The organism is Dactylosporangium sp. NPDC051541 (assembly GCF_044454505.1).
Taxonomy (GTDB): Bacteria; Actinomycetota; Actinomycetes; order Mycobacteriales; family Micromonosporaceae; genus Dactylosporangium.
The window spans coordinates 340,225-995,197 of sequence record NZ_JBITDU010000001.1; the positions used below are offsets into that span (position 1 = coordinate 340,225).

Annotated in this window: 589 protein-coding genes, 6 tRNA genes, 7 pseudogenes and 1 riboswitch (1 of these 603 cut by a window edge); of the genes and pseudogenes, 359 read left to right on the top strand and 243 right to left on the bottom strand. The window is 71.4% G+C overall.

What is annotated here, in order from left to right:
• A protein-coding gene (locus ACIA8L_RS01545; RefSeq protein WP_395899292.1) for an alpha/beta fold hydrolase crosses the window boundary here: on the bottom strand, positions 1 to 4 show its beginning. The gene continues 842 nt to the left of window position 1, outside the view; the window shows 4 of its 846 coding nt (coding positions 1–4); its start codon is at positions 2 to 4; its stop codon lies off the left edge, out of view.
• 340 nt (positions 5 to 344) lie between these two features.
• On the opposite strand from ACIA8L_RS01545, the gene ACIA8L_RS01550 reads away from it, so the two are divergent.
• Positions 345 to 479 carry a hypothetical protein gene (locus tag ACIA8L_RS01550; RefSeq protein WP_395899294.1) on the top strand — a complete coding sequence of 45 codons (135 nt, stop codon included), beginning with the start codon at positions 345 to 347 and terminating at the stop codon, positions 477 to 479.
• Positions 480 to 730: 251 nt separating this feature from the next.
• Here the strand turns inward: ACIA8L_RS01550 and ACIA8L_RS01555 are convergent, their stop codons facing one another.
• Together ACIA8L_RS01555 and ACIA8L_RS01560 are read right to left on the bottom strand one after the other, a co-directional pair.
• Entirely contained in the window at positions 731 to 1,120 is a 390-nt protein-coding gene (locus tag ACIA8L_RS01555) for a hypothetical protein (RefSeq protein WP_395899296.1), read from the bottom strand.
• A 67-nt stretch (positions 1,121 to 1,187) separates the two neighbouring features.
• On the bottom strand, positions 1,188 to 4,352 hold the full coding sequence (locus ACIA8L_RS01560; protein ID WP_395899298.1) for a diguanylate cyclase: 3,165 nt from the start codon (positions 4,350 to 4,352) through the stop codon (positions 1,188 to 1,190).
• Between the two features lie 127 nt (positions 4,353 to 4,479).
• Between ACIA8L_RS01560 and ACIA8L_RS01565 the strand changes: the two genes are divergently transcribed.
• Positions 4,480 to 4,992 carry a SigE family RNA polymerase sigma factor gene (locus tag ACIA8L_RS01565; protein ID WP_395899300.1) on the top strand — a complete coding sequence of 171 codons (513 nt, stop codon included), beginning with the start codon at positions 4,480 to 4,482 and terminating at the stop codon, positions 4,990 to 4,992.
• Complete coding sequence (locus ACIA8L_RS01570; protein ID WP_395899302.1) at positions 4,989 to 6,089, top strand: hypothetical protein; 1,101 nt, start codon at positions 4,989 to 4,991, stop codon at positions 6,087 to 6,089. Before ACIA8L_RS01565 ends, ACIA8L_RS01570 begins: the two co-directional genes overlap by 4 nt.
• Here the strand turns inward: ACIA8L_RS01570 and ACIA8L_RS01575 are convergent.
• A complete protein-coding gene (locus ACIA8L_RS01575) occupies positions 6,064 to 6,708 on the bottom strand; it encodes a UdgX family uracil-DNA binding protein (protein WP_395899304.1) in 645 nt (214 codons plus the stop codon). The two genes, ACIA8L_RS01570 and ACIA8L_RS01575, sit on opposite strands and share 26 nt — an antisense overlap.
• 137 nt (positions 6,709 to 6,845) lie before the next feature.
• On the opposite strand from ACIA8L_RS01575, the gene ACIA8L_RS01580 reads away from it, so the two are divergent.
• Complete coding sequence (locus ACIA8L_RS01580) at positions 6,846 to 7,235, top strand: hypothetical protein (protein WP_395899296.1); 390 nt, start codon at positions 6,846 to 6,848, stop codon at positions 7,233 to 7,235.
• A 96-nt stretch (positions 7,236 to 7,331) separates the two neighbouring features.
• Entirely contained in the window at positions 7,332 to 7,943 is a 612-nt protein-coding gene (locus ACIA8L_RS01585; RefSeq protein ID WP_395899306.1) for a metal-dependent phosphohydrolase, read from the top strand.
• On the opposite strand, the gene bfr is transcribed toward ACIA8L_RS01585, so the two are convergent.
• The 3 genes from bfr to ACIA8L_RS01600 all read right to left on the bottom strand — a co-directional run bounded on the left by bfr (position 7,921) and on the right by ACIA8L_RS01600 (position 9,017).
• On the bottom strand, positions 7,921 to 8,400 hold the full coding sequence (gene bfr / locus ACIA8L_RS01590; RefSeq protein WP_395899308.1) for a bacterioferritin: 480 nt from the start codon (positions 8,398 to 8,400) through the stop codon (positions 7,921 to 7,923). The two genes, ACIA8L_RS01585 and bfr, sit on opposite strands and share 23 nt — an antisense overlap.
• A 31-nt stretch (positions 8,401 to 8,431) precedes the next feature.
• Positions 8,432 to 8,617: a bacterioferritin-associated ferredoxin gene (locus tag ACIA8L_RS01595; protein ID WP_395899310.1), complete on the bottom strand. Its 186-nt coding sequence runs from the start codon at positions 8,615 to 8,617 to the stop codon at positions 8,432 to 8,434.
• A gap of 88 nt (positions 8,618 to 8,705) precedes the next feature.
• Complete coding sequence (locus ACIA8L_RS01600; RefSeq protein WP_395899312.1) at positions 8,706 to 9,017, bottom strand: DUF4031 domain-containing protein; 312 nt, start codon at positions 9,015 to 9,017, stop codon at positions 8,706 to 8,708.
• A gap of 31 nt (positions 9,018 to 9,048) precedes the next feature.
• On the opposite strand from ACIA8L_RS01600, the gene ACIA8L_RS01605 reads away from it, so the two are divergent.
• The gene (locus ACIA8L_RS01605; protein ID WP_395901659.1) at positions 9,049 to 10,443 is read left to right on the top strand and encodes an FAD-binding oxidoreductase; all 1,395 of its coding nucleotides are present in this window, start codon (positions 9,049 to 9,051) and stop codon (positions 10,441 to 10,443) included.
• Positions 10,444 to 10,450: 7 nt separating this feature from the next.
• The gene (locus ACIA8L_RS01610; RefSeq protein WP_395899314.1) at positions 10,451 to 11,170 is read left to right on the top strand and encodes a DUF6642 family protein; all 720 of its coding nucleotides are present in this window, start codon (positions 10,451 to 10,453) and stop codon (positions 11,168 to 11,170) included.
• Here the strand turns inward: ACIA8L_RS01610 and ACIA8L_RS01615 are convergent.
• The gene (locus ACIA8L_RS01615; protein WP_395899316.1) at positions 11,091 to 12,521 is read right to left on the bottom strand and encodes a hypothetical protein; all 1,431 of its coding nucleotides are present in this window, start codon (positions 12,519 to 12,521) and stop codon (positions 11,091 to 11,093) included. The genes ACIA8L_RS01610 and ACIA8L_RS01615 overlap by 80 nt on opposite strands.
• 52 nt (positions 12,522 to 12,573) lie before the next feature.
• Between ACIA8L_RS01615 and ACIA8L_RS01620 the strand changes: the two genes are divergently transcribed.
• The gene (locus ACIA8L_RS01620; protein WP_395899318.1) at positions 12,574 to 13,050 is read left to right on the top strand and encodes a DUF1707 domain-containing protein; all 477 of its coding nucleotides are present in this window, start codon (positions 12,574 to 12,576) and stop codon (positions 13,048 to 13,050) included.
• A gap of 266 nt (positions 13,051 to 13,316) precedes the next feature.
• Positions 13,317 to 13,841: a hypothetical protein gene (locus ACIA8L_RS01625; protein WP_395899320.1), complete on the top strand. Its 525-nt coding sequence runs from the start codon at positions 13,317 to 13,319 to the stop codon at positions 13,839 to 13,841.
• Positions 13,842 to 13,935: 94 nt separating this feature from the next.
• Here ACIA8L_RS01625 and ACIA8L_RS01630 read toward each other — a convergent pair whose 3' ends face one another.
• The 6 genes and pseudogenes from ACIA8L_RS01630 to ACIA8L_RS01655 all read right to left on the bottom strand — a co-directional run bounded on the left by ACIA8L_RS01630 (position 13,936) and on the right by ACIA8L_RS01655 (position 21,001).
• Entirely contained in the window at positions 13,936 to 14,469 is a 534-nt protein-coding gene (locus ACIA8L_RS01630) for a hypothetical protein (RefSeq protein ID WP_395899322.1), read from the bottom strand.
• Positions 14,470 to 14,617: 148 nt separating this feature from the next.
• Positions 14,618 to 15,765 (bottom strand): annotated as a pseudogene (locus ACIA8L_RS01635) (serine/threonine-protein kinase); the annotation flags it as partial.
• Between the two features lie 16 nt (positions 15,766 to 15,781).
• On the bottom strand, positions 15,782 to 19,318 hold the full coding sequence (locus ACIA8L_RS01640; RefSeq protein WP_395899324.1) for an adenylate/guanylate cyclase domain-containing protein: 3,537 nt from the start codon (positions 19,316 to 19,318) through the stop codon (positions 15,782 to 15,784).
• Positions 19,315 to 20,100: an MBL fold metallo-hydrolase gene (locus ACIA8L_RS01645; protein WP_395899326.1), complete on the bottom strand. Its 786-nt coding sequence runs from the start codon at positions 20,098 to 20,100 to the stop codon at positions 19,315 to 19,317. Before ACIA8L_RS01645 ends, ACIA8L_RS01640 begins: the two co-directional genes overlap by 4 nt.
• 282 nt (positions 20,101 to 20,382) lie before the next feature.
• Positions 20,383 to 20,841, bottom strand: a complete 459-nt coding sequence (locus ACIA8L_RS01650) for a RidA family protein (RefSeq protein WP_395899328.1) — start codon at positions 20,839 to 20,841, stop codon at positions 20,383 to 20,385.
• 1 nt (position 20,842) lies between these two features.
• Complete coding sequence (locus ACIA8L_RS01655) at positions 20,843 to 21,001, bottom strand: hypothetical protein (RefSeq protein WP_190251269.1); 159 nt, start codon at positions 20,999 to 21,001, stop codon at positions 20,843 to 20,845.
• Positions 21,002 to 21,316: 315 nt separating this feature from the next.
• Here ACIA8L_RS01655 and ACIA8L_RS01660 point away from each other — a divergent pair, with 315 nt between their 5' ends.
• From ACIA8L_RS01660 to ACIA8L_RS01670, 3 genes are read left to right on the top strand one after another with little or no spacing between them, the layout of a single operon-like run.
• Entirely contained in the window at positions 21,317 to 22,069 is a 753-nt protein-coding gene (locus ACIA8L_RS01660; RefSeq protein WP_395899330.1) for a hypothetical protein, read from the top strand.
• Positions 22,070 to 22,100: 31 nt separating this feature from the next.
• Positions 22,101 to 23,078 carry an ArsA-related P-loop ATPase gene (locus tag ACIA8L_RS01665; RefSeq protein ID WP_395899332.1) on the top strand — a complete coding sequence of 326 codons (978 nt, stop codon included), beginning with the start codon at positions 22,101 to 22,103 and terminating at the stop codon, positions 23,076 to 23,078.
• Positions 23,079 to 23,106: 28 nt separating this feature from the next.
• Complete coding sequence (locus tag ACIA8L_RS01670; RefSeq protein ID WP_395899334.1) at positions 23,107 to 24,249, top strand: ArsA family ATPase; 1,143 nt, start codon at positions 23,107 to 23,109, stop codon at positions 24,247 to 24,249.
• A 48-nt stretch (positions 24,250 to 24,297) separates the two neighbouring features.
• On the opposite strand, the gene ACIA8L_RS01675 is transcribed toward ACIA8L_RS01670, so the two are convergent.
• A complete protein-coding gene (locus ACIA8L_RS01675) occupies positions 24,298 to 24,606 on the bottom strand; it encodes a WhiB family transcriptional regulator (protein WP_395899336.1) in 309 nt (102 codons plus the stop codon).
• 433 nt (positions 24,607 to 25,039) lie between these two features.
• Between ACIA8L_RS01675 and ACIA8L_RS01680 the strand changes: the two genes are divergently transcribed.
• Positions 25,040 to 27,532 (top strand): transglycosylase domain-containing protein, encoded by a 2,493-nt coding sequence (locus ACIA8L_RS01680; protein ID WP_395901661.1) that lies wholly within the window; start codon positions 25,040 to 25,042, stop codon positions 27,530 to 27,532.
• Between the two features lie 48 nt (positions 27,533 to 27,580).
• Here the strand turns inward: ACIA8L_RS01680 and ACIA8L_RS01685 are convergent, their stop codons facing one another.
• Complete coding sequence (locus tag ACIA8L_RS01685) at positions 27,581 to 28,030, bottom strand: GatB/YqeY domain-containing protein (protein WP_395899338.1); 450 nt, start codon at positions 28,028 to 28,030, stop codon at positions 27,581 to 27,583.
• 64 nt (positions 28,031 to 28,094) lie between these two features.
• On the opposite strand from ACIA8L_RS01685, the gene ACIA8L_RS01690 reads away from it, so the two are divergent.
• The 3 genes from ACIA8L_RS01690 (at position 28,095) to ACIA8L_RS01700 (ending at position 30,306) form a co-directional block, all read left to right on the top strand.
• Positions 28,095 to 28,988: a metallophosphoesterase gene (locus ACIA8L_RS01690; RefSeq protein WP_395899340.1), complete on the top strand. Its 894-nt coding sequence runs from the start codon at positions 28,095 to 28,097 to the stop codon at positions 28,986 to 28,988.
• Complete coding sequence (locus tag ACIA8L_RS01695; protein WP_395899342.1) at positions 28,985 to 30,148, top strand: alpha/beta hydrolase family protein; 1,164 nt, start codon at positions 28,985 to 28,987, stop codon at positions 30,146 to 30,148. Before ACIA8L_RS01690 ends, ACIA8L_RS01695 begins: the two co-directional genes overlap by 4 nt.
• Positions 30,149 to 30,232: 84 nt before the next feature.
• A tRNA-Pro gene (locus ACIA8L_RS01700) sits at positions 30,233 to 30,306 on the top strand.
• Positions 30,307 to 30,341: 35 nt separating this feature from the next.
• On the opposite strand, the gene ACIA8L_RS01705 is transcribed toward ACIA8L_RS01700, so the two are convergent.
• The 10 genes from ACIA8L_RS01705 to ACIA8L_RS01750 form a co-directional block, all read right to left on the bottom strand.
• Positions 30,342 to 31,877: a LacI family DNA-binding transcriptional regulator gene (locus ACIA8L_RS01705; RefSeq protein ID WP_395899344.1), complete on the bottom strand. Its 1,536-nt coding sequence runs from the start codon at positions 31,875 to 31,877 to the stop codon at positions 30,342 to 30,344.
• Between the two features lie 13 nt (positions 31,878 to 31,890).
• On the bottom strand, positions 31,891 to 32,142 hold the full coding sequence (locus ACIA8L_RS01710) for a helix-turn-helix domain-containing protein (RefSeq protein ID WP_395899346.1): 252 nt from the start codon (positions 32,140 to 32,142) through the stop codon (positions 31,891 to 31,893).
• Positions 32,132 to 33,787 (bottom strand): replication initiator, encoded by a 1,656-nt coding sequence (locus ACIA8L_RS01715; RefSeq protein WP_395899348.1) that lies wholly within the window; start codon positions 33,785 to 33,787, stop codon positions 32,132 to 32,134. The genes ACIA8L_RS01710 and ACIA8L_RS01715 overlap by 11 nt, the downstream gene beginning before the upstream one ends.
• On the bottom strand, positions 33,784 to 34,002 hold the full coding sequence (locus ACIA8L_RS01720; RefSeq protein WP_395899350.1) for a hypothetical protein: 219 nt from the start codon (positions 34,000 to 34,002) through the stop codon (positions 33,784 to 33,786). The genes ACIA8L_RS01715 and ACIA8L_RS01720 overlap by 4 nt, the downstream gene beginning before the upstream one ends.
• 143 nt (positions 34,003 to 34,145) lie before the next feature.
• Entirely contained in the window at positions 34,146 to 34,646 is a 501-nt protein-coding gene (locus tag ACIA8L_RS01725; RefSeq protein ID WP_395899352.1) for a DUF2637 domain-containing protein, read from the bottom strand.
• Positions 34,647 to 35,083: 437 nt separating this feature from the next.
• Positions 35,084 to 36,688 carry an FtsK/SpoIIIE domain-containing protein gene (locus ACIA8L_RS01730; protein ID WP_395899354.1) on the bottom strand — a complete coding sequence of 535 codons (1,605 nt, stop codon included), beginning with the start codon at positions 36,686 to 36,688 and terminating at the stop codon, positions 35,084 to 35,086.
• Between the two features lie 317 nt (positions 36,689 to 37,005).
• Positions 37,006 to 37,395 carry a transcriptional regulator gene (locus tag ACIA8L_RS01735; protein WP_395899356.1) on the bottom strand — a complete coding sequence of 130 codons (390 nt, stop codon included), beginning with the start codon at positions 37,393 to 37,395 and terminating at the stop codon, positions 37,006 to 37,008.
• A gap of 157 nt (positions 37,396 to 37,552) precedes the next feature.
• Positions 37,553 to 38,281: a GntR family transcriptional regulator gene (locus ACIA8L_RS01740; RefSeq protein WP_395899358.1), complete on the bottom strand. Its 729-nt coding sequence runs from the start codon at positions 38,279 to 38,281 to the stop codon at positions 37,553 to 37,555.
• Positions 38,282 to 38,381: 100 nt separating this feature from the next.
• Positions 38,382 to 38,765 carry a hypothetical protein gene (locus ACIA8L_RS01745; protein ID WP_395899360.1) on the bottom strand — a complete coding sequence of 128 codons (384 nt, stop codon included), beginning with the start codon at positions 38,763 to 38,765 and terminating at the stop codon, positions 38,382 to 38,384.
• A 99-nt stretch (positions 38,766 to 38,864) separates the two neighbouring features.
• Positions 38,865 to 39,206, bottom strand: coding sequence for a hypothetical protein (locus ACIA8L_RS01750; RefSeq protein WP_395899362.1), 342 nt, complete (start codon positions 39,204 to 39,206; stop codon positions 38,865 to 38,867).
• A 319-nt stretch (positions 39,207 to 39,525) separates the two neighbouring features.
• Between ACIA8L_RS01750 and ACIA8L_RS01755 the strand changes: the two genes are divergently transcribed.
• A complete protein-coding gene (locus tag ACIA8L_RS01755; protein WP_395899364.1) occupies positions 39,526 to 40,770 on the top strand; it encodes a multiprotein-bridging factor 1 family protein in 1,245 nt (414 codons plus the stop codon).
• Between the two features lie 24 nt (positions 40,771 to 40,794).
• Entirely contained in the window at positions 40,795 to 41,439 is a 645-nt protein-coding gene (locus ACIA8L_RS01760; protein WP_395899366.1) for a 2'-5' RNA ligase family protein, read from the top strand.
• Positions 41,440 to 41,578: 139 nt separating this feature from the next.
• Here ACIA8L_RS01760 and ACIA8L_RS01765 read toward each other — a convergent pair whose 3' ends face one another.
• The 3 genes from ACIA8L_RS01765 to ACIA8L_RS01775 all read right to left on the bottom strand — a co-directional run bounded on the left by ACIA8L_RS01765 (position 41,579) and on the right by ACIA8L_RS01775 (position 45,144).
• On the bottom strand, positions 41,579 to 42,988 hold the full coding sequence (locus ACIA8L_RS01765) for an ATP-dependent nuclease (RefSeq protein ID WP_395899368.1): 1,410 nt from the start codon (positions 42,986 to 42,988) through the stop codon (positions 41,579 to 41,581).
• Positions 42,989 to 43,097: 109 nt separating this feature from the next.
• Positions 43,098 to 43,622: a hypothetical protein gene (locus ACIA8L_RS01770; protein ID WP_395899370.1), complete on the bottom strand. Its 525-nt coding sequence runs from the start codon at positions 43,620 to 43,622 to the stop codon at positions 43,098 to 43,100.
• Between the two features lie 13 nt (positions 43,623 to 43,635).
• Positions 43,636 to 45,144: a reverse transcriptase domain-containing protein gene (locus ACIA8L_RS01775; RefSeq protein WP_395899372.1), complete on the bottom strand. Its 1,509-nt coding sequence runs from the start codon at positions 45,142 to 45,144 to the stop codon at positions 43,636 to 43,638.
• 652 nt (positions 45,145 to 45,796) lie between these two features.
• Between ACIA8L_RS01775 and ACIA8L_RS01780 the strand changes: the two genes are divergently transcribed.
• A complete protein-coding gene (locus ACIA8L_RS01780) occupies positions 45,797 to 46,438 on the top strand; it encodes a DUF4352 domain-containing protein (RefSeq protein ID WP_395899374.1) in 642 nt (213 codons plus the stop codon).
• Here ACIA8L_RS01780 and ACIA8L_RS01785 read toward each other — a convergent pair.
• From ACIA8L_RS01785 to ACIA8L_RS01840, 12 genes are all read right to left on the bottom strand, one after another.
• Positions 46,423 to 47,025 carry a Uma2 family endonuclease gene (locus tag ACIA8L_RS01785; protein WP_395899376.1) on the bottom strand — a complete coding sequence of 201 codons (603 nt, stop codon included), beginning with the start codon at positions 47,023 to 47,025 and terminating at the stop codon, positions 46,423 to 46,425. The two genes, ACIA8L_RS01780 and ACIA8L_RS01785, sit on opposite strands and share 16 nt — an antisense overlap.
• A gap of 683 nt (positions 47,026 to 47,708) precedes the next feature.
• Positions 47,709 to 47,927, bottom strand: coding sequence for a hypothetical protein (locus ACIA8L_RS01790; RefSeq protein WP_395899378.1), 219 nt, complete (start codon positions 47,925 to 47,927; stop codon positions 47,709 to 47,711).
• A 53-nt stretch (positions 47,928 to 47,980) separates the two neighbouring features.
• A complete protein-coding gene (locus tag ACIA8L_RS01795; RefSeq protein ID WP_395899380.1) occupies positions 47,981 to 48,517 on the bottom strand; it encodes a hypothetical protein in 537 nt (178 codons plus the stop codon).
• On the bottom strand, positions 48,514 to 49,056 hold the full coding sequence (locus tag ACIA8L_RS01800) for a hypothetical protein (protein WP_395899382.1): 543 nt from the start codon (positions 49,054 to 49,056) through the stop codon (positions 48,514 to 48,516). The genes ACIA8L_RS01795 and ACIA8L_RS01800 overlap by 4 nt, the downstream gene beginning before the upstream one ends.
• A 195-nt stretch (positions 49,057 to 49,251) precedes the next feature.
• Positions 49,252 to 50,412, bottom strand: coding sequence for an acyl-CoA dehydrogenase family protein (locus ACIA8L_RS01805; protein ID WP_395899384.1), 1,161 nt, complete (start codon positions 50,410 to 50,412; stop codon positions 49,252 to 49,254).
• Positions 50,413 to 50,432: 20 nt separating this feature from the next.
• Positions 50,433 to 52,454 (bottom strand): biotin carboxylase N-terminal domain-containing protein, encoded by a 2,022-nt coding sequence (locus tag ACIA8L_RS01810; protein WP_395899386.1) that lies wholly within the window; start codon positions 52,452 to 52,454, stop codon positions 50,433 to 50,435.
• A gap of 12 nt (positions 52,455 to 52,466) precedes the next feature.
• Positions 52,467 to 54,044 carry an acyl-CoA carboxylase subunit beta gene (locus ACIA8L_RS01815; RefSeq protein ID WP_395899388.1) on the bottom strand — a complete coding sequence of 526 codons (1,578 nt, stop codon included), beginning with the start codon at positions 54,042 to 54,044 and terminating at the stop codon, positions 52,467 to 52,469.
• Between the two features lie 4 nt (positions 54,045 to 54,048).
• A complete protein-coding gene (locus ACIA8L_RS01820) occupies positions 54,049 to 55,158 on the bottom strand; it encodes an acyl-CoA dehydrogenase family protein (RefSeq protein WP_395899390.1) in 1,110 nt (369 codons plus the stop codon).
• Entirely contained in the window at positions 55,155 to 56,837 is a 1,683-nt protein-coding gene (locus ACIA8L_RS01825; RefSeq protein WP_395899392.1) for an acyclic terpene utilization AtuA family protein, read from the bottom strand. The genes ACIA8L_RS01820 and ACIA8L_RS01825 overlap by 4 nt, the downstream gene beginning before the upstream one ends.
• Complete coding sequence (locus tag ACIA8L_RS01830; protein WP_395899394.1) at positions 56,834 to 57,634, bottom strand: TIGR03084 family metal-binding protein; 801 nt, start codon at positions 57,632 to 57,634, stop codon at positions 56,834 to 56,836. Before ACIA8L_RS01830 ends, ACIA8L_RS01825 begins: the two co-directional genes overlap by 4 nt.
• A gap of 10 nt (positions 57,635 to 57,644) precedes the next feature.
• Positions 57,645 to 58,220, bottom strand: a complete 576-nt coding sequence (locus ACIA8L_RS01835; protein WP_395899396.1) for a TetR/AcrR family transcriptional regulator — start codon at positions 58,218 to 58,220, stop codon at positions 57,645 to 57,647.
• A gap of 95 nt (positions 58,221 to 58,315) precedes the next feature.
• Positions 58,316 to 58,993, bottom strand: coding sequence for a Crp/Fnr family transcriptional regulator (locus ACIA8L_RS01840; protein ID WP_395899398.1), 678 nt, complete (start codon positions 58,991 to 58,993; stop codon positions 58,316 to 58,318).
• 615 nt (positions 58,994 to 59,608) lie between these two features.
• Here ACIA8L_RS01840 and ACIA8L_RS01845 point away from each other — a divergent pair.
• The 5 genes from ACIA8L_RS01845 to ACIA8L_RS01865 all read left to right on the top strand — a co-directional run bounded on the left by ACIA8L_RS01845 (position 59,609) and on the right by ACIA8L_RS01865 (position 64,288).
• The gene (locus ACIA8L_RS01845) at positions 59,609 to 60,766 is read left to right on the top strand and encodes a CapA family protein (RefSeq protein ID WP_395901663.1); all 1,158 of its coding nucleotides are present in this window, start codon (positions 59,609 to 59,611) and stop codon (positions 60,764 to 60,766) included.
• A 370-nt stretch (positions 60,767 to 61,136) separates the two neighbouring features.
• The gene (gene nth / locus ACIA8L_RS01850) at positions 61,137 to 61,856 is read left to right on the top strand and encodes an endonuclease III (protein ID WP_395899400.1); all 720 of its coding nucleotides are present in this window, start codon (positions 61,137 to 61,139) and stop codon (positions 61,854 to 61,856) included.
• A complete protein-coding gene (locus tag ACIA8L_RS01855; RefSeq protein WP_395899402.1) occupies positions 61,853 to 62,437 on the top strand; it encodes a TlpA family protein disulfide reductase in 585 nt (194 codons plus the stop codon). The genes nth and ACIA8L_RS01855 overlap by 4 nt, the downstream gene beginning before the upstream one ends.
• On the top strand, positions 62,434 to 63,090 hold the full coding sequence (locus ACIA8L_RS01860; protein WP_395899404.1) for an NUDIX hydrolase: 657 nt from the start codon (positions 62,434 to 62,436) through the stop codon (positions 63,088 to 63,090). The genes ACIA8L_RS01855 and ACIA8L_RS01860 overlap by 4 nt, the downstream gene beginning before the upstream one ends.
• Positions 63,091 to 63,094: 4 nt before the next feature.
• On the top strand, positions 63,095 to 64,288 hold the full coding sequence (locus ACIA8L_RS01865) for a MarP family serine protease (protein WP_395899406.1): 1,194 nt from the start codon (positions 63,095 to 63,097) through the stop codon (positions 64,286 to 64,288).
• A gap of 157 nt (positions 64,289 to 64,445) precedes the next feature.
• Here ACIA8L_RS01865 and mycP read toward each other — a convergent pair whose 3' ends face one another.
• Both mycP and eccCa (ACIA8L_RS01875) read right to left on the bottom strand, forming a co-directional pair.
• A complete protein-coding gene (gene mycP, locus ACIA8L_RS01870) occupies positions 64,446 to 65,735 on the bottom strand; it encodes a type VII secretion-associated serine protease mycosin (protein WP_395899408.1) in 1,290 nt (429 codons plus the stop codon).
• Between the two features lie 420 nt (positions 65,736 to 66,155).
• The gene (eccCa, locus tag ACIA8L_RS01875; RefSeq protein ID WP_395899410.1) at positions 66,156 to 70,499 is read right to left on the bottom strand and encodes a type VII secretion protein EccCa; all 4,344 of its coding nucleotides are present in this window, start codon (positions 70,497 to 70,499) and stop codon (positions 66,156 to 66,158) included.
• Between the two features lie 132 nt (positions 70,500 to 70,631).
• Here eccCa (ACIA8L_RS01875) and eccD (ACIA8L_RS01880) point away from each other — a divergent pair, with 132 nt between their 5' ends.
• On the top strand, positions 70,632 to 71,972 hold the full coding sequence (eccD, locus tag ACIA8L_RS01880; RefSeq protein ID WP_395899412.1) for a type VII secretion integral membrane protein EccD: 1,341 nt from the start codon (positions 70,632 to 70,634) through the stop codon (positions 71,970 to 71,972).
• Between the two features lie 334 nt (positions 71,973 to 72,306).
• Here eccD (ACIA8L_RS01880) and ACIA8L_RS01885 read toward each other — a convergent pair whose 3' ends face one another.
• A complete protein-coding gene (locus ACIA8L_RS01885; protein ID WP_395899413.1) occupies positions 72,307 to 72,846 on the bottom strand; it encodes an inorganic diphosphatase in 540 nt (179 codons plus the stop codon).
• A 93-nt stretch (positions 72,847 to 72,939) separates the two neighbouring features.
• Here ACIA8L_RS01885 and dacB point away from each other — a divergent pair, with 93 nt between their 5' ends.
• The 7 genes and pseudogenes from dacB to folE all read left to right on the top strand — a co-directional run bounded on the left by dacB (position 72,940) and on the right by folE (position 83,016).
• The gene (dacB, locus tag ACIA8L_RS01890; protein ID WP_395899415.1) at positions 72,940 to 74,331 is read left to right on the top strand and encodes a D-alanyl-D-alanine carboxypeptidase/D-alanyl-D-alanine-endopeptidase; all 1,392 of its coding nucleotides are present in this window, start codon (positions 72,940 to 72,942) and stop codon (positions 74,329 to 74,331) included.
• An 88-nt stretch (positions 74,332 to 74,419) separates the two neighbouring features.
• Positions 74,420 to 75,460, top strand: a pseudogene (locus ACIA8L_RS01895) (zinc-dependent metalloprotease); the annotation flags it as partial.
• Positions 75,461 to 76,472: 1,012 nt separating this feature from the next.
• Complete coding sequence (tilS, locus tag ACIA8L_RS01900; protein WP_395901665.1) at positions 76,473 to 77,360, top strand: tRNA lysidine(34) synthetase TilS; 888 nt, start codon at positions 76,473 to 76,475, stop codon at positions 77,358 to 77,360.
• A 287-nt stretch (positions 77,361 to 77,647) separates the two neighbouring features.
• Complete coding sequence (locus tag ACIA8L_RS01905) at positions 77,648 to 79,207, top strand: gamma-glutamyltransferase family protein (protein ID WP_395899417.1); 1,560 nt, start codon at positions 77,648 to 77,650, stop codon at positions 79,205 to 79,207.
• A gap of 82 nt (positions 79,208 to 79,289) precedes the next feature.
• Positions 79,290 to 79,865 carry a hypoxanthine phosphoribosyltransferase gene (hpt, locus tag ACIA8L_RS01910; protein ID WP_395899419.1) on the top strand — a complete coding sequence of 192 codons (576 nt, stop codon included), beginning with the start codon at positions 79,290 to 79,292 and terminating at the stop codon, positions 79,863 to 79,865.
• A 458-nt stretch (positions 79,866 to 80,323) separates the two neighbouring features.
• Positions 80,324 to 82,324 carry an ATP-dependent zinc metalloprotease FtsH gene (ftsH, locus tag ACIA8L_RS01915; RefSeq protein ID WP_395899421.1) on the top strand — a complete coding sequence of 667 codons (2,001 nt, stop codon included), beginning with the start codon at positions 80,324 to 80,326 and terminating at the stop codon, positions 82,322 to 82,324.
• A 65-nt stretch (positions 82,325 to 82,389) separates the two neighbouring features.
• On the top strand, positions 82,390 to 83,016 hold the full coding sequence (folE, locus tag ACIA8L_RS01920; protein ID WP_395901667.1) for a GTP cyclohydrolase I FolE: 627 nt from the start codon (positions 82,390 to 82,392) through the stop codon (positions 83,014 to 83,016).
• Between the two features lie 55 nt (positions 83,017 to 83,071).
• Here the strand turns inward: folE and ACIA8L_RS01925 are convergent, their stop codons facing one another.
• On the bottom strand, positions 83,072 to 85,054 hold the full coding sequence (locus ACIA8L_RS01925; RefSeq protein ID WP_395899423.1) for a hypothetical protein: 1,983 nt from the start codon (positions 85,052 to 85,054) through the stop codon (positions 83,072 to 83,074).
• A 165-nt stretch (positions 85,055 to 85,219) separates the two neighbouring features.
• On the opposite strand from ACIA8L_RS01925, the gene ACIA8L_RS01930 reads away from it, so the two are divergent.
• On the top strand, positions 85,220 to 85,858 hold the full coding sequence (locus tag ACIA8L_RS01930; protein ID WP_395899425.1) for a hypothetical protein: 639 nt from the start codon (positions 85,220 to 85,222) through the stop codon (positions 85,856 to 85,858).
• Between the two features lie 3 nt (positions 85,859 to 85,861).
• Here the strand turns inward: ACIA8L_RS01930 and ACIA8L_RS01935 are convergent, their stop codons facing one another.
• The 7 genes from ACIA8L_RS01935 to ACIA8L_RS01965 form a co-directional block, all read right to left on the bottom strand.
• Positions 85,862 to 86,476, bottom strand: coding sequence for a hypothetical protein (locus ACIA8L_RS01935; RefSeq protein WP_395899427.1), 615 nt, complete (start codon positions 86,474 to 86,476; stop codon positions 85,862 to 85,864).
• Entirely contained in the window at positions 86,473 to 87,609 is a 1,137-nt protein-coding gene (locus ACIA8L_RS01940) for a M23 family metallopeptidase (RefSeq protein WP_395899429.1), read from the bottom strand. Before ACIA8L_RS01940 ends, ACIA8L_RS01935 begins: the two co-directional genes overlap by 4 nt.
• Positions 87,606 to 88,148, bottom strand: a complete 543-nt coding sequence (locus ACIA8L_RS01945; protein ID WP_395899431.1) for a hypothetical protein — start codon at positions 88,146 to 88,148, stop codon at positions 87,606 to 87,608. The genes ACIA8L_RS01940 and ACIA8L_RS01945 overlap by 4 nt, the downstream gene beginning before the upstream one ends.
• Before the next feature lie 6 nt (positions 88,149 to 88,154).
• Positions 88,155 to 90,050: an MFS transporter gene (locus ACIA8L_RS01950; protein WP_395899433.1), complete on the bottom strand. Its 1,896-nt coding sequence runs from the start codon at positions 90,048 to 90,050 to the stop codon at positions 88,155 to 88,157.
• A gap of 65 nt (positions 90,051 to 90,115) precedes the next feature.
• The gene (locus ACIA8L_RS01955; protein ID WP_395899434.1) at positions 90,116 to 93,559 is read right to left on the bottom strand and encodes an ATP-binding protein; all 3,444 of its coding nucleotides are present in this window, start codon (positions 93,557 to 93,559) and stop codon (positions 90,116 to 90,118) included.
• On the bottom strand, positions 93,556 to 93,930 hold the full coding sequence (locus ACIA8L_RS01960) for a hypothetical protein (RefSeq protein WP_395899435.1): 375 nt from the start codon (positions 93,928 to 93,930) through the stop codon (positions 93,556 to 93,558). The genes ACIA8L_RS01955 and ACIA8L_RS01960 overlap by 4 nt, the downstream gene beginning before the upstream one ends.
• A 12-nt stretch (positions 93,931 to 93,942) precedes the next feature.
• The gene (locus ACIA8L_RS01965) at positions 93,943 to 94,263 is read right to left on the bottom strand and encodes a hypothetical protein (protein WP_395899436.1); all 321 of its coding nucleotides are present in this window, start codon (positions 94,261 to 94,263) and stop codon (positions 93,943 to 93,945) included.
• A 330-nt stretch (positions 94,264 to 94,593) separates the two neighbouring features.
• On the opposite strand from ACIA8L_RS01965, the gene folP (ACIA8L_RS01970) reads away from it, so the two are divergent.
• From folP (ACIA8L_RS01970) to ACIA8L_RS02000, 7 genes are all read left to right on the top strand, one after another.
• A complete protein-coding gene (folP, locus tag ACIA8L_RS01970) occupies positions 94,594 to 95,421 on the top strand; it encodes a dihydropteroate synthase (RefSeq protein WP_395901669.1) in 828 nt (275 codons plus the stop codon).
• Positions 95,418 to 95,789: a dihydroneopterin aldolase gene (gene folB, locus ACIA8L_RS01975; RefSeq protein ID WP_395899437.1), complete on the top strand. Its 372-nt coding sequence runs from the start codon at positions 95,418 to 95,420 to the stop codon at positions 95,787 to 95,789. The genes folP (ACIA8L_RS01970) and folB overlap by 4 nt, the downstream gene beginning before the upstream one ends.
• On the top strand, positions 95,786 to 96,307 hold the full coding sequence (gene folK, locus ACIA8L_RS01980) for a 2-amino-4-hydroxy-6-hydroxymethyldihydropteridine diphosphokinase (RefSeq protein ID WP_395899438.1): 522 nt from the start codon (positions 95,786 to 95,788) through the stop codon (positions 96,305 to 96,307). The genes folB and folK overlap by 4 nt, the downstream gene beginning before the upstream one ends.
• Positions 96,308 to 96,323: 16 nt before the next feature.
• Positions 96,324 to 96,884 (top strand): DUF3180 domain-containing protein, encoded by a 561-nt coding sequence (locus ACIA8L_RS01985; RefSeq protein ID WP_395899440.1) that lies wholly within the window; start codon positions 96,324 to 96,326, stop codon positions 96,882 to 96,884.
• A gap of 354 nt (positions 96,885 to 97,238) precedes the next feature.
• Entirely contained in the window at positions 97,239 to 98,633 is a 1,395-nt protein-coding gene (locus tag ACIA8L_RS01990) for an ABC transporter permease (RefSeq protein ID WP_395899442.1), read from the top strand.
• A gap of 10 nt (positions 98,634 to 98,643) precedes the next feature.
• Positions 98,644 to 98,931: a hypothetical protein gene (locus ACIA8L_RS01995; protein WP_395899444.1), complete on the top strand. Its 288-nt coding sequence runs from the start codon at positions 98,644 to 98,646 to the stop codon at positions 98,929 to 98,931.
• 106 nt (positions 98,932 to 99,037) lie between these two features.
• Entirely contained in the window at positions 99,038 to 99,511 is a 474-nt protein-coding gene (locus ACIA8L_RS02000; protein ID WP_395899446.1) for a hypothetical protein, read from the top strand.
• A 24-nt stretch (positions 99,512 to 99,535) separates the two neighbouring features.
• Here the strand turns inward: ACIA8L_RS02000 and ACIA8L_RS02005 are convergent, their stop codons facing one another.
• Positions 99,536 to 100,534, bottom strand: a complete 999-nt coding sequence (locus ACIA8L_RS02005; protein WP_395899448.1) for an ABC transporter ATP-binding protein — start codon at positions 100,532 to 100,534, stop codon at positions 99,536 to 99,538.
• A 2-nt stretch (positions 100,535 to 100,536) separates the two neighbouring features.
• Here ACIA8L_RS02005 and ACIA8L_RS02010 point away from each other — a divergent pair, with 2 nt between their 5' ends.
• The 4 genes from ACIA8L_RS02010 to ACIA8L_RS02025 all read left to right on the top strand — a co-directional run bounded on the left by ACIA8L_RS02010 (position 100,537) and on the right by ACIA8L_RS02025 (position 104,882).
• Positions 100,537 to 101,220 carry an ABC transporter permease gene (locus ACIA8L_RS02010; RefSeq protein ID WP_395899450.1) on the top strand — a complete coding sequence of 228 codons (684 nt, stop codon included), beginning with the start codon at positions 100,537 to 100,539 and terminating at the stop codon, positions 101,218 to 101,220.
• Positions 101,221 to 101,308: 88 nt separating this feature from the next.
• Positions 101,309 to 101,995: an ABC transporter permease gene (locus ACIA8L_RS02015; RefSeq protein WP_395899452.1), complete on the top strand. Its 687-nt coding sequence runs from the start codon at positions 101,309 to 101,311 to the stop codon at positions 101,993 to 101,995.
• 306 nt (positions 101,996 to 102,301) lie between these two features.
• Complete coding sequence (locus tag ACIA8L_RS02020) at positions 102,302 to 103,162, top strand: glycine betaine ABC transporter substrate-binding protein (RefSeq protein WP_395899454.1); 861 nt, start codon at positions 102,302 to 102,304, stop codon at positions 103,160 to 103,162.
• Positions 103,163 to 103,250: 88 nt separating this feature from the next.
• Positions 103,251 to 104,882 (top strand): hypothetical protein, encoded by a 1,632-nt coding sequence (locus ACIA8L_RS02025; RefSeq protein WP_395899456.1) that lies wholly within the window; start codon positions 103,251 to 103,253, stop codon positions 104,880 to 104,882.
• A gap of 3 nt (positions 104,883 to 104,885) precedes the next feature.
• On the opposite strand, the gene ACIA8L_RS02030 is transcribed toward ACIA8L_RS02025, so the two are convergent.
• From ACIA8L_RS02030 to ACIA8L_RS02050, 5 genes are read right to left on the bottom strand one after another with little or no spacing between them, the layout of a single operon-like run.
• On the bottom strand, positions 104,886 to 106,022 hold the full coding sequence (locus ACIA8L_RS02030) for an NADH-quinone oxidoreductase subunit D (RefSeq protein ID WP_395899458.1): 1,137 nt from the start codon (positions 106,020 to 106,022) through the stop codon (positions 104,886 to 104,888).
• Between the two features lie 23 nt (positions 106,023 to 106,045).
• Positions 106,046 to 106,345 (bottom strand): type II toxin-antitoxin system PemK/MazF family toxin, encoded by a 300-nt coding sequence (locus tag ACIA8L_RS02035; RefSeq protein WP_395899460.1) that lies wholly within the window; start codon positions 106,343 to 106,345, stop codon positions 106,046 to 106,048.
• The gene (locus tag ACIA8L_RS02040) at positions 106,323 to 106,580 is read right to left on the bottom strand and encodes a DUF6364 family protein (RefSeq protein WP_223100873.1); all 258 of its coding nucleotides are present in this window, start codon (positions 106,578 to 106,580) and stop codon (positions 106,323 to 106,325) included. Before ACIA8L_RS02040 ends, ACIA8L_RS02035 begins: the two co-directional genes overlap by 23 nt.
• Positions 106,581 to 106,612: 32 nt before the next feature.
• Positions 106,613 to 107,503, bottom strand: coding sequence for an SAM-dependent methyltransferase (locus ACIA8L_RS02045; RefSeq protein ID WP_395901671.1), 891 nt, complete (start codon positions 107,501 to 107,503; stop codon positions 106,613 to 106,615).
• Between the two features lie 17 nt (positions 107,504 to 107,520).
• Complete coding sequence (locus ACIA8L_RS02050; protein WP_395899463.1) at positions 107,521 to 108,714, bottom strand: amino acid deaminase/aldolase; 1,194 nt, start codon at positions 108,712 to 108,714, stop codon at positions 107,521 to 107,523.
• Between the two features lie 184 nt (positions 108,715 to 108,898).
• Between ACIA8L_RS02050 and tmk the strand changes: the two genes are divergently transcribed.
• From tmk to ACIA8L_RS02075, 5 genes are all read left to right on the top strand, one after another.
• On the top strand, positions 108,899 to 110,989 hold the full coding sequence (gene tmk / locus ACIA8L_RS02055) for a dTMP kinase (protein ID WP_395901673.1): 2,091 nt from the start codon (positions 108,899 to 108,901) through the stop codon (positions 110,987 to 110,989).
• On the top strand, positions 110,986 to 112,185 hold the full coding sequence (locus tag ACIA8L_RS02060) for a DNA polymerase III subunit delta' (protein ID WP_395899465.1): 1,200 nt from the start codon (positions 110,986 to 110,988) through the stop codon (positions 112,183 to 112,185). The genes tmk and ACIA8L_RS02060 overlap by 4 nt, the downstream gene beginning before the upstream one ends.
• A 192-nt stretch (positions 112,186 to 112,377) precedes the next feature.
• Positions 112,378 to 112,698 carry a YbaB/EbfC family nucleoid-associated protein gene (locus ACIA8L_RS02065; RefSeq protein WP_395899467.1) on the top strand — a complete coding sequence of 107 codons (321 nt, stop codon included), beginning with the start codon at positions 112,378 to 112,380 and terminating at the stop codon, positions 112,696 to 112,698.
• Complete coding sequence (locus tag ACIA8L_RS02070; protein ID WP_395899469.1) at positions 112,698 to 112,979, top strand: hypothetical protein; 282 nt, start codon at positions 112,698 to 112,700, stop codon at positions 112,977 to 112,979. Before ACIA8L_RS02065 ends, ACIA8L_RS02070 begins: the two co-directional genes overlap by 1 nt.
• A gap of 171 nt (positions 112,980 to 113,150) precedes the next feature.
• Complete coding sequence (locus ACIA8L_RS02075; protein WP_395899471.1) at positions 113,151 to 113,822, top strand: WXG100 family type VII secretion target; 672 nt, start codon at positions 113,151 to 113,153, stop codon at positions 113,820 to 113,822.
• Between the two features lie 305 nt (positions 113,823 to 114,127).
• On the opposite strand, the gene ACIA8L_RS02080 is transcribed toward ACIA8L_RS02075, so the two are convergent.
• A complete protein-coding gene (locus tag ACIA8L_RS02080) occupies positions 114,128 to 115,744 on the bottom strand; it encodes a metallophosphoesterase family protein (RefSeq protein ID WP_395899473.1) in 1,617 nt (538 codons plus the stop codon).
• Between the two features lie 287 nt (positions 115,745 to 116,031).
• Here ACIA8L_RS02080 and ACIA8L_RS02085 point away from each other — a divergent pair.
• From ACIA8L_RS02085 to ACIA8L_RS02130, 10 genes are all read left to right on the top strand, one after another.
• A tRNA-Thr gene (locus ACIA8L_RS02085) sits at positions 116,032 to 116,104 on the top strand.
• Positions 116,105 to 116,894: 790 nt separating this feature from the next.
• Entirely contained in the window at positions 116,895 to 118,979 is a 2,085-nt protein-coding gene (locus tag ACIA8L_RS02090) for an N-6 DNA methylase (RefSeq protein WP_395899475.1), read from the top strand.
• Positions 118,980 to 119,052: 73 nt separating this feature from the next.
• Complete coding sequence (locus ACIA8L_RS02095; protein ID WP_395899478.1) at positions 119,053 to 121,023, top strand: N-6 DNA methylase; 1,971 nt, start codon at positions 119,053 to 119,055, stop codon at positions 121,021 to 121,023.
• Positions 121,020 to 122,222 carry a hypothetical protein gene (locus ACIA8L_RS02100; RefSeq protein WP_395899480.1) on the top strand — a complete coding sequence of 401 codons (1,203 nt, stop codon included), beginning with the start codon at positions 121,020 to 121,022 and terminating at the stop codon, positions 122,220 to 122,222. The genes ACIA8L_RS02095 and ACIA8L_RS02100 overlap by 4 nt, the downstream gene beginning before the upstream one ends.
• Before the next feature lie 41 nt (positions 122,223 to 122,263).
• Positions 122,264 to 123,421, top strand: a complete 1,158-nt coding sequence (locus ACIA8L_RS02105) for an AAA family ATPase (RefSeq protein ID WP_395899482.1) — start codon at positions 122,264 to 122,266, stop codon at positions 123,419 to 123,421.
• Complete coding sequence (locus ACIA8L_RS02110) at positions 123,418 to 124,017, top strand: DUF4276 family protein (RefSeq protein ID WP_395899484.1); 600 nt, start codon at positions 123,418 to 123,420, stop codon at positions 124,015 to 124,017. Before ACIA8L_RS02105 ends, ACIA8L_RS02110 begins: the two co-directional genes overlap by 4 nt.
• A complete protein-coding gene (locus ACIA8L_RS02115) occupies positions 124,014 to 127,187 on the top strand; it encodes a type I restriction endonuclease subunit R (RefSeq protein WP_395899486.1) in 3,174 nt (1,057 codons plus the stop codon). Before ACIA8L_RS02110 ends, ACIA8L_RS02115 begins: the two co-directional genes overlap by 4 nt.
• Before the next feature lie 106 nt (positions 127,188 to 127,293).
• Complete coding sequence (locus tag ACIA8L_RS02120) at positions 127,294 to 128,895, top strand: protein kinase (RefSeq protein ID WP_395899488.1); 1,602 nt, start codon at positions 127,294 to 127,296, stop codon at positions 128,893 to 128,895.
• A gap of 352 nt (positions 128,896 to 129,247) precedes the next feature.
• A complete protein-coding gene (locus ACIA8L_RS02125) occupies positions 129,248 to 131,266 on the top strand; it encodes a hypothetical protein (protein ID WP_395899490.1) in 2,019 nt (672 codons plus the stop codon).
• A complete protein-coding gene (locus tag ACIA8L_RS02130) occupies positions 131,263 to 131,625 on the top strand; it encodes a hypothetical protein (RefSeq protein WP_395899492.1) in 363 nt (120 codons plus the stop codon). Before ACIA8L_RS02125 ends, ACIA8L_RS02130 begins: the two co-directional genes overlap by 4 nt.
• Before the next feature lie 487 nt (positions 131,626 to 132,112).
• Here the strand turns inward: ACIA8L_RS02130 and ACIA8L_RS02135 are convergent, their stop codons facing one another.
• Both ACIA8L_RS02135 and ACIA8L_RS02140 read right to left on the bottom strand, forming a co-directional pair.
• Positions 132,113 to 132,529, bottom strand: a complete 417-nt coding sequence (locus ACIA8L_RS02135; RefSeq protein ID WP_395899494.1) for a hypothetical protein — start codon at positions 132,527 to 132,529, stop codon at positions 132,113 to 132,115.
• A 27-nt stretch (positions 132,530 to 132,556) separates the two neighbouring features.
• Entirely contained in the window at positions 132,557 to 132,943 is a 387-nt protein-coding gene (locus tag ACIA8L_RS02140) for a hypothetical protein (protein ID WP_395899496.1), read from the bottom strand.
• Between the two features lie 425 nt (positions 132,944 to 133,368).
• On the opposite strand from ACIA8L_RS02140, the gene ACIA8L_RS02145 reads away from it, so the two are divergent.
• On the top strand, positions 133,369 to 133,671 hold the full coding sequence (locus ACIA8L_RS02145) for a hypothetical protein (RefSeq protein ID WP_395899498.1): 303 nt from the start codon (positions 133,369 to 133,371) through the stop codon (positions 133,669 to 133,671).
• 201 nt (positions 133,672 to 133,872) lie between these two features.
• Here the strand turns inward: ACIA8L_RS02145 and ACIA8L_RS02150 are convergent, their stop codons facing one another.
• The 4 genes from ACIA8L_RS02150 to ACIA8L_RS02165 are packed head-to-tail and all read right to left on the bottom strand — an operon-like array spanning position 133,873 to position 137,032.
• Complete coding sequence (locus ACIA8L_RS02150; protein ID WP_395899500.1) at positions 133,873 to 134,760, bottom strand: hypothetical protein; 888 nt, start codon at positions 134,758 to 134,760, stop codon at positions 133,873 to 133,875.
• Positions 134,761 to 134,786: 26 nt separating this feature from the next.
• Positions 134,787 to 135,554, bottom strand: a complete 768-nt coding sequence (locus ACIA8L_RS02155) for a hypothetical protein (RefSeq protein WP_395899501.1) — start codon at positions 135,552 to 135,554, stop codon at positions 134,787 to 134,789.
• Positions 135,548 to 135,853: a PadR family transcriptional regulator gene (locus tag ACIA8L_RS02160; RefSeq protein ID WP_395899503.1), complete on the bottom strand. Its 306-nt coding sequence runs from the start codon at positions 135,851 to 135,853 to the stop codon at positions 135,548 to 135,550. Before ACIA8L_RS02160 ends, ACIA8L_RS02155 begins: the two co-directional genes overlap by 7 nt.
• A gap of 48 nt (positions 135,854 to 135,901) precedes the next feature.
• Entirely contained in the window at positions 135,902 to 137,032 is a 1,131-nt protein-coding gene (locus tag ACIA8L_RS02165) for a S8/S53 family peptidase (protein ID WP_395899505.1), read from the bottom strand.
• A 47-nt stretch (positions 137,033 to 137,079) separates the two neighbouring features.
• Here ACIA8L_RS02165 and ACIA8L_RS02170 point away from each other — a divergent pair, with 47 nt between their 5' ends.
• Genes ACIA8L_RS02170 through ACIA8L_RS02180 form a run of 3 tightly spaced genes read left to right on the top strand, consistent with a single transcriptional unit; the run spans position 137,080 to position 142,226 of the window.
• Positions 137,080 to 139,599, top strand: coding sequence for a CHAT domain-containing protein (locus tag ACIA8L_RS02170; protein ID WP_395899506.1), 2,520 nt, complete (start codon positions 137,080 to 137,082; stop codon positions 139,597 to 139,599).
• Between the two features lie 49 nt (positions 139,600 to 139,648).
• A complete protein-coding gene (locus ACIA8L_RS02175; protein WP_395899508.1) occupies positions 139,649 to 140,833 on the top strand; it encodes a putative bifunctional diguanylate cyclase/phosphodiesterase in 1,185 nt (394 codons plus the stop codon).
• A gap of 13 nt (positions 140,834 to 140,846) precedes the next feature.
• A complete protein-coding gene (locus ACIA8L_RS02180; protein WP_395899510.1) occupies positions 140,847 to 142,226 on the top strand; it encodes a cellulose binding domain-containing protein in 1,380 nt (459 codons plus the stop codon).
• Here the strand turns inward: ACIA8L_RS02180 and ACIA8L_RS02185 are convergent.
• Entirely contained in the window at positions 142,223 to 143,059 is an 837-nt protein-coding gene (locus ACIA8L_RS02185) for a stage 0 sporulation family protein (protein WP_395901675.1), read from the bottom strand. The two genes, ACIA8L_RS02180 and ACIA8L_RS02185, sit on opposite strands and share 4 nt — an antisense overlap.
• A 331-nt stretch (positions 143,060 to 143,390) precedes the next feature.
• On the opposite strand from ACIA8L_RS02185, the gene ACIA8L_RS02190 reads away from it, so the two are divergent.
• Positions 143,391 to 144,797: a hypothetical protein gene (locus ACIA8L_RS02190; protein WP_395899512.1), complete on the top strand. Its 1,407-nt coding sequence runs from the start codon at positions 143,391 to 143,393 to the stop codon at positions 144,795 to 144,797.
• A 206-nt stretch (positions 144,798 to 145,003) separates the two neighbouring features.
• On the opposite strand, the gene ACIA8L_RS02195 is transcribed toward ACIA8L_RS02190, so the two are convergent.
• Positions 145,004 to 145,246, bottom strand: coding sequence for a hypothetical protein (locus ACIA8L_RS02195; RefSeq protein WP_395899514.1), 243 nt, complete (start codon positions 145,244 to 145,246; stop codon positions 145,004 to 145,006).
• A 195-nt stretch (positions 145,247 to 145,441) separates the two neighbouring features.
• Here ACIA8L_RS02195 and ACIA8L_RS02200 point away from each other — a divergent pair, with 195 nt between their 5' ends.
• The 8 genes from ACIA8L_RS02200 (at position 145,442) to ACIA8L_RS02235 (ending at position 152,083) form a co-directional block, all read left to right on the top strand.
• Positions 145,442 to 145,837: a winged helix-turn-helix domain-containing protein gene (locus ACIA8L_RS02200; protein ID WP_395899516.1), complete on the top strand. Its 396-nt coding sequence runs from the start codon at positions 145,442 to 145,444 to the stop codon at positions 145,835 to 145,837.
• Between the two features lie 172 nt (positions 145,838 to 146,009).
• Positions 146,010 to 146,477 carry a MarR family winged helix-turn-helix transcriptional regulator gene (locus tag ACIA8L_RS02205; RefSeq protein WP_395899518.1) on the top strand — a complete coding sequence of 156 codons (468 nt, stop codon included), beginning with the start codon at positions 146,010 to 146,012 and terminating at the stop codon, positions 146,475 to 146,477.
• Positions 146,474 to 148,003, top strand: coding sequence for an MDR family MFS transporter (locus tag ACIA8L_RS02210; RefSeq protein ID WP_395899520.1), 1,530 nt, complete (start codon positions 146,474 to 146,476; stop codon positions 148,001 to 148,003). Before ACIA8L_RS02205 ends, ACIA8L_RS02210 begins: the two co-directional genes overlap by 4 nt.
• 99 nt (positions 148,004 to 148,102) lie before the next feature.
• Complete coding sequence (locus ACIA8L_RS02215; protein WP_395899522.1) at positions 148,103 to 149,737, top strand: long-chain fatty acid--CoA ligase; 1,635 nt, start codon at positions 148,103 to 148,105, stop codon at positions 149,735 to 149,737.
• Positions 149,734 to 150,210 carry a hypothetical protein gene (locus ACIA8L_RS02220; RefSeq protein ID WP_395899524.1) on the top strand — a complete coding sequence of 159 codons (477 nt, stop codon included), beginning with the start codon at positions 149,734 to 149,736 and terminating at the stop codon, positions 150,208 to 150,210. The genes ACIA8L_RS02215 and ACIA8L_RS02220 overlap by 4 nt, the downstream gene beginning before the upstream one ends.
• A gap of 24 nt (positions 150,211 to 150,234) precedes the next feature.
• Complete coding sequence (locus ACIA8L_RS02225; protein WP_395899526.1) at positions 150,235 to 150,396, top strand: hypothetical protein; 162 nt, start codon at positions 150,235 to 150,237, stop codon at positions 150,394 to 150,396.
• 23 nt (positions 150,397 to 150,419) lie between these two features.
• A complete protein-coding gene (locus ACIA8L_RS02230; protein WP_395901677.1) occupies positions 150,420 to 151,226 on the top strand; it encodes an NACHT domain-containing protein in 807 nt (268 codons plus the stop codon).
• A gap of 503 nt (positions 151,227 to 151,729) precedes the next feature.
• Positions 151,730 to 152,083: a hypothetical protein gene (locus ACIA8L_RS02235; RefSeq protein WP_395899527.1), complete on the top strand. Its 354-nt coding sequence runs from the start codon at positions 151,730 to 151,732 to the stop codon at positions 152,081 to 152,083.
• Here ACIA8L_RS02235 and ACIA8L_RS02240 read toward each other — a convergent pair.
• Positions 152,080 to 153,018 carry a Ku protein gene (locus tag ACIA8L_RS02240; RefSeq protein ID WP_395899528.1) on the bottom strand — a complete coding sequence of 313 codons (939 nt, stop codon included), beginning with the start codon at positions 153,016 to 153,018 and terminating at the stop codon, positions 152,080 to 152,082. The genes ACIA8L_RS02235 and ACIA8L_RS02240 overlap by 4 nt on opposite strands.
• A 116-nt stretch (positions 153,019 to 153,134) precedes the next feature.
• On the opposite strand from ACIA8L_RS02240, the gene ligD (ACIA8L_RS02245) reads away from it, so the two are divergent.
• A complete protein-coding gene (ligD, locus tag ACIA8L_RS02245) occupies positions 153,135 to 154,043 on the top strand; it encodes a non-homologous end-joining DNA ligase (RefSeq protein WP_395901679.1) in 909 nt (302 codons plus the stop codon).
• Positions 154,036 to 154,923, top strand: a complete 888-nt coding sequence (ligD, locus tag ACIA8L_RS02250; protein ID WP_395899530.1) for a non-homologous end-joining DNA ligase — start codon at positions 154,036 to 154,038, stop codon at positions 154,921 to 154,923. Before ligD (ACIA8L_RS02245) ends, ligD (ACIA8L_RS02250) begins: the two co-directional genes overlap by 8 nt.
• Here ligD (ACIA8L_RS02250) and ACIA8L_RS02255 read toward each other — a convergent pair.
• Positions 154,903 to 156,099, bottom strand: coding sequence for an aminotransferase class V-fold PLP-dependent enzyme (locus tag ACIA8L_RS02255; protein ID WP_395901681.1), 1,197 nt, complete (start codon positions 156,097 to 156,099; stop codon positions 154,903 to 154,905). The two genes, ligD (ACIA8L_RS02250) and ACIA8L_RS02255, sit on opposite strands and share 21 nt — an antisense overlap.
• 40 nt (positions 156,100 to 156,139) lie before the next feature.
• Positions 156,140 to 156,255: riboswitch (SAM riboswitch) on the bottom strand.
• A gap of 262 nt (positions 156,256 to 156,517) precedes the next feature.
• Positions 156,518 to 156,703, bottom strand: a complete 186-nt coding sequence (locus ACIA8L_RS02260) for a hypothetical protein (RefSeq protein WP_395901797.1) — start codon at positions 156,701 to 156,703, stop codon at positions 156,518 to 156,520.
• Between ACIA8L_RS02260 and ACIA8L_RS02265 the strand changes: the two genes are divergently transcribed.
• Positions 156,687 to 158,093, top strand: coding sequence for a PrsW family intramembrane metalloprotease (locus ACIA8L_RS02265; protein ID WP_395901683.1), 1,407 nt, complete (start codon positions 156,687 to 156,689; stop codon positions 158,091 to 158,093). The two genes, ACIA8L_RS02260 and ACIA8L_RS02265, sit on opposite strands and share 17 nt — an antisense overlap.
• On the opposite strand, the gene ACIA8L_RS02270 is transcribed toward ACIA8L_RS02265, so the two are convergent.
• Entirely contained in the window at positions 158,084 to 158,392 is a 309-nt protein-coding gene (locus tag ACIA8L_RS02270; protein WP_395901685.1) for a GroES family chaperonin, read from the bottom strand. The two genes, ACIA8L_RS02265 and ACIA8L_RS02270, sit on opposite strands and share 10 nt — an antisense overlap.
• Positions 158,393 to 158,427: 35 nt before the next feature.
• Between ACIA8L_RS02270 and ACIA8L_RS02275 the strand changes: the two genes are divergently transcribed.
• From ACIA8L_RS02275 to ACIA8L_RS02290, 4 genes are all read left to right on the top strand, one after another.
• On the top strand, positions 158,428 to 159,816 hold the full coding sequence (locus ACIA8L_RS02275; protein WP_395899532.1) for an AI-2E family transporter: 1,389 nt from the start codon (positions 158,428 to 158,430) through the stop codon (positions 159,814 to 159,816).
• 71 nt (positions 159,817 to 159,887) lie between these two features.
• Positions 159,888 to 160,448, top strand: a complete 561-nt coding sequence (locus ACIA8L_RS02280) for an RNA polymerase sigma factor (RefSeq protein ID WP_395899534.1) — start codon at positions 159,888 to 159,890, stop codon at positions 160,446 to 160,448.
• Positions 160,445 to 160,864: a hypothetical protein gene (locus ACIA8L_RS02285; protein ID WP_395899536.1), complete on the top strand. Its 420-nt coding sequence runs from the start codon at positions 160,445 to 160,447 to the stop codon at positions 160,862 to 160,864. Before ACIA8L_RS02280 ends, ACIA8L_RS02285 begins: the two co-directional genes overlap by 4 nt.
• A 91-nt stretch (positions 160,865 to 160,955) precedes the next feature.
• Positions 160,956 to 161,693, top strand: coding sequence for an alanyl-tRNA editing protein (locus tag ACIA8L_RS02290; RefSeq protein WP_395899538.1), 738 nt, complete (start codon positions 160,956 to 160,958; stop codon positions 161,691 to 161,693).
• A 134-nt stretch (positions 161,694 to 161,827) separates the two neighbouring features.
• On the opposite strand, the gene ACIA8L_RS02295 is transcribed toward ACIA8L_RS02290, so the two are convergent.
• On the bottom strand, positions 161,828 to 162,202 hold the full coding sequence (locus ACIA8L_RS02295) for a DsrE family protein (protein WP_395899540.1): 375 nt from the start codon (positions 162,200 to 162,202) through the stop codon (positions 161,828 to 161,830).
• A 12-nt stretch (positions 162,203 to 162,214) separates the two neighbouring features.
• On the opposite strand from ACIA8L_RS02295, the gene mtfM reads away from it, so the two are divergent.
• From mtfM to ACIA8L_RS02345, 10 genes are all read left to right on the top strand, one after another.
• A complete protein-coding gene (gene mtfM / locus ACIA8L_RS02300) occupies positions 162,215 to 162,319 on the top strand; it encodes a small membrane protein MtfM (protein WP_033363477.1) in 105 nt (34 codons plus the stop codon).
• Complete coding sequence (locus tag ACIA8L_RS02305) at positions 162,316 to 162,903, top strand: FABP family protein (protein ID WP_395899543.1); 588 nt, start codon at positions 162,316 to 162,318, stop codon at positions 162,901 to 162,903. The genes mtfM and ACIA8L_RS02305 overlap by 4 nt, the downstream gene beginning before the upstream one ends.
• A 64-nt stretch (positions 162,904 to 162,967) precedes the next feature.
• Positions 162,968 to 163,411 (top strand): Fur family transcriptional regulator, encoded by a 444-nt coding sequence (locus ACIA8L_RS02310; protein ID WP_395899545.1) that lies wholly within the window; start codon positions 162,968 to 162,970, stop codon positions 163,409 to 163,411.
• Positions 163,405 to 164,481, top strand: coding sequence for a YgfZ/GcvT domain-containing protein (locus ACIA8L_RS02315; RefSeq protein ID WP_395899547.1), 1,077 nt, complete (start codon positions 163,405 to 163,407; stop codon positions 164,479 to 164,481). Before ACIA8L_RS02310 ends, ACIA8L_RS02315 begins: the two co-directional genes overlap by 7 nt.
• A gap of 16 nt (positions 164,482 to 164,497) precedes the next feature.
• Positions 164,498 to 165,331: a 3-keto-5-aminohexanoate cleavage protein gene (locus tag ACIA8L_RS02320; protein WP_395899549.1), complete on the top strand. Its 834-nt coding sequence runs from the start codon at positions 164,498 to 164,500 to the stop codon at positions 165,329 to 165,331.
• Between the two features lie 83 nt (positions 165,332 to 165,414).
• On the top strand, positions 165,415 to 166,362 hold the full coding sequence (locus ACIA8L_RS02325) for an asparaginase (protein ID WP_395899551.1): 948 nt from the start codon (positions 165,415 to 165,417) through the stop codon (positions 166,360 to 166,362).
• A gap of 571 nt (positions 166,363 to 166,933) precedes the next feature.
• On the top strand, positions 166,934 to 167,695 hold the full coding sequence (locus ACIA8L_RS02330) for a helix-turn-helix domain-containing protein (RefSeq protein ID WP_395899553.1): 762 nt from the start codon (positions 166,934 to 166,936) through the stop codon (positions 167,693 to 167,695).
• Complete coding sequence (locus tag ACIA8L_RS02335; RefSeq protein ID WP_395899555.1) at positions 167,692 to 168,171, top strand: hypothetical protein; 480 nt, start codon at positions 167,692 to 167,694, stop codon at positions 168,169 to 168,171. The genes ACIA8L_RS02330 and ACIA8L_RS02335 overlap by 4 nt, the downstream gene beginning before the upstream one ends.
• Before the next feature lie 64 nt (positions 168,172 to 168,235).
• On the top strand, positions 168,236 to 168,562 hold the full coding sequence (locus tag ACIA8L_RS02340) for a DUF2516 family protein (protein WP_223100910.1): 327 nt from the start codon (positions 168,236 to 168,238) through the stop codon (positions 168,560 to 168,562).
• A complete protein-coding gene (locus ACIA8L_RS02345) occupies positions 168,562 to 169,449 on the top strand; it encodes an alpha/beta fold hydrolase (RefSeq protein ID WP_395899558.1) in 888 nt (295 codons plus the stop codon). The genes ACIA8L_RS02340 and ACIA8L_RS02345 overlap by 1 nt, the downstream gene beginning before the upstream one ends.
• Positions 169,450 to 169,860: 411 nt before the next feature.
• Here the strand turns inward: ACIA8L_RS02345 and ACIA8L_RS02350 are convergent, their stop codons facing one another.
• The 6 genes from ACIA8L_RS02350 to ACIA8L_RS02375 form a co-directional block, all read right to left on the bottom strand.
• A complete protein-coding gene (locus ACIA8L_RS02350; RefSeq protein WP_395899560.1) occupies positions 169,861 to 170,640 on the bottom strand; it encodes a hypothetical protein in 780 nt (259 codons plus the stop codon).
• Positions 170,641 to 170,817: 177 nt separating this feature from the next.
• Positions 170,818 to 171,129, bottom strand: coding sequence for a DUF1416 domain-containing protein (locus ACIA8L_RS02355; RefSeq protein WP_395899562.1), 312 nt, complete (start codon positions 171,127 to 171,129; stop codon positions 170,818 to 170,820).
• A 17-nt stretch (positions 171,130 to 171,146) separates the two neighbouring features.
• Complete coding sequence (locus ACIA8L_RS02360; protein WP_395899564.1) at positions 171,147 to 171,998, bottom strand: sulfurtransferase; 852 nt, start codon at positions 171,996 to 171,998, stop codon at positions 171,147 to 171,149.
• Positions 171,999 to 172,164: 166 nt separating this feature from the next.
• The gene (locus tag ACIA8L_RS02365; RefSeq protein WP_390891029.1) at positions 172,165 to 172,257 is read right to left on the bottom strand and encodes an Ms5788A family Cys-rich leader peptide; all 93 of its coding nucleotides are present in this window, start codon (positions 172,255 to 172,257) and stop codon (positions 172,165 to 172,167) included.
• A 31-nt stretch (positions 172,258 to 172,288) separates the two neighbouring features.
• Positions 172,289 to 173,059: a DUF2993 domain-containing protein gene (locus tag ACIA8L_RS02370; protein WP_395899567.1), complete on the bottom strand. Its 771-nt coding sequence runs from the start codon at positions 173,057 to 173,059 to the stop codon at positions 172,289 to 172,291.
• Positions 173,060 to 173,130: 71 nt separating this feature from the next.
• The gene (locus ACIA8L_RS02375; RefSeq protein ID WP_395899569.1) at positions 173,131 to 174,096 is read right to left on the bottom strand and encodes a hypothetical protein; all 966 of its coding nucleotides are present in this window, start codon (positions 174,094 to 174,096) and stop codon (positions 173,131 to 173,133) included.
• Positions 174,097 to 174,387: 291 nt separating this feature from the next.
• On the opposite strand from ACIA8L_RS02375, the gene ACIA8L_RS02380 reads away from it, so the two are divergent.
• The 6 genes from ACIA8L_RS02380 to pstB all read left to right on the top strand — a co-directional run bounded on the left by ACIA8L_RS02380 (position 174,388) and on the right by pstB (position 180,252).
• On the top strand, positions 174,388 to 175,089 hold the full coding sequence (locus ACIA8L_RS02380) for a winged-helix domain-containing protein (RefSeq protein ID WP_395899571.1): 702 nt from the start codon (positions 174,388 to 174,390) through the stop codon (positions 175,087 to 175,089).
• Positions 175,090 to 175,117: 28 nt separating this feature from the next.
• Positions 175,118 to 175,984: a mycothiol synthase gene (mshD, locus tag ACIA8L_RS02385; RefSeq protein ID WP_395899573.1), complete on the top strand. Its 867-nt coding sequence runs from the start codon at positions 175,118 to 175,120 to the stop codon at positions 175,982 to 175,984.
• Positions 175,985 to 176,238: 254 nt separating this feature from the next.
• Positions 176,239 to 177,360, top strand: a complete 1,122-nt coding sequence (gene pstS, locus ACIA8L_RS02390; protein ID WP_395899575.1) for a phosphate ABC transporter substrate-binding protein PstS — start codon at positions 176,239 to 176,241, stop codon at positions 177,358 to 177,360.
• Between the two features lie 99 nt (positions 177,361 to 177,459).
• Positions 177,460 to 178,365, top strand: a complete 906-nt coding sequence (pstC, locus tag ACIA8L_RS02395) for a phosphate ABC transporter permease subunit PstC (protein WP_395901687.1) — start codon at positions 177,460 to 177,462, stop codon at positions 178,363 to 178,365.
• Complete coding sequence (gene pstA, locus ACIA8L_RS02400; RefSeq protein ID WP_395899577.1) at positions 178,365 to 179,459, top strand: phosphate ABC transporter permease PstA; 1,095 nt, start codon at positions 178,365 to 178,367, stop codon at positions 179,457 to 179,459. The genes pstC (ACIA8L_RS02395) and pstA (ACIA8L_RS02400) overlap by 1 nt, the downstream gene beginning before the upstream one ends.
• Positions 179,460 to 179,475: 16 nt before the next feature.
• On the top strand, positions 179,476 to 180,252 hold the full coding sequence (gene pstB, locus ACIA8L_RS02405; RefSeq protein ID WP_223100928.1) for a phosphate ABC transporter ATP-binding protein PstB: 777 nt from the start codon (positions 179,476 to 179,478) through the stop codon (positions 180,250 to 180,252).
• A 9-nt stretch (positions 180,253 to 180,261) separates the two neighbouring features.
• On the opposite strand, the gene ACIA8L_RS02410 is transcribed toward pstB, so the two are convergent.
• The gene (locus ACIA8L_RS02410; RefSeq protein ID WP_395899580.1) at positions 180,262 to 181,026 is read right to left on the bottom strand and encodes an NUDIX hydrolase; all 765 of its coding nucleotides are present in this window, start codon (positions 181,024 to 181,026) and stop codon (positions 180,262 to 180,264) included.
• A gap of 9 nt (positions 181,027 to 181,035) precedes the next feature.
• Positions 181,036 to 181,476 carry a hypothetical protein gene (locus ACIA8L_RS02415; RefSeq protein ID WP_395899582.1) on the bottom strand — a complete coding sequence of 147 codons (441 nt, stop codon included), beginning with the start codon at positions 181,474 to 181,476 and terminating at the stop codon, positions 181,036 to 181,038.
• Between the two features lie 31 nt (positions 181,477 to 181,507).
• Here ACIA8L_RS02415 and ACIA8L_RS02420 point away from each other — a divergent pair, with 31 nt between their 5' ends.
• The 3 genes from ACIA8L_RS02420 to ACIA8L_RS02430 are packed head-to-tail and all read left to right on the top strand — an operon-like array spanning position 181,508 to position 184,864.
• Positions 181,508 to 182,485 carry a Gfo/Idh/MocA family protein gene (locus ACIA8L_RS02420; protein WP_395899584.1) on the top strand — a complete coding sequence of 326 codons (978 nt, stop codon included), beginning with the start codon at positions 181,508 to 181,510 and terminating at the stop codon, positions 182,483 to 182,485.
• A 49-nt stretch (positions 182,486 to 182,534) separates the two neighbouring features.
• Complete coding sequence (locus tag ACIA8L_RS02425) at positions 182,535 to 182,861, top strand: hypothetical protein (protein WP_395899586.1); 327 nt, start codon at positions 182,535 to 182,537, stop codon at positions 182,859 to 182,861.
• On the top strand, positions 182,858 to 184,864 hold the full coding sequence (locus tag ACIA8L_RS02430; RefSeq protein ID WP_395899588.1) for a M91 family zinc metallopeptidase: 2,007 nt from the start codon (positions 182,858 to 182,860) through the stop codon (positions 184,862 to 184,864). Before ACIA8L_RS02425 ends, ACIA8L_RS02430 begins: the two co-directional genes overlap by 4 nt.
• Positions 184,865 to 184,870: 6 nt before the next feature.
• Here the strand turns inward: ACIA8L_RS02430 and ACIA8L_RS02435 are convergent, their stop codons facing one another.
• The 4 genes from ACIA8L_RS02435 to ACIA8L_RS02450 all read right to left on the bottom strand — a co-directional run bounded on the left by ACIA8L_RS02435 (position 184,871) and on the right by ACIA8L_RS02450 (position 188,133).
• Positions 184,871 to 185,878 carry an anion permease gene (locus tag ACIA8L_RS02435; protein ID WP_395901689.1) on the bottom strand — a complete coding sequence of 336 codons (1,008 nt, stop codon included), beginning with the start codon at positions 185,876 to 185,878 and terminating at the stop codon, positions 184,871 to 184,873.
• A 2-nt stretch (positions 185,879 to 185,880) separates the two neighbouring features.
• Positions 185,881 to 186,507 carry a DUF47 domain-containing protein gene (locus tag ACIA8L_RS02440; protein ID WP_395899590.1) on the bottom strand — a complete coding sequence of 209 codons (627 nt, stop codon included), beginning with the start codon at positions 186,505 to 186,507 and terminating at the stop codon, positions 185,881 to 185,883.
• A 117-nt stretch (positions 186,508 to 186,624) separates the two neighbouring features.
• Positions 186,625 to 187,593, bottom strand: coding sequence for a hypothetical protein (locus ACIA8L_RS02445; RefSeq protein ID WP_395899592.1), 969 nt, complete (start codon positions 187,591 to 187,593; stop codon positions 186,625 to 186,627).
• A 39-nt stretch (positions 187,594 to 187,632) separates the two neighbouring features.
• Positions 187,633 to 188,133: a DUF402 domain-containing protein gene (locus ACIA8L_RS02450; protein WP_395899594.1), complete on the bottom strand. Its 501-nt coding sequence runs from the start codon at positions 188,131 to 188,133 to the stop codon at positions 187,633 to 187,635.
• Here ACIA8L_RS02450 and ACIA8L_RS02455 point away from each other — a divergent pair.
• On the top strand, positions 188,132 to 190,264 hold the full coding sequence (locus ACIA8L_RS02455; RefSeq protein ID WP_395899596.1) for an ATP-dependent DNA helicase: 2,133 nt from the start codon (positions 188,132 to 188,134) through the stop codon (positions 190,262 to 190,264). The two genes, ACIA8L_RS02450 and ACIA8L_RS02455, sit on opposite strands and share 2 nt — an antisense overlap.
• A 7-nt stretch (positions 190,265 to 190,271) precedes the next feature.
• Here the strand turns inward: ACIA8L_RS02455 and ACIA8L_RS02460 are convergent, their stop codons facing one another.
• Positions 190,272 to 190,619: a hypothetical protein gene (locus ACIA8L_RS02460; protein WP_395899598.1), complete on the bottom strand. Its 348-nt coding sequence runs from the start codon at positions 190,617 to 190,619 to the stop codon at positions 190,272 to 190,274.
• A gap of 110 nt (positions 190,620 to 190,729) precedes the next feature.
• On the opposite strand from ACIA8L_RS02460, the gene ACIA8L_RS02465 reads away from it, so the two are divergent.
• Genes ACIA8L_RS02465 through ACIA8L_RS02475 form a run of 3 tightly spaced genes read left to right on the top strand, consistent with a single transcriptional unit; the run spans position 190,730 to position 193,352 of the window.
• Entirely contained in the window at positions 190,730 to 191,896 is a 1,167-nt protein-coding gene (locus ACIA8L_RS02465) for a sensor histidine kinase (RefSeq protein WP_395899600.1), read from the top strand.
• Positions 191,893 to 192,528, top strand: coding sequence for a response regulator (locus ACIA8L_RS02470; protein ID WP_395899602.1), 636 nt, complete (start codon positions 191,893 to 191,895; stop codon positions 192,526 to 192,528). The genes ACIA8L_RS02465 and ACIA8L_RS02470 overlap by 4 nt, the downstream gene beginning before the upstream one ends.
• An 11-nt stretch (positions 192,529 to 192,539) precedes the next feature.
• A complete protein-coding gene (locus tag ACIA8L_RS02475; RefSeq protein ID WP_395899604.1) occupies positions 192,540 to 193,352 on the top strand; it encodes an EI24 domain-containing protein in 813 nt (270 codons plus the stop codon).
• On the opposite strand, the gene ACIA8L_RS02480 is transcribed toward ACIA8L_RS02475, so the two are convergent.
• On the bottom strand, positions 193,312 to 194,070 hold the full coding sequence (locus ACIA8L_RS02480) for a maleylpyruvate isomerase family mycothiol-dependent enzyme (RefSeq protein WP_395899606.1): 759 nt from the start codon (positions 194,068 to 194,070) through the stop codon (positions 193,312 to 193,314). The two genes, ACIA8L_RS02475 and ACIA8L_RS02480, sit on opposite strands and share 41 nt — an antisense overlap.
• A 36-nt stretch (positions 194,071 to 194,106) precedes the next feature.
• Here ACIA8L_RS02480 and ACIA8L_RS02485 point away from each other — a divergent pair, with 36 nt between their 5' ends.
• Positions 194,107 to 195,141 (top strand): UDP-N-acetylmuramate dehydrogenase, encoded by a 1,035-nt coding sequence (locus ACIA8L_RS02485; RefSeq protein ID WP_395899608.1) that lies wholly within the window; start codon positions 194,107 to 194,109, stop codon positions 195,139 to 195,141.
• 129 nt (positions 195,142 to 195,270) lie between these two features.
• Here ACIA8L_RS02485 and ACIA8L_RS02490 read toward each other — a convergent pair whose 3' ends face one another.
• Both ACIA8L_RS02490 and ACIA8L_RS02495 read right to left on the bottom strand, forming a co-directional pair.
• Positions 195,271 to 196,017, bottom strand: a complete 747-nt coding sequence (locus tag ACIA8L_RS02490) for a class I SAM-dependent methyltransferase (protein ID WP_395899610.1) — start codon at positions 196,015 to 196,017, stop codon at positions 195,271 to 195,273.
• Complete coding sequence (locus ACIA8L_RS02495; RefSeq protein WP_395899612.1) at positions 196,014 to 196,772, bottom strand: SDR family oxidoreductase; 759 nt, start codon at positions 196,770 to 196,772, stop codon at positions 196,014 to 196,016. The genes ACIA8L_RS02490 and ACIA8L_RS02495 overlap by 4 nt, the downstream gene beginning before the upstream one ends.
• 125 nt (positions 196,773 to 196,897) lie before the next feature.
• Between ACIA8L_RS02495 and mshA the strand changes: the two genes are divergently transcribed.
• From mshA to ACIA8L_RS02510, 3 genes are all read left to right on the top strand, one after another.
• Positions 196,898 to 198,199 carry a D-inositol-3-phosphate glycosyltransferase gene (mshA, locus tag ACIA8L_RS02500; protein ID WP_395899614.1) on the top strand — a complete coding sequence of 434 codons (1,302 nt, stop codon included), beginning with the start codon at positions 196,898 to 196,900 and terminating at the stop codon, positions 198,197 to 198,199.
• The gene (locus tag ACIA8L_RS02505; RefSeq protein WP_395899616.1) at positions 198,196 to 198,693 is read left to right on the top strand and encodes a YbjN domain-containing protein; all 498 of its coding nucleotides are present in this window, start codon (positions 198,196 to 198,198) and stop codon (positions 198,691 to 198,693) included. The genes mshA and ACIA8L_RS02505 overlap by 4 nt, the downstream gene beginning before the upstream one ends.
• 359 nt (positions 198,694 to 199,052) lie before the next feature.
• Entirely contained in the window at positions 199,053 to 200,045 is a 993-nt protein-coding gene (locus ACIA8L_RS02510; protein WP_395899618.1) for an alpha/beta hydrolase family protein, read from the top strand.
• On the opposite strand, the gene ACIA8L_RS02515 is transcribed toward ACIA8L_RS02510, so the two are convergent.
• From ACIA8L_RS02515 to ACIA8L_RS02525, 3 genes are read right to left on the bottom strand one after another with little or no spacing between them, the layout of a single operon-like run.
• On the bottom strand, positions 200,042 to 200,353 hold the full coding sequence (locus ACIA8L_RS02515) for an STAS domain-containing protein (protein WP_395899620.1): 312 nt from the start codon (positions 200,351 to 200,353) through the stop codon (positions 200,042 to 200,044). The genes ACIA8L_RS02510 and ACIA8L_RS02515 overlap by 4 nt on opposite strands.
• Before the next feature lie 10 nt (positions 200,354 to 200,363).
• Positions 200,364 to 201,599, bottom strand: a complete 1,236-nt coding sequence (locus tag ACIA8L_RS02520; protein ID WP_395899622.1) for an MDR family MFS transporter — start codon at positions 201,597 to 201,599, stop codon at positions 200,364 to 200,366.
• 16 nt (positions 201,600 to 201,615) lie between these two features.
• Entirely contained in the window at positions 201,616 to 202,851 is a 1,236-nt protein-coding gene (locus ACIA8L_RS02525) for an MDR family MFS transporter (RefSeq protein WP_395899624.1), read from the bottom strand.
• Between the two features lie 66 nt (positions 202,852 to 202,917).
• On the opposite strand from ACIA8L_RS02525, the gene ACIA8L_RS02530 reads away from it, so the two are divergent.
• Positions 202,918 to 203,670, top strand: coding sequence for a phosphoglyceromutase (locus ACIA8L_RS02530; protein ID WP_395899626.1), 753 nt, complete (start codon positions 202,918 to 202,920; stop codon positions 203,668 to 203,670).
• A gap of 44 nt (positions 203,671 to 203,714) precedes the next feature.
• Here ACIA8L_RS02530 and phoU read toward each other — a convergent pair whose 3' ends face one another.
• Positions 203,715 to 204,377, bottom strand: coding sequence for a phosphate signaling complex protein PhoU (gene phoU / locus ACIA8L_RS02535; RefSeq protein WP_395899628.1), 663 nt, complete (start codon positions 204,375 to 204,377; stop codon positions 203,715 to 203,717).
• Between the two features lie 206 nt (positions 204,378 to 204,583).
• Between phoU and ACIA8L_RS02540 the strand changes: the two are divergent.
• A pseudogene (locus ACIA8L_RS02540) lies at positions 204,584 to 205,630 on the top strand (sensor histidine kinase); the annotation flags it as partial.
• A gap of 77 nt (positions 205,631 to 205,707) precedes the next feature.
• On the top strand, positions 205,708 to 206,391 hold the full coding sequence (locus ACIA8L_RS02545; protein ID WP_395899630.1) for a winged helix-turn-helix domain-containing protein: 684 nt from the start codon (positions 205,708 to 205,710) through the stop codon (positions 206,389 to 206,391).
• A 2-nt stretch (positions 206,392 to 206,393) separates the two neighbouring features.
• On the opposite strand, the gene ACIA8L_RS02550 is transcribed toward ACIA8L_RS02545, so the two are convergent.
• Entirely contained in the window at positions 206,394 to 207,026 is a 633-nt protein-coding gene (locus tag ACIA8L_RS02550; protein WP_395899632.1) for a PilZ domain-containing protein, read from the bottom strand.
• Positions 207,027 to 207,106: 80 nt separating this feature from the next.
• On the opposite strand from ACIA8L_RS02550, the gene ACIA8L_RS02555 reads away from it, so the two are divergent.
• Positions 207,107 to 207,337: a hypothetical protein gene (locus ACIA8L_RS02555; protein WP_395899634.1), complete on the top strand. Its 231-nt coding sequence runs from the start codon at positions 207,107 to 207,109 to the stop codon at positions 207,335 to 207,337.
• Here ACIA8L_RS02555 and ACIA8L_RS02560 read toward each other — a convergent pair.
• On the bottom strand, positions 207,305 to 208,147 hold the full coding sequence (locus tag ACIA8L_RS02560) for a hypothetical protein (protein ID WP_395899636.1): 843 nt from the start codon (positions 208,145 to 208,147) through the stop codon (positions 207,305 to 207,307). The two genes, ACIA8L_RS02555 and ACIA8L_RS02560, sit on opposite strands and share 33 nt — an antisense overlap.
• 61 nt (positions 208,148 to 208,208) lie before the next feature.
• Here ACIA8L_RS02560 and ACIA8L_RS02565 point away from each other — a divergent pair, with 61 nt between their 5' ends.
• Positions 208,209 to 209,138: a Ppx/GppA phosphatase family protein gene (locus ACIA8L_RS02565; RefSeq protein WP_395899638.1), complete on the top strand. Its 930-nt coding sequence runs from the start codon at positions 208,209 to 208,211 to the stop codon at positions 209,136 to 209,138.
• Positions 209,139 to 209,187: 49 nt separating this feature from the next.
• Positions 209,188 to 209,985, top strand: coding sequence for a sugar phosphate isomerase/epimerase family protein (locus ACIA8L_RS02570; protein WP_395899640.1), 798 nt, complete (start codon positions 209,188 to 209,190; stop codon positions 209,983 to 209,985).
• Positions 209,986 to 210,037: 52 nt separating this feature from the next.
• On the opposite strand, the gene ACIA8L_RS02575 is transcribed toward ACIA8L_RS02570, so the two are convergent.
• Positions 210,038 to 210,238 carry a cold-shock protein gene (locus ACIA8L_RS02575; protein WP_223100955.1) on the bottom strand — a complete coding sequence of 67 codons (201 nt, stop codon included), beginning with the start codon at positions 210,236 to 210,238 and terminating at the stop codon, positions 210,038 to 210,040.
• A 205-nt stretch (positions 210,239 to 210,443) separates the two neighbouring features.
• On the bottom strand, positions 210,444 to 211,013 hold the full coding sequence (locus ACIA8L_RS02580; RefSeq protein WP_395899643.1) for a CGNR zinc finger domain-containing protein: 570 nt from the start codon (positions 211,011 to 211,013) through the stop codon (positions 210,444 to 210,446).
• A gap of 78 nt (positions 211,014 to 211,091) precedes the next feature.
• Between ACIA8L_RS02580 and ACIA8L_RS02585 the strand changes: the two genes are divergently transcribed.
• The 9 genes and pseudogenes from ACIA8L_RS02585 to ACIA8L_RS02625 all read left to right on the top strand — a co-directional run bounded on the left by ACIA8L_RS02585 (position 211,092) and on the right by ACIA8L_RS02625 (position 219,356).
• Complete coding sequence (locus ACIA8L_RS02585; protein WP_395899644.1) at positions 211,092 to 212,012, top strand: proline dehydrogenase family protein; 921 nt, start codon at positions 211,092 to 211,094, stop codon at positions 212,010 to 212,012.
• Between the two features lie 97 nt (positions 212,013 to 212,109).
• The gene (locus tag ACIA8L_RS02590) at positions 212,110 to 213,528 is read left to right on the top strand and encodes a basic secretory protein-like protein (RefSeq protein ID WP_395901691.1); all 1,419 of its coding nucleotides are present in this window, start codon (positions 212,110 to 212,112) and stop codon (positions 213,526 to 213,528) included.
• A gap of 48 nt (positions 213,529 to 213,576) precedes the next feature.
• Positions 213,577 to 214,905 (top strand): efflux RND transporter periplasmic adaptor subunit, encoded by a 1,329-nt coding sequence (locus ACIA8L_RS02595; protein WP_395901693.1) that lies wholly within the window; start codon positions 213,577 to 213,579, stop codon positions 214,903 to 214,905.
• Positions 214,902 to 215,570, top strand: a pseudogene (locus ACIA8L_RS02600) (ABC transporter ATP-binding protein); the annotation flags it as partial. The gene ACIA8L_RS02595 and the pseudogene ACIA8L_RS02600, both read left to right, overlap by 4 nt.
• 8 nt (positions 215,571 to 215,578) lie before the next feature.
• Positions 215,579 to 216,763 (top strand): ABC transporter permease, encoded by a 1,185-nt coding sequence (locus ACIA8L_RS02605; protein ID WP_395899646.1) that lies wholly within the window; start codon positions 215,579 to 215,581, stop codon positions 216,761 to 216,763.
• 145 nt (positions 216,764 to 216,908) lie between these two features.
• Entirely contained in the window at positions 216,909 to 217,124 is a 216-nt protein-coding gene (locus ACIA8L_RS02610; protein WP_033363444.1) for a helix-turn-helix domain-containing protein, read from the top strand.
• 118 nt (positions 217,125 to 217,242) lie between these two features.
• Positions 217,243 to 217,344, top strand: coding sequence for a 30S ribosomal protein bS22 (locus tag ACIA8L_RS02615; protein WP_007465623.1), 102 nt, complete (start codon positions 217,243 to 217,245; stop codon positions 217,342 to 217,344).
• Between the two features lie 87 nt (positions 217,345 to 217,431).
• On the top strand, positions 217,432 to 218,502 hold the full coding sequence (locus ACIA8L_RS02620; protein WP_395899653.1) for an NAD-dependent epimerase/dehydratase family protein: 1,071 nt from the start codon (positions 217,432 to 217,434) through the stop codon (positions 218,500 to 218,502).
• Entirely contained in the window at positions 218,499 to 219,356 is an 858-nt protein-coding gene (locus ACIA8L_RS02625; RefSeq protein WP_395899655.1) for a lysophospholipid acyltransferase family protein, read from the top strand. The genes ACIA8L_RS02620 and ACIA8L_RS02625 overlap by 4 nt, the downstream gene beginning before the upstream one ends.
• A 236-nt stretch (positions 219,357 to 219,592) precedes the next feature.
• On the opposite strand, the gene ACIA8L_RS02630 is transcribed toward ACIA8L_RS02625, so the two are convergent.
• The 3 genes and pseudogenes from ACIA8L_RS02630 to ACIA8L_RS02640 all read right to left on the bottom strand — a co-directional run bounded on the left by ACIA8L_RS02630 (position 219,593) and on the right by ACIA8L_RS02640 (position 222,844).
• Positions 219,593 to 220,357: an HAD family hydrolase gene (locus ACIA8L_RS02630; RefSeq protein WP_395901695.1), complete on the bottom strand. Its 765-nt coding sequence runs from the start codon at positions 220,355 to 220,357 to the stop codon at positions 219,593 to 219,595.
• A gap of 524 nt (positions 220,358 to 220,881) precedes the next feature.
• Positions 220,882 to 221,748, bottom strand: a pseudogene (locus tag ACIA8L_RS02635) (DUF5667 domain-containing protein); the annotation flags it as partial.
• Positions 221,749 to 221,917: 169 nt separating this feature from the next.
• Complete coding sequence (locus tag ACIA8L_RS02640; RefSeq protein ID WP_395899657.1) at positions 221,918 to 222,844, bottom strand: sigma-70 family RNA polymerase sigma factor; 927 nt, start codon at positions 222,842 to 222,844, stop codon at positions 221,918 to 221,920.
• Between the two features lie 472 nt (positions 222,845 to 223,316).
• Here ACIA8L_RS02640 and ACIA8L_RS02645 point away from each other — a divergent pair, with 472 nt between their 5' ends.
• The 3 genes from ACIA8L_RS02645 to ACIA8L_RS02655 are packed head-to-tail and all read left to right on the top strand — an operon-like array spanning position 223,317 to position 225,720.
• Positions 223,317 to 224,828: an AMP-binding protein gene (locus ACIA8L_RS02645; protein ID WP_395899659.1), complete on the top strand. Its 1,512-nt coding sequence runs from the start codon at positions 223,317 to 223,319 to the stop codon at positions 224,826 to 224,828.
• Positions 224,825 to 225,076 carry a glutaredoxin family protein gene (locus ACIA8L_RS02650; RefSeq protein ID WP_395899661.1) on the top strand — a complete coding sequence of 84 codons (252 nt, stop codon included), beginning with the start codon at positions 224,825 to 224,827 and terminating at the stop codon, positions 225,074 to 225,076. The genes ACIA8L_RS02645 and ACIA8L_RS02650 overlap by 4 nt, the downstream gene beginning before the upstream one ends.
• Complete coding sequence (locus ACIA8L_RS02655) at positions 225,061 to 225,720, top strand: HAD family hydrolase (RefSeq protein ID WP_395901697.1); 660 nt, start codon at positions 225,061 to 225,063, stop codon at positions 225,718 to 225,720. The genes ACIA8L_RS02650 and ACIA8L_RS02655 overlap by 16 nt, the downstream gene beginning before the upstream one ends.
• Here the strand turns inward: ACIA8L_RS02655 and ACIA8L_RS02660 are convergent.
• Positions 225,691 to 226,335 (bottom strand): response regulator, encoded by a 645-nt coding sequence (locus ACIA8L_RS02660; protein ID WP_395899663.1) that lies wholly within the window; start codon positions 226,333 to 226,335, stop codon positions 225,691 to 225,693. The two genes, ACIA8L_RS02655 and ACIA8L_RS02660, sit on opposite strands and share 30 nt — an antisense overlap.
• Positions 226,336 to 226,364: 29 nt before the next feature.
• Positions 226,365 to 227,669 carry a sensor histidine kinase gene (locus tag ACIA8L_RS02665; protein WP_395899665.1) on the bottom strand — a complete coding sequence of 435 codons (1,305 nt, stop codon included), beginning with the start codon at positions 227,667 to 227,669 and terminating at the stop codon, positions 226,365 to 226,367.
• Positions 227,670 to 228,071: 402 nt separating this feature from the next.
• Here ACIA8L_RS02665 and ACIA8L_RS02670 point away from each other — a divergent pair, with 402 nt between their 5' ends.
• The 12 genes from ACIA8L_RS02670 to ACIA8L_RS02725 all read left to right on the top strand — a co-directional run bounded on the left by ACIA8L_RS02670 (position 228,072) and on the right by ACIA8L_RS02725 (position 243,083).
• Complete coding sequence (locus ACIA8L_RS02670; RefSeq protein ID WP_395899666.1) at positions 228,072 to 228,794, top strand: redox-sensing transcriptional repressor Rex; 723 nt, start codon at positions 228,072 to 228,074, stop codon at positions 228,792 to 228,794.
• Positions 228,791 to 230,077 (top strand): glutamyl-tRNA reductase, encoded by a 1,287-nt coding sequence (locus tag ACIA8L_RS02675; RefSeq protein ID WP_395899668.1) that lies wholly within the window; start codon positions 228,791 to 228,793, stop codon positions 230,075 to 230,077. The genes ACIA8L_RS02670 and ACIA8L_RS02675 overlap by 4 nt, the downstream gene beginning before the upstream one ends.
• Positions 230,074 to 231,003 (top strand): hydroxymethylbilane synthase, encoded by a 930-nt coding sequence (gene hemC, locus ACIA8L_RS02680; RefSeq protein WP_395899671.1) that lies wholly within the window; start codon positions 230,074 to 230,076, stop codon positions 231,001 to 231,003. The genes ACIA8L_RS02675 and hemC overlap by 4 nt, the downstream gene beginning before the upstream one ends.
• The gene (locus ACIA8L_RS02685) at positions 230,987 to 232,570 is read left to right on the top strand and encodes a uroporphyrinogen-III synthase (protein ID WP_395899673.1); all 1,584 of its coding nucleotides are present in this window, start codon (positions 230,987 to 230,989) and stop codon (positions 232,568 to 232,570) included. Before hemC ends, ACIA8L_RS02685 begins: the two co-directional genes overlap by 17 nt.
• 16 nt (positions 232,571 to 232,586) lie before the next feature.
• Positions 232,587 to 233,567, top strand: coding sequence for a porphobilinogen synthase (hemB, locus tag ACIA8L_RS02690; RefSeq protein WP_395899675.1), 981 nt, complete (start codon positions 232,587 to 232,589; stop codon positions 233,565 to 233,567).
• A gap of 47 nt (positions 233,568 to 233,614) precedes the next feature.
• Positions 233,615 to 235,165: a diguanylate cyclase gene (locus tag ACIA8L_RS02695; RefSeq protein ID WP_395899677.1), complete on the top strand. Its 1,551-nt coding sequence runs from the start codon at positions 233,615 to 233,617 to the stop codon at positions 235,163 to 235,165.
• A 185-nt stretch (positions 235,166 to 235,350) separates the two neighbouring features.
• Positions 235,351 to 236,313: a UDP-glucose 4-epimerase GalE gene (gene galE / locus ACIA8L_RS02700; RefSeq protein WP_395899679.1), complete on the top strand. Its 963-nt coding sequence runs from the start codon at positions 235,351 to 235,353 to the stop codon at positions 236,311 to 236,313.
• 31 nt (positions 236,314 to 236,344) lie between these two features.
• Positions 236,345 to 238,372, top strand: a complete 2,028-nt coding sequence (locus tag ACIA8L_RS02705; RefSeq protein WP_395899681.1) for a hypothetical protein — start codon at positions 236,345 to 236,347, stop codon at positions 238,370 to 238,372.
• Positions 238,373 to 238,382: 10 nt separating this feature from the next.
• Positions 238,383 to 239,813 carry a GT4 family glycosyltransferase PelF gene (pelF, locus tag ACIA8L_RS02710; RefSeq protein ID WP_395899683.1) on the top strand — a complete coding sequence of 477 codons (1,431 nt, stop codon included), beginning with the start codon at positions 238,383 to 238,385 and terminating at the stop codon, positions 239,811 to 239,813.
• Positions 239,814 to 240,076: 263 nt separating this feature from the next.
• Complete coding sequence (locus ACIA8L_RS02715) at positions 240,077 to 241,513, top strand: hypothetical protein (protein WP_395899685.1); 1,437 nt, start codon at positions 240,077 to 240,079, stop codon at positions 241,511 to 241,513.
• Positions 241,510 to 242,148 (top strand): spherulation-specific family 4 protein, encoded by a 639-nt coding sequence (locus tag ACIA8L_RS02720; RefSeq protein WP_395899687.1) that lies wholly within the window; start codon positions 241,510 to 241,512, stop codon positions 242,146 to 242,148. The genes ACIA8L_RS02715 and ACIA8L_RS02720 overlap by 4 nt, the downstream gene beginning before the upstream one ends.
• Positions 242,145 to 243,083 (top strand): endo alpha-1,4 polygalactosaminidase, encoded by a 939-nt coding sequence (locus tag ACIA8L_RS02725; RefSeq protein ID WP_395899689.1) that lies wholly within the window; start codon positions 242,145 to 242,147, stop codon positions 243,081 to 243,083. The genes ACIA8L_RS02720 and ACIA8L_RS02725 overlap by 4 nt, the downstream gene beginning before the upstream one ends.
• Positions 243,084 to 243,104: 21 nt before the next feature.
• On the opposite strand, the gene ACIA8L_RS02730 is transcribed toward ACIA8L_RS02725, so the two are convergent.
• Positions 243,105 to 243,758: a TetR/AcrR family transcriptional regulator gene (locus ACIA8L_RS02730; RefSeq protein WP_395899691.1), complete on the bottom strand. Its 654-nt coding sequence runs from the start codon at positions 243,756 to 243,758 to the stop codon at positions 243,105 to 243,107.
• Positions 243,759 to 244,057: 299 nt separating this feature from the next.
• Here ACIA8L_RS02730 and ACIA8L_RS02735 point away from each other — a divergent pair, with 299 nt between their 5' ends.
• The 3 genes from ACIA8L_RS02735 to ACIA8L_RS02745 all read left to right on the top strand — a co-directional run bounded on the left by ACIA8L_RS02735 (position 244,058) and on the right by ACIA8L_RS02745 (position 250,014).
• A complete protein-coding gene (locus ACIA8L_RS02735; protein ID WP_395899693.1) occupies positions 244,058 to 246,910 on the top strand; it encodes a PQQ-dependent sugar dehydrogenase in 2,853 nt (950 codons plus the stop codon).
• Complete coding sequence (locus ACIA8L_RS02740; protein ID WP_395899695.1) at positions 246,907 to 248,979, top strand: ThuA domain-containing protein; 2,073 nt, start codon at positions 246,907 to 246,909, stop codon at positions 248,977 to 248,979. Before ACIA8L_RS02735 ends, ACIA8L_RS02740 begins: the two co-directional genes overlap by 4 nt.
• A 171-nt stretch (positions 248,980 to 249,150) precedes the next feature.
• On the top strand, positions 249,151 to 250,014 hold the full coding sequence (locus ACIA8L_RS02745; protein WP_395899697.1) for a DUF3152 domain-containing protein: 864 nt from the start codon (positions 249,151 to 249,153) through the stop codon (positions 250,012 to 250,014).
• A 255-nt stretch (positions 250,015 to 250,269) separates the two neighbouring features.
• On the opposite strand, the gene ACIA8L_RS02750 is transcribed toward ACIA8L_RS02745, so the two are convergent.
• Both ACIA8L_RS02750 and ACIA8L_RS02755 read right to left on the bottom strand, forming a co-directional pair.
• Entirely contained in the window at positions 250,270 to 251,271 is a 1,002-nt protein-coding gene (locus tag ACIA8L_RS02750; RefSeq protein WP_395899699.1) for a GNAT family N-acetyltransferase, read from the bottom strand.
• A 285-nt stretch (positions 251,272 to 251,556) separates the two neighbouring features.
• A complete protein-coding gene (locus tag ACIA8L_RS02755; protein ID WP_395899700.1) occupies positions 251,557 to 252,810 on the bottom strand; it encodes a lytic murein transglycosylase in 1,254 nt (417 codons plus the stop codon).
• A gap of 55 nt (positions 252,811 to 252,865) precedes the next feature.
• On the opposite strand from ACIA8L_RS02755, the gene ACIA8L_RS02760 reads away from it, so the two are divergent.
• A complete protein-coding gene (locus ACIA8L_RS02760) occupies positions 252,866 to 253,087 on the top strand; it encodes a zinc ribbon domain-containing protein (RefSeq protein ID WP_395899702.1) in 222 nt (73 codons plus the stop codon).
• A gap of 260 nt (positions 253,088 to 253,347) precedes the next feature.
• The gene (locus tag ACIA8L_RS02765) at positions 253,348 to 256,071 is read left to right on the top strand and encodes an adenylate/guanylate cyclase domain-containing protein (protein ID WP_395899704.1); all 2,724 of its coding nucleotides are present in this window, start codon (positions 253,348 to 253,350) and stop codon (positions 256,069 to 256,071) included.
• Between the two features lies 1 nt (position 256,072).
• Here the strand turns inward: ACIA8L_RS02765 and ACIA8L_RS02770 are convergent, their stop codons facing one another.
• Genes ACIA8L_RS02770 through ACIA8L_RS02785 form a run of 4 tightly spaced genes read right to left on the bottom strand, consistent with a single transcriptional unit; the run spans position 256,073 to position 258,159 of the window.
• Positions 256,073 to 256,570, bottom strand: a complete 498-nt coding sequence (locus ACIA8L_RS02770) for a hypothetical protein (protein ID WP_395899706.1) — start codon at positions 256,568 to 256,570, stop codon at positions 256,073 to 256,075.
• 23 nt (positions 256,571 to 256,593) lie between these two features.
• Positions 256,594 to 257,163, bottom strand: coding sequence for a DNA-3-methyladenine glycosylase I (locus ACIA8L_RS02775; RefSeq protein ID WP_395899708.1), 570 nt, complete (start codon positions 257,161 to 257,163; stop codon positions 256,594 to 256,596).
• Between the two features lie 34 nt (positions 257,164 to 257,197).
• On the bottom strand, positions 257,198 to 257,680 hold the full coding sequence (locus ACIA8L_RS02780; protein ID WP_395899710.1) for an SRPBCC family protein: 483 nt from the start codon (positions 257,678 to 257,680) through the stop codon (positions 257,198 to 257,200).
• Entirely contained in the window at positions 257,677 to 258,159 is a 483-nt protein-coding gene (locus ACIA8L_RS02785; RefSeq protein ID WP_395899712.1) for a DivIVA domain-containing protein, read from the bottom strand. Before ACIA8L_RS02785 ends, ACIA8L_RS02780 begins: the two co-directional genes overlap by 4 nt.
• Positions 258,160 to 258,235: 76 nt before the next feature.
• Here ACIA8L_RS02785 and folP (ACIA8L_RS02790) point away from each other — a divergent pair, with 76 nt between their 5' ends.
• Positions 258,236 to 259,096, top strand: coding sequence for a dihydropteroate synthase (folP, locus tag ACIA8L_RS02790; protein ID WP_395899714.1), 861 nt, complete (start codon positions 258,236 to 258,238; stop codon positions 259,094 to 259,096).
• Positions 259,097 to 259,149: 53 nt separating this feature from the next.
• Here folP (ACIA8L_RS02790) and ndhC read toward each other — a convergent pair whose 3' ends face one another.
• Entirely contained in the window at positions 259,150 to 259,539 is a 390-nt protein-coding gene (ndhC, locus tag ACIA8L_RS02795; RefSeq protein ID WP_395899715.1) for an NADH-quinone oxidoreductase subunit A, read from the bottom strand.
• Positions 259,540 to 259,686: 147 nt separating this feature from the next.
• Between ndhC and ACIA8L_RS02800 the strand changes: the two genes are divergently transcribed.
• The 3 genes from ACIA8L_RS02800 to ACIA8L_RS02810 all read left to right on the top strand — a co-directional run bounded on the left by ACIA8L_RS02800 (position 259,687) and on the right by ACIA8L_RS02810 (position 264,143).
• Entirely contained in the window at positions 259,687 to 261,105 is a 1,419-nt protein-coding gene (locus tag ACIA8L_RS02800) for a hypothetical protein (protein WP_395899717.1), read from the top strand.
• A gap of 169 nt (positions 261,106 to 261,274) precedes the next feature.
• Positions 261,275 to 263,122, top strand: coding sequence for a 2-oxoacid:acceptor oxidoreductase subunit alpha (locus ACIA8L_RS02805; protein ID WP_395899719.1), 1,848 nt, complete (start codon positions 261,275 to 261,277; stop codon positions 263,120 to 263,122).
• Positions 263,115 to 264,143 carry a 2-oxoacid:ferredoxin oxidoreductase subunit beta gene (locus ACIA8L_RS02810; protein ID WP_395899720.1) on the top strand — a complete coding sequence of 343 codons (1,029 nt, stop codon included), beginning with the start codon at positions 263,115 to 263,117 and terminating at the stop codon, positions 264,141 to 264,143. Before ACIA8L_RS02805 ends, ACIA8L_RS02810 begins: the two co-directional genes overlap by 8 nt.
• A 41-nt stretch (positions 264,144 to 264,184) precedes the next feature.
• On the opposite strand, the gene ACIA8L_RS02815 is transcribed toward ACIA8L_RS02810, so the two are convergent.
• Positions 264,185 to 265,639 carry a leucyl aminopeptidase family protein gene (locus tag ACIA8L_RS02815; RefSeq protein ID WP_395899722.1) on the bottom strand — a complete coding sequence of 485 codons (1,455 nt, stop codon included), beginning with the start codon at positions 265,637 to 265,639 and terminating at the stop codon, positions 264,185 to 264,187.
• 103 nt (positions 265,640 to 265,742) lie between these two features.
• Entirely contained in the window at positions 265,743 to 265,910 is a 168-nt protein-coding gene (locus ACIA8L_RS02820) for a DUF3117 domain-containing protein (protein WP_081971220.1), read from the bottom strand.
• A 244-nt stretch (positions 265,911 to 266,154) separates the two neighbouring features.
• On the opposite strand from ACIA8L_RS02820, the gene ACIA8L_RS02825 reads away from it, so the two are divergent.
• The 5 genes from ACIA8L_RS02825 to ACIA8L_RS02845 all read left to right on the top strand — a co-directional run bounded on the left by ACIA8L_RS02825 (position 266,155) and on the right by ACIA8L_RS02845 (position 270,903).
• Positions 266,155 to 266,958, top strand: coding sequence for a PaaX family transcriptional regulator C-terminal domain-containing protein (locus tag ACIA8L_RS02825; RefSeq protein ID WP_395899725.1), 804 nt, complete (start codon positions 266,155 to 266,157; stop codon positions 266,956 to 266,958).
• Positions 266,959 to 266,974: 16 nt separating this feature from the next.
• Entirely contained in the window at positions 266,975 to 267,763 is a 789-nt protein-coding gene (locus ACIA8L_RS02830) for an enoyl-CoA hydratase-related protein (RefSeq protein ID WP_395899726.1), read from the top strand.
• Positions 267,764 to 268,137: 374 nt separating this feature from the next.
• Positions 268,138 to 269,394, top strand: a complete 1,257-nt coding sequence (locus ACIA8L_RS02835; RefSeq protein ID WP_395899728.1) for a DUF1800 family protein — start codon at positions 268,138 to 268,140, stop codon at positions 269,392 to 269,394.
• Between the two features lie 55 nt (positions 269,395 to 269,449).
• A complete protein-coding gene (locus tag ACIA8L_RS02840) occupies positions 269,450 to 269,689 on the top strand; it encodes a hypothetical protein (protein WP_395899730.1) in 240 nt (79 codons plus the stop codon).
• Positions 269,677 to 270,903, top strand: coding sequence for a DUF1501 domain-containing protein (locus ACIA8L_RS02845; RefSeq protein WP_395899732.1), 1,227 nt, complete (start codon positions 269,677 to 269,679; stop codon positions 270,901 to 270,903). The genes ACIA8L_RS02840 and ACIA8L_RS02845 overlap by 13 nt, the downstream gene beginning before the upstream one ends.
• A 16-nt stretch (positions 270,904 to 270,919) precedes the next feature.
• Here ACIA8L_RS02845 and ACIA8L_RS02850 read toward each other — a convergent pair whose 3' ends face one another.
• Together ACIA8L_RS02850 and ACIA8L_RS02855 are read right to left on the bottom strand one after the other, a co-directional pair.
• A complete protein-coding gene (locus tag ACIA8L_RS02850) occupies positions 270,920 to 272,395 on the bottom strand; it encodes a hypothetical protein (RefSeq protein WP_395899734.1) in 1,476 nt (491 codons plus the stop codon).
• Positions 272,396 to 272,447: 52 nt separating this feature from the next.
• On the bottom strand, positions 272,448 to 273,074 hold the full coding sequence (locus ACIA8L_RS02855; protein WP_395899736.1) for an O-methyltransferase: 627 nt from the start codon (positions 273,072 to 273,074) through the stop codon (positions 272,448 to 272,450).
• Positions 273,075 to 273,158: 84 nt separating this feature from the next.
• Here ACIA8L_RS02855 and ACIA8L_RS02860 point away from each other — a divergent pair, with 84 nt between their 5' ends.
• Both ACIA8L_RS02860 and ACIA8L_RS02865 read left to right on the top strand, forming a co-directional pair.
• Positions 273,159 to 274,517, top strand: a complete 1,359-nt coding sequence (locus ACIA8L_RS02860; RefSeq protein WP_395899737.1) for a S1C family serine protease — start codon at positions 273,159 to 273,161, stop codon at positions 274,515 to 274,517.
• A 73-nt stretch (positions 274,518 to 274,590) separates the two neighbouring features.
• Complete coding sequence (locus tag ACIA8L_RS02865) at positions 274,591 to 275,016, top strand: Sec-independent protein translocase subunit TatB (protein WP_395899739.1); 426 nt, start codon at positions 274,591 to 274,593, stop codon at positions 275,014 to 275,016.
• A gap of 499 nt (positions 275,017 to 275,515) precedes the next feature.
• Here the strand turns inward: ACIA8L_RS02865 and ACIA8L_RS02870 are convergent, their stop codons facing one another.
• The 3 genes from ACIA8L_RS02870 to ACIA8L_RS02880 all read right to left on the bottom strand — a co-directional run bounded on the left by ACIA8L_RS02870 (position 275,516) and on the right by ACIA8L_RS02880 (position 278,722).
• Positions 275,516 to 276,658, bottom strand: a complete 1,143-nt coding sequence (locus ACIA8L_RS02870; protein WP_395899741.1) for a P-loop NTPase — start codon at positions 276,656 to 276,658, stop codon at positions 275,516 to 275,518.
• Between the two features lie 188 nt (positions 276,659 to 276,846).
• A complete protein-coding gene (locus ACIA8L_RS02875) occupies positions 276,847 to 277,440 on the bottom strand; it encodes a DUF1003 domain-containing protein (protein ID WP_395899743.1) in 594 nt (197 codons plus the stop codon).
• Positions 277,433 to 278,722: a magnesium transporter MgtE N-terminal domain-containing protein gene (locus tag ACIA8L_RS02880; RefSeq protein WP_395899745.1), complete on the bottom strand. Its 1,290-nt coding sequence runs from the start codon at positions 278,720 to 278,722 to the stop codon at positions 277,433 to 277,435. The genes ACIA8L_RS02875 and ACIA8L_RS02880 overlap by 8 nt, the downstream gene beginning before the upstream one ends.
• Positions 278,723 to 278,802: 80 nt before the next feature.
• Here ACIA8L_RS02880 and ACIA8L_RS02885 point away from each other — a divergent pair, with 80 nt between their 5' ends.
• The gene (locus ACIA8L_RS02885; RefSeq protein WP_395899747.1) at positions 278,803 to 279,663 is read left to right on the top strand and encodes a PhzF family phenazine biosynthesis protein; all 861 of its coding nucleotides are present in this window, start codon (positions 278,803 to 278,805) and stop codon (positions 279,661 to 279,663) included.
• Here ACIA8L_RS02885 and ACIA8L_RS02890 read toward each other — a convergent pair.
• Entirely contained in the window at positions 279,609 to 280,532 is a 924-nt protein-coding gene (locus ACIA8L_RS02890) for a DMT family transporter (protein WP_395899749.1), read from the bottom strand. The genes ACIA8L_RS02885 and ACIA8L_RS02890 overlap by 55 nt on opposite strands.
• Positions 280,533 to 280,613: 81 nt before the next feature.
• Between ACIA8L_RS02890 and ACIA8L_RS02895 the strand changes: the two genes are divergently transcribed.
• Genes ACIA8L_RS02895 through ACIA8L_RS02905 form a run of 3 tightly spaced genes read left to right on the top strand, consistent with a single transcriptional unit; the run spans position 280,614 to position 282,456 of the window.
• Positions 280,614 to 281,306 carry an HAD family hydrolase gene (locus ACIA8L_RS02895; protein ID WP_395899751.1) on the top strand — a complete coding sequence of 231 codons (693 nt, stop codon included), beginning with the start codon at positions 280,614 to 280,616 and terminating at the stop codon, positions 281,304 to 281,306.
• Positions 281,303 to 281,935, top strand: a complete 633-nt coding sequence (gene amrA / locus ACIA8L_RS02900) for an AmmeMemoRadiSam system protein A (RefSeq protein ID WP_395899753.1) — start codon at positions 281,303 to 281,305, stop codon at positions 281,933 to 281,935. Before ACIA8L_RS02895 ends, amrA begins: the two co-directional genes overlap by 4 nt.
• 32 nt (positions 281,936 to 281,967) lie before the next feature.
• Positions 281,968 to 282,456 (top strand): hypothetical protein, encoded by a 489-nt coding sequence (locus tag ACIA8L_RS02905; RefSeq protein WP_395899755.1) that lies wholly within the window; start codon positions 281,968 to 281,970, stop codon positions 282,454 to 282,456.
• A gap of 166 nt (positions 282,457 to 282,622) precedes the next feature.
• Here the strand turns inward: ACIA8L_RS02905 and ACIA8L_RS02910 are convergent, their stop codons facing one another.
• Entirely contained in the window at positions 282,623 to 283,447 is an 825-nt protein-coding gene (locus tag ACIA8L_RS02910; protein WP_395899757.1) for an SDR family NAD(P)-dependent oxidoreductase, read from the bottom strand.
• 72 nt (positions 283,448 to 283,519) lie between these two features.
• Between ACIA8L_RS02910 and ACIA8L_RS02915 the strand changes: the two genes are divergently transcribed.
• Genes ACIA8L_RS02915 through ACIA8L_RS02935 form a run of 5 tightly spaced genes read left to right on the top strand, consistent with a single transcriptional unit; the run spans position 283,520 to position 287,360 of the window.
• Positions 283,520 to 284,461, top strand: a complete 942-nt coding sequence (locus tag ACIA8L_RS02915; protein ID WP_395899759.1) for an HpcH/HpaI aldolase/citrate lyase family protein — start codon at positions 283,520 to 283,522, stop codon at positions 284,459 to 284,461.
• A gap of 52 nt (positions 284,462 to 284,513) precedes the next feature.
• Positions 284,514 to 285,425, top strand: coding sequence for an SDR family NAD(P)-dependent oxidoreductase (locus tag ACIA8L_RS02920; protein WP_395899761.1), 912 nt, complete (start codon positions 284,514 to 284,516; stop codon positions 285,423 to 285,425).
• Positions 285,426 to 285,471: 46 nt separating this feature from the next.
• Entirely contained in the window at positions 285,472 to 286,182 is a 711-nt protein-coding gene (locus tag ACIA8L_RS02925; RefSeq protein WP_395899763.1) for a hypothetical protein, read from the top strand.
• A gap of 42 nt (positions 286,183 to 286,224) precedes the next feature.
• On the top strand, positions 286,225 to 286,914 hold the full coding sequence (locus tag ACIA8L_RS02930) for a hypothetical protein (RefSeq protein WP_395899765.1): 690 nt from the start codon (positions 286,225 to 286,227) through the stop codon (positions 286,912 to 286,914).
• Positions 286,915 to 286,943: 29 nt separating this feature from the next.
• Positions 286,944 to 287,360 (top strand): CoA-binding protein, encoded by a 417-nt coding sequence (locus ACIA8L_RS02935; RefSeq protein WP_395899767.1) that lies wholly within the window; start codon positions 286,944 to 286,946, stop codon positions 287,358 to 287,360.
• Positions 287,361 to 287,390: 30 nt separating this feature from the next.
• On the opposite strand, the gene ACIA8L_RS02940 is transcribed toward ACIA8L_RS02935, so the two are convergent.
• Entirely contained in the window at positions 287,391 to 288,596 is a 1,206-nt protein-coding gene (locus tag ACIA8L_RS02940) for an acyl-CoA dehydrogenase family protein (protein ID WP_395899768.1), read from the bottom strand.
• A 143-nt stretch (positions 288,597 to 288,739) separates the two neighbouring features.
• Here ACIA8L_RS02940 and ACIA8L_RS02945 point away from each other — a divergent pair, with 143 nt between their 5' ends.
• Entirely contained in the window at positions 288,740 to 288,940 is a 201-nt protein-coding gene (locus ACIA8L_RS02945; RefSeq protein WP_395899770.1) for a DUF4190 domain-containing protein, read from the top strand.
• 348 nt (positions 288,941 to 289,288) lie between these two features.
• Here ACIA8L_RS02945 and ACIA8L_RS02950 read toward each other — a convergent pair whose 3' ends face one another.
• From ACIA8L_RS02950 to ACIA8L_RS02960, 3 genes are all read right to left on the bottom strand, one after another.
• Positions 289,289 to 290,068 (bottom strand): LLM class flavin-dependent oxidoreductase, encoded by a 780-nt coding sequence (locus ACIA8L_RS02950; RefSeq protein ID WP_395899772.1) that lies wholly within the window; start codon positions 290,066 to 290,068, stop codon positions 289,289 to 289,291.
• Positions 290,065 to 290,910: a RecB family exonuclease gene (locus ACIA8L_RS02955; protein ID WP_395901699.1), complete on the bottom strand. Its 846-nt coding sequence runs from the start codon at positions 290,908 to 290,910 to the stop codon at positions 290,065 to 290,067. Before ACIA8L_RS02955 ends, ACIA8L_RS02950 begins: the two co-directional genes overlap by 4 nt.
• Positions 290,911 to 291,012: 102 nt before the next feature.
• Entirely contained in the window at positions 291,013 to 291,630 is a 618-nt protein-coding gene (locus tag ACIA8L_RS02960; RefSeq protein WP_395899774.1) for a MarC family protein, read from the bottom strand.
• A 118-nt stretch (positions 291,631 to 291,748) separates the two neighbouring features.
• On the opposite strand from ACIA8L_RS02960, the gene ACIA8L_RS02965 reads away from it, so the two are divergent.
• Positions 291,749 to 292,996, top strand: coding sequence for a glycoside hydrolase family 18 protein (locus ACIA8L_RS02965; protein ID WP_395899776.1), 1,248 nt, complete (start codon positions 291,749 to 291,751; stop codon positions 292,994 to 292,996).
• A gap of 138 nt (positions 292,997 to 293,134) precedes the next feature.
• On the opposite strand, the gene ACIA8L_RS02970 is transcribed toward ACIA8L_RS02965, so the two are convergent.
• The 11 genes from ACIA8L_RS02970 to ACIA8L_RS03020 form a co-directional block, all read right to left on the bottom strand.
• On the bottom strand, positions 293,135 to 293,908 hold the full coding sequence (locus ACIA8L_RS02970; protein ID WP_395899778.1) for a TetR/AcrR family transcriptional regulator: 774 nt from the start codon (positions 293,906 to 293,908) through the stop codon (positions 293,135 to 293,137).
• Entirely contained in the window at positions 293,905 to 294,753 is an 849-nt protein-coding gene (locus ACIA8L_RS02975) for a PHP domain-containing protein (protein ID WP_395899780.1), read from the bottom strand. The genes ACIA8L_RS02970 and ACIA8L_RS02975 overlap by 4 nt, the downstream gene beginning before the upstream one ends.
• Positions 294,754 to 294,773: 20 nt before the next feature.
• Entirely contained in the window at positions 294,774 to 296,021 is a 1,248-nt protein-coding gene (locus ACIA8L_RS02980; protein ID WP_395899782.1) for a hypothetical protein, read from the bottom strand.
• A 31-nt stretch (positions 296,022 to 296,052) separates the two neighbouring features.
• A complete protein-coding gene (locus tag ACIA8L_RS02985) occupies positions 296,053 to 296,763 on the bottom strand; it encodes a SigE family RNA polymerase sigma factor (protein WP_395899784.1) in 711 nt (236 codons plus the stop codon).
• A gap of 139 nt (positions 296,764 to 296,902) precedes the next feature.
• On the bottom strand, positions 296,903 to 297,892 hold the full coding sequence (locus tag ACIA8L_RS02990; RefSeq protein ID WP_395899786.1) for a PH domain-containing protein: 990 nt from the start codon (positions 297,890 to 297,892) through the stop codon (positions 296,903 to 296,905).
• A gap of 10 nt (positions 297,893 to 297,902) precedes the next feature.
• Positions 297,903 to 298,109 carry a hypothetical protein gene (locus ACIA8L_RS02995; protein WP_395901799.1) on the bottom strand — a complete coding sequence of 69 codons (207 nt, stop codon included), beginning with the start codon at positions 298,107 to 298,109 and terminating at the stop codon, positions 297,903 to 297,905.
• An 87-nt stretch (positions 298,110 to 298,196) separates the two neighbouring features.
• Complete coding sequence (locus tag ACIA8L_RS03000; RefSeq protein WP_395899788.1) at positions 298,197 to 298,877, bottom strand: DUF6758 family protein; 681 nt, start codon at positions 298,875 to 298,877, stop codon at positions 298,197 to 298,199.
• A gap of 19 nt (positions 298,878 to 298,896) precedes the next feature.
• Entirely contained in the window at positions 298,897 to 299,517 is a 621-nt protein-coding gene (locus ACIA8L_RS03005) for a TrmH family RNA methyltransferase (protein ID WP_395901701.1), read from the bottom strand.
• Between the two features lie 277 nt (positions 299,518 to 299,794).
• The gene (locus tag ACIA8L_RS03010; RefSeq protein WP_395899790.1) at positions 299,795 to 300,295 is read right to left on the bottom strand and encodes a hypothetical protein; all 501 of its coding nucleotides are present in this window, start codon (positions 300,293 to 300,295) and stop codon (positions 299,795 to 299,797) included.
• A 463-nt stretch (positions 300,296 to 300,758) separates the two neighbouring features.
• Positions 300,759 to 301,517 carry a DUF695 domain-containing protein gene (locus tag ACIA8L_RS03015; protein ID WP_395899792.1) on the bottom strand — a complete coding sequence of 253 codons (759 nt, stop codon included), beginning with the start codon at positions 301,515 to 301,517 and terminating at the stop codon, positions 300,759 to 300,761.
• Positions 301,518 to 301,620: 103 nt separating this feature from the next.
• Entirely contained in the window at positions 301,621 to 302,154 is a 534-nt protein-coding gene (locus ACIA8L_RS03020) for a MaoC family dehydratase (protein ID WP_395899794.1), read from the bottom strand.
• 288 nt (positions 302,155 to 302,442) lie between these two features.
• On the opposite strand from ACIA8L_RS03020, the gene ACIA8L_RS03025 reads away from it, so the two are divergent.
• Positions 302,443 to 302,877 (top strand): hypothetical protein, encoded by a 435-nt coding sequence (locus ACIA8L_RS03025; RefSeq protein WP_395899796.1) that lies wholly within the window; start codon positions 302,443 to 302,445, stop codon positions 302,875 to 302,877.
• Positions 302,874 to 303,752 carry an MFS transporter permease gene (locus ACIA8L_RS03030; RefSeq protein ID WP_395899798.1) on the top strand — a complete coding sequence of 293 codons (879 nt, stop codon included), beginning with the start codon at positions 302,874 to 302,876 and terminating at the stop codon, positions 303,750 to 303,752. The genes ACIA8L_RS03025 and ACIA8L_RS03030 overlap by 4 nt, the downstream gene beginning before the upstream one ends.
• A gap of 442 nt (positions 303,753 to 304,194) precedes the next feature.
• Here the strand turns inward: ACIA8L_RS03030 and ACIA8L_RS03035 are convergent, their stop codons facing one another.
• Positions 304,195 to 304,590, bottom strand: coding sequence for a thiol-disulfide oxidoreductase DCC family protein (locus ACIA8L_RS03035; protein ID WP_395899800.1), 396 nt, complete (start codon positions 304,588 to 304,590; stop codon positions 304,195 to 304,197).
• A 100-nt stretch (positions 304,591 to 304,690) separates the two neighbouring features.
• On the opposite strand from ACIA8L_RS03035, the gene trxA reads away from it, so the two are divergent.
• The 14 genes from trxA (at position 304,691) to ACIA8L_RS03105 (ending at position 325,204) form a co-directional block, all read left to right on the top strand.
• Positions 304,691 to 305,152, top strand: a complete 462-nt coding sequence (gene trxA / locus ACIA8L_RS03040) for a thioredoxin (RefSeq protein ID WP_395899802.1) — start codon at positions 304,691 to 304,693, stop codon at positions 305,150 to 305,152.
• A gap of 62 nt (positions 305,153 to 305,214) precedes the next feature.
• Positions 305,215 to 307,227: an intein-containing Rv2578c family radical SAM protein gene (locus tag ACIA8L_RS03045; protein ID WP_395899804.1), complete on the top strand. Its 2,013-nt coding sequence runs from the start codon at positions 305,215 to 305,217 to the stop codon at positions 307,225 to 307,227.
• 121 nt (positions 307,228 to 307,348) lie between these two features.
• On the top strand, positions 307,349 to 307,696 hold the full coding sequence (locus ACIA8L_RS03050; protein ID WP_395899806.1) for a hypothetical protein: 348 nt from the start codon (positions 307,349 to 307,351) through the stop codon (positions 307,694 to 307,696).
• Entirely contained in the window at positions 307,693 to 308,457 is a 765-nt protein-coding gene (locus tag ACIA8L_RS03055; RefSeq protein WP_395899808.1) for a VWA domain-containing protein, read from the top strand. The genes ACIA8L_RS03050 and ACIA8L_RS03055 overlap by 4 nt, the downstream gene beginning before the upstream one ends.
• Positions 308,454 to 309,266: a protein phosphatase 2C domain-containing protein gene (locus ACIA8L_RS03060; protein WP_395899810.1), complete on the top strand. Its 813-nt coding sequence runs from the start codon at positions 308,454 to 308,456 to the stop codon at positions 309,264 to 309,266. The genes ACIA8L_RS03055 and ACIA8L_RS03060 overlap by 4 nt, the downstream gene beginning before the upstream one ends.
• Complete coding sequence (locus ACIA8L_RS03065; protein WP_395899812.1) at positions 309,263 to 310,411, top strand: hypothetical protein; 1,149 nt, start codon at positions 309,263 to 309,265, stop codon at positions 310,409 to 310,411. The genes ACIA8L_RS03060 and ACIA8L_RS03065 overlap by 4 nt, the downstream gene beginning before the upstream one ends.
• Positions 310,412 to 310,413: 2 nt before the next feature.
• Positions 310,414 to 311,058 (top strand): 4Fe-4S single cluster domain-containing protein, encoded by a 645-nt coding sequence (locus ACIA8L_RS03070; protein WP_395901703.1) that lies wholly within the window; start codon positions 310,414 to 310,416, stop codon positions 311,056 to 311,058.
• Positions 311,059 to 311,077: 19 nt separating this feature from the next.
• Complete coding sequence (locus ACIA8L_RS03075) at positions 311,078 to 312,340, top strand: hypothetical protein (protein ID WP_395899814.1); 1,263 nt, start codon at positions 311,078 to 311,080, stop codon at positions 312,338 to 312,340.
• Entirely contained in the window at positions 312,337 to 314,355 is a 2,019-nt protein-coding gene (locus ACIA8L_RS03080; RefSeq protein WP_395899816.1) for an AAA family ATPase, read from the top strand. The genes ACIA8L_RS03075 and ACIA8L_RS03080 overlap by 4 nt, the downstream gene beginning before the upstream one ends.
• A complete protein-coding gene (locus ACIA8L_RS03085; protein ID WP_395899818.1) occupies positions 314,352 to 315,662 on the top strand; it encodes a hypothetical protein in 1,311 nt (436 codons plus the stop codon). The genes ACIA8L_RS03080 and ACIA8L_RS03085 overlap by 4 nt, the downstream gene beginning before the upstream one ends.
• 6 nt (positions 315,663 to 315,668) lie before the next feature.
• A complete protein-coding gene (locus ACIA8L_RS03090; protein ID WP_395899819.1) occupies positions 315,669 to 318,317 on the top strand; it encodes a hypothetical protein in 2,649 nt (882 codons plus the stop codon).
• Between the two features lie 51 nt (positions 318,318 to 318,368).
• The gene (locus tag ACIA8L_RS03095; protein ID WP_395899820.1) at positions 318,369 to 320,501 is read left to right on the top strand and encodes a hypothetical protein; all 2,133 of its coding nucleotides are present in this window, start codon (positions 318,369 to 318,371) and stop codon (positions 320,499 to 320,501) included.
• Positions 320,502 to 320,625: 124 nt separating this feature from the next.
• Positions 320,626 to 322,284 (top strand): VWA domain-containing protein, encoded by a 1,659-nt coding sequence (locus tag ACIA8L_RS03100; protein ID WP_395899822.1) that lies wholly within the window; start codon positions 320,626 to 320,628, stop codon positions 322,282 to 322,284.
• 118 nt (positions 322,285 to 322,402) lie between these two features.
• Positions 322,403 to 325,204, top strand: a complete 2,802-nt coding sequence (locus tag ACIA8L_RS03105) for a glycoside hydrolase family 9 protein (RefSeq protein WP_395899824.1) — start codon at positions 322,403 to 322,405, stop codon at positions 325,202 to 325,204.
• Here the strand turns inward: ACIA8L_RS03105 and ACIA8L_RS03110 are convergent.
• From ACIA8L_RS03110 to ACIA8L_RS03120, 3 genes are read right to left on the bottom strand one after another with little or no spacing between them, the layout of a single operon-like run.
• The gene (locus tag ACIA8L_RS03110; RefSeq protein ID WP_395899826.1) at positions 325,185 to 327,188 is read right to left on the bottom strand and encodes a hypothetical protein; all 2,004 of its coding nucleotides are present in this window, start codon (positions 327,186 to 327,188) and stop codon (positions 325,185 to 325,187) included. The genes ACIA8L_RS03105 and ACIA8L_RS03110 overlap by 20 nt on opposite strands.
• Positions 327,189 to 327,215: 27 nt before the next feature.
• The gene (locus ACIA8L_RS03115; RefSeq protein WP_395899828.1) at positions 327,216 to 328,034 is read right to left on the bottom strand and encodes an oxygenase MpaB family protein; all 819 of its coding nucleotides are present in this window, start codon (positions 328,032 to 328,034) and stop codon (positions 327,216 to 327,218) included.
• The gene (locus ACIA8L_RS03120) at positions 328,031 to 328,462 is read right to left on the bottom strand and encodes a Fur family transcriptional regulator (RefSeq protein WP_395899830.1); all 432 of its coding nucleotides are present in this window, start codon (positions 328,460 to 328,462) and stop codon (positions 328,031 to 328,033) included. The genes ACIA8L_RS03115 and ACIA8L_RS03120 overlap by 4 nt, the downstream gene beginning before the upstream one ends.
• Positions 328,463 to 328,578: 116 nt before the next feature.
• On the opposite strand from ACIA8L_RS03120, the gene ACIA8L_RS03125 reads away from it, so the two are divergent.
• Positions 328,579 to 329,043, top strand: a complete 465-nt coding sequence (locus ACIA8L_RS03125) for a DUF2231 domain-containing protein (protein ID WP_395899832.1) — start codon at positions 328,579 to 328,581, stop codon at positions 329,041 to 329,043.
• Here ACIA8L_RS03125 and ACIA8L_RS03130 read toward each other — a convergent pair.
• Together ACIA8L_RS03130 and ACIA8L_RS03135 are read right to left on the bottom strand one after the other, a co-directional pair.
• Complete coding sequence (locus tag ACIA8L_RS03130; RefSeq protein WP_395899834.1) at positions 329,040 to 329,342, bottom strand: translation initiation factor 2; 303 nt, start codon at positions 329,340 to 329,342, stop codon at positions 329,040 to 329,042. The two genes, ACIA8L_RS03125 and ACIA8L_RS03130, sit on opposite strands and share 4 nt — an antisense overlap.
• 51 nt (positions 329,343 to 329,393) lie before the next feature.
• Entirely contained in the window at positions 329,394 to 329,531 is a 138-nt protein-coding gene (locus ACIA8L_RS03135; protein WP_395899836.1) for a hypothetical protein, read from the bottom strand.
• 85 nt (positions 329,532 to 329,616) lie between these two features.
• On the opposite strand from ACIA8L_RS03135, the gene ACIA8L_RS03140 reads away from it, so the two are divergent.
• Positions 329,617 to 329,799: a hypothetical protein gene (locus tag ACIA8L_RS03140; RefSeq protein WP_395899838.1), complete on the top strand. Its 183-nt coding sequence runs from the start codon at positions 329,617 to 329,619 to the stop codon at positions 329,797 to 329,799.
• A 245-nt stretch (positions 329,800 to 330,044) separates the two neighbouring features.
• On the opposite strand, the gene ACIA8L_RS03145 is transcribed toward ACIA8L_RS03140, so the two are convergent.
• Positions 330,045 to 330,428 (bottom strand): FmdB family zinc ribbon protein, encoded by a 384-nt coding sequence (locus tag ACIA8L_RS03145; RefSeq protein ID WP_395899840.1) that lies wholly within the window; start codon positions 330,426 to 330,428, stop codon positions 330,045 to 330,047.
• A 3-nt stretch (positions 330,429 to 330,431) separates the two neighbouring features.
• Entirely contained in the window at positions 330,432 to 331,067 is a 636-nt protein-coding gene (locus ACIA8L_RS03150) for a 5-formyltetrahydrofolate cyclo-ligase (RefSeq protein WP_395899842.1), read from the bottom strand.
• A gap of 74 nt (positions 331,068 to 331,141) precedes the next feature.
• Here ACIA8L_RS03150 and ACIA8L_RS03155 point away from each other — a divergent pair, with 74 nt between their 5' ends.
• The 6 genes from ACIA8L_RS03155 to ACIA8L_RS03180 all read left to right on the top strand — a co-directional run bounded on the left by ACIA8L_RS03155 (position 331,142) and on the right by ACIA8L_RS03180 (position 337,343).
• On the top strand, positions 331,142 to 333,244 hold the full coding sequence (locus ACIA8L_RS03155; RefSeq protein WP_395899843.1) for a diguanylate cyclase: 2,103 nt from the start codon (positions 331,142 to 331,144) through the stop codon (positions 333,242 to 333,244).
• Positions 333,245 to 333,253: 9 nt separating this feature from the next.
• Positions 333,254 to 334,186 (top strand): UTP--glucose-1-phosphate uridylyltransferase, encoded by a 933-nt coding sequence (locus ACIA8L_RS03160; protein WP_395899845.1) that lies wholly within the window; start codon positions 333,254 to 333,256, stop codon positions 334,184 to 334,186.
• A complete protein-coding gene (gene glp / locus ACIA8L_RS03165; RefSeq protein WP_395899847.1) occupies positions 334,183 to 335,469 on the top strand; it encodes a gephyrin-like molybdotransferase Glp in 1,287 nt (428 codons plus the stop codon). The genes ACIA8L_RS03160 and glp overlap by 4 nt, the downstream gene beginning before the upstream one ends.
• 64 nt (positions 335,470 to 335,533) lie before the next feature.
• On the top strand, positions 335,534 to 336,148 hold the full coding sequence (locus ACIA8L_RS03170) for a GNAT family N-acetyltransferase (protein ID WP_395899850.1): 615 nt from the start codon (positions 335,534 to 335,536) through the stop codon (positions 336,146 to 336,148).
• A gap of 345 nt (positions 336,149 to 336,493) precedes the next feature.
• Entirely contained in the window at positions 336,494 to 337,201 is a 708-nt protein-coding gene (locus tag ACIA8L_RS03175) for a hypothetical protein (RefSeq protein ID WP_395899852.1), read from the top strand.
• 65 nt (positions 337,202 to 337,266) lie between these two features.
• A tRNA-Ala gene (locus ACIA8L_RS03180) sits at positions 337,267 to 337,343 on the top strand.
• Between the two features lie 487 nt (positions 337,344 to 337,830).
• Here the strand turns inward: ACIA8L_RS03180 and ACIA8L_RS03185 are convergent.
• Positions 337,831 to 338,316 (bottom strand): hypothetical protein, encoded by a 486-nt coding sequence (locus ACIA8L_RS03185; RefSeq protein ID WP_395899853.1) that lies wholly within the window; start codon positions 338,314 to 338,316, stop codon positions 337,831 to 337,833.
• 695 nt (positions 338,317 to 339,011) lie between these two features.
• Between ACIA8L_RS03185 and ACIA8L_RS03190 the strand changes: the two genes are divergently transcribed.
• The 12 genes from ACIA8L_RS03190 (at position 339,012) to ACIA8L_RS03245 (ending at position 348,838) form a co-directional block, all read left to right on the top strand.
• Entirely contained in the window at positions 339,012 to 339,329 is a 318-nt protein-coding gene (locus ACIA8L_RS03190) for a hypothetical protein (RefSeq protein ID WP_395899855.1), read from the top strand.
• Between the two features lie 241 nt (positions 339,330 to 339,570).
• Entirely contained in the window at positions 339,571 to 340,149 is a 579-nt protein-coding gene (locus ACIA8L_RS03195; protein WP_395899857.1) for a hypothetical protein, read from the top strand.
• Positions 340,150 to 340,369: 220 nt separating this feature from the next.
• On the top strand, positions 340,370 to 341,233 hold the full coding sequence (locus ACIA8L_RS03200) for a peptidoglycan-binding protein (RefSeq protein ID WP_395899859.1): 864 nt from the start codon (positions 340,370 to 340,372) through the stop codon (positions 341,231 to 341,233).
• A complete protein-coding gene (locus ACIA8L_RS03205) occupies positions 341,224 to 341,820 on the top strand; it encodes an ATP-binding cassette domain-containing protein (protein ID WP_395899861.1) in 597 nt (198 codons plus the stop codon). The genes ACIA8L_RS03200 and ACIA8L_RS03205 overlap by 10 nt, the downstream gene beginning before the upstream one ends.
• A 98-nt stretch (positions 341,821 to 341,918) precedes the next feature.
• Complete coding sequence (locus ACIA8L_RS03210; RefSeq protein ID WP_395899863.1) at positions 341,919 to 342,893, top strand: hypothetical protein; 975 nt, start codon at positions 341,919 to 341,921, stop codon at positions 342,891 to 342,893.
• A 629-nt stretch (positions 342,894 to 343,522) separates the two neighbouring features.
• Positions 343,523 to 344,572, top strand: a complete 1,050-nt coding sequence (locus ACIA8L_RS03215; protein ID WP_395899864.1) for an aminotransferase class I/II-fold pyridoxal phosphate-dependent enzyme — start codon at positions 343,523 to 343,525, stop codon at positions 344,570 to 344,572.
• 17 nt (positions 344,573 to 344,589) lie between these two features.
• Positions 344,590 to 345,663, top strand: coding sequence for a sensor histidine kinase (locus tag ACIA8L_RS03220; RefSeq protein WP_395901705.1), 1,074 nt, complete (start codon positions 344,590 to 344,592; stop codon positions 345,661 to 345,663).
• Complete coding sequence (locus ACIA8L_RS03225; RefSeq protein WP_395899866.1) at positions 345,660 to 346,313, top strand: response regulator; 654 nt, start codon at positions 345,660 to 345,662, stop codon at positions 346,311 to 346,313. The genes ACIA8L_RS03220 and ACIA8L_RS03225 overlap by 4 nt, the downstream gene beginning before the upstream one ends.
• A gap of 91 nt (positions 346,314 to 346,404) precedes the next feature.
• Positions 346,405 to 346,899 (top strand): DUF2269 family protein, encoded by a 495-nt coding sequence (locus ACIA8L_RS03230; RefSeq protein WP_395899868.1) that lies wholly within the window; start codon positions 346,405 to 346,407, stop codon positions 346,897 to 346,899.
• 36 nt (positions 346,900 to 346,935) lie between these two features.
• On the top strand, positions 346,936 to 347,319 hold the full coding sequence (locus tag ACIA8L_RS03235; protein WP_395899870.1) for a GntR family transcriptional regulator: 384 nt from the start codon (positions 346,936 to 346,938) through the stop codon (positions 347,317 to 347,319).
• The gene (locus tag ACIA8L_RS03240; RefSeq protein WP_395899872.1) at positions 347,316 to 348,221 is read left to right on the top strand and encodes an ABC transporter ATP-binding protein; all 906 of its coding nucleotides are present in this window, start codon (positions 347,316 to 347,318) and stop codon (positions 348,219 to 348,221) included. The genes ACIA8L_RS03235 and ACIA8L_RS03240 overlap by 4 nt, the downstream gene beginning before the upstream one ends.
• The gene (locus ACIA8L_RS03245) at positions 348,218 to 348,838 is read left to right on the top strand and encodes an ABC-2 transporter permease (RefSeq protein ID WP_395899874.1); all 621 of its coding nucleotides are present in this window, start codon (positions 348,218 to 348,220) and stop codon (positions 348,836 to 348,838) included. The genes ACIA8L_RS03240 and ACIA8L_RS03245 overlap by 4 nt, the downstream gene beginning before the upstream one ends.
• Here the strand turns inward: ACIA8L_RS03245 and ACIA8L_RS03250 are convergent.
• Positions 348,801 to 350,090, bottom strand: coding sequence for a caspase family protein (locus ACIA8L_RS03250; protein ID WP_395899875.1), 1,290 nt, complete (start codon positions 350,088 to 350,090; stop codon positions 348,801 to 348,803). The genes ACIA8L_RS03245 and ACIA8L_RS03250 overlap by 38 nt on opposite strands.
• Positions 350,091 to 350,192: 102 nt before the next feature.
• On the opposite strand from ACIA8L_RS03250, the gene ACIA8L_RS03255 reads away from it, so the two are divergent.
• The 5 genes from ACIA8L_RS03255 to ACIA8L_RS03275 all read left to right on the top strand — a co-directional run bounded on the left by ACIA8L_RS03255 (position 350,193) and on the right by ACIA8L_RS03275 (position 355,974).
• Entirely contained in the window at positions 350,193 to 351,023 is an 831-nt protein-coding gene (locus tag ACIA8L_RS03255) for a hypothetical protein (RefSeq protein ID WP_395899877.1), read from the top strand.
• Positions 351,024 to 351,132: 109 nt separating this feature from the next.
• Positions 351,133 to 351,831, top strand: coding sequence for a glycosyltransferase family 2 protein (locus ACIA8L_RS03260; RefSeq protein ID WP_395899878.1), 699 nt, complete (start codon positions 351,133 to 351,135; stop codon positions 351,829 to 351,831).
• A 37-nt stretch (positions 351,832 to 351,868) separates the two neighbouring features.
• The gene (locus ACIA8L_RS03265; protein ID WP_395899880.1) at positions 351,869 to 352,900 is read left to right on the top strand and encodes a Clp protease N-terminal domain-containing protein; all 1,032 of its coding nucleotides are present in this window, start codon (positions 351,869 to 351,871) and stop codon (positions 352,898 to 352,900) included.
• Positions 352,901 to 352,934: 34 nt separating this feature from the next.
• Complete coding sequence (locus ACIA8L_RS03270; RefSeq protein WP_395899882.1) at positions 352,935 to 353,744, top strand: metallophosphoesterase family protein; 810 nt, start codon at positions 352,935 to 352,937, stop codon at positions 353,742 to 353,744.
• Between the two features lie 82 nt (positions 353,745 to 353,826).
• On the top strand, positions 353,827 to 355,974 hold the full coding sequence (locus ACIA8L_RS03275; protein ID WP_395899884.1) for a carboxypeptidase-like regulatory domain-containing protein: 2,148 nt from the start codon (positions 353,827 to 353,829) through the stop codon (positions 355,972 to 355,974).
• Positions 355,975 to 356,022: 48 nt separating this feature from the next.
• On the opposite strand, the gene solA is transcribed toward ACIA8L_RS03275, so the two are convergent.
• Positions 356,023 to 357,138 (bottom strand): N-methyl-L-tryptophan oxidase, encoded by a 1,116-nt coding sequence (solA, locus tag ACIA8L_RS03280; RefSeq protein WP_395899886.1) that lies wholly within the window; start codon positions 357,136 to 357,138, stop codon positions 356,023 to 356,025.
• A 106-nt stretch (positions 357,139 to 357,244) separates the two neighbouring features.
• Here solA and ACIA8L_RS03285 point away from each other — a divergent pair, with 106 nt between their 5' ends.
• Complete coding sequence (locus ACIA8L_RS03285; RefSeq protein ID WP_395899888.1) at positions 357,245 to 357,676, top strand: hypothetical protein; 432 nt, start codon at positions 357,245 to 357,247, stop codon at positions 357,674 to 357,676.
• A gap of 56 nt (positions 357,677 to 357,732) precedes the next feature.
• Here the strand turns inward: ACIA8L_RS03285 and map are convergent, their stop codons facing one another.
• Positions 357,733 to 358,500: a type I methionyl aminopeptidase gene (gene map, locus ACIA8L_RS03290; protein WP_395899890.1), complete on the bottom strand. Its 768-nt coding sequence runs from the start codon at positions 358,498 to 358,500 to the stop codon at positions 357,733 to 357,735.
• A 35-nt stretch (positions 358,501 to 358,535) separates the two neighbouring features.
• On the opposite strand from map, the gene ACIA8L_RS03295 reads away from it, so the two are divergent.
• A complete protein-coding gene (locus tag ACIA8L_RS03295; protein ID WP_395899892.1) occupies positions 358,536 to 358,805 on the top strand; it encodes a helix-turn-helix domain-containing protein in 270 nt (89 codons plus the stop codon).
• A 25-nt stretch (positions 358,806 to 358,830) separates the two neighbouring features.
• Here the strand turns inward: ACIA8L_RS03295 and ACIA8L_RS03300 are convergent, their stop codons facing one another.
• Complete coding sequence (locus ACIA8L_RS03300) at positions 358,831 to 359,448, bottom strand: hypothetical protein (RefSeq protein ID WP_395899894.1); 618 nt, start codon at positions 359,446 to 359,448, stop codon at positions 358,831 to 358,833.
• A 57-nt stretch (positions 359,449 to 359,505) separates the two neighbouring features.
• Between ACIA8L_RS03300 and ACIA8L_RS03305 the strand changes: the two genes are divergently transcribed.
• The 4 genes from ACIA8L_RS03305 to ACIA8L_RS03320 all read left to right on the top strand — a co-directional run bounded on the left by ACIA8L_RS03305 (position 359,506) and on the right by ACIA8L_RS03320 (position 363,699).
• Positions 359,506 to 360,018 carry an endonuclease V gene (locus ACIA8L_RS03305; RefSeq protein WP_395899896.1) on the top strand — a complete coding sequence of 171 codons (513 nt, stop codon included), beginning with the start codon at positions 359,506 to 359,508 and terminating at the stop codon, positions 360,016 to 360,018.
• A 147-nt stretch (positions 360,019 to 360,165) separates the two neighbouring features.
• Positions 360,166 to 360,507 (top strand): YjdF family protein, encoded by a 342-nt coding sequence (locus ACIA8L_RS03310; RefSeq protein WP_395899898.1) that lies wholly within the window; start codon positions 360,166 to 360,168, stop codon positions 360,505 to 360,507.
• Positions 360,508 to 360,656: 149 nt separating this feature from the next.
• On the top strand, positions 360,657 to 362,045 hold the full coding sequence (locus tag ACIA8L_RS03315) for a chitinase (RefSeq protein WP_395899900.1): 1,389 nt from the start codon (positions 360,657 to 360,659) through the stop codon (positions 362,043 to 362,045).
• A gap of 103 nt (positions 362,046 to 362,148) precedes the next feature.
• Positions 362,149 to 363,699 (top strand): methyl-accepting chemotaxis protein, encoded by a 1,551-nt coding sequence (locus ACIA8L_RS03320; protein ID WP_395899902.1) that lies wholly within the window; start codon positions 362,149 to 362,151, stop codon positions 363,697 to 363,699.
• Positions 363,700 to 363,713: 14 nt separating this feature from the next.
• Here ACIA8L_RS03320 and ACIA8L_RS03325 read toward each other — a convergent pair whose 3' ends face one another.
• A complete protein-coding gene (locus tag ACIA8L_RS03325) occupies positions 363,714 to 364,382 on the bottom strand; it encodes a DUF2470 domain-containing protein (RefSeq protein ID WP_395899904.1) in 669 nt (222 codons plus the stop codon).
• A 43-nt stretch (positions 364,383 to 364,425) separates the two neighbouring features.
• On the opposite strand from ACIA8L_RS03325, the gene rpsD reads away from it, so the two are divergent.
• Positions 364,426 to 365,034 (top strand): 30S ribosomal protein S4, encoded by a 609-nt coding sequence (gene rpsD / locus ACIA8L_RS03330; protein WP_395899906.1) that lies wholly within the window; start codon positions 364,426 to 364,428, stop codon positions 365,032 to 365,034.
• Between the two features lie 18 nt (positions 365,035 to 365,052).
• Here rpsD and ACIA8L_RS03335 read toward each other — a convergent pair whose 3' ends face one another.
• From ACIA8L_RS03335 to ACIA8L_RS03365, 7 genes are all read right to left on the bottom strand, one after another.
• Positions 365,053 to 365,847, bottom strand: a complete 795-nt coding sequence (locus ACIA8L_RS03335) for a phosphotransferase (protein ID WP_395899908.1) — start codon at positions 365,845 to 365,847, stop codon at positions 365,053 to 365,055.
• Positions 365,848 to 365,927: 80 nt separating this feature from the next.
• Positions 365,928 to 366,359, bottom strand: a complete 432-nt coding sequence (locus tag ACIA8L_RS03340) for a hypothetical protein (protein WP_395899910.1) — start codon at positions 366,357 to 366,359, stop codon at positions 365,928 to 365,930.
• Positions 366,360 to 366,448: 89 nt separating this feature from the next.
• Positions 366,449 to 368,194: a potassium channel family protein gene (locus ACIA8L_RS03345; protein ID WP_395899911.1), complete on the bottom strand. Its 1,746-nt coding sequence runs from the start codon at positions 368,192 to 368,194 to the stop codon at positions 366,449 to 366,451.
• 24 nt (positions 368,195 to 368,218) lie between these two features.
• The gene (locus ACIA8L_RS03350; RefSeq protein ID WP_395899913.1) at positions 368,219 to 369,757 is read right to left on the bottom strand and encodes a hypothetical protein; all 1,539 of its coding nucleotides are present in this window, start codon (positions 369,755 to 369,757) and stop codon (positions 368,219 to 368,221) included.
• 17 nt (positions 369,758 to 369,774) lie between these two features.
• Positions 369,775 to 370,290, bottom strand: a complete 516-nt coding sequence (locus tag ACIA8L_RS03355; protein WP_395899915.1) for a hypothetical protein — start codon at positions 370,288 to 370,290, stop codon at positions 369,775 to 369,777.
• Positions 370,291 to 370,708: 418 nt separating this feature from the next.
• Positions 370,709 to 371,227: a hypothetical protein gene (locus ACIA8L_RS03360; RefSeq protein ID WP_395899917.1), complete on the bottom strand. Its 519-nt coding sequence runs from the start codon at positions 371,225 to 371,227 to the stop codon at positions 370,709 to 370,711.
• Positions 371,224 to 373,797: a LuxR C-terminal-related transcriptional regulator gene (locus ACIA8L_RS03365; protein ID WP_395899919.1), complete on the bottom strand. Its 2,574-nt coding sequence runs from the start codon at positions 373,795 to 373,797 to the stop codon at positions 371,224 to 371,226. The genes ACIA8L_RS03360 and ACIA8L_RS03365 overlap by 4 nt, the downstream gene beginning before the upstream one ends.
• A gap of 361 nt (positions 373,798 to 374,158) precedes the next feature.
• On the opposite strand from ACIA8L_RS03365, the gene ACIA8L_RS03370 reads away from it, so the two are divergent.
• Entirely contained in the window at positions 374,159 to 374,806 is a 648-nt protein-coding gene (locus ACIA8L_RS03370) for a DivIVA domain-containing protein (protein ID WP_395899921.1), read from the top strand.
• A gap of 547 nt (positions 374,807 to 375,353) precedes the next feature.
• On the opposite strand, the gene ACIA8L_RS03375 is transcribed toward ACIA8L_RS03370, so the two are convergent.
• Positions 375,354 to 375,974, bottom strand: a complete 621-nt coding sequence (locus ACIA8L_RS03375) for a class I SAM-dependent methyltransferase (protein WP_395899923.1) — start codon at positions 375,972 to 375,974, stop codon at positions 375,354 to 375,356.
• Between the two features lie 43 nt (positions 375,975 to 376,017).
• On the bottom strand, positions 376,018 to 376,605 hold the full coding sequence (locus tag ACIA8L_RS03380) for a hypothetical protein (RefSeq protein ID WP_395899925.1): 588 nt from the start codon (positions 376,603 to 376,605) through the stop codon (positions 376,018 to 376,020).
• A gap of 311 nt (positions 376,606 to 376,916) precedes the next feature.
• Here ACIA8L_RS03380 and ACIA8L_RS03385 point away from each other — a divergent pair, with 311 nt between their 5' ends.
• Together ACIA8L_RS03385 and ACIA8L_RS03390 are read left to right on the top strand one after the other, a co-directional pair.
• Positions 376,917 to 377,780 (top strand): formylglycine-generating enzyme family protein, encoded by an 864-nt coding sequence (locus ACIA8L_RS03385; RefSeq protein WP_395901707.1) that lies wholly within the window; start codon positions 376,917 to 376,919, stop codon positions 377,778 to 377,780.
• Positions 377,674 to 380,511, top strand: coding sequence for a LuxR C-terminal-related transcriptional regulator (locus tag ACIA8L_RS03390; protein ID WP_395899927.1), 2,838 nt, complete (start codon positions 377,674 to 377,676; stop codon positions 380,509 to 380,511). The genes ACIA8L_RS03385 and ACIA8L_RS03390 overlap by 107 nt, the downstream gene beginning before the upstream one ends.
• 347 nt (positions 380,512 to 380,858) lie before the next feature.
• Here the strand turns inward: ACIA8L_RS03390 and ACIA8L_RS03395 are convergent, their stop codons facing one another.
• The 6 genes from ACIA8L_RS03395 to ACIA8L_RS03420 form a co-directional block, all read right to left on the bottom strand.
• The gene (locus ACIA8L_RS03395) at positions 380,859 to 381,767 is read right to left on the bottom strand and encodes a hypothetical protein (RefSeq protein ID WP_395899929.1); all 909 of its coding nucleotides are present in this window, start codon (positions 381,765 to 381,767) and stop codon (positions 380,859 to 380,861) included.
• A 396-nt stretch (positions 381,768 to 382,163) separates the two neighbouring features.
• Positions 382,164 to 382,838: a PP2C family protein-serine/threonine phosphatase gene (locus ACIA8L_RS03400; protein WP_395899931.1), complete on the bottom strand. Its 675-nt coding sequence runs from the start codon at positions 382,836 to 382,838 to the stop codon at positions 382,164 to 382,166.
• Between the two features lie 57 nt (positions 382,839 to 382,895).
• A complete protein-coding gene (locus tag ACIA8L_RS03405) occupies positions 382,896 to 385,565 on the bottom strand; it encodes a LuxR C-terminal-related transcriptional regulator (RefSeq protein ID WP_395899933.1) in 2,670 nt (889 codons plus the stop codon).
• 1,288 nt (positions 385,566 to 386,853) lie between these two features.
• Positions 386,854 to 387,348: a MarR family winged helix-turn-helix transcriptional regulator gene (locus tag ACIA8L_RS03410; protein WP_395899935.1), complete on the bottom strand. Its 495-nt coding sequence runs from the start codon at positions 387,346 to 387,348 to the stop codon at positions 386,854 to 386,856.
• A 24-nt stretch (positions 387,349 to 387,372) separates the two neighbouring features.
• Positions 387,373 to 388,572, bottom strand: a complete 1,200-nt coding sequence (locus ACIA8L_RS03415; protein WP_395899937.1) for a PP2C family protein-serine/threonine phosphatase — start codon at positions 388,570 to 388,572, stop codon at positions 387,373 to 387,375.
• Positions 388,573 to 388,661: 89 nt separating this feature from the next.
• Positions 388,662 to 390,275, bottom strand: a complete 1,614-nt coding sequence (locus tag ACIA8L_RS03420; RefSeq protein WP_395899939.1) for a dolichyl-phosphate-mannose--protein mannosyltransferase — start codon at positions 390,273 to 390,275, stop codon at positions 388,662 to 388,664.
• On the opposite strand from ACIA8L_RS03420, the gene ACIA8L_RS03425 reads away from it, so the two are divergent.
• The gene (locus ACIA8L_RS03425; RefSeq protein ID WP_395899941.1) at positions 390,269 to 390,928 is read left to right on the top strand and encodes a 16S rRNA (cytidine(1402)-2'-O)-methyltransferase; all 660 of its coding nucleotides are present in this window, start codon (positions 390,269 to 390,271) and stop codon (positions 390,926 to 390,928) included. The two genes, ACIA8L_RS03420 and ACIA8L_RS03425, sit on opposite strands and share 7 nt — an antisense overlap.
• Here ACIA8L_RS03425 and ACIA8L_RS03430 read toward each other — a convergent pair.
• Positions 390,922 to 391,830, bottom strand: coding sequence for a hypothetical protein (locus ACIA8L_RS03430; RefSeq protein WP_395899943.1), 909 nt, complete (start codon positions 391,828 to 391,830; stop codon positions 390,922 to 390,924). The genes ACIA8L_RS03425 and ACIA8L_RS03430 overlap by 7 nt on opposite strands.
• Positions 391,831 to 392,026: 196 nt before the next feature.
• Here ACIA8L_RS03430 and metG point away from each other — a divergent pair, with 196 nt between their 5' ends.
• Positions 392,027 to 393,799, top strand: a complete 1,773-nt coding sequence (gene metG, locus ACIA8L_RS03435; RefSeq protein ID WP_395899945.1) for a methionine--tRNA ligase — start codon at positions 392,027 to 392,029, stop codon at positions 393,797 to 393,799.
• A gap of 100 nt (positions 393,800 to 393,899) precedes the next feature.
• Here metG and ACIA8L_RS03440 read toward each other — a convergent pair whose 3' ends face one another.
• Positions 393,900 to 395,087 carry a hypothetical protein gene (locus ACIA8L_RS03440; protein WP_395899947.1) on the bottom strand — a complete coding sequence of 396 codons (1,188 nt, stop codon included), beginning with the start codon at positions 395,085 to 395,087 and terminating at the stop codon, positions 393,900 to 393,902.
• Between the two features lie 81 nt (positions 395,088 to 395,168).
• Here ACIA8L_RS03440 and ACIA8L_RS03445 point away from each other — a divergent pair, with 81 nt between their 5' ends.
• From ACIA8L_RS03445 to ACIA8L_RS03470, 6 genes are all read left to right on the top strand, one after another.
• Complete coding sequence (locus tag ACIA8L_RS03445) at positions 395,169 to 396,026, top strand: TatD family hydrolase (RefSeq protein ID WP_395899949.1); 858 nt, start codon at positions 395,169 to 395,171, stop codon at positions 396,024 to 396,026.
• Complete coding sequence (gene rsmA / locus ACIA8L_RS03450; protein ID WP_395899951.1) at positions 396,023 to 396,871, top strand: 16S rRNA (adenine(1518)-N(6)/adenine(1519)-N(6))-dimethyltransferase RsmA; 849 nt, start codon at positions 396,023 to 396,025, stop codon at positions 396,869 to 396,871. The genes ACIA8L_RS03445 and rsmA overlap by 4 nt, the downstream gene beginning before the upstream one ends.
• 9 nt (positions 396,872 to 396,880) lie before the next feature.
• The gene (locus ACIA8L_RS03455; protein WP_395899953.1) at positions 396,881 to 397,831 is read left to right on the top strand and encodes a 4-(cytidine 5'-diphospho)-2-C-methyl-D-erythritol kinase; all 951 of its coding nucleotides are present in this window, start codon (positions 396,881 to 396,883) and stop codon (positions 397,829 to 397,831) included.
• Positions 397,831 to 399,636, top strand: coding sequence for an ABC-F family ATP-binding cassette domain-containing protein (locus tag ACIA8L_RS03460; RefSeq protein ID WP_395899955.1), 1,806 nt, complete (start codon positions 397,831 to 397,833; stop codon positions 399,634 to 399,636). Before ACIA8L_RS03455 ends, ACIA8L_RS03460 begins: the two co-directional genes overlap by 1 nt.
• A gap of 21 nt (positions 399,637 to 399,657) precedes the next feature.
• On the top strand, positions 399,658 to 400,134 hold the full coding sequence (locus ACIA8L_RS03465) for a DUF4383 domain-containing protein (RefSeq protein ID WP_395899957.1): 477 nt from the start codon (positions 399,658 to 399,660) through the stop codon (positions 400,132 to 400,134).
• Positions 400,135 to 400,614: 480 nt separating this feature from the next.
• Positions 400,615 to 401,847 (top strand): CehA/McbA family metallohydrolase, encoded by a 1,233-nt coding sequence (locus tag ACIA8L_RS03470; RefSeq protein ID WP_395899959.1) that lies wholly within the window; start codon positions 400,615 to 400,617, stop codon positions 401,845 to 401,847.
• A gap of 110 nt (positions 401,848 to 401,957) precedes the next feature.
• On the opposite strand, the gene ACIA8L_RS03475 is transcribed toward ACIA8L_RS03470, so the two are convergent.
• Both ACIA8L_RS03475 and ACIA8L_RS03480 read right to left on the bottom strand, forming a co-directional pair.
• Positions 401,958 to 402,563, bottom strand: coding sequence for a TetR family transcriptional regulator (locus tag ACIA8L_RS03475; protein ID WP_395901709.1), 606 nt, complete (start codon positions 402,561 to 402,563; stop codon positions 401,958 to 401,960).
• 77 nt (positions 402,564 to 402,640) lie between these two features.
• Positions 402,641 to 403,618 (bottom strand): acyl-CoA desaturase, encoded by a 978-nt coding sequence (locus ACIA8L_RS03480; protein WP_395899961.1) that lies wholly within the window; start codon positions 403,616 to 403,618, stop codon positions 402,641 to 402,643.
• A gap of 277 nt (positions 403,619 to 403,895) precedes the next feature.
• Between ACIA8L_RS03480 and ACIA8L_RS03485 the strand changes: the two genes are divergently transcribed.
• From ACIA8L_RS03485 to cysN, 9 genes are all read left to right on the top strand, one after another.
• A tRNA-Gln gene (locus ACIA8L_RS03485) sits at positions 403,896 to 403,970 on the top strand.
• Positions 403,971 to 403,980: 10 nt separating this feature from the next.
• A complete protein-coding gene (gene glmU, locus ACIA8L_RS03490; RefSeq protein ID WP_395899963.1) occupies positions 403,981 to 405,486 on the top strand; it encodes a bifunctional UDP-N-acetylglucosamine diphosphorylase/glucosamine-1-phosphate N-acetyltransferase GlmU in 1,506 nt (501 codons plus the stop codon).
• Positions 405,487 to 405,522: 36 nt separating this feature from the next.
• On the top strand, positions 405,523 to 406,503 hold the full coding sequence (locus ACIA8L_RS03495) for a ribose-phosphate diphosphokinase (RefSeq protein ID WP_395899965.1): 981 nt from the start codon (positions 405,523 to 405,525) through the stop codon (positions 406,501 to 406,503).
• Between the two features lie 409 nt (positions 406,504 to 406,912).
• Complete coding sequence (locus ACIA8L_RS03500; RefSeq protein ID WP_395899967.1) at positions 406,913 to 407,530, top strand: 50S ribosomal protein L25/general stress protein Ctc; 618 nt, start codon at positions 406,913 to 406,915, stop codon at positions 407,528 to 407,530.
• 105 nt (positions 407,531 to 407,635) lie between these two features.
• The gene (pth, locus tag ACIA8L_RS03505; RefSeq protein ID WP_395899969.1) at positions 407,636 to 408,223 is read left to right on the top strand and encodes an aminoacyl-tRNA hydrolase; all 588 of its coding nucleotides are present in this window, start codon (positions 407,636 to 407,638) and stop codon (positions 408,221 to 408,223) included.
• A gap of 123 nt (positions 408,224 to 408,346) precedes the next feature.
• Positions 408,347 to 410,056: a sugar transferase gene (locus tag ACIA8L_RS03510; RefSeq protein ID WP_395899971.1), complete on the top strand. Its 1,710-nt coding sequence runs from the start codon at positions 408,347 to 408,349 to the stop codon at positions 410,054 to 410,056.
• Between the two features lies 1 nt (position 410,057).
• Positions 410,058 to 410,840 carry a 3'(2'),5'-bisphosphate nucleotidase CysQ gene (locus tag ACIA8L_RS03515; RefSeq protein ID WP_395899973.1) on the top strand — a complete coding sequence of 261 codons (783 nt, stop codon included), beginning with the start codon at positions 410,058 to 410,060 and terminating at the stop codon, positions 410,838 to 410,840.
• A 16-nt stretch (positions 410,841 to 410,856) separates the two neighbouring features.
• Positions 410,857 to 411,765, top strand: coding sequence for a sulfate adenylyltransferase subunit CysD (gene cysD / locus ACIA8L_RS03520; RefSeq protein WP_395899975.1), 909 nt, complete (start codon positions 410,857 to 410,859; stop codon positions 411,763 to 411,765).
• Positions 411,765 to 413,042 carry a sulfate adenylyltransferase subunit CysN gene (cysN, locus tag ACIA8L_RS03525; protein WP_395899977.1) on the top strand — a complete coding sequence of 426 codons (1,278 nt, stop codon included), beginning with the start codon at positions 411,765 to 411,767 and terminating at the stop codon, positions 413,040 to 413,042. The genes cysD and cysN overlap by 1 nt, the downstream gene beginning before the upstream one ends.
• Here the strand turns inward: cysN and ACIA8L_RS03530 are convergent.
• Complete coding sequence (locus tag ACIA8L_RS03530) at positions 413,026 to 413,799, bottom strand: hemolysin family protein (RefSeq protein ID WP_395899979.1); 774 nt, start codon at positions 413,797 to 413,799, stop codon at positions 413,026 to 413,028. The genes cysN and ACIA8L_RS03530 overlap by 17 nt on opposite strands.
• Before the next feature lie 68 nt (positions 413,800 to 413,867).
• Here ACIA8L_RS03530 and galE (ACIA8L_RS03535) point away from each other — a divergent pair, with 68 nt between their 5' ends.
• The gene (galE, locus tag ACIA8L_RS03535) at positions 413,868 to 414,833 is read left to right on the top strand and encodes a UDP-glucose 4-epimerase GalE (RefSeq protein ID WP_395899981.1); all 966 of its coding nucleotides are present in this window, start codon (positions 413,868 to 413,870) and stop codon (positions 414,831 to 414,833) included.
• 207 nt (positions 414,834 to 415,040) lie between these two features.
• Here galE (ACIA8L_RS03535) and ACIA8L_RS03540 read toward each other — a convergent pair whose 3' ends face one another.
• The 4 genes from ACIA8L_RS03540 to ACIA8L_RS03555 are packed head-to-tail and all read right to left on the bottom strand — an operon-like array spanning position 415,041 to position 418,651.
• Positions 415,041 to 416,246, bottom strand: coding sequence for a hypothetical protein (locus ACIA8L_RS03540; protein ID WP_395899983.1), 1,206 nt, complete (start codon positions 416,244 to 416,246; stop codon positions 415,041 to 415,043).
• Entirely contained in the window at positions 416,239 to 416,727 is a 489-nt protein-coding gene (locus ACIA8L_RS03545; protein ID WP_395899985.1) for an RNA polymerase sigma factor, read from the bottom strand. The genes ACIA8L_RS03540 and ACIA8L_RS03545 overlap by 8 nt, the downstream gene beginning before the upstream one ends.
• A 57-nt stretch (positions 416,728 to 416,784) precedes the next feature.
• Positions 416,785 to 418,062 carry a hypothetical protein gene (locus tag ACIA8L_RS03550; RefSeq protein ID WP_395899987.1) on the bottom strand — a complete coding sequence of 426 codons (1,278 nt, stop codon included), beginning with the start codon at positions 418,060 to 418,062 and terminating at the stop codon, positions 416,785 to 416,787.
• Positions 418,052 to 418,651 (bottom strand): RNA polymerase sigma factor, encoded by a 600-nt coding sequence (locus ACIA8L_RS03555; RefSeq protein WP_395899989.1) that lies wholly within the window; start codon positions 418,649 to 418,651, stop codon positions 418,052 to 418,054. The genes ACIA8L_RS03550 and ACIA8L_RS03555 overlap by 11 nt, the downstream gene beginning before the upstream one ends.
• A 115-nt stretch (positions 418,652 to 418,766) precedes the next feature.
• On the opposite strand from ACIA8L_RS03555, the gene trpS reads away from it, so the two are divergent.
• From trpS to ACIA8L_RS03575, 4 genes are read left to right on the top strand one after another with little or no spacing between them, the layout of a single operon-like run.
• Positions 418,767 to 419,792 (top strand): tryptophan--tRNA ligase, encoded by a 1,026-nt coding sequence (trpS, locus tag ACIA8L_RS03560; protein ID WP_395899991.1) that lies wholly within the window; start codon positions 418,767 to 418,769, stop codon positions 419,790 to 419,792.
• The gene (locus ACIA8L_RS03565; RefSeq protein ID WP_395899993.1) at positions 419,749 to 420,321 is read left to right on the top strand and encodes a 2'-5' RNA ligase family protein; all 573 of its coding nucleotides are present in this window, start codon (positions 419,749 to 419,751) and stop codon (positions 420,319 to 420,321) included. The genes trpS and ACIA8L_RS03565 overlap by 44 nt, the downstream gene beginning before the upstream one ends.
• Before the next feature lie 34 nt (positions 420,322 to 420,355).
• On the top strand, positions 420,356 to 421,390 hold the full coding sequence (locus ACIA8L_RS03570) for a YihY/virulence factor BrkB family protein (RefSeq protein WP_395899995.1): 1,035 nt from the start codon (positions 420,356 to 420,358) through the stop codon (positions 421,388 to 421,390).
• An 8-nt stretch (positions 421,391 to 421,398) separates the two neighbouring features.
• Entirely contained in the window at positions 421,399 to 421,821 is a 423-nt protein-coding gene (locus tag ACIA8L_RS03575) for a hypothetical protein (RefSeq protein WP_395899997.1), read from the top strand.
• A 13-nt stretch (positions 421,822 to 421,834) separates the two neighbouring features.
• Here the strand turns inward: ACIA8L_RS03575 and ACIA8L_RS03580 are convergent, their stop codons facing one another.
• Complete coding sequence (locus ACIA8L_RS03580) at positions 421,835 to 423,265, bottom strand: alpha-amylase family glycosyl hydrolase (RefSeq protein WP_395899999.1); 1,431 nt, start codon at positions 423,263 to 423,265, stop codon at positions 421,835 to 421,837.
• 10 nt (positions 423,266 to 423,275) lie between these two features.
• On the bottom strand, positions 423,276 to 424,190 hold the full coding sequence (locus ACIA8L_RS03585) for a MerR family transcriptional regulator (RefSeq protein WP_395900000.1): 915 nt from the start codon (positions 424,188 to 424,190) through the stop codon (positions 423,276 to 423,278).
• Between the two features lie 58 nt (positions 424,191 to 424,248).
• Between ACIA8L_RS03585 and ACIA8L_RS03590 the strand changes: the two genes are divergently transcribed.
• The 8 genes from ACIA8L_RS03590 to ACIA8L_RS03625 all read left to right on the top strand — a co-directional run bounded on the left by ACIA8L_RS03590 (position 424,249) and on the right by ACIA8L_RS03625 (position 432,623).
• Positions 424,249 to 424,596 carry a hypothetical protein gene (locus ACIA8L_RS03590; RefSeq protein WP_395900002.1) on the top strand — a complete coding sequence of 116 codons (348 nt, stop codon included), beginning with the start codon at positions 424,249 to 424,251 and terminating at the stop codon, positions 424,594 to 424,596.
• Positions 424,597 to 424,787: 191 nt separating this feature from the next.
• Positions 424,788 to 425,849 (top strand): BMP family protein, encoded by a 1,062-nt coding sequence (locus ACIA8L_RS03595; RefSeq protein ID WP_395900004.1) that lies wholly within the window; start codon positions 424,788 to 424,790, stop codon positions 425,847 to 425,849.
• A 75-nt stretch (positions 425,850 to 425,924) separates the two neighbouring features.
• Positions 425,925 to 427,460 carry an ABC transporter ATP-binding protein gene (locus ACIA8L_RS03600; RefSeq protein ID WP_395900006.1) on the top strand — a complete coding sequence of 512 codons (1,536 nt, stop codon included), beginning with the start codon at positions 425,925 to 425,927 and terminating at the stop codon, positions 427,458 to 427,460.
• On the top strand, positions 427,457 to 428,632 hold the full coding sequence (locus ACIA8L_RS03605; protein ID WP_395900008.1) for an ABC transporter permease: 1,176 nt from the start codon (positions 427,457 to 427,459) through the stop codon (positions 428,630 to 428,632). Before ACIA8L_RS03600 ends, ACIA8L_RS03605 begins: the two co-directional genes overlap by 4 nt.
• The gene (locus ACIA8L_RS03610; protein WP_395900010.1) at positions 428,629 to 429,888 is read left to right on the top strand and encodes an ABC transporter permease; all 1,260 of its coding nucleotides are present in this window, start codon (positions 428,629 to 428,631) and stop codon (positions 429,886 to 429,888) included. The genes ACIA8L_RS03605 and ACIA8L_RS03610 overlap by 4 nt, the downstream gene beginning before the upstream one ends.
• 23 nt (positions 429,889 to 429,911) lie before the next feature.
• Complete coding sequence (locus ACIA8L_RS03615) at positions 429,912 to 430,634, top strand: cytidine deaminase (protein WP_395900012.1); 723 nt, start codon at positions 429,912 to 429,914, stop codon at positions 430,632 to 430,634.
• The gene (locus ACIA8L_RS03620) at positions 430,631 to 431,908 is read left to right on the top strand and encodes a thymidine phosphorylase (RefSeq protein ID WP_395900013.1); all 1,278 of its coding nucleotides are present in this window, start codon (positions 430,631 to 430,633) and stop codon (positions 431,906 to 431,908) included. Before ACIA8L_RS03615 ends, ACIA8L_RS03620 begins: the two co-directional genes overlap by 4 nt.
• A 37-nt stretch (positions 431,909 to 431,945) precedes the next feature.
• The gene (locus tag ACIA8L_RS03625) at positions 431,946 to 432,623 is read left to right on the top strand and encodes a DUF4272 domain-containing protein (RefSeq protein ID WP_395900014.1); all 678 of its coding nucleotides are present in this window, start codon (positions 431,946 to 431,948) and stop codon (positions 432,621 to 432,623) included.
• Between the two features lie 5 nt (positions 432,624 to 432,628).
• Here the strand turns inward: ACIA8L_RS03625 and ACIA8L_RS03630 are convergent, their stop codons facing one another.
• Positions 432,629 to 433,453 carry a putative RNA methyltransferase gene (locus tag ACIA8L_RS03630; protein WP_395900015.1) on the bottom strand — a complete coding sequence of 275 codons (825 nt, stop codon included), beginning with the start codon at positions 433,451 to 433,453 and terminating at the stop codon, positions 432,629 to 432,631.
• 17 nt (positions 433,454 to 433,470) lie between these two features.
• On the opposite strand from ACIA8L_RS03630, the gene ACIA8L_RS03635 reads away from it, so the two are divergent.
• The 5 genes from ACIA8L_RS03635 to ACIA8L_RS03655 all read left to right on the top strand — a co-directional run bounded on the left by ACIA8L_RS03635 (position 433,471) and on the right by ACIA8L_RS03655 (position 439,840).
• Positions 433,471 to 434,550: an adenosine deaminase gene (locus tag ACIA8L_RS03635; RefSeq protein ID WP_395900016.1), complete on the top strand. Its 1,080-nt coding sequence runs from the start codon at positions 433,471 to 433,473 to the stop codon at positions 434,548 to 434,550.
• A gap of 323 nt (positions 434,551 to 434,873) precedes the next feature.
• On the top strand, positions 434,874 to 438,383 hold the full coding sequence (locus ACIA8L_RS03640; RefSeq protein WP_395900018.1) for a nitrate- and nitrite sensing domain-containing protein: 3,510 nt from the start codon (positions 434,874 to 434,876) through the stop codon (positions 438,381 to 438,383).
• The gene (locus ACIA8L_RS03645; protein WP_033358336.1) at positions 438,380 to 438,784 is read left to right on the top strand and encodes a roadblock/LC7 domain-containing protein; all 405 of its coding nucleotides are present in this window, start codon (positions 438,380 to 438,382) and stop codon (positions 438,782 to 438,784) included. Before ACIA8L_RS03640 ends, ACIA8L_RS03645 begins: the two co-directional genes overlap by 4 nt.
• Before the next feature lie 95 nt (positions 438,785 to 438,879).
• Positions 438,880 to 439,257, top strand: a complete 378-nt coding sequence (locus tag ACIA8L_RS03650; protein ID WP_223101134.1) for a DUF742 domain-containing protein — start codon at positions 438,880 to 438,882, stop codon at positions 439,255 to 439,257.
• On the top strand, positions 439,238 to 439,840 hold the full coding sequence (locus ACIA8L_RS03655; protein WP_223101135.1) for an ATP/GTP-binding protein: 603 nt from the start codon (positions 439,238 to 439,240) through the stop codon (positions 439,838 to 439,840). Before ACIA8L_RS03650 ends, ACIA8L_RS03655 begins: the two co-directional genes overlap by 20 nt.
• Before the next feature lie 357 nt (positions 439,841 to 440,197).
• Here the strand turns inward: ACIA8L_RS03655 and ACIA8L_RS03660 are convergent, their stop codons facing one another.
• From ACIA8L_RS03660 to deoC, 5 genes are all read right to left on the bottom strand, one after another.
• A complete protein-coding gene (locus ACIA8L_RS03660) occupies positions 440,198 to 443,668 on the bottom strand; it encodes a hypothetical protein (RefSeq protein ID WP_395900020.1) in 3,471 nt (1,156 codons plus the stop codon).
• 234 nt (positions 443,669 to 443,902) lie between these two features.
• Positions 443,903 to 445,225, bottom strand: coding sequence for a DNA primase (locus tag ACIA8L_RS03665; RefSeq protein WP_395900022.1), 1,323 nt, complete (start codon positions 445,223 to 445,225; stop codon positions 443,903 to 443,905).
• Positions 445,226 to 445,316: 91 nt separating this feature from the next.
• The gene (locus ACIA8L_RS03670) at positions 445,317 to 446,180 is read right to left on the bottom strand and encodes an aldehyde dehydrogenase family protein (protein ID WP_395900024.1); all 864 of its coding nucleotides are present in this window, start codon (positions 446,178 to 446,180) and stop codon (positions 445,317 to 445,319) included.
• Complete coding sequence (locus ACIA8L_RS03675) at positions 446,170 to 447,600, bottom strand: aldehyde dehydrogenase family protein (RefSeq protein ID WP_395900026.1); 1,431 nt, start codon at positions 447,598 to 447,600, stop codon at positions 446,170 to 446,172. The genes ACIA8L_RS03670 and ACIA8L_RS03675 overlap by 11 nt, the downstream gene beginning before the upstream one ends.
• Positions 447,601 to 447,608: 8 nt before the next feature.
• Entirely contained in the window at positions 447,609 to 448,544 is a 936-nt protein-coding gene (deoC, locus tag ACIA8L_RS03680) for a deoxyribose-phosphate aldolase (protein WP_395900028.1), read from the bottom strand.
• 25 nt (positions 448,545 to 448,569) lie between these two features.
• On the opposite strand from deoC, the gene upp reads away from it, so the two are divergent.
• Both upp and ACIA8L_RS03690 read left to right on the top strand, forming a co-directional pair.
• Complete coding sequence (upp, locus tag ACIA8L_RS03685; protein ID WP_395900030.1) at positions 448,570 to 449,211, top strand: uracil phosphoribosyltransferase; 642 nt, start codon at positions 448,570 to 448,572, stop codon at positions 449,209 to 449,211.
• A 104-nt stretch (positions 449,212 to 449,315) separates the two neighbouring features.
• Positions 449,316 to 450,416: a glycoside hydrolase family 26 protein gene (locus ACIA8L_RS03690; protein WP_395900032.1), complete on the top strand. Its 1,101-nt coding sequence runs from the start codon at positions 449,316 to 449,318 to the stop codon at positions 450,414 to 450,416.
• Here the strand turns inward: ACIA8L_RS03690 and ACIA8L_RS03695 are convergent.
• On the bottom strand, positions 450,411 to 452,084 hold the full coding sequence (locus ACIA8L_RS03695; RefSeq protein WP_395900034.1) for a phospho-sugar mutase: 1,674 nt from the start codon (positions 452,082 to 452,084) through the stop codon (positions 450,411 to 450,413). The two genes, ACIA8L_RS03690 and ACIA8L_RS03695, sit on opposite strands and share 6 nt — an antisense overlap.
• 19 nt (positions 452,085 to 452,103) lie before the next feature.
• Positions 452,104 to 453,897, bottom strand: coding sequence for a serine/threonine-protein kinase (locus ACIA8L_RS03700; RefSeq protein WP_395900036.1), 1,794 nt, complete (start codon positions 453,895 to 453,897; stop codon positions 452,104 to 452,106).
• Positions 453,898 to 454,759: 862 nt separating this feature from the next.
• On the opposite strand from ACIA8L_RS03700, the gene ACIA8L_RS03705 reads away from it, so the two are divergent.
• On the top strand, positions 454,760 to 455,986 hold the full coding sequence (locus ACIA8L_RS03705) for an amidohydrolase (protein WP_395900038.1): 1,227 nt from the start codon (positions 454,760 to 454,762) through the stop codon (positions 455,984 to 455,986).
• Positions 455,987 to 458,196: 2,210 nt separating this feature from the next.
• Here the strand turns inward: ACIA8L_RS03705 and ACIA8L_RS03710 are convergent.
• Complete coding sequence (locus tag ACIA8L_RS03710; RefSeq protein WP_395900040.1) at positions 458,197 to 459,300, bottom strand: DUF4349 domain-containing protein; 1,104 nt, start codon at positions 459,298 to 459,300, stop codon at positions 458,197 to 458,199.
• Positions 459,301 to 459,407: 107 nt separating this feature from the next.
• On the opposite strand from ACIA8L_RS03710, the gene ACIA8L_RS03715 reads away from it, so the two are divergent.
• From ACIA8L_RS03715 to ACIA8L_RS03730, 4 genes are all read left to right on the top strand, one after another.
• Positions 459,408 to 460,040: an MBL fold metallo-hydrolase gene (locus tag ACIA8L_RS03715; RefSeq protein ID WP_395900042.1), complete on the top strand. Its 633-nt coding sequence runs from the start codon at positions 459,408 to 459,410 to the stop codon at positions 460,038 to 460,040.
• Positions 460,041 to 460,050: 10 nt separating this feature from the next.
• On the top strand, positions 460,051 to 460,890 hold the full coding sequence (locus ACIA8L_RS03720; RefSeq protein ID WP_395900044.1) for a TolC family protein: 840 nt from the start codon (positions 460,051 to 460,053) through the stop codon (positions 460,888 to 460,890).
• 106 nt (positions 460,891 to 460,996) lie between these two features.
• Positions 460,997 to 461,746, top strand: a complete 750-nt coding sequence (locus ACIA8L_RS03725; protein ID WP_395901711.1) for a hypothetical protein — start codon at positions 460,997 to 460,999, stop codon at positions 461,744 to 461,746.
• Complete coding sequence (locus ACIA8L_RS03730) at positions 461,746 to 462,657, top strand: GNAT family N-acetyltransferase (RefSeq protein WP_395900046.1); 912 nt, start codon at positions 461,746 to 461,748, stop codon at positions 462,655 to 462,657. Before ACIA8L_RS03725 ends, ACIA8L_RS03730 begins: the two co-directional genes overlap by 1 nt.
• Here ACIA8L_RS03730 and ACIA8L_RS03735 read toward each other — a convergent pair.
• The gene (locus tag ACIA8L_RS03735) at positions 462,654 to 463,109 is read right to left on the bottom strand and encodes a gamma-glutamylcyclotransferase family protein (protein WP_395900048.1); all 456 of its coding nucleotides are present in this window, start codon (positions 463,107 to 463,109) and stop codon (positions 462,654 to 462,656) included. The genes ACIA8L_RS03730 and ACIA8L_RS03735 overlap by 4 nt on opposite strands.
• A 156-nt stretch (positions 463,110 to 463,265) precedes the next feature.
• Here ACIA8L_RS03735 and ACIA8L_RS03740 point away from each other — a divergent pair, with 156 nt between their 5' ends.
• On the top strand, positions 463,266 to 464,678 hold the full coding sequence (locus ACIA8L_RS03740) for an NAD(P)H-quinone dehydrogenase (RefSeq protein WP_395900050.1): 1,413 nt from the start codon (positions 463,266 to 463,268) through the stop codon (positions 464,676 to 464,678).
• Positions 464,679 to 464,685: 7 nt separating this feature from the next.
• On the opposite strand, the gene ACIA8L_RS03745 is transcribed toward ACIA8L_RS03740, so the two are convergent.
• Together ACIA8L_RS03745 and ACIA8L_RS03750 are read right to left on the bottom strand one after the other, a co-directional pair.
• Complete coding sequence (locus ACIA8L_RS03745; protein WP_395900052.1) at positions 464,686 to 465,228, bottom strand: 2'-5' RNA ligase family protein; 543 nt, start codon at positions 465,226 to 465,228, stop codon at positions 464,686 to 464,688.
• Positions 465,201 to 466,013, bottom strand: a complete 813-nt coding sequence (locus ACIA8L_RS03750; RefSeq protein ID WP_395900053.1) for an Fpg/Nei family DNA glycosylase — start codon at positions 466,011 to 466,013, stop codon at positions 465,201 to 465,203. Before ACIA8L_RS03750 ends, ACIA8L_RS03745 begins: the two co-directional genes overlap by 28 nt.
• Positions 466,014 to 466,148: 135 nt before the next feature.
• Here ACIA8L_RS03750 and thrS point away from each other — a divergent pair, with 135 nt between their 5' ends.
• The 5 genes from thrS to ACIA8L_RS03775 all read left to right on the top strand — a co-directional run bounded on the left by thrS (position 466,149) and on the right by ACIA8L_RS03775 (position 470,208).
• On the top strand, positions 466,149 to 467,411 hold the full coding sequence (gene thrS, locus ACIA8L_RS03755) for a threonine--tRNA ligase (RefSeq protein ID WP_395900055.1): 1,263 nt from the start codon (positions 466,149 to 466,151) through the stop codon (positions 467,409 to 467,411).
• 17 nt (positions 467,412 to 467,428) lie between these two features.
• The gene (locus tag ACIA8L_RS03760; protein WP_395900057.1) at positions 467,429 to 468,190 is read left to right on the top strand and encodes a DUF3152 domain-containing protein; all 762 of its coding nucleotides are present in this window, start codon (positions 467,429 to 467,431) and stop codon (positions 468,188 to 468,190) included.
• A 31-nt stretch (positions 468,191 to 468,221) separates the two neighbouring features.
• Positions 468,222 to 468,743, top strand: a complete 522-nt coding sequence (locus ACIA8L_RS03765; protein ID WP_395900059.1) for a SigE family RNA polymerase sigma factor — start codon at positions 468,222 to 468,224, stop codon at positions 468,741 to 468,743.
• Complete coding sequence (locus tag ACIA8L_RS03770) at positions 468,740 to 469,807, top strand: hypothetical protein (protein WP_395900061.1); 1,068 nt, start codon at positions 468,740 to 468,742, stop codon at positions 469,805 to 469,807. Before ACIA8L_RS03765 ends, ACIA8L_RS03770 begins: the two co-directional genes overlap by 4 nt.
• A 62-nt stretch (positions 469,808 to 469,869) precedes the next feature.
• On the top strand, positions 469,870 to 470,208 hold the full coding sequence (locus ACIA8L_RS03775) for a YbjQ family protein (RefSeq protein WP_395900063.1): 339 nt from the start codon (positions 469,870 to 469,872) through the stop codon (positions 470,206 to 470,208).
• Positions 470,209 to 470,795: 587 nt separating this feature from the next.
• On the opposite strand, the gene ACIA8L_RS03780 is transcribed toward ACIA8L_RS03775, so the two are convergent.
• From ACIA8L_RS03780 to ACIA8L_RS03790, 3 genes are all read right to left on the bottom strand, one after another.
• Positions 470,796 to 471,551 carry an ABC transporter permease gene (locus tag ACIA8L_RS03780; protein ID WP_395900065.1) on the bottom strand — a complete coding sequence of 252 codons (756 nt, stop codon included), beginning with the start codon at positions 471,549 to 471,551 and terminating at the stop codon, positions 470,796 to 470,798.
• A 3-nt stretch (positions 471,552 to 471,554) separates the two neighbouring features.
• Positions 471,555 to 472,508: an ATP-binding cassette domain-containing protein gene (locus ACIA8L_RS03785; RefSeq protein WP_395900067.1), complete on the bottom strand. Its 954-nt coding sequence runs from the start codon at positions 472,506 to 472,508 to the stop codon at positions 471,555 to 471,557.
• An 80-nt stretch (positions 472,509 to 472,588) separates the two neighbouring features.
• On the bottom strand, positions 472,589 to 473,224 hold the full coding sequence (locus ACIA8L_RS03790) for a PadR family transcriptional regulator (protein WP_395900069.1): 636 nt from the start codon (positions 473,222 to 473,224) through the stop codon (positions 472,589 to 472,591).
• A 122-nt stretch (positions 473,225 to 473,346) separates the two neighbouring features.
• On the opposite strand from ACIA8L_RS03790, the gene ACIA8L_RS03795 reads away from it, so the two are divergent.
• A complete protein-coding gene (locus tag ACIA8L_RS03795) occupies positions 473,347 to 475,092 on the top strand; it encodes an acetyl/propionyl/methylcrotonyl-CoA carboxylase subunit alpha (RefSeq protein ID WP_395900071.1) in 1,746 nt (581 codons plus the stop codon).
• A gap of 88 nt (positions 475,093 to 475,180) precedes the next feature.
• Here the strand turns inward: ACIA8L_RS03795 and ACIA8L_RS03800 are convergent, their stop codons facing one another.
• Positions 475,181 to 475,840 (bottom strand): O-methyltransferase, encoded by a 660-nt coding sequence (locus ACIA8L_RS03800; RefSeq protein WP_395900073.1) that lies wholly within the window; start codon positions 475,838 to 475,840, stop codon positions 475,181 to 475,183.
• A complete protein-coding gene (locus ACIA8L_RS03805; RefSeq protein ID WP_395900075.1) occupies positions 475,837 to 476,436 on the bottom strand; it encodes a Maf family protein in 600 nt (199 codons plus the stop codon). Before ACIA8L_RS03805 ends, ACIA8L_RS03800 begins: the two co-directional genes overlap by 4 nt.
• Positions 476,437 to 476,464: 28 nt before the next feature.
• On the opposite strand from ACIA8L_RS03805, the pseudogene mscL reads away from it, so the two are divergent.
• Positions 476,465 to 476,752: pseudogene (mscL, locus tag ACIA8L_RS03810) on the top strand (large conductance mechanosensitive channel protein MscL); the annotation flags it as partial.
• Positions 476,753 to 476,951: 199 nt separating this feature from the next.
• On the opposite strand, the gene ACIA8L_RS03815 reads toward mscL, so the two are convergent.
• Positions 476,952 to 477,137, bottom strand: coding sequence for an acyl-CoA carboxylase subunit epsilon (locus ACIA8L_RS03815; protein WP_395900077.1), 186 nt, complete (start codon positions 477,135 to 477,137; stop codon positions 476,952 to 476,954).
• Positions 477,138 to 477,302: 165 nt separating this feature from the next.
• Between ACIA8L_RS03815 and ACIA8L_RS03820 the strand changes: the two genes are divergently transcribed.
• Both ACIA8L_RS03820 and ACIA8L_RS03825 read left to right on the top strand, forming a co-directional pair.
• Positions 477,303 to 479,426, top strand: a complete 2,124-nt coding sequence (locus ACIA8L_RS03820) for a hypothetical protein (RefSeq protein WP_395900079.1) — start codon at positions 477,303 to 477,305, stop codon at positions 479,424 to 479,426.
• Positions 479,427 to 479,488: 62 nt separating this feature from the next.
• A complete protein-coding gene (locus ACIA8L_RS03825; protein ID WP_395900081.1) occupies positions 479,489 to 481,237 on the top strand; it encodes a serine/threonine-protein kinase in 1,749 nt (582 codons plus the stop codon).
• An 85-nt stretch (positions 481,238 to 481,322) separates the two neighbouring features.
• Here the strand turns inward: ACIA8L_RS03825 and ACIA8L_RS03830 are convergent, their stop codons facing one another.
• Positions 481,323 to 482,951 (bottom strand): acyl-CoA carboxylase subunit beta, encoded by a 1,629-nt coding sequence (locus tag ACIA8L_RS03830; protein ID WP_395901713.1) that lies wholly within the window; start codon positions 482,949 to 482,951, stop codon positions 481,323 to 481,325.
• Here ACIA8L_RS03830 and ACIA8L_RS03835 point away from each other — a divergent pair.
• Positions 482,950 to 483,786: a biotin--[acetyl-CoA-carboxylase] ligase gene (locus tag ACIA8L_RS03835; RefSeq protein WP_395901714.1), complete on the top strand. Its 837-nt coding sequence runs from the start codon at positions 482,950 to 482,952 to the stop codon at positions 483,784 to 483,786. The genes ACIA8L_RS03830 and ACIA8L_RS03835 overlap by 2 nt on opposite strands.
• A gap of 70 nt (positions 483,787 to 483,856) precedes the next feature.
• Entirely contained in the window at positions 483,857 to 484,411 is a 555-nt protein-coding gene (locus ACIA8L_RS03840) for a PH domain-containing protein (RefSeq protein WP_395900083.1), read from the top strand.
• A 104-nt stretch (positions 484,412 to 484,515) separates the two neighbouring features.
• Here ACIA8L_RS03840 and ACIA8L_RS03845 read toward each other — a convergent pair whose 3' ends face one another.
• The gene (locus tag ACIA8L_RS03845; RefSeq protein WP_395900085.1) at positions 484,516 to 485,154 is read right to left on the bottom strand and encodes a GtrA family protein; all 639 of its coding nucleotides are present in this window, start codon (positions 485,152 to 485,154) and stop codon (positions 484,516 to 484,518) included.
• A gap of 61 nt (positions 485,155 to 485,215) precedes the next feature.
• On the bottom strand, positions 485,216 to 485,719 hold the full coding sequence (locus tag ACIA8L_RS03850) for a GtrA family protein (protein WP_395900087.1): 504 nt from the start codon (positions 485,717 to 485,719) through the stop codon (positions 485,216 to 485,218).
• A gap of 284 nt (positions 485,720 to 486,003) precedes the next feature.
• Between ACIA8L_RS03850 and ACIA8L_RS03855 the strand changes: the two genes are divergently transcribed.
• From ACIA8L_RS03855 to ACIA8L_RS03895, 9 genes are all read left to right on the top strand, one after another.
• Positions 486,004 to 487,836, top strand: coding sequence for a phosphoenolpyruvate carboxykinase (GTP) (locus ACIA8L_RS03855; protein WP_395900089.1), 1,833 nt, complete (start codon positions 486,004 to 486,006; stop codon positions 487,834 to 487,836).
• Positions 487,837 to 487,955: 119 nt separating this feature from the next.
• On the top strand, positions 487,956 to 488,726 hold the full coding sequence (locus ACIA8L_RS03860; RefSeq protein ID WP_395900091.1) for an isoprenyl transferase: 771 nt from the start codon (positions 487,956 to 487,958) through the stop codon (positions 488,724 to 488,726).
• Positions 488,727 to 489,341: 615 nt separating this feature from the next.
• Complete coding sequence (locus ACIA8L_RS03865) at positions 489,342 to 490,700, top strand: PhoH family protein (protein WP_395900093.1); 1,359 nt, start codon at positions 489,342 to 489,344, stop codon at positions 490,698 to 490,700.
• A 248-nt stretch (positions 490,701 to 490,948) separates the two neighbouring features.
• Positions 490,949 to 491,659 (top strand): transglycosylase SLT domain-containing protein, encoded by a 711-nt coding sequence (locus ACIA8L_RS03870; RefSeq protein ID WP_395900095.1) that lies wholly within the window; start codon positions 490,949 to 490,951, stop codon positions 491,657 to 491,659.
• A 75-nt stretch (positions 491,660 to 491,734) separates the two neighbouring features.
• A complete protein-coding gene (locus tag ACIA8L_RS03875) occupies positions 491,735 to 492,394 on the top strand; it encodes a rhomboid family intramembrane serine protease (protein WP_395900096.1) in 660 nt (219 codons plus the stop codon).
• Between the two features lie 10 nt (positions 492,395 to 492,404).
• The gene (locus ACIA8L_RS03880; RefSeq protein ID WP_395900098.1) at positions 492,405 to 493,376 is read left to right on the top strand and encodes an NAD(P)/FAD-dependent oxidoreductase; all 972 of its coding nucleotides are present in this window, start codon (positions 492,405 to 492,407) and stop codon (positions 493,374 to 493,376) included.
• A gap of 522 nt (positions 493,377 to 493,898) precedes the next feature.
• Positions 493,899 to 496,436 carry a PAS domain S-box protein gene (locus ACIA8L_RS03885; protein ID WP_395900100.1) on the top strand — a complete coding sequence of 846 codons (2,538 nt, stop codon included), beginning with the start codon at positions 493,899 to 493,901 and terminating at the stop codon, positions 496,434 to 496,436.
• On the top strand, positions 496,433 to 496,846 hold the full coding sequence (locus ACIA8L_RS03890) for a response regulator (RefSeq protein ID WP_395900102.1): 414 nt from the start codon (positions 496,433 to 496,435) through the stop codon (positions 496,844 to 496,846). Before ACIA8L_RS03885 ends, ACIA8L_RS03890 begins: the two co-directional genes overlap by 4 nt.
• A complete protein-coding gene (locus ACIA8L_RS03895) occupies positions 496,843 to 498,324 on the top strand; it encodes an ATP-binding protein (RefSeq protein ID WP_395900104.1) in 1,482 nt (493 codons plus the stop codon). Before ACIA8L_RS03890 ends, ACIA8L_RS03895 begins: the two co-directional genes overlap by 4 nt.
• Here the strand turns inward: ACIA8L_RS03895 and ACIA8L_RS03900 are convergent.
• Positions 498,314 to 498,841: a DUF4245 domain-containing protein gene (locus ACIA8L_RS03900; protein ID WP_395900106.1), complete on the bottom strand. Its 528-nt coding sequence runs from the start codon at positions 498,839 to 498,841 to the stop codon at positions 498,314 to 498,316. The two genes, ACIA8L_RS03895 and ACIA8L_RS03900, sit on opposite strands and share 11 nt — an antisense overlap.
• Before the next feature lie 143 nt (positions 498,842 to 498,984).
• On the opposite strand from ACIA8L_RS03900, the gene glpX reads away from it, so the two are divergent.
• Positions 498,985 to 499,971: a class II fructose-bisphosphatase gene (gene glpX, locus ACIA8L_RS03905; RefSeq protein ID WP_395900107.1), complete on the top strand. Its 987-nt coding sequence runs from the start codon at positions 498,985 to 498,987 to the stop codon at positions 499,969 to 499,971.
• Between the two features lie 157 nt (positions 499,972 to 500,128).
• Here glpX and ACIA8L_RS03910 read toward each other — a convergent pair whose 3' ends face one another.
• Positions 500,129 to 501,019 carry an NAD-dependent epimerase/dehydratase family protein gene (locus tag ACIA8L_RS03910; RefSeq protein WP_395900109.1) on the bottom strand — a complete coding sequence of 297 codons (891 nt, stop codon included), beginning with the start codon at positions 501,017 to 501,019 and terminating at the stop codon, positions 500,129 to 500,131.
• A gap of 125 nt (positions 501,020 to 501,144) precedes the next feature.
• Here ACIA8L_RS03910 and ACIA8L_RS03915 point away from each other — a divergent pair, with 125 nt between their 5' ends.
• Complete coding sequence (locus ACIA8L_RS03915; RefSeq protein ID WP_395900111.1) at positions 501,145 to 501,834, top strand: TetR/AcrR family transcriptional regulator; 690 nt, start codon at positions 501,145 to 501,147, stop codon at positions 501,832 to 501,834.
• Between the two features lie 90 nt (positions 501,835 to 501,924).
• On the opposite strand, the gene ACIA8L_RS03920 is transcribed toward ACIA8L_RS03915, so the two are convergent.
• The 5 genes from ACIA8L_RS03920 to ACIA8L_RS03940 all read right to left on the bottom strand — a co-directional run bounded on the left by ACIA8L_RS03920 (position 501,925) and on the right by ACIA8L_RS03940 (position 506,944).
• Positions 501,925 to 502,134 (bottom strand): exodeoxyribonuclease VII small subunit, encoded by a 210-nt coding sequence (locus ACIA8L_RS03920; protein ID WP_395900113.1) that lies wholly within the window; start codon positions 502,132 to 502,134, stop codon positions 501,925 to 501,927.
• A 431-nt stretch (positions 502,135 to 502,565) separates the two neighbouring features.
• Entirely contained in the window at positions 502,566 to 503,324 is a 759-nt protein-coding gene (locus ACIA8L_RS03925; protein WP_395900115.1) for a GNAT family N-acetyltransferase, read from the bottom strand.
• Positions 503,325 to 503,783: 459 nt separating this feature from the next.
• Complete coding sequence (xseA, locus tag ACIA8L_RS03930) at positions 503,784 to 505,010, bottom strand: exodeoxyribonuclease VII large subunit (RefSeq protein ID WP_395900117.1); 1,227 nt, start codon at positions 505,008 to 505,010, stop codon at positions 503,784 to 503,786.
• A 63-nt stretch (positions 505,011 to 505,073) separates the two neighbouring features.
• Positions 505,074 to 505,715, bottom strand: a complete 642-nt coding sequence (locus ACIA8L_RS03935) for a response regulator (protein WP_395900119.1) — start codon at positions 505,713 to 505,715, stop codon at positions 505,074 to 505,076.
• A complete protein-coding gene (locus tag ACIA8L_RS03940) occupies positions 505,706 to 506,944 on the bottom strand; it encodes a sensor histidine kinase (RefSeq protein ID WP_395900121.1) in 1,239 nt (412 codons plus the stop codon). Before ACIA8L_RS03940 ends, ACIA8L_RS03935 begins: the two co-directional genes overlap by 10 nt.
• A gap of 113 nt (positions 506,945 to 507,057) precedes the next feature.
• Here ACIA8L_RS03940 and ACIA8L_RS03945 point away from each other — a divergent pair, with 113 nt between their 5' ends.
• The 3 genes from ACIA8L_RS03945 (at position 507,058) to ACIA8L_RS03955 (ending at position 511,209) form a co-directional block, all read left to right on the top strand.
• Positions 507,058 to 507,816, top strand: coding sequence for an ABC transporter ATP-binding protein (locus ACIA8L_RS03945; protein WP_395900122.1), 759 nt, complete (start codon positions 507,058 to 507,060; stop codon positions 507,814 to 507,816).
• Between the two features lie 85 nt (positions 507,817 to 507,901).
• A complete protein-coding gene (locus ACIA8L_RS03950) occupies positions 507,902 to 510,220 on the top strand; it encodes an FtsX-like permease family protein (protein WP_395900124.1) in 2,319 nt (772 codons plus the stop codon).
• On the top strand, positions 510,217 to 511,209 hold the full coding sequence (locus tag ACIA8L_RS03955) for a 4-hydroxy-3-methylbut-2-enyl diphosphate reductase (RefSeq protein ID WP_395900126.1): 993 nt from the start codon (positions 510,217 to 510,219) through the stop codon (positions 511,207 to 511,209). The genes ACIA8L_RS03950 and ACIA8L_RS03955 overlap by 4 nt, the downstream gene beginning before the upstream one ends.
• Positions 511,210 to 511,472: 263 nt before the next feature.
• On the opposite strand, the gene ACIA8L_RS03960 is transcribed toward ACIA8L_RS03955, so the two are convergent.
• Positions 511,473 to 512,219, bottom strand: coding sequence for a hypothetical protein (locus ACIA8L_RS03960; RefSeq protein WP_395900127.1), 747 nt, complete (start codon positions 512,217 to 512,219; stop codon positions 511,473 to 511,475).
• Positions 512,220 to 512,280: 61 nt separating this feature from the next.
• On the opposite strand from ACIA8L_RS03960, the gene ACIA8L_RS03965 reads away from it, so the two are divergent.
• Positions 512,281 to 513,468 carry a DNA recombination protein RmuC gene (locus ACIA8L_RS03965; protein WP_395900129.1) on the top strand — a complete coding sequence of 396 codons (1,188 nt, stop codon included), beginning with the start codon at positions 512,281 to 512,283 and terminating at the stop codon, positions 513,466 to 513,468.
• A gap of 1,072 nt (positions 513,469 to 514,540) precedes the next feature.
• On the opposite strand, the gene ACIA8L_RS03970 is transcribed toward ACIA8L_RS03965, so the two are convergent.
• Positions 514,541 to 515,053, bottom strand: a complete 513-nt coding sequence (locus tag ACIA8L_RS03970) for a DUF402 domain-containing protein (protein WP_395900131.1) — start codon at positions 515,051 to 515,053, stop codon at positions 514,541 to 514,543.
• Positions 515,054 to 515,328: 275 nt separating this feature from the next.
• On the opposite strand from ACIA8L_RS03970, the gene ACIA8L_RS03975 reads away from it, so the two are divergent.
• The gene (locus ACIA8L_RS03975) at positions 515,329 to 515,718 is read left to right on the top strand and encodes a hypothetical protein (RefSeq protein WP_395900133.1); all 390 of its coding nucleotides are present in this window, start codon (positions 515,329 to 515,331) and stop codon (positions 515,716 to 515,718) included.
• A 109-nt stretch (positions 515,719 to 515,827) separates the two neighbouring features.
• On the opposite strand, the gene ACIA8L_RS03980 is transcribed toward ACIA8L_RS03975, so the two are convergent.
• The 6 genes from ACIA8L_RS03980 to ACIA8L_RS04005 form a co-directional block, all read right to left on the bottom strand.
• Positions 515,828 to 516,562: a maleylpyruvate isomerase family mycothiol-dependent enzyme gene (locus ACIA8L_RS03980; RefSeq protein WP_395900135.1), complete on the bottom strand. Its 735-nt coding sequence runs from the start codon at positions 516,560 to 516,562 to the stop codon at positions 515,828 to 515,830.
• 42 nt (positions 516,563 to 516,604) lie between these two features.
• Positions 516,605 to 518,458, bottom strand: coding sequence for a tetratricopeptide repeat protein (locus tag ACIA8L_RS03985; protein ID WP_395900136.1), 1,854 nt, complete (start codon positions 518,456 to 518,458; stop codon positions 516,605 to 516,607).
• A 214-nt stretch (positions 518,459 to 518,672) separates the two neighbouring features.
• Positions 518,673 to 520,457, bottom strand: coding sequence for an ABC transporter ATP-binding protein (locus ACIA8L_RS03990; protein ID WP_395900138.1), 1,785 nt, complete (start codon positions 520,455 to 520,457; stop codon positions 518,673 to 518,675).
• Entirely contained in the window at positions 520,447 to 522,204 is a 1,758-nt protein-coding gene (locus ACIA8L_RS03995; RefSeq protein ID WP_395900140.1) for an ABC transporter ATP-binding protein, read from the bottom strand. The genes ACIA8L_RS03990 and ACIA8L_RS03995 overlap by 11 nt, the downstream gene beginning before the upstream one ends.
• Before the next feature lie 43 nt (positions 522,205 to 522,247).
• Positions 522,248 to 522,736 (bottom strand): methylated-DNA--[protein]-cysteine S-methyltransferase, encoded by a 489-nt coding sequence (locus tag ACIA8L_RS04000; protein ID WP_395900142.1) that lies wholly within the window; start codon positions 522,734 to 522,736, stop codon positions 522,248 to 522,250.
• On the bottom strand, positions 522,733 to 524,136 hold the full coding sequence (locus tag ACIA8L_RS04005) for an AlkA N-terminal domain-containing protein (protein ID WP_395900144.1): 1,404 nt from the start codon (positions 524,134 to 524,136) through the stop codon (positions 522,733 to 522,735). The genes ACIA8L_RS04000 and ACIA8L_RS04005 overlap by 4 nt, the downstream gene beginning before the upstream one ends.
• 91 nt (positions 524,137 to 524,227) lie before the next feature.
• Between ACIA8L_RS04005 and ACIA8L_RS04010 the strand changes: the two genes are divergently transcribed.
• Positions 524,228 to 524,785, top strand: coding sequence for a hypothetical protein (locus ACIA8L_RS04010; protein ID WP_395900146.1), 558 nt, complete (start codon positions 524,228 to 524,230; stop codon positions 524,783 to 524,785).
• Between the two features lie 105 nt (positions 524,786 to 524,890).
• Positions 524,891 to 525,847 carry a TrmB family transcriptional regulator gene (locus ACIA8L_RS04015; protein ID WP_395900148.1) on the top strand — a complete coding sequence of 319 codons (957 nt, stop codon included), beginning with the start codon at positions 524,891 to 524,893 and terminating at the stop codon, positions 525,845 to 525,847.
• A 196-nt stretch (positions 525,848 to 526,043) separates the two neighbouring features.
• On the opposite strand, the gene ACIA8L_RS04020 is transcribed toward ACIA8L_RS04015, so the two are convergent.
• A complete protein-coding gene (locus tag ACIA8L_RS04020) occupies positions 526,044 to 526,862 on the bottom strand; it encodes an aminoglycoside N(3)-acetyltransferase (protein WP_395900150.1) in 819 nt (272 codons plus the stop codon).
• 18 nt (positions 526,863 to 526,880) lie between these two features.
• Between ACIA8L_RS04020 and ACIA8L_RS04025 the strand changes: the two genes are divergently transcribed.
• The 3 genes from ACIA8L_RS04025 to ACIA8L_RS04035 are packed head-to-tail and all read left to right on the top strand — an operon-like array spanning position 526,881 to position 529,287.
• The gene (locus tag ACIA8L_RS04025; RefSeq protein WP_395900152.1) at positions 526,881 to 527,711 is read left to right on the top strand and encodes a sugar phosphate isomerase/epimerase family protein; all 831 of its coding nucleotides are present in this window, start codon (positions 526,881 to 526,883) and stop codon (positions 527,709 to 527,711) included.
• A 27-nt stretch (positions 527,712 to 527,738) separates the two neighbouring features.
• A complete protein-coding gene (ychF, locus tag ACIA8L_RS04030; protein WP_395900154.1) occupies positions 527,739 to 528,812 on the top strand; it encodes a redox-regulated ATPase YchF in 1,074 nt (357 codons plus the stop codon).
• Positions 528,813 to 528,828: 16 nt separating this feature from the next.
• The gene (locus ACIA8L_RS04035) at positions 528,829 to 529,287 is read left to right on the top strand and encodes a phage tail protein (RefSeq protein ID WP_395900156.1); all 459 of its coding nucleotides are present in this window, start codon (positions 528,829 to 528,831) and stop codon (positions 529,285 to 529,287) included.
• Positions 529,288 to 529,300: 13 nt separating this feature from the next.
• Here the strand turns inward: ACIA8L_RS04035 and ACIA8L_RS04040 are convergent, their stop codons facing one another.
• Together ACIA8L_RS04040 and ACIA8L_RS04045 are read right to left on the bottom strand one after the other, a co-directional pair.
• Positions 529,301 to 529,873: a Uma2 family endonuclease gene (locus ACIA8L_RS04040; RefSeq protein WP_395900157.1), complete on the bottom strand. Its 573-nt coding sequence runs from the start codon at positions 529,871 to 529,873 to the stop codon at positions 529,301 to 529,303.
• Positions 529,874 to 529,893: 20 nt separating this feature from the next.
• Positions 529,894 to 530,211, bottom strand: coding sequence for a pterin dehydratase (locus tag ACIA8L_RS04045; RefSeq protein WP_395900159.1), 318 nt, complete (start codon positions 530,209 to 530,211; stop codon positions 529,894 to 529,896).
• 206 nt (positions 530,212 to 530,417) lie between these two features.
• Between ACIA8L_RS04045 and ACIA8L_RS04050 the strand changes: the two genes are divergently transcribed.
• Complete coding sequence (locus ACIA8L_RS04050; RefSeq protein ID WP_395901716.1) at positions 530,418 to 530,807, top strand: (deoxy)nucleoside triphosphate pyrophosphohydrolase; 390 nt, start codon at positions 530,418 to 530,420, stop codon at positions 530,805 to 530,807.
• A complete protein-coding gene (locus ACIA8L_RS04055; RefSeq protein ID WP_395900161.1) occupies positions 530,804 to 531,289 on the top strand; it encodes a DUF1990 family protein in 486 nt (161 codons plus the stop codon). Before ACIA8L_RS04050 ends, ACIA8L_RS04055 begins: the two co-directional genes overlap by 4 nt.
• 20 nt (positions 531,290 to 531,309) lie before the next feature.
• Here ACIA8L_RS04055 and ACIA8L_RS04060 read toward each other — a convergent pair whose 3' ends face one another.
• The 6 genes from ACIA8L_RS04060 to ACIA8L_RS04085 all read right to left on the bottom strand — a co-directional run bounded on the left by ACIA8L_RS04060 (position 531,310) and on the right by ACIA8L_RS04085 (position 538,647).
• Positions 531,310 to 532,293 carry a succinate dehydrogenase/fumarate reductase iron-sulfur subunit gene (locus tag ACIA8L_RS04060; RefSeq protein WP_395900163.1) on the bottom strand — a complete coding sequence of 328 codons (984 nt, stop codon included), beginning with the start codon at positions 532,291 to 532,293 and terminating at the stop codon, positions 531,310 to 531,312.
• The gene (locus ACIA8L_RS04065; RefSeq protein ID WP_395900165.1) at positions 532,293 to 534,158 is read right to left on the bottom strand and encodes a fumarate reductase/succinate dehydrogenase flavoprotein subunit; all 1,866 of its coding nucleotides are present in this window, start codon (positions 534,156 to 534,158) and stop codon (positions 532,293 to 532,295) included. Before ACIA8L_RS04065 ends, ACIA8L_RS04060 begins: the two co-directional genes overlap by 1 nt.
• A gap of 10 nt (positions 534,159 to 534,168) precedes the next feature.
• Positions 534,169 to 534,990 carry a hypothetical protein gene (locus ACIA8L_RS04070; RefSeq protein WP_395900167.1) on the bottom strand — a complete coding sequence of 274 codons (822 nt, stop codon included), beginning with the start codon at positions 534,988 to 534,990 and terminating at the stop codon, positions 534,169 to 534,171.
• A gap of 253 nt (positions 534,991 to 535,243) precedes the next feature.
• The gene (locus tag ACIA8L_RS04075; RefSeq protein ID WP_395900168.1) at positions 535,244 to 536,632 is read right to left on the bottom strand and encodes a TldD/PmbA family protein; all 1,389 of its coding nucleotides are present in this window, start codon (positions 536,630 to 536,632) and stop codon (positions 535,244 to 535,246) included.
• A 189-nt stretch (positions 536,633 to 536,821) separates the two neighbouring features.
• Positions 536,822 to 538,258 carry a TldD/PmbA family protein gene (locus ACIA8L_RS04080; protein ID WP_395900170.1) on the bottom strand — a complete coding sequence of 479 codons (1,437 nt, stop codon included), beginning with the start codon at positions 538,256 to 538,258 and terminating at the stop codon, positions 536,822 to 536,824.
• Positions 538,259 to 538,362: 104 nt separating this feature from the next.
• A complete protein-coding gene (locus tag ACIA8L_RS04085; RefSeq protein ID WP_395900172.1) occupies positions 538,363 to 538,647 on the bottom strand; it encodes a 4a-hydroxytetrahydrobiopterin dehydratase in 285 nt (94 codons plus the stop codon).
• Positions 538,648 to 538,793: 146 nt separating this feature from the next.
• Between ACIA8L_RS04085 and ACIA8L_RS04090 the strand changes: the two genes are divergently transcribed.
• Positions 538,794 to 539,654: a hypothetical protein gene (locus tag ACIA8L_RS04090; protein ID WP_395900174.1), complete on the top strand. Its 861-nt coding sequence runs from the start codon at positions 538,794 to 538,796 to the stop codon at positions 539,652 to 539,654.
• Positions 539,655 to 540,353: 699 nt separating this feature from the next.
• Here the strand turns inward: ACIA8L_RS04090 and ACIA8L_RS04095 are convergent.
• The gene (locus tag ACIA8L_RS04095; RefSeq protein WP_395900176.1) at positions 540,354 to 542,459 is read right to left on the bottom strand and encodes a prolyl oligopeptidase family serine peptidase; all 2,106 of its coding nucleotides are present in this window, start codon (positions 542,457 to 542,459) and stop codon (positions 540,354 to 540,356) included.
• Between the two features lie 141 nt (positions 542,460 to 542,600).
• On the opposite strand from ACIA8L_RS04095, the gene mshB reads away from it, so the two are divergent.
• The 3 genes from mshB (at position 542,601) to ACIA8L_RS04110 (ending at position 544,737) form a co-directional block, all read left to right on the top strand.
• On the top strand, positions 542,601 to 543,530 hold the full coding sequence (gene mshB / locus ACIA8L_RS04100; protein WP_395900177.1) for an N-acetyl-1-D-myo-inositol-2-amino-2-deoxy-alpha-D-glucopyranoside deacetylase: 930 nt from the start codon (positions 542,601 to 542,603) through the stop codon (positions 543,528 to 543,530).
• Positions 543,530 to 544,138, top strand: a complete 609-nt coding sequence (locus ACIA8L_RS04105) for a hypothetical protein (RefSeq protein ID WP_395900179.1) — start codon at positions 543,530 to 543,532, stop codon at positions 544,136 to 544,138. Before mshB ends, ACIA8L_RS04105 begins: the two co-directional genes overlap by 1 nt.
• Positions 544,139 to 544,272: 134 nt before the next feature.
• Complete coding sequence (locus tag ACIA8L_RS04110; protein ID WP_395900181.1) at positions 544,273 to 544,737, top strand: hypothetical protein; 465 nt, start codon at positions 544,273 to 544,275, stop codon at positions 544,735 to 544,737.
• A 121-nt stretch (positions 544,738 to 544,858) separates the two neighbouring features.
• Here the strand turns inward: ACIA8L_RS04110 and ACIA8L_RS04115 are convergent, their stop codons facing one another.
• Positions 544,859 to 545,824, bottom strand: coding sequence for a GNAT family N-acetyltransferase (locus ACIA8L_RS04115; protein WP_395900183.1), 966 nt, complete (start codon positions 545,822 to 545,824; stop codon positions 544,859 to 544,861).
• A gap of 108 nt (positions 545,825 to 545,932) precedes the next feature.
• Between ACIA8L_RS04115 and fdxA the strand changes: the two genes are divergently transcribed.
• Together fdxA and dapC are read left to right on the top strand one after the other, a co-directional pair.
• On the top strand, positions 545,933 to 546,259 hold the full coding sequence (gene fdxA / locus ACIA8L_RS04120) for a ferredoxin (RefSeq protein WP_395900185.1): 327 nt from the start codon (positions 545,933 to 545,935) through the stop codon (positions 546,257 to 546,259).
• Positions 546,256 to 547,362 (top strand): succinyldiaminopimelate transaminase, encoded by a 1,107-nt coding sequence (dapC, locus tag ACIA8L_RS04125; RefSeq protein WP_395901718.1) that lies wholly within the window; start codon positions 546,256 to 546,258, stop codon positions 547,360 to 547,362. Before fdxA ends, dapC begins: the two co-directional genes overlap by 4 nt.
• 414 nt (positions 547,363 to 547,776) lie before the next feature.
• Here dapC and dapD read toward each other — a convergent pair whose 3' ends face one another.
• Positions 547,777 to 548,631, bottom strand: coding sequence for a 2,3,4,5-tetrahydropyridine-2,6-dicarboxylate N-succinyltransferase (gene dapD, locus ACIA8L_RS04130; protein WP_395901720.1), 855 nt, complete (start codon positions 548,629 to 548,631; stop codon positions 547,777 to 547,779).
• A gap of 804 nt (positions 548,632 to 549,435) precedes the next feature.
• On the opposite strand from dapD, the gene dapE reads away from it, so the two are divergent.
• The gene (dapE, locus tag ACIA8L_RS04135) at positions 549,436 to 550,503 is read left to right on the top strand and encodes a succinyl-diaminopimelate desuccinylase (protein WP_395900187.1); all 1,068 of its coding nucleotides are present in this window, start codon (positions 549,436 to 549,438) and stop codon (positions 550,501 to 550,503) included.
• Positions 550,504 to 550,802: 299 nt separating this feature from the next.
• Here the strand turns inward: dapE and ACIA8L_RS04140 are convergent, their stop codons facing one another.
• The gene (locus ACIA8L_RS04140) at positions 550,803 to 550,940 is read right to left on the bottom strand and encodes a hypothetical protein (protein ID WP_395900189.1); all 138 of its coding nucleotides are present in this window, start codon (positions 550,938 to 550,940) and stop codon (positions 550,803 to 550,805) included.
• A 155-nt stretch (positions 550,941 to 551,095) separates the two neighbouring features.
• On the opposite strand from ACIA8L_RS04140, the gene ACIA8L_RS04145 reads away from it, so the two are divergent.
• The 10 genes and pseudogenes from ACIA8L_RS04145 to nudC all read left to right on the top strand — a co-directional run bounded on the left by ACIA8L_RS04145 (position 551,096) and on the right by nudC (position 564,875).
• Positions 551,096 to 551,872 carry a TIGR00730 family Rossman fold protein gene (locus ACIA8L_RS04145; RefSeq protein WP_395900191.1) on the top strand — a complete coding sequence of 259 codons (777 nt, stop codon included), beginning with the start codon at positions 551,096 to 551,098 and terminating at the stop codon, positions 551,870 to 551,872.
• A complete protein-coding gene (locus ACIA8L_RS04150) occupies positions 551,872 to 552,423 on the top strand; it encodes a TIGR00730 family Rossman fold protein (protein WP_395900193.1) in 552 nt (183 codons plus the stop codon). The genes ACIA8L_RS04145 and ACIA8L_RS04150 overlap by 1 nt, the downstream gene beginning before the upstream one ends.
• 13 nt (positions 552,424 to 552,436) lie before the next feature.
• Entirely contained in the window at positions 552,437 to 555,586 is a 3,150-nt protein-coding gene (locus ACIA8L_RS04155) for an ATP-dependent helicase (RefSeq protein WP_395900195.1), read from the top strand.
• Positions 555,586 to 558,807 (top strand): annotated as a pseudogene (locus ACIA8L_RS04160) (ATP-dependent helicase); the annotation flags it as partial. The gene ACIA8L_RS04155 and the pseudogene ACIA8L_RS04160, both read left to right, overlap by 1 nt.
• Before the next feature lie 87 nt (positions 558,808 to 558,894).
• Positions 558,895 to 559,056: a hypothetical protein gene (locus ACIA8L_RS04165; protein ID WP_395900197.1), complete on the top strand. Its 162-nt coding sequence runs from the start codon at positions 558,895 to 558,897 to the stop codon at positions 559,054 to 559,056.
• A 60-nt stretch (positions 559,057 to 559,116) separates the two neighbouring features.
• Entirely contained in the window at positions 559,117 to 560,100 is a 984-nt protein-coding gene (locus ACIA8L_RS04170) for a hypothetical protein (RefSeq protein ID WP_395900199.1), read from the top strand.
• Positions 560,101 to 560,166: 66 nt separating this feature from the next.
• The gene (locus ACIA8L_RS04175) at positions 560,167 to 561,336 is read left to right on the top strand and encodes a S8 family serine peptidase (protein ID WP_395900201.1); all 1,170 of its coding nucleotides are present in this window, start codon (positions 560,167 to 560,169) and stop codon (positions 561,334 to 561,336) included.
• Between the two features lie 7 nt (positions 561,337 to 561,343).
• On the top strand, positions 561,344 to 562,639 hold the full coding sequence (locus ACIA8L_RS04180; protein ID WP_395901722.1) for a M16 family metallopeptidase: 1,296 nt from the start codon (positions 561,344 to 561,346) through the stop codon (positions 562,637 to 562,639).
• Positions 562,640 to 562,641: 2 nt separating this feature from the next.
• Positions 562,642 to 563,964, top strand: coding sequence for a M16 family metallopeptidase (locus ACIA8L_RS04185; RefSeq protein ID WP_395900203.1), 1,323 nt, complete (start codon positions 562,642 to 562,644; stop codon positions 563,962 to 563,964).
• The gene (gene nudC / locus ACIA8L_RS04190) at positions 563,961 to 564,875 is read left to right on the top strand and encodes an NAD(+) diphosphatase (RefSeq protein WP_395900205.1); all 915 of its coding nucleotides are present in this window, start codon (positions 563,961 to 563,963) and stop codon (positions 564,873 to 564,875) included. The genes ACIA8L_RS04185 and nudC overlap by 4 nt, the downstream gene beginning before the upstream one ends.
• Positions 564,876 to 565,772: 897 nt before the next feature.
• Here the strand turns inward: nudC and ACIA8L_RS04195 are convergent.
• Positions 565,773 to 567,902 (bottom strand): ATP-dependent DNA helicase UvrD2, encoded by a 2,130-nt coding sequence (locus ACIA8L_RS04195; RefSeq protein WP_395900206.1) that lies wholly within the window; start codon positions 567,900 to 567,902, stop codon positions 565,773 to 565,775.
• A gap of 83 nt (positions 567,903 to 567,985) precedes the next feature.
• On the opposite strand from ACIA8L_RS04195, the gene ACIA8L_RS04200 reads away from it, so the two are divergent.
• The 4 genes from ACIA8L_RS04200 to ACIA8L_RS04215 all read left to right on the top strand — a co-directional run bounded on the left by ACIA8L_RS04200 (position 567,986) and on the right by ACIA8L_RS04215 (position 570,298).
• Positions 567,986 to 568,228, top strand: coding sequence for a mycoredoxin (locus tag ACIA8L_RS04200; protein ID WP_223105344.1), 243 nt, complete (start codon positions 567,986 to 567,988; stop codon positions 568,226 to 568,228).
• A 64-nt stretch (positions 568,229 to 568,292) separates the two neighbouring features.
• Positions 568,293 to 568,892, top strand: a complete 600-nt coding sequence (locus tag ACIA8L_RS04205) for a hypothetical protein (protein ID WP_395900209.1) — start codon at positions 568,293 to 568,295, stop codon at positions 568,890 to 568,892.
• A 433-nt stretch (positions 568,893 to 569,325) separates the two neighbouring features.
• Positions 569,326 to 569,796, top strand: a complete 471-nt coding sequence (locus ACIA8L_RS04210) for a hypothetical protein (protein ID WP_395900211.1) — start codon at positions 569,326 to 569,328, stop codon at positions 569,794 to 569,796.
• A 118-nt stretch (positions 569,797 to 569,914) separates the two neighbouring features.
• Positions 569,915 to 570,298, top strand: a complete 384-nt coding sequence (locus ACIA8L_RS04215; RefSeq protein WP_395900213.1) for a WhiB family transcriptional regulator — start codon at positions 569,915 to 569,917, stop codon at positions 570,296 to 570,298.
• 702 nt (positions 570,299 to 571,000) lie between these two features.
• On the opposite strand, the gene ACIA8L_RS04220 is transcribed toward ACIA8L_RS04215, so the two are convergent.
• The 3 genes from ACIA8L_RS04220 to ACIA8L_RS04230 form a co-directional block, all read right to left on the bottom strand.
• The gene (locus ACIA8L_RS04220; RefSeq protein WP_395900215.1) at positions 571,001 to 572,344 is read right to left on the bottom strand and encodes an ABC1 kinase family protein; all 1,344 of its coding nucleotides are present in this window, start codon (positions 572,342 to 572,344) and stop codon (positions 571,001 to 571,003) included.
• A 9-nt stretch (positions 572,345 to 572,353) separates the two neighbouring features.
• Positions 572,354 to 573,424 (bottom strand): hypothetical protein, encoded by a 1,071-nt coding sequence (locus tag ACIA8L_RS04225; RefSeq protein ID WP_395900217.1) that lies wholly within the window; start codon positions 573,422 to 573,424, stop codon positions 572,354 to 572,356.
• A 339-nt stretch (positions 573,425 to 573,763) separates the two neighbouring features.
• Positions 573,764 to 573,916, bottom strand: coding sequence for a DUF5679 domain-containing protein (locus ACIA8L_RS04230; protein WP_190251171.1), 153 nt, complete (start codon positions 573,914 to 573,916; stop codon positions 573,764 to 573,766).
• A gap of 376 nt (positions 573,917 to 574,292) precedes the next feature.
• Between ACIA8L_RS04230 and ACIA8L_RS04235 the strand changes: the two genes are divergently transcribed.
• Positions 574,293 to 574,817, top strand: coding sequence for a M48 family metallopeptidase (locus ACIA8L_RS04235; RefSeq protein WP_395900219.1), 525 nt, complete (start codon positions 574,293 to 574,295; stop codon positions 574,815 to 574,817).
• Positions 574,814 to 575,404, top strand: a complete 591-nt coding sequence (locus tag ACIA8L_RS04240) for a hypothetical protein (RefSeq protein ID WP_395900221.1) — start codon at positions 574,814 to 574,816, stop codon at positions 575,402 to 575,404. Before ACIA8L_RS04235 ends, ACIA8L_RS04240 begins: the two co-directional genes overlap by 4 nt.
• 227 nt (positions 575,405 to 575,631) lie before the next feature.
• On the opposite strand, the gene ACIA8L_RS04245 is transcribed toward ACIA8L_RS04240, so the two are convergent.
• Complete coding sequence (locus ACIA8L_RS04245) at positions 575,632 to 576,993, bottom strand: zinc-dependent metalloprotease (protein ID WP_395900222.1); 1,362 nt, start codon at positions 576,991 to 576,993, stop codon at positions 575,632 to 575,634.
• Between the two features lie 56 nt (positions 576,994 to 577,049).
• On the opposite strand from ACIA8L_RS04245, the gene ACIA8L_RS04250 reads away from it, so the two are divergent.
• The 3 genes from ACIA8L_RS04250 (at position 577,050) to ACIA8L_RS04260 (ending at position 581,339) form a co-directional block, all read left to right on the top strand.
• Positions 577,050 to 578,084, top strand: a complete 1,035-nt coding sequence (locus tag ACIA8L_RS04250) for a PDZ domain-containing protein (protein WP_395900224.1) — start codon at positions 577,050 to 577,052, stop codon at positions 578,082 to 578,084.
• 61 nt (positions 578,085 to 578,145) lie between these two features.
• A complete protein-coding gene (locus tag ACIA8L_RS04255; RefSeq protein WP_395900226.1) occupies positions 578,146 to 581,148 on the top strand; it encodes a UPF0182 family protein in 3,003 nt (1,000 codons plus the stop codon).
• Positions 581,149 to 581,265: 117 nt separating this feature from the next.
• Positions 581,266 to 581,339: transfer RNA gene (locus ACIA8L_RS04260), tRNA-Met, on the top strand.
• Positions 581,340 to 581,529: 190 nt separating this feature from the next.
• Here the strand turns inward: ACIA8L_RS04260 and ACIA8L_RS04265 are convergent.
• Complete coding sequence (locus tag ACIA8L_RS04265) at positions 581,530 to 582,249, bottom strand: PIG-L deacetylase family protein (RefSeq protein WP_395900228.1); 720 nt, start codon at positions 582,247 to 582,249, stop codon at positions 581,530 to 581,532.
• Between the two features lie 104 nt (positions 582,250 to 582,353).
• Here ACIA8L_RS04265 and queF point away from each other — a divergent pair, with 104 nt between their 5' ends.
• The 4 genes from queF to rsmI are packed head-to-tail and all read left to right on the top strand — an operon-like array spanning position 582,354 to position 586,249.
• Entirely contained in the window at positions 582,354 to 582,734 is a 381-nt protein-coding gene (queF, locus tag ACIA8L_RS04270) for a preQ(1) synthase (RefSeq protein ID WP_395900230.1), read from the top strand.
• A 2-nt stretch (positions 582,735 to 582,736) separates the two neighbouring features.
• Positions 582,737 to 583,876 carry a tRNA-guanine transglycosylase gene (locus tag ACIA8L_RS04275; protein ID WP_395900232.1) on the top strand — a complete coding sequence of 380 codons (1,140 nt, stop codon included), beginning with the start codon at positions 582,737 to 582,739 and terminating at the stop codon, positions 583,874 to 583,876.
• Positions 583,873 to 584,700 carry a hypothetical protein gene (locus ACIA8L_RS04280; RefSeq protein ID WP_395900234.1) on the top strand — a complete coding sequence of 276 codons (828 nt, stop codon included), beginning with the start codon at positions 583,873 to 583,875 and terminating at the stop codon, positions 584,698 to 584,700. Before ACIA8L_RS04275 ends, ACIA8L_RS04280 begins: the two co-directional genes overlap by 4 nt.
• On the top strand, positions 584,684 to 586,249 hold the full coding sequence (gene rsmI, locus ACIA8L_RS04285) for a 16S rRNA (cytidine(1402)-2'-O)-methyltransferase (RefSeq protein WP_395900236.1): 1,566 nt from the start codon (positions 584,684 to 584,686) through the stop codon (positions 586,247 to 586,249). The genes ACIA8L_RS04280 and rsmI overlap by 17 nt, the downstream gene beginning before the upstream one ends.
• Here the strand turns inward: rsmI and queD are convergent.
• From queD to queC, 3 genes are read right to left on the bottom strand one after another with little or no spacing between them, the layout of a single operon-like run.
• Positions 586,234 to 586,587, bottom strand: a complete 354-nt coding sequence (gene queD / locus ACIA8L_RS04290) for a 6-carboxytetrahydropterin synthase QueD (RefSeq protein WP_395900238.1) — start codon at positions 586,585 to 586,587, stop codon at positions 586,234 to 586,236. The genes rsmI and queD overlap by 16 nt on opposite strands.
• Complete coding sequence (queE, locus tag ACIA8L_RS04295) at positions 586,587 to 587,225, bottom strand: 7-carboxy-7-deazaguanine synthase (RefSeq protein WP_395900240.1); 639 nt, start codon at positions 587,223 to 587,225, stop codon at positions 586,587 to 586,589. The genes queD and queE overlap by 1 nt, the downstream gene beginning before the upstream one ends.
• A 6-nt stretch (positions 587,226 to 587,231) precedes the next feature.
• The gene (gene queC / locus ACIA8L_RS04300; RefSeq protein ID WP_395900242.1) at positions 587,232 to 587,954 is read right to left on the bottom strand and encodes a 7-cyano-7-deazaguanine synthase QueC; all 723 of its coding nucleotides are present in this window, start codon (positions 587,952 to 587,954) and stop codon (positions 587,232 to 587,234) included.
• A gap of 109 nt (positions 587,955 to 588,063) precedes the next feature.
• Here queC and ACIA8L_RS04305 point away from each other — a divergent pair.
• Positions 588,064 to 588,137 (top strand) — tRNA-Met (locus ACIA8L_RS04305).
• 343 nt (positions 588,138 to 588,480) lie between these two features.
• Here ACIA8L_RS04305 and ACIA8L_RS04310 read toward each other — a convergent pair.
• A complete protein-coding gene (locus tag ACIA8L_RS04310; protein WP_395900244.1) occupies positions 588,481 to 589,221 on the bottom strand; it encodes a polyprenol monophosphomannose synthase in 741 nt (246 codons plus the stop codon).
• 200 nt (positions 589,222 to 589,421) lie between these two features.
• Positions 589,422 to 591,965: an ABC transporter permease gene (locus tag ACIA8L_RS04315; RefSeq protein WP_395900246.1), complete on the bottom strand. Its 2,544-nt coding sequence runs from the start codon at positions 591,963 to 591,965 to the stop codon at positions 589,422 to 589,424.
• 172 nt (positions 591,966 to 592,137) lie between these two features.
• Here ACIA8L_RS04315 and ACIA8L_RS04320 point away from each other — a divergent pair, with 172 nt between their 5' ends.
• Together ACIA8L_RS04320 and ACIA8L_RS04325 are read left to right on the top strand one after the other, a co-directional pair.
• Positions 592,138 to 593,397: a sensor histidine kinase gene (locus ACIA8L_RS04320; RefSeq protein WP_395900248.1), complete on the top strand. Its 1,260-nt coding sequence runs from the start codon at positions 592,138 to 592,140 to the stop codon at positions 593,395 to 593,397.
• Positions 593,398 to 593,491: 94 nt separating this feature from the next.
• The gene (locus ACIA8L_RS04325) at positions 593,492 to 594,154 is read left to right on the top strand and encodes a response regulator (protein WP_395900250.1); all 663 of its coding nucleotides are present in this window, start codon (positions 593,492 to 593,494) and stop codon (positions 594,152 to 594,154) included.
• 49 nt (positions 594,155 to 594,203) lie between these two features.
• Here ACIA8L_RS04325 and ACIA8L_RS04330 read toward each other — a convergent pair whose 3' ends face one another.
• Complete coding sequence (locus ACIA8L_RS04330; RefSeq protein WP_395900252.1) at positions 594,204 to 595,406, bottom strand: cellulose binding domain-containing protein; 1,203 nt, start codon at positions 595,404 to 595,406, stop codon at positions 594,204 to 594,206.
• Positions 595,407 to 595,530: 124 nt separating this feature from the next.
• Here ACIA8L_RS04330 and ACIA8L_RS04335 point away from each other — a divergent pair, with 124 nt between their 5' ends.
• The 4 genes from ACIA8L_RS04335 to ACIA8L_RS04350 are packed head-to-tail and all read left to right on the top strand — an operon-like array spanning position 595,531 to position 602,815.
• The gene (locus tag ACIA8L_RS04335; RefSeq protein ID WP_395900254.1) at positions 595,531 to 596,211 is read left to right on the top strand and encodes a class I SAM-dependent methyltransferase; all 681 of its coding nucleotides are present in this window, start codon (positions 595,531 to 595,533) and stop codon (positions 596,209 to 596,211) included.
• A 34-nt stretch (positions 596,212 to 596,245) separates the two neighbouring features.
• Complete coding sequence (locus ACIA8L_RS04340; RefSeq protein ID WP_395900256.1) at positions 596,246 to 597,637, top strand: hypothetical protein; 1,392 nt, start codon at positions 596,246 to 596,248, stop codon at positions 597,635 to 597,637.
• Entirely contained in the window at positions 597,630 to 599,561 is a 1,932-nt protein-coding gene (locus ACIA8L_RS04345) for a hypothetical protein (protein WP_395900258.1), read from the top strand. The genes ACIA8L_RS04340 and ACIA8L_RS04345 overlap by 8 nt, the downstream gene beginning before the upstream one ends.
• Positions 599,558 to 602,815, top strand: a complete 3,258-nt coding sequence (locus tag ACIA8L_RS04350) for a WD40 repeat domain-containing protein (protein ID WP_395900259.1) — start codon at positions 599,558 to 599,560, stop codon at positions 602,813 to 602,815. Before ACIA8L_RS04345 ends, ACIA8L_RS04350 begins: the two co-directional genes overlap by 4 nt.
• Here ACIA8L_RS04350 and ACIA8L_RS04355 read toward each other — a convergent pair.
• Positions 602,721 to 603,956 (bottom strand): GMC oxidoreductase, encoded by a 1,236-nt coding sequence (locus tag ACIA8L_RS04355; protein ID WP_395900261.1) that lies wholly within the window; start codon positions 603,954 to 603,956, stop codon positions 602,721 to 602,723. The two genes, ACIA8L_RS04350 and ACIA8L_RS04355, sit on opposite strands and share 95 nt — an antisense overlap.
• A 282-nt stretch (positions 603,957 to 604,238) precedes the next feature.
• Between ACIA8L_RS04355 and ACIA8L_RS04360 the strand changes: the two genes are divergently transcribed.
• Genes ACIA8L_RS04360 through ACIA8L_RS04370 form a run of 3 tightly spaced genes read left to right on the top strand, consistent with a single transcriptional unit; the run spans position 604,239 to position 607,430 of the window.
• Positions 604,239 to 605,294 (top strand): Gfo/Idh/MocA family oxidoreductase, encoded by a 1,056-nt coding sequence (locus tag ACIA8L_RS04360; protein WP_395900263.1) that lies wholly within the window; start codon positions 604,239 to 604,241, stop codon positions 605,292 to 605,294.
• A 46-nt stretch (positions 605,295 to 605,340) separates the two neighbouring features.
• On the top strand, positions 605,341 to 606,264 hold the full coding sequence (gene sigJ, locus ACIA8L_RS04365) for an RNA polymerase sigma factor SigJ (protein ID WP_395900265.1): 924 nt from the start codon (positions 605,341 to 605,343) through the stop codon (positions 606,262 to 606,264).
• Positions 606,261 to 607,430, top strand: coding sequence for a phytoene desaturase family protein (locus tag ACIA8L_RS04370; protein ID WP_395900267.1), 1,170 nt, complete (start codon positions 606,261 to 606,263; stop codon positions 607,428 to 607,430). The genes sigJ and ACIA8L_RS04370 overlap by 4 nt, the downstream gene beginning before the upstream one ends.
• Here the strand turns inward: ACIA8L_RS04370 and ACIA8L_RS04375 are convergent.
• On the bottom strand, positions 607,405 to 608,535 hold the full coding sequence (locus ACIA8L_RS04375; protein WP_395900269.1) for a glycosyltransferase: 1,131 nt from the start codon (positions 608,533 to 608,535) through the stop codon (positions 607,405 to 607,407). The two genes, ACIA8L_RS04370 and ACIA8L_RS04375, sit on opposite strands and share 26 nt — an antisense overlap.
• A gap of 178 nt (positions 608,536 to 608,713) precedes the next feature.
• On the opposite strand from ACIA8L_RS04375, the gene ACIA8L_RS04380 reads away from it, so the two are divergent.
• From ACIA8L_RS04380 to ACIA8L_RS04490, 23 genes are all read left to right on the top strand, one after another.
• The gene (locus ACIA8L_RS04380) at positions 608,714 to 616,189 is read left to right on the top strand and encodes an amino acid adenylation domain-containing protein (RefSeq protein WP_395900271.1); all 7,476 of its coding nucleotides are present in this window, start codon (positions 608,714 to 608,716) and stop codon (positions 616,187 to 616,189) included.
• A complete protein-coding gene (locus tag ACIA8L_RS04385) occupies positions 616,186 to 621,399 on the top strand; it encodes an amino acid adenylation domain-containing protein (protein ID WP_395900273.1) in 5,214 nt (1,737 codons plus the stop codon). The genes ACIA8L_RS04380 and ACIA8L_RS04385 overlap by 4 nt, the downstream gene beginning before the upstream one ends.
• The gene (locus ACIA8L_RS04390; RefSeq protein WP_395900275.1) at positions 621,392 to 621,571 is read left to right on the top strand and encodes an MbtH family protein; all 180 of its coding nucleotides are present in this window, start codon (positions 621,392 to 621,394) and stop codon (positions 621,569 to 621,571) included. The genes ACIA8L_RS04385 and ACIA8L_RS04390 overlap by 8 nt, the downstream gene beginning before the upstream one ends.
• Entirely contained in the window at positions 621,568 to 621,864 is a 297-nt protein-coding gene (locus ACIA8L_RS04395; RefSeq protein WP_395900277.1) for a phosphopantetheine-binding protein, read from the top strand. Before ACIA8L_RS04390 ends, ACIA8L_RS04395 begins: the two co-directional genes overlap by 4 nt.
• Position 621,865: 1 nt before the next feature.
• Entirely contained in the window at positions 621,866 to 622,921 is a 1,056-nt protein-coding gene (locus ACIA8L_RS04400; protein WP_395900278.1) for a glycosyltransferase family 4 protein, read from the top strand.
• The gene (locus tag ACIA8L_RS04405; protein WP_395900280.1) at positions 622,918 to 623,781 is read left to right on the top strand and encodes a thiamine pyrophosphate-dependent dehydrogenase E1 component subunit alpha; all 864 of its coding nucleotides are present in this window, start codon (positions 622,918 to 622,920) and stop codon (positions 623,779 to 623,781) included. The genes ACIA8L_RS04400 and ACIA8L_RS04405 overlap by 4 nt, the downstream gene beginning before the upstream one ends.
• The gene (locus tag ACIA8L_RS04410) at positions 623,778 to 624,722 is read left to right on the top strand and encodes an alpha-ketoacid dehydrogenase subunit beta (RefSeq protein ID WP_395900282.1); all 945 of its coding nucleotides are present in this window, start codon (positions 623,778 to 623,780) and stop codon (positions 624,720 to 624,722) included. Before ACIA8L_RS04405 ends, ACIA8L_RS04410 begins: the two co-directional genes overlap by 4 nt.
• Positions 624,719 to 625,789 (top strand): 2-oxo acid dehydrogenase subunit E2, encoded by a 1,071-nt coding sequence (locus ACIA8L_RS04415; protein WP_395900284.1) that lies wholly within the window; start codon positions 624,719 to 624,721, stop codon positions 625,787 to 625,789. Before ACIA8L_RS04410 ends, ACIA8L_RS04415 begins: the two co-directional genes overlap by 4 nt.
• A 9-nt stretch (positions 625,790 to 625,798) precedes the next feature.
• Complete coding sequence (locus ACIA8L_RS04420) at positions 625,799 to 626,848, top strand: zinc-binding dehydrogenase (protein ID WP_395900286.1); 1,050 nt, start codon at positions 625,799 to 625,801, stop codon at positions 626,846 to 626,848.
• 161 nt (positions 626,849 to 627,009) lie between these two features.
• Positions 627,010 to 627,417 (top strand): hypothetical protein, encoded by a 408-nt coding sequence (locus tag ACIA8L_RS04425; RefSeq protein WP_395900288.1) that lies wholly within the window; start codon positions 627,010 to 627,012, stop codon positions 627,415 to 627,417.
• Positions 627,414 to 628,418 carry a phosphate ABC transporter permease subunit PstC gene (gene pstC, locus ACIA8L_RS04430; RefSeq protein ID WP_395900290.1) on the top strand — a complete coding sequence of 335 codons (1,005 nt, stop codon included), beginning with the start codon at positions 627,414 to 627,416 and terminating at the stop codon, positions 628,416 to 628,418. Before ACIA8L_RS04425 ends, pstC (ACIA8L_RS04430) begins: the two co-directional genes overlap by 4 nt.
• Before the next feature lie 32 nt (positions 628,419 to 628,450).
• A complete protein-coding gene (gene pstA / locus ACIA8L_RS04435) occupies positions 628,451 to 629,665 on the top strand; it encodes a phosphate ABC transporter permease PstA (RefSeq protein WP_395900291.1) in 1,215 nt (404 codons plus the stop codon).
• A 38-nt stretch (positions 629,666 to 629,703) separates the two neighbouring features.
• Positions 629,704 to 631,407 carry a phosphate ABC transporter substrate-binding protein PstS gene (locus ACIA8L_RS04440; protein ID WP_395900293.1) on the top strand — a complete coding sequence of 568 codons (1,704 nt, stop codon included), beginning with the start codon at positions 629,704 to 629,706 and terminating at the stop codon, positions 631,405 to 631,407.
• A complete protein-coding gene (locus ACIA8L_RS04445; RefSeq protein ID WP_395900295.1) occupies positions 631,404 to 634,076 on the top strand; it encodes a hypothetical protein in 2,673 nt (890 codons plus the stop codon). The genes ACIA8L_RS04440 and ACIA8L_RS04445 overlap by 4 nt, the downstream gene beginning before the upstream one ends.
• Before the next feature lie 188 nt (positions 634,077 to 634,264).
• On the top strand, positions 634,265 to 635,494 hold the full coding sequence (locus ACIA8L_RS04450) for a hypothetical protein (protein WP_395900297.1): 1,230 nt from the start codon (positions 634,265 to 634,267) through the stop codon (positions 635,492 to 635,494).
• 173 nt (positions 635,495 to 635,667) lie between these two features.
• A complete protein-coding gene (locus ACIA8L_RS04455) occupies positions 635,668 to 636,960 on the top strand; it encodes an Ig-like domain-containing protein (protein WP_395900299.1) in 1,293 nt (430 codons plus the stop codon).
• 80 nt (positions 636,961 to 637,040) lie between these two features.
• Positions 637,041 to 638,120, top strand: a complete 1,080-nt coding sequence (locus ACIA8L_RS04460) for a WxL protein peptidoglycan domain-containing protein (RefSeq protein WP_395900303.1) — start codon at positions 637,041 to 637,043, stop codon at positions 638,118 to 638,120.
• Complete coding sequence (locus tag ACIA8L_RS04465; RefSeq protein WP_395900305.1) at positions 638,117 to 639,058, top strand: sortase; 942 nt, start codon at positions 638,117 to 638,119, stop codon at positions 639,056 to 639,058. The genes ACIA8L_RS04460 and ACIA8L_RS04465 overlap by 4 nt, the downstream gene beginning before the upstream one ends.
• 99 nt (positions 639,059 to 639,157) lie before the next feature.
• Positions 639,158 to 639,931 (top strand): phosphate ABC transporter ATP-binding protein, encoded by a 774-nt coding sequence (locus tag ACIA8L_RS04470; protein WP_395901727.1) that lies wholly within the window; start codon positions 639,158 to 639,160, stop codon positions 639,929 to 639,931.
• Positions 639,931 to 640,518 carry a hypothetical protein gene (locus ACIA8L_RS04475; protein WP_395900307.1) on the top strand — a complete coding sequence of 196 codons (588 nt, stop codon included), beginning with the start codon at positions 639,931 to 639,933 and terminating at the stop codon, positions 640,516 to 640,518. The genes ACIA8L_RS04470 and ACIA8L_RS04475 overlap by 1 nt, the downstream gene beginning before the upstream one ends.
• Entirely contained in the window at positions 640,515 to 641,306 is a 792-nt protein-coding gene (locus tag ACIA8L_RS04480) for a hypothetical protein (RefSeq protein WP_395900309.1), read from the top strand. Before ACIA8L_RS04475 ends, ACIA8L_RS04480 begins: the two co-directional genes overlap by 4 nt.
• 239 nt (positions 641,307 to 641,545) lie before the next feature.
• Positions 641,546 to 642,034, top strand: coding sequence for a hypothetical protein (locus tag ACIA8L_RS04485; protein WP_395900311.1), 489 nt, complete (start codon positions 641,546 to 641,548; stop codon positions 642,032 to 642,034).
• A 221-nt stretch (positions 642,035 to 642,255) separates the two neighbouring features.
• A complete protein-coding gene (locus tag ACIA8L_RS04490; RefSeq protein ID WP_395900313.1) occupies positions 642,256 to 642,543 on the top strand; it encodes a hypothetical protein in 288 nt (95 codons plus the stop codon).
• Between the two features lie 23 nt (positions 642,544 to 642,566).
• On the opposite strand, the gene ACIA8L_RS04495 is transcribed toward ACIA8L_RS04490, so the two are convergent.
• Positions 642,567 to 642,830, bottom strand: a complete 264-nt coding sequence (locus ACIA8L_RS04495; RefSeq protein ID WP_395900314.1) for a hypothetical protein — start codon at positions 642,828 to 642,830, stop codon at positions 642,567 to 642,569.
• Positions 642,831 to 642,851: 21 nt separating this feature from the next.
• Positions 642,852 to 642,986: a hypothetical protein gene (locus tag ACIA8L_RS04500; protein WP_395900316.1), complete on the bottom strand. Its 135-nt coding sequence runs from the start codon at positions 642,984 to 642,986 to the stop codon at positions 642,852 to 642,854.
• Between the two features lie 39 nt (positions 642,987 to 643,025).
• Between ACIA8L_RS04500 and ACIA8L_RS04505 the strand changes: the two genes are divergently transcribed.
• Positions 643,026 to 643,424, top strand: a complete 399-nt coding sequence (locus tag ACIA8L_RS04505; RefSeq protein WP_395900318.1) for a hypothetical protein — start codon at positions 643,026 to 643,028, stop codon at positions 643,422 to 643,424.
• On the opposite strand, the gene ACIA8L_RS04510 is transcribed toward ACIA8L_RS04505, so the two are convergent.
• Positions 643,408 to 644,220 (bottom strand): heavy metal-binding domain-containing protein, encoded by an 813-nt coding sequence (locus ACIA8L_RS04510; protein ID WP_395900320.1) that lies wholly within the window; start codon positions 644,218 to 644,220, stop codon positions 643,408 to 643,410. The genes ACIA8L_RS04505 and ACIA8L_RS04510 overlap by 17 nt on opposite strands.
• A gap of 77 nt (positions 644,221 to 644,297) precedes the next feature.
• Here ACIA8L_RS04510 and ACIA8L_RS04515 point away from each other — a divergent pair, with 77 nt between their 5' ends.
• Positions 644,298 to 645,107, top strand: coding sequence for a TIGR02452 family protein (locus tag ACIA8L_RS04515; RefSeq protein WP_395900322.1), 810 nt, complete (start codon positions 644,298 to 644,300; stop codon positions 645,105 to 645,107).
• A 100-nt stretch (positions 645,108 to 645,207) separates the two neighbouring features.
• Here ACIA8L_RS04515 and ACIA8L_RS04520 read toward each other — a convergent pair whose 3' ends face one another.
• The 3 genes from ACIA8L_RS04520 to eccB form a co-directional block, all read right to left on the bottom strand.
• Positions 645,208 to 645,504, bottom strand: a complete 297-nt coding sequence (locus ACIA8L_RS04520; RefSeq protein WP_395900324.1) for a WXG100 family type VII secretion target — start codon at positions 645,502 to 645,504, stop codon at positions 645,208 to 645,210.
• 21 nt (positions 645,505 to 645,525) lie between these two features.
• The gene (locus tag ACIA8L_RS04525; RefSeq protein ID WP_395900326.1) at positions 645,526 to 645,867 is read right to left on the bottom strand and encodes a WXG100 family type VII secretion target; all 342 of its coding nucleotides are present in this window, start codon (positions 645,865 to 645,867) and stop codon (positions 645,526 to 645,528) included.
• 114 nt (positions 645,868 to 645,981) lie between these two features.
• Positions 645,982 to 647,388, bottom strand: a complete 1,407-nt coding sequence (gene eccB, locus ACIA8L_RS04530; protein WP_395900328.1) for a type VII secretion protein EccB — start codon at positions 647,386 to 647,388, stop codon at positions 645,982 to 645,984.
• A gap of 88 nt (positions 647,389 to 647,476) precedes the next feature.
• Here eccB and ACIA8L_RS04535 point away from each other — a divergent pair, with 88 nt between their 5' ends.
• Complete coding sequence (locus ACIA8L_RS04535; protein ID WP_395900330.1) at positions 647,477 to 648,208, top strand: SUKH-3 domain-containing protein; 732 nt, start codon at positions 647,477 to 647,479, stop codon at positions 648,206 to 648,208.
• Between the two features lie 216 nt (positions 648,209 to 648,424).
• Here ACIA8L_RS04535 and eccD (ACIA8L_RS04540) read toward each other — a convergent pair whose 3' ends face one another.
• Complete coding sequence (gene eccD, locus ACIA8L_RS04540) at positions 648,425 to 649,810, bottom strand: type VII secretion integral membrane protein EccD (protein ID WP_395900332.1); 1,386 nt, start codon at positions 649,808 to 649,810, stop codon at positions 648,425 to 648,427.
• Between the two features lie 285 nt (positions 649,811 to 650,095).
• Between eccD (ACIA8L_RS04540) and eccCa (ACIA8L_RS04545) the strand changes: the two genes are divergently transcribed.
• Positions 650,096 to 654,049 carry a type VII secretion protein EccCa gene (gene eccCa, locus ACIA8L_RS04545; RefSeq protein WP_395900334.1) on the top strand — a complete coding sequence of 1,318 codons (3,954 nt, stop codon included), beginning with the start codon at positions 650,096 to 650,098 and terminating at the stop codon, positions 654,047 to 654,049.
• A gap of 79 nt (positions 654,050 to 654,128) precedes the next feature.
• Positions 654,129 to 654,770, top strand: a complete 642-nt coding sequence (locus ACIA8L_RS04550; protein ID WP_395900336.1) for a hypothetical protein — start codon at positions 654,129 to 654,131, stop codon at positions 654,768 to 654,770.
• Positions 654,771 to 654,973 lie beyond the last annotated feature (203 nt).

Consider the following 654,973-nt stretch of genomic DNA (forward strand, 5'->3'; position numbering starts at 1 on the left):
TCATGTGGGGTGGACCTGCCCGAAAATCTCACGGATAACCCGACGCCCCACCAAGCGGACGGCTCGCCTCGCAGCCCTGGCCCAGCCAGGGGGCAGGAGCCAGCCGTTGCACATTGCCAGAGGCGCCACATTGGTATGGCCGGGCCTGATGCGCCGACACGCTCAGGATCGTCTCATTGGCCAATCCGGTATCGTCCAGTTGGCGCTATATGAAACTCACGAGGCGCCTTGAATGTGGCATTCATCCCAGCCATTCCCTGTCATTCCGACCATCATCGATACCGGCCGCAGTGGTTGCCACGTACGGTAATCAGCACAGTTCGGCTGGGGTTGGAGGTGATGAGATGGAGCCTATCGCCCGAGAGATCGGGCAGATGGTCCGGGAAGTCCTGCGTGACTGGCCACGGACCATCCGCGCGTCGATCCTGCTGACGGTTACTGCCGCCGCATGGATCTGCTACCACGTGTTCGCCAAGTAGTAGATGCTTGCATCGTAAGCGTCGACCCGCCGCCGCCCAAGCGGCAGGCCTCCTCACTCACGTGATGATCTCTGAGTGAGGAGGCCGGCCGGAGGATCGGTGTCCGCGCGGTGCAGGTGTGAGCCGATGAGCGAATTCCGAATGCCAAACCTGCCGGGCATTCGAGGGCTGGCGGAGGCTTGATATCCGATCAGGCGCTGCCCAGTTCCGCCGATGTTGCCGGTGAGCCGCGTCCGCAAAGCTGTCGGGGTTCAGTTGGCGGCGGTGAGCTCCGCGTCGGTGCCGCTGAACTCGGTGCCCGACACGAAGGCGGTGTCGAAGCGGGCCTTGAGGGCGTCCAGCTCGGAGAACTCGGCCTGGTGCGACGACTCCGACCCCTCAGCCGCGAACACGTGGTCATCCACCGAAGCGTCGTGGCTGTAGTTCGTGTAGTTGTCGGACTCATAGTGGCCCTGCGCCGGGGCGTCGTACTCGACGTGCTGCCCGGTCGAGAAGTCGGTCGACTCAGCGGCGTGGTGGTCCTGCTCGTACACACCGAACTGGTTGTTGTAGTCGGCCTCGGAGCCGGAGGCCTCGTGCAGCTGGTCCACGGCAGCGGATTCCTGGCCGGCTTCGTACTGGCCGTAGTCGACGTCGCTCATTTTATGTCTCCCCTAAAAGAACATCACTTGGTGGTGACCAGAACATTAGGGCCGCCAAGAACAACTCTTATCCCGGAAACGTGCCAGTGGCGGAGGTTGGGGTCTGGGGGATGTTTTCGACGATGTGTTCCAGGCTTACCGCTCGCCCCGCCGCGCGGTCGCGTTGGTGGTCGGTGAGTTGGGGCAGCGTCTGGGAGCGCAGCGTCTGGGTGTCGGGGGGTTCGGGTAGGCGGTGGCGGGAGCGTAGGGCGTCGGCGGCGCCGATCAGGCGGGCGGCGTGGGCCGGGTCGTCGGGCGCCAGCAGCGAGGCCACCACGTCCAGCGAGATGGCCAGGTCCAGGCGGTCGCCCACCTCGTGGCGGGTCACGAGCGCGGCGGTCAACAGGCGCAGGGCTTCGGCTCGGTCGCCCTCGGACAGCGCGGCCAAGCCCAAAGTGTGCTGGGCCATCGCCGCGCCGAAGGCGTCGCCGATCTGGCGGCTCAGGGTCAGGCTCTCGTCCAGGGCGGCCCGGGCCCCGGGGACGTCGCCGCGGCCCAGAAGGGCCTGGCCCACGCATTCGAGTGCGAGCAGGATGCCCCGGGTGTTGCCGTTGGCGCGTTCCAGGTCCAGACATTCGCGGGCGTACACCTCGGCGGCCGTGTGGTCGTTGCGGCTCAGGGCGACCTTGCTCAGATTGCCCAGGGAAGCGGCCACGCCCTGGGGTACGTCCAGTTCCCGCCACACCGCCAGGCTTTCGCCGAAGTGGGCGGTCGCGGCCGCGTGGTCGCCGCCGCCGATCGCGGCTATGCCCATGGCGTTGTGGGCGTGGCCGATCGTGGCCCGGTCGCCGGCCGCCGTTGCCCGCTCCAGGCTTTCGGCGCCCAGCCCGTAGGCGGCCTCGTGCTCGTCCTGGCCGGCGGCCAGGATCGCGGCCGCGTGCAGCAGCTTCGCCCGGGCGCCGTCGTCGGCGGCGTCCATCGACAGGACGCGGGCGAGCCAGTCGCGGCCCTCGCCGATGTGGGCGCCGTTGCGCCAGTAGCGCCACAGGCCCAGGCAGATCCTGGTCCGGGTCGGGCCGTCGCCGTGGCTGAAGGCGGCGCGGACGTTCTCGTAGTCGGTCTCGATCCTGCCGGCCCATTCGGCCTGGTCGGGGCCGGTGAGGCCGACTGCGGAGGACTCGGCAAAGGCGGCGTAGAAGTCGGCGTGGCGGTCGGCCGGGGCGGGCTCGGCGCCGAGGCGGTTGCGGGCGTACGCGCGGATCGTCGACAGCAGGTGGTAGCGCCCGGTGTCGTCGTCGCGGACCACCAGGTGCTTGTCGACCAAGGCCGACAGGCGCTTCTCGAGCAGGTCCAGGTCGCCGCCCGGTGCGGTCACCGCCAGCGCGGCCGCGCCCGTCCAGCCGCCGACGAACACCGACAGTTCGGTCATGAGGCGCTGCTCCTCGGTGTCGAGCAGCACGAAGCTCCAGTCGATGGCGCCGCGCAGGGTCTGCTGGCGGGCCGGCAGGTCGCGCGGGCCCGCGCCGCCGAGCGTGTCGAGCTCGCGGTCCAGGTGCTCGGTCAGGTGGTCGAGCAGCTCGTCCGGGGTCCAGCGGTCGATCCGGGCCGCGGCCAGCTCGATCGCGAGGGGCAGGCCGTCGAGGCGGCGGCACAGCTGGGCGACCGGGAGCGCCGTGTCGATGGTGATCTCGAAGTCGGCGTCGACCGCGCGGGCGCGCTGCTCGAACAGCGTGACGGCGGGTGAGTCGGCGAGCGTCGGGACCTGGTAGACCTGCTCGCCGTACAGGGAGAGCCGCTCCCGGCTGGTGACCAGCGCGCGGACTCCGGGCGCGGCCGCCAGCAGGTCGCTGACCAGGGCCGCGCCGTGGTCGACGACCTGTTCGAAGTTGTCCAGCACGAGCAGCTGCTCGGCCTCGGCCACCTGGTCGAGGACCGTGTCGAACAGGTGCTGGTCGGGCAGTTCGGTGACGTGCAGGGCGCGGGCCAGGGCGGCGGTGAGCAGTTCGGCGTTCGTGGTGTCGGCCAGCGGCACGAACACGGCCCCGTCGGCGAACTCGTCGGCGACGACGCCCGCCGCGGCCAGCGACAGCCGGGTCTTGCCGATGCCGCCCGGGCCGACCAGCGTCACCAGGCGGGCGTCGCGGATCAGACCGGCGATCCGGGCCGTTTCCCGGTCCCTTCCGACAAGCTTCGTCATCGGTACGGGCAGCCGCGTGCGCCGCCGCTTCGGCGCCGACGGTTTCACGCCCCAGATGCCGTCCCCGGCCGCGATCAGCTCGCCGTGGCTCCGCAGCCGCTGCAGCTCGGCCTCCGCGCGCGCGGGCAGCCCGCCGGAGCGTTCGACGAGCCGGTCCAGCAGGGCCCGGGTCGGCTCCCCGGCGAGGGCGATGCGCAGCCAGATCCGCAGCGTCGCCGGGGACCACGGGGTCAGCTCGACGACGGTTTCGGGCAGCTCGGTGCGCGCGGTCGCGTCGAAATCGGTACTGGCAAACACCAATGCGACGGCGTCGCCGAGCGCGGGGACAGGCTCGCCGACATCGGCCAGCAGGATTTTTGGCTTTGTCGAAGCTGTGCCGGTACCCCCGGAAATGGAGGTTTGAAAGCCTCTTAAATGTGCGATCTGTGCAACTTCGCGCAGGAAACGCGTGTGGCCGGCGCCTTTGGGGCCAGAAACGCGCAGCGCGCCGCGCAGGCCCGCCGACACGCGGGTCATGAACTCCTGGGTGGTGCTCAGGGCGCCGTCGCGTTCCCAGAGGCGGGACGAGCCGGCCGCCGGATCGGCCTCGATGTCGTCACCGACAGCCTGCCCGCGGCCTCGGCGTTTGGCCAGGTAGTTGCGGCGGTCGGCGGCGGCGATCAGAGTCTCGCCGTCGGTGCCGTCGGCCGGGCTGGACGCCACCCCCATGCTGATCGACAGGTGCAGCGGCGGCGTGCCCGCGAAGTCCCGGGCCCGGATCTCGTCGGTGAGCCGGATCGCCAGGCGCAGCGCCTCGTCGGGCGCGGTGTGCGGCAGCAGTAGCACGAATTCGTCGCCGCCGTAGCGGAACAGGACATCCCCGGCCCGGATCAGGCCCTGGATGCGCTCAGCGAGCTGGCGCAGCAGCATGTCGCCGCGCAGGTGCCCGAAGGCGTCGTTGACCGTTTTGAAGTGGTCGACGTCGAACAGGAGCAGGCTGGCCCCGCCGACCTCGTGCAGGGCACCGTCGAGGGCGGCGCGGGACTGCGCGCCGGTGACGGGATCCTGCTGGTTCATCGCCAGCCTGATCGGCCTTTTCGCGGCCCCGATGAGGTGTTCCCGGTTTATTGACCGGTTGGAGGACACGCCTGGTGTGACGCAGGTCACGCCCAACCATTTGCCGGCGCCGCCGCATCTGAGGACTGTGCGTGCCGACCATGAGCGGGAGTATGTGGAGTACCTCCACGCCCGTCTGCCGATTCTGCGCCGCCTGGCGTACCTGCTGGCCGGCGACTTCGACCGCGCCGACGACGTGGTCCAGACGATGGCGACCAACCTGTACGTCAAATGGCGGCAAGTGCGCGCGGCGAACAACATCGACGCGTATGTGCGCAAGATGGTCGTGCACACGTTCCTGGCCGAGCAGCGCCGCGCCTGGGCCCGGACCTGGCTCACCGACCGCCTGCCGGAGCGCCCGGCCGCCGTCCCGCCGACCGATGACACCCTGGTCCTGCGGGCCGCCCTGCGCCGGCTGCCACCGCGCCAGCAGGCCGTACTCGTCCTGCGCTTCCTGTGTGACCTGCCGGTCGACGAGACCGCCGCCGCCCTCGGCTGCGCGCCCGGCACCGTCAAGAGCCACACCGCGGACGGCCTGGCGGCGCTGCGCCGCATCCTGGGCCCGAGCGCCACTGCGAGCTTCGACGGGGGTACCCGGTGAACGACTTCCTGACCCCCCTGCGCCTCACCGAGGACCTCCCGCCATCGAAGGTCGACATCGCCCGGGCGGTGCGCGACGGCCGCCGCCGCGAACGCAACCGCATGCTCCTGGCCGCCGCGGCCTGTGTGGTCGTCGGCGCCGTGGTGATCGGCGCCACCGCGTTCGCCGCCGACCGCCGCCCCGCGCCCCCGCCCGCCGACGAGTTCGTGCTCAACGGCTGCGAGGTCCAGCGCCTGCCGACGTCCGGCACCTTCGCGGCCGCCTCGAACCAGTACCTGGCCGGCGCGCTCGACGGCACGATCCTGCTCTGGTCCAACGGCACCCTCCGGCAGATCGAGGACGCCCCCCAGCCCGACCCGACCCCGGCGGCGGTCAACGACTCCGGCGCCGTGGTCGGCAACAGCGGCGACAACGCGCCCTGGCTCATGCAGGACGGCCGGTTCACACCCCTGGCGACTCCGCCGGACACGACGCGGGTTTCGGTCGCCGCCATCAATGCCAACGGCTTCATCGTGGGTACTGCCTGGACGCCGGACTCGAAAGCCAGGATCGTCCGCTGGAACGTCGCCCACCCCGACCAGGTCGAATACGTGACGACAAGCCCGGCGGTCGCCTACGCCGCCGGCATCGGCGCCGACGGCACCATCGTCGGCCGCGGCCAGGACGCCCCGGGCGACTTCCACGCCTACGCCTGGACCGCGGACGGCACCCCGATGCCGCTGAACCGCGCCAACGGCCGGCCCGCCGGGGGCGCCTCCGCGATCGCCGGCGACTGGGCGGTCGGCTCCTACGAGGACGGCAGCACGTGGTTCGACCAGGGCGTGCGCTGGAACCTGCGCACGGGCGAGGCCGTCGACCTCGGCACGTTCGTCCCCAGCGGCGTGGACACCACGGGCCGCATGTTCGGCGTGCTGATGAACGGCGTGGACGAAACCCCGCCGGCCTGGTGGAAGAACGGAGAAGTGCTGCTGCTGCCGGTACTGTCGGCCGGCGAGTCGGCCACAGTGTCGTCGATGAGTCCGGACGGCCAGACCGCCGCGGGCTGGCTGTATCGCGCGAAGAACGACCCCGTCACCCCGGTGCGGTGGCGCTGCTGACCACCTTCAGGTCCTCGACCATCCCGGCGAACGCCGCCTCCCGGTCGTCGGCGCGCAGGACCGCCGACGGGTGAATGGTCGCCACGAGCACCCCCGCCCCAGCGAACTCCTCGGGCCGCTCGGCACAGTCCGGCCACGGCAACGCCTTCCCATGCTCGCGGGTGACCCGGAACGAGGGCCCGAGCAGCGCCTTACCGGCGGTGGCCCCGAGCACGACCACGGTCGACGGCCGCACCCGCGCGAACTCCGCCAGCAGCCACGGCCGGCAGGCCACAATCTCCGTCCGGTCCGGCGTCTGATGAATCCGCCGCTTCCCAGCCGCCGCGGGCTTGTGCTTGAAATGCTTGACGGCGTTGGTGACGTACATACCGGCCCGGTCGAGCCCGGCCGCGTCGAACGCCCGATCGAGCACTTTCCCCGCCGGCCCGACGAACGGCCGCCCTTGCCGATCCTCGACGTCACCGGGCTGCTCCCCGACCACCAGCATGCGCGCCGCCGCCACCCCCACCCCGAACACGGCCTGCGTGGTGTCCTTGTACAACTCACACCCGCGACACCCCTGCACAGCGACCCGCAACTGCTCAAGGTCCGCGTCCTCAGGAACGTGGTACTCCTCCATACCTCCCCCCGTGTCCCACCCGCACTCCGTCAAACCCGCAGGCGGTGGCACGTTTCCTGGATTCGAGTCGCTCTCGGCGGCCTTAATGTTCTGGTCACCACCAACTGAGAATTCTTATTTCGCAGGGAGATAGAACAATGAGCGACGTCGACTACGGCCAGTACGAAGCCGGCCAGGAATCCGCCGCCGTGGACCAGCTGCACGAGGCTTCCGGTTCTGAGGCCGACTACAACAACCAGTTCGGTGTGTACGAGCAGGACCACCACGCCGCTGAGTCGACCGACTTCTCCACCGGGCAGCACGTCGAGTACGACGCCCCGGCGCAGGGCCACTATGAGTCCGACAACTACACGAACTACAGCCACGACGCTTCGGTGGATGACCACGTGTTCGCGGCTGAGGGGTCGGAGTCGTCGCACCAGGCCGAGTTCTCCGAGCTGGACGCCCTCAAGGCCCGCTTCGACACCGCCTTCGTGTCGGGCACCGAGTTCAGCGGCACCGACGCGGAGCTCACCGCCGCCAACTAAACCAACAACACGACAAACTCCGCGGACGCGGCTCACCTCCTCCGAGGCGGGCCGCGTCGCTGGTTGGGTGGGGCGGGTGGCTTACGCTCGGGGGTTGTGAGCACGCTTGAGGAGTGGCAGCGGGTATTTCCTGGGGAAGAGGTTGTTGGGCTCGAGTTGCTTGGGCGGTGGAGGGAGGGGCATCGGCGGTATCACACGGTTGCGCATTTGGGGGTGATGCTGGGAGTTATCGACGAATACGTTGGGCTTGTCGATGATCCGGATGTTGTTCGGCTGGCGGCCTGGTTTCATGATGCTGTTTATGACGTGTTTGCGGGCGACAATGAGGAGCGTAGTGCGGAGTTGGCCCGGGTCCGGCTTGGTGGGCTTGGGGTTTCCGCCGAGCGGGTGAGTGAGATTGTGCGGCTGGTGTTGTTGACCGCTGGGCACCATGTTGCCGCGGGAGATATGCGCGGGGGGTTGCTCGCCGATGCGGACCTGGCCATTTTGGCGGGCTCGGCTGAGGACTATGCGCGGTACGCGCTTGCTGTGCGGGAAGAATACGCGGCGGTGCCTGATGCGGTGTTCCGCCCGGGTCGCGCGGGGGTTTTGCGGAAGTTAGCGGATCTGCCGGAGCTTTACCGGGTGGTGCCGCAACGGGCGGAGTGGACCGCCCGGGCCCGCGCGAACCTGGAGGCGGAGATCGTCACGCTTCTGGATGCTCGGTGACGTTCTGCAGGTAGAGAGCCTCGCCGAACTTCTCGATCAGGCCCAGCTGCGTCTCTAGGTAATCCACGTGGTGCTCTTCGTCGGCGAGGATTTCCTCGAAGATGTTGGCCGAGGTCACGTCGCCGATGGAGCGCATGTATTCGATGCCGCGGCGGAGGCGGTCGACGGCCTCCAGCTCGATCTGCATGTCGCACTTGAACTGCTCCGGGACCGACTCGCCGATCCGCAGGGCGAACAGCCGCTGATAGTTCGGCAGGCCCTCGAGGAACAGGATGCGATCGGTCAGCACCTCGGCGTGCTTCATCTCGTCGATCGACTCGTGCTTGGTGAACTTGGCCAGTTTCGTGTAGCCCCAGTTTTCCTGCATCTTGGCGTGCAGGAAGTACTGGTTGATCGCCGTGAGCTCGGCGGTGAGCTGCTCGTTCAGAAACTCGATGACTCGTGCGTCCCCTTGCATGCTTGGCAGGGTACGCCGATTCGTCCGTTTTCTAGGTCAAAACAGGCACTGCGTCCGAGTTTTCCGCGTCGATGAGGTCGGCGATTCGGTCCAGGCAGGTGCCGCAGCCGGTGCCGGCGCCGCATTCGTCGCCAACGGCGTCCTCGCTGCGGGCACCGGCTTGAACGACCCGCCGGATCTCGCACTCGCGCACGCGGTGGCAGATGCAGACATACACGGTGGAACTCCTGGCTTCGAGGGGGCGGAGGTGGAGCGGGTTCCCTCGGGGATAGAAGCTGTCTTAGCCTTACCTAAGCAAGGGTTACCTAATCTGCCCGCGGAAACAAGCCCTGAGCTGGCTTTTTCTTGCCCCTGGAAGCGGACAAATGCCGCGGCCGCCGCAAGCCGGCGGCAACCAGACGCTCGACGATCACCCGTGACGGCACCTCGATGGCCCCCAGCCAGACGGCGATCCGCGCGCGGTCGGCCGGCACGTCGTAGTGGTCCCGCTCGAACGCCCGCCGCGGCGCCCCGATCAGCTCGGCGAACGCGTGCAGCTCGGCCACCGACACGTCGCTGACGAGATGGGCGAAGAGCCGCCCGTGGGCCGGCCACCGGGGCGTGTCGATGTAGAGCACACGCACTAGCGTGCCAGGTATGGAACGTGACCTGGCCGGCCTCCTCGCCGAGCTGCGGGCCGCCCTGCCCCACGACGGTGGCGTGCTGACCGATCCGGACCTGCTGCGCTCATACGAGCACGACGAGGCCGACCTGGTGCCGTACGGCACCCCGGCCGTCGTCGTGCGCCCCCGCACCACCGGCCAGGTCTCCGCCGTCCTGCGCGCCGCCGGCCGCCACCGCATCCCGGTGATCCCGCAGGGCGCCCGCTCCGGCCTGGCCGGCGGGGCCAACGCCATCGACGGCGCGATCGTGCTCTCGCTCATCGCGATGAACGAGATCATCGACATCGACGCCGAGAACCGGATCGCGGTCGTGCAGCCGGGCGTCGTCAACGCGCAGCTCCGCCGGGCGGTCGCGGAAGTCGGGCTCTACTACCCGCCCGACCCCGGGTCGTGGGAGCAGTCGACGATCGGCGGGAACGTCTCCACCGACGCCGGCGGCATGTGCTGCGTCAAGTACGGGGTGACCAGCGACCACGTCCTCGGCCTGGAGGTCGTGCTGGCCAGCGGCGAGGTCCTGCACTGCGGCCGGCGCACCGCGAAAGGCGTCGCCGGCTACGACCTGACCAGCCTCTTCGTCGGCTCCGAAGGGACGCTCGGGGTCATCACCGAAGTCACCGTCCGGCTCCGTCCGGCCCCGGCGCCCGCCCTGACCCTCGTCGCCGTGTTCGACACATTCGCGGCGGCCGGAGCCGCGGTCTCGGCCATCGTCGGGTCCGGTCTGCAGCCGAGCATGCTCGAGGTCATCGACCGGGTGGCGATGGGCGCGATCGAGGCGTACCGCCCGATGGACCTCCCGACCACGGCGGCGGCGCTGCTCATCGCGTCCGTCGACTCCGGCGCCCGCGCACCCGACGACCTGGCCGCCATCGCCGCGATGTGCCGCACCGCGCAGGCCGAGGACGTGTTCGTCGCCGCCGACGAGGCCGAGGCCGACGCCCTGCTGGCCGCCCGCCGCCTGGCCCACGTGTCGCTGGAGCACCTGGCCGCGCAGCTGTATCCGCGCGGCGGCGGGATCATGGTCGACGATGTGGCGGTACCGCGGACCCGGCTCGTCGAACTCATCGAAGGGATCGAGCGGATCGCCGCCGCGCACGAGATGGTGGTGGCGACCGTCGGCCACGCCGGGGACGGCAACCTGCACCCGGTCATCGTCATCGACCGCTCCGACCCGGCGTCGATCGCGCAGGGGCAGAAGGTGTTCGACGCCATCATGGCCCTCGGGCTGTCCCTCGGCGGCACGTCCACCGGGGAGCACGGGGTCGGCCTGTTGAAGCGGGACTGGCTGGCCCGCGAGATCGGCCCGACCGGGCTGAAGGCGCACCGCTCCATCAAGGCCGCGCTGGACCCGGACAACATCCTGAATCCCGGCAAGATCTTTTGATGTGCTCGTGGACATCGCAGGGGTGCAGGGGGCGATGAGCCCCTTGCCCGGGGCGGGAGCGAAGCGGCTCCGGAATCCTCTGCGTTGTGCTCTTTTGCTTTTGGCTTTTGCTTCGGCTTTTTACGTGGATTACAGGAGAACGACTTTGGTGGCCAAGCCCGGCGGGGTGTTCTGCGTAGAAGGCAACTGGGACAATGACCTCGCCGCGCGGGGATCGGTCCTGCCGACGCTGGATCTGCTGGAGCGTCTGGGCGCCATCCGGTACATTCACCGCCGCACCGCGACACCGCAGGAGCTGCGGTATTACGTCGAAACGTGGCTGTCCCGCAAATACTCGGCGTACCACGTCGGGTTCTTCGCACTACACGGCGCGCCCACGAAGCTGCATCTTTCCGAGGCGCATACTGTCGGCCTCGCCGAATTGGGCAGCTGGATCGGTGGGCAGTGCGAAGGCAAGCGGCTCTACTTCGGCAGCTGCTCCGCGTTGCGCGCGTCCGTCACGACGCTCAACGAGTTTCTGCGCGAGACCAAGGCGGCGATGATCTGCGGATTCACCAAGGAGATCGACTGGATCGAGTCCGCCGCGCTGGAGACGGTCGTGCTCAACAGCCTGGTCAACGGGGCGCGGGTGGACAGCGTGGAGCGGCTCATGAAGACGGTTCGCTGGGCACCGCTCGCTCGGCATCTCGGGTTTCGGGTGGTGTACGCCAACGGGCGCTCGACCTGAGCGGTTCGCGGACGGGCGCGAGCCGCCCCCACACGACCATCAGGGCGGCGAACGCGACGTAGCCGAGGTACCAGGGCCAGAAGTTCTGCCCCGTGCCCGGATCGGTCTGGATCGATGGCCACCAGTTCGGCAGGTCCGGCACGCCGAGGCGGGCGCCCTGCGCGCTCAGGATCTTGTCGACGCCGTAGCCGCCGCTGGACGTGAACCGGGCCAGCAGCATGGAGTCGCCGGTCAGCGTGTACGCGAAGCCGAACGCGGCGGCCAGGGTGGCCAGGACCAGCGGCAGCCAGACGGGGCGGCGCTGCAGGGTCAGCGCCACGTAGTACGCCAGCAGCGGCACCAGCACGACGGCCAGCCGCCCCGGTGGCGTGTACCCGGCCCACCAGGTGCGGAACGTCGACACGGCGATCGTGTACGGCAGGATCGCGGCCAGCAGCACCCAGTGCCGCGACCGGCGGGCGGCCAGGAACATGCCGGGGATGGCCAGGGCGAGCAGCAGAAAATGACTGATCAGGCCGTACTGCCGGTCGAAGAGGATCCCCGCGAGCCCCCGGTACGGCGGGATCTGCAACAGCCCGTCGCCGAGCGCGGAGTTGCCGGGGGCCGGGCTCCAGGAGTGGTACTGCGTGAAGTTGAACAGCTCCAGCGCGCCCACCAGCACCACCATGGGCGCCGCGGCCGCCAGGAGGGTCTTCGACCGGCCGGCCCGTGCGATCAGCAACACCCCCAGGGGCACGGTGAGCAGCAGGAACCGCCCGTGCACCCACGGCATCCAGCCCAGCCCGGCCGACGCGAGCGCGATCTGCCACCAGGCCGGTTTCGCCTTCACCAGCACCAGCACCGCGTAGGCGGTGAACAGGGCGCCGAACGGGTCGACGAACTGCATGGAGGCGTACATGTACAGCGGCGACCCGGCGGCGAACAGCCCGGTGACGACGCCGGCGTAGAACGGGGTGATGCCGAGCTCACGCTGCAACCGGTAAATGACACCGACGGTGAGGACGCTGACGAGCACGACAACCCCGGCCGCCCCGGGCCGACCCCACAGGTTGAACGGGATCGTCCAGAGGATCGGCCCGCCGAAGTTGTGCAGCGGCACCATGATGCCCTCGGCGTTGGGGTACACGTGCGCCTCGAGGGGGTCGGCGTAGAACGCGCGCCAGTCGCCGTTGGCGTAGGCCTGGGTCAGATCGAAGGTGTGGTACTTCCCGAGGGCGACGCTCATCACGAGATAGTGGGGTTCGTCGCCGAGCGGCTCCATCCAGAACCGCATGTTCGCGGCGATCGTGTACAGCACCGCCGAAGCGGCCATCAACGACCAGACCACCACAAGGTCCGCCCCGCGCCGCACGCGACGAACCCTACATGCCGTGCGCCGTGCATGGCGCTTGTACCCTCAGCTCGTGTATCCAGCGCACTGGATCAAAGCGTCGGACGCTGACCGCGAGGCCATCGTCGCCCAGCTCGGCGAGGCGGCGGCCGAAGGGCGGCTGACGCTGGAGGAGTTCAGCGCCCGGACGCAGCAGGCGTACGCCTCGCGCACGTGGGGCGAGCTGTCGAGCCTGGTCGGCGACCTCCCCACATTGCCGAAGCCGAGTGCACCGCCGACGGTGGTGGCCCCCCAGCCGGCCGGTGGGTCGGACAGCCGGCTGCTGCCGTTGCTGGCGCTGATCCTCGGCATCGCGTCCATCCCGGCGAGCTTCTGCGTGCCTACGGGCGGTGTGGCCGGCGTGGTGGCGGTCGTGGTCGGGATCCTCGCGCTGCGCAGCGTCGGCAAGGGCGAGCCCGGACGCGGCCTGGCCGCCGTCGGCCTGATCTGCGGCCTGTCGGGCCTGGCCCTGCAGGCCGCGGTGATCGTGCTCATCACCATCATCGACTAGCGGGTAACGCACTAGGTACGGGGCGGTCCGGCTTTCTACGGCAACGGACCGCCCCGTTCCTTCCCTCGTAATCGCTTGGGGCGACAAAGGAAGGCGGGCTTCATCATGCCCAAATCCCGCTCTCCATTCCAGCCTCACCTACGCACTTGCTCCAACCAAGTGGCGCTGCTGATGCCCGTGGCGCGTGTGTCGGCGGGATGCCCGCGGCCGATTTGCCACGCTCGCGGCCGCCGCTGGAGCCCCGGGTTCCCTGGGGAAGATCGAACGTGAAGAAACTGCCTTGGTGGATGGTGATCCGGGATCCGTTGCGGGGCATCGTTCCGGCGATCCCGGTGCCCGAGGAGCCGACCTTCGAACGCCTCCAGTGCGGGCCCGGTGAAGACGCCTTCACCGACCCGGCCGCCGTGATCGACCTGCTGGCCGAGCTCGTCGCGAAGATGTGCGACCGGCAGGCGCGCTGGCGATGGATGCTCCTCACCCAAGGGGCCGGGCTCGGGTTTCTCGGGGAAGCCTCCGCGCCCGGTGCCGATTGCGCCCGCCCTAACACCTCACGGGCCCCGGCACACCTACAAAACCATGATGATCGAGCGGGGCACCCCGCCAGTGCTCATGGACGAGCAACTGGGGTCATCTGGACGGCAGCACGCGAAGCAAGGGCGGACACGAGCCCGAGATCGCCGGTGCGCATCCTCGACGAGATGCTGCCGAACGAGATCGTCTCCCAAATTTCTCCCAACGGAGATCAAGAGACGACTCAGGGCTGGTCCTCTGAGTCAGAGAACCAGCCCTGAGCTGGTGTTTCGCGGGCAGAGCAAAGGTGCCTGCATTCTCTTTACACCCGCCACCAAGGCCTTTGCGGCGGTTGCCCGGTCTGGGCGAGCGGGCTTACTTGTGCAGCGTGTCGCCGGTCAGGTTGTTGTCGCCGCGGCCGGCGAGGCAGCGGAACGTGGTCGGGCCCGAGTTCTGCTGGGCCGGGGTCGGCAGGAGGACGTCCTGGCGCCACTGTGCGGCGCCGATGTTGACCGCGACCAGCGTGCCCACGTTGCAGACCGACGTCACCGCGCGGTCCTTCTTGTCGGTGACCTTGCTGCCGGCCGGGAGGTCGCCGTAGGCGAAGACCTCCCACGTGTGGACGCCCGTGCAGTCGACGCGGGACAGTTTGGTGTCGAAGCACTCGGCGGTGTCGGCGCAGTGGGCGTTGGGGTCGGCGCCCAGGCCGCACGCGAACGTCGGCGGGGCGGCGAGAGCGGCGGCTGACGGGGTGGGCTCGGGGGTGCCGTCGCCGAAGCCGTATGCGATGGCCACCGTCACCAGCGCGGCCACCACCAGCAGGCCCGCCGAGACGCCGATCCACAACCCGCGCCGGCTGCCACCCGGAGACTTGACCCGCGCCACGAACGGATCACTGGGCGGCGCCATCGGCATACCCGCCCCGAAGTCACCAGCCGAGCCCGCCGAACCAGACAGCCCACCCGAGCCGGACAGCCCAGCAGCGCCGGCAAGCCCACCCGAACCCGAGCCAGCCGGCCCAGCCGAACCCGAAGCCGAACCCGAGAGCCCGGCCGAACCCAACCCCGACCCCGACCCCGCGCTCGACGAGCCGAACGAACCCAGCGACCCGACCGAGCCCGACGACGAGCCCGATCGGCCCTTCAGCGGGTCGGTCGGCGGCTCCTCCGGGCCGGCCTCGTGCGGCACCGTCTGCTCGGGGTCGCGCGGGAAGCCGCCGCCCAGGAACGGCGACTCCAGGATGCGGTCGGCCGGCGGTGGCGGGGTCGGCGGCGGGAGGGGCGGGGACGTGTACACCGGCTCCAGCGGCGGCGAGCCCAGCGGCGGGATGAGGGTCGGTGGGGGCGGGGACAGTTGCAGGGCGATGAGGGCGTCGCGCAGCTGCAGGGCGGTCGGGCGTTCGCCGTCGTCGTTGCTCATGCCCGCGCGCAGGATCGCCATCAGCTCGGCGGGGCAGCCGGGCAGGTCCGGGATGTGGTCGTTGAACATGTCGACCAGCGAGAGCAGGCTCGGCATCTGGTCCTCGCGCCAGCGGGGCGGGCGGCCGCGCATGAGCGCGTACAAGGTCGCGCAGAGGGCGTAGACGTCGGCGGCGGGGCCGGGGGCGGCGTGGCGGAACGTCTCCGGCGGGGCGTAGGCGGGGGTGAGGACGTCGAGGGTGATCGAGACGTCGCGCCACTCGGCCAGGATGGCCAGGCCGAAGTCGGCGAGGGCGGGCTCGCCGAAGCGGCTGAAGAGGATGTTGGCCGGTTTGACGTCGCGGTGCAGGACACCCAGGGAGTGCGCGTCGGCGAGGGCGTCGGCGATCTTGAAGCCGACCTCGCGGACCTCGGCGGCGGTCAGCGGGGCGCTGCGCATGCGCTCGGCATAGGAGCCGTCGCAGAGCTCCATGATCAGGTAGGGGTGGCCGTCGGTGGTGACGCCGGCGTCGAAGAGGTCGACGACGTGGGGGTGGCTGGACATCCGGCCGGCGGCGCGGGCCTCGCGCAGGAAGCGGCGGCGGTCGCGCTCGGTCTCCAGGGTCCGGTTCTCGACCTTCACGGCCACGTCGCGGCCGACCGACTCCTGCTGGGCCCGGTAGACGGTCGCGTAGCCGCCGCGGGCCAGCACCGAGAACCCGGTCAGGCCGGGTACCGATGGGAGCGGAGCCGATGCGGTCACGGCTAAGACGGTACGGCAGGGGTACGACACTTCACCGTCACGCATCGGCCACAGCCCATTTTCACGACTCGGCAACCACCGCGACGGAGTCGTTCGAGCACTCTCGGTTGGCGTCGAGGGCATCACGCAGTACCCCCGCCGCATAATCGCGACCGCGGACGTCCTCGCCGGGCGCTCCCTGCGCCTGCCGGGCCCAGTCCAGAGCCTCCGCGTCGCGGCCCGCGACCAGCAGCGCGGCGGCGTATGCGGCCACGGCCTGCCGGCGGGAGAAGATCACCGAGGGGCCGAGGCGCTCGGCGGCGACGCAGCCCAGCGTCTCCAGCGCCGTCGGCAGGTCGCCCTGGGCCAGCCGGGCCAGGCCGAACAGCACCCGCGGCCCGACCTTGGCCGCCTCCAGCACGTCGTGGGTCTCGACGACCTGCAGCACCGCCCGGGCGTCGGCCTCGGCCGCCACCGGGTCGCCGCGGTCCAGGCTCACGAAGCCGCGCATCGTGCGGGACATGCCCAGCAGCAGCGGGTGGCCGGTCTTCTCGCCCCACTCGGTGGCGTCGGAGAGCAGGTCGTAGGCGTGCGCGGGCTCGTTGAGCTCGCGCGCGACCACGCCCCGCACGACGAGGGCCAGGCCCCGGCCCCAGTCGTCGCCGGCCGCCGCGAACTCGCGGTAGGCCCGCCGGGCCTCGCGGTCGGCGTCGGCCAGGTCACCGCTCTCGGCGGCCGCGAACGCCTCGACCGCGCGCAGCGTGCCGACCGCCCACGCGTCGCCGACCCGCTCGCCGAACGGCAGGAACGCCTTGGCCAGCCGCCGCGCCTCGCCGAGCCGGCCCGCCAGCAGGCGCACGAACGCGGTCGTGCCGCGCAGCCAGGCCCGGCCGACGGGGTCGCCGAGCTCGGCGAAGCGGCGGGCGGCCCGGCCGAGCGCCGCGTCGGCCCCGGCGAAGTCGCCGCGGGTGGTGGTGACCCACGCGAGGTGCTGCAACGACCAGGCCTGAGCCCGCCGGTCGCCGGCCGTGACGGCGATCTGGAACGACTCGGCGAACCGCCCTCCGGCCTCGGCCAGGCGCCCTTCGAGGAAGTCGGCCATGCCGAGGCGGCGCATGGCGTCACCGCGCTCGTAGGTCAGGTGGGCCGCGGTCGCCGCCTCCAGTGCGTCGGACAGGGTGGCGTAGCTGCGCCGGTGGTCGCCCATGGCCCGGTAGGCGCGTCCGGCCACCAGCAGGGCTCCCACCTGTACCCCCGCGTCGTCTGCGGCATTTGCAGTGATCTTCTCGGCGTGGCCGAGCGCCTCCGCCGACCGTCCGAGCTGGAGCAGGGCCCGGGCGTGGACGAGCCGGTCGGCCGCGGGCAGAATCCCGCCGCCGAGCACCGCCGCCCGGTCCGCGGCCTGTGCGGCCTGTGCCGGTTCCCCGGACGCCAGCGCGGCCCGGGCGGCCCGGGCCAGGGCCTGGACCCCGAGCGGCGCGGCCGAGCGGGCCAGCGAGTCCGGCCGCAGCCCGACGACGTCGGCGAGTTTCCCGGCCCGTTCGGCGTGGTCGGCGATGAACGCGTCGGCCGAGCCGAGGGTCATGTTCAGGCCCGCGACATTGCCGGTGCCGCCGGCCGACAGGAACGAGGTCACCGCGGCCGACGCCCACCGGGACAGGGCCGCGTGGCGCTCGGCCAGGTCGGCCTTGCCGATGCCGGCGTACGCCGCCTCCCGCAGCAGCGGCGTGGCGAAGGCGAACCCGCCCCGCCCGCGGCGCAGCATCCGGCGTTGCAGCAGCTCTTCCACGGCCCGTTCGAGCTCGACCGCGGCCACGACCGCGGGCCGGGCCGGCTGGCCGGGCGGGTTGAACCGCAGCGCTTCGAGGGCCCGGGCGGGCACGGTGTCGCCGATGACGGCGGCGTCGCGCAGCACGGCCCGGGTGTCGCTGGGCAGTGCGTCGATGCGGGCCGCGAGCACGGCCGCGAGGTCGCGGGAGAGCAGCCGGCCGCCGAGCGAGCCGGGCGCGAGCCGCCAGCCGGGCGGGTCGGTGCCGGCCACGGTGGTGAGCGCGCCCCGCTCCTGCAGGAGCGTGACCAGTTCGGACAGGTAGAAGGGATTGCCCTGAGCGGTCGCGAGGAGCCGGTCCTCGTCGGCCGGCGCGAGCCGTCCACCGCCGAGATAGGCGGTGAGCAGGCGAGCGGCGTCAGCACCACGAAGCGGCGGAATTGGTACTACCTCAGCGTCCGCGATCCGCGTCAGCACCCCGGCCGATCGCACCAGCTCGGGCCGGCCGAGCAGCACGATGAGCACGGGCCCCTCGAGCCGCTCGATGGTGGCACCGAGCGCGTCGAGCGTCTCCGGGGTCGCGTCGTGCAGGTCGTCGACGATCACGACCAGCGGGGTCTCCGCGGCCAGCCCCGACAGCAGCTCGGCGACCGCCGCCGGCACGGCGTCGAGGTCCAGCTCGTCGGCCTTGCCACCGGGCGCGACCCACACGGTGTCGCCGACGGCCTCGGTGTAGCCGATCAGCGTCAGCAGCAGGTCACTGGCGAACCGCGGCGGCTCCGGCCGTCCCCGCGCGGCCCGGGCCAGTCGCTGGGCCAGCCGCCGCAGCCGCTCCTCGACCGCTTCCCGGGTCAGCACGGCGTCCGCGGGCAGCCCGATCGCGGCGCGGACGAGGTCGGCGAGGGGGGCCAGCCGCCGCCGCTCACCGAACGCGGCACAGTGCACGGACAGCACGCGGGCGCCGCCGCCGGGGGCGAAGCCGGCGCTCGGGGTGTACCCCGCACCGCCGAGATAGCCGGCCGCGAAGCGCTCGATCTCGCCGGCCAGCCGCGTCTTGCCGAGCCCGGCCTCACCGGTGAAGACCAGCACCCGCGGCTCCTGCCGGTCCGCGATCTCGGCGAGCCGCCCGGACACCCGCCCGAGCTCGGGCTCGCGCCCCACGAACGGCGCCTCGTCGCCCAGCCCGGACCGGGTGCCGGGCGCGTCGAGCAGCCCGAGCAGCTCGAAGGCGTCGACGGGCTCGCGCTTGCCCTTGAGCCGCAGTGGCCGCAGCGCCCGCCAGGAGGCCAGGAGCCGGGTGGAGCTGGAGGTGCGATCGCCCGCGTACACCGCGCCGATCGCGGCCGCGTCGGCGAGCCGGGCAGCGGTGTTGACGGTGTCGCCGATGACGGTGTACTCGATGCCGGCCTGCACCCCGGCCACGACCGGCCCGGTGTTGAGGCCGATGCGCAGCCCGAGCGGAGCCCCGCCGCCGCGCTCGTCGTCGAGGACCCGGCGCACGGCCCGCTGCATGGACAGCGCGGCCCGCACGGCCCGCTCGGCGTCGTCCTCGTGCGCGACGGGCGCGCCGAACACGGCCATGATCCCGTCGCCGGTGAGCTTGTCGACGTGCCCGCCGAACGTCTTCACCGCGCCGGCCAGGGCGGCCAGCACCCGGTCGGTGACGGCGCCGACCCGCTCCGGGTCGAGGTCCTCAGACCAGGCCGTGAAGTCGGAGAGGTCGCCGAAGAGCACGGTGACGTTGCGCCGCTCGGCCGCGGGCAGGGTGGCGGCCGCGGGCAGCGCCGAGCCACAGTGGTGGCAGAACCGCGCACCGGGAACGGCCACAGTCCCGCACACCGAACACGTCACGTTGCACTCAAACCATGGGCGGGCGGATGTGATTCCCGTCGCAGAAAATCGAGCTGCGCCCGCACACTCATCTCGGCCGCGGGCCACAGTGCCCGGTCGACGTCGGCGTAGACAACGGCCACGACGTCGGCCGCCTCGGTCGCGCCGGCCTGGACCGCGGACCGCACCTGCGCGAGCCGGGCCTCCCGATGCTGCCGGTAATACCGGGCCGCCACCCCGGTGTCGCTGAGCGAAGGCCCGTGCCCCGGCAGCGCGGGCCGCCCGTCGAACGCCGCCAGCTTGCCGAGGCTCGCGAGATAATCCCCGAGGTCCCCGTCGGGCCAGGCCACCACGGTGGTGCCGCGCCCCAGGATGGTGTCACCGGTCAGCACGATCTCTTCGCCGCGGTACCGCACGACAAAGCACACGGAGTCACTGGAGTGCCCGGGCGTCACCAGCGGCTCGACCACGACCCCGTCCGCGTCGAGGTGCTCGAGCACCGGCGGGTCGTACACCCGCGCCCCGGTCAACGCCGCCAGCCGCCGCACACCTTCGGTATGGTCGATGTGGCCGTGGGTGAGCACGATCGCGGCGACCGGCCCGTGGGCGGCGACGGCCCGCAGGTGCCCCTCGTCGAGCGGCCCCGGATCCACGACGATGCTGCCACCGTTGGGTGCGCGCAGGAGCCACGTGTTGGTGCCGTCGAGCGTCATCGGCCCGGGGTTGGGCGCGCGGACGAGCGTCACCCAGTCGGGCAACGCGGCTAGCACTTCGGCGGCGGGGGTGGTGACGTGGCTTACCACACACAGATCCTACGGCGGGGCGGTTCACCCGCCACGTCACCCGACTGGCCAGGTGGTTGGCACGAAAAGTCGGGCGCTCCGCGCAACGACTTCTCGGATTTATACCCCGACGGGCGACAAAGCTGGTCCATGCGGCGTTCAGCTCGATGGGTGACCGGGAAAATGGTGATAAGTCCGAAATATCCGAGGAGGGACGAGTCGGATATTTCGCCCGGGAGTGCGAGCCGGATCTCTCGCGACCCGGCCGACCTGCGGAAATGAGATCGGCCGGGTGCGGAAGGCTCAGGACAGCTCGAGAATCGCCTCGACCTCGACCGGCGCGTTCAACGGCAGGCCCGACACGCCGACCGCGGACCGCGCGTGCGCGCCGGCCTCCCCGAACACCTCACCGAAGAGCTCCGAGGCCCCGTTGACCACGCCCGGCTGGCCGGTGAAGCCCGGCGCCGACGCGACGAACCCGACGATCTTCACGACCCGCACGACACTGCCCAGCCCGGCCAGCGCCTCGACGGCGGCGAGCACGTTGATGGCGCAGTTCCGCGCCAGCTCTTTGGCCTGTTCAGCGGTCACGTCGGCGCCGACCAGCCCGGTGGCGGGCAGCGCGCCGTCGACCATCGGCAGCTGGCCGGAGACGTACACGTGGTTGCCCGTGCGCACCGCCGGGACGTATGCGGCCACTGGGGGTACCACCGGCGGAATGGTGATGCCGAGCTCGGCCAGCCGGGCGTAGACGTCGCCCATGTCAGCCGGCCTTGGGGCGCTTGAAGTAGGCGACCAGGTTCTCCGGGTTGGGCCCGGGGACGATCGCGACCAGCTCCCAGCCCTCTTCGCCGAAGTTGTCGAGGATCATCTTGGTGTTGTGGACCAGCAGCGGCGCGGTCAGGTACTCCCATTTCTGCATGTGGGGACAGTAACGCCGGGCCGGCGGCGTCCGACGGGCACAGGCTGGTATCAGGACCCCCCATACCTGGCGTAGTGACGCTACTGTGAGGGCCGCCGTCGTGGTTGTCGCACAAAGGTGGGAGAAATGACGCAACCGCCCTCGTACCCGGGTCAACCCGAGTATCCGGGTCAACCCGGACAACCCGGGCAGCCGGGCTGGCCGCCACCGCCGCCGGTCCAGGATCCGTTCGCGGTCCCGCCGGCGCCGCAGCCTGAGCAATACACGGTGCAGCCGCCCGTGCCGCCGGTACCGTCGCAGCCGGATCCTTATGCGGTGCCCCAGCAGCCGGACCCCTATGGCGTGCCGCCCACCTCGGCGCCGCCCACGTCCGCGCAGCCGGCCTACGGTCAGCCGGCATACGGTCAGCCGGCCTACCCGCCGCCGCCCCCGACCGGCGCGTTCGGCCAGCCCACGGGGCAGTTCCCGCCGCCCACCGGGCAGTTCCCGACCGGGCCGATGGCGGCCCCGCCCACCAGCGCGATCCCCGGGATGGCCCCGCCGATGTCCGGGCCGCCGATGTCGGGCCCGCCGTATCCGGGGGCGCCGGGCTACCCGATGTACCCGCCGGTGGCCCCGCCGAAGAAGAGCCGCGGCCTGCTCATCACCCTGATCATCGTGGGTGTGCTGGTCGTGCTCGGCGGCGGTGGCGGCGCCGCGGCCTACTTCGTGATGAAGAACAACCAGGGCACCGGGGCGCCGACGGCGGCCGACGCGGTCAACAGCTTCCTCACGGCGGTGTACAAGAACAAGAGCACCGACGAGGCGCTCAAGTACGTGTGCTCCACGTCGCGCAACAAGGAGAAGCTGACCGCCCGGATCGACGAGATCCGCAAGTATGACGCGGGCCTCACCGGCGCGACCTACACCTGGCCGGCCCCGACCGTCGAGAAGCAGGAAAGCGACGAGGCGACGCTCACGACCACGGTGAAGGTGACCACGTCCGACGAGAAGGTCGCGGAGACGAAGTACCGCTACATCACCACGCACGGCGACGGCTGGTGGGTGTGCGAGATCACTGCGGCCTGACGACGGGCCCGGACCGGGTAGCGTCGAAGGCGTGACAGCACGTGAGTCTTCGGACGGGCGGGGCGGCTACGGCTGGCCCGCCCGTCTGCATGTGGTCACCGGCAAGGGTGGCACGGGCAAGACGACCGTGGCCGCCGCGCTGGCGCTGGCCCTCGCCCGGGACGGGAAGCGGACCCTGCTGATCGAGGTCGAGGCCCGGCAGGGCATCGCGCAGCTGTTCGACCGCGATCCGCTCCCATACAAAGAGCTGCGCATCGCCACGGCCCGCGGCGGTGGCGAGATGCGCGCGCTCGCGGTCGACGTCGAAGAGGCCCTGCTGGAGTACCTCGAGATGTTCTACCGGCTCGGTGTGGCCGGCCGGGCCCTGCGCAAGGTCGGCGCGGTCGACTTCGCCACCACGGTCGCCCCGGGCCTGCGGGACGTGCTGCTCACCGGCAAGATCAAGGAGGCCGTGACCCGCACCGTCGACGGCCGCCGGGTCTACGACGCCGTCGTGCTCGACGCGCCGCCGACCGGGCGGGTCGGGCGGTTCCTCAACGTGACCGCGGAGACGGCGCGGCTGGCCAAGGTCGGGCCGATCAAGACCCAGAGCGAGGGCGTGGCGGCCATCCTCCGCTCGCCGATGACCGCCGTGCACGTGGTCACCCTGCTGGAGGAGATGCCGGTCCAGGAGACCACGGACGCGATCGACGAGCTGACCCGGCTGGGCATCCCGATCGGCACCGTGATCGTCAACGCCACCCGCCCGCCGGTGCTGGCCGGGGTCAAGCTCACCCAGGCCGACCTGCGCCGGGGTCTGGCCGCGGCCGGGCTGCCGGCCGACAAGGAGGTGCTCGGCGGCCTGGCCGGTGAGGCCCGCGCCTACCAGACGAAGGTCGCCGCGGAGTCCTCGCTGCGCACGGAGCTGCTGAGCCTCGGCCGCCGGGTCGTCGAGCTGCCGCTGGTCCCCGAAGGTGTGACGGCGGCGACCCTCGAGTCGCTCGGTGATCTGCTCCTCACGACTGCTTGAGGATGCTCCCAGCGGATACGCTCGAAGTGTGCCTGCCACTGCCGAGACGCCCGGGTCGCCGGACCTGGAGCTGGACGCGATCCTCGCCGACCGCGCGATCCGGATCGTGGTCTGCTGCGGCTCGGGTGGCGTCGGAAAGACGACAACGGCGGCGGCGCTGGCCCTGCGGGCGGCGGAAGCGCACGGCCGGCGCACGGTCGTCCTGACCATCGACCCGGCCCGCCGGCTGGCCCAGGCCCTCGGCCTCACCGAGCTGGACAACACGCCGCGGCAGGTCAAGGGCCTGCAGCCGGACTCGGCCGAGCTGCAGGCGATGATGCTGGACATGAAGCGGACCTTCGACGAGGTCGTGCTCGCGCACACCGACCCGAAGAAGGCCGAGGAGATCTTCGCCAACCCCTTCTACCAGGCCATGAGCTCGACGTTCTCGGGCACGCAGGAGTACATGGCGATGGAGAAGCTGGGCCAGCTGCGGGCCCGCGACGAGTGGGACCTGATCGTGGTCGACACTCCGCCGTCGCGCTCGGCGCTGGACTTCCTCGACGCGCCGGCCCGGCTGTCGCGGTTCCTCGACGGCCGGATGCTGCGCCTGCTGCTGGCACCGGCGCGGGCCGGCGGCCGCAGCGTGTTCAACCTGGTCTCGGCCTCGTTCGGGCTGTTCAGCCGGACCGTGACGAAGATCCTGGGCGCGCAGCTGCTGACCGACCTGTCCGGGTTCGTGGGCGCGCTCGACTCGATGTTCGGCGGCTTCCGGGAGCGGGCCGAGCAGACCTACCGCGTGCTGCAGGCCCCCGAGACGGCGTTCCTGGTCGTGGCCGCGCCCGAGCCCGACGCCGTCCGCGAGGCGGTCTACTTCGCCGGGCGGCTCGCGGCCGACCGCATGCCGCTGGCCGGCCTGGTGCTCAACCGGGTCGTGCCGGTCGCGGCGCCGAGCCTCACCGCCGACGGCGCCCGCGCGGCCGCGGAGCGCCTGGATGCGCTCGGCGGCCACCAGGCGACGACGGACGTGCTGCGCATCCACGCGGAGCTGGCCGATCAGCACGAACGGCAGGCGGCGGTCGCCGGCCGGTTTCTGAGCGCCCATCCGGGTGTGCCGGTGATTCGCATCCCCGCGCAGCCCGCCGACGTCCATGACCTCGACGGGCTGCGCGCGATTGCCGCTGCCTTCTGAGGCGGGGTCCCCCCGGACCCGCCCCATCAGGCGGTCATCCACAAACGATCAGCCGGTCGGAACCAGCTCCTTGGTAGTGTCCTTCTCGTTGCGGTCCATGGCCGCTTCGAACATCTTGCGCCAGCTGGGCACCTGCGGATGACGGCGCAGCAACGCACGGCGCTCGCGCTCGGTCATGCCGCCCCAAACCCCGAACTCGATCCGGTTGTCGAGGGCGTCCGCCAGGCACTCATACCGCACGGGGCAGCTCCGGCAGATCCGCTTCGCCACGTTCTGCTCGGCGCCCTGGACAAACAGGGCGTCGGGGTCGCCATTGCGACACGCGGCGACGCTGGGCCAGTCGACGACCATGCTCATATTTCCTCTTCCCCCCTTGGACTCCCCCCGGGTCCATCCGCCGTGCTTGCCCCGGCGAAAAGCGCCCAAACCACGTCCCCCCATGGCATTCGGGTGCAGTTCGCCGGATCGCCCGGCGCGACAGCAGGGTCCCCGGCCACGGGAACCCCGAGAGGAGCTTTCCGGAACATCATGCTCTGTAGTCGTCCAGTTACGCAACGTTGTTGCACCAGGTTAACCGGCCCTTTTGTGATCCACCAAAGGGCCGATGTGCGCGGTCCCGCGCCACTACCGGGTGCGATTTGCCCAAAATGCCGACGGCCCCCGTGCCACGTGCCGCAGAATCGGAATTGGGTCAACCTCACGCTCGGTGTCACGCGTCTAGGACAACGAGGACGCCACCATCTGGACGCGGCCTCGTGACGCCGTCCCGTAGGCTGAGGAAGTGACCTGGATGCGCAAACGCGAGCACGGCCTGCTGCCCAATGCAGCTTCATTGCTGCTTTGTGGGCTCTTGGCGGGCCTGGTTGTCGCCGCGGCCGCATTCCCGGCGGTCGCGATGTCAGGCCTGGCCGCGAAGGCCGGATCCGACACGTTCGAGAGTCTGCCGACGGACATCGACGTGCTGCCGTCGCCCCAGATCAGTTACGTCTACGCATCCGACGGCAAGACGCTGCTCGCGACGATGTACGACGAGAACCGGCACGACGTGAAGATCGACGACGTCGCCGAGGTCATGCAGCACGCGATGGTCGCGGCCGAGGACAACCGCTTCTACCAGCACCGCGGCGTCGACGTGAAGGGCGTGGCCCGCGCGTTCGTGGCCAACCAGAACGCCGGCGGGCAGACGGAGCAGGGCGCCTCGACGCTCACCATGCAATACGTGCGGCAGGCGATCGCCTACTCGGCCAAGACGCCGCAGGAGGTCGTCGACGCCACCGACAAGACGCCGACCCGCAAGCTGCGCGAGATGAAGTACGCGATCGACCTCGAGAAGAAGCTTTCCAAGAAAGAGATTCTGGAGCGGTACCTCAACATCGCGCCCTTCGGCCACGGCGCCTACGGCGTCTACGCGGCCGCGCACGTCTACTTCGACAAGGACCCGAAGGACCTCACGCTCGCCGAGTCCGCGCTGCTGGCCGGCCTGGTGAAGGCGCCCGGCACCAACGACCCGGCGACCGCGGACGGCCTGCCGCGGGCCTTGGACCGCCAGAAGTACGTGCTCAACCAGATGGTCGGCATGACCTACGCCGACCAGGCCGCGGCCGATGCCGCCGCCAAGGAGAAGCTGACCATTGTCGGCAAGCGGACTCCTGAGGGCTGCGAGTCGATCCAGCGCCCCGAGCTCGGCGCCGGCTTCTTCTGCGATTACCTGCGCCGCTGGTGGAACGATCAGAAGGTGTTCGGCGAGGACGAATACCAGCGGGCCAACCGGCTGCGGGCCGGCGGCTACACCGTCATCTCCTCGCTGGACATCCAGACGCAGACGGCCGCGTTCAAGTACGCCCAGCAGCAGCCGTTCGTCTCCAAGGACCAGCAGGTCAAGATGGGCAGCCAGAACGCGATGATGATCGCGGCGGTCCAGCCCGGCACCGGCCGCGTGACCTCGCTGGCCACCAACCGCAACTACAGCAACGATTCGACGCCCAACGGCCCCAACACCAACCCGGACAAGAAGGGCCAGAAGGGCAACTACCCGAACACGACGGTGCCGATGATCACCGGCGACAAGGACATCCCGGGCTACCAGGCCGGCTCGGCGTTCAAGATGTTCACCGCGGTCGCGGCGCTGGAGTCCGGGCTGCCGCTGGCCACGACGATCAACGTCGAGAAGCAGTTCGTCTCCGACTTCATCATCCAGCCCGGCCCGGCCGCCTGTAACGGCAACCACTACTGCCCCAAGAACTCCGGCGGCCAGACCGGGCCATACAACATGTGGACGGCCTTCGGCAGCTCCATCAACACCTTCTTCGTGCCGCTGGAGCAGCAGGTCGGCGTGGAGCACGTGGTCGACGTGGCGAAGCGGCTGGGCATCCAGTTCAACGCCCAGGGCGACGCCGACCTGGCGGCCCACCCGAAGGGCTGGGGCGCGTTCACGCTGGGCGTGTCGGCGACGACGCCGCTGCAGCTGGCCAACGCCTACGGCACCCTGGCCGCCGACGGCCTCTACTGCGAGCCGACCCCGATCCTCGAGGTCAAGGACAACAGCGGCAAGAAGGTCGAGGGCCTCGACCCGAAGTGCAAGCAGGCGGTCGACCCCGAGGTCGCCCGGGCCGCGGTCGACATGGCCCGCTGCCCGGTCGGCGACCAGTCGGCCACCGGCAAGTGCGCCGGAGCCACCGCCGGCTACTCCAAGGACTTCGTGAAGCGGCCGATCGCCGGCAAGACGGGCACCACGGACTCGGAGAAGAGCGCCACCTTCACGGTCATGACCAAGCAGCTGGCGGTGTCGAGCTTCCTGACCGACCCGGACTGGCCCGAGACCAACAAGGACATGAAGCACCCGCCGGTCAACTACGCCGGCCTGGGCACGCTCCGCGACGGCCTCAACGGCCAGCCGGTCGTGCAGTTCACGCCGCCGACGAAGGACCGGTCCCAAGGCAAGCTGGTCGACATCCCGTCGGTCAAGTGCCTCTCCGTCGACCAGGCCCGGGCCAAGGTCAAGAACGCGGGCTTCTCGGTCTCGGTCGCCCAGGCTCAGGTTGCCTCCCAGTGCCCGGCGGGCACGGTCGATCGGACCAACCCGGCCGGCTCGACGGTCAAGGGCGGCGCGGTCCAGCTGGTCGTCAGCAAGGGCCCGGGCGCGCCGGCCCCGCCGAACGTCGGCGGCAACGGCGACAACAACGGCAATGGCAACGGCAACGGCGGCCGCGGGCACAACGACGTCTTCCCCAACGGGGACGTGCCCGACGACAACGACGCCTGCCCGATCCCCTGGGTCTGCTGAGCGAGCGAAATGCGAGCGGGCGTCCTCCGATCGGAGGACGCCCGCTTTTTACGCCGTCAGCTGGGCTTTGACGATCCCGGCGACCCGGCCGCCCTCGGCCCGACCGGCGACGGCGGCCTGTGCGGCCTTCATCGCGGGGCCCATGCTGCCCGGGCCGCTGAACCCGCCCGCGGCGAGGGCCTCGCGCACGATGCCGGTGAGCTCCTCGTCGGAGAGCTGCTTGGGGAGGTATCCGGCGATGACCTCCTCCTCGGCCCGCTCCTTCGCCGCCTGCGCCTCCCGGCCCGCGCCGGCGAACGCGTCGGCGGCCTCGCGCCGCTTCTTGGCCTCCTTGGTGAGGACCGACAGGACCTCCTCGTCGGAGAGCTCACGGGCGGACTTCCCGGCGACCTCGGCGTTGCGCACCGCGGCGATCGCCATCCGCAGGGTCGACGTCACCAGCTCGTCCCGAGCTTTCATGGCGTCGTGCAGATCGGACTCCAGGCGTGCCTTCAACATGAGAAAAGTCTATCGGTCCGATCATGTGCAAATTCGGTTGTAAGGCCGCCGGTAGGCTGAACCAATGCGCTCGAAGACTGTCCTGCGACTCGCGGCCGGCACCGTCGCCGCCGGCGCCGCCACCTTTGCCTACGCCTCGCTCGTCGAGCGCAACCTGTTCACCCTGCGCCGCTTCGACGTGCCGGTCCTGGCCCCCGACGCCGAGCCGCTGCGGGTCCTGCACATCAGTGACCTGCACATGACCCCCGACCAGCACCGCAAGCAGCGCTGGGTGGCCGAGCTGGCCGGCACCGACCCGGACCTGGTCATCGTCACCGGCGACAACATGGCCCACGTCGACGCCGTCCCGGCCGTCGTCCGCGCGCTCACCCCGCTGCTGGACCGGCCCGGCGCGTTCGTCTTCGGCTCCAACGACTACCGCGGCCCCGTGCTCAAGAACCCACTGGGCTACTTCAACAAGCACAAGCCGTATGTGCAGGGCGCCGTGCTCCCGGCCGAGGAGCTGCGCGACGTGCTGGCCGGCTCCGGCTGGGCCGACCTCAACAACGCCCGCACCACCCTCAAGGCCGGCGGCCGCACCGTCGAGCTCGTCGGCGTCGACGACCCGCACGTCAACCGCGACGACTACGACGCCGTGGCCGGCCCGGCCGCGACCGACGCCGACGTCCGCATCGGCCTGACCCACTCCCCCGAGCCGCGCATCCTCGACCGGATGGCCGACGACGGCTTCGACCTGCTCCTGGCCGGGCACACCCACGGCGGCCAGGTCGCCGTCCCGTTCTACGGCGCCCTGGTCACCAACTGCGGCCTCGACCGGCGCATGGCCAAGGGCCTGCACCGGTGGCCCTACTCCGAGTCCTACCTGCACGTCTCGGCCGGCCTCGGCACGCACCCGACGGCCCCGATCCGCTTCGCCTGCCCGCCGGAGGCGACGATCCTGACCCTGATCCCGCGATGACCGCCCAGGCCCCTCCGGCCACGGTGACGCGCAAGTGGCCGAAGCGCGCCGCCTACGCGGGCCTGGCCGGAGCCGCCGGACTGGCCGTGCTGCTCCCCACGGGCACGGCCGGAGCCGGCTGGTTCCTCGCCGGTCAAGTTCTGGACGTCAAAAGCCCGCGGGTGTACCCGGTGCGCGTACGTGCCCGCGCGGGTAACCGGATCACACTGACCCGCACCCCCGACACGGCCCGTGACATCCCGCTGTCCTTCGTCTGGGCCACCGGCCATGCCCGCCTCGGAACCGTCCTCTCAGTCGACCGCGCGACGGTGACCCGCGAGGTCGCCGAGGTCACGCGCGGGGCGCTGGTGACCGGCCTCAGGGGGTACACCTCGGGATATGTCTTTGAAGGCGATCCCCGCTCGGCCCGGGGCCTGCCGTATGACGAGGTGACCGTCCCGGGCGAGCTCGGCGCACTGCCGGCCTGGCTGGTCCCGCCCGTCGAGGGCCCGGCCGACGACACCTGGATCATCGCCGTCCACGGCCGCGGCGCCCCCCGCGGCGAAGCCCTCCGCGCCCTGCCGACGCTGGCCGCGACCACCCACCGCACCCTGGTCGTGTCATACCGCAACGACGAGCACGCCCCACCGTCCCACGACCACCGCTTCCACCTCGGGCACACGGAGTGGCGCGACGTACGGTCAGCGATCGACTACGCCCGGTCCGCCGGCGCCCGCGACGTGATCCTGATGGGCTGGTCGATGGGCGGCGCCGCCATCCTCAACCTGCTGCGCGAGTGGAACCATGACGGCTTCCTGCGCGCCCTGATCCTCGACTGCCCGGTCATCGACTGGAACGCCACGCTGCGCATGAACGCCCGCCAGCTCAACGTCCCCCCGGTCTGGACGTGGACCGCCCTGAAACTCATCCAGCACCGCCTGGGCGTGACCGGCCGGGACCTGGACTACCGCCCGCTGGCCGCCAAAATCGACGTACCGACCTTGCTGTACGTCGACCACGACGACCGCACGGTAGCCCCCGCCCCAACCGTCGAATTCGCCCACGCCGCCGCCGACCACGTGACCCTGGTCGAGACCCGTGAGGCCGGTCACTGCCGTAGCTGGAACCTCGACCCGGCCGCCTACGAACACCGCTTGGCCGAGTTCCTGAAGTCGGTGTAGGCCCAGCTCAACCCCATTGCGCCCGACACGGGGGATACCGAGTTGGAGGTGGGACGGGCGTGGGCTACGATTACTCGGCACGCTCGGGGTATAGCGCAGCTTGGTAGCGCGCTTCGTTCGGGACGAAGAGGCCGTCGGTTCAAATCCGGCTACCCCGACTTCGTGAAACACCAGGCCAGGGCCGGTTTCCTCACTACGAGGAACTGGCCCTGACTCGTCTCTTGATCTCCGTTGGGAGAAATTTGGGAGACGATCTTGTCCGGAGCATCTCGTCGAGGACGCCCACCGGCGATCTCGGGCTGATCTCCGCTCTTGCTTCGACCGCCGCCACCCAGAGGTCCGTCAGGCCGTCTGTGAGCTTCCGGCGCATCTCCGGCGTGGTGTGGGAGTACCGAGCCTGCACTGAGCCGTCCAGGTGGCCCAGCTGCTCGTCCATGAGCACCGGCGGGGTGCCCAGCTCGATCATCATGGTCTTGTAGGTGTGCCGGAGCCCGTGAGGCGTCAGACCGGGCGCGATCGGCACCCAGCAGGCATCAGCCCGGCCGGCGGCGTTGCGACCCCGCACCGGAACACCTGGCCACGGCTCCCCGAGGATCGGCACCGGGCGCGGATTCCTCCCCGGGTAGCGACCCGTGGCCGCCGGCTGAAACAACCACGACGCGAAGCCGCTCCGACGCCAGTGCGCCGCCAGGTCTCCGGATGCCGCGTTCCGGACGTAGCCGAGATCGGCGATCGCCTGGACCACGGTCTCCCGGGTGGCCGCCGCCACGCTGTCCCGGTTGTTGAGCACTGCCGAGACGGTGCCGGTCGACACACCAGCCCGGCGTGCCACGTCGACCAGCTTCGGTCCGAGTTGCCGAACAGATCCGTTGGGCGGTCGATGCCCGCTGAAGACGTACGCCCGGCCGTGGCAGCCACATGTCTTCGCCGTCTGGGCGCGCAGCAGCCCGCTCAGCCAGGCCGGCACGACCACCGTCCGCCGGGAGTCGTCCTTCGGCGGGCAGTGGTGGAGCTCACCCGTGTCCAGCTCGTACAGCTGCCACTCGATCCGGATTTCCGTCGGCCGCACGTACTGCGCCTCCAAGCCCACGACCTCACCCCAGCGCGTGCCGGTGAAGCCCAGCGTGACCAGCGCCGTGAACTCGTCATCCCGTCCGGACAGCAGCGCCGCCCGCTCAGCGAGCAGCAGGACGCCGAGCACATTCGTGATCGCCTTCTCCGGCCCGCGGCTCCTGGACCGTCCGGCCCGCTTGCCCCTCCCCCGCCGTCTCGTCGCCGGATTGGCCACGATGAGACCCTCGTCGACGGCGTCCGCGAGGATCAGATGCAGCGTTGCCCGCCACGTCTTCACGCTCGCATCCGCGTAGCCGGCCATCCGCTCACTCTTGGCCCACGCGTCGACGTCAGCCGAGGTAATCGACCCAACCTCTCGGTCCTCGAAGGTCGGCAGGAGGTGCTCCTCGATGTGGCGCCGGTAGTTCTGCATCGTCGACGCGGCCAGGTCCTGCCGCTCGTACCAGGCGTTGGCCCAGTTGCCGAAACGCATCCGCACCGACGGCGCCACGGGACGCAGGCCCTTGACCTCAGCCTCGTCGGCCCCCTTCTTCGCCTCGCGCCGCGTCCGGAACTCGACCTTCGCGCCGTTCGCGTCCTGGACAGTGCCGTACTTGCCGGAGTCGAGCTTGTACCTGGCCCGCCAGTAGTCGCCTCGCTTCTCGGCGTATCCCATGTCTCATCTCCCTTCATGCCGCTCGTCTGGGCCGCCGCGCCCGCAGCGGTCCGTTGGTTGTGGGAGGTGCCGCCCGCGGCGTGGCCGGTCGCGGTTCTAGGGGCCGCACCTCGAAGAGCCGGATGATCTCGGCCAAGTGCTCATCGGTGAACCGGTAGCTCCCGCCGATCCACGCGAACGGGATGCGACGCTTGCGGGCCTGTTCCTTCACCCACCATTCGGAGCAGCCGAGAATCTTGGCGACCTCAGCCGGCTTACGCAGCACGCAGCGCGCCTCCTTCCGCTTCGTTCGTTGCGTCGAGCTGGGCCGCCCGGTCCTTGGCCGCGTTGACCGCGTTGCGCCAGTGGATGCGTTGTGCGAGCGCACGGAGGAGTCGATGCCGCAGCGGTGGAAGGTCCGGGTCGTCCGGCCGGGCAAGCTCCCAGGCCGCTGACGCCGTTGGTTCCGGCTCTGGCGCGGCTTCGACGCCGAGGAGCGCGCGGACCCAGGCTTTGGCGTCGTAGCGGTGATCGGCGAGGGTCTTTCCGGACCAGTCGCGGGAGACGAGGATGCGCCGGCCGCCGATGCCGAGCGTGGAGCGCTGGTGCACGCGGCCTTTGCAGTTGCCGGGCCGCAGCCGGGCGTGTGCGTTCTTGGGCTGGATGCCGTAGAGGAGCCAGTTCGCGCACCGGTCCGAGCACGGCGTGACCCGAAGTTCCCGCCAGAACCGCTCGAGGTGGTCCCGCTGCCGGTCGGTGGTCACGGCGTGGCAGTCGGCGGCCGATTTGGTGATGTACTTCGTGATGTAGCCGATGGCTCGCTCAGCGTTGCTGTCGTTGGCATTCACGCCTTCAGCGCGCAGCTGGGTCCCGAAGCGGATGACGTGTGCCGGCTCGTCCTCGATCGCTTCCAGCGCCTCATCCCATGTGGTGAGGGACTGGCCAGTCTCGCCGTCTCGCCAACTCTCGCCGTCCCAGGTGGGGCGGCAGGTTGGCGCGTCGACCTTCGGCCACCACACCTGGTGGTAAGTGGCTGCCGCTACTTCTTTGAGGACTGCGCGGGAGATGGTGCCGCGGATCGCGAAGTGGGCGTGCGGAGCCAGACGGCGTTGCGGCTCAACGCATCCGGCGTATTGGACGTTCCAGCCGACGCAACGACGTAGGTTCTGCCAGAACCGGTCAAGCAGTCGCGGGAAGGCGATCGCATCCCAGGCCGCCCGCCGGTAGTCGTAGGTGGCCGAGTCGACGGGTGAACCGTCCGACCGTACGGGGCCGTACGAGTCGAGCGTGACCGTGAGCCACATCGAAGGCCGGTACTGCGCACCGTCAGGGGCGGTGTATGTCCGGCCGACCGTGCGCGGGTCAACCTTCTGCCGAGGCAGCGCGGGTGCGTCCTGGCGCCGTTTGGTCGACCGTTGCCGCTTTGGCTGCGCTGGCTTGTCGTGCGCCGGGGCGACGCTGCCTCGCAGTCCTTCAACAGCGATCGCCTCCTCAACCTCGTGGATTGCTTCGTCGACCTCCGCGACCTGGTCCCACAGCGACTCGCGCACCGCCTGATCCCGACCGTGCTCCAGGTGTGCTCGGAGACTGATCAGCGCCCGCTGTCCCTCTGTGGCCGGCTCCGGTCCTGGAGCGGGTTCGTCGGTCCGGTGCCAGCCCTCGCGGATCTGGACCTTGCGCAGCCGACGAGCCCGCTCCGCGCATGGCTTGCACTTGTCGTCTCGGGTTGCACCGCACGGCACGTCGATGATCTCGGTCTTGCCGGTCTCCAGGTCCGTGCGGCGCAGGCCGATCGGTCGCAGGCACACGCCGTACTCGGCGGCCATGTCCTTGACCACGTCCGCGGCCATCGGGACGAGTCTCCGGGCCGCCCGGGAACCCGGTCGCGGCTGTTGCTCGGGTTCAAGCCCAGGCAGGGCAGTGACCGTCATCGGCGCCCCCGGCTGTGCGTTTCATCCCGAGCCGCGACAGCTCCCGCGACGATGAGGACCAGGGCGATAACCACCCAGTGCGCTACCAGCCAGGCAACGAGCAGCCACAGCATCCAGCCGACCGCGCTGACCGTGACGAGTGCGGCGACGATGACCGCGACTTGTGCGGCGCGGCGCCGGCCTTTGCGTTCCCGGGCCGGTTGGAGCAGTGTCACGTTGATGGCGTATCGGTCTCCGCCGAGTGGCTGCGGACGTCCGTAGCGGACGAGATGCCCTCGCGCGCTCGCCGATCGGAGCACGTTGGCGAGTTGGTCGGCGGGGCCGGTGAGGTAGTGGTTCACCGGTTCTAGCTCGCGCGTCACCGCACGACTCCTGACGGGATGGCACCGTTGATTGCCTTGAGCGGCAACGGTTCGGGCTCGACAACAGGTTCAGGCTCTGTTAGGGGTGCGGTCCGGCTGGGAGTGCTGGAGGCGAGCAACGCGGCGGCGGCCATGACCATGAGCCCGTCGACGGCGGCCGGGCCGAACACCGACGTAAGGTCGTCCTCTCCGTAGTGGCGGATGAGGCCGGACAGGTGCCGGTAGGACACGACCGCCGCCACAAGCGCGACGATGAGCAGTCCGCCGTATCGAGCGAGCCGCCACCACGCGCCCGTCGGCCATTGGGTCCGGATCAGGATCTCCACGGCGACGAACAGGGCGATTGGCCAGAACATCGCGGCAACGACGGCGCCGGTCTCGGGACGCCAGCCCAGCGAGGCGCCGATGGGTGGGACGTAGCAGTGGGCGACGTTCGCGGCGAGGGATGCAGTGCCGCCGAGTACGGTGCCGGCGTAGGCCCAGGTGCGTCCGGTCATCAGTTCCACCCGAATCCGTCATGGTCTTCGGTGGTGCTATTGGTGTGTCGGCGATGTGCCGTGCCGAGGATGTCGTCTTGGTCGGCGTAGAACGCGGTGCAGTAGGGGCAGGGCAGGTCAGGATTGTCGTGGTCGAAGTCGATGCAGCCAGGTCGGCGGTTGCGTCGCCGGGGGTGGCGTTGTCCCATGAGGGGCCTCCTGTGGCGATTCAGCGAGATTTGGGGGTGATAGGGACGCGGATCCAGTCGGGTGGGGTGCCAGTGGAGGCGACTGCTTCGGACAGGCAGCGCCACAGCGCCCAGGCCTCGTCCGGAGTCAGGTACATGCGCGGCGACCCGGGCCGACCGCGACGTAGAGGTCCTCGCCCTCGGTCACCCGCACCGTCACCGGCGAGGTGCCACGTACGCGGTCGGGTGCGCGGAGCCGGTAGAAGCGCCTCACGCCGCCGTCCCCCCGCCGAGCAGATCCGTCAGGCTGTCAGGCAGCAGCGGACCCGGCTGATAACGATGCGACGCAGGCTTCACCCGATGCATGGGGACCGAAGCCGGGGCCGGACGTGTTGTGGGTGTGTTCGGTGCGGCGTACTCAGCCGCCATCTCCCGGATTTCGGGGTCGGTGACGTAGGCGAACCGCACGCGGAGTGGTTCGGGCCGGTCGTCGAGGACCACGTACCCGACCCCACGCATGCTCGGGTCGGCGGAGAGTTGGTCGGCGATTGCGCCGCGGGCGCGGGAGCCGTCGCCGAGGACGAGGTCGACGTGGTTGCGTTCGTTGACCCGCAACGCGATCCGGGTCGGGAAGAAGTCCCGCAGCTCCACGACTTCCTTGCGCGGGTCCTGGGTGAAGGCCACGACGAGGAACCCGAGGCCGGCTCCTTGGGTGAGCAGCATCGCCAGCGCTGATCGAGCCCGGTTCCGCAACTCCACGTCCTGCAACAAGGCGACCAATGCGAGCAGCTCGTCGACGATCAGCACGTACAGCGGCTCGTCGACGGTCGGCGTGTGGAACCGGATGTGGCCTTGCATCCGGGACTGCCGCTCGCGCATCTTCGCGACGAGGTCTTCCAGCAGCTCGACCATCGAGGTCGGATCGGTGAACGCGTACCGGCTGAACAACTCTCGGCCCAGCGACAGCTCCACGCCACCCTTGGGGTCGATGCCCAGCAACTGCACGAGCCCGGTCCGGACATCGGCGGCGATCGCCCGGACCAGCGACCACAACACCGAGCCTTTCCCGGACCGCGTGGCACCTACGACGAGTACATGGGTGGCGAGCAGCCGCAGCGCGAATGTCCGCAGGTCTTCACCGAGCCCGAGTGGGAGCTGGTTGAGGTCCGGCTCGTCGGTGATCGGGAAGGCCGGGACGATGGGGCGTAGCGGGTCGCGGCGTGGGAATACCAGCCAGACCAACCGGGGCCGGTCCCGGAACCGCACCCGGTCTACCGCGCGCAAGAGCAGTGCCCATCGGCCGACTCTGGCGGGCGGGGTAGTGCGCCGACCGGTATAGACGCGGCACTGGCGGGCGTTGAAGGAGTGCGCCAGGTTCGCCGACGCCTGGTGGTACAGATCCGGGTTGTGGCCGCGTGGCATGCGCAGCAGCACTTCGTCGGCCGCGACCGTGCAGCGGACCCGCAGCAGCTTCGGAACCACCCGCGTGTCGTCGAACCGTTCGGCGAGCTTGCACAGCGTCATCGCTTCGCGCCAGTGCAGTTGGTAGAGGCTGATCCGTCGCCACCAGGCCAGCAGCGGCAACAGCAGCAGCCGTTCGCATGTCGGTCGCCAGCGCCACCACCACAGCCCGCCCACGCCGGCCGCGACGATGAGGACCAGGACCAGGGCAAGCCAGCCGTGGCGGTACCAGAGCCAGGCAGCACCGCCGACGAGCGTGAGCGAGCACCAGTTGCGCCGCGCGACCGGGATCAGCCGGACCAGAGCAACGGCGGCTTTCCAGGCGAGGTACGGCCCGACAACCCAGATCACCACCCACCACGGCAGTGGCACAGATAGACGTCGGAAATTGACGAGTGGAGCGTTGTTCTTCACTTTTAGACCCTCCCCAGGGAACCCGCGTTCAGGTGGCGGGCCGCGAGCGTGGCGAATCGGCCGCGGGTATCGCGGCGGAACGCAACGAAGGTGAACGGCATGCCGGTGAACCAGCGGGTGAAGCGCCCGGACGCGTCGCGCGTGACGGGCATCAGCAGTGCGACTTGGTTGGAGCAAGTGCGACGGCCGGGCTGGAATGGGGAGCGGGATTTGGGCATGATGAAGCCCGCCTTCCTTTGTCGCCCCAAGCGATTACGAGGGAAGGAACGGGGCGGTCTGTTAGCCGTAGGAAGCCGGACCGCCCCGTACCTAATGCGTTACTTGCTCGCCCGGGCCGGAGCCGAGGAGCGGAAGCCCGTCGCGCGGATCGAGTACGTCAGCCGGCCCGTCTGCCCGACGTACGGCGTGACGGTCATGCCCTCGAACTCCACCGGCGCGAACGGCGCCGACGACTCCGGCACCGGCTGCACGGGCGCCGAGATCTTCACGACCACTTCCCGGGCGCGGCCAGCCAGATCCGGGTCCATGTCCGAGACCCGCACCGACCACACCCGCTGCCCGGTCAACTTGTCCACCGCAGGTGTGCGGGTCCGGGTCGCCTCGTTGTAGTCCTGCGCCTCGACGATCGAGTCCGGCACCAGCATGCAGCCAGCTGGGAAGACGTCCTCGAACCGTACGGAAAAGCGCGTTCCGCCTTTCAGTGCCACGGTGCTTGTTCCTCTCTTCGAACTTCGGCCACTCAACCGGACGATCAGTTGACTTGTTAAGTTACGATGTAGGCGTAGCTCGGGAACCTAGCTTGTTAAGTGGATGACCTTGCTCAATCCGCTTAACGGACGAGATTGAGCAAGGTCGAAGCGACGGCTAAGTAAGCGGGAACGAGTCTTCGAACTCGTGACGCGTCGGGGGTACCGCCACATCCAGCGCGAACGCCGGCAGCCCCTCGCGGGTGAAGACGCAGAAGAGGACCGTGAGCAGCCAGTCGTTGCGCCCGATTCCCAGCAGCTGCTGCTCCTCGGGTGTGGACGGTCGCGCGGAGATCCGCTCGGTGGCATGCCCGAACTGCAGTGCCTTGCTCACCGCGAGGTGCTGGACCAAGCCGCGCGATAGAGGCTTGGAAGATCCGACGTCGGTACCGTCAGCCAAGTCCTCGGGAATGTAGGCGGTGCTGAGCTCAACGGGACCGACCCCTTCAACGCTCACCCGCCGGTAACGCACGACGACCGGGGAGCCTTCAGGCAGCCCGAGCGCCGTCGCGGCGTACGGCGGGGCCGGGGCCGTGGCGACGTGCAGGATCTCCACGTGCCCCTCGGCCTCGTCCATGAGCAGCGAGGCAGCATGCTCGGGTACCGATCGTCGCCCAACGGGCCGGGAGCGCGCGAAGCGGCCTTTGCCCTGCTGCGACTCGATCCACCCGTCCTGTCGCAGGATCTCCAGCGCCCGCACGACCACGGGCCGCGACACGTCGAACTCGGCCATGAGCGCGGTCTCGCTGGGCAGCATCACACCGGACGCGTACGTTCCGTCCGTGATCCGCTGCTGCAACGCGTTGACGATCTGCGCGTACTTGGGCGGCCTGTACTCGATCGGCATCGAGCCCACCCTCCGCGAAGCGACGACATAGCTTGTCAAGAGATTATCCGATTGAGTCGAGGCATGTCGATCCGGTCCGGGCCACTCGTTGTGGCGCTCTCTAGATGGCTTCATCACGCAGCCGGATCTCCTCGACGTGCTTTCGCCAGAGGATCTCGATCGCCGCGTCGTAGCCGTGCGTGCTCCAGTCTCCAGCGTCCGGCATGACCAGCTCGATCTCGTCGACGTAGGCCTCGACGAACTTCTTGATCGCCGTCGCGCGGTCCCACGAGTACTGCTGACGCTCCGATGGCCGCAAAGCTATCCAGCGGCGCGCGACGTCACGCACGACCGCCCGCCGATCGTCCGCGTCATCGAGTCGATTGCCCGCCTGGTGCACCAGGAGATCGCCTTTGACCGTCACGCAGCGGCCGATCATCGGCAGCAGGACGAGCGCGACCTCAAGCTGAACCTCTGCATCGACACGTTGTTCCTGTTTGGCCATACCACGCGTCCCTTCACGTACTGCTCCCGCGACCAGCCGGCGCGGAATGGGAAGATGGGGCGCGGTCCCTTGGTGCTAAGGACATCAAGGGGCCGCCCGTCAGGTATTGCTCGCGTCTTTCTCCCTGCCCGCGTCACGTGCAGCGCGCAGGAGCCCGGCGTATCCCAGCGCCGCACGACTCAGCCACTCCGCGGACTGGATCGCGAAATCCCACTGGCCATCGCCGCCGTACTCGATGACCACGGTCGACTCAAGATCCTTGAGCACCAGCACCGGATCGCCGGCCTTGTCGACCGCATCGCAGATCTGCAACGTCCCGGCGTCCAGAACAAGGGCCTCACCTTGCGGCACCAGCTGAGCGAACAGGCTACGGATCTCCTCATCAGCGATGAGGGAGCTGTCTTCGTTGACGGCCGCCGCCGCTCGGTCGTCGTCAGGCATCGTGGACTCCACTCCCTGAGCACTCCGGGCAGGTCACACGCGAGTACCTGGCGAAGGACTCGGACCAGTCGAAGGATCGCCGCCGAGTAGAGACTCGCCAGCCGCGGCCTTCACAGCCCCGGCAGTTCGTGTCGGCCGTTCCACTGTCGACGCTCGACTGCCCGTTGCTTGCCTTTGACATACGTCGAGCATGTTCGAATTCTTGGTGCGCCCTGGAGTCCTTTGAGTAGTCCCGGTGTAGTCCCTCGTGTAGTCCCGTCGGTGTAAATCGCGTGCTCGCAGCGATACATTGGTGTTGATGACCCGGGGAGGGCACTCAGTGACTGGCGCAGATTTCGGCTTGCGGCTGCGACGACTGCGAGAGCAACACGGCCTGACCCAGCAGGAGCTCGTCGATCGGCTGATCTCCCTTGCGTGGACCGAGACGCGGCAACACGTCGGCCTGGACCGCCAGATGGTGTCGAAGTGGGAGCGCGGAATCAAGATCCCCGACAAGCGCTACCGAAACCTGCTGCGCACCGCCCTCGGAATCGCCGATCACGACCTAGGCGAAGGTACCTCGGCAGGGGACTCCACAGCAGTCGAGGTGGCCGGCGACCTCTTCGAATCACCGCTCGATGTCATGAGCCGCATGCAACTCCTCACCAGCTCCAACACGAATGACGAGACAATCACGCAGTACAGCGAGGCAATCGACACAATCGTCGAACTGTATGAACACGAAGGTCCCGCCAGCCTGGCTGCCCACGTCGTCCGCCGGCGCAAGAACGTCCAGCTGCTCCTTGAGGGATCGCAGCCGCCGCACCACCGCGAGAAGCTGTACCTGGTCGCCGGCAAGCTCTCCGCGCTACTGGGCTATATGGCCGTCAACCTCGGGAAGTTCGCGACGGCCACCGCGTACAGCCGCGAGGCGTTCCAGCTCGGCGCGTTCGCCAAGTCGCCGGACCTCCAGGCATGGGCACGCGGCACCCAAAGCTTCTGCGCCTACTACGTCGGCGACTTCCGCACCGCCGCCGACCTTGCCCGCGACGGACAGCGCTATGCCAGGAACGGCCCGCAAGCCGTCCGCCTCGCCAGCAACGGCGAAGCCCGCGCCCTAGCCAAACTCGGCGACGTCCGCGGCGTCAATGACGCAGTAGAACGCGCCTACCGCATCGCCGAGCAGTACGAACCCCCGCCGGGCGTGTCCTCCTGTATCTCATTCGGCCTTTACAGCAACGCCCACACAGCATCGAACGCTGCGACCGCTTACGTCGACCTTGGCTTGCCGGCCCGAGTGCAGGAGTTCGCCGACCAGGTGATGCCGGTCTTCGAAGCCTCAGAGTCCCGGTGGAGCCAGTCGCTCCTACGACTCGACCTCGCCAAGGCCATGGTCCGCGCGGATGCACCCGAGCCCGAACGGGCCGCAAACCTGGTCATCGAAGCGCTGACCCTGTCTGCGGAGCGGCCGATCACGTCGGTTCTCACGCGAAGCCGCGAGTTCCTCGGCACCGCCTCAAGGTGGCGCGACCTCGAACCAGTCCGGAACGCCACCGAGACCCTCCGAGCCGTCGAACGACGCTAAGCCAGTGACGCGTATCGTGCCTCCATGACACCGCAGCAGGAGGACTGGGAACGCTTCTCCTCGCTGAAGCGGATGCAGAATCACTGGGACCGTCCAGACTGGACACCAGGCCGTCAGGCGTACTACTGGTACCTGACGTGGGACTCCGCGCCTTTGCGAGAGCTAGCCGACCAATGTCAACGCGCGCTTCGGTCGCCCTATCTCGATCTAGTCCCGCTCGACGCGCTACACCTAACGATGCCAAAGCTAGCGTGGGCCGACCAGATCAGCAGTGACGTCCTGGGCCAAGCAGTAGACAATGCGACCGACCTTTGTGCCGCGATCGAATCTTTCACAATAAAGGTAGGTCCGCTTGCCGGCTCAGCTGGCGCGGTGCGATTTAGCGTCGACCCGTGGCCGCCGATTCTAGAATTATCCCGCCGCCTGACCGAAGCCAACCCTCTCGGCGAGAACCATTCCTCTGCCGAGTTCCGACCACACATTGGCGTCGCATACTGCAACAGCGATATCGCCGCCCATCCGGTGATCGCCAGGGTAGAGCAACTGCGGGGCCTTCCACAGATTGAAGTTCAGGTGACAGCTGTCGAGCTAGTCCTACTCAGGCGCGAAGGTCGCTCCTACCGCTGGTCCACCTTTGCTGAAATCCAGTTGGCACGCTTCCACAATTAAGGCACTGGCTCAGAGACCACGCCCATACTCTTCACTTTGCTCTCAATGTTGCAAAGCCGTTTAATCACGCTGTCGGCGCTTTCCTGGAGCGCAGAACGAGCGCGATCAAAATCTTCGTTCAGCCAGGCGAGGACCTGATTTAGCAAGGTCTTCTTCGCAAGCCGCCGATCTTGTTCGTCTTTAATATTGAAGACCTCATCAACCCGCTCGTCAAATAGCTTTGGATAATAGCGCTCGAAAATCGGTTGGTCCCACGTCTGGAAATTCTCGGCATCCCACCCTTGAAGGAGCGACGCAAATCCTCAACCGTTTTACGTCCTACCTCGTCGCCGTCGACCAGGACCCAAGCACGCCCCCTGTACGGACCATCAAGATGTGCAAACAGCAGCATCTCCCGAAAGTCCTGCATAATAGGTGAAACTCGGCTAATACCCATTGCCGCAAGGGTTCTAAGCCGAGCCAGAGCAGGCGCAAACATGGGAATTAAAAAATCCCGGACAATCCGCTCTGCGCTCGACTCCTCAAAGATCAGCCATCCGTCACCGAGCCCGAGATCGGCTAGCTCGTATCCAAGATCTCTGAGAATGTGCATCCGCTCCTCTGTGCCGCCGACTTTGCGATATTCGGACGTCGGGGGAAGCGCTCGGTCGCTAACAGTGTGCAGCACTCTTGTGTTAGGGAGCGACCCAAGCATGGTCAACACCACGCTACTATGAGTGCTAATCACAAACTGGTTTCTGTCGCTCGACTCGCGGATCGCAGACAAGAGCACTTTGAGCGCAGCAGGGTGTAGATCATTCTCCGGTTCCTCGACGAGCACGACGTTCCCGTCCGCCACACTCAAGTTGACTAAAAGCGATAGCGTACCGGAAAGCCCCGATCCCATAGATTCCAATAATATCCGTTGGTACCGATCAATCTTTACGCCAATAAGCTGGCCATTCGCTCCGTTGATTACATCGAAATTGACGCCAAGCACGCGCCGGCTTAGATCCCGAAACTTTGCTGCTTCAGGAACATTATCACTAGCAAGTTCCATTACACGGCCGACAAGATTGTCATCGGTTGGGAGGACCGTGCGCGACGAATCCTCGCGCACTTGCGATTGATATGACCCGGGGCGCCGACCTGTAAGGACGGGAAATATCAAGCTTTGCGGCTCCTGTTGAGGAATCGCGTTGAATTCCGCCTCGCCGCCATCGACATTAACGGCTTTGATCTGCATGCTAAAGCCATCGGGAAGCATTCGCTTTGCAGTGTAGGAAAGGTGCCCTCCAATGAAACCGTCAGTTAACGTCTCACCAGTGGCTAACCTGAGATGCGAAACATCCCTCAGGCCGAGTTGCACATCGAGGTCATCTGCACCGATCCTGAAGTCGTCATTACTCAAACGACTGCCCATCTGGATTAGATAGATCGCCCGAAGTAGTGCCGACTTTCCTGAATTGTTCCGGCCCACTAACAGGGTTATTGGCCCCAGGTCTAGCTGGCCCGAATCTCGGATCGAACGATAGTTTCTTACCCTCACCCAATCAAAGATAGCGCCCACGCGGCAACACCCTTCGCGATTAGATGTCATTAAAGTACGTGCTGTAGTCAGCCGCTTCTAGCAACGCGCCACCGCGGATTGGGGGTCGCTAGCTCTGCGCCTCGTACATTTAGAACTTAATCCGCGGATATGACGCCCTCGCACAGGAATCTATGTGGAGCACGAATTCCCGAGCGACCTCGACAACTCGCGCCGAGGTGTCCGCTAGATAGTGCAGGGGGCCACCGTCTGCTTGCACGTTTAGTACGTCAGCGAGCTTCTTTTCCAGCCGAAGCATAGAAGCGATGTCATTCTTTTGGCGAGCGGTTAGCCTTCCACGGCCATGAACGATTGCATTTCTCAACTCAATGACCGCATCAAAGGCTTGCTGCGCTGACGTTCCTGATACAGCTAGGCCGAAACCACTCGAAAGCCAGCGAAGGCGATTTGGCCACGAATCATGAAACGTATCCTTGGCGCGGTCAAGCAATCCCTTGCCGAAAGAGGTACTGGCCATGTTTGAATCTTTTACAAGCACATCCAGCAGATCGTCAACATATGCTTCGGTCAGCGTGGCAACTCTGGTTACTACATGATCGACTGGTGGATTCGACGTTGAAATCTCATAGCTGATTCGCGCCAGCGATCGCAGCAACTGTTCCGAAGCGTCAGCTAGAAGCTGCGGCGGCAAAATTCGCACCCCATTCGAATGCGGCTTTGGAAAGCTTGCTTTCCTGGATTAATGCCTTTGCTAGTCCTGAAGTGGACGCCACTCCCATTCGCCCGCAGGCCGCAGCAAGAGCAGGCCGAGTTATGGAGCAAGCCTCCCGATAGAGCGCGGACAGCGCCTGCTGATCAATTCCATTCCGACCAGCCAGGTACCATGCGGCCTCTGCTCGAACAACCTCATGGCGGTCAGATAGGAGGCCACGCATCCATTTTCCAACATCCTCAGTCCAACAGGTTTCACTGCCCGATGGCTGACGACCAGCTAGATTGACTACCCATATTTTGGCCCACGGGCTCTGACGCGCCATAGCCGCGAGCCGGACGGTTGTTTCCCACGCTTCTTCGGGGTCAACAGTTTTAGCGACATATTCTACAACGTTGGGCAGATACAGCGGATAACGGAAGACCACGTCCGCTAGTAGGTCGTCCGAAAGGCGGTCGCCGGTGCTTCCTTGAAGGATGATCAGCGCGAGACTTAGAAACCGGCCAAAGTGACGGTTAGCGTCCGCTTGCTGCTCATTCCAGTCGTAAAGCATCTGCCGCATCCCGATTTGGACCAATTCCGGCCCCTCGGGCGCGATGAGCCCTGCGCCTCCGTAGCCCCACTCAACCCACTCATCGAATGCCTTACCAGTCGCCTGGCCGTTGAGATATTTTCTTAGGAAATCGGACTCTTCTATTGCACTAGCTGCCACAGTATCTGCGCGCCTGATGGTGGTCTTCTCAGTTGAAAGAATCAAACCGAGGCGCCGAGCGGCTTCGGCAGCATTTTCTATAAGTTGATTGGCTCGCGGCCAGTCCGGCGCAAGCATCTTGAAGTCATCAGCGTAGCGAGAGACTCGAGCTTCTTCTCGAAGAAGGTCGAGCTCCATCTGTTGAAGGTAGCAGTCGGCGAGGACATCGCTCGACGCCATCAACTGCGGCAGTCCGCGGTCTCTTCCATGGATCTCCCCAAGATAGTTGACTAGGTAGCCAGTCTCTTCCACACGATTTGTGCACAGGATCAACTGATCGGCGAGTTGTGAATGATCGATGTATTCGTAGCAGGACGCGATGTCGGTTTCGACGAGATATTCATCTACTTCATGCCCGTCGCCCGGCGTACCGAATCCGTTGTGCTTCGCCCAGGCATCCGAGTCTCTCGGGCTGGACGGCAGCTCATCTGACAATGAGTCCACCAGCGCCGTGTAGAGGACCCGCGACGCGGGCGACAAGACTGTTACCGGCCTCGGCCCACCGAGGCCTCTCCGTGGCAGAGTGAGGGTCTCGACGCGCGGAACATGCCCAGCGGACGCCGCAGCGACCACAGAGTCGACAAGCGCCGACTTAGCCGGCTCTAGGCAAAGATCCATTACCAGGCCAGGGAAACGATCAAGCGGAGTGCCGCAAACGACGTCTGCGGCTGCCGACAGCTTGAGATTGTCGATCACTGACTTGGAGATCTGCACTCGTCTGTTTTATCACGCCGGTCATTGCCGAATCCGCCTATATTCAATCAAGGCGCCTCCGGCGCAGTCCGCGCGTGGTCGGCCAGCTCGGCGTGCAAGCGGCGCCCGCGCTACGCGCTGGCGCCGGAAGCCCGCCGGCCGGAAGCCCACGCACAGACCGTCAACGAGAGCGCCTGATAGAAGGCTGAGCCAGCTCACGGCTGACGGGGGTCCAGCATCCTTTGACTCCGGTTCGTCGGGCGCACGGCCGCAGCTCCCGTCAGACACCGGTCGCTGCGCTCCCTGCAAGCTGATCCGCTGGTCGCGCTCTTTGCCTCCGGCGGGGCCTCCAGCCGGGGGCCTCAGGGTTCCGGTGGGCGCCCCTCCGCAGCCCCGTCGCCCAGGCAACGCCAACAGGCCGACAGCGGGGGCCGCCAAGCGTGATCGGGACCGTCGCGGTCCGTACTCACGAGGGCAGCCCCCGCCGCCGGCCTGTTCCCCGGAGGGTGGACGACGGGTATACGGAGGGGCTGGGAGATTCGCGCTGTGCATCGTCGAGCGCAGGCGTTCCTCGGTAGGCGGAGGTAGCCGGAACCACTTGGTCGAGAACTCGTAATGCGCCCCCAATGCGGTTGCCATCGCTGACAGTCGGTCGGAAACGCCCGCTGCTGCGATGACCCTGAATGACGGATTTCTGCTGGTCACCCTGGTGGACGGATGCCGACGGTGGCGAAACTGCCAAAGCCGCCCGCCGGCGGCGCCCGCTCTTTCGCCTGGAGAACCGATGCGCTTCCGTGTATTCGCCGCCGTTGCTGCCGCCCCGCTAGCCGGCCTCGTCCTCGCCTGCGGGGCCGGAACATCCGGCACGTCGACCTCGGGAGATGCCGCGCCAGCGGCGACGACGCAGGCGGTAACGACGGTCAAGGTAGGTGAGGTGCTGAACTTGACCGAGGATATGTTCGGCTCGAAGACCCGGGTCGCCATTACGTTGACCAATGTCCGGGCGGTGAAGCCGAGCAACCAATTCGACAAGCCCGATAACGGCCAGTACATCGTCGCCGACGTGGCCGTGGTCGTGAACGAGGGCAAGTTTTCCATCTCGTCGGGCTCGTTCAAGCTGGTTGCCGCCGACGGCAACGCCTACAACTCCACCTTCATGACCGGACTGAAGGATTTGAGCGGCCAGGACCTCACGCCGGGGCAGAAGACCTCCGGGTCGGTTGCCTTCGACACTGCCAAAGGCGCGGAGAAGGGCGGAAGGATCGCCTTGACGAACATGCTGGCCTCGGGCGACGCAGGCTATTGGACTTTGTAGTCCTCGCCCACTCCGGAAGCTGAGGACGAAGCGCGACGAGCGGCCAACGCATCGGTGTCGAGGCGGATCGCGAAGGGAGCGTCAGACTCCAAAGTCTCGCCAGCCCGGGCCACCGCATGCTCGACGTAGTGCTCGCCCTCCAGGCGCAGCAGCCGCAGCGTGACCGCGGCCGGGTCCTCCGGCTCGATCAGCATGTACCAGCCGATTCGATCGGCGGCATACAGCTGCATCTTCACAAGCCGGTCGGTCGCCGCGTTGCTGGGTGAAACGATCTCGCCGACCAGGGCGACATCCACCGCCTCGATCGTCGACCCGTCCTCAACATCCGACACGACGAGATCCGGGATGACGATCCGCCCGGTACGGAGGCGAACGTTGACCGCCTCCAGCACCAGCAGACCGGCATCCCCGGCGCCGGTGTCCAGGGCGTTGGCAATGCGGCGGGACAGGATCTGGTGCCGAACCCCCGGCGCCGGACTCACCAGCAGGCTCCCATCGATCAACTCGACCCGGTTCGGCGTCTCCCCAAGCGCGAAGTACTCGTCCTCGGTCCACGGCTCCGGATGTTCCAGCACGTCCACGCTCATCGGCTACTCACCCCCTAGAGACCAGCCTCCCACGGATGGGAGGCCTCGACGACAACCGGCCACCCGCTTGGGAGAAATTTGGGAGACGATCTTGCGAAAACGGCCCTTTTAGCCCGACGTTGACCGACACGCACCAACGCCGTGACCTGCGCCTTCGCAAGATCGCCCTGCCCAGGCGGGCATATCGACCTACTTCGGGACGAAGAGGCCGTCGGTTCAAATCCGGCTACCCCGACTTCGTACAGCACCAACGCAGGGCCGGTTTCCTTGTCACGAGGGACTGGCCCTGCTTCGTCTCTTGCCGGCGTTCCACGACAGCCGGTCGGCGGCCTGAGGCCATGGACCCGCCGGGGTAAGCGCGTAAGCGGCCGCGCAGTGTTCTCGCCGCGGTGGCCACCTGCCCCACACGATGCACCCGGGCGGGTCCGACTTCAGGTCGAAGGGCGGCTCACCATCTCGGCAGTGTCGATCTGCACGTCCGCATTGACTCCCTAAGACCGTGAACTCGTTCCTTAGGGCATGGAAGACTTCGTCAAGGGGCCCCGTTGGCCGCGTCCTCCAGTAGCCCGGAACGGTGAAGCATTGCTCCGCGGAACGGGACATGCATTTCCTTCCTCGGTCGACGGCTTGCTACTCGGTCAGGGTGAAGTGGTTGTCGGCGGCGGTCTGGTGGACGGTGACGTCTATCGAGCTGCCGTCCGCGAAGCGCAGCGCGAAACCGGGTCCAGGTCGCGGAAGAAGGCCAGCGTCTCGCGGGTCTCGGCAGTGTCGTTGGTCAAGGTGCCGTGGGCGTGCCAGCCCGCGTCATCGGCGGTGATGTCGACGGTCACGTCGAGGCTGGCCAGGAGCGTGACGGAGTTTGCCCACCAGTCGAGCCGGGCCCGGGATTCGAGGCGGTCCATGGCGGTCACGATGCCAGCGGCGGGCCGGGGGCCACAGCGGATTTCGGGCCGGGTCAGGCGCTCTGGCCGGCGACCGTCCAGCGGGTCTCGAACTGCATGCGTTGGCAGCGGTTGTCGGTGTCCGGGCTCAGCGTTACGGCCGAGCGGAGGGCGATTGTCACCTCCGTCAGGGGTGGGATCCGGTAGGCCGAGGGGTGGTCGTCGATGTTGAAGACCGGGTTCGGGTCCAGGGTCAGGCGGTCGGTGCAGTAGGACCTGGTCGCGCTGTCGTCCGGAGTTGTGCCGGCGGTCACCGACTTGGCCGCGGTGGTCGCCGGGGTGATGGAGGTGATGGTCATGGCTACGTGGTTCGGGTTGGCGACTCGCATCGAGATGTCGGCGCTGTGGCCGGGGAAGAGGCCGTCCTCGCTGTCGAAGGTGGAGTGGACGCTGTCCTCGCGGACGACCAGGGGTTTCAGGTCGCCGGCGCGGCCGTCGGGGACCCTCGCCTCCGTGGAGTTGAGCAGGCCGTCGAAGGCGTAGCCCGACGCGCCCATCGTGGCGGCCAGCGAGGCGGCGGTCAGGAGGGTGCGGAACTCGGCCGGGGTCATGCGGCCGGGGACTCGGTCACGGCGGGAACAGCCGGGGCCGCGGCGACCGTGGACTCCACCACCGGGGCGGCGGCGGGCGGCTCGGTCACCGGGGCCGTCGTGGGAGCGGGGGCGGCGGCCGTGGGGGCGGCGACAACCGGCGCCGCGGTCGTGGGAGCGGCGGTGGGGGCGGTCGTAGCGGCGGGCTGTTTGCCGATGCCGATGATGGTGCCGTTCTTGGCCTTGTTCGGGTTCTGGACGACCGGGACCGACACCGGGGACGGGGTGCCGGCCGAGCCGCCCGAGCCGCCGGAGGTGCCGGCGCCGCCGGACGGCGCTGACGTGGACTCCGCGGTGGTGGCGAGCGGGGAGTCCTCGATCGCGGCTACCGGGGACGGTGCAGGGGGCTGGACGAACTGGGCGGCCTGGCCCAGGACCAGCACGTCCGTGGCGGCGGTCCAGCCGGAGCGGGCGCCGGCGGGGGTGGCGGCCCAGGCCAGGGCGGCCACGGCGGCGGTCACGGCGATGACGATGTGGCGGGAGTGGTCGGTGACGCGCACGGGCTGGCCTTCCGGAGCTGCGAAGTATCGATATCCGGAAGTTTGCGCAGGTCAGGGTGTTTGCACTACCGGTTGAGCAGTTGGCCGCCGGACGTCGAGCGGTGTAACTCTCCGGTGTTTGCGCAGGTCAGGGCCGACGAAAGGGCCGACGGGAGTGACGGGTGTCGAACAAGCCGTCACTCCCGAGTGGTGTCGTCAGTACGACTTCTCCTGGCCCAGGAGGTGCTGGGAGACGAAGTTCAGGATCATCTCGCGGGAGACGGGGGCGATGCGGCCGGCCCGGACCGCGCCCAGCAGGGTGGCCACGCCGTACTCCGTGGTCATGCCGTTGCCGCCGAGCGACTGGATCGCGGTGTCGACGGCCACGGCGGCCGCCTCCGCCGCGGCGTACTTCGCCATGTTGGCGGCCACGCCGGCCTCCAGGTCGCGGCCCGCGTCGTAGAGGGCGGCCGCCTTCGCGACCATCAGGCGGGCCATTTCGACCTGGATGTAGGCGTGCGCGAGGGGGTGCGCGACGCCCTGATGGCTGCCGATCGGGCGGCCCCACACGGCGCGGGTCCTGGTGTAGGTGGAGGCGCGCTCCAGGGCGTAGCGGGCGGTGCCGCAGGCCATCGCGGCCACGGTGATGCGCTCCGGGTTCAGGCCGGAGAAGAGGGCGGGCAGGCCGGCCTCCGGGTCCTCGCCGATCAGCGCCTCAGCTGGGACGCGCACGTCATCGAGGTACAACTGGAACTGGTTCTCCGGACTGACGATCTCCATGTCGATCTTCGTCGCGGTCAGCCCGGGTGCGTTGGCCGGGACGACGAAGATGGCCGGCTTGAGCTTGCCGGTGCGCTCGTCCTCCAGGCGGGCGACGACCATGATCTTGTCGGACTCGTCGACGCCGGAGATGTACACCTTGCGGCCGGTCAGCGCGTAGCCGCCGTCGAACGGCTTGGCCACCGTCGTCAGCTTGTGGAAGTTGGAGCCGGCGTCGGGCTCGGTGATGGCGAAGCAGACCTTCAGCGTGCCGCCCGCGAACCCGGGCAGGAGGGCCTGCCGCTGCGCCGCGGTGCCGTGCTTGGCCACGATCGTGGCGGCGATGGCGGGGGAGACGACCAGGAGCAGCAGCGGTGAGCCGGCCGCGGCCAGCTCCTCGCACACGATGGCCAGCTCGGTGATGCCGCCGCCCCCGCCGTCGTACTGCTCGGGCACGCTGACGCCCAGGTAGCCGAGCTTGGCCGCCTCCTGCCAGAGCTCGTCGGAGTGCTCACCGGCCTTGGCCTTGCGCACGAAGTACTCGTGGCCGAAGCGCTTGCCGAGCTTGGCCACCGCATCCCGGAGGTCCTGCTGTTGAGGGGTGTAATCGAAATCCACGAGCGACTCCAGACGACGAACTATGAGGGGGATAGCACCGCCAGCAGTGCACCGGACTCGACCTGCGAGCCGGCCGCGACCCGCAGGTCGCTGATGACGCCGTCGGTGGGGGCGTGCACGGGGTGCTCGAGCTTCATCGCCTCCACCGTGAGCAGCAGCTCGCCGGCCGCGACCCGCTGCCCGGGGACCACCAGAACCCGGCCGACCGCTCCCGGCAGCGGTGCGACAAGCGAGCCCTCGGGCTGGTCGGCCGACGGCAGCGGGTATCGCGGCCGCTCCGTCAGCGTCACCGAGCCCTCCGGGCTGTCTACAAAGGACACACCGTCGACCTCGTGCACCGCGAACTGCAGGCGCACGCCGCCGACGTCGAGCACGACCCTGTCTCCGGTCGCGCTGAGAATCCCGGCCCGGGGGTGGTCAGGGGCGCCGGCCGGGTCGAGCGCGGCGCCGGGCAGGCCGATGTCCTCGGGGTCGATGCGGCGCACCGCCCACGCGGCCAGGTCGTTGGCGCGGTCGATGCGGTAGCCGACCTCGATGGTGCCGGTCGGGCCTTCGTAGACCACGGTCTGCAGCGCGCTCGGGACGTTGCGCCAGCCGGACGGGAGCCCCGGCAGCAGCGCCGTCTTGGCCCGGCGGGCGGCCCCGGCGAGGGCGGCCGCCAGACAGGACAGCCGCACCGCGTCCACAGAGGACAGCAGTGGTGCGAAGACCTCGGGGTGACGATCCAAAAAGCCGGTGTCGGTACCGCCGGAAAGAAACGCGGAGTGCCGGAGCACCCGCACGAGCAGGTCCCGGTTCGTGGTCACCCCGTGGATGCGGGCGCGCGCGAGGGCCCCGCCCAGCATCCGGGCCGCCTCGGCGCGGCTGGGCGCCCACGCGATCAGCTTGGCCAGCATCGGGTCGTAGTGCACGCCGATGACCGAGCCGTCCGCGACCCCGGAGTCCAGGCGCAGGCCGGGCGCGGAGAGCGGGCCGAACGCGTGCGCGGCGCCGGGGACGTCGAAGCGGTGCAGCGTGCCGGTCGAGGGCATCCAGGCGTAGGCCGGGTCCTCCGCGTAGAGCCGGACCTCGATCGCGTGCCCGCGCAGCGGCGGCGGCCCGTTGAACGGCAGCGGGCCGCCCTCGGCCACGACGAGCTGCAGGCGGACCATGTCGACGCCGATGACGCACTCGGTGACCGGGTGCTCGACCTGCAGGCGGGTGTTCATCTCCAGGAAGAAGAACTCGCCGTTGGGTGCGAGCAGGAACTCGACGGTGCCGGCGCCGACGTAGGACACCGCCCGGGCGGCCGTGATCGCGGCCTGGCAGAGCTTCTCGCGCAGCAGCGGGTCGACGGCCGGGGACGGGGTCTCCTCGACGATCTTCTGGTGCCGCCGCTGGATCGAGCACTCGCGCTCGCCGAGCGGGACCACGTTGCCGTGCGAGTCGGCCATGATCTGGACCTCGATGTGCCGGGCCCGCTCGACGTACCGCTCGCAGAACACGGTCCCGTCGCCGAACGCCGACGCCGCCTCGCGCCGGGCCGCGGCCACCGCCTCGGCCAGGGACTCGCGGTCGCGCACGATCCGCATGCCCCGGCCACCGCCGCCCGCGGACGCCTTGACCAGCACCGGGAAGACGTCGACGGCGTCGGGCTCGACCGCGGTGGGCAGCATCGGCACGCCCGCCTCGGCCAGCAGTGCCTTGGCCTCCAGCTTGGAGCCCATCATCGCGATGGCCTTCGGCGACGGGCCGACCCAGGTCAGTCCGGCGTCGATGACGGCCCGGGCGAACTCGGCGTTCTCCGACAGGAAGCCATATCCCGGGTGTACAGCATCGGCGCCGCACTTCCGCGCGGCGGCGACGAGGAGATCGCCGCGCAGGTAGGTGGCGGCCGGCGAGTTGCCCGGCAGGTGCACGGCGTAGTCGGCCTCGGCGACGTGCGGTGAGTCGGCATCGGCGTCGGAGTAGACGGCGACCGTCTCCACTCCCATCGCCCGGCAGGTGGCGAACACCCGGCGGGCGATCTCGCCGCGGTTGGCTACCAGCAGCCTTCTGATCACGTGCAGTTCCCCCTAGTGCCGGAATACGCCGAATTGGGCGTGCTCGCCGGTGCCGACCAGCGCCAGGCACATGCCCAGCACCGTCCGGGTGTCGCGTGGGTCGATCACGCCGTCGTCGTACAGCCGGCCGGAGAGGAACAGCGCCGCCGACTCCTGCTCGACCTTGTGCTCGACCATGAACCGCATGGTGCGGTCCTGCTCCTCGTCGTAGGCGTGGCCCTTGGCCTCGGCCGCCTGCCGGGCCACGATCGACAGCACCCCGGCCAGCTGCTGCGGCCCCATGACCGCGGACTTGGCGTTGGGCCAGGTGAACAGGAACCGCGGCTCGAACGCGCGGCCGCACATGCCGTAGTTGCCGGCCCCGTAGGACGCGCCGATGTTGACGGTCAGGTGCGGCACCCGCGAGTTGGCCACCGCGTTGATCATCAGCGCGCCGTGCTTGATGATGCCGCCCTGCTCGTACTCGCTGCCGACCATGTAGCCGGTGGTGTTCTGCAGGAAGATCAGCGGGGTGCCGGTCGCGTTGGCCAGCTGGATGAACTGGGCCGCCTTCTGCGCCTCGGCCGAGAACAGCACGCCGCGCACGTTGGCCAGCACGCCGACGCGGTGGCCGTGGATCGCGCCCCAGCCGGTGCACAGTGCCGGGCCGTAGGCGGGCTTGAACTCGTCGAACTCGCTGCCGTCGAGGACCCGGGCCAGGATCTCCCGCGGGTCGAACGGCACCCGCAGGTCGGCCGAGGGGATGCCGAGCAGGTCGTCGGCGTCGAACTTGGGCTCGGCCCCGTAGGTGCGGGTCACCGAGTGGCCGAAGTTGCGCACGCAGGCGCGGGCCAGGCGCAGGCCGTCGCGCTCGTCCTCGGCGATGAAGTCGGCCAGGCCGGAGCGGGTGGCGTGCATGGCGGCGCCGCCGAGCGTCTCGTCGTCGACCGTCTCACCGGTGGCCATCTTCACCAGCGGCGGTCCGGCCAGGAACACCTTGGCCCGGTCGCGCACGAAGATCGTGTAGTCGGACATGCCGGGGACGTACGCGCCGCCGGCCGTCGCGTTGCCGAACACCACCGCGACCGTCGGGATCGCGGCCGCCGACAGCCGGGTCAGGTCCCGGAACGCGGCCCCGCCGGGGATGAAGATCTCGGCCTGCTGAGGCAGGTCGGCCCCGCCCGACTCGACCAGGTTGACCAGCGGCAGCCGGTTCTCCCGGGCGATCTGCGCGGCGCGCTGGGTCTTCTTCAGCGAGAACGGGTTGACCGCGCCGCCGCGCACCGTCGGGTCGTTGGCGACGATCACGCAGGGCACGCCCTCGACGACCCCGATGCCGGCGACGACGCTCGCCCCGACCGGGTAGTCGGTGCCCCAGGCCGCGACCGGGCAGAGCTCCAGGAACGGCGAGTCGCGGTCGATCAGCAGCTCGATCCGCTCGCGCGGCAGCAGCTTGCCCCGCGCGTGGTGCCGGGCCACGTACTTGTCGCCCCCGCCGCCCCGGGCCTGCCGCAGCGCCGACTCCAGGTCGGTCAGCCGTTCCAGCATGGCCGCGCGGTTCTCGGCGTAGACGGCACCCCGCGGGTCGAGGGCACTCGTGAGTATCGGCATGGCCTCAGACCCCCAACTGCTTCGCGATGATCTCGTTCATGATCTCCGTGGTCCCGCCGCCGATGCCCATGATCCGAGCGTCGCGATAATGTCGCTCGACCTCGGCGTCGCGGACGTACCCCAGGCCGCCGTGCAGCTGCACGGCCTGGTCGACGACGTGGTCGCAGGTCGCGACCGCGGTGTTCTTCGCCATCGCCACCTCCGTAACGAGCCGCTCGCCGCTTGCGACACGGACGGCCACGTGGCGGACGTACGTCTTGGCCACCGCCACCTGCCGCGCCATCTCCGCCAGCCGGTGCCGCACCAGCTGCCGGCTGGACAGCGGCCGCCCGAACGTGTGCCGGTCGCGCACCCAGGCCAGGGTGAGGTCGAGGCAGCGCTCGGCGATGGCGTACGCCTGCACGGCCAGCGACAGCCGCTCGGTCGCGAAGTGGGCCATGAGCTCGGCGAACCCGCCCACGACGTGGCCCTTGGGCACCCGCACGTCCACGAACGCCAGCTCCGCGGTGTCCGAGCAGTGCCAGCCCATCTTGTCCAGCCTGCGGGTGACCTGGAAGCCGCCGTCGACCACGAGGAGCCGGAACCCCTCACCGGTCTGCACGGCGACGGTGGCGAAGTCGGCCCGGGCTCCGCTGGTGATGTACGTTTTGGCCCCGTTGACGATGTAGTGCTCGCCGTCGTCGACCGCCCTGGTGCGGATGCCGGCCACGTCGGACCCGCCGTCCGGCTCGGTGATGGCCAGGCAGCCGATCCGCTCGCCGGCGAGGGTCGGCCGCACGAACGCGTCGATGAGCTCGCCCCGCCCGGTGGCGGCGATGTGCGGCACCGCGATCCCGTGCGTGAACAGCGCCGCGACCAGCCCCGACGATCCACCGGCGAGGATCAGCTCCTCGGTCACCACGATCGTGTCGAGCAGATCCCCGCCGGACCCGCCGACCGCTTCCGGAAACCCGATCCCGAGCAGCCCGACGCCGGCCGCCGTCTTGTGCAGCCCGCGCGGCACCTCCCCGGCCCGCTCCCAGCCGTCGAGGTGGGGGAGCACCTCGCGGTCCACGAAGGCGCGGGTGAGCTCCCGCAGCCGGCGCCGCTCCTCGGTCACGAAGGGGTCGCTCATAGCGGCAAGTCCACGATCCGCGACCGCAGCCACTCGCCGAGCGCCTTGCCCTGCGGATCGAATCGCGTGCTGGCGGCCACCCCGTCCCCGAGGATCCCGCGCACGACGAAGTTCACCGCCCGCAGGTTTTCCAGCTCGTGACGCTCGACGGCGAGCTCGCCGGTCTCGGGCAGCAACTCCTGGAGGCGTTCTGCAGTGAGATGAACCCGAAGCCACTCGTAGTCGCGGTCGTTGCGGGCCCAGACCCCGATGTTGGCGTCCCCGCCCTTGTCGCCGGACCGGGCGCCGAACAGCTCGCCGAGTGGTGCTCGTCTGGTCGCTGGTGGTGTCGCGAAAAATCCAGACGCTTCGCGATCCGGATTTTTCGGACTTATCACCATATTGTGGGTCGCCGTCGTGGTTGGCGCGGGAATGCGTTTGCGGGTGCCGTCCGGGAGGACCGCGACCTGGTCGACGTCGCCCTGGGGGAGGTAGGCGGCGGTGAAGACGCCCAAGGGGGTGGCGTCGCCGGGCGGGGCGGTCAAGGCCAGGCCGGGGTACGAGGCGAGCGCCAGCTCCACCGCGGCCTGGGAGAACGGGCGGCCGGCCCGCTTGGCGTCGGTGTCCTTGATCGAGACCGTCAGCAGGGCACTGGCCGCCGCCTCCGTGGTCGCGTCGGGGTGGTCGGTGCGGGCCAGGGTGAACTCCAGGCCGTCGGCTCCGAGGGCATCGGTGAGCTGAGCCTGTACAAGAGCGGCTTTCTCGGGGATCTGGAGACCGCACAGGACGAACGTCATCGCGTTGCGGAAGCCGCCCAGGGTGTTGACGCCGATCTTCAGGTCCGGCGGGGGTGGGGTGCCGCGGACGCCTTCGATGCGGACCCGGTCCGGGCCGTCGGCGGTCAGGCGGATGGTCGTGAAGTCCGTGACCACGTCCGGGCCCAGGTAGGTGGGGGTGCCGATTTCGTACAGGAGCTGGGCGGTGACCGTTTCCACCGTGACGGCGCCGCCGGTGCCGGGGTGCTTCGTGATCACCGCGGAGCCGTCGCTGTGCAGCTCGGCGAGGGGGAAGCCGGGGCGGCGGGCGCTGTCGGGGAGCTCGGTGAAGAAGGCGTAGTTGCCGCCGGTGGCCTGGGTGCCGCACTCCAGGACGTGGCCGGCTGCCGTTGCGCCGGCCAGCTGGTCCAGGTCGGCGCGGGTCCAGCCGAAGTGCGCGATGCCGGGGCCTACAACCAGGGAGGCGTCGGTGACGCGGCCGGTGACGACCACGTCCGCGCCCGCCTTGAGGCACTCGGCGATGCCGAACGCGCCCAGGTACGCATTCGCGGTCAGGCCCTCGATCCGGGCGGTGACGTCGTCGCCCTCCACGTGGGCTACCGCCACGTCCAGGCCCAGCCGCTCGGCCAGGGCGCGGATCGCGGCGGCCAGGCCCGCGGGGTTGAGGCCGCCGGCGTTGGCGACCAGGCGGACGTTGCGGGACTTGGCGGTGCCGAGGACGGCTTCCAGCTGGCGCAGGAAACTCTTGGCGTAGCCGGTCGACGGGTCCTTCAACCGGTCGCGGCCCAGGATGAGCATCGTCAGCTCGGCCAGGTAGTCGCCGGTGAGCACGTCGAGGTCGCCGCCGTCGAGCATCTCCTGCCAGGCGCTCGCGCGGTCGCCGTAGAAGCCCGAGGCGTTGCCGATCCGCAGAGGCTCCGTCATCGGTTGCGGGCCGCCTTCGGCTCGCGCTTCTCGCCGGGCGGGCCGGCGAACGCCTGAGCCACGGTCAGCCACGCGTTCGCTTCGTCGCCGGAGGCCTGCAGGGCCAGGTCGGCCGGGTGGCGGCGCTGGGTGACCAGGAGGCAGAAGTCCAGGATCGGGCCGGTCACGCGGTTGCCGGCGGCTTCGGGGCCGAATGCGAGTTGTTCCCGGTCGGGCATGATCAACTCGACGCGGAAGGGTTCGGTCGGCGCCGGGCGGCCGTGGCTTTCGAAACCGTGGCCGATGGTGCGGTAGCCGATGAAAGCGACATGCCGTAAACGGGCGGTTGGCTGGGCGTACTCCCGCGACTGGTCGGGGAAGGTGTCGGCGATGTCGCGGCCGTGCGCCCAGGTCTCCATCATCCGGCCGGTGGCGCTGGAGACGGGCGACATGGCAGTACCGAACCAGGGGCGTTTTTCGTTGTTCGGCACCGCTTTGAGGGCGTCGATCAGCGCTCGGCGGCCGGCCCGCCAGCGGGGGAGCAGCTCGTCCGGCGGGGCGACACCGGCCGCCGCGGCCCGGTCGACGTAGGTCAGCGGGTCGTCCATCGACTCGGCCAGCCGCGCGTAGAAGCGGTCCGGGTCGGCGTTGGCGAGCGTGGCGACCTCGTCGGTCCAGTGCAGATGGGCGATCTGATGGGCCACGGTCCAGCCCGGCGCCAGGGTCGGGTGGCTCCACTCCTGCGGGCTCAGACCGCTGACCAGCCGGTCGAGCGCGGCCGACTCCGCTTCCAGGTCCTGCAGCACCTCGTCGAGCATTCGGACTCTCCTAGATCAGCGTTGCGAGCTGGTGCTTCCAGGCCGCCAGGAGCTGCGTGCGGCGGGCGGTGTCATCCGTGAGCAGATTGGCCACACCGAGCCCCCGCAAAAGATCGAGCGTCGCTTGTACTGCCTCGCGGACGCCCGGCCGCGACTCGTCCGCGTCCAGAACGTCGACGGTGAGCCGGTGCATCTCGCGGCCGACCCGGGCCTCCAGGGGCACGAGGGCGTCGCGCAGCTCGGCGTCGGTGCGCGCGGCCACCCAGACCTCGAGGGCGGCGACGAAGAGCGGGCCGGTGAAGGCCGCGGCGAGGAGCTCGACGACCCGGTCGAGGCGCTCCGCCCGGTCGCCGGTGAGCTCGGCGGCCTCCTTGCGGATCTCCTCCGCGCGGCGCTCGGCCAGGTGCTGGACGGCCGCGAGGACCAGGGCGGCGCGGGTCGGGTAGTGGTGCAGCTGGGCGCCGCGGGAGACGCCGGCGCGCTCGGCGATGACGGTGGTGGTGGCGCCGGACCAGCCGAACTCGTAGAGGCACTCGACGGTGGCCTCGAGGAGCCGGCGCTGGGTGACCCGGCTCCGCTCCTGCATGTGGCTCAGCATCCCGCGCCGGAAACAAACAGTCAAGCCTGATTGTTTTTCGCGCAGTGTGAAGGCCGCCGGGGTGTCGGCGGCCTCGGTGGTGCTCAGACGCGCGCGCGGCGGGCCAGGCGCTCGGGGTCCATGATGATCACGCTCTTGCCGTCCAGCCGCAGCCAGCCGCGCGAGGCGAAGTCGGCCAGGGCCTTGTTGACGGTCTCCCGGGAGGCGCCGACGAGCTGGGCCATCTCCTCCTGGGTGAGGTCGTGGTTGACCCGCAGCACGCCGCCGTCGCGGGTGCCGAAGCGGCCGGCCATCTGCAGCAGCGTCTTGGCGACGCGGCCGGGGACGTCGGTGAAGATCAGGTCGGCCAGGGAGTCGTTGGTGCGGCGCAGGCGGCGGGCCAGCACGCGCAGCAGCTGCTCGGCGATCTCCGGCCGGTTGGTCAGCCACGGCCGCAGCGCCTGCTTGCGCAGCCGGGCCAGCCGGGTGTCGAGCACCGCGGTGGCGGTCGCGGTCCGCGGTCCCGGGTCGAACAGCGACAGCTCGCCGACCATGTCACTGGGCCCCATGACGGCGATCAGGTTCTGCCGGCCGTCGGCCGCGCGGCGCCCGACCTTGATCTTGCCGGACAGCACGATGTAGAGACTGTCGCCGGGCTCGCCCTCGCTGAACACGACCTCGCCCTTGCGGACGTCGATCGTCTCCATCTCCTTGGCGAGCGATTCCGCGGCGTCGGGCTCGACCCCTTGGAAGATCCCGCTGCGCGCCAGTGTCTCGTCCATCGCGTCCACCTCTAAATTCGTCGGCCGAACGCCAGTTTATGCATACGAGGTCGTCTTCCGGACGGGGGCGGTCATCCACAATGGCGATCCCCGGTTCGCGGGGGTGCGATATCTTCGCGTCGGACATGACCCGCTCGTGCTCGCCGTGGGCGCGGAGCGTCGCCGAGTGGTGGGGTGGATCTCATGACGGTGTACGGCGCAGGCCCGTCCCGCTGGCCGGACGAGCAGCCTGAGCGGGGCCGGTCCACACCCCCTCCATCCCCATCGGAGCAACCGACCGGTCCGGCCGGAGGTTACGGGGCGCCGACGGGTCGTTTCGACGGATTTGCGGCGGGTCGTCCGCAGTCCGCGGACGCGGGTCGTCCGCAGCCCGCGGAGGAGCCCGGCTCCGGCAACATCTGGGGCGGCGAGCGCACCGGGTCCGTCTACGGTGCGCCGCCCGTGCAGCCCCTCTACGGCGGCGAGCGGGAGCCCATCCCCGGCCCGCAGCGCCCCGAGGACCTCTACGCCGCCCGCGCCTACGAGCCCGAGGAGCGGGCCGGGCGCCGCAAGCTGCCGCTGCCACCCGGCGAGCCGCCGGAGCCCCGGCGCGGTGGCGGGCGCCGCACGGCGATCATCCTGGGTGCGGTCGCGGCCGTGGTCATCGGTGCCGGCACCGCGGGCGCGGCCACCTTCCTCGGCGGCGGCGACGATAAACCGGTCTCCAACCAGGGCCAGTCGTCGCAGCAGCCCGCCGGGGCCGGCAACGGCTCGAAGTCCTCCGGCGGCGCCTCGGCCCCCGCGGGCGGCGTGCCCGGCCCGGCCGAGGGCATCACGCTGAGCGCGACCGGCGACATCGTCATGGGCATGGCCCCCAACGGCCTCCCGCCGAACGCCGGCAAGGGCTTCTTCGACCCGGTGAAGAAGTACCTCGCGGCCGACTTCCAGATGGGCAACCTCGAGCAGGTCCTCACCGACGACACCGGTGTCGGCAAGTGCTCGGCCGACAGCGCCGGCAAGACCTGCTTCGCCTTCCGCACCCCGCCCGGCTACGTGCAGAACCTCACCGACGCCGGCTTCAAGATGATGAACATGGCCAACAACCACGCCTACGACTTCGGCGAGGTCGGCTACAAGAACTCGCAGAAGGCCCTGGACGGCGCCGGCATCAAGTACACCGGCTGGCCCGGCGACATCTCCGTCGGCGAGGCCAAGGGCGTCAAGATCGCCGTGATCGGCTTCGCCTCCTACAAGTGGTCGAACCTGTGCTCCGACCTCGACGCCGCGGAGAAGATCGTCAAGGAGGCGGCCACCAAGGCCGACATGGTCGTCGTCCAGGTCCACATGGGCGCCGAAGGCTCCGACAAGACCCACGCGAAGAACGAGACCGAGATGTTCCTCGGCGAGAACCGCTGCAACCCGGTCGCCTTCAGCCACCGCGTGGTCGACGCCGGCGCCGACCTCGTCGTCGGCCACGGCCCGCACGTCATGCGCGCGATGGAGTTCTACAAGGGCCGGCTGATCGCCTACAGCCTTGGCAACTTCGCCGGCTACAAGGCCCTGTCGACGGGCGGCACGGTCGGGATCGGCGGTGTCCTGAAAGTGACACTGCTCGGCGACGGTACGTGGAAGGGCGGCACCCTGACCCCGACGGTCATGGTCTCGCCGGGCCTGCCCCAGCCCGACTCGAAGAAGCAGGCCATCCCGTTCGTGTCGAACCTGACGAAGCAGGACTTCCCGACGACAGGCGCCAAGATCGCCGAGGACGGCACGATCACCGCTCCGGCCGCCTGACCTTCTGCCGCTCCGGCCGCCTGACCTTCTGCCGCTCCGGCTGTTCTACTCCGGCTGGTCCGCGTTTCGATCCGATAAGTCGGGCGCTTCGCGCCGCGCTGCGCTCGACTTATCGGATATTTCGTATATGTCCGCTTGGTGGGGTTTCCTCGTCTCGGCGCACGTCATTGGTGCCGTCGGGCCTGGCCGGGGTGCAGGGGGCGGGAGCCCCTTGCCCGGGGCGGGAGCGAAGCGGCCTCGGAATCCCCTGCTTGGTTCTTCTGTTTCTGCTCTTCTGTTTCTGCCCTTCTGTCTTTTGCTCTTCATGCCTTTGCTCTTCTGGTTCGGGTCGTTCGATCGTGTGTCTGAGGGGGCGACGTATTGTCGGTGGGTGACTGAGACCGCGTTGGCACTGAAGCGGCGGGCGCGGCGGATCGGGCGCGCGCTGGTGAGCATTCATCCCGACGCCCACTGCGAGCTCGACTTCACCAGCCCCCTCGAGCTCGCCGTCGCCACGATCCTGTCGGCGCAGTGCACGGACGAGCGGGTCAACCAGGTGACGCCGAAGCTGTTCGCCCGCTACCCCGACGCGGCCGCCTACGCCGGCGCCGACCCGATCGAAATGCAGGAGCTCATCAAGCCGACCGGCTTCTTCCGCAACAAGACCGAGTCGCTCATCGGACTCGGGCAGGCCTTGGTCGAGCGGCACGGCGGCGAGGTGCCGGGCACCCTCAACGAGCTCGTCGCGCTGCCCGGGATCGGGCGCAAGACGGCCAACGTCGTGCTCGGCAACGCGTTCGACGTGCCCGGGATCACTGTCGACACGCACTTCCAGCGGCTGGTACACCGCTGGGAGTGGACCGCGGAGACCGACCCGGTGAAGATCGAGTTCGCCATCGCCGCGCTGTTCGCGCCGCGGGACTGGACGATGCTCTCCCACCGGATCATCTTCCACGGGCGCCGGGTCTGCCACGCGCGCAAGCCGGCCTGCGGGGCGTGCACGCTCAAGCGGGAGTGCCCCTCCTACGGGCTCGGGCCGACCGAGGTCGAGACCGCCGTCAAGCTGCTGAAAGGCCCGCGCGCGGCCGAGCTGGCGGAGCTGGTGCTGTGAGGGTCCTGCCGTTTGCGCTGGCTTTTGTACTGCTGGCCGGGTGCACCGCGGACGTGCAGCCGTCGGCGAATGAGGCCACCGCGCCGACCGGGCCGCGGTGCATCGAGAAAGCCGCTGGCTCCTCGGCGCCGGCCCCGGCTTCGGCCTCGGCTCCTGGGCTGCCGGCGATGGCGCTGCCGTGCTTCGACGGCGGGCGATACATCGACGTGGCCGACCTCGGCGGGCAGCCCACCGTCGTCAACCTGTGGGCGTCGTGGTGCGGGCCGTGCCGTCAGGAGCTGCCGGTGTTCGAGCGGTTCGCGGCGGCCGGCAAGGTGCGGGTGGTCGGCATCGCGACCAAGGACCGCCACGACCAGGCGCAGTCGGTGATCGAGGAGCTCAAGCTGACGTTTCCCATCCTGGAGGACCAGAAGCAGCAGTTCGCGATCGCCGCGGGGGCCGTGGTTTCCAAGCCGCTGGTCTCGCTGCCGGCGACGCTGTTCGTGACGCCGGGGGGCCGGATCGCCTACGCGTACCGCGGCGACCCGCTCACGGAGCCGCAGCTGCGGGAGCTGACCAAGCAGTACCTGGGTGTGTCATGAGCGCCGCACCGCCGGACTGGCTCGAACCGCTGCTCACCCGCCTGCGCTCGGCGGACGCGGCCGACTTCACGCGGCTGCCCACGCCTGACGGCGAGGGGCAGCGGCAGAGCGCGGTCCTCATCCTGTTCGGCGAGGACCCGGTGACCGGCCCCGACGTACTCATCCTGCAGCGCGCCGCCACCATGCGTAACCACGCCGGCCAGCCCGCGTTCCCGGGCGGTGCCGTCGACCCCGGCGACGCCGACACGGTCGCGTGCGCGCTGCGGGAGGCCGAGGAGGAGGTCGGCCTGGACCCGAGCACGGTCGAGGTCGTCGCGACGCTGCCGACACTGTGGATCCCGGTCAGTAACTTCCTGGTCACGCCGGTGGTCGCGTGGTGGCGGGCGCCGCACCCGGTCGGCCCGGCCGACCCCCGCGAGGTGGCCCGCGTCGAGCGCCTCCCCATCCGTGAGCTGGTCGATCCCGCGCACCGGCTGCGGCTGCGCCACCCGAGCGGGTGGATCGGCCCCGCGTTTCGGATACACGACATGTTGGTGTGGGGTTTTACCGCGGGCGTGCTGTCTACGCTGCTGGAACTCGGCGGATGGGCGGTGGAGTGGCCGACCGGCCGGGTCGAGGAACTGCCGACATCTGGTGCCGCCCCTGTACGTTGAATGCGTGTCTGGCAGCGTGATCGATATCGTCCTCCTGCTCCTCATGGTGATGTTCGCAATCAACGGATATCGCCAGGGGTTCCTTGTTGGTCTGCTGTCCTTCGTCGGCTTCTTCGGCGGCGCGCTGCTCGGCCTGCAGCTCGGCCCGCTGCTGGCCGAGAACTTCTTCGAGTCCGACCAGGCCCGCGTGATCATTTCGCTCTCGATGGTCTTCGGCCTGGCGATCGCGGGTCAGGCCCTCGCCAGCTACCTGGGCAACCGGCTGCGCAACGCGATCGTCAACCGCAACGCCCAAGCGGTGGACAACGCGGGCGGCGCGGTCGTTTCGGTTGTGGCGGTACTGCTTGTGGTGTGGCTCGTCGCGGCGCCCCTGAGCACCTCGTCGCTGCCGTGGCTGGCCCGCTCCGTCAGCAACTCGATCATCTTGAACGTCGTCGACAAGGCGATGCCGGCCCAGGCTGACGCCCTGTCCCAAGCGTTGCGTGACACTGTGGACACCCGCGGCTTCCCGGACGTGTTCGACGGCCTCTCGCCGACCCGGGTCAAGGACGTCTCGCCGCCCGACCCGAAGCTCGCCGGCTCCGAGCTCGTGAAGAACTCGAAGAAGTCGGTGGTCAAGGTCCTCGGCCAGGCCCCGAGCTGCTCGCGGCGGATCGAGGGCTCCGGCTTCGTCTACGCCCAGAACCGCGTCATGACCAACGCCCACGTCGTCGCCGGCACGAAGACGGTGAGCATCCTGGTCGACGGCTCGTCCCGGCCACTCCCGGCGACCGTCGTCGCGTATGACCCCGAGCGCGACATCGCCGTCCTGTACGTCAAGAACCTCCAGGCCCCGATCATGCCGTTCGCCAAGTCGAAGGCCGACTCCAACGCCGACGCGATCGTCCTGGGATACCCGCTCGACGGCCCCTACGACGCCCAGTCCGCCCGCATCCGCGACTACCGCAAGATCACCGGCCCGGACATCTACGAGGACGGCAAGGTCACCCGCGAGATCTACACGATCCGCGCCCTGGTCCGCTCGGGCAACTCGGGCGGCCCGCTGCTCGCCCCCAACGGTGAGGTCCTCGGCATCATCTTCGCCGCGGCCGCCGACGACCCGCAGACGGGCTTCGCGGTGACGGCGGACGAGGCCGCGGTCGTCGCCAACGCGGGCGTGCAGCACACCGATCCGACGAACACGGGGAAGTGCGCTTAGCGCGCTGTTGTCATTGCCGCTTTCCTTGGCGGTACCGATCTGCCGCTGGCCGGTCGCTTTACGGGCTGTGCTTGCGCTCGGCTGCTGATCGCTTTTGCGGTTCTCACTGCGCTTGCCGTGGCGATGCCGCTTTGCCGGTCGCTGATCGCTGATCGCTTTACAGGCTGTGCTTGCCGCGGCGGCGGTTGTGGAACAGGACCCCGACGGCGCCGGCGACGAGGATCAGCAGCATCGCGGTGAGGCCGGCGACCGCGCTGACCTGCTCGCGGCCGTCGCTGGCCAGCTGCTGCTGGAGCTCCGGCTCCGCCGACGCGCTCGGCATCGGCGCCGCGCCGCCCGGCCGCATCGGCCCGTCGACCGGGGCCGGGGCCGTCTGCACATGCTCGGCCTGGCCGATGGTCTCGGTGAGCGGGTTGTCGCTGACCTCGCCGACGTCGGTGCGCAGGGCGGCGGCCGGGTCGACCTCGCCGTAGCCGAACCGGTCGTCGCGCCCCCGGGGTCCGAGGTCCTTCGCGGTGCCGATCAGCCGGTTGATGACGTTGGCCGCGCTCATCTTCGGGAACCGGGCCCGCACCAGCGAGGCCGCCCCGGCCACCAGCGGCGCGGCGAAGCTGGTGCCTTGGACCTGCCAGTACCCGCCGCCGGGCTTGGCCCCGATGAGGTTCACCGCGGGCGCCGCGAGCACCGTCTCGGGCCCGGTCAGCGATCCCGACCACAGCGTCTCGCTGCTCTGGCTGCCGGTCCCGCGGGCGCCGGCCATCGCTCCCAGCCCGGCGACGGCGACCACGCCGGGTTCCCGGGCCGGGTACCAGACCTGATGGATCGACGTATCGGTCGCGATGTTCCCGGTGCACGCGACAACCACGACATCGTGCGCCGCCGCGTACTGCAATGCCCCCGCGATCGCCTCACTGCGCAACGCCCCGCCCAGCGAAAGATTGATCACCGACGCGTGATGGTCGACCGCCCACCGCAGCGCCTGCGCGACAACCCCGGGATCGTCGTACTTGTTCGCCTTGTCCAGCACCCGGATCGGCAGGATCTTGGCCCCCGGCGCGATCCCCTCAGCCCCGGCGTTGTCCCGGCTGCTCCCGGCGATGAGCGCCGCCACGGTGGTCCCGTGCCCGACGGGGTCGAACTGCCCTTGATTGCCCGCCCCCGGATCAACGAGATCAACCCCGGGCAGCACCTGCCCGTCGAGGTCCGGATGCGAGGCGTCGACCCCGCTGTCGATCACAGCCACGATCACGCCCCGGCCGGTGGACACCTTCCAGGCGTCCCGCGCGTCGAGGGCTCCGAGCTGCCACTGCTCGCTCCGCGCCTCATCCGCGTGCGCGCCGCCGACCCCGACCAGAACCCCACCGGAACAGCCAAGCGCCGCCGACAGTCCCAAAGCAAGGACACGGCCGGCGGCGCGGGCGACAAGTTTGAGCGCGATGGCCCCCATTCTGACCGCTAAGCCCCGCTTCTGTCAGTCAGGTGGCCACACGTCGCCGGAAGGAGTGCACCCGCGCTGCGGCTCACGCGTCGGCGCACCGGCGGCCGGGCGGCTCGCTGCGGACTGCCCCGGCCGCACGGTGTTCCAGCTTGCACGTTGTTCTGGCGCGCGCGGTGTCCGGCTCGCAGTGTTTCAGGCGTGCGCGGTTCGCCGGTCCGTGCGGCGTGTTCAAGCCCACGCGGTGTTCAAGCCCGCGCGGTTGCCGGCTGCATGGAGGCTCTAGGGCGGTCGCGGTGAGGCACAGCGGCGTGACGGGCTCGACGGCACGGCCTTGGAGGCGGGCGGACCGGGCGGTGTTCTCCGGGCGGTGTTCTCTGGGCGGTGTTCTTCGGGCGGCGTGGTTGTCGCGCCGCTGCCTTCGCCGGTTGGTCAGGAGGCGGGGTGGTTGGCGATCTGGATCAGGGTGCCGTTCTCCTTTCGCGTGACCAGGCGGGCGCGGCCCGGGGGTAGGGGGCCGAAGCGGATGGTGCCCAGGCCGAGGTTCTCCTCGCGGTCGCCGGACATGATCAGGATTGGGGAGGCGAGCTCACGCAGGCGTTGCAGGATCGGCTCGAAGAGCGCGCGGCCGGCGCCGCCGCTGTGGCGGGCGATGATCAAGTGCAGGCCTATGTCGCGGGACTGGGCCAGGTAGGGCAGCAGCGGGGTCAGGGGGTTGCCGGCGGCGGTCGGGACCAGGTCGTAGTCGTCGATCAGGACGAAGCACTGCGGGCCCGTCCACCAGCTGTGGGTGCGCAGCTGGTCCTCGGTCACGTCCGGGCCGGGCAGGCGCCGCTGCATGTAGTCCGCGACCGACCCGATCAGGTCGACGGCCTGGTCCGTGCCGGTGCCGTAGCCGATCAGATGGTCCGACCGCACCGCCCCGAGCAGGCTGCGGCGGTAGTCGATGAGCACGATCCGCGCCTCCTCGGGCGTGAACCGCGTGCTGATCGCCGTGGCCAGGCCGCGCAGCAGGGTCGACTTGCCGCACTCGGCGGTGCCGAACGCCAGCAGGTGCGGTTCGCTCGCGAAGTCGATGCGGACCGGGCCGAGGTTCGACTCGGCGATGCCGATGGGCAGGGCCAGGCGGTTGGCCGGGTCGGCGTCGTCGGCGATCGCCGTGTAGGGCAGGGCCGCCGGCAGCAACCGTACCGGGCGGGCCGGCGGGCCGGTCCAGGCCGCGGCGAGCGCTGCCACCAGGTCGGCCGGCTCGCCGCCGGTGAGCTGCGGCTGCGCCATCAGCAGGTGCAGGCCGTCCCGGGTGATGCCGCGCCCGGGCGCCTCGAGCGGGACGGCAGCGGCGGCCCTGCGGGAGCCGAGGGAGTCGCCCGGGTCGCCGAGGCGCAGCTCGATCCGGGCGCCGAGCTGGTCGCGGAGCCCGGAGCGCAGGTCCATCCAGCGGGAGGCGGAGACGGCCACATGGATGCCGTACGCCAGCCCGCGTACCGCGATGTCCGTGAGGGCCGGCTCCAGGTCTTCGTAGTCCCGGCGCACGGTCGGCCAGCCGTCGACGACCAGGAGCACGTCGCCCCAGCCATCGTCGAGGTTCTCGGCGCCACCCGACCCGTCAGCGCCGTCAGCCCTGCTCGCCTCGCTAGCCTCGATAGACGTGTTGGCCCGGTCCGCCGCATTCGCCGGGTCGGCCGCGTTGGCTGGGTCAGCCGCGTTGGTCCCGCGAGCTGCGATGGCCGCGTCGGCTCGGGTAGTCGCGTCGGCCCGGGCAGCCGCGTTGGCCCGGGCAGCCGCGTTGGCTGGGCCGGCCTGATCGGCCCCGTTGGCCACGTTGGCCACGTTGGCCTGGTCGACCGCATTGGCTAGGTCGGCCTGGTCGGCCGCGTTGGCCTGATTGGCCGCGTTGGCTGGGTCGGCCGCGGTGGTCTGGTCGGCCGGGTTCGCCGCGCGTCGGTGCCGGTAGGCCGCCATGCTGTCGATGCCGGCGGCGGCGAAGCGTTGCTCGCGGTCGGCCAGCAGTGTGGCGACCTCGCCGACCGTGCGCCGGACCGCGTCGGCGTCGAGGCGGCCCGCGACGCCGCCGACGTGGGGCAGCTCGCGCAGGGCGGCCAGCTGGCCGCCGCCGAAGTCGAGGCAGTAGACCTGGATCTCCGCCGGTGTGTGCGTGACGGCCAGGGCCGTGATCAGCGTGCGCAGGGCCACGGACTTGCCGCTGCGCGGGCCGCCGACGACGGCGACGTTCCCGTGCGCACCGTCGAGGCGCAGCCACAGGACGTCTCGGCGCTGCTGCAACGGATTGTCGATCAGCCCGACCGGCACGTGCAGCGCCCCGCGCAGCTGCCGGTCGGTGACCGTCAGGCCGCGGTCCGGGTCCGCGGCGAGGGGGCCGAGCAGGTCGCTCAGCGGGGCGGCGGCGGGAAGCGGCGGCAGCCACACCTGGTGCGCCGGCACGCCCCGGCCGGCGATCTGGTCGACGACGATGTCCAGCAGCGTGCCGCCGTCCGGCGACTCGGGCGCATCCGTCGTCGCCGGATCGCGCTGCGGTGCGGGTGACTCCGGCGCGTATTCCATGCTGTATCGCCGGACCAGCGGCCCGCTCGCGCTGCGGCCGGCCGGCACGGGGCCGCCGCTGCGGTGCCAGCGGCCGCCGACGTAGGCGCCCCGGAACCGGGTGATCGGCTCGACGCCGCTCCTGATGAGACCCTGTCCGCCCGGCTTCTTCGGCAGCTCGTACGCGTCCGCCACCCCCAGCACCGCCCGCGATTCCAGTGTCGAGAAGGTGCGCAGGGCGATGCGGTAGGACAGGTGGGTGTCCAGGCCGCGCAGCCGCCCCTCCTCCAGCCGTTGGGTGGCGAGCAGCAGATGGATGCCGAGCGAGCGGCCGACCCGCCCGATCTGCACGAACAGGTCGATGAACTCGGGCTTCGCCTCCAGCAGCTCGGTGAACTCGTCGCACACGATGAGCAGGCTCGGCAGCGGGGCCAGCGGCGCACCCCCGACGCGGGCCCGCTCGTAGTCGCGGACCGAGTCGAAGTCGCCGGCCCGGCGCAGCAGCTCCTGGCGCCGGACAAGCTCGCTGGTGATGGCGTCGGTCATGCGGTCGACCAGCAGCAGCTCCGTGCTCAGGTTGGAGATGAACGCGGCCACGTGCGGGAGGCGGTCCATCCGGGCGAAGGTCGCGCCGCCCTTGTAGTCGATGAGCACCAGGTTGAGCGTCTCCGACGAGTGCGTCGCGACGAGCCCGAGCACGATCGTGCGCAGCAGCTCCGACTTGCCGGAGCCGGTCGCGCCGATCAGCAGCCCGTGCGGGCCCATCCCGTCCTCGGCCGACTCCTTGAGGTCCAGGTCGATCGGCTGGCCCAGCGGCCCGACGCCGATCGCGATCCGCAGCCGGTCGCGGTGCGGGCGCGGCGCCCACAGCCGGGTCAGGTCCAGCGCCTCCGGATCGCCGAGCCCGAGCAGCGCCGGGAAGTCGGCACCGGACTCGCGGGCCTCAGCGCTCGGCCGGTCACCGGCGGCCGCGCCCGCCAGCCGCAGCGGGGCGAGCCGCCGCGCGACCGCCTCGGCCTCGGCCGGATCGAGGGCGTCGGCGACCCCGACCGGTGGCTGCGGATCGGCGGCGTCGCTGTCGGCCGAGATCGTGGTCAGCCGCCCGTCGGCGATGTCGAGCACGATCGCGGCCGGGTCGAGCAGGCGCGGCGGATCCCGGTCGAGCTCGATCAGCGTGACGCCTTCGATGCCCCCGTCGGTGCCCAGGTGCCCGCTGCCGGTCAGGTCGGCGCCGTCGAGCACCACCACGATGTATGGCATCGCCCCCGGGCCGTCGGGCTCGCCGTCGAACCGGCCGCGGCTGCGCACCAGGTCGTCGAGGCGCGACTCGAGCTCCTTCGCGGTCTCGCCGAACAGCCGCACCGGCCCGACCGCGTCCGTGCGGGTGGGGTGCAGGGCGTGCGGCAGCCACTTCGTCCACTCCCACCAGGCCCGCCGGTCCGGCCCGGCACAGACCGCGACCACGAGGTCCTCGGGCGCGTGGAAGACGGTCAGCTGCGCGAGTATGGCCCTGGTCAGCGCCCGCGCGGGGTCGAGCGCACCGGTCTGCTCGCGACCGGATCCGGCTCGCGAATCGCGGCGGCTGTGGACGTACACCCGGGAAAAGCTTTGCAGTGAAACGGCCACCGGGAGGCTCGGCACCACCGAATAGGCGTCCAGGAAACGGCGCAGTGCGGCCGCCGTCATCGGCTCCAGGTCCGGCAGCGGTCGGGTCGCGGGCGGCACGAGGGGCGTGGCGAGTGTCTGCGGGCCGATGGCGACCCGCACGACCGCGAAGTCGCCGTCGGCCGGTCGGCGTTCCCAGAGCCGGAAGCCGGCGGCCGAGGACCACAGCGACCGCGGGTCGGGATGCCGGTAATGCAGGCCGATGCGCTGCTTGGCGATGGTCTCGCGGACGCGGAGGCGCAGCTCGGCCAGGTGCCGCAGGTATTCGCGGCGGGCGGTGACCATCTCCGCCTTCTTCGGCGCGCCGAGGCCGCCGGAGGTGAACAGCATGCCGAGCGTGGAGAAGCCGAAGATCGCGCCGATGACATAGGAGTAGGTGCCGCCGTCGCGCCCCGCGAACAGGAAGGCCGTCGCGATGGTGCCCGTGAGCATCGGCACTACCTGGATCAGCTGCTGCCAGCGCGATGCGGGCGGCGGCGGGATCTCCGGTGGCGCGTCCACGACGAGCTCCCCGCTCGGGATCTCCGGAGCGGGGCGTCGAGGTGATCTTTTGATGACGACCGATGTCACGCCGGGGACTCTAAGTGGCGGGTACGACAAATTTCCGCCCGGTCCGGTTGATGGTGGTGGCTTCGTCACGCTGCGTCGTCATCGGGTGGTGGGGCGATACGAGGCGCCGGGAATCGTGGTACCTGTATGCCCATGTCGACGGTCGCGGCCGGGCTGGCCCGCATCACCATCAATGCGCCGAGGAGGCGCATCGATGTCGCCGTGCCCGATGCGGTACCGCTGGCGGAGCTGCTGCCGGAGCTCCTCCAGCACGCGGGCGCCGGGCTCGCCGACGACGGGGAGCGCCACGGCGGCTGGGTGCTGCGCCGGGCCGACGGCACCGCGCTCGCGCCCGCGGCCGACCTGGCCAGCCAGGAGGTGCGCGACGGCGCCGTCCTGCATCTCGTCCCGGCCCGCTCGGGCTGGCCCGAGCTGGAATACGACGACGTCGTCGAGACCATTGCCGCCGGTGCCCGCCGCCAGGGTGTCCCGTGGAGCGCGGCCGCGACGCGGGCCACGGCCGTCGGCGTCGCCGGCGCCGGACTCCTCGTGGCCCTCGTCCTGGTCGTGCGGGCCGACCTCGCCCTGGTCGCGGCCGCGGTCGCGGTCGGGCTGGTGTTGGCCGGGATCATGGCTTCCCGGGCATACGGTGACGCTCTCGTCGGTGCGGGCCTGGCCGCCTATGCCCTGCCGTTCGCGGCCGCCGGGGGCTGGCTGGGCGCGGCCGAACCCGCCACGCCGGGCGCCCGGACACTGCTCGGCGGCGTGGCCCTCGTGCTGGCCGGCATGATCGCCGCGGTCGGGATTGCGCACTTGCTGCGAATTTTCGTGGCGGGCGTGACTGTGGGTGTTCTCGGGTCGATGGCCGGCCTGCTCGCGACCGTGACCCGGCCGGCGGCCGTGGCGGCGGTGGTGCTCGCCCTGCTCGTGGCCGGTGTCGCGGGGCTGCCGTGGCTGGCCATCCGGCTCGGCCGGTTGCCGATGCCGATGGTGCCGCTGCCCGGCGACGCGTCGAGCGATCCGTCGCCCGTCGCACCGACCACCGCGGCCGAGCGGGAGTTGATCTTCGCGGCCGTGGCGCGTACCGACGAGATGCTCACCGGGATGCTGTTCGGGTTCGCGGCCGCCGGGGCCGGGGCGTCGCTGGTGCTGGCGCGGTCCGGGGACGTGTCCGGGATGGTGCTGGTCGCGGTGGCGGCGGTCGCGTCGCTGCTGCGGGCCCGCACGTTCCTGACCGTTCGGCAGCGGCTGCCGCTGATCGTGGCGGGCGCGGTTGGACTGGGCCTGCTCGCCTTGTTCGTCAAGTTCGACGGGCGGATTTTGGCGGGTTTGGTACCGCTGGCTGCGTTCGTCGTCGCCGTGGCGGGAGCGCGCGCGGCCGTGCGGCCGGTGTCGCCCTACACGGGGCGGGCGGCGGAACTGCTCGACACGTTGTGCGTGGTGTCGGTCATTCCGCTGGCGTGTGCGGTGCTGGGGCTCTACGGCATGTTCTAGGCGACGAACTCGCGCGCGTGTACGTGGCGTTTGGGCGCTTTGGAGGCCCTGCGTCTCGTGAGGTGGTGCAGACGGACCTGGAGGAACCTCGTAGCAGCTGGGGAACGCCGCCGAGAAGGAGGCCGCTGAGCGTAGGGCGTGGTGGTGCGGAGGGAGACTACGGCCCGAAGCTTCGGTGCGCTCGCCTGCGCCGGTTGCGGTTGCGGGGTGAGCCTGCTGCTTATGAGGCGGGTGGGGATTTCTGGGGTTGTGGGAGTACCCCCGGCGCAATGGCTTGTAGAAACGCGGAAGCGCCCGGTGGTCCGGTCCCGGGCGCTTGGCGTTGTGGCTGGGGTTAGTGGAGCGGGCGGGCGATCGGGGCTACGCCCGGGTCGTGGTAGGTGCCCGCTTCGATCGCCTCCGTGTAGCGGCGGCGGGACTCGACGATCTCCGCCTCGGCCTCGACCCGGCCGACCCAGGTGGCGCCCTCGACGCTCTTGCCCGGCTCCAGGTCCTTGTAGACCTCGAAGAAGTGCTGGATCTCCAGGCGGTCGAACTCGCCCAGGTGGTGGATGTCCCGCAGGTGTTCCAGGCGCGGGTCATCGGCGGGGACGCACAGTACCTTGTCGTCGCCGCCCTTTTCGTCCGTCATGCGGAACATGCCGATCGCCCGGGAGCGGATCAGGCAGCCCGGGAACGTCGGGGACTGCACGAGCACGAGGGCGTCCAGCGGGTCCTCGTCCTGGCCCAGCGTGCCCTCGATGTAGCCGTAATCCGCCGGGTACTGCGTGGAGGTGAACAGCGTCCGGTCCAGGCGGATCCGGCCCGTGGCGTGGTCAACCTCGTACTTGTTGCGCTGACCCTTGGGGATTTCGACCGTGACGTCGAAGTCCATCTGACGACTCCTCACCCTCGCACCGCTGCGCCTGCCACTAGTCTCGCGTACGGCACGGTGAGGCAACACGGGGAGGGTCACGTGGCGAGTGAAATGCCACAGCGAAGCGGGCGGGCCGGGCTGATCGCCGCCGTCATCGTAGTGGTCGTGGCGCTCGTTCTCGCCCTGGCGTCGGTGTTCGCGGGCACCGGGATCGTCGACGCGCTCGGGCTCGGGGCCGGGCAGAAGACGGCCTGGAAGAGCGGTACGCCGGAGAAGGCGCCGCCGGCCGTGCTCGCCGCCACGAACGCCGACTCGCCGCTGCCCACGCAGGCCGGGGTCACGTCGGCGCTGGGGCCGCTGCTGACCGTGCCGCAGCTCGGGCCGCACATCACCGCCTCCGTCGTGGACGTGTCGACGGGGCAGACCATCTACACCTCGGAGCCGGACGCAGCGATGACGCCCGCCTCGACCACGAAGCTGGTGACGGCGGCGGCGGCGCTGGCCGCGCGGGGGCCCGCGTATCGGATCCCGACCAAGGTCGTCGCGGGTGCGCAGGCCGGTGAAGTGGTCCTCGTGGCCGGGGGCGATCCGACGCTGGCGGTGTTCCCGACGTCCTATTACCCGGGTGCGGCCCGGATCGACGACCTCGCCAAGCAGGTGAAGGAGGCCCTCGGCGGGCAGGCGCCGACCAAGGTGATCTACGACGTGTCCGTCTACACCGGCTCCGGCACCGGGCCGGGCTGGGACCCGGACGCGATCACCGGCGGCTCGGGGGCCGTGATAACGCCGATCATGACCGAGGGTGGGCGGCAGAAACAGCAGAAATACTCGCAGCGGTACCCGAAGCCCGACCTGCAGGCGGCCCAGGCGTTCGCGGGCGCGCTCGGTGTGTCGGCGAACGCGGTCGCGGCCGGTACCGCGCCGCCGGGTGCGAAGGAGCTGGGCAAGGTCGAGTCGGCGCCGATGTCGCGGCTGGTCGAGTTCATGTTGCAGGAGAGCGACAACGTGCTCGCCGACGCCCTCGCGCGGCAGGTGGCGCTGGCCAAGAACCAGCCGGCCTCGTTCGAGGGCGCGGCCGCGGCCACGAAGAGCGTCCTGGAGGAGCTCGGCCTGCCGGTCACCGGCTTCGGGCTGGTGGATGGCAGCGGGTTCTCGCGCAGCGACAAGCTCTCGCCGGCCCTGATCACCGCCGTCCTGGCGACGGCCGCGCGGACCGACCGGGGCGACCTGCATCCGATCTTCAGCGGGCTGCCCGTCGCGGCGTACTCCGGCACGCTCACCACCCGGTTTCTCAAGGCGGACCAGGGCGGCGCGGCGGCGGGGCTGGTGCGCGCCAAGACGGGGACGCTGACCGGCGTGAACTCGCTGGCCGGGGTCGTCGTCGACGCCGACGGGCGCATGCTCGCGTTCGCGTTCATGGCCGACCAGACCACGAACGCGGACCAGGCCGTCGTTGCGCTCGACCGCGTCGCCGCAGCTCTTGCCGCCTGTGGGTGCCACTGAGCTAAGGCTCCGTCACCCTGCGTCGATCAGGGTGTACTCAGGGTTTCCACCTCCAGCGACGGTGGCCGCGCGCGGGTACCTTTGGTTCATGGCGCAGTTCGTCGATTGGGATCTGGCCGCAGCAACCGCCGCGGCGCTGGGCAAGAGCGGCCCCGCGGTGTCGTACGAGGAGGCGGCGGAAGCCGTCACGGACCTGCGTGGCCTCGCCGACGAGGCTACGGGACACGTTTCGGAGTTCACCGGCCTCAAGGCCATGATCCAGGGCCCGGAGGTCCGCGTCGTCGACCGTCGCGACTGGGCCGCCACCAACATCGCCGGGCTGCGTGAGGTCATCCAGCCGCTGGCCGAGCGGCTCGCGGGCGGCAAGCCCCCGGGTGCGATCGTCGGGGCCATCGGCTCGCGGTTCACGGGCGTGCAGGCGGGGACGGTGCTCGCCTACCTGTCGGGCAAGGTCCTCGGGCAATACGAGGTCTTCTCGGCCGACCCGGGCCAGCTCCTGCTGGTCGCGCCCAACATCGTCGAGGCCGAGCGGAAGCTGGGCGCCGACTCCCGCGACTTCCGCCTGTGGGTCTGCCTGCACGAGGTCACCCACCGCGTCCAGTTCACGGCCGTGCCGTGGATGCGGGGCTACTTCCTCGGCGAGGTCGGCGCCTTCGTCGACGCGTCGCAGCTCAACCAGGACCAGCTCGCCGAGCGGGTCCGCCGCGGCATCACCGCCATGGCCGACATCGTGCGCGACCCCGACAGCCGCGTCTCCGTGCTCGACCTGGTCCAGACGCCGGGGCAGAAGGCCGTCCTCGACCGCCTGACCGCGCTGATGACCGTCCTGGAGGGCCACGCCGAGTTCGTGATGGACGGCGTCGGCCCCGAGGTCATCCCGAGCGTCGAGGAGATCCGCGGCAAGTTCAACCGCCGCCGCGAGGCCGGCAACCCGCTCGACCGCGTGCTGCGCAAGCTCCTCGGCGTCGATGTGAAAATGCGGCAATACGCCGAGGGTCGCAAGTTCGTCCACGCCGTCGTCGAACGCGTCGGCATGCAGAGCTTCAACCGGATCTGGCAGTCACCGCTGACCATCCCGCGCCTCAACGAGCTCTCCGACCCCGACGCCTGGATCGTCCGCGTCCTCGGTGCGAGCGCCCTCGCCCGCGCGGCCACGGTGGTCCCGCCGCCGGCTCCGGCCGCCCCGCCGCACGTCTCGGAGCCGCCGGCCCCGGTCGCGACCGTGCCCGAGCCGGTGGACGAGTCGCCGGCGGAAGCGGGCGTCGCGGCGGCGACCGCGGTGGCGGGCCTGGTGGCGGAGGAGTCCACGGTTGCTGTTGCTCCCTCGTCGGTACCGCATGAGCCGGTCACTGCCGCACCGCACCCGGAGGACGACTCGGCGCCGGTCGCCGTCGTTCCCGAGCCGGTGGACGCGGCGCCGGTGGAGGCCGGCGTGGCCGAGCCGACCGAGGTGGCCGGGCTGACGGTCGAAGAGATCGCGGCCACTGAGCCGGTCGCTGCCGGTGTCGTCGACGATGAGCCGGCCGAGATCGAGCCGGGGGCCGCCGCGGTGAACGCTCCGGAGCCGATCGGGGCGTTTGAGCCCGGTGAGGCGATGGGGGTCGCTGAGCGTTCGGCGGATGCGGACACCGCTGGGGCGGCTGGGCTCATTGACGGGTCGGCTTCCGATCTGGACGGGGAGCCGGAGGCGGTCGGTGACTTTTCGCCGTCGGTGGCGGACTCCGATCTGGCGGCGGCCGCCGCGGAGACGACCGGTGCCGCCTCGCCGTCCAACCTGGATGCGGCTTCGGCTGCGGACGCGGGTGCGGCGACGGACTCGGACGATCGTCGCTCCTCCAGCAGCGCGGCCGCTGACGGCCAGGGGCCGGCTCGGCCTGTCGGGAGCGGCTGATCGCGTGGCTGCGCTGGCGCCGGCGGTGGCCGCGGTACGGAACGCGGTGCGGCGCAGCCTGAACGGCTCGTTGCGGGTGGCGGGGGACTGCGGCTCGGAGCGTGATGGTGAGTTGGCTCCGGGCTCCCGGCCGGCGGCGTCCGCGGAACTGCCGCGGGCCCCGGAGCCGGCCTCGGCGAAGGCCGGCCAGGGTGCTGCGTCGCCGGTCGGGAGTTCGGCTTCGGGGAGTGGGGTATCCGCCGGGGACACGGTGCTGGTCGCCTGCTCGGGTGGGGCGGACTCGCTCGCGCTGGCGGTGGCGGCGTTGTTCGTGGCGCGGCGGATGGGAGTTCGCTGCGGGCTGGTGACCGTGGACCACGGGCTGCAGGACGGGTCCGGGGATCGGGCGGCCGAGCTCGGGGACTGGGCGGTGGGCCAGGGGTTTGCGCCGGTGCAGGTGCGCACCGTGCGCGTCGGGGCGGCGGGAGGACCCGAGGCGGCGGCCCGGGCGGCCCGATACGCGGCGCTCGAGGCGGCGGCCGCTGAACATCGGGCCGCGATGGTGCTGCTCGGGCACACCCGGGACGATCAGGCCGAGACGGTGCTGCTGGCGCTGGCCCGCGGGTCGGGGCCGCGGGGGCTGGCCGGGATGCCGGAGCGGCGGGTGCGCAACGGGGTGGTGTTCGTCCGGCCGCTGCTCGACATCGGGCGGGCCGAGACCCGGGCCGCCTGCGCGGCCGACGGGCTGACCGTGTGGGAGGACCCGCACAACGTCGACGACTCCTACGCGCGGGCTCGGGTTCGGCCCCTCGTCGCGGCGCTCGGGCCGGGAGTGGTGGACAACCTGGCGCGTACCGCTCGGCTGGTCGCGGCCGACTCCGAATATCTGGATCGGCTGGCCGCTGACGCCCTCGACAAGGCGCTCAGCGATGGTGGCGGGCTGTCGGTGGTGGAACTGGGGCGGATGGCGGCGGCGATCCGTACACGCGTGCTGCACGCCTGGGCGCTGCGGCTCGGCGTGCCGGGGACGGATCTTGCGCTGCGGCACGTTGATGCGCTTGATGCGCTGATCGTTCGGTGGCATGGGCAGGGCGCTGTGGCCCTTCCTGGGGGGATCTCGGTGGGGCGCGCGGACGGGCGGCTGCAGGGCGGTCGCTGAAGACCGAGCCGCCCGCGACCCGCCTGACGTGGCCCGGTTGCCGTCGGTCGCCGTCGCCGCGTCGCTTGGCCTCGCCTCCGCGCCGCGCCGTGTGGGAGGCGCGTCGCGGTCGTGTGCCGGCCCCGGCTGGTTCGCGGGTTGTCAGCACGGTTCGGCCGGCCGCCGTCGTTGTCGTCAACGCGACGCCGCCGTTGGACCCGCGGGTTGTGGTGCGGGGGTGGTTCTCGTGGTCGATCGGTGGTCCACTGCCAACTGGCGGTCGGGGACTTGTGGTGGAGGGCGGGCACATGGGGTACCAAATCCGACGCTCTTCGGTCTTTGCTCCTCGCGGAGTGGTGGCGACCAGCCAGCAGCTTGCGGCCGGGGCCGGGCTGGCGATCTTGCGGCGGGGTGGGAATGCGGTGGATGCGGCCATTGCGGCGGCCGTCGCGCTCACCGTGGTGCAGCCCGGGTCGAATGACATCGGCGGGGATCTCTTCGCGCTGGTCTGGGACGGGGAGCGGCTGCATGGGCTGAACGCGTCCGGGCGGTCGCCGGGGCTGCTGCGGCGGGAGCTGGTGCTCGAGCAGGCGTCGGGAGCCATGCCCGATCGGGGGTGGCTGTCGGTCACCGTGCCGGGGGCGCCGGGTGGGTGGCGGGATCTGCATGCGCGGTTCGGGTCGCTGCCGTTCGCCGAGTTGTTCGCCGACGCGATCCTGTACGCCGAGCACGGTTACCCGGTGTCGCCGCGTACTGCCGACGCGTGGCGGGTGGCGGCCGAGCGGGTGTATCCGGGGCTCGTGGGGGCGGAGTTCGCGGAGTGGCAGCGGGTGTTCACGTTCGGTGGGCGGGCGCCGCGGGCCGGGGAGCGGTGGGCGAACCCGGAGGCGGCACGGACGTTGCGTCGCATCGCCGGTACCGAAAGTGACGACTTCTATCGCGGGGAGACGGCGGCCGCCATGGTCGCGCACGCCGAGCGGACCGGCGGGCTGCTGCGGGCTGACGACCTGGCCGGCCACGCGTCCGAGTGGGTGGAGCCGATCTCCGTGGCGTACCGGGGGCACGAGGTCTGGGAACTGCCACCCAACGGGCAGGGGATCGCGGCGCTCATCGCGCTCGGTGTGCTCGACGGCTACGAAGCGTCCTCGCTGCACGAGCAGATCGAGGCGATGAAGCTCGGGTTCGCGGACGCGCACGCGTTCGTCGCCGATCCCGACGTCGGCGGGCCGGTCCTGGAACTGCTCGAACCCGGGTACCTGCGGGGGCGGCGGGCGCTGATCGGGGAGCGGGCCGGGCAGTACGGGGCGGGGCAGCCGCAGCGGGGCGGAACCGTGTATTTGTGTACGGCCGATGCCGCGGGGCGGATGGTGAGCCTCATCCAGTCGAACTACATGGGGTTCGGGTCGTTCGTGGTGCCGCCGGGGACCGGGTTCGGGCTGCAGGACCGGGGCGCCGGGTTTGAGCTGACCGCGGGTCACCCGAACGTGGTCGGGCCGGGGAAGCGGCCGTACCACACGATCATTCCGGCTTTTCTGACCAGAGATGGCGCACCGGTCGGGCCGTTCGGGGTGATGGGCGGGCACATGCAGCCCCAGGGGCACGTCCAGGTGGTGCTTTCCACGGTGGACGCGCGGCTGGATCCGCAGGCGGCGCTGGATCGGCCGCGGTGGTACTGGGATCGGGGCTTCGAGGTGACGCTCGAGCCCGAACTGGCCGGCTCCGTCGACGAGCTGCGACGGCGCGGTCACTCGGTGTCGGTGGCGGCCTCGCCGGACGTGTTCGGAATGGGACAGGCGATCTGGCGGACTACGGACGGTTACGTGGCCGGCTCGGAACCCCGCGCGGACGGCTGCGCGGCCGGGTATTAAGCCCGGATTAAGCCGCGAGACCAGGCTCTCACCAGGGCGACCCCCCGTCGAACCGGCCTCGCCGATAGTGCAGGCTTGTCGCATGGCCGACGGCACCACCTGGCATTCGTCCGACATCGACCACGTGATCGTCAGCGAGGAGCAGATCCGCGACAAGACCGCGGAGCTCGCCAAGCAGGTTGCGGCCGACTTCGCCGACGCCGAGTCGGTGCTGCTCGTGGGCGTGCTCAAGGGCGCGGTCATGTTCATGGCGGACTTCGCGCGGGCGCTCGGGCGGGTCGGACCCCCCGTCGAGCTCGAGTTCATGGCCGTGTCGTCCTACGGGCAGGGCACGACCTCGTCCGGGGTCGTGCGGATCCTCAAGGACCTGGACCGCGACATCGCCGGGCGGCACGTGATCGTCGTCGAGGACATCGTGGACTCCGGGCTGACGCTGTCCTGGCTGCTCAAGTACCTCGAGAGCCGGTCCGCGGCCCGCGTCGACGTGGTGGCGCTGCTCCGCAAGCCCGACGCGCTGAAGGTCAACATCCCGGTGCGATATGTCGGGTTCGACATCCCCAGCGAGTTCGTGGTCGGATACGGTCTCGACTACGCCGAGCGCTACCGTGACCTGCCGTTCGTCGGGGTGCTGAAGCCTTCGGTGTACGGGCGCGGCTGAGCGGTCCCGACCCGCCATGGTGTGGGTCTGAGGCCGGGTCGCCACGGGCGCGGCTGAGCGGTGCCGGCCCGCTGTCGTGCGGGTCTGAGCCGGGTCGCCGCAGGCGCGGCTGAGCGGTGCCGGCCCGCTGTCGTGCGGGTCTGAGCCGGGTCGCCGCAGGCGCGGCTGAGCGGTGCCGGCCCGCCACCGTGCGGTTCTGAGGCCGGGTTGCCGCGGGCGCGCCGCCGCCCGGCGGTCGCTCTCAGGTGAACTTTCCTGAGAGTCTGCTGAGAGCCCTTCCTCCTCGGCCCACGCCGATCCGCGACTGTCGGTGCCACGGTGTACCGTCAAATGGTCGCAAGCGTCAACTGAGCCCATACCTTGGCGGCGCTTTCGGCACCGCACCGGAATAGTGGGTCCGGTGTGGTCGACGGCCTTACGGATGGAGGGGCCGGGCGCCGAGTGCGTCCGACGACAACATGGAACGTACCCGTTTGTTCCGCCGGCCGGTGGTCTGGATCCTTCTGGTGATCATCGGTGCCATCGTGCTCAGTTCCTTCTTCACGTCCGGCCCGAGCTACACCAAGGCGGACACGTCTCTGGTGCTCGACCAGCTTCGCAGCGGCAACGCGAGCAAGGCCGTGATCAAGGACAAGGAGCAGACGCTCAACCTCGATCTGAAGTCGAAGATCAAGGTCAAGGGCCAGGAGACCAACAAGATCCAGGGTCAGTTCTCCTCGCAGAGCGCCGACGAGCTGCAGACCGAGCTGAGCAACCTGAAGGCGCAGGAGAAGCTCGGCGACTACGACGTCAACGTCACCCAGGACAACATCTTCATCAGCCTGCTGATCAACCTGCTGCCGATCGCGGTGCTGGTGGTCCTCCTGCTGCTGTTCATGTCGCAGATGCAGGGCGGCGGCTCCCGGGTGCTCAACTTCGGCAAGTCCAAGGCGAAGCTCATCTCCAAGGACACCCCGAAGACGACGTTCGCCGACGTGGCCGGCTCGGACGAGGCCGTCGAGGAGCTGCACGAGATCAAGGACTTCCTGCAGGCCCCGGCCAAATACCAGGCGCTCGGCGCGAAGATCCCGAAGGGCGTGCTGCTCTACGGGCCGCCCGGAACCGGTAAGACGCTGCTCGCGCGGGCGGTCGCCGGCGAGGCGGGCGTGCCGTTCTACTCGATCTCCGGCTCGGACTTCGTCGAGATGTTCGTCGGTGTCGGTGCCTCCCGCGTCCGTGACCTGTTCGAGCAGGCCAAGGCCAACGCGCCGGCCATCGTGTTCGTCGACGAGATCGACGCCGTCGGCCGTCACCGCGGTGCCGGCATGGGCGGCGGCCACGACGAGCGCGAGCAGACGCTCAACCAGCTGCTCGTCGAGATGGACGGCTTCGACACCAAGGGCGGCGTGATCCTGATCGCGGCGACCAACCGGCCCGACATCCTCGACCCGGCCCTGCTGCGCCCCGGCCGCTTCGACCGGCAGATCGCCGTCGACCGGCCCGACATGGAGGGCCGCAAGGCGATCCTGCGGGTGCACGCCAAGGGCAAGCCGTTCACGCCCGACGTCGACCTCGACTCGGTCGCCCGCCGCACGCCCGGCTTCACCGGTGCCGACCTGGCCAACGTGATCAACGAGTCGGCGCTGCTGGCCGCCCGTAACGACAAGCGGGCCATCACCAACGACTACCTCGAAGAGGCCATCGACCGGGTCATCGCCGGCCCGGAGCGGCGCACCCGCGTGATGAGCGAGCACGAGAAGAAGGTCACCGCATATCACGAGGGCGGTCACGCGCTCGTCGCCTGGGCGCTGCCCCACTCAGCGCCGGTGCACAAGGTGACCATCCTGTCCCGCGGCCGCTCGCTGGGGCACACGCTGGTCCTGCCCACCGAGGACAAGTACACGCAGACCCGCTCCGAGATGATCGACACCCTGGCCTACGCGCTGGGCGGTCGGGCCGCCGAGGAGCTGGTCTTCCACGAGCCGACCACCGGTGCCGGCAACGACATCGAGAAGGCGACCGCGCTCGCCCGGTCGATGATCACGGAGTACGGCATGAGCGCCAAGCTGGGGGCCGTGAAGTACGGCACCGGCGACGGCGAGCCGTTCCTGGGCCGCACGATGGGCCACGAGCGGGACTACTCCGAGAAGGTCGCGGCCGAGATCGACGGCGAGATGCGGGGCCTGATCGAGGTCGCGCACGACGAGGCGTGGGAGATCCTGGTCGAATACCGTGACGTCCTCGACAACATCGTCGAGGAGCTCATGGAGAAGGAGACCATCACCCAGGCCGACATGACCCGCATCTGCGCCCGCGTGGTCAAGCGGGCCCCGATGGCGCCCTTCAACGGCAACGGCCGGCGCCGGCGCGCGACCGGCGAGAACGGGGCCAACGGCTCCGAGGTCGGGCAGCCGAGCGGCTTCGGTGGGGACGACCACGTCCGCATCGGCGGCGGCGATACCCCGGACGGCACACACTGAGCGAGTTCAGCGGCACCGAGCCCGACACCGATGAGAACGGTGCCGGGCTCGTTGCCGAACGGGAGCTGGACCACGTCGCGGCCCGGCTGGTCAGCGGCAAGCTCGGCGGCGTCGAGGTCGAGCGCAACGTCGACCTGAAGCGCATCGAGGCCGCGGTCCGCGAGATCCTCGTGGCGATCGGCGAGGACCCCGACCGCGACGGCCTGCGCAAGACGCCGGCCCGGGTCGCCCGCGCCTACGCCGAGCTGTTCGCCGGCCTGCGGGTCGACCCTTCCCAGGTGCTCAAGACGACCTTCGAGGCCGACCACGAGGAGCTCGTGCTCGTGCGGGACATCGAGGTGCAGTCGATGTGTGAGCACCACCTGCTGCCGTTCCACGGGGTCGCGCACATCGGCTACATCCCCGGCACCGACGGCCGCATCACCGGCCTGTCGAAGCTGGCCCGGCTGGTCGAGGTGTACGCGCGGCGCCCGCAGGTCCAGGAGCGCCTGACGTCACAGATCGCCGACCTGCTCATGAGCCAGCTGACGCCGCGCGGCGCCATCGTCGTGATCGAGTGTGAGCACATGTGCATGTCGATGCGCGGCATTCAGAAGGGCGGCTCCCGCACGATCACTTCGGCGGTGCGCGGCATCCTTCGCGACGACGCCAAGACCCGTTCCGAGGCCATGGCGTTGATCATCCATAGTTAGATTTCGCATTGGTACTCCCTGTGGCCGGTTCGGTCGCAGGGAGTTTTCTCTTTGACTACAAGAACAGGATCACGCCGCCGAACACGAGGACGGGGACCAGCGCGAGGAGGCTGATCACCATGCCCAGCGCCGGTGTGCGGGACGTCGACTTGCGGGTCATCGCGCCGATCGTGAGCCAGCCGAGGCCGAACGAGAGGGCCGGCAGTACCAAAGCGCAGGGAAGTGCCAGCAGGCCCGCTCCGGTCAGCCGTTCACTCGCGAGCAGCGCGGGAATCTGCACGATCGCGGCCAGCAACGCGAACGCGAAGTAGACGCCGGCGTTGACCCAGACCCGTCGATTGGACGCCGCCTGCCGCCCGGGCGCCGCGAGCTCCGCCTCAGAGCGCTTCAGACCGGCGGCGGACATGCGCAGGGCCGTAGCGACCCGGCCCGGTATCGACTCCGGCACGGGCATGCCGAGGGGGCTTACGACACCGGTTCCGACGATGCCGCCCGGGCCGGAGACGGGGACGCCGCTGATCGGGACCCGGGGGATCGATCCGGTGTGCTGCGTGGGCGGTGCGCTGCGCGGGGCCACGAGGGGATAGCCACCGGTCGCGGGCGCCCGCGGAGCACCGGCCACGGCGGGCGTGCCCGGCATGGCCGACGTCGGCACCCCCGACACCGGCGGCACGCTCATCGGCGGCCGCGGCGGCGCACTCACCGGGGTGGTCAGGATGCGCTGCCCCTGCGGCCAGGCCCCCGAGCCGCCCATGAGCGCGGCCGACGGCGGCGGAGGCGGGGCCATCGGGGCGCCGCGGCGCGGATCGACCGGCTGCCCGGCCCCCGTGAGCGCGGCGTGGGCGGCCTGCACCTCCGGCCACGCCGGTCGCAGCTCCAGCGGGCGCCCGCCGGCCTCCCCGGCCACCTCGGTCAGGTAGGCCTCGTGGTGGGCGAGCTTGGCCCGGATCGCGACCAGGTCCTGCTGCGCCGCCTTCAGCGCCGACTTGTGCTCGGCCACGACCGCGATCACCTCACGCCGGACGGCGTCGAGGCGCTGCCCGGCCGCCACGTACTCCAGCCAGGCCGTCCGGCTGGCCTCGCCGACCGGGGCCGGCGGCGCCGTCCAGGGCCCGCTCAGCTGGGCGCAGACGCGGCGGACGAGCTCGAGGGGCGGGTCGGGGTCTAGGTAGACGGGCGCGTTGAGCCGGCTGGGCCCGGTGCCGGTCCCGGAGAACGTGGTCCCGGGCGGATCGCCGACCCAGGCGTGCGGGTTGCGGATCGCGATCTGCGTGGCGTGCGGCAACGGCGCCTGCGTGGTCTCCTGCGTCAACGGCGGCGGCGGCCAGCCCGCCGCGATCAGGTGCAGCCGCCCGGCCGGCCCGGCGTGGGCCAGCTGGGCGATCCGGGCCAGGTCGCGCCCCTCGGTGAGCTCCGGCAACGAGGCGATGACCAGCAACAGCGTCGGCGACGGCGTCGGCCCGTCACTTCGCGCCGCCAGCCATCGCTCACCTTCGTCCAGTACCCCCCGAAGCGTTTGAATGTCTGTAGCGGGCGGCGGCATGATCGAATCGATGCCGGTAAACCATCCGAATGTCGCCCCGTCGACAACCGCATCGACCGTGCGGATGCGCACCGACCCCGGCGGCGACGACGCCAGCAGCCGCAGCACCAGGCTCCGCAGCAGCCCCGCCACCCGCGGATCCCGGGCGTCGGCGTCGATCGCGATGTGCCCGGCCCGCAGCAGCGGCACAATCACCGGAAACCTCGCGTCGTCCAACGGATGCGCCTGCCCGACCCGCACGAACGTCGGCGGCAACGGCCCCCCGAGCGGCGTGGCCGGCGCCATCGCGTCCAGCTGCGCCCCGAGCCACCCCGGCGCCAGCATCGCCGCATTGGCCCGCAGGCTCGCGGCCAGGTCATGCTGCTCGGCGTACTGCTCGGCGGGGGCGGCGTTGGGAGAGTACTTCTCGAGGATCGGCCCGGCGGCGGCGATCAGCGCAGCGGTGTGCCGATGCTGCGCAGCCGCTCGCTCGATCCGTGCCCGCAGGCGTGCCACCGTGCCCCTTCCGATCCAAGCAGATGCGGGAACGGTAACGCAGACGGCCATTCTCGTCAGCAGGCACACTGGGGCTCGCGCATCGTGCCTGCTCGCGGGGCTGCCCCCGGATCCTCCCGGCGCGGGATGGTGCCGCTCGGGCGCTCGGCCGCTAGCCTTTGGGGCGTGGACCCATCGATTCCTCACGAGCCGGGCGTGGACCAGGGGCGGTCGATACCGCGGTCACGGTCGGGCGGCGAGGGCGAGGTCCTCGAGGGCGAAATCATCGACAAGGACGCCCCGTTGGGACGCCCCCGACCGGGACCGCCTCCGCCGCCTCCTCCTGCCGCGAAGGACCCGAAACAACGCAAACGCACCCGGCGCACGGTTTTGTGGACGCTGTTGGGCATCGCAGTACTCATCTCGATCACCGGCGTGGTGTCCGGCTACGTCTACTACGACAAGGCCACAAAGCCGAACACAGATACGCCAGATGGAGCGCTTGAAGGGTTCCTTGACGCGCGTTTCAACGGAGCCCGTCCGGAACGTGTTCAGCAATTAGTCTGCAGGTCCCCGAACCTCGGCGAGTTCGATGAGCTGGTCAGCGTGTTGAATGCGAGCAAATCCCAGCCTGACGAGGCGATCGAGGCCCATGCGTCCGCGCTCGATTTCAAGTATCCGTCGGAAGACAGGGCCGAGATCGAGACCGACCTTGCCCTGACCTCTGGACCACAAAACCATGCGAACTTTGCTAAAGAACGCTGGCGTTTTGACCTGGTGCATGAGGACGGATGGCGGGTTTGTGGCGCGCACCGTCTGAACTGAAGACTATTCCGCCCAGAGCAGGTGGATAGGAACCTCTAGCGTTTTCGGGGGCTGGCCGCTCCACGCCCACCGGTACCATTCCAGCTCGCGGCAAACCCGGATGCAGATGTCGCCCTCGGCGCTGTTGTAGGCCTCGGTGACGGCGCGTAGGTCACGCTGATCGCGGCCGGTCTTGTCTTCAGGGCCGGGCACCCGGACGACCCGTAGGCCGGTGATCGCTTTGACGTCGCGGGCCGGTCGTGGCGGCCGCCCTGGCGGTGCGTCGAGCGACACGAGCGTGAGGTCCGCTGGCGCCGTGACCGTGCTTGAAACTCGTTCGACCCATACCCGCTCCAGGGGCACCAGCGGGGCGAACACCTCGGTCTGCTCGGACTCGGCGCGATACCACTCCTGCTCTGGTAACGCCGGCACGTAGGTGCGGCTGGCCTGGACGACCACGTTGTCGATGCGGATGTCGGCCCGCCAGCCCAGCCCGGGGACGCCGACGACGGCGCGGCGGCCGCGGAGGTCGCGCAATGACGAGGCGGTGACCATTTCGATGCCGGCCGGTGTTCTCGCCGAATCGCCGGCCAGCAGGTCCCAGTCGGGAAAGTCGGAGTCGCCGGGTAAGTCGGTCACGGCTTCATTCCCAGAGGTGCGCCCATGCGCTGCATGAACGGCACCGGGTCGATCGCCCCGTTGCTGCTCGGATCGCTGTTGAGATGGACCTCGAAATGCACGTGCGGGCCGGAGGAGTGGCCGGTTGTGCCGGTGAACCCGATCTCCTGCCCCGGCGCGACGTGCTGACCGACGACGACGCTGGGCTGCTTCACCATGTGGCAGTATCGCGTGAGGTACCCGTTCGCGTGCTGAATCTCCACGTACCAGCCGCAGCCGAGCACCGAGGGCGAGCCGTCGCGCCAGCAGCCCCAGTCGGTGCCGTTGGCCAGGTGGGCCTGGCAGCGCGCCTTGACCACGATGCCGGCGGCGGCGGCGCGGATCGGGGTACCGCGCTGGACGATGAGGTCGACACCCTGGTGGGTGGGGCGGTCGGCGGTGCGGAAGCCCGAGCCGACCTCGCCGCCAACCGGGGCCGTCCAGCCCGACGCCGCGATCTGCTCGCCGCTGACGCACTGGAAGTCGGGCTTGCCGGCGGCCGCCCGCGCGGCACCGCCGGTCAGTGAGTTGACGACCGTGCTCGCGAGCTGCTCGTGCTTGGCGTACGCGTCCGGGTACGCGCTGCGCTGTACCTCCTGCGCGGCCTGGGTGAGGCTCATCCGCTCCCAGCCGGAAATCGTCACCAGCTTTTCGTAGAACTTCCGCGCGGCGTACTGCGGGTCCATGATCTGCTCCGGCGTGCCCCACCCGGTACTCGGCCGCTGCTGGAACAGGCCGAGCGAGTCGTGGTCGTTGCGCTCGCCGAGATTCGGCAGGTTGTGCAGGCTGGACTCCTGCATGGCGGTGGCGACCGCGATCACCCATCCCCGTGGCGGTACCTTCAGGTCCTGCCCGACCCGCACGATAACCGCGGCGTTGCGGACCTGCTCCTCCGAGAGTTCACGGTGGCTCGGCAGGCCGGCGGCGGCATTGACGAGCTGGCCGTTGCCGCACCCGGTGTCGTAAGTCTGGGTGTTGCGCTTCGCGTCGAAGAAGAACGCCACCGCGGCGCCCGCGCAGCACACCAGTAGCAGCGCCGAGCACACCACGGCCAGCAGCGCGGGGCCGATGAACCTGCGCTTCCTCGGCTCGTCGAAATCGCCGCTGTCGCTCACGCCGTCTCCCAGTCCAGCGAGGTGACCTGCCAGCGCCCGCCCGTGACCTGCAGCCCGAGCACGATCGTCCCGCCCTCCGCTGGGATCCGGGCCACGGTCGTCGCACCGTTGGCCTGCAGCTGCGCAGGCCCGGTGATGGTCGCCGTCGGCACGTCGGCGGGATCGGTGTGGGCGAGTGATGCCATCAGGTCCGTCGAGGCGTCCGGTTTGAGCCCGGCCCGCCACTGATCCCCGGTGACCCCTGGTTTGCGCAGCCACGCGTTGGCGAACCGAGTTGCCACGGTCGCCGCGTCGGCGGCTCCCTTGCTCGGCGACGGCCCGGGCGCGACCGACTCGTCGACCCCGTCGTCCCCGAGCGAGCTGTAGGGATCAGCCGAGGTCGGCACCGGCTCCACGGTCGGCCCGACCGCGTTGCTGGCGGAATCCCCGCGCCCGTTGTCGAATACGGTCCGCCCGAGCGTGACGATCACGAGCACGACCACGATCAGAACCAACGCAATGCCGTACCGCGTCCCGAGCAACCGCAGGACCGTCCGCATCGCCGCCTACCCCGGCAGGCTCGCCGACTCGGGCCGGCGAGCGCCCCCGCGCCCGGTCGTAGACCGAGTGGACTGGTCCGAATCCGGCCGATAGATCGAGTACGACGGAGCGCCCTCGGCCGGCAGATCGGGCTCCTCCCACGTCGAATCCCGTCGCCGGGCCCGCTGCTGTCCGGCGCCGCTCTTGCTTTCGCTGGTCTCGGGCCGCTCCACCGGAACTCCGGCGCCGCTCCCGGCTGAGACGGTGTCCTCGCTGCGTACCTCGGGTCGTTGCGAAGCCTGCACGCTCCCGCCTGCGCGCTGCGGCCCCGGCTCCTTGGTTCCCCCGGCCTCGACCACTTTCAGCGCCGCAGCCGCCCGCACGTCTCGCATGAACAGCCGATGCCAGCCACCGGCAGAGGTGATCGCCCGCGTCGAGTCTTTCCCGCCGAGCTGCGTGATCCGCCGGTAGGGCCGCAGCAGGAGCCAACCGACGACGCCGGTGAGCCAGATCAGCACGACCTGCAGCCAGGGGGCTAGTGCAGCCGTCAGGATCTGGGAAACAGCGAACAGATAAACCGCTGATCCGGTCCCGAAGATAATGATATTGAAGATCGCCGCGATGACGGCGTTGCCCAGTCGCCGGAGACCGGCGTTGGCCGGTCGCAGAAGCCCAATGGTGCCGAGCATCGGCGCGGCGATGACCGCCCAACGGAAGAGCAGGAACCCAAGCAGGACCAGCACCGATGCCGTTAGGTCGAACAACGCGAAGAAAAGGGAAGAGAGAATTGCGAGGAATCCCGCACCGATGCGGTCCATACCCTTAGTACCTTGCAAGTGCTGATATGCCTCGGGGTCCTCAATCCTGATCCGCTCGGCTATCTCTTTCCAGCGGTCGCCCTTCTGCTGCATTTTCTGGGCTCGGACGCTGGATGTTTCCAGGGGTTCGCCTTGGGCCGCGTGGATTTCGTTTCTCGCGCGAGTGGCTGCCTCGGATGACCGAATTTCGTCGATTTCGGCCCATGTAAAAGACCTTGCATCATACAGCGCCGGGCCATACTTCTCGGCTGTCTCGCTGTCTGCTGACCCAAGTGTGCCGCGCAGCCAGTTCTGATAGAGCAACCCGTCGGTCACAGCGTCGCTGGCGCGTAGCGCCGGGGTTCTGTGGTCAACGCATGCGTCGGGATGTCGTTGGCATAGTGGCGAGTTGTCATTGTTTTCCTCCGCCGGAGGACCCACGGCGTCATGAATCAGCCCGAGGCTCGATGTAAGCGTTCTGTCTGCGAGGTGTGCAGACCAGCTTGGCCAAGCGGCCAAAGCGCTCATGAGGACCATGACGAAGACGGCCCAGCCCGCAGTTGTCATGGCGTTGGACATGTCGGACTGCCGCGATCTCCAAAGAAGGTAGAGGCCTACGATCGCGAGCGTTATAGCACCAAATGGTGTGAACACTCGGTCGTAAATAGCTTGAGTTGTTCGGTCGACCATTGGGTCTGCCCAGCCCCACATGTACGAGGCGTCCCAGGCGCGTTCCCGCAATGCATTCGATGCGCCAATGATCGATGTCGCCATGACAAATTCGCCGTTTGCGACGGTGTTTTCGAATTCAGCACTGGGGTTCGTCACCGTGGCTGCGCACTTGAGGTCGTATGTGTTGAAATCGTATCCAGCGAAACCATATCTTCCGTACCGGCCCATGATGCTGTCGCGCACCGTTTCGGACGGATGCTGTGCAAACCAGCCAGCCATGCCTGCGTCCGGGCTGTCAGGGATCGGCGCATCCAAGCAACTGGCCTTGCTCGCAATATCACTTTTCAGACTGGCGGCGCAGTCATCAAAGTTACCCAGTTGTTTCCACTCTTCAATGCTGCAGAGCTTGTCGCCCGGGGCGTAAGTGGCTGGGGACGCGGAGGCGGGGAGCATTGGGCCGGCGAAGAGGGTGGCCAGGGCCGTGACGAGGACCACGGCCACGTACACGGGTAGGCGTCTCACCGATCGTCCTCCGCGTCGTCGTCAGGGTGGATGTCCACGACCTCGCCGCGGACCGCCGTGCCGCTCGGTACCCCGCCCGGTGTGGTGTCCAGGTACCGCAGCAGCTCCGGCACATACGAGACGTCTACGCGTACCTTCTGCACGCGGCCGTCCACGTCGCGCATGACGAACTCGCGGAAGCCGAGGCGCGATGACGAGCTGGTGTCGACCTGGGACAGGGCGGCCAGGGTCTGCTCGTAGCCAACGTCGGTGGGGACGCGCAGCAGGCGCAGCGCCTCGGCGGCGATTTCGGTGTCTTCGGCGATGCGGCCGACGAAGACGGTCGAGACCAGGTTTTGCACGTCGAGGCCGAGGATGTCTTTCGGGTTCTGCGACGCGACCAGCGCGGCCAGGTTCCACTTTCGGGAGTCGCGGGCCAGGCGGACCAGGAAGGAGCGGCCGGAGCGCCAGCCTTCCATGAAGTGCGCCTCGTCCAGGCCGACCAGTTTGCGCTGGGACATGTCGCCGCCGTAGCAGCGGCGGACGGCCAGGCGGTGGGCGGTGTGCAGCATCGGGAGGGCCAGGGACTCCTCGGCCGACCAGTATTCGCGCTCGATTTTCAGGTCGGGCAGGCGCAGGCCGGCCATCGTGATGACGGTCAGCGCGGCGTCGGCGCCCAGCAGGCCGGCCGGTGGGGAGCCGAAGAACAGCATGGCCAGGGGCATCTCGGCGGTGTCGAGGAGGAGGTTGCCGAGCTCCAGCGCGTCGTGGTCGCCGGTGTCGCGCAGGGCCCGGATGACGTCCTCGAGGGTGGAGGACTCCTCGGCCGGGACCTGGCGGACGGCGTGGCGGAGCATCGTCGCGGTCGATGCCTCGCGGGCCACCTGGGGTGGGACCAGCATCTGGCAGATGTCCTGGACGAGCATGCGGCGCTCGGCGCGGGCGTTGGAGACGGCGATCTCGAACTCGCGGTCGCCGGAGGGGCCCGGTGCATAATGTCCGCGCTGCGGGGTAGGGATCAGCGCATAAGGCGCGAGTGTGCCCTGCTCGGAGCCGGTCAGGTTGAGGACCCGCGCATACGGTGCCAGCTCCGGCATGCGGCACAGGCGGGCCAGCGGGCCGGACGGGTCGAGCAGGGTGACCTGCACGCCGCGGCGGGCGGCCAGGTAGCCCAGGGCGCCCATCAGCGTCGACTTGCCACCGCCCGGCTCGGCGACGAAGACGGCGAGGCCGGAGCGCTCGCGGACCTCCATCGGGAAGTGCAGGTCCAGGAAGACCGGGCGGCGGGAGGTGCCGGCGGTGCGGCCGATGAGGTCGCCGCGGCGGTCGCCGACCGTCGACGCGGCCTGGGGGAGGGCCGCGGCGAAGAGCTTCACCGGCATGCGGCGCAGGTATCCGGTGTTGGCCAGGGGCTCGCCGGGGATGAACTCGCGGGCCAGCCAGTCCTGGTTCTTCGGGTGCTGCAGGGCCACGCGCATCTCGCGCGAATACATCTGCGTGATCTTGCGGGCCCGCTCCAGGCACTCCTCGCGGGTGCGGCCGCCGACGGCGATGCGGTGCCAGCCGTGCGCGCGGGACGAGTCGACGGGCAGACCGGTGCTGATCTCGTCGCCGATGGTCAGGGCGCGCTTGGCCAGGCGCTCGAGCTCCGGGGGTGCGTCCATGCCGTGCTCGCTGTAGTCGGCCTGCTGCGAGCGGATCAGGCGCAGGCGGTGCTCCAGGTTGCGGAACGAGTCGCCCGGGCCCAGGATGTCGATCCGCGACGACAGCTCCATCGGCCACGGCATGCGCTCGTGGAAGTGCAGCCAGGGCTCGTGGCGCTCGGGGATCTCGAGCGGCTCCATGCGGCCGACCGTGAGCACGGCGACGTGGCGCTCCTCGCCCGACTGGCGGTTGACGAGCTTGACCGTCGAGCCGTAGGGCGTGCGGTAGCGCTCCACCTCTTCCGTCAGCGCGAGCAGGTCGCCGCGGTCCCACGAGCCTTCGAGCGAGTTGATGTGCCCGGGCGGCGACATGCACAGCGCGACCGAGCGGTAGAGCAGCCACTCCAGCTCGAACGCGGTGACCCGGCGCCCGCGCATGCCGAAGGCGCCCAGGACCTCGTCGAACTGCTCGACGGTGCGGGCCATGCGGCGGCGCTCGGCGTCGGCCACGCCCCGCTTGAACAGCGCGCCGATGCGCTCGGCGAACGTGTCGCCGAGGGTGCGGCGGGCGAAGGCGATGCCCAGGTAGGTCTGGCCCTCGGCGTGGTTGATCTGCAGCAGGTGCTTCTGGGCGGCGACCAGGTGGTCGGTCCAGGTCGGGCCGCCGGCGCTGGGCAGCGGGTGCGGCGTGTTGCCGTCGACCACGCGGGCCCACTGGTCGGCCGGGAACGGGCGGGTCGTGCGCCGCAGGTGCAGCCGGAAGCCGGCCAGGCCCGCGTACTGCTCGGAGATCGCCGACAGCAGCGCCTCCCGCTCGGCGTCCGGACGGAACGCCCAGCGCACCTCGGGCAGCCAGTACCACGCGGTGACCGTGTTGGGCGTGAACGTCAGGTGCCCGGCGATCTCGGTGATCGCCAGGTCGATCGCGGCGCTGCGGTCCTTGTGCTTCGGCCGCGGCGTCCGGTCGAGGGGCGTCTTGCGGCCCCGCTGCGGTGGTGGCTGGACCCGCGGTGGGCGCGGTGGCTGCTGGACCGGGACACTGCGGGCCGGCGCGGCTCGTCGCGTCGGTGGCGGTGATGGCGGCGCCGTGGTGACGGCTTTGCGGGTACTCCCTGAGCCCCCACGCCCGCCCGGAGCCCACTCCGGCGGCCGCGGCGCCGCGGGCCCGCCGTAGGGACCGCGGTCGACCAGCGGCGGGTGCTCACCGGACCCGGACCCGGGCCGGCCGCGACCGGCGGGCCGGGTCGGCGTCTCGGTCCAGTTGTCATAGGCGGGCCGGTCGCTGACCGTCGGCCGCTCCCCGAGTGCGCCGGCCGCCGGTCGGTCGCTCACTGCCGGTCGGTCGGTGATCGCCGGGCGCGTGACGTGCCGCTCCCCGTTCGGGCGGGCCGGGTCGCCGGTCGGGCCGCCGCGCGGGATCGCCCGCTTCGGCGCCCGCAGGTCCTCGGGGGCCCGCGGCGCGCCGGAGGCGGGCGCGGCCGAGATCGGAATGCCGGAGACCGGCTGCACCCACTCGGCCCGGGTCGGTGTCGGCTCCAGCGCGCGCTGGCGCTCGCCGCCCGCACCGCCACCGTTGCCGCCGGGCGGCTCCTCGAACAGTCCCAGGAAGGGCGAGTCGACCGGACGGCCGTTGCCGCGCGCGGGCGCCTGGCCGTTGCCGCGGGCGGCGGCCGGGCCGGTGCCGCGGAACTGGGCGACGCGGCCGCCCTCGGCTACGGCCCGAAGTCCACCATCGTAGTCGGTCGACTGCGCAGCGTCATCATCGATGTCCGTGCGGTCCGGAGAGCCCCCGGACTGGCGGGGAGGTGGATTGGTCATACGAGATCACCAGTGAGTTCCGGGCGGATGCGCACCTTGGACCCGACCAGCCGGGCGTCGCGCTGCTCGGAGCTGGGCTCGCGAGTGTGGCGCCAGTCGGTCAGGGCGGTGCGGACCACCATGCGGGCGGGTCGATCGGGGTCGACGTAACGGAAGATCAGCGACGTCGCCACGATCGCTAGGGCGATCTCGTAGGCGGGGAAGTAGTCGACGTGCAGCGTGATCAGGTAGCGGATGAACATGAACAACGGCACCATCAGCGCAAACACCCCGTACTGCGCATACGGCAGCTGGACGGGCAGCGTGTAGCCGGGCGGGCCGAGGTAGACCAGCCGAGCCCGGTAGATGTCGTCGTCGGTGCGCAGGCGCATTGGGGCCTGTCCTTATTGACCAGGGAAGATCAGCTTGACGAGCTGCCCGCCGAAGATGAACAGCGCGCCGGCTCCGAGCACGAAGGCGATGCCGATGATCGCGATCGCGGAACTCGTGAGGACGCGGGACACCTCGCCCTTGCTGGCCCGGCCGATGAAGATCACTCCGAGCACCGCCAGGAGGATCGGAACGATCTTGGTCCCGAAGAACTCCAAGATGGCGTTGGTATTGATCGTCTCTGGTGGGGCTCCCGGTGTGGGTGCGAGGGCGATCGCATCCACGGCATGTGCGGCGGTGCCCCACATCGCCTGGCCGATCTCCATCAACATCATCAAACCTCCCGGAGGCGCGACGGGCGAGTTGCACGCCGCGGGTCAAGCGTCGCCGAAAAGACGACCCGGCGGTACAACCCCGGCTGCTGTGTCGCTCTCCAGCGGAACCTTATCCGGGCGTTTGCCCTGCTAAATGCCCATTGTCGGGTTTAACGGTCCGAATAACGTTCACTTGCAGAGAGTACGTGGCAGTCCGGTGTCCAACAAGCTGACCGGATCGGGGTCAGTGTGCACAGTGTGCCTCGTGAGACGGGTTCATCGCGCCCCCCGTAGGGTTGTCGCAGGTCGCCACCGAGCGCTCGCGGTGAGTTGAGTACCTTCATTCAAGTGATGGTCTTGCGACGTTCAACGCCCGTGGTGATGGGCGTGCTCAACGCGACCCCGGACAGCTTCTCCGACGGCGGCCGCTACGCGGACCTGGACGCCGCGGTGGTTCACGCGCGGCAGATGACGGCCGAGGGGGCCGACCTCATCGATGTGGGCGGGGAGAGCACCCGCCCCGGGGCCGAGCGGATCGATGCCGGGACCGAGGCGGCCCGCGTGCTGCCGGTCATCCGGGCGCTGCGCGCCGAGGGTGTCACCATGAGCATCGACACCACCCGGGCGGCCGTCGCCGCGGCCGCCCTGGAGGCCGGGGCCGAGCTGGTCAACGACGTCTCCGGTGGACTCGCCGACCCCGACATGGGCCGGGTGGTGGCCGAGGCCGGCTGCCCCTGGGTCCTCATGCACTGGCGCGGGCACTCCCGGCGGATGGCCGACCTCGCGGTCTACGACGACGTCGTCAAGGAGGTCGCGGCCGAGCTCCTCCAGCGCGTCGACGCCGCGGTCGCGGCCGGCGTGGCGGCCGAGCGGATCATCCTCGACCCGGGCCTTGGCTTCGCCAAGAAGCCGGAGCACACCTGGCGGCTCGCGGCCCACCTGCCCGACCTCATCGCGCTGGGCCACCCGGTGCTCGTCGGATCGAGCCGCAAGTCCCACCTGGGCCGCCTGCTCGCCGACGCCGACGGCACTCCCCGCCCGACCGAGGACCGCGAGGCCGCGACCGTAGCGACGACCGTACTCTCCGTAGCGGCCGGGGCATGGGGCGTGCGGGTCCACGACGTCCGTGGCAACGTTGACGCCATCAAGGTTTGGCTGGCGACCAAGGCGGCGCAGTGACGACAGAAGACCGAATTTCCCTGCGTGGCCTCAGGGTCAGAGGCTTCCACGGCGTGTTCGACTTCGAGCGCCGCGAGGGCCAGGACTTCGTGATCGACGCCGAGCTCGAGCTCGACCTGGGCCCGGCCGCGGCGTCCGACGAGGTCACCGACACCGTGCACTACGGCGAGCTGGCCGAGAGCCTGGCCGCCGTGGTCGCCGGCGAGCCGGTCAACCTGATCGAGACCCTGGCCCAGCGGCTGGCCGACGTCTGCCTGGCCGACCACCGGGTCCGAGCCGCCACCGTCACCGTTCACAAGCCCCAGGCCCCCATCCCGCTGCAGTTCACCGACGTCGCCGTGATCATCCGACGGGAGAAGTCGTCGTGACCACGGCGGTGCTGGCCCTCGGCAGCAATCTCGGCGACCGCGAGGCCCACCTGCGGGCGGCCGTCTCCGCGATCAAGGATCTCGTGATGGTGGTTTCCGGGGTGTACGAGACCCCGCCGTGGGGCGACCCCGACCAGCCGCACTATCTCAATGCGGTCCTGCTCGCGGTCGACCCGCAGGCCGCCGCGCCCGACTGGCTGGCGGTCGCCCACCGGCTCGAGGACGCCGCCGGGCGTGTGCGTGACCCGGCGCGCCGCTTCGGCCCGCGTACCCTGGACGTTGACGTGATTGCTGTGTGGAACGACGACGGAGCGCCGGTGACGTCCGACGACCCGGAGTTGACCTTGCCGCATCCGCGCGCCCACCTGCGGGCATTCGTGCTCCGGCCGTGGCTCGACATCCAGCCGTACGCCCAGCTGCCGACGCGTGGATGGGTCAATGACCTGATCCGCGCCGACGAGGTCGCCGGTGACCTCGCCGACCTGCGTCCACGAGTTGACGTCCACCTCGATACGTGATCTGGAGCGGAAAGCGATGGCCACGCCGCCACCCGTAGACCCCGACGCCAACGGTCCCAAGGGCCGGATGGAGCCCACCCGCCCGGCCACGCTGGTCATCGCGGCGCTGTTCACCACCGCGCTGGCCTGGATCGCGATCAGCAACTTCTGGAACAGCCTGCCCACGCTGCCCTGGCTGCCGCCGCTGACGCTGATCGGCCTGGCCATCTTCGAGGGCATCGAGGCCTACTCGACCCGCAACCGCATCCTGCGCAAGGAGGGTGCGGGCCCGCTGCAGCCGCTGGTGATCGCCCGTTACGCGGTCCTCGGCAAGGCGTCCGCCCTGGTCGCGGCGCTGTTCGGCGGCATGTACCTCGGCCTGTCGTCCTGGCTGCTCACCCAGCGCGGCGTGCTGGCCAAGGTCTCCGAGAACCTGCCCCAGGCCCTGCTCGGCGTGGCCGCCTCCATCGTGCTCATCGCGGCCGCGCTCTGGCTCGAGCGCGCCTGCCGCGTGCCTCCGAACGGCCGGGACCAGGACGTCCCTCGCCAGAAGCGGCAGGAGGGCGCCGACCGCACGTCGGACGACCAGAACGCTTGAGAGCGACGGACAACCGGCGCTCCGCCTGGTCTCGCACCGCTGGGCCGCACAGTGACGGCCGGCCGGAGCCGTGACAGTGCCGCCGCTCTCGATGGTGATCTTGGCTCTGGTCAGCTGCTCCAAGAGCGACAAGCGGCGGATTTGGTACTGCCATGAAGTACCAAATCCGCAGCTTGTGCTCGAAGAACAGCCAAGGCGGGCCACGCCGACCGGTCTTCGCGGCGACGGAAACGGGACTCGGCGGGCGAAACCCGGCCGTTCGGTGCAGGATCGTCGATAGGCAGGGTCTGTCGCTGGTCACATTCCGCGGTTATCGTGCGACGCGTACCCGTCGGTTGGCAGGAGGCGCGCGCCATGGCGTACGACGACTCGCGGTTCCGCGGTGAGCCCGGATTCCGGGAGGAGCCCGACTTCCGGTCGGGGGGCGTGCCCGAGGACGCACCGACGCTCGGCGTCTCCAACCAGTCCGTCTACACGCCCGGCAGCTTCCCTGTGTCGCCCGCCTACGGCTCGCCCGCGGCCGACAGCCTGAGCGAATCCGTCGGCCGCCGTCGAGCACCGACGCCGCAGCAGCTCGGCGACGTCTTCGACGACCCGGAGCACGGCGAGCCCGGGCGCGACCGCTTCGCCGTGCACGCGCTGTGGGAGCTGGTCCTGCTGCTGGCGGCCGGGGCGCTGCTGTACCTCCTGCGCGACGCCAGCCCCGCCGCGCTGCGCGGTGCCGAGCTGCAAGCTTTGCTCCTCACCGGCGCCCAGCTCGGCCTGGTCACGGTGGCGCTCGGCCTCTCCCTGCGGGCCGCGGCGCCGAACCTCGCCGTCGGCCCCATCGCCTTCGCCGCCGGCCTGTTCTTCGCCACCAACTCCAGCCGCGGCCTGCTCACGACCGCCCTGATCACCGGCCTGATCGCGCTCGGCGTCGGTGTCGTGATCGCGGTGGTGGTCGTCGGGTTCCACGTGCCCGGCTGGGCGACCAGCCTCGGCGTCGCGCTCGCGCTGATCGCCTGGATCGCGGCCCAGCCCGGCGCGAAGGTCGTCACCGGCGCCTACGACCCGCACGGCCACGCGGTCTGGTGGGCGGTCGGCGTGGCGGTGCTCGCGGCCGGCGGCGGTGCGCTGGGCCTGATCCGGCCGTTGCGCCGCTCGCTCGGCCGGTTCCGCCCGGTGCGCGACCCGGCCGACCGGCGCGGCGGGGGCGCGGCCACCTTCACCGGCTTCGCGATCGCCGGGTCGGCCGTGCTCGCGGCGGTCGCCGGGGTGCTCGTCGCGCTCACCGAGCGCGAGGTCACCGCGGGCAGCGCGACCAGCTCGTTCGGCGGGTTCACGGTCACCGTGCTCGCGTTGGGGGCGGCCCTCGCCGGCGGCACCTCGGCGTTCGGGCGGCGGGGCGGCGTCCTCGGCACCCTGCTCGCCGTCGTGGTCGTCACGCTGCTCTTGCAGTACACCCGGGCGGAAGGTTGGAATGTGCAGCCGATCGCCGTGGCCGCCGGCGCGATCGGCATCGGCCTGGTGGTGACCCGGCTGGTGGAGACGTTCGGGCGACCGCGGACGGCCGCGGAGATCGCCGAGGACGAGCCCTGGACCCCGCCGTCGATCACGCCGCCGCCGGCCGAGCCCGACGACAACTGGTCGCCGCCGTCGGCCCGCACCAGCAGCTGGACCCCGAGCTCCTACGACGACGGCGGCTACGACAACCCGCGCGGCTCGTCGGACCGCGGCTGGGGCGTCGAGGAGCGCTGGGGCACCAGATAGTCTGGTGACCATGGCCGAGGTCACTCTGGAACAGCTCGATGCCCTGCCCACCGAGGAGCTGCGCGACCGGGCGTTCGCCCTGGCCCGCGAAAAGCGGGACATCAAGTTCTTCTGGGACCTGTTCACGCACGTCACGCAGAGCGACAACGACACGCAGGACGGCTGGATCGGTTCGCTGGATGCGACCATCGACGACGCCGTCGCGCTCTGGCGCGAGGCCACCAGCCACGAATACGGCGAGAATGAGCCGCTGGTCAGGGCCGCTTTCATCGACTACATCATGAAAGCCGACAAATAGCGCGAATCGCTGTCGGTCCTGTCCGCATTCCCCGGAGGAGCTCCGCTCCACCCGGACTCCCTCGAAGCTCCGTTTACTTTTTGCGGCAGCGGGGCCTTATCCCCGCATGGCAATCACGCGATCCCGTTACCGCACCGCGACGAGTGCCGGTACCCTCGTCGCTTTCCTCCTTGTGCTGATCTTCGGCAGCCCCTGGTACGTCGAGTGGACCCAGCGGGCCGACCGGGGCATCTTCCTGGAGACCCTCGCCTGGCCGGCGTGGGACTTCGACAGCGACGCCGCCGTGCGCGACCTCATCGGGGCCGACCTCAAGGCGATCCTGCTGATCGTCTTCACCGCGCTGTTCATCACGCTGCTCGTCGGGGCCCAGCTGGCCTCGGCCCGCGGCACCATCTCGGCGATCTTCACCGGATGGGCCGCCTACATCTTCGCTGCCGCGCTCGCGGCCTTCCTCACGTCGTTCCTGCTCCCGAACGCGTCGTTCAGCGCCGCCACCGCGAACGCGGCCGGCGGGGCCGGCTACGGCCTCATCGTCGGCTGGATCATCGGCCTGGCGACGATGGCCGGGCGGCGACCGTAACCGCCGCCCAGCACCGCACAGCACTCAGGCGGCCGGTGTGTCCACCGCCGCTGACGCCAGGGCGACCTGGACGTCGGCGGCGGTGAGCGCGCCGATGGGCGTGTCGCCGTCGCGCACGACCACCGCGCCCCGCCCCGCGGCCAGCATCGCCCCGAACGCCTCCCGCAGCGTCGCGCCGGACGACACGACCGGCGCGCCGTCGCCCGCCTCCGCCACCGGCCGCAGCGCGTCGGCCGGGATCGGCGTCACCGAGAGCCGCATGATCCCGCGGTCCTCGCCGACGAACCGCTCCACGAACGTGTTCCCGGGCCGCGCGAGCAGCTCGGCCGGCGTGGCGTACTGCTGCAGCTGGGCGTGGTCGGAGAGCACCGCGATGCGGTCACCGAGCTTGATCGCCTCCTGCAGGTCGTGCGTGACCAGGATCGTCGTCTTGCGTACGGCCTCGCGCAGCCGCAGGAACTCGTCCTGCAGCCGGCCCCGGTTGATCGGGTCGACGGCCGAGAACGGCTCGTCCATCAGCAGCACCCGCGGGTCCGCAGCGAGGGCCCGGGCGAACCCGACCCGCTGGCGCTGACCGCCGGAAAGCTCGTGGGGGTACCGCTTCGCGTACTGCGCCGCCGGAAGCCCGACGAGCTCGAGCAGTTCGTCGGTGCGCTCGGCGGTCCGCCGTTTGTCCCAGCCGAGCATCCGCGGCACGGTGCCGACGTTCGCGCGCACCGTCTGGTGCGGGAACAGCCCCACGTTCTGGATGACGTAGCCGATGGTGCGCCGGAGCTGGGTCGGGTCGGCGGCGGTGGCGTCGGTACCGTCGATCAGGATCCGGCCGCCCGAGGGCTCGATGAGCCGGTTGACCATCCGCAGGACCGTCGACTTGCCGCAGCCGGACGGGCCGATCAGCACCGTGACCTCGCCGCTGCCGATCTCGAGGCTGAGCTCCTCGACCGCCACCGTCCCGTCCGGATACACCTTGCGCAGCCGATCGAGGGTGATCGGCGCGGCGTCGTGCTTCGCGGTAACGTCCACGCATGTCCTTCCTGGCTCGCGGTGAGGCGGGCAATCCCTGGTTCTCCTGGACGTATGTCCAGGACAACTACGACACGCTCCGGGATGCGCTCCTCGACCACGTGGTCATCACGTTGTGGTCGGTGGCGATCGCGGTGGTCATCGCGATCCCGTTGGCGGTGCTGGCCTACTGGGTACGCCCGCTCGCCACGCCGATTCTGACATCAGCGGGCGTGCTTTACACGATTCCGTCGCTGGCCCTGCTCGCCGCCCTGACCCCGTTCATGGGCACCGGGCGCTCCCCGGTCATCGTCGCGCTGACGTCGTACGCCCTCATCGTGCTCATCCGCAACGCCCTCGTCGGACTCCTCCAGGTGCCCGATGACGTGCGCGAGGCCGCGACCGCGATGGGCTACGGCAAGTTCGCCCGGCTCTGGCGGGTCGAGCTGCCCCTGGCCCTGCCCGGCATGCTCACCGGGCTGCGGCTGGCGACGGTGTCCACAGTGGCGTTGGTCACTGTCGGGGCGATCGTCGGCTCGCACGGCGGACTGGGGTCGCTGATCCTGGCCGGGTTCCGCAACAACTACTACAAGGCCGAGATCTCCACCGCCGCCATCGGCTGCGTCGCGCTCGCGCTGGTGCTCGATCTGGTACTGATCTTCGTCAGTCGCGCGCTGACGCCCTGGACCCGGAGGCGGTCGGCATGAGTGGTTCGGAGCGAAGCGACGAGGCCACGATCCAGCAACACAGGGTCAAGAGCTCGCGGCGGCGCCGGAGCGAAGCGGAGGTGACGGCGTGAGCGTGATCAACGATGCGTTGCTGTGGTTCAACGACCCGCTGAACTGGACGAACCCGGACGGGATCCTCGACCGGCTCACCGAGCACGCCGAGATCTCGGCCGGCGCGGTCGTGCTCGGCTGCCTGGTCGCCTGGCCGCTGGGCATCCTGCTCGGGCGGCGCGGGGCCGCGTCCGGCGTCATCGTGCTGCTGTCCAACCTGACCCAGGCGGTGCCGGTGGTCGCGCTGCTGACCATCCTCACCCTGACCCCCATCGGCCTCGGCAAGCCCGCCGTCATCATCGCGCTCGCGGTGTTCGCGCTCCCGGCACTGCTGGCCAACGCCTACACCGGGATGCGCCAGATCGACCCCGAGGTCCGCGACGCGGCCAAGGGCGTGGGGATGACCTCGCTGCAGCGGCTGGTCCAGATCGAACTGCCGTTGGCGGTACCTTTCCTCGCCACGGGTCTGCGCATCGCAACAACGACCGTGGTCGCCACCGCGACGCTGGCCACCGCGGTCAACGGCGGCGGCCTTGGCATGATCATCTCGGCCGGCTTCGGGCTCGGCCCCGGGCACGGCGGGCAGATCCTGGCCGGCGCTGTCCTGGTCGCCGGATTGGCCCTCATCATCGACGGTGTGATGGCGATCATTGAGCGCAAGCTCACACCAAAGGTGCTGCGCCGGGCCGCCGGCCGCGCGTGAACACGATCCGGTGACGGGTCGTTACGAAAACGTGCCTGGTTGCGGTTGCCGAATTTCCATCGCCGGAGTTGCCTATTTGGAAGCGGGCGGGCTTCCATTGCCACATATAAGCGCCGCCCGTCGGACACGCGGCCGGTCACAGTGATCGCGCCGGGACACGGAAGGCGGGCCATTTTGCGAACAGCCATACGCGCCTCGCTCGGAGTTCTCCTCGGTCTCGCCAGCATGGGCCTCGTGGCCTGCGGCGACGAGGGTTCTTCGGGCACAGAGGCGCCGGCGAGCGTCAGCGGTGCGGGTTGTGCCCCGGTGGCCGGAGACAAGCTGGTCGTCCTCAACGACGACAAGAAGCTCCAGCTGGCGGACAACGTCATTCCGGCGATCAACACCAAGATCGCCGACCCGGCCCTCATCGCGGCGCTGGACAAGGTCTCCGGTGCACTCACGCCGGAGAAGCTGATCGCGCTCAACAAAGCGGTCGACGTGGACCGCAAGACTTCGAAGGTCGCGGCGGACGAGTTCGCCAAGGCCGAGAACATCACCACCGGGCTGGAGAAGGGCAAGGGTGGCGCCGTCAAGATCGGCGCGGCCGACTTCTCCGAGAGTGCCACCCTCGGCGCGCTCTACGAGATCGCCCTCGACGCCGCGGGCTACGACGCCTCGGTGCAGACGATCGGTAAGCGCGAGGTCTACTACGGCCAGCTCACCAAGGGCGACATCCAGGTCGTCCCGGAATACGCGGCGACGCTGACCGAGTTCATCAACCAGGCCGTCAACGGCAAGGACGCGAAGACGCTCGCCACCGGCGACGTCGACGCGACCGTGACCGCGCTGAAGGACATCGGCGGCAAGCAGGGTCTGTCCTTCGGCAAGGCCTCGACCGCGACCGACGGCAACGCGTTCGCGGTGACCTCGGAGTTCGCGACGAAGAACGGGGTGAAGACGCTCAGCGACTTCGCCACCAAGTGCTCCGGCCAGGCCAGTGTCCTCGGCGGGCCGGCCGAGTGCCCGCAGCGCCCGTTCTGCCAGCCCGGCCTGCAAAACACCTACAAGATCCAGTTCGGCAAGGTCCTGAGCCTGGACGCCGGTGGCCCGCAGAGCAAGGACGCCCTCAAGAAGGGGCAGGCCTCGCTCGCGCTGGTGTTCTCGTCGGACCCGTCGCTCGGCTAGTTGTTCGTTATGTCCTCTCGTGCCGCTTCCTGGAGGCGGTGCGAGAGGACATTTCGTTTGTGGGCAAAGGCGGGTAAGTTCTCTGCTCATGCCGGCCGCTGAGACCACCGGGCCCCCCGGGGTGAAGCGGAGCACACAGCTGCTCCAACTGCTCTTCTGGGGCGGGGTCGGGCTGGCCCCGCTGGCCGCCCTGCTGTTCCTGGTGGGCAGCGGCTTCGTTCTGCAGTTCGCGGCCGTGATCGGCCTGCTCGCCGTCGTCCTGATCGGCCTGTCCCTGGCGCTGCGCCGCGAAGGGGAGACGGTCAAGGGCGAGGTCGAGGAGATGATGTACGAAGAGATCGACACGCTGCGTGAGAACGTCCGGGCCGACATCACCCACGGCGCCCGGCAGGTCCACGGCCAGCTCATGGAGCGCATCGGCACGCTCAACGAGACCGTCGACGCGCTGCGCAACCAGGTCGAGATGATGCGCGGGCAGCTCGGGCAGCTCGAGCGGGCCGCCGCGCAGCCGCCGCCACCCCCGCCGCAGCCCGCCGCCTCGGCGTCGGTGCCCCTGCAGCGATACACCGAGACCGTGCATGTCACCACGAAGACCACGGTCGTCGACCCGAACGAGTCCCGCACCGGCACCGTCTACGGCGGCGGCCCCCGCCCCGACGTCCCGCAGCAGCGGCGTCCCGACCGCTCCGAGCGCATCTCGGCCCGGCCCGAGCCCGACCAGCGCCGCCCGCACCGCGACGAGCGGCCCCGGGAGCGGGAGCGCGACTGGCGTGACGAGCCCCGGCGCGACGAGCCCCGCCGGGAGGCGCCCCGTCGGGACGAGCGGCGGGACGAGTCCCAGCGCGAGGAGTCGTGGACCGAGCAGCTGCTGCGCGAGCGGCTGGAGCGGTCCGAGAGCGCGGAGTGGCCCCAGGTTCCGTCGCCCCGCCGAGGAGACCGCGGTGAGCGTGGCGACCGCGGCGAGCGCGGGGAGACGGCCGAGCGGCGCGGTGGCCGGCGGCGCCGGCCCGACGAGGACGAAGACGGCGTGGCCGGCCTGCGCCAGACCGACCGCTGGGCCTCCGTGCACAGCGACGAGCGCGGCGGGCGCGAGCTGCGGATGGGGGAGCGGCGCTCGGCGATGCACGCCGACGAGACCGGCACCCGCCTGAGCATCGAGGACCGCTGGGCGTCGGTGCGGCAGGAGGAGTACTACTCCGGCGAGGCCCGCACCGGCGGCCACCACGCCGGCCCCGACGAGCGGCGGATGGACCGCACCGGCGAGCACCGCGGTGTCGGCCGGCGCCGGGCCGAGCCCGACGACCGCGACGACGAGCCGCAGGACGAGCGGTTCGAGGAGCGCTACTCCGCCGGCACCGAGAGCCCGCGCCGCTCCGAGGCGCGGCGGGAGCGCGAGCGCACCTGGGCCTCCGGTGAGCAGGCCCGGGTCGAGGTCGGCCGGCGCCCGGAGGCGAGCTGGTCGGAGACCAGCTACGAAGAGGCGCGGCGGGACCAGACCGGCTCGACCCGCTGGTCCGAGGTGCGCCGGCCCGATCGCGCCCTCGGCGGCCCGCAGGCGGCACTGCCCGCGTCGCCGGCCGAGCCCGCTTCCCGCTGGGCGCAGGGCGGCGACGACGACGAGTACGGCTGGAACGGCGTCCGCGACGACCGCCGCCGCGACCGCGACCGGGCGAGCCGGCCGATCGTCGACTTCGAGGGCAACGACGACCGCTGGCGCTAGTCGCTATTTGTCGATGTCGCCGACCACGAAGAACATCGAGCCCAGGATCGCGATGAGGTCGGGCACCAGCGTCCCCGGCAGCAGCGTGGAGAGGGCCTGGACGTTGGCGTAGGAGGCGGTGCGCAGCTTGAGCCGCCAGGGCGTCTTCTCGCCGCGGGACACCAGGTAGTAGCCGTTGATGCCGAGCGGGTTCTCGGTCCACGCGTAGGTGTGGCCCTCCGGCGCCTTCACCACCTTCGGCAGGCGCACGTTGACCGGCCCGCTGAGCTGGTCCACCCGGTCCAGGCACTGCTGGGCCAGGTCGAGAGACACGTACACCTGGTCCAGCAGCACCTCGAAGCGCGAGTGGCAGTCGCCGGCGGTGCGGGTCACAACGGGGACATCGAGCTCGCCGTAGGCCAGGTACGGCTCGTCCCGGCGCAGGTCCAGATCGAGCCCGGAGGCGCGGCCGACCGGCCCGGACGCGCCGAACGCGGCTGCGTCGGCGGCGGTGAGCACGCCGACGCCGACGGTGCGGGCCAGGAAGATCTCGTTGCGCCGGATCAGGTTGTCCAGGTCGGGCAGGCGCCGGCGGACCTGGTCGATCGCGGCCCGGGCCCGGGTGGTCCAGCCGGCCGGGACCTCCTCCTTGAGCCCGCCGACCCGGTTGTACATGTAGTGCATCCGGCCGCCCGAGGCCTCCTCGAGCACGGCCTGGATCGTCTCGCGCTCGCGGAACGCGTAGAAGACCGGCGTGATCGCGCCGATCTCGAGCGGGTAGGAGCCGAGGAACATCAGGTGGTTGAGCACCCGGTTGAGCTCGGCCAGGGCGGTGCGCAGCCAGACGGCCCGCTCGGGGACCTCGATGCCCATGAGCCGCTCGACGGCCAGGACCACGCCGAGCTCGTTGCAGAACGCCGAGAGCCAGTCGTGCCGGTTGGCCAGCATGATGATCTGGCGGTAGTCGCGCACCTCGAACAGCTTCTCGGCGCCGCGGTGCATGTACCCGATGATCGGCTCGGCGCTGAGCACGCGCTCGCCGTCGAGCACCAGCCGCAGGCGCAGCACGCCGTGCGTCGAGGGGTGCTGCGGGCCGATGTTGAGCACCATGTCGGCGGTGTCGAGGCCGGCACCCGTGCCGACGGTGACCTCGGACGTCATGGCATCAGCCTAGAGGTATCCGCTCAGAGGTCCTGCAGGATGCGCAGCGCTCTCGATACGTTGTGCATGGTGCTGGTGTCCGCGACCGACACGCGCTCGACGAACCACCGTTTGAGCGGCGACGAGAGCCGGTCGGGCATGACGACGAGGTCGTCGAGCTCCACCGCGAGCGGCGAGTCCCGCAGGTCCTCGGCGTCGATCACCTCCGCCACGATGACGACCGGGACGTCGGTGCTGTTGAAGACGTCAGAGCTGACAATCAGCCCGTATCGCTCACGGGCACCCTTGATGAGCCAAACTTCACCGCGACGCACGGCGTCCACGGTATAGCTCGGCGTTCACGAGCGCGATCTCCTCCTCATCGGTGAGTGCGGCCGCGTCGAGGTCGATCTTGGCGCGGCGGACCGCCTCGGCGTGGGCCGTGAAGATCTCCCGCAGGGCGCGCTCCTGGGCGGCGCGGTCGATCCAGGCGCTGAGCGAGACCCCGTCGCGCTCGGCCCAGTGGCGGGCGTCGGTGATGGTCTGGTCGGAGAAGGACAGCGTCACTTTGGTCGTCATGCCTTCGAGTGTACTGCCGGTATGACCGCCAGTCATACCCAGTGCATGACCCATTGTTGTCCGCCCAGGCCCGCCGGGTCCGTGAGCTCGGCCGCCTGCGAGGCTTGGGCCAGCGTTTTCAGGTAGCCGACCGGGTTCTCGGTGGCCATGGCCAGCGGTGGGCGGGTGCCGTCGACGCCGAGCGATCTCAGGGCCTCACGCTGGGACAACGTCTCGGAGCCGAGCGAGTCCAGGGCCACGGCCACGGTCAGATCGCGCTCGCCGTCCGGGATCGGCTCGACCTGGCGGCCGTCTTTGTAGCCGGTCAGGGTGCCGAACAGCGGGCGGTCGGCGGCGAAGTGGCCGTAGTCGACCGCCAGGGCCAGGCCGCGCTCGACGGTTGCGACAGCTCTGGCCCACGCCTCGTCGCGCGGCGAGCCGATCTCGGCCCGGGCGCCGGGTGGGGCGTCGTCCAGTGGCCACCATTGCCGCAGCCACGCGTCGTCGGCCGGGCTCAGTGGCTCGTCGCTGTCGAGATATGCAATGTCGCCTTTTTCGGACTTTTCCGCGATATCTAGCGGCACGTTGTCGAGCCACTCGGTGGCGATCAACAGGCCGACGATGCCCTCTGGTGGTGCCGAGGTCCACTCGATCGTGGCGGGAAGATCACTCGGACGGGGCGCCTTCTCGACCGCGACCGCGCGCACGCGACCGCGCACGTGGCCCGGGAGCGCGGCCAGAACGGCGGTCAGCAGCTCGCCGCGGCCGGCCCCGACGTCGACCAGATCGAGGCGGCCCGGGTGGTCCAGGGCCTCGTCGATCCGGCCCAGCAGCGTGGCGATCGCGCCGGCGAACAGCGGCGAGGCGTGCACGCTGGTCCGGAAGTGATCGCGCGGCCGCTCCCGGACGAAGAAGCCCTCAGGGCCGTAGAGGGCCGTCTCCATGACCTGCTTCCAGCGGGTCACAGGAAGGCTCGGCCCTCGCCGCGGTACGTCGGGACGGTCTCGACGATCCGGTCGCCCCGCACCAGGTGGATCTCGTTGACGCGTTCGCACAGCTCGCCGGCCTTCGAGTGGCGGAAGTACACCCGGTCGCCGGCCTTCAAGCCGCGCGTGCCCGGGCCGACCAGCGGCGTCTGCACCTCGCCGGCCCCCTCGGTGGTGATCAGCTTCAGGCCTTCCGGCAGCCACGGCAGCGGCTGGCGGGTCGGTGCCGTCTCGCCGGAGGCGATCCAGCCGCCGCCGAGCGCGGTCACGGTGGCGTCATTGGGGCGGCGCACGACGGACAGCGCGAACATCGCGGCCGGTTGCGGACGCCAGTTGCGGTACCCATCGAAAAGCCATGGTCCGAAAAGGCCGGAACCGGCGGCGACCTCGGTGACCGACGGATCAGCGGCCGTCGCGGCGACGCTGCCGGTCCCGCCGCCGTTGACGAACTCCAGGTCGGCGTGGCGGCGCACCTCGGCGACCACCGCGGAGCGGCGGGCCAGCAGCTCCGGCATCGAGCGCGCCTGGATGGCCCGGATCAGCGCGCCCCGGACCGGGCGGCCGGGCGGTGCGTCACCCAGCCCGGCGATCTGCGCCTCGTAGGACATCACGCCGACCACGCGGAACCCGGGCCGCTCGGCGATCGCGGCGGCCAGCTCGCCGGCCTGCCGCGGGCTGTGGACGGGGGAGCGGCGCACGCCGATGTGGACCTTGGACATCGGGCGCCAGGAGGCGTCGAGGTCGATGCAGACCCGCACGGTGACCTTGTCGTTGCTCGGGACGAGATCGAGCTGCTCGAGGCTGTCGACCATGATCGTGATCGTCGCGGCCAGCTTCTCGTCCGTCGCCAGGCGGTGCAGCGCCGCACGATCGGCCGTGGGGTAGGCGACCAGGATGTCGTCGGCCGTGCCCTGCTCCGCCAGCCAGACGGCCTCCGCCAGGGTGAACGCCATGATGCCGTGCCAGCCCGGCCGGGCCAGGGTGCGGTCGATCAGCGCGCGGACGCGGATTGACTTGCTCGGCACCCGCAGCGGCTTGCCGGCGGCCTTGGCGACCAGGGCGTCGCTGTTGGCGTCGAAGGCATCGAGGTCCACGATCGCGAACGGCGGATCGAGGTCGGCGGTGGCCCGGTTGTAGCGGGTCCACAAGGCGGAACGGTCGCTTGGCACGTTGGTCACGGTAACCGGCGGTCGATGAATGCGAAAGAACCTCGGGTTTTCAAACTTGTCAGAGGCGACCTGTAGCGTGAGACCGGAATATCAAGGAGGTGCCGCCATCGCCAGCAGTGATCTCTCCGGGTTCGGGGAGCTTCAGGCCGTGCTTCGCATCCGGCCCTTCCGCCGGCTGTGGGCGGTGCTCGGCCTCTCCTCCCTCGGCGACTGGCTCGGCCTCCTCGCCGCCTCCACGTTCGCCGCCGCGCAGGTCTCCGACCCGGCCGCACAGGGCGTGGCGTTCGGCTCCGTCATCGCCGTTCGCCTGCTGCCCGCGCTGATCCTCGGCCCCGTGGCCGGCGTGTTCGCCGACCGGTTCGACCGGCGGCTCACGATGGTCGTCTGCGACCTGCTGCGCTTCCTGTTCTTCGCCTCCATCCCGGCCGCCGCGCTGGTGCTCGACGACAGCGCCCTGATCATCACCTGGACCGCGATCGCGACCTTCGTGATCGAGACGGTGGCGATGATCTGGACCCCGGCGAAGGAGGCATCGGTCCCCAACCTGCTGCCCCGGGCCCGCCTGGAGACCGCCAACCAGCTCACCCTGGCCACGACCTACGGCATCACCCCGGTCGCCGCCGCGCTGGTCCTCATCGCGCTGCAGTGGCTGGTGACGGCGGTCTTCGGCGACGACGCCCCGGCCGGCGCGCAGCCGAGCAACATCGCGCTCTGGTTCAACGCGCTGACGTTCCTGGCCACCGCGGCCACCGTGTTCTTCGGCATCCGCGAGATCAGCGGCCGGCGCACCGCGGGCGTCGAGCGCAAGCCCAGCATGATCCAGGAGTTCACGCAGGGCTGGGCCTTCGTCAGCCGGACCCCGCTGGTCCGCGGCCTGGTCCTGGGCATCTTCGGCGCCTTCGCCGGCGGCGGCGTCGTGGTCGGCACGGCCAAGTTCTACGCGCAGTCCCTCGGCGCCGGCACGTCCGCGTTCGCCCTACTCTTCGCCGTGCTGTTCCTCGGGCTCGGCGCCGGCATCGCGGCCGGGCCCAAGCTCGTCGGCGCCCTGTCCCGCCGCCGCTGGTTCGGCCTGTCGATCATCCTGGCCGCCGGCTCCGTGCTCATCCTCGCCCTGGCCGGCCACCTGGCGATCGCCGTGGGCGGCGCGCTGCTGGTCGGCGTCGGCGCCGGCATGGCGTTCCTGTCCGGCACCACGCTGCTGGGCGGCGAGGTCGCCGACGACATGCGCGGCCGCGCGTTCGCCTTCGTGCAGATGGGCACCCGCGTGGTGCTCATGCTGACCATCTCGCTGTCCAGCGTCATCGTCGGCCTCGGCGGCACCCGCACGATCAACCTGGGCTTCATCGCGTTCGACGTCTCCAGCACCCGCCCCCTGCTGGCCGTCGCCGGCGTCTTCGGCGTGTTCGCCGGGGTGTTCGCCCTGCGCCAGATGGACGACAAGCCGGGCGTCCCGCTCCTGCCCGACCTGCTCGGCTCCATCCGCGGCCGCCCGCTCAGCGTCGCCGACCCCAAGTCCGCGCACGGCCTGTTCATCGTGTTCGAGGGCGGCGAGGGCGCGGGCAAGTCGACCCAGGTCAAGCGCCTCGCCGACGAGCTGCGGGCGATCGGCCGCGAGGTCGTCGTCACCCACGAGCCGGGCGCCACCCCGATCGGCCGGCGCATCCGCAGCCTGGTCCTCGATCCGCCCGGCGAGGGCGGCGACGTGGTCACGCCCAAGGCCGAGGCCCTGCTCTACGCGGCCGACCGCGCGCACCACGTCGCGTCGGTGGTCCGCCCGGCCCTGGCCCGCGGCTCGGTGGTGATCAGCGACCGCTACGTCGACTCGTCGCTGGCCTACCAGGGCGCAGGCCGCACCCTGCCCGTCGACGAGGTGTCGTGGCTGTCGAAGTGGGCGACCGGCGGCCTCAAGCCCGACCTCGTCGTGCTGCTGGACCTCGACCCGTCGGCCGGCCTGGCCCGGGCCGGGAAGCGCGGCCCGGTCGACCGGCTGGAGAGCGAGTCGCTGGCCTTCCACGAGCGGGTCCGCTACGCGTTCCTGGACCTGGCCTCGGCCGACCCGAGCCGCTACCTGGTCCTCGACGCGACCAACGAGATCGACGCGCTGGCGGAGGGCGTGCTGCAGCGGGTCCGCCACCTGATCCCGGAGGACGAGTCCTCCATCGAAACCGTCCTGCACGACGCCGCCGAGGTCGCCGCCCACCTGACCGGCGAACCCGACCCGGACGAACCGGCCTCCGACGTTCCCAACCCTTCCGATAAGGGGTCGCGGGTATGACGCCGCCGATCTTTGACGAGCTCGTCGGGCAGGCCGATGCCGTGGCGACGCTGTCGCGGGCGGTGGCGGCGGCCGGCGCGATCGTGCGGGGCGACGCGCCGGACGCGGGCGCACAGCAGGCGATGACGCATGCGTGGCTGTTCACCGGGCCGCCGGGCTCCGGGCGGTCGGTGGCGGCCCGGACGTTCGCGGCCGCGCTGCAGTGCCCCAACGGCGGGTGCGGGACGTGCCAGGCCTGCCACACGGCGCTCACCGGCACGCACGCCGACGTCCGGTTCGTGGTGCCCGAGGGCCTGTCGATCGCCGTCGGCGAGATGCGCGCCCTGGTGCTGCGGGCCGCCAGCGCCCCGACACAGGGCCGCTGGCAGGTGCTGCTCGTCGAGGACGCCGACCGCCTGACCGAGGCGGCCGGCAACGCGCTGCTGAAGGCCGTCGAGGAGCCCCCGGCCCGCACGGTGTTCCTGCTGTGCACGCCGAGCACCCACCCCGACGACATCTCCGTCACGATCCGCTCCCGCTGCCGGGTCGTCCCCCTTCGCCAGCCCCCCGCCGACGCCATCGCCGCCGTCCTGAGCCGCCGCGACGGCATCGACGCCGAGACCGCCGCCTGGGCCGCCGCCGCGGCCCAGGGCCACGTCGGCCGGGCCCGCCGCCTGGCCCGCGACCCGCAGGCCCGGACCCGGCGGGACGCCGTGCTGGCCGTCCCGCGCCGGCTGACCGGCATCGGCGCCGCCTTCGACGCCGCCAGCGCCCTGATCGAAGCGGCCGAGGCCGAGGCCGCCGCCTCCGTGGCCGAGGTCGACGCCAAGGAACGCTCCGCGCTGGAGACCGCCCTCGGCGCCGGCGGCACCGGCAAGGGCGCCGCGAGCGCCGTCCGCGGCTCCGCCGGCCAGCTCAAAGACCTGGAGCGCCGGCAGAAGTCCCGAGCCACCCGGGCCCAGCGCGACTCCCTGGACCGGGCCCTGATCGACCTGGCCGGCTTCTACCGCGACGTGATAGCCCACGCCTTCAACGCCGACGTGGCCCCCGTCCACGGCGACGTCGACGAACTGGCCACCGCCGCGGCCGAGAAGTGGACCCCGGAGAGCACCCTGCGCCGGCTGGAAGCCATCCTGGAGTGCCGCGTCGCCATCGAGGCCAACGTCAAGCCCCGCATCGCCGTGGAAGCCATGATGCTCTCCCTGTGGCGCGGCTGACCTTCTCGACGCCCGCTCCTCTCCCACCTGAACTTTTCGCGCCCTTGGTGGTGCTTTTCCGCTGGCCGGCGTTGCGTTGATCGGAATGGCGACGGTCGATGAAGTCGTCGTGTCCGGCGGAGTTATCCACAGGCGCGAGGTTGGGGTTCCGTCGGGGTGTTGTGGTGTCCTACTGTCGGCCGGGGAGGTCGGATGGGGCGCGAGATCGATGGGGACTGGATCGAGGAGGCGGTTGAGCGGTACCGCCGGATCGAGGCGCTGCAGGCTCGGTTCGACAAGGCGATCAAGACCGTCGAGGTGACTGTGCGCTCGGCTGACGGGCTCGTGGAGGTGCTGGTCACCGCCGACGGGACGATCCGCGACGTTCGCATCCACGGGACGCTGGAAAACCGGAGCAGTGAAGGGGTTGGGCGGGCCGTGCGGGAAGCGGTCACCGCGGCTGCGGAGGCTGCGGTCTGGGCTCGCAAGAAATTGCAGGCGGAAACGTTCGGCGATTATCGGACGCTCCAATGATGCGGCTCGAGGAACTCGCGCAGCGGCTCGAGGTGGCCGGGGATCAGCTGGCCCGGGCCGGCGCGACGATCAGCGTCATCGACCCCGGGGCTCGGGCGCTCGGAGCCGACTTCGACGGGGCGCTCGGGGCGGCCGGGCGGGAGCTGCATCGGGTGCTGGCCATGGCGTTGAGCGCCCGGGGGCGGGAGACCGTGGCGCACGGCGGGCGGCTGGCGGAGACCGGGCAGGCGCTGCGGCGGGCTGCGGCTTCGTATCGCGCGGTCGATGAAGAGGCCTCATGACGACGGCGAATCCGGTGCTCATCGGCGGCGTCGGGCCGGCTGCGAGAAAGGGTGGCCGGGCGGCCGTGGTGGGTGGTGGCTCTATGACGTGGCTCGTGCGGAGGGCGGTTGTGGCCGGTGGGCTCGACCGGCTGGCCGCGTCGGGTGCGGCGTCGGTGCGGTGGGTGCATCGTGACTGACGTGCTTGACCGGCTGGTCGTGCCCGGGGAAGACCTGCTGCGGCGGGTGGATCGGCTGCTCGCCGGGGGTGGGATTCCGGCTGGGAGCGAGGTCGTCGGGCTGCTGGAGCGGGTCGGAGTGCTGCCCGGCGAGGTGCTCGAATACGGGCTGCGGCTTGATGTCGGGGCTCTACGGGAAGCGGCTCGGGAGCTGGCCGAGGTCGGGGAGCGGTTCCGGGGGCTGCCGGAAAGGCTGTCGGCCGACATCGACGACAGTGGGTGGGAAGGGAGCGGGGCGGCGGCGTTTCAAGGTGTTTGGGGGGCGTTGGCCGCGCACATCGGGGACGGGGACAGTGCCGACAGCATCGTTGGGCGGATTGATGCGACCTCGGCCTACCTCGAAGCGGTCGCGGACTGGGCCGGTGGGTTTCGATACGAGCTGGCCGAGGCCATCGCTCGGGTCATCTCCTCCGCTGAGGCCGTCACCGTCGTCACGGCTGAACACGAGGGCGGTGGGGTTGAGGCGGCGGTTCGGATTGCCGAGCGGGTGTTGCGTACCGCGGCCGACGGGCTTGGCCTTGCCGATGGGTTGCAGCGGCAGTGGGAGGAGCGGCTCGGGGAGATGCAGTTCCGGCCGGCGCAGTCGCCGCCCGGGGCCGGCGGAGTGACCCGGGTCGCCCTTTGAGCATCGGCTGGCGTTGCGGCTCGAAGGCCCGATAAGGCAAGTAGGCGAGCCCGCCCGGTTTACGGCCTGGAACCGCGACTCCACCCGCACTATCGGCACGCCCAGGCCGGCCGCTGCCTTGCCCTGCACCATGCCCCGGCCGCGTACGTCGAGCCGAGACAGGAAGCCGGGCGGGCAGGGAAACCGGTCCCGCCCAGGCGCCCGCGACCGGCCGCCCGGCGGCGTGCTCTTCACGACGATCGTGAAGTCGGCGCCGGGAACGAGCATGAGCACGGCCGCGAACGCCAGGAATTACAGGTACCCATTCATCGTATTTCAATCGGATCGTCGATCAGGTGCACATCCATGGGGCAGCCCGGTTCGAACCACGGTGCGCCCGGAGCGGCCTCCGGATTGGCGTGCCAGTGGCGGCCGATGTGGCGAATGCCCAGCGGATAGATTGTCAGCGAACCGTCCGGCTTGAAATGCAGGCGCAGGAAACCCTTGTAGCCCGTGATGCCCTGACCCGCGAAGAGTTCATTGAGGTTCACGTCGAACTTGGCCGCGATGAGCAGATACAGCGCGAACAGTTCACCGGCCGCGACCGCCGACAATGGCAGGTACAGGACGATCGAGACGAGCAGCGGCAACGGCCAGGCCAGGTCCACGAACGGCAGGTTCAGCCAGGCCCACGTGCCGAGCGTCGCCAATCCCACGAACGCCACGCCGTGCAACAGGCCCAGTATCCAATGGCGGGGCCTTCGCTGACCCGCCGCTCTCGGCATCGCGAGCAGGCAGGTGCCGAGCAGATCGATGACCACCATCAGGATCGCCGGCACCGTGACCAGGCGCTGCTCCACCCCCGACACCACGCGGTCGGCGGCGTTGACGAACGCGAGCATCGTCAAGGTCTGCAACAGGCCCAGCAGGCCGAGGAACATCGGATTGCGCCACGGCAGGCGCCAGAACACCCCGAGGGCCAGACCGCGGGACTGGTTCTTCGTCGGGAAAGTGCGTTTCAGGGTGTACTGTTTTGAAGGCGACGCATTGCGGACGAGCGAACGCACCGGCGGTACCGAAATCTGATCCGGCAATTCATGCGTTGGATAGAGATATGCTCCGCCGCCACCCGAAGTGATGAGCTCACGGCCCGGCCGGGAATAGCGCGCGTAATGGTGCAGGTCACCGGAGATCAGGAGCGGGACCTGAGCGCCGGTCGGGTCGATGATGGTGCGGATGAAATAGTCGAGGCTGTCATACGCCTTGCGGTCGTCGGTCGCCTCCACCCAACTCGGCGACGGCGGGCAGATGATGACTTTGTCGCCGGGGCCGAGACGCGCCGCGACCGCGCGGAAATAGCGCAGCTGCGGATCGTCGATATACGCGCCCGCCTGCACGTCCAGGCCGAGCAGCCACCACCGGTTCGGCAGTTCGACCGCGAAGTACGACCGCGACTGCCGCGTTTTCCAACCGCCGACGGCGCCCTCGTCACCGCGGACGAACAGCCGCAGAAACGCGGTGAGCCCGTCATACCAGTCGTGGTTGCCCGGCACCGCGTAGAGCCGGGCCGGCGGGCCCTCAGCGGGGATCTCCGGCATCGCGGCGCGGAACGGACCCTTGAACCGGTCCTCGTACTGCTGCCCGCTCGCCGTCGGATAGACCTGATCGCCGCCGAGGACCAGCACCTCGCCCCGCGGCAGCGGCCGGCCGTCGACGGTCAGGCTCGGCTGCGCCAGGAGGTACGCCACCGAATAGGTGGCGTTGAAACCGTCCCCGGTGTCGGCCGCGTAGTCCACCCACAGCTCGCCGTCGTCGGGCCACTCGTCGCCGGTGACCTCGCCGGAGTAGCCGGGGCCCTCCCGCAGGATGCGCGGGGAGAGGGCGTTCTGCAGCTCCCGCTTGTCGAGGTAGGCCCCGAACAGGTCGGCCAGCAGCACCCGCACCGCCGTCCCGCTGAGCAGCACCGGGCTCAGCCACGGCACCGCCCGCCGCGGCGTGAAACCCATCTGATCCGGGTCCAGCGCGGTCGGGCGCCCGTTGAGCGGGACGGGCCGGGCTTCGTCGTCCTCCTGCGGGATCGGCAGCAGGGGCTCGCCCGGCTCCGCGGTGAGCTCCCCCGGCGCGGGCGGCATATCGTCGGGCATCACGGGCAGGACGCTACCCGGGTCGGGCAGAACGGGGAATCCCCTCGCACACACCCCCGGGGCGTGCCGTACACTTGGGAACCGTTGCCGCCTTAGCTCAGTCGGCAGAGCGATTCACTCGTAATGAATAGGTCAACGGTTCGATTCCGTTAGGCGGCTCTGGCAACCGGACGCCCCTCCACCCCAGGTGGAGGGGCATATTTCGTGATCTTCTATATTGACCGTCCGGCATTTACGATCTTGGGTTCGACCAGTTAAAGTGCATCATCAGTTGCATAACGGCACCCATCGATGTTGCGATACTGGACTGATTGCTGACTTCGCGATGGGCTCCGAGCTGTCCGAGGATCTGAGACGTCTGGGGCGAGCGCCGGCTTGGCGATGGAATGCTGGTTGGCGACCTTCGCTGGCGTGTCGAGTTGACGCCGCGCCACTGGCAGCCCGGCCAACTCGCCGTCGCCGCCCACGCCATGAGCCTCAGCTCCCGGGACAATCATGCCAGTGACAAACTCGTTCGGCGTTCGCGCTCGACAGTGCCTCGAACCCGGTACCGCTTCGACGCGGGCTCCGTGCCGCTCCTGTTGTCAACGGTTTGGGTCAGCTCAGCGGCCTCGGCGAAGCTGGATTTCCCCCTGAGCTGTTGCGCCCGGTCGCAATGATTTGCCCCGGGGGCGCGAACCAGATTGAGCATCGCGGCCGGCCCGATACCACGGAGCCTGGTCACGCCGACGCCGGTAGGGGGAGGCCCAGATCGGCTCGGGCAATTCGGTATCAGCCGGCGGCTGTGGCCGTAGCGGCGGCGTGACGCCGAGGACGACGGTGAGTTCGTCTTCGCGACCATCAACTGTGAATAGCGTTAACCAATGCTGTCGACCTAGTGTTCAAAGCTGTGTATGGTGACCCACCAAGACTTGTGAACGGAGGCAGCGCGGTGGCGGGTCGAGTAGAGGTGACCTCGGCTGACATTGCCCGGATCTCTGGAGTCAAGCCCACCGCGGTCAGCAACTGGCGGCGTCGACACAACGACTTTCCCAAGCCGGTGGCGGGCACCGACCGTAGCCCTCGATTCGATCTCGCGCAGGTAGAGTCCTGGCTAAAAAGTCAGGGCAGGAACAAGTCGATCTCGAGCAACGAGCGCCTCTGGCAGGCATTCGACTCCGTCCGCGGAGCCGTGCCACCGGAGGAAGCACTCGCCGCCGTTGGCATGATTCTGTTGCACCAGCAAAAACATGGCCGCTCCGAGCAATCCGAGCTCACCCGCCTCATGGCACAGGCTGGTCGGACGTTCGTCGATGTGGTGGGCGTGGACCTTGCTGGCCATGTACCGGAAACGGACACCGCCGGCCTCGTCACCCTGCTCGACACGGCCGTTCACGCCGTTCGCGACAGCGCCAACGACGTGAATGCTGCCTCGGAGGTCTTCGAACTGCTCTGCACCCGCTTCCTCGACACGGTCGGCCGTGCAGGCTTCACGGCCACCCCGCCCGAGCTCGCTGACCTGCTGGTGCAACTCGCTGGCGGGGCCACCGGCGCACTGCTGGACCCGACCTGCGGCAGCGGCACCATTCTGCTGGCTGCAGCTGGCCACGGCTATCGACGGGTTCTGGGCCAGGACATCAACCCCGCGATCGCCCGGATCGCGGCGTTACGCCTCGCCCTACGCGACTCGACCGCGCGCCCGGCGAGCTTCACCGTTCGCGACGCAGATTCGCTGCGCCACCCGGCGACATCCGATGACCAGATCACCGCGGTCGTCTCGACTCCCCCGTTCGCTGACCGCAACTGGGGTTATGAGGATCTCGCATACAGCCTCACCTGGGAATACGGTGTTCCCCCCAAATTGGAGCCCGAGCTGGCCTGGGTGCAGCACGCCCTGAACCGGGTCACTCCTAGTGGCGCGGTCGTCCTTCTCATGCCGCCGGGCGCGGCATCCCGCCCCTCGGGGCGCCGCATTCGCCGCGAGCTGCTCACCCGGGGTGCGCTCCGCGCGATCATCTCGCTGCCGCCCGGCCTCGCCGCGCATTACTCGCTTGCACTGCAGATCTGGGTCCTGTACCGCCCCGAGCAGGACACGACCGCAGCTCGCGTCCTGCTCGTCGACACCGACGGCGAGATTAGCGGCGGCAAGCCAGCGGCGATCTGGGCCCAGGTTCACGCCGTCGTCGTCGGAAGCTGGCAGCGATTCCGCACCGATCCGGACAACTTCGCCGAACGTCCCGGAATCGCCCGCGCGGTGCCGCTGGCGGACCTCCTCGACGAGGAAGTCGACCTCACGCCAAGACGCGCACTTCCACTGCCGCCACCGCCCGCCGTCACCGACGACGAACTGATCGCCACCCGAGATCAACTCGTCGGGCTTCTGTCCGCCCTCGGGGACACCCTGCCCGGCGCGATCCGATCACCTCAGGTGAACACGGAACCTGTACGGACGATGACCCTCAACGAACTGGCCAAGACCGGAGCGGTGTTCATCCGCAGAACACCGACCCCGAGCCCGGACAGAACAAGCGACGCACCCACAAAGGAGGGACGGATCGTCACCGGTGACGACCTTTTGGCCGGAAAACCTCCGACTAAGGTGGGTGACGTCAACGCGGACGAGGTCCGCAACCCGCCGATCCGAGCCGGCGACGTGCTGGCACCGCTCGTCGCGCGCCGCGTTACGGCCCGCGTCGCCACCGCCGAGGACGTCGGCGCCTATCCCTCTTCCACGGTGTACGTGGTGCGGACCGACCCAACAGTGCTGGACCCTTGGTATTTAGCTGGCTACCTGTCCAGCAGCGACGGGGAGAGACAGGCCGAGCGGATGGGCAGCAGCCTCGGCGGCCATCTGCGGGTCGACCTGCGTCGGGTGCGGATTCCGCTTGTACCGATCGAGACGCAACGGGCGTATGGACAACTGTTCCAGGAACTCGCGGAGTTCACCCGGCACCTGCGTGCCACCCACGACCTCGGGATGGAGTTAGCCAGCAACTCCATCGACGCCATCGCCTCGAGCCTCACCGTCGCCGGAGAGCCGCCACCCGAGCCGTAACACCTGGTAGAACGAGACGGTTCAACCCCTTGAACGCGCCGCATGCCCGCCAGACATGATCGAGAGGACACCGGTGAGCGAGACCACGCCGAAGAACCTGGCGAACCTCATCTGGAAGGTCGCGGACCTGCTGCGAGGTGACTACAAGCGCGCCGACTACGGCAAGGTCATCCTGCCCTTCACCGTTCTCCGACGCCTGGAGTGTGTGCTGGAACCGACCAGAGAAGAGGTGCGGGCGGAGCTGACCAAGTGGAAGGACCCGACCCCGTTCCTCCCCAAGGCTGCGGGGTACAGCTTCTACAACACTACCGAGCACACCCTCACCTCGATTGCCGGCGCCCCGGACGACGCCGCGAAGAACCTGATGGGCTACATCAACGGCTTCTCCGAGAACGCCCGCGAAGTGTTCGAGCGGTACAAATTCGCCGAGCAGGTCGCCACGCTCGCCGATGCAAAGCTGCTGCACCTGGTCGTCTCCCGGTTCGCGGACTTTCCGCTGTACCCGAGCAAGGTCTCCAATCACGACATGGGCTACGCCTTCGAGGAGCTGATCCGGAAGTTTGCCGAGGAGTCCAACGAGACCGCCGGTGAGCACTTCACTCCCCGCGAGGTCATCAAGCTCATGGCCGGCCTGCTCATCGCGCCGGACCTCGGAGATCTCAAGGTGTCCGGCGCGTCCCGCCGCATCTATGACCCCGCCTGTGGCACCGGCGGCATGCTCACGGCGGCCGACGAGTTCATCCTCGAGCACAACACCAAAGCCAAGGTCTACTCGTTCGGGCAAGAGCTCAACCCGGAGTCCTGGGCCATCTGTCGCTCCGACCTGATGATCAAAAATCAGGAAGTTAACAACATCAAGCTCGGTAATTCCTTCAGCGACGATCAGCTCAAACACATGAAGTTCGACTACATGCTCTCCAACCCGCCGTTCGGCGTGGAGTGGAAGAAAGTTCAGCAGGATGTCCGAGACGAGCACCTGGACCGTGGCTTCGAGGGCCGCTTCGGCGCCGGCCTGCCCCGGATCAACGACGGCTCGCTGCTCTTCCTTCAACACATGATCGACAAGATGCGGCCAGTCAGCGAGGGCGGCTGTCGTCTGGCGATCGTCTTCAACGGCTCACCGCTCTTCACCGGCGCCGCTGGGTCCGGCGAGTCGGAAATCCGCCGATGGATTTTGGAGAATGACTGGCTGGAGGCAATCGTCGCTTTGCCCGATCAGCTCTTCTACAACACCGGTATCTCCACGTACTTCTGGATCCTCACTAACCGCAAGTCTGCCGCGCACAAGGGCAAGGTCATGCTGATCGACGCCCGGGAGTCGTGGGTCAAGATGCGTAAGTCTCTCGGCGACAAGCGCAAGATGATTAGCGAATCGCAGGTCGAGGACATCATGCGGATGTACGCGGATGCGTCGACCATCGCCGCCGATCCTGCGCACCCGCTGCGTGTCAAGGTGAAGGTCTTCGACAACCGCGACTTCGGCTATCACCGCATCACCGTCGAGCGTCCACTCAAACTGCGTTTCGAGATAAATGAAGAGACCTTAACTCTGGTGAGGCACTCAAAGGTAATAGAAAACCTAGTCGGATCCGAAGCGCTGGTAAGTGCGCTGAAGCCGCTGGTCGGCTCGGTCTGGTGGACCAAGAAGGAAGCATGGGACGCCCTGCGAACGAGTATGTCTGAGGCTGGCGTGGACTGGCCTAACGGCGTGCCGTTCCAAAAGGCGCTCCGCGAGGTCATTGGCGCACGGGATCCTGAAGGCGAAGTGCAACTCGCTAAGGGGGCACCTGAGCCGGATCCGGAACTGCGCGATAGTGAGAACGTGCCGCTGGACGAGGACATCGACGCCTACGTTCGGCGCGAGATCTTGCCGCATGTCTCAGACGCCTGGGTCGACTACGACAAGACCAAGGTGGGCTACGAAATCCCGTTCACGAGACATTTTTATACATACAAGCCGCCAAGGTCATTGGTTGATATTGATGCCGAGATTAAGGCAGTAGAGGCCGAAATTCGAAGTCTCCTCAATGCGGTGATCAAATGATCGACAGGTCAACTCTGGCGCAAGGCTGGACTATTTTGCCGTTGCGAAGAGTTTTGCAAAAGCAGAAGCGCCCCATAAGCGTCTCGGATGATGTTGTCACAGCCTATCGGGACGGTGTCGTGACTCTAAGGTCGTACAGAAGGGAAGATGGATACACTTTTTCTGATCTTGAGCAGGGGTACCAAGGGGTCCGGAAAGGTGATCTTGTCTTTCATGCGCTCGATGGGTTCGCTGGAGCCGTGGGAGTGGCGGACGCTGATGGGAAGTGCAGCCCGGTCTATCATGTATGCACGCCGCTAAGAGATGGAGACACGCGTTATATAGCATATGTTTTGCGCGCTATGGGCTCATCTGGATTTTTAGCTTTACAGGCTGGTGCCGTTCGCCAACGTTCTGTCGATTTTCGGACCTGGGAAACGTTTGCGCGCCTGCCGATTTTGTTCCCTCCTTCAGGCGAGCAGAAGCGAATCTCCGATTTTTTGGATGACGAGACCGCGCGAATCGGGCTCCTTGAAGCGTCCTTGCGCAAACAGCGAGAGCTATTAATGGAACGCGAATCAGCGTCTTTGCGGTTGAGCGTGGCGGGTGCCCGATTGGACGCAGGTGGAATTGCCTCTGGCGTGCCATGGATTCCGGCAATGCATCCGCAGGCCAGAGTAGTGCGTCTGATTCGAATCTTGCAGCTACAGCGAGGTGTGGATCTGGCGGAGAGTGAGCGACAGGCGGGCGAGGTTGTAGTGGTAACGACTGCCGGAGTCGTGGGAACCCATAATGTTGCTATCGACAGCGGTCCTGGAGTTGTGGTAGGTAGGTACGGGTCTGCTGGTAGTGTTCATTGGATCCCCGGCAAATACTGGCCACACAACACAACGCTCTATGTGCGCAGTTTCAACGGTAATGATCGACGGTACTGTTACCACTTGCTTCGGTCTCTGCCGTATGAAATGGAGCAAGCGCGGTCGGCGATCCCCGGTATTAATAGGAACGACCTGCATCGGCAGCCAGCCATACTACTGCCTCTCGACATCCAAAAAATGGTCTCCGCTCGACTGGACGAGGAGCAGGTAGACTTCGATCTTTCACGTCGGCGGATACGTAGAATCGAAAAACTAATTGCGGAACGGCGACTGGCGCTGATCACGGCGGCTGTAACAGGGCAGATCGACGCAACAACCGTTCGGGGGGTGGACGTGTCGTGAAAGCGAGTCCAACCGCGCAGCCGGTGCCGTTCGTTCGGCGAATGCGCGTCAAGCACTACCGGTCGATCGTCGACTGCGACGTCATTCTCAGCCCGTTGACCGTTCTCCTAGGCTTCAACGCCTCCGGAAAGTCCAACTTCCTCGACGCCCTCCACTTCGTCGCCGACGCGTTGGAGACGTCGCCCGTTCAGGCTGCCGCCGGCCGGGGTGGCCTGGAGACGCTGCTGCACCGTTCGCCTGAGGGTGCCGCTGCCTCCTTCGAGCTCCGACTCGAGCTCAGCCTTGGACTGCCTCAGTCCGACGACGCCGTGACCGCGACCTATGGCTTCAAGATCGGTCCTGATCCGACAGGTGAGGTTCCGCTGCTGGTGCTGCGAGAGGCTGGAAGTATCAACCTGCCCAGCGGCACACTGCGACTGCCCCTGGGCGTACATGGGCGTAGCTCGCGGTTGCGACTGTCCGCATCGGCAATCGATGAGGACGCGCCGCAGGCAGTGCTGGAGTCGGCTCTCCGCGCGATGCGCTTCTATGAGCTGGACTCCACTGTGCTGCGGGAGTTGGACGAGAAGCCGCCGCCGCGCCAGCCGTCTCTCGGGCCTGCCGGTGAGTATCTCGGACGAGTCCTCGGTGAGTTGGCGAAGGATGCGCTCGGCAAGGAGCGCCTCGACGCGTACCTGTCGGCGCTCGTACCGGATGCGCTGGGCGTGGACGAGCGACGTGAGGGACGGTACTCGACCGTTCAGGCTCGGTTCCGGACCGGTGACGGCGTGGAGACGTTCCTGCGGGAGTCGCTCTCAGAAGGGACGCTGCGGGCCGCAGGCACGCTGGCCGCGCTGTCGCAGCCGGCAGTGCTCGCCGGAAGGGTGCCGCTGATCGGGGTCGAGGAGCCGGAGACCGCGCTGCACCCGGCCGGGGTCAACGCGCTGTACGAGGCGCTGGATGATGCTTCCACGCGGACGCAGGTGATCGTGACGAGTCAGAGCTCGGATCTGTTGGACAGCGAGTACACCCGGCTGGAGCACATCCGGGCGGTGGCCAATGTGGACGGTGTGACCCGGATCGGTCCGGTCGACGCCGCTGGACGGTCCATCGTGGAGAAGGGGCTGATGAGCATCAGCGAGCTGCACCGCAGCGGCCAGATGCGACCGGAGTGGGCGGATCAGGCGCCTCGGCAGCCCGGAGGTGGAGTCGGGCGATGAGCCTCGCCATGATCGCTACTGTCGTGGAGGGTCAGGGGGAGGTGGCGGCAGTGCCGGTGCTGCTGCGCCGGATGATCGCTGAGATTGCCCCTGAACTGTGGGTTGATTTGCCCCGTCCGTACCGGGTTGGCCGTGATTCGTTGATCGCCCCATATGGCCTGGAACGAACCATCGGCGCTCTTGCCGAGCAGGGTGGTCCGGGGACAGGTCTGCTAGTTCTGCTAGACGCGGACGACGCCTGTCCGGCGACGCTGGGACCGCAACTGCTGGCCCGGGTCCGCGAGACCCGACCGGACCGGCCCGGTTCGGTGGTGCTGGCTAACCGTGAGTTCGAGGCGTGGTTCCTTGCCTCCGCGCCTTCGCTGCGCGGGCATCGTGGCCTGGCCAACGATCTGACGCTGCCCGCCGACGCGGAGCGGCCGCGCGACTGCAAGGGGTGGCTCAGTGAGCGCCGGGTGGACGGGCGGCCCTACAAGCCGACCGCCGACCAGGCCGCGCTCGCGGCCCTGTTCGACATGCGGCTGGCAAGGGAGAACTCGCCGTCCTTCGACAAGCTGTGGCGGGACGTGGAACGACTGCTGAGGGAGGCGACGTGACCGTTCGAGTCAACACCGAGCAGGCGTTCGAAGAGGAGATCGTCGGCTCGTTGCTCGCCTCCGGGTGGCTGGCGGGCTACCAGCAGTCCTACGACGCGACGCTTGGCCTGGACACCGCTCACCTGTTCGCGTTCATCGGCGCCACGCAGATGGATGCTTGGGAAACCCTGATCGCGTACGCCGGAGGCGACCAGAGTGTTGCACGACAGCACTTCCTGCGGTTCCTGGCCAAGGAGTTGGACGAGCGCGGTGCGCTGGACGTGCTGCGCAACGGCGTGAAGGACCGTGGGGTGCGGATCCGGCTGGCGTACTTCCGGCCGGCGCACACGGTCGCCGAGGACGCGCTCGGCGACTACCGGCGCAACGTGCTGTCGGTGACCCGGCAGCTGCATTTCTCGAAGGCGACGCCGCAGCAGTCGGTCGACCTGGCGCTCTTCGTCAACGGGATCCCCGTCGCCACCGCCGAATTGAAGAGCTCCGCCAGCCAAAGCCCGCAGAACGTACAACACGCCAAGGACCAGTACCGCAGCGACCGCGATCCGAAGGATCCCTTCTTCGCCCAGCGCACCCTCGTGCACTTCGCCGTCGACGAGGAATTGGTGTTGCTGACCACCCGGCTGCGCGGGGACCGGACGATGTTCCTGCCGTTCAACCAGGGCACGGCCGGTCCAGGAAACTCCGGCGGCGCCGGCAACCCGCCGATGGCCGCGGACCGGCCCGCCTATCGGACCTCGTACCTGTGGGAGAAGGTGTGGCAGCCCGACGCATGGCTGGACCTGATCAAACGGTTCCTACACGTCGAGGACGCGAAGTCGGCCAAATCCAAGGGGCGGGGCAGCGCCCATCGACTCGGCGTGCACGATCGGGCACTGATTTTCCCGCGCTACCACCAGTGGCACGCGGTGCTGGAACTGACCCGGCACGCTGCCCGGTACGGCTCGGGCAACAACTATCTGATCATGCACTCCGCCGGCTCGGGGAAGTCGAATACGATCGGCTGGCTGGCGCACCGGCTGTCCACACTGCACGGTTCGGTCGAGCTCGGCATGCTCGACCCGGAGGCGGTGGCGGCTGAGCGAATCGAAGCGAACAAGCCGGTCTTCCACAAGGTGGTAGTGGTCACCGACCGGTCGGTGCTGGACAAGCAGCTCCAGGACACCATCTATCAGTTCGACCACACGCCTGGCGTGGTGGAGCGGATCACGGGTTCGGGCGGCTCGAAGTCCGCTGAGGTCGCCGCCGCCTTGGCCAACACCGCTACGAAGATCGTCATCGTGACCGTACAGACGTTCAAGTATGTGTTGGCTGGGGTCGAAGCGCTGAAAGGTAAGCGGGTCGCGGTCATCATCGACGAGGCGCACTCCGGTTACTCCAGCGACTCCGTCGGCAACGTGGGCAAGGTGGTGAGCGGGAAGGGTGCCGAGGCGCCAAATGACGACGCCGACGACCCGGTGATCGCCTCGGCCATGTCCCGCCAACAGCGCCCCAATGTGTCGTACTTCGCGTTCACCGCCACCCCGAAGCAGAAGACCCTCAACAAGTGGGGAGTGCTCGACCCGGCCACCAACGAGATGCGAGCCTTCCACATCTACTCGATGCGTCAGGCGATCGACGAGGGCTTCATCCTCGACGTGCTGCGCAACTACACCACGTACAAGACTTACTGGCGGGTGGCGAAGGAGGGCGCTGAGGAGATCGAGGTCAACCCGAGTAAGGCGGGGGCACAGCTCGCGCGATTGGTCTACCTCAACCCGGCCACCCTCGACGCGCACGCCGAGGTGATCGTCCACCACTTCCAGACCCGGGCCGCGGATCGGCTCGGCGGCCGGTCGAAGGCGATGGTGGTGACCCGGTCGCGGGAGAGCGCGGTGCGGATGTACAAGGCGCTCGTGAAGGCCGTCGACGACCTCGACTGCCAGGATTTCGGGATCCTGGTCGCGTTCTCCGGCGAGCTGGACGTCGACGGGGTCAAGGTAACCGAGGCCGGGTTGAACGGCATGTCCGAGCGGGAGATGCCCGATGCGTTCGCGTACACCCAAGCCGACGCTGCTCATTCTCGGGCGCGGACGGAGTACCGCTTCCTGGTCGTAGCCGACAAGTACCAAACCGGGTTCGATCAGCCGCTGCTCACCAGCATGTACGTGGAGAAGCCGCTGGCCGGGGTCGCCGCCGTGCAGACGCTGTCCCGACTCAACCGTACGCATCCGTTGAAGAGCCAGGACGACTTGTTTGTGCTGGACTTCGCGAACGAGGCCGACGACATCCAAGCTGCCTTCAGGCCGTACTTCGAGGAGGCGCGCGCCACACCGAGTGACCCGAACCTGCTCTACTCGGCCCAACGCGCCGTCATGGACCACCAGATCCTGCTCGAGTCCGAGTTGCGGGAGTTTGCCGAGGCATTTTTGAGGGCCCAGCCCGCGCCTGGTGCAAGCGAGGCCGGTCAGCCGCCGGCCCGCCGTTGGGATCGTCGTCACGCGGCGCTGTACCAGCTCACCGATCCGGCCCGGCAGCGCTTCGAGCGGCTCGCTGCCGAGGATGTCGAGGCCGCCGAGATGTTCCGTGCCGACCTCAATGACTTCATCCGCAAGTACGGCTTCCTTTCCCAGGTCATGCAGTTCGTCGACGAGGATTTGGAGGCGCTGTACCTGTTCGGCAAGCACCTGCTCAACCGGCTGCCTCGCCGCAAGGACCCAGCCGTGGACATCGGCGAGATCGACCTCACCCATCTACGTGTCGGTAAGACCGGCGAGCATGACATGCAGCTCACACCCGAAGGCGCGCAGCTGTTGCCCGGGTTCGACGAAAGTGGCGCCGGGGTGGCCAAGGACCCCGACAAGGCGCTGCTCTCCGATCTGATCGAGGAGTTCAACCAGCGGTACGGGCTGGGGCTGAGCGAGGCGGACCGGTTGAAGTACGAGGAGCGCATCGTCGCTGCCGCCGAGGACCCGGATTTGCAGCAGGCGGCGGTGGCCAGCCGCAATGAAGGCGATTTCGAACTGCCGTTCAACTCTCGCTTCCGCGACATCATGATCGAGCGGGCCGAGGCAGACACGAAGTTCACCGAGAAGTTTTTCTCCGATAACGAGTTCCAAGGGCGGCTGACCCGCGAGGCCAGGCGAGCCGCGTATCGAATGATCAGACGTCGGCACGGCCTGTCCGACGCTGCCTGATGCGCTTACACAGTGGTGCCCTCGGCTGGTGTGGGCCGGCCGAGGGATAGACGTAGTTGCCCGTGCGCGACAGACTGCTTACACGCGATCACTGGGGAGGAGACGCGTGTCGTCCGGGCAACCGAAGCTGATTGCCGACCGCTACGAGGTACGGCCACTCGACGGCGGCGGTATGGGCACCATCTGGCAGGGATACGACACGGTCCTCGACCGGCCGGTCGCCATTAAGCAGATCCGCAGCGAGCACCACCACTCCGCAGAGCTACGCCGGGAACTCGCCGACCGGTTCCGTCGTGAGGCCCGGGTCACCGCCAAGATCGAACATCCCGGCGTACCCACCGTCTACGACGCTGCCATCGATCGGGACACCAATGATGTCGAGCGGCTCTACCTGGTAATGCAACTCGTCCGAGGCGTCAACGTCGCTGATCTGCTCGCTGAGAACGGCCCTCTGCCCGTTGCCTGGGCAGTATCTATTGCTGCCCAGGTCTGCGCTGTCCTGTCGTACGCCCACGCGATCCCGGTCGTGCACCGGGACCTCAAGCCCAGCAACGTCATGGTCGACGGCGGCGGCAACGTCAAGGTCCTCGACTTCGGCATCGCCGCCGTCCTCGGCACCGACGTCACCCGGCTGACCGAGACGGGGCGCATGGTCGGCAGCCGCGATTACATGTCGCCCGAACAGTTCCACGGTGTCGGCGTCAGCCCGCGTAGCGACCTGTACGCCTTGGGCTGCCTGCTGCACGAGATGCTCACCGGCACGAAGGTCTTCTCCGGGGCGAGCGACCCTGCTCTGCAGCATGTTCACAACCTGCCTATTCCGCTGCGAGCGGTACGTTCCGACGTCCCTGAGCTGATCGAACGACTCGTGCTCGACCTACTACACAAGTCGCCCGAGGATCGCCCCGCCTCTGCACAGATTGTCTTTGACCGGCTGATCCCGTTCTTGCCGGTGCCGGGAGATCTGGCTGCGGCGCCGAGCGGTGCCGCCGGCGCCAATTCGCCGAGCGAGATGCCCGACCCGACTCGTCCATATCGGCACCCGCTCGCTCCCCGCCGTCCCACCACCCCTCCGTCTCCACTGCGTTTCGCAGCTCCTAAATCCGCGACTCTGCAGCTCTCGCTGTCCACCATGCTTGTCGAGGCGTTGAACGCAGCCGATCGGCAGGCCGCTGAACTGATCGACCAAGAGCGCTTCTCCCAAGCGGCGGACGTTCTCAACGACGTGTTGTCCTCCTCCGCCATCCAGCCTGTGGCCGAGCACCCCCGAGTACTCGAACTGCGCAGCACCTACTCGGTGGCGCTCTTTCTCGGCGGAGACTTCCGGCAGGCACTACCCGCGTTCGACCAGCTCGCTGCCGCCTATGCCCGGGTAGCGGGACCTCGGGATGAACGGGTGCTGGACTGCCGGAAGCAGGCAGCGTATTGCCATGCCGAACTGGGCGAGACGGAAGCGGCGCTCGCCGGATTCCAAGCCCTCCTCGATCAGGTAGGCCGCGACGGTGACGTCAGAAGCCCTGAGGCGCTGGAGCTGCGCCTCCAGATCGGAATTGTGCTGCTCGCCGCGAATCGGCTCCACGAGGCGGCACAAATCCTTCGTCCTCTCCATGAGGATCTTCTAGTCGTTGGCGGCCAGCACGATCCCCACACGCGTGAGGTCGAAGAGCTCCTCGGCCGAATTCGCTTGACTGGAGGAACGCGGCGATGAAGCGACCTACTTTCACCTGCGGGCCGTCCGCATCGGCGGAGACCTGGTAGCGTTGTGTCGCCTGCGACGCGTGGAGCAGAGCATGGTCGCTTCGGGTTCGTTCCGAGGTAGGCAACGTGGAGGCATCGCCTTCTCACGCCGCGGACCTTGCCGAGCGCTGCGCTGCCGCCGAAGACCACGTCAGGGCTTGCTCTGATCAGTTGGAGGGGATGCGCCGACGGCTTCGGTCGTCCGACCTCCCGGGCACGGAAACCACATTCGTGTGGCACTCCGGGAGCGAACGGGACGGCCGACATCTCTTGGTCGGTACGTGGCTCCTTGGTGTGCCCGAGCACGCCCAGGAGGGCAAACCTTGAGCACCATTAACGAAACGACCGCCGTTCACGACCACGTTCCACCCCGGCCGGTCAGCAAGCTCCCCGAGCTTGCCCCGATTGCTGCTCGACGCAAGGCGGCTGAGAAGCTGGTCGAGGTATTCGGGCTCGAACCAGCCGCAGCGACCAACGTCGCTGATGCGGTCGTCGACCCGGCCGAGCTTCGTCGCTCAATCGAGATTCCAACGCAGCTCGCGATCACCGGCGGAACTCTTCTTGCGGTGCGTGCCCGGGTATGGACTCGACGCACTCTCTCCGACATCCGAAACCCTCGGATCGGCGACGCCCGCCGCCACCCGATCGCCGTCGAACCCGGCACAGACGAGGAATCCCGGTTCGCGCCAGTCGGAGACCCGACCAGCGACGGCGCCACGCCGCACCTTGAGGTCGAGATCGAGTCGACCGAGCACATGACGTGGGCCTCGGCTCTCGCCGCTCGCACCGTACTCGCCACGAACGACTGGCGGTATTCGATCCGCAACCAGGGTGTCCTCACCGAGGTGTGGCTCGTCCCTACTCGCTACACCCACACTGCCGACGGAAGTCCCGAATTCTGGGCTGTCACCACTGCCGAGGGTTCCTCGCGCACCACTGCAGCGCATGACATCCTCGGCGTCGGCAACAGCGTCGAGGCCGTCGTGAAGGCCGCCTCGGACACGCTCATGCGAAGCCGGATCAAGGAGCTGAACACGGCGTTCGAGCAGGGCCCGACGGTCAAGCAGTCCGAAGCACTGCGCTGCGAGACAATGCCGGCGCTCATCCTGGTCGGCTACCAGCCCCTGCCCGGTGGCCCTGACCGGTTCTCTTCCGCAGTGAAGTCCCTCGTCGCGCTTCGCCATGTCGACGCCCCCAAAGCATGGGGGGACGGTCCCGAACTCGAGTCCCTCGCCGACGAGGCACTGATCGTCATGGAGGACCGCGGCATCCTAACCCCGCTGCGCAGGCGCTGGCTCGCCGGCGCTATCAGCCGTACCCAGGCGAAAGCGGCTCACCTGCCGACCGACCCGGCCATCCGCGCGGCGGAGATCATCGCCCTGTTCACCAATGACGAACAGGAGGTCCGCGACGCCATCCGCGACGCTGTGACCCGCCAGTCCACGCGCAAGCGCATAACCAAGAACGTCCGCGTCAACCTTGCGGTCGCGCTGATCGCACGGTCCGTCGCTGGTGAGGGCACCAACCCAGACCGAATCCGTCGCTACATGCAGCACGCCTTCGTGTCCGTTCGTGACAACCACTTCAAACCCACGCACCGAGACAACGACGCAGTCTTTGCCGACGCGCTCAACGAGTTCGACGTTGATCCGGCCGGAACTCCGGGGCCAGCTCGTCTCGAACTCGCCGCCCGAGCCGCCTACCCGCTCATCGCAACGCTTTCGTTGTGGGCCGACCGCGGCACGCAGAACAACCCGAACGTCGACGACCGGCGGCGTCCCGGCGAAGTCATCGACACCATGCTTGCCTCTCGCCATGGCATTCACCAGTTGCACCGTGCGATAGCGGACCACAGTAGCGGCCTGTCGGCGCTACGCGCTGTGACCGATGACGGCAGCATCCGGCTGACCGAGGATCGCGCCCAGGAGCAGACCCTCAACGACATTTATCTCCGGTCGACGTTTCCGAAGGCCGGATCCCCGACCCGACCCACCAACACCGACACCCCGGACGACGCACTCCACGACGCTGCCGCCGGACTCGGCGCCGCGATTCGGGGCCTTGAGAAGGCTATGGCCGACATCAGGGCGGTCAAGGCGGCTGACGGCACCGATCACGTCGAGACCGTCGGCATCGACCGTAATCACGTCCGCGAGTGGAAGACCCTTCTCGATGACGCGACCTCCGACCTGGAGTTCTGGGGCCGTATCTGGGAGCGCCGGAACCGGGGGAGCCGGACCACCGTACAGCGCGACGACTGGGACACCGAGTACCACGAAGACCCCGACCAAGCGCTCGACGCCTGGGGAGACGGAGACACCGACGATGAGGCCGGGGCGTGACCCCGGAGCGGCTCTCGTCGCTCGCCGCCTACGCCGGCGACCGGATCCATCCGTCTGGGGCATCGGGGCCATACCCGTTCGGCCTCGACGTCCCCATCCATGTCCGCAACGTGATCTATGTGGTGTGCGCCTGGTCTGGGCAGATTCTCTACGTAGGGTCTACTACAGTCGGCGTCCGCATCCGTTTCGCGCAGCACCTCGTCGATTCCCCCAAGACCCTCGACTGGGCGCCTGTCTATGCGATTCCGCTTTCGAACCGGACTTCGGTTAGGGACGTCCGCCGGATCGAGGGTCGAGTCGGGCTCGCCGCCGCACCGGAGCGAAGTAGGGCGCTGCCCCGACTCGCCAACGGCCGCTGAAGCGACAATCCGCTGGCCCGGCTACGGCTGGGCCAGCGGACTCGGCCCGCGCGGTCGCGAGTGGCGGCACTGACTCTCCGGCCGGAGTTGCCATGGTGCTACGCCGCAACGCCTGCACGGGCCAACGGACGGCGTTGAGGCGTACCTGCTCGCTGCATGAAAGGTTCGATGACGCCCGCGGCGTCCAAAACAGGGGCAAGCCAGTTGCATGATCAGTTGCAAAACCCAGAGGAACCTGGTGGCTCCTGAAGGTCACTGTCTCGCCGTCTCTGCAGGTCGCAGTGTTTCAGCGCCCGTCATGTCCCTCCAGATCCCCGCTCCAACACACCTCGTAATGTAATAGGTCAACGGTTCGATTCCGTTAGGCGGCTCTGGCAACCGGCGCCCTCCACCTCCTGGTGGAGGGCGTTTTTCGTCGGCCCACGCACCGCACTCGGCGGGGTGGACCGGGAAACGCATCGCCGCTGCGAGCGAGACGCGGACATGCTTACGCGACCATGGAGACGCCCGGATCGACGGAGTGCAGCCCGAACCGGAGCGGGCCGCGCTCGACCCGGCTGGGGCCGACGATCCGGTGCTGCTCGACATCCGCCGCCGCGGTGGGGGTGTCAGTGGACAGATCCAGGTACTGCGAATGGTGCATCGACCGCCGGTACGCCTTGAGCTCGTCGATGGCCGCCTCCCGCGCCGCGACGCGGAGCAGGCTCTGATAGAGCTCGCCCACTTCGTGCACGAGCACGGCCATGTCTTCGAACTCGTCACGGTCCCCTTGGGTCATGATCCTCGACGTCAGGTCGTGCAGCATCCGTGCGTGCCGGGTGACGTCGGTGTTGAGGTTCATGGGGCCCGACTGGGTGAGCAGTTCCAGCTGAACCTCGCTGAGGTCGAACTCCATCGCGGTCATGATCGGCTCCTCCTCCGGTCTGGTGGGTCAACGTCGGTTCGAGTGGCGGCGGATCTGGAGGAAGGCGAGGGGCACCGCCGCGACCACCACACCCGCGATCAGTGCCCGGGGCCAGTCGGGTGCGATGACAATGACGGCCGCGGTGCCGAGCACGGTGACACAGACGACGGCGAACTCGCCGGCACCGGCCGATGCTCCTGACTGATAGTGGTTGATGCGGATGGTGACGTGCCTCCAGATGGTGAGCGCAATGGAGGTGCGCACCGTCTCGCTCGCATGCTTGACGACCGCCGGGGGGCCGGGCACCTCACGGGAAAGATCGAGCTCGGGCGCTCCGGCCGACTCGTAGTGACGTGATTGCAATATGTAACTATGCTCGGATGGCTCCCCGTCCCGGCCCTCGGACTCGGTCAAGTCCAAATGCTGCTGCTCGGGCACTCGCTTTCTCCGCATGCGCTCCACCCTCGTACCCCGATGTAGTGACCGATGGATGTCACGTTAGGTGATGGGTATGAGCGTGCGCTAGACCTTCGTACAGCAAAGTTAAGCCCAGAGATGCATCAATCACGCGTATGTAAGCTGCATCCAGGACCACCAGACTTACTGCGGAATGTTTGCGGGCGAACGAGTTCGGCAAGATCCTGGCTCCTGACCTCTGGTATTGCGGCATCGTGCGTGTCATGATCCGCCGAGGCGACTGAGATGCAGCAGTTAACTGTATCCGGAGGCATACTTTGGGTATATAGTGACTGCATCGGCGGTAGCTGATCACGTTCAGTAGCAGCGGGGGGTCAACCTGCCCCGCTGCGCAGCGCGGCGCTCACCAGGAGGAGCGATTCATGAGTAGAACCAACACGCTGGCCCAGCGGTCCGCCGTCAATGACGACGTGAACACGCCGGGGTCGGGCGACCAGGTCGGTGCCGGTGGTGGCAACGGGCTCACGCGCGTCACCGTGAACCTCAACCGACAGGCCATGAAGGCGCTGGAGCAGATCAGCTCCAGCGAGCACTACAGCAAGACCGACACGATCAATCGCGCGCTGCAGATCTACGCGATCGTGCAGGAGGTCATGGACCGCAATGACGGGATGCTGCGGGTCCAGCGCGCCGACGGCTCGATCGAGCGCATCCACATCGTGTGACCGCATGCCGGTAGAAGGGAGACTCGAGGGCTGCGACCTCGAGCCTCCCTTACCCGGGGTCCAGGAGAACGCGCCGAGCATGACGCAACGTATGCACTTCATTGCTTTGAGTCAATAGATACCCGACGGTAAGTAGCTTAGTGGGTAGCCATCGTCACCTACAGCGATGCGGTGCGCCCGGCTTTTTGGGCCCGTCGCGGGCTAGAACTTCGGGATGACGGCGGCCAGGGCGCTCACCACGAACGGGCTCACGATCACCAGGCCGCTGCGTAGCTCGCCGAACGTGGTCTGGTCGATGCCCAGCAGCTTCTCCAGCTTGCCGCGCTCGTCGGCCTTGTCGACCAGGTGCTCCAGGGGCACGTCGGACAGCGGGAAGTGCCGGTCCACGAAGAGGGCGCAGCGGCGGCGCAACGTTGTCGAGGCGGGGACGTACATCACGCCGACCACGAACGACGCTACCGCGCCCGAGAACAGGACCACCGACTTCGGCAGTTCCGCGCCCCAGTCGGTGGCGGCCCCGTTGACCAGCGTCACCAGGAGTACCAGGAAGCCGAGCTGGTTCAGCAGCCGCGACACCAGTTTGCGCAGGCTCAGCAGGGTGTTGAGCTGCTGGCCGGGGGAGCCGGTCAGGGGCCGGCGGGCGACCCGGTGGACCGCGCCCAAGGTCGCCGCGGACGGGAGCGCGCCGCAGATCGCGATCGCCGACAGGGCCACGCCGCGGCTGGTCAGGCCCTGCTGGCCGAGCACGTACGGGGTGGCGGCGACCAGGCCTACGGCGACCGCGACGGACGCGAGGACCAGGTGCAGGACCTGATACAGCCGGACCCGGTGGACCGTGCCCAGGTCCCGCCACCGGGCCGCGCCGAAGCCGAACGCCTCCCCGCTCGCCGCTCCAAGGACCGCGGCGAGGACGGCGAACAGGACCCAGCGGGGCTCGTGCTGGTGGCCGGGGCTGGTCCAGGCGATGAACGTGCCGAGCACCGCGCCGCCCAGCATGGCGAGCAGGCGCAGCTCGCCGGTGATCGTCTCCTCGGCGTCGGCCAGCGCGACATCGTCCGGGGTCTGGGTCGGGGTCACGGTCGAAGCCATTGGCGCACGTTAACGTAATGGCGTTATCAGTCCATGAACCAGGCGTTGAGGTCCTGGCCGGTCGGCGAGCGCTGGGCCAGCCAGACCGCCGCGACGATCAGGGCGGCTACGACCAGCGCCGCCCGGGTGCGGCCGCGCAGGCCCCGGGCCAGGAACGCGAACACCACGGTGGCGACGGCGGCCAACGGGTAGGCGTAGTGCTGGGCGCCCGGACCGTTTGGCCAGCCGTGCGGCGCCAGGACGATCGCCGTCGCGACCCCGATCAGTCCGGCCAGCAGGACGAGCCCGCGGTGACGGGGCGCGCGGGCGCGGTGGGTGGCGCCGACCGCGATCGCCGACAAGCCGAACGTGAACACCAGGCCGATGCCGCCGCTGATCATCGCGTAGGCGCCCAGCACGAGCACCGCCTGCACGGGGATCGTCCACGGGGTTTCCAGCCGGGCGAGGCGGTCGTGGAACAGCAGGGGCACCGGCACGGCCAGCACCCACGAGAGCGCGGGCCAGGCCAGCGCGAACAGGAGCACCCGGGCCGCCGTGGTCGCCGGGCCGCGATCGGCCGCCCCGACCGCCGGAGCGGGCGAGGTCAGCCCGCGCCGGCCGGCCGCCACCCACAGGGCGGGCAGGGTCCAGGCGGCCCAGAACAGGTAGCGGCGGCGCTCGCCGGGGCCGAGGTCGGCGAGGTCGGCGGCCCACTCGTCGCGCTGGCGGCGGCGGATGCCCGGTGGGAGCAGTACCCCCAGCAGGCGCACGGCCAGGCGCGGCCGCGGGGTCACGGGCCGGGCCGCGGTCACCATGCCGGCCTCGGGTTCGCGGTGCGGCGGCGGGCCGCGGCGGCGTCGAGGGCCGTGCGGGCCGCGGTCTCGCCGGCCGCCGTCAGCCGGTAGTAGCGCCGTCGCGGCCGGCCGGCGGCATGCACGTCGACGTCCTCCTCGCGGCTGCTCAGCCAGCCCGCGGTCTCGAACGCCACCAGGATCGGGTAGATGGTGCCGGGCTCCAGGCCCGCCTCGCCGGCCAGCTCCAGTCCATAGCGCTCCTGGGCCGGATCGGCCAGCAGCGCCCGCAGCACGAGCAGGCGCGGTGTCGTCATCCGCATGCCCGTACTCTATATAGCTATGCCTAGTTCTGCATAGGGTGGACGGGTCTAGCGGGGTCGCTCGCGGACCGGGCCGTTGCCCGCTTCGACCATGGCGGCGAGGGCCTCGCGGGCCGTGACCGAGCCGGGCCGGGTCCGGGCGGCGATGGAGCCGGACGCGATCGCGGCGGCGAAGGACGTGCCGCTCCACTTCGCCTTCCCCTCGAACTTCCTGATCCTGCCGTTGACGTCCACCTTCTCCGCGCGCAGGTAGGTGGATACGACGTCGACGCCCGGCGCGGCGTAGCGCACCCACGGCAGCGCAGGGCTCCACGGCGGAGTCCCGAGGAGGTTGTCCACCGCGCCGATCGCCGCCACCGACGAGATCCCGGCCGGCCAGGTCGCCGAGCCCCGGTCGTGCCCGTCGGTCAGCGCGACGATCTCGCCGTGGTTGCCGGCCGCGGCGATGACGAGCACGTCCGGGCCGAGCCGCTCGATGGCGCGGGCGATGACCAGCGGCGGCCCGCCGGCGATGGTGAAGCAGCCGAGCGAGAGGTTGAGGATGTCGAGCCGGTGCTCCCCGGCCAGCGTCATGATCGCCTGGGCGGTGTCCCACGAGCCGGCGTGGCCGTCATGCGGGTCCAGCACCGGCTGCTCGACCACGTCGGCCTTGGGCGCGTAGGCCTCGATCAGGCCGCGGACGAACAGGGCGTGGCCGGAGCGGTACGGGACCGGATAGGTGCCGGGGTCGGCCGCGCGGGTGTCGACCAGGCCGACGCGGACCCCCTCGCCCGCCGTCGGGGTGGTCTCCACCCGCGGGAGGTCACCCGGGAACGGCCGCGGTTCGCCGCCCGCCATCGGCTTGTGACTGGCCGCCCCGACCGCGCCGATGCTCATCGGCTTGTGGCTCTCGCCGATCACCGCGTAGACGTCGCGGTTGCGGCCGATCGTCGGCGTCCAGCCGTCCCGCTCGGCGGCGCAGCGCTGCCGCAGGAGGGCCGTCAACTCGCCCACGTCCAGCGGCTGCCCGGCCGCGTCCCGCAGGTCGCGCAGGCGGGCGAGCCCGAGACGCTCGTCCCGGTCATATGCGGTAATCGAGTTGTACGTGATCTGCCATCGCTTCAACATTGCCTCGACGACATCCAGGTGCAGCAGGTCGACGACGAGCTGGTCCGAGTTTTCCGCCACGTCCAATGCCATAGCCAACAGAGTCGCAAAGGGGGCCGGTGATACAGGCGAGTTCGCCCATGGACGCCGCTACCGAGGCGCTGGCGGCCGTCGACCGCGACCCCGGCAGCGGGTTGCCGCTGGCCGAGCGGGCGGCCCGGCGGGCGGTGCGGGCCGGGGACGCGGCCGCGGCCTCGACCGCCGAGCGGGCCTGGGGTCACGCGCTGCTGCACAAGGGCAACCTCGCCGGCGCGGTCCGGCACCTCGGCCGCGCGGCCGCGTGGGGCACCCGGGCCGGCTCGCCGCAGCTGACCGCCGAGGCCCGGCACAAGCTCGCGTTCGCCGTGCTCCAACGCGGGCGGCCGCAGGCGGCGCTGCGGGAGGTCGACGCCGCCCTGCCCGATCTGGCCGGGGTGGCGGCGGCCCGGGCCCGGGCCCAGCGCGGGATCGTGCTGCACACCATGGGGCGGCTGGACGAGGCCCTCGCGGAGTACGACGTGGCCCTGCGGGTGCTGCGGCGGGCGGCGGACCGGCTCGGGGTCCAGCGGATGTTGATCAACCGCGCCCTCGTCCACGCCGACCGGCACGCGTTCGCGGCCGCCGAGCGCGACCTGGCCGAGGCCGAGCAGCTCGCCCGCGAGCTCGGCCGGCCGCTGACGATCGGGCTCATCGCCAACAACCTCGGCCTCATGGAGACGCTCCGCGGTGACGTGCCGGCCGCGCTGCGCGACCTGGACCGGGCCGAGCGGATCATCGGGGCGCACGGTGCCCAGCTCGGCACCCTGCACCAGGACCGGGCCGAGCTGCTGCTGTCGGCCGGCCTGACCGCCGAGGCGCTGGCGGCGGCCGGCCGCGCCGTCTCGACGTACCGCCGCGAACACCGCCACCTCAAGGTGCCCGAGGTGCAGCTCCTGCTGGCGCAGGCCGAGCTGCTGGCCGGGCACCCGGACGCGGCCGGGCGCCACGCGGCCGCCGCCCAGCGCGGCTTCCGGGCCCAGGACCGGCCCGCCTACGCCGAGCTGGCCCGCCTCGGCGTGCTGCGGGCCCGGCTGGCCGGCGGCGCCCGGCCCCGGGTGCCGGTCGCGGTCCTCGACGCCATGCTGGCCACGCTCACGACCGCCGGCTGGCCTGGTGCCGCCACCGACGCCGCCCTGGTCGCGGCCCGGCTGGCCACCGATGGGCGGCCCTACCTCGCGCGGGCTGCGGCGGCCGCCCGCAGCCGGGGACCGGCGCTGGTCCGGGCCCGCGGCTGGTATGCCCGGGCCCTGCAGTGCCAGGCCGCCGGCGACGGGCCCGGCACGCTTGCCGCGACCCGGGCCGGCTTGCGCATCCTCGACGAGCACGGCTGGGCCATGGGCGCCACCGACCTGCGCGTCCACGCCGCCGCCCACCGCGCCGACCTGGCCGCCCTCGGCCTCGAGGCGGCGCGCGCGACCGGGCGGCCGGACACGCTGCTGGAGTTCTCCGAGCGGGCCCGGGCCAGCCGGCTGCCGGCCACCCCGGTGCGCCCGCCCGACGATCCGGTGCTGACCGAGCTGCTGGCCCGGCTGCGCGCGGTCACCCGGGACCGCGCCGACCGGCCCGCGGCCCGGCTGCTGGCCCGCCAGGCCCGCCTCGAACGGCAGATCCGCGACCGCAGCCGCCATCTTGACGGCAACGCCGCCGGGGCCGTGGACCGGCCCGCGACCGCGCGTGCGCTCGGGGGCGCACTGGGCGCGTGGGGGCTGGTCGAGTACACCCGCGGCAATGTCATCACCGTCGTCGACGGGAAGGTCCGGGTCCGGCCCCTCGGCGACCTCGGCGACCTGGTCGACCGGGTGGTGTTCGCGGCCACCCGGCTCGGCCGGCCGGCCACCGCCGCGCTGCTGAAGGACGCGGCCGCGCGGCTCGACGCGCTGCTCCTCGGTCCGCTGTCCGAAGTGGACGGACGACCCCTGGTCCTGGTACCGACCGGTCCGTTGCACAGCCTGCCCTGGGCCCTGCTGCCGTCCTGCGCCGGCCGCCCGGTGACCGTGGCCCCGTCGGCGACGCTCTGGCTGCACGCGCACTCGCGCGCGACCGGCGGCGGCCCGGTGGTCGCGGTCGCGGGACCCCGGCTGGCCCAGGCCGCGCCGGAGGCGACCGCGGTCGCGGCAATGCACGGGGGTACCGCCCTGACCGGCGCCGCCGCAACCGTGGCGGCGACCCTCGCGGCCCTCGGCACCGCCGGGCTCGTGCACCTGGCCGCGCACGGGCGCCTGTCGGCCGAGAACCCGCTCTTCTCCGACATCGCGCTCGCCGACGGCCCGCTCATGGTGTACGACGTCGAACGGCTCCCGCGCGTGCCGCACACGCTCGTGCTGGCCGCGTGCGAGAGCGGCCGCCCGGTCGTGCGCACCGGCGACGAGCTCCTCGGCCTCGGCGTGGCGTTCCTGGCCCGCGGCGCCGCCCAGCTCATCGCCCCCGTCCTGCCGGTGCCCGACGCGAGCACCCGGCCGCTGATGCTCGCCTTCCACGCCGGGCTGGCCGCCGGCCGCGCCCCCGCCGTGGCGCTCGCCGACGCGCAGCTGCACAACCCCGAGGCCGCGAGCTTCGTCTGTATCGGCGCCGGTTTTCGTTAAGTTCGGGCGGCTTCGGCCGATCGGGGCAGGGTGGAGTCGGGACGGCCGGATGCGTGACGTAGTGGCCGCCGCGCTGAGCCGGGGCGCGGTCGAGGGCCGCAGCACCGCCGTGCTGCTCGTCGGTCTGGAGCAGGCCGGCACCGCCGGCGACTTCGGCGAGCTCATGCGCCGCAGCGTGCTGCGCGACGACCCGATCGGCCGGGTCGGCGACGAGTTCGCGGCCGTGCTCTCCGACATCCGCAGCGTCGACAACGCCGAAGCGGTCGCGCGCCGCATCGCCGTGGCCGGGCCGGCCCGGATCGGGATCGCGGTGGCCGCGCCGGGCGAGTATGAGGCCGACGACCTCCTGCACCGGGCCGCCCTCGCACTGGAGGAGGCCCGCAGCCGGACCGACGGTGCACCGTGGGCCTGCTACGAGCCCAGCATGACGGCCGGGACGCCGCTCGAGCAGGAGCTGCGGGAGGCCGTTTTCAAGAGCCAGTTGCGGCTGTTGTACCAGCCGATCGTCGCACTGCCGGATGGCGACCTCGCGGGCGTGGAAGCCCTGGTCCGCTGGGCCCACCCCGAACGGGGCACCCTGGACCCGGACGCCTTCATCCCCCTCGCCGAGCGCATCGGCGTCATCGCCGAGCTCGGCCGGTGGGTCCTGCGGGAGGCCTCGACCCAGGCCGCGCGCTGGCAGCGGCGCCTGCCGGCCCTGCAGCTCAACGTGAACGTCTCCCCGCGCCAGCTCGACGAGGACGGCTTCGCCGCGCAGGTGCTCGGCATCCTCGAGGAGACCGGCTTCTTCCCCGGCAACCTCGTGCTGGAGGTGACCGAGGGCGCGGTCATCGGCGAGCGGGCCTCGGTCGCGCAGCTCGCGGTGCTGAGCAACGCCGGGATCCGCATCGCCCTCGACGACTTCGGGACCGGGTACTCCTCGCTGCGGTACCTGGCCCGCCTGCCGGTCGATGTGCTCAAGCTCGACCGGCTCTTCGTGGCCGAGCTGGACGGTACCTCCCGGGGCGGCGCGGTCGCCCAGGCCGTGCTGCGCCTCGGGCAGATCCTGCACCTGGACACGGTGGCCGAGGGGGTCGAGAACGAGGCACAGGCCCGCGAGCTGACCATCCTCGGCTGTCACAAAGCGCAAGGTTTCCACTACGCGCATCCGCTCACCGCCACTGAGCTGCAGCGCTGGCTGCCGGCCGGGGATCTGTCGCGATACGAGGCGGAGATCTGGGGCCCGGAGGTGTGATACTGCACGGGCCATGGGTGCCCACTTACGTTTCCGCCTCGGTGTAGCGCTCCTCACGGCCGTCGTGGCCGCAGTGGTGTCGACCGCGTTGCCGACGCTTGGCTTTCTCGGGGATTTGCCGGCCGCGGTACTGCTCATCGGTGCCGCCGCGGCCGCCGGTGCGCTGCTGGGCTGGCCCGGCGCCCTGGTCGGACTGGCACTGACACCGCTCGCGGCCGACACCGCGGCCCGGGTGGCGGTCGCGCTGGCCGGAGCCCTGCCGTGGGTGGCGATGCTGGCCTGGCGGCGCTATCTGGCCTTCAGCCGGGCCCGCCGCACGGCCCGGGTCGACCTCGACGCGACGCTGGAGTTCCCGCGCGCGCCGCTGCCCATCCTGGTCACCGCGATCACGCGGGAGTGGTCGGCCCGCACCGGGATCGGCGTGATCCTGCACAGCGCCGGCCTCGACGACGACGCCGGCGAGGACCCGGCCGGCAACGAGCTCAGCTGGGTCCTGCGCGAGGCGCTGCGCAACGTCGCCGCGCACGCCCAGGCTTCGACGGTGGCGGTGACGCTCGGGCGCGACGCCGCCGGGCTGACGCTGGAGGTCCGCGACGACGGCTCCGGCTTCGCGGTGCCGTCCTCGTTCGAAGGGCAGGCCGGGCTGTCGGGCATGGCGGAACGCGCCCGCGCGGCCGGCGGAGCGCTCGAGGTCTGGTCGCGACCGGGCGGCGGCACGCGGGTCACGGTCACCGTGGCGGCCGCCGGGGCCGTGCGCATCGGCGGGCCCACGTGGCGGGTCCGGCTCGGGGCGGGTTTGGCGGCGGTGGCAGTACCACTGCTGCTTGTGTCGTTTCTGACCACGCCGGACGGGCGCAACACGCCGTTGGCGGCCGACGAGACGGGCGTGCCGTTCGATCCGAACGCCACCCGCGGGCCGGCCAGTCCCGGCCAGCCTCCGGCCACGGCCGGGCGGTCGGGCAGCCCGAACCCGTCGCGGACCCCTTCGGCCCGGCCCTCGTCGGGCCCCAGCGCCACCGCCAGCGTCCCCGCGCCGCCGCCGGCCACCGAGGGCACCGGCACCGCGCTCGCCGAGCAGCGGACCTGCCGGGTCGTCTACGTGAAGCGCAGCGAGTGGAGCCCCGGCTTCGTGGCCGACGTGACGCTGACGAACCTCGCGTCGACGGCGGTCTCGGGGTGGACGCTCCGGTTCGACTACAGCGCCGGGCAGAAGGTCACCAGCTCCTGGAACGGCGAGGTCACGCAGACCGGTACCGCGGTGAAGGTGGCGCCGCCGGGCGATCGGCCGTCACTGGCGTCGGGGGCGTCGCTGACGATCGGCGTGCAGGGCACCTGGCAGGGGTCCAACCCGAGCCCGGCCTCGTTTTCGCTGAACGGCGCGGCGTGCTCCTAGCCGTGCCGCTCCTCGTAGGCCTGGCGGGAGCCGCAGACCGAGGCGCGGCTGCAGGAGCAGCGGGAGCCGTCGGCGTCGATGCGCACGATGACCGAGTCGCGGGGGACGCTGTGGCCGACCACGCGGCCCTCGCCCTCCGGGGTGCTCACCCGCGCGCCGACCGCGGGGGCGGTGGCCTGGAACTGGGCGTACAACGGGTGCTCGTACTTCAGGCAGCACATCAGCCGCCCGCACGCGCCGGAGATGCGCAGCGGGTTGAGCGGCAGGTCCTGGTCCTTGGCCATGCGGATGGTGACCGGCTCGAAGTCGTTGAGGAACGTGGCGCAGCACAGGTCGCGCCCGCAGGAGCCGATGCCGCCCTGCACCCGGGCCGAGTCGCGGGCCGACAGCTGCCGTAGCTCCACCCGGCAGTGCAGGGTCGCGCCCAGATCCCGGACCAGGGACCGGAAATCCACCCGATGGGGTGCGGTGAAGTAGATGGTCGTCCGCGCGCCCTGCCCGCCGGTGGAGTCCAGCACGTGATCTACTGCGACCACCTTCATCGGCAGCTCGTGGTCGCGGATCAGTCGCTTGGCCGCCACCTTGGCCTCGGCCTTGCGCTTGCGCAGCAGCTCGTCCCGGCGCAGGTCCTCGTCGGCGGCCATGGCGACCAGGCGCGGAAAGCCCTCGGTCTCCTCGGTGACCCACTGGGCGGCCCACACGCACTCGGCCACCTCGGGCCCGTCGTCGGTCGGCACCAGCACCCGGTCACCGACCTGGGGCCGCAGCGCACCCGGGTCGAAGTAGAACAGCCGCCCGTAGCGATTGAAGCTCACCGCGCACAGCATGCCCATGGCGATCACAGTAACGCGGGTCACGTCGAGCGCCTACGTCCCGCGATGAGATGGCCGGTTAAGTCAGGAAAAGTCCGACTCGACACTTTTGAGCGACCCCGTACCTATACCGTCGCTTTCGTCGTTACTAGTGCGGATGAGCCCGTAAAAATGGGCGTAACTCCGGCCGGGAAGGCCTCGTTGGGCGCAGCAGTGGCACGCCCTCGCAGGTCGTGTTCCCCGCTTCTCCCCGGTCTCGGAGGACCTCATCGCCATGACAGCAGTAGCTTCCGCGCGCCCAAGTTCGGCCCGACACCTCGCCATCCTCGCCGTGGCGGGGGTGATCGGAGCAGTGAGCCCGGTCGCGTTAGCGGCACCCGCGGCCGCGGGTGCGGCGGAGAGCTCCGGCTGCCCGACCGGCTTCGGCGCGACGGCCGCCGCCAACACCCTCGCCGTCGGTGGCCTGGACCTGCGCGCCATCGGCATGAACACGCCACCGCTGCCGGAACTGCGAGCGGCCACGGCCCACTCCGGCTTCGCGGGCGGCCCGGCCCGGGCGGCGGCTGACGCGCGGTACATCCAGAGCAGTGGCGTCCTCCCCCCGGGTCTGATCGGCCCCAGCGCCTACCAGCAGGCGCCGCCCCCGCACCAGGACCCGGCCACGGTCGCCATCCCGAGCGTCAACCTGGGCGCCCTCGCCGCCGGCGCCGGCAGCCTCAAGGCCCACGCCACCTGGCAGGACGCGGCCCGGTGCACCGAGGCGGCCGGCCCGCGCGCCACCGCCGACGCCCGCCTCGGCGGACTCACGGTCCTCCCGGCCCGCGGCGGCAAGGCCCTGCTCCGCTTCGGCGCCATCTCCAGCAGCACCGCCACCGGCGTCGCCGCCGCCGACGGCAAGTCCGCGGCCAAGGCCACCGCGACCGGCGACATCGCCGACTTCGCCCTCCTCGCGGGCGGCCCGTCGGCGATCTCGGTCCGCGTCGTCAGCCCGCCGAGCCTGACCGTCGCCGCCGGGGCCAAGAAGACGGTGGAGTACAAGGCTCCGGTCGTCGAGGTCCGCATCCCGGGCCGCGATGTCCTGCGCGCCGACTCGGCCGGCTCCCACATCGACGTCGTCGTCCCCGTCGACGGCAACTCCCGCGAGTCGGCCGAGCAGCTCGCCGAGGCCGAGAACCTCCCGCTGGTCGGCGGCCTGCCCCTGCTCGACCAGCTGGGCGGCGCGACGAGTGCCCTGTCCGGCGCCCTGTCCGGCGCGACCGCGATCCCGGAGTCGCTGCTCGAGGGCCTCCTGCCGGGCCTGCCGGTCGTCGGCGGCGGCGAGTCGACGGTCCGCAACACCGAGGGCCGCGCCGCCCGCCCGGCCCGCGCCGTCATCCTGCGGGTCGAGGTCGGCTCGGTGGAGAAGCAGTCGAACGCGACGGGCATCTACGCGAAGGCGTACTCGGTGCGCGTCAAGCTGATCGTCCGCACCAAGTGGAAGACCGGCGGCTACGGCGACCAGGCCGACCAGACCACCATCCTGGACCTGGGCGTGTGCGCCCTCGAGGCCGCGGCCGCCGCTCCCGGCGCCGGCGGCTACGGCACGGGCGGCAACTCCCACGGCGGCTACGGCGGCGTGAGCGGCGACACGGGCGGCGGCGGTGGCGACACCCTGCCGGTCACGGGTTCGCGTGCGGCCATCGTCGTCGGCGCCGGCCTGCTCCTCGTGGTCGCCGGCCGCATGTTCCTCGTCCTGTCCCGCCGCCGTTCCACGAGCTGATCCACCCCCGGCCGCCGGTCATTGCGGCGGCCTCGAGAACCCCTTCGCTGCCCGTGCAGCCTCGCAACCAGAGGCTGCCCGGGCGGCGTTTTCTTTTCCGTCCCTGGCCGGTCGCCGGATCGGCCTTCGCGTACGTACCGCCCGGAAATGCAAAAAACCGCGTCTGCTGAGGCAGAGGCGGTGGCGTTGGGGTGGTGGGTGGTGCGCTAGTCGGGGGTGGCTTTGCGGCGGAGGACGGCGGCGAACTCGAGGGCGGCTGAGGCTACTCGCTGGGAGCCGGTGATCGCGTCCTGCCAGTTGCCGTTCATGCCGGACGACAGTTCGATCTGGACGTCGCCGTCGTCGATGAGCAGGACCGGGTCGCCGTCGTCTTCGGTGATTGTCGCGTTGATCGCGCGCAGGTCCAGGGAGAGGGCCGGGGTCAGTTCTTCTTCGTCGCGGTCCAGCATGCTGGTGCCTCTCTCCCGAAGTGGGGGGTGTGGCAGCCGTGCGGCTCGCAGCTAGTGGAACGGCCGCCACACCCCGGTTTCTGGGGGTGCGCGGGGTTCGGCCGCCCAGCCGGGCCCCGCGCTGAACAACATAGTAGCCGTGCGGCCCTAAGGCCACAATAGTTGTTGCCGATAGACCTTCGTATGGTCGCCAGCATGATCTCCCGGAGCTCCGGCCTGTCGTTGTATCGGCAGGTCGCGGACGCGATTCGGCAACAGATCATCAGCGGTGAGTTGCCGCCGGGGAGCCTGCTGCCCTCGGAGAAGTACCTGGCCGAGGAGCATGACGTCGGCCGCGACACCATTCGTGACGCCATGGCGCACCTGCGCAGCGAGGGACTTGTCGAGAGCAAGCGCGGATATCGCAGCCGCGTGCGCTCCCTGCAACCCCGCGAGCGTGTGTGGCTGCACCCGGGCGAGATGGTGACCGCGCGGATGCCTACGCCGACGGAGAAGAAAGAGCACAGCATGCAGGAAGGCGTGCCGGTGCTGGTCGTCGGTGACCGGGCCTACCCGGCCGACCGCTACGAGTTCGGCCCGGCCGAGCAGTAGTGAACGCGCAGCCCAGAGCTGAGCAATGCCCGAGGTAATGCTCATCACGCGTAAATAAGTTGTTCCCGGCTGCCCCGTGAACCGATGCTTGTACCAAGCAAGTATCGACCAACAAAGCGGGAGCTGCGGAGTCGTGTCCTCGGAAGACAGACAGGCGACACAAGCCTCGTCGGTGGAGACCGAGTCGGCCGGCGCCGACATCGGTAGACAGGTCGGGCGGTTCATCCGGCTGTCCGAGCGGCTCTTCGCCACGCTCAAGTGGAACGAGGCCGGCCGCGGCCTGGAGCGTCCCGCCTACGTCCTGCTGAACCGGATCGCGGTCGACGGGCCGTTCCGGCTGTCGGCCCTCGCCGCCGACGTGAGCCTCGACCTCTCGACCGTCAGCCGGCAGGTGGCCGCGCTGGAGAGTGCCGGGCTCGTCGGGCGCTTCCCGGACCCGTCCGACAAGCGGGCGAGCCTGGTCGAAGTCACGGACCTCGGGCGCGAGGTGTTCGCCGAGAACCGGGCCCGGTGGCTGGCCATCTGGGACGACCTGCTCGCGGACTGGACGCCGCAGCAGCGCGAGGAGTTCGCCGCGCTGTTCACCCGGCTCAACGCATCGATCGCGGAACGACTGCCGAAGGAAAGAGAAGCTCGATGACCACCCCCCAAGCCCGGCCCTCCCTATCGCACCGGCAGATTCTGCTGCTGATGGGCGGGCTCATGACCGGAATGCTGCTCGCCGCGCTCGACCAGACGATCGTTGGCACCGCGCTGCCGACGATCGTGGGTGACCTCGGCGGGCTCGAGCACTACTCCTGGGTCGTGACCGCATACCTGCTGGCCTCCACCGCCTCGACGCCGCTGTACGGCAAGATCAGTGACCTGTACGGCCGGCGCCCGGTGCTGCTGTTCGCCATCGCCACGTTCCTGCTGGGGTCGCTGCTGGCCGGGCTCTCGCAGAACATGACCGAGCTGATCGTGACCCGGGCGGTGCAGGGCATCGGCGCCGGTGGCCTCATGACCCTGGCGTTCACCATCGTCTCCGACGTGGTCGCACCGCGGGAGCGGGCGCGCTACCAGGGCCTGTTCGGGGCCGTGTTCGGCATCTCGTCGGTGGCGGGCCCGCTGGTGGGCGGCTACTTCGCCGAGAACGACTGGCGTTGGATCTTCTACATCAACGTACCCCTGGCAATCTTCGCGCTCTTTGTCTGTGCCCGGGTTTTGCGTCTGGTCCCGCACACCCGCCGCGACCACCGCATCGACTATCTCGGGGCCGTGCTCATGGTGGCCGGGTCGAGCTCGCTGCTGCTCGCGCTCTCGCTCGGGGGCAGCGAAGGGTACGCCTGGGACAGCGCGAAGATCATCGCTCTGCTGGCCGGATTCGCCGTCCTGGCCGTGCTGTTCGTCGTGGTTGAACACAAAGCCGCGGAGCCGATCCTGCCGATGCGGCTGTTCAAGCGGGCGACGTTCTCGCTGTCCAACACCGCGACCTTCATTCTCGGCTTCGCGATGTTCGGCTCCATCATCTACGTCCCGCTGTACCTGCAGATCGTGAAGGGCGCCACCCCGACCCGCTCGGGCCTGCTGATGCTGCCGATGATGGCGGGCGTCATCGTGACGTCGATCGTGTCCGGGCGCGTCATCGCCAAGCTCGGCCGATACAAGTGGTTCCCGGTCGCCGGTACCGTCATCATGGGCTCCGGGCTTCTGCTCTTCACCAGCCTCGAGGTCGACACGCCGCTGTGGCAGGCCTTCATCTACATGACCGTGATCGGTGTCGGTCTGGGCCTGGCGATGCAGCCGCTGATCCTGGCCGTGCAGAACTCCCTCGAACTGCGGGACATGGGCGCCGGCACCTCCGCGGCCACGTTCTTCCGCTCGCTCGGCGGCTCGGTCGGCGTCGCGGCGCTCGGCGCGGTGATGACCAACCAGCTCAGCGGGGCCGGCGGTGGCGTGTCGATCAACGCGCCGGCGCAGGTCCGGGCGCTGCCTCCGGCGCAGCTGCAGCTGGTCGAGCGCCTGTTCGTCGACGCGCTGCACCCGGTGTTCCTGTCGGCCGCGATCGTCGCGCTGGTCGGCACGCTGATCACCCTGGCGCTGCCGGACAAGTCGCTGCAGGGCGCGACGCCGGTCGAAACCACGGAGCCGGCCGCGGATATGGAAGCGAAGGTCGCAGCCTTCTAAACCCACAGAAAACGCGAAATGTCCGGACGTGGAACGCGTCCGGACATTTTGTTACTGCTGGGTTTTCAATGTGGCGCAGCACACATTACTTTTGCTGTCATGCGCTCCACGATGATGAAGACACCCCTCCTGGTCTCCCGCATTCTGCAGCACGGCAGCACCGTCCACGGCGACTCCGAGGTCGCCACCTGGACCGGCGAGGGCGCTCGCCGCACGAACTACGCCGAGGTCGGCCGGCAGGCCGCCCGCCTGGCCCACGGGCTGCGGGCGCTGGGCGTGACCGGCGACGAGCGGGTCGGCACCCTGATGTGGAACAACGCCGAGCATCTGGTCGCGTACCTGGCGGTGCCGAGCATGGGCGCCGTCCTGCACACTCTCAACCTGCGGCTCTTCCCCGAGCAGCTGATCTACATCGCCAACCACGCCGAGGACCGGGTCGTCATCGTCGACGGGACGCTGATCCCGCTGCTGGCCGGCGTCCTGACGCACCTGACCACGCTGCGGCACATCGTCGTCGTCGGCGGCGGTGACACGTCGAAGCTGGTCAAGGACGGCGTCGAGGTGCACGCCTGGGACGAGCTCCTCCACGGCAAACCGGACACCTTCGACTGGCCGGAAGTGGACGAGGACGACGCGGCGGCGTTGTGCTACACCAGCGGTACCACCGGAAACCCCAAAGGTGTCGCCTACTCCCACCGCTCCATCTACCTCCACTCGATGGAGGTGTGCATGGCGGAGTCGTTCGGCCTCGGTCCGCAGATGCGCAACCTGGTGATCGTGCCCATGTTCCACGCGATGGCCTGGGGCCTGCCCTATGCGGCGCTGATGAGCGGCGCCCAGCTCGTCATGCCCGACCGGTTCCTGCAGGCCGCGCCCCTCGCCAAGATGATCGAGGTGGAGAAGCCCTCGTTCGCCGGCGCGGTCCCGACGATCTTCACGGACCTGCTGGCCTACCTGGACGCCAACCCGACCGACGTCTCCTCGCTGCAGGAGGTCGTCATCGGCGGCTCGGCCTGCCCGCCCTCGCTGATGCACGCCTACGCGGAGCGGTACGACATCCAGGTCATCCACGCGTGGGGCATGACGGAAATGTCCCCGCTCGGCTCGATCGCCCGCGCCCCGTTCGGCGTCGAAGGCCCGGAGGCGTGGGCCTACCGCTACACGCAGGGCCGCGTCCCGGCCGGTGTCGAGGCCCGCATCGTCGGCCCGACCGGCGAGGCCATGCCCAGCGACGGCAAGGCGGTCGGCGAACTCGAGGTCCGCGGCCCCTGGATCACCGCACAGTACATCGGCGAGGACGGCCCCGACCCGGACAAGTTCGACAACGGCTGGCTGCGCACCGGCGACGTCGGCACGCTGACCCCCAACGGGTACCTCACCCTCACCGACCGCGCCAAGGACGTCATCAAGTCCGGCGGCGAGTGGATCAGCTCCGTCGACCTGGAAAACGCCCTGATGGCCCACCCCGCGGTGCTCGAGGCCTGCGTCGTCGGCGTCCCCGACGACAAGTGGGGCGAGCGCCCCCTGGCCACGGTCGTACTCAAGGAGGGCGCCGCGGCCGGCGCCGACGAACTCCGCGAGTTCCTCCTGACGAAGGTCGCCCGCTGGCAGCTCCCGGAGCGCTGGTCGTTCATCGAGTCCGTCCCGAAGACCAGCGTAGGCAAGTTCGACAAGAAGCGCGTCCGCTCCGACTATGCGGGCGGCACCCTTGAGGTGGTACAGATCAACGGGTGACGCGTCCGGTCAAAATCGCCCTGGCGATCACCGCCGCCGTCGTGCTGTGCGTGATCGCCACGTGCGGTGTGGCCCTGGCACTGCGCGACTGGGTGCCAGGCCTCGCCGGCTGCGAAGACGCCACCAGATCCCCGAAGACCGCCGTCTTTACGGAAAAAGCCAGAATCGAGCAGTTGTACCCGCAATTGCGCCCGATCCAAAGCGTCCACTGGCAGGAGCACGACGCCCGCGCCCGCTCCTGCCCCGAAATAGGCCCGATGGACTACGAGATGAACGGCTTCGCCGTCATCACCGCGTCGATCGCCACCGGCCTGGCCGCGGGCAACACCTCACCGGCCCCGGCTCCAGCTCCGGACATCCCGGCCGACCTGCGGCCATTCGCCCCGCCGTCCCCGCACTGGCAGCCCATCGGGGCCGGACTGCTGCTCGACGCGCCATCGGCGACGGTCTACTTCACCCATCTGAGCTCATAGCACCGGCCCGATACGGTGATGCTCGTGTCGGGCATTGAGGTGGCGATCGTCGGAATCGGCGGTGCGGTGGTCAAAAGCGCCGTCAAACTCTGGTTGGGCGACCGCGCCATAGCCGGCGACGCCGCCATGAGCGCCATCGACGTCCTGGCCGGCCGGACCGCGAGGACCTCTTCGCACAGGATCTGAACGCCGCCTACGTCGATCGGCACCTGCGCCACTTCAGCCCGGACATCGTGGCGCGAGCGGGCCTGTCCACGGACGGCGCGGCGCTCTACGACATGCTGCTGAGGGACTGCTGCGAGTACATCGTGCAGGTACTGCTGGCCCTCCCGGCTTTCGGTCCGACGGCGCTGGTCGAGGTCCTCCGCCGCGAAAGCGAGCGGGCGGCGACGCTGGACGAGATCCTGCGCCGCCTGCCCCAGCGCGGCCCGCACCCGGCTGAGGACTTCGAGACCGACTACCGCCGCCAGGTCGTCAACCGCCTCGACGCCATGGAACTTTTCGGCGCCGACGTCACGACGCGGCGGTACCCGCTCAGCGTTGCCTACATCAGCCTTTCGCTCGCCGCCGCCGAAACCGATCCGGACGCCGAACCGGGTCCTCCGGTCTTCATCGAGCACGCGCTCGCCACCCACCGGCGCATCTTCCTGCGCGGCGAGGCCGGCGGCGGCAAGACGACGCTGCTGCAATGGCTCGCAGTGCGCTCATCCCGGCACGATCTGGTGCCGTTCTTCACCCCGCTGCGGCGGTACGTCGACCGCGACTTGCCGGCACCCCGGCACTTCGTCGTCCACGTAGGCCGCCACATCGCCGACGAGATGCCGCCCGGCTGGGTGCACAGCCTGCTCCGGCACGGGTCCGCGGTGGTTTTGGTCGACGGTGTGGACGAACTGCCGGATAGGCAGCGTGAGGAAGCCCGCTCCTGGCTCGACGAACTGGTCTCCACCTTCCCTGATGCCCGCTACGTCATCACCTCGCGCTCCGGCGCGGCCGCCGTCGACAGCGCGAGTCGTTGACCCTGCTCGCGCTGTCATGTCTGGAGACGGCACCAGAGCTGTCGGTCGAAGTACGAGCCGCGGTGGACAACGCCATCGAGTCGATCGTTCCGCCGCCGAACATCCGCGCCGCGCAGGCTCTCGCGCTGGTCGGGCCCTGGGTGCTCGACCTGCCCGCGCGCACGCATCCGAGGGGGAGCCGGGAGGTCGCGGCGACGATTCGGGCCGCTTCCGGGATCGGCGGGGCTGAGGCCCTGGACCTGATCGCGCGGTGGGGTAATGATCACCGGCGCGGCGTAACCGACGAGGTTGTGGCTGCGCAGCCTGGATATCCGGATCTCGGACGAGCCGTCAGCCGGCGACCTGGGCAGGCTGCGATTTCTCTCCGATCATCTCCAGCGGTTGAGCCTGTCCGACCTGATGCTCGGACAGTTCAGTCAATTCCATGTGAGGCTCCCCCAGCTCCATGCCCTCGGCGTCTATCAGGCCCGAGGCCGACTGGACCCGGCAGCATCGGCCCGCTCGTGCCGAACCTGCGGTCCCTCGCGCTGGAGCACGTCACGCTGTCCGATCCGCAGGTTTTCGACCAGCTGCCCCGAAGTCTGACCGGTCTGGCGGTGCGCGGCACGAATGCTCGGGTGACCCCGGCGATCGCGGCGTTCACCGAGCTGGATTTCCTCGACCTGGCCGGCACGGCCGGGCTCGACGACGAAGCCGTGCGGGCGATCGCCGGCCTGCCGAAGATCCGCGAAGTCAACCTCTTCGAGTGCGAAGGGAGCTTCGATCCGGAACCACTGAAACCTTTCCGGATACGGAGTGGCCGTTGGCGGATGCTGCCGTACTTCGAGGAACCGATCGAGTTCGTCGAGCGGCTCTAGGCTGACTTCTTCGCGGCCGTCTTCTTCGCCGGGGCCTTCTTGGCCGCTGTCGCCTTCTTCGCGGGGGCTGCCTTCTTCGCCGCCGCCTTCTTGATCGGCGTGGGCTTCGCGTCGTCGTCGTCATCGTCGTCCGCGGACGACGATGGGATGTCCTCGCCGCGGGCGGCGCGGGCTCGTTCGACGGAGGCGCGCAGGGCGGCCATCAGGTCGACCGCGGCGGCTGGGGCCTCCTCGGCCTCCTCGGGCTGGACGACCTCGCGGCCGGCGACCTTGGCGTCGATGACCTCTTGCAGGGCCTCGCGGTAGTTGTCCGTGTAGGAGGCCGGGTCGAAGTCGGCGGCCATGGACTCGATCAGAGAGCCGGCCATGGCGAGCTCGGCCGGGCGGGCGGTGACGTCCTCGTCGAGGATGTCGAACTTCGCGGCGCGGATCTCGTCCGGCCAGAGCATCGTGTTGAGGACCAGGACGTTGTCGCGGACCCGGAGGGTGGCCAGCTGCTCGCGCTGGCGGAGGGCGACCTTGACGATCGCCACCCGTTCCACGTTCGTCAGGGCGTCGCGGAGCAGAGCGTAGGGCTTGGCCGCGGTCTGCTCCGGCTCCAGGTAGTAGGCCTTGTTGTAGAGGATCGGATCGACCTGCTCGGTCGGCACGAACTCCAGGACCTCGATCGCGCGGCTGGTGGTCAGGGGCAGCTCGGCGAAGTCGTCGTCGGTGAGGATGACCATCTCGCCGCCGCCGAGGTCGTAGCCCTTGGCGATGTCGTCGTAGGCGACCTCTTCGCCGTCGACGGAGCAGACGCGCTTGTACTTGATGCGGCCGCCGTCGTCGCGGTGCACCTGGTGGAAGCGGATGTCCTTCTCCTCGGTCGCCGAGTAGAGCCGGACGGCGATCGAGACCAAGCCGAAGGAGACCGCGCCCTTCCAGATCGCGCGCATCAGAGATCCTCTCCACAAAGAAGCCGCAGCGTATTCAGCTTCGCATCGTTTTGACCTGGGCGCGAGGAACTCGAGAGCGAACTATCGTGTTACCCGTGGTGACGCCGCCGGTACCGATGCTCGCATCACCCGGCGTGCTGCCCTCCGGAGCCGGGTGGGTATACGAGTTCAAATGGGACGGCATCCGCGCGATCGCGGTCGTCAAAGATGGTGTGACCAGGCTTTTCGCCCGCAGTGGGGCCGAGGTGACGGCCGCCTATCCGGAGCTCGCGGGCGTCGGGCAGGGGCTGGCCGACTCGGTGCTCGACGGGGAGGTCGTGGCCATGGATGAGGCCGGGCAGCCGTCGTTCCAGGTCCTCGCCGAGCGGATGCACGTGCGCGAGCCGCTCCGGGCGGCCCGGCTGGCGGCGACCGTCCCCGTCACCTACCTGGTTTTCGACGCGCTGCGGGCCGAGGGGGAGGACCTCGTCGCGCGGCCGTACCTCCGCCGCCGCGAGCGCCTGGAGCGCCTCCCGCTGGGGCCGCGCGCGATGGTGCCGCCGGCCTTCGACGACGGTCCGGCGACGGTGGCCGCGAGCGTCGAGAACAAGCTCGAGGGCGTGGTGGCGAAGCGCGCCGACTCGCTGTACCACCAAGGTGTCCGCACTTCCGACTGGATCAAGGTCAAGCTGGAGGAGAGCGCCGAGTTCGTGGTCGGCGGCTGGCGGCCGGGCAAGCGGGCGCTCGGGGCGCTGCTGGTCGGCGTGCCGGCGGCGGGCGGGCTCGCCTATCGGGGCCGGGTCGGCGGCGGCATTTCCGGGGCGGCCGAGCGTTCGCTTCTGTCGGCGCTCGAGCCATTGTCGACAAGACACAATCCATTTGGCTCATCGGTACCGCGAGAAGACGCACGAGGAGCCGTGTGGGTCACGCCGCATCTCGTGGTGGAAGTCAAATTCGGGCACCGGACCCGCGACGGCCGGCTGCGTTTCCCGCGATTCCTGCGCATTCGCCCGGACCTGACCGCGGGGGAGGTGCACGATGCCTGATCGCCTGCACGTCGAGGTGGCCGGCCGCCGCCTCGACATCTCCAATCTCGACAAGGTCCTCTATCCGCAGGCCGGTTTCACCAAGGGCGAGGTCCTCGACTATTACACGAGAATCGCGCCGACGCTGCTGCCGTACCTCCGCGACCGCCCCCTGACCCGCACCCGCTATCCGAACGGCGTCGAGGGCAACAGCTTCTTCGAGAAGAACGCGCCGGCCGCCACTCCGGACTGGGTCCGCACGGTCCGGCTCCCGGTCCCCGGCTCCTCGAAGAACCGTGAGAAAATCGACTTCATCGTGGCCGAGGAGCTCGCCACCATGGTGTGGCTGGCCAACCTGGCGGCATTGGAGCTGCACACGCCCCAGTGGCGGGTGGACGCCGAAGGCCGCGCCCTGGACCCGGACCAAATGGTGGTCGATCTGGATCCGGGCCCGCCCGCGGGTCTTCCGGAGTGCTATGCGGTGGCCCTGCTCCTGCGCGAACGCCTGGCCGCGGACGGCCTCTCCGGCTGTGCGAAAACGTCCGGGAAAAAGGGCATGCAATTGGTGGTACCGCTTCCGGGCGACGAATCCGCGGACGAGATCAGCGCCTATGCCAAAGCCATCGCCGACGAACTGGCCCGGGCCCATCCCGGGTTGATCGTTTCGAAGATGGCGAAACAGTTGCGGCCAGGCAAGGTGTTCATCGACTGGAGCCAGAACAACGCGTTCAAGACGACCGTGGCGCCGTATTCATTGCGGGCCGGCTCGGTGCCGACGGTGAGCGCGCCGCTCACCTGGGAGGAGGTCGAGGCCGGCGAGCTCACTGCCACCGACCTGACCCCGTCCGTCGTGCTGGAACGCGTCGAGACGCTGGGCGATCTATTGGAGTGCGGCGAGTAGGCGGTCGATGTGCTCGGCTGTAGTACCGATGCCGAAGCTTGCTCTGATGGCTTGTCCTGACGATAAGTCGGGCACTGCTTGGCCCGACTTATCGGACTTATCGTCATTTAGCAGGCGACGAGTCAGCGGGTGCGCACAGAACAGGCCGGTCCGGACGCCGATGCCGTGGTCGCGGCCCAGCGTCACCGCCACCTCACCCGGGTCGCGGCCGGCCACCGTGAACGACACGATGCCGACCCGCTCGGCGTCGGCCGGGAACAGGCGCAGCTCCGTGACGTGGGGGAGCGCGGCCAGGCCGGCGCGGAGCCGCTGGAGCAGGGCCTGCTCGGCGGTGGCGAGGTCGCGGTCGTGCAGGGCCCGCAGGGCGGTGGCGAGGGCGACCGCACCGAGAAGGTTCGGGGTGCCGGCCTCGTGCCGGGCCGGCCCGGTCGCCCAGCGGGTGGTGCCGTCGTCGGCGACGTGGGCGCTGGCGCCCCCACCGGCCAGGTACGGCTCGGCCGCGTCCAGCCAGTCGGCCCGGCCGGCCAGCACGCCGGCCCCGAACGGCGCGTACAGCTTGTGCCCCGAGAACGCGATGTAATCCGCCCCCAGCCCGGCCAGCCGCTTCGGCGCGTGCGGGGCCAGCTGCGCGGCGTCGACGGCGATCCGGGCGCCGAACTCGTGCGCCACCGCCGCCAGGCGCTCGATCGGCCAGACCTCGCCGGTGACGTTGCTGGCCGCGGTGACGCTGACCAGTACGTTGCCCTCGAGGCCGCGCAGAGCCGCCCGGAGAATCTCGACGGCCGCCGCGGGTGAGCGCGGGGCCTCCAGCCGGACCGGGTTGCGCCAGGGCAGCAGGTTGGCGTGGTGCTCGGTGTCGAACGTGACGACCGTGGTGCCCGCCGGGACGGCCCGGGCGAGCAGGTTGAACGCGTCAGTGGTGTTGCGGGTGAAGATCACGGTGTCGCCCGGGCCGTGGCCGAGAACGTCGGCGACGGTCTCGCGGGCCTGCTCGTACTCCCGGGTGCAGCGTTCCGACAGCGCCCCGGCACCGCGGTGGACGCTGCCGTAGAACGGCAGCAGGTCGGCCACGGCGTCCGCGACGACCCGCAGACAGGGTGCGGTGGCGGCGATGTCGAGGTTGGCGAACTCGACGGACCGGCCGTCGGTGAGCTTGACCTCGCCGGGCGTCAGAATCTGGGCAGCGTCATAGGCCGACACGGAGACACTCCTCTTGTGCTCGCGCTTGCCCGGCACACCGCGCGCCGGGCCGGGTCATCACCCGGGGCACCCCGCCGCGAACGCGAGGGTTGCCGGCCAGCAAGCCGGGGCTGTGCGCTGGCACTCATGACCTACGCCGACGGTAGCGCAGATAAAGTTGCCCCATGAGCGAACTCCCGCCGAGTGGGACGCCGTCCTCGCCTGAGCCTGCGTCCGGGCCGCCCGCCGTCCCCACGTCGGGCGCGACCCCTTGGGCCGCTCCGAGCGAGCCTCCCCCGGCTGGCCCCGGCGGGACCCCGCAACCTCCGCCGGCCTGGGGTTCGCCTCCGCCGGCGTGGGGCTCGCCGACGCCACCGCCGGCCTCCGCGCCGCCTTACCCGGCCTCCGCGCCGCCTTACCCGGCCTCCGCGCCGCCCGTGCCCGCGTCCGCGCCGCCTGGAACGCCCGCGTCCGCCCCACCCGGACCGGTCTTCGCGTCGCCGTCGGCCGGGCCGACCTCCCCGCCGCCCGGCTCCGAGTGGTCGCGGCCGGCGGCGGCCGGGCTGCCGCCGATGGGCCCGCCGATGGCCGCGGTGCCCAACGTGACCGAGGCGAGCGAGCCCAGGACCGGCCAGCAGGAGTACCCGACGGCCGCCCTCGCGCTGGCCGCCGCCCCGCCCTCGCGCCGCTCCGACCGCCGCCGGCTCCTGACGCTCATCGCTGTCATGAGCTTCATCGCGGCCTGCGGCGTGGCCGTGCTCGCGTTCCTCGGGTTCAGCGGCGGCTGGACCTCACTGATCATCGGGATGTCCTCGGCGATCATCCCGGTGCCGGTGCTGGTCTCCTGTTTCCTGTGGCTCGACCGCTACGAGCCGGAGCCCGTGAAGTACCTCGTGTTCGTCTTCGGCTGGGGCGCGTTCGTCGCGACCGGCGTCGCGCTCGCCGTCAACACCACCGGCGCCTACTTCGCCGAGAAGGCCGGCCTGTCCGACGCGATCGTCGCGGTGCTCGTGGCGCCGCTGATCGAGGAGAGCATGAAGGCGCTCGGGCCGGTCCTGCTGTTCTGGCGGCGGCCCCGGGCGTTCTCCGGCATCATCGACGGCATCGTCTACTGTGGACTGTCGGCGACCGGGTTCGCGATGGTCGAGAACATCCTGTACCTCGGCTTCAAGGGCTATGGCGAGACGGCCGACAAGTCCGGGCCGGTGACCGGGGCCGCGGCCCTCGTGGGCATCTTCATCGTGCGGATCCTGATGACCGGCTTCGCCCACCCGCTGTTCACCTCGATGACCGGCATCGGCCTCGGCGTCGCCTCCCGCTCCTCGGCCAAGGCCGTGCGCTGGCTGGCCCCCCTCGCCGGCCTGCTGGTCGCGATGATGCTGCACGGCTCCTGGAACCTGATGTCGGTGACCGCGTCCACCAGCGCCTGGGTGCTGCTGTACGGCTACTTCGCGGTGATGATGCCGATCTTCCTGTGCATGGTCGGGTTCGCGCTCTGGCTGCGCTCCAACGAGGGCAAGCTGACCGAGCGGGTCCTGGGCGAGTACTCCCGGGCCGGCTGGTTCTCCCCGCCGGAGGTCGCCGCGCTCGGCACGCTCGGCCGCCGGCTCTCGGCCCGCCGCTGGGCCAAGCGGGTGGCCGGCGACGCGGGGGCCAAGGCCATGCGGGCGTTCCAGTTCGACGCGACCCGGCTGGCGCTGCTGCGCGACGGCCTGCACCGCGGCCTGGACAAGGAGCCGAAACGCCGGATGGAGGCCCTGGCCGAGGAGCGGCAGCTGCTGACCGCCCTCGACGCATACCGCCAGGTCTTCGTCGGCCGCGACCCGCAGTCGCCGCGCGCCGTGTGGGACGGCTCGCGATACCACATCACCTTCCCGGACGGCGTCGTGCGCGTCCTCGAGGCGCCGCCGACCCCGGTCGTGCCCGTGCCGGTCCCGCTGGCCCCGCCGATTCCCCCGCCGCCGGCGTTTGCCGCGCCCTATTACAGGTAGAGCCCCGTCGAGTCGGGCTCGACCCGCCGGGCCGCGACCGCGTGCACGTCCCGCTCCCTGAGCAGCACGTAGTCGCGGCCCTGCAGCTCGACCTCGGACCGGTCCTCGGGGTCGAAGAGCACCCGGTCACCGGAGACGATCGACCGCACGTTGGGCCCGACCCCGACCGCGGTCGCCCACGACAGCCGCTTGCCGACCGACGCGGTGGCCGGGATCACGATGCCGGAGATGTGCCGGCGCTCGCCCTCGGCCCCTTCGAGCTTGACCAGCACCCGATCGTGCAGGAGCCGGATGGGCAGGCCGTCCCCGGTGGTGTTGTCCGCCGATACAGCGGATGGAACGCCGGTTGACGCCTGGTAACCAGCGGCTGGTTGTGCTGTCACGCTTGCGACGCTACCGCCTCGGTGCGTGCCAACGTCGCGCGACCCGGTCTAACGTGGGGAGTCCGGGTGAGGGTGGCGGACGTGCTGGGAGGGTGTTTGTGGGCCGGTTCGACAAGGTGCGCGCGAATCTGCGGCGCGCCTACCTCCAGCGCCTGGAGGCGGCCAAGGCCGAACGGGAGCTGGCCGCCGCCGAAGAGCCCGACCCGGCTCCGCCCGAGCCGGTGCGCAACCTGGACCACGCCACAACGACAAGCCGGGACGACGCGGAGGTACCGCACGGTCTGCGCATCGCCGCCGCGTGGTCCTGGCGGCTGCTGCTCCTGATCGGCGCGGCCGCGGTGCTGCTGTGGCTGGTCGGCCGGCTCAAGACGGTGCTCATCCCGCTCAGCATCGCGCTGCTGCTCTCGGCCCTGCTCGCGCCGGTGATGGGCTTCCTGCGCCGCCGGGTGAAGCTGCCGCCGTCGCTGGCCGCGTTCCTGGTCCTGATCATGGGCCTGGGCGCCGTGGCGGGCGTGCTGACCCTGGTCATCAGCGAGTTCGTGGCCGGCTTCCCGGCGCTGGCGGAGAAGGCGTCGGCCGGTGTCACGCAGATCCAGGAGTGGCTGACCACCGGGCCGCTGCACCTCAGTGGCCGCCAGCTCGACGCCACCTTCGACGCGGCCACGACCTGGCTCAACGACAACCGCGGCAGCCTCACCGACAGCGCCGTCAACACGGCCACCGCCACCGTCGAGTTCCTGGCCCTGATGCTGCTGATCCTGTTCGTCACCTTCTTCTTCATGCGCGACGGCAAACGGATCTGGCACTTCGTCACCGGCATCCTCCCGACACCGGCCCGCGACCCGATCCGCCGCGCCGGCGAGGCCGCCTGGCGCACGCTTGTCGCCTACGTCCGGGCCACGGTGCTGGTGGCGTTCATCGACGCCCTCGGCATCGGCCTGCTGCTGTTCTTCCTGGACGTGGACTTCTGGTTCCCGCTGGGCACACTGGTCTTCCTGGCGGCCTTCGTCCCGATCGTGGGCGCCACCGTCTCCGGTGCCGTGGCCGTCCTCGTGGCGCTGGTCGATGAAGGACCGATCACCGCGTTGGTGGTACTGATCGGCGTCATCGCGGTCCAGCAGCTGGAGGGCCACGTTCTCCAGCCGCTGATCATGGGCCGCGCCGTGTCGGTCCATCCGCTGGCCGTGATCGTCGCGATCGCCACCGGTGTGGTCCTGGCCGGCATCATCGGCGCGCTGGTGGCAGTACCCCTCGTGGCCGTCCTCAACACCGGCATCCGCCACCTGGTCCAGCACCGGGCCGAGCCGCCCCCCGACGCGGTGATCGTCTCCTCGAACTAGGTGTTGGACTTCGCGTATCAGCCCGCCAGTCGCGCGCTCCGTAGGGCGCTATGACATGCATGATGGAGGCCATGCGCGACGACCCGACGCTGGTGACGTTGGTCGACCGGGCGCGGGCCGGGGAGCAGGCCGCCTGGGATGCCCTCGTGGCCCGATACGCGCCGCTGGTCTACGGCATCTGCCGGCGATACCGGCTGCAGGACGCCGACACCGAGGACGTCGGCGCGGCCGTGTGGCTCCGGCTGGTGGAACGGCTGGCGACGATCCGCGAGCCGGCGGCCCTGCCCGGCTGGCTCGCTACCACCACGCGCAACGAGTGTCTGCGGGTGCTGCGGCTGCGGCGCCGGGACATCCCGGCCGAGCTCGTCGACGGCCCCGATGCGCACGTCGACGAGGACCGGCTGGTCGCCGAGGAGCGGGCGATCGCCCTGCGCGCCGCGTTCGAGCAGCTCAACGAGCGCTGCCGGGACCTGCTGGCGCGGCTGTTCGCGGACCCGCCGGCACCATACGCGCAGATCAGCGCCGACCTCGGCATCGCCGTCGGCGCCATCGGGCCCAACCGCCAGCGCTGCCTCGACCGCCTGCGCCGCGACCCCGCCCTCGCCCCGCTGCTCACGGAGGTGACGGGATGACCGACGACGACCGGCTGCTGACCGACCTGGGGGCCGCGGTCAAGGCGGCCGCCGCGGTGCCGGAGTCGTTCCTGGCCGCCGGGCGGGCCGCGTTCGCCTGGCGGACCGTGGACGCCGACCTGGCCACGCTGACCGAACCGGCGGGTGCGCTCATGCGTGGTGCGTCGCGGGTCTGGACGCTGAGCACCGGCGAAGTGACAATCGAGCTCGAGGCCACCGAGGACGCGCTCGTCGGGCAGGTCACACCCCCGGCGGCCGGCTCAATAGAGCTGACCGGGCGGGACGCCGGGACGGTCACGGCCCCGGTCGACGAGCTCGGCTGGTTCACGCTGCGCCCGCTCCCGACCGGCCTGTTCCGGCTGCGGTTGACGCCGTCGATCGGCTCGCCGGTAGTGACCGAATGGCTGACCCTCTGACGCGTATCAGAACCGGGCCCGACGGGTTCTGTATTGCATGACAACGTTGAGGTACTGGGCCGGGCCGACCTGCCGCATATAGTCGGCTTTCATGGGTGTCACACATCACGGCCGCACGCACCGGCTCGATCTGGCCGACCCGACACTGCGCGAGTGGACCGCCGAGGTTCTGCACGCGTCGGCGGAGGACGGCATCGTGCTGGACCGTTCGGCGTTCTACCCGGGTGGGGGCGGCCAGCCCCCGGACCACGGTGTCCTGCTCTGGCAGGGCGTCCAGACCCGCATCGCCGGCACCCGCAAGGCCGACGATCTCTACCTCCTGCCGGCGGAGGGCGACCCGTTGCCTCCGGTCGGCACGGAGGTGACGGGCGCGGTGGAGGACGATCGCCGCACCAAACTCATGCGCACGCACTCCGGCCTGCACGTGCTGTGCGGTGTGGTGTTCCGCGACTTCGGTGCCCTGGTCACCGGCGGCTCCATGGAGCCGGCCGAGGCTCGGATGGACTTCAACCTGCCGGAAGTACCCCCGGATTTCAAGGCTCGTCTGGAAGAGCTCGTCAACGCCGAGGTGGCCGCCGACCGCAAGGTGGTGACCAAGGTTTTGGGCCGCACGGAGGCGCTCGCGCTCCCCGACATCATCCGCACGCAGTCCAATTTGATCCCGGCCGACGAGCAGGAGATCCGGATCGTCGACATCATCGGCCTGGACACGCAGGCGGACGGCGGCACGCACGTGGCCTCGACCGCACAGATCGGCCGACTGACCGTGGTGAAGGTCGAGAGCAAGGGCAAGGCCAACCGCCGCGTCCGCATCCGTCTCACGGAATAAGCGGATAAAAGCCGAAAAAAGCGACAAAAGCGATAGACGAGGATTCCGAGGCCGCTTCGCTCCCGCCCCGGGCAGGGGGCGCCGCCCCCCACACCCCCCGGCACCAACGGCTCCGACCCGCACCGAAGCGAGGCTCAGTACACGAGCGCCTGCGCGCCCTCCTGCAGCGCCTCCTCGACGAACACCGCCGCCCCCGCGATCCGGATCCCCGGCAGCACGTCGTCGGGCCCGATCCCGCGCCGGGCGGCGCACTGCGTGCACAGCGTCACCGCGCCCCCGGCGATGATCGAGTCGAGCAGGTCGGGCAGCGGCGCGGCGTGCGGGAGTTCGAACGAGGCCGCGCGGCCCGGCAGGGCGAACCAGGCCGACTCGCCGGTGAGCCAGAGTGATGTGGGGACACCGCCGGCCACGGCCGTCGCGGCCACGGTGAAGGCCTGCGAGCAGCGCTCCGGGGCGTCCGATCCGGCGGTTGCCTTGATGACGAGAGAACGGGCCATGACTGGCAGCATAGGATTCCGGTGATGGTTACGGAGATCGGGTTCGTGAGCCTGCTCGTCGCCGGCATGGGTGCGCTGGCCGGCGGGCTGATCTATCTCGCGGTACGAGTATCGAGGGGGCGTTGGTGACCGACGTGCAGCCACCACCGTGGGAGGGGCTCGCCCCGGTCGGCGAATATCCGTTCGAGGAGACGCACGACCTGCGCTCCGGGCCGGACCTGCATCCGGCGCTGCTCGGGCTGCTGCCGCTGGTGGGCGTGTGGCGCGGGCGCGGGCAGGGCGACTACCCGACGATCGAGGGCTTCCACTACGGCCAGGAGGTCCGCTTCAGCCACGACGGGCGGCCGTTCCTGTTCTACGAGTCGCGCTCGTGGATCATCGACGCCGACGCCAACCCGATCCGCCCGTCGCACCGCGAGGTCGGCTGGTGGCGGCCGGTGATGGTGGACGGCAAGGCCACCGACGAGCTCGAGATCCTGACGTCCGCGCCGACCGGGATCATCGAGCTGTACTCCGGGCAGATCATCACCACCACCCAGTGGCAGATGGCCACCGACGGCATCGGCCGCACCGCGACGGCCAAGGAGGTCCGCGGCGGCCAGCGCCTCTACGGCATCGTCGACGGCGCGCTGCTCTACACGTTCGACATGGCCGCCGTCGGCCAGCCCCTGCAGGTCCACCTGTCCGCCCGCCTCGAGCGCGTCGCCGGCTGACGTCGCGGCCTGGCGTCGCGGCCTGGCGCCGCGGGATGGGTCGCGGGACGGGTCACGGGATAGATTGGGTGCTGTGGACCTCGCGGAAGTGCTCCGGTCGCGCGGGCTTCGGCTGACCGCGCCGCGGCAGCTCGTGCTCGAGGCCGTCTACCGGCTGCGCCATGCCACCCCGGACCAGATCCACGCCGAGGTGGCGGGGAAGGCCGCCGGGGTCAACATCACCACCGTGTACCGCACGCTCGAGCTCCTCGAAGAGCTGGAGCTGATCACGCACGCGCACCTGTCGCACGGCGCTCCCACCTATCACGCGGTCGACGAGCACCAGCACGCCCATCTGGTGTGCCGGGGCTGCGGCTCGGTGCGGGAGCTGCCGTCGGCGGTCCTCGACGGGCTCGCCTCCGAGCTGCGGGACAGCCGGGGCTTCCGCCTGGACATCGGGCACGTGGCGCTGTTCGGCCTCTGCGGCGACTGCGATACGAACCGAGAAGCAGGAGCCGCACCATGCTGAGTGCAGTACCCGTCGCCGCCCTCGACCCCGCCGACCCCGACGCGGGTGCCGTCGCCCACTACGGTGACCCGGCCCGCGAGCAGCGGACCCTGGACACCGCCGCGGGCCTGGTCGACCGCTCGCACACGGGCATCATCGCGATCCCGGGCGCCGACCGGCTGGGCTGGCTGCACAGCCTCACCACCCAGCACCTCACCGACCTGGCCCCGATGACCGGCTCCGAGCTGCTGGTGCTGTCACCGCACGGGCACGTCGAGCACCACGCCGTGCTCACCGACGACGGCACCACCACCTGGCTCGACACCTCGGACGCGCCGGGCCTGCTGCAGTTCCTGGAGCGGATGCGGTTCCTGATGCGGGTCGAGCCGGCCGACGTCACCGCGGACTGGGCGCTGCTGTCGATCGTGGGCCCGCAGACCGACGAGGCGCTGATCTCGCTCGGCGTCGGGCCCATGCTGCCGCCGGACCTCATGGCAGTACCGGAGGCGAAGTTCGCCAGCAGCTCCGTCCCGGCCCGCCCGACCGTGGTCTACGCGGCCGCGGCGCTGCCGCGGGGTGGCTGGGTCCGCCGCATGCCGTACGGCGCCGATCTTCTCGTCCCCCGCGCCGACGTCCCCGAGCTGATCCAGGATCTCGGCCTGCCCCTGGTGGGCATCTGGGCGTTCGAGGCCGTGCGGGTCGCCGCGCTGCGCCCGCGCGCGGGCTTCGAGACCGACCACAAGACCCTCCCGGCCGAGGTCGGCTGGACCGGCCCGGCCGTGCACCTGGAGAAGGGCTGCTACCGGGGCCAGGAGACCATCGCGCGCGTGCACCACCTGGGCCGCCCACCGCGCAAGCTGGTCCTGCTGCACCTGGACGGGATCGCCACCGACGAGCTGCCCGCGCGCCACACCCCCGTCCTGCTCGAGGGCGGCGACCGGCCCGTCGGTTTCGTCGGGACCGCCGTCCGGCACCACGAGCTCGGCATGATCGTCCTGGCTGTGGTGAAGCAGAACATCAAGCCGGATTCGGTACTGCGTGTGGGCCCCTCGACCGCAGCGGTTGACACCGAGCTGACACCTGGCACGTGAAAGACTCGTCGCCGTGATGACAACGACGTTGATCACGGTGGCCCCGACCGGCGCGGAGATCCGCAAAACGGACGCGCCGGCGCTGCCCGTGACCCTGGACGAACTGGTGACCACGGCCCGGGACTGCGAGGCGGTCGGGGCGAGCGTGATCCACGTCCACATCCGCGACGACGCCGCGGAGCCGACCCTGGACCTGGGCCGGCTCAAGGACACCGTGTCGGCCCTGCGCGCCGGGAGCGGCCTGATCGTGCAGCTCTCCACCGGCGGCGCGGTCACCGACCCCGAGGCCGACCGCCTCCGCGTGCTCGAGGCCCAGCCCGACATGGCGTCGTGCACGATGGGCACCGTCAACTTCGGCGACGACGTGTTCCTCAACCGCTGGGCGTTCATCGTCGACCTGCACACCCGCATGCAGGAGCGGGCCATCGTCCCCGAATACGAGATCTTCGACCTGGGCCAGCTCGCCACCCTCCAGCGCCTGCTCGACCAGCACGGCCTGCCCGCCGGCGGCCACGTCCACGTCGACCTGGTCATGGGCGTCCCCGGCGGCCTGCCCGGGACCGTCGCCGCCCTCGCCGCCTGCGAGACCGCGCTCAAGGACCTGCCGGAGGGCACCACGTTCTCGGCGACGGGCATCGGCCGCTCCTCCCTACCGGTGCTGCTCGCCTCCCTGGCCGCCGGCGGCCACCTACGCGTCGGCATGGAGGACACGGTGACCTACGCCAAGGGCCAGCCCGTCGAGAGCAACGCCCAGCTCGTAGCCCGCGCCAGCGGCTTCGCCCGCCTCGCCCAGCGCCCGCCGATGACTCCGGCGGACGCTCGCAAGCTGCTCGGGGTGGCTCATGTCTGATCTCTACGCCGGCGGCTTCGCCCGCCTCGCCCAGCGCCCGCCGATGACTCCGGCCGACGCTCGCAAGCTGCTCGGGGTGCCCCATGTCTGATCTCTACGCCGGCGGGGAGCTGCTCGCTGAGGTGGTGCGCAACGACGTCGTGGAGAGCCGCCACCACGGGTCGGTCGTCGTGCTCGGCCCGGACGGGGAGGTCGCGACCTGGGCCGGGGACGTGCTCGGGCCGGTGTTCCCGCGCTCGGCGGTCAAGCCGCTGCAGGCGGTCGGGATGCTGCGGGCCGGGCTCGACCTGGGCGGCGAGGATCTGGCGCTCGTCGCGGCCAGCCATCGCGGCCAGGGAGTACACCTGGCGGGGGTCAAATCGATCTTGGACCGGTCCGGCCTCACCGCGCAGGATCTGCGGTGCCCGCCGGACTACCCGCTGGCCGAGGACGCCCGCGACTCCGTGGTCCGGGCCGGGCACGGGCGGGAGCGGCTCTTCATGAACTGCTCGGGCAAGCACGCCGGGATGCTGCGGACCGCACAGCTCAACGGCTGGCCCCTCGAGACCTACCTGGAGCCGGACCATCCGCTGCAGCGCGGGCTCACCGACACGATGGCAGACCTCGCCGGCGAGCCCATCGCGGCCACCGCGGTCGACGGCTGCGGCGCGCCGACCCCGGCGTTCTCGCTGCGCGGCCTGGCCGGCTCGTTCCTGCGGCTGGTCACCGCGCCCCCTGGCACCCACGAGCGAGCGGTCGCCGACGCGATGCGCGAACACCCGCTCCTGGTCTCCGGCGAGGACCCGGTCGAGGACGACACCCGGCTCATGCGCGCAGTCCCGGGCCTGCTCCTCAAGGGCGGCGCCGAGGGAGTAGCCGCAGCCGCGCTACCCGGCGTAGGAGCAGTCGCACTCAAGATCGACGACGGCGCGATGCGGGCCCGGTTCCCGGTCCTGGCGGCGGCCTACGCGCGGCTCGGGGTGAACCTTCCGGGCCAGGTTCCGGTATTGGGCGGCGGCCGGCCGGTGGGCATGGTTCGCTCGGTCTGGTAAGGCCGACGGCGCGCGGCGTGAAGCCGGCGGCTGCGGCGCGTGCGGCGCGAAGTCGGCGGCTGCGGCGCGCGGCGGCGTGCGGCGCGCGGTGTGAAGTCGGCGGCGTGCGGGCGTGCGGGCGTGCGGTCGGCGGCGTGCGAGTGCGCGGCGGCGGCGTGCGAGTGCGCGGCGGCGGCGTGCGAGTGCGCGGCGGCGGCGTGCGGCGGCGGCGTGCGGCGGCGGCGTGCGGCGCGCGGTGTGAAAGCGTGCGGCGCGCGGTATGAAGTCGGCGGCGTGCGGCCGGCGGCGGCGGGCGTGCGGCTGCGTACGGGCGTGAGAACGGCGGCGGGCGTGCGGCGTGCGGTCGGCGGCGGGCGTACGGCTGGCGGCGGCGTGCGGCGTGCGGCGTGCGGCTGGCGGCGGGCGTCCGGCGTGCGGCTGGCGGCGGCGTGCCGCTGGCGGCGGCGTGCGGCGGCGGCCGGTGGCGGCCGGTGGCGGCGTGCGGCGGCGAGCAGGCGTGACCCGGTTCACGCTAGCCAGAGTTAGCGTTTTGCTTGCAACCAGCTAGCACTGCGCGCTACCGTCGGTAAGCGTGAACGAAGAGCCGCGCGACCTGGGTGGGTTCATCCGTGACCTGCGCCGCAACGCGCGCATCTCGCTCCGGCAGCTCGCTGAGCAGGCCGGTGTGAGCAACCCATATCTGAGTCAGATCGAGCGTGGCCTGCGCAAACCCAGTGCCGAGGTGCTGGCCCAGCTCGCGAGCGCACTGCGGGTGTCGACCCCGTTGATGTACCTGCGGGCCGGGCTGCTGGAGCGGGAGGGGCACGACGTGCTGGCCGCGATCGCCGCGGACAGTGACCTCACCACCGCCCAGAAGCAGTCGCTCACCCAGATCTACGAAACGTTCCGCCGGGAGAACGCGCGGAACTCCCCGGACCCGGCCGACGACGACCAGGTCCGCGACGGCGCACCGACCGACGCGCCCGAACCAGCGCGGGCCTCCAGCCCGCCCGAGCTCGAGCGCCCGGACACCGACCCGCAAACCGGGCGCGCGAACACCAACGCGCAGACCGAGCGCCCGGACATCAACGCGCAGACCGAGCGCGCGAACACCAACGCGCAGACCGAGCGCGCGAACACCAACGCGCAGACCGAGCGCGCGAACACCAACGCGCAGACCGAGCGCGCGGGCACCGGCATGCGCACCGGGCGCGCAGGCACTGGCGCGTCCGAGCCGGCGCGTGTGTCCAGCCCGCCCCAGACCGAGCGCGCGGACACCGACGCGCAGGGCGAGCGCCCCGGCACCGGCGCGCCCGCCACCGAGCCGACACGTTTCCAGGAGGAGTCGCCATGAGCACCGAGACCACCACGAAGAGCACCACCCGCAAGATCCCGACCCCGCTCTACGCGGCCGCCGGCGCCGGTGATCTCGCCTACGAGCAGCTGCGTAAGCTGCCGGGCCAGGTCGCCCAGCTGCGCGCCCGGGTCGAGGAGTTCCGCCCGGCCGCCGCCGACGCCAGCCTGCGCGGCGACCTCAACCGCCTCAGCAGCGCCGCCCGCCGCAACGCCGCCTCCTTCCTGGCCAACGCCCAGCAGGGCGCCCAGTTCGCCCAGGACCGGGCCCTCGCGGTCTACACCGGCCTGGTCGCCCGCGGCGAGAAGGTCGTCAGCACCGCGCGCGGCGCCGAGGCCCAGGTCGAGCTCGACCCGGCCGCCAAGGAGGTCACCGCCCTGGTCGCCACCACCGGCGAGGCCGAGCCGGACGAGGTCGGCACGCCCGCGGCCGTGAAGAAGACCGCGGCGAAGAAGGTCGCCCCGAAGAAGTCCTGATGTTTTGTGGAGCCCTCCGGCACCGTCTGACACGGGCCGGAGGGCTTCGGCATAAGCTCGTGACATGGTGAGCGCCGTCCCGATCTTCTACGCCCAGGTCGAGAACTACATCTCCATCACCGTGTGGATCTTCTGCCTGGTGCTCGGAGCCGCGGCGTTCCTGCACTGCGTGGTGCAACGCACCGACGCGTTCCCGGCGATCGGCACCATGTCCAAGTCGATCTGGCTGGCCCTGATCGGCGGCGGCGAGCTGCTCACCGCCATCTCACCCAACCTGCAGCTGGGCTACCTCGGCATCTTCTCGCTCATCGCGGCCGGGATCTTCTCGGTCTACCTGCTCGACATCCGCCCCGCGCTGCGTGACGCGGTCGACGGCCACGGCTCCTGGTAATGGACTTCCGCTGGCCGCCCCCGCCGGACGGGCGCCCGGACCGGTTCCGCCCGCCCGTGACCAGGGGACCGCAGACCGGCCGGCCGACCCTTCCGGCCCCGCCGACGGAGCTGGTCGCCACACCCCACGGCGTCGAACTGGAGCAGCTCGTCACCGGCGAGGGCGACCCGGTGACGGTCTTCGCCCACGGCCTCGGCAGCGGCATCGCCGAGACCCGCCCCCTGGGCAGCGCCGTGCGCGGCCGCAAGGTCTTCTTCCAGTTTCGCGGCCACGGCCAGTCCGCGGCCCCGGGCGGCACCTGGACCTACCTCGACCTGGCCCGCGACCTGCGCGCGATCGCCGACCTGGCCGGCGCGACCCGCGCCCTCGGCGTCAGCCTGGGCGCCGGCGCCCTGACCCGCCTGCTGGCCGACAACCCGAGCCGGTTCGAGCGCGCCGTCTTCTTCCTGCCCGCCGTCCTCGATTCGCCCCGCCCGGCCGCCGCCCGGGAGCGGCTGAACGCGCTGCTGGAGGCCATCGAGGCCGGCGACGCTGCCGCCGTGGCCGACGTGATCTCTCAGGAGATCCCGTCCCAGCTGCGCAACTCCCCGCCGGTCTGGGCGTTCCTGCGCCAGCGCCTCGACCAGCTCATGCGCGACGGCCTGGCCTCGGGCCTGACCAGCCTCCCAAACCAGTCCGCCGTCGACGACCGCACCGCCCTGTCCACCGTCACCGCCGAGTGCCTGGTCATCGGCTGCCGCGGCGACGACCTCCACCCAGCCGCCGTAGCCGAACAGCTCGCCGCCGCCCTCCCCAAGGCCGACCTGCACCTCTACGACCGCCCCGGCATCCTGTGGACCCAGCGCGCCGACCTGCGCACCAGGATCTCCGACTTCCTCAACGCCTGACGCCGACCCCGCCCCAGGCCCGCCCCGCCCGCCCGTCGCCGCGGTCGGCCGCGAGCGCTTGATACGGACCCCAGCCCACGCCGGCCTCACCTGTTGCCGCCTCTGGCCAGCCGCAAGCGTTTGGCGCGGACTCCAACTCACGCACGTCCCGCGCGTCTCGCGTCTGCGGTCGGCCGCGAGCGCTGGTCCGTAAGGCAACGAAGCGCCATAGCGCGCAGCCGGCCGTGGATGACAGCTCCTGGGCCGCCAAACCCCACGCTTCACACAATCGGCACCAAAGGCCGTTGGGCGCCTTATGGTGATAAATCCGAAAAGTCCGATCACGAAGTGTCGGACTTTTCGCGCGCCGTCCGCGCCGTCCGCGCCGTCCGCGCCGTCCGCGATGTAGGTGAGAAGACTGGGCGCGGCGGGTCAGCAGCCTGTGGTGGCCGTCGCGATGAGCTCGTTGCCGTTTTTGCGGACGGAGATCGCGGTTGTCCCGGTTCGGTAGGCGAAGACCTGGTCCGTGTCGAGGACGACCGTGGCGGCGGCGATCGTTGTGTGCAGCCGTCGGAGGTCGCCCGTCGTGTCGGCCTCCACCGTTGCCAGCGTGTGGCATGACGGGGTGGTGAGCTGGTGGGTTCGCCATTCCGAGGCCGTTGTGCCCAGCGTGGTCAGGACGGTCTGGATGGGGGATCGGTCGGGGGTGGTGGTCGTGGGCTCCGGCACCGGGGCGTTCTGGACGCGGCAGCCCGTGTCGGCCGTGAAGCGGAGTACGCCCGGGTCGGTCACGGTGCCGCGGAGCAGGACGAAGTCGCCCGCGTCGGCGTTCAGCACGTCGGTGGTGTCGCTGTGGGTGACGCTCGGCTCGTAGGAGGGCGGCAGGGCGGCCTTCACGCGGTCCAGCGTCGCGGCCTCGGTGTCCTTCCGGACGTACACGAGCAGCTCCCGGCTGAACCTGGTGCCTTCCCGGGCCGACGTCACGCGGCAGCTGACCTCGGTGCGGCGGTATCCGCCCAGTGCGGCCACGGACGTTTGCGGGTCCAGCGCCCCGTAGACGCGCGCGATGGCGGTGTCCACGGTCGGCAGGGCGTCGGCGATCGTCGTCTGGTCGCGGGTCGTGGCCGGGTCGTTGAAGTAGGACCACAGGCCCGCTCCGGCGATGACCACGATCCAGGCGACCACGCCGATGACGACCCAGTGACGCTTCACGGTCGACATCCTCGCAGCCGGAACACGAAACGCCGCCCACCGGGGGGTGAGCGGCGTTCCAAAAAAGCGTCCCGAAGCGCTCCAAGAAGCGTTCCGAGGCGTCCCCAGAACGCTCCCAGAAGCGTTCCGAAGCATCCCCGGAACGCTCCCACAAGCGGCCCGGGGAACGGACGAACGTCAGCCGACGGCGACAGCGACCTCGTTGATGCCGCGGTCCGCGGCCACCGTCGCGTCGCCGTTGCCGGCGCGGGACAGGGCGCGCAGCGTCCAGTTGCCGGGGGCGGCGAAGAAACGGAACTGGCCGGCCGGCGACGTGACGACCTCGGCCGTGAACTCGCCGGTGGAGTCGAGCAGGCGCACGTAGGCGCCGCCGACCGGGTCGGTGCCGTTGCGCACGACGCCGGTGATGACGGTTTCCTTCTCGACGTCGACGCTCGCGGGCAGGGGAGCGCTCTGGTCGGGCGCGGCGCAGCTGTCAGCAGTGCTCATGGAAGGTACAGCCCCTCTCAGGCCTGGCCGGGCTCGTCGCCCAGCGCCACCGGCACGCCGACCAGCGAGCCGTACTCGGTCCAGGATCCGTCGTAGTTGCGCACGTCGGAGTGGCCGAGGATCTCCTTGAGCACGAACCAGGTGTGCGACGAGCGCTCGCCGATGCGGCAGTAGGCGATCGTCGGCTTGCTGTTGTCGAGCCCGGCCTCGCCGTAGATCTTGGCGAGCTCGTCGTCCGACTTGAACGTGCCGTCCTCGTTGGCGGCCTTGCTCCACGGCACCGAGATGGCGGTCGGGATGTGGCCGGGGCGCTGGGCCTGCTCCTGCGGGAGGTGGGCCGGGGCCAGGAGGCGGCCGGCGAACTCGTCGGGGGAGCGGACGTCGACCAGGTTGTAGGAGCCGATCGCCTTGACGGCGTCGTCGCGGAAGGCGCGGATCGACAGGTCCTGGTCGTGTACGGCGGTGTAGGTGGTGGCGGGCCGGCTGACCTCGTCCTTGCTCAGCGGGCGGCCGTCGAGCTCCCACTTCTTGCGGCCACCGTCGAGCAGCTTGACGTCGCCGTGGCCGTAGAGCTTGAAGTACCAGTACGCGTAGGCGGCGAACCAGTTGTTGTTGCCGCCGTAGAGCACGACCTGGTCGTCGTTGCCGATGCCCTTGCTGGACAGCAGCGCCTCGAACTGCTCCTTGTTGACGAAGTCCCGGCGGACCTGGTCCTGCAGTTCGGTCTTCCAGTTGATGCGCACGGCGCCGGGGATGTGTCCGCCGTCGTAGGCGGTGGTGTCCTCGTCGACCTCGACGAAGACGACGCCGGGGGTCTCGAGGTTCTGCTCGGCCCAGTCGGCCGTGACCAGGGCGGATTCGCGACTCATGGGTGTTCTCTCTCCCAGGATTGAGATGGGCACACGGGCATGCAGCCGCGCGCCCCAGAAGGACGGGACACGGTTTCCCCGATGAGTCTTCGACAAGAGCCAGACCCACCGGTCTGGGGCGTCGCTGCCTCGAGCCGTTACGAGAGCACGCTGCAGGGCCGCACCACTAGGGGCGGCAACAGAGGCAGGTGGCCACGCGGCACAGGTCGACCGCGCGCCGCTTGGTGAGCAGCATGCTCATAGTCCGGCAGCCTAGCATCGCCGAGCGTGCCCGCCCAGGGTCCGGCGCGTCACTGCCCCGTGAGCTTGACGTCCGCCGCCGACGCCGTGACCTGCAGCCCCGTGTCGGTGGTGGTCACCGAGTTGACCACCAGGTTGTAGGGGAGGCCGGGCAGCTTGACGGTGACCTGGAGCCGGCTCTGGTACTGCTTGATCAGATTGTTGACCTGCGCCGGCAGATCGCCCTTGTCCGTGGTCACCGACTCCAGCTTGAGCCGGACCTTGCCGGTCTCGACGACCATCGCGCCCTTGGCGATCATGGTCAGCTTGAGGCCGTTGAAGGCCAGCGGCACCCGCATCTCGATCTTGTTGTCGACGACCTTGAGGTCCACGTTCGAGGGGTCCACGCCGGACGGCAGCCCGGCGACCTCCAGCAGCGGCCGGACGTTGTCCCAGCTCATCGTCGCGTTGCCGGCGACCACCCCGGCCACGACGTCGCCCTTGCCGTTCATGAGGTCCTGCGCGTCGGCCTTCACCGAGCGCGCCTCGACGGTCAGGGTGTCCAGCTTGACGTTGTTCACCTGGGGCTTGGTGAGCGAGATCGTGATCTTCTTGTATTCCCCGGCGATGACCTGCGTCAGGAACGGGAACCCGGTGATCTCCACGTCGGGCTCGCCCTCGTACTTGACGTTGTTGGCCGCCAGCTGGGTCTTCGTCTCCTGGGTGATCCGGTCGTCGGCGGCGCTCGCCGCGATCCGGTCGACCAGGAAGAACGCTCCCACCAGGATGACCGCCAGCACGACCAGCACGATGCCGATCTTGGCCCCTCGCCTCGCCGCCACCGGCACTCCCTCCAACGTGATGCCCGCTGGTTACCCAGGCGAGAGAATTTCGTACCCCGAAGGGATACCGCCTATAGAAGCAGGAGCGTGCTAGCCACGTAGGCGGCCGGAGCGGCGAACGCCATCGCGCCGATCGGACCCTGGATGTGCCGGGCCAGCCAGAGGGCCGGCTCGTCCCCGTCGATGATCCGGCTCGCCTCGGCGTAGCCGACCGACAGGTCCACCATCACCGCCACGATCGCCGTGGCCAGGCCGGCCAGGGCGCTCGGCAGCGGGCTGAGCCCGTCGAGGTAGTTGCCGATGGCGCCGGCTGCGGCCGTGCCGACCATCGTGCCCAGCACCACGCCGGCGCCGCCGCGGGGCACCTGGGGCGCGATGCGGGGCACGGCCGCGATCGAGTCGCTGAGGCGGGCGATGAGCAGGGCGATCCCGGCCGCGGCCAGGCAGGCGACGATCGCCTGGGTGCCCTTCGGGCTGCGGCCCAGCACGATGAGGCTGGCAAAGGAGACGACGCCCAGGGTCACCACGAGCGACGAGCCCAGCGACTCCGTGACCCGCTGGCGGCCGGCCGGGCGGGTGAGCTGGCCGACGACGCCGATGATGAAGCCGGCCGCGGTGACGTAGGCGAGGGGCGCCAGCGACGCCGGCCGGGTGAACACCGCGGCCACGTCGGTGCCGAGGGCCACGGCCAGACCGACCGTCCCGACGACCTTGGGGGCCGGCGGGCGGCTCGCCATCACCCAGACGGCGACGAAGAGCGCCTGGACGCCGAACATCACCACGGCGTAGGACTCGTGCCGGGTCTGTGCCCCGACGATCAGGGCGATGGCGACCAGAGCCGCGAACCCCGCCACACCGAGCGAGACGAACCGGCGGACCGGCGGCAGCAGCGGCTGCGGCGACCGGGAGCCGTCCTCACCCGATTGAGGGTCACCCACTGAGTGGTGTCCGTCACCGTCGGGGCGACGGCGGGCGGCCGGCTCGGCGGACTCGGGCCAGGTGCCGAAGTCTTCGGCGGGCGACGGGGTTGCGGGCACGCTCCGAATCGTGCCAGAGCCGGCCGGTTCCAGCCGAGTCGGCCCTGCCGGAATCGGCGGAAAAGCGGCCGCGCGCGCATACCATGTCGGCGGAACCGGTGGGGTGTGGCTCAGCCGACTGTCCCGAACTGCGATTCGACCGGTCGCAAAACGTGAATACTCCGATATTCTCATGCGGGATACACCCACAACCGCCCGTCATTGTTGCCGGGTCGACAGCGAGCCGCCGCCCTCTCCAGGGGCGCCACAGCGCCCTCACGACGAGGTGCGCCGCGGCCACGGAGGTGACTCGTGGAGATTCTGCTGCTGACCGCGGCTCCCGCGGGCCAGGTGGTCCTGCCGGGCCTCGACCTGCTGCCCCACACTGTGCGCACCGCCCCGCGCGACGTCCGCACCCTGGTGAGCGGGCCCAGCCCCGACGCCGTTGTCGTCGACGCCCGCACTGAGCTCGCCGACGCCCGCGCCACGTGCCGGATGCTGCACGCCACCGGGCTCGGCGTCCCGCTGCTCGCCGTCGTCACCGAGGCCGGCCTGGTCGCCCTGCACGCCGACTGGGGCCTCGACGACGTCATCCTGGCCACCGCCGGCCCGGCCGAGATCGAGGCCCGCCTGCGCCTGGCCGTCGGCCGGCTCAACTCCGCCGCGGCCGCGAGCGGCGGCATGATCAAGGCCGGCGAGCTGTCCATCGACCCGGACACCTACGCCGCCAAGCTCAAGGGCCGCCCGCTCGACCTCACCTACAAGGAGTTCGAGCTGCTGAAGTTCCTGGCCCAGCACCCGGGCCGGGTGTTCACCCGCGACCAGCTGCTGCGCGAGGTCTGGGGCTACGACTACTTCGGCGGCACCCGGACCGTCGACGTGCACGTGCGGCGACTGCGGGCCAAGCTCGGCTCCGAATACGAGTCGATGATCGGCACCGTGCGCCAGGTCGGCTACAAGTTCGTCGTCCCGCCGTCGCGGCCGCTGCACGACTCCGAGCCGGTCCGGGTCTGATCCGGCGCTGATCGCCTAAGTTGATCTCATGACGCTGGTGCACCGGGTCGGCCTTCTCACGCCCGAGCAGGTCGACCAGGTGCGCGCGCTCGTCCGCGCGGCCGATGACACCGACGGGACGCTGCCGCTGTCGGAGCAGGTCATGCTGCATCTGGACGCACCCGGAGTACACCTGCTGGCCGGAAATGACGGGCAGATCGTCGGCTATGCGCAGGTCGAGGACACCTCGGCGGAGTTCGTGGTGCACCCGCTGCACCGGCGGCACGGGCTCGGGCGGGCCCTGGCCACCGCGGTACTGGCCGAAAGCGCGGACCACGGCCTGTTGGTCTGGGCACACGGCGACCACCCGTCGGCGTCCGCGCTCGCCATCCGGCTGGGCTTCGACCGGGCCCGGGTGCTGCTGCAGCTGCGGCGCGCCCTGTCCGCCCCGATCGCCGATTACGAGCTTCCTCCAGGGGTACTGCTACGAGCCTTCGTCCCCGGTGAGGACGACGAGGCCTGGCTGGCCCTCAACGCGGCCGCGTTCGCCCAGCACCCCGAGCAGGGCAAGTGGACCCGCGCGGACCTGCGCCTGCGCCTCGCCGAGCCCTGGTTCGACCCGGCCGGCTTCCTGCTGGCCGAGCGGGACGGCCGGTTGGTGGGCTTCCACTGGACCAAGGTGCACGAGGGCCCCGAGCCGATCGGTGAGGTGTACGTTCTCGGTGTGGCTCCCGACGCCCACGGCGGCGGGCTCGGCCGGGCGCTGACCCTCGCCGGGCTGCACCACCTGCGCGACCGCGGACTCGACCAGGTCATGCTGTATGTGGACGAGGACAATCCCCGCGCCGTGACCCTGTACCGGAAGCTCGGCTTCGCCCACTGGACCGGTGACGTTCAGTATCGACGTGATCACTGACTACTCCCGGTGACGGTGATCACGGGGCAAAACCGGGCACCAGGCATCACCTTTGGGCAGTTCACCCAATGGTCAGCTCGCCTCCGGTCAGCCGTCATCCGCTGACAGTGACCTGTTCACTGCTCGTTCACCCTTCCCCGGAGGAGCGGTTACCTGCCGCTCTTAGCGTCCTTTCAAGTCGACGGCCTGCGTCGGCCTTCCGAAACCCTCCCCAGGCGACGGAAGTCGGTTTACCCCCCGACGAAGGGACCGCAGTGAACTTCAAGCGGCACGGCCTCATCGCCGGCTTCGCGCTCACCGCGACGCTCGCGCTCGCCGCGTGCGGCTCGGACAACAACGAACCCTCCACCTCGGCCACGAACGGTGGCGCCTCCCAGGGCGCCGGCAGCACCGTCGCGTGTGCGAGTGGCACGCTTACCTCGCAGGGCTCCAGCGCCCAGGGCAACGCCATGTCCGAGTGGGCCAAGGCCTACCAGCAGAAGTGCTCGGGCGCCCAGGTGAACTACCAGGCGACCGCCTCCGGTGCGGGCATCACGGCGTTCCAGGGCGGCACGGCGGACTTCGCCGGCTCCGACTCCTCGCTGAAGGCCGGCGACGAGCAGACCAAGGCCGCTGCCCGCTGTGGCGGCGCCCCGGCGCTCAACCTGCCGATGGTGACCGGTCCGATCGCGATCGCCTACAACCTCGACGGCGTCAAGGACCTGCAGCTCAAGCCGGACACGCTGGCCAAGATCTTCGCCGGCACGATCAAGACGTGGGACGACGCCGCGATCAAGGCCGACAACCCGAGCGCCACGCTCCCGTCGACCGCGATCCTCGCCGTGCACCGCGGTGACTCCTCCGGCACCACGGAGAACTTCACCGGTTACCTGACCTCCGTCTCGCCGAGCGTCTGGACCTTCGGCAAGGACAAGGTCTGGAAGGCCCCGGGCGGCTCCGGCGAGCAGAAGTCCGACGGTGTGGCCGGCGCGATCAAGAAGACCGCGGGCGCCATCGGCTACGTGGAGTGGTCGTTCGCCAAGACCAACACCCTCGCCACCGCCAAGGTCTACAACGGCGCCGGTGAGTACACCGCGCTGACCGGTGAGGCGGCCGGCAAGACCATCGCGGGCGCCAAGATCACCGGCACCGGCGACGACCTCGCGCTGACGATCGACTACAAGACCACCGAGGCCGGGGCCTACCCGATCGTCCTGGTGACCTACGAGATCGTCTGCAGCAAGGGCAACGCGGCCGACAAGCTCCCGCTCCTCAAGGGCTTCCTCGGCTTCACGGTCAGCTCCGACGGCCAGAAGCAGCTCGACAAGCTGGGCTACGCCCCGCTGCCCGAGACGGTTCGCGCCAAGGTCGAAGCCTCCATCAAGAACCTGGCCTGACAGGAAGTCTCGTTGAGCCAGACGACTCAGCCCGCCACCTCCGTCGGTTCGCCCGACGGGGGTGGCGGTCTTCCGCCGCGCAAGCGGTTCAGCGGAGACATGATCTTCCGCGGGACCGCCACGGCCGCAGGCTCGATGGTGCTCGTCATCATCGCCGCCATCGCCATTTTCCTCCTGGTCAAGGCGATCCCGGCCATCAACAAGGACACCGAGAACTTCCTGACCTACAAGGACTGGTTCACCGACGGTGACCAGCCGAAGTTCGGCATCGCGGCCACCGCGTTCGGCACCGTGCTGACGGCGGCGCTCGCGCTGCTGATGGCGGTTCCGGTGGCGCTCGGCATCGCGCTGTGCCTCTCGCACTACGCGCACCGGCGCGTCGCCACGACGCTGAGCTTCATCATCGACCTGCTCGCGGCGGTGCCCAGTGTCGTCTTCGGTCTCTGGGGCCGCGACTACTTCTACGAGCCCATCGCGAACTTCTCGAAGTGGCTCCACGACGTCGCCGGCTGGCTGCCGATCTTCGGCAGTGACGGCCCCTACGGCAAGTCGGTCCTGCTGGGCTCGGTCGTCCTCGCCATCATGGTGCTGCCGATCGTGACCTCCCTGTCCCGCGAGGTCTTCCTGCAGACCCCGCCGGAGAACCAGGAGGCGGCCCTCGCACTCGGCTCGACCAAGTGGGAGATGATCCGCACCGCGGTGATCCCCTACGGCCGCGCCGGCATCATCGCCTCGGTCATGCTCGGCCTCGGCCGCGCGCTGGGCGAGACGATCGCGCTGGCCCTGACCCTCGGCAGTGTCTTCGCCGTCAACTTCGACCTGCTGGGCCCCGGCGGCGTCACGATCGCCTCCAACATCGCCAGCCGGTTCGGCGAGGCCAACGAGTTCGGCCGCAGCGCGCTCATCGCGTCCGGTCTCGTGCTCTTCGCCATCACCCTCGTCGTCAACATGGCCGCCCGCGCGATCGTGTACCGGCGTCGTGAGTTCGTGGGAGGCAGCGCGTAATGGCCGTCGATACCTCCACCCCGACCCGCAGCCTGGGCGTGACCGACGCGTCCCAGCTGCGGACCAAGTCGCTGCCGAACTGGACGCCCTTGGTGGCGGCCGTCGCGGCGGTCGCGCTGTCCTACGTGCTGATCAACCTCACCGGGGCCGGCGGCTGGGTGCTCACCGGCGTCGTCGCGGCGATCCTCTTCGTGGTCCTCATGGGGGTCGCGGCGACGGTCGTCGAGGGCGGTCGCTCCGCGCGCAACCGCATGGCGACGATCCTGATCTACGCCGCCTTCCTCCTGGCCCTGCTGCCGCTGCTCTCGGTGGTGTGGACGCTGCTGGACAAGGGCACCGAGCGGCTCGACGGCAACTTCTTCAACAGCTCGATGAACAACATCGGCCCGTTCGACGCCAACGGCGGCGCCTACCACGCGATCATCGGCACGATCGAGCAGGCCGGCATCGCGACGCTCATCACGGTGCCGCTGGGCATCCTCGGCGCGATCTACATCGTGGAATACGGCCGGGGCTTCTTCGCCAACACGATCCGGTTCTTCGTCGACGTCATGACCGGTATCCCGTCGATCGTGGCGGGTCTGTTCATCCTGTCGTTCTGGGTGTTCACGATCACGCCGCTGTACAGCTCCGACGGCTTCGCCCACTACTCGGGCTTCGCCGCCGGCCTGTCGCTCAGCGTGCTCATGCTGCCGACCGTGGTCCGCTCCAGCGAGGAGATGCTCCGGCTGGTGCCGACGGCGCTGCGGGAGGGCTCCTACGCCCTCGGCGTGCCGAAGTGGAAGACGATCGTGAGCATCGTGCTGCCCACCGCCGGCCCCGGCATCGTCACCGGTGTCATGCTGGCGGTGGCCCGCGCCTGCGGTGAGACGGCACCGGTGCTGCTCGTCGCCGGTGGTGCCTCCGCGATCAACTTCAACCTGTTCGACGGCAACCAGTCGTCCCTCTCGCTGTTCGTGTATCAGCAGGCCGGTGTCGCCTCGGAGTTCTCACCGGGGCGGGCCTGGACGGCCGCGCTGACGCTGGTTGTCCTCGTCCTGGTCCTCACCGTTGCGGCGAAGCTGCTCGCCCGCCGCAACAAGCTCGCCCGATAATCACTGGAGCGCCACTATGGCAAAGCGGATCGAAGCCCACGGCGTCACCTCGTACTACGGATCGTTCAAGGCCATCGACGGCGTGTCGATGACGATCGAGCCCAAGTCGGTCACCGCCCTGATCGGGCCGTCGGGTTGCGGCAAGTCCACGTTCCTGCGGTCGATCAACCGCATGCACGAGGTGCTGCCCAACGCGCGGATCGAGGGCCAGCTCCTGATCGACGGGCAGAACATCTACGACCGGGATGTCGACGTCACGGCCGTGCGCCGGATGATCGGCATGGTCTTCCAGCGCCCCAACCCGTTCCCGACGATGTCGATCTTCGAGAACGTCGTCGCCGGCCTGCGCCTCAACGGCGTGCGGAAGAAGTCGGTGCTGGAAGAGGTCGCGGAGAAGGCGCTGCGCAGCGCCAACCTCTGGAACGAGGTCAAGGACCGGCTGGGCCGCCCCGGCGCCGGCCTGTCCGGCGGTCAGCAGCAGCGGCTGTGCATCGCCCGCACGATCGCGGTCGAGCCGCAGGTCGTGCTGATGGACGAGCCCTGCTCGGCCCTCGACCCGATCTCGACGCTCGCGATCGAGGACCTGATCACCGAACTGAAGAACCAGTTCACGATCGTCATCGTCACGCACAACATGCAGCAGGCGGCCCGCGTCTCGGACCGCACCGGCTTCTTCTCGATCGACAAGACCGGGGAGCCGGGCCGGCTCATCGAGTACGACGACACGGCGAAGATCTTCACCAACCCCTCGGTGAAGAAGACCGAGGACTACATCACGGGCCGCTTCGGTTAATCCGGCGACTCAAGCAACAGGGCGGATGGCGTCGGCCGGGTTCCGGGCCGGCGCCGCCGCCAGGGCACCGTCGATGCCGCCGGCCTCCGCGAGCTCCAGCAGGGTGTAACGGGTCGGCGGCAGCATCGTGTAGCGGCCGTCGGCCGCCTCGCCCGGTGCGGACCACACGTGGTCGTCGGCCTCGCCGCCCACGTCCCGGGTCACCTGCCCCTTGGGCAGCAGGGCGAGGAAAAAGTAGGTGTCGAAGCGCCGCGGCTCGAACTCCGGCGTGACCCACCGCGACCACGGCACCAGCAGGTCGCTGCGCAGGACGAGGCCGTTGCGCTCGAGGAACTCGGCGAAGCCCAGCTCCCGGTCGATCAGCGCCCGCCGCGCCGCCTCCCAGTCCGGGCCGCTGACGTCGCCGACGACCGTGTCCGCGTCGGCCCCGGCCAGCAGCACCCCGGACTCCTCGAACACCTCCCGCACGGCCGCGCAGACGACGGAGCGGGCCACGGGCTCGTCGAGCCGCAGCCGCGCCGCCCACTCGGCCGGGGCGGGGCCGGCCCAGCCGGGCTGGACGGTGGCGTCGCGCGGGTCGACCCCACCGCCCGGGAACGCGTACATCGACGCCGCGAACGCCATCGTCGCGACCCGGCGGATCAGATACACCTCGTACGGCTCCCGCAGGAGCACCACCGTGCTGGCCAGCCGGGCCTCCACCGGCACGCCGCCCTCGCGCTCGAAGCGCCGGGCCATCTCGGCCAGCTGTGGCGGGAGCTGAAACTCAACCATGGGGCCAACCTACGGGGTCGCCTCGTGGCCGGCGCGTCCATGGGTGCGCCGCCGCTCCTTCATCTCGGCCTCGAACAGGTGCCGGCGGCCCTGGGCCAGTTCGTCCCGGGCGTCCTTCTCGACCGCTTTGAACGTGCTGTAATACCCGTCGTCGAAGTCCTCGACGATCTGGAAGGTCCAGCGCCCGGCGATCACGTTGCGCCCGAGCACGTCGGTCGCCACCCGGTCGGCGACCTTGTCGTGCCCGGCCGCGCGCAGCAGCGAGACGGCGTCGTCGAGCATGAGGTCGGCGTGGCCGATGAGCTGGTGCAGGTCGTACAGGCGGCCCCGGGCCCGCTCGACGGTCTCCAGGGCCTCGCTGAGCTTGCCGAGCGCCTCGACCGTCTCGTCCGCGAGGCCTTCGGGGCGGGTGTGTGCGGCGTCCGGGCCGTCCATGTGCTGGTCGTTCATGACTCCCGCTATACCCACCTAAGCTACGGCCATGACTGATCGCATCCGCTGGGGCATCCTGTCGACCGGCTCCATCGCCGCCACGTTCGCCGAGGACCTGAAGCTGCTGCCGGGCGCGGAGCTCGCGGCGGTCGGGTCGCGCACCGCCGAGTCGGCCGAGCGCTTCGCCGCCGCCCACGGTGTGGCCCGGGCCCACGGCTCGTGGGCGGCGCTGGTCGAGGACCCCGACGTCGACGCGATCTACATCGCCACCCCGCACAACGCGCACTACGAGGCCTCGATGCTGGCGCTGCGGGCCGGCAAGGCGGTGCTGTGCGAGAAGCCGCTGACGCTCGCGGTGGCCGAGGCCGAGGAGATGGCGCAGACGGCTCGGTCCGGCGGGGTGTTCCTGATGGAGGCCATGTGGATGCGGTGCATCCCGGCGATCCGCAAGATGGCCGAGCTGGTGCGCGACGGCGCCATCGGTGACCCGGTCGCGGTCCACGCCGACTTCGGCATGCAGGGGCCGTTCCCGGAGGACTCACGGCTGCGGGACCGCAAGCTCGGCGGCGGGGCCCTGTACGACGTGGGGATATACCCCGTCACGTTCGCCCACCTGTTCCTGGGCGCGCCCACCTCGGTGCGGGCCTGGGCCCGGCTGAGCGCCGGGGGCGTCGACGAGAACACCGGCATGCTGTTCGGCTACGACACCGGCGCCGTCGCCGCGCTGACCTGTTCGCTGCTCGGCGACACGGCCCGCACCGGCACCGTCACCGGCACGCTGGGGCGCATCGAGGTCGAGCGGGACTTCTTCCACCCGCACGGCTTCACGCTGTGGCGCGGCGCCGAGGCCGAGGAGTTCGACCTGCCGTACGAGGGGAAGGGCTACCAGTTCGAGGCGGCCGAGGTGCACCGCTGCCTGCGTGAGGGCCGGCTCGACAGCACGATCGTGCCCATGGCGGAGACGCTCGACATCCTCCGGCTGCTGGCCGAAGTGTCCGGACTTATCGGACTTGACTATTCAAGCTGAGGGCTGAACGGGGCGGACGCGGTGTCCCGCCGTCACTACGGTGCGGCGTATGGCGCAGGAACTCCGGGCCGATCCGGACGAGTTGATCGCCCTCGCCGCGGCCGCCCTGACCGCGGCCGCCACCGTCGGGGAGCACTACCGCTCCGGTTTGCGCGAGCTGACCCTGCCCGCCGACGCGTTCGGCGACCCGGCGGGAGCGGCCGCGCTGGCCGAGCTGGCCGCGGCCGTCGGCGCGCAGGCCCAGGCGGCCGTCGCGGCCCACGTCGAGGTGCTCGAGGAGGACGCGGACGCGTTGCTGCAGACCGCGTTCGCCTACCGCGAGGCCGACCGGGCGAGCATGCAGACCGTCGGCAACGCGCGGCGGGTGGCGCTGTGACGCCGCCGCCGGCCGAGGACGCCACCATCACCGTGGACGACCGCTGGGCGCTGGCCGCGCGGCCGGAGCTGCTCGGCCGGGCCGCGGCGGGGTGGCGGGCCGTCGGTGCGGACGTGCGCGCGGGTGCCGACGCGCTCGCCGGAGCCGCGGCGCCGGTCCTCGGCGGGGACTGGGACGGTGCCGCGGCGGACGGGTTCCGGCGGCACTACCGGCAGTACGCCGACAGCCTGGTCGAGCTCGACGCCGCCACCGACGCGACGGCCCTGGCCCTCGACGGTGCGGCCGCGCTGCTGCGGCGGGCCCAGGACCAGCTCGACACCGCGTTCGCGCGGGCGGCGGCCGTACCACAGCGGCGGTTGTCCGGAACGGTCACGTTCGAACCGGCCGATGCCGCTCAGGTGGAGGCGGTGCGCACGGCGGTCGCGGAGGCGGTGGCGATCCGGGCCGACGTGGAGCAGGGGCTGGCCGAGCAGCGCGGACGGCTGAGCGCCGCACTGGATCGCTGGGGTATGCTGGCCCGCACCTGGCGGCCCGCCATCGGCCGGATGTTCCCGGCCTGGACCCCGCCGCCGGCCACCGGCGAACTCGACGCGCGACTGGTCGGCGACCTGTTCGTGGTGCAGGCCGGCGGGGGCGCGAACCGGGTCGAGATCGGGGACGGCTTCGTGGTCGTCGACGGGCAGCGGCTCACCGTCCCGGCCGGCGCGCGGCTCGTGCTGCGCACCGGCGGCGGCGACGATACCGTCCGGGCCGACGGGAGTGACGGCGTGACCGTGCTCGGCGGCGACGGCAACGACCGGCTCACCGGCGGCCGCGGCGACGACGTGCTGATCGCCGGGATGGGCGTGGACACGGTGGCCGGCGGGGCCGGTGCGGACCGGGTCAGCCTCGGCGCGATGGCGCCGGCCGCCAAGACGGTGCCGAAGGACGCGGTCGAGCGGGCCGACCTCGGCGACGGCGACGATCGGCTGTGGGGCGGCTTCGGCGCCGACGATGCCACCGGTGGCTCCGGTGCTGACTTTCTTTTCGGGGGTACTGCCGACGACCGGCTCTCCGGCGGCGACGGCGACGATGTCGTGGCGGGTGGCGGGGGAGGCGATCGCCTGGAGGGCGGGGCCGGGTTCGATCTGCTCGACGGCGGCGACGAGCGGGACTACCTCGACGGCGGCGCCGGCGACGACCGGCTCGAGGGCGGCCGCGGCGACGACACCCTGTATGGCCTCGACGGCTCCGACGTGGTGCGTGGCGGCGAGGGCGACGACTTCGCCGACGGTGGCGCCGGTGGTGACCTGGTGGCCGGGGACGGCGGCGCCGATGTGGTCTCCGGCGGGGCGGGCGATGACCTGGTGGCCGGCGGGGGCGGGGACGATGTGGAGTACAGCGGCCGCGGCCAGGACACGGTGACCGGCGGCGACGGGTCCGACACGCTCTACGGGCAGGGCGACGACGCCGTCACCGGGGTCGAGCGGCTGCGGGCGACCGCGGTCGGCGGGGACCTGACCGGGTTCATCGACGTCGGCGGCGACCCCGCGTATCAGGCGCGCGTCCGCGCCGACCTGGACCTGCTCGCGGCCTCGGCGACCGGGCGGGCGATGCTCGAGGACCTGCGGGCGTCGGGGGTGCGGCTGCACATCGTGCCGACCGCGGACGCCAACGGCTACGCGTCCTACGACGGCGGGGTGCCGACGATCCAGTACAACCCGGCGTACGACGCGCGGCCGCCGATCGTCACGCTGTTCCACGAGTTGGCGCACGTACACGACTACGAGCACGGCAGCGACAACCACGACCCGTACAACCAGTCCAGCGGGCCCGACCGCCAGTACGCGGGCGGCCCGCCGGTGCCGAACAACGAGCGGCAGGCCGTGGGGCTGGCGATCGACGACGACGGCGACCCGGGCACGCCCAACCGCATCGACCCCCGCCACCCGCTGCAGCTCACCGAGAACGGCCTGCGGGCCGAGCTGGGCCTCGCACCCCGCGAGCGGTACGGGTCGCCGTGAACGCGCTCAGAACGCGAAGTGGGCGACCAGGTAGGCCAGCATCGCGATCACGGCGGCGGCCGGGAAGGTCAGCACCCAGGCGATGAGGATGTTGCCGGCGACCTGCCAGCGCACCGCCGACAGGCGCTTGGTGGCGCCAACGCCCATGATCGCCGAGGTGATGCTGTGCGTCGTCGAGATCGGCAGGCCCAGCTGCGAGGTGGTGAACAGCACGCCGGCGGCGACCGTCTCGGCCGCGAAGCCCTGCGCCGGGTCCAGGTCGATGACCTTGCGGCCGAGGGTGCGGATGATGCGCCAGCCGCCCGAGTAGGTGCCCAGGGCCAGGACCGTCGAGCAGGCCAGGAACACCCACTCCGGGATGTCGGTCTTGCTGCTGTGGTAGCCGCCCGTGTAGAGCGCCAGCACGATGATGCCCATCGTCTTGGCCGCGTCCTGCATGCCGTGCCCGACCGCCATCGCCGCCGCCGAGACCGTCTGCGCCCGGCGGAAGCCCTGGCTGCGCGGCGGGCCGTGGCGGAACGCCCACATGATGGCGATCATGAGCAGGCCGCCCAGGACGAACCCGATGAGCGGCGAGGCGACCATCGGCACGACGACCTTCTCGAGGATGCCGGACCAGAGCACCTCGGCGTCGACGCCGAGCCACACGGCGCACAACGACGCCCCGACGAGGCCGCCGAACAGCGAGTGCGAGGACGAGGAGGGCAGGCCGAAGTACCACGTGATGAGGTTCCAGGCGATCGCCCCGAGCACCCCGGAGAACACGATGCCCAGGCCGTTCAGGCCGGTGGGCGGGTCGATGATGCCGCTGCCGACGGTCTTGGCGACGTGGCCGCCGAGGTGGGCGCCGATGAAGTTGCCGAGCGCGGCCATGGTCAGGCCCACCCGCGGGGTGAGCGCGCGGGTGGACACCGAGGTGGCGATGGCGTTGGCGGCGTCGTGGAAGCCGTTGGTGTAGTCGAAGACCAGCGCCACCGTGATGACGGCGAGGACCGCGACGAGCTGCGCGCTGATGGCTACGACTCCTTGACCACAATGGTCTCGACGGTGTTGGCCACGTGCTCGAAGGCGTCGCAGGCGGCCTCGAGCTCGTCGATGACCTCCTTCATCTTGAGCACGGTCAGCGCGTCGTACTCGCCGGAGAACAGGCGCACCAGCGCCATCCGGTAGGCGCTGTCACCGTCGTTCTCCAGGCGGTTGCACTCCACCCAGTAGGGCTCCAGGTCCTTCATGGACTTCAGCCGCGGCATGGCGTCGGCGGTCAGCCGGGACTGCTGGTCGAGCACCTTGACGATCTCGTGGATCTCGCGGGGGAGCGTCGGGAGCTTGGTGAGGCCGTAGAGGTACAGCAGGCTGCCCACCGCCTCCAGGTGGTCCATCACGTCGTCCAGGAGCGACCCGAGGCGGTAGATGTCCTCGCGGTCGAAGGGCGTGATGAAGCTGGAGTTGATCTTCTTGTAGAGCTCGTGCGTGATCGCGTCGCTGTCGTGCTCGACCTCGACCAACCGCTCGCTCACCGACTGCACGTCGGCGCCCGGGACGGCCAGCTCGGAGAGCAGGTCGGTGCCCTTGACGAGATTCTGCGCCGCGCGGCTGAAGAGCTCGTAGAACGAATCGTCACTCGGACGCAGCCTGAACCGCACAGTCGACCCCGATACCTCAACGAAGAAGCGCCGAAACACCTAAAGCGTGAATGTTAAGGCCCTCGACACTGAGACGTCGCCGTGAGATCCCTCGCACGCTGCGCGTTCATTCTACGTTTACCTTGAATTCGTTTCCGGCGTCGGCGCGTATCGGACCGATGCCGCACGGTGTTTGTAGGTCCGGGGCACGGGCCGGCGCAGGAAACGGCCGAGAGCGCCGCGATTCCGGCCGGCGATGACGTCGACCTCGGCGGCCCGCAGCTCCCGCCAGAATGCGTTGCGGACCCGGCGGGGTGTTTCGGGTACATCCGCGAAACGAACACGCCGGCCGTCGGCGTGCGCGGCCCGCACGAGGGAGCGCAGAATGTGCCGGGCCTCGGCCGGGAACTCCGGCCACTCCTCGTGGGCGTCGAATCCGAGCCGCTCCGCGAGCGGCTCGGTCACCAGCGGTGCGACGCCGACCGGCAGGCCGCCGGGCTCGAGGTCGCTGAAGCGCCCCTCCAGGAACGCGTAGCGCTCGTAGGCCCCGAGCAGGTCGGCGCGCGACCAGTGCGGGCCGGTGAGCACGACGGTGATCGCGCCGGGGATGACCCGCCCGCCGAGGAACTGGGTGAAGATCCGCGCGTGCGGCCGCAGGAGCCGGTCGAGGGTCTCGTACTCCTGCCCGGTGGCCTGGGCGATCCCGGTCTCCGGGTCCGGCTCCGGCTCGGCCCGGACCATGAGCAGGAACGGCTCGGCCCGCCGGGCGTGCACGCGCCCGAGCGGGTTGGTGGCGACCCGGGTGGCCAGGGGCGTGAGCACGGCCTGGTCGAAGGTGGGCGCGGGCTCGCCCGGCGGCATGGCGCAGGTCAGCCGCAGCGTCGGAGCGGTCGTGTCGGCGTCGACCCGCACGCCGACCTCGACCCCGGCGAAGCCCGCGCGGGCGGCCGCGGCGGCCGGGTCGACGGGGCCGTCCAGCGCGACGAAGAGCCCGTTGGCGAGGTACGGCCGGCCGCGGCGGAGCCGGGAGGCGGCGACGGCGCCGATCGCGCCGCAGGCGGCCAGTCCGGCCAGGCCGGCGGCAACGGTCGCCAGGGCATTGTCCATACCAAAATGGTACTTAATGCACAATTCGTGCGAGGCGTTTTAGCTGACGAGTCTCAGCCACTCGTGGTACGCCGACCCGAACGGCTCCACCCGCTGCTCCACCGCGCCCATCAGCCAGTCGGCGCTGGACTGGGCGGCCAGCACCACGTCGGCCGGGTAGGAGTAGCGGACCTGGTGAGCCGCGAACTCGTCCTCGTCCAGCAGCTCCACCGGGCCGTCGCGGCGGCGCCGGACGTCCAGGTCCAGGTCGATCGCGGTCACCTCGGTCGCCGACGGCCAGTGGGCGACCGTCGTGATGTCGCAGTAGATCTCGGTGCGGTGGGGTGCCGCGTTGAAGCACGCCGTCCACCACGCCTGGCGCGGGAAGAGCAGCACGTGGGGTGACTCCGGGCCACCCTTCAGGGTGGTTCCCTTGAAGACTCGCGTGCTCCGGCCGGCGCCGACCCAGATGCCGTGCTCGTCCTCGCCCAGCCGGTCGGTCTCGTAGTTCCAGTGCAGCGAGCCGTCGTACTTGCGGTAGACGACCCTGACGCGTTCCATGACGCCACGGTACCGAGAGCGGGTTCTCGGGACGGATTTGTCGTACCCGAGGAGTAGCCTCCTGCCCGTGACAGCCTCCCCCCACACTCGACGCGCTCGCCCCGAAGTGCTTGATCTGCTGGCGGCCGCCGTGGGAGCGGTGCCCGACGGCGCGGAGCGGCCCGGGCAGCAGAGCATGGCCAAGGCGATCACGGCCGCGGTGGAGCAGGAGGAGCACCTGCTCGTGCAGGCGGGCACCGGCACGGGCAAGTCGCTGGCCTATCTCGTCCCGTCGCTGCTCGTCGACGGGCCCGTCGTGATCTCCACCGCCACGCTGGCGCTGCAGTCGCAGCTCGTCGACCACGACCTCCCGCGGCTGGCCGACGCCGTCGAGCCGGTCCTGGGCAAGCGGCCGACCTTCGCCGTGCTCAAAGGCCGCCACCACTACCTGTGCCTGGCCCGGCTGGAGGGCACCTCGGCCGACGAGCCCGACGACGGCCTGTTCGACCTGGGTGAGGCGAAGCCCACGAAGTGGCTCGGCGAGGCCGGCCGGCTCGGCAAGCACGTCGAGCGGCTGCGCGAGTGGGCCCAGGAGACCGAGACCGGCGACCGCGACGAGCTCGACCCGGGCGTGGATGACTCGGCCTGGAAGCTCGTCTCCATGCCGGCCCGCGAGTGCGTCGGCGCCCAGCGGTGCCCCTACGGTGCCGAGTGCTTCGCCGAGGCCAGCCGCACCCGGGCCCGCGAGGCCGACATCGTCGTGACCAACCACAGCCTGCTCGCCGTCGACATGCTCACCGGCCGGCAGATCATCCCTCCGCACGAGCTGCTGGTCGTCGACGAGGCCCACGAGCTGGCCGACCGGGTCAGCTCCGCCTCCCAGGCCGAGCTGACCCCGGAGACCCTGGAACGGGCCGCCCGGCGGTGCCGCGCCTATGTCGACGACGACGTGGCCGACCGGCTCATGGAGGCCGGCGACCTGCTCACCGTGGCCCTGGCCGAGGTGCCGGCGGGCCGGATCGTGGGCGAGCTGCCGACGGTCCTCGCCGAGGCCCTCACCCTCCTCGACGCCGGCGGCCGCAAGGCGGTCGAGGCCATCGGCGAGGTCCGCGCCGACGACGCCGACCCGGTGCGCAAGACCCAGGCCCGCACGATCCTCGGCGACCTGGTGAAGACCGCCCAACGGATGGTGGCCAACGCCGAGCACGACGTCATCTGGATCGAGCGCGACGAGCGCGGCCGCCGCGCCGTCGTCATCGCGCCGCTCTCGGTCGCGGGGACGCTGAGCTCCCACCTGTTCAGCGACCGCACCGTCGTGGCCACGTCGGCCACCCTCGCCCTCGGCGGCCAGTTCGAGACCGTGGCCCGCTCCCTGGGCCTGCCGGTCAACGCCGACCGCCCGCCGTCCGCCCGCACCCCGGCCGAGCAGGCCCGCGAGACCGTCGTGCGGGCCGACGAGGCCCGCGACACGGCCGGCCTGGCCTGGAGCTCGCTCGACGTCGGCTCGCCGTTCGACTACGCGAAACAGGGCATCCTCTACGTCGCCGCCCACCTGCCGCGGCCCGCGTCGTCCGGGCTGACCGAGCCCGCCGCCAACGAGATGGTGGAGCTGGTGCAGGCCCTCGGCGGCCGCACCCTCGGGCTGTTCTCCTCGCGCAAGGCGGCCGAGCGGGCGGCCGAGGTCCTGCGCCTGCGCACGCCCGGCATCACCATCCTCGTCCAGGGCGAGGAGGCGCTGCCGATCCTGGTCCGCAAGTTCCGCCAGGACCGCAACAGCTGCCTGCTCGGCGTCATGTCGCTGTGGCAGGGCGTCGACGTCCCCGGCGACGCCTGCCAGCTGGTCATCATCGACCGCCTCCCGTTCCCCCGCCCCGACGAGCCCCTGTCCGCGGCCCGCTCCGACGCCGTGCAGACCGCCGGCGGCTCCGGCTTCGCCGCCGTGAGCGTCCCGATCGCCGCCGTCCGCCTGGCTCAGGGCGTCGGCCGGCTGATCCGCTCCCGCGGCGACAAGGGCGTGGTCGCGGTCCTGGACTCGCGCCTGGAGCACGCCACCAGCTACGGCCCGTTCCTGCGCAAGTCCCTCCCCCCGTTCTGGTACACCACCAAGCCCGAGGTGGTCCGCGGCGCCCTCCGCCGCCTGGCCGAGTCCTGACCCGGCGTCACCGGGCTGCGGGCTCGGTCTTGCGGGGGAGGGTCAGCACGACGCCGAGGAGGAGCAGGCCGCACAGGAACTGTTCGACGCGCATCCAGGCCGGGAACAGGCCCGGGATCGAGACGACCACCGCGATCGCCACGCACATGACGATGGCGATGACGCGCAGGCGGCGGGTGTCGCCTCGCAGCGCCAGGATGTTGCAGACGGCGGCGCTGGCCACGACGATCGTGCCGCGGACCCACACGGCGTCGGTGACCAGCGCCGGGTGGTGGCGCAGGGCGTAGGCGAACAGCAGGGCGGCCAGGCTCAGGGCCAGGTAACCGGCGGCGAACAGGCGGGGGGTTCGGGTCATGGGGTCAGCCTGGCGAACCGGGTCGCTCAACCGCATCGGCGCCGGGGTAGAGCGGCGATCTCTAACCTCGGGTGGATGCCGGGCCGGCGGTGGGCCGGTTGAATGAGGGGATGAGCTCCGAGGCGCTGGCCACCCTGGACACGGCCCGGGCCCGGCGGGCGGCGGTCGTTCGCTGGCTGCAGCCCCTGGCCCCGCTCGTCATGGCCGTCGTGGTCTGGTCGGCCTGCACGTCGCGGCCGCGGCCGGCGCTGGCCGCGGACGGGCTCCCGGTGCTGGTCGCGCTGGGGGTGTTCGTCGTAGCGGGGGTCGGGGCCGTGGTGACGACGACCGGCAATGCCAAGGCGCACCTGGCGTTCGTCGGAGTGCTGCTCGCCGCTTCGGCCGGGCTGACCTGGCTGCAGCCGGACGGGGCGGCGGTCGCCGGGATCTTCGTCGGCATCTCGTTCCTGGCGCCGCTGCTGCGCGGGCACGTGTCGATACCCATCGCGGTCGTCGCGCTGATCCTGCTCGCCGTCGCCGTGGCCTCCGCGCACAACGGGAGTTCGCTCGTCGACTCGCTGCTCGACGCGCTCATGGTCGGGGCGTTCTACGGCATGCTGGTCTTCGCGCTGCGGCTGGCCGAGGCCAACCAGGAGGCCGAACAGCTCGTCGAGGAGCTCGCGCGGGGGCGGGCGGCGCAGGCCGAGGCGGCGCGGCTCTCGGAGCGGCAGCGGCTGGCCCGGGAGATGCACGACGTGCTCGCGCACTCGCTGACCGGGCTGATGCTGCAGCTGGAAGGGGCGCGGATGCTGGCCGTGCGGACGCCCGACGACCCCCGGCTCCCGGCCGCCCTCGAACGGGCCCAGCAGCTCGGGCGGGCCGGGCTCGACGAGGCCCGGCGGGCGATCGGGCTGCTGCGCGACGACGAGCTGCCGGACCTGGCCGAGCTGACGCGGTCGTTCGCGCACGACCACGGGGTCCGGTGCGACTTCACCGTCGACGGCGACGCGCGGGAGCTGGAGTCGCCGGCCCGGATGGCGGTCTACCGGGTGGCCCAGGAGGCCCTGACCAACGCGGCCAAGCACGCCGAACCGTCGCTGGTCACCGTCCGGCTCGAGTACGAGCCGGCCAGGGTGCGGCTGACCGTCGAGGACTTCGGGGTGCGGGCGGCGGTGGTGAGCGCGGGCGCCGGCTACGGGCTCACCGGGATGCGGGAGCGGGCCGAGCTCCTGGGCGGCGTGCTGGAGACGACGCCGACGGACAAGGGGTTCCGGGTCGTGCTGGAAGTGCCGGCGTGACCATCCGGGTCCTGCTCGCCGACGACCAGCGGGTCGTGCGGGAGGGGCTGGCGCTCGTGCTCGGGCTGCTGCCGGACGTCGAGGTCGTCGGGGCGGCCGCGGACGGGGGCGAGGCGGTCGAGCTGGCGGTCCGCCTCCGGCCCGACATCGTGCTGATGGACCTGCGGATGCCGCGGGTCGACGGGGTCGAGGCGACCCGGCGCCTCAAGCAGCGGGCGCCCGAGGTCCGGGTCGTGGTGCTGACCACCTACTCCGATGACCGGTCGGTGCTGGAGGCGCTGCGGGCCGGTGCGCGGGGGTACCTCACGAAAGAGGCCGGCGGCGAGGAGATCCTGGCGGCCATGGAGCGGGTGCGGCGGGACGGGGCCGCGCTGGACCCGGCGGTGCAGCACCACGTCCTCAACGCGCTGCACGAGCCGCCGCCGCGCGACAACGACGGCCTCACCCCGCGCGAGGTCGAGGTCCTGGCGCTGATCGCCGGCGGGCTGAGCAACGGGGAGATCGCGGCCCGGCTGCACATCAGCGAGGGCACCGTGAAGAGCCACGTCAATCACCTCCTGGCCAAGATCGGTGGCCGGGACCGGGCCCAGGCTGTCGCATATGCGTACAAGAACAAGATCGTGCCGGGGTAGGCTGCCAAGCCGTGAGTCAGCTGAAGTCGACGGGTTCCGAGTTCTTCGCCGGGGTGCGGCTGCTGGGCAAGGGGTTCGCGCGCTACGGGCGCAACCCGAAGCTGCTGCTGCTCGGCGCGATCCCGGCCGCGATCAGTTTCGCCCTGTTCGCGACCGCGTGGGTCTTCCTGATCATCTACATCGACGACCTGGCGAACGCGGCGACGTGGTTCGCCGACGACTGGTCGAGCTTCTGGCGCGGGCTGATCGAGGTCGGCGCGGGGGCCGCCATCCTCATCGTCGCCGTCCTGCTCTCGGTGCTCACCTTCACCGCGCTCACGCTGCTCATCGGTGACCCGTTCTACGAGACCATTTCGGAAAAAATCGAAGACAGTCTCGGGGGTACTCCCGGTGCCGTCGATCGCCCCTGGTATCGCACGCTGTGGCCAAGCCTGGCCGACTCGCTCCGCCTGGTCGCGTTCGGCGTGGTGCTGGCGATCCCGCTGTTCCTGATGGGCTTCATCCCGGTCGTCGGGCAGACCGTCGTGCCGGTCCTCAACGCGCTCGTCGGCGGCTGGCTGATCGCGCTGGAGCTCACCGGCGTCCCGTTCACCCGGCGGGGGATGCGCCTGGCCGACCGCCGCAAGATCCTGCGGGCCAACCGGGCGCTGACGCTCGGCTTCGGCATCCCGGTCTTCCTGCTGCTGCTGATCCCGGTCGTGGCGATCATCGTCATCCCCGCGGCGGTGACCGGCGCGACGCTGCTCACCCGCCGCACGCTCGGGCTGAACATCGAGAACGGCGTCAGGCCAGCAGGCCCCGCAACAGCGTCGCATCCCCGCTGACCAGCAGCGTGTCGAACGGCACCCGGCCCCACAACGCCAGGGCCAGGTCGCTGGCGCTGCCGCTGGCCGTGGCCCGCTCGTGGTGCTCGTCCGAGTCGAGCAGCGTGTCGGTGTCGAGCAGGGCGATGCCGGCCCCGCGCAGCCGGACGTACCACACCTGATCGGTGTCGGTGGCGTGCAGCGCGATCATCCCGGCCCGGTCGGCCGGCCCGCTGCGGCGCCCGGACGGGATCCAGGTGTCGAGCACCTCGGTGACGTTGTCGCTGGCCAGCCGGGCCTCGATCGGCTCGGCGAGGCCACCGGCCATCTGCGCGTCCCAGCGGTGGATCGTCGTCTCGTGGGCCATCCGCCGGTGCCAGAACGAGGCCTTCTTCGCCTGGGGCGCGAAGTTGTAGGCCGGCAGCTCCGGGTCGACGGCGTCGAGCGTCGCCACCAGCTCGGTGAAGGCGTCGGTCCAGGCGGTCACCGCGTCGACCCCTTCGGGCAGCGGGTCGGTGGCGCGGTCCGCCGGCTTGTCGAGGACGCCGCGCGCGACGTGTCCGGTGACGAACGAGTAGACCTGGCTCACATGCCACGCGAGGTCGGCCAGGCTCCAGCCCGGACAGCTCGGCACGGGCGCGTCGAGCGGCGTGCCGTTGCTCAGCGCGGTGCGGAAGGCGTCGCCTTCGGTGCGCAGGGCGGTCAGCCAGAGGTCCTTGGTGAGCTGAGGCTTGCTCATAGCGAACTAGATTAGGGCACCGCTTACTCTGGTGCGGTGCCCGAACCCCGCACGCTCGCCGCGTTCACGACTTTGCGCCTCGGTGGCCCGGCCGGCCGCCTGATCGAGGTGACCACGGAGGAGCAGGCCCTCGAGGCCCTGCGGACCGGTGGTGATCAGCTGATCCTGGCCGGTGGGAGCAACGTCGTGGTGGCCGACGCGGGCTACCCGGGCACCGTCGTGCTGCTGCGGACCCGCGGCATCCACACGGACGTGCGCGACGGCGTGGTCAGCCTGACGGTCGCCGCCGGGCACCCGTGGGACGAGGTGGTCGCGGCGGCGGTCTCGCGGGGCTGGTCCGGTGTCGAGTCGCTGTCGGGCATCCCGGGCTCGGCCGGGGCGACGCCGATCCAGAACGTCGGCGCCTACGGCCAGGAGGTCGCCGAGACCATCAGCGAGGTGCGGGTCTTCGACCGGGACCGGGACGAGATCGTGACGCTTCCGGCGGCCGAGTGCGGTTTCGCGTACCGCACGAGCGTCTTCAAACACAACGCGCGCTTCGTGGTGCTGGCGGTGACGTTCCGGCTGCGGGTCTCGGACCGCTCGACCCCGGTCGCCTACGCCGAGCTGGCCCGGACCCTCGGCGTCGAGCCGGGCGCCACGGCCCCGCTCGAGGAGGTCCGCTCGGCGGTGCTGAAGCTGCGGGCCGGGAAAGGCATGGTCCTCGACCCGGCCGATCCGGACACGTGGTCGGTGGGCTCCTTCTTCACCAACCCGGTCGTCCCGGCGGCGGACTTCGAGCGGGTCCGCGCCCTGGCCGCCGAGTTCGGCACCCCGCCGTCGTGGCCCGCCGGCGACTCGGTGAAGCTCAGCGCGGCCTGGCTGATCGAGCGGGCCGGGTTCGCCAAGGGCCACGGCGACCTGACCCGCGGGGTGTCCCTGTCCGGCAAGCACACGTTGGCGCTGACCAACCGCGGGAGCGGTACCACCGAAGCGCTCTTGGATTTGGCTCGTGCCATCCGCACCGGGGTCGAGGGCCGCTTCGGGGTGACGCTGCACCCGGAGCCGGTGCTCGTGAACTGCGCGATTTAGGTCTGCTCACAACCGGGCTACCGGGCTGTGTGCGCAGCGCCTGGGGCGGACCGGCCTGCGGAGCGTCGCTGGACCGGCCTGGGCAAGGGATCTGGGCCCGCCGCAGCCCTGCCGCAGTTGTGAACAGGCCTAAGGCGCGACGGCCGAGTAGGGGACCGTCACCTCGCCGAGACGCCAGCGGGCGGGACGGTCGAGCACCGGCCAGCCCGCGGATCGGGCCGCCTCCACCGCCGCCCGCCAGCGTTGCCGCGGGCCGAACACCGACAGCGGGGCGCCCGCCCGCCAGCCCGCGTCGAGGTCGGCCAGGAGGGCGTGGATGCGCTCGCCGGGGACGTTGTGGTGGATGAGGGCCTTCGGCAGGCGCTCGGCCAGGGTGCCGGGCGTGTCCAGGGTGGCCAGGCGGCTGGCGAGGGTGAGCGTGCGCGGGCCGGCCGGGGCGACCAGCACCCAGGCGGCCAGCCGGCCGAGCTCGTCGCAGGTGCCCTCGACCAGCAGCGCGCCGGTCGCCGTCATCGCGCTCCACGCGGCCGGGACATCCTGCTCGCCGTACTGCCGCAGCACGTTGAACGCCCGCACCAGGGTCGGGCGCAGGCCGGCCAGCTCGAAGCCGCCCAGGCGGAAGCGCAGGCCCGCGGTCTCGTAGGGCCGGGCGGCGGCCACCCGGGCCGGGTCGATCTCCAGGCCGGCGACCGGGACGCCGAGCCGCGCGTGCAGCTCGATCGCGGTGATCGGCGAGGCGCCGTAGCCGAGGTCGACCACGAGCGGGTCCGGCGCCCGGCGGAGCACCCCGCCGAGCGTCGCGGCAATCCAGTTGTCGACCCGGCGCAGGCGGTTGGGGTTCGTCGTCCCGCGCGTGATCGACCCGACCGGCCTCACTCGAGGACTCGGTGGACCTTGTGCTGGGCGGCCTGGGCGAGGGGGCGCACGACGAGCCGGTCGATGTTGACGTGGTGCGGGCGGGTCGCGGTCCAGGCGATGCAGTCGGCGATGTCGTCGGCGACGAGGGGCTCGGCGACCCCGGCGTAGACGGCGGCGGCCTTCTGCGCGTCGCCCTCGAACCGCTTGAGCGCGAACTCGTCGGTCCTGACCATGCCGGGGTCGATCTCCACGACCCGGATCGGGCGGCCGCTGAGCTCCAGGCGCAGGGTCTCGGCGACGGCGGTCTGGGCGTGCTTGGCCGCCGTGTACCCGCCGCCGCCCTCGTAGACGACCAGCCCGGCGGTCGAGCTCAGCACCACGACCGTGGCCCGGCCGGAGCGCTCGAGCAGGGGCAGCAGGGCCTTGGTGACGCGGACGGTGCCGAGCACGTTGACGTCGAACATCCACTGCCAGTCGGACAGATCGGCGTTCTCGACCGTCTCCGCGCCGATCGCCCCGCCCGCGTTGTTGACCAGCAGCTCCACCGAACCGTCGATGTTCCCGACGAACTCCGCGAGCGCGGCAACGGACGAATCGGACGTCACGTCCCCGACGAACAACGACGCCGTCTTCAGTGCGCTGACCAGCTCGTCAAGCTTTTCTTTCCGCCGGGCGACGGCTACGACGTGGAAGCCCTCCGCGTCGAGACGACGGGCGGTGGCCGCACCGATGCCGCTGGACGCGCCGGTGACGACGGCGATACGAGTAGACATGTGGCCATCCTGCACGAAGTTGCCTGTGGCGCAGTGACCAACGCAACGGTGGGTTCATGGCCCGGTGCGAGGGAACATGGACGGTTGGGAAGATGTAACCCGTTGGCAACAGACAGGAGTACGACGTGGCGCGGGTCGATTCGCTGCACGGCCATACCCCGCAGTCCCGCCGTACCCTGCCGAGGCGGGTGGCGACGCTCTCGGTACACACCTCGCCACTGGAGCAACCGGGCACCGGCGACGCCGGCGGGATGAACGTGTACATCGTGGAAGTTGCCGAGCGGCTCGCCCGGGCCGGCGTCGAGGTGGAGATCTTCACCCGGGCCACCAACAGCGAGCTGCCGCCGACCGTCGAGATGGCCCCCGGCGTGCTCGTCCGGCACATCATCGCCGGCCCGTTCGAGGGCCTGGCCAAGGAGGACCTGCCGGCCCAGCTGTGCGCGTTCACCGGCGGCGTGCTGCGCGCCGAGGCGGCCCGGCCCTACGGCTGGTATGACCTGGTGCACTCCCACTACTGGCTGTCCGGGCAGGTCGGCTGGCTGGCCAAGGACCGCTGGGGGGTGCCGCTGGTGCACACCGCGCACACCCTGGCCAAGGTCAAGAACCAGCTGCTGGCCGACGGCGACAAGCCCGAGCCGATTGCCCGCGTCATCGGCGAGGAGCAGGTCGTGGCCGCGGCCGACGGCCTGGTCGCCAACACCCCGGCCGAGGCGGCCGACCTCATCGACCTCTACGGCGCCGACCCGCGCAAGGTGTGCGTGGTGCCGCCGGGCGTGGACCTGGACCGGTTCGTGCCCCGGCCGCACCGCAAGCTCGCCACCCGGGCCCGTTTCGGCCTGCCCGCGGACGCGCACGTGGTCGCCTTCGCCGGTCGGATCCAGCCGCTCAAGGCCCCGGACGTCCTGCTGCGCGCGGCCGCCGAGCTGCGCGCCACCGACCCGAAGCTGCTGGTCGTCATCTGCGGCGGCCCCAGCGGCTCCGGCCTGGATCGGCCAACGGCGCTCATGGAGCTCGCGGCGGATCTCGGGATCGCCGACATCGTCCGGTTCCTGCCGCCGCAGCCGCGCGACGCCCTGGCCGACCTGTTCCGGGCCGTCGACGTCGTCGCGGTGCCCAGCTTCAACGAGTCGTTCGGGCTGGTGGCGATCGAGGCGCAGGCGTGCGGTACCCCCGTCGTCGCCGCGGCCGTCGGTGGCCTGGTGACCGCGGTCCGCGACGGTGTCTCCGGAGTGCTCGTCGACACGCACAAGCCGGCCGACTGGGCGGCCGTGCTCGGGCCGCTGCTGGCCGAGCCGGCCCGGCGGGCGGCGATGTCGCTCGGCGCGGTCCGCCACGCGCGCGAGTTCTCGTGGGCGCACACGGCCAGTGGGCTGCTGGCCGCATACCGTGACGCGCTGGAGTTCCATCGGGAGGTTGTGGCCGCGTGAGTTTGACCATTGAGATTTCCGCACTGATCGAGCAGGTCGCCGCCGAGCGCGAGATCCCCTGGGAGAAGACCGGCGACAACGCGTACGTCGTGACGCTGCCCGGCACCCACAAGCAGAAGACCAACTGCAACCTGATCATCGGCGAGCACGCGCTGCGGGTCGAGGCGTTCGTCATGCGCCACCCCGACGAGAACCGGGAGGCGCTGTGGGAGTGGCTCCTGCAGCGCAACGCCCGCATGTACGGGGTCGCCTTCAGCGTCGACCAGGCCGGCGACGTCTACCTCATGGGCAAGCTGCCGCTGCACGCCATCACCGAGGCCGAGCTCGACCGGCTGCTCGGGGCCGTGCTGACCTACGCCGACGAGAGCTTCGACCCGATGCTGGAGATCGGCTTCGGCTCCGCGATCCGCCGCGAATGGGAGTGGCGGGTGAAGCGCGGCGAGCCGCTCGACAACCTCCGCGCCTTCACGGACTTCGTCAATCGACCCGCGTAGCGCGGAGCCGGCCCGGCGGGGCGCGCCGGCTCCAGCATTTTGATTGTTTTCAATTATTTCAAGCATGTGAGCGAGCCGACAGCCCATTCATCTTGGCGCAAGAAACGCGGGCCGCGTAACGTCGGTGACGGATCCGGCGATTCCTGAAGTTGGGGAGCGGCGGGGGTGTTCCGGGCCGCAAGGCCCACTCGCGGTGACATGTCCGGGCGGGGCGTGTCATCGCAAACCGGCGGCACATAGCGGGTGCAGTGGACTGGGGGTGCACGCACCCGCTGCCGCCGGTACGAGCCTGGTTTCGCGGCTCGAAACTTAAGCCCGGCGTAAAGACGCGGGCCGTGCGAAGCCCGTAACTTCCTCGCATGCCTAGGCGTCTGCTGATCGCCGCCCTTTTGCTGAGCACGCTGGCCGGCTGCGGCACTCAGGCCGCGAATGGGGCGTCCCCGGACCCGTCCCCTTCCGCATCCGGTGAAAGTTTCGCGGCGGCGGCCGAAGAGCCCGGGGCCAACGCCGGACTGGCGGCTCAGGGGACCACGCCGTCGGCCAAAGCGGCCACCACGACCGCGCCGGCCGCGAACTCCGGCAAAGCGCCCGCGCAGACCTTCGCCACCACCAGCAGCACGTTCACGTTCACCAGGGCGGGACGGACACTGCGGACCGTCGTCTGGTATCCGAAGGCCGCCGGCCGCTACCCCCTGGTGCTGTGGAGCCACGGACTGCACGGTTCGCCCGAGGGCTACGCGGGCGTCACCCAGAAGCTCGCCGCCGCCGGGTTCGTCGTCGCCGCCCCCGCCTACCCGTTCACCAACGACAAGGCGAACCCGTTCAACCAGAACGACATGGCCAATCAGCCCGCCGACGCCTCCGCCGTCATCACCGAGGTGCTCAAGCTCGACACCCAGGCCGGCTCCCCGCTCAACGGCCGCATCGACACCGCCCACGTCGGCGCCGGCGGCCACTCCGCCGGTGGGTACACCACCGCCGGGCTGCTCTCCGGCAACACCCGCGACGCCCGGCTCAAAGGCGCCGTCATCGTCGCCGGGGGCTCCATGGGCGGCAAGTTCACCGGCACCGCCACCCCGGTCCTGTTCATCCACGGCGACGCGGACGGCACCGTGCCGTACACCAGCGGCAAATCGCTCTTCGACAGCACCACCTGGCCGAAGGGCCTCCTGACGCTCGTCGGCGGTGACCACAGCGCCGGCCTGTGGAGCACCAACGCGGCCGGCACCGCCGTGAGCAAGTCGATGATCGACCTGTTCCGCTACGGCCTGTACGGCGACACCGCGGCCAAGTCCCGGCTGCGCGGCGACGGCACGGTCAGCGGCGCCGCCAAGTACGACGGCACGCTCTAGAGAAAAAGCTCGGTCAGGCCGGTGATCTCCAGCTGGGCGTAGGCGAGCGGGCGGGGGTTGCGCAGCCGCAGCGTGCACCCGGCGCCCGCGGCCAGCTTCCAGCAGCCGACCAGCGCGCCGATCCCGGCCGAGTCCAGCAGCGTCACCGCGTCCAGGTCGAGCACCAGCGCGTCCGGGCGGAACGCGGGCAGGACGGCCCGGACCGCCTCCGTCACCTGCTCCCGCGTGGCCAGGTCGAGGATGCCGGCGAGCCGGATGACGACCGTTTCCGTCGAGGCGGGCTCCAGCGTCGCCGACAAACCGTCCACGACGGCGGCCCTACCCGGCGATCGGCGTGGCAAACTCCGCGTCGGCCGCGAGCGCCGCCTGTTCGGCCGCCACCCGGCGTTCCCGGGCCGGCTGGATCAGCAGGTGGCCGGCCGCCGCGACCAGGCCGAGCGCGCCGCACACGATCCAGTGCCAGTCGCCGAGGTACTGCAGGCTGACCCCGCCGGCCGCGGGCGCGATGAAGCTCGCCGCCGGGAACGTCAGATAGAACACGCTCTGGTACCGCCCCCGCAGCGCCTCCGGGGACAGTTCGGCGATGACCGCGGCGTTCGGTGGCGCCGCGATCATCGAGCCGGCGGTCCACACGGTCGCGGCGGCGAGATACCCGGCCACGCCGTCGGCGAGGGCGACGGCGGCGAAGCCCAAACCCAGGAAGACGTTGGCGACGGCGAGGGCGGTGCCCTTGCGCCAGCGGTCGATGAGCCGCGGGATGAACAGCTGGCCGACGACGATGAGCAGGGCCGCGTACGCCACCACCGAGCCGTAGACGGACGGCCGCAGCCCGTCGCCGGTGATGGCCAGGGGCAGGATCGTCGACGTCTGCGTGCTCACCACCGCCAGCAGCAGCGACAGCCCCACGAACAGCATGTACGCCCGGTCGGTGAGGGCCGTGTGCAGGCCCTTCTTGTTCGTGAGGACCCGGGTCGCCGGTCGCGTCTCCCGGACCTTCCACAGGATGAGCAGCGCGGTGAGCAGGGTGCCGGCCGCGTCGACGGCGAACAGCAGCGTGAAGCTCACCTCGGCCAGCGCGCCGGCCAGCACCGAGGCGACCGCCATGCCCAGGTTGAACGCCCAGAACTGCAGGTTGAAGGCGCGGCTGCGGTCGTCGGCCGGGGTCACGTCGACGATGGCGGCCACGAACGCCGGGCCCGGCATGGCGTGCATCAGGCCGAGCAGGGCGGCCAGGACCGCGATCGCCGGGATGGGCCGGGCCACGATCAGCCCGCACAGCACGGCCACGGCGCCGAAGTGGGCCAGCAGCAGGGTCGGTCGGCGGCCCCAGCGGTCGGCGAAGACCCCGCCGAGCAGGACGCCCGCGATGCCGCCGATGCCGTACACACCGACGACGAGACCGGCCACCGGGAGCGCCAGGTGCCGGGCGGAGGTGAGGTACAGCGACAGGACCAGCGCGACGAAGCCGCCGACGCGGTTGATCAGCATGCCGGTCCAGAGGTACCAGTAGAGCTTCGGGAGCCCGCCGATCGTGGTGCGGTACCAAGTGCGCACGTGCTGTTGTCCCTTTTTAGTTAACCGTCCTTACAGTTGCGATCTTATCCACTTCTCGCTCCGTCAATGCGGCCACCCGCTGGTCCCGGGCCCGGGCCGCGGCGAGGCTCCAGGCGGCGGCCACCAGCCCGACGCCGAGGCAGCCGAGCCACAGCGCGGTGTTGTTGAACCGGTCCCGCACCAGGCCGCCGAGCGTGGGCGCCAGGAACGACGCGCCCTGCCAGCTCAGGCTGAAGAAGCCCTGGTAGCGGCCGCGCATCGAGACGGGGGAGAGGCCGGCCAGCAGGGCCGCGTTGGACGGCGCGTTGAGCATCTCGCCGGCGGTCCAGACGACGATCGTCCCCGCGTACAGCAGCGGCGTGTGCGCGAACGCGGTGAGCCCGAACCCGAGGCCGAGCACCACGGCCGAGACGGGCATCACATACGCCGGCCGCCGCCGGCCGAGGATCTTGGTGACGAACAGCTGCCCGGCCACGATCAGCACGCCGTTGACGGCGATCAGCAGGCCGAAGGTCTCGCTGGGCAGGCCGTCGTCGATCATGGCGAGCGGCAGCATCGACATGTGCTGGAGCATCACCAGGGCAATGAGCAGGTTGCAGGCCACGAACCCGAGGAACACCCGGTCCTTGAGCACGGTCGCCAAGCTGCCCCGATCGTGCTCCGCGTGCTCGGTGACGTCCGGTTTCGTCTCCCGGATTCGCCACAGGACCAGGAGGCCGGCGGCCGCCGTGGTGGCCGCGTCGGCCGCGAAGAGCGTGAAGTAGCCGGCCTTCGCTGCGAAGCCCGCGGCCGCGGACGACACCGCGAAGCCGAGGTTGATCGCCCAGTAGTAGGTGCCGAAGGCCCGCATCCGGTCCGCGCTCGGCACGATGTCGGCGATCATCGCCCCGAGGGCCGGGCGGGCGGCCTCCGTGACCGCGCCGAGCAGCAGGGCCGCCCCCATGATCTCGGCCGGGCCGCGGGCCAGGCCCAGCGCCAGCAGGATCGCCGCCGACGAGAACAGCGACAGCAGCGCGACCGGGCGCCGGCCCCAGCGGTCGGCGAGGTGCCCGCCGGCGGTGACGCCGATCGCGCCGCCGACGCCGTAGAGGCCGATCACCAGACCGGCCGCGCCCGCGCTGAAGCCGCGCTGGGTGGTCAGATAGATCGTCAGGAAGATGACGACGAAGCCGCCGGCCCGGTTGACCAGCGTGGCCGTCCACAGCACCCAGAACTGGCTCGGCAACCGCTGTTTCCCCGTAATGACTGGCACGGTCTCGCATCCTTACACCTGATGCCCCGTGATGTCGAAGGCATTCGGTGCGGGAGGATTGTCTTCATGAGTGAAGTCGGGACACTGGTGCTCTTGCGGCACGGTGAGAGCGAGTGGAACGCCAAGAACCTGTTCACCGGCTGGGTCGACGTGGACCTCAGCGCCCAGGGAGAGGCCGAGGCCCGGCGGGGCGGCGAGCTGATCCGTGATTCCGGTCTGCGGCCGGATGTGGTGCACACGTCAGTGCTGCGCCGTGCCATCCGCACCAGCGAGATCGCCCTGCACACGGCCGACCGGCACTGGATTCCCGTCCAGCGCTCGTGGCGGCTCAACGAGCGGCACTACGGCGCCCTGCAGGGCAAGGACAAGAAGCAGACCCTCCAGGAGTTCGGCGAGGAGCAGTTCATGCTCTGGCGCCGCTCCTACGACACGCCTCCGCCGGCCATCGCCGACGACGACGAGTGGTCGCAGGCGAGTGACGCGCGTTACGCGGCGCTGCCGCCGGAGCTGCGGCCGAAGACGGAGTGCCTGAAGGACGTCGTGGCCCGGATGCTGCCGTACTGGTACGACCAGATCGTGCCGCAGCTGCTCAACGGCAAGACGGTGCTGGTGGCGGCGCACGGCAACTCGCTGCGGGCCCTGGTGAAGCACCTCGACGGCATCTCCGACGAGGCGATCGCCAAGCTGAACATCCCGACCGGCATCCCGCTGCGTTACGACCTCGACGCGGCGCTCAAGCCGATCACGGCCGGCGGCACCTACCTGGACCCGGAGGCGGCCAAGGAGGCGGCCGCCGCGGTGGCGAACCAGGGGCGGTAAAGGTTGCTGGGGCCGGCCTTTGCGGAAAGGCCGGCCCCGTTGCTTTACTCGGCGGCCTCGCGGTTGCCCAGCGCCTCGCCCGTGACGAGGAACACGACCTGCTGGCCGGCGTTGACCGCGTGGTCGGCGTAGCGCTCGTAGAAGCGGCCGAGCAGCGCGCTGTCGACCGCGGCCTCGGTCCCCTCGGACCAGCCGTTCGCGAACATGATCGCGAACAGGCCGGTGTGCAGCTTGTCCATCGCGTCGTCGTCCCGGTCGAGCTGGCCGGCGGCGACCACGTCGAGCTTCGAGATGGCGGTCGAGATCTTGCCGGCGATCCGGTCGGCGACGGTACCCATCTGCTCGAACGTCGCGACCAGGGGCTCCGGCACGGCCCGGGCCGGGTGCCGGCGCAGGGCGGCCTTGGCCACGTGCACCGACAGGGCGCCCATCCGTTCGATGTCGGCCGCCAGGTGCAGGGCGGTCAGCAGCAGCCGCAGGTCCGACGCGACCGGCGCCTGGCGGGCGCAGAGGTCGTAGACCTTGTCCTCGACCAGCCGGTAGAGGGCCTTGACCTCGGCGTCGCGGGCGATGACCTCCTCGGCGTCCGTCTGGTCGGCGTTGAGCAGGGCGTTCGTGGCCCGGCTCATCGCCGCGCGGACGGCCTCGGACATCCAGACGAGCAGTTTATTGACCTGCAGAAGATCGGCCCGATATTCGTCGCGCATAGTGCTCCCATCGTTGTGACCCTCACCGTATGGCCAGACCCCGGGGCATCCAGTGAACAATGGCAACCACCAGGGTGAACACTGGGCCACATGAGCCCGATTCGTGCCTCGGTGCACACTGGATGCGGTAACGGGTCTCCTACCATCGAGTCGTGGATTGGAAGTTCCGGCAGCCGAGAGCCGAGGGACCGGCGATGACCGACATCCTCGACGCGCTGCAGGTCGGTGTCCTCGTCCTCGACGAGGGCGACAAGCCTGTGCTCGCCAACGCGGCCGCCCGCGAGATGGGTCTGGTCCGGCCGCGGCAGGTGGGCGGCGCGGCCCCCACCGACGAGGCGCACACGATCGTGCGCACCCTCGCCGGTCAGGTCCGCCGCACCGGCATCACCCGCGTCGTCGAGCTCGACCTGCCGCGCCTGACTCACGGTGAGCCGCTCGGGGTCAACGTCCGCGCGGTCGCGCTGGACGACGGCCGGGTCGCGATCGAGGCGGCCGACGTCACGGAGGCGCACCGGGTCGCCCGGGTGCGCCGCGACTTCGTGGCCAACGTCAGCCACGAGCTCAAGACGCCCGTGGGCGCGTTGCAGCTGCTCGCCGAGGCGCTGCTGGACGCGACCGACAAGGACCCGGCGGCCGCCATCCGGTTCGCCGAGCGGATCAAGCACGAGTCGTCGCGCCTGGGCCGGCTGGTCTCGGAGCTGCTGGAGCTGTCCCGGCTGCAGGGCGCGGAGCCGCTGCCGGAGCCGGAGCCGGTCGACGTCGACAAGATCACCGTCGAGGTGCTCGACCGGGCCAAGACCCCGGCCTCGGCGAAGGAGATCGAGCTGCGCTTCCAGGGCGTGCGCGGGCTGACCGTCTACGGCAACGAGAACCAGCTCGTCACCGCCGTGGTCAACCTGGTGGAGAACGCGATCGCCTATTCGCCGGAGCGCACGGCGGTCACCGTGACCGTCGCCGAGGACAACGGCTACGTCGAGATCGCCGTGGCCGACCAGGGCATCGGCATCGAGCCCCGGGACATCGACCGGATCTTCGAACGGTTCTACCGCGCCGATCGGGCGCGCTCCCGGGCCACCGGCGGCACCGGGCTCGGACTCGCGATCGTCAAGCACATCTCAACGAACCACGGCGGCCGGGTGACGGTGACCAGTGCCGTAGGAGTTGGCTCGACGTTCACGTTGCGGCTGCCTTCGCGTCCGACAGAGGCCGCGCTGGCGCTACCACCGTCAGTTGAGATCGGAGGGGCCCCATGATCGTTACGCAACAGCAACCTACCACCCGCGGTTCGCAGCGCAGTGCGGCTCCCCGGCAGCTACGAAAGGACAGCACGTTGGCGCGCGTACTCGTGGTCGAGGACGAAGAGTCCATCTCGGATCCCTTGTCATACATGCTCCGCCGCGAAGGCTTCGAGGTGTCGATCGCGGCGACCGGCACCGAGGCGATGACCGAGTTCGACCGCACCGGCGCGGACATCGTCCTGCTCGACCTCATGCTCCCGGAGATGTCCGGCACCGAGGTGTGCCGGCAGATGCGGCAGAAGTCCAACGTGCCGATCATCATGATCACGGCCCGGGACAGCGAGATCGACAAGGTCGTGGGCCTGGAGATCGGGGCCGACGACTACGTCACCAAGCCCTACTCGCCCCGCGAGCTGGTCGCCCGCATCCGCGCGGTGCTGCGCCGCCAGGTCGACGCCGTCGGCGAGCTGGCCCCGCCGACGCTCTCGGCCGGCCCGGTGCGCATGGACGTCGACCGGCACGTGGTGACCGTCGGCGGCGACGCCGTCCAGCTGCCGCTGAAGGAGTTCGAGCTGCTCGAGCTCCTACTGCGCAACGCCGGCCGGGTGCTCACCCGCGGCCAGCTGATCGACCGCGTCTGGGGCGCCGACTACGTCGGCGACACCAAGACCCTCGACGTGCACGTCAAGCGGCTGCGCTCGAAGATAGAGCCGGAGCCGTCGGCGCCGCGCTACATCGTCACCGTGCGCGGCCTGGGCTACAAGTTCGAGCCCTAGGCCTACCCGGCATTTGCCACCGATTCGCGGTTGCGCCTGCGCTCCTCCATCTCCCGGCGCAGGACGTAACCGCGGATCGCGCGGCCGATCAGCTCCGTCGACTCATACGTGATGATCACGTCGTAGGTGGCGTTCTCGTGATCCCGGCGGACAAACAGGACGGTCCCGCGCAGGGTGATCGTCTCGGTCTCCAGCGAGACCTTCACGTCGACCCGGTCGTCGCGCTCGAAGCGGTCCTCCGTCATCCGGCACCGCGCGCCGCCCTCGGACAGGTCGATGATCCGGCCCTGGTACGTCGTGCCCCCGTGGACCACCTCGACCCACTCGCCGCCCCCGCCGCGCACGTAGTTGCGCCGGGTCTGCAGCCGGATCGAGCCGACCGCCTCCAGTGACCAGCGGGGCGGCTGCTCCCGGCTGAGTTCCACGAGGCGCACGTCGACGGCCTGCCGCCGGTCACCGTTCACCCAGGCCAGCTCCATCGAGACGCCGACCTTGGGCAGATCGGCGGATTGGACGCCGAACGGCGCGGCCACGGTCAGGCGCTTGCCGCTCATGTCCTCGACGCGGGACTGATAGGCCTCACCGTCCATCAGCACCACGTCGACCAGAGCGTTGATCGCGGGCAGGGTCGTCACGCCGGGACCTTCGGCTCACCCGGGCGAGACTTGAGGACTACGGACGCCCGACACACCTCGCTGCCGTAGCGTTTTCCCTGGTGCGCAGCTTCAACACCGGCCCGGCCGGCATGCTCATGATGGTCGTCGGCCTGCTGCTGGCGGTCAGTTCCGCGTATACCGCCTTCACCCAGTCGCGCTGGCCGATGCTGCTGCCGAGCATCCTCATCGGCCTGTCGCTGATGGCCGTCGGCTACTCCCTCGTCGCCCGGGCCCGCCGGGCCCGGTCCCGCGCCGACTCAGACGGGCCGGATCGGGATGAGCTTCAGTGACCGGGAGCTGGACGTGGCCGGGTGCTCCGCGATCATGCCCTGCTCGGCCCGGGCCACACAGAGCTCGGCCAGCCGCGCGTAGGCGGGCTTGCCGATCAGCGCCGTCAGCTCCGGCTCGTACTCCTGGTAGAGCCGCTTGGCCCCGACGTGCGCCTCCGGCGAGGAGGTGCACCACCAGTGCAGGTCGTGGCCGCCCTCGCCCCAGCCGCGCCGGTCGAACTCGCCGAGGGTGGAGACGAGCACCTTCGTGTCGTCGGGCCGCTTGCGCCAGTCCTGGTCCCGGCGGACCGGCAGCTGCCAGCAGACGTCCGGCTTGTACTCCAGCGGATGCACCCCGTCGCGCAGCGCCTGCCCGTGCAGGGCGCAGCCGCCACCGCCGGCGAAGCCCGGATCGTTTTGGAAGACGCAGCCGCCGCCGGCCCGCGTGGCCGTGCGCAGCGCCTTGTTCTTGCCGTCGATGGTGTCGGTCTCGGTGTACCGCTTGAACCCGCGCCGGTAATGCTGCCAGTGCTCGGGGCTCAGCCGTTTCGCCGCGGCCCGCACCCGCTCCTGGTCGTCATCATCGGTGAAGAACGCGCCGTGCGAGCAGCAGCCCTCCTCGGCCCGGCCTTCGATGATCCCGTGGCAGCCGTTGCCGTATACACACGTCCAGTTGGACAGCAGCCACGTCAGGTCGGCCCGGATGAGGTGATCGGCGTCGGCCGGGTCGGTGAACTCGATCCACTCGCGCGGGAAGTCGAGGCTCACTTCGAGATCGCGCGGCTCGGGCTCTTCGAGGCCGTCGACCTCGACCGCGACGTGGATGTCCATTTGACGAAGCGTACGCCGTGCTGCGCATGCCTTCGAAACCCCACGCGGATACCGTTTGACCATGCGACTCGGCGTGCTCGACGTGGGCTCCAACACGGTGCACCTCCTGGTTGTCGACGCCCACCACGGTGCGCACCCCTGGCCGGCCTACTCCCAGAAGGCCGAGCTGCGCCTGGCCGAGCGCATCGGCAAGGACGGCGACCTCACGAAAGCCGGGGCCGACAGCCTCGTCGCGGCCGTGAAACAGGCCCGCGCCGCCGCCGCCCGGCTGGAGGCCGACGACCTGCTGGCCTTCGCCACCTCGGCGGTGCGCGACGCGAAGAACTCGGCCCGCGTCCTGCGCCGCGTCCGCGAGGAGACCGGCGTCGACCTGCAGGTGCTCTCCGGCGAGGCCGAGGCCATCATGACGTTCCTGGCCGTGCGCCGCTGGTTCGGCTGGTCGGCCGGGCGGCTGCTGGTGATGGACATCGGCGGCGGCTCGCTCGAGCTCGCGGCCGGCATCGACGAGGAGCCCGACGTGGCGTTCTCGGTGCCGCTCGGCGCGGGGCGGCTGACCCGGGAGCGGCTGCATGGCGACCCGCCCTCCGCCTCGTCCGTGGATGAGCTGTGCGAGTACGCCCAAACCGAACTGCACAAATCGGCCAAGCGCCTCCTGGAGGGCGGGTGGGACCGCCCGGTCGCGACCTCGAAGACCTTCCGCACCCTCGCCCGCCTGGCCGGGGCCGCCCCGTCCGGCGCCGGCCCGCGGGTGGTCCGCCGGCTCACCCGCACCGGCCTGCACCAGGTGCTCTCCTTCATCCGCCGGATGCCATCGGCCGCCCTGGCCGAGATCGACGGGGTCAGCCCGGGCCGCGCGCACCAGATCCTGGCCGGGGCGGTGGTGGCCGAGGTCACGATGCGGACGCTGGGCATCGACGAGGTCGAGATCTGCCCGTGGGCGCTGCGCGAAGGAGTGATTCTGCGCCGCCTGGAAGTGCTCGAGTCCGCCTGATCGAGTTGATCGACGAGAGGCGCTGGGTGATCGGGGCTAGCCTGGTTGTGTGAGTCGCCAAGTTCCGGTCCTGCTGTCCACGTCCTCGGTCTTCCCCGAGCCGACCGCGGCCGGCTTCGAGATGGCCGCCCAGCTCGGCTACGACGGCGTCGAGGTCATGGTCTGGTCCGACGCGGTCAGCCAGGACGCCGGCGCGCTGGCCGGGCTGGTCAAGCACTACGGCGTGCCGGTGCGCTCCGTGCACGCGCCCTGCCTGATGGTCACCCAGCGGGTGTGGAGCCCCGACCCGTGGGTGCGCCTGCGCATGGCCGCCGAGCTGGCCCGCACGCTCGAGGCCGACGTCGTCGTCGTGCACCCGCCGTTCGCGTGGCAGCGCGACTACGCCCGCACCTTCTCCTCCGGCCTGCTGCGACTCGGCCGGCAGTTCCCGGGCATCCGCTTCGCCGTGGAGAACATGTTCCCGCTGCGCGGCGTCGGCCGCGAGTTCGTGCCTTACGCGCCGGGCTGGGACCCGACCCTGACCGGCTTCGACGCCTACACGCTGGACCTGTCGCACTGCGCCGCGTCCCGCACCGACGCGATCGCGCTGGCCGACACCATGGCCGGCAACCTGGCCCACGTCCACCTCGGCGACGGCTCCGGCAAGGCCCGCGACGAGCACCTGGTGCCCGGCCGCGGCACGATGCCCTGCGCGCAGCTGCTGTCGTCGCTGGACGCGCGCGGCTTCACCGGCTCGGTCGCGGTCGAGGTCGGCACCCGCAAGGCCGGCAGCCGCGCCGAGCGCGAGGCCGACCTGGCCGAGTCGCTGCGGTTCGCCCGCCAGCACCTGGCCGTGCCCGTGGCATGAAAAACGGCCCTGACGTGCTGGGCAGCCGGGGCCGTTTTTGGAAACGTCAACGTCAGATCTTGCGTACGGCCTCCGCCTGGGGGCCCTTGGGACCCTGCTTGATCTCGAATTCGACGCGCTGGTTCTCGTCGAGGCTGCGATAGCCGTCCGACTCGATGGCAGAGAAGTGGACGAAGACGTCGCTTCCGCCGTCCACGCTGATGAAGCCGAAGCCTTTCTCAGCGTTGAACCACTTCACGGTTCCCTGGGCCATGGTGCTGTTTCTCCTTCGTAGGGCGTTGTGATCCGGTGATGAACCCGGTGTCGGGGGCCGATCCGTGGGAGGGATCGGCACCGCATCGCCCTACCCCGCGTGTCCCAATCGCGGACGCGCGGTAAAGCGAACCACAAGACGCAAGATATGCCGAAGAGACCAGCGCCGGGGCGTTTTCCAGGACTTATGCGGCCGTAACCGCGACTTATGCGGTCACGACCGCTCGATCGGCTTCACCCGCCAGCGGCGCGCTGGTCTCCGCGGCGCGCTTGCGGGCGCGATGGGCGGCGACGTGGGAGCGGGTCGCGCAGCGCTCCGAGCAGAACCGGCGGCAGCAGTTCGAGGACGTGTCCAGGTAGACGTTGCCGCAGCGTTCGTCGGCGCACACGCCGAAGCGGGTGCTGCCGTGCTCGCACAGCCACACCGCCAGGCCCCAGGCCGCGCCGGCCAGGAGTTCCGAGCTCACCGACGAGCCCCGGCCGGTCACATGCATGTGCCAGTCGTGGGTGTCGTGACCGGAGATGCGAGGCTGCATCGGGTATGCCTCCAGGAGCGCGTTGAGCTCCGCGACGGCCGCGACATCCCGGCCGGAGGACCCGTGCTCGAACACCTCGCGCAGCCGCTTGCGGGCACGGCGGAGTGCGACCAGATCGCGCTCCGTCGCCTCGGCGGTCTGCCAACTGTCCTCGCCGAAGAGTGCGGCGAGATCTTGCATGCTTTCGAGCGGCGCGTTGACGATGTCGACGGCGGTCCGCGCATACGCGTCGAAGTCCACCCGACCAAGGTAGTCAAGAAATGCCACAGTGGCGACCACGCGTCACCGGACATCGTGAGTTCTGTTTACGCTCGGCACATGCTCAGATCGGTCATCCTCGCCGCCGCCCGCTCCAACAGGGTCGAGCGGCTCGTTGAAACCGCCCCGGTCAGCCGCAGTATTGTGCGCCGATTTATTGCCGGGGAGCACGCGGAGGACGCGCTACAGCGCACCCGCGAGCTGGCCGCCGACGGTCTCGCCGTCACGATCGATTATCTGGGGGAGGACACCACCAATCCCCACCAGGCCGAGGCGACCCGGGACGAATACCTGAAAATCCTCGACGCGCTGCACGCCGCCGAGCTGACCCCGGCGGCCGAGGTCAGCCTCAAACTCTCCGCGCTCGGCCAGCTTTTCGACGAGAAGGTCGCCTACGAGCACGCCCGCGCGATCTGCGCCAAGGCCAGCGAGTCCGGCACCACGGTGACGCTTGACGCCGAGGACCACACGACGACGGACTCGACCCTCGAAGTGCTGGCCCGGCTGCGTGGGGAGTTCCCGACCACCGGGGCCGTCGTGCAGGCCTACCTGCGCCGCACCGAGGCCGACTGCCGGGAGCTCGCGGTCGCCGGCTCCCGGGTCCGGCTGTGCAAGGGCGCCTACAAGGAGCCCGAGTCGGTGGCCTACCAGACCCGCCTCGACGTCGACAAGTCCTACGTGCGCTGCCTCAACGTGCTGATGGCCGGTGACGGCTACCCGATGGCGGCCACCCACGACCCGCGGCTGATCGGCATCGGGGAGGACCGTGCGAAGTGGTACGAGCGCTCGCCCGACGAGTTCGAGTTCCAGATGCTCTACGGGGTGCGGCCGGAGGAGCAGCTGCGCCTCGCCCGGCTGGGCTACACCGTGCGGGTCTACCTTCCGTACGGGACGCAGTGGTACGCGTACATGATGCGCCGCCTCGCCGAGCGCCCGGCCAACGTCGCGTTCCTGGCCAGGGCCCTGCGATCGCGGGCGTGAGAACGTCCGGCCGATCGCCGGCGAAACGGGCATCTGTCACTTCTCGTCCGTATGGGTGACGCGACGGCTTGACGGGTTCACGTACGGTCCGGCGGTGATGCTTGAGGATGGAGGGCCCGGCGCGGACGTCGCCGCCCGGCCCTCGATCCCGCAGCAGCGCGGAGCGTCCCGGCACCGTTACGTTGCGCAGCCTTCGGGGGCGCGCCGGGGTACGGTGCTGCGGACCGCCCTGCTGGCCGCGCTGGCCTTCCTGCTCCTGGCCCCGGCCGGTGCGATCGCGTTCGCCGCAGTGCGATCCGAGCGGGCCACCACCACCGCCGCTCAGGGCCTGGCCGGGGCGGCCGGGCACGACACGGCCGGGCGGCCGAACGCCAAGAACGGCGGCACCCAGGCCGGCGCGCCCGACGCGACCCCGGGCGCCAAACCGACCACGCTGGACGGCCGGATCCGCCAGGCGCTGCAGGACCAGGCGGCCGCACTGCTCGCCGGCGACCAGGACGGCTTCCTGCGCCCGGTCGACCCCGGCGCGGGCGGGCTGCGCGACGACCTGACCCGCCGGTTCGGCTCGCTGCGGCAGCTGCAGATCAAGGTCTGGCAACCCACCGTCGAAGGCCGAGCCAAAGCCGATTCCGGGGGTACAGCCAGTGCGACCGTCCTGATCAAATACTGCTTCGTGGCGCCGGCGTGCGACCCCATGAGCCTGGAAGCGCCGACGAAGTGGAAGGTCGCCGGGGCGGCCGTCACGCTGCTCGAGTTCGGCACGTCGAAGGACCTGGGGCCGCGGCCGTGGGAGGTCAGCGAGCTGCGCACCGCGGTCGGGGACCGGGTGGTGATGTCGACGACCGCGAAGTACGCCAATCGCCTGCCCTCGATGCTGGCCGCGGCGGAGAAGGCGGCCACGCTCACCGACACCTTCGCGCACTGGGGGTCGCCGCCCGCGCGGTACGTCGTCTACCTGGCCGGACCCGACGAGTGGTCGTCCTGGTACGGCATCCGCCAGGAGGCCTGGGTGGCCGGCTTCGCCCTGCCGCTGACCGCGAGCGCGACGGAGATCGTGCTCAACGCCGCGCGGGTCGACACCAAGCAGACCCTCGACGTCCTGCGCCACGAGTTCACCCACGTCGTCACCCTGGCCGGGGTCGAGAAGGCCTACGACCACACGTGGTGGCTGGTCGAGGGCATCGCGGAGTACGTGCGCGTGAAGGGCAGCGGCAAGCCGTTCGACGGGCTCGGCGACGTGCGGACCTACGTGCGCAGCGGGCACTGGAAGGGCGACATCGCGCTCGACGACCCGCCCGAGGGCGCCACCACCGCCGACGTGAGCGGCCGCTACGGCGTGGCGTACCTGTCCCTGCAGCACCTCGCCGACCGCTTCGGCGAGGACCGGCTGCTCGACTTCTTCGACTACGCCGCCCGGCAGGGCCTGGCCCTGGACGACTCGGCCCGCAAGGCCTTCAGCATGAGCTGGGACGACGTCGAGTCCGATTGCGCCCGGTACGTCCGGGGTCACGTTTAGCGCAATCACGTATCTACACTTGGCGGCGTGTCTCGCGTCCCCCCGCGAATGACCGCGGCCGCTGTCCTGATCGTCGTGTCGCTCACCGGCGCCTCGTGCACCGGCACCGACTCCGGCATCGGAGTGGGCGCGGCCGGCCGGGCCGACGTCGTCGAGGTCGTCGACGCGCCCGCCACCGTCACCGCCCGCGCCGCGGCCACGCTGACCGCGGCCGCCGACGGCACGCTGATCTCGCTGAGCGTCAAGCCGGGCGACACCGTCACGGCTGGCCAGGTGCTCGCGGTCGTCGACTCGCCGTCGGCGCAGCAGCGGCTCAAGGAGGCGAGCGACGCCCTCAACGCGCTCAAGAACGCCGGCAATGGCGGCTCCAGCGTCAAGAATCTCTCGGCCCAGCAGAAGAAGACCGACGACGCCGCGGCCAAGGCGTTCGCCGACGCCCGCACCGCCGCCGCCGGCATCGCCGACGTGACCGTGCGCACGACCCTGACCACGCAGATCGACCTGGCCGAGCGCACCTACCAGGAGGCCGCCGCCTCCGCCCGGGCCGTGATCCAGAGCGTGCAGCGGGGCCTGGCCAGCATCTCGCAGGCGATGGCCGCGCTCACCCAGGCCCAGCGGGCCCAGGCCCAGTCCGCCTACGACCTCGCGCAGTCCACGGTCGACCAGCTCACCCTGCGCGCCCCGGTCGCGGGCGTCGTCCAGCTCGGCGGCACCTCGGCCGCCAGCGCGCCTTCCATCACGGATCTGATCGGCGCGGCCACCGGCGGGCAGGCCCCGGCCGCCTCGGTGCCGACCGCGGGCACCGGGTCCGGTCCGGGCGTGGACCCGGCCGTGCCGATGGGCGGCCGGGTGAGCGCCGGGACCGCCATCCTCACCGTCGTCGACGTGTCGGAGCTGGGCCTGATGGCCGAGGTCGACGAGACCGACGTGCTGCTGGTCCAGCCCGGGATCACCGCCCGCGTCGAGCTCGACGCGGCCCCGGGCGCGAGCTACGAGGCCACGGTCAGCTCGGCCGACGTGCTGCCGACGACCTCGGCCCGGGGTGGCGTGGCCTACCGCGCGCGGCTGAAGCTCAGCGCCGGGAAGTACGACGACGGCCGGGCCGCCCCGGCTCCTCGCCCCGGCATGAACGCCGTCGCCCACCTGCAGGTCCGCTCGATCCAGGACGCGGTGACGGTGCCGGCCGCGGCGGTCTTCAACGTCGGCGGCAAGGACGTCGTCTGGGTGGTCCGCGACGGCAAGGCGATGCAGCAGCCGATCAGCGTCGGCGTCGCCGGCCAGGACCGCATCCAGGTGCTCAGCGGCCTCAACGACGGCGACCAGCTGGTGGTCCGGGGCACGGACAAAGTCAAACAGGGCATGGAAATCCCGCGGTGACCGCGGCTCTCGTCGCGCAGGACGTCACCCGGGAGTACGCCCTGGACGGGGTCACCGTCCCGGCGCTCAAGGGCGTCACCTTCACCATCGACGCCGGCGACTACGTGGCGATCATCGGCCCGTCCGGCTCCGGCAAGTCGACGCTCATGCACCTGCTCGGCGGCCTCGACCGGCCCACGGCCGGGCGGCTGCTGCTCGGCGGCCGCGACGTCGGCGGCCTCGACCCGCGTGAGCTGGCCCGGCTGCGCAACGAGACCATCGGCTTCGTCTTCCAGTCGTTCCATCTCCTGGCCCGCACCAGCGCGGTCGACAACGTCGCGCTGCCGTTGGTGTACCGCGGCATGAAGGCCTCTGAACGGCGGAAACGAGCGGTCGCGATGCTCGAGCGAGTCGGGCTCGGCCACCGCTTGGACCACCGCCCCAACCAGCTCTCCGGCGGTGAGCAGCAGCGGGTGGCGATCGCCCGCGCCCTGGTGACCGACCCGCAGGTCCTGCTGGCCGACGAGCCCACCGGCAACCTGGACACGAAGAACGGCCAGGCGGTCCTGGCGCTGCTGGAGGCGCTCAACTCCGAGCAGGGCGTGGCCCTGGTGATCGTGACGCACGACCGCGAGGTGGCTGGGCGCGCGAACCGCCAGATCGTCATGCGCGACGGCGAGATCGTGGATTCGCTGTGAGGCTCGCCGAGGCCTGGCGGGTCGCCATAGACGCGTTGCGGGCCAACCGTTTGCGCAGCATCCTGACCATGCTCGGGGTGATCATCGGGGTCGCCGCCGTGGTCGTGCTGGTCGCCATCGGCACCGGGACCAAGAACGAGATCGAGCAGCAGGTCGAGGGGCTCGGCTCCAACCTGCTCATCGTCGTGCCGGGCGAGGTCAACCTCGGCTCGGCGCCGTCGGTCTCGCGGATGGACCTCGCCGACGTCGATGCCGTGTCGAAGATCGTCGGCGACCGCAGCCGGGTCGCGGTGACCGTCGCCTCCGGCGAGACCGTGGCCGCCGGCAGCACCGAGACGTTCGCGAGCATCAACGGCGTCATCGAGACCACACCCAACGTCTTCGTCCGCCACCTCGCCCGCGGCACCTACCTGACCCGCTCCGACGTCGACACCAACCGCCGGGTCGCGGTGCTCGGCTGGAGCGTTGCCCACAAGCTCTTCGGCGACCGGGACGCGGTCGGGCAGCAGCTGACGATCGCGGGCGTGCGGTTCCGGGTGCTCGGTGTCTTCGAGCAGCTCGGGCAGAGTCTCGGGATCGACCGCGACAATGAGGTGCACGTGCCGATCACGACCGCACAGCGCCTGCTCGCGACCAACCGCGTCGACGGGATCGCGGTCAACGCCCCCAACCGCGAGGAGATCGGCGACCTGTCCGCCCGGATCATCGCCGAGCTCGGCCGGCGGCACCCGGGCACCCAGTTCAGCGCCGTCACCCAGGAGCAGATCCTCGGCGTGCTCGGCGACATCCTGGGCGTGCTCACCGGCGTGCTGGCCGCCATCGCCGGGATCTCGCTGCTCGTCGGCGGGGTCGGCGTCTCCAACATCATGCTGGTCTCGGTCCGGGAGCGGACCAAGGAGATCGGGCTGCGCAAGGCCGTCGGTGCGCGGCCGCGCGACATCGGGGTGCAGTTCCTGTTGGAGGCGGTACTGCTCACCACGATCGGCGGGCTCATCGGCATCGCCCTCGGCATCGGCGCCGCCCTGATCGTGGCCGCGCTGTCGCCGGTGCCGGCCGCGATCACCTGGTGGTCACTGGCCCTCGCCTTCGGCGTCTCGGCCGGGGTCGGGATCATCTTCGGCGTGGTGCCCGCCCAGCGTGCCGGCCGCTTGGACCCCGTGGTGGCGCTGCGGACCGAGTGATCAAGTTCTGCGAAAAGATTCCGACGAACCTGGGGTGCAAGTCACAGGCGTACCGTTACCGTACTGGTAACACGCTGATTGAGTAACGCTCGATCCGGGGCTGCCGGGCCGAGCGCATGGGCGAGCACGCTGGTCGGAGGTCGCGATGTCGAGCACGCCACACACCACCGAAGGCCGGTTGGGCGAGGTCAGGTTTCTGACCGTCGCCGAGGTGGCCACCTTGATGCGGGTGTCGAAGATGACCGTCTACCGCCTCGTCCATGCCGGCGATCTCACCGCCGTGCGCGTGGGCCGCTCGTTCCGGGTGCCCGAGCACGCGGTCGACGCCTACCTGCGTGAGGCGTTCCGCGAAACCGCGTAGTTGCTCTTGGAGCCCCTGTTTTTCCTTCCAGCGGTGATGCGGCTACCCTTGAACGGCTAACCATGTCTTAGGCGTGCCAGCGATGGCACGCGTTCCGCTGTATCGAGGAGATGCTCGTATGGGCTCTGTGGTCAAGAAGCGCCGCAAGCGTATGGCCAAGAAGAAGCACCGTAAGCTGCTGCGCAAGACCCGCGTCCAGCGTCGTCGTCTCGGCAAGTAGCCTTCCGACCCTTCACCCGGCGGCCCGAAGTGTGCCCGCCCGGGTGATGGGTCTGCGCTCAGCATTGGGCTCGTCGATCGGAGCCGCGTGACCGCGTCACCCAGCGTCGTTCTGGTGACCGGGGTGAGCCGGTATCTCGGCGCTCATCTGGCCGCCCGGCTCGCCGCCGACCCGCGCATCGAGCGCGTCGTCGGCGTCGACGCCACGGCACCCACCGGCGACCTCGCCGAAGTGCTGTCCGCGGCCGGTCCGAAGATCGACGTCCAGCAGGTCGACCTGCGCACCCCCGGGGTGCTGCGGGTGATGCTCGACGCCCAGGTCGAGGCGGTGGCCCACCTCGCCGTGGCCACCGCGACCGACCAGCACGGCGGCCGCGGTGTGATGAAGGAGCTCAACGTCATCGGCTCGATGCAGCTGCTCGCCGCCTGCCAGCAGGCGCCGCGGCTGCGCAAGCTGATCGTGCGCTCGTCGACGGCGGCCTACGGGGCCTCGTTCCGCGACCCGGCGATCTTCACCGAGGACACCGAGCCGCGCGAGATCCCCCGGGGCGGGTTCGCGAAGGACGTCCTCGACATCGAGGGCTACGTCCGCGGCTTCCGGCGCCGCCGCCCCGACGTGGCGGCCACGGTGCTGCGCTTCGCGCCGTTCATCGGCTCCGCGGTCGACACGCGCCTGACGCGCTACTTCGACCGCCCGGTCGTGCCCACCGTCCTCGGCCGCGACCCGCGCCTGCAGTTCCTCCACGTCGACGACGCGTTCGAGGTCCTGGAGCGCTCGGTCATCGAGGACCACCCCGGCACCTACAACGTGGCCGGCGGGGGCACCATGACGCTGACCCAGGCCGTGCGCCGGGCCGGCCGCGCGACCATGCCGGTCGTCGAGCCCGGCCTCAACGTCCTGGCCGGGATGGGCCGCGCCGGCGTCTCCCTGGACCAGCTCGACCTGTTCGTCCACGGCCGGGTCGTCGACACGTCGAAGCTCATCCGCGAGTTCGGCTTCACCCCGCGCACGACCGCGGAGGCGTTCGCCGAGTTCGTGGCCAGCCGCCGGGTCAACGAGATGGTCCCCGCGGATACGATTCGGTCGGTCGAGCAGGCGCTGCTCGACGGCTTCCGCAGAACCCGAGCGGCGCGGGCCGCGTTGGAGCGTGGCGAATGACTGACCCGAATCTCCCGGACGAGTGGGACGATCGGGTCGCCGGGGCGCTGGCCTTCCTGCGTGAGCGTCTGACCGGCGAATACGAGATCGACGGGTTCGGCTTCGACCGCCACCTCACCGACGGCGTCTTCCTCCCGCTGCTGCGCCCCCTCTACAACCAGTGGTTCCGCACCGAGGTCACCGGCACCGAGCACCTCCCCAAGGAGGGCGCCGCCCTGGTCGTGGCCAACCACTCGGGCACCCTGGCGCTGGACGCCCTGATGCTCTCCGTCGCCGTCCACGACGAGACCGCCGCGCGGCGCCACCTCCGCCTGCTCGGCGCCGACCTGGTGTTCCGCATGCCGTTCTTCTCGGAGGTGGCCCGCAAGTCCGGCGCGACCCTGGCCTGCAACCCCGACGCCGAACGCCTCCTGGGCGACGGCGAACTGGTGGGCGTCTTCCCCGAGGGCTTCAAGGGCATCGGCAAGCCCTTCGCGGAGCGCTACAAACTCCAGCGCTTCGGCCGCGGCGGCTTCGTCTCGGCCGCCCTGCGCACCGGCACCCCGATCGTCCCGGTCTCGATCGTCGGCGCCGAAGAGATCTACCCGATGCTGGCCAACCTGAAGCCCCTGGCCAGGCTGCTGGGCGCCCCCTACTTCCCGGTGACGCCGACCTTCCCCTGGCTCGGCCCGCTGGGCCTGGTTCCGCTGCCGAGCAAGTGGCTGATCGAGTTCGGCGAGCCCATCCCGACCGAGGACTACATCGACTCCGCCGACGACCCGATGGTCGTGTTCAACCTCGCCGACCAGGTCCGCGAAACGATCCAGCAGACCCTCTACAAACTCCTCGACCGCCGCCCCGACGCCTTCGCCTGAGCCCGGCTCGAGGCGCTGGGCATCACCCGGGCGCCCGGCGAGCGGGCCAGCCAGCTGTGGCTGTGCCGCAAGGCCGCGCCGGAGTTCCTGCTGTCCGAGGACGACGCCGCGCAGATCATCGAGGCTCAGGTCGACGTCATCCGCCGGGACTGGGACGATGCCGCCGACGAGGCTCGGCTGACGGAGGCTGAGCGCAATCAGTTGTGGCGGCGGCAGATCCTGAACCCGTACATCGACTACGACGAGGCCTGAGCATCGTCGGGCCGCAGCCGGCGGCGGCGTTTGCGCATGGCGCTGTAGGTGGCCAGGCCGCCGATGACCGCGCCGGTGGCCAGGGCGGCCGGGATGGCGACCTTCGCGGCCTTGCGGGCGCTGCGGAAGTCGCGGATCTCCCAGCCGCATTTGCGGGCCTCGCGGCGCAGGGCGGAGTCGGGGTTGACGGCGACCGCGTAGCCGACGGTCGAGAGCATCGGGGTGTCGTTGATCGAGTCGCTGTAGGCGGCGCAGCGCTGCAGGTCCAGGCCCTCGGCGGCGGCCAGGGCGGTGATCGCCTGGGCCTTCTCCGGGCCGTGCATCAGGTCGCCGACCAGGCGGCCCGTGTAGACGCCGTCCTCGATCTCGGCGACGGTGCCGATCGCGCCGGTCAGGCCCAGGCGGGCGGCCATGATGCGGCCGAGCTCGACCGGGGCCGCCGTGACGAGCCAGACACGCTGGCCGGCGTCCAGGTGGAGCTGGGCCAGGGCCAGGGTGCCGGACCAGATGCGGTCGGCCATGAGCTCGTCGAAGATCTCCTCGCAGAGGCGCTCCATCTCCTCGACCTTCCAGCCGGCGATGAACGCCAGGGCGGTCGACTTGGCCCGGGAGACGGTGCCGGCGTTCTCGGCGGCGAGAAGGCGGAAGCGGGCCTGCTGGTAGGCGAAGCGGGCCAGGTCGCGGCTGGTGAAGTAGTTGCGCTTGGCCAGGCCGCGGGCGAAGTAGTAGATCGACGCGCCCTGCATCATCGTGTTGTCGACGTCGAAGAACGCGGCCGCGCCCGGGTCGGCCGGGATCTCCAGTGCGGCTTCGACCTCGGCCGCCGCCCAGCCGGCGGCGGCGACGACGATGCGGCCGGCGGGCCGGCGCCGAAGCCGCGCTGAAGGTCGGATGGGCACGTCGAGCTCCTCTCAGGCAATCTCCAACGGTACCGGCACCAGACAGCAACAGGGCCCGGTGAATGTCACCGGGCCCTGTCATGTCGCGAACGTGTCGCGAGGTTGAATCAGTGCAGCAGCCAGTCCAGCAGGCCGCCGCTCTTCTCCGACTTGGCCGGGGCCGGCGCCGGGGTCGGGTCCGACACCGAGTTGGCGTTCTCGCCCGGCTGGGCCGGGGCCGACTCGGTGGCCGAGTTGGTCACGGCCGCGCCGGACTGGCCGGTGGCGGGGGCGCGCCCCGTCCCGGTGCCGTTCGGCGCGTTGATCGCCGGGGCGCCCGGCTGCTGGACCGAGGTCCCGTTGCCACCCGACTTGTTGACCGTGCGGCAGGCGTTGCTCACCGGCACCGGGCCCAGCGGGTCCGGCGTGGTGACCGCGGCCGGGCCGCACTTGACGATCGGGCGGAGCGCCTTGGAGCGCTTGTCGATCTCGTCGAGCAACGTGGCCGACTTGGTCGCCCGGGTCCGGGCGTCGCCGCTCGTACCGCTCTTGAGCCGCTCGGCCGCCCCGCGCTGGTTGGTCACGAAGCCGTCGATCGCGTCCAGGGCCGCGGTGTCCTTGCGGTTCACCGCGGTCGCGGTCAGCAGGCGTACACCTTCGAGGGTCTCGCCGTCCATGTCGTCCAGCACCGAGGACAGCCCCGTCGGGTCCTTGACCGCCTGGGCCTCGTCGAGGCGGGTGCGGGCGAACTCGAGATACAGCTGGCCCTTGCTGATGTCCGAGCCGGCCAGCGCGAGCTGGGCCTTCTCGGTGGACCGCTTGACCGAGTACAACGCGTCGCCGGGCATGGCGTCCCCGCTCGCGGCCGACATGCCGGAGAGGGCCAGCGTGCCGGCGGCGAGGCCGACGACGATGGCGCCCCGGGTGCGCGTCCGGCGGCTGACTGCCGGGCGGCTCCCCGCGGGGCGGCGCAGCGAGCGCAGCCCCACACGGCGGGTCGGTTCGGGCTCGGGCGCCTTCGCGGTCGCTCCGATGCCCTCGCGGTCGATCGTGGCCATGAGCATGGCCCGCAGACCGTCGCGGAACTCCTGTTGCGCCTCCACTCGGACCGGCAGCTCGCCGAGCCGCTGTCCGACCGACACGAGGTCGGTGAGAGAGTCGTCGAGCGTGGACCTCGTGTGGTGGCGTCGGGCCCCTTTGGCCTCGTCGAGGAGCTGAGCGAGTCGCTCAGCCCGTCGACGATGGAAGACGGAGCCAATCACCTGAGGCACCCCCCTTCGCTGATCGCGTCACTGAGGCGCGGCAGGGCAGCGGGATGGTGGGCCACCGCGTCCGCCGTGCGCCATGCCGACGGTCGCATCTGGACCAACGGTGCAGGGCGGAGGCTGGTTACGGCGCCCCGGGGGGCACTGTAACCGGAGGTGACTGCGATCACGGCTGGAATCCGTCAGGGAGCAGCCGGGCGAGCGCGCGTACCGCACGGTACTGCAACGCTTTGATGGCTCCCTCGTTCTTGTTCATGGTCTGTGCGGTTTCGGCCACGGAGAAGCCGTGCAGGAACCGCAGCACGATGCACTCCTGCTGCTCGGGGTTGAGCTGCTTGACCGCCTTGAGCAGGTCCACGTTGGTGATGTGGTCGATGACGGCGGCCTCGGGGCTGCCCTCGGGCCCCCGGTCGGGCCGGTCCGCGTCGAGCACGTCGCCGGTGGTGACCTCGAGGCGGTACCGGCCGGACTTGAAGTGGTCGGCGACGAGGTTGCGGGCGATGGTGACCAGCCAGGCACCGAGGTCGCGACCCTGCCACGTGAAGCTGCCGATGCGCTTGAGCGCACGCAGGAACGTGTCGGCGGTCAGGTCCTCGGCGAGCTGGCGGTTGCCGACCCGGAAGTACACGAACCGGAAGACCGTGTCGAAGTAGCGGTCGTAGAGGAGACCGAATGCCGCACCGTCACCGGCCTGGGCCCGTTCGATGAGCGCCCAGACCTCCGACGCCGGGTCGCCGCGGTCGGGCCGCGTCGGCTGCGGCGGGACGGGCTCGCGCGGGCCGGTGTCGGTCAGCGTGTCGGTGCCGCCGCCGACCTTGTCGTGCGGGATGGGCACGGTCTCCTCGCCCAGGACCCCGGCGCCGGCACCGCCGTTGGCGGGCTTGCCGTTGATCCCGGCGTTGGGCCGGGCGTTCGGGGCCGGGCCCGTCCGCGTCGGCGCCTCGTTGGTGTGGGGGCGTCCGCGCGTGCGCGGAACGCTGCCGCCTTCACCGCGGATCACCGTGCTGAACATGTCGCGCATGGAGTCGCGCAGCATCGACAGCCCACCGGCGAGTGCGTGCTCGGCTTCGAACACGTGCAGGTAACCGCTCATGCTTCACAAGCCGGTACGGATGGCTTATTCGGCGCGATCACGGGCACTTCGGCCTCCTCGGGGTGAGGGGTGTCAACTCGCAACAAATGGGGTGAGTCGACTTCGGTGATAATAGGTCCGGCGTCACCCGCGTGTGGGCGGCTCTTTGCGGCAGGCCACATTCACCCACGGATAGTTGTGCGACCGGCGCACATGCTGTCCGTCACTTTCTGACGACACGCCGTGCGACACGCCGCCAAACCGGTGAAACGGGACGTAAACGGTCCTGGGGAGTCCGGGCATCTCACGACCCCGACACACGTTTGGGTGATCCTTTACTCATGCGGCGTGTCGGGCCTCTCACAGGAGATCGCATCGAGGCCTGCTCATCGCCGCACGCACCATGCCACGGGGTCGGGTGATCGGTAACGGGTGATCTTTCCGAGCACCTCACACCACCCTCCGGACGGCCGCTGTGGAAGGATCGGCGACCGTGCAGGACGCTTCCATTTCTCCCGCCGGCAACTTCGCCGACACCGTGCGCCGCGCCGCTGCCGCCGACGGCGCGCGCCCGGCCCTGCGCTCGCACGATGCCGAGCTGAGCTGGGCCGAGCTGGACCGGCAGGTGGACGCCGTGGCCACGGGCCTGTCCACCCTGGGTCTGACGGACGGCGCGCGGGTCGCCATCGCGCTGCCCAACGTGCCGGAGTTCGCCGCCGTCTTCTTCGGGGTGCTGCGGGCCGGCCTGGTCGCCGTGCCGGTCAACCCCGCCTACACGGCCCGCGAGCTCACCCACGTGCTATCCGACTCCGGCGCGGCCGTCCTGGTCGGCACCGCCCCGGTGCTGGAGGCGCTGGAGGAGGCGGCGCCGGCGGTGCGGTACCAGCTGGGGAAGAACCTGGCCGAATTACTCAGCGGCCCCGATGACCTTGCTCAGTCACCCTCTGTAGGTGGCGGTGAGGATCTCGCCGTGCTGCTCTACACCTCCGGCACCGCCGGTGCGCCGAAGGGCGCCATGCTGCCGCACCGGGCCCTGCTGGCCAACCACGAGCAGCTCGGCCGGATCGAGCCCGCCCCGGTCACCGGCGACGACGTGCTCCTGCTGGCCGTGCCGCTGTTCCACGCCTACGGCCTCAACTCCGGCCTCGGCGCCGTCGCCTTCCACGGGGCCTGCGGGGTGCTGGTCGAGCGCTTCGACCCGGCCGACTCCCTCGAGGTGATCGAGCGGCACGGCGTGACCGGCGTGGTCGGGGTGCCGCCGATGTTCATCGCCTGGTCGCTGATGGGTGAGCGGCTCGCGGCGGCGTGGGCCGGGGTGCGGCTCGCGGTGTGCGGGGCCTCGCCGCTGGACCCGGCGGCCGAGCGGCGCTTCGCCGACGCGACCGGGCGGGCGGTACACCAGGGATATGGGCTCACCGAGGCGGCGCCGGTGCTGACCAGCACCCTGGTCAGCCCGTCGATCAAGCCGGGCGCGATCGGCCGGCCCATCCCGGGCGTGGAGGTTCGCCTGGTCGACGCCGGGGGCGATGACGTCCTCGACGACGAGGACGACGGCACCAGCGACCCCGGCGAGATCGTCGCCCGCGGGTCCAACCTCTTCCTGGGGTACTGGCCCGACGCGAGCGGCGGCCCCGGCCCGGACGGCTGGTGGGCGACCGGTGACGTGGCCTACGCGGACGAGGACGGCGACCTGTTCATCGTGGACCGCATCGGCGAGCTGATCCTGGTCAGCGGCTTCAACGTCTATCCGCACGAGGTCGAGTCGGTCCTGGCCGCGCACGAGTCGGTGGTCGAGGCCGCGGTGCTGGGCGCCCCGCACCCGTACACCGGCCAGACCGTCAAGGCGCTCGTCGTGCGCGTCCCCGGGTCCGGGGTCACGGCCGAGGAGCTGATCGCCTACTGCGAGCGCAACCTGGCCCGCTTCAAGTGCCCGACCGCGGTCGAGTTCGTCCCGGAGCTGCCGCACTCCGCGACCGGCAAGGTGCGGAAGGGGTCTCTGCGGTGACGACGAGGCTCACGCTGTACACCCGGCCGGGTTGTCATCTCTGTGACGAGGCGAAGGCGGTCCTGGCCCGGGTCGAGGCCGCGACCGGCGAGGGGTTCACGGAGGTCGACATCGAGAGCGACGAGGACCTGGAGGAGGAGTATGGCCTGCGCATCCCGGTGCTGCTGCTGGACGGCCGGGAGCACGGTTACTGGCGGGTAGAAGAGGAGCGACTCCTGCGGGACATGCGGCTATCGTCTCCCGGGTGAAGCACCTGGTTTGGGACTGGAACGGAACCCTGCTCGACGACCTCAAGCTCGTCGTCGACGCCACCAACGTCTGCCTCGCCACCGTCGGCGGGCCGGTGATCACCGCCGACGAGCACCGGCGCGACTTCCGCCGGCCGATCCTGGACTACTACGCGCACGTCCTGGAGCGCCCGGTCGACGAGGTCGAGTTCAAGCTCCTCGACGACGCGTTCCACGACGCCTACCGGGAGCGGATGAACGAGGTCCAGCTGGTCCCGGACGCGCTCGAGGCCATGGCGAAGTGGCCGGGCACCCAGTCCCTGCTGTCCATGTTCTTCCACGACGAGCTGCTGGTGGAGGTCGAGCGGCACGGGCTGCACGCGCGCCTGGTGCGGGTCGACGGCCTGCCGGGCACCGTCGGCGGCCACCGTAAGGCCACCTACCTGGAGCGGCACCTGCGGGCCCTCGAGGTCGACCCGGCGGACGTGGTGCTGATCGGCGACTCGGTCGACGACGGCGACGCGGCCCGCTCGGCCGGCGCCACGGCGGTGCTCTACGCGGGCGGCTTCACCGACACCGCGCTGCTGGAGGCGACCGGCCTGCCGGTCGCCTACTCCCTGGTCGAAGCCGTCGACCTAGCCCTGCAGGTAGGCCAGGACGGCTAGGACCCGGCGGTGCTGCTCGTCGTCCGGCGGCAGGTCGAGCTTCGTGAAGATGTTCTTGACGTGCTTCTCGACTGCGCCGTCGGTGACGACGAGCTTGCGGGCGATCGCGGTGTTGGACCGGCCCTCGGCCATCAGGCCCAGCACCTCGCGCTCCCGCGGGGTGAGGCTGCGCAGCGGGTCGTCGCGCCGGCGGCGGACCAGCAGCTGGCCGACGACCTCGGGGTCCAGGACGGTGGCGCCGGCCGCGACCCGGTCCATCGCCTCCAGGAACTCGGCGACCTCGGAGACCCGGTCCTTCAGCAGGTAGCCGACCGCGCCCGCCCGGTCCGCCAGGAGGTCGTCGGCGTAAGAGACCTCGACGTACTGGGAGAGCACCAGGATCGGCGTCTTGGGCACCCGGGCCCGGGCCTCGACCGCGGCCCGCAGCCCCTCGTCGGTGTGCGACGGCGGCATCCGCACGTCGACGATCGCGACGTCGGGCCGGTGCTCGACGACCGCCTCGACCAGGCTGGGGCCGTCCCCGACGGCGGCGAGGACCTCGTGGCCGCTCTCGGTGAGCAGGCGTACGAGGCCCTCGCGCAGCAGTACCGCATCATCCGCAACAACAACGCGCACGCGCCGATCCTAGGTGCGCGGGACCGTTCTTACGGAATCGGCAGGATCGCCACGAGCTTGGTGCCGCTCTCGAGGGGGCTGGTGACGGTCAGCTCGCCGCCGGCCGCCCGGACCCGGTCGGCCAGGCCGGTGAGCCCGTGGCCCTTGGCCAGGCTGGCCCCGCCGACGCCGTCGTCCTCGACGGTGACGAGCATGCCGTAGGCGGAGCGCTGCAGCGCGACCTTGACCTCGGAGGCGTGGGAGTGCTTGGCCACGTTGGTGAGGGCCTCGGCGACCACGAAGTAGGCCGTCGTCTCCACGTGCGCGGCCAGCCGGTCGATCTCCGGCAGCTCCAGGTCGACGGGCACGATCGAGCGGGCCGCGAGGGCGGTCAGCGCGGCCCGCAGGCCCCGGTCGACCAGGATCGGCGGGGCGATCCCGCGGGACAGCGCGCGCAGCTCCTCCAGGGTCTCCCGGGTCTGGGCGAGAGCCTCGGCGACGGTCGCCCGGGCCGCCCCCGGGTCGTTGTCGAACTGCAGGTCGGCCCGGCCGAGGTCCATGGCCAGCCGGACCAGCCGCTGCTGGGGGCCGTCGTGGATGTCGCGCTCCAGCCGGCGCAGGGCGGTCGCCTCGGCCGAGACGGCGGCGGTGGTCTGGGCCCGGGCCCGGTCCCGGCTGCGCTCGGCCTCGTAGACCCGCTCCCGCAGCTCGCTGACGCCGCTGAGCAGGGCCCGGGCGAAGAGCGCCTCCAGCAGGGTCACGCCCCGCACGACGGGGATCAGGGTGAGGGCGAAGATCAGGCCGAGGCCGGTGTGGAACAGCACGCGCACCGTGGTGCCGCGGCCCAGGCCCAGCAGCTCGGGCAGGTCGTGCATGTCCGGGCCGCGCGGGATCGACCAGTCCCAGAGCACGGTGGTCAGCCCGCCGAGGGCGCCGGCCCACCAGACCACCACGAACGCGAAGGCGAAGGTGCTCGGGATGATCCGGAAAACGCCGTGGACCACGTCGAGCCACGACTGGCCGTCGGTGAGCGGGACGAACGTGCGCTTCCAGAAGCCGGCGTCGGATCTCGCCTTCTTGTAGTACGGGTGTGGCAGGTCGACGCGCAGGACCGGCCCGACGCGGGCGCGCTCAAGGGTGGCGAAACCGCGGGCCTGAAAGATGGTGGCGAAGAGCACCGGGAAGCCGATGACCAGCACCATCAGGCCGACGCCGAGGGAGAACCCCGTGACGCACAGCACGATGGTGATGATCGACAGGGGGAAGCCGAGCAGCACGTACTGCGTGTCGATCCCCAGCTGCCGGAAGATGCGGAATGAGCGGCCGGGGCCGAGCGGGGTGATGGTCGTCGTCATGCCATTGACGCTAGGCATCGCGGCCCTCACCTCCCATCCCGCCGTCCGGCCACTTGATGGTAGGGGCAGCCCTACTGGAAAAACGTGTAGTCTCGCTACGTAAGTGCGTGTCGGGTGCGGCAAATGCCGGAATCGTGGAGATAATGGCCACAGCGCCCGCCCGCTGCCGACCGCGTCGGAGAAAGGGGGCACCACGTGCCGCGGGGGCATTTCTCGCGTGCGCGATCCGCACGGGCGGGCGCTGACCTCTACGTGGTGGGCGCCGACTCTTCAAGATCGCGATTTGTGCACGGCTTCACAAGCGCCTACTCTGTTGCAACGACGAACCCCGCTAGCACAGGCGGTAGTCGCCATTGCGAGCGGCCTCGTACAACGCCGCCGTCGTCGTCGTCTCGGAGACTCATGAGCCAGCAGCGCACCGGCCCCACCGACGGACCGGACTTTCCGGACCTGCCGGAGGCGACCGTCGCCAGGCTTCCGGAGTACCTTCGCGCCCTGCACCACCTCGCGGAGGACGGGCACGAAACGGTCTCCTCGGAGGGTCTGGCCGCGGCCGCGGGGGTCAACTCCGCCAAGCTCCGCAAGGACCTGTCCCACCTGGGCCGCACCGGCACCCGCGGCGTCGGCTACGACGTCACCGTGTTGATCGACCAGATCGAGCACGTGCTGGGCCTGACCCACCGCCGGGCCGTCGCCCTCGTCGGCGTCGGCAACCTCGGTCACGCCCTCGCCGGCTACGCGGGCTTCGGCAGCCGCGGCTTCCGCATCGCCGCCCTCTTCGACGCCGACCTCAGCCGCGTCGGCGAGCAGATCAACGGCCTGGTCGTGCGGCACATCGACGAGCTGCCGGAGATCGTCGACACCGAGTCGATCTCGATCGCCGTGATCGCGACCCCGGCCCACGCCGCCCAGCACGTCTGCGACCGCCTGGTGGCCGCCGGTGTGACGAGTGTCCTGAACTTCGCACCCTGCGTCTTGAACGTCCCCGACGGCGTCGACGTGCGTAAGGTCGACCTGGCCATCGAGTTGCAGATCCTGTCGTTCCACGAGCACCGCAAGTCGGCGCTCACGGGTCTGCCCGCGGTCCAGAAGAACGCGCACGGCGGAGCTGAGGTGGCGTCATGAACTTGCTGATCGTCGGGCTGTCGCACCGCACCGCGAGCGTGCCGCTCCTGGAGAAGCTGGTCCTGGCCCCGGGGGAGACGCCGGCGGTCCTGGCCGAGCTCGTCGGGATGCAGTACGTCGACGAGGCCGTGGTCCTCTCCAGCTGCAACCGCGTGGAGATCTACGCATCGGTCACCGCCTTCCACGGCGGCCTGGCCGACATCGGCGGCCTCCTCGCCGCCCGGGCCGGCCTGCCCATGAGCGAGCTGGCTCCGCAGCTGTACGTGCACTACGAGGCCGACGCCGTCCGGCACGCCTTCCGCGTCGCCGCCGGCCTCGACTCGATGGTCGTCGGCGAGTCGCAGATCCTCGGCCAGCTCCGCGAGGCCTACAACACCGCGAGCGAGCACGGCACCGTCGGCCGGCTCATGCACGAGCTGCTGCAGCAGGCCCTGCGGGTCGGCAAGCGGGTGCACGCCGAGACCGAGATCGACCGGGCCGGGCAGAGCGTCGTCAGCGCCGCCCTCGCCTACGGCCAGGGCGCGACCGCCCCGGTCGAGGGCCGCCCGGCGCTCGTGATCGGGGCCGGGTCCATGGGGGCGCTGTCCCTGGCGACCCTGCGCCGGGCCGGTGCCGCCCCCCTCTACGTGACCAACCGCGGCCACGCCCGCGCCGAGCGCCTGGCCGAGCTGCACGGGGCCGAGGCCGTCCCCTTCGCCGAGCTCCCGTCGCTGCTGGAGCGGGTCGACGTGGTCGTCAGCGCGACCGCCTCCCCGGAGCCGGTCCTCGACGCGCGGCTCCTGGCCGGCGCCGGCCGCGACCTGCTCGTGCTGGACCTGGCCATGCCCCGCGACGTGGCCCCGGCCGTGCGCGAGCTGCCCGGCATCACCGTCGTCGACATCGAGCTGCTCGCCGAGTCGCTGTCGACGACCGCCGACACCGAGGAGCGGGCCGGCGAGGAGATCGTCGCGGCCGAGGTCGAGGCCTACCTGACCTGGCTGCGCGGCGCCGACGTGGCCCCGACCGTGGCCGCGCTGCGGGCCCGGGCCGACGAGGTCGTCGAGGCCGAGCTGCGCCGGCTGGCCCAGCGCTGCCCGGAGCTCGGCGACTCGGCGCGGGCCGAGGTCGCCCACAGCGTCCACCGGATCGTCCAGCGGCTCCTGCACCAGCCGACCGTCCGGGTCCGGCAGCTGGCCGCGGCCCCCGGCGGCGAGGCCTACGCGCAGGCGCTGCGGGAGCTGTTCGACCTGCACATCCCGACCGCCGACATCAACCCGGCCCACGCTTCCGAGGTGCACCCGTGACGCTCAGGCTCGGCACCCGGGGCAGCAAGCTGGCGATGGCGCAGTCCACGACCATCGCCGACGCCGTGCGCGCGAAGACCGGCCGCGACGTCGAGCTCGTCGAGATCGTGACGCCGGGCGACCGCTCGAGCGCGCCGATCCCGCAGCTCGGCGTGGGCGTGTTCGTCTCCGCCCTGCGCGACGCGCTGCTGGCCAAGGAGATCGACTTCGCCGTCCACTCCTACAAGGACCTGCCGACGGCGGGCGCCGAGGGCCTGGTCATCGCGGCCATTCCGGGCCGCGCCGACCCCCGTGACGCGCTCGTCGCCCGGGGCGGGCTCACCCTCAACGAGCTGCCCGACGACGCGCGGATCGGCACCGGGGCGCTGCGCCGGATCGCCCAGATCAACGCGCTCGGGCGGCGGCTGACCGCGGTGCCGCTGCGCGGCAACATCGACACCCGCCTGCGCAAGCTCGCCGAGGGCGAGTTCGACGCGATTGTCCTGGCCAACGCCGGGCTGGTCCGCATCGACCGCGGCGGCGAGGCGACCGAGGTGCTCGACCCGCTGCTGATGCTGCCCGCGCCCGCGCAGGGCGCCCTGGCCGTCGAGTGCCGCGAAGACGATGCCGAGCTGCGCGAGATCCTCGCCGCGCTCGACGACGAATACACCCGCGCGGCGGTCACCGCCGAGCGGGCGCTGTTGGCCGAGCTCGAGGCGGGCTGTTCCGCACCGATCGCGGCACTGGCCGAGGTCGCCGAGGGCGATGAGGGGCCCGAGATTTATCTGCGCGGTGCCGTGTTCAGCCCGGACGGCGGCTTCGCCCTCCGGCTCTCGCGCACCGGAACGCTCGCCGACGCCGCGGAGGTGGGCCGAGCCCTGGCCCGCGACCTGCGCGAAGAAGGCGCCGACAACGCACTGGGAGTGCAGCATGACCCGCACCCGTAAGGGCAGCACCGGCCGGATCGCCTTCGTCGGGGCCGGCCCCGGCGACCCCGGCCTGCTGACGCGCCGCGCCCATGAGGCGCTGGTGACCGCCGACCACGTCGTCCACGACCGCAACGTCCCCGACCCGCTGCTCGCCGCGATCCGCGCCGAAGCCGACCCGGAGTGCCAGTTCAGCCCGGCCGAGGGCGCACCCGGCGACGTGGCCAAGGTGCTGCTCTCCGCGGCCCGCTCCGGCCTGCGCGCGGTGCACCTCGTCGGCGGCGACCCGATGGCCCACGACACGGTACTGAAAGAGGTGCAGGCCGTCGCCCGCACCGCGGTGCCGTTCGAGGTCGTGCCCGGCATCGGCCAGGCCGCCGGGGTCGCCACCTACGCCGGGGTGCCGCTGCCCGGCGTCCGCGTGACCGCCGACGTCGACGACGTGCAGTCCGTCGACTTCGAGTCCATCGCCACCGCCGTGGCCCGCGGCTCGTCCGCGCTCGCCGTCGACGCCGGTGACCTCGCCGCTGTCCGCGACGGGCTCCTCGCGGCCGGGGTCGACCCGGCCACCCCGGTGTCGATCACGGGCGACGGCACGGGCGAGACGCAGTACAGCTCCGCCTCCAGCGTCGACAGCATGGTCGCCGCCGCGCTCGGCTTCGCCGGCCGCGTCGTGCTGTGCCTCGGCGCCGGCGTCGCCCAGCGCGAGAAGCTCGGCTGGTGGGAGAACCGGCCGCTCTACGGCTGGAAGGTCCTCGTGCCCCGCACGAAGGAGCAGGCCGGCGCGATGAGCGAGCGGCTGCGGGCCTACGGGGCGATCCCGTGCGAGGTCCCGACCATCGCCGTGGAGCCGCCGCGCACCCCGGCCCAGATGGAGCGGGCGATCAAGGGCCTCGTCGACGGCCGCTACGCCTGGACGGTCTTCACCTCGGTCAACGCGGTCCGCGCGGTCTGGGAGAAGTTCGCCGAGCACGGCCTCGACGCCCGGCACTTCGGCGGGGTCAAGGTCGCCTGCATCGGCGAGGCCACCGCCGAGGCCGTCCGCGGCTTCGGTATCGTGCCGGAGCTGGTGCCGAGCGGCGAGCAGTCCTCCGAGGGCCTCCTCGCCGAGTTCTCCCCGCACGACGAGGTGCTCGACCCGGTCGGGCGGGTGCTCCTGCCGCGGGCCGACATCGCGACCGAGACCCTCGCGGCCGGCCTCACCGAGCTCGGCTGGGAGGTCGACGACGTGACCGCCTACCGCACGGTCCGCGCGGCCCCGCCGCCGGCCGACATCCGCGACGCGATCAAGTCCGGTGGCTTCGACGCGGTCCTGTTCACGTCGTCGTCCACGGTGCGCAACCTGGTCGGCATCGCCGGCAAGCCGCACGCCCGCACGGTCGTCGCGGTCATCGGGCCGAAGACCGCGGACACCGCGGTCGAGTTCGGCCTGCGCGTCGACGTCCAGCCGGCGCACGCCTCCGTGCCCGACCTGGTCGAGGCACTCGCCGGTTACGCTGTGGAACTGCGCGAGAAACTGGCCGCGATGCCTGCCAAGCAGCGCCGCGGCTCCAAGGTGCAGGGCCCTACTGCCCTGAGGTTCCGCTGACGAGGGGTCACTCCCGATGGGTTTTCCTGAAGTACGGCCGCGCCGGCTGCGTCGCACCCCAGCGATGCGCCGGCTCGTCGCCGAGACGCACGTGCGGCCGTCCAACCTGATCCTGCCGATGTTCGTGAAGGAGGGGCTGACCGAGCCGCGGCCGATCAGCTCCCTGCCCGGCGTCGTGCAGCACTCCCGCGAGTCGCTGCGCAAGGCCGCCGCCGAGGCGGTCGCCGAGGGCGTCGGCGGCATCATGCTCTTCGGCGTCCCGCAGACCCGCGACGAGACCGGCTCCGGCGGCATCGACCCCGACGGCATCCTCAACGTCGCCCTCCGTGACGTGATCGCCGAGGTCGGCGACGCCACCGTCGTCATGGCCGACCTGTGCCTGGACGAGTTCACCTCGCACGGGCACTGCGGCGTCCTGGCCGCCGACGGCTCCGTCGACAACGACGCGACGCTGCGGCAGTACGAGCTGATGGCCCTGGCCCAGGCCGAAGCCGGCGCGCACGTCCTCGGCCCGTCCGGCATGATGGACGGCCAGGTCGGCGTGGTCCGCTCGGCGCTGGACCGGGCCGGATACACGGACGTCGCGCTGCTCGCCTACGCGGTGAAGTACGCCAGCGCCTTCTTCGGCCCGTTCCGCGAGGCCGTCGAGTCCGCGCTGACCGGCGACCGCAAGGGCTACCAGCAGGACCCGGCCAACGTCCGCGAGTCGATCCGCGAGGTGCTCCTCGACGTCGAGGAGGGCGCGGACATGGTCATGGTCAAGCCCGCCCTGCCGTATCTCGACGTCGTCACCCGGGTCGCCGAGCTCGTCGACGTGCCCGTGGCGGCCTACCAGGTCTCCGGGGAGTACGCGATGGTCGAGGCGGCCGTGGCCAACGGCTGGCTGGACCGCGAGCGGGTGATCCTGGAGACCCTCACCTCGATCCGCCGGGCCGGTGCCCAGCTGATCCTGACCTACTGGGCGGCCGACGCCGCTCGCCTCCTGCGCCGCGGCTGATCCCGGATTGCACTCATCCGGCCCGCCGCGGTGCCGACGTCACGTTGGTGCTGCCCGTTGCCGTCCGCCCGTATGGGCCGTTCCACGAGCTGGCCCTGCAGGTCCATGAGCTGACCGTGCAGGGCCGCAACTCGCAGGCCCTCGCCCTGGCCGACCGGGTCGAGGCGATCGCCGGGCTGCTCGGCGCCGAGCGGACCGCCGGCATGGCCCTGCAGGGCCGGATGTACGCCCTGATCTCCCTCGGCCGCCTCCAGGAGGCCCTGGCCACCGGGGAGCGGCTGCTGCAGTGGCACCGGGCGACCGGCGTGCGCGGCGGCGAGGCCCGGGCCCTGGCCGACATCGCCGAGACCCTGATCAAGAGCGGCCGCCTCGACGAGGGCCTGCACCGGCTGGCCAACGCGCTGCGCGTGCTCGACCGGCTGCCGGTCGGCAACCCCCGGTACATCGCCGCGCTCTCCTCGATCTCCGAGGCGGCCCGCGCCGCGGAGCTCTACGAACTGGCCGACTCCTCGGCCGCCTACGCCATGGAGGCCTTCGACCTCGACCCGGCCCAGCACGTCTCGGCCGAGCTGCAGCGGGCCGAGCAGCTGCTCGAGTGGGGCCTGCGGCTGGAGCACGTCGGCCTGGTCGAGGAGGCCGGCGGCAAGTTCGCCAAGGCGGCCGGGCTGGTCCGCCCCTGGGTCGAGGCCGAGTTCGCCGACGCCCCGCTCGCCAACGCCCTGCACGCCCTCGCCCTGGTCACGACCGGGGACGTCGACGGGGCGCGGCGGCTCGCGGCCGGCCTGATCATGTCGCTGCGCACCGGCGGCCACGAGCACGAGGCCCGCCTGGCCCACCTCGCCCACGGCATCGCCCTGCGCCACCACGGCGACCTGCCCGGGGCCCGCCGCGAGTTCCTGGCCGCGGCCGAGCTCGCCCCGCTGAGCTCCCAGCGGCTGATCTTCCAGTACGAGCTGGCCCGGCTGGCCGCCGTCGCCCAGCCCGGGGAGGCCGCGACCGCCCTGCTGGGCGCGGTCCAGGCCCAGGCCCGCCACCTGTGGCAGCTGCGCCAGGAGCGCCGGACCATGCTGCAGCAGGCCCGCCGCCGGGTGGAGCTGGAGGCGGCCCGCGAGCGCGCCGACCGGGCCGCCGCCCAGGACGCCCTCACCGGCCTGGGCAACCGCCGCCAGTTCGACCGCCACCTCGACCTGGTCGCCGAGGCCGGCCCCGGGGTCCTGCTCCTGGTCGACGTCGACCACTTCAAGCACATCAACGACCGCTACTCCCACGGCACCGGCGACCGGGTCCTGCGGGAGCTCGCGGCCGTCCTGCGGGCTCACTGCCGCCCCGACGACGTGCCGGTCCGCCTCGGCGGCGACGAGTTCGCCCTGTTCCTGCGCTGCGATCTGGCCACCGCGGCCCGGGTCGGCGCCCGCATCCGCGACGTGATCGCCGCCCGCGACTGGAACGAGGTGGCCCTGGGCCTGCGGGTCACGCTGAGCATGGGCGTGGCCGCCCGCACCGCCGGCATGACCGGCCGCGACCTCTACGACCTGGCCGACCGCCACCTCTACGCGGCCAAGCGGGCCGGCCGGGACCGGGTCGCCGCCGCGGCCTGAATCAATCGCCCAAATCGGTCATACTGGGCGTGTTGCAGTACCCCCGCAGCAGTGCTTTCGACAAAATAGTTATCGCAGCTCATCGGCCCGGTAACGGCATCCGGCGTGTGAAACTTGGCGGTCGTCAACTGTCAGGAAAATGACAGTTGCCCGATTGGGTGGGTTCGCCCGTCGTTGCGCCATCTGTGAGATGGCTCGTCACCGGAGGCGCCGGTTACATCGGCGCGCATGTCGTCGCCGCGCTGCAAACGGCCGGCGTCGAATGCATTGTCATCGATGATCTGTCCACCGGGCGGGCGGCCCGGGTGCCGTTCGGGGTGCCGCTGCTGCGGGCCGACGTGCGCGACGCCGCGGCCGTGCGCGACGCCGTCCACCGGCACCGGCCCGACGGCGTGATCCACCTCGCCGCGCGCAAGGACGTCGCCGAGTCGACCGCCCACCCGCTGCGGTACTACCAGGACAACCTCGACGGGCTGCGGGCCGTCCTGGCCGCCGTCGCCGCCGCCGGGACCCGGTCCGTGCTCTTCTCCTCCAGCGCCGCCGTCTACGGCACGCCCCGCCGCTCCCCGGTCCGCGAGCAGGACGCCGCCGAGCCCGAGAACGCCTACGGGCGGACCAAGCTCGTCGGCGAGTGGATGCTGCGCGACGCCGCCACCAGCGCCGGGTTCCGCTGGGCGGCGCTGCGCTACTTCAACGTCGCCGGCGCCGCCGCGGCGCACCTGCGCGACGAGGGCGGCACGAACCTCGTGCCCCGCCTGCTGCGCGCGGCCGCGCTGGGCATCCCGGCGACGATCTTCGGCACCGACTACCCGACCGCCGACGGCACCGCCGTGCGCGACTACGTCCACGTGGCCGACATCGCCGACGCCCACGTCCGGGCCGCGCTCGCCCTGCACGAGGGGGAGCTGCGGGCCGAGGTCCTCAACGTCGGCCGCGGCGAGGGCGCCTCCGTGCTGCAGATGGTCACCGCCGTCGGCCGCGCCCTCGGCCGCCCCCTGCCCTACGACGAGGCCCCCCGCCGCCCCGGCGACCCGGCCGCCGTCGTCGCCAGCCCGGCCCGCATCCGCGCCCGCCTCGGCTGGCGGGCCGCCCACAACCTGCACAGCATCGTCGCCTCGTCCATCGCCGAAGTCGTCAAAGCCGCGTAAGACGAAAACCCCGCCGAAGGAGTTCAGCACCTTGAAGTCCCGGATCGTCGCCGGAGCGCTCGCCCTGTTGGGCCTCGCCGGTATCGCCATCGCCCAGCCCGCCCTCGCCGCCGACGGCCCCAAGCAGCGCATCGACCTGCGGGTCCTCGTGCTCGACGACGCCAGCACCGGCATCGACACCCTCCGCGCTCAGCTCGACCGCGAGGGCGTCCCCTACGACGTGCTCAACCTCACCGACGGCGGCCGCCCCGCCGTCACCGCCGCCTACCTCGCCGACTCCGTGAGCGGCGTGCGCCGGGCGAAGTACCAGGGCGTCGTCGTGCCCAACGAGAACGCCGTCACCGGCGCCGAGGCCACCGCCCTGGCCGACTTCGAACGCGAGTTCAAGGTCCGCCAGATCGACGCCTACACCTTCGCCGGCGCGAACGTCGGGCTCACCAACGCCTGGAGCGGCGTCCTCGACGGGGCCGCGCTGCAGGTCACCGCGGCCGGGAAGACCGCCGGGTTCGGCTACCTCAACGGCAGCCTCCCCGTCGACGACCGCGACCCGGCCGTGTCGGAGTCGTTCGGGTACCTCGGCGCCGCCGCCGCCCCGGCCGGGACGACGTTCACGCCCCTGGTGACCGGCACCAAGCCCGGCGGCGGGACCTCCGGCTCGCTCATGGGCGTCTACACCCACGACGGCCGCGAAGAACTCGTGGTGACGCTCGCGGCCAACCGGTACCAGACGCATGCCCTGGAGCTCGGCCACGGCCTGGTCACGTGGCTCACCCGGGGTGTCCACCTCGGCTACACCCGCAACTTCTTCGCCGTCCACGTCGACGACCTGTTCCTGCCCGACGACCGCTGGGACACCGTGCACAACTGCACCGTCGGCGACGACTGCAACCCGCAGCGGGACCCGGCCACGCTGCCGTACAACCAGACCATCCGGATGACCAAGGACGACGTGAACGCGCTCGTCACCTGGCAGAACGCCCGCGGCGTCCGGCTCGACCTGGCCTTCAACGGCGGCGGCAGCGTCGAGGCCGGCACCGGCGACCCGCTGACCGCGGCGGTCGTGGCGAACAAGGGCCAGTTCCGGTTCATCAACCACACGTACGAGCACCCGTACCTCGGCTGCGTCCAGGACTTCACCGTCACCCCGTGGAAGTGTGCGACCGACGCCGCCGGGCAGACCCGCTGGGTGTCGCAGGCCGACATCTCCAGCCAGATCAAGCAGAACGTCGACTGGGCGAAGTCCAAGGGCCTCACCGTCGACGCGAGCGAACTCGTCACCGGTGAGCACTCCGGCCTCAAGACGCTGCCGCAGATGCCGAACGACAACCCGAACCTGGCCCCGGCCCTGACCGCCAACGGCGTCAAGTACGTCGCCTCCGACGCCTCCCGCGAGCAGACCGCCCGGACCGTCGGCGGCGCCACCACCGTCCCCCGGTTCCCGATGAACATCTACTACAACGTCGCCACCGTCGCCGAAGAGGTCGACGAGTACAACTGGCTCTACACCAGCGCGGCCAACGGCGGCAGCGGCATCTGCGAGAACAACCCGGTCTCCACCTGCATCAGCCCCCTCGGCGCCAGCGGCTTCGCGAACTACATCGTGCCGCTCGAGTCGCGCATCGCCTACGATCACGTCGTCTCGGCCAACCCGGCCCCGCACTACGCGCACCAGTCGAACCTGGCCGAGGACCGCATCCTCTACCCGGTCCTCGACGCCGTCCTGGCCCGCTACCGCGCCACCTACACGACCGCCACCCCGGTGGTGAACCCCAGGTTCGCCGAGTCCGCCCTGCAGAACCGGCGCCAGTCGGCCTGGACCGCAGCCGTGCAGAGCAGGCAGATCGAGGCGTACCTCCTCGACGGCAAGGTCACCGTGACCAACAAGGGCAATGCGCTCGACGTGCCGATGACGATGCCGACCGGCACCACCCTCGTCACCGCCTCCGTGCTCGGCCTCGAGGTCAGCGGCGGCCCGTTCGGCGAGGCCTACGGCGGCGAGCGCTCCGCGTGGCGCAGCCTGGCCAAGAGCGCCCAGCAGCAGCTGCGCGTCACGAGCTGAGGTTCGTCCCGTGCGCGTCGTCCTCGTCAACGAAGGCACCTACCCCTACGCCACCGGCGGCGTCACCACCTGGTGCGACCAGCTGGTGCGCGGACTGTCCGAAGTGGAGTGGGACCTCGTCGCCATCGTCGGCACCGAGCCCGACCGGCCCGCGATCGAACTGCCCGGCAACGTCCGGTCACTGCGCGCGGTGCCGGTCTGGGGCCCGGCCCGCCCGGCCCGCGGTCGGGTCGAGCGGGCCGCCGGGCTGCTGTGCCGGGGCATGCTCGGCGACTCCGCGGCCGACCTCGTCCTGTTCGCCGAGGGCCTGCGGGCGCTGTCCGGCCTGGCCGTGGGGCGGACCCGGTTCGGCCGCCGGGTGGGCCGGCACCCCCTCGCGGGCGCGGGCCTGGCCGACATCCTCCTCGACGCCTGGGCCCGGGCCACCGCCGACGGGCTCCGGCTGCCGCGGCTCACCCTGCGGGAGGCGGACGAGGCGGCGGTACTGCTGGAACACGCCCTGCGCCCGCTCGCCGCGACCCTGCCCGAGGACGCCCAGCTCGTCCACGCCAACGCCAACGGCCTCTCGGCGATGGTCGCCCTGGCCGCGAAGTGGCGCCTCGGCGTGCCGTTCATGATGACCGAGCACGGGGTGTACCTCCGCGAGCGCTACCTCGCCGCCGGCACCCAGACGCCCGGCGTCAAGACCGCGCTGCTGCGCTTCCACCGGGCCCTCGCCCGGCTCGCCTACTGGGAGGCCGACCTGATCACCCCGGTCAGCGGGTTCAACGCCCGCTGGGCCGTGCGCCACGGCGCCGACCCGGCCAAGCTCGCCGTCATCGGCAACGGCGTCGACCCCGACCGGTTCCCGCCGCTGACCACCGAACCCGACGCCCCCGTCATCTCCTGGGTCGGGCGCGTCGACCCGCTCAAGGACCTCGAGACGCTCATCCGCGCGCTCGCCATCGTCCGCGAGTCCATCCCCGACGCCCGCCTGCACCTGGCCGGCCCCGTCCCGGCCGGCAACGAGTCCTACGCCGCCGACTGCCGCGCGGTCGCCGCCGGGCTCGGCCTCACCGGCGCCGTCACGTGGGCCGGCCCGTGCCGGACCAGCCGCGACGCGTTCGCGGCCGGGCAGGTGGCGGCCCTGTCGAGCATCTCCGAGGGGATGCCCTACACGGTCCTGGAGGCGATGATGTGCGGCCGGCCCACGGTCAGCACCGACGTCGGCGGCGTGGCCGAGGCGGTCGGCAACGCCGGCCTGGTGGTGCCGCCGCGCGACCCGGCCGCGTTCGCCGCCGCCTGCGTGGCGTTCCTGTCCTCGGCCCAGTTCCGGGCCACGATCGGCCACGCCGGGCGGGAGCGGGCGCTGTCGGAGTACACCCTGGACCGCTGCCTGTCCGCCTATCGGCAGCGGTATGTCTCCTTCACGAGCCGGCTGGCTGAGCTGGTGCCGGCATGAGCGGTACGGAGCGAAGCGGAGTGGCCGCGATCGGGTCGGCACAGGTTTGGCTCAGGCCGGCGCCGGAGCTTGCGGAGGTGCCGGCATGAGCGGTACGGAGCGAAGCGGAGTGGCCGCGATCGGGTCGGCACAGGTTTGGCTCAGGTCGGCGCCGGAGCTTGCGGAGGTGCCGGCGTGAGCGGTACGGAGCGAAGCGGAGTGGCCGCGATCGGGTCGGCACAGGTTTGGCTCAGGTCGGCACAGGAGCTTGCGGAGGTGCCGGCATGAGCGGGGACTCGCTGGTCATCGTGCCGGCCCAGCGAAGAGCGCGGCCGAGCGAACTGGACCGGCCGGAGCCGCTGCGCTACGTCGGGCGGGTCGCCACCGACCCCGTCGCCGCGCTCGCCGACAAGATGCGCGAGGACTGCCTCGACGCCGTCGACATCGACGAGATCGCGGCCATCCTGGAGGCCAACGGCATCAACGACCGCGTCGCCGACCGCGAGTACGGCTCCCCGTCGGTGTTCGCCCTCGCCGGCCGGGTCGTCGCCCGCAGCCTCGACGCCGCCGACACCCAGGTCTTGCGCCCCATCCCGGTCGAGGGCCCGAGCCGTTCCAAGATCATTACTGACACACTCCTGCGGGCCCTGATCTACCTGACCCCGCTCGCGATCGGCATCGGCGCCTCGTCCGAAGTGGACGGTGTGCCGGCCCTCGCCACCACCGGCACCCTGGTGCTCGGCTGGGGCGGCGGCCAGGCCCTGTCCTACCTCGGCTACCGGGCCCTGTCCGAGCGCGGCCGCACCGCCGCCGCCCGCCTGCTCGGCCTCGGCTTCCTCGGTCTGGCCGCACTGTGGGCGCTGGTCCTGACCGGCGAGGGCGCCCGCGCGTACACCGTCGCCGCCGTCCAGCTCGCGCTGTTCGCCGTCGCCGGGGTGACCCTGGTGACCAACCGGGAACGGGTGGTCATCGGCGCCGTCGCGCCCGTCTGGATCGCGACCGCCGGGCTGCGGTACGGGCTCAGCGTCCTCGTGCTCATCGCCTGTGTCGCGGTGCTGCTCGCCGTCGCCTACCGGCCCGTCCTCGGGCGCGGGCCGGTCGTCGTGCGGCGGCGGTGGCGGTCCTGGCGGCACGACGTCGGCTACGCCGCCCTCTACGGCCTCGTCGGCACCGGCCAGGCCGCGCTGCTGCGCACGGTCGCGCTCGACGGCATCGCCCCGCACCGGGTCCCCGTCGAGGCGGTGCCGCTCCTGCTCGGAGTACCCCTGATGGAACTCACGCTGGTGTGGCATCAGCGCCGGATCGCGTCCGCGCGCGCCAACCTGGCCGACCGCTTCGCCTTCGACCGCCGCCTCGGGCAGATCAGCGCCGGCACCGTCGCCGTCCTCGCCGTCCCGGTCGTCGCGGGCGCGGCCATCGCCGGCTCGATCTGGTTCGGCCTGCTCGCCCGCGGCCAGTCCCTCGCCGCCGCGGTCCTGCTCATGGCCGTCTACGCGCTGTGCCTGGTGCTCGCCGCGCACGGCCGGGCCGGCACCGCCGCCCTCGTCGTGTGGTGGCCGACCCTCCTCGTCACCGGCGTCGGGCACTGGGCCCCCGCTCTGGTGCACGTGTCACCGACGTTCGCCGAAACCCTCGCCGTCGCGACGCTGCTCGGAGCCGGTCTGCCCGGCCTGGCCGTCGCGGCGCTCGTCCTGCGCGATCCGGAGAGTTACCGAGAATGATGCTGCTGCCGCTGTACGTCCACCCGCTCACCGACCCCGAGGCGTGGGACTGCCTGCCCCGCGGCTCCGCCTGCTGGACGATCGTGAATGTCCACAATGGACCCGGCGCGGCCCGCGACGAGGTCTACACCGCCGCCACCGCGCGCCTGCACGAGTCCGGGGTCCGGATGCTGGGCTACGTGGACCTCGGCTACGGCGCGCGGCCCAACGGCGAGGTCTGGTGCGACATCGTCGGCTGGTCGCAGTACCCGGTCGGCGGCATCTTCTTCGACCAGACCCCGTCGGACGCGACCTCCCTCGCGTACGTCGCGCAGGTCGTGCGCGCGGTCCGCGGCGCGGTCGTGCTGAACCCCGGCACCCGCTGCGCACCCGGCTACGCCGCGCTGGCCGACATGGTGTGCACATTCGAGGGCACTTGGGAGTCATACATCGCCCTTTATGGCGATAACTCGATTGCTGAGCGGGACTGGCCGAACGCCGCCCACCTCGTCTACGGCGTGCCGACCGCCCGCCTCGGCGAGGCGACCGCGCTGCTGCTGCGGCGGGCCGGCCACGGCCTGGTCACCGACCTGGCCGGCCCGCTGCCGTACGAGGGCGTGCCCAGCTCCCTGCGCACGCGGGCCGCCGCCCGGTGAGCTCCCGCCGGCTGCGCGGCCTGCTGCTGTCCCTGGTCGCCGTGACCGTCCTGTACGCGGCCGCCTGCACCAGCGGCGGCGAGGGCCGCGGCCGCGACCTCGGCGGCGGCACCCACGGCCCGGCCACCGGCGGCGCCGACCCGTCGTACGGCGCCGGCCTCGGCTCGGCGTCCCCGTCGGCGTCCACGGGCCCGTCGGGCTCGCCCGGCCCCGGCACCGCCCCACCGGCCGGCGGCTGGTGGAAACCGGCGGTCGGCCAGACCTGGCAGTGGCAGCTGACCGGCACCCTGGACAAGTCGGTGCCGGCCGAGGTGTACGACGTCGACGGCGCCAACACCTCGGCCGCCGACGTGGCCGCGCTGAAGTCGGCCGGCCGGCACGTCATCTGCTACGTCAACGTCGGCGCGCACGAGAACTTCCGCGCCGACGCCAAGAACTTCCCGGAGTCGGTGCAGGGCAAGGGCCTCGACGGCTGGCCGGGGGAGAAGTGGCTCGACATCCGCCAGTGGAACGTCCTCGAGCCGCTGCTGTCGGCCCGGTTCCGCCAGTGCAAGGACAAGGGCTTCGACGCCGTCGAGCCCGACAACGTCGACGGCTACAGCAACAGCAGCGGCTTCCCCCTCAGCGCCGCCGACCAGCTCACCTTCAACCGCCGCGTCGCCGACCTGGCCCACCGCACCGGCCTCGGCGTGGGCCTGAAGAACGACGTCGAGCAGGCCGCGGCCCTGGCCCCGGCGTTCGACTTCGCGGTCAACGAGGAGTGCGCCCGCTACGACGAGTGCGACACGCTGAAGGTCTTCACCAACGCCGGCAAGCCGGTCTTCCACGTGGAGTACGACGGCTCGACCGGCACGTTCTGCTCCAAGACGAAGCCGCTGCGCTTCTCGTCGATGAAGAAGAAGATGGATCTCGACGCCTGGCGTGAGACGTGCTGACGTCGGAGACGTACACCGTTCCTACGACGTGAGGCCGTTGCGCTCGGCCAGGGCGTGCATCGCCCGCAGGATGCCGGCCCGGTCCGGCGCCGGCTCGGCCGGGGTGTCGGCCGGGGCGCGCAGGCCGGCCAGGGTGTAGCCGAGCTGGCGCCGCCACGCGGTCGGGGCGCTCTCCGCGGTGCGTTCCACCAGGCCGGCGTTGGCCATCAGGACCGGGACCACGTCCTCGTGCTGGAAGTCGGGGCGCAGGACCCCGGCCGCCCGGGCCCGGTCGATCAGGGCGGTGAGACCCCGGAACGCGCGGCCCCGCAACGACTCCAGCTCCGGCACCCCGGACACGGTCGCGGTCAGCAGGTCGGCGATCGCGCGGCTGCCCGCCTGCACCTCGCACAGGAACGTCAGGTGCTCGGCGAACGCGGCCCACGGGTCCTCGACGGCCAGGGCCCGTTCGGTCGCCGCCACCACCTCCCGCAGCGCGTCCTCGAACACCGCGGCGACGAGCTGGCCGCGGCTCGGGAAGCGGCGGTACAGGGTGGCGTTGCCGACTTTGGCCCGGCGGGCGATCTCGTCGAGCGGGGCTTCCAGGCCGCGCTCGGCGAACACCACCTTCGCGGTCTCCACCAGCTGCCGGCGGTTGCGTTCCGCGTCCCTGCGCAGTACACCCTGAGCCCCCATGGCTACAGCATATTCACGGAGGCTACGGAACGACCCCGGCCGGTCCGGCGAAACCGGCACCGCTTTCCCGGCTTTTGACGATGTGGACAAAAGTTAGAGTATCGAAGAACCAAAGTATGGACAGCCGTAGCTAAAGCCCCTAGTGTGTCCTCCACGACGCCAGAGCGCTTCATCAATGTATCCGGAACGGCACCGGACAATCGCGCTCCGGCGGCCCCGCACACCCGGCTCCAACCCTCGGCACAAGGCGCGGCGGCGCGCGCCCGGCCTGGCACATCACCACGTCAGGAAGGGACACCGTGAACCAGCAACCCCCAAGCCATAGATGGCGGACGATAAGTGCCGCTCTGGTCCTGGTCGCGTCCAGCCTCACCGCCGTCACGCTCCTGCAGACGGCGGACGCCACACCGGCTGCGGCGGCGATCAACGCGGCCGACTTCCAGCAGGTCACCCTGGCCAAGGGCGAGCCCGAGGTGGGCGAGCCGCTCGCCATCTCCGTACTGCCCGACCGGTCCGTGCTGCACACCGCCCGCAACGGCACCCTGCGGCGCACCGACGCCAGCGGCACGACGAGCGTCATCGCCAACATCCCCGTCTACACCCACGACGAAGAAGGGCTGCAGGGCGTCGGCGCCGACCCGAACTTCGCCAGCAACCGCTACATCTACCTCTTCTACGCCCCGCCGCTGAGCACCCCCAGCGGTGACGCGCCCGCGACCGGCACCGCCGCCACCTGGTCGACCTGGGCCGGCGTCAACCGCCTCTCCCGCTTCACCCTCAACGCCGACTACACGGTCAACATGGCCAGCCAGGTCAACATCCTGGACGTGGCCACCGACCGCGGCATGTGCTGCCACGTCGGCGGCGACATCGACTTCGACGCGCAGGGCAACCTGTACCTGTCCACCGGCGACGACTCCAACCCGTTCGACTCGGCCGGCTACGCGCCCATCGACGAGCGCACCGACCGCAACCCGGTGTACGACGCCCAGCGCTCCGCGGCCAACACCAACGACCTGCGCGGCAAGATCCTGCGGATCAAGGTCAACGCCAACGGGACCTACTCGATCCCGGCCGGCAACATGTTCGCCCCCGGCACCGCGAACACCCGGCCCGAGATCTACGCCATGGGCTTCCGCAACCCGTACCGCATGACCGTCGACAAGGCCACCGGCGTCGTCTACGTCGGCGACTACGGCCCCGACGCCGGCGCCAGCGACGCGAACCGCGGCCCGTCCGGCCAGGTCGAGTTCGACCGCGTCACCGGGCCCGGCAACTACGGCTGGCCGTACTGCACCGGCACCAACACCGCGGCCGAGACCTACAACGAGTGGAACTTCGCGACGAACTCGACAGGTGCGAAGTACAACTGCGCCGGCGGTCCGACGAACAACTCGTTCCGCAACACCGGCCTGACCACGCTGCCCGCGGCCAAGCCGGCCTGGATCCGCTACGGCGGCGACGCCGGCAGCCCGGCCGAGTTCGGCTCCGGGTCCGAATCGCCGATGGGCGGCCCGGTCTACCACTACGACGCCGCCAACCCGTCGACGACGAAGTTCCCGCAGTCCCTCGACAAGCAGTTCTTCGCCGGCGAGTTCGGCCGCGGCTGGATCAAACCCATCGTCGTCAACGCCGACGGCAGCCGGGGCGCGATCGACAACTTCCCGTGGAACGGCAAGCAGGTCATGGACATGCAGTTCGGCCCGGACGGGGCCCTGTACGTCCTGGACTACGGCACCGGCTACTTCAACGGTGACCAGAACTCCGCCCTGTACCGCTACGACTACGTCGGCGCCGGCGGCAACCGGGCCCCGACCGCCGTCGCGACCGCCAACGTCACATCCGGCGCGGCCCCACTCGCGGTCAACTTCTCCTCCGCCGGCTCCTCCGACCCCGAAGGAGGCGCCCTGACATTCAATTGGACATTCGGTGACGGGGGTACTGCCACCACGGCGAACCCGTCGCATACGTTCACGGCGAACGGCAACTACTCGGTCACGTTGACGGTCAAAGACCCACAAGGCGCCATCGGTACTGCCAATGTGCTCGTCAGTGTCGGCAACACCGCGCCCACCGTCACCATCAACGGACCCAACCCCGGCCAGCTGGTGAGCTTCGGCGACACCGTCCCGTGGAGCGTCACCGTCACCGACCCCGAGGACGGGGCCATCGACTGCACCAAGGTGACGATGACGTACGTGCTCGGCCACGACCAGCACGCCCACGCGATCACGTCACAGACGGGGTGCGCGGGAACGATCACCATCCCCGTCGACGGTGAACACGACACGGCGTCGAACATCTTCCCGATCTTCGACGCGCAGTACACGGACAAGGGCGGGCTGACCGTCCACGCACAGAGCATCATGGCGCCCCGCTACCGCCAAGGCGAGTTCTACAAGTCGTTCCTCGGCGTCGACCAGATCACCAAGGCGTCGGCCGAGGGCGGCAAGACCGTCGGGAACATCAGCAACGGCGACTGGATCGGGTTCGACCCGTACAAACTGAACAACGCCACATCGTTCAGTGCCCGGGTCTCCTCCGGCGGTGCCGGTGGCACGCTGACACTGCGGACCGGCTCGCCGACCGGCACGGTCATCGGCTCGGCGACGGTACCGGTGACCGGCTCCTGGGAGACGTTCACGACGGTGTCCGGCCCGATCAGCAACGCCCCGGCCGGGTCGACGTCGCTGTACCTGACGTTCTCCGGCAGTACCACCGCCGCGCTCTTCGACCTTGACAGCTTCACGTTCACCACCGCCGCGACCGGCAACGGCGTCGGCCCCGTGAAGGGTCTGGCCGGCAAGTGCCTGGACGCCCGCGGGGCCGCCTCCGCCGACGGCACCCAGATGCAGATCTACACCTGCAACAGCACCGGCGCCCAGGTCGTCGTCGTCGCCGGCCAGCAGCTCAAGGTCCTCGGCAAGTGCATCGACATCTCCGGCGGCGCCACCGCGGACGGCACGAAGATCCAGCTGTGGACGTGCAACAACAGCGGCGCGCAGAACTGGGTCGCGCAGGCCGACGGTTCGCTCAAGAACCCGCAGTCCGGCAAGTGCCTGGACGTGGCCGGCGCGAACTCCGCGGACAGCACGGTCGTCCAGCTGTACACCTGTAATGCCACGAACGCGCAGAAGTGGACCCTGCCATGAAACGACTGACGTTGCTCGGCGCCGCGGTGTTGCTCGCGAGTGTCTTCGTGGCCACCCCGGCCCAGGCCGCCGACTCGCCCTACGACGTGCTCGTCTTCTCCAAGACGGCGGGCTTCCGCCACGACGCCATCCCGGCCGGCATCCAGGCCGTGCGCGATCTGGGCGCGGCGAACAACTTCACCGTGACCGCCACGGAAGACGCGTCCGTGTTCACGGCGGCCGGACTGGCGCCGTACGAGGCCGTCGTGTTCATGTCGACAACCGGCGACGTGCTCAACGACGCCCAGCAGACGGCGTTCGAGTCGTACATCCGCGGCGGCGGCGGCTACGTCGGCGTGCACGCGGCCGCCGACACCGAATACAGCTGGCCGTTCTACGGCACGCTGGTCGGCGCCTGGTTCGCCTCCCACCCGGCCATCCAGCCGGTCAACTCGCGCACCGAGGACCGCGCGAACCCGGCCACGTCGCACCTGCCGCAGACGTGGACGCGCACCGACGAGCTGTACAACTACCAGACCAACCCGCGCAGCACCGCCCACGTGCTCGCCACCCTCGACGAGTCGTCGTACACCGGCGGCACGATGGGGGCCGACCACCCGATCACCTGGTGCAAGACGATCGACTCCGGCCGCTCGTTCTACACCGGGTTCGGACACACGCAGGAGTCGTACGCGGACTCGAACTTCAGGGGCGAGCTGCTCGGCGGCATCCGATACGCGGCCAAGCGCGCCCAGGCCGACTGCCGCCCCGAGACCGGCTACACGGCCCTGTACAACGGATCCACGACCGGCTGGTCACAGGCCGGCCCGGGCAGCTTCACGAACACGGACGCCACGCTGTCGTCGACCGGCGGTCTGGGGCTGTTCTGGTACAGCACCAAACAGTTCGGGACCTCGTACTCGCTCAAAGCCGACTTCCGCATCACCGGCGACAGCAACTCCGGCGTCTACGTCGGCTTCCCCAACCCCGGCAACGACCCGAACATCGCCATCAACCAGGGCTACGAGATCCAGATCGACGCCACCGACACCCCCGACCACACCACCGGCGCCATCTACAACTTCCAGTCCGCCAACATCGCCGCCCGCGACGCCGCCCTCAACCCGCCCGGCGCGTGGAACACCTACGAGATCTCCGTCGAAGGACAACGGCTGCGGGTGTACCTCAACAGCGTGCTCATCAACGACTTCACGAACACGGACGCGGCGCGCAACCTCGACGGCTACATCGGCATCCAGAACCACGGCGCGGGCGACCAGGTGTCGTTCCGCAACGTCCGGGTGAAGGACTCGGCAACCGATCTTGTGCAAGCCGAGCTGTTCACCTCGGCGTCCGGCGTGCAGCCGTACACCAAGGCCGGCGCCCACAATGGACAGACACTCGGCTACATCGAGCCGGGTGACTGGGCCGCGTACAACGGGCTGAACGTCGGCGGCGCGACCAGCTTCAAGGCCCGCGTCGTCTCCGGCGGCCCCGGCGGCCAGATCCAGGTCCGCACCGGCTCGACGACCGGCCCGATCCTGGGCACCGTCAACGTCCCCAACACCGGCAACTGGGACACCTACGCCGACGTCAGCGCCGCGCTGTCGGGCGTGCCGGCGGGCACCGCGAACGTGTACCTGACCTTCACCGGCACCGGCACGGGCCTGTTCGACCTGGACGACTTCCAGTTCGTCCGCCCGGCCGTGGTCGGCGGCCCGGTGAAGGGCCTGGCCGGCAAGTGCCTCGACGTGCGCGGAGCCGCGGCCGCGGACGGGACACAGATCCAGCTGTACACCTGCAACGGCTCGACCGCCCAGACCTGGACGGTCACCGGTCAAACCCTGCGGGCGCTCGGCAAGTGCCTCGACATCTCCGGCGGCGCGACGGCCGACGGCACCAAGATCCAGCTGTGGACCTGCAACGGTTCCGGCGCGCAGAACTGGGCACCACAGGCCGACGGCGCACTGCGCAACCCGCAGTCGAACAAGTGCCTCGACGTGGCCGGCGGCGTGTCGACGGACAGCACGATCGTGCAGCTGTACACGTGCAACGGCACGAACGCGCAGAAGTGGACACTGCCCGCGTGATCGGCTTTTGACCGGGTGGGGACTGTACGTAGACGTACCGTCCCCACCCTTACGTTGCCCACAGTGATGGATTCAATGGAGGGGCAGCTTTGGTTGCGAAGTTCCCCTAGGCTCGGCCGGGTGTTTGGGAGTCGAAGTCACCGATTGACCGTTGTCTGTGCGCTACTGTCCGTGTTCGCCGCGGGCTGTGGGACGCACGCCGGTTCGTCGCCGCCCCCGTCCGACCCGGGCGAGGCGCTGTCGAGCTCAGACCCGTTCCCGATCGGCCAACTCGAGGGCGACAGCGGCCTGGCCCCCGCCCCGGCACCATCGAAAGCCAGCGCCAAACCATCGGCCACAGTCAAGAAGGTCAACCCGGGCGGCGACACCGGCGGCCAGAAGGCGAACACCAACGACGGCGTCCCCAACCAGGGCAGCGGCAACTTCACGGCCGCCACGGGCGGCACCGACCTGATCGGCTCCGCGGACGCGGGCACGCTGGTGAAGTACCGCGTCGAGATGGAAACCGGCATCCAGTGGGCCAACAACCCGGTCTGGACAACCGACCAACTGGCCATCGAGGTCGACCGGGCCATAGGCGCCCCACTCGGCTGGACCGCCTCCGCCGCCCACCCGATCACCTACGCCCCCAACAAGATCAGCGGCGCGAGCTGGAAATTCCAGCGCGTCAGCGGCTCCGACTACAACGTAACCTTGAAGCTGGCGACACCGGCCACAGTGGACAAACTCTGCAAGGCCGTGGGCGTCTCCACCCAGGGCGTATACTCCTGCCGCTACGGCAAGACCATCCTGCTCAACCTGCGCCGCTGGCTGAAGGGCATAGACGGCTTCCCGGCCAGCACGGACTACCACGCGATGACGGTCCTGCACGAGATGGGCCATTTCTTGGGCTTCGATCACATGAAGTGCCCCGCCGCCGGCCAGATAGCCCCGGTGATGCAGACGCAGACGATAGCGCTGAACGGCTGCACCCCAAACGCCTTCCCGTTCACCGACACCGGCACCTTCGTAACGGGCCCTTGGGCGGCCAGCTGAGTCGGGTCCGCCGCGGCCGTTCGGGCAGCGCTCAGCGTCAGGTCGTTCGGGCAGCGTTCGACGACCCGGCCGTTCGGGCAGTGCTCGGGGCCAGACCGTTCGGGCAGTGCTCGGGGCCAGACCGTTCGGGCAGCGCTTCAAGTCGGGCAGGCTTCAAGCTCCGGCCGGTCGGACAGCGCCCGAGCAGGTCCGATCTCAGCTCTGCCGGTCCGACCTCAGCTCTGCCGGTCCGACCTCAGCTCTGCCGGTCCGACCTCAACTTTTCAGCCGGCGCAGCAGCTCCGGGACGTCCGCCTCGTACTCCCGCCACTCGCGGTCCGGCTTGAAGCCCAGCTCGGCGTTGACCTGCAGCAGCGGCTCGTTCTCGAGGGCGTTCCAGGTTTGCACGTCCAGCAGCCCGGGCTCGGCCGCGCGGAGTTCGAACAGCATGCGGGCCTTGATCGCGCGGCTGATGCCGTAGCCGCGGTGGGTCGGGACCTCGATCGTGTCGTACTGGTCGGCTCGCGTCGGGCGCTGCGCGGGGACCACGACCTCGGTCAGGCCGGCGATGGTCTCGGACTGCTCGTGCACGGCCAGCACGATGTATGGCTTCAACCCGCGCGCGTGCAGGGTGCGCAAGCTCGCCGCGAGCCGCTCCGAGTCGTAGGAGCTGGGGCGGAGGGCCAGGTCGTCGATCACGCCGGCGCGAGCCGCCTCCTTGGCCGCCGCGTATCCGGCGAAGAGCTCCGGTGGCGGACCGCCGGGGTAGTACTCGATGCGGTAGCCGGCGCCGATGCCCGCGGCCATCTCGCCGAGGCGCAGCCAGTCGACGCCTTTGAGGTCGAGCAGGTTGCGCATCTCGATGAACGCGCACTCGAAGCCCTGGGCCTCGAAGAATTTCACGGCCGGGGTGCCGCCGATGACCTCGACGCCGACGGACTCGAAGCCTTCCTCGGCGGCGCGGCGGGCCACGGCGGCGAGCAGGGCCGTGCCGACGCGGCCGCGGCGGGCGCTGGGCACCACTGTCAGCTCCAGCACGCCGATGTCCTCGAGTGACAGCAGGCTGGCGTGGCCGAGCACGTCGCCGCCGTCGTCCGTGGCCAGCCATGACGTGCGGCTCTCACCCGGCATGGTGAGGGCCAGATACTCCCGGAACATGTTCTCGCGCCACGGCGGGTCTTCGGGCACATCGACGGCCACGATGTCGTTGAGCGCCCGCAGCACCGCGTCGAGTTCGGCCGCGGGTGCGGTCCCAGGATCCCACTCGCGCACCTTCACGCCCTAAGCCTGCCCTTGTTTGTGGCTGAGCGGAAGTACCAGAGCGCAGAGCGTGGCATTGATCTTCCACTCAGGGTAGATCTTCCGGTGCTCCGGGCCGGCTCCACCAAGCAATCAGCCCGCCCGGCAAGAGCAGAAACCACAAGACCGGACGTCAAACCAGAGACCACAAAGCGGAGACCCACCAAAGCGGAGACCATCAAAGCGGAGACCATCAAAGCGGAGACCATCAAAGCCCGGACCCCAACCAGAGACCATCGAAGCGCAGACCACAGGACCGGACCCTCAACCCTGCCGATCGCGCCGCCCGTAGTCATTGGTCGCGTTGAACACGGCGGCCCGATACTCCTCCGGCAGGTTGTAGGCGTGTACCGCCGCATTCCACCCTTCCACTGTGGACAGGTCGCGCCCGCCTTCGCACAGGTAGGCGGCGGCGGTCAGGGCGGCGTCGTCGATGTCGTCGATGTCGGCGACCCCGTTGGCGTCGGCGTCCAGGCCGTACTGCTTCCAGGTGGCCGGCAGGAACTGCATCGGGCCGACCGCGCGGTCCCAGGTGCGGTCGTTGTCCATGACGCCCTGGTCGGTGTCGGCGACGGACTGCCGGTTGTTCTGCCCGTCCAGCGGCGGGCCGATGACGGGCGGGACGGAGCGGCCGTCGTCCTGCAGGACCGAGCCGTTGGTCCGGCCGTGGTCGGACTCGATCTTGCCGATGCCGGCGAGGGTGGTCCAGGTCAGGTGACACTTCGGGGTGGAGCGGGCGGTGACGGCCTCCGCGTAGCCGTAGGCCTGCAGCGCGACCACCGGGATGTCGAGGCGCACCGATCGGGCGGCGGCCCAGGCGCCGTAGACGTCGGCCGGGCGCTGCTGGGCGCCGGGTGGCGGGCTGAACGTGGGGGAGGCCGACGGGTTGTCGGGCTGTGGCGCCTCGCCGGACGCGGGTGGGTCGGTGATCACGGGGGCGCCGTTGGTGCCCTGCGGCGCCGGGCCGGGGGAGGCTGAGGCGTCCGCGCGCGGCTTGGATGCCGCGGGGACGACGACGGCCCCGGCCACACCGGCCGCGGCGAGGAGGACCGCGAGCAGCATGCCGGGGAGCAGGAACCGCACGCCGGGCCGGGCCTTGAACCGGTCGAGCCGTTCCCGCCGGGCCTGCGAAAGCTGCCACCGGGTGTTGCCCGACTCCAAGAGATCTGGCTTATCAGAAATATCGGAAATGTCGGAAGTCGGGGCATACAGCGGGTCGGTCTTGGCCCGGGCCGCCGCCCGCTTCCGAGCCTTGGCCTCGGCCCGTTGCCAGCGGACGTTGCCGGCCGCCGGGACCGGGTTGGTCTCCGACCAGCTCGGCCGTAGCCCCTCCGCCGCGTGTTTGGGCTGGTGGGGCGGTTTGGGATCGGCGGGTTCACCGAGCTGCGGGGCAGTGATCTCAACGGGGATCCACCGGTCCGCGGGCTCCCTGGGCGTGGGAGGGCGGATCGGGGTGGTCGCCGGTGTGTCCACTGTGGTCGGTTGCTCGGCCTCCGGCTTCTCTTCGTCGCTTGCCACGCCTTCGAGTATTCCGAATTCCCGGGCGCGTGTCACCGTGGCATAGCCTGTGGGAATGCCACGTTACGAGTACCGCTGCCGGGCCTGCGGTGACACCTTCGAGGTGCAACGCCCGATGCGTGAAGCAAATGTGAAGACGGCCTGTCCGGCCGGCCACGACGACACGGTCAAGCTGCTGTCGACGATCGCCGTCGGCGGAGCCTCCGCGGGCGGCCCGGCCAGCGGATCCGCGCCGGTCGGCGGCGGCGGGTGCTGCGGCGGCGCCTGTGGTTGCTGAAATATTGTTAACAGGCAGTTTCGTCTGGGTGAGTTTTACACCAGGAAAACGGACTTGATGTTGTGACTGATTGTCCCGCAACCGTTGCCGGAGTGTTGTCGTTACGTCCCGCGAAACCCACTCTCGCGTTGCCGCCCATCGTTGCTGAGCAGCACAGATCGCCCCGGATGACCAATCCGGGATCGACCGTTTTTACGATGCGCGCGGCACTTGGTTGGGGAAATATGGGGCACGCCTGAATAGGAAGGCGGAGGTTTCACGTGTCGGGGCGGCCGCACCTGCCCAGCGGGCTGGTGACTTTCCTCTTCACTGACATCGAGGGCTCGACCCGATTGGCCCAGATGCTCGGTGCGGGATACCGGCCGGTGCTCCACGAGCACCGGGAGGTGATCCGCCGCGCGCTGTCCGAAGCGGACGGTGTGGAGCTCTTCACCGAGGGTGACTCGCTGTTCGTCGCGTTCGCCGATGCCGCCGCCGCCCTGGCCGCCTGCGCCGAGGCCCAGCGCGCGCTGGCCGCCCACGACTGGCCGAGCCCCGAGGCCCGCCCCAAGGTCCGGATGGGCCTGCACACCGGATTCGCCGAGCCCTACGGCGGGGAGTACACGTCGCCGGAGGTCCACCGGGCCGCCCGCGTCGCCGCCGCCGCCCACGGCGGCCAGGTCCTGTGCTCGGCCGCGACCGCCGCCCACGTCGGCCTGTCGTCCGCGGCCGCCCCGATCGACCCCACCGACCCGTGCGTCGAGGACGGCCCGCTCGGTCACCGGGCCTGGCTGCTCGACCTCGGCCTGCACCGGCTGCGCGGCTTCGACGGCTTCGAGCGCATCTTCCAGCTGGTCGCGCCCGGCCTCGACCGGCAGTTCCCGCGGCCCCGGACCATCGACGCGCCCGCGCACAACCTGCCCGTGCAGACGACCCGGTTCATCGGCCGGGCCGTCGAGCGCGCCGCCGTGCGGGACCTCATCACCCGCCACCGCCTGGTCACCGTGGTCGGGGCCGGCGGCGCCGGCAAGACCCGGGTCGCGGTCGAGGCGGCGGGCGAGATCGTCGAGCGGTTCCGCGACGGCGTCTGGTTCGCCGACCTCAGCGCCGTGGCCAACGCCGACCTCGTCGACGTGAGTGTCGCCGCCGCCCTCGGCCTGCGCCCCGAGCCGGGCCGGGCCGTCGTGCAGACCATCGCCGACCACGTCCGCGACCGCCGCCTGCTGGTCCTGCTCGACACGTCCGACGCCCAGCTGCCCGCGGCCCGCCGGCTCGTGGCCCGGCTGCTCGCGGCCGGCTCCGAGGTCGCCGTCCTGGCCACCTCCCGGGAGCCGCTGGGCCTGGCCGGCGAGGTGGTCTGGCGGATCCCGCCGCTGTCGGTCGAGGCGGCCAGCGGCGGCGGCTTCAGCGACGCGGTGGCCCTGCTGGTCGACCGGGCCTCGGCGGCCCGCGGCGGCCGGCCGGTCGAGCCCGGCGACATCGCCCACCTGACCCGGGTGGCCAAGGCCCTGGAGGGGCTGCCGCTGGCCCTGGAGCTGGCCGCGGCCCGCCTGCGCCTGCTCTCGGCGCCGCAGCTGGCCGATCGGATCGGCGACGTCCTGGGCACCCTCGACGCCGGCTCCCGCCCGAGCTCCGGCTCGGACCTGAGCGACCGGCACCGCACCATGCAGACCGCAGTCGACTGGTCCTACCGCACCCTGGACGCGCGCTCGGCCCGGCTGCTGCGCTGGCTGTCGGTATTCGCCAGCCCCGTCGACCTTCCGGCGATCGAGTGGCTGCACGACGGTGACCCGCTCGACCCGCTGGCGACGCTGGTCGACAAGTCGCTGCTGCAGGCCGAGGCCGGCGCCACCAACGCGACCTATCGCATGCTCGACCCGATCCGCGCCTACGCCGCCCGGCTGCTCAGCGAGGCCGGCGAGGAGGAGTCGGCCCGGGAGCGGCACGTGGCCTGGTGTCTGCAGGCGGCCCACGACGCCTACCTGGACGGCGAAGGGCGGCCGGTCACGCTCTCGCTGTACACCCTGGATCCGCTGGCCGATGAACTGCGGGCGGCGCTGCACTGGACGGTCACCCGGGGCAGTGCCCGGCAGGGGCTGGCCCTGGCCGGCTCGCTCGACCAGTGGTGGCGTGAGCGCGGCCTGGTCCGGGAGGGCCGGATGTGGCTGTTCCGGCTGTATGAGCGGGTCAGCGCCACCGGCGAGCCGGTGCCGGACGCCGAGCTGGCCGCGGCCTATCACATGCACTCCCTGCACGCCGGGGCCGACGGTGAGACGGTCGAGGAGCTGCGGTTCTCGCAGCGGGCCGAGGCCGCCGCCCGCCGGGCCGGGGACCCGGGCCTGATCGCCCGCATCCTGTCCGCGCGCGGCGCCCCGCTGCTGGAGATGCACCGCACCGAGGAGGCCGAGCGGCTGGCCCGCGACGTCATCGGCTGGTCCGATGAGCAGGGGGTGGCCGGCGAGGCGCTGTCCGCGGTCTACACCCTGGCCCAGCTCCTGTGGCGGCGCGGCGATCTCGAGGAGGCGGCCGACCTGCTGGCCAGCGCCCGCCCGATGGAGAACAGCCGCCCCCTGGAGCGGGGCCGCCGCACCGTCGACATGCTGCTCGGCATGGTCGCGCTGGCCCGGGGTGACCTGGTGGCCGCGCACGACCACCTGATCGTCGCCCTGCGCTCGCGCATGACCCACGGCTTCCACCTGCGGGTCTGTGAGACGTTGAACGCGGTCGCGGTGCGCTGCCGGCTCGCCGACGACCTGGAGACCGCGGCCCGGCTGTTCGGCGCGGCCCAGTCGGCCCGGATCCGGCTGCGCTGCTCCAGCGGCGCGTTCGGCGCGTTCTGGACCGAGCAGCAGGCCGACCTCCGCGCGGCCATGGGCGACGCGGCCTTCGACACCGCCTACGCGGCGGGCGGCGCGCTGAGCCTGGAGGAGTCGGTGGCCCTGGCGCTGACCATAGAGCACCCGGATCTCATGGCCGGCTCGATCCGCTTCTCGACGGTGGAGTGACCTACTCCTCCTCAGGGTCCTGGTTGGCCTCGACGCCCAGCACATAGGCCTGCATGGCCAACTCGTCGCCGGCCGGCCACACGAACGCCGGCAGCTCCGCCGGCCCCAGCTCCCGCACATAGCTCCAGAACTGCCGCACCGCCTCACCCGGCGAGGACGCCTCGATGGGCAGGTCGACACTGACCAGATACGTCCGCCGCAGCGACGACGGCGCCACCTGCCGGGCGATGGCCAGGTAGGACGACTCGTCGAGCCGCCCGGTCCGCCGGGCCAGCCCACCGGCCGGCAGCGGCGAGTCCAGCAGATTCACCGTGTACTGCAACCGCCCGCTCGAATCCGCCCGCGCCAGCCCGAACACGACCGGCTCATCCCCACCCGCGACCAGCAGCGCCTCGTCGCCCGGTGCCGGACCCGCGTCCGGTGCCGCCAGCCCACCAGCCCCGTAGAGCCGCTCGTGCTCGTATTGCTCCGCGGAGACCACAACCACCCACTTCGCCATGGCCTCATTGCATCACGCCCAGCTCAGACCTCCACGAAGCAGCCGCGTACATGATCGTTGACCATCCCGGTGGCCTGCATCAGCGCGTAGGCCGTGGTCGGGCCGAAGAACCGGAAGCCACGCTTCTTGAGCGCCTTGGCCATCGCCGTGGACTCGGCGGTCACCGCCGGCACCGCGGAGAAGTCGGCGGGCCGCTCCGGCTTCGGGTCGGGCGCGAACGACCACAGCAGCGCCGCGACCCCGCCGGGCAGCTCGGCCGCCACCCGGGCGTTGGCGATCGCCGCCTCGATCTTGGCCCGGTTGCGCACGATCCCGGCGTCGGCGAGCAGCCGGTCGACGTCGGCCTCGCCGAACGCGGCCACCTTCTCGATCTCGAACCCGGCGAACGCCGCCCGGAACGACGGCCGTTTGCGCAGGATCGTGATCCACGACAGCCCGGACTGGAACGCCTCCAGCGACAGGCGCTCGAACAGCCCGTTGTCGTCGCGGATCGGCCGGCCCCACTCGCTGTCGTGATAGTCCAGGTAATCGGGGGTCGACCCGCCCCAACCGCAGCGCGCCCGGCCGTCGGCACCCACCACCACACCACTCATGGCCAGGACGCTACCGGTCGGGTACGACAGAAAATCAGGCCAGGCGCCCGGACTCCACCAACCGTGCGAACCGCTTGAGGGCCCCCGTCAGGCCGGCCTTCGACCCGGGCCACAGCAGCGGCCAGGCGAAGCGGCCGGCATTGCCCGCCGGCAGCTGCAACCACTCGTGCCAGACGACCTGGGTGCGGTCCGCGCCGAGCTGGGTGCAGCGCAGCACCCCGGGCCCGCGCAGCACCTTGCCGTGGTGCACGACCCGCAGCTCGAACGGCGGGTCGACCTTCACCACCCGCATCAGGTCGCGCACCGCCGCCGGGCCGACCTGCGTGACCGCCTCGACCTCGCTGCCCTCGCCGCCGTCGCCGGAGATCACCCGGACGGTGGTGAACGGGATCCACTCGCCCTGCCGGGACCAGTCGGTGAGCGCGGCGAAGACCCGCGCGGCGGGCGCGGCCACGATCACCGTGGCCGTCACCTCACCGGGTCCGGGCCGTTCGGCGCCGACGTACTCCTCGCTCACTTCACCGCCGGGGAGGGCTGCTCGAGCTCATCGGCCACTGCATCGGACCTGTCCGCCGCATCCAGTTCGATGACCGGCGTGTCGGCCGCGGTCTCGGCGGCGGTCTCGGCGGCGGCCCCCGAGGCGGCGGCCAGGCGGGCGTCGCGCAGCGCGTCGGCGTCCTCCTGGCGGCCCTCGCGGAGTGCCTTGATCTCGGCCTCCAGGACCTGGATCAGCTCCTCCTTGTAGCCGATGTCGTAGCCGGCCCGCCGCAGGGCGGTGTCGACCTGGGCCATCCGGTATCCGCGGACGACCGTGTCGAACCGGATCTGGTTGACATCACCCTCGACCAGCGGGCGCGATGACGGCAGCGGGACGGAGCGCCCGTCGGGCTCATGTCCTTCGATCCCCGGGTCATCACCGGTGATCAACAGCGACACGCCGAACCCGATGGCCCCGACGACCACAGCGGCGATCAACACCAGGAGGAACTCAGCCATAGGGGGAATCGTGGCACGCTGAGTACGCCTGGGCGAGCCCGGCACACCCATCTGTAGGAAACACGGAGGTCATGCGATGTTTCGTCTCGGCTCCCGGCACTTCGCCGACGGCGAGTACGCAGTGATGGCGATCGTCAACCGGACTCCCGACTCCTTTTTCGACCGCGGTGCAACTTTCGCGGAGGACGCCGCCCTGCGCGCGGTGGAGGCCGCGGTGACCGAGGGGGCCGACATCATCGACATCGGTGGTGTGAAGGCCGGCCCGGGCGAGACGGTCGACGCGGCCGAGGAGCTGCGCCGGACGCTGCCGACCGTCCAGCGGATCCGGGCGCTCTTCCCGGACGTCGTGATCTCGATCGACACCTGGCGGGCGGAGGTGGCCCGGGAGGTGGTCGCGGCCGGCGCGGACCTGATCAACGACACCTGGGCCGGTGCCGACCCGGCCCTGGCCGCGGTGGCCGCGGAGACGGGCGCGGGCCTGGTCTGTTCGCACGCCGGTGGCCTGACCCCGCGGACGCGTCCGCATCGCACCGCGTTTCAAGAACCGGTGCGGGATGTGGTACTGACCGTCACCGCCCTGGCCGAGCGCGCACTCTCGCTCGGGGTGCGCCGCGACGGCATCCTCATCGACCCGGCACACGACTTCGGCAAGAACACCCGCCACTCCCTCGCGATCACCAACCGGCTCGACGAGATGGTGGCGACGGGCTGGCCGGTGCTCGTGGCCCTGTCCAACAAGGACTTCATCGGCGAGACCCTCGACGCGCAAGTGGGGGAGCGGCTGGAGGGGACCCTGGCGGCGACGGCGGTGTCGGCGTGGCTGGGGGCCAGGGTGTTCCGGGCCCACCAGGTGCGGCCGACCCGCCGGGTGCTGGACACGGTCGCGGCGATCCGGGGCGACCGTCAACCGGCCGTGGCCCGGCGCGGGCTGGCGTAGGACTGCGGCGGGCTCGCGTAGGGCCGGGGCGAAGGCCGCCGATCAGGAAACGTTCACGTCCAGCGCAGGATGTTTTTGCGCCATGCGTAGAGGATGCCCAGGAACAGGACCGCGACGAAGATCGCCATCTCGGCGACGATGGCCCCGCCGTAGCCGGGCGTGTCGAAGGTGACCGCCCACGGGAAGAGGAACACGCTCTCCACGGCGAACAGCGCGTACAGGTACGCGTACACGTAGTAGCGGATCTGGGCCTGGGCCCAGTCCCCGCCGACCGGGTCCAACCCGCACTCGTACGTCTCGTACTTGGGGCCCGCGGAGGTCGCCCAGTCCGCCGTTCGGCGCGGTCCGAGCAGCCGGTTGGCCGTAAAGGCGGCGACGAAGACCCCGGCTCCGACCAGCAGGAGGAGTCCGAGCGTCGCATATCCACCCAGATATCCGCTCATCGCACGCACCGTACACGCATCATCACGATCTCCGACATGCCGAAAACGCGAAACTCTCTAGATAATGTCCTTCAGGTTGCTTGCCGGACAGCAAAAAGCTGACGGGCGAGCCCAGCTCAGACACGAGACCAAGAAGGACACCCCCTCATGGAAGCACCCTCGCGCCGCCGCACAGCAAGGCGGATGCGGGCCGGCTCCTTCGTGCTCCTGGCCGTCCTCAGTGGCCTGCTGGTCGCCGCACCGGCATACGCGGACCCCGAGGACGGCGAGACCAGTACAGCCCCCGTCGAGACCCCGACCGAGGTCGTGCCGCCCCCGGACCCGACGACGGAGGTGCCGCCGACGCAGGCCCCGCCGACCACCACCGAGGCCCCGCCGCCGCCCCCGCCGACCACTGCGGCCCCGCCGCCGCCGAAGCCGGCGCCGGTCCACCGGTACAAGCTGACCGTGAGCACCGTCTCCCTCGGTGACGCCTACTGGCAGGGCGACGGCTCCGCGCAGCTGGTCATCTCGGTCAAGAACACCGGCGAGAACGTCGGCAAGGACACGATCACCGGCGTCTACAACCTGCCCAGCGGGTCGCAGGCGACGGGCGCCTACGGCACCGGCGGCTGCGCCGTGGCACCGGGCGCCGCCAGCTTCAGCTGCACCCTGCCCGAGCAGGGCCTGGGCCAGGTCGTGGTCAAGGTCAACGTCGACCCGGGCGCCTGGAAGACGATCACCGCCGGCCAGGTCAGCACCTCGTCCGCCGGCTACCCGCGGGCCGCGCCGATCGCGTTCGCGTTCACCACGCCGCCGACCCCGGGCATCGAGCTCAACACGTCGGCCCCGGTGCTGCCCGCGGCGACCGCGCCGAAGGACGAGACGTTCCCGCTCGCCGTGCGCCTGCGCAACACCGGCACCACCAAGGCCCCGGGTGCGGTGGAGATCGTCACACCGCCCGGTGTCGACCTCGTCACGTTCCCGGGCGCCTGCCGCTCCCACAAGCGGATCGCCGGCGACCGGTACCGCTGTGAGCTCGGCGACATCGCCCCCGGCAAGGAGGTCTCGGCGGTGTTCGGGATGGCCGTCACCGCCGCCGCCCGGGCCGAGCTGCCGCTGACCGGGGCCGTGCACGGCTACCTCGCGCCGCCCGGCCTCGACATCATCGAGACCCGCTACGACTACAAGATCACCGCGCCGCCGCTGACCGGCGCGGAGGCCCCGCTGCCGACGTCGGCCCCGCCGTCGCCGGCCGCCCAGCGGACCTTCGCGACCGACATGAGCCTGCGCGGGCAGTCCGGCGGCGAGGGCGGGCAGCTGTCCAGCCTGCCGATCATCGGTGGGATCGCCGGCCTGGTCGGCATCGCCGGCGGCCTGGTCGTGTTCTCCCTGCGTCGGCGCACCCGCGGCGAGGACGACGACCTCGGCGCCGACGAGGTCGAGGACGTGGTGCTGGTACCGGCACAGGGCGGCGCCACCACCCGCTCACCGATCCCACGCGCCATGACGCTGCCCCGCCTGCCCGACGGCCCGGTCGCCGGGTCCGGCTTCCGCGCCGCCGAAGACCCGTCCGACGACACCTGAACTCCCGTTTTGCCGTAACTCCAGGCGCACACGAGGGCCGTGCGGCGCAATGATGCAAGTCGCATCTACGACGCCGCCAGAGGGATATGCGCCGCAGGCACGGCGTTCACGCCGACGTACCCTCAGGGGTGTACGACATCCGATCCGCCGCCACAGGAGGTCAGCTCACGTGACCAAGCAGGTCCGCCAGCTGGATCGAGTGGTCATCCGGTTCGCTGGCGATTCCGGCGACGGTATGCAGCTCACCGGTGACCGCTTCACGTCCGAGACCGCGCAGCTCGGCAATGATATTTCGACGTTGCCCAACTTCCCGGCCGAGATCCGCGCCCCCGCCGGGACGTTGCCGGGTGTGTCGAGTTTTCAGGTGCATTTCGCCGATTTCGACATTCTCACGCCCGGTGACGCGCCCAACGTCCTCGTCGCGATGAACCCGGCCGCCCTGAAGGCGAACATCGCCGACCTGCCCAAGGGCGCCTCGATCATCGTCAACACCGACGAGTTCACCAACCGCAACCTGGCCAAGGTCGGCTACGCCGCCAACCCGCTCGAGGACGGCTCCCTGGAGGGCTGGAACGTCGCCCCCGTCGGCCTCACCTCGATGACGGTGAAGGCCCTCGAGTCCTTCGAGATCTCCAAGAAGGACGCCGAGCGGGCCAAGAACATGTTCGCCCTGGGCCTGCTCTCCTGGATGTATTCGCGGCCGCACGAGTCGACCCTGTCGTTCCTGCAGCGCAAGTTCGCGTCGCGGCCCGAGCTGGTCGCCGCCAACATCGCCGCGTTCAAGGCCGGTTGGAACTTCGGGGAGACGACCGAGAACTTCGCGGTCCGCTACGAGGTCAAGCCCGCCCGCATGGTCCCGGGCAACTACCGCAACATCACCGGCAACACCGCGCTCGCCCTCGGCGTCGTCGCGGCCGGGGTGCGGTCGCGGCTGCCGGTCTTCCTGGGCGCCTACCCGATCACGCCGGCCTCCGACATCCTGCACGAGCTCAGCAAGCACAAGAAGTTCGGCGTGACGACCGTGCAGGCCGAGGACGAGATCGCCGCGATCGGCGTGGCCCTGGGCGCCTCCTACGGTGGCGCGCTCGGCGTGACCACCACGTCCGGGCCGGGGGTGGCGCTGAAGGGCGAGACGATCTCCCTCGCCGTCGCCCTCGAGCTGCCGCTGCTGATCATCGACGTGCAGCGGGCCGGCCCGTCGACCGGCCTGCCGACCAAAACCGAGCAGGCCGACCTCAACATGGCCCTGTTCGGCCGGCACGGCGAGGCCCCGGTCGCGGTCCTCGCCCCCCGGTCGCCGGCCGACTGCTTCAACACGGCCCTCGAAGCGGCCCGGATCGCGCTGACGTACCGCACACCGGTGATCCTGCTCTCGGACGGCTACATCGCCAACGGCTCCGAACCCTGGCGCCTGCCGGACATGGACGAGCTGCCCGACCTGCGGGTCGAGTTCGCGACCGCACCCAACGGCGAGGACGGCAAGACGTTCCTGCCCTACCTGCGCGACCCGAAGACGCTCGCGCGGCCGTGGGCGGTCCCCGGTACCCCCGGATTGGAGCATCGAATCGGCGGCCTCGAGAAGGCCGACAAGACCGGTGACATCTCCTACGACCCGGCCAACCACGACTTCATGGTGCGCACCCGCGCGGCCCGCATCGAGGGCATCGACGTGCCGGACCTCGAGGTCGAGGACCCCGACGGCACCGCCCGCGTCCTGGTGCTCGGGTGGGGTTCGACGTACGGGCCGATCGGCGCCGCCGCCCGCGCGCTGCGCCAGCGGGGCCTGGCCGTCGCCCAGGCGCACCTGCGGCACCTGTCACCGATGCCGAAGAACCTGGGCGCGGTGCTCAAGTCCTACGACAAGGTCGTCATCCCGGAGATGAACCTCGGCCAGCTCGCCGCGGTCATCCGGTCGCGGTTCCTGGTCGACGCCATCGCCTACAACCAGGTCCGCGGCCTGCCGTTCACCGCGGCCGAGCTGGAGGGCGTGCTCGAGGAAGTGGTCAAGAATGCCTGAGCAGTTGAAGCTGACGATGAAGGACTTCAAGTCCGACCAGGAGGTCCGCTGGTGCCCCGGCTGTGGGGACTACGCGATCCTGGCCGCGGTGCAGTCGTTCATGCCGGAGCTCAACATCCCGCGCGAGCGGATCGTGTTCGTCTCCGGCATCGGCTGCTCCTCCCGGTTCCCGTATTACATGAACACCTACGGCATGCACTCGATCCACGGCCGCGCGCCGGCGATCGCGTCCGGCCTGTCCGTGTCCCGCCCGGATTTGTCGGTGTGGGTCGTCACCGGTGACGGCGACGCGCTGTCGATCGGCGGCAACCACCTCATCCACGCGCTGCGCCGCAACGTCAACCTCAAGATCCTGCTGTTCAACAACAAGATCTACGGCCTGACCAAGGGGCAGTACTCGCCGACCTCCGAGGTGGGCAAGATCACGAAGTCGACCCCGGCCGGCTCCGCGGACTCACCGTTCAACCCGATCTCCCTGGCCCTCGGGGCCGAGGCCAGCTTCGTCGCCCGGACCCTCGACACCGACCGCAAGCACCTGCAGTCGGTGCTGCGGGCCGCGGCCGAGCACCGCGGGTCGGCGTTCGTGGAGATCTACCAGAACTGCAACATCTTCAACGACGGCGCGTTCGACGCCCTCAAGGAGCCGTCCACCCGCGACGACTTCCTGATCCGGCTCGAGCACGGCCGGCCGATCACGTTCGGCAAGGACGGCGAGTGGGCGGTCACCCACCCGCCCGGCGGCTTCGGCCTCTCGGTCGTCCCGACCGCCGAGGTCGCGGCCGACGAGATCGTGGTCCACGACGAGACGGTGGCCGAGCCCGCCTACGCGTTCGCGCTGTCCCGGCTGCCCGGCCTCGACCTGCGCAACACCCCGATCGGCGTGTTCCGCTCGGTCGACCGGCCCGCCTACGACGACGTGGTCCGCGACCAGCTCGCCACCGCCCAGGCCAAGGTCAAGGGCACGCCCGACGAGGAGCTCGGCGCGCTGCTCAACAGCGGCGACACCTGGACGATCCTGTAGGCCTGCGCGAACCGAAAAACCGCGAGCCGCCGCCTGAGCGATCAGGCGGCGGTCTCCATTTCCAGCCACCGGGTCAGCGTGCGCACGCCCCAGCCGGTGGCGCCCTTGGTCAGCTCGCCGTCGCCGGAGTCGGCCCAGGCCGGGGACGACATGTCGAAGTGGGCCCAGCGCTCCCGCAGCGGCCCCGTGAACTCGCGCAGGTAGAGCGCGGCCAGCAGCGACCCGGCGCCGACGTCGGTGGAGTTGATGATGTCGGTGAGGTCGCCGCGGATCTCCTGGGCGTAGTCCTCGCTGAGCGGCATCCGCCACACCGACTCGCCGCTGGCGGTGGCCGCGGCCGCGAGGTCGCCGGCGAGGGTGTCGCTGTGGCTGTACATCGCGGCCGTCCGCTTGCCCAGCGCCACACCCTGGGCGCCGGTCAGGGTGGCCAGGTCGATGAGCACGTCCGGGCGCAGCCGGCGCACCGCATAGGCCATCGCGTCGCCGAGCACGAGGCGCCCCTCGGCGTCGGTGTTGAGGATCTCCGACGTGATGCCGCCGTAGTGGGTGACCACGTCGCCGGGGCGCATGCTGTCGCCGCCGAGCGCGTTCTCCGCGAGGGGCGCCAGGGCCGTGATCCGCACGGGCAGGCGCATCGCGGCGGCGGCCAGGGTCGCCCCGATCACCGCGGCCGCGCCGCCCATGTCCTTGCGCATGAGCTTCATCCCGGCGAGGGGCTTGATGCACACGCCGCCGGTGTCGAACGTGATGCCCTTGCCGACCAGCACCACGTGCCGCTTCGCGCCGCGCGGGCGCCACGACAGCTCGACGAGGCGTGGGCCGCGCTCCGCCCCGGCGCCGCGCCCGACGGTCAGGATCGCGTTGAAGCCGTTGTCCCGCAGGTAACCGGGCTCGCGGACCTCGACCGTCAGCCCCGGCGTGCCGGCCGCGGCCTTGACCACCTGCTTGGCGAACCAGGCCGGGGTCTTGCGGTCGCTTGGCATGTTGGTCAGGTCGCGGGCCAGGGTGGTGGCGGTGACGACGGCCCGGGCCTGGTCCAGGGCGGTGCCGAGCTCCGCACCGGCCGGGAGCGCGATCGTGACCCGGCGCAGCGGGTCCGGCTCGTCGTCGGTCAGGCTGAACCGGTAGGACGCGAGCCACAGCCCCTCGGCCAGGGCCCGGATCGCGACTCCGGCGGTGTCGTGCGGTACCAGAATCCGCAGTGCATTGTCTTTGCGGGCCGCCTTGGCCAGGGCCGCTCCGGCCGCCCGCCAGCCCGCCTCGTCGCCCTCGCCGATGCCCGCGAACAGCAGCTTCGACGGTTTGCGGCCGGGCCGCGGCAGCTTGTGGACCGAGCCGGGCGACCCGGTGTGCTCGACGTCGTCGAGGAACGCGTCGGCCTCGGCCTGGTCGACCGGGTTGAGCAGTTCGAGCGCGGAGAAAGGGTCGCCGGACGGCACCACGACGGCCATCGCACCCGAGGTGGTGCGGTTCGTGGCGAGCTTGATGTCCAGCACGGGGCCTCCAATGATTTCCGCGCGCACAACAGTGGGAGCGACCGCATGCCGGCCGCTCCTCCCAACCCAGTCAACCCGATAGCGGAGCCGATTGCAGGAAGACTCAGCCAGTGGCCGTCTTCAGCGCCTCGCTGAGTTCGTTGGCCTCATCCTTGGTCATCTCGACGACGAGCCGCCCACCACCCTCGAGCGGGACGCGCATGACGATGCCGCGGCCCTCCTTGGTGACCTCCAGCGGACCGTCGCCTGTCCGCGGCTTCATGGCCGCCATGTTGTCTCCCTTCGCTTCCTGATGTCCCAGACATCAGGTGGCACAGCCGTCCCCGCATGCCCGGCGCGCCTGCTCACGAAGTCCCGACCGGACCCGCAGACTCCGTGAAGTACGCACCAACCGATGATTTTCCCTGATGATGGGCCCAAGACCCAAACCGGGGCGGGAACCTGGTGCCGGTGCCCGGCCAGCCGGTGTGACGTTTTCTGGCAAATCTGCCGGTCAACTGTCACAATAAGCGGCCATGCAGGCCCGGTCCGCCCTCTTCGACCTCTATGGCGACCATCTCCGTCCGCGTGGCGGACGGGCCGCGGTCGCCGCGCTCGTGCGCCTGCTCGCTCCCCTCGGCATCGCCGCGCCCGCCGTGCGCACCGCCGTGTCCCGGATGGTCCGGCAGGGCTGGCTGCACCCGCTGCGGTTGCCGACCGGCCCCGGCTACGGCATCACCCCCAAGGCGGCCCGCCGCCTCGATGCCGCCGGCGCGCGCATTTACCGGACCGAGCGCCCCGGCGGCCCCGGGAGCGCGTGGACCGGCAGTTTCGATCTCATCACGCTGGAGCCCCCGGCGCATCGCGGCGCGCGGGCCCGCCTGAGCGCGAACCTCGGATTCCTCGGTTACGGCGCGATCGACGGCTCGACCTGGATCGCCCCGCGCCCCGGCGAGGGCGTCGACGCCCTGCTGGCCGAGGCCGGTGTGCGCTACGACCGATTCACAGCAGAACATTGCGGGGGTACTGCCGGAGCGGTGCGACTCGTCGCCCGAGCCTGGGACCTCGACGCGATCGCCGCGGCCTATGGTGAGTTCGTCGAGCGCCTCACGCCGCTGGTGCACACCGTCGGCCCCGGCACCGCCGACGAGCAGGCGTACGCGGTCCGGTTCACGCTGGTCCACGCCTGGCGCGCGTTCCTGTTCCGCGACCCGCAGCTGCCGCCGGCCCTGCTCCCCGCCCGCTGGGCCGGCACCGCGGCCGCCGCCTTCTTCGACCACCACGCCCTGCGCCTGCGCCCCGCCGCCGACCGGTACGTGGACGCCTGCCTGACCCTTTAGCCTCTGGGAGTTCGCAATGGAGCTGCTCGTCGAACGCACCGAAGCCGGTGTGGCGATCCTGACCCTCAACCGCCCCGACGCCCTCAACTCGCTGACCGGCGCGCTGAAGGTGGCGCTGCGCGACACGTTGCAGGGGCTACAAGCGGATCCGGGGGTACGCGCTGTCGTCCTCACCGGCGCCGGCCGGGCGTTCTGCGGCGGCCAGGACCTGCGCGAGCACGCCGAGTCCCTGGAGGCCGGCTCCGGGGCCTCGCTCTCGACCGTCACCGAGCACTACAACCCGATCACGATCGCCCTGGCCGAGATGCCGAAGCCGGTCGTGGCCGCCGTCAACGGCATGGCCGCCGGCGCCGGCGCCTCCCTGGCCCTCCTAGCCGACTTCCGCGTGGGCGGCCCGAGGACCGCGTTCCTGATGGCCTTCGCCAACGTGGGCCTGGCCGGCGACACGGGCATCTCCTGGACCTTGCCGAGGATCGTGGGCCACGCGAAGGCCGTGGAACTGCTCCTCCTGGCCGAACCGGTGCGGGCGGAGGCGGCGGCGGCCCTGGGCCTGCTGACGAGACTCACCGAGTCCGACGAGGACGTCCTGCCGACCGCGCTGGAGCTGGCCGACCGCCTGGCCGCGGGTCCTACGCTCGCCTACGCGCAGATCAAGCGCGAACTGGCCGCCGGTGGCTCCGGCTCCCTGGCCGCCGCCCTGGCCGTGGAGGCCGAGGCCCAGTCGATCTGCGGCCACACCGCCGACCACCAGAACGCGACCGCCTCCTTCGTCGCCAAGCAGAAGCCGGTCTACGAGGGCCGCTGACCCCGCCGCCGCCCTCGCTCTTGGCTCCCTCTCTCTGGTTGGCGATCCGATATGTCGGGCGCTCCGCGCGATCCGATATGTCGGGCGCTCCGCGCGATCCGATATGTCGGGCGCTCCGCGCCGCGCTGCGCGCGATCCGATATGTCGGGCGCTCCGCGCCGCGCTGCGCGCGATCCGATATGTCGGGCGCTCCGCGCCGCGCTGCGCGCGATCCGATATGTCGGGCGCTCCGCGCCGCGCTGCGCTCGACATATCGGATTTATCGTATATGTCCATTTGCTCGGCCGCTGCGGGCGTCGGCGGCGGTACCGGCGTTGCCGGTTGCTGAGCCGCGCTTAACGTGCCTCGTACAAACAGGCCATAGCGTGGGGTCCATGGCCGATCGGGAGAGGGTGGCGCATCTGCTGCGCCGGGCGACGTTCGGACCCACCGCGGAGGAGGTCGACGCGGCCGAGTCCCGGGGCGAGGCGGCGACCCTGGACGCGCTGTTCGACACGTCCGGGACGGACGCGGGCGCGGCCCGGACCCCGCTGCCGAAGCTGGGCCCGGTCGTCAACGAGCAGTCGGACCGGGCCGCGCAGATCAGGACCGTCGGCGCCTGGTGGCTGGACCGGATGGTGCAGGCCGACCATCAGGTCCACGAGAAGCTGACGTTCTTCTGGCACGGCCACTGGGCCACGTCCGCCGACAAGGTCAAGTCGGGTCCGCTCATGCTGGCCCAGCAGCAGACCCTGTTCCGCACCGCGCTGGGCGACTTCGCGACCCAGGTCCACGCGATGCTGCGCGACCCCGCCCTCATCCTCTGGCTCGACGGGCAGAAGAACACCGGCAAGGCCCCCAACGAGAACCTGGCCCGCGAGCTGATGGAGCTGTTCACGCTGGGCGTTGGCCACTACACGGAGCAGGACGTCCGCGAGGGCGCGCGGGCCCTGACGGGCTGGGTGGTGGACCAGAAGTCGGGCACGGCGACGTTGAACCCGAAACGCCACGACGACAAGCCGAAGACCATCCTGGGCCGGACCGGCACCTTCGACGCCGACGGCTTCGCCGACGTCCTGCTGTCCCAGCCGGCCGCCCCCGAGTTCATCGCCAGGCGCCTCTGGCTGCGGTACTGCAGCGACGCGGACATCCCACCGGAAGTCCTGGCCGAGGCGAGTTCGGCGCCGACGACCGCGGCCATGCTCCGCACCCTGCTAGCCGCCGACGGCCACGCCGAACTGGTCAAACAGCCCGTGGAGTGGCTGGTCGGCGCCCTGCGTCAACTCCAGCTCCGCCCGGCCGACCTGACCGACGCCCAGCGCAAGCAGCTGACGAACGCCCTGACCCAGCTGGGCCAGGTCCCGCTCCGCCCGCCGAGCGTCGGCGGCTGGCCCGCGGGCGCGGCCTGGCTGACGACCGCGGCCACACAGGCCCGCATCAAACTCGCCCAGACATTGGCCGCCCGGGCCCCGCAGCCGATCCTGGACCGCCTGACCGCCGCCCCACCCGCCCAACGCCCGCCTGTGCTGGCCCGCCTCCTGGTCGTCGATAAGTTCACGGACCGCACCCTGGCCGCCCTGACCCCGGCCGCGAACGACGCCCGCCGCCTGCTGACCCTGGGCCTGGCCAGCCCCGAGTACGCCATCACCTGACCAGCCCGCCCACCGCCGCCACCGTCACCGGCGGCACGCCCCGGATGGAGACGGCATGGACGTTCTGCATCGTGTGAAGTTCCCGACTCCCGGCCCCCAGCTCCCGACCCCGGCCCCCAGCTCCCAGCTCGCGGCCCCCGGCACCTTCGGCGGTCCCGGCCTGGACGGAGGCGGCATGGAAGCGCTGACTCGTGCGAAGTCGCCCGGTCCCCAGCCCTCGCCCCCCGACCCTCAGCTCTCGGGCCTCCGCACCGTCGCCGGCCCGGCCAGGAAGGAGGCGGCATGGACGCCGTGACCCGGAGGAAGTTCCTGATCGCCAGCGGCGTGGTCGGCGGCACGGCCCTGCTCGCCGGCGGCGCCTGGACCGTGCACGACATCCTGGACACCGCCACCTGGGACGACCGCCCCGGCGACGCGAAAACCCTGGTCCTCGTCACCCTGTACGGCGGCAACGACGGCCTGGCCACCGTCATCCCCTACGCCGACACGGCCTACGCCCCGGCCCGCCACGAGCTCGCGTACAAGCCCGAGGAGGTCCTCAAGCTCGACGACGCTCTCGGCCTGAACCCGGGCCTGACCGGCCTCAAGCGCATGTACGACGCCAAGAAGCTCGCCATCGTCCGCGGTGTCGGCTACCCGAAGCCCGACCACAGCCACTTCCGGTCCATGGACATCTGGCAGACCGCCCAGCCCGACCGCCCCGGCAACACCGGCTGGCTGGGCCGGTGGCTGGACGCCGTCGGTGGCGACCCGCGCCACGCCGTCTCCTTCGAACCGGTACTCCCTCCACTCCTGGCCGGTGTCACCACCGCCGGTGCCGCCGTCCCCGTCACCGGCCTGGCCCTCCCGGCCGGCGTCAAGCCCGAGGTCCTCACCGCCTTCGGCCGACCTGCGGCCGGCGAGCCGAAGCTGCAGGCCCGGGCCGCCCGCGCGTTCGCCGACCTGGTCGAGGTCGACGCCATGATCCACAGCGTCGACGAGGCCGGCGGCGACACCGATGGGTCCTCCTCGTCCGGCACCGCCACCGGCGGCCGCGCCGACCTGAAGACCCAGCTGGACCTGGTGGCCCGCTGCGTCGAGGCCGGCGTGGCCACCCGCGTCTTCTCCGTCTCCCTGGGCGGCTTCGACCTGCACGCGGAGGAGCGCAACTCCCAGGAGATCCTGTTGAAGCTCCTGGACGAGGCGCTGACCACGTTCGCCGAGCGCATGGCGAAGACGGACGCCGGCCGCAAGGTCGTCGTGGCCGTCTACTCCGAGTTCGGCCGCCGGGTGGCCGCGAACGGCTCCGACGGCACCGACCACGGCACCGCGTCGAACATGTTCGTCCTCGGCAGCCCCGTGCGCGGCGGCCTCTACGGCGAGCAGCCCAGCCTCACCGACCTCGACAACGGCGACCTGAAGTTCACCACCGACTTCCGCGCGGTCTACGCCACCCTCCTGCACCACGTCCTCGGCGCCGACCCGGAGCCGATCCTCGGCTACAAGGACCAGCTCACGGGCATCCTCTGAACCGCCACCGCCACCGTCAGCCCACGACAACCTCCTCACCAGCGGAAACCAAGTCCCCGTCACGGTCGGCGGCCGCCAAGCCTCCAACGCACGCGGCGGCCGCCAAGCCTCCAACGCACGCGGCGGCCGCCAAGCCTCCAACGTGCGCGGCGGCCGCCAAGCCTCCAACGTGCGCGGCACCGGCCGGGCCTCCAACGTGCGCGGCACCGGCCGGGCCGTCAACCTGCGTGGCGCCGGCCTGGCCGTCAACCTGCGTGGCGCCGGCCTGGCCGTCAACCTGCGTGGCGCCGGCCTGGCCTTCTACGTGCGCGGCGCCGGTCAAGCCGCCGTCGTGCGCGACATCCGGGAGCCAGTCGGCGGAGAGCGCCGAGAGCCGGTCGGCGGAGAGCGCCGAGAGCCGGTCGGCCGCGGCGGCGGGCGGGTCGTCCGCGGCCCGGCCCGGATCGGTGGGGCTCCATGGCGCCGTGTGGCGGGGCGCCGACCGTGGCCGTCCGCTCCCCGGCCCCGTCCGTGCCCGCCGGGGCGCCGCCGCGCTCCGCCGTGCCTTCTCCAGCTCCTTGCGCTCCGCCTCCCGCCAGCCCAGCGCGGTCCGGCAGCAGTAGTCCCACCAGCCGATCCACGGCCCGTATCGGTCCCGCAGCTCGGCCGGCGACGGCTCGGCGCTCTCCGCGTAGACCGTGCGCACCGTGTCCATGTACTGCGCGTGCTCCAGCGGCACCGCGTCCGGCCGCCCGAGGGCCCGCAGCAGCAGGGAGTGCGCCGTGTACTCCCCGATGCCGCGCACCCCCAGCAGCGCCGCCCGCGCCTCCCCGTAGGGCGCGGTGCGCAGCAGCTCCTCGTGCAGCGCCGCCACGCCGCCGATGATCGAGGCCACCCGGTCGGCCCGGGGCCGCCCGCCGACGAACGGCACGAGCTCGAACGGCGTCAGCTGCGCCAGCCACGGCAGCTCCGGCAGGACCAGGAACTCGTCGCCGCACACCGAGACCGGGGTGCCGACGTGGGCGGCGAGGCTGCGCTTGATCTTGGCTGCGTACCAGGGCGCGGAGTTCTGCACCAGCGCGTAGTAGACGACACCCTCGGCGAGGGTCGGGAACCGCACCATGTGCAGGCCCGTGGTCGCGGCCAGCAGCGCCCGGACCGGCGGGTCGTCGGCGACCAGCCGGAGGAACTCGGTGCGGTCGTCGTCCAGTCCGAGCCAGGCCGCGACCCGGCCGCGGGCGACGTCCAGGTCGAGCCCGTCCAGCGGCTCGGCACTGAACAGGGTCAGCGCGACCCCGGGCGCGCCGTCGTCGCGCTCGGTGATCTGGACCACGATCGCCGCGTCGGGGTCGCTCGGGTGCGGCAGGGCGCGGCGGGCCCAGCCGCCGCGGAGGTCGAGTGCGATGTCGCCGCGGCCGGGCCAGAAATCCTTCAGAGCGCGCAGGGTGCAGTGGAAGTCATACGGTGCCGTGGCCGGGAGGATGGTCCGGGTGATGATGCCGAGTTCGCTCATGACGGCATCGTCGGCCCCGGGTACGACGGTTTCGGGCCGGCGCCCGCGAAAGTTACTGCGCGCGAGCGGCGAGGAGCATTCCGTCACCGAGGGGGAGCAGGGCCGGGGTCCACGCATCGCTTTCGCGGAGGGCCTTGACCGCCTCCCGCAGCAGTACCGTCTCCGCGTCCCGCACTGTGGGATCGCTGACCCGGCCGCCGGCCAGGGCGTCGGCCAGGACCAGGGTGCCGCCCGGCCGCAGGAGACGCTCGGCCGCGGCCACCACCGGGCCGTACTCGCTCGGGTCGTGGTCGACGAAGATCAGGTCGTAGGCGCGGTCGGCCAGCCGGGGCAGCACGTCCAGCGCGCGGCCGGTGATGATCCGGGTGCGCGACGGCGGGTGACCGGCGGCGGAGAAGACGCGGCGGGCGACGCGCTGGTGCTCGGACTCGAAGTCGATGGTGGTCAGGACGCCGTCGCGGCGCATCCCGCGCAGCAGCCAGCCGCTGCTCACCCCGGTGCCGGTGCCCACCTCGACGACGGCCTTGGCGTTGCTCACCGCCGCGATCACCCGCAGGGCCGCCCCGCTGCCCCGGCTCACCGCATTGATGCCCAGCTCAGCGGCGGCCTCGCGAGCGGCCGACAGCACCGGCTCCTCGGCGACGAAGCCGTCGATGAAATCAGCGGTCCGAGCGGACACGGTAATGGGGCACCCCTTAAGAGAAGTCGATAGACCGCAACTCTAGGAGACCTCGCCCTCGCATGCTTCAAGCCGGGTCGTGTAATGCTGGATGCGAAACGGACGGAGGAGCCGATCGTGACAGACGGTTCGGCCTGGCGGCAGCCAGGCCCCGGCGCGCCGGCCAGCAACACCGGCTGGGGGGCGCGCCCAGCTTGGGCCGCGCCCAGCGCGCCCCAGGCCGCGGCGCCGCAGCCGGCCGCCAACAGCTGGTGGTCCGACGCGCTGGCGGACCCGTGGCGCGACCCGGACGCTCCGGTCGTCGTGGTCAAGCCACCCGAGGACGAGGCGCCGGCGCTGGAGAAGCCGCCGCCACCCTCGGCCGGGCCGCGGGTCGGCATCGGTCTGGTCCTCGTCGTCTCCATCGTCACCGCCCTGCTCGCCGGTGCGCTCGGCGGCACCCTCGGCTACGTCTTCGCGGTCGGCGGGGGCGGTTCCACCCTCGGCGGCGGCCAGCTCGGCACCACCGAGGCCAACAACCGCGCCCCCGAGTCCGTCGCCGGCCTGGTCAAGAAGGTCCTGCCGAGCGTCGTCACGATCAGCGTCCGGGTCGGCAACGGCACGTCGCTGGGCTCGGGCTTCGTCGTCAGCGGCGACGGCCACGTGATCACCAACAACCACGTCGTCGAGGGCAGCACCGGCTCCGCCACCGTCCGCTTCAGCGATGCGACCGTCGCCTCGGCCAGCGTGGTCGGCAGCGACCCCGAGTCGGACATCGCCGTGCTCAAGATCGACACCAACGGCCTGCCCGAGGGTGAGGTCGTGCCGGTCCAGTTCGGCAACTCCGACGCCGTGCAGGTCGGCGACCCGGTCGTGGCCATCGGTGCGCCGCTGGGCCTGACCAGCACCGTCACCTACGGCGTGGTCAGCTACCTCGACCGCCCCATCCGCACCAGCGAGGGCGGCACGGCCCGTTACTACGCCGCGATCCAGACCGACGCCGCCGTCAACCAGGGCAACTCGGGCGGCCCGCTGTTCGACGCGGCCGGCCGGGTCATCGGCATCAACTCCGTGATCGGCACCCTCGCCGAGGACCAGTCCAGCGCCGGCAACGTCGGCCTCGCCTTCGCCATCCCGATCAACCACGCCCGCCGCATCGCCACCGACATCATCAACACCGGCAAGGCCCGCCGCACGGTGATGGGGGTGCAGGTCGACACCTCCTACCAGAACCCACTCGGCGGCGCCCGCCTGGCCACCGTCGAGGCCGGCGGACCCGCCGAGACGGCCGGACTCAAGGCCGGTGACGTGGTCATGGCGGTCAACAGCAAGCCGGTCGAGGAGGCGTGGGACTTAACCGCGCTCGTGCGCAAATACGCGCCCGGCGACACGGTCGAAATTCAATATCTCCGGGGTACTGCCAGGGCGAAGGCGTCCGTCACGCTCGTCGCCGACGCGAAGTGACCTGACAGACCCTCCCGGAACCGGGCCGGAGGTGCGTAGTCTTGCCCGGGAGAAAGCAGGGGAGGGCCGGCACATGGGCTTGGACAACATCGGCGGCTGGGAGTTCCTCGTCATCATCCTGGTCGGACTGTTCATCTTCGGTCCCGACCGCCTCCCGAAGGCGATCAGCGACGGCGTGAAGATGCTGCGCAACATCCGCCAGATGGCCCGCAACGCGACCGGCGACCTCAGCAAGGAGCTCGGCACCGACATCCAGCTCGAGGACCTGCACCCGAAGACGTTCCTGCGCAAGCACCTCCTCAGCGAGGAGGACGAGGCGGCCCTGCGCAAGCCGCTGCAGGGCATCTACGACGACGTCCGCGGCGTCGCCGACCAGGTCAAGCGCGACGCCCAGGACGCCGCCTCGGCCGCCAACAACTCGGTCCGCGGCGCCACGTCGTCCACCTCGGCCCCGACGTCCCAGCCGGCCGTCCGCGCCTCCTGGGACGACGTCACCTGAGCCGGCCGCCGTCCACTCCGGCGGCTCGTAACTTCCACAGTCGGTACCAAAGCAGCCTGCGCTGTTCTTTGCCGCGCGGCGGCAGTCTCCGGTGTGAGGTCTGACCGCCCAGCGGCCCGGACCGGCTGCCGTCCGCTTCGGCGGCTCGTCTCGCGCACAGCAGGTACCAGAGCCGCCTTTCGCCGCGTGACGGCCGGACTCCGCTGCCGCCTGCGCTGTTCTTTGCCGCGCGGCGGCAGTCTCCGGTGTGAGGTCTGACCGCGCGGCGGCCGGGACCGGCTGCCGTCCGCTTCGGCGGCTCGTCACGCGCACAGCAGGTACCAGAGCCGCCTTTGCCGCCTTTTCGCCACGCGACGGCCGGACTCCGCTCAAGATCTCAACCCTATGTCGGGCACTCGGTGCCGCGACATAGGCCGATTTTTCGCCCGTCGGGGTATAAATGTGACATGTCGCGGCGCGGAGCGCCCGACATGTCAAGCCCGAGCCGTGAGCGAACCGTTCAGCGGCCGGCGGGCTTCAGGCCCAAGGGCTTGCCGACCAGGCTCTCCCGGCGCTGCGCCAGCTTGTCCGCGACCGCGGCCAGGGCGGCGGCGGCCGGGGCCGACGGCGTGTCCAGGACCAGGGGCAGGCCCGAGTCGCCGGCCTCGCGCAGGCGCGTGTCGAGGGGGATCTGACCCAGCAGGGGTACCGTCGCCCCGACCGCCCGGGTCAGCGAGTCCGCGACGGTCTGGCCGCCGCCCGCGCCGAACACCTCCATGCGCGACCCGTCGGGCAGCTCCAGCCACGACATGTTCTCCACGACGCCCACAATGCGCTGGTGCGTCTGCAGGGCGATGGAGCCGGCCCGCTCGGCGACCTCGGCCGCCGCCGCCTGCGGCGTGGTCACGACCAGGATCTCGGCCGACGGCAGCAGCTGGGCCAGGGAGATGGCCACGTCGCCGGTGCCGGGCGGCAGGTCGAGCAGGAGGACGTCGAGGTCGCCCCAGTAGACGTCGGCGAGGAACTGCTGCAGCGCGCGGTGCAGCATCGGGCCGCGCCACACGACGGCGGCGTTGCCGGGGGTGAACATGCCGATCGAGATGACCTTCACGCCGTGCGCCGACGGCGGCATGATCATGGACTCGACCTGGGTGGGGCGGCCCTCGACGCCGAGCATGCGGGGGACCGAGTGGCCGTAGATGTCGGCGTCGACGACGCCGACGGACAGGCCGCGGGCGGCGAGCGCGGCGGCCAGGTTGACGGTCACGCTGGACTTGCCGACGCCGCCCTTGCCGCTGGCCACCGCATACACCCTGGTGCGCGAGCCGGGCTGGGAGAACGGGATGACCGGCTCCTGGACGTCTCCGCGCAGGCTCGACTGCAGGTCCTTGCGCTGCTCGGCGGTCATCACCCCGAAGTCGATCTCGACGCCCACGACCCCGTCGACGGCCGAGACCGCGCGGGTGATGTCGCTGCGGAGCTTGTCCTTCAGCGGGCAGCCGGCGACCGTGAGCAGGATGCCGATGAGGGCGACGCCGTCCGGGCGGAGGGTGACGTCGCGGACCATGCCCAGGTCGGTGATGGGCCGGCGGATCTCGGGGTCGTCGACGGTCGCGAGCGCGGCGGTGATCGCGTCCTCAACGGTGGTGGCCGGGGCTGACATGCCTGCCATGCTACGTCGCGCCCCCGCCCACCCCCGCCGTGTCAACCCCGCACGAGGACTGCGTCACACGTCCGATTGGCGAATTATGTCCACCCGCGGGGCTTGTCCGCGTACCCAAACCGGTGCGACCATCGTTTACACGCCCCCCGCGCCTCGCCCCTTGAGGCACGGGGGGCGTAAGCAAGACCTCAATGCTTCCGGCGGCGCGGGGGTTCGTCCGTGTCGACCGAATCGTCCGCTTCGTCGATGCCGAGCGGGTCGGACAGCGAGCCCAGCGCCTTGCGGACCTTCTTGCGCTCCGCCTTCGCCCGCCGGTCGGCCGCCTCGTCCAGCTCCTCCGCGACCCGGGCCAGCTCCGAACGCAGGAAGTCGCGGGTCGCCACCTCACCCAGCGCGATCCGCAGCGCCGCGATCTCCCGGGCCAGATACTCCGTGTCCGCCTTCTGCGCCGCCGCCCGCCGCCGGTCCTCGTCGGCCGCGACCCGGTCCCGGTCGGTCTGCCGGTTCTGCGCGAGGAGGATCAGCGGGGCGGCGTAGGAGGCCTGCAGCGACAGGATGAGCGTCAGGAACGTGAACGTGTAGGGGTCGAACTGCCAGCTCTTCGGGGTGAGCGTGTTCCACGCGACCCAGGCCAGGATCACGATCGTCATGTAGACCAGGAACTTCGCCGTGCCCATGAACCGGGCGATGCCCTCCGACCACTGCCCGAACGCCTCCGGGTCGAAGCGGGGCAGCGAGATCCGCGAGTCCCGCGGCTGGTCGAGGCGGCGCCGCTCAGCCACGGGTGCCTCCGTTGCTGCCGGGGATCGCGATGTTCAGGGCCTCGGCGTGATCACGGTCACGCCAGTCGACGGGCAGCAGATGGTCGAGCACGTCGTCGACGGTGACCGCACCGACCAGCTTGTCGTTGTCGTCGACCACGGGCATCACCACCAGGTTGTAGGTCGCCATCCGCCGAGTGATCTCGGCGAGGGTCAGATCCGGGGCGAGCGGGTCGATGTCGTTGTCGACCACCCCGCCGAGCAGCGCCGACGGGGGCTCGCGGAGCAGGCGCTGAAAATGCACGACGCCGAGGTACCGCCCGGTCGGTGTCGCCATCGGCGCCCGCGTGACGAACACACCGGCCGCCACCGCCGGGGACAGCTGCGGTTCGCGGATGCGGGCCAGGGCCTCCGCGACGGTGTTGTCGGGCGCCATGACGATCGGCTCGGAGGTCATGACCGCGCCGGCCGTCCCCGGGGCGTACTCCAGCAGGGCCCGGACCGGTGACGCCTCGTCCGGCTCCATCAGGTCCAGCAGCACCTCCTGCTCCGGCTTCGGCATCTCGGCGAGCAGGTCGGCGGCGTCGTCCGGGTCCATCTCCTCCAGGACGTCGGCGGCCCGCTGCGGCTCCAGCGCCGTGATGATCTCCAGCTGGTCGTGCTCGGGCAGCTCCTCGAGCACGTCGGCCAGGCGCTCGTCGTCCAGGGCGGTGGCGACCTCGACCCGCCGGCTCTCCGAGAGGTCCTGCAGCACGTTGGCCAGGTCGGCCGGGCGCATGTTGTCCAGCACGGCCAGGATGCCGGCGGTGCCCTGGGTCTGCGGCTCCCCGGCCAGGCCCGTCACCTCCGACCACTCGAGCTGGTTGAGGTGGCCGCGGCGGGTGAGCCGGCCGGTGAACTCGCGCACCGCCACCCGCGACAGCGACCACTCGCCGGTGCGGTCGGCGTCCATGGCCACGTCGACCACGGCCCCGGTCCGCCCGGTCGCGGCCACGGTGACGTGCCGGTCCATGAAGTCCTCCAGCACCAGCAGCTCGCCCGGGCGCTTCTCGAAGCGGCGCAGGTTGAGCGTGCCGGTGTTGAGCACCACGGCGTCGGGCTCGATGGCGGTGATCCGGCCGATCGGCAGGAAGATGCGCCGGCGCATGGGCATCTCGGCGACCAGCCCGACGACGCGCGGGGACTGGGTGCCGGGCCGGACCCGGGCGACGGCGTCCCGCACCCGGCCGACCTGGTCGCCGTTCGGATCGAACACGCTCAGGCCCGCGAGGCGCGCGATGTAGACCCGCGGCGCAGTACTCACGAGGCTCAAGCCTACTGAAGCGGGCCACGAAGCAGGCGTTGGACCGAACTCCCCGGCCCGCGGCCCCCTAGGCTGGCCGAATGAGCATGGTGCGGTACTCGATCGTCGACGTCTTCACCGACCGGCCCTTCACCGGCAACCCCCTGGCGATCGTCTTCGAGGCGCAGGACCTGGCCGGCGAGCAGATGCAAGCCATCGCCCGGGAGTTCAACCTCTCCGAGACGATCTTCGTCCTGCCCCCGAGCGAGGGCACGGGCGCGACGTACCGGGCCCGCATCTTCACCCCCGTCACCGAACTGCCCTTCGCCGGCCACCCGACCGTCGGCTGTGCCGTCACGCTCGTCCGGGGCGGCGTCATCACGGGGCCCGACGTGGTGCAGGAGTGCGGGGCGGGGCTCCTGCCGATCCACGTCGACGAGGTCCACGGCTCGGCCACGGTGACCGGCGGCACACCGACGGTCGGCCCCGCCCTGGACCCGCTGCCGCTGCTGGAGTCGGTCGGGCTGACCGAGGCCGACTACCTGGGCCCGGCGCCGCGTACGGCCGGCTGCGGCCTCGAGTTCACCTACCTGTCGGTCACCGACGAGGCCGTCACCCGGGTGCGGCTGCAGAGGCCCGTCGACAAATCGAGCGTCCTGCACTGGGACGCCGAGCAGCACCGCGCACACGTCCGCGTGCTCGTGCCCGGTGTCGGCGTGACCGAGGACCCGGCGACCGGTTCGGCCGCGATGGGCCTCGGCGTGTGGCTGGTCACCAGCGGACTCGTGGCTGGTGACGGCGTCTCGCAGTACCACATTGCGCAGGGTCTGGAAATGCATCGCCCGTCGGCTCTGACGTGCACGGTGACCGCGCAGGGCGGTGCCGCCGTCGGCGCCACGGTGTCGGGTCACGTGGTGCCGATCGCCTCCGGTGAGATGATCGTGCCGCCCTTCGTCGGCTGACGCCGCCGCCCGCCCACGACGACCACGGCCACCCCGGCCAGCAGGATCGCGATGCCGGGCAGCGTGCGGGCCGCCGGCAGCTGCCCCAGCAGCAGCCAGGCGATCACGAGCGCGCCCGGCACCTCCAGCAGGAGCAGCACCGCCACCGTGGTCGCGCTGACCCGGTGCAGGGAGTAGTTGATCAGCGTGTGCCCGAGCAGCTGGGGCCCGATCGTCATGCTCACGATGGCGGCCCAGGTTTCCCAGGTGTACTCCCACAGCTCGGCCCCGCTCACGACGCACGCGACGAGCAGGAGCGCCGCGCAGACCGAGTAGCAGATCGAGGCGTACACGGTCGTCGGCAGGCTGACCCGCGCGTGCTCGCCGAGCAGCGTGTACCCGGCCGCGGCGATCCCACCGGCGAGGGCCAGGGCGTCACCGAGCAGCGCCCGCCCCGACAGGTCCGGGTCGGCGCCGGTGGCGAACGCCACACCGGCCACCGCGATCCCGATGCCGGCCCAGGTGCTGCCCGGCACCCGCACCCCGCGCGCGGCCGCGACCAGCGCCGTCCACACCGGCGTCGTCGACACCAGGGCCACCGACATGGCTACGCTGGTCAGCTTGGCGCTCGGTACCCAGGTGCCGAAGTGCACGGCCAGGCAGACGCCGGCCAGCACGGTGACGCGCAACGAGGCGCGCGCCGATGGCGATCGCTGCTTGTTTCCCTGCGCGATCGCGGCGGGGGCCAGCGCGGCCGCGCCGAGGATGTTGCGCCAGAAGGCGATGGCGAGCGCGGGCGCGGCCGCGAACGCGATGAGCGGCGCCGAGGCCGACACCGCCACGATCGCGACGACGAGAGCGGCGATGGTGGTGAGACCGACCTTGCGCATGCTGCGAATTGTCGTTGATCCGACACTGATGGCCCACGGCGACCAGGTAGACCGTTCGGAGGATGCGAGGGGGACTGAACGGTGATTCAAGCTGTCTGTTTTGACTATTTCAACACCTGTACCAGTGCGGTCGTCCGGGGCGACGGGCACCGCCGCACGGCCGAGATCCTCGGCGTCGACCCGGACGCGTGGCTCAGCGTCCTCGACCGCAGCTACGACGAACGGGCCCGCGGCGGGTACGGCAGCCTGCTGTCCGGCCTGCGCCGCCTGTGCACCGAGCTCGGCGTCGAGCCGACCACCGCCCAGCTGCGCGAGGCGGCCCGGGTGCGGCTGGCCACCGTCCAGTCCGACGGGCCGCTGCGGCCGGAGACACTCGGGGTACTCCAGGCGCTCAAAGACTTCGGCATCCGCGTCGCCATCGTCAGCGACTGCTGGGTCGAGCTGCCGATGCTCCTGCCGCACACGCCACTCGCCCCGCTGGTCGACGCCGCCGTCTACTCCAGCCGCGTCGGGCACACCAAGCCCCACCCGGCCATGTACGCCGCCGCCTGCGCCCAGCTCGGCGTCGCACCGGCCGACTCCCTGTACGTCGGCGACGGCGGCAGCCGCGAACTCACCGGCGCCGCCCGATACGGCCTGACCGCGGTCCAGCTGCGGGCCCCCGACCTCGGCGCCCACCTGACGTTCGACGCCGAGCCGGACTGGCGCGGGCCCGCGGTGGCGTCGCTGAGCGCGATCCTGGAGCTGGTCGGGGCGCCTATGCTGGTGGGGTGACCGTGACGGCGGCGCTGTCGCTGACGGATGGCCGTTTCCTGGCCCGCTTGGCGGCGGACGCGATACACGCACGGCTCACCGGCGGCCGCCTCGCCGTGCAGGTCCCGCCCGGGCCGCTGCACGAGGACGGCGCGTCGTTCGTGACCCTGGAGCGCGCGGGCGCCCTACGCGGCTGCGTCGGCACCCTGGAACCGGCCCAGCCCCTGCATCGTGACGTGGTCCGCAACGCCCTGCAGGCGATGCGCGACCCGCGGCTGCCACCGGTGACCGCCGACGACTGGCCGGCACTGGACGTGAAGGTCTCGGTCCTGACCCGCCCGACCCCGATCACCGCCACGACCCGCGCGGACCTGGTGGCCGCGCTGGACCCGGGCGTGGACGGCCTGATCCTGCACGACAACGACGGCCGCCGAGCCACGTTCCTGCCCGCGGTCTGGGCCAAGATCGCGGAGCCGGACCGTTTCGTGGCCGCGCTGCTGCGCAAGGGCGGCTGGCCGCCGGCGGAGTGGCCACCGGGCCTGGAGGCGCTGCGATACGGCTCGGACGAGTACAAGGACGCCTCCCCGCGGGAGCCGATCGCCTCCCCGCGGGAGCCGATCAACTCCCCGCAGGAGCCGATCAACCCGTGAGCGGATCGGCGGTCCGTGATTGGATGGGCGGTATGGACGCGCTGGTCGAAGAGGCGGCGAAGAAGGCCGCGGTCGCCTGGGTCGCCGTCGGCGGCCGCCCCGCCACGCTGGTCTGGTGCGCGTGGCTCGGCGGCGCCCTGCTCGTGGTCAGCGGCGAGGGCGAGCAGTCGGTCCCCGGCCTGGCTGAGGCCGCGACGGCCGAGGTGAGCCTCCGCGGTGACCACGGCGGCCGGATCGTCACCTTCCCGGCCGAGGTCACCCGCATCGCCCCCGGCGACGAGGCGTGGGCCGAGCTCGTGCCGCAGCTGGCCGGCAAACGCCTCAACGGCTCCGGCGGCGCCGAGGAGCTCGCCCGCGGCTGGGCCGAGCGGTGCGTCGTCAGCCGCCTCACACCCGCGGGCGCCTCCGCCGACCTGCCCGACGACGCCCAGGCCGCCCCACCCCGCCCGACGCCGGCGACCCGCATCCCACGGCGCCCGTTCCGCCTGCACAAAGTCCGCGGAGCCACCAAGAAGCGCTGACCGAAGCCACCAAGAAGCCCTGACCGAACAAGCAGGCCGACCCAAGAAGCGCGGACACGTTTCGCCGGTGCCGCACCCCCTTTTTCCAAACCTAATCCTACCCGGCGCCACCTAATCGATCTCACAACGCGATCGCACACAGCGACCAGCCAATCGCACTCGGCGATCAGCTCAGGCCCACTGCGGCCAGGCTCTCCTCCCACAGGCGGGCGGCCAGAGCCGGGTCGTCGGTCGTGCGGGTCGGGCGGATCAGCTTGCGGTCCAGGTAGTACCCGCCCGACGTCAGCTGCGACGTCGGGGTGGCGGCCAGCCACACCAGCGTCTCCGCGCCCTTCTCCGGGCTGCGGGCGAACGGTGCGAACCGCGCGGCCACGGGCACGCCGATCGACGAACCGAACCGGCTGCGGACGAAGCCCGGGTGGTAGCTCGCCGACATGATGTCCGGCCAGCGGCGGGCCGCTTCGGCGGCGAAGAGGATGTTGGCCTGCTTGGCCGAGCCGTACATCCGCCAGAAGCCCCGCTTGTGCACGCCCCGCAGGTCCGACGGGTCCAGGGCGCCGGCCGCGTGCGCGCCGGAGGCGGTGTTGATGATCCGGCCGCCGCGCAGCTGCTCCCGCAGGAGGTTGCTGAGCAGGAACGCGGCCAGGTGGTTGGTCTGCAGGGTCGCCTCGAAGCCGTCGGCCGTGATCCGGTGGCCGCGGATCATGCCGCCGGCGTTGTTGGCGAGCACGTCGATGCGCTGGTACCGCTGGCGCAGGTGATCGACGAGCACGTGGACGTCGTCGAGTTTCGCGAAGTCGCTGCGGTAGGCGGGGACGGGGCGGCCGTTCGCGACCGCCTTCACCGCGGCCGCGGCGGCTTCCAGGCGGCCCGGGTCGCGGCCCACGAGCACCGTGTTGGCGCCGCGCCGGGCCATGTCGATTGCCGCGGCCAGGCCGATGCCGGAGCTGGCGCCGGTGACGACCACCGTGCGCCCGGTGAGATCTCCCACAGGGGGATTCTGTGTGCTCACGCGTCGAGGTTACCGTCAGGTAGCCGCCTGAAGAGTCCTTGAGGAGCTTGAATGAGACCGCGCCGCTCATGTCTCGCCGTGCCCGGTTCGAGCGTGAAAATGCTCGGCAAGGCCCAGGGGCTCCCGGCTGACCAGGTGTTCCTGGACCTGGAGGACGCGGTCGCGCCGCTGGCCAAGGCCGACGCCCGCAAGAACATCGTCGCCGCGCTGAACGACGGGGACTGGGCCGGGAAGACGCGGGTCGTGCGCGTCAATGATCTGACCACCCCCTGGACGTACCGTGACGTCATCGAGGTCGTCGAAGGCGCCGGCGAGCACCTCGACGCGATCATGCTGCCCAAGGTGCAGAACGCGGCGCAGATCGAGTGGCTGGACCTGACGCTCACCCAGATCGAGAAGACCATCGGGCTCAAAGAAAAAAGCATCGGCATCGAGGCGCAGATCGAGAACGCCGCCGGGCTGGTCAACGTCGACGCGATCGCCGCGGCCAGCCCGCGTATCGAGACCATCATCTTCGGGCCGGCCGACTTCATGGCCTCCATCAACATGAAGTCACTGGTCGTCGGCGGGCTCATCCCCGGCTACCCGGGTGACCCTTACCACTACATCCTCATGCGCATCCTCATGGCCGCCCGCATGCATGACCTGCAGGCGATCGACGGGCCGTTCCTGCAGATCCGCGACGTCGACGCGTTCCGCGAAGTGGCCGGCCGCAGCGCCGCGCTCGGGTTCGACGGCAAATGGGTGCTGCACCCCGGCCAGATCGAGGCGGCGAACGAGGTGTACTCGCCCGCGCAGGACGACTACGACCACGCCGAACTGATCCTGGACGCCTACGACTACTCCACGTCCGAGGAGGGTGGCCGCCTCGGCGCGGTCATGCTCGGCGACGAGATGATCGACGAGGCCTCGCGCAAAATGGCACTGGTCATCGCGGCCAAGGGCCGGGCGGCGGGGATGAATCGCACCTCGGCATTCACCCCGCCGAACTGAGAAACGCGCGTCGCATTGCCCGCCGGTGTGTCCGGCAGGCAGGATTTGCCCTATGGCACCCGACCTACGTTCCAGCGGCCCCGCCGGCAAGAGCGGCCGGCGCGACGCGAGCCGGCCGTCCTCCGCGCGGCGCACCCTGCGAGCCGTACCGTCCAGTGGTCCCGACCTCGAAGGCGAGACGGCCGAGGAGGAGGCCCCGACCGCCGTCGACCGCCTCGACGGGCGGATCGCCCTGGTCACCGGCGCGGGCAGCCCGGACGGCATCGGCTACGCCACGGCCCGCCGGCTCAAGCAGATGGGCGCCGCGGTCGCCATCGTCTCCACGACCCGGCGCATCCACGACCGGGCCAGCGAGCTGGGCGTCATCGGCTTCGTCGCCGACCTGACCGTCGAGGCCGAGGTCGGCGCGCTGGCCGACGCGATCCTCGACAGCCTCGGCCCGGTCGACATCCTGGTCAACAACGCCGGCCTGGCCAGCAAGGCCAGCCCCGAGGTGCTGCGCCCGGTCGCCCAGCTGACCTACGAGGAGTGGCGGGCCGAGATCGACCGCAACCTCACCACCGCGTTCCTGGTCAGCCGGGCCTTCGTCGGAGGCATGGCCGAGCACGGCTGGGGCCGGATCGTCAACCTGGCCGCGACCGCGGGCCCGGTCAACGCGCTGCCCGCCGAGGCCGGATACGCGGCGGCCAAGGCCGGTGTGGTCGGGCTCACCCGCGCCCTGGCGATGGAGCTGGTGGCCGACGGCATCACCGTCAACGCGGTCGCGCCCGGCATCATCCACACCGGCGCGTCCACCCTCGTCGAACTCAAACAGGGCTTCGGCACCCCGATGGGGCGTCCCGGCACCCCCGAGGAGGTCGCGGCGACCATCGCGTTCCTGTGCTCGCCGGGAGCGTCCTACATCACCGGACAGATGCTCGTCATCGACGGTGGCAACAGCGTGCGGGAGGCACAGTACCGGTGAGGTGACGGTCAGCGAATCACCAGCTTTCCTGGCTATGTTTGGCCGCATGGGGGCTCGTCCGGCTGACTACGTGGTGCTGCTCGCGCCGCCGGCCGTCGTCGCCGCGGCCGTCGACATCGTGCTGATCGCCGACGAGCCCGAGGCCTTCCTGCCGCTGCTGCTGATCCTGCAGCCGCTCACGGTCCTGGGCATCGTCGTGGGGCTGGTCCAGCTGACCCGGAGCACCCGTGGACCTTCGACGTTCCAGCTTCGGGTGTACCGCGGGGAGCCGGCATTCGCCGCGCTGCCCGCCTTCCGCCGCCAGTGCGTCTTCAACGGCCTCCTCAGCGCCGCGCTCGTGCTGATGGCGTTGAACGGCCTGCGGGTCGCCGGCCGGATCGTCCCGACGATGGCCTGGGCGATCCTGGCCGTCAACGGCTGCACCGTCGTCCTGCTGCTGTTCCGGATGATCCGCAGCGGCCCGCTGCTGCTCACCGCCGACGGCATCGCGGTCGACGGCGGCCGCAGCTTCATACCGTGGGCGGCGCTGGGCCCGGGCCAGGAAAGCTCCCTGTGGACGATCGCCCACCCGGAGCTCGTCGAGGGCCGCCCGGTGAAACGCTTCCAGCCCGGCCAGGACATGCCGCTCGACGTCTCCCTGTGGTTCCTGTTCCGCACGATCCACACCTACGTGCAGCACCCGGAGCAGCGCCCCGCCATCGGCTCGGAGCCGGAGCTGGAGCGCCTCCGCGGCACCCTGGCCCGCCAGGTCACCTGATCACCTGACGCGGCCCGGCCCGGCCGTCCCTAGCGTTGAAGGATGCGCGCGACAGCCCTGATCGTGGCCCCGCCCCTGCTGGTCGCGGCGGCCGGTGCGCTCGTGCCCGGCTACGTCACCTTCGTGCTCGCCGCGGTCGCGATCATCCTGCTCGACCACGCCCTGTTCGACCTGCGCCGCCGCGAGGACCCGCAGGCCCGCCCGGCGTGGGAGTTCTTCGCCCCCGCCACCTTGCTCGCGGCCCGCGCCGGCCGCGCGTTCGCCGTGGCGATGACGATCGTGGGGACCGTACTGCTGGGCACCGGCAACCGCCTCTGGCTGACCGCCGCCGCGGCCGTGGCCCTGCTCCCGATCGTGGTGGGCGTCCAACTGGTGACCCGCCGGTCCCGCGGCGCCTCGGTCCTGCGGCTGAGCCCGTCCGGAGTCGAAGTGCGCGGCCGGGTGTACAGATGGGAGCGCATCACCGGCGTGGAGCTCAACGGCGACCGAGCGAACCCGCACCTGGACCTGTTCCTGACCGCCCGCCGCACACCGGTGTCCCTGCACCCCGAAACGGTCGATGCGAGCCTGCTCTTCCTGGTCGACGTGCTGGGCTATTACCACTCCCACCCGCACCTGCGCACCGCGATCGGCACCCCCGCCGAAGCCGTCCGCGTGCACGCACTGCTGCTCAACGCCCGCCTGGCCGCCGGCCTGCACGGAGGCCCCCGCCCCATCCTGGTGGCAAGCTAGCCGTCGGCCGGCGAGCTAGGTTTGGGGGCATGCGCACCGCCGAACAGATCCTGCGCGAGGCCCGGACGATCGCCGTAGTGGGCGCCTCGAGGAGCCGCGCGAAGACCGCCCACGCCGTACCGCTGCAGATCCAACGCCACGGCTGGCGCATCATCCCCGTGAACCCCTACGCGGACGAGATCTTCGGCGAGCGCGCCTACCCCACGTTGTCCGACATCCCGTTCCCGGTCGACCTGGTCAACGTCTTCCGCCCCTCCGCCGACGCCACCCAGGTGGTCAAGGACGTCCTGGCGATCGGCGCCCCAGCGATCTGGCTGCAGCAGGACATCCACAGCCCCGAAGGCCGGGCCCTGGCCGAAGCCGCCGACGTCGACTACGTCGAAGACACCTGCATCGCCGTGGTCCGCGCCGTCCACGCCCTGACCGCCCCACCCCCCACCGCCTGACCCCTCCGAGCCGCGCCGGGCGGTGCGGGTTCAGCGCACCCCGTACTCCCGGAGCAGCCCGCGGCTGATGATGGTCTTCTGGATCTCTGACGTGCCCTCGCCGATCAGCAGGAAGGGCGCTTCGCGCATCAGGCGTTCGATCTCGTACTCCTTCGAGTACCCGTAGCCGCCGTGGATGCGGAACGACTCCTGGACGACCTCCGCGCAGTACTCGCTGGCCAGCAGCTTCGCCATGCCCGCCTCGACGTCGTTGCGCTGGCCGGCGTCCTTGAGCCGGGCCGCCCCGACCATGAGGGCGTGCGCGGCCTCGATCTTCGTGGCCATCTCGGCCAGCTTGAACGCGATCGCCTGGTGCTTCACCAGCGGCGCGCCGAAGGTGTGGCGTTGCTGGGCGTAGGCGATGGCCAGTTCGAACGCGCGGATCGAGATGCCGCAGGCGCGGGCGGCCACGTTGACCCGGCCGACCTCGATGCCGTCCATCATCTGGTAGAAGCCGCGGCCGGCCTGGTCGGCGCCGCCCAGGACCGCCGAGCCGGGGACCCGGACGCCGTCGAGGACCATCTCGGTGGTCTCGACGCCCTTGTAGCCCATCTTCTCGATCTTGCCGGGGATGTTGAGGCCGGGCAGGCGCTCGTTGAGGCCGAAGCCGGGGTCCTTCTCGAGCAGGAACGTCGTCATGTTCCCGTACACCGACTCGGCTCCGAGCTCGGTCTTCACCAGCGTGGCGACGACGGACGAGTACGCGCCGTTGGTCAGCCACATCTTCTGCCCGTCGAGCACCCAGTCGTCCCCGTCGGCCACCGCCTTGCTGCGGATCGCGGCCACGTCGGAGCCGGTGCCGGGCTCGGACATCGAGAACGCGCCGCGTACCTCGCCGGTCGCCATCCGCGGCAGGAGCCGCTGCCGCTGGTCCGCGGACCCGTGCTGGGACACCAGGTACGCCACGATGAAGTGCGTGTTCACGATCCCGGACACGGACATCCAGCCGCGGGAGAGCTCCTCGACGACGAGGGCGTAGGTGAGCAGCGACTCGCCGAGGCCGCCGTACTCTTCGGCGATCGTCAGCCCGAACAGGCCCATCTCCCGCATCCCGGCCACGATGTCGGCCGGGTACACATCCTCGTGCTCAAGCTGCTGCGCGTGCGGGATGATCTCCTTGTCGACGAAGGCCCGCACCGTCTCCAGCATCGCCTGCTGCACATCGGTGAGCCCCGGCGTCCGGGCGAGACGGGCCATGCGACGACCTCCGGTGGTCGAGCCGATGTACCGACGGGTACGTGGCGAATCTATGTTACCGACGAGTATCTAACGCAGTATCGAACCTCCGGTGCGCCGAGACCATGCGCGGGCTGGGCCGAGCCGTGTGAAATGGTTCTCAGGTGCGAGTCAACGGCATGGCGGTGGCGGCCCTGATCTGCGCGATCGTGGTACCACCGTTCGGCATCCTGATGGGCCACATCGCCTGGTCACAGTCCCGCCGCGAACAACGCCCCGGCGCCGGCCTGGCCCTGGCCGCGATGATCGTCGGCTACACGCTGCTCCTGGTCGTCTGCGGCCTCCCGATCATCTACTACGCCTGACCCCGCCCGGCGAAGGTCAAGCGCACGGCGAGCAGGAGACGATGGAACGTTGCAAAGCGGCCGGCGACGGAGCTCCGCCGAGACTCACAGCGCCGTGGTCGCCAAGCGGCACCCAGCAGCCGCACGCCGCGAGCGCGGGCCGGCGATAAGCGCTGGCGACCGGCAAGAGCGCGCGAGCGGGCCAGCGATAAGCGCTGGCGACCGACAGGCGCGGGCCAGCGGCGAGCGCTAACGACCGGCAAGAGCGCGCGAGCGGCCAGCCAGGACAGCGGCAGTTTCAGCGCAGCGTGCGCCGACAGGAGCGCGGCGGCAGCTCAGCCCCGGGCGGTCTAAGGCTCCTCGACCGGTCTAGGGCTCCTCGACCCGACGCGCGAGGTCGGCCGGAGTGCCCCGCCGCCCGTGGATGTGCTCCAGCCACAGCGTCACCCCGGCGTCCGCGTATTCGGCGAGCACCGGGTCGTCATTGCGCCGCGACGCCCCCACCAGCACCACCTCGAACGGGCCGTCCCGGTGCCGCCCGATGTACTCCACCGACGCCGCGATCTCCGCCGGCGACACCGTCATCGTCCCGTCCTCGGCGTCCCCGGCGGCCAGCCAGCCGTCCCACCGGGCCGCCCGCCGCAGCGCCGCCTTGCTCGCACCCCCGACCAGGATCGGCGGCCGCGGCGTCTGCAAGGGCCGCGGCAGCAGGGTGACGCCGTTGACCGATTCGCCGCTGAGCAGCCCGCCCACGACGTCGAGCCCGGAGTCCAGCCGGCGGGCCCGGACGCGCAGGTCGGCGTCCTCCCCGAACGCCGTGTATTCGGCGTCGACGCCCCCGAGACCCACCCCGAGCGTCGCCCGGCCGCCGCTGAGCCGGTCCAGCGTCGCCACCGCACTGGCCACCACCGCCGGTCGTCGCCGCGGCAACGGTGTCACCGCGGTCCCGAGCCGCAGCGCGGTGGTGGCCTGGGCGACGGCGGCGAGGGTCACCCACGGGTCCGCGGACGGCACGCCCCACGCGAACGCCAGGTGGTCCCAGACGAACAGCGCCTCCCAGCCGGCCCGCTCGGCCGCGACGGCGACGTCGACCACCCGCCCGGGCTCCGCGAAGTCGCCGAGGGTGCAGACGTCGATGCCGAACCTCATTCGATCGCCGCCCAGGGGTCCTTCGCCATGGCCGACGAGCCTTCGGGGCAGGACTTGCGGTAGTCGCACCAGGAGCACTGCGGTCCGACGCGGGCCGGGAACTCGGTGTCGGCCACGATGTCGGCGGCGGTGTCCTCGGCCCGCCGGAGGTGGCGCTCGAGGGACGCGTCGGTGTGGTCGAACGCGGCGACGGACCCGGTCGGCAGGTGGTGGAGCTCGACCCGGTGGCAGGGTTTGCGGAACACCCGGGCGGTGGCGATCGCGTAGAGCGCGAGGGCCCGTGAGCCCCGGGCGTCGTCCTCGGAGACGCCGCCGCGGCCGGTCTTGTAGTCGACGATGACGAGTTCTTCGCCGCGCTGGTCGATCCGGTCGACGCGGCCGGACAGGGCCAGGGTCTCGGTCCGGGCGGCGACCGTGCGCTCCACGCCGACGGGTTCGTCGGCGGGGTCGAGGCTGTCCACATAGGATTCGAGCCAGGTCAGCGCGCGCCGGTACACCTGGCGCTCCTGCTCTTCGTCCTTGTAACCCTCGCGGACCCAGGTCGCCTTGAGCAGCGCGGGCAGGGCCTCGGGCCGGCGGCGGTCGGGCTCCAGGGCATACCAGTTCTTGAGGGCGGTGTGCGCGGACGCGCCGAGCGAGTTGTGCGCCCACGGCGGGCCCTTCGGCGGGGTCGGCCGGTCGACGTAGGTGTATCGGTAGCGCCGCGGGCAGTCCTCGTAGCTGCCGAGTTTGCTGGGCGTGCAGGTGAAGAGGCGCCGCGGCGCCGCGAAAAGTCCCAACTGCTCCACGCCCAGCATCCTGCCACCCGGGTACGACAAAAAACCGGCCCCCCGAGTTCGAATCCGGTGAATACCCCGTCAGGCGAAAAATCCGGATATGTCGTGGCGCGAAGCGCCCGACATATCAAGCCCCCGACGCATCAAAGGAGCAGCCCAACGAAGCGCTCAGTGCGGCGTATGAAGATACGTCGTCACAAAGGCGCCGATCGCGTCGGCCAGGAGCTGCACGGCGATCGCCGCGACCAGCAGCCCGGCGATCCGGGTGACGACCTCGATCCCGCTCGGCCGCAGAATCCGGACCAGCACCCCCGAGAAGCGCAATACCAGGTATACCACCAGCATCACGGCGACGATCCCGACCGCGATCGCGGCATACCCCGAGAGCGTATGGGCCCGGCGCACGAACAGCATGGTGGCCACGATGGCGCCCGGCCCGGCCAGCAGCGGCGTGCCCAGGGGCACCAGGGCGACGTTCGTCGTCACCTCCTGCTGCGGGTCGTCGGTCTTGCCGGTCAGCAGCTGCAGCGCGACGAGCAGCAGGAGCAGCCCCCCGGCGCCCTGCAGCGCGGGCAGGTCGATGTGCAGGTAGGTCAGAATCTGCCGGCCCACCAACGCGAACGCCACGATCACGCCCAGGGCGAGGATCACGGCCTGCATCGCGGCGCGGTGGCGGGCCCGGCGTTCGAGCTGGCCGGTGAGCGCGAGGAAGATCGGCACCGCGCCCGGCGGGTCCAGGATGACGAGCAGCGTTACGAACACTTCGCCGAGAAGCTTCAAATCCACGACCGGATTGTCGTAGCAGGCCCGTATCGAGCGGATACCTGGGTCTTGACGTCGTTGGGCGGCGCACCTACTTTGCCGTAGAGAACAGCAAACTTTCCTTACAGATAGGTGGAGGGTTATGGGCAAACGCACGCTCCTGGCGGGGTTCGCGGCGGTTCTGGCCACGACGTCGCTCGCCCTCGCGCCCGGGACGGCGGCCAACGCCAACGGCGCCTCGCACCAGGACGAGTACAAGCGGGTCGGGTACTTCATCCAGTGGGGCATCTACGGCCGCCAGTACTACGTCAAGAACCTCGAGACCAGCGGGCAGGCCGCGCGCCTGACGCACATCAACTACGCGTTCGCCGGCATCGACAAGACCGGCACCGCATGTGAGTCCGTCGACCCGTGGGCCGACTACCAGCGCCCGGTCTCCGCGGAGGAGAGCGTCGACGGAGTCGCCGACGTCGCGGGCCAGCCCCTCGCCGGCAACTTCAACCAGCTCAAGAAGCTCAAGGCCAAGCACCCGGGCCTCAAGGTCATGCTGTCGCTGGGCGGCTGGACGCTGTCGTCGCGGTTCTCCGACGTCGCGCTGACCGACGCGTCGCGCCAGGCGTTCGTCAAGTCGTGCATGGACCAGTTCATGACGCTGGGCGTCTTCGACGGCTTCGACCTGGACTGGGAGTGGCCCGGCTCCGAGGGCAACGCGGGCAACGTGATCCGGCCCGAGGACAAGCAGAACTTCACCAAGCTCGTCGCCGAGTTCCGCAAGCAGCTGGGCAAGAACAAGGTCCTCACCGCGTTCCTGCCGGCCGCACCGGCGAAGATGGACGCCGGCTTCGAAGCGAACAAAATCTTTAAATACCTCGATTTCGGTACTGTCCAGGGCTACGACTTCCACGGCACGTGGGAGCCCACCACGAACCAGCAGTCCGCGCTCTTCGTCCCGCGCAACACTCCGACGACCCCCGACTTCAGCGGGTCGACCTCGCTGAAGGCGTGGACCGACCGCGGCGCGCCCAAGAAGCAGCTCGTGCTCGGCATCCCGTACTACGGCCAGGGCTGGACCGGCGTCACCAACGCCAACCGGGGCCTGTTCCAGCCGGCGGCCGGCGCGGCCAAGGGCACCTGGGCCGACGGCAACGAGGACTACAAGGTCCTGGCGACGCTGCCGCAGCAGGGCTACAAGGTGTACCACGACCTGCTGTCCGGCTCGGCGTGGCTGTTCAACGGCACCACGTACTGGACCTACGACGACCCGATCGTCGTGGCCCAGAAGGGCCTGTACGTCCGCCTCGCCGGCTACGGCGGCGCGATGGTCTGGTCCCTCGACGGCGACGACGCCAACGGCTCGCTCACCAAGGCGATCTACACCACGCTGCGGTAGGAGCGACCGGGAACCGGCCCGCCGCCTCGACCGGCACCGATGGGCCGCAGCATCACGGCAAGCCGCGATGCTGCGGCGGTGGTGGCGCCGCCGATGGTGATCGTGGCCTGTTGCCGGCCGTTCGACCTGCGGTAGAGCTCAATCAGGGGTGCTCGGCGGCGGCAGGAACTGTGCGATGCCGTCGAGCACCCGCTCCAGGCCGAACGTGAACGCGCGGGCCGGGTCGCCGGCGCCGTACTCCTCGCCCGCCGCCTGCCCGATCCGGGCCGCGACCGGGAACCGGGCCGGGTCGAGGACCTCGGCCAGCAGCGGCGACCACGCCTCCCACCACTCGGTGTCGCTGCGGCCGGTGCGCTGCTCGGCCTGGTCGGCCAAGACCGCGGCCCGCACCGCCCCGGTGACGTAGTCGAGGACCAGACTCAGCAGCTGGTCGGTGGCGACGTCGCCGACGCCGGTGCCGTCGAAGGCGCGCAGTTCGAAGTCGTACTTCGCGATGGTGTTCGGCCCCAGCACGGGCCGGCTGGTGGCCACCTGCAGCAGCCACGGGTGGCGCCGGTAGAGCTCCCAGTTGGTCCGGGCCACCTCGCCGAGCCGTTCCCGCCAGCCGCCGGCCGTGTACCTTTCGCGGACCGCCTCGCCGCTGACCGCGTCGACCATGACGTCGAGCAGCTCGGCCTTGCCGGGGACGTACGTGTACAGCGACATCGCGGTCACCCCGAGCCGCTCCGCGACCCGCCGCATCGACACCGCCGGCAGGCCTTCGGTGTCGGCGAGGGCGACGGCGACGGCGACGATGCCGGGGACGGTGAACTTGGGCCGGGGCCCCCGCCGGGCGGCCTGGCCCGGCACCCGTCCCCACAGCAGGTCGATGCTGCGGCGCGGATCGCCGGCCCCGCTGTACTCGGTCGTCACCCGATGACACCGCTGCCGTGCGCGGCCCCGACGATGCGCTCGAGGACCTCCGGGGCGGTGGTGCGGGCGCCGAGCCTGACCGTCTTGTTGGTGCCGTGGTAGTCGCTGCTGCCGGTGGTGACGAGCCCCAGCCGGTCGGCGAGGGCGTGCATCTCGGCCTGCTCCTGGGGGCTGTGGTCGGTGTGGTCGGCCTCCAGGCCGAAGAGCCCGGCGGCGGCCATCTCGACGATCATCTCGTCGGGCACCACCGGGCCGCGCTTGCTGGCCCGCGGATGGGCGAAGACCGGGACGCCGCCGGCGCCGACGACGAGCCGGAGTGCGGCGAAGACGTCGAGATCTTCTTTCGGGAGTCGGTACCGTCGCCCCAGCCATTCGGGCTCGAAAGCCTCCGTGACCGTGCCGACGAGGCCGCGGCGGATGAGGGCCTGGGCGAGGTGCGGGCGGCCGACAGTACCCCCGGCCGCGTCTTGTCGCACTTCATCCCAGGTGACGTCGATGCCGCCGGCGTTGAGCAGCCCCACCATGCGCTCGGCCCTGGTCTCCCGGGCGGCGCGGACCCGGGCCAGTGCGTCGCTGAGCTCGGGGTCGGCCGGGTCGAACAGGTAGGCCAGGAGGTGCAGCGAGACGGGGAAGGCCCCGCCGTGCCAGCGGCACGACAGCTCGGCCCCCGGCACCAGGGTGAGCCCGCCGGGCCGGGCCGCCGCGGCGGGCGCCCAGCCGGCGGTCGTGTCGTGGTCGGTCACGCCGAGGACGTCGAGGCCGGCCGTGGCCGCCTCGGCGACCAGCTCGGCCGGGGTGGAGGTGCCGTCGCTGGCCGTCGAGTGGGCGTGAAGATCGATCCGCACGCCCCCAGTCTAGGGAGGCGCTACTGCTCTGTGAGCGGTTCGATGAGCACGACGCCGTCGGTGCCCTGATTCTGGTCCTGATCCTGGTCCAGGGGCTGCGGCGTCTGGTCGGCCCGGCCGGTCGGGTCGAGGGTGAGGAACTTCTTGCCGGTGTCGACGACGAACATCTTGGCGCTGAGCCAGACGGTCTTGCCGGTGACGGCGAGGTTCCACAGCTTGGCCCTGGCCGCGGGCGAGGCCGCGGCGCTGGCGTTGGTCGTGAGGAACACCGTGGTCAGGTCCACGATCGCGACCTGTTTCAGGCCGGCCACCGGGTAGGCGAGCCAGCGGGCGTCGGGGGAGATCCGGGCGCCGTCCTTGGCCGCGACCGGCAGCCCGCACATCTTGTTCTTGATCCGGAACGGCTGGTCGAACTGCAGCAGGGCCAGGCACATCGCCGTCTCGCCGGCCGCGGCCGTCTTGATCTCGGCGTAGACGCCGCCGTTGTCGGCGGTGCCGCCGAAGACCCGCACGACCGTCGCGTCCCAGGTCGGGGCGTAGCCGCGCTCGGTGTGCCAGACGTCGAAGCCCTTGTCGTCGCTGCTCACGACCAGGTTGGTGCCGACGAAGGTGACCGGCTGGGTGTCGTCGGGCACCGTGACCGAGTTGCCCTGGGTGATCTTCTTGGTCTTCTCGTCGCTGCGGGTGCCGACGTTCATCTTGCCCTGCGACGCCCAGGCGACCGTGTCGCCGTCCTTGGCCACGACGATGTTGGTGGCGTCGTCGACCAGGACCTGCTGCTGCTCGGTGTCGTTCTGCAGGACGAGCTGCTTGTCGCCGTCGGGCTGGGTGTTGACCACCAGGTAGCCGTCCTTGGCCTGGTAGGCCGCGGTGACGGTGCTCTTCGCGGGCAGCTGCAGGCGCACCTTGGTGGCCGCCTCGGCGCTCGGGCCGATGCCGGTGACCTCCCGCATGGCCGGCGGGGCGGTCGGGGCGGTGGGGGTGCTGCCCGTCGCCGGGCGCTGCGACGGGCTCTCCTGGGCGACCGGCCCGGGCGGCTGGGAGGATCCGATCGGGGCCGCGCCGGTGAAGGTGTGCAGGACCGCGACGGAGGCGGCCGCGACGGCGACGATCCCGGTGAGCCCGGTCACCGCGACACGCCGGCGCCGGCGGACCCGCGCGGCGCCGCGGATGGCAGCGTCGGCGAACCCGTCCAGCGACGACAGCGACCCCGGCGGGGCGCTGCCCGCCTTGGCCGCGAACGTCTCGCGGAGCTCGTCTTCCAGCATGGTTGTCACGTCTCCAAACCCACGCGCACAGTCAGACTTCGACTTCCACCGGTGCTTCGACCGCGGTGTCCGCTGGTAGAAGCGCCTCAGCCTCGGCAAAAGGTTGTGCCGGCTCCGGGACTGCCGCGACATCCGGCACATCGGGCAGCACGGCGAGCGGCGGGGCGGATTTGGGTGGTCTGGTTCGGGTGGGTTCGGAATGCTGCGGGCGGGCGGGCTGGGACTTGACGGCCGGGCGGACACCTTCGGCGCTGAGTTTGTCACGCAGCGTGGCGAGGGCGCGGGAGGTCTGGCTCTTGACGGTGCCGACGGAGACGCCGAGCAGGCGGGCGGTCTCGGCCTCGGACTGGTCCTCGTAGTAGCGCAGCACGAGCACGGCCCGCTGCCGGTTGGGCAGGGCCTTGACGTGCCGCCACATGGCGTCGCGCTCCAGGCTCTCCTCGAGCTGGTCGGCGGCGGCGCTCTCGGGCAGGACCTCGGTGGGGCGCTCGCCGTGCCAGCGCCGCCGCCACCAGCTGGTGGCGGTGTTGACCAGCACGCGGCGGGCGTAGGGCTCGACGGCCTCGATGTGCCCGAGCCGCTTCCAGGCCAGGAAGGTCTTGGTCAGCGCGATCTGCAGGAGGTCCTCGGCGGTGGCCCAGTCACCGGCCAGCAGGTAGGCCGTGCGCAGGAGCGCCTTGGAGCGAAGCCCGACGAACTCACGAAAGTCTTCCTCGCGGAAACCTGCTGCCTCGTCCGGCACCGACCGCCCCCTCCACCCTCCGCGCCCACGTACGAAGACGCCACTGGGGGGTCCGGAGGTTGCATGACGACACGGATTCTCAGGGAATTCCCAGCCGGATCGGTGGGGTTCGGGTGGATCGGCCGGGTGGCCCGGTGGCTCAGGTGCCGTCGTCCTCGCCGCTGACCGCACGGCCGAGGCGGGCCTCGACGGCCTCCGGCTCGTACATCTCCTCGACGATGCGCAGGTAGAGCTCATTGGGGTTGGGCAGGTTGCGGATATTGCGCAGGGCCTGGTCCTGGCCGGCGGACTCCAGCTCGAAGTGCCCGTATCCGAACATTCGCCCGGTCAGCGACTGGACGTATTTCATGTCCGTCACCCGCTGCAGCGGCATCATGGCCACATTGCGGGTGAAAATGCCGGAGACGACCATGACCCGCTTATTGGTCAGGATGAATCGGTCGTACCACCAGTCGGCGACCTTCCACGCGCAGTAGAGGATCACGCCGGCCCAGATCACGACCACCGCGGTGCGAATCTGCTCGTAGCCGCTCTTGGTGAGCCAGCCCGCGATGTAGCCCATCGCGATCGTCGCCACAATGGCGATGACGCCCTCGCGGGCGAGCTGGATCCAATGCCGCTTCCATTCACCGCGGAATTTCTCGGTGGGGAACAGATAGCGCGACGCGTGGCCGCTGGCCTCGTCCTCCAAGGGCGCCACGCGGCTGCCGGGCGGCACCGACGGCGCCGGCTCACCGCCCTGGAGCCGGGCGAACTCGTCCTGGGAGAACGACGGCGGGGCGCCGCTGTATTGCGGTGCGGCCCCGCCGCGCGCGCCGGCGCCGTCGGTCATCGGGTCGGCGTAGGCGTCGGAGACGAAGTCGTCACCGTCCGTCGTGTATTCGGCCCGTGGAGGCTCGTAGCCACCGGTGGCCGGCTCGTAGCTGCCACCGGGCTCGTAGCCGGCGCCGCGGGCGGCCTCGTAGTCCGACGTCGGTGAGTATTCGACCGGCGGCTCGTCGTCGGCGGAGTAGTCGGGCCGGGCCTCCGGGCGTGAACCGGGGCGGGCACGGGGAATCGGCTCCGTGTCGCGGTCCTGGAACCGCCGGCCGTTGGGGTCGTCCTCGGGGGGTTCAGCGCCGGTCGACATGGCTGGGTCCTTAGGCGACGAGGCTCGAGAAAAACTCGCCGAATCCTGTGGCGATGTCCATGATGCCGCCGCCGAGCGACTTGAACACGTTGGCGGCCGACTGTGGCCGATATGCCACGAAGAAGATGAGGAAGGCAATGCTTCCCCAGGTGAGGACCTTTTTGAGCATCGCGGTCAATCCCCTCCCCGCGACACTGCGCACCAGTGCCCCGGCCAAACTCAGCGTATCAGCTGCGCGGCTCAGGGTGCAGATGCGCCGCGCCGGGAGGCGGTCCGCCCGGAGCTTGATCGTAGAGGTAGACGTCTACGCTTTGCCGTGAAGATAGGGCGACGGCGCGCCGTACACGAGGTGGGTTGGCACGTCGTCGGAGAGATCGTGCAGGTCGAGCTCCTCTTCGAGGAGATAGCCGGCCGCGGCGGGCCAGGTGACGATGTAGATCCACATCCCGGCCGCCTCACCCACGTAGGCGCAGCGGTCCTCGGGCGACTTGGCCATCCACAGCGGCAGCGGCCAGCCCGCGGCCCGGACCCGGGCGTGCGCGGTGGTGGTGGCGATGTCCCCGTCGAAGAACGGCCCCGGGTCGGTCCCCGGGATGCCGGCGAACCGGGTGCCGAGCCCGATGCCGGGCTCCTCGGCGATGATCACGCAGTCGGCCGGCCCGTGCTCCACGACGCCCGGCCCGCTGCAGGCCACCGCGGTCGCCCGGATGCCGGAGCGCTCGTCGCCGACCCACCCGACGCCGGTCATCATCCAGCCGCTCGGCAGCGGCCACGGACACCACAGGGGGGTCGGGCGCTTGTCCCCGGCCCGCTGGGCGGCGGCGACGAGCCGGGCCCGGGCCGAGTCCACGATCTCCGGCCCGATGTGGTGCGCGACGTGCAACGGCAGCACCGAGCCGTCGGCGTCGCAGCGCCATTCGGAGTGCATCAGGTCCGGCGCGCGCACCGGACCACCACAGCGGGGACAGCTGACTGCGACGCCCATGTACCCACGGTAAGGCCGTTCACGGGTTTCCGACCCCGTACTGGCGGATCCAGGTATGCATGGCGATGCCGCTGGCGACCCCGGCGTTGATGGAGCGGGTGGAGCCGTACTGCGCGATCGAGTACACCGCCGAGCAGGCCACCCGGGCCGGCTCGGACAGGCCCGGCCCCTCCTGGCCGAACAGCAGCACGCACCGCTCGGGCAGTTCGGCCCGCTCCAGCGCCCCCGCCCCCGGCAGGTTGTCGATGCCGATCAGCGGGAGGTCCTCCCGCTTGGTCCAGGCCAGGAACGTCTCCACGTCCGGGTGGTGGCGCACGTGCTGGTAGCGGTCGGTGACCATGGCCCCGCGCCGGTTCCAGCGCCGCCGCCCGACGATGTGCACCTCGGCCGCCAGGAACGCGTTGGCGTTGCGCACCACGGTGCCGATGTTGAGGTCGTGCTGCCAGTTCTCCACCGCGACGTGGAACGCGTGCCGGCGGGTGTCGAGGTCGGCCACGATCGCCTCGAGCCGCCAGTAGCGGTAGCGGTCGACCACGTTGCGCCGGTCGCCCGCGGCGAGCAGGCCGGGGTCGTAGTGCTCGCCCGCCGGCCACGGGCCGTCCCAGGGCCCGACGCCGACCGGCAGCTCGTCGCCTTCCACCCGCTCGGTGGTCTCGTCGCCTTCCACCCGCTCGGTGGTCTCGTCGCCTTCCACCCGCCTCGGGATCTCGTGGCCTTCCGCCCGCTCGGGGATCTCGTCGCCTTCCGCCCGTTCGAGGGTCTCGTCGCCTTCCACCCGCCTCGGGATCTCGTGGCCTTCCACCCGTTCGGGGGTCTCGTCGCCTTCCATGCGCACGAGGGTATTGGAGGCCAGCCGGGTGAGAAGGTTTGCCCAGCCCACCCGGCCGGCGCTCGCGGCGCGCCGGGGGAGTGCCGCCTCAGCGGTGCAAGGCGCGCGCCAGTTCGCGGGCGATCCCGTTGACGAAGCGCCGCTCGGCCAGGTGGATCTCCACCCCGCCGAGCCGGATCCGCCCCGCCGCCCACGCGGTGCGCCCGACGCTCGCGGCGATGTCCATCAGCCACTCGCCGTAGGCGAGCGCGATGTCGGCCCCGAGCCGCTCGGCCAGCAGCCGCACGGCGAACCCGCAGTCGGCGAGCACGGCGTCGGGCCGCACGGCGCCGTCGTCCAGATCGCTGTCGGTCAGCTGCTCGGCGAAGATGGCGGCGACCACCCCGCGCACGAGCAGGGCCCGGGACCGCTGCCCCGAGGCGATGGCCGCCACCCCGGCGACGGCGTCGACGTGCTCGTCACCGGCGCAGGCCACGACCAGCACGCTGCGGGGGAGCCGGACGAGCAGGTCCCACTCCGGCCGGTGCAGCGGCAGGTCGACCCCGACGGCCGGGCGGCCGGACGGGCCGGAAGCGGGCTTGCTCGGCATGGCGACCTCCCTCCGCGAGCGTATGCCGAAAAATCCGGTGATAGCGCCTTTTCCCGGAGGCAAAACGGTTGCGGGGCCACGCGATCCGGCGCCGCTCGGTGGCTCGGCGGGTCGGTCGGACCTGAGCCCTGCTGCCCGGTGCCCCTGCGGCGCGGGCCGGCCCGTCCACCCGGCCTGGCGGCGCGGTGCCTGCGGCGCGGTCCGGCTTAATCACCCGGCCGACGGTGCGGTGCGGTGCCCTGCGGCGCGGTCGGCCTGGGGCGCGGTGTCTTGCGGTGCGGTGCGGCTTAATCACCCAGTCGGCGGTGCGGTGCCCGGCGGCGCGGTCGGCCTGAGTTCGGCGGGGGCGGTCGGGCTGGGTTCGGCGGGGGCGGTCGGGCTGGGTTCGGCGGGGGCGGTCGGCCTGAGTCCGGCGGGGCCGCCTGAGTCTCGCTGGGCGGTCGGGCTGGGTTCGGCGGGGCGGTCAGGCCTGGACCATGCAGCCCCAGCCGTCGTAGATGCCGTCGTGGCGCTCGACGATGCCGCGGACTTTCCAAGTCACCTCGTGCAGGGTCGGCGGCTCGACCGGGTCCCGGCGGATCGCCTGCAGGACGAAGTCGCCCTCGTCGCCGCGCTCCACGGTGACCGCGAAGCCGTCCTCGCGCAGCTCCGCGGCGGTCGCCTCGGCCCGGTCGGGGTCGGGGAAGTAGGCCAGGAACTCCACCGCCCGGGGCGAGCTGAGCCGGTCGCCGTGCGCCTCCAGCTCCTGGACCACCTGGTTGTCGTCCATGATGTTGCGCTGCCAGGCGTCGGGGGTCAGCTCGTCGCGGACCCGGGTCCAGCCGGGGTCGGAGGCCATCCCGGTCTGCGGGGTGATGCCGTCGATCGCCGGCAGTGGCGGGGGGATACTGTCGGCCGGGAGGTATCCGGTGATGCGGCCGGTGTTGTCCGACAGCACGCGGCCGACGAGCGCGCCGCCGGCCGAGCGCAGCACCTGGCGCACCGCCGCGTCCAGCTCGTGGATCGAGGACAGCTCGCCGGCCGCCGGCATGCCGCTCGCGCCGTCGCCGGTGTAGGTGAACTCGACGTCGAAGCGCTGCGGGAACCGCGCGACCGGGGCGGCCTCGACCGCGCCGAGGTCGATGTTGTACATCGCCAGGTGGCCGCCCACCTCGCCCGGGTAGACCGCCCAGCGCTCGTCCCAGGCCGGCTCCCGCCCCAGCAGCCTGCGCAGCAATCCCACGCCGTCCTCCCTACCTTCCGCACGCGCTCGGGCTTTGACGCTGTTTCTACGACCCCGCCGGGCTTCTACGACCCCGCCGGGCTTCTACGACCCGGCCGGGCTTCTACGACTCTGCCGCCGATGGCTTCGGCTCCGGAAAGGCTGACGGCTTCGGCTCCGGGAAGCTGGACAGCTCCGGGCCGGCGTGCGACCGCTTCGGCACCATGACGCGGCGTCTGAACACGCAGATCAATGTGCCGTCCTGCTTGTACCCCTTCGTCTCCACCGTCACCACGCCGCGGTCCGGCTTCGACTCCGACTCGCGCTTGTCCAGCACGAGCGTCTCCCCGTAGATCGTGTCGCCGTGGAAGGTCGGCGCGGTGTGGCGCAGCGACTCGACCTCCAGGTTGGCGATGGCCTTGCCGGACACGTCGGGGACGGACATGCCGAGCAGGATCGAGTAGACGTAGTTGCCGACGACCACGTTGCGCCGGAACTGCGTCGACGTCTCCGCGTAGTGGGCGTCGAGGTGCAGCGGGTGGTGGTTCATCGTCAACAGGCAGAACAGGTGGTCGTCGGCCTCGGTGACGGTCTTGCCGGGCCAGTGCCGGTAGACGGCGCCTACGTCGAACTCCTCGTAATACCGCCCGAACTGCATTGGTGCCCCCTCCGTGCAGGTGTCTGGGCAGCATGCCGGGCCGGATCGGGCACTCGGTAGGGGGAACGGGGTGAGTGTGACAAAACGCAGCAAGCGGCGGGGCTCTGCCTGGCGCCCGCCGCCCACGCTTCGTGCTGAGTATCTTGGCGGCTCGATTTGCAAGATCGCAACGCTCCGTATAGAGACGCGCGTCACATGATTGCGGAGCTGAGCGTGTTCACTACGCGTTGTGATGCCGCTCGCACTACGGAGAGTGAGTCGTTCACCTTGCTGTAAGGTCCGGTGCTGATGGAACGGTTGAACACTCGGGGCAAAGCGGCACGGATGGTGGCCGCGGCCGTCGTCGCCGCGCTGACGCTGGCCGGGACGTTCTGGGCCGACGACTCCGTCTTCCCGTTCGCGCCGTTCCGGATGTTCGCCACCGCCGACAAGCCCAATGAGCCGGTCCTGGTGCTGCGCACCGACGGGATCGACACGACCGGGAAGAAGTTCGAGCTGGACGAGCAGAACGCGGGCGTGCGCCGGGCCGAGATCGAGGCGCAGATCGAGCGGTTCAAGGCCGACCCGGGGCTGCTGCAGTCGGTCCGTGAGGCCTACGCCGCCCGCAACCCCGGCCGGCCGCCGCTGGTCGAGGTGGACATCGTCGAGGTGCAGCACCATCTGCACAACGCACAGCCGACGGGGGAGATCACCGAGGTGGTTCTGGCGAGGTACCGGCCATGACCCGGATCGCAGGCTGGCTGTTCGCACCCGTGCCGAAGGCGCGCATCGCCGCGTTCCGCACGCTGGTCTACCTGTTCGTCCCGCTCGACCTGATCTTCTTCAGCGCCTGGATCAAGTCGCACGGCAACCTGCCCGGCAACCTCTACCAGCCGCTCGTCGTCGGCCGCCTGCTGCACCTGCCCACGCCGACCCACCTGATCGTCAACGCGATCTTCTACGCGCTCATCCCGCTGTCGCTGCTCGCCGCGACCGGGCGCGCCCACCGCCTGCTCGGCTGGACGGTCTTCGCGCTCTACTTCGAGTGGATGATCATCGCGATGAGCTACGGCAAGATCGACCATGACCGTTACGCGATCCTGGTCGCCCTGGCCGTCCTGCCCACCGCCGGCCGCGCCCGCCACGGCGACCAGACCCCGACCGAGGCCGGCGGGTTCGCGCTGCGGGCCACCCAGCTCGCGGTCGTCGCCACCTATTTCCTGGCCTCGATCTCCAAGTTCCGCTACGGCGGCCTGGCCTGGCTGACCGGCGCGACACTGACCCGCTCGTTCATCCGCCGGGGCACGGCCCTGGCCCAGTGGCTGCTGAAGATCCCCGGCTTCACGACCGTGTCACAGTTCGGGATCGTCGGCTTCGAGCTGTTCAGCCCGATCGTCTTCTTCGTCAAGCCCAAGTGGCGCTACGCCATCGTGGCCGGCTTCTATCTGTTCCACCTGATGACGATCAGCCTGATCACCATCTCGTTCATCCCGCACCAGATCGCGATGACGGCCTTCCTGCCCCTGGAAACGGTCCGTCCCATCCACTGGTTGCGGCGGTGGCGGGACCGCGCCAAGGAATCCCCGGAACCCGCGGGAGAGCCGGCAACGGCGGTGTGAGCGAAAGCGGTTTGAGAAGAGCAAAGGGCGGACTCGGGTCCGCGGTTATTGCGGTCCGCTGCTCCCGTCAGCGCCTGGTCTGGGTCGGTCATGCGGAGCCCACCGAGCCAGACTGGGCGAACCGGTCGGCCCCGGGGTCTCCCTTCGGCGTCCGCGCAACAAAGGCCACAACGAAAGCCGCCTCTGGCGGCGCCTGAAAACGAAGCCGCCTCTGGCGGCTTTTACCACCTTTCGCACCGCGGGCGCTGTTGTCTTCCGGGCGCCGCCGGGCGCGCTCTGACCGTCCGCACCGCGGAGTCGGAAGGGAGGCGCCCTGGCGCCGACCGGGGCCTGGCGGGAGCGACGGTCGCGCCCACGGCGGACCCGAGTCCGGCTCTTGTTCTTCCGCTTGTTTCGCCCTTGTCGGTTTTATCGGTCCATCGTCTTTATCGGGGCATCGTCTTTATTTCGCTCGTGCCGGATGGTTCGGGGGGAGGGCGCAGGCGGCGGTTCCGCCGGGCATGCGGTGGCGGTTGCGGGCGACCCAGCGGTAGACCGGCCAGGCCAGTGCCGTGATCGGCCGCAGTCCTAGGATCGACCCGGCGATGCGCCAGATGACGCCGGCGCGGCGCAGCAGGTCGGCGATCGCGGCCGGGCCGGCGCTCACCCGCCCGGGGGCCACGTAGTAGACCGCCGAGCTCACCTGCTCCTCGGTCAGACCGAGCGGGCCGAGGTCGGCGAACTGCCACGCCACGACGTCCGCGGCGGGCTTGATGCGCGTCTCGATGAAGCGGGCGCATGATGAACAGAAGGCACAGTCGCCGTCGAACACGAAGACCGGCCGCTCGGTTGGTGCCACGTGACCATCATCCCTCGCATCGGTTGGGAATGCCGGTAAGGGGTACGTGGTTATGACGGTGCATACCCGAGGACGCCATGAGGGATCGGAGCTGAACAGCATGGCAACCGTAGAGCTGACCGCGGAGAACTTCGCCGAGAAGATCGGTGGCGACGGGATCACTCTCGTGGACTTCTGGGCCTCCTGGTGCGGACCGTGCCGGATGTTCGCACCCACGTACGAGAAGGTCTCCGAGCTCAACCCCGACATCACGTTCGGCAAGGTCGACACCGAGGCCGAGCAGATGCTGGCGGCCGAGTTCGGCATCCGCTCGATTCCGACGCTGATGATCGTCCGGGACGGCATCGCGCTCTACTCGGAGCCCGGTGCGCTGCCGCAGCAGGCCCTCGAGGACCTGATCAAGCAGGCGCGCGACCTCGACATGGACGAGATCAAGGCCAAGGTCGCCGAGCAGAAGGCGGCCGAGCAGGACGCCGCTGAGAAGGCCGCCGCGGCCAAGGCCGCGCCCGCCACCACCGAGGCGGAGGAGCCGGCCGACGCCGACTCCGTCACCAAGGCCTGACGCTTCGTAGTCGACCGCCGGGGCGCCTTGCGTCTGCTTAGAACGCGTGTTCGAATGAACGCGTGCGATGGGACAACCTCAAGGCGACTGGCGGTCCTGCCACCGGTGACCCCGGGCCGGCGCGAGCCCTTCCGCTCGCACTGCCCGGGGCCGTCGCCCGGACCTTCGACACGCCCGAGTTCCGGGGCATGACGTTTTACGAGGTCCAGGCCAAATCGCTGATCAACAAGGTGCCCGGCGCGTCCAGGGTGCCGTTCGAGTGGACCTTGAATCCCTATCGCGGGTGCTCGCACGCCTGCGTCTACTGCCTGACCGGCGACACCGCGATCCTGATGGCCGACGGCACCACCACGCCCCTGGCCGAGCTGCGGGTCGGCGACGAGATCGTCGGCACGGTGCGTGACGGCCGGCTGCGGCGCTACACGACGACCCGGGTCCTCGCACACTGGCAGACGGTCAAGCCCGCCCACCGCGTCACCCTCGCCGACGGCACCGCGCTCGTCGCCTCGGGCGAGCACCGCTTCCTGACCGACCGCGGCTGGAAGCACGTGACCGGCGCCCGGCACGGCCGCAGCCGCCGCCCCCACCTCACCACCGCCAACCGGCTCGCCGGGTTCGGCGCCCTCCCGCCCGCACCGCCGGTGGACGCGCCCGCCTATCGCCGCGGCTACCTCTGCGGCTTCGTGCACGGCGACGGCCACGCCTCCCCGGTGCCGGCCGGCGTCCGGCGGCGGGCCGACGACTACGCGGCGGCCTGCGGGGGGCTGCACGCGCTGACGAAGGACTCCCGGGAATACGCGGGGGCCAGCGTGCGCGACGCCAGCGCCGTGCTCGACTGGCCCGAGGCGCCGGAGCCGGCGTGGCGGCTGGGGTTCGTGGCCGGGCTGTTCGACGCGGCCGGCGCGCTCGACGGCGACGGGTCGGGTGGCGGCGGGCCGGGTGGCGGCGGGCCACGGTTCGACGTGGTCGACAAGGTCGTCGTCGACTGGCTCGTGGAGTGCCTCGAGCGGGCCGGCTTCGCCGTCGTGGCCGACGCCTTCGACGGTGTCCGGGTGCTCGGCGGTCCGCGCGAGCGGGTCCGGTTCGGCCTGCGCTTCGCCCCCGCCCGGGCCGTCGGGTCGCCGGACGGCGAGCTGGTCCGCGGCGACGAGTCCCTGCGGGTGACGGCGGTCGAGCCGCTCGGGGTCGACGTGCCGATGTATGACATCACCACCGGCACCGGCGACTTCATCGCCAACGGCGTCGTGAGCCACAACTGCTTCGCCCGGCACACCCACACCTACCTCGACCTCGACGCCGGCCGCGACTTCGACACCCAGATCGTGGTCAAGGTCAACGCCGGCGAGGTCCTGCGCCGCGAGCTGTCCGCCCGCACCTGGTCCGGCGCCCATATCGCGATGGGCAGCAACGTCGACGTCTACCAGCGGGCCGAGGGTCGCTATCGGCTGATGCGCGACATCCTGGCCGCCCTGCGCGACCACGCCAACCCGTTCTCGATCCTCACCAAGGGCACGCTGATCACCCGCGACCTCGACCTGTTCCGCGAGGCCGCCTCGGTCACCCGGGTCAGCCTCTCGATGTCCGTCGGCTTCATCGACGAGGCCCTGTGGCGAGCCGTCGAGCCCGGCACCCCCAGCCCCCGCCGCCGCCTCGACGCCATCCGCCGCCTGTCCGACAGCGGCTTCCCGGTGGGCGTCCTCATGGCCCCGATCCTCCCCGGCCTCACCGACACCCAGGACGCCATCGACGCGACCGTCGCCGCCCTGTCCGCGGCCGGCGCGGCCAGCATCGTGCCCCTCGCCCTGCACCTGCGGCCGGGTGCCCGGGAGTGGTACCGCCAGTGGCTCCTGCGCGAACACCCCCACCTGGCCCCCCGCTACCGCGACCTCTACGGCAACGGCTCCTACGCCCCCCAGTCCTACCAGCGCGAGCTCACCGCCCGGGTCCGCCTGGCCGCCCGTCGCCATGGCCTGACCACCGGCGGCACCGGCACCACCCGCATGGGCGAGACCATCGAGGCCACCCCGCGCCCCGCCCCGGCGCCGCCCGAGGGCGAGCAGCTGACCCTGCTGTAAAGGCCTCCCGCGCGGCGGTCCGTCAGATACCTGCTGACAGACGCCGACGCAGGAGGTGCGCCGTGACCCGCCGCTGGACCCACACCGGCTTCCCGGTGAGCGCAGGAACCCGTGCGAGCTGATGGACACGCGCCTGACCTGGCTGTACGCGGCGATGCTGTGCGCGGCGGGGGCACTGGCACTCCTCGCCGCCCGCCGCGTGGGCGGCCCGCCGATGGCTGAGCCGATCGAGCCCGCGCCCGAGCCGGTGTTCGCCGTCGTGCGCACCCACTTCGTCGACGGCGGCGGCTACGTCGAGATCGGCGGTGTCGTCGTGTGGGCGTCGGCCGACCCGGCCCGGCCGCTCCAGCCCGGCCAGGTCGTCCAATGCGAGCCCGGCGACGACAGCCACACCGTCACGGTGGCCGGTCCCGACACGCCGGCCGAGGCCACCACCGCCGTATCCGTACCGGAGGAACACCGCGCATGACCGCTCCCTGGACGCCTCCGGCGCCGCGTTCGGCCCACAACCGCGCCCTGATCACGCTGGTGATCGACACCTCCGCATCGATCGGGGAGATCGGCGCGCTCGACGGGCTCAACCAGTCCCTGCGGGCCTGGGGCAACGACATGCGCGCGGACGCCAACCTGCAGCGGACCGCGCAGATCGCCCTGGTGACCTTCGGCCACGGGGGCGTGCGCACGGTCGACGCGAGCGGCGCCACCACGGCCGAGCCGCCCGACCCGTTCGTCGACGTGGCCCGGTTCAACCCGGCCGCGCTCCAGTCGGGTGGCTACAGCCCGATGCTGGAAGGGATCGAGCGCGGCATCGAGATCGTCTATGCCGGGGCCGAGTCCCTGGACCGGCAGAACCTCCTGCTGGCGTGGCGGCCCATCCTGTGCCTGATCTCGGACGGCGCGCCGACGGACTTCCAGGGGCGGCCCACCGGCCGGCTGGCCGAGGTGACCCGGCGGATCCGGCAGGAGGAGGCCGGGCACAACCTCATCTTCCTCGCGATCGGCGTGCCCGGAGCCGACGACGAGGCGCTGCGGACACTCGCCGGCCCGGACGGGTACTACCCGCTGGCCCAGGTGAACTTCATGCAGGCGCTCACGCTCGTGTCGAACAGCTCCCCCCGGCTCAAGGCCATGGCCGGCACCGGATCGGCCGAGGAGATCAAGCGCGAGTTCCGGCGCGACGTCGAGGCGGACGACGAGTCCCGCAGCTGGCTGATGGGCGGGCCGTTGTGACCGACCCGTTCCCGCCGCAGTGGCGGGTCGCCGGCGTGAGCGTGCCAGGCCCGCGGCACGCCGCCATCGCCGTCGCCAACCAGGACTCCTGGCTCTACCGGGCGGTGAACGCCGATGTGTTCGTGCTCGCCGTCGCCGACGGGGCCGGGTCGCGGCCGCGCTCCGCGGTGGGGTCGCGGCTGGCGGTCGAGGCGGCCTTCACGTCGGCGTGCGCGGTGCTCCCGCCGCAGCGGCCCGGCACCGGGCCGGTCTGGGCGGAGCTGGCCGAGCGTTGGGCCGGGGCCTGCCGAGCGGCGTTCACCCAGGCCGTGGAGGCGGTGGCCGGTCCGCTGTCCACCGATGGCGCGGCCGGGCTGGGCGCGGAGGACTTCGCCACCACACTGCTGGCGGTGCTCGCCTGCCCGCCCTGGTACTGCTACCTCACGGTCGGCGACTGCTTCCTGGTCGTGCACCGCCGGCCGGGCGGCGCGCACCTCGTCGTGCCGCCGCCGATCGCCGACCCGCCCGGCGTCACCACGTTCCTGACCTCGCCGGACGCCGCCGCCCAGCTGTCCTGCGGGGTGATCGACGAGCCCCGGCTCGCCGGTCTCGCGCTGTGCTCCGACGGGCTGATCCAGGCGACGCTGGACATCGCCCGGCGGGCCGACGGCGCCATGTGTTACCTCGCCCCGCCTGACTTCGCCGGGTTCTTCGAGGCGCTCGCGGACGACCGCCGGACGCCGCTCGACCTCGCGGCCGGACTGGCCTCGCCCGACTACGCGGCCACCTCCGGTGACGACATGACCATGGTGCTGGCGGTGCGGCGATGACCTACCTCGCGGCCGGCGTCGGCGAGCTGCACCTGGGCCCCCGGATCGCCCGTGGCCGGGAGGGGACGGTCTTTCGCGTGGCCGGCCTGGACCGGGTCCTCGCCAAGATCTACCGGCGGCCGGACGCGTGGCTGGAGCCCCGGCTCACGGCGGCCATCGCCCAGCCGCCGGCCCGCTGGCGTGCCGAGCCGGACGGGCACCGCTACGTGGCGTGGCCCCAGTCCGTGGTCTACGACGCCGAGCGCCGCGCCGTGGGGTTCCTCATGTTCGAGGTGCTCGGGGTGCCGCTGGTCCAGATCTATGAGGCGGACACGCGGGCGGAGGCGCTCGACGACCCGACGTGGGCCCGGTGCGTCTGGATCGCCCGGGAGCTCGCGGCGATCTTCGCCGCGCTGCACCCGTCCATCGTCGTCGGGGACGTCAGCCCCAACAACGTGCTGGTCACCCGGGCCGGCCGGGTGTGCCTGATCGACTGCGACAGCATGCAGTTCCCCGACCGGGCGAGCGGGCAGATCTGGCGGGCCCCGATGGCCACGGCCGACTACGCCCCCTACAGCCCGGGCGGCCCGGCGCAGGTGCTCACGCCGGCCCACGACCACTTCGGGCTGGCGATCCTGATCTGTGAGCTGCTGATGGCCGGCCAGCACCCCTACGACGGCCGGCCCGTCGGCGCGGCCCGGGCTGAGGGCAAGGCCGGCAACATCCGGCTCGGTGCCAACCGCGTGACCAACCCGGCCAGCCTCGGCGCCCGGCCCGGGCTCATCCCGCCGATCATCATGCCCGCGAGGATCCGCCGGTTGCTCAAGGAGGCCTTCGCCGACCAGACCCACGCGCCGACCCCGCGCCCGACCGCGGCGATGTGGGTGCAGGCCCTCGACACGCTTGCGGAGAACATCGCCGCCTGCGGCCACTCGGTCTACCACCGCTACCCCCGCGAGCTGCGGCAGTGCGTCTGGTGCGCCCAGGTCAGCGCCGGCGCCGGCGACTACTTCCCGCCCCCGGCCCACCCGCGGACCCCGCCGCCGGCCAAACCGAAGGTGCGGACCGTGCGGGCCGCGCCGCCGGACTACGGCCACAAGCCGAAGAAGGGCACACCGCCGCTGCCGGACTTCCCGGCGCCGCGCACATCATGGAGGGACGGGTGAGCATGCCGGTGCATGCGGCCGACGCGACCATCCGGCTGGCCGAGACGCATCCGCGCTGCGAGGTGCTCGGGCCGGGCATCCGCTTCGCGGTGTGGGTCCAGGGCTGTCCGCTGCACTGCGCCGAGTGCACCAGCCCGGCGTGGATTCCCGAGGTGGGCGGGGTCGAGGTCGGCGTCGGTGAGCTCGCCGACCGGATCGCCGACCAGGCGATCGACGGGCTGACGCTCTCGGGCGGGGAGCCGTTCGCCCAGGCCGCCGAGCTGGCCGACCTGGTGGCCCGGGTGCGGGCCCGGCGCGACCTGTCGGTGATGAGCTACACCGGCTACGTCCTGGAGCACCTGCGCCGCCACGGTGACGCCGCCCAGCACCGGCTCCTGGACGCACTGGACATCCTCGTCGACGGGCCGTACCTGGCCAACCGGCACGCCCGGCTGCGCTGGCGGGGCTCGGCGAACCAGCGGCTGCACTACCTCACCGGCCGGCACCGGCCCCTGCCCGATGACGACAGCGCGGGACTGCAGATCGAGCTCGGCGCCGACGGCGCGATCCGATGGCTGGGCGTGCCCGCTGTCCGTCAGTTCCGGGTTGAGTTCGAACGGCGACTCGGCCTGGCCCCTGCGCCCGATGCCGTCCCGCTGGCCGAATGACCCCGACGAGGAGACACGGATGAGTGGATCGCCGAAGTACAACAGTGTCGACCTTGCCGCGGCCCGGCGTGCTCAGGCCGAGGCGGAGCGGGCCGAGCGCGCCCGCAAACGCGAGCAGCAGCGGCAGAAGCGCCTGGCCGCCGCGGTGCAGCGGACCCGGGCCACGACCACGCGCCGGTGCGCCGCCCTCGCCTCCCGCTACGCCGCGCTGACCGGGCCGGCCACGGCGGCCGGGCTCGGCGCCGAGGCGGCGGCCCAGGCGGCCACCGTGCAGCAGGTCGCGGCCGAGATCGCGGCCGCGCCCAACCACCCCGCGCTGGCCGCCGCCAACCGCCGCCTCGATCTGCTGGAGCGGCAGATCGAGGCGCTGTCCGACGCGGTGAGCCTGCGCCAGGAGGCGGCCGCCTCGGCCCGGCTGGCCCAGCTGACGACCCGGCTCGAGGCGATCCCGCGGGCCGAGCGGCTGCGGTTGGACACCGCCGGCGGGCAGGCCGCCGAGGCGGCGCTGGGCACGGCCGCCGAAAGCACCCAGCCGGCCGCCGAGGCCCGGTCGGCCGAGACCGTGGAGCGGGCCGCCCGCCAGGTCGCCGAGCACCTCGAGCGGGTCCGGGCCGCGAAGGCCGAGCGCGCGGCCGCGATCCGGGAGGCCGAGTTCCAGATCGACGAACTGGCCTCGCGCCTCGACGCCCTCGAAGCCGACGGGCGCGACCTGCACATCGAGGTCGAGGGGGCCCGGTTCGCCCACGACTACCTCGGCCGGATGCGCGGGCTGGCCGCCGACGGCCGGCTCGACGAGCTGGCGATCATGCTGGGCCAGGTCACCGCCGCGCTCGGGCGCACCGAGCAGAGCTTCGACGACCGGGTGGAGCGCATCGTCGAGCGCCGGCGCATCCTCGCCTCCATCGTGGCGGGCCTGCCCGAGATGGGGTTCGGCGTGGTCGCCGGCAGCCTCTCCGAGCGGCCGGACGGGTCGGTGTCGGTCCGGGCCGAGACGACCCGCGGCGACGCCCTGGACGTGCTCGTGCACGACGGCGAGGGAAGCCCGCACGAGGTCCTCTACTCCAGCTCCGACCTGGCCGCCGAGGAGGCCGCGGGCGGCATCACCGGGTCCACCTGTGGCAGCCTGCTCGACCTGGTCGGCGCGCTGAACGAGCGGGCCGGTCAGGACGGCTACGTCACCGGCACCGTCTCCTGGGACGACGGCGACCCGGGCCCCGGACCGCGGCACACCGGCGCGACCCGGCCGGCGGCCGCCCCGCAGACGCGCAAGGGGCTGGGATGAACGCGCCCAACGCCTCGGGGCTGCGCGGCTCGGTCTGGCTGCTGCGGCTCGGGCACGAGATCAACCGCCATCGCCACCTGGTCATCCACGGCAACGTCGACGACCTGGTGCGCTGGAACCACCGGTACGACACCTTCACCGAGTCGGTGTTCGACGTCCTGCGGGTGCTCGGGTTCGCGGCGACGGCCCGCTACAGCATCGCCGAGGGCCTGACCTTCCCCGACGAGGCGCACCGGCAGGAGTTCGAGCGCCTGCAGGGGCTGGGCGCACCGGCTCCGGCGGCACCGGGCCAGACCCCGCCGCCGGCCGCCGATCCGGCCGACCGGCGCAGCCACCGGCGGGAGCAGATGGACTCCGCGCAGCGGCAGGTCGAGTCGCAGATGCGCACCGCGCAGCGGGCCCGGCCGCGCAACCCGGCCGAGGCGCTGGCCGCCCTGGTGCCCCTGCTGACCCAGACCGCGGCCCCGTGCGCCGTGCTCATCGACTCACCGGACCTGCTGATCGGGCCGGCCGGTCAGGTCAACGACCAGTTCCCGGCCCAGGTCGCGTTCGTGCGCCACCTCGTCCAGTCGGCCGCCACCCCGCCGCCCGGGCGGCTGCGCAACACGCTGATCTTCGTCGTCCGGGACCTGACCAGCATGCCGATGTGGCTGCGGGAGAGCCCGCACGTGGCCATCGTGCCCGCCGAGCTACCCCGGATCGAGGAGCGCCGGGAGCTGCTGTCGGAGGCCGTGTCCGGCTACCACCGGGGCGAGGAGCTCCACGGCGAGCGGCGCGACCAGGCCGTGGCGACGCTGGCCAACCTGACCGACGGCATGACCGTGCTCGACCTGCAGTCGATGACGACCACCTCCCGCATCGCCGGTATCGAGGCCACCGAGGGCCGGCGGCTCCTGGCCCGGCACCGCTTCGCCCTGCGCGACGACCCGTGGGAGAAGCTCGACGTGAACAAGATCCGCGGCTCGGCCGACCTGCTGCGCCGCCGGGTCATGGGCCAGGACCACGCCGTGCGGGAGGTCAGCAACGTCCTGGCCAACGCCCGGGTCGGCATCGACTTCGTGGCCGAGGGCACCGGCACCGGCAGCCGCCCCAAGGGCGTCTTCTTCTTCGTCGGCCCGACCGGCGTCGGCAAGACGGAGCTGGCGAAGGCGATCGCCGAGCTGGTGTTCGACGACGAGACGGCGATGCGCCGCTTCGACATGAGCGAGTTCGGCCAGGAGCACGCCAGCGAGCGGCTGACCGGTGCCCCGCCCGGCTTCGTCGGCCACGAGCAGGGCGGCCTGCTCACCAACTGGATGCTGGAGCGGCCCTTCAGCGTGGTGCTGTTCGACGAGATCGAGAAGGCCCACACCAAGGTCTACGACAAGTTCCTGCAGATCATCGACGACGGCCGGCTCACCGACGGGCAGGGCCGCACCGCCTACTTCTCCCACTCGATCGTCATCTTCACCTCCAACATCGGCGCCGCCAGCCTCGGCGACCTCGGCGCCGAGCCGACCTACGAGATGGTCCGCGAGCACTTCAAGGAGAAGGTGAAGGAACACTTCGAGACCGACCTCAAACGCCCGGAGCTGCTCGGCCGCCTCGGCGGCGGCGTGGTCCCGTTCGACATGCTGCGCCCGGCCGTCATCGGCCAGATCGTCAACAAGTTCCTCGACCAGCTGGTCGCCTCGGCCCTGGCCAAGGGCTTCGAGCTGGTGGCCGACCGGGCCGACATCATCCGCGAGGTCGAGTCGCAGCTGCTCGGCGTCGGCGCCCGCTACGGGGCCCGGGAGATCCGCAGCCCGATGCTCGAGCAGTGGGTACAGATCCCGCTCAACCGCTGGATCCTCGAGCACTCCCCGCCCGCCGGCACCCGCATCCGGGTGTTCCGCACCGCCGGTTCACCTCCGTTCGCCATCGACGCGATCCCGAACGGCTACGGCCCGGCGAACGGCAACACCTTCGACGCACCGCTGCTGGAACTGGGCCGCGGCTACGACATCGATCAGGCAACCGAGAGGAACCGGCCATGACGACCCCCACCGACCAGGATGACTGGTTCCACGGCACAAATCCGGACCCCGTCCCCAACGGCCGCCGCACCGACCCGATCCCGGCCCAGGCCCCACCGCGCACCGACCCGACCCCGGCCCGCCCGGCCACCACCCCGCCGCCCGGCCCGCAGCCGACCCTGCACCTGAGCGACCCCATGGTCACCGGCGCCCCGGTGGCCCCGCCGCCGGAGGCCCCGGCCTATCCGGCCCCCGCCGACACCTCGCCGCCGACCCGGTCGCCGATGTTCGCGGCCGAGCCGGAGATGCGCTCCTACGAGCCGGTTGCGCAGCAACAGATCGTGGTGCCATCCACCGCCGTGAACCCGTGGGAGCAGGACGACGCCGGCACCAACGACGACGGCCTGGAGCCGCTCGCCATCCCCACCAACGCGAACGTGTCACAGAACGCGGTGCAGATCGGACTGTGGGGCCAGGCCGAGTCCGGCAAAACCACGTTTCTGGGCGCGCTGCGGATCGCCGCCGCGCAGCAGGGCAAGTTCGGCCGGTGGACCGTCTCGGGGCTGGACGACGACTCCTCTGAGTTCCTCGTGGCGCAGGCTCGGCAGATGACCCGGCTGCACCGGTTCCCGGAGCCCAGCCAGACGGTGGACACGCTGCGGTGGTCATTCAACGGCCAGCTGCCCGGCCGGTTCATCAAGAGGCCGGTGGAGTTCGTGCTATCGGTGCAGGACGTGCCCGGCGAGACGTTCCGGCACGGAGCGGTGATGCAGCGGGTCGTGGACCACCTGGCTCGGTCCCGCGGCATCATCTACCTCTTCGACCCGATCACCCTCCACCACTCCAACATCGATTACTTCGACCAGACGCTGCAGATGCTGTCCGCGGCGGTCAACGCCGGTGGCCGCCTGCACCGAGGCCGGCTGCCGCACTACCTGTCGGTGTGCGTGACCAAGTTCGACGACCCGGCGTTCTTCCGGCGGGCGGTCCGCGACGGGTGGGTGACCCAGGAGAACATCGGCCAGCGGCTGCCCCGCGTCCCGGACGACCGGGCCGAGGCGTTCTTCGACTGGGTCTGCCACGTCCTGCGGGGCCAGGGCGCCTCGCTGATCCGGGACCTCATCCGGGCCAACTTCCACGACTCCCGCGTCAAATACTTCGCGACTTCGTCGGTCGGGTTCCGACTCAACCACCAGGAGATCTTCGATTTCCGAGACTTCACAAATGTGCAAATGGCACCCGACCGGACCGCGACCATCCGCGACCTGGTACGCCCGATCAACGTCCTGGAGCCGCTCATCTCGCTCGACCGGGCGATCCGAGGCTAGGGCGCCGTGACTGTGGACAAGGGCACGACCAGGCCGACGCGCACCGTGCCGGCCCAATGGGCCCTGGTCAGCAAACGACTCGACCCGTCGGGCACCTATGCGATCGACGGTTACGAGGTCGTGGGGACCAGCGGCAGCATGGCCGTCGCGCAGTCGCTGCAGGAGACGGGCCTGACCGGGACGCCCTCCAGTACCGCGGTCGGCACCCCGGACGCCCTCCCATGGGTGATCGTCACGGCCGGGAACGGGCCGCGGCCGATGATGGCGATGAGTGTGATGATCTCGAGTCCGCTGCGCACCGAGGGCGGGCGACCCGTGACCCCGACCCGGATCCTCTGGACGGACTGGCTGGATGCCGCGGCCCACCGGTTGACGTGGACGGGGATGGCCTTCGGACACCAGAAGATGCCCTGGCCGGAGACCCGGGTCACCGGCCAGAGCCCGATCGCTCCGCCGACCCGGATGGACATCGTCGACATCCCGGCGCAAACGGTGGCCGGAAACATCGACCGGTTCGGGTTCGACTGGCTGGCCGGCCTGGCCGGCCTGGTACTGGAGGGCCGCCGCATCGCGATCGTCGCGGAGGCGGTGCCGCTGCCGGGCCTGGACGATCGCGTCGCGCTGTTCGACGCGGTCTGCGCCCTGCTGCCCTACGGGCGCCGCACCCGGTTCAGCGCGGCGACGTGGGCCAGAGCGAACGTCGAGCACGGCGTGCAGCTGGTCTTCGCCGACACCGTGGCCAAGGACCAGGTCCGCGTGGTCTGGCAGGAGCCGCCACCCCGTCCTCGCAGCGCGGACGCGGCGGACTATGTGACCGACCTGATCCGCCTGCGCCGTGGTGAAGCGAAGTTCCGGACGCTCGACATCGTCGAACATCTCGTGAACGAGTCGGACCCGAACCGCTGCCGCGACGCCCTGTCGGCCCGCCGGTGCCTGCTGGCCATGGACCTGACGCGTGAGGTGGTCCGCCTCATCCAGTCCGGCCGGGCGTCGGTCAGCGACGTGCAGCAGGTGTTGGCGCAGCACCCGCTGGACACTCTGCCGTCGAAGTACGCCCAGATCTTGGTGCAGTTCCTGGCCGATCGCGGCCCGCGGGACAAGGCGGCCCCGGATCTGCTGCTGCGGACCTGGTCCGCGGAGACGGAGCGACGGCTGGGCTCCTACGGCCGGGCCCAGCTCACGGAAGCCAGCCTGCCCGGCCTGCGCTCGTGGTTCGCCCTGGCCGATCAGGCCGGGGAGGCGTGCGGGCTCAACCTGCTGCGCGAGCTGCTGCGGCCCACCGAGTCGATGCGCGACCTGCGCCCGGCCGCCGCGGACGCGGCGCTGAAGTTGCTGGCCGACGTCAAAGGTGCGATCAAGGATCCGGTCATCCAGCAGCACATCGCCGACCAGCCCGCGATCTGTGTGGCGCTGCTGCGCCAGATTCTCGACCGCGGGATACCGCTCGAGCGGGCCGTCGATCAGATCGACCGGTGGCTGGCCGATCCGGGCGCCTGTGGCCGGCCCTGGCTCGTGCCCTTCGGCTTCGCGATCGGGCGGGGAGCACCGACTGACGATCAATGGCGAGTCCTGTGGAGCGCCGACGACCGGGTGTGGCTCGTCCTGCTGAACATCGCCAAGTTCGCCCGGCAGTCCGTGCGTGTCTTTGCGGCGATGTGGCCGGCCCTGGTGGAGCGGGCCGGCCTGATCGGGACAGAGGCCGAAAACCTGGCGTTCGAGGCTGAGCTGGACCTCTTGACGCCGGACAACTGCGGCCTGGCGGAGATCGAATGGGCGCGCATCGACGTGCTGCACCTGGTGCGCTTCGGGCAGCTGCCCGGCATCACCATGGGTGCCGTCGCGCTTCCCGACTACGCCGAGGCGTTTCGGCTGGCGTGGTACAACCCGGTGCTGGCCGAGCACCGGGCCGAGATGCACGACCGGCTCATCCAGGCGCTCTTCCCGGCGACCGGCAGCACCGCACTCCAGGGCTATCGGCTCATGGCCATCGTGTCGGTTGTCGATCCGCAGCTGATGGATCTGGCCGCGCGGGCGATCGCCCAGCAGGTGGATGCCCGGCCGTCGGACTTCGTCGACCTGGTCTTCGGCGCGGACTGGATCGAGCGGATTCGCCACGTGTCGACGCTGGAACGGTTCTGGGCATACCAGCGTCTGCGCACCTTGGTCCGCACGGGCGCGGCCATGGATCAGATCGTCGCGGCCTACGTGCACGGCGGTCGGGTGAATTTGAGCTTTGATGACCTCGAACGCGTGATGTTCGAGTGGTTCCAGGGCAATTCGCCGCAGTCGGCCGGCTTGGTGCTGACCGAGCTCTGGCGGCACGGGCGCGCTGATGACGCCGAACGAATGCGCAAGCGCATGTCCGGTGGTGCGTACGGGCAGCCCCTGGCGGACGCCTGGAACGCCTTCGCCGCCGACACCTTGCTGTTCGCGCAATGGCAGGCCGGGAAGACCAGACCGCCGAAGGTCAAGCCGCAGCCGGCGCCGCCACCACAACGGGCACCGGTACCGCCCGCAGGGGCGCATGCCCTGCCGCCGGCCGACTCGAACGCCGGGAAGAGACCGGGCCCGGTATCGAGATTTGTCGGTGGAATTTTGCACGTCGGCGCCAAGAACGACGAGAACCCGGCTCCGACGACCGTGGATGACCGATAGCCGCGGCTTCTGCCCGCGGCCGACTCCAAGCGCAGAACGGAGGTGCAAGCGATGTCGGCGATTCGACCGAGATCGAGCGACGTCGCGGCGGTGGCGGCCGATGTCGACCGGTTCGGGTTCGAGCTGGTGGCGGGCCTGGCCGGCCTCGTGCTGGAGGGTCGCCCGGTCGCGATCGTAGCCGGGGCGGCCGCGCTGCCGGGCCCGGAGGATCGCGCCAACCTGGTCGACGCGGTCTGGGGCCTGCTCCCCCTCGGCTGCCGGGCCCGGCTCGGCGCGCACCAGGAGCCGCTGGTCTTCGCCGACCTGGCGGCTGATGGGCAGGCCCGCGTGACCTGGGCGGAGCCGCCGCCGCGCCCGCGAACCGCGGATGCCGCCGAGTACGTCAAGGACCTGGTACGCCTCCGCCGCGGTGACGCGAAGTTCCGGACCGCGGACATCGTCGGGCATCTGCGCGGGGAAGCTGACCCCGGCCAAAGCTCCGACGCGGTGTCGGCTCGGCGGGGTCTGCTGAGCATGGATCTGGTGCGGGAGGTGGCTCGGCTGATCCGGTCGGGCCGGGGGACGGCCGCCGATGCGCAGCAGGTGTTGGCGAAGCACCCACTCGGCAGCCTGCCGTCGCAGCACGCCCAGACACTGGTGCAGTTCCTGGCCGACCGCGTCCTGGAGGACCAGGCGGCCGGGGAGCTGCTCGTGCGCACGTGGTCCGCGGAGACCGAGCGGCGGCTGGGCGCCTACGGCCGGACGCTGCTGACGGAGGCCGACCAGCCCCGCCTGCGTTCGTGGTTCGTGCTGGCCGACCGGGCCGGGCCCGCGGCCGGGCTGGGCCTGCTGCGCGAGCTGCTACGGCCGACCGAGTCGATGCGCGACCTGCGCCCGGCCGCCGCGGACGCGGTGCTGCAGCTGCTGTCGGGCGTCAAAGGGGCGATCAAGGACCCGGTCGTCCAGCGGCTCATCGCCGATCAGCCCACGGTCTGTGTAGCGCTGCTGCGCATGATCCTCCACCGTGGCATCCCGGCCGAGCGGGCCGTGGGGGAGATCGAGCGGTGGCTGCTCGACCCGGCGGCCGGGAGTCGGCCCTGGCTGGCCCCGTTCGGGTTCGCGATCGGCCGGGGTGAGCCGAACGCGGAGCAGTGGCGAGCTCTGGCCGACATCGACGATCGGGTGTGGCCGGTGCTGCTGCACATCGCCGCGTTCACCAAGCGGCCGATCTTCGCCTCGATGTGGCCGTTCCTGGTGGATCGGGCCGGCCTGATCGGGACGGACGCCGAAAACCTGGCGATCGATGCGGCGCTGGATGCGCTGACCCCGGAGAACTGCGGCCTGGCCGACATCGAATGGGTCCGCATCGACCTGCTGCACCTTGTTCGCTTCGCGCAGATGCCCGGTCTCATCATCGGCAGCGTTCCGCTCCCCGATTATGCGGGAGCGCTACGGTCGCTCTGGCCCAGTCCGGTCCTGGCCAGGCACCGGATGGAGCTGGGCCGGCGGCTCGTCGGGGCGATCTTTCCCGAACCCGGCACGGTGGTTCAGGCCCAGCGGCTGATGGCGATCGTGCCGGCCGACGACCAGGAAGTGATGGATCTGGCCGCGCGGGCGATCGCCCAGCAGGTGGATGCCCGGCCGTCGGACTTCGTCGATTTGGTCTTCGGCGCGGACTGGATCGAGCGGATTCGCCGCGTGTCGGCACTGGGACGGTTCTGGGCTTATCAGGGTCTGCGCACCTTGACCCGAAGGGGCGCCGGTATCGAGCAGGTTGCCGCCGGTTTCGCGCAGGCCACTGATGCTGGCCTGAGTTTCGAGGACCTTGAACGCCTGGCCGCCGAATGGTTCCACATCAATTCGGCACAGTCGATCATCTACTTGCTGACCGAGCTCTGGCGACACGGGCGTGCCGATTATGCCGAGATATTGCGCAAGCGCATCTCCTCCGGCACATACGGTCAGCGCCTCGCCGACCGCTGGAATGTCCACGTCGGTGACGGCTTTGTGTTCATGCAATGGCTCGCCGGGCGAACCCGACCGCCACGGTATGCGCCGCCCGCTCAGCGTGAGCCGGTGGCGCCGGGCGGGGCCGATCCGGGCGCCGCGCCGAGATCTGAGCCGGTTTCGAAAATCATCAAAGGCATGCTCCGCAGTTCCCGCAGTGCCGGCGGCGGAGAACGGCCGGCCGCGGATGAGCGGTAGTCGTGCCATGCCTGCAGCCCACCCCTACGCAAGGACCGGAGATACAGCCATGTCGGCGATTCGGCCGCAATCTCTCTCGACCACCGTTCGTGCGTGGCTGGCGTTGTCGGTCACGCTTGTTGCCGTGTTTGCCGCGCTCGGGCTGGTGGCCTCGCCGGCGATGGCTGATCCTGCCCCAACGCGGGAGGATATCTACAAGCAGCTCGGCGTCGACGACGTGGCGGCCGACTACGTCGTGCTCGTGGACACCTCCGGGTCGATGGGAGCCAATGGGCTCTACAACAACGTCCGGGGCGTGCTCAATACCTTCCTCGGCGGGCTGGCCCCCAACGACTACGTCGCGCTCTACACGTTCGACAACAAGCCGCAATGGCGGTACGGCAACAAGGCGGGTAACCGTGACGCGATCCTCAACGCGCTGCCCACCGCGCCCACCACGGACGGGATGACCGACATCGGGCGGGCCATCGAGCAGGCGCTCAACGAGCTGAACCGGTCCGGTGCGGCCGACATCGCCACCGTCGTGCTGCTGACCGACGGTGAGCAGGCCGCGCCCGCGGACTCGCCGTACGTGTCGACGACCGCGCCGGCCTGGCAGAACCTCAAGACCCGGGCCGCGTCGCTGAACAAGACCTGGCTGGGGGCGTACGCGCTGCCGTTGAACGCCAAGACCGGGGCTTCGCTGCTGCAGAGTGTCATCCCGAGCACGGTCGTGCTGGAGCCGAGCACGGGGTCGGGGCTGGCCGGGTATCTCGACCAGTCCAAGCAGGCGACCCGGCTGGCCAAGGCCCGTTCGCTGCTGGCCGGCGACGTCGGCAAGGGCGTCCAGGTCAAGTGGGCGACGAAGCAGTCGGATCGGGTCGCGGGCACGGCGACGCTGGAGCTGACCCTGACGTCGCAGACCCAGCGGGCCCCGCTCACCGTGACCGACCTGCAGGTCAGCTCGGGCGGGGGAGTGACCTGGAGCGAGCCGCCACCCGCGACGGTGGACCTGAAGCCCGGGCAGTCGCAGACCTTCACGATGTCTGTGCGCTGGAGCCCGGGGTTCAGCCTGAAGCTGTGGCCGCACCAGCAGGACTCCGCGCCGGTGACCGCGACCGGGAAGGTCGGGTCGCCGTGGGCGGCGGTGCTCGGCTCGGACATTCCGTTGAACGTCCCGGGCGGCATCCCGGCCGAGGGCAGTACCAGTGATGCGCTGTCGAAGCAGGTCGGGTCGTGGCCGGCGGTGGCGATCGCGGCCGGCTCGCTGGCGCTGATCGTGCTGGTGGTGGCCCTGATCCTCTACACCCGGGCCTACCCGCGGCTGCCGCGCGGGACGATGGGTGTCTACCAGGTCGGGGCCCGGACCAGCGACGGCTTCCGGCTGATCGACCGGTTCCAGGTGCGGCGGCGCAGGGTCGAGCACGTCAGCGACGCGGCCGGGGCCACGATCAGGGTGCGGGGGCGGCGGGTGCCGCTGTCGAAGTTCGCGCCGGCCCACATCGGGCTGGAGACGACGCTCGTGCGCACCGACATCCGGGGCACGTCGAGCCACACGATCCGGCCCGGGCACGGTGGGCTGGTCGGCGGGTTGTACCTCTTCCACGCGGGCCGGGCCGAGGAGGTGCCAGCGCGGCTGCAGGTGAGCAACGCGCCCGATGAGGTCGGTGGCGGGTCACCGTGGGAGGTGCCCGAATCGCGCGACGGCGGCCATGAGGCCCTCCACAACAACGGGCGCAGCTACTGGAGCGAGGACTTGCAGGACGCGCCGCCGCTGCCCATCCCGGGCGACCCCAACGGCTGACCGGCGGTGCAAGTTTCAACTCCTGAGCTGCGGTAACGGCTGTAAAAGCAGGCTTCCTTTCCAAACCCTGGGCGGTGGTGGGTTGAATCCGACCAACCGCCCCCAGGGAGGGAAGTCGATGAGGTACAGGAAGAAGTTGCTGAGTGCGCTCGTGGCCGTGGGCATGGCCGCGGCCGGGGCGTTCGGGATTGCCATACAGCAGCCGGCGGCGCACGCGGCGGCCGCGTTCAACTACGGCGAGGCGCTGCAGAAGTCGATCTGGTTCTACGAGGCGCAGCAGTCGGGGCCGAAGCCGTCGTGGAACCGGGTCAACTGGCGGGGGAACTCGGCGTTGAACGACGGGTCCGATGTCGGGCTCAACCTCACCGGGGGGTGGTTCGACGCCGGGGACCACGTCAAGTTCGGCTTCCCGATGGCGTTCTCGACCACGATGCTGGCCTGGGGCGCGGTCGAGTACCGCGACGCCTACGTGCGCTCCGGGCAGCTGACGAACCTGGTCAACAATCTGAAGTTCGTCAACGACTATTTCATCAAGGCCCACCCCAGCGCCAACGTCCTCTATGGACAGATCGGCGCCGGCAACCCCGACCACGCCTGGTGGGGGCCGGCCGAGGTGATGCCGATGGCGCGGCCGTCGTACAAGATCGACGCTACCTGCGGCGGGTCGGACCTGGCCGGTGAGACGGCGGCGGCGATGGCGGCCTCGTCGATCGTGATCCGGCCGACCGACGCGGCCTACGCGGACACCCTGGTCGCGCACGCCAAGCAGCTGTACTCCTTCGCCGATTCGGTCCGCAAGAAGTACTCCGACTGCATCACCGACGCCGCGAGCTACTACAACTCGTGGAGCGGCTACAACGACGAGCTGGTGTGGGGCGCGATCTGGCTGTACCGGGCCACGAACGACAGCTCCTACCTGTCGAAGGCCGAGGCCGGCTACGCCAACCTCAGCAACGAGAACCAGACGACCACGAAGTCCTACCGGTGGACGATCGCCTGGGACGACAAGTCCTACGGCTGCTACGTGCTGCTGGCCAAGCTGACCGGCAAGCAGCAGTACATCGACGACGCCAACCGCTGGCTGGACTACTGGACCGTGGGCGTCAACGGGGCGAAGGTGCCGACGTCGCCGGGCGGGGAGGCGGTCCTGGACAGCTGGGGGTCGCTGCGCTACGCCGCCAACACGTCGTTCGTCGCGTTCGTCTACAGCGACTACCTCACGGACGCGACCCGCAAGGCGCGCTACCACGACTTCGGCGTCCGCCAGATCAACTACGCGCTCGGTGACAACCCGCGCAACTCCAGCTACATGATCGGGTTCGGGGCCAACCCGCCGAAGAACCCGCACCACCGCACGGCCCACGGCTCCTGGTCGGACAACATCAACGAGCCCGCGCAGTCGCGGCACACGCTGTACGGCGCCCTGGTCGGCGGCCCGACGTCGGCGAACGACGCCTACGCCGACAGCCGCAACGACTACACGATGAACGAGGTCGCCACCGACTACAACGCCGGCTTCACCAGCGCCCTGGCCCGCATGTACAGCGAGTTCGGCGGCACCCCGCTGACGAACTTCCCGGTGGCGGAGACCCCGGACGGGCCCGAGATGTACATCGAGTCCTCCATCAACACCGTCGGCACGACCTTCACCGAGGTCAAGGCCCTGGTCTACAACAAGTCGGCGTGGCCGGCGCGGGCCCTGACCAACGGCTCGTTCCGCTACTACTTCACGCTCGACGGCGCGACCACCCCCAGCCAGATCACGCTGTCCAGCGCCTACAACCAGTGCTCGGCCCCGACCGGCCCGACGCTGGTCAGCGGCAGCACCTACTACGTGACCGTCAGCTGCGCGGGGCAGAACATCGCCCCGGCCGGGCAGTCGGCGTGGCGGCGCGAGGTGCAGTTCCGGATCAGCTCGGCCGGCACCTGGGACCCGTCCAACGACTGGTCGGTACCCGCCGGGTCCACGCAGGCGGCGAACAGCCACATGACGCTGTTCGACGGATCCACCCAGGTGTGGGGGACGGCGCCGACGAGCGGGCCGGCCGACACGACCGCGCCGAGCGCGCCCGGGAAGCCGGCGTTCACGAACGTCACCGCGACCGGGGCCACCGCGACCTGGACGGCGTCCACGGACAACGTGGGGGTCGCGAGCTACAGCGTGTACAACGGCAGCGTTCTGGTCGGCACGAGCACGACGAACTCCCTGGCGATCACCGGGCTGACCCCGTCGACCGCGTATTCGATCATCGTCGTCGCGCTCGACGCGGCCGGCAACGCCTCGGCCGCCTCGACCGCCGGGACGTTCACGACCTCGGCCCAGACCGGGGACGTGACCGCACCGACCAAGCCCGGCACCCCGGTCGCGTCCGGCACGACGGCCAGCAGCACGACGCTGACCTGGGCGGCCTCGACCGACAACGTCGCCGTCACGGGCTACAACGTGTACAACGGCAGTGCCCTGGTCGGGTCCAGCAGCACGACCTCCCTGGCCGTCACCGGGCTGAGCGCGGCGACCGCGTACTCCTTCACGGTGCGGGCCAAGGACGCGGCCGGGAACCTGTCCACGGCGTCCGACCCGGTGTCGGTGACCACGTCGGGCGGGTCCACGGGCAAGTCGTGCTCGGCGACGTACAAGGTGACCAACCAGTGGGGTGACGGGTTCAACGGCGAGGTGACGGTGACGAACACCGGCACCACGGCCCTCGCGGGCTGGACGGTCTCGTTCACGTTCCCGGGCAACCAGAAGATCAGCAACGGCTGGTCGGGGGTGTGGACCCAGTCGGGCGCGGCGGTGACCGTCGCCAACGCCGACTGGAACGGCCCCCTCGCCCCCGCGGCCACGGTCGCGCCGGGCTTCGGGGCGAGCTACTCGGGGACGAACACGGCCCCGGCCACGCTCACCTGCACGGCCCGCTGATGCGGTAGATCCAGATGGCGCCGGCGGACCAGACGAGCGAGGTCTGGTCCGCCAGGCGCGGCGACTCCCGGCCCTGCGCGCGGTCGACGAGGATCCAGCGCACCCGCTGGTCCCACAGCCACCGCAGCCGGGCCGGGGTCGGTTCGTAGATGGCCAGGTCGTTGGCCTGCAGGCGGGCCGGGTCCCAGTAGGTCAGGGCCGGCCCGACGCCACCGCCGGCGGCCTGGATCGCGTTCGACTCGGGTGAGTAGCCCCAGCTGCCCAGCAGGACCCGGCGCTCGGAGAAGGCCGAGATCCAGTAGGCCAGGCTCTGCTCGGCCTGGGTGCCCGAGCCGACGCGGTGGACGTTCGTGGCCACATACTCATCCGGGGTGCTGTGCGCGCGCAGCCAGCGGGCCCCGGCGGCCTGGTCGGGGGTGACCCGCACGTGATACGCGGTGCCGAGGTTGGCGTGGTGGACGGCGTCGTAGGGCAGCCCGGCGCTGCCCGCGAACAGCACGACCACCAGCGCGGCCCGGACCTCGCGGGTGGCCAGCGCGACGGCGAGCACCAGTGCCGCGAAAAAATATACGCCGTAGATCGCAAGCCGCGGCGGTGGAATCGCGACGTTCCAGGCGACGATCGATACACAACATGCTCCGACCAGTCCCGGCACCGGAATCCGGTGCAGGCCGGCCGCCGACAGGATCACCCCGAACGGGAACCCGGCGATCGCGAAGAAGTGCTGCCCCCAGGAGTTGTGCCAGATCAGCACGGTCGCCGCGAACCCGGCCAGGGCGGCACCGGCCAGGAACCGCTCGACCGGCCCCCACTCGCGGACGCACAGCGCTCCGGCCAGCCGGAAGCCCATCGCGATCGCGTAGGCGCCCAGGCCGGCGAACATGACGAGGGGCCGCCCGCGCGCGAAGTCGGCCATGATCCCGAACGGCCGGATGATCAAACCGCCGCCCTCGCCGCCGTACAAGAAGAGCATCGCCAGGCCCAGGACGGCGGCCAGCAGCGCGAACGGCCGCCAGGCGCGGCGCGGACCGGCGCAGACCAGGCCGGCGAGGGCGACCGGCAGCACCGTCGACTTGGCCCCGGCCACCCCGGCCGCGAGGAGGGCGAGCAGCAGCCAGGTACGGGTCGTGTGCCGCTGCCGCAGGACCTGGGCCAGCACCGCGATCAAGGGCATGGACAGGGCGCTCGCGTACAGCACGGACCGGCTCGACCACGAGTAGTACGCGGTGATGGACCCGAAGAACGCGGGCGCCCGGCCCGGCAGGACGGCCTCGCCGACCAGGTACATCAGGGTCGCCGCCACCGGACCGGTCCACATCCGCCCGGTGACCCGCCACGCGGCCACCGCGAGGAGCGCGACGGCGAGCACGGCCAGGGCCGGCAGGTCGAGCCGGAACCACAGCACGGGCAGGTCGACCCCGGTGAGCCGGCCGGCCGCGGCGAGGTGGGCGTAGGCGAACCAGTGGTAGGGCAGGGCCTCGGCGCCGAGCTCGGGGACGGCGAGGGTGGCGTGATGCCGGAGGTCACCGGCGATGGCGAGCAGATTGAGCTGGTCGATCATGTAGTCGACCGGCCGCTCCACGGGCACCGGCGGGTTGACCCGCAGGAAGGCCCAGCCGAGGTAGCCGACGAAGCCCAGCGCGACCCCGGCCACCGCCCACGACCAGGCGACCGGCGGCCGCTGTGGATAGTGCGGAGTTCGCAGGTGGCGGCGCAGCAGGATGACCGCCAGGATGGGCCAGGCCCATGGCGCCGGCCGAGCCGCTGTCTCCAGGACGAGGCCTATGGCGGTACCAAAGGCAAGGTCTTCGACAAGACTGTGCGGGTCGCGCCGCAGGGCGCGGTAGACGAGCGTCCCGGGCAGCACCACGGCCAGACCGACATATACGAAATATCGTGCGACATCCGAAATGTCCGTTCCAAGCGTGACCAGCAGCGCCGTCACAACAGCGGCGACAACAAGCGCCGGAAGCCAGCGGGTCACGCGAGGTTGAACGCGAAGAGCGGCCCTCTAGTTGCGCGGGCGCAGGCGCTCCATCGCGCGCTTGCGGGCCGGCGACTCGATCCACTCGATCGGCACCTGGCGCAGCAGCCGGCCCAGGACCCGGGCGTTCACCGAGGTCACCAGGTCGGTGGTGGGCAGGCCGGGGAGCCCGTAGAGCTTGCGGGCCCACGGCGGCAGCAGCCCGATCGCGAGAGCCGACACGCCGAACGCGGCCCCGCGGACCGGGGTCAGGCCGAGCCCGTAGGGCAGCGGCGGCATGGTCAGGAAGATCCCGGTCGCCGCCGAGTCGACGGTGAGTGCCAGCTCCGGCCGCATCCGCTCGTAGTAGGCCTCCACCGCGGCCACCGAGTCGGGCACCGTGGCCGGGTCGAGGCCGACCAGCGCCGCGGCCCGGGTCTGCTCGCGGTGGTACTCGTCCATCTCCTCCGGCGCGAGCCGCAGCCCGCCGCGCAGCACGGCGGTCAGGTACGACTCGACCTCGGTGACGTGGACCCAGCGCAGCAGCTCGGGGTCGTCGATCCGGAACCGCTCGCCGGTGCGCCGGTCGACCGCCGTCATCCGCGAATGGATCTTGCGGACCCGGGCGCCGGCCTTTTCCGCCTCCTCGGTCGTGCCGTAGATCACGGTGGTGACGAAGGTCGAGGTCCGGGCCAGCCGGCCCCAGGGGTCCTGGCGGTAGTTGCTGTTCTGCTCCACCCCGGCGACGGCCCGGGGCAGGAGGGCCTGCAGGTAGAGGCTGCGCAGCCCGCCGACGGTGACCATCGGCTCGCGGTGCACCCGCCAGGTGATCGAGTCCGGGCCGAACAGGCCGTGGTCGGTGCTCATCGGTCGTCGGCGCGTCGCTGCTGGCAGGCCGGGCAGAGACCCCAGAATGTGACCTCGGCCTCATCGAGGACGAAGCCGTGGGCCTGGGACGGGGTCAGGCACGGTGCGTCGCCGACCGCGCAGTCGACGTCGGCGATCTCCCCGCAGCCGCGGCAGACCACGTGGTGGTGGTTGTCGCCGACCCGCGACTCGTATCGCGCCGGGCTCCCGGCCGGCTCGATCCGGCGGGCCAGCCCGGCCCGGGACAACGCACTGAGCACGTCATACACCGCCTGCGTGGAGACCGTGTCCAGGCGCTGGCGCACCCGGGCCGCGATCTGTTCGACATCGAGATGGCCGTGGGAGCCGTCGAGCACCTCCAGCACGGCCAGCCGGGGCCGCGTCACTCGCAGACCCCGGGCGCGCAGCAGATCCTCACCCGACACCATTCCATAACACCACGCAACCTGGAACCGTTCAAATGTTTCCGGGCTCTTGAACCATCCGAACCCCTGCACAGGTACCCCATGGGCGGGGAGGATCCGTATCAGAACGAGGAGGCTTCGTGTTCGATCGCGTCTCAGGCATTCCGGCACATCCGCTGTTCGTGCATGGGGCCGTGGTGCTGGTGCCGCTCCTGGCGCTGGTCGCGGTCCTCTACGGGGTGTGGCCCGGCAGCCGCCGGCACATCCGCTGGCCACTCATCGCGTTCGCGGTGGCCGCCCCGATCGCCGTCTTCGTCTCCAAGGAGTCGGGGGAGGAGCTGAGCAAGCAGTTCGGCGACTCGCCGGCGGTCGCGGCGCACGAGGGCTACGCCGACAAGCTCTTCTGGTTCATCCTCGCCCTGGGCGTGGTGAGCCTGGTGATGGCGTTCCTGGTGCCGGTGACCCGCGAGGCCACCGCGGCGATCAAGGCCCCGGTGGTGGCGCACTACGCGGTCGCCGCGCTGGCCGTGATCCTGGCGCTGGTGTCGGCGTTCTACGTGTACAAGACCGGCGACAGCGGCGCCAAGATGGTCTGGGGAGCCTAGAACAGCGCCCGGCCGCAGAGGATGAAGAGCAGGACGAGCATCACGGCCCCGGCGAACAGCCCGACGCCGCGGGTCAGGATCGTGGCCGCCTGCTCTTCGCGGTCGATGCGCTCAGGGTCCTGCTCCGGCAGCCGGCGCGGCGGGGACGGGCTGTCGACCACGGGCGGGCGCCAGCCGTGCGGCGGCGGGGCGCTGCGCGGCGCGCCGGTGTAAGGAACGCTCGCGGGCGCGGCCGGCGGCGAGACCGGGTCCGCCGCGCTCCCCTCGGGAGGCCGCCGCCAGTACGCGTCATCACTCACGTGACCGACACTACCCACCGCCGGAGTATTACCCCGGCGGTGGGCGCTTGATTACCGGTCGTTCTCGAGCTCCCGCAGATCGGCCAGGGACATCGGCCGGGTCGCGTCGGGGTCCTGCTGGTCGAGCCGAAGGGTCTCCTGCTCGTCGGCCGAGGGGTCGCCGACGGGCTCAGGGGTGGGTTGCGTCATGCCGCCGAGTGTGCCCGCGCGTTGCGAAGGCGACTGTCGTCATTCGGCCACTTTCCGGCAAACTCGCGGGAGTAGTCTCGCAGCCGTGGCAGGTACCAGCGGGTGGGCGCCCACCGATGACCAGCGCGAAGTGAGCTTCGAAGACTTCGCCGACGAGCTCGTCGTCCTTCCGGACACCACGACTGACGACACGGACGCGGGCTGGGGTGAGCGCGCGTCGAGCAACGACGACCGCCTCCTCGCCGACCGCCCGCCGCACTGGGACTGAAGCCGAGGCCAACAAAGCGCGAAAAGCACAAGCGCGAAAAGCACAAGCGAAAGCGGCAGAGGATTCCGGAGCCGCTTCGCTCCCGCCCCGGTCCGGGGGCTCCGCCCCCCGGGCCCCCGGCGCCGCCGTCCCCTGCGGCCGGCGAGTCGACTGCGGCCGCCTCGGCGTCACCCGCCCGCGCACCAACCGTGCGCAGCACCGCGCGGGGCCGGTGCGATCGGCGGCCAGGTCGTTGCAGCTGCGGACTACTTGCTCGTCGAGCCGCTGCCGCCGCTGGACGAGGAAGACGAGCCGCCGGACGAGGACGAGGACGACGAGGTGCTCGCGGCCGGCTTCGACTCGGTCTTGGTGGAGGTCGAACTCGACGAGCCGCCCTCACTCTTCGTCGACGACGAGGTCGCGGACGACTCGGACTTCGACTCGGTCTTGGACGACGAGCCGGACTTGCCGTTGGAGCGCGAGTCGGTGCGATAGAAGCCCGAGCCCTTGAACACCACGCCCACCGCCGAGAACTGCTTGCGCAGCCGGCCCTGGCACTGCGGGCACTCGGTCAGCGGGTCGTCGCTGAACGACTGCACAGCCTCGAGCTGGTGGCCGCACACCGTGCAGGCGTACTGGTAGGTAGGCACCGCTCAGCCTCCATCATTGGCACTCTGATACTTCGAGTGCCAATGATGCGGTATTGGACACCCCTTCGTCCAATGGACGTGCGCGTTGTCATAGCCCGGTAACGCGCCGCAGACGCGCTGGTCGTGCGGCTCGGCGGGCAGCTGGGGAAGGATCTCCCCCGGGTAGAGCAGCACGATCGCCGGCGCCCGCCCGGCCGCGTAGACCCGTGGGAGGACCCGATCGTAGGAGCCGCCGCCCTGCCCGAGCCGGGTGCCGTCCGCGGCGACCGCGAGGCCCGGCAGCAGTACCAGATCGGCCTCCGCCACCGCGTCGACGCCCAGCCTGGGCCCGGCCGGCTCTTGTAACCCGAACCGGCCGGATCCGAAATGTCCGTCATGGGCGGCCCAGTCGAGATCGTTGTCGTCCAGCAATACGGGCAGCAGGAGCCGCTCGGCCGCCGTGGCCAGGGCCGGCACGAGATCCGCCCCGCCCGGCTCCAGCGCCAGCGGCACGTAGGCGGCCACGGTCCGGGCGCCGGCACGCAGTACCAAATCCGCCGCCGCCGAAGCCAGAGATCGATCGGCGTTCGCCCGAATGGGCGCGGGCAGCCCGCGGCGGACGGACCGGATGTGCGCCCGGAGCTCGGATTTGGGAGACACACTGGGTAGTACCACTCGATTCCTCCTGATCTGTGTCAGCATCCCATCAACGCGATGGAGGGTGGAGACCGAACGTGACGCTGCGAGCGCGGCTCACCGCCGCCTTCCTCGCGGTCGTCCTCGGCCCGGTACTGCTCGGCGCCGTGTTCGTCGGTATCGCCGTCGCCACCGTCAGTGACCAGCGGGCCGCCGAGCGCCTCAACGCCGGCCGCGACAACCTCGGGGCCGCCCTCGCCGTCACCTGCCAGCGCCTGCGCCTGGCCGCCGAGACCGCCGCGCTGCTCGGGGAGCGCCCGGAGGCGGCACAGACCGCCGTCGGCCGCGGCCTGGCCCGGGCCGTCGAAGTACTCCGCACCGACGGCAGTGTCCAGGCCTCCGCCGGTGACGCGCCGGCCCGCCCGTGGGCCGACTGCGGCGCGCCGACCAGCTCCGCCTATGCCGCGATCTCCGCCTCCGTCGACGTCCTCGACCCCACCGGCCGGCGCATCGGGCGGGCCTACGCCGTCGAACCCGTCGACTCCACCCTGCTCGGCTGGCTCGGCTCGGCCAGCGGCGTCCGGGTCACCTCCCTGGCCACCGGCCCGCAGCCGACCGCCGAGGACCGGGCCATCGCCGACCTGGCGCACGGGCTCGACCCGGACGCGACCGGGACGACCGACGGCGGCCGGCTGGTGCGCCGGATCAACCCGCAGGCCGGGCAGCCGCTCACCCTGGCCGTCAGCGTGCCCGCCCCGGACGTGCAGGGCCTCTACGCGGTACTGGTGGCCGTCGTCGTGTGCGCCGGGCTGGTCGCGATCAGCGTCGCCTGGTGGCTGGCCCGGTCCACGACGCAGCCGCTCACCGAGCTCGCCCAGGCCGTCGAGCGGGTCGCGGACGGCGACCTCGGGGCCCGGGTCCCGGTGCGCAGCCAGGACGAGGTCGGCCGGCTGGGCCTGACCTTCAACCGGATGACGCGGGAGATGCAGGGGTACGTCCAGGCCCTCACCGCCAGCCGCGACCAGCTCCGCGGCCAGCTCGGCGTGCTCGGCGACACCCTGGCCGGCACCCACGACCTCGACCGCATCCTCGAGGTGATCCTGCAGACCGCGACCGCCGCGACCGGGGCCCAGGCCGGGGTCGTGCTCATGGCCGACCAGGCCGGAGCCGAGCTGCGCGGCCAGGTCGCCGAGGGGCTGGCCGGCATCGACGTGGGCGACCTGCGGCTGCCGATGGGGGAGGGGCTGCTCGGCACCGTCGCCGCGTCCGGCGAGCCGATGCGCGGGCGGGTCGACCGGGACGGGCCCATGCTCACGGCGAACGAGCCGCGGTGTGTCACCTATGTCGCGGTACCCATCGCCGCCCCCGCCGCCGGCCCCACCACCGGCCTCGAGCCCAGCACCGAGCCGCTCACACGGTTCGACCCGGCCTCGCCGGCGAGCCCGCCCGCGGCCCGCGGGGTGCTGGCCCTCTACGACCGGCACGGGTTCGACGAGTTCGACGACGCCGACCTGGTGACCTTGCGCACGTTCGCCGGGCAGGCGGCGGTGGCCGTCGACAACGTGCGAGTACACGAAGAGGCCCAGCGGTTGTCCCTGACGGACCCCCTGACCGGCCTGTCGAACTATCGCTACCTGCGCGAATCGCTGCGCCGGGAGGTCGAGCGGGCCAGCCGGTTCGGCCGCGACCTGGCCGTGCTCGCCCTCGACCTGGACCACTTCAAGGAGGTCAACGACGGCTACGGCCACGCGGCCGGTGACGCCGTGCTGGCCGAGTTCGCCCGCCGGCTGCGGGCCGAGATCCGCGAGGTCGACTTCGCCTTCCGCCAGGGCGGCGAGGAGTTCGTGGTGCTGCTGCCGGAGACCGACGCGACCGGCGCCGCCACCCTGGCCGAGCGGCTCGGGGTGGCCGTGCGGCGGGCCCCGGTGCTCGTCGTGTCGGCCGGCGGCAGCCCGGCCCCGCGCCGCGTCCCGGTGACCGTATCGATCGGCATCGCGGTCTTTCCGCACCACGGCGCGACCGGGGCGGCGGTGCTGGAGGCCGCCGACGACGCCCTCTACGCGGCCAAGGCCGCCGGCCGCGACACGTATCGGCTGGCCGAGCCCGGTTCGCCGGCGGCGGGCACCCCGAAGGCGAGCGCCGAGGTGACGCCCGGCGCGCCAAAGGCGGCGCAACCACCGCGACAGAGCCGCGGCGGCTAGCCTGCTTACATGCCTGACACGACTCCTCACCAGTCCGCGACGCGCCAGCGGGCTGTCAAAGCCGTGATCCCGGCGGCGGGCCTGGCCACCCGCTTCCTCCCCGCGACCAAAGCCGTCCCCAAGGAGCTGCTGCCGGTGGTCGACCGGCCCGTCCTGCAGTACATCGTCGAGGAGGCTGCGGCGGCCGGGATCCGGGACATCCTTTTGGTCACCGGGCGCGGCAAGACCTCGATGGTTGACCACTTCGACCGCCGCCCGGACCTGGAGGCCCGCCTCACGGAGAAGGGTGACACCAAGCGCCTGGAGGCCATCAAGCGCCCCGCCGAACTCGCTGAGATCTACACCTGCCGCCAGGCCGAACCCCTCGGGCTGGGCCACGCGGTGTCCTACGGCGAGTCCCACGTCGGGCCGGAGCCCTTCGCGGTGCTGCTCGGCGACGAGTTCTGCGACGAGACCGAGCCGCTCCTGCCGGCCATGCTCGACCTGCAGGCCCAAACCGGCGGCATCGTGCTCGCGTTCATCGAGGTCGACCCCGAGGAGACCAACCGCTACGGCATCGCCGCCGTCGAGGAATCCGACCTCGAGGTCGACGCCGGCCGGACGGTGAAGGTCACCGCGCTGGTCGAGAAGCCCAAGCCCGAGGACGCGCCGAGCAACCTGGCCATCGTCGGCCGCTACGTGCTGCCGGCCGAGATCTTCGACGCGATCCGCCGCATCGGCCCCGGGGCCGGCGGTGAGATCCAGCTCACCGACGCCATGGCGCTGCTGCTGGCGGAGGGGACCCCGGTGCACGGGATCGTCTACCGGGGCACCCGGTACGACACCGGCATGCCACTGGGATACCTGCAGACGGTCGTCCAGCTCGCGGTGAAGCGCGACGACCTCGGACCGGCGTTCAGCCAGTGGCTGACCCAATTCGTGGAGAAGGATCTGCGCGGGTGACAGCGGTTCCAGCGACGGGCTCCCACCACGACGCGGCGCGTGACGCCGGCGTCGGGTCGAACGCGCGCGTCCCCCTCGCCGACTATCTGGCCGGCGTGCTCCGTGGGCTGCGCCCGTTGCCCCCGCTGGACCTGGAGATCACCTCCGCGCACGGCAACGTGCTGGCCGAGGACGTGGTCGGGCCGGGCCCGGTGCCCGCGTTCGACCACGCCGCCATCGACGGCTACGCCGCGCGCTACGACGACATCAGCGACGCCCAGCCGGGCCGCCCGGTCCGGCTGAGCGTCGTCGGTGACCTGGTCGCCTCCAGCTGGCGCCCGGTCCGCCTCACCCCCGGCACCTGCTTCTCCGTCGCCGCCGGCGCCCTCATGCCGGTCTCCGCCGACGTCGTCGTCCCGCCCGGGATGACCGACCAGGGGATGGCCGCGGTCGAGGTGTACCACCCGACGAAGCGCGGCCACGGGGTCCGCCGGGCCGGCGACGAGCTGCCGGCCGGGGCGATCCTGGCCCGGGCCGGCGCCTACGTGACCCCGCCGCTGGTCTCGGTCCTGGCCGCGAGCGGCATCGGCCACGTCGTGGTCCGCCCCAGCCCGCGGGTGGTCGTCATCGCCACCGGCGACGAGCTCGTCGACGTCGGCCGGGCCAGCCAGCCGGGCCAGGTCGTCGACGCCAACTCGCACGCCCTCACCGCGGCCGCGGCCGAGGCCGGCGCGCACGCCTACCGGGTCGGCATCTGCGACGACGACCCCGAGGGCCTGCGCGGCCTCCTCGACGACCAGATGCTGCGGGCCGACCTGATCATCACCACCGGCGGGACCGGCACCGGCCCCGGTGACATGGTCCGGCGGATCCTGTCCCGCACCGTCGTGTTCTCCGACCTGTCCGTGTATCCGTGCAGCTCGCTGGGGTACGGCACGGTCGGCGGCCAGAACGGCGTGCCGATCGTCTGCCTCCCCGGCGACCCCGGCGCGGCCCTGATCGGCTTCGAGGTGCTCGCCCGCCCCGTCATCCAGCTGCTGGCCGGGGCCGACCCCGTCTTCCGCCCGAGCGTGCGGGCCCACCTGCTGGAAACCGTCAACTCGCCCTCCGGGATGCGGGAGTTCCGCCCGGCGTACATCACCGAGCGCCGCGGCGGCGGATACACTGTCGCTCCGCTCGCCGGTGGCCCGTACACCCTCTCCGGCCTGGCCGACGCCAACGGCCTGATGGTGCTGGGGGAGAAGGTGATCAGCGCGGCCGCCGGCTCCACCGTGGACGTCATACTTCTGGATCGGCGACGATGAGCTTCTTTGGATCGGCGACGACGAGGTCCTTTGGATCGGCGACGATGATCTCTTTGGGTCGGCGATGAGTCAGCCTGGATGGCCTGTGGTCCTGCAGGACGGGCCCGTCACCCTGCGCCCGTATCGCCGCTCCGACGCGCGCCCCTGGTCGGAGGTCCGCCGGGCCAACGAGCAGTGGCTGGGCAAGTGGGAGCCGACGCCGTACGGCACCTGGCACGACCTGAACTCCACGGCCGCCTTCCGGGCCGTCCACGCCGACCTGCGCCGGGCCGCCCGCCACGGCTCCGCCATGCCGTTCGCGGTCTGCTACGAGGACCGGCTCGTGGGCCAGCTCACGCTCGGCAACATCGTGCGCCGCGCGTTCTGCTCCGGCTACGCCGGCTACTGGGTCGACTCCCGCTACGCCGGCAAGGGCATCACCCCCACCGCCCTGGCCCTCGCCGTCGACCACGCGTTCACCGCCGGGGGCCTGCACCGCATCGAGGTCAACATCCGCCCCGACAACGCCCCGAGCCGCCGGGTCGTGGAGAAGCTGGGCTTCCGCCAGGAGGCCTACCACCACCGCTACCTGCACATCGACGGCGACTGGCGCGACCACCTGGGCTACGCGATGACCACCGAGGACCTCGCCGCCGAGGGCGGCCTGCTGGCCCGCTGGCACAAGTCGCTGGTCGCCTAGCGCGACCGATAACCGGCAGAGATCACCTTCGACGACGCCGGCCCGGCTCCGGCGTCCCGGCCCGCCGCGGCGCTGTGGCCAGGCGATGCGAGCCCGGGCAGTGCGAGCTCGGGCGGAGCGCCTCTTGCCGGTGGCTCTCCGGCTCTTTGGGGCGTTCGTCCCGGTTCCTAGGCTTTTCGGCCATGCCCGTTTTGCACCTTTGGGCGTTTCCTCCTGCGTGTTGCCGTGGTACCGCGCTCGGCGCGTCGTATGGTCATGATTCGGAGTTACCGCGTTGTAACTTCCACAGACTTGGATGACTTCCGCGCCTGGGGGGAACCGGCGCGGAAGGTTGAATTAGGAGGCTTGAGGGTGCCGACCTCGGTGCTCCTCGCCGTCCTCGCCGCTGCGGGGCTACTCGCCCTGGCGCCCGCGTTGGTGCGCCGATACGACGCGACCGAGCGGCTGGTGGCGGAGCGGGCGTTGTCGACCGCGCGGGTGCTGTCCCGCGCCGATCGACGCCGCCGCACCGTGCCTGGCCGCCGCCCGGTCAACCCACCCCGCCTCCTCGTCCAGCGGGTCTCCTCCGCCTCCGGCCCCCTGCCACCCCCGCGCCGCACCCTGACCCCCGTCCCACCCGCGGCCACCGCCGCCGCCCAGCGCGCCGCCGCCGCCCGCCGTCGAGCCCACCGGGCCCCCCGCGCCATGTACCGCCGCCGCCGGGTCCTGCTGGCTCTGGTCCTGCTCAACCTGGTCGAGGTCTGCGGCATCACCCTGGTCAGCCCCGGCTTCTGGGTCAGCTTCGCCGTCACCGGCGTCCTGCTCGTCTACTACTTGGCCCACCTGCGCACCCGGGCCCTGCGCGACCGCCGCCGCCGCCGCGAGGAAGCCCGCTACGCGGCCTGGATCGCCCGCCGCCAGGCCCAGGTCCGCCGCGAACAACTCCGCCGAGCCGCCGCCCGCCGCGAAGCCGTAGCCCGCCAACTGGCCGACCGCGACCGAGCCCGCCGCGAAACCGCCCGCCTGAACGCCCTCCGCGGCCGCCCGTACGACACGCGCGCCTCCGGACAGTGAACCCATTCGCGGAGGCCTCAAGGCCTCTGTTAGTCTTAGCGCCGGTCCGCTTCACCAGGGACCAAGGGGTTGTGGCGCAGTCTGGTAGCGCACCTCGTTCGCATCGAGGGGGTCAGGGGTTCGAGTCCCCTCAACTCCACCAGTGGCGCCCCCTGCTCAGCGCGGGGGCGCTTCGCATTTGCGGCTCCGTTGATTTTCGCGCAGGCTTCGCCTGCTCCCTATTGGGGGAGCTTCGCTCCACCCACGCCCCCGCCCACCCGCGCGGCGTGCTCGAGGTGGTTCACGCGCTCGATCGCCAGGCTCACGAGCTCAGGCGACTCGTGTCCGCGGAAAGCGCGGACCGGGTCGCTCGTCATATGTGCTCCGGGGGCCGAGCCCCCGGACACCCCACGGTGCGATGGTTGCTCGCCGTCCCTATCCGCGCTGGCCAGCTCACCGACTCTTCCGATCACATCGGTGGCAGGGTTGGCACGTAGTCAGCGACGCTCCGTGATGGTGGAGTGGATCTCGGCGACCATCGTCGCTCCGCTCAGACCGGGCCGTACGAGCGATGGCGAGGATCGGAGCTATCCAGGATCACCAGAAGTGCGCCAGAACCCAGGACCCTGCGAACACGACGTAGTGAACCGTCACGTCCCCAACGTCGGACAATATTGGTGTGCAGCGGTGACGACCCTGTGCAGTTCGGCATCCAAGGCGGCGTCCTCGGCCGGGGTCAGGTAAACCTCTTCTGCCACGGCGATGTAGTCCGAAAGTGCCGCCTTGAACTGCGAGTCGGTGGCCTTCGCAAGCTCAGCGCGCGCCGCCCGTGACAGGCGCTTGATGATTTCCTCCACCTTCGCCCTCAGCTCCGGGATTTTGGCTCGGTCGTTCGCGACCGTAGCGGTGACGTACTGACCGTAGGCGCTGACGAGCGGCACCTTCTCAGCGTCGTAGACCCCGATGATCGCTCTGCACACCATCTCGGTGCTGGTGGTCCCGCTGACTACCGGACCGGGCGCGGTGGAGCTACGGGTCGCCCGCACAGCGGCGCTGGGTGCTGCGCCCGGTGGGATGTTCCCGGAGCTCTCGGTGCATCCCGTGACCAGACCCACAGCAACGACGATCGCCGTCATTGCAAGTGCCCGTCGCAATCGTGCTCCTCGTTCCGTCGATAAGGCTTGCCGAGCTTAGTACGCACCACGTGCCGCTGAAACATGGTGGGCGCATGGCCTTAATGCCAGCGCGGCCTAGGAACGTTTCGAGGCCACCAAGGGTGGTGTCAGCAGGATCGCCGTACTCCGTGCGACCTGCCGATGGCTGTGACGGTGTTCGTCGGTACGCCCGTTACAGAGGCAGAGCTATCGAGGGCTCTCAGACGCGGCCTCGCCAAGTAACCGCCGATGGCCAAATCTGCTGACCCGATCCGGGGTCCGCAATGCGGCGTCACGACCTGTCAGTGCATGATCAGCCCAAGGTGGTCAAGATCAGCGGAAACGACGAGCGCGGAGCGGTCTCTCCGCCATCGCATCTCACGCTCTGACTTCAACCTATGATCGCCTTGCCGACGCGCCAACGCCGTTCCGACAGGGGAAGCGATTGCTCAACCGACGTTGCATAGATACTTAGAAATACTCTCTGAACTACTCGCAGCTATCGAGTCATCACTCTGTGTTTGCGATCTTATGTATATGAATACTCCTTCGCATTCTCGAACCTGGACATGCTTTCCGGATTTAGCAAAGCTGTGTCCCGGCCGGCCTGTCAGTAAGCCAAACGCTTGCGGTTCGAGCAACGACGAGGAGCGTGGCAGACGAGCATGAAAAAAGTAATGTCGAGGATCCTGACGGTTGGAATGATCAGCGGCGGTCTGGTGGCTATCACCGGCACGGCTGCGTTCGCGGCATGCGCGTACACCCAGGCCGCATCGTCCAACATCACGGATGCATTCACGGGCGGCACGTGGGGCAACTGTAACCAGGTCCAGGCCCGAATCGACCGTTACTACGGGGGCTCCGTGCATTCCATCTACGGCGCCTACTCGAACAGTCACTCGTCGGCGAGTGACTCCAACGGGACGAACAGCGGCAACTACACGCGTGCGCAGGAATACAACGGCGGCCCGTGGGGTGGCTGGCAGCGGATCTAAATAGTTGTGCAAGGGTGGCGTGCCCCTACTTACCTGGGCACGCCACCGCTTGAGTGCCCCACCTACCATTACTTTGAAAGCCGTCGCCAATGGTGTGGCGCGCAGTCGGTGGCGGGTCGGCACTGATCGGCGGCGATCGTAGGGTATCGTCGCCGTACCCGCACGCAACGTACATCCAGACGAGGTGACAGTGGCAGGGTTCGCACCAGCTCGAACATCGCCGTCGCGGGCCACTGGACGGTTGATCCAGCAGCGCCCTTCCCCGCTGAACTGGCTGTCAGCTGCTGGTTTGGTGTTGGGAATCGTCGGTGTTCTCGCACTAACCGCATGCTCGTCGACTCCCGAGGCGACAGGTCCGTACGCACCTGAACTGATGCAGGCGCGTGATGCGGCAAGCTCTGACTTCGAGCGGCAGGTGTTCAAGGACTTGGATATCAGCCGAGCTGAGTACGAAGAGGCCGTGATGCGCTTCGTGGACTGCGTAAAGGGAAAAGGCGTCTCTATTTCCGCCGTACCAACTGACGGTTTCTATCAATACGATGTCATCAATAACCCGGCCGTAGATCAGGATGCGATCCAGGAGTCGTGCGCAAAGGGAACAAAAAGTTTAATTGAGCCCATCTTCGTTGATCGGTTAAGAAATCCGAACAAAGAAGACGAGAATGGACTCTTCGCGAAATGTCTCATCCGAAACGGCGTAGCGCCAGCCGATTATAACGCCGAGCAGGCGCGCAAGGATCGGGTTAACGGTTTCAAGGGTGCCCCATATGACAGCACCGACCCCCGTGTGGCGCACTGTAATGCCAACCCAAACACCTAGCAACGGGAAGGCGGCTCACGCGTCCGCCCGGCGTAAGCTGATACCCGCTGCGGGCGCATTCACGAACACAGTCGTAATCCTTGTAATGATCGCGTGTGGTGGGCTTGGTGCTAGTACGGGCATTTTGATCGGACCAGGCGCGCGCCCCGCCGATCTTCGGCCTCCGGCTGCATTGACTGCAGTACCGGTGGCCCGTCAGCAATTCGACGACCCACGACCTGTGGACCTCGATCTCGTCCTCGAACCTAAGCGGCAGATCATCGCGCAGACGAGCGGCACAGTGACCAATCTGCAGTGCCGGGATGGTGGCGACCTTGTCTCCGGCAGTTTCCCGGTGAGTGTCGACAACCGAAGCCTTCTCCTGCTCGCAACGCAGGTACCCCTCTGGCGTGATCTGACGTCTGGGATTGAGGGTCCCGACGTCTCGGCGCTGCAACGCGAATTAGGCCGCCTTGGGCTGACTGTGCGAGCAACGGGTCGTTACGATGCGCCAACTCAGCGTGCCGTTGCTGCCCTGTACAAACGGGCACAGCAGCGACCTCCCAGCGGCGCGCTCACCCGTTCGGCCCTGCTGTGGATACCGGCACCGTCAGTTCGCATTTCATCATGCGACGTTCAACTGAACGGTCGACTGGCCGACGGATCGCCGATCATGACGTTGGTCCAGCAGGTCACCTCTGCGCATATCAAGGCAATGCCCTCCAATCTGCTGCCCGGCTCCCGGCAGGTGAGCATCGATGACCTTACGGTGCCAATCGGCCCAGACGGCCGGATCGCCAACCCATCCGATCTTGGTCGATTGGCTGCTCGGGCGCCCGCCGCCGGCATCGGTGAGGCAACTGCGCTGCAGCCCCTGCACGGCACATTCGTGTTATCCGAGCCTATTGCCGTTGTCGGCGTGCCACCGACGGCCATCTTCGGGCTTAAAGGCACGTCGGGCTGCGTCTCGACAGCTGATGGCGCCGTGGTGCGGGTCAGTATCGTCTCCTCCATGTTGGGACGCGCGCTCGTCACATGGTCGGCGGAAGTCGCCCCGGGCACGAAGGTTCTCATCGCGCCACCGGAGCAAACGACGTGCGAGTAACGGCCGACAGAATTGGACACGCATTTCCCGGGCAGCCGCAACTGTTCAGGGACATCAGCTTTGTTCTCGAGCCGGGGATGTACGCTCTTTGCGGACCTTCGGGATCCGGAAAAAGCACCCTACTGGGCATCCTGGCGGGCTGGATCGAACCGAAAGTTGGCACCATCCGTCCCGACGGGATAACCCGAATGCAGTGGGTGTTTCAAAACCCCCACGGCGTCGCTCGTCGTACCGCCATAGATCACGTCGTCCTGCCCTACCTCGCCGATGATATCGAGCGCCCTGCGGCCGAAGCGCAAGCATATACATTGCTGGAGCGGTTTCAGCTCGAAGAATCGGCGCATAAACTTTTCAGGGACCTGTCGGGAGGTGAGGCCCAGCGTCTGATGCTCGCGCGAGCCGTGGCGGCGCAGCCTGATCTACTGCTCGTTGACGAGCCGACCGCACAACTGGATCCTCAAAGCGCCGGCAGCGTCGTCGGAGTTCTCGACACGCTCGCCACCGGCGGCGCAGTAGTCGTCATCGCCACACATGACGAGCGCGTTAGCGCTGTCTGTTCTCGGAAACTCCAACTTGGACAGCCTTGAAATCGAAAGCAATCCTATCCGAGGCGTTTCGGAACGTTCACTCGGGAACGAGTCGAACGGCTGCGCTCGCGCTCCTGCTCACGGTTATGGCCTGCACCTTGGCGGTAACGGACGGCCTTACCATCAAGAGGATTATCGACGACGGTAACGATTTCCGCTTGCATGGAGCCGCAACCTACATAATCACAACCGAACGAGGCGTGGACGGGACGTCATGCGAACAACTGCAGAACATCGACGGAGTGCGCAGCGCCGGCGCCGTTCGTATCGCTTCACCTACACCCACCCTGGTGGCACTCCCGGCTGGAACTTTGCCGCTGCACGAAGCGACTCGCGGCTTTCTTCCGTTGCTCGGCGTTGAGGCCCGAGTCGCTCAGCAAGCTTCGTATCTGATTTCCCGGCAGGCAGCGGATCAACTAAGTGCGGAATCCGGCTCTGATCTCACCACCTCGCACGGCACCGCGCATATTGACGCCATCTATGAGTATGCGGACGACGGCCGGAATTCCTCACTTCTTTACGCGGCGGTTGGAATCGTGCCGACGGAAGGTCGTTTCGACGAGTGCTGGATCCAAGCCTGGCCTCTGACGGACGCGGTGCCAACGCTGTTACGAACGACGCTGTCGGCATCCGTTCGGCCCGATGCCAAGGTGCGGATCAGCCAGCTAAATCCGCGATTCGGCGAACACTATGACGGTCTCAGCCTGTATGAAAACCGGTTGACCAGATATGCGCCGCCGGCGGGTATGGCGATCGGCTTCTGTATCGGTGCAATATCCGTTCGACTGCGTCGGCTCGAATTCGCTGCGGCACTGCAGGTCGGCGTCTCTCGCGTTGCGCTGACCGTGCAGATCGTGCTCGAGACACTGGCAAGTGCCGCTATTACGACGGCGCTGTGCAGCCCCGTCCTCGCGGCTGTCGCGCACGCTGCCGGCCGCGCAAACGAGGTCGGAATATTTGCTACAGAGATGGAGGCAGTCCTCGCCTCGTCGATCGGATGCCTGATCGGGTCGGTCGCCAGCACAATTGCTGTACGCAAACGGCACCTTTTCAACTATTTCAAGGCCAGATGAGCGGACCGCACGGTGGCGGATCATCCACGGAACCGGATGAGACACGCCGCTCGCCTCGTGCTCCTGCTCTCGAACGCGCCCCGCTGGGCCGCCCCGACGGCCATACCTCGATCACGACCGCCTCCGGCGACGCCTTGGACTGGTCCGCCGCACCCTGAGCTGGCACCGTGGAGCCTCACTGTCAATCGGCCGCCGTCAGCGCCGTCTCCAGCGCTCGCAGGACGTCCTTGCGTCTGGCCTGGGCGGTTTGCTCGAAGTAGCGAGGCAGCGCACGGCGGTACTCCTTCGCGATCGTGTCCGCGGAACGCGCGGACCGGGTCGCTTGTCATATCTGCTTCGGGGGCCGAGCCTCCGGACACCCCACGGTGCGGTGGTTGCTCGCCGTCCCCACCATGTGCCGCTCGACTTTGGATGGACCCATTCGGTTCTCGCTGCGGCCGACGTGCGGGATGCGGCGGCGGTGGGATCGGAATCGAGGGCTTCGTCGATACGATCGGTGTATGGGCGGGGAGGCGGGAGAGGTGTCGCGGGGTGGGTCGGGGTTTTGGCGGAGCGGGGTTGTGCAGATCGCTGAGCCGGCTGGACTGATTGATCTCGGGGCTGGGCATGTCGACCCTGGGCTGCTGCCGGTGGAGTTGCTCGCGGGGGCCTATCGAGCGGCGTTCGCGGAGTATGGGGCGGCGGGGGTGACGTATGGGCATGATCCGGGGCCGGAGACGTTGCGGGGGCGGATCGCTGAGCTGTGTGAGGGTGGGCGGGTCGGGGTTGAGCACGTAGCGGTCACGGCTGGGACTTCGTCCGGGTTGGCCCTGTTGGCTCGGTATGCGGCCGCGCCCGGGGATGTCGTGTTCGCGGAGGCGGCCAGTTACGACTTCGCGTTGCAGTTGTTTCGCGAGCATGGGCTGCGGGTCTGCCAGGTCGGCGGGGACTCCGGCGGGATTGATCCGGCGCGGTTGGCTGATGCGGTTCGGGGAGAGCGGGCGGCTGGGCGGCGGGGGCGGCTGCTGTATCTCATCCCTACGTTTCAGAATCCCACGGGGACGGTGCTCCCGGTTCGGCGGCGGCGGGAGCTGCTGGACGTGGCTCGGGATCATGAGTTGCTGGTCGTCGAGGACGATCCCTATGCGTTACTCGCTCTGGATGGTGAGCCTCCGCCGCCCGGGCTCGGTGACCTCGGTGGATACGACGGGGTGGTCCGGCTCGGGTCGTTCTCCAAGATCCTGGCGCCGGGGCTGCGGCTGGGGTGGTTGTGCGGCTCGCCGGAGTATGTGGCTCGGCTGACCTCCACGGCTGTCTTCGTCAGTGGGGGGTGCCTGAATCACTTGGCCGCCGTTGCTGTGGAGCGGCTGCTGGAGGCGGGGCGGCTGGCAGTACACCTGCGAGGTTTGCGGGCTGGTCTTCGGCGGCGGCGGGATCTGCTGGCCGGTGCGGTGGGGGAGTTGCTGGACGTCGCGGTGCCGGACGGCGGGTTTTTCATGTGGGGCCGGGTCGGGTCGGCGGAGCTTGCCGAGGAACTGTTGGCGCGGGCTCAGGCGGTTGGGGTTTCGCTGGCGGCCGGGGCTCGGTTCGGGGACCCGGCGGGCCTGCGGTTCAGCTTCAGTTTTCAGAGCCCGGAGCGGATCGTCGAAGCCGGCGAGCGGCTGGCCGACGCCTGGGGGCCGCTCATCGGCCCGCGGTGACCTACAGTGTGCGCGTGATGCCGGGCCGGGTCCGGGAAGGGCTGCTGGTCGGCCTGCTCGCGGTGGTGGTGGTCGGGGGCACGGTCGCGGCGGTGCGGCGGCAGGTGCCGCCCCGGCATGCGCTCGACGTGACGGCCTGGCTGCTGGTCGCGGGCGCGGTGGGCATCGTGCCGCTCCGGCGGCGGTGGCCGGTCCCGGCGCTGGTCGGCGGGGCCGCGATCGTGGCACTTTATCTGGGCCGGGGCTACCCCTATGGGCCGATCGTCCTCGTCGTGTGCCTGCTCGCCTACTCGCTGGCCTCGCGCGCGTCGGGCCGGCGGACGGTAGCGGGGGTCGTCGGCGCGGCGCTGCTGCTGGTGCCGGCCCAGCTGGGGGCGGTCGACGCCGGCGAGGTACTGCTGTTTCTGGGCGTGGCGCTGGCCTGGCTGGGGGTACCGGTCTGGCTGGCGGCCACGGTTCGGCTGTATCGCGCCCACCGCGTCGACGCCGCCGCACGGGCCCTGGCCGACGAGCGGCTGCGGCTGAGCCGGGACGTGCACGACGTCGTGGCGCACAGCCTGTCGGTGATCAGCCTGCAGTCCGCGGCGGCGCTGCGGGTCTGGGAGCAGAGCCCGGCGGACGCCCACGCGGCTGTGCGATCCATCCGGGCGGCCAGCGTCGAAGCGCTCCGGGACCTGCGCCAGACGCTCGGCGAGCTGCGGGGGGAGGCGTCGGCGCGGGGGATCGCGGACGTCGGGGACCTGGTCGCGCGGCTCGACGGGGACGCGCTGCGGGTCTCGCTCCGCGTGACGGGGGAGCCGCGAGCCCTGCCGGCGGCCGCCGACGCCTGCGCGTATCGGCTGGTGCAGGAGGCGCTGACCAACGTCGTGCGGCACGCGGCGGCCGGGGCGGCCGCGGTGACGGTCGCGTATGAGGCGGCCGGGGTTCGTCTCGCGATCGAGGACGACGGGGCCGGCGCGGGCGGGGAGGCGGGGCGGGGGCTGCTCGGCATGCGGGAGCGGGTCGCGGCGTTGGGCGGGACCGTCTCGGCCGCGCCCCGGGACGGCGGCGGGTTCGCGGTGCGGGCCTGGATTCCGGTGGTGGGCGCGTGATCCGGGTGGCGCTCGCCGACGACCAGCCCCTGGCCCGGGCCGGGCTGCGGGTGATGCTGTCGGCCGAGGCGGACATCGAAGTCGTGGCCGAGGCGGCCGGCGGGGTGGAGGCGGTCGACGTCGCCCGGCGATACCGGCCGGACGTCATGATCATGGATGTGCGGATGCCGGGGGTCGACGGGATCGAGGCGACCCGGCGGATCGCCGGGGCCGTCAGCGGGGTGCGGGTGCTGGTGCTCACGACGTTCGACGTGGACGAGTACGTCTTCGGGGCGCTGCGGGCCGGGGCCAGCGGGTTCCTGCTCAAGGACGCCGAGCCCGAGGCGATCGCCGCCGCGGTGCGGGTCGTGGCCCGGGGAGACGCGCTGCTCGACGCGGCCGCCACGCGCAAGGTCGTGGCCGCGTTCGTGCGGCGGCCTCCGGGGCGGTCGGCGGAGGCCGAGCGGGCGCTCGCGCGGCTCACCGAGCGGGAGGTCGAAGTGGTGCGGCTGGTCGCGCTCGGGCTGACCAACGACGAGATCGGGGCGCGGCTGGGGATCAGCGCGGCGACCGCGCGCACGCACGTGAGCCGCAGCATCGTGAAGGTCGGGGCGCGGGACCGGGTGCAGCTGGTGGTGTTCGCCTACCGGTGGGGGCTGGTCGAACCCTGAGCGTCATGTACGCGGATCTGCGTACATCACCGGCGGCACAGCCGCGTCCGGGCCGACGAAACGGGCCGCGCCCGCGCCTAGCGTTGGCGGCATGACCGGACGACGAACCCGCAAAACGCTGCTGACGCTGCACGTCTGCGCATCCGTCGGCTGGCTCGGCGGCGCGCTGACGGTGATCGTCCTGGGGATCTTCGCGACCCGGGACGCCGACCCGGCCGTGCGGCACGGCGTGTTCGTGGCCCTGCACACCGCCGACCGGTTCGTGATGATCCCGATAGCGCTGCTCGCCGCGGTCACCGGCGTCGTCTCCGCGCTGGCCTCGCCGTGGGGGCTGGCGCGATACCGGTGGGTGGTCGCGAAGCAGGTGCTCACCGTGGGCGCGATGGTCTTCGGCGCGCTCTACGTATCCCAGCAGATCAAGGCCGCCCTGGTCGCCCCGGCGGCCGAGCTGGACGCGCTGCGGGTCCGGGCCACGATCGGCTCCGGTTGCATGCTCGCGGTGCTGGTCGTCGCGACCGCGCTGTCCACGTTCAAGCCCTGGGGGCGCACATCGCGCTTGCGTCGAGACCGTCCTGACTGTGTATAGTGTCTATGTACAGTCGGAACGGATGGTGGTGGCGTCGTGCGAGTGGTGCTGTCCAACAGTGCGGGTGTACCGCTGTATCAGCAGATCAAGGAGCAGGTGGGGACCGCCATCCTCGCCGGCGAACTGGCCGAGGGGGAGGCGCTGCCGTCGGTCCGGGCCCTCGCCCGGGACCTGCGGATCAGCATCATCACGACGACGCGGGCCTACGCCGAGCTGGCGGCCGAGGGGTTCATCGCCACCGTGCCCGGCAAGGGGGCCTACGTGCTGCCGCTCGACTCCGAGCTGGTCCGCGAGCAGCTGCTGCGGCAGGTCGAGGAGGGCCTGCAGGCCGCGATCGACGCCGGTCGGCGATCCGGGCTGCGGCGGGACGACCTGGTGCGGGTCCTCGACTCGCTGCTCGCGGCCGAGGTGACGGCATGAACGGGGAGCCGGCCTTCGCGATCAGGAACGTCAGTACCGCGCCGGCCGGCGGGGGGTTCGCGCTGCGGGACGTGAGCTTCGAGCTGCCCACCGGGTTCGTCATGGGGCTCATCGGGGCCAACGGGGCCGGCAAGACCACGACCATCCGCTGCCTGCTCGGGATGCGGCCGATCGCCTCCGGGGAGATCGAGCTGCTCGGGCGGCCGGTGCCGGGGCCGATCGAGCTGCGGCAGGACATCGGGGTCGTCCTCGACCACACCTACCTCGTCGGGGACTGGCGGCTCGCCGACGTCGAGCGGACGCTGCGGCCGTTCTACGAACGGTGGGATTCGCGGCGGTACCGTCAGCTGCTCGACGAGTTCAGCCTCGATCCCCGGACCAGGGTCAAGGATCTCTCGCGGGGCATGGCGATGAAGCTGATGATCGCCGTGGCGCTGTCGCACCGGGCCCGGCTGCTGGTGTTCGACGAGCCGACCAGCGGGCTCGACCCCGTCGCCCGCGACGAGCTCGTCGGGATCATCGGCGACTTCCTGGTCGACGACGGGCACAGCGTGCTGTTCTCCACGCACATCACCACCGACCTGGACCGCGTCGGCGACTACGTGACCATCATCCACGGCGGGCGGATCGTGATGACCGGGACGAAGGACGAGGTGCTGGACGCCTTCCGGGTCGTGCGGGCCGGCCCCGGCGAGCTCGACGACTACGTCGGCATCGAGCTGATCGGGGCGCGGCGCAGCGCGGCCGGCGTGGCGGCGCTGGTGCGGACCGACGAGGCCTGGCTGCTCGAGGAGAGCGTCCTTGTCGAGCCGGCCACGCTCGAGGAGATCGCCGTGCACACCGGCCTGGCCCGGGTGGGTCGGGAGAACGGCCGGCCGGCAACCGGAAGGAGTCGGGTATGACCGCCGTCGCGCGCATGGTGCTCCTGGATCTGCGCACCGTCTCGCCGTACCGCCGCCAAGGGTTTTTCATGTTCGGGCTGTATCTCGTGCTCTTCGCGACCCGGCCGACGGTGCTGGTGCCCGCGCTCGTGCTGGTGCTGACGCCGATGGTCGCCGCGTATCCGTTCAACGTCGGCGACAAGGCCGGGCTGTCGACCCTCTACGCGGTGCTGCCGGTGCCGCGGCGGGCGGTGGTGCTCGGGCACTACGCGTGGGCGCTGGCCACCTTCGTCGCCACGGCCGGGCTCGGCACGGCGGCCGCCCTGATCATGGCCCGGGCCGAGCACGTGCCGTACGGCCCGCACATCGTCTGGCTGGTGCTGAGCATCGCCTGGGGGTTCTTCGCGGTGACCGTGGCGCTGCAGTTCCCGCTGTTCATCCGGGTCGGCTACACCCGGCTCAGTCTCATGGCCACGACCCTGCCGATGGCCCTGGTCATGGGGGCGCTGTTCAAGTTTCACGTCGACCTGGACTCGTTGGCGCGGTGGCTGCCGCTGCTCTGGCCGGCCGGGCTGGCCCTCCTGACCGCCTCCGTCGCCGTCACCCTGCTCCTGGAGCGGCGCGGGGTGCGGGGCTGAGCCGAAACCGGATGTGGTGCACGTCCCGGCGGCCCGCCCCGGACGCGGAGGCCGAAAGGTCGCGGTAGCGCTCCGCCGGGGCCACCGGGGCCGGGGTGACCAGGGCCGCGAACGCGGCCGGGCGCGGGCGCGGGTCCGGGCCGGCGTCGGCGGGCCAGTCCAAGGGGATGCCGCCCAGGCGGTCGTCGAGCTCGTCGCGGCCGATCACGTGCTCCTCGCCCGGCGCGATCGCGACGCCGGCCGGGTCCAGCGCCGTCACCAGCGCGATCCGCGACAGCACGTCGAACGCGAGCAGCGACACGTGGACCGTGGCCGCCCCGTCGTTGCGGACGCGCACGCCGACCCGGTCGCCGGCGTGGAGGGCCGCACCCGCCAGCGGCAGCGGGTCCAGCCGGCCGTCCGCGACCCGGCCCCACGCGATCGTCACCTCGGCGTCGAGGGCGGCTCCGTCCGGTGGAGGCTCCAGGGGTACCCCCGCCGCTTCGAACATCGCGCGAAGCGCGGGCCCTTCCACGTCGGGCCGCTGGAACGGCATCACCGCCCGCACCCGGTCCCGGACCCCGGCCACCAGCTCCGCCCACGTGACGGACCGGTCGCCGGCCGCGTGCAGGGCCTCGACCAGCGCGTCCGTCAGCAGCCCGGCCCGGTGCCCGGCCGGATTCGTGTACTCGTAGGCCGACTGCTCCCGCCCGCAGGCCACCACCCGGACGGCGTGCGGGTTGCCGAGCGCGTCGCGGACCGCGGTGTCCAGGCCCTGCCGGCGCAGGCGGTCGAGGTGCTCGGCCACGTCCAGGTATGGCATCGCGGGCAGCGCCTTGACCAGCAGATCGCCCCGGGCCATGTGCGCGGCGTGGCAGGCGTCGAGGATGACTGTCACGTTGCGGGTCGCGCTGGTCAGCCGGACCAGCAGCACCGACAGCTCGGGCGCGGTGATGCCACGGAAGTCGCCGTCCGCCGACTCGGCGTAGTCGGTCGGGGCCAGGAACTGCAGCTTCGGCGCCCGCGAAGCGCGCGGCGGGCGGGCCAGGCCGCCGTGGCCGCTGTAGTAGACGACGGCCGCGTCCTGCGGCCGGGCGTCGCGGATCAGCCGCTCGTAGCCGTCGAGGATGCCGGCCCGGGTGGCCGCGGCGCCCTCATGGCGGGCGATCGTGAACCCGCGCCGGTCGAGCGCGCCGGCCATGGCCTCGACGTCGTGGGCGACGCCGGCGAGGTCGCCCGTCCGGGCGCCGATGAGCAGGGCGGTGCGCCGCATGCCCCATTCTGACGGACCAAAGGATCAAGTCGACGGAACTCGATGGAACGTTCCCATGGCAGGTGCCCGGCCGGGCGCCGATACCAAGGGGGAGGTACCGCAATGAGGCAAACGCTCCTGGCGGGCGCGGCCGGACTCGGCGTGGTCGCGGCCACGCTGGTGGCCACGCCGGCCCTCGCCGTCACCGGCTGCTACGGCGACTGCCAGCCGGGCGTCGTGCGGTCGAACGGCATCCTGCGTTACGACGCGCCGGTCGGGGTGAACGACCAGATCACCGTCACCGGCGACAGCACCGGCCTGACCCTCACCGACCCGGTGGCCAACCTGATCGCCGGCACCGGCTGCACGCTTGTCACCCCGCACGAGGCGCGGTGCGTGTCGAGTCCGTGGATCAGCTTGCGCATCCGCGGGCTCGACGGCGACGACACGATCACCAACGGCACCGCGTTCGCGGGCGACCTGGCCGGCAACGACGGCAACGACCGGCTCGTCGGCGGCTCCGGCAACGACACGCTGGCCGGCGGCTTCGGGGCCGACGTGTTGCAGGGCGGGGCCGGCAGTGACACCGCCAGCTACTCCGACCAGGGCAGCCGGCTCGCGGTCCGGGCCGACCTGGACGGGGCCACCGGCGACGACGGCAGCGCCGACGACGGGCCGGCCGGGGCCCGCGACACCATCGCCGCCGATGTCGAGAACCTGATCGGCACCATCCAGAACGACGTGCTCATCGGCAACGCCGGGCCCAACACCATCGACGGGCGGGGCGGGCACGACCAGGTGCAGGGGCTCGGCGGGGACGACCAGCTCACCGCGCGCGGGGGCGGCAGCCTCGACGGCGGGCTCGGCAACGACCACTGCGTCTCGGTGCTGGCATCGCAGCCGGTCAATGCGGACACGTTCTCCGGATGCGAGACGACCGAGATAGTTCCCTGATGAACATGGGTGCGGGCCGCAACCCGGCCCGCACCCATATGGGCCCGATGACCGCGTCGCCGGGACAGCGTAGTGTGAGCCGGTCTCACACCCAAGCGCTGGAGCCCCCGTGAAGCTCTCGATCCTGATGCCGGTGTACAACGAAGAGGCCCGGCTGCCCGACGCATTGAAGCAGGCCCTCGCCGTTGACTACCCGTGCGAGATCGAGCTCGTGGTCGTCGACGACGGCAGCCAGGACGGCACCGGCCAGATCCTGGCCGCGGCCGACGACCCGCGGCTGCGCCCGATCACGCACCCCCGCAACCAGGGCAAGGGCGCCGCGATCAAGACCGCCGTGGCCGAGGCGACCGGCGACTACATGGTCATCCTCGACGCCGACCTCGAGTATGACCCCAACGACATCCCGCGGCTGCTCGACCCGGTGCTCGACGGGCGGGCCGAGGTCGTCTACGGCAACCGGACCTTCGGCTCGCACAGCTCCTTCTCGTTCTGGTACGTGATGGGCAACAAGGCCGTCACCACCGCCGCCAACATGATGTACAACTGCTACCTCGGCGACCTCGAGACCTGCTTCAAACTGATGCCGCTGGCGCTGTACCGCTCCCTCGACGTCAAGTCGAAGGGCTTCGGCATGGAGGCCGAGGTGACCGGGAAGCTGCTGCGCCGCAAGCACCGGCCGTTCGAGGTTCCGATCAGCTACGCGGCCCGGACCCGCGAAGAGGGCAAGAAGATCACCTGGAAGGACGGCGTCGAGGCGCTGTGGATCCTCTTCAAGGAGCGGATCCGCAAACCTCCGGCCAACGCCTGAGCGCCGCCGGTTCTCCCGGGGGCGTTACGGTGGCGCGGTGAGCTCCGGTCGTCCCGTCGCGTCCCTCGAGGTCCAGGTCGCGCTGTCCACGGCGATCCGCCGGGCGATGCTGGCCCGCGAGCCCAGCGTCAGCGCCGAGCGGGCCGCCGACGCCATGCTGGGCCTGCTCGGCGCCGACGAGGTCCGCTGGCAGCAGCGGCCGGGCTGGGGCGCCTCCGGTGACGAGGTGCCCGCCGAGCAGGAGGACGAGGTCGAGGCCACGCTGCGGCTGGCCGAGTGGTGGACCCGCCGGGAGCTGCGCCTCACCCCCGCCGACCCGCTGCCGGTCTGGGACCCGCGGGTGCGGGTCGGGCTCGGCCGGGCGTTCGCCGCCGCCGCCGAGTCGCCGTCGATCCGCTGCGTCGGGTTCCGGCTGCTGCTGCGGGCCCTGCTCGTGGAGTGCGCGTCGCCGGGCGAGTGGACCGAGTTCATCCGCCGCTTCCACCTGCGCCCCGACGAGGAGTTCCTGCGCGACGGCGCACCGCCGCTGAGCTCGGCGGCCGCCTTCCTCAAGCGCAACGACCCGGTGATCTCGGGCCTGGCCGCACCGGCCGTCCTGCGCGCCGAGGCCGTCCAGCAGGCCGTCCGCGGCGGCTGCGCCCTGGTCGGCCAGGCCCATCTGGTCATGGCCATCTGCGCGCTGCCATACCTGATGGAGCGGTCCCGGCTCCGGCTCGCCGACGACGCGGCGGCGACCAACCGCGGCGGCGAGATCCTGGCCGAGCTGGGCCTGACGTGGCCCGACATCAAGGACTTCGCCATGGACCTCTCACCCGCCCCGGCCGACATCCCGCGCGAGGAGCGGACCTGGCGGGTCACCCGCGGCGACCCGCCCTACGGCATCGACCTCTACCTGGCCGCGCAGGAGGCGACCAAGCTCGCGGGCGAGCTCGGGCACCGCTACGTCGGCTCCACCCACCTGCTCTTCGCGATCACCGCCGACGGCGCCGGCCCGGGCTCCCGGATGCTGCGCGCCTACGGCGTCGAGCCGAACACCCTCGCCGCCCGCCTCGGCACCGAGCTGGCCTGAGCGCGGGTTTGGGTCGGGTGGGTAGGCTGCGGCGGTGACCGGGCGACTGCTGGCCATCAGCGACCTCCACGTCGGATACGCCGAGAACCGCGCGCTCGTCGAGCAGATGCGGCCGACCCACCCCGACGACTGGCTCATCGTGGCCGGTGACGTCGCCGAGCGGTTCGCCGACACCATGTGGGCCCTGGGCACGCTCAGCGAGCGGTTCGCGAAGGTCATCTGGGCGCCGGGCAACCACGAGCTCTGGACGCCGCAGCACGACCCGGAGCAGTCGCGCGGGGTGGCGCGCTACGAGAAGCTGGTCGACGCGTGCCGGCGGCTCGGGGTGCTGACGCCCGAGGACCCATACGCGCGGTGGGCGGACCGGCTGACGATCGCGCCGATGTTCCTGCTCTACGACTACTCGTTCTGGCCAACGGGCGCGACCTCCACCGAGCAGGCCCTGGAGATGGCGCACGCGGCCGGGATCGTCGGCACCGACGAGGCGCTGCTGCACCCCGACCCCTACCCGGGCCGGGCCGAGTGGTGCGCCGCCCGGCTCGCGCTCACCGAGGAGCGCCTGCAGGCCGTCGAGGGGCCGACCGTGCTGGTCAACCACTTCCCGGTGGTCCGCGAGCCGACCGACATCCTGTGGTACCCGGAGTTCGCGCTCTGGTGCGGCACGACCGCGACCCGCGACTGGCCCACCCGCTTCAACGCCGAGGTCGTCGTCTACGGGCACCTGCACATCCCGCGGACCATCGAGGTCGACGGGGTGCGCCACGAGGAGGTTTCGGTGGGCTACCCGCGCGAATGGAGCAAGCGCGAGACGCCGCCCGCGCGATTGCGTCCGGTTTTGTTGTAGAAAGGTCGCCGCGCCCCCACAGCGGGCATCGATTCATGGATGATCGGTGCGCCACTCCGGCCACCCCATTTGGGAGCGCAGTTTGCGTAAAGATGCCCTGCGCCGGTCGCTGCTGCTCGCAGTAGCCTCGGCCACCGTCGCGACCGGCCTCGCCGTCCCCGCCACCCCGGCCCTCGCGGCCGCTACCGCTACCGGCACCGTCACCGGCCACCTCACCGACAACGCCGGCAACCCCTTGGCCTACGCCTCCGTCTCGGCCGAACCGGCCCAGTTCGGCATCCCCGCCACCGGGAGCACGGACGAGCACGGCGACTACACGATCTCCGGCCTCGACGCCGGTGACTATGTGGTCAGCTTCCGGCCGTTCGGCGCCGGGTACACCCAGTGGGCGCACCGGAAGTCCACCCGGGGGGCCGCCGACCACATCACCGTCGCCGCCGGGGCCACGGTCGTCGTCAACGACCAGGCGCTGCCCACCGGCCGGATCACCGGGGCGCTGCACAACGCCGACGGCTCGCCCGCCGAAGCGTCGATCTCGGTCTACACGGCCGAGGGGCAGAACTGGGTCGGCAGCGGCTTCATCCAGCCCGACGGCACCTTCTCGCTGGAGGTGCTGCCCGGCTCCGGCTACAAGCTGAACTTCACCAACTGGCCGGCGATCTCGCAGTGGAACGGCGGGCAGCTCACCTTCGGCGACGCCGCCGCGATCACGGTCCCGGCCGCCGGGCAGACGGTGGCGCTGCCGGTCGAGACGCTGGTCGGCAAGGGCTCGATCGCCGGGCGGCTGACCTACTCCGACGGCCGCCCGGCGGCCGGCGTCGCGGTGGCGGCGAACCTGCCGAGCTGCTGCGTGAACGGCTACACCGCGACGACGGACAGCGACGGCCGCTACCGCATGGACGGCGTCCTGGCCACCGACAAGTGGATCGTCGGGTTCACCCTGCCCAACAACATCACGCAGTACGCACACGGCCGCTTCGATCGCGACAGCGCCGCCCGGGTGGCGGTCACCGCCGGCCAGGTGTCCACAGTGGACGAGCAGCTCCTGCCCCTCGGCAAGGTGCGCATCCGCGCCCACGACGCGGTCACCGGCGCGCCGCTGTCCGGCTTCTGCGCGTTCGACCGCCGCTTCGGCAACCTCTCGGACTGCGCCACGGGCACCGAGCTGGTGTACGACAACGTCTTCGCCGGGGCCTGGGGCTTCGACATCTACGCACAGGACCACCGGCACTTCAACGCCTACAACGTGCCGCTGACCGTCGTGGGCGGGCCGGACAACACGCTCGACGTGGCCCTGCGGCCGGGCGCCGCGATCAGCGTGCCGCTGGTGAAGCAGGCCGGCGGCGCCGCCGTCACGGGCTGTGTGCGAATGGCCCGATCGGGCGACATCTACCCGCCGCCGTCCTGGAAGGCCTGCTCCTCCGACCCGGACGCCGCGCCCGGCGCGGTCCTCGTCGGGCCGCTCGAGCCCGGCACGTACCAGATCTTCGCCGACCCGGACGATGCCGCGCTCGGCGCGCAGTGGGTCGGTCCGAACGGCGGCACCGGCGACCGGGAGGCGGCGAAGCAGTTCACCCTGACCGTCGGCGCCCCGCTCGTGGTGCCGGCGGTGCGCTTCGACGCGGCCGGCTCCATCCGGGGCAAGGTCACCGACGCGGTCACCGGTGCGCCCCTGGAGTACGCCTGCGTCTCGGTCATCGCGCAGTTCATCGACCGCGCCGGCGACGGCTGCGAGTGGACGACCATGGGTGCGACCACGGGTGCGGACGGCAGCTACACCCTGAGCGGCCTCGGCCCCTACGCGTGGCCGGTCGAGTTCACGCACTTCGATCACCAGTGGCGCTGGCTCGGCAACCAGGCGAGCCGGCTGCGGGCGCCGAAGGTGACCGTGACGGTCGGCGCTACCGCGGCCGTCGTGGACTACAAGCTGTACACCGGCGGCGGCACGATCACCGGCAAGTTCACCGACGCGGCCGGGCATCCGGTGGACGGCGACATCGTGCCGTTCAACTCGCTCACCGGTGACTGCGTCGGCTACGGCGGCTGGTCCGCGGCCGACAGCGGAGGGACCTACTCGGTGCCGCAACTGGCGCCGCTGCAGTCGGTGAAGCTGCGCTGGGAGGACTACACCGGGCGTAGCGGCTGGGTCGGCGGAGCGGACTTCGCCCACGCCACCGCGTTCCCGATCCAGAACAACAAGACGGTGACGGTCAACATCGTCGTGTCGTGAGGGCCGGGCGGCCCGGGGCCTCGTCGTGAGGTCCCGGGCCGTGGCCGCTCAGGCCCGCGGGCGGGCGGGATCGAACAGGCCGATCGGGTGCGCCGTCGCCCCGGTCATCGCCAGGTCGGCCAGGATCTCGCCGACGACGGGCGTGAACTTGAAGCCGTGCCCGGAGAACCCGCAGGCCACCGTCACCCGCTCGTGGCCGGGGTGGCGGGCGATGACGAAGTGCGTGTCCGGCGTGTTGGTGTACATGCACGCCTTCCCGCGCAGGAACGTCCCCGCGAGCCCGGGCACTCGCGACGCGAGATGGTCCTGGATGCGCTCGACCTCGTCGGCGCGGACGCTGCGGTCCATGGTCTCCGGCGTGGTCACCTCGCCCTGCCGGAAGAACGCGACCTTCACCCCGTCCTCCGTCGGCGGGAACCCGTAGACCTGGACGCCCGGCGGGTCCTCCCAGATGAAGATCGGCTGGTCGGCCGGCGGCTCGACGGCCGGCCGGAACCAGAACTGGACCTGGCGCACGACGGTGAGCGGCACGTCGAGGCCGGGGAGCAGCCGCGGCGCCCACGGGCCGGGGCAGATGACGAGCTGGTCCGCCTCGTAGGTGCCGTTCGCCGTGCGTACCGTCACCCGGCCGCCGTCCTCCTGCCAGGCCTCGACCGGCTCGTGGAAGTGCAGCTCGGCGCCGTGCCGCCCGGCCAGGGCGAGGCCGGCCTCGACCGCCGCCTCCGGCCGCAGCACCCCGGCCGTGCCCTCGAACAGCGCGACCTCGCCGTCCCGCGGCGTGAACCGCGGGAACCGGCGCCGGATCGCCGGCGCGTCGAGCATCTCGTGGGGGATGCCCCACTGCTCCGCGGTGCGGCGGCTCCCGTCGACGGTGAGCGAGCCCGGCGGCCCCATGAACAGCCCGCCGGTGATGGTGAGCAGGTCCCGGCCGGAGTCCCGCTGCAGCTGGTCCCAGAGCTCGTAGGAGCGCAGGATCAGCGGGACGTAGTCGGGGTGCTCGAAGTAGGCCTGCCGCGTGATCCGCGACCCGCCGTGGCTGGACCCCTGGTCGTGGGCCGCCCCGAACCGCTCCAGCCCCAGCACCGTGCGCCCCCGCCGGGCCAGGTGATAGGCGGCCTGGCTGCCCATGCCGCCGAGCCCGGCCACGATCACGTCGTAACGCATGTGCGCTGTCTACCACAGCGGTGGCACGTTTCCGGGATTCGTCGTGCCGTCCGGGCCCCTAACGTTCTTGTCAACACCGACAACGACTTCCCAGGGGGGAACCGATATGAGCGACTACGACACGGGCGACGCGGGTTACGACGGCGGTCACGAGGTGGACTACGGCCAGTACTCGGCGGGTCAGGAGCACGACGCGTTGGACCAGCTGCACCAGGCCAACGGCTCGGAGGCTGACTACGACAACCAGTTCAACGTGTACGAGAACGACCACCACGCGCAGGAGTCGACGGACTTCGCGCAGGGCAACCACGTTGAGGTCGACCAGCCCTACGGTGCGCACTACGAGCAGGACAACTACACGAACTTCAGCCACGACGCGTCCGAGGACGACCACGTCTTCGCCGCCGAGGGCAGCGAGTCCTCGCACCAGGCCGAGTTCTCCGAGCTCGACGCCCTGTCGCAGCGTTTCGACGGCGCGTTCGCCAACGGCACGGAGCTGCACGTGGGCGAGGGCCAGTACGGCGTCGCCGCCAACTGACGCAAGGCTTCCGCCGCCCGGCCGGCCACCCCGACATCGGGGTGGCCGGCCGTTTGCTACAGGGCGGTCAGGATCTCGGGGCCGTGGTCGGTGATGGCGATCGTGTGCTCCCAGTGCGCGGCCCGGGAACCGTCCACGGTGGACACCGTCCAGCCGTCCAGGAGCAGGCGGTGGCGGCTGGAGCCGCTCTCGACGACCATCGGTTCGATCGCCAGGACCATGCCGGCCCGCAGGGGCAGGCCGCGGCCCGGGCGGCCCTCGTTCGGGACGTGCGGGTCCTCGTGCATCGCGGTGCCGACACCGTGGCCGCCGTAGCCGGCCGGCTGGCCGTAGCGGGCGGCCCGGCAGACGGACTGCACGGCGTGGGAGATGTCGCCGAGGCGGTTGCCGGGGACGGCGGCGGCTATGCCGGCGTCGAGGGCCTGCCGGCACACGTCGGAGAGGCGCTGGGCGTCGGCGTCGATCGGGCCGATGCCGACGGTCACGGCGGAGTCGCCGTGGTAGCCGTCGATGTGGGCGCCGAAGTCGATGGAGAGCAGGTCACCGGCGTCGAGGCGGCGGGTGTCGGGGATGCCGTGGACGATGGCGTCGTTGACGGACAGGCACAGGACGGCCGGGTAGGGCACCGGGGCGAACGACGGGTGGTAGTGCAGGAACGACGACTTCGCGCCCTTCGCCGCCAGCAGCTCGCGGGCCAGCTCGTCCAGCTCCCGCAGGGTCACCCCGGGCCGGGCGGCCTCGCTCGTGGCCCGCAGGATCTCCGCGACCACGCGGCCGGCCTCGCGCATCGTGGCCAGTTCGGCCGCGGTCTTCAACACCACCATTCCGGTATTGTAATACCAGGATTATCATCGTCCACATGGTGCGCAACCCGCTGACCGAGGACGAGCGGCACCGCGGGCTGGTGCTGGGACGGATGCTGCAGCAGGCGCGGGGCTCGCGCAGCGCGGCCGCCGTGGCCTGGGAGGCCGGCATCTCGCTCGACACACTGCGCAAGATCGAGCGCGGGGCCATCGCGACGCCCGCGTTCTTCACCGTCGCGGCCCTGGCCAAGGTGCTCGGGCTGGACCTGTCCGCGCTGGCCAAGGCCGTGGCCGAGGAGAAGACCGCGACCGCCAAGGTCGCCTAGGGCGGGCGTGCGCCGGCGGCGCGGGTCAGGCGTCGGTGGCGCCGGTGGCGCCCGGCTCCAGACGTGGCATCGGCAGCCACTCGATGTGCGGCCAGCGCACGGTGCCGTCGCCCTGCAGTGCGCCGACGGCCAGGCCGGCCCGCAGGAGTCCGGCCTGCTCGTTGGCGGCGAACACCACGAACACCACCCCGGCCGGCGCGGCGTCGTCGGGTGTGCGGGGCTCGCCGTCGGGCCGTGGGAACAGGCTGTCGGACAGGGTCGGCTGGGCGTCCGGCGCCGGCTCGCCGTATCGGCCGAGCAGCTCCACGCAGGTCTTGTTCGGCTGGTTGCGGGGGTCGGTGAGGCTCGTCGCGAGGTCCTCGGCGTAGCGGTAGGGCACCAGCAGGTAGTCGCCGACCAGGACCAGCTGCACCGCGGAGCCGTGCGGGTGGAACACCTCGACGCCGTCGCGCCCGCGCAGGAGCCGGACGAGCTCCTCGTACTGGGCCGGCCAGGCCCCGCCGTAGGCGTGCCGGGTGCGCAGCCCGGAGGCCTCGTGGGCGTGGATCTGCCGCTCGACGGCGGCCGCCACGGCGCGGGGCGCGAGCTCGGCCACCATGGCCGCGTGCGGGCCGAAGCGGTCGGTCAGCCACTGCGCGATCACCGCCGCAACGTAACATTCTCGCTGTGGTTTTCCCCGGATCCATGGCATGTTGACCGGATGATCCGGGCCGGTGCCGTCGACGTCGACTACCCCGGCTCCGGGGGCGGTCGGGCCGCGCTCGTCGTCGGGGACCTGCCCGGCTTCACCGTGGCGGCCGAGCACGTCGCGTGGCTGGGCACCGTCGAGGAGTACCAACCGGGAAGCTTCTACAAACGGGAACTGCCGGCCATCCGGGCGGTGCTCGACGGGGTGGAGCCGGTCGAGCTGCTGATCGTCGACGGGTATGTGGATCTCGACCCCGACGGGCGGCCCGGCCTCGGCGCGCACGTCGCCGCGGCCCTCGGCATCCCGGTGATCGGCGTGGCCAAGACCGCGTTCCGCGCGGCTGTGCACGCGGTGCCGGTGCTGCGCGGGGCGGCCTCGAAGCCCCTGTATGTCACCGCGACCGGCCTGAGCCGGGACGACGCGGCGGCCTACGTGCGCGGCATGCGCGGAGCGTATCGGATGCCTGACGCACTGCGACAAGTCGATGCCCTCGCCCGCGGCCGGGCGCGGCCTCGAGTAGCCTGAGGACGCGCGAAAACACTGCCCCGTCGGTAGTCGGGGCGCCGCTCACCCTGGTCCGAGGGGCGGAGCGGCCCGTCTCCGGCCGGTCGCCGACAAGCGACCGGTTGTCCAGCGCAGGACATTTGCTGCCCTGCGCGAGGAGACAACCGCATGCCCACCATGACCGTGTTCTTCGACAAGCCCTTCTGGGTCGCCGTGCTCGAGCAGCACGACGCCGACGGCTGCGTGCGCGCAGTCCGGCACGTGTTCGGCGCCCAGCCCACCGATCCCGAGCTCTACGAGTTCCTCCTGCGCGACGGCGTCACGCTGCTGCGGCGGGCGGATTCGGCGACGCCGGTGGAGGGCCGCGACGCGACGGAGGCGCTCAGTGCCGACCGGCGGCATCGCCGGGCCGAGGCCGCGCAGACCCGCCGGGAGCGGCGCGAAGCCGTCGCGGCCGAGCGGTACGCGCAGCGGCGCGCCAAGGCGAAGGCCAAGCACCGCGGCCACTGAAAGTCCGGCACGGTATTGAAAAATCCCAATCTGATAAGGACCTTAACAGCACTTGCGGAGGTATCGATGACGCTGTACGTTCCTCCCACAACGCTTAACTTTGTTAACAGTTAGCGTCACGTCCGTACGTGTTCGTGGAGGGGTAGTCCATGAAACGCAAGACTTTGATCCCCCTCGCGCTGACCGCCGCCGCAACGCTCGGTGCGACGACCCTCGGTGTGATCAACGCCCAAACCGCCAGTGCCGCGCTGACCAGCAACTGGTACGCGTCCGCGCCCTACCTGATGCCGTTCGACAACAGCCCGCCGGACGCCGTGGCCGTCATGAACGCGACCGGGCAGAAGGCCTTCCAGCTCGCCTTCATCCTCGCGCCCAACGGCGGCGGATGTACGCCGACCTGGGACGGCACCCGCGCGGTGTCCGCCGACACCGAGGCCGCCGCCCTGATCTCCCGCATCCGTGCGGCCGGCGGCGACGTCAGCGTCTCCATCGGTGGCTACGGCGGCACCAAGCTCGGCCAGACCTGCGGCAGCCCGGCCGCCACCGCCGCCGCCTATCAGCAGGTGGTCACCAAATACGCGCTCAAGGCGATCGACTTCGACCTGGAGGAGCCGGAGTACGAGAACGCCGCGGCCGTCCACAACGAGCTCGGCGCCGCGCAGATCCTGCAGCAGAACAACCCCGGCCTCTACGTCTCGGTGACCACGGCCGGCACCGCGTCGGGCACCGGCTGGTTCGGCACCGAGATGCTGAAGGACGCCAAGAGCCTCGGCTTCACCCCCAACAACTACTCGATCATGCCGTTCGACGGCGGCTTCAACGGCGCGTCGTCGCAGACGGCGGCCGCGGAGGCGTTCCACACCATCCTGATGAACACGTTCGGCTGGGACAGCGCCACCGCCTATGCCCACGAGGGCGTGTCGCTGATGAACGGCCGCAGTGACGCCGGCGAATACTTCCGGCAGGCCGACTTCCAGACCGTTCTCGACTACGCCACCGGCCACCACCTGGCCCGATACACCTACTGGTCGGTCAATCGCGACCGGCAGTGCGCCGACCCCAACCAGTCGACCACGTCGGGCACCTGCAGCAGCGTGCCGCAGACGGCGTGGGAGTTCACGAAGTACACGGCCAGGTTCGCCGGGGCCACCCCGCCCACCACCAACCCGACCACGGGCGGCCCGCCGCCCACCACGCCCGGGACCGGCACGTGCACCGCGGCGGCCTGGAACTCGGGCACCGCCTACTCGGGCGGCGCGCTGGTGTCGTACAACGGCCACACCTGGAAGGCGGCCTGGTGGACGCAGGGCGAGACGCCCGGCAGCGCGAGCGTCTGGGTCGACCAGGGCACCTGCGGCGGCACGGGCGGCACCACGCAGCCGCCCACCTGCCCGGCCGCCTGGAACGCGGGCACCGCCTACAACGGCGGGGCGACGGTCTCCTACGGCGGGCACAAGTGGACCGCCAAGTGGTGGACCCAGGGCGACATCCCCGGCAACAACGCGCAGGCCGTCTGGACCGACAACGGCGCCTGCTGAGCGTCACTGGTAGGTGAGAGGCCGCCGCCCGAAGGGTCATCGGGCGGCGGCTTTTCCTTACCTGGATGCGACCATCGCCGAATAGCGCGGTATGAAGGTCACCGTGGCGCGGAAGCTCGCGTCGCTCATCGCGCTGGCCGCGGTCGGGATCGCCGCGACCGCGATCGTGCTCGGCGCGCTGATGGGCGGACTGTCCAGCCGGTTCACCGAGGTCGCCCAGCAGGACCACCCCTCCGTGCGGGCCGCGCTGGAGATGGAGGTGGCGAAGACCGGGCAGGCCGACGACCTGGGCAGCTACGTGGCCACCGGGGACAAGCAGTACGTGAGCGAGTGGAACGACGACCACGCCGAGTTCACGAAGTGGCTCGCCGCCTACCGGCAGCTGGACATGACGGCCCGTGAGGTGGCCGTGCTCGACGAGGTGACGGGCGCCGACGGGACGTACCAGAGCGAAGGCCAGAAGGTCGTGAGCCTGGTCGAGGCCGGTCAGGCCGCCGCGGCCACCACGGCGTCCAACGACGTCCTGGGCCCGCTCGAGGACCGGATCTTCAAGGGTCTGACCGAGCTGGAGGACACCAACACCGACACGATCGCCACCGCGACGGCGGCCGGTGAGCGGCAGGTGCAGCAGGCCGCCTGGCTGGCCGTGCTGATCCCGCTCCTGGCGGTCGCCATCGTGGCCGGGCTGGCGGTGGTCATCGTCCGCGGGATCGTGCGCCCGCTGCGGACCGCGGTGACGGCCCTTGACCGCGTCGCCGCCGGCGACCTGACGGGCACCGTCGCCGAGCGCGGCAACGACGAGCTGGCCGACATGAGCCGGGCGCTGAACCGGGCCACGGCCGCGATGCGTGAGACGGTCGACGCGCTCGGCGCGACCGCGACCTCGCTGACGGACACCGCCGGCGACCTGTCGCGCTCGGCCGGTGAGACGGCCACCAGCGCCGCCAAGGCCAACGAGCAGGCCCAGTCCACGGCCTCGGCGGCCGAGGAGGTCTCGGCCGGGGTGAGCACCGTGGCCACCGCCTCCGAGGAGATGACCGCGGCGATCGCCGAGATCGCGCAGAACGCCTCCCGGGCCGCGCTGGTCGCCACGTCGGCCGTGGATACGGCGGCGCACACGTCGGGCACGGTACAGCAGCTGGGTGTCGCCTCCGGCGAGATCGCCGACGTGCTCAAGACGATCACCAGCATCGCGGCGCAGACCAACCTCCTGGCGCTCAACGCGACCATCGAGGCGGCCCGGGCCGGCGAGTCCGGCAAGGGGTTCGCGGTCGTCGCCGGCGAGGTGAAGGAGCTGGCCCAGGAGACCGCGCGGGCGACCGAGGACATCGCCCGGCGGATCGAGGCGATCAGCACCCACAGCGGCGCCACGATCACCGCCATCGACCAGATCTCGCGGATCATCGACGAGATCAACGCTTACCAGGCCACGATCGCCTCGGCGGTCGAGGAGCAGACGGCGACCACCGAGGAGATCAACCGATCGGTCACCGAGGCCGCGGCCGGGACGCAGGTGATCGCGTCCAACGTGACGCACCTGGCGAGCACGGCCCAGGCGGTCACGGAGGCGGCGTCGGCCTCCCGGCACGCGGCGTCCTCCCTGTCCGCGACCGCCGATCACCTGCGGGTGCTGGTGGCCCGGTTCAGCGTCTAGCTCCGGAGCACCCCTCAGTGCCCGCCCCGGCAGCAGCGGGCCTGGGCGTAGAGCTCCCGCATGCGCTCGCCGGCCTCCTCGGGGCGGTCGAGCGGCGTGCGGAACGGCAGGCGCACGTCGCGGGCGCGGCCGTGGAACTCGAGCCGTAGGACCACGCCGTAGCGGTCGATGCGGACCGGCACGATGCGTTTGACGCCGTGCAGGTGGTGCGGCGGGACCAGCCGGGCCAGGCGGTCGACGGCGTCGGGGTGCGAGTCGCTCAGGTGGCACAGCAGGTCGGCCTCGACCTGGGCCAGGGGGTCGGGCTCGGCGCTCGCGAAGTCGTCGGGGTCGACGGTGACCTCGCACTCGCGGCCGTAGGCGGGGTCCTGGAGCGTGGCCTCGGCCAGGTCGAGCGCCAGCCCGCCCTCGGGGTGCGCGCCGAGCCAGCCGCCGAACGTGGCCCGCGCCCGCACCCGGGACCGGACCGGGGTCGGGGCGACGTCGGTGAGTTCGAGGACGGCGGCGGTGTCGGGCTCCTCCATCGGTACCGCATCCGGTGGCACGTCGAGCAGGATCCGGCCGCCCTTCACGCGATGGGCACCGACCAGGTCGCACCGGCGCCCGGGGACGTGCAGCGTGAGCGAGCCGGCCGCGGCCAGCAGCGAGCGCAGACGCTCGGCCGGGGTGGGGAGCTTGGACATCCGACCTCCTAAGGTTAGCCTTACCTTATTCGAAAGGAGTCCCGTGAACCAGTCACGCCCCAAGGTCCGCCGGTCCCGCGCGCTCGGCATCGTCCTGACCCCGAAGGACGCGAAGTACTTCGAGCGCCGCCCGTTCCCGCCGGGCCAGCACGGCCGCGCCCGCCCGAAGGTCAGCGACTACAAGGTCCGCCTGCTGGAGAAGCAGCGGCTCAAGGCGCAGTACAACATCCGCGAGAGCCAGCTGCGGGCCGCCTTCGACCGCGCCGTGCGCCGCCCCGGCAAGACCGGTGAAGAGCTCATCGTCGACCTTGAGCTGCGCCTCGACGCCGTGGTCCTGCGGGCCGGCTTCGCCCGCACCATCTACCAGTCCCGCCAGGTGGTGAGCCACCAGCACGTCAACGTCAACGGCCGCCGCGTGGACCGGCCCTCCTACCGGGTCCGCCCCGGCGACGTCATCGAGATCGCCGAGCGCAGCCGCCCGAGGACCCCGTTCCAGGTCGCCGCGGCCGGTGCCCACCAGGGTGAGCGCACCGCCCCCTACCTGGACACGAACCTCCCGGGCCTGGCCACCCGCCTGATCCGGTTGCCGCTGCGCCAGGAGATCCCGGTCCTGTGCGACGAACAGTTGATCGTCGAGTTCTACAGCCGCTGACCCCGGCCCCGGCATCGCTCAGCCGCGGTCGTCGAGGTGGGCCAGAAACCCGTGCAGCCAGCGCAGCTCCCGCGCGTGGTGTTCCAGCCCGGCGGCGGCCTCCGCGGCGTTCACCGGCGCGTGCTTGATCCGCTCGGCCGCGAGCAGCCGGCTCTGCTGCAGCGCGGGAAGGACGGCGTGCCAGTCCGGCCGGCCGTAGGCGGCCACGAAGCGCCGGAGCCGTTCCGCGATGGCGGTGCCGGGCCCGAACCCGGCCTCCCGGAGCTGCTCCGGCGGCGCGAGGGGCACGAACTCCCACGCCGCCGCGGCCAGCTCGACCAGCGGCCGGACCGGCCCGGCGGCGTCCCAGTCGATGAAGGCGACCGGCACACCGCCGCGATAGACGGTGTTCCAGGGCCCGAGGTCACCGTGCGAGACGATCTCGTCCGCGCGGGGCGGGCGCGGATCGAACCGGAACCGCGGGTCGGCCGGCCGATAGTCGCGAGCGGCCGCGTGCAGCCGCCCGAGCAGCGCGCCGGCCGCGACGAGCGCGGCCTCGGAACGGGCGTAGGCGGGCAGCCGCTGCCCCCGGCCGGGTTCCCACTGAGGGTCGACCGGCACGTCCCCGTCGAGGTAGGTGAGCACCTCGCGGTCGCCCTCGATGCCCAGGAGGCGCGGCGCACCGGCGAACCCGGCGCCCTCCAGGTGCCGCAGATAGTCGTGCACGGCCCCGGACCACTCGCCCATCGGCCGCAGCAGCTGCCCGCCCCGCCGGGTGATGCCGGGCGTCATCCGCCCCGCCGGCAGCGGCGCCTCCGGCTCGTCGCGACTCATGCGGCCAGTATGGGCGGCCGGGCAACGCGAAACGGCCGGTCGCCCCGCGATCGGGGTGGCCGGCCGTTTTCGGGGAGTCGTCAGTTGGCGGCGACGCCGTACTGGCCCTCGCCCACGTGCAGCTCCGTGCCGTTGGCGAACGCGCCGTCGAAACGCTGCGACAGGGCGTCGAGCTCGGAGAACTCGGCCTGGTGCGAGGACTCGCTGCCCTCGGCGGCGAAGACGTGGTCGTCCTCCGACGCGTCGTGGCTGAAGTTCGTGTAGTTGTCCTGCTCGTAGTGCGCGCCGTAGGGCTGGTCGACCTCGACGTGGTTGCCCTGCGCGAAGTCCGTCGACTCCTGCGCGTGGTGGTCGTTCTCGTACACGTTGAACTGGTTGTTGTAGTCAGCCTCCGAGCCGTGGGCCTGGTGCAGCTGGTCCAACGCGTCGTGCTCCTGACCCGCCGAGTACTGGCCGTAGTCGACCTCGTGACCGCCGTCGTAACCCGCGTCGCCCGTGTCGTAGTCGCTCATGTCGTATCCCCCAGGAAGTCGTTGTCGGTGTTGACAAGAACGTTAGGGGGCCGGGAACGACGACGAATCCCGGAAACGTGCCACGCGGATCAGGTGCGCGGCTGCGGGGTCAGCAGCGGCGGGGCCGACGGCGGGTGGAACGGTGGCGGGTTCTCCACGCCGGCCGCCCGCTCCAGCAGGGCGACCAGGCCGGCCCGGGTCGCCACCACGACCATCGTGTGGGTGCGGTCCAGGGTCCGCCAGCGGTTCTGCTCCGGGGCCCAGAACGTCTGCACGCCCACGCCCAGGCCGGTGCGGCCGGTCTGGACCGCGACCAGGCGGGCCAGGCCCGGGGTGCTCACGCCGCGGAAGTAGGTGCCCTCCAGCTGGGAGCCGGCGCCCACCGGGACCTCGGCGACCAGCAGCACGCGGCGGCCCACCGGGATGGTGTCGATGACCTCGCTGCCGACCATCGACGCGGCGAACGCCGGGGCGGCCAGGTAGGAGACGCTGCGGGACAGGTTGATGTCGAACGCGGTCTTGACGCGCCGGGCGAAGTCCTCCTCGAACAGGCGCAGGACCACGCGGAGCTTGCGGTCCGGGTCGGCCTGGCGGGCCAGGTCGCGGCCGAGCAGGGCGACCTCCAGGTTGGTCACGTCCTCGGTCGTCACCAGGACCAGGCAGCGGGCCGTGGCCACCGAGGCCCCCGTCAGGGTGTCGGGGTTGGTGACGTCGCCGATGATGACCGGCAGGCCCAGGTCGCGGCCGACCTGCACGCCGCGGGCGCGCTCGTCGCGGTCCACGCCCACCACGTCCAGGCCCAGGTCGTGCAGCTCGGTCAGGACCCTGGTCCCCACGTTGCCCAGGCCCACGACGATCACGTGGCCGGACACCGGCTCGGTCAGGCCGCCGGCGGCGATGGCCAGGCGGGCCTTCACCACCAGGCCGACCACCGCGGCCGTGATGGCGGGGATGACGGCCACGCCGACGATGACCAGGGCCACGTCGACGACCTGCGACGCGACCGACGCGTCGTCCTGCGGGTTGGCGCCGCCCAGCGCCGTGAGCACGGCCAGATACAGCGCCTTCCACGCGCCCACGTGCCGCACGGTCGCCACCGCCACGGTGCCGATGGCCAGCACGGCCGCGGTCGCGCCCAGGACCCGGCGCAGGCCGCCGCCGATGAGCAGGCGGGACAGGCGCATCCGGGGGCGGCGGTGCGGCGGCTGCGGCTCGACCTCGGCGCGGCGGCCGTAGACGCTGGTCAGCACCAGGTCGGCGGTGTCCTCGGCGGCCGGGAGGCTCTCGCCGGTGGCCAGGTTGGCCAGGCCGCAGCGGATGTCGCTCGGGTTGGCCCGGGCCCGGTCTACGGCCAGCAGCTGCTGGCCGTCGGAGAGGCGGATCGTGGTCGGGTTGCTGTCGCCGAGCGCGGCGGCGACGAACGCCGGGGCCGCGATCTCGGAGGCCGAGAGGACGGCGCAGTTGGCGAGGCGTTCGAGGACGCCGGCGGCGAGGCGCTTGTTGAACATCCGCAGGACCACCCGGATCGACGGGTCGACCTCGCGGGCGATCAGGGCGGCGTCGACGTTGGCGACGTCGTCCTCCGCCACGAACGCGATCGCGTCGGCGTCGGTCAGGTCGGCCGTGTCGAAGACGGCCCGGGTCGTCTTGCGCGCCGCGATCATGATGGGGGCGCTCTGGTCGTCGTCGTCGGCGCGGATGTCGGCGATCTCGGGGGCCTGGCCGGCCGTGAGGTCCGGGACGATGACCGTGACCTGGGCCGAGTATGTGTTCATCAGCTCGCCGACGAGACGCCGGGCGAGCGCGCTGTCTCCCCACACGACGAACTTGCGCACGGACCCGATCGTATAGGCGCGGTGCTAACCGCAATGTGGCGGAAAACCCCGCAAGAGATTGATGTTGTACAGCAAAATGGCGTACTTCCCCACGTCGTGCCGCTCCACCGGCGGGCCCCACATGTGCTCGGCCTGCTCCGGCGTTCCGTAGAACGGGCGGTCCTTCTCGAACACGACGAACCGGGCGTCGAACCGGGCGGCGTCGTACTGCGACGTCTGCGACTGCCAGCAGAACGGGATCAGCCCCGCTCCGCCGCCCGTCACGGGCGCGACCGTCACCCGGCGTTCGGTGGTCACGGTGATGTTGTTCGAGGCCCAGTAGGCACCGAGGCCGTAGGTCTGGCCGCGGTCCCGCAGGAAGTCGGCCGCCTCCTGGGCCTCGGACGGCTCGGCCCGGGGCGGCGCGTAGACGACCACGGTGAGCGCGAAGATCGCCAGGACCCCGGCCAGCACGCCCCGGCCGATCCGGACCCCGCGCACCGGCGAGGCGAGCCAGGGGCCGGCGAGGCGGGCCGCGAGGGCCGCGGCCATCGGCAGGACCGGGGCGATCTCGCGGGCCGCCATCAGATCGACCGAGATGGTGGAGACGATCTCGGCGCCGAGGTTGCAGGTGATCGCGGCGATCATCACGGAGTCGACCCGGTCCGCCGTCCCGCGCACCGCCCGGACCAGACACACGAAGAAGGCGACGAGCGCCACCGCGAACCCGAGCAGGTGCAGCGCCGAGAGCAGCAGTTCGAACGCGAACGGGTGCCAGCCCGGACGGTGGGTGCCGAAGATGACGCCGACCATGCGGGCGGTCATCCAGGCCCGGTGCGGCCAGTCGCTCACCGGGGCCAGCTCGATCGGCGGGTGCGGCGACTCGAACGCCCCGAGCGCGTCGAGCAGGTGCCGGAAGCCGCGGGAGATCACCACCGAGACCACGGCCGCCGCGACCAGCGAGAGTTCGTAGACCCGGTCGCCGCGAACGGCCCGATACGCGCAGACCACCGCCAGGGGTACCGCCGCCACGAACGTCACCAGCGGATCGCCCATCGCGCCCCAGCCGAGCAGCACGGCGATGAGCACCGGCGTCCACACCCGGTGCCGGACGCGGTCCAGGACGAGCCAGGCCAGCAGCAGCGGCACCGCCGAGCCGGTGTGGTTGGGGGAGGACAGCAGGGTCTGGTAGCCGGTCCCGGGCACGGGCAGCAGCAGGATCGCGACCGCCACGCCGATGCGCAGCCACGCCTCCAGGCCCGTCGCCTTCCCCCTGGCCAGCAGCGCGGCCAGGAACACGATCATCGTGTAGGTGATCGCGGCGGTCACGTGGACCTGGTCCGCGGTGACGCCGGTGAACCACTGCACGATCCCGTACTGCACCAGCTCCGTCGGGTAGAACGAGACGTCGGAGAGTGCCCAGCCCTTGAGCAGCGGGTTGCCGTGGAACATGTCCCAGGCCTGCAGGGCGTTGCTCGCGCCGTCGCCGTTGATGGGAAACGCGCGGGCCATCCGCAGGTAGGCCAGGAACAGCCCGACGGCCACGACGACGGACCCGACACCGATCAACACCCTCTGCCGCACCCGGGCAGAGTAGCCGATCACGTGTATTCGTCGGCCAGCTCCCGATATGCCGCGAGGACCACCTCCGTCCGCGCGACCAGGTCCGGCTCCGGCCGCGAGCGCAGCGACCCGAGCAGCGCCTCCGCCGCCGTCACCCGCAGCCGGGCCCGGCCCTGCGCGGCCCGATGATCGAGGAAGTCCTGGCACAGGCCGGCGAGGGTGCGCAGCTGCACGGCCCGCCGCCGGACCTCGGCATCGACGTCGGTGAGCCGCTGCGCGATCTCGGCCTGCCGGTCGGTCACCACGCTGAACAGGCTGCCGGCCCCGATCGGATCGCCGACCGACGCCCGCAGGTCCCGGTCCGCGGCCCGCAGCTCACCCCGCTCGGCCAGGGCCTGGGCCAGGTCCCACAGCGCCCGTTCGAGCGTCGGCGTCGGGTCGCCCGGCTCGGCCAGCCGCTCCAGGGCCGGCCAGGTGAGCCGGATCCGGTCGGCGTTGGCCGCGGCCGCCTCGAACTCCGTGCGGTCGCGCGGGTCGGTCAGGTACCGCCGCAAAGCCTTTCCCCGCCGTGTCGGCGTGCGCACCAATGCCAATCCGACCAGCAGGAACAATGCCGTGGCAACCATTGCCAGCAATGCGCGCAGCACGACCGGCGGATCGATCCAGTGAATGGTCAGAGCGACCGCCGCGGCCGCGATGAGCCCGAGTGCATAGAGCGCGTGGACCCATTTGTCGACAGGCCAGAAAGGTCCGGCGGGGGTACTGCGTGTGCCTCGGACGAACCCCGTTTCGTCATCGATGGCGGCCAAGCTGCGTTCCACCGCGCTCCCGCCCCGCCGCAGTACGCCGACCCGAAACCCGCGCAGATACTCGATCACGGCCGGCCCCGGGAACGCCGGCTTCCGTTCCGCGGCCACGCGTGTTCGCGGCCGATGGTGCTCCGCGCTGTCGCGTTGTCGCGCGCCCCGCCGGTCACAGCGCGGGCCGTCGCGGGCGGGTGCGGGTCCGGCGGACGCGGGCGGCGATGCCCGCGGCCAGGATGGCGAGCAGGGCGCCGAACACGTTCCAGGCCGCGCCGCCGAGGAGGGCCGCGGCGGAGACGGCCGGGACGGAGAGCGGGCCGAGCCAGCCGGGCAGGTGCTGCGCGGGCGCGGCGGCCAGGGTCACGACCGCGGCCGCGGCCAGGCCGAGCAGCGGAGCGTAGGGCTGCGGGACCAGCGACACCAGCAGGGCTGTGAGCAGTACCCCGAGGAGTGGACCCAGCCACGGCAGAACGGTCAGCAGGCCAACCGCGACCGCCGCCGCCTGCGGGTGGGCCACGCCGCCGACGGCCAGGGTGGGCCAGGCGACCGCCGCCGCCAGCGCTCCCCACACGCAGCGCTGGGTGGCGGCGGTCGCGGTCCCGGCCCCGCGGGCGGGCCGGGAGCCGGAGCGCAGGATCAGTACCGGCTCCGGCATCGGCTCCACGACCCGGACGGGCGCGGTGTTCACAGGAGGCGCAGTTCCCGGGCGCGCTCGACGGCCTCGCGCCGGCGGCCGGCGTGCAGCTTGCGGTAGATGTTCTTCACGTGCGTCTTCACCGTGTTGACGGAGACGTACAGGGTGGAGGCGATCTCCAGGTTGGACATGGTGCCCTGCAGGTAGCGCAGGACCGTCAGCTCGCGCTCGGTCAGCGGCTCGACCAGGTTGGCGTCGGCGCCGTTGCGGGCGCCGGCCAGCGGTGAGGAGCCGGCCGCGAGCTCGGCCGCGAGCGGGTGGTAGACCGGCAGCAGCGGCGCGAAGTTGGCCAGCAGGTCGCGGACCTGGTGGCCGCCGACCAGGAACGGGCGGCGGAAGCTCTCCTCCTCGGCGATGTCGAGGGCCACCTCCAGGCCGCGCAGGACCCGGTTGCGGTCGCCGAGCGTGCGCCCGGCCAGGCTGGTGAGGATGGCGGCCTGCACGGTCCAGGTCAGCGCGGTGTCGACGGACGGGGTGGCATACTGCGCGGCGGTCGTCGCCGCGGCCGCGGCCTTGCCCTCGATGAGCGCGGCCGACGCGTCCACGCACGCGGCCCAGCCCGCGAACACCTCGGGGTCGCCGCCGGTGGCGACGAGGCGCCGGGCCGCGCCGAGGTCGCCGCCGCTGATCCGCAGCTCGGCCTCGGTGAGGGCCAGGGCCCGCTCGACCGCCGGGGCCAGCGCCGCCCCGCCGAGCTCGCGCCGGGCCGTGTGCAGCACCTCGAGGGCGGCGGCGAGGCGGCCGGAGCCGTGCCGGAGCTTGGCCCGGACGGTCGCGATCGACACCAGCAGGTCCGGGTCGCCGGCCGCGAGGTCGAGGGCCTCGTCGAGGAGGCGGTCGCCCTCGGCGATGCGGTCCCACTCGCCGTAGACGCCGGCCAGGGCCATCCGCACCCAGCCCAGGTCGTTGGCGTCGGTGATGCCGAAGCGGTCGGCGGTGACGAGGGCCTGCCGGCCGAGCCGGGCCGCGGCCCGCAGCCGGCCCCGCAGCGACTCCAGCACCGCGAGCCGGCTGGCCGCGGCGACCTGGGCCTGGGCCATGCCGGAGCGCTGGGCGAGGACCAGGGCGCCGTGCAGTGGGGCGCCGGCCGCGCCGAGCTCGCCGAGGCGGAGCCGGGCCTCGCCCTCATCGAGGAGTGTCAAAGCCCGTGTTTCATCGTTATTTGCCGATATTTCGGACACCTCGGCCAGCATGCGCCGGGCGTCGCCGCCCAGCCACGCTTCGGCCGCCGCGAACGCGCGGACCATCGGCTCCCGCGGGTTGCCGCCGCTGCGGCGCAGGAAGTCGCGGGTGCCCTCCAGGTCGCCGACCCGCAGCCGCTCGGCCGCGAACGCGAGGGGCAGGCGGGGGTCCGTCGCCTCCTCGGCCGCCGGGGCGTGCGGTGCCGCCTCGTGTGGGCGGTCGTACCGCACCCCGCCCACGATGTCCGGCCACGCCCGCTCCAGGGTGTCGACCGCACCCGCCCAGTCCTCGGCGAGCAGGGCGTGGCGCAGGGCCTCGGCCGGGATGCCGTAGGTGCCGTGCCAGGCGGCCGCCCGCCGGTGCAGCTCCGCGACCCGCTCCGGGCTGCGGCGCAGCAGCTCGGCGTGCAGCGTCCGGGCGAAGAGCGGGTGGAAGCGGTACCAGCCGCCGGGTCCCGCGTTTCTGGTCAGGAACGCGTTGGAGCCTTTGAGCTCCGCGAGGACGCGGGCGCCGTCGTCGCGGCCCGTGATCGCCTCGACCAGGCCGGCGTTGAGCCGCGGCGCGATCGCGGTCTCCAGCAGCAGCCGCCGCGTCTCCACCGGCAGCGGCTCGATCACCTCGCCGGTGAGGAAGTCGCCGACCGCGCTGCTGAACGGGCCGCCGTCGTCGAGGACCCGCTCCGGCTCCGGGTGCCCGCGCATGGCCATCGCGGCCAGGCGTACCCCGGCGGGCCAGCCCTCGGTGATGGAGTGCAGCGCGTACAGCGTCGCGCTCGGCAGCGCCACGTCGTGCGCCGCGAGCAGCTGGGCCGTCTCCGCGATCGTCAGCGACAGGTCACCGGTGCGCATCTCCGTGAGCGAGCCGTCGACGCGCCAGCGGTACAGCGGCAGGCTCGGATCGCGGCGGCACGAGAGCACCAGCCGCAGCCGGCCCGTCCCGTGCCGGACCAGGGACTCGAGCTCCGCCAGGGCGTCCGGGTCGCTGATCTCGCGCACGTCGTCGACGACCACCACGTGCGGGCGCTGCAGCGAGTCGACGACCCGCAGCAGGTTGTCGCCGTCGCTCTTGCCGCCGACGGCGTCCGCGGGCTCCGACAGCGCCCCGAGCAGCTGCCCGGGCACGTCGGCGCCGCCCTCGGCGTGCGAGGTGACCCAGCGCACCACCGGCGGCTCGGCCTCGATGCGGACCGTGCGCGCCCAGGCGACCAGCGCCGCCGTCTTGCCCCAGCCGGCCGGCGCGGTGACCAGCGTCAGCGGGGCCCGCACCGCGGCGTCGAGCTGGGCCACGACCCGCTCCCGCAGCACGTATCCCGGTGGCAGGTCCGGCACCGCGACCAGCGCCTGGTTACCTCTGCGATCCTGCTGTACCAACGCTTGTGACACCCGTGCCCCCCGAAATCGCTTTCCCGGCAAGTGTTCTCGACGCGGATGGCGCGCGGTTTTTCCACTCGTCTTTCATCCGGGTCAGACGTGACGAGCAAACCATCGGCGCACGCTGCGGCGCCTCACCCGGCCCGGGTGGTCCGCCCGCCCGCCGCGGCGCGATTTCCCTTGTGTGGCAACGGTTCCATCGACACCATTGGACCGCCGGGCGGGCCGCCGGAGGCTCACCCGAATCGGATGACGCGCGGTCACCACCCCGGTCGGCAGCGTTTAGCGCGCTCGCCCGTCAACGTGACCGGGCGTTGTCATTTCGGACGATCCCGGGGGTGACCGGCCCCCGGTCGGAAGGGGGATCGCGAGCATGAGCGCGGTAGCCGGCGAGATCGAGCTGAGCTCGAGTTCCAGCAACGGTTTCGAGCTGAGTCTGCGCGGCTATCATCGCGCCCAGGTCGACCGGTACGTCGCCACGCTGCAGATGCGGCTCACCACGGCGGAGACCGAGCTCGCCGCGGCCCGATACCGTGAGCAGCAGCTCACGGGCCGGGCCGAACGCCTCAGCGCCCAGCTCCAGGAGTGCCGCTGCGCCGACGAGTCCTCCAAGGCCGTCGGCGGGCGCATCCAGCGGATCATCGAGCTGGCCGAGGAGGAGGCCGGCGCCCTGCGGGCCGAGGCCCAGCAGGACCTGGCCGGCGCCCAGGTCCAGGCCGAAGCCATGCTGGCCGACGCCCGCCGGCACGCCGAGGACGCGATGCGCGACTTCTCCTCGGCCCTGGCCCAGCGCCGCGCCGAGGAGGCCCGGGTCGAGGCCGGCCGCCGGGCCCAGTGGGACGCCCGCCGCCGGCGCCAGCGCGAGGCGGCCGAGAACCTCCTGGCCACCACCCGCTCGGTCGGCACCGACAGCGTGCAGGTGACCCGCCGGCTCCTGGACGCCCTCATCGCCGAACACACCAAGCTGCTGGCCGAGGTGGAGACGGCCGAGAAGGAGATGGCCAACCTGTCGTCGGCGTGATCGCCTTCCGGCAGGTGCTTCACCCACGGGGGGTGAGGACGGATCACTCGCCGCTTGGCCAGAATCGCTTACGTGACAAGGAGAACGACGGACCGCCGGTCGACGGTGACTGCTGCATCGTCCACTGTGTCCGGTCCGGTCCCGCCAGCCGCGGGCGTCGCGCCGTCGGTGGTCCCCGGCGCGACCAACCCAGCTGGGCCGCTCGGTGAAAACCGTTGAGCAGGGGGTACTCAACGGTCCCAGGAGTCAGCGGTGAACACGGCCCGCGTCCTGAGCACCGGCCGGCCTTCAGCGAGGGCGGCGGGAAATAGATGAGTGGGCGGCTATTCCGGAGGAGGCCGCCCACTCATCTGAATCTGTGCATATCGTGAAGGGGAGCCGTAGCGGCCGCGTAGGGCCGGCCGCACCGACGGCCACGGAGAACAAAGGACGGCGCGCTCCCAGGCCCGCGCCGTCCTTTCCCTTTTCGGCCCCGGTTCCCGGCCCGGCCCGGTTCCCTTCCGGCTCGCCGGACCAGCGCTGACTGACGGCCGGGTGGCGGTGCTAATCAGGGGCGGTGGGCGCGGAACAGCTGGTGGCCGCTGGTGCCTTCGGGCACGAAGCGCTCGGCGTCGATGTGCAGGCCGGCCTCGGTGATCCAGGTGCGGTAGGTGGCCGCGTCGGCGTGGCTCCACCACATCGGGGTGGCGCCGCCGAGCCAGTGCTCGTCGGTGCCGGTCCACGCTTCGGCGCCGGTCGTCGCCAGCAGGACGCCGCCGGGGCGCAGCCAGGCGGCGATGCGGCGCAGCAATCCGGGCTGGGCCGCCAACGGCAGGTGGATGAGGGTGTAGAGGCAGACGACCGCGTCGAAGGTGCCGACGGGGAGCGTCAGCTCGGCCGCGTCGGCCCGCAGGAAGGTCGCCCCGGGCACGAGGCGGCGGGCGCGGGCGAGCTGGACGGCGCTGAGGTCGACGCCGGTCACCCTGTGGCCGTGGCCGGCGAGGGTCCTGGCGACCGGGACGCCGCAGCCGCAGCCGAGGTCGAGGACCTCGGCCGCGGCCGGGAGGAGGCGTTGCAGCTCGGCGAGCCACGGCGTGTATTCGGCCGGGGCGTCGTCGTCACCGCGGTAGCGGCCGGACAGTTCGTCATATCCGCGCCGGACCAGCTCGGTGGGGTCGGGAACGTCCATGCGGACCATCCTGACCCCACCGCCGCGCGGCCGCGCGGTTCGCTCAGCGCTGGCTCATCGGGCCCGGGCCGGACGTCGGTGCCGCCGGTGTCTCGGCCGGGCGGGGCGCGGTGTGCTGCTGGTCGGCCACGTGGGCCGGGGTCGGGCGGGGCTGGTTCATCGGGAAGGCGGCCTCGCGGGACTGCTGGTCGCGGTCGGCCCGGTGGGCCCCGCCGTTCGGGGCCGGCGCCGTGGGCGCGGCCAGGGGCGCGGGCCAGTGGACGGTCAGCGCGAAGAGGACGGTCACCGACAGGGCGATCATCAGCAGGGACCAGACCGGGTACGCGCCGAGCCAACCGACCTGCGCGATCGCGTGCAGCGACACGATGACGATCGCGGCGATGCGGGCGGCGCGGTTGCGTGCGAGCAGGCCGATGCCGGCCAGGACCAGCAGGACGCCGAAGATGGTCATCGCCACGCCCAGACCGGTCACGTCGACCACGACGAGGCTGTCGCCGTCGATGAACGCCACCTGGTTCTCCAGCAGGGCGACCAGGCCTTCGAGGATGTTGAGCACGCCCAGGACGGCGAGCAGGACGCCGGCGAACGTGATCCAGCCGGACCAGACGCGGCTCGTTGCGGTGTCAGCCATGAGCCTCTGACTCCCTCCCACAAGAAGGTTCGACAGGGGAGGCGCTGGCGAGGTTCGCGGATGGCCGCGGCGGACAAGAGAGGAGGCGCCGCGGCCCTGTTCCGGCGAAACTCGTGAGGCGACCTCCCTCCCTCGCACCTGCGATTCGCGGTGCTTTTGCCAGCGATCGTTCGGCCCGGGCGGGGGAGCGGGCATCACCCCCGGCGTGTGAACAGCGGCCGGGGTGGCCCTGGACCCGGGGGCCGCGGGGCCTCACCCGGGGTGGGTGAGGACCAGTCACCCGTGCTCGTTCGCACAATGCGCTCGTGGAGATGGCCTGGATCCCCGGTGGCACCTTTGCCATGGGTGCCGAGGGCTTCTATCCGGAAGAGGCGCCGGTGCGCAAGGTCACCGTCGACGGCTTCTGGATCGACTCGCACCCTGTGACCAATGCGGAGTTCGCGCTGTTCGTGCAGGAGACCGGCTACGAGACGGTCTCCGAGCGCGACGGCACGGAGAGCCCGCCGGGCTCGATGGTGTTCGTGCAGCCGCCGGGGCCGGTGCCGCTGCGCGACTGGCGGGTGTGGTGGGAGCTGCGGCCCGGCGCGTCCTGGCGGCATCCGTTCGGGCCCGGCTCGGACATCCGGAAACGTTCGGCCCACCCGGTGGTGCACGTCGCCTACGAGGACGCCGCCGCGTACGCCCGGTGGGCCGGCAAGGACCTGCCCACCGAGGCCGAGTGGGAGTTCGCGGCGCGCGGCGGGCTGGACGGCTCGCCGTACCCCTGGGGCGACGACCCGGAGCCGGGCCGGGCCAACGTCTGGCACGGGATCTTCCCCTGGCTGGACCGCAGCGAGGACGGGCACGGCACGACCCCGGTGGGTGCGTTCGCGGCCAACGCCTACGGCCTGTTCGACGTGGTCGGGAACGTGTGGGAGTGGACGTCGGACTACTATCGCTCCGGCAACGCGCGGTTCGGCGAGGTCGAGGGCGAGATCCCGCAGAACCCGCGCGTCGACTCGCCCCCGGCGGCTACGGTGTGGAGCAGCCGGGTGGTGAAAGGCGGCTCCTACCTCTGCTCGCAGGGGTATGACCACCGCTTCCGCCCCGCCGCCCGCCAGCCCGAGGCGATCGACAACGGCAGCTGCCACGTCGGTTTCCGGTGCGTGCGAAGGCAGCTCGCGAAGACGGGGTGACAACCGTCCGTATTGTATTCACCCCCTACGGGTGAGGCGACATCACCTTTTGTCGCCTCACAATCCCGTGGTCATCCGCCGTGCTGCGGTGGGTGGGAGGGGGCGAAATACGTTGGGGCAGAAAACGCTCGTTGACACCATCACCCGTCCCGCACTGCACTTCGCAGTGCCTGAGCCGCCCCGCTATCACGTGCCGCGACCGCGTCTGCTCGACGCTCTGGATCGCGCCGTGGCGGGACCTTTGACATTGATTTCCGCTCCGGCGGGGTGGGGCAAGACCACCCTGCTGGCCGAGTGGGTGGCGGCCGGGCGAGCACCCTGGCCGCTGGCGTGGTTGACGGTCGAGGCACACCACGGCCCACGCTTTTGGGAGCACGTGCTCGACGCGGTCACCCAGGCGACCGGGGACCGGCCCGAGACCGAGGAGGGCGAGGCCCTCGAGGCCCTGATCACCGTGCTGCGCCGCGCCGGACCGCCGGTGGTCCTGGTCCTCGACGACCTGCAGGAACTGTCGGTGCCCCGGGTGTGGGGCGAGCTCGAGACGCTGCTTTCCCAGGCCGGTGACCGCCTGCGGCTCGTGATCGCCGGCCGGACCGATCCGGCGCTCACGCTGTACCGATTCCGGATCCGTGGTGCCCTGAGCGAGCTGCGCACCGGGCCCCTCGGGTTCACGCTCGACGAGACGGCGCAGATGCTGGGCGCGCACGGGGTGCGCCTGGCCGAGTCGGCCCTCGTCGAACTGCACGCGGTGATGAAGGGCTGGGCCGCCGGGCTGCGGCTGGCCGCGCTCGCGGTGCAGGGCCACCCCGAGCCCGACAGCCTGGTGCCGCGGTTCGCGCTGCAGGATCGGGCGCTGGGGGAGTACCTCGTGGGCGAGGTCTTCGACACGCTGCCGGAGGACGTCCGCGAAGTCGTCCTCTGCACGTCGGTACTCGACCAGGTCAGCGCCGAGCTCGTGGAGGCGCTCACCGGGCGCGTCGACGGCGCCCGCATCCTCGCGCAGCTCGAGCACTCGAACCTGTTCGTGGTGCAGGGCAGCGGCAACGCCGGCATGTACCGCTGCCACCCGCTCTTCGGCCTGATGCTCTACGACGAGCTGCGACATCGCCGGCCCGAGCAGGTACGGCAGCTGCACCGGCGGGCCGCCGACTGGTTCGCCGCGCACGACCAGGCGGCCGACGCGCTGCGCCACGCCCTGGCCGCGCGCAACTGGGGCCAGGCGTCGGAGCTGCTGGCCGCGAGCTGGCAGGAGCTGGTGCCGGGCGCGCGGATGCGCACCATCAAGGAGCTCGTCCCGCCGCCGCCGCAGGAGGTCCGCAACGACCCGAAGCTGGCCCTCGCGTTTGCGGCCGAGCGGCTCGACGCGAGCGACCCGCAGGGCACGGAGACGTTCCTGCACCTGGTCGACCGGTCCCAGCACACGCTGGTGGACTCGGCCCGGGCCGCCCTGCGCCCGATCGTCGACAGCTTCCGGATGGCCGAGGCCCATCAGAGCCAGAAGCCGGATCTGGTACTGGCGACAGCGCCACTGCTCCTGCGCGACGACACCGGCCTGGACGACCAGGACACCGCTCGGATGCGCGCACTGGCCCTGGTCGCGGTCGGGGGCGCGCGGCTGATCCAGGGCGATCTGGGCGCGGCGGAGGCGGCGCTGCAGGAGTCGCTGCACCTGGCCCGCCGGGGCGGGGCGGTGCAGTCCCAGCTCGCCGCCCTGCGCCAGCTCGCGCAGCTCAACGCGGCCCGGGGCCGGCTCACCGCGGCCCTGCGCTACGGCAAGGAGACCCTGGCGCTGGCCGACCGCGAAGGCCGGACGCAGGGCATCGACGTCGTCTGGGCCCAGCTCACCGTGGCCGAGGTCTGCTACCTGCAGGCCCGGGTCCGCGCGGCCGAGCACTACCTGGACCGCGCCCTCGACGGCGGCGGGGTGGCCGACCCGGCGCTGGTCGCGGTCGCGACCATGACCCGGGCCCACATCCGCGCGGCCGCCGGCGACGCCCGCGCGGCGTGCACGGAACTGTCGGCCATCCGGCGGCAGCTCGCGGACTGGCGGTACACGCCGAGAATGCAGCATTGTGTGACCCTGGCCGAGGCCGAGCTCCGGCTCGCGGCGGGCGACACGGAAGCCGCGAAACGGCTGCTGGTCCTCGAACCCGTCGAGATGCTCGCACCCTGGCTCGGCGTCGTGCGGGCCAAGGCCCACCTGGCCGAACGGCGACCGGCGGCGGCGCTGGGGGCGGTCCAGCCCTACCTGGAGCCGACCACCGGCTCGCTCGTGTGGACCGTCGACGCGAACCTCACCAGCGCCCGCGCCCTGCGCGCCCTGGGCGACCGCTCCAAGGCCGGCCGGGCGCTGGAACAGGCCCTGCGCCACGCCGACGACGAGTCGATCCGCTGGCCCTTCATAGCCGGCGGCCAGCCGGTGAAGGAGCTACTGGTGACGTACCTGCCGGCCGGCAGCGGCTACCGCGGCCTGGCCGAGGACATCGCCCAGGAGCTCACCGGCTTCGGCCGCACTCCGGCCGCGGCGGGCGAACTGGCCGAGCCGCTGACCGAGCGCGAACTGGCGGTGCTGCGGTACCTGCAGGGCACCCTCTCCGCCGGCGAGATCGCCTCGATGCTCTACGTCTCCGTGAACACCGTGAAGACGCACATGAAGAACATCTACCGCAAACTCGGCGTTGGCCGCCGGCGGGAGGTGATCGAGCGCGCTCGTGAACTCAACCTGCTGTAGACGGCCGCATTAGGAGCGCGACCCCAGCCCGGGTCGCGCTCCTTTTGCATGCCCGGTAAGTCGGGCGCTCCGTGTTACGCCGATAAGTCGGGCGCTCCGCGCCGCGCTTCGCTCGACTTATCGGATTTATCCGGCGACAGGGTATAAAGGCGGAATGTCCGATCACGGAGTGTTGGACATTCCGGACTTTCAACGCCGATCAGGACGGACCTCCCGCGCCGAGCGGGGACGCAGTTCGCACATTGAGCGGGACGAAGCTCGAAGAGCCAGCCCGCCGGCGGAAAAGCGAAGCGGCGGCGGTCTCCCTTGTGAGGAGGCCGCCGCCGCTTCCGGCGGGGTCGGGTCGTCTAGCGGTGCAGGTTGACGTACGGCCGGGCGCCGATCGCGGCCAGTTCGCCGGACTCATCGTTGTCGTACACGGCTTCGGCGGCGATTGCGGCCTCCTCGGCCAGGACCAGCGGGAGCGGGTCGATCAGCGGGTCGAGGGACTCCAGGGACGAGCGCTGCACCGGGACGTGGGCGTCGGTCGGGACGGTGGCCTGGCCGACGGCGCGGACCCAGACCGTCGGGGTGTCGCCGACGAGTTCGGCCTCGATCGTCTCCTGGGCCAGGGCGGCGTTCATCGGGGCGCCGACGGAGGCGGTGACGACCACCGTGTCGTCCTGGGAGGCGGCGACGACCTCGGGTGGGAGGAGGTCGATGGTGATGATGTCGTCGCGGGAGACGCTGTGGCGCACGTGCGTGCGGCCGCCGGCCTTGTGGCGGCCGTGGTACGCGTCCGAGCGGCTGTTGCGCCGCAGGGTCAGCTTCGCCGCGCGGGCCGCCGGGCCCATGCGGGCCGGGGGAGCGGGGCGGGCCGGCTGGGGCTCGTCGGCGTCGTCGGCGGCGACGACGCTTCCCCGCGGTACCGTGAGGATGAACAGGAGGATCACGTCCAGCGTGACCATCAGCAGTGACCATGCGGGATAGGCCCGCAGCATGGCCAGCTGCGAGATCGCGTGCAGCGCCACGACGGCCACGGTCGCGGCCTTCGCGCTCGGGCGCCGCGCGCGCAGGGCCAGGCCGGTGGCGACGAGCAGCACGCCCAGCGTCACCGTGGCCACGGCCCAGGTGCCGGCACTCGTGAACGCCACGTCGTTGCGGTTGAACCCGACCGCGTCGCCGGCGTAGGCCACCAGCAGCCCCTGCGCGACGTTCAGCGCGCCCACCAGCGTGAGCAGCGATGTGCCGAACGTCCGAAATTCCTTCACCCGCATGCGCCTGTCTTCTCCCTGATCACAAATGGCGGTAGACGTCGATTGGGCGGTCAACACAGGTGAGGCCGTGCCGGCCCCGGTCGACAAACCGAAGACCGGCACGGCCTATATCCCCCCGTTGTTTCCCTTTGTTCCCCCCGGAACAGGCCCGACATGTGGCGCCCGGCCCCGCCGCCCGCGGGGCCGGACACCGGCGCAGACCCCTCCGCCGGGGGCGGGGTGCCGGCTGATCCCTCCCGCGGACGTGGGTGGACCCTCCGGCCTCCCCGCTCCCGGACCTCGGCGCCTGCCTCAGTCGGCAACGTGTCGTGCCTGAGGACATGATTCGAGCGAGCCGGGTGAATGCGGATCACCCTCGATGGGTGAAGGGGAGGGCCAGCTGCCGGAGGGCCGGGCTCACACCGGCTCGGCGGCGAGGAGGCAGGCGTCGTCGTCGGGGTTGTCGCGGCGGGCGCAGTCCAGGGCCGTGCGCAGGCGTTCGCCCGGTGCCGAGCCGCGCATGGCCACCCGCACGTCGTCGGCCAGCCCCTGCACGCCCTGGTCGATGGCGCGGTCGCGGCGCTCGACGACGCCGTCGGTGTACATCAGCAGCAGGTCACCCGGGTCGACGACGACACGCGCGGTGGCGTAGCGGGCGGCCGGGTCGACGCCGAGGGCCATGCCGGCGGGCTGGTCGAGCGCGGTCACGCCGGCCGCGGTGGCCCGCAGGATCGGCAGGTGACCGGCCCGGGACCAGGTCAGCGAGTGGTCGGCGGGGCGGAACCGGCCGCACACGGCGGTCGCGAGCGTGGTCGCGGAGCGGCGGCACAGCATGCGGTTGAGTGCGGCCAGGATCGTCCCGGGCTCGTCGCCGGCCAGCGCCAGCCGGGTCATCGCGGCCCGCAGCCGCAGCATCGTGGCGGCGGCGGCGCGGCCGTGGCCCATCACGTCGCCGACGGCCAGCATCACGTCGCCGCCGGGCAGGGGCGTGCTGAGGTACCAGTCCCCGCCGACGGGTCCGGCGTGCTCCGCGACGGCGTACCGCACGCCCACCCGCACGCCGTTGACCTGGTCCCGCAAACCGATAGCCATGCCGGTTATCCTGTCCCCGCCCCCGGGGCGGGCGACTCGCCTGCACCGGGTGAGGGGTCATATGAGACTGAGTTCGCGGCCTCGTCGCACGGCGTCGCGGCGGCGGCTCACGCCCAGTTTGCGGTACACGTGCCGCACGTGGGTCTTCACCGTGTTGGCCGAGACGCTCAGGACGGCGGCGATCTCGGCGATGGACAACATGCTGCGGAGGTACTGCAACACGAGGGTCTCCCGCTCGGTGAGCGGGTCGGCCATCTGCTCGGCGGCCACCGCGAACATGTCGGGGACCGGTGGCTCGGCCTCGGCCGTCGCCGGCTCGGGGCTGGACCGGGCGGGCCGGGGGCCCTCCAGCAGCTGCGCGATCCACCGGCCGTTGCCGAGGAACGGCAGGCGGATGCCCTCGGGTGCGGCCAGTCGCAGGGCCAGGTCGAGCTGCTCGGTGGCGCCGGCGATGTCGCTGAGGCGGTGCCGGGCGTTCGCGAGCAGTACCCCCGCCGCCACCCCCACCACCAGCGAGGGCGGCGGTGTGGTGAGCATCGTCTCCAGCACGGAGGCCGCCACTTCCGGGCGGTCCTTGGCCAGGGCGATCCGGGCCCGGGACAACACCACCGCCGGGTGGCCGGGGCGCAGCGGGTCGAGCTCGTCGAGGATCGCCCACGCCCGCTCGGGCCGCCCCTCGGCCAGGCACAGGTCGGCGTGCAGGACCCGGGCGGAGATCTCGGCCAGCGGCGGCATGGTGCCGAGCCGGTCGTACAGCAGCGGCTCCAGCGCCTCGGCCGCCCCGGCCCGGTCGCCCGCGGCGAACAGCAGCTGGGCGAGGCTGAGGACGCCGCTGATCCAGCCGTGCGGCTCGGGTGGCGCCTCCGCGGTGATGCTCTCGTCCAGGTGGAAGCGGGCCTCGTCGAGCTGCCCGCGTATCCGGCAGACCGCGGCGAGCACGAGCCGGGCGTAGCTGATGTTGCGCGACTCGCCGATCCCGGCGTCCCGGCTGCTGTCGAGCACCCGGCGCGCGCACGCGGCCGCGGCCGTGAGCCGGCCCCGCTGCAGGTGGACCAGCGCCTGCTGCCGGTTGGCCTGGATGACGAGCAGGGTGAAGCCGGACTTGCGGGCCAGTGCCGTGCCCAGGTCGAGGGCCGCGTCGGTGGCGTCGATCGCGTCGTCGGCGATCGCCGCGCCGGCGAGGGAGAGGTGCGCGGCGGCCCGGGCGGCGTCGGCGGCGTCGGCGTAGAGGTGCTCGTCGGCCGCCTCGTCGATGCGCAGCAGGAGCCGTGTGGCCGTGTCCGCGCAGCGGTCCGGGTCCTCGGCCGTGATCGCCTCGGCCAGGCGCATGCCGGCCAGGATCTCGGCCGGCAGCGGGGCCGGGGCCTCGCCCAGCGCGCGCTCGCCGAGGCGGATGAAGGCCGACATGCCGGCCGCGTCGCCGGTGTCGCGGCAGCAGATCGCCAGCGCGAAGGCGAGCATCGGGCGCTCGGCGATGTCCTCCGGCGGCTGCGGGCCGGTCCGCGTGGCCATCGCGCGCGGCCCCGACCCGCAGAGCTCCGGCCAGTACTGCAGAAATAATCGCTCGGCGCTGATCCAGTCGGCGCCGAGGACCGCGTGGACGACGGCGTCGCCCGGCAGCCCGTTGGCGGCGTACCAGCCGGCGGCCGCGCGGTGCAGCCCGCGCTCCTCGGCGGCGAGCGTGGTGCGGACCTCGGCGCGCAGGACCGAGCGCAGCAGGCGGCGGTAGCGGTACCACGAGTGGGAGCCGCCGTAGAACGTCGCGAGGGCGTTGGCCCGGCTCGCCTGGGCCAGTTGCCGGGCCCCGTTGCGGCTGCCGGAGAGTGCCTCGACCAGGCCCGGGCAGACCGTCTCCACGATCGACGAGCGCAGCATGACGTCGTACACGTCCGGGTCCAGGTGCGCCAGGATCTCCCGCTGCACGTACTCGGTGAGCCCGGCCTGTTCGCTGAGCCCGGCCTCCCCGGCGGCCAGGTCGGTGACGACCCGCTCGGGCTCGTGTCGGCCGACCATCGCGGAGATCGCCACGGCGACCGCGGCCGGCCAGCCCTCGGTCACGTGCCACAGCGAGTGCCGGAAGTGCCGGGCCAGGCGCACCTCGAAGCGCTCGGCCAGCCCGGCGATCTCGGCCTGTGCGAACGCGAGGTGGTCGGCCCGCAGCTCGGTGAGCTGGCCGCGGACCCGCCAGCGGTAGAGCGACAGGGGCGGCTCGCTGCGGGCCAGCAGCAGGAAGCCGACCCGATCGCCGAGCCGGGTCATCAGCCGTTCGACGCGGCGCAGCACGGTGCGGTTGGTGACGTTGTGCAGGTCGTCGAGGACCACCACGGCGCGCTCCGGCGGCCGGGCGGTCCACGCGTAGGTGGCCGGGTCCAGCGCGATGCCGGCGGTGTTCAGCGCGGCGGTGAGCTGGCGCCAGGCGGCGGCGCCGCAGTTGGGCTCGAAGCGCACGTAGGCGGTGCGCCCGGGCGCGCGTCCGGCCCGCAGCCACGAGGCGGCGAGGACGGTCTTGCCCCAGCCGGTCGGCGCGCACACGAGGGTGACCGGGTGTTCCACGGCCGCGTCCAGGTGCTCGAGGAGCCGTTGCCGCTCCAGGTGTACCGCGGGCAGGTCGGGCCGGTCCCCACCGCCCACGACGGCGACCGCGACCGGCCGCGCCTCCAGGGGCCGCGGTGCGGCGGCCCAGCCGGGCGAGCCGAGGAACCGCTCGGCGGCGTCGTTGTGCGCCAATCTGTCAAGCGTGGTCTCGCCGTGGTGGCTGGTATGCACCGTCACTCCCGAAGACGCGGGTCTACGACGTGCTGGGACCGGCACCTTTCCCGTGCGTGATCGATCGTGCTCCGACCTCGAACACCTTAGGACGCAGAGCGCGTTTCGTGGAGTACCCCATTCAGTTGCATCGATGCGTTGAGGCGTGGAGAAGCCCCCGTTTTCCGAATTCGAGCGCTGTTCTAATAGACGCTTATCAATTACTTGCACGTCTACAGTGAACGCCGAGTATGCGGGCGCGGAATCGATTCAAGCCTTTTGCCCGGTTTTGCTGTTCGTGTGACTGGCACCGGGCCGAGTTCGGCTACGCAGCGTGAGCTGGTACCCAGAACGCACGGATACCACCCCGGTAACGAAGGGGTCGGCCACCGTTCGGAGGGCCGGCTGCATGACCGGCATTGGTGGTTCTACGGATGCCGGCGGCGTGTCGCGGCCGGATCTACCGAAGATCCGCGCCTGTGTAACGGGCCGTGGCGCCGGACGGTCACGGATCTTTCTCATAATTACAACGCTGTCATCAGTGAAATTCCTCGTAGATTAAGATCCATTTGCTCAAACCCGTGCCAATCTGCAATTTGCATCTGCGGAGAAGGGGCGGATCCGGATGAATCGGTCAGTCGGGCAGGGTGGTGACGAACGATCCGGCGACGACGGGCGCGGGGCTTTATCGCTTTAATACCCTATGGGGGTATTGATCGGGAAAGGCCCGGTTGGCTGGCCGGAATCTCGCCGATGAGCCTTGGTTATTCGTCGGCGTGGATTGCGCTTGGCCGCACGTGCAATTGCAAGACGCTCTGGAATTCGCCGGAGATACCGGGCGGTGCGCGATTCGATAACTCGGGCGCGGTGTGGCGGTGCGCGGCTGGCGGCCCGGCCGTTCGTGCGCTGGCGGGCGCGGCGCGGTTGCCCGCCCGCCCGCTCGCGCGCTGGTCGGCGTGGTGCGGTCGCCGGTCCGGCCGCGCGTGATGACCGGCGCGGCGCGGTTGCCCGCTCGTCTGCTCGCGCGCTGGTCGGCGTGGTGCGGTCGCCCGTCCGCCCCGTCCGCCCCGTCCGCCCGCGAGCCGGCGCGATCGCGTCGTGGGCTGCCCTGAATCCGGCGGATCCCCCGTCGGGGTATAAGTCCGAAAAGTCCGATCACGGAGTGTCGGACTTTTCGCCCACCGGCCCCGGCGACGACGAGCGGCGGCGTGGCCGCCGGCCGAGGCTCGCCCGCCCCCGAAGGGATCGGGACTGGGGCGGGCGGGCGGGTTCAGCTCGCCTGGGCGGCGGCGGTGTCGTCCTCGGCTATGGGGATGCCCGATGCGCGGGCGAACGCCGACAGGCCCTGCAGCAGGGCCGCCCGGTCGTCCGGGGGCATCCGGCGCAGGACCGCCGCGATCGTCTCCTGGCGCTGGCGGCCCAGGCCGTCGAGGAGGCGGCGGGCGGTCGGGGTGAGGACCAGCCACACCTCGCGCCGGTCGCGCTCGTCGGCGGTGCGGCGCAGGAGGTCGGCGGCCTCCAGGCGGTCGCACAGGCGGCTGGCCGACGAGGGGGCCGTGTGCAGGGCGACGGCGAGCTGGGTCAGGTTGACGGACCCGGCCTGGTCGACGACGCCGAGCACGCGCAGCTGGGCGGCGGAGACGCCGGAATTGTCGTTGGCCACGCTCGTGGCCAGGACCAGCGCCTGGCTCGCGGCGTCTGCCAGGGCGGCCGCCCTGGTGAGGTCATCAGGGCCCGCCAGGTGCGGTGAGGGTCGGCTCCGCACGTTGTCCTCCGGGTCTCGCGGCGGTCACGGGTCGGCTCGGGGCGACCAGTCCAAGCAGATGATCAGGGCGTCGTCCGCGAACTCCGATCCCGCGTGATACTCACGAAGGTGGCGCATGACGCTGCTGATCGCCTCGGCTGGAGGCTGCAACCGGGTCGATCGTATGGCACGGCTCAACTCCCGCTCACCGAACGTCGCCTCGTTCGGCCTGGCGGCGGCATGCACCCCGTCACTCACTACGAACAGCCGATCGCCCGGGTTCAACGTGGTGTGTTCCTCCACGTAGCGGGTGTCGCCGAACATCCCCAGCGGGAGCTGGGCGTCCAGGGCCATCTCGGAGACCTGGCCGTTGCGGACCAGCAGCATGCGCGGGGAGCCGGCGTCGATCATGCGCAGCTCACCGGTGGCCGTGTTGAGCGAGAGCAGCAGGGTGGCGACGTGCCGCGCCCCGCCGTACTGCGAGAAGATCGCGTCCGCGGCGAGGACCGCCTGGTCGGTGAGGTCGCCGGGGCGGCGCTGCCCGGCCGGGATCGAGCGGCGGGCGTTGCGCATCGCGTTGACCGCGAGCGTGGTGAGCAGGGCCGCGTCCAGGCCGGTGCCCATGCCGTTGAGGGCGGTCATGGTGAGCCAGTCGCCGTTGACCGACCAGTCGAAGTGGTCCCCGCAGACCGCGTAGGCGGGCTCGAGCTGGCCGGCGAACTTCACGCCCGGCTGTTCGTAGGCCCGGGCCGGCAGCAGGTCCCACTGCAGCTCCGCGGCCATGGTCAGGCGGCCGGTGCGGCGCCGGTCCAGGTGGAAGCGGTCGGTGCGGCGATACGCGGCGGTCAGGGTGATCGCGAACTGCTCCGCCAGCTCTTCCAGGCGCGGGCGTTCGAACGGCACCCGGTCGGCGTCCAGCCCGACCGTCAGCACGCCGATGCGCTCGCCCCAGGCGGTCACCGGCAGGTGCAGCCGGGCCAGGACCTGCCCGTCGCGGGCCTCCAGGACCGGCGTCTGGCTGGCGAACGCCCGCATCGCCGCGCCCAGCTGGTCGCCGAGGCCGCCGCCGGGGTCCTCGCCGGCCTCCGCGCCCGTGGGCGACAGGGTGGTGGTGCGATAATCGGCCAGCCACACCGTGCTGTGCTTGGTGCCGTGGGTCGAGCTGAGATACGCGTCGAGCGTCTCCACCAGGCGATCCGGTGGAGACGTGCGCAGTGCTTTGTCGAGGGAGCCAACGCCGGACATGCGAGCCTTTCACCAGCCATTGTTTGCCGTGCGGCAAATAATATAAGGCAGGTTTCTCGGCTCTTCAGATACCCACTAGGGCGATGGATCTACACCCAACGGGACCCCAGCCACATTCGGGCGAACCAGCTCGTGTAGGGAATGTCCACGCCTGCGTAGATTGGGTAGAAATACGCGAAGCAGGCGGCCACCAGGATGACGTAGGCCCCGACGATGATCGACCCGATGAGCCGCTGGTCGCTGTTGGGCCGCAGCCGCCGGGCCGGGCCGAGGATCGCGCCGAGCACGTAGACCACGGCCAGGACCAGGAACGGCTCGGCCGGCAGGCAGTAGAAGTAGAACATCGTGCGGTGCTCGGGCATCTCGTTGAACCACGGCACGATGCCGGTCAGGGCCCCCGCCATGATCAGCCAGGCCCGGCCGTCGCGGCGGGCGATCGCCAGCCAGCCCAGGGCGACCAGGGCCGGCAGGAACGACCACCACAGCAGCGGCGTGCCCAGCAGCAGGATCTCGGCGGCGCAGCTGGGAGCGCCGCAGGTGCCGGACTGCTCCCAGTAGAACGCCACCGGCCGGCCCAGCAGCAGCCACTGCCAGGGCCAGGACTGGTACTGGTGCTTCGTCTCCAGCGACACGTGGAAGTTGTAGGCCTCGTGGTGGTAGTGCCACAGGTTCACCAGCGGGTCGAACCAGCGGTCGTGCGGCAGGCCGTTGCTCTCGGCGTACCAGTGGCGGAAGTAGCCGCCGTCCGAGAGGAACCAGCCCCACCAGGTGTTGATGTAGACGATCACGGCGATCGCGAACGTCGCCACGAACCAGCCGAGGGCGTCGGTGAGGATGCCCTCGCGCACCCAGTGCTTGTAGCCGGCGCTGCGGCGGGCGCTCATGTCGAACAGCACCAGGGCCAGGGCGAAGATGCCGACGTAGTAGATGCCGCTCCACTTGACGCCGCAGGCGAGCCCCAGAGAAATGGCACAGAGCAGGCGGTACCAGGGGAAACCCAGCCGTGGCCGGGGACCGGGTCTGGTCGGGTCGAGTCCGTTGTCGAGCAGCCGCAGCCAGCGGGCCCGGCGCTGCTCCCGATCCAGGACCAGGAAGAAGAACGCGACCACGATCCAGAACATCAGGAAGATGTCGAGCAGGGCCACGCGGGAGAGCACGAAGTGCATGCCGTCCAGCGACATCAGCAGCCCGGCCAGGCCGGCCAGGATCGTGGAGCGGAACAGGCGGTAGGCCGCGATGATGATCAGCAGGATCGAGATGGCGCCGACGGTGACGGCGGAGATGCGCCAGCCGAAGGAGTTGTACCCGAAGAGCTGCTCGCCGATCCCGATCATCCACTTGCCCACCGGCGGGTGGACCACGTACTGCGGGGTGTTGTCCTCGGGGTTCCACTCCACGCCCCGCTGGAGCAGGTCCTGCGCCTCGTTGGCGTAGTAGACCTCGTCGAAGATGACGTCCTTCGGGTGCGCGAGGTTGACCAGGCGCAGAAGCAGGCCGACCCCCGTGATCAGGGCCGCGACGAGCCAGAAGCTCAGGCCGCCCCGCGGTGCCGGGGCCAGGCGGCGGCGGACGATGTCGGCCACCGCGCGCACCGGCGCGACCGCGGCGGGGGCGGGGGTCTCCGGCTCGCTTGCTTGGGTCAGCACACCCGAGGTCATTGGGCGATCGTAGGGGTCGGGGTGCCACCATCGCACATGTGCCATTGATTCTGCTCGGGGCTTCGCCGGGAAATCCCGGGGATGCGAGCCCCCGCCTGCGTGAAACACTCGCGACCGCCGAGGTGGTGGCCCCGGCCGAGCTCGCGGGGCGGCTGACCGAGGGCCGGACGGTGGCGATGTGGATCGCCGACGTTCCCGATCCGGTGCGCACGGCCGTCGATCTCGGAGTGGACGTGACCGCGGTGCCCGGACCGAGCGCCGCGATCACCGCCCTCGCCCTGTCCGGCCTGCCGAGCGACCGGTTCTGCGTGGAGGACGGGGCCCCGGACCCCGCGCTGCTGGCCGCCGAGCCGCGCACGCTCGTCTTCACCGGGGTGCCGGACCTGGCCGGTCTGGCCCGGGCCTTCGGCGGGGACCGGCCGGCCGCCCTGGTCGCGGCCGACCGGACCGCGGTGCGCGGGACCCTCGCCACGCTGAGCGCACCGGCTCCGACGGCCGGGGCCGTCCTCGTGGTCGGCGGGGCGCCGCCGGTCCAGGCCGGCCGGCCGGCCGACGAGCAGCTGGCGGCCGAGGTGGCCGACCTGGTGGCCGGGGGCGCCGACCGCAAGCGGGCGACCCAGGAGGTGGCCAGGCGGCACGATCTGGCCAAGCGCGAGGTCTACGCGGCGGTCATCGCACACAAGCAGCCCGATCAGTAGGCGGTGACCACGACGGCGGCGGCGAGGACGAGGGGCGCGGCCACGGTCAGCAGCCACGCGGTGAGGCGGTCACGGAGCCGGTTGAACCGCCAGGCCCCGGTCAGCCAGGCCAGCACGATCCCGCTCAGCACGACCAGGCCGAACCCGGCCGCCCAGCGCACCCGCAGGCCGGTCGGGTTCCCGGCGTACGCGATCCGCCCGCCCGGCACCATCTCCGCGGCCACGCTCGTGCCCGTCGGCTCGTCCAGCCCCATCAGGCGGGTGCCGGCGACCGGTTCGTGCCCCGGACGGGTGAACTCGGCCAGGCAGCGGCGCAGCACGCCGGAGCCGTGACACGAGGTGATCTCGGCGGTGCCCCGCACCCGGTGGCCCACGTCCAGCCAGAACGGCTCCGCACTGGTCCAGGCGAAGAACAGGGTCAGCAGCGCGACGCCCAGCATGGCGCTCAGCCCGGCCGCCGCGCTCCTCGCCGGCTTGACCCGGCGCTGGCGGCGGCGCCGCTCGGGCGCGGTGCGGCGATCGTCGCGGGCCTGGCGCATGACCCGCATCGCCGGTGGCGGCCACTGCTCGGGCCGCCCGGCCAGGTGGTCCTCGACCGCGGCCCGCCCGGCCTCGTGGGCCGCCGCGGCCTCCCCGTCGCCGTCCTCGGCCGCCCCGGACTCCGCGTGGGCCTCCGCAGGCGGCGGTGACTCGTGCAGCGCGAGCGTGGTCGTCGTCGCCGGCCACAGCGGAAAGTCCGTGCCGGTCGCCCCCGGGTCGGCCCGCACCTCCATGACCGGCGGGGGCGGCGGCGAGACCGGGGCAATGGCGGCGGTCCGGGCGGCGGCCGGCACCAGGACGCGCACGGGCGGAATCCCCGCGGCCTCGCCCCGCCAGCCTCGACGATTTCGCTCTTCGCTCACGTTTTCATTGGACAACGGGTGATAGCCGACGTTTCGGACGTCAGGCGCGTGTCGGCGGAATCTAGCAATTCGCTGCCCCTGGCGCGCTACGTGCGATGCGCGGCGGGGGGGATCCCACCCGCACCCCCAGGCCCGCAAAGCGGGCACTCCTATCTCATTCGCCGAAGTCCCGGACGGGTCACTACGCTTGCAGGTCATGAGTCGTGTTCTCGCCGCGGTCGCCTGGCCTTACGCCAACGGGCCGCGCCACATCGGTCACGTGTCCGGATTCGGGGTGCCGTCCGACGTCTTCAGCCGCTACATGCGGATGGCCGGCCACGACGTGCTGATGGTCTCGGGCACCGACGAGCACGGCACGCCGATCCAGGTGCAGGCCGACGCCGAGGGCACGAAGCCCCGGGACCTGGTCGACCGCTACAACCGGATCATCGTCGAGGACCTGCATGGCCTCGGGCTGTCCTACGACCTGTTCACCCGCACCACCACCGGCAACCACTACCAGGTCGTCCAGGAGCTCTTCTCGGGGCTCTACGACAACGGCTACATCATCGCCAAGACGACCCTGGGCGCGATCTCGCCGTCGACCGGGCGGACCCTGCCCGACCGGTACATCGAGGGCACGTGCCCGATCTGCGGCTATGACAGCGCCCGCGGCGACCAGTGCGACAACTGCGGCAACCAGCTCGACCCCGAGCAGCTGATCAACCCGCGCTCGAAGATCAACGGGGAGACGCCGCAATTCGTCGAGACCGAGCACTTCTTCCTCGACCTGCCCGCGTTCGCCGACCAGCTCAACGCCTGGCTCGACACGCGCGAGGACTGGCGGCCCAACGTGCTCAAGTTCTCCCGCAACCTCATCGACGACCTCCAGCCGCGGGCGATCACCCGCGACCTGGAGTGGGGCGTGCCGATCCCGCTCGAGGCCTGGAAGCACCGCGACGACAAGCGGATCTACGTGTGGTTCGACGCGGTGATCGGCTACCTGTCGGCCTCGATCGAGTGGGCCCGCCGCACCGGCGACCCCGAGGCCTGGCGGCAGTGGTGGCAGGACCCGGACGCCCAGGGCTACTACTTCATGGGCAAGGACAACATCGTCTTCCACTCGGTGATCTGGCCGTCGATCCTGCTCGGCTACAGCGGCCCGAAGCCGCAGGCCCTCGGCGCGCTCAACCTGCCGACCGAGGTGGTCTCCTCGGAGTACCTCACGATGGAGGGCAAGAAGTTCTCCTCCTCCCGCCGCGTGGTCATCTACGTGCGCGACTTCCTGGAGCGCTACGACGCCGACGCGCTGCGCTACTTCATCGCCGTGGCCGGCCCCGAGTCCAACGACACGGACTTCACCTGGTCGGAGTTCCGCCGCCGCAACAACGACGAGCTCGTCGCCGGCTGGGGCAACCTGGTCAACCGCTCGATCTCGATGGCGGCCAAGAACTTCGGCGAGATCCCGCCGGTGTCCTCACCGGGCGGGCTCACCGACGAGGACACGGCGCTGCTGGCGTCGGTGCGGGCCGGGTTCGACTCGGTCGGGCAGCTGATCGGCAAGCACCGGCAGAAGGCCGCCATCACCGAGGCCATGCGAATCGTCGGCGAGGTCAACAAGTACTTCTCCGACCAGGCGCCGTGGAAGCTCAAGGAGGACAAGGCCCGGATGGGCACCGTCCTGCACGTGGCGCTGCAGGCCGTACGGGACTGCAACACGCTGCTGACGCCGTTCCTGCCGCACGCCGCCCAGCGCATCCACGAGCTGCTCGGCGGCACCGGCGTGCACGCCCCGATGCCCGAGATCCGCGAAGTGGAGGATCTCGATAACGGCGGGACGTACCCGGTGCTGATGGGCGACTACACCGTCGGCACCAAATGGGAGCACGTCGAGATCGAGTCCGGCACCGAGCTCGAGGCGCCGACCCCGGTGTTCAAGAAGCTGGACGAGTCGATCGTCGAAGAGGAGCTGGCCCGACTGCAGAGCTGAAGACGCTCTGCGCGAAGCGCGGAAATGGTGCCCGCTCGCGGGCATGGGGGTGTGGGTGGGAACCCCCACCGCGCTTCGCGCGAAGCGCGCGCCAGGGCAGCTAACTGATCTGATACCAGTGGTCGCTCTCGTGGGCGTCGGTCACCTCGTTGGCCGGCGCCCACGCCTCGTAGAGGCCGCGCTCGACGCAGTGGGCGCCGAGCTTGGCCACCGCGTCGCCGTCGGGCCGGGACAGGCGCAGCCGCAGCCAGTCGCCCTCCTGGCGGATCACCGTGCAGCGGGCCTCCCGCCAGGTGGCCCGGGGCACGCGGCGGGCGAGGGAGTCCAGGGGGTATCGCGCGGCCCGGGTCTTCGCCGCGACCCGGAACTCGCCGGGCGGGTCGACGATCGCCTCGAACATGTTGTCGCGGTAGGTCCCGATGTAGCGGGTCAGGCCCGGGTCGATCGGGAAGTACTCCTGGTCGGACTGGTCCGGCAGCAGGTGGCGCCACTGCGGGCCGTGCATCCGGCTCCAGGCGCGCTGCTCCGGCAGGTAGGTGTAGAGCGTGACCTCGGTGCCGTCGCGGGTGTAGGCGACCAGCGAGGTGTTCGCCGGCAGCGGCAGCTCGGCGAGGTCGGCGGTGATGAACTCGGGCACGATGTGCTTGCCGCTGGGGGCGAAGCCGGTGCCGATCACGGGCGGGCCGAGGCGGTCGTGCGGCGGCATGGAGATCAGCCCGGCGTAGTCGGCCGCGAGCGGTACCTCGTAGTCGTGGGCGTCGACGGCCCGCCAGCGCACTGCGAAGACGACATCGCCGGTACTGTGCTCGCCCGTCAGAATGGCCAGATCCTCGGGCGTGCGCAGGTGGGCCACGTCGAAGGCGCGATAGCAGAAGCCGCTGATCGGCCAGCCCTTGAGGTAGCCCTGCAGCTGGCGGCCGGAGAGGAACTTGACCATGCGGGTGCCGCGCCGGACGACCGCGGTGCGCCGGATCGGGGCGAGCGTGCCGGCCGCGGCCGGGGTCTGGCTCAGCCGGTGGATGGTGGCCCAGTCCAGGGCCCGGGTGACCGGCATCAGCAGCGGCTCGTCCTCCAGGCCGTCGAGGGCGGAGGTGACCTCGGTGGCGTGGATGAAACGACGGTAGGGCCACTTCGCGCCCGGCCGCGGATTGGGCAGGAAGCCCGGGGCCGCGTGGGTGGCATACACCTCGTACGCCGCGCCCTGCGCGATCTCCTCCGCCGGGTACGCCACGCCTTCGATGGTCACGCTGTGCGTCGCGGACCCTTCCGCGTGTCCGATTACCGTCACTTCGCCGACGCTAAGGTGAGGGGATTGTGACGAGATGAACGCTGAGTTAACTGCAAACTGGGCATGGCATCCTGGACCCCGATGAGTGCGAGAAAACACAGTCGCCAGGGCGCTTTCCCGCCCGCCACCGAGCCGTTGCCGGTCCCGGTGCTCGACAGTCATACCCATATCGACATCACCCTCGAGGGTGACGGCAGCGACGGACCGGCGACCGTCGAGGACGCCATCGCGCGGGCGACGGCGGCCGGGGTGGACCGGCTGGTGCAGGTCGGCGTCGACGTGGAGTCGTCGCGGTGGGGCGCCGAGGTGGCCGAGCGGCACCCGGCCGTGCTCGCCACCGTCGCGCTGCACCCCAACGACGCGCCCCGCCAGGCCGACCTCGACGCCGCGCTGCGCGAGATCGAGCGGCTGGCCGCCCACCCGCGGGTCCGGGGCATCGGCGAGACCGGGCTCGACTACTTCCGCACCGGCGAGGACGGCCGCCGGGCCCAGCACGAGAGCTTCCGGGCGCACATCGCCATCGCCAAGCGGCACGGCAAGGCGCTGGTCATCCACGATCGCGACGCCCACGACGACATCCTCAAGGTCATCGACGAGGAGGGCGCGCCCGACCAGGTCGTCATGCACTGCTACTCCGGCGACGAGGAGTTCGCCCGGGAGTGCCTCGACCGGGGCTTCCTGCTGAGCTTCGCCGGCACCGTGACCTTCGGCAACGCCGAGCACCTGCGCCGGGCCGCGGCGATCACCCCGCTGGACGCGATCCTGGTCGAGACCGACGCGCCGTTCCTCACCCCGATGCCATACCGCGGCCGCCCCAACGCCTCCTACCTGATCCCGCTGACCGTGCGGGCCCTGGCCGAGGTCACCGGGCACGACCTGGCCGCGCTGTGCGCCGCCATCTCGGCCAACGGCGAACGCGCCTTCGGACGCTGGACGTGACCCTCCTCGGCCCCGCCGACGTGCGGCAGCTGGCGGCCCGGCTCGGCATCCGCCCCACCAAGCAGCTCGGGCAGAACTTCGTCCACGACCCCAACACGGTGCGCAAGATCGTGCGGGCCGCCGAGCTCGCCGCGGACGACGTGGTGCTCGAGGTCGGGCCGGGCCTCGGCTCCCTGACCCTGGCCCTGCTGGAGCACGGCAACGCCGTGTGCGCGGTGGAGATCGACCCGCCCCTCGCGGCCGCGCTGCCGGAGACCGTCGCGCAGCACACGCCTGAGCACGCCGACCGGCTGACCGTCATCACCGGGGACGCGCTGCGGGTCGACCTCGGGGCCGTCAAACCCACGGCCCTCGTCGCCAATTTGCCGTACAACGTCGCCGTCCCTGTGGTTCTGCATCTCCTGGCGACCGTGCCGTCACTGCGGCGCGGGCTGGTCATGGTGCAGAAGGAGGTCGCCGACCGGCTCACCGCCGGGCCCGGGTCGCGGGTCTACGGGGTGCCCAGCGTCAAGCTTGCCTGGTACGCGACCGCGCGGCAGGCCGGCAAGGTCCCGGCGGCCGTGTTCTGGCCGGTGCCGAACGTCGAATCCGGACTCGTCGGATTTTCCGTACACGCCGGGTTCGAGGGCGATCGGAAGGCCACCTTCGCGGTGATCGACGCGGCCTTCGCGCAGCGGCGCAAGACACTGCGGGCCGCCCTCGCCGGCTGGGCCGGTGGTCCTCCGGCGGCCGAGCGTGTTCTGCGGGCCGCCGGCGTCGACCCTGGACTGCGGGGTGAGCAGCTCACGGTGGAGGACTTCACCCGGATCGCCCGCCAGCGCAGCGCGGGGGAGGAGCCCGGGTAGGGTGCAGCAGTGACCGAGCCGCTCTTCTCCGAGGACGACGAGGAGTTCGACCGGCCGCGCCTGGCCGCCCACGGACCGGTCCGGGTCCGCGTGCCCGCGAAGATCAACCTCCACCTGCACGTCGGGCCGACCCGCCCGGACGGCTTCCACGAGCTGACCACCGTCTACCACGCGATCGGCCTCTACGACGAGCTCACCGCCCGCCGCGGCGACACGCTGACGCTCACGATGGAAGGCGAGGGCGCCGGCGCGCTCTCCCTGGGCGAGGACAACCTGATCCTGCGCGCGGTGCGGGCCCTGGCCGCCGAGACCGGGCACGACGCGTTCGCGCGGCTCCACCTGAAAAAGCAGATCCCCATCGCGGCCGGACTGGCGGGTGGCAGCGCCGACGCCGCCGCCGCGCTCGTGGCCTGCGATCATTTGTGGGGTACTGGCATGTCGCGCGACGACCTCGCCGCGATCGCCGCCACCCTGGGCTCCGACATCCCCTTCCTGGTGCTCGGCGGCACCGCCCTCGGCACCGGCCGGGGCGAACTGGTCAGCCCGGTGCTCACCGGCGGCCACGCCTGGCACTGGGTGCTCGCCGTCGCCGACGAGGGGCTGTCCACGCCGCTGGTCTACAAGACGTTCGACGAGCTCGGCGGGGTCGGCGTGGCCGGCGCCCCCGACGACCTGCTCGGCGCGCTGCGCCAGCGCGACCCCGAGGTCCTCGCCACCCGGCTCGCCAACGACCTGCAGGCCGCCGCGCTGCACCTGCGGCCCGAGCTGCGGCAGGTCCTCGACGCCGGCCTGGACGCCGGTGCCCTCGCCGGCCTCATCTCCGGCTCCGGCCCGACCTGTGTCTTCCTGGCCGAGGACGCCCGGCACGCGGCCCTGCTCGCCGCCGAGCTGGAGGCCCGCGAATGCTGCCGGGCCGTGCGGACCGCGGCCGGTCCCGTTCCCGGTGCGAGGGTGTTGTAGTGGCCAATATCGTCAGCCTGGACAAGGTCTCCAAGACCTACCCGGCCGGGCAGATCTTCGACGAGATCTCCCTCGGCATCGACGACAGCGACCGGATCGGCATCGTCGGGCTCAACGGCGCCGGCAAGACGACCCTGCTGCGGATGCTCACCAAGGCCGAGGAGCCCGACGAGGGCCGCGTCACCCACCGCCGCGACCTGCGGGTGGCCGCGCTGCCCCAGACCCTGGACCTGCCGCCCGCGGCCACCGTCCGCGACGTCATCGTCGGCACCGCCTGGCTGCCCGCCGGGTTCGCCGCCGAGCACGAGTGGGCCGGCGACTCCGGGGTCCGCACCGTCCTGAACGGTCTCGGCATGCCGCACCTCGGCCTGGACGCGCCGGTCGGCCCGATGTCCGGTGGCGAGCGCCGCCGCGTGGCCCTCGCCGCGCTCCTCGTCCGCCCGGCCGACCTGCTCATCCTCGACGAGCCCACCAACCACCTCGACGTCGCCGGCATCGCCTGGCTGGCCCGGCACCTGCTGCAGCGGCGCGGCGCGCTCATCGTCGTCACCCACGACCGCTGGTTCCTCGACGCCGTCTGCACCGACACGTGGGAGGTCGCCGACGCGACCGTGCGCGCCTACGAGGGCGGCTACGCGGCCTGGACCCTGGCCCGGGCCGAACGGGTGCGGGTCGCCGCCGAGACCGAGTCCCGCCGCCAGAACCTGCTGCGCAAGGAGATCGCCTGGCTGCGCCGCGGCCCGCCGGCCCGCACCAGCAAACCCAAGTTCCGCATCGACGCGGCCAACGCGCTCATCGCCGACGTCCCGCCGGCCCGCGACAACGTGTCCCTGCAGCGCCTCGCCGTCACCCGGCTCGGCAAGCAGGTGTACGAACTCGAACGCCTCTCGCTGCGGGCCGGGGAGCGGACATTGCTCGACCCGACCGACTGGATCGTCGGCCCCGGCGACCGGATCGCCATCCTGGGAGCCAACGGCGCCGGCAAGACCACGCTCCTGCGGGTCCTCGCCGGCGTCCGGGAACCGGATGGTGGAAGGCTGCTTCGTGGCAGTACCGTCAAAGCCGCATTTTTGTCTCAGGAACTGCGGGAACTGCCCAACGACCTGCGCCTGCTCGAAGCGGTCGAGGAGGTCGCGAAGCGGGTCAAGCTCGGCGACCGCGAACTGACCGCGGGCCAGTTGGCCGAAGTCTTCGGCTTCACCGGCGCCCGGGTCTGGACACCCGTCGGCGACCTCTCCGGCGGCGAACGGCGCCGGCTGCAGCTGCTGCGCCTGCTCGCCACCGAGCCCAACGTGCTGCTCCTCGACGAGCCGACCAACGACCTGGACATCGACACCCTGGCCGCGCTGGAAGACCTGCTCGACTCGTGGCCGGGGACGCTCGTCGTGGCCAGTCACGACCGGTACCTGGTCGAACGGGTCGCGGACACCGTCTTCGGCATGCACGGCGACGGCCGCCTGCGCCACCTGCCCGGCGGGGTCGACGAGTACCTCGCGCACGTCTCCGACTCGGCCGGGTTCGCGGCGAGCACGTCGTCGGCGGGCTCGGCGGCCGCTTCCGCCGCGCGCTCGCCGGACCTGCGCGCCTCGGAGAAGGACCAGCGGGCCGCGAAGAAGGAGCTGGCGAAGCTCGAACGCAGCATGGACCGGCTGACCCAGAAGGAAGAGCAGCTGCACGCCAAGCTGGCCGAACACGCCACCGACTACACGAAGATCACCGAGCTGGACGCGCAGCTGCGCGCGGTACAGCAGGAGAAAGCCGAAATCGAGGAGCAATGGCTCGCCCTGGCCGAGATAGCCGGGTGACCTGACCTTAGGATTACCGCTATGGCCGCTCATTTTCCAGTCAACCACCACCTGAGGCCGCTGTACCGGCTGCTGTCCGCCGCGTCGGGCCTCTACATGCTGGTCTTCGGCGTGGCCGGCTTCATCGCGACCTCCGGCTCCGACTTCTTCACCCGCGACGACGCCGAATGGGTCCTGGGCCTGCGCACCAACCCGGCGTTCTCCCTCCTGTCGATCGTGGCCGGCGCGGTGGTCCTGGGCGCCAACATCATCGGCCGCAACCTGGCCCACACGATCAACACCGTCGCCGGCATCGTCCTGATCGTCGTCGGCATGGCGTCCCTGGCCCTGATGCAGACCGAGGCGAACGTGTTCGCGTTCTCCATGGTCAATGTCATCGTCACCTTCATCCTGGGCTTCATCATCGGCACCGCGAGCCTCTACGACCGCGTAGGCCCCCGGACCGCCGCGACCGCCGAGGACACCCACCGCCGCAGCCCCGCCGCCGCCCGCTCCTGACCCGCCCCGCCCTGGTCCGCCCCGGCCCGGCCCGGTCCTTTCGCCGGATCGGGCCATATGGGTGGTGACATGATTACGCTCCGAAGTGAACCTTGGGAGTGATTTGTGGGCGTGGGCTAGGATGAGTTTTGGAAGACGGAGCGCGAACGGCCGATCTCTCGCCGCGAATGCCGCACTGCTCGGACTGCTCGCACTGCACAGGTTTCAGGCGGCGGGAATGTGGTGCTGTTCGATGCCGAGGACAGCGGGTGTCTGTGGGTTTTGCCTGGTTGGGGTGGACTGCCGCGGGTCCGTTCGGTGAGTTCCCCGCTCGGACCGTGACGGTTCCGCTTCGTGAACCTCGGTCCCGGAAGTCTGCTCGTTCGGTTTGCTCATCTCAGTCTGCTCGTTTGGTTGCTCATCTCCTGGAAAGCTTCCGCGTTTCCCAGAAGTTCAGGACCAGCACATGCCGGCGTACGGCAGTGGTGATGGTCTGAAGGCATGACGGACGCGTTGCTGGTCGCCGGCGGCGGGGAAGCGGTCGCCGGGGATGGGCAAGCGTGGCCCGGCGGCGGTGCAGCGGTCGCCGGGGGAGCGGGTGCCGGCGGCGAGCTGCTGTTGCACGCTGACCTGCACAACCACACGCGGCTGTCGGACGGTGACGGGTGGGCCGAGGAGGCGTTCGCCTCGATGCGGGCCGCGGGCCTGGACGTCGCGGCGATCACCGATCACGCGTACGGGATCAGTGAGCCGGCCAAGACCATCGACGACGAGGGCTGGCGGCGGATCGGGAAGCTCGCCGACGCGGCCGATGAGCCCGGCGCGTTCGTGGCCGTTCGCGGGTTCGAGTGGTCCAGCACGTCGCTCGGGCACATGAACGTCTGGGGCGGGGAGCGGTGGGTGGAGCCGCTGCCGCTGGTCTCGGACGGGGTGCCTTCGGGCTCCGCCATCGCCGACGAAGGGCCGGCCGACGGGCCCGCCGCGGTGCTGGCGTTCCACGATTGGCTGGCGGCCGGGGACGAGCTGGTCGGGTTCAACCATCCGGGGCGGGAGCCGGGGCGGTTCGGGATGTTCCGGTACGACCCTCGGCTGGCCGAGCGGCTGGTGGCGTTGGAGATGTTCAACCGGGACGAGGACTACCTGTTCGAAGGGGTCGACGCCGGGGTTTCGCCGCTGGTCGCCTGCCTCGACGCGGGGTGGCGGGTCGGGCTGGCCGGGGTCACCGATGAGCATCGCGGCGGGTGGGGGTTTCACGACGGGCTGGGGCGGACCGGGCTTTGGGCGCCGGAGCGGAGCCGGGGCGGGGTGCGGGCGGCGATGTTGCGGCGGCGGATGTTCGCCACCCGAGAGCGGGGGCTTCGCGTCGATGCCCGGCTCGGCGGGGTGGCCATGGGAGCTACCCAGCGACTCGACCGGATAAATGCCGATAAATCCGGGTATGTGCGGATTGAGGTGGATTTCTTCGCGCCGGACGACTGGGTGGGGCATCCGCTGCGGTTGCAGGTGTTGCAGCGAGGGGAGCCGGTGCCCGCGATCGTTGCCGAGTTCGAGTTTCGGGTCGTCAACCGGACGTTGAGCTTTCCGGTGCGGATCGATGACGACGCCGGGGACTGGGTGGTGCTGCGGATCACCGACCCGGGCCGGGCGGCCGATGCCCGGGCCGCGCGGCTGGAGGGGTACCGATCGGCCGGGCTCGCGGTGGCCTACCTGAGTCCGTTCTTCGTCTCGCGGTGACGGGTGGGTTCGGCGAGCAGGGGGGTCACGCCTTGGGACCCGCCGCTGCCGGCGAAGATTGTGAGGGGGCGTGGGTGGAGCGTGCTCCCCCTTGATTCGGGGATACAGCTCTACTTCGCGGGGCGGCCGGTCATCAGTGTGGGCTTGCCCTCCATGTTGGACAGGCCGTTCCAGGCCAGGTTGACCAGGTGGGCCGCTACCACTTCCTTCTTCGGCTTGCGGACCTCAAGCCACCAGCGGCCGGTCAGGGCGACCATGCCGACCAGCGCCTGGGAGTAGAGCTCGGCCAGTTTCGGGTCGAAGCCGCGGCGTTTGAACTCCGCGCCCAGGATGTGTTCGGCCTGGTGGGCGACGTCGTTGAGGACGCTCATGAAGTTGCCGGTGGTGGACATGATCGGGGACTCGCGGACCAGGACCCGGAAGCCGTCGGTCTCCGACTCGATGTAGTCCAGCAGGGCCAGGGCGGCCTGTTCCAGGAGCTCGTGGGGGTGCCCGGCGGTCAGGGCGTTGGTGATCCGGTCGAGCAGGGAGCGGACCTCGCGGTCGACGACGACCGCGTAGAGGCCCTCCTTGCCGCCGAAGTGCTCGTAGACCACCGGCTTGGAGACCTTGGCCCGCGACGCCACCTCCTCGATGGAGGTGGCGTCGAAGCCTCGCTCGGCGAAGAGCGCGCGGCCGGTCGCTATCAGCTGCTCACGGCGCTGCGCGGCGGACATTCGCACCCGTGACTTGGGTGAGACCGGCGGCGGCGGGGCGGGCGGCCGTGGCTGGTCGATGTCCTCCGGGCGCTCGGTCACCCGTTCATCGTGCCAGCCGCGACGCGCTTGGCGTCCAGCCGGTCCGGCTTGGGCCAGCGGACGTTGGTCGCCCAGCCCAGCTTCTCGAAGATCCAGATGAGGCGCGCGTTGATGTCGATCTGGCCCTTGTCGACGCCGTGGCGGGCGCAGGTCGGGTCGGCGTGGTGCAGGTTGTGCCAGCTCTCACCGAAGGACAGGATCGCCAGCGGCCAGAAGTTGCTGGCCTTGTCGCCGTCGCGGGTTTCGAACGGGCGCTCGCCGTACACGTGGCAGATTGAATTGATCGACCAGGTGACGTGGTGCAGCAGGCCGATGCGGATCAGGCCGGCCCAGAAGAAGGCGGCCAGAGCGCCCTGCCACGACCAGGTGACCAGGCCCGCGATGATCGCCGGGAGCGTCGCCGAAAGGGTGACGATGAGCGGGAACGCCTTGTCGATGCGCTGGATGTCCTTGTCGGCCATCAGGTCGGGCGCGAAGCGCTCGCGGTTGGACAGCTCGCGGAAGAACAGCCAGCCGACGTGGGCGTAGAAGAGGCCTTTGACCAGGCCGCCGAAGCTTTCACCGAAGCGCCACGGCGAGTGCGGGTCGCCCTCCCGGTCGGAGAACGCGTGGTGGCGGCGGTGGTCGGCGACCCACTGGGTGGGCTGGCCCTCGATCGCCGTGCTGCCGGCGAGGGTCAGTGCGATGCGCAGTCCGCGGTTGGCCTTGAACGCTCCATGGGTCAGGTACCGGTGGAAGCCGGTCCCGATTCCCAGTCCCCCGATGACATAGAAGATCACGCCGAGGACCACGTCGAGCCAGCTCAGACCCCAGCCCCAGGCGACCGGCACGGCGGCCACCAGCGCGATGAAGGGCAGGATCACGAAGGCCCACAGCGCGACGACGATGCCGGCGGGCTGCTTGCCTTCGGTGAGCGGCTTCGGCCCGTTGGCGGGGCCGTCGGTGGACGTGGGGTCAAGGACCGATACGGACATGGCACCTCTCAAGGGACTCAGTGACTACGGACTGTCAGGCGGCACAGGCCTCGTCGGGCGAGACCTGGTCGGCCGGCGGCGGCGGCGCCTACGCTTACGTCACCGTAACTTACGGGAGCGTAGGTTGGCCAGACGAAGCTCGTGTCAAGGCGCTGACCCGGTGCTCCATTGTGATCTTCGTCCGACCCCGATCGGCTGAACTCCGGAAAAAATCGCGCGGGAACCCCTGGGGCAAAAGGGATCGACCGGCCGGTTAGGCTTCCGGGGGCGTGGTTGATGGGGTGTGGGGTAACGGCAGCCCGCAGGCCTTTGGAGCCTTGCAGTCCTGGTTCGAATCCAGGCACCCCAGCCACCTGACTACGATGAGGCGCACCGACACCGTCGAGGAGCGCTCCGTGAGAAACGTGATCATCCTGGCCGCCGGCGAAGGCAAGCGGATGAAGTCCGCGATCCCCAAGGTCCTGCATCCCCTGCTCGGGCGCACCCTGCTCGGGCACGTGCTGGCCGCGGCCGAGCCCTTCCTGGAGAACGGGACCGTCACCGTGGTCGTCGGCCACGGTGGCGACCTCGTGCGGGATCACCTCGCCCAGGTGGCCCCGGAGGCCCGCCCCGTCGTGCAGGAGGAGCGGCGCGGCACGGGGCACGCGGTGCGCATCGCGCTCGACGCCAACCCGGAGCTCAACGGCACGGTGGTGGTGCTCAACGGCGACATCCCGCTGCTGCGCGCCGACACGCTCGCCGCGCTCGTGCACACCCACGAGAACACCAAGGCCTCGGCCACCGTGCTCACCGCCGAGGTGGCCGACCCCACCGGCCTCGGGCGCATCGTGCGCAACCGGGGCGGGGAGTTCGCCGCGATCGTCGAGGAGCGCGACGCGACGGCGGAGCAGCGGGCCATCCGGGAGATCAACTCGGGGGCGTACGTCTTCGAGGCGGCCGCGCTGCGGGAGATGCTCGGCAAGCTCTCCACGGACAACGACCAGGGTGAGGAGTACCTCACCGACGTGATCGGCATGCTGGCCGCGGCCGGTGCCCCGATCGTCGCCCACCGCGCCCCGGACGCCACCGAGACCCTCGGGGCCAACGACCGGGCCGAGCTGGCCGGGCTGCGCGCCCTCATGCGGGACCGGATCAACGGCGACTGGATGCGGGCCGGTGTCGCCATCGTCGACCCGGCCACCACCTGGATCGACGTCACCGTGACGCTGGAGCGCGACGCGGTGATCGAGCCCAACACCCACCTGCGCGGCGCGACCAGCATCGGTGAGGGGGCCGTGGTCGGCCCGGACACCTCGCTGATCGACGTGGTCGTCGGCCCGGGCGCGGCCGTCGTGCGCACCCACGCCGTCTCCTCGCACATCGGGCCGCAGGCCTCGGTCGGACCCTTCGCCTACCTGCGGCCCGGCTCCGCGCTCGGACGCAAGGCGAAGGTCGGCACGTTCGTGGAGACGAAGGCGGCGACGCTGGGCGAGGGCGCGAAAGTTCCACACCTGTCCTACGTCGGCGACGCCACCATCGGCGAGCACACCAACATCGGTGCGGCCTCGGTCTTCGTCAACTACGACGGGGTGCGCAAGCAGCGCTCGGTCATCGGTGCCCACGCCCGCACCGGGGCCGACAACATGTTCGTCGCGCCGGTGACCGTCGGTGATGGTGCTTACACGGCCGCCGGCAGCGTCATCATCAAGGACGTCCCGCCCGGTGCCCTGGGTGTTTCCCGAGCTCAGCAGCGCAACATCGAGGGCTGGGTGGAGCGCAAGCGGGCGGGCACGGCGGCCGCCGACGCGGCCCGGGCGGCCCTGGCACGTGAAGAAAACCACGCCGGGGCTGGTGAAGTGGCTGAAACGGGGCCAGCCGACGAACAATGAGCGCAACCACCAGATGATCGGGAGCGGGCGGACCCAATGGCCAGCATCAGTTCGGAGAACCGCAAGAACCTCATGCTCTTCTCCGGCCGGGGATTCCCCGCGCTGGCCGAGGAGATCGGCGCGGTGCTCGGGGTCGACCCGACGCCGATGGACGCCTACGACTTCGCCAGCGGCGAGATCTTCATCCGGTATCGCGAGTCGGTCCGCGGCTCCGACGCGTTCGTCGTGCAGTCGATGGTCGCGCCGATCAACGACTGGCTGATGGAGACGCTCATCATGGTCGACGCCCTCAAGCGGGGCTCGGCCAAGCGCACCACCGTGGTGCTGCCGTTCTACCCGTATGCCCGGCAGGACAAGAAGCACCGCGGCCGCGAGCCGATCTCCGCCCGGCTCATCGCCGACCTGCTCAAGACCGCCGGGGCCAACCGCATCCTCACCGTCGACCTGCACACCGCGCAGATCCAGGGCTTCTTCGACGGCCCCGTCGACCACCTGTTCGCGATGGCCACCCTCGCGGACCATATCGAGGCCAAGTACGCCGGCCGCCCGATGACGGTCGTGGCACCCGACTCCGGCCGGGTGCGGGTCGCCGAGCGCTGGACCGACCGGCTGGGTGGCTGCCCGCTCGCCTTCATCCACAAGACCCGCGACCCCAGCAAGCCCAACCAGGTCGTGGCCAACCGCGTGGTCGGCGAGGTCGAGGGCCGGGTCTGCCTGATCGTCGACGACATGATCGACACCGGCGGCACGATCGTCAGCGCGGCCGACATCCTGTTCAACGAGGGCGCGGCCGAGGTCGTGGTCGCGGCCACCCACCCGGTCCTGTCCGACCCGGCCTGCTCCCGCCTCGACGCCAGCAAGATCAGTGAGGTCGTGGTCACCAACACGCTGCCGCTGCCGCCGGACCGCAAGGTGGAGAAGATCACCCAGCTGTCCATCGCACCGCTGCTGGCCCGCGCGATCCGCGAAGTTTTCGACGACGGCTCCGTAACGACCCTCTTCGGCGGTCTGTCCTGACGTCGGGGAAGGCGGCCAAGGGTTTGTGAAGGCCGCCTCCACGGCGCTTCCGGCCCCCGGCACGCGTACCGCGACCAAAGTGTGTCAGGGGGTGTGGGTGGGCGGAGCCCTCCACCGGGGAGGGAGCGGGGCGATCGCGAGGCACTGGTAAGCTATTCAGGTTGCCACGGCGAGGGTGTTCCCCACGGGCCGGGCGTGCGGTTCATTTGTGATTGCCGGGTGTGACACATCCCCGACCGCCACACATGAACCGTCATGCCGGCCGAAGCGGGCGCTCCGTGATCGACGCGGTGCTCCGGGCCTGTGCCCCGTGTGCGCCCCCTCGCCCGAGCACCGCACCACCACAGACAACTGTTAACCGGTCGCGCCCGGCCGGTGCCCGCCGCACAACCGCATCAGGAGTTTTGTCGTGTCCGAGGTAAAGATCAGCGCCGAGCCCCGCACGGAGTTCGGCAAGGGTGGTGCCCGCCGCACGCGCCGGGCCGGCAAGGTGCCAGCCGTGCTGTACGGCCACGGCGAGAAGCCCCGCCACATCGCCCTGCCCGCCCGTGAGTTCGCCGCGGCGATCCGCCACGGCGGCAACAACCAGATCTTCAACATCGAGATCTCCGACGGCAGCGCCGCCCTGGCCCTGCCCAAGGCCATCCAGCGTGACCCGATCAAGGACACCTACGAGCATGTGGACCTGCTCGTGGTCCGCCGCGGCGAGAAGGTCACCGTGGAGATCCCCGTCCGGCTCACCGGCGAGGCGGCCCGCGACACCATGGTCATGACCGAGAGCAACACGGTCTCGATCCTGGCCGACGCGACCAAGCTGCCCGAGCACCTGGAGGCCTCGCTCGACGGCCTCGAGGCCGGCAGCCAGATCAAGGCGTCCGATGTCAAGCTGCCGGAAGGCACCGAGCTGGCGGCGGACCCCGACTTCGTCATCGCGATCGTCCAGGCCAACCAGGACCAGTCGATCGAGTCGGACAGCACCGAGGAGGCGCCGGCCGAGACGCCGGAGCCCGCTGCCGCCGAGGCCTGAGCAACAACCCCCGGTACAACCCAGCGCTGAAAAAGGTCGCGACCGCCAACTCCGGCGGCCGCGGCCTTTCGCTATGCCGAAGCGAAGCACCATGAGGAGGCAACGGTGACCGACGACGCGCCCTGGCTGGTCGTGGGCCTGGGCAACCCCGGGGCCGAGTACGCGCGGCACCGCCACAACGTCGGGTTCATGGTCGCCGACCTGCTGGCGGGCCGGGCCGGGCTGCGCTTCGGCAAGCACCGCCGGGTCGTCGCCGACGTCGCCGAGGGCCGGCTGCGGGTCGGCGGGCCGCGGCTGGTGCTGGTGAAGCCGCTGACCTTCATGAACCTCGCCGGGGGGCCGGTGGCCGGCCTGGCCCAGTTCTACAAGGTGCCGCGGGAGCAGGTGATCGCGGTACACGACGAGCTCGACATTCCTTGGACGCAACTGCGGCTCAAGCAGGGCGGTGGCGAGGGCGGCCACAACGGTCTGCGCTCGATGTCCAGCTCGCTGGGCGGCAAGGACTACCTGCGGGTGCGCTTCGGGATCGGCCGGCCGCCGGGGCGGCAACAGCCGGCGGATTTCGTACTGTCCGACTTCTCCACGGTGGAGCGCAAGGAGCTCGACTTCTTCGTCGACCGGGCCGCGGACGCCGTCGAGATGATAATCGACCAGGGCCTGGAGCCAGCCCAGAACCGCTATCACGCGGAGTAAACGACCCTTTCGTCTATGTAATACCGCTCGTCCCGATTACCCGTCTGCGTGACGAATGTCCGACTTGCACGTTGTACCCGAGGTTGCACCGTTTGATAGAGACGGTCCTTCTGAGGAGGCGACGTGGCGATCGACAGCGGAAGAACGCGGGACGGGTATGACCGCCCGGCCCCCATCCGCACGTCCAACGCCCGCCGCCGCCCGAGCCCGGTGCGCGCCAACGTCCGCCGCGCCCCCGTCTCCCCGGCGCCCGCCCCCGTCTCCCCAGCCCCCGCTCCCGGCGCCGTGCGCGCCCCCGAGCTGGTCGACCCGGTCCTGGCCGCGCAGGTCGAGGACGCCGTGCGCGGCACGACACCGTTCACGCGCACCGCCGCGACCCCGGTGCGCATCGCCGCGCCGGACATGCGGGCCGGCGCCGGCCGCACCGCCCGCCACCGGGCCCGCTGGGCCTGGGAGGGCCGCTACCTGCGCACCCTGCTGGTCCTCGACTTCGTCATCGGCCTGGCGGCCGGTGCGGTGGCGTTCGAGGCCCGGTTCTCGAACGACGTCACGCTGTACAACAGCCGCTATGTCCTGATGTCGTTGCTGTTGCCCATCGCGTTCACGGCCAGCCTCGCGGCCAACCGGGCCTACGAGAAGCGGCATCTGTTCGTCGGCACGGACGAGTACCAGCGGGTCCTGCGGGCCGGTCTGGCCCTCACGGCGGCGACCGTCTTCGTCGCCTACGCCTCCGAGATCCGCATCGCCCGCGCCTGGTTCTTCGTCGCGCTGCCGCTGATCACGTTCGGCTGCCTGCTCGCCCGCTTCCTGCTGCGCAAGCTCCTGCACCGGGCCCGCAAGCGGCGCGGGGCGTGCATGCGCCGGGTCGTCGTGGTCGGCCACGAACTCGCCGTGGAGGCGATGGCCCGGCAGCTGCGGCGCGAGCGGTACCACGGCCTGAAGGTCGTCGGGGCCTGCCTGCCCGCCCCCGGCGCGGTCGCCGACGTGCCGGTCCTCGGCGCGTTCGACGAGATCGCGGCCGCGGTGCGCAAGGCCCGGGCCGACACCGTGCTCGTGCTGTCGTGCCCGGAGCTGGACGGCCACGCGCTGCGCCGGCTGGCCTGGCACCTCGAGCGCGACGACATCGACCTCATCGTGGCCAGCACCCTGATCGACGTGGCCGGCAGCCGCACGACGATCCGCCCGGTCGACGGGCTGCCGATGCTGCACGTCGAACACCCGACCCTGACCGGGGCCCGCCGACTGGTCAAAGCCCTCGTCGACCGGGCCGGCGCGGTCGCCCTGCTGGTGCTGGCCAGCCCTCTTTTGGCTGTACTCGCGCTGGCGGTTCGCGCGGAATCGGCCGGGCCGGTACTGTTCCGACAGGTACGTGTAGGCAAAGACGGCCACGAGTTCGTGATCTACAAGTTCCGCACCATGCACATCGATGCCGAGGCCCGCCTGGCGGAGCTGCGGCACCTCAACGAAGTCGACGGCGCGCTGTTCAAACTGCGCAACGACCCGCGGGTCACCCGCGTCGGGCGGCTTCTGCGCAAGTTTTCGCTCGACGAGCTGCCGCAGCTGCTCAATGTGATCGGCGGCAGCATGTCGCTGGTCGGGCCGCGCCCGCCGCTGCCGGAGGAGGTCGCCGTGTATCCGGACGACGCCCGGCGCCGGCTGGCCGTGCGGCCCGGGATGACCGGCCTGTGGCAGGTGTCCGGCCGGTCGGACCTATCGTGGGACGAAGCGGTCCGCCTCGACCTGCAGTACGTGGAAAACTGGTCGCTCTCGCTCGACCTGGTCATCCTGCTGCGGACGTTGAGCGCTGTGACCCGAGGGGCTGGAGCGTACTGAGATGACCGACCTACCACCCGCGACCGACGGCGGCTTCGCCCGCTGGCTGGCCCAGCGCGCCGGCGACATGCTGCTGAAGCTGCGCGAGGAGATGGGCTACGCCGACCCGGACAAGCTGCGCAAGGCCGGTGACCGGCGGTCGCACGAGCTGCTCGTGGAGCAGCTGGAGCGCTGGCGCCCGGCCGACGCGATCCTGTCCGAGGAGGGCGCCGACAGCGCGGCCCGGCTCTCCGCCGAGCGCGTCTGGATCGTCGACCCGCTGGACGGCACCCGCGAGTTCGGCGAGGAGGGGCGGGCCGACTGGGCCGTCCACGTCGCGCTGTACTGCCGGACCACCGAGTCCTCGGCGTCCGGCCGGCTGACCGCCGGGGCCGTGGCCCTGCCGGCGCAGCACTGCGTGCTCGGCACCGACGCGCCGCCGCCGTTCCCGCCGATGCCCGGCGTGCAGGGCGAGCCGATCCGGATGGCCGCCAGCCGGACCCGGCCGCCGGCCCTGCTGAGCGCCCTCGCCGAGAAACTTCCAATCGAACTGGTGCCGATGGGGTCGGCGGGAGCGAAGATCGCCGCGGTGATCGACGGGGCCGTTGATGCCTACGTACACGCCGGAGGCCAGTACGAATGGGACTCCGCCGCCCCGGTCGCTGTGGCTCTCGCCACGGGCCTGCACGCTTCCCGTATCGACGGGACTACGTTGGAATACAACCAGCCCGACCCTCGCCTGCCTGACCTGGTGGTGTGTCGGAAGGCATTGGCGCCGTCACTGCTGGCCGCGATCAACAGCTGAAAGGTTCCGCCCGAACATGAGCCGGCCGCCCTACCGGGTCTCTCATCTGGATGCTCTCGAGGCCGAGAGCCTGTTCGTCATGCGCGAGGTGGTCGCCGAGTTCGAGCGGCCGGTGCTGCTCTTCTCGGGCGGCAAGGACTCGATCGTGATGCTCCGGCTGGCCGAGAAGGCGTTCGCGCCCGCCCGGATCCCGTTCCCCGTGATGCATGTGGACACGGGGCACAACTTCCCTGAGGTCCTCGAATACCGGGATCGGCGGGTGGCGGAGCTCAACGTGCAGTTGATCGTGGCCTCGGTGCAGGAGGCGATCGACGCCGGGACGGTGCGGGAGGCGGCCGACGGGACGCGGAACCGGATTCAGACGCCGGTGCTGCTGGAGGCGGTGGAGAAGTACCGGTTCGACTCGCTGTTCGGTGGTGCGCGCCGCGATGAGGAGAAGGCCCGGGCCAAGGAGCGGGTGTTCTCGTTCCGGGATGATTTCGGGCAGTGGGACCCGCGCAACCAGCGGCCGGAGTTGTGGGCGTTGTACAACGCGCGGATCGCGCCGGGGGAGTCGATCCGGGTGTTCCCGCTGTCCAACTGGACCGAGCTGGACGTGTGGCATTACATCGCGCGGGAGGGCATCGACCTGCCCGGCATCTACTACGCGCACGACCGGGAGGTCGTCGACCGCGGCGGGATGCTGTACGCGATCAACGAGCACCTGCCGCTGCGGGCGGGGGAGACGCCGTTCGTGGAGCAGGTCCGCTACCGCACCGTCGGTGACGCGTCCTGCACGGCCGCGGTGCGCAGCGACGCGGACACGATCGGCAAGGTCATCGACGAGGTCGCGGCCACCCGGATCACCGAGCGCGGGGCGACCCGCGGCGATGACAAGGTGAGCGAGGCCGCCATGGAGGACCGCAAGCGCGAGGGGTACTTCTGATGACCGCGGTGCTGGAGCGCCAGATGGACCTGCTGCGGTTCGCGACCGCCGGCTCGGTCGACGACGGCAAGTCGACGCTGATCGGGCGGCTGCTGTACGACTCGAAGGCGATCTTCGAGGATCAGCTGGAGGCGGTCGAGGCGACGTCGCGGTCGCGCGGCGATGAGTACACGAACCTGGCGCTGCTCACCGATGGTCTTCGGGCCGAGCGGGAGCAGGGGATCACGATCGATGTGGCGTATCGGTACTTCGCGACGCCGCGGCGGAAGTTCATCATCGCGGATACGCCCGGGCACATTCAGTACACCCGGAATATGGTCACTGGGGCCTCGACCGCGGACCTTGCGCTGATCCTGGTCGATGCCCGCAAGGGCCTGGTCGAGCAGTCGCGGCGGCATGCGTTCCTGTGTTCGCTGCTGCGGGTGCCGCACCTGGTGCTGTGTGTGAACAAGATGGACCTGGTCGACTACTCGCAGGAGGTGTTCGACCGGATCGCCGACGAGTTCACGTCGTTCGCGGCGAAGCTCGAGGCGCCGGACCTGACGGTGATCCCGATCTCGGCGCTGCACGGTGACAACCTGGTGTCGCGCAGTGAGCACATGCCGTGGTACGAGGGGCCCTCGCTGCTGCACCACCTGGAGCACGTGCACATCGCCTCCGACCGCAACCTCGTCGACGTGCGGTTCCCCGTGCAGTACGTGATCCGGCCGCAGTCCACGACCGTGTCGGACTACCGCGGGTACGCCGGGCAGATCGCCTCCGGGGTCATGAAGCCCGGCGACGAGGTCATGGTGCTCCCGTCCGGGTTCACCACGCGGATCACGCACATCGAGACCGCCGACGGTGAGCTGGCCGAGGCCTACCCGCCGATGTCGGTCACGATCCGGCTGGCCGACGAGATCGACATCGCCCGCGGCGACCTGATCTGCCGGCCCAACAACGCGCCCGCCGTCGCCCAGGACATCGAGGCGATGGTCTGCTGGATGGACGAGACGCGGCCGCTGACGGTCGGCGGGAAGTACTCCATCAAGCACACCACCCGCGCGGCCCGGACCGTGGTGCGGGGCCTGCAGTATCGCCTCGACGTCAACACGCTGCACCGCGACGAGACCGCCACCCAGCTCGGGCTCAACGAGATCGGCCGGGTGAAGCTGCGCACCACGGTGCCGCTGCTGGCCGACGAGTATCGCCGCAACCGCACCACCGGCGGGTTCATCATCATCGACGAGCAGACCAACCGCACCGTCGGCGCCGGCATGATCATCGAGGCCGGCTGACGGTGATCAGGGCCACGCGTCGGCCCTCCACGGTGCTCACCTGGAGGCGCCAGCCGTCGTGGCCGACCTGGTCGCCGGCCTCCGGCACCTTGCCCAGCCGGGCCATGACGAAGCCGGCCACGGTCTCGTAAGGCCCGGCCGGCAGCGTCAGCCCCGTGCGCTCGGCGAGATCGGCCAGGTTGAGCCGGCCGTCCACCTCGTCCACCCGCGGTGGGGCGGGCGGCGCGTCGTACTCGTCGTGGATCTCCCCGACCAGCTCCTCGATCAGGTCCTCGAGAGTGACGATCCCGGCCGTCCCGCCGTACTCGTCCACGACCACCGCCAGATGCTGCCCCTCCCGCCGCATCTCCGACAGCGCCGCCAGGACCCGCTTGCTGGCCGGCAGCCGCTTCACCTCCCGGGTCAGGCCGCGCAGCGGGGCCTGCGGGTCCTCGGCGATCAGGGTCAGGTCGCGCAGGTGGACGAATCCGAGCACGTCGTCCGGGTCGCCGTCGATCACCGGGAACCGGGAGTGCCGGGCCCGGCGCACCGAGCGCAGCGCGTCGTCTACGGTGAGCGCGGCATCGAGGAACACGACGTCGGTGCGCGGCACCATGACCTCGCGCACGTGCCCCGTGCCCGAATTCACCGTGATGAGGGTTCGCAGCTCGGCCTCGGATATGCGGGCCGTGTGCGGGGTAGCGTGCAGGCGCCGGGCCCAGCGGATCAGCAGGGCGGCCGCGGCCTGCCGCAGGTTTCCGGGGCCAGGCTCCGGCATGGGGTCAGTGTATTCTCCCGCCGCCAAGTGTATTTTTGTTGGAACGCGTCGACTTTTGGGAGGTTGTTGTGAAGCTCCTCGTCACCGGGGGTGCCGGGTACATCGGCAGCTGCGTCACCGCGCTGCTGCTCGACGCCGGTCACGAGGTGGTCGTCCTGGACGACCTCTCGACCGGACACTCCGAAGCGGTGCCGGCGGGCGCGACCTTCGTGCGCGGCCGGGTCCACGACGCGATCGGTCAAGTGCTGGATGCTTCCTTCGATGGGGTACTGCACTTCGCCGCCTTCATCGCCGCCGGTGAGTCGGTGCAGAAGCCGAAGAAGTACTGGGACAACAACACGATCGGCACCCTGCGCCTGCTCGACGCCATGCTCGCGGCGGGCGTGAAGCGCCTGGTCTTCTCCTCGACCGCCAACGTCTACGGCGACCCCGACACCGTCCCGATCCCGGAGACGGCCGCGGTCCGCCCCCCCAACCCCTACGCGACCTCGAAACTCGCCGCCGACCACGCCCTGACCGGATTCGCCGTGGCCCACGGCTTCTCCGCCGTCAGCCTCCGCTACTTCAACGTCGCCGGCGCCCTCCACCGCCCCGACGGCAGCATGATCGGCGAGCGCCACGACCCCGAAACCCACCTCATCCCGATCGCCCTGCAGGTAGCCGCGGGCAAGCGCGAAAAACTCCAACTCTTCGGCGACGACTACGACACGTTCGACGGCACCAACATCCGCGACTACATCCACGTAGCGGACCTGGGCGCCGCCCACCTCCTGGCCCTGGGCACCATGGAAGGCCCCGGCCACCGCATCTTCAACCTGGGCAACGGCACCGGCTTCTCCAACCGCCAGGTCGTCGAGGTGGTCCGCACGGTCACCGGCCACCCGATCCCGGTCGAGATGGCCCCCCGCCGCCCCGGAGACCCGGCCCAGCTGGTCGCCTCCTCGGACAAGGCGAAGCGCGACCTGTCGTGGACGCCGCAGTACGCCGACCTGGCCGTGATGGTCGGCGACGCGTGGTCCTTCATGAACCGCTGAACGCCCTCCACGCACCGAAACGCTCAGCCACTCCGCCGCGAGGCAGAGCGCGGACGCCGCGACCCGAAATGTCCGACACTGCGTGATCGGACATTTCGCTTTTATACCCTGACACCGGATAAATCCGATAAGTCGAGCGAAGCGTGGCGCAAAGCGCCCGACTTATCGACCGGCGTCGCGGTGGGCGGTTGGGAAGTCGGCGGGCTGTTACTGGGCGTCCAGCTTCTGCCAGGTTGAGCCGTCGACCGAGAAGGCTGTGTAGATCGTGGACATCTTGTAGGCCACGTAGCCGGCTGCGGTGCGGGCCAGGCGCATCGTCGGGTGGAGGCCCTCCAGGCGGGTCCAGGAGACGCCGGCGTCTTCGGAGACCAGCCAGTGGCCGTAGCCGTCGACCATGAGCAGGCGGCCGTCCAGGAGGGGTACCAGGTCGCCGCCGATCGTGGCCTGGCCGGCGGTCGGGTGGGGTGGGGTGAAGGTCAGGCCCGCGTCCGTCGACGTGGCCACGGCCAGGAGGCGTTCCGGGGTGGTGGTGGCCTCGTTGGGGCCGACGATGGTGACGTACACCTGGCGGCCGAGCATCGCGGCGCGGGCGGTGGCGGTCGGGGCGAAGCCGGGGAAGGTGGTCAGGGTCCAGGTGGTGCCGCCGTCGCGGGTCGCGGCTACCGCGGGGCCGTCGGCGGTGCGGCCGCCGACCCAGAAGGAGCCGTCGCCGGAGCGGACGGGGGAGCGCCAGCAGACGGTCAGAGGTGGCTGCTGCGGTAGCGGGGACAGGGTGCCGGCCGCGACGCCGCCCGTTTCGGCGCCGCAGTCGGCGGTGGAGAGCGGGACCAGGGCGGCGGTGCCGGTCAGGGGGGTGGCGGGGGCCAGTTCGGTGCCGCCGGCGACCCAGGTTGTGCCGTCCGTGCTGGTGGAGCGGGTGCGTTGGTCGGCGCCGAGGAGGGTGACGCCGGCGGCGGTGACGATCATGGCGGGTGGGGTCTTGTCCTTCAGGCGGACCGGGGACTCGACGGTGTGCCAGGTGCGGCCGCCGTCGTCGGTGGTGCTGACGTATGCGCGGCAGCACTCGGCGCTGAGCAGGTAGCCGTGGTCGGCGTCGGCGAACTCGACGTCGCGGAGGGTGCCGGGCAGGTCGGTCGGCAGGTGGGGCAGGCCGTAGATCGTGATGCCGCCGTCGCTCCAGGTGGCGGCCGGGTCGGAGGCGGCCACGACCGGGGGCGGAGACGGGCCGCGGTCGACGACCGCCGCGGCGACGCCGGCGATCGTGAGGGCGGTCACCGCGGCCGCTCCGGCCTGGATCAGCAGCCGGCGGCGGCGCAGGGCGGCGGCCCGGGCGGCGATGACCTCCAGCGGGGGCTGTTCGATCTCCAGGCCGCCGCCCTCGGCGCGCAGCCGCGACTCCAGCTGGTCAGGCACGGGCCACCTCGTATCCGCGCAGCCGCGCGGCCAGGGCGGCGCGGCCGCGGGACAGGCGCGACTTGACGGTGCCGGTGGGGACGTCCAGCGCGGCGGAGATCTCGTCCACGCTGAGGTCGGCGTAGTAGTGCAGCACGATGACCTCCCGGTAGCTGCGTGGGATGGCGTCGAGGGCCTCGGTCAGGTCGGTCCGGACGTCGAGATCGGGGGTGTCGGCGTGCTCCTGCAGCGGGCGTTCCCGCAGCAGGAGCCGGTCGAGGACGCGGCGGCGGCGCCAGCGGCGGCGTACGACGTTGAGCGCCACCGTGCGCAGCCAGGCCTCCGGGTTGTCGATGCCGGTGAAGCCGCGCGGTCGGGCGAGGGCCCGCGCGAACGCCTCCTGCACCGCGTCGTGTGCCTCGTTCAGGTCCGTGGTGAACGCGTAGAGCTGCACCACCAGCCTGCGATAACAGGCGTGGTACACCTCGCCGACGTCGCCCACGCACACAACGATCCCCCGGGGGTCCGCCCGGTTCCAGGAAAACTTCGCCAACCAGAACTAGTTCGGCAGCACGGTGGCCGAGACGGCCGCGTCCTGCCAGGTCTTCGCATCCTTCGAAACCCGCGCCGGGTCGCCCAGGGCCGCGTAGCCGCCGTCGACGGGCGCGATCACGCCGCCTGGGCCCGGTACCACCGAGAAATGCTCTCCGTCGTTGCTGTCGAAAAAGATCGTCTGCGTGTCGGAGTGCACCCACAGCAGCAGCGAGCGGTCGTCCCGCACCAGCGCGCCCAGCTGCCGGTTGTCGAGGTTCTTGAGCTCGGCCGGGAGCGTCACCGCGCCGCTGACCTCGCGCCAGTTGAGTCCGCTGTCGCCCGTGCGGAAGAGCCGGATCGCGCTCTTGTACGGCACGAAAGCCCACGCGTCCTTGCCGTTCGCGGTCGCCACGGTCGGCACGTCGTTGCCCGCGGGGGCGTTGAGGGTGCGCGCGAGCCAGTGCGCGCCCTGGTCGGTCGAGACGCTCACGGCCGGCGCCCCGGTCTCCAGGTCGCGGCCCGTCACCCACCAGCCGGCCGCGGCCGGGACGGCGGGGGCCACCACCCGCTGGGCCATCGGCGGCTGCCCGACGAGGCTCAGCGAGCCGTCGGTCGCGCGGACGCCGAACAGGTCGCCGTACTGCACCAGCTGCACCGGGCGGTCGCCGGAGCCGAGGGTCAGGCGGTCGCTCGGCCCCATCACCGGCGTGCTCTCCTGCGGGTTGAGCTGCGTCTGCGTGTCGGGGGTGAGCTCGAAACGGACGCTGGAGCGCGAGCCGCCGCCGACCTCGGCGCTGAGCATGAACACAGCCGGCGCGATCCGCATCAGCTGCACACTGTTGATCTTGTCCAGGGGGCTGCTGCGCAGGGCGTCGACGACGTAGGGGGTCCGCCGCTGGGTCTTGCCGCCCAGGGTCGTGACCTGCAGGCTGCAGCGGCGGGCCTGCGGGATCTCCACGCACACGTCAACCGCGGCCACCAGGTCGTCCAGCCCGCCGGCGGCGGCCAGCACGGCGACCGTGGACGGGTAGCGGCCGGTCGGTGCCGGGCTGGCCGAGGGGGTCACCCAGGCCTCGCCGATGTCCGGGTTGGGGCCGAGCACGGCCGGGCCCGGGCGGCCGAAGATCCCGGCCAGCGCGACCGGGGCGAGCACGCCCAGGGTGCCGACCAGCGCCCCGGCGACGGCCATCCGGTCCCGCATCCGGACGCGGCCGGCCCGGCGGTAGAGGCTGGCGAAGTCCGGCATCCAGGTGGCCGCCTCGATCTGCTGGCGCAGCGTGCGGAAGTCCAGGTCAGGGCGCATCCCGTACCTCCTGCGAGGGGGCCGGAGGGGACACTGCCGGGGGCGCGGCCGGTGGTGCGGGGCGGCGGCGGGCGGACTCCGCCGCGCCGGCCTCGCCGTCGCTGAGTAAGGAGGCCAGCATCGCGCGACCGCGGGACAGGCGCGCCTTGACCGTGCCCACGGGCACGCCGAGGGCCTCGGCGACCTCGTGGACCGACATGTCGGCCAGGTGGTGCAGCACGATCGTCTCCCGCGTGGCCTGCGACAGCTGTTGCAGGGCTGCGACCAGGGCGACCCGGTTGGGGTCGACGCCGGGCACACTCTCCACCGGCCGGGCGACCCGGCCGCTGCGCACCAGTGTGTCGAACAGACGCCGCCGCCGCCAGCGCGTCCGCGCCAGGTTCATCGCGACGGTCCGCAGCCAGGCCTCGGGGTCGGCGACATCGAGGAACTGGCGGGGCCGGGCCAGGGCGCGGGCGTAGGCCTCCTGGACGAGGTCCTGGGCCTCGGCGTGGTCGCCGGTCAGCGCGTACAGCGCGGCCACCAGGCGGCGGTAGTGCGCCTGGTACGCATCGCGGACCGCCTCACGGGCCTCCAGCTCGTCGCCCACCGTCCCACCTCCCTCGCTGTCACGCTATCCAGACAGACTCCTCTGCGGCCCCCACGGTTGCCGCCCTTCCCGGGCAGATAACCAAACGGTCAAGGCGCCTGTCAGAATGACGAACATGTCGTCTCCCGCCCGCCCGCGGGTCCTCTCCGGGATCCAGCCCACCGCCGACTCGTTCCACCTGGGCAACTACCTCGGGGCCCTGCGCAACTGGGTGCCGATGCAGGAGACGCACGACACCTTCTACTGCGTGGTCGACCTGCACGCGATCACGATGGGGCACGACCCGGCGCTGCTGCGCAAGCGCACCCGGGTCGGCGCCGCCCAGCTGCTGGCCATCGGGCTCGACCCGGAGCGCTGCACGCTGTTCGTGCAGAGCCACGTGCCCGAGCACGCGCAGCTCGCCTGGGTGATGAACTGCATCACCGGGATGGGTGAGGCCGGCCGGATGACCCAGTTCAAGGACAAGTCGGCCAAGCAGGGCGCGGACCGCACGACGGTCGGGCTGTTCACCTACCCGATCCTGCAGGCGGCCGACATCCTGCTCTACCACGCCGACGCCGTGCCGGTCGGCGAGGACCAGCGCCAGCACCTGGAGCTGACCCGGGACCTGGCCCAGCGGTTCAACACGACGTTCGGCAAGACGTTCACCGTCCCGCAGCCGTTCATCGTCAAGGACACCGCCAAGATCACCGATCTGCAGGACCCGACGGCGAAGATGTCCAAGTCCGCGTCCACGCCCAACGGCCTGATCGAGCTCCTCGAGGACCCGGCCCGCTCGGCGAAGAAGATCCGCTCGGCGGTCACCGACACCGGCCGCGAGATCATCTTCGACCCGGAGCACAAGCCCGGCGTGTCGAACCTGCTCACGATCTACTCGGCGCTGTCCGGCCGGACGATCGAGGACCTGGTCGCGGCCTACGACGGCAAGGGCTACGGCGACCTGAAGAAGGACCTCGGCGAGGTGGTGGCCGAGTTCGTCAAGCCGATCCAGGCGCGCACCAACGCCTACCTCGACGACCCGGGCCAGCTGGACAAGATGCTCGCGATCGGTGCGGAAAAGGCGCGGGCGGTGGCGGTACCGACGCTGCAGTCGGTCTATGACCGGATCGGCTTCCTGGCTCCCGGCGCGGCCGCCAACTGAGGTGGGCCGGACCACCATCGGCGTCGCGATCGACATCCCGGAGCCATGGGGCGGCGAGCTCACCGCCGCCCGCCTGGCCGCCGGCGACCCGGTCGCGCAGTACGTGCCCGCCCACGTCACCCTGCTCGGCCCCACCGAGGTCGACGCGGCCGCCCTGCCGGCGATCGACCGGCACCTGGCCGCCGTCGCCGGCGCGCACCGGAGGTTCACCGTGCGGCTGCGCGGCACCGGGACGTTCCGGCCGATCACCCAGGTGGTGTTCGTGGCGGTCGCGGCCGGGATCAGCGAGTGCGAGCAGCTGCACTCGGCGGTCCTGGCCGCGGACGCGATCGTCCCGGCCGCCAAGTTCCCCTACCACCCGCACGTGACCATCGCCCAGAACGTGCCCGCCGCGCAGCTCGACGCCGCGTTCGCCGACCTGGCCGGCTACGAGGCCGCCTTCGCCGTCGGCGGGTTCACCCTGTTCGAGCACGAGGACGGCGGCCGGTGGCGTCCCCATGCGGAGTACCGCCTGACAGCGGACCATTGACGTGAGCGGCACGGAGCGGAGCGGAGGGGGTGGCGTGAACACCTTGGACCGGCTCGAGGCCGGGTTCGACCGCATGATCGGCGCCGCGCGTCGTCGGTCGCGGGTGTTCGACCACGTCTGGCGGGCCCAGGAGCGCTACTTCGACGTGGACGCCGTCCGCCTGGCCGCCGCGACCGCCTACTACGGCTTCTTCGCGGTGTTCGCGATGGTGGTCGTCCTGTTCTTCGTCCTCGGCCGGGTGCTCGGCGGCAACAAGCTGGTGGTCGAGCGGGTCCAGGTCTATCTGCAGGCCAACCTGCCGCAGCTGCAGAGCGACCAGATCTTCGCGGGCAGCCAGCAGATCGGCATCATCGCGATGGTCGGGCTGATCATCGCCGGGGTCGGCTGGGTGGAGAACCTGCGCTCGTCGCAGCGGGCGCTGTGGCAGTTGCAGGAGCACCCCGGCAACGCGGTCGTGCGCTGGCTGCTCGACCTGGCCGTGCTCGTCGCCCTCGGCCTGGCGCTGCTCATCTCGATCGGCATCTTCGCCGGCGTCCAGGAGCTGATCTACTGGCTGGCCGGGGACGTGGACCAGGACCCGGTGCGGGTCGCCCTGCGCGGCTTCTCCACCCTGCTCTCCGGTGTGGTCGACGTCTTCCTGGGGGCGGCGCTGCTGGTGGGGGTACCACGGCTGCGTATGTCGCTGCGGCGGCTGTGGCCTTCGGCGCTGCTGTTCGCGATCGGGCTCGGCCTGCTCAAGACGGCCGGGAAGTGGTACATCACCCGCACCGAACACAACCCGGCCTATCAGCTCGTCGCGGGCACGATCGGCCTGCTGCTGTACATGTACCTGCTGCACCAGCTGCTGCTGTTCGCGGCCGCGCTGTCGGCCACCAGCCCGCACGGCCGGGTCGTCGACCTGGCCGGGGGTGAGCCGCGGGCCGACGTGATGGCCGCCCGGCGGGCCGCGGAGCTGGTCGAGAAGGCCGCCGCCGAGGTCGAGCACGCGGCCGAGGTCGCGGCCAGCGTCGTCCCACCCGTTGTATCGTCCGGCGGTTCGACGGGTGCCGAGCGTCCGAACCCGTCATGATGGGCGCCGTGGGTGCACTCGTGACTTTGGACCTGCCGGCCGACGCGCCGGCGCTGACCCTGCCGTGGATCATCACCTTCGGCCCGATGAACGACGAGGAGGAGTGGGAGCCGGTCGTCTGCGGCCCCTACGAGCGCGCGCATGCGCTGGCCCTGGCCGAGGCCGTGGTGGCCGACGAGGACCTGATGGCCGTCGTCGAGCCGCTGCAGCCGCACGTGACGGTCGCCCAGATCCAGGGTGACATCGCCGCGTCCCGGCTGGCCGCCGAGAACGAGGACGTGGAGACCGCGGCCCTGGACGCGGAGCTCGCCGGCTACGGCGAGGAGTTCCACGACCACGATCATGACCACGGCGACCACGACCACGAGCCGCCGTCGGTCGACGAGATCCGCGCCGGCTTCTCGCGGATCGCGGCCAAGCTCAGCAGCTGATGCTCGAAAGCGCTTAGTCCTTCTCCATCCAGACCGTCGTGTCGGGCGGCAGTGTGCCGCCCACCGGCGAGCTGGCCAGCACCGGCTCCCTCGGCAGCGTGAACGCCGAGCCGCCGAGGTTGGCCGCCACCAGCAACCGGTCGGTTTCGAAGCACAGCACGCCGTCCGGGGCCGAGCGCCAGGTCAGCGTCGCGGCCGGTCGGCGCAGGCGCAGCGCGTTGCGATACAGGTTCAGCGTCGAGTCGGCATCGGCCCGCTGCGCTTCGACCGTGAACGCCGCCCAGTCCGCCGGCTGCGGCAGCCAGGAGCCGGCGCCGAAGCCGAACGGCGGGGTGTCGCCCTCCCACGGCAGGGGCACTCGGCAGCCGTCGCGGCCCAGGGCGGTACCCCCGGAGCGGATGAACTGCGGGTCCACGCGGACCTCGGCGGGGAGGTCCAGCACCTCGGGCAGGCCCAGTTCTTCGCCTTGATAGATGTAGGCCGAGCCGGGCAGGCCGAGCATGAGCAGGGCCGCGGCCCGGGCCCGGCGCCGGCCGGGGATGCCGTCGCCGAACCGGGTGACCGGCCGGTGGCGGTCGTGGTTGGAGATGACCCAGGTGGGCGGCGCGCCCACGCCGGCCGCGGCGGCCAGGGAGGCGTCGATGATCCGACGCAGCTCGTCCGGGTCCCACGGGGCCTCGAGAAAGTCGAAGTTGAAGGCCTGGTGGAGCTCGTCCGCGGCGACATAGCGGGCGACGCGGTCGGGCGCGGTGTCGAAGACCTCGGCGACGGCCATGCGCTCGCCCGGGTACGAATCCAGGATCTTGCGCCAGCCGCGGTAGATCTCGTGCACCCCGTCCTGGTCAAACACCGAAAGTTCAGCAATGTCGGGTTTGACCAGCCCGTGCGCCACGTCCACGCGGAAGCCGTCGACCCCGCGATCCAGCCAGAACCGCAGAATGTCGTCGAACTCGGCGCGGACGTCCGGATTGCCCCAATTCAAGTCAGGCTGCGCCGGGTCGAACAGGTGCAGGTACCAGGAACCGTCGGGCAGTTGTGTCCATGCCGGCCCGCCGAAGAGGGACTGCCACTGGTTCGGCGTGTCGGACACGACATATCGGTCATGGAGCCCCGACGCGAACCACGGGTGGGCCGACGAGGTGTGGTTGGGCACGATGTCGACGATCACCCGCAGCCCGAGCCCGTGGGCCCGGGCCAGCAGCGCGTCGAAGTCGGCCAGGGTGCCGAAGACCGGGTCGACGTCGCGATAGTCGGCCACGTCGTAGCCGCCGTCGACCATGGGGGAGCGGTAGAACGGCGAGAGCCACAGCGCGTCGACGCCGAGGTCGGCGAGGTGGTCGAGGCGGGCCGTGATGCCGGGCAGGTCGCCGACGCCGTCACCGTTCGCGTCGGCGAAGCTGCGCGGGTAGATCTGATAGATGATCGCCGTCCGCCACCACTCCACGTGACCAACGCTACCGAGCCAGGGTCGCCTTCAGGGCCGAAAGAAACCAGCTCCACCGGTGCATCGTGGACGGGATCGGGGGCCAGCCGTTGATGATCGCCATCAGCTGCCAGTAGCGCTCGGCCCGCGGCTCGTCGGCCAGCTCGAGCGCGTCGACGACCTCCTGGCGCAGCTCCGGCCCGTCCGTGCGGCCGGCGCCGGCGGCCCACCGGGCCATCACCTCGTCCACGACGGCGGCCGGCGCGCGCTGACCGCGGTCCTGCGCATCGGCGATAACGTCGATGAACCACTTTATATCCGACATATCCGTCGGGACGACCCGCTCGGCATCCGGTGCGAAGCTCCGTCGCCCCATCTCCCGCAGCCGCGCCCGGAAGTCCTCCGCCCGCAGCATCTCGGCGAGCTCGATCCAGGCATCGACCTGCGCGTCGGTGGGCTCGTCGGGCAGGTCGGCGGAGACGCTGCGCATGCCGGTCATGAAGGCTCGCGAATCTGACGAATCCGAAATGTCGGAAAAAATGGCATGAAAGAACTCGTCGACGATCCGCTGCCGCTCGTCGGCGCCGGCCTGCGCGATCCGGGCCAGCCGCTCCAGGTCGGCCGGCGTGGTGTCGCGCCCGGCCACGGCCCGCATGGCGGCGCGCCGCAGCTTCAGCACCCGGATCTGCGTGCCCAGAGCCTCGGCATGGGCGGCGGCCACCTCGCGCAGCGATGCCCCGCGGTCCAGCACCTGGCGGATGGTGGCCAGGTCGAGGCCGAGCTCGCGGAGGGTCTTCACGAACTCGAGGCGGACCAGGGAGCCGTGGTCGTAGCGGCGGTACCCCGCACCTGAACGCGAGGACTCGGGGACCAGGCCGACGTCGGAGTAGTACCGGATCGTCTTGACCGGCAGTCCCGTGAGGCGCGACAGCTCGCCGATGTTCATACCTCGAATCGTCGACCCTCCAGCTGCGGGAGAGTCAAGGGGCCGCTACGTTGCGCGGGTGGAACCTTTGCGGCTCATCCTCCTGTTTCTGCACCTGATCGGCTTTGCGCTGCTGCTGGGCGGTTCGATCGCGCAGTACCTGACCGGGAAGCTGCGGATCAGCCCGGCCATGCTCTGGGGCTCCGTCGTCATGCTGCTGACCGGCTTCGGGCTGGCCGCTCCACTGCGCGGTGGCGGGGACGCGGAGCCGCCGACGGCCAAGCTCGCCGTGAAGCTCGTCATCGGCTGCATGATCTTCGCGATGGTCTTCTTCGCGCGGAAGCGGACCGAGGTCAACCGGGGTCATTTCCTCGCTTTGGTCGGGTTAACGCTCGTTAACGCCGCGGTTGCCGTGTTTTGGCGGTAACTATGGTGTTACAAGATCGATCCCACGAGGCGGACGGCGCCGGGCGCACGTCACGGGCCTATAACGCACTCCTCCCAACCCGGCTGCAAACGCTGGAACAGCACCGTCGAGGGCGTACGCTCCCGCCGTTGGGTTCACCGCGTTCAGGCGGTGCTTTGGGAAGGGAGATCGTCTTGCGCCGAGTGCGTGGGATGAAGGTTCTCGCGACCGCCGCGGTGGCGTTTGTCGCGTTGGGCAGCATGACCGCTTGCGGTGATGACTCGGATAACGGCACGAGCGACAACGGCAGCGCGCCCGCCGGTAAGAAGAACGTCAAGGTCGGCCTCGCCTTCGACATCGGCGGCCGGGGCGACAAGTCGTTCAACGACTCCGCCGCCGCGGGCCTCGACAAGGTCAAGAGCGACCTCAACATCGAGGTCAAGGACCTGGCCGCGGTCGCCGGCGAGAGCGAGAACGACAAGTACTCGCGGCTGAAGCTGCTGTGCGACAGCGGCTACAACCCGGTCATCGCGGTCGGCTTCGTCTACGACGGCGCGGACGCAGCCAACGGCCCGCTCGCCAAGGCGGCCAAGGACTGCCCCAACACGAAGTTCGCGATCGTGGACGGCGCGACCAAGGCGGACAACGTCGCTGACCTGACGTTCGCCGAGGAGCAGGGCTCCTACCTGGTCGGCGTCGCCGCCGCCCTCAAGTCCACGAAGGGCACGGTCGGCTTCATCGGCGGCTGCCAGGTGGACCTGATCAAGAAGTTCGAGGCGGGCTTCACGGCCGGCGCCAAGTCGGTCAAGGCCGACATCAAGGTGCTGCCCAACTACCTGTCGACCCCGGCCGAGGCCTGCAAGGGCTTCAACGACCCGGCCGGCGGCAAGACGGCCGCCACGGGCATGTACGACCAGGGTGCGGACATCGTCTACGCGGCCGCCGGCGGCTCCGGCACCGGCGTCTTCGAGGCCGCCAAGGCCAAGAACGCCCTCGCCATCGGCGTCGACTCGGACCAGTACAACACCGTCACCGACGCGTCGCTGAAGCCGGTCATCATGACCTCCATGCTCAAGCGGGTCGACACCGCGGTGTTCAACTTCGTCAAGGACTTCGCGGCCGGCAACTTCAAGGGCGGCGCCACCGTCTTCGACCTCAAGGTCGACGGCGTGGGCTACGCGACCTCCGGCGGCAAGGTCGACGACATCAAGGACAAGCTGGACGCGGCCAAGGCCGACATCGTGTCGGGCAAGGTCACCGTCCCCACCAAGTAGTAACAACATCGTTGTAGACATCGGGTGCACGGCGGGGGACTATCCAGTCCCCCGCCACATCTGTTAGGAGCCTGGATGACCGCGGATCCACCCGCCGTCGAGCTGAAGGGGATCACGAAGCGGTTCCCCGGCGTTGTGGCCAACTCCGACGTCAACCTCACCGTGCGCAAGGGCACGATCCACGCGATCGTCGGTGAGAACGGGGCCGGCAAGTCGACCCTCATGAAGATCCTCTACGGCATGCAGCCGCCGGACGAGGGCGAGATCATCGTCGACGGCCAGCCGGTCAGGTTCTCGTCGCCGCAGGGCGCGATCGAGGCCGGCATCGGCATGGTGCACCAGCACTTCATGCTGGCCGACAACTTCACGGTGACCGAGAACGTCGTGCTCGGGGCCGAGAAGCGCCACGGCATCGGGGGACGGGCCAAAAACACGATCAAAGAGATTTCGCAGCGGTACGGCCTGGGCGTGCGACCGGACGAGCTGGTGGAGAATCTCGGGGTCGGTGACCGGCAGCGGGTCGAAATCCTGAAGGTCCTCTACCGCGGTGCCCGCATCCTGATCCTCGACGAGCCGACCGCCGTGCTGGTCCCGCAGGAGGTCGACGAGCTCTTCGGCAACCTCCGCGAGCTCATCCGCGAGGGCCTCACCGTCCTGTTCATCTCGCACAAGCTCGACGAGGTGCGGTCGGTCGCCGACGACATCACCGTCATCCGCCGCGGCACGACCGTCGCCTCGGTCAAGCCGGCCGACGTCTCCGCCCGCCAGCTGGCCACCCTGATGGTCGGCAGTGAGCTACCGAGCCCGGAGGCCCGCGAGTCGACCGTGACCGACGAGCCGGCCCTGGTCATCGAGGGGCTCACGGTCCCCGGCGCGGCCGGCGGGCGCCCCCTGGTCGACAACGCGTCGTTCACCATCCACCGCGGCGAGGTCGTCGGCATCGCCGGCGTCGAGGGCAACGGCCAGGCCGAGCTGGCCGAGGCCATCCTCGGCATGCGGGCGTCGACCGGCACCATCCGGCTCGGCGCCGACGACGTGTCGGCCTGGAGCACCCGCCGCCGCCGCGAGGCCGGCATCGGCTACATCCCGGAGGACCGGCACCGCCAGGGCCTGCTGCTGGACGCCTCGCTCTGGGAGAACCGGATCCTGGGCCACCAGACCGAGCGCCCCAACGCCCGCGGGTTCCTGATCGACGTCGGCGGCGCCCGCCGCGACACCCAGCGCATCGTCGAGCAGTACGACGTGCGCACCCCCAGCATCGACGTGGCCGCCGTGGCGCTGTCCGGCGGCAACCAGCAGAAGCTCATCGTCGGCCGCGAGATGAGCCACGAGCCCAAGGTCCTCATCGCCGCCCACCCGACCCGTGGCGTCGACGTCGGCGCCCAGGCCGCGATCTGGGACCACATCCGCAACGCCCGGATCGCCGGCATGGGTGTCCTGCTGATCTCGGCCGACCTGGACGAGCTGATCGGACTGTCGGACTCTCTCAAGGTCATCTACGGTGGACGGCTGGTGGCCGACGCCGACCCCGCGACCGTCACCCCCGAACAGCTGGGCGTCGCCATGACCGGCGCTGCGAATGAGGACGAGACCGAGGAGGCCTCCGAGTGAGCGCGGCCACGACACCCGTCGCCTCCCCGCCGCCGTTCTGGCGGCGCATCGACCCGGCCAAGCTGCTGCCGCAGATCCTCGCCCCGGTCGCGGCGCTGCTGCTGTCGGCGGCGATCTCCTGGATCGTGCTGGAGCTGACCGACAAGGACGCCGCCCAGGCCTTCAGCGACATGCTCGAGTTCGGCCAGAAGCCCGACTCGATCGTGGAGATCCTGAACAAGGCCAGCGAGTACTACATCGCCGCCATCGCGGTCGCCATCGGCTTCAAGATGGGCCTGTTCAACATCGGCGTCGAGGGCCAGTCGAAGATCGGCGCGTTCATGGCCGGCGCGCTGGCCAGCGCCTCGTTCATGAGCTGGATGCCCGGCGCGCTGCGGATCGCGATGATCATCGTGGTGGCGGCGCTGGTCGGCGCGGCCTGGGCCTCGATCGCCGCGCTGCTCAAGACCCAGCGCGGGGTCAGCGAGGTCATCTCGACGCTGATGCTCAACGCGATCGGCGCGCAGGTGGTGACCTGGCTGCTCAACGACCACTGGGGCACGCAGCAGCCGGGCGCGCAGATCAAGACCACCGGCGTGCTGCCCAAGGACTCCTGGATGCCCGGCCTGCCGATCGTCTCCGGCACCCAGCAGGAGGTGCTGGGCTTCCTGGTCATCGCCGTGGTCCTCGGCATCGCCTACTGGTTCACGATCAACCGCACCCGCTTCGGCTTCGACCTGCGGGCCACCGGCTGGAACCCGTTCGCGGCCACGGCCAGCGGCGTCAGCGCCAAGAAGATGGTCATCACCGCGATGGTGATCTCGGGCGCCGTCGGCGGCCTGGTCAACCTGCCCCGCATGCTCGGCGAGACGCACACCTACACCGAGGGCTTCGGCGGCATCGGCTTCACCGGCATCGCCGTCGCGCTGCTGGGCCGCAACCACCCGGTCGGCATGGCCCTGGGTGCGCTCCTGTGGGGCTTCCTGGCCCGCTCGCAGCTCATCCTCGACCTCGACGGCATCCCGAAAGAGATCGTGGTGATCATGCAGGGCGTCGCCGTCCTGTCCGTGGTCGTCGCCTACGAGCTGGCCAACCGCATCGGCCGGCGGGCACAGCAGCAGAGGGTCGGGGCCGCCACCGCGGCGCCGGTCGGCTCGGCCCCGTTGGCCGCGAGCGCGGAGGAGTCGAAGTGAGCACCGACGCCATGCTCTCCGAGGTCACGGCCGGGCCGGTGGCGCCGCGCAAGCGCCGCCTGAGCACCGCCCGCATCCTGCTCATCGTCGCCGGTGTGCTGCTCGGGCTGTCCCTGGTCCACCTGTTCACCGGGGCCGACGACGTCACCTCGCAGGGCGCGATCCAGGCCGCGCTGCAGGCGGCCGTCCCGATCGGCCTGGCCGGCCTCGGCGGGCTCTGGGCCGAGCGGGCCGGCGTGGTCAACATCGGCCTCGAGGGCCAGATGATCCTCGGCACCTGGTTCGGCGCCTGGGGCAGCCTGCACTTCGGCCCCTGGCTCGGCCTGCTCATCGGCATCGCCGGCGGTGCCATCGGCGGCCTGCTGCACGCCCTCGCCACGGTCACGTTCGGCGTGGACCACATCATCTCCGGTGTGGCGATCACGCTGCTGGCGCCGGGTGTCACGCGCTACCTCTCGTTCATCGCGTGGGGCAGTGCGGGCGCGACCCAGTCGCCCGCGCTGCAGCCGGACCAGACCGTCCCGCGCGTGTCGGTCCCGGGCGTCGACAACCTGGACGGGCTGGAGAAGCACCACTGGTTCCTGATCAGCGACCTGGCCGGCGTCCTGCGCGGCCTGCTCGTCGACGTGTCCCTGGTGACGGTGCTCGCGGTGCTGCTGGTCGTCGGCACCTGGTGGGTGCTCTGGCGCAGCGCGTTCGGCCTGCGCATCCGCAGCGTCGGCGAGGACCCGCGGGCGGCCGAGAGCCTCGGGATCAACGTGTACAAGTACAAGTACTACGGCGTCGTGATCTCGGGCGCGATGGCCGGCCTCGGCGGCGTCTACCTGGCCACCGTGAGCTCGGTGATCTTCCGTGAGGGCCAGACCGGCGGCCGCGGCTACATCGGCCTGGCCGCGATGATCTTCGGCAACTGGCGGCCGGGCGGCCTGGCGCTCGGCGCCTCGCTGTTCGGCTACACCGACGCGCTGCAGCTGCGGCGCGGGTCGGAGTCGCTGCACGCACTGCTGATCCTGGTCGGGCTGCTGCTGCTGGCCCTGGCCGCGTGGGAGACCCTGCGGCGGCGCAACTACATCGTCGGCGGTGCCGCCGGGGTCCTCGGCATCGGCGCCTACGTGCTGTTCTTCACCGTCGACACGATCCCGACGGCGCTGGTCCAGGCCGCGCCCTACATCACCGTGCTGGTCGTGCTCGCCCTCGCGGCCCAGCGGCTGCGGATGCCCGCGGCCGACGGCAAGCCCTATCGCCGCGGCGGCTGAGCTTCGGAAGGCAAGATGGGTTTGTGAACTCTCAAGTGGTTGATTGGGCCGCGCTGCGCAGCGCGGCGGTGGCCGCCATGGAGCGGGCCTACGCGCCCTACTCCAAGTTCCCGGTCGGTGCCGCCGCGCTGGTCGACGACGGCCGGGTCGTGGTCGGCTGCAACGTCGAGAACGCCTCCTACGGCCTCGGCCTGTGCGCCGAGTGCGGCCTGGTCTCCAGCCTGCAGGCAACGGGCGGCGGCCGGCTGGTCGCACTGGCCTGCGTGGACGCCGACGGCGCGCCGCTCATGCCGTGCGGCCGCTGCCGGCAGCTGCTCTGGGAGCACGGCGGGGCGGCGCTGCTCATCGACCACGCCCGGGGCCCCCTGCCGATGTCGGCGCTGCTGCCCTACGCGTTCGACGACAGCGACCTGGCCCGCGTCACCGATCGGGAGCTCGACCTCGGCCCGACCGTCCCGGCCGCGCTGGCCCTGAAGGTCGGCAGCGGCACGGTCTTCGTCCACCCGGACGTCGCCGAGGGCCGCCAGGTCTGGACGTCCTACTGGGAACGCTCGTCCGGCACCGGCGACGACGAGCCGACCGGCATCCTGGAGGAGGGCCCGATCTTCGCCACCGCCGCCGCGGCCGTCGACTGGGGCCGCATCCGCACCCCGCGGGTCGTGGTCGTCGACGCGCAGGGCACCACCAGCTGGGCCGGCGACACCCCGCGCCCGGCCGGCATCGAACAGGACTGGAGCACTCGATGAGCTTCGCGGCCGTGGATGTCATTCGCGCCAAGCGTGACAAGGGCGTGCTGAGCGACGCGCAGATCGACTGGGTCGTCGCCGCCTACACCCGCGGCGAGGTCGCCGACGAGCAGATGTCCGCTCTGGCCATGGCCATCCTGCTCAACGGTATGACAGCGGGGGAGATCGCCCGCTGGACGGCGGCCATGATCGCTTCGGGGGAGCGGCTGGATCTGTCCAAGGTCGGCCGCCCGACCGTCGACAAGCACTCCACCGGCGGGGTCGGCGACAAGATCACGCTGCCGCTCACGCCGCTCGTGGCCGCCTGCGGGGCCGCGGTGCCGCAGCTGTCCGGCCGGGGTCTCGGCCACACCGGCGGGACCTTGGACAAGTTGGAGGCCATTCCCGGATTCGGCACCCGGCTGTCGAACGACGAGTTCGTGGAGCAGCTGCGCGGCGTGGGCGCCGCCATCTGCGCGGCCGGCGACGGGTTGGCCCCGGCCGACCGCAAGCTCTACGCGCTGCGCGACGTCACCGGCACGGTCGAGGCGATCCCGCTCATCGCCAGCTCGATCATGAGCAAGAAGATCGCCGAGGGCACGTCCGCGCTGATCCTGGACGTCAAGTTCGGCTCCGGCGCGTTCATGCGCGATGTCGCCGACGCCCGTGAGCTGGCCCGGACCATGGTCGAGCTGGGCAAGGCCCACGGCGTCACCACGGTCGCGCTGCTCACCGACATGGAGTCGCCGCTCGGCCGCGCGGTCGGGCACTCCGTGGAGGTCGAGGAGTCCCTGGAGGTGCTGGCCGGCGGCGGGCCGCCGGATGTCGCCGGGCTGACCCTGGCCCTGGCCCGGGAGATGCTCGACGCCGTCGGGCTCGGTGACGCCGACCCGCAGGACGCGATCGCGAGCGGGCGGGCCATGGACTCGTGGCGGGCCCTGGTGCGGGCGCAGGGCGGCGACCCGGACGCGCCGCTGCCGGTCGCCAACGAGGTGGAGACCATCACCGCGGGGGCCGACGGGTTCGTGTCGGAGCTCGACGCCTATGCCATCGGGGTGGCCGCCTGGCGCCTCGGAGCCGGTCGGGCCCGCAAGGAGGACCCGGTCAGCGCCTCGGCCGGGATCATCCTGCACCGCAAACCGGGCGACCCGGTCCACGCCGGCGAGGTGCTCATGGAACTGCGGGCCGAGGACGCGGCCAAGCTGCCCGCGGCCCTCGAAGTCGCTCGTGGCGCTGTCGCTTTGGCGGAGGTACCCCCGGCTAAAAGGCCTTTGATCCTCGACCGGATCTCCTGATGCGCACCCCGGCCGAACGTCCAGTTATTGTGCGCGGGTGATCACCACAGCGCCGGATCCGCAGCGCGTGCGGGAGGCCAGTCTCGAGGAGCTGCACCGCCTGCGGCTCCCGCTCCCGCCGCCTGACTTCCCGCTGGCCTGGGAGCCGGGGGACCAGGTCGGCCTGCGCCCCGGGCCGGAGCTCGAGGCCCGGGCCGCGTGCCTCAACGTGGTGCTCGCCCGGGCCTACGGCCTGCCCCCGGAGCTGGGCGTGCAGTGGCTGAGCGAGGCCCGCCTGGTCAGCCGGCTGACCCACTCGGAGTGGCAGTTCGTGGCCGAGGCGACCGGGGACGAGCACGGGTTCGCCCGGCACGCCGAGGCGCTCTTCGCCCTGTCGTGGCTGCTCGGCATCGCGATGGACCTCGACCCGCTGCGCCCGGCGGACCTGGAGGGGCTTCGGGCGCGCCTGCCCGACCTCAGGCAGGGCGAGACGTTCGAGACCTGGCGCCGGCGCACGCTGGTCGCCCTGCGCTCGGCCTCCGCCGCGGCCCAGCAGCTGGATCTGTACTACTGCCTCGGCTGGTCGCTGCGGGAGTGCGAGCGGCGGCAGCTGCCCTTGCCGGTCGACGCCACCGTGGCCGTGCAGCGGCGCTGGGCCCTGGAGTGGGCGGTGGTGTTCAGCGGCCGCTACCACGGCGAGGCCCCCGGCTGGGAGCAGGTCGACCTCTCTACATAAGCGATCTATATATAAGGACGCCAGACGCTGAGATCCACGTCGAGCGTGGCGGTGATCGGCTCCGGCATCGCCGCGATGGTGGCGCGGATCGTGTCCGGATCGGTGTGCCAGGCGCTGGGGCCCATCCCGACCAGGGCCTCGGCCTCGGCCCGGGTGAGGCCGAGCGGGTCGCGGACCCGGTGCCGGCCGGTGCGCACGAACCACTGATCGAGGCTCTTGTGCAGCCGCTCCTCCTTGGCCGGGTCGACCGTGATCAGGCCGAGGGCGGTGACCAGCTCGGCCAGGTGGCCGGCGGCCGGTGTGGCCACGACCAGGGCGCCGCCGGGGGCGAGGACGCGGGCGAACTCGGCGCCCGACCGGGGCGCGAAGATGTCCAGGACCACCGCGGCGGTGTCATCGGCCAGCGGCAGGCCCTGCCAGATGTCGGCGCGGACGGCCCCGATGCGCCCATGGGCCTGGGCCGCCCGCTTGAGGGCGGCCTTGGAGGTGTCGACCGCCAGGCCGTCCCGGTCCGGCCCGAGTGCGGCGGCCAGGTAGTGGGCGGTGCCGGCGCCGACCTCCACCACCAGGCCCGGCGGCTCGCCGGCGACGAGCGCGGCGACGGCGGTGCTCAGCGCGGCGAAGTGGCCGGCCGTGAGCAGGGCCTCCCGGGCCACCACCATCTCCGCGGTGTCGCCGGTGTGGACCGGGCGCCCGGCGGTCAGGTCGGCGTACCCCTGCCGGGCGATGTCGAACGAGTGACCCCGAGGGCAGCGCAGGGCGTGCTCGGCCGGGGCGAGCGGCTCGCGGCACACGGGACACCGCAGATGTGTGATGACGGCGGTTTGCACACCACTAGTGTCAGGGCATGGTTGCTCCCAGTTTCGACGAGATCCGTCGTGCGCCGAAGGCCCTCCTTCACGACCACCTTGACGGCGGTCTGCGCCCCGCCACGATCCTGGACCTGGCGGCCGGGATCGGTCACGAGCTGCCGGCGGCCACGCCCGAGGGGCTCGGCGAGTGGTTCGTCGCCGCCGCGGACTCGGGGTCGCTGGAGCGATACCTGGAGACGTTCGCCCACACCGTCGCGGTGATGCAGACCGCGGACGCGCTGCACCGGGTGGCCCGGGAGTGCGCGCTCGACCTGGCCGCCGACGGCGTGGTCTACGCCGAGGTCCGCTTCGCGCCCGAGCAGCACCTGGCCGCCGGGCTGACGCTGCCCCAGGTCGTGGAGGCGGTGCTGGACGGGTTCCGGGCCGGCGCGGCCGAGGCCGCCGGGCTGGGGAGCCCGATCCGGGTCGGCACCCTGCTCACGGCGATGCGCCACGCGGCCCGGTCGATGGAGATCGCGGAGCTGTCGATCCGCTACCGTGACGCCGGGGTCGTCGGCTTCGACATCGCCGGCGCCGAGGCCGGTTTCCCCCCTACGCGGCATCTGGACGCGTTCGAGTACCTCCAGCGCGAGAACTCACATTTCACCATCCACGCCGGTGAGGCCTTCGGGCTGCCGTCGATCTGGCAGGCGCTGCAGTGGTGCGGCGCGGACCGGCTCGGACACGGTGTCCGCATCGTCGACGACATCGTGGCCGACGCTGAGGGTGCCAACTCGCTCGGCCGGCTCGCCGCCTATGTGCGCGACAAGCGCATCCCGCTGGAGCTGTGCCCGTCGTCCAACGTGCAGACCGGTGCCGCCCCGTCGATCCGTGAGCACCCCATCGGTCTGCTGCGTGACCTGCGCTTCCGCGTGACGGTGAACACCGACAACCGGCTCATGAGCGGCACCAGCATGTCCCGGGAAATGGCCCTGCTGGTCGAGGCTTTCGGCTACGGATGGGGGGAATTGCAGTGGTTCACGGTGAATGCGATGAAGAGTGCGTTCATTCCGTTCGATGAGCGCCTGGCCCTGATCAACGACGTGATCAAGCCCGCCTACGCGAAGCTGGCGTGATGTCCGGATTTGTCGGCGACGATCATCCGGTTTATCCGGATGGTCTTCGTGGATACCGCTTATTCGGACATTTGCCTCATCAATGTTCATAAGACGCAGCCACAGACCTGGGCTTTCTTCTTGGCACGGGACATGGTGGAATCTCGGAGGTCTGGCCCAGTAGGGTCGGCCGGTCGCGGGTGCCTGCTGTTTCATAAGGCGCCGGTTCGGAGGGCGGTGAAGTGAGCAAACGGCCATCGACGCGGGAGCCTGTCTCGTCGCGTCTGCGTTTCCCGATCGGCCGGCTCCGAGACCTGCCAATTTGGTCCAAGCTCGGTCTGATCATGATCGTTCCGATCATCGCGACGATCGTCGTCGGCACCAACGGTCTCGTCGGCAATATCGGTGACGCCAACGACGCCGACCGGGCCCGCACCCTCTCCGGGCTTTCCCAGCAGGCCGCCGCCCTCGTGCACGAGCTGCAGAACGAGCGGGCCAACGCGGCCATGGTCCTCGGCCAGCTCAACACCGACGGCGCCGTCGAGGCCCGCAGCGTGTTCGAGCGGCAGACCCAGAAGACCGACGACGCGAGCAAGGACTACCGGCTCACCCGGTCCGGCCTGGCCGACCCGCCCGAGGACTTCCGCCAGCAGCTCGCCTCGATCGACACTTCCCTGCAGGACCTGCCGGGCATGCGCAAGCAGATCTCCGACGGCGGCAAGGACATCCTGGCCAGCACCGTCGTGGCCCGCTACCGCTCGCTGATCGACGACCTGCTCGGCATCCGCGAGAGCTCGGCCGAGCTGTCCAACAACCCGTCGCTCGGCTCCGACATGCGCGCCTCGGCCGCCATCTCGCAGATGAAGGAGCAGGTCGCCCTCGAGCGGGTGGTCGGCCTCCGGGCGCTGACGACGAAGGCCTTCACGCCGCAGCTGCGCAAGGAGTTCCAGTCCGCGCTGACCGGCCAGGAGCAGGCGGAGGAGCAGTTCCGCACCAACTCCCAGCCCTGGCACCGCGACCTGTTCGACAAGAAGCGCTCCGGCTCCGATCTGCGCGAGGCCGCCACCTTCGAAGGTGTGCTCGGCCCGTTGACCACCGAGGCGCTGCCGGGTGACATCTTCACGGCCACCGCGTGGGACAACGCCATGATCAACAAGGCGAACCTGCTGCGTGGCATCGAGATCGAGTTCGACGACCACAACGTCGACAGCGCCACCGCGGCCCGCAACGACCTGCAGCGCCGGGTGCTCGTCACCGCCGGCGCCCTGCTCGGCATGCTGCTCCTGGCGATCCTCTTCGCCTGGATCGTGGCCCGCTCGATGGCCCGGTCGCTGCGCGAGCTGCGCCACGGCGCGCTCACGGTCGCCCAGTTCGGCCTGCCCCAGGCGGTGCAGCGGCTGCGCGACCCGGCCCTGGCCACGCAGATGTCGCCGCACCAGCTGGCCCTGCAGATCGCCGAGCCGCTGCCGATCCGCAGCCGCGACGAGTTCGGCCAGGTGGCCGAGGCGTTCAACGCCGTGCACCTCGAGGCCGTCCGCACCGCGGCCGAGCAGGCCGCCCTGCGGGCCAGCGTCGCGACCATGTTCGTCAACCTCGCCCGCCGCTCGCAGATCCTGGTCGACCGGCTCATCGGCCACCTCGACCGGCTGGAGCGCGGCGAGGAGGACCCGGACCGCCTGGCCGAGCTCTTCCAGCTCGACCACCTGGCCACCCGGATGCGCCGTAACGACGAGAACCTCCTGGTCCTCGCGGGCGCGGACTCGACACGCATCCAGCGCGAGCCGGCCCCGTTCATGGACGTGCTGCGCGCCGCCCAGTCCGAGGTCGAGCACTACACGCGCATCGAGTTCGGCATGATCGACCGGGACATCGAGATCGCGGCGCACGCCGTCAACGACATGGTCCACCTGGTCGCCGAGCTGCTCGACAACGCCACGGCGTTCTCGCCGCCGGACTCGGCCGTCATCGTCGAGGCCCGCCGCGTGGGCGACCGCGCCGCGCTGCTGGTCGAGGACCACGGCATCGGCATCTCGCCCGAGCAGCTGGCCGAGCTCAACGACCGGCTCGCCAACCCGCCGATGGTCGACGTGGCCGTCTCCCGAATGATGGGCCTCGTCGTGGTCGCCCGCTTGGCCGCCCGCCACGGCGTCAAGGTCGAGCTGCGCGCGGCCCGCGAGCGCGGCACCATCGCCGACATGACGCTGCCGGCCGGCGTGCTCGTGCCGCGGGCGCTGTCCGGGCGTAACGCCGCCGGGATGCCCATCGCCGGCATGCCCGCCGTCGGCCCCAACGACGTGGTCCAGGCCCGCCCGATCCCGTCGACCCCGGCCCCCCGATCGCCGCTCGCCTCGCCCCTGGCGCTGGAGGGCCCGCCGACCGGTGGCTTCGCGGGCGCCGGCACCGGCGGCTTCGGCGGCCCGGGCAACGGCGGCGGCTTCGGCGGCCCCGGCCCCGGCGGCTTCGGCGGTCCGGGCAACGGTGGCGGTGGCGGACCTCGCTTCGGCACCCTGACCAGCAGCGGCCTCTTCAGCGGCGACCGGCCCACGCCGGGCGGCAACGCCAACACCGGCGAGCGCCCGACCGTCAACGGCTTCGCCAACGGCGCGCCGCCGCGGCCCGCGCCGCCCGCTCCGCCGGCCCGCCCGACGCTCCCGCCCGCGGGTGGCGACGGTGGCTGGGAGCAGGACAGCGGTGGCTTCCGGCGTGGCGACACGGGCGGTTTCCGGCGCGACCCGGGCCGGGACACCGGCGGGTTCAGCACCGGCGGCCGCGACCCCGAGCGCGACACCGGCGGCTTCAGCCGCAACGGCTTCGGCGACGACCGCGCTCCCGAGCGCAACGGCGGGCGCAGCCTGCCGGCCTGGTCCGACCTCACCGGCGCCGGTGACCTCGGCGGCGACGACACGCCGGCGCGCAACCGGGGCGGCGAGCCCGGCGGGCTCAACCCGCTGCCGCAGCGCCGCGCCAACGAGGCTTGGCCGTCCGACGAGGAAGCGGCCCAGGCCGAGGCGGCCGCCCCCGAGGAGACGGGCGGCCCGATCCCGCGGCAGCGCCCCGGCTTCAACGGCTTCGACGAGGCTCCCGCCGGTCCGAGCGCCCTGGCCAACCCGCCGGCCCAGTGGCCGCCGGCCGAGCCCGCGGCGCCGCCGCGGCCCGCGGCCCAGCCGGAGCCCTACGCGCCCGTCGACATGACGGCGGAGATTCCACGGGTCCGGCTCGACTGGGACCCGGCGCCGAACGAGAGCGAAGCATCAGACCCGCGGCAGCGCTTCGTCGACGAGACGATGGAGCTGCCGATCTTCCGGGAGCTGGAGTCCGCCTGGTTCACGACCAAGCGCCAGCCGCTGGAAGACCTGACGCCCCCGGCTCCTCCCGCGGCCAACCCGGCGGCTCCGGCCCCGGCGCAGCCCGCCACGCCCGGCTCCCGGCCGGTCGAGGTGACCTATAGCGAGGCGCCGTCCCCATACGTCCCGCCGCAGCGATTTGAAACCCGCACTCCGGGTGAACCTTCGCGAGGTTCGGGGGACCGGGCGTCGAGCGGTTCGGCAGTAAACTGGCGCACTGCGGCCGACGAAGGATGGCAAGCCGCAGCGGCAATCGCCGAGGTTCAGGAATTTGCGACGACCGACATGGGTTTGCCAAAGCGCGTGCCGCAGGCGCAGCTCGTTCCTGGCGGGGTTGAGCCCAACCCGGCCGCTGCGCACAAGCGGACGCCTGAGTCCGTGCGCGGTCTGTTGTCGGCGTATCACCGAGGCGTTCAGCGTGGCCGGACCCGGTCCGACGACTCGAAAACCCCGGAGCCGACTTCGGCCGGGCCTCAAAACTCGCAGGCTGGCAAGGAGCAAGAGGCATGACATCTACGCAGGATCTCGGTTGGCTGCTCGCCAACTTCGCGGACCGAGTGCCGGGGGTCGCCCACGCGGTCGCCGTCTCGGCGGACGGTCTGCTGTTGGCTGCTTCTCGTGACCTGCCGCGTGACCGTGGTGACCAGCTTGCCGCGATCGCGTCGGGTCTGGTGAGCCTGACCCAGGGCGCATCCCGCTGCTTCGAAGGCGGGGCCGTGCTGCAGACTGTGGTCGAAATGGACAATGGCTTCCTGTTCCTCATGTCGATCTCCGACGGTTCGTCGTTCGCGGTCCTCGCGGCCCGCGCCTGCGACGTCGGCCAGGTCGGTTACGAAATGGCATTGCTGGTCGACCGGGTCGGTGACGCTCTCACGCCGCCGCCCCGCCCCACGGCCTCGATGCTCGGCTGAAGCTGAACCAGGTGACGAAGCACTACCTTTTAGCTGCACAAACATACTCAATGGCTGCTTACGAGGCCCGACGAGTGAGGAGGTGAACGGCGAACATGGCCGAACGCGATGAGCCAACGGGCGCGCTGGTAAGGCCGTACGCCGTCACCCGAGGTCGCACCCGGCCCAAGCTGGAAATTGCGATCGAGGCTCTAATAGAGACCACCGTTCGGGGCCGGGCGGCCAACACCCGGCCGGGTGGTAATCACGGCCAGGAGCAGCAATACATTTCAACGCTCTGCGACGGCCGACTGCAGTCCCTCGCCGAGATCGCGGCGCGCATGCAGCTTCCGCTGGGTGTCGCTCGCGTCATTGTGGCGGACATGGCTGCTGACGGACTGGTCGCGGTGTACGAGCCGACCTCGCTCGACGAAAACGAGTCGGTGGGCACAGAACTGCTTGAGAGGGTGCTGAGTGGACTTCGGAGGCTCTGACGTGGCACACCGCCCAGGGCGGGTCACGTCAGCGAAGATCGTCATCGCCGGCGGTTTCGGCGTGGGCAAGACCACACTGGTCGGCTCGGTCTCGGAGATCACGCCGCTGACCACTGAGGCCATCATGACCTCCGCCGGTGTCGGTGTGGATGACACCCGCAATGTGCCCGGCAAGACGACGACCACGGTCGCAATGGACTTCGGTCGTATCTCGATCGACCGGGACCTGATCCTGTACCTGTTCGGCACCCCGGGCCAGACCCGTTTCTGGTTCATGTGGGACGAGCTGGTGCGGGGTGCGATCGGCGCGGTCGTGATGGTGGACACCCGGCGGCTCGCCGACTGCTTCGCCGCGATCGACTTCTTCGAGCACCGGCGGCTGCCATACCTGGTGGCCATCAACTGCTTCGACGGCGTGCAGTATCACAACGCCGACGACGTGCGGGAGGCGCTCGCGGTGTCCAGCGACGTGCCCGTCGTGTCGTGCGACGCGCGCTCGCGGGAGTCGACGAAGAACGTGCTCATCTCCTTGGTGGAGTACGTCCTGTCGATGCGCCGCACCCGCGCCACCGCGCCGGCGTAACCGCCACAACTCAACAGCACCACCCACTCAGCCGCACCCGCGCACCGAGCTCCCGAGAGGGACGCCCGGTGCGCGTTTGCGTTGCCGGGGTTAACGCTGCGTACGGAGCCGGATGCGGAACGCCGAAGTTCCCGTCCAGCGTCTCTCTGCGCGCCCGACCTCGCCCCGGTGCAACTCGGGTGCCCCCGGAACCTCCCGGGCGACACACGGCTCGCACAGGCCGCCGTACACGCATCGGCGCGCGTCTCCGCCCCGGGCTGTACACCGATCTGTCCGGCGGAGGGAGGGGCGGGGAGACGGCGAAGGCCGCCCCCGTCGTGGGAGCGGCCTTCGAGCGTTGCCGTTGGTGCCGCGGAACTAGCGGCGGGCGGAGCGGTACTCGTACTCGCGCTCCTGGTAGTCGCGGCTCGCCTCGCGGCTGAAGTCCCAGCCACCGGCGGACTCGCGACCCGGGCGGCCGCCGACCGAGAAGCCCCCGACCTCCTGGCCGCGCCGCCAGCCCCGGAAGTAGCCGGTGGTGTGGGCGGCGATCTGGGCGGCGTCGCGGACGATCCGCAGCGGACGCTCCGGGTTTTCGTTGACCGGGGCACCGGGGACCAGGTTCTGCTGCGGGACGCGGCGCGGGAGGCCCGTGCTGGTCTCGTCGCCGATCTGCGGTGCGGCCGCGCGCTGGGCCGCCTGCCAGGCCGAGTCGTTGGAGTTTTCCCAGTTGACCTCCGGGCGGGCGACTTCGCCCTCGCCGGTCGAGTCGGCGTCCCAGTCGGTGAACCAGGCCGAGCGGGCCGCCGCGAAGATCAGCAGGTCGCCGTCGCCCTCGTCGGCGGGCTTGGCGGCGTCGCGGTCGGCGGCCGGAGCGCGGCGGCTGCGGCCGGCGCCGGTGCTGCGGGCGGTGGCGCGTTCGGCCGGGCGCTCGGAGTCGACCAGGCGCAGGGCCGGGGGCTCGAAGGGGAACTCGCCGCTGAAGTCGCCGGAGAGCTCGTCCGAGTAGCCGGGCTTGAGCGCCGGGTCGGCGACCGGGGCCGGCTCGACCAGGCGCAGGCCGGCCGACTCGAGCGGCAGCTCGCCGGTCTGCCACGGCGGGGGCACGCGGCCCTCGCGCTGGCGGGGCAGCTCGACCGGGCGCTCGGCCGACGCGGAGCGGGCCCGCTCGCTGCGGGGGATCTCGGTGCGGCCGCGGTCGGAGCGCGGGATCTCGGTCCGGGCGCGTTCGCTGCGGGGGATCTCGGTGCGGGCCCGGTCGGAGCGCGGGATCTCGGTCCGGGCGCGTTCGCTGCGGGCCGGCTCCTCGTCCTGGGTGCGCTCGGCGTGCCGGGAGCCGGCGCGGGTCTGGTGCGCCTCGGCCTCGTCGGCGCGGTCGCGCTCGGCTCGCCGCTCGGCCCGGGACAGGCCGGCGGCCGCAGCGGCGGCCGCGGAGTCGGCCCGGGAACGGGTCGGGCGCTCGCTGTTGAGCGGCGGGAACTCCCCGGACGGGGCGGACGGGCCGAACGAGCTCAGCGCGGACGAGCCCCGGGCGTTGGCGCCGGTGCCGAGCGGGTCGGCGCGCAGCGAGCCCGACGTGGACTCGATCGTCGCGTCCAGCGCCGAGAAGTCCGGTGGCTGGGGGATGTCGCTCAGCTTCGGCAGGCTGCTCAGCTCCGAGGCGGAGGCGAGCGGGTCGGCGCCGAACTTGTAGGCCGCGGCCGAGGTCTCGGTCGTCGGCCCGTTGTCCGAGTCGAGCGACCAGTTGGGGCGGGTCGGGGCCGCCTTGCCCAGCGTCGGGGGCTCACCCAGGGCGCTGAGGTCGCTCAGCCGGCCACCGCCGGAGGTCGGCGCGGCCGGAGTGATCGGCGGCGCCGCGGGCATGCCGTTGAGCGGGTCGTAGCCGTAAGTGTCGAAGCGCGGCATCTCGTGCGGCTCGTGCGTGCCGATCAGCGGGGCGATGCCCGGCGGCGGCGACGGCATGAGCGACGCGAACGACGCCTCGGTGAACTGCGGCTCCGCCGACGACGAGGTCGGCTGGGGCGGGATCACCGGGATCGGCGCGATCGGCGGCGGCGCGATCGGGGCCGGAGCGACCGGCAGCGGCGCCACGGGCGTCGGCTGCGGAGGAGCGGCCTGCAGCGGTACTGGAATCGACTGCATCGAAGCCGGCGTCGGTGACTGCCCCTGGTAGGTGGGCGGCACCGGCGGCGCGGGGGCGTACATCGGCGTCGGCGGCTGGTAGGCGGCCGGCTGATACGGCGGCGTGTGCGACGACGGCGCGTATCCGGGCGGCGTGGACGTCACCGGCGGGGCCGAGGGCACACCGTAGGCGGGCGGGGCCGAGGACACCGAGCCGTATGGCGGGGCGGACGACACCGAGCCGTAGGGCGGAGCCGACGGGACCGACCCGTATGCGGGCGGCGCCGAGGGCACGTAGCCGGGCGGGGTGGAGACGACCGGCGGCGCGGAGATCACGGCGGGCGGGCCGGAGACGACGGCCGGCGCGGAGCCGACGACGCTCGGCAGGCCCGCGGCCGGGGGCGCCGACACGACGGGCGGCTGGGCCTGCGTGGGCATGGCCGGTCCGGTCTGGGCGCGGCGGCGGCCACCGGTGTTGCGGGTGGCCACTTCGGCGGTGCGGGCGACGTCGGCGGTCCGGGCCGCTTCGGCCGCGGCCACCTCGGCGGCGCGGGCGGCCTCGGCGGCGGCCCGGCTCGCGGCGCGGGTGCGGTTCGGCATGGGCTCGACCGCGGCGGCGGCCGGCCGGGCGTTGGCGGCGACGGCGCGGGAGCGCGACGGCATGCTGTCCGCGGCGGCGGCCGGACGCAGCGGCGTGGCCGGGGTCAGCGGCGTGGCCTGGTTGAGCGGCGACACGTGGGGCGTCAGCGGCGTGGCCGCGGCCAGACCCGCACCCGGGCTGAGCGCGGTGGCCGGCCGCTGCCGGTTGGGCAGCGTGCGGTGCGTGGCCGGGCTCATCTTGTCGGCGAGCACCGCGACGAGCGCGGCGGCCGCGGCGTCGCCGGCCCGCACGGCCGCGACGGACTGCCGGATGGTCTCGGCGACGGCGATGGTCATGGTCCGGTTGACGCCGGTGCGGCGGGGGGTCTCGGCGATCGCGACCCGCAGGGCGGTGATGGCCTCACCCAGCGTGGTGGCGTCGGCGACCCCGGCCTTGGCGAGCTCGGTGACGACCGCCTGGTCGGCCTTGCGGCCGGTGGCGCCGCCGCCGAGGATGCCGGGCTCGGGCAGGGCGTCGAGAATCGCGAGGGGGATCGACTCGGCCGGGTCCGGGTAGGCCCGCAGCGCGGCCGGGTAGAGCTCGCGGAGCACCTCGCGGAGCGTGGCCGCGGCGCTCTGGCGGCCGGAGACGACGGCCGCGTGCGCGGCGAGGACCGGCTTGAGCGGCAGCATGTCCCGGGGCGGGCTCTGGCCGACGGCGGAGAGCACGCCGGCCTGCAGCGCCCGGGCCAGCCCGACGGCGCGGCGCTCGGCCGCGTTGGACTGGATCTCCTCGGGGGACTCATCGTCGGCGAAGCGCTCGGCGTAGTCGTCCGCCGAGTCGTCGTCGGTGAAGGCGAGGTTGCGTCCGGCCGCGGTGAGCAGCTGGGTGACGACGTGGTCGTCGCTCTCGGCCGCGACCGCTACGGCGGAGGTGCCGCCGGAGCGCTGCGCCAGCAGAGCGCTGAGCTCGGCGTAGCCGCCGGCGTCGTCGCTCACCTCGCAGATGTCGATGAGTCGGCCGGCGTCATCGACGACCGCGACGGTCAACCAGATGTCGGAACCCGACTGCGGATCGGCGGGTTCAGCCGACGCCAGACCGCAGTACACCCGAACGAGCGCCACCGCGTCGTCCTCCTCTCGGGACATCGGTTGAGCTTCGTCACGTCGGCGAGGACTGTCCCGGAGCCCCGCCGTCGTGTTGGTGCTGGTAAACGCACAACGAAAACTGAACGACCTCTAGTGAACAGGTTGACGGCCGGTGACGCGATCAGCCGTTTCGGCTGAATACCCCGCTGGCTGATCGTCGTCCACCGTCTTGTCCGTCCGGCCAGGGCCACGCCGTGCCGAAATACCCACGGCTTAGATCCTGTCGGTCACAAATCAATCACGCCAGTCCACGGCGGCAGAAATTTTGCCGATGATGGTCCGCCAGCCGAGGGCTGCCTGTTGTGCCCCGATTTTCTTCAGCCGGCGCTTGGCGAAGAACCCGCTCACACCGCCCGATGCCGCAGCTCGCAGGCCCTCGTCGAGGTCGTCGAGGGGGGAGCCCGGGGAGAGGGCGGTGCGGACCGCCTCGAGGCGCAGGGCGTAAGCAAGGTCACGTGCCGCCTCGCCCGCGGCGAGCAGCAGGTCGGTGTCCCAGGCGTCCTGGCCGCCGCGGAGGTTCTCCACGACGAGGTCGAGCTCGTAGCGGTTCTCGTCGGTGGGCACGACCGACGAGACGGTGATCCGCTTCTTGAGGCTGTCCCAGGTGCTGACCTGGGTGAGGTCGTGCTCGACGCCGTCGGACTTCACGAAGTCGACCAGGCCCTCGACCGAGCGGAAGAGCAGCAGCTTGCCGCGGTGGGAGAGGAACGCCGGAACCTCCTCGGGCTCCTCCTCCTCTTCCTCCTCTTCGTCTTCCTCGTCGTCCTCGGCCTCGTCGTCGAGCTCGTCGTCCTCGTCCGAGATCTCGTCGTCGTCGTCCTCGTCGTCCGCCTTGGCGGACTTCTTGGCCGCGACGGCGTCGTCATCGTCGAGGTCGTCGTCCTCGTCAGCCGAGTCCGATTTGTCGGAAGCGGCAGAACGCTGCTTCGACGAACGCTTGGATGAAGCTTCCACGACCGGCTCGGGCTCGTCCTCGAACAGCTCCGCGTTCTCGAGGATCACGACCCGCTCGTCGTCCTCGTCCGCGTCGGCCCGGCGGTGGAGGATCGCGAAGTCGTCGTCCTCCTCCTCGTCGATCTCGGTCGGCGTGAGCTCGTTGGAGAGCCGGTAGGCCCGCAGCGTGTAGCCGACGCCCTTGGGCAGCGCGATCTCGACCGGCTCCATCTGCACGTCGTTCCACATGGCGTCGGCCTGGGCCGAACGCTCCTTGCCGCCGGTCTCCTCGTCGAGGTCGGCGTCGTCGTCCTCGATGTCCTCGTCGTCGTCCACGGCATCGACGTCCTCGACGGTGTCGACCTCGTCGTCGACGTCCGCGCCGGAGCCGGCCGCGGTGTCGTCGACCGTGGAGCCGGCCGCGGTGTCGTCGACCGTGGAGCCGGCCGCGGTGTCGTCGACCGTGGAGCCGATGGTGGTGTCGTCCACCGTGGAGTCGACCGCGGTGTCGTCGACCGCGGCGTCCACTTGCTCCTCGACCGGCTCGGTCTTGCGGGACGCGGCGGCGCGGTTAGCGGCGGCGCGCGACGACGCGGACCGGGAAGAGGGAGACTGGCGGGCCACTGTGACCTCCGTAGTGGGGCTCGGCGGGCGGCGCACATCATGGCGTGTGGCCTCGCGCACAAAACACCCTAGTGTGCACCGTCGGCGGCGGTCAGACCCCCTTGGGGTGCCAGACCGTCTTGACCTCCAGCAGCGACAGCATGCGGGTGACGCCGGGGTCGGCGCCCCAGTCGGGATCGCTCGGTCTGATCACCCGCTTCAGGTTCTCCGCCGCGGCCGCCTCCAACGCCTTCGCGAGTGTGGGGTCGGTCACACCGGTCAGGTCGATGGCGTTGACGTCCATGTGGGCGGCGAGCCAGGGTGCCATCTCCGCGACCGCGCCGGTGAGGATGTTCACCACGCCGCCGGGCAGGTCGGAGGTGGCCAGGACCTCGCTCAGCGTCACCGCCGGCAGCGGGCGCTCGGTGGACGCGAGCACGACGACGGTGTTGCCGGTGACGATCGCCGGTGCGATGACGCTCACCAGGCCGAGCAGCGAGGACCGGGCCGGAGCGACGACGCCGACGACACCGGTCGGCTCCGGGGCGGAGAGGTTGAAGTAGGGCCCGGCGACCGGGTTGGCCCCGCCGTGGACCTGGGCGATCTTGTCGGCCCAGCCCGCGTACCAGACCCAGCGGTCGATGGCCGCATCGACAAGGTCAAAAGCCGGATCGACGCCCTCGGCGTCGGCGACCTCCGCGGCGAACTGGGCGCGGCGGCCCTCGAGCATCTCGGCGACCCGGTAGAGGATCTGGCCGCGGTTGTACGCGGTCGCCCCGGACCACTTGCCGGTCGCCGCGCGGGCCGCCTTCACGGCGTCGCGGACGTCCTTGCGGGAGCCGAGGGCGGCGTTGGCGAGGAAGTCGCCGGAGGCCGACTGCACCTGGTAGGACCTCCCCGACTCGCTGCGGGGGAACGCGCCCCCGATGAACAGCTTGTATGTCTTGCGGACGGCCAGCCGGCCTTCAGTGCTCAAGGTAGGCCTCCAGCCCGTGCCGGCCGCCCTCGCGGCCGTAGCCCGACTCCTTGTATCCGCCGAACGGCGACGTCGGGTCGAACTTGTTGAACGTGTTGGCCCACACCACGCCGGCCCGCAGCCGGTCGGCGATCCGCAGGATGCGGGAGCCCTTCTCGCTCCACACCCCGGCCGACAGCCCGTAGGGCGTGTTGTTGGCCTTCTCGACCGCCTCGTCCGGCGTGCGGAACGTCAGCACGGACAGCACCGGGCCGAAGATCTCCTCGCGGGCGATCCGGTGGGCCTGTGTCACCCCGGTGAAGATCGTCGGGGCGAACCAGAACCCGCGGTCGGGCAGCTCGCACGGCGCCGACCAGCGCTCGGCCCCCTCCTGCCCGCCGATGTCGGACAGCTCCCGGATGCGGGCCAGCTGTGCGGCCGAGTTGATCGCGCCGACGTCGGTGTTCTTGTCCAGCGGGTCGCCGACGCGCAGCTGCGCCATCCGGCGCTTGAGCGCGGCCAGGAAGTCCTCGGCGATCGACTCCTGCAGCAGCAGCCGCGAGCCCGCGCAGCACACGTGGCCCTGGTTGAAGAAGATCCCGTTCACGACGCCCTCGACCGCCTGGTCGACGGCGGCGTCGTCGAAGACGATATTGGCGGCCTTGCCGCCGAGTTCCAAGGTCAATTTTTTGGGGGTACCGGCGACCGCCCGCGCGATCGCCCGACCGACCTCCGTCGAGCCGGTGAACGCGACCTTGTCCACGCCGGGGTGCTCGACCAGCAGGCGGCCGGTCTCGCCGGCCCCGGTGATGATGTTGACGACCCCGGGCGGCAGGTCGGCCTGGCGGCAGATCTCGGCGAACAGCAGCGCCGTCAGCGGCGTGGTCTCGGCCGGCTTGAGCACCACCGTGTTGCCCGCGGCCAGCGCCGGCGCGATCTTCCAGGCGAGCATCAGCAGCGGGAAGTTCCAGGGGATGACCTGGCCGGCCACGCCGAGCGGGCGCGGGTCGGGCCCGAAGCCGGCGTAGGGCAGCTTGTCGGCCCACCCCGCGTAGTAGAAGAAGTGCGCGGCCACGAGCGGGATGTCGACGTCCCGCGACTCGCGGATGGGCTTGCCGTTGTCCAGCGACTCCAGCACCGCCAGCTCGCGGGCCCGCTCCTGGATGATCCGGGCGATGCGGAAGAGGTACTTCGCCCGCTCCCGCCCCGGCATGGGTCCCCAGACCCGGTCGTAGGCGTGCCGGGCGGCGGTCACGGCGGCGTCGACGTCAGCGGCGTCGGCGCACGCGATCTCGGCCAGGGTCTCCTCGCTGGCCGGGTTGATCGACTTGAACGGCTCGCCCTTGCCCTCGACGAACTCGCCGTCGATGAACAGGCCGTAGGACGACTGGATGTCGGCGATCGAGCGCGACTCGGGCGCGGGGGCGTAGGAGAAGTCCATGTCGGCTCTCAGTCCAGGGTGAAGTAGTCGGGGCCGCTGTAGCGGCCGGTGGCCATCTTCGTGCGCTGCATCAGCAGGTCGTTGAGCAGCGTCGAGGCGCCGAAGCGGAACCGGTCGGGGTCGAGCCAGTCCGGCCCGGCGGTCTCGTTGACCAGCACGAGGTACTTGATGGCGTCCTTGGCGGTCCGGATGCCCCCGGCCGGCTTGACGCCGATGACCCGCCCGGTCTCGGCCCGGAAGTCGCGCACCGCCTCCAGCATCACCAGCGTCACCGGCAGCGTGGCGGCCGGCTGCACCTTGCCGGTGGAGGTCTTGATGAAGTCGGCGCCGGCCAGCATCGCCAGCCAGGAGGCGCGGCGCACGTTGTCGAGGGTGGCCAGCTCGCCGGTCTCCAGGATGACCTTGAGGTGGGCCGGCCCGCAGGCCTCCTTCACCGCCGCGATCTCGTCGTGCACCTCGGCGTAGCGGCCGGCCAGGAACGCGCCCCGGGAGATCACCATGTCGATCTCGTCGGCGCCGTCGGCGACCGCGGCCCGGGTGTCGGCCAGCTTGACCGCGAGCGGGGCCTGGCCGGACGGGAACGCGGTGGCGACGCTGGCCAGGTGGACCTTCGACCCGCGCAGGGCCTCCGCGGCGACCGCGATCATCGCCGGGTAGACGCAGATGGCGGCGGCGCTCGGGCAGCTCGGGTCGGCCGGGTCGGGCCGCACCGCCTTCGCGCACAGGGCGCGCACCTTGCCGGGGGTGTCGGAGCCCTCGAGGGTCGTCAGGTCGACCATCCGGATCGCGAGATCGAGGGCCTGCGCCTTGGCCGTCGTCTTGATCGACCGGGTGCCCAGCATCGCGGCGCGCTGCTCGGCGCCGACCTGGTCGACACCCGGCAGGCCGTGCAGAAAGGTCCGCAGCGCGCCTTGTGAGCGTGCGACCTCGGCGGTGAGGGTCATGCCCTGAATACTATTCTGTTTGCTCGTGGACGTACTTGTGGTGGATCACCCCCTGGCCAAGTCGCGGTTGACCGCGATGCGTGACGAACGCACCGACAACGGGGCGTTTCGCGCCGCGTTGCACGAGCTCACGACGATGCTCGTCTACGAGGCGGCCCGGTCGTTCGCCACCGAGCAGTTCCCGGTGAAGACCCCGGTCGCCACGACCGAGGGGACCCGGCTGGCCAACCCGCCGCTGCTGGTGCCGGTGCTGCGGGCCGGCCTGGGCATGTCCGAGGCGGCCCTGGCCCTGTTGCCGGAGTCGACCATGGGGTTCGTGGGGCTCGCCCGGGACGAGGTGACGTTCGAGCCGCGGGCCTACATGGAGTCGCTGCCGCGCGACCTGTCCGGCATCCCGGTGCTGGTCCTGGACCCGATGCTGGCCACCGGCGGCTCGCTGGAGCACTGCGTGCGGCTGCTGGTCGACCGGGGCGCCACCGACATCACCGTGCTGTGCGTGCTCGCGGCCCCGGCCGGGGTCGAGCGGCTGGCAAATTCCGGGCTGCCGATGCGCCTGGTCACGGCCGCGATCGACGAGCGGCTCAACGAGCACATGTTCATCGTCCCGGGGCTGGGCGACGCCGGTGACCGGCAGTTCGGCGGCATGCCCCGCTTCGGCGACTCGTGAGCGGCGAATCTTAAAACTTGGCTTAAGCACGGTCGCCACAACGAGGGACAACCGGCCCTGTGACCTTGCCAGGGTGAACGGGGTCGGCCTTACGTTGGGTCGCGATGAAACGCCCGAAGATGACCCTCGTGGCCGCATTGGTCCTGGCCCTGGCCGGCTCCGGGGCGATCGCCTCGGCGACGCTGCGTGAACCCGTGGCGGGCCTGAGCGAGGCCGACGCCAGCCAGGGATTGCACAAGCGAACCGAGCCGACGACAACCGCGACGAGCGAGTCGCGACCGAAACGCTGCGCCGTCGACCCGAAGCTCGTGCCGAGCTGCGGGCTGTTGTGGGGCGTGGCACCGGGGGCGTTCACGGACCTTTCCTCAGGCTCGGCGCTGGCCAACTTCGAGCGCACGACGGGCCGGCCGGCCGACATCCTGCACTCCTATCACCGCGGCGACGAGGTCTTTCCCACCAAGGACGAGATCGCGGTGGTACAGCAGCCACGCAAACGCGTGCTCTTCGCGAACTGGAAGGTCGCCTGGGACACCACGTGGGCCGATGTCGCGGCCGGCGGCGAGGACGCCCGGATCGACCGGGCGGCGGCCCGGTTCAAAGCGTTTCCGGGCACGATGCTGCTGGCCCTGCACCACGAGCCGGAGAACGACGTGCGCTCCGGCGGCGGCATGACCGCCCGGGACTACGCGGCGATGTTCCGCCACACCGTGCAGCGGCTGCGCGCCGACGGCGTCAGGAATGTCGTGTTCGTGCTCGTGTACATGGCGTATCAGCCCTGGTGCGAGCAGAGCTGGTTCGAGGACCTGTATCCGGGCGACGACGTCGTGGACTGGATCGGCATGGACCCGTACCTGTTCGCCAAGCCCGGCGGCTACGGCTTCGGTGACTTCGCGTATCTGGTGAATCACACGTCGAACCCCGCGAAATGGCCGGGCTTCTATTCGTGGGTGACCAAGACGCACGGCGGCAAGCCGCTCATGGTCGCCGAGTGGGGCGTGTACGAGCACGCCGCCGACCCGGCCCAGAAGGCGTGGATCTTCTCGACGGTGGCCCAGCAGATCGGCCGATTCCCGGCGATCCGGGCGCTGGTGTACTTCGACTCCCCGAACGCGCCGAAGGGCGACACCCGGCCCGATTCGTCGCCGCCGGCCCTCAGCGAGTTCAAGAAGCTGGCCGAGTCGCAGCTCTTCGACGTGGCGCTATAGCCCGAGGGCGGCCGCCGTCTCCGTGCGCAGGGCGGCGAGGGCGGCGGCGGCCCGCTCCCGGGCGGCCGGGATGTCACCGCCGGCGACCGGCTCCACCACTTCCAGGTAGGCCTTGAGCTTCGGCTCCGTCCCCGACGGCCGGACCACCACGCGGGTGGTGCCGGCCCGCAGGATGACCACGTCGGCGTCCGGGTGCAGGTCCTCGACCGGGCCGACCGCGACGTCGAGCAGCGCGGCCGGCGGGCGGGCCCGGACCGTGGCCATCATCGCCGCGATCTCCGCCAGGTCGGAGACCCGGACCGAGAGCTGGTCGGTGGCGTGCACCCCGTAGTGCAGGGCGAGCTCGTCGAGCCGGTCGCCCAGCGTGCGGCCCTCGGCCTTGAGCCCGGCGGCCAGCTCGCAGACCAGCAGCGCGGCGGTGATGCCGTCCTTGTCCCGGACCAGCTCCGGCGCGACGCAGTAGCCGAGGGCCTCCTCGTAGCCGTACACCAGGTCGGCACCGGCCCGCACGATCCACTTGAAGCCGGTGAGGGTCTCGCCGTAGGGCCGGTCGCGGTCCGCGCACAGCCGGGACAGCAGGCTGGAGGAGACGATCGTGGTCGCATACCGGCCCCGCACGCCGCGGCGCATCAGGTGGTCGGCCAGCAGCACGCCGACCTCGTCGCCGCGCAGCTGCCGCCAGACGCCGCCGAGCGGCGGGCCGGTCCGGTAGGCGACCGCGCACCGGTCCGCGTCGGGGTCGTTGGCGATGGCGAGGTCGGCGCCCTCCCGGGCGGCCAGGGCCAGCAGCAGGTCGGTGGCGCCGGGCTCCTCCGGGTTGGGGAAGGCCACGGTCGGGAAGTCGGGGTCCGGCTCGGCCTGCTCGGCGACGACGAACGGGGCCGGGTAGCCGGCCGCGGCGAGCGCCGCTTCGAAGACCTCCCGGCCGACGCCGTGCATGGGGGTGTACGCGACCGCGAGGTCTCGGGGAATCCCGGGGTCGATCACCCCGGCGGCGGCGTCGATGTAGGCGCGGACGATCTCCTCGCCGAGGACCTCGCCGGGCGGGCCGAGCGGCACGTCGGCGAGCGGCCCGACGGCGCGGATCGCGGTCTCGATCTCGGCGTCGGCCGGCGGCACCAGCTGGGCGCCGTCGTCGAGGTACACCTTGTAGCCGTTGTCCTGGGGCGGGTTGTGGCTGGCGGTGACCATGACACCGGCGGCGGCGCCGTGGCGGCGGACGGCGAAGGCGAGCAGCGGTGTCGGCAGCGGCCGGGGCATGAGCAGGGCCCGCCGCCCGGCGCCGGTGGCGACCCGGGCCGTCTCCACCGCGAACGCGTGGGAGCCGTGGCGGGCGTCGTAGCCGATGACCAGCGGCCGGTCGTCGGAGGCGGCGGGCTGGGCGGCGAGCCAGCGGACGAGGCCGGCGGCGGCCCCGCGGACCACGGCGAGGTTCATGCCGTTCGGCCCCGCTCGCAGCGGTCCGCGCAAGCCGGCGGTACCGAAGCGAAGGGGTCCGGAAAAACGGTCCTCGAGCTCCGCTTCGTCGTCGAGCACCGATCGGAGCTCGGCCTGGCTGGCGGGGTCAGGATCATCCGCGAGCCAGGCCTCGGCCACAGTACGAAGCCGGCGCCGGCCGGTCTCGTCTCCACCGACGAGGCCTGTGTCGCCTGACTGCGTCGAGGTCATCTGCCCTTCATAACATGGATCATCCGCCGGTCGGCGGCGACAGCTTGAAGCTCCGGACCATCTCGTCGAAGATCGCCTTGCTCTCGGCGAACTTCGTGTCGGGGACGGTCACGAAGAAGTGGTAGGCCTTGCCGTTGACCACGACCGCGTCCCAGAGCGCGTGCCGCAGGTGGTCGCCGGAGCCGCACTGATACTCCAGGACTGCCGACGGCTGCCCGTCGAGCTTGCCCTCTTGCAGGTCGACGTGGTTGTACGGCGCCTCGCAGCTGGCCGGGGTCGACTTGAGCCGGTTTTCGGCCGACTCCAGGAACGACTTGGGCGTCGAGGAGGCCTTCTCGATGTTGATCCGGATGCGGCGGTTGGCGTCGCTGGGATCGGTGAGGTCGAAGTAGGGCGCGGCCGCGCTGCCCTGCTGCTTCTTCGTCCAGCCCTTGGGCACGTTGACCGTGATGCCGCCCGGGTGCGTGAACGCCTCGACCTCGAACTTCGGGGCGGCCGGCGCGCTGGAGCCCTTGGCGCTGGGCGTCTGGCCCTTGCTGTCGTCGCCGCCCGAGAACAGGCCGGTGGCGGCGCCGATGCCGAGGAACAGCACCAGCACCACGGCCGCCGCGACGGCCGCCTTGGCCCAGCTCGGGGCCGCTTTGGCCCGGTCGATCAGCGATCCGCCGGCCGCGTTGTGGCCGTAGCCGCCGGCGCTGTGCCCGCCGTAGGAGCCGGGCGGGGTGGCCGTCGTCGGGCCCTTGGCCCAGTCGTCCTGTGCGTATTCGGGCCCGTACGCGTTGTAGGTGTCGGCGCCCGTGCGCTCGAGCTCGATCTCGTGCGGGCCGGCCTGGGCGGGCGCGCCGGACTGCATCCGCCGCATCGCGCCGCTGACCGTCTCGCCGGGCGCCATCATGGCCCGGCCGCCGATCTGCCCGGTGGGCTGCGGCGGGTGGACCACCGGCGGCTGGTGGGCCGGGCGGACCACCGCGTAGGGGTCGGTCATGTGCGCCGGTGCGTTGCTGGCGAGGGGCCCGGCGAGCAGGTCGCGCAGGACCGCGCGGCCGGTCTCGACGTTCCAGCGGCGGGCCGGGTCCTTCTCCAGCAGCCCGTAGAGCACCCCGGCGAGAGGGCCGGCGCGCATCGACTGGGCCGGCGGCTCCTCGACGACGGCCCGCATCGTCTCGAACGGGTCGCGCTTGTCGAACGGCGGGCGGCCCTCGACGGCCGTGTAGAGCGTCACGCCCAGCGAGAACAGGTCGCTGGGCGGGCCGAACTTGGCGCCGATGGCCCGCTCGGGGGAGATGAAGTGCGGGGAGCCCAGCACCATGCCGGGCGTGGTGAGCTCACTGTCGGTGGGCATCCGGGCCACGCCGAAGTCGGTGAGCACGCACCGGCCGTCACCGCAGATGAGCACGTTGGCCGGCTTGACGTCGCGGTGGAGCACCCCGGCGGCGTGGGCCACCTCGAGCGCGCCGAGTAGCGCGATGCCGATCTTGGCAACGGCCCGGGCCGCGAGGGGGCCGTCCTCGACGATCATCTCGGCCAGGCTGCGCGCCTGCAGCAGCTCCATGACGATCCACGGGCGGCCGGCCTCGGTGACGACGTCGTAGACCTGCACGACCGACGGGTGGGACAGCGCGGCGGCGGCGCGGGCCTCGCGCAGGGTCCGCTGATACATCGAGTCGCGGTCGCTGGGGGCGAGGCCGGGCGGGAGGATCACCTCCTTGACCGCCACGTCGCGGCGCAGGAGCGTGTCGCTCGCGCGCCAGACCGTGCCCATGCCGCCGTGCCCGATCGCGGTGCGCAGGGCGTAGCGCCCCCCGATCACCACGCCGGGTGCGGCGCGCTGCCCGGGGACCGGGGGAGCGGTCGACCCGGGTTCGCGAGGTTCGCGAACTGGTCCGTTGGAGTGGGAGTCGGGGCCGCGCGCAGGTTCGCGCCCGGCTCCGGCCGAGGCCAGAGCACCGGTGGGTGGCAGGGGCTCGCCATGCCACGTCGGAAGCTGAGTCACAGGCAGTTAACCGTCATGGGAGGGGGAAGGTTGACTTCTCGCCCCACTATCTTGCTTGGTCTTGGCCGCCGAAGAAAGGTGGGGTTCGCTCCTTCACCGTACCGTGACCCGGGGACAACCGACCGTGGCGGCCATGTCGCACAGCGGACGCCTCAAGGATTGAATTCCCGCATTCAGGGAACCTCAACCTCGGGATGGGGCGTCTAGCAGGTGACGGAAACCATTCGGGAACATCGGCGACTCGACTTTCCTGGATTCTCCGGCACGCGGGCCGATAGTCGGACGAGGGGTGCGTCGCCGGGTTTCGGGAACATGCCACCCTGCGACGTCTCCCATCACTGTGCGTTGAACCTTGGCGACGCTCTTCGCACCGGCGGTGTGAAAAGTTATCGCGACACCACGTGACCGTGGCGCCGGTCACGCGTTGTACGCAGTGAGGGGGGCGCCTGCGATTTTGCGCCTTTATCAGGGGTTAAGTGACGCTCAGCTATATCAACATCACGAGAATGATGTTGCGCTCCGTCACCTTGACCCGGTTAGTCTGTCCATGGCACGCATGGGGCGGGCCGCTCCATTAGACCGAAATAGAGAACTCACCGTGACGAGAGCGCTGACTCTGACCGAAACCGCCGCTGCGCCGGCGCGCCCGGTCGGCACGTTGACTTCGTCGAGGGCCGAGCGTGTGTCCGAAGGCTGGCCCGAGACACCACCCGGAGCCGATCCGCTGCCCGGACAGCTCGACCGCTGGCTCGCCTCCCGCGGTGCCGAGCTGGTGGCGATCCGTCGTCACATCCACGCCCACCCCGAGCTGTCCGGCCAGGAGTTCGAGACGGCCGCGCTCATCGCCCGCGAGCTCACCCGGGCCGGGCTCTCGCCCCGCATGCTGCCCAAGGGCAACGGCCTCATGTGCGACATCGGCCGCGGTGACCGGGTGATCGCGCTGCGCGCGGACCTCGACGCCCTGCCGCTGCCCGACACCAAGGACGTGCCCTACCGCTCCACCGTCGACAACGTCTGCCACGCCTGCGGCCACGACGTCCACACGACGATCCTGCTCGGCGTCGGCCTGGCCCTGGCCCAGCTGGCCGAGCGCGGCGAGCTGCCCGGCCGGGTCCGGCTGCTGTTCCAGCCGGCCGAGGAGACCATGCCGGGCGGCGCGCCCGAGGTCATCGCGGCCGGGGCCATGGAGGACGTCGCCGCCATCTTCGCCCTGCACTGCGCGCCGCAGCTGCCCGTAGGCCTGGTCGGCGTGCGCTCCGGGCCGTTCACCGCGGCCGCCGACAAGATCGAGGTCCGGCTCACCGGCCGCGGCGGGCACACCGCCCGCCCGCACCTGACCGCCGACCTCGTCCACGCCCTCGGCCGGATCCTGGTCGACGTGCCGTCGCTGCTGGACCGCAAGCTCGACGCCCGGGCCGGCGTGTCGATGGTGTGGGGCGCGGTGCGGGCCGGCGAGGCCGCCAACGCCATCCCGATCGAGGGCATGGCCCGCGGCACCATCCGCGTGCTCAGCCGCGAGGCCTGGCAGGAGGTGCCGGAGCTGGTGACCAAGCTCGTCCACGACGTCATCGCGCCGACCGGGGCCGACGTCGAGGTGACCTACACCCGCGGCGTGCCGCCGGTGGTCAACGACCGCCTCGCCACCGCCATCATCGCGGGCGCGGCCGCGGCCGCCCTGGGCCCGGACAGCGTCACCGAGGCCGAGATCAGCATGGGCGGCGAGGACTTCGCGTTCTACCTGGAGAACACGCCCGGCTCGATGATCCGGCTCGGCACCGGCATCCCCGGCGCGGAGACGAAGTTCGACATCCACCAGTCGGCCTTCGACGTCGACGAGCGCGCGATCGGCCACGGTGTGCGGATCATGGTCCACACCGCGCTGGCCGCACTGAGCGCCGGAGCGTTCTAGGCACTTCCAGAACACTTCCAGACAGCGAAGATCGTCGCGCTCTGGTAAGCCTGACCGCGTGGTCACCGAGCTTCGTGTGCACGGCGTCACCGGCTCACCCGCCGAGGATGTGCTGGACCGGCCGTTGCTGCGCCGCGTCGCCGGCGACGGCGACGCGGGCTTCTTCCGCCCGCGCGCCGAATACGGGGCCGTCACCGGGCCCGGCGGCGCGACCCTGGAGGCCTACCGCTGGGGCAACCTCACCGCCGGGGCCGCGGCCCGGGCGCTGTGGCTGTTGCTGCTGCCGTTCATGTTCGCCAACGTGGCGCTCTGGCTGCGCCCGGCCACCCGGCCCGGTCCGCGCGCCGCGATCCGGGCCCTGGTCCGGATCTACGCGCTGAGCATGACCGCGTCGTTCGTGCTGTCGTTCACCGAGGTCGCCGTCGACCTCGTCGGCTGGCAGTGCGCGGCCCTGCCCCGCTGCCTGGAGGGCCGCGGCTACCTGGCGCTGCTCGCGGACGGGTTCTTCGCCACCACCAGCCGGCGGCTGGCCCTGGGCGCGCTCGGGCCGATCGCCGCCATCGCGTTCCTGTGGTTCCTGGGGCGGCGGACGTGGGCCCGCTACGAGGCGTTCCCGGCCCAGACCGAGGGCGACGGCGACGGCCTGGCCCACCCGTGCTTCTGGAACGGCAAGCCCCTGGTCGGCCGGCTCCGCTCGCTGCACATCGCCTTCGCGTTCGCGACCCTGGACGCGGTACTGCTGGCGAATCTGGCTCCGCACGACCGGCACTGGGCCGGCTATGCGCTGGCCGCGTTGACGGCGCTCGTGCTGGTGTCGTGTGTCGTCGCGGTGTCGCTGCGCTCCGTCGTGGACCGGGACCGGCCGGCCCGCTGGGCCCGGGCGGGCACGCGGCTGCTCAGCCACTCCTCCGTCGGCCTCACCGCGCTCGTCCTCGGCTACGCACTGCTGCCCCGCGCCGACTGGGCCGCCCACGGCCGGCTGCCGCAGCTCGGCGGCACCATCACGGGCCTGTTCGCGACCCAGGTCCTGCTCATGCTGATCCTCGGCGCCGTCGTCCTGGCCAGCCGCCCCCCGGGCACGTTCCTGCAGGGCCTGGCCGGCCCGCTGATCGCCAGCGCCGGCCTGGGCGTGGCGGCCGCGTTCGCGGCCGGCCTGGCCTACCGCGTGGCCGACTTCCTCGACCGCCGCGCCACCCCGTCGACGGCCGACTACGCCGGCTGGCACGCGCTGCAGCCCCCGGCCGCCTACGAGTGGGCGGCCGCCGGGTTCGTCCTGCTGCTCCTGCTCACCGTCGCCGTGGCGCTGGCCGGCGGGCTGCCGCTGGTGCGCCGGCTGCGGCGATACTCCACAGTGGTCACCGACGCCGACTTCCGCGGCGGCCGGCAGCGGGACAAGGCCCGGGCCGAGCACATCGACCACGCGGTCGCCGACGCCCTCGTCACCGACCACATCGGACGGCTGCTGATCTGGGTGTTCATCCCGGCCGCCCTGGCCGCCGTGGTCGCGACCGGCTTCGCGCTGGCCGGCCGGCGCCCGATCGCGCTGGCCCCGTCGGGCTCGGTGCCGGCCCAGGCGCTCTCGTTCGCGGTCAACCTCGGCACCTACCTCATCGGGTTCGCCGCCCTGGCGCTCGTCCTGATCGGCGTCCTGGCCTACCGCTACCAGCGCTTCCGGCGGATAGTCGGCGTCCTGTGGGACCTGGGCACGTTCTGGCCCCGTGCCGCCCACCCCCTCGCGCCGCCCTGCTACGCCGAGCGCGTGGTGCCGGAGCTGGCCCAGCGGGCCGCCTGGCTCGCCGCCGAGCAGGGCGGCGTGATCCTGTCCGGGCACAGCCAGGGCACCGTGCTCGCGGCCGCGACGGTCCTGCAGCTGCCGCCCGAGGCGCAGGCGCGCACGGCCCTGCTGACCTACGGCTCACCGCTGCGCCGGCTGTACGCCCGCTTCTTCCCCGCATACCTGAGTGACGCGGTGCTGGAGCAGGTGGGTGCGGTGCTGACCCGGCCCGCGGACGAGCCGGGCCAGCACGGCCCCCGTTGGGTCAACCTGTGGCGGGACACCGACCCCATCGGCGGCCCCGTGCAGTCGGCGACGGCCGTTGACAAGCGCCTCGTCGACCCGCCCGGGTTCGCCGTCCCGCCCGGGGACACGGTGTTCCCCCAGGTCGACGGCCATTCCGGCTATCAGCTGCGGCCGGAGTTCGGTGCGGCGGTCAGCTCTCTGATGAACGCGCTTCGCCGTCCTCAGTCTTCGTCGCCGCCGGTGGCTGGGCCGGTGCCTGGTTCGGTGGCTGGACCGGGGCCGGAGCCGGCCTCGGGGCGGGGGCCGGAGCCGGCGGCGCCGGGAACGGCCGGGCCGCCGGCGGCTGCGGATACGCCGGAGCGCTGATCGGCGGGGCCACGAGCGCGGGCCGGGCCGGGAGCGGGTGGTTGCGCCGGTAGCGGCGGTAGAGCCGGACGGCCAGCCAGATCGGCAGGCCCACGAAGACCAGCCACGGCAGCAGCCAGCCGAGGATCGTCAGCGCCACCCGCAGCGAGGCGACGAACGCATCCCAGCCGTGCCGCAGCCCGACCAGGATGCCGGTGTCCTCTTCGGACACGGCGGGCGCGTCCGGCGCGTGCAGCAGCAGGGTGATCGTCGACAGCGCGGTCAGCCCGTCCAGCTTGCGCTTGCGGGCCTGCAGCGACTCGAGGTCGGACTCGCGCCGGGACAGCTCCGACTCCAGCGACGTGATCTCGCCGATGGTCTGGGCCTTGGCCAGCAGGGCCCGGATCCGGTCGACGCTGGCCTGGGCGGTGGCGATCCGCGACGCCACGTCGACGACCTGGTCGGTGACGTCCTGCGCGGACAGCTGCCGGCCGTCCTCCTCGCCGATGCCCTTGAGCTGGTCCAGCGTGGACTGGAACTTGGCCGCCGGGACCCGCAGGATCAGCGTCGCGGTCGAGCGCGCCCCGTTGATCTGCCGGTTGTCCCCGCCGACGAACCCACCGGCCCCGGTGGCGAACGCGACCGCCTGGGCCGCGGCCGCGTCGACGTCCTTCACGGTGACCGTCATCGTGCCGGAGTAGATGATGGAGCGGTTGGCGGCGTCCAGGTTGTCGGGGATCTTCTGCTCGGTGCCGCTCTGGTCCTTGGCGGAGTCACCGGGCGCGAGGGCCGGCCCGGCACCGCCGTTCGCCGGGGCCGCGGCCTCGGGCGCGCCCTTGTTGGCGCTGGAGCTGGGCGAGTCGCTGCTGTCCGCGCCGCAACCGCTCAGCGCGAGGACCACGGCGGTGGCGGCGGCCGCGAGGTACGCGGTGGTGCGCCGGACTGACATGACGCCTCCTGGGTAGGGTCCGTTTGGGGGAACGCCAGTCGGACGCGCGGTTTCGCGGCTCCGTTCCACCGGTCATGGTCACGGTTGTGCCACAGGAGGTTCCCCGAATGCGCATCACGAAGTACACCCACGCCTGTCTTCGCCTGGAGCACGACGGCGGGGTCCTGGTGATCGACCCCGGGGTGTTCACCGAGGCGGAGGCCCTGGAAGGCGCCGACGCCGTGCTCATCACCCACGAGCACCCGGACCACGTCGACCTGGACAAGCTGCGGGCCGCCGCGGCCCGCCAGCCGACGCTGACCGTCCACACCCACCCGGACGTCGAAGCCCAGCTGACCGACCTGGACGCCGACATCTTCGCGGTCAGCCCGGGCGACACGTTCGTGGCCGCCGGGATGACGGTCCGGGCCCACGGCGGCCGGCACGCGGTGATCCACGCCGACATCCCGCGGATCGTGAACGTCGCGTTCGCCATCGACACGCCCGCCGGCGCCGTCTACCACCCGGGCGACTCGTTCCACGTCCCGGACGAGGAGATCGCCACGCTCTTCGTGCCCATCTCGGCCCCGTGGCTGAAGCTGGCCGAGGCCGTCGACTTCGCCCGCGCGGTCAAGCCGGAGCGTGCCTTCAACCTGCACGACAGCCTGTATGTCGAGGCGGGCCAGCAGATGGTCACCGGGCACATGACCCGCCTGTCGGGCACGCACTACACCCGCCTGGCGCCGGGGAGCTCGATCTAGTATTCCCCTTATGCCCGATGCCCTGGCCCCGGTGGCGGCCCGGCTCTACTCGGCCCCGCCGGAGGACTTCATCGCCCTGCGCGGCGCGGAGGTCGCCAAGGCCCGGGCGGCCCGGGACACGGCCCTGGCCGCGGCGATCGGCAAGCTGCGCAAGCCGACGGTCGCGGCCTGGCTGGTCAACCGCCTCGCGCACGAGCGGCCGGAGCTGATCGCCGAGCTGATGACCCTCGCCGACGAGCTGCGCACGGCCCAGCGCGAGCTGCGCGGCGCCGAGCTGCGCGAGCTGTCGGTGCGGCGCCGGGCCACGGTCGCGGCCCTGGCCCGCGAGGCGATCCGGCTGGCCGGGGCCGGCCGGGCGGCGACGACCAACCTGCCGGCGGCCGAGGTGGAGGCCACCCTGGCCGCCGCGCTGGCCGACGAGGAGGTGGCCACGCTGGTCCGGGAGGGGCGGCTGACCAAGGCCCTGGAGTACACCGGCTTCGGCGAGACCCCGCGCCCCAACCTCCGCCTGGTCCAGGGCACCGGCCCGGCCGACACGGACGAGGACGACGCCGAGCCGCCCGCCGGTGTTTCGAACGTCACGGCGATCCGTTCGGCCCCGGACGACACCGAGCGCGAGCGCCGGGCCGAGGCGCGGCGGCGCGAGGAGGAGCGCCGGCGGGCCGAGGAGGAGCACGCCCGGCTGGTCCGGCAGGCCCGCAAGGAGCTCATGACCGCGTTGCAGCAGGTCGCGGACGCGGAGAACGCCAAGGCCGAGGCCGAGCGGGCGGTCGCCGCGGCCGACAAGGCGATCCGGCTGGCCGAGAAGCGGGTGAAGGTCGCCCAGGACGCTTTGGCCGACCTGGGCTGACGATCGGCCGATCGCATCGGCGGAAGTGGCTGTCTCGTCGCGCGCATGGTTAGTCCTCGAACGAGTGCCTTCACCGTGATCCATCGGGGAGGGCAGAATGACCCGGGTGACTCCCGAGCAGGCGGCGGCCGCGGCGAAGCAGGCGGTGCTGGTCCTGGGCGGCGCGTTCAGCGACGACCCGAAGACCATGCGCCGGGCCCGGCAGATCGGGCTGACCGGCTGGGCCTTCTACGTGGCCGGGCGCGGCGGCGCGCTCGGCGACGTCCGCGCCGACACCGTGGCCGCGGCGCTGGGGTTCATCGCGCCCGAGGCCGTGCAGGACGGCTGGGACGCGGCCCGCAAGGTCGCCCCGCCCGAGCAGATCGCCGCCGACAACCTCGACGAGTGCTGCCGGTGGGGCCGGGAGCACCTCGAAAGTTTCTACGCCCTGCCCAAGCTCGTCGAGCTGGCCGAGCGGGTGGTCGTCGCGGCCGAGACGGCCGGCATGCCGCTCTTCGCGGCCTGGCGGGCCATGCCGCTGCCGGACGACTCACCCGGGGCCCGGGCCGCGGTGCTGGCCCACCTGCTGCGGGAGCACCGCGGCGCGGCCCACCTGCTCGCCATCCGGGCCAGCGGGCTCACCCCGCTGGAGGCGATCATCTCCGGCCGGGACGGCGAGGCCGAGGCGACCGCGTTCGGCTGGCAGCCGCCGTTCCCGCCGTTCGAGCCGCTGGTCCGGCGGCGCAGCTGGGCCGAGGCGCTCACCGACCGGATCGCGGGCGAGGCGTTCCGGTCGCTGTCCCCGGCCGAGCGGACCGAGCTCGTCAACCTGCTGGACGCGGCCGTGCAGTCGGTCAAGGAGGTGCTGCCGGGCTGATGGACATTCGGGAGTGCACGCTGCGGGACGTGGCCACCGTCCTGGAAATCGTGACGGCCAGCGACATCGCCGCGCTCGGCGAGCCGGAGTGGACCGAGGAGGAGATCGTCGCGACCCTCACGGCCCCGCACAACGAATCCTGGCTCGCGTTCGACTCCGGGGGTACCGCCCTCGCCTGGGCCTACCTCGACAACCCGGGCCGGGCCGCCAGGGACAACGTCGAGGTCTACGCGGTGCCGGAGACCGGCCGGGCGGCGTTCGGCCCCCTGCTCGACCTCGCCCTCGACCGGATCGCGCGGCGGGCCCGCGACAACGGCCACGCCGAGGTCACGGCCCGGGCCGGGGCGGTGGCGACCGAGGCGCACTACATCGCGGCCCTGACCGAGCGCGGCTTCGCCTTCAAGCGGCGCTACGCCCGGATGACCCGCGCACTCGCCCCGGATGAACGTTGCACCGACCCCCGCGTCCGGCCGGTGCGCCAGGACGAGCTGGAGACGTTCCACCGGGTGCTGCAGACCGCGTTCGCCGACACCGCCGACTTCGTACCGATCAGCTACGCGGACTGGCGGGAGTCCCTCGCGGCGCTGCCGTCGATCGCCTGGGACGAGTGGCTGGTGGCCGCGGTCGACGGGCAGATCGTCGGCGTGCTGCAGTCCTCGGAGCAGGGGGTCGAGCGCGGCGAGGGCTGGGTGCCCAACCTGGCCGTGCTGCGCGAGCACCGCGGCCGGGGCATCGGCGCCGCGCTGCTGCGGGCCGCGTTCGCGATCTATGCCGCCAAGGGGCGCACGGCGGCCGGGCTGGGTGTCGACCTCACCAACCCGACCGGGGCGTATCACCTCTACATGAACGTCGGCATGACCGTGGCCTTCGCCGCTGACATGTACGAACGTGCTGTACCAGCGAGGGATTAAGGTGTTGAGGTTTTTGTCGGTCGGCCTTTGAGGTCCTCGAGGTAGTCGCCCGGGGCGCCGGCCTTGGTGGCGGCGTTGACGATCTCGGCCAGATACCACGCGGTGGGCAGGCCGCCCTCGTAGCCGCTGAAGACGTAGACCCACGCGGTCTCTTCGCCGTCGAGGGTGGCCACCCGCAGGTGCAGCTTGCGGTAGGTGCCGGCCAGCGCGCCCTCGACCTCGTCGAGCTGCTTCTCGTCGTTGGGGTGCACGTCGTACAGCGCGACGAAGACCCGATCGCCGGGCGACTCGACGATCGTGGTGACGGAGCCCTCCCAGCCGAGGACGTCCTCACCGGCGAAGGTCAGCCGCCAGCCCTCGAGCCAGCCGGTTCCGATCATCGGCGAATACGGACAGTAGGCCCGCATGCGGGCAGGGTCCAGGTTCGAGCCATACGCGGCGTAATGACGCACGGCGATGACGATAAACCCGACCGGGTACGCGAGAGAATACTGCCGAGCGTGTCGGATTCGGATCCACTCGTCGGCGCGGCATGGGCCGAGTGGGTGGGCCGCCGCGCCGCGGTTGCCTGGACGAGGGAGAATGGGGGCTTCAGGAGCCGAGGAGGGGTGGCTGGCGTGGGCCGGATCGTGATCATCGGAGGTGGCCCGGCGGGCTACGAGGCGGCTCTGGTCGCCGCGCAGCTCGATGCCCAGGTGACCGTGATCGAGGCCGAGGGCGCCGGTGGCGCCTGCGTGCTGCACGACTGCGTGCCCAGCAAGACCTTCATCGCGAGCTCGTCCGTGGTCACCGCGCACCTCGACACCGAGGAGTTCGGGGTGATCGGGCCCGCGGGCCCGGACGTGCGGGTGGACGGTCCGGCCGTCCACGAGCGGGTCAAGCGCCTCGCACACGCCCAGTCCGGCGACATTCACGCCAAACTGATCAAGGCCGGTGTGGAGTTCGTCACGGGTACTGCGCGCCTCGGAGACGACACGCTCGGTCACACGCACGCCATCCAGGTGACGCCGACCGACGGTGACGCTCCGTATGTGATCGCCGCCTCCACCGTGTTGATCGCCACCGGCGCCACCCCGCGGATCTTGAACACAGCCGTGCCCGATGGCGAGCGCATCCTGGACTGGCGTCAGGTCTATGACCTGCCCAAACTCCCCGAGAAGCTGATCGTGGTCGGCTCCGGTGTGACGGGTGCCGAGTTCGCCTCGGCCTATCTGGCGATGGGCGTCGACGTCACGCTGGTGTCCAGCCGTGACCGGGTCATGCCCCACGAGGACCCCGACGCCGCCATGGCGATCGAGCGGGTCTTCCGCACCCGCGGCATGACGATCCTCAACAACTCCCGGGCCACCGCCGCCCGCCGCACCGCCGACGGGGTCGAGGTCGAGCTGGCCGACGGGCGGGTCGTCGAAGGCTCGCACGTGCTGATGTGCGTCGGCTCGGTGCCGCAGACGTCCGCGCTCGGCCTCGCGGAATACGGGGTGGAGGTCGCGAAGGGCGGCTACGTCACCGTCGACCGGGTCTCGCGCACCAACGTCCCCGGCATCTACGCGGCCGGCGACTGCACCGGCCTGCTGCCCCTGGCCAGCGTCGCGGCGATGCAGGGCCGGATCGCGATGTGGCACGCGCTGGGCGAGGCGGTGGCACCGCTGAAGCTGCGCACCGTCGCCGCGAACGTCTTCACCGACCCGGAGCTCGCGTCCGTCGGCATCACCCAGTCCGACATCGACAGCGGCCGCGTCCCGGCCCGCGCGGTGATGCTGCCTCTGGCCGGCAACGCCCGGGCCAAGATGGACGGCCTCGACGACGGCTTCGTGAAGATCTTCTGCCGCCCCGCCTCCGGCCTCGTGGTCGGCGGCGTCGTGGTGGCCCCGAAGGCCAGCGAGCTCATCATGCCGATCGCGATGGCGGTGGAGAACCACCTGAGCGTCGACCAGCTGGCCCACACGATCACGATCTACCCGTCGATCTCCGGCTCCATCGCCGAGGCCGCCCGCCAGCTCATGCAGCACGACGAGGACTGAGGGCCGTTCACGGGATCTCCCGGAAGATGTCCCGGGCGTAGTCGGCGACGGCGGCGCGCACGACCGTCGCCTCGATCGGCAGCGACTCCAGGCACTTGCGCAGCGCCTCGGTGAGCAGGGGTCGCGGCACTCGCATGGAGACGGTGGAGTGCGGCACCCACTCGCCCGGCCGATACAGCGGGAGCGAGTCCATCCCGGCCGCCGCGAGCAGCCCGTGAATGCGGGCCTGGTGCTCGATCAGCGCCGGGGTCGGCGCCGGGCCGAGGAACACGACGCGGCCGACGAAGACGCCGCTGTACTGGAAGTTGAGCCGCAGCGGCTCCGCCACCCGGGTGCCGGCCAGAGCCGCGGCCACCGCCTCCGGGTCGAGCTGCCGGGCGACGGCCAGGGCCACGTGCGGGCGGTGCCGGCCGTTGTGCGGGGTCCGCAGCGACTGCACGCCGAGCTCCTCGAGCTGGTCCCAGAGCACGCGGATGCGGCGGGCGGCGCGCTCGTCGAGGTACAGCTCGACCGACGCGACCATCAGCGGGCCCGCTGGCAGCGCGGGCACCAGTAGGCGTTGCGGGCGTTGAGGACCGCGGTGCGCACCGGCGTGCCGCAGACGAGACACGGCTGGCCGGTACGGCGATACACGTACACCTCGCCGCCGTGCCGGTCGACGCGCGGGGGGCGGCCCATCGCCTCCGGTGTGTGTGCACTGTGGACGGTGTCGATCCGGCCCTCGGCCACGCCGGCTCGCATCAGGACGCGCAGGTCGGTCCAGATCGTCTGCCATTTGCGGCGGGTCAGCTTCGTGCCCGGGGCGGTCGGCGGCAGGCCGGCGCGGAACAGGGACTCGGTCACGTAGATGAGGCCGGCGCCGGCGACGATCGACTGGTCCATCAGCAGCGCCATGAGGGGGCGGCTGGAGCCGTGGATCCGGGTGTACGCCTCGGTGTCGTCGCTGCGATCGTGGAGCGGGTCCGCGCCGAGCCGGGCCCGCAGCGCGTCGACCTGAGCCGGGTCGAGCCGTTCGCAGGCGGCCGGGCCGCGCAGGTCCAGCCAGTGGGCGCCACTGAACATCCGCATCCGGACCTCGCCGACGGGTGGCGGTGGATCGCCGTCGCCGTCCGTGAACTTGCCGTAGAGGCCGAGGTGGACGTGTACCGTCGCCGCGCCCTCATAGTGGTGGAAGAGGTGCTTGCCGTGCGCCGATGTGTCCACCATCACCCGGCCGTCGACCGCCAGGGCGTCGGCGGCGAACCGGCCCTGCGGGCTGGCGACGGCGACCGGGCGGCCCGCGAACAGTTTGCGGTGCCGCTCGGCGAGGCGGTGGATCGTATGACCTTCAGGCACCGGCCATTTATACCCGGCCCGTTTCCGCGCCCGCGCGCTAGAATTCGGGCCATGAGTCGCAGCGCCCAGTCCACGACGACGCCGGGATCACCCCGGCGGCGCTGATCGACGGTCAGCTGTTTTCGCTCCGGGGCGTTGCGCTCCGGAGCTTTTTCGTGCCCCGAGGCGTGTGCCCCTCGCCTTGAGGAGACCACCGTGCAGGACCACCGCAAGCTCGGCCGCGAGCTCGAGCTCTTCCACTCCGACCCGCTCGTCGGCGCCGGGCTGCCACTGTGGCTGCCCAAGGGCGCCGCGGCCCGCCGCGCCGTCGAGGACTACCTGCTCGACCTGGAACGCCGGCACGGCTATCAGCACGTGTACTCCCCGCCCCTGGCCAAGGAGGAGATGTACCTTCGATCGGGCCACCTGCCGCACTACGCCGACGACATGTTCCCGCCGATGGCGCTGAGCGACTCCGACCGGTTCGTGCTGCGCCCGAGCCTGTGCCCGCACCACGCCGCCGTGTTCGCCGCCCGCGGCCGCTCCTACCGCGAGCTGCCGCTGCGCATCGGCGAGATCGGCGGGCAGTACCGGGCCGAGCGCTCCGGCGTGCTCGGCGGCCTGTCCCGGGTCCGCGCGATCTCCCTGAACGACGGGCACGTCTTCTGCGCCGAGGACCAGGTCGAGGCCGAGGTCATCGCCGCGCTGGAGGTGATGCGGGAGGCGCACGCGGCGCTGGGCTTCGAGCCGGCGTCGTGGCGGCTGTCGCTGCGCGGGGACGGCCCGAAGTACGTCGACGACCCGGACCTGTGGGAGCGCGGGACCGCGGTGCTGCGCCGGGCCCTGGAAGCCGTCGGCGTGGACTACGTCGACGGGCCGGGGGAGGCCGCCTTCTACGGGCCGAAGATCGACATCCAGCTGCTGGACCACGCCGGCCGGGAGAGCACCCTGGCCACCGTCCAGGTCGACTACTACATGCCGGCCCGCTTCGAGCTGTCCTATGTGGACGCCGACGGGGCGCGGAAGCGGCCGGTGATGGTGCACCGCAGCGCGGCCGGCAGCATGGAGCGGCTCTTCGCGCAGCTCATCGAGGTGCACGACGGTGCCTTTCCGGCCTGGTACGCGCCGGTGCAGCTGGAGGTGCTGCCCATCGGCGACGTGGACGGGCGCGGATTCGCGGGACGGTGCCGGGCCCTGGGGTTGCGGGTCGAGGAGTCGTACGCCGGGAGCCTGGCCGCCCGCATCCGCGCGGCCTCGGTCGGGCGGGTGCCGTTCGTGGCCGTCATCGGGGCCAGTGAGGCGGCGGCGGGCACCGTCTCGCTCCGCTCCCGCGGCGGCGCGGTCGAGGTGCTGCCCGTCGCCGACGCGCTGGCCCGGCTCGAATCCGAGTGCGCGGTACCTAAACGGATCGCGGGCTGAACTCCGTCTGTCTCCATGTGAACGTCCTTCGCATCATGGGTGCGGGGCTCGCGGTCCTCGCTCTGGCCGCGTGCTCCGCACCGTTGGAAGAGAGTCCGGCCCCGGCTTCGGCGATCTCCGCGGCTCCCACGCCCGTAGTCGAGAAGTCCAGCCGGGGACCCGTCAACGTGGTGGTGCCCGAGATCGGCTACCCGAAGCGGGGCGGCGGACAGTACGAGATCGCGGCGGCCGGCGGGCCCGTCATCGGTACCGCGGGCCCATTGCTCACATACCGCATCGCCGTCGAGCGCGACATCACGGGCCTGTCCGCGGCCGGGTTCGCCGAGGCGGTCGAAGCGGTCTACGCCGACCCGCGCAGCTGGCCCGGGACCGGCAAGTGGCGGCTGCGGCGGGCCGGCGGCGGCGAACGTTTCGACTTCACGATCTACCTGGCCACCCCGGCGACCCGGGACAAACTGTGCGCGAGCTCGTATGACCAGTACACCAGCTGCCGTAATGGCAACAGCGTGGTCATCAACGTCGCGCGCTGGGTGCACAGCGTGCCGGACTACGGGGCCGACCTCGCCACCTACCGGCAGTACGTGATCAACCACGAGACCGGGCACCGGCTCTTCCACGGCCACGAGCTGTGCCCCGGGCCCGGCCGGCCCGCGCCCGTCATGGAGCAGCAGACGCTCGGCCTGCACGGCTGCGTCGCCAACCCCTGGCCGATCGTGGACGGCAAGGCATACTCCGGGCCTTCCGGGCAGTACAACGACCCGGCGCGCACCGACCCGTAAACGCAGCGGCCCTCAGCCCTCGTCTACGTCGGTGGAGGTCGTTGTGCAGGTCGAGTTCACCGAGTTCGTGGTCGGGCGGTCGCATGCCCTGCTGCGCTTCGCCTACCTGCTCACCGGGGACCGGCAACTCGCCGAGGACCTGGTGCAGGAGGCGCTGGTGCGGGTGCACCGGCGCTGGTCGGGGATCGTGGGGGCGGAGGGCCCGGAGCCTTACGTGCGAAAGACGATGCTGCGGGTGTACTTGTCGTGGCGGCGCCGTCGCTCCTTCGCCGAACGACCCGTAGCCGAAATCCCCGAGCGCGCCACCGCCGACATGACCTCGCGCGTTGCCGAGGCCGACGCGATGTGGAGCCTCCTGCGCACGCTCAACCGGGCGCCGCGGGCCGTCATCGTCCTGCGCTACTACGAGGACCTGCCGGACGCGGAGATCGCCCGCCTGCTCGGGTGCGCCGAGTCCACCGTTCGCGTGCACGCGTTCCACGCCCTGAAGAAGCTTCGGGCCGTCCTGGCCAACGACCGGGCGGCCGCACCAGCGCCGGGAGGCAGACCATGAACGACGAAGAGGTCGAGGACCGCCTTCGCGACGCGCTGCGCCAGTTCGCGGGCGACGCCCCGCCCGGCGCGACGATGCTGACCACCGTCACCACCGAGTCGGCCCGCCGCGGCCGCCGGGCCCGGCTGGCCACGTTCGCCTCGGGCGCGGCCGCGCTGGTCGCGATCGGCGGCGCGCTGCCGTTCGCGCTGCCCGGCGGCCTCGCCGTCGACCAGCAGCGGCCGGCCGCCGCTCCCACGCCCTCGGTGTCCCGGTCCACTCCGGCCGCGGTGCCCTGGTCCGCCGGAACCGAGCCGACCCTCGTGCGCTCGACGGTGCCGCCGACGGTGGTGTTCCCGTTCAGCGTCCCGACCGGCGACGGCTACGGCGAGCCGCTGGTCATGCTGAGCGCCGCCCGGCCGACGGCGATGCAGACCCTGCCGGGCGGCACCACGGTCTACCTGACGCTCTACGACCAGGACCCGGGCCGACCGGCCGCGCAGGCCCAGGGCAGCCCGGCGAAGGTGCACGGGCAGGCGGCCACCCTGTACCGGTGGAGCTGGGCCGACGGGAGCCCGGACGTCGAGCAGCGCCAGTCGCTCATCTGGCACCCCGCCGACCGGACCTGGCTGCGCGTCGACACCAACCCGGACCTGGACCCGAAGCAGCTGACCGCCTACGCCGAGGCGGTGCGGCCGGGCGGCCTGAAGGGCCAGGCCCCGTTCACGTTCGACCTGATGCCGGCCGGCTGGACCGTCGACAACATCCAGCCCGCCGTGGTGACCTTCGCACCCCCCGGCGTGCAGCCCGACGAGAGCTACGTCGACAAGATCGCGGTGATGCTCGACGAGTCACCCGGCGTGGAGCCGAAACTGGCCGGCCCGGAGACCGTCGAGGTACGTCTGGGCGAGCTCAAGGCGTGGCTGACGGTGACCGACGAGGGCCAGTTCCTGCAGGTCCCGGTGGCCGGCGACCGTTCGCTGCTGCTGCAGATCGGCCCCAAGGCGGTGCTGCCGCAGGACGTGCTGCTGCGCTTCGCGGCCGGCATCGGCGTGACCGAGGCGGCGAGGGTGAGCCACGGCTGAGAACTCGGATGATTTGCCCGGTTCGCCCCGAAAGGGATATACAGCTGCCTACCATCGATCTTGTGCTGGTAGTAACGACCGAAGGCCTACCCGGTTACGAGATCACCGCCGTCCTGGGCGAGGTCCTGGGCGTGGTGGCGACGTCCCGCAACCCGTTCGCGGCCGGCCTGCGCTCGACGGAGGGCGGCCCGGGCCAGGACATGTCCCAGTTCCTGGTCCAGACCCGCTCGAGGGCCGTCCACCAGATGGTCGCCGCCGCCGAAACCCGAGGCGCCAACGCCATTGTGGGGATGCGCTTCGACCACCGCGACGTGACCAACACCTGGGTGGAGCTCTGCGCCTACGGCACAGCGGTGGTAGCCGTCCCCGTAAACGCCAAGACCGGCGCCCACGCCGCCTGACACCGCCGCCCCACCCAAACCACCCGCCCTCCACCCCTGTTCTCCGCGCCCGTTCGCGCCACCCGCACCGCGATGCCCTCGGCGCCGCCCGCACATCCAGCCCGTCCGCTCGGCCGCGATGCTCGTCCGCACCGCACATTTGCTCGCACCGCTGGTCCGCGATGTCCGCCGGCCCCCCCGTTCGCGCCGCGCTGCCCGTTCGCGCTGCCCGCCCGGACGCGCCGCTCGCAGCGCACGGATGGGGCGCCCGGACGCGCCGGCCGTTCGCGCCGATCGGAGACGCTGCTGGGACGCGCCGCTCGGACGCGCCGCTCGGACGCGGTGCCCGGACGCGGCGCTCGCAAGTCGGGCAATGCCGCGCTGCGGCGTCCGTGCAGTGTGCTGGTAGCGCGAAGCGGCGTACGCCCGTGGTGGGCGTACGCCGCCTGGAGTCCGATAAGTCGGGCGCTGCGCACCGCGACTTATCGGATTTATCCCCCGTCAGGGTATAAATGTGATATGTCCGGATGCGAAGCGTTCGGACATATCGTCACAGCGCCAGCCGTGTCGGCACCTGGGTCGTGAACCGAACCTGGGCCGTGAAGGGCCTACCGGACGCCCTTGGCGAAGGCCCGCGACGCCCAAGTGACCGTGATCAGGGTCAAGGCACCGATGACGACCGCCGCCTGCCAGACCGAGTCGGCGCCCGGGTTGCCGTCGAAGAGGGCGCGGACGCCGTCGACGGCCCAGGAGAACGGGTTCCAGTCGGCGACGGTTTTGAGCCACTTCGGGGCGAAGGTCAGGGGGAGCAGGATGCCGGCTGTGAGCAGGAGGGGCTGGGTGATGGTGTTGAGCAGCGGGGCCAGGGCGTCTTCGCTGCGCAGCTTCAGGGAGATGGCGTAGGAGAACGCCGAGAGCATCAGTGAGATCACGGCCATCAGCGCGAACGCCGCGACGACGTCCAGAGCGTTGGCGCGCAGGCCGAAGGCTACGGCGATGAGGACGATCAGCAGGCCCTGGAACAGCAGGGAGACGACGTCGCGCAGGGAGCGGCCGATGAGCAGCGCGAACCGGCTGACCGGGGTGACCCGGCTGCGTTCGATGACGCCGGCCCGCAGCTCCGCGATCAGGCCGAAGCCGGTGAACAGGGAGCCGAACATGGCCAGCAGGACCAGAAGACCCGGGACGAAGAGTTTGTACGCCTCCGCGTTGGTCTGCACGCCGAGCGCCGGTTTGAGCAGCGGCGCGAAGAGCAGCAGGTAGAAGAGGGGCTGGATGATGCCGACGATCAGCCAGACCGGGTTGCGCAGCATGAGCTGCATCTGGCGTTGGAAGACCAGCCAGGTGTCGCGCAGGAACTTCATCGGTCAGCTCTCCCTCAGGGAACGGCCGGTCTTGGTGAGGAACACGTCGTCGAGGCTCGGGCGGTGCAGCTCCATCTCGCCGAGGGTGACCCCGGCGTGGTCGAGCAGGCGCAGGATGTGCGGGATGGCGGTGGCGCCTTCGGTGACGTACAGCCGCAGCCGGCCCTCGGCCCGGTCGATGTTGCGCACGTAGTCCTGGTTCTGCAGCAGGCCGGCCGCGGTCTCGATGCTGCCGTTGACGCCGACCGTGACCACGTCGCCGGCGACCTCGCGCTTGAGCGCGTCGACGGTGCCCTCGGCGACGATCTCGCCGTGGTCCATGATCGCGATGCGGTCGCAGAGCGCGTCGGCCTCGTCCAGATAGTGCGTGGTGATGAAGACCGTCATGCCTTCGTCGCGCAGCCGGCGGACCTCGTCCCACATGTGGGCCCGGCTCTGCGGGTCCAGGCCGGTGGTCGGCTCGTCCAGGAAGACGATCTTCGGCTCGTGGATGATGCCGAGCGCGATGTCGACCCGGCGCCGCTGGCCGCCGGAGTAGGTCTTGGTCTTGCGGTCCGCGTATTCGGTCAGCTGGAACGCGTCCAGCGCCTTCGCGACCCGCCGGTGGGCGTCGGCCTTGTGGATGCCGTAGAAGCGGGCCTGCAGCACCAGCTCCTCGCGCGCGGTGCTCTCGTCCCAGGTGCTGCCGCCCTGTGCGACGTAGCCGATCCGCTTGCGCACCTCGCCCGGGTCCTTCAGCAGGTCGACCCCGGCGATTGTGGCCTCGCCACCGTCGGGCTCGATCAGCGTGGCCAGCATGCGCAGCGTCGTGGTCTTGCCCGCGCCGTTGGGCCCGAGAAACCCGAAGATCTCCCCGTCCTTGACGGAGAGGTCGACGCCCCGTACGGCCTCGACGACCTTCTTCTCGCGACCGGCGCGGGAGCGGAACGACTTCCGCAGACCCCTCGTCTCGATCATGTCCGTCTCCCCTGTCTCGTGTCAGCAGGGAGACCATAACGCGATATAGTTCGGACGGTCAAGCTTGAGTATGTCGCGTACTACTCGTCCTCGTCGTCGACCGGCTCGCCGTACTCGGCCCGGATCGCCGCCCGCCACTCCTCGGCGTCGCCCGCGCCCGGGTCCTCACCGGTGTGTATGCCCTCGCCGGCCTCGATCCGCGCGGCGATGTCGTGGCACCAGCGGGCCTCGGCCTCGCAGCGCACCATCGTCAGCTCGAACTGCCAGCCCACGTGGGCCGGCTTGTGCTCGGTCCACTCCTCGTTGTTGTCGCGATAGGTCTTGACCCAGCCCTCGAGGAGCCGGGCCCGGGCCCGCAGCGCGCCGACCGCCTCCGCGCGCGGCAGGTGCGGCAGGAACGCGAACGCGGCCAGGAACGGGTCGCTCGGCTCCTCGTAGTCCCACCAGTACTTGCGCAGCATCGCCTGGTACTCCGCGGTGCCGGCCGGCGTCAGCTGGTAGCGGGTGCGGGCCGGGCGGTTGCCGGCCTTCTCCGTGCCGAGCTCCTCCAGCAGCCCTTCCTCGGTCATCTTCCGCAGGGCGTGGTAGATCGAGCCCGGCTGGACGTTGGCCCAGCGGTCGACCTGCCAGCTCATGAGCTCCTTGCGGATGTCGTACCCGTGGACGGGCTGGAGGTATGAGACCAGCCCCAGGATCAGCAGACGCGTAGTGGACACGACATAAGCGTAATAGCAAAGTTTGACTAAAGGCTTGCTTGCGCTCCCGACCTGGTCCAAGTGATTTTTTGGGCAGCTCCGCGGCGCCTGAAGATCGCCTAAGGCGGGCATAGACTGCGCTGGTGCGCAAGGTACTGATCGCCAACCGGGGCGAGATCGCTGTTCGGGTCATTCGCGCCTGTCGGGATGCCGGCCTGGCCAGCGTGGCCGTCTACGCCGACTCCGACCGCGACGTGGTGCACGCCCGGCTGGCCGACGAGGCCTATGCGCTCGGCGGCGACTCCGCGGCCGAGACCTATCTGCGCATCGACAAGCTGGTGGACGTCGCGGCGAAGTCCGGCGCTGATGCAGTACACCCGGGATATGGCTTTTTGTCGGAAAACGCGGACTTCGCACAGGCCGTCATCGACGCCGGACTGACCTGGATCGGGCCCAGCCCGCAGTCCATCCGCGACCTCGGCGACAAGGTCACGGCCCGGCACATCGCGCAGCGGGCCGGCGCGCCGCTCGTCCCCGGCACGGCCGAGCCGGTCGCCGACGCCGCCGAGATCGTCGCGTTCGCCGACGAGCACGGGCTGCCGGTGGCCATCAAGGCCGCGTTCGGCGGCGGCGGGCGCGGCCTTAAGGTGGCCCGCACGATCGAGGAGATCCCGGCGCTGTTCGAGTCGGCCGTGCGCGAAGCGGTGGCCGCGTTCGGGCGGGGGGAGTGCTTCGTCGAGCGCTACCTCGACCACCCGCGCCACGTCGAGGCCCAGGTGCTCGCCGACCAGCACGGCAATGTCATCGTGGTCGGCACCCGCGACTGTTCGCTGCAGCGGCGCCACCAGAAGCTGGTCGAGGAGGCCCCGGCGCCGTTCCTGACCGATGCGCAGCGCGCGCAGATCCACGAGTCGGCGAAGGCGATCTGCCGCGAGGCCGGATATTACGGCGCGGGGACGGTGGAGTACCTCGTCGGCAACGACGGCACCATCTCGTTCCTCGAGGTCAACACCCGCCTGCAGGTCGAGCACCCGGTCAGCGAGGAGACCGCCGGCATCGACCTGGTGCGCGAGCAGTTCCGGGTGGCCGACGGCGAGAAGCTGCGCTTCGACACCGACCCGGCCCCGCGCGGCCACGCGATCGAGTTCCGCATCAACGGCGAGGACCCGGGCCGCGGCTTCCTGCCCGCGCCCGGCACCGTCACCCGGCTGACCCTGCCGACCGGCCCGGGCGTGCGGGTCGACACCGGCATCGAGTCCGGCAGCGTCATCGGCGGCAACTTCGACTCCCTGCTGGCCAAGGTCATCATCGTCGGCGAGACCCGGAAGCAGGCCCTCGAGCGCGCGCGCCGGGCCCTGGACGAGATGGTGGTCGACGGCATGGCGACCGCGCTCACCTTCCACCGCAAGGTGATCCGCGACGAGGCCTTCACGTCGGAGCCGTTCAGCGTCCACACGCGCTGGATCGAGACGGAGTGGGAGAACGACGTCCCGCCGTTTGCTGCCGATGTTTCGGATATTCCCGATATCTCCAGCCGTGAGACCGTCGTCGTCGAGGTCGGCGGCAAGCGGCTCGAAGTGACGCTCCCGTCCGGGTTCGGCGCCGCCAAAGCCCCCGCGTCGGCGGCCGCCCCGCGCAAGCGCGCGGCCGGCAAGAAGACCGGCGCCGCGGCCGGCGGCGATGCGCTGACCAGCCCGATGCAGGGCACCATCGTGAAGATCGCCGTGGCCGAGGGGGACACGGTGGCCGAGGGTGACCTCATCGTGGTGCTCGAGGCCATGAAGATGGAGCAGCCGCTCAACGCGCACAAGGCCGGCGTGGTGACCGGGCTGCGGGCCGAGGTGGGCGAGGTCGTGTCGGCCGGGGCGGTCATCGCCGAGCTCAGGTAGCGCCGGGTGCCGCTCTTCGTGGCGCTGCCGGCAGTGGCAGTCGTGCGGCTGGACCGCATCAGCCGGCCACTGCCGGCGGCGTAGGACGCTACAGCTTGCGGGCGATGGTGAGCCCGTCGGCGATCGGGACGAGGACCGACTCGACCCGCGGGTCGTCCAGCACGTGCCGGTTGAACTCGACCATCGCGATGGTGCCCTCGTCACCCGGGTGCGGGTCGATGATGTGGCCGTGGCGCAGGACGTTGTCGAGCAGCAGCAGGCCGCCCGGGCGGACCCGCGGCACCAACTGCTCCCAGTAGTTCAGGTAGCCGGTCTTGTCGGCGTCGATGAAGACCAGATCGATGTGCGGCTCCTCGGGCAGGGCCTTCAGGGACTCCGCGGCGGGACCGATGATCAGCTCGATGCGGTCGGTCAGGCCGGCCCGGTCCCAGTACTTCCGGGCGATGCTCGTGAACTCGTCGGACACGTCGAAGCAGGTGAGCTTGCCGCCCTCGGCCAGGCCGCGGGCGATGGCGATCGACGACAGCCCGGTGAAGGTGCCGATCTCGACCGCCTGCCGGGCGCCGCTGATGCGCGTCAGCAGGGTCATGAAGCCGGCCTGCTCCGCGGAGATCTGCATGCCCTGGTCGCCGGGCAGCACGCGCGCGGTCTCGTCGATGAGGTCGCGCAGGACCGCATCGGGCGTGCTGCCGTTGGCGACCACGTACTCCTGCAGCTCGGCCGTCAGCGCGAGGGGAATCTTCGTCATGGAGTCGACCATAGCGACACGAGTGGGACATTCAGCCGGGCCAGCATCAGCCGCAGCGTCGGCACGGACAGGCCGACGACGTTGGTGTGGTCGCCCTCCAGGCCGGTCACGAACGCGCCACCCAGGCCATCGATGGTGAACGAGCCGGCCACCTCGAGGGGCTCGCCCGTCGCCACGTAGGCCGCGATCTCCTCGTCCGACGGGTCCGCGAAGTGGATGGTGGTGGCGACGACCTCCTCGACGGCCTCCCCGGTCGGGCCGTCGATCAGGCAGTGTCCGGTGTACAGCACCGCCGACTGGCCCCGCATCGCCTTCCAGCGGGCCGTGGCGTCGGCCGGCGACTCGGGCTTGCCCAGGATCTCGCCGCCGAAGCCCAGGACCGAGTCGCAGCCCAGCACCAGGGCGTCGGTGGCGCCCAGCCCGGCCAGCACGGCCCGGGCCTTCATCCCCGCGAGGGTGCCGGCCAGCGAACCGGCGTCACCGGCCTGGACGACCGACTCGTCGACGCCGCTGACGATGGTCCGGGCCGTGATGCCGGCCTGCGCCAGCAGCTTGCGACGGGCGGGGCTGGCCGAGGCGAGGATGAAGGTTCGCACAACCGCAGACGTTAGCGAACTACGATCTATGACCGTGCGCAGGCTCTGGTCGGAGTTCAAAGCCATCGCCATCGGGGGCACCGTCCTCGACCTGGCGCTGGGCTTCATCATCGGCACGGCGTTCGCGACGCTGATCCAGTCGTTCGTGACGAACCTGTTCCTGCAGGCGGTCGCGGCCGTGGTCGGCGAGCCGGACTTCAAGAATCTCGCCATCACGATCCATCACACGCCGCTGCGGTACGGCGTGTTCCTGAACGATCTGCTGCAGTTCGCGCTGCTCGCGGTCGGCCTGTTCATGGTCATCAAGCTGATGACGCTGATCGGCGTGGAGCGCGGGCGATCGCTGGAGCTGCGCAACTGCCCCTATTGCCTGGACCGCATCCCGTCGGCCGCGCTGACCTGCCGCTCCTGCGGTCAGCAGCTCGTAGCCGAGCTGCCGGACCCCCAGGAGGCGGAGCGGCTGCAGCTGGAGCGGGAGGCCCGCAAGTGGCCCACCCTGCCGGCGCTGCCGCCGATCACGATCCCGCGACGGCGCGCCAATGGCGGGACGAGCCCGGACGAGCGCTCCGCGCCCACCGGGACCGCGGACGAGCCGGGGCCGGCGCCACCGGGGCAAGACTGAACAAGGCGCCGACGATCGCGGCCACCTCTTCGGCGGTCGGCGTGCCGCGCACCACCCTGAACAGCGGCTCCTCGGACACGTAAGCCTCCCGCACATTTCCCGAAACGTTGCCGTCCTGCGAGCATACGCACACTCCAGCGGCGCATACTCAAGTGGAACGGGAGTCGATGGCGAATTGGGGGGCGCATTGACAAACGCCCGATTCCGCCGAATATGTGCGGCTATATCGATCATCTTCGCTGCCATGCTGGTCGGCGCGGCCGGTCCGGCGTCGGCCTACGAGGGCGAGACGCCGGCCTCGGTGTCCGCCTCGCTGCATTACCAGGTCACGTTCGTGGCCCGGGCCTGCGACTCCTACCAGAGCGTGATGGGCAACCGGGTCCGCGACGACAGTGCCGAGAACGCCGCGCCGCTCGGGCACGACAGCGGGTACAACGACGGCAATGAAGTTGATCCTCAAGTGGAGGCGGCCAACTCGTCGAACTGCGCGCCGCTCAACGGATGGCAGTTCTCGCTCGGCCCGAATCGCGAGAAGAAGGGCCCGCTGTCGACCGTCACGACGCCGGCCGTCGGCTCCGGGCCGACCGCCGCCGCGACGCCGCTGCTGGACCGCACGGGGCAGAAGACCGGCCAGGTGCTGGACGGGGCCATCACGGTCACCCTCACCGACGAGCAGGCCAAGGCGGCCGGACATCACCAGCTGTGGGCCCAGGGCGGCCGTCCGGGCGCGCCGCTCGCCGACGGCTACGGCTTCGGGGCGCTGCGGTGCGGGATCGACGGACATGCCAGTACCAATGTGCAATGGATCGGCTTCCCGGCCGGCTCCCGGCACATCTTCTGCTACGCCTATTACGTCAAGGCGGCCCAGCCGACGGGCACCCTCATCGTGCGGGCCCGCACCACCGCCAACCCCGGCTACCCCCAGCGTTTCACGTTCGACGCCAGCGCCAGCTACGCCGCCGACAAGCGGGTCGTCGCCGACGCCAAGACCGACGCCACCCTGGTGCGGGGCGCGGGCGGGGCGGCGGGCACGGTCACGGCGCGGACCCCGGCCGGCTGGACCCTCGCCGACGTCGGCTGCACCAAGAGCGGCGCCGGGCGGAGCCTGACCGCGACCGACGTCCCGACCGGCACGGCCACCGTGACGCTGGCCGCCGGCGAGGTCGTCACGTGCACGTTCACCTTCACACCGCCGCCTTCGCTGCCGGGGCTGACGCTGCGGGTCTACTCGGACACCCCCGGCGGCACCTTCGACGTGGCCGTCGCCGACCCGGCCGGCGGCGCGCCCCGGCACCTGACCGCGAGCGCCACGGGCGACGGCTCCGCCGCCGTCGCGACCGGCGCCGACCTCAGCGCGCTGCTGCCGGGGGCCTACCCGGTGACCGTCACCGCGCCCGCCGGTGACGCCGCCGCGTGGAGCCTGACCGGCGTGGGCTGCGGCGACCAGGAGCTCAAGCCCGAGGGCTGGACCGTGACCGTCAACGTCACCACGACGGCCCCGGCCGACTGCACCCTGCGCGTGTCCCGCAAGGGCGGGTCGCTGGAGCTGCGCGGGGTCACCATCGGCGGCATGGCCTCGGCGTCGTTCGCGGTCACGCCGCGCGGCTCCAGCGGGCCGGCCTGGTCCGGGGTGGCCACCACGACCGGGCTCGGCGTCGCCGCGATCGCCCAGGGCGACGTGCCCGGGTCGCTGCCGTTCGGGGAGTACCTGGTCACGCCGATCGCGCCGATCTCGACCGCGGAGGGCAGCTGGCGGCTCAGCTCGTTCGCGTGCGACCCCGGCGAGACGCCGGAGACGCCCGACGTCGGCGCCGCGATGGTCCCGCTGGTCGCGTCGGCCGCGGCCGCGAAGTGCACTGCCACCTACATCTTCGACAACGCCCGCACGCTGCAGCTCACGGTGCGCTTCGCGGGCAGCCCCGACGGCCGCGCCGGCGCCCTCGTCGTCGACATCGACTGCGAGGACGGCTCCAGCGGCCGGGCCGTGCTCGGCGGCACCGACAACGGCGAGGCCTCCCTGCCGGCCCCGATCGGCTTCCTGAGCCCGACGAAGTGCACGGTCCAGCGGCCGCAGGCCCCGGCCGCGAAGGACGCCAAGGTCGCGGTGACCGGCTCGGTCGACCCCAACCCCGGCAGTGCCCAGCTGGCGATCCCCGGCGTGGTCGAGATCGGGGCCGACAACGCCAAGGACGCCGAGCAATACACGGTCGTCGTCACGGTCACCTTCGACACCGACCAGGTCGCCCCGACCCAGCAGAAGGTCCTCGACACCTTCCGGGTGCTGCCGGTCGCCCTGATCGGTGCCGGTTTGGTGGGAATCGGCCTGCTCATCCTGTTGGTCATGGTCCTGCGTTCACGGACCGACTGACCACGATCTTCACCAGAACCGGGGTTTTTCGCGAGTGCGCGAGTTGGGTAGCTTTCTTGGTGATGACGCAGCCCAGAGCCCTGGTCGCCGAGCGCTACCGCCTGATGGAGCAGCTCGGTGCCGGTGGCATGGGCCGGGTCTGGCTCGCCCGTGACGAGATGCTGCGCCGGGACGTGGCCATCAAGGAGGTCGTCCCGCCCGCGGGCCTGACCCCGCAGGAGCGCGAGGAGCTGCAGCTGCGCACCCTGCGGGAGGCCCGCGCGGCGGCCCGGCTCAACGACGCCAACGTGGTCCGGATCTACGACGTCGTGCACACCGAGCAGGCGCCGTGGATCGTCATGGAGTACGTTCCGTCGCGCTCGCTGCACCAGGTAATCACCGAGGACGGGCCGCTGCCGCCCGAGCGGGTGGCCCGGATCGGCCTCGCGGTCCTGAGCGCCCTGCGGGCCGCGCACGCCGCCGGTGTCCTGCACCGCGACGTCAAGCCCGGCAACGTGCTGCTGGCCGACACCGGCCGGGTGGTGCTCACCGACTTCGGCCTGGCCGTGTTCGAGGGCGGCGACGGTGCCGTGACCCGGCCCGGGCTGATCCTCGGCTCGCCGCAGTACATCTCGCCGGAGCGGGCCCGGGAAGGCACCTCCGGCCCCGAGTCCGACATGTGGTCGCTGGGCGCCACCCTCTACGCCGCGGTCGAGGGCCGCTCGCCCTATGCGCGCTCGACGACGTACGCCACCCTGACCGCCCTGGCCACCGAGGAGCCCGACGTGCCGGCCCGGGCCGGCGTGATGAAGCCGGTGCTGGCCGCCCTGCTGCGCAAGGAGCCGCGGGCCCGGGCCGGGGTGGCCGAGACCGAGCGGCTGCTGCAGCGGGCCGCGGCCGGCGAGGGCCGCCCCTGGTGGAGCATGCCCGCCCTGCCGCGCCCGCGCCGCTCCCGCGAGGGCCACTCGGCCGCGCTGATCGGGGCGACCGTCGCACCGGTCAGCGCCGAGCCGGGCGCCGCCGGCGAGGTCTCACCGGTGCCGATCTCCGCCCTGCGCACGGCCGAGCGCTCGGGCGGCAGCTCCAGCGACGGGCTGCTGCCGATGGGCTCGATCGACGACGACCTGGACCGCACCATTCCCCGGGACCGGCGGTGGGGCTGGGTCGCCGCGGGCGCCGCCGTCCTGGCCCTCGCCGTGATCGCGGTGCTGCTGCTGGCCGACAACGGCTCGGACAGCGGCCCGGGCCCCGGTCCCGGCCCGGTCTGGTCCGGCGGCCCGTCGACCGGCGGCAACGCGGCCCCGGTCCGGCCGTCGGCCACGCCGTCGCCGGCCGTCCTGGCCAGCGTCGGCGCCGACACCATCACGGTGCCGGAGGGCTTCGAGGTGCGGACCGACCCGCAGTTCGGCTTCCAGATCGGCCTGCCGGTCGGCTGGAAGCGGGTGCCCGACCCGGTGTCGCCCACGTTGGTCTACTACGAGTCCAACACCGTCCCCGGCATGCGGGTCGGCATCGACATCACCGACAAGCCGCCGGCCGGTGACCTGAAGAAGGCCACGCAGGCGCTGGAGGCCAGCCGGCTGCAGCTGGGCACCTACACGAACTACCACCAGGTCTCGATGCAGCCGCAGACCGTCTGGGGCGACTGCATCGACTGGCAGTTCACCTACGACAGCTCCTACGGCCCGATGAAGGCGTCCAACCTGGGCTGCCGGGTCCGGCCCGACCTCGGCGTGACCATTTCCTGGGAGTGCACGACGGCCATGTGGGTCCAGGACTCGACCCACAACATCTACAACATCATCAAGGGCACGTTCCGGCCGAAGGCCTGAAGCGGCCGGCACCAGGTGCGGATCACCATCGACGGCGCGGCTGGGCGGTGCCGGTCCGGGTGGAGCGGCCGGGTGCCGGTCGCCGCTACAGCGGGATGTTGCCGTGCTTCTTGGGCGGCAAGGTCTCGCGCTTGGTGCGCAGCAGGCGGAGCGCGCGCACGATCTCGACCCGGGTCGTCGAGGGCGGGATGACGCCGTCGACGTAGCCGCGCTCGGCCGCGATGTAGGGGTTGGCCAGGGTGTCCTCGTACTGCTGGATCAGCTCGGCCCGTAGCGCCGCCGGGTCCTCGGCGTCGCGCAGCTCCTGGCGGTAGAGAATGTTGACCGCCCCCTGCGCCCCCATCACCGCGATCTGCGCCGTCGGCCAGGCGAAGTTGAGGTCGGCGCCCAGGTGCTTGGAGCCCATGACGTCGTAGGCGCCGCCGTAGGCCTTGCGGGTGATGACGGTGACCTTCGGGACCGTGGCCTCCGCGTAGGCGTAGATCAGCTTCGCGCCGCGCCGGATGATGCCGTCCCACTCCTGGCCGGCGCCGGGCAGGAAGCCGGGGACGTCGACGAACGTCAGGATCGGGATGTTGAAGGCGTCGCAGGTCCGCACGAACCGGGCCGCCTTCTCCGACGCGTCGATGTCGAGGCAGCCGGCGAAGTGCATCGGCTGGTTGGCGACCACGCCCACCGGGTGGCCCTCGACCCGGCCGAAGCCGACGACGATGTTCTGCGCGAACAGCGGCTGTACTTCCAGAAAGTCCTCGACCACCGACTCGATGACCGTCTTGATGTCGTACGGCTGGTTGGCCGAGTCCGGGATCAGCGTGTCCAGGGCCAGGTCCTCGTCCGTGACCTCGAGGGTTTCCGCAGAATTTTCGAGCACCGGAGCGTCGTCCATGTTGTTCGACGGGAGGTACGACAGCAGCGCCCGCACGTAGTCGATCGCGTCGTCCTCGTCCGCGGCCAGGTAGTGCGCGTTGCCGGACTTGGTGTTGTGCGTCCGCGCCCCGCCGAGGTCCTCCATGCCGATGTCCTCGCCGGTGACCGTCTTGATGACGTCCGGGCCGGTGATGAACATGTGCGAGGTCTGGTCGACCATGACGGTGAAGTCCGTGACCGCGGGGGAGTACACCGCGCCGCCCGCGCACGGGCCCATGATCAGCGAGATCTGCGGGATGACGCCCGAGGCCCGCACGTTGCGGAAGAAGATCTCGCCGTAGAGGCCCAGGGAGACGACGCCCTCCTGGATGCGGGCGCCGCCGGAGTCGTTGATGCCCACGACCGGGCAGCCGATCTTCATCGCCAGGTCCATGACCTTGACGATCTTCTCGCCGAAGACCTCGCCGAGGCTGCCGCCGAAGACGGTGAAGTCCTGGGCGAACACGCAGATCTGGCGGCCGTCGACGGTGCCGTAGCCGCTGACCACGCCGTCGCCGTAGGGCCGGGTCGCCGCCAGCCCGAACGCGGTCGACCGGTGCCGGGCCAGCTCGTCGAGCTCGACGAACGAGCCGGGGTCGAGCAGCAGGTCGATGCGCTCCCGCGCGGTCTTCTTGCCCCGCGCGTGCTGCTTCTCCACCGCGCGGTCCGAGCCGGCGTGGACCGCCTCGTCGGTGCGCCGCCGCAGCTCGGTCAACTTGCCCGACGTGGAGTGGACGTCCACCTGCTCTTGCTTCGTGGTCACCCTCGGCAGCCTAATCCCGCCGACATAGGGTCGAGCTGTGAACATTTCCACCGGTGGCGCCTTCTCCGACCTGGACCGGCCGCCGCTGCGGCCCCTGGCGCTGCGCAAGGCGCTGCTGGTGCCGGGTGGGCTCTGGACCGAGCTGCGGATCGTCGAGGAGACCGGCTCGACCAACGCCGATGCCGTCGCGGCCGCCCGGGACGGCGCCGCCGAGGGCCTCGTGATCGTCGCGGAGCGCCAGACCGCCGGGCGGGGCCGCCTGGCCCGGCAGTGGCAGTCGCCGCCGCGGGCCGGGCTGGCCGTGAGCGTGCTGCTGCGCCCGTCGGTGCCGCCGGCCCGGCTGGGCTGGCTGCCGCTGCTCGCCGGGGTCGCCCTGGCCGAGTCGGTGCGGCGGGTGGCCCGCATCGACGCCTATCTGAAGTGGCCCAACGACCTGCTACTGCAGGGCGACCGCAAGACGGCCGGCATCCTGGCCGAGGCGGCCGACGGCGCGGTCGTCGTGGGCATCGGGCTCAATACGACCCTGCGCGAGGACGAGCTGCCGCGGCCCGACGCGACCTCGCTGGCGCTGGGCGGCGCGGCGAGCACCGACCGCGCCCCGCTGCTGCTGGCGCTGCTGCGCTCGTTCGCCGAGTGGTACACCCGCTTCGCCGAGCACGGCGGCGACCCCGAGGCCTCCGGGCTGCGCGAGGCGTACATCTTCCACTGCGGGACCATCGGCCGCCGGGTGAGCGTGGACCTGCCCAGCGGCGAGGTCCTCGAAGGGCTCGCGTCCGGCGTCGACGGCGACGGAAGGCTGCAGGTCACCGACCGTTTTCAGGCCGTGCGGGCGGTGGCGGCCGGAGACGTCGTGCACGCGCGCCTGGATCCGACTGTGTAGGCAGTGCCGCCGAGTGGCGGTCAGGGTCTAGCCTCACCTCCGACATTGATGTTCGAGGAGGGGTTTGGCCGTGGGGTTCCCGGAAAGCGTCCTGACGAAGGACGAGCAGGTGGTGCTGCACCTGCACCCCCATTGGAAGGCGTTGTTCCTGCCGGTGGTCTGGTTCGTGCTGGCCGTGGCGGCGTTCGTCACGCTGGCGATCCTCACGAGCTGGGGAATGATCCCCCTGCTCATCGTGGCCGGCGTATTGGTGGTGATCCTGTTCGTCATCACCGTCTGGCCGTGGGTCAAGTGGCGGACCACGCACTACGTGTTCACCAACGAGCGGGTGATCATGCGCAGCGGCGTCTTCTCGCGCAGCGGCCGGGACATCCCGATGGGCCGGATCAACGACGTGTCGTTCTCGCACTCGCTCTTCGAGCGGATGCTGGGCTGCGGCACGCTCACGATCGAGTCGGCCGGTGAGCGCGGTCAGGTCCAGCTGACCAACCTGCCGCAGGTCGAGAAGACGCAGAGCGTGCTTTACGAGCTGGTCGACGCCGACCGGCAGAAGCACACGTTCGGCGACGACGACCGCGACGCACTGGTCCGTGAGATCAAGAACGACCCGGAGCCGGCCAGCTGAGCTTGCTGTTCGCTCTTCGGCTTGTTGTTCTGGCTTCGGCTTGTGTTCTGGCTTCGGCTTGTTGTTCTGGCTTCGGCTTGTTGTTCTGGTTCGGCAGACCCCCGTCAGCGCTTCGCGGCGGGGGTCTCCAGCTCCTCGGCCGGCTGGCGCGGGGCCGGCGGGGTCGCGGCCGGGTCGGAGAAGGCGGCCTCCAGGGCCTCCATCTGCTGCTCGTCCGGGGTGATGACGGCGGTGTCGGAGAAGGCCACCTCGAGCGCGGCGATCTCGCGCTCCTCGGCGCTGCCGTCCGGCTCGTTGGTGGTGAAGACCCAGGTCCGGTACGCCCAGAAGCGGAACGCCGTCGCCAGCAGGATGCCCGCGGCGTTGGCGATGTTGAACGCCAGCCGGTCGTCCGGGTTGGACTCGTTGAAGTGCAGACCGTACTTGGCCACCGCCAGGGCCGCTTCCTGGATGAGCAGGCCGACGCCGTTGAGCGCGAAGAACAGGACGTACTCACGGCGCATGCTGCCGCTGCTGCGGTCCTTGTAGGTCCACTGGCGGTTGAGGAAGTAGGAGATCACGGTCCCGACGACCACCGCGACGATCTTGGCCTTCAGCGGTCCGATGAACAGCAGGGCATTGACCAGGATGAAGTCGACGGCGGTGTTGATGCAGCCGACCGATCCGAACTTGAACAGCTCGGTCGCGAGCGAGTGGAACCGCTCGGGGATGAAGCGGTCGCGGAGTCTGCTGGCGAGGCGCACCGGCCAACCTTACGGTAAGCGACCAAACTCCGCGCGAACCCGAGGCTGAGTGCGGGACAGGTCACGCCGTGCGATCACGCTGGGCTACCGGGGCGGAGCTGGGGGTGTCTTCGGGCTTCTTGCGGAACACGATCTGCCGGTACGACCAGAAGCGGAACAGCGTGCCGAGGACGAGCCCGACACCGTTCTTCGCGATGTTGTCGGCCAGCTGGCTGGTGAACCCGAGCGCGTAGTGACTGACCGCCAGGCAGGTCAGCGCGATGAGCAGGCCGACCAGGTTGAACAGGAAGTAGAGCGCGTATTCGCGGCGCAGGTCCGTGCGGGCCCGGTCGCGCCAGGTCCAGAAGCGGTTGCCGATGAACGCGCAGGTGGCCGCGACGGTCATCGAGATCGCGCCGGCGACCAGCGTGTTGAGCGGCCCCCACAGCAGGTTGAACACGACGGTGTCGATGACGAACGTGATGAGGCCGATCGTGCCGAACTTGATCCCCTCGCGGACCAGGCCCTCGAAACGCACATAGAGGCGGCGGAACAGCGAGGGCGTCGACGGCTCGGTCACGGTCACGCAGCACAGGGTAAGGCACGGCCGCGTTTGCGCAGTAATGCGCACTGCACGAAAAATTCGCGCGAATTTCTGCGTCCGGGGTGGAAAGTCTCCCGTTCTTGTGCAGGTTTTCACAAGGTCTCACGCTGCTGGCCTTCGCGGACGGGCCTAGGCTGAGTGAAACCCCCGCTGAAATGCACGACGCGCTCGCACCATCGCGCGTCGCGGTCGAAGCCGCCGCCGGCCGATTACGTCTCGACCGACAAGGCATGTGTCGCCTGAAATGCCGACCAAAAGGAGTGTTCATGGTTGCCCCCGTCACCGTTCAGGGCCTTGATCAGGCGCCGACCGCGCACACCCGGCTGCTCGCCTGGGTCCGCGAGGTCGCCGAGCTCACCCGACCGGAGCGCGTGGTCTGGTGTGACGGCTCCGAGCGGGAGTGGCGGGCCATGACCGACGAACTGGTCGAGAGCGGGGCGCTGGTCCGCCTGACCGCCCGCCCGAACTCCTTCTGGGCCCGCACCGACCCGTCGGATGTGGCCCGGGTCGAGGAGCGCACCTTCATCTGCTCGGCCGACGAGGCCGACGCCGGGCCGACGAACAACTGGATGGCGCCGGAGGAGATGAAACGGCGCATGACGGACCTGTACGACGGGTGCATGCGGGGGCGGACGATGTACGTCATCCCGTTCTGCATGGGTCCGCTCACCGCCGACGAGCCGATGTTCGGGGTCGAGCTGACCGACTCGCCGTACGTCGTCGCGTCGATGCGGATCATGACCCGGATGGGCACGGCGGTGCTGGAGAAGATGGGCGCCGACGCACCGTACGTGCCCTGTCTGCACTCCGTCGGGGCGCCACTGGATGGCGAGCCTGGGGCCACGGCTCAGGACACAGCCTGGCCGTGCAGTGAGACGAAGTACATCTCGCACTTCCCGGAGACTCGTGAGATCTGGAGCTACGGCTCGGGGTACGGCGGAAACTCGCTCCTGGGCAAAAAATGCTATTCGCTGCGCATCGCCAGCGTCATCGGCCGGGACGAGGGCTGGCTCGCCGAGCACATGCTGATCCTGAAGCTGACCAGCCCGGAAGGTGTGGTCAAGTACGTCGCCGCGGCGTTCCCGAGCGCGTGCGGCAAGACCAACCTGGCGATGCTGGAGCCCACGATCCCGGGCTGGAAGGTCGAGACGCTCGGCGACGACATCGCCTGGATGCGCTTCGGCGAGGACGGCCGCCTCTACGCCGTCAACCCGGAGTTCGGCCTGTTCGGCGTCGCCCCCGGCACCGACTGGAAGACCAACCCGAACGCGATGCGCACCCTGGCCCGCGGCAACTCGGTCTTCACCAACGTGGCGCTCACCGACGACGGCGACATCTGGTGGGAGGGCATGGGTGAGCCGCCCGCGCACCTGACCGACTGGCGCGGCCGGGACTGGACCCCGGAGTCCGACGAGCTCTCCTCACACCCCAATTCCCGATTTTGTACTCCTATCAGCCAGTGCCCCATCCTGGCGCCCGAATACGACGACCCGCGCGGGGTGCCGATCGACGCCATCCTCTTCGGCGGCCGCCGCAAGACGACGGTGCCGCTGGTCACCGAGGCGCGCGACTGGGCGCACGGCGTCTACCTCGGGGCCACGCTGTCCAGCGAGACCACGGCCGCGGCGGTGGGCAAGGTCGGCGTGGTGCGCCGCGACCCCATGGCGATGCTGCCCTTCATCGGGTACCACGCCGGGGACTACTTCGCGCACTGGATCGACATGGGCAAGAAGGCCGACGTGTCCAAGCTGCCCCGGATCTTCTACGTGAACTGGTTCCGCCGCGGGGATGACGGCCGCTTCCTGTGGCCCGGGTTCGGCGAGAACTCGCGGGTCCTCAAGTGGGTCGTCGAGCGCATCGAGGGCACCACCGCCGCGGTGGACACCCCGATCGGCTCCGTGCCCGCCCCCGGCGCCCTCGACGTCGCCGGCCTGGACCTGACCGCCGACGACCTGGCCGCCGCCCTGCGCGTCGACCCGGAGGAGTGGCGCGCGGAACTGCCACAGATCCAGGCCTGGTTCGAACAGTTCGGCGAGAAGTTGCCGGGAGTTCTCTGGGCCGAGCTGGACACCTTGCGAGCCCGCCTCGGCGTCGCATAATCCCTGGTGAGCGGCCGGTCTGTCAGTCGACCGGCCGCTTGCTTGTTTACTGAACCGGTACTGTCCGGTGGCTGGCTGACGGTGTTGCTTCGCGGCTCGGGGCGCTAGCCTTTGCTGCCGTGGGTCTGCGTGACGTCGTTTATTCGCTGTACGAGAAGCGTCTCGCCCGCCGGATGCTCGGCAAGCCAAAGCCGCACCACGTCGGGGTCATCGTCGACGGCAACCGCCGCTGGGCGCGCGAGATGGGATACGTCGATCCCAACGACGGCCACCGGGTCGGCGCCGAGCGGATCAAGGAGCTCCTGCGCTGGTGCGACGGCGCCGGGGTGAAGCACGTCACCCTGTGGCTGCTGTCCACCGACAACCTCTCCCGCCCGGCCCAGGAGCTCGACCCGCTCCTGCAGATCATCGAGAGCCTGGCCGCCGACCTGGCCGACGAACGCAACCCCTGGCAACTTCGCATCGTGGGCGCGCTCGACCTGCTGCCCAGCAACTCCGCCCAGGCCCTCAAGGCGGCCCAGGAGAAGACCATCGACCGCAGCGGCGGCGCCCAGGTCTCCCTGGCCGTCGGCTACGGCGGCCGCCGCGAAATCGCCGACGCCGTGCGCTCGCTGCTGCACGAGCACGCCAAGGCCGGCACCACGATCGAGGAACTGGCCGAGATCCTGGACGTCGACCACATCTCCGACCACCTCTACACGCGCGGCCTGCCCGACCCTGACCTGGTCATCCGCACGTCGGGGGAGCAGCGGCTGTCGGGCTTCCTGCTGTGGCAGAGCGCCCACTCGGAGTTCTACTTCTGCGACGTCCACTGGCCCAGCTTCCGCCGCACCGACTTCCTGCGCGCCCTACGCTCCTACGCCAACCGCCAACGCCGCTACGGGACCTGATCTGCAATTCCGAAAAGCGCGAAGGGGAGGCTGAATTTCCTAGAAGCGCGAAGGGGAGACAAGTCTCCACCTACCACCCCTCCTGATCTCCGCCGCCGGCTGCGGGCCGTGCGGAGTGCCCTGAGCGACAAATCCGACAGATCTCGACACATCGCGCCCGATTTGTCGTTTCGTGCGGCCATCATCCCGCTGCGGCCGATCGCTGCGCGCCGCCACCCGTCGACGTGCGGTCCGCGCGGACCGCACAGGCGCTGAGCGGCTCCCAAAAAGGTGGCCACGCGGGGGCCGGAAGGGCGAGTTGACCTCCTGTTTGTCGTGTGTTCGGGTGTCTTCGGCCGGGAATCACCGCTTCGATCTAGTGGATTTTGCTGGCACCCGTTAGCGTCATTGCTGTGGCGGGGGTTTTCCCCGGCATCCGAGGCCCGGACCGAGCGAACGCATGTGAAGCCACGGGGCCAAGCACCCGACCCCGTGCGGGCGTCGGAGGACGCGAGTGCGGGCGGCGAGGTGCCCGCCCCCGGAGATAACGTGGCCGTTCGCCGTAGTCCCTCAGCCTCCTCTTCCACCTCCGCGGAGCCGGCGCCAGCAGCGTCGAGTCAGGCGCCGTCGCAAGAGGTGGCCCAGCCCGTCAAGGCCGTCCGGCGCACCCGGAAGAAGGCCGAGGAGAGTCCGCTCCCCGCCCGGCGCACCTTCGTGCTGGACACGTCCGTGCTGATCTCCGATCCGGGCGCGTTTCTCCGGTTCGGCGAGCATGACGTGGTCCTGCCGCTGGTCGTCATCTCCGAGTTGGAGGGCAAGCGGCACCATCCCGAGCTGGGTTACTTCGCGCGGCGTTCGCTGCGCTTCCTGGACGATCTGCGGGCCAAGCACGGGCGGCTGGACGAGCCGATCCCGCTGACCGACGCCGGTGGCACGCTGCGGGTCGAGCTCAACCACGCCAACCAGCAGGTGCTGCCGGCCGGGTTCCGGGCCGACACCGACGACGCGCGGATTCTGGCGGTCGCGCTCGCGTTGCAGGCGGAGGGCCGGGACGTCCTGCTGGTCACGAAGGACATGCCGCTGCGGGTCAAGGCGGCCGCGGTGGGTCTGGCCGCGGACGAGTATCAGCCCGGGCCGGCCGCGGATCACACCTGGACCGGCATGGTCGAGCTGGGGATCTCGGAGGCGGAGGTCAAGCAGCTGTACGCCGGGGAGGCCGTCGACCTCGACGGGGCCGGGGATCTGCCGGTGCACACCGGGCTGGTGCTCACGTCGCAGAACGGGTCGGCGCTGGGCCGGGTCGGCACCGACAAGTCGGTGCGGCTGGTGCGCGGGGATCGGGAGGCGTTCGGGCTGCGGGGCCGTTCGGCGGAGCAGCGGGTGGCGCTGGACCTGCTGATGGACGACTCGGTCGGGATCATCTCGCTGGGCGGGCGGGCCGGCACGGGCAAGTCGGCGCTGGCGCTGTGCGCGGGGCTCGACGCGGTCATGGAGCGGCGCAAGCACAAGAAGGTCATCGTCTTCCGGCCGCTGTACGCGGTCGGCGGGCAGGAGCTCGGCTATCTGCCCGGCAGCGAGTCGGAGAAGATGTCGCCGTGGGCGCAGGCGGTCTTCGACACGCTGGGCTCGCTGGTGCACGACAACGTGATGGAGGAGGTCGCGGCCCGGGGCATGCTCGAGGTGCTTCCGCTGACCCACATCCGCGGCCGCAGCCTGCACGACGCCTTCGTGATCGTGGATGAGGCGCAGTCCCTCGAACGGGGGGTTCTGCTGACCGTCCTGTCCCGCATCGGCAGCAACTCGCGGGTGGTGCTCACCCATGACGTCGCGCAGCGTGACAACCTGCGGGTGGGCCGCCACGACGGTATCGCCGCCGTCATCGAGGCACTGAAGGGCCATCCCCTCTTCGCCCACGTGACCCTCACCCGTTCGGAGCGTTCTCCGATCGCCGAAATGGTCACCGATCTGCTGGAAGACCTGCCGTTCGAGCGGTGATCATCGGCCGTCAGGGGCCGGACTTGAGGGTAACAGTCCGAATTGCCGCGTGATTAAGGTCACAAGTGGTGGCGTTCGGGTTCTCACCTGCGAACGGACTAGGCGATGGTGGGTTCCGAGCGCGTGACGCCACGCAAGTGGGCATCAGGCGCTCACGGTGCGTAAGGGCCCGGACGGTGGGTAACCCCCGCCCGGGCCCGCCTCCCGCCACAGCGTGGGAGACGGGCACCGCACCCTGTCCCCGACGAATGGATGACCCTGTGATCCGCCTGTGGCACCGGGTCGGCACCATCCGAGCCGTCTTCGCCCTCGTGATCCTCGCGGGTCTCGTCGGCGGGCTCGCGATCGCCGCCCTGCAGAGCCAGGACGACTCACCGTCGCCCGACACGGTCAAGGCCGCCGACGCCGCCGCGTTCCCCGTCTCGTCGTCCTCCGCGACGCCGACCGTCTCGCGCTCGCCGAACAGCCTGGCCGAGGCCGACGCCCTGGCCAAGGCCCAGGCCGCCGCCGAGGAGGCCTCCGCGCAGGCCAAGGCCGCCGACGACGAGGCCCGCAAGAAGGCGGAAGAGGAGGCGAGCCGCAGCAAGACCCGCTCGCCATCGGCCACGCCGCCCTCCAACTCGCCGCCGAAGTACCCGGTGCCGGCCTCGTGCGACGTCTACTCGGGCAACAAGAAGACCGGCTGCGCCGTCCTCATCGGCATGGGCTTCGGCCTCGACCAGATGCCGTGCCTGGCGAACCTGTGGGACAAGGAGAGCGGCTGGAACCCCAAGGCCGCCAACCCGAGTGGGGCCTACGGCATCCCGCAGGCGCTCCCCGGCAGCAAGATGGCCTCGGCCGGAGCCGACTGGAAGACCAACCCCGAGACGCAGATCCGCTGGGGCCTCGGCTACATCAAGGGCAAGTACAAGAACCCGTGTGGCGCCTGGAGCTACTGGCAGAGCCACCACTCCTACTGAGCCTGATAAATACGCCACCCCCGCCGCGAAATTCTCGTGTGGCGGGGGTGGCGTGTCTCTGTTACCACTTTGGGCGTGGCATTCGACGGCGACCGGCAGGCCGACCCGACGCGGTTCGGCACCGAGGCGTTCTACGCGTCCATCGGGCGGGCTTTCGTGGCGATGTGCGCGATCGTGCCGGTGTTGTTCCTCATCGAGCTGCTGGACCGGCTCAGCGGCAACCGCCTCGACCAGGCGGGCGGGATCCGGCCGCACCACATCGACGGGCTGGACGGCATCGTCTTCGCCCCGTTCCTGCACGCGAGCTTCGACCACGTGCTGGCCAACAGCGTGCCGCTGATCCTGCTGGGCACGTTCGTGCTCGCCGACGGCGGCGCCCGGTTCTGGTTCACGACCGCCTTCATCGCGATCGTCGCCGGGGTCGGCGTCTGGTTCCTCGGCGACGGCAACACGATCGTGGTCGGCGCGAGCGGCGTCATCTTCGGATACCTCGGCGTCATCCTGATGCGTGGGGTGGTGGGACGGCGCCTGTGGTACATCGGTGTCGGTCTTCTGGTCGGCCTGCTCTACGGCTGGCAGCTCTTCGGCGTGCTGCCCGGCGACCCCGACGTGTCGTGGCAGGGCCACCTGTGCGGGTTCCTGGCCGGTCTGGTCGCGGCGGTCATCTTCCGCCGCCGCCGTCCGCGCGCGGTCGCGCCGGACGAGCCCCTATCCCTCGGACCGGAGCTGTCGTAGCGTCTGGCCCATGCGGAAAGAAGTCGACCTCGCCATCGTCGGCGCGGGTCCGGCCGGGCTCTTCGCCGCCTACTATGCGGGGTTCCGCGGGTTGTCGACCGCGGTCATCGACGCGCTGCCCGAGCCCGGTGGGCAGGTCACCGCGATGTACCCGGAGAAGATGATCTTCGACGTGGCCGGCTTTCCGGGCATCCGCGGGCGTGACCTGGTGGCCAACCTGGTCGAGCAGGCGGCGCAGTTCAACCCCGAATACCTTTTGGGGGTACGCGCTGAGGGCTTGTCCTATCACGATGAGCGCCCGGTCCTCACCCTCTCCGACGGGCGGACCCTGCACTGCGGGGCGGTCCTGATCACGGGCGGCCTCGGCAGTTTCACCGCCCGCCCGCTGCCGGCCGCGGAGAGCTTCACCGGCGAGGGTCTCGTCTTCTTCGTGCCGCACCTCGCCGACCTCGCCGGCCACGACGTCGTCATCGTGGGCGGCGGCGACTCGGCCTTCGACTGGGCCCTCGCCCTGCAGCCGATCGCCCGCTCCGTGACCCTGATCCACCGGCGCGACAAGTTCCGGGCGCACGCCTCGACCGTGGCCCGGGTCCAGGCGCTCCCCGTCGACATCATCGTCAACGCCGAGGTCACCAAGCTGCACGGCGACGGCCGGGTCAGCGGCGTCGACGTCGCGCCGCGCGGCGGTACCGTGCGCACGGTCCCGGCCGACACGGTGGTCGCCGCGCTCGGGTTCACGGCCGATCTCGGCCCGCTCGCGGACTGGGGGCTGGAGCTCGACAAGCGGCACATCCGCGTCGACAGCACGACAGCGACGAACCGGCCGCGGGTGTTCGCGGCCGGGGACATCAGCGAATACAGCGGGAAGGTCCGGCTGATCGCGGTCGGCTTCGGCGAGGCCGCGACCGCCGTCAACAACGCCGCCGTCATCATCGACCCGGCCGCGCACCTGTTCCCGGGCCACTCGTCCGACAACGGCTGACCCGCCGCGGCGCCTCTCCGGACGCTCGGCAATCGCCCGCAACGGCTCGACCTCCGCAGCGTTCCCGCGAACATTCGGCAATCGCCCGCAACGGCTGACCCCCGCGACCTCTCCGCGGACATTCGGCGATCGCCCGCGGCGGCCTCGGCATGGGCGGCGGCCACCTCGCGCAGCGATGCCCCGCGGTCCAGGACCTCGCGGATGGTGGCCAGGTCGAGGCCGAGCTCGCGGAGGGTCTGCACGAACTCGAGGACCCGCCGCAGCGCTTCCCCGAACACGCGGCGATGCGCTGTGACGGTTGACCCGCCGCAGCGCCTCCCCGAACATGCGGCAATCGCCCGGTAAGCTCCTTCTACTGTCATGTAACGGACTTATCCCGCGTCAGGCGATAAATCCGATATGTCGAGCGGAGCGTGGCGCGCAGCGCCCGACATATCGTGCGAGCCACGACGCGTAGCGCCCGACATATCGTGCGGCCACTCCCTCAACCACCGATGCGCGCCGCCGATGGGACAAGGTGTGGTGGGCGTCCGTCTGCAGGTCATCGGCGTGGTGCTCCTCGGCCTGCTGGTGTCCGGCGGTGCGGGGCTGCTCATGCACCGGGTCGAGCGGGACCGGGCCGATCAGGCGCTGGATCGGCGCACGGCGGCGGCGCAGGACGCGGTGGCGGCCGGGACGCAGCGGTACGTCGATGCCCTCCAGCTTGCCGCCGGCGGGCTCGAGGCGCTGCCCGCGCTGGACGCCGACGCCTTCACCACCGCCACGCAGCCGCTCGGGCAGCTGTGGCTGGCCGGGGTCACCGGCGTCGACTACGTGGTGCCGGTGCCGGACGCCGACGTCGCCGTCGCGCAGGCCGCCTGGCGGGGCCGCGGGGTGGCCGACCTGACCCTCGCCCCGACGCCGGGGGCGACCGAGCACTACTTCGCGATGCTGGTGCGGTCGCTCGACGTGCGGCAGCCGGGCGGGGACCGGGCCGGGCGGGACCTGGCGGGCATCCCGCAGGCGGCCGACGCGGTCGCGCGGGCCGAGCGGAGCGGGCTGCCGGCGGCCTCGGAGCCCTACGTCGCGCTGCGGGACGCGGCCAGCTCCGCCTCGCCCCAGCCGCAGACCGTCGCGCTTGTGCAGCGGGTGGTGGAGCACAAGACCGGAGCTTTGCGGGGGTACCTCCAGCTGACCGTCCGCGTGCAGGACTTCTTCGGCGACACGATGCTGCAGCCGGCGCGCGAGCTGCCGGACGTGACCCTGGCCGCCTACGCGGGCACGGAGCTGCGGACCATCGCCGCCCTCGCCCGCCGGGCGCCCCGCGGGTCGGACCTGCGCCGGACCGCCGACGTGCAGGTCGCGGACAAGCAGTGGCAGCTGCGGGTGGCGACGGGCAGTGGGGTGCTGGTCGGCGCGGACGGGCACCTCGACGACGGCATGTTCTTCGGTGGCGCGGCGCTCACCCTGGTGACGGGGCTGCTGGTGTACACCCTGGCGACCTCCCGCCGCCGGGCCGAGGAGCGCGTCGAGGAGGCCACCGCCGAGCTGCGGGTCGCCGGTGTCACCGCCCGCTCGCAGGCGACGCTGCTCAGCGCGGTCATGGACACGATCGCCGACGGCGTGGCGGTCATCGACGGGGACGGCAACGCGGCCTGGCTGAATCCGACGGCCCGGGCCATCCTCGGGCCGGAGGCGTCGCAGCGGCCGGCGTCGCAGTGGGCGGAGCTGCTGGACATGCGGGCGGCCGACGGGGTCACGCCGTACCGGACCCACGGCGGCTGGCCGGCCGGGACGGAGTCGCTCGTCGAGTGCGTGATGGCCGGGCGCCGGATCGAGATCCGCCTGCGCACGCTGCTCCACGAGCGGGAGCAGCCGGGATTCGTGGCGGTCATGCGCGACATCACCGACCGGCACGCCGCCGAGGAGCAGCTGCGCGGGTCCGAGGAGCTGCTGCAGGTGCTGCTGGACGGGGCCCGGGACTACGCGATCTACATGCTCGACCCGGCGGGGACGATCGTCAGCTGGTCGGTCAATGCCGAGCGGCTGAACGGGTACCCCAGCGAAGAGACGATCGGCACCAGCTATGCCTGCCTGTTCACCGCCGACGACCAGGCCGGCGGGCGGCCCGAGCGGGTCCTCGAGCGGGCCGCCGAGCGGGGCCGGGCCGAGCTCGACGGGCCGCAGGTGCGCAAGGACGGCACCCGGTTCTGGGCGCACGGGCTCGTCTCCGCGGTGCGTCACCCGGACGGCTCGGTGCGCGGGTTCGTCACCGTCAGCCAGGACGTGACCGAGCGCAAGCAGGCCGAGCAGGTCATCGAGCGGCTCAACGCCGACCTGGAGCAGCGCATCGACGAGCGCACGGCCGACCTGCGCGAGGCCAACGCCGAGCTGGAGTCGTTCTCCTACAGCGTGTCGCACGACCTGCGGGCGCCGCTGCGGGCCGTCGACGGGTTCGCGAAGATGCTCGCGCTCGACTACGACGCGGCGCTGGACGAGCCGGGCCGGCGCTACGTCGAGCGGATCCGGGCCGGGGCGCAGCAGATGGGTGAGCTCATCGACGGGCTGCTGGCCTTCTCCCGCCTGCAGCGCCAGGAGCTGGCCAGTGGCCGGGTCGGCCTGGCCGAACTGGTGGCCGAGGTCTGGGACGAGCTCGCCGTCGAGCGCGGCGACCGGCCGATCGAGCTGGTCGTCGGGGAGCTGCCGGACGCCGTCGGTGACCCGCGGCTGGTCCGGCACGTGATCGCGAATCTGCTCGGCAACGCGGTGAAGTACACCCGGGAACAAACCTCGGCCCGCATCGAGGTGGGGCACAACGTCACCGTCGCGGGGGAGGCCACCTACTTCGTGCGCGACAACGGTGCCGGGTTCGACATGCGGTACGCCGGGAAGCTCTTCAAGGTTTTTCAGCGGCTGCACCGGGCCGAGGAGTACGAGGGCACGGGCATCGGCCTGGCCCTCACCCACCGGATCGTGCACCGCCACGGCGGGCAGATCTGGGCCGAGGCGGCACCGGGCGAGGGCGCGACGTTCCTCTTCACGCTGCCCGTCTTCGTGCGCGAGCTGGAGGCGGTGCGATGAACCGCGTGCTGCTCGTCGAGGACAACCCCGACGACCTGGAGCTGGCCCGGCTGGCCTTCGAACGCGGCGAGTGCGCGGCCGCGGTCGACGTGGCCCGCGACGGCGCCGAGGCCCTCGAGTACCTGTTCACCGCCCGGCCCGACCCGCCGCGGGTGGTGCTGCTCGACATCAAACTGCCCCGCGTCGACGGCATCGACGTGCTGCGGCAGGTCAAGGCCGACCCACGGACCCGGCACATCCCGGTCGTCATGCTCACCTCGTCCGCTCAGGACCGCGACCTGCGGGCCTGCTACGAGCTCGGCGTCAACAGCTACATCGTCAAACCAGTCGACATGGAGCAGTTCATGACCGCGATCAACAACATCGGGGTGTACTGGCTCGGCCTCAACGTGACCGAGACGCCCTCATGAAGCTGCTCCTGCTCGAGGACAGCGCGGCCGACGCCGAACTGCTCGTCCTGGAGCTACGCCGGGCCGGCTTCACGCCGCAGTGGAGCCGGGTGGACACCCGCGACGGCTTCCGGGCCGCCCTGTGCGCCGACCCGCCCGACGTCATCCTGGCCGACTACTCGCTGCCGCAGTGCAACGCGCTGGAGGCGCTCGAGCTGATGGCCGCGGCCGGCCTCGACATCCCCGTCATCGTCGTCAGCGGCGCGCTGAGCGAGGAGGCGTGCGTCGAGGCGCTGCGCCACGGGGCCGTCGACTACCTGCTCAAGGACCGGCTGAGCCGGCTGGCCTCGGCGGTCGGGCACGCGCTGTCGCAGCGGCGCCTGCTGGCCGACCGGCACCGGGCCGAGCTCACGTTCCGGGCCGCGTTCGACCACGCCCCGGTCGGCATGGCCGTCACCGACCTCACCGGCCGGGTCGTGCAGGTCAACCAGGAGCTGGCCCGGATGACCGGGCTGGAGCCGGCCGGATTCCTGCCCGACGTGATCTGCGACGACGACCGGCCGCTGGTCGAGGAGCGGCTCAAACGCCTGGTCGCCGGCGAGGCCGACAAGGTGACCACGGAGCTGCGGCTGTGCCGGACCGACGGGACGGTGCTGTGGGGGCAGTACTCGGCCTCGCTCGTCGGCGGCGACGCACCCGGCGTGGTCCACCAGTTCGCCGACGTCAGCGACCGGCGCCGGGCCGAGGAGGCGCTGCAGCGCCAGGCCGAGAAGCTCGCCCGCAGCAACAGCGACCTGCAGGAGCTCGACCGGCTCAAGAGCGAGTTCGTGGCGACCGTCTCGCACGAGCTGCGCACGCCGCTGACCTCGATCCGCGGCTACACGGAGATCCTGGCCGACAGCGACGCCACCGCCCTCGGCCCGACCGAACGCAAGATCGTCGGGATCATCGACCGCAACGGCCGCCGCCTGCTCGACCTGATCGAGGACCTGCTCACGTTCTCCCGCATCGAGTCCGGCACCCTGACCCTGGACCTGGGCCCGGTCCGCCTGCGCCGGCTGATCGACGCCGCCTGCGAGGCGATCCGGCCCGCGATGGAGACCGCCGGGCTGCGCCTGACCATCGACGTCGACGACCACATCCCCACCGTCCAGGGCGACGCCGAGCAGCTGGAGCGGGTGGTGCTCAACCTGCTCGACAACGCCGTGAAATTCTCGGACCCGGCCGGCGCGGTGACCGTCACCGGCCGCGAACGCGACGGCGAGGTCGTCCTGTGGGTCCGCGACACCGGCAACGGCATTCCCGACGCCGAGCAAGGAATGATCTTCCAGCGCTTCTTCCGTACCGCCGACGCCCAGAAACGCGCCATCAAGGGCAGCGGGCTGGGGCTGGCCATCGCCAAGGCCATCGTGGAGGCGCACGGCGGCTGGATCGCCCTGGAGTCGACGGAGGGCTCCGGGACGACGGTCGGCTTCGGGCTGCCGCTGCCTACGCTGTGAGGCTGGCGGCCAGCTCGCCCAACTGGGCTTCCTTGGCCTGGCCCACGATGATGACCGTGCGGTTGCCGGTGGTCTGCACGATCGCGCGCTCACCCGGGCGGCCCTGGGAGTAGCGGTGCCAGGTCGTCCCGGCGATGGTCGTCTCCCCGTCGTCGTGGGGCGTCTTGCCGACGATGGCGGGTACGAGTACCGATGCCGGATTCGCGCTTTCGACCAGTTGCAACGCGCCGTCGTCCGGTGCGGTGACGCCGATGCGCAGGATGCCGTCGGTGAACGTGGCGGAGGCGATCCGCCAGCCGTCGGGCAGGCCCTCGGGCTTCAACGGCTGAAACTGGCCCGCGCGCTGCACCGAGCCGTAGACCTCGGTGGTGTCGACGGTCGGCGGCGTTTCATGGCCGAGGTACCGGTAGAACGCCACGATCAGGAACACCGGGATGATCAGGACCAGCATGGACAGCGCCATGTCACGGGGCCGGCGCGCCTTCGGAGCCTTGGGTTGTTCGGTGGTACTCGCCACGTGACCATCTTGACAGGTCATGGAAGCCCGATCGCTGCCAGGATGAATGGTGGTGAACACACCCACGCGAAGAGGCGCGAAGCCGCAGCCGGCCGAATGCGTCGTGACCGACGAGGCCTGTGTCGTCTGACAGGAGTGCACGAATGAGCCGTGAGATGGACCGGAACCTGGCCCTTGACCTCGTCCGTGTGACGGAGGCGGCGGCGATGGCCGCAGGCCGCTGGGTCGGCCGGGGAGACAAGAACGGCGGCGACGGCGCGGCCGTCGACGCGATGCGCCTGCTGATCAACTCGCTGCCCATGCGCGGCACGGTGGTGATCGGCGAGGGTGAGAAGGACAACGCGCCGATGCTCTACAACGGCGAAAGTGTGGGCGACGGCACCGGCCCCGAGGTCGACGTGGCGGTCGACCCGGTCGACGGGACGACGCTGATGAGCAAGGGCATGCCGAACGCCCTGGCCGTGCTGGCCGTGGCCGAGCGCGGCGCCATGTTCGACCCGTCCGCGGTGTTCTACATGGAGAAGCTGGCCGTCGGCCCCGAGTGCGCCGACGTCGTCGACATCGACGCCGGCGTGGAGGAGAACCTGCGCCGGATCGCCAAGGTGAAACGCTCGAGCGTGTCCGAACTGACCGTCTGCATCCTGGACCGCCCCCGCCACGCGGAGCTCGTCCAGCAGGTCCGCCAGACCGGCGCCCGGATCCGCTTCATCTCCGACGGCGACATCGCGGGCGCCATCAGCGCGGCTCGGGACAACAGCGAGACGGACGTGCTCATGGGCATCGGCGGCACCCCGGAAGGCATCGTGGCCGCGGTGGCACTGAAATGCATGGGCGGCGCCATCCAGGCGAAACTGTGGCCGAGAGACGACGCGGAACGCGAGAAGGCCCTCGCCGCCGGCCACGACCTGTCCCGGGTCCTGAAGACGGACGACTTGGTGAGCGGCGACAACATGTTCTTCTGCGCGACCGGCGTGACCAGCGGCGACCTGCTGAAGGGCGTCCGCTACCGCTCCGGCGGCGCCTACACCCAGTCCATCGTCATGCGATCCCGCTCCGGCACGATCCGCTGGATCGACTCGTTCCACCGCCTCGAGAAGCTGCGCGCCTACTCCCTGGTCGACTTCAGCTAGCTGTATCTCCCTTACCCCGCACGATCCCCGCCGGCGCCTCGGTGCCGAAAGGGGTCACCCGGTACCACCCCGCCCCGCCGCCCGCCGGCCGGCGGGGCGGCCGGTTCCGTTCGCGAGCAGTGCTCTCGCCGTTGGTGCGCTGTCTTCCCTCCAGCGGTCAGGCGTGCCGCAGGGCCGCGCGGATCGCGTCGTCGAGCGGGGTCGCGGTCAGGCCGAACTCGCTGGTCACGCGCGAGGAGTCGACGACGAACGGGCGATCGTGCTGGTAGCGGACCTCGACGAACTCCTTCGCGAACTTGTCCCACACGCCGGCCGCCCGCAGGAGCGGCTTCGGGTACACCCGGAACGACGGTGCCGGCAGGCCGCCCAGTTCGGCGACCCGGGTGAGCAGCTGCCGCGCGGTCGACGCCGGCGGTGACGGCGTGTGCCAGGCCCGGCCCCAGGCGCGCGGCTCCCGGGCCAGCGCGACCAGGGTGTGCGCGGCGTCGCCGGTGTACGTGTACGAATGCGGCACGTCCACCGGCGCCGGCATCCACACCGTCTTCCCGGCGCGCATGGCCGGCAGCGCCATGGAGATCAGCGAGTAGCTGGGGCCGATCCAGTCCGACGAGCGCACCTCGACCGCGCGCACGCCCGCGGCCAGCGTGTCGAGCCACATCTGCGCGCGGACCCGCCCCTTCACGGTCTTCGCGGCCAGGGGCAGGTCCTCGGTCATCGGCCGGTCCACGTGCCCGTACCCATAGAGCGGGGCCGTGATCGCGAGCACCGCTCCGTGTTCCTTGGCCGCCCGGAGCATGGCGTTGTGCATGGGCGGCCAGGCGGTCGGCCACTCGAAGTACTGCGGGTTCGCGCAGTTGTAGATCACCTCGGCGCCCTGCGCGATCCGGACCAGGGCGTCGGCGTCCCCGGCGTTGGCCGCCACCCGCGTGACCAGGGGATGCTCCGGCCCGCCGCCGCTGCGCGTGACGACCGTGACCGGCTCCCCGGCCGCGGCCAGCTCCATCGCCACAGCCCCGCCGACCGACCCCGCTCCCACGATGACGTGCATGTCTCCGCCTTCCTTGGCGTGTCGTGTGCTCTGTTGCGAGAGCACTGCTCTCATATTGGAGCATGTGTCCGCCAGCGAATGCAAGAGCAGTGCTCTCGGTTCGGAGCGTGTGTGATGATGGGCGGATGAAGGCGAACTCGATCCGGGCCCGCGTCCGTGCCGAGATGACGGACGAGATCAAGGAGATCGCCCGCCGCCACCTGGCCACGGACGGCGCCAACCTGTCCCTGCGCGCCGTGGCCCGCGACCTGGGCATGGTGAGCTCGGCCATCTACCGCTACTTCCCGAGCCGCGACGACCTGCTGACCGCCCTGATCCTGGACGCTTACAACGCGTTAGGCGCCAAAGCCGAAGAAGCCGTTTCGGGGGTACCGCCTGAGGCCCCGACCGCCCGCTGGCTGGCCCTGGCGCACGCCGTCCGCGACTGGGCCGTGACCCACCCGCACGAGTACGCGCTCATCTACGGCAGCCCCGTCCCCGGCTACCAGGCCCCGGAGGACACCGTGGCGCCGGGCATCCGCGCGGTCACAGTGCTGGGCGGCATCCTGGAGGCGGCCGCGAAGACCGACACCGTGACCCGCTTCGACGACACCCTCCCGCCGCCGGAGTCGGTAGCGAACCTCCAGCGGGTCCGCTCGGTCATCGCCCCGTCCGTCCACCTGACCACCGTCATCCGCGCCCTCTCGGCCTGGGTGGCCCTCTTCGGCCAGGTGAGCTTCGAGATCTTCGGCCAGATGCGCAACACGATCAACCACCCGGCCGAGTTCTTCGACCACCAGATGCGCGCCCAGGCCCGCTACATCGGCCTGCAATAACCACCACCCCCGCCGCCCCGGTGCCAGCGAGCGCAGGGACATGCGCCGAGTGCGTCGTCATGCACGCACCGGCGATTTGCGGCCGCCGGGTCAGGACTCCGCGGGTGTGAGGCGGGCGCGGGCGGCGTCGAGCCAGCGCTGGCAGATCGCGGCCAGCTCCTCGCCCCGCTCCCACAGCGCGAGCGACTCCTCCAGCGTCGACCCGCCGGACTCCAGCCGTTCGACGACGGAGGCCAGTTCGGCGCGGGCCTGCTCATACGTCAGCGTCTCCGCCGTGGTCTTCGCCTTCGCCTCGCTCACGGGCTCCACTCAACCACACGCCACCCACCCGAGTCGCGACGGGAACAGCGCACCCGTCACCCGGCGAAGCGCGCGCCGCTCAGCGGAGCGCGTCCGTCACCCGGCGGAGCGTCCCGTCCCGCGGAGCGTCCGTCAGCCGCGGAGCGCTCCCGCCGCTGAGCCGGGCGCGCCCAACACCGCGCGGAGCGTCCGTCAGCCGCGAAGCGCGCCGGCCGCTCAGCGGAGCGCGTCCGTCACCGGCGGAGCGTCCGTCGCCTGCGAAGCGCGCCCGCCGCTCAGCGGAGCGCGTCCGTCGCCTGCGAAGCGCGCCCGCCGCTCAGCGGAGCGCGTCCGTCGCCTGCGAAGCGCGCCCGCCGCTCAGCGGAGCGCGTCCGTCACCGGCGGAGCGTCCGTCGCCTGCGAAGCGCGTCGTCAGTGTTGGAGAGCGTCCGTCACCCGGCGGAGTACGACAGGAACAGGACCGAGTCGGCGCGCTGGTAGCCGACCCGGGCGTACACGCGCTCCTGGGCGTCGCCGGCCGGGGTGAGGAACGTCAGCGTCGCGCCGGCCTTGAAGGCGGCTCGGGTCAGGTGGAGGGTGATGCTGCCCCCGAGGCCGCGGCGCTCGTACTTGGGGCGGACCGCTATGCCCGCCACCTCGCTGATGCCGTCGCGCACGGCGACCGCGACCCCACCGCCCGCGGCGGCACCGGTGGCGGTCTCGCGGGCCAGGAGGTAGATGTGGCCGGCGGCGGCCTTGGCCCGCGTGGACGCCACGTGCTCCGGGGTCGGAGGCGCCTCGCCGAACGCCTCGTGCTGCGCGGCCAGCATCGCCTCCGTCTCCTCGTCCGTGGTCGGGGTGACGAGCTCGAAGCCCTCGGGGTCGGGCTGGTCGACGAGGGACTCCGGCCGGCACTCCATGAGCGGCAGCCGGTCGGCCACGGTGAAGCCGGCGTCGACCAGGGCCGGTTCGACCCGCGGGGCGAGGCCGGGCAGGTACTCGAGGCGAGGCGTGCGGCCGCGGCTGGTGAACGCCGCGATCAGGGCGTCGATGTCGGCCGGGGAGGGTTCCGCGTCCGCGTCGGGGACGGCGTAGTTGACGTACACGTTCGGGTCATGCCCGGTAATGGTCACCGTGAACGGCCCCGCCCGGACGACCTCGCGGCCGCTCTTGGCACTGGCCAGCATGTAATCCTGCAGACGTCGAGACACGCGCGTCCTTCCGGCCGAAACTGCCCGGAACCGGGCCGGAACGACATCCTCTCCTATAGACCCCTGGAAGTCACCCCAAAATTTGCACGGTGGCACATAAGGCGCCTTAGTGTGATCCGGCCCTTGGAAGCCGCCCGGCTCCGCGGTCGCACCCCCGGCCGTTCATTGGTTGAGCTCGGTCCTGGACGACCGCGTAAAGGCGCACGAACCCCTCCTCCATCACCCCGGCGACGCCGGTCCGCGGCCGCAGCACCCCGGCGCTCATCGGCTCAGCTCGACGGACGTGTTCGCTCGGCTCGACGTGTTCACTCGGCTCAGTTCGACGTGCGTGTTCGCCCGGCTCGACGCGCGTGTTCGCTCAGTTCGACGTGTTCACTCGGCGCGGCTCGGCTCGGGCGCGGCCGCTCAGCTCGGTACGAGAGTCGCGGCCGCTCAGCTCGCTACGGGGGTCGCGGTCGCTCAGTCGGCGGTGGCAGTCGCGGTGGTGGCGGCGGTGAGCTCGCCCTCGGCCAGGCGGATGCGGAGCTGCTCGTCCGCCTTCACCTCGGCGGGGGCGCGGACCACGGCGCCGTCCTCGCGCTGGACGATCGCGTAGCCGCGCTGCAGCGTGGCGGACGGAGACAGGGTGCGCAGGCGGGCCAGGGTGTGCTCGAGCTCGGTGCCGGCCCGGTCCAGGCGGTGGACCAGGTTGCGGGTGGCGCGGGCCTGTAGGGCGGTGACGTCCGTGGCCCGGTTGTCGACCATGGTGAGCGGGCGGGCGATCGACGGGCGGGACCGCAGCGCGTCGAGGCGGTGCTGTTCGCGGTCCAGCAGGCCGCGCAGGGAGCGGTCCAGGCGCTGCTTGGCCTGGGCGATCAGGCGGACCTCGTCGGCCAGGTCGGGCACGATGCGCTTCGCGGCGTCGGTCGGGGTCGAAGCGCGCAGGTCAGCTACGAAATCCAGCAGTGGTACGTCCGTCTCGTGCCCGATCGCCGACACGACCGGGGTGCGGCAGGCGAACACCGCCCGGCACAGGGCCTCGTCGGAGAACGGGAGCAGGTCCTCGATCGAGCCACCGCCGCGCGCGATGACGATGACGTCGATCGTCTCGTCCCGGTCCAGGACGTTGAGGGCGTCGACGATCTGCGGTACCGCTGAAGGCCCTTGCACGGCGACGTTGATGACTCGGAAGTCGACCGTCGGCCACCGGCGCCGGGCGTTTGTCAGCACGTCCCGCTCGGCGGCGCTGGCCCGCCCCGTGACCAGGCCGATGCGGCGGGGCAGGAACGGCAGGCGGCGCTTGCGCTCCCGCGCGAACAGGCCCTCGGCGGCCAGGAGCTTCTTCAGCTGTTCGAGGCGGGCCAGGAGCTCGCCCACGCCGACCTGGCGGATCTCGTCGGCGCGCAGACTCAACGAACCGCGGGCGGCGTAGAACTCGGGGCGGGCGTGCACGACGATGCGGGCGCCGTCGGTCAGGTTGGGGGCGCCGAGGTCCATGACGTCGCGGTTGGTGGTCACGGTCAGGCTGAGGTCGGCCGACGGGTCGCGCAGCGTGAGGAACACGGTGTTGGTGCCGGGGCGGCGGGTGACCTGCGCGACCTGGCCGTCGACCCAGATCCAGCCGAGGCGGCCGATCCACTGGCTGATCTTCTGGCTGACGACGCGGACCGGCCAGGGCTTCTCGCTGCTCGACGCCTCATCGGTCATCCGGACACAGTATCGGCGCGGCCACGTCGGCTGCCCGCGGAGGTCGGCGTCGGTTGTGTGGGGCTAGCCGCGGAGGTAGGCGAGGACGGCGCGGACGCGGCGGTGGACGTCGTCGTCGGGGGGTAGGTCGAGCTTCGCCAGCAGGCCGTTGATGTGCTTGGCGATGGCGGCCTCGGAGACGACCAGGGTGCGGGCGATCGCGGCGTTCGAGCGGCCCTCGGCCATCAGGGCCAGGACCTCCCGTTCGCGCGGGGTGAGGCGGGTCAGCGGGTCGCGGCGGCGGCCGAGGAGCTGGCCGACGACCTCCGGGTCGACGACCGTGTGGCCGGCGGCGACCCGGTCGACGGCGTCGGCGAACTCGGTCACGTCGCCGATGCGGTCCTTGAGCAGGTAACCTACGCCGGCGCGGCGGCCGGACTCGAGCAGCTCCGCGGCGTAGGTCTGCTCGATGTACTGGCTCAGCACCAGCACCGGCAGGCCCGGGTCGTCGGCCCGCAGCCGGATCGCGGCCTGCAGGCCCTCGTCGCTGAACCCGGGCGGCATCCGCACGTCGGTGACGACCAGGTCCGGGCGGTGCGTGCGCACCGCCTCGATCAGCGCGTCCGGGTCGCCGACGGCCGCGACGACCTCGTGCCCGAACCGGCGCAGCAGCCCCGCGATCCCCTCGCGGATCAGCACGCCGTCTTCCGCGATGACTACGCGCACGGGAGCTCCACGTGCAATACCGTAGGCCCTCCCACGGGACTGGCGAGGGCCACGGTCCCGCCCCCGGCCGCGACCCGGTCGGCCAGCCCGGACAGGCCGCTGCCGCGGGCCGGGTCGGCCCCGCCCCGCCCGTCGTCGCGGACCTGCACCGTCAGGCGGCCGCGGGAGACCGACGCGACCACGCGGGCCCGGGTCGCGGCGCTGTGCTTGGCCACGTTGGCGAGGGCCTCGACGACGACGAAGTACGCGCACGCCTCAACCGCCCCGGGCAGCCGCTCCGGCAGCGCCGCGTCGACGTCGACGGTCAGCGGCGCCCGGTCGGCGACCTCGAGGAGCGCGGCGTGCAAGCCTCGGTCCGAGAGAATTTTCGGGTGTACTCCGCGGATGAGCTCCCGTAGCTCAGACAGTGCCTCCTTGGCGAGGTCGTGGGCGCGGGCCACCGGCTCCGCGCCCGGTGCGCCGTCCGGCAGCTCCAGCCGCGCCAGCCCCAGCTGCATCGACAGCGCCAGGAGCCGCTGCTGGGCGCCGTCGTGCAGGTCGCGTTCGATGCGGCGGCGCTCGACCTCGAACGCGTCGACGAGCCGGGCCCGCGACCGCGCGACCTCGGTCAGCTCGGCGTCCATCTCCATCCGCGGGCCGAGGACGGCCTGGGTGATCGCGGCCCGGGCGGCGGCCCAGGCGCTCATCGGGTACAGCAGGACGAAGCCCAGCACGACGCCGAACACGGCCCCGGTGAGGGTGAGCTCGATCGGGGCCTCGTCGCTGTGGATGTACAGGGGGCCGCCGACGAGCGCGGTCACGATCCAGAACCACAGCGCCACGACCATGCCATCGAGCCAGCACAGGGCCGTGACCATGAGCATCGTGTAGCCGAGCTCCCGCCAGGTCGCGGGCTCGCGCAGGCGGGTGCGCAGCCACGCGCGCAGCCCGGGGCGGGCCGGGCGGCGGTGCGGGTCGGTGAGCCGCACGTCGTCGACCATGCGCAGGCGGCGGCGCTCGATGCGGGCGACCACGATCCCGGACAGGGCGGCGGCGAGGAAGCCGGCCAGCCCGACCACGAGGAGGCTGAGCACCGCCCCGCCGAGCAGCAGGCCCAGCAGGACGAAGCCGGTGGCCAGGCCGAGGGCGCCGCCGCTGGTGAGGTACAGCAGCGACCGCCACGGCCACCACGACCGCAGGAACCGCATCGGGGGCAGCCGCAGCGCGTCCATGACCGATCGGGGCTGCATGCTGCCGACCGTACCGGTGGTGCACCCGGGCCGCGGTAGTGCTGGCGTTACCCGCAGGTCTCACCGCCGTGCGACTGTGCCGGGGCCGGTGAGCGGCTTCGATCTACGGTGTGATGACGACGCTGCAGACACATCAGGCGGTCGAGCTGTGGTCGGTGACCCGCCGCTACGGCACCGGCGAGCACTCGGTCACCGCCCTCGACGACGTTTCCGTCCAGTTCGCCCCGGCCAGCTTCACCGCGGTCATGGGCCCGTCCGGCTCCGGCAAGTCGACACTGCTGCACTGCGCGGCCGGGCTCGACCGGGCCACGTCCGGCCAGGTGCGCATCGACGGCGTCGACCTGACCCCGCTGTCCGAGAAGGCCCTCACCCGCCTGCGCCGGGACCGCGTCGGCTTCGTCTTCCAGGCGTTCAACCTGGTGGCCGCGCTCAGCGCCGCGCAGAACGTCGAGCTGCCGCTGCGCCTGGCCGGCCGGCGGGCCGCACCCGGGCAGGTCGCGGCCGTGCTGGCCGAGGTCGGCCTGGCCGAGCGGGCCCGGCACCGCCCGAGCGAGCTCTCCGGTGGCCAGCAGCAGCGAGTCGCGATCGCCCGGGCCCTGGTCACCGGGCCCGCGGTGCTGTTCGCCGACGAGCCGACGGGCGCACTGGACAACGCGTCCTCGCGGGAGGTGCTGCGGCTGCTGCGGACCGCGGTCGACCGGCACGCCCAGACCGTCGTGATGGTCACCCACGACCCGCTCGCGGCCGCACACGCGGACCGGGTGCTGTTCCTGGCCGACGGGCGCATCGTCGACGAACTGCGCGAGCCGCGCGGCGCGGAGCAGATCGCGGCGCGGATGGCCCACCTCGAGACGGGGTCGGCGGCATGCTGAGCGGTCTGGAGCGAAGCGACAGGGCCGCTCACCAGAAGCACAGTTGCCGGCTCGCGCCGGCGCCGGAGCTTGCGGAGGTGACGGCGTGAGCCTGAGCATGATCCGGTACCGCTGGAGCCTCTTTCTCGGCACTTTTGTGGCGCTGCTGCTGGGTGTCGCGGTGCTGTCGGGCTGCCTGTCGGTCTGGGCGGCCGCGCAGCCGCGGGTGCCCGACGCCCTCGCCGACGCGCCGGTGATCGTGGCCGCGCCGCGCTTCGACCCGCCCGACGGCGGGTTCGCGACGTATCGCCCGTGGTCGGCGGCGGAGCTCGACCGGCTCACCACCGAGCTGGCCGCGGTGCCGGGGGTCGCCGCGGTCGTGCCCGACCGCCCGTTCTATGTCCAGCGGCTCGTCGACGGACAGCCGGTGGGGGACCGGCGCGAAGCGCTCCACAGTGGACGATCGTGGTCGGCGCCGCAGCGGCCGGTCTCCGGCGCCGCGCCGGCGAACCCGGGCGAGGTCGTGGTCGACCGGGCGCTCGGCCTGCCGGTCGGGGCGGCCATGGACGTCGTCACCGCGGCCGGGCCGGCGACCTGGACCGTGACCGGCACGATCGACCGGCCCGGCTTCTACGTGTCCGAGGCGACCGCGGCCGCGCTGGCCCCGGGCGCCCGGTTCATCGCCCTGCGGCTCGCCCCGGGCGCGGACGCCGGCGCGGTCGCGGGCCGGCTCCCGGCCGTGCTCGGCGGCCTCGGCACCGCGCTGGCCGGTGACGCCCGGGGCGCGGCCGAGTCCGAGGAGGACCTGCGCACCCGCTGGATCGGCGCCCAGCTGATCATCGCCGTGGTCTTCGTCGGCTTCTTCGTGGCGGTCTTCGTCGTCGCCTCGACGTGCGCCTTCTCCGCCTCGCAGCGTCGGCAGGAGCTGGGCCTGCTGCGGGCCGTGGGGGCCACGCCGGGCCAGGTCCGGCGGATGCTGCTGGCCGAGGCGCTGCTGGTCGGCCTCGCGGCGGGAGTGCCGGGGGCGCTGCTCGGGGCCGCGCTCGCCCCGCTGCTGGCCGGGCCGTTCGTGGCGACCGGGCTGGAGCCGACCGGCTTCGAGGTCGGGTTCACGTGGTGGGCGCCGATGTGCGCGGTGGCCGTCGGCCTGGTGGTGGCCGCGGCCGGGGTGTGGCTGTCGGCGCGCCGGGCCGCGCGGGTGCCGGCCCTGGAGGCGCTGCGGGTGGCGGCGGCCGAGCCGCGGCCGATGACCCTGGCCCGGTGGCTGACCGGCGGCGGCGCGGTACTGCTCGGAGGCGGGCTGGCGCTGCTGCTGCCCGGCTCCACCGCCGAGCAGAAGCCCACGATCGTGCTGGGTTCGGCGATGGTACTGCTGGTGGGCGCGGCCCTGCTCGCCCCCGTCTTCGTGGTGCCGCTGGTCCGCCTGGTCACCTGGCCTGCCCGGCGCGGCGCGACCGGCCTGCTGGTGCGCGAGGGGGCGCGGGTCTCGGCCCGGCGGGTCGGCTCGACGGCGGCGCCGGTGCTGGCCGCGGTCGGGTTCGCGGTACTGCTCGTCGGCACGTTCCAGACCGCGGACGAGGCCGTCGGCATCGAGGACACGGCCAAGATCCCGGAGTCGGCGGTGGCGACCCGGGCCGACAACGCACCGGGCCTGTCCGAGGCCGCCGTGCGGGCCCAGGGCGGGCGCTCCGAGCTGGCCAGCACGGTGTACCTGGAGTCGGGGGAGCCCCTCGACGCCGTCGGCACCGCGGCCGCGGACGTGGTCGCCCCGGCCGGGCGGGGCTGGAAGGTCGGCCAGCCGGTGCCGCTGCGGTTCGCCGACGGTGCGGTACTGCCGGTCACGGTGACCGCCCTCGCCGCGCAGGACGGGTTCTCGCTGCCCCGGGACCTGGTGCGCGTGCACGACCCTGCAGCCCTCACCCAGGTGGTCTACCTGCAGCATGGATTCGTGCCGGCCCCGGGCGCGGTCGCTTTGACGGCCCGGTCGTACGTCGAGCGGGAGGCGGCCGAGGAGGGCGACCTCATCGACCTGTTCCTCGCGATCCTCCTCGGGATCTCGGTCGGGTTCACCGGCCTGGCCGTGGCGAACACGCTGCTCATGGCCACGAACGCGCGGCGGCCCGAGTTCGTCACCCTGCACCGTGCGGGCGCGACCACCGGGCAGGCGGTACGGGTCGTCGTGAGCGAGGCGTTGCTCTCCGTCCTCATGGGGTCACTGCTCGGGCTGGCGGTGGCGGTGCCGGCGCTGTTCGAGGCCCGGGCCGGCCTGCAGGACGAGATCGGCGCCGCTGTGACGCTGGTCATGCCGTGGGGGACCCTGGTCGTCGTGGTGAGCGTGTGCGGGGTCCTGGCCGCGCTGGCGTCGTCGCTGCCGCTGCTTCGGCGAAGGGCGGGTGGGCCGTCGGCACGTACCATGGCGGGGTGACTGCTTCGAAGCGTGTCCTGCTCGCCAAGCCCCGCGGCTACTGCGCCGGTGTGGACCGCGCGGTCCAGACGGTCGAGGAGGCGCTGAAGCTGTACGGCGCGCCGATCTACGTCCGCAAGGAGATCGTGCACAACAAGCATGTGGTCAGCACGCTGCAGGGCCAGGGCGCGATCTTCGTCGAGGAGAACGAGGAGGTCCCCGAGGGCGCGATCGTGGTCTTCTCGGCCCACGGCGTGGCACCTGAGGTCCACGACCAGGCCAAGGCCCGTGCCCTGCGCGCCATCGACGCCACGTGCCCGCTGGTCACGAAGGTCCACCAGGAGGCCCGCCGGTTCGCCGCCGACGACTACGACATCCTGCTCATCGGCCACGAGGGCCACGAAGAGGTCATCGGCACGACCGGTGAGGCGCCCGCGCACATCCAGCTGGTCGACGGCCCGGACGGAGCCGACAAGGTGACCGTCCGGGACCCGTCGAAGGTGGTGTGGCTGTCGCAGACCACGCTGTCGGTCGACGAGACCCTCGAGACGGTCGCGCGGCTCAAGACCCGCCTGCCCCTGCTGATGTCCCCGCCGAGCGACGACATCTGCTACGCCACCTCCAACCGCCAGGACGCGGTCAAGGCGATGGCTCCCGACTGCGACATCGTCCTGGTCGTCGGCTCGCAGAACTCGTCCAACTCGCAGCGGCTGCGCGAGGTGGCGGTCGACGCGGGGGCCCGGGCCGGCTACCTGATCGACTACGCCTCGGAGATCCAGGACTCGTGGCTGACCGACGCCTCGACCGTCGGGGTCACGTCGGGGGCCTCGGTCCCGGAGGAGCTGGTGATGGAGGTCCTCGACTTCCTCGCGCAGCGCGGCTACAACGACGTGGCCGAGATCACCACGGCGCAGGAGAAGCTGGTGTTCTCGCTGCCGCAGGAGCTCAAGCGCGACATGAAGGCGGCCGCGGCGGCGAAGGCGGCGGAGGTCGCCAAGACACTGTCGTAGCGCTTGGCGGCTTTCGCTTCTCCGGCCTTTGTCGGGCTGACAGGCGGGCCGCAGGCCGAGGTGGATCTGGCAGTGAGGGCCCCCCGGGCCCGAGCGGTGTCTGGTGGGAACAACGGTCGCGCCCACCGCGGACCCGAGTCATGCCTTTTACCTTCTTGCTGAGAAAGGCCCTGGGGAATCTCCCAGGGCCTTTCTGTTTTCGGCGCTTGCAGCGCTTCTAAAAGCGCTTCTGCAGCGCTTCTGCAGCGATTCTGAAAGCGCTTTTAGAAATCGCCGCCGAAGTCGCCGCCGAAGTCGCCGCCGTCGCCGAAGCCCGCGTCGCCGTAGTCGCCGCCGTCTCCGTCGTAGTCGCCGCCGTCGTCCCCGGCGTCGAAGCCCTGGTCGTAGCCCTGATCGAAGCCGGCGTCCTGGCCCTGGTCGAAGCCGGCGTTGTAGGCGGCGTCGTAGCCGTGGTCACCGAACGAATTGTCGAACAGCGCGTCGAACACGAGGACCGAGCCGATGCCCCAGGCGCCGGCGACCAGGGCCGTCTTCCACCAGGGCTCGGAGTACCAGCCGCCGGGGACGCCACGGCCGGCCACGCCGCCGCCCGGGTAGTAGTAGGGGGTGGCGTTGCTCGGCTGCGGGCTGGCCCGGTACGAGTGGCCCTGGACCGAGACCTCGCGCTCCTTGGTGATCTGGCCCGCCCGCGAACCGGCCAGCGGCGGCAGGTCGGGCCCGGGGTCGAGGCCCATCGCGGTGCGGGCCGCCCGGATGTACGCGAGGCCTTCGAGGGCCGTCTCCCGGGCCAGATCGTACTGCTTGAGGCTGGTCGCCCGCTCCAGCTGCCCGCCGGCCGCGTTGTACCGCTCGCTGGCGTCGACCAGGGCCTGCTTGACCGCCTTCTCGTCACCCGAGAGGTTCATGAGCTGTCCGCCGAGGCGCTCGTACCAGCGCAGGGCCTCCTCCCGCGCATCGGCCAGCTGCTGCGCCTCCCGCTTCCTGCGCCCGAAGCCGAACACCGTCACCACTCCAACCAGGACGAAAAACTCATGCCTTCGACGGTACCGGTTTCTGTCATACCCCTACGGCATGCTGAATACCGTGGATCTGGTGCTCCTGATCGTCGGCCTCGCGCTCGGTGCCGCCCTGGGCTGGTATGTCGCCCGGTCGCGCTCCGCCGTCGACCTGGCGAAACTCGAGGCGACGCTGCAGGCGACCCGGGACGGGGAGGCGCGGCTGGAGGCCTCGCTGCGCAGCCTGACGCTCGAGGCCCGCGGCCAGACCCAGGACGCCGTGGCCGACGCGGTGACGCCGCTGCAGGAGGCGCTGCTGCGCTACGAGCGCCGGGTCAACGAGCTCGAGCGCGACCGCGTGGGTGCCTACGAGTCGTTACGCGAGCAGGTCCGCGCCATGCACGAGGTCTCCGGCGAGCTCCGCACGGAGACGAAACGCCTGGTCTCGGCCCTGCGCGCGCCCACCGTCCGGGGCCGCTGGGGCGAGCAGCAGCTGCGCCGCGTCGTCGAGGCCGCCGGCATGCTGGAGCACTGCGACTTCGACGAACAGGTGAGCGCGGCCACGGAGGACGGCGTGGTCCGCCCCGACCTGATCGTCCGGCTGCACGGCGGCCGCCAGGTCGTGGTCGACGCGAAAGCGCCGCTGGAGGCATACCTCACCGCGCTGGAGTCCCCCGACGAGCAGACCCGCACCGCCCGCCTGACCCAGCACGCCAAGCACGTCCGCGCCCACGTCGAAGCCCTGTCCGCGAAGACCTACTGGTCAGCGTTCGAGCCGGCCCCCGAGTTCGTCGTCCTCTTCGTCCCCGCCGACACGTTCCTCGACGCCGCCCTCCAACACGACCCGGCCCTGCTGGAGCACGCCTTCGCCCGCAACGTGATCCTGGCCACCCCGGCCACCTTGGTCGCTCTGCTGCGCACCATCGCCTACGCCTGGCGCCAGGACTCCCTGACCACCAACGCCCTCGCGGTCCACCAGACGGGCCGCGAGCTGTACGCCCGCCTGAGCACGATGGGCGACCACCTGGCGAAGGTCGGCACGTCGCTGTCGACGGCCGTGACGTCGTACAACCGTGCCGTGGGCTCCCTCGAGGCCCGCGTCCTGGTGAGCGCCCGCAAACTGGCCGAGCTGGGCGTGAGCGGCGACGACCTCCCACCCCCGCCCCAGGTCGAGGCGACGCCGCGGCAGCTGCAGGCCCCGGAGCTGGTCGACGACGAGTACGAGGCGCTCTTGGCCGCCTTACGCGAAGACCCCCCGCCGTAGCCAGCGCGACCCCCTCCGCCGCCGCTTGCCTCAGTTGTGCGACAGGTAGAGCTCGGCGCTGCTTTTCGGAGCGTCGGAGCGTCGGAGCGTCGGAGCGTCGGAGCGTCGGAGCGTCGGAGCGTCGGAGCGTCGGAGCGGGACGCGGGACGAGGGCACGGCGGTGCGGGCGGTCGGCGTAGCGCGGCAGTGCGGCGTGGGCGTGGGGCGTGGCGCAGCGGTGCAGAGTGTCGGCGTCAGCGTGGGACTACGGCGTGCGGCGTGCGGCGTGGGTGTGGGACGTGGCCTGTGGACGTTGGCGACGTAAGGCGCTGGAGCGTTTGCCGGGGCGTTGCGGTCAGCGTGGGACTACGGCGTGCGGCGTGGGCGTGGAATGCGGCCTGTGGACGTTGCCGACGTAAGGCGCTGGAGCGTTTGCCGGGCGTCGACGTCAGCACGGGCGGCGTGGTCTGGGGTGCGGCGGTGCGGGGCGTGGCGTCAGCGTGGGATGTGCGGTGTGGTGCGGCGGTGCGGGGCGTTGACGTCGGCGCGTTACTGCGGCGTGGGGGCGTGCGGCGGCGGCAGGGAGGGCGAAAGGCGCGGACTCGGGTCCGCGGTGGGCGCGACCGTTGTTCCCACCAGACACCGCTCGGGCCCTTGCGGGCCCTCACTGCCAGATCCGCCTCGGCCTGCGGCCCGCCTGTCAGCCCTCCGATCGTCAATCCTCCGCCACCTTCTCCGACTGCCCGGCGGCCGAGAGTCCCCCTGCGCGATGACTTGTCGGCTGCCGTCAGTGCCGGTAGACGCCGGCACTCCGGTGGGCGCCTCCCGGGCCGCGGTCCGTCGACGGCTCGCCGGATGCCGTTGCGCTAAGGGTCCGATCCGGCGCTGGGCATGCTGCTTGCGCCAAGCCTTCAAGCCCTCAAGCCTCCACGGTGCTGGCCTGCATGCTGCTGCCTGACGCTGCTCGTTCGTCGTAGAACAAAACTCCGCGACCAGGTCGATCGCACCTGGCAACGATTGTTGCAAGGTCCGCATAAGGCCGGCGTAAGCGAACTTGGAGACCTGGTCGGCGGGGGAGGGGGTGTCGGGGTTGTCAGTCGGGCAGGAGGCGGGAGTGGGGGGTGAACGGGAGGTCTCGTAGGGGGGTGATGGCTTTCGGGGGGAAGTCGGGCCAGGTGTCGCGGCTGGTGTCGTGGCGGCGGTTCAGGTGGTGGTCCAGGAAACGCTGGGTTCGGCGGAGGCCGTCCACGCCGACTGCCGGGTCGAGTTCGCCGGTGGCTATCGCGTCGGCGTACTCGTCAAGGTCCAGGACCCGGTACGGGTGGTCCGGCGGGCCAACGATTACGTCGATCCAGTGGTCGGTGACCCGGACTACGTCGCCTTCGTCGGCTACGTGGATCAGGTCGCAGTACCACCAACCTTGTTGTTGCTCCGGGAAGATGACCGGCTGGTTGATCTGGAAGCCGGTGTCGAGCAGGACGAAGGTGCGCTGCTGGCGGGTCTCGCCCTGCCAGGGGAACGTCCAGTCGTAGACGAGTGCCTGGCTCTCGCGGTGGCCGGGGGCTTGGATCTTGCCGTCGCGGATCACGGTTACCGGGGTTGGCATCCGTCAACGGTCTCAGGTGGCCGGTGGACCCGCGGCGGCCCCCTGTGACTGGGCGGGGTCAAGTCACGGTGCTGCGGTGAGCCTTAACGCCGCGGTGAGCCTCAGTGCCGCGGCGAAGCAACGGTGCCGCGAGGCTGTGGCGGGTCCGTCGAGTGCGCCTGCGGGTAAAAAATGTCTGACCAAAGCGGGCATCTCCGGCGAGGTGTCGGGCGGCGTACGTCGGGGTGTCGGGGAGCCGACGGAACCTGTCCGGCCGGGGCTCTAGCGTCGCGCGCATGTTTGGACTCGGCCGGAAGCCCGGCGCCAACGCGGTCGTCGCCCGGGGCGAGATCCTGCACGTGGATTACGGCCGGCAGAGTGGCGATGCTGAGGGGCATGCTCGGACCGCGCAGTACACCGTGCGCGTCCTCGTGCTGCCCGACGATGGTGCTTCGTTCGAGGCCTCGATCAAGGTCAAGCTGCGGGGTACCGCGGCGCCGATGATCGGGGAGGAGACGTGGGTGCGGTATGAGTCCGGGGCGCGCGGGCGGATCGACTTCGACCGGGATCGGATCAAGGATCGCAGCTATGACCGGGTCCGGGTCAATCCTGGGCTGCGGATCGTGGTCGACACGCTGTATCGGCACGGAGACCCGCCCGTCAGCGTGATCGCGACCGCCCGATAGAGCCACGCGCCCGATAGAGCCACGCGCCCGATAGAGCCACGCGCCCGATAGAGCCGGGCGTGCGATAGAGCCACGCGCGGGGTGGAGCTACGCGCGCGACAGCAACTGGCTACTCGTCAGGATCCCACTCGATGAGCACGTCGAACTGGTGGGCGTCGCCTTCGAGGGTCAGGGCGGTCATCGGGATGCGGCAGTACAGGGCCAGGACCAGGTCGCTCGCGGTACCCCGGGCGGTCGCGGTGGCCGGGCCGGCGGGAGAGCGGTCCAGGGTCACCCCGCCGGCGGTCAGGGACAGGCGCCAGGCGCGGCCCTCGACGGCCCGGTAGTCGAGGGTGACCGGGCCGTGCGGCCAGCCGTGGGCGCCGGTGCAGCACGTGGCCAGGAACTCGTCCACACCGTCCAGCGCCACCGCGTCCGGCAGCGGCTGTGGGGTGCCGGCCGTCATCTGCGCGTCGTAGGTGTGTACCGCGACCTCCTGGAGCTGGTGGCGGGCGACGGCGCCGCTGGTCGGCGGTGACTCCGACGTCTCCCACCAGGTCCAGCAGCCGCCGTCGGGGCCGGCGGCCAGCAGCGCGTCTTGGAGCAGCCGATGGGACTCGGCCAGCCAGGCGGCCGGGTCGGCGGGGGCGGTCCAGACGGGCTCGGGCGGGGGTGTGGCGGCCGGGCCGGCGGCCACGATCGCGGCCCACTCGCGCCGGCCCAGGCCCAGGTGCCGGATCAGGTCCGAGAGGGTCCACCCGGGGCAGGTCGGCACCGGGGCGGCGAGGCTCGGCGCGGCGGCGACGGCGGTCTGGAACGCGGCCAGGCGGTCGTCGGTCAGGCGCAGTACCTCCGGGAAGTCCACCATCGCTGTCTATCACCGGGGCCCGGCGGCGGACACCGATTTTCAGTAGCGGTGGCTGCCCTGCGCACCCCGGAGTGCCCGCTCGGCCAGGGCCAGGTCGGACGCGGCGGCCCGGGCGAACGGGCTGGACGCGCCGAGCAGCTCGGCGTAGACGGCCTGGGCGGCGCGGTATTCGGTGATCGCCTCGTCGAGGCGGCCCAGGTCGTGCAGGACGCTGGCCAGCCGGTGGCGGGAGACGGCGGTGTCGAGGTGGACCGGGCCGAGCAGGCGCAGGCGGCTGCCGAGGACGGCGCGGTGCTCGGACTCGGCGTCGTTGAGGCGGCCGGCGTGGTGCAGGGCCGAGGCGAGGAGGCTGCGGCTCATCAGGGTGTCGCGGTGCTCGGGGCCGAGGAGGCGGGCGCGGGCCCGCATGACGGTCTGGTGCTCGTCGATGGCCCGGTCGAGCTCGCCCATGTCCTGGTAGACCTTGGCCAGGTTGCTGCGGCTGATCAGCGTCTCCTGGTGGTTGGCGCCCAGGACCCGGGTCCGCGCCTCCAGGACCCGCTGGTGCTCGGCCTCGGCCTTGTTGAGGTCGCCCAGCTGGTGGTAGATCGTGGCCAGGTGGCTGCGGCTGGTCAGGGTGTCGGGGTGGTCCTCGCCGAGGATGCGCACCCGGGCGGTGAGGGCCTCGTCGCACTCGACCAGGGCCTCGGCCAGGCGGTCGAGGTCGCGCAGGACGGTGGCGTGCTGGTCGCGGGCGGTCAGCGTGTCCGGGTGGTCCCAGCTGAGGGCGTGTTCGCGGGCGCCGACGATCTCCCGGTAGGCCTCCTCGGCCTCCTGCAGCTGGCCCCGCCAGTGCAGGTCGGTGGCCCGCTGCCAGGTCGCGGAGTCGTCGTAGACCCGTGGCGCGGGGGAGGGGCGGCGCGGCTCGGGCGCGGGCCACTCGACCGGGTCGGGCTCGTCGTCGCCGTGGTCGGCGGCCTGGGAGCCGTAGACGGTGGAGGAGGTCATGTGGGGGTAGACGTCGTCGTCCATCCGCTGCGGCTGCTGGTGCGGGATGGCGGGCGCCGGCGGCGGTGGTGGCGGCTGCGGGGGTGGCGCCGGCTGGTGGATGACGGGCTGGTGGATGACGGGGCGGCTCGGGATGCGGACCGGCTCGTAGGTCTGCGGCTCGTCGTAGCGCGGCTCGAGGTCGTCGAGGATCTCCGACGGCACGTCGATCGGCGACTCGTGTGCGCGCCGGCGCAGCTCGCGGCGCAGGGAGACGATCGCGTCGGAGATGCCGTCGGAGCGGTCGCCGAGGCGCCAGGCCACGGCCGCGACCGGGCGGTCCAGGGCGGTGCTCAGCTGGCGGACCGAGCTCAGGATCGAGTCGTCCGGTGCGGCGTTGACGATGACCAGCGCGGCCTGGAACGAGGCGGTCGGGCCGACCAGCAGGGCCTGGAGGGTGGCCTGCATCCGGGCCATCGAGAAGCCGGTGCCGGCGCGGACGTCCACGATGATGTGGGCCTCGGACATGGCGATGGGGCCCAGGAAGTACCCGAAAACGGGTTGGAGCTTCTGTCCTTCACGGCCGGCGGCCTCGTAGAGGGCGGCGTTGGCACCCTCGTGGTAGGCGATGGCCTGGGGCGCGTGGCCGCGGATGTGCTGGACGAAGCGGTCGTAGGCGCCCTCGGCGTCACCCTCCTGCTGGGCCCGGCCGGCCGAGGCCAGGCGCTCTTCGCGCTCGGCCGAGCGGACGTTGATCGTCCCGCCCGAGAGCCCCGCCAGCCCGACCAGGACGCCCGCGCCGACCAGCATGGCGGCGCCGGCGGTGCTGCGGAACTGCACCGTCGTCAGCACGCCCAGGGCGACCAGGCACAGCCCGACGAATACGACGAGAAATCGGGTCTGGCCACTCCAGCGTCCGCCAGTCATCGGTCCTCTTCATCCGCACTGCACAAAGACGTGTCAACCGCAACCGCCGCGAAAACCCGAGACGACCCTCCGAAGATCACTACCGGCGACAGGGTGAGATCCCCAGCGTGACGAGAATCCTCCCACGAACCGATGTATCCACGGTAGATCGACGGCGTGAACCCCGCCATTCACGCGAACCGGCGAGAACCACTGTCGGGTTCCCGACACAAATTTAGAGCAGCGAATCGCGCCACTGCGCGTGCAGGTCCGCGTAGCGGCCGCCGCGGTCGATCAGGGCCGACGGCGGGCCGTCCTCGACGATCCGACCACCGGACATGACCAGCACCCGGTCGGCGATCTCCACTGTGGACAGGCGGTGGGCGATGACCAGGGCGGTACGGTCGGCCAGGATCGTGCGCAGCGCCTGCTGGACCAGCCGCTCGCTCGGGATGTCCAGCGAGGACGTCGCCTCGTCGAGGATCAGCACCGCGGGGTCGGCCAGGAAGGCCCGCGCGAACGCCACAAGTTGCCGCTGTCCGGCCGAAAGGCGTCCCCCGCGCTTGCGTACGTCGGTGTCGTAGCCCTCGGGCAGGCCGCGGATGAACGCGTCCGCCCCGATCGCGGCCGCCGCCGCCCGCACCTCGGCCCGGGTCGCGCCCGGCCGGCCGAAGCCGATGTTGTCGGCGACGGTACCGCTGAACAGGTAGTTCTCCTGCGTGACCATCACGATCGCGCGGCGCAGGTCGTCCTCGGCCAGGCACCGCAGGTCCACATTGTCCAGGCTGAGCGTGCCCGCGGTCGGGTCGTAGAACCGGGCGACGAGCTTGGCCATCGTCGACTTGCCGGCCCCGGTCGCGCCGACCAGGGCGATCGTCTGCCCGGCCGGGATGAACAGGTCCAGCGGTGGCAGCACGGGCCGGTCGGCCGTGTAGGCGAACTCGACCGCGTCGAAGGCCAGCTCGCCGCGCGCCGCGGCCAGGTGGGTGGGGATCGGGGGCTCGGGCACGGCGGGGGGCTCAGCCAGTACCGCCGCCAGCTTCTCCAATGCCGCGGTCGCCGACTGCAGGGTGTTGTAGAACTGCGAGAGCTCTTGCATCGGTTCGTAGAACCGCCGCAGGTAGAGCAGGAACGCGGCGAGCACGCCGACCTCGGTCTCGCCGTGCAGCACGCGCCACCCGCCGTAGGTGAGCACGACCGCGATCGACACGTTGCCGATCAGCTTGATCGACGGGGAGTAGGTCGCGACCAGTCGCTGCGCGTGCAGGCTGGCCCGGCGGAAGTCGTCGTTGACGGCGGCGAAGATCTCGTCGTTGCGGCGCTCGCGACGGAAGGCCTGCACGGCCCGGATGCCGCCGAGCGACTCCACGAAGTGGATGATGACCAGCGCGATCGTCTCGCGGGTGCGGCGGTAGGCCTTCGCGCTGGCCCGCTGGAACCAGCGCGACAGCCACACCAGGAACGGGAACGACGCCAGCGTGACCAGGGCCAGCGGCAGGTCCAGCCACAGCAGGACGCCGGCCACGGAGAGCACCGAGAGCGCGGCCAGCACCAGGTCGTCCAGCGCCCCGTCGACCAGTTCGGAGATGTTGTCGACGTCGCTGGTGAGCCTGGCTATCACCCGGCCGGAGGTGAAGCGCTCGTGAAAGCCGATCGACAGCCGCTGCAGGTGGTTGTACACGCGGGTGCGCAGGTCGAACAGGACCGCGTTGCCGACCCGCCCGGACATGGCCAGGAACGCCCGCCGGGTGCCGAACTCGGCCAGGGTGGCCACCGCGAACAGGACGGTGACCAGGACCAGCGTCGGCGGGTGGCCAACACCATCGTCGATGCCGAGCTTGACCAGGTAGGGCCCGGCCATCCCGGCCAGGTTCTGGGTCAGCAGCAGCGCGACGAGGCCGCTGATGGCCAGCCGGTGCGGGCGCAGCAGTGAGCGCAGCAGCCGCCGGCTGGCGATGCGCTGGGTGGGGTCGGGCTCGTCCGTCGCGGTACCCCGCCACCGTTGCACGTCAAGCGCCACGCAGCACCTCTCGATAGCCCGGACACGTGGCCAGCAGCTGCGAGTGCGTCCCGATCGCGGCCAGCCGCCCGCCGTCGAGGAACGCGACCCGGTCGGCGAGCGCGATCGTCGACGGCCGGTGCACCACCAGCAGCGCCGTCGTCCCCGCGAGCACCGTCGACAGGGCCGACTCGACGAGCGCCTCCGTGTGCACGTCCAGCGCCGACAGCGGGTCGTCGAGCACGAGGACGCGCGGCCGGCCGACGACGGCGCGGGCGAGCGCGAGCCGCTGGCGCTGGCCGCCGGAGAGGGAGAGGCCCTGCTCGCCGATGCGCGTGTCGAGCCCCCACGGCAGCTCGTAGGCGAAGCCGGCCTGCGCGATGTCGAGCGCTTCGGCGATTTCGTCGTCGGTCGCATCGGTACGCCCGAGCGTCAGATTCTCCCGAACGCTCATCGAGAACAGGGTCGGGTCCTCGAACGCGGTCCCGACGATGCGCCGCAGCGCGTCCAGCTTCAGGTCGCGGACGTCGTGCCCGTCGATGGTGATCGCGCCCGCGTCGACGTCGTAGAGCCGCGGCACCAGTGAGACAAGCGTCGTCTTGCCGCTGCCGGTGAGCCCGACGATCGCCACCGTCTCGCCCGGCTCGACCTCCAGGTCGACGCCGCGCAGGATCGGCCGGCCGGGCTCGTAGCCGAAGCGCACGCCGGAGAAGCGCAGCCGACCCTCCACTGTGGAGGGTGCGACGGACCCGGGTCGGTCCACGATGGACGGTGGCGTGTCGAGGACCTCGTAGATGCGCACGGACGCGCTCATCGCCTCCTGCGCGTTGGCGATGATCCAGCCCAGGATGTCGATCGGCCAGACCAGCATCACCTGCAGCGCCACGAACGCGACGAGCGTGCCGACGGTGAGGTGGCCGCGGGAGACCTGCACGGCCCCGGCGACCAGCACGACCGCGAGCGTCACGTTGGGCACCAGGTCGAACTGGGAGAGCGTGCGGGCCACCATCCGGCTCTTGCCGACGCCGAGGTCGTGCACGTGCCGCGCGCCGCCCGCGAACTGCTCGCTCATGTGGTCGCGCCGGCCGAACGCGCGGATCACCCGGATGCCCTGCGCGGACTCCTCGACCCGGGTGGTCAGGTCGCCGATGGCGTCCTGGAGCTCGCGGGAGGCGGCGAAGTAGCGGGCGGTGAACCGCCGCACGATCAGGAACAGCGGGAGGGCGCTGAGCGCCACGAACACGCCGAGCGGCCAGTAGAGGTGGATCAGCAGCACCGAGACGGCCAGGTAGGTGGCCAGGTTGAGGACGAAGAAGAACAGCCCGAAGGACAGGAACCGCCGGATCGAGGAGAGATCGGCGGTCGCCCGCGAGAGCAGCTGTCCCGACTGCCAGCGGTCGTGGAACTCGATCGGCAGGCGCTGCAGGTGGGCGTAGAGGTCCTCGCGCAGCCGCGCCTCCATGCCGACCGAGGACGCCGACTGGGCCCAGCGGCGCACGAAGCTCAGCGCGCTCTCGAACCCGCCGAGCAGGACCGCGAGCCCGCCGAGCAGGAACAGCCCGCGGGTGTCGCCGTGGCGCACCGGGCCGTCGACGACGCGCTGGATGAGCAGCGGAATGGCGAGGCTGGCCGCGGTGGAGAGCACCGCGGCGACCATCGACCAGGCGGTGACGCCGTAGTAGGGCCGCAGGTAGACCCGCATGCGCCAGAGGGCGTGCACCTTGGACGGCCGCCGCGCCTCCCGGGGCGGCGCGGCGGTCGTGGTCATGTACTTAACGTACGTGGGCCGTTACATCGGCGCCAAGCGATATTTATGCCGCCTCGTGGTCGAGCAGCCAGCGCTTGACCGGCAGGCCCCACCGAAACCCGCCGAGCGTCCCGTCCAGGCGCAGCACCCGGTGGCACGGGACGAACAGCGCCGCGGCGTTGGTCGCGCACGCCATCGCGGCCGCCCGCACCGCCGCCGGCCGCCCGGCCCGGTCCGCGAACTGGGTGTAGGTGACCGGTCCGCCCGCCGGGACCAGCCGCAGCACGTCCCACGCGTGCGCGATGAACTGCCCGCCGCGCTGGCGCACCGCGACCCCGTCGATCGCGGTCAGGTCACCGTCCAGATAGGACCGCAGAGCCTTCAGCGGTACTCCCGGATCGTCCTTGTGCTCGATCGTCCCCGTGAGCTTGCCCAGTGTCATGAGCCCGGGCACGTCCGTCGTCCAGCCGCTGGCCAGCACCGCCTCGTCGGCGTCGGTGAGCATCGTGAACGGGCCGGCCGGGGTGTCGGTGGTGGTGCAGTAGGTGGTCATGGCATCCTCCAGAGTCGGATGGCGGCGTAGGACCGCCAGGGCCGCCAGCGCTCGGCGTGCGCGGCCAGTGCTTTCGGGGTGTCGGGGAGCCCGGCTGCCTTGGCGCCGCGCAGGACGCCCAGGTCGGTCGGCAGGAACGCGTCGGGGTCGCCGAGGGCGCGCATCGCGGTGTACTGCGCGGTCCAGTCGCCGATCCCGGGCAGCGCCTTGAGTCTGGCCACGGTCTCGTCGCGGTCGCCGCCCCCGTCGAGGTCGAGCTCGCCGGCCGCCACCGCCGCGGCCAGCCCGCGCAGCGTCCGCCGCCGCGCCTCCGGCATCGAGAACGCCTCGTCCGGCAGCGCGAGGAGTTCCTCCGCGGTGGGGAAGAGCCCGGCGTCGGCCGCGATGAGTTTGCGGAGCACCGTTCTCGCCGCGGCGACCGAGATCTGCTGGCCCACGACGGCCCGCACGGCGATCTCGAACCCGTCGGTGGCCCGTGGCACCCGCACGCCCTCCTCCTTGCGCACCATCGGCGCGAGGGCCGGGTCGGCGCCCAGCACCGCGTCGACCGCGGCCGGGTCGGCGTCCAGATCGAACAGCCGCCGACAGCGGGCCACCGCCGGCGCCAGGTCGCGCAGGTCGGTCAGCCGCATCGTCGCCGCCACGTGGCCCTCACGGATATCCATGGTGACCCGGCCCGGTCCGTGTGGAAGGCGCAGATTCCGGTGGTACCCGTCCGCGGCCACCCCGTCGATGCCGTCCACGGCCCGGGAGCCGAGAAACGTGAGCAGTGCTTCCGCGTGCAGCGGTGCCCGATACGGCAGCCGGACCGTGACCACGCCCTCGTCGGTGTCGGCCAGGGTCCGCCGCTCCCGCAGCTGCGACGGGGTCCGCCCGTAGATCTCCCGGATCGTGTCGTTGAACTGCCGGACGCTGCCGAAGCCGGCCGCGAACGCGATGTCGGCCAGCCCCAGCCCGGTCGTCTCGATCAGGACCCGGGCCGTCTGGGCCCGCTGGGCCCGGGCCAGCGCGAGCGGGCCGGCTCCGACCTCGGCGCTGAGCATGCGGTGCAGGTGGCGTTCGGTGTAGCCGAGCCGCCCGGCCAGCCCCGGCACGCCGCCGCGGTCGACGACCCCGTCGGCGATCAGGCGCATCGCCCGCCCGACGACGTCGCCGCGCACGTCCCAGTCCGGCGAGCCGGGGGCCGCGTCGGGCCGGCAGCGCAGGCACGCCCGGAACCCCTCGCGCTGCGCGGCCGCCGCCGTCGGCAGGAACCGCACGTTCTCCCGCTTCGGCACGATCGCCGGGCAGGACGGTCGACAATAGATCTTGGTCGACTTGACCGCGGTGACGAACACGCCGTCGAAGCGCGAGTCACGGCTGGTGGCCGCCTTGCGGCAGGTTTCGAAGTCGAGTTCCACGCCTTCATCCTGCCTCGCTCCCGGGCCGGCGACTGGCGGTTTTCGGACGCCTTAGTGTTATGCGCACCGACGACGTTTCTTGGGAGTGGCGATGACTGAGCACGCGGGTTTCGGGCCGGCCGACGAGGACACCGGCGTTCACGAGGGGCTCAATGCGGCCGCGGACGACGAGCCGCGGATCGTGCGGATCGAGGGCGAGGACGGCTCGACCGCCTACGCGATGGACATCGACGACGACAACGTGGCCCACGCGGTCGCCTACGACGACGACAGCGACGGCGTGATCGACCGGATCGCCGTCGACACCGACCGCGACGGCACCCTCGAGACGGAGCTGCGCGACCTGGACGGCGACGGGCGGATCGACTCGGTGTTCGTCGACACCGACAACGACGGCGACAAGGACGTGGCCGCGCTGGACTCCAACGGCGACGGCCGGTTCGACCGGGTGGTGGCCGACACCGACGACGACGGCGTCATCGACACCGACGTGCGCGACACCAACCACGACGGGCGCGCGGACTACGTGGGCCGGGACGAGGACGGCGACGGGCGGCGCGACTACGTGGCTACCGACAGTGACCACGACGGGACGTTCGACACGGTGCACTACGACGACCCGAAGAACAACCCCCTGGCCCAGGCTTGATCCACCGCGCGCCAAGACATCGTTTCACGTAGAACAGGAAGATCGACTTACTTTGAGTGGCCGCCGCCTCTCGTCTTCGGCGGCGGCCGTTCGTAGGCTGCGATCATGGCCGACGACACGGAGCTGCTGGACCCGGCCGAGCAGAGGGTCTACCGGCTGCTGGTGCGGCTGGTGGCCGCCGGCGCCGAAGACCTGGCCGGCCGGGCCGACCTCCCGCCCGCCGAGGCCGCGCGCCTGCTGGAGTCGCTGCGGGCCAAGGGCCTGGCGCGGGGCGGGCCGCTGTTCGAGGCGCTGCCGCCGGACGTCGCGCTCGGCGATGCCCTGCTGCGCCGCCAGCGGTCGCTGGACTCGGCCCGGCGGGTGGTGGCCGGGCTCACGGAGGAGTACCGCGCGACGACCCGCCGCCGGGTCGCCGATCACCTGGTCGAGATCGTGGTCGGCGCGGCCGCCATCCGCGAGCGGGTGCGGGACATGCAGAACTCGGCGCAGGAGGAGATCCTGTGGTTCTGCCGGGTCAACCCGATCGCGATGAGCGGCCCGGAGAACACCGAGGAGGGCGCGGCCCTGGCGCGGGGGGTGCGCTACCGCGCGATCTACGAGCGGGCCCTGATCGAGATGCCCGGCGAGCTGGACGGCATCACCGCCTCCATCCGCCGCGGCGAGCACGCGCGGGTCGTCGACGCCCTGCCGGTCCGCCTCGCCCTGGCCGACCGCGGCATGGCCATCTGCCCCCTGGTCCCGGACCACGACCGCGACCTCGGCGAGCCGACCGCCGCCCTGATCCGCCGCGGCGAGCTGCTGGACGCGCTGGTCGCCCTGTTCGAAGGCATCTGGGAGCGGGCGACACCGCTGCTGGACGGCGACGCGGCCGGCGACCCGCTGGGCCCGGACCGGCTGCTGCTGTCGCTGTTCGTGGCCGGCTTCCCGGACAAGTCGATCGCCTCGCAGCTCGGCGTCAGCAAACGCACCGTCCAGCGCCGCCTGGAGCGGCTGATGGCGATCGCCGCCGTCGACACCCGGGCCGGCCTGGCCTACGAGGCCGGCCGCCGGGGCTGGTTGTAGCTGTCCACATCGCGCCATGTCCGCATTGCGGCAACGGCCGGACATGTCGCGAGAAAGCTTCGGGATTCAGACTTCTCGGGCGGGTGGCCCGGACGAGATCCCCCCTCGACTGTCCGAGCGCCGCCCCAACCCGGGCCGCGTGGACGTCGTTCAGCCCTCCACCTCAACGACGTCGCGCGGCCCACCCATCGGGGCTTCAGGCCCGGTTGGCGGCCCGCTGGGTCAGCCACCTGGCGGCGAAGTCGACCAGGGCGCGCTGGCGCATCAGGCGGGCCGCCCCCGCGCCCACGGTGCCGGTCACCTCCCCGCCGGTGATCTCGGCGAAGTCGCGCGCGAGGGGGTCGAACAGCGAGGTGTCGTCGTCCAGTTCGCGGTACGTCACCCACTCCCGGCGCCCGTCGACGAGGACCGGGGAGCCCTGGCGGTGGTAGGTCTTCGGGGCGTCGGCGCGGTATTCGGCGAGGTGCAGGGACGTGTTGTTGTCGTGGCCGACGCCGAGCAGGAGGACCCAGGCGTCCGCGTCGTACAGGCGGGCCAGCGGCGAACCCTCGCCCAGGCCGTCGGCGAGCTCGTGGCCCTGCGTGATGCGGGCCGCGAGCGGGCCGAGGGCGGCGAACGAGACGGTCGGGTGGTTGCTGCGCAGTACCCCCGGAAATGCTCGGAAGCACTCGACCGTCGCACCCATGTGGCCCGTCGGGGTCGTGCGCGGGTCGAACGGCGGCGTCTCGGCGCGGATGATCTCCCACCACGCCTGCGGGACCGGCGGGTCGCCCCAGTCGGAGGGCTCGGTCAGGTTGCGTGAGTGCGCCGGCATGACCAGGGTCCCCTCCGGGCCGACCGCCGCCAGCAGGGCCAGCACGAGCGCCTGCGCGCCGCCGGCGACCCAGCCCAGCCGCGACAGCGACGAGTGCACGATGACGGTCGCGCCCGCCGGCAGGCCCAGCTCGCGCAGCTGCGCGGTGAGCGACCCGGTGGTGCCGGGGCGGGACGCGCGTGCGACGGCATCGGCTTCCATCCCTCCATAATGTCCGTCATGGTCACGTGGGAGCTGTCCGGGTTCGGTGATGAGATAGACGCCGATCCGGTGGTACAGGTGCAGGTCCTGCTGGCTCTTGGCGCTCGGCACATCGAGGTCCGCAGCGCGTGGGGCGTCAATGTGGTGGACCTCGGGGACGAGGACCTGGCGCGGCTGGCCGCACTGCTGGAGCGGCACGGGGTCGGGGTGTCGGCGGTCGCGTCGCCGATCGGCAAGAGTGGGGTCCACGACGATCCGGCGGTCGAGCAGGCGCGCCTGGAGCGGGTGGTGGCGGTCGCGCGGCGGCTGTCCGCGCGATACGTGCGGGTGTTCTCGTTCTACCTGGAAGGACAAGAGCCACAAGCAGTGCGCGATGTGGTACTGCGGCGCATGCGCGCGTTCGCGGACGTCGCCGAGCGCGAGTCGGTGGTGCTGGTCCACGAGAACGAGAAGGCGATCTACGGCGACACTCCGGCGCGCGTCCTGGACATCGTGGAGTCCGTGGGGTCGCCGGCGCTCCGGGTGGCGTGGGACAACGCGAACTTCGTGCAGGTGGGCGTCCGTCCGTTCACGGAGGGCTACGCGGGGTTGCATCCGTATTTATCGTATTTTCAGGTGAAAGATGCGCGCTGCTCGGACGGTGTGGAGGTGCCGGCCGGGCAGGGTGACGGGGAGCTGCGGGCGACGATGGCGGCTTTACGGCATGACGGATTTTCCGGATTCGCGTCGTTGGAGCCGCACCTGCGGGACCCGCTGTACCCCGACGTGCTCACCGGGCCGCGGCGGTTCGGGGAGGCCGCCCGCGCGTTCACCGGGCTGGCGGCGGAGCTGGGGATCGAGCTGGCCTGAGCGGAGCGTTGCGTAAGCTGACGTGTCGTGGCACTCAGCATCGGCATCGTCGGCCTGCCCAACGTCGGCAAGAGCACCCTGTTCAACGCCCTCACCAAGGGAGACGCGCTCGCCGCGAACTATCCGTTCGCGACCATCGAGCCCAACGTCGGCGTCGTCGGCCTGCCCGACACGCGGCTGGGCCGGTTGGCCGAGCTGTACGACTCCCAGAAGATCATCCCGGCCCCGGTGTCGTTTGTCGACATCGCCGGCCTGGTGCGGGGCGCCTCGAAGGGCCAGGGCCGGGGCAACGCGTTCCTCGCCAACATCCGCGACGCGTCGGCGATCTGCCAGGTGGTGCGGGCCTTCTCCGACCCCAACGTGGTCCACGTCGACGGCAAGGTCTCCCCGCGCGACGACATCGAGACCATCAACACCGAGCTGATCCTGGCCGACCTGCAGACCATCGAGAAGGCCCTGCCGCGCCTCGAGAAGGAGGCGAAGGTCCGCAAGGACCGGGCCGGCATCGCCGCCGCCGCCAAGGCCGCCGGCGAGGTCCTCAACGAGGGCAACACGCTCTACGCGTCCCGCTTCGACGTCTCCGAGCTGGGCGAGCTGCACCTGCTGACGGCCAAGCCGTTCCTGTACGTCTTCAACGTCGACGAGGCCGGCCTGTCCGACGAGTCCTTCCTCGACGAGCTGCGCGCCCTGGTCGCCCCGGCCGAGGCCATCTTCCTCGACGCCAAGATCGAGTCGGAGCTGACCGACCTGGACGAGGAGGAGGCCCTGGAGCTGCTCGCCTCCATCGGCCAGCCCGAGCCGGGCCTGCACCAGCTGATCCGGGTGGGCTTCCGGACGCTGGGCCTGCAGACCTACCTCACGGCCGGCCCCAAGGAGGCCCGGGCCTGGACGGTCCCGATCGGCGCCACCGCCCCCGAGGCCGCCGGCGTCATCCACTCCGACTTCCAGCGCGGCTTCATCAAGGCCGAGGTCGTCTCGTTCGACGACCTGATGACGGCCGGCGCGATGAACGCGGCCAAGGCCGCGGGCAAGGTCCGCATCGAGGGCAAGGACTACGTCATGCAGGACGGTGACGTGGTGGAGTTCCGCTTCAACGTCTAGCACGGGGGGACACATCGTGTCGTACGTCGTCGATTTCGAGAACGTCTCGACCACCGGCCTGGAGTCGTCGCCGGTGGCCGAGGCCCTCGCCGGCCTGCGCGCCAACGAGGCCCGCTACTTCAAGAACAAGTACGACCACGTGTTCACGACCGACCCGGCCGCCCCGGAGGTCGTCGCCTACGTGCACCGCATCCTGGAGGAGGAGCGGCAGTTCACCATCGCCTCCCCGCCCCTGGAGACGACGTCGTTCGAGGTCGAGGGCGTCCGCTGGACCTACGTGTTCTACGAGTCGGGCCTGGCGGTCAACGTCCTCTACACCCTGGAGGACGGCGGCAAGCGCGCCGTGGGCTTCAAACTCTCCGACGGCATGGACGTCCCGGACGAGCTGGCCGACCGCTTCAAGTTCGCCCGCCAGCGCTCCAAACTGGCCGGCACGATCCGCGGCTCGTTCTTCGTCATCAAGCGCGAGTACTGACGCGCGTCCTCAGCTACCGGGGGATCAGCGTGTCCAGGTCGATCTTGATAGCGAACGGCGCGTCGACTCGCAGCTCGTGGCGGTGGGTCACGGTCGCGACATACTCACGACTGGATTCGGCGAGTTCGTAGACGTGCACCACCGGCAAATCGTCCTCTTGCTCGATGCGCCAGTAGATCGGGATTCCGGCCTCCGCGTACTTGCGCACCTTGACCGTCCGATCGCGATGCGCTGACTCCGGAGAAACCACCTCGACGACCAGCAGGACCTCGTCCGGCGTGAAGTAGGTGCGGTTCGGATCGTAGGGCGCTGTTGCGACTACAACGTCCGGTTCGGGGCGATTCCGGCTGTCGAGCCGGACGGTCATTTCCCGAAAGACAGTGGTCCCAGCCGGTTTCTGATCAGAAAGCGCGAGCTTCAGCGCATCGACCAGCCAACTGTGCCAGGCACGTTGGGGGGACATCATGAAGACGAGCGCTCCGTCGATCAGCTCGGTGTGGCGCGGCGCCTCAGGAAGGTGGTCGAGATCATCGGCGAACCACCCCTCTTCGCGGGGCGGGTACATCCAGTCGGGCACCGCGGTCATGGCCACAACCCTAGCAAGCGCTAAGCCGCGCCCGCGATGATGGTTTTGTACAGGTCCTCGATGCGGGCCGCCAGGGTGACCTCGCCGGGGGAGAGGTCGGAATCGGACGATCCGGGCACCCGTAAGCGGATCTGGGTGCGGCCGTCGAGGCGGCGGACGTCCGGGCGGACACCGACGGCGTCCGCGACCACTTTCATTCGCTCCGTGAGTGCCGCATGCTGGGAATCGTCGAGATGCAGCGTCCGGCGGATCTCGCCGCCGTCATGTGTCCAGCCTTGTAATAAGGCCAGCGCATCGCTGAGATAGTCACGGTGATCGTCGCTCCACCGGGCCCGCATGTCGACCTACCCTCCATCGGCATCGTTGCCGGCTTGTGGCCGATTCGAAGCCTGCCCGTCATCAACGGTGTACGCAAGTCTGCTCGGCGAGCGGTGGATCTGTCCACGGCCACTTTTCCCTCGTCTGGTGAACAACAGGGCATAGCCAGCCACCGGAACTTCATGTGGATCTGGCACCCTGGTTGCCCGTGCAGACCGAACGGTTGATGCCACGGATCATCGTCGGCGCGGCGATCATCTCCGAGGGCCGAGTTTTGGCGTGCGAACGTGCCTTACCGCCCGAAATGGCCGGAAAGTGGGAGTTCCCCGGAGGGAAGGTCGACCCGGGCGAGACCGAGGTGCAGGCGCTGGTGCGGGAGTGCCAGGAGGAGCTCGGCGTCAAAGTCGCGGTCGGCGCCCGCGTGGGCGACGATATCTCCATGCTCAATGGGACCGCGGTGCTGAAGGTGTATGTCGCCACCCTCCTCAACGGCGACCAGCCGATGCCGCTGGAGCACAGTGACCTGCGCTGGCTGGGCTCGGCGGAGCTCTACTCGGTGCCCTGGCTGCCGGCCGACGCGCCGATCGTGACGGCGCTGGAGCCGTTGCTGCCGTGAGCGTGACCTATCCCGAGGTCGGCGCGACCCGTGAGGGGCCGCTCCCGGCCGGTTATCAGCACGTGACGAGGCGGGTCCGGCTCACGGCCGGGTTCGCGGAGGCGGCCGAGGCGCTCGCGCACTGGCGGCCGCAGCATGGGGCCGGGCTCCAGGTGCGCACCGACGCGGAGCGGGTCGGCCTCGGGGTCGAGTTCGCCTCCGGCATCGGGGTGGGGCGACTGCGGCTCTGGGTGCCGTGCAAGATCGTGTGGATCGTCGACCGGCCGAGCGCGTTCGGCTTCGGGTTCGGGACGATGCCCGGCCACGTGGAGATGGGCGAGGAGGCGTTCGTGGTCTCCGTCGACGAGGTCGGCGATGTGTGGTTCGACATACGCGCGTTCAGCCGGCCGGCCAAGTGGTGGGTGCGGCTCGGCGGGCCGGCCGCGAAGCTGGTCCAGGCCCGGGTCACGGACCGATACGCGGCGGCGATGCGGAGCCTCTGAGGCCCCGCATCGCACAAGCGTCAGTGCGGGTGGTTGTACCGCACCTGGTCCGGCGGCAGCGGGAACTCCTGGTCGTCACCGAAGGGCGACGACGCGGCCGGGCGGTCGAGGTAGAGCTCGGCCACCGGCAGCTTGCCGTCGGCGCCGACGGCCGGGTCCTGCGGCTGCGGGCCCTGCTGGTGCCAGTGGGCACTCGTGTCGGCGGCCATGGTCGACGGGCTCGACGAGTGGGCCATGGCCGGCTCGTCCAGCTGGTCACGGCGGAAGATCTTGCGCCCAAGCCAGGTCACCGGGTCGTACCTCCGATCGACAACGCGTTCCTTCATGGGAATGATCGCATTATCCGTGATCTTGATGTGCTCCGGGCAGACTTCGGTGCAGCACTTCGTGATGTTGCAGTAGCCGAGGCCCTGCTCCGCCTGGGCCAGCTCCTTGCGGTCGGTGCGCGCGTCGAGCGGGTGCATGTCCAGCTCCGCGGCCCGGATGAAGAAGCGGGGGCCGGAGAAGGCCCGCTTGTTCTCCTCGTGGTCACGCACCACGTGACACACGTTCTGGCACAGGTAGCACTCGATGCACTTGCGGAACTCCTGGGACCGCTCGACATCGATCTGCTGCATCCGGTATTCGCCCGGCTCCACGCCCTTCGGCGGCGCGAACGCGGGCAGCTCCCGGGCCTTCTGGTAGTTGAAGTTGACGTTCGTGACCAGGTCCCGGATCACCGGGAAGGTCCGCAGCGGGGTGACCGTCACCGTCTCGGTGTCGGTGAACGTCGACATCCGGGTCATGCAGCCCAGCCGCGGCTTGCCGTTGATCTCCATCGAGCAGGAGCCGCACTTGCCGGCCTTGCAGTTCCAGCGGACCGCGAGGTCGGGCGTCTGGGTCGCCTGCAGGCGGTGGATGACGTCGAGCACGACCTCACCCTCGTTGACCTCCACCTGGAAGTCCTCGAGCGAACCGCCCGTGTCGTCACCGCGCCAGACGCGGAAATGGCGCTTGGTACCCATTACAGCTCCTCGTCGGTCATGTACTTGGAGAGCTCACTGCGGTCGAACAGGTCCTGCAGCTCCCGGCGCATCACCGGCAGGGGCTTGTGCTCCAGGTGGACGTCCTCGCCGTCCAGCGAGCAGACCAGGTTGACCTTGCGCCAGACCGGGTCCATCTTCGGGTGGTCCTCACGGGTGTGGCCACCGCGCGACTCGGTGCGCTCCAGCGCCGCCTTCGCGGTGCACTCGGAGACGATCAGCATGTTGCGCAGGTCCAGCGCCAGGTGCCAGCCCGGGTTGTAGCGCCGCCCGCCGGTCGCGCCGACCTTCTTGACCCGCTCCTTGAGCTCGGCCAGGCGCACCAGGGAGTCGCGCAGCTCGCCCTCGCGGCGGATGATGCCGACCAGCGTGCCCATGATGTCCTGCAGCTCGGCGTGCAGCGTGTAGGGGTTTTCGCCGCCGTCCGCGCGGTGCAGCGGCGCCAGAGCGGTCTCCACGGCGGCGTCGACCGCGGCCGGCGTCGGCTTGCGCCGCCCGGCCTCGGTGGCGTGCCGGGCCGCGTGCTCGCCCGCCCGCTTGCCGAAGACCAGCAGGTCGGACAGCGAGTTGCCGCCGAGCCGGTTGGAGCCGTGCATGCCGCCGGAGACCTCACCGGCCGCGAACAGCCCGGGGACGGCCGCGGCCGCGGTGTCGGCGTCGACCTCCACGCCACCCATCACGTAGTGGCAGGTCGGGCCGACCTCCATGGGCTGCTTGGTGATGTCGACGTCGGCCAGCTCCTTGAACTGGTGATACATCGACGGGAGGCGTTTGGTGATCTGCTCGGCGGGCAGCCGGCTGGCGATGTCCAGCAGCACACCGCCGGCCTGGGAGCCGCGCCCGGCCTTGACCTCGCTGTTGATCGCACGGGCGACCTCGTCGCGGGGGAGCAGCTCCGGGGGGCGCCGGTTGTTGTCCGGGTCGGAGTACCAGCGGTCGGCCTCCTCCTCGGTCTCCGCGTATTGCTTGCGGAAGACGTCGGGGACGTAGTCGAACATGAACCGCTTGCCGTCGGTGTTGCGCAGCACGCCACCGTCACCGCGGACCGACTCGGTGACCAGGATGCCCTTGACGGACGGCGGCCAGACCATGCCGGTCGGGTGGAACTGCAGGAACTCCATGTTGATCAGCGTCGCGCCGCTGCGAAGAGCAAGAGCGTGACCGTCTCCGGTGTACTCCCACGAGTTGGACGTCACCTTGTAGGACTTGCCCACACCGCCCGTCGCCAGCACGATCGCGGCCGTCTCGAACAGCACGAAGTCGCCGGACTCGCGGTAGTAGCCGAACGCCCCCGCGACCGCGCCGTTCTCGATGAACAGCTCGGTGATCGTGCACTCCTGGAAGACCCGGATGCGCGCCTCGTAGTCGCCGTGCGCCGCGAAGTCCTCCTGCTGCAGCGAGACGATCTTCTGCTGCAGGGTGCGGATCAGCTCCAGGCCGGTCCGGTCGCCGACGTGGGCGAGCCGCGGATACTCGTGCCCGCCGAAGTTGCGCTGGCTGATCTTGCCGTCTTTCGTGCGGTCGAACAGCGCGCCGTAGGTCTCGAGCTCCCAGATGCGGTCCGGGGCCTCCTTGGCGTGCAGTTCGGCCATCCTGAAGTTGTTCAGGAACTTGCCGCCGCGCATCGTGTCGCGGAAGTGCACCTGCCAGTTGTCGTTGGCGTTGACGTTGCCCATCGCCGCGGCGGCGCCGCCCTCGGCCATGACCGTGTGCGCCTTGCCGAACAGCGACTTCGAGATGATGGCGGTCTTCTTGCCCGCGAGCCGGGCCTCGATGGCGGCCCGCAGCCCGGCGCCGCCCGCACCGATCACCACGACGTCGTAGGTGTGTCGCTCGATGTTCGTCATCGGGGGGTTCCTAATTCCAGATTCGAAGGTCGGTGATCCAGTTCGCGGACACGGCCATGATGTAGGCGTCCGTGAGGATGACCGTGACCAGTGACGTCATGGCGAAGGTGCCGTGCCGCGTGTTGAGCTTGGAGATCAGCGTCCAGAGCCGGTAGCGGACCGGGTGCTTGGAGAAGTGCTTGAGCCGCCCGCCCATGACGTGCCGGCAGGCGTGGCAGCTGGCGGTGTAGCCGGCCAGCGCCAGCACGTTGACCACGATGATCAGCGAGCCGAGCCCGATGCCGAACCCGCCGTCGTCGCCCTTGAACGCGTGGAACGCGTCCCAGACGTTGATGAGCAGGATGATCGACGCGGCGTAGAAGAAGTAGCGGTGCGAGTTCATGAAGACCAGCGGGAAGCGCGTCTCGCCGCTGTACTTCTTGTGCGGCTCCTGCACCGCGCACGCCTGCGGCGACAGCCACAGCGAGCGGTATCCGGCCTTGCGGTAGTAGTAGCACGTCACCCGGAACCCGGCGACGAACGGGAACGCCGCGAGCCCGAGTGGAAGCCAGCGCGGGAATTCGCCGAACGGCGTGCCGAAGTGCGACGAGCCTTTGACGCAGGAGTCGCTCAGACACGGCGAGTAGAGCGGCGTGAGGTAGCCGTGCGCCTCGACGAAGTAGTACTTCGCCATGAAGATTCGAATCGTCGAATAGACGATGAAGAACAGCAGAATCGCCGCGACCGACAGCGGGTAAGACCGCCACCCGTCCGTCCGCAATGTCTTGGCGCCGATCGCGGCGCGGGCCCCCGCGCCGCCGGCAGACCGAGGCCGTGTAGGCGTGGTCGTCATGGTGAGTACTCCCTGGACGGGCTGGTGAAGAGTTCTCTGATGTACCGATCTATGGTCGGTGCACACGTTACGCCCGATCCCGCAGCGACGTGCGTTGGGAGTCTTGCGCGTGCCGACGAGATACGGAAAGACCTTCGGCGAAACCCGCAGGCCCGTTGTGGAGAACTTCACTCAGCCCGCAGCAGTAACGCCATTCACCAGGGCCCGGCTTTGGTAAGCATTACCTAAGTTGATCTTCGTTGGCGCGCTCCGATCAGCCCGAAGCCCCGCCGGTGTAGTTCCAAGAAGCCAGCCGCACCGCGGGCGCGACAAATCCCGTCTCCGTCCACGGCCCGGGCATTTCCACCGCCCGCGACCCGATTCCAAGAACCGCACCGGGCCCGAACGCCTGCGGATAGGACTGCGTGAATCGGAAGTTGCGCACCGGCGTCGTGATCGCACCGTTCTCAATCAGCCACACCCCGTTACGCGTCAGTCCGGTAACGACGAGCGTCCGCGGGTCGAGCACCCGCGTGTAGTAGTTGTCGGTGACGAGCAGCCCCCGCTCGACTCCCCCCACGAGCGCCGCGACCGCCGAGTCGGAGGCGGGCCCGTCGACCTCGGTGACCGGACCTCCGTCGCCTCCGTCGCCGGGCAGCAACCGCAGACTGGACGGAACGGCGCCGAAGCTGGCCCCACCGGGAATCGCATGCCCGGTGGAGACGGCCCCGCCCCCGGCCCGGGCCGCGGTCCGCCGGTCATGCACAACGCCGGCCGAAACCCCCCGATCGACAAGCACCACCCGCTGCCGGGGCGTCCCTTCAGCATCGAACGGCATGGCCGACGCGTCAGGCTGCCCGGCATCCTCGACCAGCGTCACCGACGGATCGAACTGAGCCGCCCCGACCTGCAAGAACGACTGCCGATCGAGCACCATCTTGGCGTTGAACCCATACATGGCCAGCATCAGCAGCACATCAGCGACAGCCGGCGACTCGAGCACCACCTCATACCGCCCCGGCGGCAACTCAACAGGGTCCGCCCCCGCGAGCGCCTTGGCCACCGCCCGAGCCCCGAGCACCGCCCCGTCGATGTCCCCGAGCCGAACCCCGGCCAGCCGGGCCAACCCGTCGGAACTGGAGGTCCGGGCGATCCCGTCCATGGCCGCCGCGGTCCGAGCCGCGGCCAGATGCTGCCCGGCCGAGTTGGCGTAGACCGCCCGCGAGACCGACGTCCGGCAATACCCAGCGGTGTCAAGCCCTTCAGCCTGCGCGACGAACGCCCGAACCCGAGCCGCCCGATCATCGGGCGAAGCAGCGACCGTCTCCTCGTCGGCTTCCCCAGCAAACTGCAGCCCCGATGCCGGCGCCAGCCCAGGCCAGGTCGGATCGGCCGGCGCGAGCCGCAACGATGCGACAGTCCGCCGAACGAACTCCTCGACCCCGTCGACCACGGTGGTGGAACTCGAAGCAGTCCGCCCACCCCCATGCACCCGCAGCCGCACCGAGGTGATCTCGTCCGCGACATTCTGGTGGATGTAGGACCCGGCAAACCGCGTGAGCGCCAACTCCTGCCGCTCAACGCTGACCTCAGCCTCAACCCCGGCCGGCACCAACGAAAGCACCCGCTGGGCCAGATCAGTCTCAGTAACAGCCAAGCTCATCCTCAACCCCCGAAAGTCCCACGGCCCGCGCTTTTGCTTTCACCGGCCCAACCAAGACGGCCCGGCCCAAACCTTCATGTCTCACAGCCTCAACCACGACGCGCCTCAGCTCCGAATGTGGCTCTGTGGACACATTCCCCCCGGCCCCCCGGCCCCCGGCTTTGGCTCTTCGCTTCTGACCCGAGCGCGTCACCCCCGAACCCCCACCCGAACCCCCTGGAAGCGAGCCGCCGCCGCCGGATGCCCCGTGTGCCCGATCTGCCCCGGCTGCCCCTTCCCGCAGTTGGGCGTCCCCCAGGCCACAACCTCGGAACTGAGCATGTCCATAGACCCCCAGAACCGCGGCCCGATCCCCGTATACGTCGGATTGCGCAGCATCCGCCCCCGCCTGCCGTTCTTGATCTCCCACCCGACCTCGCACCCGAACTGGAAGTTGAGCCGCTTGTCGTCGATCGACCAGGACCGGTTGAGGTCCATCAGGACCCCGTCGTCGGTGGCCGCGATCATCTCGTCCAGCGTGTGCGGCCCCGGCTGCAGCCCGACGTTGGTCATCCGCACCATCGGCAGCCGCGCCCACCCGTCGGCACGCACGCTGCCCGCGTAGTCCAGGCCCGCCACCGCCGCCGAGTCCCGCCCGGCGAGCGTGCCGACCCAGATCCCGTCCCGGACGGCGTGGCGCGGGGCGGCCGGCGTGCCCTCGTCGTCGTAGCCGAACGAGCCCAGCGCCCCCGGGATCGTCGGATCGATCGTGATGTTCATCAGCTCGGAGCCGTATCGCAGGTGGTTGAGCTTCGACAGGTCCAGCCACGACGTCCCGGCGAACGCCGCCTCCCAGCCGAGGATCCGGTCGAGCTCGATCGCGTGGCCGACCGACTCGTGGATCTGCAGGGCCATCTGCTCGCTGCCGAGGATGAGCGTCGTCTCCTCGGCCGGGCACAGCGGCGCCGTGAGCAGGGCCCGGGCCTCGTCGGCGATGCGGGCCGCGTGGGCGGTGAGGTCGAGCTCGTCGACGAGCTCCCAGCCGCGGGTGCCGTATTGCCCGCGATAGGACGGGTAGGAGCGCCGCTGCGTCTCGCCGTCGCCGATCACGGTGGCCGAGATCCCGGCGCCGGACTCGCGGATGTGCTGGTCGATGCGGTGGCCCTGCGAGGAGACGAACCACTTGCGGGTGTCCCAGATCTGGTAGAGACCCTCGGCGATGTCCGCGCCGGCCTTGTGCGCCTCCGCGGTCGCGGCGGTGAGCAGGTCACCCTTCACCGACAGGGCCACCCCGAGCGGGTCCACGGCGCAGGCGCTCGCCCACGAGTCCACCCGGGCCTCGACGTCGACCAGGTCGACCGCCGGCCCGGGCACCGTCGCCGACGCCCGCGCGATCGCCGTGGCCCGCTCGCCCGCGAGCCGGGCCGCCGCCGGACTCAGGTCCGGCACCGCGAAGAACCCCCAGCTCGACCCGACCAGCGCCCGCACGCCGACGCCGGCGTCCTCGTCCTGGCTGAGGTCCTCGACCTCGCCGTTGCGGGCGCTCATCGACTCGGAGCGGCGGTGCATCACGCGCGCGTCGGCATATCGCGCGCCGGCCGCCAGAGCCGCCTCGACCGCTGCGGTCGCCACGTCGAACTGGTTCATGTCAGGGACACTACCGACGGGGTACGACAATTTTCGCGGACTCGACCCTACGTCGATGTCCGGGCCACCCGATCAATGCGCTGGGCTGCGGCGCCGCCCGAATCTCACCCGATCAGCTCGTTGATCTGGCGGGCCAGCGCGAGATCCTTCCCCGTCACCCCGCCGGCCGAGTGCGTCGAGAGCCGGAACGTCACCGTGCGCCAGCGGATGTCGATGTCCGGGTGGTGATCGGCCTGCTCGGCCACGTGCGCGACCTCCGCGACCAGCCGAATCCCGTCCAGGAACGAGGACGCGGTCACCGACCGTTCGATGCCCTCCGCGTCGCCGGACCACCCCGAGAGCTCCGTGAGGGCGGCCGTGATGGTGTCATTGCCGAGTACGTCAGCCATGCCCCCGAACCTACCGCCGCCCCCGCCGACCGCGAATCAGCATCTGCAATACGGCGATGGCGACCATCACGAGGACGGCGGCCGCGATCGCGGCGACGACCGCGATGCCCTGCTCCATGAGGCTCAAAGGTAGTACAAAGATGGGTATGTCGATCCGTGCGGTGACCCGTGAACTGCTCGTGCGCTGCATCGACACCTGGGCGCCGGGAAACCTGCACGCACCGCACGGCGCCGCATTCCTCTACGCCTCCGCGCGCGGCCTCGACCACGATGCCGCCGAGGCGGCGGTGCGCGCGTTCGGCGAGTTCGGCGACCGCTTGCGCCGACCACTCACCTTGCTCTTCGTGGCGCCCGGCATCGCCTCGCTGTCGAGTCGTCTGGCGGATGTGCAACGCGAGATCGGTACCCCCGCGGAAATGGCCGTTCATGTAGTGCCCGGAGGCAATGTCCCCGCCGTTGTGAAGGCGGCCGGAGCCGGCGGCGGGACCCTGCTGGCAATGGTCGACGACAGCATTGCCAAAACCTTCAAGGCGGCGGTGGTACTCCTTGTCGGCGCGTCCGGCACCTGGCCCACCCAACGCCAGGAACTGCGGGCCGCGGGCTTGGACCTGACCGCCGGAGTAGAACTCGTCGACGGCGCCGACGAGCAGCTGATCGGTTTCGGGACGCGCTCGGCCAAGAGCCTGGAATCGTTCAAGGGCGAGCTGTGGGCCCTCGACGAATACGCCGGCGTCCGTTACCGCGACCCCCGCGACCCCGAGGGCCACCTCATGGACATCTCCCTCGACCCCAACCCGGGCGCCCTCCGCCGCGAACTCCTGCAACACCTGACCGCGGGCCCTTTGACGGTGACCGACCTGAAGCGCTACGCCCTCACCGACACCGTGTACCGAGCGGCCGACGCCCAAAAGGTCATCGCCGCCCTCCTGCACGCCGGCGCCGTCCACCGCACCCCGGAAACCGGCCGCCTCGGCGGCGACGTGCTGATCAGCCTCGCGTCCACCTGACGCCACCGACCTCGGCGCCGACATGTCGGGCGTTGCGCGCCACCAGCGCCCACCCGGCCCGGCCCTCCAGTGGCGGCGGCCCACCGGCTGGCGGTCACGGCCCTCGCTCACTGGCCACGGCTACCGCCCACCGTCCACGGCATCGTCCACGGCCGCCGCTCACCGTCCGCAGTCCACGGCCGCCGCCCGCAGTCCACGGCCGCCGCCCACAGTCCACGGCCGCCGCCCGCCGTGCATGGCCGCCGCCCACAGTCCACGGCCACCGCTCAACGGCCGGCGTCCACTGTCCACGGCCGCCGTCCACCATTCACCGCCACCGTTCAACGGCCGGCGGCTGGTGGTACTGCTGGGCGCGGCGACCGTAATATCCGACATAAGCGGCGTCGGGGTATAAATCTGATAAGTCGTGGTGCGGAGCGCCCGACTTATCGTGCTGCCAGGGCCCCAGGTCGAGGGCGACCGATGAGCCGCCACTGTTGGGTCGGGGTGCGGGCGATCTTCCGGCTCACAGCGATTGGCGAGGAGCAGCCGCTCGCAGATGGGCAGGTCCGGGTCGCATAGCGGTATGACCGGGTTGATCGGTTGGTGGACGTGGCAGGGGTGCAGGGGGCGCAGAGCCCCCTGCCCGGGGCGGGAGCGAAGCGGCCTCGGAATCCTCTGCGTCTTTTGGGTTTTGGTTTTGGTTTCGAAGGTGGGTGGTCAGCCGGCGGGCGGGAGGGAGCGGCGGATGAAGTCGAGTTCGATGCGGAGGAGTTTTTCGGAGAGGCCGCCGGCGGCCATGTGGGTGGCGCCGGTCAGGGGGATCATCGAGTGGGTGCGGCCGGCGGCGAGCAGGGCGGCCGAGAGGCGCAGGGTGTGTGCGGCTACCACGTTGTCGTCGACGAGGCCGTGGACCAGGAGCATGGGGCGTACGTCGTCGGGGCGGACGGGGGGCTCGGCGGCCAGTTCGATCAGCGAGTTGTGCGCGTAGACGTCCGGGGCGTCGGCGGGCAGGCCCAGGTAGCGCTCGGTGTACGCGGTGTCGTACAACGTCCAGTCGGTGACCGGGGCGCCCACGACGGCGCAGTGGTAGACGTCGGGGCGGCGCAGCACCCCCAGCGCGGACAGCCAGCCGCCGAAGGACCAGCCACGGATCGCCACCCGGCCCAGGTCCAGGTCCGGGTGCTTGCCGGCCAGGGTTTCCAGGGCGTCGACCTGGTCGGCCAGGATGACGTCGGAGAACCGGCGGTGGATCGCCTTGTCGTAGCTCGGCGCCACCCCGGGCGTGCCCCGGTTGTCGATCGACACGACGGCGAAGCCCTGGTCGGCCCACCACTGCTTCTCCAGCCAGCGGGCCCGGGCGGCGACGACCTCCTGATGGCCGGGGCCGCCGTAGATCGCGACCAGGACCGGCAGCCGGCGGCCGGCCACGTGGCTGCGCGGATACAGCACGCCCGTCGGCACGCGGCGGTCGGTGACCCGCTGCAGGGCCGGGCGGGGGGCGAAGGGCGGCGTGGCGGCATGCGAGGGGATCGAGCCGACCGTCTCGTTGTTGTGGATGACGGTGTACTCCACCCCGCCCCGCTCCAGCGACTGTGCCCCGACGACGATGGTGCGGCCGGCGGCCTGGGCCGTGTGCCAGCCGGGCTCGGTCGTCAGGCGGGTCGCCCGCGGGCTGGACTGGGTGACCGGGATGTGGAAGATGTGCTGCTCGCTCGGCTCGCCCTCGCTGGCCTCCACGATCAGGTCGCCGTCGAGGCGGCCGGCCACCCGGCGGACGTAGAGGTTGGGCGGGGTGATCAGGCTGCCGTCGGCGAACAGGCAGCGCGCGTCGTAGCCGTCGTGGGCGAGCTCGCCGCCGACGAGCACCCGGCCGTCGGCCAGGTGGGCCGGGGTGCCCGGGACCGGCTCGACCCAGCGCGGGTCGGCCAGCTCGGCGTGGACCTGCGTCTCGCCGGTGCGTGGATCGACGGCGATCACCAGGCCGTGCTGCTGCAGCCGGCGCAGGACCGCGAGCAGCGGACCGCCCTGCTCGGACCAGCCGGCCGCGACCAGATACGGGTAGGTCTCGCGGTCCCAGTGGACGTCGACCCAGCCGCCGTCGAGGTCCAGCACGTGCAGGGTGACCTTGGCGTTGGTCGCGCCGGCGTGCGGGTAGGCGATCGTGGTGGGCGGCTGCTCCGGCTGCGACGGGTCGTGCAGGTGCCAGCGGGGGACGCGCGACTCGTCCACGCGGGAGGTGAGGATGCTGCGGCCGTCGGGCGACCACCAGTACCCCCGGAAGCGGTGGAACTCCTCGGCTCCGATGAACTCGGCGAGGCCCCAGGTCACGCCCTCCTCGCCGGCCAGGACGGCGTCCGTCCCGTCGACGTCGATGACGCGCAGGACGCCGCCGGTGACGTAGGCGATCCGGCGCCCCGTCGGGTCGAGCCGCGGGTCGACGACCGGGCCCGGAGTGTCGATCTCGGTGACGTCGCCGGTGAGCAGGTCGACGCGGAACAGCCGGCCGCCGAGCGGGAAGACGGCCAGCACACCGGCCCCGTCGAGCGCGAACGAGCCGATGCCGCCCGCGGACAGCCGCAGCCGCTCGCGCAGTGCCCGCTCGGCCGGTGGCAGGTCCGGCTGGTCGCCGAGCAGTGTCGCCGGGTCGGCCAGGCAGCGCTCGGTGCGGCTGGCGACGTCGAAGACCCACAGCGCGTCACTGGGGTCCTCGGGCCCGGCGGAGCGCAGGAAGATCACTCGAGCCCCGTCCGGGCTCACCGTCACGGCGCGGGGTGCGCCGTAGGAGAAACGTCGGGTTCGTGCGGCCAACTCCGGATAGTCCACCCCGGAATGTTGACCCCTGCCCGCCGGATTGTCATGTGATTGGGCCGGAACTAGGTACCTCCGTCACTCTGGGTGCCTTCACGCTCACGGGACTCGCGGCGGTGGGGGGAAGTGTCGGACCCAGGCCGTATTGTTGCCGTCGTGAGCGCTCGGAGCATCCTGTTCGTCCATGCACACCCAGACGACGAGTCCATGGGGACCGGCGCGACGATGGCCCGCTACGCGGCCGACGGCGCCCGCGTCACCCTGGTCACCTGCACGCTCGGTGAGGAAGGTGAGATCCACGTGCCCGCGCTGGCCGGGATCGCCGCCGCCGAGGGCGACCAGCTCGGCGGCTACCGCATCGCCGAGCTCGAGGCCGCCTGTCGCCACCTCGGCGTGACCGACCACCGCTTCCTCGGCGGCGCCGGCCGCTACCGCGACTCCGGGATGATGGACACGCCGGCCAACGAGCACCCGCGCGCCTTCTGGGCCGCCGACCTCGACGCCGCCGCCACCCAGCTGCTCGACGTGATCCGCGAGACCCGCCCGCAGGTCGCCGTGACCTACGACCCCAACGGCTTCTACGGCCACCCCGACCACATCCAGGCCCACCGCGTGCTGACCCGGGCCGTGGAGCTGGCCGAGGCCGAGGGGATAGCCCCCCGGAAGGTGTACTGGACCGCCGTGCCCCGCTCCGTGCTGGAAGCCGGCATGGAGCAGTTCCGCGGCTCCTCCGACAACCCGTTCGCCGACGTGGAGCGAGCCGAGGACCTGCCGTTCGGCACCGCGGACGCGGACATCGCGGCCCGCGTCGACGCCCACGAGTGGGCCGAGGAGAAGACCGCCGCCCTCAAGGCCCACGCCACCCAGATCCCGGCGAGCTCCTGGCTGTTCTCGATCGCCGGCAACTTCGGGGCCGAGTTCATGGGCGTCGAGTATTACCAGCTGGCCCGGGGCGAGAAGGGGCCGGGCGTCGGGCCGCACGGGTGGGAGGAGGACCTGTTCGCGGGCCTCGACGTCGACGCGCCCCGCCACCCTCGGCTCGGCGGTGTCGTGATGGCGGCCGGGGCCGTGGAGACGGGTTCGTGATGGCCAAGCGTTCGAAGTCCGCGGTCGAGCCGGCGCCGGTGGAGGCCACGCCGGTCGAACGGGAGCCGGTGGCGGCCGAGGTCGCGCCGGTCGATGCGGCTCCCGCGGTGTTGTGGCCCGAGGGGGCGGAGCCGCCGGCGCGGTCGCGGTTCGCGTTGTCGCCGCAGCTGTCCTCGACCCTCGACATCGTTCTCACGGTGGTCGGGTTGATCGTGGCCACGCTGCTCGGGGCCGCCCTCGCCGTGATCGAGGCGGTGTGGTCGCCGCTGCGGGTCGGTGGCTTCCGGGTGCCGGCGTCGCTGGTCGTGGCGCTGGTGACCAACCCGCTGCTGGGCTGGTTCGCCTACACGGTGACCAAGCGCCGGCTGGCCACCCTCCTCCCGGCGGCCGCCTGGTGCGTCGTCTGGATCATGGCCGCCGGCCGCACCTCCGAGGGTGACATGATCATCACCGAGGACAACTGGGTCGGCCTGTTGACGCTGTTCGCCGGCCCGCTCGCCTTCGCCGTCGGCATCTACATCTCCAACATGCGCCAGCGGGTGGCCCCGACCCGGGCCGACGCCGGCAACCCGGCCCCCGAGCCGCCACCGCTCACCCGCGCCGGATAGGGCCGCGGGCGTGGGTTCAGGGAACTCATAGGCGGCGGGGCTTGCGCGCGCGCAGTGTAGACGGGTAGACACGTTCCCGCGCCGGGATTGCTGACGTTCGGCGAATCGGGGAACTCGCGTGGTCGGAGGCTGCGATGCAAGAGCGGTGGATGCCCGTCGGCCTCGTCGCGGCGGGCCTCTTCTTGGTCAACGTGATTGCCCGGCTCGTGGTTCGGTTCGCGGCCGGTGACAACGACGATCGGCAGGTCACGATCGGGCTGTGGGCGTTGTTCGCGGTCGGGGCGGTGCTGATCCCCGTCGCCTTCTGGTACGGGCGGCGCGTGCCCATGATCCGCGTCATCGGCGAACTCGGGCTGGCCGTTGTCGTCGCCTGCCTGCTGTCGGTGCTCGTCGGGCCGTTCGTGTCCGGGGTGGGGCCGTTCAGCAATGGGGTCGGGCTCGTCTTCCGGCAGTTCTTCTACTTCGTGGGGTTGTCCGCGATCGGGGCCGTCGTCGGGCTGCTGATCCTGATGACGACCGGGCTCGACTACAAGTCGCAGTCGTGGAAGCGGTACATCGAGCGGAGCGGCACCAAGCCCCGCAAAGTCGTCCGCCGCTGAAGTCGCTCGGGGGCGCCCGGCAATTGGCGTTTGCCGGCTCGCACCGCGGTGATCGGCTTCAGCGGCTCTAAGGCCGCGCAGCCCGTTTTCCACGGCGTCCGTGCCGACGGTGAGCCGGGGGTCAGTCGCCCAGGAGGCGGCGGGACGAGTACGCGTGGTCGACCACGAAGCCCAACCGCTCATACAACGCCACGGCCGCCGCATTGCGCTGCTCCACCTGCAGGTAGACGTCCCGTGCGCCCAGCTCACCGGCCCACCGGGCCAGGGCCGCGATCAAGCGCTGGGCCAGGCCGCGGCGGCGGAGGCGTTCGTCGACGCCGATCAGGGACAGGCCGAGCCAGCGGGACTCGGGGTCGGCCACGCAGCCGCGGGCGGTGGCCAGGAGGGTGCCCTCATCGTCGTACCACGCCGCGAACCGCACCTCCGGCACCCCGGTCAGCACCTGCCGGGCCGACTCCGGCAGCGGGCCCTTGCGGCCGGCGACGGCGGTCAGCCACTCGTCCGACGGGGACGCGGCCAGCTCGATCCGGCCGAAGTCAGGGGCGGGCGACGGCAGCGTGGCCAGCAAGGACGGCAGGGCGGTGGTCATCACGACGGTGACCGGCATGGCCGTCCAGCCGCGCCGCTCCAGCTCGTCGTCGAGGCGCTTGAACAGCGGGACCGGGATGGAGAACGCGGGGACGAGGGAGCGGCTGCGGTACCACTGCCGCACGAGATCGATGGCGTCCGGCGTCGGCCGGTCGGGGGAGCCGATCACGAGCGTGGAGTTGGCCCGCTGGGTCCAGCCGTCGGTCGCGCGCAGGAGCCAGTCGCCCAGCTGCTCCTGCTCCCGGGCCGGCCAGCCCAGGGCCGCGGCCGCCTCCAGGGACTCGGTCGGGGTGAGGCGGCGGCGGGGCGGGACCGGCTTGGCCCGGGCGATCTCAGCAATCGGTACGCGGACCGCTCCCGTGCGGGCACGCACTGTGAGATGCGTCTCGGTCGCTTCGAGCAGGTGGCCCAGAATGTCCGAAAACACGGGTCGTGCGTCGCGCATCCCCATCATTCGGCGTATCACAACGCGCTGTCCCACGTGTTGTGGCCCGAGCACGATCGACCTCCCGTGAACCTGGATACTAGGCTCGTACCGCCGCGGTAGGGATGCGGCGGGGCTTGCCATCCCCAGGCTGGCAGCCTCAGGCGCGAAAGAGGGCGACCCGTGACATACATCATCGCCGAACCTTGCGTGGATCTGCTCGACAAGGCCTGCATCGAGGAGTGCCCTGTCGACTGCATCTACGAGGGCAACCGCATGCTCTACATCCACCCGGATGAGTGCGTGGACTGCGGCGCCTGCGAGCCGGTGTGCCCGGTCGAGGCGATCTTCTACGAGGACGACGTCCCCGAGAAGTGGAAGGACTTCACCGGCGCCAACTACGCGTTCTTCGATGAGCTGGGCTCGCCCGGCGGCGCGTCGAAGGTAGGCAAGATCGAGAAGGACGCGCCGTTCGTCGCGTCGCTCCCGCCGCAGGAGCGCGAACACTGACCGGCACGAAATCCGGGGCCCGGCGCGCACTCGCGGCCGGGCTGCCCGACTTCCCCTGGGACCGGCTGGAGCCCGCGAAGGCCGCCGCGTCCCGCCACCCCGACGGCCTCGTCGACCTGTCGATCGGCACGCCGGTCGACCCCGTGCCCGCGCTCGTCCGCGCGGCGCTGGCCGAGGCGTCGGACGCGCCCGGCTACCCGCTGACCGCCGGCACCCCGCGACTGCGTGCCGCGATCCGCGGGTGGGTCACGCGCTGGTGCGGCCCCGCCTCCGACGGGTTCGGCGTGCTGCCCACGATCGGCTCCAAGGAGCTCGTGGCCTGGCTGCCGACGCTGCTCGGCCTCGGCCCCGGCGACACCGTCGTGATCCCGCAGGTGTGCTACCCGACCTACGAGGTGGGTGTCCTGCTCGCCGGGGCCGAGGTGCTGCGGGCCGACTCGCTGACCGCCGTCGGGCCGCGGCGGGTGAGCATGGTCTGGGTCAACTCCCCGTCCAACCCGACGGGCAAGGTCCTGCCCGAGGCGCACCTGCGCAAGGTCGTCGCCTGGGCCCGCGAGCGCGGCGCCGTCGTCGTCAGCGACGAGTGCTACCTGCCGCTGCCGTGGGAGGCCGAGCCGGTGTCCATCCTGTCCGTGTGCGACGGGGTGTTCGACGGGGTGCTGGCCGTACACTCCCTGTCGAAACGCTCGAATCTCGCGGGCTATCGGGCCGGTTTCGTCGCCGGCGACCCCGCCCTGATCGACGAGGTGCTGGCGGCCCGCAAGCACGCCGGCATGATCGTGCCCGCCCCCGTGCAGGCGGCCATGGTCGCCGCGCTGGGCGACGAGACGCACGTGGCCGAGCAGCGCGAACGCTACGCCCGCCGCCGCACCGTGCTGCGCGCCGCCCTCGAACGGGCCGGCTTCACGATCGAACACTCCGAGGCCGGCCTGTACCTGTGGGCCACCCGCGGCGAGGACTCCTGGAAAACCGTCGACTGGCTGGCCGAACGCGGCATTTTGGCCGCACCGGGCGCGTTCTACGGCCCGGCGGGCGCCGAATTCGTCCGGCTCGCCCTGACCGCCACCGACGAACGCGTCACCGCCGCCGCCGCCCGCCTCTGAACAACCAAACCAAGCAACAAACCAAGCAACGAACAAAGCAACAAACCAAGAAGCAGCAGAGGATTCCGGAGCCGCTTCGCTCCCGCCCCGGGCAGGGGGCTCTGCGCCCCCTGCACCCCTGCGACGTCGACCGGCGCCAATCCGCCCCACCCGCCGCCACAAGCCGCGACCCCTCACCGCCACCGCGACGATCCGGCCGTCGAGTCACTCGCGCGGGGGCGAAACGAAACGCGACGACCCGCGCCAATCCACCCCACACGCCATCAAGCCGCGGTCTCTCACCGTCATCGCAGCGATCCAGCTCACTTGTGCGGGGCGAAACGAAAGCCGCGCGACTGCCAAATGGAAGGCAGTCGCGCGGCTGACGAGCCGAACACGCGGTGGAAAGCCGAAGCCGGCCAGGCGGAGCAGGGGTCAGTTGGCGTGCAGGGCGGCGTTGAGTTCGATGCCCCGGCCCTGGCGTTCGCGGACTTCCAGGCGGCCGTTGACCGAGTTGCGGATGAACAGGAGGTTGCTCAAGCCGGACAGTTCGCGGGCCTTCACCACGCGGCCGTCGGGGAGGGTCAGCTTGGCGCCGGCCGTGATGTAGCAGCCGGCCTCGACCACGCAGTCGTCGCCGAGGGAGATGCCGATGCCCGCGTTCGCGCCGAGCAGGCAGCGCTCGCCCAGGCTGATGGTCTCCTTGCCGCCGCCGGACAGGGTGCCCATGATCGAGGCGCCGCCGCCGACGTCGGTGCCGTCGCCGACCACGACGCCGGCCGAGATGCGGCCCTCGACCATCGAGTTGCCGAGGGTGCCGGCGTTGAAGTTGACGAAGCCCTCGTGCATGACGGTGGTGCCGGGCGCGAGGTGGGCACCGAGCCGGACCCGGTCGGCGTCGGCGATGCGCACACCCGACGGCGTCACGTAGTCGACCATGCGCGGGAACTTGTCGACCCCGAACACGTTCAGCCGCCGGCCCGCCCGCCGCTCCGCCGCCCGCAGCTCGTCGACCTGCTCGGGCAGGCACGGCCCGGCCGACGTCCAGGCGACGTTCGCGAGCAGCCCGAACTGCCCGTCGAGGTTGACCTGATGCGGCCGGACGATCCGGTGCGAGAGCAGGTGCAGCCGCAGGTACACGTCGGCGGTGCCGGCCGGCGCGTCCCCGAGCGACTGCACCTCGACGCGAACAACCTCCGCCCGCAGCCCAAGCCGCGCACCCGACGAGCCCGACAAGTCGGAAATGTCGGAAAAGTCAGTAGCAACATCGCTCCCCGCGCCGACCTCGATCCCGCCGACCGCTCCGGAATCCGCCCCGTGAGCAGCGAGGGAATCCGAGCCGTGGGCAGGGACAGAATCCGTCCCGTGGGCAGCGACGGAATCCGCCCCGTGAGCAGCGGGGGAATCCGCCTTGTGAGCAGCGAGGGAATCCGGCCCGTGAGCGGCGACGGCCGCAGCGACCGCAGCCGCCGTCGTGCCCGGGTCAAGCGTCGCGCCGGCCGCAGCCGCCGCAGCAGCGGTCGCCGGGTCGAGCCCGGGCGCCGCATTTGCCGAATCAAGACCGGCAGCCGCGCCGCCCGAATCAAGACCGGCAGCCGCGCCGCCCGAGTCGAGACCGGCAGCCGCGCCGCCCGAGTCGAGACTGGCAGCCGCGCCGCCCGAGTCAGCAGCCGCGCCGCCCGAGTCAGCGGAAGCGCCGGCCGAGCCAACAGCCGCGCCGGCCGAGTCAGCGGAAGCGCCGCCCGAGTCAGCAGCCGCGCCGGCCGAGTCAGCGGAGGCGCCGGCCGAGGCGAACGGGGCGGCACCGAGCCCCAGATTGCCGGCCGGGAACCAAACGTCCAGAACCTGCCCCGAAGCGGTCACGGTGGCCAGGCCCAGCCCCCAGGCCGGGGAGTCGATGTAGGCGGTCGTCACGCAACCGAACGCTACCGCACGCCCCGAACACCCGACCTGGCAAGCGCCCGCCGATCCCTGCTCCGCCGCGTTACGCTGATGCGTGGTTGCGTCCGCCGCGCTCGCCGCGGTCCCGTCGGAGCTGGGCGTCGGGCGCTGGTCCGCGCCCCGTCGAATCGGCCGCGCGACTAAGGTCGAGGCATGCTCACGCGCGATGTGCTCGCTGACCCAGTTGCTCTGACCCGGGCGCTCGTCGATATCGAGTCGGTCTCCAAGCACGAGGCCGAGATCGCCGACCAGGTCGAGCAGGCGCTCGCCGGCACGGCGCTGAAAGTCGAGCGGTTCGGGCACACCATCGTCGCGCGGACGGAGCTCGATCGGGCGCAGCGGGTTGTGCTGGCGGGGCATCTGGACACGGTGCCGTTGCACGGGAATTTTCCGTCTCGGACCGAGGGCAACATCATGTGGGGGTGCGGGACGGCCGACATGAAGTCGGGCACGGCGATCGCGCTGCACCTGGCGGTGACCGAGGCGGAGCCGCGGCATGACGTGACGTACGTGTTCTACGAGGCCGAGGAGATCGAGTCCGAGTTCAACGGGCTCAAGATTTTGGCTGATCGGCGGCCGGAGCTGCTCACCGACGCCTCGTTCGCCGTGTTGCTGGAGCCCACGCACGGGCTGATCGAAGGTGGCTGTCAAGGGACCCAGCGCGTCCTCGTGCGCACCGGAGGGAAGCGGGCGCACTCGGCCCGGTCGTGGCTGGGGGACAACGCCATTCACAAAGCGGCACCGATATTGCAAAGGCTGCGGGAGTACCGTGACCGAACGGTCGACATCGACGGCTGCGAGTTCCATGAAGGGTTGAACGCGGTCCGGATCTCGGGCGGGGTCGCCGGCAACGTCATCCCGGACGAGTGCGTGGTCGAGGTCAACTTCCGGTTCGCGCCGGACCGGGACGAGGCCGCAGCCGAGGCGCATGTCCGTGAGGTGTTCGAGGGCTTCGAGCTCGAGTTCGTCGACTCGGCGCCCGGGGCCAGGCCGGGGCTGGACGCGCCCGCGGCGCAGGAGCTGCTGCGCGCGATCGGCAAGCCGCCGCGGGCCAAGCTCGGCTGGACCGACGTGGCCCGGTTCGCGGTGCTGGGCATCCCGGGCCTCAACTTCGGGCCCGGCGACCCGAACTTCGCGCACAAGCAGGACGAGCACGTCGAGATCGACAAGATCGTCGAGGGCGCCGACGTCATGCGCCGCTGGCTGCGCGAGCGGGAATAGCCGCCTTGGAGCGAGACCGGCCCGGAGCGAAACCCGACGCGGAGCGGCACGCCCCGGAGCGAGACCCGACGCGGAGCGGCATGCCCCGGACGGGACCGCCCGGAGCGAGACTCGACGTGGAGGCAGGCCCGGCGTGAAGGAAGGCCGGCGCGGGGCGAAAGACGAAGGCCGGCGCAGAGCGAAAAGACGAAGGCCGGCGCAGAGCGAAAAGACGAAGGCCGGCGCGGAGCGAAAACGGTCGGCGGCGCCCCGGCCGCCGGTCCTCGCTCCCGGCGCCAGCCCCGCAGCCGGGAGCTGGGTCAGGTGTCGTTGGTCGCGGCCAGCGGTTCGTCGGCGATCGGGTCCAGTGTTCGCTCCAGGCGCCGGACCGCGAGAGCCTCGCGGATCCGCCGGTTCATCTGGCGGCGCTGTCGTTCGCTGCGTGTCATATCGGTCACACCCCCACACCCGTGACCACCGGTATATCGGGTAGGACGCGACGGTAGGCGGAAACGTTGCGCTCTGCACCCGATTTCCTACCGGAAATAGCCGATCATCGCGGCGGGGGTGGCTGGTGGGTCCCGCCACCGGTGATCGTCGTACCGTGACAGGCATGACCGAGCCCAAGCGCAGCCGCCCGCGGGAGCGGCACCGCGGGATGGTGACGCTGCGACGCGACGCGATCCCGCCGAGCACGGCCGACCAGCGTCTGCTGGACTCCCGGCTGCGGCACGAGTGGAAGACCAAGGACGCCTGGCGGGCACTGCGCATCCTCAGTGAGTTCGTCGAGGGCTTCGACACCCTGGCCGACCTGCCGCCCGCGGTGAGCGTCTTCGGCTCGGCCCGCAGCAAGCCCGACAGCCCCGAGTATCGCCTCGGCGAGGAGCTCGGCGGCGCCCTCGCGCGGGCCGGTTACGCGGTCATCACCGGCGGCGGGCCCGGGGTCATGGAGGCCGCGAACAAGGGCGTCGCCGACGCCGGCGGGCTGTCCATCGGGCTCGGCATCGAGCTGCCGTTCGAGCAGGGGCTCAACGACTGGGTCGACATCGGGATCGACTTTCGCTACTTCTTCGCCCGCAAGACGATGTTCGTGAAGTATGCCCAGGCCTTCGTCGTGCTCCCGGGCGGCTTCGGCACCCTCGACGAGCTGTTCGAGGCGGTGACGCTGGTCCAGACCCGCAAGGTCACCCGCTTCCCGGTGATCCTGATGGGCACCGCCTACTGGCAGGGCCTGCTCGACTGGATCAACAACACGATGCTCCCGGACGGCAAGATCGGGCCCGAGGACCTCAACCTGCTGTACCTCACCGACGACGTCGACGCCGCGGTGCAGCACATCCGCGAGGCGGCCGAGCACCTCGACGAGGACAAGCTCGGCGGCGGCAGCTGATGGCGCGGATCTGCGTGTTCTGCGCCTCCTCGCAGCGGCTCGAGTCGCGCTGGCTCGACCTGGCCCACGACCTCGGCGTCGAGATCGGCCGGCGCGGGCACGAGCTGGTCTCCGGGGGCGGCTGCGTCGGCATGATGGGCGCGGTCGCGGACGGGGCCCGGGAGGGCGGGGCGCGGACCTACGGCGTGATCCCGCAGACCCTCGTCGACCTCGAGGTGGCCGACACCAAGTCGGACGAGCTGGTGGTGACCGACGGCATGGCCTCGCGCAAGACGCTGCTCATCGAGCGCGCGGACGCTTTCATCACGCTCCCGGGCGGGCTCGGTACCCTCGACGAGCTTTTCGAGGTGTGGACGACGGCCACGCTCGACCTGCACCGCAAGCCGATCCTGCTGCTGGACGCGGACGGCTTCTACGGCGGGCTGCTGGAGTGGCTGCGCGGCCTGACCCGGCAGGAGTTCGTCCGCACGTCGGCCCTGCAGATGCTGCTGACGTCCGGCGAGGTCGGCGAGTCGCTCGACCTCATCGAAGCCTCCCTTCTGGCCGCGTGATTCGATTGGGGGCATGACCGCGACCGCTTCCCCGCCCGCGAATCGTCGAGCCTATCGGCTCGTGCGGCGGGGTGCGGCCAAGGCGGTCCCGGTCTTCGCCGATCCGTGGCAGCGCATCGTCGTCGAGCACACCCGCGGCCCGCTGCTCGTCGTGGGCGGGCCCGGCACCGGCAAGACCAGCGCCCTGGTCGAGGCGGTCGCGCAGCGGGTGGCCGAGGGAGCCGACCCGGAGAAGATCCTCGTCCTCACGTTCGGCCGGCGCGGGGCCGTGCGCCTCCGGGACCGGATCGAGGGCCGGCTCGGACGGTCGAGCGGCCTGCGCACGACGGCCGAGCCGATGGTCCGGACCTTTCATGGGTACTCCTTCGGCCTGCTCCGACGGGCCGCGGTGGACCGGGGCGAGTCCTCGCCGCGCCTCCTCACCGGCCCCGAGCAGGACCTGGTGATCCGGGAGCTCCTCGCGGAGTCGACGGTGGCCTGGCCGGAGGCTTTGCGCAGCGCCCTGCACACCCGGGCGTTCGCGACCGAGCTGCGCGACCTGCTCCTGCGGGCCGTCGAGCGGGGCGTGACGCCGGAGGGGCTGCTGCACCTGGCGAAGGTCCACAACCGGGCCGACTGGACCGCCGCGGCCGCCTTCTTCCGCGAATACCTCCAGGTCCTCGCCCTGCGCGACGCCACCGGCCGGGGTTCCGTGGCCTATGACTACGCCGAGCTGGTCCGGGTCGCGGCCGGGATGCTGGCCGACGATCAGGACCTGTTACGCGCGGAGCGGCAGCGCCTCGAGTACGTCTACGTCGACGAGCTCCCCGACACCGACCCGGCCCAGGTCGAGCTGCTGGAGCTGGTGGCCGGGAACGGCAAGCACCTCGTGGCGTTCGCGGACCCCGACTCCTCGACGTTCGCCTTCCGCGGCGCCGACCCGGCCGTCGTCAACGACTTCGACCTGCACTTCCCACAGGCAGTACATCTGACGCTGCCTTTGTCTCGAAGGCTCGGTGAAGGACTCCTGGCGCCGATCGGGCGGGTCGCGGCGCGGTTGCGCGGACCGGCCCGGCATCGGCAGCTGCAGGCCCAGCGGGGCGGCGGCAACGTCGAGACGCGCACGTTCGCGTCCGAGACGTCCGAGGCCGCCTTCATCGCGCACCGGCTGCGCGAGGCCCACCTGCTGCGCGGCGTCCCGTGGGCGCGGATGGCGGTCGTCGTGCGCTCGACCGCGCGGCAGCTCGCACCGCTGCAGCGGGCCCTGCACACGGCCGGCGTGCCGACCGTGACCGAGGCCGAGGACCTGCCGCTGCACCTGCAGCCGGCGGTCGCGCCGCTGCTGCTGCTCCTGCGGTGCGCGCTGGACCCGGCCCGGCTCGACGAGGACGCGGCGGTCGCGCTGCTGCACTCACCGCTCGGCGGGGCCGACCCCCTCGCGGAGCGGCGGCTGCGGCAGGGGCTGCGGGCGCTCGCCCTCGCGGCGGGGGACCGGCGGCCCTCCGGCGTGCTGCTCCTCGCGGCGCTGCGCGACCCGGCCGAGCTGGCGATGGTCGAGCGGCGCTGGGCCGCACCCGCGCGGGCCGTGGCCGGACTGCTGCAGCAGGCCCGTGACGCCGCGGCCCGGCCCGGTGCCACCGCCGAGGAGGTGCTGTGGGCGGTCTGGCAGGCCAGCGGGCTGGCCGAGCGCTGGTCGGCGCTGAGCGCCCGCGGCGGGCATCGCGGCGCGGCCGCCGACCGGGACCTCGACGCGGTCGTGACGCTGTTCGACGCGGCCGCGCGCTTCACGGACCGGCTGCCGGGCGCCGGCACCGACGTGTTCCTGGACCACGTCGAGGGCCAGGACCTGCCGGCCGACAACCTGGCCCCGATGGCCGACCGCGGCGACGCCGTGCGCGTCCTCACCGCCCACGCGGCCAAGGGCCTGGAGTGGGACGTCGTCGCGGTGGCCGGGGTCCAGGAGGGCGTCTGGCCCGACCTGCGGCTGCGCGGCAGCGTGCTCGGCTCGGAGCTGCTGGTCGAGGTGCTGTCCGGGCGGACCATGGAGACCATCGGGCGGCTCTCGGCACTGCTGGACGAGGAGCGGCGGCTGTTCTACGTGGCCGTCTCCCGGGCCCGCGAGCAGGTGCTGGTCACCGCGGTCGCGTCCGGCGACGGCGAGGAGCAGCCCAGCCGGTTCCTGACCGAGCTGTCCATCGACGACGAGCAGCCCGCGTTCGAGGCGCCGCGCGCGCTCACCCTGCCGACGCTGGTGGCCGAGCTGCGGGTGGCCCTGGTCGACCCGGACGCGCCCGAGGAGCGCCGGGCCGCGGCCGCCGCGCTGCTGGCCCGGCTGGCCCGCGAGGAGGTGCCCGGGGCCGACCCCGACGGCTGGTGGGGGCTGCCGGTGCTGTCCGACGAGCGGCCGCTCGTCGACCCGGGCGAGCCGGTGCAGGTGACGCCCTCGACGGTGGAGAGCGTGGACCGGTGCAGCCTGCGCTGGCTGCTCGAACGGCACGGCGGGGCGCTGACCCCGTCACCGGAGCAGTCCATCGGCAACCTCGTGCACGCCGCGGCGATGCTGGCCGCCGACGCCAGCGCGGACCGGGCCCAGCTGGTCGCCTACGTCGCCGACCGGTTCGACGCGATCGAGCTCTCGGCCCGCTGGCTCGCCGGGCGCGAACGGGACCGGGCCGAGACGATGCTCGACAAGCTCATCGGCTGGCTGGCCGGCAACCCCCGCCGGCTCGTCGCCATCGAGCAGGACTTCCTGGTCGAGCTGGCCGACCCCGAGGCCCCGGTGGAGATCAAGGGCCGGGTCGACCGCCTGGAGCTCGACGAGCAGGGCCGGCTCGTCGTCATCGACCTCAAGACCGGCAAGTCGATCCCAGCCAACGCCAACCTGGCCGAGCACCCGCAGCTGGCCGCCTACCAGGCCGCGATCGAGCTCGGCGCGTTCGATGAGTCGGCGGTGGCCGGCGGGGCGGCCCTGGTCCAGCTGGGCGGCGAGACCAACTCGGCCCGCGAGCAGGTCCAGCCGCCGCTGAGCGAGGCCGACGACCCCAACTGGGCCCAGGCCCTGGTGAAGCGCACGGCCCGGACGATGGCCGCGTCCACGTTCAGTGCCGTGGTCAACAACAAGTGCCGGGTCTGCCCGGTGAAGACCTCGTGCCCGGTCTCGGGTAAAGGCCGCCACGTCCAATGACACCCCTCGAGCTGGCGAAACTGCTGAAGCTGCCGGCGCCGACGGCCCAGCAGGCCCGGGTCATCGCCGCGCCGGTCGGGCCCCTGCTGGTGGTGGCCGGCGCCGGGTCGGGCAAGACGGAGACGATGGCCTCGCGGGTCGTCTGGCTCGTCGCCAACGGCCACGTCCGCCCGGAGCAGATCCTCGGCCTGACCTTCACCCGCAAGGCCGCGGGGGAGCTGGCCCACCGCATCCGCCAGCGCCTCGCCCAGCTGGTGCGCCGGCTGGGCCGCGACGACCTCATCGCCGGCGAGCCCACCGTCGCCACCTACCACTCCTACGCGGCCCGGGTGGTGCGCGAGCACGGCGTGCGGGCCGGGTTCGAGCCGTCGACCCGGCTGCTCACCGAGGCCGCCTGCTGGCAGCTCGCCGACGCCGTGGTACGGGCCTACGACGGGGACATGACCGCCGTCTCGGCCGCCCCGTCCACCGTCGTCGACGCCGTCCTGCATCTGGCCGGCGACCTCGCCGAGCACCTCCGCCAGCCGGCCGACGTCGCCGCCTGGACCGGCCGCTTCTTCGCCGAGGTCGGCTCGAAGACCGGCAAGATGGCCAAGCCGGTGCGTGACGTGCTGTCCCGGCAGCAGGCGCGGCTGCAGCTGCTGCCCCTGATCCGGCAGTACTCCGAGAAGAAGGCGCTGCTGGAGGCGATGGACTTCGGCGACCAGCTGTCCCGGGCGGCCGCGGTCGCGACCGCGCACGCCGAGGTCGGGCTGGTCGAGCGGGACCGGTTCCGGGTCGTGCTGCTGGACGAGTACCAGGACACCTCGCACGCCCAGGTCGTGCTCCTGCGCGCGCTGTTCGGCGCCGGCCACCCGGTCACCGCCGTCGGCGACCCGTGCCAGTCGATCTACGGCTGGCGGGGGGCCTCGGCCGGCACCCTGGATCGGTTCCCGGTCGAGTTTCCCCTGGCCAACGCGGAGCCGGCGCCGTTGCGGGAGCTCACCACCAGCTGGCGCAACCGGCCCGAGATCCTCGATGTCGCCAACACGCTGTCGGCCCCGCTGCGCTCCTACGGCGCCCGGGTCCAGGAGCTCGCCCCGGCCGACGTGCTCGCCGAGCCGGCCTCGACCGCGACCGTGCACTGCGCGCTGCTCGACACCTACACCGAGGAGGCGGCCTGGCTGGCCGACCGGGTGCTCGCCTCGTGGCGGCGCGCGGCCAAGGTCGAGCCGGACACGTTCCCCTACGACATCCCGGTCGAGGACCGCCCGTCGACAGCGGTCCTGGTCCGGACCCGGGCCCAGATCCCGGCCCTCGAGAACGCGCTGCGCTCCCGCGGCCTGCCGGTCGAGGTGGTCGGCCTGGGCGGGCTGCTGGACACGCCCGAGGTCCGCGACGTCGTGAGCATCATGCGGGTCCTCGCCGACCCGGCCGAGGGCGCCGCCCTGCTGCGCATCCTGACCGGCCCGCGCTGGCGGATCGGCCCCCGCGACCTGGTCGCGCTCTACCGGCGGGCCCGCTCCCTCGCCGCCGCCCGCCGCAACGGGGACGCCGGGGCCGAGCCCGAGCTCGCCGACCGGCTCGACGAGGCCGTGCTGGTCGAGGCCCTCGACGACCTCGGCGACCCCGAGCGCTACTCCGCGGAGGGCCACCGCCGGTTCGTCCGCCTCGGCGGCGAGCTGCGGGCCCTGCGCCGCCGCCTCGACCAGCCCCTGCCCGACCTGATCGCCGACCTGGAGCGGGTCACCGGCCTGGACGTCGAGGTCGCGGCCCGCCCCGGCGACGCCGGCCTGGCCCGCGGCCACCTCGACGCGTTCGCCAACATCGCGGCCCGCTTCGCCGGCGAGTCCGAGGGGGCCACGATGAGCGCGTTCCTGGCGTTCCTGGCCGCGGCCGAGAACGAGGAGCGCGGCCTGGCCCCGGGCGAGGTCGAGGTCGTCGACGGGGCCGTGCAGATCCTCACCGCGCACGCGGCCAAGGGCCTCGAGTGGGACGTCGTCGCCGTCGCCGGCCTGTGCGCGGACGTGTTCCCGGGGCCGAGCAACGCCGGCGACCACTGGCTGCGCGGCCTCGGGGTGCTGCCGTTCCCGCTGCGCGGCGACCGGGCCGGGCTGCCCGCGCTGGACCTGGCCGCCGCCGAGGACGTCAAGGGCGTGGTCGCGGCCCTCGAAGCGTTCACCCGGGACTGGCGCGACCATGACGTGCGGGAGGAGCGGCGGCTCGCGTACGTCGCCGTGACCCGGCCCCGGCGGCTGCTGCTGGCCAGCGGGTACTGGTGGGGCGAGGGCGTCAAGCGGGCCCGCGGGCCGTCGGTGTTCCTGGACGAGATCCGCGAGCGCTGCCAGGCCGGGGCCGGGGTCGTCGACGTGTGGGCGGCCAAGCCGGACGCCGACGCGCAGAACCCGACCGCCGCCGACGTGCCCAGCGCGAGCTGGCCGGCCGACCCGCTCGGCCACCGCCGGCCCCTGCTGGAGGCGGCGGCCGCGCTGGTCCGGGACGCTGCCGCGGACACCGCCGTGACCTCGGCCGATCCGCTGGTCCAGCGCTGGCTCTCCGAGACCGAGCTGCTGCTGGCCGAGAAGGCCCGGCTGGTGCCGCAGGCCGAGGTCGAGGTCGCGCTGCCCGGGCACCTCTCCGTGTCGCAGCTGGTGTCGCTGCGCCGCGACCCGCAGCGGCTGGCCCGCTCGCTGCGCCGCCCGCTGCCGGCCCGCCCCGACCCCTACGCCCGCCGCGGCACCGCCTTCCACCACTGGCTGGAGCAGCGGTTCCGGGCCGAGCGGCTGATCGACCTGGACGAGCTGCCGGGCGCCGCCGACGAGGACGCCGCACCCGACTCGGCCCTGGCCGACCTGCAGGCGCGGTTCCTGGCCAGCGAGTGGGCCGACCTGGTGCCGCTCGACGTGGAGGTCCCGTTCGCGTCGGTGATCGCCGGGGTCGTGGTCCGCGGGCGGATGGACGCCGTCTACCGGTACTCCGACGGGCGCTACGACGTCGTGGACTGGAAGACCGGCGGGCGGCCCGGCGGGGCCGACGCGAGCGCGGCGGCGGTGCAGCTGGCCGCCTACCGCCTCGCCTGGGCCGAGCTGCGCGGGGTACCCCTCGACCAGGTCGGTGCCGCGTTCTTCTACGTGCGCGGCGGCGAGACGGTCCGTCCGGCCGACCTCCTCGACGAAGCGGGCCTGCTCGCCTTGATCACGGCGCTGCCGTCGCCGGCCGAGATCACGACTGAGTCTCAATGAATTGGCAAGGTTCCGACACGGCGCTGTCGGTGGAACCGGTACCTCCTCGAAGCTGTCTGAAAGGGCATGCGAGGGGGAGTGCTCAGAATGCAGGCACCGCACGTACGCGAGGTAGCGCTGGTGGTGGGGGTGGCCACGGCCGGCGTCGTCACGGTCGCGCTGATCGTCATCGGGCCGGTCGCGGCCGCCGACACGCACCGATATCCGCAGGTCACACAGCTGCATCCGCCGCCGCAGCCGCAACCGTAAGCCAATTCCCAGGGGTGGCTGGTGGGCGTTCGTGCCTCCGGCTGCGACACTGGTCTTGACATGGCCGAGCAGTCCAACCCGTGGGCGACGCCGGACACACAGACCGTGATCGAGCCGGTCACGGTGCCCGCGTCGCCATCAGCCATACCCGCGGCCGCGCGGCCGGCGCGGGTCGCGACGGGCTACGCGTCCGGGCGCGTCGGGCGGTCGGGGACGCCACCGGTGGTACCCCCGCCGGATCTTCCCGATTTTGACCGTGGCGACGACGGCGACGACCCCGTCAAGCGCAACCAGCGGATCATGAAGTGGCTCGGCGGCGGCGCGATCCTGGTCGTGGCGATCGGGCTGATCGTGATCCTGGTCTCCGTCATCACCAACAACGCCACCACCCCCGGCGGCCTGTTCAACCGGCAGGCCGAGGGGCCCAGCGACACCCGCCCGGAGCTGGCCCGGCGCTGCCCGCCGCCGAGCATCCCGCCGGACAACCCCAACCCGGGCGGCGAGGAGGTCCCGCCGGGGCCGCGGACCAGCGACGCCGAGTCCGGGATCAGCTACAAGCAGTTCGGCGACCCGTGGCACTCGCTCACCTCACCCTGGCGCGACCAGGGCGAGCTCAAGATCACGTACAACATCGGCCAGGACTTCGTCACCGAGCCCGACTACGACGGCTTCGGCTCCGACTACCACGCCACGATCCTCTCCGGCCACGTGCCGGCCGCGGTGAACGACGGCATGGTGCTCGACCTGCACTGCGTCGGCGACCAGATCGCCGCCGACGTGCGGGTCAGCTTCTACCCCAAGGGCAACCAGCTCGAGCAGCTCGAGGCCAAGGACCTGACGCTCGGCGGGCGCCCGGCCCGGCTGCTGAAGTTCCGGCTGCACTTCAACCAGTCGGGGCTGCGGGCCAAGAGCGAGCTGGTCTCGATCGCGCTGGTCGACCTGGGCAAGCCGGAGGCCGCGATCCTGTACGTGTCCATTCCCGACACGCACACCCAGTTCGACAGCGTCGCCGACGAGGCTCCGGCGAGCATTCGGCCGCTGTAGGTCTTCTTGACGCTCGCTTGACCGGCCGGTTGGCGTCGCTTGCGTCGATCAGGCACGCTGTCGCGCATGAAGCAGCGGCTGGCGGCGACGGTGGCCCTCGGACTCGTCGCGGCCCTGGCGCCGGGTGGCGTCGCCCGGGCTGATGTCATTCGCGACAATGAGTGGCATTTGCGGTACCTCGGGGTCGCCGAGGCCAACCGGGAGAGCCGCGGCGCCGGTGTCACGGTCGCGGTCATCGACCGGGGTGTCGAGCGCGCCCACGCCGACCTGACCGGCGCCGTCCTGGACCCCGCCGGTGTGCTGGACGACGCGGGGCCGGCCGATCCGGACGGGCACGGCACCGCGCTCGCCGGCCTCATCGCCGGCCAGGGCCACGGCACCGACCGCGCCGACGGCATGATCGGCATCGCGCCCGCGGCCAAGGTGCTCCCGGTCGTGATCAACGAGATCACCCCGGACGAGATCGCCGTCGGTATCGAGGAGGCGGTCGAGCAGCGGGCCCGGGTGATCGTGGTCGGCTACTCCGTCGCCGGCAGCGAGCACCTGCTCAAGGCCGTCCGCGCGGCCCAGGAGGCCGACGTGATCATCGTGGCGGCCGACGGGGACCAGCCGGGCCGCGCGTTCGAGCCCTTCCCGGCCGGCTACGACGGGGTGCTGGCCGCGATCCCGCTCACCCGGGAGGGTGACGTGCGGGTGCCGTCCTCCAGCGGCCGCCGGCTCGGCCTCGGCGTGCCGGGGTTCCAGATCATGACCACGAACAGCGGCAACGGCTACCGCATCGACGACGGCAACGCCTCTCCCGGGATTCTCGGCGGGGCGGTGGCGTTGCTGCGGGCGAAGTACCCGGAGGCCGACCGGGACGAGATCATCCGCCGGCTCACGCTCACCGCGGTCGACACGGGCCCGGCCGGCGTCGACCCGGAGAACGGCCTCGGCCGCCTCGACCTGGTCCCGGCGCTGACCCGGCGGCTGCCGGCCCCCTCGCCATCACCCTCGGCGAGCGTGCCGTCATCGGGCGTGTTGCCCTCCGCCACGCCGGTGGCGGCCCCGGCCGACCCGCGCTCCCGGGGGCCCTACGGCTGGCTGCTGGGCCTGCCGCTGCTCGCGGTGCTCGCCGGTCTGGTCGCCTACGCGGGGCTGGCGGAACGCCGAATCAGGTCGCTGACGCGGGGCGGGCGGGACGCCGTCGGGCTTTCCGCCCGGGACGAAGTAGATTCGGTGGGTGTCCAGTCGTAGTCCCGCCGTGCGGATCCCGGCTTCCAAGTACCCCGTCGAGCGCTTCACCCTGCCCAACGGCCTGCGGGTGGTGCTGACCCCAGACCGCGCCGCGCCGGTCGTCGGCGTTGCGGTGGTGTACGACGTCGGCATCAGATCCGAGCCGCAGGGCCGGACCGGCTTCGCCCACCTGTTCGAGCACCTGATGTTCCAGGGCTCGGAGAACCTCGAGAAGCTCGCCCACTTCCGCCACGTGCAGGGCTCGGGCGGAACTTTCAACGGCTCGACGCATTTCGACTACACCGACTACTTCGAGACGCTGCCCTCCAACGCGCTGGAGCGGGCGCTGTTCCTCGAGGCGGACCGGATGCGCAAGCCCCGGCTCACCGAGGAGAACCTCCGTAACCAGATCGACGTGGTCAAGGAGGAGATCCGGGTCAACGTGCTCAACCGGCCCTACGGCGGCTTCCCCTGGCTGCGGCTGCCCCCGGTCATGTTCGACACGTTCGCCAACGCCCACGACGGCTACGGCTCGTTCGAGGACCTCGAGTCCGCGACCGTCGCCGACGCGGCCGACTTCTTCGACCGCTACTACGCCTGCGGCAACGCCGTGCTCGCAGTCTCCGGCGACTTCGACGTGGCCACCGCGACCGAGCTGGTCGAGCGGCACTTCGGTGACGTACCGGCCCGGCCCGCGCCGGTCCGCCCCGACTTCACCGAGCCCGACCTGACCGCGGAGCGGCGCGCCTCCTACGAGGACCGGCTGGCCCCGCTGCCCGCGATCGCGGCGGCCTGGCGGGTGCCGGACCCGATCAGCGACCTGCCGGGCTACCTGCCCTACGTCGTGCTGGCCGAGGTGCTCACCGACGGCGACGCCTCGCGGCTGGTCGAGCGGCTCGTGCTGCGCGACCGGTCGGTGACCAGCGTCGGCGGGTACATCGGCTTCATGGGCGAGCCGTTCGCGGTCCGCGACCCCACCGCCCTGGTCCTGCAGGCGCACCTCCCTCCCGGCGGCGACGTGGACAAGGTCCTGCGCACCGTCGAGGAGGAGTGCGCCCGGATCGCCAGCGACGGGCTGGCACCGGACGAGCTGAGCCGGACCCAGGCCCGCATGGCCACCCACCTGCTGCGCGACACCGACGCGGTGCTCGGCCGGGCCCTGCAGATGGCCGTGCTGGAGCAGCAGCGCGGCGAGCCGGAGCTGCTCAACACGCTGCACACGCTGATCGGTGAGGTCACCGAGGAGCAGATCGTCGCGGCCGCGGGGCAGCTCGTGCCGTCCCGCCGGGCCGCGGTCGAGGTCATCGCCGGAGGAGCCAAGTGACTGTGACCACCCCCGCTCGTGCCCTGCCGGTCCTCGGCCCCAACCGGGCCTTGAAAGTGCCGTCGACGGTCGAGCACAAGCTGGACAACGGCCTGACCGTGATCGCGCTGCGCCGCTCGTCGGTGCCGCTGGTGGAGATCCGGCTGCGGGTCCCGTTCGCGCAGGCCGACCTGGCCCGGGCCGCCCTGCTCACGCAGACGGTGCTCTCCGGCACGTCGACGATGTCGACCGTGGACATCGCGGCCGAGCTGCAGAAGGTCGGCGGCGGCCTGTCCGCCGGTGCCGACCCCGACCGCCTGCTGATCTCCGGCAACGCCCTGGCCGACGGCCTCGACCGGCTGCTGGACATCCTGGCCGGCGTCCTCACCGACGCCTCCTACCCGGGCGAGGAGGTCGACACCGAGCGGGCCCGGCTCGTCGACCGCATCCGCGTCGCGCAGAGCCAGCCCAGCCACCTGGCCCGGGTCGCCCTGCTCAAGCGGATGTACGGCAGCCACCCCTACGCGGTCCAGACCCCGGCCCCCGAGCAGGTCGCGGCGGTCGTCCCGGACGAGCTGCGGGCCCTGCACAGCGAGCGGCTGCACCCGGCCGGCGCCACCCTGGTGATCGTCGGCGACCTCGAGCCGGAGCAGGCCATCGCCGCCGCCGAGCGGATGCTCGCCAAGTGGAACGGCGGCGGGAGCCCGGCCGAGCTGCCACCGGTCCCGGCGCTGGAGCCGGGCCCGCTGACGCTCGTCGACCGGCCCGACTCGGTGCAGTCCTCGCTGCGCCTGGCCCTGCCGGCGGTGTCGCGCAAGCACCCCGACCACGCCGCGCTGCAACTGGCCAACCTGGTGTTCGGCGGCTACTTCTCGTCCCGCTGGGTCGAGAACATCCGCGAGGACAAGGGCTACACCTACGGCCCCCACTCCCTCATCGAGCACGCGGTCGCCGGCTCCGCCCTCGTCGTCTCGGCCGAGGTCGCGACCGAGGTCACGGGCCCGGCCCTGCTGGAGACGCTCTACGAGCTCGGCAAGATCGCCAGCCTGCCGCCGAAGGACGAAGAGCTCGAGCAGGCGCGGCAGTACGCCCTGGGCACGCTCCAGCTCGGGATGTCCACCCAGGCCGGGCTGGCCGGGCTGGTCTCCACCTACGCGGGCTTCGGCCTGCGCCTGGACTACCTGGCCGAGCACGCCGCCCGGCTGGCGAAGGCCACGAAGGACGAGGTGGCGGCGGTCGCGGCGCAGCACCTGGCCCCGGCCCGGGCGGCCGCGGTCGTCCTCGGCGACGCTTCCAAGGTCGAGGCCTCGCTGGCCGCGCTCACCGCCGTTCAGCGGTCTTCATGACCGCACTCGTCCCCACCGCACCACCGTTCGCGCGCGGCCCGCTCGACCGGGCCGCGCACCGGCGCACCGACGAGGCCTGGCTGGCTTCGGCGTGGGACCGGGCCCGGGTCGTGGTCGTCGACGACGGCCACGTCCTCGTCCACCCCGGCGACGCGCCCGAACTGGTCCTCATCGACCCGGCCGACGCACCCGCGGGGGAGCGGTTCTTCCTCGGCGAGGAGCCCGACGGCACCGTCTACTTCGCGGTCGCCGCCGACGTCACCGAGTCCGACGGCACCCGCCGGGTCAACCTGCGCCAGGTCGGCGCGGCCCTGACCGACCTGCCCGCCGGCCTGTTCATCACGTCGGTGGCGTTGGCCAACTGGCACGCCAGGCACCCGTACAGCCCGCTGAGCGGCAAACTGACGCACGCCGCGCAGGGCGGGTGGGTGCGCACGACCGACGACGGCGCGGAGACCCTGTGGCCGCGCACCGACCCCGCCGTGATCATGCTCGTCCACGACGGCGTCCCCGGCCCCGACGGGCGATGCCTGCTCGGCTTCAACGCCCAGTGGAAAGCCCTGGGCGCCACCGTCCCGCGGTTCTCGACCTTGGCCGGCTTCGTGGAGCCGGGCGAGTCCGCGGAGATGGCGGTGGCGCGGGAGGTGCTGGAAGAGGTCGGGGTCCAGGTCACCGACGTCACCTACCTGGCCAGCCAGCCTTGGCCGTTCCCGGGGTCGCTGATGCTCGGTTTCCAGGCTCTGGCCCCGTCCGGCGCGGCGATCACCGTGGACGAGGAGGAGATCGCGGAGGCTCGCTGGCTGTCGCGGAAGGAGATCGCGGCGGTGCTGGACGGGTCGTCGGAGGAGTTCGGGCTGCCGTTCGCGGCGTCGATCGCGCACTTCCTGATCACGTCCTGGCTGCACGGCTGACTGTTTCGTTCTCGTTCGTGTCTGTTCTTGGTCGTGTCTGTTCTCGTTCGCCGATCTGTCGGGCGGTGGGGTCCGGTCTTCGCACTGCGCTCTTTGCTGTGCGCGGGCCGCGGCTCTTCGTCCGCCCGGCATATCGGCGTCGAACCGCTGAAAAAGTCAGAGCAGGATTCCGGGGCCGCACGCGTGCCGCGCCGTGCCGTGCCGGGTGCGTCGCGCCGCGGTGCCGTGCGAGCCGAGCCAGCCGCGTGAGCCGAGCCAGGCCGTGCGAGCCGAGCCAAGCCGCGTGAGCCGCGCCGCCGTATCGTGCCGGGCCGAGCCGCGTCAGCCCGGGGCCGAGCCTGCCGCGCTGAGCGAGCCGACCTGAGCAGGCGGAGTCGAGTAAGCCGCGTCGTATCGCGTCGCCGTACTGCGCTGGGCCGAGCCGCACTGCGCCAGCGAGCCCATGCCGACCGCTGCCGGGCGTGCCGGGGCGGAGGGCGTCATACAAGCGGTGCTGCGGTTCCAATGAGTCGCGGCGGCCGGAATGGGCTGGATCTGCGCGGTTTTGCGTCGGCGTTAGTCGGGCCTGGTGTCGCGGGGTGTGGCGGCGGTCGTCCGAGCGGGGCAAGCTGCGCTTAACGGATTTAAGACCTGACGGGGTATAAATCGGATATGTCCGGATGCGAAGCGTTCGGACATATCTGCCGGCGGGTTGACGTCGGGGCGGCGGGGACTGGTGGGTGTTGTGGGGCTTCGGCGGTGCGGGTTGGAGGCGGTTCGGGGTGCAGGGGGCGGAGCCCCTTGCCCGGGGCGGGAGCGAAGCGGCTCCGGAATCCTGATCTGGCTCTTCTGCGGTTGGCTTTTCAGGGGTTGGGTTTTTGGCGGTTCGGGCTTTTCGGCGGTTCGAGGCGGCGGGGGTTAGTCGAGCTCGCGGGCCAGGGCGTCGACGCTGGTGCCGTTGACCAGGGCGATGACGTCGTCGCCGTACAGCATCAGCTTGCGCGGGCCTATGCCGGCGATCGCGGCCAGCTCCTCGCGGCGGGCGGGGCGGCGTTCGGCGATCGCGGACAAGGTCACGTCGGTGAAGATGACGAACGCGGGGACCTTCTGGATCGCGGCCAGCCGGGCCCGCCAGTCCAGCAGGCGGGCCAGCAGGTCCTCGTCCAGGTCGGACGGGCACGTCGCGCAGCGGCCGAGTTTGCGTTCGGCGCCGTTGACCAGGCCCGTGCCGCACACCCGGCAGGAGACGGCCATGACGCGGCGGGCCTTGCCGGCCACGGCGGCCTTGTCCAGGGGGCGTCGTGGGTAACCGGAGCCATGTGCGCCGGCGCCGGAGGAGCGGGCCGCGCCCGATGAGCCCGGCGGTGTCGTCGTCGGTACGAAGCGGCTCGGGCGGCGGGGGCGGCCGCCGGGGGTGCGGGCGGCGGCGTGTGACAGCCAGAGGGTGTGGCGGGCGCGGGTGACGCCGACGTAGAGCAGGCGGCGCTCCTCCTCGACCGCGTCCGGGGTCCGGGCGTGGATCACCGGCAGCGTGCCCTCGGTCAGGCCGACCAGGAACACCGCGTCCCACTCCAGGCCCTTGGCCGAGTGCAGCGACGACAGCGTCACGCCCTCGACGGTCGGCACGTGCTGGACCGCGGCGCGGCGCTGCAGCTCGGTGTTGAACTCGTCCAGCGTGAGCGTCGACATCCCCTCGGCCAGGCTGGCCAGCGCGCTGACCGCCTCCCAGCGCTCCCGCTGGGCGCCGCCGGCGGGTGGTGAGCCGGGCATCCAGCCGGTGCGGGCGAGCGCCGCGTGCACGGTCGCGACCAGGCCGCCCTCGTCCTCGCCGCGGTATGAGCGCAGGGCGATCATCGCCTCCCGCACCTCGGTGCGTTCGAAGAAGCGCTCCGTGCCGTGCACCACGTAGGGCACGCCGGCCTCGGCGAGCGCCTCCTGGTAGACCTCGGACTGGGCGTTGACCCGGAACAGTACGGCGATCTCCCGGGCCGGCGTCCCGGCCGCGATCAGCTCCGCGCAGCGGGCCGCGACCGCCGCCGCCTCCTCCGGCTCGTCGGCGAACGTGCGCACGGTGGGCTCGGGGCCGGCCGGGCGCTGGCCGACGAGCTCCAGCCGCAGCCGGGACAGCTCGCCGCGGGCCCGCGAGATCACGGCGTTGGCCAGGTCGACGACCTGGGGGGTGGAGCGGTAGTCGCGGGTCAGCCGCACGACGGTGGCGTCGGGGTGGCGGCGCTTGAAGTCCACGAGATAGTCGGCGCTCGCCCCGGTGAACGAGTAGATCGTCTGGCTGGCGTCGCCGACGACGGTCAGGTCGTGGCGGTCGCCGAGCCAGGCCTCGAGGAGGCGCTGCTGCATCGGGTTGACGTCCTGGTACTCGTCCACGACGAAGTGCCGGTACTGCGCCCGCACCTGCTCGGCGACGTCCGGGTGCTCCTCGACGGCCCAGATCGCGGCCCGGATCATGTCCTCGAAGTCGATCATGCCCTGGGCTCGCTTGGCCCGCTCGTAGTGCGCGTAGACCTTGGCCACCAGGGCGGCGTCGAACGGGGGCTCGCGCAGCGCCTTGGCCGCGGCGGCCGCGTAGTCGTCCGGCTCGATCAGCGACGCCTTGGCCCACTCGATCTCACTGGCGAGGTCCCGCGAGACCTCCCGGTCGGTCTTCAGCCCGGCCTTGGTCGCGGCCAGGCCGACCAGGCGGGCCTTGCTGTCGAGCAGCTCGGGCATGTCGCGGCCGGAGAACAGCCGGGGCGCGAAATACCGCACCTGGCGCAGTGCCGCCGCGTGGAACGTGCGGGCCTGGACCCCGTCGGCGCCGAGCTTGCCGAGCCGCTCGCGCATCTCGGCGGCGGCCCGGGCGGTGAACGTGACGGCGAGGACGTGCTGGCCCCGGACCTGCCCGGAGCGCACCCGGTGGGCGATCCGGTGCGTGATCGCCCTGGTCTTGCCCGTCCCCGCGCCGGCGAGGATGCACAGCGGCCCGGCCGGAGCGGTCACCGCGATGGACTGGTCCCGGTCCAGTCCCGCGAGAATCTCTGAGGAGTCCGCCACAGCTGGACATCATTCCAGGGGGGTACGACGTTATGCGGTATCGCCTTGTGTGACTCGGCCGATGTTCTGGAGGAAAGACCACGATGCTCACCATGTACTCCACCACCTGGTGCGGTTACTGCCACCGCCTCAAGACCCAGATGGACCGCGAAGGCATCCAGTACCAGGTGGTCGACATCGAGCAGAACCCGGAGGCGGCGAAGTTCGTCGAGACGGTCAACGGCGGCAACCAGACCGTCCCGACCCTGCGTTTCGACGACGGCACCGCGATGACGAACCCCAGCATCGTGCAGGTCAAGAAGCACTTGGAAACCGTCGGTAGCTGAACGGGAGCAAATCCGTTACGGTGAGCGGACGCTGAAGCCGGGATGCCTGGGGAGGCCGGCCGCTATGCGGGTTGCCCGTCTGTACACCGTGCGGAATGCGCCGGAGCGCCCGCGGGTGGCCGATCCCGAGCGACGCCGCCGCATCGCCGAATACCTGACCGGCGGCACGACCATCGGCCGCGACCACGGCCCCGCGGTGCTGCACACCGACGGGCAGTGGCTGTGGCCGGAGCGCTTCGTGAGCGAGGTCCTCGACGAGGGCCTCGCCCCGGAGCCCGACCTCCTGAGCCGGATGCACGCCCACGGGTATCGGCCCCCGGCCCCCGAGGCGGGCGCGGAGCTCAACGACGCCGCGATGCGCGCCTGGCAGGCCGGCCCGCCGGCCGAGCCGCGGCTGCTGATCACCTACTTCGTGCGGGTCGACCCCGAGACCACGGCGGACCGCCCGCTGTCACTGCTGCGCCGCACCGTGACGGCAGCGGGCGGGGTGACGGATGAGGCCGTGTGGCGGGACCTGGCCTGGCACCCGACCAACGCCTTCATGAGCCAGCGCATCGACGACGAGCTGCGCGAGGTCGCTCCGGCCCACGCGGCGGCCGTCCTGGACCGCTGGTGCGAGACCTGGCACCGCGAGGCGTTGAGCCGGACCGCCGCCCGCCGCTGAAGAGCCGAACCCTGAAGAGCCCAACCCCGAAGAGCCGAAACCCGAAGAGCCGAAACCCTAAGAGCCGGATCCGGATTCCGGGGCCGCTTCGCTCCCGCCCCGGGCAGGGGGCTCCGCGCCCCCACACCCCCGGCCGCCTCCGACCCGCACCGCACGACGTCCCACCACACCCCGTCCAGAGCCGCGCACCGCCAGGCCCTCGCGCGCGAGCGCGGGACATCGATGAAGTTGTGTGGTGTCGGGGCACCATGAGCTGCTTCGACGTGGCACACTGAGGTCCGGCGCGATCGGTTGCCCGGGGGCTGGAAACCGACAGAAAACTTTCCCCGATAAATCGTTTGCCCTACCGTTGAGGCACGGCATAGCCTGCGAACACGACGCCGGAAGACCGGCGGCCGCCGCACGACGAGTTGCAGAGAGTAGGTGGGTCCACGTGAAGCTCTATCTGACTTTGGAGCGGCGCGCGTCGCAGCCTGCTGCCCTCTGCCCGTCGGCTGCTCCGGCCCGCAGAGTCTGGCCGATCGTCGCCCTGCAATGGCAGGAGTCTGTCCTGACCGCCGCCGTCGCCGGTTCCCCGGTGCCGGCTGCCGATGTCCCGGCCGTCGATGTTCTGGCTGCCGCTCTGGTTCCGGCCGCGCTGGTCGCGGGCGCTACCGAGTCGGTCCGGGGCGACCTGACAGTTCGCAACCTCGAACTGGCGGGCGGCAAAGCCGAGGTCCGGACCGACGCCTCCAGCAGCACCACCGTTACCACCGATGAGATCCATGTCGCCTCGGCGGCTCTGCTCGACCAGCGCGGAATCCGGGTTCAGGGGACCACTGGGTTCAGCGCGAAGCACAGCATGACGGCTCCGAAGCCCAATGGCGGAGTCCGCGGCATACCACCTCGAGGCAGGCCGGTCTAACCAGACCGACTCTTCCGGCTCACCTCGAGGCCGCGGAACCCGACACCGGGATCCGCGGCCTTTTCATTTGCACAAACGATCACACCAAACGATCGACAAACAGAAAGGGGTGACCGGGATGAGCCTGGCCTTGGCATTGATCGACGTGCGCGTCGACTCGGCCGCGGACGAGCGTCTCCGTGTTGCTGCTCGGGGTGTGAAGTCCGACCTGCCGTGCCGCACCTTCGACCCGGACCTGTGGTTCGCCGACTCGCCGGCGGAGCTCGAGCTCGCGAAGTCCCTCTGCGTGGAGTGCCCGCTCCGCGCCGAGTGCCTGGCGGGGGCCATCGAGCGCGCCGAGCCCTGGGGTGTCTGGGGCGGCGAGATCTTCGAGCGCGGCGCTGTCGTGCCGCGCAAGCGTCCGCGGGGCCGCCCGCGCAAGGAGGACGTCGCCCGCGACGCCGTCCTGCGCGGCGAGGTTGCCGCCCGTACGGCGGCTGTCGTCGCCACCGCGGCGGCCTGAAATGAGCGCACATCGAAAGCCGGCCAGCCGAGGTCTGCGCAACGCGCAGCCGACCCGGCTCAGCACCACCAGCACCACCGAACTCGTCACCACTCGACCCAGGAGCACCGCGATGACCTTGCAACTTCTCCACGAAGCCCTGTCGAGGGCGCGAATGCGTCGGCCTCAGACTGCGAACCACTCTGAGGCTTACCCGTCCGCCCGCCAGGTCGCCATCCGCGCACGCCGTGAGCAGGAGCGCTACCTGACCCGACAGTGAACCCGACACGACAGCGAAACGGGCCCCTCACCCGAGGGGCCCGTTCCCATGTCACGCACCCGGCCGCCGCCGTCACCGTCCTGCGGGGCAGATGAGGCTGTCCAAGTCGCGGCGAACCAAGCGCGCATGCACGTCACGACCACACAACCTCGCCCGCGCCCAAGCTCGCCTCCGCGGGCCGGGCCGGTGCCGCAACCACAGATGGCGCCCTGCCGTGCCGCGACCACAGATGGCGCCCTGCCGTGCCGCGACCACGCGTGGCGCCCTGCCGTGCCGCCCGCCGTGCCCGTGTCCGCGCGCCGTGTCGTGCCCGCGTGGCGACCGTTCGTAGTGCCCGCGACCCCGCGCCTGTGATCGCGTGCGTGCCCCCGCCGAGGCGGCCTGGTCCTGCCGGGCGTTGTGGCCGTGTGGGGACTGGCGGTCGGGGTGGGGCGAGGGGTGGGTCAGGACTTCTTGCGGCGGGGTTTTTTGGTGGTTGGGTCGGCGAAGCCCGGGAGCCAGTCGGTGAGGATCTGGCGGTATGGGGCTTTGGCCTCCAGTTGGCACAGGACGCCGATCGAGCCGAGGGTCACGCGGTGGACCAGCATGTAGGACGGGGGGAGGTTGAGTTGGCGGCTCAGGGTGTAGGCGGGGCTCTTCGGGTTGGCCAGGCGGGTGGCTTCGGAGCGTAGCCAGGCGCGGGTGAACTGGAACTCGTCCTCGGCCAAGGGGTCGAGCATCGGGCGGATGTAGCCCAGCACCGCGGGGGCGTCCACCTTCGCGTCCGGCTTGATGAAGCCTTCCTGCCGCAGGCCTTCCAGCACCGCGTCGGCGTCGCCGGCCAGGGCCAGGCGGGTCAGCTGGCCGATGATCTCGGGGTGGCCGCCGGGGAGGCGGGCTACGGCGCCGAAGTCGAGGACGCCCAGGCGGCCGTCGGCCAGGAGGCGGTAGTTGCCCGGGTGGGGGTCGGCGTGGAGGAGTTCGGCCCGGGCCGGGGCGGAGAAGTGCAGCAGGGCCATGAGGTAGCCGGCTCGGTTGCGGTCCTCCTCGCTGCCGTCGGAGATGATCGCGGACAGGGGCGTGCCCTCGACCCACTCGGTGACGAGGACCCGCGGCGACGATGCCAGCACCGGCGGTACGAAAATGTCCGGGTCGTCGGCGAAGGCCTCGGCGAACGTGGTCTGCGAGCGGGCTTCCAGCTCGTAGTCCAGCTCCTCGGTGACGCGGTCGCGGATCTCGGCGACCAGCGGTTTCACGTCGAGGCCGGGCTGGATGGCCTTGAACAGGCCGGCGAAGCGGGCCAGCTGGTTGAGGTCGGAGCGCAGGGCCTCGCCGGCGCCCGGGTATTGCACCTTGACCGCGACCGCGCGGCCGTCGGACCAGACCGCCCGGTGCACCTGGCCGATGGAGGCGGCGGCGGCCGGCTTGTCGTCGAACTCCTTGAACCTTTCGCGCCAGTCGGCGCCCAGGGACTCGGTGAGGACCTTGTGGACGCTGGCGGCGGGCAGCGGCGGGGCGGCCTCCTGCAGCTTGGTCAGGGCGGCGCGGTAGGGGCCGGCGAGCTCCTCGGGCAGGGCCGCCTCGAACACCGACAGCGCCTGGCCCATTTTCATGGCACCGCCCTTGAGCTGCCCAAGGACGCTGAACAGGTGCTCGGCGGTGCGGCGCTGGACATCGGCGGAGACGACTTCGGCGGCCATCCCCGTGACGCGCTTGCCTAGCCCGAGCGCGGCCCGGCCGGCCAGCCCGAGGGGGAGTGACGCCAGCCTTGCGGTGCGGGCGACTGCGCCCCTGGGGATCTCGGTCACAAACCATTCTTACCCGTTCGAGCCACCCCGACGACGGCGACGGCAGTCACAGCGCGGATGTGTACCCCAAACTCGGCGGCGAAACTCCCCGGGACGGTGTATCTCGACGATCGCGGCTTCGGTGCGCAGCGATGCCCCGTCGAGGTACGCGAGCACCTCGTCGGCGGCGAACGCGGCCCCGGCCATCGCCGTGGTGAGGCCGCACGGCTCGGTCAGGCCGGGCGGGGAGGTGGCCAGCTGGGCGGCGAGTGCGGGCCAGGCCGGGTCGCGGTCCTGGCGATGCAGCTCGAGGCAGCCGCGGCAGGGTGAACGATTCGGCCGTACCAGCGGACCCACCAGCACCGTGCCGAGCCGGACGTGCACCTCGAGCCGGGGCAGGCGGTGCAGCCGCACGCCCCGCCGGGCCAGGGCATCCAGCCGCCGGTCGCCGACCCGGACGAGAAAGTCCACGCCGTCCTCGCGGCCGGTGGTCTGCTGCACCCACGGTGCGGGCCGCGCGACGGCCCGTGTGGTCGCCAGGACCCGTGAGCCCCGCACGTCGCCGCGGCCGAGGCCGCCGATGGCGACGTCGGCGTGGGTGGCAGTACCCTCGACGACCGGCTCCACATGCCCGACCCCGGCCCCGGCCAGCGTGGCCGCCAGGGGAGCCACCAGCGGGCCGTCGCCGGCCACCAGGACGTGGGACCGCCCCCGTTTGTTCAGGATGCCGGCGGCCGTGCGCCGGACGGCCGGCCGCTGGGCCCGCAGCCGGAGGCTGATCGCGGCCGCCTCCCCGGCGAGCCCCGCGCCCACGTCCGGGGTCAGGCCGACCGGCAGCAGCGATGGTGCGGCCACGACGAGGCCGCTGGCCCGCAGCTGCTCCACCAGGTCGGCCACGTCCGCGCCGTCCAGCCCGAGCAGGCGGGCTTCGGCGAGCAGGCCCGGGAGCGTGTGCGAGCCGTCGAGCAGGTCGAGCACCCGGGCCAGCTCCGGCCGGCGCAGTTCGAGCACGACGGCGGTGGCCGGGTCGGTGCCCAGCTGGATGGTCCGCCGGTCGCGCCAGAGGCGCCGCAGCCCCGGCAGCAGCGTCGGTCGTCGCATGGCGACCACGCTGCCACGCGACGGGCGCCGGCCGGCGGCGTTGTCCACAGGACAGTCCACCGCCGGCCGACGTTATCCACAGCCGGCGGGCTGGTTATCCACAGGCAAAGGGGCAAAGGCCATGTTCCGCGCGGGGTTCGCGCGGACTGGACCGGGTCAGGGGCTCCTGGCGTGATCCCGAAACCTACATAACCGAAAAATCGGAAATGTCTGTCTCGTGGAGACGGACGTAGCCAGGCCGAATGCCGGGCGGGGAGGGCATTCGGCGCGGTGTGGCGCCGCAAGCCGGGCTGTGGTTGCAGGAACGAGCGCGAAGACCGGGCAGCGAGCTGCGAGGTCTCAGGCCTTGCCGAGGATCCGGTTGACCGTCGTGCCGCAGACCGGGCAGGCGCCCTTGGCCATCTTCATGCCGGTCTTCGAGATGGCGATCTCGCCCTCGAAGTCCCGCTTCTCCTTGCACTTGACGCAGTAGCCGTTGTAGGTCTCGGCCACAATGCCCTCCTCTTCTCGGTCCGGCACGACCCGCGCACCGGGGCTGACCAGCTAGGCCAACGTGGTGAGTGTGCCTTGTCGGACACTCGGGGAAAGTGCGGTTAGACGGGACACGCCGAGCGTAATCGGAAGATCTTCCTCCAACCGCACCGTACACACTATGCACAGCCTGGGGATAACCGTGTGGGCAACGGTGTGGGTTGCTGTGGATGAAATCGCGCGAGTACCCGGAGCAGGCCGGACTTCCGGTGGAATCTTTCCGGCGAGTCCCCACGAATGGGTGACTTCCGGACCGGCTCCCCAAGATTGGGCCTTGCGAAGGGATGGCTGCCAACGGCTAGCGTTCCCCCGTGAGCGGGACCCAGGGGGGGCCGGCATGACACGCAAGCCGGTTATCGAGGTGCGGCGCAGCAAGCGCCGCCGACGCACGGTGTCGGCCTACCGCGACGGAGAGCGCGTGGTGGTGCTGATACCGGCCCAGTTCTCCCGCGCCGAGGAGCGCGAGTGGGTCGACCGCATGCTCGAGCGCCTGGCGGTGCGGGAGCAGCGGGCGCGGCGCACGGACACCGAGCTGGCCGGCCGCGCCCAACGCCTGGCCGCCCGCTATCTGCCGGACCACCCCGCCGCCGGGCATCCGGCCAGCGTGCGGTGGGTGCAGAACCAGAACGGCCGCTGGGGATCTTGCACGCCGGCAGACGGTACCATCCGGATCTCACACCGCGTGCAGGAGATGCCGGACTGGGTCATCGACTACGTGCTGCTGCACGAGCTGTCACACCTGGTGATCCCCAGCCACAGCAGTGCCTTCTGGGCGCTGGTGGCCCGCTACCCCAAGGCCGAGCGGGCGCGCGGGTATCTTGAGGGGGTGTCAGCGGCGGCCGGTCTCGGGATCACGGAATGACCGACGCTGCCGTCGTCGCGCTGCTGCTCCCGGTCACCTGGGCCCCGCCCGGCACCGACGTGGCCGTGTGGCGGGCCGCGATGGCGGAGGATCTGGTCGACCTGCTGACCCCGCTGCCGCGCATCCAACCGGCCATCGCGGCCGTCGCGGACGACCTCCCGCTGGCGTCCAAGATCGCCTGGCCGTCGACCCGCATCTACGAGATCCCCGAGCCGACGATCCGCGCGGCGCTGGTCGCCGCCGCGGCTGACGGACACGACAAAGCGGCGGTGGTACTGGCTGATGCCCCCGACCTCCCCGCGATGCTGATCGGCAAGCTCCTCCGGCCGCTGTCCACCCGCCACCTGGCGGTCGCACCGGCCCACAACGGCGGCCTGCTCGCCGCCGCCGCCCGCCTCCCGGTCCCGGACTGGCTGCCCGACCTCGACACCGAATCCGGCGACGTCGCCGTGGCCCGCCGCCCCGCCCCGGAACCGACCATGGTCGCCTCCGCACCGGGCTGGCACCGCCTCCGCGCCCCCGAGGACCTGCAGCGCCTCGACCTGGCCCTGGAGGGCTGGGACGCCACCCGCGCGCTCCTGACGTAGCGCCACCGCACCCGCGCGCTCCTGACGTAGCGCCACCCACCCCGAGACCCGACGCGAGCTTCCGGCGGCCCGCGCCCCCGGCGTGACGACGCGGCGTGCGGCGCGACGCGGAGGTGGGGAGGGTGGTTCCCCTCACAGGCCACAGCGCCGCGCGGAAAGGCGCGGCGCTGTGATGGGGCGTTCGGGAGTTGTCGGCGTGTGGGCAGTACCCCCGGAAGCTTTGGAAGTCAGTCCTCGTCCTTGGGCTTTTCCTCGGTGAGTTTGTCGAACTCCTCGCTGAAGCCCAGGTCGCCGAGGTCCAGCTGGGTGCGGGCGAACATCTCCGGGTCGGCGAAGGCCTCCTCGTCGGGCAGCAGGTCCGGGTGGCCCCAGAGGGCGTCGCGGCCGCTGATGCCGCGGTGCTCGGCCAGGGCGTTCCACAGGGCCGTGGCCTCGCGCAGGCGGCGGGGGCGCAGCTCCAGGCCGACCAGGGCGGCGAACGTCTGCTCGGCCGGGCCGCCGGCGGCGCGGCGGCGGCGGAAGGCCTCGGAGAGCTTGATGACGTCGGGGAGGCGGTCGCCGGCGGCGCGGTCCACGACGTGGCAGACCCAGCCTTCGACCAGCGCCAGCACGGTCTCCAGGCGGGCCAGGGCGGCCCGTTGCTGCGGCGTGTCCTCGGGCGTGAAGATGCCCTCGAGGACCAGCTCCTGCGGGTCGTTGCCGAGCGTCGACGGGTCGATGCGGCTCATCGCCTCCTCGATCGCCTCGCGGTCGACGTGGATGCCGGCCGCGTAGGCCTCGACGGCGGCGAAGACGTGCCCGCGCAGCCACGGGACGTGGCCGAAGAGGCGCTGGTGGGCGGCCTCGCGCAGGGCCACGTAGAGGCGGACCTGGTCGTCGGGGATCTCCAGGCCCTTGCCGTACTCCGCGATGTTGGCCGGCACCAGCGAGGCCGCCCCGGCCGGGCCGAGGGGCAGGCCGATGTCGCCGGCCGAGAGGACCTCGGCGGCCAGGGAGCCCAGGGCCGTGCCGAGCTGCCCGCCCAGCAGCGCGCCGCCGAGCGAGGCGACCATCGACGTCATGGGGCCCATCTGGGCCCGCATCTCCTCGGGCACGAGCTCGGTCATCGCCGACACCATGCGCGCGGCCACCGGGTCGCACAGCTTGCGCCAGACCGGCAGGGTCTGGTTGAGCCACTCGCCGCGGCTCCAGGCGGCGGTCGAGCGGACGCCGGAGGGGAGTGACGACTCCGGTTCGAGCCACAGGTCGGCCAGGCGCAGGGCCTCGATCACGGCGGCGCGCTCCACGGCGGTGACCGCCGGGTCGCCGACCGGCTTGGCCGCGTCCGGGTCGCCGCCCTCGACCGCCGGCAGTGGGGAGCCGGGCATCTGGAAGCCGACCGGGAACTGCGCGACGCCGGCCGCCGGGCCCGCGCCGGTGAGGTGGGCCTGGGCGAGCTGCCGGGCCAGATCCCAGTTCACCGGACCGCCCCCGGGCGTGGCGAACAGCTGCTGCAGCTGGCTCAGGAATTGCTGCATTTGGCGCGGATCATTGGGATCCGGCACGTCGCCGCCGGATGGTCCGAATCCGAACGGGATGTCTGCTGGCATTCCACAACCGTACTCGCTTACACGCCCCTTATACCGGGAGCGCTAGGCTCGCCGCCATGAGACGTCGTGGGCTGACCGTGCTGTTCGGCGCGCTGCTGCTGTTGGTGCTGGCCTGGCAGGCGACCGTGGTCAAGGTGCCGTACGTCGAGATGGGGCCCGGCCCGACCTACGACACCCTCGGCACGGACACGGGCAAGCCCGGCGGCAAACCCATCATCAGCGTCGACGGCGCCACGGCGACGAAGTCCAAAGGGCAGCTGCGGATGACGACGGTCTCGGTGCAGCCCAACATGACACTGCTCGACGCGATGATCGGTTGGTGGCAGAACGACCGCGCGGTGGTACCGCGTGAGCTCATCTACCCGCCGGATCGCACCCAGCAGCAGGTCGACGAGGACAACGCCCGCGATTTCCAGCAGTCACAGACTTCGGCCGAGACCGTGGCGCTGCGCAAGCTCGGCTACCCGGTCGCGGTCACGGTCGCCGAGGTCACGGCCGGCTATCCGGCCGAGGGCAAGCTGCAGAAGGACGACGTCATCAAGTCCGTGGACGGCACGGCCGTCGACACCCCGGACAAGCTGACCGAGCTCGTGCGGGCCAAGCCGGCCGGGACGGCCCACCAGTTCGAGATCCTGCGGGCCGGGCAGACGCTGACCGTCGAGGTCGCCACCAAGGCCGGCGACGACGGCAACCCGCGGATCGGCATCACGGCCGGCACCAGCCAGCCGCACCCCTTCAAGCTCACGATCCAGCTGGACCGCATCGGCGGCCCGTCGGCCGGCCTGATGTTCACGCTGGGCATCATCGACACGATCAAGCCCGAGGACCTGACCGGCGGCATGATCATCGCCGGGACCGGCACGATCGACGACTCCGGCAATGTGGGGCCCATCGGTGGTATCCCGCAGAAACTGGTCGCGGCGAAGGCGGCCGGGGCCAAGGTGTTCCTTACGCCCGCAGCGAACTGCGCGGAGGCGATGGACAACCCGCAGCCTGGCCTGCCCTTGATCAAAGTGAACAATGTGGACGACGCGCTGACCGCTCTTGACACGCTGCGGGCCGGTCGGACGCCGACGCTGTGTAGTAGATGACTACGCTGGACGAGTTTCCATACGCGAACGGGCGGAGCCGACCGTGGTAATGCGTAATCCGATGACGAGGGTGAGCCGGCGGGGACGGGTCACGATCGCCGTCCTGGTGGTCGTCTTCCTGCTGTTCACGCTGTTCGACCGCGTGGTCGGGGCGTGGGCCGACTATTTGTGGTTCTCCGAGGTCAAGTACCCCCAGGTATTCACCGGGGTGCTCACGACCCGGATCTGGATGTTCCTGATCTTCGGCGTGGCCGTCGGGCTGATCATCGCCGCCAACCTATACCTCGCCTACCGCACCCGCCCGTTGCTGCGGCCGCACTCGGCCGAGCAGCACGCGCTGGACCGCTACCGGCTGTTCCTCCTGCCGCACATGACGGGCTGGATCATCCTGGTGGCCGGGCTGATCGGGCTGTTCTCCGGGCTCTCGGCCCAGGGACACTGGCAGGAGTGGATGCTGTTCTCCAACAGCACCCCCTTCAACCAGACCGACCCGCAGTTCCACGTCGACCTGTCGTTCTACGTGTTCGAATACCCGTTCTGGCGCTACCTGCTCGGCGTGGCCTTCACCGCCGTCGTCTTCTCGCTGATCGGCGCGCTCGCGCTGCACTACCTCTTCGGCGGGGTCCGGCTGCAGGGCGCCGGCGAGCGGATGACCGCCGCCTCGCGGGCCCACCTGACCACCCTCGTGGCCGTGTTCGTGCTGCTGAAGGCCGCGGCCTACTTCCTCGACCGGCGCGGGCTGCTGCTGGACAAGTTCCCGACCCAGGACCTCTACGGCGCCGGCTACACCAACATCAACGCGCTGCTGCCGGCCAAGGAGATCCTGGCCTGGATCTCGATCGTGGTCGCGATCGCCATCCTGGTCTTCTCCAACGCCTTCATGCGCAACCTGGTCTGGCCCGGCCTGGCGCTGGGCCTGCTGGCGCTGTCCGCGGTGGCGGTCGGCGGCATCTACCCGGCCGCGGTGCAGTCGTTCACCGTCAAGCCGAGCCAGCTGCAGAAGGAAGCGCCCTACTTCAAGTACGCGATCGACGCCACGCGCGAGGCGTACGGGTTGAAGGACGTGCAGACGGTCCAGTACGGGGCGGACAACACCAACCCACCGGCGTCGCTGACCAACGGCAGCGACCCGACCGTCAACAACATCCGGCTGCTCGACCCGGCCGTCGTCGGTGACACCTACACCCAGCAGCAGCAGGTCCGCGGCTTCTACGAGTTCAACCCGAAGCTGGACATCGACCGCTACACGCTCAAGGGCAAGGACGGCAAGGACCGGACCCAGGACTACATCGTCGGCGTCCGGGAGATCCGCTACGACCAGCTCCAGCAGAACAACTGGCAGAACCGGCACAGCGTCTACACGCACGGCTACGGCTTCGTCGCCGCCCCGGCCAGCCAGGTCGTCTGCGGCGGGCAGCCGTTCTACGTGTCCGGCTTCCTGAGCGAGAACACGAAGCCCGACAGCCAGGCCGGCGAGCAGTGCGCCTCGGACAGCGACCAGATCCCGGTCCAGCACCCGCAGATCTACTACGGCGAGCAGACCGGCGACGTCTACGCCGTCGTCGGCAAGTCCAAGGCCGCCGACCGCGACGCCGAGTTCGACCGGCCGACCGGTGGCGGCGGGGGCAGCGAGGACCAGTACTCGACGTACGACGGCAGCGGCGGCGTCGCCGTGAACAACTTCTGGCGCCGGCTGCTGTTCTCGGCCTACTTCCGCGAGACCAACTTCCTGCTCTCCGGGGTGCTCAACGACAAGTCCAAGGTGCTCTACGTGCGTGACCCGGAGACCCGGGTGCGCAACATCGCGCCGTTCCTGACCCTGGACAGCGACCCGTATCCGGCGGTCGTGGACGGCAAGATCCAGTGGATCATCGACGGTTACACGACCTCGGCGACCTACCCGTATTCGCAGAAGCTGGACTGGAACACCGCCATCCAGGACTCCTCCACCGGCGGCCGGGTCTTCCCGGAGCCGCGGCAGGACGTCAACTACCTGCGCAACTCGGTGAAGGCGACCGTGGACGCGTACACCGGCGAAGTGAAGCTCTATGCCTTCGACGAGGCCGACCCGGTGCTCAAGACGTGGAACAAGGCGTTCGGCGGCAAGCTGGTCCAGCCGCGCTCGGCGATCTCCGAGAGCCTGATGGACCACCTGCGCTACCCGGAGGACCAGTTCAAGATCCAGCGTGACCTGCTGAGCCGCTTCCACGTCACCACACCCGAGGGCTTCTTCTCCGGCCAGGACTTCTGGGAGGTCCCGAAGGACCCGGCCAACTCGACGGCCGACCAGCCGCCGTATTACCTCGTCGCCCAGCTGCCCGGCCAGAACGACGCCCGCTTCCAGCTCACCGCGGCCATGGCCCCGCGCAAACGTGGCAACCTGGCCGCGCTGATGTCGGCGTCCTACGTCAACGGCCAGCCGAAGTTCGAGGTGCTGGAGCTGCCGGCCAACACGGCCATCCAGGGCCCCAACCAGACACACAGCTCGATGACGTCGATCGCCGACGCCAGACGCGAGCTGACCCAGTTCAGCTCGCAGAACTCCGACGTGTTCTACGGCAACCTGCTGTCCCTGCCGGTGGCCAACGGCATGTTGTACGTCGAGCCGATCTATCTGAAGGCCAAGAACGAGACCGCGTTCCCACGCCTGCAGAAGGTCCTCGTCGCCTACGGGCCGAAGTACATGGCCTACGCCGACAACCTCCAGGCCGGCCTGGAGCAGCTCGTCAAACAGGTCACCGGCCAGGCGCCGGTGCCACAGACCGAGAACCCCGGCACCGACCAGAACCAGAACAACAACCCCGGGAACACGGGCACCCCACAGGTCCAGGACGCGATCGCCGCCATCAACAAGGCGCTCGCGGACCTCAAGGCGGCCCAGATCTCCGGTGACCCCGAGGCCTACGGCAAGGCGCTCAAGGCCCTGCAGGACGCCGTCGCCCGCTACGAGGACGCGGTCAAGGCGGCCGGCGCCACGCCCAACCCGAGCGGCTCCCCGTCGCCCGGCGCGTCGGGGTCGCCGAGCGTGTCGGGATCGCCGTCGGTCCAGGCTTCGTCGGGCTGACCGGGACCTATGTGATCACCCGGCCGGTGGTACGACTACCGGCCGGGTGACACCGGACACGGTCACCCTGAACCGATTTGGAACTCCGACGCTTGCACGCTAAGCTGGTCATACCGACGCGGGGTGGAGCAGCTCGGTAGCTCGCTGGGCTCATAACCCAGAGGTCGCAGGTTCAAATCCTGTCCCCGCTACGACGAATTGGCGGCCCCTGCTTCGCGGCGGGGGCCGCTTGCGTTTGTCGTCTCCGCATTCTTCGCGCTCGCGCTTCGCGCTTGCTCCCCTCTGGGGGGATTCCACCCCAGACCCCCCATGTCGCCGCTGAAACAGTGATCGCGATTTTGTGATCCCCGCGTCGCTGCTTGGTTGTCGTTTGTGGACTGTTTACTTTGGACGGTTTGCTGTTACCAGGGCGCTGGTCCAGTAGACCTCTCGGCGTAGGGGGCCGTGGGGGTTCAGGAGGTCGGGGAAGTTGGGGAGCATGCCTCGCATCTGGGAGGCGTGGGCGGTCACCATCTCGAGTTTTTGGGCCATTTGCTCATCGGTGAGGTACACCGTGTGCGGGAGCATCGGGCCGTAGGCGATGGACAGGCGGTCCAGGTGGGGCTGCCAGCGGTGGTTTTCCACGCGGTCGGTGTCGCGGGCGTCCCAGCCGAAGGCGCACGCGTCGGGGCAGTCGGCGTAGAAGCGCAGGCGGTCGGCCACTCGCGGCAGGGACAGGACGGCCTCGCGGCTGCCTACGTGGTCGGGGTGGCTGCCGATGCCGACCGGGATCCACAGTGGACCTTCGAGGGGCATGGCTCTCGCCAGGTCCAGGGCCGTCGCCCGGACCGGAAACCTGGTGCGGTAGGCGGCGTCGGTCAGGCCCAGGTGGACCGACGTGGCGCCGCTGATCTGGTTGGCTTTCAGGTCCTCGCCGGCCCGGTCGGCGGCGGCGGCCACGCCCTCGGTGTAGCCGCACTCGGCGTCCCAGTCCGACACCACGCCCGGGGCCGGCGCGCCGGCGCAGACGGTCACGATCGTCGCGCGGGTCCGGAGCAGGACATGCGCCACCGAGAAGACGGCGTCGTCGAAGTGCGGTGCGACGACCGTCTCAGCTTCCACCCGCTAATCTTCGTCGGCCCGCAGTGTGAAAACAACACGGTACGGCCGGTCGTGCGCTCGACCGCCACCCGAGGTTGTGCGGCCGGACCGGATATGCTCGTCGGGTGTCTGAAGATGTGTCCGGTCTGACCTTGCTCGGGTCGTCGGTGCGCGGTCCGGTCGACCATGTCGAGTCGTTTCCGGCACCGGCGCACTGCACGAAGGTGCGGTTCACCACCGACGAGGTCGCCTCGATGTGCCCGGTGACGGGCCAGCCCGACCTGTCCAGCGTCGAGATCGTCTACGTGCCGCGGGAGCGGTGCGTGGAGTCGAAGTCGCTGAAGCTGTACCTGTGGTCGTTCCGCGACCGCAAGGTGTTCGCCGAGGCCCTCGCCGTCGAGATCGCGACCGAGATCAAGCGCGCGGTGGCGCCCGAGTCCGTCCGCGTCGTGGTCACGCAGCACGCCCGCGGTGGCATCGTGCTCGAGACCACGTCCGAGCTGTAGGCGTGGCCCGGCCCCGCAGTGCCCCCGCTCCGGCGCCGGTCGAGGTCGAGCTGCCGGAGGACGCGCCGACCCGCCTGCAGACCCGGCGGGGCGAGCTGACGCTGCCTGTGTTCGTGCCTGACGCGACGCGGGCGGTCGTGCGGGGAGTACCCACGGATCGCCTGTCCGAATCTGGTGTCAGAGCGCTGCTGGTGAGCACCGCGCACCTGGCCCTGCAGCCGGGCGCGTCGGTCATCGGGGCCCTCGGCGGCGCGCACCGGTTCATGGGCTGGGACGGCCCGATGATCTCCGACTCGGGCGGGTTTCAGGCGTTCTCCCTGCTCGCCAGCGGCAACGGGCTGGCCGAGGTCAACGACGCCGGACTCAACTACCGGTTCTCGCCGAAGCAGAAGTTTCGCCAGCTGACCCCGCGCAGCTGCATCGAGACCCAGCTGCGCGTCGGCGCCGACATCGTCTACTGCCTCGACTACTGCACCTCGCCCAGCGCGCCCGCGGCCGAGCAGGAGCGCAGCGTCGAGCTCACCCTGCGCTGGGCGGCCGAGTGCCGGGAGGTGTTCGACCGGCTCGTCGCCGATCGCCCCGCGGATCAGCGGCCGCTGCTGTTCGCGGTCGTCCAGGGCGGCCAGGACGAGGACCGTCGGGCCCGGTGCGCGGACGCCCTGGTCGACATCGGCTTCGACGGCTACGGCTTCGGTGGCTACCCGATCGTCGACGGCAAGCTCGTCGACGAGGTCCGGCTGGTCGCCGAGCTCCTCCCGGCCGGGGTGCCGCTGCACGGGCTCGGCATCGGCACCCCCGAGAACCTCGTCGAGTCGTGGCAGGCCGGCTACGGCATCTTCGACTGCACGCTGCCGACCCGCAACGCGCGCCGCGGCGTGCTCTACACCGCGCTGGACGTGGACGCGATCGGGCGCGGCCGGCCCTACAAGATCGCCCGCTTGACCGACGAGCGCTGGGTCCGCGAGAAGGGCCCGATCGACCCCGGCTGCGACTGCCCGATGTGCACGACCGTGCCGGGCGGGGCGGTGGCCCACATGTTCCGGATCGAGGACACCTTGGCCGGCACCTTGGCCTCGATGCACAACCTGCGCTTCTACACCCGCCTCACAGAAGCCTTACATCGCATGGGTACTGCCGGATGAGCGACCGGACTGAGGTGATGGTCCGGCGGCTCAGTGCCGCACCCAAGTACAGCGGCATCCACCCGGACACGATCGCCCACGTCGTGCGCCAGGAGGCGGTGCACGCGACCAACGACGCCGACCTCGAGCGGCTGGCCCGGCTCCGGCTGCACAAGGTCGTCGCCGACTACCTCCTGACCGCTCGTCCGGGCCGGCTGCTGCGCGGACTCGACGCGGCGGTCGGGGACGGCCCGGACGCGGTGCGGGCCTGGTGCCGCGGCACGCTCGCCGGGCACTTCTCCACCGCCGAGCGGCTGCCCGACCTCGACGAGTTCTACCCGGCCATGTTCGAGCTCACCGGCCCGCCCGCGGACATCGCCGACCTGGCCTGCGCGCTCAACCCGTTCACGCTGCCGTGGCTGCGGGCCGCCACCGCCGCGCCCTACGTCGGCTACGACTTCAACAGCGCGCTCGTCGCCGCCACCGGGGCCTTCGCCGCCCAGGTGGACGCGGCGGCCGAGGTGCGGCAGTGCGACGTGCTCGTGACACCGGTCGTCGCCGACGTGGCCATCCTGCTCAAGACGTACCACTGCATCGAGGACCGGCTCTCCGGCGCCGGCCGGCGGCTGGTCGCCGACGTCGCGGCCCGCCGGGTGGTCGTCTCGTTCCCGCTCAAGGCGATGCACGGCCGGGCCGCGGTCTTCACCCGCCCCCACATCGACGCGCTGCTGCGCCTGGGCGACGAGCGCGGCTGGGCGGTGCGCCGCGGCCGGCTCAGCACCGAGGAGTTCGTGGTGCTGGACAAGTCCGTCGCGGAGGAGCCTTCCGGTGGCCCGCGGCACTGAGTCCGCGGCCGACCGCGCGGCCGCGGTGGCCCGGCAGGTCCTGGCGGCGCCGAAGTACCGCAGCCTCGACGAGGCGTTCGTGGCCCGCCTCGCGCAGGAGGCGGCGCAGCGTTTCAAGGACCGCGGCGAGGCCGTCAAATGGGCCAAGCGCAAGCTGCACCAGGCCTTCGGCGCGTTCGTCAGCGGCACCCCGGCCCAGGCGGTCGGGGCCTACGTCGCGAAGGTCGCCGCCGGCGCCGACCCGAAGGAGGCCGGCCGCGAGGCGATGCGCGCCCACGCCTCCGCGGCCGAGCGGATCGACTGGCTGGACCCGTTCTACGAGCAGATCGCCGCCTGGTGCGGCCCGGCCGCGTCGGTCGTCGACCTGGCCTGCGGCCTCAACCCCCTGGCCCTGCCGTGGCTGGCGCTCGCCCCCGACGCGACCTACGCCTGCTACGACGTGGACCGCAACCTGGCCGCGGCGCTGTCGGCGCTGGACACCGTACTGCCGGTGCGGGTCACCGCGGCCACGGCCGATCTGGTCGGCGACCCGCCCCCGCTCGAGGCCGACGTGGCGCTCGTGCTCAAGACCCTCACCACCGTCGAGCAGCAGAAGACCGGGGCGGCCCAGCGGCTCATCGCGGCCCTGGACTGCCGGCACATCGTGGTGACCCTGCCCCGGCGCAGCCTGTCGGGCAAGCGCGGCTACGCCGACGACGCCGACGCGATCGTGCGCCGGGCGATCGAGGGCACCGGCTACGCGGTCGTGGCCGAGGCCGCGTTCGGCGACGAGGCGATGTACCACCTGATGCGGGTCGCGCCGGCCACCGCCGCGGTCGAGGAGGCGTCCGCTTCGCCGCCGGACACGGGCGGCGCGCTGACCCTGGTCGGCACGCCCATCGGCAACCTGGGCGACCTCTCCGACGGCGCCCTGGCCGCCCTGCGCGACGCCGACGTGGTCGGCGCCGAGGACACCCGCCGCACCCGCAAACTGCTCAGCGCCTACGACCTCCACCCGGCCCAGCTGATCTCGGTCCGCGAGCACAACGAGGAGCGCTCGGCCGGCTGGATCCTCGAGCAGCTCCGCGCCGGCCGGCAGGTGGCTCTGGTCAGCGACGCCGGCATGCCGATGCTCTCCGATCCCGGCCAGCGGGTGGCCCGCCACGTCCTCGACGGCGGCGGCGAACTGCGGGTGGCCCCCGGCCCGGACGCGGCGACGACCGCCCTGCTGCTCTCCGGGCTGCCGGCCGCGCGCTGGTGCTTCGAGGGCTTCCTGCCGGCCAAGGGCTCCGAGCGGGCCCGCCGGCTGGCCGCGGTGGCCGCGGAGCCGCGGACGGCGGTGCTGTACGAGGCCCCGCACCGGCTCCGGCGCACCCTGGACGACCTGGTCGACGCGGCCGGCCCGGACCGCCCGGCGGCCGTCCTCAACGACCTGACGAAACTCTTCGAACGAGCCTGGCGCGGCCCCTTGGCCACCGTGCGCGACGAACTGGCCGCCGGGCCCGACCCGCGCGGCGAGTTCGTGATCGTCCTCGGTGCCGCTTCGCGCGGTGCTCAGTCGCCCCGGTAGATGCAGCCCGACGTGCAGGTCTCGTGCACGTGGACCGCGGCGAGCGGGAGCGTGCCGATCAGGCGCTCCCAGATCCAGCGGGCCAGGACCTCGCTGGTCGGGTTCTCCAGGCCGGGCACGTCGTTGAGGTAGTAGTGGTCGAGCCGGTCATGGAGCGGCTGGAACGCCTTCTTCACATCACCGAAGTCCATCACCCAGCCGGTGACCGGGTCGACGTCGCCCTGGACGTGCACGCTCACCCGGTAGGAGTGGCCGTGGAGGCGGGCGCACTTGTGGCCCTCCGGGACGTTCGGCAGGCGGTGGGCCGACTCGAACGTGAACTCGCGGAAGATCTCCATCACGCGATCCCGAGGTACTTGTGCGTCTGCAGGCTCAGCCGCCACTGCGGATGGCGCAGGCAGAACTCGACGGCGGCCCGCGTGTTGGCCTCGCGGTCCGGTCCGTCCATCGGCTGCACCAGGAAATGCTCGAAGTCCAGCCGCTCGAACCGCTCCGGCGGCGCGTCGGCCTGCGGATAGACCAGCTTCAGCTCGTGGCCCCGCGTCAGCACGACCTCGGCCGTGGCCTTCGGGCTCACGCAGATCCAGTCGATCCCGGGCGGCGCCGGCTGGGTCCCGTTGGTCTCGACGGCGACCTCGAAGCCCTCGGCGTGCAGCGCGTCGACCGCCGCCGCGTCCAGCTGCAGCAGCGGCTCGCCACCGGTGCAGACGACGTAGGGCTTGCCGCGCGGGTCGGCGGCGCCCCGCCAGGCCTTGGCCACCGCCGCCGCCAGCTCGGCCGCGGTGCGGAACCGGCCGCCGCCGGGCCCGTCGGTGCCCACGAAGTCGGTGTCGCAGAACTTACAGATCGCCCGGTGCCGGTCCTGCTCCCGCCCGGTCCACAGGTTGCAGCTGGTGAACCGGCAGAACACGGCGGCCCGGCCGGCCTGCATCCCTTCGCCCTGCAGGGTGTAGAAGATCTCCTTGACGCGGTACACCGTGAGTTAGCCGACCTTCGCCGTCAGGGCCGGATCGGTCATCCCCAGCGCCGCGAAGCCGCGGTTGCGCAGCAGGCACGAGTCGCACGTGCCGCAGGGCCGCCCGTCGACCGGGTCATAGCAGCTGTGGCTGAGCGAATAGTCGACGCCCAGCTCCAGGCCCCGCTGGATGGTCTCGGCCTTGCTCAGCGCGATCAGCGGCGTGTGGATCTTCAGCCGCTGCGTGCCCTCGACCCCGGCCTTGGTCGCGAGGTTGGCCATCTTCTCGAACGCCTCGATGTACTCCGGCCGGCAGTCCGGGTAACCGCTGTAATCGACCGCGCTCACACCGAGGAACACATCCTGCGAGCCGAGCGTCTCCGCCCACGCCAGCGCGAACGACAGGAAAATCGTGTTGCGGGCCGGCACATACGTGACCGGGATCTCGTCACCCAGCTCGGCGCTCGCGTCGTGATGCGGCACACCGATCGCGTCGTCGGTCAACGCCGACCCGCCGAAGATCCGCAGGTCGATGTCGGCCACCACATGCTGCTTCGCCCCGAGCGACCCGGCCACCGCCCGCGCCGCGTCCAGCTCGACACTGTGCCGCTGGCCATACCGGAAGCTCAGCGCGTAGGTCTCAAACCCTTCAGCCGCCGCGATGGCGAGCACCGTGGCGGAGTCCAGACCGCCACTGAGCAGGATGACAGCCTTCGGCTTGGCGTTCTCCGGCGCACTGGGCAAATTCACCGGTCAACCTTACATCCACACCCCGCCCCGGCCGCCGGTCGTGATCAACGCGACCCCGGTAACCCATTTGGGAACTCAGGCCCCCACACGCTAGGCTTCACCCTACCGACGCGGGGTGGAGCAGCTCGGTAGCTCGCTGGGCTCATAACCCAGAGGTCGCAGGTTCAAATCCTGTCCCCGCTACAGCGAATGGACGGCCCTTGCTACTCGGCGGGGGCCGTTTGCCGTTTGTCGCTTCCGCATTCCTCGCGCGAGCTTCGCTCGCTCCCCAGCGAGGGCTTCGCCACCCGCGCCCCTATTGCCGTGGTTGCGGTTCGTCGTCGTTCCGCTTGGCTTCGCCGCTCGTGGTTTCGCCTGCCGGGGTTGCTGTCCGTCGTCGTTTCGCGTGGCCGCTTTGGCGTGGCTTCGCCGCCTGTTGCCGGGGTTGCTGTTCGTTGTTGTTTGGCTTTGGTGCCTGCGGGGGGGTGGCGGGGGGAAATGCGAAGTGGCCCCTGTCCGGAGACGGGGCCACTTTTGCGGGGTTGGGCTATTTGCCGGATTTGCCGCTGAAGAGTAGGCGCCAGGGCATTAGGGCGGATTCGATTTGGACTTTGAGGCTCATTTTCGACGTGCCGGCGCTGCGTTCGTCGAAGCGGATCGGGACTTCGACGATGCGCATGCCGCGGGCTACGGTGCGGTAGTTCATCTCGACCTGGAAGGAGTAGCCGTTGCTGCGGATCGACTCGGCGTCGATCTTGCGGAGGGTGTCGGCGCGCCAGGCTTTGAAGCCCGCGGTGACGTCCTTCACGCGCAGGCGCAGGATCGTGTTCACGTAGAAGTTGGCCCAGGCGGAGAGGGCGCGGCGGTGCCAGGGCCACTCGCCGGCGACCGAGCCGCCCTCCACGTAGCGGGAGCCCAGGACGACGGCGGCGTCGGTGGTGCGCAGGGCCTCCAGCATCGCCGGGATGGCCGAGGCCGGGTGCGACAGGTCGGCGTCCATCTGGATGACGACGTCGGCACCCTCGTCCAGGGCCTGGGTGATGCCCGCGATGTAGGCGCGGCCCAGGCCGTCCTTCGCGGTCCGGTGCAGGACGCCGATCTTGTCCGGGGTCTCCGCGGCCGCCTTGTCGGCCACCTCGCCGGTGCCGTCGGGCGAATTGTCGTCGACGACCAGCACATGGAGATTCGGTAGATGCAGCTCGCTCAGCGAGGCCAGCATCTTCGGCAGATTCTCCCGCTCGTTGTACGTCGGAACGACGACTGTGACCTTCGGCAACTCGCCACTCACTGGGCGATCTCCTAACACGCAGCGTGCATTCGCGATCCGATGGTGCTCTCCCGTTGAGCGACACCCTATCGGTCGATGCGCTCACCGCGTCGACCGGCGGCCACCGCTTCTCCACCCGGCCCGCCGGGCAAACCAGAAAGCGGCCGGCTCGACACAAACTGACAATCAGAGCCTACGCTCGGTGACCGCCGGGGGCATCGCTACTCCGAGGCGATGGCCCGCAGCACGTTCATGCGGGCGGCGCCCCGGGCGGGCCAGATCGCGGCGAGGACACCGATGACGGCGGCGGCGACGACGTACAGCGCGAGCCGCCCCACCGGCACCGACAGCACCTCGATCCCGTCGCCGGCCGCGGCGCGCTGCACGACCAGCGCGAAGCCGACGCCCGTGGCCAGCCCGAGCAGCGCACCGGACACCGAGACGATCACGGCCTCGTAGTGGATCATCCGCCGCAGCTGGCCGCGCCGCAGGCCGATCGCGCGCAGCAGGCCGATCTCACGGGTCCGCTCGATGATCGAGAGCGCGAGGGTGTTGACGATGCCGAGGCCGGCGATGACCACCGACAGCGCGAGCAGCACCAGCACCGCCGTGAACAGCAGGTCGATCTCGCCGGTGTACTGCGCCTTGATCGCCGGCCGGTCCCGCACCTCGACGCTCGGCCACGGCCGCAGGGCCGACCGCAGCGCCGCCAGCGTGGCCGCACCGCCCCCACCCGGCCCGGCGATGACGTCGATCCGGTCGATGTCGGTGCCGTAGTGCCGCAGATAGCCGGGCAGCCCCAGCAGCAGCGTCGGTGCGGTCTCCAGCGCGCCCTCGGCGTCGGCGTAGATGGCGACGACCCGCAGGCCGGCCGGGGCCCCGTCGCCGTACTCGGCCGGCACGACACTGCCGACCGTCCAGCCCTTCGCGTCGGCGACGGCCCGGCTCAGCATGACCTCGTCCGCTCCGAGCGCCGTGCCGCGGCCGGCCGTCACGTCCAGCCGGAACAGCCGGACCAGCGCGGCGCCGTCCCCGGCCGTCGCCGTGAACCGCTCGCCGCCGAGCCGCAGCCGGGCGGTGTGCTGGGGGATCACCTCCTGGACGCCGGTGGTCCGGGCGATCGCGTCGAGCATCGGCCGGCTCAGCCCGGCGGTCGAGGACTTCGACGTCACCCGGAAGTCGGCCACCAGGCCCCGGTCGACCTGCCGGCGCACCGAGGCGGCCATGGAGTCGGCGATGACGGAGCCGCCGCTGATCAGCGCCAGGCCGATCATCAGCGCCGACGCGGTGGCCGCGGTGCGGCGGGGGTCGCGCTGGGCATTGGCCCGGCCCATGCGGGCCACCGGTCCGGCCAGCCTCACCAGGGGCCAGCCGACGAGCCAGGTGAGCGGCCGGACGATGCTCGGTGTCAGCACCGCGATGCCGAGGAAGACGACCGCCGCGCCGCCGCCGGTGAGCGCCATCGCCGAGCCGCTCGGTGCGAACGATCCGCCGATCATGGCCGCGATGCCGGCCCCGGCGAGCGCGAGGCCGCCGATCGCCCGGACGCGCAGCGAGCGGACCGGGATGGAGACGTCGTCGCGCAGGGCCGCGACCGGGGGGATGCGCCCGGCCCGCCGGCCCGGCAGGTAGGCGGCGACCAGCGTGACGAGCACGCCGACGGTGTAGGACCACACGATCGCCGAGCCGGGCACGGTCAGGGTGCCCGCCGGCAGTTCGGTGCCCAGCAGCGCGAAGACCCGGCGCAGGCCGAGCGCGAGCAGCGCACCGGCGCCGATGCCGAGGGTGGAGCCGGCCAGGCCGATGACGATCGCCTCGCCGGCGACCATCGCGGTGATCTGCCGCCGGGACGCGCCGACCGCCCGCAGCAGCGCGAGCTCCCGGGTCCGCTGGGCGACCAGCATCGTGAACGTGTTGAAGATGATGAACGAGCCGACGAAGACGGCGACCCCGGCGAAGGCGAGCACGAACCGGCTGAGCAGTTTGAGGATGTCTTTGATGCTCGCCGTGCGCTCGTCGATGGACTGCTGGCCGGTGATCGCCTCGAAGCCGGGCGGCAGCACGGGTCTGATCGCGTCGCGGAGCTGGGTCTGCGTAGTGCCGGCCTTGGCGTGCACCAGGATCTGCCGGTAGGTACCCGGCGTCTCCATGAGCAGCCGCTGCGCGGTCCCGGCTTCGAAGGCCGTCGTCGCCGGCTCGGGCGTGTGCTCCGCGCCGTAGCGGAAGATGCCGGTCAACGTGAACTCCTGGGAGCCGCCCGCCAGCGCGACGCGTACCCGGTCGCCGACCTTGAAGCCGCCCTTCCTGGCCGTGGTCGAGTCGATGGCGACCTCGTCGGCGCGCTTCGGCGCGTTGCCGCCGCGCAGCCGGGCCGGCGCGAAGTCCTGGTCGTCGGTCCAGTCCAGGCCGGTGTAGGGCCCGTCGCCGATCAGGTCGCCCTGCCGGTCGACGACCGCGGCGAACCCGGCGACCGCGCCGTGCGCCTTGCCCACCGCGCCGACCCGCTCCACGGCCGGCAGCAGACCGGCCGGCACCGGCTGGTCCGCGCCCTCGCCGAGCTGGGCGCCGAACGCCTTCCTGGCCCGCACCAGCACGTCGGTGCCGCCGCCGGTGCCCGCGAACGCGGTGTCGACGGCGGAGTCCATGGTGGCCCGGAACATCATCGTGCCGGCGACGAACGCGACGCCGAGCACGATGGCGAGCATCGTGAGCCCGAGGCGGAGCTTGCGGGCGCGGATGCCGCGCACCGTCAGTGTGAGGATCATGCGGCGCCCCTCGTCGGCTACACGGACAGTTGCTGGTGCACCACCGATTCCAGCCGAGGACGAGCCGCCCTGAGGAGCCCGGAAGGAAGGCATCGGACACCTACGAAGGTCGGTATCCGATATCGACGTTCGCGGGCGGTCCGGGGGCGCTGCGATCCGTACTGTGGTGAGCATGACGCGCGGTCTTCCCGGGTGGCTGCGCACCGCCCTGTTCGACATCGCACCGGTCCTGGTCGCCCTGGCGATCGGGGTCAGCCTGACCAGCGGCCCGGCGCCGGTGCTGCGGCCGTGGCACGGGCTGACGACGGCGGTGCTGGCCGGCTCGGCGGTCCTGCTCTGGTGGCGCCGCCGGGCCCCGGTGGCGACGGTGTGGGTGGCGGCCGGGCTGTCCGTGGCCGTCGCGGTCGTCGACCGGCTCGCGCCGGATGCGCTCGTGCCGGTCGGCGTCGAGGCGAACTGGCTGCCGTGGTGGCCGCCGACCGCGCCGTTCGCGGTATACACGGCGCTGGCCTCGGCCGGTGGCCGCCGCGGCGGCTCGCTCGCGGTCGCGCTGCTGATCGGGGCCGTGCTCGCCGGACCGTGGGCGGGGATGCCCGGCGCCGGTGAGGTGGTCGGGCGCACGTTCGCGTTCGTCGTGGGCGCCGCACTGCTGGGCCTCTACGCGGGCGCCCGGCGCCGGCTCGTCCAGGCCCTCGTCGACCGGGCCGAGCGGGCCGAGCGCGAGCAGCACCTCGTGGCCCAGCGGGCCCGGGTGGAGGAGCGGGTGCGGCTGGCGGCGGAGATGCACGACGTCGTCACCCACCGGGTGAGCCTCATGGTCGTGCAGGCCGGTGGCCTGGTCGTGAGCACCCGCGACGAGGCCGTGCGCGGCGCCGCCGAGGAGCTGCGGGTGACCGGCTGCCAGGCCCTCGCCGAGCTGCGCGACCTGGTCGGCATCCTGCGCGAGACCGCACCGGACGGCGCCGTCGACCACGCCCCGACGGGGGTCGGGCCGGGCGTCGCCGCGCAGCCGCCCGCTCCGCCGATCGCGCCGCTGGTCGCCGAGTCGCGGGTGGCCGGCATCGACGTCGAGCTGACCGAGGAGGGCGACCGCGAGCTGGCCTCGCCGGTGGTCGGGCGCACCCTGCACCGCATCGTGCAGGAGTCGCTCACGAACGCGCGCAAGCACGCGCCGGGCGCGCCGGTCCGCGTCCGGCTGCGATACCGGCCCGACGGTGTCCGCGTGTCGGTCCGCAACGGCGCCCCGACCGGGCCGGTCGACGAGCTGCTCGTCGCGGCGGGCTCGGGCACCGGCCTCTACGGCCTGCGGCAGCGGGTCGAGCTGGTCAACGGCACCCTGACGGCCGGACCCGACACGGACGGCGGGTTCCTGGTCACGGCGCGGCTGCCGGCGTTCGTGCCCACCCACGCCGCGGTGGAGCCGGCGCCGTGACCGCGCGCCCGGCCGGCGTTCGTGCCCGCCCGCGCCGCGGCCCGCGCGTCCGGCCGGCGTTCGGGCCCGCTCGAGGCGCGGTGGAGGCGGCGTCGTGACGGGGCGCGGCCCGCGGGTCCTGCTGGTCGACGACGAGCTGCTGGTCTGCGCGCATCTGCGCGTCATCCTGGAGTCGGCCGCGGACATCACCGTCGTCGACGAGGCCTACGACGGTGCGGCGGCGGTCGAGGCGGTGATCCGGCACCGGCCCGACGTGGTGCTGATGGACCTGCGGATGCCGGGCGTGGACGGGCTGACCGCCACCGCCCGCATCGCCGCGCTCCCGGACCCGCCGGTGGTCGTGGCGCTGACCACCTTCGACGCCGACCAGTACGTCGTGCGGGCGCTGCGGGCCGGTGCGGCCGGGTTCCTGGTGAAGTCGACGCCCCCGAAGGATCTCATCAACCTGGTGCGGGTCGCCGCCGACGGCCATACCGTGCTCTCGCCGGTGGCGACCCGGCGGCTGCTCGCCGAGGCCGGTGAGCGCGGTGGCGGCCGCGACCCGCGGGTGGCCCTGGTGGCCGGCCTGACCGGGCGGGAGACCCAGGTCCTGGCGTGCCTCGGGGCGGGGCTGTCCAACGCCCAGATCGGCCGCCGGCTGCACCTGACCGAGGCGACGGTGAAGGGCTACGTCTCCCGGGTGCTGGTGAAGCTGCGCTGCGCCAACCGCACGCAGGCCGGGCTGCTGGCCGTCGAGGCCGGCGTCGCCGCCTCGTGAGCTCAGGGCCGACGGAGCCGGCGGCCCTGAGCTCGGTGCGGTGCGGGGGTCAGGACAGCGTGCAGGTGACGGCCGGGACGGCGTTGGTGGCGTTGTTCCAGGAGGCCAGGAAGCCGTAGGTCGCGGAGCCGTTCGGGGCCAGGGTGCCGTTGTAGCTCACGTTGCGGGCGGTGACCGTCGCCCCCGACTGGGTCGGTGTGGCGTTCCAGGCCTGCGAGAGCTGCTGGCCGTTGGCGAACGTGAACGTCGTCGTCCAGCCGGTGGAGGCGGTGGCCGAGGTGTTCGTCACCGTCACCTCGCCCTGGAAGTTGCCGCCCCACTGCGAGACGACCTTGTAGGTCGCGGTACACCGGCCGCCGCCCGACGACGCCGACGGCGAGGACGATGCGGAGCGCGACGGCGAGGACGACACCGAGCGCGACGGCGAGGACGACACGGACCGCGACGGCGACACGGAGGCCGAGGCGGAGGCCGAGCGGGACGGTGACGTGGACACGGAGCGGGACGGTGACGCGGACGTCGGTGAGGGGCTGACGCCGCCGAGGACCTTGGTGAGCGCCGGATACCAGGCGTCGGCCATCTTCTGGAAGCCGGCGTCGTTCGGGTGCACGCCGTCGCCCGTGTCGGCCACCGCGTCGAAGCCCGTCCAGAGGTCGGCCAGGGTGATCGGGGACTGTGCCGTGGTCAGACCGGCCGCCCAGGCCGGGAGGGCCTGGTCGAACGCGAGCACGTCGGCCGGGCAGGTGGAGCAGGCGGCCGCGCTCATCGGGATGATCTGGGCAACGATGATCTTGATGTTGGGGTTGTCGGCCCGCATCTGCCCGACCAGCTTCGTGAACGCGGCGAGCTTGGTGGCCAGGGGGATGTAGCCGCCCCACATGTCGTTGGTGCCCAGGTGCATGAGTACCACGTCGGGCTTGGCCGCGGCCAGCCACGGCGGGAGCTGGTTGTTGTCGGCGATCCCGGTCGCCGAGTAGCCGCCGTGGCCCTCGTGGTCGAAGTCGTAGGCGTAGCCGGGGTTGCAGCCACCGCCGTCGGAGACCCCGCCGACGAAGTCGATGTTGGAGTAGCCGCTGGTCACCAGCCGGTGCCAGAGCTTGGCCCGCCAGCAGCCGGGCCCGGCGGTGATGGAGTCGCCGAGCGGCATGATGCGCACGGGCGCGGTCGCCGACCGGGCCGGCGGGGCGAGGACGAAGGAGGCGGCGACCAGCAGCACGGCCGCGAGCGCCGGAACGAGGGACTTGCGAAGCATGGGAGCACTCCAAAGATGCGGACGGAGGTGCGGTCTGCGGCTCCCACGGCATAACGCGCGCCGATGGTATCAGTGCGCGAGCGGGTAATCTTGTATGTAAGGCCGTCGATCAGGGGAGTGCCGTTTGCATCATCTGGTCAAACGTCGGCTGGCCGGAGTCGGGGCCCGGCTCGGCGCGTCGGGCGTCGGTCGGCTGCGACGGATCGCCAGTCATCTCGAACTCGGCCATTGGCTGCGCAGCGTGGGTCATGCCCTGCCGCCAGAGCGCGGACTGGTCAACCGCTGGCCGGTGCTCGACATCGCGCTGGCCGGTATGGGCACCGCCAAGCCGCTGTATCTGGAGTTCGGAGTGTTCACTGGCCAGTCGCTGCGCTATGTCGCCGAGCGATTGCCGAGCCCGCGGGCTCGGTTCATCGGCTTCGACAGCTTCCAGGGGCTCCCGGAGACCTGGCGGCACGACATTCCTCGCGGCGCGTTCTCGTTGCAGGGGCGGGCTCCGGTGTTCGAGGATTCGCGCATCTCGGTCGTGTCGGGCTGGTTCGATGAAACGCTCTCGTCGTTCGAGCCGCCGGAGTTCGACCGGCTCCTGATCAACGTCGATGTCGATGTCTACTCGTCCGCTCGCTCCGTCCTGCTGCACGTCGAACGCTTCCTGCATCCGGGCACGCTGCTCTACCTCGACGAGTTCAACGACTCCGGCAACGAGCTGCGAGCGTTCCGGGAACTGATCGAGCGAACCGGGCTGCGGTTCCGGATCAGGGCGGCCTCCCGCTGCCTGAGTCACTGGCTCTTCGAATTCGTGTAATCCGACGCGGGAGCGCTGTGTCTATGCTTTCGGAGTGGTAGACGCCAATCGGACTCCCCGGACGGCCGACGCCGTCATCGTGGTCCCCGGGATCATGGGTAGTGAACTCGTCGACGCCGCGTCGGGCCGCATGGTCTGGGGACTGCGAGATCCCCGTTGGTACATGGATGCGTGGTGCCGCCGCGGCTCGCTCGACGTTCTGCACCTCTCAGCAGAGGAGCGGGGCGGGCGATACGGCCGGATCCGCGCGACGGGACTCTTGCGGGCACCGGCCTTCGCCCCACATCTGCGGGGCATCGAGCCTTACGGCCGGCTGGTGAACGCGCTGCGCGAGGCCGTACTGCATCCGGATGCCGTGCTGCCCTATCCCTACGATTGGCGGCTGCCCGTCGCTTACAACGCCGCGAGATTGGCCGAGGCCGGCCAGCTCCATCTCGAGGCGTGGAGAGCTCACCCGTCGCATCCGAGCCCTGCTGCGGCCGCGGCAGCGCGCCTGGTGATCGTCGCTCACTCCATGGGCGGCCTGGTGGCCGCCGAAGCGGTGCGTCAATCCATCGGAGCCGAGGTTCGCCGGGTGATCACGCTCGGGACGCCGTTCTTCGGCGCCGTCAAGGTGATGGCGATGCTGGCCGGCGCCAGCGGGGCGCCGTTGCCGCTTCCTCGCCGACAGCTGCGGGCCCTGGCCGCGACCCTGCCGGGTGTCTACAACCTGTTGCCGACGTTTCGCTGTGTCGACATGGGCGACGACGCCCGTAGCCTGACTCCGGCCGACGTCGCCGATATCGGGGGCGACGCCGAACTTGCGGAAGCGGCGCTGCGGGCGCGCGAGCAGCCGCCGTCCGATACGGGCGGTCAGTTTGTGCAGATCGTCGGCACGAGCCAGCAGACCATGCAGTCACTGTCCGTCGAAATGGGCGTCCTCAGCACGCACGAGTACACCTGCCGTCCGGGCGAAGGTGGTATCGAGCGGGTAAACCTCGCCGGCGACGGCACCGTACACCGGCAGTCCGCTCAGCTGCCCGGCGCCCGGGCGCTGCCGCTGCCGCAGTCGCATGGGGCTATCGCCAAGACGCACGAGGCCATCACGATGGTTCGTGACGTGCTGTTCGAGGAGACCACCGCGCCCTGGCTCGGCGATCATGAGATCGGCGTGAGCGTGCCCGACCTCGTCGCATCGGGCGAACCGCTGACCATCGTCATCAGTGGTGTCGAGCACCCGCGGGACGTCCAGTGCCGCGTGATCGACGTGACCACCGAGCGGCCGATCGCCGCCCCCGCAGCAGCGTCGGGCGGCGGCACCGTCACGGCCACTACGCGAGTCGAGGCGCCCGGCCTCTATCGGGTCGAGGCCATCGGTGGTGGCATGTCGGCAGTTTCGGAAGTCGTACTCGTGACTCCGCCCGCCGACGAGAGGTCAGATGGTTGAGTTCTATCCGATCGCGGTCGGACACTATGACCAGCATCCCGCCCTGGACGCGGACAGCGAGGCGGACGCCGTGCACGAGGTGCTCACACCCTTCGGCAGCCGGCTGACGCCCTGGCTCACCCGATCGGATGATCGCGGCGGCGATGCGGTGACGGCGCGTCTGCTGGAATGGGCCTATCGCCCCGACTCGGTGAATACAGTGCTGTACTGGGTCGGCCACGGCTGGTCGGACGGTTTGGAAGCGGCGCTCGCCCATGCGCGCAGTCCTCGCACCGTCCGTGCGTTCGGAGTCGGCCCGGAGCAGTTGGCGGAGGCCGCTCGGACCCGTCAGGCGACGGCGGAGGGACATTGGGCCCTCGTCGTCATCGAGGCCTGCTGGTCGTCCCGGTTCGTCGACCGGCTGAACGCGTTGCTGGCGGAAGGGCCGGTCGGAGCCGATGCAGTCATGCTGGTGGGCGTATCCGCCGACGGTGCGGTGCCGATCGGCCGCTTCCGGTCGGCTCTGCAGGCCTGTCTGCAAGAGAACTTCCGCTCGAACCGCCGCATCGAGCTCTGGCGTCTGGTCGGCGAGCTCGATCGCCGCCTTGCCGGTGGTCTCGTGATCGGTCGCCGGCTGGGCTCGGCGGCGTTGGAGCGCGCGACCACGCCGATCGCGGCCACGGTCTCCGTTCCGCTCGACATGCTCCGGCTGCTGGAGGACGCCGTCAACCAGCTCTCCGCCGACGAGCGACGGCACTTCCTGGCCAAGGCTCAGGCGGCCGAGGAGGGCGAGGTCTCATGGTTCTTCCAAGGCCGCGATGAAGAGACGCGGGTCATCTCGGAGTGGCTGCGCTCGACCCACTCCGGTCTGTTCGTTGTCACCGGCCCGGCCGGCTCCGGAAAGTCGGCCCTGCTCGGGCACGCTCTCGTTCACAGCCTGCCGGAGCTGCGAGACGCGTTGATCCTGGCCGGTCTGATCGAGCCGCTGCGCGGGGCGGACGACCCGCCCGAGAACGCATTTGACCTGGTGATCCACCTAGCCGGGATGTCGGTGGCCGGATGCGTGATCCGCATCGCCAACGGTGCCGGACTCGGCCCGGTGCCAACCGCGGGCCAGGACGGTGGCAGCGCTATCGATGTCGCCGGCGACATCGCATGGCTCCTCGGCGCCCTGCTGTCGCGGACCGGATCGTTCACCGTGCTCGCCGACGCGCTGGACGAGGCGCTCGACCCCGTCGCTATGGCTGGCTCCCTGCTGCGGCCGCTGGCCCGCCTCGACAACGTGCGGGTCGTCGTCGGCACTCGTGCATCGACACGGGAGAGCCCGGACTTTCCGGCCGGCACCGACCGCAACCTGCTCGACGCGCTCGGCGTCCAGGCGGGCGCCGAAACTTTCCTCGCCGTCGAGCGCGACGATAAGGCGATCGCGCGATACGTCGCTCGCCGTCTGACCGTCGCACGGGCTCAGGATGAGCGGCTGGCCGGCGTGTCCGGTGCCATGGTGGCCGATGCGGCCCGCCGGGTGGCCGCCCGGAATCGGCACTTCCTGTTTGCCCGGCTGGCGGTCTATGAGCTCATCGCTCGTCCGGAGTTGTTGGCCGGCGATCGGCACGACGATCTGGACGCGCTGCTCAACGGGGACCACAGTGATCTTTTCGCCGCCGCGGTGGCTCGCCTGGAGAGCTGGTCGGCTCAGTCGTCGGCGTTGCTGTGGGCCTTGGCGCTGGCCCGAGGGCGCGGGGTGCCGATCCGGGACGGCATCTGGGCCACGATGGCGAGCGCACTGCACCAGGGTCCGGCGGCCATCAACGACGGCGACATCAGCGAACTCCTGGCCCGGGCGCAACCGTACATTGCCATCGACACGCAACAGGACAATACGGTCTATCGCCTCGCGCACCGCACATTCCTTGAGTTCTTCCGGTCGGCCTGGTCGACGGCATGAACGACGACCGCCACGCCCGGATGCAGCGCGACGTGAGCCTGGCCCTCATCGCGGCGGCGTCCCGTGAGACTGCCGAGCTCAACCCGTATCTGGTCCGGAACCTGTCCGGCCACGTCGCCGACGGCAACGCCTGGCGCTCACTGGCTGCGGTGCCGACGCTGCTGGACCAACTGGACCCGGCCGCCGTCACCGTTGACGCGCTGCGATCAATCTTCACATCGGACGCGATCCCGCCGGAGATCGCCGGCATCATCGCCGCCCACCACCGACTCCGGACCGGCCGCGCGGCCGACGCGGCCGGAGTGCGGCAGTTCGCCACGGCGCTCACGCAGGGATTCCTGCTGGGCGAGGATCGTCCGTCACCACGCACGCCGTGGGTCATCCGGTGGGCGGTCACATCGAGCCAGCCCCTGCACGTGACGCTGCCGGCCCACGAGGGCTTCGTGAACGAGATCTGTGTCGTCGCCGACGCCGATCGAGTGCTGCTGGCCTCTGGTGGCGACGACTTCCTGGTCCGGGTCTGGGACCCATTCACCGCCGAGCCGCACGGTGAGCCGATGCGGGCGCACACCGACACGGTTGAGGCGGTGTGCGCGTTCCGGCTGCCCAGTGGGCGGACGGGGGTGGCGTCGGGCGGCAGCGACGGCCGGGTCTGCGCATGGGACATCAGCACCGGCCGGCTGCTGGTCCCGCCGATGCTGGGCCATGTCGGGACGGTCCGCGCGGTGGCCGCCGTCGATCAGCCGGTCGGCGGCTCGTGGATCGTGTCGGCCGGCTACGACGGCACGATTCGCGTCTGGGACATGGCCGCCGGCGGTGCACCGACGGCGGTGCTGGCCGGGCACGACGGACCGGTTGTCGCGCTCGCACCGTCGCAGATCCACCGGGAGCCGGCCACGTTCTACTCGGCCAGTGTCGACGGCACCGTGCGCCGGTGGGTCATCGGCCAGGCGGACGGGCAGGTCCTGGTTCGCCGGACCTCCGGGCTGCGGTCACTGTGCGTCGCTCAAGCCGCCGAGGAAGCGGAGGTGATCGCCTTCGCCGGCTACGAGGGCCACATCGAGTGTGTGCTGTCCAACCGGCCGGGCGACGTCGAGGCCGTGCTGTCCGGGCATCGAGGTGCGGTGTGGGGCCTCAGCGCCTGGGGCGCCGGGCCGGACATTCGTGTGCTTTCAGCGGGTGATGACGCCACCGTCCGGCAGTGGCGGCCCCGATCCCCCAACCCGGCCAGGCCGGCGCTGTCGGGCCACATCGGAACGGTCGTGTCGGCGTGTGTGGTGGCGAGACCAAGCGGCGCCTACCTGATCGCATCCGGCGGTTCCGACGGAACCATCCGACTCTGGAGCCCCAGCGGCCGCCCACGGCGCGCGGCCGGGCTGCGTTCGCCGGACCCGTTGCGGGACGTCTGCGTCATGCGTTCATCGGGTGGCCCGGAGACCCTCGTGGCCGTCGCGATGTCCGGCTTCGTGTTCTTCTGGAACCTTCGGACGGCTCAGCTGCGCCGCTCGCCGCTGCCATTGGGCGAGGCGCCGATCTGGTGCGCCTGTCCCCTGGACAACGGCCCCCATCGACTGGCGGTGGGCACCAGCGAGGGCCGAATTCTCCTGCTGGACGAGTCCGGAGCGGTCACGGGTCGGATCGACGCCCATGCCGGGCCGGTGCGTGACCTGGCCGTGGCCGCCGTGTCGGGCGACTCGGCGGTTCTGGCATCGGTCGGTGACGACCGCCGGCTCCGACTGTGGGACATCGAGCAGGTGGCGTCCTTCGGCGATCCGCCGCTCGCGCACTCCGGCGCCGGCACCATCTCGGGCGTAACCGCGGTGCGCGCCGGCACCGTTGACTGGCTGGCCACGAGCGCTGACGACGGGTCGATCCAGCTGTGGGACCCGGCGTCGCGGGCGCCCGTCGGCCCCGCGATGACCGGACACGTCGGCCCCGTGCTGTGCCTGGCGGCAATCAGCGGGACGGCGACTCGCAGTGGATATGTCGTCTCCGCCGGGGTTGACGCCACGGTGCGGATCTGGCATCCCGAACGGCACCAGCACTGCCTGACGGTCGTCAGCGGGCACGCCGGCGGCATCCGTGACGTGGCCGTCGTCGCGGAGCATCAGGACACGGCAGAAGTGGCAACCGTCGGGGCCGACGGCCGCATCAAGCTTCACCGGGTGACTTACACGAGTGAGACGCAGTGGCGGCTCATCGGCACCGAGACCGTCCACGAAGGAAGCGACGGCGGCCTGCGGGCAGTTGTGCCCATGCGGTCCGCCGCGGGCGAGGAGTTCGCCGTGGTCGGCGAGGCCGGTGCCGTGTCGTTGTGGAGCGTGCGTGAGCGTCGGCCGGTCCGGGAGCCGCTGATCGCATCGAGCGCCGTGCAATTCGACGTCGCGCCGTTCACCAGCGATGGCGTGCCGTATTGCGCCGCCATCGGCGGTGACGGCGAGCTGCGGCTGTGGCGGCTCGACGCGGCCGACGTGCTGGGTGCGGCATCGCCGGGCGGCCATGGCGCCTTCACTGCCGTTGCGGCCGGTCCCGACTCCGGCGGCGTACTGCTGGCGGCGGGCGGCAGCGATGGGTCCCTGCACTGGTTCGGCGCTGGACTCGACGCTCGCGGCGAGGTCAACGCCGGTGCGGCGGTCGTCGATGTCTGCTGGTTGGAGGCGCAGAAGGTGGCGATCGCCCTCGAAGACGGCGCGGTGCAGATCTGGGACGTCGTCGGCCGGGAGCCCGTTGCCCGGATCGCCGGCCGCGCGGCGAGGTCCGTCTTCGCGTTGCGCGATGCCGGGCCGATGGAACTGACGGGATACGTGTCCGCGAACGAGGTGGGACTGTTGCGCAGTGCGACCGGTGCGGTGGTCGCGACCTGGGATGTGTTCGACGGCCGCCGGCCGAATGCGGCGGTTGCGATCCCGGGGTCCGGTGATCGGCCGCTGCGGGTCGTTGTGGTGGGTATGGACGGATTGGCCATGATCTGGGAGCCGCAGTCAGGGACGGCCCGGACAATGGAGGCGCCGGCCCAGCACTTGCAGGCGGTCGCTTGGCTCACGCTTGATGGCAGGGAGGTCATGGCGGCCGGCGGCGCCGGCGGCGAACTGCTGCTCTGGGACCTCACACCCGGACTGCCGTTGCCCGCCATCCCGCTTGATGTGCCGATCCTGTCGGTCACCGATGCGTCGACCCCTGATGCCGCTCGTCTGCTGATCGGAACGACGAGAGGGCTGGTGTGTGTGGAGCTCGGCGGCTCGCTGGGGCGCTGATGGTCTCGGCCAGCAGCCGGGCCAGCGCGAGGATCGTCAGGCTGGGATTCGCGGCTCCGGCCCGCGGAAATGCCGCCGGCCCGGCGACGTACAGGCCTTCGACCGTGCGGGACATCCCGGTGTCGTCGAGGTGCTCCCCGAGCGGGATCGTGCCTGACTCATGGTCGGACAGGCCGATCGGATTGCGATAGTGGACCGCCTCGCGGTCGAAGACGGCCTGCGCTGACGCCTTGCCCGGGTGCGGGTCGCGGCCGAGGTCCGCCGGCTGGCAGCCCCACTCGGCCAGCAGGCGATTGGCCAGCTGCGCGCGTTCGGCGGCGAGCTGCCGGTCGACGGCCCCGAACTCGCACGCCACCGTGCCGGCCCAGATCGCGCCCTCCGCGGTGAACGTGACCGTCGCCCGTTCGGTCGCCGACTGCTCGGCGAACCACCACAGATCGACGTACGGCCGGCCCGTCGCATCGTCCCGCAACTCGAGGAAGAGGTTGGCGTTGTCCTGCGGGTGCTCCGCGACCAGGTAGGCCAGGTCGCCAGACCGGTAGCGCTCCAGCATCCAGGGCGCGGGCCGGGTCAGTACGCCCTGTTTGATTTTGCTGGCGAGTCCGGGCCAGGCCGGCGCCCGCACGCCGCCCAGCCGATCCATCGACTGGGCGAAGATCCGGGTGGTCTCCAATGTCCCGGCGGCCAGCACCACCGTGTGGGCCGTGGTGCGCAACGGCTCTCCTGTGACCTCGTCCAGCGAGACGACCTCCAGCCCGTCTCCGCGCGCCGCCTCGACCTCGACGACTCGCCGTCCCTCGATGATCGTCACTTCAGGATGGTCGATCTCGTCGATAGGTGAGAAGGCCCGCCAGACCGGGCCGCTCGGCCCGGCGTGCCAGAACGCCGCGGTCGGGACGATCCGGAACGGTTGTCCGGTCAAGCTGGGCAGGCCGGCCAGCGCCACGTCGGCCGGGCACGTCGGCTCGTCGAGGGCGGCCCCTTTCCAGTCCGCGAGGCGCCTTTCCGTTCGCTCATAGAGGCGTGGAAGCCGAGCTGCGATCGGTGCCGGCCAATCGGCTCGGACCTGTTCGCTGAGGCGAAGGGTGACGCCGTACCAGGCTTTGGAGCGACCTCCGATCCGGGCCTGGGCTCCCGGCATCGGTTGATAGTGCTCATTGCGGCTCACCCATTCGGACCACGGATCCGCAATGCCAACGGCTCCTGTGCGCCCCGCCGACAACACCGCGATGTCGGTGACGCCCGATCGCGCCAGTTCGACGGCGGTCGCTGCGCCGGCCATTCCGGAGCCGACGACAACCACGTTTGCTGCAGCAACCATCGCGACTCCACCCGTCAACGGCCCGACGCCACGACATTACCGGCCTTCAATCGGAAAGGCGGCGCCCTGGAGCGCCGGCGGACTGTTTGAGAGACTGGAGCCATGATCGACACCACGCTCCGCGTCGGGCTGGTTGGGTATGGGCTGGCCGGCTCGGTGTTTCACGCACCGCTGATCAGCACCACCGACGGGCTCAGCCTCACCGCGATCGTCACCGCAGACGTGAGCCGGCGGGCGAGCGCCGCCGAGCGCTATCCGGGCGTCCGCGTGGTCGAGCGGGCCGAGGAACTGTGGTCTGCCGACGACCTCGACGCTGTCGTTGTCGCAACGCCGAACCGGGCGCATGTGCCGGTCGCCCGGGCCGCGCTGGAGGCCGGGCTCGCGGTCGTCGTCGACAAGCCGTTCACGCCGACCGCAGCCGAGGGTGAGGAGCTCGCGGCCCTGGCCGCGCAGCGTGGGCTGCTGCTGACCGTGTATCAGAACCGGCGGTGGGACGGTGACTTCCTGACCGCCCGGCGGCTGGTGGCCGACGGGGCGATCGGGCGGGTGCTGCGGCTGGAGTCGCGGTTCGACCGGTGGCGGCCGGTGCCCAAGGGGGGTTGGAAGGAGAGCGGTGACCCGGCCGACGCCGGTGGGGTGCTGTGGGACCGCGGCAGCCACCTCGTCGACCAGGCGCTGCAATTGCTCGGGCCCGTCACCGAGGTCTACGCCGAGGTGCACACCCGCCGGGCCGGGCTGACCGTCGACGACGACGTGTTCCTCGCCCTGCGCCACGATGGTGACGTGCGGTCGCACCTGTGGATCAGCGACGTCGCGGCCGGGCCGGCGCCGCGGCTGCGGCTGCTGGGTGATCGGGGTGCCTACACCAAGTTCGGCCTCGACGTGCAGGAGGACGCACTGCGCGCGGGTCGCGTGCCGACCGAGCCGGGCTGGGGCGAGGAGCCGGAGAGCGCATACGGCGTGCTCACCGAATACGACGGGCGGTCCCGCCCGGTGGCCACCGAGCCGGGGGCCTACCAGGACTTCTACGCCGGGTTCGCGGCCGCCCTGCGCGACGGCGCCCCGGCCCCGGTCGACGTGCGGGACTCGATCGCCGTGCTCGAGGTGCTCGAGGCGGCCCGCCGGTCGGCCGGGGAACGCCAGGTCGTCAAGCTGTAACCGAAGAACATGTCACAGAGCCGGCGGTGGTGACGTCTTGTCACGCATGGGCCCCGATGACTTCACCCCGCACCGCCGCCGGCTGCTCGACGTCGCCTACCGCATCCTCGGCACCGTCAGCGACGCCGAGGACGTCGTGCAGGAGGCCTGGCTGCGCTGGTCGGCGGCGGACCGGGCCGCGGTCGGCAACCCGCAGGCGTTCCTCGTCACGGTCACCACCCGGCTGGCGATCGACCGGCTGCGCCAGGCCCGGGCCCGCCGCGAGGCCTACCCGGGGCCGTGGCTGCCCGAGCTCATCAGCACCGAGCCCGACCCGTCCGGCCGGGCCGAACTGGCCGAGAGCGTGGAGCTGGCCCTCCTGGTGGTCCTGGAGACGCTGTCGCCGTTGGAGCGGGCGGCATTCGTACTCCACGAAGCGTTCGCGTTCTCACACGCCGACATAGCCGAGGTCATCGGCCGCAGCGAGGACGCGACCCGGCAGCTGGCCCGGCGCGCCCGGGACCACGTCCGCGCGGCCCGCCCGCGCTTCCCGGCCGACGTCGCCCAGCGCCGCCTGCTCACCGAGCGCTTCCTCGCGGCCTGCTTCGGCGGTGACCTGGCCGGCCTGGTCGAGCTGCTCGCCGCCGACGTGAAGCTGGTCAGCGACGGCGGCGGCCGGGCCAAGGCGCCGCTGCGGGTCATCGAGGGCGCGGACCGCGTCGGCCGGTTCCTCACCGCGATCTCCAACGAGGACGGGGCCCAGCGCTTCCTGGAGTCGATCGGGCGGCCGGCGACGGCCGAGTTCGCGATCGCCGTCGAGGACGTCAACGGCGCCCCGGCCATCGTCGTGCGGGTCGGCTCGCGGGTGATCCTGGTCTTCTCGGTGGACCCGGTCGGCGGGCGGATCGGGACCGTGTTCCTGGTGGCCAACCCCGAGAAGCTGGCCGCGATGTCACGCCCGGGGGAGGGCGCCACGTCCACCTCGGCATGACGAACTCCATCACCATCGTCGGCGGCGGGGTGGCCGGGCTGACCGCCGCCATCGCGTGCGCCGAGCGCGGGCTCGCGGTCACGCTGCACGAGGCCCATCGCACGCTCGGGGGCCGGGCCCGCTCCACGCCCGGACCGTACGTCGCGAACGACGGGACGCACGTGCTGTACAGCGACGGGGAGCCCTTCCGCTGGCTGGCCGAGCGCGGCCTGGTCCAGCCGTTCGCCCGGCCGAGCGCGGGCGAGCTCGCGAAGTTCCGGTTCCGCCGCGACGGCCGGGTCCGCGTCGCGCCGCCCCTCGCGCTGCTGCGCGCGGTCGCGCACCGGCGCCTGAGCGCACCCGTCGACGAGCCGTTCGGGGACTGGGCCACCCGCCGGTTCGGCCCGGCGGCGACGCGCGCGGCCGCGGGCCTGGTCGGCGTGATCACGTACACGGCCGACCCCGGCCGGCTCTCGGCCGCGTTCGTGTGGGAGCGGCTGCTGCGGGCGACGGCACCGGGGTGGCCCGCGGTCCGGTACGTCCGCGGCGGCTGGTCGGCCATGGTCGACCGGATGGCCGCCCACGCGCGGTCGCTCGGTGCCCGGATCGCCACCGGCGAGCGGGTGGATGCGCTGCCGGACGGGCCGGTCATCGTCGCCACCGGGCTCGACGCGGCCCGGGCGCTGCTCGGGGACGCGTCGCTGCGGTGGCCGAGCGGGCGGGCGGCGCTGCTGGACCTGGGGCTGCGGGCCGATCGGCGGGACCCGTTCGTGGTGTCGGACCTCGACGAGGGCGGGTTCGTGGAGCGGTACTCGCGGCCCGACCCGTCCCTGGCCCCGGCCGGGCACACGCTGGTGCAGGCCGAGCTGCCGGCCGCCGCCGACGAGCCGGTCCCGGCGGTGACGGCGCGGCTGGAGGCGCTGGTCGACGTGGCGCTGCCGGGCTGGCGGGAGCGGGTCACCTGGCGGCGGGACGCCTTCGCCAACGGGCGCACGGGCGCGGTCGACCTTCCGGGCTTCTCGTGGCGGGACCGGCCGGCGATCGACCGCGGCGAGGGGGTGTGGCTGGTCGGCGACAGTGTGGCCGCGCCGGGGATGCTGGCCGAGGTCGCGATCAACTCGGCGCTGCTGGCGGCGGTGAAACTTTCACCTTCGACGGCTGCTAAGGCATCGACGGCCCGCGATTGAGCCGCGTTTCCAGGAAGTCGGCCGCCCGGGCCGGGGCGGCGGAGGTCGGCTCGGTGAACGCGGCCGTGCGGGTGCCGTAGCCCGTGTCGGTCAGCGCGGCCCACAGCCGGTCGGCCACCGCCTCGGCCGTCCAGGCGTCGGCCGGGAGCCAGCGGGCCAGGTCGTGGCGGGCCAGGCGGGCGGCGACGTCGGGGCGGTCGGCACCGTGCGCCAGCAGGACCTGCGGGGTGCCGGAGAGCAGGGCGCGGGCGGCGGTGCCGATCCCGCCGTGGTGCAGGATCGCGCCGCACTGGGGGAGCGCGGACGGGAACGGCAGGCTGCGGTACCAGTCGAAGCCCTCCGCCGGCTCCGGTGAGACCACGACGACGGGGTGGTCGACCAGGCCCGCGGCGGTCAGGGCGACCTCGTAGTAGCGGGGGTGCAGCATCTGCCCGGTCCCGCCCGTCACCAGGATGGGGCGGCCGGGCAGGGTGACCGCCGCGCCGTCCTCGTCGCCGCAGACGAAGCCGGTCAGGGTGGCCCGCGACCGCACGCCGGCCGCGTCGAACCAGCCCGGCCACAGGCCCAGCACCGGCATCCGCAGGAACCCGGGCCAGTCGGCGACCGGCGGCAGGCCCACGCCGGCCCGCACCGCGTCGATCCCGGAGGCCAGGCCCTTGCGGGCGTGCACCGCGGCGATCGGGGCGACCATGACCTGCACCGGGGCGACCGCGACCCAGACCGCGGGGGCGCACAGCAGGTCGGCGGCGACCGGCACCGACAGCGCCGACGTGTGCCGGCCGACGAGCACCGTCTCGCCGGGGCGGTGGCGCTCGGTCAGCAGGGCGACCTCGCGGGCCATCTCCGCGAAGAGTCCACGCTCGTCGTAGTACCGCCGCAGGTCCTCGGAGCGGCGCACGTTGAGCAGCTCGTGGGTGTGGGCCTGGGCCGCGCGGTAGCGCTCCTCGGTGTCGATGGCAGCGAAGCCGTAGGGCGCGTGCCGGGCGAACGGGGCGTGGCTGATCAGCGTCACGTCGTGGCCGCGGCCGGCCAGCTCGGCGCCGATGCGGGCGAAGGGCAGGACGTCGCCGGCCGTGCCGTGCGCGACGAGCAGGAAGACGGCCATGGCGGTGGAGTATGGCCGCGCCCGTGCGCGCCGATCAAGACTGACTTTTCGAGAGATCGAAATGTGTGCACCTTGACGGTCCGTGGCCGCCGTGGTTAGCGTGCGGTCAACTGGAAGCGCTCCCAAGGCCTCCAAATGTGAGTATTCCGGGACTAATCATTCGCGGGGGAAACGATTGATGGTCACGCCCGCTTTAGCGAGCCTCGATCCGGACCGGCGGGCCGCGCTGGCCCGGCTGGTTGCCGCGAAGCAAGCCGGTCAAAGCCGCCCCGACCCGATCGCCGCCCGGCCGCGGCCCCTGGACGGGCCGGTCCCGTGCTCGCCGGCCCAGCGGCGGATCTGGGTGGCCGACCGGCTCGGCGCCGCCCCGCCGGCCACATTCGGCCTGCGGCTGTGCGGCCGCCTCGACGTGGCCGCCCTGCGCCGCGCGTTCGTCGCCGTCGCGGCCCGCCACGAGGTCATGCGCACGGTCTACGAACTGGTCGGGGACCGGCCCGGGCAGAAGATCCTCGACCGCACCGAGGTCCGCTTCGACGTGCGCGAAGGCGACCCGCACACCATCGCCGCCGAGGCCGTGCGCGAGCGGTTCGACCTGGCCACCGGGCCCATCTTCCGGGTCACGCTGATCGCGACCGGGCCCGACGAGCACGTACTGCTCTTCGTCGGACACCACATCGCGTTCGACGAGCAGTCGGTCGGCACGGTGCGGCGCGAGGTCGCGCGGGCGTACGCGGGGGAGGACCTCGGTGCGCCGCCCGCCCTGCAGTACGCCGACTACGCCGCCTGGTCCGCCGGCCGCGCCGTGCCCGAGGCCCGGAGCCGCTACTGGCGCGACCGCCTGGCCGGGCTCGGCGACACCCGCCTGCCCTTCGCCCGCGAGCACGCCCCGGGCGCGCCGACGCAGGCCCTGCGCCTCGCCCTCGCCCCGGGCACGCTGCGGAAGGGGACCACGCCGTTCGTCGCGCTGCTCTCCGCGCTGTCGTGCGCCGTCTCGCGGTACACCCGGGAAAGCGACGTCTGTATCGGCACCGTCTTCTCCGGCCGTCCGCGGCCCGAGCTGGAGCCGGTCGTCGGCTGCTTCCTCAACCCGGTCGCCCTGCGCACCGACCTCGCCGGGGCCCGTGACCTGGCCGAGGTGGCGCGCCGGGTCCGCCGTACCGTCGCCGGTGCGCTCGCCAACGAGGCGCCGTTCGAGGCCGTCCGCTCCGGGCCGCCGCTGTTCCGGGTGGCGCTGCACCTGCACCAGCCACCCGGCGGGGCCGAGGCGTGGCCGGGGCTGCGGGCCGAGGTCTGGCACCACGACGTGCCCGGGATCGAGCCCGACCTCGTCGTCGAGGCCACCCCGCACCCGGACGGAGGCGCCGACCTGGCGTTCCGGTACTCGGCCCTGGAGCCCGGCGCGCTGGAGCCCTTCGCCGAGCACGTTCGATCCCTGGCCGAGGGCCGTCCCCGCGCGCGGCCGCGCGTCACGTACTGGCGCCCGGACGCGCGCACCGTCCTCGACCTGATCGACGCGCAGGCCGCCCGCACCCCCGACGCCGTCGCGCTGGAGAGCGCCGACGGCCGGACCCGCACCTACGCCGAGCTGATGGCCAATGTGGACCGGCGCGCTTCCGGGCAAGCCGGCGGCCTCGTCCCGATCGCCCTGCGCCGCACGCCGGAGCTGGTCGAGGAGGTGCTGGCGGTCTGGCGGGCCGGCGCGGCCTACGTGCCCGTCGACCCAGACTACCCGCCGGCCCGGCAGGAGTTGATCCGCGCGGACGCGCGCGACGGCGACCCGGGCGCGGGCGTGGCGTACGTGCTGCACACCTCCGGCTCGACCGGCCGGCCCAAGGGCGTCGTCGTCGAACACCACGCGCTCACCAACTTCGTGCTCGACATGGCGGCGCGGCTGGAGTCCCGGCCCGGCCACCGCTGGCTCGCCGTCACCTCGCTGAACTTCGACATCGCCGGCCTCGAGCTGTTCGTGCCGCTGGTCACCGGCGGGCGGATCGTCCTCGCCGACGAGGAGGCCCAGCGCGACGGCCACCGCCTCGACGCGCTCATCGCCCGGGCCGGGGTCACGCACGTGCAGACCACGCCCTCGCGCTGGCGGCTGCTGCTGGCCGCGGGCTTCGACCGGCCCGACGTCACGGCGCTGGTCGGCGGTGAGGCGCTCCCGCTGGATCTCGCGCGGGAGCTGCGGGCGAAGAGCCGATCGACGCTCAACGTGTACGGACCGACCGAGACGACGATCTGGTCCGCGGCCTGGACGGTGCCGCCGGAGCCCGACGAGGTGCCGATCGGCGGGCCCATCGGGTACACCCACATCCGCATCTGCGACGAGGACGGCCACGAGCTCCCGCCCGGTGCCGTCGGCGAGCTGTGCATCGGCGGGCTCGGCGTGGCCCGGGGCTACCTCGGCCGCCCGGCCCTGACCGCCGACCGGTTCCGGCCCGACCCGTGGGGCGCGCCCGGCCGCCGGCTCTACCGCACCGGCGACCTCGCCCGCTGGGGCGGCGACGGCCAGCTGCGCTTCCTGGGCCGGGCCGACAACCAGGTCAAGCTGGCCGGCCACCGCATCGAGCTCGGCGAGATCGAGGCCCACCTGGCCGCGCTCCCGGGCGTGCGCCAGGCCGCGGTCGCGGTGCGCGGCGACCGCCTCGTCGCCTACCTCGTCGGCGCACCCGAGCGCAACGACCTCGCCGAGAAGCTCCCCGGCTACATGATTCCCCGGGTGTACTGCCGGCTCGACGCACTGCCCCTGACGCCGAACGGGAAGCTCGACCGGGCCGCGCTCCCCGACCCCGAGCCGGTCACCGGCACCGGGGTCGCGCCGCGGACCGCGACCGAGCGCCTGGTCGCCGAGGTCTGGTCGGCCGCCCTGCAACGCCGGGACATCGGCGTCGACGACGACTTCTTCGCTCTCGGCGGGCACTCCCTGCCCGCGATGACGGTCGCCGCCCGGCTCTCCGTCGCCTGCGGCTACGAGGTCGCGGTCCGGACGATCTTCGCCAACCCGACCGTGGCCGCGCTCGCCGCCGCCGTCGACGAGCTCGTCAACGCGCCCGACCGGACCCGTGACGTGCCGGTCGTGCCCCGCCCCGACCCGGCCGCGCCGGCCCCGCTGTCCCCGGCCCAGCTGCGGCTGTGGTTCCTGCAGGTCCTGGAGCCCGAGGACGCCGCGTACAACATGACGCTGGTCTACCGGCTCCGCGGCCCCCTCGACCCGCGACGGCTCCAGGCCGCGCTGGAGGTCGTCGTCGAGCGCCACGACACCCTGCGCACCCGCTTCTACGAGGCCGACGGCGAGCCCCGCCAGATCGTCACCGGCAACCGCCCGGTGCTGGAGCGCGGCACCCTCGCCGACGTGCCCCGGTGGACCAACCGCCCGTTCGACCTCACCTCGGGCATGCTCCTGCGGGCCGGACTGGTCGAGACGGGCACCGGCGAGCACGTTCTCGGCCTGGTCATGCACCACATCGCCGGCGACGGCCGCTCCCTCGGCATCTTCACCGAGGAGCTGCACGCGGCCTATGCCGGAAGAGCACTGCCAGAGCTGCTCGTCGGGTACTGCGACTTCGCCGAATGGCAGCGCGCGCGGGGCGACGAGCGGGACCTGGCCTACTGGACCCGGCGCCTGCGGGGGGTGCCCCACCTCGACCTCCCGACCGACCGTCCCCGCCCGGCCGTGCAGACCTCGCGGGGCGCGTTCGCCCGCCGCCGCCTCAGCGCGTCCCTGATGGAAGCCCTGGACCGGGTCGGCAGCGCACACGGCTGCACCCCGTTCATGGTCCTGCTCGCCGGCTACCAGGCGCTGCTGGCCCGGCACACCGGCCAGACCGACATCAGCGTCGGCACCTCCGTCTCCGACCGGGCCCGGCCGGAGCTGAGCGGCCTCATCGGCATGTTCGTCAACACGCTCGTGCTGCGGACCGACCTGTCCGGCGACCCGACGTTCGCGGAGCTGCTCGGGCGGGTCCGCGAGGTCGCCCTCGGCGCCTACGCGCACCCGGAGATCCCGTTCGAGCGGCTGGCGGCCGAGCTCGACCTGCCCCGTGACCCGTCCCGGACCGAGCTGTTCCAGACGATGCTCATCCTGCACACCGAGGAGGGGGCGGGCACCGAGCTGCTGCCGGGGATCGAGGCCGCCTACGCCGAGGACGGGCTGGCGCAGGCCAAGTTCGACCTGATGCTCGACGCCTGGCGGGAGCCGGACGGGGTTCAGCTCTCGCTCAACTACCGCACCGACCTGTTCTCCGCGGCCACCGCCTCGCTGTTGCTGACCCGGTTGGAGCGTCTGCTGGCGGCCGCCGCCGCGCACCCCGCGCGTCGCCTGTCCACTGTGGACCTGCTGGGGGCCGAGGAGCGGAAAACATTGCTGGAGCTCGGTTCTGGCCCTTTGGGCGCGGCGCCGGACGTGGTAACTTTGGTGGCAACTCGGAAGCCGGCCGCAATCGCAATCTCCTGCGGCGACGGACACCTTTCTTACGGCGACCTCAACGATCGGGCCGCGCGCCAAGCCGGTTGGCTGCGCGCGCAGGGTGTGCACCCCGACGATCGCGTCGCCGTGCTCATGCCCCGCTCCATCGACCTCATCGTCACCCTGCTCGCGGTCCTCAAGGCCGGCGCCGCATACGTGCCGATCGACCCGCGCTACCCGCAAGCCCGCCGGGAGCTGCTGGCCGAAGGCTGCGCGCTGACCGTGACCGCCGTCGAGCTGGGCGAACCCTACGAGTCCACCGTGGACCCCAACGAACTCGCCTACGTCATCTACACCTCCGGGTCGACGGGGACGCCGAAAGGTGTCGGCATCACACGGCACGCGTTGAGCTCACGCGTCGCCTGGATGCGGCATCGATACTCCCTGAGCGCCGACGACACCGTCGCCCAATTCGCCACCGTCAGCTTCGACACGCACATCGAGGAGGTATGGCCGACCCTCAGCGCAGGCGCGCGGCTGGTCCTGCTGCCGCCCGACGAAGACCTGCCCGAGCTGCTGGCCCGTGAACCGATCACCGTCCTCGACCTGCCCACGCCCTACTGGCACGAGCTCGTCGGCACCGTGCGCTGGCCCGAGTCGCTGCGCCTGCTCATCCTGGGCGCCGACACGGTGCGGGCCGACAAGCTCGCCGCCTGGCACGCGGACCTGGGGGACCGGGTCGAGCTGCTGAACACCTACGGGCCGACGGAGACGACGGTCATCGCCACCACCGGGGCCCTCGGACCCGACGAGACCTCCATCGGGACGCCCATCGCGGGGACCCGGGTGTACATCGTCGACGAGCGGCTGCGGCTCACCCCGGCGGGCGTGCCCGGGGAGCTGTGCATCGCCGGCGACGGGGTGGCCCGGGGATACCTGGGCGCGGCCGGCCGGACCGCCGAACGGTTCTGCCCCGACCCGTACGGGCCGCCGGGGACGCGGCTCTACCGGAGCGGCGACCGGGCCCGGTGGCGGGGCGACGGGCGGCTCGAGTTCCTCGGGCGGCTCGACGACCAGGTGAAGATCCGGGGCTATCGGGTCGAACCCGGTGAGGTCGAGACCGTGCTCGGGGGGCTGCCCGGGGTGCGGCAGGCGGCGGTCGTGGTCCGCGACGGGACGCTGGCCGGCTACGCGGCCGGCGACGGGCTCGACCCCGGCGCGCTGCGGGCCGGGCTGGCCGAGCGGCTGCCGGCGTTCCTCGTGCCGACGCACCTCATGGTGATCGAGCGCATTCCGCTGACCGGGAACGGGAAGGTCGACCGGGAGGCGCTGCCGGCTCCCGTCGCGGCCGGGGGCGGGTACGTCGCGCCCCGGACGCCCGGCGAGGACCTGGTCGCCCAGATCTGGGCGTCGGTGCTCGGCGTCGAACGGGTCGGGGCCCATGACGACTTCTTCGCCCTCGGGGGACACTCGCTGCTGGCCATCGCGGCGGTCGCCCGGCTCTGTGCCGCGACCGGAAGAGACGTGCCGGTCCGGGCGCTCTTCCTCGCGCCCACCGTTGCCGGGCTGGCGGCGGAGCTGGACAGGTATCGGGCGGAAGAGCCCGTCCGGCGGCTCGGGCAGCGGCGCGGCAACCTGTCCTACGGACAGCAGCGGCTCTGGTTCCTGCACCAGCTCGACCCCTCCGACGCCTCCTACAACATCGCGGTCGCCTACCGGCTGGTCGGGGCGATCGACACCGGCCGGCTCGAGGCGGCCCTCAACACCGTCGTCGCCCGGCACGAGGCCCTGCGGACGCGGTTCCTCGGCGGCGACGACGGGCCCGTCGCCGAAGTCACCGAGCAGCGGGTCGTCCTGCGGCTCGGCGACGACATCGAGCGCTGGACCAACGTGCCCTTCGACCTCGAAGCCGGGCTCCTGCTGCGGGCCGGGATCGTCCCCGACCCCGACCGGTCCGACGAGCACGTCCTCTGCCTGGTCGTGCACCACATCGCGGCCGACGGGCGGTCCCTCGGCGTCCTCGTGCGGGAACTGCGCGCCGCCTACGCCGGCGAGCGCCTCGAACCGCTGCCCGTCCAGTACGGCGACTTCGCCGGCTGGGAGCGCACCCGGCCCGGCAGCGACTCCCTCGAATACTGGCGCGGGCAGCTCACCGGCGTCCCCGTCCTCGACCTGCCCACCGACCACCCCCGCCCCGAGATGGCCGCGTCCACCGGCGACTTCGTCGTCCACGACCTGCCCGCCAGCCTCGCCACCGGCGTCCGCCGGCTCGCCGCCGAAGCCCGGTGCACGCCGTTCATGGTCCTGCTGTCCGTCTACGAGGTGCTCCTCGCCCGGCTCACCGGGCAGGACGACTTCTGCGTCGGCACCCCGATCGAGAACCGGCCCCGCGTCGAGGTCGCCGACCTCATCGGGTTCTTCGTCAACACCCTGGCGCTGCGGGCCGACCTCGCCGGCGACCCCACGTTCCGGGAACTGCTGGGCCGCACCCGGGACACCGCGCTCGCCGCCTACGCGCACCAGGACGTGCCCTTCGACCGGCTCCTCGCCGCCGTCGACGTGCCCCGCCGGCTCGACCGCACCCCGCTGTTCCAGACCATGTTCACCCTGCACACCGAGGAGGCGGCCGGCACCGACGTCCTGCCCGGCGTCGCCGCGACCTTCCACGACCCGCGGGTCCGCCAGGTCAAGTACGAGCTGAGCCTCGACCTGTGGCGGACCGCCGACGGGCTGCGGATCGTCCTGGGCTACCGCACCGACCTCCTCGACCGCGCCACCGCCGAGGCCCTCACCCACCGGTTCGAGGCCCTCGCCACCGCCCTGCTCTCCAACCGGGACAGCCCCCTGTCGGCCGTCGACGCGGGCGGGGACGCGGCCGAGCGGGCGGCGCTGCTCCGGTCCGTCCGGGCGCCCCGAGCGGTGGCGTCGAAAGCGGCCGAGACCGCGTACGTCCCGCCCCGCGACGCCGCCGAGGAGCTCGTCGCCGAGGTCTGGTGCGAGGTGCTCGGCCGCGACCGGGTCGGCGTCCACGACGACTTCTTCAGCATCGGCGGGCACTCACTGCTGGCGATGAAGGTCGTCGGGCGGCTGCGGGCGGCCACCGGCACCGCGGTCCCGCTGCGGACCATGTTCAGCCACCCGGTCCTCGCCGACCTGGCCGTGGCGGTCGAGGAGCTCATCGTGGCCGACCTCGACGCGCTCAGCGACGACGAGGTGGCGGCCCTGCTGGCGACCGACGGGGAGGCCTCATGACCACGGTATCGGCCGACCGCCGGGCGCTGCTCGAACGGCGGCTCAAGGGCCGCGCGGCCACCACGATCCCGGCCCACGACGGGCCGCCGCCGCTGTCGTTCGCCCAGGAGCGCTTCTGGTTCCTGGAGCAGCTCGCACCCGGCAACACCGCGGCCGTCATCCCGATCGTCCTGCGCCTGCGCGGCGAGCTCGACCCGGACCGGCTGGCCGCCGCGATCAGCGGCGTGGTGGCCCGGCACGAGCCGCTGCACAGCCGCTTCGTGGACGCGGGCGACGGGAGGCCGGAGCTCCGCATCGACCCACCCGCTCCGGTGCCACTGCCGGACCTCCCGCGCGAGGACCTCGAAACCTTCCTGGCCCAGCCGTTCGACCTGGCCACCGCCCCGATGCTGCGGGCCGCCCTGGTCCGCGCCGCGGCGGACGAGCACCTGCTCGCCATCGCGGTGCACCACATCGCGGCCGACGGGTGGTCGATGGACCGGTTCGCGGCCGAGCTGGCCACCCTCTACGCCGGTGCGACCCCGCCCGCGCTGCCGGTCCGCTACCGCGACTTCGCCGCCTGGCAGCGGGCCGACACCGGCCTCGCCGGCAGCGTCGAATACTGGCGGGCCACCCTCGCCGGGGTCGAGCCGCTGGACCTGCCCACCGACCACCCGCGCCCGGCCCGGCAGACGTTCAGCGGGGCCGAGCACAGCTTCGCCGTCGGGCTGCGCGACGAGCTGCATGCCCTCGCCCGCGACCACGGCGTCACGCTGCACATGGTGCTGCTGGCCGCGTTCCAGGCGGTGCTGGGCCGGCTGACCGGGCAGACCGACTTCGCCGTCGGCTCGCCGGTGGCCGGCCGGCAGCAGCCCGAGCTGGAGCAGCTCATCGGCATGTTCGTCAACACGGTGCCGGTGCGCGCGCCGCTCGCCGGGGACCCGAGCTTCGCCGAGCTCCTCCAGCGCGTGAAGGACGTCTGCCTGGACGGGTACCACCACCAGGATCTGCCCTTCGAACAGCTGGTCCAGGAACTCAACGTCCCGCGGGACGTGCGGCGCTCGCCGGTGTTCCAGACCCTCTTCGCGCTGCAGAACTACGACCAGCCCGCGGTCCCGCAGTGGGCCGGGCTCACGCTGGAGCAGTGGCCCGCGCCGGTCTCCGCGACCCGGTTCGAGCTGGAGTTGTACTGCCGGGAGGCCCCCGAGGAGCTGTGGGCGACGGTCGTCTACAACACGGACCTGTTCGCGCCCGACACCGCGGTCCGCTTCGCCGGGCACTTCCGCCGCTTCCTCGCCGCCGTCGTCGCCGACCCGCACCGGCGACTGTCCGACGTGGACCTGCTCGACCCGGCCGAGCGGGCCCTGGTCCTGCCGCCACCCGAGCCGGTCGAGCTGCCGGCGGCCACGGTCCCGGCGCTGATCGCGGCCCGGATGGCGGCCCAGCCCGACGCCGTCGCGGTCACCTTCGAGGGCCGGCACCTGACCTACGGGGAGCTCGACGAGCGCTCGGCCCGCCTGGCCGCCCGCATCCCGCGCGGGAGCCTCGTCGCGGTCCGCGCCGAGCGGTCCCTCGACCTCGTCGTGGCCCTGTTCGCGATCCTGCGGGCCGGGGCCGCCTACGTGCCGCTCGACCCCGAGTATCCGGCCGAACGCCTCGAATTCATGCGGGCCGACTGCGGCGCGCGGCCCCTCGAGGACCTGACCGAGGCCGAGGCCGGCGACGGGTTCACGGACCCGGGCCTCGACGACGTCGCCTACGTCATCTACACGTCCGGCTCGACCGGGCGGCCCAAGGGCGTCCCCAACACCCACCGCGCCCTGCTCAACCGGCTCGACTGGATGCGGCGCCGGTTCGCCCTCGGCCCCGGCGACGCCGTGCTGCAGAAGACCCCGGCCGGCTTCGACGTGTCCGTCTGGGAGTTCTTCTGGCCGCTGCTGGCCGGGGCCCGGCTGGTCCTCGCCGCGCCGGGCGGGCACCGCGACGCCGAGTATCTGCGCGACCTCATCCGGGCCGAGCAGATCACCACCCTGCACTTCGTCCCGTCGATGCTGGCCGTGTTCCTGGCCACCGACGACGTGGCCGCGTGCACGTCGGTGCGCACCATCGTCTGCAGCGGCGAGGCGCTCCCGGCCGACCTCGCCCGCCGCTGCCTGGCCACCCTCCCGGCCGAGCTGCACAACCTCTACGGCCCGACCGAGGCCGCGATCGACGTGTCGGCCTGGCACTGCGACGGCGACGCCCTGGCCGGCCTGGCCCGGGTGCCGATCGGCGCCCCGATCCAGAACGTCGCCCTCTACGTCCTCGACGAGCGCCTCCGGCCCGCGCCCGTCGGCGTCCCCGGGCAGCTGTTCATCGCCGGGGTCGCCCTCGCCCGCGGGTACCACGGCCGCCCGGCCCTGACCGCCGACAAGTTCCGCCCCGACCCCTACGGCCCGCCCGGGGCCCGCATGTACGCCACCGGCGACCTCGCCCGCCGCCGCCCCGACGGCACCATCGACTTCCTCGGCCGCCTCGACACCCAGGTCAAGCTGCGCGGCCTGCGCATCGAACTCGGCGAGATCGAGGCCGCCGTCCGGGCCGCGCCGGCGGTCGAGGACGCGGCCGTGGTCGTGCTCGACGACCGCCTGGTCGCCTACGTGGCCGGCCCCGAGCAGGACCTGCGGGCATTGCTGAAGCGGACCCTGCCCGACTACATGGTGCCGTCGGCGTTCGTGCACCTCGACGCGCTGCCGCTCACCCCGAACGGCAAGCTCGACCGCCGGGCCCTGCCCGCACCGACCGTGACCCGCCGCGCCGACGTCGAGTTCGTCGAGCCGGCCACCGACGCCGAGCGGCTGGTCGCGGGCGTGTGGCAGGAGCTGCTGGGCGTCGAGCGGGTCGGGGCCGAGGACGACTTCTTCGACCTCGGCGGCCACTCGCTGGTCGCCACCCAGGTCGTGGCCCGGCTGCGCAAGCACGGGTCAGGGGTGTCGGTGCTGGACGTGTTCCAGTACAAGACCGTCCGGGAGCTGGCCCGGCTGCTGTCGCCGGACGCCGACCGGGGCCCGCGGAAGCTGCTCTACGAGCTGACGTCCACGAAGACCCGCACCGCGTCGATCGTCGCGGTGCCCTACGGCGGCGGCAGCGCGGTCGTCTACCAGCCCCTCGCCGACGCCCTGCCCAAGGACTGGTCGCTGTACGCGGTCGCCATCCCCGGCCAGGACATCGGCGTCCGCGAGGCGGCGCTGCCGTTCGAGGAGCTGGCGAGCAGGCTCACCGCCGAGGTCCTGGAGCGGGTCGAGGGCCCGCTCATCGTCTACGGCCACTGCGGCGTCGGCTCATCCGTCGCCGTCGAGCTGGCCCGGCGCCTGGAAGCGGCCGGCCGGACCGTCGACGCCGTCTACATCGGGGCCGTGTTCCCGTTCGCCCGCCCCACCGGCCGGTTCAGCGGGCTGCTGGCGAAGCTGGCCGGGCGCGAGGCGCTGCTGTCCAACCGGGTCTACGAGAACTGGCTGCGCTCGATGGGCGTGGAGATGGCCGAGTTCGACAAGGACGAGGCCGACCTCATCATCCGCAACATGCGCGAGCACACGCGGCTGGCCGAGGAGTACTTCACCGGCCTGTTCGCCTCGCACGTCACGCCGATCCGGGCGCCGATCGTCTCCGTCGTCGGCAGCCAGGACACCCAGACCGAGTTCTACGGCGAGCGCTATCGGGAATGGCACTTCCTGACGGGCCAAACCGCTTTGGTGGTACTCGACGAGGCCGGGCACTTCTTCCTGAAGTACCGCGCGGACGAGCTGGCCCACATCGTCACCGAGGTCCACCGCTCCGACGAGCGGCAGCGCGACCCCGACGGCGGCTGGGAGGTCGCCGCCCGGTCCTCGACGATCGAGCGGATCGACGGGCCGGAGCCGTCGCTCGGCCGGTTCATGGCGGTCGCGGCCGGGCAGCTGGTGTCCATCATCGGCTCGGCGCTGACCGAGTTCGCCCTCCCGCTCTGGATCTACCTGCAGACCGGCTCCCTGGTGCGCTTCGCCGTGTTCGCGGTCCTCGGCCTCGTCCCCGGCATGCTCGTCGCCCCGTTCGCCGGGGCCGTCGTCGACCGCTTCGACCGCCGCAAAGTGATGCTGGCCGGCGACGTCGGGGCCGGGGCCAGCCAGGCCGTCCTGCTCGCCCTCGCCCTGACCGGCACGCTGCGGGTCGGCCACGTCTACGGCCTGCTCGTCGTGCTGTCCGTGGCGCTCACGTTCCAGCGGCTGGCGTTCTCGTCGGCGGTGCCGCAGCTCGTGCCCAAGCGCTACCTCGGCCACGCCAACGGCATGGTCCAGCTCAGCTTCGGGGCCGGGCAGTTCCTCGTCCCGCTCGTCGCGGCCGGGCTCATGGCCACCGTCGGACTGCGCGGCGTGCTCGCGTTCGACGTCGTCAGCTACGTGGCCGCGGTCGGGGTCACCCTGGCCGTCAAGTTTCCGAAGACCCTGGCCTGGGTCCGCCGGGAGACGTTCTGGCAGGAGGTCGTCGGCGGGTGGCGCTACGCCCTCGGCGCCGGCAGCCTCCGCCCCGTCCTGCTCTTCTTCGCCGTCCTCAACCTGTTCATGACCCCGCTGTTCCTGCTGCTGTCGCCGCTCGTGCTGTCGTTCGCCGACCTCGAGGCGGTGGCCCGGGTCAGCATGGCCGGCGGGCTCGGCGCGATCGCCGGCGGGCTGCTCATGAGCTTCTGGGGCGGGCCGCGCCGGCACCGGGTCCGCGGGATGCTCCTGGTCGTGCTCGGCCTCGCCGTGTCCAGCGCCCTGCCCGGGCTGCGGCCGAGCGAGCTGCTGGTCGGCGCGGGCGCGCTCGGCATGTCGCTCGGGCTGACCCTGGCCAACGGCGTCTACACGACGATCGTCCAGGTGAAGGTGCCGCAGCGCTTCCACGGCCGGGTCTTCGCGGTCAACACCGTCATCGCCTTCTCGACCATCCCGATCGGCTACGCGGTCGTGGCCCCGCTCGGCCGCCACCTCCTCGACCCGCTGCTCGCCCCCGGCGGCGCCCTCGCCGGCAGCGTCGGCGCGCTCATCGGCACCGGCCCCGGCCGCGGCACCGCGCTGCTGTTCCTGCTGCTGGCGGCCGTGATGGTGGTCCAGGTGCTGGTGTCGCTGCGGCTGCCGAGCCTGGCCCGCTTCGACGAGCGGGTCCCCGACGCGGCCCCCGACGACCTGATCGGTGCCCAGGTCCGCCAGCAACGGAAGGAGCAGAGCCATGGATGAATACGTCGTCGTGCTCAACGACGAGGAGCAGTACTCGATCTGGCCCGCCGACGACGAGGTGCCCGCCGGGTGGCGGGCCGAGGGCAAGCGCGGGCCGAAGCAGGAGTGCCTGGACCACATCGACGCGGTCTGGACCGACATGCGACCGGCGAGCTTACGGGGGCGGGGATGACACCGGACGAGACCGCCGTCGCGCGGATCTGGACCGACCTCGGGCTGCGGCCCGCGGCGGCCGGCGACGACTTCTTCGACCTGGGCGGCGAGTCGCTCGTGCTGGTCGGCTTCCTGGCCCGGGTCCAGGCCGAGATGGGCCTGGAGCTGCCCGTCGACGAGCTGTTCGAGGAGGACCTCACGGTCGCCGCCGCGGCCCGGGCGATCGAGCGGACCCGCCTCGCCGCGGCCGTGGCCGAGCTCGACGCGATGACCGACGCCGAGGTGGCCGCGCTGCTGAGCCGGGCTGAGTGACATGCGCGTCCTGCTCGCGCAGAACATGCCGTACCGGCCCGGCCACGGCGGGGCCACCAAGTCCAACCGGCTGCTGCTGGAGGAGCTGGCCGCCCGCGGGCACCGCTGCGTCGCCGTGACCCGCGGCGAGGCCGGCGTGCACACGGTCGCCGGGGTCGAGGTGTTCGCGGCCGCCGGCCCGCGGCTGCCGAAGCTGGTACGGGAGGTCATCGCGGCCGAAGAACCGGACCGGGTGCTCGTGCCGTCGGACGACCCGGGGTTGATGGTGCTCGGGTCGGCGCTGCGGGCGGCGCCGGAGCGGGTGGTGTACCTGGTGCACACCCTCCAGCAGCTGCCGTTCGGGCCGCGCACGTTCTACCCGAGCCAGTCCGGCCGCCGCCTGGTCGCGCGGGCGCGGGGCATCGTGTCGGTGAGCCGGGCCGCGCACGACTACGTTCTGGAGCACGGCGGCCTGGAGTCGACCGTGCTCTACCCGCACGTCTACGGCCCGCCGCCATTTCCGGATCTCTCCGATCCGTCGGGACCGGTGACGATGGTCAACCCGTGCGGCTTCAAGGGACTGCCGATCCTGCTCGGGCTGGCCGACGCCCGCCCGGACCTGCGATTCCGGGCTGTGCCGACATGGGGCGGAATCGATCCCGAACTCGCGACCCGGCCCAACATCGAGATCGTCGCGGCCGCGCCCGACATCGCCGACGTGCTGCGCGGGAGCCGGGCACTGCTGATGCCGTCGCTGTGGGACGAGACGTTCGGGTACACCGCCGTGGAGGCGATGCTGCACGGTATTCCGGTCCTCGCCGCGGATGTCGGCGGGCTGCGGGAGGCCATGCTCGGCGTGCCGCATCTGCTGCCGGTCAACCCGATCACGCACTATGAACCGCAGCGCGCGGGGGAGGCGTATCCGCGACCGGCAGTACCACCGCAGAATCTTGTGCCTTGGCTTGAGGCCCTTGACGGCATTGATGTGGCGCTGTCCGCTCAGAGTCGTGCGGCCGCCAGCGCTTTCGTGGCCGGGCTGGACGCCGGGGCGCTCGAGCAGTACCTGGTGAACCTGTGAGCACGGATCTGCGGACGCTGCTGCTGATCCGGCACTTCGAGCGCGCCCTGCTGGAGCTGTTCGCGCAGGGGCTGCTGCACGGGACGACGCACACCTGCCTCGGGCAGGAGGCGGTGCCGGTCGCGCTGCTGCCGCTGCTCGACCCGGACGACTTCGTGTTCAGCAACCACCGCGGCCACGGGCACTACCTGGCCCGCTTCGACGACCCGGCCGGCCTGCTCGCCGAGATCATGGGGCGGGACGGGGCCGTGTGCAACGGTGTCGGCGGGAGTCAGCACCTGCGGCGGGGCCGCTACCTGTCGACCGGCGTGCAGGGCGAGAGCCTGCCCCTCGCCGCCGGTGCCGCACTGCACCTGACCCGGTCGGAGCCGGGCCGGCTGGCGTGCGCGTTCATCGGCGACGGCACCTGGGGCGAGGGCGCCGTCTACGAGGCGCTGAACCTCGCCGCGCTGTGGCGCCTGCCGCTGCTCGTCGCCGTCGAGCACAACGGCATCGCCCAGAGCACCCCGTCCGCGCGGGCGATGGCCGGCACGATCGCCGCCCGGGCGGCCGCGTTCGGCGTCGCCCACCTGGCCGTCCCCGACCTCGGCGACGACGTGGCCGCGGTGCGGGCGATGCTCGAGGAGCCGCTCAAGCACGTCCGCGACGGCGCCGGCCCGCTGGTCGTCGAGTTCGCCACGCACCGCCTCGGCCCGCACAGCAAGGGCGACGACACCCGTCCCGCGCCCGCGGTCGCCGCGCTGCCGGACTGGTACCCCCGCCACCAGGGCTCTGTTCTCGACATCGAGCAGCGGGACCGGATCGCGGCCGTCGTCGCCGACGTCACCGCCCGCCCACCGTCCACCTGGGACGCCCGATGACCCGGGTGGCCGACGCGCTGAACGCCGCCCTCGGCGCGCTGCTGGCCGACGACCCGGCGCTGTACCTGCTCGGCGAGGACATCACCGACCCCTACGGCGGGGCCTTCAAGGTGACCCGCGGCCTCTCCACCCGCTTCCCGGACCGGGTGCTGGGGACCCCGATCAGCGAGGCCGCGATCGTCGGCGTCGCCAACGGCCTCGCCCTCGCCGGCGACAAGGCGATCGTCGAGATCATGTTCGCCGACTTCGCGCTCCTCGCCTTCGACCAGATCGTCAACGTGGCCGCCAAGTCGACCGCGATGTTCGGCCGCCCGGTGCCGATGCCGCTGATCGTGCGCTGCCCGACCGGCGGCAACCGCGGCTACGGCCCCACGCACAGCCAGAGCCCGCAGAAGCACTTCCTCGGCGTGCCCGGCCTCGACGTCAACGAGCTCAGCCCGTTCCACGAGCCGCTGCCGCTGCTCCGGTCGATCCTGGCCACCGGCCGACCGGCGATCCTGTTCGAGGACAAGGTGTTGTACAGCCGGTCGATGGGCCTCCCCGCGCTGTTCACCTTCGACCAGGACCGCGACGTCGTCCTCATCGACGGTGTCCCGCCCGACGACTACCTCATCGTCGCGCCCGGCGGCCTCGCGCACCGCGCCCTAGACGCCATGCAGACGCTGCTGATGCGGCACGAGCTGGGCGGCGCGCTGCACGTGCCGACCCGCCTCTACCCCTGGGACCCGGAGCCCGTCCGGCGCCACCCGGCCCGGCGGATCCTGGTCGTCGAGGACGGCCCGCCCGGCGCCTCCTGGGCCACCGAGGTCGCCTACCAGCTGCGCGACTGCGGCCGCCCGGTGCGGACCTTGCACGCCGCCGACACGGTGGTCCCGACCGCGGCCCACCTGGAGCGGTCGGTGCTCGTCCAGTCCTCGACGATCGTGGGTGCTCTGACGTGACCGACATTCGCGTGCCGAAGCTGAACAACAACGACGCCGAGTACACGCTGCTCGAGTGGATCGCCGCGCCCGGTGCCTTCGTCGCGGCCGGGGATCCCGTCGCGACGGTGGAGACGTCGAAGGCGGCCGAGGAGCTGCCCAGTGTCGGCGAGGGCTACCTGCGCCAGCTCATCGCCGCCGGCGGCGCCTGCGCTCCCGGCACGGTGATCGGGCGACTCGAGGCGGCCGCGGCCGGGCCCGCCGCGCCCGCGCCCACACAGGCCACGCCCGCCGCGCCCGCGCCCACGCAGGCCGCGCTTGCGGCGCCCACCACCCCGCCCGACATTTCGGAAATGTCGGATATCGTGATCACGGAGCCGGCGCTGCGGGTCATGGCCGAGCGCGGGATCTCCCGCGAGGAGGTGCGGGCGCTGGGGCTCAAGGTGGTCCGGGCGGCCGACCTGGACGGGCCGGCCACCGACGAGCGGCTGCCCGCGGTCCAGCGGGCCGTGGCCGCCGTGGTGACCGAGTCCCTCGCCATACCGCAGGCGTTCGTGGCCGTGCGTGTTGCCGTGGACGTCGGCAAGGCCCGGGCCCTTTCCCGCGAGTACCGCCGGATGATCGGTCTTCCCGAGCTGACCATCGCGGCGATCGGCGCGGTCGCGGCCGAGCACCCGCACTGCTTCGCCGCGTTCGTCCCGCCGGACCGGGTGCGCCGCCACGCCGCGATCGACATCGGCGTCACCGTCGACGTCGGCCGGGGCCTGCACGTGCCGGTCGTCCGCGACGTGCCCGCGCTGTCCGTGGCCGACGTCGCGGCCCGCCTGATGGAGTTGCGCACCACCGCCCTGCGCGGCTCCTTCCGCCCGGCCGACCTCGCCGCCCCGGCCATCCTGCTCGCCCTGCACACCGACCCGGACGTGACCGCGGCCGTGCCCCTGGTCCGGCCCGGCACGACCTGCGCCGTCTCGCTCACCGGGCGGGTCGACGGGCACGTCCGGCTCGGTTTGGCGTACGACCACCGGGTCCTCAACGGCCGCGACGCCACCCTGTTCCTGAAGGCGGTCGCGGCGCGCCTGGCGGCATAGTGTCGGTGCATGACTGCTAAGAACAGGGCGATCGTCTACTCCGAGTTCGGCGCGGCCGGGGTGCTGCACGAGGCCGAGCGGGACATCGTGGAGCCGGGCCCCGGCGAGGTCCGCGTCCGCGTCGTCGTGTCCGGGGTCAACCCGACCGACTGGAAGACCCGCACCGGCGCCACCGCCATGGCCCCGGTGGCCGCCGAGGGCCAGGTGCCCAACCAGGACGGTGCGGGCGTCGTCGACGCCGTCGGCGCCGGGGTGACCGGGCTGGCCGTCGGCGACCGGGTGTGGCTGGTCATGGCCGCCTACCAGCGGCCGGGCAGCGGGACGGCGCAGGAGTACACGGTGGTGCCGGCGGACCGGGCGATTCCGCTGCCGGACGGGGTGGGGTTCGAGGCCGGTGCGAGCCTCGGTGTCCCCGCGATGACCGCGCACCGGGCCCTCACCGTGCACGAGGGCGCGCCCGCGCGGCTGGCCCCGGGCGCCTTGGCCGGCCGCAACGTCCTGGTCGCCGGGGGCGCGGGCGCGGTCGGCAACGCCGCCATCCAGCTCGCGGTCTGGGCCGGTGCGACCGTCGCCGCCACCGTCAGCAGCGCGGAGAAGGCCGAGCTGGCCCGCCGGGCCGGGGCCCACCACGTCGTGCACTACCGCGACGCCGACGCCGCCGACCGGCTCCGGGCGGCGCTGCCGGACGGGGTGGACGTGGTCGTCGAGGTGGCGGCCGCGCACAACGCCGAGCTCAACCTGGCCGTGCTGCGCTCCGGCGGGACGATCGCGGTGTATGCCAACGACAGCTCCGGAGGGCCGCTGGACGTGGACGTCCGCCGCCATATGGTGCTCAACGTGCGATACCAGTTCGTCCTGCTCTATACCGTCCCGCGCCCGGCCCTGGCCGAGGGCGCCGCCGCCGTCAACGCCGCGCTGGCCGCGGGCGCGCTGCGCTTCGGCGCCGAGGCGGGTGTGCCGTTCCACGAGTTCGCGCTCGCCGACGCGGCGGCCGCGCACGCCGCGGTCGAGGGCGGCGCGATCGGCAAGGTCCTTATCCGCATAAGCCCGCGCGATTAGGCGGATCCGCGTATCGCCCGATCGGTCATCCATCTCCACGGCGGCCCACGCTTCGTTCGGCGTTCACTGTCTCTCCCTCGGGCCTTGGCTCGGCCTTGCCAGGTTCAGCACTGCGCACCCGTGCTTCGAACGGGAGTGCGGAACGAGGCTGGAGACTGTAGATGCCGCAGGTACGGATCCAGGTCCTGTGCGGACCGGCGGCGGTGCACCCGCACCGTATGGGTCGCTCGACGCCGGCCGGCCGGGGTGACTGGTACGCCTGGCGACTGATCGGCGCGAACAATCACGAGCTGGGGCGCAGCGCGCTCAGCTACTCCAGCTACCGCCAGGCGCTCGACGCGTTCGCGGAGCTGCGGGCGGGCGCCGACCGGCTCGTCCGGCAGCCGGTGCACGACCGGCCCACCGGCCGCTGGGGCTGGCGGCTGGAGCTCGGCGGCGTGCCCGTCGCGGCCAGCGGCCGGTGGTACCAGCGGGACCAGGACAGCCTGCTCGGCGCGGCCAAGTTCGTCGAGCTGTCGGCGGACGCCGAGCCGGCCGAGAGCGTCGTCGCCCTGCAGAGCCGGCGATGAGCGTCGAACTGGGGCCGGTCGCCCGCCAGCAGCGGCGGAAGCTGGTCGCCAACGCCAGCCCCGGCGACAAGGCGTTCCTCGGCCTGGCCCGCGGTGGCGGCAGCCTGGTGCTGGTGCTGATGGTGCTGGTCGGCACGTTCCTGGCCTACCGGGCCTGGGAGGCGCTCCGCGCGGCCGGGTTCTCGTTCGTCACCACCGAGCAGTGGAACCCGGACGGCGGCGGCTTCGGCATCGCCGCGGTCATCGTCGGCACCATCCTCATCGCGCTGGTCGCGATCGCGGTGGCGGTACCGCTGGCCATGGGCACGGCGCTCTACATCTCCGAATACGCCCCGCGCTGGCTCAAGCGCACGATGGTCGCGATGGTCGACCTGATGGCGGCCGTGCCGAGCGTCGTGTTCGGCCTGTGGGGCGCGTTCTTCCTACAGTGGAAGATCATCGACCTGTCCCGGTGGATCGCCGACTGGTTCGGCTGGATCCCGGTCTTCAAGGTCGGCGGCGTCGAGCGGCACGACCCCCTCGCGACCGCGACCGCCTACACCTCCTCGACGTTCATCGCCGGCGTGGTCGTGGCGCTCATGGTCGCGCCGATCGCCTGTTCGGTGATGCGGGAGGCGTTCGGCCTGGCCCCCATGGGCGAGCGCGAGGGGGCGTACGCGCTCGGGGCGACTCGGTGGGGCATGATCCGCAGCGTCGTGCTGCCCTTCGGCCGCGGCGCCGTCGTCGGCGGCACCATGCTCGGCCTGGGCCGCGCGCTCGGCGAGACGATCGCCGTGGTCATGATCATCTCTCCCCGCTTCGAGATCCAGCCGCGGGTCCTCGAGCACGGGACCAGCTCGGTGTCGTCGCTCATCGCGCTGCGGTACGGCGAGTCGAGCCCGTTCGGCATCTCGGCGCTCATGGCCGCCGGCGTGGCCCTGTTCGTGCTGACCCTCCTCGTCAACTTCGCCGCGGCCTGGGTCGTCTCCCGGTCCCGCTCCGGCGCCATGAGCGAGGTGTGACCATGGCCGGTCTGGAGCGAAGCGGAGGCACCGTGACCGTCCTCGAGAAGTCCCCGGTCGCCGCCACCGTCGTGCCGGGCCGGCCGGGCGGCGGCAACGCGCAGACCCGGCGCCGCACCAGCGGCATCCGGCGCACCGACGGGTTCGCGATCCTCGGCGCGCTGTGCGCGGGCGCGGCCACGACCGGCGTGCTGTGGCTGCAGCTCGGCCCGTTCACCGGCCTGCTCGGCTACGTCGTCGTGACCTGGCTGGTGGTCGTCCTGTGCTACTCGGTGCTGGTCTCGCTCGACGAGAACCGCGCCGCGATGCGGGACCGGATCAGCGCGTTCGTCGTGCACTCGCTGGCCGGTGTGCTGATCGCGGCGCTCGTGTTCGTCATCGTCTACACGTTCAGCCGTGGCTGGCGGGCGGTGATCCACCTCAACTTCTACACCGAGGACGTCCGCTCGACCCTGGCCACCGACCCGCTCACCAAGGGCGGCGTGCTCCACGCGATCGCCGGCACGCTCATCGAGCTCGGGATCGCGCTGGGCATCTCGGTGCCGCTGGGGCTGCTCGCGGCGATCTACCTGCACGAGGTGCCGGGCCGCTTCTCCCGGTTCATCCGCACCGTGGTCGAGGCGATGACCGCCCTGCCGGACATCATCGCCGGCCTGTTCATCTACGCGACCCTGATCCTGATCTTCCACTGGGGTCCGTCGGGGTTCTCGGCCGCCTGCGCCCTCGCGGTGACGATCCTGCCGATCATCATCCGGACCTCCGACGTCGTGTTCCGGCTGGTGCCCGGGTCGCTCAAGGAAGCCTCGCTGGCGCTCGGCGCGAGCCGCTGGCGGACCACCTGGAACGTGCTGCTGCCGACCGCCCGCTCGGGCCTGGCCACGGCCGTCATCCTCGGTGCCGCCCGCGCCATCGGCGAGACCGCGCCCGTGCTGCTGACCGCCGGGGCGACCGGCTACATGAACCTCGACCCGTTCCACGGCTCGATGATGTCGCTGCCGCTGCTGGCCTTCACCCAGGTCCAGTCCCCGGAGCCGAACGAGATCGCGCGCGGCTTCGGCACCGCCTCGGTCCTGCTGATCCTGGTGCTCCTGCTGTTCATCGTCGCCCGCACGATCGGCGGCCGCGCGGCCGGCGACCTCAGTGCCCGCGGCCGGCGCCTCCGCGCGGTCGCCTCCGCGCGGGACGTCCGCCGGATGACCCGTACCGAACCGACCCTTGTTCTGCGTGAGGAAGAGGCCGCACGATGACTACTCGCCGGATTCGATGGCGACGCCGGACGGCGGCGATGATCACGGCGCTGTGCGCGGCGTTCGTGAGCCTCGTCCCCGCGAGCCCGGCGCGCGCCGCGGACTACGTGCCGATCTCGGGCGGCGGCTCGACCTGGTCCTACAACGCCTTCCACGCGTGGATCGGCAACATGTCCCAGTACGGCATGCGGGTCGACTACGAGCGCAGCGGCTCCACGACCGGGCGGTCCAAGTTCCGCGACGGCACGCTCGACTGGGCCGCGTCCGACATCCCGTACGGCGTCCTGGACGGCAACAACAAGGACAATCCGCCGGATCGCGGGTACGTCTACATGCCGGACACCGCCGGTGGCACGACGTTCATGTACAACCTGAAGATCGGCAACAAGCGGGTCACGAACCTGCGGCTGTCCGGCGAGAACGTCGCCAAGATCTTCACCGGGGTCATCACGAAGTGGAACGACCCGGCGATCAAGGCCGACAACCCGAGCCTGGCCCTGCCCGGCATCACGATCGTGCCGGTGGTCCGCTCCGACGGGTCCGGGTCCAGCGCCCAGTTCACCCAGTGGATGGTGGACCAGCAGAGCGGCACCTGGTCGGCGTACTGCCAGAAAGTCGGCCGCACCCCCTGCACCCAGACGTCGTCCTACCCGGTCCTCGGCCGGTCGGCGATGATCGGCCAGCCGGGCGACCTCGGCGTCTCCGGCTACGTGAGCCAGGCGGGCGCGGTCGGCGCCATCGGCTACGTCGAGTACTCCTACGCGATCCAGGCCGGCTTCCCGGTCGCGAAGGTGCTCAACAAGGCCGGCTACTACACCGAGCCCACCGCCGGCCACGTCGCCGTGTCGCTGCTCAAGGCGAAGATCAACAACGACAAGAGCGACAAGGCGAAGTACCTGACGCAGGACCTGTCGGGCGTCTACGCAAACACCGACAAGCGGACCTACGTGCTGTCGTCCTACTCGTACATGATCCTGCCGACGACCACCGAATTCGGCTTCAGCACCCAGAAGGGCTTCACCCTCGGCGCCTTCGGCAAGTATCTGCTGTGCCAGGGGCAGAGTCTGGTCAACGCGCTCGGCTACTCGGCGCTGCCGATCAACCTGGTCCAGGCCGGGTTCGGGCAGCTGGCCCTGGTGCCCGGGGCCGAGGTGCCGCCGCCGTCGGACATGAGCACCTGCAACAACCCGACGTTCTCCCCGGACGGCACCAACGTCCTCGCCGCGAACGACCCGTTCCCGCCCGACTGCGACAAGCAGGGCTCGTCGCAGTGCACCACCGGCACCGGTGGCGCCGGCGGCAACAACGGCGGCAACGGCGGCACGAACACCAACGGCGGGACCGGCGGCACCAACACCAACGGCGGCACCGGCGGGACGAACACGAACGGCGGGACCGGCGGGACGAACACCAACGGCGGCACGGGCGGCACCGGCGACGGCGGTACCGGCGGCACGGGCGACGGCGGCACCGCGGCGACCCCGACGTGCGACCCCGACACCGGTGTGTGCGAGGGCGGCACCGGTGGCGGCAACGGCGGCACCGGCGGCGGCAACGGCGCACCGGGCCAGGTCGACGCGGCGGCCGTCGAGACCTCGCCCGCCCTGGGCAACGGCATGGAGGTCGCGCTCATGGTGGTCGCGGCGGCCCTGCTGCTCGGCCTCGGGCTGATCCCGCCGCTGACGGCGCAGTACGGCGCCAACCGGCGGGCCCGGCGCGACGGGACCGGGGGCCCGCGATGAGCCGCGTCTTCGTGGCGATCGGCCCGGCGGTCCGGCGGCGGGTCGCGAGCGGTGTGGCCGCCGCCCTCGCCGGCCTCGGGCTGGTCGCGCTCGGGCCGGTCGAGCCGGCCCGGGCCGACACCGTCGACCAGATCACCGGCAACGGCATCACCGACTCCGCGGTCACCGTCCGCTGGGACAAGGGCCTGCTCGGCACCGACAACACGACGGTCGTCAAGGCGCGGGACCCCGACAGCCCGTACGCCTTCATGCACGACGACTTCAAGAACCTCGCGGTGACCGTCGGGCAGACCAAGAACCTGGTCCACCAGGCGGTCAAGGTCATGTGGACGGGCGGGAAGCAGACCCGCGGCGGCTTCCAGGCCAACTACCTGCAGCTGATGGAGTGCTGGGGCGACGACGCGGCCGGGCCGGACCCGGAGCACTGCCAGTTCGGCAGCGAGGGCCTGCGCCAGAGCGACCAGGGCGGCCTCTACACCTCGGGCCGCGGCGGTAGCGTCTGCGCGAGCCACACGCCGAGCACCACGAACCCGCCGGCCCTGGCCGACGGCACCACCGCCTCCGTCGGCTGCGACCCGGCTGAGGACCCGGCCGCCCCCGGCTACGCCCACCACGACCCGCGGACCTCCACCAACGTCTACTCGGTGCCGTTCACCCCGGTCGGTACGACGGACAAGATCTACAACCCGGCGCTGTACCCGTTCAAGGCCGGCAACACCAACGAGGTCCAGCTGGCCAACACCCGGGCCGACGGGACCGGCGACCTGTACTTCAACACGTTCACCAAGCGCGAGTCGCCGGTCCTCGGCTGCGGCGCGATCCTGGACAACGGCAAGCCGCGGGACTGCTGGCTGGTCATCGTGCCGCGCGGGGAGTACGAGCCCAACGGCTGGAAGCTGCAGGGCGACGGACCGGCCGTCACGATGCAGGAGTCGCCGCTCGGTGCCGCGACGTGGGCCCAGCGCATCCAGGTCCGCCTCGGCTACAGCCCGGTCGAGCCGAACTGCCCGATCGGGTCCGCCCGGGAGCGCCAGACGCAGGGCACGGAGCTCGTCTCCCACGCGGTGTTCTCGTGGCAGCTGTCGCTGAACGCGGCGGCGAACTGCAAGAAGCTCTACGGCTACGCCACCACGCCGGAGGCCTCCAACAGTGCCGAGCTGTCGAACTCGTTCTCCGAGACGGGCCTGGCCTTCACCAACGTGGTCGTCGGCAGCGAGGCGGTCCGCGCCGGCTCCGACCCGCCCGCCCTGCCGCCGATCGTCTACATGCCGGTCGCCGTGTCGGCGGTGACGTTCGGCTTCAACGTGAACCTCAGCAACGGCTACGTCAGCACGCCGGTCAAGCTGACGCCCCGGCTGCTGGCCAAGGCTCTGACCCAGTCGTACAAGACCGACCTGACCGAGTACACGAACAGCTCCCCGCCGCCCGACTGGGCCAGGCTGAACCCGTCCTTCCTCGTGACCGACCCGGAGTTCACCAAGCTCAATCCCGGTCTCGGCGACCGGTCGGGCAGCAACCTCACGTCGCCCCTGCTGACGGCCGAGCACTCCGGCGTCATCGACCAGATCTGGCGCTGGATCCGGGCCGACCAGTCGGCCCGGGACTGGCTCGGCGGCCGGCCCGACGAGTACGGCATGGTCGTCAACCCCCTGTACAAGGCGCTCGATCTGGGCATCAAGGCGATGGACTCGTTCCCGCGCCCCAACGCCTGCTTCGTCACCGGCCCGGGCGAGCCGGACACCGGCCGCTGCACGCTGGACCTGCTGCCCTACATGGAGAACTACGACGAGGGTGCGGGCCGTACCCGCGCGGCCAACAGCCCGCACGGAGCCGACTGGGACCCCAACGCGAAGTCGCCGTCCGGCGGGGCCGGCTGGTGGGTCGTCGCGCACCCCGTCCAGCTGCCGGGTCAGACGTTCATGTGGGGCGCCATGGACACGGCCAGCGTCGCCAACTACGGCCTCGTCCCGGCCGAGCTGTGCAAGGCCGACGGCACCGGCTGCGTGTCGCCGACGTCGGCGTCGGTCACCACCGCCGTCAACCACGCCAAGCCGGACACGTTCAAGCTGCCGCAGGTCGACGCCACCGACCCCGGGGCCGGCGGCTACCCGTTGAGCACGATCACCTACGCGGCGGTCCGGCTGAACCTGGACAAGGAGGCCCGGGCCGACTACGCCGCGTTCGTCAAGTTCGCGGTCAACGAGGGCCAGCAGCCGGGCGTCGACCCCGGCCGGCTGCCGCACGGATACCTCCCGCTGCCCGACACCTGGCGCCGGATCGCCATGGCCGGCGCCGCACTGCTGCTGCTGGACGACCCCCTCGCGACGCCCACGCCGAGCCGGACGAGCGACGGGACGATCACGGGTGGCGGCACCAACAACGGCGGGTCCGTGAATACCGGCAGCAACGGCAACTCCGGCAACAACGGCGGAGCCGGCTCCAACTCCAGCACCGTGCCCAATACCGGGGCCCGGCCGGTGGCGTCATCGTCGTCGGCTCCGCCGTTCGCCCTCACGTCGGTCAGCCCGGTCCCGGCGGCGCAGACCACGCCACCCCTGGCGATCGGCGTGGTCCGGTGGGCGCTGGTGGTCGTGCTCGTCGCCGGTGCGGGCGGCGCGGTCGGCGGACCGCTGCTCCGGCTCGTCCTCAGCCGCCGCCCCGAGTCGTAACGAGCAGGCCTCGATCAGCGGACAAATCTCTATAAATCGTTAACCGTCCCTTAAGTCCGGCGTACCCGCGAATATCGCGATCCTCCATGCGCGACCGGTATCGGCGCCCGTCCCGATTTCCACAAGATGTTGTCGCTCGCTTCGAGACGGAGCGGGCGTTGCGGCCCCCATCGCAGGAAAGGACGCACATGATCAACACGAAGCGGCTCGTGCGCAAGCTGCTGGTCGGCGGAATCGCCACCGCGGCTGTCGCCACGGGTCTCGTCGCCGGCGTGGCCGGGCCCGCCTCCGCCGACCCGGTCGGCGCGCTGGCGGGTGTCGGCTCCGACACCACCCAGGACGTCATGAACGGCGCCGGCGACAGCATCGGCAACGGCATCGTCGGCTCGTGGGACGCCATCGACCCGATCACCCGGGTGCAGCACCTGGTGATCGCCCCGAAGCGCAACTGCACCTTCAACCGGCCCAACGGCTCCGGCCAGGGCGTCACCGCCATCCGCCAGTCGGGTGGCGTCACGGCGGCCATCAACGCGCCGTTCGCCGACGAGGCCGACCAGCCGGAGGCCGGCTGCGTGGACTTCGCCCGCTCCTCGAGCGACCCGGGCACCAACGGCTCGGCCGCCGGCCGCTGGGTGTACGTCCCGTTCGCGCTGGACGCGGTCGCCGTGGCCAGCTCGCACTTCGGTGACGCCACCGCCACCAACTACAACGCCCTCAGCTACGACGCGTCCAACGCCGCCACCGGCCAGGGCACGCTGCAGAAGCTGTACCGCGACGGCGCCACGGTCACCATCAACGGCGTCACCTACGACCCGCAGTGCAACGTCGCCCCGTGCGCGGGCGGCGCGACGCCGATCCACCTGTACATCCCGCAGAACGGCTCCGGGACGCGCACCTACTGGCTCGGCAAGATGGGCGTCACCACGGTTCCGGCCTGGCTGCACGACAAGGCCTGGGACGGCGCCGGCTACAACGGCGCGATCGTCGAGGAGCACGACGGCACCGTCCTGCAGAACGACGCGCTGGGCCTGGCTCCGTACTCGATCTCGCAGTGGGTCGGCCAGCGCAACGGCCACGGCGACCGCCGCCACGGCGCTCACCTGCACAGCCTGGTGAACACCGCGAACGGCACCGCCGTCAACCCGCTGTCCGGCGCCTTCCCGACGTCGGAGACGGGCAACCTCAACGCCTCCTTCCTCATCCGCCGCGAGGTCTACAACGTGGTCGAGTGGAAGAAGGTCAACGTCGGCAACGCGGCGTTCGACGCGCAGCTCTACGCGGTCTTCGGTCCGGGCCAGGGCCTCTGCGGCAAGTCGGCCGTCATCCTGAACTTCGGCTTCGGCCTGCTCAACGGCTCCCCGCTGGGCCACACCTGCGGCCAGATCGCGGACAACCTCCGCGCCTACGGCTCCGACTGAGCCAGGCAAAACCGGACCGGCACCTGGTCGGCGCCGTGCCGCCAGGTGCCGGACCTCCGCACAGCGACCTGGACTGATCCACCCAAACAGACTCCCTGGGGGGCCATCCCCAGGGTCGTCCAGGGCTGTGCAGCGGGCATTGCCCTCTATCCGAAAGGTCAGTGTAGCCCCTGATGAAGACCACTTCCCTGAAGCGCCAGGCCCTCGCGGCCGGTGTGGTGCTCGGGGCGATGGGTGCGACCCTGCTCGCCCCCGCCGCCGCCCAGGCTCAGGTCCCCAACCCGCTGCCCGCGGGTATCCACCTCGGTGGCCTGCACCTGACCCCGAGCTCCGGCAACGGTTCCGAGACGCCGAGCTTCAAGGCGGACACCGCCTGCGCGCCCGGCACCAACCTGGCCAACGTCAACACGATCGACCTGGCCGGCACCGAGCAGACGATCTCCAACAACGTGCCCGGCGCGGTGGCCGTGTCGCCGAACTTCGGCAGCACGTTCAACACCGACATGTCCACGGTGCAGGTGCTCGCCGGCAACGGCGGCGCCGAGTCGTTCCTGTTCGTCGTCGACTGCCGCACGGGTGCCGGCACCGGCACGTTCACCGACGCGGTCATCGTCGACTACGCGGCGGACGGCAGCTGGCAGGTCCACCAGGACGTGCAGCCGGCCGCGGACACGACCACGACGCTGACCCCGGCCAGCCAGACGGTCGCGCCCGGCACCAACGTGACCCTCACGGCGACGGTCGCCCCGGCCGCCGCGGCGGGCACGGTCGAGTTCAAGGACGGCGGCACCTCGCTGTTCACCACCCCGTCGGGCAGCGGCGCCTTCACCTTCTCCACGACGGCGCTCGGCAACGGCCCGCACAACATCACCGCGACGTTCCACTCGGCCAACACGGCGGCCTACAAGGACTCGACGTCCTCCGCGGCCACCGTCACGGTCGCCAGCGACACGCAGTCGGCCACGGAGAACATCCAGGTCGGCGTGCCGCCGGAGCAGGGCGTGTTCACCCTGACCGTGGACCCGGGCATCGTTGACATGGGCACCGCCCACCTCACCGGCACCGGCGACGCGCGGCACTTCCACGCCGACGGCAACCTGAAGAACGTGAACGTCTCCGACGGTCGCGACCAGACGGTTCCCGGCTGGTCGGTCACCGGCCAGGTCGGCAACTTCACCAACATCGCGGACGCTTCCAAGTCCTTCTCCGGCAACAGCCTCGGCTGGGTGCCGGCCGTGGTCACGCAGAACGCGGCGGCGAACGTCACCGCCGGTCCGGCCGTCAACACCAACGCCGCTCCGGGCCTGACCAGCGCCAGCTCGCTGGGTGGCGCCCAGGCCGGCAAGGGTCTCGGCGACAGCAAGCTCGGTGCGGGCCTGTCCCTCGACTTCCCGAAGGGCACCACGCCGGGCACCTACGCCGCGACCATCACCATCACCGGTCTCGGCGGCACCCCGCTCGCCTAGCTCCGATCAGGGAGGGGCGCGCGACTCGTGCGCTCCTCCCGCGGTACCCCCGGAAAAAAATCTTGAATGGACGTGCTGCGATGAGAACTCTGCGTGCCGTTGCCGGCCTGCTGATCGGCCTGGCCATCCTCGTGCCGGTGCGCCCGGCCGCGGCCGAGCCCACCCCGGGCTCCATCACGTGGGCCGTGCAGCCGTCCAGCGCGAACGGGCCCGACAATCGCAAAGAGTTCTCCTACCTCGGCATCGCGCCCGGCAGCGTCATCCACGACTACGTCGCCGTCACCAACTTCAGTGCGATGCCCGTGACCTTTCAGCTGTACTCCACCGACGCGCAGAACGGGAACAACGGCGTCCTGCAGCTGCAGCCGGCCGCGGAGAAGCCGCAGGACATCGGCTCCTGGGTGACGCTGCAGAAGACCACCGTCACCCTCAAGCCCAATGAGCGGGCCATCGAGCCGTTCACCCTGACCGTCCCGGCGACCGCCACGCCCGGCGACCACACCGGCGGCGTGCTCGCCTCGATCGGTGTCGAGGAGAACAGCGCCACCGGGCCCGTGAAGGTCGACCGCCGCCTCGGCGTCCCGATGTACCTGCGGGTGACCGGCCCGCTGACCGCCGGGATCGCCGTGCAGTCGGTGAGCGCGAGCTACCACGGCACCGCCAACCCGTTGCGCGGCGGCCGCACCGACGTGACCCTGATCGTGCGCAACACCGGGAACGTCCGGCTCAACCTGACCCCCGAGATCGCCGTGAACGGGCTGTACTGGGTGAAGGTCGCGGGCGTCAACCCGGGCGCGCTGCCCAACCTGCTCCCGGGCGCGACGGTCCAGTTCACCGTGCACCTCGACGGCGTCTTCCCGCTGGGCCCGATGACCGCGAAGGTCCGCGTCACCCCGGCCCAGATCACCGCGCTCGGCCTGCCGCCGGCGCCGAACACTCCCCTCGCCGCCGAGGGCGAGGCGTTCCTCTGGGCCACGCCGTGGACGGTCCTGCTGATCCTGGCCCTGCTCGCCGGCGGCTACCTCCTCGTCCGCTGGGTCCGCCGCGCGCGCCGCGGCCGCCAGCAGCGGGTCGTCGCCGACGCGGTGGCGAAGGCGCGCAAGGAGACGGTCGAGGAGCTGAAGAAGAAGGCCCTCGCGGGCAGCGGGAGCGCGGAATGAGCGCACCCGCCGTGGCGCCGCCGCCGATCGACATCACGCCGCCGCTCCGGCCGATCGAGCCGCCGAAGCGGCCGAAGCGCCAAGCCCCGCCGGTGGTGCAGGTGATCACGACCGCCATCACGCTGCTGTCGCTGACATTGCTCGGATTCGGCGGCTACATCGGCTTCCTCTCGCGGCTCCATCATGACCGCGAGCAGCTGACCGCCTACGCGGACTTCCGCAAGGACCTCGCGCTCGGCCTGGCCCCGACCGGACAGACGAAGCCCGAGGACCCGGCGAAGGTACTCGACCTCGGCGCACCGGTCGCGGTCATCGACATCCCGAAGCTGCACCGCAAGGAGGTGGTCTTCGAGGGGACCACCGGGGGCGTGCTGCAGCAGGGGCCCGGCCACCGGCGCGACACGCCGCTGCCGGGCCAGGCCGGTGTCAGCGTGATCATGGGCAAGGCCACCACGTACGGCGGCCCGTTCGGCCGCCTCCAGACACTCCTGCCCGGCGACGAGTTCACCGTCGTCACCGGCCAGGGCGAGCACAAGTTCAAGGTGCTCGGCGTCCGGCACGGCGGCATGCCGGTGCCGCCGCCGCCCGGGGCGGGCCAGGGCCGGCTCGTGCTGACCACCGCCTACGGCGGGATGTTCGCGCCCACCGACGCGCTGCGGGTCGACGCCGAGCTGACCTCCCCGGTGCAGCCGACCCCGCAGCGGCCGCTGCGAGCCGGCCAGCTGTACCCGTCCGAGCAGGTCATGGCCGTCGACACCGGCGTGTGGTTTCCGCTGGTCTTCATCGGCGAGGCCCTGCTGCTCGCGGTCGCGCTGCTCTCCGCCGCGCGGGTGTTCTGGGGCACCTGGCAGGCCTGGATCGTGGCCGTCCCGGTGGTCGGGTTCCTCGGCATCGCGACCGCCGACCACGTCTCCCGGCTCCTGCCGAACCTGATCTGAACGGAGCTGCCCGTGACCATCGACGACACGTGGACGACCACGCCGCAGGCCATCGCCGCCTACGACGACTACCTGGGCATCCACCGCGAGCTGCCCGCACTGGCCGGGCTCGACGCCCGCGACATCAGCGCGTGGTTCGGCGACCACCAGGTCCTGGACCGGGTCTCGCTGAACATGCAGGCGGGCCGGGTCACCGCGCTGATCGGCCCGTCCGGCTGCGGCAAGTCGACGTTCCTGCGGATCCTCAACCGGATGCACGAGCTGATCCCCGGCGCGTCCCTGGCCGGCGAGGTGATGCTCGACGGGCGGGACATCTACGACGCGGCCCGGCGCCTGACCGACGCCCGCCGCCAGATCGGGATGGTGTTCCAGAAGCCGAACCCGTTCCCGGCGATGTCCATCTACGACAACGTGATCGCCGGGCTGAGGCTCACCGGCCGGCGGGCGACCCGGGCCGAGAAGGACTCGCTGGTCGAGGAGTGCCTGACCAAGGCCGGCCTGTGGCGCGAGGTCGCCGACCGGCTGCGCCAGCCCGGCGGGGCCCTCTCCGGCGGCCAGCAGCAGCGTCTGTGCATCGCGCGGTCGCTGGCGGTACGCCCGCGGGTGCTGCTGATGGACGAGCCGTGCTCGGCCCTGGACCCGACGTCGACGCGGGTCATCGAGCAGACGATCCAGGAGCTGGTGGCCGAGGTGACCATCGTGATCGTCACCCACAACATGCAGCAGGCCCAGCGGATCAGCGACCACTGCGCGTTCTTCCTGGCCGAGCAGGGCACGCCCGGCTACATCGTCGAGCACGGCCCGACCGACGCGATGTTCGGCACCCCGCAGGACCCGCGCACCTCCGACTACGTGAACGGGCGGTTCGGCTGATGCGCCGGCTCCTGGCCCTGCTGGTGGCGCTGCTTGTGGGCGCCGTCCCCGGGGTCGCCGCGGCCGCCGTGCCGGACCCGCTGCCCACGGGGGTCCACCTCGGCGGCCTGCGCCTGACGCCGGCCGCCGGCACCGGCGCCGACGTGCCGTCGTTCACGGCCGAGCACTCCTGCCGCCCGGGCACGCACCTGGCCAACGTCAACGCCATCGACCTCGCCGGCGTCGAGCAGACCCTCTCCGCGAACGTCGAGGGCGACGCCGTCGGCGAGCGCGGCTTCGGCGCCAAGTTCCTGGTCGACATGGCCACGGCCCAGGCCGCCGCCGGCACACCGGGGACGGCCGAGCGGTTCCTGTTCCTCGTCGACTGCCGCACCGGCGCCGCGCACGGCACCTACACCGACGCCGTGATCGTCGAGTTCGACGCCGCCGGCGGGTGGCGGGTCCTGGACTCGCCGGCGCCCGCGGCCGCCCCGGGCTTCCCGGCCGGCGGGTGGGCCGGCATCGCGGTCGCGCTGATCCTCGTCGGAGCCGGCATCTGGTACCTCCGACATCGTCGAACCCAGAAAGGGACGCGAACCCCCTCATGAAGACCACGCGCTCGAAGCGGCTGGGCCTCGCGCTGGCCGCGGTGCTCGGAGCCGTCGGGGTGAGCATGCTCATCCCCGCGATCGGTCAGACGGCCGTGCCGGCCCCGCTGCCGGCCGGCATCACCATGGGCACCCTGCACCTGTTCCCCAACCACGGCGACGGCAGCGAGTCGCCGAGCTTCACCGCCGAGACCGCCTGCGCACCGGGCACGACCCTGGCCAACGTCAACACCATCGACGAGGCCGGCACCGAGCAGACGATCTCCCTCAACGTCCCGGGCGCGGTCGCCGTGTCGCCGAACTTCGGCGCCGGCTTCCAGACCACCATGGACACGATTCCGGTGCTGGCCGGCAACGGGACCGGCGGCGTCGACGATTCGTTCCTGTTCGTGGTCGACTGCCGCACGGGCGCCGGGACCGGCACGTTCACCGACGCCCTGATCGTGGACTTCAAGGCCGACGGCACCTGGCAGGTCCGCGGCGAGACCCCGACCTCGCCTTCGCCGTCGGCCTCGGCTTCCGCGTCGCCCTCGGCGTCCCGGTCGCCCTCGGCCTCCGCGTCGCCGTCCACGTCCGCGTCCGCGTCCGCCTCGGCCTCGCCGTCACCCTCCGCGAGCGCCTCGGAGTCCGCGTCGCCGACGCCGTCGGTGTCCATCTCGACGACTCCGGCCGCGAACACCGGGCAGCTGCCGGTGACCGGGACCGACGTGGTCTCGCTGGTCGGCGTCTCGGCCGGGCTGATCGCGCTCGGCGTCACCATGCGATACGGGGCCCGGCGCCGCTCGTAGGCCCGGTCATGCTCATGCACGGTGAAGACGCGCGCAGCTATCGACTGTTCGGTCAGGCAATGCTGCTGAATGGCTTACTTCGCGTTTCTTGATGTTCATCTCGTGCATGTCCGTTGTGCGAGCGGGAACGCGTATGACGTCATCGCCGATATCGAGTGTCAGCACGGTGGCCTACGCGCCGGTCGGGCTACCGTCCGCCCGGCGCGCCGGCAACACAACATTCGGGGAGGAATGTCTGCATGCTGCCGCCGCGGTTCATTTTCCTGGCTATCGTCACACCCGACGATGACGACGTTGTCGCCGACCCGCAACAGCGGACCGCCTGGATGCTGTGCTCGCCCAACAATCGGATCCTGGGCCGGGGCGAGCACCCTTTCACCACCGAGGCCGAGTGCCGCCAGGCCGTGCTCGGTGTCGTGGCCGGGGCCGGCCGGCTCAACGCCGTGTCGACGGCGCTGGGCACCAGCGGCCACTGGGTCTGGCGGGTCGAGCTCGACGGGGTGCCGGTCGCCGTCTCGCACCGCTCCTACCTGCGGGCCCGTGAGTGTCAGTACAACGTCGGGCGGTTTCTGGCGGCGCTGCCGGCGGCCGTGCCGACCGAGGGCCGGCGGCTGCTGCGCGAGGCGCCGCGTGCGGTCGAGCGGCTGACCCGCGGGGTGGTCGAGGACACCCCGGTCCCGCGCCGCACCCGCGGCGAGGCGGCCTGGCGCATCATCTCCACCGCGTGATCGCTCCCGTCCCGGCAATGTGATACTTCGCCGTTCTTGTTCCGGCTTCGAGTATTCGGCAATCGGGGAACTTCGTCAATGCGACAGAACCGGCTCAGTGCTATGTCAATGCTATGCCGGCCAGGCCGGGATGATTCGATGCCCGACGGCAGAACGGACAATTCATGAGGTCACCCCGCACGCACCAATTGTGCCTACGCCTAGCCATGGTGTTGGCGACGGTGTTCGCATTGCTGCTGAACGCCGCCCCGGCGCGGGCCGAGGGCGGTGACGACGGCGGAATGCCGATTCAGGTCGTGGTGAGCAGCAACCCGGAGGCGACGACAGCGCCGCCGAACGGCGGCGGCGGCGGTGGCGGTGGTGGAGGCGGCGGCAACGGCGGCGGACTCGCCCGGACGGGCCTCGACATCGTGCTCATCGCGGGTCTCGGCGTGGGCCTGGTCGCCCTGGGCACGGCCGTCCTGGTCGCCACCCGCCGCCGCAACACCCGCGCCGCCACCGGAAGCTAGGCGGCCGCCACCGCCCGGCCGCGTCATCGCGACCGGGCCAGGACGAGCTGGTGCAGCAGGTGCCAGACCCCGATCAGGACCCCGCAGCCGAGCAGGGCCAGGCCCATGCGCCCGAACACGGTCAGGTCCGGCGCGGGGCTTCCGGTGCCGGGCTTGGTGAGCAGCATGAGCACGACCAGCAGCTCCAGCACGACCGAGGTCAGCGGCAGCCACGGCCCGTCGCCGCGGCGCATCGCCAGGACCACGAGGACGGCGACGAGCCCGCCCAGCAGGATCAGGCCCAGCACCGCCGGCTCGCCCCCGCGCCGCTACGCCCAGTCGAAGATGATGCCGAACTGCCGCGTGAACACCTCGCCGTGCACGGTCTCGAACAGCGGCGCGAACGACAGCGCGGTCAGCAGCAGCGCGAGCGGGGCGTAGAAGCGCGCATATCGATCCGGCACCGCCGCATTCTCACACGGTCGCCGCCGTACCATCGGCCCATGGACGACCTGGAGCTGGTCGCCGCGCGGCTGCGGCGGTGCACCGACGACCTGTCACTGCACGGCGGGCTGCTCCTGGCGACGCTCGAGGCCGCGCTGCCGCCGCACCTGGTCGAGGTCCGCCGGGAGGGCCGGTTCAAGGCCCGCCTCGGCCGCCGCGAGCCGGCCGTGCTCGGGCTGACGGTCTCGGTCGGTGGCCGCCGGTTCGAGCTCGACCGCGATGCCGTCGGGGCCCGGCCGGTGACCGTCATCCGGCACGAGTCCCGCGGCGTGATCCTGGCGTCGGAGACGGTGAGCGCCGACGAGTGGTGCCGGGCGCTCACCGCCGAGCTGATCCGGGCCGCGGGTTCGGACGCCGCGGCGGTGCGCGCGCTGCGGCGGTTCACGTCAACGGCATGACCATCGTCGGGTGCTCCGGCTGCGCGTCGGGGCGGAGCCGGGCGACCGCGGTACCCATGGCGAAGAACTCGATCGCGTGCTGCCCCCACTCCCAGGCCGACTCCTCGACCGTGACCCCGACGATCCCGTCGGCCTGCAGCAGCTGCCCCTCGTACTGCATCCGGTCCATGGCGATCTCGCGCGCGTCGTAGGCCGCCTGCGAGAAGTTCGTGAGCTCGACGTTCTGCCCGACGTTGGACAGCATCTGCCGGAACGTCAGGTGCGCGATGTGATAGACGCACGTGCCGAGCACGAGGCCCCGCGGCAGCCAACCGTGCCGGTGCAGCGTCCAGAAGTCCTGCCCGCTGAGGTGCGACGTGAACGGGCGGCCCTGCGGGGTGCGGTAGGGCTGGCCGCCGGTACCCCGCACGGCGGTGCCGACCGCGACGAACTCGAGCACGTCGGACGCGAACTGGTAGTTCAGCGACCGGATCCGCACCCCGATGACCCCGTCGGCGCCGAGCGCGTCGGCCTCCGACTCCATGCGGGCCATCGCCAGCTCCCGGCACTGGTACATGGCCTGCGACAGCACCTGCAGCTCCTGGCTGACACTCCACTTCGACTGCTGCAGCCCGACGTGGTAGATGCAGGTCCCCATGACGAGCCCGAGCGGCTCGAACCCGGCCTGCGTGGTCAGCACGAACTCGTTGACCGATAAGTCCGATGTGAAGAAGGGCTTGCCCTGCTGTGCGCGGCCGAGCCGGGCCCGGGCGCTCTCGGGGAGCGACTGCGGCTGCTGGGAGACGGGTTCACTCATATCTGGCGACGATAGGGCCGGCGGCGGCGCCGTAACTGTGTCGTTTGTCAGGGGTACTCCTTGCTACGGTGTCGCCCGTGAGCGGCCGTCTGCGTCAGATCGCCCGCGAGACGGTGGCGATCGCCGAGCGGGGCACCTACACCGCCAGGTCCGGCACCACGGTGGACATCGCCGCCGCGGTCGGCGCCGCCGTCGCCGGCACCCGCCTCTACACCCCGGACGACCCGGTCCCGAGCGGCTTCCCGGCCGCGGCCGTGACCGTCGAGGTGACCCGCGAGTCGACGCTGGCCGCCGCCCGCCGCGCCGGTGACGCCGCGACGCTGGTGTTCGCTTCGGCGAAGAACCCGGGCGGTGGCTTCCTGGGCGGCGCGCAGGCCCAGGAGGAGAGCCTGGCCCGGTCCTCGGCCCTCTACGCCTGCCTGCGCACGGCCCCGGACTTCTACGACTTCCACCGGCACCAGCGCGACCTGCGCTACAGCGACCGCGTCATCTACTCACCATCGGTGCCGTGCTTCCGCGACGACCGGGCCGACCTGCTCGACGCCCCGTTCCGCACGACGTTCCTGACGGCCGCGGCCCCGAACCTGGGCGCCATCCTCACCAACCAGCGGGCGGACGCGGCGGACGTGCCGGCCATCCTGCGGCGCCGGGCCGTCCGCGTCCTGTCGATCGCCGCCGCGCACGGCCACCGCCGCCTGGTCCTGGGCGCCTGGGGCTGCGGCGTCTTCCGCAACGTGCCGGCCGAAGTGGCCCGCGCCTTCGCCGAGGCCCTGCAGCGGGTCCCGTGCTTCGACCACGTGGTCTTCGCGATCTACGACCGCCTGCCCCGGACCCCGGTCCACCAGGCGTTCGCCGACGCCTTCCCGGCTGGGGTCAGCGCGACCTAGAGCTGTAGCAGTGCCTTGGTCGGGCAGCAGCCCTGGCGCCCGCCGGCGGCGTCCGGCCCAGCCCTGTGCGTCATCGACCGCAGGGCCGGGCCGTCGCTTCTCAGCGCTGGAACTTCGCGAGGTTGGCCGCCTCGCGGGCCTGCATGATCTCGGCGGCCTTGAGCACGGCCCCCTTGATCCCGTTGAGCAGCTGGTGCAGATCGTCGGCCGCGGCGGTCCACTCGGCCTTGCGCTGGACGAACGCCTCCTGGGCGTCGCTCTCCCAGCTCGAGATCAGCGGCGCGACCTGCTGGTTGACCGTGTCGAGCTCGGACTGCATCGACGACAGCGTGCTGCCGATGTCGGCCGCCGCCTGGTTGAGCGCGGCGAACTTGACGACAATTTCATCACCGGCCATGGTTCTCCTCCCCGTTCCCGATCAGTTGATCATCAGGGCGCGGGTGATCTCACCGGCGCTCGCTCCGGCCTGCTGCATCTCCTGGCGCATCTCGTCATCGCTCAGGGTGTAGTCGCGGCCGGCCGTCGACACCGCCTGCGCGATGCTGCGCAGCGCGACGTTGAGGTTCGCGACGTCGGTGTCGAACCGCTCCTTGATCTGCGTGAACGAGGAACCACCGGCGCCCACCCACGACGACTGCAGCGGGGTGAGCTCGCCCATCAGCTTGTTGAACATGCCGGTGAGCCGGTCCGCGGCCCCGTCGATGTCCGTAGCGGTCTTCGCCATGACCGCGGCATTGGTAGTTACGCCCTTGTCAGCCATCTTGAGACCCACCTCCATTCGGATACCCACGCCCCCGTGGGGCGGCGTTCGTACACATCACCGTATCGAAGTTCTCCCACTTCCTGCAGTGGGTGACCACGCCAGACTGCCAGATCAACCGGTGACCGGGCGCTGGGCGGCCCTCGGGTCGAGCCCGGGACCGGCTGGGATCCGGGCGACGACGAACGACGGCAGCTCGATCGGCTTGACCGAACCGTAGCCGAACCACGCCAGCTGCGCGGGGTTCATCAGCGCGTAGCGGCGGCCCTGGTCGGTGACGAAGAACACCTGGCCGGCCTCGGTGTCGGCGGACTGGGCGGCCCGCACGATCGCCCCGCCGCCGGAGGGGACGACGACCCGGGTCGCGACCTGCTCGGTGCCGCCGGTGCCGCTCGTGGCGATGCCGGCCGTCTCCGGCTGCGGGTCGGCGTTGATCAGGAACTTGGGGGCGGCCTGCCCGTCGGCGAACGTGGTGCACAGCGTGCCCGCGGTGTCCACGGTCGCCATGGACGGCACCGTGGCCGGCGGGTCGAGGTCGGACTTGGCCCGGTTGGCCTTGGGCGTGTTGGCGACCTCGGAGGCCTGGATCTGCTTCGCCTGCGGGGTCGCGCCCGGGTAGGCCGCGGCGGTGCCCGGGTCGGCCAGGATCAGCGCCTGCTCGACCTGGGTGACCTGGATGATGTCCTTGTCCCGCACGAGGTAGCTGGTCGTGGACCCGCCGACGTTGACCGTGAGCACCTGGCCGATCAGGTAGTTCTTCAGCGCGGTGGACGTCTTGCCGCGGTTGTCCACCTGCGGCTGCGTGATCGGCAGCCCCTGCGGAACGGTGCTGAGCCACGCCTCGTCGACGAGCAGGCGCGGCTGGCCGTCGATGCCCATGGCCGCGAAGATCTGGCGGGCGTCGACACGGTAGCGGTGCGCGTTCCAGACCAGGTAGGACTTCTGCCCCACAGCCTCGCGCACCAGGAAGGCCGATTCGCCGAGATCCTGCCCGCCCGCCGGTTTCGTGCCCACCATGATCTGGCTGGCCACGGTCGTGCCGCCGCTGGAGTCGCGCCCCGCGACCGCGCACATCGACCAGGCGTCGCGACTCATCCGGCTCGCCGGGGGCAGCGCGTCCGGCGCCCCGGTGATGCCGATCAGCGGCCCGCGGTTGGCGCCGGTCAGCGACTCCCGCGAAACGGACACCGTGGTCGCCGGCTGACCGATCGCGAGCACCGCCGAGGAGTAGTTGGCCACCGGATACAGCACGCCGTCGCGGTAGACGTAGCGCGTGCCGGTCTCCTTCTCGATGACGATCGCGTTGTTGTCCTGCCAGCTCGTGTTCCCGCCGTGACTGATCAGGCCGATGACCCCGAAGACGGCGACCACCAGCACGGCCACCATGACGCTGGCGAACCCGGCCCCGGCGAGCCGGCGGGTCGGCGACATCGCCGGGTCGGCCTCACCCGAGACGAACGCGTTCACCACGCGCTGCGTCAGGTACTGATACGACTGGATCTGTTCCCGGCGGGACGGCATGTCCGGTAGGTCCCCTCCCCGTGGCCCGGGCACCTGTACGGCGCCCGGCTGCATACGATAGGCCAGCGAACACGGAGGTGCGGCATTGGTGACGCCTGATGAAGCCACACAGATCGCCCGGCCCTGGGCCCTGGCCAGCCTTCCGGTCAGTGCCGGAGAGGTCGGGCTCTACGAGTTCGAGCACGGCTACGTGGCGTGGGCCCGCGTCCCGGCCGGCGACCCCGACCGCCCGCCGGAGATCGTCGGCGCCCCCCTCGCGGTCGTCGACAAGGAATCCGGCGAGCTGACGACCTGGCCTTCGCTCTCGCCGCAGGGGGTCGCCGAGCTCTACGAACTCGAGGTCACCGCCCGCGAACGCTTCCCCGAGGACGTCCGCACGGTCCTCACCGCCGCCGGCTGGCGCTCCGACCGCAGCGTCGCCGCCTGGGTCGAGTCCTGGGCCACCGGCGTCCCGCTCCCGCTCTTCCCCGTCGCCCGGCGCGTGCTGGAGGAGTTCGGCGGCCTGAAGTTCCGCCAGCTCAAACCGGTGGGCCAGGCGACGGGCGGCTTCGACGTCCAGTTCTGGCCGACCGAGGCCCGCGTGCTGGTCGACCTGTTCGCCGAACACGCGGGCGACATCGGCATGCCGGTGTTCCCGATCGCCATCTACGAGGACGGGCCGAGCGACATCTGCGTCTCCGCCGACGGCCGCGTCTTCCTGCTGCACGAGGCGGGCGAGTTCCTGATCGGCGCGACCCCGGACGAGGCGATCGTCCGCCTGGTCCGCGGCGAGCCCTTCACCGAGGTCGACACCGACGGCGAGATCGTCGCCCCGTCCTGATACCGCGCCTTTTCCTTTTTCCTCGCGAATCCGGCCCGACCCCGCGAAGTCGGGCGCTGCGCGTGGCTCGTTGAAGGCGGGCGCTGCGTGTGTGGCTCGATAAGTCGGGCGCTGCGCGCCACGACTTATCGGACTTATACCCCGACGCCGGATAAAGGCGATAAGTCCGATACGAAGTGTCGGACTTATCGGGATTGGGCGGGCGATGAGGGCGGATCAGCCGGCGAGGCCGCGGACCCACTCGTAGAGGCCCAGGACCTGGCAGACGATCGGGATCGTGGCCAGGACCAGCAGCACGTCGAAGATGTCGGCCAGGCGGCCGAGCTGGACCGACGGCGGGTGCACCGAGTAGCGCATCCCGGCCGTCACCGCCAGGACGGCCACGAGCAGCAGGCCAATGCCGACGCCCACCTGCACCGGCAGGTCGGCCGCGGTCAGCCGGGCCATCAGCAGCAACAGTCCGGCCAGGCCGGTCAGCAGGTGCGGCAGCCGGTGCCGGACGGTGCTGAACAGCCGGGCCCGCAGCATGTTGGCCAGGGCCACGACCGCGATCAGAATGCCCGGCACGACCCCGGACTCGCGGCTGATCAGCCAGAACGAGGCCACGTTGAGCACCGCGAAGGCGAACAGCAGGCCGGTGAAGATCTCGTCGGCCCGGGCCACGGTCGCGTACGTCGTCACGGCCGGGGGGACCGGGTCCTGCTGGAGCAGGTCGTCGGAGGTGCGGGGGAGCTGCGGCACGGGTACCTTGCCCATCCGCACCGACGCCAGGGGCAGGGCCGGGGCCAGCAGGATGAGCAGGCCGACCACGGCCGCGGCGCACTCGACGGCGCCGAGCGAGGTCAGGCCGAGCAGGCCGGCCAGGACGCCGACGGCGCCGGTGAAGATGCCGGCGACGAACAGGCGGATGTTGGCGCCGACCGCGAGGTAGCCGATCAGGGCGAAGACCAGCAGCGCGCCCGCGCCCGTGAGCAGGTGCGGGGCGCCGAGGCGGGAGAGCGGTTCGGAGCCGCCGAGGATGAGCAGGCCGCCGGCGAAGGCGTACATCAGGCTGGCCGCGCCCAGGGTCGAGCCGGCCGTCGCGTCCGACATCGCCCGGGACAGCACGAACCCGCCGGTGAGCAGGCCCGCGGCCACCACCAGGGCGACGATGCCGGGCAGGGTCCAGGCCGGGCCGGCGAAGAACAGCAGGGCCAGAGTGCCGAAGAGCAGGAGCAGGCCGGTGGCCAGGCCGGTGACCCGGGTCGCGGCCGGGGTCCAGGCGGCGCCGTAGCGGCGGGCGCCGGCCGCGATCGCGTCGACGACGTCGTCGTACTCCAGCTCCGGCCACTCCTCGTAGCGCGGCGCGAGGTGGAGGATGTCGCCGTCGTGCACGTTCTGGGCGGCGAGCGTGCGACTCATGTCCAGGGTGCTGCCGTCGGTGCGGCGCAGGACCCAACCGCCGTGATCCAGACCGTCGTCGGCCAGGGCCTCGCCGGCTCGTGGCAGTACCCCCGGAAGCAGCATCGCCAAGGGGATCTGCTCCGGAAGGGCCAGGTCGAGCCGGCGCTTCGGCGCGGCCAGCACCACTCTTGCCAGCCCGGCACCAACGTTCTCGGCCATCGCCCCCGTGCTCCCCGCCTGTTCGAGCCCATCGAGAGTGCCCAACCTAGCAGCCCACTGGTTAGCATGTGTGATCGAACGAGTTTGAACGGGGAGGTTGGACTCGCGTGAGCGGTTCGGAGCGGAGCGAAGAGGCCGCTCATCATGGGCAGAGCGCGGGGCTCGCGGCGGCACCGGAGCTTGCGGAGGTGGCGGCGTGAGCGGTTCGGAGCGGAGCGAAGAGGCCGCTCACCATGGGCAGAGCGCGGGGCTCGCGGCGGCGCCGGAGCTTGCGGAGGTGGCGGCGTGAGCACTGTCGTGCGCCGGCGGCCGGCGCGGCGGGCCGAGCCCGAGTACCCCTCGGGCGAGGTGCTGCTGGAGCCGCCACCCGAGGTGCCGCCGCCGACCGGGCGCGGCTGGGCGCAGATGCTCATGATGATCCCGATGCTGGCCGGCTCCGGGTCGATGGCGCTGATGTTCGCCGGGCAACGCGGCGGACCCCTCGCCTATATGACCGGCGCGATGTTCGGCCTGTCCGCGATCGGCATGCTCGCCTCCCAGTTCGGTCAGCACGCGGGGCCGGGGCGCCAGGAGATGCTCCTGGCCCGCCGCAACTACATGCGGCACCTCGCTCAGCGTCGCCGCCAGGTCCGCCGGGCCGGGCAGAAGCAAAGGGCGACGCAGTTGTACCGCTACCCGGACCCGGATGCCCTGTGGTCCATCCCGGCCAGCCAGCGGCTGTGGGAGCGGCGCAGCGGTGACGCCGACTTCGGCATGGTCCGCATCGCGCGGGGCCCGCAGGATCTGGCCACACCGCTCGTGCCGCCGGCGAGCAAGCCGCTCGAGGACCTCGACCCGATGTGCGCGGTCGCGCTGCGGCGGTTCATGACGACCTACGCGTCCGTCGACGACCTGCCGATCGTGATGGCGCTGGACGGCTTCGCCCGGGTCTACATGCAGGGCGAGATCGAGCGGACCCGCGGCCTGGCCCGGGCGATCGTGGCCCAGGCGGCCGCCTTCCACGCACCCGACGACCTGATCGTGGCGGTGTGCGCGGCCCCCGGCAACACCGCGCTGTGGGAGTTTGTGAAGTGGCTGCCGCACGGACTGCATCCGAGCCGGCACGACGCGCTGGGCCAGCTGCGCCTGGTCTCGACGAACGTGCCCGGGCTGGAGGCGATGCTCGACGACGTGCTCGGCGCGCGGCCCCGGTTCAACCCGGTCAGCAGCGCCGAGCGGGTCGGCGGGCCGCACCTGATCGTCGTGCTCGACGGCGGTGACGTGCTCGGCTCCGACCACCTCATGACGGAGGGCGGCGTCGAGGGCGTCACCGTGCTGGACCTGTCGACCCCGCCGCCGCGGCTGCTCGACCCGACGGCGCTGGTGCTGGCGATCGAGCCCGACGGGACGCTGTCCAGCAGCACCTACGAGGGCAAGGCCGAGGTCGGGCAGGCCGACCAGCTCAGCCTGGCCGAGACCGAGGGCCTGGCCTTGCAGCTCTCGCCGCTGCGGCTCTCCGCGGCCTCGCGCACCGAGCAGCGCGCCACCGGCGGCATCGACCCGTCCGACATGCTGGAGATCGGGTCCCCGGACGAGTACGACCCCAACCGCCACTGGGTGCCGCGGCCGCAGCGTGACCGGCTGCGGGTGCCGATCGGCTGGTCGCCGGACGGGCAGCTGGTCGAGCTGGACCTCAAGGAGTCGGCGCAGGACGGCATGGGCCCGCACGGCCTGCTCATCGGGGCCACCGGCTCCGGCAAGTCGGAGCTGCTGCGCACGCTGGTGCTGGCGCTCGCGGTCACGCACAGCTCCGAGGTGCTCAACTTCGTGCTCATCGACTTCAAGGGCGGCGCGACCTTCACCAAGCTCGACGTGCTGCCGCACACCAGCGCGGTGATCACCAACCTCGAGGACGAGCTGCCCCTGGTCGACCGCATGACCGACGCGATCAACGGTGAGCTGCTGCGCCGCCAGGAGCTGCTGCGCAAGGCCGGCATGTTCGCCAACCAGCGCGACTACGAGAAGGCCCGCACGGCCGGCGCCCCGCTCCAGCCGCTGCCCAGCCTCCTGATCATCTGCGACGAGTTCAGCGAGCTGCTGACCGCCAAACCCGACTTCATCGACATGTTCGTGCAGATCGGACGGGTCGGCCGGTCGCTGGGCGTGCACCTGCTGCTCGCATCGCAGCGGCTCGAGGAGGGCCGCCTCAGAGGCCTGGACACGCATCTGTCGTACCGCATCGGCCTGCGGACGTTCTCAGCCGTCGAGAGCCGCATCGTCCTGGGCGACGTCGCCGCGTTCGAACTGCCCCGCGCGGCCGGCCACGGCTATCTGCGCAACGGCACCGAACCGCTGGTCCGGTTCCGGGCCGCATACGTCTCCGGGGTGTACCGCCGCGACGCCGCCATCGCCATGTCCGCCGCCGGTGGCGGTCCGGTCGTGCGCGACTACGTCAGCTCCTACGTCGCCCCGCCGGTCACCGAGGAGCGGGCGGAGGTCAAGGAGGAGGAGAACCTGGTCGGCGACACCTTCCTCGACCTGCTCGTCGACAAGATGCGGGGCAAGGGCATGCCGGCCCACCAGGTGTGGCTGCCGCCGCTGGCCGAGCCGCCGACCCTCGACGCCCTGCTGCCCTCCCGGCTGGTCGATCCCGAGCGCGGCCTGACCGTGCAGGTCGCCGAGCTGCAGGGCAGCCTGCACGGCGTACTCGGCATCGTCGACCGCCCGCTCGACCAGCGCCGCGACCCGGTCTGGTGGGAGCTGGCCGGTTCGGCCGGGCACGCGGTCGTCGTCGGTGGCCCCGGCAGCGGCAAGAGCACCGTGCTGCGCAGCCTGATCCTGAGCCTGGCCCTGTCGCACACGCCGCGCGAGGCCCAGTTCTACTGCCTCGACTTCGGCGGTGGCGCGCTGGGCACGCTGCGTGAGGTCCCGCACGTCGGCGGGGTCGCCACCCGGCTCGACCCGGGCGCGGTGCGCCGCACGGTCGCCGAGCTGTTCGTGCTGCTGGCCGAGCGGGAGCGGCGCTTCACCGCGGCCGCCGTCGACTCGATGGCGACCTACCGCCGGGCCCGCCGCGCCGGGCAGTTCACCGACGACCCGTTCGGCGACGTGTTCCTGGTCATCGACGGCTGGTCGACGATCCGCACCGACTTCGAGGACCTCGAGGGGACGATCAACGAGCTCACCAACCGCGGGCTGACCTACGGCGTGCACGTCATCGCCTCGGCGACCCGCTGGAACGACGTGCGCCCGGCGATCCGCGACCTCTTCGGCAGCCGCCTCGAGCTGCGCCTGGGCGACCCCAGTGACTCGCAGATCGACCGGCGGGCGGCGATGAACGTGCCCGACAAGACCCCGGGCCGCGGCGTCGTCCCCGGTGGCCTGCAGTTCCTGGGCGCCCTGCCCCGCATCGACGGGCAGCAGAGCGTCGACGACCTCGCCGACGGTGTCGAGAAGCTGGTCGCCGAGATCCGCCAGGCCTGGCCCGCCGCCGGTGCTCCGCCGGTGCGGCTGCTGCCCCCGGTTCTGCCGTACGAGAGCCTGCCGGTCACCGACCGTGAGCGCTCCGGCATCCCGATCGGCATCGCCGAGGCCGACCTGCGCCCGGTCTGGGTGGACTTCGACGCCGACCCGCACTTCCTGCTCTTCGGCGACTCGGCCTCGGGCAAGAGCGCGTTCCTGCGGGCGTTCGGCCAGTCGCTCATCGATCGCTATGAGCTCAACGAGGCTCGGATGATCGTCGTGGACTACCGGCGCAGTCTGCTCGGCGCGTTCGACAGCAAACACCTCATCGGCACGGGTACCTCCGCGCAGACCGCCCAGACGATCATGGCCGAGGTCGTGGCGGTGCTCAAGAGCCGGCTCCCGGGCCCGGACGTGACGATCGAGCAGCTGCGCACCCGGAGCTGGTGGAAGGGCCCGGAGCTGTACGTTCTCGTGGACGACTACGACCTCGTGGCCGGCGGCAGCACCAACCCGGTCACGCCGCTGCTGGACTTCCTCAGCCAGGCCCGCGACGTGGGCCTGCACCTGATCCTGACCCGGCGCACCGGCGGCGCCAGCCGGGCGCTCTACGAGCCGGTGCTCATGCGGCTGCGGGAGCTGGGCTCGCCCGGCGTCCTGCTCTCCGGCGAGCGGGACGAGGGGGCGCTGCTTGGCAACGTCCGCTCGGCGCACCAGCCGCCGGGCCGCGGCTACTACGTGACCCGCAAGGAGGGCGGCCGGCTCGTGCAGCTCGCCTGGCGCCCGCCGCCGACCTGATGAACCGATATTTCGTGTGGTGCGTGGCAAGTATGATGATTGAGTCCGATGAATTTTCTTCGACCCACGGGGAGGGCGAATGACACGCGACGGCTATGACTGGAAGCCAGGGCACGACAACTGGACACCGGTCGATCACTCACCGATCCAGGTGAACGTGGGCAGCCTCGGCGACTACGTCAAACTCGTGGGCAAGGAGATCGAGGACTTCAACGCCAACCTCAAGGACGGCGTCCTGCCGATGACGAAGGTCCAGTCGACCTTCGCCGGCTTCGGTGAGGCCAAGCTCTACCGCGGCTACCACGCCAACGCCCTCGCCGCCCAGAACGAGATGCTCAAGGACGTCTCGTTCAGCCTGCAGGCGATCGCGCAGGCGGCGCTCGGGATCTACTACGAGTACCTCGGCGGCGACGACCTCGGCAAGGCCAACGTCGACGACGTCTACGACGTGTTCTGGCCCAGCGGCGGGCAGAAGACGATCCAGGACGAGGTCAAGGCCCAGCAGCCGCAGGGTGCGACCGAAGGTGCCTGGCAGGGCTCCGCGAACGCCGCCGAGCACCGCGCGGAGGTCGAGGGCACCATCCCGCCGAGCCCCGGGTCGACCTACTTCAACACGTGGGACCAGGGCTTCACCGTGGGCGAGGGCGACAACTCGTACTACGTGTGGAACAACGGCAGCAACGCGATGGCGGCCCCTGAGGACCCGCTGAAGAACAAGTGAGACGGGGGAACGCTGTGAGCGGTACGGAGCGAAGCGGAGTGGCCGCGAACCAGACGCGCAGGGCGGAGCTCGGGCCGGCGCCGGAGCTTGCGGAGGTGTCGGCATGAGCGGTACGGAGCGAAGCGGAGTGGCCGCGAACCAGACGCGCAGGGCGGAGCTCGGGCCGGCGCCGGAGCTTGCGGAGGTGTCGGCATGAGCGGTAC

Excerpts from the sequence above, each read along its gene's own strand:
- ACIA8L_RS02210 (WP_395899520.1), top strand. The coding sequence starts at position 146,474 with ATGACCACCCCCCAAGCCCGGCCCTCCCTATCGCACCGGCAGATTCTG.
- folP (WP_395901669.1), top strand. The coding sequence starts at position 94,594 with ATGGTCTTGCGACGTTCAACGCCCGTGGTGATGGGCGTGCTCAACGCG.
- ACIA8L_RS03335 (WP_395899908.1), bottom strand. The coding sequence starts at position 365,847 with ATGAGTCGCGACGAGCCGGAGGCGCCGCTGCCGGCGGGGCGGATGACG.
- ACIA8L_RS02360 (WP_395899564.1), bottom strand. The coding sequence starts at position 171,998 with ATGAGTCGCGAATCCGCCCTGGTCACGGCCGACTGGGCCGAGCAGAAC.
- ACIA8L_RS01795 (WP_395899380.1), bottom strand. The coding sequence starts at position 48,517 with ATGACCCCGGCCGAGTTCCGCACCCTCCTGACCGCCGCCTCGCTGGCC.
- ACIA8L_RS02460 (WP_395899598.1), bottom strand. The coding sequence starts at position 190,619 with ATGACCCGAACCCCCCGCCTGTTCGCCGCCGGTTACCTGGCCCTGAGC.
- ACIA8L_RS03640 (WP_395900018.1), top strand. The coding sequence starts at position 434,874 with ATGATCGTTCCGATCATCGCGACGATCGTCGTCGGCACCAACGGTCTC.
- ACIA8L_RS02450 (WP_395899594.1), bottom strand. The coding sequence starts at position 188,133 with ATGGAACGCGTCAGGGTCGTCTACCGCAAGTACGACGGCTCGCTGCAC.
- cysD (WP_395899975.1), top strand. The coding sequence starts at position 410,857 with ATGAGCCGGCCGCCCTACCGGGTCTCTCATCTGGATGCTCTCGAGGCC.
- eccB (WP_395900328.1), bottom strand. The coding sequence starts at position 647,388 with ATGCCGTCCCGCCGGGAACAGATCCAGTCGTATCAGTACCTGACGCAG.
- ACIA8L_RS02915 (WP_395899759.1), top strand. The coding sequence starts at position 283,520 with ATGAGACCGCGCCGCTCATGTCTCGCCGTGCCCGGTTCGAGCGTGAAA.
- ACIA8L_RS04345 (WP_395900258.1), top strand. The coding sequence starts at position 597,630 with ATGGTTGAGTTCTATCCGATCGCGGTCGGACACTATGACCAGCATCCC.
- ACIA8L_RS04080 (WP_395900170.1), bottom strand. The coding sequence starts at position 538,258 with ATGAACCAGTTCGACGTGGCGACCGCAGCGGTCGAGGCGGCTCTGGCG.
- ACIA8L_RS03020 (WP_395899794.1), bottom strand. The coding sequence starts at position 302,154 with ATGCAGTTCGGGCGGTATTACGAGGAGTTCGACGTAGGCGCCGTCTAC.
- ACIA8L_RS02830 (WP_395899726.1), top strand. The coding sequence starts at position 266,975 with ATGGAGCTGCTCGTCGAACGCACCGAAGCCGGTGTGGCGATCCTGACC.
- ACIA8L_RS04025 (WP_395900152.1), top strand. The coding sequence starts at position 526,881 with ATGGTCACGTGGGAGCTGTCCGGGTTCGGTGATGAGATAGACGCCGAT.
- ACIA8L_RS03050 (WP_395899806.1), top strand. The coding sequence starts at position 307,349 with ATGGACACGCGCCTGACCTGGCTGTACGCGGCGATGCTGTGCGCGGCG.
- ACIA8L_RS03135 (WP_395899836.1), bottom strand. The coding sequence starts at position 329,531 with ATGACGCAACCCACCCCTGAGCCCGTCGGCGACCCCTCGGCCGACGAG.
- ACIA8L_RS01885 (WP_395899413.1), bottom strand. The coding sequence starts at position 72,846 with ATGGACTTCGACGTCACGGTCGAAATCCCCAAGGGTCAGCGCAACAAG.
- ACIA8L_RS01715 (WP_395899348.1), bottom strand. The coding sequence starts at position 33,787 with ATGACGGTCACTGCCCTGCCTGGGCTTGAACCCGAGCAACAGCCGCGA.
- ACIA8L_RS03730 (WP_395900046.1), top strand. The coding sequence starts at position 461,746 with ATGGACATTCGGGAGTGCACGCTGCGGGACGTGGCCACCGTCCTGGAA.
- ACIA8L_RS01990 (WP_395899442.1), top strand. The coding sequence starts at position 97,239 with ATGGCGTACGACGACTCGCGGTTCCGCGGTGAGCCCGGATTCCGGGAG.
- ACIA8L_RS04375 (WP_395900269.1), bottom strand. The coding sequence starts at position 608,535 with ATGGCCGTCTTCCTGCTCGTCGCGCACGGCACGGCCGGCGACGTCCTG.
- ACIA8L_RS01830 (WP_395899394.1), bottom strand. The coding sequence starts at position 57,634 with ATGCTCGACGAGGTGCTGCAGGACCTGGAAGCGGAGTCGGCCGCGCTC.
- deoC (WP_395900028.1), bottom strand. The coding sequence starts at position 448,544 with ATGACCCTCACCGCCGAGGTCGCACGCTCACAAGGCGCGCTGCGGACC.
- ACIA8L_RS01690 (WP_395899340.1), top strand. The coding sequence starts at position 28,095 with ATGCGCTCGAAGACTGTCCTGCGACTCGCGGCCGGCACCGTCGCCGCC.
- ACIA8L_RS01650 (WP_395899328.1), bottom strand. The coding sequence starts at position 20,841 with ATGGGCGACGTCTACGCCCGGCTGGCCGAGCTCGGCATCACCATTCCG.
- ACIA8L_RS01745 (WP_395899360.1), bottom strand. The coding sequence starts at position 38,765 with ATGGCCAAACAGGAACAACGTGTCGATGCAGAGGTTCAGCTTGAGGTC.
- ACIA8L_RS02950 (WP_395899772.1), bottom strand. The coding sequence starts at position 290,068 with ATGAGGTTCGGCATCGACGTCTGCACCCTCGGCGACTTCGCGGAGCCC.
- folP (WP_395899714.1), top strand. The coding sequence starts at position 258,236 with ATGTTTCGTCTCGGCTCCCGGCACTTCGCCGACGGCGAGTACGCAGTG.
- ACIA8L_RS04525 (WP_395900326.1), bottom strand. The coding sequence starts at position 645,867 with ATGGCTGACAAGGGCGTAACTACCAATGCCGCGGTCATGGCGAAGACC.
- ACIA8L_RS03390 (WP_395899927.1), top strand. The coding sequence starts at position 377,674 with ATGACCACCGCTTCCGCCCCGCCGCCCGCCAGCCCGAGGCGATCGACA.
- ACIA8L_RS03000 (WP_395899788.1), bottom strand. The coding sequence starts at position 298,877 with ATGGGCGTCGCAGTCAGCTGTCCCCGCTGTGGTGGTCCGGTGCGCGCG.
- ACIA8L_RS02265 (WP_395901683.1), top strand. The coding sequence starts at position 156,687 with ATGGCCGCGGTGCCCAACGTGACCGAGGCGAGCGAGCCCAGGACCGGC.
- ACIA8L_RS04445 (WP_395900295.1), top strand. The coding sequence starts at position 631,404 with ATGAGCCGCGTCTTCGTGGCGATCGGCCCGGCGGTCCGGCGGCGGGTC.
- ACIA8L_RS02715 (WP_395899685.1), top strand. The coding sequence starts at position 240,077 with ATGAGCGGGGACTCGCTGGTCATCGTGCCGGCCCAGCGAAGAGCGCGG.
- ACIA8L_RS03250 (WP_395899875.1), bottom strand. The coding sequence starts at position 350,090 with ATGCGGCGCACCGCCCTGCTCATCGGCGCCCGGACGGGCGACCTCGCC.
- ACIA8L_RS02170 (WP_395899506.1), top strand. The coding sequence starts at position 137,080 with ATGGACGCCGCTACCGAGGCGCTGGCGGCCGTCGACCGCGACCCCGGC.
- ligD (WP_395901679.1), top strand. The coding sequence starts at position 153,135 with ATGCTCGCATCACCCGGCGTGCTGCCCTCCGGAGCCGGGTGGGTATAC.
- ACIA8L_RS03380 (WP_395899925.1), bottom strand. The coding sequence starts at position 376,605 with ATGGCTGACACCGCAACGAGCCGCGTCTGGTCCGGCTGGATCACGTTC.
- ACIA8L_RS02425 (WP_395899586.1), top strand. The coding sequence starts at position 182,535 with ATGGCGCAGGAACTCCGGGCCGATCCGGACGAGTTGATCGCCCTCGCC.
- ACIA8L_RS02800 (WP_395899717.1), top strand. The coding sequence starts at position 259,687 with ATGGAAGCACCCTCGCGCCGCCGCACAGCAAGGCGGATGCGGGCCGGC.
- ACIA8L_RS03720 (WP_395900044.1), top strand. The coding sequence starts at position 460,051 with ATGCCCGATGCCCTGGCCCCGGTGGCGGCCCGGCTCTACTCGGCCCCG.
- ACIA8L_RS03245 (WP_395899874.1), top strand. The coding sequence starts at position 348,218 with ATGACCGCCGTCGCGCGCATGGTGCTCCTGGATCTGCGCACCGTCTCG.
- ACIA8L_RS04450 (WP_395900297.1), top strand. The coding sequence starts at position 634,265 with ATGATCAACACGAAGCGGCTCGTGCGCAAGCTGCTGGTCGGCGGAATC.
- ACIA8L_RS02665 (WP_395899665.1), bottom strand. The coding sequence starts at position 227,669 with ATGACGACGACCATCACCCCGCTCGGCCCCGGCCGCTCATTCCGCATC.
- hemB (WP_395899675.1), top strand. The coding sequence starts at position 232,587 with ATGGGTTTTCCTGAAGTACGGCCGCGCCGGCTGCGTCGCACCCCAGCG.
- ACIA8L_RS01820 (WP_395899390.1), bottom strand. The coding sequence starts at position 55,158 with ATGAGCGACCCCTTCGTGACCGAGGAGCGGCGCCGGCTGCGGGAGCTC.
- ACIA8L_RS02585 (WP_395899644.1), top strand. The coding sequence starts at position 211,092 with ATGCTCAGATCGGTCATCCTCGCCGCCGCCCGCTCCAACAGGGTCGAG.
- ACIA8L_RS01835 (WP_395899396.1), bottom strand. The coding sequence starts at position 58,220 with ATGCAGGAGCGGAGCCGGGTCACCCAGCGCCGGCTCCTCGAGGCCACC.
- ACIA8L_RS02930 (WP_395899765.1), top strand. The coding sequence starts at position 286,225 with ATGCGCGCGACAGCCCTGATCGTGGCCCCGCCCCTGCTGGTCGCGGCG.
- eccD (WP_395899412.1), top strand. The coding sequence starts at position 70,632 with ATGTCGACGGTCGCGGCCGGGCTGGCCCGCATCACCATCAATGCGCCG.
- ACIA8L_RS04170 (WP_395900199.1), top strand. The coding sequence starts at position 559,117 with ATGGCCGAGCAGTCCAACCCGTGGGCGACGCCGGACACACAGACCGTG.
- ACIA8L_RS02825 (WP_395899725.1), top strand. The coding sequence starts at position 266,155 with ATGCAGGCCCGGTCCGCCCTCTTCGACCTCTATGGCGACCATCTCCGT.
- nudC (WP_395900205.1), top strand. The coding sequence starts at position 563,961 with ATGACCGCACTCGTCCCCACCGCACCACCGTTCGCGCGCGGCCCGCTC.
- ACIA8L_RS03185 (WP_395899853.1), bottom strand. The coding sequence starts at position 338,316 with ATGACGGCGATCGTCGTTGCTGTGGGTCTGGTCACGGGATGCACCGAG.
- ACIA8L_RS03635 (WP_395900016.1), top strand. The coding sequence starts at position 433,471 with ATGGTTGCTCCCAGTTTCGACGAGATCCGTCGTGCGCCGAAGGCCCTC.
- ACIA8L_RS02770 (WP_395899706.1), bottom strand. The coding sequence starts at position 256,570 with ATGGCGAAGTGGGTGGTTGTGGTCTCCGCGGAGCAATACGAGCACGAG.
- ACIA8L_RS04070 (WP_395900167.1), bottom strand. The coding sequence starts at position 534,990 with ATGACGACCACGCCTACACGGCCTCGGTCTGCCGGCGGCGCGGGGGCC.
- ACIA8L_RS01815 (WP_395899388.1), bottom strand. The coding sequence starts at position 54,044 with ATGCCGATACTCACGAGTGCCCTCGACCCGCGGGGTGCCGTCTACGCC.
- ACIA8L_RS04205 (WP_395900209.1), top strand. The coding sequence starts at position 568,293 with ATGCGGGTTGCCCGTCTGTACACCGTGCGGAATGCGCCGGAGCGCCCG.
- ACIA8L_RS03675 (WP_395900026.1), bottom strand. The coding sequence starts at position 447,600 with ATGGACTTCTCCTACGCCCCCGCGCCCGAGTCGCGCTCGATCGCCGAC.
- ACIA8L_RS03445 (WP_395899949.1), top strand. The coding sequence starts at position 395,169 with ATGAGTGCGAGAAAACACAGTCGCCAGGGCGCTTTCCCGCCCGCCACC.
- mycP (WP_395899408.1), bottom strand. The coding sequence starts at position 65,735 with ATGGGGGCCATCGCGCTCAAACTTGTCGCCCGCGCCGCCGGCCGTGTC.
- ACIA8L_RS02165 (WP_395899505.1), bottom strand. The coding sequence starts at position 137,032 with ATGGCATTGGACGTGGCGGAAAACTCGGACCAGCTCGTCGTCGACCTG.
- solA (WP_395899886.1), bottom strand. The coding sequence starts at position 357,138 with ATGCGTTACGACGTGATCGTGGCCGGGCTCGGCGGCATGGGCAGCCAG.
- ACIA8L_RS02355 (WP_395899562.1), bottom strand. The coding sequence starts at position 171,129 with ATGAGCACTGCTGACAGCTGCGCCGCGCCCGACCAGAGCGCTCCCCTG.
- ACIA8L_RS03385 (WP_395901707.1), top strand. The coding sequence starts at position 376,917 with ATGGCCTGGATCCCCGGTGGCACCTTTGCCATGGGTGCCGAGGGCTTC.
- ACIA8L_RS03065 (WP_395899812.1), top strand. The coding sequence starts at position 309,263 with ATGACCTACCTCGCGGCCGGCGTCGGCGAGCTGCACCTGGGCCCCCGG.
- ACIA8L_RS04505 (WP_395900318.1), top strand. The coding sequence starts at position 643,026 with ATGGACGACCTGGAGCTGGTCGCCGCGCGGCTGCGGCGGTGCACCGAC.
- ACIA8L_RS02760 (WP_395899702.1), top strand. The coding sequence starts at position 252,866 with ATGCCACGTTACGAGTACCGCTGCCGGGCCTGCGGTGACACCTTCGAG.
- ACIA8L_RS01560 (WP_395899298.1), bottom strand. The coding sequence starts at position 4,352 with ATGAACCAGCAGGATCCCGTCACCGGCGCGCAGTCCCGCGCCGCCCTC.
- ACIA8L_RS03690 (WP_395900032.1), top strand. The coding sequence starts at position 449,316 with ATGAAACGCCCGAAGATGACCCTCGTGGCCGCATTGGTCCTGGCCCTG.
- ACIA8L_RS02285 (WP_395899536.1), top strand. The coding sequence starts at position 160,445 with ATGACCGACGACGACCGGCTGCTGACCGACCTGGGGGCCGCGGTCAAG.
- ACIA8L_RS01685 (WP_395899338.1), bottom strand. The coding sequence starts at position 28,030 with ATGTTGAAGGCACGCCTGGAGTCCGATCTGCACGACGCCATGAAAGCT.
- ACIA8L_RS02990 (WP_395899786.1), bottom strand. The coding sequence starts at position 297,892 with ATGTCGACCGGCGCTGAACCCCCCGAGGACGACCCCAACGGCCGGCGG.
- ACIA8L_RS02465 (WP_395899600.1), top strand. The coding sequence starts at position 190,730 with ATGAGCTCCGAGGCGCTGGCCACCCTGGACACGGCCCGGGCCCGGCGG.
- ACIA8L_RS02100 (WP_395899480.1), top strand. The coding sequence starts at position 121,020 with ATGATCGACAGGTCAACTCTGGCGCAAGGCTGGACTATTTTGCCGTTG.
- ndhC (WP_395899715.1), bottom strand. The coding sequence starts at position 259,539 with ATGAGCGGATATCTGGGTGGATATGCGACGCTCGGACTCCTCCTGCTG.
- ACIA8L_RS01785 (WP_395899376.1), bottom strand. The coding sequence starts at position 47,025 with ATGAGCGTGGACGTGCTGGAACATCCGGAGCCGTGGACCGAGGACGAG.
- ACIA8L_RS04385 (WP_395900273.1), top strand. The coding sequence starts at position 616,186 with ATGACCACGGTATCGGCCGACCGCCGGGCGCTGCTCGAACGGCGGCTC.
- ACIA8L_RS02420 (WP_395899584.1), top strand. The coding sequence starts at position 181,508 with ATGACTGATCGCATCCGCTGGGGCATCCTGTCGACCGGCTCCATCGCC.
- ACIA8L_RS02850 (WP_395899734.1), bottom strand. The coding sequence starts at position 272,395 with ATGAGCGAACTCGGCATCATCACCCGGACCATCCTCCCGGCCACGGCA.
- ACIA8L_RS02280 (WP_395899534.1), top strand. The coding sequence starts at position 159,888 with ATGCGCGACGACCCGACGCTGGTGACGTTGGTCGACCGGGCGCGGGCC.
- ACIA8L_RS02675 (WP_395899668.1), top strand. The coding sequence starts at position 228,791 with ATGAACTTGCTGATCGTCGGGCTGTCGCACCGCACCGCGAGCGTGCCG.
- ACIA8L_RS02175 (WP_395899508.1), top strand. The coding sequence starts at position 139,649 with ATGCGTGACGTAGTGGCCGCCGCGCTGAGCCGGGGCGCGGTCGAGGGC.
- ACIA8L_RS02625 (WP_395899655.1), top strand. The coding sequence starts at position 218,499 with ATGACTGACCCGAATCTCCCGGACGAGTGGGACGATCGGGTCGCCGGG.
- ACIA8L_RS03030 (WP_395899798.1), top strand. The coding sequence starts at position 302,874 with ATGACCCGGATCGCAGGCTGGCTGTTCGCACCCGTGCCGAAGGCGCGC.
- ACIA8L_RS02365 (WP_390891029.1), bottom strand. The coding sequence starts at position 172,257 with ATGCTAGGCTGCCGGACTATGAGCATGCTGCTCACCAAGCGGCGCGCG.
- ligD (WP_395899530.1), top strand. The coding sequence starts at position 154,036 with ATGCCTGATCGCCTGCACGTCGAGGTGGCCGGCCGCCGCCTCGACATC.
- ACIA8L_RS02965 (WP_395899776.1), top strand. The coding sequence starts at position 291,749 with ATGGGCAAACGCACGCTCCTGGCGGGGTTCGCGGCGGTTCTGGCCACG.
- ACIA8L_RS03965 (WP_395900129.1), top strand. The coding sequence starts at position 512,281 with ATGCTGAATACCGTGGATCTGGTGCTCCTGATCGTCGGCCTCGCGCTC.
- ACIA8L_RS04330 (WP_395900252.1), bottom strand. The coding sequence starts at position 595,406 with ATGCTTCGCAAGTCCCTCGTTCCGGCGCTCGCGGCCGTGCTGCTGGTC.
- ACIA8L_RS04440 (WP_395900293.1), top strand. The coding sequence starts at position 629,704 with ATGATCACGGCGCTGTGCGCGGCGTTCGTGAGCCTCGTCCCCGCGAGC.
- ACIA8L_RS04045 (WP_395900159.1), bottom strand. The coding sequence starts at position 530,211 with ATGCGGGCCCGGTGGAGCGACGATCACCGTGACTATCTCAGCGATGCG.
- ACIA8L_RS04000 (WP_395900142.1), bottom strand. The coding sequence starts at position 522,736 with ATGACCACCTACTGCACCACCACCGACACCCCGGCCGGCCCGTTCACG.
- ACIA8L_RS03715 (WP_395900042.1), top strand. The coding sequence starts at position 459,408 with ATGCGCATCACGAAGTACACCCACGCCTGTCTTCGCCTGGAGCACGAC.
- ACIA8L_RS04105 (WP_395900179.1), top strand. The coding sequence starts at position 543,530 with ATGGCCAAGCGTTCGAAGTCCGCGGTCGAGCCGGCGCCGGTGGAGGCC.
- ACIA8L_RS03075 (WP_395899814.1), top strand. The coding sequence starts at position 311,078 with ATGAGTGGATCGCCGAAGTACAACAGTGTCGACCTTGCCGCGGCCCGG.
- ACIA8L_RS01680 (WP_395901661.1), top strand. The coding sequence starts at position 25,040 with ATGCGCAAACGCGAGCACGGCCTGCTGCCCAATGCAGCTTCATTGCTG.
- ACIA8L_RS01790 (WP_395899378.1), bottom strand. The coding sequence starts at position 47,927 with ATGGACCGCCTCGAATCCCGGGCCCGGCTCGACTGGTGGGCAAACTCC.
- ACIA8L_RS04465 (WP_395900305.1), top strand. The coding sequence starts at position 638,117 with ATGAGCGCACCCGCCGTGGCGCCGCCGCCGATCGACATCACGCCGCCG.
- ACIA8L_RS02415 (WP_395899582.1), bottom strand. The coding sequence starts at position 181,476 with ATGAACGACCAGCACATGGACGGCCCGGACGCCGCACACACCCGCCCC.
- ACIA8L_RS01750 (WP_395899362.1), bottom strand. The coding sequence starts at position 39,206 with ATGCCTGACGACGACCGAGCGGCGGCGGCCGTCAACGAAGACAGCTCC.
- ACIA8L_RS02065 (WP_395899467.1), top strand. The coding sequence starts at position 112,378 with ATGGGGCGCGAGATCGATGGGGACTGGATCGAGGAGGCGGTTGAGCGG.
- ACIA8L_RS02135 (WP_395899494.1), bottom strand. The coding sequence starts at position 132,529 with ATGACCGCGATGGAGTTCGACCTCAGCGAGGTTCAGCTGGAACTGCTC.
- dapE (WP_395900187.1), top strand. The coding sequence starts at position 549,436 with ATGCTCACGCGCGATGTGCTCGCTGACCCAGTTGCTCTGACCCGGGCG.
- ACIA8L_RS03240 (WP_395899872.1), top strand. The coding sequence starts at position 347,316 with ATGAACGGGGAGCCGGCCTTCGCGATCAGGAACGTCAGTACCGCGCCG.
- ACIA8L_RS02595 (WP_395901693.1), top strand. The coding sequence starts at position 213,577 with ATGACCGCGGCCGCTGTCCTGATCGTCGTGTCGCTCACCGGCGCCTCG.
- ACIA8L_RS03085 (WP_395899818.1), top strand. The coding sequence starts at position 314,352 with ATGACGACCCCCACCGACCAGGATGACTGGTTCCACGGCACAAATCCG.
- ACIA8L_RS02195 (WP_395899514.1), bottom strand. The coding sequence starts at position 145,246 with ATGCTGGACCGCGACGAAGAAGAACTGACCCCGGCCCTCTCCCTGGAC.
- ACIA8L_RS02145 (WP_395899498.1), top strand. The coding sequence starts at position 133,369 with ATGAGTAGAACCAACACGCTGGCCCAGCGGTCCGCCGTCAATGACGAC.
- ACIA8L_RS04090 (WP_395900174.1), top strand. The coding sequence starts at position 538,794 with ATGTCGATCCGTGCGGTGACCCGTGAACTGCTCGTGCGCTGCATCGAC.
- ACIA8L_RS03830 (WP_395901713.1), bottom strand. The coding sequence starts at position 482,951 with ATGTTCACAGCTCGACCCTATGTCGGCGGGATTAGGCTGCCGAGGGTG.
- ACIA8L_RS02155 (WP_395899501.1), bottom strand. The coding sequence starts at position 135,554 with ATGGTGACCGCGGCCCGGCCCGTGACCCCGCGGCCGCGCCTGGCCGTG.
- ACIA8L_RS02865 (WP_395899739.1), top strand. The coding sequence starts at position 274,591 with ATGGGCTTGGACAACATCGGCGGCTGGGAGTTCCTCGTCATCATCCTG.
- ACIA8L_RS02775 (WP_395899708.1), bottom strand. The coding sequence starts at position 257,163 with ATGAGTGGTGTGGTGGTGGGTGCCGACGGCCGGGCGCGCTGCGGTTGG.
- ACIA8L_RS03295 (WP_395899892.1), top strand. The coding sequence starts at position 358,536 with ATGGTGCGCAACCCGCTGACCGAGGACGAGCGGCACCGCGGGCTGGTG.
- ACIA8L_RS04245 (WP_395900222.1), bottom strand. The coding sequence starts at position 576,993 with ATGCCAGCAGACATCCCGTTCGGATTCGGACCATCCGGCGGCGACGTG.
- ACIA8L_RS03095 (WP_395899820.1), top strand. The coding sequence starts at position 318,369 with ATGTCGGCGATTCGACCGAGATCGAGCGACGTCGCGGCGGTGGCGGCC.
- ACIA8L_RS02630 (WP_395901695.1), bottom strand. The coding sequence starts at position 220,357 with ATGATGCAGGGCGCGTCGATCTACTACTTCGCCCGCGGCCTGGCCAAG.
- ftsH (WP_395899421.1), top strand. The coding sequence starts at position 80,324 with ATGGAACGTACCCGTTTGTTCCGCCGGCCGGTGGTCTGGATCCTTCTG.
- ACIA8L_RS03595 (WP_395900004.1), top strand. The coding sequence starts at position 424,788 with ATGAAGGTTCTCGCGACCGCCGCGGTGGCGTTTGTCGCGTTGGGCAGC.
- ACIA8L_RS03395 (WP_395899929.1), bottom strand. The coding sequence starts at position 381,767 with ATGCGGGTGAAGGAATTTCGGACGTTCGGCACATCGCTGCTCACGCTG.
- ACIA8L_RS03055 (WP_395899808.1), top strand. The coding sequence starts at position 307,693 with ATGACCGCTCCCTGGACGCCTCCGGCGCCGCGTTCGGCCCACAACCGC.
- ACIA8L_RS04215 (WP_395900213.1), top strand. The coding sequence starts at position 569,915 with ATGAGCCTGGCCTTGGCATTGATCGACGTGCGCGTCGACTCGGCCGCG.
- ACIA8L_RS02480 (WP_395899606.1), bottom strand. The coding sequence starts at position 194,070 with ATGAGCAAGCCTCAGCTCACCAAGGACCTCTGGCTGACCGCCCTGCGC.
- ACIA8L_RS04110 (WP_395900181.1), top strand. The coding sequence starts at position 544,273 with ATGCAAGAGCGGTGGATGCCCGTCGGCCTCGTCGCGGCGGGCCTCTTC.
- ACIA8L_RS02290 (WP_395899538.1), top strand. The coding sequence starts at position 160,956 with ATGGGTGTCACACATCACGGCCGCACGCACCGGCTCGATCTGGCCGAC.
- ACIA8L_RS02940 (WP_395899768.1), bottom strand. The coding sequence starts at position 288,596 with ATGGCCCGTCTCGCCCGGACGCCGGGGCTCACCGATGTGCAGCAGGCG.
- ACIA8L_RS04360 (WP_395900263.1), top strand. The coding sequence starts at position 604,239 with ATGATCGACACCACGCTCCGCGTCGGGCTGGTTGGGTATGGGCTGGCC.
- trxA (WP_395899802.1), top strand. The coding sequence starts at position 304,691 with ATGGCAACCGTAGAGCTGACCGCGGAGAACTTCGCCGAGAAGATCGGT.
- ACIA8L_RS03800 (WP_395900073.1), bottom strand. The coding sequence starts at position 475,840 with ATGACGAAGATTCCCCTCGCGCTGACGGCCGAGCTGCAGGAGTACGTG.
- ACIA8L_RS02040 (WP_223100873.1), bottom strand. The coding sequence starts at position 106,580 with ATGACGACCAAAGTGACGCTGTCCTTCTCCGACCAGACCATCACCGAC.
- ACIA8L_RS01630 (WP_395899322.1), bottom strand. The coding sequence starts at position 14,469 with ATGGCGCCGCCCAGTGATCCGTTCGTGGCGCGGGTCAAGTCTCCGGGT.
- ACIA8L_RS04320 (WP_395900248.1), top strand. The coding sequence starts at position 592,138 with ATGACGCGCGGTCTTCCCGGGTGGCTGCGCACCGCCCTGTTCGACATC.
- ACIA8L_RS02345 (WP_395899558.1), top strand. The coding sequence starts at position 168,562 with ATGGACTTCCGCTGGCCGCCCCCGCCGGACGGGCGCCCGGACCGGTTC.
- ACIA8L_RS03465 (WP_395899957.1), top strand. The coding sequence starts at position 399,658 with ATGGCCGCTCATTTTCCAGTCAACCACCACCTGAGGCCGCTGTACCGG.
- ACIA8L_RS04455 (WP_395900299.1), top strand. The coding sequence starts at position 635,668 with ATGAAGACCACTTCCCTGAAGCGCCAGGCCCTCGCGGCCGGTGTGGTG.
- ACIA8L_RS02590 (WP_395901691.1), top strand. The coding sequence starts at position 212,110 with ATGCTTGAGGATGGAGGGCCCGGCGCGGACGTCGCCGCCCGGCCCTCG.
- ACIA8L_RS03480 (WP_395899961.1), bottom strand. The coding sequence starts at position 403,618 with ATGTCCGTATCGGTCCTTGACCCCACGTCCACCGACGGCCCCGCCAAC.
- ACIA8L_RS03070 (WP_395901703.1), top strand. The coding sequence starts at position 310,414 with ATGCCGGTGCATGCGGCCGACGCGACCATCCGGCTGGCCGAGACGCAT.
- ACIA8L_RS03695 (WP_395900034.1), bottom strand. The coding sequence starts at position 452,084 with ATGACCTCGACGCAGTCAGGCGACACAGGCCTCGTCGGTGGAGACGAG.
- ACIA8L_RS04510 (WP_395900320.1), bottom strand. The coding sequence starts at position 644,220 with ATGAGTGAACCCGTCTCCCAGCAGCCGCAGTCGCTCCCCGAGAGCGCC.
- ACIA8L_RS02340 (WP_223100910.1), top strand. The coding sequence starts at position 168,236 with ATGGTGAGCGCCGTCCCGATCTTCTACGCCCAGGTCGAGAACTACATC.
- pstC (WP_395901687.1), top strand. The coding sequence starts at position 177,460 with ATGATCTTCCGCGGGACCGCCACGGCCGCAGGCTCGATGGTGCTCGTC.
- ACIA8L_RS02410 (WP_395899580.1), bottom strand. The coding sequence starts at position 181,026 with ATGGTTGAGTTTCAGCTCCCGCCACAGCTGGCCGAGATGGCCCGGCGC.
- ACIA8L_RS02785 (WP_395899712.1), bottom strand. The coding sequence starts at position 258,159 with ATGGCTGAGTTCCTCCTGGTGTTGATCGCCGCTGTGGTCGTCGGGGCC.
- ACIA8L_RS01760 (WP_395899366.1), top strand. The coding sequence starts at position 40,795 with ATGACACCGCAGCAGGAGGACTGGGAACGCTTCTCCTCGCTGAAGCGG.
- ACIA8L_RS02730 (WP_395899691.1), bottom strand. The coding sequence starts at position 243,758 with ATGGGGGCTCAGGGTGTACTGCGCAGGGACGCGGAACGCAACCGCCGG.
- ACIA8L_RS01955 (WP_395899434.1), bottom strand. The coding sequence starts at position 93,559 with ATGACCAATCCACCTCCCCGCCAGTCCGGGGGCTCTCCGGACCGCACG.
- ACIA8L_RS02980 (WP_395899782.1), bottom strand. The coding sequence starts at position 296,021 with ATGCTGGAAGACGAGCTCCGCGAGACGTTCGCGGCCAAGGCGGGCAGC.
- ACIA8L_RS01580 (WP_395899296.1), top strand. The coding sequence starts at position 6,846 with ATGAGCGACGTCGACTACGGCCAGTACGAAGCCGGCCAGGAATCCGCC.
- ACIA8L_RS01780 (WP_395899374.1), top strand. The coding sequence starts at position 45,797 with ATGACCCTGAATGACGGATTTCTGCTGGTCACCCTGGTGGACGGATGC.
- ACIA8L_RS02215 (WP_395899522.1), top strand. The coding sequence starts at position 148,103 with ATGCGCTCCACGATGATGAAGACACCCCTCCTGGTCTCCCGCATTCTG.
- ACIA8L_RS03645 (WP_033358336.1), top strand. The coding sequence starts at position 438,380 with ATGACATCTACGCAGGATCTCGGTTGGCTGCTCGCCAACTTCGCGGAC.
- ACIA8L_RS04425 (WP_395900288.1), top strand. The coding sequence starts at position 627,010 with ATGCCGCAGGTACGGATCCAGGTCCTGTGCGGACCGGCGGCGGTGCAC.
- ACIA8L_RS04075 (WP_395900168.1), bottom strand. The coding sequence starts at position 536,632 with ATGAGCTTGGCTGTTACTGAGACTGATCTGGCCCAGCGGGTGCTTTCG.
- ACIA8L_RS03415 (WP_395899937.1), bottom strand. The coding sequence starts at position 388,572 with ATGTCCGGCGTTGGCTCCCTCGACAAAGCACTGCGCACGTCTCCACCG.
- ACIA8L_RS02870 (WP_395899741.1), bottom strand. The coding sequence starts at position 276,658 with ATGTCAGCCCCGGCCACCACCGTTGAGGACGCGATCACCGCCGCGCTC.
- ACIA8L_RS04255 (WP_395900226.1), top strand. The coding sequence starts at position 578,146 with ATGACGAGGGTGAGCCGGCGGGGACGGGTCACGATCGCCGTCCTGGTG.
- ACIA8L_RS01950 (WP_395899433.1), bottom strand. The coding sequence starts at position 90,050 with ATGCTCCCCGCCTCCGCGTCCCCAGCCACTTACGCCCCGGGCGACAAG.
- ACIA8L_RS01960 (WP_395899435.1), bottom strand. The coding sequence starts at position 93,930 with ATGCGCCTGCGCACCGACGACGACATCTACCGGGCTCGGCTGGTCTAC.
- ACIA8L_RS02905 (WP_395899755.1), top strand. The coding sequence starts at position 281,968 with ATGGACGCGCTGGTCGAAGAGGCGGCGAAGAAGGCCGCGGTCGCCTGG.
- ACIA8L_RS04250 (WP_395900224.1), top strand. The coding sequence starts at position 577,050 with ATGAGACGTCGTGGGCTGACCGTGCTGTTCGGCGCGCTGCTGCTGTTG.
- ACIA8L_RS02560 (WP_395899636.1), bottom strand. The coding sequence starts at position 208,147 with ATGGACATCCACGTCGCGGTCGAGGTCGACGGCCTCGAAGAGCCCGAG.
- ACIA8L_RS01675 (WP_395899336.1), bottom strand. The coding sequence starts at position 24,606 with ATGAGCATGGTCGTCGACTGGCCCAGCGTCGCCGCGTGTCGCAATGGC.
- ACIA8L_RS03825 (WP_395900081.1), top strand. The coding sequence starts at position 479,489 with ATGACGCAGCCCAGAGCCCTGGTCGCCGAGCGCTACCGCCTGATGGAG.
- phoU (WP_395899628.1), bottom strand. The coding sequence starts at position 204,377 with ATGCGCGACGAATATCGGGCCGATCTTCTGCAGGTCAATAAACTGCTC.
- ACIA8L_RS04395 (WP_395900277.1), top strand. The coding sequence starts at position 621,568 with ATGACACCGGACGAGACCGCCGTCGCGCGGATCTGGACCGACCTCGGG.
- ACIA8L_RS03620 (WP_395900013.1), top strand. The coding sequence starts at position 430,631 with ATGAGCTTCGCGGCCGTGGATGTCATTCGCGCCAAGCGTGACAAGGGC.
- ACIA8L_RS03890 (WP_395900102.1), top strand. The coding sequence starts at position 496,433 with ATGAACCGCGTGCTGCTCGTCGAGGACAACCCCGACGACCTGGAGCTG.
- ACIA8L_RS04280 (WP_395900234.1), top strand. The coding sequence starts at position 583,873 with ATGAGCGACCGGACTGAGGTGATGGTCCGGCGGCTCAGTGCCGCACCC.
- ACIA8L_RS04175 (WP_395900201.1), top strand. The coding sequence starts at position 560,167 with ATGAAGCAGCGGCTGGCGGCGACGGTGGCCCTCGGACTCGTCGCGGCC.
- ACIA8L_RS02835 (WP_395899728.1), top strand. The coding sequence starts at position 268,138 with ATGGCCGATCGGGAGAGGGTGGCGCATCTGCTGCGCCGGGCGACGTTC.
- ACIA8L_RS02565 (WP_395899638.1), top strand. The coding sequence starts at position 208,209 with ATGCGACTCGGCGTGCTCGACGTGGGCTCCAACACGGTGCACCTCCTG.
- ACIA8L_RS02845 (WP_395899732.1), top strand. The coding sequence starts at position 269,677 with ATGGACGCCGTGACCCGGAGGAAGTTCCTGATCGCCAGCGGCGTGGTC.
- ACIA8L_RS03375 (WP_395899923.1), bottom strand. The coding sequence starts at position 375,974 with ATGGACGTTCCCGACCCCACCGAGCTGGTCCGGCGCGGATATGACGAA.
- ACIA8L_RS04085 (WP_395900172.1), bottom strand. The coding sequence starts at position 538,647 with ATGGCTGACGTACTCGGCAATGACACCATCACGGCCGCCCTCACGGAG.
- ACIA8L_RS02920 (WP_395899761.1), top strand. The coding sequence starts at position 284,514 with ATGGCACCCGACCTACGTTCCAGCGGCCCCGCCGGCAAGAGCGGCCGG.
- ACIA8L_RS01550 (WP_395899294.1), top strand. The coding sequence starts at position 345 with ATGGAGCCTATCGCCCGAGAGATCGGGCAGATGGTCCGGGAAGTCCTG.
- ACIA8L_RS03585 (WP_395900000.1), bottom strand. The coding sequence starts at position 424,190 with ATGAACATCGGCGAGCTGTCGCGCCTCACGGGACTGCCGGTCAAGACG.
- ACIA8L_RS04020 (WP_395900150.1), bottom strand. The coding sequence starts at position 526,862 with ATGGAAGCCGATGCCGTCGCACGCGCGTCCCGCCCCGGCACCACCGGG.
- ACIA8L_RS02935 (WP_395899767.1), top strand. The coding sequence starts at position 286,944 with ATGCGCACCGCCGAACAGATCCTGCGCGAGGCCCGGACGATCGCCGTA.
- ACIA8L_RS02275 (WP_395899532.1), top strand. The coding sequence starts at position 158,428 with ATGGAACGCCGGTTGACGCCTGGTAACCAGCGGCTGGTTGTGCTGTCA.
- ACIA8L_RS04355 (WP_395900261.1), bottom strand. The coding sequence starts at position 603,956 with ATGCCGGGAGCCCAGGCCCGGATCGGAGGTCGCTCCAAAGCCTGGTAC.
- ACIA8L_RS01965 (WP_395899436.1), bottom strand. The coding sequence starts at position 94,263 with ATGATGTTGATGGAGATCGGCCAGGCGATGTGGGGCACCGCCGCACAT.
- ACIA8L_RS03985 (WP_395900136.1), bottom strand. The coding sequence starts at position 518,458 with ATGACTGGCGGACGCTGGAGTGGCCAGACCCGATTTCTCGTCGTATTC.
- ACIA8L_RS04225 (WP_395900217.1), bottom strand. The coding sequence starts at position 573,424 with ATGCGACGACCGACGCTGCTGCCGGGGCTGCGGCGCCTCTGGCGCGAC.
- ACIA8L_RS01905 (WP_395899417.1), top strand. The coding sequence starts at position 77,648 with ATGGGGTACCAAATCCGACGCTCTTCGGTCTTTGCTCCTCGCGGAGTG.
- ACIA8L_RS02720 (WP_395899687.1), top strand. The coding sequence starts at position 241,510 with ATGATGCTGCTGCCGCTGTACGTCCACCCGCTCACCGACCCCGAGGCG.
- ACIA8L_RS03530 (WP_395899979.1), bottom strand. The coding sequence starts at position 413,799 with ATGCCGGAGCCTGGCCCCGGAAACCTGCGGCAGGCCGCGGCCGCCCTG.
- ACIA8L_RS02160 (WP_395899503.1), bottom strand. The coding sequence starts at position 135,853 with ATGCGGATGACGACACCGCGCCTGCTCGTGCTGCGGGCGCTGCTGGCC.
- ACIA8L_RS03710 (WP_395900040.1), bottom strand. The coding sequence starts at position 459,300 with ATGTCAGTCCGGCGCACCACCGCGTACCTCGCGGCCGCCGCCACCGCC.
- ACIA8L_RS04150 (WP_395900193.1), top strand. The coding sequence starts at position 551,872 with ATGGCGCGGATCTGCGTGTTCTGCGCCTCCTCGCAGCGGCTCGAGTCG.
- ACIA8L_RS04460 (WP_395900303.1), top strand. The coding sequence starts at position 637,041 with ATGAGAACTCTGCGTGCCGTTGCCGGCCTGCTGATCGGCCTGGCCATC.
- ACIA8L_RS03370 (WP_395899921.1), top strand. The coding sequence starts at position 374,159 with ATGAGCGCGGTAGCCGGCGAGATCGAGCTGAGCTCGAGTTCCAGCAAC.
- trpS (WP_395899991.1), top strand. The coding sequence starts at position 418,767 with ATGTCGTCTCCCGCCCGCCCGCGGGTCCTCTCCGGGATCCAGCCCACC.
- ACIA8L_RS03820 (WP_395900079.1), top strand. The coding sequence starts at position 477,303 with ATGCTGGTCGGCGCGGCCGGTCCGGCGTCGGCCTACGAGGGCGAGACG.
- ACIA8L_RS04145 (WP_395900191.1), top strand. The coding sequence starts at position 551,096 with ATGACCGAGCCCAAGCGCAGCCGCCCGCGGGAGCGGCACCGCGGGATG.
- ACIA8L_RS01945 (WP_395899431.1), bottom strand. The coding sequence starts at position 88,148 with ATGCGGACGGTCCTGCGGTTGCTCGGGACGCGGTACGGCATTGCGTTG.
- ACIA8L_RS04200 (WP_223105344.1), top strand. The coding sequence starts at position 567,986 with ATGCTCACCATGTACTCCACCACCTGGTGCGGTTACTGCCACCGCCTC.
- ACIA8L_RS04520 (WP_395900324.1), bottom strand. The coding sequence starts at position 645,504 with ATGGCCGGTGATGAAATTGTCGTCAAGTTCGCCGCGCTCAACCAGGCG.
- pstC (WP_395900290.1), top strand. The coding sequence starts at position 627,414 with ATGAGCGTCGAACTGGGGCCGGTCGCCCGCCAGCAGCGGCGGAAGCTG.
- glmU (WP_395899963.1), top strand. The coding sequence starts at position 403,981 with ATGAGGCGCACCGACACCGTCGAGGAGCGCTCCGTGAGAAACGTGATC.
- ACIA8L_RS03080 (WP_395899816.1), top strand. The coding sequence starts at position 312,337 with ATGAACGCGCCCAACGCCTCGGGGCTGCGCGGCTCGGTCTGGCTGCTG.
- ACIA8L_RS02200 (WP_395899516.1), top strand. The coding sequence starts at position 145,442 with ATGATCTCCCGGAGCTCCGGCCTGTCGTTGTATCGGCAGGTCGCGGAC.
- ACIA8L_RS01725 (WP_395899352.1), bottom strand. The coding sequence starts at position 34,646 with ATGACCGGACGCACCTGGGCCTACGCCGGCACCGTACTCGGCGGCACT.
- ACIA8L_RS02320 (WP_395899549.1), top strand. The coding sequence starts at position 164,498 with ATGACAACGACGTTGATCACGGTGGCCCCGACCGGCGCGGAGATCCGC.
- ACIA8L_RS04065 (WP_395900165.1), bottom strand. The coding sequence starts at position 534,158 with ATGACGAACATCGAGCGACACACCTACGACGTCGTGGTGATCGGTGCG.
- map (WP_395899890.1), bottom strand. The coding sequence starts at position 358,500 with ATGGTGGTGTTGAAGACCGCGGCCGAACTGGCCACGATGCGCGAGGCC.
- ACIA8L_RS01695 (WP_395899342.1), top strand. The coding sequence starts at position 28,985 with ATGACCGCCCAGGCCCCTCCGGCCACGGTGACGCGCAAGTGGCCGAAG.
- ACIA8L_RS03970 (WP_395900131.1), bottom strand. The coding sequence starts at position 515,053 with ATGCCAACCCCGGTAACCGTGATCCGCGACGGCAAGATCCAAGCCCCC.
- ACIA8L_RS01655 (WP_190251269.1), bottom strand. The coding sequence starts at position 21,001 with ATGCAGAAATGGGAGTACCTGACCGCGCCGCTGCTGGTCCACAACACC.
- ACIA8L_RS02615 (WP_007465623.1), top strand. The coding sequence starts at position 217,243 with ATGGGCTCTGTGGTCAAGAAGCGCCGCAAGCGTATGGCCAAGAAGAAG.
- ACIA8L_RS02530 (WP_395899626.1), top strand. The coding sequence starts at position 202,918 with ATGAGTGAAGTCGGGACACTGGTGCTCTTGCGGCACGGTGAGAGCGAG.
- ACIA8L_RS04380 (WP_395900271.1), top strand. The coding sequence starts at position 608,714 with ATGGTCACGCCCGCTTTAGCGAGCCTCGATCCGGACCGGCGGGCCGCG.
- ACIA8L_RS02610 (WP_033363444.1), top strand. The coding sequence starts at position 216,909 with ATGTCGAGCACGCCACACACCACCGAAGGCCGGTTGGGCGAGGTCAGG.
- ACIA8L_RS03115 (WP_395899828.1), bottom strand. The coding sequence starts at position 328,034 with ATGAGCACCGACCACGGCCTGTTCGGCCCGGACTCGATCACCTGGCGG.
- ACIA8L_RS02810 (WP_395899720.1), top strand. The coding sequence starts at position 263,115 with ATGCCTGAGCAGTTGAAGCTGACGATGAAGGACTTCAAGTCCGACCAG.
- ACIA8L_RS02240 (WP_395899528.1), bottom strand. The coding sequence starts at position 153,018 with ATGCGCGCGATCTGGAAGGGCGCGGTCTCCTTCGGCTTGGTCTCGATC.
- ACIA8L_RS03995 (WP_395900140.1), bottom strand. The coding sequence starts at position 522,204 with ATGACCACGACCGCCGCGCCGCCCCGGGAGGCGCGGCGGCCGTCCAAG.
- ACIA8L_RS03170 (WP_395899850.1), top strand. The coding sequence starts at position 335,534 with ATGAGTCAGCCTGGATGGCCTGTGGTCCTGCAGGACGGGCCCGTCACC.
- ACIA8L_RS02740 (WP_395899695.1), top strand. The coding sequence starts at position 246,907 with ATGAAACGACTGACGTTGCTCGGCGCCGCGGTGTTGCTCGCGAGTGTC.
- ACIA8L_RS04235 (WP_395900219.1), top strand. The coding sequence starts at position 574,293 with ATGACACGCAAGCCGGTTATCGAGGTGCGGCGCAGCAAGCGCCGCCGA.
- mtfM (WP_033363477.1), top strand. The coding sequence starts at position 162,215 with ATGGTTACGGAGATCGGGTTCGTGAGCCTGCTCGTCGCCGGCATGGGT.
- ACIA8L_RS02840 (WP_395899730.1), top strand. The coding sequence starts at position 269,450 with ATGGACGTTCTGCATCGTGTGAAGTTCCCGACTCCCGGCCCCCAGCTC.
- ACIA8L_RS02060 (WP_395899465.1), top strand. The coding sequence starts at position 110,986 with ATGACGCCGCCGATCTTTGACGAGCTCGTCGGGCAGGCCGATGCCGTG.
- ACIA8L_RS02070 (WP_395899469.1), top strand. The coding sequence starts at position 112,698 with ATGCGGCTCGAGGAACTCGCGCAGCGGCTCGAGGTGGCCGGGGATCAG.
- ACIA8L_RS02150 (WP_395899500.1), bottom strand. The coding sequence starts at position 134,760 with ATGGCTTCGACCGTGACCCCGACCCAGACCCCGGACGATGTCGCGCTG.
- ACIA8L_RS02640 (WP_395899657.1), bottom strand. The coding sequence starts at position 222,844 with ATGAGCGGTTACCTGCACGTGTTCGAAGCCGAGCACGCACTCGCCGGT.
- ACIA8L_RS03870 (WP_395900095.1), top strand. The coding sequence starts at position 490,949 with ATGGATGACCCTGTGATCCGCCTGTGGCACCGGGTCGGCACCATCCGA.
- ACIA8L_RS03495 (WP_395899965.1), top strand. The coding sequence starts at position 405,523 with ATGGCCAGCATCAGTTCGGAGAACCGCAAGAACCTCATGCTCTTCTCC.
- ACIA8L_RS02820 (WP_081971220.1), bottom strand. The coding sequence starts at position 265,910 with ATGGCGGCCATGAAGCCGCGGACAGGCGACGGTCCGCTGGAGGTCACC.
- ACIA8L_RS02105 (WP_395899482.1), top strand. The coding sequence starts at position 122,264 with ATGCGCGTCAAGCACTACCGGTCGATCGTCGACTGCGACGTCATTCTC.
- ACIA8L_RS03515 (WP_395899973.1), top strand. The coding sequence starts at position 410,058 with ATGACCGACCTACCACCCGCGACCGACGGCGGCTTCGCCCGCTGGCTG.
- ACIA8L_RS03120 (WP_395899830.1), bottom strand. The coding sequence starts at position 328,462 with ATGGTGTCGGGTGAGGATCTGCTGCGCGCCCGGGGTCTGCGAGTGACG.
- ACIA8L_RS04350 (WP_395900259.1), top strand. The coding sequence starts at position 599,558 with ATGAACGACGACCGCCACGCCCGGATGCAGCGCGACGTGAGCCTGGCC.
- ACIA8L_RS04420 (WP_395900286.1), top strand. The coding sequence starts at position 625,799 with ATGACTGCTAAGAACAGGGCGATCGTCTACTCCGAGTTCGGCGCGGCC.
- eccD (WP_395900332.1), bottom strand. The coding sequence starts at position 649,810 with ATGGCCGAGAACGTTGGTGCCGGGCTGGCAAGAGTGGTGCTGGCCGCG.
- ACIA8L_RS04050 (WP_395901716.1), top strand. The coding sequence starts at position 530,418 with ATGCCACGGATCATCGTCGGCGCGGCGATCATCTCCGAGGGCCGAGTT.
- ACIA8L_RS02180 (WP_395899510.1), top strand. The coding sequence starts at position 140,847 with ATGGGTGCCCACTTACGTTTCCGCCTCGGTGTAGCGCTCCTCACGGCC.
- ACIA8L_RS03855 (WP_395900089.1), top strand. The coding sequence starts at position 486,004 with ATGGTTGCCCCCGTCACCGTTCAGGGCCTTGATCAGGCGCCGACCGCG.
- ACIA8L_RS03650 (WP_223101134.1), top strand. The coding sequence starts at position 438,880 with ATGGCCGAACGCGATGAGCCAACGGGCGCGCTGGTAAGGCCGTACGCC.
- ACIA8L_RS02455 (WP_395899596.1), top strand. The coding sequence starts at position 188,132 with ATGACGCCACGGTACCGAGAGCGGGTTCTCGGGACGGATTTGTCGTAC.
- metG (WP_395899945.1), top strand. The coding sequence starts at position 392,027 with ATGAGTCGTGTTCTCGCCGCGGTCGCCTGGCCTTACGCCAACGGGCCG.
- ACIA8L_RS02685 (WP_395899673.1), top strand. The coding sequence starts at position 230,987 with ATGACCCGCACCCGTAAGGGCAGCACCGGCCGGATCGCCTTCGTCGGG.
- ACIA8L_RS02885 (WP_395899747.1), top strand. The coding sequence starts at position 278,803 with ATGAGCATGGTGCGGTACTCGATCGTCGACGTCTTCACCGACCGGCCC.
- dacB (WP_395899415.1), top strand. The coding sequence starts at position 72,940 with ATGCCACAGCGAAGCGGGCGGGCCGGGCTGATCGCCGCCGTCATCGTA.
- ACIA8L_RS04485 (WP_395900311.1), top strand. The coding sequence starts at position 641,546 with ATGCTGCCGCCGCGGTTCATTTTCCTGGCTATCGTCACACCCGACGAT.
- ACIA8L_RS02890 (WP_395899749.1), bottom strand. The coding sequence starts at position 280,532 with ATGCGCAAGGTCGGTCTCACCACCATCGCCGCTCTCGTCGTCGCGATC.
- ACIA8L_RS01825 (WP_395899392.1), bottom strand. The coding sequence starts at position 56,837 with ATGACGGAGCCTCTGCGGATCGGCAACGCCTCGGGCTTCTACGGCGAC.
- ACIA8L_RS04165 (WP_395900197.1), top strand. The coding sequence starts at position 558,895 with ATGCAGGCACCGCACGTACGCGAGGTAGCGCTGGTGGTGGGGGTGGCC.
- sigJ (WP_395900265.1), top strand. The coding sequence starts at position 605,341 with ATGGGCCCCGATGACTTCACCCCGCACCGCCGCCGGCTGCTCGACGTC.
- ACIA8L_RS04040 (WP_395900157.1), bottom strand. The coding sequence starts at position 529,873 with ATGACCGCGGTGCCCGACTGGATGTACCCGCCCCGCGAAGAGGGGTGG.
- xseA (WP_395900117.1), bottom strand. The coding sequence starts at position 505,010 with ATGACCGATGAGGCGTCGAGCAGCGAGAAGCCCTGGCCGGTCCGCGTC.
- ACIA8L_RS04010 (WP_395900146.1), top strand. The coding sequence starts at position 524,228 with ATGACTGAGCACGCGGGTTTCGGGCCGGCCGACGAGGACACCGGCGTT.
- bfr (WP_395899308.1), bottom strand. The coding sequence starts at position 8,400 with ATGCAAGGGGACGCACGAGTCATCGAGTTTCTGAACGAGCAGCTCACC.
- ACIA8L_RS01985 (WP_395899440.1), top strand. The coding sequence starts at position 96,324 with ATGGCCACGCCGCCACCCGTAGACCCCGACGCCAACGGTCCCAAGGGC.
- ACIA8L_RS02575 (WP_223100955.1), bottom strand. The coding sequence starts at position 210,238 with ATGGCCCAGGGAACCGTGAAGTGGTTCAACGCTGAGAAAGGCTTCGGC.
- ACIA8L_RS03310 (WP_395899898.1), top strand. The coding sequence starts at position 360,166 with ATGCCCACCATGACCGTGTTCTTCGACAAGCCCTTCTGGGTCGCCGTG.
- ACIA8L_RS02325 (WP_395899551.1), top strand. The coding sequence starts at position 165,415 with ATGTCTGATCTCTACGCCGGCGGGGAGCTGCTCGCTGAGGTGGTGCGC.
- pstB (WP_223100928.1), top strand. The coding sequence starts at position 179,476 with ATGGCAAAGCGGATCGAAGCCCACGGCGTCACCTCGTACTACGGATCG.
- ACIA8L_RS03420 (WP_395899939.1), bottom strand. The coding sequence starts at position 390,275 with ATGGCACATGTGCGATGGTGGCACCCCGACCCCTACGATCGCCCAATG.
- ACIA8L_RS03915 (WP_395900111.1), top strand. The coding sequence starts at position 501,145 with ATGAAGGCGAACTCGATCCGGGCCCGCGTCCGTGCCGAGATGACGGAC.
- ACIA8L_RS03400 (WP_395899931.1), bottom strand. The coding sequence starts at position 382,838 with ATGGCTATCGGTTTGCGGGACCAGGTCAACGGCGTGCGGGTGGGCGTG.
- glpX (WP_395900107.1), top strand. The coding sequence starts at position 498,985 with ATGAGCCGTGAGATGGACCGGAACCTGGCCCTTGACCTCGTCCGTGTG.
- ACIA8L_RS03305 (WP_395899896.1), top strand. The coding sequence starts at position 359,506 with ATGATCCGGGCCGGTGCCGTCGACGTCGACTACCCCGGCTCCGGGGGC.
- ACIA8L_RS03475 (WP_395901709.1), bottom strand. The coding sequence starts at position 402,563 with ATGTCCGCCGCGCAGCGCCGTGAGCAGCTGATAGCGACCGGCCGCGCG.
- ACIA8L_RS04410 (WP_395900282.1), top strand. The coding sequence starts at position 623,778 with ATGACCCGGGTGGCCGACGCGCTGAACGCCGCCCTCGGCGCGCTGCTG.
- ACIA8L_RS02335 (WP_395899555.1), top strand. The coding sequence starts at position 167,692 with ATGAGCACCGAGACCACCACGAAGAGCACCACCCGCAAGATCCCGACC.
- ACIA8L_RS03945 (WP_395900122.1), top strand. The coding sequence starts at position 507,058 with ATGACGACGCTGCAGACACATCAGGCGGTCGAGCTGTGGTCGGTGACC.
- ACIA8L_RS03220 (WP_395901705.1), top strand. The coding sequence starts at position 344,590 with ATGCCGGGCCGGGTCCGGGAAGGGCTGCTGGTCGGCCTGCTCGCGGTG.
- ACIA8L_RS02000 (WP_395899446.1), top strand. The coding sequence starts at position 99,038 with ATGGCAATCACGCGATCCCGTTACCGCACCGCGACGAGTGCCGGTACC.
- ACIA8L_RS03105 (WP_395899824.1), top strand. The coding sequence starts at position 322,403 with ATGAGGTACAGGAAGAAGTTGCTGAGTGCGCTCGTGGCCGTGGGCATG.
- ACIA8L_RS04390 (WP_395900275.1), top strand. The coding sequence starts at position 621,392 with ATGGATGAATACGTCGTCGTGCTCAACGACGAGGAGCAGTACTCGATC.
- ACIA8L_RS03975 (WP_395900133.1), top strand. The coding sequence starts at position 515,329 with ATGTTTGGACTCGGCCGGAAGCCCGGCGCCAACGCGGTCGTCGCCCGG.
- ACIA8L_RS03565 (WP_395899993.1), top strand. The coding sequence starts at position 419,749 with ATGACCGGATCGGCTTCCTGGCTCCCGGCGCGGCCGCCAACTGAGGTG.
- ACIA8L_RS03785 (WP_395900067.1), bottom strand. The coding sequence starts at position 472,508 with ATGATCGAGACGAGGGGTCTGCGGAAGTCGTTCCGCTCCCGCGCCGGT.
- ACIA8L_RS03940 (WP_395900121.1), bottom strand. The coding sequence starts at position 506,944 with ATGCAGCCCCGATCGGTCATGGACGCGCTGCGGCTGCCCCCGATGCGG.
- ACIA8L_RS01860 (WP_395899404.1), top strand. The coding sequence starts at position 62,434 with ATGAGCGCCGCACCGCCGGACTGGCTCGAACCGCTGCTCACCCGCCTG.
- ACIA8L_RS02510 (WP_395899618.1), top strand. The coding sequence starts at position 199,053 with ATGCCTAGGCGTCTGCTGATCGCCGCCCTTTTGCTGAGCACGCTGGCC.
- pstA (WP_395899577.1), top strand. The coding sequence starts at position 178,365 with ATGGCCGTCGATACCTCCACCCCGACCCGCAGCCTGGGCGTGACCGAC.
- ACIA8L_RS02495 (WP_395899612.1), bottom strand. The coding sequence starts at position 196,772 with ATGTCTACTCGTATCGCCGTCGTCACCGGCGCGTCCAGCGGCATCGGT.
- ACIA8L_RS04480 (WP_395900309.1), top strand. The coding sequence starts at position 640,515 with ATGAAGACCACGCGCTCGAAGCGGCTGGGCCTCGCGCTGGCCGCGGTG.
- ACIA8L_RS02110 (WP_395899484.1), top strand. The coding sequence starts at position 123,418 with ATGAGCCTCGCCATGATCGCTACTGTCGTGGAGGGTCAGGGGGAGGTG.
- ACIA8L_RS02860 (WP_395899737.1), top strand. The coding sequence starts at position 273,159 with ATGCTGGATGCGAAACGGACGGAGGAGCCGATCGTGACAGACGGTTCG.
- ACIA8L_RS03255 (WP_395899877.1), top strand. The coding sequence starts at position 350,193 with ATGAGGCAAACGCTCCTGGCGGGCGCGGCCGGACTCGGCGTGGTCGCG.
- ACIA8L_RS04550 (WP_395900336.1), top strand. The coding sequence starts at position 654,129 with ATGACACGCGACGGCTATGACTGGAAGCCAGGGCACGACAACTGGACA.
- ACIA8L_RS03600 (WP_395900006.1), top strand. The coding sequence starts at position 425,925 with ATGACCGCGGATCCACCCGCCGTCGAGCTGAAGGGGATCACGAAGCGG.
- ACIA8L_RS04240 (WP_395900221.1), top strand. The coding sequence starts at position 574,814 with ATGACCGACGCTGCCGTCGTCGCGCTGCTGCTCCCGGTCACCTGGGCC.
- ACIA8L_RS03285 (WP_395899888.1), top strand. The coding sequence starts at position 357,245 with ATGAGCGACTACGACACGGGCGACGCGGGTTACGACGGCGGTCACGAG.
- ACIA8L_RS03780 (WP_395900065.1), bottom strand. The coding sequence starts at position 471,551 with ATGAAGTTCCTGCGCGACACCTGGCTGGTCTTCCAACGCCAGATGCAG.
- ACIA8L_RS03470 (WP_395899959.1), top strand. The coding sequence starts at position 400,615 with ATGACGGACGCGTTGCTGGTCGCCGGCGGCGGGGAAGCGGTCGCCGGG.
- ACIA8L_RS03340 (WP_395899910.1), bottom strand. The coding sequence starts at position 366,359 with ATGAGCGACTACGACACGGGCGACGCGGGTTACGACGGCGGTCACGAG.
- ACIA8L_RS01555 (WP_395899296.1), bottom strand. The coding sequence starts at position 1,120 with ATGAGCGACGTCGACTACGGCCAGTACGAAGCCGGCCAGGAATCCGCT.
- ACIA8L_RS02010 (WP_395899450.1), top strand. The coding sequence starts at position 100,537 with ATGTCCTTCCTGGCTCGCGGTGAGGCGGGCAATCCCTGGTTCTCCTGG.
- ACIA8L_RS04370 (WP_395900267.1), top strand. The coding sequence starts at position 606,261 with ATGACGAACTCCATCACCATCGTCGGCGGCGGGGTGGCCGGGCTGACC.
- ACIA8L_RS03895 (WP_395900104.1), top strand. The coding sequence starts at position 496,843 with ATGAAGCTGCTCCTGCTCGAGGACAGCGCGGCCGACGCCGAACTGCTC.
- ACIA8L_RS02670 (WP_395899666.1), top strand. The coding sequence starts at position 228,072 with ATGAGCCAGCAGCGCACCGGCCCCACCGACGGACCGGACTTTCCGGAC.
- ACIA8L_RS02030 (WP_395899458.1), bottom strand. The coding sequence starts at position 106,022 with ATGACGTCCGAGGTCACCGTCGGCACGGGTGCCGGCCTCGACACCGCC.
- ACIA8L_RS04015 (WP_395900148.1), top strand. The coding sequence starts at position 524,891 with ATGGCCGACGACACGGAGCTGCTGGACCCGGCCGAGCAGAGGGTCTAC.
- ACIA8L_RS03880 (WP_395900098.1), top strand. The coding sequence starts at position 492,405 with ATGCGGAAAGAAGTCGACCTCGCCATCGTCGGCGCGGGTCCGGCCGGG.
- ACIA8L_RS02315 (WP_395899547.1), top strand. The coding sequence starts at position 163,405 with ATGCTGAGTGCAGTACCCGTCGCCGCCCTCGACCCCGCCGACCCCGAC.
- ACIA8L_RS03160 (WP_395899845.1), top strand. The coding sequence starts at position 333,254 with ATGCCTGACACGACTCCTCACCAGTCCGCGACGCGCCAGCGGGCTGTC.
- ACIA8L_RS01840 (WP_395899398.1), bottom strand. The coding sequence starts at position 58,993 with ATGGACGAGACACTGGCGCGCAGCGGGATCTTCCAAGGGGTCGAGCCC.
- ACIA8L_RS03230 (WP_395899868.1), top strand. The coding sequence starts at position 346,405 with ATGACCGGACGACGAACCCGCAAAACGCTGCTGACGCTGCACGTCTGC.
- mshD (WP_395899573.1), top strand. The coding sequence starts at position 175,118 with ATGACGCTGGTGCACCGGGTCGGCCTTCTCACGCCCGAGCAGGTCGAC.
- ACIA8L_RS02295 (WP_395899540.1), bottom strand. The coding sequence starts at position 162,202 with ATGCTGCCAGTCATGGCCCGTTCTCTCGTCATCAAGGCAACCGCCGGA.
- ACIA8L_RS03025 (WP_395899796.1), top strand. The coding sequence starts at position 302,443 with ATGGAACGGTTGAACACTCGGGGCAAAGCGGCACGGATGGTGGCCGCG.
- ACIA8L_RS04475 (WP_395900307.1), top strand. The coding sequence starts at position 639,931 with ATGCGCCGGCTCCTGGCCCTGCTGGTGGCGCTGCTTGTGGGCGCCGTC.
- ACIA8L_RS03190 (WP_395899855.1), top strand. The coding sequence starts at position 339,012 with ATGTCGAGGATCCTGACGGTTGGAATGATCAGCGGCGGTCTGGTGGCT.
- ACIA8L_RS03010 (WP_395899790.1), bottom strand. The coding sequence starts at position 300,295 with ATGCCGAGCAAGCCCGCTTCCGGCCCGTCCGGCCGCCCGGCCGTCGGG.
- ACIA8L_RS02445 (WP_395899592.1), bottom strand. The coding sequence starts at position 187,593 with ATGGACAATGCCCTGGCGACCGTTGCCGCCGGCCTGGCCGGACTGGCC.
- ACIA8L_RS04315 (WP_395900246.1), bottom strand. The coding sequence starts at position 591,965 with ATGATCCTCACACTGACGGTGCGCGGCATCCGCGCCCGCAAGCTCCGC.
- ACIA8L_RS04060 (WP_395900163.1), bottom strand. The coding sequence starts at position 532,293 with ATGGGTACCAAGCGCCATTTCCGCGTCTGGCGCGGTGACGACACGGGC.
- ACIA8L_RS03660 (WP_395900020.1), bottom strand. The coding sequence starts at position 443,668 with ATGTCCCGAGAGGAGGACGACGCGGTGGCGCTCGTTCGGGTGTACTGC.
- ACIA8L_RS04155 (WP_395900195.1), top strand. The coding sequence starts at position 552,437 with ATGACCGCGACCGCTTCCCCGCCCGCGAATCGTCGAGCCTATCGGCTC.
- ACIA8L_RS03315 (WP_395899900.1), top strand. The coding sequence starts at position 360,657 with ATGAAACGCAAGACTTTGATCCCCCTCGCGCTGACCGCCGCCGCAACG.
- ACIA8L_RS01740 (WP_395899358.1), bottom strand. The coding sequence starts at position 38,281 with ATGCCGATCGAGTACAGGCCGCCCAAGTACGCGCAGATCGTCAACGCG.
- ACIA8L_RS03770 (WP_395900061.1), top strand. The coding sequence starts at position 468,740 with ATGAACGACGAAGAGGTCGAGGACCGCCTTCGCGACGCGCTGCGCCAG.
- cysN (WP_395899977.1), top strand. The coding sequence starts at position 411,765 with ATGACCGCGGTGCTGGAGCGCCAGATGGACCTGCTGCGGTTCGCGACC.
- ACIA8L_RS01705 (WP_395899344.1), bottom strand. The coding sequence starts at position 31,877 with ATGGGATACGCCGAGAAGCGAGGCGACTACTGGCGGGCCAGGTACAAG.
- ACIA8L_RS03325 (WP_395899904.1), bottom strand. The coding sequence starts at position 364,382 with ATGTCCAAGCTCCCCACCCCGGCCGAGCGTCTGCGCTCGCTGCTGGCC.
- ACIA8L_RS02045 (WP_395901671.1), bottom strand. The coding sequence starts at position 107,503 with ATGGAGACGGCCCTCTACGGCCCTGAGGGCTTCTTCGTCCGGGAGCGG.
- queD (WP_395900238.1), bottom strand. The coding sequence starts at position 586,587 with ATGGAGATCTTCCGCGAGTTCACGTTCGAGTCGGCCCACCGCCTGCCG.
- ACIA8L_RS03910 (WP_395900109.1), bottom strand. The coding sequence starts at position 501,019 with ATGCACGTCATCGTGGGAGCGGGGTCGGTCGGCGGGGCTGTGGCGATG.
- ACIA8L_RS02025 (WP_395899456.1), top strand. The coding sequence starts at position 103,251 with ATGCCGGCCGCTGAGACCACCGGGCCCCCCGGGGTGAAGCGGAGCACA.
- ACIA8L_RS01995 (WP_395899444.1), top strand. The coding sequence starts at position 98,644 with ATGGCCGAGGTCACTCTGGAACAGCTCGATGCCCTGCCCACCGAGGAG.
- ACIA8L_RS02185 (WP_395901675.1), bottom strand. The coding sequence starts at position 143,059 with ATGGGCATGCTGTGCGCGGTGAGCTTCAATCGCTACGGGCGGCTGTTC.
- ACIA8L_RS01575 (WP_395899304.1), bottom strand. The coding sequence starts at position 6,708 with ATGGAGGAGTACCACGTTCCTGAGGACGCGGACCTTGAGCAGTTGCGG.
- ACIA8L_RS03550 (WP_395899987.1), bottom strand. The coding sequence starts at position 418,062 with ATGCGCCCTGACCTGGACTTCCGCACGCTGCGCCAGCAGATCGAGGCG.
- ACIA8L_RS02925 (WP_395899763.1), top strand. The coding sequence starts at position 285,472 with ATGGGGGCTCGTCCGGCTGACTACGTGGTGCTGCTCGCGCCGCCGGCC.
- hpt (WP_395899419.1), top strand. The coding sequence starts at position 79,290 with ATGGCCGACGGCACCACCTGGCATTCGTCCGACATCGACCACGTGATC.
- ACIA8L_RS04400 (WP_395900278.1), top strand. The coding sequence starts at position 621,866 with ATGCGCGTCCTGCTCGCGCAGAACATGCCGTACCGGCCCGGCCACGGC.